Annotated in this window: 857 protein-coding genes, 12 tRNA genes, 1 other RNA gene, 5 pseudogenes and 2 riboswitches (2 of these 877 running past the window's edge); of the genes and pseudogenes, 347 read left to right on the top strand and 528 right to left on the bottom strand. The window is 65.2% G+C overall.

Going from position 1 to position 919,755, the window contains the following annotated elements:
- A protein-coding gene (def, locus tag BJY26_RS13340) for a peptide deformylase (protein WP_179428724.1) crosses the window boundary here: on the bottom strand, window positions 1-151 show its beginning. It extends 341 nt beyond the left edge of the window; only the first 151 of its 492 coding nucleotides appear in the window; it begins with the start codon at window positions 149-151; the stop codon falls past the left edge of the window.
- Window position 152: 1 nt separating this feature from the next.
- Window positions 153-3,554 carry a pyruvate carboxylase gene (locus BJY26_RS13335; RefSeq protein WP_179428723.1) on the bottom strand — a complete coding sequence of 1,134 codons (3,402 nt, stop codon included), beginning with the start codon at window positions 3,552-3,554 and terminating at the stop codon, window positions 153-155.
- Between the two features lie 185 nt (window positions 3,555-3,739).
- Here BJY26_RS13335 and BJY26_RS13330 point away from each other — a divergent pair, with 185 nt between their 5' ends.
- Window positions 3,740-5,176 (top strand): glucose-6-phosphate dehydrogenase, encoded by a 1,437-nt coding sequence (locus BJY26_RS13330; RefSeq protein ID WP_237249158.1) that lies wholly within the window; start codon window positions 3,740-3,742, stop codon window positions 5,174-5,176.
- 175 nt (window positions 5,177-5,351) lie between these two features.
- Here BJY26_RS13330 and BJY26_RS13325 read toward each other — a convergent pair whose 3' ends face one another.
- A complete protein-coding gene (locus BJY26_RS13325) occupies window positions 5,352-6,134 on the bottom strand; it encodes an SDR family oxidoreductase (protein WP_179428722.1) in 783 nt (260 codons plus the stop codon).
- A 67-nt stretch (window positions 6,135-6,201) separates the two neighbouring features.
- On the opposite strand from BJY26_RS13325, the gene BJY26_RS13320 reads away from it, so the two are divergent.
- From BJY26_RS13320 to BJY26_RS13310, 3 genes are read left to right on the top strand one after another with little or no spacing between them, the layout of a single operon-like run.
- Complete coding sequence (locus tag BJY26_RS13320) at window positions 6,202-6,858, top strand: GNAT family N-acetyltransferase (RefSeq protein WP_237249159.1); 657 nt, start codon at window positions 6,202-6,204, stop codon at window positions 6,856-6,858.
- Between the two features lie 9 nt (window positions 6,859-6,867).
- Window positions 6,868-8,019 (top strand): exonuclease SbcCD subunit D, encoded by a 1,152-nt coding sequence (locus tag BJY26_RS13315; protein ID WP_179428721.1) that lies wholly within the window; start codon window positions 6,868-6,870, stop codon window positions 8,017-8,019.
- Window positions 8,016-11,075 (top strand): AAA family ATPase, encoded by a 3,060-nt coding sequence (locus BJY26_RS13310; protein ID WP_179428720.1) that lies wholly within the window; start codon window positions 8,016-8,018, stop codon window positions 11,073-11,075. Before BJY26_RS13315 ends, BJY26_RS13310 begins: the two co-directional genes overlap by 4 nt.
- A gap of 31 nt (window positions 11,076-11,106) precedes the next feature.
- Here BJY26_RS13310 and gcvP read toward each other — a convergent pair whose 3' ends face one another.
- Window positions 11,107-13,962 carry an aminomethyl-transferring glycine dehydrogenase gene (gene gcvP / locus BJY26_RS13305; RefSeq protein ID WP_179428719.1) on the bottom strand — a complete coding sequence of 952 codons (2,856 nt, stop codon included), beginning with the start codon at window positions 13,960-13,962 and terminating at the stop codon, window positions 11,107-11,109.
- A 69-nt stretch (window positions 13,963-14,031) separates the two neighbouring features.
- A riboswitch (glycine riboswitch) is annotated at window positions 14,032-14,132 on the bottom strand.
- A 40-nt stretch (window positions 14,133-14,172) separates the two neighbouring features.
- Here gcvP and BJY26_RS13300 point away from each other — a divergent pair.
- Window positions 14,173-14,970 carry a ParA family protein gene (locus tag BJY26_RS13300; RefSeq protein ID WP_179428718.1) on the top strand — a complete coding sequence of 266 codons (798 nt, stop codon included), beginning with the start codon at window positions 14,173-14,175 and terminating at the stop codon, window positions 14,968-14,970.
- 118 nt (window positions 14,971-15,088) lie between these two features.
- Here the strand turns inward: BJY26_RS13300 and BJY26_RS13295 are convergent, their stop codons facing one another.
- Together BJY26_RS13295 and BJY26_RS13290 are read right to left on the bottom strand one after the other, a co-directional pair.
- Entirely contained in the window at window positions 15,089-15,664 is a 576-nt protein-coding gene (locus BJY26_RS13295; RefSeq protein ID WP_179428717.1) for a MerR family transcriptional regulator, read from the bottom strand.
- Between the two features lie 192 nt (window positions 15,665-15,856).
- Complete coding sequence (locus tag BJY26_RS13290; RefSeq protein WP_179428716.1) at window positions 15,857-16,621, bottom strand: lysophospholipid acyltransferase family protein; 765 nt, start codon at window positions 16,619-16,621, stop codon at window positions 15,857-15,859.
- A gap of 110 nt (window positions 16,622-16,731) precedes the next feature.
- Between BJY26_RS13290 and BJY26_RS13285 the strand changes: the two genes are divergently transcribed.
- Together BJY26_RS13285 and BJY26_RS13280 are read left to right on the top strand one after the other, a co-directional pair.
- Window positions 16,732-17,487, top strand: coding sequence for an alpha/beta hydrolase (locus tag BJY26_RS13285; RefSeq protein WP_179428715.1), 756 nt, complete (start codon window positions 16,732-16,734; stop codon window positions 17,485-17,487).
- Window positions 17,484-18,071: a hypothetical protein gene (locus BJY26_RS13280; protein ID WP_179428714.1), complete on the top strand. Its 588-nt coding sequence runs from the start codon at window positions 17,484-17,486 to the stop codon at window positions 18,069-18,071. The genes BJY26_RS13285 and BJY26_RS13280 overlap by 4 nt, the downstream gene beginning before the upstream one ends.
- An 8-nt stretch (window positions 18,072-18,079) precedes the next feature.
- Here the strand turns inward: BJY26_RS13280 and BJY26_RS13275 are convergent, their stop codons facing one another.
- The 3 genes from BJY26_RS13275 to BJY26_RS13265 all read right to left on the bottom strand — a co-directional run bounded on the left by BJY26_RS13275 (window position 18,080) and on the right by BJY26_RS13265 (window position 20,452).
- Window positions 18,080-19,063, bottom strand: coding sequence for an ROK family glucokinase (locus tag BJY26_RS13275; RefSeq protein WP_237249160.1), 984 nt, complete (start codon window positions 19,061-19,063; stop codon window positions 18,080-18,082).
- 23 nt (window positions 19,064-19,086) lie between these two features.
- Window positions 19,087-20,049, bottom strand: a complete 963-nt coding sequence (locus BJY26_RS13270) for an ROK family glucokinase (protein ID WP_179428713.1) — start codon at window positions 20,047-20,049, stop codon at window positions 19,087-19,089.
- 91 nt (window positions 20,050-20,140) lie between these two features.
- Window positions 20,141-20,452, bottom strand: a complete 312-nt coding sequence (locus BJY26_RS13265; RefSeq protein WP_179428712.1) for a hypothetical protein — start codon at window positions 20,450-20,452, stop codon at window positions 20,141-20,143.
- 190 nt (window positions 20,453-20,642) lie between these two features.
- On the opposite strand from BJY26_RS13265, the gene BJY26_RS13260 reads away from it, so the two are divergent.
- Together BJY26_RS13260 and BJY26_RS13255 are read left to right on the top strand one after the other, a co-directional pair.
- Window positions 20,643-22,424, top strand: a complete 1,782-nt coding sequence (locus BJY26_RS13260) for a DEDD exonuclease domain-containing protein (RefSeq protein WP_179428711.1) — start codon at window positions 20,643-20,645, stop codon at window positions 22,422-22,424.
- The gene (locus BJY26_RS13255; protein ID WP_179428710.1) at window positions 22,421-22,702 is read left to right on the top strand and encodes an Lrp/AsnC family transcriptional regulator; all 282 of its coding nucleotides are present in this window, start codon (window positions 22,421-22,423) and stop codon (window positions 22,700-22,702) included. Before BJY26_RS13260 ends, BJY26_RS13255 begins: the two co-directional genes overlap by 4 nt.
- 44 nt (window positions 22,703-22,746) lie before the next feature.
- Here BJY26_RS13255 and trpD read toward each other — a convergent pair whose 3' ends face one another.
- The gene (gene trpD, locus BJY26_RS13250) at window positions 22,747-23,814 is read right to left on the bottom strand and encodes an anthranilate phosphoribosyltransferase (protein WP_372465393.1); all 1,068 of its coding nucleotides are present in this window, start codon (window positions 23,812-23,814) and stop codon (window positions 22,747-22,749) included.
- Between the two features lie 266 nt (window positions 23,815-24,080).
- On the opposite strand from trpD, the gene ctaE reads away from it, so the two are divergent.
- The 4 genes from ctaE to qcrB are packed head-to-tail and all read left to right on the top strand — an operon-like array spanning window position 24,081 to window position 28,353.
- Window positions 24,081-24,719 (top strand): aa3-type cytochrome oxidase subunit III, encoded by a 639-nt coding sequence (ctaE, locus tag BJY26_RS13245; protein ID WP_179428708.1) that lies wholly within the window; start codon window positions 24,081-24,083, stop codon window positions 24,717-24,719.
- Between the two features lie 49 nt (window positions 24,720-24,768).
- Window positions 24,769-25,554: a cytochrome bc1 complex diheme cytochrome c subunit gene (gene qcrC / locus BJY26_RS13240; RefSeq protein ID WP_443729160.1), complete on the top strand. Its 786-nt coding sequence runs from the start codon at window positions 24,769-24,771 to the stop codon at window positions 25,552-25,554.
- A 52-nt stretch (window positions 25,555-25,606) separates the two neighbouring features.
- Window positions 25,607-26,650, top strand: coding sequence for a cytochrome bc1 complex Rieske iron-sulfur subunit (gene qcrA / locus BJY26_RS13235; protein ID WP_179428706.1), 1,044 nt, complete (start codon window positions 25,607-25,609; stop codon window positions 26,648-26,650).
- Complete coding sequence (gene qcrB / locus BJY26_RS13230) at window positions 26,650-28,353, top strand: cytochrome bc1 complex cytochrome b subunit (RefSeq protein ID WP_179428705.1); 1,704 nt, start codon at window positions 26,650-26,652, stop codon at window positions 28,351-28,353. Before qcrA ends, qcrB begins: the two co-directional genes overlap by 1 nt.
- 840 nt (window positions 28,354-29,193) lie before the next feature.
- On the opposite strand, the gene BJY26_RS13225 is transcribed toward qcrB, so the two are convergent.
- The 6 genes from BJY26_RS13225 to BJY26_RS13200 form a co-directional block, all read right to left on the bottom strand.
- Complete coding sequence (locus BJY26_RS13225) at window positions 29,194-29,598, bottom strand: cytochrome c oxidase subunit 4 (protein ID WP_179428704.1); 405 nt, start codon at window positions 29,596-29,598, stop codon at window positions 29,194-29,196.
- Window positions 29,595-31,325, bottom strand: a complete 1,731-nt coding sequence (ctaD, locus tag BJY26_RS13220; RefSeq protein ID WP_179428703.1) for an aa3-type cytochrome oxidase subunit I — start codon at window positions 31,323-31,325, stop codon at window positions 29,595-29,597. The genes BJY26_RS13225 and ctaD (BJY26_RS13220) overlap by 4 nt, the downstream gene beginning before the upstream one ends.
- Window positions 31,322-32,212: an aa3-type cytochrome oxidase subunit II gene (gene ctaC, locus BJY26_RS13215; protein ID WP_237249135.1), complete on the bottom strand. Its 891-nt coding sequence runs from the start codon at window positions 32,210-32,212 to the stop codon at window positions 31,322-31,324. The genes ctaD (BJY26_RS13220) and ctaC overlap by 4 nt, the downstream gene beginning before the upstream one ends.
- A gap of 139 nt (window positions 32,213-32,351) precedes the next feature.
- On the bottom strand, window positions 32,352-32,984 hold the full coding sequence (gene aat / locus BJY26_RS13210) for a leucyl/phenylalanyl-tRNA--protein transferase (protein WP_179428702.1): 633 nt from the start codon (window positions 32,982-32,984) through the stop codon (window positions 32,352-32,354).
- A 17-nt stretch (window positions 32,985-33,001) separates the two neighbouring features.
- Entirely contained in the window at window positions 33,002-33,361 is a 360-nt protein-coding gene (locus tag BJY26_RS13205; RefSeq protein WP_372465390.1) for a HesB/IscA family protein, read from the bottom strand.
- Between the two features lie 157 nt (window positions 33,362-33,518).
- Window positions 33,519-34,874: a dipeptidase gene (locus tag BJY26_RS13200; RefSeq protein ID WP_179428701.1), complete on the bottom strand. Its 1,356-nt coding sequence runs from the start codon at window positions 34,872-34,874 to the stop codon at window positions 33,519-33,521.
- Window positions 34,875-35,016: 142 nt separating this feature from the next.
- Here BJY26_RS13200 and BJY26_RS13195 point away from each other — a divergent pair, with 142 nt between their 5' ends.
- Window positions 35,017-35,463 (top strand): DUF3043 domain-containing protein, encoded by a 447-nt coding sequence (locus tag BJY26_RS13195; protein ID WP_237249136.1) that lies wholly within the window; start codon window positions 35,017-35,019, stop codon window positions 35,461-35,463.
- A 30-nt stretch (window positions 35,464-35,493) separates the two neighbouring features.
- On the opposite strand, the gene BJY26_RS13190 is transcribed toward BJY26_RS13195, so the two are convergent.
- Together BJY26_RS13190 and BJY26_RS13185 are read right to left on the bottom strand one after the other, a co-directional pair.
- Entirely contained in the window at window positions 35,494-35,742 is a 249-nt protein-coding gene (locus tag BJY26_RS13190; protein WP_179428699.1) for a hypothetical protein, read from the bottom strand.
- The gene (locus BJY26_RS13185) at window positions 35,739-36,869 is read right to left on the bottom strand and encodes a quinone-dependent dihydroorotate dehydrogenase (RefSeq protein WP_308191274.1); all 1,131 of its coding nucleotides are present in this window, start codon (window positions 36,867-36,869) and stop codon (window positions 35,739-35,741) included. Before BJY26_RS13185 ends, BJY26_RS13190 begins: the two co-directional genes overlap by 4 nt.
- A 142-nt stretch (window positions 36,870-37,011) precedes the next feature.
- Here BJY26_RS13185 and BJY26_RS13180 point away from each other — a divergent pair, with 142 nt between their 5' ends.
- Window positions 37,012-38,562 (top strand): leucyl aminopeptidase, encoded by a 1,551-nt coding sequence (locus BJY26_RS13180; RefSeq protein ID WP_179428697.1) that lies wholly within the window; start codon window positions 37,012-37,014, stop codon window positions 38,560-38,562.
- A gap of 7 nt (window positions 38,563-38,569) precedes the next feature.
- Here BJY26_RS13180 and BJY26_RS13175 read toward each other — a convergent pair whose 3' ends face one another.
- The gene (locus tag BJY26_RS13175) at window positions 38,570-38,962 is read right to left on the bottom strand and encodes an oxidoreductase (protein WP_237249137.1); all 393 of its coding nucleotides are present in this window, start codon (window positions 38,960-38,962) and stop codon (window positions 38,570-38,572) included.
- 237 nt (window positions 38,963-39,199) lie between these two features.
- On the opposite strand from BJY26_RS13175, the gene lpdA reads away from it, so the two are divergent.
- Together lpdA and sucB are read left to right on the top strand one after the other, a co-directional pair.
- A complete protein-coding gene (lpdA, locus tag BJY26_RS13170; RefSeq protein WP_179428696.1) occupies window positions 39,200-40,597 on the top strand; it encodes a dihydrolipoyl dehydrogenase in 1,398 nt (465 codons plus the stop codon).
- A 31-nt stretch (window positions 40,598-40,628) separates the two neighbouring features.
- The gene (sucB, locus tag BJY26_RS13165) at window positions 40,629-42,416 is read left to right on the top strand and encodes a 2-oxoglutarate dehydrogenase, E2 component, dihydrolipoamide succinyltransferase (protein ID WP_179428695.1); all 1,788 of its coding nucleotides are present in this window, start codon (window positions 40,629-40,631) and stop codon (window positions 42,414-42,416) included.
- A gap of 87 nt (window positions 42,417-42,503) precedes the next feature.
- Here sucB and BJY26_RS13160 read toward each other — a convergent pair whose 3' ends face one another.
- The gene (locus tag BJY26_RS13160) at window positions 42,504-45,818 is read right to left on the bottom strand and encodes a S41 family peptidase (RefSeq protein ID WP_179428694.1); all 3,315 of its coding nucleotides are present in this window, start codon (window positions 45,816-45,818) and stop codon (window positions 42,504-42,506) included.
- A gap of 63 nt (window positions 45,819-45,881) precedes the next feature.
- Here BJY26_RS13160 and BJY26_RS13155 point away from each other — a divergent pair, with 63 nt between their 5' ends.
- Window positions 45,882-46,769 (top strand): TIGR01777 family oxidoreductase, encoded by an 888-nt coding sequence (locus BJY26_RS13155; RefSeq protein ID WP_179428693.1) that lies wholly within the window; start codon window positions 45,882-45,884, stop codon window positions 46,767-46,769.
- A gap of 5 nt (window positions 46,770-46,774) precedes the next feature.
- Here BJY26_RS13155 and BJY26_RS13150 read toward each other — a convergent pair whose 3' ends face one another.
- Window positions 46,775-48,298 (bottom strand): protein kinase, encoded by a 1,524-nt coding sequence (locus BJY26_RS13150; RefSeq protein WP_179428692.1) that lies wholly within the window; start codon window positions 48,296-48,298, stop codon window positions 46,775-46,777.
- A 92-nt stretch (window positions 48,299-48,390) separates the two neighbouring features.
- On the opposite strand from BJY26_RS13150, the gene lipB reads away from it, so the two are divergent.
- From lipB to BJY26_RS13135, 3 genes are all read left to right on the top strand, one after another.
- A complete protein-coding gene (lipB, locus tag BJY26_RS13145; protein WP_179428691.1) occupies window positions 48,391-49,083 on the top strand; it encodes a lipoyl(octanoyl) transferase LipB in 693 nt (230 codons plus the stop codon).
- Between the two features lie 72 nt (window positions 49,084-49,155).
- Window positions 49,156-50,163: a lipoyl synthase gene (lipA, locus tag BJY26_RS13140; RefSeq protein ID WP_179428690.1), complete on the top strand. Its 1,008-nt coding sequence runs from the start codon at window positions 49,156-49,158 to the stop codon at window positions 50,161-50,163.
- A 46-nt stretch (window positions 50,164-50,209) separates the two neighbouring features.
- Window positions 50,210-50,956 (top strand): DUF4191 domain-containing protein, encoded by a 747-nt coding sequence (locus BJY26_RS13135; RefSeq protein ID WP_179428689.1) that lies wholly within the window; start codon window positions 50,210-50,212, stop codon window positions 50,954-50,956.
- A gap of 125 nt (window positions 50,957-51,081) precedes the next feature.
- Here BJY26_RS13135 and BJY26_RS13130 read toward each other — a convergent pair whose 3' ends face one another.
- The gene (locus tag BJY26_RS13130; protein ID WP_179428688.1) at window positions 51,082-51,519 is read right to left on the bottom strand and encodes an RDD family protein; all 438 of its coding nucleotides are present in this window, start codon (window positions 51,517-51,519) and stop codon (window positions 51,082-51,084) included.
- 202 nt (window positions 51,520-51,721) lie between these two features.
- Between BJY26_RS13130 and glnA (BJY26_RS13125) the strand changes: the two genes are divergently transcribed.
- The 3 genes from glnA (BJY26_RS13125) (at window position 51,722) to BJY26_RS13115 (ending at window position 55,833) form a co-directional block, all read left to right on the top strand.
- Window positions 51,722-53,146: a type I glutamate--ammonia ligase gene (glnA, locus tag BJY26_RS13125; protein WP_179428687.1), complete on the top strand. Its 1,425-nt coding sequence runs from the start codon at window positions 51,722-51,724 to the stop codon at window positions 53,144-53,146.
- Between the two features lie 119 nt (window positions 53,147-53,265).
- Entirely contained in the window at window positions 53,266-54,681 is a 1,416-nt protein-coding gene (locus tag BJY26_RS13120; RefSeq protein WP_179428686.1) for a mycothione reductase, read from the top strand.
- Between the two features lie 69 nt (window positions 54,682-54,750).
- Window positions 54,751-55,833, top strand: a complete 1,083-nt coding sequence (locus BJY26_RS13115; protein WP_179428685.1) for a Gfo/Idh/MocA family protein — start codon at window positions 54,751-54,753, stop codon at window positions 55,831-55,833.
- Window positions 55,834-55,848: 15 nt separating this feature from the next.
- On the opposite strand, the gene BJY26_RS13110 is transcribed toward BJY26_RS13115, so the two are convergent.
- The 4 genes from BJY26_RS13110 to BJY26_RS13095 are packed head-to-tail and all read right to left on the bottom strand — an operon-like array spanning window position 55,849 to window position 61,287.
- Entirely contained in the window at window positions 55,849-56,715 is an 867-nt protein-coding gene (locus tag BJY26_RS13110) for an LLM class flavin-dependent oxidoreductase (protein WP_179428684.1), read from the bottom strand.
- Between the two features lie 23 nt (window positions 56,716-56,738).
- On the bottom strand, window positions 56,739-59,774 hold the full coding sequence (locus BJY26_RS13105) for a bifunctional [glutamine synthetase] adenylyltransferase/[glutamine synthetase]-adenylyl-L-tyrosine phosphorylase (RefSeq protein WP_179428683.1): 3,036 nt from the start codon (window positions 59,772-59,774) through the stop codon (window positions 56,739-56,741).
- The gene (gene glnA, locus BJY26_RS13100; RefSeq protein WP_179428682.1) at window positions 59,761-61,098 is read right to left on the bottom strand and encodes a type I glutamate--ammonia ligase; all 1,338 of its coding nucleotides are present in this window, start codon (window positions 61,096-61,098) and stop codon (window positions 59,761-59,763) included. The genes BJY26_RS13105 and glnA (BJY26_RS13100) overlap by 14 nt, the downstream gene beginning before the upstream one ends.
- Window positions 61,099-61,287 (bottom strand): SPOR domain-containing protein, encoded by a 189-nt coding sequence (locus BJY26_RS13095; RefSeq protein WP_179428681.1) that lies wholly within the window; start codon window positions 61,285-61,287, stop codon window positions 61,099-61,101.
- A 236-nt stretch (window positions 61,288-61,523) separates the two neighbouring features.
- Here BJY26_RS13095 and ald point away from each other — a divergent pair, with 236 nt between their 5' ends.
- Window positions 61,524-62,642: an alanine dehydrogenase gene (gene ald, locus BJY26_RS13090; protein WP_179428680.1), complete on the top strand. Its 1,119-nt coding sequence runs from the start codon at window positions 61,524-61,526 to the stop codon at window positions 62,640-62,642.
- Window positions 62,643-62,695: 53 nt separating this feature from the next.
- On the opposite strand, the gene BJY26_RS13085 is transcribed toward ald, so the two are convergent.
- Window positions 62,696-63,460, bottom strand: a complete 765-nt coding sequence (locus BJY26_RS13085; protein WP_179428679.1) for a FadR/GntR family transcriptional regulator — start codon at window positions 63,458-63,460, stop codon at window positions 62,696-62,698.
- Between the two features lie 72 nt (window positions 63,461-63,532).
- On the opposite strand from BJY26_RS13085, the gene map reads away from it, so the two are divergent.
- Window positions 63,533-64,405 (top strand): type I methionyl aminopeptidase, encoded by an 873-nt coding sequence (map, locus tag BJY26_RS13080; protein WP_179428678.1) that lies wholly within the window; start codon window positions 63,533-63,535, stop codon window positions 64,403-64,405.
- Between the two features lie 35 nt (window positions 64,406-64,440).
- The gene (ppgK, locus tag BJY26_RS13075; protein WP_179428677.1) at window positions 64,441-65,271 is read left to right on the top strand and encodes a polyphosphate--glucose phosphotransferase; all 831 of its coding nucleotides are present in this window, start codon (window positions 64,441-64,443) and stop codon (window positions 65,269-65,271) included.
- A 2-nt stretch (window positions 65,272-65,273) separates the two neighbouring features.
- Here the strand turns inward: ppgK and rnpB are convergent.
- An RNA gene (gene rnpB / locus BJY26_RS13070) (RNase P RNA component class A) lies at window positions 65,274-65,652 on the bottom strand.
- Between the two features lie 86 nt (window positions 65,653-65,738).
- On the opposite strand from rnpB, the gene BJY26_RS13065 reads away from it, so the two are divergent.
- On the top strand, window positions 65,739-66,500 hold the full coding sequence (locus BJY26_RS13065) for a YaaA family protein (RefSeq protein ID WP_179428676.1): 762 nt from the start codon (window positions 65,739-65,741) through the stop codon (window positions 66,498-66,500).
- 49 nt (window positions 66,501-66,549) lie between these two features.
- Here BJY26_RS13065 and BJY26_RS13060 read toward each other — a convergent pair whose 3' ends face one another.
- The gene (locus BJY26_RS13060; RefSeq protein WP_179428675.1) at window positions 66,550-67,278 is read right to left on the bottom strand and encodes a zinc ribbon domain-containing protein; all 729 of its coding nucleotides are present in this window, start codon (window positions 67,276-67,278) and stop codon (window positions 66,550-66,552) included.
- Window positions 67,279-67,284: 6 nt separating this feature from the next.
- The gene (locus BJY26_RS13055; RefSeq protein ID WP_179428674.1) at window positions 67,285-68,148 is read right to left on the bottom strand and encodes a Nif3-like dinuclear metal center hexameric protein; all 864 of its coding nucleotides are present in this window, start codon (window positions 68,146-68,148) and stop codon (window positions 67,285-67,287) included.
- Between the two features lie 113 nt (window positions 68,149-68,261).
- On the opposite strand from BJY26_RS13055, the gene BJY26_RS13050 reads away from it, so the two are divergent.
- The 3 genes from BJY26_RS13050 to iolB all read left to right on the top strand — a co-directional run bounded on the left by BJY26_RS13050 (window position 68,262) and on the right by iolB (window position 71,480).
- Window positions 68,262-69,761 carry a fatty acyl-CoA synthetase gene (locus BJY26_RS13050; protein ID WP_308191275.1) on the top strand — a complete coding sequence of 500 codons (1,500 nt, stop codon included), beginning with the start codon at window positions 68,262-68,264 and terminating at the stop codon, window positions 69,759-69,761.
- A gap of 82 nt (window positions 69,762-69,843) precedes the next feature.
- On the top strand, window positions 69,844-70,581 hold the full coding sequence (locus BJY26_RS13045; RefSeq protein WP_179428672.1) for a GntR family transcriptional regulator: 738 nt from the start codon (window positions 69,844-69,846) through the stop codon (window positions 70,579-70,581).
- A gap of 11 nt (window positions 70,582-70,592) precedes the next feature.
- Complete coding sequence (gene iolB, locus BJY26_RS13040) at window positions 70,593-71,480, top strand: 5-deoxy-glucuronate isomerase (RefSeq protein ID WP_179428671.1); 888 nt, start codon at window positions 70,593-70,595, stop codon at window positions 71,478-71,480.
- Between the two features lie 51 nt (window positions 71,481-71,531).
- Here iolB and BJY26_RS13035 read toward each other — a convergent pair whose 3' ends face one another.
- The 9 genes from BJY26_RS13035 to BJY26_RS12995 all read right to left on the bottom strand — a co-directional run bounded on the left by BJY26_RS13035 (window position 71,532) and on the right by BJY26_RS12995 (window position 81,254).
- Complete coding sequence (locus tag BJY26_RS13035) at window positions 71,532-72,389, bottom strand: sugar phosphate isomerase/epimerase family protein (RefSeq protein ID WP_179428670.1); 858 nt, start codon at window positions 72,387-72,389, stop codon at window positions 71,532-71,534.
- Complete coding sequence (locus tag BJY26_RS13030; RefSeq protein WP_179428669.1) at window positions 72,386-73,417, bottom strand: Gfo/Idh/MocA family protein; 1,032 nt, start codon at window positions 73,415-73,417, stop codon at window positions 72,386-72,388. The genes BJY26_RS13035 and BJY26_RS13030 overlap by 4 nt, the downstream gene beginning before the upstream one ends.
- A gap of 26 nt (window positions 73,418-73,443) precedes the next feature.
- Window positions 73,444-74,349 carry a sugar phosphate isomerase/epimerase family protein gene (locus tag BJY26_RS13025; RefSeq protein WP_179428668.1) on the bottom strand — a complete coding sequence of 302 codons (906 nt, stop codon included), beginning with the start codon at window positions 74,347-74,349 and terminating at the stop codon, window positions 73,444-73,446.
- A 59-nt stretch (window positions 74,350-74,408) separates the two neighbouring features.
- Entirely contained in the window at window positions 74,409-76,328 is a 1,920-nt protein-coding gene (gene iolD / locus BJY26_RS13020; protein ID WP_179429961.1) for a 3D-(3,5/4)-trihydroxycyclohexane-1,2-dione acylhydrolase (decyclizing), read from the bottom strand.
- Window positions 76,329-76,333: 5 nt separating this feature from the next.
- Window positions 76,334-77,290 carry a Cgl0159 family (beta/alpha)8-fold protein gene (locus BJY26_RS13015; RefSeq protein WP_179428667.1) on the bottom strand — a complete coding sequence of 319 codons (957 nt, stop codon included), beginning with the start codon at window positions 77,288-77,290 and terminating at the stop codon, window positions 76,334-76,336.
- Window positions 77,287-78,258 (bottom strand): 5-dehydro-2-deoxygluconokinase, encoded by a 972-nt coding sequence (gene iolC / locus BJY26_RS13010; protein WP_179428666.1) that lies wholly within the window; start codon window positions 78,256-78,258, stop codon window positions 77,287-77,289. Before iolC ends, BJY26_RS13015 begins: the two co-directional genes overlap by 4 nt.
- A 186-nt stretch (window positions 78,259-78,444) precedes the next feature.
- Window positions 78,445-79,254: an enoyl-CoA hydratase/isomerase family protein gene (locus BJY26_RS13005; protein WP_179428665.1), complete on the bottom strand. Its 810-nt coding sequence runs from the start codon at window positions 79,252-79,254 to the stop codon at window positions 78,445-78,447.
- Between the two features lie 79 nt (window positions 79,255-79,333).
- Window positions 79,334-80,065, bottom strand: coding sequence for an SDR family NAD(P)-dependent oxidoreductase (locus tag BJY26_RS13000; protein WP_179428664.1), 732 nt, complete (start codon window positions 80,063-80,065; stop codon window positions 79,334-79,336).
- Window positions 80,066-80,108: 43 nt separating this feature from the next.
- Window positions 80,109-81,254: an acyl-CoA dehydrogenase family protein gene (locus BJY26_RS12995; protein ID WP_179429960.1), complete on the bottom strand. Its 1,146-nt coding sequence runs from the start codon at window positions 81,252-81,254 to the stop codon at window positions 80,109-80,111.
- A 192-nt stretch (window positions 81,255-81,446) separates the two neighbouring features.
- On the opposite strand from BJY26_RS12995, the gene BJY26_RS12990 reads away from it, so the two are divergent.
- The 8 genes from BJY26_RS12990 to ribH all read left to right on the top strand — a co-directional run bounded on the left by BJY26_RS12990 (window position 81,447) and on the right by ribH (window position 87,574).
- Window positions 81,447-81,523: transfer RNA gene (locus BJY26_RS12990), tRNA-Val, on the top strand.
- A gap of 201 nt (window positions 81,524-81,724) precedes the next feature.
- Window positions 81,725-82,342: an ArsR/SmtB family transcription factor gene (locus BJY26_RS12985; protein WP_179428663.1), complete on the top strand. Its 618-nt coding sequence runs from the start codon at window positions 81,725-81,727 to the stop codon at window positions 82,340-82,342.
- 2 nt (window positions 82,343-82,344) lie between these two features.
- On the top strand, window positions 82,345-82,509 hold the full coding sequence (locus BJY26_RS12980; RefSeq protein WP_179428662.1) for a hypothetical protein: 165 nt from the start codon (window positions 82,345-82,347) through the stop codon (window positions 82,507-82,509).
- Window positions 82,510-82,518: 9 nt separating this feature from the next.
- Window positions 82,519-83,892 carry an APC family permease gene (locus tag BJY26_RS12975; protein ID WP_237249138.1) on the top strand — a complete coding sequence of 458 codons (1,374 nt, stop codon included), beginning with the start codon at window positions 82,519-82,521 and terminating at the stop codon, window positions 83,890-83,892.
- Window positions 83,893-83,964: 72 nt separating this feature from the next.
- Window positions 83,965-84,090, top strand: a riboswitch (FMN riboswitch).
- Between the two features lie 66 nt (window positions 84,091-84,156).
- Window positions 84,157-85,230, top strand: a complete 1,074-nt coding sequence (gene ribD, locus BJY26_RS12970; RefSeq protein ID WP_179428661.1) for a bifunctional diaminohydroxyphosphoribosylaminopyrimidine deaminase/5-amino-6-(5-phosphoribosylamino)uracil reductase RibD — start codon at window positions 84,157-84,159, stop codon at window positions 85,228-85,230.
- On the top strand, window positions 85,231-85,824 hold the full coding sequence (locus tag BJY26_RS12965) for a riboflavin synthase (protein WP_179428660.1): 594 nt from the start codon (window positions 85,231-85,233) through the stop codon (window positions 85,822-85,824). It begins immediately after the preceding gene.
- Window positions 85,821-87,077: a 3,4-dihydroxy-2-butanone-4-phosphate synthase gene (gene ribB, locus BJY26_RS12960; RefSeq protein ID WP_179428659.1), complete on the top strand. Its 1,257-nt coding sequence runs from the start codon at window positions 85,821-85,823 to the stop codon at window positions 87,075-87,077. The genes BJY26_RS12965 and ribB overlap by 4 nt, the downstream gene beginning before the upstream one ends.
- A complete protein-coding gene (gene ribH, locus BJY26_RS12955; protein WP_179428658.1) occupies window positions 87,074-87,574 on the top strand; it encodes a 6,7-dimethyl-8-ribityllumazine synthase in 501 nt (166 codons plus the stop codon). Before ribB ends, ribH begins: the two co-directional genes overlap by 4 nt.
- A gap of 87 nt (window positions 87,575-87,661) precedes the next feature.
- Here the strand turns inward: ribH and BJY26_RS19415 are convergent, their stop codons facing one another.
- The 3 genes from BJY26_RS19415 to BJY26_RS12940 form a co-directional block, all read right to left on the bottom strand.
- A complete protein-coding gene (locus BJY26_RS19415; protein ID WP_308191276.1) occupies window positions 87,662-88,384 on the bottom strand; it encodes a transglycosylase family protein in 723 nt (240 codons plus the stop codon).
- A gap of 409 nt (window positions 88,385-88,793) precedes the next feature.
- Window positions 88,794-89,285: a redoxin domain-containing protein gene (locus BJY26_RS12945; protein WP_179428657.1), complete on the bottom strand. Its 492-nt coding sequence runs from the start codon at window positions 89,283-89,285 to the stop codon at window positions 88,794-88,796.
- Window positions 89,285-89,710: a DUF3052 domain-containing protein gene (locus BJY26_RS12940; protein WP_179428656.1), complete on the bottom strand. Its 426-nt coding sequence runs from the start codon at window positions 89,708-89,710 to the stop codon at window positions 89,285-89,287. The genes BJY26_RS12945 and BJY26_RS12940 overlap by 1 nt, the downstream gene beginning before the upstream one ends.
- Before the next feature lie 299 nt (window positions 89,711-90,009).
- Here BJY26_RS12940 and aceE point away from each other — a divergent pair, with 299 nt between their 5' ends.
- The 6 genes from aceE to BJY26_RS12910 all read left to right on the top strand — a co-directional run bounded on the left by aceE (window position 90,010) and on the right by BJY26_RS12910 (window position 97,958).
- Window positions 90,010-92,766, top strand: coding sequence for a pyruvate dehydrogenase (acetyl-transferring), homodimeric type (gene aceE / locus BJY26_RS12935; RefSeq protein ID WP_179428655.1), 2,757 nt, complete (start codon window positions 90,010-90,012; stop codon window positions 92,764-92,766).
- A gap of 260 nt (window positions 92,767-93,026) precedes the next feature.
- On the top strand, window positions 93,027-94,304 hold the full coding sequence (locus tag BJY26_RS12930; RefSeq protein ID WP_179428654.1) for a PucR family transcriptional regulator: 1,278 nt from the start codon (window positions 93,027-93,029) through the stop codon (window positions 94,302-94,304).
- A gap of 46 nt (window positions 94,305-94,350) precedes the next feature.
- Window positions 94,351-95,283 carry an ACP S-malonyltransferase gene (locus tag BJY26_RS12925; RefSeq protein ID WP_179428653.1) on the top strand — a complete coding sequence of 311 codons (933 nt, stop codon included), beginning with the start codon at window positions 94,351-94,353 and terminating at the stop codon, window positions 95,281-95,283.
- On the top strand, window positions 95,280-96,299 hold the full coding sequence (locus tag BJY26_RS12920) for a beta-ketoacyl-ACP synthase III (RefSeq protein ID WP_179428652.1): 1,020 nt from the start codon (window positions 95,280-95,282) through the stop codon (window positions 96,297-96,299). Before BJY26_RS12925 ends, BJY26_RS12920 begins: the two co-directional genes overlap by 4 nt.
- Window positions 96,300-96,379: 80 nt before the next feature.
- On the top strand, window positions 96,380-96,628 hold the full coding sequence (locus BJY26_RS12915) for an acyl carrier protein (RefSeq protein ID WP_179428651.1): 249 nt from the start codon (window positions 96,380-96,382) through the stop codon (window positions 96,626-96,628).
- Window positions 96,629-96,716: 88 nt separating this feature from the next.
- Window positions 96,717-97,958 carry a beta-ketoacyl-[acyl-carrier-protein] synthase family protein gene (locus BJY26_RS12910; protein ID WP_179428650.1) on the top strand — a complete coding sequence of 414 codons (1,242 nt, stop codon included), beginning with the start codon at window positions 96,717-96,719 and terminating at the stop codon, window positions 97,956-97,958.
- Between the two features lie 127 nt (window positions 97,959-98,085).
- Here the strand turns inward: BJY26_RS12910 and BJY26_RS12905 are convergent, their stop codons facing one another.
- The 3 genes from BJY26_RS12905 to BJY26_RS12895 all read right to left on the bottom strand — a co-directional run bounded on the left by BJY26_RS12905 (window position 98,086) and on the right by BJY26_RS12895 (window position 99,634).
- Window positions 98,086-98,589, bottom strand: a complete 504-nt coding sequence (locus BJY26_RS12905) for a DUF3145 domain-containing protein (RefSeq protein WP_179428649.1) — start codon at window positions 98,587-98,589, stop codon at window positions 98,086-98,088.
- A 153-nt stretch (window positions 98,590-98,742) separates the two neighbouring features.
- On the bottom strand, window positions 98,743-99,201 hold the full coding sequence (locus BJY26_RS12900; RefSeq protein WP_179428648.1) for an ImmA/IrrE family metallo-endopeptidase: 459 nt from the start codon (window positions 99,199-99,201) through the stop codon (window positions 98,743-98,745).
- 91 nt (window positions 99,202-99,292) lie between these two features.
- Window positions 99,293-99,634 (bottom strand): CHY zinc finger protein, encoded by a 342-nt coding sequence (locus BJY26_RS12895; protein ID WP_179428647.1) that lies wholly within the window; start codon window positions 99,632-99,634, stop codon window positions 99,293-99,295.
- 352 nt (window positions 99,635-99,986) lie between these two features.
- Between BJY26_RS12895 and BJY26_RS12890 the strand changes: the two genes are divergently transcribed.
- From BJY26_RS12890 to BJY26_RS19735, 3 genes are all read left to right on the top strand, one after another.
- A complete protein-coding gene (locus BJY26_RS12890; RefSeq protein WP_179428646.1) occupies window positions 99,987-100,250 on the top strand; it encodes a hypothetical protein in 264 nt (87 codons plus the stop codon).
- 160 nt (window positions 100,251-100,410) lie between these two features.
- Entirely contained in the window at window positions 100,411-100,980 is a 570-nt protein-coding gene (locus tag BJY26_RS12885; protein ID WP_179428645.1) for a hypothetical protein, read from the top strand.
- Window positions 100,925-101,296, top strand: a complete 372-nt coding sequence (locus tag BJY26_RS19735) for an FAD-dependent oxidoreductase (RefSeq protein WP_372465391.1) — start codon at window positions 100,925-100,927, stop codon at window positions 101,294-101,296. The genes BJY26_RS12885 and BJY26_RS19735 overlap by 56 nt, the downstream gene beginning before the upstream one ends.
- Before the next feature lie 343 nt (window positions 101,297-101,639).
- Here BJY26_RS19735 and BJY26_RS12880 read toward each other — a convergent pair whose 3' ends face one another.
- Window positions 101,640-102,818, bottom strand: a complete 1,179-nt coding sequence (locus tag BJY26_RS12880) for a CaiB/BaiF CoA transferase family protein (RefSeq protein WP_179428644.1) — start codon at window positions 102,816-102,818, stop codon at window positions 101,640-101,642.
- A 137-nt stretch (window positions 102,819-102,955) separates the two neighbouring features.
- Here BJY26_RS12880 and BJY26_RS12875 point away from each other — a divergent pair, with 137 nt between their 5' ends.
- From BJY26_RS12875 to BJY26_RS12820, 12 genes are all read left to right on the top strand, one after another.
- A complete protein-coding gene (locus tag BJY26_RS12875) occupies window positions 102,956-103,558 on the top strand; it encodes a helix-turn-helix domain-containing protein (protein ID WP_179428643.1) in 603 nt (200 codons plus the stop codon).
- Between the two features lie 123 nt (window positions 103,559-103,681).
- Window positions 103,682-104,980 (top strand): MFS transporter, encoded by a 1,299-nt coding sequence (locus BJY26_RS12870; RefSeq protein WP_179428642.1) that lies wholly within the window; start codon window positions 103,682-103,684, stop codon window positions 104,978-104,980.
- Window positions 104,981-104,988: 8 nt separating this feature from the next.
- Window positions 104,989-106,353 (top strand): FAD-dependent oxidoreductase, encoded by a 1,365-nt coding sequence (locus BJY26_RS12865; protein WP_179428641.1) that lies wholly within the window; start codon window positions 104,989-104,991, stop codon window positions 106,351-106,353.
- On the top strand, window positions 106,350-107,588 hold the full coding sequence (locus tag BJY26_RS12860; protein ID WP_179428640.1) for a CaiB/BaiF CoA transferase family protein: 1,239 nt from the start codon (window positions 106,350-106,352) through the stop codon (window positions 107,586-107,588). Before BJY26_RS12865 ends, BJY26_RS12860 begins: the two co-directional genes overlap by 4 nt.
- Window positions 107,585-108,388 (top strand): enoyl-CoA hydratase-related protein, encoded by an 804-nt coding sequence (locus BJY26_RS12855; RefSeq protein ID WP_179428639.1) that lies wholly within the window; start codon window positions 107,585-107,587, stop codon window positions 108,386-108,388. The genes BJY26_RS12860 and BJY26_RS12855 overlap by 4 nt, the downstream gene beginning before the upstream one ends.
- Complete coding sequence (locus BJY26_RS12850; protein WP_342354669.1) at window positions 108,373-109,311, top strand: dihydrodipicolinate synthase family protein; 939 nt, start codon at window positions 108,373-108,375, stop codon at window positions 109,309-109,311. Before BJY26_RS12855 ends, BJY26_RS12850 begins: the two co-directional genes overlap by 16 nt.
- A complete protein-coding gene (locus BJY26_RS12845; RefSeq protein WP_179428638.1) occupies window positions 109,311-110,084 on the top strand; it encodes an SDR family oxidoreductase in 774 nt (257 codons plus the stop codon). Before BJY26_RS12850 ends, BJY26_RS12845 begins: the two co-directional genes overlap by 1 nt.
- A 23-nt stretch (window positions 110,085-110,107) precedes the next feature.
- Entirely contained in the window at window positions 110,108-111,544 is a 1,437-nt protein-coding gene (locus tag BJY26_RS12840) for an aldehyde dehydrogenase family protein (RefSeq protein WP_179428637.1), read from the top strand.
- Window positions 111,541-111,972, top strand: a complete 432-nt coding sequence (locus tag BJY26_RS12835; protein ID WP_179428636.1) for a cytidine/deoxycytidylate deaminase family protein — start codon at window positions 111,541-111,543, stop codon at window positions 111,970-111,972. Before BJY26_RS12840 ends, BJY26_RS12835 begins: the two co-directional genes overlap by 4 nt.
- 271 nt (window positions 111,973-112,243) lie before the next feature.
- Complete coding sequence (locus BJY26_RS19605; protein ID WP_179428635.1) at window positions 112,244-113,392, top strand: site-specific integrase; 1,149 nt, start codon at window positions 112,244-112,246, stop codon at window positions 113,390-113,392.
- A gap of 318 nt (window positions 113,393-113,710) precedes the next feature.
- Window positions 113,711-114,376, top strand: a complete 666-nt coding sequence (locus tag BJY26_RS12825) for a hypothetical protein (protein WP_179428634.1) — start codon at window positions 113,711-113,713, stop codon at window positions 114,374-114,376.
- Window positions 114,354-114,572 carry a helix-turn-helix transcriptional regulator gene (locus BJY26_RS12820; protein WP_179428633.1) on the top strand — a complete coding sequence of 73 codons (219 nt, stop codon included), beginning with the start codon at window positions 114,354-114,356 and terminating at the stop codon, window positions 114,570-114,572. Before BJY26_RS12825 ends, BJY26_RS12820 begins: the two co-directional genes overlap by 23 nt.
- Before the next feature lie 253 nt (window positions 114,573-114,825).
- Here BJY26_RS12820 and BJY26_RS12815 read toward each other — a convergent pair whose 3' ends face one another.
- The 4 genes from BJY26_RS12815 to BJY26_RS12800 all read right to left on the bottom strand — a co-directional run bounded on the left by BJY26_RS12815 (window position 114,826) and on the right by BJY26_RS12800 (window position 119,507).
- Window positions 114,826-116,406: a DHA2 family efflux MFS transporter permease subunit gene (locus tag BJY26_RS12815; RefSeq protein ID WP_179428632.1), complete on the bottom strand. Its 1,581-nt coding sequence runs from the start codon at window positions 116,404-116,406 to the stop codon at window positions 114,826-114,828.
- A 112-nt stretch (window positions 116,407-116,518) separates the two neighbouring features.
- On the bottom strand, window positions 116,519-117,502 hold the full coding sequence (locus tag BJY26_RS12810; protein WP_179428631.1) for a substrate-binding domain-containing protein: 984 nt from the start codon (window positions 117,500-117,502) through the stop codon (window positions 116,519-116,521).
- Entirely contained in the window at window positions 117,499-118,509 is a 1,011-nt protein-coding gene (locus BJY26_RS12805; RefSeq protein ID WP_179428630.1) for an amidohydrolase family protein, read from the bottom strand. Before BJY26_RS12805 ends, BJY26_RS12810 begins: the two co-directional genes overlap by 4 nt.
- A complete protein-coding gene (locus BJY26_RS12800; protein ID WP_179428629.1) occupies window positions 118,509-119,507 on the bottom strand; it encodes an ABC transporter substrate-binding protein in 999 nt (332 codons plus the stop codon). The genes BJY26_RS12805 and BJY26_RS12800 overlap by 1 nt, the downstream gene beginning before the upstream one ends.
- Here BJY26_RS12800 and BJY26_RS12795 point away from each other — a divergent pair.
- Entirely contained in the window at window positions 119,472-120,260 is a 789-nt protein-coding gene (locus tag BJY26_RS12795) for a TetR/AcrR family transcriptional regulator (RefSeq protein ID WP_218852402.1), read from the top strand. The two genes, BJY26_RS12800 and BJY26_RS12795, sit on opposite strands and share 36 nt — an antisense overlap.
- 41 nt (window positions 120,261-120,301) lie before the next feature.
- Here BJY26_RS12795 and BJY26_RS12790 read toward each other — a convergent pair whose 3' ends face one another.
- Both BJY26_RS12790 and BJY26_RS19145 read right to left on the bottom strand, forming a co-directional pair.
- Window positions 120,302-121,246, bottom strand: coding sequence for an MBL fold metallo-hydrolase (locus BJY26_RS12790; protein ID WP_179428628.1), 945 nt, complete (start codon window positions 121,244-121,246; stop codon window positions 120,302-120,304).
- 21 nt (window positions 121,247-121,267) lie between these two features.
- Window positions 121,268-121,519, bottom strand: a pseudogene (locus BJY26_RS19145) (IS481 family transposase); the annotation flags it as partial.
- Between the two features lie 69 nt (window positions 121,520-121,588).
- Here BJY26_RS19145 and BJY26_RS12785 point away from each other — a divergent pair.
- The gene (locus BJY26_RS12785; protein ID WP_218852401.1) at window positions 121,589-121,969 is read left to right on the top strand and encodes a transposase; all 381 of its coding nucleotides are present in this window, start codon (window positions 121,589-121,591) and stop codon (window positions 121,967-121,969) included.
- Window positions 121,970-122,311: 342 nt separating this feature from the next.
- On the opposite strand, the gene BJY26_RS12780 is transcribed toward BJY26_RS12785, so the two are convergent.
- From BJY26_RS12780 to BJY26_RS12770, 3 genes are read right to left on the bottom strand one after another with little or no spacing between them, the layout of a single operon-like run.
- Window positions 122,312-123,235, bottom strand: a complete 924-nt coding sequence (locus BJY26_RS12780) for an NADP-dependent oxidoreductase (RefSeq protein WP_179428627.1) — start codon at window positions 123,233-123,235, stop codon at window positions 122,312-122,314.
- The gene (locus tag BJY26_RS12775) at window positions 123,232-124,584 is read right to left on the bottom strand and encodes an amidohydrolase family protein (RefSeq protein ID WP_179428626.1); all 1,353 of its coding nucleotides are present in this window, start codon (window positions 124,582-124,584) and stop codon (window positions 123,232-123,234) included. Before BJY26_RS12775 ends, BJY26_RS12780 begins: the two co-directional genes overlap by 4 nt.
- The gene (locus tag BJY26_RS12770; RefSeq protein ID WP_218852398.1) at window positions 124,553-126,100 is read right to left on the bottom strand and encodes an MFS transporter; all 1,548 of its coding nucleotides are present in this window, start codon (window positions 126,098-126,100) and stop codon (window positions 124,553-124,555) included. Before BJY26_RS12770 ends, BJY26_RS12775 begins: the two co-directional genes overlap by 32 nt.
- A 143-nt stretch (window positions 126,101-126,243) precedes the next feature.
- On the opposite strand from BJY26_RS12770, the gene BJY26_RS12765 reads away from it, so the two are divergent.
- Window positions 126,244-127,239: an Lrp/AsnC family transcriptional regulator gene (locus tag BJY26_RS12765; RefSeq protein ID WP_218852396.1), complete on the top strand. Its 996-nt coding sequence runs from the start codon at window positions 126,244-126,246 to the stop codon at window positions 127,237-127,239.
- A 363-nt stretch (window positions 127,240-127,602) separates the two neighbouring features.
- Here BJY26_RS12765 and BJY26_RS12760 read toward each other — a convergent pair whose 3' ends face one another.
- The 5 genes and pseudogenes from BJY26_RS12760 to BJY26_RS12740 all read right to left on the bottom strand — a co-directional run bounded on the left by BJY26_RS12760 (window position 127,603) and on the right by BJY26_RS12740 (window position 132,472).
- Window positions 127,603-128,697, bottom strand: a complete 1,095-nt coding sequence (locus BJY26_RS12760) for an IS110 family RNA-guided transposase (RefSeq protein ID WP_179428610.1) — start codon at window positions 128,695-128,697, stop codon at window positions 127,603-127,605.
- A 284-nt stretch (window positions 128,698-128,981) separates the two neighbouring features.
- Window positions 128,982-129,305, bottom strand: a pseudogene (locus tag BJY26_RS12755) (transposase); the annotation flags it as partial.
- A gap of 449 nt (window positions 129,306-129,754) precedes the next feature.
- Complete coding sequence (locus BJY26_RS12750) at window positions 129,755-130,381, bottom strand: NAD(P)H-dependent oxidoreductase (RefSeq protein WP_179428624.1); 627 nt, start codon at window positions 130,379-130,381, stop codon at window positions 129,755-129,757.
- Complete coding sequence (locus BJY26_RS12745; protein WP_179428623.1) at window positions 130,378-131,493, bottom strand: LLM class flavin-dependent oxidoreductase; 1,116 nt, start codon at window positions 131,491-131,493, stop codon at window positions 130,378-130,380. Before BJY26_RS12745 ends, BJY26_RS12750 begins: the two co-directional genes overlap by 4 nt.
- A gap of 97 nt (window positions 131,494-131,590) precedes the next feature.
- Window positions 131,591-132,472 carry an enoyl-CoA hydratase gene (locus BJY26_RS12740; protein ID WP_179428622.1) on the bottom strand — a complete coding sequence of 294 codons (882 nt, stop codon included), beginning with the start codon at window positions 132,470-132,472 and terminating at the stop codon, window positions 131,591-131,593.
- 137 nt (window positions 132,473-132,609) lie between these two features.
- Here BJY26_RS12740 and BJY26_RS12735 point away from each other — a divergent pair, with 137 nt between their 5' ends.
- Entirely contained in the window at window positions 132,610-133,053 is a 444-nt protein-coding gene (locus tag BJY26_RS12735; protein WP_179428621.1) for a MarR family winged helix-turn-helix transcriptional regulator, read from the top strand.
- Between the two features lie 353 nt (window positions 133,054-133,406).
- On the opposite strand, the gene BJY26_RS12725 is transcribed toward BJY26_RS12735, so the two are convergent.
- The 5 genes from BJY26_RS12725 to BJY26_RS12705 all read right to left on the bottom strand — a co-directional run bounded on the left by BJY26_RS12725 (window position 133,407) and on the right by BJY26_RS12705 (window position 137,533).
- A complete protein-coding gene (locus BJY26_RS12725) occupies window positions 133,407-134,576 on the bottom strand; it encodes an LLM class flavin-dependent oxidoreductase (RefSeq protein ID WP_179428619.1) in 1,170 nt (389 codons plus the stop codon).
- 47 nt (window positions 134,577-134,623) lie between these two features.
- The gene (locus tag BJY26_RS12720) at window positions 134,624-135,688 is read right to left on the bottom strand and encodes a methyltransferase (RefSeq protein WP_179428618.1); all 1,065 of its coding nucleotides are present in this window, start codon (window positions 135,686-135,688) and stop codon (window positions 134,624-134,626) included.
- Window positions 135,689-135,731: 43 nt separating this feature from the next.
- Window positions 135,732-135,917 carry a transposase gene (locus BJY26_RS19140; protein WP_425326673.1) on the bottom strand — a complete coding sequence of 62 codons (186 nt, stop codon included), beginning with the start codon at window positions 135,915-135,917 and terminating at the stop codon, window positions 135,732-135,734.
- A 364-nt stretch (window positions 135,918-136,281) separates the two neighbouring features.
- Entirely contained in the window at window positions 136,282-136,902 is a 621-nt protein-coding gene (gene wrbA / locus BJY26_RS12710; RefSeq protein ID WP_179428617.1) for an NAD(P)H:quinone oxidoreductase, read from the bottom strand.
- Between the two features lie 178 nt (window positions 136,903-137,080).
- Complete coding sequence (locus BJY26_RS12705; RefSeq protein WP_218852395.1) at window positions 137,081-137,533, bottom strand: MarR family winged helix-turn-helix transcriptional regulator; 453 nt, start codon at window positions 137,531-137,533, stop codon at window positions 137,081-137,083.
- 116 nt (window positions 137,534-137,649) lie between these two features.
- Here BJY26_RS12705 and BJY26_RS19730 point away from each other — a divergent pair.
- Window positions 137,650-138,363 (top strand): annotated as a pseudogene (locus tag BJY26_RS19730) (enoyl-CoA hydratase-related protein); the annotation flags it as partial.
- Window positions 138,364-138,603: 240 nt separating this feature from the next.
- Here the strand turns inward: BJY26_RS19730 and BJY26_RS12695 are convergent.
- From BJY26_RS12695 to BJY26_RS19725, 7 genes are all read right to left on the bottom strand, one after another.
- Entirely contained in the window at window positions 138,604-139,902 is a 1,299-nt protein-coding gene (locus tag BJY26_RS12695) for an IS256 family transposase (protein WP_179428616.1), read from the bottom strand.
- Complete coding sequence (locus BJY26_RS12690; protein ID WP_372465398.1) at window positions 139,886-140,908, bottom strand: IS481 family transposase; 1,023 nt, start codon at window positions 140,906-140,908, stop codon at window positions 139,886-139,888. The genes BJY26_RS12695 and BJY26_RS12690 overlap by 17 nt, the downstream gene beginning before the upstream one ends.
- Window positions 140,908-141,258 (bottom strand): VOC family protein, encoded by a 351-nt coding sequence (locus tag BJY26_RS12685; RefSeq protein ID WP_179428615.1) that lies wholly within the window; start codon window positions 141,256-141,258, stop codon window positions 140,908-140,910. The genes BJY26_RS12690 and BJY26_RS12685 overlap by 1 nt, the downstream gene beginning before the upstream one ends.
- A gap of 345 nt (window positions 141,259-141,603) precedes the next feature.
- Entirely contained in the window at window positions 141,604-142,416 is an 813-nt protein-coding gene (locus BJY26_RS12680; RefSeq protein WP_179428614.1) for an ExeA family protein, read from the bottom strand.
- The gene (locus tag BJY26_RS12675) at window positions 142,413-143,552 is read right to left on the bottom strand and encodes a DDE-type integrase/transposase/recombinase (RefSeq protein WP_179428613.1); all 1,140 of its coding nucleotides are present in this window, start codon (window positions 143,550-143,552) and stop codon (window positions 142,413-142,415) included. The genes BJY26_RS12680 and BJY26_RS12675 overlap by 4 nt, the downstream gene beginning before the upstream one ends.
- A gap of 44 nt (window positions 143,553-143,596) precedes the next feature.
- Window positions 143,597-143,890, bottom strand: coding sequence for a hypothetical protein (locus tag BJY26_RS12670; protein WP_179428612.1), 294 nt, complete (start codon window positions 143,888-143,890; stop codon window positions 143,597-143,599).
- A gap of 67 nt (window positions 143,891-143,957) precedes the next feature.
- Complete coding sequence (locus tag BJY26_RS19725) at window positions 143,958-144,599, bottom strand: DUF6431 domain-containing protein (RefSeq protein ID WP_372465397.1); 642 nt, start codon at window positions 144,597-144,599, stop codon at window positions 143,958-143,960.
- 111 nt (window positions 144,600-144,710) lie between these two features.
- Here BJY26_RS19725 and istB point away from each other — a divergent pair, with 111 nt between their 5' ends.
- From istB to BJY26_RS19715, 7 genes are all read left to right on the top strand, one after another.
- Window positions 144,711-145,376 carry an IS21-like element helper ATPase IstB gene (istB, locus tag BJY26_RS12665; RefSeq protein WP_179429952.1) on the top strand — a complete coding sequence of 222 codons (666 nt, stop codon included), beginning with the start codon at window positions 144,711-144,713 and terminating at the stop codon, window positions 145,374-145,376.
- Window positions 145,377-145,434: 58 nt separating this feature from the next.
- Window positions 145,435-145,656 carry a hypothetical protein gene (locus BJY26_RS12660; protein ID WP_179428611.1) on the top strand — a complete coding sequence of 74 codons (222 nt, stop codon included), beginning with the start codon at window positions 145,435-145,437 and terminating at the stop codon, window positions 145,654-145,656.
- A gap of 361 nt (window positions 145,657-146,017) precedes the next feature.
- Window positions 146,018-147,112: an IS110 family RNA-guided transposase gene (locus tag BJY26_RS12655; RefSeq protein WP_179428610.1), complete on the top strand. Its 1,095-nt coding sequence runs from the start codon at window positions 146,018-146,020 to the stop codon at window positions 147,110-147,112.
- 146 nt (window positions 147,113-147,258) lie between these two features.
- On the top strand, window positions 147,259-147,477 hold the full coding sequence (locus BJY26_RS12650; RefSeq protein ID WP_179428609.1) for a helix-turn-helix transcriptional regulator: 219 nt from the start codon (window positions 147,259-147,261) through the stop codon (window positions 147,475-147,477).
- 88 nt (window positions 147,478-147,565) lie between these two features.
- Window positions 147,566-147,805: a helix-turn-helix transcriptional regulator gene (locus BJY26_RS19720; RefSeq protein WP_425326672.1), complete on the top strand. Its 240-nt coding sequence runs from the start codon at window positions 147,566-147,568 to the stop codon at window positions 147,803-147,805.
- Between the two features lie 175 nt (window positions 147,806-147,980).
- On the top strand, window positions 147,981-148,895 hold the full coding sequence (locus BJY26_RS19130) for a site-specific integrase (RefSeq protein WP_179428607.1): 915 nt from the start codon (window positions 147,981-147,983) through the stop codon (window positions 148,893-148,895).
- The gene (locus BJY26_RS19715; RefSeq protein WP_179428606.1) at window positions 148,790-149,077 is read left to right on the top strand and encodes a tyrosine-type recombinase/integrase; all 288 of its coding nucleotides are present in this window, start codon (window positions 148,790-148,792) and stop codon (window positions 149,075-149,077) included. Before BJY26_RS19130 ends, BJY26_RS19715 begins: the two co-directional genes overlap by 106 nt.
- A gap of 299 nt (window positions 149,078-149,376) precedes the next feature.
- Here BJY26_RS19715 and BJY26_RS12630 read toward each other — a convergent pair.
- The 6 genes from BJY26_RS12630 to BJY26_RS12605 form a co-directional block, all read right to left on the bottom strand.
- Window positions 149,377-149,450: transfer RNA gene (locus BJY26_RS12630), tRNA-Ile, on the bottom strand.
- A gap of 144 nt (window positions 149,451-149,594) precedes the next feature.
- Window positions 149,595-150,818 carry a sugar ABC transporter permease gene (locus tag BJY26_RS12625; RefSeq protein ID WP_179428605.1) on the bottom strand — a complete coding sequence of 408 codons (1,224 nt, stop codon included), beginning with the start codon at window positions 150,816-150,818 and terminating at the stop codon, window positions 149,595-149,597.
- Complete coding sequence (locus BJY26_RS12620) at window positions 150,815-151,609, bottom strand: ATP-binding cassette domain-containing protein (RefSeq protein ID WP_179428604.1); 795 nt, start codon at window positions 151,607-151,609, stop codon at window positions 150,815-150,817. Before BJY26_RS12620 ends, BJY26_RS12625 begins: the two co-directional genes overlap by 4 nt.
- 85 nt (window positions 151,610-151,694) lie before the next feature.
- Entirely contained in the window at window positions 151,695-152,792 is a 1,098-nt protein-coding gene (locus BJY26_RS12615) for a substrate-binding domain-containing protein (RefSeq protein WP_179428603.1), read from the bottom strand.
- A gap of 118 nt (window positions 152,793-152,910) precedes the next feature.
- On the bottom strand, window positions 152,911-153,936 hold the full coding sequence (locus BJY26_RS12610; protein WP_179428602.1) for a LacI family DNA-binding transcriptional regulator: 1,026 nt from the start codon (window positions 153,934-153,936) through the stop codon (window positions 152,911-152,913).
- A gap of 89 nt (window positions 153,937-154,025) precedes the next feature.
- Window positions 154,026-155,294: an EAL domain-containing protein gene (locus tag BJY26_RS12605; RefSeq protein WP_179428601.1), complete on the bottom strand. Its 1,269-nt coding sequence runs from the start codon at window positions 155,292-155,294 to the stop codon at window positions 154,026-154,028.
- Between the two features lie 227 nt (window positions 155,295-155,521).
- Here BJY26_RS12605 and BJY26_RS12600 point away from each other — a divergent pair, with 227 nt between their 5' ends.
- From BJY26_RS12600 to BJY26_RS12570, 7 genes are all read left to right on the top strand, one after another.
- Complete coding sequence (locus BJY26_RS12600; RefSeq protein WP_179428600.1) at window positions 155,522-156,358, top strand: lysozyme; 837 nt, start codon at window positions 155,522-155,524, stop codon at window positions 156,356-156,358.
- A 32-nt stretch (window positions 156,359-156,390) separates the two neighbouring features.
- Window positions 156,391-157,086, top strand: a complete 696-nt coding sequence (locus BJY26_RS12595; protein WP_179428599.1) for a YceI family protein — start codon at window positions 156,391-156,393, stop codon at window positions 157,084-157,086.
- Between the two features lie 5 nt (window positions 157,087-157,091).
- Window positions 157,092-157,553, top strand: a complete 462-nt coding sequence (locus BJY26_RS12590) for a hypothetical protein (protein ID WP_179428598.1) — start codon at window positions 157,092-157,094, stop codon at window positions 157,551-157,553.
- A 285-nt stretch (window positions 157,554-157,838) separates the two neighbouring features.
- Window positions 157,839-159,155, top strand: coding sequence for a lysine N(6)-hydroxylase/L-ornithine N(5)-oxygenase family protein (locus tag BJY26_RS12585; RefSeq protein WP_179428597.1), 1,317 nt, complete (start codon window positions 157,839-157,841; stop codon window positions 159,153-159,155).
- A complete protein-coding gene (locus tag BJY26_RS12580; RefSeq protein ID WP_179428596.1) occupies window positions 159,152-159,748 on the top strand; it encodes a GNAT family N-acetyltransferase in 597 nt (198 codons plus the stop codon). The genes BJY26_RS12585 and BJY26_RS12580 overlap by 4 nt, the downstream gene beginning before the upstream one ends.
- On the top strand, window positions 159,745-161,556 hold the full coding sequence (locus BJY26_RS12575) for an IucA/IucC family protein (protein ID WP_179428595.1): 1,812 nt from the start codon (window positions 159,745-159,747) through the stop codon (window positions 161,554-161,556). Before BJY26_RS12580 ends, BJY26_RS12575 begins: the two co-directional genes overlap by 4 nt.
- Entirely contained in the window at window positions 161,553-162,569 is a 1,017-nt protein-coding gene (locus tag BJY26_RS12570) for an iron-siderophore ABC transporter substrate-binding protein (RefSeq protein WP_179424597.1), read from the top strand. Before BJY26_RS12575 ends, BJY26_RS12570 begins: the two co-directional genes overlap by 4 nt.
- A 32-nt stretch (window positions 162,570-162,601) precedes the next feature.
- Here the strand turns inward: BJY26_RS12570 and BJY26_RS12565 are convergent.
- Window positions 162,602-162,674 (bottom strand) — tRNA-Asn (locus BJY26_RS12565).
- Window positions 162,675-162,782: 108 nt separating this feature from the next.
- On the opposite strand from BJY26_RS12565, the gene BJY26_RS12560 reads away from it, so the two are divergent.
- The 6 genes from BJY26_RS12560 (at window position 162,783) to BJY26_RS12535 (ending at window position 171,593) form a co-directional block, all read left to right on the top strand.
- Window positions 162,783-163,211, top strand: a complete 429-nt coding sequence (locus BJY26_RS12560) for a PspC domain-containing protein (protein WP_179428594.1) — start codon at window positions 162,783-162,785, stop codon at window positions 163,209-163,211.
- A gap of 291 nt (window positions 163,212-163,502) precedes the next feature.
- The gene (locus tag BJY26_RS12555; RefSeq protein ID WP_179428593.1) at window positions 163,503-164,321 is read left to right on the top strand and encodes a multidrug transporter; all 819 of its coding nucleotides are present in this window, start codon (window positions 163,503-163,505) and stop codon (window positions 164,319-164,321) included.
- A gap of 20 nt (window positions 164,322-164,341) precedes the next feature.
- Window positions 164,342-165,526: a glycosyltransferase gene (locus BJY26_RS12550; protein ID WP_179428592.1), complete on the top strand. Its 1,185-nt coding sequence runs from the start codon at window positions 164,342-164,344 to the stop codon at window positions 165,524-165,526.
- 50 nt (window positions 165,527-165,576) lie between these two features.
- Complete coding sequence (locus BJY26_RS12545) at window positions 165,577-168,525, top strand: helix-turn-helix transcriptional regulator (RefSeq protein WP_179428591.1); 2,949 nt, start codon at window positions 165,577-165,579, stop codon at window positions 168,523-168,525.
- Window positions 168,526-168,574: 49 nt separating this feature from the next.
- Window positions 168,575-171,097 (top strand): PEP/pyruvate-binding domain-containing protein, encoded by a 2,523-nt coding sequence (locus tag BJY26_RS12540; RefSeq protein WP_179428590.1) that lies wholly within the window; start codon window positions 168,575-168,577, stop codon window positions 171,095-171,097.
- A 40-nt stretch (window positions 171,098-171,137) separates the two neighbouring features.
- On the top strand, window positions 171,138-171,593 hold the full coding sequence (locus tag BJY26_RS12535) for a hypothetical protein (protein ID WP_179428589.1): 456 nt from the start codon (window positions 171,138-171,140) through the stop codon (window positions 171,591-171,593).
- Between the two features lie 191 nt (window positions 171,594-171,784).
- Here BJY26_RS12535 and dnaG read toward each other — a convergent pair whose 3' ends face one another.
- The 3 genes from dnaG to dusB are packed head-to-tail and all read right to left on the bottom strand — an operon-like array spanning window position 171,785 to window position 176,135.
- On the bottom strand, window positions 171,785-173,620 hold the full coding sequence (gene dnaG / locus BJY26_RS12530) for a DNA primase (protein ID WP_179428588.1): 1,836 nt from the start codon (window positions 173,618-173,620) through the stop codon (window positions 171,785-171,787).
- A gap of 11 nt (window positions 173,621-173,631) precedes the next feature.
- The gene (locus BJY26_RS12525) at window positions 173,632-174,963 is read right to left on the bottom strand and encodes a deoxyguanosinetriphosphate triphosphohydrolase (protein ID WP_179429951.1); all 1,332 of its coding nucleotides are present in this window, start codon (window positions 174,961-174,963) and stop codon (window positions 173,632-173,634) included.
- Between the two features lie 8 nt (window positions 174,964-174,971).
- The gene (gene dusB, locus BJY26_RS12520) at window positions 174,972-176,135 is read right to left on the bottom strand and encodes a tRNA dihydrouridine synthase DusB (protein WP_237248949.1); all 1,164 of its coding nucleotides are present in this window, start codon (window positions 176,133-176,135) and stop codon (window positions 174,972-174,974) included.
- Window positions 176,136-176,318: 183 nt separating this feature from the next.
- On the opposite strand from dusB, the gene BJY26_RS12515 reads away from it, so the two are divergent.
- Complete coding sequence (locus BJY26_RS12515; protein WP_179428586.1) at window positions 176,319-177,980, top strand: acyl-CoA dehydrogenase family protein; 1,662 nt, start codon at window positions 176,319-176,321, stop codon at window positions 177,978-177,980.
- Window positions 177,981-177,984: 4 nt separating this feature from the next.
- Here the strand turns inward: BJY26_RS12515 and BJY26_RS12510 are convergent, their stop codons facing one another.
- The 6 genes from BJY26_RS12510 to BJY26_RS12485 all read right to left on the bottom strand — a co-directional run bounded on the left by BJY26_RS12510 (window position 177,985) and on the right by BJY26_RS12485 (window position 183,767).
- Window positions 177,985-178,599, bottom strand: a complete 615-nt coding sequence (locus BJY26_RS12510) for a response regulator transcription factor (RefSeq protein WP_179428585.1) — start codon at window positions 178,597-178,599, stop codon at window positions 177,985-177,987.
- Complete coding sequence (locus BJY26_RS19600) at window positions 178,596-179,852, bottom strand: sensor histidine kinase (RefSeq protein ID WP_179428584.1); 1,257 nt, start codon at window positions 179,850-179,852, stop codon at window positions 178,596-178,598. Before BJY26_RS19600 ends, BJY26_RS12510 begins: the two co-directional genes overlap by 4 nt.
- A complete protein-coding gene (locus BJY26_RS12500) occupies window positions 179,845-180,657 on the bottom strand; it encodes an ABC transporter permease (protein ID WP_179428583.1) in 813 nt (270 codons plus the stop codon). Before BJY26_RS12500 ends, BJY26_RS19600 begins: the two co-directional genes overlap by 8 nt.
- A 26-nt stretch (window positions 180,658-180,683) precedes the next feature.
- Window positions 180,684-181,628, bottom strand: a complete 945-nt coding sequence (locus BJY26_RS12495; RefSeq protein ID WP_179428582.1) for an ABC transporter ATP-binding protein — start codon at window positions 181,626-181,628, stop codon at window positions 180,684-180,686.
- A gap of 164 nt (window positions 181,629-181,792) precedes the next feature.
- Window positions 181,793-182,155 (bottom strand): SPW repeat domain-containing protein, encoded by a 363-nt coding sequence (locus tag BJY26_RS12490; RefSeq protein WP_179428581.1) that lies wholly within the window; start codon window positions 182,153-182,155, stop codon window positions 181,793-181,795.
- Window positions 182,156-182,378: 223 nt separating this feature from the next.
- The gene (locus BJY26_RS12485; protein WP_179428580.1) at window positions 182,379-183,767 is read right to left on the bottom strand and encodes a glycine--tRNA ligase; all 1,389 of its coding nucleotides are present in this window, start codon (window positions 183,765-183,767) and stop codon (window positions 182,379-182,381) included.
- A 416-nt stretch (window positions 183,768-184,183) separates the two neighbouring features.
- On the opposite strand from BJY26_RS12485, the gene BJY26_RS12480 reads away from it, so the two are divergent.
- The gene (locus BJY26_RS12480) at window positions 184,184-186,085 is read left to right on the top strand and encodes a DEAD/DEAH box helicase (RefSeq protein ID WP_179428579.1); all 1,902 of its coding nucleotides are present in this window, start codon (window positions 184,184-184,186) and stop codon (window positions 186,083-186,085) included.
- A 58-nt stretch (window positions 186,086-186,143) separates the two neighbouring features.
- On the top strand, window positions 186,144-186,653 hold the full coding sequence (locus BJY26_RS12475) for a MaoC family dehydratase (RefSeq protein WP_179428578.1): 510 nt from the start codon (window positions 186,144-186,146) through the stop codon (window positions 186,651-186,653).
- Window positions 186,654-186,752: 99 nt separating this feature from the next.
- Here BJY26_RS12475 and BJY26_RS12470 read toward each other — a convergent pair whose 3' ends face one another.
- The 3 genes from BJY26_RS12470 to leuA all read right to left on the bottom strand — a co-directional run bounded on the left by BJY26_RS12470 (window position 186,753) and on the right by leuA (window position 190,277).
- On the bottom strand, window positions 186,753-187,577 hold the full coding sequence (locus BJY26_RS12470; protein ID WP_179428577.1) for an isoprenyl transferase: 825 nt from the start codon (window positions 187,575-187,577) through the stop codon (window positions 186,753-186,755).
- Window positions 187,574-188,302: a DNA repair protein RecO gene (recO, locus tag BJY26_RS12465; protein WP_179428576.1), complete on the bottom strand. Its 729-nt coding sequence runs from the start codon at window positions 188,300-188,302 to the stop codon at window positions 187,574-187,576. The genes BJY26_RS12470 and recO overlap by 4 nt, the downstream gene beginning before the upstream one ends.
- A gap of 217 nt (window positions 188,303-188,519) precedes the next feature.
- Entirely contained in the window at window positions 188,520-190,277 is a 1,758-nt protein-coding gene (leuA, locus tag BJY26_RS12460; RefSeq protein WP_179428575.1) for a 2-isopropylmalate synthase, read from the bottom strand.
- Between the two features lie 333 nt (window positions 190,278-190,610).
- Here leuA and BJY26_RS12455 point away from each other — a divergent pair, with 333 nt between their 5' ends.
- From BJY26_RS12455 to BJY26_RS12440, 4 genes are read left to right on the top strand one after another with little or no spacing between them, the layout of a single operon-like run.
- The gene (locus BJY26_RS12455; RefSeq protein ID WP_179428574.1) at window positions 190,611-193,772 is read left to right on the top strand and encodes an ABC transporter permease; all 3,162 of its coding nucleotides are present in this window, start codon (window positions 190,611-190,613) and stop codon (window positions 193,770-193,772) included.
- Entirely contained in the window at window positions 193,762-196,527 is a 2,766-nt protein-coding gene (locus tag BJY26_RS12450; RefSeq protein ID WP_179428573.1) for an FtsX-like permease family protein, read from the top strand. The genes BJY26_RS12455 and BJY26_RS12450 overlap by 11 nt, the downstream gene beginning before the upstream one ends.
- Window positions 196,528-196,532: 5 nt before the next feature.
- A complete protein-coding gene (locus tag BJY26_RS12445; RefSeq protein ID WP_342354667.1) occupies window positions 196,533-197,471 on the top strand; it encodes an ABC transporter ATP-binding protein in 939 nt (312 codons plus the stop codon).
- Complete coding sequence (locus BJY26_RS12440) at window positions 197,468-198,178, top strand: ABC transporter ATP-binding protein (protein WP_179428572.1); 711 nt, start codon at window positions 197,468-197,470, stop codon at window positions 198,176-198,178. Before BJY26_RS12445 ends, BJY26_RS12440 begins: the two co-directional genes overlap by 4 nt.
- A 16-nt stretch (window positions 198,179-198,194) precedes the next feature.
- Here the strand turns inward: BJY26_RS12440 and BJY26_RS12435 are convergent, their stop codons facing one another.
- The gene (locus BJY26_RS12435) at window positions 198,195-198,629 is read right to left on the bottom strand and encodes an HIT family protein (protein WP_179428571.1); all 435 of its coding nucleotides are present in this window, start codon (window positions 198,627-198,629) and stop codon (window positions 198,195-198,197) included.
- 112 nt (window positions 198,630-198,741) lie between these two features.
- On the opposite strand from BJY26_RS12435, the gene BJY26_RS12430 reads away from it, so the two are divergent.
- The 4 genes from BJY26_RS12430 to BJY26_RS12415 are packed head-to-tail and all read left to right on the top strand — an operon-like array spanning window position 198,742 to window position 201,731.
- Window positions 198,742-199,635: a sulfurtransferase gene (locus tag BJY26_RS12430; protein ID WP_179428570.1), complete on the top strand. Its 894-nt coding sequence runs from the start codon at window positions 198,742-198,744 to the stop codon at window positions 199,633-199,635.
- A 10-nt stretch (window positions 199,636-199,645) separates the two neighbouring features.
- A complete protein-coding gene (locus BJY26_RS12425) occupies window positions 199,646-200,119 on the top strand; it encodes a SufE family protein (RefSeq protein WP_179428569.1) in 474 nt (157 codons plus the stop codon).
- Between the two features lie 32 nt (window positions 200,120-200,151).
- Window positions 200,152-200,946 carry a L,D-transpeptidase family protein gene (locus BJY26_RS12420; protein WP_179428568.1) on the top strand — a complete coding sequence of 265 codons (795 nt, stop codon included), beginning with the start codon at window positions 200,152-200,154 and terminating at the stop codon, window positions 200,944-200,946.
- An 11-nt stretch (window positions 200,947-200,957) separates the two neighbouring features.
- Window positions 200,958-201,731: a dihydrofolate reductase family protein gene (locus BJY26_RS12415; protein ID WP_179428567.1), complete on the top strand. Its 774-nt coding sequence runs from the start codon at window positions 200,958-200,960 to the stop codon at window positions 201,729-201,731.
- On the opposite strand, the gene BJY26_RS12410 is transcribed toward BJY26_RS12415, so the two are convergent.
- The gene (locus BJY26_RS12410; protein ID WP_179428566.1) at window positions 201,691-202,917 is read right to left on the bottom strand and encodes an alpha/beta hydrolase family protein; all 1,227 of its coding nucleotides are present in this window, start codon (window positions 202,915-202,917) and stop codon (window positions 201,691-201,693) included. The two genes, BJY26_RS12415 and BJY26_RS12410, sit on opposite strands and share 41 nt — an antisense overlap.
- 163 nt (window positions 202,918-203,080) lie before the next feature.
- On the opposite strand from BJY26_RS12410, the gene msrB reads away from it, so the two are divergent.
- From msrB to BJY26_RS12380, 6 genes are read left to right on the top strand one after another with little or no spacing between them, the layout of a single operon-like run.
- A complete protein-coding gene (msrB, locus tag BJY26_RS12405) occupies window positions 203,081-203,527 on the top strand; it encodes a peptide-methionine (R)-S-oxide reductase MsrB (protein WP_179428565.1) in 447 nt (148 codons plus the stop codon).
- A gap of 8 nt (window positions 203,528-203,535) precedes the next feature.
- Complete coding sequence (locus BJY26_RS12400; RefSeq protein WP_237248951.1) at window positions 203,536-204,009, top strand: GNAT family N-acetyltransferase; 474 nt, start codon at window positions 203,536-203,538, stop codon at window positions 204,007-204,009.
- Window positions 204,010-204,059: 50 nt separating this feature from the next.
- Window positions 204,060-204,659: a TetR/AcrR family transcriptional regulator gene (locus tag BJY26_RS12395; RefSeq protein ID WP_179428563.1), complete on the top strand. Its 600-nt coding sequence runs from the start codon at window positions 204,060-204,062 to the stop codon at window positions 204,657-204,659.
- Window positions 204,656-205,885: an MFS transporter gene (locus tag BJY26_RS12390; RefSeq protein ID WP_179428562.1), complete on the top strand. Its 1,230-nt coding sequence runs from the start codon at window positions 204,656-204,658 to the stop codon at window positions 205,883-205,885. Before BJY26_RS12395 ends, BJY26_RS12390 begins: the two co-directional genes overlap by 4 nt.
- 39 nt (window positions 205,886-205,924) lie before the next feature.
- Complete coding sequence (locus tag BJY26_RS12385) at window positions 205,925-207,169, top strand: alanine racemase (protein ID WP_179428561.1); 1,245 nt, start codon at window positions 205,925-205,927, stop codon at window positions 207,167-207,169.
- Entirely contained in the window at window positions 207,166-208,470 is a 1,305-nt protein-coding gene (locus BJY26_RS12380) for a D-arabinono-1,4-lactone oxidase (RefSeq protein ID WP_179428560.1), read from the top strand. The genes BJY26_RS12385 and BJY26_RS12380 overlap by 4 nt, the downstream gene beginning before the upstream one ends.
- Window positions 208,471-208,666: 196 nt before the next feature.
- Here BJY26_RS12380 and hemQ read toward each other — a convergent pair whose 3' ends face one another.
- From hemQ to hemE, 3 genes are read right to left on the bottom strand one after another with little or no spacing between them, the layout of a single operon-like run.
- On the bottom strand, window positions 208,667-209,374 hold the full coding sequence (hemQ, locus tag BJY26_RS12375; protein ID WP_179428559.1) for a hydrogen peroxide-dependent heme synthase: 708 nt from the start codon (window positions 209,372-209,374) through the stop codon (window positions 208,667-208,669).
- Window positions 209,371-210,765: a protoporphyrinogen oxidase gene (gene hemG, locus BJY26_RS12370; protein WP_179428558.1), complete on the bottom strand. Its 1,395-nt coding sequence runs from the start codon at window positions 210,763-210,765 to the stop codon at window positions 209,371-209,373. Before hemG ends, hemQ begins: the two co-directional genes overlap by 4 nt.
- A complete protein-coding gene (hemE, locus tag BJY26_RS12365) occupies window positions 210,762-211,808 on the bottom strand; it encodes a uroporphyrinogen decarboxylase (RefSeq protein WP_179428557.1) in 1,047 nt (348 codons plus the stop codon). Before hemE ends, hemG begins: the two co-directional genes overlap by 4 nt.
- 135 nt (window positions 211,809-211,943) lie before the next feature.
- Between hemE and BJY26_RS19120 the strand changes: the two genes are divergently transcribed.
- The 4 genes from BJY26_RS19120 (at window position 211,944) to BJY26_RS12345 (ending at window position 214,866) form a co-directional block, all read left to right on the top strand.
- A complete protein-coding gene (locus BJY26_RS19120; RefSeq protein WP_342354666.1) occupies window positions 211,944-212,591 on the top strand; it encodes a DUF3000 domain-containing protein in 648 nt (215 codons plus the stop codon).
- A gap of 7 nt (window positions 212,592-212,598) precedes the next feature.
- On the top strand, window positions 212,599-213,849 hold the full coding sequence (locus BJY26_RS12355) for an HRDC domain-containing protein (RefSeq protein ID WP_179428555.1): 1,251 nt from the start codon (window positions 212,599-212,601) through the stop codon (window positions 213,847-213,849).
- A gap of 127 nt (window positions 213,850-213,976) precedes the next feature.
- Window positions 213,977-214,582, top strand: coding sequence for a winged helix-turn-helix domain-containing protein (locus BJY26_RS12350; protein ID WP_179428554.1), 606 nt, complete (start codon window positions 213,977-213,979; stop codon window positions 214,580-214,582).
- Complete coding sequence (locus BJY26_RS12345; protein WP_179428553.1) at window positions 214,579-214,866, top strand: hypothetical protein; 288 nt, start codon at window positions 214,579-214,581, stop codon at window positions 214,864-214,866. Before BJY26_RS12350 ends, BJY26_RS12345 begins: the two co-directional genes overlap by 4 nt.
- Window positions 214,867-214,964: 98 nt before the next feature.
- Here BJY26_RS12345 and dxs read toward each other — a convergent pair whose 3' ends face one another.
- The 4 genes from dxs to BJY26_RS12325 form a co-directional block, all read right to left on the bottom strand.
- Entirely contained in the window at window positions 214,965-216,854 is a 1,890-nt protein-coding gene (gene dxs / locus BJY26_RS12340; RefSeq protein WP_179428552.1) for a 1-deoxy-D-xylulose-5-phosphate synthase, read from the bottom strand.
- A gap of 95 nt (window positions 216,855-216,949) precedes the next feature.
- Window positions 216,950-219,703, bottom strand: a complete 2,754-nt coding sequence (acnA, locus tag BJY26_RS12335) for an aconitate hydratase AcnA (protein WP_179428551.1) — start codon at window positions 219,701-219,703, stop codon at window positions 216,950-216,952.
- 121 nt (window positions 219,704-219,824) lie between these two features.
- Window positions 219,825-221,168, bottom strand: a complete 1,344-nt coding sequence (locus tag BJY26_RS12330; protein ID WP_179428550.1) for a class I SAM-dependent RNA methyltransferase — start codon at window positions 221,166-221,168, stop codon at window positions 219,825-219,827.
- Complete coding sequence (locus BJY26_RS12325) at window positions 221,159-223,162, bottom strand: APC family permease (RefSeq protein ID WP_179428549.1); 2,004 nt, start codon at window positions 223,160-223,162, stop codon at window positions 221,159-221,161. The genes BJY26_RS12330 and BJY26_RS12325 overlap by 10 nt, the downstream gene beginning before the upstream one ends.
- Window positions 223,163-223,218: 56 nt before the next feature.
- On the opposite strand from BJY26_RS12325, the gene BJY26_RS12320 reads away from it, so the two are divergent.
- Both BJY26_RS12320 and BJY26_RS12315 read left to right on the top strand, forming a co-directional pair.
- On the top strand, window positions 223,219-223,887 hold the full coding sequence (locus BJY26_RS12320; protein ID WP_179428548.1) for a potassium channel family protein: 669 nt from the start codon (window positions 223,219-223,221) through the stop codon (window positions 223,885-223,887).
- Window positions 223,884-224,546 (top strand): potassium channel family protein, encoded by a 663-nt coding sequence (locus tag BJY26_RS12315; RefSeq protein WP_179428547.1) that lies wholly within the window; start codon window positions 223,884-223,886, stop codon window positions 224,544-224,546. Before BJY26_RS12320 ends, BJY26_RS12315 begins: the two co-directional genes overlap by 4 nt.
- On the opposite strand, the gene BJY26_RS12310 is transcribed toward BJY26_RS12315, so the two are convergent.
- From BJY26_RS12310 to dut, 4 genes are read right to left on the bottom strand one after another with little or no spacing between them, the layout of a single operon-like run.
- Window positions 224,488-225,177, bottom strand: a complete 690-nt coding sequence (locus tag BJY26_RS12310) for a DUF3159 domain-containing protein (RefSeq protein ID WP_179428546.1) — start codon at window positions 225,175-225,177, stop codon at window positions 224,488-224,490. The two genes, BJY26_RS12315 and BJY26_RS12310, sit on opposite strands and share 59 nt — an antisense overlap.
- A complete protein-coding gene (locus BJY26_RS12305; protein ID WP_179428545.1) occupies window positions 225,174-225,527 on the bottom strand; it encodes an OB-fold nucleic acid binding domain-containing protein in 354 nt (117 codons plus the stop codon). Before BJY26_RS12305 ends, BJY26_RS12310 begins: the two co-directional genes overlap by 4 nt.
- Entirely contained in the window at window positions 225,528-226,469 is a 942-nt protein-coding gene (locus BJY26_RS12300; RefSeq protein WP_179428544.1) for a DUF3710 domain-containing protein, read from the bottom strand. It abuts the gene before it with no gap.
- Between the two features lie 3 nt (window positions 226,470-226,472).
- Window positions 226,473-227,000, bottom strand: a complete 528-nt coding sequence (gene dut, locus BJY26_RS12295) for a dUTP diphosphatase (RefSeq protein WP_237248953.1) — start codon at window positions 226,998-227,000, stop codon at window positions 226,473-226,475.
- A gap of 102 nt (window positions 227,001-227,102) precedes the next feature.
- Here dut and BJY26_RS12290 point away from each other — a divergent pair, with 102 nt between their 5' ends.
- Window positions 227,103-227,543, top strand: coding sequence for a DUF3093 domain-containing protein (locus tag BJY26_RS12290; RefSeq protein ID WP_179428542.1), 441 nt, complete (start codon window positions 227,103-227,105; stop codon window positions 227,541-227,543).
- A gap of 17 nt (window positions 227,544-227,560) precedes the next feature.
- Here BJY26_RS12290 and BJY26_RS12285 read toward each other — a convergent pair whose 3' ends face one another.
- A complete protein-coding gene (locus BJY26_RS12285) occupies window positions 227,561-227,860 on the bottom strand; it encodes a DUF4193 domain-containing protein (protein WP_179428541.1) in 300 nt (99 codons plus the stop codon).
- A gap of 383 nt (window positions 227,861-228,243) precedes the next feature.
- Between BJY26_RS12285 and BJY26_RS12280 the strand changes: the two genes are divergently transcribed.
- On the top strand, window positions 228,244-228,486 hold the full coding sequence (locus BJY26_RS12280) for a hypothetical protein (RefSeq protein WP_179428540.1): 243 nt from the start codon (window positions 228,244-228,246) through the stop codon (window positions 228,484-228,486).
- 11 nt (window positions 228,487-228,497) lie between these two features.
- Here the strand turns inward: BJY26_RS12280 and BJY26_RS12275 are convergent, their stop codons facing one another.
- Complete coding sequence (locus BJY26_RS12275) at window positions 228,498-229,634, bottom strand: ferrochelatase (protein ID WP_179429949.1); 1,137 nt, start codon at window positions 229,632-229,634, stop codon at window positions 228,498-228,500.
- A 133-nt stretch (window positions 229,635-229,767) separates the two neighbouring features.
- Between BJY26_RS12275 and sepH the strand changes: the two genes are divergently transcribed.
- The 3 genes from sepH (at window position 229,768) to BJY26_RS12260 (ending at window position 232,424) form a co-directional block, all read left to right on the top strand.
- Window positions 229,768-230,970 (top strand): septation protein SepH, encoded by a 1,203-nt coding sequence (sepH, locus tag BJY26_RS12270; protein WP_179428539.1) that lies wholly within the window; start codon window positions 229,768-229,770, stop codon window positions 230,968-230,970.
- Window positions 230,971-231,126: 156 nt separating this feature from the next.
- A complete protein-coding gene (locus BJY26_RS12265; protein ID WP_218852383.1) occupies window positions 231,127-231,471 on the top strand; it encodes a BlaI/MecI/CopY family transcriptional regulator in 345 nt (114 codons plus the stop codon).
- Window positions 231,472-231,506: 35 nt separating this feature from the next.
- Window positions 231,507-232,424 (top strand): M56 family metallopeptidase, encoded by a 918-nt coding sequence (locus tag BJY26_RS12260; protein ID WP_179428537.1) that lies wholly within the window; start codon window positions 231,507-231,509, stop codon window positions 232,422-232,424.
- A gap of 28 nt (window positions 232,425-232,452) precedes the next feature.
- On the opposite strand, the gene BJY26_RS12255 is transcribed toward BJY26_RS12260, so the two are convergent.
- Window positions 232,453-234,576 carry a DNA gyrase/topoisomerase IV subunit B gene (locus BJY26_RS12255; protein ID WP_237248954.1) on the bottom strand — a complete coding sequence of 708 codons (2,124 nt, stop codon included), beginning with the start codon at window positions 234,574-234,576 and terminating at the stop codon, window positions 232,453-232,455.
- Window positions 234,577-234,809: 233 nt separating this feature from the next.
- Between BJY26_RS12255 and BJY26_RS12250 the strand changes: the two genes are divergently transcribed.
- Window positions 234,810-235,025: a DUF7455 domain-containing protein gene (locus BJY26_RS12250; RefSeq protein ID WP_179428536.1), complete on the top strand. Its 216-nt coding sequence runs from the start codon at window positions 234,810-234,812 to the stop codon at window positions 235,023-235,025.
- Window positions 235,026-235,104: 79 nt separating this feature from the next.
- Here the strand turns inward: BJY26_RS12250 and BJY26_RS12245 are convergent, their stop codons facing one another.
- From BJY26_RS12245 to BJY26_RS12230, 4 genes are all read right to left on the bottom strand, one after another.
- Window positions 235,105-236,094 (bottom strand): GNAT family N-acetyltransferase, encoded by a 990-nt coding sequence (locus BJY26_RS12245; RefSeq protein WP_179428535.1) that lies wholly within the window; start codon window positions 236,092-236,094, stop codon window positions 235,105-235,107.
- Window positions 236,095-236,169: 75 nt separating this feature from the next.
- Window positions 236,170-237,570: an RNA polymerase sigma factor gene (locus tag BJY26_RS12240; protein WP_425326657.1), complete on the bottom strand. Its 1,401-nt coding sequence runs from the start codon at window positions 237,568-237,570 to the stop codon at window positions 236,170-236,172.
- Window positions 237,571-237,693: 123 nt separating this feature from the next.
- On the bottom strand, window positions 237,694-238,062 hold the full coding sequence (locus tag BJY26_RS12235) for a universal stress protein (RefSeq protein WP_179428534.1): 369 nt from the start codon (window positions 238,060-238,062) through the stop codon (window positions 237,694-237,696).
- A gap of 151 nt (window positions 238,063-238,213) precedes the next feature.
- Window positions 238,214-239,356 carry a DUF4192 domain-containing protein gene (locus BJY26_RS12230; protein ID WP_179428533.1) on the bottom strand — a complete coding sequence of 381 codons (1,143 nt, stop codon included), beginning with the start codon at window positions 239,354-239,356 and terminating at the stop codon, window positions 238,214-238,216.
- Window positions 239,357-239,585: 229 nt separating this feature from the next.
- Between BJY26_RS12230 and BJY26_RS12225 the strand changes: the two genes are divergently transcribed.
- Complete coding sequence (locus BJY26_RS12225; protein ID WP_179428532.1) at window positions 239,586-240,365, top strand: spermidine synthase; 780 nt, start codon at window positions 239,586-239,588, stop codon at window positions 240,363-240,365.
- On the opposite strand, the gene BJY26_RS12220 is transcribed toward BJY26_RS12225, so the two are convergent.
- Window positions 240,362-241,684: an MFS transporter gene (locus BJY26_RS12220; RefSeq protein WP_237248955.1), complete on the bottom strand. Its 1,323-nt coding sequence runs from the start codon at window positions 241,682-241,684 to the stop codon at window positions 240,362-240,364. The two genes, BJY26_RS12225 and BJY26_RS12220, sit on opposite strands and share 4 nt — an antisense overlap.
- A 105-nt stretch (window positions 241,685-241,789) precedes the next feature.
- Between BJY26_RS12220 and BJY26_RS12215 the strand changes: the two genes are divergently transcribed.
- Window positions 241,790-244,018 (top strand): HelD family protein, encoded by a 2,229-nt coding sequence (locus tag BJY26_RS12215; RefSeq protein WP_179428531.1) that lies wholly within the window; start codon window positions 241,790-241,792, stop codon window positions 244,016-244,018.
- Window positions 244,019-244,108: 90 nt separating this feature from the next.
- Here BJY26_RS12215 and nrdR read toward each other — a convergent pair whose 3' ends face one another.
- Genes nrdR through dnaE form a run of 4 tightly spaced genes read right to left on the bottom strand, consistent with a single transcriptional unit; the run spans window position 244,109 to window position 250,432 of the window.
- Window positions 244,109-244,597, bottom strand: a complete 489-nt coding sequence (gene nrdR, locus BJY26_RS12210; protein ID WP_179428530.1) for a transcriptional regulator NrdR — start codon at window positions 244,595-244,597, stop codon at window positions 244,109-244,111.
- Complete coding sequence (gene hisD / locus BJY26_RS12205; RefSeq protein ID WP_179428529.1) at window positions 244,597-245,916, bottom strand: histidinol dehydrogenase; 1,320 nt, start codon at window positions 245,914-245,916, stop codon at window positions 244,597-244,599. Before hisD ends, nrdR begins: the two co-directional genes overlap by 1 nt.
- A gap of 36 nt (window positions 245,917-245,952) precedes the next feature.
- On the bottom strand, window positions 245,953-246,867 hold the full coding sequence (locus BJY26_RS12200) for an aldose 1-epimerase family protein (RefSeq protein WP_179428528.1): 915 nt from the start codon (window positions 246,865-246,867) through the stop codon (window positions 245,953-245,955).
- 37 nt (window positions 246,868-246,904) lie between these two features.
- Window positions 246,905-250,432, bottom strand: coding sequence for a DNA polymerase III subunit alpha (dnaE, locus tag BJY26_RS12195; RefSeq protein WP_179428527.1), 3,528 nt, complete (start codon window positions 250,430-250,432; stop codon window positions 246,905-246,907).
- Between the two features lie 101 nt (window positions 250,433-250,533).
- Here dnaE and BJY26_RS12190 point away from each other — a divergent pair, with 101 nt between their 5' ends.
- A complete protein-coding gene (locus BJY26_RS12190) occupies window positions 250,534-251,025 on the top strand; it encodes a GNAT family N-acetyltransferase (protein WP_179428526.1) in 492 nt (163 codons plus the stop codon).
- Window positions 251,026-251,170: 145 nt separating this feature from the next.
- Here the strand turns inward: BJY26_RS12190 and BJY26_RS12185 are convergent, their stop codons facing one another.
- Window positions 251,171-251,614 carry a VOC family protein gene (locus BJY26_RS12185; RefSeq protein ID WP_179428525.1) on the bottom strand — a complete coding sequence of 148 codons (444 nt, stop codon included), beginning with the start codon at window positions 251,612-251,614 and terminating at the stop codon, window positions 251,171-251,173.
- A 109-nt stretch (window positions 251,615-251,723) separates the two neighbouring features.
- On the opposite strand from BJY26_RS12185, the gene BJY26_RS12180 reads away from it, so the two are divergent.
- Complete coding sequence (locus BJY26_RS12180; protein WP_179428524.1) at window positions 251,724-252,035, top strand: hypothetical protein; 312 nt, start codon at window positions 251,724-251,726, stop codon at window positions 252,033-252,035.
- Between the two features lie 64 nt (window positions 252,036-252,099).
- Here the strand turns inward: BJY26_RS12180 and cls are convergent, their stop codons facing one another.
- Genes cls through argS form a run of 6 tightly spaced genes read right to left on the bottom strand, consistent with a single transcriptional unit; the run spans window position 252,100 to window position 260,131 of the window.
- A complete protein-coding gene (cls, locus tag BJY26_RS12175; protein ID WP_179428523.1) occupies window positions 252,100-253,578 on the bottom strand; it encodes a cardiolipin synthase in 1,479 nt (492 codons plus the stop codon).
- A 40-nt stretch (window positions 253,579-253,618) separates the two neighbouring features.
- Window positions 253,619-254,554: a homoserine kinase gene (gene thrB / locus BJY26_RS12170; RefSeq protein WP_179428522.1), complete on the bottom strand. Its 936-nt coding sequence runs from the start codon at window positions 254,552-254,554 to the stop codon at window positions 253,619-253,621.
- A gap of 7 nt (window positions 254,555-254,561) precedes the next feature.
- Window positions 254,562-255,635, bottom strand: coding sequence for a threonine synthase (gene thrC, locus BJY26_RS12165; protein WP_179428521.1), 1,074 nt, complete (start codon window positions 255,633-255,635; stop codon window positions 254,562-254,564).
- Window positions 255,635-256,966 carry a homoserine dehydrogenase gene (locus BJY26_RS12160; protein WP_179428520.1) on the bottom strand — a complete coding sequence of 444 codons (1,332 nt, stop codon included), beginning with the start codon at window positions 256,964-256,966 and terminating at the stop codon, window positions 255,635-255,637. Before BJY26_RS12160 ends, thrC begins: the two co-directional genes overlap by 1 nt.
- Window positions 256,963-258,477: a diaminopimelate decarboxylase gene (lysA, locus tag BJY26_RS12155; RefSeq protein ID WP_179428519.1), complete on the bottom strand. Its 1,515-nt coding sequence runs from the start codon at window positions 258,475-258,477 to the stop codon at window positions 256,963-256,965. Before lysA ends, BJY26_RS12160 begins: the two co-directional genes overlap by 4 nt.
- A gap of 1 nt (window position 258,478) precedes the next feature.
- Window positions 258,479-260,131 carry an arginine--tRNA ligase gene (gene argS, locus BJY26_RS12150; protein ID WP_179428518.1) on the bottom strand — a complete coding sequence of 551 codons (1,653 nt, stop codon included), beginning with the start codon at window positions 260,129-260,131 and terminating at the stop codon, window positions 258,479-258,481.
- Window positions 260,132-260,215: 84 nt separating this feature from the next.
- Between argS and BJY26_RS12145 the strand changes: the two genes are divergently transcribed.
- Window positions 260,216-260,800 (top strand): histidine phosphatase family protein, encoded by a 585-nt coding sequence (locus BJY26_RS12145; RefSeq protein WP_179428517.1) that lies wholly within the window; start codon window positions 260,216-260,218, stop codon window positions 260,798-260,800.
- A gap of 189 nt (window positions 260,801-260,989) precedes the next feature.
- On the opposite strand, the gene BJY26_RS12140 is transcribed toward BJY26_RS12145, so the two are convergent.
- Window positions 260,990-262,309, bottom strand: a complete 1,320-nt coding sequence (locus tag BJY26_RS12140) for an MFS transporter (protein ID WP_179428516.1) — start codon at window positions 262,307-262,309, stop codon at window positions 260,990-260,992.
- A 120-nt stretch (window positions 262,310-262,429) separates the two neighbouring features.
- Between BJY26_RS12140 and BJY26_RS12135 the strand changes: the two genes are divergently transcribed.
- A tRNA-Arg gene (locus tag BJY26_RS12135) sits at window positions 262,430-262,505 on the top strand.
- A 26-nt stretch (window positions 262,506-262,531) separates the two neighbouring features.
- Here BJY26_RS12135 and BJY26_RS19595 read toward each other — a convergent pair.
- From BJY26_RS19595 to guaB1, 5 genes are all read right to left on the bottom strand, one after another.
- A complete protein-coding gene (locus BJY26_RS19595) occupies window positions 262,532-263,323 on the bottom strand; it encodes a M15 family metallopeptidase (RefSeq protein ID WP_179428515.1) in 792 nt (263 codons plus the stop codon).
- A gap of 194 nt (window positions 263,324-263,517) precedes the next feature.
- Window positions 263,518-264,651: a L,D-transpeptidase gene (locus BJY26_RS12125; RefSeq protein ID WP_237248957.1), complete on the bottom strand. Its 1,134-nt coding sequence runs from the start codon at window positions 264,649-264,651 to the stop codon at window positions 263,518-263,520.
- A 97-nt stretch (window positions 264,652-264,748) separates the two neighbouring features.
- Window positions 264,749-265,807, bottom strand: coding sequence for a hemolysin family protein (locus BJY26_RS12120; protein ID WP_179428513.1), 1,059 nt, complete (start codon window positions 265,805-265,807; stop codon window positions 264,749-264,751).
- A complete protein-coding gene (locus BJY26_RS12115; protein WP_179428512.1) occupies window positions 265,800-267,170 on the bottom strand; it encodes a hemolysin family protein in 1,371 nt (456 codons plus the stop codon). The genes BJY26_RS12120 and BJY26_RS12115 overlap by 8 nt, the downstream gene beginning before the upstream one ends.
- A 113-nt stretch (window positions 267,171-267,283) precedes the next feature.
- The gene (guaB1, locus tag BJY26_RS12110) at window positions 267,284-268,732 is read right to left on the bottom strand and encodes a GMP reductase (protein ID WP_179428511.1); all 1,449 of its coding nucleotides are present in this window, start codon (window positions 268,730-268,732) and stop codon (window positions 267,284-267,286) included.
- A 266-nt stretch (window positions 268,733-268,998) separates the two neighbouring features.
- On the opposite strand from guaB1, the gene BJY26_RS12105 reads away from it, so the two are divergent.
- From BJY26_RS12105 to BJY26_RS19710, 3 genes are read left to right on the top strand one after another with little or no spacing between them, the layout of a single operon-like run.
- A complete protein-coding gene (locus BJY26_RS12105; protein ID WP_179428510.1) occupies window positions 268,999-272,763 on the top strand; it encodes a multifunctional oxoglutarate decarboxylase/oxoglutarate dehydrogenase thiamine pyrophosphate-binding subunit/dihydrolipoyllysine-residue succinyltransferase subunit in 3,765 nt (1,254 codons plus the stop codon).
- A 3-nt stretch (window positions 272,764-272,766) separates the two neighbouring features.
- Window positions 272,767-273,375, top strand: a complete 609-nt coding sequence (locus BJY26_RS12100; protein WP_179428509.1) for a GDSL-type esterase/lipase family protein — start codon at window positions 272,767-272,769, stop codon at window positions 273,373-273,375.
- 52 nt (window positions 273,376-273,427) lie between these two features.
- Window positions 273,428-273,502, top strand: a complete 75-nt coding sequence (locus tag BJY26_RS19710) for a 50S ribosomal protein bL37 (RefSeq protein ID WP_372465362.1) — start codon at window positions 273,428-273,430, stop codon at window positions 273,500-273,502.
- Between the two features lie 108 nt (window positions 273,503-273,610).
- On the opposite strand, the gene rsrA is transcribed toward BJY26_RS19710, so the two are convergent.
- On the bottom strand, window positions 273,611-273,883 hold the full coding sequence (rsrA, locus tag BJY26_RS12095) for a mycothiol system anti-sigma-R factor (RefSeq protein WP_179428508.1): 273 nt from the start codon (window positions 273,881-273,883) through the stop codon (window positions 273,611-273,613).
- Window positions 273,880-274,506 (bottom strand): sigma-70 family RNA polymerase sigma factor, encoded by a 627-nt coding sequence (locus BJY26_RS12090; RefSeq protein ID WP_179428507.1) that lies wholly within the window; start codon window positions 274,504-274,506, stop codon window positions 273,880-273,882. Before BJY26_RS12090 ends, rsrA begins: the two co-directional genes overlap by 4 nt.
- A 225-nt stretch (window positions 274,507-274,731) precedes the next feature.
- Here BJY26_RS12090 and BJY26_RS12085 point away from each other — a divergent pair, with 225 nt between their 5' ends.
- The 5 genes from BJY26_RS12085 to BJY26_RS12065 are packed head-to-tail and all read left to right on the top strand — an operon-like array spanning window position 274,732 to window position 279,660.
- Window positions 274,732-275,274 carry a DoxX family membrane protein gene (locus BJY26_RS12085; RefSeq protein ID WP_179428506.1) on the top strand — a complete coding sequence of 181 codons (543 nt, stop codon included), beginning with the start codon at window positions 274,732-274,734 and terminating at the stop codon, window positions 275,272-275,274.
- Window positions 275,267-276,586: a 3-phosphoshikimate 1-carboxyvinyltransferase gene (gene aroA, locus BJY26_RS12080; protein ID WP_179428505.1), complete on the top strand. Its 1,320-nt coding sequence runs from the start codon at window positions 275,267-275,269 to the stop codon at window positions 276,584-276,586. Before BJY26_RS12085 ends, aroA begins: the two co-directional genes overlap by 8 nt.
- Before the next feature lie 41 nt (window positions 276,587-276,627).
- The gene (rsgA, locus tag BJY26_RS12075) at window positions 276,628-277,632 is read left to right on the top strand and encodes a ribosome small subunit-dependent GTPase A (protein WP_237248958.1); all 1,005 of its coding nucleotides are present in this window, start codon (window positions 276,628-276,630) and stop codon (window positions 277,630-277,632) included.
- Entirely contained in the window at window positions 277,629-278,441 is an 813-nt protein-coding gene (hisN, locus tag BJY26_RS12070) for a histidinol-phosphatase (RefSeq protein WP_179428503.1), read from the top strand. Before rsgA ends, hisN begins: the two co-directional genes overlap by 4 nt.
- Entirely contained in the window at window positions 278,434-279,660 is a 1,227-nt protein-coding gene (locus BJY26_RS12065; RefSeq protein ID WP_342354665.1) for an aminotransferase class I/II-fold pyridoxal phosphate-dependent enzyme, read from the top strand. Before hisN ends, BJY26_RS12065 begins: the two co-directional genes overlap by 8 nt.
- Here BJY26_RS12065 and BJY26_RS12060 read toward each other — a convergent pair.
- Entirely contained in the window at window positions 279,657-280,208 is a 552-nt protein-coding gene (locus BJY26_RS12060; RefSeq protein WP_179428501.1) for a YceI family protein, read from the bottom strand. The genes BJY26_RS12065 and BJY26_RS12060 overlap by 4 nt on opposite strands.
- Window positions 280,209-280,484: 276 nt before the next feature.
- Here BJY26_RS12060 and BJY26_RS12055 point away from each other — a divergent pair, with 276 nt between their 5' ends.
- The 3 genes from BJY26_RS12055 to crcB are packed head-to-tail and all read left to right on the top strand — an operon-like array spanning window position 280,485 to window position 281,796.
- The gene (locus BJY26_RS12055) at window positions 280,485-280,955 is read left to right on the top strand and encodes a universal stress protein (protein WP_179428500.1); all 471 of its coding nucleotides are present in this window, start codon (window positions 280,485-280,487) and stop codon (window positions 280,953-280,955) included.
- Complete coding sequence (locus BJY26_RS12050; protein WP_237248959.1) at window positions 280,943-281,434, top strand: fluoride efflux transporter FluC; 492 nt, start codon at window positions 280,943-280,945, stop codon at window positions 281,432-281,434. The genes BJY26_RS12055 and BJY26_RS12050 overlap by 13 nt, the downstream gene beginning before the upstream one ends.
- Window positions 281,431-281,796, top strand: a complete 366-nt coding sequence (gene crcB / locus BJY26_RS12045; protein ID WP_179428499.1) for a fluoride efflux transporter CrcB — start codon at window positions 281,431-281,433, stop codon at window positions 281,794-281,796. Before BJY26_RS12050 ends, crcB begins: the two co-directional genes overlap by 4 nt.
- A gap of 114 nt (window positions 281,797-281,910) precedes the next feature.
- On the opposite strand, the gene BJY26_RS12040 is transcribed toward crcB, so the two are convergent.
- The 3 genes from BJY26_RS12040 to BJY26_RS12030 all read right to left on the bottom strand — a co-directional run bounded on the left by BJY26_RS12040 (window position 281,911) and on the right by BJY26_RS12030 (window position 286,382).
- A tRNA-Met gene (locus tag BJY26_RS12040) sits at window positions 281,911-281,984 on the bottom strand.
- A 158-nt stretch (window positions 281,985-282,142) separates the two neighbouring features.
- A complete protein-coding gene (locus BJY26_RS12035) occupies window positions 282,143-285,154 on the bottom strand; it encodes a UPF0182 family membrane protein (RefSeq protein ID WP_179428498.1) in 3,012 nt (1,003 codons plus the stop codon).
- Between the two features lie 19 nt (window positions 285,155-285,173).
- The gene (locus BJY26_RS12030; protein WP_237248960.1) at window positions 285,174-286,382 is read right to left on the bottom strand and encodes a YlbL family protein; all 1,209 of its coding nucleotides are present in this window, start codon (window positions 286,380-286,382) and stop codon (window positions 285,174-285,176) included.
- 276 nt (window positions 286,383-286,658) lie between these two features.
- Here BJY26_RS12030 and BJY26_RS12025 point away from each other — a divergent pair, with 276 nt between their 5' ends.
- Together BJY26_RS12025 and BJY26_RS12020 are read left to right on the top strand one after the other, a co-directional pair.
- Window positions 286,659-288,074 carry a zinc-dependent metalloprotease gene (locus BJY26_RS12025; RefSeq protein WP_179428497.1) on the top strand — a complete coding sequence of 472 codons (1,416 nt, stop codon included), beginning with the start codon at window positions 286,659-286,661 and terminating at the stop codon, window positions 288,072-288,074.
- 33 nt (window positions 288,075-288,107) lie between these two features.
- On the top strand, window positions 288,108-288,668 hold the full coding sequence (locus tag BJY26_RS12020; RefSeq protein ID WP_179428496.1) for an NUDIX hydrolase: 561 nt from the start codon (window positions 288,108-288,110) through the stop codon (window positions 288,666-288,668).
- Here BJY26_RS12020 and BJY26_RS12015 read toward each other — a convergent pair.
- On the bottom strand, window positions 288,619-289,194 hold the full coding sequence (locus tag BJY26_RS12015) for a M48 metallopeptidase family protein (RefSeq protein ID WP_179428495.1): 576 nt from the start codon (window positions 289,192-289,194) through the stop codon (window positions 288,619-288,621). The genes BJY26_RS12020 and BJY26_RS12015 overlap by 50 nt on opposite strands.
- 207 nt (window positions 289,195-289,401) lie before the next feature.
- Here BJY26_RS12015 and BJY26_RS12010 point away from each other — a divergent pair, with 207 nt between their 5' ends.
- Complete coding sequence (locus BJY26_RS12010; protein WP_179428494.1) at window positions 289,402-290,307, top strand: TOMM precursor leader peptide-binding protein; 906 nt, start codon at window positions 289,402-289,404, stop codon at window positions 290,305-290,307.
- Between the two features lie 7 nt (window positions 290,308-290,314).
- Here BJY26_RS12010 and BJY26_RS12005 read toward each other — a convergent pair whose 3' ends face one another.
- The 3 genes from BJY26_RS12005 to nudC form a co-directional block, all read right to left on the bottom strand.
- Entirely contained in the window at window positions 290,315-290,587 is a 273-nt protein-coding gene (locus BJY26_RS12005; protein ID WP_179428493.1) for a WhiB family transcriptional regulator, read from the bottom strand.
- A gap of 380 nt (window positions 290,588-290,967) precedes the next feature.
- On the bottom strand, window positions 290,968-293,085 hold the full coding sequence (locus tag BJY26_RS12000) for an ATP-dependent DNA helicase UvrD2 (protein WP_237248961.1): 2,118 nt from the start codon (window positions 293,083-293,085) through the stop codon (window positions 290,968-290,970).
- Window positions 293,082-294,026, bottom strand: a complete 945-nt coding sequence (nudC, locus tag BJY26_RS11995) for an NAD(+) diphosphatase (protein ID WP_179428492.1) — start codon at window positions 294,024-294,026, stop codon at window positions 293,082-293,084. Before nudC ends, BJY26_RS12000 begins: the two co-directional genes overlap by 4 nt.
- A gap of 143 nt (window positions 294,027-294,169) precedes the next feature.
- Here nudC and BJY26_RS11990 point away from each other — a divergent pair, with 143 nt between their 5' ends.
- Entirely contained in the window at window positions 294,170-295,249 is a 1,080-nt protein-coding gene (locus BJY26_RS11990; RefSeq protein WP_179428491.1) for a phosphotransferase, read from the top strand.
- On the opposite strand, the gene BJY26_RS11985 is transcribed toward BJY26_RS11990, so the two are convergent.
- Genes BJY26_RS11985 through moeB form a run of 5 tightly spaced genes read right to left on the bottom strand, consistent with a single transcriptional unit; the run spans window position 295,234 to window position 303,505 of the window.
- Window positions 295,234-298,461, bottom strand: a complete 3,228-nt coding sequence (locus BJY26_RS11985; RefSeq protein WP_179428490.1) for an ATP-dependent helicase — start codon at window positions 298,459-298,461, stop codon at window positions 295,234-295,236. The two genes, BJY26_RS11990 and BJY26_RS11985, sit on opposite strands and share 16 nt — an antisense overlap.
- Window positions 298,458-301,652, bottom strand: coding sequence for an ATP-dependent DNA helicase (locus BJY26_RS11980; protein WP_179428489.1), 3,195 nt, complete (start codon window positions 301,650-301,652; stop codon window positions 298,458-298,460). Before BJY26_RS11980 ends, BJY26_RS11985 begins: the two co-directional genes overlap by 4 nt.
- Window positions 301,649-302,005 (bottom strand): MGMT family protein, encoded by a 357-nt coding sequence (locus BJY26_RS11975; RefSeq protein ID WP_179428488.1) that lies wholly within the window; start codon window positions 302,003-302,005, stop codon window positions 301,649-301,651. The genes BJY26_RS11980 and BJY26_RS11975 overlap by 4 nt, the downstream gene beginning before the upstream one ends.
- Before the next feature lie 23 nt (window positions 302,006-302,028).
- On the bottom strand, window positions 302,029-302,313 hold the full coding sequence (locus tag BJY26_RS11970; RefSeq protein ID WP_237248962.1) for an acylphosphatase: 285 nt from the start codon (window positions 302,311-302,313) through the stop codon (window positions 302,029-302,031).
- A gap of 10 nt (window positions 302,314-302,323) precedes the next feature.
- Window positions 302,324-303,505: a molybdopterin-synthase adenylyltransferase MoeB gene (gene moeB, locus BJY26_RS11965; RefSeq protein WP_179428487.1), complete on the bottom strand. Its 1,182-nt coding sequence runs from the start codon at window positions 303,503-303,505 to the stop codon at window positions 302,324-302,326.
- A gap of 36 nt (window positions 303,506-303,541) precedes the next feature.
- Here moeB and BJY26_RS11960 point away from each other — a divergent pair, with 36 nt between their 5' ends.
- Together BJY26_RS11960 and BJY26_RS11955 are read left to right on the top strand one after the other, a co-directional pair.
- Window positions 303,542-304,198 carry a TetR/AcrR family transcriptional regulator gene (locus BJY26_RS11960; protein WP_308191245.1) on the top strand — a complete coding sequence of 219 codons (657 nt, stop codon included), beginning with the start codon at window positions 303,542-303,544 and terminating at the stop codon, window positions 304,196-304,198.
- A 158-nt stretch (window positions 304,199-304,356) separates the two neighbouring features.
- A complete protein-coding gene (locus BJY26_RS11955; protein ID WP_179428485.1) occupies window positions 304,357-304,581 on the top strand; it encodes a DUF3107 domain-containing protein in 225 nt (74 codons plus the stop codon).
- Window positions 304,582-304,674: 93 nt separating this feature from the next.
- On the opposite strand, the gene BJY26_RS11950 is transcribed toward BJY26_RS11955, so the two are convergent.
- Window positions 304,675-305,406: a ferritin-like fold-containing protein gene (locus BJY26_RS11950; RefSeq protein ID WP_179428484.1), complete on the bottom strand. Its 732-nt coding sequence runs from the start codon at window positions 305,404-305,406 to the stop codon at window positions 304,675-304,677.
- 293 nt (window positions 305,407-305,699) lie between these two features.
- Between BJY26_RS11950 and BJY26_RS11945 the strand changes: the two genes are divergently transcribed.
- Window positions 305,700-307,283, top strand: a complete 1,584-nt coding sequence (locus BJY26_RS11945; protein WP_218852377.1) for a DEAD/DEAH box helicase — start codon at window positions 305,700-305,702, stop codon at window positions 307,281-307,283.
- A 33-nt stretch (window positions 307,284-307,316) separates the two neighbouring features.
- On the opposite strand, the gene BJY26_RS11940 is transcribed toward BJY26_RS11945, so the two are convergent.
- Window positions 307,317-308,162, bottom strand: a complete 846-nt coding sequence (locus BJY26_RS11940) for a PHP domain-containing protein (RefSeq protein ID WP_179429940.1) — start codon at window positions 308,160-308,162, stop codon at window positions 307,317-307,319.
- Between the two features lie 117 nt (window positions 308,163-308,279).
- Here BJY26_RS11940 and BJY26_RS11935 point away from each other — a divergent pair, with 117 nt between their 5' ends.
- Window positions 308,280-309,131 carry a DMT family transporter gene (locus BJY26_RS11935; protein ID WP_179428483.1) on the top strand — a complete coding sequence of 284 codons (852 nt, stop codon included), beginning with the start codon at window positions 308,280-308,282 and terminating at the stop codon, window positions 309,129-309,131.
- Between the two features lie 154 nt (window positions 309,132-309,285).
- Here the strand turns inward: BJY26_RS11935 and BJY26_RS11930 are convergent, their stop codons facing one another.
- On the bottom strand, window positions 309,286-310,140 hold the full coding sequence (locus BJY26_RS11930; protein WP_179428482.1) for an MBL fold metallo-hydrolase: 855 nt from the start codon (window positions 310,138-310,140) through the stop codon (window positions 309,286-309,288).
- A 69-nt stretch (window positions 310,141-310,209) separates the two neighbouring features.
- On the opposite strand from BJY26_RS11930, the gene BJY26_RS11925 reads away from it, so the two are divergent.
- Genes BJY26_RS11925 through BJY26_RS11905 form a run of 5 tightly spaced genes read left to right on the top strand, consistent with a single transcriptional unit; the run spans window position 310,210 to window position 315,885 of the window.
- Entirely contained in the window at window positions 310,210-311,763 is a 1,554-nt protein-coding gene (locus BJY26_RS11925) for an aminopeptidase P family protein (RefSeq protein WP_372465365.1), read from the top strand.
- Window positions 311,760-312,803, top strand: coding sequence for a P1 family peptidase (locus BJY26_RS11920; protein ID WP_179428481.1), 1,044 nt, complete (start codon window positions 311,760-311,762; stop codon window positions 312,801-312,803). Before BJY26_RS11925 ends, BJY26_RS11920 begins: the two co-directional genes overlap by 4 nt.
- Before the next feature lie 56 nt (window positions 312,804-312,859).
- Window positions 312,860-314,149 carry a magnesium transporter MgtE N-terminal domain-containing protein gene (locus BJY26_RS11915; RefSeq protein ID WP_179428480.1) on the top strand — a complete coding sequence of 430 codons (1,290 nt, stop codon included), beginning with the start codon at window positions 312,860-312,862 and terminating at the stop codon, window positions 314,147-314,149.
- Window positions 314,142-314,693, top strand: coding sequence for a DUF1003 domain-containing protein (locus BJY26_RS11910; protein WP_179428479.1), 552 nt, complete (start codon window positions 314,142-314,144; stop codon window positions 314,691-314,693). The genes BJY26_RS11915 and BJY26_RS11910 overlap by 8 nt, the downstream gene beginning before the upstream one ends.
- A gap of 52 nt (window positions 314,694-314,745) precedes the next feature.
- Entirely contained in the window at window positions 314,746-315,885 is a 1,140-nt protein-coding gene (locus BJY26_RS11905) for an Mrp/NBP35 family ATP-binding protein (RefSeq protein ID WP_179428478.1), read from the top strand.
- Between the two features lie 59 nt (window positions 315,886-315,944).
- Here the strand turns inward: BJY26_RS11905 and BJY26_RS11900 are convergent, their stop codons facing one another.
- The 3 genes from BJY26_RS11900 to sigE are packed head-to-tail and all read right to left on the bottom strand — an operon-like array spanning window position 315,945 to window position 317,288.
- Window positions 315,945-316,352, bottom strand: coding sequence for a twin-arginine translocase TatA/TatE family subunit (locus tag BJY26_RS11900; RefSeq protein WP_179428477.1), 408 nt, complete (start codon window positions 316,350-316,352; stop codon window positions 315,945-315,947).
- Window positions 316,353-316,362: 10 nt separating this feature from the next.
- Entirely contained in the window at window positions 316,363-316,716 is a 354-nt protein-coding gene (locus BJY26_RS11895; protein WP_179428476.1) for an anti-sigma factor family protein, read from the bottom strand.
- Complete coding sequence (sigE, locus tag BJY26_RS11890; protein WP_237248965.1) at window positions 316,713-317,288, bottom strand: RNA polymerase sigma factor SigE; 576 nt, start codon at window positions 317,286-317,288, stop codon at window positions 316,713-316,715. Before sigE ends, BJY26_RS11895 begins: the two co-directional genes overlap by 4 nt.
- Window positions 317,289-317,428: 140 nt before the next feature.
- On the opposite strand from sigE, the gene BJY26_RS11885 reads away from it, so the two are divergent.
- Window positions 317,429-318,049 (top strand): O-methyltransferase, encoded by a 621-nt coding sequence (locus BJY26_RS11885; RefSeq protein ID WP_179428474.1) that lies wholly within the window; start codon window positions 317,429-317,431, stop codon window positions 318,047-318,049.
- A gap of 12 nt (window positions 318,050-318,061) precedes the next feature.
- On the opposite strand, the gene BJY26_RS11880 is transcribed toward BJY26_RS11885, so the two are convergent.
- The 6 genes from BJY26_RS11880 to dapE all read right to left on the bottom strand — a co-directional run bounded on the left by BJY26_RS11880 (window position 318,062) and on the right by dapE (window position 322,730).
- The gene (locus BJY26_RS11880; RefSeq protein WP_179428473.1) at window positions 318,062-318,232 is read right to left on the bottom strand and encodes a DUF3117 domain-containing protein; all 171 of its coding nucleotides are present in this window, start codon (window positions 318,230-318,232) and stop codon (window positions 318,062-318,064) included.
- A gap of 113 nt (window positions 318,233-318,345) precedes the next feature.
- Window positions 318,346-319,530 (bottom strand): hypothetical protein, encoded by a 1,185-nt coding sequence (locus BJY26_RS11875; protein ID WP_179428472.1) that lies wholly within the window; start codon window positions 319,528-319,530, stop codon window positions 318,346-318,348.
- Entirely contained in the window at window positions 319,524-319,844 is a 321-nt protein-coding gene (locus tag BJY26_RS11870; protein WP_179428471.1) for a DivIVA domain-containing protein, read from the bottom strand. The genes BJY26_RS11875 and BJY26_RS11870 overlap by 7 nt, the downstream gene beginning before the upstream one ends.
- Before the next feature lie 118 nt (window positions 319,845-319,962).
- Window positions 319,963-320,862, bottom strand: a complete 900-nt coding sequence (gene folP, locus BJY26_RS11865; RefSeq protein WP_237248966.1) for a dihydropteroate synthase — start codon at window positions 320,860-320,862, stop codon at window positions 319,963-319,965.
- Window positions 320,859-321,602 (bottom strand): LOG family protein, encoded by a 744-nt coding sequence (locus tag BJY26_RS11860; RefSeq protein ID WP_179428470.1) that lies wholly within the window; start codon window positions 321,600-321,602, stop codon window positions 320,859-320,861. Before BJY26_RS11860 ends, folP begins: the two co-directional genes overlap by 4 nt.
- A gap of 9 nt (window positions 321,603-321,611) precedes the next feature.
- On the bottom strand, window positions 321,612-322,730 hold the full coding sequence (gene dapE / locus BJY26_RS11855; RefSeq protein WP_179428469.1) for a succinyl-diaminopimelate desuccinylase: 1,119 nt from the start codon (window positions 322,728-322,730) through the stop codon (window positions 321,612-321,614).
- Window positions 322,731-322,759: 29 nt separating this feature from the next.
- Between dapE and dapD the strand changes: the two genes are divergently transcribed.
- A complete protein-coding gene (gene dapD, locus BJY26_RS11850) occupies window positions 322,760-323,722 on the top strand; it encodes a 2,3,4,5-tetrahydropyridine-2,6-dicarboxylate N-succinyltransferase (RefSeq protein WP_179428468.1) in 963 nt (320 codons plus the stop codon).
- A complete protein-coding gene (locus BJY26_RS11845) occupies window positions 323,715-324,623 on the top strand; it encodes a hypothetical protein (RefSeq protein WP_179428467.1) in 909 nt (302 codons plus the stop codon). The genes dapD and BJY26_RS11845 overlap by 8 nt, the downstream gene beginning before the upstream one ends.
- Window positions 324,624-324,640: 17 nt before the next feature.
- On the opposite strand, the gene BJY26_RS11840 is transcribed toward BJY26_RS11845, so the two are convergent.
- The gene (locus tag BJY26_RS11840) at window positions 324,641-325,933 is read right to left on the bottom strand and encodes a citrate synthase (protein WP_179428466.1); all 1,293 of its coding nucleotides are present in this window, start codon (window positions 325,931-325,933) and stop codon (window positions 324,641-324,643) included.
- 218 nt (window positions 325,934-326,151) lie between these two features.
- Between BJY26_RS11840 and BJY26_RS11835 the strand changes: the two genes are divergently transcribed.
- The gene (locus BJY26_RS11835; protein WP_179428465.1) at window positions 326,152-326,937 is read left to right on the top strand and encodes a methyltransferase domain-containing protein; all 786 of its coding nucleotides are present in this window, start codon (window positions 326,152-326,154) and stop codon (window positions 326,935-326,937) included.
- 28 nt (window positions 326,938-326,965) lie between these two features.
- Here the strand turns inward: BJY26_RS11835 and dapC are convergent, their stop codons facing one another.
- Window positions 326,966-328,093: a succinyldiaminopimelate transaminase gene (dapC, locus tag BJY26_RS11830; protein ID WP_179428464.1), complete on the bottom strand. Its 1,128-nt coding sequence runs from the start codon at window positions 328,091-328,093 to the stop codon at window positions 326,966-326,968.
- Window positions 328,090-328,425, bottom strand: a complete 336-nt coding sequence (gene fdxA / locus BJY26_RS11825) for a ferredoxin (RefSeq protein WP_179428463.1) — start codon at window positions 328,423-328,425, stop codon at window positions 328,090-328,092. The genes dapC and fdxA (BJY26_RS11825) overlap by 4 nt, the downstream gene beginning before the upstream one ends.
- Before the next feature lie 108 nt (window positions 328,426-328,533).
- On the opposite strand from fdxA (BJY26_RS11825), the gene BJY26_RS11820 reads away from it, so the two are divergent.
- A complete protein-coding gene (locus BJY26_RS11820) occupies window positions 328,534-329,625 on the top strand; it encodes a GNAT family N-acetyltransferase (protein ID WP_179428462.1) in 1,092 nt (363 codons plus the stop codon).
- Here the strand turns inward: BJY26_RS11820 and mshB are convergent.
- Both mshB and typA read right to left on the bottom strand, forming a co-directional pair.
- Window positions 329,622-331,025 (bottom strand): N-acetyl-1-D-myo-inositol-2-amino-2-deoxy-alpha-D-glucopyranoside deacetylase, encoded by a 1,404-nt coding sequence (mshB, locus tag BJY26_RS11815; protein ID WP_179428461.1) that lies wholly within the window; start codon window positions 331,023-331,025, stop codon window positions 329,622-329,624. The genes BJY26_RS11820 and mshB overlap by 4 nt on opposite strands.
- A 15-nt stretch (window positions 331,026-331,040) precedes the next feature.
- Complete coding sequence (gene typA, locus BJY26_RS11810; protein ID WP_179428460.1) at window positions 331,041-332,999, bottom strand: translational GTPase TypA; 1,959 nt, start codon at window positions 332,997-332,999, stop codon at window positions 331,041-331,043.
- Window positions 333,000-333,127: 128 nt separating this feature from the next.
- On the opposite strand from typA, the gene BJY26_RS11805 reads away from it, so the two are divergent.
- Complete coding sequence (locus BJY26_RS11805) at window positions 333,128-333,787, top strand: VOC family protein (protein WP_179428459.1); 660 nt, start codon at window positions 333,128-333,130, stop codon at window positions 333,785-333,787.
- Window positions 333,788-333,940: 153 nt separating this feature from the next.
- Here BJY26_RS11805 and BJY26_RS11800 read toward each other — a convergent pair whose 3' ends face one another.
- From BJY26_RS11800 to BJY26_RS11785, 4 genes are all read right to left on the bottom strand, one after another.
- Entirely contained in the window at window positions 333,941-335,713 is a 1,773-nt protein-coding gene (locus BJY26_RS11800; RefSeq protein ID WP_179428458.1) for an ABC transporter ATP-binding protein, read from the bottom strand.
- Window positions 335,710-336,789: an ABC transporter permease gene (locus BJY26_RS11795; RefSeq protein ID WP_179428457.1), complete on the bottom strand. Its 1,080-nt coding sequence runs from the start codon at window positions 336,787-336,789 to the stop codon at window positions 335,710-335,712. Before BJY26_RS11795 ends, BJY26_RS11800 begins: the two co-directional genes overlap by 4 nt.
- On the bottom strand, window positions 336,786-338,327 hold the full coding sequence (locus BJY26_RS11790) for an ABC transporter permease (protein ID WP_179428456.1): 1,542 nt from the start codon (window positions 338,325-338,327) through the stop codon (window positions 336,786-336,788). The genes BJY26_RS11795 and BJY26_RS11790 overlap by 4 nt, the downstream gene beginning before the upstream one ends.
- 143 nt (window positions 338,328-338,470) lie before the next feature.
- Window positions 338,471-340,282 (bottom strand): ABC transporter family substrate-binding protein, encoded by a 1,812-nt coding sequence (locus BJY26_RS11785; RefSeq protein WP_237248967.1) that lies wholly within the window; start codon window positions 340,280-340,282, stop codon window positions 338,471-338,473.
- Between the two features lie 274 nt (window positions 340,283-340,556).
- Here BJY26_RS11785 and BJY26_RS11780 point away from each other — a divergent pair, with 274 nt between their 5' ends.
- Window positions 340,557-341,186, top strand: coding sequence for a PH domain-containing protein (locus BJY26_RS11780; protein ID WP_179428454.1), 630 nt, complete (start codon window positions 340,557-340,559; stop codon window positions 341,184-341,186).
- A gap of 19 nt (window positions 341,187-341,205) precedes the next feature.
- Window positions 341,206-341,856, top strand: a complete 651-nt coding sequence (locus BJY26_RS11775) for a PH domain-containing protein (protein ID WP_179428453.1) — start codon at window positions 341,206-341,208, stop codon at window positions 341,854-341,856.
- Here BJY26_RS11775 and BJY26_RS11770 read toward each other — a convergent pair.
- Together BJY26_RS11770 and BJY26_RS11765 are read right to left on the bottom strand one after the other, a co-directional pair.
- The gene (locus tag BJY26_RS11770; RefSeq protein WP_244953902.1) at window positions 341,853-343,148 is read right to left on the bottom strand and encodes a DEAD/DEAH box helicase; all 1,296 of its coding nucleotides are present in this window, start codon (window positions 343,146-343,148) and stop codon (window positions 341,853-341,855) included. The two genes, BJY26_RS11775 and BJY26_RS11770, sit on opposite strands and share 4 nt — an antisense overlap.
- A 390-nt stretch (window positions 343,149-343,538) precedes the next feature.
- Window positions 343,539-344,132 (bottom strand): mismatch-specific DNA-glycosylase, encoded by a 594-nt coding sequence (locus BJY26_RS11765; RefSeq protein ID WP_179428451.1) that lies wholly within the window; start codon window positions 344,130-344,132, stop codon window positions 343,539-343,541.
- Between the two features lie 89 nt (window positions 344,133-344,221).
- Here BJY26_RS11765 and BJY26_RS11760 point away from each other — a divergent pair, with 89 nt between their 5' ends.
- The 3 genes from BJY26_RS11760 to BJY26_RS11750 are packed head-to-tail and all read left to right on the top strand — an operon-like array spanning window position 344,222 to window position 347,660.
- Entirely contained in the window at window positions 344,222-345,319 is a 1,098-nt protein-coding gene (locus BJY26_RS11760) for a pyridoxal-phosphate-dependent aminotransferase family protein (protein ID WP_179428450.1), read from the top strand.
- Window positions 345,320-345,339: 20 nt separating this feature from the next.
- Complete coding sequence (locus BJY26_RS11755; RefSeq protein ID WP_179428449.1) at window positions 345,340-346,731, top strand: FAD-binding oxidoreductase; 1,392 nt, start codon at window positions 345,340-345,342, stop codon at window positions 346,729-346,731.
- Entirely contained in the window at window positions 346,728-347,660 is a 933-nt protein-coding gene (locus BJY26_RS11750) for a threonine/serine dehydratase (RefSeq protein WP_179428448.1), read from the top strand. The genes BJY26_RS11755 and BJY26_RS11750 overlap by 4 nt, the downstream gene beginning before the upstream one ends.
- On the opposite strand, the gene BJY26_RS11745 is transcribed toward BJY26_RS11750, so the two are convergent.
- Entirely contained in the window at window positions 347,644-348,309 is a 666-nt protein-coding gene (locus tag BJY26_RS11745) for a YdcF family protein (protein WP_179428447.1), read from the bottom strand. The genes BJY26_RS11750 and BJY26_RS11745 overlap by 17 nt on opposite strands.
- 135 nt (window positions 348,310-348,444) lie before the next feature.
- Here BJY26_RS11745 and BJY26_RS11740 point away from each other — a divergent pair, with 135 nt between their 5' ends.
- Window positions 348,445-350,676, top strand: a complete 2,232-nt coding sequence (locus tag BJY26_RS11740; RefSeq protein ID WP_179428446.1) for an NADP-dependent isocitrate dehydrogenase — start codon at window positions 348,445-348,447, stop codon at window positions 350,674-350,676.
- 44 nt (window positions 350,677-350,720) lie between these two features.
- Here the strand turns inward: BJY26_RS11740 and BJY26_RS11735 are convergent, their stop codons facing one another.
- Both BJY26_RS11735 and BJY26_RS11730 read right to left on the bottom strand, forming a co-directional pair.
- The gene (locus tag BJY26_RS11735) at window positions 350,721-351,299 is read right to left on the bottom strand and encodes a DinB family protein (RefSeq protein ID WP_179428445.1); all 579 of its coding nucleotides are present in this window, start codon (window positions 351,297-351,299) and stop codon (window positions 350,721-350,723) included.
- A 9-nt stretch (window positions 351,300-351,308) separates the two neighbouring features.
- Window positions 351,309-352,070, bottom strand: a complete 762-nt coding sequence (locus tag BJY26_RS11730; protein ID WP_179428444.1) for a class I SAM-dependent methyltransferase — start codon at window positions 352,068-352,070, stop codon at window positions 351,309-351,311.
- 84 nt (window positions 352,071-352,154) lie between these two features.
- Here BJY26_RS11730 and BJY26_RS11725 point away from each other — a divergent pair, with 84 nt between their 5' ends.
- Genes BJY26_RS11725 through BJY26_RS11715 form a run of 3 tightly spaced genes read left to right on the top strand, consistent with a single transcriptional unit; the run spans window position 352,155 to window position 353,743 of the window.
- Entirely contained in the window at window positions 352,155-352,595 is a 441-nt protein-coding gene (locus BJY26_RS11725; RefSeq protein ID WP_179428443.1) for a MarR family winged helix-turn-helix transcriptional regulator, read from the top strand.
- A complete protein-coding gene (locus BJY26_RS11720) occupies window positions 352,592-353,194 on the top strand; it encodes a DUF998 domain-containing protein (protein WP_179428442.1) in 603 nt (200 codons plus the stop codon). The genes BJY26_RS11725 and BJY26_RS11720 overlap by 4 nt, the downstream gene beginning before the upstream one ends.
- Window positions 353,195-353,245: 51 nt before the next feature.
- Window positions 353,246-353,743 (top strand): heme-binding beta-barrel domain-containing protein, encoded by a 498-nt coding sequence (locus BJY26_RS11715; RefSeq protein WP_179428441.1) that lies wholly within the window; start codon window positions 353,246-353,248, stop codon window positions 353,741-353,743.
- A gap of 45 nt (window positions 353,744-353,788) precedes the next feature.
- Here BJY26_RS11715 and BJY26_RS11710 read toward each other — a convergent pair whose 3' ends face one another.
- The 5 genes from BJY26_RS11710 to BJY26_RS11690 all read right to left on the bottom strand — a co-directional run bounded on the left by BJY26_RS11710 (window position 353,789) and on the right by BJY26_RS11690 (window position 357,333).
- The gene (locus BJY26_RS11710) at window positions 353,789-354,721 is read right to left on the bottom strand and encodes an aldo/keto reductase (RefSeq protein WP_179428440.1); all 933 of its coding nucleotides are present in this window, start codon (window positions 354,719-354,721) and stop codon (window positions 353,789-353,791) included.
- 228 nt (window positions 354,722-354,949) lie between these two features.
- Window positions 354,950-355,603, bottom strand: a complete 654-nt coding sequence (locus BJY26_RS11705; RefSeq protein ID WP_179428439.1) for a hypothetical protein — start codon at window positions 355,601-355,603, stop codon at window positions 354,950-354,952.
- Between the two features lie 16 nt (window positions 355,604-355,619).
- Window positions 355,620-356,195, bottom strand: coding sequence for a thymidine kinase (locus BJY26_RS11700; RefSeq protein ID WP_179428438.1), 576 nt, complete (start codon window positions 356,193-356,195; stop codon window positions 355,620-355,622).
- 34 nt (window positions 356,196-356,229) lie between these two features.
- Window positions 356,230-356,442 (bottom strand): DUF2695 domain-containing protein, encoded by a 213-nt coding sequence (locus BJY26_RS19705; protein WP_372465367.1) that lies wholly within the window; start codon window positions 356,440-356,442, stop codon window positions 356,230-356,232.
- Window positions 356,443-356,475: 33 nt separating this feature from the next.
- Window positions 356,476-357,333, bottom strand: a complete 858-nt coding sequence (locus BJY26_RS11690; RefSeq protein WP_179428436.1) for an NmrA family NAD(P)-binding protein — start codon at window positions 357,331-357,333, stop codon at window positions 356,476-356,478.
- Window positions 357,334-357,588: 255 nt separating this feature from the next.
- On the opposite strand from BJY26_RS11690, the gene BJY26_RS11685 reads away from it, so the two are divergent.
- From BJY26_RS11685 to arfB, 3 genes are read left to right on the top strand one after another with little or no spacing between them, the layout of a single operon-like run.
- Window positions 357,589-358,155, top strand: coding sequence for a TetR/AcrR family transcriptional regulator (locus BJY26_RS11685; RefSeq protein ID WP_179428435.1), 567 nt, complete (start codon window positions 357,589-357,591; stop codon window positions 358,153-358,155).
- A 12-nt stretch (window positions 358,156-358,167) separates the two neighbouring features.
- Window positions 358,168-358,842: an NAD(P)H-dependent oxidoreductase gene (locus BJY26_RS11680; protein WP_218852373.1), complete on the top strand. Its 675-nt coding sequence runs from the start codon at window positions 358,168-358,170 to the stop codon at window positions 358,840-358,842.
- Window positions 358,839-359,279, top strand: coding sequence for an alternative ribosome rescue aminoacyl-tRNA hydrolase ArfB (gene arfB, locus BJY26_RS11675; protein WP_179428433.1), 441 nt, complete (start codon window positions 358,839-358,841; stop codon window positions 359,277-359,279). Before BJY26_RS11680 ends, arfB begins: the two co-directional genes overlap by 4 nt.
- Window positions 359,280-359,402: 123 nt before the next feature.
- Here arfB and BJY26_RS11670 read toward each other — a convergent pair whose 3' ends face one another.
- Window positions 359,403-359,951: a TetR/AcrR family transcriptional regulator gene (locus tag BJY26_RS11670; RefSeq protein ID WP_179428432.1), complete on the bottom strand. Its 549-nt coding sequence runs from the start codon at window positions 359,949-359,951 to the stop codon at window positions 359,403-359,405.
- 81 nt (window positions 359,952-360,032) lie between these two features.
- Here BJY26_RS11670 and BJY26_RS11665 point away from each other — a divergent pair, with 81 nt between their 5' ends.
- From BJY26_RS11665 to BJY26_RS11655, 3 genes are all read left to right on the top strand, one after another.
- Window positions 360,033-360,974 (top strand): ketopantoate reductase family protein, encoded by a 942-nt coding sequence (locus tag BJY26_RS11665; RefSeq protein WP_179428431.1) that lies wholly within the window; start codon window positions 360,033-360,035, stop codon window positions 360,972-360,974.
- A gap of 230 nt (window positions 360,975-361,204) precedes the next feature.
- Window positions 361,205-361,576, top strand: a complete 372-nt coding sequence (locus BJY26_RS11660) for a VOC family protein (RefSeq protein ID WP_179428430.1) — start codon at window positions 361,205-361,207, stop codon at window positions 361,574-361,576.
- Window positions 361,577-361,660: 84 nt separating this feature from the next.
- Window positions 361,661-362,188: a GNAT family N-acetyltransferase gene (locus tag BJY26_RS11655; RefSeq protein WP_179428429.1), complete on the top strand. Its 528-nt coding sequence runs from the start codon at window positions 361,661-361,663 to the stop codon at window positions 362,186-362,188.
- Between the two features lie 130 nt (window positions 362,189-362,318).
- On the opposite strand, the gene BJY26_RS11650 is transcribed toward BJY26_RS11655, so the two are convergent.
- The 4 genes from BJY26_RS11650 to BJY26_RS11635 all read right to left on the bottom strand — a co-directional run bounded on the left by BJY26_RS11650 (window position 362,319) and on the right by BJY26_RS11635 (window position 365,159).
- Window positions 362,319-362,894 (bottom strand): TetR/AcrR family transcriptional regulator, encoded by a 576-nt coding sequence (locus BJY26_RS11650; protein WP_237248970.1) that lies wholly within the window; start codon window positions 362,892-362,894, stop codon window positions 362,319-362,321.
- 14 nt (window positions 362,895-362,908) lie between these two features.
- Window positions 362,909-363,670, bottom strand: a complete 762-nt coding sequence (locus BJY26_RS11645; RefSeq protein WP_179428427.1) for a CPBP family intramembrane glutamic endopeptidase — start codon at window positions 363,668-363,670, stop codon at window positions 362,909-362,911.
- Between the two features lie 106 nt (window positions 363,671-363,776).
- Entirely contained in the window at window positions 363,777-364,133 is a 357-nt protein-coding gene (locus BJY26_RS11640; RefSeq protein WP_179428426.1) for a P-loop nucleotide/nucleoside kinase family protein, read from the bottom strand.
- A 132-nt stretch (window positions 364,134-364,265) separates the two neighbouring features.
- A complete protein-coding gene (locus tag BJY26_RS11635) occupies window positions 364,266-365,159 on the bottom strand; it encodes an NADP-dependent oxidoreductase (protein WP_179429937.1) in 894 nt (297 codons plus the stop codon).
- A 53-nt stretch (window positions 365,160-365,212) separates the two neighbouring features.
- Between BJY26_RS11635 and BJY26_RS11630 the strand changes: the two genes are divergently transcribed.
- Window positions 365,213-365,809: a TetR/AcrR family transcriptional regulator gene (locus BJY26_RS11630; RefSeq protein WP_237248968.1), complete on the top strand. Its 597-nt coding sequence runs from the start codon at window positions 365,213-365,215 to the stop codon at window positions 365,807-365,809.
- A gap of 268 nt (window positions 365,810-366,077) precedes the next feature.
- Here the strand turns inward: BJY26_RS11630 and BJY26_RS11625 are convergent, their stop codons facing one another.
- On the bottom strand, window positions 366,078-366,707 hold the full coding sequence (locus BJY26_RS11625) for a TetR/AcrR family transcriptional regulator (RefSeq protein WP_179428425.1): 630 nt from the start codon (window positions 366,705-366,707) through the stop codon (window positions 366,078-366,080).
- Window positions 366,708-366,770: 63 nt separating this feature from the next.
- Here BJY26_RS11625 and BJY26_RS11620 point away from each other — a divergent pair, with 63 nt between their 5' ends.
- Window positions 366,771-367,064, top strand: coding sequence for a DUF4287 domain-containing protein (locus BJY26_RS11620; protein WP_179428424.1), 294 nt, complete (start codon window positions 366,771-366,773; stop codon window positions 367,062-367,064).
- 65 nt (window positions 367,065-367,129) lie between these two features.
- Here BJY26_RS11620 and BJY26_RS11615 read toward each other — a convergent pair whose 3' ends face one another.
- From BJY26_RS11615 to BJY26_RS11595, 5 genes are all read right to left on the bottom strand, one after another.
- Window positions 367,130-367,651, bottom strand: a complete 522-nt coding sequence (locus BJY26_RS11615; protein WP_179428423.1) for a P-loop nucleotide/nucleoside kinase family protein — start codon at window positions 367,649-367,651, stop codon at window positions 367,130-367,132.
- Complete coding sequence (locus BJY26_RS11610; protein ID WP_218852371.1) at window positions 367,648-367,926, bottom strand: HigA family addiction module antitoxin; 279 nt, start codon at window positions 367,924-367,926, stop codon at window positions 367,648-367,650. The genes BJY26_RS11615 and BJY26_RS11610 overlap by 4 nt, the downstream gene beginning before the upstream one ends.
- A gap of 29 nt (window positions 367,927-367,955) precedes the next feature.
- Window positions 367,956-369,082, bottom strand: a protein-coding gene (locus tag BJY26_RS11605; RefSeq protein WP_179428422.1) for an IS3 family transposase whose coding sequence is annotated in 2 segments (ribosomal slippage) — window positions 367,956-368,806 and window positions 368,806-369,082 — 1,128 coding nt in all. Because the reading frame shifts where the segments join, the coding sequence is not laid out codon by codon here.
- A gap of 142 nt (window positions 369,083-369,224) precedes the next feature.
- Window positions 369,225-369,458, bottom strand: a complete 234-nt coding sequence (locus tag BJY26_RS19590) for a type II toxin-antitoxin system RelE/ParE family toxin (RefSeq protein WP_179428421.1) — start codon at window positions 369,456-369,458, stop codon at window positions 369,225-369,227.
- A 174-nt stretch (window positions 369,459-369,632) separates the two neighbouring features.
- Window positions 369,633-370,079 (bottom strand): P-loop nucleotide/nucleoside kinase family protein, encoded by a 447-nt coding sequence (locus tag BJY26_RS11595; RefSeq protein ID WP_179429934.1) that lies wholly within the window; start codon window positions 370,077-370,079, stop codon window positions 369,633-369,635.
- Between the two features lie 199 nt (window positions 370,080-370,278).
- Here BJY26_RS11595 and BJY26_RS11590 point away from each other — a divergent pair, with 199 nt between their 5' ends.
- On the top strand, window positions 370,279-370,626 hold the full coding sequence (locus tag BJY26_RS11590; protein ID WP_179428420.1) for a VOC family protein: 348 nt from the start codon (window positions 370,279-370,281) through the stop codon (window positions 370,624-370,626).
- A 14-nt stretch (window positions 370,627-370,640) separates the two neighbouring features.
- Here BJY26_RS11590 and ychF read toward each other — a convergent pair whose 3' ends face one another.
- Window positions 370,641-371,726 (bottom strand): redox-regulated ATPase YchF, encoded by a 1,086-nt coding sequence (gene ychF / locus BJY26_RS11585; protein WP_179428419.1) that lies wholly within the window; start codon window positions 371,724-371,726, stop codon window positions 370,641-370,643.
- Window positions 371,727-371,825: 99 nt separating this feature from the next.
- Here ychF and BJY26_RS11580 point away from each other — a divergent pair, with 99 nt between their 5' ends.
- The gene (locus BJY26_RS11580) at window positions 371,826-372,980 is read left to right on the top strand and encodes a DNA recombination protein RmuC (RefSeq protein WP_179428418.1); all 1,155 of its coding nucleotides are present in this window, start codon (window positions 371,826-371,828) and stop codon (window positions 372,978-372,980) included.
- Window positions 372,981-372,993: 13 nt separating this feature from the next.
- Here BJY26_RS11580 and BJY26_RS11575 read toward each other — a convergent pair whose 3' ends face one another.
- Both BJY26_RS11575 and BJY26_RS11570 read right to left on the bottom strand, forming a co-directional pair.
- Window positions 372,994-374,031 (bottom strand): 4-hydroxy-3-methylbut-2-enyl diphosphate reductase, encoded by a 1,038-nt coding sequence (locus tag BJY26_RS11575; RefSeq protein ID WP_179429933.1) that lies wholly within the window; start codon window positions 374,029-374,031, stop codon window positions 372,994-372,996.
- Between the two features lie 71 nt (window positions 374,032-374,102).
- On the bottom strand, window positions 374,103-374,783 hold the full coding sequence (locus tag BJY26_RS11570) for a DUF6264 family protein (RefSeq protein ID WP_179428417.1): 681 nt from the start codon (window positions 374,781-374,783) through the stop codon (window positions 374,103-374,105).
- A gap of 73 nt (window positions 374,784-374,856) precedes the next feature.
- On the opposite strand from BJY26_RS11570, the gene xseA reads away from it, so the two are divergent.
- Entirely contained in the window at window positions 374,857-376,161 is a 1,305-nt protein-coding gene (gene xseA, locus BJY26_RS11565; RefSeq protein ID WP_179428416.1) for an exodeoxyribonuclease VII large subunit, read from the top strand.
- Window positions 376,154-376,423, top strand: a complete 270-nt coding sequence (locus BJY26_RS11560) for an exodeoxyribonuclease VII small subunit (protein WP_179428415.1) — start codon at window positions 376,154-376,156, stop codon at window positions 376,421-376,423. Before xseA ends, BJY26_RS11560 begins: the two co-directional genes overlap by 8 nt.
- Before the next feature lie 34 nt (window positions 376,424-376,457).
- On the opposite strand, the gene BJY26_RS11555 is transcribed toward BJY26_RS11560, so the two are convergent.
- The 3 genes from BJY26_RS11555 to BJY26_RS11545 form a co-directional block, all read right to left on the bottom strand.
- Window positions 376,458-378,254, bottom strand: a complete 1,797-nt coding sequence (locus BJY26_RS11555; protein WP_179428414.1) for an HNH endonuclease signature motif containing protein — start codon at window positions 378,252-378,254, stop codon at window positions 376,458-376,460.
- 290 nt (window positions 378,255-378,544) lie between these two features.
- The gene (locus BJY26_RS11550) at window positions 378,545-379,789 is read right to left on the bottom strand and encodes a PQQ-dependent sugar dehydrogenase (RefSeq protein WP_179428413.1); all 1,245 of its coding nucleotides are present in this window, start codon (window positions 379,787-379,789) and stop codon (window positions 378,545-378,547) included.
- Window positions 379,790-379,791: 2 nt separating this feature from the next.
- Complete coding sequence (locus BJY26_RS11545; protein ID WP_179428412.1) at window positions 379,792-380,385, bottom strand: DUF4245 domain-containing protein; 594 nt, start codon at window positions 380,383-380,385, stop codon at window positions 379,792-379,794.
- A 207-nt stretch (window positions 380,386-380,592) separates the two neighbouring features.
- On the opposite strand from BJY26_RS11545, the gene glpX reads away from it, so the two are divergent.
- Window positions 380,593-381,579, top strand: coding sequence for a class II fructose-bisphosphatase (gene glpX, locus BJY26_RS11540; RefSeq protein ID WP_237248982.1), 987 nt, complete (start codon window positions 380,593-380,595; stop codon window positions 381,577-381,579).
- Between the two features lie 147 nt (window positions 381,580-381,726).
- Here the strand turns inward: glpX and trpS are convergent, their stop codons facing one another.
- The gene (trpS, locus tag BJY26_RS11535) at window positions 381,727-382,773 is read right to left on the bottom strand and encodes a tryptophan--tRNA ligase (protein WP_179428410.1); all 1,047 of its coding nucleotides are present in this window, start codon (window positions 382,771-382,773) and stop codon (window positions 381,727-381,729) included.
- 159 nt (window positions 382,774-382,932) lie between these two features.
- On the opposite strand from trpS, the gene BJY26_RS11530 reads away from it, so the two are divergent.
- The 7 genes from BJY26_RS11530 to BJY26_RS11500 all read left to right on the top strand — a co-directional run bounded on the left by BJY26_RS11530 (window position 382,933) and on the right by BJY26_RS11500 (window position 391,307).
- Window positions 382,933-383,562, top strand: a complete 630-nt coding sequence (locus tag BJY26_RS11530) for a carbonic anhydrase (RefSeq protein ID WP_179428409.1) — start codon at window positions 382,933-382,935, stop codon at window positions 383,560-383,562.
- Between the two features lie 65 nt (window positions 383,563-383,627).
- Window positions 383,628-385,055: a class II fumarate hydratase gene (locus tag BJY26_RS11525; RefSeq protein WP_179428408.1), complete on the top strand. Its 1,428-nt coding sequence runs from the start codon at window positions 383,628-383,630 to the stop codon at window positions 385,053-385,055.
- A 205-nt stretch (window positions 385,056-385,260) separates the two neighbouring features.
- Window positions 385,261-385,902, top strand: a complete 642-nt coding sequence (locus BJY26_RS11520; RefSeq protein ID WP_179428407.1) for an ABC transporter permease — start codon at window positions 385,261-385,263, stop codon at window positions 385,900-385,902.
- A 52-nt stretch (window positions 385,903-385,954) separates the two neighbouring features.
- Complete coding sequence (locus BJY26_RS11515; protein ID WP_179429932.1) at window positions 385,955-387,175, top strand: ABC transporter ATP-binding protein; 1,221 nt, start codon at window positions 385,955-385,957, stop codon at window positions 387,173-387,175.
- Window positions 387,172-387,942 carry an ABC transporter permease gene (locus BJY26_RS11510; protein WP_179428406.1) on the top strand — a complete coding sequence of 257 codons (771 nt, stop codon included), beginning with the start codon at window positions 387,172-387,174 and terminating at the stop codon, window positions 387,940-387,942. Before BJY26_RS11515 ends, BJY26_RS11510 begins: the two co-directional genes overlap by 4 nt.
- A gap of 4 nt (window positions 387,943-387,946) precedes the next feature.
- Window positions 387,947-388,939 carry a glycine betaine ABC transporter substrate-binding protein gene (locus BJY26_RS11505; protein ID WP_237248973.1) on the top strand — a complete coding sequence of 331 codons (993 nt, stop codon included), beginning with the start codon at window positions 387,947-387,949 and terminating at the stop codon, window positions 388,937-388,939.
- Between the two features lie 34 nt (window positions 388,940-388,973).
- Window positions 388,974-391,307 carry an arylsulfatase gene (locus tag BJY26_RS11500; protein ID WP_179428405.1) on the top strand — a complete coding sequence of 778 codons (2,334 nt, stop codon included), beginning with the start codon at window positions 388,974-388,976 and terminating at the stop codon, window positions 391,305-391,307.
- 30 nt (window positions 391,308-391,337) lie between these two features.
- Here BJY26_RS11500 and phoH2 read toward each other — a convergent pair whose 3' ends face one another.
- The 7 genes from phoH2 to BJY26_RS11465 form a co-directional block, all read right to left on the bottom strand.
- Window positions 391,338-392,792 carry an RNA 5'-3' helicase PhoH2 gene (phoH2, locus tag BJY26_RS11495; protein ID WP_179428404.1) on the bottom strand — a complete coding sequence of 485 codons (1,455 nt, stop codon included), beginning with the start codon at window positions 392,790-392,792 and terminating at the stop codon, window positions 391,338-391,340.
- A 10-nt stretch (window positions 392,793-392,802) separates the two neighbouring features.
- Window positions 392,803-393,876, bottom strand: a complete 1,074-nt coding sequence (locus tag BJY26_RS11490) for a LacI family DNA-binding transcriptional regulator (protein WP_179428403.1) — start codon at window positions 393,874-393,876, stop codon at window positions 392,803-392,805.
- Entirely contained in the window at window positions 393,873-394,082 is a 210-nt protein-coding gene (locus BJY26_RS11485; protein WP_179428402.1) for a hypothetical protein, read from the bottom strand. The genes BJY26_RS11490 and BJY26_RS11485 overlap by 4 nt, the downstream gene beginning before the upstream one ends.
- A 2-nt stretch (window positions 394,083-394,084) precedes the next feature.
- Complete coding sequence (locus BJY26_RS11480; protein ID WP_179428401.1) at window positions 394,085-394,963, bottom strand: carbohydrate ABC transporter permease; 879 nt, start codon at window positions 394,961-394,963, stop codon at window positions 394,085-394,087.
- The gene (locus BJY26_RS11475) at window positions 394,960-395,985 is read right to left on the bottom strand and encodes a carbohydrate ABC transporter permease (RefSeq protein ID WP_179428400.1); all 1,026 of its coding nucleotides are present in this window, start codon (window positions 395,983-395,985) and stop codon (window positions 394,960-394,962) included. Before BJY26_RS11475 ends, BJY26_RS11480 begins: the two co-directional genes overlap by 4 nt.
- 49 nt (window positions 395,986-396,034) lie before the next feature.
- Window positions 396,035-397,318: an ABC transporter substrate-binding protein gene (locus BJY26_RS11470; RefSeq protein ID WP_179428399.1), complete on the bottom strand. Its 1,284-nt coding sequence runs from the start codon at window positions 397,316-397,318 to the stop codon at window positions 396,035-396,037.
- A gap of 136 nt (window positions 397,319-397,454) precedes the next feature.
- Window positions 397,455-398,228, bottom strand: a complete 774-nt coding sequence (locus tag BJY26_RS11465; protein ID WP_179428397.1) for an isoprenyl transferase — start codon at window positions 398,226-398,228, stop codon at window positions 397,455-397,457.
- A 93-nt stretch (window positions 398,229-398,321) separates the two neighbouring features.
- Between BJY26_RS11465 and trhA the strand changes: the two genes are divergently transcribed.
- Entirely contained in the window at window positions 398,322-398,987 is a 666-nt protein-coding gene (gene trhA / locus BJY26_RS11460) for a PAQR family membrane homeostasis protein TrhA (RefSeq protein WP_179428395.1), read from the top strand.
- A gap of 30 nt (window positions 398,988-399,017) precedes the next feature.
- On the opposite strand, the gene BJY26_RS11455 is transcribed toward trhA, so the two are convergent.
- Window positions 399,018-399,311: a hypothetical protein gene (locus tag BJY26_RS11455; protein ID WP_179428387.1), complete on the bottom strand. Its 294-nt coding sequence runs from the start codon at window positions 399,309-399,311 to the stop codon at window positions 399,018-399,020.
- Entirely contained in the window at window positions 399,308-400,255 is a 948-nt protein-coding gene (mca, locus tag BJY26_RS11450; protein WP_308191248.1) for a mycothiol conjugate amidase Mca, read from the bottom strand. The genes BJY26_RS11455 and mca overlap by 4 nt, the downstream gene beginning before the upstream one ends.
- 122 nt (window positions 400,256-400,377) lie before the next feature.
- Between mca and BJY26_RS19410 the strand changes: the two genes are divergently transcribed.
- Both BJY26_RS19410 and greA read left to right on the top strand, forming a co-directional pair.
- The gene (locus BJY26_RS19410) at window positions 400,378-400,803 is read left to right on the top strand and encodes a DUF4307 domain-containing protein (RefSeq protein WP_179428385.1); all 426 of its coding nucleotides are present in this window, start codon (window positions 400,378-400,380) and stop codon (window positions 400,801-400,803) included.
- 150 nt (window positions 400,804-400,953) lie between these two features.
- Entirely contained in the window at window positions 400,954-401,445 is a 492-nt protein-coding gene (gene greA, locus BJY26_RS11440) for a transcription elongation factor GreA (protein WP_179428383.1), read from the top strand.
- Here greA and ilvA read toward each other — a convergent pair.
- From ilvA to BJY26_RS11425, 3 genes are all read right to left on the bottom strand, one after another.
- Window positions 401,442-402,695, bottom strand: coding sequence for a threonine ammonia-lyase (gene ilvA, locus BJY26_RS11435; RefSeq protein WP_179428381.1), 1,254 nt, complete (start codon window positions 402,693-402,695; stop codon window positions 401,442-401,444). The genes greA and ilvA overlap by 4 nt on opposite strands.
- Window positions 402,688-404,091 (bottom strand): AI-2E family transporter, encoded by a 1,404-nt coding sequence (locus BJY26_RS11430; protein ID WP_179428379.1) that lies wholly within the window; start codon window positions 404,089-404,091, stop codon window positions 402,688-402,690. The genes ilvA and BJY26_RS11430 overlap by 8 nt, the downstream gene beginning before the upstream one ends.
- An 88-nt stretch (window positions 404,092-404,179) precedes the next feature.
- Window positions 404,180-405,538: an FAD-binding oxidoreductase gene (locus BJY26_RS11425; protein ID WP_179428377.1), complete on the bottom strand. Its 1,359-nt coding sequence runs from the start codon at window positions 405,536-405,538 to the stop codon at window positions 404,180-404,182.
- 132 nt (window positions 405,539-405,670) lie between these two features.
- Here BJY26_RS11425 and BJY26_RS11420 point away from each other — a divergent pair, with 132 nt between their 5' ends.
- Complete coding sequence (locus BJY26_RS11420; RefSeq protein ID WP_179428375.1) at window positions 405,671-406,708, top strand: alpha/beta hydrolase; 1,038 nt, start codon at window positions 405,671-405,673, stop codon at window positions 406,706-406,708.
- A 10-nt stretch (window positions 406,709-406,718) separates the two neighbouring features.
- Entirely contained in the window at window positions 406,719-407,327 is a 609-nt protein-coding gene (locus BJY26_RS11415) for a Maf family protein (RefSeq protein WP_179428373.1), read from the top strand.
- 51 nt (window positions 407,328-407,378) lie between these two features.
- Here BJY26_RS11415 and BJY26_RS11410 read toward each other — a convergent pair whose 3' ends face one another.
- Window positions 407,379-408,602 carry a molybdopterin molybdotransferase MoeA gene (locus BJY26_RS11410; RefSeq protein WP_179428371.1) on the bottom strand — a complete coding sequence of 408 codons (1,224 nt, stop codon included), beginning with the start codon at window positions 408,600-408,602 and terminating at the stop codon, window positions 407,379-407,381.
- A gap of 154 nt (window positions 408,603-408,756) precedes the next feature.
- Between BJY26_RS11410 and BJY26_RS11405 the strand changes: the two genes are divergently transcribed.
- Entirely contained in the window at window positions 408,757-410,538 is a 1,782-nt protein-coding gene (locus BJY26_RS11405; protein ID WP_179429929.1) for an acetyl/propionyl/methylcrotonyl-CoA carboxylase subunit alpha, read from the top strand.
- 11 nt (window positions 410,539-410,549) lie between these two features.
- Here BJY26_RS11405 and BJY26_RS11400 read toward each other — a convergent pair whose 3' ends face one another.
- A complete protein-coding gene (locus BJY26_RS11400) occupies window positions 410,550-411,968 on the bottom strand; it encodes an NAD(P)H-quinone dehydrogenase (protein WP_237248976.1) in 1,419 nt (472 codons plus the stop codon).
- Between the two features lie 118 nt (window positions 411,969-412,086).
- Between BJY26_RS11400 and BJY26_RS11395 the strand changes: the two genes are divergently transcribed.
- Together BJY26_RS11395 and BJY26_RS11390 are read left to right on the top strand one after the other, a co-directional pair.
- The gene (locus BJY26_RS11395) at window positions 412,087-412,956 is read left to right on the top strand and encodes a purine-nucleoside phosphorylase (RefSeq protein ID WP_179428367.1); all 870 of its coding nucleotides are present in this window, start codon (window positions 412,087-412,089) and stop codon (window positions 412,954-412,956) included.
- The gene (locus tag BJY26_RS11390; RefSeq protein ID WP_179428365.1) at window positions 412,953-413,222 is read left to right on the top strand and encodes a YrhK family protein; all 270 of its coding nucleotides are present in this window, start codon (window positions 412,953-412,955) and stop codon (window positions 413,220-413,222) included. The genes BJY26_RS11395 and BJY26_RS11390 overlap by 4 nt, the downstream gene beginning before the upstream one ends.
- Before the next feature lie 41 nt (window positions 413,223-413,263).
- Here BJY26_RS11390 and BJY26_RS11385 read toward each other — a convergent pair whose 3' ends face one another.
- Window positions 413,264-413,794, bottom strand: a complete 531-nt coding sequence (locus tag BJY26_RS11385) for a gamma carbonic anhydrase family protein (protein ID WP_179428363.1) — start codon at window positions 413,792-413,794, stop codon at window positions 413,264-413,266.
- Between the two features lie 48 nt (window positions 413,795-413,842).
- Between BJY26_RS11385 and BJY26_RS11380 the strand changes: the two genes are divergently transcribed.
- On the top strand, window positions 413,843-415,576 hold the full coding sequence (locus tag BJY26_RS11380) for a phospho-sugar mutase (RefSeq protein ID WP_179428361.1): 1,734 nt from the start codon (window positions 413,843-413,845) through the stop codon (window positions 415,574-415,576).
- On the opposite strand, the gene deoC is transcribed toward BJY26_RS11380, so the two are convergent.
- Window positions 415,573-416,223: a deoxyribose-phosphate aldolase gene (gene deoC, locus BJY26_RS11375; protein WP_179428359.1), complete on the bottom strand. Its 651-nt coding sequence runs from the start codon at window positions 416,221-416,223 to the stop codon at window positions 415,573-415,575. The two genes, BJY26_RS11380 and deoC, sit on opposite strands and share 4 nt — an antisense overlap.
- Window positions 416,224-416,227: 4 nt before the next feature.
- Window positions 416,228-417,535, bottom strand: coding sequence for an MFS transporter (locus tag BJY26_RS11370; RefSeq protein ID WP_237248977.1), 1,308 nt, complete (start codon window positions 417,533-417,535; stop codon window positions 416,228-416,230).
- Window positions 417,536-417,701: 166 nt separating this feature from the next.
- On the opposite strand from BJY26_RS11370, the gene BJY26_RS11365 reads away from it, so the two are divergent.
- Both BJY26_RS11365 and BJY26_RS11360 read left to right on the top strand, forming a co-directional pair.
- Window positions 417,702-418,283, top strand: coding sequence for a uridine kinase family protein (locus BJY26_RS11365; protein WP_179428357.1), 582 nt, complete (start codon window positions 417,702-417,704; stop codon window positions 418,281-418,283).
- A 200-nt stretch (window positions 418,284-418,483) separates the two neighbouring features.
- Window positions 418,484-418,732: a WhiB family transcriptional regulator gene (locus BJY26_RS11360; protein ID WP_179428355.1), complete on the top strand. Its 249-nt coding sequence runs from the start codon at window positions 418,484-418,486 to the stop codon at window positions 418,730-418,732.
- A gap of 90 nt (window positions 418,733-418,822) precedes the next feature.
- Here the strand turns inward: BJY26_RS11360 and BJY26_RS11355 are convergent, their stop codons facing one another.
- Window positions 418,823-420,283, bottom strand: a complete 1,461-nt coding sequence (locus tag BJY26_RS11355) for a sensor histidine kinase (RefSeq protein ID WP_308191249.1) — start codon at window positions 420,281-420,283, stop codon at window positions 418,823-418,825.
- The gene (locus BJY26_RS11350) at window positions 420,280-425,127 is read right to left on the bottom strand and encodes an NAD-glutamate dehydrogenase (protein ID WP_179428353.1); all 4,848 of its coding nucleotides are present in this window, start codon (window positions 425,125-425,127) and stop codon (window positions 420,280-420,282) included. The genes BJY26_RS11355 and BJY26_RS11350 overlap by 4 nt, the downstream gene beginning before the upstream one ends.
- A gap of 209 nt (window positions 425,128-425,336) precedes the next feature.
- On the opposite strand from BJY26_RS11350, the gene BJY26_RS11345 reads away from it, so the two are divergent.
- Window positions 425,337-425,834, top strand: coding sequence for a DUF2505 domain-containing protein (locus BJY26_RS11345; protein WP_179428351.1), 498 nt, complete (start codon window positions 425,337-425,339; stop codon window positions 425,832-425,834).
- Here the strand turns inward: BJY26_RS11345 and BJY26_RS11340 are convergent.
- The 3 genes from BJY26_RS11340 to BJY26_RS11330 are packed head-to-tail and all read right to left on the bottom strand — an operon-like array spanning window position 425,831 to window position 428,164.
- Window positions 425,831-426,199, bottom strand: coding sequence for a DUF6912 family protein (locus BJY26_RS11340; RefSeq protein ID WP_179428348.1), 369 nt, complete (start codon window positions 426,197-426,199; stop codon window positions 425,831-425,833). The two genes, BJY26_RS11345 and BJY26_RS11340, sit on opposite strands and share 4 nt — an antisense overlap.
- Window positions 426,200-426,203: 4 nt before the next feature.
- Complete coding sequence (locus BJY26_RS11335; protein WP_179428346.1) at window positions 426,204-427,502, bottom strand: CpaE/TadZ family protein; 1,299 nt, start codon at window positions 427,500-427,502, stop codon at window positions 426,204-426,206.
- On the bottom strand, window positions 427,499-428,164 hold the full coding sequence (locus BJY26_RS11330) for a flagellar biosynthesis protein FlgA (RefSeq protein ID WP_179428344.1): 666 nt from the start codon (window positions 428,162-428,164) through the stop codon (window positions 427,499-427,501). Before BJY26_RS11330 ends, BJY26_RS11335 begins: the two co-directional genes overlap by 4 nt.
- Before the next feature lie 194 nt (window positions 428,165-428,358).
- Between BJY26_RS11330 and BJY26_RS11325 the strand changes: the two genes are divergently transcribed.
- Window positions 428,359-428,595, top strand: coding sequence for a helix-turn-helix domain-containing protein (locus BJY26_RS11325; RefSeq protein ID WP_179428342.1), 237 nt, complete (start codon window positions 428,359-428,361; stop codon window positions 428,593-428,595).
- Here the strand turns inward: BJY26_RS11325 and BJY26_RS11320 are convergent.
- On the bottom strand, window positions 428,592-429,131 hold the full coding sequence (locus BJY26_RS11320; protein ID WP_179428340.1) for a hypothetical protein: 540 nt from the start codon (window positions 429,129-429,131) through the stop codon (window positions 428,592-428,594). The genes BJY26_RS11325 and BJY26_RS11320 overlap by 4 nt on opposite strands.
- Before the next feature lie 235 nt (window positions 429,132-429,366).
- Here BJY26_RS11320 and BJY26_RS11315 point away from each other — a divergent pair, with 235 nt between their 5' ends.
- Window positions 429,367-430,047 (top strand): LysM peptidoglycan-binding domain-containing protein, encoded by a 681-nt coding sequence (locus tag BJY26_RS11315; RefSeq protein ID WP_179428338.1) that lies wholly within the window; start codon window positions 429,367-429,369, stop codon window positions 430,045-430,047.
- Window positions 430,044-430,385, top strand: coding sequence for an Rv3235 family protein (locus BJY26_RS11310; protein ID WP_179428336.1), 342 nt, complete (start codon window positions 430,044-430,046; stop codon window positions 430,383-430,385). The genes BJY26_RS11315 and BJY26_RS11310 overlap by 4 nt, the downstream gene beginning before the upstream one ends.
- 10 nt (window positions 430,386-430,395) lie before the next feature.
- Here BJY26_RS11310 and secA read toward each other — a convergent pair whose 3' ends face one another.
- The 7 genes from secA to mtrA all read right to left on the bottom strand — a co-directional run bounded on the left by secA (window position 430,396) and on the right by mtrA (window position 440,348).
- A complete protein-coding gene (secA, locus tag BJY26_RS11305) occupies window positions 430,396-433,104 on the bottom strand; it encodes a preprotein translocase subunit SecA (protein WP_179428334.1) in 2,709 nt (902 codons plus the stop codon).
- A gap of 89 nt (window positions 433,105-433,193) precedes the next feature.
- Complete coding sequence (locus tag BJY26_RS11300) at window positions 433,194-434,471, bottom strand: winged helix-turn-helix domain-containing protein (RefSeq protein WP_237248978.1); 1,278 nt, start codon at window positions 434,469-434,471, stop codon at window positions 433,194-433,196.
- Window positions 434,455-435,132 carry a ribosome hibernation-promoting factor, HPF/YfiA family gene (hpf, locus tag BJY26_RS11295; protein ID WP_179428326.1) on the bottom strand — a complete coding sequence of 226 codons (678 nt, stop codon included), beginning with the start codon at window positions 435,130-435,132 and terminating at the stop codon, window positions 434,455-434,457. Before hpf ends, BJY26_RS11300 begins: the two co-directional genes overlap by 17 nt.
- Before the next feature lie 195 nt (window positions 435,133-435,327).
- Window positions 435,328-436,089: a ComF family protein gene (locus BJY26_RS11290; protein WP_218852367.1), complete on the bottom strand. Its 762-nt coding sequence runs from the start codon at window positions 436,087-436,089 to the stop codon at window positions 435,328-435,330.
- A gap of 140 nt (window positions 436,090-436,229) precedes the next feature.
- Window positions 436,230-437,924, bottom strand: coding sequence for an LpqB family beta-propeller domain-containing protein (locus tag BJY26_RS11285; protein WP_179428324.1), 1,695 nt, complete (start codon window positions 437,922-437,924; stop codon window positions 436,230-436,232).
- Window positions 437,914-439,599 (bottom strand): MtrAB system histidine kinase MtrB, encoded by a 1,686-nt coding sequence (gene mtrB, locus BJY26_RS11280; protein WP_342354695.1) that lies wholly within the window; start codon window positions 439,597-439,599, stop codon window positions 437,914-437,916. Before mtrB ends, BJY26_RS11285 begins: the two co-directional genes overlap by 11 nt.
- 68 nt (window positions 439,600-439,667) lie before the next feature.
- On the bottom strand, window positions 439,668-440,348 hold the full coding sequence (gene mtrA / locus BJY26_RS11275) for an MtrAB system response regulator MtrA (protein ID WP_179428320.1): 681 nt from the start codon (window positions 440,346-440,348) through the stop codon (window positions 439,668-439,670).
- Window positions 440,349-440,450: 102 nt separating this feature from the next.
- Here mtrA and BJY26_RS11270 point away from each other — a divergent pair, with 102 nt between their 5' ends.
- The 5 genes from BJY26_RS11270 to BJY26_RS11255 all read left to right on the top strand — a co-directional run bounded on the left by BJY26_RS11270 (window position 440,451) and on the right by BJY26_RS11255 (window position 445,892).
- Window positions 440,451-441,608: a glycerophosphoryl diester phosphodiesterase membrane domain-containing protein gene (locus tag BJY26_RS11270; protein ID WP_179428318.1), complete on the top strand. Its 1,158-nt coding sequence runs from the start codon at window positions 440,451-440,453 to the stop codon at window positions 441,606-441,608.
- Entirely contained in the window at window positions 441,605-442,249 is a 645-nt protein-coding gene (locus BJY26_RS11265) for a DUF4129 domain-containing protein (protein ID WP_179428316.1), read from the top strand. The genes BJY26_RS11270 and BJY26_RS11265 overlap by 4 nt, the downstream gene beginning before the upstream one ends.
- Window positions 442,246-443,523, top strand: coding sequence for a DUF4350 domain-containing protein (locus BJY26_RS19110; RefSeq protein ID WP_237248980.1), 1,278 nt, complete (start codon window positions 442,246-442,248; stop codon window positions 443,521-443,523). Before BJY26_RS11265 ends, BJY26_RS19110 begins: the two co-directional genes overlap by 4 nt.
- Before the next feature lie 98 nt (window positions 443,524-443,621).
- Entirely contained in the window at window positions 443,622-444,593 is a 972-nt protein-coding gene (locus tag BJY26_RS11260) for an AAA family ATPase (RefSeq protein WP_237248983.1), read from the top strand.
- Window positions 444,594-444,599: 6 nt separating this feature from the next.
- Window positions 444,600-445,892, top strand: a complete 1,293-nt coding sequence (locus BJY26_RS11255) for a DUF58 domain-containing protein (protein ID WP_179428312.1) — start codon at window positions 444,600-444,602, stop codon at window positions 445,890-445,892.
- Between the two features lie 4 nt (window positions 445,893-445,896).
- Here the strand turns inward: BJY26_RS11255 and BJY26_RS11250 are convergent, their stop codons facing one another.
- Window positions 445,897-446,892 carry a stage II sporulation protein M gene (locus BJY26_RS11250; RefSeq protein WP_179428310.1) on the bottom strand — a complete coding sequence of 332 codons (996 nt, stop codon included), beginning with the start codon at window positions 446,890-446,892 and terminating at the stop codon, window positions 445,897-445,899.
- 135 nt (window positions 446,893-447,027) lie between these two features.
- On the opposite strand from BJY26_RS11250, the gene BJY26_RS11245 reads away from it, so the two are divergent.
- Window positions 447,028-447,870 carry an RDD family protein gene (locus BJY26_RS11245; protein ID WP_179428308.1) on the top strand — a complete coding sequence of 281 codons (843 nt, stop codon included), beginning with the start codon at window positions 447,028-447,030 and terminating at the stop codon, window positions 447,868-447,870.
- Between the two features lie 689 nt (window positions 447,871-448,559).
- Here BJY26_RS11245 and BJY26_RS11240 read toward each other — a convergent pair.
- Genes BJY26_RS11240 through BJY26_RS19105 form a run of 4 tightly spaced genes read right to left on the bottom strand, consistent with a single transcriptional unit; the run spans window position 448,560 to window position 452,545 of the window.
- Window positions 448,560-449,714, bottom strand: a complete 1,155-nt coding sequence (locus BJY26_RS11240; protein ID WP_179428306.1) for an acyl-CoA dehydrogenase family protein — start codon at window positions 449,712-449,714, stop codon at window positions 448,560-448,562.
- 46 nt (window positions 449,715-449,760) lie between these two features.
- Window positions 449,761-451,209: an adenosylhomocysteinase gene (gene ahcY / locus BJY26_RS11235; protein ID WP_179428304.1), complete on the bottom strand. Its 1,449-nt coding sequence runs from the start codon at window positions 451,207-451,209 to the stop codon at window positions 449,761-449,763.
- Window positions 451,206-452,177, bottom strand: coding sequence for a cation diffusion facilitator family transporter (locus BJY26_RS11230; RefSeq protein WP_179428302.1), 972 nt, complete (start codon window positions 452,175-452,177; stop codon window positions 451,206-451,208). The genes ahcY and BJY26_RS11230 overlap by 4 nt, the downstream gene beginning before the upstream one ends.
- A 5-nt stretch (window positions 452,178-452,182) precedes the next feature.
- Window positions 452,183-452,545 (bottom strand): DUF3499 domain-containing protein, encoded by a 363-nt coding sequence (locus tag BJY26_RS19105; RefSeq protein WP_179428295.1) that lies wholly within the window; start codon window positions 452,543-452,545, stop codon window positions 452,183-452,185.
- Window positions 452,546-452,614: 69 nt separating this feature from the next.
- On the opposite strand from BJY26_RS19105, the gene BJY26_RS11220 reads away from it, so the two are divergent.
- Window positions 452,615-453,028, top strand: coding sequence for a metallopeptidase family protein (locus BJY26_RS11220; protein ID WP_179428293.1), 414 nt, complete (start codon window positions 452,615-452,617; stop codon window positions 453,026-453,028).
- Here the strand turns inward: BJY26_RS11220 and BJY26_RS11215 are convergent.
- From BJY26_RS11215 to BJY26_RS11205, 3 genes are read right to left on the bottom strand one after another with little or no spacing between them, the layout of a single operon-like run.
- Window positions 453,025-454,638 carry a DUF5719 family protein gene (locus tag BJY26_RS11215; protein WP_179428291.1) on the bottom strand — a complete coding sequence of 538 codons (1,614 nt, stop codon included), beginning with the start codon at window positions 454,636-454,638 and terminating at the stop codon, window positions 453,025-453,027. The genes BJY26_RS11220 and BJY26_RS11215 overlap by 4 nt on opposite strands.
- On the bottom strand, window positions 454,635-458,000 hold the full coding sequence (locus BJY26_RS11210; RefSeq protein WP_179428289.1) for a glycosyltransferase family 2 protein: 3,366 nt from the start codon (window positions 457,998-458,000) through the stop codon (window positions 454,635-454,637). Before BJY26_RS11210 ends, BJY26_RS11215 begins: the two co-directional genes overlap by 4 nt.
- Window positions 458,000-458,266 carry a WhiB family transcriptional regulator gene (locus BJY26_RS11205; protein WP_179429924.1) on the bottom strand — a complete coding sequence of 89 codons (267 nt, stop codon included), beginning with the start codon at window positions 458,264-458,266 and terminating at the stop codon, window positions 458,000-458,002. The genes BJY26_RS11210 and BJY26_RS11205 overlap by 1 nt, the downstream gene beginning before the upstream one ends.
- Window positions 458,267-458,855: 589 nt before the next feature.
- Between BJY26_RS11205 and cofE the strand changes: the two genes are divergently transcribed.
- Genes cofE through BJY26_RS11180 form a run of 5 tightly spaced genes read left to right on the top strand, consistent with a single transcriptional unit; the run spans window position 458,856 to window position 462,714 of the window.
- Window positions 458,856-460,013: a coenzyme F420-0:L-glutamate ligase gene (gene cofE / locus BJY26_RS11200; protein WP_179428287.1), complete on the top strand. Its 1,158-nt coding sequence runs from the start codon at window positions 458,856-458,858 to the stop codon at window positions 460,011-460,013.
- 55 nt (window positions 460,014-460,068) lie between these two features.
- On the top strand, window positions 460,069-460,779 hold the full coding sequence (locus tag BJY26_RS11195) for a TIGR03089 family protein (RefSeq protein ID WP_179428285.1): 711 nt from the start codon (window positions 460,069-460,071) through the stop codon (window positions 460,777-460,779).
- A gap of 22 nt (window positions 460,780-460,801) precedes the next feature.
- Entirely contained in the window at window positions 460,802-461,584 is a 783-nt protein-coding gene (locus BJY26_RS11190; protein WP_179428283.1) for a CoA transferase subunit A, read from the top strand.
- A 4-nt stretch (window positions 461,585-461,588) separates the two neighbouring features.
- Window positions 461,589-462,254, top strand: a complete 666-nt coding sequence (locus BJY26_RS11185) for a CoA transferase subunit B (protein ID WP_179428281.1) — start codon at window positions 461,589-461,591, stop codon at window positions 462,252-462,254.
- Between the two features lie 7 nt (window positions 462,255-462,261).
- Window positions 462,262-462,714, top strand: coding sequence for an acyl-CoA thioesterase (locus tag BJY26_RS11180; protein ID WP_179428279.1), 453 nt, complete (start codon window positions 462,262-462,264; stop codon window positions 462,712-462,714).
- On the opposite strand, the gene BJY26_RS11175 is transcribed toward BJY26_RS11180, so the two are convergent.
- From BJY26_RS11175 to BJY26_RS11150, 6 genes are all read right to left on the bottom strand, one after another.
- Window positions 462,701-463,996: an aspartate aminotransferase family protein gene (locus BJY26_RS11175; protein ID WP_179428277.1), complete on the bottom strand. Its 1,296-nt coding sequence runs from the start codon at window positions 463,994-463,996 to the stop codon at window positions 462,701-462,703. The genes BJY26_RS11180 and BJY26_RS11175 overlap by 14 nt on opposite strands.
- Window positions 463,983-465,026: a phosphotransferase gene (locus BJY26_RS11170; RefSeq protein ID WP_179428275.1), complete on the bottom strand. Its 1,044-nt coding sequence runs from the start codon at window positions 465,024-465,026 to the stop codon at window positions 463,983-463,985. Before BJY26_RS11170 ends, BJY26_RS11175 begins: the two co-directional genes overlap by 14 nt.
- Window positions 465,023-465,994: a UDP-glucose 4-epimerase GalE gene (gene galE, locus BJY26_RS11165; RefSeq protein WP_179428273.1), complete on the bottom strand. Its 972-nt coding sequence runs from the start codon at window positions 465,992-465,994 to the stop codon at window positions 465,023-465,025. Before galE ends, BJY26_RS11170 begins: the two co-directional genes overlap by 4 nt.
- Window positions 465,991-467,220, bottom strand: coding sequence for a mannose-6-phosphate isomerase, class I (gene manA, locus BJY26_RS11160; protein ID WP_179428271.1), 1,230 nt, complete (start codon window positions 467,218-467,220; stop codon window positions 465,991-465,993). The genes galE and manA overlap by 4 nt, the downstream gene beginning before the upstream one ends.
- An 84-nt stretch (window positions 467,221-467,304) precedes the next feature.
- Window positions 467,305-468,837: an LCP family protein gene (locus BJY26_RS19585; protein ID WP_179428269.1), complete on the bottom strand. Its 1,533-nt coding sequence runs from the start codon at window positions 468,835-468,837 to the stop codon at window positions 467,305-467,307.
- A 109-nt stretch (window positions 468,838-468,946) separates the two neighbouring features.
- Window positions 468,947-470,092 carry an acyl-CoA dehydrogenase family protein gene (locus BJY26_RS11150; protein WP_179428267.1) on the bottom strand — a complete coding sequence of 382 codons (1,146 nt, stop codon included), beginning with the start codon at window positions 470,090-470,092 and terminating at the stop codon, window positions 468,947-468,949.
- A gap of 211 nt (window positions 470,093-470,303) precedes the next feature.
- Between BJY26_RS11150 and BJY26_RS11145 the strand changes: the two genes are divergently transcribed.
- Window positions 470,304-471,836: a long-chain-fatty-acid--CoA ligase gene (locus tag BJY26_RS11145; RefSeq protein WP_179428265.1), complete on the top strand. Its 1,533-nt coding sequence runs from the start codon at window positions 470,304-470,306 to the stop codon at window positions 471,834-471,836.
- Window positions 471,837-471,866: 30 nt separating this feature from the next.
- On the opposite strand, the gene BJY26_RS19580 is transcribed toward BJY26_RS11145, so the two are convergent.
- From BJY26_RS19580 to BJY26_RS11130, 3 genes are all read right to left on the bottom strand, one after another.
- On the bottom strand, window positions 471,867-472,730 hold the full coding sequence (locus BJY26_RS19580) for an EamA family transporter (protein WP_179428263.1): 864 nt from the start codon (window positions 472,728-472,730) through the stop codon (window positions 471,867-471,869).
- Window positions 472,731-472,740: 10 nt separating this feature from the next.
- Complete coding sequence (locus BJY26_RS11135) at window positions 472,741-473,745, bottom strand: LLM class F420-dependent oxidoreductase (RefSeq protein ID WP_308191250.1); 1,005 nt, start codon at window positions 473,743-473,745, stop codon at window positions 472,741-472,743.
- Between the two features lie 76 nt (window positions 473,746-473,821).
- A complete protein-coding gene (locus BJY26_RS11130; RefSeq protein WP_179428261.1) occupies window positions 473,822-474,190 on the bottom strand; it encodes a hypothetical protein in 369 nt (122 codons plus the stop codon).
- Between BJY26_RS11130 and BJY26_RS11125 the strand changes: the two genes are divergently transcribed.
- The 3 genes from BJY26_RS11125 to BJY26_RS11115 all read left to right on the top strand — a co-directional run bounded on the left by BJY26_RS11125 (window position 474,189) and on the right by BJY26_RS11115 (window position 475,912).
- Window positions 474,189-474,551: a hypothetical protein gene (locus BJY26_RS11125; protein WP_179428259.1), complete on the top strand. Its 363-nt coding sequence runs from the start codon at window positions 474,189-474,191 to the stop codon at window positions 474,549-474,551. The two genes, BJY26_RS11130 and BJY26_RS11125, sit on opposite strands and share 2 nt — an antisense overlap.
- Before the next feature lie 314 nt (window positions 474,552-474,865).
- Window positions 474,866-475,468: a PKD domain-containing protein gene (locus BJY26_RS11120; RefSeq protein WP_179428257.1), complete on the top strand. Its 603-nt coding sequence runs from the start codon at window positions 474,866-474,868 to the stop codon at window positions 475,466-475,468.
- Window positions 475,469-475,495: 27 nt separating this feature from the next.
- Complete coding sequence (locus BJY26_RS11115) at window positions 475,496-475,912, top strand: CoA-binding protein (RefSeq protein ID WP_179428255.1); 417 nt, start codon at window positions 475,496-475,498, stop codon at window positions 475,910-475,912.
- Between the two features lie 52 nt (window positions 475,913-475,964).
- On the opposite strand, the gene purE is transcribed toward BJY26_RS11115, so the two are convergent.
- Complete coding sequence (gene purE, locus BJY26_RS11110; RefSeq protein ID WP_179428253.1) at window positions 475,965-476,486, bottom strand: 5-(carboxyamino)imidazole ribonucleotide mutase; 522 nt, start codon at window positions 476,484-476,486, stop codon at window positions 475,965-475,967.
- Between the two features lie 58 nt (window positions 476,487-476,544).
- On the bottom strand, window positions 476,545-477,642 hold the full coding sequence (locus tag BJY26_RS11105; protein WP_237248984.1) for a 5-(carboxyamino)imidazole ribonucleotide synthase: 1,098 nt from the start codon (window positions 477,640-477,642) through the stop codon (window positions 476,545-476,547).
- 124 nt (window positions 477,643-477,766) lie between these two features.
- Between BJY26_RS11105 and BJY26_RS11100 the strand changes: the two genes are divergently transcribed.
- Together BJY26_RS11100 and BJY26_RS11095 are read left to right on the top strand one after the other, a co-directional pair.
- A complete protein-coding gene (locus BJY26_RS11100) occupies window positions 477,767-478,270 on the top strand; it encodes a GtrA family protein (protein WP_179428249.1) in 504 nt (167 codons plus the stop codon).
- A 444-nt stretch (window positions 478,271-478,714) separates the two neighbouring features.
- On the top strand, window positions 478,715-480,010 hold the full coding sequence (locus tag BJY26_RS11095; RefSeq protein ID WP_179428247.1) for an MFS transporter: 1,296 nt from the start codon (window positions 478,715-478,717) through the stop codon (window positions 480,008-480,010).
- A gap of 145 nt (window positions 480,011-480,155) precedes the next feature.
- Here the strand turns inward: BJY26_RS11095 and BJY26_RS11090 are convergent, their stop codons facing one another.
- Entirely contained in the window at window positions 480,156-480,653 is a 498-nt protein-coding gene (locus BJY26_RS11090; RefSeq protein WP_179428245.1) for a DUF3995 domain-containing protein, read from the bottom strand.
- Between the two features lie 404 nt (window positions 480,654-481,057).
- Between BJY26_RS11090 and BJY26_RS11085 the strand changes: the two genes are divergently transcribed.
- Window positions 481,058-482,656, top strand: coding sequence for an HNH endonuclease signature motif containing protein (locus BJY26_RS11085; protein WP_179428244.1), 1,599 nt, complete (start codon window positions 481,058-481,060; stop codon window positions 482,654-482,656).
- On the opposite strand, the gene BJY26_RS11080 is transcribed toward BJY26_RS11085, so the two are convergent.
- Genes BJY26_RS11080 through BJY26_RS11070 form a run of 3 tightly spaced genes read right to left on the bottom strand, consistent with a single transcriptional unit; the run spans window position 482,653 to window position 485,103 of the window.
- Entirely contained in the window at window positions 482,653-483,348 is a 696-nt protein-coding gene (locus BJY26_RS11080) for a thymidine kinase (RefSeq protein ID WP_179428242.1), read from the bottom strand. The two genes, BJY26_RS11085 and BJY26_RS11080, sit on opposite strands and share 4 nt — an antisense overlap.
- On the bottom strand, window positions 483,349-484,491 hold the full coding sequence (locus tag BJY26_RS11075) for an alkaline phosphatase family protein (RefSeq protein ID WP_179428240.1): 1,143 nt from the start codon (window positions 484,489-484,491) through the stop codon (window positions 483,349-483,351).
- Between the two features lie 6 nt (window positions 484,492-484,497).
- On the bottom strand, window positions 484,498-485,103 hold the full coding sequence (locus BJY26_RS11070) for a DUF5998 family protein (RefSeq protein ID WP_179428238.1): 606 nt from the start codon (window positions 485,101-485,103) through the stop codon (window positions 484,498-484,500).
- Between the two features lie 75 nt (window positions 485,104-485,178).
- Between BJY26_RS11070 and BJY26_RS11065 the strand changes: the two genes are divergently transcribed.
- The 4 genes from BJY26_RS11065 (at window position 485,179) to BJY26_RS11050 (ending at window position 491,552) form a co-directional block, all read left to right on the top strand.
- Complete coding sequence (locus tag BJY26_RS11065; RefSeq protein ID WP_179428236.1) at window positions 485,179-487,854, top strand: bifunctional acetate--CoA ligase family protein/GNAT family N-acetyltransferase; 2,676 nt, start codon at window positions 485,179-485,181, stop codon at window positions 487,852-487,854.
- A gap of 102 nt (window positions 487,855-487,956) precedes the next feature.
- Complete coding sequence (locus BJY26_RS11060) at window positions 487,957-490,590, top strand: DNA gyrase/topoisomerase IV subunit A (protein ID WP_179428234.1); 2,634 nt, start codon at window positions 487,957-487,959, stop codon at window positions 490,588-490,590.
- Window positions 490,591-490,683: 93 nt separating this feature from the next.
- Window positions 490,684-491,007 carry a DMT family transporter gene (locus BJY26_RS11055; RefSeq protein WP_179428232.1) on the top strand — a complete coding sequence of 108 codons (324 nt, stop codon included), beginning with the start codon at window positions 490,684-490,686 and terminating at the stop codon, window positions 491,005-491,007.
- Complete coding sequence (locus BJY26_RS11050; RefSeq protein ID WP_179428230.1) at window positions 491,004-491,552, top strand: TetR/AcrR family transcriptional regulator; 549 nt, start codon at window positions 491,004-491,006, stop codon at window positions 491,550-491,552. Before BJY26_RS11055 ends, BJY26_RS11050 begins: the two co-directional genes overlap by 4 nt.
- 4 nt (window positions 491,553-491,556) lie before the next feature.
- Here BJY26_RS11050 and BJY26_RS11045 read toward each other — a convergent pair whose 3' ends face one another.
- Both BJY26_RS11045 and BJY26_RS11040 read right to left on the bottom strand, forming a co-directional pair.
- A complete protein-coding gene (locus BJY26_RS11045; RefSeq protein ID WP_237249016.1) occupies window positions 491,557-492,768 on the bottom strand; it encodes an adenylate/guanylate cyclase domain-containing protein in 1,212 nt (403 codons plus the stop codon).
- A complete protein-coding gene (locus tag BJY26_RS11040) occupies window positions 492,765-493,676 on the bottom strand; it encodes a biotin--[acetyl-CoA-carboxylase] ligase (RefSeq protein ID WP_237249015.1) in 912 nt (303 codons plus the stop codon). The genes BJY26_RS11045 and BJY26_RS11040 overlap by 4 nt, the downstream gene beginning before the upstream one ends.
- A gap of 179 nt (window positions 493,677-493,855) precedes the next feature.
- Here BJY26_RS11040 and BJY26_RS11035 point away from each other — a divergent pair, with 179 nt between their 5' ends.
- Genes BJY26_RS11035 through BJY26_RS11020 form a run of 4 tightly spaced genes read left to right on the top strand, consistent with a single transcriptional unit; the run spans window position 493,856 to window position 498,173 of the window.
- Complete coding sequence (locus tag BJY26_RS11035) at window positions 493,856-495,511, top strand: acyl-CoA carboxylase subunit beta (protein WP_179428227.1); 1,656 nt, start codon at window positions 493,856-493,858, stop codon at window positions 495,509-495,511.
- A complete protein-coding gene (locus BJY26_RS11030) occupies window positions 495,508-495,780 on the top strand; it encodes an acyl-CoA carboxylase subunit epsilon (protein WP_179428225.1) in 273 nt (90 codons plus the stop codon). Before BJY26_RS11035 ends, BJY26_RS11030 begins: the two co-directional genes overlap by 4 nt.
- Before the next feature lie 28 nt (window positions 495,781-495,808).
- Window positions 495,809-497,494, top strand: a complete 1,686-nt coding sequence (locus tag BJY26_RS11025; protein WP_237249014.1) for a DUF885 domain-containing protein — start codon at window positions 495,809-495,811, stop codon at window positions 497,492-497,494.
- 16 nt (window positions 497,495-497,510) lie between these two features.
- Window positions 497,511-498,173: a LysE family translocator gene (locus BJY26_RS11020; protein WP_179428223.1), complete on the top strand. Its 663-nt coding sequence runs from the start codon at window positions 497,511-497,513 to the stop codon at window positions 498,171-498,173.
- Between the two features lie 6 nt (window positions 498,174-498,179).
- On the opposite strand, the gene BJY26_RS11015 is transcribed toward BJY26_RS11020, so the two are convergent.
- From BJY26_RS11015 to BJY26_RS11000, 4 genes are all read right to left on the bottom strand, one after another.
- Window positions 498,180-498,503 carry a hypothetical protein gene (locus tag BJY26_RS11015; RefSeq protein WP_179428222.1) on the bottom strand — a complete coding sequence of 108 codons (324 nt, stop codon included), beginning with the start codon at window positions 498,501-498,503 and terminating at the stop codon, window positions 498,180-498,182.
- Window positions 498,504-499,310, bottom strand: a complete 807-nt coding sequence (locus tag BJY26_RS11010) for a Bax inhibitor-1/YccA family protein (RefSeq protein WP_179428220.1) — start codon at window positions 499,308-499,310, stop codon at window positions 498,504-498,506.
- 113 nt (window positions 499,311-499,423) lie between these two features.
- Window positions 499,424-500,683 (bottom strand): Nramp family divalent metal transporter, encoded by a 1,260-nt coding sequence (locus BJY26_RS11005; protein ID WP_179428218.1) that lies wholly within the window; start codon window positions 500,681-500,683, stop codon window positions 499,424-499,426.
- Between the two features lie 100 nt (window positions 500,684-500,783).
- Window positions 500,784-502,160 (bottom strand): M20 family metallopeptidase, encoded by a 1,377-nt coding sequence (locus BJY26_RS11000; RefSeq protein WP_372465377.1) that lies wholly within the window; start codon window positions 502,158-502,160, stop codon window positions 500,784-500,786.
- Between the two features lie 85 nt (window positions 502,161-502,245).
- Here BJY26_RS11000 and BJY26_RS10995 point away from each other — a divergent pair, with 85 nt between their 5' ends.
- From BJY26_RS10995 to BJY26_RS10980, 4 genes are read left to right on the top strand one after another with little or no spacing between them, the layout of a single operon-like run.
- Window positions 502,246-503,337, top strand: coding sequence for a FecCD family ABC transporter permease (locus tag BJY26_RS10995; RefSeq protein WP_179428216.1), 1,092 nt, complete (start codon window positions 502,246-502,248; stop codon window positions 503,335-503,337).
- The gene (locus BJY26_RS10990) at window positions 503,334-504,383 is read left to right on the top strand and encodes a FecCD family ABC transporter permease (protein ID WP_179428214.1); all 1,050 of its coding nucleotides are present in this window, start codon (window positions 503,334-503,336) and stop codon (window positions 504,381-504,383) included. The genes BJY26_RS10995 and BJY26_RS10990 overlap by 4 nt, the downstream gene beginning before the upstream one ends.
- A 31-nt stretch (window positions 504,384-504,414) precedes the next feature.
- The gene (locus BJY26_RS10985) at window positions 504,415-505,242 is read left to right on the top strand and encodes an ABC transporter ATP-binding protein (RefSeq protein ID WP_237249012.1); all 828 of its coding nucleotides are present in this window, start codon (window positions 504,415-504,417) and stop codon (window positions 505,240-505,242) included.
- Between the two features lie 50 nt (window positions 505,243-505,292).
- Window positions 505,293-506,723: an MFS transporter gene (locus BJY26_RS10980; protein ID WP_179428212.1), complete on the top strand. Its 1,431-nt coding sequence runs from the start codon at window positions 505,293-505,295 to the stop codon at window positions 506,721-506,723.
- An 18-nt stretch (window positions 506,724-506,741) separates the two neighbouring features.
- Here BJY26_RS10980 and BJY26_RS10975 read toward each other — a convergent pair whose 3' ends face one another.
- Window positions 506,742-508,199: an MFS transporter gene (locus BJY26_RS10975; protein ID WP_342354664.1), complete on the bottom strand. Its 1,458-nt coding sequence runs from the start codon at window positions 508,197-508,199 to the stop codon at window positions 506,742-506,744.
- Between the two features lie 64 nt (window positions 508,200-508,263).
- On the opposite strand from BJY26_RS10975, the gene BJY26_RS10970 reads away from it, so the two are divergent.
- Both BJY26_RS10970 and BJY26_RS10965 read left to right on the top strand, forming a co-directional pair.
- Window positions 508,264-508,764, top strand: coding sequence for a MarR family winged helix-turn-helix transcriptional regulator (locus BJY26_RS10970; protein WP_237249011.1), 501 nt, complete (start codon window positions 508,264-508,266; stop codon window positions 508,762-508,764).
- Between the two features lie 29 nt (window positions 508,765-508,793).
- On the top strand, window positions 508,794-509,624 hold the full coding sequence (locus BJY26_RS10965) for a PhzF family phenazine biosynthesis protein (protein WP_179428210.1): 831 nt from the start codon (window positions 508,794-508,796) through the stop codon (window positions 509,622-509,624).
- Between the two features lie 22 nt (window positions 509,625-509,646).
- On the opposite strand, the gene BJY26_RS10960 is transcribed toward BJY26_RS10965, so the two are convergent.
- Together BJY26_RS10960 and BJY26_RS10955 are read right to left on the bottom strand one after the other, a co-directional pair.
- Window positions 509,647-510,027 carry a PASTA domain-containing protein gene (locus BJY26_RS10960; RefSeq protein ID WP_179428208.1) on the bottom strand — a complete coding sequence of 127 codons (381 nt, stop codon included), beginning with the start codon at window positions 510,025-510,027 and terminating at the stop codon, window positions 509,647-509,649.
- 91 nt (window positions 510,028-510,118) lie between these two features.
- Entirely contained in the window at window positions 510,119-511,720 is a 1,602-nt protein-coding gene (locus tag BJY26_RS10955) for a peptide chain release factor 3 (RefSeq protein WP_179428206.1), read from the bottom strand.
- Between the two features lie 41 nt (window positions 511,721-511,761).
- On the opposite strand from BJY26_RS10955, the gene BJY26_RS10950 reads away from it, so the two are divergent.
- Window positions 511,762-512,130 (top strand): hypothetical protein, encoded by a 369-nt coding sequence (locus tag BJY26_RS10950; protein ID WP_179428204.1) that lies wholly within the window; start codon window positions 511,762-511,764, stop codon window positions 512,128-512,130.
- Window positions 512,131-512,143: 13 nt separating this feature from the next.
- Here BJY26_RS10950 and hrpA read toward each other — a convergent pair whose 3' ends face one another.
- Window positions 512,144-516,019 carry an ATP-dependent RNA helicase HrpA gene (gene hrpA, locus BJY26_RS10945; protein ID WP_179428202.1) on the bottom strand — a complete coding sequence of 1,292 codons (3,876 nt, stop codon included), beginning with the start codon at window positions 516,017-516,019 and terminating at the stop codon, window positions 512,144-512,146.
- A gap of 75 nt (window positions 516,020-516,094) precedes the next feature.
- Here hrpA and BJY26_RS19090 point away from each other — a divergent pair, with 75 nt between their 5' ends.
- A complete protein-coding gene (locus tag BJY26_RS19090) occupies window positions 516,095-517,294 on the top strand; it encodes a TIGR01906 family membrane protein (RefSeq protein WP_179428200.1) in 1,200 nt (399 codons plus the stop codon).
- Between the two features lie 88 nt (window positions 517,295-517,382).
- Here BJY26_RS19090 and gdhA read toward each other — a convergent pair whose 3' ends face one another.
- Window positions 517,383-518,726, bottom strand: a complete 1,344-nt coding sequence (gdhA, locus tag BJY26_RS10935; RefSeq protein WP_179428198.1) for an NADP-specific glutamate dehydrogenase — start codon at window positions 518,724-518,726, stop codon at window positions 517,383-517,385.
- A 65-nt stretch (window positions 518,727-518,791) separates the two neighbouring features.
- On the opposite strand from gdhA, the gene BJY26_RS10930 reads away from it, so the two are divergent.
- The 4 genes from BJY26_RS10930 to BJY26_RS10915 all read left to right on the top strand — a co-directional run bounded on the left by BJY26_RS10930 (window position 518,792) and on the right by BJY26_RS10915 (window position 522,861).
- Window positions 518,792-519,925 (top strand): FAD-dependent oxidoreductase, encoded by a 1,134-nt coding sequence (locus BJY26_RS10930; protein ID WP_179428196.1) that lies wholly within the window; start codon window positions 518,792-518,794, stop codon window positions 519,923-519,925.
- Between the two features lie 96 nt (window positions 519,926-520,021).
- Entirely contained in the window at window positions 520,022-520,768 is a 747-nt protein-coding gene (locus BJY26_RS10925; RefSeq protein WP_179428194.1) for a FadR/GntR family transcriptional regulator, read from the top strand.
- Complete coding sequence (locus BJY26_RS10920; protein WP_179428192.1) at window positions 520,765-521,997, top strand: CynX/NimT family MFS transporter; 1,233 nt, start codon at window positions 520,765-520,767, stop codon at window positions 521,995-521,997. The genes BJY26_RS10925 and BJY26_RS10920 overlap by 4 nt, the downstream gene beginning before the upstream one ends.
- A gap of 33 nt (window positions 521,998-522,030) precedes the next feature.
- Window positions 522,031-522,861 carry an aldo/keto reductase gene (locus BJY26_RS10915; protein ID WP_179428190.1) on the top strand — a complete coding sequence of 277 codons (831 nt, stop codon included), beginning with the start codon at window positions 522,031-522,033 and terminating at the stop codon, window positions 522,859-522,861.
- A gap of 25 nt (window positions 522,862-522,886) precedes the next feature.
- Here the strand turns inward: BJY26_RS10915 and BJY26_RS10910 are convergent, their stop codons facing one another.
- On the bottom strand, window positions 522,887-523,891 hold the full coding sequence (locus tag BJY26_RS10910) for an aldo/keto reductase family protein (protein ID WP_179428188.1): 1,005 nt from the start codon (window positions 523,889-523,891) through the stop codon (window positions 522,887-522,889).
- A gap of 65 nt (window positions 523,892-523,956) precedes the next feature.
- Between BJY26_RS10910 and BJY26_RS10905 the strand changes: the two genes are divergently transcribed.
- On the top strand, window positions 523,957-524,880 hold the full coding sequence (locus tag BJY26_RS10905) for an LLM class F420-dependent oxidoreductase (RefSeq protein WP_179428186.1): 924 nt from the start codon (window positions 523,957-523,959) through the stop codon (window positions 524,878-524,880).
- Between the two features lie 117 nt (window positions 524,881-524,997).
- On the top strand, window positions 524,998-526,179 hold the full coding sequence (locus tag BJY26_RS10900; RefSeq protein ID WP_179428184.1) for a coiled-coil domain-containing protein: 1,182 nt from the start codon (window positions 524,998-525,000) through the stop codon (window positions 526,177-526,179).
- 104 nt (window positions 526,180-526,283) lie between these two features.
- Here the strand turns inward: BJY26_RS10900 and BJY26_RS10895 are convergent, their stop codons facing one another.
- From BJY26_RS10895 to BJY26_RS10865, 7 genes are all read right to left on the bottom strand, one after another.
- Window positions 526,284-528,707 (bottom strand): transglycosylase domain-containing protein, encoded by a 2,424-nt coding sequence (locus BJY26_RS10895; RefSeq protein WP_237249009.1) that lies wholly within the window; start codon window positions 528,705-528,707, stop codon window positions 526,284-526,286.
- A gap of 165 nt (window positions 528,708-528,872) precedes the next feature.
- Window positions 528,873-529,358: a DUF6069 family protein gene (locus BJY26_RS10890; protein ID WP_179428182.1), complete on the bottom strand. Its 486-nt coding sequence runs from the start codon at window positions 529,356-529,358 to the stop codon at window positions 528,873-528,875.
- 56 nt (window positions 529,359-529,414) lie between these two features.
- Window positions 529,415-530,404: an SGNH/GDSL hydrolase family protein gene (locus BJY26_RS10885; RefSeq protein WP_179428180.1), complete on the bottom strand. Its 990-nt coding sequence runs from the start codon at window positions 530,402-530,404 to the stop codon at window positions 529,415-529,417.
- 79 nt (window positions 530,405-530,483) lie between these two features.
- On the bottom strand, window positions 530,484-530,840 hold the full coding sequence (locus BJY26_RS10880; protein ID WP_179428178.1) for a PRC-barrel domain-containing protein: 357 nt from the start codon (window positions 530,838-530,840) through the stop codon (window positions 530,484-530,486).
- Window positions 530,841-530,918: 78 nt separating this feature from the next.
- A complete protein-coding gene (locus BJY26_RS10875) occupies window positions 530,919-531,056 on the bottom strand; it encodes a hypothetical protein (RefSeq protein ID WP_179428176.1) in 138 nt (45 codons plus the stop codon).
- 443 nt (window positions 531,057-531,499) lie between these two features.
- Window positions 531,500-532,951, bottom strand: a complete 1,452-nt coding sequence (locus BJY26_RS10870) for an amino acid permease (protein WP_237249008.1) — start codon at window positions 532,949-532,951, stop codon at window positions 531,500-531,502.
- A gap of 114 nt (window positions 532,952-533,065) precedes the next feature.
- Window positions 533,066-533,842 carry an MBL fold metallo-hydrolase gene (locus tag BJY26_RS10865; protein ID WP_179428174.1) on the bottom strand — a complete coding sequence of 259 codons (777 nt, stop codon included), beginning with the start codon at window positions 533,840-533,842 and terminating at the stop codon, window positions 533,066-533,068.
- Window positions 533,843-534,287: 445 nt separating this feature from the next.
- Here BJY26_RS10865 and BJY26_RS10860 point away from each other — a divergent pair, with 445 nt between their 5' ends.
- Entirely contained in the window at window positions 534,288-535,658 is a 1,371-nt protein-coding gene (locus BJY26_RS10860; protein ID WP_179428172.1) for an ABC transporter substrate-binding protein, read from the top strand.
- A gap of 19 nt (window positions 535,659-535,677) precedes the next feature.
- Here BJY26_RS10860 and BJY26_RS10855 read toward each other — a convergent pair whose 3' ends face one another.
- From BJY26_RS10855 to BJY26_RS10835, 5 genes are all read right to left on the bottom strand, one after another.
- The gene (locus BJY26_RS10855) at window positions 535,678-537,036 is read right to left on the bottom strand and encodes a type III PLP-dependent enzyme domain-containing protein (protein WP_179428170.1); all 1,359 of its coding nucleotides are present in this window, start codon (window positions 537,034-537,036) and stop codon (window positions 535,678-535,680) included.
- Between the two features lie 71 nt (window positions 537,037-537,107).
- Window positions 537,108-537,181 (bottom strand) — tRNA-Leu (locus BJY26_RS10850).
- Between the two features lie 98 nt (window positions 537,182-537,279).
- Window positions 537,280-538,668 (bottom strand): NAD(P)/FAD-dependent oxidoreductase, encoded by a 1,389-nt coding sequence (locus BJY26_RS10845; RefSeq protein WP_179428168.1) that lies wholly within the window; start codon window positions 538,666-538,668, stop codon window positions 537,280-537,282.
- Between the two features lie 52 nt (window positions 538,669-538,720).
- On the bottom strand, window positions 538,721-540,055 hold the full coding sequence (locus BJY26_RS10840) for a S8 family serine peptidase (RefSeq protein ID WP_179428166.1): 1,335 nt from the start codon (window positions 540,053-540,055) through the stop codon (window positions 538,721-538,723).
- A gap of 2 nt (window positions 540,056-540,057) precedes the next feature.
- Entirely contained in the window at window positions 540,058-541,041 is a 984-nt protein-coding gene (locus tag BJY26_RS10835) for a Ppx/GppA phosphatase family protein (RefSeq protein ID WP_179428164.1), read from the bottom strand.
- 109 nt (window positions 541,042-541,150) lie between these two features.
- Here BJY26_RS10835 and BJY26_RS10830 point away from each other — a divergent pair, with 109 nt between their 5' ends.
- Window positions 541,151-542,599 carry a phytoene desaturase family protein gene (locus BJY26_RS10830; protein ID WP_179428162.1) on the top strand — a complete coding sequence of 483 codons (1,449 nt, stop codon included), beginning with the start codon at window positions 541,151-541,153 and terminating at the stop codon, window positions 542,597-542,599.
- A 45-nt stretch (window positions 542,600-542,644) separates the two neighbouring features.
- On the opposite strand, the gene BJY26_RS10825 is transcribed toward BJY26_RS10830, so the two are convergent.
- From BJY26_RS10825 to eno, 3 genes are all read right to left on the bottom strand, one after another.
- A complete protein-coding gene (locus tag BJY26_RS10825; protein ID WP_179428161.1) occupies window positions 542,645-543,151 on the bottom strand; it encodes a DUF501 domain-containing protein in 507 nt (168 codons plus the stop codon).
- A gap of 27 nt (window positions 543,152-543,178) precedes the next feature.
- Window positions 543,179-543,712: an FtsB family cell division protein gene (locus BJY26_RS10820; RefSeq protein ID WP_179428159.1), complete on the bottom strand. Its 534-nt coding sequence runs from the start codon at window positions 543,710-543,712 to the stop codon at window positions 543,179-543,181.
- A 95-nt stretch (window positions 543,713-543,807) separates the two neighbouring features.
- The gene (gene eno, locus BJY26_RS10815; protein ID WP_179428157.1) at window positions 543,808-545,085 is read right to left on the bottom strand and encodes a phosphopyruvate hydratase; all 1,278 of its coding nucleotides are present in this window, start codon (window positions 545,083-545,085) and stop codon (window positions 543,808-543,810) included.
- A gap of 206 nt (window positions 545,086-545,291) precedes the next feature.
- Here eno and BJY26_RS10810 point away from each other — a divergent pair, with 206 nt between their 5' ends.
- Complete coding sequence (locus BJY26_RS10810; RefSeq protein ID WP_179428155.1) at window positions 545,292-546,035, top strand: PadR family transcriptional regulator; 744 nt, start codon at window positions 545,292-545,294, stop codon at window positions 546,033-546,035.
- 54 nt (window positions 546,036-546,089) lie between these two features.
- On the top strand, window positions 546,090-546,761 hold the full coding sequence (locus BJY26_RS10805) for a nucleoside triphosphate pyrophosphohydrolase (protein ID WP_179428153.1): 672 nt from the start codon (window positions 546,090-546,092) through the stop codon (window positions 546,759-546,761).
- Window positions 546,762-546,826: 65 nt separating this feature from the next.
- On the opposite strand, the gene mfd is transcribed toward BJY26_RS10805, so the two are convergent.
- From mfd to BJY26_RS10770, 7 genes are all read right to left on the bottom strand, one after another.
- Window positions 546,827-550,399, bottom strand: a complete 3,573-nt coding sequence (mfd, locus tag BJY26_RS10800) for a transcription-repair coupling factor (protein WP_179428151.1) — start codon at window positions 550,397-550,399, stop codon at window positions 546,827-546,829.
- A gap of 548 nt (window positions 550,400-550,947) precedes the next feature.
- Window positions 550,948-553,662, bottom strand: a complete 2,715-nt coding sequence (locus BJY26_RS10795; protein ID WP_179428149.1) for a LuxR family transcriptional regulator — start codon at window positions 553,660-553,662, stop codon at window positions 550,948-550,950.
- A 134-nt stretch (window positions 553,663-553,796) separates the two neighbouring features.
- Entirely contained in the window at window positions 553,797-554,393 is a 597-nt protein-coding gene (gene pth / locus BJY26_RS10790) for an aminoacyl-tRNA hydrolase (protein ID WP_179429914.1), read from the bottom strand.
- Window positions 554,394-554,395: 2 nt separating this feature from the next.
- Window positions 554,396-555,070, bottom strand: coding sequence for a 50S ribosomal protein L25/general stress protein Ctc (locus tag BJY26_RS10785; RefSeq protein WP_179428147.1), 675 nt, complete (start codon window positions 555,068-555,070; stop codon window positions 554,396-554,398).
- 235 nt (window positions 555,071-555,305) lie between these two features.
- Window positions 555,306-556,286: a ribose-phosphate diphosphokinase gene (locus tag BJY26_RS10780; RefSeq protein ID WP_179428145.1), complete on the bottom strand. Its 981-nt coding sequence runs from the start codon at window positions 556,284-556,286 to the stop codon at window positions 555,306-555,308.
- Window positions 556,287-557,744 (bottom strand): bifunctional UDP-N-acetylglucosamine diphosphorylase/glucosamine-1-phosphate N-acetyltransferase GlmU, encoded by a 1,458-nt coding sequence (gene glmU, locus BJY26_RS10775; RefSeq protein WP_372465375.1) that lies wholly within the window; start codon window positions 557,742-557,744, stop codon window positions 556,287-556,289. It lies immediately after the preceding gene.
- A 129-nt stretch (window positions 557,745-557,873) separates the two neighbouring features.
- Window positions 557,874-557,945: transfer RNA gene (locus tag BJY26_RS10770), tRNA-Gln, on the bottom strand.
- A gap of 128 nt (window positions 557,946-558,073) precedes the next feature.
- Between BJY26_RS10770 and pcrA the strand changes: the two genes are divergently transcribed.
- The 8 genes from pcrA (at window position 558,074) to BJY26_RS10730 (ending at window position 568,074) form a co-directional block, all read left to right on the top strand.
- Entirely contained in the window at window positions 558,074-560,449 is a 2,376-nt protein-coding gene (pcrA, locus tag BJY26_RS10765) for a DNA helicase PcrA (RefSeq protein ID WP_179428143.1), read from the top strand.
- A gap of 19 nt (window positions 560,450-560,468) precedes the next feature.
- Window positions 560,469-561,275 carry a class I SAM-dependent methyltransferase gene (locus BJY26_RS10760; protein ID WP_179428141.1) on the top strand — a complete coding sequence of 269 codons (807 nt, stop codon included), beginning with the start codon at window positions 560,469-560,471 and terminating at the stop codon, window positions 561,273-561,275.
- 83 nt (window positions 561,276-561,358) lie between these two features.
- A complete protein-coding gene (locus BJY26_RS10755) occupies window positions 561,359-562,333 on the top strand; it encodes a quinone oxidoreductase family protein (RefSeq protein WP_179428139.1) in 975 nt (324 codons plus the stop codon).
- A gap of 173 nt (window positions 562,334-562,506) precedes the next feature.
- Window positions 562,507-563,973, top strand: a complete 1,467-nt coding sequence (locus tag BJY26_RS10750) for an MFS transporter (protein WP_179428137.1) — start codon at window positions 562,507-562,509, stop codon at window positions 563,971-563,973.
- Between the two features lie 66 nt (window positions 563,974-564,039).
- On the top strand, window positions 564,040-564,972 hold the full coding sequence (locus tag BJY26_RS10745) for a dihydrodipicolinate synthase family protein (RefSeq protein ID WP_179428135.1): 933 nt from the start codon (window positions 564,040-564,042) through the stop codon (window positions 564,970-564,972).
- Window positions 564,973-565,106: 134 nt separating this feature from the next.
- A complete protein-coding gene (locus tag BJY26_RS10740) occupies window positions 565,107-566,309 on the top strand; it encodes a M20 family metallopeptidase (RefSeq protein WP_179428133.1) in 1,203 nt (400 codons plus the stop codon).
- Complete coding sequence (locus tag BJY26_RS10735) at window positions 566,306-566,635, top strand: hypothetical protein (protein ID WP_179428131.1); 330 nt, start codon at window positions 566,306-566,308, stop codon at window positions 566,633-566,635. The genes BJY26_RS10740 and BJY26_RS10735 overlap by 4 nt, the downstream gene beginning before the upstream one ends.
- The gene (locus BJY26_RS10730) at window positions 566,632-568,074 is read left to right on the top strand and encodes a sodium:solute symporter family protein (protein WP_179428128.1); all 1,443 of its coding nucleotides are present in this window, start codon (window positions 566,632-566,634) and stop codon (window positions 568,072-568,074) included. The genes BJY26_RS10735 and BJY26_RS10730 overlap by 4 nt, the downstream gene beginning before the upstream one ends.
- On the opposite strand, the gene BJY26_RS10725 is transcribed toward BJY26_RS10730, so the two are convergent.
- The 5 genes from BJY26_RS10725 to BJY26_RS10705 all read right to left on the bottom strand — a co-directional run bounded on the left by BJY26_RS10725 (window position 568,018) and on the right by BJY26_RS10705 (window position 574,956).
- Entirely contained in the window at window positions 568,018-569,424 is a 1,407-nt protein-coding gene (locus tag BJY26_RS10725) for an amidase (protein ID WP_179428127.1), read from the bottom strand. The two genes, BJY26_RS10730 and BJY26_RS10725, sit on opposite strands and share 57 nt — an antisense overlap.
- A gap of 25 nt (window positions 569,425-569,449) precedes the next feature.
- Window positions 569,450-570,232: an SDR family NAD(P)-dependent oxidoreductase gene (locus tag BJY26_RS10720; RefSeq protein ID WP_179428125.1), complete on the bottom strand. Its 783-nt coding sequence runs from the start codon at window positions 570,230-570,232 to the stop codon at window positions 569,450-569,452.
- Window positions 570,233-570,234: 2 nt separating this feature from the next.
- Complete coding sequence (gene pheT, locus BJY26_RS10715) at window positions 570,235-572,766, bottom strand: phenylalanine--tRNA ligase subunit beta (protein WP_179428123.1); 2,532 nt, start codon at window positions 572,764-572,766, stop codon at window positions 570,235-570,237.
- Entirely contained in the window at window positions 572,766-573,824 is a 1,059-nt protein-coding gene (pheS, locus tag BJY26_RS10710; RefSeq protein ID WP_179428121.1) for a phenylalanine--tRNA ligase subunit alpha, read from the bottom strand. Before pheS ends, pheT begins: the two co-directional genes overlap by 1 nt.
- A gap of 244 nt (window positions 573,825-574,068) precedes the next feature.
- Window positions 574,069-574,956, bottom strand: a complete 888-nt coding sequence (locus BJY26_RS10705) for a putative RNA methyltransferase (protein ID WP_218852365.1) — start codon at window positions 574,954-574,956, stop codon at window positions 574,069-574,071.
- Window positions 574,957-575,027: 71 nt separating this feature from the next.
- Here BJY26_RS10705 and BJY26_RS10700 point away from each other — a divergent pair, with 71 nt between their 5' ends.
- On the top strand, window positions 575,028-576,395 hold the full coding sequence (locus tag BJY26_RS10700) for an MFS transporter (RefSeq protein ID WP_237249006.1): 1,368 nt from the start codon (window positions 575,028-575,030) through the stop codon (window positions 576,393-576,395).
- A gap of 27 nt (window positions 576,396-576,422) precedes the next feature.
- Here the strand turns inward: BJY26_RS10700 and BJY26_RS10695 are convergent, their stop codons facing one another.
- From BJY26_RS10695 to infC, 4 genes are all read right to left on the bottom strand, one after another.
- Window positions 576,423-577,250: a TrmH family RNA methyltransferase gene (locus BJY26_RS10695; protein ID WP_237249005.1), complete on the bottom strand. Its 828-nt coding sequence runs from the start codon at window positions 577,248-577,250 to the stop codon at window positions 576,423-576,425.
- Between the two features lie 10 nt (window positions 577,251-577,260).
- Window positions 577,261-577,653, bottom strand: coding sequence for a 50S ribosomal protein L20 (gene rplT, locus BJY26_RS10690; RefSeq protein WP_179428117.1), 393 nt, complete (start codon window positions 577,651-577,653; stop codon window positions 577,261-577,263).
- Window positions 577,654-577,745: 92 nt separating this feature from the next.
- Window positions 577,746-577,940 carry a 50S ribosomal protein L35 gene (rpmI, locus tag BJY26_RS10685; RefSeq protein WP_179428115.1) on the bottom strand — a complete coding sequence of 65 codons (195 nt, stop codon included), beginning with the start codon at window positions 577,938-577,940 and terminating at the stop codon, window positions 577,746-577,748.
- Window positions 577,941-578,017: 77 nt separating this feature from the next.
- Window positions 578,018-578,647 carry a translation initiation factor IF-3 gene (gene infC, locus BJY26_RS10680; protein ID WP_372465374.1) on the bottom strand — a complete coding sequence of 210 codons (630 nt, stop codon included), beginning with the start codon at window positions 578,645-578,647 and terminating at the stop codon, window positions 578,018-578,020.
- Between the two features lie 316 nt (window positions 578,648-578,963).
- On the opposite strand from infC, the gene BJY26_RS10675 reads away from it, so the two are divergent.
- The 3 genes from BJY26_RS10675 (at window position 578,964) to BJY26_RS10665 (ending at window position 581,495) form a co-directional block, all read left to right on the top strand.
- A complete protein-coding gene (locus tag BJY26_RS10675; protein WP_179428111.1) occupies window positions 578,964-579,311 on the top strand; it encodes a DUF1844 domain-containing protein in 348 nt (115 codons plus the stop codon).
- A 163-nt stretch (window positions 579,312-579,474) separates the two neighbouring features.
- The gene (locus BJY26_RS10670) at window positions 579,475-579,900 is read left to right on the top strand and encodes a Fur family transcriptional regulator (protein ID WP_179428109.1); all 426 of its coding nucleotides are present in this window, start codon (window positions 579,475-579,477) and stop codon (window positions 579,898-579,900) included.
- 56 nt (window positions 579,901-579,956) lie between these two features.
- On the top strand, window positions 579,957-581,495 hold the full coding sequence (locus tag BJY26_RS10665) for a catalase (RefSeq protein ID WP_179428107.1): 1,539 nt from the start codon (window positions 579,957-579,959) through the stop codon (window positions 581,493-581,495).
- A gap of 46 nt (window positions 581,496-581,541) precedes the next feature.
- On the opposite strand, the gene BJY26_RS10660 is transcribed toward BJY26_RS10665, so the two are convergent.
- The 7 genes from BJY26_RS10660 to BJY26_RS10630 all read right to left on the bottom strand — a co-directional run bounded on the left by BJY26_RS10660 (window position 581,542) and on the right by BJY26_RS10630 (window position 586,599).
- Window positions 581,542-582,309, bottom strand: a complete 768-nt coding sequence (locus BJY26_RS10660) for an SseB family protein (RefSeq protein WP_179428106.1) — start codon at window positions 582,307-582,309, stop codon at window positions 581,542-581,544.
- Window positions 582,309-583,055 (bottom strand): bifunctional 1-(5-phosphoribosyl)-5-((5-phosphoribosylamino)methylideneamino)imidazole-4-carboxamide isomerase/phosphoribosylanthranilate isomerase PriA, encoded by a 747-nt coding sequence (gene priA / locus BJY26_RS10655; RefSeq protein ID WP_179428104.1) that lies wholly within the window; start codon window positions 583,053-583,055, stop codon window positions 582,309-582,311. The genes BJY26_RS10660 and priA overlap by 1 nt, the downstream gene beginning before the upstream one ends.
- A complete protein-coding gene (gene hisH / locus BJY26_RS10650) occupies window positions 583,052-583,732 on the bottom strand; it encodes an imidazole glycerol phosphate synthase subunit HisH (RefSeq protein WP_179428103.1) in 681 nt (226 codons plus the stop codon). The genes priA and hisH overlap by 4 nt, the downstream gene beginning before the upstream one ends.
- 16 nt (window positions 583,733-583,748) lie before the next feature.
- Window positions 583,749-584,360, bottom strand: a complete 612-nt coding sequence (locus BJY26_RS10645) for a hypothetical protein (RefSeq protein ID WP_179428101.1) — start codon at window positions 584,358-584,360, stop codon at window positions 583,749-583,751.
- On the bottom strand, window positions 584,357-584,962 hold the full coding sequence (gene hisB, locus BJY26_RS10640) for an imidazoleglycerol-phosphate dehydratase HisB (RefSeq protein WP_179428100.1): 606 nt from the start codon (window positions 584,960-584,962) through the stop codon (window positions 584,357-584,359). Before hisB ends, BJY26_RS10645 begins: the two co-directional genes overlap by 4 nt.
- An 11-nt stretch (window positions 584,963-584,973) precedes the next feature.
- Entirely contained in the window at window positions 584,974-586,071 is a 1,098-nt protein-coding gene (locus BJY26_RS10635) for a histidinol-phosphate transaminase (RefSeq protein ID WP_237249002.1), read from the bottom strand.
- 81 nt (window positions 586,072-586,152) lie between these two features.
- Entirely contained in the window at window positions 586,153-586,599 is a 447-nt protein-coding gene (locus BJY26_RS10630) for a LysM peptidoglycan-binding domain-containing protein (RefSeq protein WP_179428099.1), read from the bottom strand.
- Window positions 586,600-586,882: 283 nt separating this feature from the next.
- On the opposite strand from BJY26_RS10630, the gene lexA reads away from it, so the two are divergent.
- Window positions 586,883-587,647 carry a transcriptional repressor LexA gene (gene lexA / locus BJY26_RS10625; RefSeq protein WP_179428097.1) on the top strand — a complete coding sequence of 255 codons (765 nt, stop codon included), beginning with the start codon at window positions 586,883-586,885 and terminating at the stop codon, window positions 587,645-587,647.
- 75 nt (window positions 587,648-587,722) lie between these two features.
- Here lexA and BJY26_RS10620 read toward each other — a convergent pair whose 3' ends face one another.
- Together BJY26_RS10620 and hflX are read right to left on the bottom strand one after the other, a co-directional pair.
- Window positions 587,723-589,723, bottom strand: a complete 2,001-nt coding sequence (locus BJY26_RS10620) for an ATP-dependent DNA helicase (RefSeq protein WP_237249001.1) — start codon at window positions 589,721-589,723, stop codon at window positions 587,723-587,725.
- A 10-nt stretch (window positions 589,724-589,733) separates the two neighbouring features.
- The gene (gene hflX, locus BJY26_RS10615; protein ID WP_179428095.1) at window positions 589,734-591,170 is read right to left on the bottom strand and encodes a GTPase HflX; all 1,437 of its coding nucleotides are present in this window, start codon (window positions 591,168-591,170) and stop codon (window positions 589,734-589,736) included.
- Between the two features lie 78 nt (window positions 591,171-591,248).
- On the opposite strand from hflX, the gene BJY26_RS10610 reads away from it, so the two are divergent.
- Window positions 591,249-591,857, top strand: coding sequence for a class I SAM-dependent methyltransferase (locus tag BJY26_RS10610; RefSeq protein WP_179428093.1), 609 nt, complete (start codon window positions 591,249-591,251; stop codon window positions 591,855-591,857).
- 124 nt (window positions 591,858-591,981) lie between these two features.
- Here the strand turns inward: BJY26_RS10610 and dapF are convergent, their stop codons facing one another.
- Together dapF and miaA are read right to left on the bottom strand one after the other, a co-directional pair.
- Complete coding sequence (gene dapF, locus BJY26_RS10605; protein WP_179428091.1) at window positions 591,982-592,884, bottom strand: diaminopimelate epimerase; 903 nt, start codon at window positions 592,882-592,884, stop codon at window positions 591,982-591,984.
- On the bottom strand, window positions 592,881-593,801 hold the full coding sequence (gene miaA, locus BJY26_RS10600) for a tRNA (adenosine(37)-N6)-dimethylallyltransferase MiaA (protein WP_179428089.1): 921 nt from the start codon (window positions 593,799-593,801) through the stop codon (window positions 592,881-592,883). The genes dapF and miaA overlap by 4 nt, the downstream gene beginning before the upstream one ends.
- Window positions 593,802-593,938: 137 nt before the next feature.
- Here miaA and BJY26_RS10595 point away from each other — a divergent pair, with 137 nt between their 5' ends.
- Complete coding sequence (locus BJY26_RS10595) at window positions 593,939-594,136, top strand: hypothetical protein (RefSeq protein ID WP_179428087.1); 198 nt, start codon at window positions 593,939-593,941, stop codon at window positions 594,134-594,136.
- Here the strand turns inward: BJY26_RS10595 and BJY26_RS10590 are convergent.
- From BJY26_RS10590 to BJY26_RS10460, 27 genes are all read right to left on the bottom strand, one after another.
- The gene (locus tag BJY26_RS10590) at window positions 594,112-594,651 is read right to left on the bottom strand and encodes a gluconokinase (protein ID WP_179428086.1); all 540 of its coding nucleotides are present in this window, start codon (window positions 594,649-594,651) and stop codon (window positions 594,112-594,114) included. The genes BJY26_RS10595 and BJY26_RS10590 overlap by 25 nt on opposite strands.
- Window positions 594,648-595,412, bottom strand: a complete 765-nt coding sequence (locus tag BJY26_RS10585; RefSeq protein WP_179428084.1) for a class III extradiol ring-cleavage dioxygenase family protein — start codon at window positions 595,410-595,412, stop codon at window positions 594,648-594,650. Before BJY26_RS10585 ends, BJY26_RS10590 begins: the two co-directional genes overlap by 4 nt.
- Window positions 595,409-596,911 (bottom strand): tRNA (N6-isopentenyl adenosine(37)-C2)-methylthiotransferase MiaB, encoded by a 1,503-nt coding sequence (miaB, locus tag BJY26_RS10580; protein WP_179428082.1) that lies wholly within the window; start codon window positions 596,909-596,911, stop codon window positions 595,409-595,411. The genes BJY26_RS10585 and miaB overlap by 4 nt, the downstream gene beginning before the upstream one ends.
- A 90-nt stretch (window positions 596,912-597,001) precedes the next feature.
- The gene (locus BJY26_RS10575; RefSeq protein ID WP_179428080.1) at window positions 597,002-597,553 is read right to left on the bottom strand and encodes a regulatory protein RecX; all 552 of its coding nucleotides are present in this window, start codon (window positions 597,551-597,553) and stop codon (window positions 597,002-597,004) included.
- Window positions 597,554-597,557: 4 nt separating this feature from the next.
- Window positions 597,558-598,592, bottom strand: a complete 1,035-nt coding sequence (gene recA / locus BJY26_RS10570) for a recombinase RecA (protein WP_179428078.1) — start codon at window positions 598,590-598,592, stop codon at window positions 597,558-597,560.
- A 236-nt stretch (window positions 598,593-598,828) separates the two neighbouring features.
- Window positions 598,829-599,050 (bottom strand): DUF3046 domain-containing protein, encoded by a 222-nt coding sequence (locus tag BJY26_RS10565; protein WP_179428076.1) that lies wholly within the window; start codon window positions 599,048-599,050, stop codon window positions 598,829-598,831.
- Between the two features lie 95 nt (window positions 599,051-599,145).
- The gene (locus BJY26_RS10560; RefSeq protein WP_179428074.1) at window positions 599,146-599,457 is read right to left on the bottom strand and encodes a helix-turn-helix domain-containing protein; all 312 of its coding nucleotides are present in this window, start codon (window positions 599,455-599,457) and stop codon (window positions 599,146-599,148) included.
- Window positions 599,458-599,598: 141 nt separating this feature from the next.
- Window positions 599,599-600,075 (bottom strand): CinA family protein, encoded by a 477-nt coding sequence (locus BJY26_RS10555; protein WP_179428072.1) that lies wholly within the window; start codon window positions 600,073-600,075, stop codon window positions 599,599-599,601.
- Complete coding sequence (gene pgsA, locus BJY26_RS10550; RefSeq protein WP_179428071.1) at window positions 600,072-600,755, bottom strand: CDP-diacylglycerol--glycerol-3-phosphate 3-phosphatidyltransferase; 684 nt, start codon at window positions 600,753-600,755, stop codon at window positions 600,072-600,074. The genes BJY26_RS10555 and pgsA overlap by 4 nt, the downstream gene beginning before the upstream one ends.
- A gap of 9 nt (window positions 600,756-600,764) precedes the next feature.
- Entirely contained in the window at window positions 600,765-603,587 is a 2,823-nt protein-coding gene (locus BJY26_RS10545) for an FtsK/SpoIIIE family DNA translocase (protein ID WP_308191254.1), read from the bottom strand.
- A gap of 268 nt (window positions 603,588-603,855) precedes the next feature.
- Window positions 603,856-604,434, bottom strand: coding sequence for a uridine kinase family protein (locus BJY26_RS10540; protein WP_179428067.1), 579 nt, complete (start codon window positions 604,432-604,434; stop codon window positions 603,856-603,858).
- Window positions 604,435-604,532: 98 nt separating this feature from the next.
- Complete coding sequence (locus tag BJY26_RS10535) at window positions 604,533-606,218, bottom strand: ribonuclease J (RefSeq protein WP_179428065.1); 1,686 nt, start codon at window positions 606,216-606,218, stop codon at window positions 604,533-604,535.
- The gene (dapA, locus tag BJY26_RS10530) at window positions 606,215-607,126 is read right to left on the bottom strand and encodes a 4-hydroxy-tetrahydrodipicolinate synthase (RefSeq protein WP_179428063.1); all 912 of its coding nucleotides are present in this window, start codon (window positions 607,124-607,126) and stop codon (window positions 606,215-606,217) included. The genes BJY26_RS10535 and dapA overlap by 4 nt, the downstream gene beginning before the upstream one ends.
- A gap of 17 nt (window positions 607,127-607,143) precedes the next feature.
- Complete coding sequence (locus BJY26_RS10525) at window positions 607,144-607,827, bottom strand: HAD family hydrolase (protein WP_179428061.1); 684 nt, start codon at window positions 607,825-607,827, stop codon at window positions 607,144-607,146.
- A gap of 90 nt (window positions 607,828-607,917) precedes the next feature.
- Window positions 607,918-608,394, bottom strand: coding sequence for a hypothetical protein (locus BJY26_RS10520; RefSeq protein ID WP_179428059.1), 477 nt, complete (start codon window positions 608,392-608,394; stop codon window positions 607,918-607,920).
- Between the two features lie 3 nt (window positions 608,395-608,397).
- Window positions 608,398-609,159 (bottom strand): 4-hydroxy-tetrahydrodipicolinate reductase, encoded by a 762-nt coding sequence (gene dapB / locus BJY26_RS10515; RefSeq protein ID WP_179428057.1) that lies wholly within the window; start codon window positions 609,157-609,159, stop codon window positions 608,398-608,400.
- 44 nt (window positions 609,160-609,203) lie between these two features.
- Window positions 609,204-609,347, bottom strand: a complete 144-nt coding sequence (locus BJY26_RS10510) for a GPGG-motif small membrane protein (protein WP_179428056.1) — start codon at window positions 609,345-609,347, stop codon at window positions 609,204-609,206.
- Between the two features lie 71 nt (window positions 609,348-609,418).
- Window positions 609,419-609,847: a hypothetical protein gene (locus tag BJY26_RS10505; protein WP_179428054.1), complete on the bottom strand. Its 429-nt coding sequence runs from the start codon at window positions 609,845-609,847 to the stop codon at window positions 609,419-609,421.
- A gap of 145 nt (window positions 609,848-609,992) precedes the next feature.
- Entirely contained in the window at window positions 609,993-610,352 is a 360-nt protein-coding gene (locus BJY26_RS10500; RefSeq protein ID WP_179428052.1) for a winged helix-turn-helix domain-containing protein, read from the bottom strand.
- Between the two features lie 224 nt (window positions 610,353-610,576).
- A complete protein-coding gene (locus tag BJY26_RS10495; RefSeq protein WP_237248998.1) occupies window positions 610,577-611,260 on the bottom strand; it encodes a TetR/AcrR family transcriptional regulator in 684 nt (227 codons plus the stop codon).
- A gap of 129 nt (window positions 611,261-611,389) precedes the next feature.
- Window positions 611,390-612,706 carry a glycoside hydrolase family 15 protein gene (locus BJY26_RS10490; protein ID WP_179428050.1) on the bottom strand — a complete coding sequence of 439 codons (1,317 nt, stop codon included), beginning with the start codon at window positions 612,704-612,706 and terminating at the stop codon, window positions 611,390-611,392.
- 71 nt (window positions 612,707-612,777) lie between these two features.
- Window positions 612,778-614,115: a M16 family metallopeptidase gene (locus BJY26_RS10485; RefSeq protein WP_179428048.1), complete on the bottom strand. Its 1,338-nt coding sequence runs from the start codon at window positions 614,113-614,115 to the stop codon at window positions 612,778-612,780.
- Window positions 614,116-616,380, bottom strand: a complete 2,265-nt coding sequence (locus BJY26_RS10480) for a polyribonucleotide nucleotidyltransferase (RefSeq protein WP_179428046.1) — start codon at window positions 616,378-616,380, stop codon at window positions 614,116-614,118.
- A gap of 251 nt (window positions 616,381-616,631) precedes the next feature.
- A complete protein-coding gene (rpsO, locus tag BJY26_RS10475; protein WP_179428044.1) occupies window positions 616,632-616,901 on the bottom strand; it encodes a 30S ribosomal protein S15 in 270 nt (89 codons plus the stop codon).
- 168 nt (window positions 616,902-617,069) lie between these two features.
- Window positions 617,070-618,101, bottom strand: a complete 1,032-nt coding sequence (locus BJY26_RS10470) for a bifunctional riboflavin kinase/FAD synthetase (RefSeq protein ID WP_179428032.1) — start codon at window positions 618,099-618,101, stop codon at window positions 617,070-617,072.
- A 118-nt stretch (window positions 618,102-618,219) separates the two neighbouring features.
- Entirely contained in the window at window positions 618,220-618,840 is a 621-nt protein-coding gene (locus tag BJY26_RS10465; protein WP_179428030.1) for a response regulator, read from the bottom strand.
- On the bottom strand, window positions 618,840-620,045 hold the full coding sequence (locus tag BJY26_RS10460) for a sensor histidine kinase (protein ID WP_179428028.1): 1,206 nt from the start codon (window positions 620,043-620,045) through the stop codon (window positions 618,840-618,842). The genes BJY26_RS10465 and BJY26_RS10460 overlap by 1 nt, the downstream gene beginning before the upstream one ends.
- 210 nt (window positions 620,046-620,255) lie before the next feature.
- Between BJY26_RS10460 and BJY26_RS10455 the strand changes: the two genes are divergently transcribed.
- Together BJY26_RS10455 and BJY26_RS10450 are read left to right on the top strand one after the other, a co-directional pair.
- Entirely contained in the window at window positions 620,256-621,311 is a 1,056-nt protein-coding gene (locus tag BJY26_RS10455; protein WP_179428026.1) for an ABC transporter permease, read from the top strand.
- Window positions 621,308-622,018, top strand: coding sequence for an ABC transporter ATP-binding protein (locus tag BJY26_RS10450; RefSeq protein ID WP_179428024.1), 711 nt, complete (start codon window positions 621,308-621,310; stop codon window positions 622,016-622,018). The genes BJY26_RS10455 and BJY26_RS10450 overlap by 4 nt, the downstream gene beginning before the upstream one ends.
- Window positions 622,019-622,032: 14 nt before the next feature.
- Here the strand turns inward: BJY26_RS10450 and BJY26_RS10445 are convergent, their stop codons facing one another.
- From BJY26_RS10445 to BJY26_RS10425, 5 genes are all read right to left on the bottom strand, one after another.
- Window positions 622,033-622,419: a hypothetical protein gene (locus BJY26_RS10445; protein ID WP_237248997.1), complete on the bottom strand. Its 387-nt coding sequence runs from the start codon at window positions 622,417-622,419 to the stop codon at window positions 622,033-622,035.
- The gene (locus tag BJY26_RS10440) at window positions 622,412-623,041 is read right to left on the bottom strand and encodes a SatD family protein (RefSeq protein WP_179428022.1); all 630 of its coding nucleotides are present in this window, start codon (window positions 623,039-623,041) and stop codon (window positions 622,412-622,414) included. The genes BJY26_RS10445 and BJY26_RS10440 overlap by 8 nt, the downstream gene beginning before the upstream one ends.
- A gap of 76 nt (window positions 623,042-623,117) precedes the next feature.
- A complete protein-coding gene (locus tag BJY26_RS19085) occupies window positions 623,118-624,536 on the bottom strand; it encodes a MinD/ParA family ATP-binding protein (RefSeq protein ID WP_237248996.1) in 1,419 nt (472 codons plus the stop codon).
- Between the two features lie 57 nt (window positions 624,537-624,593).
- The gene (locus BJY26_RS10430; RefSeq protein WP_179428020.1) at window positions 624,594-625,382 is read right to left on the bottom strand and encodes a type 1 glutamine amidotransferase; all 789 of its coding nucleotides are present in this window, start codon (window positions 625,380-625,382) and stop codon (window positions 624,594-624,596) included.
- A gap of 216 nt (window positions 625,383-625,598) precedes the next feature.
- Window positions 625,599-625,853 (bottom strand): hypothetical protein, encoded by a 255-nt coding sequence (locus BJY26_RS10425; RefSeq protein WP_179428018.1) that lies wholly within the window; start codon window positions 625,851-625,853, stop codon window positions 625,599-625,601.
- On the opposite strand from BJY26_RS10425, the gene BJY26_RS10420 reads away from it, so the two are divergent.
- Both BJY26_RS10420 and BJY26_RS10415 read left to right on the top strand, forming a co-directional pair.
- Window positions 625,801-626,367, top strand: coding sequence for a DUF222 domain-containing protein (locus tag BJY26_RS10420; protein ID WP_179429906.1), 567 nt, complete (start codon window positions 625,801-625,803; stop codon window positions 626,365-626,367). The genes BJY26_RS10425 and BJY26_RS10420 overlap by 53 nt on opposite strands.
- A gap of 146 nt (window positions 626,368-626,513) precedes the next feature.
- The gene (locus BJY26_RS10415) at window positions 626,514-626,696 is read left to right on the top strand and encodes a hypothetical protein (RefSeq protein WP_179428016.1); all 183 of its coding nucleotides are present in this window, start codon (window positions 626,514-626,516) and stop codon (window positions 626,694-626,696) included.
- An 18-nt stretch (window positions 626,697-626,714) separates the two neighbouring features.
- Here the strand turns inward: BJY26_RS10415 and BJY26_RS10410 are convergent, their stop codons facing one another.
- The 3 genes from BJY26_RS10410 to BJY26_RS19575 are packed head-to-tail and all read right to left on the bottom strand — an operon-like array spanning window position 626,715 to window position 630,808.
- Window positions 626,715-627,491: an isocitrate lyase/PEP mutase family protein gene (locus tag BJY26_RS10410; protein ID WP_179428014.1), complete on the bottom strand. Its 777-nt coding sequence runs from the start codon at window positions 627,489-627,491 to the stop codon at window positions 626,715-626,717.
- A gap of 30 nt (window positions 627,492-627,521) precedes the next feature.
- Window positions 627,522-628,436, bottom strand: coding sequence for a tRNA pseudouridine(55) synthase TruB (truB, locus tag BJY26_RS10405; RefSeq protein ID WP_237248995.1), 915 nt, complete (start codon window positions 628,434-628,436; stop codon window positions 627,522-627,524).
- 35 nt (window positions 628,437-628,471) lie between these two features.
- Window positions 628,472-630,808 carry an FUSC family protein gene (locus BJY26_RS19575; protein WP_179428012.1) on the bottom strand — a complete coding sequence of 779 codons (2,337 nt, stop codon included), beginning with the start codon at window positions 630,806-630,808 and terminating at the stop codon, window positions 628,472-628,474.
- Window positions 630,809-630,892: 84 nt separating this feature from the next.
- Between BJY26_RS19575 and BJY26_RS10395 the strand changes: the two genes are divergently transcribed.
- Complete coding sequence (locus tag BJY26_RS10395; RefSeq protein ID WP_179428010.1) at window positions 630,893-631,387, top strand: MarR family winged helix-turn-helix transcriptional regulator; 495 nt, start codon at window positions 630,893-630,895, stop codon at window positions 631,385-631,387.
- Here BJY26_RS10395 and BJY26_RS10390 read toward each other — a convergent pair whose 3' ends face one another.
- The 8 genes from BJY26_RS10390 to BJY26_RS10355 form a co-directional block, all read right to left on the bottom strand.
- Window positions 631,388-633,280, bottom strand: coding sequence for a gamma-glutamyltransferase family protein (locus tag BJY26_RS10390; RefSeq protein ID WP_179428008.1), 1,893 nt, complete (start codon window positions 633,278-633,280; stop codon window positions 631,388-631,390).
- 109 nt (window positions 633,281-633,389) lie between these two features.
- On the bottom strand, window positions 633,390-633,884 hold the full coding sequence (locus tag BJY26_RS10385) for an SRPBCC domain-containing protein (protein WP_179428006.1): 495 nt from the start codon (window positions 633,882-633,884) through the stop codon (window positions 633,390-633,392).
- Window positions 633,881-634,225, bottom strand: coding sequence for an ArsR/SmtB family transcription factor (locus BJY26_RS10380; protein WP_179427996.1), 345 nt, complete (start codon window positions 634,223-634,225; stop codon window positions 633,881-633,883). Before BJY26_RS10380 ends, BJY26_RS10385 begins: the two co-directional genes overlap by 4 nt.
- Before the next feature lie 91 nt (window positions 634,226-634,316).
- Window positions 634,317-634,745, bottom strand: coding sequence for a 30S ribosome-binding factor RbfA (gene rbfA, locus BJY26_RS10375; protein ID WP_179427994.1), 429 nt, complete (start codon window positions 634,743-634,745; stop codon window positions 634,317-634,319).
- A gap of 95 nt (window positions 634,746-634,840) precedes the next feature.
- Complete coding sequence (gene infB / locus BJY26_RS10370) at window positions 634,841-637,735, bottom strand: translation initiation factor IF-2 (RefSeq protein ID WP_179427992.1); 2,895 nt, start codon at window positions 637,733-637,735, stop codon at window positions 634,841-634,843.
- An 85-nt stretch (window positions 637,736-637,820) separates the two neighbouring features.
- Complete coding sequence (locus BJY26_RS10365) at window positions 637,821-638,165, bottom strand: YlxR family protein (protein WP_179427990.1); 345 nt, start codon at window positions 638,163-638,165, stop codon at window positions 637,821-637,823.
- A gap of 44 nt (window positions 638,166-638,209) precedes the next feature.
- A complete protein-coding gene (nusA, locus tag BJY26_RS10360; protein ID WP_179427988.1) occupies window positions 638,210-639,196 on the bottom strand; it encodes a transcription termination factor NusA in 987 nt (328 codons plus the stop codon).
- A 93-nt stretch (window positions 639,197-639,289) separates the two neighbouring features.
- Window positions 639,290-639,754, bottom strand: coding sequence for a ribosome maturation factor RimP (locus BJY26_RS10355; RefSeq protein ID WP_218852362.1), 465 nt, complete (start codon window positions 639,752-639,754; stop codon window positions 639,290-639,292).
- Between the two features lie 106 nt (window positions 639,755-639,860).
- Here BJY26_RS10355 and BJY26_RS10350 point away from each other — a divergent pair, with 106 nt between their 5' ends.
- Window positions 639,861-640,922 (top strand): DUF4439 domain-containing protein, encoded by a 1,062-nt coding sequence (locus tag BJY26_RS10350; protein WP_179427985.1) that lies wholly within the window; start codon window positions 639,861-639,863, stop codon window positions 640,920-640,922.
- Window positions 640,919-641,911, top strand: coding sequence for an aminoglycoside phosphotransferase family protein (locus tag BJY26_RS10345; RefSeq protein WP_179427983.1), 993 nt, complete (start codon window positions 640,919-640,921; stop codon window positions 641,909-641,911). The genes BJY26_RS10350 and BJY26_RS10345 overlap by 4 nt, the downstream gene beginning before the upstream one ends.
- Before the next feature lie 35 nt (window positions 641,912-641,946).
- Here the strand turns inward: BJY26_RS10345 and BJY26_RS10340 are convergent, their stop codons facing one another.
- Window positions 641,947-642,696 carry a helix-turn-helix transcriptional regulator gene (locus BJY26_RS10340; RefSeq protein ID WP_179427981.1) on the bottom strand — a complete coding sequence of 250 codons (750 nt, stop codon included), beginning with the start codon at window positions 642,694-642,696 and terminating at the stop codon, window positions 641,947-641,949.
- A gap of 87 nt (window positions 642,697-642,783) precedes the next feature.
- Between BJY26_RS10340 and BJY26_RS10335 the strand changes: the two genes are divergently transcribed.
- A complete protein-coding gene (locus BJY26_RS10335; RefSeq protein ID WP_218852361.1) occupies window positions 642,784-644,010 on the top strand; it encodes an NAD(P)/FAD-dependent oxidoreductase in 1,227 nt (408 codons plus the stop codon).
- Window positions 644,007-644,666, top strand: coding sequence for a GTP cyclohydrolase I FolE (folE, locus tag BJY26_RS10330; protein WP_179427979.1), 660 nt, complete (start codon window positions 644,007-644,009; stop codon window positions 644,664-644,666). The genes BJY26_RS10335 and folE overlap by 4 nt, the downstream gene beginning before the upstream one ends.
- A 134-nt stretch (window positions 644,667-644,800) precedes the next feature.
- Here folE and BJY26_RS10325 read toward each other — a convergent pair whose 3' ends face one another.
- The 7 genes from BJY26_RS10325 to dxr all read right to left on the bottom strand — a co-directional run bounded on the left by BJY26_RS10325 (window position 644,801) and on the right by dxr (window position 652,206).
- The gene (locus BJY26_RS10325) at window positions 644,801-646,600 is read right to left on the bottom strand and encodes a proline--tRNA ligase (protein ID WP_179427977.1); all 1,800 of its coding nucleotides are present in this window, start codon (window positions 646,598-646,600) and stop codon (window positions 644,801-644,803) included.
- Between the two features lie 67 nt (window positions 646,601-646,667).
- Complete coding sequence (locus BJY26_RS10320; protein WP_179427975.1) at window positions 646,668-647,414, bottom strand: hypothetical protein; 747 nt, start codon at window positions 647,412-647,414, stop codon at window positions 646,668-646,670.
- A 5-nt stretch (window positions 647,415-647,419) separates the two neighbouring features.
- Entirely contained in the window at window positions 647,420-647,560 is a 141-nt protein-coding gene (locus tag BJY26_RS10315) for a ribbon-helix-helix domain-containing protein (protein ID WP_179427973.1), read from the bottom strand.
- 45 nt (window positions 647,561-647,605) lie between these two features.
- Window positions 647,606-648,490: a GNAT family N-acetyltransferase gene (locus tag BJY26_RS10310; RefSeq protein ID WP_179427971.1), complete on the bottom strand. Its 885-nt coding sequence runs from the start codon at window positions 648,488-648,490 to the stop codon at window positions 647,606-647,608.
- 9 nt (window positions 648,491-648,499) lie between these two features.
- Complete coding sequence (gene ispG / locus BJY26_RS10305; RefSeq protein ID WP_179429903.1) at window positions 648,500-649,639, bottom strand: flavodoxin-dependent (E)-4-hydroxy-3-methylbut-2-enyl-diphosphate synthase; 1,140 nt, start codon at window positions 649,637-649,639, stop codon at window positions 648,500-648,502.
- A gap of 27 nt (window positions 649,640-649,666) precedes the next feature.
- The gene (locus BJY26_RS10300) at window positions 649,667-651,010 is read right to left on the bottom strand and encodes a M50 family metallopeptidase (RefSeq protein ID WP_179427969.1); all 1,344 of its coding nucleotides are present in this window, start codon (window positions 651,008-651,010) and stop codon (window positions 649,667-649,669) included.
- Complete coding sequence (dxr, locus tag BJY26_RS10295) at window positions 651,007-652,206, bottom strand: 1-deoxy-D-xylulose-5-phosphate reductoisomerase (protein WP_179427967.1); 1,200 nt, start codon at window positions 652,204-652,206, stop codon at window positions 651,007-651,009. The genes BJY26_RS10300 and dxr overlap by 4 nt, the downstream gene beginning before the upstream one ends.
- 60 nt (window positions 652,207-652,266) lie before the next feature.
- Between dxr and BJY26_RS10290 the strand changes: the two genes are divergently transcribed.
- The gene (locus tag BJY26_RS10290; RefSeq protein WP_179427965.1) at window positions 652,267-653,472 is read left to right on the top strand and encodes an acyl-CoA dehydrogenase family protein; all 1,206 of its coding nucleotides are present in this window, start codon (window positions 652,267-652,269) and stop codon (window positions 653,470-653,472) included.
- A 64-nt stretch (window positions 653,473-653,536) separates the two neighbouring features.
- Here BJY26_RS10290 and BJY26_RS10285 read toward each other — a convergent pair whose 3' ends face one another.
- The 10 genes from BJY26_RS10285 to rpsB all read right to left on the bottom strand — a co-directional run bounded on the left by BJY26_RS10285 (window position 653,537) and on the right by rpsB (window position 663,475).
- Window positions 653,537-655,417: an AMP-binding protein gene (locus tag BJY26_RS10285; protein WP_179427963.1), complete on the bottom strand. Its 1,881-nt coding sequence runs from the start codon at window positions 655,415-655,417 to the stop codon at window positions 653,537-653,539.
- A 32-nt stretch (window positions 655,418-655,449) separates the two neighbouring features.
- The gene (locus tag BJY26_RS10280; RefSeq protein WP_237248991.1) at window positions 655,450-656,007 is read right to left on the bottom strand and encodes a DivIVA domain-containing protein; all 558 of its coding nucleotides are present in this window, start codon (window positions 656,005-656,007) and stop codon (window positions 655,450-655,452) included.
- Window positions 656,008-657,171 (bottom strand): dual-specificity RNA methyltransferase RlmN, encoded by a 1,164-nt coding sequence (gene rlmN / locus BJY26_RS10275; protein ID WP_179427961.1) that lies wholly within the window; start codon window positions 657,169-657,171, stop codon window positions 656,008-656,010. It abuts the gene before it with no gap.
- A 52-nt stretch (window positions 657,172-657,223) separates the two neighbouring features.
- Window positions 657,224-658,597, bottom strand: a complete 1,374-nt coding sequence (locus BJY26_RS10270) for an FAD-binding oxidoreductase (protein ID WP_179427959.1) — start codon at window positions 658,595-658,597, stop codon at window positions 657,224-657,226.
- A complete protein-coding gene (locus tag BJY26_RS10265; RefSeq protein ID WP_179427957.1) occupies window positions 658,594-659,148 on the bottom strand; it encodes a histidine phosphatase family protein in 555 nt (184 codons plus the stop codon). Before BJY26_RS10265 ends, BJY26_RS10270 begins: the two co-directional genes overlap by 4 nt.
- Window positions 659,149-659,152: 4 nt before the next feature.
- On the bottom strand, window positions 659,153-660,097 hold the full coding sequence (locus tag BJY26_RS10260; RefSeq protein WP_179427956.1) for a phosphatidate cytidylyltransferase: 945 nt from the start codon (window positions 660,095-660,097) through the stop codon (window positions 659,153-659,155).
- 2 nt (window positions 660,098-660,099) lie between these two features.
- Entirely contained in the window at window positions 660,100-660,657 is a 558-nt protein-coding gene (gene frr / locus BJY26_RS10255; RefSeq protein ID WP_179427954.1) for a ribosome recycling factor, read from the bottom strand.
- A gap of 42 nt (window positions 660,658-660,699) precedes the next feature.
- Window positions 660,700-661,434, bottom strand: a complete 735-nt coding sequence (gene pyrH, locus BJY26_RS10250) for a UMP kinase (RefSeq protein ID WP_179427952.1) — start codon at window positions 661,432-661,434, stop codon at window positions 660,700-660,702.
- A 99-nt stretch (window positions 661,435-661,533) separates the two neighbouring features.
- Window positions 661,534-662,361, bottom strand: coding sequence for a translation elongation factor Ts (gene tsf / locus BJY26_RS10245; protein ID WP_179427950.1), 828 nt, complete (start codon window positions 662,359-662,361; stop codon window positions 661,534-661,536).
- Window positions 662,362-662,425: 64 nt separating this feature from the next.
- Window positions 662,426-663,475: a 30S ribosomal protein S2 gene (rpsB, locus tag BJY26_RS10240; RefSeq protein ID WP_179427948.1), complete on the bottom strand. Its 1,050-nt coding sequence runs from the start codon at window positions 663,473-663,475 to the stop codon at window positions 662,426-662,428.
- Between the two features lie 369 nt (window positions 663,476-663,844).
- Between rpsB and BJY26_RS10235 the strand changes: the two genes are divergently transcribed.
- On the top strand, window positions 663,845-664,837 hold the full coding sequence (locus BJY26_RS10235; RefSeq protein WP_179427946.1) for a peptidoglycan DD-metalloendopeptidase family protein: 993 nt from the start codon (window positions 663,845-663,847) through the stop codon (window positions 664,835-664,837).
- Window positions 664,838-664,888: 51 nt separating this feature from the next.
- On the opposite strand, the gene BJY26_RS10230 is transcribed toward BJY26_RS10235, so the two are convergent.
- The 18 genes and pseudogenes from BJY26_RS10230 to BJY26_RS10145 all read right to left on the bottom strand — a co-directional run.
- The gene (locus tag BJY26_RS10230; RefSeq protein WP_179427944.1) at window positions 664,889-665,815 is read right to left on the bottom strand and encodes a tyrosine recombinase XerC; all 927 of its coding nucleotides are present in this window, start codon (window positions 665,813-665,815) and stop codon (window positions 664,889-664,891) included.
- Window positions 665,816-665,824: 9 nt separating this feature from the next.
- Window positions 665,825-667,078 carry a DNA-processing protein DprA gene (locus tag BJY26_RS10225; RefSeq protein ID WP_179427942.1) on the bottom strand — a complete coding sequence of 418 codons (1,254 nt, stop codon included), beginning with the start codon at window positions 667,076-667,078 and terminating at the stop codon, window positions 665,825-665,827.
- Entirely contained in the window at window positions 667,075-668,622 is a 1,548-nt protein-coding gene (locus BJY26_RS10220; RefSeq protein ID WP_179427940.1) for a YifB family Mg chelatase-like AAA ATPase, read from the bottom strand. Before BJY26_RS10220 ends, BJY26_RS10225 begins: the two co-directional genes overlap by 4 nt.
- Entirely contained in the window at window positions 668,619-668,978 is a 360-nt protein-coding gene (locus tag BJY26_RS10215; protein WP_179427938.1) for a YraN family protein, read from the bottom strand. The genes BJY26_RS10220 and BJY26_RS10215 overlap by 4 nt, the downstream gene beginning before the upstream one ends.
- A 159-nt stretch (window positions 668,979-669,137) precedes the next feature.
- Complete coding sequence (locus BJY26_RS10210; RefSeq protein WP_179427936.1) at window positions 669,138-669,458, bottom strand: DUF2469 domain-containing protein; 321 nt, start codon at window positions 669,456-669,458, stop codon at window positions 669,138-669,140.
- A 7-nt stretch (window positions 669,459-669,465) separates the two neighbouring features.
- Window positions 669,466-670,191, bottom strand: coding sequence for a ribonuclease HII (locus BJY26_RS10205; RefSeq protein ID WP_179427934.1), 726 nt, complete (start codon window positions 670,189-670,191; stop codon window positions 669,466-669,468).
- Window positions 670,188-670,874, bottom strand: coding sequence for a signal peptidase I (gene lepB / locus BJY26_RS10200; RefSeq protein ID WP_237248990.1), 687 nt, complete (start codon window positions 670,872-670,874; stop codon window positions 670,188-670,190). Before lepB (BJY26_RS10200) ends, BJY26_RS10205 begins: the two co-directional genes overlap by 4 nt.
- 57 nt (window positions 670,875-670,931) lie before the next feature.
- A complete protein-coding gene (lepB, locus tag BJY26_RS10195; protein ID WP_179427932.1) occupies window positions 670,932-671,612 on the bottom strand; it encodes a signal peptidase I in 681 nt (226 codons plus the stop codon).
- Window positions 671,613-671,618: 6 nt separating this feature from the next.
- Window positions 671,619-671,960 carry a 50S ribosomal protein L19 gene (gene rplS, locus BJY26_RS10190; protein WP_179427930.1) on the bottom strand — a complete coding sequence of 114 codons (342 nt, stop codon included), beginning with the start codon at window positions 671,958-671,960 and terminating at the stop codon, window positions 671,619-671,621.
- A gap of 201 nt (window positions 671,961-672,161) precedes the next feature.
- The gene (trmD, locus tag BJY26_RS10185) at window positions 672,162-672,947 is read right to left on the bottom strand and encodes a tRNA (guanosine(37)-N1)-methyltransferase TrmD (RefSeq protein ID WP_179427928.1); all 786 of its coding nucleotides are present in this window, start codon (window positions 672,945-672,947) and stop codon (window positions 672,162-672,164) included.
- A 1-nt stretch (window position 672,948) separates the two neighbouring features.
- On the bottom strand, window positions 672,949-673,470 hold the full coding sequence (gene rimM, locus BJY26_RS10180) for a ribosome maturation factor RimM (RefSeq protein ID WP_179427926.1): 522 nt from the start codon (window positions 673,468-673,470) through the stop codon (window positions 672,949-672,951).
- Window positions 673,471-673,580: 110 nt separating this feature from the next.
- A complete protein-coding gene (locus tag BJY26_RS10175) occupies window positions 673,581-673,814 on the bottom strand; it encodes an RNA-binding protein (protein WP_179427924.1) in 234 nt (77 codons plus the stop codon).
- Between the two features lie 3 nt (window positions 673,815-673,817).
- Entirely contained in the window at window positions 673,818-674,279 is a 462-nt protein-coding gene (rpsP, locus tag BJY26_RS10170) for a 30S ribosomal protein S16 (RefSeq protein WP_179427922.1), read from the bottom strand.
- Window positions 674,280-674,462: 183 nt separating this feature from the next.
- Entirely contained in the window at window positions 674,463-676,046 is a 1,584-nt protein-coding gene (gene ffh, locus BJY26_RS10165; protein WP_179427920.1) for a signal recognition particle protein, read from the bottom strand.
- A 194-nt stretch (window positions 676,047-676,240) separates the two neighbouring features.
- Window positions 676,241-677,425: a signal recognition particle-docking protein FtsY gene (ftsY, locus tag BJY26_RS10160; protein WP_179427918.1), complete on the bottom strand. Its 1,185-nt coding sequence runs from the start codon at window positions 677,423-677,425 to the stop codon at window positions 676,241-676,243.
- A gap of 95 nt (window positions 677,426-677,520) precedes the next feature.
- Complete coding sequence (locus BJY26_RS10155; RefSeq protein WP_179427916.1) at window positions 677,521-678,162, bottom strand: hypothetical protein; 642 nt, start codon at window positions 678,160-678,162, stop codon at window positions 677,521-677,523.
- Window positions 678,163-678,290: 128 nt separating this feature from the next.
- Entirely contained in the window at window positions 678,291-681,920 is a 3,630-nt protein-coding gene (gene smc / locus BJY26_RS10150) for a chromosome segregation protein SMC (RefSeq protein ID WP_179427914.1), read from the bottom strand.
- Window positions 681,921-682,001: 81 nt separating this feature from the next.
- Window positions 682,002-682,094, bottom strand: a pseudogene (locus BJY26_RS10145) (hypothetical protein); the annotation flags it as partial.
- 129 nt (window positions 682,095-682,223) lie between these two features.
- Between BJY26_RS10145 and BJY26_RS10140 the strand changes: the two are divergent.
- The gene (locus BJY26_RS10140) at window positions 682,224-682,805 is read left to right on the top strand and encodes a TetR/AcrR family transcriptional regulator (protein ID WP_179427912.1); all 582 of its coding nucleotides are present in this window, start codon (window positions 682,224-682,226) and stop codon (window positions 682,803-682,805) included.
- 12 nt (window positions 682,806-682,817) lie between these two features.
- Here BJY26_RS10140 and BJY26_RS10135 read toward each other — a convergent pair whose 3' ends face one another.
- From BJY26_RS10135 to BJY26_RS10075, 13 genes are all read right to left on the bottom strand, one after another.
- A complete protein-coding gene (locus tag BJY26_RS10135; RefSeq protein WP_179427910.1) occupies window positions 682,818-684,227 on the bottom strand; it encodes a flavin monoamine oxidase family protein in 1,410 nt (469 codons plus the stop codon).
- Window positions 684,228-684,330: 103 nt separating this feature from the next.
- Complete coding sequence (locus tag BJY26_RS10130) at window positions 684,331-685,869, bottom strand: MFS transporter (RefSeq protein ID WP_179427908.1); 1,539 nt, start codon at window positions 685,867-685,869, stop codon at window positions 684,331-684,333.
- Window positions 685,870-686,090: 221 nt separating this feature from the next.
- Entirely contained in the window at window positions 686,091-686,990 is a 900-nt protein-coding gene (mutM, locus tag BJY26_RS10125; protein ID WP_179427906.1) for a bifunctional DNA-formamidopyrimidine glycosylase/DNA-(apurinic or apyrimidinic site) lyase, read from the bottom strand.
- Window positions 686,990-687,691 (bottom strand): ribonuclease III, encoded by a 702-nt coding sequence (gene rnc / locus BJY26_RS10120; RefSeq protein WP_179427904.1) that lies wholly within the window; start codon window positions 687,689-687,691, stop codon window positions 686,990-686,992. Before rnc ends, mutM begins: the two co-directional genes overlap by 1 nt.
- A gap of 13 nt (window positions 687,692-687,704) precedes the next feature.
- The gene (gene rpmF / locus BJY26_RS10115) at window positions 687,705-687,908 is read right to left on the bottom strand and encodes a 50S ribosomal protein L32 (protein WP_179427902.1); all 204 of its coding nucleotides are present in this window, start codon (window positions 687,906-687,908) and stop codon (window positions 687,705-687,707) included.
- 2 nt (window positions 687,909-687,910) lie between these two features.
- Window positions 687,911-688,471 (bottom strand): YceD family protein, encoded by a 561-nt coding sequence (locus BJY26_RS10110; RefSeq protein WP_179427900.1) that lies wholly within the window; start codon window positions 688,469-688,471, stop codon window positions 687,911-687,913.
- Between the two features lie 109 nt (window positions 688,472-688,580).
- Window positions 688,581-689,060 (bottom strand): pantetheine-phosphate adenylyltransferase, encoded by a 480-nt coding sequence (coaD, locus tag BJY26_RS10105; protein ID WP_179427898.1) that lies wholly within the window; start codon window positions 689,058-689,060, stop codon window positions 688,581-688,583.
- Between the two features lie 191 nt (window positions 689,061-689,251).
- Window positions 689,252-690,697 carry a 16S rRNA (guanine(966)-N(2))-methyltransferase RsmD gene (gene rsmD, locus BJY26_RS19570; RefSeq protein ID WP_218852358.1) on the bottom strand — a complete coding sequence of 482 codons (1,446 nt, stop codon included), beginning with the start codon at window positions 690,695-690,697 and terminating at the stop codon, window positions 689,252-689,254.
- Window positions 690,694-692,346: a DUF6297 family protein gene (locus tag BJY26_RS10095; RefSeq protein ID WP_179427896.1), complete on the bottom strand. Its 1,653-nt coding sequence runs from the start codon at window positions 692,344-692,346 to the stop codon at window positions 690,694-690,696. The genes rsmD and BJY26_RS10095 overlap by 4 nt, the downstream gene beginning before the upstream one ends.
- Entirely contained in the window at window positions 692,343-693,053 is a 711-nt protein-coding gene (locus BJY26_RS10090; protein WP_179427894.1) for an ABC transporter ATP-binding protein, read from the bottom strand. The genes BJY26_RS10095 and BJY26_RS10090 overlap by 4 nt, the downstream gene beginning before the upstream one ends.
- Entirely contained in the window at window positions 693,022-695,223 is a 2,202-nt protein-coding gene (locus BJY26_RS10085; protein WP_179427892.1) for an ATP-dependent DNA helicase RecG, read from the bottom strand. The genes BJY26_RS10090 and BJY26_RS10085 overlap by 32 nt, the downstream gene beginning before the upstream one ends.
- On the bottom strand, window positions 695,223-696,818 hold the full coding sequence (locus BJY26_RS10080; protein WP_179427890.1) for a DAK2 domain-containing protein: 1,596 nt from the start codon (window positions 696,816-696,818) through the stop codon (window positions 695,223-695,225). The genes BJY26_RS10085 and BJY26_RS10080 overlap by 1 nt, the downstream gene beginning before the upstream one ends.
- Window positions 696,815-697,861 carry a thiamine-phosphate kinase gene (locus BJY26_RS10075; protein ID WP_179427888.1) on the bottom strand — a complete coding sequence of 349 codons (1,047 nt, stop codon included), beginning with the start codon at window positions 697,859-697,861 and terminating at the stop codon, window positions 696,815-696,817. The genes BJY26_RS10080 and BJY26_RS10075 overlap by 4 nt, the downstream gene beginning before the upstream one ends.
- 64 nt (window positions 697,862-697,925) lie before the next feature.
- Between BJY26_RS10075 and BJY26_RS10070 the strand changes: the two genes are divergently transcribed.
- The gene (locus BJY26_RS10070) at window positions 697,926-698,390 is read left to right on the top strand and encodes a DUF3515 domain-containing protein (protein WP_179427886.1); all 465 of its coding nucleotides are present in this window, start codon (window positions 697,926-697,928) and stop codon (window positions 698,388-698,390) included.
- A 55-nt stretch (window positions 698,391-698,445) separates the two neighbouring features.
- Here the strand turns inward: BJY26_RS10070 and BJY26_RS10065 are convergent, their stop codons facing one another.
- Window positions 698,446-699,558: a D-alanine--D-alanine ligase family protein gene (locus BJY26_RS10065; RefSeq protein ID WP_179427884.1), complete on the bottom strand. Its 1,113-nt coding sequence runs from the start codon at window positions 699,556-699,558 to the stop codon at window positions 698,446-698,448.
- Between the two features lie 87 nt (window positions 699,559-699,645).
- Between BJY26_RS10065 and BJY26_RS10060 the strand changes: the two genes are divergently transcribed.
- Complete coding sequence (locus BJY26_RS10060) at window positions 699,646-700,797, top strand: trans-sulfuration enzyme family protein (RefSeq protein WP_179427882.1); 1,152 nt, start codon at window positions 699,646-699,648, stop codon at window positions 700,795-700,797.
- A 73-nt stretch (window positions 700,798-700,870) separates the two neighbouring features.
- Here the strand turns inward: BJY26_RS10060 and BJY26_RS10055 are convergent, their stop codons facing one another.
- From BJY26_RS10055 to leuC, 5 genes are read right to left on the bottom strand one after another with little or no spacing between them, the layout of a single operon-like run.
- Complete coding sequence (locus BJY26_RS10055) at window positions 700,871-701,884, bottom strand: NAD(P)H-dependent glycerol-3-phosphate dehydrogenase (RefSeq protein WP_179427880.1); 1,014 nt, start codon at window positions 701,882-701,884, stop codon at window positions 700,871-700,873.
- On the bottom strand, window positions 701,881-702,594 hold the full coding sequence (locus BJY26_RS10050) for a lysophospholipid acyltransferase family protein (RefSeq protein ID WP_342354660.1): 714 nt from the start codon (window positions 702,592-702,594) through the stop codon (window positions 701,881-701,883). Before BJY26_RS10050 ends, BJY26_RS10055 begins: the two co-directional genes overlap by 4 nt.
- 2 nt (window positions 702,595-702,596) lie before the next feature.
- Entirely contained in the window at window positions 702,597-703,916 is a 1,320-nt protein-coding gene (gene murA / locus BJY26_RS10045) for a UDP-N-acetylglucosamine 1-carboxyvinyltransferase (RefSeq protein ID WP_372465372.1), read from the bottom strand.
- Window positions 703,917-703,961: 45 nt separating this feature from the next.
- Window positions 703,962-704,567 carry a 3-isopropylmalate dehydratase small subunit gene (gene leuD, locus BJY26_RS10040; protein ID WP_179429899.1) on the bottom strand — a complete coding sequence of 202 codons (606 nt, stop codon included), beginning with the start codon at window positions 704,565-704,567 and terminating at the stop codon, window positions 703,962-703,964.
- Window positions 704,568-704,605: 38 nt separating this feature from the next.
- Entirely contained in the window at window positions 704,606-706,033 is a 1,428-nt protein-coding gene (leuC, locus tag BJY26_RS10035) for a 3-isopropylmalate dehydratase large subunit (RefSeq protein WP_179429898.1), read from the bottom strand.
- Between the two features lie 99 nt (window positions 706,034-706,132).
- On the opposite strand from leuC, the gene BJY26_RS10030 reads away from it, so the two are divergent.
- Both BJY26_RS10030 and BJY26_RS10025 read left to right on the top strand, forming a co-directional pair.
- Window positions 706,133-706,846, top strand: coding sequence for an IclR family transcriptional regulator (locus tag BJY26_RS10030; protein WP_179427874.1), 714 nt, complete (start codon window positions 706,133-706,135; stop codon window positions 706,844-706,846).
- A 98-nt stretch (window positions 706,847-706,944) separates the two neighbouring features.
- Complete coding sequence (locus BJY26_RS10025; RefSeq protein ID WP_179427872.1) at window positions 706,945-707,349, top strand: GNAT family N-acetyltransferase; 405 nt, start codon at window positions 706,945-706,947, stop codon at window positions 707,347-707,349.
- 108 nt (window positions 707,350-707,457) lie between these two features.
- Here BJY26_RS10025 and BJY26_RS10020 read toward each other — a convergent pair.
- The 4 genes from BJY26_RS10020 to BJY26_RS10005 all read right to left on the bottom strand — a co-directional run bounded on the left by BJY26_RS10020 (window position 707,458) and on the right by BJY26_RS10005 (window position 710,102).
- A tRNA-Glu gene (locus BJY26_RS10020) sits at window positions 707,458-707,533 on the bottom strand.
- Window positions 707,534-707,602: 69 nt separating this feature from the next.
- Window positions 707,603-707,674, bottom strand: a tRNA-Gln gene (locus BJY26_RS10015).
- Window positions 707,675-707,804: 130 nt separating this feature from the next.
- Window positions 707,805-709,277 carry a glutamate--tRNA ligase gene (gene gltX / locus BJY26_RS10010; RefSeq protein ID WP_179427870.1) on the bottom strand — a complete coding sequence of 491 codons (1,473 nt, stop codon included), beginning with the start codon at window positions 709,275-709,277 and terminating at the stop codon, window positions 707,805-707,807.
- A 45-nt stretch (window positions 709,278-709,322) separates the two neighbouring features.
- On the bottom strand, window positions 709,323-710,102 hold the full coding sequence (locus tag BJY26_RS10005; protein ID WP_179427868.1) for a fumarylacetoacetate hydrolase family protein: 780 nt from the start codon (window positions 710,100-710,102) through the stop codon (window positions 709,323-709,325).
- Between the two features lie 101 nt (window positions 710,103-710,203).
- Between BJY26_RS10005 and BJY26_RS10000 the strand changes: the two genes are divergently transcribed.
- The 3 genes from BJY26_RS10000 to BJY26_RS09990 are packed head-to-tail and all read left to right on the top strand — an operon-like array spanning window position 710,204 to window position 711,958.
- Window positions 710,204-710,776, top strand: a complete 573-nt coding sequence (locus BJY26_RS10000) for a hypothetical protein (RefSeq protein WP_179427866.1) — start codon at window positions 710,204-710,206, stop codon at window positions 710,774-710,776.
- Window positions 710,773-710,970 carry a DUF6186 family protein gene (locus BJY26_RS09995; protein WP_179427865.1) on the top strand — a complete coding sequence of 66 codons (198 nt, stop codon included), beginning with the start codon at window positions 710,773-710,775 and terminating at the stop codon, window positions 710,968-710,970. Before BJY26_RS10000 ends, BJY26_RS09995 begins: the two co-directional genes overlap by 4 nt.
- Window positions 710,971-711,025: 55 nt before the next feature.
- Window positions 711,026-711,958 (top strand): 3-methyladenine DNA glycosylase, encoded by a 933-nt coding sequence (locus BJY26_RS09990; protein WP_237248986.1) that lies wholly within the window; start codon window positions 711,026-711,028, stop codon window positions 711,956-711,958.
- Here BJY26_RS09990 and BJY26_RS09985 read toward each other — a convergent pair.
- The 3 genes from BJY26_RS09985 to lplAB form a co-directional block, all read right to left on the bottom strand.
- Complete coding sequence (locus BJY26_RS09985; protein ID WP_179427864.1) at window positions 711,955-712,950, bottom strand: LacI family DNA-binding transcriptional regulator; 996 nt, start codon at window positions 712,948-712,950, stop codon at window positions 711,955-711,957. The two genes, BJY26_RS09990 and BJY26_RS09985, sit on opposite strands and share 4 nt — an antisense overlap.
- Window positions 712,951-713,120: 170 nt before the next feature.
- Window positions 713,121-714,221, bottom strand: a complete 1,101-nt coding sequence (locus BJY26_RS09980) for a PLP-dependent cysteine synthase family protein (RefSeq protein WP_179427862.1) — start codon at window positions 714,219-714,221, stop codon at window positions 713,121-713,123.
- 48 nt (window positions 714,222-714,269) lie between these two features.
- Complete coding sequence (lplAB, locus tag BJY26_RS09975; RefSeq protein WP_179427860.1) at window positions 714,270-715,319, bottom strand: lipoate-protein ligase LplAB; 1,050 nt, start codon at window positions 715,317-715,319, stop codon at window positions 714,270-714,272.
- A gap of 110 nt (window positions 715,320-715,429) precedes the next feature.
- On the opposite strand from lplAB, the gene mmuM reads away from it, so the two are divergent.
- The gene (gene mmuM, locus BJY26_RS09970; protein ID WP_179427858.1) at window positions 715,430-716,335 is read left to right on the top strand and encodes a homocysteine S-methyltransferase; all 906 of its coding nucleotides are present in this window, start codon (window positions 715,430-715,432) and stop codon (window positions 716,333-716,335) included.
- A gap of 68 nt (window positions 716,336-716,403) precedes the next feature.
- Here the strand turns inward: mmuM and cimA are convergent, their stop codons facing one another.
- From cimA to serA, 9 genes are all read right to left on the bottom strand, one after another.
- Window positions 716,404-718,023, bottom strand: coding sequence for a citramalate synthase (gene cimA, locus BJY26_RS09965; RefSeq protein ID WP_179427856.1), 1,620 nt, complete (start codon window positions 718,021-718,023; stop codon window positions 716,404-716,406).
- Between the two features lie 482 nt (window positions 718,024-718,505).
- Entirely contained in the window at window positions 718,506-718,913 is a 408-nt protein-coding gene (locus BJY26_RS09960; RefSeq protein WP_179427854.1) for a hypothetical protein, read from the bottom strand.
- A 66-nt stretch (window positions 718,914-718,979) separates the two neighbouring features.
- Window positions 718,980-719,294: a hypothetical protein gene (locus tag BJY26_RS09955; RefSeq protein ID WP_179427853.1), complete on the bottom strand. Its 315-nt coding sequence runs from the start codon at window positions 719,292-719,294 to the stop codon at window positions 718,980-718,982.
- A 12-nt stretch (window positions 719,295-719,306) separates the two neighbouring features.
- Entirely contained in the window at window positions 719,307-720,764 is a 1,458-nt protein-coding gene (locus BJY26_RS09950) for an APC family permease (protein ID WP_237248985.1), read from the bottom strand.
- Window positions 720,765-720,925: 161 nt separating this feature from the next.
- Entirely contained in the window at window positions 720,926-721,513 is a 588-nt protein-coding gene (locus BJY26_RS09945; RefSeq protein ID WP_179427849.1) for a TetR/AcrR family transcriptional regulator, read from the bottom strand.
- 2 nt (window positions 721,514-721,515) lie between these two features.
- A complete protein-coding gene (locus tag BJY26_RS09940; RefSeq protein ID WP_179427848.1) occupies window positions 721,516-722,958 on the bottom strand; it encodes a DHA2 family efflux MFS transporter permease subunit in 1,443 nt (480 codons plus the stop codon).
- Window positions 722,959-723,186: 228 nt separating this feature from the next.
- Window positions 723,187-724,284 (bottom strand): branched-chain amino acid aminotransferase, encoded by a 1,098-nt coding sequence (locus tag BJY26_RS09935; RefSeq protein WP_179427846.1) that lies wholly within the window; start codon window positions 724,282-724,284, stop codon window positions 723,187-723,189.
- A gap of 91 nt (window positions 724,285-724,375) precedes the next feature.
- Window positions 724,376-725,428 (bottom strand): 3-isopropylmalate dehydrogenase, encoded by a 1,053-nt coding sequence (locus BJY26_RS09930; protein WP_179427844.1) that lies wholly within the window; start codon window positions 725,426-725,428, stop codon window positions 724,376-724,378.
- Between the two features lie 56 nt (window positions 725,429-725,484).
- On the bottom strand, window positions 725,485-727,074 hold the full coding sequence (serA, locus tag BJY26_RS09925; RefSeq protein WP_179427842.1) for a phosphoglycerate dehydrogenase: 1,590 nt from the start codon (window positions 727,072-727,074) through the stop codon (window positions 725,485-725,487).
- Window positions 727,075-727,197: 123 nt separating this feature from the next.
- Here serA and pcp point away from each other — a divergent pair, with 123 nt between their 5' ends.
- A complete protein-coding gene (pcp, locus tag BJY26_RS09920; RefSeq protein ID WP_179427840.1) occupies window positions 727,198-727,875 on the top strand; it encodes a pyroglutamyl-peptidase I in 678 nt (225 codons plus the stop codon).
- 7 nt (window positions 727,876-727,882) lie between these two features.
- Here pcp and BJY26_RS09915 read toward each other — a convergent pair whose 3' ends face one another.
- The 3 genes from BJY26_RS09915 to BJY26_RS19565 all read right to left on the bottom strand — a co-directional run bounded on the left by BJY26_RS09915 (window position 727,883) and on the right by BJY26_RS19565 (window position 732,036).
- Window positions 727,883-729,037: an NAD(P)/FAD-dependent oxidoreductase gene (locus BJY26_RS09915; RefSeq protein WP_179427838.1), complete on the bottom strand. Its 1,155-nt coding sequence runs from the start codon at window positions 729,035-729,037 to the stop codon at window positions 727,883-727,885.
- Between the two features lie 34 nt (window positions 729,038-729,071).
- Window positions 729,072-730,637, bottom strand: a complete 1,566-nt coding sequence (locus BJY26_RS09910; RefSeq protein ID WP_179427836.1) for an aldehyde dehydrogenase family protein — start codon at window positions 730,635-730,637, stop codon at window positions 729,072-729,074.
- Window positions 730,638-730,755: 118 nt separating this feature from the next.
- On the bottom strand, window positions 730,756-732,036 hold the full coding sequence (locus BJY26_RS19565) for a GNAT family N-acetyltransferase (protein ID WP_179427834.1): 1,281 nt from the start codon (window positions 732,034-732,036) through the stop codon (window positions 730,756-730,758).
- Between the two features lie 149 nt (window positions 732,037-732,185).
- Between BJY26_RS19565 and BJY26_RS09900 the strand changes: the two genes are divergently transcribed.
- The 4 genes from BJY26_RS09900 (at window position 732,186) to BJY26_RS09885 (ending at window position 737,639) form a co-directional block, all read left to right on the top strand.
- Window positions 732,186-733,430 carry a sensor histidine kinase gene (locus tag BJY26_RS09900; RefSeq protein WP_218852356.1) on the top strand — a complete coding sequence of 415 codons (1,245 nt, stop codon included), beginning with the start codon at window positions 732,186-732,188 and terminating at the stop codon, window positions 733,428-733,430.
- Window positions 733,427-734,128: a response regulator gene (locus BJY26_RS09895; RefSeq protein ID WP_179427832.1), complete on the top strand. Its 702-nt coding sequence runs from the start codon at window positions 733,427-733,429 to the stop codon at window positions 734,126-734,128. The genes BJY26_RS09900 and BJY26_RS09895 overlap by 4 nt, the downstream gene beginning before the upstream one ends.
- A 203-nt stretch (window positions 734,129-734,331) precedes the next feature.
- Window positions 734,332-735,174 (top strand): ABC transporter ATP-binding protein, encoded by an 843-nt coding sequence (locus tag BJY26_RS09890; protein WP_179427831.1) that lies wholly within the window; start codon window positions 734,332-734,334, stop codon window positions 735,172-735,174.
- Window positions 735,171-737,639, top strand: coding sequence for an ABC transporter permease (locus BJY26_RS09885; RefSeq protein ID WP_179427829.1), 2,469 nt, complete (start codon window positions 735,171-735,173; stop codon window positions 737,637-737,639). Before BJY26_RS09890 ends, BJY26_RS09885 begins: the two co-directional genes overlap by 4 nt.
- Before the next feature lie 193 nt (window positions 737,640-737,832).
- On the opposite strand, the gene BJY26_RS09880 is transcribed toward BJY26_RS09885, so the two are convergent.
- From BJY26_RS09880 to BJY26_RS09820, 13 genes are all read right to left on the bottom strand, one after another.
- Window positions 737,833-738,555 (bottom strand): GntR family transcriptional regulator, encoded by a 723-nt coding sequence (locus BJY26_RS09880; protein WP_179427827.1) that lies wholly within the window; start codon window positions 738,553-738,555, stop codon window positions 737,833-737,835.
- Window positions 738,552-739,508: an ornithine cyclodeaminase family protein gene (locus BJY26_RS09875; protein ID WP_179427825.1), complete on the bottom strand. Its 957-nt coding sequence runs from the start codon at window positions 739,506-739,508 to the stop codon at window positions 738,552-738,554. Before BJY26_RS09875 ends, BJY26_RS09880 begins: the two co-directional genes overlap by 4 nt.
- Window positions 739,505-740,566: a proline racemase family protein gene (locus tag BJY26_RS09870; RefSeq protein ID WP_179427823.1), complete on the bottom strand. Its 1,062-nt coding sequence runs from the start codon at window positions 740,564-740,566 to the stop codon at window positions 739,505-739,507. The genes BJY26_RS09875 and BJY26_RS09870 overlap by 4 nt, the downstream gene beginning before the upstream one ends.
- A gap of 5 nt (window positions 740,567-740,571) precedes the next feature.
- Window positions 740,572-741,285: an ABC transporter ATP-binding protein gene (locus BJY26_RS09865; RefSeq protein WP_179427821.1), complete on the bottom strand. Its 714-nt coding sequence runs from the start codon at window positions 741,283-741,285 to the stop codon at window positions 740,572-740,574.
- Window positions 741,282-742,097 carry an ABC transporter ATP-binding protein gene (locus tag BJY26_RS09860; protein ID WP_179427819.1) on the bottom strand — a complete coding sequence of 272 codons (816 nt, stop codon included), beginning with the start codon at window positions 742,095-742,097 and terminating at the stop codon, window positions 741,282-741,284. Before BJY26_RS09860 ends, BJY26_RS09865 begins: the two co-directional genes overlap by 4 nt.
- The gene (locus tag BJY26_RS09855) at window positions 742,078-743,208 is read right to left on the bottom strand and encodes a branched-chain amino acid ABC transporter permease (RefSeq protein ID WP_179427817.1); all 1,131 of its coding nucleotides are present in this window, start codon (window positions 743,206-743,208) and stop codon (window positions 742,078-742,080) included. Before BJY26_RS09855 ends, BJY26_RS09860 begins: the two co-directional genes overlap by 20 nt.
- Window positions 743,208-744,113, bottom strand: coding sequence for a branched-chain amino acid ABC transporter permease (locus BJY26_RS09850; protein ID WP_179427815.1), 906 nt, complete (start codon window positions 744,111-744,113; stop codon window positions 743,208-743,210). The genes BJY26_RS09855 and BJY26_RS09850 overlap by 1 nt, the downstream gene beginning before the upstream one ends.
- Window positions 744,114-744,176: 63 nt before the next feature.
- Window positions 744,177-745,343 carry a branched-chain amino acid ABC transporter substrate-binding protein gene (locus BJY26_RS09845; RefSeq protein WP_179427813.1) on the bottom strand — a complete coding sequence of 389 codons (1,167 nt, stop codon included), beginning with the start codon at window positions 745,341-745,343 and terminating at the stop codon, window positions 744,177-744,179.
- A 212-nt stretch (window positions 745,344-745,555) separates the two neighbouring features.
- Window positions 745,556-746,557 (bottom strand): proline racemase family protein, encoded by a 1,002-nt coding sequence (locus BJY26_RS09840; RefSeq protein WP_179427811.1) that lies wholly within the window; start codon window positions 746,555-746,557, stop codon window positions 745,556-745,558.
- On the bottom strand, window positions 746,558-747,448 hold the full coding sequence (locus BJY26_RS09835) for a dihydrodipicolinate synthase family protein (RefSeq protein ID WP_179427809.1): 891 nt from the start codon (window positions 747,446-747,448) through the stop codon (window positions 746,558-746,560).
- Window positions 747,449-747,570: 122 nt separating this feature from the next.
- A complete protein-coding gene (locus BJY26_RS09830; RefSeq protein ID WP_179427807.1) occupies window positions 747,571-749,058 on the bottom strand; it encodes an FAD/NAD(P)-dependent oxidoreductase in 1,488 nt (495 codons plus the stop codon).
- The gene (locus BJY26_RS09825; protein ID WP_179427805.1) at window positions 749,045-749,308 is read right to left on the bottom strand and encodes a (2Fe-2S)-binding protein; all 264 of its coding nucleotides are present in this window, start codon (window positions 749,306-749,308) and stop codon (window positions 749,045-749,047) included. Before BJY26_RS09825 ends, BJY26_RS09830 begins: the two co-directional genes overlap by 14 nt.
- The gene (locus BJY26_RS09820; protein ID WP_179427803.1) at window positions 749,305-750,450 is read right to left on the bottom strand and encodes an NAD(P)/FAD-dependent oxidoreductase; all 1,146 of its coding nucleotides are present in this window, start codon (window positions 750,448-750,450) and stop codon (window positions 749,305-749,307) included. The genes BJY26_RS09825 and BJY26_RS09820 overlap by 4 nt, the downstream gene beginning before the upstream one ends.
- 397 nt (window positions 750,451-750,847) lie before the next feature.
- Here BJY26_RS09820 and BJY26_RS09815 point away from each other — a divergent pair, with 397 nt between their 5' ends.
- Window positions 750,848-751,174 (top strand): nuclear transport factor 2 family protein, encoded by a 327-nt coding sequence (locus BJY26_RS09815; protein WP_179427801.1) that lies wholly within the window; start codon window positions 750,848-750,850, stop codon window positions 751,172-751,174.
- A gap of 6 nt (window positions 751,175-751,180) precedes the next feature.
- On the opposite strand, the gene BJY26_RS09810 is transcribed toward BJY26_RS09815, so the two are convergent.
- From BJY26_RS09810 to cysK, 10 genes are all read right to left on the bottom strand, one after another.
- A complete protein-coding gene (locus tag BJY26_RS09810; RefSeq protein WP_342354659.1) occupies window positions 751,181-752,395 on the bottom strand; it encodes an FAD-dependent oxidoreductase in 1,215 nt (404 codons plus the stop codon).
- A 149-nt stretch (window positions 752,396-752,544) separates the two neighbouring features.
- Window positions 752,545-753,573 (bottom strand): ketol-acid reductoisomerase, encoded by a 1,029-nt coding sequence (gene ilvC, locus BJY26_RS09805; RefSeq protein ID WP_179427799.1) that lies wholly within the window; start codon window positions 753,571-753,573, stop codon window positions 752,545-752,547.
- A 56-nt stretch (window positions 753,574-753,629) separates the two neighbouring features.
- The gene (gene ilvN / locus BJY26_RS09800; protein ID WP_179427797.1) at window positions 753,630-754,142 is read right to left on the bottom strand and encodes an acetolactate synthase small subunit; all 513 of its coding nucleotides are present in this window, start codon (window positions 754,140-754,142) and stop codon (window positions 753,630-753,632) included.
- On the bottom strand, window positions 754,139-756,004 hold the full coding sequence (locus tag BJY26_RS09795; protein ID WP_179427789.1) for an acetolactate synthase large subunit: 1,866 nt from the start codon (window positions 756,002-756,004) through the stop codon (window positions 754,139-754,141). Before BJY26_RS09795 ends, ilvN begins: the two co-directional genes overlap by 4 nt.
- Before the next feature lie 389 nt (window positions 756,005-756,393).
- Window positions 756,394-758,133 (bottom strand): dihydroxy-acid dehydratase, encoded by a 1,740-nt coding sequence (gene ilvD / locus BJY26_RS09790; RefSeq protein ID WP_179427787.1) that lies wholly within the window; start codon window positions 758,131-758,133, stop codon window positions 756,394-756,396.
- A 63-nt stretch (window positions 758,134-758,196) separates the two neighbouring features.
- Window positions 758,197-758,799 (bottom strand): hypothetical protein, encoded by a 603-nt coding sequence (locus tag BJY26_RS09785; RefSeq protein ID WP_179427785.1) that lies wholly within the window; start codon window positions 758,797-758,799, stop codon window positions 758,197-758,199.
- Window positions 758,799-759,734 carry a 2-hydroxyacid dehydrogenase gene (locus BJY26_RS09780; RefSeq protein WP_179427783.1) on the bottom strand — a complete coding sequence of 312 codons (936 nt, stop codon included), beginning with the start codon at window positions 759,732-759,734 and terminating at the stop codon, window positions 758,799-758,801. Before BJY26_RS09780 ends, BJY26_RS09785 begins: the two co-directional genes overlap by 1 nt.
- 109 nt (window positions 759,735-759,843) lie before the next feature.
- Window positions 759,844-761,214 carry a dicarboxylate/amino acid:cation symporter gene (locus tag BJY26_RS09775; RefSeq protein ID WP_179429895.1) on the bottom strand — a complete coding sequence of 457 codons (1,371 nt, stop codon included), beginning with the start codon at window positions 761,212-761,214 and terminating at the stop codon, window positions 759,844-759,846.
- 149 nt (window positions 761,215-761,363) lie between these two features.
- Window positions 761,364-761,957: a serine O-acetyltransferase EpsC gene (epsC, locus tag BJY26_RS09770; RefSeq protein WP_179427781.1), complete on the bottom strand. Its 594-nt coding sequence runs from the start codon at window positions 761,955-761,957 to the stop codon at window positions 761,364-761,366.
- Between the two features lie 3 nt (window positions 761,958-761,960).
- Window positions 761,961-762,890: a cysteine synthase A gene (gene cysK, locus BJY26_RS09765; RefSeq protein WP_179427779.1), complete on the bottom strand. Its 930-nt coding sequence runs from the start codon at window positions 762,888-762,890 to the stop codon at window positions 761,961-761,963.
- Window positions 762,891-763,079: 189 nt separating this feature from the next.
- Here cysK and BJY26_RS09760 point away from each other — a divergent pair, with 189 nt between their 5' ends.
- A complete protein-coding gene (locus BJY26_RS09760; protein ID WP_179427777.1) occupies window positions 763,080-763,652 on the top strand; it encodes a peptide deformylase in 573 nt (190 codons plus the stop codon).
- Between the two features lie 57 nt (window positions 763,653-763,709).
- Here BJY26_RS09760 and BJY26_RS09755 read toward each other — a convergent pair whose 3' ends face one another.
- From BJY26_RS09755 to BJY26_RS09705, 11 genes are all read right to left on the bottom strand, one after another.
- Window positions 763,710-764,510, bottom strand: a complete 801-nt coding sequence (locus BJY26_RS09755; RefSeq protein ID WP_179427775.1) for a polyphosphate polymerase domain-containing protein — start codon at window positions 764,508-764,510, stop codon at window positions 763,710-763,712.
- The gene (locus BJY26_RS09750) at window positions 764,510-765,190 is read right to left on the bottom strand and encodes a DUF4956 domain-containing protein (RefSeq protein WP_179427773.1); all 681 of its coding nucleotides are present in this window, start codon (window positions 765,188-765,190) and stop codon (window positions 764,510-764,512) included. The genes BJY26_RS09755 and BJY26_RS09750 overlap by 1 nt, the downstream gene beginning before the upstream one ends.
- 109 nt (window positions 765,191-765,299) lie before the next feature.
- The gene (locus BJY26_RS09745) at window positions 765,300-765,962 is read right to left on the bottom strand and encodes a response regulator transcription factor (protein ID WP_179427771.1); all 663 of its coding nucleotides are present in this window, start codon (window positions 765,960-765,962) and stop codon (window positions 765,300-765,302) included.
- The gene (locus BJY26_RS19560; RefSeq protein ID WP_218852353.1) at window positions 765,959-767,371 is read right to left on the bottom strand and encodes a sensor histidine kinase; all 1,413 of its coding nucleotides are present in this window, start codon (window positions 767,369-767,371) and stop codon (window positions 765,959-765,961) included. Before BJY26_RS19560 ends, BJY26_RS09745 begins: the two co-directional genes overlap by 4 nt.
- Window positions 767,364-767,834: a hypothetical protein gene (locus BJY26_RS09735; protein ID WP_179427769.1), complete on the bottom strand. Its 471-nt coding sequence runs from the start codon at window positions 767,832-767,834 to the stop codon at window positions 767,364-767,366. The genes BJY26_RS19560 and BJY26_RS09735 overlap by 8 nt, the downstream gene beginning before the upstream one ends.
- 99 nt (window positions 767,835-767,933) lie before the next feature.
- The gene (locus BJY26_RS09730) at window positions 767,934-769,142 is read right to left on the bottom strand and encodes a dipeptidase (RefSeq protein WP_179427767.1); all 1,209 of its coding nucleotides are present in this window, start codon (window positions 769,140-769,142) and stop codon (window positions 767,934-767,936) included.
- A complete protein-coding gene (locus BJY26_RS09725) occupies window positions 769,139-770,251 on the bottom strand; it encodes a hypothetical protein (RefSeq protein WP_179427765.1) in 1,113 nt (370 codons plus the stop codon). Before BJY26_RS09725 ends, BJY26_RS09730 begins: the two co-directional genes overlap by 4 nt.
- A 79-nt stretch (window positions 770,252-770,330) precedes the next feature.
- On the bottom strand, window positions 770,331-771,170 hold the full coding sequence (locus BJY26_RS09720) for a carbohydrate ABC transporter permease (protein WP_179427763.1): 840 nt from the start codon (window positions 771,168-771,170) through the stop codon (window positions 770,331-770,333).
- Window positions 771,163-772,134 (bottom strand): carbohydrate ABC transporter permease, encoded by a 972-nt coding sequence (locus tag BJY26_RS09715; protein ID WP_179427761.1) that lies wholly within the window; start codon window positions 772,132-772,134, stop codon window positions 771,163-771,165. Before BJY26_RS09715 ends, BJY26_RS09720 begins: the two co-directional genes overlap by 8 nt.
- A gap of 85 nt (window positions 772,135-772,219) precedes the next feature.
- The gene (locus BJY26_RS09710; RefSeq protein WP_179427759.1) at window positions 772,220-773,542 is read right to left on the bottom strand and encodes an ABC transporter substrate-binding protein; all 1,323 of its coding nucleotides are present in this window, start codon (window positions 773,540-773,542) and stop codon (window positions 772,220-772,222) included.
- 201 nt (window positions 773,543-773,743) lie between these two features.
- Window positions 773,744-774,937, bottom strand: a complete 1,194-nt coding sequence (locus BJY26_RS09705; RefSeq protein WP_237249066.1) for an ROK family transcriptional regulator — start codon at window positions 774,935-774,937, stop codon at window positions 773,744-773,746.
- A 171-nt stretch (window positions 774,938-775,108) separates the two neighbouring features.
- Between BJY26_RS09705 and BJY26_RS09700 the strand changes: the two genes are divergently transcribed.
- From BJY26_RS09700 to BJY26_RS09685, 4 genes are all read left to right on the top strand, one after another.
- Entirely contained in the window at window positions 775,109-775,840 is a 732-nt protein-coding gene (locus BJY26_RS09700) for a sugar phosphate isomerase/epimerase family protein (protein ID WP_179427755.1), read from the top strand.
- Window positions 775,841-776,953: a Gfo/Idh/MocA family protein gene (locus BJY26_RS09695; RefSeq protein ID WP_179427753.1), complete on the top strand. Its 1,113-nt coding sequence runs from the start codon at window positions 775,841-775,843 to the stop codon at window positions 776,951-776,953. It begins immediately after the preceding gene.
- Window positions 776,954-777,018: 65 nt separating this feature from the next.
- A complete protein-coding gene (locus BJY26_RS09690; RefSeq protein ID WP_179427751.1) occupies window positions 777,019-778,161 on the top strand; it encodes a Gfo/Idh/MocA family protein in 1,143 nt (380 codons plus the stop codon).
- 3 nt (window positions 778,162-778,164) lie between these two features.
- Window positions 778,165-779,166 carry a sugar phosphate isomerase/epimerase family protein gene (locus tag BJY26_RS09685; protein WP_179427750.1) on the top strand — a complete coding sequence of 334 codons (1,002 nt, stop codon included), beginning with the start codon at window positions 778,165-778,167 and terminating at the stop codon, window positions 779,164-779,166.
- A 37-nt stretch (window positions 779,167-779,203) separates the two neighbouring features.
- On the opposite strand, the gene BJY26_RS09680 is transcribed toward BJY26_RS09685, so the two are convergent.
- From BJY26_RS09680 to BJY26_RS19065, 7 genes are all read right to left on the bottom strand, one after another.
- Window positions 779,204-780,484, bottom strand: a complete 1,281-nt coding sequence (locus tag BJY26_RS09680) for a Dyp-type peroxidase (protein ID WP_179427748.1) — start codon at window positions 780,482-780,484, stop codon at window positions 779,204-779,206.
- Window positions 780,484-781,707 carry an iron uptake system protein EfeO gene (gene efeO, locus BJY26_RS09675; protein ID WP_179427746.1) on the bottom strand — a complete coding sequence of 408 codons (1,224 nt, stop codon included), beginning with the start codon at window positions 781,705-781,707 and terminating at the stop codon, window positions 780,484-780,486. Before efeO ends, BJY26_RS09680 begins: the two co-directional genes overlap by 1 nt.
- Window positions 781,697-783,283, bottom strand: coding sequence for an iron uptake transporter permease EfeU (efeU, locus tag BJY26_RS09670; protein ID WP_179427744.1), 1,587 nt, complete (start codon window positions 783,281-783,283; stop codon window positions 781,697-781,699). The genes efeO and efeU overlap by 11 nt, the downstream gene beginning before the upstream one ends.
- A gap of 240 nt (window positions 783,284-783,523) precedes the next feature.
- A complete protein-coding gene (gene gatB / locus BJY26_RS09665; protein WP_179427742.1) occupies window positions 783,524-785,017 on the bottom strand; it encodes an Asp-tRNA(Asn)/Glu-tRNA(Gln) amidotransferase subunit GatB in 1,494 nt (497 codons plus the stop codon).
- A 15-nt stretch (window positions 785,018-785,032) separates the two neighbouring features.
- Window positions 785,033-786,535: an Asp-tRNA(Asn)/Glu-tRNA(Gln) amidotransferase subunit GatA gene (gene gatA / locus BJY26_RS09660; RefSeq protein WP_179427740.1), complete on the bottom strand. Its 1,503-nt coding sequence runs from the start codon at window positions 786,533-786,535 to the stop codon at window positions 785,033-785,035.
- The gene (gatC, locus tag BJY26_RS09655; RefSeq protein ID WP_179427738.1) at window positions 786,532-786,831 is read right to left on the bottom strand and encodes an Asp-tRNA(Asn)/Glu-tRNA(Gln) amidotransferase subunit GatC; all 300 of its coding nucleotides are present in this window, start codon (window positions 786,829-786,831) and stop codon (window positions 786,532-786,534) included. The genes gatA and gatC overlap by 4 nt, the downstream gene beginning before the upstream one ends.
- 115 nt (window positions 786,832-786,946) lie before the next feature.
- Window positions 786,947-787,729: a DUF2249 domain-containing protein gene (locus tag BJY26_RS19065; protein ID WP_179427736.1), complete on the bottom strand. Its 783-nt coding sequence runs from the start codon at window positions 787,727-787,729 to the stop codon at window positions 786,947-786,949.
- A gap of 120 nt (window positions 787,730-787,849) precedes the next feature.
- On the opposite strand from BJY26_RS19065, the gene BJY26_RS09645 reads away from it, so the two are divergent.
- Together BJY26_RS09645 and BJY26_RS09640 are read left to right on the top strand one after the other, a co-directional pair.
- Window positions 787,850-789,541, top strand: coding sequence for a cation:proton antiporter (locus BJY26_RS09645; protein ID WP_179427734.1), 1,692 nt, complete (start codon window positions 787,850-787,852; stop codon window positions 789,539-789,541).
- A gap of 74 nt (window positions 789,542-789,615) precedes the next feature.
- Window positions 789,616-790,650, top strand: coding sequence for an alcohol dehydrogenase catalytic domain-containing protein (locus tag BJY26_RS09640; protein ID WP_179427732.1), 1,035 nt, complete (start codon window positions 789,616-789,618; stop codon window positions 790,648-790,650).
- 17 nt (window positions 790,651-790,667) lie between these two features.
- Here BJY26_RS09640 and BJY26_RS09635 read toward each other — a convergent pair whose 3' ends face one another.
- Entirely contained in the window at window positions 790,668-791,036 is a 369-nt protein-coding gene (locus BJY26_RS09635; protein WP_179427730.1) for a hypothetical protein, read from the bottom strand.
- 311 nt (window positions 791,037-791,347) lie between these two features.
- Here BJY26_RS09635 and BJY26_RS09630 point away from each other — a divergent pair, with 311 nt between their 5' ends.
- Genes BJY26_RS09630 through BJY26_RS09600 form a run of 7 tightly spaced genes read left to right on the top strand, consistent with a single transcriptional unit; the run spans window position 791,348 to window position 801,557 of the window.
- Window positions 791,348-795,052, top strand: a complete 3,705-nt coding sequence (locus tag BJY26_RS09630; protein WP_179427728.1) for a nitrate reductase subunit alpha — start codon at window positions 791,348-791,350, stop codon at window positions 795,050-795,052.
- Window positions 795,052-796,704 (top strand): nitrate reductase subunit beta, encoded by a 1,653-nt coding sequence (gene narH / locus BJY26_RS09625; protein ID WP_179427726.1) that lies wholly within the window; start codon window positions 795,052-795,054, stop codon window positions 796,702-796,704. The genes BJY26_RS09630 and narH overlap by 1 nt, the downstream gene beginning before the upstream one ends.
- Before the next feature lie 3 nt (window positions 796,705-796,707).
- Entirely contained in the window at window positions 796,708-797,367 is a 660-nt protein-coding gene (gene narJ / locus BJY26_RS09620) for a nitrate reductase molybdenum cofactor assembly chaperone (RefSeq protein ID WP_179427724.1), read from the top strand.
- Window positions 797,364-798,104 carry a respiratory nitrate reductase subunit gamma gene (narI, locus tag BJY26_RS09615; protein WP_179427722.1) on the top strand — a complete coding sequence of 247 codons (741 nt, stop codon included), beginning with the start codon at window positions 797,364-797,366 and terminating at the stop codon, window positions 798,102-798,104. The genes narJ and narI overlap by 4 nt, the downstream gene beginning before the upstream one ends.
- 32 nt (window positions 798,105-798,136) lie before the next feature.
- Window positions 798,137-798,874 carry a succinate dehydrogenase cytochrome b subunit gene (locus BJY26_RS09610; protein WP_218852350.1) on the top strand — a complete coding sequence of 246 codons (738 nt, stop codon included), beginning with the start codon at window positions 798,137-798,139 and terminating at the stop codon, window positions 798,872-798,874.
- Window positions 798,871-800,808 carry a fumarate reductase/succinate dehydrogenase flavoprotein subunit gene (locus BJY26_RS09605; protein ID WP_179427720.1) on the top strand — a complete coding sequence of 646 codons (1,938 nt, stop codon included), beginning with the start codon at window positions 798,871-798,873 and terminating at the stop codon, window positions 800,806-800,808. Before BJY26_RS09610 ends, BJY26_RS09605 begins: the two co-directional genes overlap by 4 nt.
- Window positions 800,805-801,557: a succinate dehydrogenase/fumarate reductase iron-sulfur subunit gene (locus BJY26_RS09600; protein WP_179427718.1), complete on the top strand. Its 753-nt coding sequence runs from the start codon at window positions 800,805-800,807 to the stop codon at window positions 801,555-801,557. Before BJY26_RS09605 ends, BJY26_RS09600 begins: the two co-directional genes overlap by 4 nt.
- 19 nt (window positions 801,558-801,576) lie before the next feature.
- Here the strand turns inward: BJY26_RS09600 and BJY26_RS09595 are convergent, their stop codons facing one another.
- Window positions 801,577-802,035: a pyridoxamine 5'-phosphate oxidase family protein gene (locus tag BJY26_RS09595; RefSeq protein ID WP_179427715.1), complete on the bottom strand. Its 459-nt coding sequence runs from the start codon at window positions 802,033-802,035 to the stop codon at window positions 801,577-801,579.
- A 246-nt stretch (window positions 802,036-802,281) separates the two neighbouring features.
- Between BJY26_RS09595 and fdxA (BJY26_RS09590) the strand changes: the two genes are divergently transcribed.
- Window positions 802,282-802,629, top strand: a complete 348-nt coding sequence (gene fdxA / locus BJY26_RS09590; protein ID WP_179427713.1) for a ferredoxin — start codon at window positions 802,282-802,284, stop codon at window positions 802,627-802,629.
- 25 nt (window positions 802,630-802,654) lie between these two features.
- Here the strand turns inward: fdxA (BJY26_RS09590) and ligA are convergent, their stop codons facing one another.
- The 6 genes from ligA to BJY26_RS09560 form a co-directional block, all read right to left on the bottom strand.
- The gene (gene ligA, locus BJY26_RS09585; RefSeq protein ID WP_179429892.1) at window positions 802,655-804,874 is read right to left on the bottom strand and encodes an NAD-dependent DNA ligase LigA; all 2,220 of its coding nucleotides are present in this window, start codon (window positions 804,872-804,874) and stop codon (window positions 802,655-802,657) included.
- Between the two features lie 38 nt (window positions 804,875-804,912).
- The gene (locus BJY26_RS09580) at window positions 804,913-805,947 is read right to left on the bottom strand and encodes a uroporphyrinogen decarboxylase/cobalamine-independent methonine synthase family protein (protein ID WP_179427711.1); all 1,035 of its coding nucleotides are present in this window, start codon (window positions 805,945-805,947) and stop codon (window positions 804,913-804,915) included.
- Entirely contained in the window at window positions 805,944-807,902 is a 1,959-nt protein-coding gene (locus tag BJY26_RS09575; protein ID WP_179427709.1) for a S9 family peptidase, read from the bottom strand. Before BJY26_RS09575 ends, BJY26_RS09580 begins: the two co-directional genes overlap by 4 nt.
- A gap of 192 nt (window positions 807,903-808,094) precedes the next feature.
- Window positions 808,095-809,261, bottom strand: coding sequence for an MFS transporter (locus BJY26_RS09570; protein ID WP_179427707.1), 1,167 nt, complete (start codon window positions 809,259-809,261; stop codon window positions 808,095-808,097).
- A gap of 111 nt (window positions 809,262-809,372) precedes the next feature.
- A complete protein-coding gene (mnmA, locus tag BJY26_RS09565) occupies window positions 809,373-810,572 on the bottom strand; it encodes a tRNA 2-thiouridine(34) synthase MnmA (protein ID WP_179427705.1) in 1,200 nt (399 codons plus the stop codon).
- Between the two features lie 30 nt (window positions 810,573-810,602).
- Window positions 810,603-811,820: a cysteine desulfurase family protein gene (locus tag BJY26_RS09560; RefSeq protein ID WP_179427703.1), complete on the bottom strand. Its 1,218-nt coding sequence runs from the start codon at window positions 811,818-811,820 to the stop codon at window positions 810,603-810,605.
- Window positions 811,821-811,930: 110 nt separating this feature from the next.
- Here BJY26_RS09560 and BJY26_RS09555 point away from each other — a divergent pair, with 110 nt between their 5' ends.
- Window positions 811,931-812,287, top strand: coding sequence for a hypothetical protein (locus tag BJY26_RS09555; RefSeq protein ID WP_179427701.1), 357 nt, complete (start codon window positions 811,931-811,933; stop codon window positions 812,285-812,287).
- A 102-nt stretch (window positions 812,288-812,389) separates the two neighbouring features.
- Here BJY26_RS09555 and BJY26_RS09550 read toward each other — a convergent pair whose 3' ends face one another.
- Together BJY26_RS09550 and ptsP are read right to left on the bottom strand one after the other, a co-directional pair.
- On the bottom strand, window positions 812,390-812,680 hold the full coding sequence (locus BJY26_RS09550) for an HPr family phosphocarrier protein (protein ID WP_179427699.1): 291 nt from the start codon (window positions 812,678-812,680) through the stop codon (window positions 812,390-812,392).
- Between the two features lie 30 nt (window positions 812,681-812,710).
- Entirely contained in the window at window positions 812,711-814,390 is a 1,680-nt protein-coding gene (gene ptsP, locus BJY26_RS09545; protein ID WP_179427697.1) for a phosphoenolpyruvate--protein phosphotransferase, read from the bottom strand.
- Window positions 814,391-814,556: 166 nt separating this feature from the next.
- On the opposite strand from ptsP, the gene BJY26_RS09540 reads away from it, so the two are divergent.
- On the top strand, window positions 814,557-815,543 hold the full coding sequence (locus BJY26_RS09540; RefSeq protein ID WP_179427695.1) for a TIGR03557 family F420-dependent LLM class oxidoreductase: 987 nt from the start codon (window positions 814,557-814,559) through the stop codon (window positions 815,541-815,543).
- 90 nt (window positions 815,544-815,633) lie between these two features.
- Here the strand turns inward: BJY26_RS09540 and BJY26_RS09535 are convergent, their stop codons facing one another.
- Both BJY26_RS09535 and BJY26_RS09530 read right to left on the bottom strand, forming a co-directional pair.
- Window positions 815,634-816,581, bottom strand: coding sequence for an electron transfer flavoprotein subunit alpha/FixB family protein (locus tag BJY26_RS09535; protein WP_179427693.1), 948 nt, complete (start codon window positions 816,579-816,581; stop codon window positions 815,634-815,636).
- A gap of 55 nt (window positions 816,582-816,636) precedes the next feature.
- A complete protein-coding gene (locus BJY26_RS09530) occupies window positions 816,637-817,425 on the bottom strand; it encodes an electron transfer flavoprotein subunit beta/FixA family protein (RefSeq protein WP_179429891.1) in 789 nt (262 codons plus the stop codon).
- A 205-nt stretch (window positions 817,426-817,630) separates the two neighbouring features.
- Here BJY26_RS09530 and BJY26_RS09525 point away from each other — a divergent pair, with 205 nt between their 5' ends.
- Window positions 817,631-817,978 (top strand): hypothetical protein, encoded by a 348-nt coding sequence (locus BJY26_RS09525; protein WP_218852347.1) that lies wholly within the window; start codon window positions 817,631-817,633, stop codon window positions 817,976-817,978.
- Window positions 817,979-817,981: 3 nt separating this feature from the next.
- Window positions 817,982-818,416: a hypothetical protein gene (locus tag BJY26_RS09520; protein ID WP_179427691.1), complete on the top strand. Its 435-nt coding sequence runs from the start codon at window positions 817,982-817,984 to the stop codon at window positions 818,414-818,416.
- Between the two features lie 46 nt (window positions 818,417-818,462).
- On the opposite strand, the gene BJY26_RS09515 is transcribed toward BJY26_RS09520, so the two are convergent.
- Genes BJY26_RS09515 through BJY26_RS09505 form a run of 3 tightly spaced genes read right to left on the bottom strand, consistent with a single transcriptional unit; the run spans window position 818,463 to window position 822,744 of the window.
- Window positions 818,463-820,025, bottom strand: a complete 1,563-nt coding sequence (locus BJY26_RS09515; protein WP_179427689.1) for a hypothetical protein — start codon at window positions 820,023-820,025, stop codon at window positions 818,463-818,465.
- A 51-nt stretch (window positions 820,026-820,076) separates the two neighbouring features.
- Complete coding sequence (locus BJY26_RS09510; RefSeq protein ID WP_179427687.1) at window positions 820,077-821,039, bottom strand: tetratricopeptide repeat protein; 963 nt, start codon at window positions 821,037-821,039, stop codon at window positions 820,077-820,079.
- A 25-nt stretch (window positions 821,040-821,064) separates the two neighbouring features.
- The gene (locus BJY26_RS09505) at window positions 821,065-822,744 is read right to left on the bottom strand and encodes a DUF8094 domain-containing protein (protein WP_179427685.1); all 1,680 of its coding nucleotides are present in this window, start codon (window positions 822,742-822,744) and stop codon (window positions 821,065-821,067) included.
- A gap of 328 nt (window positions 822,745-823,072) precedes the next feature.
- On the opposite strand from BJY26_RS09505, the gene orn reads away from it, so the two are divergent.
- The 3 genes from orn (at window position 823,073) to BJY26_RS09490 (ending at window position 827,055) form a co-directional block, all read left to right on the top strand.
- Entirely contained in the window at window positions 823,073-823,663 is a 591-nt protein-coding gene (gene orn / locus BJY26_RS09500; protein WP_179429889.1) for an oligoribonuclease, read from the top strand.
- A 391-nt stretch (window positions 823,664-824,054) separates the two neighbouring features.
- Window positions 824,055-825,989: an FAD-binding monooxygenase gene (locus BJY26_RS09495; RefSeq protein WP_179427683.1), complete on the top strand. Its 1,935-nt coding sequence runs from the start codon at window positions 824,055-824,057 to the stop codon at window positions 825,987-825,989.
- A gap of 85 nt (window positions 825,990-826,074) precedes the next feature.
- Window positions 826,075-827,055 (top strand): AraC-like ligand-binding domain-containing protein, encoded by a 981-nt coding sequence (locus BJY26_RS09490; protein ID WP_179427681.1) that lies wholly within the window; start codon window positions 826,075-826,077, stop codon window positions 827,053-827,055.
- A gap of 58 nt (window positions 827,056-827,113) precedes the next feature.
- Here the strand turns inward: BJY26_RS09490 and BJY26_RS09485 are convergent.
- A tRNA-His gene (locus tag BJY26_RS09485) sits at window positions 827,114-827,189 on the bottom strand.
- 170 nt (window positions 827,190-827,359) lie between these two features.
- On the opposite strand from BJY26_RS09485, the gene BJY26_RS09480 reads away from it, so the two are divergent.
- Window positions 827,360-827,432 (top strand) — tRNA-Lys (locus BJY26_RS09480).
- Between the two features lie 85 nt (window positions 827,433-827,517).
- Here the strand turns inward: BJY26_RS09480 and BJY26_RS09475 are convergent.
- Window positions 827,518-828,015 (bottom strand): PaaI family thioesterase, encoded by a 498-nt coding sequence (locus tag BJY26_RS09475; RefSeq protein ID WP_179427679.1) that lies wholly within the window; start codon window positions 828,013-828,015, stop codon window positions 827,518-827,520.
- Window positions 828,012-828,503: a PaaI family thioesterase gene (locus BJY26_RS09470; protein WP_179427677.1), complete on the bottom strand. Its 492-nt coding sequence runs from the start codon at window positions 828,501-828,503 to the stop codon at window positions 828,012-828,014. The genes BJY26_RS09475 and BJY26_RS09470 overlap by 4 nt, the downstream gene beginning before the upstream one ends.
- 121 nt (window positions 828,504-828,624) lie before the next feature.
- Here BJY26_RS09470 and BJY26_RS09465 point away from each other — a divergent pair, with 121 nt between their 5' ends.
- On the top strand, window positions 828,625-829,092 hold the full coding sequence (locus BJY26_RS09465) for a winged helix-turn-helix transcriptional regulator (RefSeq protein ID WP_179427675.1): 468 nt from the start codon (window positions 828,625-828,627) through the stop codon (window positions 829,090-829,092).
- 233 nt (window positions 829,093-829,325) lie between these two features.
- Here BJY26_RS09465 and BJY26_RS09460 read toward each other — a convergent pair whose 3' ends face one another.
- The 3 genes from BJY26_RS09460 to BJY26_RS09450 all read right to left on the bottom strand — a co-directional run bounded on the left by BJY26_RS09460 (window position 829,326) and on the right by BJY26_RS09450 (window position 832,443).
- Window positions 829,326-830,777 carry an MFS transporter gene (locus BJY26_RS09460; protein ID WP_237249069.1) on the bottom strand — a complete coding sequence of 484 codons (1,452 nt, stop codon included), beginning with the start codon at window positions 830,775-830,777 and terminating at the stop codon, window positions 829,326-829,328.
- 77 nt (window positions 830,778-830,854) lie between these two features.
- Complete coding sequence (locus BJY26_RS09455) at window positions 830,855-831,874, bottom strand: glycoside hydrolase family 3 protein (protein WP_179427673.1); 1,020 nt, start codon at window positions 831,872-831,874, stop codon at window positions 830,855-830,857.
- 341 nt (window positions 831,875-832,215) lie between these two features.
- Window positions 832,216-832,443 (bottom strand): hypothetical protein, encoded by a 228-nt coding sequence (locus tag BJY26_RS09450; protein WP_179427671.1) that lies wholly within the window; start codon window positions 832,441-832,443, stop codon window positions 832,216-832,218.
- Between the two features lie 140 nt (window positions 832,444-832,583).
- Here BJY26_RS09450 and BJY26_RS09445 point away from each other — a divergent pair, with 140 nt between their 5' ends.
- The 4 genes from BJY26_RS09445 (at window position 832,584) to xylB (ending at window position 837,397) form a co-directional block, all read left to right on the top strand.
- A complete protein-coding gene (locus BJY26_RS09445; RefSeq protein WP_237249071.1) occupies window positions 832,584-833,645 on the top strand; it encodes an NAD(P)-dependent alcohol dehydrogenase in 1,062 nt (353 codons plus the stop codon).
- A 78-nt stretch (window positions 833,646-833,723) separates the two neighbouring features.
- The gene (gene tdh, locus BJY26_RS09440) at window positions 833,724-834,764 is read left to right on the top strand and encodes an L-threonine 3-dehydrogenase (RefSeq protein ID WP_179427669.1); all 1,041 of its coding nucleotides are present in this window, start codon (window positions 833,724-833,726) and stop codon (window positions 834,762-834,764) included.
- Between the two features lie 27 nt (window positions 834,765-834,791).
- Window positions 834,792-835,985 carry a glycine C-acetyltransferase gene (locus tag BJY26_RS09435; RefSeq protein WP_179427667.1) on the top strand — a complete coding sequence of 398 codons (1,194 nt, stop codon included), beginning with the start codon at window positions 834,792-834,794 and terminating at the stop codon, window positions 835,983-835,985.
- Complete coding sequence (xylB, locus tag BJY26_RS09430) at window positions 835,982-837,397, top strand: xylulokinase (RefSeq protein WP_179427665.1); 1,416 nt, start codon at window positions 835,982-835,984, stop codon at window positions 837,395-837,397. The genes BJY26_RS09435 and xylB overlap by 4 nt, the downstream gene beginning before the upstream one ends.
- 43 nt (window positions 837,398-837,440) lie before the next feature.
- Here the strand turns inward: xylB and BJY26_RS09425 are convergent, their stop codons facing one another.
- Both BJY26_RS09425 and BJY26_RS09420 read right to left on the bottom strand, forming a co-directional pair.
- Complete coding sequence (locus BJY26_RS09425; RefSeq protein WP_179427663.1) at window positions 837,441-837,656, bottom strand: helix-turn-helix domain-containing protein; 216 nt, start codon at window positions 837,654-837,656, stop codon at window positions 837,441-837,443.
- Window positions 837,656-838,135, bottom strand: coding sequence for a DUF2975 domain-containing protein (locus BJY26_RS09420; RefSeq protein WP_179427661.1), 480 nt, complete (start codon window positions 838,133-838,135; stop codon window positions 837,656-837,658). Before BJY26_RS09420 ends, BJY26_RS09425 begins: the two co-directional genes overlap by 1 nt.
- Before the next feature lie 87 nt (window positions 838,136-838,222).
- Between BJY26_RS09420 and BJY26_RS09415 the strand changes: the two genes are divergently transcribed.
- Window positions 838,223-838,693 (top strand): PPOX class F420-dependent oxidoreductase, encoded by a 471-nt coding sequence (locus BJY26_RS09415; RefSeq protein ID WP_179427659.1) that lies wholly within the window; start codon window positions 838,223-838,225, stop codon window positions 838,691-838,693.
- Here the strand turns inward: BJY26_RS09415 and BJY26_RS09410 are convergent.
- The 3 genes from BJY26_RS09410 to BJY26_RS09400 all read right to left on the bottom strand — a co-directional run bounded on the left by BJY26_RS09410 (window position 838,690) and on the right by BJY26_RS09400 (window position 839,927).
- Window positions 838,690-839,154, bottom strand: a complete 465-nt coding sequence (locus BJY26_RS09410; protein WP_179427657.1) for a DedA family protein — start codon at window positions 839,152-839,154, stop codon at window positions 838,690-838,692. The genes BJY26_RS09415 and BJY26_RS09410 overlap by 4 nt on opposite strands.
- Before the next feature lie 76 nt (window positions 839,155-839,230).
- The gene (locus BJY26_RS09405; protein ID WP_179427655.1) at window positions 839,231-839,575 is read right to left on the bottom strand and encodes a GroES family chaperonin; all 345 of its coding nucleotides are present in this window, start codon (window positions 839,573-839,575) and stop codon (window positions 839,231-839,233) included.
- 13 nt (window positions 839,576-839,588) lie between these two features.
- Complete coding sequence (locus BJY26_RS09400) at window positions 839,589-839,927, bottom strand: DUF3618 domain-containing protein (RefSeq protein WP_179427653.1); 339 nt, start codon at window positions 839,925-839,927, stop codon at window positions 839,589-839,591.
- 107 nt (window positions 839,928-840,034) lie between these two features.
- Here BJY26_RS09400 and bcp point away from each other — a divergent pair, with 107 nt between their 5' ends.
- The gene (gene bcp / locus BJY26_RS09395) at window positions 840,035-840,514 is read left to right on the top strand and encodes a thioredoxin-dependent thiol peroxidase (protein WP_179427651.1); all 480 of its coding nucleotides are present in this window, start codon (window positions 840,035-840,037) and stop codon (window positions 840,512-840,514) included.
- 3 nt (window positions 840,515-840,517) lie between these two features.
- Here bcp and BJY26_RS09390 read toward each other — a convergent pair whose 3' ends face one another.
- The gene (locus BJY26_RS09390) at window positions 840,518-842,023 is read right to left on the bottom strand and encodes an MFS transporter (RefSeq protein ID WP_179427649.1); all 1,506 of its coding nucleotides are present in this window, start codon (window positions 842,021-842,023) and stop codon (window positions 840,518-840,520) included.
- Window positions 842,024-842,161: 138 nt separating this feature from the next.
- Here BJY26_RS09390 and BJY26_RS09385 point away from each other — a divergent pair, with 138 nt between their 5' ends.
- The 3 genes from BJY26_RS09385 to BJY26_RS09375 all read left to right on the top strand — a co-directional run bounded on the left by BJY26_RS09385 (window position 842,162) and on the right by BJY26_RS09375 (window position 843,736).
- The gene (locus BJY26_RS09385) at window positions 842,162-842,743 is read left to right on the top strand and encodes a TetR/AcrR family transcriptional regulator (RefSeq protein ID WP_179427647.1); all 582 of its coding nucleotides are present in this window, start codon (window positions 842,162-842,164) and stop codon (window positions 842,741-842,743) included.
- A 59-nt stretch (window positions 842,744-842,802) separates the two neighbouring features.
- Window positions 842,803-842,884 (top strand) — tRNA-Leu (locus BJY26_RS09380).
- 57 nt (window positions 842,885-842,941) lie between these two features.
- Window positions 842,942-843,736 carry a class I SAM-dependent methyltransferase gene (locus tag BJY26_RS09375; protein WP_342354656.1) on the top strand — a complete coding sequence of 265 codons (795 nt, stop codon included), beginning with the start codon at window positions 842,942-842,944 and terminating at the stop codon, window positions 843,734-843,736.
- A gap of 53 nt (window positions 843,737-843,789) precedes the next feature.
- Here the strand turns inward: BJY26_RS09375 and BJY26_RS09370 are convergent, their stop codons facing one another.
- Both BJY26_RS09370 and BJY26_RS09365 read right to left on the bottom strand, forming a co-directional pair.
- The gene (locus tag BJY26_RS09370) at window positions 843,790-845,766 is read right to left on the bottom strand and encodes an OPT family oligopeptide transporter (RefSeq protein ID WP_179427645.1); all 1,977 of its coding nucleotides are present in this window, start codon (window positions 845,764-845,766) and stop codon (window positions 843,790-843,792) included.
- A gap of 222 nt (window positions 845,767-845,988) precedes the next feature.
- Window positions 845,989-846,201: a hypothetical protein gene (locus BJY26_RS09365; protein WP_179427643.1), complete on the bottom strand. Its 213-nt coding sequence runs from the start codon at window positions 846,199-846,201 to the stop codon at window positions 845,989-845,991.
- Between BJY26_RS09365 and BJY26_RS19395 the strand changes: the two genes are divergently transcribed.
- Window positions 846,166-846,411 carry a multicopper oxidase domain-containing protein gene (locus BJY26_RS19395; protein WP_342354694.1) on the top strand — a complete coding sequence of 82 codons (246 nt, stop codon included), beginning with the start codon at window positions 846,166-846,168 and terminating at the stop codon, window positions 846,409-846,411. The genes BJY26_RS09365 and BJY26_RS19395 overlap by 36 nt on opposite strands.
- Before the next feature lie 290 nt (window positions 846,412-846,701).
- Here BJY26_RS19395 and BJY26_RS09355 read toward each other — a convergent pair whose 3' ends face one another.
- The gene (locus tag BJY26_RS09355) at window positions 846,702-847,985 is read right to left on the bottom strand and encodes an HNH endonuclease signature motif containing protein (RefSeq protein WP_179427641.1); all 1,284 of its coding nucleotides are present in this window, start codon (window positions 847,983-847,985) and stop codon (window positions 846,702-846,704) included.
- Window positions 847,986-848,188: 203 nt separating this feature from the next.
- Entirely contained in the window at window positions 848,189-848,497 is a 309-nt protein-coding gene (locus tag BJY26_RS09350) for a DUF3040 domain-containing protein (RefSeq protein WP_179427639.1), read from the bottom strand.
- 173 nt (window positions 848,498-848,670) lie between these two features.
- On the opposite strand from BJY26_RS09350, the gene BJY26_RS09345 reads away from it, so the two are divergent.
- The 5 genes from BJY26_RS09345 (at window position 848,671) to BJY26_RS09325 (ending at window position 851,690) form a co-directional block, all read left to right on the top strand.
- Window positions 848,671-849,570, top strand: coding sequence for a TolB family protein (locus BJY26_RS09345; protein ID WP_237249073.1), 900 nt, complete (start codon window positions 848,671-848,673; stop codon window positions 849,568-849,570).
- 61 nt (window positions 849,571-849,631) lie between these two features.
- The gene (locus BJY26_RS09340) at window positions 849,632-850,237 is read left to right on the top strand and encodes a TetR/AcrR family transcriptional regulator (RefSeq protein ID WP_218852345.1); all 606 of its coding nucleotides are present in this window, start codon (window positions 849,632-849,634) and stop codon (window positions 850,235-850,237) included.
- Between the two features lies 1 nt (window position 850,238).
- Complete coding sequence (locus BJY26_RS09335) at window positions 850,239-850,598, top strand: DoxX family protein (RefSeq protein WP_179427635.1); 360 nt, start codon at window positions 850,239-850,241, stop codon at window positions 850,596-850,598.
- Between the two features lie 59 nt (window positions 850,599-850,657).
- A complete protein-coding gene (locus tag BJY26_RS09330; RefSeq protein WP_218852343.1) occupies window positions 850,658-850,897 on the top strand; it encodes a nucleotidyltransferase family protein in 240 nt (79 codons plus the stop codon).
- 112 nt (window positions 850,898-851,009) lie between these two features.
- Entirely contained in the window at window positions 851,010-851,690 is a 681-nt protein-coding gene (locus BJY26_RS09325; RefSeq protein WP_179427633.1) for an HAD family hydrolase, read from the top strand.
- A gap of 13 nt (window positions 851,691-851,703) precedes the next feature.
- Here BJY26_RS09325 and BJY26_RS09320 read toward each other — a convergent pair whose 3' ends face one another.
- The gene (locus tag BJY26_RS09320) at window positions 851,704-852,408 is read right to left on the bottom strand and encodes a nucleotidyltransferase domain-containing protein (RefSeq protein WP_179427631.1); all 705 of its coding nucleotides are present in this window, start codon (window positions 852,406-852,408) and stop codon (window positions 851,704-851,706) included.
- 206 nt (window positions 852,409-852,614) lie between these two features.
- A pseudogene (locus BJY26_RS09315) lies at window positions 852,615-852,758 on the bottom strand (helix-turn-helix domain-containing protein); the annotation flags it as partial.
- Window positions 852,759-852,893: 135 nt separating this feature from the next.
- Here BJY26_RS09315 and BJY26_RS09310 point away from each other — a divergent pair.
- Window positions 852,894-853,283 (top strand): response regulator transcription factor, encoded by a 390-nt coding sequence (locus tag BJY26_RS09310; RefSeq protein ID WP_179427627.1) that lies wholly within the window; start codon window positions 852,894-852,896, stop codon window positions 853,281-853,283.
- Here BJY26_RS09310 and BJY26_RS09305 read toward each other — a convergent pair.
- Window positions 853,280-855,100 carry an XrtP-associated glycosyltransferase gene (locus BJY26_RS09305; protein ID WP_179427625.1) on the bottom strand — a complete coding sequence of 607 codons (1,821 nt, stop codon included), beginning with the start codon at window positions 855,098-855,100 and terminating at the stop codon, window positions 853,280-853,282. The genes BJY26_RS09310 and BJY26_RS09305 overlap by 4 nt on opposite strands.
- Complete coding sequence (locus tag BJY26_RS09300) at window positions 855,097-856,737, bottom strand: sensor histidine kinase (RefSeq protein ID WP_179427623.1); 1,641 nt, start codon at window positions 856,735-856,737, stop codon at window positions 855,097-855,099. Before BJY26_RS09300 ends, BJY26_RS09305 begins: the two co-directional genes overlap by 4 nt.
- Before the next feature lie 134 nt (window positions 856,738-856,871).
- On the opposite strand from BJY26_RS09300, the gene wecB reads away from it, so the two are divergent.
- Window positions 856,872-858,023, top strand: coding sequence for a non-hydrolyzing UDP-N-acetylglucosamine 2-epimerase (gene wecB / locus BJY26_RS09295; protein WP_179427621.1), 1,152 nt, complete (start codon window positions 856,872-856,874; stop codon window positions 858,021-858,023).
- A gap of 33 nt (window positions 858,024-858,056) precedes the next feature.
- On the opposite strand, the gene BJY26_RS09290 is transcribed toward wecB, so the two are convergent.
- Window positions 858,057-859,163 carry a hypothetical protein gene (locus BJY26_RS09290; RefSeq protein WP_179427619.1) on the bottom strand — a complete coding sequence of 369 codons (1,107 nt, stop codon included), beginning with the start codon at window positions 859,161-859,163 and terminating at the stop codon, window positions 858,057-858,059.
- 129 nt (window positions 859,164-859,292) lie between these two features.
- On the opposite strand from BJY26_RS09290, the gene BJY26_RS09285 reads away from it, so the two are divergent.
- The 3 genes from BJY26_RS09285 (at window position 859,293) to BJY26_RS19555 (ending at window position 860,963) form a co-directional block, all read left to right on the top strand.
- A complete protein-coding gene (locus tag BJY26_RS09285; protein ID WP_179427617.1) occupies window positions 859,293-859,871 on the top strand; it encodes a phosphatase PAP2 family protein in 579 nt (192 codons plus the stop codon).
- Between the two features lie 72 nt (window positions 859,872-859,943).
- Entirely contained in the window at window positions 859,944-860,519 is a 576-nt protein-coding gene (locus BJY26_RS09280; RefSeq protein WP_179427615.1) for a GNAT family N-acetyltransferase, read from the top strand.
- A gap of 57 nt (window positions 860,520-860,576) precedes the next feature.
- Complete coding sequence (locus BJY26_RS19555) at window positions 860,577-860,963, top strand: ACT domain-containing protein (RefSeq protein ID WP_179427613.1); 387 nt, start codon at window positions 860,577-860,579, stop codon at window positions 860,961-860,963.
- Between the two features lie 117 nt (window positions 860,964-861,080).
- On the opposite strand, the gene BJY26_RS09270 is transcribed toward BJY26_RS19555, so the two are convergent.
- A complete protein-coding gene (locus tag BJY26_RS09270; protein ID WP_179427611.1) occupies window positions 861,081-861,854 on the bottom strand; it encodes a fructosamine kinase family protein in 774 nt (257 codons plus the stop codon).
- Window positions 861,855-861,914: 60 nt separating this feature from the next.
- On the opposite strand from BJY26_RS09270, the gene BJY26_RS09265 reads away from it, so the two are divergent.
- The 4 genes from BJY26_RS09265 (at window position 861,915) to BJY26_RS09250 (ending at window position 865,217) form a co-directional block, all read left to right on the top strand.
- On the top strand, window positions 861,915-862,364 hold the full coding sequence (locus BJY26_RS09265) for a DUF2269 family protein (RefSeq protein WP_179427609.1): 450 nt from the start codon (window positions 861,915-861,917) through the stop codon (window positions 862,362-862,364).
- A 32-nt stretch (window positions 862,365-862,396) separates the two neighbouring features.
- Window positions 862,397-863,320, top strand: a complete 924-nt coding sequence (locus tag BJY26_RS09260; RefSeq protein WP_179427607.1) for a hypothetical protein — start codon at window positions 862,397-862,399, stop codon at window positions 863,318-863,320.
- A 95-nt stretch (window positions 863,321-863,415) separates the two neighbouring features.
- Window positions 863,416-864,417: an ABC transporter ATP-binding protein gene (locus tag BJY26_RS09255; protein ID WP_179427605.1), complete on the top strand. Its 1,002-nt coding sequence runs from the start codon at window positions 863,416-863,418 to the stop codon at window positions 864,415-864,417.
- Complete coding sequence (locus BJY26_RS09250) at window positions 864,414-865,217, top strand: ABC transporter permease (protein ID WP_179427604.1); 804 nt, start codon at window positions 864,414-864,416, stop codon at window positions 865,215-865,217. The genes BJY26_RS09255 and BJY26_RS09250 overlap by 4 nt, the downstream gene beginning before the upstream one ends.
- Window positions 865,218-865,246: 29 nt before the next feature.
- Here the strand turns inward: BJY26_RS09250 and BJY26_RS09245 are convergent, their stop codons facing one another.
- A complete protein-coding gene (locus BJY26_RS09245) occupies window positions 865,247-865,648 on the bottom strand; it encodes a GlcG/HbpS family heme-binding protein (protein ID WP_179427602.1) in 402 nt (133 codons plus the stop codon).
- Window positions 865,649-866,001: 353 nt separating this feature from the next.
- On the opposite strand from BJY26_RS09245, the gene ctaD (BJY26_RS09240) reads away from it, so the two are divergent.
- On the top strand, window positions 866,002-867,735 hold the full coding sequence (gene ctaD / locus BJY26_RS09240) for an aa3-type cytochrome oxidase subunit I (RefSeq protein ID WP_179427600.1): 1,734 nt from the start codon (window positions 866,002-866,004) through the stop codon (window positions 867,733-867,735).
- Between the two features lie 68 nt (window positions 867,736-867,803).
- Here the strand turns inward: ctaD (BJY26_RS09240) and BJY26_RS09235 are convergent, their stop codons facing one another.
- The 6 genes from BJY26_RS09235 to sucC form a co-directional block, all read right to left on the bottom strand.
- Window positions 867,804-868,361: a Clp protease N-terminal domain-containing protein gene (locus tag BJY26_RS09235; protein WP_179427598.1), complete on the bottom strand. Its 558-nt coding sequence runs from the start codon at window positions 868,359-868,361 to the stop codon at window positions 867,804-867,806.
- A gap of 5 nt (window positions 868,362-868,366) precedes the next feature.
- Window positions 868,367-868,582 carry a helix-turn-helix domain-containing protein gene (locus tag BJY26_RS09230; RefSeq protein WP_179427596.1) on the bottom strand — a complete coding sequence of 72 codons (216 nt, stop codon included), beginning with the start codon at window positions 868,580-868,582 and terminating at the stop codon, window positions 868,367-868,369.
- A gap of 48 nt (window positions 868,583-868,630) precedes the next feature.
- Window positions 868,631-869,134, bottom strand: a complete 504-nt coding sequence (locus tag BJY26_RS09225) for a nitroreductase family deazaflavin-dependent oxidoreductase (RefSeq protein WP_179427595.1) — start codon at window positions 869,132-869,134, stop codon at window positions 868,631-868,633.
- Between the two features lie 39 nt (window positions 869,135-869,173).
- Entirely contained in the window at window positions 869,174-869,797 is a 624-nt protein-coding gene (locus tag BJY26_RS09220) for a TetR/AcrR family transcriptional regulator (RefSeq protein ID WP_179427593.1), read from the bottom strand.
- Between the two features lie 166 nt (window positions 869,798-869,963).
- Window positions 869,964-870,863: a succinate--CoA ligase subunit alpha gene (sucD, locus tag BJY26_RS09215; protein WP_179427591.1), complete on the bottom strand. Its 900-nt coding sequence runs from the start codon at window positions 870,861-870,863 to the stop codon at window positions 869,964-869,966.
- 16 nt (window positions 870,864-870,879) lie between these two features.
- Window positions 870,880-872,052, bottom strand: coding sequence for an ADP-forming succinate--CoA ligase subunit beta (gene sucC, locus BJY26_RS09210; protein ID WP_179427589.1), 1,173 nt, complete (start codon window positions 872,050-872,052; stop codon window positions 870,880-870,882).
- 223 nt (window positions 872,053-872,275) lie between these two features.
- Here sucC and BJY26_RS09205 point away from each other — a divergent pair, with 223 nt between their 5' ends.
- Window positions 872,276-872,770, top strand: a complete 495-nt coding sequence (locus tag BJY26_RS09205) for a MarR family winged helix-turn-helix transcriptional regulator (protein ID WP_179427587.1) — start codon at window positions 872,276-872,278, stop codon at window positions 872,768-872,770.
- Window positions 872,771-872,812: 42 nt separating this feature from the next.
- Here the strand turns inward: BJY26_RS09205 and BJY26_RS09200 are convergent, their stop codons facing one another.
- On the bottom strand, window positions 872,813-874,363 hold the full coding sequence (locus BJY26_RS09200; protein ID WP_179427585.1) for a hypothetical protein: 1,551 nt from the start codon (window positions 874,361-874,363) through the stop codon (window positions 872,813-872,815).
- A 56-nt stretch (window positions 874,364-874,419) separates the two neighbouring features.
- On the opposite strand from BJY26_RS09200, the gene BJY26_RS09195 reads away from it, so the two are divergent.
- The 3 genes from BJY26_RS09195 to BJY26_RS09185 are packed head-to-tail and all read left to right on the top strand — an operon-like array spanning window position 874,420 to window position 878,590.
- Entirely contained in the window at window positions 874,420-875,193 is a 774-nt protein-coding gene (locus tag BJY26_RS09195) for a LamB/YcsF family protein (RefSeq protein ID WP_179427583.1), read from the top strand.
- Window positions 875,190-876,803, top strand: coding sequence for a 5-oxoprolinase subunit B/C family protein (locus BJY26_RS09190; protein WP_179427581.1), 1,614 nt, complete (start codon window positions 875,190-875,192; stop codon window positions 876,801-876,803). The genes BJY26_RS09195 and BJY26_RS09190 overlap by 4 nt, the downstream gene beginning before the upstream one ends.
- Entirely contained in the window at window positions 876,803-878,590 is a 1,788-nt protein-coding gene (locus tag BJY26_RS09185; RefSeq protein ID WP_179429883.1) for an acetyl/propionyl/methylcrotonyl-CoA carboxylase subunit alpha, read from the top strand. The genes BJY26_RS09190 and BJY26_RS09185 overlap by 1 nt, the downstream gene beginning before the upstream one ends.
- Before the next feature lie 15 nt (window positions 878,591-878,605).
- Here the strand turns inward: BJY26_RS09185 and BJY26_RS09180 are convergent, their stop codons facing one another.
- Window positions 878,606-879,988, bottom strand: a complete 1,383-nt coding sequence (locus BJY26_RS09180) for an FAD-binding oxidoreductase (RefSeq protein ID WP_237249074.1) — start codon at window positions 879,986-879,988, stop codon at window positions 878,606-878,608.
- A 71-nt stretch (window positions 879,989-880,059) separates the two neighbouring features.
- Here BJY26_RS09180 and BJY26_RS09175 point away from each other — a divergent pair, with 71 nt between their 5' ends.
- Window positions 880,060-880,995, top strand: a complete 936-nt coding sequence (locus BJY26_RS09175) for an endonuclease/exonuclease/phosphatase family protein (protein WP_179427579.1) — start codon at window positions 880,060-880,062, stop codon at window positions 880,993-880,995.
- Between the two features lie 36 nt (window positions 880,996-881,031).
- On the opposite strand, the gene BJY26_RS09170 is transcribed toward BJY26_RS09175, so the two are convergent.
- A complete protein-coding gene (locus BJY26_RS09170; protein ID WP_342354655.1) occupies window positions 881,032-882,489 on the bottom strand; it encodes an aldehyde dehydrogenase (NADP(+)) in 1,458 nt (485 codons plus the stop codon).
- A gap of 293 nt (window positions 882,490-882,782) precedes the next feature.
- Here BJY26_RS09170 and BJY26_RS09165 point away from each other — a divergent pair, with 293 nt between their 5' ends.
- Window positions 882,783-883,454 carry a TetR/AcrR family transcriptional regulator gene (locus tag BJY26_RS09165; RefSeq protein WP_237249076.1) on the top strand — a complete coding sequence of 224 codons (672 nt, stop codon included), beginning with the start codon at window positions 882,783-882,785 and terminating at the stop codon, window positions 883,452-883,454.
- On the top strand, window positions 883,451-885,214 hold the full coding sequence (locus BJY26_RS09160) for an MDR family MFS transporter (RefSeq protein ID WP_237249077.1): 1,764 nt from the start codon (window positions 883,451-883,453) through the stop codon (window positions 885,212-885,214). Before BJY26_RS09165 ends, BJY26_RS09160 begins: the two co-directional genes overlap by 4 nt.
- Window positions 885,215-885,287: 73 nt before the next feature.
- On the opposite strand, the gene BJY26_RS09155 is transcribed toward BJY26_RS09160, so the two are convergent.
- Window positions 885,288-886,487 (bottom strand): MarP family serine protease, encoded by a 1,200-nt coding sequence (locus BJY26_RS09155; RefSeq protein WP_179427573.1) that lies wholly within the window; start codon window positions 886,485-886,487, stop codon window positions 885,288-885,290.
- Between the two features lie 128 nt (window positions 886,488-886,615).
- Here BJY26_RS09155 and BJY26_RS09150 point away from each other — a divergent pair, with 128 nt between their 5' ends.
- The 5 genes from BJY26_RS09150 to BJY26_RS09130 all read left to right on the top strand — a co-directional run bounded on the left by BJY26_RS09150 (window position 886,616) and on the right by BJY26_RS09130 (window position 891,862).
- Window positions 886,616-887,095, top strand: coding sequence for an Lrp/AsnC family transcriptional regulator (locus BJY26_RS09150; RefSeq protein WP_237249078.1), 480 nt, complete (start codon window positions 886,616-886,618; stop codon window positions 887,093-887,095).
- 108 nt (window positions 887,096-887,203) lie between these two features.
- The gene (gene pdhA / locus BJY26_RS09145) at window positions 887,204-888,331 is read left to right on the top strand and encodes a pyruvate dehydrogenase (acetyl-transferring) E1 component subunit alpha (RefSeq protein ID WP_179427569.1); all 1,128 of its coding nucleotides are present in this window, start codon (window positions 887,204-887,206) and stop codon (window positions 888,329-888,331) included.
- Window positions 888,328-889,347 (top strand): alpha-ketoacid dehydrogenase subunit beta, encoded by a 1,020-nt coding sequence (locus tag BJY26_RS09140; protein ID WP_179427567.1) that lies wholly within the window; start codon window positions 888,328-888,330, stop codon window positions 889,345-889,347. Before pdhA ends, BJY26_RS09140 begins: the two co-directional genes overlap by 4 nt.
- Window positions 889,347-890,744 (top strand): dihydrolipoamide acetyltransferase family protein, encoded by a 1,398-nt coding sequence (locus BJY26_RS09135; protein ID WP_179427565.1) that lies wholly within the window; start codon window positions 889,347-889,349, stop codon window positions 890,742-890,744. Before BJY26_RS09140 ends, BJY26_RS09135 begins: the two co-directional genes overlap by 1 nt.
- A 32-nt stretch (window positions 890,745-890,776) precedes the next feature.
- Window positions 890,777-891,862, top strand: a complete 1,086-nt coding sequence (locus tag BJY26_RS09130; protein WP_179427563.1) for a histidinol-phosphate transaminase — start codon at window positions 890,777-890,779, stop codon at window positions 891,860-891,862.
- A 32-nt stretch (window positions 891,863-891,894) separates the two neighbouring features.
- Here the strand turns inward: BJY26_RS09130 and BJY26_RS09125 are convergent, their stop codons facing one another.
- Window positions 891,895-893,103, bottom strand: coding sequence for an MFS transporter (locus BJY26_RS09125; protein WP_179427561.1), 1,209 nt, complete (start codon window positions 893,101-893,103; stop codon window positions 891,895-891,897).
- Between the two features lie 65 nt (window positions 893,104-893,168).
- On the opposite strand from BJY26_RS09125, the gene BJY26_RS09120 reads away from it, so the two are divergent.
- Entirely contained in the window at window positions 893,169-893,924 is a 756-nt protein-coding gene (locus BJY26_RS09120) for an ArsR/SmtB family transcription factor (protein WP_179427559.1), read from the top strand.
- A gap of 37 nt (window positions 893,925-893,961) precedes the next feature.
- On the opposite strand, the gene BJY26_RS09115 is transcribed toward BJY26_RS09120, so the two are convergent.
- From BJY26_RS09115 to paaA, 7 genes are read right to left on the bottom strand one after another with little or no spacing between them, the layout of a single operon-like run.
- Complete coding sequence (locus BJY26_RS09115; RefSeq protein WP_179427557.1) at window positions 893,962-895,215, bottom strand: PrsW family intramembrane metalloprotease; 1,254 nt, start codon at window positions 895,213-895,215, stop codon at window positions 893,962-893,964.
- Between the two features lie 20 nt (window positions 895,216-895,235).
- The gene (locus BJY26_RS09110) at window positions 895,236-896,027 is read right to left on the bottom strand and encodes an enoyl-CoA hydratase/isomerase family protein (RefSeq protein WP_179427556.1); all 792 of its coding nucleotides are present in this window, start codon (window positions 896,025-896,027) and stop codon (window positions 895,236-895,238) included.
- A 30-nt stretch (window positions 896,028-896,057) separates the two neighbouring features.
- A complete protein-coding gene (gene paaE, locus BJY26_RS09105) occupies window positions 896,058-897,170 on the bottom strand; it encodes a 1,2-phenylacetyl-CoA epoxidase subunit PaaE (RefSeq protein WP_179427555.1) in 1,113 nt (370 codons plus the stop codon).
- Window position 897,171: 1 nt separating this feature from the next.
- Window positions 897,172-897,678: a 1,2-phenylacetyl-CoA epoxidase subunit PaaD gene (gene paaD, locus BJY26_RS09100; RefSeq protein WP_179427554.1), complete on the bottom strand. Its 507-nt coding sequence runs from the start codon at window positions 897,676-897,678 to the stop codon at window positions 897,172-897,174.
- Between the two features lie 5 nt (window positions 897,679-897,683).
- Window positions 897,684-898,460, bottom strand: a complete 777-nt coding sequence (gene paaC, locus BJY26_RS09095) for a 1,2-phenylacetyl-CoA epoxidase subunit PaaC (RefSeq protein ID WP_237249084.1) — start codon at window positions 898,458-898,460, stop codon at window positions 897,684-897,686.
- A gap of 29 nt (window positions 898,461-898,489) precedes the next feature.
- Window positions 898,490-898,837, bottom strand: a complete 348-nt coding sequence (gene paaB, locus BJY26_RS09090) for a 1,2-phenylacetyl-CoA epoxidase subunit PaaB (protein WP_179427552.1) — start codon at window positions 898,835-898,837, stop codon at window positions 898,490-898,492.
- A gap of 10 nt (window positions 898,838-898,847) precedes the next feature.
- Entirely contained in the window at window positions 898,848-899,816 is a 969-nt protein-coding gene (paaA, locus tag BJY26_RS09085) for a 1,2-phenylacetyl-CoA epoxidase subunit PaaA (protein ID WP_179427551.1), read from the bottom strand.
- Between the two features lie 174 nt (window positions 899,817-899,990).
- Here paaA and paaI point away from each other — a divergent pair, with 174 nt between their 5' ends.
- From paaI to BJY26_RS09070, 3 genes are read left to right on the top strand one after another with little or no spacing between them, the layout of a single operon-like run.
- On the top strand, window positions 899,991-900,416 hold the full coding sequence (paaI, locus tag BJY26_RS09080; protein ID WP_237249079.1) for a hydroxyphenylacetyl-CoA thioesterase PaaI: 426 nt from the start codon (window positions 899,991-899,993) through the stop codon (window positions 900,414-900,416).
- A 54-nt stretch (window positions 900,417-900,470) separates the two neighbouring features.
- On the top strand, window positions 900,471-901,790 hold the full coding sequence (gene paaK, locus BJY26_RS09075; protein WP_179427550.1) for a phenylacetate--CoA ligase PaaK: 1,320 nt from the start codon (window positions 900,471-900,473) through the stop codon (window positions 901,788-901,790).
- Entirely contained in the window at window positions 901,787-902,395 is a 609-nt protein-coding gene (locus tag BJY26_RS09070; protein ID WP_179427549.1) for a TetR/AcrR family transcriptional regulator, read from the top strand. The genes paaK and BJY26_RS09070 overlap by 4 nt, the downstream gene beginning before the upstream one ends.
- 28 nt (window positions 902,396-902,423) lie before the next feature.
- On the opposite strand, the gene paaZ is transcribed toward BJY26_RS09070, so the two are convergent.
- From paaZ to BJY26_RS09035, 7 genes are all read right to left on the bottom strand, one after another.
- Window positions 902,424-904,469 carry a phenylacetic acid degradation bifunctional protein PaaZ gene (gene paaZ, locus BJY26_RS09065; protein WP_179427547.1) on the bottom strand — a complete coding sequence of 682 codons (2,046 nt, stop codon included), beginning with the start codon at window positions 904,467-904,469 and terminating at the stop codon, window positions 902,424-902,426.
- Window positions 904,470-904,493: 24 nt separating this feature from the next.
- Window positions 904,494-905,351 carry a 3-hydroxyacyl-CoA dehydrogenase family protein gene (locus tag BJY26_RS09060; RefSeq protein ID WP_179427545.1) on the bottom strand — a complete coding sequence of 286 codons (858 nt, stop codon included), beginning with the start codon at window positions 905,349-905,351 and terminating at the stop codon, window positions 904,494-904,496.
- Window positions 905,348-906,127: an enoyl-CoA hydratase/isomerase family protein gene (locus tag BJY26_RS09055; RefSeq protein ID WP_179427543.1), complete on the bottom strand. Its 780-nt coding sequence runs from the start codon at window positions 906,125-906,127 to the stop codon at window positions 905,348-905,350. The genes BJY26_RS09060 and BJY26_RS09055 overlap by 4 nt, the downstream gene beginning before the upstream one ends.
- Window positions 906,128-906,182: 55 nt before the next feature.
- Window positions 906,183-907,361, bottom strand: coding sequence for a thiolase family protein (locus tag BJY26_RS09050; RefSeq protein ID WP_179427542.1), 1,179 nt, complete (start codon window positions 907,359-907,361; stop codon window positions 906,183-906,185).
- A gap of 83 nt (window positions 907,362-907,444) precedes the next feature.
- Window positions 907,445-907,801 carry a GntR family transcriptional regulator gene (locus BJY26_RS09045; protein ID WP_179427540.1) on the bottom strand — a complete coding sequence of 119 codons (357 nt, stop codon included), beginning with the start codon at window positions 907,799-907,801 and terminating at the stop codon, window positions 907,445-907,447.
- Between the two features lie 6 nt (window positions 907,802-907,807).
- Window positions 907,808-909,076, bottom strand: a complete 1,269-nt coding sequence (locus tag BJY26_RS09040; RefSeq protein ID WP_179429879.1) for an alpha-hydroxy acid oxidase — start codon at window positions 909,074-909,076, stop codon at window positions 907,808-907,810.
- Window positions 909,077-909,078: 2 nt separating this feature from the next.
- Entirely contained in the window at window positions 909,079-910,557 is a 1,479-nt protein-coding gene (locus BJY26_RS09035; RefSeq protein WP_179429878.1) for a malate:quinone oxidoreductase, read from the bottom strand.
- A 221-nt stretch (window positions 910,558-910,778) separates the two neighbouring features.
- Here BJY26_RS09035 and BJY26_RS09030 point away from each other — a divergent pair, with 221 nt between their 5' ends.
- On the top strand, window positions 910,779-911,282 hold the full coding sequence (locus tag BJY26_RS09030) for a mycothiol transferase (RefSeq protein ID WP_179427538.1): 504 nt from the start codon (window positions 910,779-910,781) through the stop codon (window positions 911,280-911,282).
- Between the two features lie 6 nt (window positions 911,283-911,288).
- Here BJY26_RS09030 and BJY26_RS09025 read toward each other — a convergent pair whose 3' ends face one another.
- The 3 genes from BJY26_RS09025 to BJY26_RS09015 all read right to left on the bottom strand — a co-directional run bounded on the left by BJY26_RS09025 (window position 911,289) and on the right by BJY26_RS09015 (window position 914,923).
- Entirely contained in the window at window positions 911,289-912,257 is a 969-nt protein-coding gene (locus tag BJY26_RS09025; protein WP_179427536.1) for a formylglycine-generating enzyme family protein, read from the bottom strand.
- Window positions 912,254-913,315, bottom strand: coding sequence for a tellurite resistance/C4-dicarboxylate transporter family protein (locus BJY26_RS09020; protein ID WP_179427534.1), 1,062 nt, complete (start codon window positions 913,313-913,315; stop codon window positions 912,254-912,256). Before BJY26_RS09020 ends, BJY26_RS09025 begins: the two co-directional genes overlap by 4 nt.
- A gap of 117 nt (window positions 913,316-913,432) precedes the next feature.
- A complete protein-coding gene (locus tag BJY26_RS09015) occupies window positions 913,433-914,923 on the bottom strand; it encodes an HNH endonuclease signature motif containing protein (RefSeq protein ID WP_269151214.1) in 1,491 nt (496 codons plus the stop codon).
- A 208-nt stretch (window positions 914,924-915,131) separates the two neighbouring features.
- Here BJY26_RS09015 and BJY26_RS09010 point away from each other — a divergent pair, with 208 nt between their 5' ends.
- Window positions 915,132-915,584, top strand: coding sequence for a hypothetical protein (locus BJY26_RS09010; RefSeq protein WP_179427530.1), 453 nt, complete (start codon window positions 915,132-915,134; stop codon window positions 915,582-915,584).
- A 3-nt stretch (window positions 915,585-915,587) separates the two neighbouring features.
- Here the strand turns inward: BJY26_RS09010 and BJY26_RS09005 are convergent, their stop codons facing one another.
- The 4 genes from BJY26_RS09005 to BJY26_RS08990 all read right to left on the bottom strand — a co-directional run.
- The gene (locus tag BJY26_RS09005; RefSeq protein WP_179427528.1) at window positions 915,588-916,742 is read right to left on the bottom strand and encodes a glycoside hydrolase family 3 N-terminal domain-containing protein; all 1,155 of its coding nucleotides are present in this window, start codon (window positions 916,740-916,742) and stop codon (window positions 915,588-915,590) included.
- Between the two features lie 136 nt (window positions 916,743-916,878).
- Window positions 916,879-918,279: a selenium-binding protein SBP56-related protein gene (locus BJY26_RS09000; protein ID WP_179427526.1), complete on the bottom strand. Its 1,401-nt coding sequence runs from the start codon at window positions 918,277-918,279 to the stop codon at window positions 916,879-916,881.
- A 114-nt stretch (window positions 918,280-918,393) separates the two neighbouring features.
- The gene (mraY, locus tag BJY26_RS08995) at window positions 918,394-919,497 is read right to left on the bottom strand and encodes a phospho-N-acetylmuramoyl-pentapeptide-transferase (protein WP_179427524.1); all 1,104 of its coding nucleotides are present in this window, start codon (window positions 919,495-919,497) and stop codon (window positions 918,394-918,396) included.
- 66 nt (window positions 919,498-919,563) lie between these two features.
- On the bottom strand, window positions 919,564-919,755 hold the 3' end of the coding sequence (locus BJY26_RS08990; protein ID WP_179427522.1) for a FadR/GntR family transcriptional regulator. It continues 531 nt past the right edge of the window; only the last 192 of its 723 coding nucleotides appear in the window; its start codon lies off the right edge, out of view; it ends in the stop codon at window positions 919,564-919,566.

Raw genomic sequence — 919,755 nt, 5'->3', positions numbered from 1 at the left:
GGTTCGCGGCGACGCCGGCGCGCCCCGATGGGGTCGTCGTGTCGAGCAGATCCTGCACCAAATCACGGAGCTTTTTGTCGAAGCGGGTAACCGGGTCGCAAGCCGATTTGAGGACGGGGTCGCCGAAATAGCGAATATCGCGGACGGTCATGCTACTCGACCACCACGACCAGGTCTCCGCCTTCGACCTGCGACACGTCGCTCAGGGCAAGACGCGAGACGGTTCCGCCCACCGCCGACGTGATTGACGCCTCCATCTTCATGGCCTCGATGGTTGCCACGGTTCCGCCCGCTTCGACGGTGTCGCCCTCCCCGACCACAAGCGTGACGACGCCCGCGAACGGCGCCGCAACATGGCCGGGCACAGCAGGGTTCGCCCGCTCGGCTGTCTTGGCGTCGACGGCAACGGAGTCGTCGCGCACGCTCAATGGACGCAGCTGCCCGTTCAGGGTGCACATGACGGTGCGCATGCCGCGTTCGTCCGGCGCCCCGACGGCTTCCAGCCCGGCAAGCAGAGCGACGCCCTTTTCGAGCCGGATGACGTGCTCGGAGTTTTCCCGCAAGCCGTACAGGTAGTCCACGGTCTCAAGCACCGACGTATCGCCGAAGGTGTCGCGCACCCGTTCGAATTCCTTGGCGGGCCCGGGGAACAGCAGCCGGTTCAGCGCCGTCCGACGTTCGGGTCCGGGTTCCGCCAGCAGCGTCTTGTCGTCGCTGGACAACTCAGCTTCGGCGGGCTTGACCCGTCGACCGTCCAACGCCTTGGTGCGGAACGGCTCGGGCCACCCGCCCGGGGGCACGCCGAGATCACCGGACAAGAATCCGATCACCGAATCCGGGATGTCGAACGATGCCGGGTTCTCCTCGAACTCCTTCGGATCGGCGTCCACCGCGACAAGGTGCAAGGCCAGATCGCCGACGACCTTGGACGACGGAGTCACCTTGACCAAGTGCCCGAGGATCCGATCGGCTGCCTCGTACATGCGTTCGATCTCTTCGAACTTCTCACCGAGCCCCAGCGCCACCGCCTGTTGACGAAGATTCGACAACTGTCCGCCGGGAATTTCGTGGTTGTACACGCGCCCGGTCGGTCCGGGAAGGCCGGATTCGAACGGGGCGTACACCCGCCGGACGGCTTCCCAATACGGTTCGAGCTCGCCGACCTTGTCCAGTGACAGGCCGGTATCGCGGTCGGTGTGCTCGAATGCGGCCACGAGCGACGACAGCGACGGCTGGCTTGTCGTACCCGACATGGCGGCGCTCGCGGCGTCAACGGCATCGACGCCGGCGCGGGCGGCCGCAGCCAAGGTGGCAAGCTGACCGCCGGCCGTGTCGTGAGTGTGCAGATGCACCGGCAGGTCGAAGCGTTCCCGCAGCGCGCTGACCAGCGTATATGCCGCAGGAGCGCGTAAAAGACCGGCCATGTCCTTGATTGCCAACACGTGTGCGCCGGCGTCCACGATTTCTTCGGCAAGCCGCAGGTAGTAGTCCAGCGTGTACAGTTTCTCGCCCGGGTTTCCCAAGTCGCCCGTGTAGCACAGGGCGACCTCGGCGACCGCCGAATCGGTGGCCCGGACGGCGTCGATGGCCGGACGCATCTGGGACACGTCGTTCAGCGCGTCGAAGATGCGGAAGATGTCGATCCCCGTCGATGCGGCTTCCGCGACGAACGCGTCCGTCACCTCGGTCGGGTACGGCGTGTAGCCAACGGTGTTGCGGCCTCGCAGCAGCATTTGCAACGCCATATTCGGTGCGCTCTCACGCAGTCCGGCAAGCCGTTCCCACGGATCTTCGCCGAGGAAGCGCAATGCCACGTCGTAGGTGGCCCCGCCCCAGCACTCGATGCTCAGCAGTTCGGGAGTCAGGCGGGAGACGTACGGCGCCACTGCCAGCAGATCTCGGCTGCGTACGCGGGTCGCCAACAGCGACTGATGGGCATCGCGAAAAGTCGTCTCGGTGACGGCCAGCGCCGTGCGGGCGCGCAGGTCCTCGGCGAACTTCTGCGGACCGAGCTCGGCCAGCCGCTGCCGGGCCCCGTCCGGAGCCGGCTTGGACAAGTCGACGCCCTCCGGGAGCTTGTCGGCCGGATTGAGTGTCACCGGCGCAGCGCCGTTCGGCTGGTTCACCGTCACATCGGCCAGCCACGTCAGCAGTTTCGTGCCGCGGTCGGCGCTCACGCGGGCCTTCAGCAGTTCGGGTCGCTCTTCGATGAACGCCGTCGACAAGTCACCGGCCGCGAACGACGGATCATCGAGCACGGCACGCAGGAAGCTGATGTTCGTGCTGACGCCGCGAATGCGGAACTCGGCGAGCGCGCGCTTGGCACGTCCGACCGCAATGTCAAAGGTGCGTCCGCGGCACGTGAGCTTCACGAGCATCGAATCGAAATGGGCGCTGATCTCGGCACCGGCATGCACGGTCCCGCCGTCCAGGCGCACGCCGGCGCCGCCGGCCGACCGGTAGGCGGTGATCATGCCGGTGTCCGGGCGGAACCCGTTGGCCGGATCTTCCGTCGTGATGCGGCACTGCAGCGCTGCTCCGCCGACCCGGACGTCGTCCTGAGTCAACCCGAGGTCCGCGAGGGACTCCCCTGCCGCGATCCGCATTTGCGACTGCACGAGGTCGATGCTCGTGACTTCCTCGGTCACCGTGTGCTCGACCTGGATGCGCGGATTCATCTCGATGAACACGTGCTTGCCGGCCCGAGGGCCTTTGGTCTCGAGCAGGAACTCGACGGTGCCCGCGTTCTGGTAGCCAAGCGCTTCGGCGAATTTCAAGGCGTCGCTGTGCAAAGCCGCGCGGACGTCGTCGTCCAGGTTCGGCGCCGGAGCGATCTCGACGACCTTTTGATGCCGACGCTGCACCGAGCAGTCGCGCTCGTACAAGTGGATGGCATTGCTGTGTGAATCGGCGAGTACCTGCACCTCGATGTGCCGCGGCCGCTGCACCGCTTGTTCGATGAACATGGTCGGATCGCCGAAGGCGCTATCGGCCTCGCGCATGGCCGATTCGAGCGCGTCCCGCAGGTCCTCCGGTGCTGCGACACGCCGCATGCCGCGGCCGCCTCCGCCGGCGACCGCCTTGGCGAACAACGGGTATTCCATCCCTTCCGCGGCGCTGAGCAACTCGTCCAGATCGGCGGACGGCGTGGTGGACTCCAGCACGGGAATTCCGGCGTTCTTCGCCGCCCGCAGCGCTTGCACCTTGTTGCCGGCCAGTTCGAGCACCGACGCGGGCGGACCGATGAACGTGATCCCAGCGGCTTCGCACGCACGCGCCAGGTCGGGGTTTTCGGACAGGAACCCGTAGCCCGGGTACACGGCGTCCGCGCCGCATTCGACAGCGACCCGCAGGATCTCGTCGACGTTGAGGTAGGCGCGAACGGGATGCCCTTCCGATCCGATCTGGTAAGCCTCGTCGGCCTTCATCCGGTGTTCGGAATTGCGATCCTCATACGGGAACACGGCCACGGTGCGCGCACCGACCTCATAAGCGGCACGGAACGCGCGAACGGCGATCTCGCCCCTATTCGCGACCAAAATCTTCGAGAACATGTGTAAGAGCAACTCCTGCAGATCGTTTGGACTTCTATCCCGGCCTGCGCGTTCGAGCCACAAACGCTACGAGAAGAACCGTATACGACACCGCGCGATCCTTAACACTCCGTCCGAGTTTTGGGAACCGTTCCGGCTCGGCCGACGCTCTGCCCTCCCGGACGATTAGTGGCACCCTTGTAGACGTGGCTACCAAAACGAAAACCGCTTCCACGACGTCCGCGGGCGTCACCACCCTGCTGATCCTCGGTGCCTCCGGCGATCTGACCGGTCGCCTGCTGCTGCCCGGCCTCGGCCGACTGCTCGCCTCCGGGAGGGCCAACGGGCTCAAACTCGAAGGCGCCGGTGCCGACGACTGGTCGGACGACAAATGGCGCAAGCGAGTAGCGAAGTCGTTCGCCGACGGGACGGACTCGCCCGGCGTCCGCGCGCAAAAGACGTTGGACAAGGTCTCCTCCGACTCGCACTACCACCGCATCGACGTCACGAAGAAGGGCGAACTCGCCGAGCTGCTGCAGTCGCTCGACGGGCCGGTGGCCATTTACTTTGCGCTTCCGCCGGCCATCAGCCAAAAGGCGTGTGAAGTGCTGACTGCCGACGAGCTGCCGGCCGGTACCCGGCTCGTTTTGGAAAAGCCGTTCGGCTCGAATGAGAAGTCAGCACGCAAATTGAACGACACGCTCGGGTCTTTGGTCGACGAGGATCATATCCATCGGGTGGATCATTTCCTCGGAAAAGGCACAGTGCTCAACATTCTGGGGCTGCGGTTTTCCAATCGACTGTTCGAGCCGGTGTGGAACAGTTCGCATATCGCCAAGGTGGAAATCTTTTACGACGAGGATCTGACGTTGGAAGGTCGTGCCGGCTATTACGATAAGGCCGGCGCGCTACGCGACATGATTCAAAGCCACCTCCTCGAAGTGATGGCCATCTTGGCAATGGACGCGCCCGCGACCTTGGACGAACGCGACCTTCGCGACCGGATCAGCAGCGTGTTGCGAGCCGCGACCGTCGAACCCGACTACGCGACGTCAACCCGACGCGCCCGGTACACGGCCGGTAAGATCGGACGTCGTCGGGTGCCCGATTACGTCGATGAACCGGGCGTGGATCCGGATCGCGACACCGAAACGCTGGCGGAGATCGAGGTCTCGATCAACAACTGGCGATGGGCCGGTGTCCCGTTCATCCTCCGGTCGGGCAAGTCCGTGCGCCAAACGAAGAAGGAAGCGATCATCACCTTCCGCCCGGTACCGCACTTGCCGACCGGGTTCACCGGTCAGGACGAGCCGACTCGGCTGCGGATCGGCTTCGGCCCGGACAGCTTGCAGCTGGAAATCGACGTGAACGGCCCGGGCGATGTTTTCTCCTTGGATCGCGTCGCCATGCAAACGCGGCTCAACGACACCGACCTCCTGCCGTACGGCGAAGTCCTCGAAGGCGTGATTACGGGCGATCCGTTGCTGTCGGTGCGCGGGGACACCGCCGAGGTGTGCTGGAGGATCGTCGAGCCGGTCCTCCGGGCATGGTCGAGGAACACGGTACCCCTTCAAGAATATCCGGCCGGGTCGACGGGGCCGGCCGATTGGCAGACCTCCCGCATCGACAACGACCTCGGTTAGCCGACCCCAGCCCTCTCCGAGTGGCGGTGAACGGTCACCCTCTCCCGCCGAGTGGTGGCGAACGGCTGCGAAATCAGCGATTTCGCAGCCGTTCGCCACCACTCGGCAAAGCGCAACAGCCGTTCGCGGCCACTCGGCGGCGGGAAGGCCGGCCGGATCGTGAAGGACTGCCCGGTTAACCCCCTTTGACGCTCCAACCCCCGTCGGAATGGAGCAATTGGCCGTTCACCCATCCGCCGGCGGCCGAGCACAGGAACGCGACAAGGTTCGCAACGTCGGACGGCGTGCCCAGCCGCCCCGCCGGCGTCTCCGCGCGGACGGCGTCGGCCATTTCAGTCGTCATCCATCCCGTATCCACCGGCCCGGGGTTGATGACATTGGCCGTGACGCCTTGATCGCCAAGCTCGCGGGAGGCCCCGATGACCAACCGGTCCAAGGCGCCCTTGCTGGCCCCGTACGGCAGATTGTTCACCACGTGGTCACTGGTCAACGCCACGATCCGGCCGGCCGGATCCGCATTGGCGGCCGGTCGCCCCAAACGCCTGCTGAACTCCTGGATGAGCAGCATCGATGCACGGACGTTCACGGCGAAATGTCTGTCGAACGACTCCACCGAGGTATCCATCAGCGAAGAATCAACGCTCTCGCAGTGACTCAAAATCAATGCCGACACCCGGCCCAGCCTGGACGTCGCCTCGTCAATGACGCGTGCCGGCGCTGCGATATCGGAAAGGTCGGCCTCGATTGCCACGCTTGCCGCACCGGCGTCTCGCAATCGTGCGTGAACGGCCTCGACGTCCCCGGGCTTTCGGCCCCACGGCATCCTGTCGTCGTACGCTTCGAGGTGAGTCGTGGCAATGTCCCACCCGGCGCTCGCCAGCCGCTCGGCGATTCCCGCGCCGATTCCGACGGTGCGGCCGACACCGGTGATGAGCGCCACCGGCCGTAAAGAAGTCATCCGGCCACGCTATCGGCCGCCCCCGCCGCGCCGCCACCGCTTTTTCCACACCCTTAGACTCGTAACCGTGTTGAAAATTCGCCCGGCAACCATCCACGACATGCCGGCGCTGTACCGGATCTGCCTCCGGACGGCGTTGAACGGCGCCGATGCCAGCGAGTACTACGCCGATCCCGACCTCGTCGGGCACGTCTTTGCCGGCCCCTATCTCACCGGCGACACGGCATTCGGCTTCGTTGCGGCGGACGACGACGGTGTCGCCGGCTACATTCTCGGGGCCGCCGACTCGCCGAGTTTCGAACGATGGGCCGAACGCGCCTGGTGGCCGGACCTGCGCAATCGGTATCCGAGCCCGGCACGCGACGCGCGAACGGGAACCGGTTCCGACACGGCGGCATCGACCGCCGAAGCACACGACGCCCGGCTGATCCGGCTCCTCCACGCACCGCCCACCGCGGATCCGCAGCAAACGGGCGACTACCCGGCGCATCTGCACATCGATTTGCTTCCCCGGGCTCAAGGCTCGGGGGCCGGACGCCGGCTCATTGACGCGTTCACGGGCGAACTCGCCTCACGCGGCGTTGCCGGAGTCCATCTCGGTGTCTCGGCTGCGAATCCGCATGCCGTCGGGTTTTACCGCCACCTGGGGTTCCGCACGCTCCGGGAGGATCCGGAGACCCTGCTGCTCGGCCTTCCCGTGAACGGTGTCGGTACGGGCCGCTAGGGTCGGATTATGCGCATTCTGCACACGTCCGATTGGCACCTGGGCCGGTCGTTTCACGGCGTCGGCCTCGCCGATGCGCAGCGCGCATTCATCGACTTCCTCGTCGACACGATCACACGGGAGCACGTTGACGTCGTCATCGTCGCGGGCGATGTGTACGACAGGGCACTCCCGCCGCCCGATATGGTCGACCTGCTCGACGACGCGCTCGGGCGGATCACCGGGGCCGGTGCTACCGCGATAGTCACCAGCGGCAACCACGACTCGGCGAGGCGACTTGGATTCGCCGGCCGTCTCATCGAGAATTCCGGCGTTTCCCTGCGCACGCGGCTGGCCGATATCGAGCGGCCCCTCATCGTTTCGGACGAGGACGGTCCCGTCGCCTTTTACGGAATCCCCTACCTCGAGCCCGCTCTGACGTGGGAGCTTCTTGACGCCGATGAGCGGTCCCACCATGCAGTGCTCACGGCCGCGCTCGACCGAATTCGGGCGGACCTCAGCGACAGACCGGACGTCGGCCGGTCGATCGTGATCGCGCACGCGTTCGTCACGGGCGGCGAGCCGAGCGATTCCGAACGCGATATCGGCGTCGGCGGCGTATGCTCGGTTTCGTCCGCGTTGTTCGACGGCTTCGACTACGCCGCGCTCGGCCATTTGCACGGCCGACAGAGGATTAGCGAGACTGTCCGGTATTCCGGGTCGCCGCTGCCGTATTCGTTTTCCGAGGCAGCCCAGGGCAAGGGCGGTTGGCTCATTGATTTGGACGCCGGCGGCGTCGCGGCCGTCGCGGCCGTTGACGCACCCGAGTACCGTCGGCTGGCCGTGCTGACCGGCGAATTGGCCGACCTGCTCGAAAGCGACAGCTACGCGTGGGCCGAGGACGCGTTCGTGTCGGTCACTCTCACGGACACGACACGCACGCACGGCGCCCTGGAACGACTGCGCGAGCGTTTCCCTCATATCGTCCAGTTGGCGTTTGCCGAGCGTGTCGACTCGGGTCGCACGGTCAGCTATGCCAAACGGCTGGCCGCTGCGACGACTGATGTGGACGTGTGCGCAGGATTCATCGCGCACGTGTCCGGCGAGGAGGCGACCGAGCAAGAGCTCGACGAATTGCGCACGGCCGTCGAAGAAGCGCGGACGGCGGACGCCGACCTATGAGACTTCACCGCCTGCAGATCACTGCGTTCGGTCCGTTCGCCGACACCGTCGAGATCGACTTCGACGAACTCACCGAGAACGGTCTGTTCTTGTTGCACGGCCCGACCGGCGCCGGTAAAACGAGCGTGCTGGACGCCGTGTGCTACGCGTTGTACGCATCCGTCCCCGGCGCACGGCAAGAAGCCAAACGGCTGCGCAGCGACCATGCCGCCGAAAACGCGGCCCCGGAAGTCACGCTGGAATTCACTGCCCGGGGCCGACGCTTCGAAGTCACCAGATCTCCCGAATGGCGACGCCCCGTCAAACGCGGCACCGGTACGACACGCGAACCGGCCCGGTCGATGCTGCGCGAGAAAGTCGACGGGGAATGGCTTGAAGGCACGCGCGATCACAAGGAGACCGCGCTTCAAATCACCGCGCTGCTCGGCATGAAAGTTGAGCAGTTCACCCGCGTCGTCATGCTTCCGCAGGGCGATTTCGCCAACTTCTTGAAAGCCGAGTCCCGGCAGCGCGCCGAACTGTTGCAACAATTGTTCGTCACCGACAGGTTCTCCCGGATCGAGACGCAGCTGGCCGACCGGCACTCCGACGCCGAGGACGCCGTGACCGGACTGCGGGACGCAGTCGACGAACTCGTCGCCCGGACCAGGCAGGCCGCCGAGGGCGCCGGCGAAACCGCTCCGGGTGCCGGCAATGCGGCAGACGGCGTCGTGCACGCCGATGAAGCTGCGGACCCGGGGCCCGGCGACCCGACCGAGCTCCCGAAGCGCGGCGACCTGGGCGCCGCACGGACTTATATCGGCACGGTGCGCGAGCAACTCGCCGGTATCCTTTCTCGCGCACGGCCGGCCGCCGACGAGACGGCGTCCGGCCTCGCCGCGGCCCGGCGCGCGCGGGACGATTTGGAAGCGCGCGTCGCCCGGCACGCCCGCCTCGACGAACTCGAACGCGATCAGCAGCAATTCGACGACGCGCGGGCCGAGCGCGACGCCGATCGGGATGCCCTGGCAAAGCATCGGCGCGCCGTCGGAGCGCGCTCCCGCCTGGATTTATTCGATACTGCCAAGGCCGGTCTCGATGAGAGCCGTCGCGCTCTCAAGGCCGCCGAAGACGCCGCCGGACGCACGGCCGATGAGACGCTTTCGTCCGATATCGACGCCGTTCGCGCCGAACTGGTCCGTCTTGCCGATCTGCGCGCCGAGGAAAAGAACTACACCGAACGGCGCTCCCTGGCCGACGCCTCCGCCAAGCGAATGGCCGATCAGACGAAGCTCCGGGACGACGACAGCGCCTCGCACGACGAGCTGTCGACGCGGCGCTCCGAACTGACGGCGTCCCGCGACGGGTTACGCGATCTCGCGGCGGGAGCCGCAGCGCTTGACGCTGAGGCCCGGCGAGCAGAATCCGCCCTCGCGGCCGCGCGCACGGCCGACACGTTGCGCGCGGACCTTCAAGAAGCGGAACAAGCATTGCGGTCCGCCACGGACGACGCCCAGCGTCGCCGTGACGAATATCTGGACGTCCGGGAGCGGCGGCTTTCCAGTATGGCCAGCGAGCTGTCCGCCGATCTCGAGGACGACCGTCCCTGTCCGGTCTGCGGGTCGACAAGTCATCCGGCGCCGGCCGTCCGTTCGGCCGATGCGATCGACTCCTCGGCCGAGAAGGAGGCCGAAGCGGTCGCGGCCGCCGCCGACGAAGCGCGCCGACGGGCCTCCGATGCGGTGAGCAACACTCGTGAGCGCCTGAGCGAAGCCATGGCCCGCGCCGGCGACGCCGATACGGACGCCGCACTGCACCATCGCGACGAGGCGGTGCAGCGACAGCAAGCAAGCACGGACGCGCAGGCTCGTCTGCGACAGCTGACCGATGAGATCACTGCCGCCGATACCGAACTCGAGCGGCTTGCCGAGGCGATCCGCACCCGGAACGACGCGATTGCCGAGACCGGCCGGGAGCGACACGACCTGGATCGTCAAAACCAGCGCTTCGAAGACAAGCGGAACTCCATCGTCGGCGAGACACCGGTCGATGAAGCCATCCAAACCGCGACGACGCGCGTTGAGGCGCTGGAAGCGCTCCAATCCGCCGCGGCCGCGGTGCGTGCCGACAGGGAGCGAGCCGAGAGCGCGCGCAGGAAGGCCGAGGAAGCCGCCGACGCAGCGCAGTTCGCCGGACTGGACGCCGTCCGCGCCGCCCTTCTGAACGAGCGGGACGAAGATGACGCTCGCACGCGCCAGGACGATGCGCGCGAGCGAGCAGCCGAACTTCGCACGCGCGCAGGCGAACCGGACCTGGTGGCCGCGGCACGGGAACGTTTGGACGGGACGACGGCACCCACCGACGTCGAACGCGAGGCGGCCGAAAAACGCTTGGCTGTGGCCGATGCATCACACCGGGCGGCCATCGAACGTCGCGCAGTTGTCGACAAGGCGTTGAACGCCGTCACGTCGATCAAAGCCGAATTCGACGACGCGACAGTGTCGGCAGACTCCGTGCTGGACCATTACAACTTGACGTACCGGCTGTCCGAGCTCGCTCGCGGCCGCACCGGGAACGATTTGCGGATGAGCCTGTCCACGTACGTGTTGGCGGCCAGGCTCGAAGCTGTCGCCGATGCGGCGTCAAGCCGATTGCTGGTTATGAGCGAAGGCCGGTACAGCATTCGCCATACCGATACGCGCGCCGGTCACGGACGATTGTCCGGCCTTGGACTTGAGGTACTCGACGCGCACACGGGCATGTCCCGTGATCCGCGTACCTTGTCGGGCGGCGAATCGTTCCAAGCTTCGTTGGCGCTCGCATTGGGCCTGGCCGACGTGGTCCAGGCCGAATCGGGCGGCGTCGACCTGGAGACCTTGTTCATCGACGAAGGGTTCGGCAGTCTCGACGAGCAGAGCCTCGAGCTTGTCCTCGATACGCTGGACGGTCTACGCGCCGGCGGCCGCGCGGTCGGCGTGATCTCGCACGTGCGTGAAATGAAGGACAGGATCGTGTCGAGCATCGAGATCGAAAAGACGCCGCACGGCTCCCGGGTAGGAGCCGTGCGGGTCGGGTAGCCGGCCGTCCGCCTGCTTTCAGACTCTGCGCTCAGACTTCGGCGAGGTCCTCAACGGGCGGGCACGAGCAGACCAGATTGCGGTCGCCGTAGGCGCCGTCGATCCGTCCGACCGGCGCCCAGTATTTCGTCGACGGGTTCACGCCGGCCGGGAACACGCCCAGCGTCCGCTCGTATGGGTGCGTCCACTGCCCAATCGCGGCCTCGGCAGTGTGCGGAGCATTCGTGAGCGGGTTGTCGTCGGCGCGCCACGCTCCCTTTGCGACGTCGCTGATTTCGGCGCGGATCGAGATCATCGCGTCCACGAACCTGTCCAGCTCGCCCAGATCCTCGCTCTCGGTCGGCTCGACCATCAGCGTGCCGGCCACCGGGAACGACATGGTCGGCGCGTGAAAACCGTAGTCGATGAGCCGTTTGGCCACATCGTCGACGGTGATACCGGTTTCCTTGGTGATCTGGCGAAGGTCCAAAATGCATTCGTGCGCGACGTGCCCGTCCGATCCCGTGTACAGCAGCGGATAATGGCTGCCGAGACGTCCCGCAACATAGTTTGCCGCGGCGATTGCCGATTGGCTGCTGCGTTTCAGGCCGTCGGGGCCCATCATGCGGATATATGCCCAGGAGATCGGCAGGATCGAAGCCGAACCGTATCTCGCCCCCGACACCGGACCGACGGTGCCGGCCCCCGGCAGGAACGGCGCAAGATGCTCGCGGACGCCGATCGGGCCCACTCCGGGGCCGCCACCGCCGTGCGGGATGCAGAACGTCTTGTGCAGGTTCAAATGCGAAACGTCGCCGCCGAAGCGGCCCGGCTTCGCCAGCCCCATCAGCGCGTTCAGGTTCGCACCGTCGAGGTACACCTGTCCCCCGGCGCCGTGCACTTGATCGCAGATGTCCGAGATCGTTTCCTCGAACACGCCGTGGGTCGAGGGATACGTGATCATGATGGCGGCCAAGCGATCGTGATGTTCGTCGATCTTGGATTTCAGATCGTCCATGTCGACGTTGCCGAATTCGTCAGTCGCCACCACTGACACCTTGAGCCCGGCCATGACGGCGCTGGCCGCGTTCGTACCGTGCGCGGACGCCGGGATCAGGCAAACGGTGCGGTCGGTATCGCCGCGCGATTCATGGTAAGCGCGGATGGCCAGCAATCCGGCCAGTTCGCCCTGGCTGCCGGCGTTCGGCTGAACCGTGACGGTGTCGTACCCGGTGATCTCGGCCAGCCAGCCTTCGAGTTGTTCGATCAGGGCCACCATGCCGGCCGTGTCGGCCGCCGGCGCCAGCGGGTGCAGGTTGGCGAATTCCGGCCAGCTCACCGGTTCCATCTCGGCGGCGGCGTTGAGCTTCATGGTGCACGAGCCGAGCGGGATCATGCCCCGGTCCAATGCGTAATCCTTGTCCGCCAGCGTCCGGAGATACCGCAGCATCTGGGTTTCCGACCTGTGCACGTGGAACACGGGATGCGAGAGGTACTCGCTGGTGCGCGACAAACCACCGAAATCGAAGTCCGGTTCGAGGTCGTTGCCTGCGTCGGCAGCGTGTGCCTTCCCCTTCGTCACGGTGGCGAAGGCTCCGAGCAGCCTGTCGATATCGGCGCCGGACGTCGTCTCATCGGTGGAGACGCGCACCGTGTCGTCGTCGGCGCGGAAGACCAGACAGCCTGCATCGTGGGCGGCGTCGGCGAGTTCGGTCGCCTTGCCCGGTGCGGAGAGCTGGATGGTGTCGAAGAAACGCGGAGTCGTCACGGTCAGGCCGAGTTCGGCAATACCGGCGGCAAGCCGGACGGCGCGGGCGTGCACCAGGCCGGCGATGCGGCGCAGGCCGGCGGGCCCGTGGTAGGCGGCGTACAAGCCGGCCATGACGGCCAGGAGTACCTGCGCAGTGCAGATATTGGATGTGGCCTTTTCGCGGCGGATGTGCTGTTCGCGGGTCTGCAGGGCGAGTCGGTAGGCGGGCCTGCCGACGTTGTCCTCGGAGACCCCGACCAGGCGACCCGGCAATGACCGCTGCAGGCCCTCTCGCACGGCCATGTAGCCCGCGTGCGGGCCGCCGTACCCCATCGGTACGCCGAACCGTTGCGAATTTCCGATGCAGACGTCGGCGCCCATCTCGCCCGGCGACGTCAGCAGTGTCAACGCCAGCAGGTCGGCCGCGACGGCTACGCCGGCCCCGTGCTCATGCGCCGATTCGATGACGGGCGTCGGATCGGTAACCGTGCCGGACGCCGCCGGGTACTGCAGCAGTACGCCAAAGTAGTTCTCGTGCGCGATCGTTCCGGCGCTGAGGTCCTCGACGGCCAAACCGATGCCGAGCGCTTCGGCACGGGTACGGATCACGGCGAGCGTCGACGCGAAGATATCGCTGTCGACGACGAAGACCGAGTCGGCCGGTGCTTTCCGGTTGGCACGCCGGAGCAGTGTCATGGCTTCGGCTGCCGCTGTCGCCTCGTCCAGCATTGACGCGTTCGCGATGTCCAGGCCGGACAAGTCGGCGACAGCCGTCTGAAAGTTGAGCAGCGCTTCGAGGCGGCCTTGCGAGATCTCGGGCTGGTACGGCGTGTACGCGGTGTACCAGGCGGGGTTTTCAAAGACGTTCCGGCGGATGACAGCCGGCGTGTACGTACCGTAGTAGCCCTGGCCGATGAACGACGTGTTCACGGTGTTGCGGCCGGCGATGGTGCGCAGCTCCGCCAACGCTTCGGCTTCGGATGCGGCAGGCGGGAGGTCCAGCCCCTCGTCTCCGCGAATGCGCGTCGGGACCACGGCGTCCGTGAACGAGTCCAGATCCGAGAAGCCGATTTGCTCGGTGACACGCGCCGTCGTTATGTCATCCAGGCCGATGTGACGGTCGGCGAATTGTGCGAAAGTCTCGGTGTCGTGCGTCATGTGGAGGCAACCTTAATTCAGTACGGTCAATGAGGCCTCCCCCGCTGTCATGCTTCATTTCAGCGTCGCCTGACCCGTGCGGTCTTGGATGCCTGAGAGCTTGACGGGGAGTGTTGCCCCTTCGGCGCCCGAGACTGTTTCCTGCCCCGGGACTCTCCCGCGCGGGGTCAACAGCAACCTCAAGCCTACATGTTCGGTACCGTAATTGCTGTGCTGGTTTTAAGTGTGAGCAGTTTGAAGGGCGGCGTCGGCAAGACGTCCGTCACCTCGGGTCTGGCGTCGGCGGCTTTTGCGCGCGGCATTCCCACGCTCGTCGTCGACATGGATCCGCAAGCGGACGCGACAACAGGTCTTGATATCGAGGCCGGACGCGACCATGACGTGTCCGACGTTTTAGCGTCTCCGCGGCAGAAATTTCTGGACGCCGCAATCATCCCGAGCGGATGGTCTGCCGATAAGCCGCACGCCCTCGACGTGCTGCCCGGATCGCCGCGATCGGCCGAATTCGACCGCCCGACCCTTTCCGACCGCGGATTGCGCCGTCTCGATGAGGCGTTGAAGAAGGTCGAACATCTGTACCAGCTCGTGCTCATCGATTGCCCTCCGTCGTTGGGCGGGCTCACCCGGACGGCACTGACCGCCAGCCAGCGTGTCGCCGTCGTCACCGAGCCCGGGCTCTTTTCGGTCGCAGCAACCGATCGTGCGCTCCGGGCCGCCGACGAACTCCGACAGCGAGTAGCCCCCAATCTGCAGCCGCTGGGCATCGTCGTCAACCGCGTCAGGCCGCGTTCGACGGAACATCAGTACCGCGTGAAGGAGCTCAAAGACATGTTCGGCCCGCTGGTGTTGAATCCGCAGGTGCCCGAGCGAAGCGTGCTGCAACAAGCTCAAGGGTCGGGGCGGCCTATTCACCAATGGCCGGGCAAGACGTCGGCCGATCTGTCGGGCATCTTCGACTCAATGCTCGACCGTGCGCTACGAACCGGGCGCCTGCGCGGTCGCCGTTAGCCTGCGCCGTCGTTAGCCCGCGGTCGACACCGGACGAGTGCGCCTGCCGGACGTTCCGGTCGCAAAAATGCCGCGTCGCCCCGCAATGGGAGCACGCGGCATCCTGTGCCGGCTTCGTTCAGCCGATCTTGCGGGCTTCGCGCCGCTTGGCGAGTTCGTCCATTTCTGCGGGAATTTCCTCCGCGCGCTCGCTGGGCAGATCGGACAGGCTGCCTTCAACCTCGCGCCAAACCCGCCCGACGGCGATTCCAAAGACCCCTTGGCCGCCTTGCAGCAAGTCGATGACTTCGTCGGCGGACGTGCATTCGTACACGCTCGCGCCGTCCGACATCAGCGTGATCTGTGCCAAATCGTCGACGCCGCGTTCGCGCAGATGCGACACGGCCGAGCGGATCTGCTGCAATGAGACGCCGGTGTCGAGAAGTCTTTTGACGACCTTGAGCACCAAGATGTCTCGGAAGCTGTAGAGTCGCTGACTTCCGGACCCGGCGGCGCCGCGGACGGCCGGGACGACCAGCCCGGTTCGGGCCCAGTAGTCGAGCTGGCGGTATGTGATGCCGGCGGCCCCGCAGGCCGTCGGGCCACGGTAGCCCACCTCGTCGTCGAGGACGGGCAAATCTTCGTCAAAGAGCAGCCCCTGCGCCTGCGTCGGCACGTGCCGGGGGCTGGCTGTCTCTTCGCCTGAGCGGTTCACACCGACTCCTCCTTCTCCTCGCCCCCATAGGGAAGTGCCTTCGCACTCGCGTACTACAGTACCCAGACTAGCTGAAAGTCGAACGCGGATGCGAGAGAAACCAAGGGCGTTACTGATTAGAACCTACGGTTATTACGCCGTGGAATCAACGACCGGTCCGTCCGACCCCTCCGGCGTGTCGCGGTTCGGACGTTATTTGTCGTCCCGCTCGGGCTCCACACCGGGCGCGTCGGGGCCCTCGCCGGGAGCGTCCTTCGGACGGCGTCCGCGGCCTTTTTCGGGGGCGAGCCGCTTTTTTGCGGTAGAGGCGTACATGTCGACGTACTCCTGCCCGGACAACCGCATGATCTCGTACATGATCTCGTCGGTGATGGCGCGCAGCACGAACCGGTCGCCCTCCATCCCGTGATACCGGGAAAAGTCGAGCGGACGACCGATCACCACGCCGACCCGGCGCACGTGCGGAATGTTCCTGCCCTCCGGTTGCACTTTGTCAGTACCGATCAAGGCGACCGGGATGACCGGTACGCGGGCTTCGAGCGCGAGCCGCGCAACGCCGGTGCGGCCGCGGTAAAGTCGCCCGTCCGGGCTCCTGGTCCCTTCCGGATATATTCCGAGCAGATTGCCCTCCGTCAATACGCCCAGACCCCCGCCGAGCGAGTCGGCCGACGCCTTGCCGCCGGAACGATCCATGGGCAGCTGATTGGTCACTTTGAAAAACCAGCGCGTGAAACCGCCCTTGACTCCCCTGCCGGTGAAATAGTCCTTCTTCGCCAAATAGACGACGGGACGCGCAACGACCAACGGCAGAAATATCGAATCGGAAAACGACAGGTGATTGCCGGCGATCATTGCTCCGCCGGTATCCGGAATATTGTCCAAACCGCGCACCCATGGCCGAAACGTCACGCGCAACAGCGGACCGAGGAAGATCCGCTTCAAAAGCCAATAAAACACCTGTCTCCTTCGACTTGCGCTACGCCGAGGCGCGTTTGTCTACCGTGCAAGTCTGACACGTTCGAAATCGGGCAGAGTACTTGAGCACGGCACCATGGCAGACTAAACCTATGCAACTTTCCGAGTTCCGCGAACCGTTCGCGTTCGACGGAACCGGCGACGGCGCGCGGATCGGCGTACTCGTCCTCCACGGGTTCACCGGCGTGCCATACGCGATGCGCCCGCTCGCCGACGCGTATGCGGCCCGCGGGTTCGCCGTCCGGCTTCCGCTGCTTCCCGGGCACGGGACGAACTGGCGCGATCTGGCGCGAACCCCATTTCGGGCCTGGCAGGCCGCTACCCGTTCCGCGTACGACCAGTTGGCCGCCCGGTGCGATCACGTCTTCGTGTGCGGCTTGTCCATGGGCGGCTGCCTTGCTTTGGACCTTGCTGCCGACACGCCGACCGTCGCGGGCGTCGTCCTTGTCAATCCCGCCATCGCGCTGTCCGATCCATTGCTACCGTTGCTGCCGGCACTGCAATGGGTGAAGGCATCGATCCCGGCAATCGGCGACGACATCAAAAAGCCCGGGCAGACCGAGCACGCTTACGAGCGCACCCCGTTGCGAGCCACCCGCAGCATGACAAAACTGTTTCGACGCACCGTTGCCAAATTGGATCTCGTGACGGCGCCGCTCCTGGTGTTCCGTTCCCGCGTCGACCACGTCGTGCCGGCCCGGTCGTCCGCGCTGATCCTCGACCGGACCGCTTCGGCAGATACCGAGGAGGTCGTGCTGCAGAACAGTCTGCACGTGGCCACCCTCGACAATGACGCGCCCCTCATCATCGACCGGTCGCTCGCCTTCATCGACAGGCTGAGCCGATGAGCATGGCGGGACGGGACTACGAAGAGCCGGACTTCGACAAGGAGTGGCGCTCGCTGGTTGCGCGTCTGGAGGACGAGGAACCGGCCGCCGGGCACGATTTGCCGGCCGCGGACGACGGCCGCACGGCCGGTGGTGACGAGGGACTCGGCCCGGACGCCGATGAAGAACTCGGCCGGATCTCCGATGAGGAGCTCGACAGACTCTGGCTGACCGACGCCCCCGGTCCCGATCAGCCGGCTGACGACGATCCGGCGTCGGATGACGCCCATCCGTCCGATGGCGACTTGTTGTGGCTGCCGAACCCCCGGGTCGAGCCCGAGGAACTCGATGAGGACGATGAGGGATCGTACGAGCCGCCCGAGCCGCCGCCTCTCGGCTGGCGCGAGTCGCCGCCGGCGTTGGTGCTGTGTTGGATCGGCGCCGTTTGTGCGCCGCTCTACGTATTGTTCGTCGTGTTGTTTTGGCACAATGCGCCGGGATACACGATCCTTATCGCCATTGGCGCATTCATCGGCGGAGTGGCCGGGTTGATCATGTCGATGCCGGATCACCGCGATGACGACGATGACGGCGCGGTCGTGTGAGTCGTGGCTTACGCGTCGGTGACCGCTCGGCGCGCCAAGTCGGCCGCGCCGACCAAGCCGGCCTCCGGACCCAGCTGTGCGTGCACGACGCCGGCAGCCGGGCGATAACCGCGGCCCGTGAGATTGCGGGCAAAACTCTGTCGTGTGGGTTCGAGTAATAGCTCGCCGGTAGCGCTGACTCCGCCGCCGATGACAAATCGTCCCGGATCGTACGCCGCTGCAAGATTGGCAAGCCCCAGGCCGAGCCACGCGCCGACGTCCGCAAACAAGTTCCTCGCTCCCGGATCGTCGTCCAACGCCGCTTCTGCCACGACTTGTCCCGTGATGGCGTCGACATCGCCGTCCACCCGGCGCACGATCTCGTGCACCATCGGCGATCCGGCTCGCGCCAACTCGCGGGCCTCGCGGCCCAGCGCGTTTCCGGACGCGTACTGTTCGAGACATCCGCGGTTACCGCATTCGCACCGGTGTCCGTCCGGAACTATGACCATGTGGCCGAACTCGCCGGCCGCGCCGAATCTGCCGCGTTCGATCCGCCCATCCATCACGATGCCGCCGCCGATTCCGGTGCCAAGCGTCAGGCACAGCATGCGGGACTCGCCCGTGCCGGCACCAAAGCGGCTTTCGGCCCACGCGGCGGCATTGGCGTCGTTCTCGACAAGTACCGGCCTGCCGAGCCGTGCTTGCAGCGATTCACGCAGCGGCTCGTTGCGCCATGCCAGGTGCGGCGAGAACATCACCGTCGATCCGGTCCCGTCTATCCATCCGGCCGCGCCGATACCGAGCGCCACGATGTCGCGTGAGTCCACGAGTTCGGCGACGACGGCGGCCAGCGTGTTCTCGACGGCCGCTACATCACGTCCGGGGGTCGACTTCCGGCAGGTTGCCAGGATCGTGCCGTCGACGTCGACGATGCCGCCGAGCACTTTTGTACCCCCAATGTCGATGCCGACGGCCAGGCCGCGTTCGAGCACCTTCCTGGATGGACGCAAATCGCTTTGCTGGTCGGCCACGGTCAGTGAGTCCGAGCCAGGTCGGCGGCGCCGATGACACCGGCGTCATTAGCGAGTTCGGCCACGTTGATCGTCAGCTCGGGGTGCTGGCCGCGCGCCGGCAAATTTCGACGATACGCGTCCATGGCGGCCGGAATCATGAAATCCGAAGCGGCCGACGCACCGCCGCCGATCACGACGACGGCCGGATCCATAATTGTCGCCAACTGTGCAACGCCCAGGCCGAGCCAGCCGCCCAAATCGGCCAAGAGCTCGCTTGCCGGCCCGTCGCCGTCCCGTGCCGCCGCCGACACGATCTCGCCGGTGATGTCGTCGGCGTCCCCGCCGGCCGCTTCCAGCAGGGCACCGGCCAACGCGGGGCTGTGCTTGGCCAGCAGCCGTGCTTCGCGCGTCAGGGCGTTCCCCGACGCATACTGCTCCCAGCATCCCCTGTTGCCGCAACCGCAATGAAGGCCGTCGGGCACGAGTCGTAGGTGGCCCAACTCGGCAGCGACACCGTAAGCACCGCGGATCAAGTGGCCGTCGACCACGAGGGCGCCGCCGAGCCCGGTCCCGATCGTCAACAGCGCCATATTGTCGACATGCCGGCCGCCGCCGAACTGGAATTCGGCCCACCCTGCCGCGTTCGCATCGTTTTCGACAACGATCGGCAAGGACAGCTCCTTTTCCAACTCGGTTTTCAGATCCTCGTTACGCCAATTGATGTTCGGCGCGAACAACACCGTCGACCGTGCCGAGTCGACGAAACCGGCCGCCGCTACCCCTACCGCCATGACTCGGTGCTTTTCGCGCAGCTTGCGCACGCCCTCGGCGATGGCCTGCCGTATTTCCGACGCATCGGAAGCAGGAGTATCGACGCGATGCTTATCGATGATGCGGCCATCGCCGTCAACGACCGCCATCGCGATCTTGGTGCCGCCGATATCCACACCGATGGTCAGCGCATATGAGCTAAGACGAGTCATACGCTCTACCGTATCGGCGGTTGGGCCGGGGCGCGCACGGACTCCGCCGTCCGTGTCGTCGGCCTCGCCCCGTCGGCGGCCGCTCCGATGGTCAGCCGACGTCTCGATACGCGGTGTCGGCCGGCCAGAACACGTCGTCCGGCTCCGGCCCGGTCGTCGCGCCGGACGCCGGCATGACCGGTGCCAGGGGCGGGACCAGGGCCGGCACCAGCCCGGCATCCGAAAGCACTGCCAACGCCTCAATTTCGCGCGCGTCGAACGCCTCGGGGGCTTCGAGGATCCACTCGGGCCGCTCCGGCTGCTCGAGCCGATTCGGTTCGAGTGCGGCGAACGCGGCGACAAGGCAGCCGCCGTCCGCGGCGCACGTGCCGTCGGCGCACTGCCGGCATTCGACAATCATCACTGTGCCTCCCACTCACCCGATCGGCCGGTTGTCACCGACCGGTTGTTTACCGGTTGCTGTCGTCATCCGTGCGGAGCCGGTATCGCCGACGGTCGGCGATGCGGTTCCCTCACGTGAGAAGACACTAGGCGCCGGCACCGACAACGCCCGCAATCTGACGGTTGTCGGTGAGAAGTGACAAGCTTGTGCCATGCACAGCCGGACCGATCTGCTGCACGAGCAACTGCGAATCGACGACCTGGGTACTCCGTTGTTCGGTACCACGTTCGTCGTTGTCGATCTCGAGACGACCGGCACGCGGGCAGCTACGAGCGCCATCACGGAGATCGGTGCCGTCAAAGTACGCGGCGGCGAGCCTTTGGGAGAATTCCAAACGCTGGTCAACCCGGGCGGCGACAGGATCTCGCCGTTTGTCACGACCTTGACGGGTATCACGAACGCGATGGTGTCCGATGCGCCCGCGATCGGCGCCGTCCTGCCGATGTTCTTCGAATTCGCGCACGGCTGCGTGCTCGTCGCCCACAACGCCCCGTTCGACATCGGCTTCCTCAAATCGGCCGCCGGCAAGCTCCAAATTCCTTGGCCCGGTTTCAAGACCGTCGACACCGTCAAAGTCGCTCGCGCGGTCGTCCCCCGCGACGAGGTCCGCAATCATAAACTCGCCACGCTGGCTGCCCATTTCGGCGCTGCAACGACGCCGGATCATCGGGCTCTCGCAGATGCGCGCGCAACAGTCGATGTGCTGCACGGATTGATCGGCAGGCTCGGCAGCCAGGGCGTCGACACCCTTGAAGAGCTCGCCGGTGTGACTTCGACGGTCACGGCTGCCACTCGCAGCAAGAGCTACTTGGCGGCCGACCTTCCGGACTCGCCCGGCGTGTACCTGTTCACGGACGCGTCGTCACGGGTGCTCTATGTCGGCACGTCGGGCAATATCCGGATGCGCGTGAAGAACTACTTCACCGGTTCGGAGACCCGTTCCCGGATGGGTGAGATGGTGCGCATCGCCAACAAGGTCACGCCCCTGGTCTGTCCCACGATTCTCGAAGCCGGCGTGCGCGAGCTCCGTCTGATCGCCGAGCACAAACCGCCATACAACCGTCGCGACAAGATGCCCGAGCGCGCCCCGTGGGTCAAGTTGACTACCGAGACGTTCCCGAGACTGTCGATAGTGCGCGACGTGCGCGACGATTCTGCTGCCGGCGCCCGGTATCTCGGCCCGTTCTCGTCACATGCCGCGGCCGTCGCGTGCGTCGACGCGTTGCACGATGCGTTCGCCTTGCGCCGCTGCCGTACGCCGGTCGGCGGGCCCCCGTGCGCGGCTGCGCAACTCGGCAAATGCGGCGGCCCGTGCGCCGGAGTGACGGATCCGGCCGAATACGCGCTGACTGCCGACCAGGTACGACGGGCAATGTGCGGCGACGTCGAACAGGTTGTGGCTGCCGCCCGATCACGCATCAAGTCGCTATCGGCGTCGTGGCGATATGAAGAGGCGGCAACGGCGCGCGATCGACTGTTGTCATACCTGCATGCCGTCGTCAAGACCGACGAAGCACGCATGCTTGCCACGTGTCCGCATCTCGCTGCGGCTCGGCGGACGCCGGACGGCGGGTGGGAGATCGCAGTGGTCCGCTACGGGCGGTTGGCCGGCACTGCCGTCTGCGCCCGCCACGAGAATCCTTATGACGTGTTGGCCGGGCTTAACGCCACAGCCGAGCATGCGGAGCGGCCCATCCAGCCGCGTACCGCTGCCCTGCCCGGCGAGTCGGCGCTGGTGGCTCGATGGCTGGGCGAGCCCGGCGTCCGTTTGATCGAGGTCGAGGGCGAGCTTGCCTGCGCGCGGACGTCGGCGCCGTCCGTCCTCGCTACGCTGGGGTCACACACCGTCGGTTCAGCCGGCGACACCAGCCCGACAGCAACCACCCCGACAGCAACCACCCCGACAGCAACCAGTCCGGAAGGAACCCCATGATCACCGCCATCGTGCTCATCACCACGTCCGTCGACCACATCCCGGAAACGGCGACCGAACTCGCCGAAGTCGACGGGGTCAGTGAGGTTTACTCGGTCACAGGCGATTACGACCTGATCGCCATCGTGCGGGTTCGCCGGCACGATGCCTTGGCCGATGTCATTGCCGACCACATGTCCAAGGTCGACGGAGTCACGTCAACCACCACGCACATCGCCTACAAGGCGTACTCGCAGCACGACCTGGCGGCGGCCTTCGACATCGGCCTCTCCGACTAGGCCGTCACTCCCCCGTTCTCCGGGGCCGGCCGAGGAACAAGTCGTCAGCGAGTGCTAGTGATCCACCTATCCAACACCGATGTAGCGGCACCGTCGTCGATTGCGCCGGCCGCACGGTCATACGCCCGCCCGAGACGTTCCATCAACGGCTCGCTCCCCGTGCCGCGTTCGGCTGCCACAAGCCCGGCTGCCGCATTGAGCAACACGGTTTCGCGTACCGGGGAATGTTCGCCGGCCAGGACTCCCCGAGTCACCCGAGCGTTGAAAGCAGCGTCAGCGCCGCGCAGATCCTCGATCGTGGCAGTTGCCAACCCCAGATCGGCAGGGTCGAAACGGCTGTGCTCGACAGCACCCGAACGCACTTCCCAGATATCGCTGGTGGACGTCGTCGTGAGTTCGTCGAGGCCGTTGTCCCCACGGAACACCAATCCGTCGATACCACGCCGTCCCAGCACGCCGGCAATGAGCGGAGCCATCTGCAGGTCGGCCACGCCCACCGCGGTGCTGGACGCCCGGGCCGGGTTCGTCAGTGGACCAAGCAAGTTGAATGCCGTCGGCACTCCAAGATCTCGCCGAGCCGGACCGGCAAACCGGAACGCCGGGTGAAACACCTGCGCGAAACAAAAAGTGATGCCCACGTCGCGGGCGACCCGGGCCACGTCGTCCGGCGTCAAATCCAAATTCACCCCGAGCACCTCGAGGACGTCGGCGGCACCCGACTTCGACGATGAGGCTCGATTGCCGTGCTTGACCACGCGCTCGCCGCAAGCCGCAATAACTATCGCGGCTGTCGTGGAGATGTTCACGGTCCGTGCGCGGTCCCCGCCGGTGCCCACGATGTCGACACTGTCGGACAAGCCGTCCAGGGCCACGGCGTGGTTCATCATCGCCGTGGACAGGCCGTAAAGTTCCTCGACGGTTTCGCCCTTGGCCCGCAGCGCCATCAGGAATCCCGCAATCTGCGCGTCGGTGGCCTCTCCCGACATCGAACTGTTCATGGCCCATGCAGCGTCCTCGGCACTGAGATCCTCGGCGGCCAGCAATGCGGAGAGAATCCCCGGCCAGGTCCTGCCGTCGTCCGAGGCGTCGGGAACTTTTCGACTCTTGGCCACGTTGACTCCTGTAGTGATGGTGCGTGAGATCCGATCATTCATGCTATCGACAGCGTGCGGCAAGCGGCGGGTCCGTTCACGCAGCGGACTCACATGGAAACCGCATTATTCACTAAGGGTTACCTAAGTTGCATCACTTAGGATTACCTAAGTCAGATGCTGAGAACCGCGTGTTTTCGCGGTTTTCGCTACACGTCGTAGAAAAAACCGGCAAAAGTGGTGGGGTCGGTGATGCTTCCGACCCGAAGACCCGTAATAATAAAGGCGTGTCAACTGCCACAGCTTCCGCAAACGCGCCCGCACACCCAACGGTGAATCGGCCGAATACCGTATCCGTGGGTACCGTCGTCTGGCTCTCCAGCGAGCTCATGTTCTTTGCTGGTTTGTTCGCCATGTACTTCACACTTCGCTCTGTCGTGCCCGACATGTGGGCAAGCGAGACACCGAAGCTGGAAGTGCCGTACGCGACGGTCAACACACTGATCCTGGTATCAAGCTCGTTCACGTGTCAGTTCGGCGTTTTCGCCGCCGAGCGCTTCCAGGTCTTCCGCACCGGTGGACGATTCAATGTCGCCAAATGGGGCATGATCGAATGGTTTGCGCTGACTTTCGTGCTCGGTGCCATCTTCGTCAGCGGCCAGGTGACGGAATACGCGAACATGGTCTCCGACGGCATCACGTTGGCGTCGAACGGCTACGGCTCGGTGTTCTACTTGACGACCGGCTTCCACGCATTGCACGTCACGGGCGGCTTGATTGCATTCTTGATGATCATCGGTCGAGGCTTCGCCGCCAAGAAGTTCGGCCACCCGGAGGCCACATCCGCAATCGTCGTGTCGTACTACTGGCATTTCGTCGATGTGGTCTGGATCGGTCTGTTCATCGTCATCTACCTGTTCAAGTGACCGACACACACGATTTGCACCACGAAATAAGACGAGACGAGGTTTGGCAGTGAAGGCACTAGCGGCCCGACGCAGACACCCCATGGCAGTCGTTGTGCTGCTGTTGTTGGGACTTTTGTTCACCGGCGGCATCTACGCCGTTTTTCAGTCGAACAGCACGGCGAACGCGCAAACGGCCAGCAGCGAGAACTTGGGGCACGGCAAGAAGCTCTTCATCGCCAACTGCGCGACCTGCCACGGAAAGAGCGGCCAGGGCACCGCGAGCGGCCCGTCGCTCGTCGGTGTCGGCGCCGCGGCCGTCGACTTCCAGGTAGGCACGGGGCGCATGCCCTTGGCCATGCAGGGCCCACAGGGTGCGCAGCGCGATCCGATGTTCACCGATAAGCAGGTCAAGCAGCTTGCTGCGTACGTCGCTTCGTTCGGTCCCGGACCTGCCATTCCCACCAAAGAAGAACTCAACACCAACGAAGGCGACGCCGCTGCAGGTGGTGCGCTGTTCCGTACGAACTGCGCCATGTGCCATAACGTCGTCGGCGCCGGCGGCGCACTGACACAGGGCAAGTACGCGCCGAACCTTTCCGATGTCTCGTCGGCGCACATCTACGAGGCAATGGAGACCGGTCCGCAGAACATGCCCGTGTTCAACGACGCGAACCTGACGCCGAAAGACAAGCAGAACATCGTCACCTATTTGAAGGCCGTGACCAGCAACCCGTCGCCCGGCGGATTCAAGCTCGGCTCGATCGGGCCGATCTCGGAAGGGCTCTTCGCCTGGGTCTTCGGTCTCGGCTTCATCATCGCGACGACGGTCTGGTTAGCCGCGCGGCATAAGTAAGGAACGACACAGTTTTCATGCACACCATCCCAACGACAAGGCGAGGGAGACGATGAGCTCATCCGAGCACCCCACCTCTGAGACTTCGAATGCAGTCGTCGGCTCATCCGCTACCGAAGACGCTTTCACCAACCCCGGTCCGGAAGAACACTCGTACCGTATTACCGATACCGAGCCGGAGGCCGCCAAGCGTTCCGAACGCCAAGTTGCGATCCTGTTCTCGGTTTCAATAATCGGCACGCTGCTGTTCATTGTTTCGTACTTCGTCTTCACGCCGGGCGCGACAATGGCCAGCATCCGGATGTCCACGTTGATGCTGGGGCTCGGCACCGGTATCGCCTTCTTTGCGATAGGCATCGCCGCTGTGCACTGGGGCAAGACGCTCATGCCCGACCGCGAGCTGTCCGAAGACAGGCACCAGCTCGCCGGCAGTGACGAGGATCAAGCGGTTGCGCTGGAGATCATTCGCCAGGGCAAAGAAGAATCCGGCATCGCCCGTCGTTCACTCATTCGCAACAGCATGATCGCCGCCCTGGCGCTCGTGCCGCTGCCCGCCATCCTCGTGTTCCGCGACCTCGGTCCGCTGCCCGGCAGGGTCATGCACCACACGATGTGGCGCAAGGGTGTTCGACTGGCCAAGGACTCCGGTGGCGTGCCTGAGCATCCGGCACTCATCAGGGCTTCCGACGTCACCGAGGGATCGGTCTTCCACGTCATCCCGGAAGACCTGCACAAATCGGACGAGCCGCTCGACGACAAGGCCAAGGCCGCCGTCCTGGTGATGCGTCTCGAACCCGACCAGCTACACGTGAGCAAGGGCCGCGAGAATTGGAACTACAACGGCATCGTCGCCTATTCGAAGATTTGCACCCACGTCGGATGCCCGGTGGCGCTGTACGAGCACCGCACTCACCATTTGCTGTGCCCGTGCCACCAGTCGACATTTGATGTCACGCACGAATGCAAGGTGATCTTCGGTCCGGCAAAACGGCCGCTTCCGCAACTTCCGATCACCGTTGATTCCGAAGGATATCTGGTCGCGCGATCTGACTTCCAAGCTCCGGTCGGACCGAGCTTCTGGGAGATGAACCACTGATGAGTACCTCGACAACAGAACCCAAGACGCAGATCGGCAAGGCCGCTTTCAACATCGAAAGCCGGTACGGCGCCTCCAAGGCAGTCCGCGAATTCGGTCGCAAGATCTTTCCGCAGCATTGGTCCTTCATGCTCGGCGAAATCGCTCTGTACAGCTTCATCATCTTGCTGCTCACCGGAACGTTTCTGACGTTCTTCTTTCACCCGGCCATGGGTGAAACCGTGTATTCCGGCCCCTACCAGCCCCTGCGCGGCATTGAGGTCTCCGAAGCGTTCAACTCGACGTTGAACATCTCGTTCGACGTGCGCGGCGGACTCTTGATGCGCCAAATGCACCACTGGGCTGCGTTGCTGTTCATGGCAGCCATGAGCGTGCACATGCTTCGTGTGTTCTTCACCGGCGCGTTCCGCAAGCCCCGCGAAATGAACTGGATGATCGGCGGCACGCTGATCCTGTTGGGCATGGCCGACGGATTCACCGGTTACTCGCTCCCCGACGATCTGCTGTCGGGCAACGGCCTGCGCATCATCGACGGCATCATTGAAGCGATCCCGCTGATCGGCACCTACCTTTCGTTCTTCCTGTTCGGTGGACAGTTCCCCGGAAGCGACATCGTTTCACGTCTGTACACGCTGCACATTCTGCTGGTACCGGCAGCGATTCTGTTGATGATCGTGATCCACCTCTTCCTGGTGGTCTTGCACAAGCACACGCAATATCCCGGGCCCGGCAAAACGGAGAAGAACGTCGTGGGCGAGCCGGTGCTTCCGGTGTTCATGGCCAAGGCCGGCGGCTTCTTCTTCATCATCTTCGGCGTCATCGGCTTCATGGGCGCCGCGTTCACCATCAACCCGATTTGGAATTACGGGCCCTACGACCCTTCGCCTATCTCGGCAGGTACTCAGCCGGACTGGTATATCGGGTTCATGGACGGCGCGCTGCGTCTCATGCCCGGTTGGGGCGAGATCCACATTGGCGGCTACCCCATTTCGCTGAATATTCTGCTTCCGGCACTCGGGCCCGTCATCGTCATCTTCGGACTCTTGTTCCTTTACCCGATGCTCGAAGCCTGGGTCACAAAGGACGACCGCGAGCACCACATTCTCGACCGTCCCCGTAACGCCCCGGTCCGGACGGGTATCGGCGTAGCAGGCGTCGTTTGGTACTGCGTGATGTGGACGGCGGCTGGATCCGACGTGATCGCGGTTCAATTCAAGCTGTCGTTGGAACAGGTCACCTACGCATTGCGGTTCCTGTTCTTCTTCGGTCCCGTTATCGCCTTCTGGGTGACGAAGCGCATGTGCCTCGCGCTGCAGCGCAAGGATCGCGAGACGGCGCTCCACGGGCTCGAATCGGGCCGCATCATCCGCCTTCCCCACGGGGAATACACCGAGGTGCACGAGCAGTTCGATCCCCACCGTCGGTGGGAGCTCGTCGGTTTCGAATCGCCCGAGGTCATTCCGGCACAGCCCGATAATGAGGGCAAGGTTCCATTTGCCGAGAAGGTTCGCGGCAGGCTCTCCCGGTTCTTCTTTGAAGACCGCGTTGCGCCCGTATCGCCGGCCGAGCTCGAGGCCGGTCATCACGGCCACGAGGGCCAGGTCAACGATGAGGCGCTCTCGATCGAGGGCCAGTACGACAATGAGGAGGAGTTCTCCGGCGGCGTCATCCACCGCGAGAACACCAGCTTCACGGAGAACTGATCTCCCCTCTTCCGTACGAAACTCGGTGTGGCGTCAGGTACGCCACACCGAGTTTTTGCATGATCATTACTGCCTTCGTCTGATTGCCGCGCCCGGCCGGCACCGCCTACACGGCTCCCCCAGCGCAAAACGCGCCACGGCATCAGGAACGCGCCGTCATGACAGCGCGCTCTATACGTCACGACGCGTTCTGCGAATGCGACGCCGCCTCCAACGCCCGCGCTCAACGGCCCCGCGCACTCACTCCGCCTCAATCCCTCCGCGTACAGCCCACGCAAGCCTCCAACGCCCGCGTACACAGCCTGCCCCGCCCGGCGGACCCCTACACGCTCCCCCAGTGCAAAACGCGCCACGGCATCCGGAACGCGCCGTCATGACAGCGCGCTCTATACGTCACGACGCGTTCTGCGAATGCGACGCCGCCTGCAATACACGCGCTCAACGGCCCTGCGCGCTCACTCCGCCTCAATCCTCCGCATACAGCCCACGCAGCCTCCAACGCCCGCACGCAGCCCACGCAGCCTCCAACGCCTGCGCCGCACAGCCCACCACGAACCCACAAGCGCCACAGCACGCCCGCCCGGCGGACCCCCACACGCTCCCCCAACGCAAAACGCGCCACGGCATCAGGAACGCGCCGTCATGACAGCGCGCTCTATACGTCACGACGCGTTCTGCGAATGCAACGGCCCACGTGGGCGCGCCGCGGCAACCTTAAGTACTTGCTCGGGCATTTGCGATCATCACGGCAGAACGCCCTGTGGCGTCGGGAACGCGCTGTCATGACAGCGCGTTCCCGACGCCACAGGGCGTTTTGCGGATAGGGCGACGGAGGCGGACCTAGTGGGCGTGGTCTCCGCGGTAGAACTCAAAGACCCAGCCGAGCAAGGCAACGATACCGAAACCGGCGCCGATGAAGCTGATCCAGATGCCGATTGCCACTCCCAGGAAGATGATCGCGGCGGCAGCTGCCAGCAGGATCGGCCACCAGCTCCACGGGGCGAAGAATCCGATCTCCGAATCGCCGTCTTCGATCCGGGCGTTCGGGTCGTCTTCGGGGCGTTCATCGATACGGCGCGATGTCTGGAACAGATAGCCGCCGACGAGCACGCCGAGTCCGGCGCACAGGAACAGACCCGCCGCTCCCACGGGTTCGTTCCAGTTCGTCGCCGTGCCGTAGATGATTGCGACAGGCGTGAAGAACACGATACCGATCAGGAGGAATACCCAGGTTTCAACCTTCAATTGTTTTCTCCCCTCTCGGAATCTGCGGAACTACCCGAGGAGCCCGCACCGACCGATGCGAACGACGGTCGCTGTGCGAACGGAATCATCTCCGGATGGTGCAGGTCGAACGCCGGGCGCTCGGAACGGATGCGCGGCAACGAGTTGAAGTTGTGCCGCGGCGGCGGGCAGGACGTTGCCCATTCGAGCGAACCGCCATACCCCCACGGGTCGTCGACCGTGACCTGCTTGGCCTTCCGAGCGGTGCGGAACACGTTCCAGAAGAACGGGATCATGGACGCGCCCAGCAGGAACGACCCGATTGTCGACACATCGTTCATCCACTGGAAATGATCTTGCGGCAGATAGTCAGCGTACCGGCGCGGCATGCCCTTCACACCCAGCCAGTGCTGGATCAAGAACGTGGCATGGAAGCCGATGAACAGCATCCAGAAGTGGATCTTACCCAGGGTTTCGTTGAGCATCTTGCCCGTCCACTTGGGCCACCAGAAGTAGAAACCGGCGAACATGGCGAACACGACGGTGCCGAAGACGACGTAGTGGAAGTGCGCCACCACGAAGTACGAGTCGGAAAGCTGCAGATCCAACGGCGGGCTGGACAAGATCACACCCGTCAGGCCGCCGAACGTGAAGGTCACGAGGAATCCGAGCGACCAGAGCATCGGGGTCTCGAAGGTGAGAGACCCCTTGAACATAGTGCCGACCCAGTTGAAGATCTTCAGGCCGGTCGGGATGGCGATCAGCATCGTCATGAAGGCGAAGAACGGCAGCAGGACGGCGCCGGTGACGTACATATGGTGCGCCCACACCGACACCGACAGCGCGGCAATCGAGATGGTCGCGAAGACGAGACCCTTGTACCCGAAGACGGGTTTGCGGCTGAACACCGGGAAGATCTCGGACACGATCCCGAAGAACGGGATGGCAATGATGTAAACCTCGGGGTGGCCGAAGAACCAGAACAAGTGCTGCCAGAGCAGTGGCCCCCCGTTCGAGGCGTCAAAGACGTGGGCGCCGAACTTCCGGTCCGCGCCGAGCGCCAACAGGGCTGCGGCCAGCGGCGGGAATGCCATCATCACCAGGATGCCTGTGACGAGGATGTTCCAGGTGAAGATCGGCATCCGGAACATCGTCATGCCGGGTGCGCGCATGCAGATGATTGTCGTGATGAAGTTGACCGACCCGAGAATGGTGCCGAACCCGGACAGGGCGAGGCCGAACACCCATAAATCTCCACCGAAGCCCGGTGAATACGTCGTTGAGGAAAGCGGAGCGTAGGCGAACCAGCCGAACGATGCGGCGCCTTGCGGGGTGAGGAACCCGCCAACGACCATGACCGAGCCAAAAAGGTACAGCCAGTAGGCAATCGCGTTCAGCCGGGGGAACGCGACGTCCGGCGCACCGATCTGCAACGGCATGACCACGTTCGCAAAGCCCGCAAACAACGGAGTGGCGAACATCAGCAGCATGATCGTGCCGTGCATGGTGAACATCTGGTTGTACTGCTCTTTGGTCGACAGCACCTGCATGCCCGGCTCCCAGAGCTCGGCACGCATCAACAGGGCCATCAGGCCGCCGAGAAGGAAGAACACGAACGACGTGATCAGGTAGAGATACCCGATAGTTTTGTGATCGGTCGTCGTGATCCACGAGACAACTATCTTGCCTTTGCTTCGCGGGGTTACCTGGACGCCTTGAAACGTCGACGCTTCAGTTGCATACGTCATGATCCGGCCTCTTCTTGTTTCGGCGTGCGGAGATCAGGGTTGCGGTTGTACTGCGGGCCGAGCTTGCCCGTATTCCCCTGCTTCTTCAACGATTGAATGTATTGCTGGTACTGCGCTTCGGGGACGACCTTCACGTTGAACAACATCTCCGAGTGGTATTCACCGCACAACTCGGCACATTTGCCGGCGTAGGTTCCGACCTTGAGCGGCTCCAAGTAAATGCTGCTCTCTCGACCCGGGAAAATATCGCGCTTCTGTAAGAACGCGGGCACCCAGAACGAGTGGACGACGTCGCGCGAATCCAGCTTGATCTGGATCTTCTTGTTCGCCGGCAGGTACAGCGTCGGAACCTTCTTGCCCGGCGCCGTCGTGCCGTTCAACGCCACTTGGACACCCGAGTAGTACACGTTCTCCGTGAGGTAGTTGAAATCCCAGCTCCACTGCTTGCCGTAGACCTGAATGACCTGGTCGGGATGCTTATACGGCTTGTCGACCGAGTTCTCGGTTTTTACCGTGAAGAAGTAGAACACGATGACCATGATCAGCGGTACGGCGATGTAGAACGCCTCGATCGGCATGCTGTAGCGCAGCTGTGCCGGCAGACCTGTCTCATGCTTGCGCCGACGATAAACGACGAGACACCAGATGATGAGGCCCCACACGACGAGGCCGATCATCATGGCAGCTGCCCATCCGCCGTTCCACAGGTGCGTGATGTCGGCCGTATGGTTCGTCGCGCCTTCCGATGATGCCGGCAGGAAACCACGCTTGACTTCGGCCATCGAACAGCCGGAGGTCAGGAGCGTCAACGCCCCTGCTCCGGCAACGATGGCGCGTTTGGGCCACTTTCGTGGGGTCTGGCCCAAAGAGCTTTGCTGAGAGCGCACTTGCAGCCCTTCCGAGGTCTTATTCGCCCTGCCGCAACATCCGCCGTGAATCCGCCGGAAAATCGCTTGGAACGAAACAGGCTATTTGTTCGTTACCCACCATATCGCTACATCAGGTAGAAATCCCGGTGAGGGTCCCCTATCTGCAAAGTCGTGTCGGCGGTTCGGCCCTCAACGCGCGGCGCAGCCGCGCCAGATAGTCCTGACGCGTGACGTCGACCGCTCCGATGGTCTTCAAATGCGGCGTCGTCCATTGGACATCGACGAGGCGCGAGTCGGGGCCGCCGGGCTCCTCGCACATGATGTCGACAAGGCCTGCCACCGCCGCCTTGGACGCATCGGTGCGCCAATGGAACATCGATTCGCCGGCAAAGAATCCGCCGATCCCGATGCCGTAGAGGCCGCCTGCGAGCCCACTGTCGTCCCAGGCCTCCACGGAATGCGCCCAGCCGGCCTCGTGCAAGCCGGTGTACACATCGATCATCCGGTCCGAAATCCAGCGGCCAGGGCGCGCGGGATCGGCGCACGCGGCCAGCACATCGGGGAAAGCGGTGTCGACGCGGATATCGAATTTGGCACGAGCCCGTCGAAGAGACCGCGGACGGCGTCCGGCTTCGAGATCGATGATCCCGCGAGACACCGGGAACCACCAGCCCATGGGCGGGCCGCCCCCGTCGCCGAGGCCCATCGGGAACAAACCGGCACGATACGCGGAAAGGACCTGCGAGGAGTCCAGTTCGGTACCGACTGCTCGCAGGTCCTCGACGTCCATGACCTAGTTGAACCCCGTCAGGAGAAGGAGTCTCCGCACGCGCACGAGCCGCCCGCGTTCGGGTTGTCGATGGTGAAGCCTTGCTTTTCGATGGTGTCCGAGAAGTCGATGGTGGCGCCGTCAAGATACGGCACACTCATCCGGTCGACGACGACCTCGACGCCGTTGAAGTCCCGGACGGCGTCGCCGTCAAGGAATCTCTCATCGAAGTACAGCTGGTAGATCAAGCCCGAGCATCCGCCGGGCTGCACGGCGACCCGGAGCCGGAGGTCGTCGCGGCCCTCTTGGTCCAGCAGGCTCTTCACCTTGCCGGCCGCGACCTCGGAAAGGGTCACCCCGTGTTCTTTGACGTCGGTTTCAGTCTGCGTTGCCGTCACCGTGATGACCTCCAACTCGTATCGTTCGGCGCACTCTGCGCGCCCGGTTCACACTCGTTCAACGCCGTGCATATTCCGGTTGTTCCCGCGCGGCGCCGTCCTACTTCTTTTCCCACGATACGCGATCCGGGCGACGGTCCCGCCCCTGCCGCGCATACTATTTCGATCCGAGCTTGCGCAGCAGCAGCGCTTCGGACAGGATCGCCTTCTTGAATCCAGGCACATGCAGAGATTCATTGGCGCTGTGCGCCCGCGAATCCGGATCCTCCACGCCCGTGACAAGAATCTCGGCATCGTCGAACAATTCGATCAGATCCGCGATGAACGGGATCGATCCGCCGATGCCGATGTCGACGGCAGGCGTTCCCCACGCCTCGGTCATGGCGTCGTGTGCCAACCGCATGGCCGGCGCATCGGCCGGAGCAGACCACGGTTTGCCGGTCTCCTCATCGATGAAAGTCACCCGGGCCCCGAACGGCGCGGACTCGGTCAGATGCGTCTTGAGCGACTGCAACGCCTCCTCCGGGTCCTGCCCGGCGGCCAACCGCATCGACAATTTCGCCTTGACGCTGCCTTGCAGAGTATTCGATGCCACGTCCACCTTCGGCAGGTCCACGCCGATGACCGTCAACGACGGTTTGGTCCACAGCCTCTCGGCAAGCCCGCCGGTACCGAGCATCCGGACGCCGTCCAGCATCCCGGCGTCGGCACGCAGCGTGTCCTCGGGGTAGTCGATCTCCGGCGCCGGCGCCGATACCAGTCCGGGAACGGCGACCGATCCGTCATCAGTGTGCAAAGTCGACAGCAGCCTGATCATGGCCGTGGCGGCGTCCGGCACCGGGCCGCCGTACATCCCCGAGTGGACTGCGTGGTCGAGCGTGGCGACTTCGAATTCGAGCGATGCCAGACCCCGCAGCGTCGTTGTCAGCGCCGGCACTTCGGTCGTCCAGTTACCCGAATCGGCAACGACTATGACGTCGGCGGCCAACCGGTCGCGGTACGTCTCCAGGAAGTTCCGGAAGCTCGGGCTCCCCGCCTCTTCTTCTCCTTCGAAGAACAACGTCACGCCGACGTCAAGCTCGTCGCGCAGTGCACGAACGGCCGCCAGGTGAGCCATGATGCCGGCCTTGTCGTCGGCCGCCCCGCGCCCGAAAATGCGATCGCCCACACGCGTGGCTTCGAACGGTTCCGTGTTCCACAGGTCACGTTCACCGGGAGGCTGCACGTCCATGTGCGCGTACAACAACACTGTGGGCCTCCCCTCCGGCGCCGGGCGTCGGGCGATGATCCCGGGGGCACCGGGACGGCCGTCCGGGCGCGTTGCGCGGAGAATTTCGACGTCGTCGAATCCGGTGTCGCGGATCAACGACTCGACGCGGCGCGCGCACGCGTCCAACTCGGCGGGGTCGAACGAGTCCCACGCGATGCCGGGGATGGCAACGAGCGAGCCCAATTCGTCGAGGGTACGGGTGAAATCGGCATCGATGGAACGGAGCAAGGAATCATCTGTCATACGATCACGGTAGTCTGGAAGTGTGTTTGGACGTAAAGCGACTACCGAGGCGCCGCAGCCCGCCCCAGAACCAAAGCCCGGCGGCAAGGGCCGGCCGACCCCGAAGCGCAAGGATCAGGAGGCCGCACGGAAGCGGCCGCTCGTGCCCGCCGACCGCAAACAGGCGGCAAAGCGCTCCCGCGACGTTGAACGGGAGCAGCGCCAGCGTGCCCGCGAGGGCATGATGGCCGGCGACGAGCGTTACCTGCAGCCGCGCGATAAGGGCCCGCAGCGCCGATTCACGCGGGACTACGTCGATTCACGCCATTCGGTCGGCGAATACTTCATGATCTTGGCGCTGGTTGTCGTCTTTTTCGGCTTTTTCCAGCAGACCCCGATCGGCAACATCGCTCAGATCGCGCTGTACGTGGTCGTCTTGATTTTGGTGGGCGATTCGATAATCGTCGTAGCCGGGCTGAACCGGCGGCTGAAGAAGAAATTCGACAAGCGTGAGCGGGGTTTGAACTTCTACGCGATCATGCGCAATATGCAGATCCGCCGGCTGCGGCTGCCAAAGCCCATGGTCAAGCGCGGCGAAAAGCCCGAATAGCGGGCCGGCACCGGGGTTATCGACCGGCGGTTACTCTCCTGCCGCAAGCGTCACGAGCGCAACCGGGGCGCCGGCGCGAAGCAGCCGCACCGACCGGACGCCGGCCGACGCCAGGCGTCGCCAATTCTCGCCGAGAAATTCCTCGGCCTCGGCCCGCCCGGCAAACCGCGTCCACTCGCCGGACTCGCCCGGGCGTTCGTTGCCGAGCGCGCGGAGCGCCTCCTCGCGGGTAATTCCGTCGTCGAGTTCGACGACGTCCCACTCGAATGCGTCGCTCACGATTCCTCCTCGTGCACGCCGCCGTCGCGGCGCCGGCCCGGCCGGCTCGTCGGATTGGCCGATACGCCCTTGACGATGCGCGAGGCCCAGAACGGCCCTTCGTACAAAAAACCGGTATATCCCTGCACGAGCGTGGCGCCGGCGACGATCCGTTCGTCGACGTCGTCGGCGTCGGTCACGCCGCCGACCGAGACAAGGGTGAGTTTGTCGCCGGTGTGCTCGCGCAGCATTTTCAGGATTTCCACGGCGCGGGCACGCAGCGGTTCGCCGGACAATCCGCCGTCGCCTGCGTCGGATATCTCGTCGCCGCCGGATCTCAGTCCGGCACGGCTGACAGTCGTGTTGGCGGCGATGAGCCCGTCCACGCCGAGCTCAACAGCCAGGTCGGCGATCGCCTTCACATCGTCGTCGGCGAGATCGGGCGCGATCTTCACGAGCAACGGCACGTGGCCCAGCGAACTGCGCGGGCTGGGCGCCACGGCGTCCGCGGTTGCGCGCACTGCGGAAATGAGCGGACGCAGCGATTCCACCGACTGCAGATCGCGTAGGCCCGGGGTATTGGGCGACGACACGTTGATCACCAGATAGTCCGCCAGCGGCGCCAGGATAGTAGTGCTTTCGACGTAATCGTCGACGGCTTCGGACAGCGGTACGACCTTCGACTTGCCGATGTTCACGCCGATGATGGGACGCGAAGCGCGCGGATACTCGGCCAGTGCAGTGCGCGCACGCGCCAGATTGCGCGCGACTTCGGCGGCACCGACATTGTTGAACCCCATCCGGTTGACGACCGCACGGTCGTCCGGCAACCGGAACAGCCGGGGCTTGGGATTACCGGGCTGAGGACGTGCCGTGACGGTGCCCACCTCGATGTGGCCGAAACCCAGCGACGCGAGAGCACGCACGCCGACCCCGTTCTTATCGAAACCGGCCGCCAAGCCGAATACCGACGGGAAGTCCAATCCGAGAGCCCGAACCCGCGCATGCGAACGCCGGATCGAGTGTCGGCGCAATTGCCGACGGGCCGTGGGAACCCCGTCGGCGAGCCGGATGGCGCCAAAGCCTATTCGATGGGCCAGTTCGGCGTCCATCCAGGAAAATCCGAAGCGAAAAACGTATTCGTACACAACAACCCACCTTACTGAACTTCTCCACCGCCGCCCGAGGCCGTTATCGCTTTGCTTCTTTTCCCGGCGAATTCGCCGACACGCTAGCATCGTTTTGACACCCCAACCGCGAGAGGACATCGAATTACCCGTGAGTGTTGACATGCAAGCCGCAGTATCCGCCAAAGACCCCAAATCGGTATCGGCCGACACGTTGGTGGTCGGCCTGACGGCCGGCCGCGACGGCGTCGTCGAACTCGTTGACGCAGGACTTCCGAAGAAGGCCTGCGAGGCCGTCACGGCCGGGCTGAAAGCCGTGGGCGCCACAGCGGCCGCCGAGAAGACGCATCGGATTCCGGCGCCGGACGCCGTGTCGGCCGGATCGGTGCTCGGCATCGGTCTTGGCGACTTCGACGCCTCCGCGCTCGAGACCGACGACGGTCGCGACGAGGCTCGGGAAAAACTCCGCCGAGCTGCCGGTGCCGCCGCGCGCGCACTGGGCGGGACGACGTCCGTGGCGTTCGCCCTGCCGGCCCCGGATGCCGGCGCGGTCGGCGCGATCGCCGAAGGCGCCTTGATCGGTGCCTACGCGTTCCGGCAGTTCAAGACCGGAAGCGATTCCTCCGCTCCGGTCTCTTCCGTGACAGTGGTCAGCCCGGCGGGTCGGCACAAGACCGCCCGGGCCGCCGTCGACCGGGCACTGGTGGTGGCGCGCGCAGTGCATGGCGCCCGCGACCTCGTGAACCGGCCGCCGTCCGACCTCTACCCCGCGTCGTTTGCCGACTCGGTCCGTTCCGCCGCCAAGGGGCGGAACGTCACGGTGACGGTCATGGACGAGAATCAACTGGCCAAGGAAGGCTTCGGCGGCATCCTCGGCGTCGGTCAGGGTTCGGTCCGTCCTCCTCGCCTCGTCAAGGTCGACTACGCGCCGGCCAAGGCCTCGAAGCACATCGCCGTGGTCGGGAAGGGAATCACCTTCGATTCGGGCGGAATCTCACTGAAGCCGGCCGCCGGCATGGAAGCCATGAAAGACGATATGGGCGGCGCGGCCGCCGCGTTCGAGTCGGTGCTTGCCGTTGCCGATCTCGGCCTGCCCGTGCGGGTCACCGCCTGGCTGGCAATTGCCGAGAACATGCCGGGCGGCGCAGCGCAGCGACCCTCGGACGTGCTGCGCATGCACGGCGGCAAGACCGTCGAAGTGCTCAATACGGACGCCGAGGGCCGGCTCGTCATGGCCGACGCGCTTGTGGCGGCGACCGATGAAAATCCGGACGTCGTGCTGGATGTCGCGACGCTAACGGGCGCCCAAATGGTCGCCTTGGGCGACAAGGTGTCGGGCGTGATGGGCGACGACGCGCTGCGCTCCCAGGTTGTTGCCGCCGCTCAGCGCGCCGGCGAGCAATTCTGGCCAATGCCGTTGCCCGTCGAATTGCGGGAAGGATTGGATTCGCAGACCGCCGATATTGCCAATGTCGGCACCAAGTTCGGCGGCATGCTCGTCGCCGGCTTGTTCCTGAAGGAGTTCATCGGCCCCGTGGGCGGAAAGAAGGTGCGGGAAAAGGGCACCGATGCCCCGAGGATCCCGTGGGCACACCTCGATATCGCCGGGCCGGCGTTCAACGCCGGCGCGCCGTTCGGCTACACGGGTAAGGAAGGCACCGGGGTGCCGGTGCGTACCCTTGTCAGCTTGGCCGAAGACATCGCGGCGGGCTGACCGCCCGCTATCGGCCGCCCGGCCGGCGCCGCGCCTCGCCGCGGCGCCGCCGGGTCCAGGCCCGCATCCGCGGCGGATATCCCGTCTTCAACACGTCGTACACCGGGATCTCCATATCGCGCGCCAGCATCCATCCGGCCTCTTCGCTCGGCACGGCGCGCCTCGTCCACTCCCCCGTCGTCGCGATCAGCAAGAGGGTCGCCGACGTCGCGGCAGTCGCCGGTTCAATGTAGGCTTCAACGCCCACCCGGGTACGAATGAAGTCGCGAACGTACGAAACCGTTGCCTCGCGTCGCTCCTTTGCCGCTTGCCGAGGATTCGGCGCCGCGTTGCCGGTCGACAGGTCCGGCGCCTTCTTGCGGCGCATCAGTCCGCGGAGGCGTCTGGCAAGTCGGCTCATATGTCTCCCACCATGTTTATTGCTTTGCCTCGATTATCCGGTACGGGGCGCATTTCGGCTATTCGGCGAAAAGCCGGAGCCGCGCATTTCCCGCCGCGGCCTTTCGAAACGCACGCCGAGACGGTAGGAGTTCTTTGCGAAGTTGTGACCAGTCGAACAACCCGAGACTTGCACAAGTTGAATCGGATAGTGAAAAGATAGGCTCAGTAATCAGTCTCAATACTAGGGAGCGACTGCGTGAGCGACAACGGAAGCCAGGAATTCGATCTACTCATTCTCGGTAGCGGAAGCGGCGGTTACGCAGCCGCGCTCCGGGGCGCCGAGCTGGGGCTGAATGTCGGGCTCATCGAAAAGGCCGAACTGGGCGGAACGTGTCTGCACCGCGGCTGCATCCCCACCAAGACCCTCCTGCACGCAGCCGAAGTCGCGGACGCGGCCAAGGATGCCGAATCGTTCGGCGTCAAGGCCTCCTTTGACGGCATCGACATGGCCGGTGTGAACAAATTCAAGACAGACGTCATCACCCGCAATTACAAGGGCTTGCAGGGGCTGGTGAAATCGCGCGGAGTCACGTTCATCGCGGGCGCCGGCAAGTTGACCGGTACCGACACCATTGAAGTGACGGGTGACGACGGCACGGCCACCTACACGGGCAAGAACATCGTGCTGGCGACCGGCTCCTACTCGAAGTCGCTGCCGGGCCTGGAGATCGGCGGACGCGTCATCACGTCCGAGCAGGCCCTCCAGCTGGATTACGTGCCCGAACGCGTAGCGGTCCTGGGCGGCGGCGTCATCGGCGTCGAATTCGCAAGTGTCTGGAAGTCCTTCGGCGCCGACGTCACAATCATCGAAGCTCTGCCGCATTTGGCTCCGCTCGAGGACGAGGCGGTGTCGAAGACGCTGGAGCGCGCGTTCCGCAAGCGCAAGATCAACTCGCACGTCGGCGTCCGCTTCAAGTCCGTCGAACAAGACGACAACGGCGTGAAGGTCTCGCTTGAAGACGGCAAGACCGTCGAAGCCGATCTGCTGCTGGTCGCGGTCGGGCGCGGCCCGGTCACCGGGGATCTCGGATACGAAGAAGCCGGCATCACCATGGATCGCGGATTCGTCATCACCGACGAGCGATTGCACACCGGCGTCGGCAACATCTACGCCGTTGGCGACATCGTCCCGGGCCTGCAGCTTGCCCACCGTGGCTTTGGCCAGGGCATTTTCGTCGCCGAGGAGATTGCCGGGCTGAAGCCGGCACCGATCGACGAGACAGGCATCCCGCGCGTGACGTACTGCGAGCCGGAGATCACCTCGGTCGGTCTCAGCGAAAAGCAGGCCAAGGAGAAGTTCGGCGACGACAGTGTCGAATCGCTCGAATACGGTTTGGGCGGCAACGGCAAGAGCGTCATTTTGAAAACCAACGGGTTCGTCAAGCTCGTTCGCGAAAAGGACGGCCCCGTCGTCGGCGTGCACGCGATCGGCGCGCGCATGAGCGAACAAGCAGGCGAAAGCCAGCTCATCGTCAACTGGGAGGCGTTCCCCGAGGAGGTCGCCCAGCTGATCCATGCACACCCCACGCAGACGGAAGCCATGGGTGAGGCTAACCTCGCATTGGCGGGCAAACCACTCCACTTCCACGCGTAAATTCACCCGATAAAGGAGAGACGGTAAAAAGATGTCGAACTCCGTGCAGATGCCTGCACTTGGCGAAAGTGTCACAGAAGGCACAGTGACACGATGGCTCAAGCAGGTGGGTGAGCAGGTCGAGGTAGACGAACCGTTACTGGAGGTGTCGACCGACAAGGTCGACACCGAGATCCCCTCGCCGTACGCCGGCACCGTCGAGAAGATCCTCGCCGACGAGGACGAGACGGTCGAGGTCGGCGCCGATCTCGCCGTGATCGGCGACGGCTCCGGTGCGGACGACGGCGGGTCGGCCGATGCTGCCGAACCGGCGCAGGAAGCCGAAGAGCCCGACACGGCCGCCGAGCCGGAACAGGAAGCCGAAGAGCCCGCAGCCGAAGCCGCAGCGCCGTCCGCCTCATCCGAGCAGGGCGGATCGGACGACGGGTCCGAAGTGACGATGCCGGCCCTGGGCGAAAGCGTCACGGAAGGCACCGTGACGCGATGGCTCAAGGAGGTCGGCGATCAGGTCGATGTCGACGAGCCGCTGCTCGAGGTCTCGACCGACAAGGTGGACACCGAAATTCCGTCGCCGCTGGCCGGTACCGTGCAAAAGATTCTGGTCAGCGAAGACGAGACTGTCGAGGTCGGCGCCGCGCTGGCCGTCGTCGGCTCAGGCGCCCCGGCGGACTCGGCTTCCGAACCGGCCGCAGACAGTCCCGAGCCCGAACCGGAGCCGGAGCCCGAGCCGGAACCGGAGCCGGCTCCCGCTGCGCCGCAGGAAAGCGCTCCGGCCGCTCCGAGCGCCGCAGTCGAACAGGAGACGGCCCCACCGGCGCCGCAAGCGCCCGCACCGGAACCGTCCTCCAAGCCTGCGTCGTCCGCGGCCGGCTCGTCCAAGTCCGCGTCGTCCGCACCGCGTGCCGCGGTCGACAGCGGCGGCTACGTCACGCCGCTCGTGCGCAAGCTCGCTGCCGAAAAGAACGTCGATCTGTCGTCGCTGACCGGCACCGGCGTCGGCGGCCGAATCCGTAAACAGGATGTGCTCGATGCTGCGCAGAAGTCCGGCGCCAAGGCTCCCGCCGCGCCGGCCGCGATCAGCGACGAAGCCGCCAAGTTGCGCGGCACCGTCCAAAAGGCGCCGCGCATCCGGCAGACGATCGCCAAGCGGATGAAGGAATCGCTCGAGGTGTCGGCCCAGCTGACGTCGACGGTCGAGGTCGACATGACCCGTGTCGCCGCTCTCCGGGCCAAGGCGAAGGCGAAGTTCTTGGAAAACGAGGGCGTCAAGCTCTCGTTCCTGCCGTTCATCGCCAAGGCCGTCGTCGAAGCGTTGAAGAACCACCCGAAGGTGAACGCGGCCTACGACGGGGATTCTCACGAGATCACGTATTTCGATGCGGAGCATTTGGCGGTCGCCGTCGACACCGAGCGCGGCTTGCTCGTCCCGGTCATTCGGGATGCCGGGGATCTGAGCCTGGCCGGTATCGCCGGCAAGATCACGGATCTGGCCGAGCGCACGCGGACGGGCAAGATCGGCCCGGACGAGTTGTCCGGCGGCACGTTCACCATCACGAACATCGGTAGCGTCGGCGCTCTGTTCGACACTCCGATCATCAACCAGCCTCAGGTCGGCATCATCGGCACCGGCGCCATCGTCAAGCGCCCGGTCGTGGTGACGGATCAGGACGGTAACGACTCGATCGCTATCCGATCGATGATGTACCTTCCGCTGACGTACGATCACCGTCTGGTTGACGGTGCGGACGCCGGCCGATTCCTGCAGACCATCAAGGCACGGTTGGAAGAAGGCGCGTTCGAGTCGGAACTCGGCCTCTAAGAATCCGGCACGCAAATGGGGCGGTGGCAATTTGCCACCGCCCCATTTTCCGTGTCCGGCCGCATGGCCGGGTGCTGTCCCGGCCGGTCAGCTGCCCGGGCGCGGCGGCAGCGGTCCCGGCGCACGATTCGGACGGGAGCGGGGATCCGGCGCCGGCACTCCGGGATTGTCGGCGACCCGTGACCCGAGTTCGCTGAGCGCCCGGTCGAGTTGCGGGTCGCGCCCGGCTTTGTGATCGTGCGGCGCGAATACGACTTCGATGTCCGGGTCGACGCCGTAATTTTCGACGCCCCACCCGAGTCCGCCGGCGAACCAGAACGAATAGCGCGGTTGAGTCACCCCCGTCCCGTCGGCAAGCGTGAACCGGCCGTCGATCCCTATCACGCCACCCCACGTGCGGGTACCGACGACGGGTCCGATTCCGCGGATCTTGCAGACGGCGGTGATGATGTCGCCGTCCGACCCGGCGAATTCATCGGTGACTATCACGACGGGGCCGCGCGGAGAATCGGCCGGATACGGGTTGGGATCGCCGTGCCGGATCGTCGTCCACGCATCGATCCGGTGGCCTATCAGGTCGGCGACGAGCTGCGAGGTGTGGCCGCCGCTGTTGCCGCGTACGTCGACGATCACGCCGGCCTTCGCCATTTCCGTATGCAGACCACGATGCAGCTGCGCCCATCCGGTGGCAACCATGTCCGGCACGTGCAGGTAGCCGAACGCGCCGTGCGAGCTTTCGACGACGCGCGCCCGGTTGCGCTTCACCCATTGCTGATAGCGCAGGCGCGCCTCGCTGCCGATCGGCACGGCAACCGTGCTGCGGGTCGGGGCCTTCTCGGCGCCCTCGCCGGCATGATCGGCCGGGCGCCGGACGCCGAGCAGCACGGGTTTTCCGGCCGCACCGGTCAACAGGGCGTTCGGCCCTCGATGGTCCACCGGCCGACCATCGATGCTCACCAGTACGTCGCCCTCGCGAACGTCCGTGCCGGCAGCTCGCAACGGGGACATCGCCAGCGGATCGGACGACTCGCTCGACAAGATCGTCGCGACCACCCAGCCGTCAACGGTCTGCTCGTAGTCGGCCCCCAACAGGCCTTGTACGCCTTCGCGGTCGCTCGTGGCCGGCTGCGGCATCACGTACGCGTGCGAGCTGCCGAGCTCGCCGTGAATCTCCCACAGCACGTCGACAAGGTCGTCGTCGCTGCCGATGCGTTCGATCAGCGGGCGGTACGCGCCGTGAACGGCCGGCCAATCGACACCGCCATGATCGTCGATCCAGAAGAAGTCGCGAATCAATCGCCAATCCTCGTCGAATGCCTGCCGCCACGCCGAACGCGGGTCGATGTCGAGTCGGATCCTTTCGACGTCAAGCGTGACCTTGTCGGGTGAATCATCGTCAACCTTGCCCGACGTCGGCATCACCCGGACCTTCTCGGCGCCGCGCACGACCATGCGCGTGCCGTCCCCGCTCGCACGGATACTGTCCGCGTCGTCGTGCACCGTGTCGCATTTGCCGCTGCCGAGATCCAACCGGAGCACCGGGCCGGTCGCCGTCGGTTCGCCCGGCGCCGATTGTCCGTCGCCGGTCGTGCCTGCCACAGTGCGCCGGATCCACAGCAACGCGCCGGGCGCCGCCAGCAAGTCCCCCAGCACTCCCTGGTCGACCGGTGCCGGGAACATGCGGTCGCCGAGTCCGTCCACGTCGACGATCGTGCGCGGCCGAGGAGAGTCGGTTGCCGGCGTCTTCTCGGCGGCCGGGTTCGCCGAAGAGCTCCCGGCCGTGGAATCCGGGCCGCCGGCGGGAGCGCGCCCCTCAACAGCCGCTCCGAACGGGGACGGCGTACCGGCGGCCAATGCCACAAGATACGGCTTCGTTGATGCCGGGAAGCCCAGGTCGAACCGCTGGGCGTCGTACGTCGGGTCAAGGCTCCGATCGGACAAGAACGCCAGGTATTTCCCATCCCGCGTGAACACCGGCGAATGCTCGCGGTACGCCCCATCGGTGATCCGGGTGACGGCGCCGGTCCTCACATCGGCCAGCGACAGAAATCCGCGGCCCTCGTTGTCGACCGGATCGACGAACGCCAGCCAAGCGCCGTCCGGGCTGAAGGCGAGCTGCTCGACCGGTGACGCGCTCGCTACGATCTCCCGCCAGCTCCCGACGCGGAGGTCGTCGTCGACGTCCGCCAGGTACGTGGAGCCTTGCTCGGTCGTGACGGCCAGCGTCACCGGCTGTCCGGCCTCCGGCACCCCGGCCGAGACCTCGATGGCGCAATAGCGCACCGGCCCGCCCGGAACCTCGGCAACCGTGTGCTCCGCCGGCTGCAATCGCCGGGCCAGGCGAAGAGATTCCTCGCCGCCCTCGTCGGACACCCAGATCACGGCGTCAGACCCGACCGGTCGTGCCATTCGGGACCGGACGCCGTCTTCCGCCTCGAGGACCTGCGACGGACCGTCACGGTGGGTCAGCCAGTGCACGGTGCCGTGCACCTCGACCGCGCTGGCCCGCCCGCTCGCATCCGGCCGAACATCGCCCAGGTGCGCTGCCGCGTCGATTCGGCGACGTCGGATCATGCCTCCGCCGCTTGGCAGCCGGACGGACAGCGGCTCCGCTTCGGCGTCCAGTGATTCCAGCATGTACAGTCTGCCGGCGTTTTCGAACGTCACCCGGGTGCCGTCCGTCGAGGCGTGACGGGCATAGAACCCGTCGAAATCAGTATGTCGGCGCAGTCCGGTGCCGTCCGCATCGACCGAGTACAGGTTTCCGTACCCCTCGTGATCGGATAAGAAAGCGATTCGGTCACCCACGATCATGGCATCGGTGAGGTTTCCGTCAACCTCGGGCACCAGGCGCGTGAATTCGCCGTCCTCGCTGGTGCCGCGCCATAACCGGCCGGCTGTGCCGCCGCGATATCGTTTCCACCAGCCGGGCTCGCGCGAGAGCGCCGTCGACAAGACGATCAGTCCGTCCTCTTCGGCAATGCCTTCCATGGGGCCGAACCCGCGGCGACGCGCCGCCGCTCCGTCCAGGGGCACGGCCCAGGCCACCGGCTCGCGCGCGTTGGGTTCGGCCCACGCGCTGATGACCGTCGCGTCACCGCCGGGGGTAAAGCCCCGCATCGCCGTCTTGGCGTTGCCCCAGTACGTCAGGCGCGTGACGGGCCCTCCGGCCAGGTCGAGTCTCATAATCTCGGGGGCTGCACCCTGAACGCAGCCAAAGACTATCGACCGGCCGTCCGGGGTGATGCGGGGGTTCTTGATCGGCGCGTCGAGGCTGAGGATGCGGGCCGCGCCGGACCCGTCAGTGTCGGCCAGCCACAGGTCGTCTTCGGCGACGAACGTGAGCAGGCCGGCGCGCACGTGCGGAAATCGCAGGTATCCATCGGTTCCGGAGATATTCATATTTCGACCCTATGCTTCGAGGCGGGACGATTTTTAGCCCCTAACCGCGATTAGCATGAATTCATGAAGATAGTTCTGTCGGGAGTCGGCGGCTTCGTCGGGTCGGAGCTTCAGCGGTGTCTTGCCGAGGCCGGGCACTCCACCGTGCGTCTGGTGCGGCGTCCGCCGGCCAGTCGGCTCGAGAAACAGTGGGATCCGGCCCGGCACAGCCTGGATGAGGCCATCATCGACGGCGCGGACGCCGTGATCAACTTGGCCGGCGCGGGGGTGGCCGACCGCAGGTGGACGTCGCGTTATCGGCATCTCATCGTGTCGTCCCGCGTTGATACCACCCAAACGCTCGCGGACGCCGTTCGACGGGTCGCCTCGCCGCCGCGGGTGTTCGTCAACGCGTCCGCCGTCGGGTTCTACGGCGACCGGGGCGACGAGGTTCTGACCGAGGCCGCACCGATCGGGACGGGGTTCCTGGCGGATGTGTGCCGCGAGTGGGAAGCCGCGGCCTCGCAGCTCCCGGCCGGCGTGCGTGCCGTCCGGGCCCGAACCGGAATCGTGTTGGGAACGGGCGGCGGCGCCGCGGGGAAAATGCTGCCGCTCTTACGTGCCGGGCTCGGCGGACCGCTCGGGACGGGACGGCAGTGGTGGCCGTGGATCACGCTCGCTGATGTTGCCCGGGCATACGCGCACGTGGTCGCCGACGAGACGATTTCGGGGCCGGTGAACTTCGTCGGACCGGAGCCGCAGCGCAACAAGCGAGTCATCCGGGCCTTGGCCGGCGCCTTCGGACGGCCCGCCGCGCTGCCCGTCCCCGGCTGGGCGCTGCACGCGGCGGTCGACGGCTTCGCGGCCGACATCTTGGCCAGCACGCGCGCCGTGCCGACCGCGCTGACGGCGTCCGGATTTGAATTCGCCCATCCGGACATCGGGTCCGCTGCCCGCTGGCTGGCCGGCTAGCCGGACTATCGAACCGCCGAGATGAGCCATCGGCCGTCGCGGCGCACCAAGGTCAGCCGGTGCGATGCGATAGCGGCGGCTTTGCGAGCGATGGTGTGACCGGCGTCGTCAACCTGCCGATAGGCGCTGGTTTTGACGGTCACGGCAACGACGGCGCGCGCGCTGCTTTGTGCGATCCGTTCGGCCGACAACAGACTCATGTGCAATCCCTCCAGCTTCGACCCGGCGCGTCTCAGCGTTCGAAGCTTGCCGGCGTCCTCCCGCCAGGCCGTCGAATGCGGTGCGTCAAGTAGCTCCAGCCGTGACCGATCGGCGTTCCCGAACATGTCCGCGCGGATCCAGACCAATCCGGTGACGGCGCGTAGTGGTTTGGCCGAGGCGGCGGCCGCGCCGATGTGTGCCGGAATTTCCGCGGATGGCGTGTGATCCCGCGCGCCGGCGGGCTCCGCGGCGAGGGTCTTGTCGTTGCCGATCTGTTCCGGGCCGGTCGGTTCCGGGCCGGACGATTCACCCGCGCCGACCATGAACGCCGTCACTGCGACGGCGCAGGCCAGCACGGCGGCGACGGCCGGCCAGACAAGTGCGCGGCGGCCGCGTCGTCTGTGCCGTCCCCGGCGTCGTTGTCGGGCGCCGATACCCGCAAGCCGGCCGGCCGCCGGCCGGGGGCCCGATCGCTCCTCCCCTGTCTTTTCGGCACCGGTCGGCGGGCCCGCCCCCGCTCGCCCGGCGCCGGCGGACAGGCGTAGTTGAGCCGTGAGGGCATCACTGCTCGGTTCGCGCGCGTCGGTACGGACGAGCCGCAACGGGGCCGGCGCGGCGTCCGCCTCCGACACGGCAAGGGTATGCACGGTCTCGGCGAATCCGGCAGCGGTGAATTGCGCCGGGTCTTCAATGGCCTCGACAAGACGTTCGGGAAGCTCCGGGTGGTACACGCGGATCGGCGGCCTGATCCGGCCGACCGGCGGCTCGTGCCCCGTCAGCAGTGTCCAGGCCAGTGCTCCCAGTGCGCGGACGTCGGCGCGCCGGCCGGCGTCCGCTGTTTCGCCGGAACCGACGCCCAACGCCCGTACGGCGGCCGGCCCCAAGATCTTCGGCAGCCCCGAGGCCGCCACGAAAATGTACTCGGCGCTGACTGCCGAGTGGCAGAATCCTTGCTCGTGCACGAACCCGACGGCGGAGGCGATCGGCTCCATGACGGTGATCACCTGTCCGAGGCTCAACGCTCCAACGGCGCGCACCAGCGCCGAGAGAGTGCCCCCTTGCAGATAGTCGATGACGACTGCGGACTCTCCGCCGGCGCTCTGGACGACGTCGAGCAATTCGGCGAGATGGGGGTGCGCGACGTCCGGCTCGCCGGGCGCATCGACGACCGGCGACTTTGCTTCGGATGACTGAGCAACGAGGCACTCGACCCGATGCCCGTCCGCATCCGTCGCCAGATATCCGGCAATCGCGTCGCCCCTGTTGATCCGGCGGAGGATCTCGTAACCCGGCAGCTCGGGTGAATGTGACCTTCCTCCCTTTTCCATGCTTCATTATGATGTTGTTTGTTATCGTTTGACAAGCGTTGATGATTTACGTATCCGTAATCTCGGCGACCGGTGGGCGTACAGTATCGGCTATGGCACTTGGCTTTCGCACCGTCGGGCTGGCGCCCGACTACGTCGACTACACCGAAGCACTCGCCCTGCAAAGATCCGTTCACGCCGACGTGGCGGCCGGTACGGCCGATGACGTGGTGCTTTTGCTCGAACACCGCGAGGTGTACACGGCGGGCAAGCGTACCGAGGACTGGGAACGCCCCTCCGGCGACATCCCCGTCATCGACGCCGACCGCGGCGGTAAGATCACGTGGCACGGCCCCGGACAGCTGGTCGGCTACCCGATCCTGCGGCTGCCCGACCCCGTCGACGTCGTCGAGTACGTACGCACGCTCGAGGCCATGCTCATCGATGTGTGCGAGCGGTTCGGCGTCCCCGGCGAACGGGTCGAAGGGCGATCGGGTGTGTGGCTCCCGGCGGACGCGGCCGGTTCGGGCGCTCGGCCGGCGCGGAAGATCGCCGCCATCGGGATCCGGGTAGCAGCAAATGTGACGATGCACGGATTTGCGTTGAACTGCGACAACTCGCTGGAGGCGTACTCGACGTTCGTGCCGTGCGGTATCACCGATGCCGGCGTGGCATCGCTCAGTGAAGAGACCGGTCGCGACGTCACACCGCACGATGCGGCGGCTGCCGTGCGCGAGGTCATGCCGCGGTATTTTCCGAGCAGCAGTCCAGCCCCCGATGGTGACCTGGCTAACGTCGTCTCTTGACGCCGGCGGATCTGTATTAGTCTGTGGGAGCACGGCTGATCGACAACCTCGACACGCTAAGGAGCATGACGGGTGACTATTGCGCCAGAGGGACGGCGACTGCTTCGCATTGAAGCGCGCAACGCCGAAACTCCCATCGAGCAGAAGCCAGAGTGGATCAAGACCACCGCCAAAATGGGTCCGGAGTACAAAGACCTGAAAAACCTTGTCAAATCCGGAGGGCTGCACACAGTCTGCGAAGAGGCCGGTTGCCCGAACATCTTCGAATGTTGGGAAGACCGCGAGGCGACGTTCCTCATCGGCGGTTCGCAGTGCACGCGTCGATGCGACTTCTGTCAGATCGACACCGGCAAGCCGTCGCCGTTGGATACCGACGAGCCGAGGCGCGTGGCCGAATCGGTGGCCGATATGGGTCTGCGCTATTCCACGATCACCGGTGTTGCCCGTGATGACCTGGACGACGGCGGCGCGTGGCTGTATGCCGAAACGGTACGACGCATCCATGGCCTGAATCAGGGCACCGGCGTCGAATTGCTGATTCCGGACTTCAATTCGAACGACGACCAGCTGGCCGAAGTGTTTTCCTCGCGGCCCGAGGTGCTCGCGCACAATGTCGAGACAGTGCCGCGGATTTTCAAGAGCATCCGCCCGGGGTTCCGGTACGACCGTTCGCTCTCGGTGCTGACCAAGGCCCGGGACAACGGACTCGTCACCAAGTCGAATCTGATTCTCGGTATGGGCGAGACGTACGAAGAAGTCGTTGAAGCCCTGCAGGCGCTGCACGACGCCGGCACCGACATCATCACCATTACGCAATACCTGCGCCCGTCTCCGCGTCACCATCCCGTCGATCGTTGGGTGAAGCCGGAGGAATTCGTCGCGCTGTCAAAAGAAGCCGAAGAGATCGGATTCCTCGGCGTCATGTCGGGCCCGCTGGTGCGCTCGTCGTACCGCGCGGGAAAATTGTGGGCGGGTGCCATGCGCCGCCGCGGGTGGGACATCCCGGAGCATTTGTCGCATTTGGACCGCGATATGCCGGCCCGGCAGGAAGCGTCCGCTCTGCTCAGCGCGCGTCGCTGACGGTCGCGACTCGTTCTCGTTCCGTCCACCCCCTAGAATTGATGTCATGCCTGAAAGTAATGAGCGGGGGAAGTCTGTCCGGGGACTTTTTTCCCGGAAGCCCAAACCGGATAAGCCCAAAAAAGAAGATGGCCGGCTAAAGCAGATCTGGAACGTCTTCAAGATGACGCGGCGGCAAAACCCCGCCGTTGTCTGGTGGATGCTGCTGGCCTTTTTCGGCCTGGTTTTCATTGGCGCGGTCGCCGGCTTCATCGTCGGTCACGCGATCTACGCCACAGTGTTGGGCGTCGCTTTCGGCATTCTGGCCGCGATGTTCGTGCTGGCCCGAATGGCAGAGCGTGCCGCTTTCAAGCAGATCGATGGACAGCCGGGTGCTGTTGGCTCGGCTCTCGGCACTCTCAAGCGCGGCTGGTCCGTGGAGGAGCAGCCCGTCGTCATTGAGCCGCGGACCCAGGACCTGGTGTTCCGGGCGACAGGCAAGGCCGGTGTCGTACTGGTCAGCGAAGGCCCGGCGCAGCGCGCCGCGCGAATTCTCGGCAAGGAGAAGAAGCGCACGTCGCGGGTACTTCCGAACGTTCCGGTGCACTTGATTCAAGCCGGCAACGGTGACAACCAGGTTCCGCTGCGGAAGCTGAACCGTACAGTGACCAAGCTCAAGCCCGAACTGACGAAGGCCGAGGTGCTTGCCGTGCGCAAGCGTTTGACGGCGCTGCCGTCATCGGCCATGCCCATCCCAAAGGGCGTCGACCCGGCGCGTGCACGGCCGGACCGCAAGGGCCTGCGCGGCCGCTGACCCCGGCTCCCCCGCCTTTCGCACTGCAGCCGTCCGCAAAACGCGCCGCGGCGTCAAGAACGCGCAGTCATGACTGCGCGTTCTTGACGCCGCGGCGCGTTTTGTCTTTTTTTGGCTGGGCGGTGCTAGATGCGAACCGCGATGGTGCCGGCCGCCTTGTCGTGAACACCGCGCTGATCGGCGTCCCACACGACCGCCGGAATGACGAGGCACAATAGGACTGTGCGGACGATGGCGCGCAGCGGCCCTGCCCACGAACCGTCCAAGCGCACGATCCGGATGCCGACGATGCGGTGACCGATCCCGTACCCCAAAGTGCCGACCAACAGGAATTGCTCGACGGCAAAAACCGTCAACGTCGCCCACTGAGCGTCCCCGAAAGCCAGGCGGGAGATCAGGATGGCGATCGCCCAGTCAATGACGAGCCCAATGAGCCGTCGTCCGACGCGCGCGACGGAGCCCTTCCCGGACTCCGGACGCCCGAGCCGCTCGCCCGGCCAATTCTGCTTATTCGACTTCGGCGGGCCCTCGAGCCAGCTTCCGATGTCACGTCTGTCCACCACACCCCCAGGTTATCGCCGACCGACCCGCCGCAACGAACCACTCGGCCGGAATGCGCCGGTAAACCGGCTTCCGCCACGCGCACATCGGCACCCCGCGAAACTTCGACGAAACAATGAAGACACCGACTCGATACGCGCACCTGGTAATTTTGAGTCGTTGCCGGGGACCTGCACCCGGATCATCTGATTTGCTAGGAGCAACGTGTTCAAGTCCGCTGACGAACTACTGAAATTCATGACCGATGAAGAAGTCAGGTACGTCGACATCAGGTTCTGCGACCTGCCCGGCGTCGTCCAGCACTTCAACATGCCAGCCACTGCATTCGGAGCCGAGGCGTTCGAGAACGGTCTGCTTTTCGACGGCTCATCCATTCGCGGCTTCCAAGCAATTCACGAATCCGACATGAAACTCATCCCGGATCCGGCGACGGCATTCATCGACCCGTTCCGTGTGGAAAAGACCCTCGTCCTCAACCATTCGATTGTGGACCCCTTCACCGACGAGCCGTATTCGCGCGATCCGCGGCAAGTGGCGGCCAAGGCCGAAGCCCATTTGCGCAGCACCGGCATCGCCGACACGGTCTTTTTCGGTTCCGAAGCGGAGTTTTACGTCTTTGACGACATCCGCTTCAACACGGCTCCGAACGAAAGCTTCTACGCGCTCGATTCGGTCGAAGCGGCATGGAACACCGGACGTGACGAGCCGGGCGGAAACCTCGGCTACAAGACCCGTTACAAGGGCGGGTACTTCCCCGTCCCGCCGGTCGACCACTTCGCCGATCTGCGCGACGAGATCTCCACCACGATGTCCGACCTCGGTCTCGAGGTCGAGCGCGCGCACCACGAGGTCGGCACGGCCGGTCAGCAAGAGATCAACTACAAATTCACAACGCTCCAGCACGCAGCCGACGACCTCTTGCTGTTCAAGTACATCGTCAAGAACATCAGCTGGCAAAACGGCAAGTCCGCCACTTTCATGCCGAAACCCTTGTTTGGCGACAACGGCTCGGGCATGCACTGCCACCAGTCCTTGTGGAAAGACGGCAAACCGCTTTTCTACGACGAGAACGGCTACGCCGGCCTCTCGGATCTCGCACGCTGGTACATCGGCGGACTCGTCGAGCACGCCGACAGCCTCCTGGCGTTCACGAACCCGACTATCAACTCCTACCGGCGACTGGTCCCCGGGTATGAAGCACCGGTCAACCTTGTCTACTCCCAGCGGAACCGCTCGGCCGCCATTCGGATCCCCGTCACCGGTAATTCCCCGAAAGCCAAGCGACTCGAGTTCCGCGTTCCCGACCCCGCATCGAACCCGTATTTGTCGTTCGCGGCTCAACTCATGGCAGGTCTCGACGGGATCCGTAACCGCATCGATCCGCCGGAACCGATCGACAAGGATCTCTACGAGTTGCCGCCGGAAGAGCACAAGGGCATCAAGGTCGTCCCGGCCAGCCTCGAGCAATCGCTGGCCGCGCTTGAAGCCGATCACGAATATCTCACCGAAGGCGATGTGTTCACGCCCGATCTGATCGAAGCGTGGCTCGATTACAAGCGCGACCACGAAATCGAATCCTTCCGGCTTCGCCCGACTCCGCACGAATTCGAGCTGTACTACGACCTGTAGGCCCGCCGTGCTCGGCGCGCCATAAAACGCGCGGTGGCGTCGGGAACGCCCCGTTCTGACGGGGCGTTCCCGACGCCACCGCGCGTTTTGGGTCGGACGGTCTTTCGTAGACTTGCCGCATGACCCATTACGACCTCATAGTCATCGGAACCGGCTCGGGCAATTCGATCGTCGACGACCGATTCGACGACCTCTCGGTGGCGATCATCGAACAAGGACTCTTCGGCGGTACTTGCCTGAACACCGGCTGCATTCCGACGAAAATGTTCGTGTATGCCGCCGAGGTGGCGCGTACGGCACGCGATAGCTCCCGTTACGGTGTCGACGCACACGTCGACGGGGTGCGATGGCCGGACATCCGTGAACGCGTCTTCGGTCGAATCGACCCGATCGAAAGCGACGGCCGTTCCTACCGAAGCGAGCGGCTGCCCAATGTGACGGTGTATCCGGAGCACGCCGAGTTCACCGGACGCCGCGAGCTCACGACTGCCGGCGGCCGCGTCCTCACGGCTGACCGATTCGTCATAGCGGCGGGCTCCCGCGTCATCGTCCCCGACATCGATGGACTGGATGCAGCCGCAGTCGGCGCGCCCGGCTCACGCATCCACTCGTCCGACACCGTCATGCGGTTGGCTGAGCTGCCCGGGTCGATGATCGTGCTCGGGGGCGGGTACATCGCCGCCGAAATGGCGCACGTCTTTTCGGCGCTCGGCACGTCGATGACCGTCGTGGCCCGTTCCGCTCCCCTGCTGCGCCATCAGGACGCCGCAATAGCCGAACGGTTCACCGAATGCGCGCGCGAATCCTGGGACGTCCACCTGAACGCGCAGGTCACTGCCGTGCGCACTGGTTCGGACGGCGTCGAAGTCGACTACCGGTCCGCTGACGGCGCCGTCACGACGCTTGCCGCCGACACCCTCCTGCTGGCCAGCGGACGCCGTCCATCCGGCGATCTGCTCCGCGCGGACAACGCCGGAATCGACATGCACGCGGACGGCAGGATCGCCGTCGACGAGTTCCAGCGGGTTCTCAGCGGCGGCACTGCGCAGGACGACGTGTTCGCGCTCGGGGACGTCTGCAGCCCGTATCAGCTCAAACACGTGGCAAATCACGAGGCGCGGGTCGTCCAAGCCAATTTGATCGATCCCGATCATCTCACCGCTTCGGACCACCGGTACGTGCCGTCGGCCGTATTCACGCATCCTCAGATCGCCTCGGTCGGCTTGACCGAGCAGGAAGCCCACGACGACGGGCGCAGCTATGTTGTCGCAACACACGACTACGGTGCCGTCGCGTACGGCTGGGCTCTCGAGGACACGACGGGATTCGTGAAACTACTGGCCGACCGCGACAGCGGACAACTCATTGGCGCGCACATCCTCGGCCCGGAAGCGTCCATGATCATTCAGCCGCTCATTCAGGCGATGTCCTTCGGCCTGGACGCGAAGGCGATGGCGCACGGCCAGTACTGGATCCACCCGGCGCTGCCCGAAGTGATCGAGAACGCACTGCTGAAACTCGACCTGCCCGGCTGACCCGCGATTCCCCGTCGGTAGGGCAGCAACCCCCGACCGGGCAAACCACGTAGGCTGAACGGTATGCGCATGACTTACCCTGCTTCGTCGCTCGGCGTGGGCGGCCGCTCGACGTTCCGGGACTCCCAATTGACAGCCGACCCGCTCGTGCCGACCGGCGATCCGCTCAACTGGGGCGTGGTCTCGACCGGCAATATCGCCCGAACCGTCACGAAAGAGCTCGCGTTGCTGCCGGACGCCGGACTGCACGCGGTCAGCTCCCGGTCGGCCGAATCGGCGCAGGCCTTCGCGAGCGAATTCGGGTTCACCAAGTCCTACGTCGGCCATCGGCAACTGCTGGCCGATGACGACGTCGACATCGTGTATGTCGCCGCGCCGCACGGGCAGCATTACTCGATAGTCCACGATGCGCTGACCGCCGGCAAGCACGTGCTGTGCGAAAAGGCGTTCACCATCGATGCGCTCGAAGCCGCGGAGCTCGTGCGACTGGCCGGGATGAACCGCGTGTTCTTGATGGAAGCGCTGTGGACGCGATTCCTGCCGAGCTTCCAACGCGCTCTGCAAATCGTTCACTCGGGCGATCTGGGCACGCCCCACTGGGCAAGGGCCGACCTCGGCTTTCCGGCGCCGCGGACGACGCCGCTCGGCCGGATCTGGGATCCGCACGCCGGCGGCGGTGCCCTTCTTGACCTCGGCGTTTACACACTCACCTGGCCGGTCTCGGTCTTCGGGCTGCCCGAGACCGTCACGGCCGTCGGGCAGCTCAGCGCCGAAGGTGTCGACCAGCAGTGCGATCTGCAACTCAGCTACAAAGACGCTTTCGCGCACGCCACCTGTTCACTCGTCGCCCGGTGCGGCGCCACCGCGACTATCGCGGCCGAGGACGGTCGGCTCGACGTGTTCGAAGGCGGCAACCACCCGCGGACGCTGGTGCTCACCGATTCGAACGGCGATGTCCGGGCCGAACGTTTCCAACCGGCCGGACGCGGCTACACGTACGAGTTGCGGGAGGTCATGGACTGTGTCCGGGCCGGCAAGTTGGAAAGCGATTTGATGCCGTTGGCCGAGACCCAAGCCGTCATGAGTATCTTCGACGAGGTCCGTCGTCAGCTCGGAGTGCATTACCCGACTACCGCCGAACGTGCCGAATGACGCCGGGTTCGACAGTCACTCGCGCGCCGGAGCGATCTCGTCAAGCACCGCCTCGCTACCGCTATAGACGCCGTCCGGGCGCGGCCAGTGGCACACGGTGTCGGTGAAGCCGAGTTCCGCGGCCCGGCCGACGGCGTCACGGTACGCTTCGGCGCTGGATAGCGAATACACCGGCCCGGCGTCGATACTCACGTACGCGTCGTAGTCGCGCCTGCCTGCCGCACCGGCTGCGTCCTGGAAACGCTTCATCAGGTCCCCGGTGCGTCGCCACCATGTTCGTTCGTCGTCTCCGCCGGCGCCCGTGGTCAGCCAGCCCGAGCCGTAGCGCGCGGCCAGCCGTTGACCCTTCGGACCATTGGCCGCGATCACGAACGGCATCCGCGGTTCTTGCGCCGGCGTACCGACCATCCGGGCCTCGTGCGCCGTGTACCAGTCGTCGGAAAAGCTGATCGGTCCGTCCGTCTCGTGTCGCAGTAGTTGATCGAGTGCCGTGACGAACGATTCGAATCGCGCATGCCGTGCACGCGCCGGCAGGACGTCGTCGCCGAAGACCGTGGCATCGAATCCGGTACCGCCGGAGCCCACGCCAAGCGTGAAACGACCGCCGGAGATCTCATCGACCGTCGCGAGTTCCTTGGCGAACGGCACCGGATGTCGGAAGTTCGGCGAGGCCACGAACGTGCCCAGCCTGATCCGCGCCGTCGCCATGGCGGCGGCGGTCAGCGTCGGAATCGTGGCGTGCCAGGGCCCGTCCGCAAGCGACCGCCACGACAGGTGATCGTAGGTCCATGCGTGGTCGAACCCGTACTCCTCGGCCCGCTTCCACAAAGTAGCCGCGACCGACCAGGGATGTTCGGGGAGGATGGTGATTCCGCTTCGCATGCCTTAACGCTATCGAAGCCGCGTCAGCCGTAAAACACGCGCTCCATGACCCGGCGGGCGTGCCTGGCACAGCGCAGGTAATCGTCTTCGACGATCCGGCCCGAGCCCGGCGGATATCCCAGCAGCCGGGCCACCGCCTCGAGATCGCGGCCCTCGGTCGGCAACGACGCAGCCGGCCGTCCGCGCCACAGCACCATGGCCCCGCGGACCCTGCCGGCGAACGTCCAGGCCGCGACGAGCTCGTGGACGTCGTCGGTGCCGATCAGCTGGGCGTCGCGGGCCGCTTCCAGCGCACGGATGGTCGAGGTGGTGCGCAGTCCCGGCACCACGTGCGCGTATTCGAGCTGCAGCAGCTGAGCGACCCATTCGACGTCAGAGAGCCCTCCCCTGCCGAGTTTCAGGTGCCGGGCCGGCTCGGCTCCCTTGGGCAGTCGCTCGGACTCCATCCGGGCCTTCAGCCGGCGCACCTGTCGCACGGCGTCCTCGGGTATCTCGGCCGGATACCGCAGCGGTTCGATCAACATTTCGTATTCGGCGCCCAGGTCGAAGTCACCGGCGATGGTTCGTGCGCGCAGTAGTGCCTGCGCCTCCCACGGCTGTGACCATTCCCGGTAATAGTTCGCATACGATTCGAGCGACCGGGTCAACGGCCCGTTCTTGCCTTCCGGGCGCAGGGCGGCGTCCAGCGCGATCGCGGCATTTCCTGTCGGCGCGCGAAGGGCCGCGATCAGGTCGCCGGCCAAGCGGTTGGCGTACTCGGCTGCGGCCGCGGCGTCCGCACCGCCCGGGTCGTAGACGAAAATGACGTCCGCGTCCGAGTCGTAGCCGACTTCGGCGCCGCCGAGCCTGCCCATCGCCACGACAGTAAAGCGAAATCCCGCGGACGGCGGGTCGCCGGCGAACCGGCGTACCGTCGTCAACGCAGTTGCAATGGACGCTTCGGCAATCATCGACAGCTCGACGGTCACGTCGTTCGGTTCCCCGAGCGCCAGTGCGTCGCGGATGGCCACACGAAGCAGCTCGCGCGTGTAAATGCTCCGGACGGCGCCAATCGCGTCATCCACTGTGGCGTGTCGGGCGGCCGTCCGGTCGCCTTCCGCCGCGATACTGTGCCGATCGGCGGCGCGAAGAGCTTTGGGATCGTCGAGCCATGCCACGGCGGCAGGTCGGTCCAACAGCAGTTCGGTGATTTTGCGCGATACGCCCAGCAAGGTCGTCAGACGTTCGGCCGCCACACCGGAGTCGCGCAGCAACCGCAAATACCAGTGACTGGTGCCGAGGCTCTCGCTGACCTTGCGGAACCCGAGCAATGCCGCGTCCGGATCGACGCCGTTGGAGAGCCATTCGAGCAGTACCGGCAGCAGTTGACGCTGTATGGCGGCACGACGGCTCACACCGCTCGACAGCGCCTGGATATGACGCAGCGCCCCCTTCGGGTCCGCATAGCCGACAGCGGCGAGTCGGCCTGCGGCCTCGGACGTCGTCAGCGTTGCCTCGTCGCCCGTGAGGTGCGCCGACGCGGCAAGGACCGGGCGGTAGAAGATCCGCTGGTGCAGCACTCGGATCCGCCGGGCAAGTTCCTTCCGGGAGGCCTCGAGACGGTCGCCCGTGCGCGATTCCGAACCGATCGGATAGACGCCGCGCGCCAAGGACCGCAAGGCGTGCGGGTCGGTCGGCACCAGGTGGGTGCGCCGCAGCCTGGACATTTGGAGACGGTGTTCGATCACCCGCAGAAACCGGTAACCGGCGTCGAGTTCGGCTCCGTCGTCGCGGCCGATGTAACCGCCGGCTTTCAACGCCTCGAGGGCATCCCACGTATTGGGCGCGCGCAGTGACTCGTCGGCGCTGCCGTGCACCATTTGCAGCAGCTGAGCCGAAAATTCGACGTCCCGCAGGCCGCCGGGCCCGAGTTTGAGCTGCTGGGGCACGTCACGGTCCGGAATGTTGTCGGTGACCCGGGTCCGCATGGCCCGCACCGAGTCAACGAAGCCGTCGCGGCGGCTGGCTTCCCACACAAGCGGGTTCAGCGCCTCGTAGTACGCCTGCCCCAGCTCGGCGTCGCCGGCCACGGGCCGTGCTTTGAGCAATGCCTGGAATTCCCAGGATTTGGCCCAGTGATCGTAGTAATGTCGGTGCTCGTCCAGGGTGCGCACCAGCTGTCCGTTCTTGCCCTCGGGCCGAAGCGCGGCGTCCACCGCCCACAGGGCCGGCTCGGTGGACGGCGCCGCGCAGGCCGCCGCCAGCTGAGTGGCCAAGTGCGTGCCGATCTCGCGGACTTCGTCGTCGTCGGCCGATCCGGGCGGGCCGGCCGGCTCGACCACGTAGATCACATCGACGTCCGAGACGTAATTGAGTTCCCGTCCGCCGGTCTTTCCCATGCCGATGACGGCCAACCGCACTTTCGCGTGCTCCGGCCCGATGGCGGCGCGCGCCACCGCCAGTGAGGCCTCCAACGCGGCTGCGGCCATATCGGCAAGGATGCGCGCGACCTCCGGGACTATTGCGGTGGGCTGCAGCGACGCCGAATCGTCGGCCACGAGCTGCAACAACAGTTGGCGATAGCGTCCGCGCAGTGCCGTCCACTGTTCCTCGCCGCCGCCTGCTGCGACCGGGACGTCCGCAGCGGGATCGGCGCCGACGGCGTCCAGCAGCGCAGTGCGCAGCTGGGCGGGCGTGCAGCCCGGCCTCCCCAGCAGCAGCGTGCCCTCATCGCCGGCCAGCAGGCGCCAATCGGCCGGGTGCCGGACGACGTGGTCCACCAAGCCGGTCGAGGCGCCGAGCGTGGTGATCAGCCGCCGCACCAACTCCGGGTCGTCCGTCCAGGCGGCGGCAAGTTCGCCGACGCCGTCGTCGCGCCCGTCCGTCCGGACAGCCTCGGCCAGGCGGAGCAAGCCGAGCAGTGCGTCGTCCGGCGATGCCGCGCGCGCGAATTCGTTCACGTCGACGTCGCCGATCGCCGGTTCGCTCAGCAGCGCCGAGTAGAACCGCTCGGACTTTTCGACGTCGTAGAATCCGGCCCGCGTCAGCCGGGACCGGGTCGACGGGTCAGAGCGTGCCAAAGTGCCGGGTCAGTTCGAACGGCGTGACCTGTGCGCGGTATGCGTCCCACTCCTGCTGTTTATTGCGGAGGAAAAAGTCGAACACTTGCTCGCCCAGGGTTTCGGCGACCAGATCGGACGATTCCATGATGTCGAGTGCGTGTTCAAGGCTCGACGGCATCGGCTCGATCCCGAGCGCACGGCGTTCGGCGCGGGAAAGGGCCCACACGTCGTCGTCGGCCCCGGGCGGCAGGTCCATGTCTTCCTCGATGCCGTGCAGGCCGGCCATCAGGATGGCTGCGAAAGCCAGGTACGGATTGGCGGCGCTGTCGACGATTCGGTATTCGATGCGCGCCGAGCTGCTCTTCCCCGAGTTGTACTGCGGCACGCGGATCAACGCCGAACGGTTGTTGTGGCCCCAGCAGACATAACTGGGCGCCTCGTCGCCCGACCAGATCCGCTTATACGAATTCACGTATTGGTTGGTCACCGCAGCGATCTCGGTGGAATGGTGCAAGAGCCCGGCAATGAACTGCCTGGCGGTCTTGGACAGCCGGTACTGCGAGCCGGATTCGTAAAACGCATTGTTCTCGCCTTCGAAAAGCGACAGGTGGGTGTGCATGCCCGATCCGGCCTGGCCGAACAACGGCTTGGGCATGAAGGACGCATGCACTCCTTGCTGCAGGGCCACTTCCTTGACGACCGCGCGGAACGTCATCACGTTATCGGCCATGGTCAGAGCGTCAGCATAGCGCAAGTCGATCTCGTTCTGGCCCGGTCCGCCTTCGTGGTGCGAGAACTCGACCGAGATCCCCATTGATTCGAGCATGGTCACGGCGGCCCGGCGAAAGTCGTGCGCGGTGCCGCCGGGCACGTGATCGAAGTAGCCCGCCGAATCGGTGGGCTCGGGCGTCCCGTTCTTCAGCGTTGCCGATTTGAACAAATAGAACTCGATCTCGGGGTGAATGTAATACGAGAACCCGAGCGCGGCCGCCTTGTCCATGGCACGTTTGAGCACATTGCGCGGGTCCGCGGCTGCCGGTTGCCCGTCGGTGCCCCAGACATCGCAGAACATGCGGGCCGTCGCCTCGACCTCGCCGCGCCACGGCAGCAGTTGGAACGTGGACGGATCGGGCACCAGCACCATGTCGGACTCGAACACGCGGGTCAGGCCCTCAATGGACGACCCGTCGAATCCGATTCCTTCGGAAAACGCGCCCTCCAATTCGGCCGGTGCGATGGCCACGGATTTCAGCTGGCCGAGGACGTCGGAGAACCACAGCCGGATGAAGCGGACGTCGCGCTCTTCGACGGCGCGCAGTACGAACTCTTGTTGCCTGTCCATTCAGTCCTCGGCGTCCCACTCTTCGTTGCGGCGCTCGGCATTCGCCAAAGCGTTCTGCGCTTCTTCCCGGGTCGGATACGGACCCATCAAATGCGGCCAGCTGCTTTGATGGCCTTCTTCGACGGCACCCGTCTTCGTGTTGTACCAGTATTCGCCGCCGGTCGGAGCCGTGCCGGATTCGTCAGTCATTACTACTCCTTTGACCGCCGCGTGCGGTGTCGTCGGGAACGTGCATGTCGTGTCGATTACACACTAGTTCCTCAAACGCGGCGGGCGCACGGATGCTACGATTCCAAAAGGTATTCCGCGCAAACCTTATAGCGGAGCGGTCAGCGGTGACCACGGGCTCACGCGACGGCGTGAACGTCGCAGCGGACTCCGTCGCCGCGTCATATTTGTCGTCACGAAGAAACTAGGAGTCACCCGTGAAGATCGGCGTCCCTCGCGAAGTCAAGAACAATGAATTTCGCGTAGCCATCACCCCGGCCGGCGTGCACGAGCTCAGCGGTCGCGGGCACAACGTCTACATTGAAAGCGGGGCCGGCGCCGGATCGCATATCACCGACGACGCTTACACGGCCGCGGGCGCAACGATTCTGCCGGACGCGGACGACGTCTGGTCCACGGCCGACATGCTGCTCAAGGTCAAGGAGCCGATCGCCGAGGAATATCACAGGCTCCGCGGCGATCAAATCCTCTTCACGTATTTGCATCTGGCCAACGACAAAGCGCTCACCGATCAGCTCGTCGCCAAGAAATGCACGGCGCTGGCGTACGAGACCGTGCAGACGCCCGACCGCCGGCTTCCGTTGCTCGCGCCCATGAGCGAAGTGGCCGGAAGATTGTCGACCCAGGTCGGCGCCGCATCGCTGCTGGCACCCGCCGGCGGCCGCGGGCTCCTGCTGGGCGGCGTGCCGGGAACCGGGCGCGGCAACGTCACGGTGTTGGGCGCCGGCGTCGCCGGGTTCAATGCGGCACAGATCGCACTCGGCCTGCGCGCCAACGTGAAGATTCTCGACATCAACGTCGACCGGCTCCGCTACCTCGACGAGCTCTACCGCGGCGAGCTGCAGACCATCGTGTCGAACAGCCTGACGGTCCGTGAAGCGGTCACCGAGGCCGATCTCGTGATCGGTTCCGTGCTGATTCCGGGGGCGAAGGCGCCCAAGCTCGTCACCAACGAACTTGTCGCCCAAATGAAGCCGGGAAGTGTTTTGGTCGATATCGCCATCGACCAGGGCGGCTGCTTCGAGGACTCGCACCCGACGACCCACCAGGACCCGACGTTCCAAGTGCATGGCTCCACGTTCTACTGCGTGGCCAATATGCCCGGCGCCGTGCCGAACACGTCGACTTACGGGTTGACCAATGTGACATTGCCGTACGTCACGGCGCTTGCCGATAAGGGGCTGAGCGCCGCACTGGAGAGCAATGAGTCGCTGGCCAAGGGCCTCAACACGCACGGCGGACACATCACGTTCAAGGGCGTGGCCGATGCATTCGGCGCCGAGTACGTGGACTGGAAGACGGCGCTGGCCGCCTAAAGTCTCCGGCGAGTGGTGGATGCGTGCCCGGTTACCGGCCGGTAACCGGGCACCTATTCGCCGCTCGCGGGGCCGGTCGACGGCGTCCCGGACGGTAGCGGCGTCATGGTCGTGGCGCGGAAGTGCTCCTCCGTCAGCCGCCCGGCGTCCTCGGCCTTGCCCGATTCGATGGCTGCGGCGATCGCGGCGTGCTGACGGACCGCTTGTTTGTGCAATTCCGGCGAATAGGGATCGTGGCGGAAGCCCGCGTTGATGGCTCCGTCGAGTTCAATGGCCATCCGCACCACGTGGTCGTTGTGCGCCGCCGCGGCAATGGCCGAATGGAATGCGCTGTCGGCAGTGCGCGCGCCCGCCGCGTCACCGGCCGATTCATACGCCAGCCGGGCACTGCCGATCTGTTCGAGGTCGTCGCCGTCGCGGCGCGCCGCGGCCGTCCGGGCGATCTGCTGTTGAATGAGCGTGCGGGCGTCCAGCAGGTCCTGCCGCTCGGCCCAGAACGGGGACAAGCCGGCCAGCGCCTTGTCGGCGGCTTCCGATCCGGCCGGGACACCGCACACGAACGTGCCGCCGCTCTTGCCGCGCCGACGCCGCAATGCGCCGATCCCGGCCAATCTGTCGAGGGCGGCCCGCACGCTTGATCGGCTCACGCGCAAAGCGTCGGCAAGATCCCGTTCGGCCGGCAGCTTCGTCCCGGGCGGCAGCGCTCCCACCGTAATGGCGGCCAAAATATGATCGCGGATCTGCTCGGGCGCGCTCTTGTGCACGACGACGCCGTCCAGCGCCTCGAGACCAGGAGCAGTGGGAAATTCATTGGTCATGACTGGGTCAAGTTTACGTCAGCACCCCGTGGGCCCTGCTCCGGTCGGCCGCGAGTGGTTACACTTTCTGACATGTCTCCATCGCAGTCGGCACCGCGTGGCACGGCCCGGCCGGGCACCGTGTCCCGGCACCGAGAGGTCCCGGCCGACATCGTCCGGCCGGGCTATGTCGGAAAGCCCGAGCCGGCGCCGTTCACCGGCAGCGAGGTCAAGTCCGCAGAGACAATCGAAAAGATCCGCATTGCCGGCCGGATCGCCGCCGACGCCATTGCCGCGGTCGGGGAGGCCATCCGCCCCGGAGTCACCACCGACGAACTCGACAGGGTCGGCCACGAATTCCTCATCGACCATCACGCCTACCCGTCAACGCTCGACTACCGCGGCTTCCCCAAGTCGCTGTGCGCCTCGGTCAACGAAGTCATCTGCCACGGCATCCCCGATTCGACAGTGCTGGGCGATGGCGACATCGTGAACATTGACATCACGGCGTACATCCACGGCGTCCACGGCGACACGAATTTCACGTTCTTGGTCGGCGACGTCGACGAAGAGTCCAAACAGCTGGTCAGCCGCACGCACGAGGCAATGATGCGCGGAATCAAGGCGGTACGGCCGGGCCGGCAGGTGAACGTGATCGGCCGGGTCATCGAGTCGTACGCAAAGCGCTTCGGCTACGGCGTGGTGCGTGATTTCACCGGCCACGGCGTGGGCGAGGCGTTCCATTCCGGTCTGGTGATTCCGCACTACGACTCGGCTCCGGGCGGCGCGGACGAGATACTGCCGGGCATGACGTTCACTATCGAGCCCATGCTCACCCTGGGCAGCGCCGATTGGGAGATGTGGGACGACGGGTGGACGGTTGTCACGAAGGACAAGCGCCGGACCGCCCAGTTCGAGCACACCCTGGTGGTGACCGAGACCGGGGCCGAAATTCTGACACTGTGACTGGCGATGGATCGATCAGCGACGAAAGGGCACTTGTGAGCAAAAAGCACCATCTCGCCGTCGGCGTCGACATTGGCGGATCCGGAATCAAGGGTGCGCTCGTCAACCTTCACAAGGGCAAGCTGGTCAAAAAGCGCACCCGCATTCCCACCCCGCGGCCCGCCGATCCCGAAGCCGTCGTCGATGTCGTGGCGGACGTCGTCCGGAGCGTGGCCGAACATGCGGCCGATCACGACGTGATCGAGTCGCCGGACGAGATTACCGATCTCCCGCTGGGCGTGACTTTTCCGGGGATCATGAAATCCGGTGTCGCGCATTCGGCCGCCAATTTGGGTGATCATTGGGTCGGTCTGGACGTCGCCGGCATGATCTCGCAGGCGACGGGGCGCACCGCCACCGTGCTGAACGACGCCGATGCGGCAGGACAGGCCGAAATCGACTTCGGCGCCGGAAAGGATACGAAAGGCGTCGTGTTGATGACGACTCTCGGCACCGGAATCGGATGCGCGCTGTTCTTGAACGGCAAGCTGGTGCCGAACGTCGAGCTCGGGCACATCGAGATCGACGGTCATGACGCCGAGACCCGGGCGGCGGAATCGGCTCGCGACCGTGAGGGACTGGATTGGCGGCAATGGGCCGACAGGCTGCAGCGGTACTACTCGACGTTGGAGTTTCTCTTCTCGCCGGACCTGTTCATCGTCGGCGGCGGCGTGTCAAAACGCTCCGAGGAGTTCTTGCCGTTACTCAACTTGGACACGCCGATCGTGCCGGCCGGCCTGCTCAATGAGGCCGGCATCATCGGCGCGGCCGCAATGGCCGGGCACGCGGCCAAGAAGCGCCGGAAGAACTCGGCCGGCCACGGCTGAGGCGGATGGGCCGCTCGTACGCCGGGTCCTGTTCCCAAGTGCGGTTACCCGACTCGGGCGACGGTCATCTATCTCGACGTACGGTTGCCCGCACGTTCCAGCAGTCCACCCGGCGACTCGGGCGGGCAGCCCTCAATCGTCGCCTGTCCGACCTTGCTCCAGACGGGGTTTACCGAGCCGGACCAGTCGCCTGGCCCGCTGGTGGTCTCTTACACCACCGTTTCACCCTTACCGGCCCGTACGGGCCGGCGGTTTGTTTTCTGTGGCACTTTTCCCGCGGGTCACCCCGGGTGGGCGTTACCCACCGTCTTGCCCTGTGGAGCCCGGACGTTCCTCGGCGGCCTTCGACACGAAGACCGACGCGACCGTCTGAACGACCCATCCGTGCTTCGATGATAGCCGACAAGTCCGCGCGATCCGGCAGCCGGGCGCCGCTGAGGACAGCGGCCGCGACTATTGTTGGAGACATGCTCATCCTGCTACCGCCCTCGGAAGGAAAGACGCCGGCGACCGGCAAGGATCGACTCGACCTCGCCGCTTTGACCTTTCCCGAGCTGACCGATGACCGGCGCATAGTGCTGGAAGCGCTCGTCAAGGTCTCGGCGCACGAGGATGCGCTCCGCGTCCTCGGCGTCGGCGATACGCTCACCGACCAAGTGCAGCGCAATGTCCGGCTGGACACCGAGCCGGTCGCGCCCGCGCACAGCGTGTATTCGGGCGTCCTGTACGAGGCCCTCGGGTATCGGTCGATGACGGCGACCGCCAAAAAGCGGGCCGATGCGAGCATCCTGATCGTGTCGGCACTCTTTGGCGCCGTGGCCCCGCCGGACCGGATCCCTGCGTACCGGCTCTCGATGGGGACGAATCTGCCGGGGCTCGGGCGCCTCTCATCGTGGTGGAAGTCAAGACTTGCTGTGCCGTTGACCGCCTATGCGCACGACCAGCTGGTGATCGATTGCCGGTCCTCCGACTATGCGACGGCGTGGAAGGCGCCGGCAGGCTCGGTTGCGGTGCGCGTGTTCCGCGAATCGGGCGGCAAGCGCACCGTCGTGTCACATATGGCCAAGCAGACGCGAGGAGAGCTGGCCAGGCATCTGCTCACTCGCCGCGGCCGCGCGCCGCAAACCCCGCGCGATTTGCTGAAGATCGCCTCGACCCGTTGGACGGCCGAATTGCAGCCGCCCGCCGGATCGCGTCCGGGCTCGTTGGATCTCATTTTGCCGGGCTGATTCGGTTTGCCCGGCCGGCGTCGCCCGGCCCTGTATCACGCGCGGGGCGTCACGCGCGGATCAAAATCCTGTCGCACTCGGGACAACGCAGTACGAAGTCTTCTTCGGCGCGGGAGAACTGTTGCAGCTCGCTGGGCGAAAACATTTGCCCGCACGCGTCGCACGCTCCGCTGCGCACGGCGGCCGCCGCCACACCGCCAAGCCGCTCGCGAAGCGAGTCGTAGAGCTGGAGCAGCGCCGCATCGATGCCGTCGGCAGCGCCGGCCCGCTCCGCCGTCAGCCCATCGCGTTCGGCCGCCAACTTCTCCAGCCCGTCGTCGCGTTGCCGGCTGATCTCGGCACTTTCCGCGTTCAACCCGTCCAGCTCGGCCTGCACGCGGTTCACTGCTTCATCGGCGGCCTCGACGGCCTCCATCTTCTCCAGCTCATCCATCTCGAGTTCGCCGCGCCGATCGGTCAAGTGCGCGATATCGGTCTGCAGCGCGGTGAGGTCCTTTGACGACCCACTGCCCGAATCCAGCCGCGACTGATCCTTGTCGATCTTGTTCTGCACCTGCTCGACAGCCATCTCGGACTCGCGTAAATGCGAATTCGCCTCCCGCTGCCCGGCCTCGGCTTCGGCAAGCCGGCTTTCGGCGTCGGCCAGACGTTTGGCGTTCTCCTCAAGCTTGGCGTGCTCGGCAAGTGTGCGCTCGCGATGCGCCACGCCCAGCAGTTTCGAGTCGATGGCCTGCAGTTTCAAAAGCGCCGCCTGATCGGCCGCTGGTGCTGTCGCCATTGCTGCTCACTCTCCGCTGGGAAGTTGAAAAGTCCATGGATCGGTGTTTGTGACACTGACCGTTGCCTCAACCGTAATACCGCGGGCCCGCAGGCCGTCCACGACGGTGCGCGCAGCCTGCGCCGTCCACAACGATTCGCCTGCCCAGTGCGAGACGTCCACGAGGTACGGAGTGCCCCGGCCGGCCAGTGCGGTCTCGCGTGCTTCGGACGCCGGGTGATGACGCAGATCCGACGTCACGTACACATCGGCGCCGGATGCGCGAACAAGATCGAAATACCCGTCGCCCGCTCCCCCGCACACGGCTACCCGCCGAACCCGCCCATCCGGCGGACCGGCGACGCGGACCCCTCCGGCCGTGGCCGGCAACGCCGCCGCCACGCGCTGCGCGAACTGGTTCAGGGATTCTTCCCGTGCAAGGTCGCCCACACGACCCGGGCCCGACGACGCGCATGGCCGCGGTTCCGGTGCGTTCAGCGGGCGGGACTCCTTGACGCCGAGCGCCTCGATCAAAGTCTGCGACACGCCGTCCGGCGCAATGTCCGCATTGGTGTGTGCGTTGATCAACGCGATGCCGCCCTGGATCAGCCGGTGGATGACCGCCCCCTTGGCGTCGCCGGCGTCAACCGCGTGCACACCGCGCATCAGCAGCGGGTGATGCGTGACTATCAGCTGCGCGCCGGCCCGTTCCGCCTCCCGGGCGACGGCCATGGTCGGGTCGACGGCGAACAGCACGCGGGTGATCTCCAACCGCGGGTCGCCGACGGTCAGCCCGACGACGTCCCACTCTTCGGCCGAATCCTGCGGCCACGCGTTTTCCATGACGCCGACAATGTCGTCGATGCGGGCGGGCCGGCTCGGTGAATCCATACCGACAAGGCTAACCGGCGCCGGCGCACCGGCCACGCCGGCCGGTCACGGCGTCTGCCGAAAAAGTCGGCGGCAGCCGTCCGGAACGACGGGCGAGCCGCTAGCGTATGGACATGGACATTCGATCAAGTCTCATCGGCGACATCCTGACGCGCAGCGGCGAGCAGTACCCGGACACGATCGCGGTGCGGTTCACCGACCGGTCGTGGACGTACCGGCAACTCGACCTGGCCGTCACATCGGTCGCTGCCCGGCTGCTCGAATCCGGTTTGTCGAAGGGCGACCGCGTCGCCGCGTACGGCAAGAACTCGGACACGTTCCTCATTGGGTTTCTGGCCTGCGTGCGCGCCGGGCTCGTGCACGTGCCGGTCAATTTCCAGCTCACCGGCGACGCGCTGTCCTATATCGTGACGCAATCCGGGGCGCGCGCCGTCCTGCTCGATTCCGCGCTGGCCGCGAATTTCGATCGGATGCCGGGCGAGCGTCCCTCCACGGTGCTGCGGTTCGACGGCGAGCTGCTTGACTGGGCGCTCGAGGGCTCCGCGGACGACGGCGTCGATCCGGCCATCTTCGACGTCAGCGACACGGACGTCGCACAGCTGCTCTACACGTCCGGTACCACTGCCGCGCCGAAGGGGGCGGTGATGACGCACCGGGCCCTGGTGCACCACTACGTGTCGTCCATCGTGGCGCTCGACTTCACCGAGCACGACGAAGTGCTGCACGCGCTACCGCTGTACCACTCGGCACAAATGCATGTGTTCTTGATGCCGAACCTGGCCATGGGCGCGACCAACCACATCATTCCCGCGCCCACCCCGGACGCCATCCTCGGGGCGATCGCCGAGCATCACATCGACTCGTTCTTCGCGGCGCCCACCGTATGGGTGGCGCTGGCCAATTCGTCCGGCCTCGAACGGCTTGCCTCGCTGCGCAAGGCCTACTACGGCGCATCCATCATGCCCGTGACCGTCTTGCGCCGGCTGCAGGAGCAGTTTCCGGACATCGGCTTCTACAACTGCTTTGGGCAATCCGAGATGGGACCGCTGTGCACCGTGCTGCGCCCCGAGGATCATGCCGACCGGCCGGGATCGGCCGGTAAGCCAATACTTTTCGTGTCGCTGCGATTGGTGGGGCCGGACGGCGCCGACGTCGCGCCGGGCGAGCCCGGCGAGGTGTTGTATCGCTCGCCGCAGCTCTGCGAGGGCTATTGGGACAAGCCGGATGAGACGGCAGCGGCGTTCTCCGGGGGCTGGTTCCACTCCGGAGACCTCGCCACGCAGGACGATCAGGGATATATCACCATCGTCGACAGGCTGCGGGATGTCATCAACACCGGAGGCATCGTCGTGGCTTCCCGCGAGATCGAGGACGTCGTATACGAACTGGGCGCCGTCGGCGAAGTTGCGGTGGTCGGCGTCCCGGACGACAAATGGATCGAGGCCGTCACGGCGTTCATCGTGCGCAAGGGCGACCTGACCGCAGACGAGGTGATCGAGCACGCGCGGAGCCGGCTCGCCGCGTACAAGGTGCCCAAGCGGATCGAGTTTGTCGCCGAGCTGCCGCGAAATGCGTCCGGCAAGATCCTCAAGCGCGAGCTTCGCACTCGGTGAGGGTCCCCATTGCCGGGCGCACCTGGTAGGCTCAGTATGTCCTGACAAACTGACATGACCATGCCGGCAGGAGTCCATCAGCATGAGCCGACTGAACTTGTCGATCGATCGTTCCTCGCCCGTGCCGTTGTACCACCAACTTGCCGAAGGAATCGGCTCGGCCATCCGTGACGGCACGCTCGAATCCGGCACTCGGCTCGACAACGAAATCGAGCTGGCCGCCCAGCTGCGGGTTTCCCGGCCCACCATGCGCAAAGCGTTAGCGCACCTTGTCGATTCCGGCCTGCTGGTCCGCAAGCGGGGCGTCGGCACGCAAGTGGTCTCTGCCCACGTGCGCCGCCAACTCGAGCTTTCCAGTCTCTTTGACGACCTGCAGCGTTCGGGTGGGACGCCGTCCACCGACGTGCTGCGGTTCGACCATTGCCCGGCCGATGATGCGACGCGTGAGAAGTTGCAGCTCCCGGCCGGCTCGGCCGTGTACGACTTCACCCGGCTTCGCAGTGTTGACGGCAAGCCCCTGGCGTTGATGCGCAACTGGGTTCGCGACGACATCACCGAACTCGACGAACGGGTACTGACCGAGCACGGCTTATACGAAACGCTTCGCGACGCCGGTACGAATTTCCGGCTCGCCCATCAACGTATTGGGGCAGTCGTGGCCGACGTCGAGCAGGCCGAACGGCTCGGCGTCGACCCCGGCGCGCCGCTCGTGACAATGGAACGCACGGCCGTCGACGACGTCGGCAAGTGCGTGGAGACGGGCAGCCATGTGTACCGCGCCGACACCTACACGTTTGAAATGACTCTCGTCCACCGCTAAAGGAGTCCCTCATGACCGAATGGTTCTTTCCCAAAGGCACAGCTTCCGCGGGCAGATGGCACGTCTCCCTGGGCACCCCGGAGTCGACCCCCGTCAACGGCTGGCAGTACACCGGAATCCGCGTCGCCGACCTCGAACTCGGCGCGTCGGTGTCGTTGCCGGCGGCGGCCGAAGAGCGCATCGTCATCCCGCTGCGCGGCTCGTTCCGCGTCACCACCGGAGACGAGTCGTACGAGCTGGCCGGCCGCGATTCCGTGTTCACCGGCCCGGCGGACGTGCTCTATACCGGCACCAACGCCGACGTCCGGATCGAACCGATCGACGGCGGACGCGTCGCGGTGGCGTCGGCGCCGGCCAAGAACTCGTATCCGGTCCGGCATATCCGTGCGTCCGAGATCCCGGTCGAATTGCGCGGCGCCGGCAACTGCTCGCGCCAAGTGCACAACTTCGGCACCCCGGCTGCTCTCGAAGCCGATCGCTTCATTGTGTGCGAGGTGTTGACGCCCGCCGGCAACTGGTCGTCGTATCCGCCGCACAAGCACGACGAGGAAACGGACGGCGAGACACAACTCGAAGAGATCTACTACTTTGAAACCCGGCTGGCCACCGGAATGCCGGCCCCGTCGGACGCCGACCCGCTCGGCTATCAGCGGGTCTATGCCTCCGATGACCGGGAAATCGACGTGACCGCCGAGGTGCGCACCGGCGACGTCGTCCTGGTGCCGTTCGGTTGGCACGGCCCCGCCATGGCGCCCCCGGGCTACGATCTCTATTACCTGAACGTGATGGCCGGCCCCGGGCCGGTTCGCCAATGGCTGATCAGCGACGATCCTGCGCACGGCTGGATCCGCCGGACCTGGGACGATCAGCAGATCGACCCGCGGCTGCCGTTCGGGTAGCGGCTCGGCGGGCCGGCTTTTCGACGCCCGCGCGCGGTCGATGCGAACCGGCTACCGGGCGGCGGTGCGTTCGCGGATCTGCCGGAGCTGATATCGCGACGATTCGGCGGCGTTCTCCTCCTCGGCGAACACGCTGGACACGAGAGTGCCGTCGAACCCGATCTCACGCAGCCCGGAGAACGCTTCGTCCCAATTCACGTCGCCGTCGCCGATGTTCAGGTGCTGGTGGACGCGGGCCGTCGATCCGGGCGGATTGACGATGTACCGCAGCCCCGACGAGCGACGGTGGTCAAAGCTGTCTGCAAGATGCACCTGACGCAGCAGCGGGCCGGCGTCGCGCATGATGCCAAGCGGGTCGGACTGCATGTGGAACGTGTGCGGCGTGCAATACAGGAATCCGACATGATCCGAGTTCAGCGCGCGAATGAGGCGCAGCGCGGCGTGTCCCTCTTCGACGAAATCGTCCGGATGCGGTTCGATCCGCAAGTCGATGCCTTCGCGTTCAATGATCGGCAGCAGCTCTTCCATCGACCGGAAGAACGCCCGCTCGGATTCCTCGGCGCGTTCGGGCCTGCCGGAGAACTCCGAATTCATCACCGGCACGCCCAGGTCCACGGTGATCTGGATGGCGCGCTTCCAATACCGGACGGCGGCTTCGCGGGCGTCCTCGTCCGGGCCCGACCAGCGAAGCACGGGAAGCACCGAGCAAATGCCGACTCCGGCATCGTCGCACGCCTTGCGGAACGCGCGCACCGTGGCGTCATCGGCCTTGGGGTGGCCATAGAACGGGATGAAATCGGCGTGCGGACTCATCTCGAGGTATTCGTACCCCATTTCGGCAACGACACCGGGCAGTTCGAGCAGGCTGTGGCTGCGGTGGAACGGTGTCGGGTCAAGTGCGATCTTCATGAGTGATATATCTCCGGCTTGGTGTTCAGTTCGACGGTGACGGCTGCGTCCGATTGTTGGGCTCGGACGCCGGCGGCGCAGCATGCCGCGGTCGCGTACCCGTCCCAGGCGCTCGGACCGCCGATCTCACCGCGCGCCGCGGCGTCGACCCAGCTTTGCACTTCGGCTTCGTACGCGTCGCCGAACCGTTCTTCGAACCCGGGAGTGACGACGCCGCCCCAACGACCGGACGCCGCTACCTCCGGTCCGCGGTCCCGCCCGATGTTGACGATTCCGCGTTCGAACACGGCCTGCGTCGTGACCTGGTAGCCGAATTCGGCATTGACGAAGATCTCGACGTCGGCCAAGAGCCCGCCGGTGGTCTCGATCAGCACGTGTTGCGGGTCGTGCTGCTCGTCGGGGGCGAACGAGTTCCGGCGGCCTCGCCGGATCTGGACCGAAGCGATCTCTTCGCCGGTCAAATAGCGGATCACGTCGAATTCGTGCACCACCGAGTCGGTGATGAGCATCTCGTTGGTGAACCCGGGCGGCGTGGACGGATTGCGGTGCGCGCAGTGCAGCATCAGCGGCGCGCCGAGCTCGCCGCCGGCAAATATGCCGCCGAGCGCTGCGTATTCGGAGTCGAAGCGGCGCATGAAGCCGACCTGGATTCGCTGACGGCCCAGCCTCTCTTCGGCTTCGACGATCCGCCACGAACTGTCGGGCTCTTGCGTGAGCGGCTTTTCGCACAGGATCGGCATATCTTTTTCCAGCGCGGCCAACAGGATGTCCTCGTGCAGGAATCCGGGGGTTGCCACGAGGACGGCATCCACGTCGGCCCGCGCCAACGCTTCAGTCGGATCCGTCAGGGCGACGGCGCCGGGCACGTCGCGCACGGCGTCCGTCGCCCGGGCCTCGTCGACGTCGACGACAGCCGCTACGCGCGCTCCGGAAATACGCGTGTCCAGACGGCGAATGTGGTCGGCGCCCATGCGTCCGGCGCCAATCACCGCGACGTTCAGCCGGTCGGAGGTTTTCGATGCGTCCATAGTTCTCTCCCTGAGCGTGAGTGGCGTTAGTTGATCGTCGTCCGAGATCCGCAGGACAGCAGATAGTCCTTCGTGCGCCGAGCGATCGGCAACGGCACGTCGAACGGGACCGGGTACATGTCTTGTTCCACGACGCCGAAGATGTCCTTGTCCAGAGCTTCGACCGCGTCGATCACGCTGCGCAGATCGGGAAGACCCGCGGGTGGTTCGACCATCACTCCGGCCTTGTTGGCCGCCGCCCAGGTGAGGTCGTTTTCGCGCACGTGGGCAAGAACGGCCGGGTCGATCTGCTTCAAGTGCAGGTAACCGATGCGGTCGGGATACTGACGGATCAGGTCCAGGCTGGAGGCGCCGCAGTATTCGGCGTGCCCGGTGTCGAGACACAAATTGAAGAATGCCGGATCGGTCGCCTGCAAAATCCGTTCGATGTCCGGCTGCGCGCCCACGTGGCTGTCGGCGTGCGGATGGAATTGCTGCGCGAGTCCGTAGTCGTCGGCGAGGATGCGGCCGAGCTTGTCGTGACCCGCGCACAGATCGTCCCACTGCCCTGCCGTCAGCTCGCCGCTTTCCACCGGCTGCCCCGTCACGTCGTCGCGCCACATCGCCGGAATGACGACGATATGCTTGCCGCCCACCGCGGCAGTCAGCTCGGCGACTTTCCTGGCAGGCTCCCATGCCTCGTGCCACTGGTCGGCGCCTCGGTGGAACGCCGTGAAGACTGTTCCGGCCGCGACCTGGAGGTCGCGCCGCTCCAGTTCGGCGCGCAGAACTTCCGGGTCGGTCGGCAGGTATCCGTAGGGGCCGAGTTCGATCCACCGGTATCCGGCGTCGGCGGCTTCGTCGAGGAAGCGTTGCCACGGGGTCTGCTCGGGGTCGTCGGCAAACCAGACTCCCCAGGAATCAGGTGCGGTACCGATCGTCACAGTGCTCATCGGGCTCCTTGTCGTGGGCTCATCGTTCCGTGCTCCTGCCGTCATTGGATGCGCTCCGGTCAGCGATCGCCGAGGTAGCGAGCTTGCGTGTCTTTGCGGGCCGTGTATTCGGAATACGCCTCGAGCGTGGAATCCAGCTCGGACACGGCCGACACCGGCACGTCCCACCAACTCTCGGAGTCCGGTGCGGCAATCAGCGGGTCGCTGTTCACATGGATCAGCACGGGGCCCGAGCGCGTGCCGCCGGAGAACTCGGCCTTGGTGCGCCGGACGGCGTCGGCCAATTCGTCGATGCTCGATTCGCCCGGGCCGATGCGGATCACGTGCGCGCCGAGACTCTCGGCGTTGGTCGCCAAATCGATCGGCAGCGTGTGGCCGTCGTCGAAGCTGTGCGACTCTTCGTCGAGGTACCGGTATTTGGTGCCGAACCGCTGCGAGCCCAACGACTCCGACAGGGCGCCGATCGACGCATAGCCGTGATTTTGGATCAAGACGACTATCACGTCGATCCGTTCGGCGACTGCCGTGACGAGTTCGGTGTGCATCATCAGATACGACCCGTCGCCCACCATGACGATGACGTCGCGGTCCGGCGCCGCGCGTTTGACGCCGATTCCACCGGCGATCTCGTATCCCATGCACGAGAACGCGTATTCCACGTGGTAGCCGTAGGGGTCTCGCACACGCCAGAGCTTGTGCAGGTCGCCCGGCAGGGATCCTGCCGCGCAGATCACGACGTCGCGCGCATCCGATGCCTCGTTCACGGCGCCGATGATCTCGGACTGGGCCGGCAGCGGCGCGTGGCGCGTGTGGTACGCGTCGTCGACGACGGCGTCCCACTCCTTCTTCTCGGCCGCCACGGTCGACGTCAAATCATCCGACACGCGGAACCCTTGCAGCGCCGAGGTCAGCTCGATGAGCGCCTTGCGCGCGTCGGCGACGATCGGCAAGGAGGTGGCGTTCTTGTACGCGTCGATGGCAGCGACGTTGATGTTGATGAAGCGCACGGCCGGGTTCGCGAAGGCGGTGCGCGAGGCAGTGGTGAAGTCCTCGTAACGAGTGCCGATGCCGATCACCAGGTCGGCATCGCGGGCGAGTCGGTTAGCGGCCACCGTGCCGGTCGACCCGATGGCGCCGAGGTTTTGCGGATGGTCCCAGGCCAACGACCCCATTCCTGCTTGCGTGCAGCCGACGGGGATGCCGGTGGCTTCGACGAAATCCTGCAGCGCGTCGGTGGCGAACGAGTACAGCACTCCCCCACCCGCCACGATGAGCGGCCGCTCGGCGTCTTCGATCGCACGGGCGGCTTCGCGAATGTCGTCGATTTCCGGGGCGGGCCGACGGATCCGCCAGTTGCGTTCGGCGAGGAATTCGTCCGGGACATCGATTGCTTCGGCCTGCACGTCCTGCGGCAGCGCAATAGTGCAGGCGCCGGTTTCGGCCGGGTCCGTCAACACGCGCATGGCGTTCAGCAGTGCCGAGAACACCTGTTCGGGGCGGCTGACCCTGTCGAACGATTTGGACAGCGGCCGGAACGCGTCATTGACGCTCACGTCATACGCTTCGGGGCGTTCGATTTGCTGCAGCACGGGGTCGGGCCGGCGCGTGGCGAACGTGTCGGACGGCAGCAACAACACCGGCAGTCGGTTGGCCGTGGCCAGGGCCGCACCGGTGAGGAGGTTCGACGACCCGGGGCCGATCGACGTCGTCACGGCGAACGTGCCGCGGCGCCTGGTGTGGCGGGCATAGCCGACTCCCTGATCGGCAAGTCCCTGTTCGTTGCGGCCCTGGTAGTAGGGCATCAGCGTGGGGTCCTTTTGCTGCCATTGCTTCAACGCCTGGCCGACTCCCGCCACGTTACCGTGCCCGAAGATGCCGAGCATTCCCGGAATGGTTCGCTCGCGGTACGTCTCGGAGCCAATGCGGTCGACGGTGTACTGCCTGCCGAGAAACTCCACGACTGCCTGCGCGACTGTCATCTGCGTCATGAGCGGCTCCTATCGGCCGTTGTGGATGGAGGGGGTGCGGAATTGCCGGACGCCGGGCCGGCCAGCAGCGACACTGCGGTTTTCACTGCGCCGGCCACGTCACCGTCCGGCGGGTAGAGCAAGGTGCGCCCCACTGTCAGGCCGACGACGCCGGGTTGGCGCAAGGCGTTTTCCCACCGGGCGAACACGACATCCGGATCGGAGCCGGTGTCGCCGCCCAGTAGCACTGTCGGCAGTGTCGTGGCCGCCATGACGCGGTCCATCCGGTCGACGACGGGCACCTTCATCCACGTGCCTGCGCTCGACGCGCCGAGGGCCGACGCGATCGCCACCGATTTGACGACGGCGTCCGTGCTGAGGTCGTTGTGGGCTCGGCCGTTCCGCCATTCCGAAAGGAACGGCTCGATCATTGCCACGAGTCCGCGGTCGGCCAGCGCATCGACGGCGCGGGCCGTGTTCTCGAGCACCGTTGGAGTGGCGGGATCCGCCAAGGCGATCCGGGTGAGCATCTTGCCCCCGTCGGCGCCGATGGCGTCCAATGCTTCGGCCGTGTAACCGGTGAAGCGGTCGTCGTATTCAAAGGACGATCCGGCAAGCCCGGCGCGGTTCATCGACCCGAACACGAGTTTGTCGTCCAGGGCGCCGAGCAGCAGCAGATCGTCGATGATGTCCGGCGTGGCCAAAACGCCGTCACAGCCCGGCGTCGCCAAGGCGGTCCGTAACCGGTCGAGCAGGTCTCGCCGGTCGGCCATCGCGGCCGCGTCGTCGCCGACCGACAGCGCGCCGCGAGCGGGATGATCGGCTGCAATGATGAACGTTTGCGGGCCGTACCGCAGTCCCGGGTGCCGCCGCCTGGACGTGGCCGCCCGGGCGATGGCGCCCGGATCTTCCACCCGGATCCGGGTCAGGTGCTCGTAGCGGGTGTCGCCGCTGCCCGCGTCGTGGCCGTTCACGCCGGCACCGCCCGTCCGCGAGCTGCCAAAAGGGCAAGCACGGCGTCCGTATCAGGCATGGCCTCCGAGCAAGACAGCTCGCCGGCCACGATTGCGCCGGCGGCGTTGGCGAAGTCCAGGCACGCCCGAAGTTCCCAGCCGCTGGTCAATGCCCGGCAGAACGCGCCGCCAAAGGCGTCCCCGGCGCCCAGGCCGTTGACCGGGTCGACGGGGATGGGCGCGGAAATGACCCGGTCGGACCGTGAAGCCGCCATGACGCCGTCCGACCCGAGTTTGACGACTGCGATGTCGACGCCGGATTCCAGCAGCCGGTCGGCGAGCTCGTCGGGGGTGCCTTCGCCGACCGCCACGCCGCATTCTTCGCGGTTGCCGATCGCGACGGTGACGTCCGGAAGCACGCGGGCGATCTCGGTGCGGGCTTCGTCCGGGCCGGGCCAGAACATGGGACGATAGTCGAGATCGAGTACCGTGAACTGGCCGGGGCGCAGGCCCTCTCGCGGCCGCGCTTCGAGGGCGGCGGCGTGCGCGTCGCGGCTGGGCTCTTGGCAAAGCCCGGTTACCGTCATCCAGAAGATCCCGGCGCTCCGGACGGCGTCCGTGTCGAGTTCGGCCCGTTTGATTTGCAGATCCGGGGCGGTCGGCGTCCGGTAGAAGTACAGCGGAAAGTCCTCCGGTGGTTTGATGGCGCAGAAGGTCACGGGTGTCGGCCACTCGTCGACGGCGCTGACCTGGGAGTCGTCGACGCCGTAACGGCGAAGTTCACGGTGCAGATAGGTTCCGAACGGGTCGTTCCCGGTGCGGGTGATCACCCCGGACTTCAGCCCGTGCTTTGCCGCCGCCACTGCGACGTTGGATGCGGATCCGCCCAGATATTTGCCGAACGTCGTCACGTCTTCGAGATCGACGCCGATATCGTGCGGATAAATATCAACACTGATTCGGCCCATCGTCAGCACGTCGTGCGCCATCCGTCCCCGCTTTCCCTATCACACTTGCCCTAGTGATCTTGCCGGTCGAACTTGCCGTTCGCCGGCATTCGTCACCGGCGTGACATGGATAACTTTGCCGGATCGCCGTGACCCTGTCAATAGTTTGTTCTGACATATGCACAAATAAGCAAATTTCGTGGCTCGACGGGGGCAGCGCGCGGCGGCTCAATCGCCCCGGCGGGCGGCGGACGGGAAAGCGGGAGCGCGCTTTTCGCGCAATGCGGCGGCGCCCTCGACGACGTCCGGCCCCATGAAGGTGAGCATCTCGTAAGCCGCGGACTGATCGAAAATCGCCCGCGATCCGGCGGCCCAGTTGTTCAAAGCCCGCCGAGTCAGTCGGATGGCTTGCTGGGGTCCGGCGGCCAAACCGTCCGCAATGCGCAAGGCCTCGGGCATGACGTCGCCGGGCTCGACGCTTTTCGACACCATGCCGAGCCGCTCGGCCTCGGCTCCGGTCAACATCTCGCCCGTCAGCAGGTAGTACCGGGCCTTGGCCAGTCCGATGAGCAGCGGCCACATCAAGGCCGCGTGATCGCCGGCCGCGACGCCGAGTTTGATGTGCCCGTCGCCGAGTTTGGCATCGGCCGCGCATATCGAAATATCGGCCAGCAGCGCAATGACCAGCCCGGCGCCGACCGCGACGCCGTTGATGGCCGACACGACGGGCTTCGAGCAATCCAGCAAGTTCTCGACGAGATCGCTCATTTCAATGAGCATGTGCGAGACGCGGTCGTGATCGCCGGCCATCCGCTGCACCATTTCCAGGTCGCCGCCGGCCGAAAAGGCACGGCCGGCGCCCGTCACGACGACGACGCGCACCTCGTCGTCGGCCGAAACATCCTTCCAGACCCTGGCCAACTCGCCGTGCATCTGTTCGTTGGCGGCGTTGTATTTGTCCGGGCGGTCAAGCGTCATCACCAGCACGCCGTTGGCCCGGCGCGCAAAGGTCACGTACTCGTAGTCGGAGTCGTGCATGGTTGTCGTCCCCTCGTCTCCTCGTCCGTCGGTTCGCGTCCTCGGAATTCATCGGATTTCATCGGATTTCGTCGGATTCTCACCCCGCCATGGTCAGCCCGCCATCGACGCTGAGGATCTGCCCCGTCACGTAGCGGGATGCCGGCGACGCGAAGAAATATACGGCGTCCGCGATTTCCGACGGTTCGGCCACTCGTCGGAACGGTATCGATTTGATGAGCGCTTGGCGCAAATGCTCCGGCTGCGCGGCGAACAAGGGCGTGTCGGTCGGGCCGGGGCACACGCAGTTGACGTTGATACCGTCTCGAGCCAGTTCGCGCGCCAAGGACTTGGTGAATGCAATGACGCCGCCCTTGGCGCCGGCGTAGATGGTCTCCCCCGCGCTTCCGACGCGGCCGGCGTCGCTGGCAATGTTGACGATGCGTCCGCCGCGTCCGGCATCGATCATGACTCGGGCGAATTCCCGGCACATGGCCACGGGACCGAGGTAGTTAATCTCGACCACTTTCCGGGCGAATTCGGCGTCCTCGTTGATGAATTTGTCGGTTCTGTCCCAGCCTGCCGCGTTAACGATTGTCGCCGGCGTCCCGATAGCGGTCACGGCACGGCAGAGCGAGGTGACGGATTCGGCGTCCGCGACGTCCACGTGCTCGGCGGTCATCATGTCGGGGTACTTGGCGGCGGATTCGGCCGCCGCATCGTCGTTGAGATCTGCACCGACCACCTGGTAGCCCGCATCGGCGAATTTCCACGCAATGGCGCGGCCGATGCCCGAACCCGCGCCGGTCACTATTGCCAGCTGCCTCGACATTGTTCCGACCTTTCTGCAATTGCGGTCCGCACGGCGACGTCCGTCACGGTGCGGCTGCGCGTCCGAGGAGATTGCGTGCCACTACGAGCTTGGTGATCTGTGCGGTGCCGTCGCCGATCTCGAGGCCAATCACGTCGCGCAGCCTGCGACCTTGCGGATTGTCCGACGAATATCCGGTATGCCCGAACGTCAAAAGCGACTGATGGACGATCTCGACGGCGAGCTTCGGGGCAAGCCACTTGACCATGTTCGCTTCAACGGTGTGCGGCATGCCCTGATCCTTGCGCCACAGCGCTTCATAGCAGAGCAGTCGTGCCGCGCGCAGGCGCGTGGCGCATTCAACGAGCGGGAACGCGACGCCTTCGTTCGTGCCGATCGGCGCGCCGAAGGCAGTGCGAATCCGGGCGTAACCGATTGCGTCGTCCAGCGCGGCCGCCGCGGTCCCGAGGCACGCCAGGGCCATGACCGCGCGGGAGTAGTCGAAGCCGCGCATGGCCGAGGTGAATCCGCTGCCTTCGGCGCCGAGCAAGCCGTCGCGGGGCACTGGCATTCCGTCAAAGTAGATGGAGGCCCTGCCGATCGGTCTGTTGCCGAGATCGTCGAACACCGAGCGGGTGATGTGCCCGTCGTCCAAGTCGACGATGAACGCGCTGACGCCGGATGGCCCGGCATTCCCGGTTCGCGCAAGGACGACGCCGACGTCGGCGTACATGCCCATGGTGATGGACGTCTTCTCGCCGGTGAGTCGCCATCCGCCGGCGTCCGGCTCGGCTTTCACGGTCAGGCTCGCCGCATCCGATCCGTGTTCGGGCTCGGTGAGCACGAGCGCCGGAATGGTACTGCCGTCGGCGATCGAGGGCAGCCACCGACGGCATTGGTCAGCGTCGGCCGCGCCGAGCATGATCTCACTGACGAGAGTGGAATTGACGATCAGGTAACAGGCGTTCAGATCGGCGCGGGCGACCTCTTCGGCAGCAATGCCGACCTCGAGGGCGCCGGCGCCCTGCCCGCCGTACTTGTCCGGAATACGAAGGCCGGTCAAGCCGATGTTCGCCATTTGGCGGGGCATCTCCGGGCGCATGGCGCCGTTCACGTCGTCCTCGGCGTCATGCGGGGCCAGTGTGCTCCGGGCGAACTCGCGGACACTTGCTCGGAAGGTCTCTTGGTCTGAGCTGAAGCCGAAGTCCATGGTCACGTCCCACCCTGTGCCATAGCCACTCCCACACGCGTCACGCGGGCCGCTTCGACTCGTTGCTTTCAGGCTAGATCGTCGCCGAAAGCCGGTCAACGGCGAAGTTCGAGTAGCCGCGACGCCGGATAATATGGAACAATCAATCGTCGCCTGCGCATGAGAGCCACTCGGTCGACACCGCACAGATGCGGGCCTATAGCTCAGTTGGTTAGAGCGCCACGTTTACACCGTGGATGTCGGGGGTTCGAGTCCCTCTGGGCCCACCACACTCACCAGGCTCGGACCCTTGCCCACCTTCGCTGTCGGTCGAGGTTCGAGCCGTTGGCATCTACGCGGCCTTGCCGGGTCGGACAGCGCGGCTCGATGACAGTCGAATCGAAAAACGGATCTCGCCGAATTGCCGTCCTGTGACCGAACTCATGAAAGAATTGTTTCGAAAGAGTTCTTTCGCGTTTTATCATTGAAGCATGACAGACGACCCAGGCTCCGGAAAGCAGCGCCACGCGCGCGATCCGAAGGACATCCGGGCACTCAGCCATCCGGTACGTCTGGCCCTGCTCGAGGTCCTCGCGGCGCGGGACACGGCGACCGCCACCGAGTGCGCCCCGCTGGTCGGCGAAAGCCCGCAAAACTGCTCATTCCATTTGCGCACCCTGGCCAAACACGGATTTGTCGAAGCTGCTGGGCGCGAAGGCAAAGAACGCCCGTGGCGCCGAGTTGAACGCGCCGTCTGGGTCGATCCCACGGACGACGAGTCCGGAAGCGCCGCCGGCGACGCTTTCGACGAGGCCACCGCCATCCACGAATCGACCAGGCTGAGTCAGTGGGTGACGGAACGCCGGCTGATACCGCGGCAGTGGCGCGAATCGCTCCTCTTCGCATCCCGGGTCGCGTGGCTGACTCCGGATGAGAGCGCCAAGTTCAATCGCGACGTCGAAAACCTGTTGGCCGAATATGACGATCGTCTCTCGCCGCGGGCGGATAAGCCCGGCGACGCGGAGTTCGTCCGGTTCTTCGGATTCTCCCGCCTTGTCCATCGTCCGTCCCAAAACACCGCAGACCACCCAAAGAGTAATAAGGAGTAAAAATGGCTCACTCGAAGTCCAAATCCCTCATCACCGTTGAAATCGCCGGCCGCAAGATCATCGATATCCGCCGAAGCAAATTGGCCGGATGGCCGGTCGTCGGCAGGATGAATGATCGCGAACGCAGCATCGTCGCCCATGACAGCGCGGGCCTGATCAGCAGGTAAACTGCGCGCGTGCGCACTGCCAAGGACGATTCCGCCTCGGGTCCCGCCGGTGCGCCGCGACTGAAGCGGAGCCTGTCGCTCCGCGACCTCGTCGTCTACGGCCTGTTGTTCATCGGCCCGACCGCACCGATGGGCACTTTCGGGGTGCTCGACGCCCGCAGCCACGGCGCCGTCGGACTGGTTTTCATCATTGCGACAGTTGCCATGGCGTTCACCGCCTGGTCGTATGCACGAATGTCGGGGGCCGTACCGCTGGCCGGGTCGGTGTTCGCCTACGCCACTGCCGGTCTCGGGCGCGCTCCCGGTTTCATCGCCGGGTGGATGATCGGTCTCGACTACCTGTTCATCCCCAGCATGGCCGCGCTGTTCACCGGAATCGCCAGCCACGCACTGATCCCGAGTGTTCCGGTCTGGCTGTTCACGGTGATTGGCATCATCATCATTACCGGCCTCAATCTGGGCGGCGTGAAACTCGCCGCCACCGTCGGGCTGGTGATGGTGGGCATCGAGATAGTTGTGCTGGCGGCGTTCACCGTCGCGGCAGTCATCGTCATCGCCGCACAGGGTCCGGCGCGCCCATGGCTGTCCCCCTTGATCGGCTTCCACGGGTTCGAGCCGGCGGGAATCATCGGGGCCGTCTCGGTCGCAGTGCTGGCATTTCTCGGGTTCGATGCGATCGCCAGCTTCGCCGAAGAGACCACCGGGTCGACGAAGCAAGTCGGGCAGGCACTTCTGTTTTGTCTTGGTCTGGCCGGACTGCTCTTCGTGGCTCAGACCTATCTGGGCAGTTTGTTGATCCACACCACGCCGCAGGAATTGACCGCGCATCCGGCCGACCAGGGAACGGCGTTCTACAGCATGCTTTCGTCCTCGATCGGCGGCTGGTTCGGCACGACAGTCACCATCACCAAGGCTGTCGGCCCCGTCTTCTCGGCGCTTGTCGCCCAAGCGGCCGTCAGCAGGCTGATGTACGGAATGGCCCGGGACGGTCAGCTTCCGGGCGCCCTTGCCAAAATCAGCCCGCGCAGCCACACGCCGCGGGTTGCCATAGTCGTTTCGGCGGCCGCCACGATCGTCATCGCCGTCGCCGCCGCGGTCCGCCCCGACGGCCTCGACCTGTTGTCGTCAATGGTCACGGTCGGCGCACTCACGGCATTCGTCTTCCTCCATGTGTCAGTGATCGGGTACTACATCGTCGGCAAACGCACGACGCGGCCCGTCCGCCATCTCGTCATCCCCCTCATCGGCATCGCCATCATCGTGGCGGTACTCGCTCTGGCCAGCCATTTGGCCCTCATCATTGCCGGCGTCTGGCTGCTGATCGGACTGGCGAGCCTGGCGATCCGTCGACACCGCCCTGCCACCACGTCGACGGGTGAATAGATGCCCGGTTACCGGCGGCCGGTAACCGGGCATCTATTCACCCTTCGACGATTCGGGGTATCGTGGAAAGCAGAGTGCTCCGGGGTCGGTGAAAATCCGAGCCGGCGGTGATAGTCCGCGACCCGCTCCCGATACGGGACGGTTGATTCGGTGAAATTCCGAAACCGACGGTGAAAGTCCGGATGGGAGGAAGCACACGGCACCGCGCCGTCGTCCGTCGACGACCGCGAATGCTCGCGCACCCCGGGCGGTAAGGGGAAGCGCATGACGCCGGCCGGCCGGACCGCTATCGACGCGGCAATGATGCAGGCTGTCGACGAATCTCGCCGCGGAGCCGGGCTGACCGCGCCGAACCCGCGCGTCGGCGCCGTGATCCTGGACGCCGACGGGAACGTCGTCGGCAGCGGATATCACGCGCGCGCCGGCAGCGATCACGCCGAAGTCGTCGCACTGCGCAACGCCGGAGACCGCGCACGCGGCGGCACGGCAGTCGTCACTCTCGAACCGTGCCGCCACCAAGGCCGCACTCCCCCGTGCACGCAGGCACTGCTGGATGCCGGCATTGACTCCGTGGCCTTCGCCGTTGCCGATCCGATCCATTCCGGCGGCGGCGACCAGCTCGAGGCCCATGGCGTCGCCGTCCGGCGCGGCGTCCGCGAGACCGAAGCGCGCGAGGCCAATCACGAATGGCTGATCGCCGAAGAGACCAAGCGGATTCACGTCACCTACAAAGCCGCTGCCACCCTCGACGGGCGGATTGCGGCAGCCGACGGCACCTCGCAATGGATCTCGAGCGAGGCGTCACGTCAGGACGCCCAAACCTTGCGGCGTCGCGCGGACGCCGTCATCGCGGGTATCGGCACCGTGCTGCACGACGATCCGCGGCTCACCCGGCGCGGCCCGGACGGCCGCGAACTGCCCGACCAGCCCCTGCGCGTCGTCATTGATTCCTCGGGCCGCACCCCGCCGGAAGCAAATGTCCGCAATGGCCGGGCACCGACCTTGATCGGCACGACCGACGAGTTCGGCGCCGATCCGGCCGGCCGCGTCGATCTCGATCGACTATGCGCCGACTTGTACGCACGCGGCCACCGCGGAGCCCTTCTCGAAGGCGGCCCCACCGTTGCCGGCGAGTTTCTGGCACGCGGCCTGATCGACAGGATCGTCGTCTACGTGGCCCCGACGCTCTTGGGGACAGGCCGGCCCCTCATCGGCGACATCGGCGTCGGCACACTGCGGGACGCGTCCCGCTGGCGCTTGCACGATGTAGCGCCCATCGGCGACGACGTCCGCCTGACTTACCTACCACGCACCGTTTCACAGGAAGGCATTGCTTAAGTGTTCACCGGAATAGTAGAAGAAGTCGGACGCGTCCGACGGATCGACTCGCAGGCCGGCGACAGCGCCCGGATGACCATCGAATGCGCCGCCGTCACCGACGACACAAAACACGGCGACTCCATTGCGGTCAACGGCGTCTGTCTCACGGTCACCGACTTCACGCCGACCTCGTTCAGCGTCGACGTGATGAAGGAATCGCTCGACCGGTCGAGCCTCGGCAGCCTGGCCGAGGGCTCCGGCGTGAACCTCGAGCGCGCCGTCGCCGTCGGCCAACGGCTGGGCGGGCATATCGTGCAGGGGCACGTGGACGGCGTCGCGATGTTGCGTTCCCGGCAGAGCGCCGAGAACTGGGATACCGTCACGTTCGACGTTCCTGCCGAACTCCGGCGGTATATTGCCGAGAAGGGCTCCGTAACGGTGGACGGCGTGTCATTGACGGTCGCGCATGTCACTGCCGACGGGTTCGACGTCGGCCTGATTCCCACAACGTTGAGCGAGACGACACTGGGCGCCCGCGACGCCGGCGACATCTGCAATCTCGAAGTGGATATCCTCGCCAAATACATCGAGTCGCTGGGAGCACGGTCATGACGGCCGACGACGTCCGGTTGGACACCGTGGACGACGCCTTGGCGAGCCTGGCCGCGGGGAAGCCCGTCGCCGTAGTCGACGACGCCGGGCGCGAGAACGAGGGCGATCTCATTCTCTCGGCGCAGCTGGCCACTCCGGAGACCGTGGCATTCCTCATCCGGTACACGTCCGGCGTCCTTTGCGCGCCGTTGCCCGGCGGCCGGCTCGATGCCCTGGCGCTGCCGCCCATGACCGCTGCCAACGAAGACCCGAAGGGCACCGCCTATTCGGTATCGGTCGATGCCCGAGCCGGGATCACCACCGGGATCTCGGCAGCCGATCGCGCTCGCACCGCCAACCTGCTGGCCTCCGACGACACCGATCCGCACGACCTTACCCGGCCGGGCCACGTCTTCCCCCTTCGCGCCGCTCAGCACGGCGTGTTCGAGCGGCGCGGCCACACGGAAGCGGCAGTCGATCTCACCCGGCTGGCCGGCCTCGTACCGGCCGGCGTCATCGGCGAGCTGACGAACGACGACGGCTCGATCATGGACGCGCCGAGCACGCGCGAATTTGCCAACGAGCACGGCTTGGCGATGATCTCCATCGCCGACCTGGTCGCCCATCGCTATCGGGTCGAATCGCCGTTGCGCCGGGGCGCAACGGTGCCGCTGCCGTCGTCCGCCGGCAATCCGGCCACGACGTTCCAGGCGACGGCGTACGTCGACCAGTCAACCGGTGACGAACATCTGGCCATCACCCTCGGCCTCGAGACCGAATCGGCGGAGCCTACAACCGTCCGCGTGCATTCGGAATGCCTCACCGGCGACGTGTTCGGCTCGCGTCGGTGCGACTGCGGAGCGCAGTTGGACACGGCGTTGGCCGAGATCGCCGCACTCGGCCGCGGCGCCGTGGTCTACTTGCGCGGCCATGAGGGACGCGGCATCGGCCTGTTCGCCAAGCTCCAGGCCTATGCGCTGCAGGACGCCGGGCTCGACACCGTCGATGCCAACACCGAGCTCGGCCTGCCGGTCGACTCTCGTCAGTACCACGCCGCATCGGCAATGCTCCGCGACCTCGGCACGACGAGGATCCGGTTGCTCACGCACAACCCGGCCAAGGCAGGGACGCTCCGCGCCGATGGGATCGACGTAGCCGAAGTCGCCCGGACGCCCGCCCACGTGACGGCCGAGAATCTTCGCTATCTCAAGACAAAGCACGACAGGCTCGGACATACCCTCGACCTGTCGACGACGGAAAGGCACGTGTCATGAGCAATGCCGGACGGGCAGCCAGCCGGATCTCGCGCGGAACGTTGGACGACGGGACGGTGATCCCCCGGCGTATGAGGGTGGCGATCGTCGCCGCCAGCTGGCATGAAGAGGTGATGGACGGCCTCATTGCCGGAGCGCAGCGTGTGTGCGTCGAGGCCGGGCTCGATCCCGAGCTGGTCCGAGTTCCCGGAAGCTTCGAGCTCAGTGTGGCGGCCGCCGTACTGGCGAGCCGGAAATATCAGGCCATAGTGGCGTTGGGCGTCGTCATCCGTGGCGGGACGCCGCACTTCGACTACGTGTGCCAGGCCGCCACGAACGGATTGACGGAGGTTTCGGTGCACACCGGGGTGCCCGTCGGTTTCGGTCTGCTCACGTGTGACGACGAAAAGCAGGCACTCGATCGAGCCGGCCTGCCGGGATCATCCGAGGACAAGGGCGCCGAAGCCGCCGAGGCCGCGATCGTGACGGCTTTGACCCTCGACCGCCTGCACGCTTGATCGTGCTACAACGACGAAAGGTGGACAGGTGCCCGGTTACCGACGGGTAACCGGGCCCCTATCCACCATTCGCGGGGGTTCTGCTGCTTACGCGGCAGGCAGGTGCAGCGTCTGGCCGACCTCGATGACGTTCGGGTTGCTGACGGTGGACTTGTTCGCACCGGCCAGCTTGATCCAGCCACCTTCGATGTCGAGCTTCTTGCTGATCTTCGACAGCGAGTCGCCGCCCTTGACCGTGTAGGTCTTGTCCGAGGCCTTGACCGTCGGGATCGTCGGGGTCTGCGGCTGCGAGCTCTGCGAGCTGCTGCTGTCCGAGCTGCCGGACTCGGGCTGCGAGCTCTGCGAGCTGCTGCTGTCCGAGCTGTCCGACTCGGGCTGCGAGCTCTGCGAACTCTGCGAGCTGCTGCTGTCCGAGCTGTCCGACTGCGGCTGCGGGGCGCCCTGGCTCTCCGGGGTGCCGCTGGCTCCGGCCTTCTGCGAGCAGACCGGCCAAGCGCCCCAGCCCTGTGCTGCCTGGACCTTCTCGGCGATGGCAATCTGCTGCGACTTCGAGGCGTTCGACGGCAAGCCTTGGCCTCCGTATGCCTTCCAGGTGTTCAAGTTGAACTGCAGGCCGCCGTAGTAGCCGTTTCCGGTGTTGATGCTCCAGTTGCCGCCCGACTCGCACTGAGCGATGCGGTCCCAGACGCCCGCTGAGGACGTGGTGGCGCTCGCCGTGGTTGCGGCAACGCCCATGCCGACGCCTGACAAGGCGACGACGGCAACGCCCATGCGGACTTTCTGGCCAAGTGTGGTGGTACTAAGTTTCACGATGCTCCGTTAGGACACCTACGCTCGGGCCGTCCCCGACCTTCCACACGCCGTCGTCCATTCCCATGCAGGTTGACTTGCAATTCCAAAACGGCTGCCGTGCGGACGACGTGAGGTGTACGGCAGCGTCGGTTGGTATGTCGTGAAGAGAACAAATTCTCTTCGAACGGCCGTCTATGAATTGCGGCCACATCCGACTGTACAAGCAATCAACTGCGAACGATAGTCAAGAGTTCAACCTCGTTCGTTACCTAATCGCAACATAGAGAGACTATATTGCGCTGACCTGCAATGACGCCGTTATCTTAAAGTTATATAAGAATTTTGAAGAAGCTCGATTTCGGCATGTCGCGGGTGCCTTCACGACGCAAAGTCGGCGTCGGAACGGCCGGCAGGCGACACCGCCGCGTCACGCCGATCGACCGGCCGAGCCCGATTCGAGGCCGATTGTCCGAGCTCTTCGCACCCAGCCTGCCAGGTCTCGGGCATGCCCGGCGTCGGACAGTTCGGCCTGGTCGATGATTCCGTCCGGGGCGATGACGACGGTTCCGCGCCCGGCACGCCCGCTTGCGGCATCGAAAGCGCCGTATCGGGCGGATGCGGCGCCGTGCGGCCAGAAGTCGCTGAGCATCGTCAGCGACAACTCGTGGGAATCGCCGAATTCGCGCAGCGCGTATTTCGAATCGGCGGAGATGCACACGACCGACCAGCCGCCGCGGCCCTCGGCCTCGCCGGCCAGCTCGTTCAATTCACCCATTTCGGAACTGCAGATAGGTGAGAACGCAAAAGGAAAGAACACGATCAGCAATGACGTGCCAGCGTAGTCGCCCGGCGTGTGCCGCTGTCCGAATTGATCGTCGAGGGCGAAGAACGGAGCCGGTGAGCCGACCAGTTCGCGCATCAGTTCATCTTGCGGTTCACCAAGCGGGTACCCGACCAATCCGGAGAAGCGCTCACGGTCGAGGTGACGTGCAAACCCGCAGTCGGCGCCGATTCGGAGATTTCACCCGGGGGCACGTGCCCGTCGCGCCCGGGCTTCGGAGTGAACAGCCACACCACTCCCCCGTCGTCGAGCGCCGTCAGCGCATCGACGAGACCATCGATCAGATCGTCGTCATCGTCGCGCCACCACAAGACTGCGGCGTCAACGACGTCCGCATAGTCCTCGTCTTCGAGTTCGGCTCCGATCACGGCTTCGATCGACTCCCGCAAATCGAAGTCCACATCGTCGTCGTACCCGAATTCCTGAACGATTTGGCCGGGTTTGAACCCGAGTTGTTCGGCCAGATTTTTCTCCGCGTTCGGGGCGGAGCTAGTCCCGCTCACTTATCGCTTCCTTTCGTCAAGAGTTAGCAACACTGTATGCCGGATGCCGTCCCGCTCGCACGCCGTCCGGATCACCCGGCACGTAAATCGACCGATTGAAGCCGATTCAGCTGCTCGTGCCGTACCCATTCACCCGCCCGCGCCGTGCCCACTCAGGCGGGCGCGACCGCGGGCTGCGTTTCGTTCCCGGCCCGGTAAGTGGAACGATAGAGGGTGCGGCGTGCGCGTACACCATCCGGGCGCCGACTTCCTGACAGCTGACGCGGGTGACCCCAGCGCGAATTACGAGAGGAAACCGAGTGGCTACACGCGACGACGCAGGGCCCATCCTGAACGGCCTGCCGAGCCAGGTTCCGGACATCGACCCCGAAGAGACAGCCGAGTGGCTCGAGTCATTCGACGGGCTCGTGAGCGAACGTGGACGCTCCCGCGCGCGCTACGTGATGCTGAGCATGCTTCAGCAGGCCCGCATCAATAATGTCGGCGTGCCGAGCGTCACGACCACCGACTACGTCAACACGATCAGCCCCGAATTCGAACCGTGGTTCCCGGGCGATGAGGAAGTCGAACGCCGGTACCGCAAATGGCTGCGCTGGAATGCCGCCGTCATGGTGCATCGCGCCCAGCGGCCCGGTATCGGCGTCGGCGGACACATCTCCACCTATGCCTCCTCCGCAACGCTCTACGAGGTGGGCATGAACCACTTCTTCCGCGGCAAGGATCATCCTGGCGGCGGCGACCAGGTGTTCTATCAAGGCCACGCATCCCCGGGAATGTACGCCCGGGCGTTCTTGGAAGGCCGGTTGAGCGAATCGGACCTCGACGGATTCCGCCAGCAGGCTTCCCACGTCGTCGACGGCAAGCCGGGACTTCCGTCCTATCCGCATCCGCGGCACATGCCGGAGTTCTGGCAATTCCCGACGGTATCGATGGGCATCGGCCCGATGAACGCCATCTACCAGGCACTGTTCAACAAATACGTCGACGGCCGCGGAATCAAGGACACGTCGGACCAGCACGTGTGGGCATTTCTGGGCGACGGCGAAATGGACGAACCGGAAAGCCGCGGGCTGTTGCAGACCGCGGCCACCAACGGTCTCGACAATCTCACGTTCGTCATCAATTGCAATCTGCAGCGCTTGGACGGGCCGGTCCGCGGCAACGGCAAGATCATCCAGGAACTGGAATCGTACTTCCGCGGCGCCGGGTGGAACGTCATCAAAGTCGTGTGGGGCCGTGAATGGGATCCGCTGCTGGCCGCCGACCGCGATGGTGCGCTCGTGAATCTGATGAACGCGACGCCGGACGGCGATTATCAGACTTACAAGGGCGAGTCGGGCGCGTTCGTGCGCGACAACTTCTTCGGCCGCGATCCGCGCACCAAGCAGATGGTGCACGACTACTCCGATGAGAAGATCTGGAACCTCAAGCGCGGCGGCCACGACTACCGCAAGGTGTACGCGGCCTACAAGGCTGCGGTCGAGCACTCCGGTGAGCCGACTGTCATCCTCGTCAAGACCGTCAAGGGGTACGGCCTCGGGCCGCACTTCGAAGCACGCAATGCGACGCACCAGATGAAGAAGCTCACGCTCGACGACCTGAAGCTGCTGCGCGATCACTTGTCGATCCCGATCAGCGACTCCGAGCTCGAGGCCGACCCATATCTGCCGCCGTACTACAACCCCGGCCCCGACGCTCCGGAAATCAAGTACCTGCTGGAACGCCGCGAACGGCTCGGCGGCGCGCAGCCGGCCCGGTCAACCGAACATAAGCAGCTGGCCCTACCCGGCGACAAGTCGTACGAGGTGGTGGCCCGCGGTTCCGGCAAACAGGAGATCGCCACCACCATGGCGTTCGTCCGTCTGCTCAAGGATCTGATGCGCGACAAGGAGTTCGGCAAGCGCATCGTGCCGATTGTTCCGGACGAAGCGCGCACGTTCGGCATGGACTCGTTCTTCCCGACCGCGAAGATCTACAACCCGCACGGCCAGAACTACGTGTCGGTCGACCGCGAATTGTTCTTGGCGTACAAGGAATCCAAGAGCGGACAGATCATGCACGTGGGCATCAGCGAAGCCGGGGCCATGGCCGGGTTCACGGCCGCGGCCACTGCGTACTCGACGCTCGGCGAGCCGATGATCCCGATCTACATCTTTTATTCGATGTTCGGATTCCAACGCACCGGCGATGCCATGTGGGCTGCCGGCGACCAGATGTCGCGAGGATTCATCCTCGGCGCCACGGCCGGCCGGACGACGCTGACGGGTGAGGGCTTGCAACACGGCGACGGCCATTCGCCGCTGCTTGCCTCGACGAACCCGGCCGTTATCACGTACGACCCGGCTTACGGGTACGAGATCGGCCACATCATGAAAGACGGCCTGGCCCGGATGTACGATCCGGACGATCCACGCCAGGACCCGAACAAGATGTACTACATCACCTTGTACAACGAGCCGATCGTTCAGCCCAAGGAGCCGGAGAATCTCGACGTTGAAGGCTTGTTGAAGGGCATCTACCTGCTTGCCCCGGGCGAGGGCTCCGGCCCGGCAGTCCAGCTGCTGGCGTCCGGCGTCGCCATGGCGTGGGCGCTCGAGGCCCAGCAGCTGCTCAGGGACGACTGGGGCGTGCGTGCCGACGTCTGGTCGGTCACGTCGTGGAACGAACTTCGGCGCGACGGAATGGAGGCCGAATCGGCGCAACTGCTTGATCCGACCGCCGAGCAGCGCGTGCCGTATGTGACGCAGAAGCTGCAGGACGCCGACGGTCCCGTCGTGGCCGTGAGCGACTATATGCGCGCCGTCCCGGATCAGATCAGGCAGTATGTGCCGGCCGACTTCCAGTCGCTGGGCGCCGACGATTTCGCGATCTCGGATACCCGCTCGGCCGCGCGGCGTCATTACAAGATCGACGGGCCGTCCGTCGTCGTCCGCGCACTGTTGTCGCTGGCCAATGCCGGCGCCATCGATCGGGCGCAGGCTGCCGAGGCCGTCGAGAAGTACCGTCTGCACGATGCGACTGCCGGTTCGTCCGGCAACGGCGGCGGCGACTCCTAGACTCCCGGCTCGCCCCGGATCGAGTGGTGGCGAATGGTCGTTGCCGCCCCGCCCCGCCCGCCGAGTGGTGGCGAATGGCTGCGAAATCAATGATTTCGCAGCCATTCGCCACCACTCGGCGCGAGCGGACAGCCACTGGCCACCACTCGGCGCGGGCTGCGGCGATACTGACGGCGGCGAGGGCCTCCCGGTGCCTTCCGTTTTGTCGGAATCCCCACCACGATTGTGGATTCACTACAATCACCAACTATGATCTGACCATGCCCGAAAACACCGCGCGCCCGAAGTCTGCAAAGGCCCCCGGGAAGCGCAGCGCAGCCGACTCGGCAAGTCGCGGCCGCGACACCCTCCGTCACCGCGCCGCCACCGGACGACGCCTCAAGGCCGGTATCGGCGAGCTGTCCACCGCAACGCTTCAACGACTCGATTCGACGTTGCCGTGGTATCGGGCAATGCAGCCGGCTGATCGGTCGTGGGTCGGACTCGTCGCTCAGGCGGGGATCACGTCATTCGTCGACTGGTACCGCAAACCCGACGCCCCGCTCTGGGTCGTGGCCGATATCTTCGGTACGGCGCCGCGTGAATTGACGCGCGCCATCACGCTGCAGCAAACCCTCCAGCTCGTTCGCGTCGTCGTCGAAGTGGTCGAAGAACGCGTGCCGGACCTCGGCAAAGGCGACGAGGACCAGTCCTTGCGCGAAGCGGTTCTGTTGTTCTCTCGCGAGGTAGCCTTTGCCGCAGCCGATGTGTACGCCCGAGCAGCCGAAGCCCGCGGCAATTGGGACGCTCGCCTGGAAGCGCTCGTCGTCGACGCCCTGGTCCGCGGTGAATCGGTCGATGCCCTGACGTCCCGCACCGCCGCGCTTGGCTGGCGTTCGGTCGGCGAAGTAGCAGTAATAGTCGGGCAGGCGCCGTTCCGACCCACCCCGCAATTGACCGACGACCTTCGGCGCTCGGCGCGCCGCGTTGCCGAGGATGCGCTCGTGGGCATCCAGGAAAACAGGCTCATCGTCGTCCTGGGCGGAGCCAAGGACTTCCGCACGGCGGCCGCCGCGCTTGCCGACAAATTCGGTCCGAGCCAAGTGGTGCTCGGCCCGGTTGTCCCCTCGCTGGCCGAAGCCGGTACGTCGGCGGCCGCCGCGTTCGCCGGTCGGCACGCGGTCGGCGGTTGGCCCGGCGCGCCGCGGCCCGTCTCGGCCGACGATTTGTGGCCGGAACGGGCTTTGGCGGGTGACCGCGTCGCCGTCCGGGAACTGATCGACCGCATCTACGCACCGCTGGACGATGCCGGCGGCAGTCTATTGGACACCGTGACCATTTATCTCGAGTGCGGGAACTCTCTTGAAGCCACTGCCCGGGAGCTTTTCGTGCACCCGAACACCGTTCGATACCGATTGCGCAAAGCAACGGATGTCTCCGGCTGGGACCCGACCGCCGCACGCGAATCGTACGTTGTCCGAACGGCGCTTGTCCTCGGCCGGTTGAAACAACAGGGCGCCTTGTCCACACCCTCCAAAACTTCCACCCAAGGTTGGTAGCTGTCGTTATCGAGGTCGTCCGCGTCCCACAAGAGAAGGTTGGATAGTGCTTGCATTAGTTTTCCCGGGCCAAGGCTCCCAAAAGCCGGGCTTCTTGAGTAGCTGGCTCGAGGTTCCCGGATTCCGTGACCGGTTGACCTGGTTGTCGGCAGTCGCCGACATCGATCTGGTCGCACACGGCACCGAATCCGACGAAGAGACCATCAAGGACACGGCAATCGCGCAGCCGTTGCTCGTCGCTTCCGGGATCTTGGCAGCCGACGTGCTTCTCGGCGACGGCGACCGCGCCGGCATCACGGCCGGCCATTCGGTCGGCGAAATCGCCGCGGCGGCGTTCGCCGGCGTACTCACGGCCGAACAGGCGATGGTGTTCGTGCGCGAACGCGGTGCCCGGATGGCCGCGGCGGCCGCCGAAGTACCGACTGGTATGAGCGCCGTGCTCGGCGGTGAACCAAACGACGTGGCGGACACGCTTGCCCGCCACGGTCTCACGGCGGCCAATGCGAACGGCGGCGGGCAGACGGTCGCGGCCGGCACACTCGATGAACTCGCCGCGCTGAAGGACGATCCGCCCGCCAAAGCGCGCGTCATGCCGCTCAAGGTCGCCGGCGCTTTCCACACCAAGCACATGGCGCCGGCGAAAGAGCGACTGTCCGCGATCTCCGCCGGCATGTCCGTCGCCGATCCGTCGGTGCCGCTCTTGTCGAACGCGGACGGCCGAACCGTCAACTCCGGCCGGGACTATTTGGCCAGTCTCGTGACGCAAGTGGCCAATCCGGTCCGCTGGGATCTGTGTATGGAGACGATGGCCGGAGCCGGCGTGACCGGACTGCTCGAGTTACCTCCTGCCGGCACATTGAGCGGCTTGGCCAAGCGCGGCTTGAAGGACGTCGAACGGTTTTCGCTGAATTCGGCGGACGACCTTGATTCGGCCCGCGAATTCGTCGCGCGGCACATCCACCCTGAGGACCGCTCATGAGTCTTTTGCACCATCAGCCGACGCTTTCCCAGATGAAGACCGCCAAGCACTCGCGCATCGTGGGAATCGGCGGCAGCCGCGGCGAACAGTCGGTGCCGAATTCCGAATTGGTCGAAGCCATCGATTCCTCCGACGAGTGGATTCGTCAGCGCACCGGTATCATCACCCGCAGTCGCGCCCCCAAGGACGTCGGCGTCGTCGACATGGCTGAAGAGGCGGCAATCGAAGCCATCGCCAACGCCGGACTGGCACCGGCGGACATCGGCGCGATTCTTGTTGCCACTGTCACATTTCCGTACCCGACGCCGTCCGCCGCTTCGTTCTTGACGGCAAAGCTTGGTACCGGTCCCGTTCCGGCGTGGGACATCTCGGCCGCGTGTGCCGGATACTGCTACGGAATCGCCCAGGCCGACGCGATGGTCCGTGCCGGAGCGGCCGATAACATCCTGGTCATCGGCGTGGAGAAGCTTTCCGACTTCATCGATCCGACCGACCGCACCATTTCATTCCTGCTGGGCGATGGCGCCGGCGCCGTAGTAATTGCTCGAAGCGACACGCCCGGGATTGCGCCGAGCGTGTGGGGTTCCAAGGGTGAGAATTGGGACACGATCAGCGTCACGTCGTCCAGCCTCGACTGGCGCGACGACAAGGACACGCCGTGGCCGACACTCCGCCAGGAGGGGCCCACGGTCTTCCGATGGGCGGTCTGGGACATGGCCAAGGTCGCCAAGGAAGCGCTCGAGGTCGCCGGCATCAAAGCATCCGATCTCAGCGCGTTCATCCCTCACCAGGCGAACATGCGCATCATCGACGAACTGGCCAAGCAATTGAAACTGCCCGACCATGTCACGATCGGCCGCGATATCGCCGATAATGGAAATACGTCGGCGGCCTCGATTCCCTTGGCCACGGAGCGCCTGCTGCGTGAAAACCCAAGCTTGCACGGAGGACTTGCTTTGCAAATCGGCTTCGGTGCCGGGCTTGTCTATGGCGCACAAGTGGTGGTGCTGCCGTAGTATCCCTCCCGGGGACTTGTTCACCACAGTAATAAAGCAATCGCGAATAACACGCACGACCACAAGATAAAGGAAGCACAATGGCATATTCCGAAGAAGAAATCCTCAGCGGCCTCGCCGAAATCGTCAATGAAGAGACCGGTCTGGCCGTCGAAGCCGTCGAGCCGGACAAGTCGTTCGTCGACGATCTGGACATCGACTCGATCTCGATGATGACCATCGTGGTCAACGCCGAAGAAAAGTTCAGCGTGAAGATTCCCGACGACAAGGTCAAGGATCTCGCTACGGTGGACGACGCCGTCAAATACATCAAAAACGCCCAGGACTGACAGTCCGCCGCCGAGGCCCGTGCGCAAGAGACACCGCGCGGGCTCGGGCTAGAGTCAAGTCCCTGCAGCATTAGGAAAGGCACCACGAATGACGCGCAAGGTCGTCATCACCGGAATCGGCGCTGTGACGCCTATCGGTTCCGACGTATCGAGCACCTGGGATGCGGCGCTGGCCGGCACATCCGGTACTCACAAGTTGGACAACGACTGGGGTGAGAAGTATTCGCTCCCGGTCGACATGGCCGCGCGCGTCGACCGTCAGGTCGTCGCGGACAAGCTGTCGCGTGTCGAAGCCAAGCGCCTCGATCCGTCGAGCCAGTTCGCTTTGATCGCCGCCAGGGAGGCCTGGCAAGATGCTGCAACTCCGGACGTCGAACCCGAACGGCTCGCTGTCGCGTGGGCCACCGGGGTCGGCGGCGTCTGGACGCTGCTCGACGCCTGGGACACTCTGCAGGCCAAGGGACCGCGCCGGGTCATGCCGCTGACCGTTCCGATGCTGATGCCCAACGGGCCGGCTGCAGCCGTCGGGATGGACCTTCATGCCCGCGCGTCGGTGCAGACGATGGTGTCGGCGTGCGCGTCGTCCACCGAAGGCCTCGGGCATGCGCTCGACGTCCTGCGGTCGGGGCGCGCCGACGTCGTCGTGGCCGGCGGTTCCGAAGCGGCGATCCACCCGATCACGCTTGCGGCGTTCTCGTCGATGCAGGCGTTGTCCAAGCGGGTCGACGATCCCGAACACGCGTCGCGGCCGTATGACGTCGACCGAGACGGATTCGTCATGGGCGACGGCGCCGGAGCGCTCGTGTTGGAGTGGGAAGAACACGCCAAGGCACGCGGTGCGAAGATTTATGCCGAGCTGGCCGGGGCTGCCGTGTCCAATGACGCCTACCACATCACGGCGTCGGATCCGGACGGCACCGGTTCGGTACGGGCCACGGTCGACGCTTTGAGGGACGCTACGGCCTCCCCCAGCGACGTCAGGCACGTCAACGCGCACGCGACATCCACCCCGGTGGGCGATTTGCCCGAATCGTTGGCCTTGAACAAGGTGTTGGGCGAACACATCGACGATGTCGCGGTATCGGCTACGAAGTCGATGACCGGGCACCTGCTGGGTGGCGCCGGAGCGGTGGAGGCCATCTTCACGACCTTGGCCGTAAAAAGCCGGACCGCTCCCCCGACCATCAACGTCGAGAATCTCGACCCGAAGGTGAATCTGGACGTCGTGCTGGGCAAGCCGCGCACGCTTCCGGACGGCGATTTGCTGGCGTTGAGCAACTCGTTTGGCTTCGGTGGTCACAACGCGGTAGTCGTCATCCGCAACGTATAACCCCATCAACGCACTGTCGGCGGGTACTTCGCGGGTCGACACCCCATTAATTCTTGAGGGTGTCGGCCCGCAAAGTACCCGCCGACAAATTTCTTTTAGCGGTCCTGCATTGTTGGCAGGCCGGTGCTTAGCCGACTTTGTGCAACCAACGCACCGGTGCGCCGTCGCCTGCGTAACGGAACGGCTCAAGCTCTTGATCCCATGCCCGGCCCAACGCTAGGTCCATTTCCCGCGTCAACCGAACAGGATCACCGGCAGCGACGTCCATCGCGGCACGAATCCGGTCTTCGGGCACCATGATGTTGCCGTGCACGTCGGTGACGGCGTGGAAGATGCCCAGATCGGGCGTATGCGACCAACGGCCTCCATCAACCCCGTGGCTCGGCTCCTCGGTGACTTCAAATCGCAGATGTTCCCAGCCGCGCAGTGCCGATGCGATTTTGGCGCCGGACCCCTGGGGCGCTTGCCAGGACATTTCGGCGCGCATGTGCCCGGGGGCGGCCGGTTGAGCCGTCCACTCGAAAGATGCGCGCGCGTCAATAGCTCCGCCCGCCGCCCATTCGATATGAGCACAAAGAGCCCGCGGTGCGGAGTGCACGAAAAGCACGCCTCTTGTCGTCAAAGAAGACATCCCAACCTCCATCGATTCCGGTACGTCTTCCCCTACGACCCGAACCCGGTTGAGTTCTCTGCGACATGAGCGCTAGCTACATTGTGACATGCGGGAGTGTGTTATGCCACCAGGCGGACGCCGCGGCGGGTCCCGCGTGCGAGCGACGCCACTTTATCGGCTACCGGGCCGCTGTGCGGCGTTCGAGCCGGACGTACGCCGTCCGGCCATCACCAGCAGCATCTTTTCGGATCGGTGCAGAAAGCGGATTCGGTCGGCCAGCACTTCGTCCGTCACGGCGAGGTCGTCCGCCAACTCGGTTTCCGATACTCCGGCACTGACCGCGTCGACGAGGTCGTCCCACTTGATGAGCTTGCGTGCGACCGCCAGCCGTACGTACTTCTCCACCGCGGCGTCCTGACAGGCGACCTCTCCACGGTCAAGGTGTTCGAGCTCGTGAGCAAGGGTGCATCGATGCCGAGAAAACAGTATGCGCTTGTCGATCAGTTCCGGTGCCTGCCCGAGCTGCGGGTTGTCGCCGATGTCGAAAGTTTCCACGGCGGGCGGCCCCGCCCACTCGACGACCACATGGTCGACGGCGGGGTACTTACGCCACGGACGTTTTTTCGGCATGCAAGCAACATAACCCCGCGCACCGACATTGGCCCCGTACGGCACGCGGATGAGATAGAACCGATCCCAAAACGGGCCGTTCCGTCAACGCCTACTTGCTCGAAGTACCGCCGAAATACAGGTGGTGGTGTGCAACGCATCCCGGGTTGAATTCGGCGTTGCAGCGCGGGCATGTCGCGGCGCCCAGGTAGGCGTTGATCGTCATTAAGTGCCGGCATACGCCGCACACCACGGCACGTTCGTCACGGTCGCGGGCCGCCCAGACGTCGACGGCGTGGTCGGCGGACTCCGTATGGCAGTGAATGCACGCATAAAAGGTGCGACAGCACGCGAACTTGATAGCTACGACGTCTCGCGTTGAGTGATAGTGGACGCAACGCGTCTGTGCGTCGATTGTTTTGCCTGCGACGGCGATGGAGCCATCTTCTACCACGATCGGCCCCCAAATGAAGCGTAATTAGGAAGGTCTCCATTATGACATTCCGATTCGGCGTCCCAAACGGGTTCCGCACCTCAGCCCACGAATTCAGCCCACGAATGACAACGTCACCGCTACACGCTCGTTGCGCCCCGTCACGATCGCGTCGACGTTCAAGTGACTTTTCAGACTTGTGGATGTCGTTCGCGTCCGCCACATTGCTTGCGCCGACGAACTCAGCCTGTTGTGCGGAGCGAGCCCGGACACCGTGACTTGGTTTCGCAACCAAGGCCGTGCGTATGGTGCTCGCCCGTTCTTCGCCACCCAGTACCCCAAGCAACTCGGCCAAAAAGTGCGAGAGGCGTTCATGAGTTTTTCCACGCTCATCGCTTTCGCCCAGGACTCCGGGGCGGTCGCCGGCGAGATCGCCGAGGACTTCTCCGCCGACGGGTCCGAATGGTCGAAAGCCGACATCGTGAACCTCCCCCGGTACTCGGCCGCGATCCGCACGAACCTCAACCAGCAACGCCAGTCCGCGTTCACCGTTCACATCGAACACTTCGAAGCCGACCGTCGGGCGTTCGCCACACGGCAAGGATACGAACCGACGCCCTCAGCGATGATCAGCTGAGGAGGCTCATACGCCACGTCGCCGCCGGACATCCAACAGGGCTTCCCGAACACAGTAAAGATGAGCCTCGCCGCCCGGTGGGGCGATAGTAACCGACCAGGAGAGCCGCCGATGCCTGCAACAGCACGACGACATCACCGACACTCGTTCGGACCAGGTTGTGGCATTCGACGAGCTGGATTCCGCGCTACCGACTGAGCAGGCAGCCGGCCATCGTCTCGACTCCTACTGGGACGGACTTTGGGATCCGGGCGGCGGCGTGCCGTGGCTGCGCAAATCACGCGCGGACCGTGTTCAGCGCGCCGGATGGGGGCGGCTTCCGGCGACATGGAACGTTGACGAAAATGAAGCCTGGAGCCTGGTGTTCTCGCGGCGGCGCTGGCTTCAACGACTCGGCATCCTCGGCACCATCCAAGCTTGGCGAACGGTCACCAGCGAACAGATCGCCGCTATCGTCGGCACTCCGTGGGTCACGCAAGGAACGTCAAAGGCGATGGTTTCATTCTTCGCTACCGGGCTGATCGACGTGGGTGAAATAGCACGCGGACTGCAGCCCACCGCCGGCACATCCTCGGCCTACCTCTACCGACCTTCCCGCACTCGAGTGTTCGAAAAGAAGATCAACCCGAAGCTCAGCTACCCCGAGCAAATCGCACCTTGGACGAAAGTTGTCAATGAAACAGTTGCCCGACGGTACATTCATGTTGTCGGGCGGGCTAGGTGTCGATAAAGACTCATCGGGCGCACACGGCAGCTTAAAGGCGATGACATATAACATTCAAGATGCCGCTGCAACTTTCCCATTCCTATCTGATGCGGCTTTTGACAGGGTCAACCACGAGCGTAGAGACACTGTCTGCATCGATGGGATCCCGATCATCGATCAACCAGCAGGAATCAACAACACGTACTTCGGCGTCGGTTGGAGCGGGCACGGATTCGCTATTTCGCTCGGGTTCACGGAACTAATCGCCTCATGGCTCAAGACGGGTGATAGGCCGAACTCGCTTTCCCCGTTTTCCTTTGAGAGATTTTCCTCCCAATAATTTGTCACGAATCGGGTTCGCCGCAATTGCTTTTCAGGACACGTCGCCCACCTTCAGTTCTGACCGACGACGCGTTGCGGTTCCGAAGTCGTGGACCGTGGTGGTATCGATTCCATGCTGCGCGCTTGGGACAGTAGTGCGTCACAGGCTCTCACTGGCGGCGTTTTGGGAAACCTGTTGCGCGTTGTTGGCCCAAGCTACGGTCTCACCTCCCTCCAACGGAGTCTCCCGCCATGCCCTCACAAGATTTCGATCCGGCAAACTCTCGCGATCTCGATGGCAACACCTGGCAACGCGATGTCACGCATACAGTCACAAGCGAAGGAGCGATCGTTCCCTTGAATCAGCACACAGCACCAATCGTCACGAGCTCATCAATGCGTGCGTCGTCATAGCCAAGTTCGATCAGTATTTCGCGGCTATGCTCACCGAGGTGTGGCGGAACATAGCGAATCTCCTTAATGACTTTCGACATCGTGATGGGTGATGCGATCGTTTTAACGGCTTGGCCGTCAGCGTCAGTAAACTCTATGATCATTTCATTCTGCGAGGTCTGTGGATCGGCGAGGGCCTCGGCCAAGCTGCGTACCGGACCGCACAGTACATCATGCTGCTCAAGCTTTGTCAGCCAATGCTCGCAGGTATCGTCGAGGAGACGCGTGGCCATAATCGTCCGAATCTCAGCACGATTCTCTTTCAGTCGATCAAGTGTCGAGAACCGCTCTTCTTCGGAATAGTCGGGCAATCCGAGAGCCGCGCAAATGTCAGCTAGCGGATTTTCTTTAAACGCCCCGATAATCACAATCTCAGAGTCGTTTGTAGGAAAGCAACCGCTAAGCGGCATGAGAGCCCAATTTAGCTCTTGGTTATACATGAGACGTGTCGTCGCTTCTTGCATTTGCAGAGCAAGCATGGAGCTGTAGAGGCTCACCTCGACCTTCTGACCCTCGCCCGTTGCATGCCGTTGTAGCAGTGCGAGCAGAATGCCCTGCATTAGGTGCTGGCCCGCCGTGTAATCGGCGATCGGCGTTGCATAAATCGCAGTCGGATGTTCGGGGTCAGCTTTCCTCGTCATCACACCCGAGTAGGCCTGCCCCAGAATGTCTTGCCCGCCCTTATCGGCATATGGTCCGCTTGATCCAAAACCGGAACCACACGCCCAGATAATGCGAGGGTTGAGCTTGGAAACTGTCTCGTAATCAAGGCCGAGACGCTTCATCACGCCGGGCCGGAAATTACTTACGACCACATCTGCGTCACCTAACATGTCGTAAATGACTTCGCGACCGGCGTTCGTCGATAAGTCGACCGCGATCCCTCTTTTGTTGCGGTTGAGACTGAGAAAGACCGGGTTGTTTTGCCCGGTGTGTTTAAGCACCCCTTCGCGCGAGAGGTCTCCTTTGCCGGGACGTTCAACTTTGGTGACTTCGGCGCCGAAGTCACCAAGTGCCTGCGTGCAAGAAGGTCCAAGCATCACCTGTGTGAAGTCGATGACCTTGATACCGTCGAGTGGTCGCGCCATGGCGTCTCCTTCCGAGAACTGACGTGCGAGAGTCTACGCCGATTTTAGAATAATAAAGAAATTTACTGTGACCGTTGACACAGTAAAGATCTTCAATATACTTAAAAGCACCGTTTCGATCTAGAGGAGCTGCGCATATGGTGACGGAGTCGACACCGGCCCCTTCAGTGGATGCTCTCCTCGCGGGTGTCGGCAGCAAAGTACGCGCGATGCGTAAGGAACAAGGTCTCACGCTCGCCAATTTGGCTGAACTCACAGGTCTCAGCCCTGCTATCGTCAGCCAGGTCGAAAGAGGGCTGGCCAATCCGTCGTTCACGACTTTGGCACAGCTGGCGCATGGACTGGAGATCCCAGTGGGGAAGTTGATCCCTGATCATGCACCTGAATCGAGATCGCCCGTGGTTCGCAAAGCGGATCGGCGTGATCTCAGGGGCGTAGCGCCCGAGGCCCTGGGCGAAGCAGCATACGAGTTGCTCACCCCGGACCTTAACGGAACGTTGGAAGCCAATTGGGTCGTGACCCCTCACGGGCACGACACAAGCGACACTCCGTTCACACACGGAGGAGAGGAATTCGGAATCGTCCTGTCGGGGAAAAAGGACGTGTACCTCAATGGCCAGAGGTATGTGCTTGAAGCCGGCGACTCAATAACTTTCAATTCGACGATTCCGCATTGGTTTACAAACTCCTACGACGAAACGTGCGTAGCGGTTTGGGTTAACTCTCCGCCGACCTGGTAGTCAAATGTGGGTTGCGGGCGGTGCCCCTTCCCATCCAATTTTGCCACTGCGGGCCGCTTTAGACGACCGGCTTCGATGGAGCATGCCTTCAAGCGACGACGACGTGCTTGGTTAAGGAGAATCATGATTGGATCGACCACTGGCGCAACCGCGACGCGCCGGGAACGCCTTTCCCCAACGGTTAGGCGCGGAATTCTCAGCCTCGGATTGGGCAACACCCTCGAATGGTTCGACTGGATGATTTTTGGGCTGCTGTCAGCGTACATCGGGCCCAACTTTTTCCCGGGCGGGGACCCTACTACTGCAACTCTTGACGCCCTAGCCGTCTTCGCCGTTGGCTTCTTTTTCCGGCCGCTGGGAGGTGTCGTCCTCGGAACCTTCGCCGACCGATTAGGGCGACGCAAGGTCATGCTCTTGTCCATCACCATGATGGCACTCAGCACGCTCGTAATCGCGGCTTCGCCCACATACCATCAGGTCGGGCTCTTAGCGCCCATATTGCTTGTCGTGTGCCGAGCCGTTCAAGGCCTGTCCACGGGAGTTGAGGCACCGATTTCCACCGCATACGCGGTCGAGCTAATGCCTGAGGGGCGCGAAGGATCAGCCGCAGGCATCATCTCATTCTTCGTGAACGTAGGCATCGTGCTCGCTCCGCTTGTCACCTTTATCGTCACCCTGTTCGTCAACACAGAAGCCATGACGGACTGGGGATGGCGGATACCATTCACAGTCGGAGCAGCGCTCGGCTTTCTGATCGTATACCTTCGGCGAACCCTCCCCGAAACGATGAAACAGGAAGAACTCGCAGAGGCGACGACCGGTTCCGTGTGGGCCGGCATTAGAAAAAGCTGGGTGAGCGTCCTGGCAATCGTCTTCGTCGTCGGAGCGGTGCAGGCATACAACTACGCTTGGAACGTCGGACTCCCCAATGCCGCACGGTCGACCATGCACGAGGACTCGACTGGCGTATTCGCCTTAACGACTGTTCTGGGCCTGATCCTCGTCGTCGGCAGCCTTGTCGTCGGCCGGCTCGTCGATGGACGATCGTTGTCGCGATGGTTCCTCGTGACCCGACTTCTCGCCATTCCGTCAGTCTTCCTTATGCTGCTCTACTCAAAGCCGGGTCTCGGCGGGTTCGCCTCAGTACTACTCGGTGGCTCTATTGTTCTTCTTCTGAACATGACGCTGTACAACGTCGTCTCCACCTCGCTGATGCCCAAGCACTATCGCGGTGGCGGAACTTCGCTCGGTTACGGCTTGGGAGTAGCCATCTTCGGCGGCACGGCCTCGTACCTTCTGGTGTTGTTCAACTCCATTGATATCGACTGGGCATTCCCCACCTACGTCGCTGTGCTCTCAGCTCTCAGCGTCGTCTTCTACCTGATCGCTCGCCGTGTCAACGGCACCTACGTCGGAAAGTGAGACATTTAGTGAAATCCAACGAACTCCTCGTAACGTCCGAAGACACTGCGGCACCCATAGCGTCCCGCTCAGACATCCTCGTGGTCGGCGGCGGGCCGGCCGGCGTCGCCGCAGCGGTCACTGCTGGCCGATCCGGCGCCTCTGTCACGCTGCTCGAACGCTACGCATATCTCGGGGGCCTCGCCTCAGGTGGAATGGTCCTCGTGCTCGACGACATGATCAATGGGCAAGAGATCACAGTCACCGGCGTCGTGTCAGAGTACATCGAGCGGATGCAGAAGCTCGGCCTAGCCGTAGTGCCGCCGAAAGAAGACCGCACGATATCGCGAGATCTGTGGAACAAGTGGGGGCGTTTTGGCACCTTCGACTTCCACTCCCACACAAAGCCGAAGCCAATCTGTTACGCCGCAGCGTTCGACCCGGACGGCTGGAAGCGCGTGTCGAACGACCTCGTACGCGAGGCCGGGGTCAATCTTCTCCTTCACTCCTGGTTTTCGCGCCCGATTGTCGACGACGGCGTAATGAAAGGCGTGATTGCAGAAACGAAATCTGGGCCTCAAACGCACCTCGCCGATATCGTGATCGATACGACGGGTGACATCGACGTTGCCGCCCGAGCCGGTGCCGATTACATTCAGGGAAGCTATCTCACAACCCTGGTTTTCCGCCTCGGCGGCGTCGATACGGCCGTCGCCGAGGAGTTCGAGCAAAATGACCCAAAGGCTGCCCGCGCAATTAACCGTAAGGTCAAACGAATTCTCGGCGGCGCATGGGAATTGTGGTGGCTGAAGACTCCGCTTCCCGGTGTCGTGTGGTGCAACGCCCCGCATATGACCGGCTACGATGGCGTCGATCCAGCGTCGCTTACCGATGCCGAATTCGCCGCGCGAGAGAAGATCGCTGAGGCAGTTCAGTATGTCAAGGACAATCTCCCAGGGTTCGCGAACTGCTACGTAGTTGACGCAGCGCCTCAGATCGGTGTGCGCCAGACGCGCCTGCTGGATGGGGAATACGTCATGACCAAGGACGACGTCGTCGATCGGAGACACTTCCCTGACACAGTCGCACGAGGTCGCGACTACTACTACCCGTACCGTTCACTGTTGCCCAAAAACGTCGACCAGCTTCTCGTAGCTGGAAGGCACTACTCTGCCACTCCTTCAGCGCAGAAGGAATCACGAGAGATTCCCCCGTGCATGTCGATGGGGCAAGCAGTCGCTTCGGCGGCGACTCTCGCACTCGAGCAATCGATCCGCGTGCGCGACGTATCGGCGCTCGAAATCCAGCAAAGGATGCGAAAACACAATGCCGATCCGGGTGACATTCCTTCGGAGAACGCGACAATCAGCGTCGAGGAAGCAGTGGAAGCATGAGCACCGATACGGTCAACGACACCAGCAACTCGGCATCCGACGTGACGACCGGGTCCAGCCTGCCCCTCGCCGGCATCACGGTAGTGGATTTTACGCAAGTGTTCATGGGCCCAAGCTGCACTCAACTGCTTGGGGATTACGGAGCCGATGTCGTCAAAGTTGAGAAGCCCATCACTGGCGATTCAGCGCGAAATTCTGTTCCTGATAAGGACGGACAAGATAATCCCATTTTTTTGTCGATCAACCGCAACAAGCGGGGCCTATCCATCGACACGAAGTCCGACGATGGCAGAGAGGTTGTCCGCGAACTCATCTCACGCGCGGACGTCGTCGTCAGTAACTTCCGCGCCGGCGTGATGGAAAGGATGGGTTTCGGATATGAACAACTCAAGAAGCACAACCCACAACTCGTTTGGGCTTCGGGCACAGGCTTCGGCGCGACCGGTCCTTATGCGAAGCTCGGCGGGCAAGACGTCATCAATCAAGCGTATTCGGGACTCATGTGGCGGCGCAGTTCAGAGAACGACCCGCTGACCGTTTACCCAACGACACTCTGTGACTATACGACGGGCATGCATCTGTTTCAGGGCATCCTGCTCGCCCTCCGCTCGCGTGACGTCACGGGAATTGGGCAGAAGGTCGAAGTCACGATGTATGACTCGATGTTGCATATGCAGATGCAAGAAGCCAGTATGCAACTCAACCGCGGCTTCGAGGTCAATTGGGGACGCATGCCGCTGACAGGAGTCTTCCCCACGACGGACTCGGCAGTGTGCATCGTCGGCGGATTCACAGCCGATCCGCTCACGCATATTTCAAATGCCCTCGAATTCGAGGTGGATCTGAGCGAAGACCCACGATTCGCAACATTCGAGAGCCAGGTTGAGAATCGATCCGAACTCCAGCAGCTGCTGGCCGAGCAGATAGCCACAAACACTACCGCCCACTGGGTCAACAGGCTAGAAGACGAAGGCGTGCTGAACGCGCCCGTTCGGACGCTAGCCGACACACTAGCGGACGAACAGACCATTGCCAACGGCATGATCCTCGAGTCACAACATCCGAGCGCTGGAACGTTCAAAATGTTGAACGCACCAATCCACCTTGCTGACACTCCGGCCACCGTGCGCCGCGTCGCGCCGCGTCTCGGCGAGCACAACGTCGAGATCCTTCAAGAGAACGGATTCGACAATGAAGAGATCCGCCGCTTACAAGAATTGGGAGTGCTGAAATGAGCAACGACTCACCCATCGATGAGATCCAATTCGGCGTTTCCGACCGCGGTGTCGCAACCGTCGTGATCAACCGGCCACATGTTCTCAATGCAGTCGACCCGGCTTCCCATGACAGGCTCAACGCAATTTGGGATTCGATACGGAACGACGATCGCGTACGAGTCGTTGTGGTCACAGGCGCGGGCGAGAAGGCATTCTGCGTCGGGGCAGACATGTCGGCAAATGCCGTCGACAAGACCGGGCTGCAGTACTGGGCCGAGCTCGACCCCAATGGATTCGGCGGCCTCAGCTTGCGAACGGATCTCGACGTTCCCGTGATTGCGAAGGTCAATGGATACGCTCTTGGCGGCGGCATGGAAATGGTGCTCGGCGCAGACATCGTTGTCGCTGCGGCCACGGCGCAGTTCGGTCTCACAGAACCGCGCGTTGGCCGGCTCGCTCTTGATGGTGGCATCACGATGCTCGTCCGCAGAATCCCCTACACGCAGGCTATGAGTCTTCTGCTTACGGGGCGGAAAGCATCAGCAGAGGAAATGCAGCGCGCCGGACTCGTCAACGAGGTCGTTTCACCCCCCGAACTCGATTCAGCAGTGGACCGTTGGATCGATCAGATACTCGCGTGCGCCCCCACGTCGATACGCGCCGTGAAGCAAATGGTGTCACGAACAAGCCATCTCACAGCCAGTGAAGCACGCGGCATGCGCCTTCCGTCGGTTATGGCGGCGCTCGACAGCGAAGACTCCGTCGAAGGCGTCAACGCGTTTCAACAGAAGCGTCAACCCGTGTGGCCCGGGAGGTAAAAGTGTCTGCAAATACGAATAACCACGACGGCCCTCTCGCCCCCGGAGTCTGGGGAGTCGTACCGACGCCTTTCGCCGGCCAACGCCGCGAAGTCGATGCGGAGGGTCTAGGCAGGCTTGCCGTATTCTTTGACGACGCCGGAGCCACAGGACTAACCGTGCTCGGCGTGTTCGGCGAGGCCAGCTCACTCAACGCATCAGAACGCGCCCACGTACTCCGCACTGTCGCCGAACACTCCAAACTCGCCATCGTTGCTGGCATTACCTCAATAGCGGCAGGGCCCGCGATCGCCGAGATTGAGAATGCGCAGACGACGCTCGGGCCGCGGCTACGTGCTGTGATGGTGCAGGTCAACTCAGCACGGTCACAGGACGTCATCGAGCACCTACAGAGCATCCATGCGTCGAGCGATGCCCCGATCGTCCTGCAGGATTATCCGAAATCGAGCGGCATCACAATCTCGACTTCACAGATGATCACGATCACCAAGCACTGCCCGTTCGTATGCGCAGTAAAGTCCGAAGCTCCCCCGACGGCAGTAGCGATCGCACGACTAACTGCGAACACCGACCTGTCGGTATTCGGCGGTCTGGGTGGCCAAGGGTTGCTCGACGAACTCACCGCGGGATCAGCGGGAGCGATGACCGGGTTCTCATACCCTGAGGCCCTCGTCGCATGCGTCTCCGCGTGGCGCCGCGGAGATCGTGACGTGGCACGAGCCGAGCTCCTGCCCTACATGCCGCTCATAAACTTCGAACAGCAGCCCGGCATCGCCCTAGCAATTCGAAAGGAGCTGTTCCGACGCCGTGGGATTTTCAATGATGCAGCTGTTCGCGCTCCGGCCGCTGAATTTCCCCCCGAACTCGCGGAACTCGCAGCTGCCCATCTGGAACATGTCGAAACCGAGGCGGTGATTCGCTGATGGACTTACAGCTTCACGGAAGGACAGCGTTCGTCGCAGCATCCACGGGAGGCCTCGGCTTGGCGATAGCGACAGCCCTCGGCAACGAAGGTGCGAACGTAGTCGTCACCGGCCGCCGCGCCGATATCGCCCGGAAGGTTGCCGCCGAATTGCCGTCGGCAATCGGAGTCGAACTCGACGTCACCAGCACCGAATCGCGTGACCGCGCGCTCAACACCGCCGAGGAGACATTTGGAACGATCGACATCATGGTCCTCAACGGTCCGGGACCCCCGCCGGGCGCCGCAGCCGACATGAGCACTACAGACGTAAGCGACGCCGTGGAACAACTCGTCGCCCCCGGGCAACACTTCGTGTCACGAGTGCTACCCGGTATGCGCTCGCGCCGATGGGGACGCGTCCTCGCCGTCGGATCGAGCGGCATCGTCGAACCATTGGCTAACCTCGCCTCCTCCAACCTCGGACGGGCAGCCCTCGCCGCATATCTCAAAACGCTGGCTTCAGAGGTCGCCACGGACGGCGTCACAGTTAACTTGCTCCTTCCGGGGCGCATTGCCACGGATCGTGTTGCGAGCCTCGATGCGGCGAAGGCACAGCATGAAGGGATTTCTCGCGAAGAGGTTTCACGACGGTCAAAACAGTCCATCCCGGCCGGCCGCTACGGTGATCCGGCTGAATTCGGCGCCGCTGCCACATTCCTGTGCAGTGGGCCAGCCTCCTACCTCGCCGGCGTTGCACTGCGCTGTGACGGCGGACTTGCCAAAAGTCTCTGACTAAACAATGAAAGGGCAACAAATTGACGTCTCCTGCAACAGCAAAGCACCTGATCAACGGCGAGTTTCTCGGCGAATCGAATAAGGAACGATATAATCCAGCTCGGCCCAGCAACGTGGCGGTACTGTCTCCCATTGGAACTCCCACCGACGTCGACGATGCAATCTCAGCAGCAGTAAAGGCACAACGCGCATGGGCGGCAAAGTCCGCACCAGCCCGCGGAGCGGTATTGCTCAAGGCAGCACAACTGCTAACCGAGAGGAAATCTCGGATCGCCGAAGACCTCGTCCGAGAGGAGGGCAAAACCCTCACTGAAGCACTCGGTGAAGTGGGTCGCGCGATCGGGGTCTTTCAATTCTTTGGCTCTCTCGGCTGGGGGTCGAGCGGCACAATCTATCCGAGCAGCATGCCCAACACCACAGTTTGGACTCGACGCGAGCCGCTCGGAGTGGTCGGCTTGATCACCCCGTGGAACTTTCCAATCGCGATTCCATCCTGGAAGACTGCTCCGGCGCTACTCAGCGGCAACGCGGTGGTACTGAAGCCTGCCGAAATCACCCCAATGTCAACCACGCACCTCGGCAATGCCCTGCAGGACGCCGGCCTACCCCCAGGCCTTTTCAATATCGTCCACGGACGTGGCAGTGTCGTCGGCGATGCAATCGCGAACGACTCACGAGTCGCCGCTTTGTCTTTCACCGGCTCAACACAGGTCGGGCTGAGTTTGCAGCAGACGCTAAATGCCCGGCGGGCACGCGCCCAGCTCGAGATGGGCGGAAAGAACGGCGTCCTCGTGCTCGACGATAGCGATCCGCACAAGGCGGCGCAGGTGGTAGCGGCTGGCGCATTCGGGCTCACCGGGCAAGCGTGCACCGCCACCTCCCGCGTGTACGTGACACCCGGTATCCGCCAGGCATTCCTCGACGAACTCGAAAACCTTGCCTCCGAGTACCAGCCCGGTGACGGACTGGACGAAGGCACGCGGATGGGCGTCGTTGTCAGCGAATCGCAGCTGGAGCAAGACATTACGGCCGTCCAAGAGGCCGTTGAATCTGGCGCCAAGCTCGTTCGCGGTTCAGCCGAGGCCGACGGGATGAAGTTCAACCCGGTGGTCGCGACCGATGTTGAACACGATGCTCCGATTGCGACCGACGAAATATTCGGTCCCATCGTCGCGGTACTTGACGTCTCCGACTACGAAACCGGTCTCGATGCACTCAACAACTCCCGGTATGGACTCACCGCAGGAATCTGCACCGACAGCCTCGCGCACTCAACTGACTTCGCGACACGCGTCCAAGCAGGGGTCGTGAAGGTCAATCGCGCGACTTCGGGCCTCGACCTGCACGTGCCGTTCGGCGGAATCAAGGACTCGTCGTCGAACACCTTTCGTGAACAAGGACACACTGCGATGGACTTCTACACCTGGGAGAAGACCATTTACACGGGGCTCGAATGAACGACGAGGCTGTAACGTTATCGGCATTGAGTCAAGCTGACGTCAATTTGCGCCAACTCGCATCCGACCTATTGCTACGCACTCATGATGGTGTGAAACACCGAGTGGCGGCGGCCGCCCGCGGCGAATCGGGGCGCTCATACCTCGGAGTAAACCTCGGCTCAAATCGCGTAAACATCTGCGCTGAACCGAGCGCACTCGCAAATGCCGCCATTGCCGGAGAAGCCGCAATCGAGACTATTGTTGCGGTCGGGATGGGCACCAACGACGTTCCACAGGTAATCAATCCATGTGGCGTCTGCCGAGAACTCATACCCAATTTCGCACCGGCAGCAAGGATCATCGTCAACGACTGCGGCGACGTGCGACCGGTTCTCATCGACGATTTGCTGCCCATCCCGTGGGTTAGGGCGCGCAATTACGATTAGCACCATGGCGGAGGCCGCGCGAGTATACTCGCGCGGCCTCTGTGAACTCAGTCAAGTTGGCCGTCCCGATCGCTTCGTTGCCTGCGCTCTTCCTGTCGAAGTGGGCCAGACTGCTGATGGCATCCACCAATTTCCGCACACTCAGTCCGAGTCCTCTTACTTTATGGTCGCTTCAAGGGGTCTGATTGTTGGTTACGATAATGGAAATTATCGTAAGTAATCCGCGACAAATCGGCCGCCTGGCGCAAGCGTTGGTAGAGTCACCGGTACTGTGAATCCCGATCAGCAGCGGAACGTAGAACTGACCCAATCAGATGCACCAGCACCGATCGCCGTAGCCCGCGCGCGCCGGGACATCACGACCAGCGAATACCGCGCACTCGACGCCACGGCAGCTCAATCAACCTCGACTGCGACAAAACGCGCCTATATAGCGGATTGGCGACGATTCACCACGTGGGCCCGAAATCGCGGACTAACGGAGTTGCCGGCCACCCCGGACGTTATCGGCGTGTACCTCAACGAGACGGCGCAGATCCGTAACGGCGCCGGGGCGTTTGCCTACACTGTGTCGACCCTCACCCGCTGGCTGTCGGCTATCAACCAGGCCCATATCGCGGCTGGATACCGGCGTCCCGGGGACGACCAACGGCTGACCCACATTATGACCGGGATTAGACGCTCACGCGGTAGCCACCGCCAGCGCCGCATGGCCCCACTCCTGACCGACGACATCCGTCACATCGTCGAAACGATGGACTATTCGACCTGGCCCGAAGCTGTCGCGGCATTTCGGGACGCAGCGGCCATACTTCTGGGCTTCGCTGGCGCCTTTCGCCGTTCGGAATTAGCCGAGCTCACGGTCGGCGATATCGCCTTCGATCGCGCAGACGGTCTGCATATCCGCGTTCATCGTTCAAAAACCGATCAGGAAGGGAAAGGCTTGGTCAAGGCCATCCCATACGGACGCTCCCCCATCACCTGCGGGCCGTGCGCATTCCAGCGCTGGCTTTCGCTGCTCAACGCGGCTGAAACCGGCACTCGGGCAAACGTGATGGCTAGCGTTGACGCCAACGATCCAAGCTGGCACGTCTGCCGCGGCCGCAGCCCTGGGTACCCGGTCGACGACCGCCCACTATTTCGCCCGGTTACGAAAAGCGGTTCCGTTGGAGACACTCCGCTCAGCGACCACTCGATCAACCAGCTCGTGAAAAGCCGCGCTGCCGCCATCGGTTTTGACCCTACCTTGTTCGGTGGCCATTCGCTGCGTTCCGGGTTCGTCACCGAAGCCTTCCGACGGGGCCAGGATTCCCGTACGATCCGCAAACAGACCGGCCACCGAAGTGACTCGATGCTGGATATATACGACCGCGACAACGCACCGATGCACAACAACGCAGCCCAGAACCTTGGACTGTGAACATGACAACCCGCAACGCAACCAACGGGGAGTGGGAGCTCTTCGCAGACTGGTGCCAGGCCCACCACGAACGCGCCCTACCAGCGACGTTGGACACCGTCGATCGATTCGCTCACACTGTCACCGGCGCGCCGTCCACCATCAAACACCGACTCTGGTCCATCGCCTCCGCGCATGCCCGCGCCGGCTTCGACCTCGAACTTGTCCGCCCTTCTCCCCCGGTTGCTTGGCGCAGCGGTGACGGTCGGCCGACTGCCGGCCAGGCTCTCGCCAAAATTCCTATTCACGGCTGGACAAGCGGCTACCGCGGTCGGCGTGTTGATCGTTGCCATCGGCGTTCTTAGCTTCTCGCGGCGCGAGACGATCGAACTGACCTCTGGCGATGTCACCGTCGACGGCCAAGACTTCTACCTCGCTGGACATGCCATTCCCCGCGAGCAAAGTCCGGGTGCGTGTCCTTCGTGCGCGGTTGCCCGCTGGCTGCCGCTGTTAAAGGCCGTGGAGTCGTGGTCGCGTGCCGATGCCCAAGCAATCGTGATGACATCGCCGAGCCCAACCGCCGGTGACTGCACCGAACATTGCTGCCGGCAAGCCACGGGATCCCGCTGGCCCAAGCACGTTCTGCTGTTGCCCAGTATCGATCGGTACGGGTATGCCGACGACGCGCTGACACAACGAGCCGTGTCGGAGATACTGTCCAGCAAGCAAGCCGCCACGCTCGACAGTGCCCCGGGCGCCGGTCCCGTCGCCGAACATCTCCTCGACTCCGACCGAGGCCGGTTTTCTGGCTATTCGATGGACGAACTGGTCGCTGCTCTCGACGACCTCGACAACGCCGCTGAGCAAGCTGCTCGTGAGTCCTCGGAAGTGCTCAACGTCGCCATGACGATGGCCACCTATATGACGAGCCTCCAGACTCCAGACCGAAAATCATCAGGCGAGCCCGCTCAGAGAGGAACCTATGCGCCATCCACAGATTCATGAGCTCCTGGCCGCGAACATCCGGACCCAGCGCACCCACGCGCACCTTTCCCAAGCGCAATTGGCCGAACTGTCCGGTGTCGATCGGAAGACGATCAACCGCATCGAGACAGCCCGGATTTCTGCGCGCATGGATGTGCTGGCAGCTATCGCCGAGGCGCTTAATACGACTGTCGAGGAGCTGATCAGCACGGACTGACACCGTCCACTGTAGAGATGCCTTCGAGTTTGGATGCGACACGCCGTATAGCTTGCACAAATGCTCGCTATCGTCGGAGCGCGTGAAAAGTACCGGTTCAAATCAAACGTGGCATACATAAACTTGGTTGCCCTCTCTGTCAACGCGGCGGGATCAGCAATGCCATAACGGGATGGCGGGCTCAAACGGCGATGAAAGAGTTCGTCACCGGCTGCCGCCGCTCGGAGACCGATGCATCGCCATTAGTCGCTCCTCATGCGGGGTCTGATGGCTTGGCTCGGGGCGAGGATCCGTTGGCTGCGCTGCTCGTGGGAGTGGTGGTCGCTGATCGCGATTCACGCAAGGCGAGGACCGCGACGCAAAGCGCGATGAGCATAAAGGTTGCGACCAGGTCGTAGGTGGTTCCGACGGCCTTGGCCAGGGCGCCTTCGGTGCGGTCTCTGACTGAGTTGCTGAGGTTGAGCATGGCTTCGAGGCCGCCGTCGTGCAGTGCGACCACGTTATTGTTGGCGTTGACGGTCAGGGCAGCGCCTACGACTGCGACGCCCAAGGCGCTGGCAAGTTGTTGGAGCAGCGCCAACAAGGTGGTGCCGTTGGGGGTTTGGGTGCCTTCGAGGTCGCGAGTCGCGAAGGTCATGGCAGGCTGGAGGGTGGCGCCGGCACCGATCCCGACGACCACGGCAGCGCCGGCGAGCATCGGGTAGGACATGTCTGTTGTCACGGCCAGGAGCAGCAGGACCGAGCCAAGCAGACCCAGTGTGACTCCGATCAGCACGATCTGGCGCGGGCTAATGCGGTCGACGGCTCGGGTGGCGATCTGCAGGGTGAGCCCGGTGGCGATTGCCTGGGGGATGACTAGTAGGCCGGCGGTCAGGGCGGAGTCGCCGCGAACGCCTTGGACGACGATGGGCAAGATCGACATTCCGCCGAAGTAGGCGGCGCCGAAGCAGAACAGCACCCCGCTGCCGGCCGCCAGGGGTCGGTATCGCAGCAGTCGGAGGTCGAGCAGTGGGTGGCGGGTCGACAACGCGCGCCGGACGAACCCGACCAGCAGCGCGGTTGCGGCAAGGAGCGTCGCGCCGATGGTCGGTGTCAGGGTGCCGTCTTGGCCGACCATGGTGCCAGCGAGGACGAGTAGGACCGCTCCGGTGGGCAGCAGGATCAGACCGGGCAGGTCGAGCCGGGCGGTGGGCTCGGTCTGCTGTCGGGGCACCACCGCGCGGCACAAGATGATCGCGGCGATCCCGATGGGAATGTTAATGGCGAAGATCCACCGCCAGGACGCGGCGTCGATCAGCCATCCCGACAGCGGAGGCCCGAGGACGGGGCCGATGACCACCGGCAGGCCGAGCAGTGCCATCATCCGACCCCGCCGCTGGCGCGAGACGGTGCGCAGCCCGATGGCCTGACCAACGGGGTTGAGTAGCCCGCCGCCGAGGCCTTGGATGATCCTGAAGGCGATCAACGAGCCGATATCCCAAGAGAAGACCGAGCCCAGCGAGGCAAGGGTAAACACGGTAAGCGCGAGCAGGTAGACTCGACGGGCGCCGAACCTGTTGGCGGCCCATCCGGCGGTCGGGATCACCGCCACGATCGCCAGCAGGTAGCCGGTGGTGATCCACTGCGCGGTGGGCAAAGTGGTCTGGAACTCGGCGACGATTCGGGGGATCGCCACGATCGTCACGGTGGTGTCCAGCACGACCAGCAAGCCACCGAGAGCCAGGGCCAGTCCGATCCGCCGAGCGGAGCCGAGCCCGCTACGCTCATCCTCGGTGCCGGTGCCGGTGCCGGTGGGAGTGGGAGTGCCAGAGCCAACGATGTTGCGTGGTTTCACGTCGAAGTGCCCTCACGCACGCGGCATCGGACGATGGCCCAGTCGACCACCTCATTGAACATCCGAGTGGCGAGGTCGGAGTATCGTGATCCCATCTCCGTCGAGACCATGTTCAGGTTTTCAAGACCGCGGGGGCGAAGATCTCATCCACAGCCCATCGACGCTTCGACAGCCCCTGCTCGAAGTGGTATCGGAGGAAGGTGTCGGTCGCTGCTCGGTTGGCCTTGACTCCGTAGGCCCACCAGTCGCCGCCCTTGACCGCTCGATTCTGCTCAACGAGGTCGTTCATCCACGGCACCATCACGTCGACGAAATTCGTGACCCGACCGAGTTCCTGAGCTCCGATGGCCAGAGCCTTCGATTCGACGAATGTGTCGTAGATGGCGCGAGCGAGGTGGGCGTGTTCGCGCCGGATGACCATCACGTGTGCCATGGGGACAATGCCCGTACGCGTGAGCCATTCGCGTTCGACGCTGACGAAGTCGGGGAAGAGGCGTAGCACGTGAGGGGAACCGTTCCGCATCGCTGCCGGTACGTTGCCCGAGACGAGCGCGTCGATCTCACCGCGTTCGAGCATCGCACCTAAGTCGGCGCCCTGCGCGGCGACGGTCACGTCGACGTCGGCCGGGTGCAGGAACGGGATGTAGTCGATTGGGTCGATCGGTCGCTCGAGGCTGCCGACGATCCAGCGACTCTGGTTGGGTCTGACGCCGAAGTCGTCCTGAAGGATGCCCTTGGCCCATACGCCTCCATCGTGCCCGTAGGTCACGAACTCGCCGATTGTCTTACCGACGAGATCTGTCGGGGTCGTGATCCCGCTGTGGACGTTGACGTAGATCGCCGAGTGCCGAAACGCCCGGGCTGGAAAGACGGGCAGGGCGATGAAGGGTGGGTCGTCGAAGTCGAGGCTCCGCAGGTAGTAGGTCAGCCCGAGCTCCGAGACGTCGAACCCGTGATCGCGCATCATCCTTTGGAAGATCTCGCTGGCGATCGTCGAGGTCGTGTGCTCGATGTCGAAACCCTTCATTCTGACGCGGCCATCGTTGATCCCCTGGAACTGGTCGTATTTAAGCGACCCCATCGTGAGCGTGGTCATCGCACAATCCCCTCTCGTAGTCGTTCCCAGTTACCGTGGGCAATGAGTTCACGGTCGGATTCCGGGATGTCGGCACCTTCGAGGAAGGCACGCGCTCCGTCTCGGGAAGTTTCTTCGAAGGGGTAATCCGTCGCGAACATAATTCGGTCGGCGCCGATGACCTCCGTCGCCCACCGCAGATAGCGCTCCGAGCGCATGCCACTCGGGGTGACGTAAAGGTTACGGCGCACGTACTGCCCCATCGACAATTCCAGACCGGCCATGGCGGCCAGGTGCTCGATCCGCTCCAAGTAGAACAGCACGAGCTCGCCCCAATGCCCGATCACGACCTGAAGGTCGGGGAATCGGTCGAAGACTCCGGCGAGGACGAGCCGAAGGAACTGCACGCCCGAGTCGTAATGCCATCCCACCCCGTGAGTCGCAAATCCGTCAGACACGGCTGCTCCGAATCCCGCGTAGTAGGCGTCCCGAACGGCGGCGGGCGGCGACTGAGGGTGAAGGTGCAGTGGTACCCGAAGGGCCTCGGCGGTTTCGAAGATCGGCCAGAAGTCCGGGTGGTCGAGATTCTTGCCACCGGTGCGCCCGAACAGCATGGCGCCATCGAGGCCGAGTTCGGCCACGGCGCGGCGAAGTTCCGTCGCAGCCCCCTTGCCTGACTGCGTGGCCAGCGCGGCGAGGCCTTGGAAACGGTCCGGTTTGGACCGCACGGTTTCAGCGAGCGTGTCGTTCGTGCCTGTCTGGAGCCGCACGGCGTCTGCTGCTGAAAGATTCTGTAGACCGGGTGTCGTCAGTGACAGCACCGCGACGTCAAGCCCCGTGGCGTCCATGACAGAAAGCCGCCCGTCTGCCACATCAAGTAGGAGGCGGCTGGTTTCGCCCTGCGACGCGGGAATGAAGGCGAGATCTCGCCCCGCGGGGTTCAGGGCGTGGCCCGCATCGAGGACGGCGGTGGTGACGAAGTGCTCTTCGAGGCCGACGATCCGTAGCGGAGTGGTGTCACCGGGCATCAGGTCTCCAGGACCGAGGGGGCGAAGATGTCCTCGCTGGTCAGAAGTCTCTTGGAGAGTCCCTGCTCGTAGTGGTAACGCAGGAAGGTATCGACGGCGGTGCGGTTCTTCGCCACGCCGTAGGGCCACCAGTCCTCACCCATTAGTTGACGGTTCTCGGCGAAGAGCTCGCTGAACCAAGGCGTCATGACCCGCATGTGCTGCTTTGATGCTTGGCTACGGTAAGAGGCGGCCTTGGCATCCTTCGCCTGCAGGAAGGCGTCGTAGATGGCCTTGGGCGCGTCCGGGTGATCAGCGAGGTAGTCCTTGCGAATCGCGACCACGTGCATCATCGGGAAGATGCCGGTCCGACGGTAGTAGTCACGCTCAACCTGTTCGTAGTCGACCCAGAGGCGCCGAACCCGCGGATCGCCGGCAAAGATCTCCTTCGGCACATCGACCGAGAGGAGGGCGTCGATCTCGCCCGAGAGCAACATCGCACCGAGGGTCTCACCATCTCCGGCGTGGCGAACCTCGACGTTCTCCGGCACCGGCTGCGGCACCCAATCGAACGCCGGGATCGGGAAGTTGGTGCCACCGATAACCCATCTGCTCTGATCCGGCGTGACCCCGAACTCATCGGCGAGGACGCCCTTCATCCACACGCCCGGATCCGTACCCCACAGCGCGAACTCCCCGATGGTCTTGCCGATAAGGTCCCGTGGTTTTTCGATGCCACTGTCGGCGCGCACGAAAACCGACGAATGGCGGAAGTTGCGGGCCGGGAAGATCGGCAACGCCAAGAACGGCGATTCATCGGTGTCCCACATCCGCAAGAAGTACGACAGGCCGAACTCGGCCGCGTCATACTTGCCGTCGATCATGTTCTGGAAGATGTCGGATGCCAGCTGCTCCGTCTGCAGGTCGGTATCAAAACCGGCAACCGTGACGCTTCCGTCAAACAGGGCGTCGGCGTGCTCGTAATGGGTAGTCGCCAGGGTCAGCTTCGGTTCAGTCATGAGTTTTTTTCCTTTCACATCGTTTCCGTAAATAACCATTCATTAACGATGGACCTTGCTATGCTAGAAGTCAAGGCGAATGAACAGTCATTTGCGGATTATTCTCAGGAGAACTTCATGCCTCGACTCACCGCAGGAAATCGAGAAGCGCGACGCGCCGAGATCATTGCTGCCGCGCGCCGGTGTTTCTCGCGCGACGGATTCCATCGGACGTCGATGCCCGATATTGCTGCGGAGGCCGGTGTGTCGACTGGAGCACCCTACCGATATTTCGCGAGCAAGGAGGAGATCATCCTTCAGGTCGCGGGCGACGCCTTCCGGGTCCTCCTCGTGCCACTCGAGGGACTCGTCGAATCCGGTGAAGCCGTATCGCCGGCGGACCTGGTGACGGCCGCGATCGAGCCGGCGGGTTGGTCGCAGGGAGTCGACGCGGCCGGGAAAATCGTCCCGGTCGACGAGCTCTTCCGATGCGCCGTCGGCGCCTGGGCGGAGCTGCTGCGCCACGAGGATCTCCGAGTAAGCGCAACACGAGGGTTCGAGGAAGTTCGTCAACAGATCGCCTCGACACTTTTGCGTGGTCAAGCCGCCGGCACGATAACGGATCAGATTAACCCGGACGGAGCGTCACGCGTCGTGATGGCACTGCTTCACGGATTCATTCTTCAACGCGTAGCCTTTGGTCTCGAGGACCTGGACGGCATCCGAGACGACGCCATGACGATCCTGCGGGGCGCCGGGCTTTTGCAGACCTGAGCCCCCTCCCCGCCGCTCATGCGAGGCCTCCTTGCGCACGTTCAGCGAGACGGTTGTTTCCGAGGGAAGTCGGCCCACTGGTGCACGACCAACTCCGTGTCAGCCTCGGCGGTGACTGTGACGGCGCTATGCCCGCCGAAGTGAGCGGGCAGGATCAGGGCGCCGGTCGCGGCGGCGCGGGCGAGAATTCGTTTCCGCGTTGCGCGGGCCTGGGTGGGTCGGAGGTCGAAGCTGCATCGCAAGTCGGGGTACAAGATTTGTAGCGGACTGTGCAGGAGGTCTCCGACGAACAACGCTCCGGCGCCCTGCTCGAGCATGACTGTCGATGATCCCACCGTGTGGCCGGGTGTGGATTCGAGCGACATCGGCACCCCGGGCAGATGGTGATCGGCGTACCAGAGATGCAACTGTCCGGCCTGCTCGATCGGGCGAATGCTGTCATCGAATACCAGCGCGATGCCGGCGAAGCGGCGGCGCTCGTCTTCGGTCTCGGGAGGGCGCATATTCTCCGCGTGATCGGGGTGAAAGTAATCGTAGTCGGCGCCCGGGACTATGTACGAAGCGTTGGGGAAGGTCGGCACGAACTGGCCGTTGACCAACCGAGTGTTCCACCCGACGTGGTCGTAGTGGATATGGGTATTGATCACCGTGTCCACGTCCTCGGGGAAGACGTCCACCGCGGCGAGTCGGTCGAGGAAGTCGGTGTGCAGATCGGCGAATGGCGGGATCTGCGGACGGTCGCGGTCGTTGCCGACACCAGTATCGATCAGGATGGTTCGTCCCGCGATGCGAACCACCCACGTTTGAATGTGGCACAAGTAGGCGCCGGTGGTCGGGTCCCAAAAATCCGGGGCAAGCAGCTCGCGATGGGCCCGCCACTGCTCGGGTGAACTCTCCGGCAAGATTTCGCCGACGGTCTTCAGTGCCCCGGACCACTCGACGACCCGAGTGATCGAAGCGTCTCCGACCTGGATAGTTTGAGCCATGGGGTAATTATTTCACGAGCAGGCGACGCGCGAATAATCATCGATGACGGTGTGCAGATAACACGTCCCGATCAACGCGTGTCCACGTTTGTTGCGGGGCCCCTTGGTGCGAACCGTGGTCGCTGACCGGTTCTTCTCACCTTGACGCCCGACGTAACGCCAACCGCCACCATCAGGGACCTTGCCGAGCTTTTTGACGTCGCCATGGATCATGTCACCGGGGTTCTCGTGCTCATAACGCCGGATCGATTCCCCTGTGGCTCTATCGATATGGGGGCTGTGTATTTGAAGGAGTTTCCAGCCTGACGCGCCGAACGGTTTGTTTGGGGGAAAGGTGCCGTGATGACCGCGACATTGAACAGTGTGAATCAGAAGAATGAGAAGAAGTCTGATCCGTCTGCTGAAGAGGCTGCCGCTATTAGGCTTGTCCGGATGGCCAAAGAGCAAGGACGGTCGTTAACGGGTCCTGACGGACTGTTGAAGCAGTTCACCAAGAACGTTTTGGAGACGGCTTTGAACGAGGAGCTGACCGAGCATCTGGGGCACGACAAGAACAGGGCACCTGAGGATCGTGATTCGGCCAACGTGCATAACCGGACGTGTCCGAAGACGGTGCTGTCTGGGGCCACTGGCCATGTCACGATCGATTCACACAGGGACAGGGATGGGACGTTCGAGCCGCAGATTGTGAAGAAACGACAACGACAAATAGCCCAAAGCTGACCGTTGCACTCGACCCACCCGCCGATCGGCTTCCGGTAACGGGCGGATGGAGCCTGAGCCTGCATGAACATCGCCGGCAAGCCTTGAGAGCACGTCGGCTCATATAGCCCTCGGTGGTGGGGAGGTTCGAATCTCACGCGCCATACCGTGCCGGGGTTCTCGGTGATCTCTCGATCGGGTGCGCTCATCCGACGAACGCGAAAGGTTTCGCGGCCGCGAGCACATCGGGCGCTCAAACCATAGAAATATGGCATCAAATCTATGGTGATCTGATAGTCATAATTGACTTGGGACGGCGTTTTGACCGAGGACCGGATCGTATGCAAAATTACCAGGTTCCGCCTACGGCGTGCCGACGACGATCTTCCCCCGTACGTGACTGGCTGCGCTGAGCCGGTGTGCTGCCGGCAGGTCCTCCAACGGAAACTTGGCGGCGATCTCGGTGCGGAAGCGCCCCTGGGCGGCGGCAATCACCTGGGGCTCGAAGGCTCCCGCGCGTCGGTCTTCGTCGGTGCCGGTGGTGACTGTGACGCCATGTCGCGCGGCGGCGAAGTCAGCGATCGTCACTACACGGTCGGTGGTTCCGCGCAACTCGAGAGCGGTCTCGGCGAAGCCGTGGCCGGCGACGTCGATGACAGCGTCGACCCCGGCGCACGCAAGACGTCGGACGCGTCCGAGGACGCCGCGTCCGTAGCTCGTCGGACGAGCGCCGAGCTGGCGCAGGTAGTCGTGGTTTCCCGGGCCCGCGATTCCCACCACGTGGGTGCCACCGTCGACCAGTGCCTGCACGAGGGCGCTGCCCACCGAGCCAGCTGCCCCGTTGACCACGACTGTCTCCCCGTCCTGCGGGCCGATGAAGCCGACCAGACGGCGAGACGTCGAGGCCGCAGTGGGGATCGTGGCGGCGTTCGTGAGCGCGAGTGTGTCGGGGACACGGCACGTCTGGTCGGCGGCGAGTACGGCGTACTCGGCGTAGCCGCCAGCTGTGGCCAGTCCGACGACGCGATCGCCAGGGACAAAGGTGTCGACACCGGTGCCGACTCGGTCGACCTCGCCGGCGATGTCGCTGCCCAGCACCAGCGGGAACGTCATCGGCATCGTCTCGGCGAGCTGGCCGGAGCGGATCTTGACGTCGAGCGGGTTCACTCCCGTCGAAGCGACGCGAACGCGGATCTCACCGGGGCCTGGCTCGAGGGCTTCGAGATCCTCGAGCGTGAAGCTGTCCGGTGCGCCGTAGGCATGCAGCACCTGTGCCCGCATCCTCATCGACCCCCTCCGCCGACGGCCGTCTCGAGCCGAGCGCGTCGTAGCGGCGCCGGGACGACGCCGTCGCGGACGAGCCTGTCTGCGGTATGGGCGGCCCGCTCTAGTAGGTCGGTGTCGTCACCGACGAGGACGCCCCCCTGCACTCGGGGCACGCCGCGCACGTAGACAGTGTCGACGTGGCTGCGGTCCATCTGCAGCACGACTGTGCTGTAGGGGTCATACACCGGTGCCGCGTCGGGGCGTTCGGCGTCCAGCACGACGAGGTCGGCCTCCTTGCCGGGGGTCAGTGACCCGGTCCGCCCGTCGAGACCGAGCGCGCGTGCTCCGTCGATCGTCGCCATCCGCAGCACCTCCCGCACCCCGAGGGTCGGTCGGTCGGCCAGGGCAGCCGTGTGCTCGTGGTGTCGTCCCGACGCGAGGGCGGCGCGCATCTGGGTGAACATGTCTCCGGGCATAGTGACCTCAACGTCGCTGCTGAGGCTGACCAACAGGTCCGGGTGACGGGTCGCGGGCCCGATCACAGGAAAACCGTGACCCATCACCATCTCGATCGCCGGCGCGATCGAGATATTGCCGCCACCGTCGGCGATGACGCGAAGCTCCTCGTCGTCGAGCCCGTTGCCGTGGATGAAGGTGGTGCCGGGCACGAGCGCCCCGAGGTCGGCGAGGTGGCGCGCGGAAAGCCGTTCGGAGAAGTGTCGGGCGATGCGCAGGTCCAGCTCTCGTGCCAGGGCGGCGTTGTGCTGCTCGCTGACGTCGTCGCCACCCTCTGCGTCCAGGGCCATCGTGACCAGGTCCACCGAGCGCGGCAGCAGGCGGCTGCGCACCCGCCGGACGTCGTCGGGGAGGCTCGCCCCGGTGCTCGTCATCGTCGGGAAGCTCAGCCCGTACGCGAGGACAGCGCGTAGCCCCGAGTCCTGGAGGGCCGAGACGATGGCGTCGGTGTGGGCCGGGGAGTCTTGGATGTTGGAAATGTCCTGGATCGTGGTGACGCCAGCCGCGAGACCCGCTCGTGCGCTGAGCAGCTCACCGTCGTGGAGCTCGTCGGGAGTCAGTGCGGGTCCGGCCACCCCGAGCACGTGGCTCATGTAGTCGCCGAAGGTGTGGTCGGGGGCGTAGCCGCGCAGGATCGCCTCCCACATGTGCCGGTGGGTGTCGATGAAGCCCGGGACGACGATCGAGCCGCTGGCGTCGACCACCTTGGCGTCGGCTGGTGCGTCGAGGTCGGTGCCCACCGCCGCGATCACGCCCCCCTCGATGAGCAGGTCGCCGCTGGGGAGGTCCCCGATGACACGGTCCATCGAGAGGATGGTGGCGTTACGGATGACGGTGGCGTGCTGGTTGGACATGGTCGGCTCCTTCTGTGGTGAGTGGCGAGTGGTGAGGACGGGTCACGTGGTCGAGTTGGGTGTAGCTGTGCCGGTGGTCACCCACGAGCAGGGCGACGAGCCCCGCGCCGAGCGCCAGCATGGCACCGCCGACCAGGAAGGCGATGGTGAAGCCGTGCAAGTCTCCACCCACGCCGGACGCCTGAGCCGACGACGCGGTTGCCGCCACGCTGGAGAACAGAGCGATGCCGAGCGAGCCGCCGACCTGCTGCGCGGCGTTGACCAGGCCGGACGCTGAGCCGGCGTCTGTGGGACCTACACCAGTCGTGGCGAGGTTAAGTGAAGTGGAGATCGCGGTCCCCATGCCGAGGCCGAAGAGCACCAGGGGGCCGAGCACGCCGGCCGCGTAGGACTCACCGGCATCGAGCCGGGAGAGCCATCCCAGCGCGCCGGCGTCGGCCAGCAGCCCGGCGACGAGCAGGGTGCGGGCCCCGAGACGATGGAGGAGAATGGCGGGCACGACGTTCGCCGTGGTGACGATGCTGACGGTGAGGGGCAGCGTGGCCACCCCGGCCAGCAGCGGCGACAGCCCGAAGGTCTGCTGCAGGATGTACGCCACGAACAGGCTGAGGGTGAACATCCCCAGGCTGACAAGGGCCACGGCGAGGAAGCCGGCGCCTCGAGCACGGTCCGCGACCACCCGCAGCGGCAGGATCGGGTGCGATGCCCGGTTCTCGACCCGGACGAAGAGGCCCAGCACGGCGACCCCGGTGAGCAGCAACACCCCGGTTGCGGGCGCTGAAGCACCAGCGGTCTCGACGGAGCTGAGACCGGCGACGACGGCGAGGATCCCGAGCGACCCGAGCACGGCGCCGCGCACGTCGAGCCTGCCCGGGGAGTGCTCCGTGGCTCGTGGCACGACGGCGACCGTCCCGGCGAGGGCGACGGCGGCAAACACCACGTTCACGAACAGGCACCAGCGCCAGCCGACGAGCTGTGTAAGGGCACCACCGACCAAAAGGCCGACGGCCGCTCCCGAGCCGGAGAGGGCCGAGAAGACGCCGAAGGCCCGAACACGCTCTCGTCCCTCGGGGAAGGTGTCGGTCAGCAGCGAGAGGGCGGCGGGCGCCAGCAGGGCAGCGAACACGCCTTGGAGAGCTCGCGCCGCGAGCAGGACGACGATGTCGGGGGCGAGACCACCAGCCCCCGAAGCGGCGGCGAACCCGACGAGACCGGTGACCAGTGCCCTGCGCCTGCCCAGCAGGTCGCTTAGCCGACCGCCCAGCAGTAGGAGGCTGCCAAAAGCCAAGGCGTACGCGGTGACGACCCACGCCCGAGCCGTGTCTCCGAAGCCCAGGTCCCTCTGTACGGTCGGAAGGGCGATATTGACGATCGAGTTGTCCAGCACCACCATCAGCTGCGCCGTGCCCAGCACTGCCAGCACCCATCCGCCGTGCGCGACCCGGCTGGTCCGACCACCTGCTTGCCCTCTCGGCGGTGCGGTGACTCTGTCTTCGTGCTCACGATGCAGGCTCACCGTCGTCCCCTTCCTTCGGTGCGAGTCGACTTGACTAAGTCAAGCGTCGTGGAGAGCACCGGACTGCGCCAGCATCTGCCGCGGATATGATCGAATCCGACACTGATATCGTTCTGGTGGTGGATACTGACACGGTAGATCTCTTGGACCGGCGCCTCCTGCACGCTCTGAGGATCGACGGACGAGCCTCCTGGAACCGGCTCGGACAGGTTCTCGGCAGCTCCGACCGCACCGTCGCCCGACGGTGGGCCCGGCTCCGCGCTTCCGGCCTGGCTCGAGTCGTCGGGGCGACCGACCCGCAGGTTCTCGCGGAGACCCAGTGGCACCTACGGGTCCGGGTCGCCCCGGGCAAGGTGGTCGCCATCGGAGAGGCCCTGGCCCGCCGACCGGACACGTCCTGGGTGCGGATCGTGTCCGGAGGAGCCGAGATCGTGTGGGCGGTGCGTGCGCACACCGCCGCGGATGCCGACCAGCTGATGCTCGACACCTTACCCCGCAGCAGCGTCCGGGAGGTGACCGCGCAGAGTCAGATCCACGTCTACGCCGAGGGAGCGGCCCGCCTGCTCCAGCAGCTGGCCCCGCTCACCGATGACGAGCTCGCGGCCCTCAGCCCTGTTGCCGAGTCCAGCCCGTTGCCGCCGGAGCCACCTCCCACACCAGGTCCCGTGACCGAGCTCGACGAGGTCGACCGACGTCTGCTCGCTGCACTACAGACCGACGGGCGCGCCAGCGTGGCGCGACTGGCAGCGATCTCCGGCGCGGCGGCCAGTACCGTGCGTCGACGGGTCGACCAGCTCCGTCGCGACGGTGTGCTCACCCTGCACGTCGAGATCGACCCTGGAGCCCTGGGTCGGCACGTGCTCACCCTGCTGTGGATTCGGACAGCCCCTGCAGACCTGGAAAGAACCGGGATGGCCCTCGCCGATCACCCCGAGATCGGCTTCGCCGCCGCGACGACAGGACGGACCAGTCTCTACGCGAGCGTCTTCACCCGTGACACGGCTGCCCTGTACGACTACCTCACGCACCGTCTCGCCGAGCTCCCGGCCGTCGTCGATGTCGAGTCAACCTCCGTCCTGCGCAGCCTGAAAGGTGAGGCAGGTCCACGAGACCCACTGCCCACGCGCAAGCGGTCATGAGCTTGCGATCCGACGGCGACCCCGAAGATCTACGCTCCAAGTTCTTGAACCAGTCACCGCGGCTCACGACCCAACGGCCGCTATTACTCCCAGCACGACGCCTCACGTGGAGACTGGAGCATTGACAATGGGCTACCCAACCTCGGTGACCGTCGACCGGTCAATCGCCATTCGATTGGCGCGCGACTCTGATGCCGAGATGATTAGTAGCTGGACTCGAGCGCCAGAGGTATCTCGATTCTGGAGTGGGCGCGAACTGCCTCTAGATGTACTGACCAGTGAGGTTGGTTAAGCGGCTGATGGGTGGCTGGTTCCCGATCGCGGTGTGGGCCTGTGGACTCTTCTATGAAGCTTCTATATCTGTCAACTCGATTGTGGTGTTGCTGCGGCTGCATTGAGTTGCCGGTAAATGCTTCGGGCTAGGTACCGTTTAAGGACACGACGGATCTCGCGGTCTGATTTGTCTTCTCGGCGTCGTCTTTGCGCGTAGTCACGGGTCGTGGGGTCGTGGACCATGCGGACCATTGCCATGACGTTGAGTGCGCGGTTGAGTTTGCGGTCTCCGCCTCGATTGAGTCGGTATCGTATGGTTTTACCAGACGAGGCTGGTATGGGGCTGGCACCGGCGATGGCAGCGTATGCGGCTTCGCTTTTGATTCGGCCCGGGTGTGACCACGCGACGAGGGTGGTCGCGGCGGTGACCGGGCCGATCCCTGTGTAGTTGACGAGGCCGGCGGCTGGACTATCAGCGACGAGGTCTCGAATTCGTGCGTCGTTGGTCTTCAGATCACCGTCGCAGTCGAAGATCCGTTTGGCCAGGCGGATTGCTTCAGCGCGGGCCGTGGCGATTGCGATGTCGTCGCGCTGCCGGGCGCGCCAGCCGGCGATCTCGGCGATGGTTTGGTGGTTGAGTGCGCGCCTTGCGTCGATGCCAAGGTCGGTGGTGCGGGCTAGAGCGGTGAGCGCGTTGATCGCGCGCGTACGTTCGCGGCCGATCTCATCGCGTGCGGTCAGCAGAACCTGCAGGGCGGCACGGTTACCTTCATCGAGTCGAGGCTCGCGCAGTCGGGCCTCTGGCAGCGGCAGCACGGCTACGGCGATCCGGGCAGCATCGACGGGATCGGACTTACCGATGCCGCGTCGGCTGCGGTTACTCATGCGAGCGGCTTCGACGACGCGGTAACCGGTGTCCGCAACGGTTCGGGCTAGTCCAGCACCGTAACTGCCGATTCCCTCGATGACCCAAAGGGCCGCCATGTCGCCGCCGGTGCGGCGTGCGGCCCAGGCGATCGCCCTGTTCATCCCAGCCGTAGTGGTCGGGAATGTCTGAGCGTCCACGTGCTGGTTGTCAGCAGTGATGATGGCGTAGGTGTGGGTGGCGGCGTGGGTGTCGACGCCGATGACGTACGAGTACGTCTGTGCGACTATCGTGTCCATAGTGATCTGATTCCCTTCCATACGACGGACCGTTTCTGGTCACTATCGGCCGGCAGCCGGGCTCGGAGGGATTCACTTCAGGGCAAAACTGTGATGAGTCACGACTGTGTATGCGTCGGACATGCTTCTGATCAAGCCACTGAAATGGACCGGGCTGGCGTCGGCCGCCCCGTCGTAGTCGGACAGTTCATAGGAAAGGCACCCAGAGGGGCCAGTTTTGTCATGAGTCACGGCCGCGACGACGCGTCCAACAACCTACCCGGCCAGCCGGTCCCGGACCAGCCACCAATAAGACTCACAGTCTGTCAAGCCGCGTTCATTATCTCGGCTGAGCCGTTGAGCGTCCTGTAGATACGGCGGGCCAGATAGCGCTTGATGCAACGGCGGATTTCCTTATCGGTACGACCTTCTGATCGTCGCCTTTCCACGTATACGCGGGTTTCGGCATCGTGGGTCATCCGCGTCACCGCAGCCATGTGGAGCGCGCTGTTCAATCTCCTGTCGCCGCCTCGATTCAGCCGATGCCTGACCGTGTTCCCCGACGACGCCGGGATTGGATTCACCCCAGCCAGAGAGGCGAACGCCGCCTCGTTGCGAACCCTGCCTTCGTGCGACCAGGCGGTCAGACATGTCGCCACGTTAATCGCACCGAACCCCTTCTCTTTTAGCCCTGATCCGGCGACGAGTGGGGCGGTGTTGGGGCTGGATAAAGTGGAAGTGCCCCGGCTACTCACTAGGAACACCTTTCGCGTCACCACACCGATCTCTGAGACCCTCCTCGTGAAAAACCGAGGCTAACGCTCATAAGCAACTCACCGGAGACACACTCACCATCGCTAGCCGTGAAGGCCTCGTATACCTCGAAAGCTCCGGCACCAAGTACGCCATGCGGATGCCTGGGGTGGACCCTGTGGGCTGCCCAGTCCACAGGGTCCACCCCACTGTTCGGAATCGAGCTTGGCCGGGTCTGCTGGCCGTTTAGTTGAGTCCCGGGGTTTATACCACCAGAGCGACGGCATCCACGACAATGGTCTCGAGTGCCACGGGGCAGGGCTGGAACTGTGGGTATTGGACTGTGTCAGCCGACTGTGGCTCGGGCAATGAGCAGTCCGATAACATCGGTAATCGCCATCTCGATGCGACCGTAGACCCGTGGGGTCAGCAGGGTTGTGCCGTCGAAGTCACTTGAGGAGGCGAAGACGGCGACCGGCAGGGTCAACGCTTGGAAGAACCCGAACAGCGGGCGCAGCGCGTGCTCAAGAACTAGTGCATGGTGCTCACCTCCCCCGGTGGCGGCGAGGAGCACGGGTTTGTTCGCGAGCGCGTATTGGTCGACCAGGTCGAAGAAGTGTTTGAACTGCCCTGTGTAGGACCCGCGGAACACTGGAGTGGCGGCGATCAGCAGATCAGCCTGCTCAACCTGTCGTAGAGTGTCCTCGATCTCGGGTGCGATTACCTCGCGCTCGTGGGCGCCGGTGAAAGCGGGGCCGAGGCGATAGACATCAACACGGGTCTGCTCGATTGTGATGTCTTCGTCTGCGAGCATGCCGGCAAGGGTCTGCAGCACTACGTCGACCAGCCCCATGGTCTTGGATTTCTCGCTGGGGCTGCCGTTGACCACGGCTATGCGCAGTGCACGTCGAGGTATCGCCCCACCCGGACCGCCGGTTGAGGTCGCCGGCGCGCTGTCGAGCTTGGTCGTCATACCAGATCCCCCTTCCGTGCCGCGACTTCCTGGCGAACGACCGGGGCGACCTCGGTGCCGAGCAGCTCGATCGCCTCCAGCACCTCGCTCTGTGGCATGCCGCCGAAGCCGATCTGAATCATGGATCGATCTATTCCGTAGATTTCATGGTACGCGAGCAGTTTGTCGATCACCTCCTGGGGGCTGCCGACGACGAGGCCGGCGGCCGGGGAGGTCTGCGCGTCGAATGCCGTCCTCGGCATGGTGAAGCCGCGGCCGCGCTGGTGGTTGTTGTCCTTCATCCCCTGGGCGAAGTACGGGTACATGACATCCCGTGCGCCCTGGCTGGTGCGGCCGACGTAGCCGTGCAGGTTGATGCTCGTGCGCAGCGTCGCCGGGTCGTGGCCTGCCTGCGCGGCGGCCTGCCAGTACAGCTCGATGGCCTGCTTATGGAGTGTGATCGGGCCAAGCAGCAGAGCGAGCGCCATCGGCAGGCCGAGTCGCCCGGTACTGATCGCCGAGGCCTGAGTGCCGCCGACGCCGACCCAGATCGGTAGCAGGTCCTGGACGGCACGCGGTCCGATGTCGGCGTTGTCGAGGTCGGGTCGAAATCTGCCCCGCCACGTGATCGGGTTTCGTGCGCGGATCTGGAGCAGGAGATCGAGCTTCTCCCGGAAGAGGTCGGCGTAGTCGGCCAGGTCGTAGCCGAACAGGGGGAACGACTCTGTGTAGGAGCCGCGTCCGGCGATGATCTCGGCGCGGCCGCCGGAGAACTGGTCGAGCGTGGCGAACTGCTCCCATACCCGGACTGGATCGTCGGAGCCGAGCACCGTGACGGAGCTGGTCAGACGGATCTTCTCGGTCGCCTCGGCCGCCGCGGCCAGAACCATCGGCGGGGCGGACCCGACGAAGTCGGTGCGGTGGTGCTCACCCACGGCGAAGAGGTCGAGGCCGACCTGGTCTGCTACCCGAGCCTGTTCGATCGTGTCGCGGGACCGCTGGTGGCCAGTCGGCATTCTGCCGGTGACGGGGTCAGCGGTGATCTCGACGAACGTCATGTGTCCGATCTCGAACGCGGACCGCTTCGTGGAATCGGTCGCGTGGTCGACGCGGGTCGTGTCGGTGTCATTCATGCTTTGTCTCTTTCATCTGGGGCCCGGAGCCGATGGGCGGTTGTCGACGCCCATCGGCTCCGGGTGCTAGGTGGTGGGGACGACCGCTTGGCCGAGATCAGACCTCAGTGTCAGGGAGGCCCCAGAGATCGCGGGTGAGGGCGAAGCCGGCAGGGTCGATGTAGGCGCCGTCGTGCGCGATGCGGCTGTGTGCGTGGCCGAGCGTGTGTACCGAGAACGCCGCCTGGACCGCGTTCCACTGCCCCTGAATGTCCAGCGTTTGGTTCACGGACTTCTTGGCCATCCGGAGGCCGAAAGCGGGACGGGCTGCGATGCGCGCGGCGAGGGTGAGTGTAGCGGACTCCAGTTCATCGCGCGTAACGACGCGAGTCACCATGCCGATCTCCTTCGCTTCCGTCGCCGTCATGGCCTCCCCGGTGAAGAGGAGTTCCTTGGCCCTGCGGGCGCCGAACTCCCACGGATGCATGAAAAACTCGACGTGGCTGATGCCGAACCCGGTCACTGGGTCTGCGAAGGTCGTGTCCTCGCTAGCCACGATCAGGTCGGCAGGCCACATCGTCATCATGCCGCCCGCGAAGACCCGTCCCTGGACCGCGGCAATGACTGGCTTGGGGAAGTTGCGCCAGCGCCAGTGCAGCTCGAGGAAGACCTCCGTCTCCCACGCCAGGTCGCCCGCTACCCCGTCGCGTCCGAATCCGCCTTCCAGCGTGACCTGATCCATGCCTTCAGTGCTGAACAACGCTTCGACGTCGTGGCCGAGCGAGAAATCGTCGCCTTCCGCAGCGATCACGAACACGGCGACCGAGTCGTCGGCCGCTGCCCGCTTGTATGCCGCGTCAAGTTGATAGAAGAGCCGCACGTCCTGCAGGTTCCCGTTCTCCGAACGTGTCAGCGTCGCCCGAGCCACCCCTGGCGTCGGCTCGTCATACCTCACACGATCGCCGATCGGTGCGGATTCAGGTCGTTCGTTGTCGGACATTTTGTTCTCCCTCTTCGAGCTCAAGACGACTCCTTTTGACGCCGTCCTTCAAAGTAACGTTGCCTGCGCAGACAGATATTCCCATCTGTCTGTGCAGACATCTGTCGAGGTAGACTCGGACCATGGTTACACCGCGGTTGACTGAGCTGGAGAACGAGGCATGGCAGGGCTTTCTCTACACCCACGACCGCGTCTGGCGAGAAGTTGAGGGTGGGCTGGCTCCATTGGGCGTCAGCATGGCGGAGTACGGCGTCATGGCTTTGCTCGGTCTGGCCGGACGTGACGGTATGCGCATGTCTGAGCTCGCCAGGCAGCGCCTCATGTCCTCCGGTGGCTTCACCCGCCTGGCGGAAAGGCTCGAGCGCCGAGGCCTCATCAAACGCAATCAGACTGTAGAAGACAAGCGTGGTTTCGTTGCTGTGCTGACTCCAGAGGGCCGGACTGTCCTGCGCAAGGCATGGCGACAGCAACATGCGGACCTGCGTCGCCTCTTCTTTGACCGGCTCGACGATGACGACCTACAGGACCTAGCGCGTATCTGGGCCAGACTCCGCCCCGACGAGGACTCGCCGAGCTCCTGAGACCTTCACAGCCCGCGAATGCCGTGTCTGCAGTCTGGGCCAAGTACAGGGTCTGTCTCCTCGTTCAGGGCATCGAACGCGGTGCCCGGGGTGCGGCTCTGCCATGTCGGTGTGGCCGGCCCCGACTCGAGCACAAGGATTTGACGAGACTCGTCTGCTGAGAGTCGAGAGGCCACCACCGACCCAGCACTACCGGCGCCGACCACGATGACGTCGACCTCAGCCGGCCGGTCGGCGGTGAGAAGGTTGCTCCATGGTTCGCTGATGATGATCTCCAGGTTTGAAAGGGACATGGCACGGAGTGAGAACGTTGAGTGGGTGAGCGGATGAGAGTTCGCAGCCTGGGTTCGGAGTCACGATCGCCCCTCGGGCGCTATGTTCCCTTGAGGGCTTTGCGTGACTGATGGCCGGCGAACGCCATTCTTTTCCAAGATCGGCAGGACTTCGTCAATGAAGCGGGGCACCCCGGCCTCGTAGTTCATCATGGTCAGCGCGACACCGTCGATTCCTGCCGCACTTAGCTGCGCCAACGCTTCGGAGATGCGTTCTGCTGTTCCGATGAGCGGATAACCGGCCATGGTCGAGGCCACCGCACCTGCAAGTTGGCGGTGCTGCTCGGGCGGCATGCGGGTGCCGCCCATGGTCCAATCGATCGCGTTCCGCACTGCGACCTCGTCGGCGTCGATCCCCGACCATCGCCGGACGAGGTCGTGGGCTTCTTGCTCGGTGTCTGCACAGACTACGGATGCGGCAACCCATACCGAATGTTCGCGCCCGAAGCCGGTGGCCATCTCGCGGATGTTGCGGACCTTTGCGGCGGCGTCGGATGCGTCGAATGCCGACACGAACGACAGGTCGGCATAGCGGGCGGCAAACCGGTGCCCCCGGTCTGAAAAGGCGGCATTCATGATCGGTGGGTGTGGATGCTGGACTGGTCCTGGCCTGCTGTAGCCGGCTGCCACACTCAGCCAGTGACCCTCATAGTCGAAGTCGTCTCCATCCGCCCACAGGCGTAGCACGATCTCGAGCCACTCCTCGCTGTAGCTGTACCGGTCGTCGTGACCGAGGGTCTCTACCCCGAACATGGCCAGCTCTTTGGCGAACCAGCCCGCAACGACGTTCAGTCCAATGCGGCCCCCGGAGATGGCATCAATGGTGGCGATCTGCTTGGCGGCCATGACCGGGGACACCGTCAAGCAATGCGACGTGGCGAACAAAGTGATCCGACTGGTCAGCGCGGCCAGGGCCGCAGACCAGGTGTAGGGGTCAAAGCTCTGGCCCCACGGGTTGGTACGACCCTCAAAACCACGCCAACGGGAAAACGGGATGACGGCCTCGAAGCCTGCGTTCTCCGCCTGCTGGACAACTCGGACGTTTTGGTCCCAGTCGATCTCGTGCCGTTCGGCAGCGGCGGTCACCGCGCCGGCCGAGCTGACGTTCAGTCCGAACACGCCGAGTTTAAGGCCGGTATCGGCGAACAGAGGGCCGGCGGTGGTTCGCGGCACTGCGGGTTCGTGTGTCATCGAGACTCCTACGAAAGGTTGATGGTGTGTCGCTCGATTTCGTTGATTTACTTGGTCAGCATCCGGTTGGTCGGTTGCGTCGACGCCGACGAGATCTCGACGTTCCGGGGATCCCGGACAGTCGCCTCGATGATCGAGAACGCAGTACTCGTGGCGACAATTCGATCAAGAGTGATGCCGGCACAATCCAGCAGCGCGACGTAATCGGCCGCGGATCGTTCCTGCCCTGTCACGACGCCGAGCATGGTCAGGTCAATCATCTTCGACAGGTGCGGGTCGCTGTTGTCCGGGACAACCGTCTCCACGATGAGCAATCGCGCGCCCGGCCCCCCGGCCTCAGCGACCGACTGCAGGATGCGTGCGCAGGAGTCGTCGTCCCAGTCGTGCAGGATGTAGCTGAGCAGGTAGATCTGCGCCGTCGGAACTTGGGAGAAAAAGTCACCGGCGACGACCTCGATCCGGTCCTGGTATCCGTGCGCGGCGACGCTACGGACGGTGTCCGCTCGTACGGACGGCAGGTCGAAGGCGATGCCCCGCAGCTCACGGTCCTTCTCGAGCAGATCGATGAGGACGCTGCCGTCGGCCGCGCCGATGTCGGCAACAACGTCCCCGGCCGGTGGCTGGTATCCGTCGAACATGCCCTTCCGCAGGACTTCGGTGATGGCGCGCATCGCACCGCTGAACTGCTCGGTCCGGTGTGCGTCCTCGGCCGCCCAGTCGAAGAACGGCTTTCCGTAGAATTTGTCCGCACCCGGTTCGCCGGTGCGCAGCGTGTGCAGCAGTTCACTGAACGGGCCGTAGTGCGTCTCCATCCACATGCAGGCCAGACCATACAACGACTCTGGTTCAGTCCGTGACAGCGTTGCGCCAAGCGGGGAAAGAGAAACCGTCTCGTTGTCCATCGTGAACAGGCCCAATGACGTCAGGGTCCGGATCAGTCGCCGCAACTGTGGCTCTTGGGCGCCGCAGCAGCCGGCAAGGTCCCGGACCGTCATGGGGCCGTCGCCGAGTACGGTGGGGACGTCGAGTTTCGCGGCCACATACACGGCCTGCGAGACCTGGAACCCACCGATCATCTGCATCATCACGTCGGCCGGGCTGGGACTAGTCACGATTCTTGTCTCCGATCCTGGACGGTATTCCGGCTCTTCGGCTTTAACCGGGCATCTTGGTTGATGTTGCTGTTGCGGCCCGGTGTTTCCCGGTGCAGCGGCAGCGTACTCGGCGGCGTTGGTTGGTGGGGTTCCGGAAGCCGCAGGCGACGCGTTTGACGTCTTTGATGAGCCGGTTGTTGCCTTCGGTGCCGGCGTTGGTGATGCCAGTGTGGAGGAATGCCTCGATCGGTGACCACCGCAGGGGATCGGCAAAGTCGGTTTCATGTGGCCAGGATGAGGTCAGCGGGCCGACTGGAGTTGCGGGCGTGATGTCATAGCCCGGCCGCGATGCTGGTCCAACCAGCCAGTCGCAATAGGCTGATCGTCATGTTCCGGATCGTGGCCATGACTTGACAGACCGTGTCGTGGCAGCGTAATCGAGTGACGGAAAAACAGTCGGTAAAGTGGTCACCGAACGGGTGCTCCTTCGACTTGGCAAGACTGTGACCTAAACAATCACTATTGTTCCCAGGTCAGGAGCACCCTTTCACGTCACCACGCGCATCCCAGCCCGCTCCGGATGAAAAATCGAGGATAGTCGTTCCTTCTCATCACATCGCGGCCGGGCTGAAGCCTTTGGCCAGCGCGGCGGCCATATCGACCGCACGGTTTGCCTGGTAACGCGCTGCCTCCAAGTCAATCTCGCCGGGGAAGTCGCCTCCGCCAGACACATGCGACGCGCCGTACGGATTGCCGGACTGGAACGTGATCGGGTCGGTGAATCCGGGAGGAACGACGATGCCACCCCAGTGGTACATGGTCGTGTACAACGAAAGCAACGTGGACTCCTGGCCACCGTGGAGCGTCTGGCTCGACGTGAACGCCGAGTACACCTTGTCGGCCAGCTTGCCCGCAGCCCATACCGGACCGGTGAGATCGAGGAACTGCTGGAACTGCGAGGGAACATTGCCGTAGCGTGTCGGCGCACCGAAGATCACCACATCCGCCCACACCAAGTCCTCCACCTCGGCGGTCGGGACGTCGGTGGTGGCTTCCACGTGGGCGCTCCATGCGTCGCTGGCAGAAATAGCCGCTTCTGGCGCCAACTCTCGGACCTTGCGCAGTCTTGTTTCAGCGCCGGCTTTCTCCGCGCCTTCAATCGCGGCCTCGGCCAACCGGTGGACATTCCCCGTGGAACTGTAGTAGATGACGGCGGTCTTGGGTTGATACATACGTCTCCGTTCCTAATCTTCCTGCGCGCCAAGGTTCGACTAAGGCGAGCACACTGAGTTGATACATCACCAGGCTAGAAGTGTTGAGATGATGTGTCAACTCAATCGTCCGGAGTCACGGTGGATGCAGTGCGGACGGGCCGGTATGGCACGCCACAGTCGATGCCGCATTGCCGCGCTACTGGCCCGTGTCGAGATTTCGCAGAATGCTGTTCGCTGTCTCTGCGAACTGCTCCAGATCCGCTGGAGAGACGGGGTTTACGAATAGCTGGCGCACCGCGCCGGCGTGGCCCGGCGCCGCCTCCCGAATGACCGCGAACCCGTGCGCGGTGATCGCCGCCTCAATGCCACGTGAGCCGCGCCGCTCCCGGTCGACGAGGTCACGTTTCGCCATGCGCGTGAGTTGGTGATGCAGTCGGCTCTTTTCCCAGCGGACTTCTCGGCAGAGCTCGTAGAGGCGCAGTCGCCCGCCCGGAGCTTCCGAGAGCACAGAGAGCACGCTGTAGTCGGCCAGCGAGAGACCGCTGTCAGCCTGGAGTTGCTGCTCCAGCCGGCTGCGCAACGCCTCCAGCATTCGGATCGATATCTGCCACGCTGCTCGCTCACGTTCGGTGAGCTCGTCGTTTCCCATGTCTCTTATCCTAACCATCCAGTTGACACATCCTCCCTGATCTCGAATGGCGCCTTATGGCCTTTCGTGGCCGAAAATGCTTTCCATTAGATAAATTGAGTTGATATATCCTCTCCATGCTGCTACACCAGATGAGGTATCAACCCGGACGGCGCTTTGGCGTTCACGGCTCTGTTCCGGAGGGCGAAATGACCAACAGTAATCTGCCGGAGCCGATGAAGCTCGGCGACCGTGTGACCTATGACGTACCGATCGAGGGGATCGCCCGCGCGACGCTAACTCGATCCGAGGCGGGCAACCTGGTGGACGTCCAGCTTTTCTATCAACTCGACGACGCGTACAAGCGCGCTGCCGCGGACGACGGCATCTTTGTATTCGTGATCGCCGCGGAGGGCCAGGACCTCTCGCTCGGGCACGACGTCGAAGCCCTCTTCAGCACAGACGGGATGGACCAGGTAACGCTGGAGGGTGGCTTTGGTCGCGAAGGTGTCGAGCGCGACATGGCTTGGGGAACCGAAGTCTTCCTGGAACTGCACTGGCGCTGGCGCAACTTCCCCAAACCAACCATCGCCGCCGTCCAGGGAAAGGTGTTCGCGGGCGGCATGATGATCGCATGGCCCGCAGATCTGATCGTGGCAAGCGACGACGCGCTGTTCGCCGACCCGGTCACGGCGTTCGGCGTGAGCGCCGTCGAGCTGTTCATGCACCCATGGGAGTTCGGCGCCCGCCGCACCAAGGAACTGTTGTTCACTGGTGAGCCGCTTACTGCAGGGGAGGCCAAACAGGTGGGCATGGTCAGCCGGATCGCCTCCCGAGCCGACCTTGAGGCGACGACGCTGGCCCTGGCCGAGCGGATCGCGGCCCGCCCACGTTCCGACACGAAACTTTTGGTCCCGTTGGCTTTGCCGCCTTCAGCCCCGAACACAGCTGACACCAGGGAGACGAAGACAAGTGCAGTGCCCAACCGCCACGCCCACCCGTTGTACGACGCCACCACCGGCCCACAACCTGACGCCCAACAGACGTTGATCAGTCGTGAGGGGACTGTCAAGTTTTCGGTGTATCTCGGGTTAGTGGCTGTGGGCGGACAGCCGGCCATTGAATGTGATGTCGAACGCGTTAAGCGCGCCTTTCCATCGTTGGGTCCACCGGGCTCTGCCCTTCCCTGTGGGGTCGAGTGCCATCACTGCGAGGTAGACGCATTTGAGTGCGGCCTGTTCGGTCGGGAAGTGCCCGCGGGCGCGCACGGCCTTACGGATCCGCGCGTTCACGGACTCGATCGCGTTCGTGGTGCACACGATCCGACGAATCTCCCGGTCGAACTGCAGGAACGGGACGAACTCGGCCCACGCGTTCTCCCACAGCTTGACGACCGCGGGGTACTTGGTGCCCCATTCCTCGGCGAACTCGAGGAAGCGTTCCTCTGCCTCGTCGACGGTCACAGCCTGGTAGACAGGCTTCAGTGCCCGGCTGATCGCATCCCAGTCCTGGCGGGCGGAGTACTTGAAGCTGTTCCGCATCAGATGCACGATGCAGGTCTGTACGATCGTGTCTGCCCAGACCGTGTTCACCGAATCAGGCAGGCCTTTGAGCCCGTCGCAGACAACCATGAGGACGTCTTGGACGCCCCGGTTCTTGATCTCGGTGAGGACCTGCAGCCAGTATTTCGCGCCCTCGCCACCGTCGCCGGCCCACAGCCCGAGGATGTCCCGGTTCCCCTCAGCGGTGACGGCGAGAGCGACGTAGATGGGCCGATTCGCGACCTGCCCGTCTCGGATTTGCACGTGGATCGCGTCGATGAACACTACCGGGTATACCGGGTCCAGGGGACGGTTCTGCCACTCCGACATGCCATCGAGGACCTTGTCGGTGATCGTGGAGATCGTCGTCTTCGACACCTCCGACCCATACACATCGGCCAGGTGCGCGGCGATGTCTCCGCGCGTCATTCCCCGCGCCGATAACGACAACACGACGTCCTCGATCGACCCCAAACGGCGCTGCCGCTTCGCGACAGTCACCGGGTCGAACGCGCCGATACGGTCTCGCGGCACCTCGATCTCGATCGGCCCCGCCTTGGTCAGCACCGTCTTGGGCCGTGCCCCATTTCGAGCGTTACCCACCTCGGCCCGCTCGTGTTTCTCGTAGCCCAGGTGCGCGGTCAGTTCACCTTCGAGCGCCGACTCGACCACCAATTTCGTGAGCAGCGCGAGCAGCCCACCCTCCCCGTCGATCGCGACACCCTGCGCCCGCGCCTCTCCAACGAGCTGCGCGACCAGCGACTGATCCACGACCGGCGATATGTCCGTTGTCGGCACCTGCACCTCTTCCACTGGGGCCTCAACGGCCGACTCAACCTGTGTACTCATCATGTTCCTCCAGAATCGGAGTTACACCGTTGAACGTACAGTCCCGTCGTGAGAACGGAAGTTGGTTATTGCAGGCCGTATGTGGACGGTGATGGTTGTAGTAGTGCAGCCAGCCGTCCAGCTCCCCTCGGCGCTCAGCCTCACTGGTGTAGCACCGGGCGTAGGCCCAGCCATCAGCCAGGGTGCGGTGGAACCTCTCGACCTTGCCGTTGGTTTGCGGCCGATACGGGCGCGTGCGTTTGTGCTTGATGCCGAGCTCGGCGCAGGTGTCCCGCCACAGGTGTGAGCGGTAGGCACCGCCGTTGTCGGACAGGACTCGCTCGATAACGATGCCGCGCTGATTGAACCACTCGACCGCCCGGAAAAGGACAGCAGTGGCGGTGAGGGCTGTTTCGTCGTCGTGGATCTCGGCGTAGGCGACGCGGGAGTTGTCGTCGATGACTGTGTGGACGAAGGCCTTGCCCATCAACGGATTGTGGTGCGCGTTCCTGGGCTTGTCTTGGGTGGCTGCTCGGTTCTTCTCGCCCTGTTGGCGCCCGACGTAACGCCAGCTTCCGCCGTCCGGGATGTTGCCGAGTTTCTTCACATCGACGTGCAACATCGCGCCGGGGTGGTCGTGCTCGTAGCGTCGAATCGGCTCCCCTGTGGCTCGGTCGATGTGCGACAGCCGGTTCAACCGCACGCTGCTGAGGATGCGATGAACCGTCGACGGAGCGAGGCCCAGTCGGCAGGCCAGCTGCACCGGCCCTTCCCGTAGGCGTAGGCGCAGGCTGATACATCGTCGTGGGGTCTTGATGCTGCTCTTGTTCGGCGAGTAGTGCGGGCGCGACGAGCGGTCTTGCATCGGTTCACCTGCCCGAAAGCGATCAGCCCAGCGTTTGACGGTGGGCAAAGAGACCTGGAAACGAGCGGCGACCTCGCTGATCGGCCAGCCATCATCGACGACGAGTTGGGCAACTTTCAGGCGGTGGCGCGGGGTCAGCGCGGCGTTGGGGTGCACCCCGATTAGTCGGTCCCGGGATTGCCGACGCAGAAGTAGTTGCCCTCCGGATCGGTCATGACGGTCCAGGTCAGACCCGGGATGCTACGGGTTTCGTGTTCGGTGGCACCCAGCGCGCAGAGCTGATGAACACGGACTTCACGGTCGGCCCCACCCCCATCGAAATGGATACGGTACTTGCCGGGCGTTGGGTCGGGGACGCGCTGGAATCCGAGCGTCGGGACGGAGCCGACCATGACGAAGTCGCCGTAGTCGGCTACTACGGGGCAACCGGTCGCCTGGGACCAGAAAGCGGTGAGGCGGGAGGGATCGTGGCAGTCGATGGTGATCATGCGGATGCTGAAGATAGTTGTCATGAGAGCGTCTCCTTAAGGTGGCGTGAATCGGAAGTTCGTGTGGCCATCAACAGCAGAGTGTGGATGGACTCGGCTACCTGCCGGGGTGATATGGCGAGAGCGTTCTCACCGATGGTGGTTTCAAACCAGGACCACTGGGGGTGGGGGCTGGTCCGCATGCGCGGCGTGAGCCCGAGGTCGCGCTGGTTCACCAAGCGTGCATGGGTGTTATCTGTCGCGTTATTTGACGATGGCGGCGTCGCGTTGATTGCCGGTGTCGGGTGCGTGAAAACGCCCCGTCAGAGTGTCCTGGCGGGGCGTTTGTCGTCGTGGTGACGTGTTGGTCGTCATGGTGACGTGGACATGTTATTCACTGTTTTCGGTGATGGCGGATTGTGCTGCGGTCTGGTCGACGATGGCTTTTCCGGCCGCGTAGGTCGCGATCAGGGAGGCGACGGCGAGGTTGTTGATCGCTCGTGGGTGTCCGCGGGAGGCGTGGTGGATCGTGGTGATCGCGTCGTCGGAGAATAGCGTGTCGGTCCTGCCGGCGTATTTCAGGTGCGCGTGGATGTAGCTGTTGGTGTCGGCTGGATTCATGCCGGTGATCGAGTATCGGGTTGAGATCCTCTGGTCGAGGGCGGCCAGCACTGCGAGTTTCAGCCTGCGTCGTAGGGTGGGTTGGCCGATGAGGAGGAGCGCGAAGTGGCTGTTGGTGTCCATGTCGGTGTTGGTGAGCATGCGCAGGGCTTCGAGTTCGGTGTTGGCCAGGAGGTGGGCTTCGTCGATGACGATGACCGGTAGCCGGGCTCGTTCGTCGAGTTCTCCGGCTAGCAGTGAGGCGGCTTGGGTGGCCAGGACGCCGGAGTAGAACGCGGGAGTTCCGCCGAGCGCGGTGACGATCTGGGTGTAGATGCCGCGTAGGCCGATGGTGGGGTCGGGAATGTAGATGATCTGATGCCGGGCTGGTTCGAGCGCGTCGAGTGCTGCGCGGGCGGCGACGGTTTTGCCGGCGCCGACTTCGCCGGTGATGACGCCGAGTTGGTGTTGGTCGACGCACCATTCGATTCGTGCGATCGCTTCCCGGTGTGAGGGGTGGGCGTGCAGGGCCTGGCTGGGAATGTTGCGGTTGAAGGGCATCCGGGTGAATCCGTAGTGGGTTTGCAAGCGGTCGATACTCAACGGTTTTCCTCTTTCGTCGCTAGTTCATCGGTGGTGGTGGCTTGTCCGACAGCTGGCGCGGTATCGGCGGCTGGCTCGGTGTTGTCGATGGCATGGTGGTAGTGGATCGGGGCCGCGGTGATCGTGTCCTTGTGGCGGGTTTCGACCATGCGAAGGTAGTCGATCCCGGAGGTGACGTTGACCGCGCCGGTATCGGCGTCTGCTGCGGCGCGGGCGGCTTTGTGGTGGACGTGGCGGCGGATTTCACTGAGCACGGCTTCGCCGGCGGGCACGCCGACTGCTTGCACGGCGATGGGCCCGGTCAAGTCGAACGGGTCGTAGGTCAGTTCGATGCGTTGACCGACGAGGAGAGGGTCGACTTGATACGTGTTTGATTGCAGCGACACGGTCGCGGATTTCGTCACGGTGCGTGTTGCCGACCAGCGGAACGCTTCGACGATGACGTCTGGGTGGCGCCGGTCGGGTTGGCGGTGTGTCCAGCCGGCCGTCCACCGGTCGATCGGGGTTTGTCCGGTCGTCGAGTGGATGCTCTGGTGGTAGACGACTTCGACCCAGGACATGAAAAGCGCGTTGAGTTCGTCGATCGACGAGACGGTAGTGCCCGACAATGAAGGAGTACTGCCAGTGCCGGCTGGGGTGATGTCGTCGGTCTTGTTCGCGCCGGTCGGGGTAATTTCGGTGAGGAATTGCGAGGTGACGGTATTGAAGAACCGTTCAATCTTCCCGCGTCCTTGGGGTCGATAAGGCTTGGAGTGCGTCAGGCGGATACCGAGCCGGGCACACGTGCGTGCGAGGGATTCATCGGCAAAAGCAGAACCGTTATCAACGTAGACAGTGCCGGGGATTCCGCGGGATTGCAGGGCCGGGCGTAGGGCCGCGGACAGGCGTACGGAGTCTTCCGCGAAGGCCCAGCGGCCGGTGACGATCAGGCGGGAATGGTCGTCGAGGAACGCGAATAGGTATGTTTTCCGGCCGCCGATACGTGGCCCGTGGAGGCCGTCGCCGACCCAGAGCTCGTTCGGGTAGTCGGCTTCGAACCGGCCGAATACTTCCCGGGTGCCGGTTGGAATGTCGAGGGTGCGGAAGTGCCGTAGCAGGGTCGATTCGCTGGGCGCATCGCCGAGCGTGTCGGCCATGATCCGGCGGATCTGGGCGGCGGTGCGGGCGGGTCGTTCACGTTTTAGCGTCGCGGCCAGGGCCAGCACGCTGGCCGGGGTGACTGGTACTTGCGCGCGGGGTTTGGGTTTGAGCGCGTCGAACCCGCCGATCCGCCATAACCGGACGTGTCTTTCGACACGCGGACCTGTTCGCCGAACGGGCCAGCGTGTGTTTGCTCGGCGAGGGCACGGACCATTGGGCCGCGTTGACGCGTGGTGACGTGTTCGTCGGCGGCGTCGCGGATGAGGTGGTAGCGAAATAGCGCGGTCTTTTCTGCCCGGTCTTTCCGGGCAGCATATTCACGTGAATCAGCCATAGAGCGCTCCTTTAAATTCCATACGGGAGAGGTGAAAACGCCGGCCGATTCGTATCCGGGCCGGCGCTTACACCAGGCTGCCCGCCGGCCCACTGGTTGTGGAAGAGCCTGTTCGTGTTGGCGGTCGGGTCCAGAACCCGGCCGTGAAGAGCCGGCCGTGGCAAGCGGCGATTCCCGCCCGGATCCACGTCAGCGTGCCGACGCCGAAACGATCACCGAGCCCGGCCGCGTATCCCATCAACGCCGATAAGGCTGCGCCGGCCGGCGACGATGCCGGGGCCGGCCAGATACCAGCGGCGTCCGGGGAATGCCGGACGATCAGACGAGTGAATCGGTCCGTGATCGCATCAGCGCACGCCGTAAAAGCGCGTAGCCAGCCACGAACAGTCGACGCGGGACGACCGATAGTTGCAGCGATTCGCCGGTGGCCGTGTGCGTGGATGATCTTGTTTTCGATCGCGGACGCGATGACTGCGGCGCTATCAGCCCGCCGGGCGGCCAGTGAGACGGTTAAGAGGACGTGAGTTGCCAGGCAACCGGCACACCGTGCCCGACGCGGACGCACCCGCCGGTTGCCCGCGCGTGCGCGGATTATCCGGGCCCGTGCCCACCCCCAACCACGGAGCCTGCCACCACACCCCGGACACGGTAGACGGCCGTGTTCTAGATCGCGTTCGACAGTCTTCAGATCGTGATTTACCGTAAGCAACAGCGCGGCCTTTTCGCGTTAGAGCGGCCCACAGCGTGGACTTTCCACAGACACACGCCGGGCCGCTCGCCTATATCGTCATCGTCAATCTGATGCCGCCGACGGCCACAAATCAACCCCTACACGCGAAAACCATCACCGGCATCAATCACGACGCCACCACCGGCACACAACCTGACGCCCAACACCCGGGCCGAGTCCCGCAGACAACGCCTCCTGAAAGACGCCCAGCTGCCGGCCCGTAAGAGCCTGGACGGCTACGACTGGACCACGGTGAAATTCCCCGACGACTACGGCCGCGGAGCCCTCACTACGCTGGACTTCATCGACCAGGCCCAAGACCTCGTCCTCTACGGCGACGTCGGCACCGGCAAAACACACCTCGCCACCGCCCTTGCCGCCACCGCGTGCCGGCAGGGCATCCCGGCACGATTTTTCACAACCTCGTCACTCGTGGCCCGGCTACGCCGGGCCAAGGACGACGACCGGCTCGACAAGGAACTCGCCGCACTGGCACGCAACCAGCTCCTCGTTATCGATGAATTCGGATACCTGCCGATCGATACCGAAGGAGCCAGGCTCCTATTCCAGATCATCGCCGACAGTTACGAAAAACGCAGCTTGATTATCACCACGAACCTCGAGTTCTCCCGGTGGGGAACCGTGTTCGGCGATGACAACATGGCCGCGGCCATCATCGACCGTATCGTCCATCACGGCAGACTCTTACAGTTCCGCGGCCAGTCATACCGAGTCAACCACGCCCTCATGAAATGAAACCCCACAACCCACCGAGCCGGACCGCACCGCGCCCGGCGCGAAGGAAGGACCCCCAATGGACGATGCCGCCCGTCGATGGCACCCATACGCACGCAGCCGCGACGAAGACCTCGACATCCTCGCCCACGGCGGTGAAACCGGCTGGTGGGACCACACCGGCCGCCCCGCACCCTGGCCCAAGGACTTCCTCGACCCCGACGCAGGATGGACCACCAGCGCCAGCATCGACAACCACCAAGCCGCCAACAACCCCGAGCCCAAAAACCCGCCAACCTAGCCCAACTGCTCAAACGGCAGGAAAACCCGCCACACTGGCCGGAAAATTAGCGCTCTTTTGGCCGGAAAAAAGTTGACAAAACTGTGAGTCTTATTGGTGGCTGGTCCGGGACCGGCTGGCCGGGTAGGTTGTTGGACGCGTCGTCGCGGCCGTGACTCATGACAAAACTGGCCCCTCTGGGTGCCTTTCCTATGAACTGTCCGACTACGACGGGGCGGCCGACGCCAGCCCGGTCCATTTCAGTGGCTTGATCAGAAGCATGTCCGACGCATACACAGTCGTGACTCATCACAGTTTTGCCCTGAAGTGAATCCCTCCGAGCCCGGCTGCCGGCCGATAGTGACCAGAAACGGTCCGTCGTATGGAAGGGAATCAGATCACTATGGACACGATAGTCGCACAGACGTACTCGTACGTCATCGGCGTCGACACCCACGCCGCCACCCACACCTACGCCATCATCACTGCTGACAACCAGCACGTGGACGCTCAGACATTCCCGACCACTACGGCTGGGATGAACAGGGCGATCGCCTGGGCCGCACGCCGCACCGGCGGCGACATGGCGGCCCTTTGGGTCATCGAGGGAATCGGCAGTTACGGTGCTGGACTAGCCCGAACCGTTGCGGACACCGGTTACCGCGTCGTCGAAGCCGCTCGCATGAGTAACCGCAGCCGACGCGGCATCGGTAAGTCCGATCCCGTCGATGCTGCCCGGATCGCCGTAGCCGTGCTGCCGCTGCCAGAGGCCCGACTGCGCGAGCCTCGACTCGATGAAGGTAACCGTGCCGCCCTGCAGGTTCTGCTGACCGCACGCGATGAGATCGGCCGCGAACGTACGCGCGCGATCAACGCGCTCACCGCTCTAGCCCGCACCACCGACCTTGGCATCGACGCAAGGCGCGCACTCAACCACCAAACCATCGCCGAGATCGCCGGCTGGCGCGCCCGGCAGCGCGACGACATCGCAATCGCCACGGCCCGCGCTGAAGCAATCCGCCTGGCCAAACGGATCTTCGACTGCGACGGTGATCTGAAGACCAACGACGCACGAATTCGAGACCTCGTCGCTGATAGTCCAGCCGCCGGCCTCGTCAACTACACAGGGATCGGCCCGGTCACCGCCGCGACCACCCTCGTCGCGTGGTCACACCCGGGCCGAATCAAAAGCGAAGCCGCATACGCTGCCATCGCCGGTGCCAGCCCCATACCAGCCTCGTCTGGTAAAACCATACGATACCGACTCAATCGAGGCGGAGACCGCAAACTCAACCGCGCACTCAACGTCATGGCAATGGTCCGCATGGTCCACGACCCCACGACCCGTGACTACGCGCAAAGACGACGCCGAGAAGACAAATCAGACCGCGAGATCCGTCGTGTCCTTAAACGGTACCTAGCCCGAAGCATTTACCGGCAACTCAATGCAGCCGCAGCAACACCACAATCGAGTTGACAGATATAGAAGCTTCTGTGAAGCCGAGCGGGTGGTGCGCGACGCCACTGATGTTCTCGACTCTGCGACTACGATGGCAGACTATTTGGCGGGCCTCCGCGAGGGTCGGCCAGCGTAACTGGGCGTCGACGTTCAGGAAGGTAGACATGCGTCACCCGAAGATTCGCGAGCGTGTGGCAGCAAATATTCGTGCGCGACGCATCGAAGCCGGACTGTCGCAAGAACAGTTGGCAAAGCTCGCCGGTGTCGAGCGGAAGACGATTAACCGGACCGAAGCTATCCGAACCTCCCCGCGCATAGACGTGCTGGGAGCCATCGCCGAAGCGTTGAACTCGAGCGTCGAGGATCTAATCCGAGCAGATTAAAAGCGCAAGGCGACCTTGTAGCGAAACTGGTGACCGTCACGCACGTGTACGCAACAGATTACGGTCGTTGAAAGCGACTGAAAGCTATATGCCGACCTCGAATCAGGACCGGCGCATAGATCCCAGTATGCAGACATTACGAGAGTCCATGACCATCCACCCACTGCTGACTGTCGACGATCTTGCTGCCTACCTTTCGAAACCGAAAGCGACACTATACGCCTGGCGTACGCGCAAGCTCGGGCCCAAAGCTGTACGAGTTGGTGGCAACGTCCGCTACCGCTGGGAAGACGTTGAAGAGTGGATTGCAGAGCACGTCGAAGAATAGCCGTTCGCTCTTCCGAGAGTGAGTTGCGCGGCAGAATGCCCGGCGCGAACATTCACCGCTAGCCACCGTTGAAACGCCGCTCAATAGGAGGACGACTTTGCCTCGACCAACACTCGCCCCAGGGCACTGGGGAATCACTACAAAATTGCGCAACGATGGAAAGGCTCGCGCGCGAGTGCGCTATCGCGACTTATCCGGGGTGGTGCGACAGCTCGAAGCCGTCCGCCAGTCCCAAACGGCTGCCGTGCGCGCATTGACCGAAAAAGTCGAATCATTAGCTGGTTCGGCCGCAGGCCGTGAAGTTGCAGCCAACACTCGAATGACGACAGCCGTTGAGCAACTGCTTGATGCGGAGTCCGCCGACACGCGTATTCGACCGCAGACATTGGTGACATATAGACGCGTCGCGTACGAACACGTTATTCCGAAACTCGGCAAACTAACTATCGCCGAGTGCACGACAGGCCGCATAGAAACTTTCCTGCAGAACTTAGCGTCAACCCGACCCGGTCAGATGAAAACGGCGCGCACGCTACTCTCACTGTCCCTGGGACGGGCGGTCCGTCATGGCGTGATCGCGTTCAACCCGGTGCGCGAGGCTCGGATCCCTGTTCGGCAGAAGGAACACGTACGGGCGCTTACCGCAGTAGAGGTTGCGCGCATACGAGACGCGACGCGTGGACGGTGCGAAGCCCGCGCGATCTTGGGAGGGCCACTCGACTACTTTCCGATGGATGTCGTCGATCTAGCCTTAGCAACCGGAGCGCGTATGGGCGAACTACTCGGTATTCGTTGGAAAGACGTCAACCTCGACGCGGAGACGCCCACTGTGACGATCAGCGGAACGCTCATCTACGGTGAAAATGGCAGGCTGGCTCGGCAACCGTTCGGTAAAACCAGGAAGTCGCACCGAACTCTTCTTTTTCCGACCTTCGCAATTGACGTCTTGAATCGCGTCGTCAAACCGTGGTTGAGGACGACAGAGTGTCACGCCCGGTTATCGCATCGCGCAATGGCAACTTCATACCGCCCCAGAATTTCAATCGACTCTGGCGACAAATCCGGACAGCGGCCGGTTTTGATTGGGTGACCGGACATACTTTTCGAAAAACCGTTGCTACTGTGATCGAATCGAATACCGGCCTGCGCGATAGCTCCCTGCAGCTTGGCCATTCCAACGAAATGACTACAAGTACTTATTATGTGGCTCGGCCGGATATCGCCCCAGATAGCCGAGGGATCTTGCAAGGTTTCGTCGAACCGAGTCGATAGCTTGTGACTCGCGTGTAATCCCGGGTGCCGCTCGTGGGTGACCGGGTTTTTCCGTCAGCTTCGGGGACACGGCGAGGAACACCGCTCGTTTTGCACCTACACCCACTGACGACGGCCCGAACACGCCCAGCAAAGCTCATCCATCGGCAGCCGATCGCCCAGCGAACACACCCCACGCTTTGGCAGTGTTTTGCATCGATTTGATTTCAAAACGTGGGGTAAACGTGGGTTTTCGTTCCGCTCGGATCACCGTTAGAGCCACATCCAGAACCTTTTCCCTGGTCACAGCTTTACAGCCGTGCCCCCGGCGGGGCTTGAACCCGCGACCCACGGATTATGAGTCCGCTGCTCTAACCAGCTGAGCTACAGGGGCCTGTGGCGCCGTTGCATCGAAACCACAGCCAAGCTGTCGGAACGTTGCGACTTCACGCCTATCCGATACTAACCGATTGAGGGGCGCCGGACTCGCAGCAGACCTGCGCGTCCGGCGCCCCTCTTCACGGCATCGCGGCCCGGATCAGCCGCCCCTGCCCACGTTGCGCTGCCCGCGACGGGAGAGAGCATCGAGTATCACGGCTGCCAGCAGCACAATCGCCGTGGTGATCTGCTGACCTGCCGAACTGAATCCGATCAGATACAGACCGTTGTTGATCGATCCGACGACGAGCGCGCCGAGGATCGGCGCCCATGCGTGCCCACGGCCACCGAAGAGCGACGTGCCGCCGATCACGGCTGCCGCGATGGCATTCAACAAGTCGGTCGTCGTGACGAGCGTCGAGCCGGCGTTCGTCGTGACGCCCGCCTTCACCAGCCCGAATACCGCCGCAAGCCCGCCCGCCAGCATGAAAATGCTGATTCGAATCCACGTGACCCGGATCCCCGAGCGCCTCGCCGCCTCGACGTTGCCGCCGACGGCGTACACCGAACGTCCGTACTTCGTCTTGCGAAGGGTCAGGTCGAGGATGATGGCGATTCCCATCAGCATCACGAACGGCAATGCCAACCCGAAGTCCTGGTTGACGATGATCAAGAACGCAAAGATGACGAACGCCAGTACGGCTGTGCGAATACCGATCCACACGATCGACGGCGCTTCCAACCCGGCGTTGGCCCGACGGATCCGTCCAACTACTTGGCCGACGCAATACACAATGACGACAATTGCGCCCATGATGTAGGCGTAAATCGCCGGAAAATAGAACGATGCCAGATCGGAAGCAAACGTGCCACTCATCGACAAGTTTTTCTGTTCGCCCAGGACAACGAGCGTCAGCCCCATATAGGCAAGCAGGCCGGCAAGCGTGACGACGAATGCCGGAATGCCGACAACAGCGAAGAACCAGCCTTGGATCAACCCGACTATGACACCCAGCAACAACAACGTGACAAGGCTGAACAAGATCCCGTGACCGTCTCTGACCAGCAGAATCCCCATCAACGACGCGGCAAGCCCGCCCAAAGCGGCAACCGACAAATCGATCTCGCCAAGAAGAAGGATCAAATTGATGCTGAGCGCGAGAATGCCGATATACGCAACTGTCGTCGACAAATTCACCAGGTTCGACGGCGCGATGAAATTACCGTTGATCGATTGGAACACTATGACGATCACGATGAGTGCCAAGATCACCGGCATGACGCCGAGCTGGCCTTCCTTCATGCGCCGGGTCAGGGTGTGGATCGGCCCGGACCGCGTTACCCGCTCGTCCAATTCCGGGTTCGTGAGTGTGTCGTTGCTCATGATGTGGTCTCCTCGGTCGCGCCCTCGTTGCGGAGCGCACGCTGGCTGACGACGTTGTCCGACGCCCCGGTAATGGCGCTGACGAGGGTTTCCGAACTCGTCGTGCGGCCGTCGAAATCTCCGGCGTCGCGGCCGAGCCGCAGCACGTGGATCCTGTCGCAGACCGCCTGAACGTCGGCCATATTATGGCTGACCAGCAAAACGCCGAGATCCCTATCCCGCAAACGTTCGATCAGGTTCAACACCTCGGCCGTTTGCGCCACGCCGAGCGCGGCGGTGGGCTCATCCAGCAAAACGAGGTGCGGCGAGCCGAGCAGCGACCGCGCGATGGCGACTGTCTGCCGCTGCCCGCCAGACAGCGCCGACACGGGCACGCGGACGCTCGGGATCTTCGCCGAAAGAGACCGCAGCAATTCCCAGGACTGCTTTTCCATGGCGACCTCGTCGAGAATCCCACCGATCAAATGTTCTTGCCCCAAGAACAAGTTCGCCACAACATCCAAGTTGTTGCACAACGACAGATCTTGGAAGACAGTGGCGATCCCGGCTTTTTGAGAAGCCTGAGGCGTCGCAAACGTCTCTTCCTGGCCACGAACGGTAATCGAACCCTCGTCGGCCGTGTGCACACCGGCGATCATCTTGATCAACGTCGATTTTCCGGCACCATTGTCGCCGACAAGCCCCACGACTTCCCCGGCATTCACCGACAGGCTCACGTCGGTCAGCGCCTGTACGGCACCGAATCTCTTATGCAAACCCGTCAACTCCAAGACGGGTGTCTTATCGCTCAAGCTAAGCTCCCTTGCGCCGCGATAGTGGTGGTTAACACACGCATTCGGGGGCGCGCGCCGTGTCGGCCCGCGCCCCCGAACGGCGTCAGGAAGTGATTCCGGCCTGCTTGCACAGCTTCTTCATCTCGGCCGGTTTCTGGCACACGGCCGAGGGCTTCAGCTGTCCGTCGGCAAATACCTTTTTAATGTTCTTCTTGGTAATCACCTGAGCATCGACGAAGTCCGTGGGCGTGCCCTTGTACTTCGTGCTGGCGTTCAGGTCCTTGCCGTGCGCCAGGGCAACGGCCGCCTTGGCCGCGAACTTGGCCTGCGGGGCGTACGCCTTGTAGATGGTCGCGTACTGCTTGCCCTTCAGGATGTTCTGGACGCCGTCGGCTTCCCCGTCCTGACCGGTGATTACCGGGCTCACACCGGCCCGCGTCGTCGCCGCGATCACACCGCCGGCGGTACCGTCGTTTGCCGAGTAAATAGCGATCGGCTTCTTCTTTCCGCTCAACAGCTGACCGGCAACCCACTTGCGTGCATCGTCGGGGTCCCAGTCGAGCGCGGCGTGCGAGGCAGCGATGTTGACGCCGGCGGCCTTCAGGACCTTGACGGCGCCCTTCTTGAAGTCGGCCGCATTCGGATCCTTCGGGTCACCGTTGACCATCCATACCGGCCCGGACTTCGGGTTCTTCCCCTCCGCCTTCAGTCCCTGCAAAACAGCCTTGCCCTGCAACTCGCCGATCTTCTCGTTGTCGAACGACGTGTAATACGCAGCTCCGTCGAAGTACCTGTCGTACGAGATCACCGGAACGTTCTTCGCCTTGGCCTTTTGCAGCACCGCTCCAAGAGCCGACGCATCGACGGGGTCCAGGACGATCACGTCGGCGCCGTCCGTCAACGCCGCCTGGAACTGTTGCTGTTGCTGAGAGGCATCCTGATTGGCGTTGTTGTAGACGACCTTGGCTTTGGGATCGAGCTTCTTCACGCCCTTGGTGAAGTCCGGGCGGTCCTGAGCTTCGTACCGTGTCGTCTTGTTTTCCGGCAGCAACAGCGCGATCTTGACCGGGCCGTCATCGCTTTTGGCCTTGTCGGCGGCCTCATTGCCTTGACCCTTTTGGTTGCTGCATCCCGTCAGCGCCATCGCCAGCGATAACGCGACTGCGCCCACGGCAAGCCCCGCAGATTTGCGATTATGCATCCTTGCACTCCATCGTCCGGTCAGAAACCCTCGTTCTGACATCGTTGTCATACTGATGACAACACAGTCTTACCGCTGCACAAACGATTGTCAATACCTTCGTGCAGCGAGTTGCCGATCATCGCCAGCGCGGTTCACGCTCACCGGATCCCCGAGCCACGATTCGACACGGAATAGTCACTCGGCGCGTCTCCTCGGCCCCGCCGGCCAGCCGTGCCAACACCAAAGCAGCCCCTTCGGCGCCCATGCGCTCCATATCGTGGGCGACTACCGACACTTCAAGAACCTCGGACAGCTCGAAGTCGTCGAACCCGATCAACGCCGGGGCACGGTGCAGCCGGTTCATCGCATTCAAGGCGCCGATCGTGATACGGCTGTTCGCGGTGAAGATCGCAGTCGGCGGACGACCTTGGGCCAGCATGGCCGCCGTGATGTTCTTGGCCGTGCGAATATCGTGCGCGTCTTCGCGCACGTACGCCTCCCAGCCATCGATCCCGGACGCCGTCAACGCATCCACATAACCGCGCAACCGCTCTTGATGCGTCGAAATGTGTGCCAGGTCGCCGATCAGGCCGATCTGCCGGTGCCCATGAGATATCAGGTGTTCCACGGCCATTCGCGCTCCGGCGCGATTGTCCAACAGGACCGTGTCGGCCAAGAGCCCGACCGGAGGTCGGTCGAGAAAGACTATCGGAGTACCGCGCAGATCAGCCGCGGCCAGATACCGATGGCTACGGCTGGTCGATACCAGGACAAGAGCGGCCACCCGGCGTTCCAGCAATTCTTCCACCAGCCGCTGCTCGGCTTCGGGATCCTCACCGGTACTGGCCGTGATCAAGTGAAATCCGCGGCTGCCGACTTCCTTTTCCAATGCGCCGGCAACACGCGCGTAGAACGGGTTCGACAAATCTCCCACGACCATGCCGATCAGCGACGAACGCGACCCCTGGCGTAACTCGCGGGCCAGCCGGTTCGGACGGAACCCCAGCATTGCTGCAGCATGCAGCACCTTGTCCATGGTCGCCGACGAGACGTACCGCTCGCCGTTCACCGCCCGCGACGCCGTCTTCAAGCTCACACCGGCGAGTTTCGCAACCTCGGCCAAGGTGGGTGCACCGGGTTCGTCGTCGATAGGAGGACTCATACACCCACCTTCGTAATCCGCCCTGACAACGATGTCAGTAGTCGGACTGAAGTTAACCCCGGGTTTCACCGGATGTCAAAGACGACACCTCAACCGGCGATGTGCGAAGGCCCTGATTCATTCGGAATGCGTGACATCAGACTGCGCGCAGCATCCACGGCAAGCGTCCTATCGTGCGTGAGCACGAAGTCGAATCGGCGCTCAAGATCCGCTCCGCCGTCGCCGAGATCCTGTGCCGTCAAAAGTGTCGACCAATCCGGGCCGAGCACGACGATCGTCCATTCGTTTCGCACCGGATCCGACGTATCGAGTGGGGCACTTCGAGCACCGGGGATCGGCGACTCGTTGAGCCCCGACGCCAACATCACGACCATCGACGCGTTGTCGGTCAAAGCACGGAACCGCTCAAGGGTCGCCGGCGTCAGGTTGTCCTTCGATTCGACTGCGGCAACAAAGATCGTCGCCGGCCCCGACGCCAAGGCACGGGCCTCGAGCGATTTGCTGATCTCGACGAGGAATTCCTTCTTGGCACGCTTCGGCACCACTGAGGCGACGGCCAACGTGTACGGACTCAATTGCGGCCCGGCGTTCCTCGACCCGTGCCGGAGCAGGATGTCGGGATACGGGTTGCCTTCGGGAACCGTCGGCTTGGACGTGCGCGGGGCGAAATAACTGCCCCTGCCGAGATGAGCGCCCAGCGATTTGGCGAATTCGACATCCTCGGAAGTATCGATGCCGTCGACCAAGATGGCTGCGCCGGTTCGTTCGACGTGCGCCGTCACGACGTTCATGATGTCCGCCGCATGGCGCCGGCTAGCAGTACGCAAAACGCTGCGATCGAGGCCGATGACCGCGGGGTCGACAAGCGGTAGATGTGCGGCGCTGGCCATATCGACTCCAACGCCCTTGACGGCGATACCCCAGCCCAGTGAACGTGCTTGATGAATGGCACGCAAAAGTTGCGCCGGTTTCCGCTCCAGGATGCCGGCGTGCAATTGCAGCACCACGGACCTGTCCGAGAACGACGAGCGATCCTCGAGCATGGCAAAAGACTCCGGCTCCGAGTCGACAAAAACCCGGGTTTCAGGCAAGAGCCCGAAATTCGTTGCGGCTTCCAGAGCAAAAAACCTGGCCGCCGAGTCAAGATCGCCCACCAGCTCCGATGCGCGCAGTGCAGCCCTGATCTGCCGTGGACTTGTCAGGAAACTCTGCTCGGCGGCTTGCTGAGCCTCGTACCCGACAACTCGGTCGTTCTCGAGATCCACGACTTGGCGGAACGTGGTTTGGAGAAGTCCCGCACGCACGAGACGTTTGAGTTCATCGCCTTCCGTCACCGCATCCGCTTCCGCGAGAGTCACCGCTGTTCCCTTTCCGATCAAGCCTCGTTCGACTCATTACCTTAGTCCGTGGGCCTGACGGTGGCCACGTATTGGTCAGACTGTTACAGCTTCGTAGGTTTTGCCCGGCGTTCGAAACGAAACAGCCGATATCGGGCGGACAGTAGCCTCCGCATTTTCAAGGGGGGACACGGCCGGAAGTCGCGTGGTAGTAATGAACTCGCACATATCCCCAGCTTTGGAGTGACATGACGAAGCACACGATCGCCAACTGGACAATTGCGGCCCTACTCGGCACGGCCCTGACCGCGTCCGTTGCCGGCACCGCAGCGGCGGCTCCCGCCGACAGCCCGTCTCACGACCATCAGATGGGCGCTTCGATCCGGGCACACGAGGGCACCGGCACCGGGGCGGCCCCGCGCGCTTTGACGGTTCAACCCCAGATGGCGAAGAATCAGACGCCCGGCCTCGACGTCAGTCACTGGCAAGGCTCGGTCAATTGGAAATCCGTTGCCTCGAACGGCGCGAAATTCGCCTACATCAAGGCCACCGAAGGCAGTTCGTACCGCGACCCGAAATTCAACAGCAACTACACGGGGTCGTACAACGCCGGTCTCATCCGAGGCGCTTACCACTACGCACGGCCCGACAGCTCTTCCGGTGCCGCTCAGGCCAAATTCTTCGTCGCGCACGGCGGCGGCTGGTCCAAAGACGGCAAAACACTACCGGGCGCTCTCGACGTCGAATACGGCAGCGCGAGCCAGGGCGGTAACTGCTATGGCAAATCCAAATCGCAAATGGCCAAGTGGATCAAGAATTTCACTAAGACGTACAAAGCCAAGACCAGTCGGGACGCCGTCATTTACACGTCAACGAGCTGGTGGAAGCAATGTGTTGGCACGTCGGCCAAGCTCGCCTCGTCAAACCCGCTCTGGATCGCGCGCTACAACTCGTCGATCGGCGCACTGCCCAGCAACTGGAACGTCCATACCATCTGGCAATACGACGATTCCGGATCCTTCCCCGGCGACCAGGACAAGTTCAACGGATCGCTCAGCCGGGTGAAGGCGCTGGCCAACGGCTGACGGTCGTCATGGCGACCGACTAGAATGGGTCCGTGCTCGCGCGTTTGAACAGACCAGTCAAGATCGTGCTGGCAGTGATCGGCAGTCTCATCGTGCTGGCCGGCGTCGGTTACTACGCGATGGGATCGTACGCGGATTCCGAGAACGCTGCAGCTGCGCGGCCGCTCTCCCAGGATTCCGGCCGCGCGGCCCGGGGGCCGGCGCCGGCCATCGACGGCCGATGGTCGACGCACACCGGCTCGACTGCCGGCTACCGGGTGCGCGAAGCGCTCCACGGCAAGAATGTCACTGTCGTCGGCCGCACCGACCACGTCGACGGGCACGCAGTGGCTTCGGGCTCCACCGTTCGTCATGCCCGCCTGTCGGTCACGCTCGCCGCCGTACACACAAATTCCAAAGCCCGCGACGCGTATTTCCGCTCCCAGGTCATCAACGTCGACAAGCACCCGCGCGCCACCTTCACCTTGACCGAGCCGATCAACGTCGGCGGCCTCGCCACGCACACCGGCCAGCGCACCGTCACCGCGCACGGACAGTTACAGCTCAACGGCACCCGGCACGCCGTCACGGCTGAAATGCACGTCGTCCGGAAAGCCGATTCGGTAACTGTCAGCGGCGCCATTCCGGTCACCTGGACCGACTACGACGTCGCGCCGCCGAATCTCGGGTTCGTACAAGTCACCGACCGGGGCCAGGTTGAATTCCGTGCCGTGCTGACGAAAAACTAACGAGCATGCTCAACGACGTCCTTTTCGGCTTCCTCATCCTGTCCACATCGATCTGGATCGGCGGCATGACCACCGTGGTACTGGCTGCCACCAGCTCGGCACGGCAGCTGTCCGCCGACGCGCGCGTGGCATTCTTCCGCGACTTCGGCCGCAAGTACGTCGTGACGGCAACCCCGGCCCTCGTAATCGCCTACGTATGCGGGGGGATTCTGCTCGCCGGCGAGCCGTGGACGACGTTGTCGACCGCACTCGTGGTCTGCGCGGCGTTGTTGCTTGTCGCCTTGGCAATTGGGATCGCTCAGGCCCGGCGGATGACGCGTCTACGGCATTCGAGCACGTCCAAGCCGGACGACGCGGGCCTTGCCGCCCGGATCGCCCGGTCGGCCCGGTTGGCCGGCACCTTGCGTGCCGGACTCGGCGTCCTCACTCTAGTTTTGTTCGTCCTAGCCGTCGTTCGCTGGGCCTGAGGTCGCCACGCAGCAGGCCGGACGGCCCCGCGCGGCAATGTGGCACTTCTCACGTCAAACCAAGCGGATGCTTCGCCGGCTGGAGGTTTGCGAAGCTCCGTCCGCCCGCTGTTGACGCCGTGACGGACCGTATTTCGACCGTCCGCCGGCTCCTCCGACTCCAGCAAACGACACGCCGCGACACTTGACACTTAGGTAAGCCTGCCTAAGGCTAGCCTTAGCTAAAAATAGCTCGCGACTCGAGCCAGGGGGCGGACCCAAGTCCGGCCGCCGGAAAGCACGGAGATGACTAGTAAGACCTACGACTTCATCGCCATCGGTCTCGGCCCGTTCAATTTGGGGCTAGCGTGCTTGACCGATCCGATCGACGGCCTGGACGGCCTCTTCTTGGAACAAAAGCCGCATTTCGACTGGCATCCCGGCATGCTTCTCGAGACGGCGTCGCTGCAGACGCCGTTCATGGCCGATCTGGTGAGCCTTGCCGATCCGACCTCGCAGTTTTCGTTTCTCAACTTCGTCAAGGAAACCGGACGGATCTATTCGTTCTATATCCGCGAGAGTTTCTACCCGCTACGGCGCGAATACAACGAATACTGCCGCTGGGCGGCGTCGCGCCTTTCGACAATTCGCTTCGGGCGTTCCGTGACGGCGGTCGAGTATTCCGACGGCGGCTACACCGTGCACGCTGTCGACACGTCGTCCGGCGAGCGCCATTCATACCGAGCCGGGCGACTGGTGATCGGCACCGGCACTCCCCCGCACATTCCCGAATTCTGCAAAGGCCTCGGCCCGGACGTCGTCCACACGTCCGAATATTTGGACACCAAGTCCACACTGCAAGACCTGCCCAGCATCACGATCGTCGGAAGCGGGCAAAGTGCCGCCGAAATCTATTACGATCTGCTGCACGACATCGATACGTTCGGGTACGAGCTGAATTGGGTGACCCGGTCTCCACGGTTCTTCCCGCTCGAGTACACGAAGCTGACGCTCGAGATGACCTCTCCCGATTACGCCGACTATTTTTACTCGCTCCCGGCCGCTACCCGCCGCCGGCTGATCGACGAGCAGAAGAATCTCTACAAGGGCATCGACACATCATTGATCAACGACATCTACGAACTGCTGTACACCAAACGGCTGGCCGGCGAGGTGCAGACAAGTCTGCTGACCAATTCTTCCCTCACCGAAGTCACCGAGGTCACCGGGATCCGAGACCGTTACACCATGTCGTTCCGCCACGACGAGCAGCAACGCGACTATCAGCTCACGTCTGCCGGCATCATTCTCGCGACCGGATACGCCCCGCAGGTTCCGGCCTTTCTCGACCCGATAGCCGGTCGGCTCACCTGGGAGGGCGAAAATCCGGCGGTATCGCGCGAATACGCGATCGATCACGACGGAAGCGAGGTTTTCGTTCAAAACGCCGAACTGCACACGCACGGTTTCGTCGCCCCGGATCTCGGCATGGCGGCGTATCGCAATTCGTGCATCATCCGCCGCATGCTCGGCTACGAGTACTACGGCATCGAGACCTCCATCGCCTTTCAGGAATTCGGCGCTCCCGTGCCCGCGCCGATTCCGGAAACGGTAGCAGTATGAATGCGCCGGACGCCGTCTTCACCGCCCGCGTGCCGCACGTCGGCACCCTCGAACTCACACCGGTCCGCGCGGAACGTGACACGAGCGTATTGCACGAGTGGTTCACCGATGACCACGCGGCCTACTGGGGCATGACGACCGCGACACGGGACGACGTCTATCGGGAGTACCGCCGCTACGAGACGTCGACCCGGCATCGCGCGCTGCTCGGGCTGCGCGACGGACACCCGGAGTTTCTCCTGGAATACTACGACCCGGCCTCCGATCCGGTCGGCGCCGTGTACGCCGTCCGCCGCGGCGACGTCGGCATGCATTTCCTTGCCGCACGAACTGCCGTGCCCATCGCCGGATTCACCACAGCGGCCATGACCGCCTGCCTGACGCATCTGTTCGATCACGCCGACCATACGCGCGTGGTCGTCGAGCCCGACGTCCGCAACCACAAGGTACACGCGTTGAACGCGCGAGTCGGTTTCCGCGCGGACTCCCGCGTCGACCTGCCGGACAAGTGCGCGCTCCTCAGTTTCTGCACGCGAGAGGACTTCTATCGCTGGCGCACAGCGCCGACCGAGGGCAGGGAGGAACACCGATGACCGCGAACCCTTCCCACCTGACCACGGAGGCGTGGGCCGGCGCGAATCGGGCGCTCGTCGCCAAGGCCATCGCCGAATTCTCGCACGAGCTGCTGCTGGTCCCGACGCCGGACACCGGACACTTCTACACTCTTGGCACCGGTGACGGCACCCGGTACCGCTTCCGGGCCGACCGATACGCCCTGGACCACTGGACGGTCGAGCCCGAGTCGATCAGCCGGAACCGAGGCGACGAGTCACTGCCAATCGACGCAATGGACTTCATCCTCGACTTCTCGGGCCCGCTCGGCATTGACGACAACGTGCTGCCGGTCTATCTCGAAGAGATCAGCAGCACCCTGGCCGGCAGCGCATATAAGCGCACGCGACCGTCGCCGTCGGCGGCCGAACTCGTCGACGCCGACTTTCAAACAATCGAACGGTCCATGACCGAAGGTCATCCCTGCTTCGTGGCAAACAACGGGCGGATCGGTTTCGATCCGGACGACTATACGAAGTTCGCGCCCGAAACGGGGTCCGGGATCCGTGTAGTCTGGATCGCCGTGCGCCGCCGCCACGCCCGCTTGTCGACCTCGTTATCCAGCACTGCCGGCGACATCATCGACGCGGAGTTCGCCAGCTGTGCTCACCGCCTGTCCGAGGCGGGCCTCGACCCGGACGAGTACCTACCCATGCCGGTGCATCCGTGGCAGTGGCGCAATCGGATCGCAACGACTTTCGCCGCCGACATCGCGAGTCGCGACATCGTGTATCTCGGCGCGGGAACGCACAGATATCAACCCCAGCAGTCGATCCGCACGTTGTTCAACGTCGACGCGCCGCGAAGTTGTTACGTGAAGACGTCGTTGTCGATAGTGAATATGGGTTTCATGCGAGGACTGTCGCCGACATTCATGAAGGCGACGCCGGCCATCAACGACTGGGTGTACTCGCTGTTGTCCGACGACGACGAGATCCGGCGAACCGGATTCTCCATTTTGCGCGAAGTGGCGGCCATCGGCTACACCAACCCGTATTACGCCCGCGCCGCCGACCGCTCCTCCGGTTATCACAAGATGCTCTCGGCACTATGGCGGGAAAGTCCGGTTCCCGGGCTCGAACCCGGCCGGCAGCTGGCCACCATGACGTCGCTCCTGCACGTCGACGCCGACGGGCGGCCATTCGTGTCGGCGCTCATCGACCGCTCCGGAGTGACGCCGGCCCAATGGCTCGACACCTATCTGGGCGCCTATTTGCGGCCCCTGGTTCACTGCTTCTTTGCGCACCGACTCGTGTTCATGCCGCACGGGGAAAATCTGATCCTGGTGCTCTCCGGTGGCATCCCCGAGCGCGTCATCATGAAGGACATCGGCGAAGAAATCGCCGTCCTGGACGCGGATGCCGAGCTGCCGGTCGACGTCGAGCGCATTCGGGCCGAAGTGCCCGACGCCAAGCAGGCCCTGTCGATTTTCACTGACGTGTTCGACTCGTTCTTCCGGTTTCTCGCCTCGCTCTTGTCCGCCGACGGCCGCTTGTCGGAAGCCGCGTTCTGGGATGCCGTGGCCCGGTGCATCGACGATTATCAGGCCGATCACCCGGATATGGCGGACCTCTTCGATCGGTTTGACCTCTTTGCCCCGCAGTTCGACAGGTCATGCTTGAATCGGCTTCAGTTGGCAAACAACACGCAAATGGTCGATTTGTCCGACCCGGCCGGCGGCCTGAAATTCGCCGGCGTTTTGACAAATCCGATAGCCGCGTTCGGCCGCCGCCGATCCGCAACACCTCCCGACTCAGCCAGCCACCGAACAGGAGAACACCTATCGTGACAAACATTCGCCCTGCCGCCCCAACCCGCAGACAGTTCGGGGTGGGCGCCGCGATCGCCGGCGCCGCACTACTCGCCGGATGTTCATCGTCACCCGGGACCGGCGGCAGCACGCCGACGACGTCGTCCGGCGCTTTTCCGGTCACCATCCCGAACACGTTTGGCAAAACCACTCTCAAGGCCCGCCCGGGGCGCATCGTCACGCTCGGCTACAACGCTCAAGACGTCGTCTACGCGCTCGGCCGGACCCCTGTCGGAATGCCGAAGTCCGTTTACGGCGCCGACAAGAACGGTCTGATGCCCTGGGACGCCCATTTGTTCAACGCTTCGAAGACGACGCTGCTCGACACGGCCGACGGGCCTCCGTTCGAGCAGATCCTCAAGCTCGAACCCGATGTGATCCTTGCGCCCTATGAGGGGTTCGACAAATCCACGTATGAGCGTCTGACTCAGATTGCGCCCACCGTGGCCTATCCGGACAAGGCCTGGCAAACATCCTGGCAAGATCAAACGACTATCGTCGGCAAGGCTCTGGGCATGCTTCCGCAGGCGAAAAAGTTGATCCGCGGAGTCGAGCATCAATTGGACGCTGCGGCAAAGAAGCATCCGGAGTTCGCGGGCAAGACCTTGACGGTTGCCGCATTCAACAAGGCGAACGTGAGCATATACACGGTGTCCGACCCGCGCGTGCAGATTCTCGACGAGCTCGGTTTCACCAATGCGAAAGCCGTCCGCCGCATGAGCAAGACGACCGACCAGTTTTATGCGAACGTTTCCTGGGAGAAGGTGCGGCGCTTCGATGCCGACGTCGTCATCGGCTACCTCGGCGACATGAGCGCCAAGGATTTCACCAGTGACAAGGTCGCCGGTAGTTTGAAGTCCGTCAAGGACGGCACTGCCGTCGTACTCAGCGACACCACGGTGATTGCGGGACTGAGCCAACCGTCGGTGCTCAGCGTGAAATGGACCCTGAAGCGGATCCTTCCGGACCTGGCCAAAGCCGCAAAGAGGTGAAGTACACGGCCGCGCTTCCGCGGCGTTGTCAGCTCCCCCGGCTGGGCTCGAACCAGCGACCCTTCGATTAACAGTCGAATGCTCTGCCAACTGAGCTACAGGGGACCGTATGTGTCAAAACTCTAGCAAAGAATGACACCCGCCGAAAAATCAGGGTTGATTCAGGGGTTTACCCGATACCGGAGCGGGTGGCGCGCGGGCCAAGCTGAGAACATGAACACTTCATCGCATCATTCACCAGGCAATTTCTTCGATCGGATCCGGCTGGCCGGGTTTGCCAGGCAGGACGACGGCGCGTGGGCCGCAGGCGTGTGCGCGGCGGTGGCCGATCGCCTCGGCTGGTCGCGCGGCGTCGTCCGAATCGTGCTGATCGTGCTGGCCCTGTGCGGCGGCCTGGGCGTGCTGCTCTACGGCCTGGCCTGGCTGATGTTGCCCGGGCAGTCCGGTCGGATTCACGCCCAAGACATGCTGACCGGCGATATCACCGGCGGAAACGTCGCCGCCTTGGCTCTGACGGTGGTCGGAATCTGCTCGCCGGGGTTTTGGACCGGCATCGGCGCGGCCATCGTGGCCGGCCTGGCCGTGTGGCTGCTGGCCGCGACGTCCCGGCAGCACGCGGGACCGGCCGATATCGATGCCTGACGTCGCTCCCCTCGTACCCGGCGGGCGCTCCGGCGGCCACCCACTCGCCCCCGACTTACCGCTCCCGCGCGAACGATTTGCACCGCCGGGTGGGGGTCTCCCGACAATTGAGTGTGGAAGTCCCCCGAAACGGGCAAATGTCGAAGCCGGCCGGCACCCGTCGCCGTTAGCATGGAAGTGTCCCCACGACCACAGAGTGAGACGAGATAAATCATGACCGAGCTTGCTATCGGGCTTGCATTACTCTCCGCTATTTGTTTAGCGCTGGGGGCGCACTATCAGCATGGTGCGGTGACCAATCAACATCGCACCACGAGTTTCAATCTCAAGCACTTGGCCGGTTTGGTACGGCACCCGAGTTGGCTGCGCGGAAGCGGATTCCTGATTGGCGGCACGGTGTTGAACATCGTTGCACTGATCCTGGCGCCCGTGATGGTCGTCCAGCCGATGGGGGCGCTGTCACTCATCGTGGCCGTGCTGATCGGGATGACGGCCCGGAGGCTGAAATTCAAGCGGCGGGTGTTGTTCGCAGTGCTGGCGTGCACGGCGGGAGTCGGCCTCTTCGTGGCCTTGGCGGCACTGAATGCCACGTCGCCGGTGCTGTACGGCACGCAGGCGCGGTATGTCACAGTCGTCACGCTCGGGCTGGTCGTGATCTTCGGGATCATCGCATTCGCCTGGAAGCGCACCGGACACCTGATCCGAATTCTTGCGGCCGGCATGCTGTTCGGCTGCGTCGCGGCGTCCGTGCATCTCGTCGGTCAGCAATATCTCGACGGCGGCATCACCGCTATCAACTGGGAGACGTTCATCGGGATCGTGACGGCAAGCGCGCTGGGCACGTGGTTCGTGCAAAGCGCTTACGCATCGGGGCCGCCCGAACTCGTCATCGCCGGACTGACGGTTATCGATCCGATCGTGGCGGTCGTCGTCGGCGCAGTCGTGCTGAAAGAAGGGATGGCATTGGCGCCGTTAGTGTTGGGGCTGATGGTGCTGTGCGCCGTCGCCGCAATCCTCGGCGTTCTGGTCCTGTCGAAATACCACCCCGATGTCATCCGGATCGCCCATAGCGACGAGCCCGCCGAGCCCACGCCATTGACCAAGACATGACGGTACAAGGAGATTCCCCCATGGCCACGCCCGGACCCAGCGGTCTACGGATCCTGATCGGCGCCGAGACCTACGCTCCCGAAATCAACGGCGCCGCCCGGTTTACCGAACGGCTGGCCACCGGGCTGGCGGCGCACGGACACAGCGTGCACGTCGTCGTCCCGTCCGCCACCGGCACGCCAAGCGAAACCGTCGCGGACGGCGTCACAGTGCACCGGGTGCGCTCGCATCGTTGGTACCCGCATCCCACGTGGCAGATTTGCTATCCGTGGGAAGCGGCGCCCGACGCCAAGGCAGTGATCGACAGGCTGAAGCCGGACGTCGTGCACGTGCAAGCACACTTCGTGCTCGGCCGGTATTTGATCCATTACGCCCACAAACAGCGCATCCCGCTGATCGCCACCAATCACTTCATGCCGGCGAATGTCCGACCGTACGTGCGTGCGCCGCGTCCGGTGCTCGACGCGCTGGAATGGTGGGCATGGCGCGATATGCGGAAGCTGTTCGAACGCGCCGAGGCGATCACCACTCCAACACAACTGGCCGCCGACCTTTTGACCGAGCACGGGTTCACGCATGAAATCCGCGCCATCTCGTGCGGAATCGATCTGGCCGAATTCAGCGCCAGACAGCTGGCGGCCGGCGACGCCCGAGCGCACCCCTCCCCCACTGTGCTCTTCGTCGGCCGTCTTGCCGAGGAAAAGCATGCCGACCAGATCATCCGTGCGCTGGCCGTGCTGCCGTCCGAGCTGGGCGTGCGCGCCGAGTTCGTCGGCTCCGGCGAACAGCAGCCCGCGCTGGAGAACCTGGCGCGCGAAGCCGGCGTGTCGGACCGAGTTGCCTTTCTCGGGAAGATCTCGGACGACAATCTGCACAAGGCCTATCAACGATGCACCATGTTCTGCATGCCCGGGACCGCTGAGCTGCAAAGCATCGTCACGCTTGAGGCGATGTCGTCCGGTAAGCCCGTGATCGTCGCGGACGCCGTCGCTTTGCCGCATCTGGTTCGTGAGGGCTGGAACGGGTACCTCTTCACGCCCGGTGATATCGATGACCTTGCCGAAAAGATCCGACGCGTCGCCACTCTCGACCCCGGCGAATACGCTGCCATGAGCGGGGCGGCCCGTGCCATGGCCATGACTCACGATATTGACTTCACGCTGAAGAACTTCGAAGAAATCTACTCGTTGGCCTGTTCGCGCTGACCCGGCCGCCTCGATCCCAACTCGAAAGAATCGTTGACTGAATCGCGCGCGTGTGTCATACCGATTACATGGCCGCCGTCAGCGGGCCGACTGCAACCGGGCCACCGTTGGTGGGCAGGACGGTGGAGTGCCGCCTCTTTGCGGAGCTGGTCGATGCCGCGGCCGCGAGCACGCCGTCCGTGCTTTTGTTGCGCGGCAGCGCCGGGGTGGGCAAGACTCGCTTGGCCCGCGAAGCCCTGGCGGCCGCCGGTGCCGCCGATTTCACGGCGTTGAGCGGCCGGGCCGACGAAATCGCCAAACACGTCACGTTCTCGCCGATAGTTGAAGCCCTCTCCCCCGTGATCGGCACGATGCCACCGAACGACCGTCGCGCGCTCGGCCGCCGGCTGCCGCAATTGGCGCTCGTGTTCGACGGGCTCGGCGTGCCGGCGCCCTCGCCGGTCGCCGACGGCGCGCTGGAACGCCGTCGCATCATCGAAGGCGTCGCCCATCTGATCGAATCGACGTGCGCTGCCAATCCCGTCGCGCTCATGATCGACGATATCCAATTCGCCGACGACCTCACGCTGATGCTGCTGGCCCACCTGAGCAGGATGACTACTCGGCTTTTACTCATCTGCGCCGTCACTGCCGACGACGACCTCCGCACGGCCGAGCGTCTCCTTGCCTCCTACCGCAGTTCGGCCTGGCACGTCGAAATCGTGGACGTCGCTCCTTTGTCTGCTCGCGATTCCGCGACGCTTTTCAATTCGGTCGCGCGCACCGACATCGCCGAAACCACGCGAACGGCTGCCGTCGCGAACTGCGGCGGCATCCCGTTCTACCTCGAGGCCATGGCCGAACATCTCACGGCTCCGAACGCCCGGGACGGCGCGCCGCCCACGGACGGCTCGTTGCCGCTGCCCGTCCCGGTCAACGACGAACTCCAGCTCCGCTTGCGCTCGTTGACGCCCGACGCCCGCGCCGTGGCCGAGCTGCTGGCAGTCGACGGCGGGGGCTGTTCGTTTCGAACGCTGCTGGCTTGCAGCAGCCTGGGCCGCACACGGCAAGCGTCGGCACTCGCGGAATTGGAACGCCGGCACCTCCTGTCCTCCGATCCCGGCGACACCTACTCGCTGGCACATGGCTTGCTGCGGTCCGCGGCACTGGCCGGCATGACGCGGACCGACGTTTATCGCCGCCACGCGGCATTTGCCGGCGCCCTCGCGGCGTCCGATCCGGGCGATGTGCGCGCAGCCGAGCACATCATTCGCGCGGGCCCGGTCTATGACAGCCGGCGGGCCCTGCCGGTGCTCGTCCATGCCGCTCGGAGGGCCCGCGGCCTCGGGTCCGCGGACGACGCCATCAAGTACTTCCGGGCCGCACTGGCCTGCGCCGAGGAGATGCGTCGCGACGGGCACTGCGCAGCAATCCACGATCAACTCACCGTGCTGAGCGAGATGACTCTTCAACCGGACGACGCCCGCCGGCACGCGGCGGCAGCGCTCGCCCTCTATACGGAAAGGCACGATGATGCGGGCATCGGCCGTGCCGAACTTGCGCACTGCCGGCTAGCCTGGTCCGCCGGTGACGTCAATGCGGCGCTCGCGCATTTGGACGCCGCCGGGCGGGCACAAGCGCGTCTGGCTCCTTCCGAATCCGACTTGGACTTGCTGTCCCTCCAGGTGTCGGTCGCCTCACGCCTCGGCGATGTGGAAGGGATTGCGACAGCGGCGAAACGGATGCGGGCGCTCGCCCATCGATTTCCCTCCCCCGACCTCACGGCCAGCGCCCAGATCGCGACGGCCATCGACGCCTTCACCCGTACCGACTATGCTCGCGCCGTCTCGCTGTCGGAAGATGCGGCGGTCACGGCAGGCAACGGAACCGATCCGGCGCTGACGGTGCGCGCCTACGATCAGCTCTCTCTTTTCGCCCTCGGAAACGGAGACCTGGAGAAATCCGTCGATGCAACCGAACGCTCGCTGGCGACCGCTCGCTCGGCCGGTGCCTCGTTGCTGGAGGCGTGGCCCCGACTCCGTTTGGCCATCGTGGATCTGTTGTCCGGCTCGTTTGAGAAAGTCGTCGACGAATGCCTCGAACTTTGCCGGCTGGCCGAGCGCTACGACGAACGTCGCGGCAGCGTCAACATACTTGCCACACTGGCTCTCGCCCAGACGCGGCTGGGCCGCCTCGACGACGCGGCCGCAGCAATCGATCGTGCAGGCCGTCTTGGCCCCGAATCGCTGTATACCGACGTCCACACGACAGCTCCGTTGAACGCGGCGCGGACCGCGCTCGATCTCGCCGCCGGTGAGTATGACGCGGCCGCAGCCCACGGGGCCGCGTTGTGCCGGCTGGGAACCGGCGCCTACCCACTGGTCGGCGCGGCCCTGTACGGCGAGGCGTTATGGCGGTCCGGCCGGCCGCACTCTGCCGCCGAGTTGGCCGGCGACGTCCACCGCGTGCTGTCGTGCTCGACACCCCTTGCCTCCGCTGTCGCCTCCTGGATCGACGGCTTGGCGGATTCGGACGGCACGCAGGCGCTCCGGCAGGCAGCCGCCGGGTTCGAAACGGTGGGCTTGCCGTATTGGCGTGTCGCATCCCTTCTCGCGGACGCCGAACGCTCACCCCGCGCCGCTGCGATCGAGAGCGCGACGACCGCGCTGGATGTTGCCGATCGAGTGCGGCTTCCGGCCGAAGCGCAACGGGCCAGGGCTTTACTTCGCGCCCACGGCGTCGTGCCCTCACGCGGACGACGACACGACAGCTCACTCTTCTCGCCCCGTGAACGCGAAATCGCGGCTCTTGCCGCCGCCGGCCACCCGACGTCCACGATCGCGACACGCCTGTACATCAGCCCGCGCACCGTGACCACGCATTTGGAGCGCATCTATGCCAAGGCCGGTGTCCACTCACGGATCGCACTTGCGCAATTCATGACGGCGGCCGGCCCGTCCGAACCCGCCGCGGACGCGACGTCCGCCGCCGGCGCCGACCGCGCCGCCAAATATACGTAAAACTACCGATACCGCCCCGGCGCTCGGCACGGCACGCTGAGATGAGTGGATGGCGAACGCCGGCGCGGGCCATGTGGCCGGTCCGCCCGGTAGCCGGGAGGTCGAAATGGACGACGTGATGGAAGCCGCGAGACTGGGAGCCGTTTCACTGTCCGACGCCGACGCCGTCGGGCGGAAAGCCGCAGCACTCGGTGAATTGATCCGCGCCGGCTTCACCGTTCCGGATGGCGTCGTCCTGCCGCGCAGCCTTTTCAACGACCCGGCCCCGCGCCGGGACGGCCAGGGGCGGCTGAACCCCCGGGTCGAAGAGGTACTGGCAAGCATTGCCGACCGGTTCGCCGGTGCGCCGTTAGCCGTCCGTTCGTCGGCCCCCGACGAGGACGGCGACTTCGGCTCGATGGCCGGCGCGTACGACTCGGTGCTCGACGTGAATGGGCTGAGCGCCTTGCGGTCGGCGGTGCTTGCCTGCCGGCGGCCGTCGATCGCGTTGATCGTGCAGCGACAGGTCGACGCGGACGCCGCGGGTGTCGCGTTCTCGGCGAATCCCGTCACGGGCGAGCGCAACGAAACTATTGTCGAAGCGGTACGCGGTCTCGGAAGGGCGGCAACCGGCGGGATGAGCACGCCGGAACGGTGGACGGTCACCAAGGCTGCCGCCACAGTGGACAGCGAGCGGCCCCCGGTCTTGAACGCCGCACGAGCCCGGGCCGTCGCCGGATTGGCCGACCGCGCCGAAGAGTTGTTCGGCGCCCCGCAAGACATTGAATGGGCTGTTGAGCGCGACACCGTGTTCATCGTGCAGTCGCGGCCGATCACGGCGTTGCCGACCGCCCCTCGTGTGACAGTGCCGCCCGGAACGTGGCTCAAGGGAAGCGATCGCTATCCGGAGCCGATGACCGAATTCGGCGCGACGGCCGCAGCGAAATTCGTCGGCACCGGGCTCACCGCGATGTTCACCGAATTCGGCGCGCTCGCCGGCACGATGGACTGCTTGCCGATCGGCGGCGAAATGTATCAGCGCCTGACCCCTGTCGGCGCGCCGCACGGCGAGCCGGCCCGAATTGCTCGCACCGCACGGCGCACGGCACCGCCCTGGTGGCTCATCGGACTGGCTGCCCGTGTCAGCCCGGAACTTCGCCGTCGGGTCCGTCGATCGGCCCGCCGTGCGAATCGGGCGGCGCTGGCCCGTGACGTCGCGGAATGGCAGACGGTGGGCAGATTACGGCTGCGCCGACAGATTGACGAATACCGCGCGATCGATTTGACGTCGCTGTCCAATAGTGAAGCCGCCGACCACCTGCGCGAATTGACCGAGTGGGTCGCCGCGTGTATGAACCGGCATTTTCTGCTGATACCGGCCGAGATCGTCCCGCTCTATCGCTTGGCCGCCGTCTGTCGTGAGCTGCTGGGGTGGGACGAATCGCGTGCGCTCGCGCTGGTGGCCGGCTTCTCCGGTGCAACCAGCGCGCCGGCGCACGCACTCGCCGCCATCGGCGAACGCGCCCGGGCGTTCCCGGATGTCGCGGCCGAACTCGCGGCAGGTGCCGACCCGTCAACGGTCTTGGCTGCCGCCGATCCCGTCCTGGCCGATGACTTCGAAGAATGGCGCGGCCTTTACGGCCTGGCCTGTATCAGCGACGACCCCGGATCGCCGACCCTGGGCGAGCAGCCCGAACTCCTGGGCCATTTGCTGACGCAGGAGCATTCACCCGACGCGTACCGTCATCACCGAGCCGACGCGCTGGATGACGCGCGGCTACGTCTTCGCTCGCTGCCGCGCCGGGCGTCCCGGCGCTTTGAGACTGCCCGGCAAGACGCAGTCGACACCTATTGGGTCCGAGAGGACGCTGCGTTTTGGACGTCGTCGCTCCCGGGCGGCCTCTTACGGCTGGCGTGCATGGACGCCGGACGCCGTTTCGTTGCGGACGGCAGACTCGATCGCGCCGAGGACGTCGTCCACCTCGATGCCGAGTTCGTCATGCGGGCGCTGTGCGGAGACCCCGATGCCCTTCGACCGCGCGTTAACCGTTCCCGCGCCGAACGCGCATGGACGCGTGCTCATCCCGGGCCGTCCCGGTTCGGGCCGCCGCCGTCCCCGCCACCGAACCTGAAAGGATTGCCGCGCACCGCTCGAATCCTCAACGAGGCGCTGCTGTGGTCGAACCGATCGGACGCGCGCCCGAATTCAACCGCGGCTGCCGGCTCGGACGCGAACGCAGGCGTGAGCGCTCCTCCGACGGCTGAAATCGTCGCAACCGGGCTGCCGGGATCGCCGGGTATCCACACCGGCCGAGTGCGTATCGTCCGGGCGGCCGCCGACCTGACCGATCTTCGCCGCGGCGATGTCATGGTGTGCCCCACGACCGATCCCGGCTGGGCTGTCGTCTTCGACATCGTCGGGGCTCTCGTGACGGAGAGCGGCGGCGTGCTCTCACACGCGGCAATTGTTGCCCGCGAATTCGACATACCCGCGGTATTGGCCACGGGCGACGGCTCGAAAACGTTGCTCGACGGGGATCTTGTCACAGTCGATGGAACCGCCGGAATCGTGCGCATCGCTCGTCCGGAATAGGTAGCGCCGTCCGTCGGGCGGCCTTGGGAAAGGAAAAGTAATGAGTTCAATTACGTCGAAACCGGCGAGGCTCCACACGGGGCACGCCGCCGGAGTCCGCGCTATTGCGGACGTCGCCGAACGCTGGGTCGCAACGCTCGGCGTCGTCTTGTGCAGCGTACAGATCGGCTTGGCCGCACTCGGATTCTGGGGCGCGAATCTGCATCCCGGGAACGAGGCCGCCGACCGGGCCGCGTTCGCTCCGCACGCGATGATGGGCTCGGTGCTGCAATGGGTCAGCATCGCTTTGCTGATCCTCGGCCTCATCGCTTTGTCCAATTGGAAGAGCTGGGTGTTGCCGTTGATCGCCGGGGTGTTGCTGTGGCTGGTGCAAGGGCCGTTGGTCGGCCTCGGCTTCAGCGTCAGCATCTGGTTCGGATTCGCCCATGCCGTCAGCGGCACCGTCATCACTGCCGCGCTCGTCTGGTTGATGGTCGATCGGTGGAAACACCGCTGACCCGCCCCGCCGCCGAGTGGTGGCGAATGGCTCACGGCCCGCGCCGAGTGGTGGCGAATGGCTCACGGCCCGCGCCGAGTGGTGGCGAATGGCGGCAAAATCGGCGATTTTGCCGCCATTCGCCACCACTCGGCGAGACGGGCGGGATCGGAGCAGCCGTTCGCCACCACTCGGCGGAACGGCAACGGTGGCTACTCGGAGCGGAAAGCGCGCCGGCGTTCCTCGAGCTGCTGCAGTTGGGATAGCACTTCACCGGCCTCATCGGCATCGGCCACCGCGTCCAAACGTTGCAGGCGCCCGTGCAGATCGGCGCTGACGCGCGTGATGTCCAACTGGAACAGTTTGAGCAGGATGGCCCGGCAATACCGAGTCGTGTCGTTTTCACTCATCGGCAGCGGCCGGACGGCAAGCTCACTGACCAGTCCGGCTATAACGTCGGGGGCCGCGCCCAGCACGTTCTTGGCCCAATTGGCCGGATCCTTGTGGGCCTGGGCGATGCCGCCGGCGGCGCGAATGGCATCGTGCACGGCGTGATGGCCGGGCGACCGGAAGACCTCGCCGGTCAGTGCATCGAACTGCGCCGGCGGCACGACCAACGGATATTGGAGCGCGACCTGCAGCGCCTGCCGCTCGACTTCGAGCACCGGGTCGGCCGACGATCCCTGTTCGCTCACGGGGGCCCGCGACGGCTCCGTTCCGCCGCGTCGCGACGCCGAGTGGACGGCACGCAACACGTCTTCGACCGGGATGCCGATCTTACCGGCCAGGAACCGTGCGTAGCCGGGGCGAAGCGCGTTGTCCCTGATGCCTGCCACCACCGGTGCGGCGGCCCGCAACGCGGCCACCCTCCCCTCGACGGTGTCCAGGTCCACTTGCGCCAAGGTCGACGCAATGGCGAACTCGAACAAGGGACGTCGTGACTTCACCAGCTCGACGACTGCCGCATCGCCATGGGCCTGCCGCAGTTCGCACGGATCGAGTCCGTTGTGCTCGACCGCGACGAACGTTTGCGCCACGAACCGCTGGTCTTCTCCGAACGCGCGCAATGCCGCCTTCCGGCCTGCCTCGTCACCGTCGAACGTGAAGATAACTTCTCCGCGATACGCAGTGTCGTCGGAGAGCATTCGCCGCGCCACCTTGATGTGCTCGGCCCCGAACGCCGTCCCGCACGTGGCGACCGCCGTCGTCACGCCGGCCAGATGGCACGCCATCACGTCGGTGTACCCCTCCACCACGACTATCTGCTTGCGTTTGCCGATTTCGCGTTTGGCGAGGTCGATGCCGTACAGCACCTGGTTCTTCCGGTACAGCGGAGTATCCGGAGTGTTGAGGTACTTCGGCCCCTTGTCGTCGTCGTAGAGTCGGCGCGCGCCAAAGCCAATCGTGTCGCCCGTGACATCGCGGATCGGCCAGACCAGCCTGCCGCGGAACCTGTCGTAGAGCCCGCGGCTGCCCTCGCTGACCAGGCCGGACGCCGCGAGCTCGGGTTCGGTGAATCCGCGCCCACGCAGGTGCCGCAACAGCGAGTCCCAGCCCCGGGGCGCATAACCGACGCCGAATTGTGCGGCCGCATCGCGGGAAAATCCGCGGTCCGAGAGGAACTGCCGGCCCACAGCCGCTTCGGGCGAAGCGAGCTGCTCGGCGAAATACGCCTGGGCAACCTGGTGCGCGTCGAGCAGGCGCTGCCGTTTGCCTTGCGGTTCGCGTCGCGGCCCCTGCCCGTCCTCATAGTGCAGTTCAACGCCGACCTGGCCGGCGAGCCGTTCGACGGCGTCCGTGAACGTCAGGTGGTCGATCTTTTGCAGGAACGAGAATACGTCGCCGCTCTCGCCGCAGCCGAAGCAGTGGTAAAGACCGACCTCGCTGCGCACGTGGAACGACGGCGTCCGCTCGTCGTGGAACGGGCACAGCCCCTTTTTCGATCCGACACCGGCCGACTTCAACGTCACTTGCTGCCCGATGACGTCGTCGATCTTGACCCGGGAGCGTACTTCGTCGATGTCTTCGCGCTTGATTAACCCTGCCACGACAGACAAGTCTATTCGGTCACGCCGACATGGCCGGCATCGTCGTGCGGACCCGGCTTCCCGGTGATGTCCCGGTACCAGTTCCACGCGGAATTGTCGGTCAACGAGGCAACTTGGTCGATCACGGCGCGCAGTCGCCCGCCGTCGTCCGCGGCCTGCTCGTGGTCGCCGCGGAACGCCGGATCGAGCGACCCCGGATTGTCATAGGCGTAGTCGACGAGCGCCACAATCACGTCGCGCTGCGTCGATTGGATCGACTGGCGGCGCTCATTCACCATCACGGAAATGGTCGCCAAGCCCTTGAGCACGCTGATTTCGGTGACCGTATCGTGCGGCACCACCAGATCGGCGTCGTACCGGCACAGCGGCGCGCGGCCGTGCACGGCCCTGGTCGCCACCTCGGCGGCCAGGCAAAAGCGGCCGATCAGCTGGCTTGCCATATTCTTCAGCGCCGCTTGCGACCGACGCGAGCCGTCCAGCCCGGCCGGCCAGAAGTCGAGCGACTGCAGCCGGTTGAGCGCCTCCACCAATTCGATTTCGTCGGTGCCGGGCAGATACCAGGCCCGCGTCGTCTTGATCAGCTTGTCGACGTTCTCCTCGTCCGTGAGCTCGCCGAGCTTGAGCGCCCCGGCCATGACCGCGTCCTCCACGTCGTGCACCGAGTACGAGATGTCATCGGCCAAATCCATCAATTGCGCTTCCAGGCACCGGGTGCGTTCCGGAGCGTTCTCGCGCAGCCAGGTGAAGACCGGCATATCGTCGGCGTAGACCCCGAATTTCTGTATCCGGGACGATTGGCCCGAGGGTGCCGGAGCCTGCTCGACCGGCCACGGGTATTTGGCGACGGCGTCCAGCGTGGCGCGCGTCAAGTTCAAGCCGGCCGACGTCCCGTCGGCGCGCACGATCTTCGGTTCGAGACGGGTCAGCAGCCGCAAAGTCTGCGCATTACCTTCGAACCCGCCGATGTCGACGGCCAAATCGGACAACGCGGTCTCGCCGTTGTGTCCGAACGGCGGATGCCCCAGGTCGTGAGCCAGACAGGCCGTGTCGACGATATCGGGATCGCAGCCGATGGACCGGGCAAGTTCGCGGCCGATCTGCGCCACTTCGAGGCTGTGGGTGAGCCGCGTGCGCACAAAGTCGTCGAACCCGGGCGACAGCACCTGCGTCTTGTCCCCGAGCCGCCGAAGCCCCGACGAATGCAGCACCCGCGCGCGATCACGCTGGAAGTCCGTGCGACGAGAGTTCTTGGTGCTCTCGTGCGCCCACCGCTCCCGATCAAGGACGCCGTAATGAGGCGAGCGCGGCGCGTTGGGCGAGAATTCGAAAAGTGAGTTGGCGATTGTCTACTTCACCCTCCCGAAATACCGAGTTCGGCGGTGGACAGCAGGTCACGGAACGATCCGGTCAATTCACGTTCGTTCAGCCACCCGTCCGGCAACGCCGGACGTTTCGGGCTGCCGGCACGCCCGCGCGGGCCTTCGGCACCCTCGGCCGGGTAGCCCTGATCCAAGTCGAGCGCGGCCAACTTGTCGCGAAGTTCGCCAAGCGTCGAGACAAGCGCCAAGCCGCGCCTGGCCTCGCCTCCGACGGTGTAGCCCTTGAAATACCAGGCCATGTGTTTGCGGATATCGCGCATGGCACGCCGTTCGTCACCGTAATGCTCGATCATCAGCTCGGCGTGACGATATACGGTGCGGGCAACGTCGCGCAGCCCCGGCTTGATGCGGGTCGGATCGCCGGCGAAGGCCGCCGCCAAATCCGCGAACAGCCAGGGGCGTCCTTGGCAACCGCGCCCCACGACGACGCCGTCGCAGCCGGTACGCGCCATCATGTCAACGGCGTCCTCGGCCGAGAAAATGTCCCCGTTGCCCAGAACCGGAACCGTATCGCCGAGCGAGTCCTTCAGCGCCGAGATCGCTTCCCAATCCGCAGTGCCGGAATAGAAGTCGGCGGCAGTGCGTGCGTGCAGCGCCACTGCCGCGACGCCGGCGTCGCGAGCTATTCGCCCGGCGTCCAAAAACGTCAGATGATCGTCGTCGATGCCCTTGCGCATCTTGATGGTCAGCGGAATCCCGCCGCGGGAGGCCTCCGTGACGGCCGCCCTCACGATGGCCGTGAACAAGTCGAGTTTCCACGGAAGTGCCGACCCGCCGCCGCGCCGAGTCACCTTCGGGACGGGGCATCCGAAGTTCAAGTCGATATGGTCGGCCCGATCCTCGTCGACAAGCATCCGCACGGCGGCCGCGACAGTCGCCGGGTCGACGCCGTACAGCTGCACCGATCGGGGCCGTTCGTCGTCGGCGTGCTCGACCAGCCGCATTGACTCGGGCGTGCGTTCGAGCAGCGCGCGGGACGTGATCATTTCCGAGACGTAGAGGCCGGCACCGTATTCGCGGCACAACCGGCGGAACGCCGCGTTCGTGATGCCGGCCATCGGGGCGAGCTCGACTGGGGTATCGAGGGTAATGGGGCCGATCTGCAAGGGCCTGGCCGGGGCAAGCGTTTCCGTCACCCTTCCAGTATCCCAACCCGCGCAAATCGGAACGCCCGTCCGGCTTTCCGCCTGGGCCGCGGTGTTCCGCCTGGGCCTTTGGCGTGCCATAGGCCCACGCGCAATACGGATCCCTACGCGGAAGGTCCAGCCGCGCCGCATCGTTCATCGTTCATCGGCGGTACTGTCAACTCGGGAGGACACATGAGCCGGGGAGGACATATCAGGCAGACCCACGCCGTCACGAACCAGCCGCCGCCGCGCACCGGCGTCAACGAGTTCACGGCGAGCAGCGCACTTGTCGAAGGGGTCAAGGCTTTGGACGCCGGCTGGGACGCCGACCGGCTGACGGAGATCGGTGCCCACGTCGGGTCGGCGGAATTCCAAGATCACGCTCGACGAGCCCAGACCCGTCCGCCGGTACTACGCACCCACGACAAATGGGGCAACCGCATTGACGAGGTCGATTACGATCCGAGCTATCACTCGGTGATCGCGGACGCCGTCCGGTACGGCGCGCACACCTCCGCATGGGCCGAGCCGGGCCCGGGCGCCACGGTGGCACGGGCCGCCGCATTCATGCTGTTCGCGCAAATAGAGCCGGGCCACGCCTGCCCGATCTCCATGACGCACGCCGCCGTGGCCAGCCTGCAGCACGCACCGTCCCTGGCCGAGGCCTGGATGCCGCGGCTCCTCTCGCGCCATTATTCCCCCGAGCTCAGCGCCGCCAAGCCGGGAGCGTTGATCGGCATGGCCATGACGGAAAAGCAAGGCGGCTCGGACGTGCGGGCGAACACGACACGGGCCGTGGACGCCGGCGGCACCTACGAGCTGACGGGCCACAAATGGTTTTGCTCGGCGCCCATGTCGGACGCGTTCCTCGTGCTCGCACAGACCGGCGACCCGGGCTCGGGGACGGCGCGCCCGTCCTGCTTCCTGGTCCCCCGGCTGACCCCCGACGGGGAGCGCAATCCGTTCCGCATCCAACGGTTGAAGGACAAGCTCGGCAACCGGTCCAACGCCTCCGCCGAGGTCGAATTCGACGGCACGCTCGGCGCGCTGGTCGGCGAAGAGGGACGCGGCGTCCGCGCCATCATCGATATGGTGTCTCGGACCCGGCTGGACTGCGTGCTCGGCAGCGCCGCAGGCATGCGCCAGGCCGTTGCCGAAGCGCTGTGGCACACCCGGAGCCGGACGGCGTTCGGCGCCCGCCTGGTCGACCAGCCCGCCATGACGGCAGTGCTCGCCGATCTGGCGCTCGAGGCCGAAGCCGCGACCCTCACGGGCCTGGTATTGGCCCGCGCGCACGACAACGACGCCGACGACGAGTCGGCGGCGTTCCGCAGACTTGCCGTGCCGGTCGCCAAGTACTGGATCACCAAACGCGGCCCCGGGCATGCGTACGAAGCGCTTGAATGCTTGGGAGGCAACGGCTATACGGAAGACTTCCCGCTGGCCATGCGGTACCGTGAGCAGCCCGTGATGGCGGTCTGGGAAGGGTCTGGCAATGTGATGGCCCTTGACGTGTTGCGTGCGCTCGCCCGCGATGAAAACGCCGTCGAGGCGTTTGGCGCCTATCTCGGTGCCACCGCCGGCGTCTACGCCGACTACGACGCCGAACTGGAACACATGAAGACAATGCTTGCCGCGGTCGGCAAGTCGACGAGCGAGGGCGACGCCGCTGCCTTGGCCCGGCCGCTGACGGCGTCCATGGCGGTTTTGCTGCAGGCGGCAGTGATGTTGAAGCTGGCGCCGAGTCCGGTGGCCGAAGCGTTCATCGGCGCCCGGCTCGTGCCGAATCGGACCGGCCTGTACGGGGCGCTTCCCCGCGGTCTCGACCTCGCGGCAGTTCTGGAGCGCAGCTGACCGGCTACAACCAGCCGTTCTGTTCGGCGATTCGCACTGCCTCGGCACGCGTGCGTGCCCCGGTCTTGCCCATCGCGGCCGACAGGTAATTGCGCACCGTGCCTTCGGACAGACTGATGCCGCGCGCGATGTCGGCAATCGTCCCGCCACTGCGGGCCGCGCCCAAGGCGTCGGCTTCGCGTTCGGTCAGCGGCGAATCGCCGCTCGTCAAGGATTCGGCAGCCAGGGTCGGATCGACGACGCGCAGCCCGGCCGCGACTTTCCGGACCGCTTCGGCAAGCTCCCGGGCAGGCGTGTCCTTGACGACGAACCCGCTCACGCCCGCCCGCATGGCCCGGCGCAGATACCCCGGCCGGCCGAACGTGGTGACCATGAGCGTCCGCACGCCGGGCAGCCGCTCGGCCAACGCTGCCGCCGCGGCGATACCGTCCATTCCGGGCATTTCGACGTCGAGCACCGCGATATCGGGCGACGTTCGCTGCGCGGCCTCCACGATCTCGTCCCCGCGACCGACTTCCGCAACCACTTCGATGTCGGGTTCCAGACCCAGCAAAGCCGCCATGGCTCCGCGCACGAGCGCCTGATCGTCGGCCAGGAGTAGTCGGATCGGTGTCGTCACGTTAGTCCTTTGCTTCGTATTTGCAGGGAAAAGCCGCCAAGGTCCGATGTGCCGATACGCAGCAGTGCTCCGGCCGCTTCGACTCGTTCGCGCAGCCCATCCAAGCCGTTGGCATGGCAATGGGCGGAGCCGCTTTGCGGACCCGTTCCGTCGTCGGCCACTTCGATCATGTCGGGGCTCATTCGAACGCGGCACAGCGTCGCCCCCGAATGCCGGACGACGTTCGTGACGCCTTCGCGGATGATCCACCCGGCGAGCTCCCGATATTCGGCCGGCAAGGTATCCGTTGTCGTGGGAAGGTCGGCCGTGATGCCGGCAGCTTCCAGGACCGCCCGGGCATTCGCCAGTTCGCTGACCACGTTCACGTCGCGATAGCCCGCAACGGTGGCACGCACGTCGGTCAGGGCAGCACGTGAGAGTTGCTCGACGTCGTTGATCTCGGCCTTGGCCCGGATCGCATCGCGCTCGACAAGCCGTCCCGCCAATTCCGCCTTGACCGTGATCACCGTGAGCGAATGTCCAAGAATGTCGTGAATATCGCGGGCGACCCGACCGCGCTCTTCTTCGACGGCGAGGGCGGCCATTCGGTGTTGAGTGGCCCGCAGCTCATTCACGGTGGCGATCTGGCGGGAGAAGCCGGCCATCATCATCGATATCGACGCGATGATGGCCGGCAGCGGAACCAGATCGGGCCCGCGGACTCCACCGCAGTATTCGAACCCCACCGCCATCAGCGCAATCAGCGCGACGAGTCCGGCAGTCGTGCGCATGGTGAACATGCTCATGGCGGCGATCGTGCCGACGAATGCCCAGGTGCCGGCCACGCTCCACTGCATGATCGGCCAGAACCCCAACGTCAGAGCCCAGAATCCGAGCACCACCCAGATGCGGTGCTCGGGCCGAAGCCACCAGGTCAACGGCACGCAGATTTCGAAGGCCGCGGCGAAGACGACGAGGAAAAAGCCGACGCCCAGACCCACCCAGATGTTCGGGACCCGCGAAAAATACTCAACCCCGAGGAACACCAACCAGGCAAGAGCAAATATGCCGCCGAAGTACCATTTGCGTGCCCCCGGAAAAGTCAGCGCCCGCCACAGCGTGACGTCCGAGTCGCGTCCGTATGGCCCCTGGTATCCGGGGCCGAGCGGCCCGGTGCCGAACTCGTCGCGATCGGCAGGTTCCGCCCGGTCTGCCGTCACGCGCTCGACGTCGGGGTTCATGATGTTCAATGTACCGCGATCCCGGTCAGACACGCCTGGTGTCTTTGCGGAAGAGCAGCACGGTTCCGGCCGTGAAGACGACGAGCCAAGCAATGGCGTTCAACAGGGCGAGCGGTTCGAAGCCGTCACCGGTCAACGGCGCGCGCGACAACTCGCCGATACCGTACACGGGCGTCCATTTGGCGACCTCCTGCAGCACGTGCGGCATCATCGACACCGGATAAAACAGCCCGCCGATGAACGACAGGAACACGACGACGAGGCTGACCAGCTGCATGGCGTTCTCACTGGGCACCATATAGCCGATCATCAGCCCGAGGGCCGTGAAGACAAGCGATCCGAGGATCCACGCGCCGAGGCCGGAGAGCACCCAGTCGCTCACCGACATCCGGACGCCGCTGACGGCGCCGGCGATATATGTCGCACCGACGGCGATCAGGCCGAGAGCGAGGCCGGCGACGATTTTCGTGGCGATGCCGGCGACCGGGTTCAACGGCGTCAGTCGCAGTTGCCGGCTCCAACCGAGCGAGCGTTCGACGGCGACCGCCCCGCCTGCTGCGGTGGCGGACATCATGGCGCCGTAGAGCGCCATCGACACCATGATGTACGCCGCAATGCTGAGTCCGCCCTGGTCAATCGGCACATGCGTCAGCGGCGCGTGCCGTTGCGGGTAACCGGACACGAAATACATGCCGACCGGGAAGATCAACGTGAAGATCAGTGTGCGCCGGTTGCGTAGCTTGCGGCGCAGCTCGATCCACAAGAATGTGGGATTGAAACCACCGAAGCGGGGAACCTTTCGGTCGAGAGTCACTGGATTGCGGGCTATGGCGGACATGGGAAATCCTTTGGTTGTCGGCTGGGCTAGTTGCCGGCGCCGGTCAGGGCGACGAATGCGTCTTCGAGATTGTGGGAGGTGATCTCCATGTCGCGCGCGTCGGTCGTCGTCAGGAGATGGCGAGCGACGGCGTCCGACTCATTGGTGGAGATCACGACGGAGTCGGCGCGCCGTTCGACGGATTCGACGCCGGGGATCGCAGCAAGTTGTTCGTCGGTGAGCCCGGGGACCGTGGCACGAACTATCCGCCCCGAGGCGAGGTTCTTGATTTCGGCAGCCGACCCGTCGGCGACGATCTGCCCTTCCCGGATCAGGATGATGCGGTCGGCGTAGGCGTCCGCCTCATCGAGATAATGCGTGGCGAATAGCACAGTCCTGCCGCGTTGGGCGTCCCGGCGGATCGAATTCCAGAAGTCGCGTCGTCCTTCGACGTCCATCCCCGTGGTCGGTTCGTCGAGGATGAGTAGGCCGGGATCCGACAGCAACGCCATGGCGAACCGGAGACGTTGTTGCTGCCCGCCTGAGCATTTGCCGACCATCCGACCGGCGACGTCGGTGATGCCGGCGCGCTCCAGCACTTCGTCCACGGGACGCGAGTCGGCGAAAAGCGTCGCGGTCAATTGGACGGTCTCGCGGACTGTGAGATCTTTCAGCAGGCCGCCGGATTGCAGGACGGCGGACACTTGGCCGCGTGCAATGGCGCCGCGCGGCGAGCGGCCGAACACGCTGACCGTACCGGTGTCGGGCTTGGCCAGGCCGAGCAGCATGTCGATGGTGGTGGTCTTACCGGCGCCGTTCGGCCCGAGGAAGGCGACGATTTCGCCCGGCGCGACCTGCAGATCGATACCGTTCACGGCGCGGACCGAGCGGAAGGATTTGGTGAGGCCGCGGGCATCGACGGCGTACGGCGCGGCCGGGCCGGGAGTGGGATCGGCGATGGCCGGTGCCAGTGCCTGAGCTGCTTTGTTCATACCTCCATGCTGTCGGCGTCGACCCGTTCGGCCCGCACACGTCCATCACGACTTCGAGATGACATCCGTCAGGTGCCGAACGTCGGCATCACCGGTCCGGACGTCAGGGAGCTTCAGGCGCCGCTGAGGCTCCTGAAGCTCGATTCGCGTTGCCGTGGCGACGGTCAGGCTCCCGACGGATGATGCATGTGGTGATGTGCATCGACGCTGAGCGGTGCGGCCCACAGCGACGCCGCGAGTGCGATCAGTCCCCCAGCCCACGCAACGGTAGCCATCGTCTGCGCCCCGGAGAATCCGGCGACCCACGGCGATATGATCAACAACAGGCCGAGCGCTACCTTCACGTACTCCATGACGACCAAACCGGGCATTGCCAACGAAATCAGCGCAGCGATGATCAATAGCGTGCCGAGCGCGACAAGTGACGATGTTCCGGCCGTCCCGGCCAGGCCGAACAGCGCAACGGCTGCGGCAACCACGCCGACGGCCAGCGTTACCCAGTCCTGCCAGCGATTCCACGTTTTCATTGCTTCCACCTTCCTTGAATTCGGATCCCTCCGACTCTTTCGTTCTACTCTTGATTGACCGCCCGGTCAATAACGGTGAGCAGGCAACGGCAGGACCGTGCCGAATTGTGGCGCAGTGATCCGAAATCCGTGCCCGAACGAGGGCACATGCTGCCGGCCGAGACGCATTCCACGCTTGCCGTAGCCGGTGCTCCCGATCAGCGAGGACGACGTCCGGCCGGTCTCAGGCGCCGACCAGGCCCTGCGCCAAGTATCCGGCCGCCTTGCTGAGCGAGACCCGCTCTTGGGTCATGTCGTCGCGGTGCCGGATGGTGACGGCGTCGTCGTCCAGGGTGTCGAAGTCGACGGTGATGCAGTACGGCGTGCCGATCTCGTCCTGCCGGCGGTAGCGGCGCCCGATGGCGCCGGCGTCGTCGAAGTCGACATTCCAGCTCCGACGCAACTCGGCGGCAAGCGCCTTGGCCTTGGGCGAGAGTTTCTCGTTGCGCGACAACGGCAGCACCGCGGCCTTGACCGGCGCGATGCGCGGGTCGAGACGCAGCACCGTGCGCTTGTCGACGCCGCCCTTGGTGTTGGGAGCCTCGTCTTCGTTGTACGCGTCGACCAGGAAAGCCATCAGCGAGCGGGTCAGCCCGGCCGCGGGCTCGATGACGTACGGCGTCCAGCGTTCTCCGACCGTCTGGTCGAAGAAGCTCAGGTCGACGCCCGAATGCTCGGCATGGGTGCTGAGGTCGAAGTCGGTGCGGTTCGCGACGCCTTCAAGTTCGCCCCATTCGGATCCGGTGAAACCGAACCGGTATTCGACATCGACAGTGCGCTTGGAATAGTGCGACAGCTTTTCCTGCGGATGTTCGAACAATCGCAGGTTCTCCGGGTCGATGCCCAAGTCCGTGTACCAGTTCTTACGGGCATCGATCCAGTACTGGTGCCATTCCTCGTCGTCTCCCGGCTTGACGAAGAATTCCATCTCCATCTGCTCGAATTCGCGGGTACGGAAGATGAAGTTTCCCGGCGTGATCTCGTTGCGGAACGATTTGCCGATCTGCGCGATGCCGAACGGGGGTTTCTTACGCGACGTGCCCAGGACGTTGGCAAAGTTCACGAAGATGCCCTGCGCCGTTTCGGGCCGCAGGTACGTCATGCCCTCTTCGGCTTCGACGGGGCCCAAGAAAGTCTTCAGCAGGCCGGAGAACTCCTTCGGCTCGGTGTATTCGCCGCGCACGCCGCAGTTGGGGCACGGGACGCCGGCGAGGCCGCCTTCGGGTTCGCGTCCCTTGCGCTCCGTGAATTCTTCGATGAGCTGATCGGCGCGGAAACGCTTATGGCACGACTGGCACTCGACGAGCGGATCGCTGAACACGTCGACGTGTCCGGAGGCCTCCCAGACGCGGCGCGGCAGGATCACCGAGGAGTCGAGACCGACGATGTCGTCCCGGCTCGTCACCATCGTGCGCCACCATTGACGCTTGATGTTCTCCTTCAACTCCACGCCCAGGGGGCCGTAGTCCCAGGCCGAGCGGGTACCGCCGTAGATCTCGCCCGCCGGAAAGACGAATCCGCGGCGCTTGGCAAGCGCCACGACGGAATCAAGTCGGCTGGGGTTTGATGCCACGGTTGTCCGTACTCCTTGTGTTCGGTGCCCGGCCCGTCGGAGCCGGCCGGCGTCGGTGCTTTGACTTCCGGACGCACCGCACGCTGCGTCCGGGCCCGGAAATCGGATGGTAGGCAACCAGACTAGCGGAGACCCGGCGCCGGGTGCACGCCGCGCTTCGGCGAACGCCGGACGCCGTGAAACGCACCACATGCCGTCCGGCTGCCGGTTGTCAATGCGACTATTCGGGCCGCTAGCCGGTAGGATGGTGGCACACCCAAAACATTTCCGGCTCAGCGCTGACTTTTTCAGCATGCCTTTCTCCGCCCGATGCATCGGCGGACAGTTCACGTGAGAACTCTCAAGGCCGCAGCCAAAGAGTGACGGCCGCATCAAGAATTGCGGCATAAGCGTGTATCTGTCTACGGAAGAAAAATATGAGCGAGAAATCCACGCCCGAGCAATCCGACTCCGCACAATCCGAAGTACCACCGTTTTCCGAACTCGGCATTGCCGCGCCGGTCTTGAGCGCTTTGGCCGACGTCGGCTACGAGACGCCGTCACCGATCCAGGCCGCCACGATCCCGCCGTTGCTGGAGGGCCACGACGTCGTCGGGCTGGCGCAGACCGGTACGGGCAAGACCGCCGCGTTCGCCGTCCCGATCCTGTCGCACCTGTTCGACACGCGCGCCGGCAAGACCGGCAACGCGCCGTCCGCCATCGTGCTGACGCCGACGCGTGAATTGGCGTTGCAGGTGTCGGAAGCGTTTACCTCGTACGCCGCGCACCTGCCGGATTTCACGGTGCTGCCGGTCTACGGCGGGCAAAGCTACGGCCCGCAGCTGCACGGACTGCGCCGCGGCGCGCAGGTCGTCGTCGGCACGCCCGGACGCGTCATCGACCATTTGAAGCGCGGATCGCTCGACCTGAGCGCGCTCCAACACCTGGTGCTCGACGAAGCCGACGAGATGCTGCGCATGGGCTTCCAGCAGGACGTCGAGGAGATCCTGGCGACGACTCCCGACTCTAAGCAGGTCGCGTTGTTCTCGGCCACGATGCCGAATTCGATCCGTAAGATCGCCGCGCAGTACTTGAACGATCCGCGCGAAATTATCGTCAAGTCGAAGACTACGACCGGTGCCAATACTCGCCAGCGATTCCTCACCGTCATGCACTCGCACAAACTCGACGCCCTGACTCGCATTTTCGAGGTCGAGGACTACGACGGCGTCATAGTCTTTGTGCGCACCAAGCAGGCCACCGAAGAACTTGCCGACAAGCTGCGGGCCCGCGGAATGTCAGCAGCCGCCATCAACGGTGATATCCCGCAGCAGGCGCGCGAACGCACCATCGGGCAGTTGCGCAGCGGCGCCGTTGACATCCTTGTCGCCACCGACGTGGCGGCCCGCGGGCTCGACGTCGAGCGCATCTCGCACGTCGTCAACTTCGACATTCCGATGGACACCGAATCGTATGTCCACCGCATTGGCCGTACCGGACGCGCCGGTCGCACCGGCGAGGCGATCTTGTTCGTCACGCCCCGCGAGCAGCGCATGCTCAAGTCCATCGAACGCGCTACCCGTCAGCCGATCGGCAAACTGGAAATGCCCAGCGTCGAGGACGTGACGAACTCGCGAATTGCGCGGTTCACCGGCCGGATCACCGATGCGTTGAGTTCGAAAGACCTCACCGAGTTGCGCGGCGTCATTGAAAATTACGAACAGTCCCACGACGTGCCGGCCACGGAAATCGCTGCCGCTCTTGCGGCGATGGTGCTCGACGGAAAACCGCTGACCGCTCCCCCGATCCCCGAACCGGTCGCCAAGCCTCGCGGGGTCGGCGCCGGCAAGCCAGGCAGTCGCGGCGACCGCGGCCACGGGCCGGGGCCGGGCCGGTCCACCTACCGCATTGCGCTGGGCCGGGTGAACCGGGTCCAGCCGGGTGCGATAGTGGGTGCCATCGCCAACGAAGGCGGCCTGACGTCGTCCGAGATCGGGCATATCGACATCCGATCCGACCACACGCTTGTCGATCTGCCGACCGAATTGCCGGAGTCGGCATGGCACGCGCTGAAAAAGACTCGCATTGGCGGCGAACTGATCAAATTGCGCAAGGACACCGGCCGGCCCGGCCGCTCCGATGACCGCGGCGACCGTCGGGACGACCGCGGCAGCAAGCCGTTCCGGTCGAAGAAACCGTTCAAATCGGGCGACCGGCACGAATCGTCGCACGACCGCGGCGACGCCGGACGCAAGGTCTACCGTGATCAGGGCTTCCGTACCGGTAAGCAAGCGGGCCGAAAGCCCCGCACCAAGGTTGCCGGGCGCAAGAACTCCTAACAGCCCGGTTTGAACCGGATCGCGCGGGCCTAATCGCACCGGCGGTACCGTGGGGTTCATGAGCAAGCCAACGACGGGCATGATCGGCGGCGAGGACTTTGCCGTCCCGATCACGGACAGGTACTTCGAAGACTACGAGCCGGGCCGAACCTTCCGGTACGGCTACGTCGTCATGGACGAGGGCGACATGCTCGCATTTGCCCGGCGCTACGACCCGCAGCCGTTTCACGTCGATCCGGCCGCTGCCGAGGAGTCGTACTTCGGCGGGTTGATCGCCAGCGGTTGGCACACGTCGTCGATCCTGATGCGTTTGTACGCCGATCATTATCTGACGCGCGTGGCGAGCCTCGGATCCCCCGGGATCGATGAGCTGCGCTGGCCCGCGCCGGTACGTCCCGGCGACCGCCTGCATCTGAAAGTCCGGGTCGCCGAGGCGCGGCTTTCGCGCTCGAAGCCCGACCGCGGCATTGTGCGTACGGACGCCGCCATGATCAATCAGGACGACGTCGCCGTCCTGACGCTCACGGCCGTCAACTTGATCTACACGCGGGCGTCCCACGCCGGCTGACCCGGTGCCGCCCGCCACTTGCAGAACGCGCCGCGCCGTCGGGAACGCGCCGTTATGACGGCGCGTTCCCGACGCGGCGGCGCGTTTTGCGGGTCGATGCTACGAAGTGTTGTCGACCGCTCCGCCGTAACGTCGATCCCGTTCGGCGTAGGTTTCAATGGCCGCCCACAGGGTCCGCCGGTCGACATCCGGCCACAGCACATCCTGGAAAACCATTTCGGCGTATGCGCTTTGCCACAAGAGGAAATTGGACAGCCGCTGTTCGCCGGAGGAGCGCAAAAACAGGTCGACCGGCGGCATCTCGGGCGAATACAGATATTTGGCAATGAGCTTCTCGTTGATCCGCGACGGTTTGATGATGCCGGCGCGGGCATCCTCGGCGATACGCGTCACGGCGTCCGCGATCTCAGCCTGACCGCCGTAATTGACGCAAAATTGGAGCGTCAAGGTTGAATTGCCGCGCGTCTCCTCCTGCGCCGACGTGAGTTCGTCAATGACGCTCTTCCACAGCCGGCCGGGCCTGCCGGACCAAACGATACGCACGCCCATCGCGTTCAGTTCCTTGCGCCGCCGACGGATCACGTCGCGGTTGAACCCCATGAGAAAACGGACCTCGTCCGGCGACCGACGCCAGTTCTCGGTGGAAAACGCGTAGGCCGACAGGTACGGCACGCCGATTTCGATGGCGCCCTGGATGACATCCAGCAGGGCCGGCTCCCCTGCTTCGTGGCCCGCAGTGCGAGGCAGCCCGCGCGCGTTGGCCCACCGGCCGTTCCCGTCCATGACGATGGCCACGTGTCCCGGCAGAACTGCTTTGGGGATGGACGGCGGGCGCGCTCCCGACGGGTGGGCCGGCGGCGGAGTGACGGTTCGCGGGTCTCGCTTGACGACTCCGGCGGGGGCGGCCTTTTTGCCCGGCGTCATGCGCGTTCGACCATTCGCAGGGACCGCAGTCCGCGTTCGAGATGCCATTGCAGATAGGCGGATACGAGACCGCTTGCCTCACGCTGGGCGCGGGCCGGAGCGGCGTCCGCGGTCTGCCAGTCACCTCCGAGCAGCGCCGCCAGCAGACGGAACGTGTCCGGAGCCGGGGCAGCCGAACCGGGCGGGCGGCACTCGCTGCACACGGCTCCGCCCAGGGCCGGAGTAAATGCGCTGTGCGGGCCGGGCCGCCCGCAACGGGCGCAGTCGACGAACGACGGGGCCCAGCCCGCCACGGCCAGCGCCCGCAACAGATACGCATCGACGATAAGGCTTGGCGCATGAGCGCGGGTCGCCAAGGACCGGAGTGCTCCGACGACGAGCCAGTACTGCTGCAGCGTCATCCCATCGGCTTCGGTCAGCCGGGTGGTGGTCTCAACGATCGCCGTAGCTGCCGTGTAGCACGAATAATCCGATGCGATTGATCCACCGAAGGGCTCGAGCGTCGCGGCTTGCGTGATGATGTCAAGATTGCGGCCGCGGTGCAATTGCACGTCGATCAGCATGAACGGTTCAAGGCGTGACCCGAACTTCGATTTCGTCCGGCGCACTCCCTTGGCCACGGCGCGTACTTGTCCGTTGTTCCTGGTCAGCATGGTGACGATGCGATCGGCTTCGCCCAGTTTATGGGTGCGAAGGACTATCGCATCGTCACGGTATAAGCTCACCGGTCCATTGTCTCAAATCGACCGGGGGTTGTCGCGTTCCTGCAGCACTTCCGCAAGTAGTGGCGATTGGCACGGCTCACGCCCCTTCCGTTTCCCTTCCGCCGAGTGGTGGCGAATGGCTGCAGAATCGGCGATTCTGCAGCCATTCGCCACCACTCGGCGGAAGGGGACAGCCGTTCGCCACCACTCGGCGGAGCCACGACAAGCGGCGGACCGATCAGCGGGTGGCGCGATTGACCGCCGAGATCACTGCCTTCAGCGTGGCGGTGGTGATGTTCGGGTCGAGACCGACACCCCACAGCACGCGATCGCCCACCACGCACTCGACATATGCGGCCGCCTGCGCGTCGCCGCCGGCCCCCATCGCGTGTTCGACGTAGTCCTGCACCCGCACGTCGACGTCGAAATCCTCGCTCAGAACGTTGACGAACGCCGCAACGGGCCCGTTCCCCCGGCCCGTGACGGTGTGCTCGTCGCCGTTCACGCTCATGTCCACGGTGAGAGTCTCCGAATTGCGCGGAGCATCATCGGCACCGGACTCGGTCCGCACGCCGGTCAGCGCAAACGTTCCCCACGCCGGCTGCTCGGAGTGCGTCGACGGCAGATATTCGTCCGAGAAGATCTGCCACAGCGTGGCCGCGGACACTTCACCGCCTTCGGACTCGGTACGGCGCTGAACGACTTGTGAGAATTCCACCTGCAGGCGACGCGGCAGGTCGAGCTGGTATTCGCTCTTGAGCAGATACGACACTCCGCCCTTGCCGGACTGCGAATTCACGCGGATGACCGCTTCGTAGCTGCGTCCGACGTCTTTCGGGTCGAGCGGCAGATACGGCATATCCCACTCGTACTGGTCGACCGAGATCCCCTCGGCCACGGCGCGGCGTTCGCGATCGTCGAAGGCCTTCTTGATGGCGTCCTGATGCGATCCCGAGAACGACGTGTAAACGAGGTCGCCGCCGTACGGGTGACGTTCATGGACGCCGATCTGGTTGCAGTACTCGACGGTACGCACGACTTCGTCGATGTTGGAGAAGTCGATCTGCGGGTCGACTCCTTGGCTGTAGAGGTTGAGCCCCAAGGTGACCAGGTCGACGTTGCCGGTGCGTTCACCGTTGCCGAACAGGCAGCCCTCGACGCGGTCGGCGCCGGCCATGACCGCCAGTTCGGCCGAAGCGACAGCCGTGCCCCTGTCGTTGTGCGTGTGCACCGACAAGGCGACGTCGTCCCGGTAGGGCATATTCCGGCTCATGTATTCGATCTGGTCGGCGAACACGTTCGGCGTCGACCGCTCGACCGTGCACGGCAGATTGACGACTGTCTCCCGGTCGGACGCCGGGCCCCACGTATCGAGGACGGCGCCCACGATCTCGAGCGCGAAGTCGGGTTCGGTATCCATGAAGATCTCGGGCGAATATTCGTACCCGAAATTGGAATCGGGCAGATACTCGGATGCATACTTCATGACGGCCTGTGTGCCTTGGACCGCGATGTTACGGCATTCGGCTCGGCCGTCACCGTCGAATCCGAAAACGACTTTCCGGAATACCGGTGCGGCGGCGTTATACATGTGGACGGTGGCGTTCTTGATCCCTTCGAGGGACTGCACCGTGCGTTCGATCAAGTCTTCGCGTGCCTGGGTGAGCACTGAAATCCGCACGTCGTCCGGAACCAGATCTTCGTCCACCAGATGCCGGACGAAGTCGAAATCGACCTGGCTGGCGGCCGGAAATCCGACTTCGATCTCCTTGTACCCCATCGACACGAGCAAGTCGTACATGCGGCGCTTGCGTTCGGGGGTCATCGGGTCGATCAGCGCTTGATTGCCGTCACGCAGGTCGGTGGTGAGCCAGCGCGGCGCCTTTTCAATCCGCTTGGTCGGCCACGTACGGTCGGGCAGATCGGCGTCGATGCGCGTATGGAAAGGCCGATATTTGTGTACCGGCATCGGAGTGGGCTGCTGGGTGTGGTGCATGATTCCTCATCGGTGTCGCTGGCTGGACTGAGCGGCCGACAGCACGAACTCCGCGACGAGGATTCGGCCTCTTAGAGGACCTCGGCGCGGCAGCGAAGGAGAAGCTGATGCGAGTGCACGTCATCAAAACTACTCGCTCGCGCCCCGACGCCGCAAGCTTTCGACGCCGGACGGCGCGTGCGCAGCCCGTCGTGGGCCGGCAAGGTAACAATATTGCGACACTCACTGACCGTTTCCGCGAAAGAGGCCGCGACCATCAGTACGCGGGTGCTAGGTTGACAACACTTCAACGACCAACGACTCAAGACTTCCGAGCGATCCAGGGCATTATCAGTGCGTATCAGCGGCCTCGCGGTCAAACACTCCGCTGCTCAAAAAGGGCTGCTGTCGGCGACCTTCCTGCTGGTGGCGGTCATCGCGGCGTTTTCCGTCGGCATAGCCGGATATCTGGACGCGGAATCTCAACAGGGCGTCCGATCGATTCTTGACTCCGGCCGCGCCAATTCGCGCGTGACGCAGATTCACACGCGTCTGGCGGACAATCGGACCAAGCAGGACCATGTGCTGGACTCGCTGCTGGCGGAGCAATTGCCGCCGAACAGTTATACGGTCCAGCGAAGTGTACGGATCGAGGGAGAGCCACTCAGGCAAATCGGGAACAAGCACGTCGATGCCGACCGTGACCGAACGCTGGCGATCGGCAATCTGCCGCATATACAATCACACGCTTCACTCGCTTCCGGAGTCTGGGCCTCGAATGCTCGAGCACCGGAAGCCGGCGAACCGGTACCGATCACTATCGATGCCGGTACCGCTCAGACGCTCGAAGTGCACACGGGTGACCTCATGACGGCGGGCGTCACGGGCCAAACGACGCACCTGAAGGTCGTGGGCACATATCGGAAAACCCACCCGAGCTCGACGTACTGGTACACCGCCTCCAGCTCGGCGAGTCAGAGCGCGGGACTGGCCATCACCGGCGCCTCTGCGCTCGCTGCGTTCGATTCGACGCCGACCGTGTATTGGACAATTCGGCCAAATTTGTCTTCGCTCAATCCGGACCAGATTGAGCCGCTCTTGCACGGGCTCGGAAATCTTGTGCCGCCGCTCAGCAATAATTCGGCGTTCAACGTGCGAGGCGTCTTGAGCGACGGAGAGCTGCAATCCACGCTTCGAACGATTTCGGCAGGGCTGAGGGCGTCACGAGCCATCGGCTCCGTTCCTCTTGTCCTCATTGCCATCACGAGCCTGGTGGCCTTATTCCAGGTAGCCAAGCTGCTCGCCGCGGCGCGGCAGGACGAGTACGCCCTGCTGCGCGTTCGAGGCATTTCCGCGCGCCAGGTGACGGGCCTGACGATCTTCGAGGCCGCAACTGTGGCCGCGGCTGGTTGCGTGGTCGGAAGTTGCGCCGGGCTCGTCGCCGATTGGGTGGCAACCGGAACATTGCGCACGTCGCCGCTCCTGCCGTTCATCACGGCCGGCGTATTCGTCGCCTCCACGGCTATTGTCGCTACGAGCGGTGTCCGCGGGGGCCGTCGTCGCCGTGATACGGGCGTCGGCGTCCGCGTGGAATCGGCGGTCGCGGCGGGCAGCGTGTTGCTGGTGTGCATCGCCGCAGTCATTTCGCTCACGCGGTTCCGAGCCGTCACCGGCTCGTCGATTGATCGCGCGGCATCGGCCGCTGACCCGCTGGTCATCGCGACTCCCGGATTGGTTTTGCTGGCACTCGCGCTACTGGCACTGCTTGCGTTCGGACCGGTCAGTCGCTTATGCCACCGTATCTCCGCTCGGCGGCCGAGTCTGCTGCCCGCTCTGCCGCTCGCCCAGGTCTCGCGCCGGATTCTCACGTTTGCGGTCCCGGTGGTCCTGACAGTGTTCGCCGTCGGCGGGCTCACGCTTGCGGCATCATATTCCGGCTCCTGGCAACCGGCTCAAAGATCATCGGCTCTGTTGGAAAACGGCGCTGCCGTGCGCATCACGCCGTCGCACGACGCAGCCACGGAAAGTCGCGAACTCAGCCAAGTAGTTCCCGACACCGTGCCTGTTCTGATCGAAAACACCGAGCTGAACAATAGCGCCGTCACCCTCACCTCGATTCCCCGGCGCGCCGTGACGGCCGTCATGCCGAATCCTGCCGGCGTGTCGATGAGCGACTTGCAGCAAAAACTGTCCCTCCCGGGGCCGGCTCCGTTGCATGGCATTCCGTTGCCGTCGAGCGCTCGGAAAGTCTCGCTGAGTGTCACGCTCACGGCGTCGTTGAACTTGAACAATCCGCGGTGGAGAGATCTCGGATGGCAACATTTCGGATCGTTTCAATCGCAGACGCGCATCACCGTAGCGAACGGCCACGGATCGCTGGCCGTTCTGGACCTACAGCCCATCGCGCTGACGAAGGCGCTCAGGCACGGCCCACAAAATCGCCACACGACCCTCACGGCTCGGCTGCCGGCCACCGACGGCAGTTGGCGCATCGTCGCACTCGACAGCTCGATCGGGGCCACGTTCGGGCCGGGTAGCTACAAATTCTCCGTCGACGATCTGCACAGCGTCGACCGGTCGGGACACGCGGCCGCCGTCGACATCCACGCCGTCGATTGGAAACCGCAACCGGACGCTTCCACTCCGGGTTATCGCGTCCGGGCCCGCGGCTTCGGATACGCCGGCAAAGTCGTGGACAGCACGAAGACCAGTACGGTGCGCCTGATGCCTCCCGGCCCGCGCCTCCCCGTGCCGGCCATAGTCAGTCAAAGCGCGCTCCCGTTGATCGACAAGCACGTCGGCGACATCGTGCATTTAGCAGATCCATCGGCACCCATCGATGCCACAATCGTGGACGCCGTCCCCGTCGTTCCCGGGACGACGACGAAACCGGCAGTGCTGACGGACCTCGCGGCGTACGAAGATTCACTGTTGCGCGCGGGCGCCGGTTTACCTCAGCCGAACGAAATCTGGGCGGCTTCGGACCGACCGGAGCAAACCGAATCGCGCGTGCTGGGCGTCGATCCTGCCGCCACAGTCAGCACACCGGATTCCGGAGTATCGAAGGAGCTGCTGACTCCCGTCAACGAGAGCTTTTGGGCCGGTGCCATCGGGTCCCTCCTACTGACCACGACGGCAATCATTGCTTTCGAGCTTTCCCTGTGGGGAAGACGCCGAACCGAGCTGATCTCGTTACGCGCCGTCGGTGTGTCACTGCGGCAACTCATCGTCAGCAGACGGGTTGAGCTTCTCGGCGTGACGAGTGCGGCAACGGCGGCCGGGATGGTGGCCGGCGCCGTCGTCGCAATAGGCGTCGTGGCCGGATTGACTCGATCAGCAATTCCACGATTGCCGGCGGAGTCGACAGTCCCACTGCACCTGGACCTGTGGTGGTGGCTCGCCTCCATCATCTTCTTCCTGATTTTGCTCGGCCTGATCAGTTTGATCAGCGGGATCCGCACCCGTCGCGAGTACACCGACACGGATATCCGGGAGGTGGGCCCGCATGGCGCGTAAATCGCGCACCGGCCTACCCGGTCTCCTGCTGAGACAAGCCGGATCGGCGCGAGGGGCCTCTGCGGTCGTCGTCATCATCGTTCTCGTCGTCTCGGCCTTGTTGGCTGCATGGCCGCGAGCCGTCGACCACATGTTCTCGGCCGAATTGCGACACGACGTCGACAACGTCTCGCCGAACCTCCGCAATATCGAAGTCACCACCACCGGCACGGCAATGCAACCCGGGCAATCGTCAAATCCCGACCGGTACGGGTGGAACGCAGCAACCGATGACGTCTGGGGCACCACCGCCGATCAGATGGCGCACATCAAGCGTTCCGCTCCCCTTCCGCTACGTCGGATGCTTGCCGCACCCACGTATGTCGCCTCCACCAATGATTACGAGATCAGCCCATCGGCGATGCATGCTGATCTGTCGGTTCGGTTCAACGCGGTTCCGGACATTCGCTCGAGAGTACACATCGTGCATGGACGACGGCCGAAATCCTATGACGGTGCACTGACCGACTCTCGCCCCGCGCCCATCGAAGTCATGTTATCGACGACAACAGCCAAAAAGATGGGGTGGAAGATCGGCCGGCAGCGGACGACCCGCACGAACACCGTGTCCGGCATCGGTCAGCTAGTCGTGCGACTCGTCGGCGAATTCCGAGCCGTCGATCCGGGAGCCGACTTCTGGGCGGCAAACTCCGGCAAACTGTATCCGAACATTCGAGAGCCGGCGAACGGTCCGAAGACCGTCGAGGGGGCGGCATTCATCAACCCCGCGGGATGGGGCGCGTTCACCGACTACGGGGCGGGGCTGACACTCCGCGCCCAAATCCCGCTGAAAACCGGATCTCTGCAGATTTCCGACGCACACACGATCGCAGCACAGTTGCGTTCATTCACGTCGCAGACCTTTCAGTACCCGGCGGTGAGCCAGTACCGGTCACCGACGGGGCGATCACTGTCAACTGGCGTCATCGAGACAATCGACGCCGTCACCGCCCGCGCCGCATCGACGAACAAAGTGCTGGCTTTGCTCGCTTCGGCACCGGTCGGGGTGGCCCTCGCCGTCCTCGCTCTGGCGTCAAGGATTTTCATCAACCGTCGTCGGCATGCGCTGACGTTGATTGCCGCACGCGGCGCCAGCAGCCTGCAACGCCGAGTGCCGATAGCGCTCGAGGGGCTGGCACTCGGCGTTCCGGCAGCAATCCTCGCCGTCGGAGGAGCGTACCTGCTGATCCCCGCACACACGACCGTCATGTCGCTGCTGCTTCCTCTCCTGGCCGGCGTGTTGCCGGGAATGTTCTTTGCCTGGACGGCGGGCGCCGACCCGACTCGTCCGCAACGATCCGACCTGCAGCTCGGCTCGCCCAGTCACTTGAGATGGATCGTCGAAATGCTCGTACTGGTCGCGACGGCCGCCTCTGTCTATCTCGTGTCGCGGCAGGGCGCGGCGGGTGGCGCGGCCGCGCGAATCGACCCACTCATCGCCGTCACCCCGTTGCTTCTGGCGCTCTCCGTGTGCGTCGTCGCTCTTCGACTCTTCCCCATCCCGATGCTGATGGTCACGAGGGGGCTGGGGCGAGGCCGCGGCTTAATCGGTTTCCTGGGCTCCGCGCGGTCAGTCCGTGAACGTCACGCGGGTTTCATTCCGGCGCTCGTCCTCATCGTCGGATTCGGCACCGCCGCGTTCTCGGGCATTATGCTCTCAACGGTTCAGGACGGCATCGCCGACGCCGCCCAACAGCGCGTCGGGGCAGACGTGCAAGTCAACGGACCGGTCTTCAGCCGGAAAAAGCTCGCCGCAATTCGAAAAATACGTGCCGTGGACGTCGCCGCTGCGGTGTCGGACCAGGGTCTTGTGACCATCTGGGCCCCCAACAATTCCGCGCTTGAAACCGGTAACGTTCGACTGTTCGTCGCCGATCTCGCCGATCTGGCCGACGTGCAACAATCCTTGCCGGGCGGTATCCGTGAACCCCGACAGACATCCGTCGGGGCCGGCCGGCAGATACCGGTGATAGCCGGAACCGGCGTCAGCACCAAACAGACGCATGTCGCACTCAGCCCCGAACACAGCGTCGCCTTCGACTACGTGCAGGTGCAACCCCACGCTTTCGGCATCACCGCGGGCGATAACTGGATCCTGATGGACTCCGCGGCGTATGCGAAAGTCATGGGCCTGCACAACCTCTTTCCGACTACGCTGCTGGCCTCGACCGGACCCGGAGTCTCGGACCGTGTAGCGGCACGGCAGCTTCGCGCCGTCGTCGGATCGGACGCCAGCTATGCGACCCGAGAGTCCGAAGCAGCATCGATCAACAGCCAACCGTCGACTCGAGCGCTGCAGGTCGGTTTGGCGATCTCCCTGGTTCTGTCGGCGGCCTTGGCGGCGGCAGCCACTGCGATGATGCTCATCGTCGCGGCGCCCGCTCGGGACCGGCTTGTCGCAATTCTCCGTTCGTACGGCGTCAGCCGACGGCAAAGCGGCCTACTCGTCCTGTGGGAGATCGGGCCGGTCATTGTCACGGCGGCGATCGCCGGAACTCTTCTCGGTTGGCTTCTTCCGCTACTGACGACCGCCGTCGTCGACTTCCGGCCGTTTACGGGCGGCCAGGCAGTTCCCACGCCGAGCGTCGACCCGCTGATCATGAGCGGTTCCTTTGCCGTATTCATCGGAATCGTGACTATCGGCGTTACCATGGCCATCCGCATCGCGAGCCGGGTCTCGCCGGCGGCTGTACTGAGAGCCAACGAGGAAAGGTGATCGATGTGGAGACGGCACAAGCCGACGTCGAATGTCACGACCTCGTGCGAATTTACGCGACGAAAGGGATCGAGGTTCAAGCGCTGCAGGGGTTGAACCTGCATATGGCACGGGGCGAAATGACGGCGCTCGTCGGGGCTTCGGGGTCTGGAAAGTCGACGCTGCTGAACATCCTTTCCGGAATCGACACGCCAACTGCCGGCACCGCTCAGGTCGCAGGCGTCGAATTGACCAACCTACGCCGCGGACGGCGAGTAGCGTACCAACGTCACTCGGTCGGCTTCGTCTGGCAGCAAACAAGTCGGAATCTTCTCCCCTTTCTCACCGCAGAGGAAAACGTCACGCTGCCGCTGGCGCTCAGCGGCGCCAAAAATCGCCGAGCACGGGCCCGCGAACTACTCGACCTGCTCGGTACTTCCGATTTGGCCGCGCGGCGTCCCGCCGAGCTCTCCGGCGGTCAACAGCAACGCGTCGCAGTCGCCGTCGCCATCGCCAATTCGCCGCGCGTCCTGCTTGCCGACGAGCCTACCGGCGAACTTGACGAGGACACGTCCGCAGACGTGCTCAACGCAATTCGCGAGGTCAACGAACACACGGGCATCACCACGCTCATCGTCACCCACGATCCGACGGTCTCTGAGCACGTCCGGCGGACCGTACAGATCCGTGACGGTCGGACGTCGACCGAGGTACTTCGCCGCACCGAACGCGGCGAAGGCGGCAACGAAGAAATGTTCTCCGAGGAATTCGCCGTGCTGGACAAGGCCGGACGGCTACAGCTCCCCGAGGAATTCATCACGACGCTGAATATGCGCGAACGCGTCAGATTGGCGCTCGAAGCCGACCACGTCGGAGTGTTTCCGAGCGCCCCGACGTCACTCGATGGTGAGCCGCACGAACACCGCGTCACCGATAGCCCGGTCGATCCGGAGGAGAACGAATGAGCAGTGCGGCGGCGCTACGGGCACGCGGCATCGGTCGGGTCTTCACATCGGCCGGGGGCGTCGTTCACGCATGCAATGCAGTGGACTTCGATTTGTTCCCCGCCGAACTTGTCGTCGTCCGCGGACCGTCGGGCGCCGGCAAAACGACGCTACTCAACCTACTCGCGGGGCTGGACACGCCGACAGCCGGCGAAGTGTGGATCGGTGACCGGAAGATTACGGACATGGCCGAGAATATGGCTGTGGAAATGCGACGCTCGTTGATCGGGTACGTGTTCCAGTCTTTCGGCTTGTTGCCGATGCTCTCCGCAACGGAGAACGTCGAGGTTCCGCTACGTCTACTACGCGTGAACCCGTCCGAGCGCACCGTCCGCGTCGCCGAGATGCTGGCTCGCGTCGGCCTGAGTGAGCATGCCGAACAGCGCCCGGCCGAGCTCTCCGGCGGTCAGCAACAACGCGTCGGCATTGCTCGCGCCCTGGTGAACAGGCCGCGGGTGCTGTTCGCGGACGAACCGACCGGCCAACTCGACAGTGCGAGCGCATCGACCATCATGAACTTGATCGGTACTCTCGTACGGGCCGACGGCATCTCCGCGGTTATTGCCACCCATGATCCGCTGCTTGTAGCGCGTGCCGACCGCGTGTTCGACATCCACGACGGACGATTGAGCGAACATCGACGGGGCGGCCGCCACGCCGTCCAATAGACCGCGTGACCCAGCGTCAGGCGGACTTCAGGGCGTCCGAAAGCGACCGGCTCAGGTCGTTCATCACGTCGGGATCGCCCGGGACGTTCGGCTCAAACGGAAGCACGAGACGGTCCTTGCCCTTGTCCCGGTACCGCGGGATCACATGCAGGTGGAAATGAAACACGCTTTGCCAGGCATCCTCCCCGCAGCAGTTGAGCAGGTTGACCCCATCGACGTCCCACGCATCGAACATGGCACGCGCGATCCGCTGCGCTTCCAAGGTCACGTCGGTCAGATCCTGCGGCTCAATATCGCGCAGATCGGTGCTGTGGCGGCGCGGGACGACGAGCAAGTGACCATCCGAAGCCGGATGGATATCCATGAACGCGTACGTCGTCTCGGTAGTCGCCACCGGCCGGCTCGGAATGGTTCCGGCCGCGATATCGCAGAACAAGCATCCATCAGTCATGGTTCCCACAATACTGGCGAGCTCCGACGGATCCCCAGCCCTCCGGCCGGCCGACCGGAATTCCGCGGGGGCAGCAGCCGAAATGTCGCAGGTCGCGGGTACCGTTACGACTATGACAGTTGAAAAAGAGACCAACCCGCAGTTCAGCGAATACGCCCATCCCGAGCGCCTCGTTTCGACGGACTGGCTGGCCGAGCACCTGGGCGACGACGGACTCGCCGTCGTCGAATCCGACGAGGACGTGCTGTTGTACGAAACCGGGCATATTCCCGGATCGGTGAAAGTCGACTGGCATACGGAACTCAACGACCAGGTCACGCGCGACTACCTGAACGGCGAAGGATTTGCCCGCTTGATGTCCGCGAAGGGAATCGACCGCGACGACACCATAGTCGTCTACGGCGACAAAAGTAACTGGTGGGCCGCGTACGCGCTCTGGGTGTTCTCGCTGTTCGGCCACGAGGACGTCCGGCTTCTCGACGGCGGGCGTGCCGCCTGGATGGCCGAAGGCCGCCCCATGACCACCGAACAGCCCGAGCGGACTCCGTCCAATTACCCGGTGGTGGAACGCCGCGACGACGAGTTGCGTGCCTATCGCGACGACGTGGCCCGCCACATCGGCCGCGGACCGCTCGTTGACGTTCGCTCACCCCAGGAATACACCGGGGAGCGCATCTCGGCACCGGATTACCCCGAAGAAGGCGCGCTGCGCGGCGGTCACATCCCGACGGCAGTGAGCGTGCCGTGGGGCCGCGCCGCCGCCGACGACGGCAGGTTCAAATCCCGCCGCGAGCTTTCCGATATCTACGAGGGCGAAGTCGGCCTCTCCGGCGACGACGACATAGTGGCCTACTGCCGGATCGGCGAACGGTCTTCCCACACGTGGTTCGTCCTGCACCATCTGCTCGGTATGCCGACGGTGCGCAACTACGATGGGTCCTGGTCCGAATGGGGTTCGCTGGTCCGCGCACCGATCACGCGCGGCGACGACCCCGGAACCGTTTAGAATTAAGGTAATGAGAACCGATTTACCTTTCGCGTTGGGCGAGATAGTCGATGACTTCCAGGCGGTCTCCGCACGGGACCGGCTGCAAATGCTGCTCGAATTCTCGCAGGAACTTCCCGACCTTCCGGCACGTCTGACCGACCATCCGGAACTCCTGGAACGGGTCGAAGAATGCCAGTCGCCGCTGTTCTTGAAGGTCGAAGTGGATGACACGCCGTCGGACCCGGACGAGCGCGCCGTGCACCTGTTCTTCCACGCTCCGGCCGAATCGCCCACGACCAAGGGCTTCGCCGGCATCTTGGCGGAAGGCCTGGACGGCGCAACTGTGGACACGATCATGAATGTTCCGGCGGATCTGCCCGGCCGGTTCGGCCTGACCGACGCAGTGTCGCCGTTGCGCATGCGCGGGATGGGCGCCATGCTGGCGCGCATCAAGCACCAGATCGCCGCGTTGACCGCCCCGGCGCACAGCCGGCCGAACTGATTCGACGGCGAGATGGTGGCAAAGTAGTGCGCATGCGTCACGCTGCCTCGGTCGTGCGGACCTGCCTCACTGCCTGCGCCGCGGTCGGGATGACCGCCGCGGCGCTGACCGGTTGCGGGGGCACCCTGACCGCCGCAACGGACCGCGCCCGCGACGCATCGCCGTCGCGCAGCTCGGCCGAGCCCGGCGATCCCATTCCGGGCCCGGGCCAGCGCTCGCCCGGAACGCGTCCGACCCGCCACGCCATCCCGGGGATCGGCCCGCACACCATGCGGCAGATCCCCAAACGGACGACGCAGGTCCTCGTGTCCGCGACCGAGACGAAGACGGGGAGCCGCGCCCACACCACCATGTACCGGTTGGTCGCCGACGGTACATGGAAGGCCGTCGATGATTGGCCCGGACACAACGGCAAGAACGGCTGGAAGAAGCACCGCTCGGTCGGGGACGCCACAACCCCGATCGGCGTGTTCGGACTGACCGACGCCGGCGGGTACCTGGCGAATCCGGGAACCAAGCTGTCGTACGACCGCGACCCGGCGTACCGAAGCGCTGCGGCAGCAACCTACGGCGACTCCTTCAAAAAAGTATTCAATTACTTGATAGCCATCAATTTCAACCGCGTGGCCGGATCGAAACCGACGGATAGTCGGCATCCGCACGGAGCAGCCCGCGGCGGCAAGATCTGGCTGCACGTCGACCACCACAGCCCGACGCACGGATGCATCACGCTGCCCCAGTCCGGCATGAAATTCCTGCTGACCCACCTCGACCCCAAGGCGCGACCGGTCATCGTCACCGGGCCGAAACCCGTCATCTCGCGTTAGGAGATCCCCACGTGCGCCAACTCATGCCGCCGCCCGACTCCCCCGACACCGCCGTGGACGACGACCGACTCGCGGAACTGTATGCGGCAGGCACTACCGAAGCGGCACGATGGCTGCGCGTCAATATGGTCTCCACTCTCGACGGCGCCGCCATGGGGGCCGACGGCCGGTCCGGCAGTATCTCATCGGACTCGGACAAGTCCGTATTCCAAACGCTTCGTGCCTGGTCGGACGTCGTCCTGATCGGCGCCGAGACGGCCCGCGTCGAGCGCTACACTCGGCTCTCGCACGAGCACGGCCGGGCCGATGTCCGTCGTCCCGGCGGCCCACTGCTGGCAATCGTCAGCGCAACCGGGCGCGTCGATGTCGACAGGCTGTTCTCGGCCGACGGCGGTCAGCCGCTGCTTCTCACGTGCCGCACGGCCGATCCGGACGCCGTCCGGGAATTCAGCGCCCGCGCCGGCGACGACGCCGTGCTCATAGCGGGCGACACGGCGGTCGATCTCCCGACAGCCGTCGACGAGTTGACGGCACGCGGTCTCACGCGGATACTTTCCGAAGGCGGGCCGCACCTGCTGGGCGGACTGCTCGCTGCCGATCTCGTTGACGAACTCGACCTGACAATCGGCTTGGAAGCGCGCGGCGGCGAGGCCGGACGGATCGTCCAAGGCGTGCGACTGGACACCCGGTTCGCTGCTCACACGCTCCTCGGAGCAGGCGATTCACTGATCGGCCGGTGGCTCGTCAGTCGCCCCGAGAGCCCGGACGGCTCAGGACGCCGCTGAGGAACCGGGCGACGTCGTCGTCCCACCGCTCAGGGTCGACGTTCCATTCCTTGGTGTGACGGGCCGTGTCATAGACCGGCATCGTCACGAGGTCGGACCGTGCCCGCGCCAGCAGGTGCGACGGCCGCGACGGCACGAAATCGTCATCGTCGCTATGGATGAGCAGCACCGGCTTGTCGAGCTCGGCCGCACGCGTCACCCAGTCCATCCGGTGCAGATCGAGCGGTGTCTCGAGGCCCGTGATCCACCGGGCCCAGGGCCGAGAAATCATCGACAGCGACAGCCTGGCCACCGGGGTGGGCAACTTGTTGATCTTGGCCTGCCGGTCCAACACGGCGAACCAGTCGACGACCGGGGCGTCCAGGACCAGCGCGCTGATCGCCGACTTGAACCGGCTCCGCGATGCCGACTGGAAAGCGATGGCGCCCCCCATCGACCAGCCGAAGAGCACTATCCGGCGGGCTCCGTGGTCCAGCGCGTACTCGATCGCCGCATCCACGTCCAGCCATTCCGTGTCGCCCAAGCCGTACCGGCTGTCGTCGGGCGGCTGCACTTCGGCGTCATTACGGTAGGCGATGGCCAGGCTGGTGATGCCGAGCCTGCGCAAGGGCCGGACGGCGCTCAGACCCGCCGCCCGGGTTCCTCCCCGTCCGTGAATGAGTATCGCCCACACGTCGGTGAATCCTTCGACGGCACTCGGATTTCCCGGGATGCACCAGGCCGGAAGCTCCCCGGCGTCCGAATGCATGGTGATCTCGGTGCTCGGCACGCCCGCAGCGTCGGGATTGCGATAGTAGGCGGCGGACCACCGGCCGCGCCGCGCTTTGCGCAGCGTGCCGGCGTCCACGCCCAGGACGCTGCGCAAGACGGTGCCGGCGCGCGGGTCGTATTCCAGGATGTCGCCGATTCGCGCATGGCCGCGGCCACCATCGAACACGAGACCGTACCGCCCGGGCACCATCGTTTCGTCGTCCGCCGCCAAGAGGATCGACATTTCGCCGTCGAACCCCGACACGTGCAGGATCTCCAATGGCTCCTCGGCGCGTTCGGGCACGACGATGCGCCGCGCGAAGTAGGCGGCAAGGCCGGACGTCGCGGCCGACAGCACGGCTGCCAGGGAAGCACCGGCGCCTATTCCGAGAAACACCCACGGCGTGCGAGCCGGCTTCGAGGGGGTCCTTTTCATGGCCACGCGCCCATTGTTCCATTGATGCCCGTTCCGTTGTTAGCGCACCTCCGGCGCACGCGATGTCCCCGGCCGGCGCCGCATGGGAACATCGGAGGGAGGCGCCGGTGTTGACCCAGTGAGAAAACCCGTGCCCGGCACAGTGCAGAAAGGCGCAACACTCATGACTGAACAAACCGAACGAACCGATCCACAGGCCATCACCGACGACGAATGGCGCCGCCGGTTGACCCCGGAGGAGTACCGGGTGCTCCGCCAAGCGGCGACCGAACCGCCGTTCACGGGCGAGTACGTCGACACCGATTCCGTCGGCAGTTACCAGTGCCGGGCGTGCGGCGCCGAGTTGTTCACGTCCGACACGAAGTTCGGATCGCACTGCGGCTGGCCGTCGTTCTACACCCCGCTCGCCGAAGACCGGGTGCACTACATCCGCGACACGACGATGGGGATGGAACGCGTCGAAGTCCGCTGTGCGCAGTGCAATTCGCACTTGGGCCACGTGTTCACCGGCGAAGGCTATGACACGCCGACCGACGAGCGGTACTGCATCAATTCGATAAGCCTGCGGCTCGTGCCGGCGACGTCCGAAGACCGCGCCGCTGACGCATGAACGCCCGTGTGACGTCGTGGTCGGGTTTGACCCCCGCCGAAGCGTACGCCGTCCTGCGCTTGCGCTGCCGCGTGTTCGTCGTCGAGCAGGAGTGCGCGTACCTCGATCTTGACGGGCGGGACCTCGACGACGCCACCGAGCACGTGCTCATTTCGAACGGCGACGACGTAGCCGCCTATCTGCGGGTGCTGCCGGCCGGGCTAGAGGTCGGTCATTCGCTCGATCCCGCCGGCCGCGCCATCGGACGCGTCGTGACTCACCCGGACCATCGTGGCCGGGGCTTGGCCGGGTCGTTGTTGCAAGCCGTCATCTCGACGCACGGTGATTCGTTGTTGACCATGCACGCCCAATCGCACTTGACCGGCTGGTACGCCCGGTACGGTTTCACGCCGTGCGGGCCGGATTTTCTCGACGACGGAATACCGCACACGCCGCTGCAACGCACAGCTGCCTCTTCCCCCGGGCCCGCCGTCATGGCATGATGAACTGGGTCGATCGACCCAGTTAACTGCTTGGCGGAAGGGGCGCATCGATGCGCATTCCCATCGACGACCGACGCGCGGCGCTCGTCGCCGCAGCCTTGCGGGTCATTGCCCGTGACGGCGTCCAGGCCGCCTCAACCCGCGCCGTCACTGCCGAAGCCGGCATGTCGTTGGCCAGTTTCCATTACGCGTTCGCCTCTCGCGACGAATTGCTGCGCCGCGTCATCGACACCGTCATCGCCGACGAACGCGCGGCCACCGAGCGAATTCTCGCCACCGGCGGAACGCTCCACGAGTTGTTGCGCGGTGGGCTCGCCGCGTACTTGACGTTGCTGCGGGCCAACCCCCACCACGAACAAGCGATGCTCGAACTGACCTTTTACGCATTGCGCACCCCAAGCTTGCGCGGACTTGCCGCCAAACAATACGGATCGTACGAGTCGCTGGCCGCCGGCTTGCTCGGCGCGGCCGCCCGACACACCGGTACGCGCTGGACACTGCCGCTGGGTGACGTCGCCCGCCTGGCCATTGCACTGACCGACGGCATGACGACGACATGGCTTGCCGACCGTAACGACGCCGGGGCCGATCGCCTTGCCGATGTGGCCGCCGACTTGCTTGCGTCCCTTGCCGCGGACGACGAACCGTGAGGGCGCCGACCGAGCCCCGCCGGCTCGTCGGGCGGCGGTGGATCACACTGTTCGCCCTGGCGTGGCTCGGCATCTGGCTGGCGCAGCTGACCCCGATCCAGCTGCTCTTGCCGACACAGGTCGACCTGCAACTGCAACCCACCCAATGGGTCGATTCGGTCGTGGCGTTCGGCATCATTTCGGGAATTGCCGGCGTCTGCGCACTGATCGCCTATCCGGTGACCGGGATGCTGTCGGATCGGACAGCCACCCGATTCGGACGCCGCAGACCGTGGATGGTCGTCGGCACGATGGTCTTTGCCGGAGCGCTGATCCTCTTGGGCGCCCAGCATTCGATGATCGGGATCGGCATCTTCTGGTGTCTGGCGCTCACGGGGTTTTGCGTCCTGACGGCCGCTTTGACGGCCATCATCTCCGACCAGGTGCCGGTGCGGCAACGCGGACTGGTCTCCGGCTGGATGTCCGCGCCGCAAGCCATCGGCATCATCGTCGGGTTGGTCTTGGTGACGGCGCTCGCGCTTGGCCAGTTCGCCGGCTATCTGCTGACGGCGGTGCTTCTGGTCGTGCTGGTGCTGCCGTTCGTGTGCTTGGTGCCGGAACCGCCGGCTCCCTCGACTGCGCACCGCAAACCGGCGCTCGCCGACTTTTGGATAAGCCCGCGAGCCCATCCCGATTTCGGCTGGACGCTGCTGTCCCGCGTGCTCGTGAACATCGGCAACGCGTTCGGAACCACGCTGTTGCTGTATTTCCTGCAGTTCGGGCTGGGCGATACGTCGGCCGCGGACGATCTGGTCGTGCTCAGCGCGATCTACATGGTCTTCGTGCTGATCTCCGCGGTGTCGTTCGGCAAGCTCTCCGACGTGATCGGCCGGCGAAAGGTCTTCGTGTTCACCGCCGCATCATTGCAAGGCATTGCCGCGCTGCTGCTGGCCTTCGTGCCGAGCCTCCCGGTGGCAATGGTTGCTGCCGGATTCCTCGGCTTCGGGTTCGGCAGCTTCTTATCCGTCGACCAAGCGCTGGCCACGCAGGTGCTGCCGAATGCGGCCGACCGCGGCAAGGACTTGGGAATCATGAACATCGCCTATGCCGTGCCGCAGGCAATTGCACCGCTGGCCGGCGCCGGTATTGTGGCGCTCACCGGCGGATTCACCGTCTTGTTCCTGGTGGCCGGCTTCACGGCGCTACTTGGAGCGTTGGCGGTAGTGCCCGTCAAGGCGGTCCGATGAGAGCAAACCAGATACGAGCACACAAGTGAAGGCAGCCCCATGAAACTTCCCGATCTCCGTTCCGTGCCGGCCGACCGGCCATGGACCCGCCCCGAAGCGTACTGGCCGGCCCTGACGGCCGCCACCCTTCATCTCGACCCGCCTCTGGCGGTGCTCTGCCAAGAGGCCCTGGCCTGGAACGCCGCCGATATGCTCCGGCGCGCCGGCGGCAAACCGATCCGAGTGGCAAGCAAGTCAGTCCGTGTGCGCGGCGTCGTCGAGGAGCTGATGAAGCACGACGGATATCACGGCGTTCTGGCATACACGTTGCCGGAAGCGTTGTGGCTGGCCGAAACGGTGGACGACGTGGTCGTCGGCTATCCGACGACGCACCGCGAGGCGATCCGCAGGCTGGCCACCGACGAATCGCTGGCGGGCCGAGTCACGCTGATGGTTGATTCGGTCGACCATTTGGACGCCGTCGACGCCGTGCTCAGTCCGCCGGACCGGTTTCCCGTCCGAGTCTGTCTCGAACTCGACGCGTCGTGGCGGCCGAAGCTGCCGGGCCCTGTACGCGCCCACATCGGTGTCCGTCGTTCGCCCGTGCACTCCCCTGCCGAAGCGCGTGCTCTCGCCGAACTCATTGCCGCACGCCGGGGGTTCGAGCTCGTCGGAATGATGGCGTACGAAGCTCAAGTTGCCGGCCTGGCCGATGCGCCCCCCGGTAAGCCGGTGCGCGGCGCAGCGATCCGTCGCATCCAACGCCGATCGGTGGCCGAACTTCACGGCCGCCGCGCCGAGGCCGTCGCCGCCGTCCGCGGCGTCGCCGACCTGGAGTTCGTCAATGGCGGCGGCACCGGTTCGATCGATTCGACGGCGGCCGACGGGTCCGTCACCGAGATCGCCGCCGGTAGCGGATTATTCGGCCCGCACCTGTTCGACGGATACCGGTCGTTCAGCCCGGCGCCGGCCGCTGCGTTCGCCTTATCCGTGGTACGCCGGCCCGCACCCGGGATCGCCACCCTGATGGGCGGAGGATGGATCGCGTCGGGACCGGCCGCGCCGGATAGGCTTCCGGAGGTGGCCTGGCCGGCCGGCGCCCGCATGGTCGGCAGTGAGATGGCAGGCGAAGTGCAAACGCCGCTGACCGGCGTCGGGAATCTCGGCGTCGGCGATCGGGCATGGCTCCGCCACACCAAGGCCGGCGAGCTGAGCGAACACGTCAATGAATTCGCGGTAGTCTCGGATGACGCCGTCGCAGAGACGCTTCCAACTTACCGGGGCGAGGGAAAGGCCTTTTTATGAGCGCGCTTTGGCGCAATTGGTCCGGACTGGAATCGGTGACGCCGGCGCGGGTCGTCCGCCCGAAGGGGGCGAATGAGACGGCCGGGGCCGTTCTGGACGCCGTCCGCGACGGGCTGCCGGTCAAGGCGATAGGCGCGGGCCACAGTTTCACGGGTGCCGCGCTGGCGCCGGGCGTGCAGCTGGACATGTCCGCCATGTCCGGGCTGGTGTCCTACGATCCGGGTGCCCGGCAAGTCACCGTTGGCGCCGGCACATACCTGTACGACATGCCGCCCATGCTCTCCAAGCTGGGGCTGGCCATGGCGAACCTTGGCGATATCGACCGGCAGACCGTGGCCGGGGCCTTGTCGACCGGCACCCACGGCACGGGTACCCGGTTCGGCGGGCTCGCCACCCAGGCCACCGCGATGACGGTGGCCACTGCGGACGGCGAGCTGCGAAAATTCTCGAAGACCAGAGATCCTCGCGAGTGGCCCGCAATTGCGCTGGCCGTCGGGTCGCTCGGCGTCCTGATCGATGTCACGATCCAGTGCGTGCCGGCGTTCAAACTGCACGCCGTCGAAGCTCCCGAGCCGCTCGACGACGTGCTCGGCGACTTCCGCTCCCGATGCACCGGGGCCGATCACTTCGAGTTCTACTGGTTTCCGCACACCGCCACGGCGCTGACGAAGACCAACACGCGGGTGCCCGTCGACGCCCCCGGTGAGGCGCTGCCCGGCATGCGGCGGTGGGTCGACGACGAGGTGGTATCGAACGCCGTCTATTCACTCACCTGCCGTCTGGGCTCGGCCGTCCCGATCGCGGTGCCGCGGATCAACCGGCTGGCCGGACGACTGCTGGGACATCGCGACTTCACCGACGCGTCGTCGTCTGTGTTCACGACACCGCGGCGGGTACGGTTCCGCGAAATGGAATATGCGCTGCCGCGCGAAGTCGTGCCGGACGCCGTCCGGCGAATCCGCGAACTCATCGACTCGAAAGGGTGGCGTATTTCGTTCCCGGTCGAGGTTCGCACTGCCGCGCCGGACGATCTGTGGCTGTCGACGGCGTACGGCCGCGACACCGGGTACATCGCGGTACACCGATACTTGCGTGAAGACCACCGCGAGTATTTCGCCGCCGTCGAAGACATCTTCCGCGAATTCGGTGGACGGCCGCATTGGGGCAAGCTGCACACCCGGTCGGCCGCGGACCTGCGCGAATTGTACCCGCACTTCGACGATTTTCTGGCAGTGCGCGACGCGTTGGACCCCGGTCGGGTCTTTGCCAATCCGTACCTTCGGCAGATCTTCGGCACGTGACCGCCCAGCTCTCCGCGTTCACCGATTTTCGGCACCTGACCGCCCCGACCGCCCCACCCCCTATGCGTCGAGTGGTGGCGGGGTACAACGGCCACTCGCCACCACTCGACGGCAGAAGTGGAAACGCGGGAGGGGATCCGGGTCAGGACGGGGTCAGGGCGGGACCGAGTCAAGACGGGATCAGGGCAGCTCCGGGTCAGGGCAGGTCGTCGATGATGTCGAGCAGCTTGCGACGCGGTCCGGTATAGAAGGGCGTTTCCTCACGCACGTGCAGCCGCGCATCGACGCCGCGCAGCTCGCGCATCACGTCGACGATGCGGTGCAATTCGTCGGCCTCGAATGCCAGAATCCATTCATAATCGCCGAGCGCGAACGCCGACATCGTGTTGGCCCGTACGTCCGGATAGTCGCGCGCTGCCATCCCGTGCTCGCGGAGCATCCGGCTGCGTTCTTCGCCCGGAAGCACATACCAGTCGTACGAGCGCACGAACGGATACACGCAGATGTAATCACCGACCGGTTTGCCGGCCAGGAACGACGGCACGTGCGCCTTGTTGAACTCGGACGGCCGGTGCACCGCCACGTTCGACCAGACGGGGGTCAGGTGAGATCCCAGCGCGGTCTTGCGGAAGCGAGAATAAGCCTGCTGGATCGATTCGACGACCGGCGCGTGCCACCAGACCATCAGATCGGCATCGGCACGCAGCGCGGAGACGTCGTAAAAACCGCGGACAACCAGGTCTTCGGCCGACAGCTCGGCCAACAGATCCTCCACCTCGGTAGCAAGACCGGCGCGATCCTCCGGCAGCGCAGACGACGCGCGGAATACCGACCATCCGCAGTACCGCATTGTTTGATTGATGTCGTCGGGATGGACTTCGCTGGTGCGTTCGGTGTCGTTCATACTCTCAATTCTCTCAAGATGGACTCCGCCGCCTGCCGCGCGGAGCCGATACAGGCAGGAATGCCGACGCCGTCATAGGCGGCACCGGCCAAGCAGGCTGCCGGAACCTCGTTCATGCGGGCGCGGATGCGTCCGACAAGTTGGTCATGGCCGACCAGGTATTGCGGCAAAGCACCCGGCCACCTGGTGACTGACGCCGCACGGACCGGCAGCGCTCGGCCCGTAATGCGCTCGACGTCCGCAAGGGCGGCACGGGCAAGTTCGTCGTCGGTCCGGTCAAGCACTGCCGTGTCGCGGTGACGCCCGGCCGACGCACGCACCAACGCCGTGCCCGGCGGCAGCATCCGGGCGATCCACGGCCATTTGTTCGACGAAATAGTCGCGGCCTTGATGATGCGGGCTTCGGCCGCGGGCACCAGGAATCCGGAGCCCTCGAGCGGCGGCGCGTCGTCGAGATCCACCAGCGCCGTGACAACGGCCGACGTGGAGAATTCGACAGTGCCCAGCTCGGCGCCGACGTCGGGGGCGGCTCCGGCCATCACCGTTGCCGCGGCATGAGCAGGCAGTGCCACGATGACGCCGTCCGCGGCCCGTGCGATTCCACCGGCAGTGAAATGCCACCGGCCGCCGGACCGTCGAAGCGGGCCGACCGGCGCGCTTCGACGGACAACATCGCCGAGTTCACGTTCGAGCGCGGCAATCATGCTCGACAGCCCGCCGCGCAAGCTCATGAAGACGGGCGCCGGACGCCGATCGGTCGGCGCTTGCCCCGCGGGCCGCGGAACCGTGCGGCGCACGAGCTCGCGCAGCGACGTGCCGTCACGGGCGGCCGGCCATAACGCCGGGATCGTGGCGCGCAGTGAGAGCAGCCGTGAATTGCCGGCGTACACACCGGCCAGCAACGGATCGACGAGTCGGTCGGCCACTCCGGGGCCCAGGCGTGCTTCGATGAAGTCCGCAACGGCGATATCGCCGGAGACCGCGCCCGTGACAGTTTCGCGTGCGGCCCGGCGAACCTCGTCGTCGTCCAGCAGACCGGCCGCCGTTTCCGGATCGGCCGGTACTCCCATGACAGATCCCCCGGGGATGGGATGCAATTCCCCGCGCGAAAATATCGCCGATCGTGCGCTGCCGGGCGCTTCGGTCGTCAGTCCCAGCTCGCGTGCCAGGTCCACGGCTTCGGGACGCCGAGCGAGAGCGGCTTCGGCACCCACGTCGATCGATTCGTCGAGCACGCCGTCCAGATCGGTGCCGCGGATACATCCGCCCAGCCGCTCGGAGGCCTCGTACAAGTGCACGTCGACGTCGTCCGGAGCATCCCGGCGCAGCCGATAGGCGGCGGTGAGGCCGGTGATGCCTCCGCCGATGACCGCGATCGACCGTTCGGTCACGATGTCACGTCGTGGACGCGGTCGACGACGCGCGCCAGCATATCGGGGTCCGTCGTCGGCAACACGCCGTGACCCAAGTTGAAGATATGTCCGGGCAACTCGCTGCCCTGGCGGACTATTTCGTCGACAACCGGCCGGACGGCGTCCCACGGGGCGAACAAGAAAGCAGGGTCGAGGTTGCCCTGCAGCACGGTATCGGGCACCCGGACCGCCGCATCCGACAGCGACACACGGAAATCGACGCCGACCACGTCCGGCCCGGCTTCCCCCATTGCCGCAAGCAGTTCACCGGTCTGGACGCCGAAATGGATGGTGGGAAGACCCAGCCGCGCCACATGCGCGAACACGTCCCGCGAATGCGGCAGCACGTACGTGCGATAGTCCGCGGCCGAGAGGTAGCCGGCCCAGGAATCGAACAGCTGCAATGCCGACGCGCCGGCAGCGGCCTGGACGGACAGGAAAGTTCCGCACATTGCGGATAGCTTCGACAACAAGGCGTCGAACACGTCGGGAGCACCGTGCATCATCGACTTGGTGAGCTCGTGGTTCTTGCTGGGCCCGCCTTCGATCAGATAACTGGCAAGGGTGAACGGAGCGCCGGCGAAGCCGATCAGCGGCGTGGAACCCAGTTCGGCGACCGTCATCCGAACGCTTGCCGCGATGTCGTCGATCTGGCCCGCATCGAGTTCGGGAAGGGCATCGACATCGGCCATCGTGCGCACCGGTTTCTCGACGACCGGTCCGACTCCCGGCACGATGTCCACGCCAATACCGGCCGCATGCAGCGGCACGACGATATCGGAAAAGAATACCGCCGCATCCACTCCGAGTCTGCGCACCGGCTGCAGCGTGATTTCAGTGACGAGTTCCGGCGTCCGGCACGCCTGCAGCATGGTGGTGCCGGCCCGCAATTCGCGGTATTCGGGCAGCGACCGACCCGCCTGGCGCATGAACCACACGGGCACATGGTCCGTCGGCAGCCCGCGGGCGGCACGGACGAGCGCGGAATCACGGGCCGGCGCGGGCCGGTCGAAGGCAGCCATACAGTCATTGTGTCACCGCGGGGCCGCCGCTCGTGGCCGGTGGTGACGCACCCCACAACCCTTCGCCCGCAGCGGTGCCGACGCACTAAACACCAACGCCCGCAGCATTCCGGGAAGGATATTCGGCGTGGTGAAGTGCCACTGTCGGTATCCGGTCGTACGGTGGAAGATGTGAATGCACGTGAGTCAATCTCGTCTTCCCCGCCGGAGTTCAACGAAGCCTGCGAGGCCCTACGCGCAGTTTCCTTGCGCTCCGAAATCGACATGACGGAGATTCCGCCGCCCGGCCGGCTGGCGCCGTATGCCGTCGCGATGAGCGCCGACGTCATGGCGCCAAAGAATTTCGAACAAGTCACCGGCGAGGCGCTCGACGAGCTGGCAACCGGGCGGATCGTGCTGTTGTACGATCCGTCGTCCCCCCTCGAATGGGGCGGCAAATTTCGCGTCGTCAGCTATGTACGCGCCGAACTCGAGCACGAACTCGGACACGATTCGTTGATCGGTTCGGTCGCGTGGTCGTGGTTGGTCGAGGCTCTCGACGGCAACGATGCCGCCTACACGGCTCAAGGCGGGACCGTGACGCGAGTGCTGTCCGAGAGCTTCGGCTCGCTGGCCGCCCGGCCCACCTCGGTCGATTTGGAGATCCGCGCATCCTGGACGCCGGGGAACGCCCCAAGCGCCATGGGCAGGCATCTGGAGGCATGGGGCGAACTGATCTGCATGGTCGCCGGACTGCCCCCGGTGCCCGAAGGCGTCACGGCACTTCCGGGGCGCCGCCGGTGAGCCGCGCATGACGTCCGACGCATCGACCAGTCGGCCCGAGAGCGACGCGCCGGAGCCCCCACCCCTGCCGCTGTTGCACGAACCGCGGGACGGCGTGCCGGCAGTCATCGACACACCGGACGACCTGGCAGCTGCCGCCCGCGCCCTGGCCGCGGCGTCCGGCCCGGTAGCAGTCGATGCCGAACGGGCATCAGGGTTCCGGTACGGACAGCGCGCCTTCCTCATCCAACTGCGCCGTGCCGGTGCCGGCACGTTCCTCATCGACCCCGAAGCGCTGCACGATCTGTCCTCGATCGATACCGCCCTGCGCGGGTCCGAATGGATACTGCACGCCGCCACCCAGGATCTTCCGTGTCTGGCCGACACCGGGATGACGCCGGACGCCGTGTTCGACACCGAACTGGCCGCGCGTCTGCTGAGTTGGCCCAAAGTCGGGCTTGCCGCTGTCGTCGAGCGAATGATCGGCGTCCGGCTCGCCAAGGAGCATTCGGCGGTCGATTGGTCGACCCGTCCACTCCCGGAGCCGTGGTTGCGCTACGCGGCACTCGATGTCGAGGTGCTCATCGAACTGCGCGGCCTCCTTGCCGACGAGCTCGAGCAAGCCGGCAAGGCCGAATGGGCCCGGCAGGAATTTCTCCATCTGCTCGACTTCAAGCCGACCGTGCACGCCGAACCGTGGCGACGGGTATCGGGCCTGCACACGATACGTGCCCCGCGGGCACTGGCCATCGTTCGCGAGATGTGGCAAGCGCGCGAGGACTACGCCCGCCAGACGGACGTGGCTCCCGGCCGAGTGCTGCCCGACGCGGCGATCATCGCGGCCGCCAAAGCCGCTCCGACGTCAAAGCGCTCACTCTTGTCCATTCCGGCTTTCCGCGGCCGAGCGGCCAAGTCTCAAGTCGGGCTGTGGTTCACTGCCTTGCAGACTGCGGCACGGCTCGACGACGCCGAACTTCCGCAATCGGGCAAGAAGACGGCGACTCCCCCGCCTCCGCGGATGTGGCCGGGAAAAAACCCCGAGGCCGCCGAACGGCTGACCGCTGCCAAAGCCGTGATGGCCTCACTGCACGAGCAGTACGAGGTTCCGGCGGAGAATTTGATGACGCCGTCAGTGTGGCGGGCCGTGTGCTGGGAACCTCCGCAGCCGCTTTCCGCGCAGTCCGTGGATGAGGCGCTTTCCGCACTCGGCGCCCGGCCCTGGCAACGCACGATCGTCGCAGGCCCGCTGACTCAGGCACTTGCTGCCGCCGACGCCTAACTACTTTCCCTGCACTCCACCGCACCTGCACTTCCCGACACCGCGCCACGTTCTGCACACGAACACCGTTCCGAAAACTACAAATATTTGTTTGCAAATACTTCTTTGCAAGTGTATCTTTGCAGTTATGACAGCATCGGAATCGAGCGACGTTCGCGAAATCGGCCCCGCCGAATTAAAGGGCCTCGCCCACCCGCTCCGGATGGCAATCTACGACTCGCTATCGATGTACGGTCCGCAGACCGCTACCGGCTTGGCCAAGCAGCTCGGCGAATCGTCGGGCTCGACGAGCTACCACCTGCGCCAGCTTGCCCGGCACCAGTTCATCCGCGTCGCGGAAGGCAAGGGCAATGGCCGGGAGAAGTGGTGGGAGCGTACCCCGGGAGCCGTTGCCGTCGGCACGCGTTCGGGCAAGGCCGACCCGTCCGCGACGGCGGCCGCCAACTTCGTACTGCGTGAATGGACGCGTGGTTCCCAGCAGGCGCTGGCCGATTTCGTCGATGGACTTTTCGATCAGACACGTGTCCCACCCAGCTGGTCCGACGTCTCCGATATCTCGACCAGCAACCTGCGGCTGACGCGCGAGCAATTGGCCGAAGTCGTTGCCGAATATCACGCCGTGACCCAGAAATTCATCGATCGATTCCGCAACCGCGACGATCCGGGGTCGCGGCCCGTGCAAATCCAATTCAATGCCTTCCCCCTCATCGACGGAGAGGAAACACCCTCATGACTACGATCATCGAAACCCCCGTTCCGCCGACGCGGCATCGGCACGCCGGCCGAATCGTCGAGCGCACCACGACCGTCACGCGCGAGATCTACATCGATGGCGCCGAGGCGTCGACCGGGCCCGGCCGATTCGCTGTCCGGGCCGGTATCGCGATCGCCAACTGGGGACGTCGCCGAGCACTCCGCCGGGCAATGCATATGCCGACCGGCGCAGCGGAAATAGCCCGCCGGCTCGATCGCCGCAAGGACCGCGACCTGGCGTTCTTCACCGGCCTCCCCCGCTAGCAGCCCGCCACAACCCGCAAAACGCCCCGCCGCGTAAAGAACGCGAAGTCATGACGGGGCGCCCTATACGCGGCGGGGCGTTTTGCGAAAGAGAAGAGCTAGCCGCGCAGATCGGAGACCTCGGACAGGATCCGCTTGGTGAGAGTCTCCACGTCGAGGCCGGCGAATTTCAAGATCTCCTCGCGGGTTCCCTGCGGGAGGAATTCGGCCGGAAGACCGAGTTCGGCGACGCCTTGCCGCAGTCCGGCATCTCGGAGATCGTGGCGCACGCGAGCTCCCACGCCTCCGGACCGGACGCCGTCCTCCAGTACTGCCACCAGCGAATGCCTCGCCGCCAGCTCAATCACCGACGCCGGCACCGGCAGCACCCACCGCGGGTCGATGACAGTGGCCCCGATCCCCTCGTCGGCCAGCCGAGCCTGTACCTCGAGCGCCCGGTCGGCAAGCGCGCCGACCGAGACGATCAGCACGTCCGAGCCTCCGCGAGCCAGCACGTCCACGCCGTCGTCGAGCCGTACCGAGGCTTCCACGTCCGGGCCCACGGATCCTCGCGAGAAGCGTACGACGGACGGCGCATCATCGATGGTCACCGCTTCACCCAGTTCCTCACGCAACCGCGTCGAATCACGCGGGGCCGCCACGTGAGCGTGCGGGACCGCCTGCAACAGCGCCAGATCCCACATCCCGTGATGGCTCGCGCCGTCCGGCCCCGTGACTCCCGAGCGATCAAGAACAAACGTGACGCCGGCCCTGTGCAATGCCACGTCCATCAGCAGTTGGTCGAAGGCGCGGTTCAAGAATGTCGAGTACAAGCACACGACCGGATGCATGCCGCCGAAGGCCAGTCCGGCGGCCGAAGTCACGGCGTGTTGTTCGGCAATGCCGACGTCGAATACCCGGCCCGGAAACTTCGACGCGAATTTTTGCAGGCCCACCGGGAGCATCATCGCGGCAGTCACCGCCACGAGATCATCGCGACCTTCGGCAAGCCGAACGAGCTCGTCGCCGAATTCCTTCGTCCACGACCGCGCGCCGGACGGCGACATCGGCAGCCCGGTCTCGGGGTTGATGACCCCCACCGAGTGGAACTGGTCCGCCTCATCGGCCATGGCGGGGGCGTATCCGCGGCCCTTTTGAGTCATGGCGTGCACGATGACCGGCCCCGCATATCCCTTTGCCTGGGCAAGCGCACGTTCGAGCATGTCCTGATCGTGACCGTCCACAGGGCCGATGTATTTCAGCCCAAGATCTTCGAACATGCCTTGGGGCGCGACCATGTCCTTGACGCCCTTTTTGAATCCATGGAGTGCGTCGTAGGCGAACCGTCCGGGTGCGCCGCCGCGTTGAAGGGCCGATTTACCCCATTGGAGCAGCTTTTCGTATCCGGCGGAGGTGCGCAGCATGTCAAGATGTTGCGCAAAGCCACCGACCGTCGGTGCATAGGAACGGCCGTTGTCGTTGACGATGATGACAAGGCGCCGATGCGTCGCGCTTCCGTCCGCCGCGATATTGTTCAACGCCTCCCAGGCCATTCCGCCGGTCAACGCGCCATCGCCGATCACCGCGACGACACTCCGATCGGATTCGCCGGAAATCTGATAGGCCTTGGCGATGCCATCGGCCCACGACAGAGAGGTCGACGCGTGTGAATTCTCGATCACGTCGTGCGGGCTCTCGGCACGGGCCGGATATCCCGACAAGCCGCCCAGCTGGCGTAACGTGCCGAAATCTCCGGAGCGCCCCGTCACCATCTTGTGCACGTACGCCTGGTGGCCCACGTCGAACAGGATCGTGTCGCGCGGCGAGGAAAAGGTCCGGTGGATCGCCGTGGTCAGCTCGACCACTCCCAGGTTCGGGCCCAGGTGCCCCCCGGTCTTCGAGACGTCGGCGATCAGTTCGGCTCTGATTTCGGCCGCCAACTGTTCGCATTCGTCCAAGGTCAGGCGTTCTAGGTCGCCCGGCCCCTCGATGGACTCCAACAGTCCCATCTCTCGCGCCGCCTTTCCTGCCGAATCCGACTCGTACAGTTTACGACGCGGGCGGCGAACCATCGGTCCGCCGCCCGCATCGTCTAGCCCGCCGCTTATTTGGCCAGCGACCTCAGCACATACTGCAGGATGCCGCCGTTACGGTAGTACTCCGCCTCTCCGGGCGTGTCAATGCGCACCGGGGCGTCGAACTCGGCCACGACGCCGTCGGAACCGGTCGCCGTGACGTGGACGGTTTCCGGCGTGTCGCCCTCGTTCATGACCGTGACGCCCGAGATGTCGAACGTCTCGGTGCCGTCGAGCCCGAGCGACGTCTGGGACTCCCCGGCCGGGAACTCCAGCGGCAGCACGCCCATGCCGATCAGATTCGACCGGTGGATCCGCTCGAAGCTCTCTGCGATCACGGCGCGCACACCAAGCAGCACGGTGCCCTTGGCCGCCCAGTCACGCGATGAGCCGGAACCATATTCCTTGCCGCCCAGCACCACGAGCGGAATTCCCGCTTCCTGGTAGTGTTCGGAAGCATCGAAAATGGTGTTCTGCGGGCCGCCCTCGACCGTGAAGTCGCGAGTGAAGCCGCCCTGGACGCCGTCCAACAACTGGTTTTGCAGCCTGATGTTGGCAAACGATCCGCGGATCATCACTTCGTGGTTACCGCGGCGCGATCCGTACGAGTTGAAGTCCTTGCGCTCGATGCCGTGATCGAGCAGGTACTTGCCGGCGGGCGTGCTCGGCTTGAACGATCCGGCCGGCGAAATGTGGTCGGTAGTGACCGAATCGCCGAGCTTGGCCAGCACGCGTGCTCCCGAGATGTCCTCGACCGGCTGCGGCTCCTTGGTCATGCCGTCGAAGAACGGCGCCTTGCGCACGTAGGTCGACTCGTCGGACCATTCGAACAGCTTGCCTTCGGGAGTGGGCAGCGACCGCCAGCGCTCGTCACCGGTGAACACGTCGGCATAGTCCTTGGTGAACATGCCGCGGTCGATGGTTTCATCGATGGTGGCCTGCACTTCCTCCGGCGTGGGCCAGATGTCCTGCAGGTACACGGGCTTGCCGTCACTGTCCGTTCCCAGCGCATCGGCTTCGAAATCGAAGTCCATGGTGCCGGCAAGTGCATACGCGATGACCAGCGGCGGGGACGCCAGATAGTTCATCTTCACGTCCGGGTTGATGCGGCCTTCGAAGTTCCGGTTGCCCGACAGCACGGCCGTCGCGGCAAGATCGGCGTCGTTCACCGCCTTCGAGATCTCTTCGGGCAGCGGTCCCGAGTTTCCGATGCACGTCGTGCAGCCGTAGCCGACGAGGTTGAACCCGAGCTTTTCCAGATACGGCGTGAGGCCGGACTTGTCGTAGTAGTTCGTGACAACCTGCGATCCGGGCGCCAACGTGGTCTTGACCCACGGCTTGCGGTTCAATCCGCGCTCGACCGCCTTCTTCGCCACCAACGCGGCAGCGATCATGACCGACGGGTTCGACGTATTGGTGCACGAGGTGATTGCCGCAATTGTCACGGCCCCGTGGTCGATCTCGGTCTTGGTGCCGTCGGCCAGCGTCACCGGCGTCGGCTTGTGCGGGCGCCCGTTCGTGTGCTGCGCGGGTGCGTCCGACGCCGGGAACGATTCAAGTTCCGCTTCGTCGTCCGCCGTGACGTAGTTGAGCAGGTCGCGAGCGAACGTCGTCTTCGCGTCGGTCAGGGCGATCCTGTCCTGCGGGCGCTTCGGACCGGCGATCGAGGGCACGACGGTCGACAGGTCGAGCTCGAGGTACTCCGAATAGGCGACCTCACGGCTCGGATCGTGCCACATGCCCTGTTCCTTGGCGTACGCCTCGACCAGCTTGACCTGCTCGTCGGAGCGTCCGGTCAGGCTCAGATAGTCCAACGTGACCTCGTCGATCGGGAAGATCGCGGCGGTCGAACCGAACTCCGGGCTCATATTGCCGATAGTGGCGCGGTTCGCCAGCGGCACGGCAGCGACGCCGTCGCCGTAGAATTCGACGAACTTGCCAACGACGCCGTGCTTACGCAGCATCTCGGTGATGGTGAGAACCACGTCGGTAGCCGTCGCTCCGGCCGGGATTTCTCCGGTCAGTTTGAAGCCGACCACGCGCGGAATGAGCATCGACACGGGCTGGCCCAGCATGGCGGCTTCGGCTTCGATGCCGCCGACGCCCCAGCCGAGGACGCCGAGTCCGTTGACCATGGTGGTGTGCGAGTCGGTGCCGACGCAGGTGTCGGGGTACGCCCGCGTCACGGTGCCGTTCGTGGTTTCGATCTCACGCGTGAAGACCGTGCGGGCCAGGTATTCGATGTTGACCTGGTGCACGATGCCGGTGCCCGGAGGAACGACCTTGAAGTCGTCGAACGCCGTCTGGCCCCAGCGCAGGAACTGGTAGCGCTCGCCGTTGCGCTGGTATTCGAGGTCGACATTGCGCTCGAATGACTCCGGCGTGCCGAAGGAATCGGCGATCACCGAGTGGTCGATAACCAGTTCGGCCGGCGACAGCGGATTGATCTTGGCCGGGTCGCCGCCGAGATCCTTCATGGCTTCGCGCATGGTGGCGAGGTCCACGATGCAGGGCACGCCGGTGAAGTCCTGCATGACGACACGGGCGGGCGTGTACTGGATTTCGGTGTTGGGATCGGCCGTCGGGTCCCAATGGCCGAGCGCTTCGATATGCTCCTTCGTCACGTTCGTGCCGTCTTCGGTGCGCAAGAGGTTTTCGAGCAGCACCTTCAGGCTGTACGGGAGCTTGTCGGCGCCGTCCACCGCCGAAAGCCGGAATATCTCATAGCTGTTGTCTTCGACGTCCAAGCCGCCCTTGGAATTGAAACTGTCGACTTCGCTCATACCGATTTCCTCATTTCGCAGTCTGTCTGCACCATCCTGGACCGCCGCGGCGCGGCTTTCCAGTCAGGTCCACCTAAATTCCCGATCTCCGACCGAAAGTATCTTGATGTCGAGATAAATGTTAGCGCATCTCCGGCGGGTTCGCGAGGACGCGCAGCGTGACGAGCGATTCGACGTGTGCCGTGAGCGGAAACAAGTCGAATGCCCTGACCTGCTCGATTCGGTACCCCTCGTCGGCAAAATACCGGCAGTCGCGTGCCAGCGTGGCCGGGTCGCACGACACGTACGCAATCGTGCGCGGACGACAGGCCGCGATCCGGCGGACCACGTCGCGCCCGGCGCCGGCCCGCGGCGGATCGAGCACGGCGACGTCCAGCGTCTTCTCTCCCGGCAGTTTGCCGGCCACGGGGCCGCGCCGGACGTCGACCGGCGCGCCGTCGGCGTCTCCGAGATTGTGTGTCAAATCGGCAACCGCTCCGCTGTCGCCTTCGATCGCGACGACCGACCCGTCCGGGCCGGCTGCGTGCGCCAAGCCGACGGTGAATAGGCCGGCGCCGCAGTAGAGATCGGCGACCCGGTCGCCGGGCCGCACTCCCGCCGCCCGGGCCACGTGCCGAGCCAACAATGCCGGAGCAGCGCGGTGCACCTGCCAGAACCCGCCAAGAGTGACCCGGAAGTCTCTCGTTCCGACATCGGGCAGTTCCACGCGCTCGGTCACGTGATCGGCCCCGGACAGCACCGTGGCGCGAGCCGGCATCTTTTTCCTCTTGGCGCCGGCCGGCCTGGGCGGTTTGGCCATCTGGACGACCGACGCGCCGGTCGCGATGAGCGGCTTCAACGCGCGCGTGTCGGCCGCGCTGGGCCGGCCGGCCGGGTAGCGAACGATCACGAGCCGGTCCCCCGTGGACGAGGCGGCGACTTCCACGCCGACGGCCCCGCCGAACCGCATGTCCGTCAGGCCCAAATCGGCGATCGCGGGCACCGCAAGCGGAAGCGCGTTCAACGGCCGGACGTCGTGAGATCGGGCGGCCATCGCCCCTAGCCGGCCATCCGGAGTCACTGCGAATTGCATACGGGTGCGCCAGCCGAGGCCGTCCCGGGCGCCGTCGCCATCCGCCGCCTCGACCTCCACGTCGACGTCGAGATGGGCCAGCCGCCGAAATTGCTCGACGATGACGTCCCCCTTCAGCCGGCGAGACGCCGCAAGGTCCATGTGCGCGAGTTCGGCGCCGCCGACGCCGTCCGGACCGGCTTCCGGCCATCGATCCGGGACCCGGTCGGGAGATTGCCGCACCACCTCGAGGGTCGAGGCTCGCCAGAATTTCGCCGACGGGTCCGCGTCATCGATGCGGACCCGCACCCTTTCGCCCGGCAGGGCGCCGGAGACGAACACGACGCGGCCGTCGTGCCGTGCCACGCAGGTTCCGCCGGCCGCCGGTGCGCCGATGTCCAGTGTCATTTCCATTCGCGTGTCTTCTCTTCCGCGTAATTTCGGGAGTCGACCGCCCGCCACGACGACTGAAGCCGCCAGGGCACATTGGCCACCATCACGCCCGTGGCAAAGAGCAGTCTCGATTTCAGCCGGAGGGCCGTCTGGTTGTGCAGCATGTGCTCCCACCAGTGGCCCACGACGTATTCGGGGATATAGATCACTATGACATCGCGCGGCGATTCGCGGCGGATCCGGCGCACGTATTGGATGATCGGCCGCGTGATCTCGCGGTACGGCGATGCGATGACCGTCAGTGGGACGGGCAGGTCCTGGTCGTCCCAGGCCGACTGTAGCGACCGGGCCTCCTCGTCGTCGACGCTCACCGTCAGTGCTTCGAGGATCGTCGGCCTGGTGGCCCGAGCGTACGCCAAGGCGCGCAGCGTCGGCTTGTGCACCTTGGAAACCAGCACGATGGCGTGCACGTTCGACGGCAGAAGCCTCGAATCGTCGTCCCCGACGGGCTCAAGCTCTTCGGAGATCCGCGCGTAGTGCCGGTGGATGCCCGTCATCATCAGATACAGCACGATCATTGCCACGATCGCGATCCAGGCGCCAAGCAGGAACTTGGTGATGAGAACCACGACCAGCACGATGCCGGTGAGGATCAGTCCGGTCAGGTTGATCAGCCGCGAGCGCATCACCCGGGCGCGCTTCTTCTTATCCGTCAAAAGACGCAGTTCGCGTGTCCAATGCTTGACCATTCCGAACTGGCCCACCGTGAACGAGACGAACACGCCGATGATGTACAGCTGAATGAGCCTGGTGGTGTCGGCATGAAAGACGCTGATGAGCACGATGGCGGCAACGGCGAGGGTGAGGATCCCGTTCGAGAACGCCAAGCGGTCGCCGCGCGTGTTGAGCTGACGGGGCAGAAACCCGTCACGGGCGAGGATGGAGGCAAGTCCCGGAAAGCCGGAGAACGCCGTATTGGCCGCCAACACGAGGATGACGCCGGTGACGACGGCAACCAGGTAGAACGCGGGCGTGAAGTTCGAAAAGACGGCCCGGGCCAGCTGCCCGATCACCGGCTCTTGCACGTAGTCGTGGCCGACCGGCGTCCCGCCGGCCGTGAGGAGCTGACGGGCCGGGTTCGTCACGAAATGCAGCTTGACGGCACCCGCCAGGAACATGATGCCCATCAGCATGCTGATGCCGATGGCACCGAGTATCAGCAAAGTGGTGGCGGCGTTCTTGCTCTTGGGCTTGCGGAATGCCGGGACGCCGTTGGCGATCGCTTCGACACCGGTCAGCGCGGCGCAGCCCGACGAGAAGGCGCGCATGACGAGGAAGGCGCCGGCCAGCCCCATCAAGCCGGTCTCCCATCCGGCGTGCGGGGCCACGTGGTACGCGGCCGACGCGGCCTCGAGTCGGGAGCCGGACACGATCCGGATGAAGCCCCAAATGACCATCCCGATCACCGCGATGATGAAGATGTACGTCGGCACGGCGAACGCTCTGCCGGATTCGCGCACGCCGCGCAAGTTGGCCGCCGTGATGACCAACACCAGGAACACGGCGATGAACGTCTCGTACCCGCGGAGCGCCGGTATCGCCGTGGAGGCGTAGTGCGATGCCTGCGAGATCGACACGGCGACCGTCAGCACGTAGTCGACGAGGAGGGCGCTGGCGACCGTGATCCCGGCTTGCCGGCCCAAGTTGACCTTGGCGACTTCGTAATCCCCGCCGCCCGATGTGTAGGCACGCACGTTCTGCCGGTAGGAGGCGACAACCACGAGCATGACGAGCGCCACGGCCCCGCCCACCCAGGGCGACACAGTCAAAGCCGTGATGCCGGCCAGCGACAAGGTCAGAAAGATCTCATCGGGCGCGTACGCCACCGACGACAGCGCGTCGGAGGCGAAGACGGGAAGTGCGATGCGTTTGGGAAGTAGAGTTTCTTGAAGCCGGTCGCTGCGATAGGGGCGCCCGACAAGTACTCTCTTCACGGCATCGGTAATTGTTGCCACGACCACCCATCGTAGGGCGTCGATGCCACGAAGCGACAACGGTAAGGCGGAATGACATGCACTTTGTGATCATGGGGTGCGGGCGCGTAGGCGCCTCACTGGCGCGAACGCTGGACGATGCCGGGCATTCCGTCGCCGTCATCGACCAGGACGAGGCTGCGTTTCTTCGCCTCGGAGACGACTTCTCCGGGCAGACCGTGACGGGGCTGGGATTCGACCGCGAAACACTTGACGAGGCCGATACGGCCGATGCTTATGCTTTTGCGGCAGTCAGCAGCGGCGACAACTCGAACATCCTGGGCGCCAGGGTGGCGCGCGAGACGTTCGGCGTTGCCCACGTGGCTGCGCGCATCTACGATCCGGGGCGGGCCGAAATCTATCAGCGGTTGGGCATCCCGACCGTCGCCACCGTGCGGTGGACGGCCGATCAGGTGCTGCGGCGCATTTTGCCGCAAGGCAGCATTGGCGAATACCGCGAGCCCTCCGGCGCGCTGGTCCTTGCCGAAGTGAACATGCATTCCAGCTGGGTCGGCAGAACGGTGGGCGTCCTTGAATCGGCGAGCGGCTCCCGCGTGTGCTACCTGACCCGGACCGGCGAGGGGCTCTTGCCGTCGTCCGGCACCGTCATTCAGGAAGGCGATCTGGTGCATGTCATGCTGGAAGCGTCCCGGCGCGACGACGTGGCCAAAATCTTGGGTGGCAAAGCGGAAGGTGACGTCGAATGAGGGTTGTCATTGCCGGAGCCGGCAGCGTCGGACGGTCGATCGCCCGCGAGCTGATCGCTCACAAGCATTCCGTCATGCTGATCGACAAGTCGGCCGATGCTATGAAGCGCGAGCGCGTGCCCGGAGCCGATTGGCTCCTTGCCGATGCGTGCGAGACCGCGGGCCTGGCCGATGCGAATCTGGACGACGCGGATGTCGTCGTGGCGGCGACGGGTGACGACAAGACCAATTTGGTGCTCCTGCTCATCGCCAAGACCGAATTCGCGGTCCCGCGCACCGTCGGCCGGGTGAACAATCCGAAGAACGAATGGCTGTTCGACTCGTCCTGGGGCGTGGACGTCGCGGTGTCCACGCCGCGTCTGATGACGGCTTTGGTCGAAGAAGCCGTCGAAGTGGGCGGTCTTGTCCGGCTATTGAAATTCGAGCAGGGCAGGTCCGGGCTGGTGGAATTCACCGTGCATCACTTGTCGCCGGTGGTGGGAAAGGCCGTGGGCCGGCTGAGCTGGCCGGCCGGCGCCACCATCGTGGCGATCTTGCGCAATTCGCGGGCCATCGCGCCCAGCGCCGACGACGTGTTGGAAAGCGGCGACGAGTTGTTCTTCATCGTAGCCGAAGAGGCCGAGCCTGATCTCCTGGCGTTGCTGGCGCCTGCCGAATGATCAGCCACGAGATCCAGATCACCAATGCGAACAGCGGCACGCCGAGAACGAGACGCAAGGTGCCGAGCGCGACGACGTGATCGGTGAAGTACAGCGGCAGCTGGATGGCGAGCCGGAGGCCGAACATGCCCACCCACATCCAGGTGATTCCGCGGTAGAGCCGCATCTTTGCGGGGTCTTCCCGCCAGGCCTCGCCGCGCAGGTAGCCGACGATGATGCCGATGAGCGGCCACCGCACGAAAATGGAGACGGCGTACAGCACTGCCGCCGACCCGGTGATGAAAAAGCCCGGCACGAAGTAACTTGCCGCGTTGCCGCTGCGTAGCGAAAAGACCGCGCAGATGGCCACTCCGACGAATCCGCCGATTGCCTGACCCACCGGTTGACGACGAATCAAGGCGATCGCGAGCAACACGAGGCCGGCGCCGACCGCGGCTACCAGCGACGGCACGAGCAAGCGAGTGATCGTGTACACGACGACGAACAGCAGTCCGGGCAGCACCGAGTCGACAATCCCCCAGACTCCGCCGATTGCGCCGGCCACCGACCCGTCGGCCGCCTTACCGAATCCGGTCCCGGCCAGCGCCTTGGCGACGCGCTCGTCGGCCGGTTCGCGTTCCGGATCACTCATTGGGCGACCGCCAAACTGTAGGAGGGGTTGAACATGACCGGGCGTCCGTCCCCGGCATCGACCATGCCGTCCACTTGGATGTACCTGCCGGCCATCACACCGCTGATGGCCCGCCGCCCCAGCCAGGTAACGGTCAGGACGCCGGAGCCGTCGGAGACTTCGACGGTCAGCGACGGCGACACCGATGGGACGCTTTGCACCAGGGAGATGATCACCCCGGTGACGCGTGCGTGCCGGCGGGTACGCAGCGACGCGATGGGCTCCGACGCCGTCCGGCCGACGAACTTGGCGTCCTCGTCGGCTTCGATCTTTTCGCGTCCGGCGAACAGCGGTTCACGTTGCTTGGCCACTCAGTGAACCTCGGTGATCTCCGGTCCTCGCCGGAACGGGTTCAACTCGTCGCCCGCACCCGGCTCCTCGTCGGACTCGTCGTCCGTCAACGGCGGCGTCAGCGGCAGCAGATCGCGCGGCGCCATCGGCTCTTCGCCGCGGGTCACGACAACGCCCCGTAGAACGTCCTCGACTGTTTCCCGTTCACGGTCGTCGGTCAGGGCTTCTCCCCCGATCACTGCACGAAGGAACCATCGGGGCCCGTCGACGCCGACGAACCGGGCTTGGCGCACGCCGGTCCGGCCATCGCCGGTGCGAGACGGGATGCGGGCAAGCACTTCGGGGCCGAACGACGTGTCCGATGTATCGGCGGTGCCGCCCTGCTTCGTCACCGAAGCGGCGATCTGGTGGCGGATTTCATGCCACAGGCCCTCCGACCGCGGCGCCGCGAAGGCTTGCAGTTGCAGCGTCGACTCACCGAAATCGCAAGTGACCGACACTATGCGTTCTTGATTTTCATCGACGTCGAGTCCAAGCTGCATGCCGTCGACCGCCGGGATCTGCAGTGACCCCAGGTCCACGCGCGGGGCTCGGCCCGCGTCTTCGGCGGCGTCGTACGGGCCCGAATCCGCCCTGTCGGTCGGCGCGGACTTGTCTGCGCCGTCATCGTCGGTCCGCGCCTTCGTGCCGGCGGGCTCGGCCGCGGGCTTGCCGGTCGCTTTGCCGGCTTGCTCGGCTTCGCGCCTGCGGCGGCTTCGGCGGGTTTCCGGTACGTCGTCCGGTTGCGTCGCCGCGCCCTCGGTAGTTTCCTCGGCGGACGAGGCGGCTGCGCTCTCGTCAGCGGCGTTCTCGTCGACGTCCGGGGACTCCTCCGCGTCGGCCCGATCGGCCTCGATCCGGCTTGCTCGTTTGCTCGGCCCGGAATCCACCACCGTCTTCTTCTTGCGACTGAATAATCCCATGGGTTAATTCTCTGCCTTTGCGGTCGTTGCTGCCAATCCGTCGGCGGCCGCTCCGGCTGCGGACCCCTCGTCGGCCGGAGACGCGAAACCCCCGGTTGAGCCGAAACCGCCGGTCCCGCGTTCGGATGCCGGCAGCTCATCGACCACGTCGAACTCCGCAGTTTCGACGCGTTGGACCAGCAGCTGCGCCACGCGGTCGCCCCGTTTGAGGTCGATGGCGTGATGCGCATCGGTGTTGATCAGCGGGATCTTGATCTCGCCGCGGTATCCGGCATCGATGGTGCCCGGCGAGTTCACCACGCTGAGACCGTGCTTGACGGCAAGCCCGGACCGAGGGTGCACCAGGCCGACGTAGCCGTGCGGGAGCGCCAGGGCGATGCCGGTGCCGACGACTGCCCGTTCGCCCGGTTCGATTCTCACGTCGACGGCCGTGCGCAGGTCGGCGCCGGCATCCGAATGCTTTTCGTATGCCGGCAGCGGCATATCCTTGTCGAGTCGAACGAGGGGTACGCGGATTGGCGATTCGGTCACCGGCTGGCGCTCCTTGCAGGTTGATGACATGTCACAAAGTTCACACTCTACTGCCCGACGCCCTGTCGCAGCGGATGAACCCGATATGGAAAGCTTGAATATATGGCAACGTCTGCACCACGGTATACCGAGCGTTTATGGCCTTCATGGTGGGTTTGGCTGATTGCCGCGTGCGTCGCGGCCGGCACGTCCCTCATTGTCGCCCCGGTGTCGGCTGCCGCCGCGGTCATAGTGCCGGTGGTCGTGGCGATCTTGTTCTTGTGGTGGCTCGTCAGTCTTGCTACTCGGATCGAGGTCACTGACGGCGAGGTGATAGTCGGCAAGGCGCACATCGACAAGCGCTTCGTGGGCGGTGCCGAAGCGTTCACGGGCCGGGATGCCGTGATGGCGCGCGGGATCAAGCTCGATGCGCGCGCGTATTTGCATATTCGGGGCTGGATTCCGGATGTCGTGAAGATCACCATTGATGACGACTCCGATCCGACCCCGTACTGGCTCGTTTCCACACGAGACCCCGCAGGGTTGACAAAGGCGCTCGGCTAACGCCGAGCGCCGGACCGTCAAGCCGCGCAGTCCTTGCAGATCAGCACGCCGTCCTTGTCGGACGCGAGCTGCGAGCGGTGCCTGACCAGGAAACATTCCATGCAGGTGAACTCGTCCGACTGCTTGGGAAGCACGCGAACCGACAGTTCCTCATTGGAAAGGTCGGCGCCGGGAAGTTCGTAGCCTTCCGCGACCTCCGTTTCGTCCTCATCGACACTGCTTGCCTTCTTTTGGGTGCGTTGTGCCTTGAGGTCTTCCAACGAGTCCGAGCTGAGGTCCTCGTCTGTCTTACGAGGCGCGTCGTAATCCGTCGCCATGTGTATTTTCACTCCGATTGCGTTCGTCGGTGGTTAAAGCTGATCTTCGCCGTTTCGACCCGTGCACGCACGGATCGATCTGGGTCCAACGCCGGTATCACCGGACTTATTCCGGCCCGTCTTCCGGTACATATCCGATGCTCCGGCCGCCCAGAATTGGTATTGTCAACCATCTCGGCTGCAATAACAATACTGATGCCGATTTTGTTTCAAAAACCGGGTCGAAGCGTGGCGAGTTTTCCGGGCAGTACCGGACTGCGGAAAACCTTACTGTACAACGTTCTCCGGCCCGTTCCCGACACGGTATGCGCCGGGCCCGGCTATTTTCCCTCACGGCTTAACCTGCTACCTTGACGAAAACCGACTTGTACCGGGGGTATCGCATGAGTGAATTCGAACATGGCTTGAATGAGCGGATCGATCAGACTCGTGCGCAGCTGGCCGTCGCGCGTGACGAAGGCGACGACTACCTCGTCGAAGTTCTGCTCGGCGACCTCGAGTCACTTGTCGAGCTCGCCGGCGATAACGATGTGGCCACCGGCGAGATGAAACAGATCCTGGCCGCCGAGACGGGCACAATTCCGGTCATCGAAGAGCCGGAACGCGGATCCGCGAACGCGGACTGACGTCCGACGGTTTATCCGATGCCGGACGCCGTTGCCGGCCACACCGGCGCGACCGGCCTATCGAACTTTCCGATGCAACAATCCACGGCACACGCGCCGCTGCCCGGGCTACAGGCCGGCAGCGAGCCGCCGACCGGCACAGCGGGGGTTTCGCCTCGAAGCTCGGCAGCACGTTCGGCCAACAGATCGACAAGGCCCGAGACGAATGCCTCGGACGTGCCGACCGTCGCGGCACGGTAATAGTCCAGATCGAGTTCGGACGCCGTCTGGCGCGCTTCGGTGTCCAGGTCGAATTTGACTTCCATATGGTCGGAGACGAACCCGATCGGCGCGGCAACGACCCCGGAGATGCCTTCCGCTTTCAGCTCGGCCATTCGGTCGTTGATGTCCGGTTCCAGCCATTGCTGCGTGGGTGGGCCGGACCTGGAGCAAAAGACGAGTTCGCCTTCGACTATCCGGCCGAGCCGTTCGGAGACTTCACTGATGATCGTGCGCATCAGGTCTTCGTGTTGGCGCAAATATCCGGGGGTGCCGACTTCGGAGGCTTCTTGCATCGTTTGCGGGATGGAATGTGTGACGAACAACACCTTGGTACCGGTGCCCGCGCCGACGGCGCGGAGCGCTGCTTCGACATTGTCCGCGCTCGCGCTGACGAACCCCGGGTGGTTGTAGTACTGGCGAATCTTGTCCACCGTCAGGTCGATACCTTCGGCGTGGAGCTTCTCGAGCGCCATTCCGAGGTCTTCGCGGTATTGCCGGCAGCTCGAGTACGACGAGTACGCGCTTGTCGTGATCACGCCGACGTTCCTGTGCCCATCGGCGTGGATGCGCCGTAGCGTGTCGTCGATGTACGGTTCCCAGTTCCGATTGCCCCAGTACAGCGGCACGTCGACTTCCCGGCGCTCGAGGTCCGCTTCCAGCGCAGCGATGAGCTGCCGGTTCTGGTCGTTGATCGGCGAGCGGCCGCCGAACGAGTAGTAATGTTCGCCCACCTCGATGAGCCGTTCGTCCGGAATACCGCGGCCGGCCGTCACATTTTTCAAAAAGGGCAAGACGTCGTCGGGCTTTTCCGGGCCGCCGAACGACAAGAGCAAGAGCGAATCAAAAGGCGAAAAGTCGGCCGCGCCGGCCGATGCGGAACTGTCCATCACGCTGACAAGCTTAACGGGCCGGTGACAACGCGCCATGGGCAGATCCCCGAGTTGAGCGCAGTGGCGTGACACCATAGTGAAGTAGTGCGAAGCGTTTGTCGCGTCACGATTTTTACGAGGAAGGTGCCCAATGCAGGATCTTAAACTGCTTGGTGTTCACGATGACGAAGAACATCTGGTGCTGGCCGGCCCGGAGGGCGAACGATATTTGCTGCCGGTCGATGAAGCGCTGTACGCCGCTGTCCGTCGCGACCGCGCACATCTCGGGCAGCTGCAAGCCGGACAGGATCCGGCCAGGCCGCGTGACATTCAAGCGAAGATCCGTGCGGGTCTGACTGCCGAAGAGGTCGCCGAAGGCGCAGGCGTCCCCCTCGAGCAAGTACGCAGGTACGAAGGTCCGGTTTTGGCCGAACGTTCCCATATCGCTGAGCTTGCCGGTCGGGTACTCGTTTATTCGTCCCAGGATCCCGCCGCCGACGGTCGACCGTTGGCCGACCTGGCGTCCGAGCGGCTCCGCTTGCGCGACGTCGATCTCGAGACGGCCGGCTGGGACGCCTGGCGCCGGCCCGATTCGCGCTGGTACGTCGAGCTGACATTCACTGCCGGCGGCAAGAAGCGCACGGCCAGTTGGACGTTCGACCGCGGCTCGCTCACCCCCGAGGACGACGAAGCCCGCTGGCTGACGGACTCCGGCCCCGTGGATTCCGGCCCGTTGCCGCCCCGCCGGTTGACGGCCGTCTCGGACAACGGCTCGCGGGAGGATGCGCCGGACGAGACGACGGCGCCCAGCACCGATCACTTGCTGGACACGCTTGGCGCGCGTCGCGGCCGGCGCACGCCCGTCGATCCGCACGTCGATGACTCGGATCCGTACGGCGGGCTACTGGACGAGGATTCCGATGCGCCGGCAAGCGGCGCCGGCACTGCGCATTTGGCTGCCGCAGTCGACCCGGACGACGGTCCCGACGATCGAAATGACGCGTCCACCGCACCCGGCGTGTGGCCGTTGGGCGCGCACACTGCCGCTTCGGCACCCGAGGAAGCCGATTCGCCCGAGGTGCTCGCCGTGCCCGACCGCCCGGAGCGGGATAAGCCTGCCGGCAAGGCCTTCGGCAAGTCCGCTAAGAAGGCCAGAAAGTCCAAGGACGCCGGAAAGTCGCCGGAGCCCGCGGACTCCTCGGCCCCGGCCGGCGCAACGGGTCAGGATGACCAGCTTCCCGGCCAGCAAAGCCTCCTGGACGACGAAAACTTCACCCCGCCCGCGGCAAAACGCGGAAAGCGACACAGCGTGCCGAGCTGGGACGAGATCATGTTCGGAGCCAAACGCGACTGACTCCGGAGCCGCGGGCCGCCGGTCCGGCTACCCCGATTGGGACGCCACTCTCTACTTGTCGTAGAATGGTTGACGGTGGATGACCGCCATCAACCCTCTCCCCAGTCGAGGAGCTAAACAATCGTGGAAACCCTCGGTGAGCTTGAAAGAGCCGTCATGGACGAGCTCTGGAACAATGCTGCATCGCTGTCGGCCACCGATCTGCGTGAAGCGCTCGCCCACCGCGATCTGGCGTTGACGACCGTTCATACCGTGCTGTCTCGTCTTGAAGCCAAGCATTTTGTTCAGCGACAGCGCGATGTCCGTCCACACCGTTACCGGGCGACATCGTCGCGTGAAGATCACGTTGCCGAACTCATGCACGAGGTTCTCGGTCAGGCTCCCGATCACGAGGCGGTATTTGCTCGTTTCCTTGGCGCGGCGAGCACTGACGAGACGAGCACGCTGCGCCGACTGCTCGGCCACTCTGCGAAAACCCGCGATCCGGGCCCGACTGCGTAGTCAATCCGGCTACCGTAGGTAGCAGTATGAATCCTATGGCTCAGACCAGCATCATGCTGGCTGTTCTCGCTGTCCTGCTGGCATGGCCGGTGCCGGTGCTCTTGGCGCGCGCCCGCTGGGCGGGCCGCGACCCGTTGACGGCGCTCGTACTGTGGCAGTCCATCGGGCTGTCGGGCGGTCTGGCCATGATCGGTGCCGGACTCGTTTACGCGGTATCGGGCATTTCGACCCGCTTTCCCGACGGGCTCGGGCGACTTGCCGACATGATTTGGCACGGACGACTCCTGACCGATCTCGGCCCGTTGCGGCTGATTGCGCTGGCGATAGCTCTCATCCTTGCGCTGCGGCTCCTCAGCGTGCTGATCCTCAGCGTCGTCCAAACCGTGCGCCACCGCCGGAGACACCGTCAGCTTCTCGACATCTTGTCACGCCCGTCGGTCGACCATCCCGAGGCCAGGCTGCTCGACCACACCGCTCCGGTCGCCTATTGTCTGCCGGGCCCCCGCAACACCATGGTGTTATCGGCCGGGATCATCGATCTGCTCAGCAAGCCGGAACTCGAAGCAGTCATCGCGCACGAACGGGCCCATCTGGAATGGCGGCACGATCTGGTCATCCTGCCGTTCGTCTCGTGGCACCGGGCACTGCCCTGGCTCCGCGCGGCCACGGTCGCTCATCAAAGCATTTCGACGCTCGTGGAGATGCTTGCCGACGATACCGCGATACGAACGGTGCGCCCCGAGGTGCTGGCGTCGGCAATTGCACTGGTGGGTCGGAGCGAGCCTCCGGCCGGCGGGTTCGCGTTGGCGTCCACGGCCACGGAGCTGCGCATCCAGCGCTTGACGAGCCCGCCGCGGCGCCTTGCCGCGTGGAACCGCGCCGTCGTCGTCCTGGGTGCGCTGGCGTTGCTTGCCGTGCCGACAGTGTCGTTGATTGTGCCGTTCTTCCCCTGAGCGGGTCCGCGGCTCATCGGACGAGCCGCTACGCGTCGATGCGCTCCGGGTCGAGCTCGGCGGCGCCCGCTATGATGAAATCCTTGCGCGGGGCCACGTTTGCGCCCATCAGCAATTCGAAAGTGCCCTCGGCACCGGCGAAGTCGGCCATGTTGACCCGGCGCAGCGTGCGGTGCGACGGATCCATGGTCGTTTCGGCGAGTTGGTCGGCGTCCATCTCACCCAGACCCTTGTACCGCTGAATCGGCTCCTTGTAACGCTTCTTCGTTTTCGCCAGCCCGGCCAGCACCGCGTTCAGTTCGGCTTCCGAATGCGTGTACACGTACTCGTTGCCCTTCGACCCGGGATGGATCACTTCGATCCGGTGCAACGGCGGGACTGCTGCGTAGACTCGGCCGGCTTCGACCATGGGGCGCATGTACCGGAAGAACAAGGTCAGCAGCAGCGTACGAATATGTGCGCCGTCGACGTCCGCATCGGTCATGATGACGATCTTGCCGTAGCGGGCCGCCGACAGGTCGAAACTGCGACCGGACCCGGCGCCGATGACCTGGATGATCGAGGCGCATTCCGCGTTCGAGAGCATGTCCGCGATCGAGGCCTTCTGCACGTTCAAGATCTTTCCGCGGATCGGCAGCAGCGCCTGATGTTCGGAGTTCCGCGCCTTCTTCGCGGTGCCCATCGCCGAATCGCCTTCGACGATGAACAATTCGGAATTGTCGACCTCGCCCTTGCGGCAGTCGTAGAGCTTGGACGGCAGGGACGACGATTCGAGAGCGGATTTACGGCGCTGCGTCTCCTTGTGCATGCGTGCCGAGATGCGCGATTTCATCTCGGACACGATCTTTTCCTGAAGCATCTGGGACTGTTGCTTGTCCTGTCGCTTGTTCGACGTCAGGTGTGCTTCCAACTCGCCGGAGACTACTTTTGACACAATGCCGCGCGCCGCCTTGGTGCCGAGCACTTCCTTCGTCTGCCCTTCGAACTGCGGCTCGGCCAGGCGCACCGTGACGACTGCCGTCAGCCCCGCCAGCACGTCGTCCTTCTCGATCTGATCGTTGCCGACCTTCAACCGGCGGGAATTCGATTCGATGACCTTGCGGCACGATTTGAGCAACGCCTGTTCGAAACCGGACAGGTGCGTTCCGCCCTTCGGGGTGGCCACGATGTTGACGAAGCTCGCCACGCGGGTGTCGTAGCCGGTGCCCCACCGAAGTGCCACATCGACCTCGGCGGTGCGCGAGACCTCGGTGGACACCATGTGGCCGCGATCGTCCAGGACGGGAACCGTTTCGGTGTACTCCCCCGACCCTTGTAGCCGCCACACATCCGTCACTGCCGGATCGACGGCGAGATAGTCGACGAACTCGCTGAGTCCGCCGTCGAACATGAAAGTTTCTTCGTTCTCGCTGCCCCGGACGCGCCCGTCGCGGATGGTGATGGTGAGTCCCGGGACCAGGAACGCGGTCTGCCGGGCACGGGCCACGAGCTCGCTGTACGAGAACTGCGCTTCGGCAAGGAAAATCTGTTCGTCGGCCCAGTAGCGCACCCGGCTCCCCGTGACGCCTCGCTTCGCCTTTCCGACGATTTCCAGCTGCGATCCGTTGACGAACGGTGTGAAGTCCGAGTCGGGTGAGGGCCCCGACTTGTCGTCGAAAGTACCGGGCTCGCCGCGGCGGAACGTCATCCGGTGGATCTTGCCCGACCGGGTGACTTCGGCGTCCAGGCGCGCGGACAAGGCATTCACGACGCTGGCGCCGACACCGTGCAGGCCGCCCGACGCTTGATACGAGCCGCCGCCGAATTTCCCGCCGGCGTGCAATTTCGTGAAGACGACTTCGACACCGTTCAAACCTGTCCGCGGTTCGGAGTCCACGGGGATTCCGCGCCCGTCGTCGGTGACTTCCACCGACCCGTCGGCGTGTAGAACGACCTCGATCCGGGAGCAAAAGCCACCAAGTGCTTCATCGACGGAGTTGTCGAGAATCTCCCACAAGCAGTGCATGAGCCCGCGCGAATCGGTGGTGCCGACGTACATGCCGGGGCGCTTGCGCACCGCCTCGAGTCCTTCGAGCACCGACAAATGCCGAGCGGTATAGCCGCCGGCCGCCGCCGCACGCAGTTCTTCCCGGGTGGATTGTTTCGTTGTCACAGTCAGATAGTCCTCCTGCGCTCAACATTACTTGGCCGTGCCCACGGGCGCTTCCAGGCTCGCCGCGTAGGCGGAGACGCGTTGGGCCGGACGCGACACCCGCAACCGATGGCGCGGCCGCTGGACTCGGACGAAAATACGCGCTGGGCGAACCGCCGGACTTTGGCGCATAAATTCAATGTGCTCCGTGTTATCAAGGGTATACGGACCTAAGTCTTGGAAAGGCAGGAACAATGACAGTTGGCACCCAGGCCCCCGATTCGATGACCGCCGCCGATCGTTGTGATCGCTGTGGAGCGCAGGCCTACGTCAGGGTCGAATTGAACTCCGGCGACTTGTTCTTTTGCCGGCACCACTCGAACGAGCACCTGGAAGCGTTGAAGCCCGCTGCATTGCGGATCCACGACGAGACGGCTCGGCTGGAAGAAACCGCCGGCTCAGGCGAGTAACACCCTCCACTGCCGAAGGGCCGGGGCGCTGCCCCGGCCCTTCTCGTCTGTGCGTCGCCGCCGCATTGGTGAATCGCGGTCAATCCGGATCAAGTTCGAAACACACGGACGTATGCGTCGGCGCGTACCCCATCGACGCGTAAAGGCGATCGGCCCCCGTCGGACTGGCGGTGTCCACATCGAGCGCGACGTACGGATGACCGCGGCGAACGCACAGGCGCGCCGTCTCGGCCAGCAGTGCCGACGCGACTCCTTTTCCCCGCCACTGTGCCACCACGCCGAGCAGATCGGTGTACCCTTCCGAATACCCTTGCTCTTCCCAATCCTGCACATATTCGGAATTCAGCGCATACCCGATGACCGTGCCATCCGGGCCGACGGCGACGACGCTCAACTCGGGCCGGAACGCTTCGCCGTCGATGAACCCCTTCCGCCAACTCGCGCGGTCGTGCGGCTGCGATCCCCAATGGTCGGCAAATACTTCGTTGTGCACGGTCCGGACCTCTTCGGACAGCCCATCCGTCCACGGTTCGAGCGTGACACCGGCCGGCAGTGCCGAAGAGCAAGGCTCGTCGCGCACCCGCCGGCGCATGCTGGCGAAATAACGCACCGGCGTTAGCCCGGCATGCCGGTACAACTGTGCCTTGTCGGTTTGCGCTGCCATGGCGTAACAGCTCAGGGCTGCCGGCAGGCTTGCGGCATGCGGCGAGCCTGCGCGGATCTCGGCGAGCTTTCCGCGCCCCCTGTCCAGTTGCCACTCGAGCAGCCGGCGGCCCAAGCCGCGATTCCGATACTCGGGCGCCACGCACCCCATCAGCTGGATCCGCACGCGGGTCTTCGCCCCCGGACGGCTTGTGACAAGTCCGCCGGCCACCGGGTTGCCGTCCCGGTCGAGTCCGACAAGCGAATCGCGCGTCAGATCGATCCACGGCATCGCCAACGACCTGCGCAACTCGTCGTCGGTGATGCGTTCTTGATCGGCGTCATACACTTCGACGCGCTTCAGCAGCGACAAAAGCGCGGGCGCGTCGGCAACGGTCAGCGCGCGCCAGGTGAGGGAGTCCGTCATGCTCCCACGCTAGGACCCGTGGGCGCCTCCTGTCCCCCGAATTAAATGGGGCGGGGCGCCGTACGGGTGCCGGGATCAGTCCAGGTAGTCGCGCAACACCTGCGAACGCGACGGGTGCCGCAGTTTCGACATGGTCTTGGACTCTATCTGCCGGATCCGCTCGCGCGTGACGCCGTAGACCTTCCCGATCTCGTCGAGCGTCTTGGGCTGGCCGTCGCTGAGACCGAACCGCATCGACACGACACCGGCTTCGCGTTCACTGAGCGTGTCAAGCACCGAGTGCAGCTGTTCCTGCAGCAGCGTGAAGCTGACCGAGTCCGCCGGCACTACTGCTTCCGAATCCTCGATCAGGTCGCCGAATTCCGAGTCGCCGTCTTCGCCCAGCGGCGTGTGCAGCGAGATCGGCTCACGGCCGTACTTTTGCACCTCGACAACCTTTTCCGGCGTCATGTCGAGTTCCTTGGCGAGTTCTTCCGGAGTCGGCTCGCGGCCCAGATCCTGCAACATCTGACGCTGCACACGCGCCAGTTTGTTGATCACTTCGACCATGTGCACCGGGATGCGGATGGTCCGAGCCTGATCGGCCATCGCCCTGGTGATGGCTTGGCGAATCCACCAGGTGGCGTACGTGGAGAACTTGAACCCCTTCGTGTAGTCGAATTTCTCGACGGCACGAATCAGCCCGAGGTTGCCCTCTTGAATCAGGTCGAGGAACAACATGCCGCGGCCCGTGTAGCGTTTGGCCAGCGACACGACAAGACGCAAGTTGGCCTCGAGCAAATGGTTCTTGGCGCGGCGGCCGTCATGGATGATCCATTTGTACTCCCGCGCCACCTTGGCCGACAGCGACTCCTCGTTCAGCTTCGACTCGGCGTACATGCCGGCTTCGATGCGCTTGGCCAGTTCGACCTCTTCGGCCGCGTTGAGGAGAGCGACCTTGCCGATCTGCTTGAGATAATCCTTCACCGGATCGGCCGTCGCTCCGGCCGAGATCACCTGCTGGGCCGGAGCATCGCCTTCGTCGGACGGCGAGTAGACGAACCCGCCGGCCTGCTCGGCGGCCTTCTTTGCCTCCGGCTCGACGTGTTCGACCTCTTCGGCCTCTTCCTCGGCGGCCTCGTCGACCTCCGTGGGCATGAGGTCGTCGTCCTTCGCTTTCGCCTTACGCTTGGCCGGCGTTGCTGCCGCCTTCTTCGGCGCCGCCTTTTTGGCAGCGGTCTTCTTGGGGGCGGCCTGTGCGGCGCCCTCGTCGATATCGGTCGTCTCGTCCACCTGTGCGGCCGGCTTTGCGACCTTCTTTGCCTTTACCTTGGTTGCCGACGTTTTCGTAGCCGTACCCTTCGTCGTAGCACCTCGAGAGCTTCCGGTTTTTGCAGCGGCGCTTGCCTTGGACGATTCCGGCACCGACATACACCCCTTAACTGCGGCGAGATTCCAGTGGTCAAGTGATTGTTTCTTCACATCACTAAGACCCATGTCAAGTGTGTGAGGAAAATCTCGCCGATTCTCACTAGCACGGGTCCTGACTGGGTCAACGCTTTATTGTGTCACGTTTCTTCCCGCAACCGGAAATCAGCACGCACCGGCTCCGCGGCCGGTTCAGTCGGCAGTGTCGGGTTTGACTGTCAGAACGGGACAACCGGCGTCGAGCAAGATCCGCTGCGCGTTGGACCCGAGGATCAATTTGCCGACGGGGTTGCGCTTGCGCAGCCCGATGATGATCATTTCCGCGCCGCGCTGCGCAGCAGTGTCGATCATCAGTTCCGCCGCGTCGCCGTCCGGCGGGGGCCCGGTGATCTCATAGTCCAAGCCGCCGAGCAGTTCGAGATGATCGGCGGTCGGGAACTCGGTCGACTCCCCGGTCGGCACTATCGTCAGGTCGCTGCTGCGCTGATTGGCCTCGCGGACGGCGTACTGGAGGGCCGCTTCGCCCTCCGGGGTCGCCAAATAGCCGACGACGATTGACACATCTACCTCCCGCTGACCGGTTTTCCTGCCTGCTCCATGCTGCCTTGTCGGGCGCGACTTTTCCAGTGTCCCCTGTCTACCCGCCCCGCGAACCCGCCCCGTTCAACGACACCGTTCAACGACACCGGCAGCCGAAACCGTCCCGGGCACGCTACCGCGGCCGCGTGACCCACGTCGGCAACAGCCCGTTGTCGACGAACCCCGTCATCAGCCTGGCTAGCCTGTGCTCGGGGTCGGCGCTCAGCGCCCGGTCGAGGTATCTCCCGGCAGTCGAACTCTGGCCGCGGCACCATTCGATCCACGCCAACAGCGTCAACGGAGCCGCTTGCCAGGCTCCGTCGGAGGCGGCGGCCAGATGACGCAGCAGACGCGACGCCGTGGCCAACCGGTCCGGATCCGGCTCCCGGTCTCCGAGCCCTGCCACCCGACGGAGCCCGGCATCGTCGTCCGCGGGCTCCTGCGGTCCAAGGAGCATGCCGGATGCCTTCGTCAGCCCGAGAACGTCGACCATCACGGCATCCCGCAGCCGGGCGTCCGACAAGGCAACGATGAGACGCCCCGTCCGCTCGGGGCCGACGGGCGCGGCTTTGGCCCGGAACGCGCGCCGCCACGTGTCCAGTTGTCGGCGGCGCCACGTCAGCAGTCGACCGTTGTCGACGTCCGTCGCGTGCCGGTCGGCGGCCAGGCCAAGGGCCCGCCGGACGCCGTCACGGCTGGCGGCGTCGATCACGGGCAGAGCGGTCAAGGAGTCCACGCTGTCGGCGGGGCTGCTGCCTGCCAGCACCAGTTCGGCACCAACCGTGGACGATTCGATTTCGGTGGTCGGCCAGCCGGATCCGGGACAGCATTCGACGTCGCCGCACGCGTACGACCGCCATCGGTCGCCTGCCACCCATAGCTCGTCGACGAGTTCGAGCCCGATCGAGACCACGGCACGCCGGATGGCCGAGGCGGCGCTCGGCTCCGGGCCGGCCGATCCGAAATCGGCGGCGTCGGCGTCCTGCGGAAGGTCGATATCCTTCGGCACGTCGAGATAGAGCACTACTGCCACGGCGTTCACCGACCTGTCGGCCAGCAGGTTCTCGACCATTCGCCGGGCCATGGTCGTATCCGGTGCATCGAGCCAGGCGCGGGGCAAATCGCAGCGGACCATCAGTCCGAGCCGCGTTGCCGACTGCGCTCGGCGCATGCCGATCAGCACGAGGCTCCGCTGCGGCGTGAATCCGAGCCGGTGCGGAACATAGGCCAAGAGGTCGCGCGAATGGGTCAGGGTGATCAGTGTCGTGTTTTCCATGGACCTCAGCGTGCGGCGCGCACCGGTCCGATCCCAGCCCCTGTGGATAACTTCGGCCGAAAGAGCGCTTGAACGGCACCTGTGGACGCAAGGCTCGGCTACTGAAGGGCTCGCCGCTACCCCGCTTCGAGTGGCGGCCAATGGCGGGCGTTTTGCCATTTTGGCAGCCGTTCGCCGCCACTCGGCGGGAGGCGCGTTCCGCGACACCGCGTTATGGCACAGTTGAGAAATGACTCCGCGTTCGCCCGGCCCCTCCCCCGGCCGGTACGACATCGACAGCGGCGAAGCCCGACTCATTGAAATCGCTCCCGGCGAGTGGTGTTTGACGGTCGGCGGCGTGCAAAGTTCGTTCGTCGTGTTGGGCGACCCGTCCCGCCTCGAATTCGAGTACATGGACTGGATGGGCAAGATCATTGCGGCGTCGTTCCCGAGCGGTCGGCCGCTGCACGTGCTGCATTTGGGAGCGGCAGGATGTTCGATGGCTCGATATGTCGAGCACGTCCGTCCGGGGTCGAGACAGCTGGCCATCGAGATCGACGCCGCGCTGGCACGGCTCGTGCGCGAATGGTTCGATATTCCGCGGAGTCCGCTCGTGAAGATCCGGGTCGGCGACGCGTTCGAACAGCTCGCTGCCGCCCGCGATGACCGGTTCGACCTGATAATTCGCGACGTCTTCGTCGGCGACAGCACGCCCGAGGTGCTCACCGGCGATGATTTTTTCGCACACGCGGCCCGTGTACTGCGCCCCGGGGGCCTGTTGCTGACGAATATCGCCGACCGGCCGCCCCTGACCGCCGCCAAGGCTGAGCTGCGCCGGATGGCCGGTCGCTTCGCTCATCCGGCAGCCGTCGCCGAGCCCGCTCAATTACGCGGACGCCGTTACGGCAATCTGCTGGGCGTCGCCGGCCACGAACCGCTGCACACCGACGACTTTGCTCGCGATCTGCGATCCGGGGCCGCGCCGGCCCGAGTACTGACCGGGGCGAGCTGGGACAAGTTCGTCCGCTAGCGTCGTCCGTACGTGCGTTTGATGGCTTGGAGAATCGGGGGCACGTGGACGCCGGCTCGTGCCATTTCGGCGCGAGCCTTGCGCCGCGACAGCAGAATTCCGATAGTGCCGATGGCAAAGAACACGAATTGCACGCACATGGCGATCTTGAAATGCCCGAGGTCGTAGAGCTCTCCCCCGAACGCCCGGTGCAGCTGATCGAGCACCACCCCGATCAAGAACATCACGATCAGCGACGCGATGAATCCGCCGATATTGACCATGCCGGATGCCGTGCCCTGACGGTGCGGCGGATTAAAGGTACGTGCGAAGTCGAACGCGATCATCGATCCGGGGCCCGCGCACGCCAAGACCAACACCAGCACCACGAGCAGCCCCGGCGGAGCCTGCCCCGGCCAGGCCAGGACGACTGCCCAGGCCGCCACCGTCGCGGCCACAACGGTCAGCACGAGCCATGACCGGCGGAGCGGATGGGAGGCAACCAGCTTGCCCAGCACCGGTCCCGCGATCATGCCGCCGATCGCGTACAAGGTCAGCAACGCCGACGCCGTCGACGTCGCCAGCCCCTGGGCGGACACCAAGAACGGCACACCCCACAAGAACACGAACACATTGCCGGAGAAAGGAGTCGTGAAATGCGTCCAAAACCCCAGCCGCGTACCCGGTTGTTTGGCCGTAGCCACCACTGTGCGGCCGATCTCCCGCAGCGACGGCGCCGGCTCGTCGCCGCGCGGGCGGGACGGCGTTCGGACGACGAGGAATGCCACTATCGCGCAGACAGTCGACAAGCCGGCAGCGGAGAAGAACGCCGGCGACCACCCGGCGCCGTGCAACAGCCACACGAAGGGGTAGGCGCTGAGGATCTGGCCGATTTGTCCGGTGATACCGGTCAGCTGCGTAAAGATCGGCGCCTGCGAGGCCGGGAACCATACGCTGACCAGCCGCAGCACCGAAATAAAGGTGAAGGCGTCCCCCGCCCCGACGAGCAGGCGGCCCACGATGCCGACTCCGACATTGTCCGCAAAGCCCAATACGCACTGCCCGCCGGCCATCAAGACTGCGCCGGCGACGATCAACGTGCGAGGGCCCAGCCGGTCGAGCATGATGCCGACCGGGATCTGCAAACCGGCGTACACGACAAGCTGGATCACCATGAACATCGACAGCACCGATGCCGACGCGTCGAACCGGTGCGTCGCCTCGATTCCCGCCACCCCGAGGCTGGTGCGCTGGAGCACCGCAACCATGTAAGCGAGCACACCGATCGTCCAGATGGTGTAGCGGACCGCGGGCCGGGTCCCGGGCTGTACCGATGTCACAATTGTCTATTGTCTCGTGCCCGCTCCGCGGTACGCAGCCGGGCGCCCGCAAACGCGGTGTCGCCGGGCACGGCATAATGGAGGGCCGGATCAGAAAGGTAGCCCATGAGCGTCGGCGACGACGAAAAGCAGTGTGAACAGCGCCATCTCGACCTGCTGTACGCCCGGCTGGACGAATTGCGCCGTGAGGCGGCTGCCAACCTCGGTGCCGTCCGGTTGAGCGACCCCGGCGGCAATCAACAGGCACGCAGCGAGCGGGACGCGTTCGCGACCTTGTACGAAGATCAGCTGGCCCGGCTCAACAGCGTCGAGGAGCAGCTTTGCTTTGGGCGCATCGACGACTTGTCGCATGCGTCGTATATCGGCCGGATCGGCATGTCCGACGACAATTCCGAGCAGCTCCTCATCGATTGGCGCGCGCCGGCCGCCGAACCGTTCTATCAGGCCACGGCACGCACCCCGCTCGGGCTCGTCAGGCGTCGGCACCTTGTGACAAAGGCTCGCGAGTTGATCGGCATCGAGGACGACGTGCTGGACTTGTCGGCGCTCGACGACACGGCGCGCGCCGAACTGTCCGGGGAGGGCGCACTCATTGCCGCGCTCGATTCCGCGCGCACCGGTCGGATGGACGATATCGTCGCCACCATCCAAGCCGAGCAGGACACCATCATCCGCGGACCTCTGGCCGGTGTCCTCGTCGTCCAGGGCGGGCCGGGCACCGGGAAGACCGCCGTCGCGCTGCACCGCGCCGCTTTTCTCTTGTACAAGTATCGGGAGAGGATCGCCGGTTCGGGCGTGTTGCTGATCGGTCCCACCACCGCCTTCTTGAAATACATCGGCCAGGTGTTGCCCTCTCTCGGCGAAACCGGCGCGGTGCTCAGCACGCCCGGCCAGCTGTTCCCGGGCGTCGACACCGACGTTCACGACGGCGACGAGCTCGCCGCGTTGAAGGGCGATGCGCTGATGGCACGGGCGCTGCGCAAAGCCGCGGCCGACCGTCAGCGCCTCCCCGAGCGTGACCAAGTGCTCGCCGTCGATTCGCGAACCGTGACGTTGACGGTGGCCGATGTCCGGTCGGCTCGTGACAGGGCCAGGCGCACCGGCAAACCCCATAATGAGGCGCGCACCACGTTCGTCAAGACGCTGCTGCGCAAGCTGACGGACCGGATCATTGCGCAAATCGGCGAGACGTTCGACGAGGGCGACCGTGCCGAGCTCCTGACCGACGTCCGGTCGGCCCGCGATGTGCGCGTCGCGCTGAACCTGGCATGGATGCCGTTGACCCCGGAAAAGCTGCTGGGCGACCTGTACGCTTTGCCGCACCTGCTGGAATCGGCGGCCTCGTGGCTGACGCCGGGCCAGCGGGAACTCTTCCGTCGTGCAGACCCGCACGCCTGGACCGTCGAGGACGTGCCGCTGCTCGACGAAGCCGCCGAGTTGCTCGGCGACGATCCGTCGGCCCGGCAGCGGGAGGACGCGGTCCGCCGCGAGCAGGACGCCAAAGAGTTGGCGTTTGCCGAGTCCGTGATCGATATGACGGGGCAGCACGGATACGTTTCGGCCGATACCCTGTCGGGCCGGTTCGCCGACACCGGGCCGGCGCGGACTACTGCCGAGCGGGCGGCGGCCGACCGGACGTGGGCGTACGGCCACGTCGTGGTCGACGAGGCCCAAGAGCTCTCGCCGATGATGTGGCGTACCGTGCTGCGCCGAGTGCCGTCGAAATCGATGACGCTCGTCGGCGATATCGCGCAAACGTCGGCTGCCGCCGGAGCCACCAGCTGGCACGACGCGCTGCGACCGCTCCTGGGCGACAGGTGGAACGTCGAAGAGCTCACTATCAACTACCGCACGCCCAGGCAGATCATGGACGCCGCGACGGCGATGATCCGCAGCGTCCGCCCGGACGTGTCGGTGCCGTCATCGGTTCGTGAGGGCCGGTGGCCGCCCATATTCACGAAGGTCGGCGACCCGATCGCCGAGCTGCCCGGATTGATCGACGACGAATTGGCGCTGCTGGACGGCGGACGGCTGGCAGTGATCGGCCCGGGCGGCGTGATCGACGCGGCGGCCGACGCCCTGACGTCCGCCGGGCGGACCGATATCGGACGCGGACCGGCCGGGCTGGACGCCGATGTGGCCCTGCTACGGGCCGATCAGGCCAAGGGACTCGAATTCGACGGGGTCGTCGTGCTCGAGCCGGGACTGATCGACAAGGGCGTGCACGGAATCTCCGATGTGTACGTGGCAATGACCCGGCCGACTCGCAGGCTCGTCATCGTGTACTCCGAGGCACTGCCCGACGCGCTGGCACAAAGAAACGCACGATCGTAACGAAGCCACGGAGGCGTAAAGAAACCGCCGGCGGCATCGGCTTCCCCTCCGATGCCACCGGCGGTGGTCTTTGTGTCATTTCAGTATAGGTTACCCGCCCGCGCCTGGCGAGTCCGAGTCCTCTCCGCGCATCCGGCGATCGGCGCGCAGCCCGGCGATGGCGGTTTCAAAGTCCTCAAGAGAATCGAATCCCTGGTAAACGCTGGCGAACCGCAGATACGCCACCTCGTCGAGTTCGCGCAGCGGCGGCAGTATCGTCAAGCCGATCTCGTCGGCGTCGATCTCTGCCACGCCGAGGCCGCGCACCGCTTCTTCGACCCGCTGGGCCATTTTGGCGAGGTCGTCCTCGCTGACCGGGCGTCCCTGGCAGGCCTTGCGCACCCCGGAGACCACCTTTTGCCGGCTGAACGGCTCGGAGGTTCCGGAGCGTTTGATCACTGCCAGGCTCGTGGCTTCCAGCGTGGTGAAGCGTCTGCCGCATTTGGGGCATTGGCGGCGGCGGCGGATCGCGGTGCCGTCCTCGCTGGTGCGGGAGTCGACGACGCGGGAATCCGGGTGCCGGCAGAACGGGCAATGCATCAGTTCTCCATTCGGGCAGTGACGGCCTCGCCGTGCGCGGGCAGGTCTTCGGCCTCGGCAAGGGTCACGACGTGCCGGGCGACCGTCCGGAGAGCCTCGGGCGAGTATTCGATCAGGTGCGTGCCTTTCAAGAAGCTCTGGACGCTCAGGCCGGATTCATGCGTGGCCGTCCCCGAGGTCGGCAGCACGTGGTTGCTTCCGGCGCAGTAGTCGCCGAGACTCACGGGAGAATGCGATCCGATGAACACGGCACCGGCGTTGACGATGCGTGCCGCCACATCGGTCGCGTCGACGGTGTGCACCTCGACGTGCTCGCCGGCGTACGCGTTGATCACGGCAATTGCGGCGTCCGGTGTGTCGACCGTGACGATTGCCGATTGCGGGCCGCCCAACGCGGCGGTGACCCTGTCGACGTGCTTCGTGCGCGGCACCCGCCGTTCCACGGCGGCTTCCACGGCGTCAGCCAGGCCGGCCGAGGCCGTCACCAAGACCGACGACGCCTGCGGATCGTGTTCGGCCTGGCTGATCAGATCGGCCGCCACATAGTCGGGGTCGGCGCTGTCGTCGGCAATGACGGCGATCTCGGTCGGACCGGCGATGGCATCGATGCCGACGAGGTCGCGGACGGCGTTCTTAGCGGCAGCCACGTATGCGTTGCCCGGGCCCGTGATTAGGTCGACGGGGTCGAGGGCGGCGGCGTCGGCGGTGGCATCGTATCCGTAGGCGAACGCCGCTACGGCCTGCGCGCCGCCGATGGCGTACACGTCGCGCACTCCCAGCAGTTCGGCGGCGGCGAGAATTGTCGGATGCGGATAGCCGCCGAATTCGCGTTGCGGCGGGCTGGCGATCGCGAGAGATTCGACGCCGGCCACTTGGGCCGGGACGACGTTCATGATCACCGACGACGGGTAGACGGCAAGGCCGCCGGGCACGTACAGGCCAACGCGTTCGACGGGCAGCCATCGCTCGGTCACCTGCGCCCCGGGTTCGACGCTCACCGTGACGTCGTCGCGGCGTTGTGCTTCGTGGACGATACGCGCGCGGCGGATACTCTCACGCAGCGCATCCCGCACGTCGGCGTCCAACGCGTCCAAAGCCTCTTTCAGCAGTGCGTCGGGCACACGCGGTTCGGCCGGGGCGGGCCCGTCGAACCGGGCGGTGTATTCCGCGATCGCCGCCAGGCCGCGATGGCGGATTTCCTCGAGCATGGGTTTCACGGCGGTGGTGGCCGCGAACACGTCGGATCCGGCGCGGGGCATCACGGCCCGCAGGGTACGCCGGTCGAGTGTCGAACCGGACAGATCAAGTCTGCGCATCACGCTTCCCGAGTCTACCGGCCCGTCGGACGCCGCCGGTTACCCGTTCCGGACGGCGGCAATGTGCCACTCGATGCGGTGCAGATCCCCCGGGGCGATCCGGACGACGTCGGTGCCGGAGTTAAATGCGTCGGGTGGGCACGTCATCGGCTCGAGAGCGACGCCGATCCGGTTCTTGTCGGGGTCGGGAGAGTCGGCCGTGAACACCTGCATCCACGGGGTGTCGTCGCCGCAACTGATGGCCACGCCGGTTCCGTCCGCGGCAAGCAGCCTGGCTTCGGCACGTCCGCCCGAGCGCTGCAACTTCGTGAACGGCAAATCGCAGGAGATGCCCCGTAACGGTCTGCCGGCCGTGAAGTCGACGTCGCTTCCGCGCACGCTCTTTGTCTCGCCGGGCCGCATCTGCTCATCGGCCGATTCGATGTACTCGGTGCCGGGAAACGTCAACGTCCAGTCGTCCGCTCGGCCGGGACCGGCCGTGAAGTACGGGTGCACGGCCACCCCGTAGGGGGCGTCGTCGTCCCCGAGGTTTTCCGTTTCAACGGTCCAGGACAAGCCATCGTCGTCGAGTGCGTAGGTCACGGTGACGCGCAGGCAGTGGGGATAGCCCGGCACCGGTACGACGGGGGTCGACAAGGTGGCGGAAGCGTCGGTCCGTCCCGTCAGCTCGAAGTCGTTCCAATCGACGAGACCGTGGATGGCATTATGCCGAGCCGGTTCGGTCAATGGCAGTTGGTACGTTCTGCCCTGCCAGGCGTACGTGCCGTCGATGATCCGGTTGGGCCACGGCGCAAGGACGGCGCCGCGGTGGCTCGGGCGCAGGCCCGCGGTATCGTAGGGCACCACGAGATCCCGGCCGCCGTAGTTCAACGAACTCAGCGATGCTCCCACCGGCGCGATGCGCGCCGAGTAGTCGCCGTGCGAGATGTGTACGGGATTGCCGGAGAGGTTCAACTCGTGTCCTTTCATCGGTTCGGCCGGGCCGAACGCGTCAGCCTTGCAGGCATCCGGCGCCCAGCAGCGCCTTCAAGTCGCCGTACAGTGCCGGGTTGGGGTCGACTCGCAGGCTCCGGTCCAGCCGCATGACGGTGGCCCGGCCGGGCTGCGTGAGTTTGAGCTGGACGTCGGTCGAGCCCGGATGGGTGCGCAGCACATCGGCGAGCCTTTCGACCAGCGGCGGCGTGCACCGGGCCACCGACATCGATAACGACACGGGCCCGGCGTCGGTGTCCGCGACGTCCGGAACCGTCATCTCCATGGCCATCAAGTTCATGGCTCCTTCATCGCGACGGCGCAGCCTGCCCTTGATGGTGACGACCAGGTCCTCGGCCAGAATCGTGGCGACCGGCTGGTACACCTGCCCGAAGAACATCACTTCGACGCTGGCGTCCAAGTCTTCGACGACGGCAATGGCGTACGGATTGCCCGAATTCTTGCTGATCTTGCGAGTCAGGTTCGTGATCATGCCGGCGATGGTGACGACGGAGCCGTCCGGACGCGCCTCGTCTTCGAGCAGCCGGGCGATCGAAATGTCCGATTGGGACTGGAGCAGCTTTTCCAAGCCGTTGAGCGGATGGTCGGACACGTACAGGCCGAGCATGTCGCGTTCGAACGCGAGTTTTTCCTTCTTTTCCCATTCCGGCCGGTCCGGCAGCACTATCGAAAACCCCGGATCGTCGCTTTCGTCGCCGAGCCCGGCAAACAGGTCGAACTGGCCGTTGGCCTCCTGACGCTTGACGCCGACGACCGAATCGACTGCTTCTTCGTGGATCTCGACGAGTGAGCGCCGGGTGTGCCCGAGCGAATCGAAAGCGCCGGCCTTGATGAGCGATTCGATGGTGCGCTTGTTGCACACGTGCACCGGCACTTTGTCCAGAAAGTCCTGGAACGACGTAAACGCGCCCTTCTCGGTGCGGGCCTGGACGATTCCATCGACCACGTTGGTGCCGACGTTGCGCACGGCTCCCATTCCGAAGCGGATGTCGGTGCCGACTGGAGTGAAGTTGCGTGACGACTCGTTGACGTCCGGCGGCAGGACTTCCATGTGCATGCGTCGGCATTCGTTCAAATAGATTGCCGACTTGTCCTTGTTCTCACCGACCGAGGTGAGCAGTGCCGCCATGTACTCGGCCGGGAAATGGGCCTTGAGGTAGGCAGTCCAGTACGACACGACCCCGTACGCTGCCGAGTGGGCCTTGTTGAACGCGTAGTCCGAGAACGGCAAGAGGATGTCCCACAGCGCTTTGACAGCCTCTTCGGAGTACCCGTTGTCGAGCATGCCCTGGTGGAAGCCGGCGTACTGCTTGTCCAGCTCGGCCTTCTTCTTCTTGCCCATGGCGCGGCGCAAAATGTCGGCTTGACCGAGCGTGTAGCCGGCGACCTTTTGAGCGATCGCCATCACCTGCTCCTGGTAGACGATCAAGCCGTACGTGGTGCCGAGGGTTTCCGCCAACGGTTCGGCAAGTTCCGGATGGATCGGGGTGATCTCCTGCTGCCCGTTCTTGCGCAGTGCGTAGTTGGTGTGCGAGTTGGCGCCCATGGGGCCGGGCCGGTACAGCGCGCCGACGGCCGAGATGTCCTCGAAGTTGTCGGGTCGCATGAGCCGAAGCAGCGAGCGCATCGGGCCGCCGTCGAACTGGAAGACGCCGAGCGTGTCGCCGCGCGCCAAAAGGTCGTAGGACGCCTGATCGTCGAGGGACAGGGCGTCCAGATCGGGCGCTTCCTTGCCGTTGATCGAGATGTTCTCCAAGGCGTCGGAGATGATCGTGAGGTTCCGCAGGCCCAGGAAGTCCATTTTGATCAGGCCCAGGCCTTCGCAAGTCGGATAGTCGAACTGGGTGATGACCTGACCGTCTTGTTCGCGGCGCATGAGCGGGATGATGTCGATGAGTGGATGCGAACTCATGATCACGCCCGCCGCGTGCACGCCCCACTGCCGTTTGAGCCCTTCGAGGCCCTTGGCGGTTTCGAACACCTTCCCGGCCTCGGGATCGGCCGCCACAGCCGCACGGAATTCCTCGGCCTCGGCGTACCGCTTGTCCTCCGGGTTTTCGATGCCGGCAAGCGAGATGTCCTTGCCCATGATCGTGGGCGGCATCGCCTTGGTGAGCTTGTCCCCCATCGAGAACGGGTAGCCGAGCACGCGCGCCGAGTCCTTCAATGCCATTTTCGACTTGATGGTGCCGTACGTGACGATCTGGGCGACCCGGTCGTCGCCGTACTTGTCCGTCACATACTTGATGACGTCGGAACGGCGACGGTCGTCGAAGTCGACGTCGAAGTCGGGCATGGACACGCGGTCGGGGTTGAGGAACCGCTCGAACAGCAGACCGTGCTCCAGCGGGTCGAGATCGGTGATGCGCATGGCATAGGCGACCATCGATCCGGCACCGGATCCACGGCCGGGTCCGACGCGGATGCCGTTGTCCTTCGACCAGTTGATGAAGTCGGCCACGACGAGGAAGTAGCCAGGAAAGCCCATTTGCGTGATGATGCCGACCTCATAGTCGGCGCGTTCGCGCGCGGCGTCCGGCACGCCGCCCGGATAGCGGAAGTGCAGGCCCTTTTCGACTTCCTTGATCATCCAGGACGTTTCGTCCTCCCCGGGCGGGCAGGGGAACCGGGGCATGTAGTTGGCCTCGGTGTTGAAGCTGACTTCGCATTGTTCGGCGATGGCAAGGGTGTTGTCGCAGGCGTCGGGGAATTCGTTGAACAGCCGGCGCATCTCGGCCGGGCTCTTCAGGTAGAACTCTTCAGCGTCGAGTTTGAACCGGTTCGGGTCCAACAAGTTGGAGCCCGACTGGACGGCCAGCAGCGCCTCGTGCGCTTTGGCGTCCTCGGCGCGCGTGTAGTGCAGGTCGTTGGTGGCAACCCGCGGCATGTTCATTTCCTTGCCGAGCCGCAACAGGTCTTTCGTGACTGCCCGTTCGATCTGCAGGCCGTGGTCCATCAGCTCCAGATAGAAGTTGTCCGGCCCGAATATCTCGCGGAACTCGCCCGCGGCTTTCTTCGCCTCCTCGTACTGTCCGAGGCGCAGCCGGGTCTGGATCTCACCCGACGGGCATCCGGTAGTGGCGATCAGGCCCTTTCCGTACGTGTTGAGCAGGTCGCGGTCCATCCGCGGCTTGTAGAACTGGCCCTCCAAGGAGGCGAGCGTTGCCATCCGGAACAAGTTGTGCATTCCGGCGTTGTCCTTCGACAGCAGTGTCATGTGCGTGTAGGCGCCGCCGCCGGACACGTCGTCGCGGCCGCCGTCGGCGAACTTCACCCTCGTGCGGTCACCCCGCGCCGTCCCCGGAGTCAGATATGCCTCGACGCCGATGATCGGTTTGATGCCTGCGTCGGTGGCTTGTTTCCAGAAGTCGAATGCGCCGAAGACGAACCCATGGTCGGTCGTCGCGATTGCCGGCATGCCCATGGAGGCGGTGTCGGTCATCAAGTCTTTGATGCGGGCCGCCCCGTCAAGCATGGAGTACTCGGTGTGCACGTGTAGATGAACGAAAGAGTCGTTCTGAGCCATCAAAAACCTTTTTTAGTAACTTCCGCGCTTGTTCCCCGAGTCTAGTCGACGCCGGACGCCGCGGGCAGGTGCCTCCGTACGGTCTGCGCGACAATGTTCACATGGGCAAGCAAAATTCGGTCTTCACCATAAGAGGTGCTTCGCTTTCAGACCTTCCTGGCTTACTCGAGGTTCAGCGCCGGTCGGGGCGATCGACCTCGTCGCGTTTTTGTGACGCGGTTTCGCAGGCGATACCCGACCCCCGGTTGCGTTTCGTCGTAGCCGAGTCGGATGACGGACTCGTTGGCTGGGCAAAGACGAAGTATTTCGAAAATCCGGAGATGGACGCGCCGTCCGGACACTATCTGATGGGAGTCACGGTTGACCCAAATGTCCGACGGCGAGGTGTGGCGTTAGCGCTGGTCACTACTCGCTTGGATTGGATCCGGCAGCGGGACAATCGCGCCTACTACTTCACGAATGCGAGCAATGAAGCGTCGATAGCACTACACCGGAATTCTGACTTTTACGAGTTGGCACGCGGACCACAGTTTCGCAGTATTCCAATCGAAGGGGGGCTTGGAATACTCTTCCGCGCCGATTTGCGCCGATGAACACCATGAATGCTCGGTGAAGGATCCGCTCATGACCCATGGACATACGGCAGCGTCAAAGCAGCTTCATCGTGCTCAGCACCACTCGCAACCGGCCGTTTGCTATTCGACGGTTCCATACGGTCATCACCGCAGGTCGAACGAATCAGTCCAGGCAGAACTCATTACCCTCGGGGTCTTGCATGACGATGAAGCCGGTCTCCATCCCGCCGTCCGGATCCACACGCCGCACGCGACGAGCTCCGATCCCTGCCAAGCGAGTTGCTTCGGCATCGAGCGCGTCCATCCGTTCGTCTCCTACGGCGCCGGGTGCGGCTCGGACGTCCAGATGTAGCCGATTCTTGGCGGTCTTCCCCTCGGGAACCCGCTGAAAGAACACTCGAGGTCCGCTCACGCCGTCCGGCGGCAGTGCGGCCGAGCGGCCATTACGCTCTTCGGCCGGAACGTGCCACGATTCAAGAGCTTGATCCCAGCTGTCGAATCCGGGCGGCGGCGGCTGTACCCGGTAACCAAGTACTTCGCACCAGAATTCGGCCAGCGCCGCGGGATCGGCGCAGTCAAACGTGATCTGAATATCGCGACTTTGCATAACGCCGAAGCTATCAAGAAGCACCGACACGGCCCGCCCGTTCCGGCGAGCTTGCCGCGCCGATGCGCATATGATGCTCGCGCACCGGGCGGAATGTTAACTTTTGCCTGTGACCACGACGATCGTCATGACGGTGAAGGCACATTGGATGAATTGGTGGCTATTGCGTCCGATGACCCGCCCATACGTGCTCATCGACGGTGTCGAATACAAGGCCGACTGGCGCACACCGGTTCACATCGACGTCGATTCGGGAACGCACGAAATATCCGCTGGTATCCGCTATCGCGGATTCACGAGCTTGCTTGGCGTGCGCGCCGTCTCAGTGCACGTCGACGCCGGGCAAACTGTACGGTTGCTTGCCCGTAACGGACTGTTCAATCACGAACCCTTTTATGTCACGGCGGCCCCCGCGACCTGACGCGGGATCACCACGACCATTTTCGACTATCCGTGCCGCCGAGATGCCCCGCCCTACTGCAGCCCTACTGGAGCGCCGCGGTCAACCGCGCCACATTGTCCAAATACTTCATCAGCACGGGCCGATCGAGCCAGTCCTGCAAGGTCAACTCGGTGCTGTCGTGCCGGTATTCGGCCTCGATCTCGCGTACCCGACTGACGAATTCCGGATCCGGAACCATGAGCGAGATCTCCATGTTCAAGCTGAACGACCGCATGTCCATGTTCGACGAGCCGATGACCGCGACGTCGTCGTCGATGCTCACCAGCTTGGAATGCAAAATATACGGTGACTTGTAGAGGAAGACGCGCACGCCTGCCCGCAAAAGCGCTTCGTAGTACGAACGCTGACCGTGGAAGACGATTGTCTGGTCGGAGATCGCCCCGACGAACAACTGCACCTCGAGTCCGCGCTCGGCGGCAGTGGTGATGGCGTACAGCATTGATTCGTCCGGCACGAAGTACGGACTTGTCACAATGATCCGCTCCGACGCGTTGTGCAGCAGCATATTGAACAGGCGCAGGTTGTTCTCGCCGTCGAAACCGGGACCGCTCGGCACGATCTGGGCTTGTTTCAGGCCCGGTCCTTGGGCCGGTTCAAGCACTTCGACATCCTCGGTGAGCAATTCGTTCGTCTCGCTGTACCAGTCGGTGACGAAGACGGCGTTCACTTCCTGCACGATCGGCCCCTTGAGCATGACCATCAGATCTTTCCATTGCAGACCGGTGCGAACGTTCTTCTTCTTGTTGTAGCTGCGATCGATCACGTTTTGCGAGCCGGTGAACCCGACGACGCCGTCAATGACGATCAGTTTGCGATGATTTCGAAGATCGGGGCGCTGGAACCGGGCAGCCCACGGACGCACCGGCAGCATGGCGTGCCATAGCGCCCCGATGGCGTTCAGCTTGCGCTTCATGTCGCCGTACCGCGGCGAGCGGGCGCTGCCGATGTGGTCGAACAGCACCCGCACGATGACGCCGCGGTCCACTGCCCGTTGCAGCGCATCGAAGAACTGCGCGGTCGCGTCGTCAAAGCTCAAGATGTAGAACTCGACGTGCACGAACGTCTCAGCCTCGTCGACGGCCCGAGTCATCGCATCGAGCGAACCGGAGTAGCTGCTGTGCAGGTCGACCGAGTTGCCGGCCACCAGCGGCATGGCACCGAGCCGCCGGTTCAGCCGGGCCGCCGACGCCACCCAGCTCGGCACCTGGGAGAGGTACCCGGATCTGTCCATTCCTTGCGTGTTGGCAATGATCAATTCGTTGATGTACTGCTGTTTGACGCGCCGGCGCTTCGGCAGTTTCGGGCTGCCAAGCAGCAAGAACACCAGCAAGCCGATATACGGGATGAAAAAAATCGCCAGCAGCCACGCCAGCGCCGTCGACGGCCGGCGGTTGTGCGGCACGACGCCGAGCATGACGATGCGAATGGCGATGTCGATGGAAAACAGCGCCGCGGTGATCGCCACCGGCAATGTGCCGAGTTCCAATGACGGAAAGTGCATGACTCGCACTATATCGGCCGGGCCCGGCCTTCCGGCCGACCTACTCGATCACTGCCCCGCGGTTCGCCACGCCCACGTGCCGAACGGCCGGCGCCGGGCCCGGGCGGGGGCCCTGCGCGAGCGAGTCGATCACGGGTCGGACGTCGGCGGGCCGGCCGCCGAGGACCAGCACTGCCGGGCCGGCTCCGGACAGGACTGCGGCAAGGCCGGCGGCACGAAGTCTGTCGATCATGTCCAGAGATTCGGGCAGGACGCCGCGCCGGTATTCCTGGTGTATTGCGTCCTCGGTTGCGTCAAACAGCAACGCCGGTTCATTGCCGAGAGCGTGCACCAGTAGCGCGGCCCTTGCGGCGTTGTGGGCGGCGTCGGCATGCGGCACCGTGGCCGGCAGCACACCCCGGGCCACCGACGTGGAAAGGCCCGTCGGCGGCACGATGATCGTGCAATCCAAGCCCGCGTCCACGTCGATCCGCGCGGCGTGCGCCCGGCCTGCGGACGTCCAGCTGATCGCGGCGCCGCCGAGCAGCGCCGGTGCCGCGTTGTCGGGGTGCCCTTCGACGCCGACGGCCAGCGACAGTTTCTCGTCCGGCGCGAGCGCGGGCGCACCGGCACCAGCGGCCAGCGCGTCGGCCGCGGCGATGGCTGCCACCACGGCCGATGCCGACGATCCGAGTCCCCGGGCATGCGGAATGTGGTTATCGCACTCCAGGCGCAGCCGGGTGTCGGGGAACCCCCGCCGGGCCAGCACGTCGGTGAGCACGCGCAGCACGAGGTGCGTCGCATCGCCGGGAACAGTCCCCTTGCCTTCGCCCGTGACGTCGACCTGCGAAGCCCGGTCGGGCGAAAGCACGGTGGCCCGCACGGCGTCCCGAATCTCGAGCGCAAGCCCCAGACAGTCGTAACCCGGGCCCAGGTTCGCCGAGGTCGCCGGCACGCTCACGCGTACCTGACTGCCTGCGCGCAGCCGGCCCGTCATGCGCCCGTCAGTCCTCGAGGCCGAGTTCACGGGCGATGCCGATCGGATCGGCTTGGACGCTGGTCGGGGTGATGCGCTCACCGGACGGATCACGTAACGCCCAGTCGGGGTCCTTCAAGCCGTGCCCCGTGACTGTCACGACGATCCGCGCCCCGCTTGGCACTTCCCCGCGCTCGTGCGCGGCAATGAGCCCTGCCACCCCCGCGGCCGACGCCGGCTCGACGAACACGCCGTCGCCGGAGGACAGCAGCCGATGCGCATCGAGAATCTGCCGGTCGGTGACGGCTTCGATCCGGCCGCCCGAATCGTCGCGGGCCGCGAGCGCCTGCTGCCAGGAGGCCGGATTGCCGATGCGGATCGCGGTGGCGACGGTGTCGGGTTCGGTGATCGGATGCCCGGCCACTATCGGCGCGGAACCGGCGGCCTGGAAACCCCACATGGCGGGCGTGCGCGACGCCGTCCCGATGCCGGCATATTCCCGGTAGCCTTTCCAGTACGCGGTGATGTTGCCGGCGTTGCCGACCGGCAGCGCATGAATATCGGGCGCGTCGCCGAGCACGTCGACAACTTCGAACGCAGCGGTCTTCTGACCTTCGATCCGGTGCGGATTGACCGAGTTGACGAGGTTCACCGGGTACGACTCGGACAGTTTGCGGGCCACCATGAGGCAGTCGTCGAAGTTGCCGTCGACCGCCAGCAGGTGAGCGCCGTGAGCGACGGCTTGGCTGAGCTTGCCCATGGCGATATTCCCGTCGGGAACCAACACGGCGCACGTGATGCCGGCAGCCGTGGCGTACGCGGCGGCCGAGGCCGATGTGTTCCCCGTGGACGCGCAAATCACGGCCTTCGCGCCGGCTTCGACGGCCTTCGAGATCGCCATCGTCATACCGCGGTCTTTGAACGACCCGGTCGGGTTCATTCCCTCGACCTTGATCCACACGTCGGCGTCCAACCGTTCGGACAGCCGGCGCGCCGACACGAGGGGCGTGCCGCCCTCCCCCAACGTCACGACCGGCGTGCTGCCGGTGACGGGCAGATGATCGGAGTATTCGGTTATTACTCCGCGCCACTGGTAAGCCATCAGTTACCTTCCATCCGTAGGGTCGACACCACAGCGGCCACGTTGTCCAAGCGGGCGAGCGCCTCGACCGTGTCATCGAGCGCGCCGTTCGTCGCCGCGTGGGTGGCGATGACCAGCTTGGCCCGGCCGGCCGGGGGCAACGATTCGTCGTCCGGATCGTCGGCTGCGGAGCGCACGCTTTGGCGGACGGTCTCGATCGACACGGCTTTTGCTGCGAACACCTCGGTCACTTGGGCGAGCACGCCCGGCTGATCCACGACGTCCAGGACGACGTGATAGCGCGTGCGGATCTCGCTCATCGGCAGCAGCCGGAGCGAACCGGCGCGCGGCGTGGCTTGCCCGCGACCGCCGAGCAGGCGCCGCCGGGCCACCGAAATCACGTCGCCCAGCACGGCGGACGACGTGGGCGCTCCCCCGGCGCCCTGCCCATAGAACATCAACTCGCCGGCAGCCTCGGATTCGACGTAGACGGCGTTGAAGGCGCCGCGTACGCCTGCCAGCGGATGGCTGGTGGGCAACAGCGCCGGGTACACGCTCGACCGGATCGCCGGCCCGGACGACGATTGCACCCGCTCGCACACCGTGAGCAGTTTGATGACGTACCCGTCGGCCCGGGCGTTGGCCACGGCGTCGGCAGTGATCCCCGTGATGCCTTCCCGGTGCACATCGGACAGCTCCACGGGCGTGTGGAACGCCAACGACGCCAGCAAGGCGGCCTTGGCGGCGGCATCGTAGCCTTCGAGGTCGGCGGTCGGATCGGCTTCGGCGAATCCGAGTTGCTGTGCCGAGGCCACGGCGTCCGCTTGCGACAAGCCGGACGAGTCCATTTTGTCCAGCACATAGTTGGTGGTGCCGTTGACGATGCCGAGGATCCGGTTGACGCTGTCGCCGGCCAACGAATCGCCGAGCGGGCGAACGATCGGGATGGCACCTGCGACCGCTGCCTCGTATTCGAGTTGGACGCCGGCGTCGTCCGCCGCGGCCCGCAATGCCGCGCCGTGCTCGGCCAGGAGGGCCTTATTGGCCGTGACGACCGAGGCGCCCGACTCGAGCGCCCGCAGGATAAGAGAACGGGCCGGCTCAATGCCGCCCATCAATTCGATGACGATGTCGGCCTTCCCGACGAGCGATTCGGCGTCAGTCGTTAGCAGCGAACTGTCGACGCCGGCCTCGCGAGGACGAGACGTATCGCGCACCGCGATGCCGACAAGGTTCAGCCGCGCTCCCACCCGGCCTTCGAACTCCTCGGCCGAGGCCATCAGCCGGGCAGCCACGTGTCCGCCCACGACGCCGCAGCCCAGCAGCGCCACGCGCAGTTGGGGAATGCTCATAGTCGGCCCCTTCCGGTCGGTTCGTCGGCCCGAGTTTGTTCGTCGGCCGGTGTGTGCTCGCCGGCAGTTGCCGGCACGTCGAATGCCAGCAGGTCGTCAATGGTCTCACCGCGCACCAGCACCCTCGCAACGCCGTCCCGAACCGCAACAACCGGCGGGCGCGGCACGTGGTTGTAATTGCTGGCCAGCGGACGGCAGTACGCGCCCGTCGACGGCACCGCGATCATATCGCCGGGCACCAGATCGGCCGGCAGGTACTCGTCGCGGACGACGACGTCGCCGCTTTCGCAGTGCTTGCCGACCACGCGGGCCACCACCGGGTGCGCCGTCGACGTGCGGCTCGCCAGCGTGCATGAATAATCGGCGTTGTACAAAGCGGTGCGGGCGTTGTCGCTCATGCCGCCGTCGACCGACACGTACCGGCGAATGCCCTGGCCGGTATCGACGTCCTTGATCGTGCCGACCGTGTACAGCGTGAACATGGCCGGGCCGGCGATGGCGCGGCCCGGCTCGATGGACACGTGCGGCGGCCGGACGCCCAGGCCCGTGCACGTACGACGCAGCACGCCCGCAATCGTTTCGGCCATCAGCTCTGGCGGCTGCGGATCGTCTTGCGAGGTGTACGCGATGCCGAAACCGCCGCCGAGGTCGACCTCGTCGCCGCACGCGCCGTCGCCGAGTTCGGCGTCCATGTCGGCGCGCAATTCGAGCAGTCTGGTAGCGGCCACTTCGAAACCTGACATGTCGAAGATTTGGCTGCCGATGTGCGAATGCAGGCCCAGCAGCGTCAGTTCCGGCAGCGCCGTAATCCTCCGGACGGCGTCGGCGGCCATTCCGCCCGTGATGGACAGGCCGAACTTTTGGTCCTCGTGGGCCGTGGCGATGTATTCGTGCGTGTGCGCTTCGACGCCGACTGTCACGCGGACCATGACCGGCACACTCACGCCGAATTCGCGTGCCGTGCGTGCCACTCGTTCGATTTCGTCGAGACTGTCGATGACAATGCGACCGACACCCATTTGCACGGCGCGGCGCAGCTCGGCATCGCTCTTGTTGTTGCCGTGCAGGCCGATCTTCGCACCGGGAACACCGGCGCGCGCCGCGACGGCGAGTTCGCCGCCGGTGCACGTGTCGAGGCGCAGCCCCTCGTCGATCACCCATCCGGCCACCTGGGAGCACAAGAACGCCTTGCCGGCGTAATACACGTCGACGGCGCCGGCATTGTCCGCGCCGACGGGCCGGCCGAACTCGGCGGCGAACGCGTCGTTGAATGCGCGCACGAACCGGCGGGCGCGGGAGCGGAAGTCGGACTCGTCCATGACGTAGAGAGCCGTACCGTATTCGGCGACCAAATCGGCCACGCTCAGGCCGGCCACGGTGAGGACTCCGCCGTCTCCGCGACCGATGCCTGCCGGCCACAGCTCGGTCATCAATTCGTTGACGTCCTCGGGATACGGCAGCCAGACCGGACCGGCGTCCGAGTGCAGGGCTCCAGCAACGTGGTTGTTCATCTCACATCCGATCCGGCGCGCTCACGCCGAGCAGGGTCAGGCCGTTGGCGAGCACCCGGCGCACGGCATCGCTGAGCCACAGCCTGGTGCGGTGTACATCGGTCACGGCCTCGTTGCCGACCGGGATCACACGCCGGACGGAATACCATTTGTGGAACGCCGCGGCCAACGATTCCACGTACCGTGCGATCCGGTGCGGCTCGCGCAGCTGCGCCGCCTGGGCGACGACGCGGGGAAAATCGCCGAGCGTGCCGAGCAGCACTGACTCGGTCTCGTGATCGAGCACTGCCGGGTCGAAACCGTCGTCCCGCACCACGCCGGCGGTCGCGGCGTTGCGGGCAACCCCGGCCGTGCGGGCGTGCGCGTACTGCACATAGAAGACCGGGTTGTCGTTGTTGCGCTGCACCAGCTGGTCGAGATCGATGTCGATGCTGGAATCGACCGACGATCGGGTCAGCGCGTACCGGGCGGCATCGACGCCGACGACGTCGACGAGGTCTTCGAGGGTGACGACAGTGCCCGCACGTTTACTCATTCGGACCGGCGTGCCGTCTTTGACGAGATTGACCATTTGGCCGATCAGCACCTCGACAACGTTCGGATCGTCGCCGAAGGCCGCCGCTGCCGCCTTGAGCCGGGCGATATATCCGTGATGATCGGCGCCGAGCATGTAGAGACACAGGTTGAAATCGCGCTCGCGCTTGTCCCGAAGATACGCGAGATCCCCGGCGATGTACGCGGGAGTCCCGTCGGACTTGATGACGACGCGGTCCTTGTCGTCGCCGAATTCGGTCGACCGGAGCCACCACGCGCCGTCCGCGAAGTACATGGTCGATGAGCGCTTCAACTCCTCGATCGCGCGCGCCACAGCACCCGATTCGTGCAGCGTGTTCTCGTGGAAGTACACGTCGAAGTCCACACCGAAATCGTGCAGGCTCGTTTTGATCTCGGCGAACATCTTGTCGACGCCGATGGCGCGGAACGTCTCCTGCGCAGCCTCATCGCCGCGGGCGAGCGCGTCCGGACACTCAGCCAGAACGGCGTCCGCGATCTCACCGATATACGCGCCACCATACCCGTCTTCCGGCGCTGGCTGTCCTTTGGCGGCGGCCAGCAGCGAGCGGGCGAATCTGTCGATCTGAGCGCCGTGATCGTTGAAATAATACTCGCGGGTCACGGAGGCGCCGCACGCTTGCAGGATCCTTGCGAGCGAGTCGCCGACCGCGGCCCAGCGCGTACCGCCCAGGTGGATCGGGCCCGTCGGATTGGCCGAGACGAATTCCAAGTTCACGATTTTGTCCGACTGGCTGGTGCCCGTGCCGAATGTCTCTCCCGCTTCGACGATTGAACGCGCCAGCGTGCCGGCGGCAGCGGTGGCTACGGTGATGTTGAGGAATCCGGGCCCCGCGACGTCGACAGACTCGATTCCGTCGACGGCTACCAGCCGCGCACGCAGCAGATCGGCGAGTTCACGCGGCGTCATGCTCGCCTTCTTCCCCAGCTGCATGGCGATGTTCGACGCCCAATCGCCATGGTCGCGGTTCCTCGGCCGCTCGACCGTGACGGCGCGCGGCACCGCAACGGCGATGTCGCCGGCGGAATTGGCGTCGCTGACGGCGGTACGAATCGCCGCGCCGAGTTCTTCGGGGGTCACGGGGCAAGCCTACTGATTCGGCGCCGCCGCGTGCCATGTCAGTCCATCGCTCAAGATGCCCGGGTCGCCGGGTAGCGTAATCATATGACTTCGATAGCTCTCGTCCGACATGGCGAAACGGCGTGGAACGCGGCAGGTCGTCTACAGGGGACCTCCGATGTCCCGCTGAACGAGAACGGCCGCCAACAAGCGCGTGCGACCGCCGCGATTCTCGCCGATTCGCATTGGGACGTACTTGTCTCGTCCCCGCTCATGCGCGCCGCCGATACGGCAACGATCATCGGCGAGGCGGTGGGGCTGCCCGTCACCGAGCATTTGGAGGCGCTCGTCGAACGCGGATACGGCAAAGCCGAGGGGATCACCGACGAGGAAGCGATGTCGCGCTGGCCCGACGGGAACTTTCCCGGGATGGATTCGGAAGAGACGGTCACGCGGCACGGAATGGACGGCGTCAACGAGCTGAGACGACAATTCCCCACCGGGCGCGTGCTGGCCGTGACGCACGGGACACTGATCCGGTTGGTCATGAGCGAGGTCGTCGGCTACCCGGTCGACCATATCCACAACGCAACGGTCTCGGAGATCCACTATTCGGACGGCGCGTGGCACGGCGTCCAGATCAATTCGGTGCCGATCACTCCCGAGCACACCGGAGCCATGCCCTCGTAGAAGTGGAGCCTTGCCCTCCCAGAAGTACCCGGCCGCGCAGCCGTTGCCCCCTCGCCGAGTGGTGGCGAATGGTCACGCCCCCTCGCCGAGTGGTGGCGAATGGCTGCGAAATCGATGATTTCGCAGCCATTCGCCGCCACTCGATGCGCAGGCTCACCCCGGGGTCAGCCATTCGCCGCCACTCGGCCACTAGACCCGGACGGGGTCCTTTGCATGCCACGTGTCTTCGAGATAGTGCGGCCGGCATGCGAAGTACCCGCCGACGGCCAGCATGACGAGGCTGAGGCCGAGCGTGCCGAACGGCGCCGTCCAGCTTCCGGTCGCTTCGTGCACGAGCCCGAAGAGCAACGGACCGAGGCAGGCCAGCGCATAGCCGATCCCCTGCATGAACCCGGACAGCGCGGCCGACCCGCTTGCCGTTCGGGTGCGGACGTTCACCAGCGTGAGCGACATCGGGAATGTCGACGGCCCGAGTCCGGCCAGGATCACCCAGAACACCGTTCCGTGCCCCGGGGCCAGCCACAGCCCGAGGTAGCCGGCCACGAAGAACGCGATGCAGGCCCACACGAACGGATACGGATGGCGCACGCGAGTTGCGACAATCGGCATCAGCAAGCCGGCAACGAGTCCCAGGCCGGAGAACAGGCTGAGCATGGCGCCCCCGAACTCGGCAGAGCGCCCGGCGTCCACCACGATTTTCGGAAGCCACGTGAACAGGGCATAGGTGTTCAGCGATGTCGATCCGAACATGAGAGTGAGGCCGATGGCAATGGGTGAACGCCAGACCCGTCCGCGCGGCTGCCGGACCGGCATTGCGTCGCCGTCGGCGGGTGCGGCTCCGGACGCCGCGGATACGGACGCCGTGCCGTCGTCCGGCCGGGACCGCTCGACCAGCGTGCCGGCACGGTTGCCCTTGCGCTGAGCGAACGCCGGTCCGAGCCACGGCACGACGGCGGCAACGGCGATCACACCCCAGCTGGCCAACGAGAGCTTCCACCCCACGGCGTTCGCGATCGGGACGGTCACGAGTGCCGGCAGCATGGTGCCGAATTGCAAGATGACCAGGTACATGGCGCTCAAGCCGCCGATCCGGTCCGGGAAGTATCGCTTGACCAACGGCGGCAGCACGACGTTACCGGCGCCCATGCCGGCAAGCGAGACAACCGAGAACACGAGGAACACGCTGGGCGAGTCGACAAGGACTCGCCCGAACTGGCCGCCTGCAGCCAGTACCATGGCGGCGATGGCCGTCACTTCAAGACCGAATCGGCGAGCGATGATCGGCGTGCTGAAGCCAAATACGGCAAACGCGGCGGTCGGCATCATCCCCAGCACCGATGTGAACCCGTTGCCGAAGCCGAGTTCTCCGCCGACCACGTCGAAAAGCGGCGGGATCGACGTGACGGCGGTCCGCAGGTTGAAAGCGGCCAGCACGATGCCGATGAGTGCAAGTGTCCGGCCGGCCCATAGCGGGCGCTTGACGGTTTGCGTCGATTGGGCCTGCGTCATGGCAGGTTGGCGGTCGGGTGGAAAAGCGGCACGAGGTCAAGTATTTCAGTAAGCGTCCGAGCACCGGCGCACCGGCTGGTTTTTCCCGCTGCTTCGGTACTGGTAAAGTTTTCCTGGCCGGCCCGCGTAGCTCAGTGGATAGAGCGTCTGCCTCCGGAGCAGAAAGTCGTAGGTTCGAATCCTATCGCGGGCACCAGATCGTTCACGTTTTAATGCGGGCGGTTATTTCTTCCCGCGGCCCGGGGCGTACTCGAAATGCCACGGTTCGAACTTGCTGGTCTTCGCCCACTCGGGGTTTTCCCAGCCGTACTTTTTCGAATTCTTGATCAGCCAGTTCCACTGCTGTCCCCGGCCGCTCTGCTGGCCTTTGCAGCCGAAGTCGATGGCGATCCCCCAGCCGTGCTGGCTTGTTCCCGGGACGGCGGCAAGGCCGGGCTTGTTCGCGCGGGCCGCTTCCTGGACTGCCATCGATCGATACGCGTCCGTCAAGCAAAGACTCTTCCCGGTGTCGGCCTTGTAGGCGGCGTTCATCACGGCGAACGCGACCGCCGCGTCGGCGCGCAGTTTGAAGTTGCCGACGCCGATTTTGCACAGCCAGCTGTCCGGGAGCATGCCGTTGCTCGCCGATCCGCTCGGCAATTCGCCGCTGCATCCGGGCAGTACCTGGCGGGTGATGGAGCGGGCGCTGCCCCCGGCCGAGTTGGCCGACGGGCCCTTGCCGGAGGCCGATTTGTCCTGCTGCACCTGCGAGCCGGACGTCGCTCGACCGCCGATGTGTTGCGGCGACAGCGCCGTGAGCTGCTTTGAAGCCGGCGAGGAGTCGACGTGTGCCGCGGCGGGACTGTCCAGGGCGCCGGACAAGGACAATCCGCCGACCGCCACTGCGGCACCGGCGGCGATGCTGGTGATCGTCAGCGCGGCCCGTCGCAGCGAACTCCGGCGACGCGGTTTCCTGCGGGTGCGACGGGAAGCGGTCTCTGCGCGGTGATCGGTCTCTGCGCGGTGAGAGGCCACAGAAGAATCCCCTTATGTCGAAAAAAATGAAACAGACGGTGTTGGCGCCTGATTATCGGCCTGATTGCTGCCGTGGGGAGGCCGGTCGGCACCGTTGTACCCGAGGTAACAACAGCATAACGGAACGGTACCGGGCCGGCACAACCCGCAAGCGCGAATTCGTTCGCACCCTGCCGAAATTCTTTATCGGCGAACTAGTTCAGAGCCGACAGACTCTTCCACTTCTGCCAGGACAGTGCCCAGTCGTACAACTCGGTCAGCGAATCGGAAAGTTGCGTCTTCGTCCCGGTCACCACTACCGGGTCCCCGTAGATCGCGGTCGAGTAATACGCGCGAGCATTGGCCGTCGACAGGTTGATGCATCCGTGTGAGACGTTGCGGCTGCCCTGGTCTCCGGTAGTTGCGGGGTTCGCGTGGATGAACTCACCGTTGTTGTTGATGCGCACGGCCCAGCGCTCCTTCAGGTCGTACCCCCAGCGTTCGGACGTCATGCGCTTGACCTTGTATTTCTCCGTCACGACATGAATGCCCGAGCGCGTGTTGCGGTCCTTGACCGAGTCCATGCCGTACGACGCCGGATACGTGTGCACCTTCTTGCCGTCCCGGTACACGACGATATTGTGCTTCTTCGCATCGGCTTTGACGATTTGCGAGCGGCCGATGGTGAACCGCATGGTGATATCCGTGCGGCCCGTCATTCCCCCGCCCCAGTCGAGCGTGCCGAGCGGCAGATCGACGCGGACGTCGGTATGGGCCGGCCAGAACTTCTTCGGCCGGAAATGCGCCTTCTCGGTGCCCGGCGCTGCGTACATCCACGCCCACGAACCGCTTGCCTTCTTCCACGCGCCGTGAGAGCCGTGCGGACGCATCCGCACCGTCATATGCCGTTCCAGATTGGCCTTGTCTTTCACATTGGCCTGGAAGTTCACTATGACGGGGGCCGCGATGCCGACGGTTTCGTCCCTGCCGATATTGACCGTGGCATGTTCCTTCGACTTGGCCTTGGTCGCCGAGACCCGGCCCTTCGTCCGGGTGCCGTTGGTGCCGGTCGCCGTCCATTTCCACGTGCCTGCCGGTTTGATCGGCCCGGCCGACCGCCATGCCTTGCCGCCCTGGGCCACCGTCCCCTTGATGTCCTTGCCGTGCGGTCCCGTCACGGACATCGACTTGATCGAACCCTCGGACGCCTTGAGCGTCACGGGCTTGCCGAACGCGACGTTGCCGGATGCGGCGTGCGCCGTCTTCACGCTGATGGGGGTCGGGGTGGGCGTCGGGGACGGCGATTCGGCGTTGTCCTTGGCCGGGCCCGAGCTCGAACATCCGGTCACTGCCAAGACGGACATCGTCACTGCGGCGAGCAGGCCACGTGCTCGCCGACGCGATCGGGAACTCTGGATAGCCGTATGCATTAGGCCAATTATGCCATTAAACGCGTTTACGTTCCTCTTCTTGCATGGCGTCGCGGATCTCACCGACGAGTTCTTCGATGACGTCTTCCAAGAAGATGACGCCGGACGTCGTCCCGTCCGGATCGATCACGCGGGCCACGTGGATGCCGCTGCGCTGCATGGTCGCCATGGCGTCTTCGAGGTCGTCGTCGTGAGCCACGCTCACCAGTGCGCGGAAGCGTTTGTCCGCAATCGGCTCGTCCATCAGCTCCGGGCGTTCATCGGCGTACAGCACGTCCTTGATGTGCACGTAGGCGACCAGATCGCCGTCGTCCCCGGTCACGAGGAACCGTGAAAAGCCGTTCTTGCCGACCAGCCGTTCCACATCGGTCGGCGTGCAGGCATTGGGCAACGTCACCAGCGACGCCCGTTCGACCATCACGTCGGCGGCCGTCAGCTCGGAAAACCCCAACGCCCCGGCCAGCACGCCCGTCGTATCGGTCAGCTTGCCCTCGCGCATCGATTCGGACATTATCGATTGCACTTCTTCGACGGTGAACGTGGAGTTCACTTCTCCGCGCGGGGTGATGCCCACGAGCCGCAGCAATCCGTTGGCGGCCGCGTTCAGCGGGCCCGTCACGAATTTGACGACCTTGCCCAGGTACACCAACGGCGGTGCCAGGAACATGGCGGCTCGGCCGCTGGCGGCAAGTGCCAGGTTCTTCGGGACCATCTCCCCCACGACCACGTGCAAATACACCACGACGATCATGGCCAGGGCGAAAGCGATGATCGTCGATGCTCCGGCCGGCACGCCCAGGAAGTCCAGCGGGCCGACCAGCAGATGGTGCAACGCCGGCTCGGCGACGTCGCCGATCAACAGCGAGCACACGGTGATGCCCAGCTGGCACACGGCCAGCATCAATGACACGTGTTCCATTGCGTACAGCGTGGTGATCGCCGCCCGCGATCCGGCTTCGGCGCGCGGTTCGATCTGGCTGCGACGCGCCGCAACTATCGAAAACTCGGCCGACACGAAGAACGCGTTGCCCAGCAGCAGGACGACGAGCCAGATCAGGCCAACCGCGCTATGCATCGGTGTGCCCTCCCGCTTTGTTCCGGCGTCGGTCGGACGACGCGGACTCGTCGGCGCCGCCCTGCTTCGCTGCCGCGCCCAGGCTCGGGATGAACCGGACGCGGTCAACTCGCCGCCGGTGCATTCGTTCGACCCGCAATATGCCGGCCGGGATGGCGATCCGGTCACCGACCTCCGGCACCCGGCCCAACTCGGTCATAAGGTAACCGCCGAGTGTTTCGTATGCCGAGTCCTCGGGAATTGCCGCTCCGGTTTCGCGGCGTGCTTCGTCGGGCCGGAGCAGCCCGGGCATCATCCACGACCCGTCGACGGTGCGGCGCGCGCCGGACCGGGATCTGTCGTGTTCGTCGGCGACCTCGCCGACAAGTTCCTCCACGACGTCTTCCAACGTCACGACGCCGGCCGTCCCCCCGAATTCATCGACGACCACCGCCATCTGCAAGCCCTTACCGCGCAGTTCGAGTAGCAGCGGGTCGAGCCGCACCGTCTCGGGAAGTTGGACGGCTTCGCGCATCAGCGATCCGACAAAGGCCTGGTGCCGGTTCTCGTGCGGTACGGCGATTGCGGTCTTGAGGTGCACGACGCCAATGATGTCGTCCCGGGACGACCCGACGACCGGAAAGCGCGAGAACCCGGTCCGCCGGGCAATCGTGACGAGTTCGGCTGCGGTCGTGCTCTTGCGCACCGAGTACACCTGCGTCCGCGGAGTCATCACGTCGGCTGCGGTCCGCTCCGAGAACGCCAGCGACCTGGTCAGCAGCGTTGCCGTCTGCGCGTCCAGGGTGCCGGCCTCGGCGGACCTGCGGACCAGGGCAACCAGTTCCTGCGGAGCCCGGCCCGATGAATTCTCCTCCTGGGGGGAAAGGCCCATCCAATGCAGCACCAAATTGGCGGTGCCGTTCAGCAGAGCGACGAGCGGCTTGAACACCAGCGTGAACGACAGCTGGAACGCGGCGACACGGCGTCCGGCCGCCAATGGGGATGTGATGGCCAGGTTCTTCGGCACCAGTTCGCCGATGAGCATGGAAAAGACAGTCGCCGCGATGAGTGCAATGGTCAAGGCCACGCTTTTGGACCCCGGCACGCCGAGGTCCTCCAGCGGCCCCGCAAGCAGCCTCCCGAGCGAGGGCTCCATCAAAAAGCCCGTCAACAGCGTGGTCAGCGTAATACCGACCTGCGCCGACGACAGCTGCGTCGACAGCGTCCGGACTCCGCGCAGCAACTGCTTGCTGCCGGCTTCCCCGCGTTTCACGGCGTCCTCGACCATCGGCCGATCCAACGTGATGAGTGAGAATTCGGCGATGACGAATAGGCCGGTGCCGGCAGTTAAGACGATGGCCAGCGCTAAGAGGATCCATTCCATCAGCAGCGCCCGGCCGGGCCGGCCGCGCCGGTGCGGCGGCCATATTGATCAGCTGGAGATTCGGGGCGGCCGGCAGGGTGCCGGCCGGTACTTGAGCCGACCATGAGGAAATCCTACCAACCCGCGGGTAGCGGACGCCCCTCCTCGTATCCGGCGGCGGACTGCACGCCGACGAGCGCGTTCTCGGCAAATTCGGCAACCGACCGCGCACCGGCATACGTACAGGCACTGCGCACGCCGGACGTGATCTGGTCGAGCAAGTCCTCGACGCCCGGCCGTTCCGGGTCGAGCATCATGCGCGACGAGGAGATCCCTTCTTCGAACAATCCCTTGCGCGCCCGGGCGAACGCATCGTCGCCGCGTGTGCGGGCTGCGACGGCGCGCGAGGACGCCATCCCGAAGCTTTCCTTGTAGCGGCGCCCGGAGCTGTCGGTCTTCAAATCGCCCGGGCTCTCGAACGTGCCGGCGAACCACGAGCCGATCATGACCTGCCGGGCTCCGGCCGCCAACGCCAACGCCACATCGCGCGGATACCGCACGCCTCCGTCGGCCCACACCGACGCGCCGAGTTCGCGCGCCGCGGCGGCACATTCGAGCACTGCGGAGAACTGCGGACGGCCCACGGCGGTCATCATGCGCGTCGTGCACATGGCACCCGGCCCGACGCCGACCTTGACGATATCGGCACCGGCCTCCACCAGATCGCGGACGCCGGCGGCGGTCACCACGTTGCCGGCCACCACCGGCACCCCCACGGGTCCTATCGACTTCAACGCTTCGATCATCTTGTGCTGGTGCCCGTGCGCCGTATCGACAACCAGCACGTCGGCGCCGGCTTCGACAAGCGCTGCTGCCTTGCCGGCGACGTCGCCGTTGATGCCGACGGCGGCACCGATCCGCAACGACCCGGACTCGTCGACGGCAGGTGCGTAAATCGTCGACCGAAGCGCGCCGGCCCGGGTCAGGACCCCTGCCAACACGCCGTCGCGCACCACCGGCACGAACGGCACCCGGCTCGACTCCACCACGCCGAACGCATATTCCAACGCGCCGTCGCCGCGATCGTCGAAGTCGGCCGTGTCGATGGTGACGGGGTCCTTCGTCATCACCTGATCGAGCGAGGTGAACTGGTCGACGCCGGTGCAGTCCGATTCCGTGACGACGCCGAGGACCGCTCCATCGTCATCGACGATCACGACGCCGCCGTGCGCCCGCTTGGGCATGAGGTGAATGGCGTCCAGCACCGTATTGTCCGGCCCGCAGCGCAAGGCCGTCTCGAATACCGTGTGCCGGCTCTTCACCCAGCGGACGGTCTGGGCAACAATGCCGACCGGGATGTCCTGGGGCAAGATGGCCAAACCACCGCGTCGGGCAACGGTTTCGGCCATGCGGCGGCCCGACACTGCGGTCATATTGGCCACGGCGATCGGAATCGTCGAGCCGGTTCGATCGTTGCTGCTCAAATCGACGTCGAACCGTGAGACGACGTCCGAGGCGGACGGCACGAGAAACACATCCGAGTACGTGAGGTCGGTGCCGGGCTGTCCGGTAATGAATCGCATGCATCAATCGTATCGGGACGTCGCTGTCCGCACGCCGCGGCAGGGCCGGGAAGTGGCCCCGGAACGGCGACGCCGTGCCAATGCGATATTTGCCACATCGCGGCACGCCTGCCCCGGAATGACGGCGTTTATACGGCCACCTTCGTCTTACAGGGCGAAATACCGCGTGTCAGCGGGGTTTGAAGTGTCATTTCATGCCTGCAAGGCACTAGGCTTGGCATCGAGTTCACACAAACTTGCGACGATGGAAGAGGGCGATCTTCGCCGTGTCCGATCAGACAACCCAACGGGTACCGGCAGACTTCGGTGCCAACGAGTGGCTTGTTGACGAAATGTACGAACGGTTCTTGGAGGATAAGAATTCGGTAGACAAGGCCTGGTGGTCGTTCTTCGAGAATTATCAGCCGGACAAATCCGATTCGGAATCAGCCACGAAGGACACCGGCGCAGCCAAACACTCGGCCGCGCACTCGGCCGACGGCAAGCAGGCTCCCGCGGCCACTCAGTCCGCGCCCAAGCAGCCGGCGAAGCCGGCGGCCAAGAAGACCGAAGCAAAGCCTGCCGAAGCCAAAAAGACGGCACCGGCCACGAAGGCCGATCCGTCGGCAAAATCGGAGCCCGCCAAAAAGGAGGCGCCCGAGGACGACGACGCACCCGACGTCACGCCGCTGCGCGGGCCCGCCAAGGCGCTGGCGACGAATATGGACCAGAGCATCGAGGTCCCCACTGCGACAAGCGTGCGAGCCATCCCGGCCAAGCTGCTGATCGACAATCGGATCGTCATCAACTCGCATTTGCGCCGTACCCGCGGCGGCAAGGTGTCGTTCACTCACATCATCGGGTACGCCATCATCCGTGCCTTGTCGAAGTTCCCGTCGCAAAACGTGTTCTATGACGTGGTCGACGGCAAGCCGAGCGTCGTGAAGCCGCAACACGTGACGTTCGGGCTGGCCATTGACATCCCGAAGAAGGACGGCTCGCGCGCACTTCTGGTGCCGAACATCAAAAAAGCCGAAACCATGGACTTCGCGCAGTACTGGCATGCGTATGAAGAACTTGTCGGAAAGGCCCGCGACGGAAAGCTCGGAGCCGCCGATTTCGCCGGCACCACTGTGTCGCTGACGAATCCGGGCGGCATCGGAACCGTGCATTCCGTTCCGCGCTTGACCAAGGGCCAGGGCTGCATCATCGGCGTCGGCTCGCTCGACTATCCGGCCGAATACCAGGGCGCCAGCCTCGAGACCGTCACGCGGCTCGGCGTGTCCAAGATTTTGACCTTGACGTCCACCTACGACCATCGCGTCATCCAGGGCGCCGGGTCGGGCGAGTTCTTGCGCCTGGTGCACCAGCTGCTTCTGGGCGAGGACAACTTCTACGACGACATCTTCAGCGCCCTTCGACTGCCCTGGGAACCGGTTCGCTGGATCACCGACATCTACGTCGATCCGGAAGACGAAGTCAACAAGACGGCCCGCGTGCAAGAGCTCATCGACGCGTACCGCACCCGCGGCCACTTGATGGCGAACACGGACCCCCTGGTCTACCAACAGCACCGGCACCCGGATCTCGATATCCAGTCGCACGGCCTGACGCTGTGGGATCTCGACAGGCACTTCCCAACCGGGGGCTTCGGCGGCAAGCCGCGGATGCTGCTGCGCGACATTCTCGGCGTGCTGCGCGATTCGTATGTGCGCACCACGGGCATCGAGTACATGCACATCTCCGATCCCGTGCAACGGCGCTGGTTCCAGAACAAGGTCGAGAAGAAATACGACAAGCCCAGTCGTGAAGACCAGCTGCATCTCCTGGGCCGGTTGAACGCGGCCGAAGCCTTCGAGACGTTCCTCCAGACCAAGTACGTCGGCCAAAAGCGGTTCAGCCTCGAAGGCGGCGAATCCGCCATTGCGCTGCTCGACCAGGTGTTGACGGACTCGGCGGACGCCGGCCTGCACGAGGTGGCCATCGGCATGCCGCACCGCGGCCGGTTGAACGTTCTGGCCAATATCGCCGGTAAGAGCTACGGGCAGATCTTCCGCGAGTTCGAAGGAACCCAGGATCCGCGCAGCGTACAAGGCTCCGGCGACGTGAAATACCACCTGGGCACCGAGGGCGAGTACACGTCCCGGTCGGGCAACTCGACACAGGTGTACCTCGCAGCGAATCCGTCGCACCTCGAAGCCGTCGACCCCGTCTTGGAAGGAATCACCCGCGCCAAGCAGGACCGTATCGACATGGGCGGCGCCGCGTTCCCGGTGCTGCCGGTGCTGATGCACGGTGATGCGGCGTTCGCCGGGCAGGGCGTCGTCACCGAGACCCTGAATCTGTCCGAACTGCGCGGCTACCGCACCGGCGGCACCATCCATGTCGTCGTGAACAATCAGGTCGGCTTCACCACCGGGCCGGGCTCGGCCCGCTCGTCGTTTTATTCGACCGACGCCGCCAAGATCATCAACGCACCGATCATCCACGTCAACGGCGACGACCCCGAAGCCGTTGTTCGGGCCGCCCGGTTGGCCTTCGACTACCGGCAGGAATTCGCCAAAGACATAGTGATCGACATGATCTGCTACCGCCGCCGCGGGCACAACGAAGGCGACGACCCGTCGATGACGCAGCCGATGATGTACGAGCTGATCGAGGGCAAGCGGTCGGTGCGTCGACTGTACAACGAGGCGCTGATCGGCCGCGGCGATATCAGCAAGGAAGAGGCCGAGCAGGCGCTCAAGGATTACCAGTCGCGGCTCGAGGGCGCATTTGCCGAGACGCACGAGGCGCAGACCTCGGGCATCCCGGTCGTCACCGGGGACACTTCGCCGGTTGCCGACCTGGAGCGCCCGTCGGCCCAGCGCGATGAGCCGAACGCCGCTTCGATCGACACCGCCGTCGACAGGTCCGTCATCGAAACCATCGGCAAAGCGCACGTGTCGCCGCCCGAAGGCTTCACGGTGCACAAGAAGCTCAAGTCGCTGCTGGAGAAACGCCAGCAGATGACGTTGAACGGCAATATCGACTGGGGCTTCGGCGAACTGCTGGCCTTTGGCTCGCTGCTGCTCGAAGGCATACCGGTCCGTCTGTCCGGGCAGGACTCGCGTCGCGGCACGTTCGTGCAGCGTCATTCGGTGCTGATCGACCGGAACAACGGCACCGAGTGGACGCCGCTGTCCAATCTCAGCGACGAGCAGGCCAAGCTGTTGATCTACGACTCGAGTCTGAGCGAATACGCCGTCATGGGCTTCGAATACGGTTACTCCGTCGAACGGTCCGACGCGTTGGTGTTGTGGGAAGCTCAGTTCGGCGATTTCGCCAACGGTGCCCAGTCCATCATGGACGAGTTCATTTCGTCCGCCGAGCAGAAATGGCAGCAGAACTCGTCCGTCGTCCTGCTGCTGCCGCACGGATATGAGGGCCAGGGGCCCGACCATTCATCGGCGCGTATCGAGCGGTACCTGCAGATGTGCGCCGAGAACAATATGACTGTGGCGCTGCCGTCCACGCCGGCATCGCACTTCCATCTGCTTCGCCGGCAGGCTCACGCCCGGCCGCGGCGCCCGCTCATCGTTTTCACCCCGAAGTCGATGCTGCGTCTGAAGGCTGCGGCGTCGGACGTCGAGGACTTCACCGAAGGCCATTTCCAAACGGTCATCGAGGAAACAAGCGAGCAGATCGACCCCAAGAACGTCGACAGGGTGCTCTTGGTCTCCGGAAAGCTCTACTGGGAGCTCGTGGCCGCGCGCGAAAAGGCCGGCGACACCAAGACGGCGATCATCCGCTTCGAACAGCTCTACCCGCTCGTGCCGGCCGATATCGCGGCCGCCCTCGACGGGTACGGCGACGCCGAATTGGTGTGGGTGCAAGAAGAACCGGCCAACCAGGGCCCGTGGCCGTTCATCGCGCTGAACTTGCCCGAACACTTGGGCGGCAAGACGCTGCGCGTTGTGGCCAGGCGGGCCTCGGCCGCCACCGCGACCGGCCTGGGCCGGGTGCACGCCGCCGAGCAAAAGGCTCTGGTCAACAAGGCATTCGAGCGTTAAGCCGTGCGGCAGACCACCGATACTCGAATCGTCGTCATCGGCGATGAACTGGCAGCAGGCGCCGGTGACGCCCGTGCCCTCGGCTGGGTGGGCCGTGTTGCGGCCAAGACCGCACCGCTCGGCCCGCACGTGCAGTTCTTCGGCCTCGGGATCCCCGGAGAGGACAGCGTCGGCATGGCCGGACGCTGGCAGAGCGAAGCGCTCCGCCGATTTTCCAAGACCTCCGACAACAGGCTCGTCCTCGCCCCGGGCCGCGGCGACATCACCAGCGGACTGTCGCTGGCCAGATCCCGGTTGAACCTGGCAAACATCCTCGACGAAGCGCTGTCGGCGGAAGTCTCGACGTTCGTCGTCGGCCCGCCGCCGGTGCTGGACGCCGACACCAACCGGCGCGTCGGCGAACTGGCGTCCGGATTCGCCGATGTGGCCTCACGCCGCAGTGTCGCCTACGTCGACACGTTCACGCCCCTCGTGGCACACGAGCAATGGCGGTCCGATCTCGCCGGAACCGACGGCCACTGCCCCGGCCAGGCCGGTTACGGGCTGATGGCGTGGCTCGTGCTGCACCGCGGATGGTATTCGTGGCTGTCGCTGCCCGACCCCGCGGCGTGAACGGGTCGGTTACGATAGAACCGGATCAACAGCCAAAAAAGGAGACAGATCTATGAGCAAGCGCGCACGCAAACGTCGCTCCCGCAAGCACAACGCCGCCAACCACGGTAAGAAGCCGAACGCCTGAGCGCGGCAGCGACAACAAGGGTGTGGGCCCGGCAATTGCCGGGCCCACACCCTTATCGCTTTCGGCCGGGCTTTTCCGGACGCGCTTGTCCGGACGGGCCGGCTCACGCTAGTCGGTGGACGTCTCGACGACTATCCGCTCGCGAATCCGCGTGCGGAGCCCCTCGGGGGCGGTTTCGCAGCAGGATCTCTTCACCAGATCCTTGAGCATCGACTCGATGCTGTACTCGCTTTCACACGGCGGACAGTGCGCCAAATGCCGGCGAATCTCGGCGATCTCGGAATCCGACAGCTCGCCGTCCAAGTAGTTGTACAGCCGTTTCAGCGCCGCCTGGCGGCGCTCGGCACAGCAGGGCGCGCCGTCATCGTTCGTGTCGCTCATTGTGTTACTCCTGTTGTCGCGTCCGGTTCGGCCGCTACCCCACGACCGCGGGCATACCCTTCAAGCATTTCGCGCAACTGGCGCCGGCCCCGGTGCAACCGCGACATGACGGTACCGATCGGCGTGTCCATGATCTCGGAGATCTCCTTGTAGGCGAATCCCTCGACGTCCGCGTAGTACACGGCCATCCGGAATTCCTCCGGCAACGCGTTCAACGCGTCCTTGACGTCCGAGTCGGGCAAGTGGTCGAGCGCTTCGAGCTCGGCCGATCGCCCGCCGGTGGACGTGTGCGAGTCGGCGCGGGCGATCTGCCAATCCTCGATCTCCTCGCCGTACGACTGCTTGGGCTCGCGTTGCTTCTTCCGGTACGTGTTGATGTACGTATTCGTCAGGATCCGGTAGAGCCAAGCCTTCAGATTGGTGCCGGGCTTGTACTGGTGGAACGCGGCGTACGCCTTGGCAAATGCCTCTTGGACCAGATCCTCGGCATCAGCCGGATTCCGCGTCATCCGAAGCGCCGCAGCATACAGCGGATTCAGGTATTCCAGAGCGTCGCGGGTAAACCGGTCGGAACGCTCCTGGTCTGTTTCCGCGCCCGAAGCGCGGGAGAGATCGTCATTCATCGATCTCCATGCTACCCGGACTTGCGGCGCCGGCGGCGTCCGCTCGGTGCTTCGCTGCAATGCTGCGACACTCGTCAATTGCCTACCTCCAGTTGCCGATTGCTCGTTGGTACAACCAGTTCGAGGGCGCCGGTATTCCGGCACGGCTCGTTCCGACAATGCGTTTGCCGATATGCTGGTAACCCGTTAGCTGACCGACTACCGGTACACCGTTATGGAGGCACCATGAGTATTGTCCGCCGATTGGCGCGGCCCCTGCTATCCGCAGCATTCATTTCCGGAGGCGTCGACAAGATCCGTCATCCGCACGAGCGCGCCGAACGGTTGGCCCCGGTGCTCGACAAGATCGGCGACCGGGTCGGCGACAATTTCCCCTCGGTCGAGCCCACTCTCGTGGTGCGGGCTGCCGGCGGAGCCGAAATCGGTGCCGGCGTACTGCTTGCCGCCGGCATTCTGCCGCGATTCGCCTCCACTGTGCTCGTCGCCACGTCGACGGTCGACGCGGCCGGCACGCCGATTTGGAAGATCCGCGACAAAGAAGAAAGAAAACGCGCATTGTCCCGTTTGGTGACGAACATGTCGCTGCTCGGCGGCGCCTTGCTGGCGTCAGTGGACACTGCAGGAAAACCGGGCCTGGCCTGGCGCGCTCAACACGCGACGGATTCGGCGCGGAAGCTGGCCGAGCATCAGACGAAATCGTGGCAAAAGCAGGCCGCCAAGTCGGCGAAGAAGGCTCGCAGCAAGGCGGAGGACGTCCTCGGTGGCTGACGGTCCGAGTAGCCCGGGCTGGCCGGCGCCGTACGCCGGCCAGCCCCTGGAAGCAGACCTCTCGATTCCGGGGTCGAAATCGCTGACGAACCGATACCTGATCCTGGCGTCAATCGCCGACGAACCGTCCCGGATCCGGCTGCCGTTGCATTCGCGCGACACCGAACTGATGGCCGCGGCGCTTCGCCGTCTGGGCGTCGAAATCAACGAAACGGACGAAGCCGGCCCCTTCGGCGCCGACTGGCTCGTCAAACCTCCGGCCCGTATCGGCGCGGCCGATGCGCATATCGATTGCGGTTTGGCCGGCACCGTCATGCGGTTCATCCCGCCGCTTGCCGCGCTGTCGCCGTCGACCATCTCGTTCGACGGAGACGACGCGGCCCGCCGGCGTCCGATGTCCACGACCATCGACTCGTTGCGGGCGCTCGGCGTCCGCGTCGAGGACGGCGGCCGCGGCGCCCTGCCGTTCACGACGTCCGGCTCCCCCACGATTCGCGGCGGATGCGTGACGATGGACGCCGGCGCGTCCAGCCAGTTCGTGTCGGGCCTGTTGCTGGCCGGCTGCCGATACGAACTCGGCGTCGATATCCGCCATGTCGGCGACGCCGTGCCGAGCGGGCCGCACATCGAGATGACGACGGAAGCGCTGCGGGACGCCGGCCTCGTCGTCGACGATTCGGAGCCCAACCGCTGGGCCGTCGAACCGGGCGTACCCCGCGGGCTCGACGTCGCCGTCGAACCGGACCTGTCCAATGCAGCGCCGTTCGTCGCTGCCGCGCTGGTCGCGGGGGGCACGGTACTCATCCGCGACTGGCCCACGTGGACCACGCAAGCCGGCGACCGGATGCGGTCGATCCTCGAGATGTTCGGCGCCGACCTGACGCTCGACCGCGCCGGGCTGACGGTGACCGGATCGGGCGAATTCCCCGGGATCGACATCGATCTGCACGACGTCGGCGAGCTGACGCCGGTCGTTGCGGCGATCGCCGCCCTTGCCTCCTCGCCGTCCCGGCTGACGGGCATCGCGCATTTGCGCGGTCACGAGACCGACCGGCTCACGGCCCTGACCACGGAGCTGACGAAGCTCGGCGGCCGGGTGACCGAGACCGACGCCGGACTGGACATCACGCCGTCCGCCCTGCACGGCGGCGTGTTCGAGACGTATCACGACCACCGAATGGCCATGGCCGCGGCGGTGTTGGGTTTGCGCGTGCCGGGCCTGCAGATAGCGGACGTCGCAACCACGGCAAAGACGCTTCCGGAATTCCCCGAGCTGTGGTCGACGCTGGCCCAGCCGGCGCTGGCGCGCTGACCGTGACCCGCCGGTCTTCCGGGGGCTACGACGAAAGCTCCGTGCGCATTCGACCAAACCGGCACGGCACCCGGCCGCGCACGAAGGACAGGCCGAGCTATTCCGATGCGCGGACCGGCCGGATCATCACCGTCGATCGTGGCCGATATACGGCGCTCGTCGACGAGGATCAAGCGGACGAGCGGACGGTGACGGCCGTGCGTGCCAAGGAATTGCGCCGCCGCCCCGTAGTCGTGGGCGACTCGGTCGGCCTGGTGGGCGATTTGTCCGGCGCCGACGGATCGCTCGCGCGGCTGGTGCGCATTCACGATCGGTCCACTGTCCTGCGGCGAAGCGCGGACGACGGCGACAGCTCCGAACGCGTGCTGGTGGCCAACGCCGACCAGCTGGTCGTCGTCACGGCCGCAGCCGACCCGCAGCCGCGGCCAAGGCTGATCGACAGGACGTTGGCAGCGGCATTCGATGCCGGCATGGACGCCGTCATCTGCGTGACGAAGACGGACTTGGCGCCGTCCGACGCGCTGACCGAGCTGTACGCCGGCGTCGACGTGCCGGTGCTGTCCACGGCGGCGCCGCACGGGCCCGGCGTCTGCGGTCTCGACGAGCTCGCCGCACTGCTCGCGGACCGCACGAGCGTGTTCGTGGGCCACTCGGGCGTCGGCAAGTCGACGTTGATCAACGCGCTCGTCCCTGCCGCTCACCGCGCCACCGGGTCGGTCAACGCGGTGACCGGCCGGGGCCGACACACGTCGTCGTCCGCCATCGGATTGCGGTTGCCGGACACGCACGGCTGGGTGATCGACACGCCCGGCGTCCGGAGTTTCGGTCTTGCGCACGTGACCCCCGAAACCCTGCTTGCCGCATTCACCGATCTGGCCGACGGGGCGACCGGCTGCCCCAAAGGATGCACCCATCAGGCGGATGCGCCGGGGTGCGCGCTGGATGCATGGGTTGACGGCGGGCACGCCGGGCCCGAAGGACACGCGCGGCTGGACTCCTTCCGCCGTCTTGTCGGTAGTGTCCAGGCCGGTAGTGTGCAGGTATGAAGTCACCCGCCGATTACACAGACGATCTACGCCTTGCGCACGTATTGGCGGACTCCGTCGACTCCGTGAGCATGGAGCGGTTCAAATCCCGCGACCTGCACGTCGAGACCAAACCCGATATGTCGCCGGTCAGTGATGCCGACATCCGCGTCGAAGAGCTGCTGCGCGCCCAGCTCGGACGCACGCGGCCGCGGGACGCCATCATCGGCGAGGAGTTCGGTGAGACGGGCGAAGCACGCCGAGTCTGGGTGCTCGACCCCATCGACGGGACCAAGAACTTTGTCCGCGGCGTGCCGGTTTGGGCCACCTTGATCGGGCTGATCGAGGACGGCGTCGCCAAGGTCGGTCTCGTATCCGCGCCCGCCCTGGGCAAGCGGTGGTGGGCAGCGCCCGGCGGCGGCGCCTGGATGGGCAGTTCGCTGGCGCACGCCACCCGGATCTCCGTCTCCGGAATCGACGCCATCGCCGACGCGTCGATGTCGTACTCGTCGCTGGCCGGCTGGGAGGCCACCGGCAAGAAGGACGACATGCTGCGGCTGATGAGCGATACGTGGCGCACCCGGGGATTCGGCGATTTCTGGTCGTACATGCTGGTGGCCGAGGGCGCCGTCGACATCGCCACCGAGCCCGAATTGAATTTGTACGACATGGCCGCGCTGGTGCCGATTGTTGTCGAGGCGGGCGGACGGTTCACGGCGTTGGACGGCGTCGACGGCCCGTTCGGGGGCAACGCGTTGGCCACGAACTCGCACCTGCACGATGCGGCCTTGAGCTATGTCGGCACTGCGAGGGAGGCGACCGGTGAGTGAGGGGCAACTGGTGAATGATTTGAATTCGCGGCCATGGAACCGCGTGGCTGCCGCCGCCGGCCTCGTGGACGGCGACGGCCGGATGGCGCCGACGATCTTTGCCGAGATGTCGGTGCTCGCCGGTCGGACGGGCGCCGTGAACCTCGGTCAGGGCGCGCCGGATACTCCGGCGCCCGCTGCCGTGCGGGAGGTTGCGAAACGCGCCATCGACGACGGCGTGAACCAGTACGCGCCGGGCCAGGGGCACCCCGCGCTCTTGGACGCCATCGCCGGGCACCAGCAGCGCTTTTACGGGATCGATCTCGACCCGGCGTCCGAAATCCTCGTGACGACGGGCGCCACCGAAGCTATCGCGTCCACTTTGCTGGCGCTGATCAAGCCGGGCGACGAGGTGGTGATCTTTGAGCCGTTCTACGATTCGTACGTTGCAATGATCGAAATGGCCGGCGGCGTGCGCCGGACGGTGCCGATGCGCGCACCCGACTTCTCGTTCGGCGCGGCGGACGTGCGGGCGGCGTTCAGCGATCGCACTGCCGCAGTCATCGTGAACAATCCGCACAACCCGTCCGGCAAGGTCTTCAGCCGCGACGAGTTGACCTTGATCGCCGGGGAGGCCGCTCGCGTCGGCGCCTGGATCATCAGCGACGAGGTCTATGAGCATTTGCTGTTCGACGGCGCCACGCACACGCCGATCGCAACGATCCCCGGCGCTGCCGAGCGCACGGTGACGATCTCGTCGGCCGGCAAGACCTTCTCGGTCACCGGGTGGAAGATCGGTTGGCTGCACGCACCCGCGCCGATCACCGCGGCGATCCGCGCCGTCAAGCAGTTCCTCACCTACACCTCGGGAGCGCCGTTCCAACCGGCGATCGCCGAGGCCCTGTCCTTTTCCGACGACTTCTTCATCGGGGAGGCCGAGAGCTTGGCGCGGCGGCGCGATCTACTTGCGACGGGCCTGGCCGAAAATGCCGGAGTCGACGTCGTCACGCCGTCCGCCGGGTATTTCGTCATTGCCGACGTGTCGAGCGTCACGAGCGACGATGCGTTGACGTTTTGTCGCGGCTTGCCGGCGCGGTGCGGCGTCGTCGCAGTCCCCGTCATGGCGCTGTGCACGCCGGGCGACGAGGTCGCGGAACGGATGAGGGCGCTCGTCCGGTTCGCGTTCTGCAAACGGACGAGCGCCCTCGAAAGTGCGGTCAGCAGGCTGAAGGAGCTTTAGGCATCCTGGTAGACGGCGGCCAGGTCCAGGCCGATAGTCACCTTGTCGCCCACCAGCACGCCGCCGCCGTCCAGCGGGGCGTTGAAGGTCATGCCGAAGTCCTTACGGCTGATCTGGGTGGTTCCTTCGAACCCGGCGCGCAGCGCGCCGAACGGATCGACGGCCGTCCCGCTGTATTCGACATCAAAGCTGACCGGCTTGGTCACGTCCTTGATTGTCAGGTTGCCCTCCAGCACGAATTCGCCGTCGTTTTCCTTCACGGCCGTGGATTCGAACTTCAGGGTCGGAAACTTCTCGACATCGAAGAAGTCGGCTCCGCGGACGTGCTCGTCGCGGCCGGCCGAACCCGAATCGAAGCTCTTGGCATCGACGGTGGCGGTGACTGCCGAGTTCGGCAGGTCTTCGCCGACGCTGACCTGGCCCTCGACGTCGCTGAAGCGGCCGCGGACCTTGGAGATCCCGGCATGGCGCACGGTGAATCCGAATTCGCTGTGGGCAGGGTCGATGCTCCAGGTGCCTGGCTTGAGGCCTTCGGGCAGTGCAGACATATGTGTCTCCTTCATCGGTAGAGTCGTTGTCGTTCTTGGGGTCCAGTGCGGTCGTCCGTGCGGCTCGCACGTCGACGGACACAACCAGCATAATGTAGTTGCGTTTTCAATTATTCCCGGTGTCGGAAAAAATTTCGTCGGTTCGATATGCTTGCTCGCAGGCGATGGATCCCGCCACGGCCCTTCCGGGCCGGAACTGCTCCGGGCGCCGCGCGGTACCCGCGAGATAATGGTTCCTGCGCATGCGACGATCATCGAGAATAGAGCAGGCGAGGAATGAGCGACAAGACAATTGTGGTGGGGGTCCACCCGGGGCAGCCGGTGGACGTCGTCCGGACGGCTGCCGCGTTCGCGCACGATCTGGGAGCCGTGCTGATTTGCGCCTTCGTCGACGTCACGCAGTTCGGACAGGACGGCGATCTTCGCCCTATCGATCCGGACACCGAGTCGGACGGGGATGCGCGGGAGCTGCGGGAGCGGCTGGACGCCGTGCTTGCCGACGTCGAAGCCAATTGGGACTTTCAGGTCTTGGGCGGCAATCCGGCTGAGGCGCTGGCGCTGCTGGCTGCCGATCTTGGCGCGTATTCGATAGTTGTCGGCACGAGGCATCGCGGGCTTCGGGCCGGGGCCCTGGAGTTCTTTGGCGGTTCGGTGGCCGTTCATTTGGCGCACCACCAGCATCTGCCGGTGGTCGTGGTGCCGCTCTCCCCCACTCCGGCAGGACAGGCGGCGCCGTGGGAGAGCTGAGGCGTCGCTCCGGCGCTCCCGTCTTTCCGCCCATTTCCCACGTGCTGCTCGTCATCGTCGGCGGCGTCTTCGGCACCGCCGCCAGGGCAGGCCTCTCCGATGCGGTGCCCGCTGTTGGCGGCTGGCCGGTCGCCACGGCATTCGTGAACCTGGCCGGGGCGTTCCTGCTCGGAATCGGACTCGAGGGCTTGGCCAGACGCGGGCCGGACGTCGGCCGTCGACGCGTGTTGCGACTGATGATCGGTACCGGATTCATGGGGGCGTTCACCACGTACAGCACGTTGGCAGTCGAAACCGGTGAGCTGTTCGGCGGCGGGGACATCGCCATCGGTCTGACGTACGCGATCGGCTCGGTCCTTTTGGGGACTGCGGCAGCGGCTGCGGGCATTTGGACCGCTGCCGGACAACACCGCTTGATGCAACGCCGGCGCGGCCCGGAGTGGCCGGGCGACTCCGGCCCGACGGGCGAGACGCTGTGATAGTCCTCATTGCTTTGGCCGGCGGTGTCGGCGCGGCTGTCCGATTCATTGCGGACGGATGGATCCGTTCCAAGATCCGCACGGCACTTCCCGTCGGGACCATCATGATCAACATCACGGGCTCCCTGGTGCTGGCGTTCGCGACCGGCATGGTCCTTGATCACGGGGCCTCCCCCGCATGGACGTCGATTCTCGGCACCGGGTTCCTGGGCGGATACACGACGTTCAGCACGGCCAGCGTTGAAACAGTGCGACTGCTGCAAGTGCGCCGCTACGGTTCGGCCGCCGTCAACGCCGCCGGTACGCTGATCCTCACCGTGCTGGCCGTTGCGGCAGGCCTGGGGCTCGCCCGGCTCGCCTAGCGGCACCGTGGCGGCTTCAGAGACGAAGTCCGGCACCGCGTGCTGCGTCGACTGCTAAAAAATCCGCGTGCAAAAAGTCCCGGCCGGGTGAACCGGCCGGGACTTTCTCTATCGTGGCGGGGGCAGGATTTGAACCTGCGACCTCCGGGTTATGAGCCCGGCGAGCTACCGAACTGCTCCACCCCGCGATGTGTTTATTACACTACGTGAGCGATGGCGAGCCATGCAAATTGAGTGTTGCACGTCACTGCCGACGGGGACTCGAGCGGCTCGAAAGCCCCGACACGCAACGCCCGTTCGGCCCCGAAGTCCCCGCCGGCCGGGCCGCCGGCGGGGACTCGCGCGGTTACGGCTTGCTGCCCGACTTCTTGCCGGAATCACTGCCGGATTTGCTACTCGACTTCTGAGCGCTCTTGATCTTTTCCTGAGCAGCGGTGGCCCGGGAGATCGCATCGGACAAACGCTTTTGCGCCTTGCCGTACGCGCCGAAGTCACCGTTGCTCAGGGCCTTTTTCCCGTCGCTCATCGCCTTCTTGGCGTCCTTCAACGCGCTTTGCAACTGCTTTTCGGCGGACGCCGGCGCCTCGCTGCCCTCGCCGTTCGTGTCCTCGGGCCCCTGCGGAGAATTCGTTCCCTTCGTGCTCGCCGCATTGGCATCGCCGGCCGTGGCACCCGAGTTGCCTCCGAACACCTGGTCCAGTGCCTCGTCGAGCGTACCGGCGAAGCCAATGTGCTCACCGAACGACACAAGCACGCGTTGCAGCAACGGATACGACGTTTCGCCGGCGCTTCGCACGTAAACCGGCTGCACGTACAGCAGACCGCCACCGATCGGCAGCGTGAGCAAGTTGCCGTACTCGACCTTGGAATCGCCCTGCTGCAGCAGGTTCAACGCCGATTGCACCTTCGGATCGGAGCGGAAGTTGTTCTCCGCTTGTCCCGGTCCGGGCACCGCGGCATCACGCGGCAGCTGAATGAGCCGCAGCTTGCCGTATTGATCGGAGACCTTGCCCTTTTGATCGCCGGCATCCGAATCCGCCGCCAGGAAGCCCGTCAAAATGCTTCGGGTCTTGTTGGCATCCGTGCGCGGCACGAAGCTCGATGTGAGCTGGAAGGCCGGATTCGACTGCTTGGGCATCTGCAAGGTCAGGTAATACGGCGGCTGCGGCTTGGCCCCCACCTGCTTTGGTGCGGTCGGGTCGTTCGGCGACGCCCAGTAGTCCTGCGTCGAGTAGAACGCGCCCGGGCTCTTCACGTGGTAGGCGCCGAGCAGCGAGCGCTGCACCTTGAATAGATCTTCCGGATACCGCACGTGCGACATGAGATCTCCGGAAATGTCGCTGACCGGCTTCACGGTACCCGGGTAGATCTTTTCCCAGGTCTTCAACACCGGATCCTTGGGATCCCATGCGTACAGGTTCACCGAGCCGTCGAAGGCGTCAACGGTCGCCTTCACCGAGTTGCGGATATAGCTCACTTGGTTTTGCGGTAGGGCCGACACGTTCTGAGCGCGCGCCGTGCTCGAGTCCTCGGTGGCGGCATCCAGCGTCTGCGGAGTCGAATACGGGTATCCGCGCGTCGTCGTGTAAGCGTCGACGATCCACTTGACCCGTCCGTTCACAACCGCCGGGTACGGATCGCCGTCGATCGTGAGGTAGGGCGCCACCTTCTTCACTCGATCGCGCGGCTTGCGGTTGTAGAGGATCTGAGAATCCTTGTTGACGGCATCCGACAGCACGATCTGCTCGTCCTGGAACTTCACGGCGTAGGCCAACCGATTGAAGAGATTGCCCACATTGGGCCCGGCATCACCTTGATAGGTGTAGTTCACCTGGCCGCTCGCGGCAGTATCCGACGGGTAGTCCAGCTCTCGGGCCTGGGCGCCTTTCGGCGCACCGACTATTGAGTATTTCGGTGAGCTTTCGCCGAAATAGATCCGCGGCTCGAATTTGCCGAGTTTGCCCTTGGGTGGAATTCCCGACTCGTAAAAGACCGGACGTCCGTCATCGGCGCGCTTGTTGCCGTATGCGGCGACAACTCCGAACCCGTGCGTGTACACGATGCGCCTGTTGTACCACGACGAATCCGAGCCGATCCCGTTCAGCCTGAGACCGCGGACGGCGATGACCGTGTCCTGTTTTTCGTTGTCCAAGTTGTACCTATCGACGTCCAGCTGGTTCGGGAAGCCGTAATACTGCTTGATTTGCTGAAGCTGCCGGAACGAATCGGACACCAGATTCGGGTCGAGCAGTCGGATGCTCGCTGTGGTCTCGGTGTCCTTGCGCAGCGCGCCGGGCTTGCCCGTGGGCGACGGGTTGTATTTCGAGGTCTTCACGGCGTCGATACCGTAGGCCGCACGCGTGGCGTCGATATTGCGCTTGATGTATGTCGACTCGAGCGACTGCTCGCTGGGCTTGACCTGGAACCGTTGGATAGCCCAGGGGTAGATGCCGCCGGCGACGATCGACATGACTATCAACAGCGCAGTGCCGATCACGGGCAGGCGCCATCTGCCCCAGACGGCCGAAACGATGAACAGCAGTCCCACGATGACCGCCGCGATGGCGAGCATCGAATGCGCCGGAATCGATGCGTTGACGTCCGAATAGCCGGCGCCCGTGATCAAACCGCCCGAATCGAAGAGGGTGCCGTACCTGTTCAGCCAGAACCGGATGGCCTGCAGCAGGATGAAGACTCCGACGAGCACCGACAATTGCACGCGCGCTGCCGTGCTGAAGGCGATCTGCCGCTGCTGGCTCGGCCGAATTCCTCCGTACAGGTAGTGCCCGACAAGCGAAATGATGAACGACACCACGACGATTGCCGTTGCGAAACCGACAAGGTAGTTGATCCACGGAAGCGTGAAGACGTAAAAGGAGATGTCGTGGCCGAACTGCGGGTCGGTCTTCCCGAACGGAGTCCGGTTCAGCCACTCGAGCACCGTCTTCCAATTGGAACCGCCGGACGCGGCGGCGAAAAGCCCGATGATGATGGGCAGGAGGACCATCATCACCTTGCGCAGGGGTTCAATCGCTTCGCGGTAGCGGTCGAGATTCTCCTGCTGCGGCGTGGACGGCACGTACACGGGGCGCCGATGGTAAACGATGTGCATCATGTACCAGATGACACCGCCCATGATGACGCCGGAGCCGACGAACATGATGGCCTTGGTGATCCAGGTCGTGGTGAACACGTCGAGGAAGTGCAGCTGATTGAACCACAGCACTTCGGTGTAGACCTGCGAGAAGATCACGAAAAGGATCAGCAGCACCACGACGATCCCGATAGTGGGCAGCAGCGGAGACCGCCGGCGCCCGGGCTTGCGGCTCGATGTGGAACCTTGCTGGCTGAACGTCACTGGTTTTTACCTCGATACATCATTGCGATGGTTTTCCGCTGGAGCAGCTGGGCAACGCGTCCGTATTCTTTCCCGACGCGATCGCCTCGACGGCATGCCTTGCGTCGGACAGGGTGGACACTTTGACGACTCTCAAGTCGCTTGGAACATGGCCTGCGACTTCTTCGCAGTTCGACTTCGGCGCTAGGAACCAATTCGCACCGCCGTGTTTGGCTCCGAACATCTTTTGCCGGATGCCGCCGATCGGCCCGACCTGACCGTCGGGACTGATAGTACCGGTGCCCGCGATCTTGTGCCCGCCTGTCATGGGCCCGGGCGTAATCGTGTCGATGATCCCCAACGCGAACATCATCCCGGCCGACGGGCCGCCCACGTTTTGCAGCCGGATTTTCACGGTGAACGGGAACGTGAACTTCTGGTTGACGAACACGCCAAGTTGGACGCCGGATTTCGTATGCTCGGGAGTCACCGTCGCCGAGTGGGACGAGCCGTGGCGGTCGACGGCCAACCGAACGCTGCCGCCCTTGCCGATCTTGTTCAATTCGGTTTTCAACTGGCTCAGTGACTTGATGGGCGTATCGCCGATCCGTTTGAGCACATCGCCGTCTTTCAGTTTGCCGCGGGACGGCGAATCGGGACTCAGGCCGCCGATTGTCAACGTCGTCTTGTACTTCTTATCCAAGTTCGTCAGCGCGGCCGCCACTGCACTCTGCTGCGAATTCGACATTTCGGCGGCGTTTTGCCGCTTCACTTGCTTCGACGTCGATCCCGGCGCGTAGACGGCTTCTTCCGGTACCACCGAATTGTGCGGATCGATCCAGGATTGGACGACGTCGCCGAGGGCCAACCGGGTGCCCGGACCGCCTTCGACGCCGACGGTCAGCATGTCCAGCGCGCCGGTGGTCGGGTACGTCTTGTGCCCGGAGACTTCCAGCAGCTTCTTGCCGTGCGTCTTTCCCAACGTGTTGAATGCCGGCCCGGGGAGCTCGATGACGTACGGCGCCGGCATTTCATACATGACGACGAGCAGCGCGGCCGCGAGGATGCCGCAAACGACCATCAGTACGCTCTTCCGCCGTGCCCGCGGCGGTCGGGCGGCCCGGAACGGCGCAGCCGAGGACGGCGGAGCCGAATCGGCTTCCGGACGATTTGACACGAACTCGAGTCCCTTCGACGTGCCGGCGGTTGCCAGGGCGACGGCGCCCTTGTCTTCGCCGGCGCCTTCCACGATGCGCCGCGATATGTCGGACTATTAGTCTAGGCGACCGGCCCCGCCCGGCAGACACCCGCATCTCCCTGATGCGCTTTGCCGGTCGCCGTCCGCACGCGCGCGTCGAGAATGCAGCGGGCGCCGAGGTTGCCGAACGCCGCCGCATGCCCAGCCTTTAAATTGTGCTCAGAGCGATAACGCGCATCTTTTCGCCGGCTCGGGGACGATTGACACCGGCCGGGTCGTTACGGTGGAAAGTAGACCTATCACAGCACGTCAGGAGTGACGCACACAATGGCTGATTCAAATCATCCCGACAACACGCCTGATCTGCCGGGCGACGACGAGTCGGGCAATGATTCCGGGCAGAACAATCCGTTCGCCGATGCTTTCTCCCAGATGTTCTCGTCCGGGGGAATCGATCCGGAGCAGCTCTCCGCCGCCGGCATACCGACCGACCCGGCAACACTTCAGCAGGTGTTCGCCCAGGTGCAACAGTGGATGAGCAACGCCGACCCGTCGAGCCCCATCAACTGGAAGCTGGCGCAGGACACGGCCCGGGCGAAAGCCGCGGGCGACGATCCCAGCGTGAGCGCAGTGGATGTCAGGGCCGTCGACGAGGCGTTCCGGTTGGCTCAACTGTGGCTGGACGAAGCCACTTCGATACCGACCGCCGTGGCCCGTGCCGGGGCCCTCTCCCGCGCCGAGTGGGTGGAACAAACCATGCCGACCTGGAAATCCCTGGCGGGGCCGGTCGCGTCCAGCGTGTCGCGAGCCATGTCGGAGAGCATGCTCGAGCAAGCGCCCGAAGAAATGCGCGGAATGCTGGCCGGCGCGGGCCAAATGATGCAATCGGTCGGCGGCAGCATTTACGGCACACAGCTCGGTCAGGCCGTCGGGACACTTGCCGGCTCGGTGCTGACATCCACCGAAATCGGCCTTCCGCTGCTCGGCGACGGTCACGCGGCCCTGCTGCCGCACAATATCGCCGCATTCGCCGGCGATATCCAAGTGTCCGAGGACGATGCGCGGATTTATCTGGCGGTTCGCGAGGACGCGCACATCCGGTTGTTCGAGCATGCCCCGTGGCTCCGCTCGCATGTGCTCACTCTGGTGGAGGAATATGCGCGCGGCGTTCAGGTCGACACGTCGAGACTCGAGGACCTAGCCTCCAAGATCGACATGAACGATCCCAGCAGTATTACCGACCAGCTGTCGTCGGGCATGTTTGAGATGTCGACCTCCGAAACGCAAAAGAATGCGCTGAAGCGACTCGAGACGACACTGGCTCTCATCGAAGGCTGGGTGGACGAGGTCACGCATGCCGCCACGTCGGCGCTTGCCAGCCGCGACAGTCTCCGCGAGTCGATGCGCCGTCGGCGCGCCGCCGGCGGCCCGGCCGAAAATACCTTTGCCACACTTGTCGGGTTGGAACTTCGCCCCCGGCGGCTGCGCGATGCCGCGGCCTTGTGGGCGACCATTGCCCGTGAACGCGGCGCCGAAGCGCGGGATGCCGTCTGGTCGCATCCCGATCTGCTTCCCGATGCCTCCGACCTGGACGACCCGCTGGGCTATTACGAGCGCCGCGAGAAGCATCAGGCCGACAGCGACGCCATGGATGCCGCGTTGCGTGAGTTGATTGACGACGAACAGGGCGGCAATGACAAGTCCGACGACGACAAGCCGGGCAACGGCGAGCCGGGCAATTAGGAGCCACGAGGCGCTCGGCAGGGTCGTACGGAAATGACGTTCGCCGATCTGCACCGGGCGGTCGTTGCCGAATTGACCGGATTATCTCCGGCCGACAATCGGCTGCGGGCGGATTTTCTGGAATTCGCCGGGGCCGGCGAGGCATCGGTACGCAAGGACGGCGGGCCGGCGCATTTCACGGCGAGTTGCCTCGTGTTCGACGAGCCGGCTGCGCACGTATTGCTCACGTTGCACCGCAAGGCAGGGCTGTGGATGCAGTTCGGCGGTCACCTCGAGCCCGGCGACGCGTCGTTGGCCGCCGGGGCGGCCCGGGAGGCGCGCGAAGAAAGCGGGATCGACGACGTCCGGCTGTTGCCGGGCATCTGGCGCCTGGATCGCCATCCACTGGGCGAGCGTTTTGGCCAATGTCGGGAGCACCTGGACGTGGAGTTCATCGGCACCGTGCCGCATGCCGCGCCGGTGCGCGTCAGCGACGAAAGTCTCGACGTCGCCTGGTTTCCCGCCCGGGAGTTGCCGGAATCGACGGTACCCGATCTGATCCCCGTCATTCCGGAGGCGGCCCGTCGACTTGCTTCCACCCGGCCCCGTAGCTGAACCCTTCGAGGAAGGCGTCGGACCGCTCGGTGTACGGATACCGCCCGACGAGTTCGCGGAAGGCCGCATTGTGGGACGGTTCGATCAAATGGGCGAGTTCGTGAACCAGCACGGAGTCCGTCAGCCATGGCGGCATGGCCTTCAGTCGATCCGAGAGGCGAATGGCGCCGGATTGAATCGACGTCGAGCCCCACCGCGTGTGTTGATTTCCGACCCAGCGCACGCTGGACGGGACTGCCGCTCCGTCGAAATACCGTTCCGAAAGCGCGCGGGCGCGGCCCGCAAGCGCCTCGTCGGACATTGCCTGGTTCCGAGCTCGGCGGCGTCCGTGGATTTGATTCCACATCGTCACTGCCCACTCGTCTTCCTGAGTACGCGACAGCCGATCCGGCACGTACAGCACCATCGATTTGCCGCGCATGCGGGCCTGCACGGTTTTTTTCCGCCGGGCCGACCGACGGACTTCCAAAAGGCCGGATTCGCGTAGCGAATCCGCCGAACGCACCGTGGCCAATTGCTCACCCATGACGCTTCCTCCCGCCGTGATCGCCCATCCGCACCGGCCGATGATAGCCGGGCTCGCCCGAATGGCCGTTGAGATGACTGTATCGGTCGCCACCGACACTCCGATGTCACTCCGCCGCGGTTAACAAACATCGTCAAACATCGTCAATACGCATTAAATAATAGTAAACTGCGTGCAAATGACCTGTGATGAATGGGGTGAGCGGCAATGTGGCTGCAACTGAACGCCGCGCTGCGCAAGGCCTGGCGATCGACATCCAGTCTGCAGATCGGCGTGGGCGACGTCCGGGCCTGTCTGGACGGGCTCGATGAATGCGACGACCGTCTCGTGGCGGCATTGGCCGACGGCATCGGCGACGGCGGGTACTACAGTTTGGCCGCGCGACTCGGGGTGCCGCGCACACGTGCGGCCGATCTGGTCCGCGCGCTCGACGGATCGGGCGTGTTGGTGCCCCCGCACCGGTCCGGGTCCAGGCCCCCGGGCCAAAGCGGACCGGTGCAGGCCGCGTTGACGTACGGGTGTCACAGCGACGATCTGGCGGCCGACCGTGCCGGCCGAACCGTCGCCGTCGTCGGGCCTGCGCCGGTGACGTCCGTCGTTGCCGACGGCCTGGTTGCCGCCGGAGTCGGCCGCGTCCGCGTCGAGCCCGATGTTCCCCGCGACCACCGTGACTTGTGCGTAGTCGTCGGGCACGATTTGATCCATCCGATACTGGCCCGCGATCTGCTCCGTCGCGACCAGCCGCATCTGGCGGTGGTCGTCACCGAGACGGGCGGCAGTATCGGCCCCCTCGTCGTACCGGGTTCGACGTGCTGTCTGCGGTGCGTCGAACTGTACCGCCGCGATACGCAGCCGTGGTGGCCGGTGATTGCGTCGCAATTGCCGGGAAGCTTTGAACGGGCGCCGGTCGATGCCGCGGTCGCCGATGCGCTGGCCTCCATGGCGGCACTTCACGCAATGACGTTCCTCGACGGGTTCGCCCGGCCGGCCAGCTATTCGGCAACTGTGGCGTTGTCGATCGTCGACGGGACGACGTCGACAACGCCACTGCTGCCGTACCCGGAGTGCGGGTGCACCTGGCCGGTGCCGGCGGCCGACCGCCAATCGGCCTGACCGGCGGTCATGCAACCTTGCGGGGACGGCCGCGTCCTCGCTTCCGTGCCACGATTTCGCCGGCTACCAGCAGTTGGCCGCCCCACACGCCGGCATGCTCATTGCGGTCCAGTGCACCGCGCAAGCACTCGGCACGGAATGGGCAGCCTGCGCACAACGCCTTGGCCTGTTCAATGTCGCGCGGCGATTCGGCGAACCACAGATCCGGGTCGTTGGATTGGCAGGGGGCGAGTGTCGAGTCTTCAGCGATGAGCCCGGAGTCCAAGTCGGGCAACAACATAGTCGAGTCCTTTAGATCGATATGGTCGGTCGGTCTGTGCCGGGACACGCGGATCAGCTGTCTGCGGACAAGAAAAAAGCCGCGGTTCCCGTTGTTCCGGGACCGCGGCGAGAGCCGTGAAATGAACGGCTAACTCGACAGGGATACCCGGGGTGGGCACGCATCAGTGGGCACGAGAATTCCCGTTGCCGCGTCAACGCGAGCACCTGTAGTCGTATCGATCATCACTGTTTTTCCACCCCTTTCTCTTCCGGCGGCAGCCGCGCCCGGCCGCCGCATTTTTGCTGACGTGTTACACACTAACCAAGCGGACGTCGGGCCGCCACTTATTTTTCGAATAATTAGTCAAAAAGTATTTTCGGCCCGTAATCGGCCCTCTTTTACTCGTCGTCGCGGTACTCTTCCAAAGCCGCAGCGGGGCTCTGTCCGCGGGTGTCGGCAACGATCTGCAATACCGCCTGGCCGTAGCGGTCCAGTTTGACGGCTCCGACGCCGGAGACGTCCGCCAGAGCGTCGGCGCCGCGAGGCAACGTGCCGGCGATCGCGGCAAGAGTCGAATCGGTGAAGACGGCGTACGCGGGGATGCCGGCTTCGACGGCTGTGGCTTTGCGCCACGCCTTCAATGCTTCGTACGTCGGCTCGTGGTAGTTCGGCGGGCAGTCGGAGCATCTGCCGAGTTTGCGCTCGCGAAGGTTGCCGAGTCGGCGGCCGCATTCCGAGCAGACGGTCGGCAGCTGCCGTCGTGCCTTGGGCGCTCGCGCGGGACGTCGCGGCGGACGGCGTGCGGCGGGCCCGGCGTCCGGCTGCAGTTCGGCGACAAAACGTGACCGGCGCCGGTTCGCTCGGGTGTTTCCGGGCCGGCTGAGCGACCAGCTGAGGTGCAGCTCGTGCTTGGCCCGGGTGATGCCGACGTAGAACAGGCGGCGTTCTTCTTCGATTTCCTCGCCGGTCTGCGCAAACGAGATAGGCATCAGGCCTTCCGTCAGGCCGGCCAGATACACGCTTGACCATTCGAGCCCCTTGGCCGCGTGCAGCGACGCCAGCGTGACGCCTTGTACTGTCGGCGCGTTCTGGTGGCTTGCCCGTTCATCCAGTTCGGCTATGAAATCGGCAAGCGTGGCGGGCGTCTCGGCGGGGCGGGCCTGCACCTCGTCGGCCAAGGACACCAGCGCCCGCAGCGACTCCCAGCGTTCGCGTGCCGCTCCGGCCGTGCCGGGCGCCTCGTTCTTCCACCCGACGGATGTCAGGATGTCGCGCACCGACTGGCCGATCGGTTCCCCGGCCGGGACCGCGCGCACCGCCCCGCGCAGCAATAAGATCGCGTCGCGGACTTCCTGACGGGAAAAGAATCGTTCACCGCCGCGGACCAGGTATCCGACGCCGGCACTCGACAGCGCCTCCTCGAACAGACTGCTTTGGCCGTTGGTGCGATAGAGCAGTGCGATCTCGGCCGGAGCGATACCCGCGTCGATTTCTGCCTTCACGGCCGCGGCAATGCCTTCGGCCTCGGCCTCATCGTCGGCGTATTCGCGGTAGGTCGGCTCGGCGCCCGCCTCCCGGACGGCCTGCAGCTCGAGCCGCGCGGAACGCGGCACGTGTGCCAGCAAGCGGTTGGCGGTGTGAATGATCTGCGGGCTCGACCGATAGTCGCGCACGAGTTTGACCACGTGCGCCCGCGGGTAGCGCGCCGTGAAGCCGAGCAAATATTGCGGGCTGGCTCCGGTGAACGAGTAGATGGTCTGGCTCGGATCGCCAACGACGCACAGGTCGTCGCCGTCGCCCAGCCATAAATCGAGCAGCCGTTGCTGGATCGGCGAGACGTCCTGATATTCGTCGACGACGAAATGCCGGTATTGGCTGCGCACTTGCCGGGCGATGTCGTCGCGGTCGCGCATCAACCCCGCCATCAGCAGCAGGACGTCTTCGAAGTCGAGCACCCAGCGCTCGGTTTTCACGTCTTCGTACGTGCGGAGCAGATGGGACAACGTCGCCACGTCGAAACCGCCGGGGACCTCGCGTGGATCCCGTTCGGCCTCGTAGCGTTCCGGTGTGAGCAGTGAGACCTTTGCCCATTCGATCTCGGAGGCAAGATCGCGGATGACCGTCCGGTCCGTGGTCAGGCGCAGTCGCGAACCGGCCTCGGCGATGAGCGGCGCCTTGTGCTCGGCAAGTTTGGGCATTTGCCCGCCGACGCCTTGCGGCCAAAAGTACTGCAGCTGACGCAGTGCCGCCGAATGAAACGTGCGCGCCTGCACACCGCTCACACCCAGATCGCGCAGCCGTGCTCGCATTTCACCGGCAGCGCGTGCCGTAAAGGTCACTGCCAGCACCTGGGTCGGCTTGTACATCCCGGCCGACACTGCGTAAGCGATGCGATGCGTCATGGCGCGGGTCTTGCCCGTCCCCGCTCCGGCCAGCACGCACACGGGACCGCCGATTGACCGGGCGGCTTCGACCTGTTCGGGGTCGAGCTCTTGCAGGATCTCGTCGGGCGTCACGGCAGTGGCCGGCCCATCCAGCGTTCGATCAGTTTGCTGGCGATCGAGAACGAGGTGGGAATGGAGATCTCCCCGGAAGCCACGGCGCCGGCCAGCTCGTCACGCGTGAACCACCGGGCATGCGTGATTTCCTCGCCGTCCACGGTGATCGACGTCGTATCGGCGCTTGCCGTGAATCCGAGCATCAGCGACGCCGGAAACGGCCACGGCTGGGATCCGAGGTAGCGCGGCTCGGAAACGACTATTCCGGTCTCCTCGTGCACCTCGCGGATGACCGCGTCCTCGAGCGACTCCCCCGGCTCGACGAATCCGGCCAGGGTGGAGTATCTGCCGTCGGGGAAGTTCGCATTGTGCGCCAACAGGAGCCGTTCCTCGTCCGGATCCGACTCGTCGATCACAGTCATGATGACTGCCGGATCGGTGCGCGGGAAGTATTCGGTGTCGCCCTCGACGTCCCGGCGAACCCAGCCGCCGTGTTCGACAAGTGTCAGCCCGCCGTGCCGGGGAGAGTAGGAATGAGTCAAGTGCCAATTGACTATTGCCTGCATCTGGATGAGCATTCCGGCGTCGCGCTCGGGCAGTTCCGGCACGACGTCGCGCAGTCCGAACCATTTGTCGCCGTCCGGTTCGAGTTCTTCGGCGCTGCGATCGCTCAAAACCTGGCCGACGATCGGGCTGCCCGGCGGCAGGTCGGGGTCTGCCGGACGCGTTTGTCCCAGGAAGATGCGCAACGTGCCGGTAGTGACCTCGTCCGGAGTGAACAATCGCACACGGCCCGAGGCGACAAGCGTCTTTCCGCGATGCAGCACCATGATCCTGGTGCGTTCGTCGGCCCAGAGCGCATCGAAGAGTTTCGGATCGTTCCGAAGTTCGTCTTTTCGATCGAGGACCGACCGCGACAATGCCAGGTCGTTCAAGGGCTGAGTTTCGCGGGACGTCATGCGTCAACCGTACAAAAGAGGTCCGACGCCGTGATCGGGCGCTCGACCTGCAAGCCGGTCGGACGTGAAAGATATCTGTTAATTTGCGACTCACCGAGTGCCACTGGTGGGCAAATCGGCTCCCATTGCATAACGTGAATGGCGTGAGCAATACGTCGTTGCGCCTCGCCGCGCTTTCCACTGCCGCAGTGCCCGGTTTCGCTCCGACAACCGTGCGGATGCAGTCGGCCACCGCCGACAGCGTGTCCGCCGTGCTTGCCGACGATGCGCACCGAGAGCTCCTCATCCACGTCGCGCTCACGCCGATGGAGGCCTTGCGCGGCGATGCCGAGCGCAGCGTCCTCGATGTCTTCACGCCCGCCATGCGCAATGCGTTGCCGTTCGCCCTGCCCAAGGTTGTCGGCAGGACCGGCACCGGGGACGTCGGGTCGTTGCGGCTTGACTCGCACGGGGCGGCCGACCCGTTCGCCGGCAAGGGCAAGGCGTACGTGTACGAGCCGATGGCGGGCACGCCGATCCAGTTGAGCGAGTTGACGAGCGGCCCCGATTCGCTTGCCGCGTCCCTGGGTCGCGCAATCGCGGCAATTCACGAACTCGATCCGGCCACGGCCCGCGAGACCGGTCTGCCGGACTACGATGCGGAGGACTACCGTCACCGCCGTCTTGCCGAACTCGATCAGGCGGCCGAGACCGGCAAGGTCCCCCCGCGGCTGTTGCAGCGGTGGGAAGAGAAGCTCGAGAATGTGGGGCTGTGGCGGTTTCAGCCGTGCATCAATCACGGTGAATTGTCCGAGGACCGCGTGCTGGCCCGCGGCACCGCGATCCAGTCGATCACCGGGTGGGCTCAGACTCGTATCGCCGACCCGGCCGACGACCTGTCCTGGCTGATCGCCGCGGCCGAGCCGGACGCGGTCGACACGATTTTCGAGGCGTACGCCGGGGCAAGGGCCGAGCCGCCGTCGCCGCAATTGCGCGAGCGCGCCGAGCTGCTCAGCGAACTGGCGCTGGCCGGGTGGCTGCTTTATGGCGTCAGTCTCGACGATGACGCCATCATCCACGATGGCGAGGCCATGCTCGTCGATCTTGACGAGCACTTGTTCGCGAGTGCCGGCTCGGACGATGCTCACGAGGATTCGACCGATGCCGATTCGCGCGGCGCCGGCGACACCGACGACGAGCCCGACGACCCGGACGACGAACCCGACGCTCAGTCGGCCCGGTAATACCGGCCGAGCGCGGCAACGAGCTCGGCTTCGTCCGGTAGCTCTCCGTCCGGACCGGGGTAGTTCACTTCGCTGTTCGATCCGAGAAAGAAGAACGTTGCCCTGATCTGTTCGGGCGGCACGTTCATCCGTTCGGCGTAAGCGAGCCGGTAAACGGCAAGTTGCAGGCGCGTATGCACCAGCCGGTCGGCGTCGGGACGGCGTCCGGTCTTCCAATCGACGATCTCGTACCCGTCGGCGTCGTGATACACGGCATCGATCTTGCCGGGGACCGTCACGGGGCCGAGGCGCATCTCGAAACCGCTTTCCACTGCGACCGGCTCCCTGTCGGCGAACCGTGAGGCCGTGAACGTCTGCTTCAACGCGGCAAGATCGGCTTCGTGGCCGTCGGCCGCGTCTGCGGCGCGGCCGCCGGTACTTCCGGCGACGTCGTGCGGCTCGAGAAGAGCTGCTTGGCCGAATCCCGATTCCAGCCAGGCATGGAACGCAGTCCCGAGCCGCGCTGCCCGGGACGGCCCGCGCGGCATCGGGCGGGCCAGCCGCATGGCCGCCGCTTCCGGGTCGGCATCGATGCCGACCAGCCGGGTCGGGCTCAGCCGCGACGGCAGGGCGATACCCGACGAACGCCCGGCTTCTCGTTCGGCAAGCAGCATGTCGATCTCGCCCCGGATCGCACCGTCGACGTGTTCCCGGCTCTCCGGGCCGGCTTCCCGGGCGCGCACCATTTCGGCTGCCGCGCTGCGGTGTACGGCAGCCGCGTCGGTACCGGCGGCTGCCGGCCATTGCGGCGCTATCGTGTCGGACGGCGCGGGCTTCTCGTCGCCCTTGGCAGGCGCTTCGGGCCAGTCGTCAGCGCCGATCAGCCCGGCATCGACGAGCTCCGTGACAAATCGGGAGACGCTCCGCGGGGTTTTGCCGTCGCCCCAGTAGGAGGCACCGAGCCACAGAGCCCGGCGGGCTCGGGTCATGGCGACGTAGCTGAGCCGGCGTTCTTCGCTCAAGTAATTTTCATTGACCGCCTTGCGGAACGTGTTCCGCTCTTCGTTCAGTTCGGCTTGATGGGCCGATTCGCGCCAGTGCCAGACCGGCAGGTTCGACCTGTCTCCGCGAAGCTCGTACGGAAGGCTGGGCAGGTCCAGCCATCCGGCGGTGCTGCGGGCCTTTGCCGGAAACACGTCCTCGACGAGTTGCGGGATCGCCACTGCGTCCCATTCGAGCCCCTTGGCCGCATGCACCGTCATCAGTTGGACAGCGCCCGGCACCGGTTCCACGCCGCGAACCGCCAGACCGCGTTCTTCCGATTCGGCAGCATCGATCCAGGACAAAAAGGCGCCGAGAGTCGGGGCCGGGCCGGACATCACGAATTTCGCAGCGACGTCGGCAAAAGCATCGAGGTGCGTGCGTGCCATTCCGGGCGAATAACCGGGCCGGGCAGCGACTTCCACGTCGAGCAGCAGTTCGCGTTCGGTGTCGCGCACCAAATCCGGAAGCGCGCCGGAGGTTTTGCGTCGAAGCCTCCGTAGCATTGCGGCAAGCCGCATCATCCTGTCGAGGCCGTCGGCGGTGATCTCGTGCCGGTCATCACGGGCGGACAAGCTGTCGAGACCGTCGGCCACGCTGTACCTGTCGACCGCGTCGGACTCCATCGTGTCGTCACGGAGGACGCCGTGCACCCGGCGCGAGTACCGCGCAAGCGCAGCGATGTCCGCTGCGCCGAGTCTCCAGCGGTTACCCGTCAACAGCCGCATGAGCGCGTCTCCGCGCCCGGGATCGTCGACGACGCGGAGGGTCTCGACGATGTCGGAAACCTCCGGCGTCGATAACAGGCCGCCCAGTCCAATGACTTGCACCGGGATGTCGGCAAGTCGCAGCGCCCCCTCGATGGCCGGAAACAGTGAACGCCTCCGGCACAACACGGCAATGCTGCGCGGCGCGCCGTCGCCATTTCCGGGCAGCGTGCGCTGCGCGGAAACCCATTCGACGAGAGCGCCGACTTCGGTGTCGTAGTCGGGCGAGACCGACGCGACGACATCGCCCTCCCCCGCCGTCGGAGCAGGCGCCAGCGGCGGGGCGTCGGGATCGCGAATCGGACGAGCCAGCAAATTGGCGGTGCGCAAGATATTCGTGTCGTTGCGCCAGCTTGTCGACAGGTACTTCACGGCCGCCGGTCTGCCGCCGGATGAGAAGTCGAGCGGGAAGTCTTCAAGATTTCCGGCGCTGGCGCCGCGCCATCCGTAGATCGATTGGAGCGGGTCGCCGACGGCCGTGACGCTGTGGCCGTCGCCAAACAGCCGAGTCAGGAGTTTCAGCTGCGAATATGACGTGTCCTGGTATTCGTCAAGCATCACGACCGACCAGCGTGCGCGTTCTCCTTCGCGGACGGCCGGCATGGTGCGGGCCAATTGTTCGGCCAGACGCACCTGGTCGCCGAAATCGAGATATCCGCGGTCCGTCTTCAGCCGATTGAACCGTTCCACGAGCGGGACGAGGGCCTTTTTGATGGCGAGTTTCGATAAGTCCTTCTTGACCTCGGCGTACGGTCTTCCGGGATTGCCGCCGCGGACTTCGGTGTCGGCCGCCGTCTTTGCGTCCCGCGGAAGCGATTCGACCCGGGTCAGCACGGAGTCGACGAGGTCGGCGATCGCCGACGGCTGCTGTAGGTGTTCGCTCACGCCGCCGGCCAGCGACAGTACCGCCTTGGTGATCGTGGACGCCGGAGTGTCGAAGTCGCCGAGTTCGTCGGCACCGGCAGACCGGACGACCTCGTGGGCGATTTGCCACCGGCCGGCGTCCGTCAGCATCTGCGCATCCGGCTCGACCGCCAGGCGCAGCCCGTGATCTTTGACGAGCCCGGCCGCGTAACCGTTGTAGGTGGCAACCGTCGGAACGTCGAGGCCAAGGCCGGTCTCGTCGTTGTCGATGAGCCCGCGGCGGCGTAGGGTGCCCAAGCGCAATCGGATGCGTTCGGCGAGTTCGCCGGCCGCCTTCCTGGTGAACGTCAGCCCGAGGATTTCTTCCGGACGCACGTACGCGTTCGCCACCAGCCAGACGACCCGCGCCGCCATGGTCTCGGTCTTGCCCGATCCGGCGCCGGCCACGACCAGCAACGGGTCCAGCGGCGCTTCGATGATGGCGGCTTGTTCGGGGGTCGGCGTGTGCTGGCCGAGTGCCGCGGCGATGGCCGTTGCCGAATAGCGGGGCCGACTGTTCATGGCAGTTCTCCGGAGGACATCAGCGGGCAGGACGAGCGGACCGGGCACATCGGGCAGTGCTCGTTCACGGTGGGCGTGTACGCGGCGGAATCCATGCCCTCGGCGGTCGCCCGGACCAGCGCGGTGGCCCAGTCGGGATCGTCGTCGTCGGCAAGTGCCGCTTGCCGCTGCTCGGAAGCGGCCTTGTTGGTGGCCAATTGCAGGAGCTTCGCCCCGGCCGGGACGGCGGGCCCGCCGGCGAGTTCGTCGAAGGCCCCGGCTTCGACGGCAGCCTGATAACTTCCCAGTTGGGCGTTGCGCGGCAGCTCGTCGCCGGCAGGCTTCGTGCCGCCGGTCTTCAAATCGACTATCACAAGGCCGCCGTCGGCACCGCGTTCGACCCTGTCGACGCGTCCGCGCATGAGCGCCCGGCCGGAACGGGTTTCAAACGAGATCTCGGTGCCAAGCAGAATGTCGGCGTGCGCCACCAGGTACGAGTTCAACTTGGTGACTATCGATTCGGCGCGGCGGCGCTGCTGTGCGGCCTCCCACGCGGACTCGACGGGCAGTCCTCCCAGACGCTCGCCCAGCGCGTGCAACATCGGCTCGAGGCCGCCGGTCGGGAATTCGTGGGCGAGTTCGTGCACGAGGTTGCCGACGCTCTGTCCCACGCTGTCGGCTGCCGTGCCGCCGTGTGTTTCCAAGAACCACCGCAGAGCGCACTCATTGAACTTCTCCACCTGAGACGGATTGACCGGCACCGTTTCTTCGCCCGCGTAGAGTGTCTCGGTGCTTGACGGCGTTAATTGGCCGTACCAGTCGTGCACTGATGCGCCGGGCACGTTCTCGCCGGCCAGCTCGGCAAGCAGCGCCGCGCATTCTTCGGCGCTCAGCCCGTCGAGCGGATCGGGCGGCGTTACGGTACCGCCCGATGTCGCGGTACCGGCGTCGGCGCCCCCGGGCATCTCCGCTATGACGGCGATCAGCTTCGAGCGAAGCGCGGCGGCCAGACCGCGTAGGCTGAGCGGCCGGGGCACTTCCGTCAAGGGGCGCGGGGAGTCATCGGCGTCCGGGGGATCGACGAGTTCGAGGAACGGCGACGGCGTCTGATCGTCGTCCCGGACCGCCGTGACGACCAGCCGGCGCCTCGCCCGCGAAATCGCCACCGTGAAGGTCCGCAACTCGTCATCCAAAATCTCACGCCGGGCGGCACGCGGATCGGCACGCGGCCGCGCTTTCAGCACGTCGGCCAAGTCGCCGGCGCCCAGCAGTGACCCGCGAAGCGTGAGATTCGGCCACCCGCCTTCCTGGACGGCCGGGACGACCACCAGATCCCATTCGCGACCGGACGCGCCGGACGCCGTGAGCAAAGTGACCGCGTCATCACGCCTGCCGCGACCGGCAAGGGTGTCCTCGGCCACCTGCTGACCCTCGATATGCGCGCCAAAACCTTCCGCCCCGAGGCCCACGAACACTTCGCTGTACTTCTCGGCGGCCGCGAAGAGCCGCATCAGCGCGTCCAGATCGGCCCCGGTCTGCAACGATTCGGCATCGTCACCCAGCGCGGACCGCGCCCACGAGTCCGCCACGCCGGCGGCCTGCCATGCGGCCCACAAGATTTCGTGTGCGGTGCCGTCGGCGTTCTCCCGGGCAGCACTCAGCACGGCGGCGACCCGGCGCACGGGCGCCGTCAGAGCGTGCGGAAGCATGTCCAGTCCGGCCGGATGACCAAGCGCTTCGGCCAGGAGCTCATCGCTGCCCCGCGTTCCCCCGCCGGCGCGCTCCTGCTCCCGCAAGGCGATCCGCAAGCGGCGCATGACTACCGAGTCGGCACCGCCGATTCTGCTGGTGAGCAAGTCGAGAGTCTCGTCGACGGTCGGCGTCGGATCGGGGCGCAAGGCCATCCGAATGGCCATCAGCAGCGGCCGGACGGCCGGTTCGTCGGCGAGCGGAAGATCGGGCGCGGCCAGGTCGGTGGGCACGCCGGCCGCCGCAAGTTCCCGGCGCAGTCCCGGCAAAATCGATGCCGACCTGACGACGACTGCCATGTCCTTCCATGCGACCGGCCGGCGTGACAGGTGGGCGCTGCGCAGCGTGTGGACGATATACGCGTGCTCTCCGGCCGTGGACGGCAGGACCGCAACGGTGACTGGTTCGCCGTCATCGGATGCGGCAGGGCGCCGGTGCCGGAATCCGGCCGCCGTGCCGATCCGTTCGGTCACCCGCCCCGTCGCTTCCCGGAGACTCCGGGTCTGCCGGTGACTCGACGGCAATGTGACGCGCCGGAATTCCCGGGCGCCGGCCCACCGGGTATCGGCGTCGGCCGGAAGCGTCGGCTCGGCGCCGCGGAAGGCCTGAGACGTGGCATCCGGGTCGCCGGTTGCCAGCAGCGCGGCCCCGCGCGAGACCAGCACGTCGATCAGCCGGGCTCCGGCTTCGGTGAAGTCCTGCAAGTCGTCGACAACCAGCAGGTCCGGCAGCCGCCAATCCGCGAAATCGACGTCGCCGGACATGTCGTCCAACACGTCGACCGCTGCCGCGATCACCGCCGCCGGGTCGAGGGCATTCTCGGACTGCATCGTGGTCACCTGCAGGTATTCGTCAAGCAGCGTCGAACATGCCAGCCATTCGGGGCGGTCGGCCGCACGCGCCAATTCCGCGAGTCGACGAGAATCGATCCCCCATTCCAAGGCGCGCATCAGCACTTCGCGCAGTTCGTGCCGGAATCCGGCCGTCGCGCGGACGTCGGGGCCCATCGAGTCCGGCCACTCGGGCATCTTGCCTTCGCCGGCCGCGTGGCCGGCCAGTAGGTCGGCGATGATGCGGTCTTGCTCGGGTCCGGAAATGAAACTCGGCAACGGGCGGCCGGCTGCCGCGTCCTTGGCGCCGACCAGGCTGAATGCCAGGCTGTGCGGCGTCCGGGCCAACGGACCACGGCTCGGCACGTCGATCCGGTCGCTGAGCAACTGGCGTAGCCGGGCTGCCGACTGCCGGGTCGGCGCCAGCGTGACTATTCGATCAATGGGCGTGCCGGCGCGTACGGCCGCCTCCACGCAGTCGACGACGGCAGTCGTCTTACCGGTGCCCGGCGCCCCCGTGACGATGACCGATGCGCCGGCACGGACGGCGTCGGACGCCGCCTGCTGCCCGGCGTCCGGCGCATGCCTCGCCGCAGCGTGCGGCTCGGCGGGCGCGGTGAAGAACGGTCTCATGGTTTGATTTGATCATCCGGCACCGACGACGACGGCTGGGGGCACCGGGCAGGGGTCCAGCGGGCAGCGCTCATCCGCACGCGGTAGGTGCCGGGCATCAACGGCATGCGCTCGGCCAGGTAGTGGCTGCGCGCCCGCCCGGCCAGCCGTTCGGGGAGCGACCCGTCGGCGCGGACGACGCGCCACCACGGCCCGCCGACGCCGCGCGACATGACTGCCGCAACTTGGCGCGGGCCGCCCGAGCCGATGAGTTCGGCGATGTCACCGTACGTCAGCACGCGCCCCGGCGGGATCTCTTCGACGACGTCGTACACCTGCTCGGCGTAGTCGTCGAAAGTCGCGGGGTCGGCCATGCCTTCGATCCTATCGGCAGCGTTCAGTCGGTGATGGCGAATCCGCCGGCGCCGGTCGTCGGCACCGTGTGCACGTCGACGTGGTCCACGCGGGCGTGCGGCGGGCCCGATTGAAACTTGTCGATCATTACGGCCACGGCGCCGGATTCGCCTTCAACTTCCGCCTCCACCAGGCCGGACGCCGTGTTGCGGACGTATCCGGTCAGTCCCAGCGCCGCCGCCTCGCGTCTGGTCCAGTACCGGAAGCCGACGCCTTGCACCCGGCCGCGCACGAGGACGCGGCTGCGCATTGTCGCCGATCGTCCCACGCCGTCCCCGTCAGTACTTCGGCTGATCCGGAGCGACCTGGTCGATCCACGCCAGCACGCCGCCGTCCATTTGAATGGCCCGGGCGAACCCCGCATCGTGCATGAGCCGGACGGCGCGCAGTGACCGTCCGCCGGACTTGCAGTGCACGATGATGTCCTTGTCGGACGGAAGCTCGGCCAGCGCCCGGCCGGTTTCGAATTCGGCAAGCGGGAGCACCCGTGCCCCCGGGACCGCCACGATGTCGTGCTCGGCCGGGCCGCGCACGTCGATCAACTCGAAGTCGTCGCGACCCGCTTCACGGTCGGCCAACCGAGCCGCCAACTCCGGCGCGCTCACGCTCGGCGGCGTGAAGTCGTCGTGCACCGGTTCGGGTTCCGGGTCCGGGCGCGCCGGCGGCGGCGTGTCGCCGGTCGCAACCGGGATTTCCTGCCAGGTCATGTCAAGCGCGTCGAACACGAGTAGCCGGCCGATGAGGGTTCGTCCGATCCCGGTCACCAGCTTGACGGCTTCACCGGCCATGACGGATCCGATCGACGAACACAGGACGCCGAGCACGCCCGCCTCCTCGCACGACGGGGCCAGACCGGCCGGTGGCGACTCCGGATAGAGATCGCGGTACGTCGGACCACGGACGTCTCCGGCACCGGCGTCGCCGCCGTAAAAGACGCTCACCTGACCGTCGAAACGGAGGATCGACCCCCACACGTGCGGTTTCCCGGCGTCCGCGGCGGCGTCCGAAATCAAATAGCGGGTGCCGAAATTGTCGGTGCCGTCGAGCACGACGTCGTATCGGGAAAAGATCTCTTCGGCGTTGCCCGAGGTCAAGCGCAGCCGATGCTTGTCCACGCGCACCAGCGGGTTGAGCGCGGCGATCGATTCGGCGGCCGAGTCGATCTTGGGCCTGCCGACGTCGGCCATCGAATGAATGACCTGCCGGCTGAGGTTCGACAGGTCGACGGTGTCATCGTCGACGATGCCGATCGTGCCGACGCCCGCGGCCGCCAGGTACAGCAGCGCCGGAGCGCCCAGTCCGCCGGCGCCGATCACCAGCACCTTGGCGTTCTTCAATCGACGCTGCCCGAGCATCCCGATGTCCGGCAGTATCAACTGGCGGGAATACCGGCCGATTTCGTCGGCGGTCAGCTCCGCCGCCGGTTCCACGGCGGCCGGTCGCGCGGAATTCTTGCTCATACGGTCCAGGCTACCGCCGGCGCGTAGTATTTGGGCGTGTCACAAAACCAGCCAGCACGGCCCCGAAGTGCCCGACTGCCGCGCGACGTCCGGCGAGCCCAACTGCTTGCTGCAGCGCAAGACGTTTTTGCCCGGCGCGGCTTTCATGCAGCGTCCATGGAGGAGATCGCCGACGTCGCGGGCGTTTCCAAACCAGTGCTCTACCAGCACTTTCCCGGTAAGCGCGAGCTTTATCTGGCGATCGTCGATGCAAATGCGCTCGCGCTGGAGACAGCCATAGAAGACGCATTGGCGGCCACGAACGACAACAAGCTGCGCGTACTTGGCGCGATTGACGCCTATTTCTCGTTTGTGGCGCAAGGCGACCACGCCTTCCGCTTGATCTTCGGCTCGGATTTGCGCGACGACGACGTCGCCGACCGCGTCGAACAACTGCAAAGCGCGTGCGCCGCCGCAATTTCCGACATCATCGCCGACGACACCGGCCTGGACAAACCCGAAGCGCTGCTGTTGGGCCGCGGTCTGGCCGGCATGGCCGAATCGGCGGCGCGGTACTGGCTGGCCGACCCGGATCCGGTACCGCGCGCCGAAGCCGTCGAGCTCACGGCCCGGCTGGCGTGGCGCGGAATCAGCAGGTTCCCCATGACCGGGCAAGCCGAAACCGCGCAGACCGGCGGCAAGCAGGCCGGATAGGCCGCCGGCAAGCAGCTGCCGGGCTGCCGGACTGCCTGGCTGTCTCATCGGGGAGCCGTTCGCTCGACGCTGAACCGCGCGCCGGAAAGGCCGGACTGTGAATAATACTGTCGAGTGCGCGGTTAGAGTAAGCAGAACCAGACATAAAGGAGCCTTCAGTGGAAATCAAGATTGGCGTGCAACACACGAACCGCGAACTCGTCTTCGAGCCGGAGGCCGGCAAGGACGACGTCAAGAAAGACGTGGCTGCGGCGATCGCTGACGGCTCGGTGCTCGAATTGACCGACAAAAAGGGTCGCACGCTTGTCGTCCCGGGCGCGCAGATCGGCTACGTCGAAATCGGCACCGAGGAACAGCACCGCGTCGGCTTCGGCCCCATTTAATTCGTTGGGCTGATGCTCGGGGCCGATTCGTCGGCTATTCCGTTCGGGCCGGCGACGCTGGGCCTGAGTGCGTGACGGGGCCGGTCGGCCCGGTCACGCACTCAGGCCCAGCGCCATCATGCGGCGGGAATGTTCTTCGGTCATCATGGCGAAGATTCTGCTGATTCGGGCGCCCGGCTCGTCCGGGGCAGCGCCGGACGACGCGCCCGATTCTTCGCCGGCGCCGGCCTGCTGATTGTCGTCACCGAGCAATTCCATCATTCCGGGGCCGCCGCGTTCGGCTGCGTGACCCGCCTGCGAGAGCGCTTCGCCAACCAGACGGCGCCCCCATAGAGCCAGGCGTCCGCCGAGCCGATTGTCGTCGGCAATTGCCAGCCGCAGTCGGTCGACGATGAAGGCGCTGTGCCCGGTCTGTCCCAGTACCCGCTCGATCAGTTCGCGCGTTGACGGGTCCAAGTGTGCGGCGAACGCGCGATAAAAATCATTGACCATCCCGTCGGACACGTACGCCTTCATCAACGACTCGTACCAATCGCGCGGCCTGGTCCGGTCGTGGAAGGTCTGCAGTGGGGCCTCGTACACGCTCATCGCGGCGTTGACGTCGACGCCGCGTTCGGTCAGGCGACCGGCCACCAGCTCATAGTGCCGCCATTCGGTGACGGCGTGCCCGGCCAGCTCCACCCGATCGGAGATCGTCGGCGCGAATCGGGAGTCCGTGGCGGTACGTTCGAATGCGTTCAACTCGCCGCACGCCAAGAACGCCAAGAGCTGATCGACGGCTTGCCGGCGTGTCCCGGTCCCTGCACCGGCAGCGCTCTCAGTCATGTTTTCCACCCTACCCGGGAGCCGACGTCCGCCGCGCCCGGCGAGTGTCCGTTTCACGCATGGGGGCGCCGGCCGGTATACTGGAGAAATCAAGATGCCCGGTCGTGAACGAGAACGATTTTTTTCAAGTGACGCATTGCGCGATCGGCTTCGTAGGCAACTGATAGTGCGGATGTCTCGGTTTTCGTTCTGCGGCCCGTTCCGCGAGAGACCAACCGGATCATCACCGGCGCGTGTACCACGCTGTTCTCCCCCGAGTCCGCATCTCAGCCGTAAGCAAGGATCGCTCAGCTTTGACTTTGGAAACCACTGAAGAATTGACGCCCGAGCAGGCGCCCAAAAACACGACATTCGCCGACCTCGGGGTCATCACGCCCATCGTGGACGCGCTGGCAAAGAACGGCATCACCGATGCCTTCCCGATTCAAGCGCTCACTCTCCCGGTCGCACTGACCGGCGCCGATATCATCGGCCAAGCCAAAACCGGAACCGGTAAGACACTCGGCTTCGGCATCCCGGCGCTGCAACGCGTCGTCACGCCCGAGGAGAGCGGCTATGACCGCTTGAGGCTCCCGGGCGCTCCGCAAGCACTCATTGTGGCCCCGACTCGCGAACTCGCGTTCCAAGTGGCCGAGGACCTGAAGAAGGCCGGCGCCGGACGCGGCGTCCGCATCGTGACGATTTACGGCGGTCGCGCGTTCGAACCGCAATTGGACGCGCTCGCGGCCGGCGTTGAAATAGTCGTCGGCACTCCCGGACGACTGCTCGACCTGTACGGGCAGCGCAAGCTCAACTTGTCGCAGATTCGCACGGTCGTGCTGGACGAAGCCGACGAAATGCTCGACCTCGGCTTCCTCCCGGACGTCGAACGCCTCATTGCCGCAGTGCCCGAGATCCGCCAGACCATGTTGTTCTCGGCCACCATGCCGGGCGCCGTCATCAGCCTGGCCCGCCGTTATATGACGCGGCCCACGCATATCCGCGCGGCTGATCCGGACGACGACGGCGCGACCGTGAAGAACACGAAGCAGCACGTCTACCGCGCGCACGCCATGGACAAGTCCGAGGTCGTCGCCCGCGTGCTGCAAGCCGAAGGCCGCGGACGCACAATCATCTTCACCCGCACGAAGCGCACTGCCGCGAAACTCGCCGATGAGCTCACCGACCGCGGCTTCGCGGCCGGAGCCCTGCACGGTGATCTCGGTCAGGGCGCTCGCGAACAGGCGATGCGCGCGTTCCGGCACGACAAGGTCGACGTGCTGGTCGCAACCGACGTTGCTGCCCGCGGCATTGACGTGGACGACGTCACACACGTCATCAACTACCAGTGCCCGGAAGACGAGAAGACGTACTTGCACCGCATCGGCCGCACCGGCCGCGCCGGCAACGCCGGGATCGCCATCACGTTCGTCGACTGGGACGACGTCCCGCGTTGGACGCTGATCGATCGCGGACTGGACCTCGGATTCGGTGAACCGGTCGAGACGTATTCGACGTCGCCGCACCTTTACTCCGATCTCGGCATCCCGCAGGGCACCAAGGGCCGATTGCCGAAGGACAAGCGCACCCATGCGGGGCTCGGCGCCGAGAAGCTCGAGGACGTCGGCGAGACGGGGGCCAAGCATTCCGACCGCCAGCCCTCCGGACGCGACTCCGATCGCGGTGCACCGCGTGGCCGCCGGCGCGGGGGCAAACCGCGCCGGGACGGCGGTCGCGGCAATAGCCAGAACGGCGACGGCGGCCGGCCCGGCAGCGGAAAACCCGGCAGCGAAAAGCCCGGCGCCGGGAACCAGCGCGATGCCAATCAGCGCGGTGAAAACCGTCCTCGGCGCCGTCGCCGGCGCACAAACCACAGCACCGCGAACAAGTCCGAATAATTTGGTCGTTACCCGCTGCTCGGGGCCCGCTACTTAGGGCCTGACGACGCCGGTCCCGCTGCCTTCCGCTTCAATTGCGGCCAGCGCGGCCGGCGTCGTTGTGTTTTCTCCCAGCACATTGGCCTTGCCGGTGCCGTGATAATCACTCGACCCCGTCACTATCAAGTCGTGCGCGGCAGCTATTTCGCGCAACCTGACCCGCTCGGGCTCGGGATTGTCGCGATGGTCGATTTCCAGGCCGCGGAGGCCGGCGCCGATCATTTCTTCCAATACGTCCTCACTCACGACACGGCCGCGTGAGCGGGCTCGCGGATGGGCCATCACCGGCACTCCCCCGGCTGCGCGCACCAGACGCACGGCCGTGACGGCTTCCACCGCGTAGTGCGTCGCATAATAGCGCCCCCGGGGGTGCAGGATGTCCGCGAAGGCTTCGGTTCGGTCCGTCACGACACCGACTTCGATCAGCGCATCCGCAATGTGCGGCCGACCCACGGCTGCGCCCGGGCTCAGCCGGGCTCGCACGTCGTCCCACGTGATCGGGAAGTCGACGGCGAGCTTATCGACGATGGCATGCGCACGATGACGCCTCGAATCGCGTGCCTTGTTCACTTCGGCCACCAGGCCCGGATCGGCCGGGTCGTGCAGATAGCTGAGCAGATGCACGCTGATGCCGCCGGACGTGCACGACACCTCCATCCCCGGCACGAACGTCAGGCCGAGCCGGACGGCGCGCTCGGCGGCCTCCGTCCACCCCGCCGTCGTGTCGTGGTCGGTCAGCGCGACGACGTCGATGCCGGCCTCGGCAGCGGATTCCATCACCCCGGCGGGCGGCTGGGTGCCGTCGGAAAAGACGGAGTGCGTGTGCAGGTCGATCATCATGGTGCCCAGCCTATGACGCATGCACCCTCTGCTCCGGGATAGCCGGGCTTTGCATTCCATTCACCGGTATGAAAATCTCTGGTTCATGACGGCCATTTTCATCGACGGAACCCTTCCGTGAGCACCGTTGTCTTGAGTTTGGTCTCGGCCGTCTGCTTTGGCGTCTCGGACTTTTTCGCCGGCGTGGCCGCGCGGCGCGTCAACTTCGTGACCGTGACGTTGGTGAGTCAGTTGTTCGCCCTCGTGCTCATCGCCGCTGCGGTGCCGTTCACGCCGTCGCCCGTGCCGACGACTGCTGCACTGTTGTGGGGCGGACTGGGCGGAGTCGGATCCGTCGTCGGTTCGCTGGCCCTTTACCGCGGCCTGGGCAACGGCAATATGGCAGTCGCGGCCCCGTTGTCGGCGGTCGGCTCGGCAGTGCTCCCGGCCATCGTGGGTATTGCCGGCGGCGACCGTCTGGCCCCGCTGGCGATCGTCGGCGTGGTAGCGGCGCTCCCGGCCATTTGGCTCGTGTCCAAGCCGTCGACCCGGGTGCCCGGTGCGGCGCTCGCATCGGGCACCGTCGACGGGCTGGTCGCCGGCGCCGGACTCGGCCTGCTCTACGTCGGAATAGGCAAGGCCGGTGACTCGTCGGGCCTCTGGCCGGTGCTGTCCGGCGAAACCGTGGCTGTCATCGGGCTGGCCGCCGTGTTCGCGATCAGGCGGCCGAAATCAAGCAAGGGAAGCCCGCGCCGACGGCTCCTGTTGGCAATGGCCGTCCTCGCCGGGGTCTTGTCCGTGGCTGCGACGGTGCTGTATTTCTATGCCACGCACACCGGGGCGCTCACCATTGCGGCAGTGCTCTCGTCGATTTATCCCGGGTTCACCGTGCTGTTGGCCGCGGCGGTGCTACGCGAGCGGCCGTCCGGCGTCCAACTAGCCGGGTTGGGCCTATGCGCCGTCGCGGTCGTGGCGATCGCCATCGCCTGATCCTCCCCGCCCCCGCTCCGCTCCCCCGCCGAGTGGTGGCGAATGGCTGCGAAATCGGCGATTTCGCAGCCATTCGCCACCACTCGATGCGCACGATGGGCCATTCGCCGCCACTCGGCGCGGCCATCCGCGCTCCGGCACTGGCACCACCCGCTCAATGCGGCTCCGCCAAGCCCCGAACCCGACGGTCGACCGCGGCCATGCCGGGACGGTCGACGCGCGGATCCGCGGACGGGCGCCCCGTACGCACATCGTCGAAGTACGCGTAGTCGGCAGCGAGCCGTGCGGCAGGATCGGTCGTGGGCGTGCCGTGCCCGGGGATCAGCACCTCGGCTCGATGCACGTACGGTTCGAGGACGTCGAGCGCGTGCAGGTAGGCGGGCACGTCGTCCGGATCCAACGGCAAGGGCAACTCGAGATCGCTGAGCATGTCGCCGGCGACAAGGACGCGCCGGTGCGGCAGCCACAGGGCCGTGTGCCCGGGAGCGTGGCCGTCGTGCACTATCAGTTCCATCGGCTCGGATTGCCGGTCGGCCAAACGTCCGGACGACGTGCCAAAAGGCTCGGGGAGATTGTCTCCGGGCACCGGGGCGACGCGGGCAAATAGTTCCCGATACCACGCGGGCACGCGGCTGTGCTCGCCGTCCGCCACTGCAGCGGGCCCATCGCCGGGCCCATCGCCGGAGCCGTTGTCGGAGCCGTTGTCCAGGGCGCCGAGCAAGTCGGCATAATGTTCGCGGATCATTTGCACGGTCCCGGCCGAACCCCATCGCGGCCCCGTGCCGAACCCCGGATGCCAGAGCAGGTGGTCATGATGGGCGTGGGTGGCAAGGCCGGCCGACACAGCCCAGCCGCGTCGGGCGATCTCCGCCGCGAGCGCGCTCAACTCGGCAGGGGTCCAGGCCGGATCCACAAGCACGCACTCGGTGCCGTCAACGATGACGGTGCTCGTGGTGACATCGATCCGGCTGGTGGCCACGAACACGCCGTCCGCCGCCTCCTCCAGCATTTTTCACCACCCTGCCGTCGCACTACCGCCCGCTCGCCGCCAAGCATGTCTTGGTGAGACGATTGTCCCATGACCAGTACCGACGCATCCGCTATGCAAGACAATCAAGCAGCTGCCGCGCAGGCCGACAAGCCGCGGCCCGACGACGTCGCCGCGCGCGTGAACAACCGCAGCCGCCGTCCCAATTCGAAGGCCTTCCGAGAATTCATCGCCCGCGACTGGGCACCGCGTCCGGATCCCGACGGCGTTGCAGCCGCCGTCGCGCCGTATGCGGCAGCACGCCGAGAAGCGATTTCCAAGAAGTTTCCGGGCGATCGTCTGGTCATCCCGGCCGGGCCGCTCAAGGTCCGGTCGAACGATTCCGATTACCGGTTCCGGCCGCATTCGGCATTCGCCCATTTGACGGGATTCGGCCGCGACCACGAGCCGGACGCCGTCCTCGTCCTTGAACCGACGGACGACGGTCACGATGCCCAGTTGTTCTTCCGCCCGAGGGCCGGCCGCGATACCGAGGAGTTCTACGCCAACGCCCGCTACGGCGAGTTGTGGGTGGGCGTGCGCCCCAGCTTGGAAGAGGTCGAGGCCGAACTCGACGTCGAGGCCAGGCATCTCGACGATTGTGCGGACGCCGTCACGAAGGATGCCGGCGCCATCCGCGTGCGGCTCGTCACGGGCGCCGATCCGACGTACGACCAGATGCTTGCCGTTGCCAGGGCCGATCTCGACGCCGACGAGACGGCCGCGGCCGATGCCGAGCTGGTCGAAACGCTCAGCGAGCTGCGACTGATCAAGGACGATTACGAGATTGCTCAGATGCGCGAGGCCATCGCCATCACGGCAGGCGGTTTCGAGCAAATCGCCCGCGCGCTGCCCCGCGCGATCCGGCATGACCGCGGCGAGCGCGTCGTCGAGGGGGCTTTCGAATCCCATGCCCGTGAAGACGGCAACGGCGTCGGGTACGAGACCATTGCGGCGTCCGGCCCGCATGCGTGCACGCTGCACTGGATCCGCAATGACGGCACGGTCGATGCCGGGGACGTGATACTCGTCGACGCCGGCGCCGAGGCTGATTCGCTCTACACCGCCGACGTGACGCGGTCACTGCCGACGTCGGGCACCTACTCCGACGCCCAACGGCGCGTGTATCAGGCAGTAGTGGACGCTGCCGACGCCGCATTTGCCGTGGCCGCGGAGCACGGCGAACGGGAGGTTCGCTTCCGCGATCTGCATGCGGCGGCCATGAAGGTGCTGGCCCACCGTCTCGAGGACTGGGGGCTGTTGCCCGGCACCGCCGAGGAGTCGCTGCGCGAGGACGGTCAGTTCCATCGCCGGTGGATGGTGCACGGAACGAGCCATCATTTGGGGCTGGACGTGCACGATTGCGCACAGGCTCGGGCCGAGATGTATATGGATGCGCTGCTGGAGCCCGGCATGGTGTTCACCATCGAACCCGGACTCTACTTCAAGGAGGATGACTTGGCCGTGCCGGAGGGCCTGCGCGGTATCGGCGTGCGTCTCGAGGACGACGTACTGGTGACCGCGGACGGCGTCGAGAACCTGTCCGCCGCGCTTCCGCGCACGCCCGGCGACGTCGAGGCGTGGATGCGCTCGCTGCAATCATGAACGACCGGCCCGCGAACGCCTTCGGCGCCGTGATCGACGTCGATGGCGTCCGGGTCGGCAGCCGTCACCGGATCGGTGCCGGCTGGATGAGCGGGACCACTGCCGTACTGCCGCCGCCCGGGTCGACGGCCGGCGTCGTAGTGGCCGGCGGAGCGCCGGCGACACGGGAAACGGATGCGCTGGCGCCGGGCCGGCTCGTCCCCGGCGCCGATGCGTTCGTCCTGACCGGAGGCAGCGCCTATGGCTTGGCCGCGGCCGACGGCGTCCTGCGGTTCTTGGAAGAACGCGCGATTGGATTTCCCGCTTTCGGCCGGGCCGCCCCGGAACACGTCGTGCCGATAGTGCCGACGGCCGCATTGTTCGATCTCGGACGCGGCGGTGACTTCTCCGCCCGGCCGGGCGCCGGCTTCGGATACGCCGCTGCGGCCGCCGCGGACGCCGCTCCCGTCGCCACCGGCAGCGTCGGGGCCGGTACGGGCGCGCTCACCGAACACGGCACTCTCCAAGGCGGTCTTGGCACGGCCTCGGTCACGGACGGGCAATTCACCGTGGGTGCGCTCGTCGCCGTCAATGCGGCGGGACGGATCGCCAACGACGACGGTGAGCTCTACGCGGCAAGCGTCACGCCGCGGATCGGCAGGCCGACGGCCGGCGAGTCCGCCGACTGGCACGCGCGGCGCGCAGCTGCGGTTCGACAGGGCCCGGCAACCCCTTCCGCCCCGAACACGACCATCGGCGTCATCGCCACCAACGCAGCACTGGACGTCGCCGCCACTACCCGACTGGCCGGCGCCGCACACGCCGGGATTGCACGCGCCATCCGTCCGTCACACACGATCGTCGACGGCGACACGCTGTTTGCCGCTGCAACGGGCGCCGTGCGACTGCCCGACGATCCGGTCAGCGCACTTGTCGGCCTCGGCGCGCTGGCGGCGGACGCCGTCACGCTGGCGATTGCGGACGCAGTCCTGACCGCCACGGCGCCCGCCGGAACCCAAGCCCCGGCATACCGCGACCTTTGCCCGTCGGTCTTCCTGTGACGGGGCGGAGGGCGGGGCTCCCAACATCCGAGCCCGACACCGGATAACCTGGACGCGTGAGTGGCGCCAGCGATCGGGTATTTGTCGCGCGCCTCGCCCAGACCGCCGTGTTCGACCCGCTCGGGGACCAGGTCGGGCGGGTGCGCGACGTCGTCGTCGTTTTTCGGGCCACGGTCCGTCAGCCTCCGCGCGTCGTCGGTCTCGTCGTTGAAGTACCGGGCCGGCGCCGCGTCTTTGTGCCAATGACCCGCGTCATGAGCATTGATTCCGGCCAGGTCATCACCACCGGTCTTGTCAACATGCGCCGGTTCGAGCAGCGCAACGCCGAAACCCTCATCCTTGCCGAAATGCTCGACCGCCGCGTCACCCTGTCCGAAGACGAGGCGGCCGCGACGATCGAGGACGTCGCAATAGCCCAGGCCCGCAACAAGGACTGGGAGATCTCCAAGCTGTTCGTCCGTCGCCGGGTCTCGGACGGAACGTCGCGCCTGGGACGGCTGCGCCGTCGCGGAGAGACACTGCAGGTCGACTGGCGCGACGTCGTCCACGATGAGCCCTCGGAACACGATCAGGGCGCCGCGCAGCTCATTGCCGCCTACCAGGACAACAAGGCCGCCGACTTGGCCGATGCCGTGCATGCCATGCCCAGCAAACGGCGGCTGGAGGTCGCCGACGAGCTGGACGACGAGCGTTTGGCCGACGTCATCGAAGAGCTGCCGCAGGACGACCAGATCGAGATCCTCTCGGCCCTGGGCATCGACCGTGCCGCCGACGTGCTCGAGGAGATGCAACCGGACGACGCGGCCGACCTGCTCGGCTATCTGCCGGACGCGCAAGCCGAGCATCTGCTGTCGTTCATGGAGCCCGAAGACGCCAAGGACGTGCGCACCTTACTGGCCTACGACGACGACACGGCGGGCGGTCTGATGACGACCGAGCCGGTGATTTTGCCGCCCGAGGCGACTATCGCCGAAGCGCTGGCGCATGTGCGCCGGTCCGAGTTGGCGCCCGCCCTGGCCGCGGCCGTCTACGTCTGCCGGCCTCCGCTCGAGCCGCCTACCGGCACGTTCTTGGGTCTCGTGCACATTCAAGAGATGTTGCGCCATCCGCCGCACGAAGCAGTCGGCGCGCTCATCGATTCGGAAGTCGAACCGCTGAGCGCCGAAGCTCACATCTCCGAGGTCACGCGACTGCTGGCCGCCTACGACCTGGTGTCCGTCCCGGTGACCGACGAGCACGACAGGCTCGTCGGAGTGGTGACCGTCGACGACGTCCTCGATCAAATGCTTCCCGACGACTGGCGCACCAGCAACGACGACCACGACTACGGAGGTGACCGTGGCTGACAAAAAGAAGCAACCCGCGGGCTTAGACACTCCGCGGCTGTCCAGACGTCGCTGGTTCCCGCAGGTCGGCGTCTCGGAAGAATCGTTCGGCCGCGCGTCCGAGGGCTTTGCCCGGTTCATGGGCACTCCGAAGTTCCTCGTCTACATGACGGCGTTCTGTGCCATCTGGCTGCTGTGGAACACGGTGTTGCCGGACAAGCTGCAGTTCGACCCGCGCAGTTTGAACTACACGTTGCTGACGTTGATCTTGTCACTGCAGGCCTCCTATGCCGCCCCTCTCATCCTGTTGGCCGAGAATCGCAGCGCCGACCGGGACCGGGTCGCGTTGGAGAACGACCGGCAAATGGCCGAACGGAATCTTGCCGACACCGAGTTCCTCACCCGTGAAGTTGCAAGCCTGCGCATTGCGCTGCGGGATGTCGCCACCCGCGACTTCGTCCGTTCGGAGCTGCGGTCGCTGCTCGAGGAGCTGGACGCCGCCAAAGCCGACGATGCGGCGGACCCGGACTCCGGCACCGGCCGGCAGGGTCACGCCTCTTCGTGATTTCGCTCTCGACTCCCTGCCGCGCGTCCGGCTGAGCCGATACGATCGAGGTATGTCAGCAGTATCGAATGCCGGGCCCAGCGTGGAGGCCGTCGAAAGCGCGCTGGCCGAAGTCAACGATCCGGAAATCCGCAAACCCATCACCGAACTCGACATGGTGCGGGACGTCGCGGTGTCGCCCGAAGGCGTCGTGTCGTTGACCATCCTGCTCACGGTGGCTGGTTGTCCGCTCAAGGGCACCATCAAGAAGGACGTCGAGGGCGCCATCCGCACGCTCGACGGCGTCACCGGCGTCGAATTGACGCTTGGCGTCATGACTCCGGAACAGCGGGATGATCTCAAAACGCGTTTGCGCGGCAGCGGCGCCCGCGAGATCCCGTTTGCTCAGCCCGATTCCCTCACGCGCGTGTACGCAGTCGCGTCCGGCAAGGGCGGTGTCGGTAAGTCCTCGATCACGGCGAACCTGGCGGCGTCGATGGCCGCCGACGGTCTGGCCGTCGGCGTCATCGACGCCGATATCTACGGATTCTCCATTCCCACGATGCTGGGCGCGCACCGTGCGCCCACTCGGGTCGACGACATGATCCTGCCGCCCATCGTGCATGGGGTAAAGGTCATCTCGATCGGGAGTTTCGTCCCCGCCAACCAGGCGGTCGTGTGGCGTGGGCCGATGCTTCACCGCGCGCTGCAGCAATTCCTCACGGACGTGTTCTGGGGCGATCTGGACGTCCTGTTGCTCGACCTGCCGCCCGGCACCGGCGATATCGCCATCTCGGTAGCCCAGCTGTTGCCGGGCTCGGAACTGCTGCTGGTGACCACTCCGCAGCACGCGGCCGCCGATGTGGCCGAGCGGGCCGGCTCGATGTCCGTGCAAACCGAGCAAGGCGTCGCCGGAGTCGTCGAGAACATGTCGTGGATGGAGATGCCCGGCGGCGAGCGTCTCGAAGTCTTCGGGTCCGGAGGCGGCAAGACGCTCACCGAGAATCTCGGGAACACCATCGGGTCGCCGGTGCAGTTGCTCGGTCAGATCCCGCTCGACACGAAGGTGCGTGAAGGCGCGGACGCCGGTGTTCCCGTCGTCCTGAGCCATCCGCAGTCGCCGGCATCGCTGGCGCTTGTCGACGTGGCCAAGTCGCTGACGAGCCGTGAACGAGGACTCGCCGGCCGGTCGCTGGGGCTCTCCCCGGCTTAATCTCCTTTCCCTCCCCTGTCGCCGAGTGGGGCAGGGTCGGGCGGGGAAAGGGGTCGGGCTCAGGTGGCCTCGGAGTCGAACGGCGCCGGCTCGCCGGGCACCCGGAGCGCGGCCTGAGCCGAGACCCGCGATCCCGGCGATTCGTCATCCCGGTCGCCGTCGTCCTCGTCATCGTCGTCGAACGAGCCGGTGGCCGAGTCCTCGTCGTCCTCGTCGTCTTCGTTCAAGGCGTCCCGGACAATGCGCCGCGGATCGTATTGGCGTGGATCGAGCTTGGCCCAGTCCACGTCCGTGAACTCGTCGCCCAGCTCGTCCTTGACCTGTTGCGTGGCGTTATCCGCCATCTTTTTCACGTTGCGCACCAGCTCGCGCAATTGCTTGGCGTACTGGGGAAGTTTATTGGGGCCCAACACGACGATGGCGACGACGATCAGGATGACCATCTCGCCGCCGGTGATATTGAACACGACGAGTAGCCTACACGAGGCCGGGGTCGGCGCCGTCGCCAGCCGATCCTTGGCCGCCCAGACCGTGGCGACGCGAGAACACCGGCTCGGCGGGTATCGGCCCGACGCCGGGTCCGTCCGACTGCGGCGGAGTGAGCCAGGAGCCCGAACTGCTCATGCCGAGAGCAAGCAACTTGGCGGTCAATTCGCTGGGCAGCTCCGGATCATCCAGCAGGCGAAGCTTTGAGCTCGTCTGTCGCAGGGCAACCAGTTCGTGCTGGCATCGAGTGCACTCGGCGACATGGGCTTGGACGCGCTCGTATTCCTCGTCGCTCAATTCTCCGTCGGCGCAGCCCATCAGCAAGTTCTTGCCGAGGTGGCTCATGTGGGCTGCCCCGCAGGTTTGCCGAGCGGACGCGGCGTCGGCGCCCTGTGCTGCAAGGCCGCACGCAACCCGGCGCGGCCGCGGTGGATGCGCGAGCGTACGGTGCCGACTTTCACGCCGACGACGTCCGCGATTTGGCTGTACGACATACCTTCAACATCGCACAAAACAACTGCTACGCGGAAATCGGGCGGCAATTCGCCGAGAGCGCGTTGCACGTCATAGTCGAAGTGCTGCATCTCGAACGTGCGTTCCGGACTCGGTTCGGCGCTGCTAAGACGTTCGGTCGCCTCACTGGACAGCCCGTCGAATCGGATCCGCTGTTTGCGGCGTGCTCCGTCGAGGAACAGGTTAGTGGTGATGCGGTGCAGCCAGCCTTCGAAAGTGCCGGGCGTGTACTTGGCCAGTGAGCGGAACACGCGCACGAACACCTCCTGGGTGAGGTCTTCGGCGTCCGGCCTATTGCCGGTGAGTCGGAAGGCGAGCCGATACACGCGACCGGAATGTTCGCGCACCACGTCCTCCCACGTCGGCGGGGTCCATGTGGGTGACGTTCCGGCGGTATCGGCCATTTCATCTCCTTGTCCGGCTTCCATGGTGTCGCACCGGCCTGAGAGCGACCTGAATCCAAGCTTCGAGATGTGTGGACGCAGCGACGTCCGATTTGTCCTAGGGTTGGGTGCGGACGTGTAGGCAAGGAGGATCGACCACTATGAGCAAAGACCCGGCATGGGCGTTTGCCGAATCGTACACGCGTGACGATCATGCGGTGGACGTCGCCAGGACAACGGCCGGCACGCTGGGCGTGACGGCGATCGGCACCGGGACGTTCGCCCTGCTGCGCACCCTTGTGACGGCGCACGGCGCATCGGCAATCGTCGAGGTGGGCACCGGTGCGGGAGTGTCCGGACTGGCCCTGCTGCGGTCAATGCCGCCGACCGGCGTCCTGACGACCATCGACATTGTCGCGGAGCATCAGCAGGCTGCCAAGCGGGTGTTCAAGCAGGCCGGTTCGCACCGGGTCCGCACCATCATCGGCAGGGACACCGAGGTGCTGCGCAAGCTCGCCGACAATTCGTACGACGTGTTCTTTGCCGATACGGATGCCGCGAGTAACGCCGACTACCTTGCGCCGGCATTGCGGCTACTTCGGCCGGGCGGCATGATCATCTTCAATCATGCGCTGGCGCACGGCCGCGTCGTCGATCCGGCCAATCGTGATCCCGATATCGGCTCGGTGCGCACTCTGCTGCGCACGGTGCGGGAGAACAAGTCCCTGTCTTCGTGCTTGCTTCCCACCGGGGACGGCGTCCTGGTCGCCGTCAAGCAGTAGCCCGACGCTCGGTCAGCCGGACGTCGCATCGGCCAGGGACGATGCCAGCTCGCCGGCTTCGTCCGCCGTCAGTTCGACGACGAGGCGCCCGCCACCTTCCAGCGGCACCCGCATGATGACGCCGCGGCCCTCTTTCGACGCCTCCATGGGCCCATCGCCGGTCCTTGGTTTCATGGCCGCCATTGCTAATGCCTTTCATCGTTCAGTCGCCGGTGTCGGTCGGAAACGGATCCCCGCGGGCTTCCCCTCATTGTCTATTATTCCCTACCTGTGTGACACGGCTCTCGTGGCGTCCGTTACGGCGGCAGATCGCTGGGGGGCGTGAATCGCCACAACCAGGCAATCCACACCACTTGAAGCAGCGTAAAGCCCGCCAACACGCTGATCCGGAACGCTTTCGATCGTGATGCCCCGGCCAGTGCCAGCCCGAGCGGGAACAACGGCAGGATGATCCGGAACAAGGACGTCTGCGGGTAGAACACGATCAGCAGATAACAGCAATATGCCGCGCACCAGGTGCTCATCACCGGCCCGACCACCCGCCCGGCGTAATAGATGCCCGCCAGCATGGCCAGGGCGACCAGGACCAGCACGGCAGGGCCGAGCAGCTCGCCAAAGAGGTGGGTACTTTGCAGGAGCCAACCGCGCACCCATTGCACACTTCCGCCCGACCAGGCCGCTTCGGTGGACGTATACGCATCCCGCCGACCCGTGACTGCCCAGGCGATCGCCGGCCAGGCCAACGCACCGGCGCAGCTGACCGCGCCGAGCGCAAAGCTGGAGGCGAGCTGGCGGCCCGGGTAGGGCTCGCGGCGGCGCCGCACGAGGCGAGTCGCCAGGTGGATCGCCATGAACAGTGCAAACGCCGCACCGAGCGGACGGGTCAGGTCCATCACGGCCACCACCGGGATGGCGGCGACGTAACGGCGCGAATCGACAAGCAGCAGCGCCAACGCCAACAGCATCAATGACAGCGACTCGGCATACCCGGTCTGCAGCACGGCGGAGGTGGGAAAGGCCGCCGCGAACGCGATTCCCACCATGGCGCTGCCGTGCGGTAGGTATCTGCGCAGCAGCCGGTAGGCGATGAGCGCGAATCCGAATCCTGCCGCCAGGCTGACGGTCGGTGCCAGCACGGTCCATCCGATGCCCGTGACGGCGTGCAGGGCGCGTACCACGAACGGGTAGACCGGGTAGAACGCCCACTCGTTCTGGGCCACGTGTCCGGACGCGTCAAGCGGCAAGACCGCCGGATACCCGTGCTCGGCGATCATGCGGTACCAGTCGGCGTCCCAGATGGTGACGTACCGGAAGTACCCGGGGTCGGCCGCCGTCCAATAATTCGCCGGTTGCGTGCGCGCCACGGCCACGAAGATGATGAAGCTCACCGCCCTGGCGGCAGCGAACACCAACGCCACCCCGGCCCACCACGGCAACCGTCGCCACGCGCGGGCCGGTGACCGGAGTGAGTCCGTCAGCATGAGCCCCCGGCGACTTGGCGTTCCAAGGCGGCGATCCGCTCGTCCTGCTCGGCCAAAGCGGCGTCCTGCGCAGTGACCCTGTCGCTCAGGCGTGCCAGGACGGCGTCCACCTGGTCCATCCGGTAGCCGCGAAACGCGAGGCTGAACCGCACGGCGTGAATATCGGCGGCCGTCGGCTCAGCCGGAAGCGTGAGGACCGGCCGGGTCTCGACCGGCGGCTCCAGGCCGCCCCGGATCGCTCCCACTCCGGTGGCGATTGCCAGAACCACCACCACTGCGGCGGCGCACATCCCCAGCACGATCCAAATCGACATACCGCCATGTTCCCATAGCGCCCGTCCCGCAAAACGCGCATCGCCGTCGGGAACGCGCAGTCATGACTGCGCGTTCCCGACGGCGCGCCGCGTTTTGCCGAGTGTGGCGCCCGCCCGGCTAGGCGAGGCCGCGGATGGAGACGTCCGGCGGACGATCGCCGCGGATGCTTGCCACCATGTCCACCACCCGGCGCGTCGCCTTCACGTCGTGGGTACGGAACACGCTCGCGCCCTGCCAGGCGGCCACGGCAGTGGCCGCAAGCGTCCCCTCGAGCCGTTCTCGCGGGTCGTCGAGTCCCAGGGTCTCGCCGACGAAATCCTTACGCGACAACGCCATCAACACCGGGTAGCCGAGTTCGGTGAGCCGGGACGCGTGCCGCAGCAAGGTCAGCCCGTGCCGGGTGTTCTTGCCGAAGTCCAGCGTCGGGTCGAGCAGGATCCTGGTGCGCGGCACTCCGGCGTCCGCGGCGTCCCGTGCCGCACGGCCAAGAGACTTCAGGACGTCGTCCAGCACGCCCGTCGTGGTCTGCCCGTAGGACACGCGATGCGGATCCGTGCGCGGAGCCAGGCCGCCGGCATGCGAGCAGACAAGCCCGAGCCCGTGCTCGGCCGCAATGGTCCGGATCCGGGGCTCATACCCGCCCCACGTGTCGTTGATGACGTCGGCGCCGGCGCCGGCGACTTGGCGGGCCACCTCGGCCCGCCAGGTGTCGACGCTGATGATCACGTCGGGAAATTCACCGCGGATCCACTCGACCGCCCCGACGACCCGCCGCAGTTCTTCCCTGGTCGAAACTACTTCGCCGTATCCGGCTTTCACGCCGCCGATGTCGATGATGTCGGCGCCGTCGCCGAGAGCCAGCCGGACCGACTTCTCGACGCTGGCCTCTGCGAACTGCCGGGCCGGAGCATAGAACGAGTCCGGGGTACGGTTGATGACCGCCATGACCGCCGGCCGGCCGGCGTCGAAGGTGCGGCCGCGGAGAATGAGAGGCGTCGGCCGGACGTTCGCGTTCACCGGTGTGCGAACTCCAACACGACCCGCACAGCCTCGTCGACGTCGTCCGTCACCTGAAGCAAATCCAAATCGCCGGGCGAGATCATGCCGTACTCGCCGACGGTGCTGCGGATCCAATCGAGCAGGCCCTGCCAGTAGTCGACACCGACCAGCACTATCGGGAATTTGGTGACCTTGTGGGTCTGCACAAGCACGAGCGCTTCAAACAATTCGTCGAACGTGCCGAACCCGCCGGGCAGCACGATGAACCCGCTTGCGTATTTGACGAACATCGTCTTGCGCACGAAAAAGTAGCGAAAATTGATGCCCAGATCGATGTACGGGTTGAGCCCCTGTTCGAATTCGAGTTCGATGCCGAGGCCGACCGACACTCCCCCGGCTTCCGCGGCGCCGTGATTGGCCGCTTCCATGGTGCCCGGGCCACCACCGGTGATGACGGCGAATCCGGCCTCGGCCAGCTTGCCGCCGACTCGCCGGGCCATATCGTAATATTTGCTTCCCGGCGGCGTCCGGGCCGATCCGAACACACTGATGGCCTGGCCGAGTTCGGCAAGCGCGCCGAACCCTTCCACGAACTCGGCTTGAATCCGCATGACGCGCCATGGATCGGTATGCACCCATTCGCCGTTGACGCTCGAATCGAGCAGCCTGGCATCGGTCGTCGAATCCGGTACCTGGCTGCGGCGCAAGGTGACCGGTCCCTTGCGATATTCGGAATGCTGCCGGGGTGCTTGGCTCATGCGCTCAGGCTATCGGACGGGCCCGAGCCAATCCTCCAGCGCCTCGCGGACGGCGTGGATCTGTTCGGTGGGCACGCGTTCGTCGTCTTTGTGCGCCAGCAACGGGTCCCCCGGGCCGAAATTCACGGCCGGCACGCCGAGCGCCGAGAACCGCGCCACATCGGTCCAGCCGACCTTGGCTTCGGGTTCGCCGCCCACTGCCGCCAAGAAGTCGGCTGCCTCCGGCCTGTCGAGTCCGGGCCGCGCCCCTTCGGAGCTGTCCGTCACGGTCAGGTCGTAGCCGGCGAACAGTTCGCGCAAGTGCGCTTCGGCTCCGGACGCCGTGAGGGACGGGGCGAACCGATAGTTCACCGTGACGACGCATTCGTCCGGGACGACATTGCCGGCCACCCCGCCGGAGATTGCCACCGCCGACAACGACTCGCGGAAAGCCAACCCGTCGACGACCTTTGTGGCCGCCTCGTAGTCGGCGAGCGTCGCCAAGGCCCGGGCCGCCCCGTGGATCGCGTTCACGCCCATCCAGGCCCGCCCCGAATGGGCGCGGCGCCCGGCGATGCGCAGTTCCACCCGGATCGTTCCGTTGCACCCGCCTTCGACCCGCGCGTTCGTCGGTTCGCCCAGCACTGCGAAGTCACCGGTCAGCCACTCCGGGTGGCGCCGGGCGACTCGTCCGAGCCCGTTCAATGACGCGGCCACTTCCTCGTGGTCGTAGAACACCCACGTCACGTCGTAGCGCGGCTCCGTCAGCGAGGCGGCCAGCGACAACAGCGCGGCGACCCCGCCCTTCATGTCGACGGTGCCGCGACCGTGCAGCACGCCGCCTTCCAACCTGGTCGGCAGGTTGTCGGCCACCGGCACCGTGTCGAGGTGGCCCGCCATCACGACGCGCTTGTCCCGGCCGAGGCCGGTGCGAGCCACCACCGTGTCTCCGTCGCGCTCCACGCGCAGGTGTGCGAGCGCGCCGAGAGCGGAATGGACGGCGTCCGCAATCGATTTTTCGTTTCCGGACACCGATTCGATATCACAGAGCGCCGCCGTCAGCTCGGCGACGTCCGAGCCGAGATCAAGCGGGCGAGCGGCAGTGAGATCGGGCACATCGGCGGCGAAGGAGTCGTCTGACGAAGTCATCCCACGACCCTATCTCGTAGGCTTGTGGCATGACTTCTTCCACCGCAACCGGGCGCGGCCTGGCGACCCGGACCGCAGCCGGCGAGATCTTGAGTGTTTGGTACCCGAACCCGTCGCGGGACGGCGTGTCGGCAGCCGGAGATTCACATCCCGACCTTGCCGCTTCGCTTGACGCGCTGGCCGGCACCGACGACAGCCGCGGAGTCACCACCACTGTCGTGGACACGACAATCGACCTCGACGAGCCGCCGGCCGGCCCGGCAGACGCATACCTGCGCTTGCACCTGCTGTCCCACCGCCTCGCATCGCCGAATACCGTCAACGTCGAAAGCATCTTCAAGGTCTTGAACAACGTCGTGTGGACGTCGGCCGGCCCCTGCTCGCCGTCCGATTTCGAGGCCACCCGGCTGCGCCTGATGGCACACGGCCACGTGGCAGTGTTCGGTGTCGACAAATTCCCGCGGATGACCGACTTCGTGATTCCGGCCGGTGTGCGGATTGCGGACGCCGACCGGGTGCGCTTGGGTGCGCATCTGGCGGCCGGTACGACTGTGATGCACGAGGGCTTCGTCAACTACAACGCCGGCACGCTTGGCGCCGCAATGGTCGAAGGACGCATCTCGGCGGGAGTTGTGGTGGCGGAAGGCTCCGATGTCGGCGGCGGAGCGTCCATCATGGGCACCCTCTCCGGCGGCGGCACCCACAAGATCTCCATCGGCGGCGGATCGCTTCTCGGCGCCAACTCCGGCATCGGGATCAGCATCGGCAACGATTGCGTAGTCGAGGCCGGACTCTATGTCACTGCCGGCACCCGCGTCACAGTGGCGCAAGCGGCAGCCGGATTCGACGCCGGCGCCATCGTCAAGGCCGCCGAACTTTCCGGCCGGGACAATCTGCTGTTCCGCCGCAATTCGACGTCGGGAGCCGTCGAGGTGCTGGCCAGGCGTCCCGCCTCGGTCGACTTGAACCCAGACTTACACGCAGTTGACTAGCAAACGCGTTCGACGCCGCCGTTCCATCGCCTGGACGATCACCGCACTGGTCTTGGCGCTCATCGTGGTCGGCGTGTTCGCGGGGGTCCAGGCGATCACCGGCCTGAACTCCGCCCCCGTTTCGGAAGAGTGCGTCGCACCGCTGAACGGGACCGACTACACTCTCGACCTCGGGCAGTCACGGAACGCGGCGCTGGTGACGGGCTTGGCCGTCAAACGCGAACTGCCGGCCCATGCCGCGACAATCGCGCTGGCCACGGCCATGCAGGAGTCGAAGCTGCGGAATCTTTCTTATGGACACGCCGATTCGGTGGGCCTGTTCCAGCAACGGCCGTCACAAGGCTGGGGCACTCGAAAGCAGCTTCAGGATCCCGTCTATTCGACGACCAAGTTTTATGACGCCTTGACCAAAATCAAGAATTACCAGACTCTCCCGGTCACCCAGGCGGCCCAAAAGGTGCAGCATTCCGCGTACCCTGACGCATATGCCAAGCACGAAGGCGCAGCCCGCGCGTTCGCCTCGTCGTTGACGGGCAATTCACCGGCCGGCATCAACTGCACCATGCACGAATTGACGAGCAATCTGACCGGCACCGAAAAGATCGCATCGGTCAAGCGCCTGGAGCGACACATCGGCCACGAGTTGGGGCTCACTGCCGAGCCGGGTTCGATACGGAATTCCGACGGCGACTACCGGGTTCGGTACAAGGCGACGGGTTCGACGGCGTCCAGCCGAAAGAAGCAGGAATGGAACGTCGCGGCGTGGGCCGTGGCATCGGCATACAGCTTCGACATCACCGAGATCAGCCTGCCGGGCCACGTGTGGAAACGATCGGCGAGTACCGACGGCTGGGTCAAGACGACGGGCACCGACGGGGAAACCGCGATCACGGTCGGTTAGGCCGGCGGCTCACGCGTTCAACGGTTGTCGATTGCCACGTAGTCGCGGGCCCCGGCTCCCGTGTAGAGCTGGCGCGGACGTCCGATCTTGGTCTCCGGATCCTGAATCATCTCTCGCCACTGCGCAATCCACCCGGGGAGCCTGCCGATTGCGAACAAGACGGTGAACATCTTGGTCGGGAACCCGAGGGCCTTGTAAATGAGCCCCGTGTAGAAATCGACGTTCGGGTACAGCTTGCGGTCGACGAAGTAGTCGTCTTCGAGGGCGATTTGCTCGAGTTCGAGCGCCAGGTCGAGTAGCTCGTCGCGCTTGCCGAGCTTGGACAGCAGCTCGTCCGCGGTCTTCTTCACGATGGCGGCGCGCGGATCGTAGTTCTTGTAGACGCGATGGCCGAAACCCATCAGCCTGACGCCTTGCTCCTTGTTCTTCACGCGGTCGACGAATTTGCGTACGCCCTCGCCGGACGCCTGGATGTCTTCGAGCATTTCCAGGACCGCCGAGTTCGCTCCGCCGTGCAGCGGGCCGGACAGGGCGTGAATGCCCGCCGAGACCGATGCGAAAAGGTTCGCGTTCGACGATCCGACCAAGCGGACCGTGGACGTCGAGCAGTTCTGCTCGTGATCGGCGTGCAGGATGAACAACAGATCGAGCGCCTTCCGGGCGGTTTCGTCGACCTCGAACGGTTCGGACGGGAATCCGAACGACAACCGCAGGAAGTTGGAGATGAGGTCGAGCGAGTTGTCCGGGAACACCGTCGGCGAGCCGAGCGACTTCTTGTACGCATATGCCGCGATGGTCGGAAGCTTGGCCAGCAGCCGCGTGGTGGACAGTTCGACTTGGTCGGTGTCGAACGGGTCGAGTGAATCCTGGTAGAACGTGGACAGCGCCGACACTGCCGACGACAACACCGGCATCGGGTGCGCGTCCCGCGGGAAGGCGCCAAAGAAGCGGCGCAGGTCTTCGTGCAGCAGCGTGTGGCGGCGGACGCCTTGATCGAAGCTTTCCAACTGCTCGGCAGTGGGTAATTCGCCGTAGATCAGCAGGTAGCTGACTTCCATGAACGTCGAGTTCTCGGCAAGCTGTTCGATAGGGTAACCGCGATAGCGCAGGATTCCCTGATCGCCGTCGATATAGGTGATGGCCGACCTGGCCGTAGCGGTGTTGACGAAACCGGGGTCGAACGTCACTTCGCCGGTCTCGCGCAACAGCTTGGCGATGTCGAGCCCGGTATTGCCTTCGGTGGCTCCCACCATCGGCAGGTCGAGAATGCCGGTGTCCGTTGACAACTTAGCGGATTTGCCTGTCGACATTGTGTCTCCTCAAACATGGGGAACCGACGAAATCTTTTCAAGAATGACCCCGGGCGGCTCCGTAATTCATCTCGCTGCGCTTGGCGTCGATACGAGGGCAACCTACCTAGAACTTACCCGGCCCGGAGCACAACGGCGAAATCGGACCCTAGTCATTTAGCTCACAATCAACTAACTTGATATCAAGATACTTGGGGCCGAGCTGATTGGAGACACGAGTGCGCTGGAATCCCGATTCGTATCACGAGTTCGATGCCGAGAGGTCACGACCGTTTCATGACCTGATCGGCGCCGTCGCCACGCACTATCCCGATTTCCGCCCGCGCAGCATCGTCGACCTCGGGTGCGGCTCGGGCGAGCTGACGGCCCAGCTTGGCGCCAAGTGGCCGGAAGCCCGGGTACTCGGCATCGATTCATCGCCCGAGATGATCGACCGCACGTCCGCGCACGAATCCGCGCAAGTGAATTTCTCACTGGACAGCATCGAAGACTTCACTCCCCCGCCCGGACTCGATCTTTTGGTCTCGAACGCCGCATTGCAATGGGTGCCCGGCCATCCGGCGTTGCTTGACGGGTGGATGGCGGCGATGGGGCCCGGCAGCGTCCTGGCCGTGCAAGTGCCGGGAAATTTCCGCGCGCCGTCGCATTCGTTGATGCGCGAGATCGCCAATTCCGGTGATTTCGCGGCCGAACTGGCGGGCGTCTTGCGTTCCGGGGACGTCGTGGCCGAACCCGGCGACTATCTGCACCGGCTCGCGGACGCCGGCCTGGCCCCAACCGTGTGGGAGACCACGTATCTGCAAGTGCTCGCCGGTGAGAATCCCGTTCTCGACTGGGTGCGCGGCACGGCATTGCGCCCCGTACTTGCTGCGTTGAGCGCCGAACGCGCCGCGGAATTCGAACGCGTCTACGGGGCGGCCCTGCAGCGCGCGTACCCGCCCACCCGGCACGGCACGGTTTTCAAGTTCCGCCGCATCTTCTTCATCGGCCGTCACGCTTCTTGAGCGGCACCGGGGTTCACAGCGCCGCGGTTCAGGGTGCTGCGAGCCGCTCGGCAGCGGCGTCAATCCGCTCGTCGGATGCCGTGAGCGACACCCGGACGTATTCCCGTCCGGCGTCGCCGTAAAAGATGCCGGGCCCGGCCAGGATGCCGAGGTCGGCAAGCCGGCCGATCGTCGTCCAACAATCCTCGCCCGCCGTACCCCACAAGTAGAGACCCGCCACCGACTGGTCGATGCGCAGGCCCCATTCGGTCAGGGCAGGCTTCAACACGGAGCGCCGTGCGGAATACCTGGCGCGCTGCGCCGCCACGTGCTCGTCGTCCCCCAACGCCGCGCGGGTCGCTTCTTGGACCGGCCACGGCACAATCATCCCGGCATGCTTCCGCGTGGTCGTGAGATTCCCGATCAACGCGGCGTCCCCGGCCAGGAATGACGCCCGGTACCCGGCGGCCGACGACTGCTTGGACAGCGAGTAGGCGACAAGAAGGTTCTCGTGGTCGCCGCCCGTCACCCGCGGGTCGAGCAGCGACGGAACGGACGGCACGTCCCAACCCATTTCCGCATAGCATTCATCGCTGACCAACAGCACGTCATTGGCACGCGCCCATTGCACGAGCGCCCGCAACGTATCGACGTCGAGCACGGCACCCGTCGGGTTGCTGGGCGAATTGACCCACATCATCCGAACTCGGCCGAAATCGTCGGTGTCGCGGCTGCGTGCGGTCAGCAACGCGAACTGATCGACGGGTACCGCCCCGCACCCGGCAATGCGTGCGCCCATGTCGTAGGTCGGGTATGCGATCAGCGGGTGCGCCACCACGTCGTCCGGCGTCAGTCCCAGCATTGTCGGAAGCCACGCCACGGCCTCTTTGGATCCGATAGTGGGCACCACCTCGGTGTCCGGATCGAGATCCGGTACTCCGCGGCGGCGCGCGAACCAGTCGGTGATGGCGCGGCGCAGCGCCGGACTTCCGGCAGTCGACGGGTACCCCGGCGCGTTTGCGGCGTCCGCCAGCGCCTGCCGGACGACAGGCGGGGTGTCGTCGACCGGCGTCCCGATCGACACGTCGACCACGCCGCCCGGATGGCTGCGCGCCGTCTTGGCGTACGGCGCCAGCGACTCCCAGGGGTAGTCGGGCAGCGTCAGGCCAAGGCTCATCGGCCCTGGTAATCCTGGTTCTGCGGCGGCAAGGCGGCGATCATGGGATGGTCGGTGTGGGTATTGCCGAGTTTTGCGGCTCCGCCCGGCGAACCGAGTTCGTCGAAGAACTCGACGTTTGCCTTGTAGTAGTCCGCCCATTCCTCCGGCGTGTCGTCCTCGTAATAGATCGCTTCGACCGGGCAAACCGGTTCGCAAGCACCGCAATCGACGCATTCGTCCGGGTGGATGTAGAGCGAGCGTTCGCCTTCGTAAATGCAGTCGACGGGACATTCGTCGACACACGCTTTGTCCTTGACATCCACGCACGGTTGAGCGATCACGTACGTCACTGTGGGGTTTCCTCCTCGAGCCGATGAACCGGCGGCGTCTCACTCACTCTATGCCACCGGGTAGTTTTATTATCTCTGACATTCCGTATGAGGAGCTTCCAAGACGTCATGAATCACAACACATCCTCGCCCGGCGAGTCGAATCCACCCGCGTGGGCCGGCTGGGAGCCCGGCCTGCGCGTCGTCGTCCGGTACCTGTCGGGCGATCAGGCCACCGACGCGGTCGGCACCGTGACGGCGCGCTCGGAGACGGAACTTGTCTTGCGCACCAAGCGCGGTGACGTGGCGGTGCCGCTCGAGCAGATCATTCTGGGCCACGAGGTGCCGCCGGCGCCGACGCGGCCGGGCCCGTCCCATCGAACCATCTCGTGCACCGACCTCGAGGGGCTTTTGGCGGAAGCCTGGTGGCCGCCGGTCACCCGCTGGCTCCACGAAACGAATCTGACCACGGACGACGAAAGCGAACCCACCCGTGCCGGCTGGCTGTTGCGCGCGGCGGGAGGCCATACCAAGCGCGCCAACTCGGCGTTGGCATTGGGCGATACCGGAATGTCGCACGAGAAGGCGCTGGACGCCGTCCGGCTGTGGTACGACGAGCTCGGCCTCCCGCCAACGGTGTGCCTGTACTCGCCGCCCAGCAGCACGCATCCCGCCAAGGACGCCGTCGAATCGGCTGGATGGCACGAGTTTGCGCCGTCGCTGGTGTTCACGGCGGCCAGCGGCGAAGTGGCGGCGCTCGCCCGAGAAGCGGTCATGACGATTCCCGGCGCCCGGGAGTACCGCGTGGACGCGGCCACGGCGCCGACAAACGCGTTTTATGCCGGTCTCGGGTTCCCGGACGAGCACCCCGAGGCGCTTGACCAACTTCTGACGTCGGCCAGCGATCAGTTCTTTGCCGTGGCCGGCGCGGGCGATACCGGCAGTAAGGGGGCGAATGCCGCGCCCGACGGCGTGCCGGTCGGGGTGGCGCGCATGGCAGTGGCTCGCAAATGGGCGGTGCTGTCCGATATCACCGTCGCCGAATCACAACGCCGGCGCGGCGTCGCGGTGTTCATGATCGGCATGCTGGCGGCCAAGGCGGCGCAGCAGGGCATCAGATCCATGGCGTTGCAGGTTGCGGCCGACAACGACGCCGCGATCGCCTTGTACGAAAAGCTCGGCTTTTCCGTTCACCACCGGTACGGCTACTGGCGGGCCTAGAGTTGCTCAGTCCGATCCTGCCCAGTCCGGCCCCGGGGTCCGCGGGCCGGGACCAGTTTGGCGATCACGAAGACCATGATGAACGTGATGATGACCGGAGCAATAGTCCACGCCACTCCGCGCATATTGCCCGGGATCAGCACGGCACCGCCCGGGCCTTGCTGACCGAAAATCGTGGCGGCCAGGAAGCAGAGCACGCCGACCGTGACGACCGGGCCGATCCGGCGGGACCACAGCCCGAGACACATCTCGACCAGCGCGACAGCGACGAGCCCCATGATCAGCCCCACCGCGATCATCTGCGATCCGACCATGAGGGAGATTTGATGATCGACTGTGCCGAGCAGCGCGACGAGGATCCCCACGATGACGGCGAACAGGTAACCGGCAACCATGCGCGACCGGCCACCGGCGCCGCGCACCATCGGCACGATCTCCGGCTCGTTACCGGGAACCGGCTCGGCGTCCGTCATCTCTTCCACTCCTGCCAGTAGGTCCGTCTCGAGCCCTTCCAGCCGCCCCTCCGGGCGAACTCTGCGGTAGTACTCGGTGGGCAACACCCGTTGCCCCACGTGATTCGACAGTGCCATGAACTCGCCCGACACCTGCACTTGGGTGGCGTGCTTGTGCAAGCCGGAGAGTTTCGCACCGAAGTACGGGGAGATGTCGATGGCGGTCGTCACGTCGGCGTCGGGCGTGGGCACTATCGGAATAGCGCGGACCGGGTCGAATCCCGTCTCGGCGAACCCCGGCTGCCCCGGATCGAACGACCGGCGCAGCTCGGTCTCCGGCATTTCGATCTCGTACACTTTCGCGGGCTGCCACCCGGCATCCGCGCACCGTGCCAACGCAGCGAACGTCAGGTCATGGGTGCGCACATGATCGGGGTGACCGTACCCGCCGTCCTTGTTGTACGTGATGACGACGTCGGGGCGCAGGTCGAGCACGATCCGCACCAGGTACGCGGCCGCCTCATCCACACTTGCCCGGCACAGCGCGCCGGCATTCATGTCCGGAGGCGCCGCGGCGTGGCCGTCCGGCCCCCAGACCATGCCGGAATCGCGGAACCGGCGCGGCGGCAGGTCTCCCCCGGCCGGCACGTCGCCCAAGAAGCGGTGGTCGACGACGCGCAACGCCTGCATGGCCTCGGCGAGCTCGCCCTCCCGGTGGGCGGCGAGTTCGTCGCCGTTTCGCCCGGACGCCGTTCGATCGGCTTCGGTCTGCGCGGCCTCGAGGTGCGCCAGGTCCTTCGGGATCACTTCGCCGAGCTCGCCGCGCGTGCAGGTGACGACCGTGACGTGCGCCCCGGTGGCCGCGTACCGCGCCATGGTGCCGCCGCACGTGATCGTCTCGTCGTCCGGATGAGCGTGGACGAACAGCAGACGCGGGACGGCGGTCATGGAGCGACTTTCGGATCAGGAGGCGTTGGCGCGGCGGTTCTTTGCATAGTTCTTGGCGCGCGCCGCCGCATTCAACTCGACCTTGCGAATGCGCACGAACTTCGGCGTCACTTCGACGCATTCGTCCTCACGGGCGAATTCGAGCGATTCCTCCAGGGTCAGCTTGCGCGGCGGCACGAGGTTCTCGAAGCTGTCCGCTGCGGCCGAGCGCATATTCGTCAGCTTCTTTTCCTTGGTGATGTTCACGTCCATGTCGTCGGCACGTGAATTCTCACCGACGATCATGCCCTCGTACACCTCGGACGTCGGTTCGACGAAGAAGCTCCCGCGCTCTTGCAGGTTGATCATGGCGAACGGCGTGACGACGCCGGCGCGGTCGGCGACCATCGACCCGTTGAGCCGGAACTCGATGGGGCCGGCCCACGGCTCGAAACCGTCGGCGTAGGACGATGCGATGCCGGTGCCGCGAGTATCGGTGAGGAACCGGGTGCGGAAGCCGATGAGTCCGCGGGCCGGCACCATGAACTCCATCCGCACCCATCCGGTGCCGTGGTTCGACATGTGTTCCATCCGGCCCTTGCGGGAGGCCATCAGCTGGGTGACGGCGCCGAGGTGCTCTTCGGGAACGTCGATAGTCATGCGTTCCATCGGCTCGTGGACCTTGCCCTCGATTTCCCGCGTGACGACCTGCGGCTTGCCGACGGTGAGTTCGAAGCCTTCGCGGCGCATTTGTTCGACGAGGATGGCCAGCGCGAGTTCGCCGCGTCCTTGGACTTCCCACGAGTCGGGGCGTTCGGTCGGCAACACTCGCAACGACACGTTGCCGATGAGTTCCTTGTCCAGACGGTCCTTGACCATGCGGGCAGTGACCTTTGTGCCTTTTTCCCGACCGGCCAACGGCGAGGTGTTGATGCCCACCGTCATGGAGATTGCCGGGTCGTCCACCGTGATGAGCGGCAGCGGCAGCGGGTTCTCGACGTCGGTGAGGGTTTCACCGATGGTGATCTCCTCGATACCTGCTACCGCGACGATATCGCCGGCGTGAGCCTCCTCGGCCGGAACACGGTCAAGCGCCACGGTCTTGAGCAGTTCGGTGATCTTCACGGTTTTCAAGGTGCCGTCGTGCCGGGCCCAGGCGACTTGCTGACCCTTGCGCAGGGTGCCGGCGTGCACGCGCAGCAACGCCAGACGGCCAAGGAACGGCGATGCGTCGAGGTTCGTCACGTGGGCTTGCAGGACTCCGTGCGCCGCGTAGGTCGGCGCCGGGATCCGGTCCAGGATCGTCTCGAAGACCGGTTCCAAATTCTCGTTGTCCGGAACCGTGCCGTCGGCCGGCTGTTCCATCGACGCGCGCCCGTCGCGGGCCGCCGCGTAGACCACCGGAACGTCGAGGACGGAGTCCACATCGATGTCGGGCACCTCGTCCGACAAATCGCTTGCCAGGCCGAGCAACAGGTCCTGCGTTTCTTCGACGACCTCGGAGATGCGGGCATCGGCGCGGTCGGTCTTGTTGATGACCAGGATGACCGGCAATTTCGCGGCAAGTGCCTTACGAAGCACGAAACGGGTCTGCGGCAACGGGCCTTCGGACGCGTCGACGAGCAGGACGACGCCGTCCACCATGGACAGTCCCCGCTCGACCTCGCCGCCGAAATCGGCGTGGCCGGGCGTGTCGATCACGTTGATGGTGATGCCGTCCGGCTCGCCGTGCCTGGCGGCCGAGGGGCCCCGATAGAACACGGCGGTGTTCTTGGCCAGGATGGTGATGCCCTTTTCACGTTCGAGATCGCCGGTGTCCATGGCTCTGTCGACGACTGCCTTGTGCTCGCCGAACGCACCGGTCTGGCGGAGCATCGCATCGACAAGGGTTGTCTTGCCGTGGTCGACGTGGGCGACGATTGCGACGTTGCGGAGATCACCGCGGGACGCCGTGGCTGCTTCAGAAGCCGTGGCTACTTCATTTTGGACAGGCATACACGCTCGAATTCACAAAAGGAAAAAAGGGGGTTGACGCTTAATTCTACAGCAGATCGCCAGTACGCTTGCACAATCCCGATTTGCACCTATTGACCGACGGCCTGATGGATACGCACTGTAGAGGTATGGATACAGGCGATAAGACACTCTCACCGTCGGAGATCAAGGGTGCTTTGGCCGGCAGCCCGTTCGTGCACTTGCGCACCGTGCTTCAGGCCCGGTTCGCCACCGACGACTTCGCCGGCGCACTGCGCCTCGTGGGCGAGGCCGGTGATCATGCCGAGCAACTCGGCCACCATCCGGATATCGAGTTGGGCTGGGGCTCGGCGGTCTTCACCTTGTCGTCGCACGACGTCGGCGGGGTTACCAGGCGCGACCTCGAACTTGCCGAGCGCATTGCGGCAAGCGCACGCGAACTCGGAGCGACGCCCGTCGACCTGCCCCCCGCGGCGTTCGAAATCGGCATCGACACCACGGATGCCGGCGCGATCCGGGATTTCTGGCGCGTGGCGATGGGGTACGAGGAAAGCACGACGTCGGACGGCGACGTCGAACTCGTCGACCCGCGCGGCACCGGCCCGGTGGTGTGGTTCCAGCACATGGATCCACCGCGCACCGAGCGCAGCCGAATCCATATCGATTCCTATGTGCCCGTCGCCGACGCCCCGGCCCGCGTCAACGCCGTGAAGGCAGCCGGGGGAACTCTCCTCACCGACGAGCACGCCCCGCATTGGTGGGTGCTCGCCGACGCCGAGGGCAACGAAGTGTGCATTTGCACCACCTGATCCTGAAACGCTCCCGCGCAAGACGCCGCATGCGCTCTCGCGCGTGATGCCCGGCCTGCCCGCGCTCGCTCGTGCCTCGCTTCGCGATGCCCGACCGAGCCCGGGCCGGACGCCATGCGCGGGGAGCGCTAGCTCAGATTCACGCGGCGCCGGTCACGACGCTCGACCGCGCTCCTCGGCAATCCGCTCTTCTTCCAACAGGGCGTCGCGTCGTTCGCGCCTGACCTTTTGCGCTGCCGGATCCGGCACCGGCACGGCAGCAAGCAGTCGCTGCGTGTAATTTTCCTTCGGGTGGTTCACAATCTCGTCGGTCGAGCCCACCTCGACGAGTTCTCCCTTGCTCATGACCGCGATCCTCGAGCACAAAATCTCGATGACTGCCAAGTCGTGGCTGATGAACAGGCACGCGAATCCGTGTTCTTGCTGCAGATTCTGGAATAGTTCGAGCACGCGCGCTTGCACCGACACGTCGAGTGCGGACGTCGGCTCGTCGGCCACGAGAACCTTGGGCTCGAGCGCCAGTGCACGGGCGATGCCCACGCGCTGGCGCTGACCGCCGGAGAGTTCATGCGGATACCTGTTGCGCATGCTCCGTGCAAGCTCGACGTTGTCGAGCAGGGACTCCACCCGGCGGCTGAGGGCGGACCCCTTGATCTTCTCGTGCAGCAATAGCGGCTCTCCGATCGATTCGCCGATCGGCAGTCGCGGATTCAATGACGATCCCGGGTCCTGAAACACGATGCCGGTGTCCCGTCGAAACGGACGCATTTCCTTTGGCTTCGCGTTCGAAATGTCGTGCCCGGCGACAACGAGTTTGCCCTCGGCGACAGGAAGCAGTCCTACCGAAGCGCGGCCGATGGTCGTCTTGCCCGACCCCGATTCGCCGACAAGCCCCACGACTTCGCGTTGTTCCACTCGCAAGTTGATGTTATCCGCGGCCCGAAATGCCGGCGCCCTGCCTTGTTTCGGGTATTCGATGGCAACGTTTTCGAGCAACAACGCCGGGTCGGAGGTCGCTTCGGTGAAGCCGCCCCGTTCGGGACGCCGCTCACGCTCGGTCACCTCGGCGCGTTCGCCGACGTCGTCCCCGGTCTGCGAGCCGAGATGCGGCACGGCTGCCAGCAGCTTCTTCGTATAATCGTGCTGCGGATTGCCGAAGATCTGTTCCGAGGTGCCGTGTTCGACCACCTGGCCGCTCTTCATCACCAGGATGCGGTCGGCCATATCGGCGACCACGCCCATGTCGTGAGTGATCAGGATGATCGCGGCGTCCACGCGTGATCGCAGATCGCGCATCAGTTTCAAGATCTCGGCCTGCACTGTGACGTCCAGCGCCGTGGTTGGCTCGTCGGCGATCAGCAGTTTCGGGTCGCAGGCCAACGCTTGCGAAATCATCATGCGCTGGCGCTGGCCACCGGACAGCTGGTGCGGATAATGATCGAAACGACGCTCCGGGTCGGGCATTTCGACAAGACGCATCAATTCGAGCGCCCGTTTCTTCGCCTCATTGGGGCCGACGTTCTGGTGGGTGCGGATCGTTTCAACCAGCTGGAATCCCACTGTATAGACGGGGTTCAGCGCCGTCATCGGCTCTTGGAAGATCATGCCGATTTCGTTACCGCGGATATGGCGCAGCTTCGCCCCCGACAGGCCAATGAGCTGTTGCCCCTTCAGGACGGCGCTGCCGGTTGAGCGGCCGTTCTCGGGCAAGAGACCAATGAGAGACATCGATGACTGCGATTTGCCCGAGCCGGACTCGCCGACGATGCACAAGACCTCACCGGCGCGCAGATCATAGTTCAGGTGCTCGGCGGCCATGTACCATTCGCCGCCGACCCAGAATTGAATTCCAAGGTCCCGCACCGTGAGGATAGGCTCCTTGTCGAAGGCGTCGGGTGTACCGGTGGCGGACGTCGATTCGGTCATGAGTTGGCTCCTTGCTCGGCTTCGTCCAGCTTCCGGGCCGCACGCGCCAGTGCGCGTGCGGAGGGGATTCTCTTCTGCCGCGGGTCAAATGCGTCGCGAATGCCGTCACCGACAAAGTTGACGCACAGCGCCACCAGGATGATGAACAGACCCGGATACCAGAACAGCCAAGGCCTGGTGGCAAACGAGGACTGGTACTTGTTGATCAGCTCGCCCAGTGACACGTTCGGAGGCTGTACGCCGAAACCGAGATAGCTCAGCGCCGTTTCCAGGACGATGGCCTGCGCCATCATCAACGTCGTGTTGACGATGATCACGCCCATGGCGTTCGGCAACATGTGTTTGAACATGATGCGGAAATCGCCGGCTCCCGCCACGCGGGCGGCATCGACGAATTCGCGCTCGCGCAGCGCCAAGAAATCGGCGCGGACCAGGCGGGCGAGCTGCATCCAGGTGATGCCGCCGAGGACTAACGCCAGATACAGCGGCATCAGCACACCGTTGTAGGATCCGGCCATCACGCCGAGAACGGCGCCCAGCACAATCACCGGAAGCGTGATGAACAAGTCGGTGATGCGCATCAGCAAACTATCAAGCCATCCGCGGTAGTACCCCGCGAACGCACCGACTATGACACCAAGTACCAAGGTGAGGATGCCGATCACGACCATGATCATGATCGAGATCTGCGTGCCTTTCATCACCTGCGCGAAGTTGTCTTTGCCCAAGTCGTCTTGGCCCCAGGGATGCTCGCCGACGACGAAGCCGCTACCTCCGAGCCATTTCGGCATGTGCATCGTGGGGTTGCCCCCGTTAATGACCGGATAGGTCGGATTGACGTGGTATTTCCACCAGCCATGCCAGCCGCCGACTCCGACTGAGGTGTAGGCAAGGAGCGCAATCAGCACGAGTACGACGATTCCGGTGATGGCGCCCTTATGGCGAATGAATCGCCGGAAGACGATTTTGCCTTGCGACAGGCCTTCAGTCTCGTGCAGTTCAATGGCGTTTTCGTTTTGCTCGTCGAGAAGCGGGCCCTCGTCACCGGGGCCGGCGGACGGCGTGATGTTAGTCATGAGTTCACCCGAATCCGTGGGTCAAGGAGCGCGTAGCAGAAGTCGGCCACCAGATTGGCGAACATGGCCAGCGCGCCGACGATGATGATATAGGCCATCACTGGATCGATCTCGGCCTCACCAAGGGAATCGACGAACAGCCTGCCCATTCCGTACCAGCCGAAAATGGTCTCGGTGATGACGGCTCCGCCGACAAGCGTAATGATGGCCACCGGGACTATTGACGCAAGCGGCAGTAGCGCATTGCGCATGGCGTGACGCATGATCACTGTTCGTTCGGTCAGGCCCTTTGCGCGTGCCGTACGAATGTAATCCTGGGTCATCACTTCAAGCATGGAGCCGCGGGTAAACCGCGTGAACTGCGCAAACGTGATGAGGATCAGAGCAAGTGACGGCAGCAACAAGTGAGTGAAGATGTCGAGCGTATGCACCCAGAAGTCCCCGCCGAGATTCGGGGTGGTCGAGCCGATCGTGGCGATCGGCCGGTTCCCGATCACGCTGGAGTTCGTGTACGGCGCCCACACCTGCATGACCCGGTCGATGAAGATGACGATGCTGATCAGGATCCCGGTCAATACGGCGCCCCGCATCGATTGGCTGCGATCGGGGCCCGCGAAAACGTAGCCGACAAGCAGACCGATGCCGATCGTGACGAAGAACAAGGCAATGATGATCCAGATGTTCACGACGATGCCGTCAAAGAAGTACTGCAGCGGATAGTAGAGCACGACGCCGATTGCGGCAGTCGTGAGCGCCGAATAGAGCGCGCGCTTGTTGTTCAACCCCGTTGACAAGAAAGTCACGACTATGGCGGAGGCGGCCGCAATCACGATGACGCCGATGATGCCGATATGCGGGCTGTCAAACCACCCCGTGAGCAAAATATAAAGCTCGACGACAAATGTGATGAGCGTCGCCGCGACGTACGTGATGATCCGACGACGGGCGTTTCCGCCCAGCGCACCCATCCAGAACAAGCCCATCAGCAAGGCAACGAGTACGACAATCGGCCAGTTCAACCCCGGCGTATTCACAAAGTTGTTGAATCCGATTGCCAGATACTGCTTGAGCAGCACTGCCACCCAGAAGATCGGCAACGAAAACATCACGAACGAAATGAACGTGATGAAGTAGTCGAACCCGGTGTACTGGCGCAGGGCACTGATAAGACCGACTGCGACGCCCAGCACGATTGCGATGATCGTGGCGGCAAAGACGAGTTCGAAGGTCTGCGCCATCGCGCCTTGGAGCTGTTCGGTCACTTGCTGGTTTTCGCGCCACGCGACGCCGAGGTTGCATCGCCCGATGAAGCAACCGCCGACGCCGCCGAGCCACCAGAGGTAGCGCAGTAGGACCGGCTTGTCCAAGTTGAGTTGGGCAATGCGGTTGGCGATGAGCTGCGCCTTGTCCGGCGACGTGCTTGTGCGCAGGTCGGCAAGCGGATCGATCGCCAGATCAATGAGCACGTACATGCACACGGACAAGATGAGAAGAATAAGGATTGCGTACGCCAAGCGGCGGGCAAGGAAAGAGATCATATGTCGTCCAGGAGTGGTTCAGACAGGGGCGCCGCGCCGCCGAAAATGGTGGTCCGTCGCCGCGGTGGGGCGCCGAGCCTTGGGCTCGGCGCCCCACCTTTGGCCGATGTGATTGAAGTTGATCAGCTAACGGATCGGATCCGCTACTTCACATCCCACTTCCAGAAGTTCCAGAACATCGTCGGAGCCAGCGAGATGCTGCTGACGTTCTGAAGCTTCTTATTCCAGGCAGTGACCTGCGGGAACTGGAAAATGACGTCACCGAAGGCGTCATCGACCAACTGCTTTTCCACCTGTCCCAGAATCTTGGGGGTCTTGGCCTGGTCGGTGTTCACCAGCAATTTGCTGAACAAGTTGTCGACCTTCTTGTTCGAGTAGCCGTAGAAGTTGTTCTGACCATTCGTCTTGTACGCTGCAACGTTGCCGCTGACTGCCGTCGACGTCGCCTGCCAGCCGAACAGCGCGGCGTCGTACTTGCTGGTCTGCTGCAGCAGATTACCCCAGTCGGGATCCGATGCGTTGACCATCTTGAAGCCGGCCTTCTTGGCCGACTGGGCGATCAGCTCGTATTCGCTTTGACGACGCGGGTTCGTCTTGTCGAACATCATGCGCACCTTGGGGTGAGCATTGCCGGCCTGTTTCAGCAGCTTCTTGGCCGCCGCAATGTCGACCTTGTCGGCCTTCGCCATGCCGTTCATCTTCACGACTTCGTCGTAGCCCGGTGCGCCCGGCGTCACCATGAACGAGTTACGCACCTTGGCGTCCGGCACCAACGGCTTGATCAGCTTGTCCACGATCTGCTGACGCGGGATCGTGTCCATGAAGGCCTGGCGAACCATGCGCGCCTTGTCCTTATCGCCGCCGTACGACTTGGGGTCGAACGGGCCACCGTTGTTTTGGGCCATATCGACATGCTCGTACGTCGAATCATCGCCGGTCGCCATATTCACGTTGTTGAGCTTCTTCAACGCCTTGACGACGTCCGGCGTCGACTGCGGCTGAATCATGTCGACTTCGCCGTTTTGCAAGGCCTGCACGTTCGACATCGGGTCACCGCTGTAGCGAACCGTGATCTTGTCGACCTTCGGCTTGTGCGAACCTTCGTAGTTCTTGTTCTTCTTCAGCGTAATGTACTGGTTGGCCTTGAACGCCGAGATCTTGAACGGGCCCGATCCGACAAGCAACGACTTGTCCTTTGGCATCGACTTGAAGTCGAAGCCCGTGTTGTAGAAGTTGGCAACTTTAGCCAGTTTTGCCTTGTCGTCGGACTTGAACGCCTTCATCATGGCATCGTCCGCTTTGGTCGCGTCTTTGACACCAAGAGCATGTTCGGCCACAACGTGCGCCGGAACTGCCGGACTGAGTAGCTCGGTCTTCCAGTCCACGAACGGCTTGTCATACGTGATGGTGAACGACTTCTTGTCCGAGCTGACCTTTGGCATGTCTTTCACCAAAGCCATGCCGGGGTCGCTCGAGTTGAAAAATACGTTCGAGCCGGCCTGCTTCTTTGCCGAGCCATCCTTATTGACGCCTTTATCGGCCGAGACGGTGTTGTATTTACCGCCGAGGGCCGCCCACGTCAACACATAATCTGCAGCGGTGACGGGAGTGCCGTCCGACCACTTCGCCGTATCGGCAATCGTGTACTTGACCTTCAGCGGCTTGTCCGAAACCTTCTTCATCGAACCGAACGACGTGTTCGGCTGAAGCTTCAGGTCCTTGTTGTAGTAGTACGACTGGTCATTCATCATGTACAAAATGATCATGTTGGCCACCGCATTGCCGTTGCCGGTGTTTTGGTTGGCCGAGTAGAACGCCTGGTTCCACATGACGTTGACAGTCTTGGTGTTTTTGATACCGCCATTGTCGTTGCTCTTGGGTGATGAGCAGCCACTCAGTGCGACCGCGCCGGCGACGAAAGCCGCACCCAACGCTAGTAAGCGCTTCTTTTTCAATGTTCCTCCATGGAGCAAGGCACCTATGCCTGCTTCGACTGATTGAGAACGCAGATCGTGCATACTCCGAGCAGCCGAAACTATAGCTATGAACTCGTTGACTGTACACATAGTGAGACAACGCACATTAACGCAGGGGTGGGTTTTCGCTCGATCGTTACCTAGTTGATACGCGACCGAGTATCCGAAAATCAGCTTCGATAGCGACGCTGCGGACCGCGAAATTTGCCGCAGTGGCCGTGGGCGGCGAACGCGATGTGGCACAGTGGAAAACATGGGCGAAGTCGAGACTTTTCGCAGCACGTCCGGCCGGGTGCTGTCCATCGGATCGGCGGCCACGGCCGTCGCCGTCCTCGTGACTATCGCAGTCTCGGACGGCGTGCCGGGGCTGTTGCACTACGGAGCCATACCGCTGCTCTTCGCTGCGTTGGTCTGGGCCATCTTTGACAGACCCTTCCTTCGTGTCTCCGACGGCGGAATCGACATCGGAAATATCGCGCGACTGGTCCACATTCCGTGGCCATCGGTCACCGACCTCGAACTGAGATGGGGGCTTCGGGTCGTGACAAGCTTTGGCAAGTACACGGCTTGGTCGGTTCCGGCGCCGAAACGGCCGTCGCTGGGCAGCACTCTTGCCGGTGGGACGAGCGTCATGCAGCAAAAGGCCTCACAATCGGCAGCGAGCTTACTGGACAAAAATTCGCAGAAGAGACGAACCGACAGCGTTGAAAGCGAAGCCGCCGTATCCGCGTCAAAGCGCTGGGAGAGTCTCAAAGACGCGGGCCATCTCGACAACCCGCGTCTTGACGATGCGAAGCCGACAACGACCTGGCACAAGGACGTCGTGAGCATATGCGGCATTTTGATAGTCCTGACTGCGATAGGACTTGCAACCAGGAGTTAGGGGCGCCATGGCACAGGCAGTGACATTTCGCAGAATTTCCGGGCACGCAACAATCGTGGTGGCCGGAATCATCGCGGCGCTGGCGTTATTGACGATTGTGCAGGTGAGCGGCTGGTACGGGCTTGTCCACCTCGGCGCGTTGCCGCTCCTCTTTGCCGCACTGGTGTGGGCAGTGATCGAACGGCCGTTCGTCCGCGTGACCGACTCCGGTGTCGATATCGGCAATATTCTCCGCCGCATTCACGTGCCGTGGAAGACGCTCACCGAACTCGGTTTCCGCCGCGGACTGACAGCCATCACCGCCTCCGGCACGTACACCGCAGTCGCCGTCCCGGCACCAAAGAAGCAGCCGGTCGGCAATACGCTCAGCAGCAGCGGCAGCCCGTATGGGGACACCTTTACTCCGGGAAGTACCGAGGCAAGCCTCTCCGCTCAAATACCCGCCGAAAGCTTGATCGCCGATTCCGATCCAGTCAATCGCCTGCCCGGTCATACCTTGAGCGGTGCCGCGGCTTCGGCGGCAAACCGCTGGAGCAAGTTCAAAACACAGCGCGGGGATGCCGCTTCGACCGGCGACGCGAAGCCGATCACCGCCTGGAACAAGGACGTGCTGACCGTGTGCGGCGTCCTGATAGTGCTGGCAGTGATCGGTCTGGCGACGCTCGGTTAGCGGCCGCGGTTCGGCGACCGATTCGGCCTGCGGCTGCGCGAGTTCCGACTACGCCGGCTGTCTCCGCGCTCTCCGCTTCCGCCGGCTCCGCGAGCCTGCGACCCACCGCGCCGACCCGATGGGTTGCGCCGCGAATTGCCCGAAGAATTGCGCTGCGATTTTTGTTGCTGCGCCTGCGGGGCCGGCGGCTCAACATACGGCGCCTTCTCCCCCACGAGTCCGGCGACGGGAGCGGAGTCCGGAGCAACGGCTTGGAGCCGCGCGTCGATCTTCGCCCGGCGCAGCATCGTCTTGACGTCCTGGCGTTCGGTCGGCAGCACCATAGTGACGACCGTTCCACCGGATCCGGCGCGCGCGGTACGTCCCGACCGGTGCAGGTACGCCTTGTGCTCGGTCGGCGGGTCGACGTGCACGACCAGATCAATGTCGTCCACGTGGATGCCGCGGGCGGCGATGTCCGTCGCGACCATGACGCGGGCAGTACCGCTGGAGAAGGCCGCCAAGTTACGTTCACGGGCCGGCTGCGAAAGGTTGCCTTGCAGGTCGACCGCCGGAATTCCGGACGCCGTCAGCTGCCTGGCGAGCTTTTTCGCTGTGTGTTTCGTGCGGGTGAAGAACACCCGGCGTCCGGTTCCGGACGCCAGTTCATGTACGACTGCGCGCTTTTCGGCAGGATCTCCCACACCGAAAACGTGATGAGTCATGGAAGAGATCGGCGATTCGGCCGAGTCGACCGAATGCGTGAGCGGCCGGTCGAGGTAGCGTTTCACGATTACGTCGATACCGCGGTCGAGTGTCGCCGAGAACAACATGCGCTGGCCTTTCGGCGTCGCATCGAGAATGCGCTTGACTCCGGGAAGGAACCCGAGGTCGGCCATGTGATCCGCCTCGTCCAGCACGGTGGTCTCGACATCACCCAGCGAGATATGACGCTGGTTCATCAAGTCTTCGAGCCGGCCGGGGCAGGCCACGACGATGTCGACGCCGCCCTCGAGGGCACGCACCTGCCGGCCCTGCGTGACACCGCCGAAGATCGTGGTGACCTTGAGCCGGGCCGCCTCGGCAAGTGGTTCGATGACCGCGGCAATCTGATTGGCAAGCTCGCGGGTCGGTGCCAGCACCAGCCCGCGGGGGCGATTCGGACGACGTCCGGGGTTTTCGCTCAATCGTGCAACGAGCGGCAACGCGAAGGCGAGAGTCTTGCCGCTGCCCGTCTTGCCGCGGCCGAGCACGTCGCGGCCGGCCAGAGTACTGGGGAGAGTGGCCGCCTGGATCGGAAACGCAGTGGTCATTCCCTGCTCGCTCAGCACGTTGCGAAGTTTTGCGGGGACGTCCAATTGGGCGAATGTCGGAGCCGGCTCGGAAGTGGGCGCGGCAGTATTGTCTAGAGTTTGCGTGGTCATGAAGGCCTTAAAGTTCGTCGCCGGCGTCCGGCGCACTGGGGTGAAGTCGATCCTCGGGCCGAAAGGACGACTATTGTCAGCTGCGCCTCATGCCAAGAAACGGAAATCCGTGGGGAGTTTCGCAGTGCATTGAGGCGGCGACCCCGCTTGGTTTCAAGTATGCGGGTCGGCACTAGGCAAAGTCACGCCGGCGTTCCCGGGTGTGACGTATCTCGCTGCCGCCGCGCTTTGCCTTCCCATCCCGCCGAGTGGCGGCGAACGGCTGAAAATCGCTCGATTTTATGACCGTTCGCCGCCACTCGGCGGAGTGAGACGGATTCCAGCCGCAATGGCAACCTCCCGATAGTCGGCGGCCAGGCTGGCGAGAGTGGCGTGCGCATTGAGGCCGCTGGGATTCGGGACGACGTACAACTGGGATTCCGGCCAAGGCGACGACTGCTTTCCGGTCGCCGCTTTCGGACTATCGAACGCGGTCCGGTAAGCGGTCACCCCGAGAATGGCAACGACGGCCGGACGCCGCGCCGTCACCAAGTCACTCAGCGACTTCGCTCCGCGGCGCAAGTCATCACGGGAAAGCTCATCGGCGCGCGCCGTCGCGATCGGGCAGATATTGCTGATGCCGATCCCCCGTCGCTCAAGCTGTTCACGGTCGCCGGGCTTGTACCCGTCGGCGGCGTCAATGAGCGTGCCGGTGATGCCGGCCCGGTAGAGCGCCGGATAAAACCGATTACCGCGCTTGGCGAAATGAGTCTTGGTGGCGGCCGACCAAAGCCCCGGATTGATGCCGACAAATAGCAGTTCCAGCGGTTCGGGCAGCAGATCCGGAACGGCTTGGCCGCGAAACGCTTCCAACTCGGCGCGCGAGAATCCCATGAACCGATGGTAGCGGCGTCCTGGCCCCTGTCCGCGCGCGAGAACTATAGTGAAATGAGGCACATATATTCGATCGGAAAGAGGAAAGAATGCCCACGATGATCCCCAACCGGCACTTGTTCGGACCGGGCCCCTCCAACCCGTATCCCGAGGCCACCGCTGCGCTCGGGTATCCGCTCCTGGGGCATTTGGATCCGGATTTCATCACCCGGCTCGACAACACGTGCGAGGGCCTGCGCCGCGTATGGGGCACAACGAACTCACGCACCCTTCCGCTCAGCGGAACCGGTTCGCTGGGCATGGAAACTGCGTTCGTCAACACGCTCTCGAAGGGCGACGTGGCAGTCATCGCCGTCAATGGTCTTTTTGGCCAGCGCATGTGCGAGGTCGCGTCGCGGTGCGGCGCCGAGGTCGTCCGCGTCGACCACGATTTCGGACAGCCGATCGACGTCGAACGCGTCGCGGCGGCCCACCCCAACCCGACAGTGATTGCTGCAGTGCACGCCGAAACGTCGACGGGCGTGCTGTCGGACATCAAGGCGCTCGGCTCGGTCAAGGGCGATGCCTTGTTGATCGCCGATGCGGTCACCTCTATCGGCGGCAGCGAGCTGCGCGCCGATGACTGGGGCATCGACGTCGGCTATGCGGGAACGCAAAAGTGCCTGGGGGTCGCTCCCGGTTTGGCTCCGTTCACCATCAGCGACGCCGCGTTCTCTCGTCGCGTCGAGACTCCGCAGTCGTGGTACATGGACCTTGGCCTGCTGGGCGGGTACGTCGGCGGCAACTCCGGCGGCGGCCGCACCTACCACCACACTGCGCCCGTCGCCATGGTCGCCAGCCTCGAAGCGGCCCTTGACCGCATCACGGCAGAAGGCATCGAGAACGCGTGGGCCCGCCACGAAGCTGCCGGGCGCAAACTGCAGACCGGCCTTCAGGACATGGGGCTCGACCTCTTTGCGGCCGAAGGCCATCGCCTGCCGCAGCTGACCACTGTCAAGGTTCCGGACGGCGTCGATTCGGCCGCCGCTCGCGCGTTCCTGCTCACGAACTTCGACATCGAAATCGGCGGCGGCGTCGGCGAATACGCGGACACCGTGTGGCGCATCGGCCTGATGGGGCCGAACGCGAACGATGCGTCAGTCGCACTGCTCTTGGGAGCCATCGAAGAAGCAATCAAAAACGCGTAGTTTGATGAGGTCTGAATAGAATGAACGAGCCAGATAGATCGGCGGCGTTGGCTGCCCTCCGGCAGACGTTGCCGGATCGCAGCCTCCTGACCGACCCGGACCTGATGGAGTCGTATCGGATCGACCGCGCCATGTTCTGCGAGTCGGGCATGCCGTTGGCCGTCGTCCGAGCACGGGAGACCGCCGAGGTTTCCGCCGCCATGAAAATCGCGCACGAATTCCGCATCCCGGTTGTGCCGCAAGGGGTGCGCAGCGGCTTGGCCGGCGCGGCGAACGCCATCGACGGCTGTATCGTGATCACCGTCGAGGCCATGGACGAGGTGCTGCACATTGACGAGGCAAATCGGTACGTCGTCACGCAGCCCGGCGTGCTGAACGCAAACCTGGCCCGAACCGTTGCCGAACACGATCTGTTCTACCCGCCGGATCCCAGCAGCAAAGAATTCTGTTCGATCGGCGGAAACCTTTCGACGAATTCCGGCGGGCTGTGTTGCGTGAAGTACGGCGTGACCACCGACTACGTGCTGGCCTTGGAGGTAGTGCTGGCGGACGGCCAAGTGCTGCGAACCGGCCGGACGACTGTCAAGGGCGTCGCCGGCTACGACTTGGCGCGGCTGTTCGTCGGCGCCGAGGGCACGCTCGGCATCATCACCGAAGCGACGCTGCGTCTTCGCGCCGCCGCCGAGAAGCCCCGCACGCTTGCCGCGACCTTCACGGACGCCAACCAGGCGGCGTCCGCCGTTTCCACGATCGTGAAGTCCGGGGTGGTTCCGAGCCTGCTCGAATTCATGGACCGCACGAGCGTGAAAGTCGTGAACGACGAATTCCAGTTGGGGTTCGACGAGACGGTCGACGCCGTCATTCTCGCCCAGTCGGACTCCGGAGGGGCGCCCGGCGACGCTGAGATCGAGGAGATCGCCCGGATCTTGCGCGACGCCGACGCCACGGACGTCATCATCGCCGATTCCGCTCAAGAGGCCGACGCGCTGCTTGCCGCGCGCCGCGAGGTGCTCACGGCGTTCGAGACTCTCGGCACGACGATGGTGGACGACGTGTGCGTGCCCCGCAATCGGCTGGCCGATCTGATCGACGGCATCGCGAAGATCGCCGTCGACAAGGACCTGACGATCGGCGTGGTCGGTCACGCCGGGGACGGCAATTTCCACCCGACCGTGGTGTTCGACAATTCGGACGACGACGAGTCCCGTCGCGCACATGAGGCGTTCGACGAGGTCATGATGCTCGGGCTGCAGCTCGGCGGCACGATTACGGGCGAACACGGCGTCGGCCTGCTCAAGCGCGGACCGCTCGAATCGGAGGTCGGGGAACTCAGCTTGTCCATCCAGCGGGCCATCAAACAGGCCATCGACCCGGACGGCATCCTGAATCCCGGCAAGGTGTTCGACAGGTGATCGACCGGGACGACGTACTGACGGCGAACGGACGCATCGCCGGACACGTGCGCACCACGCCCATGGCCGAGGTCGCCGACCCGGCGCTGCCCGGCGTCGGCTGGTTCAAATGCGAATACATGCAACGCGGCGGCAGTTTCAAACTGCGCGGCGCGTTCAATCGGATCCTGTCGGCCCGCGACGACGGCACCCTCGATCCCGAGGTGGGGATCGTCGCGGCGTCCGGCGGCAACGCGGGCCTGGCGAACGCTCTGGCGGCGGCGGAGTTGGGCGTTCCGGCGCACGTCTTCGTGCCCGAGACCGCGCCGCAGCCGAAGGTCGACAAGCTGCGGGCGTGCGGAGCTCGGCTGCACCAGGTCGGCACCGAATACGCGCACGCGTTCGAGGCGTCGCAGGAGCATACCGCGCGGACCGGCGCAATCTTTTGTCATGCCTACGACCAGCCCGAGATCGCGGCCGGGGCCGGGACGCTCGCCGTCGAGGCGCTTCGCCAAAGCGACGACGCCATTGACACATTTGTCGTGGCGGTGGGCGGTGGCGGACTCATGGCCGGCGTTGCCACGGCAGGAGGCGCGCGCGTCGTCGGTGTCGAGCCGACGCGCATCCCGACGCTTCGCTCCGCGCTCGAGGCCGGAAAGCCGGTGGACATCGAGGTCGGCGGCATCGCAGCGGATTCGTTGGGGGCCCGGCGAATCGGGGATATCGGGTTCGACGCGGCCACCAGCTCGGACGTGACAAGCGTGCTGGTGCCGGACGACGCGATCCGCGAGGCCCGCACGTGGCTGTGGAACACGTACCGTATCGCGCTGGAATACGGCGCTGCGTGCGCTGTCGCCGCCATCTACTCCGGCGCCTACACGCCGTCCGCCGGTGAACGGGTGGCAGTCGTCTTGTGCGGCGCCAACACCGACGTCAGCGATCTGGCGTGATGTCGGCGCCGGCCGGCCTCGGATCTTCCCCGACCGACGCCGGACGTCGGCGGCGCCCGGCCGACATCGCATACCCGAGCATGGGGATCTTGAGCCACCATCGTTCCCCCACCCGGTAATCGTCGGTCCGCCGCAGCTTTGCGCCGACTACCGGGCTTTGCAGAAAGAGATACCGTCGCCCCTTGCGCGCATGAGTCGGATCCGAGGCGATTTTGACGACGTCGGCGCCGCGCAGGTACTGCATCGAGTTACGGATGTTCTGCCAGGTCGTCGTTGCGTGTTCTTCCAACACGATGTGGTCCGGTGCAATCCCGAGTTCGTGCTGCGCGTAGCCGGCCATCACTGCGGCCTCCGATTTGCCGCCGGGCCGCCCGGCACCGGTGAAGACCAGTGTGCTCATCGCTGCCGGGTTCATCGAGCGGACGGCAATCTCGGTCCGCCATTTTTGCAAGGGATGCATCCGGCCGGACCGGAACGACGGAAATCCCAGGACCACTATGACTTCCGAGTGCGCCGCACCGGAATCCGGCAAACCATACCGCGGGGCCCGCACGGCGTCCCGCGACGCACGCCAGTGCACCACCTCGGCCGCGGCCACGAGCACGGCGCCGACCGTCAACGTCGCCTTGGCCCATCCTGAATTCCTCATGTCCGACTTATCGTAAGCCGTCCAGGGCTCCGGTCCGCCGTGCGGACTCCCCCGCTCAAGGCCCGTCCGGTCAGGTATCTTGATATAGAGACAAACGCACACGATGCCACCCATCTCAAGGGAGTCACCCAACTCATGGCAAAGATCATCTACACCCACACGGACGAAGCGCCAATGCTGGCGACCCATTCGTTCCTGCCCATCATCGAAGCGTATGCGCAGACCGCCGGAGTGGACTTCGAAACCCGCGACATTTCGCTGGCCGGCCGAATCATCGCCGCGTTCAACGATCGGCTCTCGCCCGAGCAGCGGCAGGGCGACGCACTTGCCGAACTCGGCGAGCTGACCGCTGATCCGGAAGCCAATATCATCAAGCTACCCAACATCAGCGCATCGATCCCCCAGCTCAAGGCGGCCATCGCCGAGCTGCAAGACCACGGTTACGATATCCCGGACTTCCCGGACGACCCGTCCTCCGATGAAGAAAAGGACGTGCGCGCACGCTACGAAAAGATCAAAGGCAGCGCCGTCAACCCCGTGCTCCGACAGGGGAACTCAGACCGCCGGGCGCCGGCGTCGGTCAAAAAATTCGCGCGCTCGCACCCGCATTCGATGGGCGCCTGGAGCCCGAACTCGAAGACGAACGTCGCGCATATGGAGTCCGATGACTTCCGGTCGAACGAGAAGTCGGTAGTCATCGACGCCGACGACACGTTGACGATCCAGCTCGTCGCGGAAAACGGCAGTACGAAAGTGCTCAAGGACTCGATCCCGGTGCTGGCCGGTGAGATAGTCGACGCCACGGTGCTGCGTGCCGACGCACTGGATGAATTCGTACGGGCGCAGATCTCTCGCGCCGAAGAAGAAGGCGTGCTGTTCTCGGTGCATTTGAAGGCCACCATGATGAAGGTCTCCGACCCGCTCATCTTCGGACACGTCGTCAAGGCGTTCCTGCCGACGCTTTTCGAGTCCTACGGCGACCAGCTGGCCGAAGCCGGACTGGACCCGGCCAACGGGCTCGCCTCCATCCTGAACGGTCTCGAACACCTTCCGGACGAGATCCGCGGCAATATCAGGGCAGCCATCGACGAAGATCTGAAGAGCGGCCCCGAGCTGGCCATGGTCGATTCGGCGGAAGGCATTACCAATCTGCACGTGCCAAGCGACGTGATCGTCGATGCGTCAATGCCGGCCATGATCCGGTCGTCGGGCAAGATGTGGGGCCCGGACGACGATCAACACGACACGCTCGCCGTCATCCCGGACAGCTGCTACGCCGATATTTACCAGGCCACGATCGACGATTGCCGTGCCAACGGCGCATTCGATCCCACGACGATGGGCTCGGTGCCGAATGTCGGGCTGATGGCCCAGGCCGCAGAGGAATACGGAAGCCACGACAAGACTTTCGAGATTCAGACGGCCGGAACGGTGCAGGTCGTCAACGGTGCCGGAGACGTCTTGCTCGAACATGCCGTCGCGCCGAAAGACATTTGGCGCGCCTGCCAAACGAAGGACGTGCCGGTCCGCAACTGGGTCGAGCTCGCCGTCGCGCGTGCTCGCGAATCCGGTGCGCCCGCCGTGTTCTGGCTGGATTCCACGCGCGCGCACGACGCCAACCTCATCAAGAAGGTCAAGCAGTACCTGTCCGAGCTCGACACGGAGGGTCTGCAAATCGAAATCATGGCGCCGGCCGAGGCGACAGCGTTCTCGCTGCAGCGCATCCGGAACGGCGACGACACCATTTCGGTGACCGGCAATGTGCTGCGCGACTACCTGACCGACCTGTTCCCGATTCTCGAACTCGGTACGAGCGCCAAGATGCTCTCGATTGTGCCGCTCATCGCCGGCGGCGGCCTGTTCGAGACGGGCGCCGGCGGCTCGGCTCCCAAACACGTGCAGCAGCTGCTGCGCGAAAACCACTTGCGGTGGGACAGCCTCGGTGAATTCCTGGCGCTGGCCAGCAGTTTCGAACACTTGGCCAAGGTGACGAAGAACGATCGTGCTCGAGTGCTTGCCGATGCGCTCGACCGGGCAACCGGAACGTTCTTGAACGACAACAAATCACCGAGCCGCAAGGTCGGCGAGATCGACAACCGCGGCAGTCATTTCTATCTGGCGCTCTACTGGGCCCAGGAGCTGGCCAAGCAGACAGAGGATGCCGAACTGGCATCGGCGTTCGCCGAGGTGGCGGACGACCTGGCCACCCACGAGGACACGATCACCGGCGAGCTGCTCGAAGTGCAGGGTTCGTCAGTCGAATTGGGCGGATACTACCGTCCGGACGATGCGAAGGCGTCGTCGGTCATGCGTCCGTCGGCAAAGCTCAACGAGGTGCTCCGCCAACTGAGCGACCGCTCGGTTTAAGCGTATGGCGTCGTCGGCGGCGCGCGAATCGCGCCGCCGACGCACTAGGCGAACAAGTTGGCCGTGGCTTCGAGCTTTGCTCGGTACTCGCGCCATTTGCCGGCGTCCAGGGGCGGTAGATTTTCATTGCCGTGGCGTAGGCCGATCTGCCCGTCAATGCTCTCGCGCACGATGTCGGCATGCCCCGCGTGGCGTGCGGTCTCGGCGATCACGTGCACCAGGATCTGTTGTAGCGTGACAGTCCGCCGCTCCGCCGGCCACCACGGCACGCTGCCCTCCGCCGTCAGGCCGAGCCGATCAATCGTCGCATCGGAATGGGTCCATACGCGGCGATAGAGGCCGATTACTGCTTCGGCGGGCTCGTCGGCGGTTGCCCACATGTCGGCGTTGTCTTCCGCCGATTCTTCCATCCACGGCAGTGGCTCGGGAAAAGGACTGCCGAACACATCGCCCAGATAGCCCGCTTCGGTGGATGCCACGTGTTTGACGAGCCCAAGCAGGTTCGTCCCCGTGGGCGTGACCGGCCGGCGCATATCACGCTCCCCCAACCCGTCGAGCTTCCATATCAGGGCTTCACGATGGGACTGGAGATACATTCGGAACACTTCTTTGGGGGTGTGCATGCTGGGAGCTTACGCGTCGGCACTCGCATCCGCATCGGAATTTCCGTCGTCGCGGCAGGCGATGAACACGAATTCGCGCCCCGGGCGATCGGGGGCGTCCCGCACGTCCGTCACCGTGTAGCCGGCTTGCCGCAAATGAGCAGTCACCTCATCCTTGCTGCGGAACCGCAACGTGGAATCGGAGACAATTTCAGCGCCGTCCTCGTCAAAGACGTTAGTGCTCCGGAAAGTTACGAACTCGCCGTCGACCTTCGTGACGTCGATCCAGGTCTCGACTATTCCAACTCCCGAAATCTCAGTGATTTCGTGCGTCGAGGCCCTGGTCCAGTCGAGCCATGCCCGTCGCTGCGGATCGCGTATCTCGAAGACAAGATGACCGCCGGGCCGCAATGCTTCGCGAATGCCGCGAAGGGCGGCAGCGAATCCGGAGTCGGTGAGAAAGACCTGCGCGACGTTCGCTGTCATAGTGGCCAGATCCACCTCCAGCGGCGGCAATGACGTGGCGTCACCGTGGATCCAGGTGATCCGGTCCGCCCCGGGTTTGCCCCGCGCGACCTCGAGGGATGCGGCCGCAGGATCGACCGCGACGACGTCGATGCCGCGTCCGGCCAACAGGCATGCGAACGTTCCGGTTCCGCACCCGACGTCGAGAACGCTGTGCGCTCCGAATTCACCGGCGATGGCCGCATATACGTCGAGGTCGCTCCGATCCGGGTCGAGCGGATCATAAATAGCCGCTAGGCGCGGGTTGTCGAACTCGGCGTCGGGCATGTGTCCGAGGGTAGACGAAGGGCACACCGATTCTCATCCGATTTATCGCTTGACAATATTAACTTAAGGTCTTAATTTACTCATATGGATCTGGCATATGAACTGCACGATTTGGTGCTCACGCTCGACAAGCAGGCAGAAACCCTGCTTCAGCCGTTGGGTATCTCCTATCGGCGATACGTCGCCCTCGTAATCGTCGACGAACACCCCGGCGTCACCGGGCGCGATCTGTCACGAGCGCTTCTCGTCACCGAAGCGGCGGCCAGCGGAATCGTCAAGCGGCTGCTTGCGGACGGGCTCATCGTCGACACGTCGGCCGCCGGCTCGGGGCATGTGCGCCGCCTCGAAGCGACCGACGACGGCCGCGCTCTTCGAGTGCGCAGCAGCAAGGCCCTCGGCACCACCCTCGACGACACGGTCCGCGAGCTTGGAATTGAACCAACCGCCTTCGCCCACACCATTCGATCAATCCACGACGCAGTACTCGCCCCTCCCGTCTCCGACAAGAAAGTCGCCAACTCATGATCACATTCATTTGCGTACTGGCAATCGCGTCAGCAGCCGCCCGCCTATTCCTCTTCGCCGCATTGCACGTCGTGCCAAGCGCATACAACCCGCTCACGCACGCGGTCAGCGACTACGCCGTCGGCCCAACCCGGCATCTGTCCACGGCCATGACCTGGACGACCGTCCTCACCTGGCTGTCACTTGCCGCAGCCGTTTCCGTCGTGTTGCCGTCATGGGAGTACCACGGCACGGCGACGGCCCTGCTTCTCACGCTGGCGATCATCTTCGCCGTATTGCCGTTCGTGCCGACCGACCTCGCAGGCGCAAAGCGCACTCCTCGCGGAATTCTGCATTACGTGCTGGCTATCGCTTGGTTTGCAATCGCCTACAGCCTCACCGGAGACACATCACGGTATATGGCGACGTCGTGGGGCGGCATTTCCGGATCGGCGGCAGTGGCTTTGCACTGGATCGCACTGATTTCCCTGATCGCCTTGATCGCCGCGCTCGTCGTCCCCACCCTGCGACGCTACTTTGGGCTGGCCGAGCGCGTATTCATCGCCGCAATCTCGGTGTTTTTCCTGATCGCGGCCATCGCCCTGCTTGCTCACGCTTGACCAGGGGACGGACCGCCGCGTCGACAAAGCCGCCGGGCATAGGCTCTACTCATGCAGCTTCACGCGAATCTTGAACCGATTGCCGGCCTGATCGGCACGTGGCAGGGAACCGGGCACGGTGAATATCCGACGATTTCGTCGTTCGACTACACCGAAGAACTCACGTTCGAGAACATCGGCAAGCCCTTCCTGGCGTATCGGCAACGCACCTGGTCACCGGAGGGCTCACCCTTGCACACCGAGACGGGTTTCCTCCGACTGCCGGCAACTGAGAGTATCGAGTTCATCCTTGCTCAGCCGACCGGCCAGACCGAACTTGCCGAAGGCGATCTGGAATTCACCGGCTCCGGGCTGACAATCACCCTAGTCTCGCGCGTCGACAATTCCGCGACGGCCAAGCACGTCGAGCAAACCCGCCGCACGTACGTCCTGGACGGCGACCGCCTCGCGGTCGAATTCGCCATGGCGGCAGTCGGCGTGCCGCTGACGCACCATCTCTCGTCGCGCCTCAACCGAACGAGTGCCGGCGGCCGGCGCCGTCCTGATTGATTCGGCCGCCGGGAACTCTCAGCCGCCCGGCTCAGCATGCGATGCTCAGGGAATACGGTGACCGGCCGCCCGGACCAGTTCGTACCACTCGGCATGCGTGAGCGGAATCTCCGAACCTTGCGCGGCCCCCGCGACTCGGGACGGCGTCGTCGTCCCGAGCACCACCTGCATCCGGGCCGGATGCCTGGTGATCCACGCGGTCGCGATCGCAATGGCAGGCACGTCGTATTTCGCAGCCAAGCGGTCGACCGCGGCGTTGAGCTCGGGATAGTCCGCCGAGCCGAGGAACACGCCGTTGAAGAATCGCGCCTGGAATGGCGACCATGCTTGGACTGTGATGTCGTTCAGGCGGCAGTAGTCGACGATTCCCCCGTCACGCATCACCGACTGCGGCTCGTCGCCCATATTTGCCGCGAGCCCCTGGGCGATCATCGGCGCGTGCGTAATCGACAGCTGAAGCTGGTTGGCGACGAGCGGCTGGCGCACGCTCTTCTTCAACAGTTCGAGCTGCATCGGCGTGTGGTTCGAGACGCCGAACGAGCGCACTTTTCCGGCGGCGTGCAATTCGTCGAATGCCCGCGCGACGTCGTCCGGCTCGACAAGCGCGTCCGGACGATGCAGCAAGAGGATGTCGATGTAGTCGGTTCCCAATGCATCGAGCGAGCCGTTGACCGATTCGATGATGTGCTCATACGAGAAATCAAAGTACGGTCCGTCCGGCACGATGCCGCATTTCGTTTGAATTGTGAACTTTTCGCGCTCGGCCGGGGTAAGCGCGAGGGCTTCGCTGAACCGGCGTTCACAGGCGTGCAACGATCCGCCGTAGACATCGGCATGGTCGACGAAGTCGATACCGGCCTCGCGTGCCGTCCGCACGAGCTCGCGCACCTCGTCGTCCGTTTTCTCAGCAATACGCATCAACCCGAGGACGACGTTCGGCACGGTGATCTCGGTACCCGGCAAGGTAAAGGTCTTCATTCATTCCATCCCAATGGTTGACGCGGCTGAGGTGTCAGGCAGTTTCGTCCCCCGACACCCTGTAGGAACTATTCCGTGTTTAGTCTCGTTCGTCGATTCCTTTTCGGCAAGCACGCTGCCGGCGGCATGACGCCCGCCGATTCCGAATGCCAGCGCCGCGGCCAGCGCACAGCCGATCACGGCGGAGCCGAAGGCCAAGACGATAATCGAATTGGCGATGCCCATGTATCAGGATTCCCGAGAACTGAGCCGGACATCGTCGACAGCCAAATCGTCGTCGCTCCACGCGGCCGCTGCCGCGTGGCCCAACAACAGTTTCGGATAGTAGGTCCAGGCCAGCCACGGAGCAGTATGCGACGAACCGATTGCCCGGTCAAGGGCGATTCCGCCAATTGTGAGAATAACGCCGAGAGTTCGACGGCGAGAACGATAGCGTTGAATGGCCGCCGCGGACCCGAGCATGTAGGAATAGTGCGCAAGCGCCCACCAGGGCCCCGGAATGCGCTTCGCAGCGTCCCGGTCCATCCACGCCACTACTGCCGGATGCACGTGCAGCGCAGCGAATATGAGGTGCTCGGTCACCCCCTGACCGGGCCGTTCGTACCACCGAGCGCATGCCCGGGTGTTATTGACATAGGCGCCACCGACGAGGTCTCCGGCCAGGCCGACCGCGATCAGCGCTCCCAGACGCGTTCCACCCCGACGCCGAACGATCGCCGGCGCCACGGCCGCACCAAACAACGCGGTCGCGGCCGTCAGCACGTCGTTGGTCGGTGTCGCCTCAGGGCCGACGAATTCACCCCACCAACGTCCCGCGCGAATTCGCCATGCGCTGCCGGTACGTGGACGACGATGCCGGGCGCAGGGACTCTCGCGGCTCATGCGCTCGACCGACAGCTCATTCGCTTTGCCGGAAATGCCGCCGGCACAGGGCTTGATAACTTTCGCTTCCGCCGACATATTGGGCGCAAGCGGCACGGGCGTCGCCGGCATTGTCAGCTTGCGGCCGGCGCTGGTGGAATACGGCATCCGCGCCGCACACCGCACAGACCGCGGTGAGCTTGACGACGTCTTCGGCCAAGGCTATCAGTGACGGGAGTGGTTCGAACGGGCGACCGTCGAAGGTGACGCACAGCCCGGCCACCACCACCGTCGTGCCGGACATCACAAACTCGTCAACTGCGGCAACGAGGTCCGAGCCAAAGAATTGCGCCTCATCGACGGCAAGCAAATCCACGTCCCGGCCCGCAACAAGACCGCGAATCGACTCGACGTCGGGCAACGAGTGGGACGGAATGCTGAGTCCGGCATGCGACGTGACTTCGTACGTGCCGTGCCGTTCGTCGAGCGCGTGATTGACGACTTCCACGGCAAGGCCGGCCAGTTGCGCGCGGCGAACCCGCCGCAGCAGCTCCTCGGACTTCCCGGCAAACATTGGTCCGGCTATGACTTGCAAGCGCGCATCACGATGCATGGTCGAACACTACTACGTCGCGCTTCCCTAACCCTCAATGCTCGCGGATGCTGCGACGAGCGCGGACCAACGTTTGATGGCGAGAGATCACCAGCGCATACTGTTGCTGCTGTCCCAATTGCCACAGGGTTGAATCGACCCGCGTCGAACTCCCAAGCGCAGGAGCACGAGGGGCGACTTGATCCCGGAATCGAAGTGCGAAACGGAGCGTGTTGTCGCATCCGAATTCGTCGAGCATGCGGTCCACAAAGCAAACGAGACACTCGCCGGCCGCCGACCATCACTGGGCAAAGACTTTCGCATGCTCGGCAGCAAACGGCCGAAAGTCGCGGGCCGGGCGCCCCAAGAGCTTCGGCACGGCCTTCGAGACTTCCGCGGCCTCGCCGCGGGCATAGTGAGCGTAATCCTCGAGCAACCCGTCGACTTGCCACGGCGGAAGGACACCCTTGAGCATCTCGGCGAATCTCTCCGGCAGCACGTCGTCGAACCGGATGTCGCGGCCGGTTGCGACACCGAGCTCGTGGGCCAGCTGGGCGTGCGTGAGCGCTTCCGGCCCCGTGAGCGTTTGCACGCCGAACGGCTCCGCCGACGTCAACGCCAGGGCTGCGATCTCGCCGATGTCTCGAACGTCGATGACGCTCACTCGTGCATCGCCGATGGGCGCCCCCAACACGCCGTATTGCCGAATAGGGCCCGCCAATGCGAGGAGACCTTGCATGAACAGGTTCGGGCGAAGCGCTGTCAGCCCGATCCCGCTCTCCTGCGCGAATTGCTCGACCACTGCGTGATAGCGCAGGAATCGCACGGGTGAGTCACGGCGTGCGCCGAGTTGCGAGAGCAGCACGATGTGCCCGACACCCGCCTTTGCAGCGAGCTCGATAAAGCGCATTTGCTGTAATTCTGCGGTTTCGGTCGACGGCGTGACCAGATACGCGGCACGCACGCCGCCGAACACGTCGCGAATACGCTCGGGGTCGTCGAGGTCGCCCGCAACAGGGACGGCGAACCGGCCGTCGACTCGGGACGGGTCGCGCGACAAGGCGCGGTAGTGGACGCCGCGCTGCGCCAAGGCGGTGCCTGTTGCCCGGCCGGTGGCGCCCGTCGCGCCAACGACAAGGATCTCGGGTGCTGAACTCATAGCTGCCTCTCTGTCAGTTGCGGATGCCGAATGCCACGGATTGAGAGCGCCCGGTCCGAGATGAGCGCGGAGTACGCGCCACCCATGGCGTCGCGGATCGCTTCGGGTGAGTCCGCTCGGCAGTGGAAAGTATCGATCTGACTATATGAGTGACTGTACCATCACTCACTCAACGCGTCAACAAACCCGGGCGGAATTCACGCTTGAAACCAAGCGCGCTTGCCGGAGTACAACGATCGTTGTACCGTTGCGTCCATGACCACGACGAGAGCACGCATCCTCGCGGGCTGTGAGCACGTCTTCGATCGGCACGGCTTTGCAGCCTCGGGGATGGACAGACTGACCGAATCCGCAGGTGTCTCGACCCGCACGTTGTACAAACATCTCGGCAGCAAGACCGAGCTCATCGTCGCGGTGTTGGACGGTCGACGTGCGCGATTCTTCGAACAGTTCGACGTCGACACCGTTGCCGCACTTTTCGACAATCTGGAGTCTTGGATTGACGCGGACGGCGCGAGGGGCTGCCTGTTCCTGCGCGCACAGGGCGAAAACGGCACGTCGATCGCGGAGGTGTCCTCTGCCGTGACCGCATATCGGGAACAGCTCCGCCGCCTCGTCCGCCGAATTGTGAAGGTCCAGACCGGACACGAGGACGACACCCTCACGGAGCAACTTCTCGTGCTGTTCGAGGGCGCCACCTCAGCCGCATCGTACCGCGGGAGCACAGCGATTCGCGCCGCCAAGACAGCAGCCGAAACTCTCGTCGACAAGTCCCGAGAGACCACACGATCGTCCAACGACGCTCTACAAGCATCGGAGTAACCACACGTGCACATGCTCACCGTTTTCTCGCACCCGTTCACCGACAAGTACCCGGCCGCAGTGATGGACGCCTTTCATTCCCCCTTTCGCCGAGCCGGGCACTCGATTGACGTACTGGATCTGCATGGCGAGGGTTTCGATCCGCGCTTCACCAAAGCGGATCACGAGTATTTCTGGGGCGGTCCGGTCCCGTCCGAAATCGCCGAAATGCACCGGCGAGTCGAAGCTGCCGACCGTCTCGCCTTTATCTTCCCCGTTTATTGGTGGAGTATGCCGGCCATGATGAAAGGATGGATCGAGCGAGTATTCACTGGCGACTGGGCCTACCAGTACGGAAACGGCGTCGACGACCGGGGGAAGCGGCCGCTGAGGGCGTTACTGTCCAGCGTCCCCACGACACTCATCGGCATCGGCGGCTCCAAAAAGCGCACCTATGACAAGTACGGGTACCACAAGGCAATGCGCACCCAGCTTGATGTCGGAATCTTCGCCTATTGCGGGATCAACGACGTGGATAGTCACCTCATCTACGACATCGAAGGTGATCACAACTCCGATAACCGGATGGCGGGACTCTCCCAAGCCGGCGACATTGGCGCACGATTCCTCTCCCCCGCCCGGACGATTCATCATGCGAAGGAGGAACACCTTCGGAAGAATTCGATGTGCGACACACTGATTCCGTGAACGATCTGCAGATACGCCCGGGGCCCGGCGCGCCGCGCGGCCTCACGGTGCCGGCACGTGAGCTGATCGAGCACTTCTCCCGCGCGTCGGGCCCGGGCGGCCAAGGCGTCAATACCACCGACTCACGGGTACAGCTCAGTTTCGATCTGGGCACGACGACCGCGCTGGACGACGTCCAGCGTCACCGCGCGCTCGAACGGCTCGCCAGCCGAATCTCGGGCACGGTTTTGATCATCGACGCCGCCGAGTATCGTTCCCAACGACGCAACCGGAGCGCGGCGAGAGAGCGCCTTGCCGCGCTCATCAGGGACGCCGTCGCTCCCGCGCAAACTCGACGGTCGACTCGTCCCACTCATGGCTCCCGGCGTCGGCGTCTCGAGGGAAAACGCAGACGTGCCGAGATCAAACGCAACCGCAAGCGCCCCGGACCCGAATGATGAACCACCGGCTCATTCGCACTCGGTCACCGCATCAACCGTGCCTGGCATCGAGCCTGACCTCGAGCGCGACCGGACGGTACCAAATTCGGGGATGGAATTCTTGCGCAATCTGGCGGTGGGTCACGCCGGCCCGAGTCCGTCGATCAACAGCTCGACGGCGGCGCGCGATTCACCAGACCAATTGGGCCTATCAATACTGGAACCAATGCCGTGGAGGACGATCATGACGGCACCGGGTAGAGCATCGTCGCGGATCGCACCAGCTGCGGCAGCTCGAGTCATCAGCTCGGAGATTGTCCGCTCCAGCTCGCCACCCCCGTCTGCTTGGACATCGGGAGCCACGAGGGCCGCCAGCGCTCGCGCCAACGCCGTGTGCGCCACGACGTAACCCACAAAGCCCCGCAGGAATGCCGTGAGAGCCTTTCCAGCTGGCCCCGTCGACGCACGAGCGCGTTCGCAGAGCCCGGTTACCTCATCCCGATAGACGGCTGCCGCAAGCGCCTCTCGCGTGGGGAAGTGCCGATAGAGAGTACCGACACCGACACCCGCACGGTCCGCGAAGTCGTCGAATCTCAGCTGCTCGTCTTGATCGAATGCGGCCCGCGCGGCAGCCACAATCGCTTCTCGGTTGCGCCGTGCGTCCGCCCGCATCATTCCACTCGGTGTCATCCTTCCTCCCATTGACAATTGGAAATGGCCCCCATACCGTATCAAACGGAGATTATCTCCACTTAATACGAGAGGTAACTCATGCGCGTCCTGATGTTCGGCCGAGGTGTCATCGCAACGATCTACGGTCTGGCATTGGAGGCGGCCGGTCACGACGTCGAATTCTATGTTCGCCCTGGGCGCGCCACGGAGTACGGAAGCACGGTCGAGGCGGATATCACCGACGCGCGCATTGCACTTCTCGGTCGACAAATCCGCCGAACGGCGTCGATCAGGCTCCGCGAGTCCGTCGAGCCGGCCGACGGCTTCGACCTGGTCATACTCAGTGTCGGGCATCACCGGCTGGCAGCCGCGGCATCATACTTGACTCCCCGGATCGGGACAGCCACAGTGCTTGTGTTCGGCAACGTATTGGACGACCCCCTCGACGCTTCGGCTCCGCTTCCAGCCACCCAGGTCGTCTTCGGGTTCCCGCAAGCCGGCGGCGGATTCAGCAGCGACGGCGTACTGCACGGTGCGCTATTCCGCAACGTGATCATCGACGCTCATCGCGAGCGGTCAACTTCACGAAATTCCGCCGTACGCACCGTCTTCGAACAGGCGGGCTTCACTGTTCGAGACCAACGGGACATGCGCGGCTGGCTGTGGCTGCACTTCCTCGCCGACGCCGGAATGCACGCACAGGGCGCACACCGCGGAGGGCTCGCAGGCCTGATCGGAAATCGCCGAGGCTTCCGTGAAGCGCTACTGACGACGCGAGAACTGCTACCCCTGCTCAGCGCTCACGGCGTCGACGTGAATCGACACCGACGAAGCGTACTTCCCTACCAGTTCCCGATCCCGACCTCCGCCACTATGGCCTGGGCGACCGCCCATCTCCCCATTGCCCGGATAAGCCTGGCAGCACACACCGATCCGGATGCCGCTGAACCGTCCGCCGTCCTCCGCGACGCAGCCCGCAAAGTCCGACAGCTCGGCATCCAAGCCCCTCGCCTCGAAGCATCGCTGCGAAAAATGGGCTGATCGCGGAAACAGCCAGTCGTCCCCAGACGGTCGACGAGTCAGCGAACTCCGAGAGAGTCGAAGAAGTTCGTCCGCGCCTTCTACCGCAGACGAACGGGCGGTCGCCGATGGGCCACCTGCGACCAGTCGAGAATCGCGATGATGACCTGAGTCGACTGGATGTATCTGACACTCAAACTGTCACTCATCCCTGCATCAATCCCGAGTGCCGTCCGATAGCATCTGGACACATGATCACATCGATAGCGTCGGCCATCCTCTACGTCGGCGATCAGGACTTGGCCCTGCAGTTCTACCGGGACATTCTTGGCTTTGACGTTGTCATGGATGCCGATATGGGTGAAAATTTCCGTTGGCTGGAGGTCAAGCCTTCCGGTGGCCAATCATCCATCGTGCTGGCCGCGGCCGAGGCGTTCGGAAAGCAGCCCGGCGAGGGCGCATATCTGACGTTCGCTACCGACGACGTCGAGGCAACTGTCGAAGAACTGCGTGCTCGCGGCGCGACAACCTCTGAAGTGACGCGCGAGCCTTGGGGCACGTACGCAACCGTCAACGCTCCCGATGGCCATCAACTCCAGTTCAACGAACGCCCCCAGAACTAACTGCCTGGCTCGCCGGCTTCGACGTCGCCGGACTTCAGGCTGCCCACGGGCGCGCAGTTCGCCACAACGATTACACTCGCAAACATGAACAGGCGCCGTGTCGTCCGACTCGTCCCGGTCGACGAGCAGATGCTCGAGCGGCTCACGGCCGTCGCAATATCCGACGCGAACTCCGAGGAGGTCACTCCCCCACTGACGCCGGACGACAGATGGTCGCCCCGTCGCATCGAATGGTTCAAGGAGTACCACCGTTCTCGGCGTGCCGGCCTGGACGGAGGCGCGGGCGAAGCGACGTGGGCGATACTTTGCGAAGGCGAGCCGGTCGGTGCGGTGCGACTGCAGCTGACCGAAACTGAGGACGAACTCGAGGCTGGGATCTGGCTCGCACGAACCGCTCGCGGCACGGGAGTGGCCAAAGATGCGTTACGGGGCGTCCTCGACGAGGCCCGCTCACGGGGCGCACACACGGTCCGCGCAAACACCACGACTTCGAACACCAAGTCCCAATGGATGTTGCGATCTGCGGGTTTCGCGCTCGCGGTTCCCACGGCAGATGGTCACGTTCGCGCCGTACTCCGGATCGCGAGATTCGCCGACGACGTCTGGGGCTAACCCACCGTCACACCTTGAAGCGGAACTCGGCCACGTTCGGTACATGGCAACAACTTGAGATGGACGAGTGAGCGTCACTTCGCGCCGCAGCAGGACATACAAAAGTCGCGGCCCGTATTGAGAACCCCTGCTACCGGAGCATTGCCCCGATCGCGGCGTTGAGGCGCCGTCTGACCTCATCTTCAGGCTCCGGAGAATAAAGTAACTGGCTTGCGCTGCCTTGCGCCAGAGCGAGCAGAGCCCACGCCGTCGATGCAGCGTCGACATGCGCGGGGATTTCCTTTTCTGCACGCGCTCGCCTCACCAGAGAAGCAAGTAACGCGCGTATGTGCTGGTCGCTTTCGGCGATCGCTGCAGCGACAGAAGGCTGAGCCAGTGCCCACTGGGCAAAAGCATCCCCTTGCCGCTGTGCCGCACGCCGCTCCTCGTCGAGAGGAAGGAGCCTGAGAAGTAACTCGACAAGCCAGGCGTGAAGCGTCGGACGCCCCGGCTCCCCCGCTGGAAGTGGAACTGCTCGCTCACGAAGCCGAGCAAAGCTGGCAGCCAGCAAAGCATCCCTCGACGGAAATGCTTTCTGCACCGCACCGAGCGAACAACCCACCTCAGCGGCCAACACGCGGAAGGACGCGGCAGGCAGACCATCCCGAGCTACGATACGCAGCGCAGCATCCACAATTTGTTGCTGCCTTGTCGTGAGATTCACCATTTCCACGTCCCCACCTATGCATTCATCTTGATCGTCCAACGCCACAGACGCATTGCATAGGCGATCATGACTGCGCACGAGAGCTCCACGCCCACAAGCGCCAGAGGAACCGTCTCGTTACCACCAAGGTAGTTGACGAAGTCCCATGCGGCATGCCACAAGATCGCCGGCCACAGGCTACTGGTCACAACGACCAGCTCCGCCGCCACGACGCCAAAGATCAGGGCAAATACCATTTGGAGCAGACTAGAGGAGAGGTCCGCCCCACCAGCGAGGTTTGCCAGGTGCATCACTCCGAAGAGCACTGAACTGACGACAATTGCCGCCCGGATGCCCACGGGCCGCAATACGGCTAGGGCATTCCCACGAAACCAGGTCTCCTCATTGACCGCGACAGCGACAGACAACACCAGATACGCGCCGATAATGGAGCCTGTTGCTGACGGTGCGGCGGTGGCAAGCACGAGGCCGATCGTGATCACGGGCGGCACCAGCCACCATGCCGCCCTGAGGTTCACCGGCCGACGATACCCAAAACTCTTTTTCGATCGCCCCGACGACCGCATGACGATCAGCCCCAATATTGCTGAAATCGATGCAGCGCCAGCGATGATCAAGATCGCCCTCGAATCCCCCACAGCGAGTACTTGAGCGACAGCAGAGCCCAGCGCCGTGAAGAGGACGGGGACGAAGGCGAATCCAATCGCCGTCATCCATGGGTACTTAACCGTCCATGCGGCCGGGCTGGGGTGCTGGAGCGCATTCGAAGAGGACACGTGGTGAACCTTTCATCAGTGGAATACAAGTGTATTCCACTGATGAGAATACACTTGTATTCTCACGGCAGCGACACTCGATCAAAAGTCGACGCTCGCGCGCACATCAGCGGCGGGCATTTGAGGCATCTGGTTGAATTTGCCGAGAAACGCAAATGTTTATCACTTCAAAACACTGAGCACGGGTCTGCAGGACATGGGTTCTCCAACCATTGCAAAGGCGGCCGGACGGCGGTCCGAGGCGCAGGCTCAGCTCCGCCGCTGCACGGGCCGCCTCGTAAGCAGCGATACCGACGTCCTGGCCCGGCGACAGCCCACAACCGAGGATCGCCTCTTCGAGCGCATCAATGGACAGGTGCACTGATCCGATGCGCGTAGCGACGCTCTCGGCGACGCTCGACTTCCCCACACCGGGAAGACCGGAGATCACGAGGAGTCGCCCGGTCGCGACCGATCGCCTCACGGCCGGTTCTCTGCATGCACAGACTCTGGGCGGTTCAGCAGAAGATCACGCTGACCTTTGGGAACGTCGATGCAGGCGCTCTCTCCCGCAACCGTCCGCCGAGTGACCGCCGGGGTTCCCACCCACAGCGGGTCACACCACAATGATGCGCCGTCCTCTGGTATGTCCAGCTTGGCTGTCGATATGGGCCGCTGCGGCCTCAGACAGCGTGTAGGTCTGGGTCACCGGGATCCGCAAAACTCCATCCGCGATCAGTCGAGCAGCCTCAACAAGAGCCGCGTGCACATCGCCCGCCGATCCGGAAAAGCGAACGCCGAACTTCGGGGCATCCAGATCCGCGGTCGTGAGCACGCGATCCGGAGTGCCGGTGAGTTCCACCAGCTGCTGGATGATCCCTGCTCCCGCAAGGTCCAGGGCGGCGTCGACGCGACCGAGACGGCGCACGCGGTCGGCCCAGCCCTCGTCATATGTTGTCACCAGCACGCCGAGGCTGCGCAGATAGTCATGGTTCGCCCGTCGTGCAGTACCGATTACCGAGATGTCGCGAGATCGGGCGATCTGAACCACCGCGGAACCGACACCTCCGGCGGCACCACTGACCAGGAGGGTCTCACCAGCATGGACCCCGACCTCGTCAAGCACGCGCAGCGCCGTCTCGACGACAGACGGATAGCCGGCGGCTTCCGCAAAGGTCAGCTCAGCCGGCATCAAATGCCAATGCGACATCAGTGCCGACTCGGCGTAAGTCTCGATCCCTTCACCGAAGACGGCGTCACCGACCTCGACATCCGTGACCCCCTCTCCCACCTTCTCTACCACCCCCGACCCGTCCAGCCCGAGACCGGCCGGTAGCTGCACCGGGTGCGCACCGAGCTTCTGGCCTTCACGAACTCGCCAGTCAAAGGCGTTCACCGCGGCCGCCCGGACCGCAATCCGCAACTGCCCGGGGCCCGGGCGCGGCACCTCGCTGTCGACGAGATGGAGTACGTCCGGGCCGCCGAAGCGCGTGTAGATGATTTTCTTCATGCCGCTCACATTAACACTAACGGTTAGTGTTTTGTATCCGGTACACTTTCATAGTGATCAACGAACCCCAGCCCACCGGTCGTCGCGAGCGGAAGAAGGCAGCCACGCGACGCGGGATCGCCGATGCCGCCCTGCGGATGTTCCGCGAACGCGGGTACGAGTCTGTGGGCATCCGGGAGATCGCCGTCGAAGCCGATGTGGCCGTCACGACCCTCTTCGCACACTTCCCGTCGAAGGAAGCCCTGGTGTTCGAACAGGCCGCCGATTTCGAGACCCGCCTCGTCGCTGCGGTCGCCGAGCGCGATCAGGGGGCTTCGGTGATCTGCGCACTACACGAGGAGATCCGGACCCTTGTTCAACACTGCACAACTGGGGATGCGACCGGGATCTGGACGATGATCGAGCAGAGCCCGGAACTCTCGACCTATGCCCAGATCCTCGAGCTGCGATATGCGCACGCGCTCGCTGCAGCGATCCAAGCAGCGCCGGATCTCCACACATCTGAGGTCGCCTCCGACACGATCGCTCGCTTCGCCATGGCGGCCTTCACGCTCGCACGGCAGTCGGCAGACCCGGAGGCCGCCCTCGACGAGGCCTTCCACATGATCGGGGCCGCGTGGTCAGCGGCCCGACCTTCACAGGAGCAGTAACCAGGAGCGCATCCCACCGGTTGCACTCCAGCTCCGTCCACCACTCTGTCTCAAGCGCCGGATGGCGAGCTCGTACAGTAAACGGACTTGTGGCCGCGCTGCGATCACTTCACATGCTGGATGTTGAACCGGAACTCCACCGAGTTCCGGCACGTAGAAACACCTGCGGAGCACGGCTGGCAGCGCTCCGGATCTCGCAGTAGTCCTTTGGGCATTCCGCTCGCATGCTGCGCTCATGCCCCCTCCGCATGCCGCGACACGCGCATGGCTACGCCGCATAGGCACGAAGAAAAGCCTCTGTCCCAGCCTTCACGACGGTGGCCTGCTGTTCGGCATCAGCTACGCGAGCATTGCTCAGGAACATTGCGCGGTTTGCCGGTATCCAGAGCAACAAGCCTGCGAAGTGCTCCGCCGCGAGCGGCGGCGACGGCACGCTGAGAAGCCCTCGTTCATCGAGTACTGCCAGACACTGACCGATGGAGCCGAGCATCCGTTCGAAGCCGCTCTCCCAATACAAGCGGCCGAGCGCCGGGAACCGCGCTGCCTCCGCGATCACGAGCCGGCGCAGTTGCTGAGTCTGCGGAGACAGAATGAGGCCGCTGAATTCTCCGGCAAGCAGATGCACCGCGGACGCCGCGCCGTCCGCGGTCTTCATCCGCTCGATCATCGGTGCGAACGGGTCGTTGACCTGTTCGCACACCGACAGGATCAGTGCAGTGAATATACCTTCCTTGTCGCCGAAGGCTCGGTAGAGAGTCTGTTTGGACACGGACGCCGCCGCGGCGAGGCGATCAGTGCTCGTGCCGACGTATCCGTTCGCGATGAACACCGTCAGCGCCGCGTCCAGAATCTGTGCGCGCATCTGTGCCGAAACCGGCTTCGAGGTCTTGTCATTCATTAGTACTAGATAGTACTCTCAAAGCAAGTACCGATCGGTACTCGATGGATCAAAGGAGTTTTCATGTCGTTCCAGGCGTACCTCGACACAATCGAGAAGAAGACCGGCCTCACGCCACGCCAACTCGTCGGAATTGCCTGCGAGAAAGGACTCGACCGGACCGGCGTGAAAGCTGGAGAGATCCTCGTCTGGCTCAAGGAAGACTACGGTCTCGGTCGCGGCCACGGCATGGCACTCGTGCACGTCATTCAGAAAGGTCCGACGATCGGCACCAAGCACGTCGGATCTGACGGCACCCACCGCGACGAGACCGAGACACTGTGGCTCGATGGCATCGCCACAAAACCGGCCGACTGACCGCACTTCGCCCCGGCCGTCACTCGACCGAGTTCCGGTACGGAGAACCATCAGCGTTGGGGGCGTCATCTTGTGCTGAGGCGCGCGGTGAGTGTGTCTGCAATTTCGTCCGCTGTCTGCGCCGCCGTGTCGAAGTTCAGGACGTCATGGGACCACACTGCGTAGTCGTCTCGACGACGTTGCACGCTCGACCAGGACGGCTCGCCGACATGGGCGAGACCGCGATTCCTGCCGCCGAGCCGTCTCTCGTGGTCCTGCACATCGGAGACCACGAGGTACACGAAGTCGATATGTGAACCTGTTCGCGAGGCCGCAGTGCGCCAGGTCTGCCGAGCCTCTTCACTGTCATTGACAGCATCGACGACGACATCGTGGCCAAGCCGCAGATTCTGCTCTGCCATCGCACATGTCGCCTCGTACGCGGCAACACCGACTTTCCAACCTGACGGCAGACCGCAGGCAAGGATCGACTCTTCTACCTCGTCGATGGACAGGTGGACCGACCCCGTGCGCGAAGCGACGATCTCGGCGATGGTCGTCTTTCCGACCCCGGGGAGGCCGGAGAGGACGACGAGGCGACCGGTCACGCGTCCTGCAGCGGCGTAATTGCCGCGACCTTGTCACGTAGCGCGCGTCGCTCGATCTGCAGCTCATAGTTCGACTGCAGGTTCATCCAGAACTCCTCGGATGTCCCGAAGTACCGCGCCAGGCGAATCGCCGTGTCTGCAGTGATGCCCCGCTTGCCGTGCACGATCTCGTTGATCCGGCGCGGCGGCACACCGATGGACACGGCGAGCTTGTTCTGGGTAATCCCGAAGCTCTCGATGAATGAGGTGGACCCGATCGGTTGGACAGTCCACAATGATTTTTGAGTGGAGCGTTGCCGTCCAATTATGCCGCTTGTGGCAACGGCTGGTCCTGATAGTACATCTGGTCCGGCGTGGTCCGGTCAAGGCTCTGGTGGCGGCGCCGCCGGTTGTAGTAGCGGAAATACGCTTCCAGTGACTGCCGAGCTTGGATCCCGTTGTCGTAGGCCTTGAGGTAGATCTCTTCGTATTTCACCGATCTCCAGAGCCGTTCGATGAACACGTTGTCGACCCATCGGCGGCGTCCGTCCATGCTGATTCGCACCCCGTGATCGGTCAGCACGCCGGTGAAGTCGTCGCTGGTGAACTGGGCGCCTTGGTCGGTGTTGAATATTTCCGGCGGCCCGTGATTGCCCAACGCCTCGGTCAGCGCGTCGACGCAGAACCCGGCTTCCATCGTGTTCGACAGCCGCCAGGCGAGGACCTTGCGGGAGTACCAGTCCATGACCGCGACCAGGTAGAGGAACCCGTGGGCCATCGGCACATACGTAATGTCGGTTGACCAGACCTGGCCGGGCCGGTCGATGGTCAGTCCGCGCAGCAGGTACGGGTAGACGCGGTGCCCTGGGGCCGGCCTGCTGGTGCGCGGCTTCGGATACAGCGCGGTGATGCCCATGGTGCGCATCAGCCGTTGGACGCGTTTGCGGTTGATCGGCAGCCCGTCGTCGGTCAGCTCGTCGGCGATTCGGCGACTGCCCAGGAACGGGCGCTCGAGGTGGATCGCGTCGATCCGGCCCATCACGTCCAGGTCGCCGTCGGGTACCGGGCGGTGACGGTAGTAGTAGCTCGACCGGGCCACATCCAGCAGTTCACACTGGCGCACTACCGAGAGTTTCTCGCCTGGATCGATCACCGACTGTCTCACTTCCCGTCGAAGCGAGACAGTCCGCGATCTAAAAAATCGCGCTCGACCGTCAATTCGCCGTTCTTCGCATACAACTCGGTGACTTTCGCCGTGTTGTCTGCCGATTGTTTCTCCGACTCGAACGTGGTGGCAACGTTATCGAGCAGTTGCCGTTTCCACGCGGTGATCTGATTCGGATGAACGTCGAACCGCCCGGCCAACTGGGCCAGCGTCTGATCCTCACGCACCGCCGCCAAAGCGACCTTGGCCTTAAACGACGGCGAATGATTCCTGCGTTTACGTGACATGAAAAAGAGCTCCCTTCATTCGACCAACAGGTCAAAATAACAAGGCAACTCTCCACTCAACACACTGCCCAAAAAACCGGGTCCAGTTCAGAAGTCCTCCATCAGGATCTCCCCCGGATGGATCGGCTCGATCAGGTCGCTCTCAGTGGTAGTCGACGAGTTCGACACCGTCCGCACCTCCCGCTCTCCAGACGACGCACAGACGCCACTGCGCATTGACGCGGATGCCGTGCTGACCACGACGATTACCGACGAGCCGCTCCAGGCGATATCCCGGCGGGATCCGCAGAGCCGCTCGTTGCACCGTCCCGACGCGCTTGATGTACTGCTCATGCCAGATGCGTTCGGCGTCCTTGCTGCCGAACGATCTGATCACAACACCAGTATATAACGGAGTGCGTCAATAACGCTATACGTTAAACCGGAACTCGACCACGTTACGTAGCCGAATAACCTTTAGTTCTGGCAGATACCTACCTCTTGGATTCGGCGATTGACGCGCCTGACAGTCAAGCATCTCGTCGCCCCCAGGCCAATCCTGGCCGACGGGTCACACCTCAAGCACGATCACGGGCCCTTCATCAGGATCCGGGGTTTCGAAGTGATCGAAGTAGGTTGCGGCGGTCGCTGCATCCAAGTCGAAGTCGCCGTCGTGGGTGCGTCCACGCGCTTCCACGCGCCGCAAGCACGTCGCGCGGTCAGTCGGAAGGTAAATCGTCTCAGGAACCACTCCGAACGGTTCCAGCACCTGCCGCCACTCCTCCCGCATGGCGCGCGACCAGAACGAGAAGTCCAGCACGACCTCATGTCCGCCTTCGACGAGGTCCACGAGCCGGCGTCGGAGCTGGATCTCGATTTCGCGATTGGCATCATCTGTCAGCGGCATGTGTCGGATGCCTCTCTCCCAGGCCTCTTGATCGAACGAGAGCCGAACGAAGCCGTCTGCCTCCATCCGACGAGCGACGGTCGACTTGCCCGAGCCCGCCGGTCCGCACATGAAGACGACCCGAGCCATGCGTCCCAGCCTACGGGCACGCACCTGGCCGGTTTCTTGAACCGCCCTGATGCTGTGCTCGCGGGAAGAGCTCGCATCCCGTGCAACCGGAACTCAGCTACACGTTGAAGCGGAACTCCACCGAGTTCCGGCACAGACCAACCTCTGGTTCGATGCCCCCAATCCAAGGGAGGATGCTGTAATGAACATTGAGCGCATCGTCCCCGATCTGAGTGCTTCAGACCTCCGCCGAACGATAGACGAGCACGTCGCGACTCTGGGACTCGAGGTTGTGATGGACCATGGCTGGATCGTCACCCTGGCCGATTCCGAAGGACATCAGCTGAGCATCGTCGCGGCAGATGCCAAGGCTCCTGAGAATCCCAGCGTCTCCGTCTTCGTCGACGATGTCAACGTGGCTTACGAACGCGCTGTCGCAACTGGAGTCGAGATAATTTATCCAATCACGGCAGAGAATTGGGGCGTCACGCGATTCTTCTATCGCGATGGATCAGGAAATGTGATCAATGTCGGCATGCATTCGAGCTGAAGCCCCGACGCTGACTACACATTGAACCTAAACTCGACCACGTCGCCGTCCGCCATCACGTAATCCTTGCCTTCCATGCGGACCTTGCCGCGGGACTTCGCCTCGGCCATACCGCCGGCGTCGACAAGCTCGTCGAACGAGACGATCTCCGCCTTGATGAATCCTTTTTGGAAATCCGTGTGAATAACGCCCGCTGCCTGCGGAGCGGTATCGCCCTTGTGGATCGTCCACGCCCGCGATTCCTTCGGACCCGCCGTCAGATACGTCTGAAGCCCGAGCGTGTCGAATCCGACACGCGCAAGTTGATCGAGTCCGGGTTCGTCCTGGCCCGTCGACTCAAGCATCTCCTTCGCTTCCTCGGGCTCGAGATCCACGAGTTCCGCCTCGAACTTCGCATCCAAGAAGATCGCTTCGACCGGAGACACCAGCTCGCGCAACTGCTGCATCTGTGCCTCATCACCCAGCACTTCGTCGTCCACGTTGTATACGTACAAGAAGGGCTTGGCGGACATCAGTGACAATTCCTTGATGGGCGCGCCGTCGAATCCACTGTCGTGAGTAGCCGAGTAAAGCGTCCGCCCCTCCCCCAGAATCTCCGCCGCCTTTTGCGCCGTTGCCAGCACCTCCGGGGCGGTGCGCTTTTGCTTGACCTCTTTCTCAAGCCTCGGCAACGCGTTCTCGACAGTCTGCAGGTCGGCGAGGATCAACTCGGAATTGATCGTCTCGATATCGTCTTTCGGCGATACCTTGCCTTCGACGTGCACCACATCGGAGTCATGAAAGCCGCGAATGACCTGGCAGATCGCATCGGCCTCGCGAATGTTCGCCAAAAACTGGTTGCCAAGCCCCTCGCCTTCGCTGGCGCCGCGTACGATACCGGCGATGTCGACGAACGACACGGCCGCCGGAATCGTCTTTTCCGAATGGAACATCTCCGCCAGAGTGTCCAGCCGAGAGTCCGGCAGCGACACGACGCCAACGTTCGGTTCGATGGTTGCGAACGGATAGTTCGCGGCGAGCACCTGATTTCGGGTCAATGCATTGAAGAGAGTGGACTTGCCGACGTTGGGCAATCCGACGATTCCGATAGTTAAAGCCACAACAGCAAAATCTACCGAAGATCTACTTCCCGGGCATCTTCGGGCGTGCCGTGCGCGAAGATCCGCCGCTATGTCGGTGCCGGATGACACAGTAAAACCATGACTTCCCTAGTTGTCACAGCCATCGTCGCGCTCCTCATCGGCGCAATCCTCGGCTTCGCCGTCGCTGCCGTCCTCGCCCGCACACGGCGCATCGCCGTTGAAACCGAGCGCACAATGCTGGCCCGCCGCGTGGACGATCTCGAAGCCGATGCCGGCTTCACCACAGAGATCGCCGGCGCTCTCGGCCCGCTGGCGCAAAGCATGCGGCGGGTCGAACGCCAAGTCGACACCCTCGAGCGCGACCGCACCGAGCAATACGCTCGCCTCGATACTCAGCTTGCGCAGGTCGCGGCATCCGGCGAAGCACTCCGGACGACGACCGAGCAGCTGAGTGGCGCACTGCGCGCCTCAAGCTCGCGCGGCAGCTGGGGCGAAGTGCAGCTACGCCGCGTTGTGGAGCACGCCGGAATGCTCGAGCGGGTCGACTTTGATGTACAGACGACTGCACGAACGCCGGACGGCGCAACGGTGCGGCCCGATCTCGTCGTCCGGCTCCCCGGGCGCAAACAGCTCGTGGTCGATGCTAAAGCTCCGCTGGCGGCCTTCCTCCGGGCCAGCGAATCGCCCGGCACCGTCGACTCCGCACAGCTGGCCGAGCACGCCCGCGCCCTCCGTTCGCATGTCGACACCCTCGCCGCCAAGGAATACTGGGCCGCGTTCACGCCAAGTCCGGACTTGGTCGTCTGCTTCATACCCGGCGAATCGTTCCTTGCTGCGGCGTGCCAAGCCGATGCGACACTCATGGAGTACGCCATGGCCAAGAAGGTCGTGCTTGCCACTCCTGGTACCTTGCTGGCGTTATTGCGAACCGTCGCGCTCACCTGGCAGCACGACGCCTTGAACGGGTCGGCGAAAGAACTCTTCACCGTCGGACGCGAGCTCTACGATCGCCTTGGCACGATGTCGTCGCATCTGTCGAAAATGGGCGGGTCGCTGACGCGGGCCGTCGAGGACTATAACCGACTGATCGGCACTATGGAGTCGCGTGTGTTCGTCAGCGCGCGCAGGCTGAAGGATCTCGATTTGTCCGATGCGCCGATCGATCCGGTCGACCCGCTGTCCGCTGCGACGCGCGGTCTGGGCGCGCCCGAACTGCTGGACGCCGCGTTCGAGCGCGAGGCCGACCGCGCCAACAACGACAGGAGCGCGTAACGGCCCGGCGCGATTACAAGTCGCCGGGTTGTGAGCGCTTATTCGTGATATCGGCGCCGGCTGCCTTCAAATCGCGTCGCAACTCGCGCGGCAGCGAGAACATCAGATCTTCTTCGGCGGTAATCACCGGTTCCACGTCGCCGTACCCATAGTCGGCCAGTACTTTGAGCACCTGCTGCACGAGCACATCCGGAACCGATGCGCCCGACGTGACGCCGATGGTCGCGATTCCGTTGAACCACTCCTCATCGATCTCACGAGCAAAATCCACCCGGTGGGCAGCTGTTGCGCCATGCTCGAGCGCGACTTCCACAAGGCGCACGGAATTTGATGAATTGGCAGAACCGACCACCAGCACGAGATCTGACTCGCCAGCGATCTTTTTCACGGCTACCTGACGATTCTGCGTCGCGTAACAGATGTCGTCGCTCGGCGGATCCTCAAGATTGGGGAACTTCTCGCGCAGACGGCGAACCGTCTCCATCGTTTCGTCGACGGAAAGCGTCGTCTGCGACAACCACACAACTTTGTCGGGATCGCGCACCGTAACGGCGTCGACATCGTCCGGGCCTTGAACGAGTTGGATATTCTCCGGAGCCTCGCCCGCCGTGCCCTCGACCTCTTCGTGACCGTCGTGACCGACCAGCAGGATGTCGTAATCATTACGCGCATACCGGACGGCTTCCTTGTGCACCTTCGTCACGAGCGGACATGTCGCGTCGATAGTTTGCAGGCCGCGTGCTTCCGCCGAACGGTGGACCTCAGGTGACACGCCGTGCGCGGAAAATACGACTCGGGCCCCCTCGGGCACCTCGTCGGTCTCCTCCACGAAAATGGCTCCGCGTTCGGCGAGCGTGTCAACGACGTGCAAGTTGTGCACAATCTGTTTGCGCACGTAGACGGGCGGCCCGTAATGGTCGAGCGCCTTTTCAACGGCGACAACCGCCCGGTCTACACCTGCGCAGTAACCGCGCGGCGAGGCCAGCAGCACTCGCTTCGCCCCCTTTGCGGGCGGTGCGATCTCGGAAGGGTCGCGACGCTTACGTGGCATGCTCGGCGTCGGCAGGCTTATCGAAGTAGTCACTCTTCTATCGTAATTCTCCAGGTCGGATAGGCTCAGATTTACTTGCCGGAAGTGGCATAGCTCATAAACGACGGATCCGTCAGCATCAGTACGGCGAAGCCGATCATGGTGAGAATCCAGACGACCACTCCGGTTACTGCCGGTATCCACCAGGCGTAACGGCCCTTACGGAGGCGGGCCATCGAGCTGAATGCTGCGTATAGCCAACCGACAATATAAAAGAATGCGATGCCGACGCCGACGACTTTTGTCACGCCCGTGGCTTCGTATGACCCGAGACCGAACTGCTGATAGCTGGCATTAATTGCATCGGCCGGATGCAGCATGCCGGGAACAATCGCCACCGAAAAGAACAATCCGATGGCCAGCAAGATGAACGTAGTCACCCTGTCTACCGGGTGGTGGGCGAAGCCGTCGGCGGCATGTGTCGATTGCGTCGGAGCCGGTTTTCCGGCGGCGGCATTATGGGCCTGCGAATTGCGGGCCTGCGAGCTGCCGGTTCGTGCGGCGTCCGTTCGGCGCGCGTCGGTCTGACTGCCCATGCTTGTGGGCGCCGCTGCCGCCGAGGCGTCAACTCCGCCCCCGCCCAGTGCAGCGGCCTGGAATTCGTCGAAATATTTGTCGGGCTCCTTGATACTTGCCCGCTGCTCTTCCGGTGTCGCGTAAAGTCCGTACTTCGGGCGAGCGTTCGCCTCGTTCGCCTCATTCGTTGGTGTCACACTTCCATGGTAGTTGTAGTGGAGCCGTCCGCACCAACAACGGAACCGGCGGCGAAATGTGGAAGGGAGTCGCATGTCCGATCCCGGCAAGATTTCCGGTGCCCCGTCGGTTTTGGGTACGAGCGGTGCTCAGCCCCGGAAACTCGCGACGACTGCCGCCGAGACGACAGCCGAGAATCCGTGGCCGGTCCGTCTCCTCTCGACGAAAATGAAGGAATACATCGCTCGGATGTCGACCGTGTGGGTCGAGGGCCAGATAGTCGAATTGTCGCGGCGGGCCAAGTCCACATTCATGACGCTGCGCGACACCGACGTCGAGATGTCGCTGCCCGTACACGTGTGGTCGAACGTTCTTGACCGGCTCGGCACCCCACCGGAGAAGGGTGCTCACGTTGTCGTCAGTGTCAAAGCGGATTTCTGGCAGAAGACGGGTCGGCTGTCGATGCGGGCCAACGACATCCGCCCGGTCGGCATCGGTGAGCTACTGGCACGAATCGAAGCGTTGCGACGTCTCCTCGATAGCGAAGGACTCTTCGCACCGGAGAGGAAGAAAAAACTGCCGTTCCTTCCGTCCTGCGTCGGTCTCATCACCGGCAGAGATTCAGACGCCATGAAGGACGTCTTGCAGAATTCCGAGCGTCGCTGGCCGGCTGTGCAGTTCGAGGTACGCGAAGTAGCAGTCCAAGGCGCGGACGCAGTCAGTCAAGTCATGCGCGCACTCACCGAGCTCGACGCCGATCCCGCAATCGACGTCATCGTCATCGCCCGTGGCGGAGGCTCGATGGAGGACTTACTCTCCTTCAGCAATGAATCGCTCGTCCGGGCGGTGTCACGGGCCGCGACTCCGATTGTTTCGGCTATCGGGCACGAGGCCGATCGCCCATTGCTCGATGAGGTCGCGGATTCGCGTGCATCCACCCCGACGGACGCGGCGAAGCGCGTCGTCCCGGACGTGGCGGAGGAATTCACGGGCCTGGCCAATGCGCGGGCGGGGCTGTCCCGTGCCGTGTTGGGACTCGTCCAGCGTGAGCAAGAGCGTTTGGACACGATCCGTTCGCGGCCCGTTCTCGCCGATCCCGGTTCCATGATGACGGCCCACGATGCCGAGGTTCGCCAGCTCCGTGAGCGCGGCCAGTTGGCCATGACGGTTCGGCTCAACTCCGAATCGGATCGCATCGAGCATTTTCGCGCTCAAGTAATCGCACTTTCGCCGCAAAAGACCCTGGACAGGGGCTACGCGGTCGTTCAAAACGACTCCGGCGACGTCGTCCGCGACCCTGCCGATGTCGAGGTTGATGATCAGTTGAAAATCCGCGTGTCGGCAGGCAGCTTGCGGGCCAAGGTCACGGACACCACCGAAAGGAATGACAATGAGTGATACTCGCCCGGTCGCCGAGTTGAAGTACGAAGAGGCCCGCGACGAGCTCGTCGGCGTGGTCCGACAGCTTGAAGCCGGCGGCATCAGCCTGGAACAGTCGCTCGCCTTGTGGGAACGAGGCGAAGCTCTTGCAGATCGTTGCCAGCAGTGGCTCGACGGAGCTAAGGCCCGCCTCGACAAGGCACGTGCCGAGAATTCATCAAATGAGGCGGCCGGCGACGATGATTCCGACGCGCTCGGGGAAAAGCATTCCGCGAGCTAAGGTATGGTGCCGGGCCGGTAGACGCACGCTTTACCTATGTCGCCACGGCTGTGCTTCTGGTGATCGATCTGCCTAGCTCTTCGGTATCTTTCAAGCGGTCGAAGTACGAATTCCTGACCCAGTCGCCGCCTGCCGAATACGTATCGAGCACGGTCGGCTCCGCACCGGCTACCGTCACCTTGATGGTTCCGGGCTCGGGCTTTGCATACGGAACGCCATCGATCATTCTGAGCTTCCAGCTTTCCGAGTGAATCAGCGAATGATGCTGAGCGCAGAGCAAACACAAATTACCCACGTCGGTCGGCCCGCCGCGCGAATACCATTGCACATGGTGGACATCACACCACGACGGCGGCCGGTTGCAGCCGGGAAAGACGCATCCTTTATCGCGTCCACTGATCGCCCGCTTTTGCGCCGGCGAGGCAAGTCGCACAGGTACTCCCAGATCCAAAACCGCACCGCGGGCATCCATCACCAAGCGTTCGAACGACGCGTCGCAGGCGAGCCTCGTGAGAGTACCGGGAGCGATGTCTCCGGTCTGAAAGCAATGTGACGGCGTCCGGTCGCGGCCCGTGAACTTGTCCACCGTCGTCATAACGGTGATCCTCGCCGGCCTACGGCCCGGGTGCAGCTTTGATGCCGCTTCGGACTGTGCGGCACCGTTACCAGTTGCCGCCTTTTCCAACCCGAACAGCTGATCGGCTGCCTGTCGCGCCTCTGCACGCGTGTTTCCGGTGCCGGGTTCGGCGCCCCAGACGCCTTCTTCATCCCGGCGACAGTCGGGGTTCGGGTGGCAGCGCGGAACAAACGGCGCAGCAGCCGAAGCCAGTTCGGACAGCGCATCGGCGCGGCGTTGTTCCGGTGTCCGCGTATCCCGCACGGCTACCGAACCGTCGTCGCCGTGCTGAACAGGGTGCGGCGCCGACAGCGGATCCAAGACGGCTCGCAAAGCCGCTCCGGCCGCGGGATCAAGCTGATACGTGCCGAACACCATTCCGGTGATATCGGTACTCATGGTCATCGAGCGCCGGTTGAACGATTCGGGATCGTAATGGTCGTCAGTGTCCGGGTCGAGCACTTCAACTAGGTGCTTGCCGAGCCTTCGCAAATTCTCCGGCGACGTCGACGGCGCCTTCTCGGCGAAAAATTCGCAGATATTCTCACGCACCGATTTCGCCGCGGCAACTCCGCGCTCGTCGTCTTCGTTTCCGGGGTTCATCGCCGCGTCGAGGAGATGCTCGGGAACTTTGTTCAACGTACGAACCGCCGTGTCGATATGCGCCAGCGAAACGCGGCCCTTGGCAAGCAAATCGCTCATGTCCGCCAGTGGACCGGCAGGCGCCGACTTACCCGGAACCAGCACGCTTTCACTCACGGCTCCTTCGCCATGAAGCGCTCGGGCATCCGCGACGTCCGCCTTGGCCCTCCCGGGCGCCACGCCCGCGATTGCCTTGAGCAAGCCCGCCGTCGTCTGAGCTCCAACACCCGAGTCACGCGCCGCGTCTCGTTGATCGACGAGCGCCACGACTTTCAAGTAAGCAGCATCGAGCCGGCGCCTGGCAACGGCGACATCGGACAGCAACTGCACGACCGCCTGATCCGTGAGGGCGTTGCCGGGTACCTCGCGAACAATTCCGGAACCCAGATTGACCGCATCGATGGCGGCCTCGATATCCGCATCGCCAAGGGATGACTCACCGTCCGGACCTTCGGAGCGCCCGCGGGCCAGGCCGGGAACGTCCCAGCGTTCGCTCGGCCTGGAATCACGCGGTTCGAGGCGGCGGCGCAGACCAGCCAGAATTCTCTGTGCTTGCTGCTCATCGAATTCCATTGTCTGGATCCCTCCGCCACTCTTCAGCATCGAAAAGCGATTAATACCAGACTAGTGCATGCGTTCGAATACCGCCAGGGGTATAGTGATATTTATTCGAATTATTTTTCTTTCAGTTCGTTTCGTTGATCGAGTGGTGGCGAATGGTCGTTAAATCCTTGATTTAATGACCATTCGCCACCACTCGACGGGGATCGTGAGCCATTCGCCACCACTCGGCCCGCGGAAGAGCAGCGCGAGAGGAACGATACGACGCGGGAGGCGGGAAGCGGCGCGGGAAGGCAGGTGGGTCAGAGGTTGGTGACGCGGATGATTTTGCTGGCCTCGCCGTTGTCGGTGAAGAGCCACATCGACTTGTCCGGTGCGACTACCACATTGCGCAGTCGGCCGAACTTGCCGGTGAAGTACGCCTTCGCAGCACCGACGGACTCGCCATTTCCGGCACCACTCTCCCCGGCGCTGCTCTCCCCGGCGCTGCTCTCCCCGGCACCACTCTCCCCGGCGCTGCTCTCCCCGTTACCACCGCGGCCGGTAAACGGCACGTACCAGAGCCTTTCGCCGCGCAGGGCCGCCAAGTACACGCCGCCCGACCGCACTGCCACGCCGCTGGGCGAAGCGTCCGCGGTCGACCACGTCATCACAGGGTTGACGAACTTCGGATCGTCGCCAACCCCTTCGACGTCCGGCCATCCGTAATTCTTGCCCGCTCGGATGAGATTGAGCTCATCCCAGGTGTTCTCGCCGAATTCACTCGCCCACACTCGGCCGCGGCCGTCCCATCCGAATCCCTCGACGTTGCGATGGCCCAGCGAATAGACCGGGGATGACGAGAACGGGTTGTCATCCGGCACCGATCCGTCGGCGTTGATGCGGAGGATCTTACCGTTCATCGATCCGAGCTTTTGCGACAGACTCCGCTGTTCGGCGTCACCCGTGCTGACGTACAGCTTGCCGTCGGGGCCGAACCCGAGCCCGCCCCCGTTATGATGCGTCGACGATTCGATGCCGCGAAGAACTATCCGCGGATCGGCGAGCGTGCCGGACTGCAGCGTCATCCGTACTACTTCGTTGCCCGTCGACGTCGTCCGGTACATGTACACGTAGTGATTCCGCTCGAACGAGTCGGCCACGGCGATGCCGAGCAGTCCCCCTTCGCCGCCGTTGACGACATTCGGCACGCGGCCGTGATGCCCGCCCGCCGGAACGCGCTTCACGCTGCCGTCGACGTCGACCAGGACCACCCGGGCGGCGTCGCGCAACGTCACAAGTGCCTTGCCGCCGGGTAAAAACGCCGCATCCCATGGAGTGGTGATGCGACCGACGAGCGCTGACGTCCGCGCGGAGCCTGCTGCAGGTCCGTCCGCGGGCCCCGATTCGGCCGCGCTCCCGGTCGGCGTCGTTTCCGCTCCCCCGCTGCACCCGACAAGCACGGCAGCCATGAACCCAGCGGCGATCGCGGCGAAGGCACGGGAGACTGCCGTCACGGCGGATGCCGTGGAGGCAATCGTCAGCGGCCGTCCCCCTCCAGCAGTCATGTCTACTTCACGCTGGCCAGCAGATCTTTCGCAAAGGTATCGAACTGCGGCAGGTCCGCTTGGCCCATCAACACATAAGTGATGCCGTCGACTTTTCCGATCATGTACTGATTGCCGTCGGAGCCGGTGGTACGCAGCTTCCATTTGACGCCGTCGACGGTACGGTTACCCGTCGCGACCGACTTGCCGTACTGATCGGCTGCCCAGCCGGACGGCGCGTGCGCGGCCTGCTTGACGCTCAGCCATCCGTCGTCCGGCCCCAGATAGCTCACGTACCAGGTCGGCACGCCTGCATCGCCCGTATGTTTGAAGCTGACGGCATTCGCCTTCCACCCCTTCATATGGGCCTGTGCCAGCGGAAAGTCCGCCTTCGGCGCAGCGGCCTTCGCCCTGGCGGACACGTCAATGGTGGGCGGCGTGAAGCCGGTGTCCTTGTGCGGAACCAAGGCCAGCACTCCAAACAGCACGACGAAACAGGCCGCAAGCGCCAGCACCAGTTGGAGGGTCGTGGCACGCGCTTGCTGCTGCCGGTGCGTCAGTTTCGGCGGCGACTCCGGCTGACCGGACTGCGGCGGGGCGGATTGACGATAACTCACGAAACCATCATCCCGCGAATAACGATTCGACGCGAACCGCCCGCCGCGGCGCCCGGGTGGCAGAATGGCCGTATGACTGACGAATCCAGTACCCCGCAAGCCGCCCACCCCTCCGGACGCATCGAGGACAACCAGGCAGTCGTCGTCAACGATGATTGGTCCGAGCGCCTGCACGTGAGTGACGACGAACCGGATCGGAACTTGGCCATGGAGTTGGTCCGCGTGACCGAGGCGGCGGCCATTGCGGCGGGCCCGTGGGTCGGACGCGGCGACAAGAATTCCGCGGACGGCGCGGCAGTGGCCGCCATGCGCAATGTCATCTCATCGGTTCGCATGAACGGAACCGTCGTCATCGGCGAGGGCGAGAAGGACGAAGCGCCCATGCTGTTCAACGGCGAGCACATCGGGGACGGCGAGGGCGCGCGCTGCGATGTCGCAGTCGACCCGATCGACGGCACCCGCCTCACGGCGCTCGGCATGCCCAACTCGATCTCCGTCATGGCAGTGACAGAGGACGGCGCCATGTACGATCCCTCCGCCGTGTTCTACATGGAAAAGCTCGTCGCCGGCCCCGATGCCGCGGACGTCGTCGACCTGCGCCTTCCGATCGGCGAGAACATCCGTCGTGTCGCCAAGGCCAAGGGCGTGGACGCTTCCGGCGTGACGGTGGTGCTGTTGGACCGTCCTCGCCATGCGCAGATCACCGAAGAGGTGCGAGCCGCCGGGGCGCGCATCCGCTTCATCACAGACGGCGACGTGGCCGGTGCGATTGCGGCGGCGCGGCCGAACACCGGCATCGACCTGCTCCTCGGAATCGGAGGCACCCCGGAAGGCATCATTGCGGCGTGTGCCGTCAAGGCCATCGGCGGCGTCATCCAGGGCCGGCTGTGGCCGCAGTCCGACGATGAGAAGCAAAAGGCCTCCGACGCAGGGCTGAGCCTGACCGATGTGCTCAGCACCGACGATCTCGTCACCGGTAACAACTGCTATTTCGTCGCCACCGGCATCACGGACGGCGATTTGCTCAGCGGCGTGCGCTACACCAGGGACAGGGTCTACACGAATTCGCTCGTCATGCGTTCGCGTTCGGGCACGGTGCGCACCGTCACGGCCGAGCACCGGCCGGAAAAGACGCGCGCTTACGTCGATGCGGCGTTGCGGGCCGCCCAGCGGGACAAGCGCCTGCAATCTTGAAGGCGGGACACCCCGACCGCCGCGTACCCCCAACCCGACCGCCGCATACCCCCAGTACGCGCATCGAGTGGTGGCGAATGGCTGAAAATTTTGCAAATTTGCAGCCGTTCGCCACCACTCGATGCGCGGGGGCAGTTCGTGCGCCGACTAGTACGACATGCCCATGTGCCGGCGGACGTCGTCAAGTGTCGTGTCGGCGATGGCGTTTGCGCGTTCGTTGCCCGCCCGTAGCACCGACCACAGATAGTCCGGGTTCTTGGCCAGATCGGCTCGACGGGAGCGCATGGGCCGAAGGAACTCGTTCACGCTTTCGGTGACCAGCTTCTTGAGGGCGCCCGATCCGGCGTCCCCGATCTCTTCGGCGATCTCGGCGGGGTCACGCCCCTGGCAGAGGGCGGCCACCAGCAACAAGTTCGACACCTCGGGGCGAGACTCCGGGTCGTACGTGATGACGCGTTCGCTGTCGGTCTTGGCGCGGCGGATCAACGCCGTGGTCTCGTCTTCGCTTGCACCCAGCGCAATCGAGTTATGTGCCGATTTGCTCATCTTGCCGCCGTCGGTGCCAAGCAGCAGGGGCGTCTCGGACAGCAAGGCGTCGGGTTCGGCGAACACCTTCCCGTACCGTTCGTTGAACCGGTGGGCGATCAGCCGGGTGGTTTCCAGGTGCGGGAGTTGGTCGCGTCCGACGGGAACGACATTGCCCCCGCAGAACAAGATGTCGGCGGCTTGATGCACCGGGTATGTGAGCAGCAGCCCGCTGAGCGAGCCGCCAACGGCCTCGGATTCGGCCTTGACCGTCGGGTTGCGCCGTAGCTCGGCGGCCGACATGAGCGACAGGAACGGCAGCATCAATTGGTTGAGCGCCGGCACTGCGCTGTGCGTGAAGATCGTCGCGGTCTTCTCGTCGATTCCGGCCGCCAGATAGTCGAGCATGAGCTCGCGGACGTTCTGCTTGATCGAGCTGACATCCTCGCGGTCGGTGATGACCTGATAGTCGGCGATCACCAGGAACACGTCGACTCCGGCGCGTTGCAGGCGCACGCGGTTGGCCAGCGTGCCGAAGTAATGCCCCAGGTGGAGTGGGCCGGTCGGCCTGTCGCCGGTGAGTACGCGCAGCCCCTCGGGGTTCTTCTGGATGCGCCCCCACAGCGCGTCGCTTCGTTCGACTGCGACGTCGAAAGTCGATCGGGTCATGAATGTCGCTCCTTTGACTGGGAGCCGCCGCACGTCACCGACCGGGAAAGGCCGCCGCGCGGGCAGCCGGATGTTAGCTCGCGGTGCCGCAGACCTACTGCCACCACTGAATTGGCGTGACCACGCAGGGCGAATTGAACATGGTGGCAAGATTACCGTATGACTTCGACTCAAATTCAGCCGACACCTGCCGATGCGTGGGCGCGCTTGGCCGCCGGAAACAAGCGTTTCACGGCGGGCACGCCGGACCATCCCAATCAAGGGGCCGACCGCCGCGAGTACCTGCAAGATCAGCAGCATCCGTTCGCGATGCTGTTCGGCTGTTCGGACTCGCGAGTGGCGGCCGAGTTGATCTTCGACGTCGGTCTCGGAGACATGTTCGTGGTGCGCACCGCCGGCCAGGTCGCCGACACCGGGGTGATGGGCACGCTGGAATACGGCGTCGACATCCTGGACATCCCGCTGCTCGTCGTGCTGGGCCACGACGAATGCGGCGCAGTCACCGCCGCCCGCGACACGATTCTCTCGGGCACCAGCCCCGGCGGATTCATGTCCGACCTCGTGGCGCGCATCCTGCCGAACGTGCTGACTGCGCAAAAGGACGGCGTCGACCCTGCCGACATCAATTCAATGGTCGCCGTTCATACCAAGCACACTGCCGAGTTGCTACCGGAACGCTCGTTGTCGCTCCGGGCGGCCGTGGACGCCGGAAGGCTCGCCATTGCCGGTGTGACGTACAGTCTGCGCGATGGGGAGGCTCACGTCGTCACCACCATCGGTAACCTGTGAAGTAGCGTCCCCTCGCGCCACCGCGCGAGCCGTGCACATATGCCGAACGAAACAGAAAGCGTGCCATGACCGAATCGAATGTATCCGGCGATTACCGTATTGAACACGACACGATGGGCGAGGTTCGCGTACCCGCCAACGCGCTCTATCGCGCGCAAACACAGCGTGCCGTCGACAACTTTCCGATCTCCGGCACGGGCCTCGAGCGCAGCCACATCGAAGCGCTGGCGCGGGTGAAGAAGGCGGCCGCCAAGGCTAATCTCGAACTCGGCATCCTGGACCGTGCACGGGCCGACGCAATAGTCGCCGCCGCCGAAGAGGTCATCCGCGGCGAGCACGACGACGATTTCCCGATCGACATCTTTCAGACCGGTTCGGGCACATCGTCCAATATGAACGCCAATGAGGTGCTCGCCACGCTTGCCACGCGTGCGCTTGCCGCGGCCGGGTCGGACGACGAGGTGCACCCGAACGACCACGTCAACATGTCGCAGTCGTCCAACGACGTGTTCCCGACGTCCGTGCACGTCGCGACGACGGCAGCTGCCACGAGCGATCTCCTCCCGGCGCTCGATGTGCTCGCGACATCGCTCGAGCGCAAAGCCGACGATTACGCGTCGGTGGTGAAATCCGGACGCACGCACCTCATGGATGCCACGCCCGTCACCTTGGGCCAGGAGTTCTCCGGATACGCCGCCGCCATCCGGTACGGTATCGAACGCGTCGAGGCAGCACTGCCGCGCGTGGCCGAGGTCCCGTTGGGCGGCACCGCCGTGGGCACCGGAATCAACACACCGGCCGGATTCTCCTCGCGCGTCATCGAACTCTTGTCCGAGGACACCGGGCTGAAGCTCACCGAAGCGCGCAATCATTTCGAGGCCCAGGGGGCTCGCGACGGTCTCGTGGAGATCTCGGGCGCCTTACGCACCATCGCCGTCAGCTTGACCAAGATCAACAACGACCTGCGGTGGATGGGCTCGGGACCCAACACCGGTCTGGGCGAGCTCGCCCTGCCCGATCTGCAGCCGGGCAGCTCGATCATGCCGGGCAAGGTCAATCCGGTCATCCCCGAGGCGGTGCTCATGGTGGCGGCCCAAGTGATCGGCAATGATGCGACGGTGGCGTGGGCCGGCGCCTCCGGTTCGTTCGAGCTCAACGTGCAGATTCCGATCATGGCGCGCAACGTGCTCGAGTCGATCCGATTGCTGTCCAACGGCACCCGCGTGCTCGCCGAGAAGACGATCGACGATTTGCAGGCGAACGTCGAGCAAGCGCGCAAGCTCGCCGAATCGTCGCCGTCCATCGTGACGCCGCTCAACCGCGTCATCGGTTACGAAGAGGCCGCCAAGGTCGCCAAGCATGCCGTCAAGGACGGTCTGACGGTGCGCGAATCGGTGATCGACCTCGGGTACGTCTCCCGCGGCGAAGTCACCGAGGAACAGCTCGACGCGGCCCTCGACGTGCTGTCGATGACCCGGCCGCCACACGCCTGACCACGCCATTTCCGGCCCCGCGCACTCGATGCGCGGGGCCGAATTTTTTGTCGGCTACCTGCCGCTCATACCGGGCCGGGGCCGGGTAACGGGTGTGGTCGGTGAGACTCATGGTGCTAGCCAAGAGCGCGCTGACCCGATACCGTGATTGAAGTCTTAATAGAACCTGCTTGAACTCTTGATGTTTCGTAAGGACGCGATACCTATGTGGGATTTTGTGACGAGCCGCTCCGGGCAAATCGCATTTGCGTCCTGGCAGCATTTCAGTCTTGTGGTGCAGTGCGTCGTTTTGGCTACCATCATCTCCGTCATCCTTGCCGCGCTCGTCTACCGCAAGGCTTCGCTGATCGGGCTTGCCAACAGCGTGTCGGCCATCGGGCTGACGATTCCATCGTTCGCCTTGATCGGCCTTCTCGTGGCGCCGATCGGTTTCGGCGTGACTCCGGCGGTCATCGTCGTCACATTCTTTGCCGCGCTGCCGATTTTGCGCAACGCAGTGGTCGGCCTGGCAAACGTCGATCAATCGCTCGTCGAGTCGGCGCGCGGAATCGGCATGAGCCGGATGCGCACGTTCCTGCGCGTCGAGCTGCCGGTCGCGTGGCCGGTCATCCTGGCCGGTGTGCGCGTGTCGGCACAAATGGTGATGGGCATCGCGGCGGTCGCGGCCTATGCGCTCGGGCCGGGTCTCGGCGGCTTCATCTTTTCCGGCCTGTCCCGGCTCGGCGGCGCGAATTCGCTGAACTCGGTGATCATCGGAGTCGTCGGCGTGATCATTCTTGCGTTCATACTCGACCTGCTACTCGTCGGCCTTGGCCGCCTGACTATTTCGCGAGGTATCCGTGTCTAATACAACAGTTCCCGTTTCCGATTCCTCCGCGGAGGTCGCCGGCGCCGAGATCATGATCGACCAGGTGGTCAAGCGCTATCCAGGACAAGCGAAGCCGGCAGTCGAAGGCATCACCCTGCAGATCCCGGCCGGCAAGATCGTCATGCTCGTGGGCCCGTCGGGCTGCGGTAAGACGACGACGCTCAAGATGATCAACCGGCTCATCGAGCCGAGCGAAGGCCGCATCGTGCTGGGCGGCGAAGACGTGACGAACATGAACGGCGATGAATTGCGCCGGCGCATCGGCTACGTCATCCAGGCCGGCGGCCTCTTTCCGCACATGACTGTCGCGACGAACATCGGCATGGTGCCGAAGATGCTCGGCTGGGACAAACAGCGCATTGCCGACCGGGTCGATGAACTCCTCGACTTGATTTCACTCGACCCAGCCGTCTACCGCGACAGGTACCCGAAAGAACTCTCCGGCGGCCAGCAGCAGCGTGTCGGCGTGGCCCGGGCGCTTGCGGCAAATCCGCCGGTGCTGCTGATGGACGAGCCGTTCGGCGCCGTCGACCCGATCACGCGCCAACGGCTGCAGGACGAGCTGATCCACATCCAAAGCGAAGTGAAGAAGACAATCGTCTTCGTCACCCACGACTTCGACGAGGCAGTCAAGCTCGGCGATTGGATAGTCGTGTTCTCCGAAGGTGCCGAGATCGTGCAGTACGACACTCCCGAGCGCATTCTCGCCGAGCCGGCCAGCGAATTCGTCGAAAGCTTCATCGGCTCGGGTGCCGGCCTCAAGCAGCTCACCCTGGCCCGCGTGGACGACGTCGAATTGCATGATTGCGTGCGCGCCAGGCCCGGTGACAACGCCAAGGACACGCTGCGACTCGTCGAAGAAGCTCGGCACGAACACGTGGTGGTCGTCGATGACCGCGACAGACCGCGTCAGTGGCTGACCCGGCGCCAACTCAGCCGCATCAACGTCATCGAAGAGCACACCGACCCCAAACTCCCCATCGTGGGCAACCGGGCAACACTCAACGATGCGCTCGACACCATGCTGGTCTCCAGCGCCGGCGCCGCGCTCGTGACGGGCAATCGCGACAAGCTGCTCGGCGTCATCGACGTCGAAACCGTGATGACAGCCATCACCGCCGCACGCGAAGCCGCAGCCAACGCCTCCGACGAGGATTCGCCCATCGGCATCAACACCGGCTCGATCGCCACGGTCGACGAGCCCGCCGGCCAATCGGGCAATGAGACCGGCTCTGCCGAGGAGCTCCGGTGAGCAACACAGCAAGTGTCGAGACCAAAGCCTCGTCGGCCGGCGGAGCGAAATCCTGGCGCGGGCTGATCATTCAACCGCTCGCCGTGGCTGTCATCTTCGCCCTGTATCTCATTTGGTGGTTCAACGCCGATTTCAGCCCAACGGCGTGGAACACGATGAACCCGAGCGCACTCTGGTCCGACACGCTCCAGCACTTGTTCTTGACGTTCGTGTCCGCCGTCATCGTGCTGATCATCGCCATTCCGCTGGGCATCCTCTTGACGCGCGGCCCGCTGCGATTCCTGACCGGACCGGTGCTGGCAATCGTCAACGTCGGCCAGGCCGCGCCGGCCGTCGGCATCATCGTCCTGCTGGCGTTCGGAATGGGATTTTCCAAGTGGGCGGCGATCGTCGCGCTCATCATTTACGCGCTGCTGCCGGTACTGCGTAACACGATGGTCGGCCTCGACGCCGTCGATGCCCGTCTCGTCGAAGCCGGACGAGGCATGGGGATGAGCGCATTCTCCGTGCTGGTCCGTGTCGAACTGCCGCTGGCAATTCCGATCATGCTGGCCGGCATCCGCACGGCGCTCGTGTTGCTGGTGGGGACCGCTACTCTCGCCACCTTCATCAACGGCGGCGGACTCGGCATTCTCATCACCACCGGAATCAATTTGAATTTGCCCGGTGTACTCATTTCCGGTGCGTTGTTGACTGCGCTGCTCGCCCTGCTCATCGATTGGCTCGGCGGTGTCGTGGAACACATCGCCAAGCCGAAGGGACTCTGAAGCCGTGAAGCTATTTTCCCGCCGCACCCTCGCAGGAATCGCCGCAGCAGCCACCCTGGTCCTCGGCGGCTGCGGGCTGTCACCGGCCACCGCGTACGTGCCCAAGGTCGCTCCCGGCACCATCAAGGAGATCTCGGGCCTGCCGGACGACGCTCAGCTCACGATCGTCGGCAAGAACTTCACCGAACAGCTGATCCTTGCCAAGATGGCCGTGCTGGCGGTCGAAGCCGCCGGCTTCAAGGTCAAGGACATGACCGACGTGCCCGGAAGCCAGCCGGTTCGAGACCTGATGCTGTCCGGCAAAGGCGATATGACGTGGGAATACACGGGTACCGCATGGCTGACGTATATGAACAAGGCGCACGGCATCCCGAACCAGCACAAGCAGTGGCTGGCCGTGCGGAAGGCCGATAAGAAGAACGGGCTGACGTGGCTGAAGCCGGCGCCGTTGAACAACACCTACGCCATCGCCATCAAGGCGTCGAACAAAAAGAAGCTGGACGGCATCACCAAGCTGTCCCAAATTGCCGACCTGCCGGTCAAGGAGCGCACGTTCTGCGTCGAGTCCGAGTTCAATTCACGCTCCGACGGGATGAACCCGATGCTCAAGAAGTACGGGATCAAACGCGGAACTCCCAAGGGCGTGCCGAATTCGAACGTCAAGATCTTGGACACCGGCGCGGTTTATTCGGCAACTGCCAAGGGCCTGTGCAACTTCGGCGAGGTCTTTGCATCCGATGGCCGCATCGCGTCGCTGAATTTGCAAGTGTTGAAAGACGACAAGCACTTCTTCCCGGCCTATAACGCCACGCCGATCGTCAACTCGCAAACGCTCAAGCAGTATCCGCAGTTGAAGAAGGTGTTCGGGCAGATCGCGCCGCACATCACGACCAGCACGATGCAAACGCTCAACCGCAAGGTCGACGTCGATGGCGAAGAGCCGGCCAATGTGGCGTTTGATTGGATGGTGAAGAAGGGCTTCATCAAGAAGCCGTAAGCGCACCTGCCCCGAAATTCCGGAAGAGAGAAGCATGCCAAGTCGCGACGTCCTGCCGCTGCCCGAGCACAAAAGCAATCCGACCACGGCAATGGGGATCCGCGACCAGACCGAAGAGTTCGGCCGTCGCTCCCCGATCTCGCCGCCGGACGGGGCGCCGAATATCGTCCTGGTTCTCATCGACGACATGGGTTTCGGCGCGTCCAGTTCGTTCGGCGGCCCGTGCGAGATGCCGACGGCCGAGCAGCTGGCGTCCGACGGCTTGAAGTACAGCCGGTTCCACGTCACCGCGCTGTGCTCTCCGACCAGGCAAGCGCTGCTCACCGGCCGCAATCACCACTCGGTCGGCATGGGCGTCACCAGTGAAATGGCCACCTCGGCTCCCGGATACACGGGGTTCCGCCCGGCGTCGGCAGCCACGATTGCGCAAACGCTCGGGATGAACGGCTACAGCACCGCGGCGTTCGGCAAATGGCATCAGACGCCGCCGCGCGAGGTCAGCGCATCGGGCCCCTTCGACAGGTGGCCGACCGGCGAGGGTTTCGACAAGTTCTACGGTTTCATGGGCGCCGAGATGAACCATTGGTATCCGCAGCTTTATGACGGCACCACGCCCGTCGAGCCGACGCGGACGCCGGACGACGGGTATCACCTGTCCGAGGACCTCACCGACAACGCCATCGACTGGATCCGCACGCAGACGACGCTGACCCCGGACAAGCCGTTCTTCACGTACCTGGCCTACGGAGCAACCCACGCGCCGTTCCACGTCGCCCCCGAATGGCGGGAGAAATATCGCGGTCGGTTCGACGCCGGCTGGGACGCCCAGCGGGAGCGGACCCTCGCCCGGCAAAAGGAGCTCGGCGTCGTCCCCGAGTCCGCCGAGCTAGCCCCGTGGCCGGGCGACGTGCCGCATTGGGACGAGCTGGATGACCAAGAACGCGGCGTTGCCGGCGCGTTCATGGAGACATACGCCGGTTTCGCCGAACACGTGGACTCACAGGTCGGCCGCGTGGTCGACGAACTCGACAAATTGGGCCAGCTCGACAACACGCTCATCGTGTACATCCTCGGCGACAACGGCGCGTCGGGCGAAGGCGGCATCGAGGGGACGACTCGCGAACATCTTGTCGGGCACGGCCATGCCGATGACACGGCGACAATGGCCGGCGAGATGGACACGTTCGGCGATGCGTCCGGTTACGGCATCTACCCGGTCGGCTGGGCGCTTGCCATGAACACGCCGTATCAGTGGACCAAGCAGGTCGCCTCGCATTACGGCGGCACACGCGACGGCATGATCATGCGGTGGGGTGCGCATATGAAGCGTCCCGGCGAGGTGCGCCATCAGTGGCATCACGTGATCGACGTCGTCCCGACCCTGTTGGAAGCAGCGGGTCTCCCCCACCCGACGACGGTCAACGGCACGGCGCAACAGCCCATTGAGGGCGTCAGCATGCTGTATTCGATGAATGAGCCGGACGCCGCCGAGAGGCATCGGACACAATATTTCGAGATGTGCGGCAATCGCGGTATTTATCACGAAGGCTGGACGGCCGTGACAAGGCACGGTATTCCGTGGCAAATGGTTCCCGACGGGCTTCCGGCTTTCGAGGACGACCAGTGGGAACTGTACGACACGACGCGGGACTGGACGCAAGCGCACGACATTGCCGAGCAGTACCCCGACAAGCTCGCCGAGCTGCAGCGTCTGTTCCTCATCGAGGCTGCCAAATACCAGGTGTTCCCGCTCGACGACCGGGTGACCGAGCGCGAGAACCCGGCCGAGGCGGGTCGGCTCGATCTGCACGGCGACCGCCGCTCCATCACGTATCGGGCGGGCATGGGCAGGTTCAGTGAGGAATCGACGCTGAACGTGAAGAATCGTACGCACACCGTGACGGCGCGCGTGAGCGCCCCGGGCGACGGCGTGCTGATCGCTCAAGGCGGCCGGTTCGGAGGATGGTCGCTCTACCTGTCCGACGGCAAACCGACGTATGCGTACAACTGCTACGGCCGCGATCTGTACAAGATCCAGGCGCCGGACGCCGTGCCGTCGGGCGACGTCGAAATCGCCTGCCGGTTCGACTATGACGGCGGCGGGCTCGGCAAGGGTGCGACGATCAGCTTGGCCGTGGACGGCCGCGAGGTCGCTTCGGGGCGTGCCGAGCGCACGACCGCGTACTATTTCTCGTTCGACGAGACTTTGAACATCGGAGTGGATACGGGCACCCCGGTCAGCGACGATTACGGGCCGCGCGGCAACGCGTTCACCGGCGCGATCGAGTCGGTACGGATCGATCTGGACGGCGAACCCGAGCCCGAGACACCGGCCGATACGGCACGGCGCCTGTTAGCTCACCAATAGCACTCGCTCACCAATAGCACGTCCCGCGCCCTATAACGTGGTGCCCTCGAGCATCCGAGTCACCAATTCGGCGATCGGCGAGCGTTCGGACCTGGTCAACGTGACGTGTCCGAACAACGGATGTCCTTTCAACCGTTCGATGACTGCCGCGACGCCGTCATGGCGTCCCACGCGCAAGTTGTCGCGTTGTGCGACGTCGTGCGTCAGCACGACCTTCGAGTTCTGGCCGATCCGCGAGAGCACGGTGAGCAACACGTTGCGCTCCAGCGACTGGGCTTCGTCCACTATCACGAAAGCGTCATGCAGCGAGCGGCCGCGAATGTGCGTGAGCGGAAGCACCTCGAGCAGTTCGCGGCTGAGCACTTCGTCAATCACTTCGGGGCTGACAAGCGCGCCGAGCGTATCGAATACCGCTTGGGCCCACGGGTTCATCTTTTCGCCCTCGGAGCCGGGCAGATAGCCAAGCTCCTGGCCGCCGACCGCGTACAGCGGGCGGAAGACCATCACCTTGCGGTGGGCGCGGCGTTCCAGCACCGTTTCGAGCCCGGCCAAGAGCGCGAGAGCCGATTTACCGGTTCCCGCCCTGCCGCCCAACGACACAATGCCCACCTGTCTGTCGAGCAGCAGGTCGATGCCGATGCGTTGTTCGGCCGACCGACCGCGCACGCCGAAGACCTCCTTATCACCGTGCACGAGCCGCACTTGTTTGTCGGCCGTGACCCGGCCCAGCGCGGACCCCGTGCCGGACAGGAGGACGAGCCCGGTATTGACCGGATGCTCGGCCGCCTCGATCGATTCAACGCTGCCGGAACCGTAGAGCTCCGTCATCTGCTCGCCGGTGACCTCGATCTCGGCCATCCCGGTGAACCCGGAATCGACAGCCAGTTCGGCCAGGTACTCCTCGGCCGGCAGGCCAAGCGTCGATGCCTTGATACGCAAGGGCAGATCCTTGCTCACCACCACGATGTTGGCACCGGCGGCGTCCAAATTGGCGGCCACTGCGAGAATTCGCGCATCGGCGTCGCCTAACCGGAAACCCATGGGCAGCGCCGTTTGGTCGGTGTTGCCCAGCTCAACGCGCACTGTGCCGCCATCGTCATTGACGGCGACGGGCTCGTCAAGTCTGCCGAATTCCATCCGCAACTCGTCCAGGAGCCGCAGCGCGCTGCGGGCGAAATAGCCGAGCTCGGGATGTTCGCGTTTGGCTTCGAGTTCCGTGACGACCACCGCCGGCAGCACCACCGCGTGTTCGGCGAAACGGGCCAGGGAATGCGGATCGGATAAGAGGACCGACGTGTCGAGTACGTACGTCTTCACCGGTTCGGCGACTGTTTCCGTATTTTCTTCGGTCACGATGTCTCCTCGGCCGGACTCGCCCGGCCTGGCTAGTGGTGGACGGGACTCGGCCCCCGCATGGAGGCCGGTCCGGCCCCCGATGCCATGAGCAAACTCACGAGGAACCTCCCGACCGGATGCGTCGTGCATCCGATACCGCTCACGCTAGGCGACCGCGCCCCTGATCCGGGTGTGCCACGCCGGTGGAGCCTCGCCGAACAAGATGACTGTCGGTGACGATCTTTCCCACCCTGTCTGCTCGTTGCCGGGCTGTCGCATCGGTGCCCGTCACGTCGGCGAGCACCTCGGCGGCCGCGAGCCGTCCTTGCGCGAGCGGGTCCTGCGCCACTGTCGTCAGGTTCATGGCCGCGGACATTTCGTGGTCGTCGATGCCAATCACGGACATGTCCCCCGGCACCGTGAGGCCGTGCGCCCGCAACACGCTGATGGCTCCGAACGCCATTTCGTCGGAGGCCGCGAACACCGCGGTCGGCCGCACCGGCGCGGCAAGAATGCGCTGCATGGCGGCCATGGCTCCAGTCACCGTGAACGCGCCGGACTGCAGCCAGCCGGGTTCCGGCCGGAGCCCCTCGGCAGCGATCTCGCGGATGTAGACGGCACGCCTCGTCTCGGGCACGTCAAACGACATGCCTTCTTCATTGGCGCCGCCGATATACGCGATCCGCCGGTGCCCGAGGTCGAGCAAATGTCTCATGGCGGTCGTGGCGGCGGCATCGTCGTCGATACCGACGCTGCGGAATCCGGGCACCGTGCCGCCGATCACCAATGTCGGGTAGTGCAATTCGCCCAGCGCGGCCACCTCGGTCTCGGACAGGGTCAAGCACATGACCAGCAGCGCGTCGATGCGCTTCCTCAGCATGGCGCGATCGACCACGCGCGACCGGTTTTGCTGGTATCCGCCCAAGTTGTACAGGACAAGGTCGAATCCTTGGCTGCGCAGTTCGGCGTCGATCCCTTCGAGCACCGAGCTGAAATACCACCTGCTGACGTAGGGCGCTATGACACCGACCGATTCGGTGCGGCCGCCTGCCAATCCCGATGCCTCGGACGACGCAACGTAGCCAAGCTGGTCGACCGCGCCTTGCACGCGCCGGCGAGTGGCCTCGGAGACCCGCGGCAGCCCCCGCAACGCACGCGACACCGTCGCGGTCGAGACCCCGCTGAGGCGAGCGACGTCCTGGATCCGCGGCGGCTGCCGCGCCCTTCCCGTCATTGCGTGCGACGCCGTGCCGTCACGAGCGCAAGTTCGACGGCGACGATTCCCAATAACCCCAGCGCCCAGGACAGCGCCGGCCGCCCCGTGATTTCGGCCGCTACCGTTGCCACGAACACCACGATGCCGAAGAAGCCGACGAAGCCGATGAGTACGTCGAGGAACTGCCGTCTCGACGACGCACGCGCGCGTTCGATCCTGTTCATTGTCACCCCTTGAGGCTACCTGCCGTCAGGCCGGACACGATGCGGCGTTGGAAGACGAGGACGAGTACGACAAGCGGCACCGTGACGATTGTTCCGGCGGCCATCACCGCCGTGTACGGTTCCTGGTGCGGTTGGGCGCCGGCAAACTGCGCAATCGCCACAGTGACCGGCTGCGTCTTGTCGCTGGAGAGCAGCGAGGAGATCAAGAACTCGTTCCACGACGCGATGAACGCCAGGATCGCCGTCGTGAACAACGCGGGCGTGGCGAGCGGCAGGATCACCTTGCGGAATGCCTGGCCCGGCGTACAACCGTCCATTCGCGCCGATTCCTCCAGTTCCCACGGCATGTCGCGGAAGAACGACGTCAGCGTGTACACCGTCAGCGGGAGGACGAACGAGATGTTCGGGATGATGAGCGCCTGGTACGTGCCCATCCAATGGATCTCGGTGAACAGTTGGAAGAGCGGCGTCACGATCGCCACGCCCGGAAACATCGACGCGCCCAGGACGACGCCAAGGACTATCGACTTGAACCGGAACTGCATCCGTGCCAAGGCGTACGCCGTGAAAGTGCCGACAAGCAGCCCGATCACGGTTGTGCAGGCACCGATGAAGAAGCTGTTGCCCAATGCCCGGGCAAAATGATTGCCCATCGAGGTGTCGAATGCCGTGGCGAAGTTGTCCAACGTCACGTGGGTGGGCCACAGTGCCGTGTCGAACGTGTAGCCGACGTCGCGGAAGGCAGTGACCATCATCCAGTAGAACGGGGCGAGGCACCAGACGACGATGACAACCACGCCACCGTACGTGCGGACCGACTGCCAGTCGATTCCGCCCCGCCGTTCAAAGCGCCTTGGCGCGCCGGTTTCCAGGACGCTCATTGCAGGGCCTCCTTCTTCGGTTGGTCGGGGTTGTCCACGACCGACGCCCCCGTGACCTTCACCAGCAAGAACGCCACGAGGAAAATCAGCACGAACGTGATGGTGGACAACGCCGAGGCACTGTTGAACCCTTGTTTGATCTGGTCGACCACGAGAATGGACAACGTGGTGGTGGCGTTGCCGGACCCGCCTCCCCCGCCGGTGAGAATGGCCGGCAGATCGTACATCCGCAGCGCATCCAGCACGCGGAACAGAACTGCGACCATCAGGGCCGGCTTGACCAACGGCATGGTGATGGACGTGAATCGTTGCCAGGCACTCGCGCCGTCGACCTTTGCCGCTTCGTAGACGTCGGTCGGGATCATTTGCAGGCCCGCAAGGATGAGAAGAGCCATGAACGGGGTGGTCTTCCACACATCGGCCAAGATGATGGCGAACCGGGCCGGCCATTCGTCGCCGGTCCACAGGATATGCGTGTGCAGCAGCTTATTGGCGATGCCGTTGTAGGCGAAGATGAAGTACCAGAGTTTTGCCGTGACGGCGGTCGGAATCGCCCACGGGACGAGAACCGCTGCGCGCAGCAGGCCCCGGCCGACAAAACTGCGGTTCATGATCACGGCCATCCAGAGGCCGAACGCCGTTTCCAGGCTGACCGTCACAGCCGCAAAGAAGAAGGTGATTCCGGTGGACTGCCAGAATTGTGCGCCCAGATTGCCGGGTGGGCACGCGCCCGCTTGGCCGTCGGCGGACGTGCAACGTTGGAAAAGCCAGTGCACATAGTTGTCGACCCCGGCGAATCCGCCCTGGACGAACATCCCGGTTGACGGGTCGAGTCCGGAATCCTTCTTCAGCGACAACACGACGGCGCTGACTATCGGATAGCCGATGACTATCGCAAGGACGACGACTGTCGGGGCTATCAACAGGGCTGCGCGTTTGCCGTGCCCGGAGTTGATGTATTTGCGCTTCTTCCCGGTCGGCGCCAACTCGGGCGTCGCCGGATCAAGATCGATGCCAGCCATGAGAGCTCCTTGGGTGGGGCGGGGCGTTGCGCCCCGCCCCCTGACGGCTTTAGGAGCCGGATCCGGCCGACTTGATGGCCGCTTGCATGTTCTTCAGCGCCTTCGAGACGCTCTTTTCGCCCTTGATCGCCGAATAGGCGTTGTCCTGCACGGCTTTCGTGATGGCCGGGTAGAACGGGCTGACCGGGCGCGGGACGGCGTTCAGGATCGACGTCTTCAGCGTGGACAGGTACGGCAGCTTCTTGTTCAGCTCCTTGTTGTCGTACAGGTCCGTGCGCACCGGCGCCAGCGATCCCTGCGTGACGAAGAATTTCTGCGTTTCCTCGCTCTCCAGGAACTTCACGAAGTCGTGCGCCGTGGCCTTGTGCTTTGAATACACGCTGATGGCGGCGTTGTGGCCGCCCAGAGTCCCGGCGCCGGGGCCGTCCTCGCCGGGTATCGGCGCGATCCCGAACTTGTTCTTCACTTTGGACGATCCGTCGGTCTTCGCCAGCGAGTACACGTACGGCCAGTTGCGCAGGAACATCAGCTTGCCTGCTTCGAACGCCTGGCGGCCCTGCTCTTCCTGGTAGGTGATTGCCTGCTTGGGAATATTTCCGTCCTTGTAGGCCGTGACCAGCCGTTGCAGGCCCTTCTTGGCTTCGGGGGTGTTCAAGGTCGGGGTCTTGCCGTCCTTGCCGACGATGGATCCGCCCGCGGTGTTGATGGCTTCCGAGACGTTGACGGTCAGCCCTTCGTATTTTGCGTACTGCCCGGCATAGCAGCCCATGTTCTTCTTCTTGGCGATCTTGCAATCGGCCATCATGTCGTCCCACGTCTTCGGGGCCTGCTTCACCAGATCCTTGCGGTAAAAGAGCAGGGCGCCGTCGGAGGTTTGCGGGGCCGCGTACTGGGTGTCGTTGTATTCGCCGGTCTTGACGGTTGCCGGCATGAGCGGCTTCGTATCGATGGCCATCTTGCCGGTCAGCGGCTGTAGCCAGCCCTTGGCGGCGAATTCGGCGGTCCAGATCACGTCCACGTCCACGACGTCGTAGTCGTCGGTCTTGGCTTGGAAGTGCTGAACGAGGTCGTCGTGCTGTTGATCGGCGTTATCGGATTGCTCTTTGAAGGTGACTTTTTCCTTCGGGTGAGCCTTGTTCCACTTCTTCACCAGCGGCCGGACGACGTTGTTGTTGTCCTTGCCCTGGACGTACGTGATGGGCCCGCGCTCACCCAAATTCTCCGATTGCGGTCCGCTGTCGCCGCTCGAGGATCCTCCCGAGCCGGAGCACGCGGTGAGCAGCAGTGCCATTGCCGCAAGACCTGCCAACGGGGCCGCTTTGGATGTCGCCATAGTGCACCTCTTCATCGAGTTCTGACTGACCGTGAGCCGGGGGACCGCTCACGTGGTGCACGTCACAGTACTATCGTCCGATGCTTTGCGCAAGCGCTTACATGGAGGGTCGCGGCGAAAGGTAAAAGAGCAGTGATCAAGCGCCGTATCGACGTTCGCGCGCCACATAGGAGCGGACGGCGCGGAAGAAGTCGACTCGGCGGAATGCGGGCCAATACGCCTCACAAAAGTAAAACTCGCTATGGGCGCTCTGCCAGAGCAGGAACCCGGAGAGCCGCTGCTCCCCCGATGTGCGGATGATCAGGTCGGGATCCGGCTGCCCCTTGGTGTAGAGGTGTTCGGCAATCTGGTCGGGGGTGACCTGATCGGCGGCATCGGCAAGGGTCAGCCCCTCGGCGGCATAGTGCCGCAGCAGCGAACGGATCGCGTCGGAGATCTCCAGCCGGCCGCCGTAGCCGATTGCCACGTTGACGTGCAGGCCCGTGCGCTCGGCAGTGGATTCGGCCAGTCCGTCGAGTTTGGCGTGCAAATCGGCCGGCAGCAGGTCGAGTGCCCCCACCGGGTGCACCCGCCACACGTCGGTGGCGGCAATATGGTCGACTGCGTCCGAGATGATTTCGGTCAGCGCGGAAAGTTCGGCCGGCGACCGTTTGACGAAGTTGTCGTTCGACAGCAGGTACAACGTGACGACCTTGATGCCGAGTTCTTCGCACCAGCGCAGGAAGTCCGGGATCTTTTCGGCGCCGGCCAGGTGGCCGTGCCGTGCCGGCGCGCCGGAGAGCTTGGCCCACCGCCTGTTGCCGTCGATGATCACCGCGACGTGCGCCGGGAGTTCTTCGGGAGCCTCGCGCAAAAGCGAGCGAAGCATGCCGCGCTCGTATGCGCTGTACAGGTGGCGCCTCAGTCCCATCGCGTCGTCAGTCCTTCCATCGGTGCCGGGTTCAAGATTACGTCCCCGCGGCACCGCTGCCGAACTCGGCGTGCCCGACGTTAGAATAACCGCATGCAGGCCGATACCTTCTCCGGTTCGGGCGGTACAGTGCGGCCGGCGAAGCCGAAACTGCGCGGCTGGCTGCACGCCGCGATGTTCCCGGTCGCGGTTGCCGTGGGCATCGTGCTGATAGTGATCGCCCCGACCCTGCCCAGCAGGATCGCTTCGGTGATCTTCACCGTGACTGCCGCGCTGTTGTTCGGCACATCGGCCGTGTACCACCGCGGTACCTGGTCCGGACGGGTGGCCGTCTGGATGCGCCGCTGGGATCACTCGAACATCTTCTTGATCATCGCCGGCACGTACACGCCCGTCGCGCTGCTCTTGCTTCCGACCGGAAGCGCCGAAATCCTGTTGACAATCATTTGGTCGGCGGCGGCCGCGGGAATCGCGTTCCGCATTTTTTGGGTTGGCGCGCCGCGCTGGCTGTACGTGCCTGTTTACGTGGGAATGGCGGTAGCCGGCATCGGGTATCTACCGGCGTTCTTCCGCGCCTCGCCCGCGGCCGGGGCACTCTTGCTGGCCGGCGGAGCTTGTTACGTCCTCGGCGCCATCGTGTACGGCTTCAAACGGCCCGATCCGGCGCCGCGGTACTTCGGGTTTCACGAGGTGTTCCACTCGCTCACCATCGCCGGATTCTTGACTCAGTATGCGGGAATCCTCGTTGCAGCCGTCTAACCCGTGTGCCGTCACGTCCTCGTCGACGTCTTAGGGGTGACGGCCGTCGTCCGGCCCCGCATCGGATCGGTTGTCGGTGTCACCGTCGTCGGGCTCGTTCTCGTCGGCGGCGCGCTCGGAGGCCTCCATTTGCTCCCCGCGCAATTTGACCCGCCGGATCCGCCTGTTCATTGAAGTGGCCAGCAGGATCACGGCGACCGCCAGCAAGAAGATCATGATGAACCCGGGCAGCCCCGGCGAGACTTTGGAGGCATCGGGCACCTTGTCGCTCGGGATGGGACTCGGCGTGGAGGCCGCCATCAGCAAGAGGCCGTTCACGCTCACGATTGCACGCTTCCGACGTCGACGATGCCGGCGAACAAGTCGGACTCGAGTTCGTCGGTATTGCCGTCCAGCGGCGGGCGCGACGTGAAGTCGACGGCCAGTTCGAACTCCTCGGTGGGCCACAGCTCGGCCTGGAGCTGGCGCGAAATCCGGAAGAACCCGCCGTCCGGGTCAATTTGAGTAGTATGCGCCAAAAGCGCACGCTCGCGGGTCTCGAAATAGTCGGCGCACGGCACCGATGTCGTGACGGCGCGGTGCAGACGCTCGTCGGCGCCGGCCCGCGATTGCATATGCTCGATCATCTCGCCCAGCGGAGACTTTTCACCGCGAGCCAGTAGGCCTTCGTGGATGGCTGTCCACTTTCGCAAGTGGAAGTCCTGGTTGTAGTACACCTTCTTGACCTGCCATGGATCGCCCAGTTCCGGGTTCACCGTCGGGTCGGCGGCAGCGCTGAGTGCCGCCATCGTGACGGTGTGCGTCATGATGTGGTCGGGGTGCGGATACCCGCCGTTCTCGTCGTACGTGGTGACCACGTGCGGACGGAAGTCGCGCAACACCGTGACCAGCGGGGTCGCGGCGATATGCGGCGGGACAAGTGCAAAACTGCCCGGCGGAAGATCGGGCTTGGGATCGCCCTCCGGCAGCCCGGAATCGACATAGCCGAGCCACAGGTGTTCGACGCCGAGGATCTCCGCCGCGTGGGCCATTTCCATCCGCCGAAGCCCCGCAATGTCGCGTCCGGCCATGGGGCTGAGTTTCATTGCCGGATTGAGAATATCGCCGGCTTCCCCGCCGGTGCACGTGACCACGAGTACCTCAGCACCCTCGGCCGCGTATTTGGCCATCGTGGCCGCCCCCTTCGAGGACTCGTCGTCCGGGTGGGCGTGCACGGCCATCAGCCGCATACCGTCGTATTTCACGTCGTCCATCTCTCCCGCAGCCACTCGGTGTTCATGCGCTGCGAACCCGCTCGTCGCGGGCCGGTATCGTAGGAATCGTCAGTTGCTCCGCTTCCGTCGTCCGGATTGGAGCCTTCTCCCATCATATTGTCCACGAGGAGCAGCACGTGAGCACCCCGGCGTCAGCCGATCTCTCCGACCGCTACGGCGTGCGACGGAGAAGCGGATTCCCGTGGGGGACGGCAATCGTGATAGCCGTTTTCGCCTTGGGCGTCGTGTTCATCGGCTGGCTGACCCTGGACGGGCGGGATGCGTCGCCGGTCAGCAAGGACCTGTCGTTCACGGTTGTCGATGCCTCGAAGACGAACGTCTCGGTATCCGTGCTGCCGGACACCGATCGCACAGTCCATTGCGCGATCCAAGCACTGAACAGCGAATACGGTGTCGTGGGTTATCTGGAAGTCAGCGTGCCGCCGGATCCGGACCGCGACCCCAGCCGGCCGGCCGTATTCAACGAGACTGTCCGAACAACTCAGTTGGCCGTCAACGGCGGGATCGACAAATGCTGGTTCGGCGACGGCGGCGACAAATAGGCCCTCACGGCCACAAATCGGTAACGGAGCCTTCTTGGTCTTTGGGTTTACCGACTAAGCTTGTTATGGTCATAGTTCAGCTAATAACCCCGGGCCGGCCGTGGCCCGGGGCTTTCATTTGCAGCAATCTCTTGTTCAAGGAGTATCCCGATGACCGAGGCACAAAGCGAAGTCACCTGGTTGAGCCAGGAAGCCTACGACCGTCTGCAGGCCGAGCACGAATATCTCACCGGCGAGGGACGCATGGAGATCGCCAAGAAGATCGAGGCGGCCCGTGAAGAGGGCGATCTGAAGGAGAACGGCGGATACCACGCGGCCCGCGAGGAGCAAGGCAAGCGTGAGGCTCGCGTGCGTCAGTTGGAAACCCTCTTGCGCCATGCCCAGGTCGGTGCTTCTCCGGCGGACGACGGGGTCGTGGAGCCCGGCATGGTGGTGACGGCCAAGGTCAACGGCAACAAGATGACGTTCCTCCTCGGAAACCGTGAACTGGCCGGAGATTCCGAGCTCGACGTGTTCAGCGAGAAGTCGCCGCTCGGTGAAGCGGTGAACGGCCTGAAATCGGGTAAATCGACCAAGTATCGCGCGCCCAACGGCAAGGACATTCCCGTTGAAATCGTCGAAGCGAAACCGTACGAGGACTAAACCTCCCGGTCGCCTTCTTCCACGTGCACCGCGTAACCCGCGGCGCCGATCGCCGCAATGACAGTGCGGCAATGATCGGCGCCGCGGGTTTCTACTTGCAGGTCGACCGACACTTCGTGGGCACCCAGACGACGTCCGGTACGCACATGCGAGATCTCCAAAATATTCGTGTCGTGGGCGGCCAGCACCTCGAGTAATCCGGCCAAAGCGCCCGGGTGGTCGGGGATTCGCACGGTCAGATGCAAATAGCGGCCGGCCGCCGAAAGCCCGTGGCGCAGCAAGCGCAGCATGAGCAGCGGGTCGATGTTTCCGCCGGAGACGACCGCTACCGTGTCCCCGCCCGCCGAGCCGTTCGAGCCCGCCACGTCCCGCGGGCGTTCCATCACGGCGGCCGCGGCTGCCGCTCCTGCCGGCTCGACCGTCAACTTGGCCCGCTCATGCAACAGCAGCAACGCCGAGGACAGCGCTTCCTCGCTGACCGTCACCACGTCGTCGACAAGCCTGCGGATCAGCTCGAACGGGATATCGCCCGGGCGGCCGACGGCAATTCCGTCGGCCATGGTGTCCATGCCGGCCAGCGCGACGGGCCGCCCGGTTTCCAGGGACGCCGGCCAGGCCGCTGCCGCTTCGGCCTGGACGCCGACCACGCGGATGGTCCTGCCGTGTTCGGCGGCAAGCGATTTCACGGCGCAGGCGATTCCGGCAAGCAATCCGCCTCCGCCCAGACTCACCACTATTGTCGAAGTCGTCGGCAGCTGATCGAGGATCTCGAGGCCGACAGTGCCCTGGCCCGCCACTATGTCGTGGTTGTCGAACGGCGGGATCAGCATGGCGGACGTCGTGTCGGCGAAGTCTTTCGCTGCGGCCATCGCCTCATCGACATTGGAGCCGGCGATCTTGACTTCGGCTCCGTAGCTCTCGGTTGCAGCGATCTTCGGCAACGCCGCGCCCTCAGGCATGAAGATTGTCGCCGCCGTGCCTTCCAGCGCCGACGCGAGCGCCACTCCTTGCGCATGGTTGCCGGCGGACGCCGCAACGACTCCGGCTCCGCGTTCGGAGTCGCTCAGCCGCGAGATGCGGTTCAGGGCGCCGCGGATTTTGAACGAACCGGTGCGTTGGAGGTTCTCGCATTTCAAATACACGCTGCCGACAGGACCGCCCGACAACGCCCTGGAGCGTTCCAGCGGCGTGGCGGCGATAGTGCCCTGCAACCGGGCCGCGGCGTCCCTAATGTCGGAAAGGTCAACCATCGTGGTGCTGCGTGCCCTCGCCGGCCGGTTCGTCCGCCGTCTCGCCGGCCGGTTCGTCCGCCGTCTCGCCGGGCGGTTCGTCCGTGCTGCCGCGCCGAGCGGCGACCGGCTTGCCGACGTCCGCGACGGGCGTTTCGTCGGCCGGAACGTCCTTCCCCGAATCGAGCTGCTTGTCCGGGAACGGATCCTTGCCGACCAGATAGGAGATGAACGAGTTGGCCACGGCCACGAACGGTACGGCGAACAGCGCGCCGACTATGCCGAGCAGGAAGCTGCCGGCCGCGACGGCGATGACGACGCCCAACGGGTGCACCGAGACGGCCTTGCCCATCATGAACGGCTGCAGTCCGTGGCTTTCGAGCTGCTGAACCGCCACGACGACCGCCAGCATGATCAACGCAATGACCCATCCCTTGGCGACCAAGGCGATGAGTACCGCCACGATGCCCGTGACAATGGCGCCGACCAGCGGAATGAAGGAACCGATGAACACCAGAATGCCCAACGGCACCACGAGCGGCACGCCGAGGATTGCCGCACCGATCGAGATACCGACGGCGTCGGTAAATGCGACGGCGATCTGGATGCGCACGTAGTGCACGAGCGTGATCCAGCCGCGCAAGGAGGCGCCGGTCGCGCGTTGCTGGGCCCGAGCCGGCAGCATTCGCAGCAGCCACCGGGTGATCCGGCGACCGTCAAGCAGGAAGAAGAACGTGGCGAACAAGGTGATGGCGCCGCCGGCAAGGATGTGGCCCGCGGTGCTGGTGGCGCTGAGCGCCCCGCCGATGATCTCGTTCGAGTTGGACTTGAACGCCTTCTCGCCCTGGTCGACGACATTGTTCATCACGTTGGCCAATTGGTCGGTGCTCAGCCCGAACGGTCCCGATTGCAGCCATTGAACAACCGACTTGTAACCGGCGATCGCCTGGTCGCTCAGGGCCGAAAAGCCCGTGACTATCTGCTGCCCGGCGAGCGTCAACAACCCCGCCACGATCACTATTGCGCCGACGAAGACGGCCCCGGTCGCCAGCCCGCGCTTCCAGCCGTGTCGTTGCAGGAAGTCGACCATGGGGCTCAGCAGCGCAGCGAACAGCAGGGAGATCAGCAGCGGAATGAAAATGTCCGTGACGTAGCTGAGCCCCGTGATCAGCAAGGCGGCGGCGGCCACCAGCACGATGAGTCGCCAACCCCATGCACCCATCAGTCGCAGGCCGTACGGCACGTATGGCGCTTCGCCCATGCGTTCGTCGGGTGGGCCGGCCGCCGGGACCCGGCGTGAATCGGCCCTGGCGGCCGAAACCCCGCCGGAGCGGTCCGGGCGGGATTCGTCGGTGCGGGCGGTCAATCGCGACCAAGTGGCCCGCAATTTACCGCGCGAGCGCTCTTTGGAGTTCATCTGCCCCAGTGTACTGACCGGGCGCCCGTGTTCGGGCCCGGCGCGCCGCGCGGGGCGCGCGCCGGCACCGGGGCCCGCGGCCTCGGATTTACACCGTGTGACCTGCGCGGATGATGCCGGCAGGGTCGTGGACCCTGCGCAACTCGCTCAGCCGACGGACGGTGTCCGGCGACCACAGCGCAGCGCTTTCCGATCGGGTGGCCGCGGGTCCGTTCAAATTGACGGCGCTGCCGGTGGCCCACGGCCGGAGGGCTCCGATGATCCTGTCGATCTCGTCCCTTGCCTCGGGCAGTTGCGTTCCGCCGATGAGCGCGACTACCGATGCGAAGAATTCGGAGCCGCGGCCGTTCACGGCACCGGTTCCGACCCCATAGGCACCGCCCATCAGCCGCACTTCGACGAGAGGCAGCGTCGCGTCCGAGTCGGGGCCCGCCGCTTCGATCAACGCGGTGGCCGCTTCCTCGGGGAACGCGCCGAGCAATACGCCGCCTTCCGTATACGGCATCGCATCGCGCGGATCGGAGTGAACCGCATCGATATCGGCGTAGGGCATGTCGCCGACCTGGTCGAAAATGGCAGGACTGACGGCGCGCATCGGGGCGACAAGCTCGTCGCCGTCCTCGGCCGGCCCGGTGAAGGCGAACCTCAGGTGCACGACGAACTGCCCGCGCAGCGGTTCGGGGATGCTCGGATCGGCCGGCAGTCGGAGCAACGCTATGGAGGTTCCGGCTTCAACCGGCAGGGTCGGCGCCCATCGAGCGAATTCGTGGACGACGGCGGCCGCGCTCTCGCCCGGGAAGAAGATGCCGCCGCCAAAGACACGGTGCAAATGCACCAGCTCGATGGTCAGGGACGCGACAATGCCGACGTTCGCTTTGCCGCCTTGCAATGCCCACAGCAGCTCGGGTTCGCGGGAATCGACGTGATGCAGAACGCCGTCGCCGGTGACGAGCTCGGCGGCCAGAATCCGGTCGGAGGCGAATCCGTACGTGCGGCCGAGAATGGGAAAGCCCCCGCCCAGGCAGAATCCGACGACGCCGATGTCCGACGACGACCCGACGAGTCCGGCGAGCCCGTGTCGCCCGGCCGCGGCGTGCACGTCGGACCAGCGGGCTCCGGCCTGCACCGTCGCGGTGCCCGCTTGAACGTCGATGTCCACGCCGCGCATACCCGACGTGTCAATCAGTATTCCGGACGAGACGGGGTACGTGTAGCCGTGTCCGGTCGCCTGCACGGTCACCGGCGCCCCGATGCCCGCGGCGTATTCGACCACGCGCCGGATGTCCCCGGTCGACCACACCGGGACGACCACGTCGGGCTGCATCGATGCGGCAGTGTTGAAGCCGGCCACGGCGGCGGCGAATTCGGGTTCGTTGCGGTACACGGCTCCGGCGCCCAGATCGTTCGATTCGGCACCGGCGCTGTTGCGCTTGATAGTTGTTGGCATTTTCGCTCTCCCCACGCCGTACCTTCACGGTGAGATGCGCGCACCCGGAAAGCCATGGCTATCGCGGCCGTCGCGTAGCGGATGCCGCAAAGACGAGTAGTCGGCGACCCGGCGACTGGGTACGGTGGGGTGATGAGCGACCGGGCCCGAGGCGAGCGAATCGGGGACGGCTGGACGCCGGACGTTCTGGGCGAGGGGTTTTTTGCCAGAGCACTTCCGGTTCCGGACGACTCGCTCGGCAAAGCCGAAGCCACGCTCGTCGCGTATTCTCCCGGCGGCCCGCCCGGACCGGACGGGCCGCCGGATTCCTCGTCCGCGGTCGATGCCGGTCCCGGCCGCGATGGATTCGACGTGTTGTACGTGCACGGATGGTCCGACTACTTCTTCCAACGTCACGTCGCCGAATACTGGCACCGGCTCGGTGGGCGGTTCTTTGCCGTCGATCTGCGGCGGTACGGCCGCAGCCTGCGGCCCGGCGATATCCCCGGGTACGTGACCGATCTGACGCTGTACGACGCCGAGTTCGATGCGGCGTTGGAAGTGATCGGCCGGCGCCGCGGACGCCGGTTGATCGTGATGGGCCATTCCACCGGGGGCCTCACTGCCGCTTTGTGGGCGCATCGGCATCCGGGGGTCGCCTCGGCGCTCGTGCTGAACAGTCCGTGGCTGGAGTTCCAAGCGTCGGCGGCAGTGCGCAAAGCCATCACACCGCTCGTCACTCTCGGAGCCAGACGACGGACGCCGCGACCCATTCCGCAAATCGATTTCGGCTTCTACTCGCGCAGCACGTCGGCCGAGTTCGACGGCGAATGGACCTACGATCCGCACTGGCGGCCCGAACGTGCCTTCCCCATCCAGCCCGCCTGGCTCGGTGCCATCTTCGCAGGCCACCGGCGCGTTTCCGAGGGCCTGGGCGTCACGGTGCCGGTCCTCGTGCTGTTGTCGGCACGCAGCGCGCTGGGTGCCCGCTGGTCCGACGACATGATGCACGCCGATTCGGTCTTGAACGTCGACCTGGTCGCCCGGCGCAGCATGTCGATCGGGCCGGTCGTCACCGTCGTCCGGTTGCCCGGCGCACTGCACGACGTGTTCCTGTCCGAGCGCACGGTCCGCGACCGGGCCGCGGCCGAGATCACCCGCTGGCTGCGCGCTTACGTCCCGGACGATTAAGCTAACGCGCATGCCCACGATAGTTCTCGCCTCGCAGTCCCCGTCCCGACGCGCCATCCTGGAACGCGCCGGAATTACCCCGGAGGTCGTCGTGTCGAACGTCGATGAACCGGCGGTGACGGCGACAGCCGGTGCGCTCGGCAGCCGGGCCGTGGCGGAGCTGCTTGCCCGGACGAAGGCCGAAGAGGTCGGCGCGCGATGCCGGACGGCTTCCGACCGGTTCGTACTCGGTTGCGATTCCGTGCTGGACATCGACGGCGTTCCCTACGGCAAGCCGCACACGCCCGAAGCCGCACGGCGCCAGTGGGATCTCATGCGAGGACGCGAGGCTGTGCTGTACAGCGGACATTGGCTGATCGGCGGATCCGGCGCGGTCGGCGCCGTGTCGGCCACCACGGTACGCATTGCGGACGTGTCCGATGACGAGATCGACGCGTATATCGCCACCGGCGAGCCGCTCGAAGTCGCGGGGGCGCTGACGATCGACGGCTTGGGCGGGCCGTACGTGACCGGGATCGACGGCGACCATCACGGCGTCCTCGGCCTGAGCCTGCCGCTGCTGCGCCAGTTGTTCCTCGACCTCGGCGTCACCTGGCACACGCTGTGGAACCGGGGCTGACGCCCGGCGAAGTTGGTTCCCGCGAGTCCCTGCTCGTCAATCCCGGGCTCGTCAATCCTGGCGCAGCAGCCGGACGGTTGCACCGCTCTCGCGGCCGGCCGGTGCCAGCACCGCCAACAGCCCCTGCCTGGCCAGGCCGCGCAGTTGCGCCGAGCGGTGCCAGCCCGTGGGCGAGAGCCGCCCGTCGTCATCGAATTCGACCGGGACGACCGTCGAGGAATGCGGGTGCGGCTCCGGCGCGCCGTGCAGCACGGCCGCGGCAAGGGCGGGCAATGCTGCGCCCACGAGACCCCGCACGAGCGGCAGCACGAGCGTGTGGAAGCCGACCACGGCTGCCAGCGGATTGCCGGGCAGCGACACCACCGGCACCGATCCGCTCCCCCGGCCGAACAGCGCCAATGACGCCGGACCTCCGGGACGCACCCGCACGCCCGAGACGACGGGCCGGGCGCCGAGCCCGGCGAGCACGCTCCGCACGTGATCGGTCGGCCCCCTCGAGGCCATGCCGCTGGTGACCACGACATCGGCCGAGTCGATTGCGGCGCCGAGGCGCTCGGCCAGCAGATCGGCGTCGTCCGGCACGCGTTCCGCCGAGATGACCTCGGCGCCGGCGCCGGGAACGAGCTGACGAAGGATCGGCGTGATCGAGTCGCGCACCCGGCCGGGCGCAGCCGGGCCGGACGACGTCAGCTCGGTGCCCGTGGCGATCAGCGCCATGCGCGGCGGCTGCCGGACGCACAATTCGTCCAGACCCGCGGCGGCCGCCAGACCGCGGAGCGCCGCATGTACGGGGTCTCCCGGCTCACCGATCGCCGAGCCCGGTTCGATTTCTTCGCCGGCCCGGCGGATGTTGCGCCGGCGCGGCGTTCCGCGCGGGTTGACGACGGTGCCGGTCGGCGGCCAGTCGCCATCGATGTCCTCGTGGCGAACGACGGCGTCCGTTCCGGCCGGAACGACGGCGCCGGTAGCGATGAGACACGCCTGTCCCGGTTCGAGCTGCGGCACCTCAGGGTCGTCACCGGCCAGCGATGTTCCGACGAGGGTCCACGGAGACGGCCCGGCCACCGCAAACCCGTCCATGGCCGCCACATCGGCGGACGGAACCCGCCCGGCTGCTACGGTCCGGCGCGCCAGCACGTAACGAACCGGGTCCGGCCGGCCGTCGACGGGGATCGTCCGAAGCGAATCCGCCGCACCCGCCGTTCCCAATCGGTATGCGGACGAGCGGGCGTCGTCGAACTCTACCGACGCGCCCGCATGCGTGTCGACAGTCATGGCGGCTCCTTGCGGGCGGGTGATACGGGCGGATTCCAGCTTACGCATTTGTGGATGCCCTCACGTGTCGGCGCGGCGCACCCGGAGATATTCCACACCGGCCGTTGGAATCGGGCTAAGCTCGGGCGCGGTAGAAATAAGGAGTTCATACATGATGGCAGCAAGTTCACCGGACGGCCGCAGCGCCCCGATCATCGGAAAGGTGCTGGTGGCCAACCGCGGCGAAATCGCCGTGCGCGTGATTCGCGCCGCGCGCGACGCGGGAATCGCCTCGGTAGCGGTTTACGCCGACGGGGACCGCGATTCGATGGCGGCGAAACTGGCAGACACGGCATACGCCTTGGGCGGCACCGGGCCGGCCGCGACCTACCTGGACATGGACAAGATCCTCGAAGTGGCCCGCCGCTCCGGCGCCGACGCCGTGCATCCGGGCTACGGGTTCCTTTCCGAAAACGCGGAGTTCGCCGCGCGAGTGCAGGACGCCGGACTGATCTGGATCGGCCCTCCCCCGGCGGCCATCGAAACCCTCGGCGACAAGGTCAGCGCCAGGCATATCGCCGAAAAGGTCGGCGCCCCGCTGGTTCCCGGCACATCCGACCCGGTCGCGGACGCCGACGAGGTCATCCGGTTCGCCGACCGGCACGGCCTGCCGGTCGCCATCAAGGCGGCCTTCGGCGGCGGCGGACGCGGGCTCAAGGTGGCGCGCGAACGATCCGAGATCCCCCATTTGTATGCGTCGGCAGTGCGCGAGGCAACCGCTGCGTTCGGCCGCGGCGAATGCTTCGTCGAACGGTTCCTCGACGGCCCTCGCCATGTGGAGACGCAGTGTCTGGCCGACTCCCGGGGCGACGTGGTGGTCGTGTCCACCCGTGACTGCTCGCTGCAACGCCGCAACCAGAAACTTGTCGAAGAAGCGCCGGCTCCGTTCCTGACCGACGACCAGCGCGCCGAACTGTACCGCGCGTCCAAGGCGATCCTCGCCGAAGCCGGCTATGTCGGCGCCGGTACGTGCGAATTCCTGATCGGCCGCGACGGCGTGATCTCGTTCCTCGAAGTGAACACGCGTCTCCAGGTCGAGCACACCGTCAGCGAAGAGGTCACGGGCCTCGACCTGGTGCGCGAGCAATTCCGCCTGGCTTGCGGACAGCCGCTCGGCTACGACGACCCGCCCGCGCGGGCGCACTCCATCGAATTCCGCATCAACGGTGAAGATGCCGGGCAGGGCTTCTTGCCGGCGCCCGGCCCCGTCAAAACATTCGACGCGCCGTCCGGCCCCGGCGTCCGGCTCGACTCCGGCGTCACGGCCGGCGACACGGTCAGCGGCGATTTCGATTCGATGCTGGCCAAGCTGATAGTCACCGGCGCAACGCGGGCCCAGGCGCTGGAGCGCTCTCGCCGCGCTCTCGCCGAATTCTCGGTGACCGGGTTGCCGACGGTGCTGCCGTTCCACCGGGCGGTCGTGCACGATCCGGCGTTCATCGGCACGGACGACGGGTTCGACGTGCACACGAAATGGATCGAGACCGAATTCGACTCCGATATTCCGCGCTGGGAAGGGCAGACCGTGCCGCAGCAGCCGGTGCCCGAACGCGATTCGGTGGTCGTCGAGGTCGAAGGACGGCGACTAGAAGTGTCGCTGCCCGGTGGCCTCAGCGCCTCACCGAGCAAGCGCGCCAGCCACCGTCACACCCACCGCCACACCGCGGCGCCGGTAGCGAAGTCGACGAATGCCGTGGTGGCACCCATGCAGGGCACCATCGTGAAGATCGCCGTCGAGCCCGGCGCCGAGGTGCACACCGGTGATCTGATCGCGGTCCTCGAGGCCATGAAGATGGAGCAGCCGCTCGTTGCGCACAAGGACGGCGTCGTGGGCGATTTGAAGGTCGAGGTCGGCACCGCCGTGACGACGGGCATGCCGCTTGTCGAAATCGATTGACCGGCGGCGCGTCAGCCGGCGAGGTGGAGCTTGCGGGCCGCTTCCGTCAATGAGCCGCTGAGCGACGGATAGACCGCGAATGCCAACGCCAGCTGGTCGACGGTCAACCGGTGTTCCAGCGCCAGCGCGATCGGGAAGATCAGCTCGCTGGCCTTGGGCCCGACGACGACGCCGCCGATCACGGTTCCCGAACCGGTGCGGCAGAACAGTTTGACGAAGCCGTCGGTGATGCCCTGCATCTTGGCGCGCGGATTCGTCGACAGCGGCAGCTTGGCGACGATGCCTTGGGCGATGTCGTCCTTGATGTCCTGTTCCGTCCAGCCGACGGTGGCGATCTCCGGGGTGGTGAACACGTTGGACGACACATTGCGCAGTTTCAGCGGCGCCACCGCGTCGCCCAGGGCGTGCCACATGGCAATGCGTCCTTGCATCGCCGCCACCGAGGCCAGCGGCTGCACGCCGGTGCAGTCGCCGGCAGCATATATGCCGCGGACCGAGGTGCGAGAGACGCCGTCCACCTCGATATGCCCGCTGTCGCTGGTTGCCACGCCCGCCGCATCCAAACCGAGGCCCTCCGTGTTGGGGATGGATCCGACCGCCAGTAAGCAGTGCGACCCTTCGACGGTGCGGCCATCGGACAAGGTGACTATCACGCCGTCCTCGGTACGCTCGGCCGATGCGGCCCGCGAGCGCGACAGCACGTGCATGCCGCGCGAGCGGAACACGTTCTCGAGCACGGCTGCAGCGTCCTGGTCCTCCCCGGGAAGCACGCGGTCGCGGCTGGAGATCAACGTGACTTCGGCGCCGAGCAGATGGTACGCGGACGCGAATTCGGCGCCGGTCACGCCCGATCCGACGACTATGAGATGCTCGGGCAATTCGTCCAAGTCGTACAGCTGCGTCCACGACAGGATCCGTTCGCCGTCCGGCTTCGCAGTCGGGAGTTCACGCGGATGCGCGCCCACGGCCAGCAAGACGAAATCGGCGTGCAGCACCGTCGTGTTGCCCTCGCACGTGGCTTCGACCTCGCCCGGGCCCACCACCGTGCCGGTGCCGTCGATCAGTGTCACACCCGCCGTCTTCAGCCCATCGCGGATGTCGTCCGATTGGCTTTGCGCCAGGGCCAGCACACGACGGTTGACGGCGGCGAGGTCCACGGTCACGGACGTCGTGTCGTGCGGGGTGCCGCCGTCGGAGAAGCGTAGGCCGAGCTCCGTCGAGGCGGCCACGTTTGCCATCATTTCGGCAGTGGCGATGAGCGTTTTGGACGGCACGACGTCCGTCAGCACTGCCGATCCGCCGCAACCGCCTCGTTCGATGACCGTGACATCGGCGCCGAGTTGCGCGGCCACCAGCGCGGATTCATACCCGCCGGGGCCGCCGCCGATGATGACGACACGAGTGGATGGGGTGCTGGGATGAATAGTCACCACTGCATTGTTCCGTACATGGCGCCGCAGAACAAAAGCTCTCCCCCGGGGGTTCCGCGTGGGCCGATACGATGAAAACAATCCGATCGACCACCGACCAGCTAAGGAAGCCATAGCCATGCCCGACGACCCGGCCGACACATCACGCCAACGCACAGCACCGGAAACTGCCGGGACGCATGGAGACGGGCCGGACCCGGCCGGGACGGCCCGGCAGGCAGCCCGCGAGATCGCCGAGCGCTCCGGGATCGACCGGCACGATATGGCGCTCGTCCTCGGCTCCGGTTGGTCCGCTGCCGCCGACCTGCTGGGCGAGACGCTCGCCGATATCCCCGCCGCCGAGCTGACGGGCTTCCACCCACCGGCAGTGGCGGGCCATATCGGGTCCATCCGCTCCGTCCGCCTGGCCGCGACCGGGAAGACGGCGTTGATCCTGGGCGCTCGCACGCACTATTACGAGGGCAGGGGCGTGCGTGCCGTCGTCCATCCGATCCGCACTGCCGCAGCCGCCGGCGCGGACACCATCGTGCTGACGAATGGGTGCGGCGGGCTGAACCCCGCGTGGGCCCCCGGGACGCCCGTCTTGATCAGCGATCACATCAATTTGACCGCCGCGTCGCCGCTCGAGGGCGCGACATTCGTCGATCTCACGGATTTGTATTCGACGCGGCTTCGCAGCATTGCGCGGGAAGCGGACCCGACGCTGGACGCCGGCGTCTACGTACAATTGCCCGGGCCGCATTACGAGACGCCGGCCGAGATCGAATACCTCCGGCGCATCGGAGGGGATCTGGTCGGGATGTCCACGGCGCTCGAGGCAATCGCGGCCCGACACGCGGGGATGGAGGTGCTGGGAATCTCGCTCGTCACCAACGCGGCTGCCGGGATCGGCCCGGAGCCGCTCAGTCATGCCGAGGTGGTCGAAGCCGGCCGGGAGGCAGCCCCTCGGATCGGACGGCTCGTGACGGACATTGCGGGCCGGCTATGAGCGACTTCCAATTCCGAATCGGCCACGAGGAAATAGTCCTCCGTGCCCGCTACGAGATCCTCAGCATCGTCAACGACATCATGGTCGCCCTGTGGTTCATCATCGGCAGCATTTTGTTCTTTTTCGAATCGACGACGACTACCGGCACCTGGCTGTTCGTCATCGGCAGCGTCCAGCTGTTGATCCGCCCCGTGATCCGCCTGGTCCGGCGCGTGCACATCGGAAGAGTCGGCGGCCAAGCAGCCGAGACGTCGCGAGACTTCTAGCCGCCACTCGGCGGCGCTCGGCGGCGCCGGGTCCCTCGAGGTCAGCCGTCGACCGGGCGCACCTGCGTCTTGTGCAACTCGGTGATCTGCAAATAGTGGTCGGCATTGTCCAGCACGTGCCGGCGGTCGGACTCCGTCATGGTCCGCCGCACCTTGGCCGGCACCCCGGCAACCAGCGAATGCGGCGGGATCTCGGTCCCCTCCAGTACGACGGCTCCGGCCGCGATCAGCGATCCAGTGCCGATATGAGCACCGTTGAGCACCGTCGATGACATGCCGACAAGGACGTCGTCCTCGACGACGGCGCCGTGGATGAGCGCCCGATGACCCACCGACACCCGGTCACCGATCGAAGTGGGGAACCCCGGGTCGGCATGAACTATTGTGCCGTCCTGCAGGTTCGTGCCGCTACCGACCGCGATCTCGCCCCAATCGGCGCGGAGCACGCATCCGTAATACACGCTCGATTCCGGCCCGATGCTCACGGTGCCGATCACTATGGCGCCCGGCGCGATCCATGCGCTCTCATCGATCTGCGGCACGGCGTCCCCGACTGCGTACTTGTCTCCCATGTCTCCTAGCCAACCACACCGCGGGCCCATATCTGTAGATTGGTTCGTATGACCGACCTCGACCCGGAGCTACTCGACGCCGTCCGCGCCTGGCAGGCGGGTGATCCCGATGGCGCCACTCGCAAGGAACTCGCCGATCTGACGGCAGCGGCCCGCACGGGCGATGCGGGCGCGGCCGCGGAGCTGGCCGACAGGTTCTCCGGCACCCTCGAGTTCGGCACCGCCGGATTGCGCGGGGTGATGGAGGCCGGGCCGAACCGGATGAACCGGGCAGTAGTCATCCGTGCCGCAGCAGGGCTTGCGGCGTTCCTCACCGAACGGGCGAGCGGCCGGTTCACTCCCCGTGTCGTGATCGGCTACGACGCACGGCACCAGTCGCAGCAGTTCGCTCGCGACACGGCTGCCGTCATGACCGCCGCCGGGCTCGAAGCAATGCTGCTCTCCTCGGCCAGGCCGACGCCGGTGCTGGCCTTTGCCGTGCAGAGTTTGTCGGCCGAGGCGGGCGTCATGGTCACCGCCAGTCATAATCCACCGAGGGACAACGGCTACAAGGTGTATCTGGGCGGCCGCTTGACGGAGCCGGGCGAACGCGGCGCTCAAATCATCCCGCCGACCGACTCGCAGATCGCCGCGCATATCGATGCCGCCCCGCCCGCCGCGTCGGTGCGCATGGCGGAGGGCTGGCACACCCTTGCCCACACCAGGATCGAAGGGTACACGGCGTGCGTGGCCGCGTTGGCCAGGCCGCAGGGCGACAAGACCATCTCGATCGTGTACACGGCCATGCACGGCGTCGGCGCCGACGTGGCAACCGCTGCCTTGTCCCGAGCCGGGTTCGACAACGTGACGACAGTGGCCGAGCAAAACGATCCCGATCCCGACTTCCCGACATTGCCGTTTCCCAATCCGGAAGAGCCCGGAGCGCTGGACGCCGCCGTCGCCACCGCCCGCCGCGCGCACGCCGATTTGATCATTGCCAACGATCCGGACGCCGACCGGTGCGCGGTCGCGGTACCGACCCCGGGCGGATGGCGCACGTTGACCGGCGACGAGGTCGGAGCGCTCATCGGCACCTACGTGGCGGGCCGCGCCGCGCTGACGCCGGGGTCCCGTTTCGCCAATTCGATCGTGTCGTCCAGGCTGCTGGCCCGGGTGGCGGCCGACCGCGGCATCGAGCATCGCGAGACCCTGACCGGCTTCAAATGGATAGCACGCGTGCCGGGTCTCGTGTTCGGGTACGAAGAGGCGATCGGCTACTGCGTCGATCCGGACCACGTGCGCGACAAGGACGGGATTGGCGCGGCAGTGTTGATAGCCCAGTTCGCGGCCGAGCTGGCGGCGTCCTCGCGCAGTTTGTCGGACGTCCTGGACGACCTGGCCCGGCGGCACGGGGTGCATGTCAGCGCACCCGTGACGATCCGGGTGGACGACCTGGATGAGATCGGCCGCCTGCTTGGTGCGTTTGAAGCGAACCCGCCCACGCAACTTGCCGGTTCGCCGGTCGACGTGACCGATGACCTGCGGGACGGCGGAGCGCTTCCGCCCACGCCGGGGATGCGGCTGACCACGCGGGACGATTCTCGGCTGATCGTGCGCCCGTCCGGCACGGAGCCGAAGCTCAAATGCTATTTGGAAGTCGTCGAACCCGTCACTGGCGATCTCGCCGCCGCCCGGCAGCGCGCGGACGACCGGATGGCCCGCCTGACGGACGATGTCCGCAAGGCACTGGGCCAAGAAACCGCCGAATCCGGTAGCGGCAACAGCCGAGGCTCACGGTCTTAAGACAGACCGTCCAACACTGCGGCCGATCCCGAGAGGCCCAGCCGGGTGGCGCCTGCTTCGACCATGGCCAAAGCGGTTGCGGTGTCGCGGATGCCGCCGCTGGCCTTCACCCCGAGCCGGCCGCCCACGGTGTCGGCCATCAACTCGACGGCGTGCGTGCTCGCCCCGCCGGCCGGGTGGAAACCCGTCGACGTCTTGACGAAATCGGCACCCGCCTCTTCGGCGGTCCGACACACCGCCACTATCTGGTCATCGACGAGGGCCGCCGATTCGATGATCACCTTCAGCAGCGTCGGCGACGGCGCCGCATGCCTGACCGCCGCGATGTCCTCCTTGACTCTTTCGTAATCGCCGGCACGTGCAGCACCCACGTCGATGACCATGTCGATCTCGGCGGCGCCGTGCTGGACTGCCAAATATGCTTCGGCGGCCTTCACCGTCGAATCGTGTTTTCCGGACGGGAATCCGGTCACTGCCGCCACGACGAGGCCGTCGGCCATCACCGGCAGCATGGACGGCGACACGCACACGGCCAGCACGCCGAGTCGCCGGGCTTCGGCAACCAGGGATTCGACGTCGGCGTCGGTGGCTTCGGGCTTGAGGAGCGTATGGTCGATCATTCCGGCCAGTTCGGTGCGAGACAGCATGCCCTCATCTTTTCACAGGCACCGGCCGGTCGGCGCTTGGTGCGATTATCGCGCTGACCAGAGTCAACAGCGAAAGCACCGCCAGCACGATACCCGGATGCCACCATGCGTTGTCGGTGGCCTCGGCCAGGAACGCCGTGGCAGCCGGAATGAGCCCGGAGATCACCGCAGCGACGCTGTAGGCCAGGGAGAGCGCGCTGTACCGGAAATTGCCGGGGAACAGCTCGGCCATCAGTCCGCCCAGTGCGGCCCAGCTCAACGTCGGAAGGATGCCGCCGACGATCATGGTGCCAACGAGGATCGGGAAGGTGGCGAATTGCAGCAGGTAGTACATCGGGAAGGCGATGACTGCCGTACTCGCCGCGCCGAGCGCCACCACTTTGCCGTATCCGACGCGCCCGGCCCACGCCCCGAAGAGTGGAATTGTCACGAGTTGGAGCAAACTACCGATCAGCGTTGCCGCAAAAAGCTTCTGGTAGGAAAATCCGAGCGCGCTCACGCCATAGCTCAAAGTGTACGTATTCATCAGGGAGTACGACCCGACACCCAGCAGTGCAGTCCCGACGGCCACCACGAGCGTGCCGGGTTTGCGCCGGAACACGTCAAGCACCGGCGCAGTGGACCGCTTGCTCGAGTTGACGAGACCGCGGAACGTCGGCGTCTCGTCCATTGCCATGCGCAAGTACAAGGAGACGGCCAGCATCGGGAACGCGGCAAGGAACGGCAGCCGCCACCCCCACGCCAGCATGTCGGCTTGGTCCAGCGTCGCCGAAAGGATGAGGAAGAGCGCGCCCGTCAAGATCGTGCCGATGGGTGATCCGAGCTGCGGCAGCGCAGCGTACAGTCCGCGGCGCCGCGGACCGGCGTGTTCGACGGCGATCAGGATGGATCCGCCCCATTCGCCGCCAAGCGACAGGCCTTGCACGACGCGCAGCAGCGTGAGAATGATGGGGGCCGCCAATCCGATGGTGGCGTAGCCGGGCATCAGGCCGATCATCCCGGTAGCCACCCCCATCACGGTGATCGTCACGATCAGCGTGCGCCGCCTGCCGATCCTGTCGCCCAAGTGCCCGAACACGATGGCGCCCACGGGCCGCACGACATAGGACGTGGCAAGCACGAGGAACGCCGATATCGTGCCGGCCAGCCGGTCCTGCTCGGGGAAGAACAACGGCGCGCTGAAGATCGCGCTGAAATACGAGAACACGTAGAAGTCGTAGGACTCGAGCGACGTCCCGACGAACGATGCCCACGCGGCCCGGCTTCCGGCCGGTCGCGGCGTCCGGCGGGCAGTGCGTTGATTCGTACTCACGAGAATCCATCTTGCCCGATTGCCGGCCCGGGGAGTGCACGGATGTGACGGATTTAACCGCCGCCTCTCCCTGTTAGCATTCTTAATCGTGCCCGACTCTCACCAGCCCTCCCTCGTCGAACCGCCGTCAGACACCCCCCGGCATTACGAACGGCACATAGTACTCATGACCGGGCCGAGCGGCGTCGGCAAGACGTCGATGACCCGCCGCCTGGGCCTGCCCGTCATTGCACTCGACGATTTTTACCACGACATCGATGCGCCGGGGCTCCCCCGGCGGTTCGGCAGCGTCGACTGGGACGACCCGGGCTCGTGGAATTCCGGCGCGGCGTTGGAATGCCTGGACGCCGTGTGCCGCACGGGGCGTGCCGATCTGCCGGTGTACGACATTCCCACGTCGCGCCGCACCGGCACGATCGGGTTGGACGTCGGCGACGCGTCCCTCGTCATTGCCGAGGGTCTCTTTGCCGACGAACTCGCGGACGCCGCAAGGGAACGCGGGCTGCTTGCCGGCGCGGTGTGTCTGGAATTGCCGAAATGGACGACGTTCTGGCGCCGGCTCATTCGCGATTTCTCCGAATCGCGCAAACCGCCACTGACCTTGATTCGCCGCGGGCTTGCCTTGTGCCGTGCCCAGCCCGGGTTTGTCGAGCGGTGCCGGGCAAAGGGTTTCGCGGTCATGCGACCGGTCGAGGCACATCGGCGGATCGCGGATCTGGCTGCGGGAAACGTGACGAACATCAACTAATTCCGGCTAATCTCTCGCTCTCTACCTATTGTAAAACTCCGGGCCACATGTGAACCTATAAGGGAAACAGACGTTAAATCTGATCGATGATCGACGTTAAGTCGTCGCATGACCCGAACTGTCGACATCTCCCGGTTCCCTGCTCTGCGCAGGCTAATGCGCAGGACATCCATGGGCCGAGAGCGTCGCGAAAGGACACTATGGACTGGCGGCACCGTGCAGCCTGCCTCGAAGAAGATCCGGAACTTTTCTTCCCGATCGGTAACACCGGGCCCGCACTGCTTCAGATCGAAGAGGCCAAGAGCGTCTGCCGACGCTGTGAGGTCATCGATACCTGTCTGCAGTGGGCGCTGGAATCCGGCCAGGATGCCGGCGTCTGGGGCGGTTTGAGCGAAGACGAGCGCCGCGCTCTCAAGCGCCGCGCCGCCCGCGCCCGCCGCGCAAGCTGAGCTGAGAACGAGTAGGCATGCGAATGGCCGCGCCGATCGGCGCGGCCATTCGCATGCCTATTTGCCCGGCTCGTGCGGACGGCTCGACGCTCAGCTTCGCAGCTCCATCGTGATGACCACGTCGGTGCCGCCGCGCTCTCCGGCCCGCCAATCGATCCGGCCCTCGAGTTCGCCGCTGATCAGCGCGCGCACGATCTGGGTGCCGAGCCCCTGACTTGGCGGTTGTCCGCCGGGCAGCCCGACGCCGTCGTCCGACACCGTCACGGTGAGCTTGCCGCCGTCCCGCTCCGGGATGACCTGGACGGTTCCGCGGCCGTCCGGCAAACCGTGCTCGATCGCGTTGGTGACCAGCTCGGTCAGCGCAAGCGCCAGCGACGTGGCATCGGCGTTGTTGATGGCCCCGAACGATCCGATCCGCTCGACCTTGACGTCGGACGTCGGCACTGCCAGCTCCGCCGACACCTTGAGCCCTTTGTCGATGATCTCGTCGAAGTCGACATCGTGGCCGATCCCCTTGGCGAGGGTGTCGTGCACCACCGCGATCGTCGATACCCGGCGCATCGCCTCTTCCAGCGCGCCTTTGGCTTCGGGGACCGTCATCCGTCTGGCCTGCAACCGTAAGAGCGCCGCAACCGTCTGCAAGTTGTTCTTCACCCGATGGTGCATCTCGCGGATCGTGGCGTCCTTGCTCATCAACTGCAATTCGCGCCGGCGCAGTTCAGACACGTCGCGGGCAAGCACTATTGCACCGGTGCGCCGGCCGCCCGACGTCAGCGGGATGGCGCGCAACGACAGGGCAACGCCGCGCGCGTCCACGTCGGCACGCCACGGCGCACGCCCCGTGAGCACCAGCGGCAACGATTCGTCCACGGTGCGGCGCTCTTCCAGCAAGCCCGACACCACTTCGGCGAGCACCTCGCCTTCGACCTCGCCGACGTGACCCAGCCGGTGCATGAGCGACAAGGCATTGGGGCTGGTATACGAGACGACGCCGTCCACGTCGAGAAGCACAAGGCCGTCGCCGACGCGCGGGGCCCCACGTTTCGAGCCGGTAGCCGCCGACACGTCGGGGAATTCGCCGTGGCAGATCATCCGGAGCAGCTCGCCGGCGCATTCCATATACGTCAACTCGAGCCGGCTGGGCGCGCGGGCGGCCGCCAGGTTCGAATGCCGGGTCAGGACGCCGACCACGCGCGACCCGCGGACAACCGGCACGGCTTCCTCGCGCACCGGCACCGATGCCTGCCAGCCGGGCTGCAAGGCACGCACCCAGGTCTTGCTGCCGAAAGCTTGCGTGACGATTTGCCGGAGCGTCCCGTCGACTCCCGATCCCACCACGTCGTCGTAATAGACGGTGACTCCGGTCGACGGCCGGCAGTGCGCCACGGCAATGAAGTCGTCGGTGCCGCTGCCGCGCCTCGGAATCCACAACACCAGGTCCGCGAACGACAGATCGGCGAGCAGTTGCCAATCGCCGACGAGCAGCCGGAGCCACTCGGCGTCCTCGCCGGCGACGTGCGAGGACTCGAGGATGTCGCTCAGCGCGCTCACTGCGTGATGAGCGGCACGACGCCGGTCGGTTCGGCGGCTATCGTGCCTTGAGAGCTGCGCACAACGGTGCGCAGCAGCCGCAGCGCGACCGACAGCGACGCCAGATCGCCTTGATCGAGATCGCGTACTTCGTCAACCGTGCGCATGACCCGGTCGAGGTGTTCGCTGTTGGCCTGCTTCCACGCGTCCACCCGGGCCGTTGCCGACTGCCCCGCATCCGTGCCTTCCAGTATCGACCCGACAACGGACTGCAACGCCGCGTAGAAGTCGTCGCGCAAGGCGCCGCGTGCCAACGACTTCCACCGGTTGTCGCGGTCGAGCGATCCGATCTGGCCCAGCATGACCGCGGCATCGAACTCGTCGGACACCGCGTAGTACAGTTCTGCGACCTCGGCCGGCTCTTCACCGGACGTCTCGCACAGCTCGGCGATGTCGAGCAGCGGATACTCGTCCAGCAGCGCGGCGGTCCGCCAGGCCAGCCGCTCGGGAACGCCCGACCCCTGCAGGCGTTCGGCGCGTTCGGCCATCACCGTCCGCTCGGTTCCGCGCACCAGGTCGGGCACCGACGACAGCAGTTCGGTGACGACCGGCCGGAACCTGTCGATCTCGCTCGACACGTCAATGCGCGACGGGCGGTGGTGGACCAGCCAGCGGGCCACGCGGTCGATGAGACGCCGGTACTCGAGCACCATTTCGATCTGCGTGTCGGTGCCGACGGTCCCGTCCGTCTCTTCGATCCGGCGGATGAACGAGCGCAGGTCGAACAATTCCTGGGCCACCATGAACACGCGGATGGCTTGCGCCGGGTCGGTCGCCGTTTCTTCGACCAGACGGAAGGCGAAGGTCAGGCCGGCCCTGTCGACCATTTCGTTGACGAGCATTGTCGTGATGATCTCGCGGCGCAGCGCGTGCGTGCCGAGTTCGTCGCCGAACCGTTGCACGAGCGGGGCCGGGAAGTAGTCGCGAAGTTGGGATTGTGCCCACACCTCGTCGGGCAGTTCGCTGGCCAACGCATCGCCGGACAAGTCCATTTTCACGTACGCCAGCAGCACCGCAAGCTCCGGCGACGTGAACCCGTGGCCGGATTCGTTCCGCTCGGCGACTTGGCCGGGTGCCGGCAGGAACTCGACTTCGCGATCGAGCAGCCCCGTCGATTCGAGCTCGTTCATGAGGCGGACGTACACCGATGACATCGACAGCGTCTGAGCGCGGGCATCGCCGAGCACCATGTTCTGTCGATAGTTGTGCGTCAGCACGAGATCGGCGACCTCGTCGGACATCGACAGCAGCAATTCGCCTCGGTCGTCGGGGCTGACGGTGCCGTTCTTCACGAGCGTGTCCAGCAGAATCTTGATATTGACCTCGTGGTCGGAGCAGTCGACTCCCGCGGAATTGTCGATGGCGTCGGTGTTGATCCGCACGCCGCCGAGCGCGGCTTCGATGCGGCCCAGCTGGGTGACTCCCAGGTTGCCGCCTTCGCCCACCACCGAGGCGCGCAATTCGTTGCCGTTGACGCGGATGGAGTCGTTCGATTTGTCTCCGACGTCGGCGTTCGATTCGCTGGAAGCCTTGACGTACGTGCCGATTCCGCCGTTGTAGATCAAATCGATGGGCGCCCGCAAGATGGCCCGCAGCAGTTCCTCGGGCGCAAGCTTGGCAGGCCCCGGCAGGCCGAGCCTCGCTGCCGCCGTCGACGAAACCTCGATGGACTTCAAGGTTCGCGGATATACGCCGCCGCCTTCGGAAATCAACGACCTGTCGTAGTCATCCCAGGACGATCGCGGCAGATCGTACAAGCGCTGACGTTCCACAAACGACGATTCGGCGTCCGGATTCGGGTCGAGGAAGATGTGCCGGTGGTCGAACGCCGCCACCAGGCGGGTGTGCCTGGACCGGAGCATTCCGTTGCCGAACACGTCGCCGCTCATATCGCCGACGCCGCCGGCAGTGAAGTCCTCGACCTGGATGTCCCGTCCGAGCTCGCGGAAATGCCGCTTGACGCTTTCCCACGCGCCGCGCGCCGTGATGCCCATGTCTTTGTGGTCGTAGCCGACGGAGCCGCCCGAAGCGAACGCGTCGCCGAGCCAGTAGCCGTACGAGATGGCCACCTCGTTGGCGATATCGGAAAAGGCGGCAGTCCCCTTATCCGCGGCAACCACGAGGTAGGTGTCGTCGCCGTCGTGACGAACGACGCGCTCCGGCGGACGGACCTGCCCGTCCACGAGATTGTCGGTGACGTCGAGCAAACTGCGGATGAAGACCTTGTAGCACTCCTTCCCCTCGGCCAGCCAGGCTTCGCGGTCGGACATGTCCGGCAGGTTCTTGCAGTAAAAGCCGCCCTTGGCGCCCGTCGGCACTATCAACGCGTTCTTCACCATTTGTGCCTTGACCAGGCCGAGGATCTCGGTGCGGAAGTCCTCTCGCCGGTCGCTCCACCGCAGGCCGCCGCGCGCCACGTCGCCAAAGCGCAAGTGCACGCCCTCGACGCGCGGTGAGTACACCCAGATCTCGTACTTGGGCCGCGGTTTGGGCAGGATGTCGATTGCCGTCGGCTCGAGCTTGAACGCGACGTGTCCCTTCGGCATGCCCCCTTCGTCGACTTGGTAGAAGTTGGTCCGCAGCGTTGCCGAGATCAGGTTGATATAGGTGCGAAGGATGCGGTCGGCGTCAAGGCTCGCCACGTCGTCCAGCGATGCGATGAGCTCGTCGTGCACTGCCGCCTCGCCGCGCGCCGCCGGATCCCGGTCGGGGTCGAAGCGAGCCGTGAAGTATTCGGTCAAGAGCTTGGTGATCTCGATCTGGTCGAGCAGCACCCCGGCAATGAAATTGTCGGAAAAGCTCACTCCGACCTGGCGCATGTACCTGGCGTACGCGCGCACGATCACGACGTCCCGCCACGGGATGTTGCCGGCCAGCACGAGTTCTTCGAACGAGTCCGATTCGGATCGGCCGTTCCATGCGGCGGCGAACGCCTCGGTGAAGTAATCGGTGGAAGCCTTGATCTGCCGGTCGTCGAAATGGAGACCGAAATCGTAGATGAACGCTCGGGCGCCGTCCGCCCTGTGCAAATGATAGGGCCGCTCGTCGGTGACGTCGGCTCCCAAATGCGTCAAATACGGCAGGACATCGGACAGCGACATCGGCTCGGTTCGGTAGAACTTCAGGCGGCGCCGGTTCGGATCGGCCTCGTCGGCGGACCGGTAGAGCTTCATTTGCACATCGGTGCCGGTTTCGGCGGCAATCAACCGGGCGACGTCGTCGACGGCGTCGGCCGGGGCGAAGTCCTCCTTGTACGACTCGCCGAACGCATCCCGCCACTGCTCGACGCCGGCGTAGGCCACGTCGTCCAGCTCGGCCGCGAAATCGTCGCGCCAATCGCGCAAGGCATCGATGATCCGCTTTTCCAATGCCTGCTGCTCCACTTCGGGCAGCTCCTTGTCGCGGGCGACGCGGACGACGAAATGCAGCCTGGCCAGCACCGACTCGGTCAGCCGCGCCTCGTAGTCGACCGATTCGGCGCCGAACTCCTCGCGCAGGATCGCCTCGATGTTCAGCCGCGCCGCGGTGTTGTACTGATCGCGCGGCATGTACACCATCGCCGACATGAATCGTGCATACCTGTCGCGCCGCAAGAACACGCGCGGACGCCGGCGCTCTTGCAAGTGCAGCGTCGTCAGAGCCGTGTCGTACAAGTCGTCGGTGTCGGCTTGGAACAGCTCGTCGCGCGGATACGTCTCCAGGATCGTGAGCAGGTCCTTGCCGGAATGCGAATCATCCGGGAAACCCGACCGTTCCAGCACTGCCTTGATCTTTTCGCCGATCACCGGGATGGTCTTGACCGATTGGGTGAACGCCGTGGCCGTGAAAAGTCCGAGGAAACGCCGTTCTCCGGTCACTTGGCCGGACGAGTCGAAGGTCTTCACGCCGATGTAGTCGAGATACGAACGCCTGTGGACCGTCGACCGGGAGTTGGCCTTCGTCAATACGAGAACGCGTTTTTCGCGTGCTTGGGACGCTGCGGCACGGCCGAGCGATCCGGCCACGGTGCCGTCGTCCTGGCTCAAGATGCCCAATCCGGTCTCGGGCCGGGCAACCAAGACGTCCTCGCCGTCCCGGCTTTCCAAGGAGTATTCCCGGTAGCCGAGGAAGGTGAAATTGCCGTCGTCGAGCCACCGCAGCAGTCTCGCTGCAATGCCGGCCTCGGTGCCGAGCTCCGGCGCCGGCGGAGCGTCGGTGAGTTCATCGGCGATCGCCGTGGCACGCTGCCGCATTTCCGGCCAGTCCCGGACCGCGTGCGCGACGTCGACGAGCACGCGGCGAATGCCGTCTTCGACTTCCGTCAACCGGGCCGCATCCGTGATCTTGTCGACGCTCAAATGGATCCACGATTCGACTTCCGCGTCCGAGGCGTCCGGCAGCACCGTCATGGCAGCAGTGTCGCCGCTGGCTGTCTGCTGTCCGGAGGCTTCCGGCTGGTCGAGGATCTCCGTGATGCGGCCGGACGCGTCCCGGAGCACGAGCAGCGTCGGGTGGACAATCAAGTGGATGCCCAGGCGTTGCCGGGTGATCTCGGCGGACACCGAGTCCACCAGGAACGGCATGTCCTTCGTGACCACTTCCACGCTGGTGCGGCCCGTCGAGTATCCGTCGGTTTCCTCCGACGGCGTGAAGACCCGCACGTCGGCGCGGCTCTCGTCGCTGTACGTCCTGCCCAGTTGCCAGTGCGAGGCCGCGATCCCGGCAAAGTAGTCCTTGCCGAGCTCGGCGAGGTCCTCGTCGGCCACGTGTTCGAGGTAGTGGGCCGGGAACCGCGAATCGGCGTCCACCCCCAAAGTCTCGTTCATCAGACGGCCGATATCGCCCCGTACGGATCGTGCCTTACCGTTTCCCGCGTCCGTTGACACCAAATTCACCTCGTGCAGCAGCTGAGCCGTTTGTCGCGGCGCACTCCGTCGTGCGACGCCGGTACGCCTCAACCTTAACGCCCTGTGATTAAGTTTTACGTGCCGGAGTGCAAGAAGGCCCGGCTCGGATCACCCACCAGGAGTCTTGCATGCACACTGTCGACTTTTCGCTGCGTTATCCGACGGATCCCGCTCACGTGCCGGGCATGCTGGCGGACGCCGACTTCCAGGCCGCGGTGGCTCGCGCGACGTCGGCCGAATCGTTCGACATCTCCTCCGACGGCTCGCCGGACGCCGCATTCACGCTGACGATCGTGCGGGTGATGGCCGCCGACGGGCTCCCGGCCGCCGCCCGATCCCTGGTCGGCGACAGATTGACAGTTCGCCAGACCGAGAAGTTCGCCGCGCCCGCGGGCCCGGAACGACGCGCGGCGATCACCGTCACCGTCGACAAGGCGCCCGTCATGGTGCAAGGCACCGAGACGCTTCGCCGGCAGACGTCCGGCGTCACCGAGCACCTGCTGCATTTGGCGGTGACGTCGTCCATGCCGTTCTTCGGGTCCACCATCGAACAGGCCGCCGCACCGGTCATCACGCGCGCTCTGGAGCTGCAGGAGTCGGCGGCCCGCGACTGGCTGGCCCGCTAGCGCAGGATGTCGCCCGCTTCGGTCGCGTCGTACCACAACAAGTCCGCGCCCAGGTGAAAGCTCACCACCGCTGCGGCGGGAAGATCCGCGGCAAGCACTCCCCCGGTGATCTCACCGGCCGGCACATCCGCCGAGATCACCACGGCGGTCTCACCGCGGCGATTGCCGGCGGCGGCGTCGGCCGCCCGCCGGAACGCCGCATATTCGAGGGCCTCTTCATCGGGCTTGCCCGTTTGCCCGGCTCTGTCGTCGGCAGTCACGCGGTACACGCTGCTGCCGGCCGCGCACGCGGTTCCGTCGTCCCAGCGGGCAGCTGCCGCGCTCACGGTGGTTGGAATGTACGCACGGACTGTTGACGAGGACATGGTCCTATTGTGCCGGACGCCGCCGACCGGGCTCGGCGCCCCGGCTGCCCGGGATCGATAGCCACGCGGCAAGATCGACGGCCAGGGCCGCGATAGCGCGTGCGGCGGATCCGCGCCGGTCCGCTTCACGCAACGTGACGCCGCGCAGCAGCGCGTCATCGCAAGCCGCCCTGTCGTAGGGAAGCATCGTTGGCGAGTCGATGCCGGCGAACCGCGCCAGCGCATCGGTGACGCGGGCCTTGGCGGGCGAGCCGACCACGCGAGTGCGCAAGCCGTTCACGACCGGGACGACGTCGGTGTCGAGCCCGTCTGCGGCGTCGGCGTACGCGCGGACCAGACGGCCGAGGCCTATCGGGTCGGCCGTGCCCACCAGCAACGTCAGGTCCGCCGCATCAATGGCGGTCAGCGTTGCGGCGTTGCGCTGCGGCGCATCGGTGTCGTAGCTGAGTTCCTCGTCTTGTTCGATGGGCGCGGCACAATCGATGACGACGACGTCGGCGCACGCTCGGGCCGTGTCGAACACCGCGGCGAGTCGGGCCCGGGTGAGCTCGGGCCACCGCGACGACTGGGTGATGCCGGTCAGTACGCTCAACGTCTCGGTGATGCCGGACGACGCGGTCCGCAGCCCGACGTCGTCCAGTGTTCCCCGCCCGGCCAGGCGGCACACGGTGGCCAGACCTGCCGATTCGTCGAGCAGACCCAAGACCGCGCCGGCGCATGCACCGTAGCTGTCGGCATCGATCAGCAGCGTCCTATTGCCGGTGGCCGCGAGTTCGGCCGCCAGGTTGACTGCCAGCGTGGTCCGTCCCGGGGCTCCGCCCGTGCCCCAAACGGTGATGACGGCGGCTGGGGCTTCCCGCGCTGTTCCGCTGCGGCCCGCCAAGTCCTCCCACCCGGTGCGCCGTCCGGCCGTGACCGCGGATTCCGGATGCGGGGCCCCGCTATCACGACCGTCGGGCACCGGCGGCGGGCCGGCCAAGAGCGCGGCGGCGACCCTGTCGGCGTCCGCGCCGGTCTCCACGATGTCGTCGACTCCCAGAGCAGTCAACGCGTCCGGCTCATCGCCGACTGCGACGACCCGCACTCCCGCGGCATGCAGCCGGACGACCGTCTCGACCTCGAGTCCCGGAAAATCGTCGGCTATGACGGCAGCGCGGCCCACGCCGGCCTCGGCGGCCGCCACGAGTTCGATGATGTCGGCCGGCCGGCGGACCACCGACACGCGGCCGGCGTGTTCGGCGAGTCCGGCCACGAGACGGGCCTCGGCCGGCCCGGTGAGCGCGGCAAGCACCGGAAGGATCACGGCGTCCGGCTTCCGCGGGACGGTCGGTCCCCGCCGTGCGCCCTGCCGGGCACGGCCAAGAGCGAAATCGTCGCCTTGCCGGCGACCAAACGAAGCACCGTGGCGACATCCGACTTGTCCACCAAGAGCTCGACCGCTGTCGTCCGATCGATGCCGAACCCGGATTTGGGCGGGTGAACCGAGACGACGCGGACTGCGCCGGCCACCCGCTCCGGTTCGGGCTCGTTTTCCGCGCGGACCGGTTCTGTTGCCCACACGTCGACGCGCGCGCCCGGCACGACGCCCTCGGCCAGCGGTCCGTCGACGTGCACGATCACCGGCCGTCCGGTCAGTTCCGCTGCGCTGCCGACCGCGGCTGCGGGGATGAGTTCGCCGGCAGCGACCGTGCGCAAGGCGATCAGCCCTTTCGGCCAGGCCTCGTCGGCGTTGAGATAACGCTTTCCCGCGCCGGCCAGCTTGACCTCGGTGGCTGTGACGTCGGACGCTCTGACGGGGGCACCGGCCGGCAGATCGGCCGCCGCAGTGAACACGGTGGTCGTGGCACGGGCCACCCGCACGAGTTGCCAGCAGCCCACGACCGATGCCGCGACCAGGACGATGCCGATGAGGAGCCTCGGGTCGCGCCACGATGGCTGCTTCAGCCGCGCCGCCAAAGACTCCATCCCATCCTCCCGCTATCCGCAAACCACCGTCAGTGTTCGCTAATTAGGGTCAACACTCAATATTTGGGGTGTAATATGGTCAAATCAAGGTGTAACCGTCCGTTGCCGAATGCATGCCGATCCCAGAATCGGACAAAAACGACGCGACGAGACTTTTACCGACACTGTTGTCGGAAGATCGAGGGGAAGTCGAAATGCCCGTAGAGGTGCGGTTCCTACCGTTGACGGACGTCGCAGAGATCCTGAATGTCTCCAGCGCGCAAGCACGGGCTCTGGTCCGGTCCGGCGAATTGCGCGCCATCAAGGTCGGAGGGCGCGGCCAGTGGCGCGTTGAGAAGACCGAACTGGAAAAGTACATCCAGCGGATGTACGAGCAGACGCAACGGGACGTCAAAGCCGATAATTTCGATTTCGACGCCCCCATCGGTTAACGACCTGCGACAAAGGCGATAGCGGCCAAGGGCACGGTTCGGACGCCGCGTATCCTCCCGGATCGGCGCGGCTGATCCAGATCGTGCAGCGCCAGATCCACGTGGTCGGCCCCGACACGGTCGATGGTGCCGGTCATTTCGGCCGTGCGGAGAACAACCCGGACGGCCGCGCGGTCCTTGGCGATCGACCGCAGGGCGTGCCCGAACGACAATCGGCTGGTGACGGGGTCGCCGGGTGCTTGCGGCAGGCCCAACCCGTCGAGGTAGTCGATAGCCCGAGTGTTGATGACAATGGCGCAGTTGTCGGCGCCTTGCAGGGCCGTCCACCCCGTACCGATTCGGCTGAGCCGACCGGAAAGAGCCCGTCCGGCCGCGCCAATGCGTACATGCCGGCCCACGCAGCCGGTCAGCCGTGCGTCAATCGTGGACTGCGCTCGTTCGGCGCGGATCACTTCGGGCAGTTCGGCCTCGGTTTCGCTGCGGAGCGCGGAATCCCACCGGGCTTCCAGATCGGCGAACAAATCCTCCCAGCGCATCCGCGTCTCCCTTCTTTCCTCGATTGTCGTTGCGCTGACCGGCCGGGCAACTCGCGCTGCCCGCACCGAACCGGACATTTGCCCGAGGCCGGCGCATTCCGGTCATTACGGTATTGCGGGTTGTATCCGAACATTTTAGTTTTTTAATTAACAGTAACCAGCTGAGACTCCACTAGTCGTGCGTTGATGACTTCTACGCGGCGGAGTGGGCTCTTTGACGAAGGCAGTGACCACAATGGCAAGGTTTGTTCACGGACTCATCGGACCGGTGGTCGCCGGTACGGGCGCTGCCGCGTTGCTCTGGTCGCTGCGATCCGGTATGACCATGATCGACTACCTCGGCGCGCACCGCGCCGATCCGGCGGGGTACGCGGTTGCCGCAGCCATCGCGTTCTTGGCCTATGCGGCCGTGCGGACGGCGCTGGCCGGCGCCCTGCAAATTGTCGCGACCATTGCAGCCACGCTGCCGGGCGGACGCGGCCGCGCTGCACGACTGTACGAAATGGCGGCGCGAACTGCGCCGCTTCTGGTGCGATACGCGTTGATCGGCCTGACGGGCGTATCGGCCGTCGCGTGCACTGCGCCGCCGGAGGCCGAACCCACCCGGCCGGCCATCGTCGACCCCGATTGGACCGCACCCGGCCAACATTCCCGGGCGGACCGGCAGCATACTGCCGGTCCGCATCGCTCCGCACCGCCGCGCACGCAACAGCCGAGCGAGCGGCCGGCGGTCGTCGTGACGGTACGCCGCGGCGACACACTGTGGTCGATTGCTGCGGCGAGATTGCCGGCCGGCCATTCGCCGTCCGACGTCGCCGAAGCGTGGCCCCGCTGGTACGAGGCGAACCGCACGGTCATCGGCGACGATCCCGACATGTTGATGCCCGGGCAACACTTGCACGGGCCGACGTCATGAGCGCGCAACAAGCACCGACCGAGCCCGCGAGCATGTTCGCCCAAATCATCATCGAAGTGCTCATCGGGCGACGCTCCGTGCACCAGGTGTCGCGCTGGACCACCACCGAGTGCTTTGGCGCGCTGGCCAAGCGGGTCGAGCTGACGCGGGCGTTATCCGCGCCGGTCGACGCATCGGGCCACGATGTCGTCGTCCGCCGCGTACGCACATATCGCGCCCGCACGGGCGCCGTTGAAGTCGCAGCCGTCGTCGAAGCGCCTTCCAGGATCCATGCCGTGGCCATGCGCCTGGAATCCAGCGGTCACAAGTGGCTGATCACCGCGCTCGAAGTCGGTTGACGGGTGCCCGTCAGCGCTTCTTGCGCTTCTTCTTCCGAGTCTGCCGGCGGGCCGACGGCGGCGCCTTCGGTGCGGCTGTTTTTTGCTCGGTGCGCACATCGACTCCGCCCGAATCGCTGGGCGCCGAATACTGCATCGAACCGGACGGCTCCCCCGGCCCGAGCCCCTTGGCGCTCAACGACGGCTCCTCGTCTTCGCCATCGGATTCGGAATCGGCAGGCGCGACTTCCACCTCGAGGTGGTAGAGGAATCCCACCGACTCTTCCTTGATGGCCTCGGACATGGCGTTGTACAGCTGGAAGCCCTCCCGCTGATATTCCACCAATGGATCGCGCTGGGCCATGGCGCGCAGCCCGATGCCCTCTTTCAAATAATCCATCTCGTAGAGATGCTCGCGCCATTTCCTGTCGATCACCGACAGCACGACGCGACGCTCGAGCTGTCGCATCACTTCCGAGCCGAGCGAGGTCTCGCGGCGCTCATACGCAAGTCGCGCATCCGACAAGAGCTCGTCAAGCAGCGTGTCGCGGCTGACGTTGCCCTTTCCGCCTACCTCTTCGATGAGTTCGTCGACGGAGATCGAGACCGGGTAGAGCGATTTCAAGGCCGTGAACAGCTTGCCGAGTTCCCAGTCCTCCGGGCTGCCGGCGGTGACGGCGTTGTCGACGTACGCAGTGATCACGTCGGTGACGAAATGCTGCATCTGCACCTTGAGGTCGTCGCCCTCGAGGATTCGCCGACGCTCGGAATAGATGACCTTGCGCTGGCGGTTGAGCACGTCGTCGTATTTGAGCACGTTCTTGCGTTGCTCGGCATTGCGCTGTTCGATCTGGCTTTGCGCGGACTGGATGGCGCGCGACACCATCTTGAATTCCAGCGGCATATCGTCCGGCGCGCTCGACCGCGACATCAACGATTCGGCGGCGCTCGAGTTGAACAGTCGCATCAGGTCGTCGGTGAGCGACAAGTAGAACCGCGATTCCCCCGGGTCGCCCTGGCGTCCGGACCGGCCGCGGAGCTGGTTGTCGATTCGCCGGGAATCGTGGCGTTCGGTGCCGAGCACGTACAGCCCGCCGATGTCGACGACCTCTTCGTGCTCGGACTTCACTGCCGCTTCGGCCTTGGCCAACGCATCGGGCCAAGCGGCCTCGTAGTCCTCGGGGGTCTCGACGGCGTCGAGTCCTCGGCCCGCCAGTTCTTCGATAGCTATGTGCTCGGCGCTGCCGCCGAGCATGATGTCCGTACCGCGGCCTGCCATGTTCGTGGCGACAGTGACGGCGCCCTTGTGCCCGGCGCGGGCCACGATCGCTGCCTCACGGGCGTGGTTCTTGGCGTTGAGCACTTCATGCTTGACGCCTTCCTTGGCCAAGAGCTTCGACAAGTACTCGCTCTTTTCCACGCTCGTCGTACCGATCAGTATCGGCTGCCCTTTTTTGTTGCGGGTGACGATGTCGTCGACGACCGCCTCGAACTTGACTATCTCGTTCTTGTACACGCGGTCGTTTTGATCCTCGCGGATCATCGGCTTGTTGGTCGGGATCGGCACGACGCCCAGCTTGTACGTGGACATGAACTCGGCGGCTTCGGTCTCGGCCGTGCCGGTCATGCCGGAAAGCTTTTCGTACATGCGGAAGTAGTTCTGCAACGTGATGGTGGCAAGCGTCTGGTTCTCGGCCTTGACGTCGACGCCTTCTTTGGCTTCGATCGCCTGGTGCATGCCTTCGTTGTACCGGCGGCCGGCCAGCACTCGCCCGGTATGCTCGTCAACGATCAACACTTCGCCGTTCATGACGACGTAGTCCTTGTCGAGTTTGAACAGCTCCTTGGCGCGGATGGCGTTGTTCAAGAATCCGATGAGCGGCGTGTTCGCCGATTCGTAGAGGTTCGAGATGCCCAGGTAGTCCTCGACCTTGTCGATACCGGATTCGAGCACTCCGACGGTGCGCTTCTTCTCGTCGACCTCGTAATCGGTGTCCCGGTGCAGCCTCTTCACCACTTTGGCGAATTCGTCGTACCACCGGTTCGCGTCGCCGTCCGCCGGGCCCGAAATGATCAACGGCGTCCTGGCTTCATCGATGAGAATGGAGTCGACCTCGTCGACGATGGCGAACGAGTGGCCGCGCTGAACCATCTCTTCGACGTCCCAGGCCATATTGTCGCGCAGGTAGTCGAAGCCGAATTCGTTATTGGTGCCGTATGTGACGTCTGCCGCATATTGCGTCCGCCGGGTGGCCGGGTCCATTTGCGACAGGACGCAGCCGGTCTCCATGCCGAGCACACGGAACACGCGGCTCATCATTTCGCTTTGGAACTCGGCAAGGTAGTCGTTCACCGTCACGACGTGCACGCCGTTGCCGGTCAGTGCGTTGAGGTAGGCGGGTGCCGTTGCGACGAGGGTCTTGCCCTCACCGGTCTTCATCTCGGCGATATTGCCCAGATGGATCGCCGCCCCGCCCATGAGCTGGACGTCGAACTGCCGCAGGCCGAGGGTGCGCCGGGACGCTTCACGGGCAGCCGCGAAGGCCTCGGGCAACAACGAGTCGAGGGAGTCGCCGTCCGCGGCCCGCTTTTTGAATCTGTCGGTTTCTTCGCGCAACTCGGCCTCGGAGAGCTTCTTGAACTCGTCCTCGAGGTTATTGATGGCGTTCGCGTATCCACGCAGCCGTTTGAGCGTTCGTCCTTCGCCTGTTCGAAGAATCTTTTCCAGAATGGACGGCACAATGCTCCTCGCGCGTTTTTGTCGATGATCTCCCCCTATCGTAGAGGTTCTTCCTGAAATTCCCATCCACGACGGTCGGGAGGGGCTCGTCAGAGTCGAGCGGCGATTTCGCGGGCGAGCGGCCCGTCCGATTCGACGCGGACCCCGGCGAGTCCGAGCCACCCGGCCATCAGAGTCAGCTCGTCGGCGAGTTCGGCCGCCGTGTCGGCGGGAGCACACGGTTCCGGATGCGCCGAGCGAACCAGCAAAGACCCGGCGCGGCGGTCGGCTTTGATGTCAAGGCGGGCCACTATGCGCTCTCCCAGGAGGAACGGCAGCACGTAGTAGCCGTACCGACGTTGATGCTTCGGCGTGTAGATCTCAATGCGGTACCGGAAGTCGAACAGGTCCTCGGTGCGGCGGCGTTCGAAGACCAGCGAGTCGAACGGCGACAACAGCGCTCGTGCCCGGACGCGTCGCGGCCGGGCGGCATCGACATGCAAATACAGGTCGTTGCTCCAGCTGGGCACGGCGGCCGGCAGCAGTTCCCCGGACGTGACGAGTTCCTCGATTGCCGTCTTGGTGTCCTTGACGGGCATCCGGAAATAGTCGGAGAGACAGCGGGGCGAAGCAATGCCGAGAGCGCGCGCTGCAATGAGCGTCAATTGCCGGATGGCGTCCGGCCGCGCGGGCGGCTCAGCCGCCGCGACCTCGGGCGGCAGTATGCGCTCGGTCAACTCGTAACGGCGCTCGAACTGCGCCGTCCTGCCCGCCGATCCGATTCTGCCGGACCAAAAAAGCGCTTCCAAGGCGGTTTTGACTTGCGACCAGTTCCAGCCCCAGTTGTCGCCGGCGTCCTCGGGCACGCCGTGGTCCAGTCGCGTGTTCAAGCGGGACGCCGTGACCGGCCCGGTATCGCGCACTGCCGCGTAAACGTCTTCAAGAAGCGCCTCCCATTCCGGGCTGTCGCCGCGCATCCGGCCCCAGGCCGTCTCACGCCATGCGTGCATGCGCCAATACAGCAGCCGGTACGTCTCGGGCGGAATGAGGGAGGCTTCGTGCGCCCAATATTCGACGAGGCGGCGGCGCGGCGCCGTCGCGGCCCTGTCGAGAATCCCTCTGTCGTAATCGCCGAGCCTTGAAAACAACGGCAAATAGTGGCTACGGGAGAGCACGTTGACCGAGTCGATCTGCAAAAGCCCGATCTTGTCGATCACCCCTTGCACGTGTCGCATCGTCGGTGTCGCGATGGGGCGGGGCCGGTGAAATCCTTGCGCGGCCAAGGCGATGCGGCGTGCCCGATCGATCGAGAACGTGACGCGGGTCGTCCCGGGCACTGCTGCCCGAGACGACCCGACAGTCTTGGTGAGATCAGCCGACTTGCTCACCGTCCATCTCGTCGCCCTCGTCGCTCAAGGTGATGACGCCGTAGCTCCAGCCCTTACGGCGGTAGACGACCGACGGTTTCGACGATTCCGAATCGAGGAACAGATAGAAGTCGTGGCCGACGAGTTCCATCCGGGTCAACGCCTCGTCGAGGCTGATCGGGCTGGCGGGGAACTCCTTTTCCCGAATGAGGACCGGGCACTCCCCCTCGGCATCGGCCGGCGAATACTGCCCGTCGTCGTATTCGTCGACTTCCGGCTCGGGATCATCGGCGACGGCCGACAGGCCCGGTCCGGCGCCGTCCGGTGCCGCCGTCACGCCGACCGCCTCGTTCACTGTCGGCGGCCGATGCCGGCCGTGGTGCACCTTCCGTCTGTCGCGGGACCGACGAAGCCGCTCGAGCAATTTGGCGTACGCGAGGTCAAGAGCCCCGTACTTGTCGGACGCGGCAGCCTCGGCCCGGATGACCGGTCCCTTGTCCATTACCGTGATTTCCACCCGGTCGGAGTTACCGGCAAGCCGTGGATTTTTTTCATGAGTTACCTGGACGTCGAGTCGCTGGGCCCTCGGCGCCAGCTGTTCGACCTTTGACAGCTTGTTGGTGATGTGTTCGCGGAATCGGTCGGAAATCACGATGTGGCGACCGGTTACGACAATGTCCATGTCAATCCTCCGTCATGCACGGGTTGTTGGTGCGGTTTGGCACCCGCGGGTACCGGGTAGATCCTCCCGTCACTGACCGCTCGAAGCGGTGATGTTTCCTCACATGCATAAAGCTCGCGGCATTCGCCTGCCGGTGCGGCGGGGCGATGCTCACGAGCTCCATGACCAAACGCTAGTCCAGAACCGGCAAAGATGCTAGGACCGGTGCGTCCGGGAGTCCGACGCGCCGTCGTCTCGGCGCGGCGTAGCGGCAATTGCGGCAGCGCCGTCCACGCGGAGTCCGGCTTCCGTGAGCGCCCGGTGTGCTTCGGCAATCGTGGCTCCGGTCGTCACGACGTCGTCGACGAGCACCACCCGGCTCCCTGCGTCACAGCCGGTGCCGGGTACGGCGTTGCGGGCCGTTGTCCGGCGCACCGTCATCGAGTGTTGCTTGTTCACGGCCCGGCGCAGTGCGGTCAAGCCGGCCTGGTCGGCTGTCGTGCGGGTCGCGCGCAGCGTCCGCACCGCGACGGCGGGCTGCCCGGATCGCGACAACAGTCGGCATGCTCGGCGGGTGCACCGCCACCAGGTGTCCTCGCCGCGCCTCCGCACGGCTGCCTGGCTGGACGGAACCGGTACCACGATGATTCGTTCCGCGGGCCCGCCGAAGCTCGACGCCCATGCGGCGAGGACGCCCGCCAGGGCAAGGGCCAAACGCCCACCGAGATCACGGCGTCCGCGGTCCTTATATCCGGTCAGGACGTCGCGCACCGGGCCCTCGAAGGCCGGGCCGGCCCATGCTTCGAGGCCCGGCGGCAATCGCGGCGCCTGCTCGTCCACGCGGTGCGGTTCGTCGGCCAACTCCGCCAGGCACGACGAGCACAGCCCGACGTCCGGCTCATCGCATCCGGCGCACGCCGTCGGCAACACCAGCGCAGCGAAGTCGAGCCATGCCCGCTTCATGCTCGGCGCTTTCATCCGCCAAGTATCACGCCCCCGCCCGTCTCCCCCACCCAAAACGCGCCGCGTCGTCGGGAACGCGCCGTCAGAACGGCGCGTTCCCGACGACGCGGCGCGTTTTGCGGAAGTGGGCAGGGATTTTGCGGAAGTGGGCGGGGTTAGCCGGCGTAGTTCGGGTGTATACCTGCGACGGCCGCCTTGCTCCACGTCGATCCCACCCGGGTGTACAGGCTCTTGCCCGAGGCGCCGACTATCGTGTCCAACGCATCATTGGCCGAGCTGATGGTTTGGGCGCCCGGAACCGACGTCAACGCGTTCGACGGCCCCGATACGCCAAGCGTCCACGGGTTCGGCGTCGGCGAATCCTGCGTCCGTCCGATCAGCGTCAGAGTAGTGGGGCCCGCCCAGCTGAGATCGCTGATCTTGGTGAACTCGTTGCCGATCGCCAGGCCGGACGTCAGGCGCTGCGGTTCGTCGCCGTCGCCGTGAATGATTCCGACAACGCGCAACACGGGCCCGGACGACGACGTCGTCAGGATCGCCGCCCGGGCGCCGTCGCGGGAAATCTCGAGCTTCTTGATCTTCTTGCCGTCCAGCCACGACGCGTCGACGTGCACGTACTGGCCCCGCGGGCCGATGGCCAGCACCGAGCCGCTGTTCTTCTTCTCCGCCGTCCAGAGCCAGCCGTGCGGGTCGTACGACGGCGCGACTAGTCCGTGGCCCTGCGCGACAACCGCGACCTTATCGGGCCGCGACGTGTTGATTTGGCAAAGTTTCTTGCCTTTGGACAAGAAGGCGTACCTGGAAAGCCCGAACGATTCGGCCGGGTCGGACGGAGAGTATTTGCCGAGGTTGGGAGTCCCCGCGACCTTTTGCACGCGGCCGGAGGAAAAAAGTTGCAGCTGGTTGTTGCTCAGCAGTACCGGTTTGGAATCGACTTGCCGCTCCGGCTGCGCCGCGGCATCGCCCGCGTCCAGCTCACGGCCGCCGGCCACCACGCGCACCGACGACACCGACTGGACCTGTGCGACCGAGTTCGTCAGCTCGGCGGCCATCAACGATTGCAGCTTGTGCGACGATTCCAGCACCGAATCGTCCACGTTGATGGTGGCCGTGCCGTTCCGCGTGATCGCTCCGGACGCGGCAAGCTTCGTGCCGGACGGGAACGCGGAGATCGCCGCCCCGTGCAGCCATTCGCTCGGCCCGTCCAGCACGGCATCGACGACGTTGGTCACGACGCCGGGCCGGGAAATGAACCAGCGGAGCTCGGGCACCAGGTAGTCGAACGAGTTGTCGAAGAAGTAGATCGGGAACGCATGGAAGAACGTTTCGAAGTTCGACCGGGACAACACGATGCCGTTGGCCAGTTTTGAAATACGCCACCCGGAGGGCGATTTGGTCAACTCGAAGTCGATCTTCGACTTGGTGTCGCTGGGCGCCGAGTCATAGACGCCGTCGTCGTCGACGGTTCCCATCACCGGCACGTTCAGGGAGAACGACCGTTTCTTCGGCGACTGCCGGCCCTCGCTGGTCGGCGGCAGCGAACCCGTCGGGTAGATCGTCACTTGACTCGTCGGCTTCCACGATTTCGCAGCGGACGACGTCAAAAACTCTCGTGCCACCTCGAAATTGTTGGAAGTGTCGGTGGCTGCCTTCAAAAAGCCCTGCACGATGTCGACGGCGCTACTTCCTTTTCGAGGCCCGTCGGCGTGCGACTGGAGAAAGCTGCCCTCCTTGGTGTCCCCCGGATCGCCGACTCCCACGTTGCCGGATGTCGGGATGTTGGCGCACCCGGACACCAACGCGATTGCCGCAACACATGCGGCAAGCGACCGCCAGCGCTTACTTCTCATTCCGATCGCCCCCTTCTTCCGGTGCGGCAATTCTCGGCATCGACCCGGTCTGCGTCCACGGGCCGGCCGGCGGTGCGGCGTCGTCTTCATTCATCATGCCCGTTCCGGACAAATCGACCGAATCATCCGGGTCGGCCGCATCGGCGGGCGGCAACGGCAACGGCGAGGAGGTGAGGTCGTGCCCGGACCGGCGCGGGATCGTCAACCGGAAGCACGCGCCCTGGCCGGGCCGCCCCCACGCTTGCAGCCACCCGGAGTGCAGGTGGGCGTCCTCCAACGCAATGGCAAGCCCCAGCCCGGAGCCGCCCAAGGTGCGGGGCCGCGCCGGATCGGCCCGCCAGAACCTGTCGAAAACGCGGCGTACCTGCTGTCTGTCCATGCCGACGCCGTGATCGCGTACGCTGACGGCCACGGCGTCCGCGTCTGCCGCCACATAGATGTCGATCGGCTTGTTCTCGCCGTGTTCGAGAGCGTTGACTATCAAGTTGCGCACTATGCGTTCGATCCGTCGCGCGTCGACGTCCGCCATGTACGGGGTGGCCGCGGCATGTAGCTTCAACTCGTACCCGGAGCGTTCGGCGAGGACCTGGTTGTTCTCGATCACCCGCCCCACCACTGCCAGCATGTCCACGGCCTCGGCGTCCAAATCGGCCGCGCCCGAATCGAACCGGCTGATCTCGAGCAGATCGGCAAGGAGCAGTTCGAACCGTTGCACTTGCGAGTGCAGCAATTCGGCGCTGCGTTGGGACATCGGGTCGAGTTCGTCGCGGGATTCGTAAATCATGTCGGCGGCCACCCGAATCGTCGTCAGCGGGGTGCGCAGCTCGTGGGACACGTCCGAGACGAACCGCTGCTGCAGTGCCGACAAGTTCTCCAACCGGGTGATCTGGTCTTGCAGGTTGGTTGCCATGTGGTTGAACGACGCGGCAAGCACTGCCAAGTCGTCGGTGCCCCTGACCCGCAAGCGCTGCCCCAAGTCACCGGCCGCGAGCTCTTGAGACACGTCCGCGGCGGCGCGGACCGGCCGGACGACGATGCGCGCCACCACCCAGGCCACCGCGCCGACCAGGACCACCAGGATCAACGCGGCCACCAGCATGCTGCGTTCGACGAGCGACAAGGTGCCCTGCTCGTTGGACAGGTCGGAGACCACGTAGAACTGATACTGCCCCGCCCCCGGGATGGTGATCAGCGTGCCTATGACGAGCCCGGGTCGGGAACTGCCGTCGTACGTCGTCAACGCGATCGACTGGTACCGCTGAGTGCCGCCCGACGTCGCGACCGCCTTGAGGAATTCCGGTGTCAGCTGTCCGACCGAGAACGCCGGCTGGTTCGGCGAGACTGCGGAGAAATTGCCGACGGCCGTGGCATTGCCCGGCACCGGACGCAAAGCGACGGCGCGCAACGGCAACGTCGCGGTCGTCACTTGGTTCTGCATGGTGGCCTGCAGGGCTTGCGTCACGTCGTCCTGATTACTGCCGGACGGATTGGCCACGCTCTGCAGCGACCGGGCCATCGTGTCGGCCTGCTTGCTGGCACTGGCCAACCGGGTCTGGAACAGACCGTCCGCCACCTGTTCCGACATCCACGAGCCGACGCCGAACACCGCAACGGTGGTCAAGATCATGGTGGAGACCACAACGCGGAACTGAAGCGACTTCCGGGCGAACCGCACGGCGGCAGCCCCTGCCGCGACGGTCGCGCGGCCACTCCCTCGCGCCACGCCTGCGAGGGACGGACGGCTCACGTCGGTTGACCCGCCTTGTATCCGACGCCGCGGACAGTGACTATGACGTCGGGATTTTCCGGATCCCGTTCGATCTTCGACCGGAGCCGCTGCACGTGCACGTTCACCAACCGGGTATCGGCCGCGTGCCGGTATCCCCAGACTTCCTCGAGCAGCACTTCGCGGCTGAACACCTGCCAGGGCTTGCGGGCCAACGCGACAAGCAAATCGAACTCCAACGGCGTCAAGCTGATGGGCTTGCCGCCGCGGGTCACCGAGTGTCCCGCCACGTCCAGGGTGATGTCGCCGATGTTGAGAACCTCGGGGGCGATGTGGTCGGTGATGCGCAACCGTGCCCGCACGCGGGCAACGAGTTCCTTCGGCTTGAACGGCTTCGGCACGTAGTCGTCGGCACCCGATTCGAGCCCGAGGACAACGTCGACGGTGTCGGATTTAGCGGTGAGCATGACTATCGGAACTCCGGATTCGGCCCGGATGAGCCGGCACACCTCCAACCCGTCCTTGCCCGGAAGCATCAGGTCGAGCAGGACGAGATCCGGTCGCACGCGCCGAAAAGTCTCGAGCGCCGTGTCGCCGTGCGCGCAAAACGACGGCTCGAAACCCTCGCTTTTCAATACAATGCCGATCATTTCGGCCAACGCGGTGTCATCGTCTACAACTAGAATCCTGCCCTTCATACCTCTATCGTCGCTTACAACGCCAAAAAATTTCGTATCCGCCCCCTTGCTGTGTCGTCCATGACACCATGGACACGTGAATCCGGAAGAGTTCTCGCACCGATGACCACACCCCCTACCGGCTGGCAGCCGCCCGATGAACCGCGCTGGGGCCGGCGCGCCGCACCCGACGAACCGGGCGGGCCGCCCGGCAACGCGTGGGGACAATGGACGTCGCCGTCCACGTGGGGGCAGCCGACTCCCGGCAGCCCCGGCGGTCCCGGCGCGTATTCGAGCGGTTACCGGCCGCCGCCGAAGCCCGGCCTGATCCCGCTGCATCCGCTGCGACTGGGGGAGATTCTGGACGGCGGTTTTCAGGCTCTCCGGCACAACCCCAAGCTCATGATCGGCGTCCCGGCAGTCGTCATGGGCGTCGTGCTGCTTGCTACCGGCGGGCTGACGGCGCTGGCAATTGCGTGGGCCGACACGGTTCCGGCCGCCGCCGCCTCGAGTTCGGACTTCAACCTGGGTTTCTCGGCGCTGTCCTCGGTCGGAAACGCCGCGATCTCGCTGGTCGAGGCGTGCGTGGCCCAACTCGTGTACGGCACGCTCGTACTTGCCGTATCCCGGGCCGTGTTCGGTGAAAAGAAGTCGTTCCCCCAGATTTGGCCGATCCTGCGGCCGCGTGCGTGGCCGCTCATTGGCATGTCACTGCTGTTGATCGCCATCACCATCGTGATCTTCGCCGTTCTGCTCACGCCGACGTTCGTGCTGCTGGCGAACGGCAGTCCGATCGGTGCGCTCGTGACGGGCATCATCGGCTACCTGGTCGGGCTCCTGGCCGCCCTCTACGTCGGAATCCGGTTCGCCGTCTCGGCATGCGCCCTCGTCCTGGAACGCATCGGTCCTGTCGCCGCGTTGAAGCGCTCGTGGCGCCTGACCGGCCGCGGGTTCTGGCGGTTCACCGGCATCTACCTGCTGGCCAATGTGATCGGCGCTCTCGTCACATCGCTCATCAGCACTCCGATCATCATCGTCGGGGCAGTCATCGGCACGGTTGCCGCGCTCTCACTGCAGGATCACCCGGCCGCCCTGGTGGCGACGGGCATCGTCGGCGGCGTGCTTGCCCTGATAGTCCTGGCCATCGCCTCGGCCATCCAGTACGCCTACTCGGGCGGTGTGACGGCGCTGCTCTACATCGACCAGCGGATGCGAACCGAGGGCCTGGACGTCACGCTGATGGCCGAGGCCGAACGGCTTGCCGGCCGGGCGGGCCCATGACGACCGTCGCGGCCTTGGATCCGAGCCGGGAACAAGCGCGCGCCTGGCTCCTGCACGAATTGTCGAAGCGCGCCTATCAGTCCGGCGATCCGTCGTTCGTCGAGCGCGTCGGCGCAACGATCCACGACCTGTTCGACCGCACGCTGCATGGAGCCAACATCCCGTTCGGACCGGCGGGTGCCGTCATCCTGGGCGCCATCGTCCTGGTGATCGCCGGTATCGCGATCTGGTGGGCCGGCCGTCCGCGTCGGCCCGGCCGGGTACGACGGGCCGGCGCCGTGTTTGAAGCCGGCACGGCACTCTCGGCAGCCGAACACCGTGCGCGGGCCGATTCCGCCGCCGGCGACGGTGACTGGGCGCTTGCCGTGCGCGAACGATTCCGCGCGCTGGCCCGCGAGCTGGAAGAGCGCACGGTGCTCGATCCGCAGGCCGGCCGGACCGCTCACGAAGTCGGCGTCCAAGCCGCAGCTGTGCTGCCGGACGTCGCGGACCGCCTGGCGGACGCCGCACGGATCTTCGATGCCGTGTATTACGGGGACCGGCCGGCCACCCGCGACGACGACGAAACGCTGCGTGCGGCGGACGCGGCCTGCCGGGCGTCCCGGCCGAAGTTCTCGGAGCCGGCCGGCGGAGGCGCATGAGCACCGATATCGACATCGCTACCCGCGGCGAGGTCACCGGCGACGGCACCACACCGGCGACCCGGATGCGCCGGCGTGCCGTGAAGTGGCGAGGCTGGGTGTTGCTCGCGGCGCTAGTGGCGCTGATCGCCGTCGTCGCGTTCATCGCGGACGGTGTCGCCGGCCCGAGCGGCCGTCTCGATTCCGGCAATCCGAAACCGGACGGCATGCGTGCGCTCATGCGCACCCTGTCCAATCACGGCGTGCACGCGACGTCCGCCGACACTCTTGCCGGTGCGCTGGACGACGTGCGGTCCGGGGCCGGCACGTCGTCCGGACCGACGCTTGCCGTGTACGACCCGTCCGGTCTGCTGACCAGGCACGCCCGCGCTCGGCTGCAGCGTGCCGCCCGCCAGTCGGGCGCCGACGTCGTCCTCATCGCGCCCGGCCGCGCGCTCACCCGAGCGCTTGCGCCGGCAGTCCGGCCGGCCGGGAGCTCACCCGTCGCCGACCCCGCCGAAGCGCAAAGCTTTGCCGGCCGGGCGGCCGGGCCGGTGCGGGCCGACTGCTCCGTGCCTGTCGCCCGCCGCGCCGGCTCCATCACCGACCACGGCCGTCGCTACCGGGCGTCCGGCGACGACCAGGCAGTCACCGTCTGCTTTGGCCGGGCGGGCGCCGGCGGCACCGTCGCCGCGTACCGGCAGCACGGAACCTTCCGCACCGTCGTCGGCAACTGGTCGGTGTTCAGCAACGGTCGGATCGCCGACTACGGCAACGCCGCACTGGCCGTCGGCACGCTCGGCCGGAACCCGGAACTCGTCTACTATCGTCCGGCACCGGGCGACCCGGCGTTGAAGCCGGACGGCGACCGGTCCCTGCTCGACGTGCTCCCGGACTGGGTATTGCCCGCAGGCGGCTGGCTGATCGTCACAGCGCTCGTGGCTATGTTCTGGCGCGGACGCCGGCTCGGACCGCTGGCCCGCGAGAACCTGCCCGTCGTCGTCCGCGCGGCCGAGACCCTTGAAGGGCGCGCCCGGCTCTACCGTCGCTCCGGCGCTCGCGACAGGGCGGCGCTGACGCTACGAGCCGGCACAATGTCACGGCTTGCGGCGCGCCTGAAGCTGCCGCGTTCGGCACGCGCCGACGACGTATGCGCCGCGGTCGCTGCCGCGTCCGGCCGGCCCGGGCCGGACGTGTCGGCATTGCTCATCGGGCCCGGCCCGGCCACCGACGACGAACTCGGGCGACTTGCCCGCAACCTCGCCACCTTAGAAAGAGAGGTTCACGACCAGTGAGCTACCCACCGCCTCCCGCACGCCCGCCGCAGGAACCGGCCGCGGAACCGACCGCGCACCCCGGCCCGGACCCGACAGGCTATTCGCAGCAGCCTCCCGTGGTCGCCGACGCGGCCGACGCCGACCCGGCACGCTCGGCGCTGCGGTCGGTGCGCACCGAGGTCGCCAAGGCGGTCGTCGGCCAGGACCATATCGTCACGGGCATCCTGATCGCCTTGATCTGTCGCGGGCACGTGCTGCTCGAAGGCGTGCCCGGCGTGGCCAAGACGCTGATGGTGCGAACCATCTCGCGTGCGCTGCGCCTTGACACGAAACGGATCCAGTTCACCGCCGATCTGATGCCCGGCGACGTCACGGGCTCGCAGATCTACGACGCGAGCACTTCCGATTTCACGTTCCGCGCCGGCCCGGTGTTCACGAACATCTTGCTGGCCGACGAGATCAATCGCACGCCGCCGAAAACTCAGGCTTCACTGCTCGAGGCCATGGAGGAACGGCAGGTGTCGGTCGACGGCACCCCGCGTCCGCTGCCGTCGCCGTTCATCGTGGCGGCCACGCAGAACCCCGTCGAATACGAAGGCACGTACCCGCTCCCGGAAGCCCAACTGGACCGGTTCCTGCTCAAACTGACGATGCCGCTTCCCGAACGCGACGACGAGGTGACGATCCTGGCGCGGCACGCTGCCGGCTTCGACTCGCACGATCTCGATGCCGCGGGTGTCGCGGCGGTGGCCGGGCAAGACGATTTGGCCGCGGCAAGCCGCGCCGCGGCGTCGACGCACGTGGCGCCCGAAGTGCTGGGCTATATCGTCGACCTGGCGCGTGCCACCCGGCATGCGCCGTCCCTGCAACTCGGCGTGTCACCACGCGGCGCAACTGCCTTGCTGGCTGCGGCGCGCGCGTGGGCGTGGCTGGCCGGCCGCGACTTCGTGACGCCGGACGACGTGAAAGCACTCGTCGGGCCGACCTTGCGTCACCGCGTTGCGTTGCGCCCCGAGGCCGAACTCGAAGGAGTGGGCGCCGACTCGGTATTGGACGGGATCCTCCGCACGGTCCCGGCGCCCCGGTAGCCCGGCATGGCATTGTCCGGGCGTTTCGTCCTCCTGGTCCTGGCCGGCCTCCTGCCGTTGCTGGCCTGGCCGACGTGGACGTGTGCCCTCACGATCATCGGCGTGCTGATCATCGTCCTGGCCGCCGACGTCCTGCTTGCCGCCTCGCCGCGGCTGCTGGCGATCTCGCGGATGGCGCCCACGAGCGTTCGGCTGGGCAACCCGACCGAAGCCGTCATCACCGTGCGCAACGCATCCGGCCGGACGTTTCGCGGCGTCGTCCGCGACGCATGGCCGCCGTCGGCCGGCGCCACCGGCAATCGGCACGGCGCAACGATCCGGCCCGGCGAACGGCGCCGTTACACGACGGCGCTGCTACCCATCCGCCGCGGCGATCGGGTGGCCGCCGCCGTCACGATCCGCAGCTTCGGCCCGCTTCGAATGGGCGCTCGCCAAGCCACCATCGACGTGCCGGCACGGCTGCGCGTGCTGCCGGCTTTCACGTCTCGCCGGCATCTGCCGTCGAAGCTGGCCCGTCTGCGCGAGCTCGACGGGCGGGCTTCCGTGATGATCCGAGGGTCCGGCACCGAATTCGACTCGCTCCGCGATTACGTCGACGGTGACGACGTCCGGTCGATCGATTGGCGGGCCACTGCCCGGCGGCGGGAAGTGGTGGTGCGCACGTGGCGGCCCGAACGCGACAGGCGCGTCCTGATCGTCGTGGACACGTCCCGGACGTCGGCCGGACGGGTCGGCGGCGAACCGCGGCTGGATGCGGCCATCGAATCGGCGCTGTTGTTGACGGCGCTCGCCACGAAGGCCGGCGACCGTGTCGACCTGGTGGCGGCCGACCGGCGCGTGCGTGCCCGCGTGCACGGCGCCGGCCCCGGCGACTCGCTGCCGGCGGTCGTCCGCGCCCTGGCACCGCTCGAGCCCGAACTGATCGAAGCCGATTGGTCGACGATCGCCGGCACGGCGTTGACGACGGCACGGCAACGATCGTTCATCGTCTTGCTCACGCCGTTGGAGTCCGCGGCCGTCACGGAAGGCATGTTGCCGGTCATCCGGCGGCTGACGGCAAAGCACACGGTCGCCGTCGCGTCGGTGGCCGACCCCGCTACGCCTCTGGTGGGCACGCACCGGGACTCGTCGACCGAAGCGTACGCGGCGGCCGCTGCCGAACGCTCGATGCTCGACCGGGCCGCCGTGACCGCAGCGCTGCAGGCCGATGGGGCAAGCGTCGTGGACGCACCGCCGGACGAGTTGCCGCCGCGGCTGGCCGATTTGTATCTGTCGCTCAAGGCCGCCGGCCGGTTGTGAGACGTCAACCGGCGGCGATCTCCTGCTCGCCGGCCTCGGACGGCGACAAGTCTCCGGTTTCGCCGGCAGCCGCGGCGCGGCGGCCCAACACGAGTACATAAGTCCACAGCGCGCAAAAGAAGACGACGCCGATGCCGATCTTGACTACCGCCGGCAACCCGCTCGGCGTCACGAACGCCTCGACAAGCCCGGACAGTGCCAGCACGAGCGCCAGGCCAAGCGCCGCAGTGATCAGCGAACGACCTTCTTGCGCCAGCGCCGCGGCCCGGCTCCTCGGGCCTGGCGCCACCCACGCCCAGAAGATTTTGAGCCCCGCCGCGCTGGCGATGAACACGCAGGTCATTTCGGGGATCCCATGCGGAAGGATGTAGGCGAAGAAGGTGCCGCCGTAGCCGTACGAAAACAGGACTCCGGCGTTGATACCGACGTTGACGGCGTTCTGCAGCAGCGAATAGGGCACGAAGAACCCGGTGATCCCCAGGGCGATGACCTGCGCGGCAAGCCACGCGTTGTTCGACCACACGCCCAAGGCGAAAGCGCCTGCCGGATTGTTCGAGTAGTAGTCGACGAAATCATGGCGAGCCAGGGCCCGCAACGTGTCCGGGGAGCCAAGGGCGTTTTGCACGGACGGGTCCGAGGCGACCCACGCCCCGACGGCCCACACGAGCGCGACGAACGCGACCGCAATCCACAGCGTCGTCCAGCGCAGCCGGTACACCGTGACCGGGAACGAGCTGACGAAGAAGCGGCCGATACCGGCGAACGCTCCGCCCTGCACGCCGGTGAACCGCGTGCGGGCACGGCCGATGATTCCCGACAACCGTGCCGATTGCGGCGAGTTCGGGGCGATCGACCGGATGATTGACAAGTCGGTCGATGCGGCCTCGTACAGGCCCATCATCTCGTCCGCCTCCCGGCCGGAGAGTTTCCTGCGTCCGGCCAGTTCCTCGAGGCGACGCCACGAGCCGTTCTTGGCGATCACGTAGGCGTCCAGATCCACGTCATCTCCTCCTTCACGGCTCTCCGGCGCGATATCGCGGCTCCGGTGCCCCGTCCGGATCGGTAGGGCAGAATGGAAAGAGGCCGGGCCCGCCGGCCGAGTTCAGCGTATCAACTGTGAGGAGCGGCGACAGGCATGATCGGCGCCGGCACCGTGACGACTGGCGAGGCCGTCGAGCTGGAGATCGAGCCGGCGTCCGTCGGCATGCGCGCGCTGAGTTGCCTGATCGATTTCGTCGTAGTGGTTCTCGCGTATTACCTCTTGATCATCGTGGCTCTGACCGGCCTGTTGGCGTCAGTCACGCCGTCGAAGTCGCTCATGACGGCGTTGATGCTCATCTTTTACGTGCTGATCCTCGTGGCGTTCCCGATAATGCTGGAGACGTTCACCCGCGGCAAGTCGATTGGCAAGTACATCGTCGGTTTGCGGATAGTGCGCGACGACGGCGGCGCAGTGCGGTTCCGGCACGCGCTCATCCGCGCGCTGCTGTGGCAATTCGAGGTCTTGGCGCTCACCGGCGCGCTTGCCGCGCTCGTCGGCCTGCTCAGTCCCAAGGGCAAACGCATCGGCGACTATCTTGCCGGCACGTACGCCACACGCGATCGAGCCACCCGCGTGCGCACGCGGTTGACGGGCCTGCCGCCGCGGATGGCCGGCTGGGCAAGCGTTGCGGACATGCGCAGTCTTCCCGATCCGTTGGCCCGCAGAGTCGCCCAGTTCCTGTCGCATGCCGCCACGATGACGCCCGCCTCCCGCGGCCGAATGGCAGCGGATCTGGCCGCCGAGGCCGGCCCGTATGTCGCGCCGCTGCCGCCGCCCGGTGTCGGCGCCGAAGAATTCCTGGCAGGTGTCATGGCCGAGCGGCGCCGACGCGATCTGGACCGGCTCGAGCGGCAAAGCGCGCAGCTGGCACGGCACAACGAGGCATTGCACAAGCTGCCGTTCGGACTCGACGACGTCGACCCGGAGCAGCGCTAGCCGGTGGCGTACCCGCTGACTTCCGAAAGGCCCCACCATGCGCTTCACTGCCGAACGTCACCTGGATCACGGCGTCCTCGAACGCGAATTCGTCCACGGCGAGCTCCCCGGCATCCTGTGGACGCCCGCCTCCTCATCGGTGCCGTTGATCTTGCTCGGCCACTCCGGCGGATTACGCACCATGTACCCCCGGCTGGCCGGCCGAGCCCGACGCGCTGCAGCGGACGGCTTCGCCGCTGCCACCATCGAGCTTCCCGGGAGCGGAGATCGGCCCCGTTCCGAGGGCGCCGAGCGGGCCCGGGCCGACCTGCGGCGGGCTCTGGCGGCGGGCGAGCCGGTCGACGAAATCATCGACCGGCTCATTGGCCCGCTCGTCGACACGGCCGTGCCGGAATGGCAGGCCGCACTGGAAGCACTTCTTTCACTGCCCGAGATCGGCGGTCCCGTCGGATATTCAGGGGGCGTGATCGCAATCGGCATCCGGCTGGCACTTGTCGAGCCGCGCATTGTCGCGGCGGGTCTCTTCGCCGGGAGCTTCGTGCCCCGGGCCACGTTCGACGAGGCCCGGCGGGTCACAATTCCGCTGCACGTTCTGCTGCAGTGGGATGACGAAGGAAACGACAGGCAGTTGGCGCTTGACCTGCGGTTGAAGCCGGTCCGCTCCCGACGCGGCACGCCCGACGGACGATTTAGTCGATCGGCCCCAACACTGCCGAGGCAACGGTGCTGTGAGCCGATTCGTCGTCGGACGGGTGAAAGATGCCGGCCAGCACGTCGCGGTAGAGCCGTGCCAGTTCGCTGCCAGTCGCGTAGGCGCCCCCGCCCGAGACCTCGAACGCCAAATCGACGACTTCCCGGGCAGTGCGGATGACGCGGGTTTTCAGCCCGGCCAACTGCCGGAACCAATCGGCTCCATGCTCGGTGGCCCCGGGGCCGCCGTCCACGTCCCGAGTCAGCGAGTCCAGTTGGAGCGTGAGCGAGTCGACCCGCATCGTCGCTTCGGCGATCTTCCAGCGGATATCCGGATCCTGCGACAATGCCAGGCCGGTGCGCAGCGACCGACGGCGGCCGACGGCGTCCACTGCGATCTCCAGCGCCCTGTCGGCGATGCCGGCATACACGCTGGGCACGAGCAGGAGGAACGACGAGAAAATTCCGAAAGTGAGAGCGTCGGCGTTGGGGCCCACCGGCAGCCTGCGTACTATGTGCTCGCCCGGCACTCGGACGCCGTCCAGCTTCGTCGTACGGCTTTGCGTGGCGCGCATACCGAGCATGTCCCAATCGTCGGCGATGCTGATGCCCGGAGTGTCGCGGGAGGCGAATCCGAACACCAATGTGGGCTCGCCGGCCGTTTCGTCCTTGCCGAAGATGCCGAGCCTCGTCCAGGCCGGAGCCATCGACGTAAAGATCTTCACGCCGGTGAATTCAAAACCGTCGCCCGACGGTACCGCAGTGGTCAGGGAGTCGAAAAGCACGAGGTCGTTCCCGGGCTCGCTGATGCCGAATCCGAAGATCTCGCCGGCGCCGGCCTCGGTCAGTACGCCGGTCAACGCGTCGTCGCCGCGCCGAGCCATGGTGGCGGCGGTAGCCACCCACACGTGGTGCATGTTCACGGCAAGTGCCGTTGCCGGGGCCGCAGCGCCGAGTTTGCGCTGGGCCCGGGCGAGTTCGGTCAGGGTGGCTCCGCCGCCCCCGAATTCGGTCGGCACGTGCGCCCGCAAATAGCCGGCGGCCGTCAACTCGGCAAGGTCCTCGTCGAAGAACCCGTTCTCGGCATCGGTGGCGGCGGCGCGGCCGGCAATCCTGTCCAGCAGCGCATCGCCCGGCATGTCGGCGGTGTCCATCGCGTCTAGCCCCTTCCGGCCGGTGCTGCCGGCCCAATACGTGTGCTTAGTACCTGTAGTGGTCGGACTTGTACGGGCCGTCGATGCTCACGCCGATGTAGTCGGCCTGTTCGCCGGTGAGAGTGGTGAGCCGGACGCCGAGCGCGTCGAGGTGGGAGCGCGCGACTTTTTCATCGAGCTCCTTGGACAATCGGTACACGTCCCTGTCGTACTCGGCGCGGCGGGTGAACAATTCGATTTGGGCCAGCACCTGGTTGGCAAACGAATTCGACATGACGAACGACGGGTGGCCGGTCGCATTACCGAGGTTGAGCAGCCTGCCTTCGGACAGAACGATGATCGACGTCGTGCCGCCCGGGGTCGGGATCGTCCATTCGTGTACTTGCGGTTTGATTTCCACACGGTTGACGCCCGGAACCTGCGAGAGCCCGTGCAGGTCGATCTCGTCGTCGAAATGGCCGATATTGCCCACTACCGCGCCGGGCTTCATGCGCTGCAGGTGATCGGCCGTGATCACGTGCGTATTGCCGGTGGTGGTGATGAAGAAATCACACTGGCCCACCACGTCGTCCAACGTTGTCACTTGGAAGCCGTCCATGGCGGCCTGAAGCGCGCAAATGGGGTCGACTTCGCTCACGATGACGCGGGCCCCCTGCCCGCGCAGCGCCTCGGCCGCACCCTTGCCCACATCGCCGTATCCGGCCACGAACGCGACCTTGCCGCCGATCAAGACGTCGGTAGCACGATTCAACCCGTCGGTGAGCGAATGGCGGATGCCGTACCGGTTGTCGAACTTCGATTTCGTGACCGAGTCGTTGACGTTGATGGCCGGGAACAGCAGATCGCCGGTGCGGGCCAGCCGGTAGAGCCGGTTCACGCCCGTCGTCGTCTCTTCGCTGACCCCCAGCAGGCCCGCGGCGAGCTCGGTGAACCGACGCGGGTTCTCCCGGTGGGACGCACGCAAGGTGGCGCGCAGGATCCGACCCTCGTCGTCGCCTCGCTCGGGCAGCTCACCGCCGGCCTTTTCCAGCGCCACCCCCTCGTGCACCAAGAGCGTGGCGTCGCCGCCGTCGTCCAAAATCAGGTTGGGCCCGCCGCCGGGCCACCGGAAGATCTGGTCGGCCGCCCACCAGTACTCCTCCAGGCTTTCGCCCTTCCATGCAAAGACCGGGACGCCGGCAGGTTCCTCGGGCGTGCCGGATCCGACCGCGACCGCCGCGGCGGCTTCGTCTTGGGTGGAGAAGATATTGCACGACGCCCAGCGCACTTGCGCTCCCAGAGCCGTGAGCGTTTCGATCAGGACGGCCGTTTGCACGGTCATGTGCAGCGAGCCGGCGATCTTGGCGCCGGCCAACGGTCGCCGGCCGGCGTATTCGCTGCGGAGGGCCATCAGGCCGGGCATCTCGCGTTCGGCAAGTCGGATCTGGTGGCGCCCGGCGGCGGCCAGGGACAGGTCGGCGACGCGAAAGTCGCCCTGAGTCAGCGTGTCAGTCATGATTCCTTCAGGGTATCCCGTCGGATGTCGGGTTCGAGATAGATGACGCGGGCAATGGGCACCGCCTCCCGAATGCGCGCTTCGGCCGCATCGATGGCTGCGGCAATCTCCTGGCCGGTCTCGGACCGGGGAATGGCGATCTTGGCCGCCACGAGCAGTTCTTCCGGCCCCAGATGCATGGTGCGCATGTGCACGATGCCGTCGACGCCCTCCCCCGGGATCGCCGCTTCGATCAACCGGCGGTGCCGGCCCGAGGCGGCTTCGCCGATGAGCAGCGATTTCATCTCGATACCGAGCACGGCGGCCACCGTGACGAGCAAGAGACCGATCAAGCCCGTACCCGCCGCGTCCCACCGGCCGTCGCCGGTCAGCAACGTCAGCACGATTCCGGCCAAGGCAAAGACGAGCCCCATGACCGCTGCGGAGTCCTCGAGGAGCACCACCGGCAGTTCGGGCGCTTTGGCCGTGCGGACGAACCGGAATACTCCCCCGTCGCCTCGCGCCTTTTTCGATTCGCGCATGGCGACCAGGAACGACGACCCCTCGAAGCCGATGCTGACCACCAGCACCACTATCGGCAGCCACCACCAGAATCCCGTGATGCCGTGCGGATCATGCCATTTCTCCCACGCTTCGTAGAGCGCGAACAGGCCGCCGACGGTGAACAACACGATCGACACGATGAAGCCGTACACGTAGCGTTCGCGCCCGAACCCGAACGGATGCTCGGGCGTCGCGCCGCGTTTTGCCTTGCGGCCGCCAACCAACAGCAGTATTTGGTTGCCCGAATCGGCAACCGAATGGATCGATTCGGCCAGCATCGACGATGACGACGTGAGCAGGAACGAAACGAACTTGGTGATGGCGATGCCGACGTTGGCGCTCAATGCGGCGATTATCGCCTTGGTGCTTTCTCCGCCCTCCGGGGAACTCGCTGCGGATTCTCCGTCGGCGTCGGTGCCCGACACGGCCGCTACGCTCCGCCGGGCCCGCGCAACACGCGCAAGTGGCCGCGCCGTCCGGGCTCGTCCTTAGCCGGCCCGGGGGCCGGCTGTTCGGCAGGAGGACGGCCGGCCACGCGGACTGCGTCGGCGATGGCCAGCAGGTCGTCGTGGCTGCGCGCCGCCGGTTCGCTGCCCGGGTCAAGACGCAGCACGTCCCAGCCGCGCGGGGCCGTGAACCGGCTCGCGTGATCGGCGCACAAGTCGTAGCTGTGCGGCTCGACGTAGGTGGACAACGGGCCCAGCACGACAGTGGAATCCGCGTAGACATACGTCAAGGTCATTGCCGCGCGTGACGAACACGCGGTGCGGGAGCATTGTCTGACGGTAACCACGGAATACGACACTACCCGGCGCCGCCGCCGCACACACACCGGCACGCACGCCCGGGTTAGAGTTTTCCTATGATCTCTCGCCGCGACCGGCGCGGACGCGGAATCCGCGGCCGGCTCATCCGGCCGCCCCATCCGGCCGCGTTGACGCGCTCGCAACGCTTCGACACGCTGGTGGCCGCGGCGGCCGACCGGCTGCGCCGGCAGTGGACGGCCGAGTTGGCCGCCGTCGAGTTCGCCACCATGGACGTGCCGCCGGAGGATCCCGCGCCGTGGGAGTTCGGGCAGATCCCGTTGGGCCGGCTGTATCAGACCGACGGACGCGTGCCCCCGCATATCGTCGTCTACCGGCGGCCGGTGGAAACACGCGCCTATGACGAGGACGATTTGGCCGCCCTGGTGGATGACGTCGTCGCCGAACAAGTAGCGGCACTGCTCGGGTTACCGCCCGAACGCGTCGACCCGGGGTATTCCGGCGACGACTAGCGCGGAACGCGCACCGTCATGCTGGACCCGCCGGGAGGCGCCGCGGGGATTTTCAAGAAGCTGATTCCCTTGCCGCCGGACACGGACGCCGTCAACACCGTGCCGCCGATGACTTTCGCCGGGCTCGCGCCCGAGTCATTCGAGGAATCGTCCACCGGCTTCATGAGAACCGCGGCGGTATCGTCGCCGAGCGAGTCCGGATCGATGGTCTTGGTGATGCCCGCGCCCAGTTGGATCGTCGTGGACTTGCCCAGCTTGCCGTCCGTCGAAATGGGACGCAACGTGACTTGCGCATTGCCGTCCACGGCGGTCAGCACCACCGAGGCGTCGACTCCGCTGGGAATCGTCGCCATTTGCTCGTCCTGGAGCGGCGACACCGACGGCGACCACGAAAAGTCGGCGTCCTTCGGTCCGCCTTGGCGGATCGACCGAGCCGCGGCGCTCACCGGCGCGTCGGAGGTGACCACGGCCGAATACGTGCCCTTTGGCAGCTGATCGAGCGGGATATCGCGCACGGCGCCCGGCTTCACCACGGCCTTGCTGGCCGAGAAGCTGGCGACGCCCTCCGGGCCGAACAGACGAATTGACGCGTGGGCCGCGTCGGTGCCGGTGTTTGCCAATCGCAGCACCGGACGGCCGTCCGAGAATTGCTTTGTGTCGGGTGCCTTGGTGGCGATCGAGATGCCCGGCACGTATTGCGTCCGCGACGGAGTCGCGCCCGGCACCAGGTAGTCGACGCCGCCCGGATGCAGTCCGCGCAGAATATTGTGTTCGATCGCCGCCGAGAACAGCCCGCCGGTGCCGGTGACGTGCACGGCGACTTGCCCGTCGTCCGGCGCCAAGCCCTCGATCAGCACCGACCGCTGGGAGCCGGCATCGACGAGCAAGGATCCGCCGCCCGAGGTCTTCACGCGGCCCTTGGCGCCGTACACCGACACGTTGACGGTGGCCGACGTCCGGGTCGGGTTGGTCAGCACGAGCCTGGCCGACCGTCCCACTTCGGTCGACCCGCCCACTATCCAAAAATCGGAGCCGAGCGTGCCGCACGTGGCCGCGGACAGTCCGCGCAGATCGCCTTTGGACGCCAGCGACACCTGGGCGGCTTGCACTTGGGCCGGTTTGTCGCCCGACACCGTGCCGGTCAGTCCGAACGCCGAATCGAGCGGCTCGCCCGTTTTGACGGTGCCGCTGCTGCTTTCGCTGCCGGCGTCGCCGCTCAGCATGGTGTCGCCGGCCTTGTCGCTGCCCAGAGCCGTGACGTCGAACGCGGACGACGGTCCGGGGCGTTTGTCCGCCAGCACGTCGGACGGCGCCGACACCGCGTCGAACCATTGCTTGACTCCGGATGCGTCGTTCGAGAACACCAGGCTCGAGTCGGCGCTCTTGGCCTGGCCGACGGGTCCCGGGCATGCCGTGTCGTAGTCGGCCGCCGGCACTCGGACCGGCTGCGCCGGCGCGGAACTTCCCGCCCGGCTGTCCGGCAGCGCGATCGTGCCGGCGACCGTCATGCCGGCAACGACGACAACGGCGGCCGGGATCGCAATGGCACGGGCGGCGATCCGCCGGGAGCGCGCGGCCTCGGAGCGCTTCGGCGTCCGGGATCGTGTCATGACTGTCGGCCTTCCTGGGCGGATGCGGTTCGGCGGCCGCGCGGGGACACGCGTTCACGGCGCCGGCCGGGCAGCGGGATGGCCACGAGCACGGCAAGTATCAGCACTATGCCTTGGCCGACGCGCCACAGCCATTGCAGCGGAATTGCGTGCCGGATCTTCAGATCGCCGCCGCGGCTGGGTAAGTCGAACGATTGGCGCCACCCGTCCTTGTGGGCGGCGAGCTGCTTTCCGTCCAGCGTCGCCGTCCAATTCTCGTCGTAGCGTTCGCTCAGCACGACGCGACGTCCGTCCTTCCCGGCCGGCACCGATGCCGACACGGCAATGGCTTTCGACGGCACGACGGCCTGCTCGGTTCCGTCGGGGTCGACGATGTGGACGCGCGCCGGGCGATCCGGTGCCCGGGATTTCTGCGCGCCGACCGAATCGACTCGCCACAGTTCTCCTGCATCGGTCTGCCCGACGCGGGTGAGCCCCGCATCGGTGTCGATCGCTGCCGCGATGCGGTCGTGCGCGGCATGAAATTCCTGTTCGCGTGCCAACGCCTTCCCGGTCAGGACCGTGTCCGGGGCGTGTACGGTATCGCCTTCGGCATCGACTTGGCGATCCGCCAGCACGATGAATCCGACGCCCAGCGTGGACAGGACCGGACGCGGGTCACCACCCGAGCCCGCCGCGACCGCGGCAACGGCGCGGGCTTGCTCGGTTTGCGCGGCGTCCCGCTCCGTGGCGTGCTCACGCCCGGGCTCCCCGGTGACGGCCGCCACTTCTCGGGTCGCGGAGTCGTCGGTCAAGTCCATGCCGGCGCCGCGGACCAGCGTGCCGGTCAATTGCCCGTCCGGCTGAGTCAGCAAGAGGGTGCGCGTGCGGTCGGGGCCGACACCCTGGTCGGTGGCGACTGCTGGGAGCCGCAAGTCGGCGTTGCGTTTGACGACAGCGGAGGGTTCGGTGCCGGCGGCCGACCGGGCCGTCCAAGCGCCCAGGCTGAGCAGCGGCCCGACAGTGGCCAAGACCGCGACCACGACTATCGACGTCTTGATCGCCGGATTCGTCCGCAGCGCCACGAGACCGTGGCTTCCCGCGGCGCCGGCTGCCAGGAAGCCTGCCGCCACCAGGCTGATTCCCGCGCCCGGCCACCCGCTGACCAGACCGTGCGCGCCGATGCCGACGACTATGTGGCTGCCGGCCAGGGCAGTTGCCAAGCCGAGTGCCGAGGCGCCCCAGGCCACGCGGATGCCGCGAGCGTTGCCGCCGGCAATGAACAGCGCGCAAATTGCCACGATGATGATGGGGGCGAACAAGAATATGGGCGCGATATCGCCGATGGCCGTCAACACCGGCGACCCCAGCGTGTGCAGCATCGGCCAGCGGCCCACGTCAACGGGCTGCATGAGCAATTGCTGCCACGGCGGCGCCGGCACGGCGGCGAGCGCGACGCCCGGATCGGCGGCCAGCAACCGCGGGTTCTTCACCAGGTCCACGAGGAACGGACCGAACAAGGCGAGCACGGGCAAGACGAGCCAGACGAGGGCGCGGCGCCGGCCGGACGGCGTCACACAGACCACCGCAATCACCGTCACTATGAGCGCGGGTAACAGCGACGGCGCGCCGGCCGCGACACCGGCAAGGGCGAGCCCGCCGGCGGCCGCCGCCGCAAAGGACGGTACTCCGGCCCGCCCCGGACGCCCGTTCAAGCGACGAGCGCGGGCCGATCCGGTGGCGCGGACGATGCCGAGTGCTACCCACGGCAGCAAGACGTGGGCGAGCACGGCGCCGAGTCGTCCGCCGCCGATTGCTTCGGTCAGTGACGGCAGCGCCGCCCACACGAGGGCCGTCCAGGCGCGCACGGCGCGCGACCCGGTCACCGAGCCGGCCGCGACCCAGGCCCCCAGCCCGGCCAACGGGATCGCCGCAATGAGCAGCACCGGGATGAACACCGAGACGTGGCCGACCGCCAGCAACGACAGGATGGCAAGGGCCGATTGGAACGGATCCGCCGCGCCGGGCCAGCCGGCACCTGCTCCGGTCCAGGTCGACAGCGCCGACGAGACGAGTTCGGCGAATTTGTGCGGTGCCGGTTTCAGCGCACCGCCCATCAGGTCGCCCGATCCGATCAACCGGTACGAGGCGAGGATCCCCACGACGATGAGCACTGCCATGACCAGCAGGACCGGGTGGCTCCATACCCGCCGCCTGGGCGCTCCGAGCGTGTCGAGCGGCGAGAAGTCTTCAACGGCTTCTTCGGTGTCGGCCGGGTCCGCTTCGGCGCCGGCCGCGGATTCGAGCCGCTTGGGCTCGGCGCCTTCGACCGGGACTGCAGTGCCCGACCAGTCGTCGCGAAGATCCTGCCAGACGTCGCGGCGGGTGGCCAACAGGCCGGCGACAGCCGATTTGGAAGTGGTGCGGGTTCGCCCGGCACGCCGACGCGACCGGACGAGACGCACCGGATGGGACACCGCCGAAACCACCGACGTGATTTCACGTCCGGCGTCGCCCGGATCGTTTGCGGCAATTTTGAACACCGCACGCCCGACAGCGGCGATGAGCGCGCCGATCACGTGGAACGGCACGGCCAGCGCCGCGGCATTGACGAGACGCGAATACACCTCTCCGCGTCGCAGGTCGTGTGCCCGGCCGTGCGGCAATACGGCTGCGGCTCGTCGACCGCTGCGGGTCGCCTCGGCGTGATACATGACGGCGCCGGGCACGACTATGACGCGGTGCCCGGCGAGCCGCGCACGCCGGCACAGGTCGATATCGTCGTGGAACAGCCGGAACGCCGGGTCGAACCCGCCGAGGGCATCCCACACGTCCCGGCGGATCAGCATTCCGGCGCTGTTGACGGCAAGCGTGTCGCGGCGTGCGTCGTATTGCCCCTGATCGTATTCATCACGCGACAGGCGGGTCATTCGCCGGCCCATTGCGCTGGCGGTCAGGCCGACGTCGTGCAGCCTGTCGGTTTCGTCGAAGTCGAGTTGTTTGCACCCGGCGATCGCCACCGACGGCGAGATATCGAGTTCGGCGAGAAGTTCTTCCAGCGCCGTGTAGTCGGGCGCCGAATCGTCGTGGATCAACCAGAGCCAGTCGTCCGGCGCGTCGTCCGCGTCCGGCTTGTCGGCCCCATCGAGTCCGGCCCCGTCAAGTCCGGCCCTGACAGCTCGGCCGAACCCCGATCCCGCCGGCACGTCCACGACCACGTCGGCCGCGCCGTCGAGTAATTGCCGGGATTCATCGGTCGACCCCGCATCGACCCCGATCAGCGTATCGATCGGTCTGCTTTGCGCACGTAACCCGTCAAGGGTCCGCGGCAGATAAGCCGCACCGTCGGAAGCGACGATGACAGCGGTAATACGCGGGCTCACTAAGCTCGTTTCTTCAGTTTGCGTCGCTCGCGCTCGGACAGTCCGCCCCAAATGCCAAAGCGTTCATCGTTGGCCAACGCGTATTCCAAGCACTCGGCGCGCACGTCGCACGTCGAGCACACGCGTTTGGCCTCCCGCGTCGAACCGCCCTTTTCGGGGAAGAACGCTTCCGGGTCCGTTTGAGCGCACAGCGCTTGGTCCTGCCATCCGAGGGCTCCGCCGTCGTCGTCCTCGTCAATTCCCAGCAGCTGCGCCAGCGGTGACAGCTCCGCCGGCGGCTCCGGCGCGGGTTCCAGACCTGTCGGATGGAGCGGGTCGGGAATATATTCGGGGTTTCGGGGCGCGCTCGGATCGACAAACCAGTCACTGGCTAATCGGGATGTGACTCCTTGGCCTACGCCCGCATGGGGCAGTTCATGCTGTTCGGCGTGACCCGTACTACCGGCCATCTCAGCTCGTCCCCTTCCTGGTGTGCAATCTCTGACCTGACTTACTTACGTGAAATTACACGCGTGTCATTGCACTTCCGTCAAGCCCGCACCTGCTAGGAAAAGTACCTTGAAATCAAGCGAAAACCGGCTGAGTGAACACAGGTTCGAATATTGTATTTGCGTTACCACCATCCATAGTGGATACAACGCTGCATGACCACTAATTGTAGGATGGGCCGGATATTCGCCTGTCGGTGGCGCGCTCCAATCGCCGTCAAAAAAATCTAGTAAGAAGTCAAGATTTACCGCGTCGGCCGTGTTGAATCGCGACCGCGTTACGATCACAGAGGAACTCCCCCGCGCTGTTTACCCTCCCGCGTAGCCCTCAAGATGCTCTCCCGACCCGAGAAGACAGGAACAAGTTGTGACGGAATCCCGGTTGGTATCGCTCTTTGCGTTGCCAGGACTTCCCGAGATCGCCGCGGGTGATGATCTCGGCATGCTGCTGGCCCGGGCGCTGCGCGACGAACGCATTGAGTTGCGAGACGGCGATATCGTTGCCATCGCGTCCAAGGTAGTTGCCAAGGCCGAAGGCCGTGCCGTGGAAATCTCGGGGCGCGCCGACCACGAGGGGCTCGTGACCGAACAGAGCAACCGCGTCGTAGCCGAGCGGCTGTCCGCTGCCGGCACAACGCAGGTGGTCCGGTCGAAAGCCGGCCCCGTCATGGCCGCGGCGGGCATCGACACGTCGAACGTGGAAGGCGGCAAGGTCTTGTTGCTGCCCGGCGACGCCGACCGTTCGGCACGGGAATTACGCCGGGAGCTCGCCGGGCGCACCGGAGCGCACGTCGGAGTCATCGTCACCGATACCGCGTCACGACCTTGGCGCGTGGGCGTCTCCGACTTCGCGCTCGGAGCGGCCGGCGTCAACGTGCTCGACGATCTTCGCGGCCACGCCGATTCGGACGGCCGCACCCTGAAGATGACGGTGCGCGCACTTGCCGACGAGCTGGCCGGGGCCGCCGACCTTGTCAAAGACAAGACGTTGGGCCTTCCGGTCGCCCTCATCCGCGGCCTCGGGACCTATGTGGTTCAGGACGCCGCGGAGCACGACGCCGGCCGGCCGGGCGATGAAGGCGCCGCACCGCTGGTTCGCGACGACGAAGACGACTGGTTCCGGTACGGGCACGTCGAGGCGATACGCGCGGCGCTCGGCGTGCGGACGGGCGAGGTCGATTCACCGCCGATCGATTCCGGTGTCGACGACCTGCCGTCTCGGGTCAAACGAGCCATCCGGGTGGCCTCGGCCGGCACATCCCCCTTGTCAGGCACCGCGGGCTGGGTCATGCGCCCAATTGCATCCGGGGCCGCAGTGCGCGTGACTGAAGCCCAACACGCCGCCGGCCTGGTGAAGGCCCCCGAAGGCGCACACCCCATGATGGTGGCCACGGCCGGGCTCGGCGCGCTGCTCCAACGTCTCGATGCCGCGTTGTGGGCCGAGGACCTGCGCGGTGATCACGTCATCGACTGGCGTCCGGATGGTTTGCCCGATCACGCCACCGTGACGATCCGCCTGCCCTGAGCAGCCCTCCCCCGCGCCCGCCGGGCGGAGAACGGCGCCGCGATAGGCTGGCGCAGTGACGTTTCCCGCCGATCTCCTGACCTCGCTGACCTCCGTCGACCCGTCGAACCCGCGGCTCATCTGGTACGGGCCGCAGTCCGAACGCATCGAACTTTCCGGCCGCGTGCTCGACAATTGGGTAGCGAAATCCGCGAACTTCCTCGTCGACTTCCTCGATGTCGAATGCGGCGATGCTCTCACGCTCGACCTGCCGGAACACTGGCGCACCATCGTGCTCTGTCTTGCCGGGTGGTCGGTCGGAGCAACCGTACGGCTCGGGGCCGAAGCCGCCGACGACGAAGCCGGGAGCTCGTCCGGTGCGGTCATCACCACCGATCCGAGGCGATTCGCCGGCCGCGGCGATCCGACGGCGGGCGTCGCCCTGGCCGGCCTGGCCATGCGTTATGACGGCGATCTGCCCGCCGGAGTCCTGGACTACAACGCCGAGGCTCGCGCGTGCGGCGACGTCTTCACCGCCTTCGATGAACCCGACGAGGCACAGACCGCCGTGACAGACGGGCAGAGCTCCGCATCCTATGCGGACCTGGCCGCGGTGACGGGACGCTCGGGACGTACGCTCCGCCAAGCCGGCCGGCCCGGCACGTCCCGGGTGACCGATGTGCTGGCAACCTTGGCCGCCGGCGGCAGCATCACGCTCGTCGACCAAACGCGCGCCGCCGAAATCCCGCAGATCGCCCGCGCGGAGGGCATTCCCGGCCCGTCCTAGCAGGCATGGCAAGATTGGCCGTATGGACAAAGTTGTTGCTAGCGCAGCCGACGCGGTCGCGGACATCCCCGACGGTGCGACAATCGCTGTCGGCGGATTCGGTTTATGCGGTATCCCCACGGTCATTCTTCGGGCCCTCCTGGAACAGGGCGCCACCAACCTCGAGGCGGTGTCCAATAACGCGGGCGTGGACGACGCCGGTCTCGGCCTGTTGCTCGGCGCACACAGGTTGCGGCGCATTGTGGCCTCCTACGTCGGCGAGAACAAGGAGTTCGCCCGCCAGTATCTGTCCGGCGAACTCGAAGTCGAGTTGACGCCGCAAGGCACCCTTGCCGAGCGGCTGCGGGCCGGCGGCTCGGGTATCCCGGGCTTTTACACCATTACCGGCGCCGGCACCCAGATCGCCGATGGCGGGCTGCCGTGGAAATACGCCGAGGACGGCAGCGTGGCAGTCTCCTCCCCTGCCAAGGACACCCGCGAATTCTCCACGTTCGGGCAGACGAACACGTACGTGCTCGAAGAGGCGATTGCCGCCGACTTCGCGCTCGTCCGCGCGGCCGTCGGTGATCGGCACGGCAATCTGGTGTTCCACGAATCGGCACGCAATTTCAACCCGATCGCGGCGATGAGCGGCAAGACGACAATCGTCGAGGTCGAAAAACTCGTCGAACCCGGCGACATCGACCCGCACGACGTGCAACTGCCGGGGGTCTACGTGCACCGGGTCGTCGAGCTGACCCCTGCGCAAGCGGCAGACAAGCGAATTGAAAAACTCACGGTGCGCGAACCCGGCCAGGAGGGCTGAAACCATGGCGTTGACACGCAATCAAATGGCCGCCAGGGCCGCTGCCGAACTCGAAGACGGCAGCTACGTCAATCTCGGCATCGGCATGCCCACACTCGTGCCCAATTACGTGCCGGACGACGTCACGCTCGTCTTGCAATCCGAAAACGGGCTGCTGGGCGTCGGCCCGTACCCGATACGCGGGGAAGAAGATCCGGATCTGATCAACGCCGGCAAGGAGACAGTCACGATGCTGCCGGGCTCGTCGTATTTCGACTCGGCCACCAGCTTCGGCATGATCCGCGGCGGCAAGATCGACGCGGCAATCCTCGGCGCCATGCAGGTGTCCGCCTCGGGCGATATCGCCAACTGGATGATCCCCGGCAAGATGGTCAAGGGCATGGGCGGCGCCATGGACCTGGTGCACGGCGCCAAACGCGTCATCGTGCTCATGGATCACGTCGCCAAGGACGGCACCGCGAAAATCCTCCCCGAGTGCACGCTGCCGCTGACCGGCAAGAACGTCGTCCGGCGCATCATCACCGATCTGGCGGTGATCGATGTGACCGACGACGGTCTCGTCCTGCGCGAGACGGCTCCCGGAGTGGATCCGGACGAGGTGGTCGACAAGACCGGAGCACCGCTCACCGTACCGAGTGACGTCGGCCGCGTCACCGTCGCCGACGTGTGACGCCGACATGAGCACCAACTCGTCCACCGGCGACGACATCAACTTCCACACACGCAAGTGGATCAAACCGGAGGATCTCAACCCGAACGGATCGCTCTTCGGCGGCAGCCTGTTGCGCTGGATCGATGAAGAGGCGGCCATCTACGCAATAGTGCAGTTGGGCAACTACAACGTCGTCACGAAGTTCATCTCCGAGATCAGCTTTGAAGCGTCCGCCCGCCAAGGCGATCTCGTCGAAATGGGCCTGATCGCCATCCGATTCGGCAGGACCTCGATCACGTTGCGTGCCGTCGTGCGCAATATGATCACCCGGCGCACCATCCTCACCATCGATAAGCTCGTGTTCGTGAACATCGGCGAAGACGGACGTCCGACGCCGCACGGCTATGACTCCATCACCTACAAACGCGACCGCATGCCCACCGAACACCCGCAGACCGGAACCATTACGCTTCCGTAGCCGTCAACGCGTCGTCGAGGGCCCGCGAGAGCAGCACGCTCTGTTCCGCGTCGAACACGAGCGGGGGGCGGATCTTCAACACGTTGCCCGACGGCCCCGTCGCCGAGATCAGCACCCGCTCGCGTCGCATCTCGTTCACGACGCGTGCGGTACGCTCGGACGCCGGTGCGCCGGTTTCGGGGTCGGCCAGCTCCACAGCCAGGAAGAGGCCGCTGCCCCGCACGTCGCCGATGCCGGGGTGTCGGGACGCCAGGTCGGTCAACTCGGCGCGCATGTGCGCTCCGGTCGCACCGGCGTGAGCAACGAGGCCGTCGCGTTCGATCACGTCGAGTACGGCCAGTCCGACGGCGGCCGATACGGGGTTGCCGCCGAACGTGTTGAAATAGCGCTCGCGGCTGCCGAACGCGTCGAAGACGTCCCGCCGGCCGATCACGCCGGAGATCGGGTGGCCGTTGCCCATCGGTTTACCGAGGGTGACCAGGTCGGGGCGAAGGTCGTGTCGGGCAAACCCCCACATGCCGTCGCCGAGCCGGCCGAATCCGGCCTGTACCTCGTCGGCGATCACGAGTCCGCCGGCCGCGTGCGCGGCGTCCGCGGCAGGCGCAAGCAGCCCGCGAGGCTCTGCCCACACTCCTTCCGATGAAAGGATCGTGTCGACGATCAGGCCGGCGAACCCGACGCCGTCCGCGTGCAACCGCTCTGCGGCGGCCGTCACGTCGGCAGCGAATCGGCCCGCCGCCTCGGCGCCCTCTTCACGCGGGTTCGGCGCCGCGACCGTGCGCACGGAGGCGGGCGTGTCGGCGTGTAGTGACGGCGAGAGCGCCGCGGTGGCCGTCGTCGTGCCGTGGTAGGCGTTCTTCGTCACGATGAAGCCGGCCCGCCCGGTCCACGACGTCGCGATCCGGCATGCCAGATCGTTCGCCTCGCTCCCGGTGCACGTAAAAATGGCCTGGGCAAGATGGGCCGGGAAATGCGCGAGCAATCGTTCGGCGTATTCGACGACGGGCTCGGACAAATACCGCGTGTGGGTGTTCAGTCGCGCGGCCTGGGCGTACATGGCGTCGACCACCTCGGCCCGGGCGTGACCGACGACCGCCACGTTGTTGTAAGCATCCAGGTATCTCTCCCCGTCGGCATCGAACAGCCAGCACCCGTCGCCGCGGACGAGGTGCACCGGTTCGTCGTAAAACAGGCGGTAGCTCGCCGCCAGGGCGCGTCGACGACGGCAAAGCAGATCATCCGCTGCCGCAGTGCCACCGGACGCCGGGTCATTGCCGCCCATCGGTCGCCGCCTTTCGCTCGTGGGCCGCATCTTCTCTGATCGGGCCGCGCACGGCGGCCAGTAGGTAGCCGACGGCGTCATCCGGGTCGATGCTGTCCAGCACGCACAGGTTCGCCCATGCCCGTTCGCTGTTGCGCAGCAGGTATGCACTGTTGGCCGGGTCTCGTGTGGCGTTCGCCGCGCCGACCGCGACGCAGAGCACGTTGCGGGCGGCCATCAGCGGCGGCAGCAACGCGATTTCAGCGTCGCTGAGCGGACGGCGCGCATGATAGGCAGCGGCAAGCATCGCGACGTCGTGCAGCGGATCGTCGTCATCGCGTACCTGGTACGCGCATGCGGTCGCCACATCCTGCACGGCGGGTGCGGACACGATATCGCCGAAATCGATGATGCCGGCGATCCCGCCGTCGTCGGCCACCAGAACGTTTGACGGGTTTGCGTCATTGTGGATCGGTTGGCAGGCAAGTGCGTCGAGAGCGGCCGCACATGCCTCGTACCGTTGCACGGCGCGCCGAGCCAACGGCGGGTCGGGCAAAGCGCCGAGCAATCGGTCGATGCGCGGTACGGATCGCAGATCCCATTCCAGATTCCGTTCGGGGATCGCTTTTCCCCATCCGGCAAACGCCAGATCGATCCGCGCCAGCACGTCGCCGAGACCTCCGAGCGTCAGCCGGGCCGGTCGGCTCGGCAGCGGCGCCCCGGGCAGGCACGTGATGACTCGTGCCGACAGGCCGTCGTCCGCAGAACAGTCGATGGCGCCGGCCGGCGTCCGCACGATACGCGGCACCGGCAACGACGGGTCGGCATCGGCCAGCCGCATCAGCGCTGCGGATTCGAGTGCGGCTGCGACGCGCCCCGCCTCGGTCTCCGCCGATTTCAGCACGTACCGCGCGCCGGTTTCGTCGTGCAGGAGGAAGTTCCCACCGTGTTCGGCTCCCAGCCGCGCAATGAGTCCGGGCGCCGTCAAGAACTGCGCGGCGACTCGCCGGACGCCGTCTTCGTCCAGTCGCGGGGCCGCGAGCCCGCTCACGACGCCGCGGGGTGACGCTGTTGCGCGTCCCAGGCCGAGGCCACCATATCGGCGAGGCTGTGCCGCATGGCCCAGTCCAGGTCGCGGGCAGCCAATTCCCCGGAGGCGACGATGCGAGCCGGGTCGCCGGCACGGCGCGGAGCGATGACTGGCGTGAAGTCGATGCCCGTCACGGTTCGGACGGCGTCCATGATCTCCCTGACGGACACCCCGTCGCCCGATCCGAGGTTGTAGACCGGTTCGAGTTCACGACCGGCTTCAAGCGCGCGGGCCGCCGCCGCGTGCGAGCGAGCCAGGTCGGCGACGTGTACGTAGTCGCGCACGCACGTGCCGTCCGGAGTCGGATAGTCGTCGCCGTTGATCTGGGGCGTCCTGCCCGCCGCCAGGGCCCGCAACACGATAGGGAACAAGTTGTGCGGGCTCGTGTCGTAAAGCTCGGACGATCCCGAGCCGACCACGTTGAAATAACGCAGGGACGTATGGTGCAACTCCGTCGCTGCCGCCTGGTCGCGCAGCAGCCATTCACCGATCAGCTTGCTTTCGCCGTACGGGGATTCCGGCGCAGTGGGCGTGGCCTCGGTGACTTGATCGACGTCCGGCGTGCCGTAGGTGGCCGCCGACGACGAGAACACCAGGTTCGTCACGCCGGCTTCGGCCATGGCGTCGAGCAATGTGACGGTGCCCGTCACGTTCTGCTGGTAGGTCAGCATCGGCTTTTCCACCGACACGCCCGCATACTTGAACCCGGCCAGGTGGACGACTCCCGTGACGGCATGGTCGGTGAGCGTGCGCAGCACAAGCTCGCGGTCGAGGACGCTTCCGCGCACGAACGGGACGTCGTTCGGTACGAATTCCTCGTGCCCGCTGGCCAGCGAGTCGATCACCACGACTTCGGTTCCGGCCCGCCGGAATGCGTGAGTGACGTGCGAGCCGATGTATCCGGCGCCGCCCGTGACCAGCCACGTCATGCCGCTCCCCTCTCGTAATCGGCCCATTTGCTGACGGTGGCGGCAAACAGCGTGCCGCTCCCCTCGACGGCGACCTCGGGTTCGTTCGCGCCGATGTAGACCGATTCGCCGCGCGCCAGTTCGACCGGCACGCCGCCGGCCGGCGTCAGTCGAAGGGTCCCGTCCGTGCACAGCGCCACGGCGGGCCCATGATGGATCACGGACGGCGCGTCGGGGCCCGGCAGCGTCACGCGCTGAAGCTGGAAATCCTCGACGTCCGGCGTCAGGATGTCGCCGTCCTCGCCGGTCTCGACTTCGACGGGCCGCACCGGGAACGGGTGGAAGTCCAAAATCTTCATGAGTTCGGCCGTATCGACGTGTTTGGGCGTCAGTCCGCAACGCATCACGTTGTCGCTCGAGGCCATCACCTCGATGCCCATCCCGCGCAGGTAGGCGTGCATATTGCCGGCCGGCAGCATCAGCGCCTGCCCCGGCTCGAGCGTGACGCGGTGCAGCATGACGGCGATGATGATGCCGACGTCGCCCGGGTACTGATTGCCGAGTTCGGCAAGGGTGGCGTATGTGCGCCGGTCTTTGTCCGACACGTCGTCCGAAGCCGCCAGCTCGGCCGCTGCCGCCGCCACCTCGTCGGCCACGGCGGACCACTCGGCACGGTCGAGTATTTCACTCAATGTGCCGCGCAGGGCGAACTCGGCCGTGTCGGCCACGAGCAGCCGTCTGAGCGGCTCGAGTGCCCGGCCGACCGGGCCGGTGAACCGGGCCAGAAGGCCAAGGATCCGGGCCGGGCTGCGGAATCCGCAGAGCGCCTCGAACCGGCTCAGCGCGTAGATCATCTCCGGTTTGTGCCGCGGGTCCTTGTAGTTGCGGTAGGGAGCATCGCGCGGGACCCCGGCGAATTCCTCGGCCGAGAACCCGCTCAGGGCCTGGTCGGAGTTCGGATGGGCCTGCAACGACAGCGCCTTGTCGGCGGCCAGCACCTTGAGCAGGAACGGCAGCGTGTCGCCGAACCGGGTGCGGACCGGCTTGCCGAGTTCGCCGTCCGGGTCGGCGGCAATCACCTCGTCCAGCGTCGTCTGCAATTCGTCGACATGCGATGGAGCGCCGCCGTGCGCGCCAATCCACAGCTCGGCGTACGGCGTGCCGTCCGGACGGCGTCCCAGCAGTTCGGGAATGCCCGACACCGCTCCCCAGGCGTAATCGCGCACGGTGTTGGTCAGCAGATGCACTCACGGTCCCCGATCTGAAAAATACGAATGTCGACGCCAGCATAGCGAACGGCCGGTCCGGCCGCGCGCCGCCCGGCCCGCCGCTTATTTACCGGGGATGCAGATATCGGATTCCTTGGGTTCCGCCTCGCTACTGCCGGAGCTGCTCGAGCCCTCCGAGTCCGAACTCGACCCCGATTTACCGGAATCGCCCGAATCGGAGCCGTTCGAACCCGACTTGCCGGACTCGTCGCTCTTACCGGCGAGCGGCCCCTTGTCGTCCTTGGCCTCCGACTTGGCAAGCGTCTTGTCCACGATGCTGTGGATCTTGTCGTAGTCGGCGTAGGCGGGAGTGATCTGCGGCGGCGTGAACGCGGCCTCGCCGACCTTCAGCTTGCGGGTCTTCAACGCCAAGCTGACGAAATCACCAAGTTGGCTTTGCGGAATGTCGGTCGAGATCACGTTCGGCGCGGCGCCGGCGATCTTTTGGAAGTGCGTGAGCACGTTGCTGGGATTCAACTGGGTCAGCATGGCCTTCTGCACGCAACGCTGACGCACCATCCGGTCGTAATCGGTGTGGAACTCGCGGCTCCTGGCGTACCAGAGCGCATGATAGCCGTCGAGATGCAGATGCCCGGGGTTGATCCATCCCTTGGGCGGCTTGTGCTTGTCCGTGCCCGGGTAGACCGAGTTCGAGATCGGGATCCGTTCCTTGTTGATGATGTCGATCCCGCCGACTGCGTTGATCAACTGTTTGAAGCCCTTCAGATCGATCAGCGCGTAATACTGCACGTGCAGGCCCGTCACGGCCGAGACAGTTTCCTTCATGGCCTGCGCGCCGGGGTCCTTGACGCCCGGATAGAGATCCTTGTGCTTCATGGCTTCTTGATAAATCGCATTGATCAAGCACACGTCGCCGCAGTTGTACCCGTCCGGATAGAGCTTGTGCATGGGCGAGGATTCCGGGAACGGAGCGTTCTCGAGGTTACGCGGGATGCCGAAGATCACGGCGCGGCCGGTGTCCGCATCAATGCTGACGAGCGACAAGCTGTCGGGCCGGGTGCCGATTCGGTGCGGTCCGGCGTCCCCGCCCATCAGCAGAATGTTGTAGCGGCCGTTGACGGCGTCCGCGCTCCCGCCGGTGCCGAAGACGCTGCTGAGCGCTCCGCGCCCGGCCAGCACGTTCGACGCCCCGTAGGCCAGTCCGCCGCTGGTGAGCACCATGAAAACGGCGATCACGCCGGCTGTTGCCGCACGGATGCGCGGCCTGAGCAGGCCCGGGCGGATCAGTTGCAGCGTGTTGAAGAACAAGACGAACCAGAACACGGCAAGCGCGATCAGCACCACTGCGAGAAGCATCAACACCCACGCACGGGTCACGATGCCGTAAAGCAACGAGCGGTGGACGACCGAGACGATCACTGCCAGGACGACGAGCACCCAAAAACCGATGAAGACCCGCAGTCCCCACCGGCCGAGCTTCTTCTTGCCCGCCACGATCTGCGCACTGCCCGGAACGAACAGCGTCATCACGATCAAGAACCACGCGCGGCGCTCGCGCACGACATGTGCCGCGGCCTCCGGATGTTTCATCGGATCCGTCAGGACGCGCGGGCGGCGGGGGTCGGGCTTACTCACAACAGTCAATTATTGACGCTGAAGTTGCCAGCACGCTGGACACTGCCTTCGTACGGCGTGTCAACGCGTTCACGGACGGGGCCGGCCCGCTGTTTGGCGAGCCGGCCGATCACTTGATCAGGTGCCGGGCCATCACCATGCGCTGGATTTGGTTGGTTCCTTCGTAGATCTGCGTGATCTTCGCATCGCGCATCATCCGCTCGACCGGGAAGTCCTTGACGTAGCCGGCACCGCCGAGCAACTGCACGGCATCGGTCGTGATCTCCATGGCGGCGTCCGACGCATAGCACTTCGCTGCCGCACCGAAAAAGCCCAGATCGTCATCGGTACGTTCGCTCTTCGCGGCCGCCACATACGTCAGTTGGCGAGCGGCCTCGAGCTTCATGGCCATATCGGCCAGCATGAACTGCGCGCCCTGGAACTCGGCGATCGCCTTGCCGAACTGCTTGCGCTCCTTCACGTAGGCCGTGGCGGCGTCCAGGGCGCCCTGCGCCACGCCAACCGCTTGCGCGCCGATCGTCACGCGCGTGTGGTCGAGGGTGCGCAGGGCGATTTTGAGCCCGTCGCCTTCCCGACCGATCATGCGGTCGCCGGGGATCCGCGTGTTGTCGAAGTGCAGTTCACGGGTCGGGCTGCCCTTGATCCCGAGCTTGCGTTCCGGCTCCCCGTACGTGAATCCCTCGTCGCCGTCTTCGACGACGAACGCGCTCACGTTGCGCCCCCGCCCGCCGTCCGGGTCGGTCACGGCCATCACCGTGTAGTACTTCGAGACGCCGGCGTTCGTGATCCAGGCCTTGGTGCCGCGCAGCACCCAGTCGTCGCCGTCGCGCACGGCTCGGGTGGTCATGGACGCCGTGTCGGAGCCGGCTTCGCGTTCGGACAGGCCGTAGGAGAACATGGCGCGTCCCGAGGCGACCTCGGGCAGATATTTCTTCTTCAGGTCCTCGTCGGCGGCAAGAATCAGCGGCATGGTGCCGAGCTTGTTGACTGCCGGGATGAGAGACGACGACATGCATCCGCGCGCCACCTCTTCGATGATGATGCACGAGGCGAGCGCATCGGCGCCCACGCCGCCGTACTCCTCCGGGATGTGCGCGGCGTGGAAATCCGTCGCGACCAGCGCGTCGAGCGCTTCGGCCGGGAACCGTGAATGTTCGTCCACATCGGCCGCGAACGGCGTGATCTTGTCCCGGACGACGGCGCGCACGGCCGCCCGGAGCTCTTCGTGTTCCTCGGTGGTCGTGAACAGTTCCATGGGTCCCCCGGTTGTCTCGTCGGCGTATGCGTGAATTTTGTGCCTACGTGTACCGCGATCAGTCCACGACAGGCTATGCTCACACCAAGGTTACCCGCCGGTAACTTGCGGGGTCGACCGGCTGCGTCCAGCGACTCGGGCCGATTGTCCCCCATCCGGCCGATCGGCGGGTAGCTTGGAAGTCAGTGGGAGTCCGATCAAGGGAGATGACATGCCGTCAGTCGAAGCGAATCTTGCCAACAATCTTGCCCGCACGGCAGCGACTTATCCGACGAACACGGCTGTGAAGCTGGACGACGCCGAGATCGACTTCCGCACGCTGAACGGGCTCGGCATGAAGGTGGCCGGGTTGCTGTCCGAACGCAGCGTTGCCGACGGCGATCGGATCGCGCTGGTCATGCCGAATGTGCCGCACACCGTCGCGCTCTACTACGGGATCCTGCGGCTCGGAGCGATAGTCGTGCCGATGAATCCGCTCTTGAAGGCCCGCGAAGTGGCGTTCCATTTGGAGGATTCCGGCGCCGAGCTCGTGTTCGTGTGGGAAGCGTTCGCCGACGAGGTGAAAAAAGCCGCAGAACCGCTCGGAGTCGATGTGGTCGTCGTGGGACCGGATTTCATCACCTCCGTCTCCTCGGCTCCGACCATCGAGACCATCACGTCGAAGGACGACGACGACGTCGCGGTCGTGCTCTACACCTCCGGAACCACCGGCCGGCCGAAGGGTGCGAGTCTCACGCACGCCAATATGCGCAAGAACGCCGAAGTCTCGGTGAATCTGATGGGCACGTCGAGCGACGACGTGATCTTTGGCGGGCTGCCGCTGTTCCACGTGTTCGGTCAGACGTGCTGCATGAACGCCGGCATTCTGATGGGCGCCATGCTCACGCTGCTGCCCAGGTTCGACCCGGAAAAGGCACTGCACATCGTCGAACGCGACAAGGTGACGGTATTTGCAGGCGTACCGACCATGTACGTGGCAATGCTGCGCTGCCCCGAGAGGAAGAACGTCGACGTGTCCTCGTGGCGGCTGTCGGCCAGCGGCGGATCGGCGCTTCCCGTCGAAGTGCTGAGCGCTTGGGACGAGGAATTCCCGAATGCCACGATCATCGAAGGGTACGGGCTGAGTGAGACCTCGCCGGTCGTGTGCTTCAACCAGCTGGACGTCGGACGCAAGCCCGGTTCCATCGGCACGCCGGTCACCGGCATTGACATGAAGATTGTCGACCCGGTCGGCGAGGAGTTGCCGGCCGGCGAGGTCGGCGAGATCGTGATCCGCGGGCATGCCGTGATGAAGGAATACTGGGGCAATCCGAAAGCGACGGCCGAGGCCATCCCGGACGGCTGGTTCCGCACGGGCGATCTCGCCCGGGTCGATGAAGACGGTTTCTTCTTCATCGTCGATCGGAAGAAGGACATGATCGTGCGCGGCGGGTACAACGTGTATCCGCGCGAGGTCGAAGAAGTGCTGTATTCGCATCCGGCAGTCAACGAAGCGGCGGTCGTGGGCCGGCCCGACAGCCTGCACGGCGAGGAAATAGTGGCTGTCGTGTCATTGCGGGAGGATGCCGAGGGCGCCGGCGACGAAGACGGCCGGCAAAAATTGGCCGCCGAACTCATCGAATTCGCCAAGGAACGCCTTGCCGCCTACAAGTATCCGCGCGAGGTCGAATTCATCGGAGAGCTGCCCAAGGGCCCGACCGGCAAGATCCTCAAACGCTCCATCACCGTCGAACCGGAAAAGTAGCCCTCCCCCTCACGCCGCTCGGCGTGGTGTTCAGGCCAGGGCCAGAAGTGCGACGCCGGCCAGGACGACTGCCGCACCCGTCAGTCTGCGGGCCGGATCGGGTTCTTTGAAATAGAGCCAGCCGGCAAGCGTGACGAACACGACGCTGAGTTCCCGGCCCGGGGCTACCAGGGCTACCGGAGCGAGCCGCATTGCAGTGAGCACGAGGATGTAGGCAAGCGGCGAAAGTACCCCGAGGGCGAGCACGTTCAGTTTGTTGGCGGCAAGCACGCGGCGCACGTTCGGCATGTTCCTGGTGGTGACCGGGGCCAGCAGGACGGCTTCGGTGACCGACGATCCCCAGCACAAGGCGAGCGGTGCCACTGCCAACGTGGTGACGGCGTGAGCGTCCCACAAGGTGAAGGTCGCGATGATGACCCCGGTCCCGACGCCGTACAGCACGCTCGGCAGCGTGCCGCGCGATCCGGGTCCGCTGCGGCCCGACAAGCCGATGACGACGACACCGGCGACCACGCACGCGGCGCCGGTCAGGCCCACACCACCGGGGTTCTCCGCAAACAGGATCATTGCGAAAATCACCGTCAGCATCGGTCCGGTTCCTCGTGCCAGGGGGTACACGACCGACACGTCGCCGACTGCGTATCCCCGTTGAAGAACCACGAAATACGCCGTATGAATGACTCCGCTGACCAGGGCCATCGTGACCCAGGTGCTCAGCGGCGCATGCGCGTGTGCCAGCACTATGAGACCGAGCGGAGTATAAAGAATCGCCGAGACCACGCTGCCGAGCCAGACGAACGTCGTCCCGCCGGCACCGGCGCGTTTGGCCGCGAGGTTCCAGACGGCGTGCGCGACCGCCGCCATCAGGATGAGCCCTATCGCGGTGGGGCTCACGCAGTCGGTTTCATGTCAGGGCCGGTATCACTTGGCGTTCGAACAGTTCGATGCTGGACAGATCGTAGGCCATGTCCGGAAAGAACATGATTCCGTAGTCCAGGCCGGCGTCGCGGACGGCGCCGAGCCGTTCGATGATCTGCTCGGGGGTCCCGATAGCGGTGCGATGTCGGGTCCAGCGTTCGGCCTGGCCGGCATGTTCCGGGCCGAGGAACTTCACCACGTGCGCCGTGAGCCAGTCGATCTTGTCCTGCACGTCCTTTTCGTCCTCGCCGATCAGTACCGTGAAATTGGCCGACCGTCCGATCTCGGCCGGATCGCGTCCGAGGTCGCGGCAATGTTCGTCGAGGATGCCGGATTTGCGGACGAACACGTCCAGCGGTCCGTCGAAATTGGAGTAGTCGGCGTGCATCGCAGCGATCTGCAATGTCCGTTTTTCGCCTCCGCCGGCAATCCACAGGGGGATCCCGCCATGCTGCAGCGGCTGCGGCGCACACTTGGCCCCGGAAGTACGGAAGTGTTTGCCGCTAAACGTCGATTCTCCGGTCACCCACATCTGGCGCAGGATTTGCGCGCCTTCGTCGAGCCTGGCCAAACGCTCGCCGGCGCGCGGAAAGCCGTAACCGTACGCCCGCCATTCGTTTTCGTACCAGCCGGCTCCGAGGCCCATCTCCATCCGCCCTCCGGAAATGACGTCGATGGTGGCGGCGGTCTTCGCCAAATACGCCGGATTGCGGTACGACACGCACGTGCACATTTGGCCGAGCCGAATGCGCTGCGTCGATGCTGCGACGCCGGCCAACAGGCTGTACGCCTCGTGCGTGGCTTCGGTCGTCGGTACCGGCACCGTGTGGAAGTGGTCGAACACCCATGCGGAGGTCCACTCCTCCGTTTCGTCGGCGTGCGCTGCCACCCGCATGATCGTTCGCCAGTGATCGACCGGATCGATTCCGGCAAGATCGATGCGCCACCCTTGCGGCAGGAATAAGCCGAAGCGCATCGGACGAACTGTCATGACTCAACCGTACCGGTGCCCAGAATCGCGCCTGGTGTCCGAATTGTCGGAAGCTATCGGCCGGAACGGCCGCGAGTTATCCACAGATCGGCAAAATCCGGTATTTTTGCCGACCGGCTGTCGCTAACGTCTGGCACATGGCCGGGGCAATGCGAGCGGCTGCTGCAGTGGCCGTGACGGCGTTGGCGCTGTGTACGACAGCGTGCAGCGGCGATACCGCCCCGGCCGATCCGCCGGCTCCGGCGCATTCGAGCGCTGAGTCCGGGCCTTCCGACGACGGCAACGATTCACGGGCTTCGTCAGCGGAGTCGACGGCTCCGAATTCGTCGCCGAAGTCATCGCCGACAGTCTCGTCCCGGAAACAGCTTTCGCCAAAGGAACGGCGGGCCGCCAAGGCCGCAGTTGCGGCCTTCAAGAAATATCTACGCGTCAGCGACGCGGTCATGCGCGATGGCGGACGCCATCCGGAGCGTCTCAAAACCGTCGCCACCGGGATTATGCTGGCCGCCGACCAAAACGGAGCTAAAAGCTTCAGAAAGGCTCACGAACATGTCAAGGGACACTCTGACTACCACTCCTTGAAGATCGTCAAGGTTCAAGTCGGGTCAAGCGAAGAGGCACGAACACTAGTTCGCCTCTATGCCTGCGTCGACCAATCTGCGACGACGGTCATTGAGGCCGATGGAACTCCGACAAACGCCAAACACGCAAAAAATCGGTGGCCATCCATTTATTCGATTACCGGTACAACCGGCGACCAGAAATTACTGGTCAGCAACGTGCAGCAAAAGGCCGGCACATGTTGAGACACGTTTTCGCCGCCATTCTGATTTCAACGATGACTCTTGCGCATCCGCTACCGGCCTTACAAACCACTTATCGAAGTGGAAACTGTGCGATCAATAACCGTTATGCGAATCGATGCGACATTCGCTTACGACACCACCGCCCCGCCCCGCGGCATAACGGCGGTTCACGCGACCGCGCGCCGCACGGATCGACCCCGGATGGCTCGGCGCCACGCAGTTCGTCGCCCAAGACATCGGGCTGCACGCACGGCGGGAAGAAAGTCGCGTGCAGTTCGGACAGCGGATACTGGTCGCACGATTACGACTGCTATTTGAATGCCCTCGTATCGCCGTCGGACGGCAACCCCGGCAGTCTCCCCTCATATCTGTGCCTCCCGCCGGAAGGCAGCAACGGGACGCCGTCCGTCGTCCGGACCGCAACCCCGCCGCCGACAATGCCGGTGGTCTCCGAATCGGACTTTCGGAAGTTCGACCTGCCGGCACCGCGGGCAAAAGTTCAGCCGGACGGCTGGACGGTGACCGGGTACCCAACGAACATGTACACGAATGCGCGGACGACAACCGTCAATCTGACGATCCTCGGCTTCCCGGTGCGGGTGCGCGCACGACCGGTGTCGTTCAGTTGGGACTTCGGCGACGGACACACGCTGACGACAACGAACACGGGGGCGAAAATCTCGCCCGGAGACTCGCCGTCGATTTCGCACGTGTACACCCGGTCGGGGAAAGTCCGGGTCGTGTTGACGACCCACTATACGGGCCAATATTCGGTGGCCGGCGGTGCGTGGCTGCCGATCGCCGGGCAAGCCGCGGTAACCGGCGCCGCCACGCCGCTCGACGTCTACAGATATCACCGATACCGAGTCGGCCATACCTGTCAGGAGGATCCGAATGGCCCCGATTGCAGGCGCTGACGGCCCGCCGGCTGGCAGACTGGGGTTATGACGTATGAAAATGACGAGACCGTCATTCGGACGCTTTTGACGACTCCCGGCACCTGGGCGGTCGTGGGGCTGTCGAACAACGAGGATCGCGCGGCGTTCCGCGTCTCGAAGCTGCTGCAACAGCTCGGGCACACGATCGTCCCGATCCATCCGTCGGCCGAGACCGTACACGGAGCCCCGGGGTACGCAACGCTGGACGACGCTCCCGGATCGATTGACGTCGTCGACGTGTTCGTCAATTCCAGCCATGCCGGCGCCGTCGTCGACGCTGCTATTGCTCGGGGCGCCAAGGCCGTCTGGATGCAGCTCGACGTCGTCGACGAAGCGGCTGCCGATCGAGCGCGTGAGGCGGGTCTGGACGTCGTCATGGATACGTGTCCATCGATTGAACGGCGCCGTCTCGGGTTCTTCTAGCCGCGTCCCCGAGTCGGTTCTTTGAGCAGGCGGCCGCCGTCCGGGACGCTCGTCAACGCTCGGCGATCGTCCTGCGCAGCTGTTCGCCCTTCGACTTGGCCAGTTGATTCATTTCGGACTGATAGTGCACGAGTTTGCGGCGCATGCTGAGCGAATCGTCGTCCTGAGCCGACCCCAGAATGCGCGCGGCCAACAGTCCGGCATTGCGCGCGCCGTCGATCGACACCGTCGCGACCGGAACTCCGGCCGGCATTTGCACGATGGACAGCAGCGAATCGAGTCCGTCCAAATTCTTCAGCGCCACCGGGACCCCGATGACGGGAAGCGGCGTCGTCGCGGCAAGCATTCCCGGAAGATGCGCCGCTCCCCCTGCCCCGGCAATGATGACCTGGAGCCCGTGCGCGCTGGCACGGTGGCCGTACTCGAGCATCTCGGACGGCATACGGTGGGCCGACACGACTTTGGCTTCCCAGGACACGTCCAGTTCGGTCAAGATCTCCGCTGCGGCTTCCATCACCGGCCAGTCGGAATCCGACCCCATCACAATGCCCACTACCGGGTTCTTGCTCGCCATCGTTATTTCTCCTCGGGTCGCGGAGCCGCGTGACGCGGCCGGGCGTTGCCGGTTCAGATTACTCGGTAATCGTGCCGGTGAAGAAATCCGCCGCATGCCGGGCACGCGCACGCAGATCGTCGAGTTGCTCCCCCACCACTGTGACGTGCCCGACCTTGCGGCCCGGCCTCACCGATTTGCCGTACATATGCACTTTCAGCCGCGGGTCGCGCGCCATCACGTGCAGGTACGGGCGGTACAGATCGTCGTACTCACCGCCAAGCACGTTCGCCATGACGGAAAAGCCGCCGCGCGTGCCCGGATCCCCCAAGGGAAGATCGAGGACGGCGCGCAAATGCTGCTCGAATTGGCTTGTCACGGCACCGTCGATCGTCCAGTGCCCGGTGTTGTGCGGACGCATGGCAAGCTCGTTGATCATGAATCCGCGCCCGGACGGCACTTCGAAAAGCTCCATGGCCATGACGCCCGTGACGCCGAGATCCGCGGCAAGTTTCAATGCGGCTTCGGTCACGGCCGCGGCCTTGTCGGGGTCCAACTCCGGTGCCGGCGCCGTCGTCTCGCGGCAAATGCCGTCGATCTGCGTCGTCTCGACGACCGGCCACGAGGCTGCTTGGCCCATCGGGCTCCGAGCAACCATCACTGCCAGTTCCCGCGTGAACGGTACTCGCTGCTCGGCCAGCAACGGTTCGCCTGCGGCGCGCTCCAGCCAGTCGGTCGCTTCGTCGACGCTTCCGACGACTCGCACGCCTTTGCCGTCATACCCGCCGCGCGGGGTTTTGATCACGACAGGCCAGCCCGTCGCCGCACCGAACGCAGAGAGCTCGGCGGCGCTGCGGATTTCCGCCCATTCGGGATTCGGCAGGCCGAGCCGGTCCACCGCACGACGCATCACGAGCTTGTCTTGCGCGTGCACGAGCGCCTCGGGCCCGGGCCGGACGACGACGCCGTCCGCGACGAGCGCCCGGAGATGTTCGGTCGGCACATGCTCGTGATCGAATGTCAGCACATCGACGTCGCGCGCGAATTCGCGCAGGGTCGGCAAATCGGTGTAATCCCCGACCGGTGCATTTGGAATCACCTCGGTCGCGCACACGTCTGGGCTCTCGGCAAGTACCTTGAGACGGACGCCGAGTGCTTCGGCTGCCGGTGCCAACATGCGCGCGAGCTGTCCGCCGCCTACGATTCCAACTACAGGAAATACCACGAGAGCAAAGTCTACCGGGTGCAGGGAACCGTGCGGCATGTGAGAACGTCGGACTGATCACGGGGCGACGACGATAATGGGGACGAAGGCGGTGAAAGTGCAAAAACTGCGGCGAAGGTTTGGCGGCATCGGTGATTTAGTTACCGAGCTCGCCAAGTTCGGCACTGTCGGAAGCATCGCTTTCCTCGTTGACATCGGCGTCTACAACGCACTGCGCTTCACTGTCATGGAAGCGCACCCGATCGGCGCCAAGGTCGTGTCGGTATTCGTGGCGACCGTCTTTTCCTGGATCGGTAGCCGCCATTGGACCTTCAAACACAAGACCACCAGGCCGCCGGCGCGAGAATTCGTGTGGTTTGCCACCATTAACGCCGGCGGTCTGCTCATTGCGGCAGTGTGTCTTTACGTCTCGCATTACGTGCTCGGGTTCACCTCCAAGCTTGACGACAACATCTCCGGTAACGTGATCGGCTTGATTCTCGGCACGGCGTTCCGATACCTCATGTACAAGTTCTTGCTCTATCGAATGCCGGCACGCCGGATCGCGTCGAGCGAGGAGCCGGTCGAAAGCCTGGATTGAAGACCATTTTTGTAGAGATGCCTTCGAGCTTGCGTAGGAGTTGCCCAGATAGATTGCACAAATGATCATTTGCGGGTAAGCGTGCACAAAGTAGTCCACCGGTTCAAGTCGGTTGCGGCTACACCGGCGGATGGTCGACCGGCCGGTTTTCCATCAGCTCAAGCCGCCGCCCTCGCGAGGCTCATTGATCATGCTGGACGTATAGCTCAACGAGGATTCGGCGATCGCACGGCGGGCCGCATACGCTTGGGCCGAATACGTCCGGACAGCCTGGGAAACACACCATCAGACCGCACGAGATCAGGGCGATCAATCCGACCGCGGCACCGAAGAGTGACCGGCATAGGATCCACTTGCGGGGATGCTGGCGACGTTATGTGAATGCGTAGTCAGGTTGCGCTATTTAAAGCACGCAGGATATTGCCACTGCTGTATAAAGGGGAGATGCCCCCGTCCGACTCCTCAAACGAGCAGGACGCGACAGGGAACGAGTCACTTCCGGTGTTGAAGAACCGGAGTTTTCGGCAGTTGTGGCTTGCGAATTTTTCCGGCGACATGGGCAATCAAGTCACCTCCTTCGCGCTCAGCATCACTGCGGTGGTGTTCCTGCACGCGTCGGCGTTCGAGGTCGCTCTCATCGCGGCGCTGGCGCGCAGCGCAAACCTCATCTTGGGCATCCCCGCCGGCGTGTGGATCGACCGGTGGCCGCGCAAATGGGTCCTCGTGAGCGCCGCACTGTTACAGACTCTTGTAGTTGCCTCCGTACCGGTGGCATACGCATCCGACAGCCTAACCGTCGTCCAGTTGATCATCATTGCTCCACTGCTCAGCATTTCCGAATTGTTCTTCGACGTCGCGCACACAGCTGTGCTACCGCCGCTGGTCGGACGTGACCGAGTGTCGGAGGCAAACGCAAGATTGAGCGTGTCCGACAACACCGCGCGCATCGTCGGCCCCGGTGCCGCCGGCGCACTGCTGAAGATCGTGTCGGCGCCGCTGCTGTACGTGGTGTCAACTGCCGCGAGTCTCTTGACGGCCGTTATGGCCTCCACGATTAATGTCAGCGAGAAGCCGACAATTACGCGAGACCGGGAGAAGTTTTGGCCGTCCATGACCGCCGGCCTTCGTTATGTCGGCAAGAGCGTTGTCTTGCGCACGTTCATGATCAACGCCGGCACCGTCAATCTCGGTGCCGGACTAATCGGAGCGATCTACCCGCTTTTCATCTTGCGCGATCTCGGCCTCACGGCAAGTCAGATGGGCCTGGCACTGTCGATCGGCGCTGTCGGCGGCATCGCCGGATCGATTGCCGGACTTCCAATCATGAAGCTACTGGGCGAGATCCGCACGATCCTCGTAGCCATCTGCTGCCTGCCCATCATTTTCGTGCTGGCCCCGCTGACGCCCTTTGTCCCGCTCCCGGACTTCGCTCTCGTGAGCACCGTGGAATTCCTGCTCTCGTTTGCCATCGTCACCTACGGCATCAGCAGCAGCGGGATCGTCGCGCGAGTGACTCCGAACGCGATGCTCGGGCGCGTCACGAGTGCACGACGCTTCGTCACACTCGGATCAATTCCATTGGGGTCTCTGCTCGGCGGCGCCACCGCCACCTGGCTCGGCAACGATATCGCCCTGTTTCTATCCGTCGCCTGCATCGTCGGAGGGGCCGGGAACATGCTCGTGTCACCACTGCGCTCACATCGAACGCTCCCAACCGGCTGGGAAGCACCTGCGCTCTGATGAGCGCCAATCACTCCACAACCCATCGGCCAGGTGACCGTGGCCTTACGCCCAACCGTGAACCGGCGACGTCCGCGCGGTCCGCTACGCCGTCACCATCATGATCGCGGAATCACCAGTTGCGTATCCTCACCCGGGGCGACGATCACCTTGAGGTGTGGCCCCCTCGCGGATTTCCCTTGGCGAAGAGGCCTACGACCAATGTAATTCCCCAGACGAGGAACAACGGATCCCATAAATACGCGTGACCGATCATGCCGGCACGATCGTAACCGTGTTCAGGACTAATGACGCCCGCAAGAACAAGGTTCCCGGTGATGGTGTTCAGGCCACCCCAGACAATCAAAACCAGAGCGCCGATCCAGCACACCACGCGAGTGAATTTGCGGGCCGGCCAGCCGAAGTATGCGAGCATGACCGGGCCAAGGGCAGCGACGAACTTCAGCCCACCGACAAAGAACAGCAACCATTCGCGGCCGCGGAAGCTCTCCTGCAAGCTACTGCCAACCGACCAGAGCAGCCATGTTCCACCCGCGGCCCAAAGCAAGCTGAAAACCGCATGAATAGTCCCGAATACGCCAGCGGCCACAAGACTGGTCGGTATGGTATTCCGCTTACCCTGAACCTCGACAGAAGAGCTCATCTGCTCATTCTCGTCGCCGCCAGCCCTTGGGCGGTATCCGGAACTACCCTGAAATAATCCGGAACAATCATCGAGCGCCGCCCATCAGGGCCCCTCGGCAAATTGCGCCCCAGTGACCGAACCGTAAACGGCGAACACGCACGTCACCTGCCGATCGCTTCTCTGCTAAAGACCTTGCGTCCTGTTTAAGCCGTCCGCCCTGCTGCACCGGGACGGCGACTATGCAGCTTAGGTACCGATTCACTGCGATCGAGAACGCACTTCTACACGTTTCCGGCTTCAGCGGAGCGTTTGCGCGGTCATCCGTGAATTGCTCATTACTGTTACTGTTTTGTGATCTAAGATACCGTTCGGGCCGCTTTTTTCGGGGGTGGTTGTCGGTGGTGGGTCGTAACGTTAGCGGTATGAAGAGCACGGACGACGTTCCCGATCTCGCGGGTAGGGCTTCCGACCCCGCGAGTGAGGTTGCGCCGTTGTCGGTGACGGATGTGTTGGAGTCGATCGTCGGGGCGGACGCGGCAGGCTTGGATGCGGGTGCGTGTTTGGAGTTGGCGGGTCGGTGTGCACAGTTGGCGGCGTTCGTCCAGGCGCGGCAGACGGAGTTTCTTGCCGCGTTCGGCTCGTATCGTACGGATCCGGATAAGGCGTTTGACGCGGACGGCGCGTTCACTGAGGCGTCGGGCGTCCCCGGCATGGACGATGACAAACCCGCTGCGAGCAGCCCCGAAACGACGAACGCCGGCGCGGCGAACGCCGGCGCGGCTGATCCGATCGCTGCGGCGAACGCTGTCGGCCCGGCCGACTGTGCGGGATTCACTGCTCGTGACATTTTTGCCGAGAGTCTGGTCCGGTGGGCCGGGGACGAGGTCGGGTGTGAGCTCGATATTGCCGGGCGGACCGGAGCGTCTCGGCTCATCGAGTCGGAATTGGCCGTGATGTGTCTGCCGCGCACGCTGGCAGCGTTCAAGGCCGGGCGGATCTCGGCGCGCCGGTACCGGAAGATCCTCGACCAGGCCGGGCACCTTCCCGCGGCCCTGGCCCGGCAGCTGGACGACACGATCGACGGCTGGGACGAGGGCATTTCCTATGACGCGTTTTCCAGGCGGCTCAAACGGTGGATCATGGCCCACCAGCCCCAAACCACCGAAGACGACCACGCGCGCGTGATCACCGACCGGCGCGTGGAGTTCATGCCCGACGCTGCCGGCGCGGCCTGGTTGATGGCATACGGGCCGGCCGACCGTCTCGCCGTGCTCTACCGGCGCCTCGACAAGGCCGCGCACGCCACCGACGGCGCCGACACGCGCACGAGCCCGCAAAAACGCTTCGACCTCCTCGCCGACGAGAGCACGAGCGACGATAACTCGGCCGCGGACGGGTCGCGGTGGCGGATCGGCGTGACCATCCCGGTCACCACGCTCCTCGGCGGCACGCTACCCGGGCACATGAACGGGTACGGGCCCATCCCCGCGGCCATGGCCCGCCGCCTGGCCGCCGGAGCCGGATGGATCGAACGCATCCTCACCGACCCGATCACCAGCAGGCCCATCGACGCCGAACGCGGCCACTACCGACTCACGACCGGCGCGCAACAATACATCCGCGCCCGCAACACCACCTGCACCCTCCCGGCCTGCAGCAAACCCGCCGAACAATGCGAACTCGACCATCTGAAACCCTGGCCCGAAGGCGACTCGGACCCGGACAACCTTCAACCGGTCTGCAAATCACATCACCAAGCCAAAACAACACGCCGATTCCACTCGATACCCCTCCCGCCGGACACCCCCGGCGGACCACGAATCATCCGCTGGACCCTGCCCACCGGACACCAATACGACACCTACGAAGACACCGACCCCGACGCCACCGCCGAAGAACTCGCCTACCTCGACTTCGTCGCAACCCAAGCCGACAAAACCATCGCCAAACAAGACCACGCCCGCCGCCACCACGCCAAACGCCTGAACCGGATGCGAAGTCGCGCCCAATCAGCAGGCTAGCGTTGTATGGCCCGGCACACCGGAGGGTCGAATGGCAACGGCTGGTCGGAGGCGGCAAGCATCTGGGCCGATACCCGCGTCATCCGGCGCATATGGTGACGCCGGCACAAGGTCTCGTAGCCGACGTCCGCGTCGTCGGCCGAGGCCACGGTCGGCGCCGCGTCGTCGACGTTTCCGACCACAACCTGCTCGCCTTCCGTGACCATGACGCCCCGGACAGTCCGCGCGTTGTGAGTGGCGCGCGCCCCGCACCAGCACAACGCCTCGACCTGCAAGACCTCGACCCGATCGGCAAGTTCGATGAGCCTGGCCGAGCCGGGAAAGAGCCGCGTACGGAAGTCCGACGTGATGCCGAATGCGAACACGTCCACGTTCATCTCGTCCACGACATTTGCCAATTGTTCGATCTGCCGGGGTGTGAAGAATTGCGCTTCGTCGGCGATGACGAAATCGACGGTGCCGCCGTGCGTGCGCGTGGACGCGACAATGTCCCAGAAGTCCGTGTCGTCAGTCACCTCGAGAGCTTCGCTTTGCAACCCGAGACGCGAGGACAGCACCGAGTCGCCGGCACGGTCGTCGCGAGTAAACAGCAATCCACGTTGCCCGGCCGATGCGCGGTTGTGCGCCATTTGCAGGGCCAGCGTCGATTTACCGCAGTCCATGGTGCCGGAGAAGAAGACGAGCCGCGCCACCTACGACACCGTCCAAAGCAGTGGGATCTCGAGCTCGTCAAGGGTCAAGCCGCCATGATGACCGATCAACGCCAGCGCCGCCGGAGATTCGTTCGCGGAATCGACGACGGAGAAACCCGGCGCCGAAATCACCAGAACATTCCCAATCCGTTCCAGGTTCCTCGGGGCGACAGGACCGAACAGCCCCTCGGCGATGGCTTCGTCACGAGTGATGACTTCCGCCTTGTCTCCGACGGTCTCGCGCCAGGCCGCTGCCACGTCCGGCGTCGCTCCTGATTCGGCATACAGGTGCACGGCGCGCGGTTCGCCGCCCACATGGCGCAGTCCGGCACGAAGCTCCGGCCGGTCGGCCAAATCGAGACGGTCCGCATGGGGCACATCCACCATTCCGTGATCGGCCGTAATCACGAGCAACGTGTCGGGTGGCACGGACGCCGCAAGTCGTTTCAACTCCGAATCGATGCGCTCCAATTCTTCAAGCCAGGCCCACGAATCCACGCCGTGCTGATGGCCTATCTTGTCCAGATCACCCCAGTACAAATACGCAAGATGAGATCCGGGACGCCGTAGTTCGCCTGCCGCGTGGTCGACGCGTTCACGCAGGGTCTTCGACGGAACGAAACGGCCCCCGCGCAGCGATGCTTGATTCAAACCGCGCGCAGCGAACTTTGCCTCGCCGAAGCTGACAACGTCGAGTTGGGTCTCGCTGAGTACCTCGAGCAGCGTCGGCGCCGGTACCCATGTCTTTGGATCGGTCGGCTTGTTCCAGGTCAGCTGGTTCAAGATGACATCGAGATCGGGGTCGAGCACGCGGTATCCGACGACGCCGTGCGCACCGGGAAGCAGCCCGGTGCCGAGCGTCGACAGCGAATTCGCAGTTGTCGACGGAAAACCGGCCTGCAGCCGACGTCCGGTACGAAGCAATCCGCGCAAATAGGGGGTATGCGCGGCGTGTCCGGACAACATGCGTCCGCCAAGTCCATCGATCAGGACAACGACGGCCGACCGGGCTTCGCCGAAGTCCAACGGGTACGGACGACGCGGCAACGCCGGGTCGACGCCAAGAGCACGAGCCACGCCGGGAAGAACGTCGGCCAGGCCGCCCTCGTCGTAGCGGGGCGGGGCGAATCGGAGTCCGTCCATGCCCCGTCAGGCCCGCCGGGCGCGCTGAGCGGCAGCGCGCAAGGTGAGCCCGAACGCAAGAGTGCGGTCGACGGCATCTTGACCTTCGGCATCCGCTGTCACCCGCAAGGCCAGATCCTCGCTGCCGGACACGCCGACATATCCGTGGTCGGCGTCGCAGTTCGGGTCCGAGCAGCCGTCCGGTCGCATCTCGATCCGCGACACCGCACCCCAAGCGATGGTCACAGTGACGTCGCGGGGTGCTTGGCCGGGTCGGTACCGCTCCGGGCTGTCGAAGACGTAGCCGATCATGACGGTGCGCACGTGTTCGAGATCGATGTCTTCCGTGGTGGCCTGGGCGACTGCCGGGCCGGTCTCCGAGGCGCCGGAATCGTCGTCGATGTGCCCAAGCACCAAGCGGGTCGGCGTGACGAGCAGAATGGTGATGTGACGGTGCACTTCGTCGAGGTCGAAATGCGTCTCAACGTGGACGAGGTGCGATTTCACCGGTTCGCCGAAGAGCGCGTCCGACAGCACTCTGGCGGCCAGGTCTGGATAATATCCGGCGCTTTGCAGATCGGCGAGAACATCGGACGGCACGGCTTCCGCCTGCGCGGCGGGATTGACTGACATGTCTACCAGCTTAGTGTTTCGGCTCTCTCGCGCCACCGGCCGCCGCTCCTCCCGGGCCCAAGTAAAGTGAACACCATGAGTCAGACCGGCTACCCCGCATCCTGGGAAGCCGACGTCGTGCTGCGTGACGGCGGCGCCGCGCACTTGCGTCCGATCCGGCCCGAGGACGCCGATGCGGTGCAGGCATTTCACGAAGCGCAGTCGGAAGAGTCAGTGTACTTGCGCTTCTTTGCGCCGCTGCGAAAAATTCCGCAGCGCGAACTCGAACACTTCACGAACGTCGATTACCGCGACCGTGTGGCGTTCGTCGTCACCGTTGGCGGTCGGATCATCGGAATCGGCCGTTACGACCGCACCGGCGAGGATACGGCGGAAGTCGCGTTCAACGTTTCCGACGCACATCAGGGCCGCGGTCTCGGCTCGGTGTTGCTCGAGCACCTGGCCGCCGCGGCCCGCGAGCGCGGAATGCGTGAGTTCTCGGCCGAAGTACTGCCGCAGAATTCGGCGATGCTGGGTGTGTTCGTGCAGGCCGGATACGAGGTGGCCAGGCGGTTCGACGACGGCGTGGTCGACGTCCGGTTCGATCTGGACCCAACCGAGAAGTCCCGTGCCGTGATGGCTGCGCGTGAACATCGTGCCGAATCGCTCAGCGTACGCGGGCTGTTGCATCCGCGGTCCGTCGTGGTCATCGGCGCCAGCCGGAACCCGAAATCGACGGGCAATCTGATTTTGAAGAATCTCGTCGATGCGGATTTCGACGGCGACCTGTGGGTCGTGCACCCCGAAGCCGACACGGTGCTCGGCGTGCCGGCCTACCGGAGCACTGCGGATCTGCCCGGGCCGGCAGATATCGCCGTTATCGCAGTTCCGGCCGACTCGGTGATCGACGTCGTCCGGCAGTGCGCCGAGGCGTCCGTCAAGGGCGTTGTCGTCGTGTCCAGTGGATTCGCCGAGACCGGCAGCGAGGGGCTGGCCCGGCAGCGTGAGCTCGTTCGGACGGCGCGTGCCAACGGCATGCGCGTGGTCGGACCCAATTCGTTCGGACTGCTCAACGCCGATCCCGACGTCCGATTGAATGCGTCGTTGGCGCCGTTCTTGCCGCCGACCGGGGATTTCGGACTGTTCAGTCAGTCCGGTGCTCTGGGGATCGCCGTCCTGGCGTCCGCGGCTCGGCGGGGCCTCGGCGTGTCGAGCTTCGTGTCGGCAGGAAACCGCGCCGATCTGTCCGGCAACGACATGATGCAGTACTGGGAGGAGGACCCGGGAACCCGGGCCGTGGGGCTGTATTTGGAATCGATCGGCAATCCGCGCAAGTTCTCCCGTATCGCGCGCCGGCTGGCGTCGACCAAGCCCGTCGTCGTCGTCAAATCGGACATCACCGGTTCCGAGCTCCCGCCCGGGCACTCGGTGCGCACGTCGCGATCGCCGCGCGAAGCACTTGATCAAATGCTCCACCAGGCAGGCGTCATCCGCGCCGGCACGATCCACCGGCTGTTCGATGTGGCAGGGGTGCTCACGGCGCAGCCGCTACCGGCCGGAAATCGGGTCGGAGTCGTCGGCAATTCCGCGGCTCTTGCCACTCTCGTCGTCCAAGCCGGCTCGGCGCGCGGGCTGGATATGAGCGCCGATGCCGTCTCCTTGCACCCGGAAGCGTCGGCGGATGAGTTCAGCGGCGCGTTGGCCGAGGTGTTCGGGCGGGGCGACATCGATTCGGTGGTCGTCACATTCACGCCGTCCATCGGAGCCTCGGAAACCGAAGTCGCGGCCGCACTGGCGCGGACGGCGGCCACGAGCGGAAAGACGACGGTTGCCTGCTTTTTGGGCGTGCACGGTGTGACGGAAGCTTTGTCGGCCACCATCGAGACCGACGGCACTGAGCGGACTCTTGCAGTGCCGGGTTATCCGAGCCCGGAAGACGCCGTGTGGGCATTGGCCGCCGTGACGAACTACTCCGACTGGCGCCGGGCCGATCACGGTTCGCTCGTCGTGCCGTCCGGCATCGATTCCCGGCGGGCTGCCCGACTCGTCGCCGAATGGCTCGATACCGCGGACGGCGACGTCGTCCTCGATTCCGCTCGGGTCGCCGAGCTGCTCGGATGCTACGGCATCGACATCCTCGGGTCGAGTGTGGTCGACACCGTCGACGACGCGGTCCGGGCCGCCGACCATCTGGGGTGGCCCGTCGCGTTGAAGGCCGTCGAAAGCAGGCTTCGGCACCGGCTCGACTTGGGCGGCGTCGTCCTGAACGTCGACGATGCCACCGAGCTGCGGTCGGATTTCGCACACCTGCAGCGGGCGATCGCCGACATCGCCGGGGACACCGGCCACACGGCGTCCGTCGAGGTGCAGGCCATGGCCCCGACCGGCGTGGCATGCGTGGTGCGCACCGGCGAGGATCCGTTGTTCGGCCCGCTCGTGTCGTTCGGACTGGCCGGGGATGCCACCGAACTACTCGGCGATGTGGCCTATCGGGTCGCGCCGCTGACCGATGTGGACGTCGCCGAGCTTGTCCGCAACGTCAAAGCCAGCCCGCGGCTGTTCGGCCGGCACGGCTTGCCGCCGGTCGACATCGGCGCGCTGGAGGACCTCATTGCCCGGGTCTCGGTTCTCGCCGACGATCTGCCGGCCGTGAAGTCCCTGGACATCAACCCCGTGGTCGTATCGACGTCGGGCGTCCACCTCTTGGGCGCCGATGTGACGGTATCGCCGGGCTCCGATCGGAACGATGCGCCCCGCCGGCGGCTCGCCTGACAACGCCGGCTGACGCGAAACGTCGGCGCGGTGATCTACCGTATTCGGTAGACACCGTGCTCATCGATGGGCTGACTTTTAGCAAGGAGACTGAATACCCGCATGAAAGACGACCAGGTCGCGGACGAAACGATCATCGACGTCGACGTGTCCTCCGAAATGGAGACGTCGTACCTCGAATACGCGTATTCGGTCATCTACTCACGCGCGCTGCCGGACGCTCGGGATGGTATGAAACCGGTGCAACGACGCATCATCTACCAAATGGCCGAAATGGGGTTGCGGCCGGACCGCGGTCACGTGAAGTCCTCACGCGTCATCGGCGACGTCATGGGCAAGCTACATCCCCACGGGGACGCTGCCATCTATGACGCGCTCGTCCGGCTCAGCCAAGATTTCACTATGCGCCAGCCGCTCGTCGACGGGCACGGCAACTTCGGATCGCTGGACGACGGGCCGGCCGCCCCGCGGTATACGGAGGCTCGGCTGACCAAGGCGGCGATGGCCATGGTGGCCGGCCTCGATGAGGACGTCGTCGATTTCATCCCCAATTACGACAACACTCTCACCCAGCCCGAACGCCTTCCCTCGGCGTTCCCGAACCTGCTTGTCAACGGCACCTCCGGCATCGCCGTCGGGATGGCGACGAATATGGCCCCGCACAATCTGGGCGAAGTGATCGCTGCGACGCGGCATTTGATTGCGCACCCCGACGCCACCCTCGATGAGTTGATGAAGTTCGTGCCCGGACCGGATCTGCCGTCCGGTGGGCGCATCATCGGCTTGGAGGGCATCCGGCAGGCGTACGCGACGGGGCGCGGCTCGTTCAAGACCCGGGCAACGTGCACTGTGGAAAACGTCACGGCCCGCAAAAAGGGAATCGTGGTCACCGAGCTGCCGTACATGGTCGGGCCGGAAAAGGTCAGTGACAAGGTCAAGGACGCGTACAAGGCCGGCAAGCTGACCGGCGTGACGAACATCGACGACTTCTCCGACCGGCATCACGGCCTGCGGCTCGTCATCGAACTGAAGAACGGGTTCAATCCGGACGCCGTGCTCGAGACGCTCTACCGGGTGACGCCCATGGAGGACTCGTTCGGCATCAACAACGTCACGCTTGTCGACGGGCAGCCGCAAACCCTCGGGCTCAAGGAACTGCTCGAGGTGTACATCGAGCACCGGCTTGCCGTCGTCAGCCGCCGATCGAAGTTCCGGTTGGCCAAGAACGAGGCCCGCCTGCACCTCGTCGAAGGCCTGCTGATCGCCATCGTCGACATCGACGAGGTGATCCAACTGATCCGGTCGAGCGATGACTCGAACCAGGCCAAGACCCGGTTGATGACAGTCTTCGACCTCTCCGACGCGCAAGCGACGTACATCCTCGATCTGCAGCTGCGCCGGCTGACCAAGTTCTCGACGATCGATCTGGAAGCCGAACGCGACGAACTGCGCAGCGAGATCGAACGCCTCAAGGAAATCCTCGGCGACGACTCCTTGCTGCGCCAGGTGGTGTCGACCGAATTGGGCGAAGTCGCCGAGGAGTTCGCCACGCCGCGGCGCACGATCCTTCTGGAGGCCTCCGCCGCCCCGCCGACCGTCGCCGCCGGGCAGGGCGGCAAGAGTGCTGCGCCTTTGGAAATACCCGACGATCCGTGCTGGGTGCTGCTGTCGACGTCCGGCCTCATCGCCCGCAGCACCGATCTGACTCCGCTGCCCGCCGAAGGCAAACGCACGAAACACGATGCGCTCGTCAGTCAGATCGCCGCCACGGCCCGAGGCGACGTCGGCGCCGTCACGTCGGCCGGACGGCTGATCAAGCTCCCGGTTCTCGACATGCCCACGCTGCCGCCGGCCGCGCAACGGGTCAATGTGTCCGGCGGAGCGCCGATCCGTGAATTCCTGTCCCTGGAGAAGAACGAAAAGCTCATCGGGCTCGTACCGCTCGGCGAGTCCGGGCCCGGGTTCGCACTCGGCACCGCCAACGGCGTCGTCAAACGGGTTGCGGCCGAGGCCGCGCCGAACAAGGACAGTTGGGACGTTATCTCGCTCAAGCCGAACGATTCGGTAGTGGGCGCGGCCCAATTGTCGTCCGACGACGATGAACTGGTCTTCATCAGTTCGGATGCCCAGTTGTTGCGCTTTGCCGCGTCCAAGGTGCGCCCGCAGGGCCGGGGCGCCGGCGGGGTGGCAGGGATGAAGCTCTCGCCCAAGGCGACAGTCATCTTCTTCGGCGCGGTCACGGACGTCGACGCCGCCCTCGTGGCGACCGTGTCCTCGGGCGAGGGCCTGCCCGGTACGGCGCCCATGAGCGCCAAGGTGACCCCGCTGGCCGATTATCCGGCCAAGGGCCGTGCAACGGGTGGTGTGCGTGCGCACCGATTCTTGAAGACCGAGTCGGCACTCGACCTGGCTTGGGCCGGGCCGGGGCCGTCCGCAGCGTCGTCCAGCGGCGTGGCCCGGGTGCTGCCGGTGGAGTTCGGGCGCCGCGACGGTTCCGGAGTTCCGCTCGAACGCCGGCTGGACGCCATCGGCGGCGTGCCGACCAACGCGGGAGGCACCGCGCCGGGCACAGCGCCGGACGCCGCGGATAATCCGGGCGGCCCCGACGACTCCGGTCTTCCCGCACATGAATCGAAGAGCGGTCGCCGTGCCACCGATGACGAAAAGGAATCGATAGCCAGGGCGAAGCCCGATTCGGATGGCGTCGTCATCACCGACGCCGACCCGCTCTTTTAACCGAGCCCGCCCGCGTCGCCGGCGCACTGTGCCGGCCACGGCCGGTTCGTGTACATTTGTACATGTGCATTTGTCCAAGAGAATCGGATCGTCATGGTGTATTTCGCGTTGGCGGCGGCAATCGCGTCGGAGGTCGGCGGCACCTATCTGCTGAAGTTCACCGACGGGTTCACCAGATTGTGGCCGTCAGTGGGATCGCTCGGTCTCTACGTCGTCTCGGTTTTCCTGCTCGCGCAAATCGTCAAGACCCTGCCGGTCGGGCTCACCTACGCCGTCTGGGCCGGCATGGGAACAGTGGCCATCGTGGCCGTCGGCGTGATGTTCCTGCATGAAAAGCTCGACGCGCTCACCGTGCTCGGACTGGCGTTGGTAGTTGCCGGCGTCGTGATCCTCAATATGAAGTCGGCCGCGCATTGAGCGGCACGCGCAGTCCCCGGCAACCTGCCGGACGCCGGGAAGAGATACTCCGGGCGGCCGTCGACGTCATTGCCGACCACGGCCTGGCCGGCGCCACGCACCGGCTGATAGCCGAGCAGGCCGGCGTTCCGCTGGGATCGACAACTTATTATTTTCCGACGCTGTCGGATCTGACCACCACGGCACTTGAAGCCGCAATGGCCGGGTACGACGACGAGCTTGACGACTGGGAACGATTCCTCCGACGCAGCGCGGACGTGCCTGCCGCGCTCGTCGAACTTGCCGCGCAGTACGTGGACGCCGGGTCGACGGCGATCATCGAATACGAACTGTACGTTGCCGCAGCCCGGGAACTCTCGCTTCGCCCCCTCGCCGAGCAGTGGGTGGACAGGCTGTCGGCGATCCTGGCGCCGTACGCGCAGGCCGAAGCGGTCGCCGCCGTCACGATGTTGCTGGACGGCGCAATCGTGCAAGCCATCGCCTTGGGCAGGCCGCTGGACGGCGACACGCTGGAAGCCGCGATCCGCGCCGTCATCGGCGCATAAGCCGCTATTCCAGGTCGATGTCGATGCCCTCGCCGCGGCCGCGAGCCAACTGAACGGTGTTGACGCTGCCGAAACCTTGTAACGAGCGGCTCGGCTGCGGCAGCAGGACGAACCGCTCGTCCGGCCCGAGAGTTGCGGCGGTGGACGCGTCCATCAGCACCGTACCGGGCTCGGCCACGGCAGTCAGGCGTGCGGCAAGGTTGACTGTCGACCCGAAAATGTCGCCGAGTCGCGACAGGATCCGGCCCCACACCAGCGACACGCGTGCATGCGGCAGATCCGGATCGGCGCCGATTTGCTCGGCAAGGCTCAACGCGATCTCGGCTCCCGTCTCCGGCGATTCGGCGGCAAAGAACACCTCATCGCCAACCGTTTTGATCACGCGACCGCCGCCTGCCGCAATGATGTTGTACGTCAAGGTCTCGAACCGCTGCACCAGCTTGGCGAGCTTCCTCGGTTCCATTCCTTGGGACAAGCGGGTGAACGACACCAGGTCGGCGAATCCGACGGCCCGCGCCAACGGCAGACCCTCGTCATACCATTCGTGCCGGTTCTTTTGCGCCAGCCCGTCGGCGGCCCGCACGCTGAGACGGCCGACGGCCGAAGCGAGTTCACGGCGCCACGCGTACACCATCATGTTTTGCAACGGGGTGACCACGGCGTCCAATTCGGTCACCAGCAGTTCCCGCGCTCGCGTGTCGTCGATGCCGCGACTGGTGGCCAGGTGTTCGACAAGCGTCTCGGCCTGCCATACGACGAGCCTGTCCATGGTCTGGCCGATAGCGCGCGTCAGGGAGATCGCGACGTCCTCGCTGACGACGTCGCGGCGCACCATGTCGACGACGGTTTGCAGGCCCTCCAGATCGCCGACCGTGAACGCAACATCGTCATCGGCCACGTTCGGAAATCCCAGCGCTCGCCAGAGCCTTCGAGCCGACAGCATCGACACGCCGGCCCCGGCCGCCACTTCCCGGCGGTTGAGGTGGCGTTCGCCGCCCATCAGGCGCCGTTCGAGCTTGTCCGCGGCCGCCCGCAGGTTCGCCGTCAGCGCGCGCAGTTCCTCGTCATCGACGTCGTCCGTGCCGACCGGCGGATTCGACTCGGGTTCCTCGCTGTCTTTCGCCCCGTCGCTCGGCGTGCCGTCACCCGACACGACCGTCAGCTGTGAGGTCTCGGGCGCGTCGCGGGATTCGATCCAGTCGTCCGATTTCGTCACAGGTCACCTGCCCGGAGATGGACCACGTCGCCGGCCGCCAGGCTGGTGGGCACGCCGGCCGGGTCGATGATCACGAGCCGCCCGGCGTCGTCCATGGCGCGTGCGCGACCGGTCAGCCGCTCGCCGCCGGGCAGTTCGGCGACGACGTCCCGGCCGATAGTCATCGTGTTTTCACGCACCGCCGCGGCGAGGCCCGCCGACTCGGCGTCCCCGCCGGTCTCGCGCATCGCCGCATACCAGTACGCCGCGCGGCGAAGGTAGGCCCGAAGAATCGTGTCCCGATCGGTCGTCGAACCGCCGGCCAGTTCGACCGACGTCGCCGTTTCGACGGGCAGTTCCGCGGCCGACAAGGACACGTTGATGCCTGCTCCCAGCACGACGGCACTTTCGTTGCGGTCGCCCCGGTCGATGGTCAAGGCCCTGGCCAGCACACCGACAAGCTTCTTCTCGCCTTCGCGTACCAGCACGTCGTTCGGCCATTTCACACCCGTATCGAGGCCCGCCACATCGGCAAGCGCCTCGGCGGCGGCGAGACCACCCAAGAGCGGAAGCCACCCGTACGCGTCGGCCGGCCACCCCGGCCCGTCCTGGCCCGGCCGCAGCAACACCGAGACCAACACGGCGGACCGCGGCGGTGTCGCCCAGCCGCGCCCGCGTCGTCCGGCCCCTGCGGACTGGTAGTCGGTCGTCAGGACGGAAAGATCTGGCCACGCCGCCTGGTCCGCCGACGCGTCGCCGGCCAGCTGCTCGTTCGTCGACGCGATCTCTTCGACGAGTTCGACCCGGGCGAACGGGCCGGACGGCGGGCAGAGCGCGCGACGCAGGGCTCGGACGTCGAGACCGGGACGCTCCAGATCGGAGAACCGGCCGGCATCGCCTGGGGTACCGGAATTCGATTCATTGTGCACCTCGTCACTGTATCGGGCCGAAGTGAACGTCCCCTGAAACCGGTGCCGTTTGTCGTTTTCCACAGTTGATGGGACGCGACACGTCATGATTCCCACAGCCGCTTTCATGGGGTCTCTAGCGTGAGAATTAGTAGGACGGCAAAGTGTCGTCGAACGCTCGACCGAAAAGGAGCCGGCTGATGGAATATTCGCTCGCCGCCACCCGAGTCGATGCGCCCGCGCCGAAGGCCGCGGCGCCGGCCACGACCACCGGGGACGCTCCGGATCTCAAGACGACCGCAGGCAAGCTGGCGGAGTTCCACCGCCGCCGCGATGCGGCGCATGCCGGAAACGAACGCGCCATCGCTTCCCAGCACGGACGCGGCAAGCAGACCGCCCGCGAACGCTTGGACAAGCTGCTCGATCCCGGCTCGTTCAATGAGATCGACGAGTTCGCCAGGCACCGGTCGACGAACTTCGGCATGGACTCGAAGAAGTTCGACGGCGACGGCGTCGTCACGGGTCTCGGCACGATCGAGGGCCGGCCGGTAGCCGTGTTCGCCCACGATTTCACGGTTCTCGGCGGCTCGCTGGGCGAGGTGTTCGGCCAGAAGATCGTGAAGATCCAGGAAACGGCGCTCCGGCTGGGCTGCCCCATCATCGGTATCAACGATTCCGGCGGCGCCCGGATCCAGGAGGGCCCGGCGTCCATCGCGCTGTTTGCGGAGATCTTCCGCCAAAACGTGCAGGCTTCCGGCGTGATCCCGCAGATCTCGGTCATCATGGGCCCCACGGCCGGGGGCGCGGTGTATTCGCCGGCCATCACCGATTTCACCGTCATGGTCGACAAGACCTCGCACATGTTCATCACCGGCCCGGACGTCATCAAGACCGTCACCGGAGAAGATGTCGGGTTCGAGGAACTCGGCGGCGGACGCGCGCACAATGCGACGTCCGGTAACGCCCACTATCTGGCAGTGGACGAAAGCGACGCCCTCGAATACGTCAAGGACCTCGTGTCGTTCCTTCCCCAGAACAATTTGACAGACGCCCCGGCGTACGACTTCCCCGCCGACCTCGAGTTGAATGACGCCGATCGCGGGCTCGACACGCTGATTCCTGATTCGGCGAGCCAGCCGTACGACATCAAAGAAGTCCTCACCACCGTGCTGGACGATGCCGAGTTCTTGGAAGTACAGGAACTGTACGCCCCCAATATCGTCATCGGCTTCGGTCGAGTCGAAGGCGAACCGGTCGGCATCATTGCCAACCAACCGTCACAGCTGGCCGGCACCCTTGACATCAACGCGTCGGAAAAGGCCGCCCGGTTCGTGCGCACATGCGACGCCTTCAACGTGCCGATCCTGACGTTCGTCGACGTGCCGGGTTTCCTGCCGGGAACCGATCAGGAATGGAACGGCATCATCCGCCGCGGCGCCAAACTGATCTTCGCCTACGGCGAGGCCACGGTGCCGATGATCACCGTGATCACCCGTAAGGCGTACGGCGGCGCCTACTGCGTGATGGGGTCGAAGCAGCTTGGCGCGGATTTGAATCTGGCCTGGCCGACGGGGCAGATCGCCGTCATGGGCGCTCAGGGCGCGGCCAATATCGTGTACCGCAAGCGGCTGGCCGCGGCAGCCGCGGGCGGCGAGAACGTCGAGGCGCTGCGTACACAGCTCGTCGACGAGTACGAAGACGCGCTGCTCAATCCGTACCTGGCCGCCGAGCGCGGCTACATCGACGCCGTCATCGCCCCGAGTGAAACGCGCGCCCGGATCGTGCAGGGACTGCGCACGCTGCGGAACAAGCGGGCATCGCTGCCGGCCAAGAAGCACGGGAACATCCCGCTATGAGCACCGGCAGCCTCGTCGGCGGCACACCCGAAGGACGGCATTCCGCCCCCGTGGACTTCCGCGTCCTCGGCGACGCCACGGCTGACGAGATCGCGGCGGTGACGGCAGTGCTGCAATCCGTGGCGTTCTCGCCGTCCGGCCTCAAGGCCGAACCCATCAAGCGACGGTCCGCGTCAACCTGGAACTCGCACGCCGATCTCGTGACCCGCGCGCCGGCTGCCGGCCCCGGGGCGTGGCGCGCCTCGGCCCGAGGATCCGCTCGCGCCTGACCGCGCCCATGAGGATAGAGTGCATCGTGTGAGCAACGATGACACCACGAGCAGAACCCCGTCCGAGATCGATGCCGTAGCCGACGCCTACGTCGAAAAGCTGGCCGGCCTCTCCCCCATGACCGCAACGGCTTTGGGCGTGCCTGGCGACGATACGCGCCTGGACGATTTCTCGCCGCCGGGTCTCGACGCCGTGAGCGCGCTGACGGAGTCGACGCTTGCGCAGCTGGACGGCCTCACGCCGCGCGATGCCGTTGACGAGGTCACGCTCGATGCCATGACCGAGCGTCTTGGCCTCGACAAGGAGATCGCAGATCGCGGCTACCTGCTGGGCGAACTCAACGTGATCGAATCGCCGTTGCAGAGTATTCGCGCGATCTTCGACCTGATGCCGTCGGCGGATGTCGACGACTGGCAGAACATCGCGGCCCGGATGCGCGATGTGCCGCGCGCCGTCCACGGCTATATCGAATCATTGGACGCCGGACGCCGGGCCGACCGCGTCGCTGCCCGGCGTCAGGTCGCCGAATGCATCAAGCAGGCGAATCAGATCGGTGCTGGCGATGGGTTCTTCGCCGGTCTGGCCGCCGGTGCGGACCCGACTCTGCCCGACACCCTGCGCTCCGAACTGTCCGGAGCCGCTTCGGACGCCGGACTGGCCTATCGCGAGCTTGCCTCGTATCTCGAGTCCGAGCTCTCCCCCGTCGCGCGGGAATCGGATGCGGTCGGGCGTGAGGAATACGCGTTATGGTCGCGCTACTTCATCGGAGCCGAGGTCGACCTCGACGAGACCTACCAGTGGGGCTTGGACGAGCTCGCGCGCATCACCGCCGAGCAGGAAGAAGTCGCCCGGCAGATCAAGCCGGGAGCCGGCGTCCAGGAGGCGATGGAGCTCTTGGATGCCGATCCGGCCCGCCGGCTGAACAGCACCGCCGAGCTGCAGGCCTGGATGCAAGATCTCGCCGACACGGCAGTGCGCGAGCTGGCCGGCACGCATTTCGACATCCCGGACCCGGTACGCACCATCGAATGCAAGATCGCTCCGACCCAGGACGGCGGCATCTATTACACGCCGCCGGCCGACGGGTTCTCCCGGCCCGGTCGCATGTGGTGGTCGGTACCGGAGGGAGTCACGCAGTTCAATGCCTGGCGCGAGACGACGACCGTGTACCACGAAGGCGTGCCCGGGCATCATCTGCAGTGCGGACAGACCGTGTACCGCACCGAGCTGCTCAACAAATGGCGCAGACTCGCCTGCTGGGTGTCCGGCCACGGCGAGGGCTGGGCACTCTACGCCGAACGGCTGATGGCGGAGCTGGGTTATCTTGACGATCCGGCCGACCGGATGGGCATGCTCGACGGACAGCGGCTGCGGGCCGCACGAGTCGTCATCGACATCGGTGTGCACTTGGGGAAGCCGGCCCCGGAGGAATGGGGCGGCGGCACGTGGGATGCCGACAAGGCCTGGCCGTTCCTGCAGGCGAACGCCAATATGGACGACGAATTCCTGCGGTTCGAGTTGCTGCGCTATCTTGGCTGGCCGGGGCAGGCGACGTCCTACAAGGTCGGACAGCGGCTGTGGGAGAACATCCGCGACGAGGCCCGTGCCGACGCCGAGCGCGCCGGCCGGGAATTCGACATCAAGGCGTTCCACCGGCGCGCCCTCGACGTGGGCTCGGTGGGGCTCGACACGTTGCGGCGCGCATTGAGCTGATCGGGCGTACCGGCCGATGGTGACAGCGCAGCAAGTTCTCACGTTCGCCGCAGCGTGCGTCGTGCTGATAGTCGTGCCGGGGCCGGCGGTCATGTTCGTCATCGGCCGGACACTCGCGGAAGGCCGCCGTTCGGCGATTCTCAGCATTCTGGGCAATTCGATCGGCTCGTATCTCGTCGCCGCCGTCGTCGCCCTGGGGCTCGGCAACGTCTTGGCCAAGTCGGAGATCGTCTTCACGGTCGTCAAGTACGCGGGCGCGGCCTATCTGGTCTACCTCGGCGTGCAAGCGATCCGGCACCGGCGAGACGTCACCGCCCCGACGGGCTCGGCGTCGCCGCCCGGATCGGACGCGCCGTCCCGCCGGGTACGCGGCAACGGCCCGCGACAGTTCCGCCAGGGCGTGGTCGTGGGGATCACGAACCCGAAGGTCTACATCGTGTTCGCGGCGATCCTGCCGCAATTCGTCCGGGCCGGCGCCGGCAACTTGCCCGCGCAAATGCTTGTGTTGGCGCTTGTGCCGCTCGTGATCGGCCTGGTCACCGACAGTGCGTGGGCCTTCGCTGCCGGGGCGGCCCGGGCGTTCTTCGGCAAGTCGCCGCGCCGGCTCGAAGCCTTTTCCGCCGTCGGCGGGTGCGCCATCATCGGCTTGGGCGTGACGACGGCGCTGACGAAAGCGTAGGGCGCCTCACAGCGCCCGGCGCAGTCCCACCAGGATTTCGATCCCCTCGTCAAGGTCCGGCCCCGCCCCGGCCAGGGCGACGTCGTCGATCATGACGGCCAGCCTGTCGGCAAGAGTCCTGTCGCCGGCGTCCGGAACTGGTCGCACCGGCCGCCCCTCGGCGCGGGCACCCAAGTCGGCCATACTGCCGATCGCCCGGAGAATGAGGCCACGGCGCGATTCATCGGCGCCGGCGGGCACGGCGTCCAACTGCGCAATTGACAACCCGATGATGCGGTTCGTCAGCCGCCGACGTTCGAGGAGCAGCTGCCGGACCTGCTCGCCCGGCATTTACCGGCCGCGGAAAAGGGCGAGGATGCGCAAGATCTCGATGTAGAGCCAGATCAGCGTGACCATGAGACCGAAGGCGCACGTCCAGGCGTATTTGCGCGGGATGCCGTTCTGCACGCCCTTTTGGATCATGTCGAAGTCCATGACGAGGCAGAACGCGGCAAGGACGACCGCCACGACGCCGATGACGATGCCCAGCGGCATCCGTCCGATGATCGGCAGGTCCACTTCGATGCCGCGCATGCCGAACATGCTCATGTCCGGGTTGAACAGCATGACGCCGAGGTTGACCAGGCAAAAGACGCCGTAGCCGATGACCGCCATTAACAGCATTTTCGTGAATTTGGGCGTGACCCGGATCTTGCCGGAGGCGAAAAGCGCAAGCATGACGCCAAACACGCTGAAGGTGCCGATGACCGCCTGCAGCACGATTCCCGAGTACATGCCCTCGAAGATCCCGGAGATGCCGCCCAAGAAGACGCCTTGCGCTGCCGCGTAAATGATGATGAGCGCCGGCGACGGTTCGCGCTTGAACGCGTTGACCAGGCCGAGGACGAATCCGACAAGCGCCATCGGAAGCGCCAACGCGGGCACGAACCAGCCGACAACGGCTGCAGCGAGCAGGACCGCGAAGAGGGACCCGGTCTTGATCATGACGTCGTCGTACGTCATCCGGCCGGTCTGCGCCGGACCCGCGGACGGCTGGGCGTACAGGTTCTCGAGTTGTTCCTTGGTCATGAGCGGCGCGTTCGGATCGCGCCCGTTGAGGGCCCTGTTACGGGCGAAGATCGGGTTGCTGGACGGCATATCGATGTCCTCCGGTTGAAAAAGGGGGCACGCGGCCGCCGACCGGCTCGCGTGTCTCGTCACACAATGCTATCGGAACGCCCTGTGCGTGCGCCGAATGCGCCGATCCGGCATTAGTCCAGCAGTGTCGCGACCAGGTACGCGTTCAACGCGATCACGCCGACCGCGATGACCACTGCCGCAGCCGTCAGTGCCCACGCATTCCGGTAAGCGCCCATGTGCCGGCGTCGGGCAGTGATCCACACCAACGGAATGACGGCGAACGGGATGCCGAACGACAGCACGACCTGCGAGAGCACCAGCGCGTCCGTGGCGTTCATCCCGGCCACCACGAGCGCCATTGCCGGAACCAGTGTCACGCCCCGCAAGATGGCCGGGTGGATGCGCCGGTGCAGGAAGCCGTCCATGATCACCTGACCGGCGAACGTGCCCACGCTCGTGGATGCCAGCCCGGAAGCCAGCAACGCAACGGCAAACGCGATTGCCGCGGCCGGCCCGCTGATCGATTCGATCACGCGGAAGATCCGCCCCAGGTCCTCTCCCCCGGCCCTGACGGCGTCCGGCCCGCCGATCCGCAGCCCGGCGGACATCAGCAGCATGGCGGCGTTGATGACGCCGGCGGCCGTCATGGCCACGACCACGTTGACGCGGTGGCGGCGCAGGGCCCGGGCGGTCTCGGGCGCCTCGGTCGGTGTTGCGGCCTCGGGAAGTCCCGAGTGCAGGTACACCACGTGCGGCATCAGCGTGGCGCCGAGGATCCCGGCCGACAAGACGACCGCGGACTCGTCCGGAAGCCGCGGCACCAGACCGGCCGCAGCGTCCGGAACCGACATCCCCGCCGACACGAGCCCGTAGCCGAGTCCAATGAGGATGACGGCCAGGAAACCGATGACGGCGTATTCGAACCGGCGGCGTCCCGTACCCGAGAGCATGAGCACCAGCAGCCCGACTGCTCCGATGGCGAGTACTCCGGCCGGCATGGGCATCCCGACGAGCATGTTCAACGCCAGCGCACCGCCGATCAACTCGGCCAGGTCGGTGGCAATGGCGATGAATTCGGCCTGCAGCCACATCCCCAGCGTCACCCAGGGCGGTGCCGTGTCGCGGATCAACTCGGGTAGGCTCCGACCGGTCACCGTGCCCAGTTTGACCGACAGGTATTGCACGATCATGCCGAACACGTTGGCCGCCACGATCACCCACAACAGCAAATAGCCGTGTCTGGCTCCGGCGGAGAAGTTCGTGGCGAAGTTTCCGGGATCCACATACGCCACTGCCGCGATGAAGGCCGGGCCCAGCACGCCGAGGCGCACGAGCCGCCCCCGCAGGCGCGCACCCGGAACCCTTTCTCGGGCTCGCCGCTGCTCCGTCATGCCTCAGGTGTACGACGTGCAGGCACGTTCCGTCATCTCAACAATCCATCAAGTGCGAAACCGTTGTACCAACCCCTCCGGTCGCCGCTCGGCGACGCGGTCAGTCGAAAAAGCGCGGCACGTCGACGGCCCCGCCCTGGTCTTCGAACTCCTGATCCACCGCGTCTCGCAAGTCGCCGTCGGCCAGATAGTCCAGAACGACGGCGGCCAGGCCGTACGCGCCGTCCCGCACGGCCTCGTCCGCTTCCGTGCCGGCGGCCGCCTCGGCGAACTCCCGGGTGTGCAATGCGGTGCCGGCGTCGGCGATCTTGATGAGCGGGTGGATACCGGGCAGCCGGTAGCTGATATTGCCGAAGTCCGTGGACGCCGCAATCGTCTCGGGCACGACACCGAGCGGCAGCGACTGCCTGCCGCGCGCCGATTGGGCAACCGCCCAGCGTCCGGTCAGCGCGCCGTTGGTACGCACCGGCAGTGACGCCGGCTTGTCGTCCCATTCGATGTCAACGCCGGTGCCGGTCATCATGGCGGCCCCTTCGGCGATCTTGGTCAATCTGTCGCTGAGGGACTTCAACGTCTCCGGGTACTTGCTGCGGGCGTACAACTTCATTTCGGCGGTCTCCGGGATGATGCTGGGGCGCGTCCCGCCTTCGCTGATGACGGCGTGCACACGGTCGACCGGCAGCATCTGCTGACGCAGCAGCCCCACTGCGTGGTAGGCGAGCGTCGCGGCGTCCAACGCGTTGCGCCCCATGAACGGCTGGGCCGAAGCATGTGCCGCGGCACCGTGGAAGGTGACGGACATGAGACGCCGGCCCAACCAGACCTGCTCGGCGACGTCGTAGCCGTACGGATGCACCATCACTGCCGCGTCGATCCCGTCGAAGGCACCGGCACGGGCCATGTATTCCTTGCCCGAATTGCCCTCTTCGGCGGGGGTGCCGAGAAAGACGACGCGCCCCGGGGCTTCAGCCGGATCGCCCTCGGCCAGTGCCGAACGCACCGCCAGGTAAGCACCGACCCCTGCCGCTGCTATCACGTTGTGGCCGCATCCGTGGCCGATCTCCGGCAATGCGTCGTACTCGGCAAGGATGGCGATGGCGGGAGCGTCCTCCGGGGTCCCCGGCCGGACGAACTCGGACCGAATCGCGGTTTCCAGGCCGTGGACGCCGAGCTCGGCCGACACTCCCGAATCAGCGAGCAGCCGGATTATCGCCCGTGCCGATTCGCGTTCGTCGAACGCAGTCTCCGGATTGGCGTGCAACGAGTGGCTGAGTGCAATCAGGCGGCCGGCTTCGGTATCGACCGCAGCTCCGGCCCGGTCCAGGATTTTCCGCGGCGCGCCGGCGAAGCGTGACGACGGCGGCTCGGCGGCTTCGGCCCGCGCGCGGGTGTCGCGGGACATTTGCTCGGAAAAGTACCTGTTGACGGGTTCGGGCTGGTTCGACATGGTACGAGGGTACGTGGTGATGTGCATCATCCCCGAGCCACTGTCTCTCATATGCAGGTTAGGCTTACCATAGAAAAGCCCGTAACCATTGTGACGACAGACCCGGAAGCCGCTCATGCCCCTTGCCACCGATCGACCGAACCGCCGCCCCGGCGCGGCAAGCCGGTCGAACGGCAAAGCGTCCGGCCATCCCGGCGGCAGCGGCCTGTTCGGCAAGCGCGGCGCTGCGCCGGGTCTCGTGGCGGCCGTCGCCCTCCTTGCAGCTGTCGCGGTTGTGAGCATCATGGTCGGATCAAAAAGCCTGTCCCCGGCGGTGGTCTGGGACGCGCTGTGGAACGGCGGACACGGCTACGACGTCGCAATAGTCCGGTCGCTCCGCGTGCCGCGGGCCGAAGCCGGAATCCTTGTCGGGGCGGCGCTTGGAGTCGCCGGCGCACTCATGCAGGCATTGACGCGCAATCCGCTCGCCGACCCGGGCATCCTCGGCATCAATGCCGGAGCCGCGGTCGCCGTCGTTCTGGGCATCTCACTGCTCGGCGTCGGAAGCGTCACCGGATACGTCTGGTTCGCGTTCGCCGGCGCAGCACTGGCAACCGTGCTCGTCTACGTCCTCGGATCCGCCGGCCGCGGCGGCGCCACCCCGGTGCGCTTGGCGCTGGCCGGCACGGCGATTGCGGCAGCCCTCGTCGCCGTCACCCGCGGTATCACGCTGACCAATGTGCAGGCGTTCGACAAGTTCCGGTTTTGGGACGTCGGGTCGTTGGTCGGGCGCGGCAACGACTTCCTCGTTCCGTTGCTGCCGTTCTTTGCGGCAGGGCTCGTCCTGTCTTTCGCCTTGGCCGGCCCGCTCAACGCCATGGCGCTCGGGGACGATACCGGGAAGGCCCTCGGCGCACATCTCGGACTCGTCCGGACCGGCTCGCTGGTCGCGGTCACGCTGCTGTGCGGCGCCGCGGTAGCCGCCGCCGGGCCCATCGCGTTTGTTGGCTTGACAATTCCACACATTGCGCGCGCACTCGTCGGGCCGAACCAACACTGGGTGTTGCCGTATTCGGCGGTACTCGGCCCGATCCTTTTGCTGGGGTCGGACATCGTCGGCCGTGTCGTCGCCTCCCCCGGCGAGATCCAGGTCGGCATCGTCACGGCGTTCGTCGGCGCACCGGTCTTCATCGCGCTCGTCCGGCGCCGGAAGCTGGCGCAGCTGTGAGCGCCACTCCCGCCCTGCGCCGGCGCGCAGGCACCGCCGCGCCGATAGGGCACCGACGCGCCGTCCGGCCTCTCATCGTCGGATTGGCCGTGACGGCGGCGATCGTGCTTGTCGCAGTCCTCGGCCTGATGCTGGGCGATTTCACGCTGACCCCCGGCGAGGTCTTTGCCGCGTTGACCGGCCACGGCAGCCGCGCAGCCGACCTCGTGGTCGTCGATTGGCGGCTGCCGCGGGTACTGCTGGCAGCTCTGACCGGCTGCGCGTTCGGCATTTCCGGAGCAATCTTCCAATCGATCTCGCGCAACGCGCTCGGCAGCCCGGACATCATCGGATTCACGTCGGGCGCGGCGTCCGGCGCGCTGGTGCAGATCCTCGTGGTCGGTGCTTCCGGCGCGGCGGTGTCGGGCGGAGCGATCGCCGGCGGGTTCGTCACGGCCGCAATCGTATACGGCCTCTCGTTCAAGGGCGGCGTGCAAGGTTACCGACTGGTTCTTGTCGGCATCGGCGTGTCCGCCGTGCTGATGTCGCTGAACTCGTACCTCATCCTTCGCGCTCAGGTCGACCAAGCGCAAGGGGCTGCCATTTGGATCACCGGAACCTTGAACGGGCGCGGCTGGCCCGAGGACATCGCCGTCGGCATCTGCCTGGCACTCTTGATGCCGATGGCGTTGAAGCTGAACCCGTCGTTGGCGCTGATGGAGATGGGTGACGACACCGCAAAGGCGCTCGGCGTCTCGGTCGAACGCGACAGAATGCTGCTCATGGTCGTCGGCGTCGGGCTGACGGCCGTGGCCACCGCGGCAGTGGGACCAATTGCGTTCGTGGCGTTGGCCTCGCCGCATCTGGCGCGCATGTTGTGCCGATCGCACCGCCCCGGCCCCGTGACGGCCGGGCTGATGGGCGCACTGCTGATGATGGTGGCCGATTTCGCCGCTCAACGACTTTTCGCGCCCACTCAGCTGCCGACGGGCGTCCTCACCAGCGCAATCGGCGGCGCCTATTTGGCGTGGCTTTTGACGCGCCAGTGGCGAGCCGGCCGTGGCTAGAACTCGAACACGTCATGAAAAGGAGACGACAGTGACTCAGACGGCCGTCGTGCCGGACGCCGGAACGCGGGGCCGCGTGCACGGCGAGGGCCTTACCCTCGGCTACGACAAACGAGTTGTCGCCGAGAACCTCACCATGAACATTCCGGACGGCTCGTTCACGGTGATCGTCGGTCCCAACGCCTGCGGCAAGTCGACGGCGTTGCGCGCACTGTCGCGACTGCTCAAGCCGTCGTCCGGCTGCGTGTATTTGGACGGCGAGCTGATCCAGTCGCTGCCGGGCAAGGAAGTGGCTCGTCGCTTGGGAGTGCTCCCGCAGTCGTCGCAAGCGCCCGACGGCATCACGGTAGCCGATCTGGTGGCGCGCGGACGGCACCCGTACCAAAAGCTGCTGGCCCGTTGGTCGTCGGACGACGAACGCGCGGTCACCGACGCAATGGCGTCCACGAACATCGTCGACCTGGCCGACCGGCTCGTCGACGAGCTATCCGGCGGGCAACGTCAGCGCGTCTGGCTGGCAATGGCGCTGGCCCAGCAGACCCCTGTCCTGCTTCTGGACGAGCCGACCACGTTCTTGGACGTCGCTCACCAGATCGAAGTACTCGATCTGTGCGCCGATCTGCATGAATCGTCCGGGTACACCATGGTCGCCGTCCTGCACGATCTCAATCACGCGTGCCGCTATGCCACGCATTTGATAGCGATGAAGGACGGCTCCATCGTGGCGGAGGGCCCGCCGTCCGAAATCGTGGACGCCGACCTGGTCGAGCGCGTCTTTTCGCTTCGCGCCCGCGTGATCCCGGATCCGGAAACCGGGACGCCGCTCATTGTGCCGCTTGCGCGCGGCGCCATCGCTTAGCGACGCCGCCGCCCGACCCGCCTCTTTTCCCGTGTGAAATTGTTGAAATCGTGCATTCCGAGAATTTCCGCACGGGACGGGCACTGAGGTTTTCCGCGCCGCCGTGGTCGATTCTCGCCGCTTTGCTCATCGCCGACTTGGTCTACGGATTCCAGCAGACGGCAATTACTCCGGCACTGCCGGTCGTCCGCCACGAGCTCGGAGCGTCCCGCGAGTGGACGTCGTGGCTGTTGTCCGGATACTTCATCGTGGCCTCGGTCGCCCCGTTGCTCTTGGGCAAGGTCGCCGACAGATTCGGCAAGCGGCGCATTTATCTGCTTGCGCTGGCGATCTTCACGGTCGGCAGCATCGGCGCGGCGTTCGCGCCGTCAATCGGACTGCTGGTGATGTGGCGACTGGTGCAGGGCGCCGGCGGAGCCGTCTTCCCGTTGAGCTTTTCGATTTTGCGGGACGAATTGCCGCAGCATCGGATCGGTCCCGGCATCGGCGTGCTGACCGGAGGCTTTGGGCTCGGTGCGGCGGCCGGATTCGGCGTCGGCGGGCTGATCACCGAATTCGCTTCGTGGCGGTGGGTCTTCGGCGTTGGAGCGATAGCGCTCATTGTCGCCATCGGACTGGTCTGGGCCATCGTCCCGGCGAACTCCGTGCGGACGCCGCGCCGGCTCGACACGCCCGGTGCCCTGCTTTTCGGTGCCGCCATCGCCGCGCTGATCATCGCCCTGACCGAGGGTCCGAGTCGCGGCTGGGCATCGCCGCTGGCCATCGGTCTCTTCGTTGTCGCGGCCGCCGCGGTCTGTGCCTGGCTGTTGCGCGAGCTGCGAACGAGCGATCCGCTGATGGATTTGACGGTGCTTGCTTCGCGCCCGGTCTTGTTCACGAACATCGTCTCGATGGTCAGCGGCTACTCGGTCATCGGCGTCAACATCCTCGTCCCGTTTTTGCTGACCGCTCCCGATTCCGGAGCGCCGGACGCCGCGTTCGGGCTGACTGCCGGGCCGCTGCTCACCGGGATCGTCTTGCTCCCGCGGGCGTTCGGCCAATCGGCCGGCGGCCCCGTGACCGGCCGGATCAGTCGGTGGATCGGACCGGGCAATGCGCTTGCCGTCTCGCTGCTCCTTGCCGGAATCGGTGCGGCAGGTCTGGCGTTTGCGCGCGGCACCATTTGGCTCATCCTCGCCGAACTGGCGGTGGTCGGCGTGGGATTCGGGCTGTCGATCAGTACGGGGAGCAGCCTCGTCACGCTTGCCGCCGCTCCGGACCAAACGTCGATCGCGGCCTCGATCAATTCCGTCCTGCGCCGAGTCGGCGGGGGCATCGGCGCTCAAATCGCCGCAGCGCTGCTGGCCGCCGACACGGTTGCCGGAAGCGGGGAGCCGTCGTCGCGGGCATTCACCGTGGCGTTTGCCCTCGCGGGCATCGTGGCGGTGGCAGGTGCCGTCCTCGCGTTGCTGATCCGTCCGGATTCGACGCCGGCGCGCTAGGACGAGCCGGCCGCTGCGTCAGGCAGCGGTTTCCAACTCGCGCTCCGGCCGCTCCGCTGACTTGGCGCCGGTCGACCGGATTGTCGCGGCGATTCCGGCAGCCGCGAGCGCCGCGCCGCAACCGATCAGCAATGCCGCGATGAATCCGTTCTCGGTCGGGATCGCATGCCCGCCCAGTTGCACACTCATGCCGGTCAGAACCGCTCCAATGACGGCTGCCGAGACCGAGGTTCCGATCGAGCGCATCAGCGAATTGACGCTGTTTGCCGATCCGGTCTCCGACAACGGCACATTGGCCATGATGAGAGCCGGCATGGCGCCGTACGCGAATCCGACTCCGGCGCCGCTGACTGCCGTCGCGATCACCAGGCCCCACGTCGAGCCCATCAGCACTGTGGCACCGGCATAGCCGGCCGCCATGATGAGGCAGCCGATCGTCAAAGTGACCTTTGGCGTGTACCTGGCCGACACTTTGGCTCCCAGCGGCGAGACGGCCATCATGGCGACTCCCTGCGGGATCATCCACAGTCCCATTTGCAACATGGTCTGGCCGAGACCGTATCCGGTGGCGACGGGCAATTGCATGATCTGCGGGATGATGAGCGATTGGGCGTACATGCCGAACCCGACAACTATCGACGCAGTATTGGTCAGCAGGACCGGTCGACTGATTGTCACGCGCAGATCGACAAGCGGTGCGGGTGAGCGAAACTCCCACATGCCCCACGCGACGAGGATGACGACGGCCGCGACGAAGCACGCGATAGTTGAGCCGCCGGCCCAGCCCCATTCGCTTCCCTTGGACACGGCAAGCAACAACGCCACGAGACCCGCTGCCAGCCCGACAGCGCCGAGAAAGTCGAACCGGCGCGTCGTTGCCGCCTCGCTCACGGGCGGCGCCGGGATCAATCGCCAGATCAGCACGAACTCAACGGCGGCTGCCGCGGCAGTGCCCCAAAAGAGCCATCGCCAGTCGAGATCTTGTGCGACGGCCGCAGCTATCGGAAGCCCGAGCGCACCGCCGATTCCCATTGACGAGCTCATCAGTGCGATGGCGGTCCCGACCTTTTGCGGCGGAAGCACATCCCGGATGAGACTGATGCCGAGCGGAATCATTCCCATGGCCAGACCCTGGATGCCGCGACCGATCACCATGACCACGAGCCCCGAGGCCATTGCGGCTATTGCCGATCCCGCCACCAACGGAATCATCGACACCAAGAGCATGGGACGCTTGCCGTACAGGTCCCCCAGCCTGCCGGCGACCGGGGTACTGACGGCGCCGGTGAGCAGCGTGACGGTGATGACCCACGAAGCGTCGGCGGCCGTCGTGTGCAACATGGCCGGAAGCTGCGCAATCAGCGGTACGACGAGCGTTTGAGTCAATGACGCCACGATTCCGGCCGCCGCCAAAACTGCAACTATCGGCCCGGTCCGGCCGGCGCTGGTGGGTGAGTTCAAAAGGGTCTCCTGCACGTCGTCGGAAATTCTATGTGTAGTCTACACATAATATGTAATATACACATATTAAGGTGGAGACGTGCCAAGGGACGATGACGCGATAAGCGAGGTGACGATGGAGGGGCCGGTGGAGTCCGTGGAGTTCGAAATGATGATCCTCGGTCGGCATTCACTCCTTGAAGGTCGGCAACGTTCGGGTAGCACCAGATTGGACCGAAGCGCCTACACGATCCTTTCCCGGATGAGCATTTCCGGGCCGATGAGCATCGGCCAGCTCTCCGAGGCTTTCGGGCTCGATGCGTCCACGTTGAACAGGCAGACCGCCGCACTCATGCGTGCCGGGCTCGCCGAGCGCATTCCCGACCCGGACGGCGGCATTGCCCGCAAATTCCGGCTCACTGCCAAGGGGCGACGCATGCTGAAGGAAACTCGGGATGCAAATGTGGATGGGCTCGAACGCGTCTTCAAGACCTGGTCGCGCGCCGACATCGAAACCTTTGCCGCCCTGCTGATGCGCTATAACGGCGATATCGAACGCATCTGGGCACGAGTCTGGCCGCGTCCGGGCAGCGAGAGCTGATCCGGGCATTCGTGTGTCAAGCTGGGGTGATGGAGATCCCGCTGCACCAGATCGACGCATTCGCCACCAAACCGTTCACCGGAAACCCGGCAGCCGTCATGCCGCTGGGCGAATGGCCGAACGACGCCGTCCTGGCCGGTCTGGCCGAGGAGAACAACCTTTCCGAAACCGCTTTCTACACTGCCGCGTTACCTGCCGATACGCCTGACCGCCCCGAGGGCGGGATGCCTCAATACCACTTACGGTGGTTCACCCCCGTCACGGAAGTCGACCTGTGCGGGCACGCCACGCTTGCCGCGGCCGCGCAACTGTTCGAGGACGAGCATCCGAATCTCGACGAGATCGCGTTCTACGGCAGATCCGGCTGGCTGACGGTCCGTCGGACCGGCCCTCGTACGCTGGAGCTCGATTTCCCGGCCGAATTCCCCGAACCCACGGCGCCGGACGACGAGATCAGCCGCGCGCTCGGCATCCGGCCGGTCTCCACGCACGCCGCAACGGACCTGCTGTACGTCGTCGACGACGCGCAGGCGGTGCGTGCGCTGGACCCCGATTTCACGGCGCTGCGCCGGATGGACGCACGCGGCGTCATGGTCACGGCCGAAGGCCCGACCGACGGGCCGGACTTCGTCTCGCGCTGGTTCGGCGGCAAAGCCGGCGTGGCCGAAGATCCGGTGACCGGATCGGCGCACAGCCAGTTGGCGCCGTTTTGGGCAGCCAGGCTCGGCAAGACGGCGCTGCGGGCCGAGCAGCTCTCGGCCCGCGGCGGCGTCGTCGACTGCACCGTCGAGGGTGATCGGGTGCGCTTGGCCGGATCGTACGTGCGCTATCTGGATGGTTTCGTCACTCTCGAGACCTGAGGGCGCGGGCAAAGCCGGACGGTTACGCGCGATCCGGGACCGGGGCTCTCGGGCTCCCGTGCGTTGCCGGTTCGGGGTAGGTGTGCGGCACATCGAGTTCGACGGTGCTCATGGGCGGATCGAGCCTGGGCGGTCGCGGCTCGCGGTCGCCCGATCCGTCTCCTCCGCCGGCGCTGGCATGGATGGCGACGACGCTGCCGCGGGTGGCCTGCTCTCCGGCTTCCGGAGACTGCCAGCGGACGACGTAGTGCCCCGGCCAGTCGATCTCGCCAAGCGGCCTGCCGTCTTGATCGGCTGCGTACAACGTCAATTCGAGAACATCGCATGCCAAACGCGCATCATCGATCTGCCCACCGACCAGGTTGGGCACTGTCACCGTGGGGTCGAATGCTTGGGTAGCCATATCCGCTTCAACCGTCCAGTTTACTCCGGAACCGCACACGTGAGCGGGGAAAACGTGCTCCTTCTGCCCGGCGGAGATTTGCCGGCGCGGCTTACGAGACGACCAGCGGTTCGAGGACGATGCCGGGGTGTTCGCGTTCGACCCCGGCCAGGCGCCACCTGTCGGAGAACAATGCGAGCAACTCGCCGTCCGAGCGAGAGAGCACCTCGACCGACCGTTCCCGGCCGAGCTGGGGGATCCAATCCGGAGTGGTGCGGCGGGCAAGAGAGAAATCGAGCCGTTCAAGCTTCACCGGCGCGTTGAATTCGTTGTTCATCCGGTCTTCGGCCACCTCGAACTGCATCGGGCCGACCGCGCCGAGAACCGGTGCCTGGTCGCCGCGCAGGTCCGAGCGGAGCACCTGCACGACGCCTTCGTGGTCGAGCTGCGAGATGCCGCGGCGGAACTGCTTGTACTTCGACGAATCCTTGGCCCGGATCACCATGAAGTGCTCCGGCGCGAAAGTGGGAATTGGCGGGAACGAGACGGGCTTGTCCACATAGAGGCTGTCACCGACGCGCAGCGCCGACGCATTCACCAGGCCCACCACGTCACCCGGATACGCCTCGTCGATCACCTCGCGGTCGCGGCCGAAGACGTGCTGGGCGTATTTGGTGGCAAACGGTTTGCCGGTCGCGGCGTGAGTGACAACCATGCCGCGGGTGAAAAGCCCCGAGCACACGCGCACAAAGGCGAGCCTGTCCCGATGCGCCGTGTCCATTCCTGCCTGCACCTTGAAGACAAAACCGGAGAACGGCGCGTCAACGGGGCGCAGCTCGCCGTCCGAGTCGGGACGAGCCTCGGCGTACGGCGCGAGGTCGACGAGAGTGTCGAGCAGCTGGTGGACGCCGAAGTTCAACACTGCCGAGCCGAACATCACCGGCGTCGTCCGGCCGGCCAGGAATGCGTCCTGATCGTGCTGTTGGTCTTCGAGTTCGAGCAGCCCGGACTCCTCGACGGCCGTCGACCACGCCTGTCCTTCCATGTCGGACGCCGCGTCGGCATCGAAGCGTTCTTCGCCGGCAATAGTGGCGCCGCCCTCGGTGCGGGTGAATTTGATGTACTGACCGGTTCTGCGGTCGAGGACGCCGCGGAAGTCGCCGGAATCGCCGACCGGCCACGTCAACGGTGTCGGCAGCAGTCCTGTGCGCTCCAGCACTTCATCCATCAGTTCGAGCGCTTCGTTGCCGGGCCTGTCCCATTTGTTGATCACCGTGATGATGGGGATGCCCCGATGCCGACAGACCTCGAAGAGTTTCATGGTCTGCGTCTCGAGGCCCTTTGCCGCATCAACGAGCATGACGGCGCAATCCACGGCCGACAGCACGCGGTAGGTGTCCTCGGAGAAGTCGGCGTGGCCGGGGGTGTCCAGCAAATTGATCACCGTGTCGCGGTACTCGAACTGCAGGGCAGCCGACGAGATCGAGATGCCGCGCTCGCGTTCCATGGTCATCCAGTCGGACACCGTGCCGCGGCGTCCGGCCTTGCCGTGCGTCGCTCCGGCTTGGCCGATCACCCGGGCGTGCAGCGCCAGCGCTTCGGTCAACGTGGACTTGCCGGCGTCCGGGTGCGAAATCACGGCGAACGTGCGTCGGCGGCGTGCTTGGGCCAGGACTTCGGACGGGGAACTCACCGCACAATCGTACTGGCTCACCGGGCCGGATCGTCAGCCGCGGTCGTTACACTTGCCTCATCATGGCTAAACCGCGCCCGCGTATCCACACCCATCCGTCTCCGCGGCCGGCCGGGAAGCAGCTGCCGCGGTGGTTGCTGCCCGTGCTCTGCGCCGTCGTGGTCATTCCGCTGCTGTTCTTGTCCGTTGCCTTTGCCATCGGCGTCGGCACCTATTCGTCGTCGCCGGTCGTGACGAATGCGCCCGCGGCCGAGCGAGCGAAATTCATGACCATGTTCATCGCTCCTCTCGTGGCGTCGGGCCTGGCCGTCGCGGCGTGGGGCATCCTGCTGTTCCGCCGGAGCCTCCGGTGGCAGATCGTCTATGCCGCAATCGCCGTGGTGTTGGCCGGCGCAACGCCGCTGTCCTGGTTTCCGCTGGGGTTCGTCTGAGGTGCCTTTCCGACTATCGGGCCGCCGCCAAAGCTTTGCGAATGCGCTGTTCGGAGACCGGGTATGCGGTGCCGAGCTGCTGGGCGAATAGGCTCACCCGCAACTCTTCGATCATCCAACGCACGTGCGACAGCGCGGGCCCGGGCACTGCCGACTTCGGCAACGCCGACAGCGCCTTTTCGTACTCGTCGGTCATGGCGCCGACCCGGTCGGCACGGCTGCGGTCGGCCTGCGGGTTCTCGGCGGCCTTGTCCAGTCGGATTCGTGCCGCGGCAACGTAGCGCGGCACGTGGTGCAGTTGTTCCCAGCCGGTCTCTGCAATGAATCCCGGGTGGACCAGTGCGTCTATTTGCGCGCGGATGTCGGCAAGCACGGGCAGCAGCGTCAGGCTTTTCGTCCCGGAGATCTGCCTATCGAGTTCCCCGTACCGGGCGAGGATCTCGCCGACGACTTTGACGACGTCGAAAGCGGCGTCCACCAGTCGCTCGGCCACGAAGGAGCGCAGCCGCACGAACCCGTCCCGCTCACGCACGTTCGACTCGGGCGTCAGCCCGTATTCGAGCATGAGCCGGTCGGCGGCCGCGACGACGCAATCGTCGAGAATGGCGTCCACGCCCGCCGGTTGCCTGGCGAAGACCAGCTTTTCAGTGTTGCTCAAATGCTCCCGCACGTACCCGGCCGGCGACGGTACCGAGAGCAGCACCAGCTTCCGGACGCCGTGCCACGTGGCCTGCTGCGCGTCTTCCTGGCGCGGGCGGACCGCGACCGAGACCGTGTCCCCGTCGTCCACCAGCGCGGGATATCCCTGAACCCGGTGGCCGCCCGCCTCCCGCTCGAACGCGTCGTCCAGCGTGCCGAAGTCCCACTCGGTGACGCCGCGGCGTTCGACGGTCGAGGCCGCTTCGGACAGCCGGCGCTGGGCGGTCGGGGCAACTGTCTCGCGCAACGCGGCCAGGTCGGTGTCTTCGCGCAGCGCCCGGCCGCCCACGTCAACGATGCGGAACGTCATCCGCAAATGGTCGGGCACTTTGGACATGTCGAAGTCGCCGGCACGTACTGTCTGCTCCCCCGGCGCCGAGAGCTCGGCGGCCAACGCGTCCCGGATATCGCCGGCGTACGGTTCCAACGTCGCGGCGGCACGGGCGGCCACGTCGGGTGCCGGCACGAAATGCCTGCGCACCGGCTTGGGCAGTGACCGGATCAACGCGGTGATCAGTTCAACCCGCAGGCCCGGAATTTGCCACGTGAACACGGCGTCGTCGATCTGCCCTAAGATCTCGATCGGAAGGGCGACAGTCACGCCGTCCGCTTCGGTGCCCGGCTCGAATTGATACGTCAGCGGGGCTTCCGTACCGTCCGGCAGCGGCCAGCTGACCGGAAAATCGGCGTCGTCGACGTCGGCCGCCGCCTCGTCGACAAGCATGTCCGGCGTGAAGTCGAGCAGGTTCGGGGCGTCGCGACCGGCTTTCTTCCACCAAGCATCGAAATGTCTCGCCGAGACGACATCGGCGGGGATCCGCTCGTCGTAGAACGCGAAAAGCGTCTCGTCGTCGACGAGCATGCCGCGCCGCGTCCTCGATTCGAGTTCCTCGACGTCGGCGACCAAGCGGCGATTACGCGCCAAGAACCGATGCCGGGTCTTCCAATCGCCTTCAACGAGCGCCCGGCGGATGAAGAGATCGCGGCTGAGCTCGGGGTCGATCCGTCCGTACTGCACGCGTCGACCGTCGACGACCGGGAGTCCGAGCAGCGTGACCTTCTCCGATGCCATCACAGCGCCGCGCTTAGCCTCCCAGTGCGGATCACTGTAGCCATGTTTCAACAAGTCGCCGGCTTGTTGCAGCAACCAGTCCGGTTCGATGCGGGCGTTCATGCGCGCCCACAGCCTGCTGGTCTCGACGAGTTCGGCCGACATGATCCACTTCGGCGGTTTCTTGAACAACGCGGAGCCCGGGAAAACGGCGAACTTCGTGCCGCGGACGCCGTGGAAATCGCCGCGAGGGCGACCGGATCGCCGGCTGGAGGATTTACGATCCGGTTCTATGCGCATTCCCACTTGCGTCAGCAGCCCGGTGAGCACCGACCTGTGTACGGACTCGGCGATCGCTTCGCGCTGCGGGTCGGGCTCGGCGCCGGGCTCGACATCGGGTTGCGCCCATTTCATCCGTGGTCCGGTAATACCTTGCGGGCGGGCCATATGCCGCAGCTGAGCGGCAAGATCCTGCCATTCGCGCAGCCGCATGAAGTTCAAATATTCTGCGCGGCACAATTTGCGGAATTGGTTCGACGACAACTCTTCCCGCCGCTGCTCGGCATAGGTCCACAAATTGAGCAGCGTGAGAAAATCCGAACGGTCATTGTCGAAGCGGCGGTGCTTTGCGTCCGCGGCATCCCGGGTTTCAGCCGGTCGCTCACGGGGGTCCTGAATCGACAGGGCCGCCACGATGACGAGAACCTCGGCAACGACGCCGCGCCGTTGCGCTTCGACGAGCATTCGCCCGAGCCGCGGATCGATGGGCAGGCCCGACAGCTGGCGGCCGATGCGGGTCAGTTTTGTCGCGCCGTCGCGCGTGCTTCGGAGCGCCCCCAGCTCGGTCAGGAGTGTGCGTCCGTCGCGGACGGCGCGCGAATCGGGGGGCTCGACGAACGGGAACGAGAGCAATTCGGCGTCCGTGCGCGCGAAACCGAGCGACGCCATTTGCAAGATGACGGCTGCCAGGTTGGTGCGCAGGATTTCCGGATCGGTGAATTCGGGCCGCGATTCGAAGTCCGCTTTGCCGTAGAGCCTGATGCAGATGCCGTCGCTGGTGCGCCCGCAACGGCCGGCGCGCTGATTGGCGCTGGCCTGCGAAATGCGTTCGATCGGCAGCCGTTGCACCTTTGTGCGATGTGAATACCGTGAGATCCGGGCGGTGCCGGTATCGATCACGTATTTGATGCCGGGCACCGTGAGCGAGGTCTCTGCCACATTGGTGGCCAATACGATTCGCGGGCGCGAATGGTCGGTGAATACCCGGTGCTGTTCGCCCGAGGACAGTCTGGCGTAAAGCGGGATGACGTCGACCGGGCGGGCTGCGGCTCCTCGCCGGCGTTCCAAGTGGCCGGTGAGCTGTTCGAGCGTGTCGCGGATTTCGCGTTCGCCGCTCAAAAAAACGAGGATGTCTCCGGGCGGCTCGCGCATCAGCTCGTCGACTGCGGCGATGATCCCCTCGCTTTGATCACGGGTACGCGAGGCGAGCGGATCGTCGTCCGCCTCGTCCGAGTCGTCCGCGTCGTCGCCGGAGCTCTCGGCCACCAACGGCCGATAGCGGATCTCGACCGGATAGGTGCGGCCGGACACTTCGATGATCGGAGCATCGAAGAAGTGCCGAGAGAACCGTTCCGGGTCGATCGTGGCCGACGTGATGATGACCTTGAGACCGGGGCGGCGCGGCAAGAGTCTTTTGAGGTACCCCAGGATGAAGTCGATATTGAGGCTGCGCTCGTGTGCTTCGTCGATGATGATGGCGCTGTAGCGCTTCAAATCGGGGTCGCGGCCGATCCCGGCCAGCAGAATCCCGTCGGTCATCACCTTCACTGCCGTATCGGCGGCCACCTGCGAGGTGAAGCGCACTTGATACCCGACGCGGCCGCCCAGCCTGCTGCCCAATTCGCCGGCAATCCGGTCGGCCACGGTACGCGCCGCGATCCGGCGCGGCTGCGTGTGGCCGATCAGCCCGCCCTCGTCGAGCCCCAGCTCGAGACAGATCTTCGGGAGTTGCGTGGTTTTGCCGCTGCCGGTCTCGCCGGCGATTATGACGACTTGATTGTCACGGATTGCCGCAGCAATGTCGTCACGGCGTGCACTGATGGGCAGATCGGGCGGGTAGGTAATGGGTGCGGCAGTCATCGTCACGCTCGATACTATCCCGACTGGCCAGCCGAAATCCGCAGGTTTACGAGGGTTGCGTGCCAAGATGAAGGTGTGAGTGACGCAAACGGCGTTCAAAAGTCCACTTCCCCGGAGGACGCAATGACCACCTCGACGACCGATACCGACGATCTCGTCACCCGGCGCTTGAATTCGCACAGCGAGCCGGCAGTTGACGAAGGGCCAGGCTCGGACGACACCGGCATGTCCGGCGGCGACGGTTCGACCAGTATCGATTTTGACGGCACCGAATCCGCCGGCGCTGATTCGACGGGTGCCGATCCGGCCAGTACTGATCCGGCCAGTACTGATCCGGCCGGTGCCGGTTCACCCAGTGCCGAGTCGACGGACACCGATTCCGCCGGCCCCACCACTGCGCGCGACGCCGGCAAGCCGTCGGTGCTCAGCGATGAAGAATGGGCCGCCGTCATGGCCGATGATGCTCCGGCGACCACCGAGGACGGACCCGCCGAGACGCAGACGGCCGATACGGACGCTCCGCGTTCGGTCGACCTGCACGTGCGCGAACGCAACGGTTCGAGGGAGGCGCACGGCTTCCTGGCCGGTCTGGCTCGTGTGTGGATCACCATCAGCGTGCCGCTGGTTGTGATCGCCTTGGCCATGCGCGTCGTCATCACGCCGGTGTTTTCGTGGTTCGAGTACAAGATTCGTCCGGGGTTCCCCGCCGACGCTTTCGGCTTCACGGGTGACGATCGGGTGCACTGGGCGTCGTACGTCAGCGGGTACCTGATGAACTTCGATGGTTCCCGGTTCCTGAGCAACCTCGTCTACCCCGGCAATGACGACAAGGTGCTGCAGGCCGGTAAGCCCGTGTTCAAGCCGGGCGAGGTCGCGCACATGCACGACGTCAAGACCGTGATCGTGATCTACTTCCTCGTCGCAACGATCTTGCTGATCGGTTCGATCATCTTCGGCATCTATTTGGCCAGGCGCACCCGCCGCGGCCTTTCGATGTCCTTGTTCTCGGGCTCCATAGTGACGCTGGTTTTCGTCATCGCGGTAGGCGTGTTCGCAGCATTGCGCTGGAACACGTTCTTCTCCGATTTCCATTCGGTGTTCTTCAAGAACGGCACCTGGACCTTCTACGACAACGACACCCTGATCCGGCTCTACCCCGACACGTTCTGGACCGACGCCGGCATCTTCATCGGTGGCGCCACCGTGATAGTTGCGATTCTGCTGCTGATCTTCAACTGGCCCCGCAAGCCTCGGGGACAGCGCACGGCTGTCTGAGTTCCTCCCACGTCAAAACCGCGCAGCCCGGAATGTTCCGGGCTGCGCGGTTTTGTGTTGCCGGCGGCGGCCGATCCGGCCGCATCGGTTAGATCAGGCCGTGCGCTTGCATGGCGTCGGCGACCTGGAGGAAGCCGGATACATTTGCACCGACCACGAGATTGCCGGGGGATGCGTACTCCTCGGCGGTCTCGGCGCAGCGCCGGTGGATGTCAATCATGATCTCGCTGAGCCGTTCTTCCGAATAGCCGAACGACCAGCTGTCGCGCGAGGCGTTCTGCTGCATTTCCAGTGCACTTGTCGCTACCCCGCCGGCGTTTGCCGCTTTGCCGGGGCCGAACGCGACCTTTGCCTCTTGCAGCACGTGCAGCGCTTCCGGAGTGGTAGGCATATTGGCGCCTTCCGCCACTGCCAGGCAGCCGTTCTTGACCAGCCGGACGGCGTCCGCCTCGGCCAGTTCGTTCTGCGTGGCCGACGGCAGTGCCACCTCGCACGGCACATCCCAGATCGACCCGCCCGCCACATAGTGGGCCGCCGCCTTTTCACCGGCGTATTCGCTGATGCGTTCGCGCCGCACTTCCTTGATGTCCTTGACCAGTTCGACGTCGATGCCCGATTCGTCGACGATGTAGCCGCTGGAGTCCGAACACGCCACGACCGTGCCGCCGAGCTGGTGCACCTTTTCGATCGCGTAAATTGCGACGTTGCCCGAGCCCGAGACGACGACGGTTCGACCGTCGAGCGACCCGCCGGTCGACTTCAACATCTCGTCGGCAAAGATCGCACAACCGTATCCGGTGGCCTCGGTGCGCACGCGGGCGCCGCCCCAGCCGATCCCCTTCCCCGTCAGCACGCCCGATTCGTAGCTGTTCGTGATTCGTTTGTACTGGCCGAACAGGTATCCGATCTCCCGCGAGCCCACGCCGATATCGCCGGCCGGCACGTCGCGGTATTCGCCGATGTGGCGATAGAGCTCGGTCATGAACGATTGGCAAAATCGCATCACCTCGGCGTCCGAGCGGCCCTTCGGATCGAAGTCCGCGCCTCCCTTTCCGCCTCCGATCGGCATGCCCGTCAACGCGTTCTTGAAGATCTGTTCGAAGCCGAGGAATTTGATGATCCCCAGCCCGACCGACGGGTGGAAACGCAGGCCGCCCTTGTACGGGCCCAGCGCGGAATTGAACTCGACGCGCATACCCCGGTTGACGTGCACCTCGCCGTTGTCGTCCTGCCACGGCACCCGGAAGATGATCTGCCGTTCAGGCTCGGAAATGCGTTCGATCAGCTTTTGATCGAGGAATTCCGGGTGCCTGTCGATGCACACCTCAAGGGAGCCCAATACTTCCCGCACCGCTTGGTGAAACTCGTCCTGAGCCGGGTTCCGGGCGACGATATCGTCATAAATAGCATCAATCGATTTAACCGTATTCACCCATCAAATATCCCAGCATGGGGTGGGTCACACCAATCGGGCCCGATATATGAGACTTTGGTCTCATGGTTGCCATGACCGCTGTCATCGCCGGAGCCGGAGTGTGCGGGCTTGCCACGGCCCACGCTTTGGCGGCGTCCGGCGTCTCCGTCGACGTGTTCGAACGGGGCCGCGCACTGCTCCGCGAGGGATCCGCCGTGACCCTCTGGGGAGGAGGCACGGGCATCCTCGAATCCTTGGGGGTGCCGGTGACCGATCTCGGCGTCCGACTCGAAACAATGGAACGCTGGACGCCGTCCGGAGACAAAGTGCTGTCGATCGACTTGACCCGGTCGGAAAAGCGATTCGGCTCCCCCGCCATCAGCGTCACGCGCGCCGAACTCATCGACGCACTGTCCGCCGGACTGCCGGTCGGCACCGTTCACTTCGGCTCCGCCTGTACCGATGCGGCCGACCTGGGAACCAGGGCCCGGCTGAACCTTGACGACGGCAGCGTGCACACCGGCGACTTCTTGATAGGTGCGGACGGCGTGCACTCGGCGGTGCGTGCGGCAATCCGCGGCGATACCGCCCGCGAGATGGGCTGGACCACGTGGCAGGGACTGACTCCCGTCGATTGCTCGGTCACCAACGGAACCAGCGGAGTCATGGTTGTCGGACCGGAGGGCATGTGCGGCATGAACCCGGCCGGAAACGGACTGTTGCAGTGGTGGTTCGACGTACCCGGCAGCTCGGACGATGACGGTGTCGAGACAATTCACCGGGCATTCGGGTCGTGGGAATGCGACGACGTGCAAAAGGTTCTTGCCGCAGCGCATTCGTCCGACATGCAACCGTTCGTGCATTTGCGTCACACCGTGCACAAGCGGTGGGGCCGAGGGCGGATCACGCTGGCCGGCGACGCCGCCCACGCCTGGCCGCCGTCGCTGGCACAAGGCGCCAATCAGGCCTTGGAGGATGCGTGGGTGCTCGGCCGAGTCGTCGGCCGAGCAACTACCGACCTCGAGACCATCGCTGCGTTACGCGATTACGAGGACGAGCGGTACCGGCGCGCGGCACTCGTGTCCGCGCTGTCCGGTGCCGAGGTGACGAAGAAGCCGGCGCCGGGGGTGTTCTTGAAATCGCTGCCGGACGGGCTGCTGAGTTCGCAAAATGCGCAGCTGACCAAATTCGTCAGCAACTACCTCAGTTCCCGGTAGCCTCCTCCTCCGCCCACTCGCGGGAGGGGTGTGCGAGAGGTTAGTTCGGCGCGAGGTAGGGTAATCATCGTATTTGTCCGACAATTGGAGGTTTGCATGTCGGCCCTGCACGCTCCGCGCCGCAGCGAGACTTTGTCGGCACAGGTCGCCGGTCAACTCCGCGAGCTGATAGCGGCCGGCGAATGGGCGGTCGGCCGGAAGATCCCGACCGAACAAGCACTCACCGAGTCGTTGCACGTCAGTCGCAACACCGTGCGTGAGGCCATCCGCTCGCTCGTTCATTCCGGCCTGTTGCAGGCCAGGCCGGGAGACGGAACGTATGTGCTGGCCACCAGCGAGTTGGAAGTCGCCATCCGGCGTCGGCTCGACACTGCGAAGTCGGACGACGTATTCGAAGTTCGCATGCTTTTGGAACAACGCGCCGCCCGTCTTGCCGCGCAGAACGCCACGCCGGATGATCTCGCTGCCATCCGCGCGTGCTTGACCGACCGGGATGCCGCACTGGCCGCCCGCGACGACGCGGCGTTCTTTGCGGCGGACGCCGCATTCCACCGTGCGGTTGTTCGCGCCGGACACAACGAGCTGCTTGCCGAGCTGCACGGCCACTTGGCGCAGGTGGCCGATTCGCTCGACATTGCACTGCTTGCCCCGTCCGGGCTTCAGCACTATCTCGACGACATCGATGGCGTGAACTCCCGTCACGACGCGTTGTTCGCCGCGATTGAAGACCGGAACGCCGCACTTGCCGAATCGGTCACCGGAGCGATAGTGCACAGCGCGCACGTCTCACACGCCGTCCCGCCGAGCGGTTCGCACTGTGCGGCGGAAGGGCACCGCTCATGACCGTTGAACCCGCGCCCGCGCGTATCCTCGGGTCGCGGCGCTGGCTGCTCGTCATCGGCATCATGGTGTTGGCCGCCAACCTGCGTTGCAGCATCACGAGTGTCGGCCCGGTCCTCGATTTCATCGCAGCCGATCTGCACATGTCGTCCGGCACGGCGGGCCTCCTCACCTCGATCCCGCTCCTCGGATTTGCCGCGTTCTCGCCCATTGCGCCGCTCGTCGCCGCACGTTGGGGAATGGAGCGCACCCTGTGGGCGGCGGTCGCCCTCCTCGGGTGCGCCATCGTGCTCCGCTCGGTCCCGGCGCCCGGAATGATCTGGGCAGGCACGGTCGGACTGGGCGGGGCCATCGCGTTCATCAACGTACTCCTTCCGCCGCTGCTCAAACGGGATTTTCCGAACCGGATCGGTCAACTCACCGGAATTTACTCCGCAGTACAAGGAGGGGTTGCCGCGCTTGCATCCGGCATTGCCGTGCCGATGGCCGGAGCAGACGGCCAGGCATGGCGATTGTCCCTGGGGATCTGGGCGGGACTTGCGCTCATCGGGCTTGCCGTGTTCGCCCCGCAACTTGCCAAACGGTCGGCACCGCCGACCGGAGCCACCGGCATCGAAACCGTCGGAGCGGCGGCGCGTTACCGGTCCCCATGGGGGTCGGCGCTGGCGTGGCAGGTCACGATCTTCATGGGTGTGCAGTCCATGATGTTCTTCGTCACGGCGGCGTGGGTTCCATCCATCGAACAGGCAATGGGAGGGTCGGCGACCCGAGCAGGCTGGCATCTGTTCTTGTTCCAACTCGTCGGGCTTCTGACCAGCCTGCTTACCTCAACGTTGATTCACCGCGTGCGCGACCAACGGGGCCTCTGCATTGCCGGCACGCTGTGCAGCGCCGTCGAGTTCACGGGCATCCTCCTCTTTCCGCAGGCAATGGTCGTGTGGATGATCTTTGCCGGACTGGGCAGCGGTAGCTGCATAGTGCTGGGGCTCAGCTTGTTCGGGCTGCGCACCGAACATCACCGTCAAGCCGCAGCCTTGTCCGGGATGGCCCAGTCCATCGGCTACCTGATTGCAGCGTGCGGACCGACGATGTTCGGACTCCTGCACGACCTCGGTTCCGGATGGACACTGCCGATCACCGCCATCGAAGTCTGCTTGGCAGTTCAGCTGGTCATGGCGACGCTGGCCGGCCGCGACCGTTTCATCGGCGTGCGACGCGTCACCGGCTCATAGCCGCACCGCCCGGCTCCACGATAGCGTGAGGGCATGACATCCACACCGGACGTAACTTTGAATGACGGAACAACTATGCCGGCCGTCGGATTCGGTACCTATCCGTTGACCGGCCAGGAAGCAACGGACGCCGTCTCCGACGCCATCGACATCGGCTATCGGCTGATCGACACGGCAGTGAATTACCGTAATGAGGAAGCCGTCGGCCGGGCAATTGCAGCCTCCGGCGTGCCGCGCGACGAATTGCGCATCACCACGAAGCTGCCGGGGCGTGACCACGGGTACCGGGAGACGTTGCGGTCGTGCCGCGAGTCTCTGCAGCGGCTTGGTCTGGATTACCTCGACATGTATTTGATCCACTGGCCGTTGCCGAAGCAAAACAGGTACATCGACACGTGGCGGGCATTCCGTCAGCTGCAACAGGACGGACTGGTCCGGTCGATCGGGGTGTCGAACTTCGCCGCCGAGCATCTTGCCGAACTCGAGCGAGAGGGCGGCACCGGGCCGGCAGTCAACCAGATCGAAGTGCATCCGTTCTTCCCGCAGCCCAATATGCTTCGGGTCAATTCCGCGCTCGGCATCGTGACCCAGTCGTGGAGTCCGCTCGGCCGAGCCAGCGGTGTCGTCGATGACGACCGCGTGACCGGCATCGCCGACGCACATTCCGTGACCCCGGCGCAGGTGGTCTTGCGGTGGCACGTTCAGCGCGGCGCCGTGCCGATCCCGAAATCGGGTACGCCGGAGCGGCGCCGCGCCAACCTCGACGTTTTCAGTTTTACTCTGAGCGACGACGAGATGTCAGTGCTGTCGGCCATGGAGACCGGTCGGCTCGGCGGCGATCCGGACGTACACGAAGAGTTCTAACGCGGGGCGCTCGAACTCCGGATAGCTAAGCCAGCCGGTTTTTCGGCGTGGCGATATTCGACGGATCCGTCACTGCCGAATCGCCAAGGGTGTCGGAGATCTTCGCCATGGCATCGTCCGGGATCTTGACGCCGCCGGCCTGCACGTTTTCCGCGATCTGTTCCGGACGCGAGGCCCCGACCAGGGCAGCTGCCACATTGTCGTTCTGCAACACCCACGCGATCGCCAACTGCGACATTTTCAGCCCGAGCTCGTCGGCAATGGGCTTCAAATTCTGCACGCGGGTGAGCAGATCGTCGTTCAGAAGGCTCTTGATGGTCTTGGCGCCGCCCTTGTCGTCGGTGGCGCGGGAGCCCGCGGGCGCTGCCTGGCCCGGCAGATACTTGCCGGACAGCACGCCCTGCGCCATGGGCGACCACACGATCTGGCTGATGCCGAGCTCGCGCGACGCCGGCACGACCTCCCCCTCGATCACCCGCCACAACGCCGAATACTGCGGCTGATTCGACACAATGGAAAAGCCCGCCTGGCGTGCCAGCTCCTGGCCGGCGCGCAGTTTGTCGGCCGGCCACTCCGAAACGCCGATATAGAGAGCCTTACCGGCGCGCACGACGTCCGCGAATGCCGCGATGGTCTCCTCGAGCGGCGTCTCGACGTCGAACCGGTGCGCCTGGTACAGGTCGACGTAGTCGGTCTGCAATCGGCGCAACGAATTGTCGATGCCTTCCATGATGTGTTTACGCGAAAGGCCCGTGTCGTTCGGTCCGGCCGGACCGACCGGGAAGTACACCTTCGTGAAGATCTCCAACGATTCGCGGCGCTGACCGGCCAGTGCCTTGCCGAGCACTTCTTCGGCGGCGCCATTCGCGTAGACGTCGGCAGTGTCGAACGTCGTGATGCCGGCATCCAGCGCAGCATGCACGCATTCGGTGGCGACGTCGTTCTCCACCTGTGAGCCGTGCGTGAGCCAGTTGCCGTACGTGATTTCGGAGATTTTCAGGCCGCTGTGGCCGAGGTATCGGTAATCCATCCTTCAAGAGTATTCCTGCGCACGCTCCGGCCATCGGGCGAGTCGCGCACGCTTAGGCTGAGCACATGAAACTTCGCATCTTCACCGAACCCCAACAAGGTGCCACGTACGACGATCTGCTTGCCGTCGCCCGCGCTACCGAAGACCTCGGCTTCGACGCGTTCTTCAGTTCCGACCACTACCTGCATATGGGCGATCACACGGATGGTCGGCCCGGGCCGACCGATGCGTGGACGACGCTGGCCGGCCTGGCACGGGAAACATCGCGGATTCGGCTGGGCACGCTCGTATCCTCCGTCACGTATCGATGGCCCGGAATCTTGGCCGTCCAAGCCGCGGGCGTCGATCAGATGTCCGGCGGCCGCGTCGAGATCGGTCTGGGCACCGGCTGGTATCGGCGCGAACACGAGGCCTACGGCATTCCGTTCCCGGCTCGCCGATTCGGCATGCTCGAAGAACAACTCGAGATCCTGACGGGGATCTGGAACACGCCGTCCGGCGGACGATTCAATTTCGACGGCGAACACTATTCGCTCGTCGATTGCCCCGGTCTGGCCACGCCGGTCCAAGCCACGCTGCCCGTCATCGTCGGCGGCGGCGGTCCGAGCAGGACGCCGGCGCTTGCCGCCCGGTTCGCCGGCGAGTTCAATTTGCCGTTCCCCGATCGCGCCGACATATCTGCAAAGTTCCGGAACGTGCGCGAGGCCTGCCAAGCCATCGAGCGCGATCCCGACACGCTGACCTACTCGACCAGCATGATCGCCGTCGTCGGACGCACCGAAGCCGAATTCGCCTCCCGGGCCGAGGCCATCGGACGCGATCCTGCCGAACTGCGCCGAGCGGGAATTGCCGGCACGGTGGACGAAGCCGCCGAAAGTTTGCAGGCTTTGGCCGCGGACGGCGTCGAACGGGTGTACCTTCAGATCATGGATCTGCAGGATCTCGACCATCTGGAGCTGATTGCACGGAGGGTGATGCCGCAGGTCTAATTCAACTCGGAGCATTCGGTGCGAGCGGCGCCGCTGTTTGAAAAGTTGCGGCGCGCTACCGGAATCTACCGGGATTTCCCCCCACATGCCCGTAGGCTTTCCTGCGGAGGTACCCCTATGCTATTTCGTCGTTCACGTGCTCACCGCGTGCTGGCCATCGCCCTTGGCGTGGTGCTCGGCACGGGTTTGCTGACCGCGCCGGCGGCTGCCAAATCGAAGTATCCGACCTGGAGCGACGTCAAGCACGCCAGGGAGCACGTGAGCGAGACGAAATCCGAGATCGGAACCATCACAAAGCTTTTGCACCATGTGCAGGCCAAGGCCGCCAAGCTCGGCGACGAAGCCGTCGAGAAGGGCGCCGAATACGATACGGCCCGCAGCAGACTGGACGCCGCGACCGCCAAGATGGAGCGGTTGAAGGACAAGCTCAAGCAGACCGAACGCGATCAGGCAGCCATGCAGAAGAAGGTCAGCCGCGTCGCCGTCCAGTCGTACAAGAACGGCGGATCGACGCCTTCGCCGTCCATGGCCTTGATGCTCAATCCGAGCCGCGCGAACAGCATGCTGGATGCCAGAAGCGACCTCGGTTTGCTCAGCTCGCGCAATTCCAAGCTCTTGGCTCGGGCCGAACAAGCCAAGAAATCCACCGAATCGCTGACGGCGCAGGCAAAGGTGGCCGCCGGCGAACGCAAGAAATTGTCCGACGCCGCCCATCGCGCCTTCGAAGCAGCGCAGGCGGCGAAGGCCGCGGCCGATCACGAGGTCGCGAAGGCGAAAAAACGCAGCAAGACGCTCGTGGCACAGTTGGCGACGTTGAAGCATCGCAGCGTCAAGGTCGAAAAGCGCTATCAGGACGGCGTGGCGGCGCGTAAGGCGTACCGCGCCCAGCAAGCGGCTGCCCGCCGAGCCGCCGAACGCGCCGCCGCCAGGCGTGCCCAGCAGGCGTCGTCCAGCTCGTCGGGAAGCACCAGCACGCCGTCGTACGGCGGCGGCAGCCCGTCCACGGCGCGGGCATACGCGCGGTCCCGGCTAGCGGCTTACGGCTGGAGCAGCAGCCAATACGGATGTCTGCTCAACCTGTGGAATCAGGAGTCGGACTGGGATACGTACGCCGTCAACCCGTCAAGCCACGCCTACGGCATCCCGCAGTCACTCCCGGCCAGCAAGATGGCCAGCGCCGGCTCCGATTGGCGCACCAATTACCGCACGCAGGTCAATTGGGGCCTCGGCTACATTCGCGCCAGCTATGGATCGCCGTGCGGCGCATGGTCGCACGAAGTCAGCCACAACTGGTACTAGACACACCGCGGAGGGATCGGCCCTCCGCGTGGGCGTAGAACGTGCAATACGCTCACGCGGAAGAGCTGGACCCACGTGGAACGGAGCGCGCACGGGCGAACCCGCTAATGTCCGCCGTGGCCGTGACCGTGGCCGTTGTTGCCGCCATGACCGTTGTGGACCGGATGCGACGGTGGCGGATGAGGGGCATTCGTCGGCTTCGTGGTCGGAGCCGTCGTCCGACTCGGCGGGCTGGACTTCGAAGACGACGGCGAGGACGGCTCCGTCGTGGTCGGATCCGATGACGGCGACGAACTTGTCGACGACGGCGAGGACGGCTCACCGGAATCGTTGGATTCCTGGTCGGGGTTGGTCGTCGGCTCGGGCGGTTCGGGCGGCGGCGTATACCCGAGGATGTCGTTGCCGGGTTTGGCGAATTTTCCGACCTTGTACCGTTTGGCGTTTTGCTTCATGAAGGCCTGCCAAGTCGGCCCGGAGATCGCGGCACCGTAGTTCGGGCCGTAATAGTGCCCGCCAACCGGTATCCGCCCATTGCCCAACGCCGGATCGTTACCGGTCGGGCTGCCCGTCCATACGGCCGTCGACATGCCCTTGGTGAATCCGTCGAGCCATCCGGCGCCCACCGAGAAGTTCGTCGTACCGGTCTTTGCTCCGGCCGGCATGCCGATCTTCAAATCCTCGGTGGTGCCCCCGTTGAATGTCTGGGTGAGGGCCCAGGCGACGCCGGTGGCGATTTTCTTTGAAATTGCCTGATGACAGTTCGCGCTGGGCACCGGCAGTTTCTTGCCTTTCGCGTTGGTGATCGACGTGATGCCGACGGGTGCGCAGTATTTGCCCTTGTCGGCGAACGCCGCGTAGGCCGACGCCATGTCCAGGGGCGTCGTGGTCACTGTGCCGAGAACCGATGACGGGAAGAGCGCGGGGATCGACCCGTTGGCGTTCTTGGCGTCCAACGACTTCCCGTTGCCCCACCGGACGCCGAGCTTTTTTGCCGCGCCTTGGATATCGCACATGTTGATCTCGTTGGCCATGGCGGCGAACGCCGTGTTCACCGATTGCACAGTCGCAGTCAGCGCCGACATCGAGCTCGTGCCTTCGCCGTCTTCCGAATTGTGAGGGTCCCACGCTCCGGCGTTCTTGGGACAGCCCTTGTAGGTCCACGAGCTCGCCGGGAAGTTCCGCCGCGTGGCGTCGACCCGATCGTGCAGAGTGTGACCGTCCTTCAGCCACGCCGCCAAGGTAAACACCTTATACGTGGATCCCACCTGGAATCCGCTCCCGCCGTGCAGCTTCTTCCCGACGTTGTAGTTGACTGATGTGTACCCGTCCTTGGGTTTGGGCGCCACCGAATATTTGCGGTTCTGCACCATGGCGAGCACTTTTCCGGTTCCGGGTTGCACAGTGGTGAGGGCTTGCCCGACTCCCGACGGGTCGGTGTCCGGCACACGCCCTGAAACGATCCGCTGAGCCGAGTGTTCGAGCTTCGGGTCGAGTGTCGTCTTGATGGTCAGGCCGCCGCGCGTGAGCAATCCGAGCCGATCGCTCACCGTCTTGCCGAACTGTGGCGACGTGGCGATCGTCTGTTCGACGTAGTCGCAGAAGTAGGCGGAAATGCCGGCGTTAGCGCAACCGTTCGACGTCTCGTGAATATTGAGGTTAAGGCCGGTCTTCTTTGCTTGGGCGTATTGCGAAGCATTGATGTACCCGTGCTCGTGCATTAAATGCAGCACCGTATTACGCCGGTTGAGCGCGGCCTTCGGATGGGTTTCGGGGTTGAAAGCGCTGGGGTCCTTGACGATACCGGCCAGCAAGGCCGCCTGCGGAATCGACAGTTTGCTGGCATGAATTCCCCAAAAATGCCTGCTGGCGGCCTCGACGCCGTACTGCCGGGGACTGCCTCCGTAGTTGTTGATGTTCAGATACCGGTTCAGGATTTCCTTCTTGCTGTACTTCTTCTCAATGGCGATCGCCAGTTTGGCCTGCCGAAGTTTGCGAGATATCCCCGACATCCCGGACGAGTCGGTCACCTTGGCGACCCGGGCCGCCGCCTTCTTCGAATCGCCGCCTTCCGCGGCCTGCTCGACCAGAACGTTCTTCACGTATTGCTGCGTCAGGGTCGACGCGCCTTGAAGATTGGGAGACAGCACATCGTGGACGGCGGCCCGGGCGATCCCCTGCAGGTCGACCCCGCCGTGCTGGAAGAACCGATAATCCTCGGTGGCGACCGTCGCGTCCTGCACCGTCTTGGAGATTTTCGACAACGGCTCTTCGATCCGGTTCTCCCAGTAGAACTTGGCAATGACCGACCCGTCAGCCGCCAACATGGTGCTGCTTTGCGCCAGCGGCTTTTCGGACAGCGTCGCCGGGAGCGAGTTGAACACTTTGATGCCGCTTTTCGTTCCACTGGCTGCCACACCCGCCGCCGGGATGCCGACGCCGGCCATCAGGACGCCGACCACGCAGCTGATTCCGATGAATCCGAAGAAGGCGCCAAGTGCGCTGCCTGCCGATTTGCCTTGAGAAACCACATCTGTACGATACGCCTCGTCTCCTGCCGATTCCGACGTTTCGCCCCGTGCCAGGGCTGAGCATTTCGTATGAATTCGGTGCCCGCGGCGCCGACCCGCCGGTCGACGGACCGGCCGGCCGCGTCCGGCAGAGCCGGGTCGACCAAGCCGGACGATCGGTCAGGCTCATGAGGATGCCGCTTCGACGGCGTGCGCGCGGCGGCGGGATTCGCGCCTCCCTTCGGTCCGTGACGCGCTGATTCTGAATCCGGTGATGACGACAACAGCTGCGGCAACGTGCATGCAGACGAGTATCGTCATGGCCGGCCGGTTCTGGGCAGTCGTCAGCGGGGAGATCAGCGACACCGCCGTCACCGCCACGGCGATCGTCGTCCAGACCGCCGCTGCATGCCGGGTGATTTTCCCGAGTGCCGCCAGCAGTCCCCACGCGAGGGCGCCCGTCACGACTACCGCCGCGACCACCGACGCGATGCCAATGGCCGTGGTTTCCGGGCCGGCGGCATAAACGAGTTGCACGTCGCCGACGCGCACGGCGGCAAACCAGATGCCGGCGTCGATCAATGCAGCCGCAAAGATCGTACAGATGCGAAGCATTCGGCAGCGCGTACGATCCGCCGATTCCGGTGTGTTGGAGCGGGTTGAAGCGAACATGTCAGACCCTTCGTCGGAGTTGATGTGTTCAACGTAGGCTCCGCATGCTTTGCTCGTTAGTGTCGAATGTCCTTTGTTCGGCAGGACATTTGTCCTAGCGTCGGTCGACGGGCGAGCCAAAACGCCACGCGCGTCGCCGGCCGCCGCTTTGGCCTGCGGTAGACGCGATGCGGGTACGGCTTCTTTTCGGCAATAAAGCGCGCGGACGCCGCACACACGCTCGGAAGTAGCACGTCGGCCGCCAGCGCATAACCCGCCGGCGACGGATGGAATCTGTCACTTGCGAACATTTCCGCCGAGAAATGCCGGAATATCGGCCCGAGCGAATCAACGAGCGACACCGTCCGGGCTCCGGCACGAAGGGCGACGATGGTTTGCGACAGTGCAAGCAGCTTGCCGTAGCGTCCCGCAATCAGCCGCAACGGCTGCAATAATGGTCGTTCGGCACCCATGTCCGGACACGTGGCGACCACGACCTCCGCCCCACGGGAACGCAAGAGACGGATCGACTCCCCCAGCAATTGCGCGGACCGGGAGATCGATCGAAGATGCATCACGTCGTTGCCGCCGACTACTATCAGACACACGTCCGGCCATCCGGCTGGGACCGCAGCACCGGCGATTTGAGCGGCAAGATCGCGCGTTTGGGCACCCGAAAAAGCGACGTTGCATAGGGCGACGGGACGCTTGGCTGCGGTTGCCAGACCGGCGGCCAGGTGCGAGCCGACTGTCTCGTCGGCGTGCGGCACTCCGACTCCTGCCGCATTTGAATCGCCGAGGATCGTCAAGCGAATCGGCTCGCCGCCGTAGCCGGGGTCGAAAAGCCCGGAGTCGTCCGGGGCGACGACTCGCAGCTTCGGCCCCGTGTGCCGTCTGGTCCAGGAGGCTTCGGCGACGAGAACGCCGCATGCGCCGACTACGGCCCCGGCGGCAGTGCCGAGCGATCGTGTTATCCGTAGTCCGACTCGTGACGCCTCGGCTCGGTCCGGTTGCGCGTTCGGCTCCGACCCGTCGTCCGGACTACGCGTTTCACGTGCACGAACCATATCCGCCGCCTCAGTGCGAGCATTCGTCCATCGGGCGTGCGCCGGATGGACGTTCGCCCTTATTCCCGACGCTACGCCCTCAGCGCCGACCGAGCCGCCGTTCGCCGGTCGCTCCGCGGTGGTATTCGTACCCGAAGTGTTCAAAGATCTCGGGTTCCTGGTCGCCAGTCAGCTCGCCTTCCGGCTCCAAGTACGGGGCCTCCTTCACGACGTCCTTTTCCCATTGGACGCGCACGTATTTCGGCGAGACGCGCGCACCGTCGAGTGGCACGAAGACGTATCGGCGCTTCCCCGGAAGGCCGATGCGAACCGTCGCGAAGACCGGCTGCTCGGTCGTGTTGTCGAAATACGTCTGCTCGAACGGGCCGATCTTCGATCCGTTGACGTCGACAACGTCCTCGCCCTGCCAGTCACGAATATCGTCCGCTTCGAACATCTCGCACCTCTTCTCTCGGTTCGCGTTCTTGTCATTATGCACAGTACCCAGTCCGTGCTCGCGGCGACACCCGTCCCGTCAGCGGATGCCGTTCATGGCCATCCAGAGGAGTGTCTTTTCGCGAGCGCGTTCGTATTCTGCCTGCGAGGAGGTTCGATCGGCGAACGAATCCAGCCAGGAGGAGAACCGATGTATTCGGCCGGTCAATGGTTTCATGGACTTAGCTCTTTTCTTTTTTCGGAATGTTTGTGACGATTTTTGGGCGCGGTCAAGCACGAATTTGGTCCTTTGTTGAAAATTGGCGTTATTCGGCGCAGTGACGGACCGGTATTTGCGTAGGATCCATCGAACCGAGCGATAAGAGAAAACGAAGTCGCTCGGAAACGGCGCTTCGTGACGGTGAGGCTGAGTGCCCGCTAGCCGCGGACGAGCAGCGGGCGAACCGGCGCGCAGAGATTCGCGGCGCAGATGCCCGTCGCATTAGCGATCAATCCATCAATATTAGTCATTTTCACGGTTCACCCCTTTCCTGACATTTCGCGCCTTTCGGAATTTATCCGCGGCGCGCTGTGGAACCATGATAAGCACGAGAGAATTCTCCGTGCCAGTTATTTTCCGAAATTCGTCGATGGCTCGGCGCCCGGGCGGGCGTCCGGCGATCAAGCGGAGTGATTCGACCGGTCCGCTTCGAGAGTGTTTTCACCGCGCATGGCAGCGAGCTTCCGGCGCACCAACGGCCAAAAGAGCAGCAGGACGCCGGTGGCGACCAAACTGGTCCACACTTGAGTGCGTCCGACAGGAGTGGTCAGCATGATTACTACGACGACTGCCACGGCAGCGATCAGAAAAATGTTGAGCCAAGGGAAGAGCTTCACCTTGACCTTCAGTCCGGCAACTTCGTGCGCGGTCATCTTCTGGCGAAGCCTCATATGAGTGAGTGCGATGAACACGTACACGAACAAGGCGACAAGGCCGGCGGAATTCATGATGAAGTCAAAGATGCCCGAGTTCGGCGCAATGAAGTTGGCAATTGCCGCGATCACTCCGCCCGCAGTTGATGCGAACACGGCGACGACCGGCACGCCATTGCGTGCCTTGCGGCTGACGATCTTTGGCGCGAATCCTTTGTCGGCCAATGACGCGAACATCCTCGACGCGGAGTAAAGCCCCGAGTTGAGCACCGACACGACGGCCGAGAAGATGACGAGTTCCATGACGATCGAGGCGGCCGGAATTCCGAATTTCTCAAACATGAGAGTGAACGGCGCATTGGCCACCCCCGTCGCTGCCGGCAGCTTGTCCCACGGCACAACCATCGTGATGATCAAAATCGATCCGACGAAGAACAGCAGCACGCGCCAGATGACTGTGATTGTCGCAAGCCGGATCCCCGCCGGCGGATCTTCGGATTCGGCGGAGGCCATCACCGCGATTTCAGTGCCGAAATACGAAAAGATGACCAAAGCTACACCGGTCAGGATTGCACCGAAGCCTTGCGGGACGAAGCCGCCGTGCTGCCAGAGATTGTGAACCGAGAAGCTACTGTCCGGCCATAGTCCGAGGACGAAGAGCAAACCGGCGCCCAAAAAGACGACGATTGCGGCAATTTTGATGCTGGCCAGCCAGAATTCGGTTTCGCCGAACGAGCGAACGGAAATCAGGTTGGTCAGGACGAACACGCCGAGGAGCAATAACGACCAGGCCCACGGAGGCAAGCCATGGAACCAGCCGTTCAAGGTATGCCCGCCGATCACGGCCTCGTAGGCCAGAACACCCACCCAGAAATACCAGTAAAGCCAACCGACCAGATAGGCGGCCCAATCGCCGAGGCCGACTCGGGCGTATTCCATGAACGACCCGACGGCGGGCCGCACGGCCGCCATCTCGCCGAGCATGAGCATGGCCAGATAGACGAGCAGCCCACCCACAAGATAGGATACGACGGCGGTCGGACCGACTGAACGGATGATGTTGGCCGAGCCGACGAAAAGGCTCGATCCGATGATCCCGCCGAGGGTGATCATGGTGATATGCCGCGACCGCAGCTTTTTGGGGCCGTGCGGCGCCCGGCCGCCGTGGTTCGACTGCTGTTGCTCGGCGGGAACGTCCATCAAGCGGTCCTTTCCGTGCACTGACGTGCGTCGTGCGGCCGGGTCCGGGCATCATCGGAAAGACCCGAAGAATGATTGTCGACAATCGAACTGTGCCATGGTCGCATGTCCGAGTCAACGACCGCCGACACGTGCGTGCCATGCGCGCCGGACGCGATCGACGGCCTTTTTGGACCCGGAGTCGTCGGCAAGCCCGTGTCCGGGAAGCAGCAAGGCCGTGTCGTAATCGGCGATGACGTCCAGGCTGGCGAATGCCAGTTCGGTATCGTAATTGAACATGTCCGGTAGCAGCGAAGGCCCGGTGGTACCGGTGGTCGGGTGGGCAGTCATGAGCGCGTCCCCGGCAATAAGAACGTCCCGATCTTCGAGTAGAAAACTCGTGTGCCCGCGAGTATGCCCCGGGACTGAAACGGGGACGGGGTGCAGCGGCAAATCCAGCGGCCTGCCCGGAACCACCTCGGTGACTCTCGAGACACCGACCGGATCGGTGGCGCCGCTGCGCATTGCGTGAGTGAGCCACAGCGCAACTCGCGGCCGCCACGATTGTCGCAGAACTTCCGGCACTGCAACCTGGTCGACGACTTCGCGCGTGACGTTCGCCGCTTCGTCGCCGGTAGCGAAAACCGGAGTGCCGTAGCGCTTTTGGAATTTGTGGGCCAGCCCGATATGGTCCACGTGCCCGTGCGTGGCGGCAATGCCGACGACATCGGAAGGCTCGAAGCCAAGGTGTCGGAGCGACCCGAGAACGTACGCGTCGTCCCTGGGGTAGCCGCAATCGATCAGCGCGGGCCGGCCGGCCTCGACTAGGATCGTCCAGTTCGATGCGGGGCCGACAACGTGGAAGACGCCCGCGGCAACTTCATACGTGTTGGGGCCGGCATTCCACGCCATAGCGTTCCCTTCTCGTCGAGTCGACGACGGTCTCGGCGACACCGACCATGATAAGTCTTGAGAACGTCGGTGAGCCGTAGCCTGCGACGTACGAGGAGGAATAGCTGAAACGCGCATCATATTCGCTCCGATTGCTGCGCTCGATTCTCGACGGTCACATCAATCGATTCAGCTCCTCCACCAATCGCGGTTCCACAACCGTTGTTGTCGCGGGCACTCGTGATGCCACAGGAAAAGTGAAGATGAGTCGACCGAATTGGCCGCCTGAGGCGCGGCAATCTGTGATAAAGCTAATACGGATGATCCGGACGGATGACGACGCCGGAACCCTCGCGATAGAGAGCACGAGAGCTTGGCGCCTCGGATCGGCCACTGTGAAGCTCTGCAGCCTTACTCAGCCGTAGAACGTCGCAGTACAACGACTCCGGCTACGAAAGGCAATTTCATGAGTTCCCTTCTCTTGACTCGACATGAAGCGCAATCCTCCAGTATCCGCAGGCGCCAGCTTCTTGGCGGAGGTGCGCTCGGGCTCTCCGCGGCGGCGCTTGCCGCATGTTCCGGCCTGTCCACCAGCGCCAGCGGTTCGACCAAGTCGACCGGGTCCAAGGACTACTCGGGGGTCAAACCCGCCAAGAAGATCGAATTCTGGTCAAACCACCCTGCAGCGAATCAGGCGTATGAGCAGAAGGTTGTCGACAAGTGGAATTCACAGCAGAGCGACACCACGGTCAAGCTCGTGACAGCCGGCTCGGACTACGCATCGGTTGCGCAGAAATTCCAGACCGCACAAGTCGGCGGCGGACTGCCGGGCGTCGTGATCGTGAACACGTGGTTCAAGTACTACTTGAACGGGTCGATCATCCCTATCGATGCCCTCGTGAAATCCGAAAACATCGACAAGGACGACTACAACGACACACTGTGGGACGACTACTCGTACGACAACCAGCAATGGGGCGTGCCGTATGCCCGCTCGACACCGCTCTTTTACTACAACAAATCACATTGGAAGAAGGCCGGCCTTCCCGATCGCGCGCCAAAGACCTGGATGGAATTCGAAGAGTGGACCAAGAAGCTCAAATCGGCCGATCTGGGCACCAAGAAACAGTTCGTTTACGCAGGTGATTACATTGCGTGGACCTTCGAAAACAAGGTCTGGGGCTGGGGCGGTGCCTACAGCAAGAAGTTCGATCTCACTCTCGATACGGACGGCGCAGTCAAGGCGACCGACTGGGCCCGCAAGGGAGTATTCGAAGGCAAGTGGGCAAATGTCACGGCCTCGAGTTCGTCGACCGATCACTTGTCCGCCGAAGCCTGTTCGGCGACCGTCAGCTCAACCGGAGGGCTTATCGGTGTTGTCGAGGCGGCCAAGGGCAAGTTCGATGTAGGAGTCGGCTTCTTGCCGGGCGGCCCCGAAGCGACAGACAATGTCTGCCCTACGGGCGGCGCCGGCTTGGCAATCCCAAAGGACATCTCACCGGAGGAGCAGGTCGCCGCGGCACGATTCATCAAGTTCCTGACCTCGCCCGAAAACACCGTCGGCTTGGCCAAGGCCACCGGTTACATGCCGTTGCGCAAGTCGGCGAACACGAAGAAGCTGATTGCCTCCAACCCCTTGCTCGACACAGCGATCAAGCAACTGCCGCACACTCGCTCGCAGGACTGGGCGCTCGCGTTCATCCCGAGCGGCCTAAAAGTCCTGAACGACGGGTTGATCAAAGTGCTCAGCCAGAACACGGATCCGAAAGAGACGCTGGCCGATGCCAAGGATCAGCTGCAACATGCCTTTAAGAAGGATGTGAAACCCAACCTCTGACGCAATTGCTGCGAGTGCGTCAATTCGACGATGCCATGGCACCGCCGACGCGGACCGAGCATGGATCGATTTGCGGGGCTTCTTGAGGCCCTGCTTCGGCGACGACGTCCTCCGTCGTCTGGAGCTTTCGCAGCTGGAAGTACTCCAACTCGCTGCCGTTTTGTCGATAGCCGAGCACGGGTATTCGGGGCAACATGTTGTACGAGTAGTGACTGGTGAAGCAGTACGCCCCGGTATCGGGGATGAGAACCGTGTCACCGGTGTCCAGTCGCGGCAAGAGCGTCGCTTGTGCGACAAGGTCCCCGGAAAAGCAGGCCGGCCCGGCTACGTCGTGCAATTCTTCCGGCGTGGTCTTTCTCTCACCGTCCGCGGTCAGCGCAATCACCCTGAGCGGCCAGTCATTCGGCATATACGCCGTCCGGGTCACGACCTGGACGCCGGCATGGGTTGTAGCGATGCGCCGTCCCCCTGTTTTCTTGACGTATTCCACGCGGCTGAGGATCGATCCCGATTTTGCGGCAAGGGATCGTCCGAACTCGGTGACGAGCTCATAGTCGAATAGTTCGGGAACCAACTCTTCAAGGATCAGGCGATACTCCCGGTAGCTCGGGGCCACTTCGTCAGAATAATAGTTGACGGGCAGCCCGCCGCCGATGTCGATTCGCTTGACCCGTCGCGTGCCGTAAAGCTGGACGCTTCGGTCGTTGATCTCGTTGGCAAGTTCAACAATCACGCGCACGGCTGTCGCGGATTGTTCCAGGGACATGCCCTGAGATCCGGAGTGAACATGTATTTGATTCATCCAGCTGCGTTCAAGATATGTGGAAATGATCTCCTCTCGGGTTCCCTCGTCGGCGAGGCCAACTCCGAACTTCGAAATCTTTGTCGCCGTGCTCATCGCCGTAATGCTGCCCGGCGCTAACTGAGGATTGATGCGCAAGCCCATGCCGTTTTCGGGGAGCGCGTCAGCTTGAGCGAGGATCTCGTCAAAACGAGCGACTTCGGTGAAGTTGTCGAAATTGATACCCACACCGAGCTTCAGAGCCGATCGAAGATCACCGACTGTTTTAGCCGGAGAATCAAAAACTATGTTTTCAGGACTGAACCCCGTTGCGAGAGCCAGCTCGAGCTCCCCGGGACTGGCTACCTCGCAGCCCATTCCGCGTGTTGCGCACTGAGCGAGCACGGCTCCGAGCGGTATTGCTTTCGCGGCAATCGTGTGCAGCACGGGTTGATCGTTGCGAAAGGCATTGCGCAACTCCTCGGCACGCTCATCGATAAGGTCCAAATCGATCAGTCCCACGACGGGCGATTCGTCGCTAAGGGTTGCCGCCACCCCTGCGACGGCTCGGTCACGACGCTTCGCGTACGTGTGCATGGTGCTTCTTCCCACTAGACGTCGCAACAACCGTGCTGCCGTTGTCGTACCTGGTCACGGTCTTGCCTCGGTGCCCCAAGTGGGACTCGAACCCACACTGAACAGATTTTAAGTCTGCTGCCTCTGCCGATTGGGCTATTGGGGCGTGCAATGGAACAGTGTCAAGTCTAGCCAGACACAGCCGCGGCGGCTCGGAGCGGGTGAAATCCCGATCCGAGCCGCCGTGTCAAAGCCGGAGGTTACTTACGACTTGGCCGGCTCCTTTTTGGTGTCCTTCTTCGGGGCCGGCTTCGAGTGAGCTGCCTCAACGAATGCTCCGCGCGGGTCGCCGAGGTCGACAACCTGGCTGGCATCGCGGCCAAACAGCGCCCCGACGAACCAGTTGCCGAACAAACGCACCTTACGCTCGAGGGTCGGCATTGCGTAGCCGTGGTAACCGCGGTGCATGATCCACGCCAGCAAGCCGCGCGCCTCGAAGTCTCCGATCTGCGCGACGCCCTTGCCGACGCCGAGTCCGGCAACGGATCCGATCGTCTTGTGCGAGTACTGCTTGAAGTCGTCGCCGCCGCGCAGCGCCGACAAAACGTTCTGGACCAGGACCGGCGCCTGGCGGATGGCGTGCTGGGCGTTCGGCACGCAATAGCCGCCAACTCCGCCGCCGGTCAGATCCGGCACGGCTGCCACGTCGCCGGCGCCCCAGGCACCTTCGACGACATTGCCGTTGTCGTCTTCGACCTGGAGATCGGCGCGAACCTGCAACCGGCCGCGCTCGTCGATCGGCAGATCGGAGTCGACAAGCACCGGGTTGGCCTTGACGCCGGCATTCCACACCACTGTGTCGGCGTCGAATTCCTCACCGGTCGACAGCACGATGTGCTTGTTCTCGCAGCTCTTGAGGAATGTCTCCAGGTACACGTCCACACCGCGTTCGCGTAGCGATTCGACAACCCAACGCGCCTGCGCCTCGCCGACCTCCGGCATGACGCGACCGAGCGCTTCAACCAGAACGAAGCGGATGTCGGCGTCCGTCAACGTGTCATAGTGTCGGACGGCGTCGCTTGCCATATCCTGCAGCTCGGCAAGCGATTCGATGCCGGCGAATCCGCCGCCGACAAAGACGAACGTGAGCGCCTTGCGCCGTTCCGCGTCGTCCTCGATCAGCGCGGCCTCGTCCAGCCGGGTGAGCACTCGATCGCGCAGCGCGACTGCCTCTTCGATCTGCTTGAACCCGATGCCTTCTTCGGCCAGCCCCGGAATCGGCAGGGTGCGCGGCACGCTTCCGGCCGCGATGATGATGTGGTCGTAGTCGAGTTCAAAGGGCTCACCGATGCCCGGCTCGACAACTACCGACTTCTCGGCGTGCGTGATCTTGGTGACCTTGCCGCTGACGATTTCGCATTTGCGCAGGTGACGGCGTAGCGGAACCAGGGCGTGGCGCGGTTCGATCGAGCCGCCGGCCACCTCCGGAAGGAACGGCAGGTACGTCATATACGGGTGCGGGTCGACGACCGTGATAGTTGCTTCGCCGTGCGCGACCGACTTCTGCAGCCGCTGCGCAGTCGCAAAGCCGAGATAGCCACCGCCGACGATGAGGATACGGGGACGAAGTTTGCTGTTTCGAATCAATGCCATGGTCTCATCGTAGTCTTGCTTGTGAATTCTTTCACGAGGAGGCCCGGTTGTCTCATTTTGTGAGACGTCGGCCTCGAATCGCCAATGCCAGACCTCCGGCCAAGACAACCACGATGGCCGCCCCGACCAGGATCAGGAATACCGGACCGGCCTGGCTTTGCGCGCTTCCGGGGCGAGGAACGTCGACAGAATCGCCCTTCACGGTGGTGGGCGCACTTTCCGACCCGTTAGGCGCCGGCGACGCCGTCCCGTCCGTTTGCGCATCCGACTCGCCCGCCTTCAGCGGCGACTTCGGAGCGTCTTCGGCGCGCCGGTGCATGGTGATCCACTGCGACAAGGATCCGTCCGGGTTCGACCGCACCGACGGCACTTTCGACGTCACGGCGGCGCCGACATCGATCCGGCCGTGGCCGACCAACGGATCCGGGCTGCCCGTTGTCGTCACGCCGTGATGACCTTTCACCGGCTTGGCGGTGGCGTACAGCCGGTTGATCACGTTCGCCGCGGACATGTGCGGATGCGCGGCGCGGATCAAAGCAGCTGCACCGGCGACGACGGGCGTGGCGAACGAGCTGCCTTCGGCGTCGGCATACCCTCCGCGATACCAGCTCACCGGCAGGTCTTCCCCCGGGCCGGCCAGGTCCACCGCAATACCCGGCGCGCTCTCCGCCTTGCTCACGGTGCCGTTTTTCCGCAGGCCCGTTACGCCTATCACTCCCGGAATCGTCGACGGCGACCACGCTTCGGTCGCTCCCTGCGACCGATTTCCCACGCACGCCACCACCACGACGTCGTGCTGTGCGGCATATTCGAAGGCCTTGTCCCAGCCGACCGGCCAAGCCGGATCGTTCCATCCGAGCGACAGATTGATCACCGAGGCGCCGTTGTCCACGGCCCAGCGCACCGCTTTGGCGACCTCGACTCGCTGCCCGGTGACGCCGTCCGGCATATTTGATCCCAGCCAGACCGATGCCGAAAGCAGCTTCGCCCGCGGGGCCACGCCTATGATGCCCGACTTCCCGCCGTGCCCGTGCCCGTGTCCGGCCAGCACGCTCGCCACCGCGGTCCCGTGGAACAACGATTCCGGCGACCCGATGGGGGTCGTGCCGTCCTTGCCCAGACCCGAGAAATCGGCGGCTTTAATGACCGATTTCTTCAAGTCCGGCTGTGTGCCGTCCACGCCCGAATCGATGACTGCGACAGTGACGCCGCGCCCTTTGGTCACTTTCCACGCCTGCCGGACGTTGTACTGGCCCAGCCACCATTCCTTGTCGCGAATGGAGTCCGCGGCCGCCGGCACGCCGATCGAGGCCGCCGCCAACGCCACCGCGGCCAGCGCGGCGGAAAGCCGCGTGACGTGTCGGCGGGGGCTGGCGGACGTGCGCATGGTTAGGCGAGCTTCCACGCGATGCCGTCGAGGATGTCTTCCTCGCTGGCGAAGACCGAGGTGATTCCGGACGCCGCGGCCACCCGTTCGACGACGAGCCGCCACACGAGCGCGCCGGCGCCGATCACGTCGACTCGGCCCGGGTGCATAAACGGCAGTGCCGCACGTTCCTCGCGCGTCATCGCCGTCAGGTCGTCACACGCGTCGAACAAGCGCTGGAGCGGAAGTTCGGTGCCGTGAATCGCGTCCCTGTCGTACTTCGACAGCCCGAGGGCGTGCGCCGTCACTGTCGTCACGGTGCCGGCCACCCCGATCAGGGCGCCCACGGCGTCAAGCGGGACGACGTCCGAAGCCACATCGAGTGAAGCGTTGACGTCCGTGCGCGCTGCGCTGATCTCGGCGGCCGTCGGCGGATCGGAGTGCAAATGGCGCTCGGTGATCCGGACGCACCCGATGTTCATGCTGAACGCGGCTTTGACTCCCCCGTCGGCATCGCCGAGTACGAGCTCGGTCGACCCGCCGCCCAGGTCCACGACCAACTGCGGCGACGCGACGGACCGTACGCGCGTCGACGCGTCGTGCTGTGCACCCTCTCTCGTCAAACCGTCCGAGGCAAGGCTCTTCGTGGCACCGACGAACGACAGATCGGCCTCCTCGTCGCCAGTGACGACTTCGGGGTCGACGCCGAGCCTGGCGCGAATTCCCGCCATGAACTCATCACGGTTGCCGGCGTCCCGGCTGGCCGACGTCGCCACGAACCGGATCCGTTCGACACCCAATTCCCGACAGAGCGCCGCGTACCGATCCACCACCGCAAACGTGCGTTGCAGCGCTTCGGGCGCAAATCCGCCCGTGGCGTCCACGCCCTGGCCCAACCGCACGACCTCCATGCGGCGGTCGATTTCACGCGCCCCGTCGTCATCGATATCGGCGACCAGCAAACGCAGTGAATTCGTTCCGCAATCGAAGGCAGCTACTCGAGTCATGCTTCATACTTTGCCGTGCCGGGTGACGGCCTGGCAATTGAGGGCGCCGCGTGGGCGCGAGTAAGCACGGTTCCACGGGCGACCGCCACGGTCATGACAGACTGGCTACGTGCAATTCGACGCAATAGTTGTCGGCTCGGGGCCGAATGGTTTAGCCGCCGCCGTGACCCTGGCCCGTGCCGGTTTGTCGGTGCAGCTCATCGAGGGCAGCCGGACGCTCGGCGGTGCCGCGCGCTCGTCCGAGATGACGCTGCCGGGCTTTTTGCACGATGAGTGCTCGGCGATACATCCTCAAGTGCTGTCCTCGCCGTTCTTCAAGGCGTTCGACATCCGCCGGCGCGTGCCGTTCGTCGTGCCAGACATGTCGTACGCGCACCCGCTCGACGACGGCCCGGCGGGGTTGGCGTTCCGCGACGTCAACCGGACGGCGGAATCGCTCGGCCGTGACGGCCCCGCGTGGCGGAAGCTGTTCGCCCCGTTGGTTCCGCATATCGACGGCGTCATCGATTTCGCGTTTTCCCAACTCATGCGGCTCCCGCGGGACCCTGCGTCGGCACTGCGGTTCGGCCTGCGCGTACTCGAACAAGGTAGTCCGGCGTGGAATGCACGTTTCAGCGGCCCGGTCGCCCCCGCGCTGCTGGCCGGGGTCAACGCCCATTCGGTCGGCCGCATGCCTTCTCTCAGCACTGCCGGCGCCGGGATGGTACTCGCCTTGCAGGCCCACGCTGCCGGCTGGCCGGTTCCGGTCGGTGGTTCGCAAGCCATCATGGATGCGCTGGTCGACGACTTCGTGGCCCACGGCGGTGAAATCGTCACCGGACACATGGTGAAATCACTGCAAGAGTTGCCCCCGGCCCGGGCCGTCCTGCTCGACGTCAGCGCGCGCTCTCTGGCCCGGATCGGCGCCGACCACTTTCCTTCGAACTATCTGCGGGCCTTGGAAAGCTTGAAATACGGCGGCGCCGTGTCCAAGGTTGATTACGCCTTGTCCGGCCCCGTGCCGTGGGCGGACGAGAACGTCGGCAGGACGCCGACAGTGCATTTAGGCGGCAGCCGGGCCGACATCGCCCGCAGCGAAGCACAAGTTGCCTCCGGCGTCCATCCGGACAATCCGTTCGTGCTCGTTGCACAGCCCAGCTTGTTCGACTCGAGCCGCGCTCCGGCCGGCCAACACACCTTGTGGGCGTATTCGCACGTGCCGAACGGTTCCGACGTCGATGTGTCGGGAGCTATCGAGGGCCAGATCGAACGATTCGCTCCCGGGTTCAAGGACCTGATCATCGGCAAGGCCTACCGCTCGGCCAAGGAGCTCGGCGACTACAACCCCAATTGCGTCGGCGGCGATTTCTCGGCAGGTGCCGTAACCCTTCCGCAGCTCATTCGGCGTCCGGTGCTCGGCCCGACGCCGTGGGCCACGCCGCTGCCGAACGTGTTCCTGGCGAGTTCCTCGACTCCCCCCGGCCCGTCGGTGCATGGTCTTGCCGGCTTCTATGCTGCGCGGCTTGCCCTACGACGACGGTTCAACGCCGGCGTACCGGACTTGTCGCCGCACGGATGACCCTCCTCCGCTGCCCTCCACCACTCGGCGAAAGGGCGGGGGAGGTCAGGCGCAGCAACAGCGCGCCGGTGACCAATTGATCCGTTCGAGCGTCTCGTCTCCCAACGGGTTAACGTCCGGCCCGGCCGCCAGCGCATGCGCCGCAAGCACGTGCAGGCATTTCACCCGGGTGGGCATCCCGCCGGCCGAGATCCCGTCGATTTCCGGGACCGCACCGGTTCCGGCCCGGCGTCCGACCTCGTCGCGGTCACGCAGGTATGCTTCGTGCGCCCGCACATATCCTGCGGCAAGCTCAGGGTCTTCGGCCAATCGTGCCGTCATGTCGGCCATCACGCCATCCGCCTCAAGCCGGGAGACCGCGGCCGTCACTGCCGGATGCGTGAGGTAATACACGGTCGGGAAGGGCGTGCCGTCGTCGAGTCTCGGTGCCGTTGCCACGACAAGTGGCTTATCGCAGCGGCACCGGGCGGCAATCCCGACGACGCCGCGCGGCAACCGCCCGAGTTGGTCGGCGACGTCGTGCAGATCGGCAGTGGTCGCGGTATCGATCATGTCATTCCTCGCCGACCCGAGCCGGCATCATGGAGAAACGGTCATGGGGCGTTGGGTGCCGGCGCGTTGCACCGAGTCCCACAGCCCCGAATACCATTCCTGGCTATTGGTGGGCGACACCACTTTACCGTTGTCGACGCCGTGCTGCTTCACGGTCGGGGCCTTGTCCTTGTTGATCACGATGAAGCTCTTCTCACCGGGCATCGTATAGAGGAGCCGCTTGCGGGCCAGCTGTCGCACGTAGTTCGGATCGTTCATTTGTGCGCGCTCGTGCTTGAGCTTCGACACGTCGTGCTTAGTGTCGGAAATGCTCGATTTGAGTTCGGAGATCTGCTGCTGCTGCCGGATGAATGTGCGCACTGTCGGGGCAAACAACAACACGAGCAGAAGCAGGACGCCGGCCATGGCCAGCATTCTGCCGGAAAGTCGACGTGCCGGCCTGGTGGGGTCGCCGGGAGGATCGGCGACGTCCCGATCGCGTGCGGCCTCGCGGGGGCGACGGCCTTCCGAGGGTGCCGAGCTCTGACGGCGACGGGTAGCCGGACGTCTCTTGGCCGTCACGATTCACCCCATTCTCTACTCTCTCCGACACGGGAAGGGCACGCCGTCGCAGAGAAACAGCGTGCCCTTCTAGTGTGCCGTGTGCGGAGCCGAAATCAGCCCAACCGCGAAAACGCGGCGCGTCCCGCATAGCGTGCGGCGTCACCCAGCTCTTCTTCGATCCGGAGCAGCTGGTTGTACTTGGCAACGCGCTCGGACCGTGCCGGAGCTCCCGACTTGATTTGGCCGGCCCCCGTGGCGACCGCCAGGTCGGCGATAGTCGTGTCCTCGGTCTCGCCGGAGCGGTGCGAGATGACGCAGGTGTACCCGGCCCGCTGAGCCATCGACACGGCATCCAGCGTCTCGGTCAGGGAACCGATTTGGTTGACCTTGACCAGCAGCGAGTTGGCGGCGCCTTCCTCGATGCCCCGAGCGATTCGCTCCGGGTTGGTGACGAACAGGTCGTCGCCGACCAGCTGCACTTTTCCGCCGATCTGCTTGTTCAGCGCCGACCAGCCCGACCAGTCGTCCTCGTCGAGCGGGTCCTCGATCGACACCAGCGGATAATCGCCGATCAGCGTCTCGTAGTACTGCGTCATATAGTCGGCCGTTTGAACGGCGCCTTCGAACTTGTACCCGCCGTCCGTGAAGAATTCGCTCGAGGCAACATCGAGGGCCAACCCGACATCCTCGCCCGGCTTCAGCCCGGCCTTGTCGATTGCGGTGAGGATCAAATCGAGTGCTTCGCGGTTGCTGCCGAGGTTCGGCGCAAAGCCACCCTCGTCGCCCAGCCCCGTGGCAAGCCCCTTCTCCTTCAGCACGGACTTCAACGCGTGATAGGTCTCGGCGCCCCAGCGCAGCCCTTCGGCGAACGTTGACGCGCCGTGCGGTACGACCATGAATTCCTGGATGTCAACGTTCGAGTCGGCATGCGACCCTCCGTTGAGGATGTTCATCATGGGCACCGGCAGCAAATGCGCGTTCGGTCCGCCCAGATATCGGAACAACGGCAGCTCGGACGAGTCGGCCGCGGCACGGGCGACGGCCAGCGAGACGCCGAGTATCGCGTTGGCGCCCACGTTGCCCTTGTTGTCCGAACCGTCGACGTCGAGCATGGCCTGATCGACGTCGCGCTGCGCGTGCGCTTCCAAGCCGAGGACGGCCGGCGCCAGCTTGTCGAGCACATTGTCGATGGCCTGCTGAACGCCCTTGCCACCGTAGCGGCCGGCGTCGCCGTCGCGAAGTTCGACCGCTTCGAACTGCCCCGTCGACGCACCGGACGGTACATCGGCCCTGGCCATCACGCCGTCAGTCAGCAGAACTTCAACCTCGATGGTCGGGTTGCCACGGGAATCCAGGATCTCCCTGGCCCCCACTGCTTCAATATTCGCCACGCGTTACTCCTCATCATTCGGTGATTGGTCGGCTCTTTCTAAGACTAAAGCACGCCTTCGACGTGCAGCACTTCGCAACCGAGTTGCCCAGCCGTTGACATCGAAATTTTAACGATATATCGTTGGCATATCGCGATAGTCATACGACAGTCGTGATACATCAATTTTTCGCAACAACCGACACCTACCGACATGGAGAAATTCTCATGACCCGCGAATACCACGACAGCAATGACAGTGACGACACGAACGAGAGTGAGCGCCATGACCCCGACAACACCCGCGACGACTGGAGCGCTAATGACGAGCACACGGGCCGAGGACACGGCTTCGACCACGGACGCGGCGGCCCCGAAGACCGTGGTCCGCACGGCCGCGGCGGGCGAGGCGGGCGTGGTGGGCGCGGCGGGCGCGGCGGTCATGGCCCGGGAGCTTTTGGGCCGCCGATGGGCCGATTTGGCGGTTTCGGAATGGGCGGCGACTTCCCTCGCTTCGGCCCGTTCCGCGAACGGCGTGCCCGCAAAGGAGACGTCAGGGCGGCAATTTTATCGCTCTTGGCGCAAGAGCCCTCCAACGGTTACCAGCTGATCAAGACCATCAAGCACACCACGGACGGCGCGTGGCGGCCCAGCCCGGGCTCCGTCTATCCGACCCTTCAACAGTTGCAGGACGACGGTCTGATCGAGCCCGACGGCGAAGGAAGCCGGACCGATTTCACGCTGACCGACGCCGGCCGCAGTTATATCGCCGAGCATGCCGACGAACTTGAAGCCGCCTGGGAAGGCGCGACCGGAAAGTCCGAGGACGACGCCGAACTGGCCGGCAGCATCGCCAAGCTGATGGGCGCCGTCCATCAACTTCGTTTCGCCGCCAGCGACGAGCAGGCTCACCAGGTCGCCGAGATTCTCGACGATGCGCGCCGGTCGATTTACCGGATTCTCGCCGACTGAGATTGCGGTCCGCGAGCCGGTCACAGCGTACGCCGGGAGGTTTAGGCTGGCACTGTGGCACAGACCGGATCCCTTGACGACCTCCGCAGCGCTATCGACACGCTCCGCTCCCCCGGCGGCTGCCCATGGAGCGCCGAACAGACCCACCGCACGCTCCTGCCGTATTTGATCGAGGAGTGCTACGAATACGTCGACGCGGTCGAGACCGGCACTGCCGACGACATGGTCGAAGAGCTCGGCGACGTGCTCTGGCAAGTCGTCTTCCACTCACGACTCGGGGAGGAAGACTCCTCGGCGTTCACGTTGGACGACGTCGCCGCGGCGCTGCTCCGAAAAGTCGTCCGGCGACACCCGCACGTTTTCGACACGGGGTCCGATGCTTTTCCCGGCGGCGCCGTCGACATCGAATGGGTCGAGGGTGCCTGGGAAACGATCAAGGCCGCTGAGAAGTCCGACCGCGAATCGATGTTTGACGGCATTCCCACGGCGTTGCCGGCACTGACCCGCGCGCACAAGGTACTGCGAAGGATCGGGCGTGCGCGGCTCGACGTCCCCGACCCGGAAAGTGCGACGCCGGGCGATGCGGACCCGGAGGCCGGGCGGATCGGCGCGGAACTTTTAACGCTTGTGCGTGAAGCCGAAGAAAAGGGCGTCGATGCCGAAGCAGCCTTACGACACGCCGTCCGCGATCTCGAGCGGGCGGCGCGCCGGCAAGAATCTTCCTGACATTCCATATCGCGTGCGGGCTCGCGCGGAACGCGGCCGCAGCGGCCCGGACGCCGGGTGCCGCCCTATTTGGCGGAGGCCGAGGTGGTGCCGACTCGCGCAGCGGTCGACACGTCGTCGCCGAGCACGCCGTCCAGCACGTCGCTCACCCAGGCCAGCAGATCGCTGCCGCTCAGGGCGGCGCCGCCGATCCCGCCGTCTTTCGGCCTCGGCACCAAGATCGACCGGATGGCCGGCTTGAGCATGGCCCGCGGGTACAGCCGCTTCAGCCGCATCACCTGCGAGTCGCGTAGCTCGACCGGCGCGAACCGGATGAAATTGCCTTGCGCCAAGATCTCGAAGACCCCGAACTCACGCGCGTGCACACGCAGCCTGGCCACGTCGGCAAGAGTACGCACCGGCAGCGGCAGCGGACCGTACCTGTCCGCAAGCTCGTCGCAGACATCCTCGATGACTTGCGGCGACCCCGCGGCCGCGAGCTTGCGATACGCCTCCAGCCGGAGCCTCTCGTGTGGCACGTAGTCGTGCGGCAAGTGCGCGTCCACCGGCAGCTCGATTCGCACTTCGTGCTCCGGCTCGGGCATATCGCCGCGATAATTCGCGACTGCCTCACCCACTAGGCGCACGTAAAGGTCGAATCCCACGCCCTCGATCTGGCCGGACTGTTCACCCCCGAGCAGATTGCCGGCGCCGCGGATCTCCAGATCCTTCATGGCCACCTGCATTCCGGCTCCCAGGTCGGAATGGGCGGCTAACGTGTGCAGGCGCTCATGTGCCGTTTCGGTCAACTCGTGATCGGCCGGATACAGGAAGTACGAATACGCACGCTCGCGTCCGCGGCCGACCCGACCGCGCAACTGGTGCAGCTGCGACAGTCCCAATCGGTCGGCCCTGTCGATGATCAGGGTGTTCGCGTTCGAGATGTCGATACCGTTCTCGACTATCGTCGTGCACACGAGCACATCGAACTTGCCTTCCCAGAAGTCCACGATGACCTGTTCGAGCCGGCGCTCGTGCATCTTGCCGTGTGCCACGGCGATCCGCGCTTCCGGCACCAGCTCGCCGATTCGTTTTGCGGCTTCGTCAATGGAATCGACCCGGTTGTGGATGAAGAACACTTGCCCTTCGCGGAGCAGCTCGCGCCGGATCGCGGCCGTGACCTGCTTCTCGTCGTAGCCGCCCACGTAGGTGAGCACGGGATGACGTTCCTCGGGTGGCGTGGCAAGCGTCGACATCTCCCTGATGCCGGTGACCGCCATTTCGAGCGTGCGCGGAATCGGCGTGGCGGACATCGACAATACGTCCACGTTGGTTCGCAACGCCTTGAGCGTTTCCTTGTGCTCGACGCCGAATCGCTGCTCCTCGTCCACGATGATGAGCCCCAGATCCTTGAACCGAGCTTCGCCCGAAAGCAGCCGGTGCGTCCCGATGACGACGTCCAGCCCTCCGGATGCCAGTGATTCCTTGACTTTCCTGGCTTCGGAACCGGTCTGGAACCGCGACAGCGGCGCGACTGTGACGGGAAAGCCGGAAAAGCGCTCGGCAAATGTGTCGTAATGCTGTTGCACAAGCAAGGTTGTCGGCACCAACACGGCCACTTGCTTGCCGTCCTGTACCGCTTTGAATGCAGCGCGCACGGCGATCTCCGTCTTGCCGTACCCGACGTCGCCGCAAATCAACCGGTCCATCGGCACCGGCTTTTCCATATCGGCTTTGACCTCGTCGATGGTCGTGAGCTGGTCGGGCGTTTCGATATAGCTGAATGCGTCCTCGAGTTCACGCTGCCACGGCGTATCCGGGCCAAAGGTATGACCGGACGTCGCTTGCCGCGCCGAGTACAGCCGGATCAGCTCGCCGGCGATCTCCTTGACGGCCTTGCGCGCCCGCGACTTCGTTTTGGCCCAGTCCGAGCCGCCCATCTTCGACAGCGACGGCGACTCGCCGCCGACGTATTTCGTCACTTGGTCGAGGGAATCGGACGGCACGTACAGCCTGTCCCCCGGCTGGCCGCGCTTGGCCGGCGCATATTCGATGACGAGATATTCGCGCGTGTGCGCCGCGTCCCCGCGGCCGACGGTCCGCTGCGTCATCTCGACGAACTTGCCGACACCGTGCTGTTCGTGCACCACGAAGTCGCCCGGACGCAATTGCAGCGGGTCCACCATGTTCCGGCGGCGACTGGGCAACCGACGCATATCGCGAGTGCTGCCGGCGCCGGACCGCCCGAGGACGTCGGCTTCGGTGAGGAACGCAAGCTTCAACGACTCGGACACAAACCCGCCCGCGGTCGCGGCAGTCGTCACTATCACGAGGCCGGACGGCGGCTCGGCATCGACGTCGTCGTCTCGCCGGGCCGGCACTTCGGCTTCGCGGAAGACTTCCATCAGTCTGCCGGCCGGGCCGTGGCCCACGGTCGCGACGACTATCTTCCAGCCGGCCGACACCAATTCGCGCAAGTCGGTCAGTACTTTGTCGACGTCGCCTTCGTAGCCGCGCACCTCGCGCGCATCGATCGAAAAGTATCCGACTTCGTCGACGAGTTCTTCGTCATGCGCGAACCCGCCAAGTTCCCACCAATCGAATTGGAGGACGTCGGCGGCCTCTTTGGTCTGCTCGAACGTGCGGTAGCTAGCCGCAGATAGGTCAATCGGCGCCTTTCCGCCGGCACTGGCCCCCGTCCACGCCGCGGCAAGGAATTCCTCGCTGGTCGAGACGAGATCGGCGGCTCGGGCGCTGACGCGTTCGGGCTGTACCACGACGATTCGCGTGCCGGCCGGCAGGTTCGCAACAAACGGCTCCATCCCGTCGACCAGCGCGGGCGCCAGTGATTCCATGCCTTCAACGGCTATTCCGGCCGAGATCCGCTCGAGCATTTCGGCGGCCGCAGGGAATTCCGGGATCAGCGCGGCGGCCCGCTCACGCACCGAGTCGGTGAGCAACAGCTCGCGGCACGGCGGCGCCCAGAGGCTTGTCGGCGCCGTCCGGCGTCCTTCCTCGGTCAATTCGTGCGAACGCTGATCGGCGACGGAAAAAGCGCGGATCTCGTCGACCTCGTCACCAAAGAACTCGATACGCAACGGATGCGGCTCGGTTGGCGGGAACACGTCGAGGATGCCGCCCCGGATGGCGTATTCGCCGCGACGGGACACCATGTCGACTCGCGAATACGCGGCTGCCGACAGGGATTCGGAAACTTCGGTCAACGACACGTCGTCCCCGACCGAGAAAGCCACCGGCTCCAGATCGCCCAATCCCTTGACGAGCGGTTGGAGGACCGCCCGCACCGGCGCGACGACGAGTCGTATCGGCACCGGACCGGGATGGCGCAGCCTACGCAGCACCGACAGCCGGCGGCCGACGGTGTCCGACCGGGGCGACAGCCGTTCGTGCGGCAAGGTCTCCCATGAATGAAAGACGGCGATAGTCTCCGGATCCATGAATTCGCCGGCCGCGGCAGCCACTTCATCGGCCTCCCTGCCGGTTGCCGTGACGACGAGCAGGGGCCGCTCCGTCGACCAGTCAGCGGTCAATGCGGGCCAGAGTCCGGCAACCGCATCCACTGTGGCGGAGGCGAGGTCGGTATGCAGCGCCTTGACCGTGGGGTCGGTTGAAAGCACTGTCTGGATGCCGGACAACATGGCAATGGTCCCGTCTGGAGGGTGAGAGTTGACGATGAGCCGTCATGCGCGCACGACGACCGGGCCGTGCAATCGGTGAGTCGCACGGCTTCCTCGTCCAGTTTACTGCTGCGGGCAAACGCGGGTTCCGGCCCCAAACGGAAGGCGCTGCTCAAACGGAAGGCGCTACCCAAACGGAAGGCGCGGGGCACACGACCCGTGTGCCCCGCGCGTGCGCCCCTGAATATCCCCATAGTCGCGGGCGCACCGTGGTCGGCGGCGTAAACGCGGCCGACAAGTCCGGCTGAGTCCCACCACCACCGAGCACGTCCGTGGCTCGAAGCCCAAGAAGCGCAGGGGCGCTCCCGGCCGACGTCCGGCATTACCTTCGGGGGGTAGAGAGTGCCGAATTGGACGGTCCGGATAGTGGTGATCTCATCCGGCAGTCTCCCCGAATACCGCACATCCGGTTCGACTGATGCATTTCACTCTAGGCAGCGCCCAGACCGGAAGCACGAGTACGGACTTCTTCACTTTTCGACGCGGACTACTCGCATCCGCCCCGAGGACTACTCGGTCGGCAGCGCGTTCACGGCCATGGGGATGTCCCCGCGCCGGTTCACGCCAAGCTTCGGGTAGATCCGATACAAGTGGCCTTCGACGGTTCGTACCGACACCGTCAACTCGTCGGCGATGTCCCGGTTGCTCATGCCCTTGGCCAACAGTTGCACGATCTCGCGTTCGCGAGCGGTCAGCTGTTCGGCGTTGGCGTCGGCATCCAACGCAAAGAGCGAATCGACGACGTCCTCGCACTTCGACCGGCATCTGTCGAACAAGACTCGCAAGTTGTTGCGCAACAGTATTTCCTGACGCGTCTTTGGCGCGGTCATGGCCTGCAAGCCGGCGGATGCCAATTGCGCGGCCAACAGGTGCTGCGATCCTTCCTGCGCAAGTCCGGCGGCCCGCATCAGTTTTTGCGGGTCTTCGGCCAGCCGTCCCTCGCCGTACAGCCGATACACCCGCGCCTTGAGGCCTTCGGCCTCGCCGGTACGCGCTATCAGCTCGCCGAGCGCACGCGAATCGCCGGCCATTCCGAGGACGACGAGCGCGTCCAGCTCGAGGTAGAGCAAGCCGGCGGCCTTCATCCGGTCGGCGAACGCGGCCAGATCCGTCAGCGCATCGGTTGTCCCCATCCGCGTCCGGCACGTCAGAATCGTCAATTCGACTGTCGACTTGAAGTACATGCCGTGATTGCAACGGGCCAATTCGCTCTCGGCGGCACGCAGGTATTTCACGGCGGAGGATTCGTCGCCCACCAAGTCGTACGCCTGTGCCATCGTGGCGAAAATATGCGGCTTGATCCCGCTGGGGTCGAACATCTTGCTTGCCGCCAGTGCGCCCTTCAAGTGTTTCAGCGCATGCTTGACGTTGCCCTTGCCCAAGTGAATGACTGCCTGCGTCATCTCGGTCGCGCCGCCATTGAGCACGATGAATCTGCCGGCTCGCCGGTAGACGTCGTGCAGGACCGCAGTCGCGGTCTGCCAATCGCTGGCGGCGATGGACGTGGCGCAGACCGTTTCAAGCGCGTTGCGCTGCAACGCCATCGGCAGATCCGGCCATTCGCTCAAGAGCCCGCGAAGCCATTCCGACACCAGGATTGCCCGATGCAGTCGACCGGTGGCCAGGTAGCACTCGCACAACGAGTGGGCGATGTCGATTTTGAGCACCAGCGACACGTCGCCGTCCGTGTACATCTTCTCCAAGCCCGGCATTGCCTCGGCGAACCTGCCGGCCCGCGTCGCGGTGATGAGATGGCCGGCCCCGAACCGAATACGGGCGTCGGCTTTACCGGCCTCGTCCGCGTAGTCGTCGAGCCTGCTTTCCCCTTCGCGCAAGATCGCGACGGTTCGTTCGATATCGCCTCGTTCGGACAGGCAAATCCTTGCCCGCGTCGCGTAGACATTGACGAGATTGTGCAGGTCGAGCGGCTGCGAGCAGAGTTGCTCCAGATCGGCCAGGCCGGCCTCCGCGCCGTCCACCATGATCCGGGCAGCGGCACGAAGCAGTCCCAAGTCGAACGTGGTCTGTTCATCAACGTCGTCGCGCGATTCGACCGAATCGATGACGCGAAGGGCGAAATGCCCGTCGTTCGCGCCAATCGCGAAACGGGCAGCCTTCACGGCGTCCTCGGCCGGCACCATGGCGTTGCAGGCCATATCGAGCTTGACCATTGTCATGAGACGCCAGTACGTCAACCTGGACCGGTCGAGCTTCGCGTTGAGCCGGTCACGGATCTCGTTGCGCCGGCCGGCCGGAACTGCACGACGCAACGCTTCGCCGAACAAGGTCTGGTGGACGCTGACGACCGCCGGGTGGCGGGTGACGCTCAGCAGATCCATCCCCACGAGCTCGTCGACGTCTTGTTCGTCAACAAGCTCAAGCAACGAAACACGGCTAATGGGCTCGGCCACCGCCACCGTCTCCAAAGTGGCCCGCAACACGGAGGGAAGTCGGGCCAGCCGGGCCTGTGCGTGCGCGATGGCGCCGCGGTTGAGCCAGGAATCGGTCTCGGCACGGGTCAGTACCCAGACGCCGTCCGACTCCACCACCGCATCGGAGTCGACGAGCTCGCTCAAAAGCATTTTCAGCAGGAACGGGTTTCCACCGACCGCGCCGACGACTGCGGATTCGAGTTGACGCGACACTTGCCCGTTGAAGAAGCCCCGGACGAGCCGAGCAATGGTCGTGCTTTCCATCGGCTGCACGTGCACGACTGTCAGGTAGCCCTCGTTGACGAGTTCCATCAACTCGACGTGCGGCATCGGCGCCGGCCGACCCGTGGCCAACAACTTGACCTGTCCGCCGAGGACCAACTGCGTGATCACCATGGCGGACGAGTCGTCCAAATGGTGTGCGTCGTCGATCTCCAACACTATCGGCACGATGTTCGATCGATTGCCGAAGTACTGCACCAGCATTTGCAAGGCGGCGATCGCATCCGTCGGCCGCTCGGGCAGTCGCGCCAGCAACGGGCCCAGTGCGCCCATCGGAATGTCCGCGACAAGTGCAGTTGCCCGCAGTGGAATGACTTCGACGTCAAGCGATGACAATCCACGCTTACCGATCCAGGTCTTTCCGACGCCGAGTTCGCCCAAGAGCATGACACCCTGGCAGTTCGGGTCGTTCAACAGCTTGGAAACGTGCTCAATTTCGAGATCTCTGCCGACCTCAGGCCACGCCGTGGGCCCGCCGTTCAACAGCGGACGCACACTCGTAGTAGCCATGGAACCTCCACACCAGTCGCATACAAAGGCTGCGCGCTACAATTGGTGCAAGGCCGCCTCCCCCCAGTGGAGGTCTTGCAATCCACAGCTTAGCCGCTAAAAGCGATTTTCCAAGCTCGACATCAAACCGTGACTCAACTGTGATATTTGAGTTGGGCTTTCGCCAACCCTTCGGTGGTGAGTATCTCAAGGGCGTCCGCCGCGTCCGAGAGCGCCATCGGCAGATCACGGCGCTCGCTGGTTCCGAACTTTTTCAACACGTAGGCGGCAGCGTCCATGCGCCCCGGCGGACGGGAGATCCCGACCCGCACCCGCAGGTAGTCCTTGCTGCCGATTGCCGCAGTGATGCTCTTCAGCCCGTTATGCCCGCCGTCACCGCCGCCGCGCTTGAGTTTGAGGGTGTCGAACGGGATATCGAGTTCGTCGTGCACGACTATCAGCGATGACACGTCGAGAGAAAAGAATTTCATCAACGCGGCGACCGGGCCGCCCGACAGGTTCATGAAGCTGGACGGTTTGGCAACTATCGTCTTGGGCCCCGGGACGCCGCCCGGCCCGGTGCCGAGCCGGCCGGTGGCCACCTGGGCGCGAGCCTTGTGGGTGCGGAACGTCGCGCCCATCCGGGATGCCAGCGCGTCCGCCACCATTTGCCCGACATTGTGCCGGGTAGCCGAATAGTCGGGCCCGGGATTCCCGAGCCCGACTATCAGCCACGTGGTCGTATCGACGATGCTCAGTCCTCGGACTCGGTCGATTCTTCGGAGTCCGCGGCTGTTTCGACGGGGGCTTCCTCTGCCGTCGGCTCGGGCTCGCCCTTGGTCTCGGCGATCTCGGCTTCGGCTTCTTCGAGTTCGGCCTCGACTTCTTCGGCCGTGCGCTCGGCGCTGATGTTGACGACCAGCACCTCCGGGTCGGTGACGAGTTCGACGCCGGCCGGAAGCGTGACGGCTTCGGCCAACACGTGTTCGCCGACTTCGAGTCCTTCGACGGAGACCTCAATCTGCTCGGGAAGCTTGGACGCGTCGGCACTGATGAGCAGCGTCTGCTCTTCCAGGCCGACGACGGTGCCGGGAGCGGCCTCGCCCGTGACCTGCACGTACACCTCGACCTCGACCTTTTCTCCGCGCTTGACCTCGACCAGGTCGACGTGTTCGATGTCCCACGTCACCGGGTGCCGCTGTACTTCCTTGGCAAGTGCCAACTGCACTTTGCCGTTCACCTCGATGTCCAGCAGAGCGTTGGCGTGTTTGAAAGCCATCATTGTTTCGTGGCCCGGGAGGGACAGGTGGGTGGTGGTGTCGCCGTGGCCGTACATGACGGCGGGGATGCGCGATTCGCGGCGCAGTCGGCGGGCGGCGCCCTTACCGAATTCGGTGCGCGGCAGGCCGATGAGCTTCTGCTCGGACATATGTGACTCCTTGAACTGATGAGTTGTGCTGAGGCTGCGAGCCCGGCGTCCGCCGCGGCGCAGGCGCCCTCAAGAAGTCGTCTTCAGGCCGATAAGTCGCCACCGCGTCGATCACGGAAAGCCCGTCTTCCGGCCTCTCCCTCGCCGAGGTTGTTCGCCCCAGTCTATCGAAAGCGCCGCCCAAGTCGAAATCGGCCGGTGGCTTCTGTGAAATGTCGGGGCGGGAAGCGACGGGTTAAAAGGTTCCGTCGAACAAGCTGGTGACCGATCCGTCCTCGAACACTTCGCGCATGGCCCGGGCCAGCAACGGGGCGATCGACAGCACCGTCAGCTTGTCGAAGTGTTTGTCTTCGCTCAGCGGCAAGGTGTTGGTGACTATCACTTCGGAGACGACCGAGTTTTTCAGTCTGTCGACCGCAGGGCCCGAGAACACCGCGTGAGTCGACACGATGACGACGCCCGCCGCGCCGGCCTCCATGATGGCGTTTGCGGCCTGCACGATGGTGCCGCCGGTGTCGATCATGTCGTCGACCAGCACGCAAACCCGATCCTCGACGTCGCCGACCACCCGGTTGGCCTTCGTCGAATTGGGCTGATGAATATCCCGGGTCTTGTGAATGAAGGCCAGCGGCGCGCCGCCCAGGCTGGCGCTCCACTGCTCGGCCACCTTGATCCGGCCGGCGTCCGGCGATACGACGGCGAGCCGGTTGTCGCGGTATTTGCGGTTGACGTATTCGGCAAGGATCGGCAGTGCCATCAAATGGTCGACCGGGCCGTCGAAGAACCCCTGGATCTGCGAGGTGTGCAGGTCGACCGACATCAGCCGGTCGGCGCCGGCCGTCTTGTACAGATCGGCGACAAGGCGCGCCGAGATCGGCTCGCGGCCGCGGTGCTTCTTGTCCTGCCGGGCGTAGGGGAAGAACGGCGAAATGACGGTGATGCGCTTGGCCGACGCCCGCTTGAGCGCATCGATCATCAGCAGCTGTTCCATCAGCCATTCGTTGATGGGTGCCGTATGACTTTGCAGCACGAAGACGTCCGCGCCGCGCACGCTCTCACCGAATCGGACATAGATCTCACCATTGGCGAAATCGTACGCATCGGTCGGTGCCACGTCGGTGCCGAGTGATTCGGACACCTGTCTGGCAAGCTCCGGGTGAGCCCGTCCCGAAACGAACACCATCCGCTTCGAGTTCTTGGTGACGATACCTGTCATTTAGTTTTGGCTCCCCTCGCCTGGATCCTGCGCACCGCGACTTGCTTCGTCCGCCGGCGAGCCGGGACGCTTGCTTGCGACCCAGCCTTCGATGTTGCGTTGCGGGGCCACGTTGATGGCCAACGCCCCGGGCGGCACATCCTTGCGGATCACGGTGCCCGCCCCCGAATACGCTCCGTCGCCGACCGTGACCGGCGCGACGAACATGTTGTCCGAGCCGGTGCGCACATGCGATCCGACCTCGGTGCGGTGCTTGGCGACTCCGTCGTAATTGACGAACACGGACGCCGCACCGATATTCGACTCCTCGCCGATCGACGCATCGCCGACGTAACTCAAATGCGGCACTTTCGACCCCTCGCCGATCTGGGCGTTCTTGGTCTCGACGAACGTGCCGATCTTCCCGCGAGCCCCGAGGTCGGTGCCCGGGCGCAAATACGCAAAGGGGCCGACTTTCACGTCGGCGCCGAGTACCGCAAGGGAGCCGTGCGTGCGAACGACCTCCGCACGCTGCCCGACCTCGACCGATGTCAAAGTCGTGTCGGGGCCGATGACCGCGCCGGTCTCCACGGTCGTGGCACCGTGCAGCTGAACGCCGGGCAGTAGCGTGACGTCCGCGGCAAGTTCGGTGTCGGCACTGATCCACGTGGTTGCCGGGTCGACAATCGTCACCCCGGCGCGCATCCATTTCTCGCACACACGCCTGTTCATCTCCCGGCCGAGCGCGGCAAGCTGGACGCGGTCGTTGGCGCCTTCGACCTGCCAGACGTCGTCCGTCGTCAACGCGGCAACGGCCGCGCCGTCCGCTTTGGCCAGTGCCAGCACATCGGTCAGATACTTCTCGCCTTGCGCGTTGTCGGTGGTCACGCGGGCCAAGGCCGAACGCAACACCGCCAAGTCGAACGCGTAAATTCCCGAGTTGATCTCGGTGATGGCGCGCTGGGCTTCGGAGGCGTCCTTGTGTTCGACGATGCCGTCGACGCCGCCGTCATCGCTGCGCACGATTCGCCCGTACCCGCTCGGATCGGCCACGCGGGCCGACAGCACGCTGACGCCGTATCCGCCGCAGACGTGGAAGTCGACGAGCGCATTCATGGTCTCGGTCGCCAGCAGCGGAACGTCTCCATAGCTGACCACGACGGTGCCGCCGGCGTCCGGATCAAGCAATTCCAGCCCGCACTCGACGGCACGGCCGGTGCCCTTCACGTCGTCCTGATCGGCAAGCTGCGGCGCGGGCTGCAGACCATCGAGCCCGGCGATATGGCCTGCGACGAGTTCTCGTTCATGCCGGACGACGGCAATCAGGTTGTCGGGTTTCGTCCCCGCCGCGGCCGCGAGCGCGTGGTGGATCAGCGACCGGCCCCCGATCGGATGCAAAACCTTCGGCGTCGCGGACTTCATTCGCGTACCTTCGCCGGCGGCCAATACGATGACGGCGACGGGGCGGGTTTCACTCACGAGCATCGTCCTTACGGGTGGATCGACAGTGTTTGTCTGGCCCAAACTATCACCGTGCCCGCGGCGTCCCCGGCGACGATCCGTGCCCGTCGCCAGGGCGGTCCCGGGCCGCCGAATTGCTTCGGCTAGTTCCGTCCCCAGGATTCGAACCTAGACTGCACGGCTCCAAAGGCCGGCGTGCTGCCATTACACCAGGACGGATCGATCCGGATCGCGGGCGGCTGCCGAATCTCTCCAGCACCCAGTTTGTCGTAACGTGCCGGTCAGCGCAAAACGATGGCCCGCTCGAGTCGCCCGGTGTCGGGGCCGGGCCGTAGGCTTGAACAATCATGAGCACTATGTTCGACCTTTTCTCCGACCGCCCGCATTCGTCGTCCGCTCTTCCCCGGCCGTTGCCGGACGATCCGGGCGACCGCGCGGACGCCGCGCCGGTCGCCGCCGCGGCGGCACCTGCGGGAAGCGCCCCGCCGCCGGACGTCTTCGACGGCCTCAATCAGCAGCAGCGGCACGCGGTTGAGCACGAAGGGGCGCCGCTGCTCATCGTTGCCGGCGCCGGCTCGGGCAAGACAACTGTGCTGACTCGGCGGATCGCCCGCTTGCTGCAGACCGGACGTGCTCGCCCCAGCGAGATCCTGGCCATCACGTTCACCAATAAGGCGGCGGCGGAAATGGTCGAGCGGATCACGGGCCTCGTCGGCCCGCAAGCAAAGGCGATGTGGATCTCGACCTTCCACTCGGCGTGTGTGCGTATTTTGCGCCGGGAGGCCAAGGCGATCGGCATCAAATCGAATTTCTCGATTTACGATGCCGCCGATTCGCTGCGCTTGATCACGTTGTGCGCCCGCGAGGCCGATTTGGATCCCAAGAGGTTCCCGCCGAAGTCGCTGGCGTTCCAGATCTCGAACTTGAAGAACGAACTCGTCGATGACGACGCCTATTCGTCGCGGGCCTCCGAGACCGATCCGAACCAGCGGGCCGTCGCCGAGGTCTACCGGCTGTACACCGAGCGGCTTCGGCAGGCCGGCGCGTTCGATTTCGACGATTTGATCATGACGACAGTGAACATGTTCCGGGCGTTTCCGCAGATCGCCGAGCATTACCGCCGTCGGTTCCGACACGTGCTCGTTGACGAGTACCAGGACACCAACCACGCGCAATACGCCCTGGTGCGCGAGATAGTCGGCCCGCCGGACGACTCGCTTCCCCCGGCGGAATTGACAGTCGTGGGCGACGCCGACCAGTCGATTTACGCGTTTCGCGGCGCATCGATTCGCAATATCATCGAATTCGAAAACGATTATCCGTCGGCACGGACAATTCTGTTGGAGCAGAACTACCGGTCGACGCAGAACATCCTGTCGGCAGCGAACTCCGTGATTTCGCAGAATTCCGAACGCCCGGACAAGAAGCTGTGGACGTCCGAAGGCGCCGGCGAGCTGATCGTCGGCTACGTCGCGGACAACGAACACGACGAAGCCCAGTTCATCGCCGACGAGATCGACAGGCTCAGCGATGAAGGCGAGGCCAAGCCGGGCGATGTCGCGATCTTCTACCGCACCAATGCGCAATCCCGTGCCTTGGAAGAGGTGCTCGTCCGGGTCGGCCTTCCCTACAAGGTCGTCGGCGGCACCCGGTTCTACGAACGCCGCGAGATCCGCGATGCCCTGGCGTACCTGCGGGTGCTGGCCAACCCGACCGACACCGTCAATCTTCGCCGCATCTTGAATGTGCCCAAGCGGGCAATCGGCGACCGGGCCGAGGCCATGGTCGCCGCATTCGCCGACCGCGAGCGCATCCCGTTCTCCGACGCGCTCCGGCGGGCCGACGAGGCGCCCGGGCTTGCCACCCGCTCCCTCAAGGCCGTCCGGTCGTTCGTTCAACTCCTCGACGACCTGCAGACCGTCGTCGAAACCAATGCACCGCCGCGCGTGCTGGAGGCGGTCCTCGAACAGACCGGCTACTTGTCGGAACTGCGCGGGAGCACCGATCCGCAGGACGAAACGCGCGTGGAGAACCTTGCCGAGCTCGTTGCGGTGGTCGAGGACTATTCGCGCACGAATCCGGACGGCGACCTCGCTGCCTTCCTCGAGCAGGTCTCGCTTGTCGCGGACGCCGATCAGATCCCGGACGAGGACGACGACCGGGGCGTCGTCACGCTGATGACGCTGCACACGGCCAAGGGGCTGGAGTTCCCCGTCGTTTTCTTGACGGGGCTCGAGGACGGCGCGTTCCCGCACGCCCGCTCGTTTTCAAACACCACGGAGCTTGCTGAAGAACGGCGACTCGCCTACGTCGGACTGACTCGGGCCAGACGGCGTCTCTACGTCACCAGGGCCGAAACCCGCAGTGTGTGGGGACAGCCGCAGTTCAACCCGCCGAGCCGGTTCCTTTCAGAGATTCCGTCCTCGCTGATCGATTGGCGCCGGCTCGGCAATGCCGGCTCCGGCGGGTTGGGGTCGCCGACGTCGGCCGGCGCCGGTTACCGGTCGCCTGCTCCGAGCCGCACCCCGTCAATGGGACGGATCCAGCCGAACCGGGAACCGATCTCGGTCGAAGTCGGTCAACGGGTGAGCCACGACAGTTTCGGGCTCGGCACTGTCATCGAAGTGGCCGGGACCGGCGACAAGGCCGTGGCCAAGGTCGATTTCGGCTCCGCCGGGACGAAGCGCCTGCTGCTACGCTACGCGCCGGTGGAAAAAATTTAGCCGCCCCGACAGGAGAGCCATGCCGTCGCTATGGAATGAGCAGTCCCCGACGTCCGGGAACGCGCCCGCCGACTTCGCCAAGGCCCCGAACCAGGGTCTCCATCCCGAGCTCTACGAAATCGAAAACGCGGCGATCGATCATGACGACACGCTCTGGCATGAGCTGATCGGGGCTGCTCCGTGGGCCGGCAAGCGCATCGTCGACTTGGGTTGCGGCACCGGTTACTGGCTGCCCCGGTACGCCGCCGACGCCCGCGAGGTCATCGGCATCGAACCGGACGCCGCGCTGCTCCCTGCCGCGCGTGCCCGATCGGGTGGGGCGACGGTATTGCGTGGATCGGCCGAACATATTCCGCTGCCGGGCGACTCCGTCGACGTCGTCCACGCCCGGTTCGCCTATTTCTTTCCCAGTGACGAGAACGACTGCGACCCCGGACTGGACGAGGTCATGCGAGTGTTACGGCCGGGCGGCTCACTCGTCGTGATCGACAACGATCAGCGCCGGGGAGAGTTCGCCGACCTGCTGGCCGAGAGTTCATGGGCCGACGCTCAAGGCGAGGGTCGTGCCATTCACCGCTGGTGGGCCGATCGCGGGGCCGAGACCAACCCGGTCATGAGCAGTTGGTCGTTCGACTCCCGCGCCGACCTGGCCGCCGTTCTCCGGATGGAATTCCCGTCCGAGGTCGCCGGCGACTGGCTTGCGCGTCATCCGGATGCGACAGGCCTGTCGTACGGGTACCTGCTTCATCTGCTGACTGCGCCGGCGGGTACCGCGGCGCCCCGACAACACAAGCCCCCGCCGACGGCGACCCGGCACGAGCGGTAGGCGGAATAAGGTGAACTACGCGAGCGGTTGTCCGACTAATCGGCATTCACACCGAAAATCACGCACCAATGATGGAGGCACAGATGGCGCAAGCGATTCAGGCAATGCGGGCAGGCGGACCGGAGGTTCTCGAGTTCGTCGACGTCGCGGACCCGGTCCCCGACGCCGGGCAGTTGCTCGTGAAGACGGCGGGCGCCGGCGTGAACTTCATCGATACGTACAAGCGGTCCGGGGTGTACCCGATGGATTACCCGCATATCCCGGGTTCGGAAGGCGCCGGAACCGTCGCAGCGGTCGGCGAGGGCGTCACGAGCCATGCGGTCGGTGACCGCGTCGCCTGGCACGACTCCCCCGGCAGCTATTCCACCCTGGCAGTCGTCAACGCCGCCCGTGCGCTCACCGTGCCGGACGGCGTCGACGACACGACCGCGGCAGCCATCCCGTTGCAGGGGCTGACCGCCCAGTACCTGGCGACGTCGAGCTACCCGGCCGGGAGCGGTACCACGGCTCTCGTGCATGCCGGAGCCGGCGGCGTCGGGCTTCTGCTCACGCAAATTCTCAAGCATCTGGGCGCGCGCGTGATCACGACCGTCGGCACCGACGAGAAGGCGGAGCTCTCCCGCGGCGCCGGCGCCGACGACGTGTTCCTCTACGGCCCCGGCGTCGACATTGCCGGGACGGTGCGCGATCTGACGTCCGGACGCGGCGTCGATGTCGTCTATGACGGGGTCGGCAAGGACACGTTCGACGCCAGTCTCGAGTCCCTGGCCGTCCGCGGAACGCTCGTTTTGTTCGGCGGTGCCAGCGGGCAGGTGCCGCCGTTCGACATTCAACGCCTCAACTCGGCCGGCTCGTTGTCGCTGACGCGCCCGACGCTCGCGCATTTCGCGTTGACGCGCGAAGAGCTCGATACCCGGGCGTCGATGCTCTTTGACGGCTTGAGCGCCGGCTGGCTGAACTTCCGGGTGGGCGCAACCTACCCGCTCCGCGATGCCGCCCGGGCCCACCGCGATCTGGAGGGGCGTCAGACGACGGGGAAGGTCGTATTGATCCCCTAGGCTCGTCACGCGGCGAAGCCGTGCGCAGTGGTGCCGACCGGAAACGATCCGGTCGGCACCTCGTGTTTACACGCCGGATCTCCCAATGCTAGGTTTGTCACATGTTGGACGTCTGATGTCCTATGTCATGCCATCCATCGGCAACCGAGTTGCCGCAGTTTTGGAGACCACGAATGAGCGAAGCAAAGACGCGCACCGCCTGGTACCGAGAAATTTCCGCGAGCCAGTGGAAATCCTTCATCGCCGCATGGCTCGGCTACTTTCTCGACGGATTCGATTTCGTCCTCATCACCCTGGTTCTGACCGAGATTTCCCAAGAGTTCCACCTCACCACCGTGCAAGCGGCAAGTCTCATCTCGGCGGCGTTCATCAGCCGCTGGTTCGGCGGGCTGGCGATCGGTGCCATCGGCGACAGGTTCGGCCGCAAGGACGCCATGATCACGTCCATCGTGCTGTTTTCCGTCGGATCGCTGATCTGCGCGATCGCTCCCGCCTACTGGGTTTTGTTCGCCGCCAGACTCATGATCGGTCTCGGCATGGCCGGCGAATACGGCACCAGCTCGACCTACGTGATCGAATCGTGGCCGGCCCGCATGCGCAACAAGGCCAGCGGGTTCTTGATCTCCGGCTACTCCATCGGCACAGTCGTGGCAGCACAATGCTACGCACTCGTCGTCCCGCAATTCGGTTGGCGGGCGCTGTTCGCGATCGGGCTCATCCCGATAGTCATCACGCTCTGGCTGCGTCGCAGCCTGCCCGAATCCACGTCGTGGCAGGACGCGGCCGCCCGACGCGGCGATACGAAGCGCACGCCCGACATGCTGTCGGTCTTGTTCACCGGCAAGTTCACGGCAGTCAACGTGATCACGGCACTCATCGCCATTACGGCACTCATCGTCATCTTCTCCGAGACCGCCCCCGGCTGGCTCGTCGCAGTGCTCGGCGTCATCACGGCTGCCGTCTTCGTCTCGTACATGGTCCAGTTCACCGGGAAGCGCTGGGCGATCGGGCTCATCGTGATGTTCACGGTGTTCTGCGCGTTCCTCTATTCGTGGCCCATCCAAGCACTGCTGCCGACCTATTTGAAGACGGGACTGCACTATTCGGCGCACGACGTGTCCAATGTGCTGTTCTTCTCCGGCTTCGGCGCCGCAGTCGGCTGCTGGGTGGCCGGGTTCACGGGCGACAAGTTCGGCACCAGGCGCGCCTACTGGGTGAGCCTGCTCATTTCACAGATCGTGATCTTCCCGGTCTTTGCCATCGGCGGGAACAGCCTGATCCTGCTCGGGCTCCTGCTCTTTGTCCAACAGGTCTTCGGTCAAGGAATTTCCGGCTTGCTCCCCAAGTGGATCGGCGCATACTTCGACGTGGAAAAGCGCGCTGCGGGCCTCGGGTTCAGCTATAACGTCGGGGCACTCGGCGGGGCCGTGGCGCCGGTCCTCGGCGCGAGTCTGGCCACCACCATGCCGCTCGGGACGGCGTTGGCGGTCCTCTCGTTCGGTCTCACCTTCGTCGTGATGATCCTGATCGGATTCAATATCCCGACCCGGATCCAAAAACTCGTCGACCCGCAATCGGTATGGGACAGCGACACCGCCGACGGCGGCAAACCGACGCAGGACATGGCATCGGCGTTTTGACGTCGCCGTCGCCACCACTATCAACCCCGTACCGGGAAGCCCGGTACCGCAAAACAAGGAGCACTCATGACAACCATTGACCGCTTGACCGGGGTCGTCCCGCCGCTCGTCACGCCATTGAATGACGACTACTCCGTTGACGAGAATTCGCTCACGCGACTCGTCGACCATTTATTGAGCGCCGGCGTCGACGGCCTGTTCGTCCTCGGCTCAACCGGCGAAGCAGCCCTGTTGCCGCCGGCCGAGCGCGGCCGGGCCGTCGCCGCGGCAGTGGCAGCAGCCGACGGCCGGGTGCCGGTTTTGGTCGGAGCCATCGATACCGCGACGCTACGCGTGATCGAACACGTGCGGCAGGCCGAAGAACTCGGTGCGGACGGCGTGGTCGTCACGGCGCCGTTCTACACCCGGACGCACCCGGCCGAGATCGACAGGCACTTCCGCGACGTCAAGGCCGCTACGTCACTGCCCGTGTTCGCTTACGACATCCCCGTATCGACCGGGACGAAGCTGTCTGCCGGCCTATTGACGAACCTCGGCCGCGACGGCGTCATTGCCGGCGTCAAGGATTCAAGCGGTGACGATGCGGGGATCCGCGCCCTGGTGCTTGCGGCGCACGATGCGAACCTCGCCGGATTCTCGGTCCTCACCGGTTCCGAACTCACCGTCGACTCGGCATTCGGATTTGGCGTCGACGGGAACGTGCCGGGACTCGGCAATGTCGACCCGGCCGGGTACGTACGGCTTTATCGCGCCACCGCCGAAGGCCGGTGGGAGGACGCCCGAGCCGAGCAGGAGCGCCTCATTCGGTTGTTTGGGCTGACGGACGCCGCGGACGTCGACCGGATGGGCCGGGCATCGTCCGCTCTTGGCGCATTCAAGGCCGCATTGCACTTGCTCGGCGTCATCGACAATCCGGTGACGGCGCCGCCGTACCTACCGCTCAGCGCGTCGGACACCGAATTCGTCAAGGGCAAGCTCGTCGAAGCCGGTCTGCTGTGACTGGCCGCCGCCAAGTCTGAAATCGCGGACGCGCGCACCGGGCGACGACTTGTGAACGCGGTCACATCCTGGAAATATCCAATAGGGCGGGCCTTGCCGACGCCCGCCACGCGCCCTATTGGAAAGGCCGGTATATGACCGACTCGTCAGTTGCCACGCCCGCCGTCCGGAACGAGCTGAAGGAAGTCGCGCTGAGCGCTGCGGCTGCGGCCCGCGACGAAGTCGTGGGTCTCAGCCACGATATGCACGCACACCCGGAAGTGGCGTTCGAAGAACATCGGACGGCCGACGCCATCACGGCAGTCTTGAGCCGGCACGGTTTCTCCATCGAGCGCGGCGTTGCCGATCTGCCAACGGCATTCGTCGCCACTGCCGGCTCCGGCGACCTCACGATCGGCATCTGCGCCGAACTCGATGCACTGCCGGGAGTCGGCCACGCGTGCGGGCACAACGTGATCGCCGGCGCCGCCGCCACCGCCGGGATCGCGCTGGCCCACGTGGCCGATGCGGCAGGGGTGACGGTCAAGGTCTTCGGCACCCCGGCCGAGGAATTCGGCGGCGGCAAGATCTTCATGTTGAACGCCGGCGTGTTCGACGGTGTCCACGCCGCCATGATGGTGCACCCCGGCACCAGTGAGTACGCCGACCACTACACCCGAGCCGTCGTCGACCTCGACGTCACCTACACCGGCAAGGCGGCCCACTCGGCCGCCGCGCCGAATGAAGGGATCAACGCCGGCGACGCCGCCACCGTCGCCCAAGTCGCCATCGGCCTGCTCCGGCAGCACCTGAACCCCGGCGATCTCGTCCACGGCATCATCACCAAGGGCGGCGAAGCGCCGAACGTCGTGCCCAGCGAAACCAACCTGCTGTACGATGCGCGGGCCAATACCATTGCCGAGCTGGACGGCGTGAAAAAGCGGCTCCGCGCATGCTTCGAAGCCGGCGCCACCGCCACCGGGTGCAGCGTCGACATTGCCGACGAATGGCCGGCATTCTCCGAGTTCCGCAATGACGATCCCATGGTCGACTTTTACCGGGCAAATGCCGAGGCGCTGGGCCGCACATTCACCCGGACGCCGATGCAGCAGCGGCTGGCCGAGGCCGGATCGACGGACATGGGCAATGTGTCGCTCGCCATGCCGGCAATCCACCCGACCATCAAGGTCGATGCCCACGGTGCGTCCAACCATCAGCCCGAATTCGCCAGGTGGTGTGCCGAGCCGGACGCGGATCAGGCACTGTACGACGGCGGCGTGAGCATGGCGTGGACGGCAATCGATCTGGCCACCGACGACGGCCAGCGCGCGCGACTGCTCGCGGGCCGGGACGCATGAGGCGCGCCGATACGCCGTCCCGCAAGCAGAAGTCGCTCTGGCTCATACTGTGCCTGCTGCCGGTCATTGCGGCGTTTGCCTTGCAATGGTTGCCGATCTTCAACGGTCCGTACTTGTTCCTGGGGATGCCGACCATCCTGTGGTGGAGTTGCATCCCCGGCAGCGCGCTCGTCACGCTCGTGCTGGTACTGATCGAGAAGACGCGCCCCGACCTCGGCCGGCAGGACGAACTCGATGACCGGGCCACCCGGGCCGCGGAGGCCCGTGAGGCCGAGGCTCGGGAAAAGACATCCGGCGGGACCACCGACGGGAGGACCCGCGGATGAGCACCATCGAATTCGTCACCCTCGGCGGGATCGTCCTGGTCGCCGTCCTCGGCTTCATCGGACGCCGGCACCCGAATACCGACCTGGCCGACTGGACAGTGGGCGGGCGGCGCTTCGGAGTTGCCACGACGTGGCTGTTGCAAGCGGGCGAAACTTTCACGACCTTCACGTTCCTCGGCACTGCCGGACTTGTCGTATCCGGGGGCGCCGCGGCCTTCTACTCGATGCCGTATGTGCCGCTCGGCTACCTGCTGCTCTACTTCATCGCGCCTAAAATCTGGCGGATGGCGAAGTCGCACGGACACTTGACGCAAGCCGACTTCCTCGAAAACTCGTATTCGTCGCGCACGCTCGGCACGCTGGCCGGAATTGCCGGCGTCGTGTTCTTGCTGCCGTACCTGCAATTGCAGATCACCGGGCTCGGTTTGATAGTTCAGCTGGTGACCGGCAATCACACCACCGGCGTGTGGTCGATGGTCATCGCGTTCATTCTCGTTGTCGCGTTCGTCCTCTGGTCCGGGCTGCGCGGCGTTGCCACGACCGCGTACTTCAAGGATGCGCTCATGCTCATCATGCTGTTCGTCGTCTGCATCGCCATCCCGATCCATTTCACCGGCGGCTTCACGAATGTGTTCCATCAAGTGCAGGAGACGATGCCGTCGCTGTTGTCGGTGCACGGCCGGGGCGACTACGGCATCCCCTGGTACATCTCCAATATGGCCATCAGCGCGATCGGCGTTGCGTTCATGACGCTGCCGCATGGCTGGCCGCCCGTCCTGGCAGCCCGAAATTCCACAGTTCTTCGCCGCAACTACTTGTGGTTGCCGATCTACAACACGTTCATCGTGATGCCGCTGATCGTCGGCTACGTCGCGGTAGTGATCCTCGGTCGGTCCACCGACGCGGACGCCGCACTGCTGCACCTGGCCGGCCGGATGTTCCCGGACTGGCTGATCGGCGTGCTGGCCGTGGCGGGGATCACGACGGCAATGGTTCCGTCGGCCGTCTTGTTGATTGCGATTTCCACTCTTGTCTCACGCAACATCGCCCGGGTGAAGTCCGCTCGCCGGCAATACACGGTCACCCAGGTGACTGTCGTGGCCGCCACCGCGGCGTCCCTGATCTTGGCCATCGTGATGCCGGACCTCTTGGCCAATCTGCTGTTGCTGACTTTCTCCGGGCTCGATCAGCTGGCACCGGCAATCGGCGCGGCGCTGCTGTTCCGGCGACGCATCAGCGCCCAGGCGATCATTGCCGGGATCCTTGCCGGCCTGGCGGTCGTCATCGTGTACACGTTCTGGCTGGTGCCGCCGTGGGCCGTCAGCGAGGGCATCATCGGCCTGGGCGTCAACGTGCTGGTCGTGGCGGCCTGGGAAGGCATTTCAGCCGCGACCGGCCGGCGTGATGCCCCGCGCGAGCTCGCCGGCCAACGACAGTAGGGTTGCTTCGTCGCTGGGCCGGCCGATCAGTTGCGCGCTCATCGACAGCCCCGACGGCGCCCACCACGTGGGCACGGTGATCGCCGGCAGGCCGACCACGTTGAGCATCGACGTGTACGGGCTGTATTCGCATTGGCGCCTGTAGTCGAGGTCGGCGTCGCCTTCCCAATACCAGCCGATCGGCGGCGGCAGCCGGGTGAGTGCCGGCGTCAGGATGACGTCGCATGCGGAATATTGCTTGATCACGCGGGCCTCGAACCGACGTAAGGCGCCCACGGCGCGAGTCAGATCGGGTCCGGACGCCGCGGCGGCCCGGCGGCGGAACATTTGCGTCAACGGGGTCAGCCGTTCCTGACCTCCGTCCGGAAGTCCGAGGGTCGCCACGCCCGACGTCCACACTGCGGTGAATGCGTCCGGATAGTCGGTGCCGTAGTCGATGTCGACGTTGTCGACCGTATGGCCCGCCGCAACGAGGGTACGGACGGCCGCGTCCATCGAGTTCCGGGCCTCGGTCGACAGTGATGTGTCGCACCAGCCGTCGAACGGGGACGCCGTGCTGACGCCAATGCGCAGCCTCGCCGGTGCACGCCGCGCCGCCTCGCGGAACGACAGGCCGGCGGGTGCTGCCGTGACGGCGCGGGGCGGGGGCCCCGTGACGAGCGCGTCGAGCAAGAGTCCGGCGTCCTCGGCGGTGCGGGCCAGTGGTCCGGCCACCGCCACGCCGGCAAGATCCTCCTGCGCCGAACCGCTCGGGACCCGGCCGCGGTTCGGTTTCAGCCCGATCAGGCCGGTCGCCGCTGCGGGAATCCGAATCGAGCCCCCGCCGTCCGTGCCGGGGCCGAACGGGATGAGCCCCGCGGCGACCGCCACGGCGGAGCCGCCCGACGATCCGGCGGGGCTGAGCCGAGTGTCGGCGGGCAGCCGGGCCGGCGGCGCTATCAGGTTCTCGGTGTATCCGGTCAGCCCGAACTCGGGCACGTTGGTCTTCCCGACACTGACGGCGCCCGCATCGTTCATTGCCCGCACCATTGGCGCATTCCTGGTCGGCACGTGGTGCTCAAACGCAGCGCTGCCGTACGTGGTGCGCACGCCCGCCGTGTCGGTCAAGTCCTTGAACGCCAGCGGCATGCCGTGCAATGTGCCGAGCGGGCCGCCGGCCGCCTGCCGTTCGTCGGCGGCGGCCGCCGCGGCCCGGGCCTCGTCGGCGGTGACAGTGATGAAGGCCGCCAACTCGTCGTTCCGGGCGGCGATCCGTTCCAGATAGTGTTCGACAAGTTCTCGGGAACTGAGTTCGCCGCGGCGGATCGCATCGCGTTGCTCGGCGGCGCTCAGATCATGCAATTCGCCCATGGTCCGAACGTAGCAGCAGCGTCGGTCAGTGCACGCGCAGGAGCCGGGCGTCGCCGGAGAGGCCGGCGGCGGCCTCCTTCTTAAGCGATTCGGGGCTGTCGGCGCCGACCCGGATGTACCTGCCGGAAAAGTCGTCCAGCTCGCCGGCGGCGATGGCCACGATCATCCCGGCCAGCTGTTCGGGCGTCGTCCATTCGGTGCGGCCGGCATGCATGGGCATTGCGGCGGTCATTTCCGTCTGGACGACGCCGGGCGCCATTTCAAAGATCCGGATGCCGTGTTCGGCACCGTACGTCCGGACGGCCTGGGCGAGCCGGAACAGTCCGGCCTTCGACGCGCCATAGGCCGAATAGTCGTCCATTCCGGTGGCGCCGCCGCCCGAATTCAAGTCGACGATGCGCCCGCCGCCTCGCTCGATCATGCCGGGGGCAATCCTCCTGATGAGGTTGAACGGGCCGACCAGATTTGTCTGGATGACACGCGACCATTCCTCGGGGTCGACGTCCCACGGGCTGGCCGGGGCGTCTTCAATGGTGCCGGCGTTGTTCACGAGCAGTTCGAGCGGATCGTCGTCGCCGGCAAAATCGAGCGCGGCAGTGACGCCGATTTCCACGGAGTCCGGAATGGCAACGTCCATGCCCACGGCAAGCGCCGTGCGCGGCCGGCCGGCATTCAGTTCGGCGGCCAGATCTTCGACTTTGGCCGTGTCGCGGGCAGTGACGACGACTCGCCAGCCCGCCGCGGCAAGCGCGCGGGCCAGGATGTTGCCAATGCCCCGCGATGCGCCGGTGACCAATGCTGTTGCCATGCTTACGCTCCTCTGACTTCGGCCCCGAACCGGGCGATTGCCTGTTCTGCGGCGGCCTGCCGTGCGCGGGTCGCCTCGTCGGCCGTCAACGTGCGGTCGGGCGCCCGGAAGGTGAGCCGGTAGGCAAGCGATTTGCGGTACTCCCCTACCTGTTCGCCTTCGTACAGGTCGAACAAGTGGACGGTCTCCAACAGGTCGCCGGCGCCGTCCCGCAATGCCTCGGTCACGTGTGCGGCAGGCACGTCGCGGCCGACGATCAAGGCGATGTCCTGCGTCGCGGCGGGATACGTCGACAGCACGCCGGTGTCCTTTGTAGCGGAGGGCTCGGCCGTGACGACGTCCAGATTGACCTCGAAGGCAACGGTTCGCGCCGGCAGATCCAGCGACTCGCAGACCTTCGGATGCAATTCGCCGGCATAGCCGAACTCGGCGCCGCTGGGCAGGGTCACCCGCGCGCAACGGCCCGGATGGAACGGAGCGCGGTCGGCCGATTCCACTATCGCGTCGACTCCGGCCACGCCGGCGAGCCGACGGGTCAATTCAATGGCGTCGTGCGCGTCGGCCGGACGGCCGGGGCCCCACCATCCCGCGGCGTCGAGGCGCCCGGTCAGGACTGCGGCGAGGTGGCGCGGTTGCGGCGGCACGGCGTCGAACACGGCTGCGCGTTCGTCGTCGCTCGGGAAATATCCGGGCGCGTACCGCGGCGCCTTCCGCACGGTGCGTTCGACAGGCACGGTGACGAGGCCGGTTTCGAAGACCGCCACGTCCTTGTTGCCGCGGCCGATGTTCCGCACCGCCGCATCGACGAGCGTGGCAAGTAGCGACGTGCGCATGAGCGGCTGGTCGTCGGCGATCGGATTGGCCAACCGGAAGTTGAACCGGCGCGGGTCGTCCGAGTCCAGCTGGAAATCGTCGTGCCGGCCGGCCGAGGTGAACGGGTAGGTCAGCACCTCGGTGATGCCGAGGTCGGCCAACAGGTTCGACGCATTTCGGCGGTAGCGCTGGGACGCCGTCAGCCCGGTGCCCTTCCGCGCGCTGGGCAGCACCGACGGGATCGATGAGTAGCCGCCGAGCCGTGCCACTTCCTCGACGTAGTCGACGGGGCGAACGAGGTCTTGCCGCCAGGAGGGCGCCGTGAGCGCGAGTTCGTCGCCCTCGCGTTCCACCCGGGTACCCGTCGCTTCGAGAAGCCTGACGACGTCGTCCTCGGAGTAGTCGACGCCGACAATCGCGGCAGGCAATCCGAGCGCCATGCGCACCGGCGCGGCGGGTATGCGCTCATCCACGTCGGTGGCCGCGTCGTCGGCACTGCCGCCGCCGTAACGCACGAGAAGGCGCACTGCCAGCTCGGCCGCGTGCGGGGCGAGCGCGTGATCGACGCCCCGCTCGTACCGGCGGGACGCTTCGGACGACAATCGGTGGCGCCTGGACGTGCGCGCCACGGTGACGGGTTCGAAGTGGGCGGCCTCGATCGCCACGGCGCTCGTGTCATCGCCGACTTCCGTGTCGGCTCCGCCCATGACGCCCGCCATGCCGAGGATGCGGTCGCCGCCGGAATCGGTGATGAGCAGATCCTCGGGGTCCAGGGTGCGGGTCTTGTCGTCGAGGGTGGTGAGCGTTTCCCCGGACCGCGCGCGGCGAACCGTGATGCCGCCGTGGAGCAGATCGGCGTCGTAGCCGTGCAGCGGCTGGCCGGTTTCCAACATCACGTAGTTCGTCACATCGACGATCAAAGAGATCGATCGCATGCCGGCTTGAAGCAGGCGGTGACGCATCCAGTACGGCGTGGGGGTCGTGGCGTCGAGACCGCGGACGATGCGGACGGCGAACCTGTCGCAGCCGGGCACGTCGTGGATGGGGGCGTCGTCGGCCAGCGTGACGGCGACGGCATCCGGCAGCGAAGCGGCGTCCGGCACGTCGACGGCGGCCGGGTCGGTGAACGGGATGCCTTTGAGCCCCGCGTATTCGCGGGCGACGCCGCGGATGCTGTATTCGTAGCCGCGGTCGGGGGTGACGTTGACGTCGAGTGTGTGCTGGTCGAGGCCGAGCAACACCGTCGCGTCGTCCCCGGCTTCGCCGGAAAGACCGAGATCGGCCAGCACGATGATGCCGTCGTGGTCGTCACCGAGGCCCAGCTCCCGCGCCGAGCAGATCATTCCGTCGGAGACGTGGCCGTAGGTCTTGCGTGCGGCGATCCGGAAGTCTCCCGGCAGCACGGCGCCGGGCAAGGCTGCGACGACCAGGTCGCCGGCGGCAAAGTTGTGCGCACCGCAGACGATCCCGCGCGGCTCGGCTTCGCCGGTGTCGACACGGCACCAGTTGACGGTCTTGCCGTTGGAATGCTTTTCCGGTTCGAGCTCGAGCACTCGCGCAACAACGAGGGGCCCGGTGATCTCGGGGCCGAACAGCTCTTCTTCTTCGAGCCCGATCGAGGCCAGTTCGGCGGCGAGCCGCTCGGCATCGCCGGCCTTGGTAGCGGAAAGTTCGGTTGCGCCCGGCACCAGATCGGCGAGCCAGTTCATTGGTACGCGCATTAGTTGCTCACCCCGTATCGTGCCGAGAACCGCACGTCGCCCTCGATGATGTCGTGCATGTCCGAGATGCCTTCTTGGAACATGAGAGTGCGTTCGATGCCCATGCCGAAGGCGAACCCTTGGTAGCGGTCCGGGTCGATGCCCGCCGAGCGCAGCACGTTCGGGTGCACCATGCCGCAGCCGCCCCATTCGATCCAGCCGGCGCCTCCGCGCTTTTGCGGGAACCAGAAGTCCATCTCGGCGCTGGGTTCGGTGAACGGGAAGAAGTTCGGACGCAGCCGCGTACGCGAGTCGGGGCCGAACATGGACCGGGCGAAATGATCGAGTGTGCCCTTCAGATTCGCCATGGTCAGGCCCTCGTCGACGGCGATGCCTTCGACTTGGTGGAACACGGGCGTGTGCGTGGCATCGAGCTCGTCGGTGCGGAACGTCTTGCCCGGACAGACGACGTAGAGCGGCACCCCTCGATCTTGCAATGACCGGGACTGCACCGGCGACGTGTGTGTGCGCAACAACAGGCCCGCATCGATCGGGTCGACGAAGAACGTATCCTGCATTTGCCGGGCCGGGTGGTCGAGCCCGAAGTTCAGCGCATCGAAGTTGAGCCATTCGGCTTCGACCTCGGGGCCTTCGGCGATCTCCCAGCCGATGGCAGTGAAGTGATCCGCGATTCGCTCTTGTAAAAGGTGCAGCGGATGCCGGTAGCCGGGTCGACGGCGATCCGCCGGCAACGTCACGTCGATGGTTTCCTCGGCCAATACTGCGGCATCGCGCTGAGCCTGCAGCTCGGCCAGGCGCTCCTCGTACGCTTTTTTCACGACTGCACGAGCTTGCCCGACAAGCTTGCCGGCCGCCCCGCGTTCGGATCCGTCCAGGCTGCCGATCGTACGGTTCGCCAGTGCCAACGGCGATTTGTCGCCTTGGTGTTCGGTGCGGACCTGTTTGAGCGCGTCGAGCGACTCGGCGGCGCCGAAATCGCGCACTGCCGCGTCGCGCGCAGCGCCGACCTGGGCTTCGTTCCGGGGGTCGACCTCCACAGGAGTGTCACCGTCGGGCATGAATACGTGTCCTTTGCGTTGTCGGGGGTCGGGCCGGATCGCCGCGGCCCGGCCGTTGCATCACTGCTACGTCACTGCGCCCAAGTCTAATGACCCGGCTCGGCCGCCACGAATCGCACTCGGCTGCCGGACGCCGTCCGCCCGTTTTCGGCAAGCGGCTCGTCCCGCCCGCCGAGTGGTGGCCAATGGCTGCAGAATCGGCGATTCCGCAGCCATTGGCCACCACTCGGCGCGGGCGAACAGCCTATTCGGCGCGCCGGAACGTGCGCACGCTCACCGACACCGTCACGGGAAATGGCGCCGGTAATTCGGCAACTCGAGTTCGGACCTCGCCCGGATCGCGGTGGAAGGCGTTCGGCCCCATCATTGCGGCAGTGAAAACGTCCGCGTGCGACAACTCCACGCGGTATTCGATCTCGCGCGCGCTGCCGGCCTCGAAAATCGCCAATTGCGCGGCAAGCCGTTCGGCCTTGCGGGAATCGACGGCCATCAGTCCCAGGGAGCTTCGCAATTCCGACAAATGCCGATCCGTCGGCGTCACGACCACGAGGACGCCGTCCGGGGCCAACACCCGGGCGATTTCCGCAGGATTTCGCGGCCCGAAGATCGACAACACCGCGGACGCGGCGCCATCGCGAACCGGCACCGAATTCCACACGTCGGCGGCGACTGCCGCCACCCGGCCGTGTACCCGGGCAGCACGGCGCAGCGCGTACTTCGACAGGTCCACGACGAGGCCGTGTCCGCCGGGAATCGCCTCCATGACCCGTGCCGCGTAATACCCGGTGCCGCCGGCCAGGTCGATCACGAAGCTGCCGCGATGCGCGTCCGGCGGACAGTCGACCGGCTTCCGCCGAACGCCGTCGGGTTGCGGAGCCTCGCGCAGAACGTTCACCACGGCGTCCGCAATCGGCGCGTAATGGCCGGCCGTCAAGAACTCGTCCCGCGCCCCGACCATCGCCGCCGTGTCCGAAATACGAGAACCGGCCCCCGTGACAAGGCCTGCGTATCCCTGCCGCGCGATATCGAAGCTATGCCCGGTAGCGCACGCCAGCGACCCGCCGTCCTCGGTCATCGACCTGCTGCAAATCGGACACGCCAGGTTGCGCGCAACGTCCGATAATGCGCTCACGGCTCCTCTTTCCGGTCCCGGCGGCGGAGGCGATCCCCGGCCGAACTCAACGATACGAGAGACTGGAGCATGTGACTAAACAGCGCGGAATCGGCCTCACGCTTTCTGCCTTGAGTCTGGGGACGGCGCTCAATCCGCTGAACTCGTCGATGATCGCCGTCGCACTTGTCGTGCTGCGCGGCGACTTCGATTTGAGCGTTGCCACCGTGACGTGGGTCATCACGTCGTTTTATTTGACGTCGGCGGCCGCGCAACCGCTCATGGGCCGGCTCGCCGACAGGTTCGGCCCCAAACGCCTCTTCATCATCGGCATGGCGATAGTCGCCGTCACCTGCGCGTTGGCGGGGTTTTCGCCGAACTTTCTCCTCGTGTGCATCGCCCGCGTCTTCATGGGGATCGGGACGGCGACGGCGTTCCCCAGCGCCGTGGCGATGGTCGGCGAGCTCAGTCGGATTGCAGGAGTCCATTCGACGAAGCCGCTCGGTTACATCCAGGTCGCCAACACGGCCGGCGCCGCCATCGGACCGGTCGTGGGTGGATTGCTCGTGAGCCTCGTCGGCTGGCAGGCCCTGTTCTTCATCAACGTCCCGTTGGCGCTTGCCGCACTGATCTCGGTGCAACGGCTTGCGCCGGCGGACGACGCACGCGATCACGGCACCGTGGGCGCAGCCGTGCGCGATTCGGACATTCCGGGCATCGCCACCTTCATTGCGGCGCTTGTCTCACTGATGCTGGCGGCGTTGAACCCGCTTCCGGATCTCCGCTGGATCCTGTTGGGCGTCGGAATCGCGGCAGCTGCGTTATTTACCTGGCGCGAGCTTCGGTTTTCGGGGCCGTTCCTGGACGTCCGACTGCTTGCGGCGAACCGCCCCCTGTTGACGATGTACGTGTGTTTTGCCGTGTTCAACGGCGTCTACTATTGCGCGTTCTTCGGACTCCCGCAGCTACTCCAGGAAGCGGGAGGCTACGGAGCCGGAGTTGTCGGGCTGTTGATGTTGCCGTTGGCTGCCATCTCGGTCTTTCTGACGCCGGCGGCGGTGCGCAGCATCAATCGGCGAGGCGTCAAGCCCGTGCTCGTTGCCGGCGTCATTGGACTTGGAGTCGCCTCGGCGCTGTTGTGGCTGCTTGCCGCCTCGTTCGCCGTGCCGCTGGTATTGGCGTTGACTGCGTTCCTCGGCATTCCGTACTGCGTCGTCAGCATCGCTTCGAGTCAAGGCATGTACGCGTCGTCTCGGCCCGAAGACACCGGCGTTGCCGCGGGGATCTTTCAAACGTTCCGGTATATCGGCGCGATCGGGGCGACGGTCATGATCGGCATTCTCTACGCTCCCGGCGTGAATGCCGCCAGTTGGTCGACGATCGTGCCGGTGATGGTGGGCTTGAGCGTCGTCGCGTTGGTACTCGCGGCTCTCTGGAAGGGCCGCAGTGAGGTGGCGTGAACCGCGCGGAGGCCGGCCGGCGGGTAGCTACTGCCGTTGGCTGCGGGCCGAAGCGTAGAGGCACACGGCGGCGGCCGCTGCGACGTTGAGGCTTTCGGCGCGCCCGTAGATCGGGACGGCGACGGCAGTGTCGGCAAGATCGCGGTCCCCGGCCGGAAGCCCCCACGCCTCGTTGCCGAACACCCAAGCCGTCGGCGGCACCAGGTCGACGGAGAACAGGTCGACCGCCGGTTGATTGCCGTCGGCTGCCAGGATCTGCAGGCCGGCCGACCGGACGTCCGCAGCGATCTGCATCAACGGAACGCCGACGACGATCGGCAAATGAAACACGCTGCCGGCCGTGGAGCGGACAGTCTTGGAGTTGTACAGGTCGACGCTGGCATCGGTGACGATGACGGCGTCCGCGCCGGCCGCGTCGGCGGCCCGCACGATGGTGCCGGCGTTACCGGGGTCACGCACCTGTGACAGCACTGCGACGAGACGGGGCCGGGCATCGAGCACCGATTCAAGGGATACGTCGAGGAAATCACAAACGACGATCATGCCCTGCGCATGGACGGTGTCGGCCATTTCGGCAAGCACGTCGTCGGTGCATTCGCGGAATTCGACGCCGCGGGCCGCGGCCCGGTCGAGGATTTCCGGATGGCGTTCCGCGGCGTCCGCCGTCATGAACGCTGCGCGAAGCCCGCTTGTCGGCACGGCCGCCAACGCTTCGGCGATGGCGCCGGGGCCCTCGACGATAAAAAGTCCTGCCTTGACACGCGCCGAGCGCCTGGTCAGCTTCGCATATTCTCGAACCCGCGCGGCGCGGGGGTTGGACAATACCGGCTGAGCCAGGCGCTCGGAGGATGTCACTGAGGCGTCGTTACGCGGCAGAATCGGACTTCGCAGCGTTGACGTCGTCGGGCAGCGCCTTCTTCGCGGCCTCGACGAGGGCGGTGAACGCCTTCTCGTCGTTGACTGCCAGATCGGCCAGCATCCGACGGTCGACCTCGATTTCAGCTGCCTTCAGGCCCTGGATGAAACGGTTGTACGTGATGCCGTTCGCACGGGCCGCGGCGTTGACGCGCTGGATCCACAGGCGACGGAAATCGCCCTTGCGGGCGCGGCGGTCACGGTAGTTGTAGACGAACGAGTGGATCGTCTGCTCTTTGGCCTTGCGGTACAGCCTGGAACGCTGGCCGCGGTAACCGCTGGCCCGTTCGAGAATGACCCGACGTTTCTTATGAGCGTTGACCGCCCTCTTGACGCGTGCCACGAAAATCTCTCCTTAAGTGCGTACTAAAAATGGTTTCCGCCGGTACGCGCAGCACTGTGCACGGTGACCGGCAGGTCGCCGACCTATCGGGTTCAGCGACCGAGCAGCTTCTTGGCCTTCTTGGAATCGCCCGGGGCCATGACCTGGTCGATCTGCAGGCGGCGCTTGCGGCGCGAGGACTTGTGTTCGGCCAAGTGCCGGTTGTTCACCTGTTCGCGCATCACTTTGCCGGTACCCGTCAGGCGGAACCGCTTTTTAGCACCACTGTGCGTCTTTTGCTTCGGCATAGCTGCCGTCTCTCCTTCGTTGCCGAGCGGGCCGGGGCCCGCCACGTTTCGGTAATAACCGCCGCGTCGTGCGGTGGTTATGCCTTGCTGGAATCTGCAGTATTTGATTCGGCCGGGTTTGATTCGGCCGGGTCTGTCTTGGCGTCGCCGGCTTTTGCTTCTTCGGCTTTGGCCGCCTCGTTCTTGGCACGCGATTGCTCGCGCTGTGCCTCGCGCCGCGCGTCGGCCTTGGCGTCCGACTTCGAACGGTGCGGTCCGATGACCATCACCATGTTGCGCCCGTCGACGCGCGGAGCCGATTCAACGGCACCGAGATCGGAAACCTCGTCGGCAAGTTTGTTCAACAGGCGCATTCCCATCTCGGGACGGGACTGCTCGCGACCGCGGAACATGATCATGACCTTGACCTTGTCGCCGGCGGCCAGGAAGCGCGACACGTGGCCCTTTTTCGTCTCGTAGTCGTGCGCATCGATCTTCAGCCGGAATCGGATCTCCTTCAGCACCGTGTTGGCCTGATTCTTTCGGGCCTCACGCGCCTTCATGGCCGACTCGTACTTGAACTTGCCGAAATCCATCAGCTTGGTCACTGGCGGCTTTGCCTGCGGAGCGACTTCCACGAGGTCGAGATCGGCCTCCGCTGCCAGGCTCAGTGCCTTGTCCAGCGACACGATGCCGACTTGCTCACCGTTCGGACCGACCAACCGCACCTCCGGGACGCGGATCCGGTCGTTAATACGAGGCTCGCTAATGTTAAAAGCTCCTTCATCTTTGCTTGTCCGCAAATGAGGAAGGCCCCCATCTGCAGCGCAAAAGGGAGCCTTGAAAACACGCACGGACTTGACGCTCATGTCCGCTCACGAACCCGGCCGCCGACGGCGATCTTCGGGTGGGAGTGAAGGCCTCCTCTTGCTTGCTGTTTCAGCTTATCGGACGGGAAGGCGTCGTCGACAGTCGATGAGAAGATTCTCGATCGAGCCGCCCCGCCGTGCGCTGCTACAGCCGAACTATGACAAGGTTACCAGCATGAACGACGCAACTACGAATTCCGAGGCGCGAGACATCGCCGAGGTCCCTGCGGTGGAGATCATCACCACCGCCGCCGTGCACCTGATGAGTGCCGCGGCCGTCAAATGCGGTCTGGCCGACGAATCGGACGGCGGTAAGGACCTGACCGACCTGGACGAGGCTCGCAAATTGATCACCTCGCTGGCCGGGCTCATCACCGGAGCGTCGACGGAGATCGGCGATCATCATGCCCGACCGCTGCGCGACGGCCTTCGTTCGCTGCAGCTGGCATTCCGCGAGGCGTCCGACTACCAGGATGCGCCGGGCAGCGGCCCCGGCGAGAAATTCACCGGCCCCGTCAGCTGAACCCTATCGGCCGGCGCCCGCTTCACCCCGGGCTCACCGCTTCTGTCCCGTCATAGGAAGCCATTTCCGGTTGATTATCACGGATCAACTCAAGTCAGTTGCCTTATTAATTCGAATCATTCGCTTGTTTGAATGATTCCAGAAAACTGTCTACGGTGGAGTCATGCCCACCGACTTCGCCGATCGCTTGCGTTCGTCCGGCTTGCGAGTGACGGCGGCACGGCTGGCCGTCATGGCCGAGCTCGACAACGCGCCCCATTCCGATGCCGAGGCGCTCGGTGACGGCGTCCGCGCCCGGCTGGGCACCGTGTCGACGGCTGCCGTCTACGATGCGCTGAATGCGTTCACCAAGGCCGGCCTGGCTCGCAAACTCGATCCGTCGACTACTGCAGCCGCGCTGTACGAACTGCACCACAGCGATAATCATCACCATCTCGTGTGCCGGCTGTGCCGCGAAATCGTCGACGTGCCGTGCGTGACCGGAGCGGCCCCGTGTCTGACGCCGTCCGACACCGCCGGATTCGCCGTTGACGCAGCCGACATCACCTTCCGCGGCATCTGCCCCGATTGCCTGGCCCGGGAAGCCTGACCGCCGCCCACCCGACACACCGACAATAGGACCCACCCATCGCAAAAGGAGAACTTGTGAGCGAAGGCACCACGCACGTCACGACGAACGATTTCGGCGCCCCGGCCGGCAGCGACCAGCACTCGCTGACGATTGGCCCGGGCGGCCCGATCCTGCTGCAGGATCATTACCTGATCGAAAAGCTCGCCCACTTCAACCGTGAACGCGTGCCGGAGCGCGTCGTCCACGCCAAGGGCGGCGGCGCCTTCGGGACGTTTACCGTGACCAACGACGTGAGCAAGTACACGAAGGCGTCGTTGTTCCAGCCCGGCTCCGAAGTGGAGATGCTTGCCCGCTTCTCCACGGTCGCCGGCGAACTCGGCTCCCCCGACACGTGGCGCGATCCGCGCGGATTCGCGCTGAAGTTCTACACCGATGAAGGCAACTACGACCTCGTCGGCAACAACACGCCGGTCTTCTTCATCCGTGACGCCATCCAGTTCCCCGACTTCATCCACTCGCAAAAGCGCCGGTCGAACACCGGACTGCGCGATAACAACATGCAGTGGGACTTTTGGACGAACGTGCCGGCCAGCGCCCACCAAGTGACCTGGGTGATGGGCGATCGCGGCATTCCGCGCACCTGGCGCCACCAGAACGGTTACGGCTCGCACACCTATCAGTGGATCAACGCCGCAGGCGAGCGGTTCTGGATCAAATACCACTTCATCAGCGACCAGGGCATCGAATATTTCACGCAGACGGACGCCGACGAGATGGCAGGAATCGACGGCGACTACCACCGCCGCGACCTGCAGGAGGCAATCGACCGCGGCGACACCCCGAGCTGGACCCTCAAGGTGCAGATCATGCCGTACGAGGACGCCAAGACGTACCATCTCAACCCGTTCGACGTGACAAAGGTGTGGCCGCACTCCGACTACCCGTTGATCGAGGTCGGCACGATGGAGTTGAGCCGCAACCCCGTCGACTACTTCGCCCAGATCGAGCAGGCCGCATTCGCACCGTCCAACCTCGTGCCGGGCATCGGACTTTCGCCGGACAAGATGCTGCTGGGCCGAGTCTTCGCCTACGCCGACACGCATCGCCACCGCATCGGACCGAACTATGCTCAGCTGCCGGTCAATGCGCCGAAGACTGAAGTCAACTCGTACAGCCGCGACGGCGCGATGACGTACAAGAACTATCCGAAAGACAGGGCCGAATACGCGCCCAACTCGTACGGCGGCCCGCACGCGGATCAGTCCTTGTCGACCGAGAACAACTGGGAATCAGACGGCGACATGGTTCGACAGGCCTACACGCTGCGTCCGGACGACGACGATTTCAGTCAGGCCGGTGCACTTGTCCGCGACGTCATGGACGACGCGGCACGCGACAGATTCGTCGGCAACGTCTCGGGCGCCCTGTTGGGCGGCGTGACCGAGCCGGTGCTGCTCAAGGCGTTCGAGTACTGGAAGAACGTGGACGCCGAGATCGGTTCCCGGATCGAAAACGTCGTGCGCTCGGCGCAGGCGGAGAACCAAGGCTCCGCAACCGCGAATTCATCGCCGGGCCGGGACACGGACGACGAACTGCTTGCCGCCCGCCGCTAGGCCCCGGTCGGCTCCGCGCCGCCCACGGCCGGGCGCCGCGCCGTGATCATTGCACCGTGATTGCCAGGGAATCAATGCCCTCGGCAATCACGGTGCTTTGCGTGAGGGCGTTTTGAAAACGGGTCAGCACGTCGGTGAGCTCGTCACGGCCGAGTCCGGGCACCATCGTCAACTCGAGCCGGGCCTCGGTATCGGTCCCGGGTAGGCAGGCGATCTCCGTGATGGCCGGGATGCCGGCCGCCGCGCGGTCAAGTGCGTCCGCGACGTCCGGATCGGCCCAGGACGGCGTCCACGGCTTTCCCTGCGCCAGCGCCCAGACGGCGGGCCGCCGGACGAGAAACGCGTAGTCGGTGCCGGGGTCGATGATGACGAGCTGCGCGTCCTCGGACACCGCAGAGAGCATCAAGCGGACGGATTCGACCGGGACCGGGCGCGCTTCGCTCGACCACGCCGCCAACAGCGCCACCGAGGTGAATGCGGGAACGGTCCGGCGCCCGTCGGGCGCCGCAACGGTCACCATGGCCATATCGGCGCTCTTGTCGGCTTCGAGCCCGTCGTCGGTGGTCTCCGTCTCGCCCGGCGCCGCGACGATGGGGACGAATAGCCGTGCCGGAGCCAAAGCTTCGACGACCGCCCGGTGCCGGTCGGCAGACGTCGACCCGACGGCCGCGCGCATCAGCTCGACGAGCTCGGGATCGGACTCCCCCGTGTCGCCGGCAAACGGATTGGGCCGCAGATCGCGTCCTGCCCAGGGCACCCCCGCGGAGTCGGAACCCGTCGGGTCGGAACCGGTGGAAAAGGGTCCGGCCGGCATCAGTCGAGTCCGGCGACGTCGAGAGCCGCCTCCAGCGTGAAGTTGCCGGCATAGAGTGCCTTGCCGACGATTGCGGCATCGACGCCGAGCGGCACGAGTTCGCGCAAAGCCGCAATGTCGTCAAGGCTCGAAATTCCCCCGGATGCCACGACCGGTCGGTCGGTCTTGCGGCAGATCCGGGTCAGCAGGTCGACGTTCGGCCCGGCCAAGGTACCGTCCTTGGTGACATCGGTGACGACGTACCGCGCACATCCGGATTCTTCGAGGGCAGCGAGGACCTCCCACAAGTCGCCACCCGGCTCCGTCCAGCCGCGTGCGGCGAGCGTCGTTCCGCGCACGTCGAGACCGACCGCGACTTGCGAGCCGTATCGGGCGATCACGTCCGCCGTCCAGTCCGGATCCTCCAAGGCGGCAGTGCCGATGTTGATGCGGGCCGCGCCGGTGTCGATGGCCCGTGCCAGCGACTCGTCGTCACGGATACCGCCGGAGATTTCGACGTTGATGTCGAGTGCTTTGACAACCTTGCGGAGCAGTCGATGGTTGTCGCCGCGGCCGAACGCGGCGTCCAGATCCACCAGGTGGATCCACTCGGCGCCGGACCGCTGAAAATCGAGTGCGACGTCCAGCGGCGATCCATAGTCGGTTTCACTGCCGGCCTTCCCTTGCACCAACCGCACCGCCTTGCCGTCGACAACGTCGACGGCCGGCAGCAGTGTCAACCGGGGAGTATCGCTGAGCTCGCTCACGTTTGATTCCTTTTGTCGCTGTCTTTCGGGTCTGCTTCGCCGGCCCCCGCGCCGGGCCGTGCCTCGTCGGCGCCGAGGCCGGCGGCCCAATTGACAAGGAGACGACGTCCGGCCTCCCCGGACTTCTCCGGATGGAATTGGGTGGCCGACACGGGCCCGTCCTCGACCGCTGCCACAAAGCGCCCGCCGTGCTCGGCCCACGTCGTCAGGGCGCCGGGCGGACCGTCGGATGCGGCGTACGAATGCACGAAATAAAAACGCTCGCCGCCAATCCCGGCAAACAGCCGACTGCCTTCCGGCGGGCTCACTTCGGACCACCCCATATGCGGGACGACGGGAGCGCGCAGCCTCGTCACGGTGCCGGGCCAGATGCCGAGCCCTTCGGACTCGATATCGCCCTCGACGCCGCGCTCGAACAAGACCTGCAGGCCGACGCAGATGGCGAGCGTGGGGCGCCCGTCACGGATGCGCTGCCGGATCAAGTCGTCGCCGCCGGCGTCCGCCAGGCCTCGCGCAACCGAGGCAAACGCGCCGACGCCCGGAATGATGACGCCGTCCGCGTCACCGGCCCTGGCAGTGTCGCTACTGAGCACGACGTCCGCGCCGGTGCGTTCGGCAGCCCGCACGGCGGAGCGCACGTTGCCCGACCCGTAGTCGAATACGACGATGGTGCTCATGACCGGCTCCCGCGCGTCATGCCGAGTTCGCCGTAGCGGCTGTGACAACTTTGCGAGTGCGCCACGCGGCGATGACGACCAAGACGACTGCCACGGCGACGCCGATCCAGGCCACGGCGGAGCCGGCAATTGCCATCACGGCGAACACGATGCCCAGGATGGCTGCACACACGACACCGAGAATCCACACCGCAGCGGTGCGGGCCACGCGTGCCCTCTCACCGGTCATTGTCGCGGCGCTGGCTTGCCGACGCGACATCGATCGCGTGTCGATGCTTCCTTTCACGGCGCTCGGTTCGGTGCGGCCCAACACCAGATCTTCGAGTTCGTCCGGGAGGCTGGACAGTGCCAGCCCGGCGGGCACGTCGTTCTCGTGCTTGCCGTGGCGCCATTGCGAGGCGTCGATATGTTCCTCGGTGCTGATCAAGAGCAGAAGTTCGTGCCGGCCGGCCAATTCCGACAGTGAGGCCGCAGCGGTCCGGGCTTCGTCCGAATCGTCGCCCAACGCGATGGCGCTGAAATCGCCGACCGGCACGACAGTGCCGTGGATCTTCGCCAGCACGCACGCCGCGGCCAGTTGATCGGGCCGGCCGAACGGTGTCAGTGCAATGATGCGGGTGGCCGTCACAGCGCGCCTTTCGTGCTCGGGACGCCGCTGACCCGCGGGTCGGGTTCGATCGCCGATCGCAGGGCACGGGCCACTGCCTTGAACTGGGCTTCGACGATGTGATGCGGGTCGCGGCCGGCAAGAAGCCGCACATGCAGGGCGATTCCCGCGTGCAGCGCCAGCGATTCAAACACGTGACGCGTCAGCGATCCGGTGAAGTGACCGCCGATCCGGTGATAGGCCTGCCCGTCCGGCTCACCGGTGTGCACCAGGTACGGACGACCGGACACGTCAACGACCGCTTGCGCCAACGCTTCGTCCAGCGGGACGACGGCGTCGCCAAAGCGTCGGATTCCGGCCTTGTCGCCGAGCGCCCCGCGCAACGCCTCGCCAATGACTATCGCCGTGTCTTCCACCGTGTGGTGGACATCGACGTCGGTGTCGCCGTTCGAGGTCACACTGAGATCGATGAGCGAATGCTTGCTCAAGCTCGTGAGCATGTGATCGTAAAACGGCACGGTCGTGGCTATCGACGATTGACCGGTCCCGTCGAGGTTGAGTTCGACGCGAACCGACGATTCACTTGTCTCCCGGCTCAGGCTAAAGACGCGGTCGTCACTCATGGTCGTGCCTTTCACTGGGTGGAAGCGCTGTGCAGGACGGCGGCCAGCGCTTGCAGAAAGCTGGTGGTTTCGGCTTCGGTTCCGGCGCTCACGCGCAGGTAGCCGGGAATGCCGACGTCCCGCACCAGCACATCACGGTCGAGCAATGCCTGCCAAGTCGCCTCCGAATCGTGCAGCCCACCGAAGAACACGAAATTGGAATCGGACGGAACCGCCCGCAAGCCAAGCTCCGTCAACTCCCGCACAATACGGTCGCGCTGGTCCTTGAGCGCCTCGACGCCGTCCAGCAGTTCATCGGCGTGGTCGAGGGCCGCGCACGCCGCAGCCTGCGTCAGCGCCGACAAATGGTACGGAAGCCGCACCAGACGCAAGGCGTCAATGACGGCCGGATCGGCTGCCAGATATCCCAACCGCGCCCCGGCCAACGCAAACGCCTTGCTCATGGTGCGCGAGACGAGCAGGCGCGGTCGGCCAGGCAAGAGCGTCAGTGCACTGGGGGTGCCGGCGCGAGCGAATTCCGCATACGCCTCGTCGACGACGACTATCCCGTCGGTCGATTCGTACGCATCGCGCACGACGTCCAGTTCAAGCGCGGTGCCCGTCGGATTGTTCGGTGAGCAGAGGAATACGACATCGGGGCGCTTTTCGCGCACGATGCGGACCGCGTCGTCACGGTCGATCCGGAAATCGTCGTCCCTGCGGGCTTCGATCCACGTCGTCGACGTGCCGGTCGTGATAATCGGATGCATCGAATAGCTGGGGGTGAACCCGATGGCCGATCGTCCGGGCCCGCCAAATGCCTGAACGATCTGGGACAGCACCTCGTTCGAGCCGTTTGCCGCCCAGATGTGCTCCGGAGTCAGCCCGTGGCCGAGATAGGCGGCGAGCTTCTCCCGCAAGACAGTGAAATCGCGGTCCGGATATCGGTTGAGGTCGCGAACCTGCCCCGCCAATGCCTGCACGATGGCCACCGCGACGTCCTCGGGCACCGGGAAGGAATTTTCGTTGGTGTTGAGCCGCACGGCGACGTCCAATTGCGGGGCGCCGTACGGAGTGCGGCCGCGCAAGTCTTCGCGGAGCGGCAAGTCGGAAATGGTCACATCGGTCACGTCCCGATTTTACCCGCCCGGACGACTCATTCGTCCCGGCGGGCGGCCGGGCGCCGCGCCGGCCCACCCGGGCCGGCGAATTCAGTACCGCGGGACGGCTATCGTCTGGCCCGCCCGCACTGCGGACGTTGGCAGGTTGTTGAGCTTTTGGATCTGCAGGATCGTTTCGCGCGGATCCGCGTTCGGCGCTGCCGTGGACGCGATTTGCCACAGTGTCTGGCCCTCGCGGACCGTGACGTGATCGACGTCGAGCTGCGCAGGTGTCGACGACGCGGCCGCGGGCGCTTCGGAGACCGCGCCGGAAACGATGCCGAGCATGCCACCGATGATCAGCGCCGCTGCCCCGACCATGATCGCCGCGCCTATGCCGACGACGATCCGGCCGCGTCGGTTGAGTCGGATTCTCCGCCCCGCGCCGGCACTTGCTCCGCGGCGCCGAATCGCACGGCGCTGACCGGCGCGGCCCTGGAGTGCGCGGCCCTGGAGTGTGTGTCCCTGAACTCCGTAACCCTGAAGTGCGATGCTCATGTCAGTCGTCCTTTCGGTCCGGCCGGTGTTCTCGGCTCCCCGGAAATCAAGAGAGTCGGCATCGTCAACCGAACGTTTATTCGATAGAACCTTTGTACTATTTGTAGCAATCATTCGAACGTGTGTCCACAATTTTTCGAGAATTTGTCGAACAAACGTTTGATACGTTCGTTCGGTAAAGCTAAGCTGGAGGTACATAGAACGCATGCTGTCAGCGAGCACCGACAACCGGTCGGACGTACCTGCGGCGCCGACGGTCCGACTAGTGCATGGGAGATCAACGATGACCAGCGACAGTTCCGCTTCGCACCGGCGTCCGGGCCGGCCGAGCGACGAAGAAGTGGCGGCGGATGTGGCGGCCGTACGCGCCCATACCGAGGTCTCCGACGCCAGCGTGCACGAGTTGCACACATCGCCGAACTACAACCGGCTCTCGGCCCGGCAAAAGCTCGTACTGGAAACCATCCGGCATGCCGTGTCGGTGCGCGGCTATCCGCCGAGCATGCGCGAGATCGGCGCGGCCGTGGGGCTCGCCAGCCTGTCCAGCGTGGCGCACCAGCTCAGCCAGCTCGAACGACTCGGCTTCCTCCGGCGCGATCCCAAGCGTCCGCGTGCCATTGAGGTCATGAACGAGGACGATTTCGAGCAGCAGCGCGATCCGGAGCTCGGCCCCGTCCCCGCGCTGGTCCCCGTTGTCGGCCGTATTGCCGCAGGCGGTCCGATCCTCGCCGAGCAAGCCGTGGAGGACGTATTCCCGCTACCCAAACAGCTTGTGGGCAACGGTGAGTTGTTCATGCTGAAGGTCGTCGGCGATTCAATGATCGAGGCCGCCATTTGCGACGGTGACTGGGTAGTTGTTCGCCAGCAGCCCTCGGCGGAAAACGGCGAGATCGTCGCCGCCATGATCGACGGCGAGGCGACCGTCAAGACGTTGAAGCGGGACGTCGATCACGTCTGGCTGATGCCGCACAATGTGGCATTCGAGCCGATCAACGGCGACCACGCCACGATTCTTGGCCGAGTCGTCTCGGTGCTTCGCAGTATCTGAGCCGCTGTGCCGCGCAACCGGCCGGAGTACATCGACTGTACTCCGGCCGGTTTTTTGTGCCGGTTCGCGCTCCCGTCAGCCCGCGGGCTCGGTATCCGCCGCGTCCAGTCGGCGCAGCGCGCCGCGCACCAGCTCACCGTTCGTCGTCGGCCACAGCGGCGGCAACGAGGCCCGAAGGTACCCGCCGTAACGGGCAGTGGCCAACCGTGAATCGAGGACTGCGACGACTCCCCGGTCCGAGGGCGTGCGGATCAAGCGTCCGGCGCCCTGCGCCAGCCGGATGGCCGCATGTGTGGCCGACACGCTCATGAACCCGTTGCCCCCGCGTGCCGCCACATCGGCGGATCTGGCAGATGACAACGGGTCGTCGGGACGCGGAAACGGCAGCCGGTCGATGACGACGAGCCGGCAATTCTGACCGGGCACATCGACGCCCTGCCATAGTGACAGCGTTCCGAACAGGCATGCCGATCGACTGGCGGCGAACCGTTTGACGAGCGTCGGCGTTATATCGTCTCCTTGGCACATCACCGGGAAATCGAGTCGCCGTCGCATTTCCTCGGCCGCCGCTTCCGCTGCACGCCGCGACGAGAACAAGCCGAGCGTCCCGCCGCCGGCCGCCGCGATGAGTTCCTCGAGCTCGCGGAACATGTCGTCGGCGGCGCCTCCGCGCGACGGCGGCGCCAAATGTTTGGCAGTGTAGAGGATCCCTTGTCTGGGATAGTCGAACGGCGAACCGACGTCGAGGCCTTGCCACTTCGGCGCGTCATCCCCGATCAAGCCAAACGAGCCGGCCAGCGGGTTGAACGATCCGCCGAGCGTCAGAGTTGCCGATGTGGCAATGACCGTCCGTTGACCGAACAGTCCGGAACGCAGCCGCCCGGCCACCGACAACGGCGCCACCTGCACCGAGACGGTCTCGGCATCGCGGAACGTCGAGCGTTCGATCCACAGCACGTCGTCCTCGGCCCCGCTCAGGATCCGCTCGGCCAAGTCGAAGATCTCCTGCAGTCTGGCGCGTGCCACCTGCCTTCCCGGGTCGGCAGTCTCCTTTGATTCGGACTGCGACGCCGTCAACGCCGACCGGGCGGCGTCCCGCACCGTCGTCAGCGCCAAGCCGAGGGCTTCGTCCGGCCCGGAGCGCAGCAGTCCGGCCACCGAGCCTTCCAAAGCCGCGGCCAAGTCGTCCCCGGCGCGTTCCAGCGATGCCGGGTTCACCGACATGTGCTTGCGCGCACTGGACGCCGCGGACGACACCATTGCCTGCGTCAACTTGCCGGCCAGCGCCGAGGTAACCCTATCGGTCAGCTCATGTGCCTCGTCGATCACGACTGCCCCGTGCTCGGGCAACACCTGTGCGTCGCCGAAAGAATCGATTGCCAACAACGCGTGGTTCGTCACAACCACGTCGGCGTCGGCGGCCTTGGCGCGGGCGCGCTCGGAAAAGCAGGCCTCGGCAACCGGACATTTGGCCGCGCCCAGGCAGTCAAAAGCGTTGACGGACACTTGCGCCCACGCCTTCTCACTCACGCCCGGGACGACCTCGTCACGGTCGCCGGTCTCGGTTGCCGCTGCCCATTCGCGAAGCCGGGACACTTCCTTGCCAAGTTTGCTGGTACCGCCGGCGCCGCCTCCCGCCCCTCCGGCAGCGGCGTCGGCGCCAAAGTCGAAAAGCGTGTCGCCGGACTCTTCCGGATACCCGCCGTCCAGCTTGTGTTTGCACACGTAATTGCGCCGGCCCTTGACCAGCGCGACTTCGGCCGCGCGCGGCAGCTCTGACTTCAGTGAATCGATGACGCGCGGAAGATCACGCGCGACAATCTGATTTTGCAAGGCGAGCGTCGCAGTGGAAATCATCACGGGCTCGTCGGCGCCGACGGCGTGGCTGATGGCGGGTACGAGATAGGCAAGCGATTTGCCGGTGCCGGTACCGGCCTGCACCAACAGATGCGTACCCGTTGCCAGCGAATCGGCAACGGCTTCGGCCATTGCGACTTGGCCGTCCCGACGTTCTCCCCCGAGGGCTTTGACAGCTGTAGCGAGCAGCTCGGAAGTATCGGAGGTTTCGCCTTTCACCTAGGCAACTCTAGTCGATGGCGAACTGCTCGAGTTCGGCCGCCAGATCACCACGGACCATGGCGTGCACCCGGGTACCGTCGGCAGTATGTTCCAGCTCGCGTACCGTACCGCGGTCATGAATACGAGAAAGCAGATCCCCGCGCGAATACGGCAACAGCACGTTGACGTCCACGTCCGGGCGCGGTAGCAATTCTTCGATCCGCGCCCGCAATTCGGCCATGCCCTCGCCGGTTCGCGCCGACACCGCTATCGAACCTTTTTCCCGCAGTCGCGCCCTTTCGAGAGCGACCGGATCGGCGATGTCCGACTTGTTGAACACGACGATCTCGGGAATCTCGGATGCGTGCTCGACATCGGACAGTACTTCGCGCACCGCCGAAATCTGCCCCTCGGGTTCGGGATGCGAGCCGTCGACGACGTGCACGAGAACGTCTGCGCCGCCGACCTCTTCGAGCGTCGAACGGAACGCTTCGACGAGTTGGTGCGGAAGGAATCTCACGAAGCCGACGGTGTCGGTCAGCGTGTACTGGCGGCCGTCCTCGGTGCGCGCTCCGCGGACCGTCGGATCCAAGGTGGCGAACAGTGCGTTTTCGACGAGCACACCGGCCGAGGTCAGCCTGTTCAGCAGCGACGACTTGCCGGCGTTGGTGTAACCGGCAATGGCGACGGACGGGATGGCGCCGCGCCGCCGGGTGGAGCGTTTCGTGTCGCGCGCCGGCTTCATGGCGTCGATCTGTCGACGCAGTTTGGCCATCCGGGTGCGGATGCGGCGTCTGTCGAGTTCGATTTTCGTCTCGCCCGGTCCGCGCGAGCCGATGCCGGCGCCCCCGGCGACTCGGCCGCCTGCTTGCCGAGACATCGACTCGCCCCAACCACGCAGCCGCGGAAGGAGATAGTCCAACTGCGCCAATTCGACCTGCGCCTTGCCCTCGCGGGATTTGGCGTGCTGGGCAAAGATGTCGAGAATGAGCGCCGTCCTGTCGATCACCTTGACCTTGACGATGTCTTCGAGGGCACGGCGTTGGGACGGGGCGAGCTCGACGTCGCAGACCACTGTGTCGGCTCCGGCATCGCGGACGATCTCGGCAAGTTCGGCTGCCTTGCCCGAGCCTAGGTACGTACTGGGGTCCGGCTTCATCCGTTTTTGCAGGACGCCGCCGCATACGATCGATCCGGCGGTCTCGGCAAGCGCCGCCAGTTCGCGTAGCGAGTTTTCGGCTTCGGCGGTGCTTCCGCCAAGCCAGATGCCGGCCAGCACAACACGCTCGAGCCGCAGTTGCCGGTATTCGACCTCCGTGACGTCTTCGAGTTCGGTGGACAACCCCTCGACGCGGCGAAGGGCGTGTCGGTCGGCAACGTCCTGCTGCCCGGCGGCACCGTATTCGCGGTCGCCGACGGCGGTGCCGGCGTGCGAAAGGATTCGGCTTATCACATCATCAGTCATATTGGTTCCAGGATCCCATCCCGATGGCACTGGTGCCAACGAATTTCGGTCGGGGGCTCGCCCGTTAAGCTGTCACTCATGGGTACCGACCATTATTTTTCCGCCGAACCGGCAGGTCGGGAGCGTCGTCGCACGATCTCCACGGTTTTGGGCGGGCGCACAGTGGAGGTGTGCACGGCCAACGGAACTTTCAGCCCCGACCACGTCGATACCGGTACCCGGGTACTGCTCGACACGGTGCCGGCGCCGCCGCCCGGAGCCACGCTTGCCGATATCGGTTGCGGATGGGGGCCGATCGCGCTCAGCGCCGCTCTCCTCGAACCGACGGCCACGATCTGGGCCGTCGACGTCAACACCCGCGCCGTGCAACTCACTGTCGATAATGCGGCATCACTCTCCGTCAATGTCAACGCCGGCGTGCCCGAAGAGATTCCGCCGGAGCTCACGTTCGACCTGATCTGGTCGAATCCGCCGATTCGTATCGGCAAGGCCCAACTGCATGAGCTGCTGCTCACGTGGTTGCCGCGGTTGACCCTCGGGGGCAGTGCCTGGCTCGTCGTGGCCAAAAAACTCGGCGCCGAATCGCTGCAGCGCTGGCTTGCCGATTCGCTCCCCGGCGAGTTCGCCGTTGACAAGGTCACGATCGCCAAGGGGTTCCGCGTCATCAGGGCAACTCGGAACGGTTGAGCGTCCGCACTCCTCTGCGCCGAGTGGTGGCGAATGGCTGCGAAATCGCAGATTTCGCAGCCATTCGCCACCACTCGATGGGAGGGGGCAGCCATTCGCCACCACTCGGCGAGAGGGGGCAGGCTCAGCGGAACGCGACAGTGCCGTCGGCCACCAGTTCGGCGGGGCCTGCCAAGTGGACGCGTTCGCCGTCAACTCGCACCTGCAGCGTTCCGCCCGGCACGTCGACCCGCCACACATCCGGCGCGCCGGAACCGGCCCACAACCGGGCGGCAAGCGCAGCCGCACACGCCCCGGTTCCGCATGACTGGGTCTCGCCGACGCCGCGCTCGTGCACGCGCATCGTCACGCTGCCGTGTTCCTCGTCGAGCTGGCCGGGAACTATGAATTCGACGTTGATTCCGTCGGACGGAACCGGATCGACGGACGGCGCGTGGTAGAGGTCCAATTCGGACAACTCGGATAGCTCGGCAAGCGCCACGACGGCGTGCGGATTGCCCATGTCGACTGTCAGAGCCGGCCGTGGCACTTCCAGCCCGGAGACCCGCACCAGCGAATCGGTGCCGTCATGCCGTCCGGCCTCGTCGGAAATCGTCCAGGTGCCCATGTCGACCGAGAACCAGTCGGCGTCGTCCCCGGGATAGGCGATGTCGACGCGGCGAACGATCTTCACGCCGTCGCGGGTGCCCACGCGCAGGGTCTCGGTCGTCGCAAGGCCGTGAGCGTAGAGATAATGGGCGAACACGCGCACGCCGTTGCCGCACATCTCGGCAACGGAGCCGTCGGCGTTCGAATAGTCCATGAACCATTCGGCGCCGTCCGCGGCTGCCCGCGCAGCGGCCGGATCGTCAAGAGCACGCGAGCGCACGATGCGGATGATGCCGTCGCCGCCGATCCCCAAGTGCCGGTCAGCGAGCCACTGCACGTAGCCCGGCGTGATGTCGAGCGCGGCCTCGGCATCGTCGATCAGGACGAAGTCGTTCCCGGTGCCGTGCCCCTTGGTGAAATGAATGGACGTATTGCTCACTCTGCCAGCCTAAGCGCTTTGTCCAGCAGCTCGCCGCTCCCCTGCCCGGCATCGAGCCAGTTGATGCGCTTGTCGCGCCGGAACCACGTCTCTTGTCGTCTCACGTATCGCCTGGTGCCGGCCACCGTTCCGTCGAATGCTTCACGCTCGGTGCAGTGGCCGGCAAGATGATCGAGCACTTGAGCGTATCCGAGCGCGCGGCGTGCGGTGCCGCCTTCCCGGAGTCCGCGCGATTCGAGCGAGCGTACCTCATCGACGAGACCGTTGCGCCACATCCGGTCGACCCGGGCGGCGATGCGGTCCCCGAGAACCTGCCGGTCCAGCCCGAGGCCGATTTGCACGGCCGGCACTTCGTAGGTGTAGTCCGGCAGGGTGGCGCTGAACGGCTTGCCGGTCAGCTCTATCACTTCGAGAGCGCGGACGACTCGGCGCACGTTCGCCGGGTCGATCTTTGCCGCGGCGGCGGGGTCGGCGACCGCCAACTCCGCAAACAGGCATTGCGGGCCGTCGCACCGGGCTCGCCGTTCAAGTGCGGCGCGCACTGCGTCATCCCGCGGCGGGAAGTCGAGTTTGTCGACGGCCGCGCGCACATAGAGACCCGAGCCGCCCACCAGGACGGCACGGCGTCCGGCCGCGGCGAGTTCCGTGATCACTGCTCGAGCCTCCGTCTGGTACCGCTGCACGCTCGCGTTCTGCCGGATGTCCAGGACGTCGAGCAGATGATGCGGGACGCCGCCGCGTTCGGACCGGGGAAGCTTCGCCGTGCCGATGTCCATGCCCTTGTAGAGCTGCATAGCGTCGGCGTTGATGATTTCGGCGCCCAGGCGTTTGGCTAACGCCACCGCCAGATCGCTTTTGCCGGTGGCCGTCGGCCCGACCACGGTGATGACGGGGCCGGGGAGAGAAGTCTTTGACACGCCCACCAGTCTTTCAGATCGGCCGGCTCGACCCGGACGTCGTTTCCTTCCGGTCGTCCCTTCCCCCGTGCCATGATGGGGATTCACGAACTCGCAGGGGTCCACCGGACACCGACCCGGGCACGAAAGGCACAGTCATGAATTTCGATGAGTTGAAGAAGAAGGCCGCCGATCTTGCCGAAGCCGGCAGGGACAATCTCGAAGAGGTCGGCGGAAAACTGCGCGATGCCGGCGAAGAGTTTGCCGAACGAGCCGAAAAACGCATCGACAAGGGAATCGACGAAGCCAAATCCCGCGCCCGGGAGTACCGTCAGTCGCGCGGCGATTCGGAGTAGGCAAGCGACAAATCGGTCAGGATCGAATCCACTATTTCGTCCGGCTTCGCCGCCACATCGACGACTATTCCTCTTTCGTCCGGGCCGAGCGGCTCGAGCGTGTCCAGTTGCGATTGCAGCAGATCCGCAGGCATGAAATGTCCTTTCCGGGCCGACAGCCTCTCCTCCAAGAGCTCCTTCGACGCGGTCAAATGCACGAACACGACACCGGGCGCCCGCAGGACGTCGCGATAGCTGCGTTTCAACGCCGAGCAGGTCACGATCCCCGGCGCGCTGTCGCTCTTGGTGCCGGCGATCCAGTCGGCGATTCGTCTCAGCCACGGCCACCGGTCCTCATCGGTCAGCGGATGGCCATCGTGCATCTTGTCCACGTTCGCCCGGGGATGGAAATCGTCGCCCTCGGCGAACTCCCATCCAAGCCTTGACGCCAGGCCGGACGCAACTGTCGATTTCCCGCAGCCGGACACTCCCATGATCACCAATACAGTCGGTGCCGTCTGAGCGTTCGCCGTCATTTGTCTCCTTCATGGCTGTTGTCGGTCGGTGCGTCCACCGACCAACGGCCGACGAAGTATTCGACCCCGAACGGGCGCTCATGAACCGCCGGCGAGGCTGCGTGGACTTCCTCGTCCCCGAGGATACTGCACACCGCGGACCAGACGTCCGCGCCGGAGATCTGCAGGCTGTCGGCTGCTGCCGCTTCGACGGCCAACGCCGCCGGATCGGCGCGTTCGATGGCGACAAGAATGCGCGCGTCGGCGGCAGCTGCCTCGGCAGCGAACGGGCCGGGCGACGATCTGGTCGACCTGGCACTTCCTTCACCGACGGCAATGAGCACGACTGTGCGATCCTCGTCCGTGCACGCGTCGATCGCGCCGGCCAGGGCAGCCTCGCCGCCGCCTTCGGGCCCGATCTCGACGGCCCGGACGACGTCGGCGTGGACGCCGGTGCCGTGCAGCAAGAGCAGACCCGCCGTCAGCGATGCCGGGAGGACCGGGTTGTCCTCGCTTTCCGGGCCCGGCACGATCAGCCGGCCGCCGACCAGTCCGATTCGCTTGTCGACACCGAATCCCGCCAGGGTGCCCCAGGAATCGTCATCGTGGACACGTGTCGCGTCGCCCTCGCCCACCAGGACGACGGACGCCGCGGCCAGGCCGGTCAGCGTGGCGGCGCAGGCCTCGCGCAATGCTGCGCCGACTGCGTCATCCCGAGGATTGACGCCGTCCACCAATACCGGCGCGCCCGGCCAAAAGAGGACGGCGCCCGGTGGGCTCACCGGCGCACCGGCAGGGTCGGCATCCCCAAGCTGACGGGCTTCTTCTCCCCCGGGGCATTCGGGGCGCCGCAGGAATCGGCCTGTCGGGCCTCCCAGGCCGTCCCGGCGCGGGTACGGCGGAGTGTTGCGTTCGGGTCGTCGGCGAACAAATAGTACGGCTTCGCTTCGGTGACGACGGCAGTGACCATGTCGCCGGGACGGGGCGTCTCCATGCCGGCGGGCACCGTGAAGTGCACCAGCCGGTTGTCCTCGGCGCGGCCGGACAGCCTGTGGGTCTGCCCGTCCTTGCGCCCTTCGCCCTCTGCGACGAGCACTTGCACGGTCGTACCGACCTGTTTCGTGTTTTCTTCCCACGCCACTGCGTCCTGCAGCGCCACGAGCCGTTCGTAGCGCTCTTGCACGATCTCTTTCGGCACTTGTCCGTCCATCTCGGCGGCAGGGGTGCCCGGACGCTTGGAGTACTGAAAGGTGAATGCCGAGGTGAATCGGGAAGCACGTACGACGTCAAGTGTGTCGTTGAAGTCCGCTTCGGTCTCACCGGGAAATCCGACGATGATGTCCGTGGTGATCGACGCATGCGGAATCTGTTCTCGCACCCGGTCGAGAATGCCCAGGAACTTCTTCGACCGGTACGAACGGCGCATGGACTTCAGCACGGAGTCCGATCCGGACTGCAGCGGCATGTGGAGTTGCGGCATGACGGTCGGCGTCTCGGCCATCGCGTCGATCACGTCATCGGTGAAAGCGGCCGGATGCGGGCTCGTGAACCGCACCCGCTCAATGCCCGGCACGTTGCCGACCGCCCGCAGCAGCTTGGCAAAAGCGCCCTTGTCGCGAAACTCGGACCCGTACGAGTTCACGTTCTGCCCGAGCAGCGTCACTTCGATGGCGCCATCGGCCACCAGAGCTTCGACCTCGGCCAAAATATCGCCGGGGCGCCTATCGCGTTCCTTGCCGCGCAATGACGGGACGATGCAGAACGTGCACGTGTTGTTGCAGCCGACCGAGATCGAGACCCAGCCCGCATATGCCGATTCCCGGCGGGTCGGAAGCGTCGACGGGAAAGTCTCGAGCGATTCGAGGATTTCGACCTGTGCCTCGTCATTGTGCCGAGCACGTTCGAGCAGGGTCGGCAGCGAACCGATGTTGTGGGTGCCGAACACGACGTCGACCCACGGCGCCTTCTTCACGATGGTGTCGCGATCCTTTTGCGCCAGGCAACCGCCCACGGCGATCTGTAAGCCGGGATGCTCGCGCTTGACCTCGGCCAATCGACCCAGGTTTCCATAGAGCTTGTTGTCGGCGTTCTCGCGCACGGCGCACGTGTTGAACACGACGACGTCGGCTTGTCCTTCGGTGCTGCGTCGATATCCCGCCGCGTCGAGCAGGCCGGACAGGCGTTCGGAATCGTGCACGTTCATTTGGCAGCCGAACGTCCGCACTTCATAGCTGCGCTGGGCGTTCTCGGCCGAATACGCCACGGGAGTTGTCAAAGTCATATCGTCATCCAGAATACGACCCGGCCCTCCCCCGGCGCGAGTCGGCAACCCGGCAGCCCGTGCCCCGGCCCCGGGCTACTCGGCGCCGGGCTACTCGGCGCCGGGCTGCTCGCCGTCCAGCACCGATTTGACGACGCGAAACGACAGAGCCGGCGAGTAGCCTTTTCGACCGAGCATGCCGACCAGCCGGCGAATGCGCTTTTGCCGGTCCACGCCGCTGCTCGAACGCGCCTTGCGTTCCACAAGTTCGCGGGCGGTTTGCTCTTCGTCGGCCGGGTCGATTTGAGCGACGGCCGATTCAATGATGTCGGCCGACACCCCCTTGGCGCCAAGTTCGTGCGCCAAGGCCTTGCCGGCCAACCCCCGACCGGACCGTTTGGCACGCACGAACGATTCGGCGAACCGGGCGTCATCGATCAATCCGGCTGCTTCGAACTTGTCGAGCAGATCCCGGGCCAGCTCGGGCGGCACGTCGCGAGCGGCGAGCTTGGCCGCCACCTCTGCCCGGGCATAGTCGCGCATCGCCAATAAGCGGTACACATAGTTCTTCGACCGGGTGTACTCCTCAACGGACACGCCGTCCGCGGCCGCCCGGTCCGGGAGATCGTCGCCCGCGCCGTTGCCGTCCTTCGCACCGAGCATGGAGCTAGAAGTCGACCTCGGGGGCGGCCGGCGCATCGAGTTGCGGGCCGATGCCGAGCTTTTCCTTGATCTTCTTCTCCAATTCGTTTGCCAGATCGGGGTTGTCGCGCAGGAAGCTACGCGAGTTCTCCTTGCCCTGACCGAGCTGATCGCCCTCATAGGTGAACCAGGATCCCGATTTGCGGACGAATCCGTGTTCCACGCCCATGTCGATCAGGCCGCCCTCACGGGAAATTCCGTGTCCGTAGATGATGTCGAACTCGGCTTGTTTGAACGGCGGGGCGACCTTGTTCTTGACGACCTTGCACCGGGTGCGGTTGCCGACGGCGTCGGTGCCCTCCTTCAAGGTCTCGATCCGCCGGACGTCCAGGCGCACCGAAGCGTAGAACTTGAGCGCCTTGCCGCCGGAGGTGGTCTCGGGCGATCCGAAGAACACGCCGACCTTTTCACGCAACTGGTTGATGAATACCGCAGTCGTCTTCGACGTCGCCAGGGCGCCGGTGATCTTGCGCAATGCCTGGGACATCAGCCGTGCCTGCAGGCCGACGTGCGAATCGCCCATCTCGCCTTCGATTTCAGCCTTCGGCACGAGGGCCGCGACCGAGTCGATGACGATGATGTCGAGGGCGCCCGAGCGGATCAGCATATCGGCGATCTCCAGGGCCTGCTCGCCGGTGTCCGGCTGTGAAACCAAGAGGCCGTCGGTGTCGACACCGAGGGCTTTGGCGTATTCGGGGTCGAGCGCGTGCTCGGCGTCGATGAATCCGGCGATGCCGCCGGCGGCCTGCGCGTTGGCCACGGCGTGCAGCGCGACGGTCGTCTTACCGCTCGACTCGGGGCCGTAGATCTCAACGACGCGGCCGCGCGGCAACCCGCCGATACCCAGCGCGACGTCGAGCGAGATGGCACCGGTCGGAATCACCTCGACAGGGGCGCGGACCTCGTCGCCCAGACGCATGATGGCGCCCTTTCCGTACTGGCGGTCGATCTGGCCCATCGCCGTTTCCAACGCTTTGGCCCGATCTGGCTTTGCGGCCATGTGAAGCTCCTTGATTCGTGTCATTCGGTTCTCGCCGGCAACGATGCGACGAGTAATTGCTAGTCACACAGTAGCCAGCGGCACCGACATCGAAGGGCCGGCAGGAGACGAATTGTGGATATCGCCGGTGTCCTTGCCATTGTGTGGACAATACTTAGTATACCCGTTCGTGGGAACACGTGTTCGAACTCAACACGCCGAGGAGCCGGGTTTTTCTCGACGGCTCGGCGCCCGGCTCATTTCTCCCCGGGCTTCTTCCGTCCGAGCAATCGATCGGTCGGCACATCGGTCGCCCCGCAGATGGCCAGCCAGACGGCACGGGGGTCTTCGCCGTCGTCCAGCGCCTGCCGTGCGGTCCGACTCGACAGCGGGGATAGCGTCAGATCTTCGAACAACGCGCGAGCACGCACCTGTCCGAATTCATCGTTCATGAGCGACCAGAAATGTGTCAGACGCATAAGACTTTCTTTTGTCGGGTGGGCCGAAAACGGCCGGCGCCGAGCAAGGAGCCCGGCGCCGGCCGCAATTCCGGTCCGTTCGAGTGCGCAGACGTTCAGACGCCCGGCGACACCAGGTCGCCCGACACTTCGTCCGTGAGTTCCTGCGGCACCGTATCGGGAATCGCGACACCCTCGACGATGGCGATCCTGTCACTGACGTCCCGCAGCAACAGCGCGAGCGGAACCTCGAGCGCACCGCAGATCGATGACAGCAGTTCGGATGACGCTTCCTTTTGACCGCGCTCGACTTCGCTTAAGTATCCGAGCGATACACGGGCACCGTTGGACACATCGCGAAGCGTGCGGCCCTGGCGCTGACGGTTGGTCCGGAGCGCGTCACCAATCTCAGTACGTAGCAAAACCATGGCGTGCCCTCCTCAAGCTTGTGGTACATCCGCCCGGCACATCCTGCGATACCAGCACCGCCGGAAACACCGGTTAATCTTCATAACTCATCGTGAACCGAAAACGTTCCCTCTAAGCCTAGCCGTTTCCGGTGACAGTAGTCACGTTGGCGCTCCCCGACCGCACTCGAGGAGCAATTGAAGCGCCGCATCGACGCTTTGCCGGCGTATCGCCGATCGGTCGCCGCCGAACTCGTGTCGCCGTGTTCGCCGGACATCGCCGCAGACCACGCCGATGAAGACGGTGCCGACCGGATGCCCGTCCTGCGGATCAGGGCCCGCCACTCCCGTGGTCGCCACGCCCCAGTCGGCGCCGAGCCGGGTACGGACGCCGGAAGCCATTTGCTCGGCCACTCGCGCGTCCACGGCGCCGGACGACGCCAACAATTCCGCATCGACACCCAGGAGTGCCGATTTCAGTTCGGTCTGATACGCCACGATGCCGCCGCGAACGACGGCCGAGGCTCCGGGGACGTCGACGAGAGCCGAAATGAGCAGGCCGCCGGTCAGCGACTCCGCGACGGCGATCGACGCCTGCTGCGTTCCCAGGCGGGCCAACACATCCGTCGCACGACTCATGAGGAAGCGTCCGAGCCGCCGCCGTCGCGCCGGCGCGCCCGACGACTGGCAGTCAATTCAGAACCGGCTCGCAGCCGCGCCGCTTTGACCAGATAGTCGATGCCCGTCAGCACAGTCACGATCAGCGCCGCCGCCATCACCACCCATGCGGCGACGAGCACGATTGTCGATGTCGGGTGCCCGAACCAGGCCTCGATCGGCAGCAGGAACAAGCCGACCGCGCACGATTGCAGTACCGTCTTGAGCTTCCCGCCGGGGCTGGCCGGCATCACTCCGTGGCGGATCACGGCGAACCGCAACAGCGTGATCCCGACTTCGCGCACCAGGATGACGATGGTGACCCACCAATAGACAACCCCGATTATCGACAGGCCGATCAGCCCGGCGCCGAGCAGAGCCTTGTCGGCGATCGGATCGGCGATCTTGCCGAAGTTGGTGATGAGGTTGTATTTGCGGGCTATTTCGCCGTCCAGCCGGTCCGTGATTATTGCAACCAAGAACACGCAGAACGCGATGAGGCGCAGTCCGGCGTCCTCGCCGCCGTCCCACAAGAGCAGCACGAAGAAAGCCGGGACCATGACGATGCGCAGCATCGTCAAGACGTTGGCAAGGTTCCAAACGGGCGGTTCCGCCGGTTTCCCGGCGCTGCCTGCCGAAGCCTCGGACTCGGAAGAACTCACACCTCCAGCCTAGTCGCTAGGGCCGCGACCGGTCAGAGTCCAGGCATCTTCGTCCGAGTCCGAGTCGACGGTCTCCATGGCATCGGTCCGTTCCGAGACCGGATCGGAGGCGCCGCCGTACCCGTAGCCGACCGGGCTGACTTCCACGGCGCTGTCGTGCGGCGTCGTCACCGGCGCTTCGGACGACGCGTACTGCACCTGTGTCGCTTGCTCGCTCGCGGTCGGGCCCGCAGCGGTCTGCCGGATCGGTTGTCCGGTTTGCTGTACGGGCTGACCGGTCGGTTCCGGCCCGCCCTGCTGACCGGCATCCTGCGCGGCGTCCGGCGCCGGCCCGTCACCGCGCAAAAGCGCGAGCGTCTCGGGAAGCGAGTCGACCTGCACCAGCACGTCACGGGCCTTGGAACCTTCCGAAGCGCCAACGATTCCGCGGGATTCCAGCAGGTCCATCAGCCGGCCGGCTTTGGCGAAACCGACCCGCAACTTACGCTGCAGCATCGACGTCGAGCCGAATTGGCTTGTGACGACCAGCTCGGTGGCCTGCAACAGGATGTCCAGATCGTCGCCGATATCGTCGTCGATCTGCTTCTTCGGCGCCTCGGCCGCCACATCGGTGCGGTAGACGGGCGTCAGCTCTTGCTTCACGTGTCCGACGACGGCGTGGATCTCGGACTCGTCGACCCAGGCTCCTTGCACGCGCATCGGTTTCGACGCGCCCATCGGGAGGAAGAGGGCATCGCCTTGACCAATGAGCTTTTCGGCGCCGGGCTGGTCGAGGACGACGCGCGAATCCGCAAGCGACGACGTGGCGAACGCCAGACGGGACGGCACGTTGGCCTTGATCAGGCCCGTGACGACGTCCACGCTGGGACGCTGGGTGGCCAGCACCAGGTGGATGCCGGCAGCGCGCGCCAATTGGGTGATGCGCACGATCGAGTCCTCCACGTCGCGCGGCGCCACCATCATCAGATCGGCCAACTCGTCGACGACGACCAGCAAGTACGGGTACGGCTGCAGCACGCGTTCGCTGCCGGGCAGCGGGGTGACCTGACCGGCGCGGACCGCCTTGTTGAATTCGTCGATGTGCTTGAAGCCGAAGTTCGCCAAATCGTCGTATCGGGTATCCATTTCCTTGACGACCCATTGCAGGGCTTCGGCGGCCTTTTTCGGATTCGTGATGATCGGCGTGATCAAGTGCGGAATACCCTCGTACCCGGTCAGCTCGACGCGTTTCGGGTCGACGAGGATCATCCGGACCTCGTCGGGCGTGGCCCGCATCATGATCGAACAGATCATGGAGTTGACGAAGCTCGACTTACCGGCGCCCGTCGCGCCGGCGACCAGCAGGTGCGGAGTCTTGGCCAGGTTGGCCACGACGAACCCGCCCTCGACGTCCTTGCCCACTCCCATCACCATGGGGTGTTCGGTCTTCCGGGCCGCTTGCGAACGCAGGACGTCGCCCAGCACGACGGTTTCGCGGTCGGCGTTCGGGATTTCAATGCCGATCGCCTTCTTGCCGGGAATCGGCGAAAGGATCCGGACATCGGCGCTGGCCACGGCATAAGCGATGTTCTTGCTCAGCGCCGTGACGCGTTCGACTTTCACGCCGCTGCCCAGCTCGACCTCGTAGCGAGTGACCGTCGGGCCGCGCGAGAAGCCGGAAACTTGCGCATCGATGCCGAACTGATCCAGCACGTCCGTCAGCGCGGCGACGACGCGGTCGTTCGCGGCCGAGCGTTCCTTGGCCGGCGGGCCGGGAGTGAGCATATTGCTCGGCGGCAGCGTGTATGTCACATCGCCGGCCAGTTGCAGCTGCTCGACGCGCTGCGGCAATTGCGTGGTCGGCGGCGCGGCGGGCGTTGCGGCGGACGTCGTGGCGGCGGCCTGCTGAGCGCCCGGGGCGCCCGGGGCTGCCTGGTTCGCGGGCTGCTGGGTTCCCGGCTGCTGGGTTCCCGGCTGGGCCCCTTGCCGGTTTCCGGGCGCGCCCTGCCCCGCGGCGTCCGGCTCGCCTTCCATGCCGAGCGACGACTTGATGTCGGCAAGCGCCTTTTCCTGCTTTGTCGGACGGCGCTGGCCCGGCTTGAGCCCGGAGCCCGAGTCCTTACCGGAGTCCTTGTCGGCGATGATTGCGTTATCGAACGCCACATCGATGGGCTCGGTCTCGTCCGCGGACTGCTTCTTGCTGCGCCGTTTCGACCGGCCGACGGGCTTGAGGGTGTTGGTGGCACGGTCGGCGGCCACGAGGTCGTTGTCGTTGTCGTGCTCGGGACCGGCCGGCCGAGGCGACGAACCGGTCAAATGCTCGTAGCCGGCACGCAGCCGGGCGGGTATGTCGCGCACCGGCGTGGCGGTGATGACAAGCAGTGAAAACAGGCCGAGCAGGCCGAGCAGCGGCACCGTGACGTAAATGGTGAGCGCCGCAATGATCGGCGACGACACGAGGAAGCCGATCACGCCGCCGGCGCCGCGCATTGCGGCCCGGCCGTCGGCGAATTGGGGCACGCCCGACGATATGTGCGCAAGGCCGCATGCGGCGACCAGCAGGGCCAGGAGCCCGATGAAGATCCGATTGTTGGCGCGTACTTCGCTGCCTCGAATCATCAATCTGACGGAGAATCCGACGGCCAGCACGGGCAGCGCCAAAGCGACTCTGCCAAACGTGCCTTCGAGGACGTACCGGACTCCTGTGCCGATGGGCCCTCCGATCGACCACCATTCAAAGGCAGCCACGACTATCGCGAACGCCAGCAGGAAGAACGCGGTACCGTCCCGGCGAACCTCTTCGGCCTCGTCCTCGGGGGCTTGAGTCGCTTTTCGAGTTGCATTGCCAACCATATGTGAACATCCCATCCAGGCGCCGCGGACCGCACGAGCAGGCATCGAGGGGCCATTGCGCTCTGCGGTGGATTTCCCCTGCGTCCGGACAGACGACCCGGCGCTGCCGCCCTTGGGCTTTCGCGCTGCCGCCGAGCCCTTTGCAGCCGAGCGGCCGGTCTGTCTTTTCTTGGCGGGGGAAGAAGTACTAGTCGCCATACCTTAGAGGATAGCTTTTCCCGCGCCCACATTGCAGTCTTTGCCGGTCGGGGCCGGTCCCGTGTCGTTCTTAGGCATTGCACAGGACGACGTCGGCATACCTTTTGATCCGCTCCCGGGCAAGGATCGCGTCTTCCTGAGCAGCCCACACCGGCCACCACCACATCTCCCGGCGTGCCGCGGCCGGCTCGGTCTCCTCCGCATCGCCGGCAACGAGAAATTCGTGCTCTCTTGCCGCTGCCCGTTGCCATCGGACCGGTTCGGGGACGTCGATCCAGACCAGGACGTCCAGCAGTTCGCGCGCACGGGCCGATCCGATCCCGCATCCTTCGACGATCAGCACGGACGCCGGCTGCTCGGGCGCCGCTGCAGACACGGGCGTCACGCTCACCCATTCGGCGTAACGGGATCGATGCCAGTCCCAGCGCCGGTAGCCGGCTTGCCGGCCGGCCCCGCGCTCCGACCCGGCGAGCGGCTCCAGCACCCAGCGGACCGCCAGGTCGACGGCCCGGTCGAGGCCGTGCCAGCCCGGGCAGAGCCAGTCGAGCTGCACCGTGCAGGTGCCGAAGCCATTGCCGTCCAGTTCGGCCGCCAGATCCCGCGCCACAGTGGATTTACCGGAACCCGAGCGGCCGTCAATCCCCACCACTGCCGCAAAACGCCCCGCCGCGTCTGGAACGCGCTGTAATGACAGCGCGTTCCAGACGGCGCGGGGCGTTTTGCGTGCGACTGAGGCGGCAGGCGCCATTACGCTTCGACGACCACCGGAATGATCATGGGCCGGCGGCGCAACTTTGACGAGGCAAAACGCCCAACCGTGCGGCGCACCACCTGCTGCAGCTGATGCTGGTTGGCCCGCCCGTCCTTGTGGGCTTCGAGCAGCGCATCGGCGATCTTCGGCTTCAAGTCGACGAACACCTTGTCGTCCTCGGCAATGCCGCGCGCGTGGATCTCGGGGCCGGCGATGACCTTGCCGGTGGAGAAATCGATCGCCACGAAGATCGACACGAAGCCCTCATCGGCAAGGATCCGGCGGTCCTTCAAATCGGCTTCCGTGATCTCGCCGACGGACGAGCCGTCCACGAACACGAGTCCGCATTCGATCTTGCCGACCAGCTCGGCGTCCCCGTTCTTCATATCGATCACGGCGCCGTCGTCGGCGATGATGACCCGGCCCGGATCGACACCGGCCAGTTCGGCCAGGTCGCCGTTGGCGATCAAGTGGCGCATTTCGCCGTGCACGGGCATCACGCCGCGCGGGCGCACGATGTTGTAGCAGTAAAGCAGTTCGCCGGCCGATGCGTGGCCGGACACGTGCACCTTGGCAGTGCCCTTGTGCACGACGCGTGCCCCCAGGCGCATCAGGCCGTTGATGACGCGGAAGACGGCGTTCTCGTTGCCGGGGATCAATGACGACGCCAGGATGACTGTGTCGTCCTGGCCGATCTCGACCTTGTGATCGCGGCTTGCCATCCTGGACAGCGCGGCCATGGGCTCGCCTTGCGAACCGGTGCACATCAGCACTACCTGGTCGTCCGGGAGGTCCCCGATCGCCTTCAAGTCGACGAGAGTTCCGTCGGGAACGTGCAGATACCCCAGATCGGCGGCGATCTTCATATTGCGTACCATCGACCGGCCGACGAGGGCGACCTTGCGGCCGTGCGCGCTTGCGGCGTCCAGCACCTGTTGCACGCGATGCACGTGCGACGAGAAGGAGGCGACGATGACGCGGCGCTCGGCCTTGCCGAATTCGGCTTCCAGCACCGGCCCGATCTCGCGTTCGGCCGTGGTGAACCCGGGCACGTCGGCATTCGTCGAGTCGACGAGGAACAGGTCGATCCCTTCGGCGCCGAGCCGGGCGAACGAGCGCAGATCGGTGATGCGTCCGTCGAGCGGCAGCTGATCCATTTTGAAGTCGCCGGTGTGCAGCACCGATCCGGCGGACGTGCGGATGGCGACTGCCAATGCGTCGGGGATGGAGTGGTTGACCGCGACGAATTCGCATTCGAACGGCCCGAACTTCTCTTTTTGCCCTTCGGCCACGCTGAGTGTGTAGGGCTTGATGCGATGTTCGCGCAGCTTGGCCTCGATGAGCGCCAACGTCAGCTGCGACCCGACGAGCGGAATGTCGGCACGCAAACGCAGCAGGTACGGGACGGCGCCGATGTGGTCTTCGTGTCCGTGGGTGAGGACGACGGCCAGGACGTCGTGGATCCGGTCCTTGATGTATGAGAAGTCCGGCAGGATCAGGTCGACGCCGGGCTGTTCGTCTTCGGGGAAGAGCACACCGCAATCGACGATGAGCAGCTTGCCGCCCAATTCGAAGACCGTCATGTTGCGGCCGATCTCGCCGATACCGCCGAGCGGAACGATCCGCAGGGTCTGGGGATCGAGCTGAGGAGGGCTGCCTAGTTCGCTGAGGGTCTGGCTCACAAAAATCCGTTCTGTTTCAAGTCGTCGGTCAACGTCAACACCTCATCGGTGGTGGCGGAGACCAGTGGAGATCGCACAAGGCGATTGGCAAGGACGTTCTGGGCTTCCAGCGCGGCCTTGACCGCGATGGCGCCCTGCATCCGCGTCATGATGGCGCGCACCATGGGAAGAGTTTCAAAATGCGCGGCCCGGGCCGCGTCGAAGTCGCCGGCCGCCGCGGCGTGCACCATTCGCGCGTACGCGCCCGGGCACACGTGCGCCACTACGCTCACCACGCCGATGGCGCCGTGTGCCAGCAGGGCCAGGTTCAATGCATCCTCGCCCGAATAGTAGGCGAGGTCACTGCGGGACATCACCCAGGACGATTCGTAGAGATTGCCCTTGGCATCCTTCACGGCCAGGATGCTCGGATGTTCGGCCAGCCGCACCAGCGTGTCGGTGGTGATGGGCACTGCCGAGCGTCCCGGGATGTCGTAAAGCATGGCCGGGAGGTCGCCGGCCGTTGCCACGGTTTCCATATAGTGCAAAATGCCGGCTTGCGGCGGCTTCGAATAATACGGAGTGACGATGAGGACGCCGTGAGCGCCGGCCTTGTTCGCCTGCTTGGCCAGCTCGACCGAGTGTTCGGTGCTGAACGACCCAACGCCGGCGATGATGCGGGCACGACTGCCGACCGCTCCGCCGACGGCGCGAATCAGCTCGTATTTCTCGTCGTCGGTAGTCGTCGGCGACTCACCGGTGGTGCCGGAGATGACGAGCGAATCGTTGCCGGCGTCCACCAAATGGGTCGCCAGCGCGGCCGCGCCGTCCAAGTCCAGCGCCCCGGTATCGGTGAACGGCGTCACCATTGCCGTGCAGACGGTTCCAAAGGCGTCGGCGGCCCTCGCCGCCGCTGTTCCATCGACCATCCCTCTACGGTACCCCGTCATACCTGCGATTCCCGCATGCTCACGCCGCCGGGGCCCGCCTGAAAGCGCACGGCGTCCAAGTCGCGCACCACGGCGTCCGCGGCGCGGAGTTCGTCCGGGCCGGACGACGTGAGAATGCCGAGGGTCGCGGCTCCTGCCGCGTTGCCGGATTCGATGCCCGCCGGCGCGTCTTCGACGACCAGGCACTCTCGCGGATCGACTCCCAAGCGCTCCGCAGCCAGCACATACGGCGCCGGGTCGGGCTTGCCGACGCTCACATCGGACGCCGTCACAACGACGTCCGGCACGCGCAGCCCCGTCGCTTTCAGCCGCATGGTGGCGAGCGGGCGGGATCCGGAGGTGGCGATAGCGGCGTATTGTCTGCCGCCCGGCACGTCCAGCAGCGCTTCGAGGGCGGTCTCGCTGCCCGGCAGGATCACGACGCCGTCGGTGTCGGCAAGTTCGAGCGAGTCGATGACGGCGCTGGAGCGCTCGACCTGCTCGGGCGGCACGAGTTTGGCGACTATCTGCCTGCTCGGCGTGCCGTGGAAATTGCCGATATCGGCGAGATCCACGCCTTCCAGGCGCGCCCATTCTCGCCAGGAACGCTCGACGGCTTCGATCGAGTTGATCAAGGTGCCGTCCAGGTCGAAGAGGACCGCGGCAAAGGAGCGCCCGGTCAGCGCAGCGATATCATTCACGGCTCAACCCTATGGGGTGACCGCGCCGCGGACCGGGTGCGGTCCGGCGGGACGCGTAATGTTCTTGCCACCCGGCCGGGCCCCGGGCCATCAGGCCCGCTCGCGTTTTTCCATCGAGATGGCGTAGCGCATTGTCGACCGGGCACGCCGGCGGTCTCCCGAGACGTCGTACGCGCACGAGAGCCGGAACCAGCTCCGCCAATCGTCCGGAGCGGCTTCGGCCTCGTGCCGGTACCGGCCGAAGGCCTCGTCGGCCGCCGACCGGACAATCCGCCCGCCCGGGGTACGCGGCAGGTCGTCGGGCGGCAGTCCCCCTTCTGCCTCGAGGACTCCGGCCAGACGTTCCATGGCGGCGCCGAACAGCAATTCGCGCACGAGCGCCCACACGCCGATGATGGGCAGCACCAAAAGCGCCGCGCCCATGACGTGCGCGACCCATCCGCCCGTGGTCAGCAGCAGCCAGCCGCGCTGGAAGGTCAGCACCAAGTAGAACAGCAGGAAAATTGTCAGCAGCGCCGCGCCGACCTTTGCCTTGTTCCAGCGCAAAGCGACCGATTTACCGCTCATTGCTTACAGGTCAAGATAGTTCTCCAGGCCGACGGTGAGCCCCGGTCTGCCGGGCACCGTGCGCGCCGCGTGCAGGACGCCGGGCATGAACGATCCACGGTCGAAGGAGTCGGTCGTGATCTTCAACTGTTGCCCGGCATCGCCGAACACGATTTCTTCATGCGCCACCAGCCCGCGCATGCGCACCGAGTGGACGCGGACGCCGTCCACGTTCGCTCCGCGCGCGCCGTCCAGCGAGTGTTCGGTGCCGTCGGGCATGTCCGGCAGTCCGGCCGTCTTTCGGGCGGCGGCGATGCCGGACGCCGTGTGCACGGCCGTTCCGGACGGCGCGTCCACCTTGGTGGGCTGGTGCAGTTCGATGACTTCGGCCGATTCGAAATACTTGGCCGCGCGGGCCGCGAAGTCCATGGCCAAAACGGCGCTGATGGAGAAGTTCGGAGCAATGAGCACTCCCACGTCCGGATGATCGGCCAGTCCGGCACGCAAGCGGTCCTGCGCAGCGTCGTCCCACCCGCTGGTACCGACGACGACGTTGAAGCCGCGGCCGACCAGAGACGTGACATTGTCTTCGGTGGCGGTCGGCACCGTCAGCTCGACGACGACGTCGGTGTCCGTGCGTTCGAATTCGGACAAATCGTCGGCGGACCCCAAAGCGGCGCTCAGTTCCAGATCGTCGGAGGCGTCGATGGCGCGAGTGGCCTCGGTTCCCATCCGCCCATGGGCGCCGAGCACGCCGACGCGAAGTGTCCCAGCTTGTGATGTCATGGCACTAGTTTCCCGCATCGGCGCCCGTTGACAAGAATCGAGGGTCAGGTGAGCACGCTGACACCGCCGGGGCCGACCAAAAGCCCGACGACTATCAGGATGACCCCCCAAAGAATGCGGTGCCGGATGATGCCGATGATTCCGGCAATAACGAGAATCACGGCGATTATCCACAAGATGAAGTCCATTGATGACCCTTTCGTTGACGTGTAGCGGCTGGTGGCGTTGCTAATAGCGACTGGTGGCGTGTGGGGCGATTTCAGTGGCGCCGGTTCGTCGACGAGTCGTCGACGTCGGGATCGATCTCGTCGGCACGCTCCAATCGGCGCGCCCGATCGCTTCGACTCTCATCCGCCGCTTGGCTGCGGCCGGCGGCCTCACCGCGCAACCTGTCGGCTTCGGTGGCGAGTTGCTCGGACTCGGCGGCACGAAGATCGGCTTCGGCCGCCTGTGCGTCTGCCTCTGCCTGAGCTTTATCTGCCCGGGCCCGGCGTTCGGCCGCGTGCACCTCGTGGTCGCGTGCGACGGGCTCCGCCGACGCGGCTTCGGTGCGCATACGATCGGCTTCGGCACGTTGGCGCCGACGCTTCTTTTCCGCCGCTTTTCGTGCCGCCGCAATGATTATTCCTACCACTATCACTACGACAACTATTGCCGCGACAATCCAAAGAATAGTGCCGGTACTCATCAATCCTTCTTTCGCAGTTACCGGAGCGATCAGCGAAGTCACTGCCGCCGTGCCGTCACCGAGTTTACATGATAAACGTCAAAGTGTCTGCCGTTGACCCGCATGACGCTCGCGGCGAAAATCGGGCCGCGGCTGCGCCGTCGGTCTAGACGTCATCATCCTGTCGCCGGCCGAGTACCTGCACGACGAGGTCGTCCAGAACGCCCGGATCGAGCATGAACACCTCGTCATCGCCAACCGCGTCGACCCTGACGAGACCCGCATCGATCAGAATGCGCAAATGCGCGCGAGCTTCGGGTTCGCTCAAGCCGAGCTCGACGACTATTTCGTCGATGATGACATCACGGCATCGGCGCATCAGGATCAGCATCGCCCGGCGATACGGATCGTCAAGCGCGGCGAACACGGCATCGTGGATTCGTTCGTGATCAACTCCGTGAAATTCCACCGGCTCCACTTCGGCGCCGGGGTCGTCATCGTCGGCGATCACCCGTGAGAAATTCATGGACTCCGCTCACTTCTCTCGTTCCGCGTCAACAGTTGTTCGGATCCACGCGTCGTCGGCGCACAAAAGAAGTCACTCACCGAGCAGGGCGCGCTATAAGACTACCAACTGCTGTTTACAGCGTAAACACATTTGTCGATGGCGACAGCACACCCGTCGGAATTGCCAGTAATTTCTCAGACGGGTTCACCGTCGGAATTCCCGGCCGCGAGCCGGCTTGCGGTTCAGTACGAATTTTCGGAGGTGAGCAACGGACGCAATCGTTCGATAAGTTCTTCGAGCCCGTCTTCGAATTCTCGCTCGTTGTGGTCTTCGGCCAACAGGCTCTGAAGGCGCTCGACGTGGGGATAGGATTCCGCCCGCTCCGCCCCGGAACTCTCGGACATGGGCACGATCTCCGCCAGGTCTCCGCCGCGGCTGGCCGCCTCCAGTAATAGCGCGCCCAGGATGAAACTGGTGAACGCCTTATACGCCGTCACGGCTGCGGCGTCGCTGAAACCGTGTTGTTTCAGCGAGGAGAGAAAATTCTCGATCCACCTCATGCTCCGCAGCGGCGGGCGGATCCACGGCGCATCGGGCGGACGAGTCGCAATCAACGGGAAGAGTTTCGGATGTGAAATTGCCATCTCGCGAATGGCATTGGCAATACGGTAGATATATTCTTCCCACGACCGCGCATCGTCCTTCAGTCGCGGATCGTCGAACAAGTCGTCGATCACTTGCTTGACAACGGCGTCGAGCAACTGATCACGGCCGGGGATGTGACGATACAATGCCATCGCTTCGACGTTGAGCGTCGCGCCGAGCCGGCGCATCGTCAGATCGACGACGCCGTGCCGGTCGATGTAGTCGATGGCCGCGTCCACAACCCGCCGTCGGTCCAAGGGCGTACGCGGACGATTGACCACAGACTGTCCCTTCCCGCTCGGCCCGCGCGCGATAGCTCCTTGGCGCACTGCGCGTTGATCACCGCGCGCACTTTTCCGGTTCCATTATCGTAGCGTGAACCCCCGCAAGCGGTGCGGGCGGCGACGAGGTCACCGGCGGAGTTGATCGACTGTCAGCACCGTGAGCGCGGCCGTCCAGCTGAGCGGTGCCACCGACGCCGGGCGGCCGCTGAACAAGACCTTTTCGGGAAGCGAGCCGGCCTTGGTGCGGTGATCGGCGAGCCAATGCAGGATCCGTTCGGCCTTTCCGGCCCGCCCCAGGCCGGCGTTCGCATAGGCGAATATCGCGGTTTCCGGGGTCCACGCGACGCCGTCGTCCGGCCAGCCCTCCCCCGGGGCGAGTCCGCCGTTGGATCGCTCGAGGTCGCGCTGGGCCGCGTCGAACGCCTCGACCACATCGCTGCGAGGCTCTGTGGTGTACGGCGGCAGCAGCATCGCCACGGAGGCGTCTCGGGCGGAGCCACCCAGTGTCCGCGGGTACCCGGTGCGGCCGAACCCGGTGCGGATCGCGTCATCCAGTCGCGCTGCACCGTACCGGCATCTCCGGCGCATCTCCCCCGACCCCAGCGCCCCGAAAATTGTTGACGCGGCCTGCAGGCCGGCCAGCAGCGGGGCGGCGATGCCGAGGGTGAGCGTGGATTCGTGCTGCTCCCAGTAGTCCATCGACGCCGGCGGCAGCGAGCCCGGCGTATTGATGGCTGCCAGCGTGCCGTCGGCACAGTACTCGAGCAGCCGGCGCATCGGTTGCAGGACGGCGCGCGCATCGTCACCGGCGTCCGCGGCCATTTTGCCGGCCGCCCATAACACCCATCCGAAGTGGTCGAGCTGGCGCTCGCGGTGATCCGGCGGCCCCGAACCGTCCGGCAAATAGCGTGATTGGAGCCAGCCGTGCGGCGGCATCGCCTTTTGCAGGAATCGCATGATGCTCAGCGCATCCTCGGGGTGCCCGGCCGCCGACAGGGCGGCTGCCATATGCGCGCCGTCGCGCGGCCAGACGTACCGCCAATGCGGCGACCACCCGGCAAGTGCCGCGCCGTTGTCCAACAGCATGGTCTTGATGTCGAGCAGGGCCAGCCGCGTCATTTCCGCAAAGCCGTGGCCGGAAAGCACCCGGTCATTGCCGCTCTCCAGCCACGCCCGCTGGTTGTCAGTCAGGGTGCGGGCATCGTCAGCGCTCTTCAGCACGCGGGTACCGGGAACGAGCCGGCGTGCTTGATCGGCGCCGACGAAACGGCGCATCCCCGGCCCGGCAAATGCGACGGCCGATGAATCGAGCGGAACATCGAGGTTGCCGGTACGGCCCCACCGCAAGCCGGCCCCGGTCAGGCAGAGACCGCCGGCTCCGGCCGCCAACAGCGCCGAGCGTCGACTGATGCCGCGTCGTCCCGGGCCGGTGGGTGGTGTCACACTACGACACTCTATGGCCGCCGGCCCGAGATGTCACCATCCCGACTTGCGGGGCGGAAACATGGGCGGGGCTAGGGCTGGACGCCGGCGGCTCGGACGATCTCGTCGGCGTCGCCGTTCTCGTACGGGCCGACAAGGCTGATGCTGCGCGGTCTGGCCAGCAGGTCGGCGGCCAATTGGCGTACGTCCTCGGCCGTGACGGCGCGCACTGCCGCAAGGACTGTCGCCAGGTCGTCGTATTCGCCGCGGACCAGTTCGCTGACGCCGAGCTTGTTCATCCGCGATGCGGAGTCCTCCAGTGCCAGCACCATGCCGCCGGAGAGCTGACCGACGGCACGGGCAAGTTCGTCGGCGCCGACCGGTTCCGTGGCCAGGCGCTCCCATTCGGCCACCAGCAACTCGGTGACTTCGAGCGTCTTCGACGGCGCGCACCCGGCGTAGAGCGCAAAATAGCCGGTGTCCGAGTAGCCCGCCGCAAACGAATACGTTGCATAGGCGAGTCCCCGCTTTTCGCGCACCTCTTGGAAGAGCCGGCTGGACATGCCCCCGCCCAGGACGGCGTTCAGCACACTCATGGTGTATCTGTCGCTCGACGTGGCCGTCAGGCCGGCGCATCCCAGGAGCAGATTCGCCTGCTCGATCGGCCGGTTGACCACGACGGCCCCGCCGGTGGGCGGAATCACCGGCTGGTCCGGTCTCGGCCGGACCTTCGGCTCTTCGGCCTCGCCGAGCTGCCAGCCGGCGCGCGTGAACGCGTCGTGGACAAGCTCGCACACCCGGTCGTGATCGAGCCCGCCGGCCGCAGCTATCACTATCTCGTGCGGCACGTAATTGTTGCGGTAATGCTCGAACACGGCGTCCCTGGCCACTGCCGTGATCTCGTCGGGCGTGCCGCCGATGGGCCTGCCCAGCGGATGATCGCCGAGGACGGCGGCCGCGAACTTCTCGTGTGCCAGATCGGCAGGGTCGTCCTCGGTCATCGCGAGCTCTTCGAGGATGACTCCCCGTTCATTGTTCAGCTCGGTTCCGTCGAGTTCGGCGGACGTCACCATATCGGCGATGGTTTCAATGGCCATCGGCAGATCGTCGGCCAGCACGCGTGCGTAATAGCAGGTATGTTCCTTGCCGGTCGCCGCGTTGGCTTCGCCGCCGACAGCGTCGAATGCGCATGCGATGTCCATGGCGGACCGGGATTTCGTCCCCTTGAACAAGAGGTGTTCGAGGAAATGAGTCGATCCGAGCTGTCCGGACCGCTCGTCGCGGCTGCCCACGCCCACCCAGAACCCAATCGTGGCCGAAAGCAGCCCCGGCATTGTCTCCGAAAGCACGCGGACCCCGCCGGGCAAGACGGAACGGCGCACTGCGCCGCCCCCCTCTTCCGACAGGGTCCGGGTGGTGTAGTCGGTCATTTACGCCTCGGCGGCCGGGGCGGATTCCGTCTCGTCTTCCGGGGCGACCGGCGTCAGCGACAACTTGCCGCGATCGTCGATCTTCGTGATCTCGACCTGGATCTTCTGCCCGACCGAGACGACGTCCTCGACGTCCTCGACCCGCTTGCCGCCGACCAGCTTGCGCATCTCGGAAATGTGCAGCAGGCCGTCCTTGCCCGGGGTGAGCGACACGAACGCGCCAAAGCTCATCGCCTTGACCACCGTGCCGAGGTAACGTTCGCCGACCTCGGGCACCTGCGGATTGGCAATCGCGTTGATCGCCGACCTGGCCGCTTCGGCGGACGGGCCGTCGGTCGCGCCGATGAAGACCGTTCCGTCGTCCTCGATCGAAATGTCGGCGCCGGTGTCCTCTTGGATCTGGTTGATCATCTTGCCCTTCGGCCCGATGACCTCGCCGATCTTGTCGACGGGCACCTTGACCGAGATCACGCGCGGCGCGGTCGGAGCCATTTCGCCGGGACCGCTGATCGCGTCGCCGAGCACGCCCAAAATGGTCAGGCGGGCTTCGCGGGCCTGCTTCAGCGCTGCGGCCAGCACAGATGCCGGAATTCCGTCGAGCTTGGTGTCCAGCTGGATTGCCGTGACGAATTCGGACGTGCCGGCGACCTTGAAGTCCATATCGCCGAATGCGTCTTCTGCGCCGAGGATGTCGGTCAGGGCGGCATACGCCGTCTGTTCGCCGTTCTCGGTGTGGACGACGTCGGAGACCAGGCCCATGGCGATGCCCGCGACGGGTGCACGCAGCGGCACGCCGGCGTTCAGCAGGCCGAGGGTCGAGGCGCACACCGAGCCCATCGACGTCGATCCGTTGGAGCCGAGCGCTTCGGACACCTGGCGGATGGCGTACGGGAATTCCTCGCGGCCCGGCAGCACCGGAACCAGAGCCCGCTCGGCAAGCATGCCGTGACCGATCTCGCGGCGCTTCGGGCTGCCCACGCGGCCGGTCTCACCGGTCGAGAACGGCGGGAAGTTGTAGTTGTGCATGTACCGCTTGCGGGTGACGGGAGACAGCGAATCGATCTGCTGTTCCATCTTCAGCATGTTGAGAGTGGTGATGCCCAAGATCTGGGTCTCGCCGCGCTCGAACAGTGCCGACCCGTGCACGCGCGGGACGACGTCGATCTCGGCCGACAGCGGACGGATGTCGGTCAGCCCGCGGCCGTCGATGCGAACCTGCTCGGTGAGGATGCGTTGACGGACGATCTTCTTGGTCAGCGCCTTGAACGCGGCCGAGATCTCCTTCTCGCGTCCTTCGAACTGCTCATCGAACTTCTCGTGCAGGCCGGCCTTCAGTTCGTCGGACTTGGCGTCGCGCTCGAGCTTGTCGGCAATTTGGAAGATGCCCGCCAGCTCGGTCTGGGCAGCGCCCTCGACCGCCTCGAACACGTCGTCCTGGTAGTCCAGGAAGCGCGGGAACTCGACAACCGGCTTGGCGGCGCGCTCGGCGAGTTCGGACTGGGCGCGGACGAGTTCGCGGATGAACGGCTTGGCCGCTTCCAGGCCCTCGGCCACTACCTCTTCGGTCGGTGCCGCCACGCCGTCGTCCTTGATGAGCGACCACGCGTTTTCGCTGGCCTCGGCTTCCACCATCATGATGGCCACGTCGTCGGTGCCCGAGGCATCGGTGCGGACCCGGCCGGCCACGACCATGTCGAAGACCGAATTCTCGGCCTGCGTGTTGGTCGGGAACGCGACCCACTGGGCGCCTTGGCTGTCGGAGATCAGCGAAATGCGCACGCCGCCGATCGGCCCGGAGAACGGCAGCCCGGACAACTGGGTCGACATGGACGCCGCGTTGATGGCGACGACGTCGTAGGCGTGATCCGGGTTGACGGACATCACCGTGATGACGACCTGGACTTCGTTACGCAGGCCGGAGACGAACGACGGGCGCAGCGGCCGGTCGATCAGTCGGCACGTCAGGATGGCGTCGGTGCCGGGACGTCCTTCGCGGCGGAAGAACGAGCCGGGGATGCGACCCGCCGCATACATGCGCTCTTCGACGTCGACGGTCAGCGGGAAGAAGTCGAAATGATCTTTCGGCTGCTTGCCGGCAGTCGTGGCCGACAACAGCATCGTGTCGTCGTCGAGGTAGGCGACGGCCGAGCCGGCTGCCTGCTGGGCCAAGCGGCCCGTCTCGAATCGGACTGTGTGTTTTCCAAAACGGCCATTGTCGATGACCGCGGTTGCGGATTCAGGGTTGAGCCCCAAGTCATACTCCATATCGTCGGTGCCTGCCTCCCCTGACGGGCGGCGGGCAAGTGGTACGAGTGGGAGCCGGTGATGATCGTTTTCGTCGATCCGGTCTTCGATCGAGGCCCACGGACGCTTTCGTTCCGGAGGCCACTACCGAGGACCGGTTTTCACGGCTGTCGCACTCGCGGGCGGCTGCCGCGGCCGGGGCCGCGGTGCCTTTTCCCAGCTTAGCGCGAAGGACGGCGGCCGGATGGCTGCCGTCCTTCGTCGCGATGGGCCTAGCGGCGCAGGCCGAGGCGTTTGATCAGTGCGCGGTAACGCTCGATGTCCACCTTTTGCAGGTAGCCGAGCAGTCGCTTGCGCTGGCCGACCAGGAGCAGCAGGCCGCGACGCGAGTGGTGGTCGTGCTTGTGCTCCTTGAAGTGTTCGGTCAAATCGGTGATCCGCCGGGTCAGCACCGCGACCTGGACCTCCGGAGAACCGGTGTCGCCTTCGTGGGTGGCGTATTCGGCAATGATTTTCTGCTTTACGTCGGCGTCAAGCGCCATATTCGTCTCCTCCAGGTCGTTGCGCGGCGCCCAGGTCTGTCGTGAAAACGAGAGGTCAGTGGTTGTCAGTCCGTCTCGGGAATCACCCTGAGCACTATGGAACCGCGGCCGATCTAACGGCTTGGCCCTGCGGCCGAATCCAGACTATCAGCCTGCGGACGCCGGGAGTTAATTCACGCTCGTTCCATGCGCGCTCGGCAGACCGAGCGCGGCACGAGTGTCGACGACATCGCGGGTCATCTGCTCGATGAGCGGTTCCATCCCCCGGTACGCGACCATCCCGCGAAGCCTCGCGACGAATTCCACTACCACGTACTTGCCGTAGAGGTCGAAGTCGTCGACGTGGGCGTCGTGGCGGTCGATGACGTGCGCCTCGACCCGCCGTCGCACGCGGTCGAAGGTGGGATTGGTGCCGACCGAGATGGCGGCCGGGTGCTTGCGGCCCTCCGTCACGAGCCAGCCCGCATAGACGCCGTCCGCAGGAATGAGCCCCTCGGCGTCCGGGCCGATGTTGGCGGTGGGAAACCCCAGGTCGCGGCCGCGCGCCTCGCCGTGCACGACGGTGCCCGAGACGATATGCGCTCGTCCCAGCATGCGCGCGGCTTCGGCGACGTCGCCGGCAGTGAGCAGGTCCCTGATGTGCGACGACGACCAGCGGCCGCCGTGCCCGTCGCCGGGTTCGCTCGCCGCGCCGGAGCCCGCGCAATTATCGGTGCCCTCCGGCAGCGCGCCAATGTCGTCGATCACGCGCACGTCGAAGCCGTAGGTGCGGCCGAGTTCGCGCAGCGTGTCCAGATCGCCGGAGTTCTGCCAGCCGAACCGGACGTCGCGGCCCACGACGACCGTCGTGGCGTGCAGCGCATCGACGAATACGCTGCGGACGTATTCTTCCGCGGACTGTTTGGCGAGTTCGAGGGTGTAATGCTGCACGAGCACGGCGTCGAGGCCGGTTGCTTCCAGCCGGCGAAGCCGTTCGTCGAGACCGGTGATCTGGCGGGGAGCCTCGGAAGGCCGGTGCACCGTGGCCGGATGGGGGTCGAACGTGACGGCCACCGAGGCCTGCCCGCGATTGCGGGCATCCGTCACAATGCGCTCGAGCACCGCCTGATGGCCGCGATGCACGCCGTCGAAATTGCCGATGGTGAGCGCGGTCGGGCCGAAATCAGCGGGGATCTCCCCCAAGTCCCGGAACAATTGCACGAATGAAGTCTCCTCGCGTGATCTGGTCGACCGGCCTGCATGGCCGGTGGGCCCGGTAAGAATCGTACTCGTCGGACGCGGCCGGGCGGCTGGCGGCCGGGCAGGAGCGGCCGCCTCGTCAGGAGATCAGGCCGCGTTCGCGCGCCGCGGCCACGGCCGCCGTCCGGGAATCGACGTCCAGCTTCGTGAACACGTGCACCAAGTGTGATTTCACCGTCGCTTCGGACACGAACATCGTTTTGGCGATATTCCGGTTCGACATGCCCTGCGAGACGAGCTTCAACACCTCGATCTCGCGGCCGCTCAATTCGGCTTGCGGCGTGCGCAGCCGGGTCAGCAGCCGCCCGGCCACTTGCTCGCCCAACACTGTCTCGCCGCGCGACGCAGCATGGACGGCGTGCAGGATCTTGTCCGGGGGCGAGTCCTTCAAGAGATATCCGGAGGCTCCTGCTTCGACGGCGCGCAAGATGTCGGTATCGGTTTCGAAAGTGGTGAGGATGACGACCTTGGGCGGGTCGTCCACGGCGACGATCTCGCGGGTCGCGTCGGCGCCGTCCACGCCGGGCCCCATCCGCAGGTCCATCAGCACGACGTCCGGCCGAAACGCGCCGGCCTTGGCAACCGCTTCGCTGCCGGACGACGCTTCGGCCACCACGTCGATCTGGTCGTCGCCGGCCAACAAGGTCTTCAGCCCGGCCCGGACCACGGGGTGGTCGTCGACAAGAATCACGCGCAGCATCAGCTCTCCTCGGCCGGCAAGGTAGCGGCCACGGCGGTGCCGTCGCCCGGTTCGGATTCGACGACGAGCGTCCCGCCGCGTTCGCGGATGCGCCGGCGCATGGCTCGCAGGCCGTAACCGCCGGACTCGCTGTGCTCGGGCACCGACGACGGATCGAAACCGCAGCCGTCGTCGACGATGTCGAGGCTCACCTCGTCGATTTGAAAGCTCAGCGTGAGGCGGACGCGGTTCGCGCGGGCATGCTGGCGCACATTTGCCAGCGCGCTTTGCGCCACCCGCAGCAGCGCCACGTTATCGGCCATCGGCAAGGCGCGCGGGACGCCGTCCACCACCAGGTCCGCCTCGAGGGCGGTCTGCTCGCGCACCTGGGCGACTTGGCGTTCGAGCGCTGCGGCAAGCGGAGCCTCGTCCAACTCGGGCGGCGACAGGGCATGCACGACGCGGCGGGCCTCGACCAGGTTCTCGGAGGCGACCTGCTCGATTTGGGCAAACAGCGGGTTCTCGCGGTCCCCGGGGCCGGCAATCCCGGACCGGGCCATCATGGTGATCGACGAGAGACCTTGGGCGACCGTGTCGTGGATTTCTTGGGCAAGCCGGGTGCGCTCATCGGTCGCGCCGATTTCGCGTTGCAGCGCACCAAGCTCGTCTTGAGCGTCGAGCAGCTCTTTTTGCGCGCTCCGCAACCCGTCGATCAGCCGGGTGCGCTCGGCGGCGTCCGCCACCAGTTGCGCGTAAATGAGCGACATGCCGATCGCCACGGCCGCGCCGAAGACGGGCCCGATGACGACCGGCCAGCCCGCGCCCGGCCCGGAACGCAGCAGCACGGTGATCGCTATGGCAGTGATGGCGACCGTGGCGGCGAGCGCCCACATCCTGCCGAGCAAATGGAACGCCAAGAAGAACAACGCAAACGCGACCCACGCGTAATCGCTGGACAGGATGACGAGCGCGACCCAGCCGAGCCCCAGCACGGCGAGCCACACGATGCCGAGGCTTCTTTGCGCCCGCCGGCGAGCCAAGAGGACGCCAAGCGCATACCAGAGGAGCAGGCCGATGCCGCCCAGCAACGCGGGAGCGCCGGCCGAGCCTGCGGCGCGTATCGCGCCCACGGCCAGCAGTGCCACGAACAGCACGTGCTCGCCGATCTGCATGAACCGCACCACCGGCGTCGGACCGCTGGTGTGCGTGAGTGCGTTGGTCTCCATCGACTTCGAATCTACAGTGCGCGCACGTCCCCGGGGGATTTGAGGCGATCAACCTTTCGATTGATTTGCCTCTCCATCGATTGCCGCCGGAAAGACCAGTCGTTTGCTCGATGCCCCCGGAGGGGGCCGCGCGGGAGGCTGGAAGTGCTGGTAATCGCGGTCGTCAAGACGGCCGCGGACCACCCACGACAAAGAAAGCGAGAACACGTTTTGTTTCTTGGAATTCGCGACCTGCGGTTTGCGCGAGGTCGCTTTGCGCTGATGGCGGTGGTGATCTTTTTGATCACGTTGCTCGTCGTCCTGTTATCCGGTCTGGCTGCCGGGCTCGGCAATCAATCGATTGCAGCCGTGAAGAATCTCGGAGCCGACCACATGGCTTTCAGCCGGCCGGCGTCCGGCGACAAGATCTCGTACACGGCAAGCACTGCCACGCCGGCCGAGCAAAAGAAACTCGCCGGCCGCCCGGGCGTCGACGATGCGGCGCTCATCGGCGTGGCCATGACAAAGGCCGACCACACGTCGGTGTCGGCGTTCGGCGTCGATCCGGGCGGGTTCGCCGCGCCGGACGGCGTGCACGGCCGGTCGATAGTCGTCGACGCCGACCTTGCAGCCGACCAGGGCTGGTCGGACGGCGACCGGGTCGCCATCAACGGCACGAAATTCACGGTGGCCGGCACGAAGGACGACTCGTACTTCAACCACCAGTCGGTGATCTGGATGGACAGGTCGGCATGGACGAAGCTGCCGTCGGCGGCCGGGGCCGACGGCACTGTCGTGGCCCTGCGAACGAGTGGCTCGTTCGATGCCGGCGCGGCGTCCGCGACGTCCGGCATGGACGTGGTGGGCCACAAGGATGCGGTGAACGCCGTCGGGTCCTATACCTCCGAAAACGGGTCGCTGACGTTGATGCAGGTCATTCTGATGGCCGTGTCGGCGCTCGTGGTCGGCGCTTTCTTCACGATTTGGACAATCCAGCGAAGCGGCGATCTGGCGGTCCTGAAGGCCATGGGCGCCGCAACGAAATACCTCTTGAAGGACGCGCTGGGACAAGCCCTCCTGGTCCTCGTGATCGGTGGCGGCCTCGGCGCGTTGTTTGCCGGCGGGCTCGGCTTGCTCGCCGCTCAGGTGGTGCCGTTCATCGTCACCCCGATGACCACCCTGGTTCCGCTGGCGGTCGTCGTCGTGCTCGGCATGCTCGGAGCATCGGCGGCCCTGCACCGCATCAGCACAGTCGATCCGTTAACAGCCTTAGGAGCTACGCGATGAGCCTCAACCTTTCCCACGTCACACTGACCTACCAGGACGGCGAGGACCGTCTCGTCGCCCTCGACGACGTGTCCCTCACTGTCCGCCCCGGCGACATGGTCGGCATCATCGGCCCGTCGGGGTCGGGCAAGTCGAGTCTGCTCGCCGTGGCAGGACTTCTCATCCCGGCCGATTCCGGTCTCGTCGAACTCGGCGGGCGCGATATGACCGGGTTGACTTCCGCGCAGCGCACGGCGGTGCGCGGGGCGGAGCTCGGGTTCGTGTTCCAGCAGTCGAATCTGCTGCCGTCGCTCACCGCCGTCGAGCAATTGCTGATGGTCACGCATATGACCGGCGGCAAGCCGGCCAAGCGCCGCGAGCGGGCCCGGGACCTGTTGGCGGACGTCGGCCTGGCCGATCAAGCACACAAGCGTCCCCACCAGCTGTCCGGCGGGCAGCGGCAGCGGGTGAGCATTGCGCGCGGCCTGATGAATGATCCGTCCGTGTTGCTGGTGGACGAGCCGACCTCGGCGCTCGATCACGACCGCGGCGGCCGTGTGATGGCGCAGCTGGCCGAACTGACCAAGACGCGCGGCGTCGCGTCGGTGGTCGTCACGCACGACACCGTGCACCTCGGCCATATGGATGCCGTGCACCGGATGGAGGACGGCGTGCTGCACGCCGACGAGCCCGCCGTCGCCACGGCGTTGCCGGGCTCGATTCGGTAAAACGAGCCCCGGAGCTACCCGATCAGCACCCGCACGGCGATGCCGACAGCGGCGGCCCAGAGCATCGAGGCCAGCGAGCCGATGATGAACCTCTCGGCCGCCGCCGGCGTTTGACGCAGCTCGGGGTAGCGGCCGAGGCCCTTCACCGCGACCACGTACGCGATGCCCGCCGGGTAGCCGGCCATGATGCAGGCGGTGACGGCCAGCCGTTCGAGCAGTCCGATCCACAAGCCGCCGCGCAACACCGATTCCCCCACGGGCATCGCCGCGGCATGGTCGCCGTGTTCGTGCCGCTCGGCGCCCGGGCGACGGCCGCCGAGCGCGAGAATTCCGGCAGTGATCGGCCAGCCGACCAGGGCCGCCACGGCGAGCCCCAGCACGACCCACAGCACGTCAAGCACCGGAGTTCACCGCTTCGAGCAGTTTGGCGGCGGCACGTCGGCAGGCCTTCTCGTCTTCCCAACCGGCCGAGGCCAAGCTCTTGCTGACCGCCTGCGGACTGATTCCGAGACCGGCGGCCACGTGCTTACGACTGCCGCGTTCGTCGCCGTCCTCGACAAGTGCGTCAATGATGCGCCATTGCGCATCCGACCTCGAGCTCACCAGGCGCCCGACCAGCCGCAGCACCGCCTCGGCGTCGGACGCCGCGAACGCGCCGGTTCCGGCAGGGTGCGACCCGGCCACGGCGACCGGAACGCCCGAGCGCGCAGCCTTGGCCGAGTCGATAGCGGTACGCGCGTTGACGAAGGCCGGTCCGCGTCCTTCCCGACTCTCGCGCGGGAGCGGCGTTTCGACGTCCCCGATGCCCACGCCGATCCACCAGGACCTTAAGCGCAATGCCAGCATTGTCAGCCGGACGGCGTGCTCGGGGTCGTCGGTGACGCCTTGCACCTCGTCGCCGACGGTACGGGAGAACGGCACGAGCAAATTCGCCGGCTCGGCGCGGTTGGCCGAGTCCAGGAGCTGCGGGACGAGGTCGGGGCTCCGCCGGCTGCCCTTTTGGTCCATGGTGAGGACATACATGTTCCCAGCTTGCCTCATGTCCCCGATTCACACAACCTGGAATGGTTGATTATTAAAGGGTAACCGGTTTGAGTTGCTATTCGTAGCCATCGACGACTGCCGCGGCAAGGCGTCGATAGGCGTCCCGCGTGGCAGGCTTGAGGCCGTCGAGCGAGACCAGGTCGCCGTCGGCAACCCCCTTGTCGTTCGGCACGGCGATCAGCTCGCGGCAGTAGCCGGACAAGTGCCCGCGAATGGCGTCCTTGTCGACGCGGTTCGAGACGCCGTCCTTATCGGTGATGACGACTATCGCCTCGCGCGCCAGCTTCTCGTATCCGTGGCCGGCCAGCCATCGCAAGGTGCTGCGAGCGCGGTTGGCGCCGCTGACGGCGTACCCGGCCGCAACTATCAAATTGTCCGCCGTCTGCAAGATCCCGCTCATGGCTTGGTGCGTCACCCCGGTGCCGCAATCGGTGAGAACCACCGAATAATACCGGGAAATGAGGCGACTGACGGTCAGGTACTCGTCGGCCGTCAGGCTGTCGGACAACGCCGGATCCTGCTCACCAGCGACCAAGTGGAAGCGTCCGGCATGTTGTACGTACTTCGACAGCTCGGTGAGCGAATCGATCGACGGAGCATCGGCAAGCAGATCGGTGATTGTCTGCCGGGCCGAGGACTGATATCCGCTCTCTCCGAGTGCCCGCTCGGCCAGGTCGCCGGAGTCGGGATTGGCGTCGATGGCCATTGGCGGATCGCCGCGGTATTCGGCCAACACGAGCCCGAGGCCGACGGTTGTCGACGTCTTGCCGATTCCGCCCTTGAGCGACAGGATCGCCGTATTGTGGCTGCCGGTCAATTGGCGCGCGATCCGATCGGCAAGCTCGCGATCGCGTTGCTCCCGACTGCTCGGCCCGAGGTTCACGGTGCCCCCGGAGAGGGTGTAGAGCGCTCCGCGGGCGCCGTGCTTGGGCCGGTTGCGCGGGCGCCGGACGAACACCGTCGTATCGGCGTGCAGCGGGTCCGCCGCCCGGGCGTCCCGACGCGAGCGCGGCTGCGGATCGGCCGGCGGCGTGAACCCCGGCGCGCCGAGAGTCACAATCGATTCGGGCCGAGCCGAAGATTCCGGTTCGCTGCCGCCCCGACTGCTCGCCGGCGGAACAGGCTGCGACGACGCTCCGACCCGGGGCGGCGCGGCGGGCGGTGCCGGCACGTCGTCCGGAATCGACTGCGACTCCGGCTCGTCGGACCCTACCGGAGACGCACCCTGCGGCACGGGCTCGGGGAGCTCGATTTCACCGTCCGGAGTGACGTAAAACCACGAATCCTGTCCGGCTGCATGGTCGATGCCGTGCGTCAGCACCTTTGCGCGACGCAGCTCGGCCTCGGCGGCCACGTGGGCCAGAGTCGCAGTGTACGGGTCGGGGAATCCCGCCGTATCGATGCGCTCGCCGCCGACGGCAGCCCCGCCGTCCGCAAAGGTACGCACCTCGATATGGTCCGTCTGATTCGGCATTGGCTCTTCTCCATGTCGTCACGGTTCGTTGCCGAGCGCCTCGGCGTCGGCACCGGTTTACTGTACCGTGCCCGCAGCCGTACCCTCACGTCGCCGGACGACGTCGATCCACCGGTCGGCAACCGTGGCCCACGTCTCGCGGAGAAGCGGCTCCTTCCTGCGGGCGTCATCGATAACCCCCGACGACGTGAGGCCGAGATCGCGCAAGTCGTCGCGATCCGACCGCGCCCATGCCGCAACAGTGGGTGCCAGCGCTTCGAGGTGGAACTGCACGCCCCAGGCGCAAGGTCCGATTCGGAATGCCTGATTGGGGCACTTACCACTCGAGCCGAGCAAGACGGCGTCACCCGGCAGATCGATGATTTCCAGCCAATGCCACTGCACGGCGCAGGCCTCGGCAGGCAGACTTTCCAGTACGGCGTCCTGCCGCGCAGCAGGCATGAAGTCAACCGAGCACACTCCGACCTCCGGTCCGTTGCGTACGCCGGCCACCGTTCCACCGGCGACGTAGGCAAGCATTTGCGCACCAAGGCAGGAGCCGAGCAGCGGTGTCTCGCTCTCCAGACACCAAGCGATCAGTGCGCGCACGTCCGGCAACCACGGCGCCTCATCGTCGTCAGCGGGTCCGGGAAGCCCTCCGAGCACGATGACCCCGTTGAAATCCTCGGCGGAGTGCGGAACGGCTTTACCCCTTTCGGGGCCAACCGTCACCACCGTGACGCCGGCCGCGTCCAACCGTTCGCCGACCAAGCCGATGCCGGCATTTGTCTCGTGCTCAACGACTAAAACGCGGGGCTCGGGCCGGGCAGTTACGCCGTGCCTGCCGTGTTGGTCGTCATCTGCCATTGCCAAACCACCTTTTGCCGCATTTTCCCTTTCGCACCGCCCCGCCTCGCCCTGTGTTCCGCGTGCGTGTCGGTGTTCCGCGCGTGCCTACAACACGCTATACACCACCGCGGAACACCGGCGCCCACGCGGAACCCGAAACCGAAAATCACTCTCACATTCGACGCCTCAAAATAATCGAACTTATCTCGAATATTTATAGAATTTTGTCACGTTTTACGATGATATAAGTGGAGAAAAGGTTGTTACCTCGACATTCCCGACGAAACCACCACCGGTACCGTCGATCCGAAAACCACCGTCGGCACCGACCAGGACCTGCCCCGCGACGTACCCGGCATGCTCAGCGTCCGGCAACAAATGGTCACCGGAATCACCACGGCACCACTGACACGCCTGACCGATAAAGCCCTGACCGATCAGCTCATCGAGGCCGATCGGCTCCGCCGGCAGCATTGGCGCCGCTGCCACGGCCAACTTCCCCACGGCCGGCTGCGGCCACTCGCCCAGCCGGGCCAAAGCCGACGTCGAAGCAGCGCGCGCCCTCTACACTCACGCGGTCGAAACCAGCGCACTCTCCCCCACCGTCGAACCCGGCCCTCTCGCCGGCATGGCCGGACTACTCGAAAACGGCGAAGTCCGCATCGAACACATCACCACCGCCGTGCACACCCTTGACCGCATCCCCGAACGCCTCGCCACCAACACCACTGCGGATACCATCGTCGGGTTCTTCACCGACCACGCACCCACCACCAGCCCCCGCACGCTCGCACGCCTCGCCGAAGAACTCCTGGGCCAACTCAATCCACCAGACAACGACCTCTACGACCCCGAAGCCTTCAACCGCCGCAGCCTGCGTATCAGCACCGACATGCTCGGCATGGTCCACGGCAATTATCAACTCGACCCCCGGGCCGCCCGAGAGACCCGACCAAGGTCTCTTCGAACTCCCGACACGAAAAGACAACCGCGCCGGGTGTGAAAGCGCACCCGGCACGCCCGGCCGGCTGGTGCGATGCACACCACATCCATTGGTTTTCCCGAGGCGGACCAACCACCGTCGCTAACATGGCACTGCTCTGACCCGCGCACCATGCCCGCATCCATATCGGCCAATGGCAAATCGCCATGCAGGAGGGCGTCCCCCACACCAGGCCCGCCCCCGGCACTAAAACCACCGCCATCTACGGCACCACCACCAACGCGGACGGCTGGATCCACAACACCTACTTCAGCGCGCTCACACATGCCAAACACACCGGCAAAACCATCCACGACAAAACAAGCCACGCCCCACCCGGCGGCAGCTGAGCACTGCCCGGAGGACGTTCAGCGCCGTGTTTCGCCGACCACCGATTCCAAGCGCTTGGCAAGGAAAGCTCGGGCGTCTTTCCAGATCCCGGTGCCGTAGGACACTCGCGCCACACCCAGATCGCGGGCATGGGACATGCCGATCCATCCCGGCACCGCCATGATGTTGACCGGGACCGGCGAGCCGTCGACGATGGCGCCGATTGTCGCCGGGTCAGTAAGGCCGATCGGGTACACGCAGTCGGCGCCGGCATCGGCATACCGCCGAATGCGGTCCAAGGCCTCGGCCAGTGGGTTGACCCCCGAACCGACTCGACCCGGCAAGAACACATCAACGCGTGCGTTCACGACGATGTCGACGCCGGCACGGGACGACGCGTCGCGCACACCCGCCAACCAGTCGGCATGCGCGGCCGGGTCGGCGAGCACTCCCTGCGGATACACGGTGTCCTCGAGGTTGCAGCCGACGACACCGGCAGCGAGCATTCCATCGATGAATTCGTCCGGAGACAACCGGTATCCAGACTCTAGATCGGCCGTGACGGCAATGGGAACGGACGCCGCTACTCGGCCCACTGCAGCGAACATTTCCGCCGCCGGCGTGCCTTCTTGATCGGCGAATCCCAACGATTCGGCCACCGCACCGCTGCTCGTGGCGACTGCAGCGAATCCGGCCTCGTGGACGAGTCTCGCGCCGGCGGCATCCCACACGTTCGGCAAAATGAGCGGGTCGCCGGGCCGATGCAGGTCCCGCAGCGTCGTTGCCAATTTTGCACATGCCGTTCTGTCGCCCATAGTTCCGAGATTAGACCCGAAATCACGGGATTAGGCCCGTGACTGCGCGAATCCCACTATCGGTTTGGCCTTGCCCCCGGTATTGTCGATCACCGCGACAAGAACGCCGTCCACGCCGATCGCCGCGGTCGGGCCGGCCCAGGCAGATTCGCCGATCCACTGCCCGTAGCTCAGCGCCCGTGCTTCCGGTTCGGTCACGTCGCGCACCGGGAGGCACCGTGCAGCGGCGACCGCAAGCGACATCACCGCCGGTCGCTCGCCCGGCTCGTCCCACGACGGCAATCGAAACGCATCGTTGACGTCGAAGTCGCCGACGCGGATCCGACGCAGCGCCGTCAGATGCCCTCCGACTCCTAAGCCCGCCCCCAAATCACGAGCCAACGCACGAATGTAGGTGCCGGACGTGCAGTCGATGACGACGTCGACGTCAATGCCGGACGGCGAGTGCCGGACGGCGTCGATATCGAATCGACTCACAGTGACTTCGCGAGGCTTCAAATCGACCTGCTCGCCGTCCCGGACGCGCTTGTACGACCGTACGCCGTCGACTTTGATGGCGCTGACCGCGCTCGGAACCTGTGAAATCGGCCCGGTCAATGCCCGGACACCGTCCTCAATGGCCGGCACCGTTACCTCGTCGATCGTGCCGGGCGATGCGATTTGGTCCGGTTCGCTGTCGGCGTCGTCGGTCGGTGTGGACGATCCCAGGCGGATGGTGGCCACGTAGGTCTTGTCGGCGCCGACCAAAAACGTCAGCAGCTTGGTGGCCCTCCCGATTCCGAGCAGCAGGAGGCCGGTGGCCATCGGATCGAGCGTGCCGGCATGGCCGACTTTTTTGGTTCCCGCGAGCCTCCGGACCCGCGCGACCACATCGTGGCTGGTCCAGCCGCCCGGCTTGTCGACAAGAAATAGGCCTTCGGGCGGTTCCATGGTCTCGGTCGGCATCCGCTCACCCTAGCAAGCAGAGCCATGGCGGCTCGTCAGGAGTTGCGCGGTTTGACGGCGATATCGCTCAAGAGGTCGTGCAAGTGCGCCAATGGCCGCAGCACGTTCGTATCGCCGTGAAAGTCCCCGGACGAGGTCGGAAGACTTTGCAAGATCGCGGTGTCGGCGTCCTCGAGCGGTTTGCTGAGCTCCGGCATCGGCTGGCCGGGGCGCGTGGTCATCAGCCTCTCTGCAACTTCGGCCAAACTCAGACAAGCGGTTGCCGCGTATTCGGGATGTTCCACCGGCTTGCTGCGAATGCCGACGACGAGAGCGCGGCTGCGGATCGCCAACGCGTTGTACAAATCCAGCCGGCGACGAGAATTGAGGCTGCGGCTGCCCATCACGAGCGGCCGGATCCGCGGTTTGGCGGCCAGCGCGACCTGCCGGAAACGATCGTCCAGTGCGCGGGCCTTGGCGTCCAGTTCGACAAGCGTCGATGGCACGCTGTCCTCCTCGGATTCTTCGTCGGAGTCCTCGTCGGAACCGTCCGGCGACGAGGCCGTTGGTGCCGCCACTGCGATTTCCGTCGGAACCGGATGCGTGGGCGAGCCGGCCGCGGCACTGCCCCCTGTCCCGGGCCCGGTTTCCGCCACGGCCGGCCGGCTCGTTTCGGGCGACAGGTAGCGGGCGGCGCCTTTGAGCAGATCCCGCAAGTCGGCAAACATCGCATCGCGTGCCGCGCGGACGGCGTCAGTGGCAGACAGCGGGACGACGACGAGCGACACCAGAATTCCGGCGGCCGCGCCGATGGCTGTCTCTTCGAGCCGCAACACCAACAACCCATCGCTGAATTCGTGCAGCACGCTGTACATCTGCCCGACCATGATGGTGATGAAGAAGATCATGTACGCGTACGAAATGCGAATCAGGTAGAAGCCGCAGAACATCGACGCCAGGATGACGAAGATGACGAGCCCCACGTTGCCGGCAGTCAGATTGGCGATCCAGATCGATGCGAATAATCCGGCCACGGTGCCCAACACGCGGTTGAACGATTTGGTAAACGTTTCCGCCCGGGTCGCAGTACCGGTGAACGCCACAAAAGCGGCGATAATTGCCCAATAGTACCGGGTGTCTGAAAGCATCCTGCCGAAATAGATGGCAATGATCGCGGCGATGGTCACCTGGATGGCCTGCCGCGTGACCATGTCGAGGCGCGCGGCCGGGTTCCACCTGGTGCCCCGCGCCGGCACGTCCTTGAACGCCGCTCCCGAACCGGGAAGATTCCCCATGGCCAGCATCGCAGTCGGTTTGAATTCGTCGTCGTCCGCCTCATCCGTCGGTGACAACGCCTTTTGGGCCAAATCGAGAAATCCGAGCACTGCCAGCGCGAAGTGGCGGGCCGGAATCCACCCGTCGCCGTCGATCGCCTCGGCCCTGCCGGCCATTTCGGCGAGTTCCTCGGCCGCAGCCCGCGCGCCCACGTCGTCGCGTTGGGCCATCATTTCCGCGGCGTCGCGCGCCCGGGCCACGAGCGTCGGATCCTTGCCGGCCAGAGCGACGGCAGATCCGGCCGCCCTGTCGAGAATGTGCTGGGAATCCAGCATGCGACGTCGCAACGCGGCACCCGACCAGCCCGGCGGCAACGCGTTCGCGTCTTCCGACCAGCCTTCGACCATCAGCGCGGCTTCTGCCAACCCGGCTTGTTTGGACATCAATTTGCCGTGCCGATGCTCAAAGCGGCGCTCTTCGGCCGGCGAGCTCTCCAGCACGTTGACCATTTCGCGCGCCACGGTGCGCGCCTGCGCATCATAGGCTCGAATCGTCGCTTTCAGCGCCCGATTCTTATTGATGCGCAGCACGGTCAGCGACAACAGCAGCACCCACGCGGCCGACACCGTCACGGCGATCAGCAGTCCCGGCAGTGCCGATACCGTTGCATGCAGCAATGTGGCAAAGAAGTACCCCATCCACATCATGAAGCCGTAAAAAAAGCAGGCCCTGCCGAAACGACGAATGAATACTGCCACAAACATGATGGCCACGAACACGACGAGGTCGAGCGTGCTGCGATTTCCGACGAGCGCGCCGGCAGTCAGCCCGACCCCGACGGCTACCGGGAAAAAGAGCGCGGTCAATGCGGCTTTCCCGGCAGTCAGACCGGACAACGCCATGGTGCCCATCATGGCGATGACTGCGCCAAGCATCATCGACACGAGCAGACCGGCCGGCTTTGCCTCGGTGAGCACGCCGAGCAGGAATTCGACGGCAAGTGCCGAACCCATGCCGACGACGCCGGAGAGCGCCATGCGGATCCGGCTGTGTCCCGGATCGGATGCGGTCAGACGATCCGCGTACTCAACGAACCATCCGCGAACGCTGTCGCGCACCCGAGCCTCCCATCACCCGACTCACAAATACGGGTACCATGCCCATATTCGGAAGTTTATCGTACTGGGGAGTGAGGGTTTTCCATGCAGCAGAGCGACGTCGGCAGCTCCTCCGCCGGCCCGGCGCACTCGACCGATTCGGCTCTGGACCGGATCGAGTTGGAATCCTTGATCCTGGTCCGGCATTTCGAGATGCTCAGACGTCGCAATGATTTTTATTCGCAACTCGATCGCGCCGCTTATCTCCTCCTGCGCACTCTGGAAGCGGGCGGATCAATGGATTTGCGCAGCCTGGCGTCGGCATTGGGACTCGACCGTTCCACTGCCGGTCACCAGGTCAGTGCCATGGCCGAACACGGCTATGTCCGCACGGAGCCGGCACCGGGCGATCGTCGGCGCACGATGATTACCCCGACCGACGACGGGCTTGCCGCCATGACCAGCGTGCGGAAACTGCGCCGGGACTCGACAGCGGAGCTTCTTGAGCAGTGGGACGACGACGCGCTGGCCGCCCTGGCCGATAATTTCGCCCGCTACAACGAGACCGTGAAAGACCACTACCTCGCGCCGCTCGGCTAGTCAGCGTCCGACGGCGTAGCCTTGCATTCCGCGCGGATTCGCCCCGGCTTTGAGCAGGCCCGTGTCAGGGTTGCGGCTCACAGCGGAAAGTCGCCCGAGCGCCCAGTCGCCCGCACGCGTGACGACGTGTCCGCGCCGTTCGAGGTCGCCGATCACGTCGTCGCCGAGCCTGTCCTCGACGACTGCTCCGCCCGGCGTCCACGTGCGCGGCCAAAATGATCCGGGCATCGACGTCGTGTGGAACGCCGGCGCGTCGATGGCTGCTTGATGTGTGTATCCGCCAACCAGCACGCGCAGCAAGTACAGCAATTGCCATTGTTCCTGCTGGTCGCCGCCGGGCGAGCCGACCGCGATCACGGGCTTGCTGCCGCGGCTGACGAGGGTCGGCGTCAGCGTCGTCCGCGGTCGCTTTCCGGGCGTGAGCGAGGTTGGCGCGCCGTCCAGGAGCCACGTCATCTGCAACCTGGTGCCAAGGCTGAAGCCGAGCGACGGGATATACGGCGACGATTGCAGCCAGCCGCCGGACGGGGTCGCCGAGATCATATTTCCCCATGTGTCGACGATGTCGAGATGGCAGGTGTCGCCGCGGGTGCTTCCGCTCGCCTCGACACCGAGTTCGCCGCCCTGCTCGTCGACCGCGCCGGCCACCGTCTTGTCGACTTCCGGCCGGGCGCCCGGCACCGTCGGCTCGCCGGCGGCGCCCGCAGCGCCCGTCAGGTCGGCCTCGGTCGTCAACGGCGGAGTGAATGCTCGAGCGCCGTCGATGTGACCCGGCCGAAAGTCGAGGGAGGCGTCACCGGAGATCAAGGCCCGGCGGGTGGCGGCGTATTTCTCGCTGAGCAACACGTCGAGCGGAACATCCGTGTCGCCGTAATAAGCGTCGCGATCTGCGAATGCCAGCTTGAGAGCTTCGAGAATATGGTGGGCGCCCTTGGCCGTTGACGGGTCGAGGCAGTCGTCGTCGAGCCCGTCGAGGATTTTCAACGCTTGCAGCAGAACGGGGCCCTGTCCCCATGCGGCGGACTTCCAGATCGTGTATCCGCGGAACTCTATCGACACCGCGTCTTCCCAGTCGGCGTGGAAACCGGACATGTCCGTCGCAGTGATGACTCCCGCGTGATCGTCGCCACTGGAGTGGCGGTGCGGCCGGGAGGCGAATTCTTGCACCTCGTGCGCAACGAAGCCGTTGGACCAGAGCCGGCGGGCGGCGGCGATCCGGCGTACGCGCCCGTCGCCCGCTGCACCGTCGTTGTCGGCATCCGCCATCGCCCGCGCCTCGGTCAGTATCCGCCGCAAGGTCGCAGCCCACGGCTTGTTCGTGACGATCTCGCCGGCTTCCGGAAGACGCCCACCGGGCAGCCATTGGTCGGCCGACGTCGTCCAATGCTCGGTGAACAACTCGGACACGCGCTCGATTGTCGAACAGACGCGCGCCAGCACGGGGTGGCCCGATTCGGCGTAGTCGATGGCGAACGACCACACGTCGGCCAATTCCCACGTCCCGTAATCGGCAAGCAGCTTCAGCCAGGCGTCGAAACTTCCCGGAACCGCGGCTGCCAGCGCGCCGGAGCCGGGAACCAGGTCGAGGCCCTCGGCCGCATAGTGCTCGATGGTCGCACCGGCCGGAGCCGGGCCCTGGCCCATCAGCACCTGCGGTTTCTGCTCACCCGCGGCCTGCACGATAGCGACGAGGTCGCCGCCCGGGCCGTTCAGGTGCGGCTCGACCACGTGCAAGACGAAAGCGCCGGCGACAGCCGCGTCGAAGGCATTGCCGCCGCGTTCGAGCACTGCTTGCGCGGACGACGACGCGAGCCAATGCGTCGAGGTCACCATCCCGAACGTGCCTTTCAGGGTGGGTCGGGTCAGGAATTCCGGTGGTTCGGTGAACGTCATGGCTCAATTATCCCCGCAGCGACAAGAATGTCGGTACCGGTGCTGCGGGACTTCCCCCGCGTCCACGGCGGGTTCCTGGTGCCGAGGCGGCGGCAGCTGCCGAAGGCCGTCAGCTTTGACTCTCGTTCAGGACGGCGTCAAGGCGTTCGAAGTCCTCATCCATGCCTGCGTCCAGGTCGGAGGCGAGCATGGCATCGCACGCTTCCTCGGACGTGTACGTAGAGGTCGCCTCCAGCACGCTCCTTCCGTCGTCGAGGTCGACGAAGCGCAGCGTCTCCAGGGTGACTCCCGGCTCGTCCTCGTCCTCCCACGTGTGCACGACAAGGCCCGGCGTCACGACGTGGTACGAGCCGCGGAACGGCCAACTTCCGCCCGACGCCGCTTCCACCACGTAACGGAAGGCACCTCCCGTGACGGCATCGAACCGGTCGACACGCACTGTCGTCCCGCGCGGGCCCATCCACTGCGTGAACAGGTCAACGTCGGTGTGCGCGCGCTGCACGAGCGCCGCCGGCGCGGCGAATTCACGTCTGTGCGCGGTGGACTGCTTGCCAATGCGCGAATGCTCGGTCCGTCCGGGACGGCGGATGTCGTGGCCGGTCATGCTTCCTCCTGTGGCGTGTCGGTCGAGTCGAGGGTGGCGAGCACGGCGTCAAGACGTTGATAGCGCTCTTCGAGTCGGCGTCGTCGCACTTCCATCCAGTCGATCGCGTCGTCCAGCGGCTGCGTCACTATTTGCACGCGGCGCGTCCGCCCTTCGCGCCGGCGCGTGACAAGGCCGGCGCGTTCGAGCACGGAGAGGTGCTGCGAAACCGCCTGGAAGGACATTTCGAACAAGGCGACGAGTTCGCTAACCGTGGCATCGGACGATGCCAGTCGGTCGACAATCGTCGACCTCACCGGGTCGCCCATCGCGGCGAACGTTTGAGTCACGGTCGGGGTCATAAACCCATTATTCAAGTAAATACTTGAATGTCAACAGTAATAGCCGCCAGGTCGGTACTGATGATGCTCGCGGCGCATCCCCGCGGGCCCGCTACTCGCCGTCGTCCGGCTTGGTCTTGTACGGGTCCTCGGCAACGGGGCGGGCGTTGCTGGCCAACTTGGCCACCTCGGCGTCCCGCTCAGCCGCCACGCGCAGCAGATCCTCGAGCTCGGCAGCGGCGCGCGGGACCGCGTCGGCGATGAATTCCAACGTTGGCGTCAGCCGGGTGCCGAGGTTCTTGCCGACTTCGCGCCGCAGCAGTCCCTTGGACGATTGCAGGGCAGCAGCTGTCGCCTCGAGATCGGCGTCTTCCCCCAATACCGTGTAAAACACCGTGGCGTTCTGCAGGTCGCCGGTGACGCGGACGTCGGTGACGGTGACGAACCCGAGGCGCGGATCCTTCACCCTGCGCTCCAGCGTTTCGGCGACCACTACCTTGATGCGGTCCGCCAGTTTGCGTGCCCGGGCCGGGTCGGCCATGACAAATCCTCTTCTCTTCCCGTTCCCGGGATTTCTCTACTCCCGGGCGAAGCCGGCGGGCGCGGAGCCAATTGGCTCCGCGCCCGCCGCCGATGTCACTCGCGCGGTTTCTCGCGCATTTCGAAGGTTTCGATCATGTCGCCTTCCTTGATGTCGTTGAACGATCCGAGCCCGATACCGCACTCGTAGCCGTCGCGGACCTCGGTGGCGTCGTCCTTGAACCGGCGCAGCGATTCGATGCTGAGCTTTTCGCTGACGACGGTGCCGTCGCGAGTGAGCCTGGCCTTCGAATTGCGGGTGATGACGCCGTCGCGCACGATCGAGCCGGCGATATTGCCGAACTTCGACGAGCGGAACACTTCGCGGACCTCCGCCGAGCCGGTCCGAATCTCTTCGAACTCGGGTTTGAGCATGCCCTTGAGGGCACTCTCGACGTCGTCGATCGCCTGGTAGATGACCGAGTAGAACCGCACGTCGACACCTTCACGATCGGCGTAGTCCTCGACGCGCTCGGCGTAGCGGACGTTGAAGCCGATGATGATGGCGTTGTCGACTGTCGCGAGGTTCACGTCGTTCTGCGTGATGGCGCCCACGCCGCGGTGGATGACGCGCAGCGCCACCTCGTCGCCCACATCGATCTTGAGCAAGGCGTCCTCGAGCGCTTCGACGGCACCGGACACATCGCCCTTGAGGATGAGGTTGAGCGTATCGACCTTGCCGTCTTCGAGGGCCTGCGTGAAGTCCTCCAGGCTGACGCGCTTGCGGCGCTTGGCCAACTGTGCGGCTCGCTCGGCGGTTTCTCGCTTTTCGGCGATCTGCCGCGCAGTCCGATCATCGCCGGTCGACAAGAACGTGTCACCGGCGCGCGGAACACTCGACAGCCCGAGTACCTGCACCGGCCTGGCCGGGCCGGCCTCGGCGACGGTCTTGCCGTATTCGTCGAACATGGCACGAACGCGTCCGAATGCAGTGCCTGCCACTATCGCGTCGCCGGCGTGCAGCGTGCCCGACTGGACGAGCACCGTCGCGACGGCGCCGCGCCCCTTGTCCAAATTGGCTTCGATCGCGATACCGCGCGCGGCCTTGTCCGGGTTCGCCCGGAGGTCGAGCGCGGCGTCCGCCGTCAACAGCACGGCTTCGAGAAGGTCGCCGATGCCCTGACGTTGCAGCGCCGAAATCTCAACGAACATGGTCTCGCCGCCGTATTCCTCGGCGACCAGGTTGTATTCGGTGAGTTGCTGCTTGATCTTGGCCGGGTTGGCGCCTTCTTTATCGATCTTGTTCACTGCCACAACGATCGGCACGCCCGCGGCCTGCGCGTGATTGAGAGCCTCAATCGTTTGCGGCATGACGCCGTCATCGGCGGCCACCACCAGGATCGCCAGGTCGGTGACCTTGGCACCGCGGGCACGCATAGCGGTAAACGCTTCGTGCCCCGGGGTGTCGATGAAGGTCAGGGCACGCTCTTCACCCTCGTGATCGACGTGCACTTGATACGCACCGATGTGCTGCGTGATGCCGCCGGACTCGCCGGCCACCACATCGGATGAGCGCACGGCGTCCAAAAGCTTCGTCTTGCCGTGATCGACGTGACCCATCACCGTGACGACCGGTGGACGCGGCAAAAGCTGCGAATCGTCCTCGCCTTCGAGCTCGCCCTCGATGTCGATGTCGAACTCTTCGAGAAGTTCGCGATCCTCGTCCTCGGGCGACACGATCTGGATCTTGTAGCCGAGTTCGTCGCCGAGCACCTTGAACGTGTCCTCGTCGAGAGACTGCGTTGCGGTCGCCATCTCGCCCAGGTGGAACAGGACGGTGACGAGGCTTGCCGGATCCGCACCGATCTTATCGGCGAAGTCACCCAGCGACGATCCGCGACGCAACCGCAACGGCGTGTTGCCGTCGCCGCGGGGGACGCTGACGCCGCCGACCGACGGTGCCTGCATCTGTTCGAGCTCTTGCCTCTTCGCGCGCTTCGACTTCCGCCCGCGAACCGGCCGGCCGCCGCCGCGACCGAACGCACCCTGGGTGCCGCCGCGTCCGCGACCGCCCTTGCCGAATCCGCCGCCTGGACGACCGCCTCCGGGCCCGCCGCCGGGTCCGCCGCCACGCCCGCGGCCCGGGCCTCCGCCCGGACGGCCCGAGCTACTGGGTTGGCCGGGACGGCCAACAGTGCTCTTGCCCGGCATCATGCCGGGGTTCGGGCGCGGAGCACCCGGCCTCGGAGCACCGGGACGAGGCGCGCCGGGGCGGGGCGCACGATTGTCGCCGCGGCCTTCGGGTGCCGGGCGGGAGCTTCCCGGACGCGGCATCCCCTGTGACGTGGCATATGGATTGTTGCCGGGCCGGCCGGGGCGCGGTCCGCCGGAACGCGGCATCCCCTGCGATGTGGCGAACGGGTTATTACCCGGACGGGCCGATCCTCCCGACTTGCCGGCAGCCTTGCCCGGCTTGGCCGGTGCCTTCGGAGCCGGCTTCGGACCGGGCTTGGGCGCGGCAGGACCGGGTTTTGCCGTCGTGGCCGGCTTGTCGGCCGGCTTTGCCGCCGAGCTCGGCTTCTCGACGGGCTGTTCAGTTTCCGCCTGCTGTGCGGCAGGAGCTTCGGCGGCCGGCTGCTCGGCTGCCGGAACTTCGGCGGCCGGCTGTTCGGGTGCCGGAGCTTCGGCGGCCTTGTCAGCCGGCTTCTCCGCCGGCTGTTCCGGGGCTGCCGTCTCATTTTTTGCGGTCGCCGGCTTCTTCGGGCCCGGCTTGGCGCGGGACGCCGCGGGGGCTCCGTTAGCGGCAGGCTCGGTCTTCTTGGCTGCGGGCGCCTTGGACTCGGGAGCTGCCTGCTCGGCCGGGAAAGCCTCTTTCAGCTTGCGAATGACCGGGGCTTCGACGGTGGCCGAAGCGGATTTGACGTACTCACCCATTTCGGTGAGCTTTGCGATGATTGTCTTACTGTCTGTGCCGAGTTGCTTGGCAATCTCGTGCACACGGGGCTTTGCCACATTTCTCCTGTCTCGGTCCGCAGCCGAAACAGGCGCGAACCATTAAAACGAAAAGTAACTCACTGGTTGCTCACCAAGAAGCTGCTCATTGTTCGTTACTCATTCGGGAAGCACTGGTTCCATTGGTATCTCGTCCTTTTGCAAACGATTCGTCTTTGACAAAACTTTCCACGGCTCCGATGTCGACCTGACCGGACGTCTTCAACGCCCTTCCGAAGGCGCTTCGCCGGCGAGCCTGATCGACACACCGCTCGTCGAAATGCAGCCACGCTCCCCGACCTTCCGCACTGCGCGGACGATCCGGGACTATGACCGGCATTCCATCGGGCCGTCCCGCCTCCGCCGTCTTGATCACGACGCGAAGCAGGCTTTGCCGTGGTGCGCGCCGCCGACACCCGATACAGGTGCGCACGCTTTGCGCCTTGACCATCTTACCGTGCCTTCCGTGCCGGGTCTAAACGATAGTGGCGTCGCTCACGCCTCGACCGGCGCCTGAGTCTTTCCGTCGGACTGGATATCAATGCGCCATCCGGTCAATTTCGCGGCCAGCCGGGCATTCTGACCTTCTTTTCCAATCGCCAGGGACAGCTGGTATTCCGGGACGACGACGCGCGCGGCCTTGGCATCGGCGTCCAGAATCTCCACGCTCACGGTACGCGCCGGAGACAGCGAATTACCGACGAAGGTGGCCGGATCGTCGTCAAAATCGACGATGTCGATCTTTTCCCCGTTCAATTCGCCCATCACGGCTCGCACCCGGGAGCCGAGCTCGCCGATGCAGGAGCCCTTGGCGTTGACGCCCGGCACCGTGGCCTTCACCGCCATTTTCGTGCGGTGACCTGATTCCCGGGCGATCGACACGATCTCGACGGTGCCGTCGGCGATCTCGGGCACCTCGTGCTCGAACAGCTTCTTCACCAGGTTCGGGTGCGTGCGCGACACCGTGATCGACGGGCCCTTCATGCCCTTGTGAACTTCGACCACGTAGGCGCGGATACGTGCACCGTGCTCATACGTCTCCCCCGGCACTTGCTCGTGCGGCGGAAGGACGCCTTCCACGGTGCCGAGGTTGACCTGAATCATGTGCGGATTATTTCCCTGCTGGATCACGCCGGCGACTATCTCGCCTTCTCGCCCGCGGAAATCACCGACGATCGTGTCGTCCTCGGCGTCACGGAGGCGCTGGAGGATCACTTGGCGTGCCGTTTGCGCGGCGATCCGCCCGAACCCGGACGGCGTATCGTCCCATTCGCGACCCGGTTCTCCGTCGGGGCCGGTCTCCGTCGCCCAAATTGTGACGTGCCCGGATTTGCGGTCGAGTTCGGCACGCGCCCGGGGTTCGGCGCCGTCCGTGCGATGGTAGGCAAGCAGCAGGGCCTGTTCGATCGTGGGTATCAGTAGGTCGAGCGGAATTTCCTTTTCTCGCTCGAGTAGCCGCAGGGCTGCCAGGTCGATATCCATGGTGGTGCTCCGTTTCGCATGTTCAGTTGTCTGTTCAGTTGTCTTTCGCCGGTTGTTATGTCCACCGGGCGAACGCCCCAGTCTACCGGCCGGCTATTTGAATTCCACCTCGACGCGTGCCGAGGCGATCTCGCCGTAGGCGAGCCGGCGCGACGCGCCGCCCACGTCGAGCTGCGGCCCGTCGTCGGCAACGTCGATCAAGCGTCCCGTGAGGGAGTCGCCGCCGGCCAGCTTCACGGCGATGAGCCGCCCGCGGGCGCGCTTCCAGTGCCGGGGCTCGGTCAGCGGCCGCGTCGCTCCGGGCGACGAGACCTCGAGCGTGTACGCCCGACCGTCAAACGGCTCGTCATCATCCAAATGGGCGCCCACCTCCTTCGACACTTGCGCAATGGTGTCCAAATCGGCAGCGCCCGTCTGATCCTCCGGCAAGTCCACCGTCACCGTCACCGAGCGGCGAGAGCCATTCACGCCGATCTTCAGATCCTCAACGACAAGCCCGTGCCCATGCACGAGCGGTCCGAGCCTGTCCGCCAACGCGGCCTCTTCATCGGTTCGCACTCCGTGCTCCTTCCCGCCGTCCGGCGACTGCGTTTCCTTTCTCATCAGCCTAGAGGTTTCGGTGCCGCGTCAGCATCTCCACCATTCATGAAATGATTGGTACACCATGACCCTTGACGTTTCCGTGCCGGTTCCCCGCCGCATAGTGCTCACCGGCCTCATCGCCGCCACCGCGGTTCCGGCTCTGTCCGGATGCGGAATTCGCCTGGAAGGGGCCGACTCCCCCGCCGTCCCCGATACCGACGAGAAGGCACGGCGCGCCGTCGTCCGTCGCTTACGCGCTGCGGACGACGTGGCTCACCGCATGAACGCCGGGCACGACTTCTCCAATGAGCTGGACAGGGTCCGATCCATGCTGGCCGTCCAGCTGGCCGCCCTGGGAGCGCGACCCGGCCGAGCTGCGACGGCGCAACCGACCCGCGCCGTGAAATCCCCGACCCCCCGGGCGCTGATGACTCACGTCGCCGCCGTCCGCGACTCGTCCTTGCGCCGACTCGACCGCGTCTCGGGCGTGTTCGCCCGCCGCCTGGCCGGGGTCGCCGCCGGCAGCGCCGGGGCGGCGCACGTCGTCGGCGCGGCCGCAGATCTTCACGTCCCGTCCGCTGCCAGGCCCCTGCCGCCGCCGGAAGAAACGGCAAAACCGCCGTCCCCCAGCCCGTCCCCGGTGTCGACCCCGTCGTCCGGAGCCGCAACGGCTCTGGAGGCGCTGGGAGACGGTTTGTACGCCGCAATTTACGGATACGAGGTGCTGACAGTCCGCCTGACCGGAGACGCCCGGCGGCGCGCCGCCGGACGGCTGGACAAATTGCGCACGACGGTGGGCGAGGTCAACACACAACTGCGCGGTGGCGGCGCCGAGCCGGCCCGACCCCGCGCCGGCTATTCGCTGCCCTACTCGGTGGAGGACGCGAAATCGGCTCTCAAACTGGCCGCAACGCTCGAGCGCCGGCTCGGCATGCACCTTGGCAAAGCAGTCACCGATTTGCCGGCCGGCACCCGCTACGACGCCGCCCACTGGCTGTTCGAATCGACGCTTGCCGGCTGGCGTCTTGCCAAGACCCTGCCGGCCGTGCCCGGATCCACGCTTCCCCGGAAGGTTCGCCGGGCCGGATCCGCGCCGTCCGGCTCGACGGACACGAAGCACCCGAACTCGGAGAACGGCGCGTGAACATCCCCGATCACCTTGCCGGCAATGTACTGAAGGACTGCGGGCCCACGCTGGGCGGGCAGTGGATCTTTGAACTACCCGGGCTGATCGACCGCTTCCTCGGCGCCTGGGGACTCGTACCCGATCCGGCGTTTCCGCAGCCGTGGCACGGTTATCAGTCGATCGTCATCCCTGTCGCGGGCCGGGCCGGCGTACCGCTGGCGCTGCGCATCGCGGCCCCGTGTCCCGAGCCGATTCGGGCGCACCCGCTCGAGCGCGCCGCGCTGAATGCTTGGCGGGGTCGCGGCAGCGTACGGCTCTTGGCCGACGACGAAGCGGGCCGTGCATCGCTGCTCGAACGCCTTGACGCAACGCGGAATTTGGGGACCGTTCCGATCGCGGACGCCATTCCGGTCTGGGGCGCTTTGGTACGCACTTTGAGCATCGTCCCGCCGGCCGGTCTCCCAACGGTTGCCGACTCGGCCCGCGGTTGGTTGGCGGACTTTCCACGGAAGGCCGCCGCCTTGTTGCCCGCGTTCGCCGAGTGGCGGGCCGCCGACCACTCGATCCTCCGGACCGCACTCGAAACCGCCGACATGCTCACCGGCTGCCGAACGGCTCTGTTGGTGCACGGCGATTTGCACTACTACAACGTGCTGTCCGAACTGAATGGTGCCGGCTGGCGGGCCATCGACCCCAAGCCGATAGTCGGCCCACCCGAATACGCAGTGGCACCAATGCTGTGGAACCGGCTGTATGAGCTGCCCGGGCATACGCCGGCCGAACAATCCGATGCCTTACGCGCCCGATCCGCGGCCCTGGCCGTCAGCGCCGGACTTGACGTCGAGCTGACGAGGCGGCTGTCGATCGCCCGCGAACTGGAGAACATGTTTTGGGCGCTCGCCGATAACGCGCAGGCGGACGCTGCGCGCTCGCTGTGGGTCTGCCGGGCCCTGGCGGGTGCCGACGTGGGCCGCACCGATGCGAGGTCACTGGCCCGCTTGGTGTGAGAGCCGAGCACGCCGAGAGTGGAGTTGTTGCCGGGTTACCGGCCGGTAGACCGACCGGAACTCGACTGTCGGCGCAACCGAACGCAGCATAATCCGGCCTCCGGCTCGAAGCGTGCCCGGTACCCGGTGTTTCCGTAGCCGTCAACGGCTGATTCCAGTAATGCATCGTTCAATCCGCACACCAGTTCCGGATGCGCACGGGCAAGCCGGTGGAATGGACAATTGCGCAGCTGGATCTCGTCCTCGCCCACCTGCACCGGCTCATAGCCGTGATCGGACAAGACGGCAAGCATCTTGCGCACCCGACCCGTTCCATCCGCCGTCCGCGCAAACTCGCCGCCATCGGCGCCGCGCATCTCGCCGGCCAATTGCGTGCCCAGCGCGCGCGCCTCGTCGTCCAACGCCGTTTGAAGATTCTTGCCGCTCCGCGTGACGTCGTCAACGGCTCGGGCCAAGAGCTCGCCGGCCAACTCATAGTCGCGGGCCGGCAGCGATGCCCCAACCTCGCGGCTTGACCGCCGGTACTGCTTGGAGGGCCTTCCGGCGCCCGGCCCGGTCCGGTCGGTCAGTCGCTTCGAGCGCTGATCAAGCAGTCCGACGTCGACGAGCCGGTCCAAATGGCGCGCCACGGCCGCCCGCCCGAGTCCCACTGCCGCCGCGACACCGTCACGACTGACCCAGTCGTCGCCGGCCGCGACGAATTCGTAGACGGCGCGCCGTGTCGGCTCGGCCAATTCGCCAATCAGCGATACGTCGTCGCTCGTCGCAGTTCGATCGTCAGTCATCGTTCTTCCAGTGTCGCATGTACCATTTCTAAAATCAATGTTACGTTAGTTTAGAAAGCTATTCGATTTGCGGGTCAGGAGAAGATCATGGACAGTTCACCGACTTTCGTTATCGTCGGCGGGGGGCTTGCCGGTGCCCAAGCCGCGCAGTCGTTGCGCGACAGCGAGTTCACCGGCCGCATTATTCTGATCGGCGATGAGCCGCGACTTCCGTACGAGCGGCCGCCGTTGTCGAAGGGGATCCTGCGCGGCGACGATCCGGATGAATCGGCCGACGCATTGCCGGCGGACTTCTACACGTCGCACGAGATCGAACTCATGACGGGTACCGAAGTCACCGAGATCGATACCGATGCCCGGGTCGTACACGCCGGCGGCAATGCCATCCCCTTCGACCGGCTCCTGGTGGCCACCGGGTCCACGTCGCGGCATTTGCCGCTGCCGGGCGCCGATCTTGCGGGCATCCACTATCTGCGCACGTTCGAGGACATGACGGAGCTGCGGTCGGCATTGAAGTCGAGCTCGAGCGTTGCGATAGTCGGCGCCGGCTGGATCGGTTCCGAGGTCGCCGCCTCTGCTCGGCAACTCGGACTCGACGTCACAATCATCGACATGGCCGCCACTCCGCTCGAGGCGGTGGTCGGCCGGCAGATTGGCGAGGTCTTCGCCGATCTGCACCGCGAGCACGGCGTCACCTTGACGATGAACGCCAACGTGAAGGGCTTCGTCGGTAGCGACAACGGCCGGGTCGTCGGCATTGAAACGGCCGACGGACGAGTGGACGCCGACGTCGTGGTTGTCGGCATCGGCGCGTCCCCTCGGACGGAGCTGGCCGAGTCGGCCGGCCTCGAGATTTCGGCCACAACGCACGGCATCACCGTGGACACGTCGCTGCAGACCTCGGTCCCGGGCATTTACGCGGCCGGAGACGTGGCGTCGGTGACGCGTCCCGACATCGGGATCGACTTGCGCGTCGAACATTGGGCGACCGCGCTGACGCAAGGCCAGGCGGCCGGGCGCAATATGCTCGGCGCCGGCGAGGCGTACATGAACGTTCCGTTCTTCTTCTCCGACCAGTACGATCTCGGTCTCGAATACTGCGGCTATCCGGTCCCCTGGGACCGAGTCGTGGTGCGGGGCGACACCGGTTCCCGCGAATTCATCGCATTCTGGTTGTCCGGCTCCCGCGTCACGGCTGCCATGAACGTGAATGTCTGGGACGTCAACGAGACGCTGCAGGCGTTGATCGCGTCCGGCCGCTCGGTCGACGACTCCCGGCTTGCCGACTCCGATGTGCCGCTGGAGTCGCTATGAGCACAGTCACCGAGACCGAGTTCGACGGTCGGCGCGATCTGCGGTCCGCCGCCGGTGCCGAGGCCGGATCCGGCGTGGACGGCGAGTCCGCACTGCTTCGTGCGGCACCGGCCATTGAGCGACAGGCGGCGCAGGACGCCGTCCGCGATCTGCTGACGGCACTCGGGCAGGACGTCGACGACCCCGAGCTGGAGCAAACACCCCGGCGGGTCGCCGATGCGCTGACGGAGATGCTGTCCCCGCCGCTGTTCTCGCTCACGACGTTCGCCAATACCGAGAAGTACGACGAGATGGTCGTGGTCCGCGATATTCCGGTGCATTCGCTGTGCGCGCACCATATGCTGCCGTTCACCGGCATCGCGCACGTGGCGTATTTGCCCGGCGATCGGATAGTCGGCCTGTCGAAGCTGGCACGGGCCGTCGAGCTCTTCGCGCACGGTCTGCAGGTTCAAGAACGTCTCACGACTCAAATCAGCAATTGGCTCGATGAGACGCTCCGGCCCCGGGGCGTGGGCGTCGTGATCGAGGCCGAGCACATGTGCATGTCGATCCGCGGAGTGCAAGCGCGCGGCGCACGCACACTGACCTCGAGCTTGCACGGAGCCATGCGCACCGATCCGAGCACTCGAGCCGAGTTCCTGTCGTTGGTGAAATAACAGCCGGTCCTCCCGCTGCCGCGATTCACCGCCTGCCGAGTGGTGGCGAGTGGCTGCGAAATCGGCGATTTCGCAGCCACTCGCCACCACTCGACGCGCCGGGTCAGCCGTTCGCCACCACTCGGCGAAGCAGCTTATGCGGTGACGCGGCGGGTGATCGCATTGGCGGCTTCGTCGACCGGCACGTTCTCGGCCTCGCCGGTACGGCGATCGCGCACTTCGACGACGCCGTCGGCCAATCCGCGGCCCACGACCACGATAGTCGGCACGCCCAGCAGTTCGGCGTCGCCGAACTTGACGCCTGGCGAGACCTTCGGACGATCGTCGAAAAGCACCTCGACGCCTGCTGTCTCCAGGTCGGAGGCCAGTTTTTCGGCCGCCGGGACGATATCGGGATTCTTGCCGGTGGCGATGAGGTGTACATCGGCCGGCGCCAGATTCTTCGGCCAGATCAGGCCCTTGGCGTCGTGATTTCCCTCGGCCACCGCTGCGAGCGCCCGGGTGATCCCGAGGCCGTACGACCCCATGGTGGGCACCACTTGTTTGCCGTTCTCATCAAGGACGTTCAAGTCCAGTGCCTCGGCGTAAATACGCCCGAGTTGGAAGATGTGTCCGATTTCAATGCCGCGGGCAATCTCCAGGGGCCCGGATCCGTCGGGAGCAGCGTCGCCTTCACGCACCTCGGCTGCTTCAACAGTGCCGTCGGGTACGAAGTCGCGCCCGGCGGTCAGCTCGAACACGTGGCGTCCGTGTTCGTTGGCGCCGGTGATCCACCGCGTGCCCGACACGACTCGCGGATCGACCAGATAGCGCAGGCCCGATGTGCCTTCCGATCCAAGCACCGCCTGCGCCCCGTCCGAGGTGAAGAGGGTCGGCCCGATATACCCTTTCACCAATTCGGGATTGGCCTGCAGATCGTCGGGCGTCGCCGGTTCGACTTCGACTTCGCCGGCACCGAACTGCCCCGATCCCTCTGCCCTGTCGAGGTCGACTCCGCGGTCCCCCGGCACACCTATCACAACTATCTCGCGCTTGCCGTCCGGGTGCGTCACGGCAACCACGACGTTCTTCAGCGTGTCGGCGGCCGTCCAGGCCCGGTCGGAACGAGGATGCGCGGCATTGGCGGCGGCAACGAGCGTATCGATCGTCGGCGTATCGGGAGTGTCCTCGACGTGGGCGGCGGGAGCGTCGTCCAGCGTGATGGTTGGCGGCACCGGTGTGGTCACCGCTTCGATATTCGCGCTGTACCCGCCCGGCGAGCGGACGAATGAATCCTCGCCGATGTCGCTGGGGTGCAGGAATTCCTCACTGCGCGAGCCGCCCATGGCGCCGGAGGTCGCCTTGACGATGACGTAGTCGAGACCAATCCGGTCAAAGGCACGCACGTATGCCTCGCGCTGCTTGCGGTACGACTCGTCCAGCCCGGCATCGTCGATATCGAAGCTGTAGGCATCCTTCATGATGAATTCGCGCCCGCGCAGCAGTCCGGCACGGGGACGGGCCTCATCGCGATATTTCGTCTGGATCTGGTAAATCGTCGTCGGCAGGTCCTTGTACGACGAGAAGAGATCCTTGACCAGCAAGGCGAAGACTTCTTCATGGGTCGGAGCCAGCGCATAGTCGTTGCCGCGGCGGTCCTTCAGCCGGAACATATTGTCGCCGTAATCGGTCCATCTGCCGCTGGCCTCGTACGGTTCGCGCGGCAATAGCGCGGGGAAATGCACCTCTTGCGCTCCGGCGGCTGCCATCTCCTCACGCACGATCTGCTCGATTTTGCCCAGCACTTTCAACCCGAGCGGCAGCCATGTGTAGATACCCGGCGCGGCGCGGCGGATATAGCCGGCACGAACCAGGAGCTTGTGACTGGCGACTTCGGCGTCGACCGGATCCTCCCTCAACGTGCGGACAAAGAGGGTTGATAGACGCATCGGCATGCAGTTCTCCCGGAAAGTTGGCGCGGTGATTGACCCAGCAGTAGCCTATCGGACACGCGGACGCCGGTCAGCCGCGCTGATAGCCGTACGTGTCGGTCATGACCTCGTTGACCCAGATTTCCGCTTCGTTGTCGGGATCGAGAAGGCGGAGCGTCCGGGCGTAGTTCTCGTCAACTATCGGCGTCACAATGCCGTGAGAGCGCATCCGGCTTTGGAGTTCGCCAAGGTCGCCGGCGTATTCAAAGGCCAGAATGACGTCGGGATCGCCGTCCTCGTAGTGGACGGCGACGAGGCCGTTGGCAGCGCCGCGCCCGACGAGATCGACCCACACGCCGCTGTCGGCGCTGAGCCGGCGGGCGAATCCGAGGGTCTGCAACGCCTCGGCCGCCGCCGACACTTGGGTGGTCATCCAGATCGGCACGACGGACAGCTCGGGGTCCGCGTCGCCGGATCGCGCCGGATCCCGGTCGCCGGACGGCGCAAGGTCGATAGCTATCGTCAGGCCGTCACCGGCGGTCAGTTCCAGTGCTGCGCCTTTTGCCGGGCCGACGTCCGCGGTCAGCCGGGCCTTGTCGAGAAACCGCGACGGCGCCGGCAGCTGCGCGAGGTTCGCGGTGACGAATCCCATCGCCGTCAAGCCGGTCAGCGGGTCGACCTCGTCGGTACCACGGATCTCCAGCAAGCCGGATCCGGTCCGGTAGAGCGCAGTCGACCCGTGGCGAGCCAGCGTCACGGCGCCCAAAGCCTCCAACAGGCCGTGAAACACATCCGGATGGGCGGTGAACCGAACCGGCCGGACGGTGAGTTCGTTCATGCCGCTCATCGCTGCCTCAGATAGTCTTCGAAGACTTTTTGGACGAGCGCCGACAGGCTGAGCTCTTCATCGATGCTGCGGTGTTTGATGCGTTTGACAAGATCGGGAGGCAAATACACGTTGAACTGCGTCTTCTTTTCCGCCATGTCTAGAATGCTAGTACATCACCACTCGGCGGGCGGGACGTCGCGCTAGTAGAGCACCGTCGCAAACGTGCCGACGTCCGTAAATCCCACCCGCCGGTACGCCGCCCTTGCCGCGTCGTTGAAATCGTTCACGTAGAGACTCACAATGGGCGCCACGTCTCTCCGGGCGGCGAACGCGACGGCTGCCATGCCGGATTCGCTCAGCCCGCGGCCGCGATAGGCGGGATGCACCCACACGCCCTGCACTTGAGCGACCGAACGGCTGACGGCGCCCAGATCCGCCTTGAAGGTCGCTTGTCGGTGGCCCTTGGCCGGCCATTCCTCGGACATCTCGTCGATTCGAGCGAACGTGTGCCCGCGCGAGATCAGATAATCGACCCGGCGCCGGTAGTCGCCCCTGCGATCGCCGGCGACGGGCGAGTAGCCGACTTCTTCGGTGAACATGGCGACGCTAGCCGGGTAGATGACGTCGGCGTCCGTCGGCACGGCTCGACGGACCTGCGGATCGGCGGCGACGGCCGGTGGCCCGGAGAGCACCATGACGGGCTGGTTGCCGCGAACCTCCCGAGGCGACGGCCAGTGCGGCAGCCGGGTGATCAGGTCCAGCACCGGCCCGGCCGGACCCACTATCGACGACGGGTGGGTGGTGCGGGCGTCGAGCATCTGAGCAAACGCTTCGACGCCGTCCGGCTGCGCATTCACCGGGATGATGTTGGCTCCGTACCACAACGCCGACGCCAGCTGTCCCGACCGGAAGAAGCCCCAGAGTTGCCCGCCGAGAGCTCCGGCGTCCGCGCTACCCGTCAGCTCCAGGCGCCCGGCAAGGAACACGTTCGACACCGGATCGAGATCGCACAGTCTCCGGACGGCGGGCGTGTCGGCACGCGTCAAGAGCCGCAGCTCCGTCCCGACCCGAACTTCTGCCGTCATGGCCGAAGCTTATCCGACCTGCACCTGCGGCGCGGCGGCATCCGAGCCTTCCGGCACGTCCATGGTTTCCGCGAGCCTGCCGGCCTCTTCGATGAGCGTTTCGACGATCTGCGACTCCGGCACCGTCTTGATGACCTCGCCCTTGACGAAGATCTGTCCCTTTCCGTTGCCCGATGCGACGCCGAGATCGGCCTCGCGGGCCTCTCCTGGGCCGTTGACGACGCAGCCCATGACCGCCACGCGCAACGGCACCTCCATGCCTTCGAGCCCGGCCGTGACCTTGTCGGCCAACGAATACACGTCGACTTGCGCACGTCCGCAGCTCGGGCAGGACACGATTTCCAGCTTGCGCGGACGCAGGTTCAGCGATTGCAGGATCTGCGCGCCGACCTTCACTTCCTCAACGGGCGGGGCCGACAGGGAGACACGGATCGTGTCGCCGATGCCCTGGGAGAGCAACGCGCCGAACGCGGTAGCCGATTTGATGGTTCCTTGGAAGGCCGGCCCTGCCTCGGTGACGCCCAAATGCAATGGCCAGTCGCCGCGCTCGGACAAGAGCTCGTAGGCCCGCACCATGACGACCGGATCATTGTGTTTGACGGAAATCTTGAAGTCGTGGAAACCGTGCTCTTCGAACAGCGACGCCTCCCAGACCGCCGACTCGACGAGAGCCTCCGGGGTGGCCTTGCCGTACTTTTCCAGCAACCGCCGATCCAGCGAGCCGGCATTGACGCCGATCCGAATGGACACGCCGGCGTCCTTGGCCGCAGCGGCGATCTCCTTCACCTGGTCGTCGAACTTGCGGATATTGCCCGGATTGACGCGGACGGCGGCGCATCCGGCATCGATCGCCGCAAACACGTACTTCGGCTGGAAGTGGATATCGGCGATCACCGGGATCTGCGACTTGTGCGCGATGGCCGGCAGCGCTTCGGCGTCGTCCGCGCTCGGACAGGCCACCCGGACGATATCGCACCCGGCAGCGGTCAACTCGGCGATCTGCTGCAACGTGCCGTTGATGTCGGTAGTCTTCGTCGTGGTCATCGACTGCACGCTGATCGGGGCATCGCCGCCGACTTCTACCTTGCCGACTTTGATCTTGCGGGTTTTGCGGCGCGGCGCCAGTACCGGTGGGGGGCTGGCGGGCATTCCAAGATTGACACTCACTCCCCCAGTTTAGAAGAGCTTGATCGGTTTGACGATGTCGGCGTAGCCCAAAAGGAGTGTCATCGCTAACATCAGCCCGACGACGACATAGGTCACGGGCATCAGTTTGGCCACGTCCGCCGGCCCGGGATCGGCCCGACCGGACCACGCGGCCATGCGGCGGCGAATGCCCTCGAAGAGCGCGCCGGCAATGTGGCCGCCGTCCAGCGGCAACAGCGGTACCAGGTTGAACGCGAACAGGAACATGTTCAACGTGGCAAGCAGATTGACGCCGATGGCGATCTTTCCTTCCACGTCGATCGTGTGCGTCGTGGCGATCTCGCCGGCGGCACGGCCAATGCCGATCATGCCCACCGGGCTGTTCTGCGCCCGCGGCGCGGATGTGAAGGCGGACTGCGCGACTCCGGTGAGCCGCTGCGGCAAATGCACGAGTGCGTCGAAGATCCGCACCAAGTCGTTCCCGACGACCGCCGGCAACGCCGTGACCGGTTGCCCGTGGTAGTCATACGTCGGCCCCACGCCAAAGAATCCGGCCTCGCGCGTCTTGATGGTGCCGTCCGCGTTCTTCTTGTAATTGCCGTCGGCGTCGTATTCGGCGACCTTGTTCGTAGCGATGTGCGCGTGCAGCGTGATCGTGCGGCCCGATCGTTCGACGACGACCGGCACCGTTTCGCCGGCGGACTTTTCAATCGTTCGGGAGAGCGATTGCCACGTCGGGGTGGGAGTGCCGCCGATCGATTCGATCGTATCGCCTTGTTTCACGTGCGCGCTGACGGCCGGCGACCGCGGATCGGACGGTTTGCAGCCGGCGCCCCCGTCCTTTTGCCGAGCCGCGGCCTGTTGCGCTCCCACGACGCATTGCGACACCGTCTCGACGGTGGTGGTGGGCGTTTTGAAACCGATGCCGCAGACTACGACGGCCAGCAGCACAATGCCTATCACGAGGTTCATTGTCGGGCCGCCCATCATCACGACGAGCTTTTTGGGTACCGACAAGTTGTAGAACGCACGCTTTTCGTCGCCGGGTTCCATTTCCTCGGCCGAGACCTTGCGAGCGTCGTCGATCATGGTCTGGAACATGCCCGTCGACGACCGGCGCACGCCGCCGCCCGGCTTCGGCGGGAACATGCCGATCATGGCGATGTACCCGCCGAGCGGCAACAGCTTGACGCCGTATTCGGTTTCGCCGCGCCGGCGGGAGAATACTGTGGGGCCGAACCCGATCATGTACTGATTCACCTTGACGCCGAACTTCTTGGCCGGCAGCAGGTGCCCCATTTCGTGCAGGGCGATCGAGATTGCCACGCCGAGCAGGAGCAGCAAGACGCCGAGGACGTACAGCGCGATGGTCATGACGCCACCTCGGCAACGCGGGAGCGGGCCCGATCACGTGCCCAGTCCTCGGCAGCCAATACCGACTCGTAGGTCAGCTCGCCGTCCGGCTCGTGCTTGTCGACGACCCGTGCGACAGTGTCGATGATGTCGAGGAAACCGAGCCGGCCGTCATGGAACGCCAGCACGCATTCCTCGTTGGCAGCATTGAACACCGCCGGGAACGTGCCGCCGGCCGCCCCGACGGTCCGGGCCAGACCGAGCGCCGGGAATGCCGCGTCGTCCACCGGCTCGAAGGTCCAGGTGGACGCCGCCCGCCAGTCGTTGGCCGGTGCCGCACCGGCAATGCGCTGCGGCGTGCCGAGCGCGTAGGCGATGGGCAGGCGCATATCGGGCGGCGACACCTGCGCGATAGTCGCGCCGTCCACGAATTGCACCATGGAATGCACTTGCGACTGAGGGTGCACGACCACGTCGATCCGGTCGAACGGCACGCCGAACAGCAGGTGCGCTTCAATGACTTCGAGTCCCTTGTTGACGAGTGTGGCGGAATTCGTGGTGATGACCTTGCCCATGTCCCACGTCGGATGGGCCAAAGCCTGCGCCGGCGTCACGTGCCGCATCTCGTCTTGGCTCATGCCCCGGAACGGTCCGCCGGACGCCGTCACGATCAGCCTGTCGACTTCCGCGTCGGTGCCGGCGCGGAGCGCTTGGGCGATTGCCGAATGCTCGGAGTCGACGGGGATGAGCGTAGCGCCGGACGCCGCGGCGGCGTCAAGCACGAGGTCGCCGCCCACGATGAGCGATTCCTTATTGGCCAGGGCCACGTCGATACCCGCGGCGAGAGCGTCGAGAGTCGGCTTCAAGCCGACCGATCCGGTAATGGCGTTCAGGACGACGTCGGCGCGAGTCCGCGGATCGGCAGCCAACCGGGCTGCCGCGTCCGGCCCCGTCGTCACGGACGGGCGGGGGTCGGGGAGGCCCTGACGTGCGGCCGCCGCACTCACGGCGGCCCGGACGGCGTCCTCATCCGTCGGCTCGGCAAGCGCCACGCTGCGCGCGCCGACCCGGACCGCCTGTTCGGCAAGCAGCTCGACATTGGCGCCGGCGGCCAAGCCCGTGATGGCCAACCGGTCGGGATTTGCCAACGCCACGTCGACAGTTTGCGTGCCCACGGATCCGGTCGATCCGAGCAGCACGATGTTCTTGGAACTCACGCGACCATCTTGCCATCCCTGCTTGTGCGCCAGCTGAGGCGAATGCGCAACAATGGGTTCATGACGAAGACGCAGACCCCGGATGAATTGCTCGGAATCGACTCGGTATTCGACGGCGAAGACCTCGACTCGGCGAAAGTCGTGCGGCAATGGCTCGGCGAACACGTCCGCGAGCAGATCGGCAGCTATTTCCAAGAAGGCACTCTCCCCGTCCGTGAACTGTCGAAGGGGCTCGGTGACTTGGGGCTGCTCGGCATGCACTTGGAAGGCTATGGCTGCGCGGGAACGTCGGCGACCATGTACGGTTTGGCGTGCCGCGAGCTCGAAGCAGTCGACTCGGGGCTTCGGTCCATGGTGTCGGTGCAGGGATCACTTGCCATGTTCGCCATCCACCGATTCGGTTCGGAAGATCAGAAACAGGAGTGGCTGCCCAAGCTGGCCGCGGGCGACGCGATCGGCTGCTTCGGCCTGACCGAGCACGATGCCGGATCGGATCCGGCCGGCATGCGCACCAAGGCCAAGCGCGACGGTTCCGGCGACGACGCCGACTGGGTGCTGGACGGCGTCAAGATGTGGATCACGAACGCGCCGGTCTCCGACGTCGTCATCGTGTGGGCCAAGACCGACGAGCCCGACAAAAATGGAAACCCGACGATCCGCGGATTTGTGGTGCCCACCGACACTCCCGGCGTGTCGGTTGCCGAGATCCACGACAAGATTTCGCTTCGCGCCTCGATCACCGGCGAGGTGACGCTGGACGGCGTCCGGCTTCCGGCAAGTGCCATGCTGCCCGAGGCGCGCGGCCTCCGCGGCCCGCTGACGTGCCTGAGCGAAGCACGGTTCGGCATAGTCTTCGGCGTCACCGGCGCGGCCCGTGACGCGTTGACCACGGCCATCGACTATGCGGGAACGCGTGAGCAGTTCAACCGGCCGATTGCCGGCTTCCAGCTGACCCAGGCCAAATTGGCGAATGCCACTTCGCAGTACTCGGCGATCACGCTGATGGCTGCTCACTTGGGCAAGCTCAAAGATGCCGGCACCATTACGCCCGATCAGGTCAGCCTCGGGAAGATGACGAACGTCGACACGGCCATGAACATTGCGCGCGACCTGCGTGCCGTGCTGGGCGGCGCGGGTATCACTGCCGACTACTCCCCGATCCGGCACGCCGTGAACCTTGAAACGGTGCTCACCTATGAAGGCACGCATGAGGTTCACCAGCTCAGTGTCGGACGTGCGCTGACCGGCATCAACGCGTTCGCCTGATTCGCGCAGCCCCGTTCCGCGCCGCCCCGTTCCGCGTGGGCGCATGGGTGAAGCCGTCGTCCGGTCAGTCGCCGAAGAGCGGCGCCAGCGATTCGAGGACCGCCGGGTCCTCGATGGTCGCCGGCGGGGCCGCCGCGTCGCCGTCCGCCATCTGCCGCATGGTGCGCCGCAGAATCTTGCCGGACCGCGTCTTGGGCAATGCGTCCACCACGTCCACGCGTTTGAACGCCGCAACGGCGCCGATGCGTTCGCGCACGGCCGCGACCAGCTCGTCCGGGACTCGGCTTTCGACATCGCCGTCCAGACCGCGTTTCAGCACGACGAATCCGCGCGGCAACTGGCCCTTGAGCGGATCGGCCGCCCCGATGACGGCGCATTCGGCAACGGCCGGATGGTCGGCAAGTACCGCCTCGATCTGCCCCGTCGACAAGCGGTGTCCCGCCACATTGATGACGTCGTCGGTGCGCCCCATCACGTACACGTATCCGTCGTCGTCGAAATAGCCGCCGTCGCCGGTCAGATAGTAGCCGTCGAATGCCGACAAGTAGCTGCTCACGTATCGGTCGTCGTCGCCCCAGACCGTGGTGAGCGTGCCGGGCGGCAACGGGAGTTTGATCACCAGAGCGCCCTCGGCCCCCGGTTCGGCCTGCCGCCCGTCGGTGGCCAACACCTGCAGGTCGTACCCGGGAACCGGCACCGTGGGAGATCCCGGCTTGACCGGGAGCGGCTCGATGCCGCGCGGGTTCGTGGCCACCGGCCAGCCGGTCTCGGTCTGCCACCAGTTGTCGATGACCGGCCGGTCCAGGACCTCCCGCGCCCAGTGGTACGTGCCCGGGTCGAGTCGTTCACCGGCCAGGAACACCGTTTCCAGCGAGCCGAGGTCGTAGTCGCCGATCCGTTCGCCGTCCGGGTCGTCGCGTTTGATGGCGCGGAATGCGGTGGGCGCCGTGAAGATGGCCTTGACTCCGTATTCGGAAATGATGCGCCAAAACGTTCCCGAGTCGGGCGTGCCGACGGGCTTGCCTTCGAACAGGACTGTTGTCGCGCCAATCAGCAAGGGCGCATACACGATATAGCTGTGACCGACGACCCAGCCGATGTCGCTTGCCGTGAAGAACACGTCACCCGGGCGGATGTTGTACAGGTTCGTCATGGACCAGCGCAGCGCGACGGCGGATCCGCCGTCGCGCACGATTCCTTTCGGCTTGCCCGTCGATCCGGACGTGTAAAGCACGTAGAACGGGTCGGTGGCCGCGACCTCGACGGCTTCGGCGGGGTCGATCGACGCGTCGCGCTGCAGCCGTTCGAAGTCGTATTCGCCATCGTGCAGCTCGACGGTGCACTGTTCGCGCTGAAGCATCACTATGGCGCCGGGTTTGTGCGCGGCGAGCTCGAGCGCGTCGTCGAGCATGGGCCGGTACGGAACCACTCGGGAGGGTTCGACCCCGCAGGACGCCGCAACAACGACTGCCGGCTGCACGTCGTCGATGCGGCTGGCCAGCTCGTGCGAGCCGAATCCGCCGAAGACGACGGAGTGGACGGCGCCGAGCCGGGCGCTTGCCAGCATGGCGATCACGGCTTCGGGGACCATCGGCATGTAGATGACGACGCGGTCGCCCTTGTCCACGCCGAGGCGGCGCAGGGCGCCGGCGAATTTGGCGACCCTGTCGAGCAGGTCGACGTACGTATAGGTCTTCTTGGTGCCGGTCACCGGCGAATCGTAGATCAGCGCGGCTTGATCTCCGCGGCCTTCGATGACGTGCCTGTCGAGAGCGTTATAGGCGACATTCAACGTTCCGTCCGGGAACCAGCGGTAGAACGGCGCGTTCGATCGATCCAAGATCTTCTCGGGCCGGCGGATCCATCTGATGTCGTCCGCGGCGCGGGCCCAGAATCCTTCGGGATCGTCCATGCTTTCGCGGTACTGCCCGGAATACGATGACATCGACCTACCTCCTGAGAAAGACCTTACAGCCGCTAGTCGACGGCGGCCATGATCTCCACGACGCGGTCGAGGAACGCATCAACCTGGCTTTCCCGGTACCCGTTCGGCCCCTTGCGCGTGCGGAACACGGCTCGTCGTGCTTCGTCGACGCTCATGGGCACTCCCTCGGCGAAATAGCCGGACAGCTTGGCGCACAAAGCGTCCACGTCGGCCGGTTCATAACCGGGAGCCGATCGGTCGGCGTAATCGAACCGTTCGCCGTCCGGCCGGTCGAGTCGCCCGCGTAACGTGGCCGCAGAGCGGCCGAGATAGCTCAGCCACGCGTCCTCGCCCTTTTCGGCAATGATGCGCTCGCGGTTGCGGGCCGCGAACGCGTCCTCGAGCCGGTCGAGCGCGGCATCGACGACCGCCACATGGTAGCCGCGGCGAATCAAGTCGAATCCGGCTGTTCGCACGTCGTGCGCGTCCACATCACCATCGGCGGGGTCGTCGCGTTCGAACGAGTCCCGGGCACGGGCAAAGAAGTCATCGACCTGCTGGGGGTCGTACCCGTTTTTCATGCCCGTGACAGTTGGAAACGTGGAGCTCACTTACTCTTCTCCTCTTGGATCGGCGGCCAACTGACCGCACGCGCCGTCGATTTCGCGTCCCCGGGTGTCCCGGAGCGTCGTCGGAATGCCGCCGGCGCGCAGCCGGCGGATGAACTCTTCCTCCACCCGCGGGTCCGACGCCGTCCAAATGCTTCCGGGCGTCGGGTTCAACGGGATCGGGTTGACGTGCACCCAACCGCGGCCGCGCGCGTTGAGCTTTTTGGCCAGCAGATCGGCCCGCCATCCGTGATCGTTCATATCCTTGATCAGAGCGTACTCGATGCTCACGCGCCTGCCGGTGATCTCGAAATATTCGTGTGCCGCGTCGATGGCCTCATCGACTTTCCACCGGGTGTTGACCGGGATGATCTTGTCGCGCAGTTCGTCGTCCGGCGCGTGCAAGGACAGCGCAAAAGTGACGGGGATGTCCTCGGCAGCCAGCTTGCGGATGGCCGGCACGAGGCCGACGGTCGACAGCGTGACGTGCCGGGCCGACATGCCAAGGCCCGACGGCGCTTCTTCGGTGAATCGGCGCACCGCCGTGATGACGCGCTTATAGTTGGCGAGCGGTTCCCCCATGCCCATGAAGACGATGTTGGTGACCTTTTCGCCGTCGTGTTCGGCGGGGCCGAGCCCTCCGGCGGCAATGACGCGGTTGGCCTGCACGACTTGATCGACGATTTCGGCAGTCGACATATTGCGGGTCAGGCCTGCCTGGCCCGTCGCGCAGAACGGGCAATTCATCCCGCATCCGCACTGCGACGACACGCACAGCGTGATGCGTCCGGGATACCGCATGAGCACCGACTCGACGAGCGCGCCGTCAAAGAGACGCCACAAGAACTTGATGGTGCGCCCGTCGTCCGTGCGCAGTTCGTGGACTTTGGTCAGCAGCGTCGGCAACATCTCGGGGACGAACTGCTCGCGGGCGCCGGCAGGCAGGTCGGTCATCTGCTCCGGTTCGACGATGCCCCGCTCGAAATAGTGCATGGAGAGTTGCTTGGCGCGATAGGCTTGGACGCCGAGTTCCTCGGCCCTGGCCGCACGCGCATCCATGTCGAGGTCTGCCAAGTGGGCAGGCGGCTGTTTCCGTCGCGGCGACTTGAATTGCAGTAGCGGACGGCCCGCCGGCTCAGGGGCGACTTGAGGCTGGACTGGAGACATTGTTCCTATTGTTTCATGAACGCACCCGCCGGACCGGAATGGGCGCCGACGCTCAGGCGTGAAATACCTTGCCCGGGTTCATGATGCCGTGCGGATCGAGTGCCCGGCGCACCGCCTGCTGCATGGCCAGCACGTCGGGGCCGAGCTCGCGGCGCAGCCCGTCCCGCTTGAGCAGCCCGACGCCGTGCTCGCCCGTCACGGTGCCGCCCAGCTCGAGAGCCGCCGCAATGATGTCGTCGAACGCGGCCTGCGCGCGGGTCCGGGCCGCCTCGTCGCCGACCGGCGTGATGAGCAGCGGATGCAGATTACCGTCGCCGGCATGGGCGATATTGGCGATATGCGTGTCGTGCCGGGCGGCTGCGGCCTGAATACTGGCCAACATCTCGGGAACCTTCGCCTTCGGCACGACCACGTCTTCGGTCAGCACCGGCCCCAGCCGTTCCAGCGCCGGATACGCCAGCCGCCGCGCAGCGAACAACGCGTCGGCCTCCTGCTGATCGGCGGACACCACGGCAAACGTCGCACCGCCCGATTCGAATGCGCGGCGCATCCGTTCGGCCTCGTCGTCGCCTTCGCTGCCGGGCGTGTCGATCCGACCGAGCAGGACGACGTCGGCGTCCACCGACAGCCCCATGTTCTTCCACTTGTCGACGGCCGCCAGGCATTCCTTGTCGACCAGTTCCAGGGCCGACGGGACGAGGCCGGCGTCGGCAACTGCCGCAACCGCCCGGCCGGCGTCCACGACCGTGTCGAAATAGCCGGCAATTGTGCGTTCGGGCGCACGGGCCGGAAGCAGTTTGACGGTGATCTCGGTGACGATGCCGAGCGTGCCCTCGGAGCCGACCATCAGCGCGCGCAAGTCGTACCCGGCAACTCCCTTGGCCGTGCGGCGGCCCAACCGGACGACGGCGCCGGTTCCGGTCACGACTTCGAGTTCGAGCACGTAGTCGAGGGTGACGCCGTATTTGACGCAGCACACTCCCCCGGCGCCGGTGGCGACGTTTCCGCCAATTGTCGACCAGGGCGCGCTCGCCGGGTCCGGCGGATACCACAGGCCGTGGTCGCCGGCGGCGGCCCGAAGGTCGTCGCCGATCACCCCGGGCTCGCACACCGCCAAGCGCTCGGAGGCATTGATCTCCTTCACGGCGGTCATGCCGTCGAGGCTGACGACGACGCATCCGGCCAGCGCATTGGCGCCGCCGGACAAGCCGGTGCCTGCGCCGCGCGGCACGACCGGCACGCCGTGCTCTGCGCAGTAGGTCACGACGGCCGCCACATCGGCGGTTGTCGCGGCCCGTACCAGGGCGGCCGGCCGGCCGTACGGCGCCCATTCGGCGTCGTCGTGCGAGTACGACCCCAGCACGTCCGGATCGTCGACGACCACGCCGGCCGTGACGATGGCGCGCAGGTCGGATGCCACGCTCATGCGGCGGCCGCCCACGATCCCCACGGAACCGTCAACGAAGAATCGTCAAGCATGCAGTAGTCGGGCATCATCATCCGTTCCCATGCGGCAAGGTCGACCGGCCGCCCCGTCAACTCGCTCACCAGCAGCAGCCACGGGGTCGAGTGGCCGACCAGTACGAGGTCGCGCCCCGGCGTCGATTCCATGATGGCGCGGGCGGCCTCGGCAACTCGCGAGCGGGTTTCGGCAGCGGGCTCCCACCCGTCGGCAACGCTTGCCGCTTCGGTTACGAGGGTGCGATGAATGTGGATGGCGAAATCCTTCACCCAGCTGCTCGGACGCTTTTGCTCGCACAGCCGCGAGTCGGTTTCGACCGTCTTATCGGTGAGCCGGTTGGCGGTCTGCACGGCTTTTGGCTCATTGGAGGACACCCATCGGGCGTCGCCGGGCAGCACTCCCGAGGACGCGAGCCGGTCGACCTCCGCAAGGCCCTTCGGGTCGAGGTCCCACTCGGACGGCTGACGGTTGAGGTCGATCAGCGGGGTGCCGTGGCGGACAAGGTGGATATGCATGCGGTCAGCTCAATCCGGGGAGTATGAGAAACAAGAGGTAAGCGATGGGCGCCACGGGCAGAATCGAGTCGAGCCGGTCCATCACGCCGCCGTGGCCGGGGAGCAGGGTTCCCATGTCTTTGAGGTCAAGGTCGCGTTTGATCATCGACTCGGAGAAGTCGCCAAGGGTCGCGATGATCGCAATGACGATGCCGAATACGACGCCGGTCCACACCGGCCCGTCCAAAAGCCACACGATCAGCCAGATTCCAACGGCTACTGCCAGCACCGCCGATCCGAGGAACCCTTCCCACGATTTCTTCGGGCTCACCGACGGCGCAATGGGATGCTTGCCGATCAAGACGCCGAGAACGTATCCGCCGACGTCGTTGGCCACCACCATCGCCAAGAACACGATGACCTGCCGGGACCCGTCGAAGTGCGCGACCATCAGCGTGGCAAAGCTCGCCAGCAGCCCGATGTAGCCGAGCGCAAACACCCCGAGACCTGCTTGCACGATGGGGCCGGGGCTGCGGTCGAGCACGCACCACAGCAGGACGGCGCCGGCCGCCAGCGCAAACGTGAGCCACTGCGCTTCCTGCCCGCCGAAATACGTGGCGATGACGATCAGGGCACCGCCGACGACGAGCGGCAACCGCGGCACTGCCACCCCGGTGCGGTGCAGCGCCGTCCCGAATTCCCACAATGCCGCTCCGGCCGCGATGCCGGCGATGAAGACGAAATAGACGGGGTTGAAGACCAAGGACGCGACAAACGCGGCGCCAATGACCAGGCCGACCGGGATCGCGGCGCGCAAATCGCGGCCGGCGCGCGGGGGTACTGCGACCGATTCCGCGTCCCGGTGCTTTTCGCGTTCGCGAAGCTCGCGCCGGGTCAGCGGTGGACCTTCCGGCGCTGCGTGCGGTTCGGCGGACGCCGCGGCATTCCGCGCTTCGGGGCGGGGATTCATACCTAGACCTCGGTCAGGTCGTCCTCCTTGCGGCTGAGCAGGTCGTCCACGACGTCCACGTGCTTCTTCGTGGTGCTCTCCAGCTCGCCGGACGCGCGGGTGACTTCATCTTCACCGGCTTCGCCGTCTTTTTGAATGCGATCGAGTTCTTCTTTGGCCTTGCGGCGAATGCTGCGGATCGAAATCTTGGCGTCTTCGGCCTTGGTACGCACGACCTTCACGTATTCCTTGCGGCGCTCCTCGGTCAGCTCCGGCAGGACGACGCGAATGACGTTGCCGTCGTTCGCCGGGTTGGCGCCGAGGTCGGATTTGCGCAAGGCGTCCTCGATGGCGCTCAGGGAGCTGCGGTCGTACGGGGTGATGAGCAGCGTGCGAGCCTCCGGGTTCTGGAACGACGCGAGCTGCTGCAACGGCGTCATAGCGCCGTAATATTCAACGAGAACCTTGGCGAATAGCGACGGATTGGCCCGGCCAGTCCGAATGTTCGAAAAATCCTCTTTGGCGACGTCGACGGCCTTGCCCATTTTTTCGCGGGCTTCGGCGAGTGTTTCGGCAATCACTATTCGTGCTCCTTACAAAACTCGGGTGGGGCTTGCGCCGGTCTAACCGACAGATACCAACGTGCCAATCTTCTCACCTTTGAGTGCGCGGGACAGATTGCCGTCGCCTTCCATCCCGAACACCACCATGGGGAGTTTGTTGTCCATGCATAACGAGAACGCCGTACGGTCGAGCACCTGGAGGTCGCGCTGCAGGGCTTCGCTGTAGGTGATCTCATCGATCTTTTCGGCCGAAGGGTCCCGGCGCGGGTCGGCCGTGTACACGCCGTCCACGCCGTTCTTGGCCATCAGGACCTGTTCGGCGCCGACTTCGAGGGCCCGTTGCGCTGCCACGGTGTCGGTGGAGAAGAACGGCAGGCCGACACCGGCACCGAAGATGACCACGCGTCCTTTTTCCATATGCCGGATCGCGCGGCGCGGAATGTAGTTTTCAGCAACTTGCCCCATGGCGATTGCGGTCTGCACGCGGGTGTCGACGCCAGTTTGCTCCAGGAAGTCCTGCAGTGCCAGACAATTCATCACGGTGCCGAGCATGCCCATATAGTCCGCGCGGGTACGTTCCATGCCGCGCTGCGCCAGTTCGGCGCCCCGGAAGAAGTTGCCGCCGCCGACGACGACGGAGACCTCCACTTCCTCGTGGGCAGCCGCGAGCTCCCGCGCCACCCGCGACACGACGTCCGGATTCACGCCGACTTCGCCGCCGCCGAACACTTCCCCGGAGAGCTTCAAGAGTACGCGGCGACGATGCCCTTCCCGGTACGTGCGGTTGTCAGACACAACTGTTCCCTTCGACGTGAGGCTTTGCGGCCAAGCTTACGAAAAGGGGCGGACACTGTGCGTGTCCGCCCCTTGTCTCGTGATGAACGTCGACCGCGCTCAGGACCCGACGCGGAAACGAGCGAAGCCGGTCAGCGTGACTCCGGCTTCTTCGACGATCGCCCCGACTGTCTTCTTCGGCTCTTTGGCGAACGGCTGGTCGAGCAGCACGTTCTCCTTGAAGAATCCGTTGACGCGGCCTTCCACGATCTTCGGGATGGCGCGCTCGGGCTTGTTTTCGTTCTTCGCCGTGTCTTCGGCGATGCGGCGCTCGTTGGCGACGTCGGCCTCGGGCACTTCGTCGCGCGTCAGGTACTTCGGCGCCATCGCTGCCACGTGGACCGCGACGTCGTGCGCGGCGGCCTGATCGGAGCCGTCGAACCCGAGCAGCACGCCGACCTGCGGAGGCAGGTCCGGGTTGGTGCGGTGCATGTACTGCTCGATGCTGCCGCCCGTGACGCGGGCAACTCGGCGCAGCGCGACCTTCTCGCCCAGTGCCGCGCCGCCTTCGTCGATGTGCGCTTTGAGCGTCTTGCCGTCGAATTCGGCGGCCAGCAACGCCTCGACGTCGGACTGGCCCGCCTCGACGACGTACGCGAGCACCTTCTCGGCCAGTTCGATGAACTTGTCGGACTTCGCCACGAAGTCGGTTTCCGAGTTCAGCTCGATCAGCACGCCGGTGCCGCCGTCCACATGGGCGGTGACGAGACCGTCGGTCGTCGAGCGATCTTCGCGCTTGGTGACGCCCTTGAGGCCTTTGACGCGCAAGATCTCGATAGCCTTGGCCTGATCGCCGTCGGCCTCATCGAGAGCGTTCTTCACGGCGAGCATTCCGGCGCCCGTCTTTTCACGCAACGACTTGATGTCTGCGGCGGTGAAATTCGCCATCTACAGTGTTCTCCTTAGGTGTGAGGGATGGGCCGGTTGATGCGGCCCGATCGTTGCGGCCCGACTACTTCTCGTCGGCGGCCGGTTCGGCGGTCTCCGGCTCGGCGGACGCAGCCTCGGTCGCGGCAGGCTCCGCCGCAGCGCCGGGCTTGGCGTCCGATTCCACGGCCGATTCGGCGGCGGGCTCGGCCGCAGCGGCGGCGGGCTCGGCGGCAGCGGCGGCAGGCTCGGCGGCCGGAACCTCGGCCGACTCGGCCTTCTGCTCGTCCGCCTTTGCCTCTGCCGGCTTCGCCTCGTCGGCGCCGGCGCCTTCCGGCTTGGCTTCCGATCCGGCGCTGCCTTCGAGGAGTTCGCGCTCCCATTCGGCCAGCGGCTCGAGTTCGACGGCCGAGGCGTTCTTCTCACCCTCGCCGCTTGCGCGGTTGTGGCGGGTGATGAGACCTTCGGCGACGGCGTCGGCCACGACGCGGGTCAAGAGTGCAACCGAGCGGATGGCATCGTCGTTGCCCGGGATCTTGTAGTCCACCTCATCGGGATCGCAGTTCGTGTCCAGGATGGCGATGACCGGGATTCCCAGCTTCTTGGCCTCGTCGACGGCGAGGTGTTCCTTTTTCGTGTCGACGATCCAGATGGCGGACGGCGTGCGCGCCATATCCCGGATGCCGCCGAGCGTCTTGGTCAGCTTGGTCTTTTCGCGGTTGAGAAGGAGCAGTTCCTTCTTCGTCCGACCGGAGCCGGCCACGTCGTCGAAGTCGATTTCTTCGAGTTCCTTCAGGCGAGCCAAACGCTTGTGCACAGTCTGGAAGTTGGTGAGCATGCCGCCGAGCCAACGCTGGTTCACGTACGGCTGGCCGACGCGCTGAGCCTGTTCGGCGATAGCTTCCTGTGCCTGCTTCTTGGTGCCGACGAAGAGGATGGTTCCGCCGTGGGCAACCGTCTCCTTGACGAATTCGTAAGCGCTGTCGATGTACGACAGCGACTGCTGCAGGTCGATGATGTAGATACCGTTGCGCTCGGTGAAGATGAAGCGCTTCATCTTCGGGTTCCAGCGGCGGGTCTGATGTCCAAAGTGGACGCCGCTGTCGAGCAGCTGGCGAATGGTGACGACGGCCATGCCGACGCACTCCTTTCGGCGCGCAGGGTGAGTGCACGCGGTTGGTGCGCCAATAAATTCGGCGCACGTTTCGGTTACTTAGCTGATGCTCCTGGTGCCCGGCACGATTCCCTACATTCCGCGGCAGTCCCGGCTGTTCAGCCGGTGTCGCGGGACGCACCGTTGGGATCGAGCGTGTTTCGGACACGCGTAGTCGGCGACAACGGACAAGACCGCATATCGCCGCTGCGACCATCTTAGCCGCATCTGCCGCATTCCGGCCACTCGGCCGTCCCCGCTCTCGTCCACAGCCCGGCCGCGCGCAAAACTTATCCACAACTGGGTCGCCCGCGGTGGCATGCGGGGCGCGGGCCGGGAAGGCTGGCGTGCATGAAGCTCTTTGTCCTCGCGGCAGCGGCGGCACTCGTGCTGCCCGGTTCGGCGTCCTCGCCCCTGACGGCAGCCGGCCGCGCCGAGCCGGGGCCGGCAAGCAGCGCAAAGCTGCGCGGCACGTCCGCCTGGGACTGGCCGGTATGGCCGTACCCGGTCGTCGTCCGGGCGTTCGATCCACCGGACGAGCCGTGGCTGGCCGGGCATCGCGGCGTGGACCTGGACGTGCCCGCCGGTACCGAAGTGCGAGCGCCGGACGCCGGCGTCGTCACCTTTTCCGGAATGGTCGCGGGGCGGGGCATCATCACGGTGCGGATCGGCCGCTACAAAAGCACTGTCCTTCCGATCACCCACAGGGCCCGGCAAGGCACGCACGTCGGCCGCGGCGACGTGCTCGGGACGGTTGCGGCCTCCCCGCGGCATTGCGACGGCACCACATGCCTGCATTGGGGAGTTCGCCTGGGCGACGGCTATGTTGATCCGCTGGAATTCACCATGGACACGGCCCCGTCGATGCTGCTGCCGATGAGCCGCGCCCCTCAACCCCTGCCCCGTCGGCGACCGGGCCGATCCGGGCCGTCGGAGTCGAATCGATGGGGCGGGTTCACGAACGGGAGGATTCCGGAACGTGCCCTGTGCCCGCTCCGGCACGCGCCGGCCGAGCGACTGCGCTGCGATGCCGCCCGGTCGGTCGTCGGACTGGACCGGGCTTTCCGGGCACGATTCGGCATCCATATCGGCATTACCGACGCGTACCGGGACTACGCGAGCCAAGTGCGGTTGAAGCGGGAAAAGGGATATCTGGCGGCCACTCCCGGCACGTCCAATCACGGGTGGGGCGTGGCCGTCGATTTCGGCACCGGGATCAACAGATTCGGATCGGCATCGTACCGGTGGATGAAGCGCCACGCCGGCCGGTTCGGATGGCACCATCCCTCGTGGGCGGAGCAGGGGTCATCGAAGCCGGAGCCGTGGCATTGGGAATTCGGCTGACAGCTGCCGGCCCTGCGCGTGCGGCCTTCCGGTGGCGGCGTCACCGCTTGCCTAGGCGCGGGGGTGGGCTTGCCGGTACCCGGCCTTGAGTCGTTCGGCCGACACGTGCGTATAGATCTGGGTCGTGGCAAGGCTGGAGTGGCCGAGCAGTTCTTGGACGCTGCGCAGGTCTGCGCCGCCGTCCAATAAATGCGTGGCAGCGGAATGCCGCAGCCCGTGCGGCGACAGGTGCCCGGAGTCCGGCACCCGGCGAACGAGCGCGTCCAGGACGCGGCGCACTTGTCGCACGTCCAGGCGGCCGCCGCGCACGCCCAGAAACAAAGCCGGACCGGATCGCGTCCCCGCCAGGGCCGGCCGGCCGCGGCGCAGCCAGTCGTCAATGGCGGTCACCGTCGGCGCTCCATACGGCACGACGCGTTCTTTACGCCCCTTGCCCAGCACACGGACGGTATTGCGGTCGCTATCGAGATCGTCGACGTCGATGCCGACGAGTTCGGACACGCGGATGCCTGTCGCATACAACAATTCGAGGACTGCGCGATCACGGAGGTGCTCCGGCCCGGCGTCGTGCGCCGCCTCGGCCGCTACGTCCATCAGCGCATCGGCTTGCTCCGACTTCAGCACGTGCGGCAGATGCTTGGCCTGTTTCGGCGCTCGCAGCCGGGCTGCCGGGTTGACCTCGACAAGGTGTTCCCGTTTGCACCAGGCGAAGAACGTCCGGGCCGCCGCCGACCTCCGGCCGATCGAGCTGCGTGCCATCCTGCGCTCGGCCATGTCGCCCAGCCAGGCTCGAAGCAGGGAAAGATCGACGAGCTCGAGCTCGTCCACGCCGTGCACCGATGCGAATTCCAGGAGAGCCGACACGTCGCCGACATATGCGCGAACCGTGTTGTCGGTCCTGTCGCGTTCAGCGCTGAGGTATCGCACGAACCCGTCGAGGGCTCGCTCGAATTCGAAAGGAATCGGGTTGTCGGCCACACGGCAAGCTTAACCCGCGGCGCCCTCGGATCCGGCTGATTTCATCGGCCCGGCCTTCTTCCATCCCGCCCCGTCGCGCCGCGTGAGCCCGGCCAGTTCAAGCCTGGCGATCGCCGAGCGCACTTCGGTGTCCCCGAGCCCGGCGACTCGTGTCAGCGCCTCGATTCCGGCGCCGTGGCGCAGCGGCAGCGCATCGAGTACTTGTCTGTCGACGGGCATCAGATTGTCGTAATCGGCGACGGGCGACTGTGGCGGTTGGGCCAGATCGGCGCCCATCCGCCCGGCCAGCTCGATGACGTCGGAGACATCCGACACCAAGGTGGCGACGCCGTCCCGGATCAAGCGGTGGCACCCGGCCGACGTGGCCGAAAAGACCGAGCCGGGCACCGCGCCGACGTCACGCATCAGCTCGGCCGCCCGATTGGCAGTGCTCAACGCGCCGGACCGCCAGCCGGCTTCCACCACCACCGTGGCTCTGGACGCCGCGGCGATCAGTCGGTTGCGCAGCAGGAAGCGCGACTTCATGGGGGCACTACCCGGCGCGACCTCGGCCACTATCAGGCCATCGCGCAGCACGCGCTCGAACACCTGCGCATTGCCCGGCGGATACAGGCGGTCGATCCCGCCGGCCAGGAAGGCAACAGTTGCCGCGCGCTCGCCCGATCCCCCGGTCAGACACGCGGCGCCGTGTGCTGCCGAGTCGATTCCGTACGCCCCTCCCGACACAATGCACTCGCCTCGCCCGATGAGGCCATCGGAAATGTCACCCGCCACGCGCACGCCGTAAGCGCTTGCCGCACGCGCCCCGACGATCGAGACGGCCGCAGTCAGCGATCCGGCCAAATGGGCGGTTCCGCGTACCCACAACGCCAGGGGCGCTCCCGATCCGAGGTCAGCCATCCCGGACGGCCATTCGTCGTCGCCCGGGATGACGAGCCGGGCCCCGAGCAGTGCGGCATTGCGCAGATCGCGAGCGCCGTCGACGTCCGACGCGCGGGCCCGCCACCGGGAGGCGGCCGCCGCGAATCGCGCGCCCGCTCCGGCCTGCCCCTCCGACATCAACGTGCCCACGACCGCCCGCTGCCACTCCTGCGGCGCCGGCCTGCCGGAGCGGATCCATCGGACGGTCTCCACTGCGCCGGCCACTCCCACCAGCGTCGACGCGACCGTGTCGCACGGCTCGACAAGCCGCGTGAGCTCGGCACGCGCCACACGCTCGGCGTCCGGCTCGCATGATTCCGCCTGCCGTGATCCCGTCGTCATATCGATCCCTCCCCGTTCTGCCGCAGCAGCAATGCGGCGGCAACGTCGTCGCGCGTCGGCCGGTCGGCGGACCGCAAATCGGCGATGGTCCAGGCGCAGCGCAGGACCCGGTCAAATCCGCGTACCGTCAGGCCGCCGGTCTCCAGGGCCCGTTCGACGTCAATGGTGTCTTCGCGGGGCAGCCGGGCGTCACCGCGCAGCCAGGTTCCCGGCGCTTCGGCGTTCGTGGCCCACGGGTGCCCGTCGTATCGGTCGGCTTGGCGCGCCCGAGCCGCTTCGACACGCGCTGCAACGCTCGCCGAGTCCTCACCACCGGTCTCGGCCCGCAATTGCGCGGCCTTCACGGGCAGCACTTCGAGTCGGATGTCGACCCTGTCGAGAAGCGGCCCGGAAAGCTTGGCCAGGTAGCGGCGTTTGGCCTGCGGCGTACACGTGCAGTCGATACCCTTGCCCGTCGATTTGCCGCACGGACACGGGTTCGCAGCAAGGACCAGCTGAAACCGGGCCGGGAGCGTAGCGGTGCCTGCCGTACGTTGAATTTTCAGGACGCCGTGTTCAAGGGGCTGCCGCAACGCTTCCAATACGCGACGGTCAAACTCGGGCGCCTCGTCGAGAAAGAGGACACCGCGGTGCGCTCGGGACGCCGCTCCGGGTGCAGCGACGCCGGTGCCGCCTCCGATCACCGCTGCCGCGGAGGAGAGATGGTGGGGCGCCTCGAACGGCGGTCTGCTGACGAGCCCGCGTGCCGGGTCGAAACTGCCCGCTATCGATCGGATCGCAGTGACCTCTTCGGCCGACGGCCGGTCGAGGTCCGGCAACAGCCCGGGCAGGCGCGAGGCAAGCATCGTCTTACCCGCTCCCGGCGGGCCGACCATGAGCAGATGATGGGCGCCGGCGGCCGCGATCTCCAACGCCCGGCGCGCTTCGGGCTGGCCCGTCACCTCGGACAGATCGGCGCCGGCCGGCCCGGGCGACGCCGCGCCGGCCGAGCGGGCCGCGACGACACGCGGAAGCGGCGGCGGCACGAACGATCCGGCGTGCAGGTTCGCCGCATCGGCAAGGCTCTCGGCGGCCCGCACCGACACTCCGCCGGCGATACGCGCCTCGGCCTCGTCGTCGGGCGCCACCACGAACTTGGTGAATCCGGCCTTGCGGGCCGCCAAGACCGCCGGGAGCACGCCGCGCACGTGCCGCAACCGCGAATCAAGGCCCAGTTCGGCCAGGTGCACTGTCCGGGCCGTGCTGTCCGGGTCGACGAGGCCGATGGCCGCGAGGATCGACACGGCAATGCTCAAGTCGAACCCGGTTCCGGCCTTGCGCACTGACGCCGGGCGGAGATTGACCGTCAGTCGGCGCGCCGGGAGCGTGACGGACGTCGCCGACAACGCGGCCCGTACGCGTTGTTTGGATTCGCCGACGGCGGTATCGGGAAGGCCGACGAGAGCGAACCCCGGAAGACCGTCGTAAAACGCCGCTTCGGTCTCGACGAGGGCGCCGGCCAGTCCGTTCAACGTCACGGCCAGACTGCGGCCGACGATGCTCATAGGCTCACGTTCCGCACATGCTCGATGGCCGCCCGTCCCTCGCCTGCGCACAACACGCCGACCACGTCGATGCGGATGGTGGCCGCAGCAACCGGGTGGCCGCGCAGCCACAGCGCCGCAAGCCGTCTGAGGGTGGCCAGTTTCTTGGCGGTGACGGCTTCAAGCGGGTGGCCGGCCGACCCCGTACGCCTCGTCTTGACTTCGACGATGACCAGGCAGTCGCCGTCCCGCGCCACCAGATCGATCTCGCCGTCGCGACAATGCCAATTGCGGTCGAGCAGATCGAAGCCCTGGGCGGCCAAATGGTCGGCCGCGCACTTTTCGCCCCACTGGCCCAGTTCGTCTTTGCGCCGCATCGGTTTCCTTCCGGTCCGACTCCAGCGTGGACGCGGGGCCGACCGGGGTAAACTCGGCACGGGCAAATTGTGGATAACCGCGGGCGCCGCCCCGGTTGTGGACGCAAGTGTCGTCCCCGAGCCCCCGCGCGACGGCGGGAGGCACGGCAGTGGCCTTCGTCAGTCGTCGAGCGTCTTGGGCACTTCGAGATCGCTTTGCGCCAGCTCTTCGACGTTGACGTCCTTGAAGGTCACAACTCGCACGACCTTGACGAACCGGGCCGAGCGATACACGTCCCAGACCCACGCGTCGCGCAGCGTCAGCTCGAAATAGATCTCGCCGCCGTGATCGCTGCGCGCTTGCAGGTCGACATGGTTGGCCAGGTAAAAACGCCGCTCGGTTTCGACCACGTAGCTGAATAGGCCGACGACGTCCCGGTACTCCCGATAGAGCTTGAGCTCCATATCGGTTTCGTAGTTCTCGAGATCCTCGGTGCTCACAGTCTCATCATGCCTCGCCGGCCGTGGGCAACGCATCCCGGCCCGCCGATGAAGGCAGCCGCCAACTTGTCCGGTGATGTCGGCACGGCCCGTGCCGGGAGATCATGGCGCGGTGCGCGGCGGTGCCGTACCCCTTGTTGAGCTGCCAGTCGAAGTGCGGGAATTCCGGCGCAAGCCCGGCCATCAACGCATCGCGGCACACCTTGGCCAGCACGCTGGCCGCGCCGACCGTGACCGAGGTGAGGTCGGCTTTCACGCGGGTGCGCACCGGGGGCAGACGTCCGTCATCCCCGTCAGCGGCGCCCGCCGACTCGGCGGCTTCTGCCAGCCCGAGCTGGACGCCGCGCCCGGATAGCCAATCGGCGTTTCCGTCGAGCAGGACGACGTCCGGCACGGCGTCCAACTCGGCAAGGGCCCGCCGTCCGGCCAGGCCGAGTGCGCGGGTGATGCCCATCCGGTCGATGTCGGCCGGGCCGGCGTGGCCGACGGCCGAGGACACGCACCATTTTTCAATGTCGGAGATCAATGCCTCGCGTTGGGCTGCGCTGAGCAGTTTCGAATCGCGCACGCCGGGCAACACCGAGGCGCAGGTCGCGTCGATCATGACGACGCCGACCGATACCGGTCCGGCAAGCGCACCTCGACCGACTTCGTCCATGCCGGCGATGAAGCGGAAACCGCCGCGCATCAGCTCGCGCTCGACGTCGAGGGTCGGCGCCTGTGCCCCCGTCATGGATTGGGTACCTTGGCGAAGACCGCGGACGGCGTGTGCAGGATGCGTATGCGATCGAGCGGCCAGTTGATGAGGAAGACTCTGCCGACGACGTCGTCCTCCGGGATCGCCCCGTGCCCGGGATAACGCGAATCGGCCGAGTTCGAACGGTTGTCGCCCATCACCCACAGGTGGCCGGCCGGCACCTTCACGTTGAACTTCTTTTGCGACGGCGCCATGCCGGGCGGCAGGTACGTCTCCTTGATGGGAGTGCCGTTGACGACGATCCGCCCCTGCGGCGAACAGCATTTGACCCGGTCGCCGGGCATTCCGATGATGCGTTTGACCACCTGCTCCCCCGCGTTCTGCGGGTACAGGCCCACGTACATGAGCGCCGTCCGCCACCATTCGTGCTGCGGCTTGTCGGCAGGCGAGAGCCAGCCGCCGGGATCGTTGAAGACGACGACGTCGCCGCGTTCCAAGTCGAAGAACCGGGGCGTGAGCTCGCTGACCATGATGCGGTCGTTGACGTCGAGAGTGTTCATCATGGATTCGCTGGGAATGTAGAACGCGCGCATCAAGAAGAGCTTGATGAGGAACGAGAGGATGAGCGCCGCGACTATCACGAACGCAATTTCCCGCAGCCAGCCGAGAAACGAGTTGCCCGGCTTTTCCTCGCGTTCGGAGTTCACCTCTGCGTCCACGCGGTGTCCCCCTGTTGTCGTCGCGCCGTCGGTCGGCGAAATTGGATGCGGCGTCGGTCAACCGGCACGGCGATCTCCGCCGTGGTCGATGGAGCCGAACCGACTGGGCGGCCAAATGCGTAATACCACCTTACCGACCACTCGCGAGTCGGGCAGCATGCCCCCGCCGGGGTCGCCCAAGTGTGCGCGGGAGTCTGCGGAATCACTGCGATGGTCGCCCATCAACCACAGGTGGCCGGGCGGAACCTTGACGTTGAATTTGCCGGCGCTCGGCGCGTTGCCCGGCATGATGTAAGGCTCATTGACCGGGTTCCCGTTCACGACGATCTTGCCGGCAGTGTTGCAACAGCGCACGTGGTCGCCGCCGACGCCGATGACGCGTTTGACGATATACGCATTGCGGTTCGCCAGGCCGAACCAGGAGCCGATTTCGGTGCCGACGGCCTTCAGTCCCGTCGGCTCGACCCGGTTCGGGTAGAACGTGCCGCGCCCGTCGAACACGACGACGTCGCCGCGCCGCGGCGGATGCGTCAGATAGGACTGCCGGTAGACGGCGATATGATCGCCGACGTCCAAGGTGGGCTCCATCGATCCCGACGGGATCATGTACATCTGGATGAGAAATCCGCGAACCAGGGCCGCCACGACGATACAGACCGCGAAGAAGAGGAAAGTGCGCCGCCAAGAAAACCCCCGCGGATTTCCGCTGGGGGTTTTCTCTGACGTGTTGCCGGGCAACTAGCCTTAGCGCTTCTCGCGAATCTTGGCGGCCTTGCCGTGCAGGCCGCGCAGGTAGTAGAGCTTGGCGCGGCGGACGGCGCCGCGGGAGACCAGCTCGATCTTGTCGATGACCGGCGAGTGGACCGGGAAGGTGCGCTCCACTCCGACGCCGAAGCTGATCTTGCGGACCGTGAAGGTCTCGCGAACGCCGGCGCCGTGACGGCGGATAACGAGGCCCTGGAAGACCTGCACGCGCGAGCGGGTGCCTTCAACGACCTTGACGTGCACCTTCAGGGTGTCGCCGGCGCGGAATTCTGGAATGTCCTGCTTGAGCGATGCTGCGTCAAGCGCGTCGAGCTTCTGCATGTTGTCTCTTCCTTCCAGGTGCCACAGGTCACCTGATGTGATCCGTCCGCCCGGGACCGAACGTCCCGACCGGGCTAGCGAAAAATATTTGCCTATGCCGCAAGCGTCTGCGGCGTGCGATTGCCGGCTCCCCCATGGCAGGGCGCAACCCATAGGCACGATTAGTCATTCTGCCATAAATCGGGCCGCGGACAGAAATCGTCAGCCGCGGCGCAGCACGTCGCCGTCCGGCTTCCATCCCAATCGGGCCAGCGCGGCAAGATCGGACTCGTCGAACTGCGCGGACGGCGCGCCGTCAATCAGGTCCGGACGCCGCTCGGCCGTGCGAGACAACGCTTCGTCCCGCCGCCAGCGGGCGATCGCCGCGTGATTACCCGACAGCAGGACATCGGGCACCGCCCTGCCGCGCCACGTGCCGGGTTTCGTGTACACCGGATATTCCAGCATGCCTGCTTCGTGGGACTCCTCCACGAGGGATTCCGGGTTGCCGATGACCCCGGGCACGAGCCGTCCCATGGCCTCGATCATCGCCATGACCGCCACCTCGCCGCCGTTCAACACGTAGTCGCCGAGGCTCACCGGCATGACACGGATGCGCTGACGGGCGTCATCCAGCACCCGTTCGTCGATGCCCTCGTACCGGCCGCACGCAAACGCCACCCATTCGGTGCGCGCCAAAGTCTTGGCCAGTTCCTGGGTGAACGGCACACCGGCCGGGCTCGGCACGACGAGTGTCGGCGCCGACTCCGGCCGGGTGCTCGAGGCGAGTACGTGGTCGATGGCCTCGCCCCAGGGCTCCGGGCGCATGACCATCCCGGCGCCGCCGCCGTACGGGGTGTCGTCGACGGTGCGGTGGCGGTCGGTGGTGAAATCGCGCAGGTCGTGCACGCGCAGATCGATGAGTCCCTTGGCCCGGGCCTTGCCGATGAGCGACAGGTTCAGCGGTGCCAGGTAGTCCGGGAAGATCGTGACGACGTCAAAGCGCATGTCAGACGTCGTTTCCGGACCGATCGCCGTCCGTCAGCAAACCGCCGGGCGGGTCGAGCAGCACATTCCCCGCTTCGATGTCGACGACCGGAACGATCGCGTGCACGAACGGGACAAGGGCCTCGGCCCCGGACGGCTCGCTGACGACGAGTAGGTCCTGCGCCGGCCCGTGTTCGAGCCGGGCCACTGTGCCGACGATGCTGCCGTCGGACGCCAGCTTCGCAGTCAGGCCGACGAGCTGGGCCGGATCCCACGCGTCGTCGTCTTCGGCATCGATCGAGGCGGCCAGGAGGCGGGTGTTGCGAATTTCCTCGGCCCTCGTCCGGTCCGTTATCTCCTCGAAGGCGAGCAGCAGCCGGCCGTTGCCGTAACGGGCCGAGGTCAGGTGCAATCCGCCGATATCCGGCTCGGTGGCGAATTCGGCGCCGACGACGAATTGCTCGCGCGGCATGTCGGTGAGCACCTCGACGCTCACTTCACCGCGGATGCCGTGCGGCCGGCCGATCCTGGCCACTACGTTCATCTGGGCTCTTTTCTGTCGAGCTGGATTCTTCCGGGACGAAAAATGACGGCCTTGCCTCCGGCGGATGTGCATCCGGCGGATCCAAGGCCGTCATCGGGTTTGCTTGGCGTTTAGCGCGCTTCCATCAGGTCGACCCTGACCGGCTCGCCGTCGGCCAGCGCACCGATCACGGCGCGCAATGCCTTGGCGGTGCGACCGGAGCGGCCGATCACGCGGCCGAGATCGTCCGGGTGCACGTGAACTTCCAGCAACTGGCCGCGGCGCAGGTCCTTGGGCCGTACCCGCACGTCGTCCGGATTATCGACGATCCCCTTGACCAGATGCTCGAGAGCCTCACCAAGCATCGGTTACGCCTCGGCGCCGGTTTCGGAAGGCTCCGCAGCCGCCTTCTCGTCGGCCGGCTTTTCCTCGGCCTTGTCCTCGGCCTTTTCCTCGGGCTTTTCGGCCTTCTTGGACTTCGGCGTGACGGCTTCCTTCGGAGCAGAGCTGCTTTCCGGAGCTTCGAACGGCTTCTTTTCCTCCGGACGACGCAGAGTGCCTTCGGCGCCCGGGAGCCCCTTGAACTTCTGCCAATCGCCGGTGATCTTGAGCAATGCCAAGACCTGCTCGCTCGGCTGGGCGCCAACGCCGAGCCAGTACTGAGCGCGATCGGAATCGATCTCGATCAGCGACGGCTCGCGCAGCGGGTGATACAGACCGATCTCTTCAATCGAGCGGCCGTCACGCTTTTGGCGGCTGTCCATGATGACGACGCGGTAAAAGGGGCTGCGAATCTTGCCGAATCGCTTCAAACGAATTTTGACTGCCACTTGGGTGGTGTCTCCTGGTTCTTGTCAGTGTCGAGCTGCACGTCGGATCCGTGGGGTTGGACGGGACGGCCAGCTACTTGGACGCGACGCGGTTCCGGGTGAGAGGGCCCGGGCCCGCGCGAGTACTGAATAATTGTGCCAGATGGGCAGACAATTGCCCAACTTTCCTTGAACGCCCGGACGCTACCGGCCGAGGAACTTGCCGAATCCGTCCGGCAGATTGGCCGGGTCGAACGCGTCCTTTGGCTCATCGGACCCGAATGCCGAACCGTCCTGGACGGGGGCGGGCTTCGTCTTTTCGCCGCGCTCTTCCATGGCCCGCTTGGCCGGATTGCCCGATTTGCCCTTTTTCTTCTTCGAGGACGACGACTTACCCTTCGATTTCTTACCGCCCGGCAGGCCGCCCATACCGGGCATGCCGCCGCCCATTCCGGGCATACCACCCATACCGGGCATGCCGCCTCCGCCGCCGCGCATTTGGCGCATCATCTTTTGGGCCTGGCCGAAGCGTTCCATCAGCTGGTTGACATCCGTCACCGTGACTCCCGAGCCCCGGGCGATGCGGGAGCGGCGCGAGCCGTTGAGGAGCTTCGGATTAGTGCGTTCGGCAGGAGTCATCGACCGCACGATCGCCTCGACCCTGTCGACTTCCCGTTCGTCGAAGTTGTCGAGCTGCTCGCGGATCGACGCGGCGCCCGGCATCATGGCGATCATCTTCTTCAACGAGCCCATATTGCGCAGGCTCGCCATTTGCTTGAGGAAGTCGTTGAGGTCGAAGTCTTCACCTGAGGTGATCTTCGCCGCCATCTTTTCGGCTTCGTCTTGGTCGAACGCCTTCTCGGCCTGTTCGATGAGCGTGAGCACATCGCCCATGTCGAGGATGCGTGACGCCATCCGGTCGGGGTGGAACGGCTCGAAATCGCCAAGATTCTCACCCGTGGATGCGAACATGACGGGCTTACCGGTGACTTCGGCAACGGACAGTGCGGCGCCGCCGCGGGCATCGCCGTCCAGCTTCGACAAGACGACGCCGGTGAATCCGACGCCGTCCGCGAAGGCTTCGGCCGTGCGCACGGCATCTTGGCCGATCATGGCGTCGATGACGAACAGCACCTCGTCGGGCGTCACCGCATTGCGGATGTCGGCCGCCTGCTGCATCAGTTCTTCATCGATACCGAGCCGGCCGGCAGTGTCCACGATGACTATGTCGTGCTGCTTCTCCACGGCATGCCGGACTCCGCCTTCGGCCACGGCGATCGGATCGCCGATGCCGTTGCCCGGCTCGGGGGCGTAAACCGGCACGCCCGCCCGTTCGCCGACCACCTGCAGCTGCGTGACGGCATTCGGCCGTTGGAGGTCGCTGGCCACCAGCAGCGGCGTGTGCCCCTCGGCCGCCAGGTATTTGCCGAGCTTGCCGGCCAGGGTCGTCTTACCGGCGCCTTGCAGGCCGGCCAGCATGATGACGGTGGGCGGGTTTTTGGCGAATTGAAGCCGCCGTGTTTCCCCTCCGAGGACCTCGACCAGCTGGTCGTTGACGATCTTGACGATCTGCTGAGCCGGATTCAGCGCTGCCGAGACCTCGGCCGACAGCGCCCGTTCACGCACTTTCCCGGTGAATCCGCGCACAACCGGCAGCGCGACGTCCGCGTCCAGCAGAGCACGCCTGATCTCGCGAATCGTCGCATCGACGTCGGCCTCGGACAGCCGGCCCTTGCCGCGAAGATTCTTGAACGTCGTCGTGAGACGGTCGGAAAGCGAATTGAACATTCCTCAAGCCTACAATCGCCGGGCCCGGCCCCTCCAATCGCGCCGCGACAGCCGCGAGGAAAACGCTGCGCCGAGTGGTGGCGAACGGCTGTTATGCCCCCTCGCACTTCGCCGAGTGGTGGCGAACGGCTGCGAAATCGGCGATTTCGCAGCCATTCGCCACCACTCGGCGGAAGGTGAGGCGCGCGGGCGGGTCAGTCCAGCAGCGCGTCGACGAATTCTTCGGCAGTGAACGGGGCCAGGTCGTCGGGCCCTTCTCCCAGACCGATCAACTTCACGGGGACGCCGAGCGCCCGCTGGACCGCGACGACTATGCCGCCCTTCGCCGTTCCGTCCAATTTGGTCAGCACGATCCCGCTGATGTCGACGACTTCGGAAAAGACCTTGGCCTGCTGCATCCCGTTCTGGCCCGTCGTCGCATCGAGCACCAGCAGCACTTCATCGATCGTGCCGCCGTCCAGCGCCCGTTCGGCCACGCGCTTGACCTTGCCGAGCTGATCCATGAGCCCGACCTTGTTCTGCAGCCTCCCGGCGGTGTCGATCAGTACGACGTCCGATTCGCCGTCGATGCCGGCACGCACTGCGTCGTGCGCCACGGACGCCGGGTCGGCACCTTCCTTGTCCGAACGAACCGTGGGCACGCCGACGCGTTCGCCCCACGTCTGCAGCTGATCGGCGGCGGCGGCTCGGAATGTATCGGCCGCGCCCAGCACGACGTCCTTGTCCTCCGCCACGAGTACGCGGGCAAGCTTGCCGACGGTCGTGGTCTTTCCGGTGCCGTTCACGCCGACGACGAGGACGACGGCGGGCCGGCCCGGCGCGGCCGTGACGCTCAGTTCGCGCTCCATCGTCGGGTCGACGAGTTTAATGAGCTCTTCGCGCAGCAGGGCGCGCAGCTGGTCGGGCTCCTTCGTGCCGAGCACGCGGACTCGTTCGCGTAGCGTGTCGACGAGTTCGGTGGTCGGGTCGACGCCCACATCGGCAAGGAGCAGCGTGTCCTCGATCTCTTCCCACGTCTCTTCGTCAAGCGTGTCCCGGGACAACAACGCCAGCAACCCACGGCCCAGGCCCGAGTTGGACTTCGCCAAACGGGCGCGCAGGCGTGCCAGCCTGGTTCGCGGCTCGGTGGGTGTTTCGAGAGGGGCCGGTTCGGTCGGCGCGGTCAGTGTGTCGCCGGGCTCCGAGGCGGATTCGTCACCGGCGGCACGCTCTTCTTGAACCGTGCCGGACTCGTCCTCGGCGGTCGCAGTGCCGCCACGGGGCCGGCGTTGCAGCGCGCTCTTGGCACGCCGCTTGGCGCCGGTGACGAGCGTCGTGGCGACACCCGCCACCACGACGACGAAGACAATGATGAATACGAGAAGTTCGGTAGCGTCCACGGTTGGTCAGTCTCTCATGGATAGAAGGGCTTCCCTGCATCGGAGGGAGCCGGAGCGGAGTCGACGCCGGGCCGACCCGGCGGTGGTCCGCGGCGTCAGCCGATCAGGAGCTTTGCGGCGGTTTTCAATCCCTCGCCGGATTCCGGTGCACGCCAGTGCCGGGTGCGCGGTCGGCCCGCCCATACCGGCGGCATGGCATGGCGCATCGATTGCAGTCGCGGCACGTATTCGGGCTCGGCGCCCCGGCCCGCCTCGGTGTTCTGCTTGGCGTCCTGCTCTGCGTCCGGCGATTCGGCAACACGAGCGGCAACGGGTTGAGCGTCGGACGACGCGGCAACCGCCGGCTCGGGCCGTCGCGATTTTTCCGCCGGCGCCTTTTTCGGCAGTTCTTGGTCGCCGCCCGTCCCGCGCTCGTCCGGTCCGGGCTCCTCGGAGCGTTTCTCGGCGATTGCCCGTTCGGCCTTCGCACGCTGCCTTCTGGCGCGTTTGGCTTCTCGCGATTCCTTCTCGTCGGCCGCCACGAGCCCGGCCGGTTCGAATTCGTCACCGTCGCCGGTGAACAAGTCGTCGACCGAGTCCTCGTCGTCGAATCCCGTCCACGATCCGGGCAGGCGGAAATTCTGAGTCTCGTTGTCGGGGATGCGACCTTCGGATCGCAGCCCCGGCAAGGCGACAAGGAGCACGATCAGCACGGCAATAGCCACGCATACCACGAGGCCGATGATGACGATGCTCATCGATCCTGCCTAGCGGGTGGTTGTTGCGCGGTGTGCACTGGCGGAGCTCTCCAAATGTCTGTCTGTCGTCGACGTGGGGTACCTCCCTATGATAGCGGGGTGCCCGGCCGGCCCGTCGGAGGCCAACATCACGATTCGCTGACAGTTTCCTGCCCGGCAGCTGCGTCGTGACGACCATCGAGGCGCTGGCTGATGACGGCGCTGACGCCGTCGCCGCGCATCGAGACGCCGTACAACGCGTCGGCGACCTCCATGGTGCGTTTTTGGTGGGTGATCACTATCAGCTGGCTCGATTCGCGCAGTTCGTCGAAAATCGTGATCAGCCGAGACAGGTTGGTGTCGTCCAGCGCCGCCTCGACCTCGTCCATCACGTAGAACGGACTGGGCCGCGCCTTGAAGATCGCCACGAGCAGTGCGACGGCCGTGAGCGATCGTTCGCCGCCGGACAGCAGCGACAGCCGTTTGACCTTCTTGCCCGCCGGACGAGCCTCGACATCGATACCGGTCGTGAGCATGTCGTCCGGATTTGTCAGCACCAGCTTGCCCTCGCCGCCCGGGAACAGTCTGTCGAAGACGACGGTGAACTGCTCGGCAGTATCGTGGAACGCCTCGGTGAAGACCTCTTCGACGCGTTTGTCCACATCGCTGACGATATCGAGCAGGTCGCCGCGGGAGCGTTTCAAATCGTCCAGCTGGGTCTCCAGGAACTTGTGCCGCTCTTCCAACGCGTTGAATTCCTCGAGCGCCAGCGGGTTCACGCGGCCGAGTTTGTTCAAATCGCGTTCGGCGCTCTTCAGTCGTTTCTCTTGCTCGGCACGGACGTACGGCACGGTGTCCCGTTCGTTGCCGGCCCCCGGCCCGTCGTCCCGTTCATTGCCGCCCTCCGGGCCGCCGTCCGCGGAATCGTTACCCGGAGAAGCCACCGGCACCGGGCGGTCCGGGCCGAATTCGTCGACAAGGTGTTCGGCCGTGATGCCGAGCTCGTCGACGGCGCGGGACTGCAATGCCTCGATCTGCAGCCGCTGCTGAGTGCGCGCCACCTCTCCCGAATGCACGGTGTCGGTGAGCTCGTTCAATTCACCCTGCAGTTCGTCGACCGTTGTGCGCAGCTTGCCGAGCGTCTCTTCACCGGCCGCGTGTTCACGCTCGGCCTCGTCGCGCGCTTCGGCGGCGCGGGTCATGGACCCGGAGAGCGCCTCGGCGACGGCGTCCGCGGCGGACGCCACTGCCTGGGCCCGTTGTGATTGCTGTTGGCGGATCTCGGCGCGCCGGGCAGCTTCGGCCCGGGCGTTGCGTTCGGTGCGGGCAGCGGCCTCGAGCGATTTCACCCTGCCGGCCAATGCGTGCGCACGTTCTTCGCCGGTGCGCAGCGCCAGTTTCGCGTCCATTTCCGCGGCGCGCGCCATCCGGGCCTTGTCGGCAAGGTCGTCGCGCGCGTCGGTATCGGGTTCCTGGTCGCCCTCGTCCGCGTCCTCGGCCGCCGCGAGCCGCTCGGTGACGTCGGCGAGTTTCTTCCGCTCGGTCTCGAGGGATTCCTCGGTTGTGGCCACCTGTTTCTCGAGCCGTTCGGCTTCGGCGGCGGCGGACCGGGTCTGTGATCCGAGCCTGCCCAGCTGTTCGGCAACCGCGGCGAGCCGCGCGTCCGACGCGTGCAGTTCCGCCATGGCGGCGTCGACGTCGGCCGAGGCCTTCTGCACGCGTTCGTCGGCGCCGGCACGGGCAAAGCGGACGCGCTCGAGCTCGTGCTCGATCTCGCTCTGACGGGCCCCAGCCTCGTCGACGGCGGTTTGCAGGGCCAGCAGGCTCGGACTCTCGCCCACGGTTCCGCCCAGCGCGCGGGAGGCCGAGAACACGTCGCCGTCCCGCGTCACTGCGGTGACGTCGCCGGACCGCGCGACAAGTTCGCGTGCTTCGGCGATGCCGTCGACGATGACGGTCCCGGCAAGCAGCCGCGCAATCGCGGATTTCAACGCCGGTTTCGGCGTGACGACGTCAATTGCCGGCGTGCCGCCGTCGTGCGCCGGGGCCGGAGCCGGCCCGTCCGCACCGTTCGCGATGACGAGTTCGGATCTGCCGGCCTCGCCGTCTTTGAGATATCGGACGGCGTCCACTGCCGAATCGACCGAGTCCACGACCACCGCGTCCGCGACCCGTCCCAAGGCGGCGGTGACGGCGTTCTCGTAGCCGGATTTCACGCTGAGCAGCGACGTGACGGACCCGAGGACGCCGGGACTCCCGGAATCGAGCAGGACGCCGGAACCGTCTTGCCGGGCCAACCCGATCTGCAATGCGTCGAGCCTGGCCGTGAGCGAGTTCTGCTCGGTCTCGAGCTCGCGTGTGGTGGCGTCGAGCTCGGCGAGTGCGGCCTCGGCCGCGTCGAGTTCGGTTTGCGCGCTCTCGTGCTCCCGGTCGAGGCCTTCTTCGCCCTCTTCGACCCCGGCCACGGATTGTTCGACGGACGCGAATTCGGCCGATGCGTCGTCGCGACGGCGTTCGGTCTCGCGCAGAGATTCGCGTTGTCTGCCGATCTCGGCCTCCGCCGCTTCGACCTTCGACCGTTGGGCCTGGACGGCGCCGGCCAGGCGTGCCAGCCCTTCGCGGCGGTCGGCGGACGCCCGCAGCAGCGCGGCCACGCGTTTTTCCTCCCGAGCGTGTGCGTCTTCGGACTCCGATCGGTGCGCTGCCGCATCGTCCAGCGCCCGCTTCAATCCGTCGATCTCCTCGGCAAGCCGGGATTGCTCGTCCCGCAAGGACTCCGCCTGTTTGTCGAGTTCGTCCGGGTCGCGCCCCGATCCCGACTTCTCCTCCTGGGTTCCCAACAAGCGGATGCGTTCGCCGGCCAGGTTCTTCAAGCTGCCGAGTCTCTCGTGCAGGGTCGACAATCGGTACCAGGTGTCGCGGTGCGCAGCGAGCCGCGGCGAGGCCTCGGCAAGGGTTCGCTGCACGTGGTTTTGCCGGGTCTTGGCTTCCTCGAGTGCTTTTTCGACCTCGGCGCGGCGGGCCTTCAGCGCCGATTCGTCGGCGGCTTCCTGTTCGAATTGCGACGTGAGCTGGACGAGATCGTCGGCCAGCAGTCGGGCGCGTGCATCGCGCAGGTCTGCTTGCACGGTTTGGGCGCGCCGAGCAATCTTGGCCTGCCTGCCGAGCGGTCCGAGTTGCCGGCGGATCTCGGACGTCAGGTCCGACAAGCGCGTCAGATTGGCTTGCATGGCTTCGAGCTTGCGGACCGCTTTTTCTTTGCGCTTGCGGTGCTTGAGCACGCCGGCGGCCTCTTCGATGAATCCGCGCCGTTCTTCGGGTGAGGCGTGCAGGACGGCGTCCAGCTGCCCTTGGCCGACGATGACGTGCATTTCGCGTCCGAGGCCGGAGTCCGAGAGCAGCTCTTGCACGTCGAGCAGGCGTGCCGATGAACCGTTGATGGCGTATTCGCTGCCCCCGGACCGGAACAGGGTGCGCGAGATCGTCACTTCGGTGTAGTCGATCGGCAGGGCACCGTCGGTGTTGTCGATGGTCAACGACACCTCGGCGCGACCCAGCGGCGCCCGTCCGGAAGTGCCGGCAAAAATGACGTCTTCCATCTTTCCGCCGCGCAGGCTCTTGACGCCTTGTTCGCCCATCACCCAGCTGAGCGCATCGACCACATTGGATTTGCCCGACCCGTTCGGACCGACCACGCAGGTCACGCCCGGTTCGAATTCAAACGTGGTGGCCGAGGCGAACGACTTGAACCCGCGGAGGGTCAGAGTCTTCAAATGCACCTGTCGGCCTCACTCGTTCGATCGGCAGCCGTCGGGAGGGGCCGGCGGCCGCGTGGTCAACTTACAGCCCTTACCCTAACGTCACCAGCGGGCGCGTCTTGGCACTTTTTGGCGGTTCGGGCAGAAATATGCGCTGCGATTCATGAATTTCTCCCGCACTATCGCGGTGCCGCAGCGTTTTCAGGGCTCGCCGGCGCGTCCGTACCCGTCCAACGGCGGGGCAATTGCGAGTCGGCTACGAGGAAATTACAAGCTTATGGGTCGGCACAACCGACCGATTTACTTGTTAGGTAGACTGGCGGTATGGACGCAGTCTCAGATCGTGCGCGTCAGTCGCGCAATTCCGAGCGCACGCGGGCCGCCGTGCTGTCGGCGGCGGTACGCGCATTCGCGGAGAAGGGGACGGGGGTGTCGCTCGCGTCGATCGCGAAGGATGGCGGGGTCTCCAAGGGCGGGCTGCTGCATCACTTCCCAACTCGCGAGGCGCTCATCGTGGCGTTGGTCGATGACGCGAACCGCCGCTTCCGTGCCGCGGTCCAGTCCCATCTGGATCTGTCCGAGAATCAGCCGGGGAAGATGCTCCGCGCCTACGTCCGGGCTCTGTGCTCGGGGGCGGAAGAGACGGTCGAGTACTTCACCTCGGCCCCGTCCTGGGTCGGTGTCTATGACATTCCCGAGGTGGCGGACCTTTCTCGGGCCGATGAGCGGTGGTGGGCTGAGCAGTTCGCGATCGATGGTTTGCCGGCCGATCGGATCTTCGTGGTGAGGCGAGCCGCCGAGGGCCTGGCAGCGGCGATGGCGTACGGCGGACAGCCCGCCGACGAGGTGGCCGTCCAGCGCGAGCTTCTTCTGTCGCTCACTCTGGGCGGGCACCTGTCTGCCTGACTCGAAACGAGACTACTTCTCGCCCTCGAGGCGTGTGACGAGTTCGGTTGCGGCGCGTTGGCCGGACAGGATCGCGCCGTTCATGGTGCCGGAGAACCGGCCTGCGGTCTCGGATCCCGCCCAGTGGATGCGCCCAACCGGCTCGCGCAGGTAGGGCCCGAACGCGGTCCACGCTTTGGGCCCGACGGCGGGGTTCGGTCCACCGGGTGCGAAGGTGTCGTTGCCCCAGGAGAAGTCGGTGTAGTCGATGCTGTCTCGCGCCTGCTCTCCATAGAGGTGGGCGAGGTGTCCAATGACGCGACGTCGTCGTTCGAAGGACGTGTATGCGTCGAATCCGCGGGCATCGCAGAAAACCATGAGAATGCCGGGTCCGGCAGCGCCGGGGCTCACGTCGAAGGTGAGGAAGACGGTGTCGTCGTCGGACATGCCCTCGCCGGACAGGCCGTCGTCACGCCAAAAGGGGCGGTCGTAGGCGACGAAGGCCTTGCTGAGCGCGCCCAGACGCCAGCTGCGGGCGAGTCCGTAGTGTTGAGCCGGCAGGGCCGGTGAGAACTCGATGGTGGCACGGTGCATTGGGGACGCCGTGACGATGACGTATCGACCATCGATGCGATGAGTTCCGGTCTCGACGGTGACCCGGTCCTCGCTGGTGGTGATGCGTTCGACGGGTGCGTCGAGCAGAACGCGCGGGGTATCGATGGCGGCAGTCGACTTCTCAACCGAAGCGTCGGTGCGCGCATGCGAGTCGACCGTCTCAGCAAGCGCCGTGACGAGTCCGTGCGCGGTGCCGAGGATGCGATCCTGCTGGTCGCCGCCCTCGACGGCGAGCATGTGCTCGAGTCCGCCGAGCGTCTTGATGTAGCGCATCACGTTGAACAGCGATACATCGCCGACGGGTGCTCCCCAATGCACGGTACAGATCATGTTCATGAACGCGCGTGTGCCCTTGAGCGCCCGTGTGCGGCGCAGCCACTCACCGAAGGACATGGCGTCGAGGCGTGCCGCGCTCGGGTGCGTCCACGGGTTCTCGAGCGGCAGGTCGTCGACGCGCTTCTGCAGGACGCTCATGACCCTGGCGATGTCGGCCATGACCCACGGCGCGAGTGCGGTGAGGCCCTCGACCCTGCGCTTGCCGCCAAGTGAGATCACGCCTTTCCCCTGGTGGAACTGGGCAACGAACTCGATGCCGAGACGGGCGGCAAGCTCGCGCAACGCCGCGTGGTCCGGCGCAACCCACGTTGCCCCGGCATCGACGGAATTTCCCGCTACTTCTGCCCTGCGGATTCGTTCGCCCACGCGATCGCGTCCTTCCAAGACGACGACCTCGTAGCCGTTCCGAGTGAGCTGGTCGGCGGCGGTGAGACCTAACAGGCCGGCACCCACGATGACGACGTCGACCGTGCGCTTTTCAGGTAAAGTCACTGTTTCTCCTTTCGATCCGGCGAGAGGTCGCGCGTCCCACCAGTCTCGCGGCGAGAAACTGCACCGACGGACGGGCGCATCGCGACCCGGTCGATGAGCATCGTCATGAGATCGCCTGTTGCGATGCCTCGGAGCGAGATTCCTCGCGGCCTGACGGAATGACGATCCAGGCGATGACGACGGCAGCGACGACGAGGATTGCTGCGATGACCGAGGTCCACTGCATCCCGATCGTGAACGCCTCACGCGCCTGCTCAAGAAGACCGGCCACCCCGGGAACCGAGGGGTCAAGGTGGGACGTCGCCGATGCCAGCGAGTCTTCGACCACCGTTCGCGTGGCGTCGTCGTCGATCACAGGGAGATGAGCCCGATAGAAGACATTCTGCAGCGACCCCAGCACGGCGATTCCAAGTGCCGCCCCCAACTCGTAGGCGGTCTCGGCGACCGAGGAAGCAGCGCCGGCGCGCTTCGGTGGGGCCGCGGACACGATCGCATCCGTGTTCAGGGTCATCGACAGTCCGGTGCCGAATCCGATCACCGCGAACGCGACGACGATCCAGATCAGATGGTCCGCTCCCTCGGCGACGGCGAGGACGATGAGGCCGGCCGCGGCCAGTGCAAGCCCCGCACCGATCGCACGCCCGCGCCCCAACCAGCCGACTGCCGCACCCGCCAGAGCGATCACGATCACGGAGGTCACCGACGCCGAGAGATCGACGAGACCGGCCTCCAAGGGAATGAGGCCGCGCACGAGCTGCAGATACTGCGAAAAGAAAAAGAGCAGACCCACGAACCCGAAGATCGTCACCGTGTCCGCGACCACTGCTCCGCTGAAGGCGGGCCTGCGGAACAGCGCCACATCGATCAACGGGGTCGACAAGCGCCTCTGTCGCACGATGAACCACCAGCCCGCTGCAACGCCTACGATAATTCCGCCGATGACGGTCACGTCGTACCCCGCGGCCACGAGGTGCTTGACCGCGTAGACGATCGGCACTATCGCGGCGAACTGCAACACGGCGGACAGGAGGTCAATCCTGCCCTTCCCCGGATCGCGCGACTCCGGCAGCAGCGCCAGACCGCCGATGACGACGATCAGCATGATCGGCACGTTGATGAGGAAGACACTTCCCCAGTGGAAATGCTCCAGAAGCGCCCCGCCGACGATCGGACCGATTGCCGCCCCCGCAGTCGCCCCGGCGGCCCAGACCGCCACGGCACGAGTCCGCTCGCGCGCATCCGGGAAAAGATTGCGCACGATCGCCAGCGTCGACGGCATGATCGTCGCCCCGCTGATCCCCAGCACCGTACGCGCCACGATGAGCAGTTCCGGAGTCGGCGCAAACGCCGCAGCCAGGGAAGACAGACCGAAACCGACCGAACCGAACATCAGCAGTCGCTTACGGCCGATCCGGTCGGCCAGGTTCCCCATCACCACCAGCAGACCGGCAAGAGCAAACGAATAGATGTCGCCGATCCACAGGATCTGCGTCGACGACGGCGCAAGATCAGCAGTCAGCGCCGGAATCGCCAAAGCAAGCACCGTGCCGTCGATCGCGAGCAGCAACACCGCCAACGTGAGGATCCCGAGCCCCGCCCAGGTGCGCGCCCCACTGCGCCGAGTCGAGTATGAGGTGACCATGTCTCTACTTTACAGACCACTTGGTCTGTTCAGCAAGCTGTACGGACTTCAAAAGTTCCGCCGACTGACTCACGCCATCGTCGGCAGAGCAGATCTGAACACCGGCGATCATCGCCGGGGCTGGCCGGAATTGGGCTATCAGTTGACGTACGGCGAGTCGGAGGAGCCCCGCGAGACCGCACCTACCGTCGTTCCGGGTATGCCCGGGGCGGCCCGATCGACTAGCGTTTCCGCTGACAGACCGGGCAAAAGTGGCTTGAGCGATTCATGAATTTCTCCCGCACTATCGGGGTGCCGCAGCGTTTGCAGGGCTCGCCGGCGCGTCCGTACACGTCCAGCGACCTGTCGAAATAGCCGGATTCGCCGTTCACGTTCACGTAGAGCGCGTCGAAGCTGGTGCCGCCCGCGTCGAGCGCTTCGCCGAACACCTGCCGGACGGCGTCGGTCAGCCGGGCAATGGCCGTCCGCGTCAGCGTCTCGGTCGGCCTGGCATAGTGCAGTGCGGCACGCCATAGGGCTTCGTCGGCGTAGATGTTGCCGATCCCCGAAATGAGCGATTGATCGAGCAGCGCCCGTTTGATTCCGGTGTGCCGGGCCCTGACGCGGTCGGCGAAATCACTGTCGTCGAATGCGGGATCGAGCGGGTCCCGGGCGATATGGGCCACCTCCGGGGGAAGCAGCGGCAGGCCGGTGCGTCCGAGTCCGCCGGGCCCGCCGTCCGCCGTCGTGACGAGTTCGGTCACCTGGAGGGATCCGAAGATGCGCTGGTCGACGAACCGCAGCTGCAGGTCGCGGTCGTCGAACGTCACGCGCACGCGCAAGTGCCGCTCGGCCGGAGCTTCCGGTGGTTTCACCAGCAGCTGCCCGCTCATGCCCAGATGGGCAAGCATGGCAAGCGGGGCCGGATCGTTGCCGCTCGTCAGCAGCAGCCAGAGATATTTGCCGCGCCGGACGGCGTCCGTGATCTCTCGGCCGGCCAGGGTCGCCGTGAAGTGCTCGGGGCCGGGACGATGGCGGCGCAAACTGCGCGGCTCGACCACGTCGACGGAGTCGATCCGGCGGCCGACGACCCAGCGGGCAAGTCCGGCGCGCACGACCTCGACTTCGGGAAGTTCGGGCATCAGCCGGCGACAGCGCCGGGGTGCTCGGCCGTCACGGCGCGATACGCCGCTTCGGCTGCGGCCGCCTCGGCGTCTTTTTTGGAGCTGCCGTCGCCGGTGCCCCAGGTTGTGCTGCCCAGTCGGGCGTCGGCCGTGAACCGGCGAGCGTGATCCGGGCCGGTGCCTGTCACCTCGTAGGACGGCGTGCCGAGGCCCGCGGCCGAGGAGGCCTCCTGCAGCGATGTTTTCCAGTCCATGCCGGCGCCCAGCGTCGCGGCGTCGGCCAGCAGCGGGTCGATCAGTCGGTGCACGAGGGCCCAGGCCGCGTCCATGCCGGCGCCCACCTGCGTGGCGCCGATCAGGGCCTCGACGGTGTCGGCAAGGATCGAGTCCTTGTCGCGTCCGCCGCTGCGCTCTTCGCCCTTGCCCAGCATGATGAAGTCGCCGAGGCCGAGCCGGCGGCCCACCTGTGCCAGGGCGCGCGTGTTGACGACCGCGGACCGGCGTTTGGCCAGCTGGCCCTCGGGCAGGTCCGGATTGTCGGTGTACAACGCCACAGTGACGACGACCCCCAGCACCGCGTCGCCCAAGAATTCAAGACGCTCGTTGGTGGGGATGCCGCCGTGTTCATAGCTGTAGCTGCGATGCGTCAGCGCATGACGAAGCGTCTCGGTGTCGATATCGACACCGAGACGCCCCAAAATCTCCGTCGGTTCACTCATCGAACCGGCCGACTCAGACGTCTGCGACCTTACGGCCCTTGTATTCCAAGAACATCGGGGTGCCGGCCGAATCTTCGACGACGTTGGCGTGATGCGGGCGCGAGTACACGGTGCGCCCGTTCTCTTGCCGCTTGACCAGTGTGGGCACCTGGGCCTTCCACTGCGAACGGCGATGCCGGGTATTGCTGCGGGACATTTTCCGCTTCGGGACAGCCACGACTAGCTCTCTTTCTTCTCGTTCAGTAGATCCTGCAGGGCCGCCCACCGCGGGTCGCCCTGGCCTTCGCCTGTGCCGGTGTCTTCCGGTTCAGCATTCCACACGACGCCATCGGCCGATACGGCGTCGAAGTTTTCGCATTCCGGCCGGCAGACCGGGCGGAGCGGCAGTGCCATCACGACGTTATTCCGCAGCACCGGAGAAAAGTCTAACCTCTCGGCCTCCAGCTGGTACAAATCCTCGTCCTGGCCGACGGGTTCGGAGTCGTACACGAACAGCTCCTGCACGTCCGCTTCGATCCGTTCGGAGTACGGGGCAAGGCAGCGCACGCACTCGCCGTGCGCGTCGGCCGTCACGGTTCCGGAGACGTAAATGCCCTCCACGACCGATTCAAGCTTGAGACTGACGTCGATGTCGCTGCCCTCCGGCACCGCTATCACTTCGTTCTTCAGATCCGCCGGGGCCGGCACGGTACGCCGGACGTCGTGCGACGCTCCGGGCTTGCGGTCGAGGCCGTATTCGCGGATGTTGAACACGAAAGGCGAGCCTGCGTGAACAGACATGGTGAACTCTCCCGTGATCGGTGTGATGGGTGCCGCGGCCCGCGCGACAAACCCGCTGCAGGCGACTATCCAGCGTACCGCACCGGCGTCCGGCCTGCCAAAACGCCGGTCAGAGTGAACGCAGGCGGTGCAGCAGCGGATCGAGCACGGGGCCGGGCACCAGGCCGGAAACGTCGCCGCCAAACCGCGCTACCTCTTTGACCAGGGACGACGAGACGTGCTCGTAGCGCGGGTCGCCCGGAATGAATATGGTCTCCAGCCCCGTCAAATGACGGTTCATCAGCGCCATCGGCAGCTCGTACGAAAAATCGGTGCCCGAGCGCAACCCCTTGACGACGGCGTCCGCGCCCACGTCCCGGCAGAAATCCGTCAACAGGCCGTTCGAGAGCTCGTCCAGACGCACGTTGTCGACGTCGGCAAGCGACTCGGACAACAGATCCACGCGTTCTTCGATCGAGAACGTGCCTTCCTTACCGGGATTGTGCACGACTGCCACGATGACCTGGTCGGTCAAGCGCGCCGCGCGCCGGATGATGTCGATGTGGCCGACGGTGACCGGGTCGTACGAGCCGGGGCATACGCAAAGCATGCCTCATACGGTAGCCCACTTCGGGCCGACGGCAACGGAAGTCGGGGTGCCTCGTCGGACTGGACGGCTTCGGGGCGGGGCGTTGTCCGCGATCCACCCTATCGGCGGAGTCGTTTGTCTCCCCCGGTGCCATATTTACCACCCCACAACGAACAAACTGCCCCCGCAGCCGGAACCACCCGGCCGGCCGTTTAGTACTCGGCGAAGAGGCCCGCCGCGTTGTGCCAGAGGACGGCACGCAGCCACTCGTCGCCGAACCCCAGCCGGGTCAGGGCGTCAATCTGGTGTGCGTACGGGTACGGGATGTTCGGAAAGTCGCTGCCGAGCAGGATCTTGTCCTGCAGGGCGGCCAGCCGCGGCAGCAGCTCGTCGGGCATCGGCATGAGTTTTTCGGTGAAATCGGTGAAGTTCATCGTCGTGTCCAAATAGACGCCGTCGTGGCCTTCGGCAAGGGCGGCGAAATCCTCGTATTCGGGCATCCCCAGATGCGCGATGATCAGTCGGAGGCGGGGATGTCGGCGCAGCACGGCGCGGATCGGTTCCGGTCCGGTGAACTTCCCCGGATTCGGCCCGGACCCACAATGGATCACGGTGGGCACTCCGGCATCCTCCAGCTGCGCCCACACGCCGTCCAACAATCGGTCGCTCGGATCGTAGCCGCCGACCTGCACGTGCGCCTTGAACACCCGCGCCCCGGCGCCGAGCGCCTCGCGCACGTACTCGTCGTTGCCGGGCTCCGGGAAGAACGTCGCGGTGTGCAGGCAGTCCGGGGTGCGCGCGGCGAAGTCGGCTCCCCATCGGTTCAGCCAGTGGGCCATGTCGGGCTTGTGCGGGTACAGCATCGCGGTGAAACGCCGGACGCCGAGATCCCGCAACCGCCGGACCCTCTCGTCCTCGTCCTGCCGATACGTGATCGGCCAGTCGAAGCGGGTGTTCGTCTCGAAGTACCGCCACACCTTGTCCAGCACGCGCGTCGGCATGAAGTGCGTGTGCACGTCGAACAGCCCCGGCAGGCCGAGTCGTCGCGCAAACGACGCCACCTCGGCGTCGGACGCCGGGCCGGCCGGTTCGGGCGTCGCCGCGTCGGCCCACCACAGCGTGGTGTCGCCGTATTTCCTGCTGCGGGTTCCGGTCAGCCCTTCCGGCCAGGACGGCTCCGACGACCTGGTGGCACGCTCCACCACGACGATGCCATCGTCGTCCAGCCGCGAGCGCACCAGTTCGAGCGTGCGCGCAAGCTCTCGCTCGCCGACCGCGTACGGCGGGTCGATCAGGACGACGTCGAACTGCTCCTCGGCGCGGCCCAAGAATGCGTCGGCTGCGCTCTTGACGCTCGAGATGGCCTCCCCGCTTCCGATGGCCCGGCCGGCCGCCGCAGCGTTGGCCCGGATGGTCTTCACGGCGGCGTCCGCCTTGTCGACGAGCGTGACGGCGGCGGCGCCGCGGCTGAGGGCTTCGAGCCCGAGCGCACCGGAGCCGGCGTACAAATCCAGCACGCGCGCGCCGTCCAGCAGCCCGGCATGGTCGAGAGCCGAGAACAGTGCCTCGCGCACGCGCTCGCCGGTCGGGCGGGTCGAGGTGCCGGCCGGCGTCCGCAGGGTCAAGCCGCCAAAGCGGCCGGCTATGATCCGGGTCAACGGCGTGCCTGCTGTTCGCTGAGCCGCTCCTGACTTTCCTGCATCCGTTCCATCAGCGACTTCTTGTGCGGCATGGGCCTGCGCACCACCAAGGCCCACAAGCCCAGGGCGATGCCGAAGTCGACTGCAAAGAGCCAGTTCGGCACGAATCCGAGGAACAGTCCGACGCCGAACGTGAGCGAGCTGAACAAGGCGAAGTCCGGGCCGCGCCGCAATGCCGAAATGGCTGCGGTCGGGATCGGACCGGTCGGACCCGAGATCGACGGGCTCGACCAGTCCGGGGCGGGCCGGTAGGCGCTGCGCAGACCGGCGCCGGCGAACCCCGGAACCGTGAGCACGCCGAGCAGTACCAGTTGCACGCCCATGCCGCTGACGATTCCCAGCATGATGCACGTGGCGGCCATCCAGAGCGTCAGCAGGATCAGCGGCAGTACCGACCGGATCCGGTACACGGTGCGGGCCTCCATCGGCAGCAGCCGGTCGAGGCTCGGATTGATTTCGGCCTGACGGGACGATTCCACAGTCGTCAAGGCGGCCGAGAACGCGCACACCAGGAAAGCAAGGAACACGACGGCCATCGACGACAGCACGCCTTGGATCACCGTGGCGAGCGTCGGGACGACGGCCAGCACCACCAGTTGGCCGATCCGCCGCGGCGACCGGACGAACAAAGTGATCTCGCTGGCCAGCAGGGCCGCGGCCGGTGAGCCGACCCACCGGAACTTGCTGTTGCGGCGCGCCCGGCGTTTGACCGGTCCGGCCAGCACGCGGGAGAGTTCGCGCGTGTCGAGCGTCGTGATGGATGAGGCCACCCGGCTGGACACTCCGCCGGCCGCCACGAGCTCGCGCACGCGGAACCGTCCGGCCGCGGCAATACCCAACCAGATTGTGGCGGCCGCGAACACGGCGCTGAGTCCCGCTGCTATCCATTCGTCGGTGCCGGCCGCAAGCGGCCAGAGCGCCGGAACGGCAAGCCCTGCCGTTCCGAGGCCGGACGCCGGGATGCCGCCGACGAAGAAGTACGCGGCAAGCACGATAGGCGCCGCGATCGCGGCGATATCCGCGACTATCACAAGCAGCGAACGCAGCCCCAGCACTTGCATGCCGATGGCGATGCCGCCCAACGCCATCCCGCCCAGGGCGCCCGAGACCATGCCGATCGGCGATCCCGTCCCCGAGCCGAGCACCGCCAGCAGCGACCCGGCCAGTCCGGTGGCGAAGAGGACGGACAGCAGCCGGGTCAGACCGGGCGTCATGAATCCGCGGCGTTCCACCGGCAGCGACAGCCACCACGTGGCCTGGTCCCCCGATGAGCTCATCGGGCCCAGCCGGGCAAGGAGGCCCAGGGTGATGGCCACCCCGACCAGCAGCATCAGCACGGACGCCCAGAAGATCGGCACGGGTGTGACGGGCGAGACGGTGCGCAAAAGGCCGCCGGACGACGGGGATCCTGCGGATTTCTCGATGCCCGTCACGGCGCCGCCCATCATGGTGACCGCGATGATTGCCGTGAAGATCGACGTGTAGAAGTCGCCGACCACGTCGGTGAGGCTCTTGTCGCTGCGGGATTTGCTGGCCCGGGACGTCAGGGCGCGGATCTGGGCGGCGTTCAGGCGCTCCGGCGCTGCCGCGGTTTCGTCGGTGCTCATGATCCTAAGAATTCCGATGCGTCGTCGACCGACATCGATTCGGGTTCGTCGCCGATCAGGATTGCCCAGTCGGACGCCGCGCTCATCAGCTCGCCGTCGTGGGTGGCCATGACTATTGCGGTGCCGGCGTCCCCGAGGGCGCGCAGTCGCTCGCCCAGCTGGATGCGGGTGGACGGATCGAGCCGTTGTTCGGGCTCGTCCAGGACCAGGAGTTTGAACGGCCGCAGAAAGGCCGACGCCAGTAGCATCCGTCTGCGTTGTCCGGAGGACAACTCGCTGGGCAGCGCCTCGGCCCTGGCCGTCAAGCCGAACGTTTCGAGTTCGGCGATCACGGCGTCCTCGGGGTTCGGCACGGCGTGCCCCTTGGCCATCAGGATCAGGTGCTCGGCCACCGACAGCGACGGGAAGAAGGCGTCCTCGTCCAGGACGCTCGCCACGTCGCGCCGGAACCACAGCTCCCTGTCGTCGACCGGGCGGCCGAACAGTTTCACCGCCCCTTCCTCCGGCTCGAGCAGCCCGATGAGCGCTTTCAAGACAGTTGTCTTTCCGACGCCGTTGGCGCCGATCAGCGACAGCACGTCGCCGGCCTCGACCTCGAAGTTCAGCTCCCCGCACACGGTGCCCTGGTTGTAGCCGACGAGAAGTTCGCTGACTTCGATGACGTAGTTCTTCTTCTTAGCCGCGCTCAAGATATTCCTCGTCTTCATGGCCCAGCACGTCGCCGATGAACGCGTTCAAGGCAGGATGGTTGTCCAGTTCGGGATCGTCGGCGACGAGTGCGTCCGCCGCCCGGCGCGCATCCGCGATCAGCCGTTCGTCCTTGAGCACCCGCAGGAGCTTCAGCCCGGATTTCCCACCGGACTGCGCATTGCCCAGAACATCGCCTTCACGCCGACTCTCCACGTCAAGTTTAGACAACTCGAATCCGTCGAGTGTCGCGGCGACATGCGTGAGCCGCGAATACCCCGGAGTTCCGGGCTCGGAGCTTGTCACCAGGAAGCATAGCCCCGGGTCTTTACCGCGCCCGACCCGCCCGCGAAGTTGGTGCAACGCGGCGACGCCGAAGCGCTCGGCGTCGAGGATGACCATGGCCTTGGCATTTGCCACGTCCACTCCCACTTCGATCACGGTCGTGGACACGAGCACGTCGATCCGACCGGCCGCGAAGTCGGTCATCAACCGGTTCTTCGTTTCGGCGCTCATGCGGCCGTGCAACATCTCGATGGTCGTGCCTTCCAGCTCCGGCCGGCCGCGCAAGAGAGCTACGGTTTCGCTCACTGACGCGGCCGGCTCGGCGGCCGGGTCGACGGTGTCCTCGTCGCCGATGCGCGGCGCCACGACGTACACCTGCCGGCCGGTGTCGACTTCTTCGCGGACCCGTTCCCAGATTCTGTCCCACCAATGCGCATGTTCGTTCAGCGACACCAGGTAGGTGTCGATCTTCTTTTCACCGTTCGGCAGCTCGGTGAGGGTGGACGTGTCCAGATCGCCGAACACCGTCATGGCGATGGTCCGAGGAATCGGCGTGGCAGTCATGACGAGCGTGTGCGGACGTACTCCCGCGGTGGTCTTGTCGCGCAGCGCATCGCGTTGCTTGACGCCGAACCGGTGCTGTTCGTCGACCACCACAAGTCCGAGATCGTGGAATTTCACGGCGTCCTGAATCAGCGCGTGCGTACCGACGACGATGCCGATATCGCCGCTGATGATGTCGAGCAGCATGCGCCGCCGTTCGGCAGTCTGCTGCGAGCCGGTGAGCAGGCCGACCCGAGTGCGCGCTTCGTCGGACTCGAGGCCGGCCATCAGCGTGCCGGCGCCCAAGTCGCCCAGCAGCTGCGAGATGGACCGGAAGTGCTGCGCGGCGAGGACCTCGGTGGGGGCCAGCAAGGCCGCTTGGCCGCCGGAATCCACGATTTGCAGCATGGCTCGCACCGCCACGACCGTCTTGCCCGATCCGACCTCGCCGTGCAGCAGCCGGTTCATCGGGTGTCCGCCGGCCAGGTCGGCGGCGATCTCATCGCCGGCGGTCCGTTGGCTGCCGGTCAGTTCGAACGGCAGCTGCGCATCGAACGCGGCAAGCAGCCCGCCGCTGTCTTTTCCGGGACGACGGACGGCGGGCAGATCGGCGGCGCGGTGGCGGCGGCGCAGAAGTTGCGTTTGCAAGGCGAGCGCTTCTTCGAATTTGAATCGCGCCAATCCGGATCGGGTTTGTTCGATGGTCATCGGCCGGTGGACCGCTTCGAACGCTTCGTAAAGGCCGGGCAGGTCGCGGCTTTCGATGAGGCCGCCCGGGATCGGGTCGACCAGCTCGGCCGGACGCAGCCGGCGCAGCAGGCCGAGGATCTGCTTACGGATCTGCATGGACTTGATCTTTTCGCCGGCCGGGTAGACGGCAATGGGTGCCGTCGCCTCGCCGGCCGCCAACGGATCCGACGCCAGATCGGGTTCCTTCTCATCGTCTGCAATGTTGAACCACATGGGCGAGGCCAGCTGGAGCTTACCGCGGTACCGGCCGACCTTGCCGCTGAAGATGGCGGCCATCCCCGGGCGCAATTGTTTGTCCAGCCACGGCTGGTTGAAGAACGTGACGTGTCCGGTGCTCACGCCGTCCGAGATCACCACATTCGTGAGGCTGCCGCGACGGTTTCGCATACGGCGTGAATCAACGCTGACGACGGTGGCCTGCAGCGTCACGTTCTCGTCTTCACGCAGTGCGCTCAGATCGGTCAGCTCACCGGGTTGGATGTACCGGCGCGGATAATGCCGCAGCAGGTCGCCGACGGTGGTGAGATCGAGCGTGGCCAGGAGGTTTGCCGCGCGCGTCCCCAGCGCCGATTTCAAGGGTTGCGCCAGCGGATCCGGCCGAGCGCCCGGCATCACTCCACCCCGATCTGCAGCGCCGAGTCCGATGAGCCGTCAAGCACGGTGATCTCGACGTCCGGCCCCTGTCGGTCGGCCAGCGCCGCGACAAGCCCGTCCGGGCAGGCCTCGCCGCGTACGAACGTGACGAGTTCGGCTCCCCGGCCAGCCAGTTCGGCAAGCACGGCGCCGGCGATCTCCTCGACACGGCGTCCGCGCATGCGCACCGTGGCGTCGATCCGGCCCAGCACGTCGCCGGCTTGCCACGAACCCACCACCGCGTTGCAGCCGGCGGTTGTGGCAACGAGCACTTCCCCGTGCCTGGTCGCTTCGGCGGCGTCGGTCATGGCTGCCGTGACGGTGTCGAGCGGGGCCGTGTCGTCGAAGACTGCTGCCGCTGCGAGGCTCTGCACATCCGACCGGGACGGGATGACGCGGATTTGACCGTCGATGATCGTGTTCCTGGCCTGAATGTCGAGCGCGACGGCCAGGGTGATGGGCGAGTTGGGCAGGACGACGACGTCCCTGGCGCCGAGCGATTCTATTGTCTCGCGCATTTGCCGGACCATGGACGTCGGGTCTTTGCCGCTCGGCAGCACTTCGGCCCCGGCCAAGGCGAACGTCGCGGTCAGGCCGCTGCCATTCGAGACGGCGATCAAGCCGGGGTCCTTGTCGGCGGCGGCGCCGCGGCCGGCGACCAGCGACGACACGCGAACGCGGCGGATCGTGCCGTAACGGTTGATGGCCTCGACTCCCCCGCGGGCCGCGTCCCGGTCCGGCACGTGCACGTGCACCGTGGCGGCGCGCTCGCCCCCGTCGGCCACCACCATCGACGTGCCGCCGAGACGCACCAGGTCGGCTGTCAACCGCGACGTGTCGGCCGCTCCCAGCTCGCCGATGATTTCGTACCCGTATTCCGTCTCGGTATCCGTCACGGCACGCGAGAACCGGACGCTGCCGGGCGGCACCGGGGCGTCCAGGCTGCGGGCCAACGCTTCAAGCAGCCGCAGGACGCCGACGCCGCCCGCATCGACCACGTGCGCCCGGGTGAGGACGCCGAGCTGGACTTCGGTGGCGTTCAACGCCGTCCGTGCCGCATCCACGCAGCACGCCAGGACGGCGGCCGTGCCGTCCTCGGTCGCTGCGCCGGACGCCGCGCGGGCGGCTTCGGACAGCACCGTCAGCATGGTGCCGTTCACCGGCTCGGTCACCGACTCCCACGCCCGTGCGTTGGCGGATTCCAGGGCCTCGGCGATTGCCGCGGCGTCCGCGCCCGGCCCGCCATCGGACTCGCCGTCGGCGGGTGCGGCGTCGGCCCGGAAGGCGCGGGCGAAGCCTTGCAACGCCACCCCCAGGATGAGGCCGGAATTGCCGCGGGCACCGCGCATGGCCCCGACCGCGAACGCGTCAAGCAGGTGTCCGACGGGAGCGTCGGCAGCCAGGTCGCGAACCGCGCCGGCGCCAGCGCGGACAGTGAAGTACATGTTGGTGCCGGTGTCGGCGTCGGCTACCGGGAAGACGTTCAATTCGTCGATATTGCGGCGTTCGCGGCCCAGCGTGTCGACGATATCGGCCACCCACCGCTTGACCGTTTCGCCCGTGAACCGGCTCATGCGCCGTCTCCGCCCCGGAAACGGCCGCCGAAATGGTCCCAGCCGGACGCCGTGCCGACCGGCAGCTGCAGCCCGCCGGTCGTGACGCCGGGGTCGCCGGCCACGACGCTCCCGATGACCCGGAACTGCTCCGGAACCGATTTTTCGTCCGGGAACACGGCAAGCAGCCCGTGATCCTCTCCGCCGGTGAGCACCCATCGCACACAGGTGTCGAAGGAGCGGTCCCCGTCCGCGCCGGCCGCCGGGCCGGAGGCGTCCAGGGCTTCGGCGGCCGGACGGACGGCGTCGAGATCCGACTCGAACGGCCCGTCTAAATCAATGCGCACGCCGCTTGCCTGTGCAATGCGTCCGGCATCGCGCACGAGCCCGTCGGAGACGTCCAACATGGCCGTGGCGCCGGCCCGGGCTGCAGCACGTCCCGCCTCGTAGCACGGCGTCGGACGGCGTTGCACGCCAATCAGTTCGGCCACCGGTCCGTGGGTGCCGGCACGATCGCCGAAACCTGCGGCCAGCAAGTCGAGACCGGCGGCTGCACGCCCCAACGTTCCGGCCAGCGCGACTACTTCGCCGGGGCCTGCTCCCGAGCGCAGCACGGGGCGGCCGCCGGCGAATTGGCCGAACGCCGTCACGCTCACGGTCAGGCGCGGCGCAGCCGACAGATCGCCGCCCACCACTGAAACGCCGGCGCGGGCACATTCGGCGTCGAGTCCTTCGGCCAACCCCTCCGGCCAGTCGGCAGGCGTGTCGCCGGGGGCGCCGAGCGCCACCACCAGACCGATCGGCTCGGCCCCCATTGCCGCCACGTCGGCGAGATTTTGCGCGGCGGCCTTGACGCCGACGTCCCGAGCCGTGGACCAGTCCGTCCGGAAGTCCTCGTCCTCGACAAGCATGTCGGTGGTCACGACGAGTTTCCCGGCGACGTCGAGCACTGCCGCGTCGTCCCCGGGCCCGATCACGACCGGCCCGCGACGGCCCAAGAGCGGCATGATCCGGTGCAACACGCCGTCCTCGCCCTCATCGGCGCACGTGCGGGTGCTGGTCATTGGCGGCCTCTCTTGTCGGTCTGTCCATTCTTGCCTATCACGATGCGGGCGGTAGCGTGGAGGTGTGAAACTCAGGTGGGCGGCCGTACCGGTCGTCGCGCTGTGCGCGTGCGTGCTGTCCGGCTGCACCGGCAAAGTGAAAGTCGATCCGGCCGCCGGGGCCGCCGACCCGAAATGCGCGGCCGTCATGCTGTCGCTGCCCGACGAGCTGGGCGGCAACGCCAAGCGGGCCACGACGTCGCAGGCCACTGCCGCCTGGGGTGATCCGAGCGCGGTGATCCTGCGGTGCGGCGTCACGTCGCCGGGGCCGACGACGACGCCCTGCGTGAGCGTGGACAAGATCGATTGGCTGTCGAAGGACGAAGGCGACCATTGGCGGTTCGTCACATATGGACGCACCCCGGCCGTCGAGGTTCTCATCGATCAGAGAAAGGTCTCGGGACAGAACGCGATAGCGACGCTCAGCGCGGCCGTGTCGAGCCTGCCGCAAAAGAGGCACTGTGTGGGCGCCAAGGACGTGTCCAACTAGCCGGCCGCGCGGCCGACGCAGATCAGCGCACCGTGGTCCGCTCGTCGTGACCGGCTCAGCGCAGACCGGTGGGACGATCGAGCGCCAGCCGGATGAGCCTGTCGACGAGCGCCGGATAGTCCAGCCCGGACGCCTGCCACACGCGCGGGAACATGGAAAACGGAGTGAAGCCCGGCATGGTGTTGATCTCGTTGACCACTACCTCGCCACCGGGCGTGACGAATACGTCGACTCGGGCTAGGCCCTCGCAGCCTACCGCTTCAAAGGTGCGGGACGCCGCATCCCGCACCGCGGCGGTGGTCGCGGCATCCAAGTCGGCCGGGCAGGTCAGCTCGATGCTGGATTCGTCCAAGTACTTCGCGTCGAAATCGTAAAAATCGTGTCCGCCCGTCACCACGATTTCACCGGGCAGCGAGGTCTCCGGCGGGTCGTCGCCGAACCCGGACAGCACGCCGCATTCGACTTCTCGCCCGTCGATGCCGGCCTCGATCACGACCTTGCGGTCGTGCCGGTGGGCTTCGGCAATTGCCGCATCGAGGTCGTCCGGCCCGGCGACCTTGCTGATGCCGATGCTCGATCCGGCGCGGGCCGGTTTGACGAACACCGGGAACCCCAATCCCGCGATCCGCCGGCGTGCGGCGTCCGGGTCGGTGCGCCATTGGCGGTCCGTGACGACCTCGTAGGGCCCGACCGGCAGGCCCGCGGCTTCAAGCACGACTTTCATGTAGTGCTTGTCCATGCTGACGGCCGATGCAAAGACTCCGGCGCCGACGTAGCGGGTGTCGCTGAGTTCCAAGAGGCCTTGCAGCGTGCCGTCCTCGCCGTACGGGCCGTGCAGCAGCGGAAACACGACGTCCACCGACCCGAGCGTTTCGGGAACGCGGCCGGTCTCGGTCACGATGACCTGCTTGGTATCGGCGTCCAGCGGCATCAGCACGGTGCCGGCCGCCGGGTCCACCTCGGGCAGATTGCCGGATTCCAAGGCGTACTGCGGACGGTCGGGCGCTTGCACCCACTGCCCGCTGCGGGTGATCCCCAGCGCAATCACGTCATAGGAGTCCCTGTCGATGGCTTCCAGCACGCCTGCGGCCGTGGCACAGCTGACGGCGTGCTCGCTCGAGCGGCCGCCGAACACCACCGCGACGCGAGGCTTCGAAGAATTATTCATCGCGCCAAGCCTATAGCGCCTAGCGAAACGTCCGCCGCTTCCGGCCCGGCGCGCCGCAGCATACGATTCGCGCCATACGATTGCTGAATGACTTCGCGACCGACCGGGCGGGCTCTCTCGACGACAGCCGTCACGTCCGGCAGACCCAGGGCAGTGCCCGACGCTCCCCTGTCCGAGCCCGTCACGCTGACCTCGACCTATATTGCCGACGCCGATGGGTCGATGCCGCCCGGTCGCGTCTATGCGCGGGCCTCGCAGCCGAACTGGGAAGCACTCGAATCGACGCTTGCGCAGTTGGAGGGCGCCGAGTCGGCGTTCGCGTTCTCCTCCGGCGCGGCCGCCATGGACGCCGCCTTGTCATTAGTGGAGCCCGGCGGCACCGTGATCATGCACCGGCACGGGTACGCAGGCACGTTCACGCTGGCCGATGCGCATGCGGCAGCTCGCGACGTGCGCGTCGTCCGGGTCGATTTTCTCGACCCGGCAAGTCTGGCCGGCCTCGTCGTGGACGGTCCGGCATTGCTGTGGGCCGAGAGCTGCACCAATCCCATGATCGAGGCGATCGACCTGCCGGCGCTTGCCCGGATGGCGCGGCGTCTCGGTGCGCTGTTCGTCGTCGACAACACGTTCTCGACGCCGCTGACGGTGCGGCCGCTGGCGCACGGCGCTGACGTCGTCGTGCATTCGGCATCGAAATACCTGGCCGGGCATTCGGATGTGATCGCCGGTCTTACTGCAACGAGCGACCCGGAGCTCGCCTCGCGAATGCTTGCCCACCGGACGGCGTACGGGGCCATCCTGGGCCCGCACGAGGCCTGGCTGGTCCATCGCGGCATCCGCACCCTCGGCGTCCGGCTTGACCGGGCCGCGCGCAACGCTCGGGAATTGGCGCGCCGGCTGCGCGACCATCCGGCCGTCGACGCCGTGCATCATCCCTCGCTGGATGGCGATCCGAGCAAGCCCGTGGCGGACCGGTTGTGGGACGGCTACGGCGGAATGATCTCGTTGACTCTGGTCGCCGAGCCCGGGACCCCCTCGGTCGAGCGGGCGGACGCAGTGATCGCAGCTGCACACCTTGTCGTGTCGGCGACGAGTTTGGGCGGGGTGGAGACGATGTGGGAACGGCGCACGCGGCACGGCGAACCGGAGTCGGTGCCGGACTCGCTGATCCGGCTGAGCGTCGGGATCGAAGACGTCGAGGACATCTGGGCCGATCTCGACGCCGCCTTGAGCGCGTAACGATCCCGCTCCCTTTTCATCGAGTTGACCCGCGTGGTGGGCTCCGGTGCGGGCCGACTACGACGCTGCGGATTTACTCGAGCTCGGCCTTCCGGGCACGCGACAGCAGCAGCGTGCCGAGTTCGTCGACGGGAAGTTTCCCGGCGAGCACGGCGACGACCGCCTGCGTGATGGGCATGTCGACCTTTGCCGTTTCGGCGAGTTCGAGGATTGCCGAGCACGATTTGATGCCCTCGGCGGTCTGCTTGGTACGGGCGATCACCTCGTCCAGGGACAGTCCGCGGCCCAGCAGCACGCCGACCGTGTGATTGCGCGAGAGCGGCGAGGCACAGGTGGCGACCAGGTCGCCGAGGCCGGCCAGTCCCGACATCGTTTGCGGGTCGGCGCCGAACGCTGCGGCCAGGCGGGTGGTCTCGGCAAGCCCGCGGGTGATGATGGAGGCCTTCGAATTGTCCCCGAGCCCGCGCCCCTCGGCCATTCCGGTGGCCAAGGCGATCACGTTCTTGACGGCTCCGCCGAACTCGACGCCGACGACGTCCGTGTTCGTGTAGGGCCGGAAGTACGATCCGGCCGACACGTGCGCCAGCAGTTCGGCAGTTTGCTGACTTGTCGACGCCACAACGGTCGCTGTCGGCTGGCCGCCCGCGATCTCCATGGCCAGGTTCGGTCCCGAGACGACGCCGATCCGGTCGTCCGGCCATCCGGTTACCTCGGCGATGACCTGACTCATGCGCATATGCGTGCCGCGTTCGACGCCCTTCATCAAGGAGACCAGGACGGCGTCCTTCGGTAGTTTCTCGCGCCATTCGCCAAGGCGCTCCCGCACCGACTGGGCCGGGATGGACAGCACGACGAGCTCGGCGCCGTCCAATGCCTTGTCGATGTCGCTGGTGGCGCGGATCGATTCGGGCAGGTCAATATCGGGCAAATAGTCGGTATTACGGTGCCGCTGATTGATCTCCTCGGCAACCTCCTGCCGGCGGGCCCAGAGCGTCACGTCGTGGCCGGCGTCCGCCACCACTTTCGCGAACGTCGTCCCCCAGCTGCCGGCTGCCAGAACGGCGACGCGTGGTGCCTGACGTGTCACGATTTTTCTCCCCCTGCATACAGTCGTTCGGGCGGGGTCTCCCCTCGCAGCTTGGCCAGTAAGTCCACGGTACCGGCTTGTATGACGTCGGTGATCTCGTGGAGCGTCGCGACGTCGGCCGATCGTTCGGCAAAGCGTGACAAGTCTATCGGCGGCCCGGTCAGCACTTGCACGCGCCGGCGCGGCAACAACTTCGGGATCTTCTTGTAGGGGCCGAGCACCTCTTGAATTCCCCAATGAGCGATGGGGATGACGGGTGCCCCGGTTTCCAGGGCCAGCCGGGCCGCGCCGGTCTTGCCGCGCATGGGCCACAGATTCGGATCACGAGTCAGCGTGCCCTCGGGGTAGACGACAACGAGTTTGCCGGCCTCCAGCGCCTCAGTCGCATAGCCGAGCGAGTGTGATGCCTGGTCGGTCCCCCGCATGACCGGGATCTGCCCGGCGCGGCGCAACGCCCACCCGGCCGGGCCGAAGCGGAACAGCCCCGATTTGGTCAAGAAGTACGGCGAGCGCCCGTTGTTGTACAAATAGTGACCGACCACTATCGGGTCGAGATGGCTGATGTGATTGGGGCAAACGATCACCGGGCCGGTCGGCGGCACGTTGTGCGCGCCGGCCCAGTCGTGCCCGGCCAGCATGTTCATGACGGGGCGCAACGTGTTGGCCAGGAGGTTGACGCCGGCGTCGTCACCGGGAGCCGAAGAAGTCACGCTCATACCAGGGTGACGTCCGCGCCGAGCGCGCCGAGCTTGCCCATGAAGTTCTCGTACCCGCGGTTGATCAACTCGATTCCTTCAACTTTTGATTCGCCGTCCGCGGCCAACGCAGCGATCAAGTGGCTGAAACCGCCCCGCAGATCGGGCACCACGATTGACCCGCCTTGCAGCTTGGTCGGTCCGGAGACCACCGCGGAATGGTTGAAATTGCTTTGCCCGAACCGGCACGGCGTGCCGCCCAGACATTCGCGGTACACCTGGATGACGGCGCCCATGTCCCGGAGCGCGTCGGTGAACCCGAACCTGTTCTCGTAGACGGTCTCGTGGATGATCGACAGACCCCCGGCCTGCGTCAGCGCGACGACGAGGGGTTGCTGCCAGTCGGTCATGAAGCCGGGATGGACATCGGTCTCGAGTACCAGCGAGTTCAAATCGTACCCGGGGTGGGAGAACTTGATCCCGTTCTCGTCGATCTCGAACTCCCCGCCGATGCGGCGGAACACGTTGAGGAACGTCATCATTTCCGGCTGAGTGGCCCCGCGCACGTAGATCTCGCCGTTCGTTGCCAGCGCCGCACTTGCCCAGGATGCCGTCTCGATCCGGTCGGAGAGTGCCCGATGGACGTATCCGCCCAGTCGTTCGACTCCGTCGATCCGGATGACCCGGTCGGTGTCGACGCTGATGATGGCGCCCATCTTTTGCAAGATCGCGATCAGGTCCATGATCTCCGGCTCGATCGCCGCGCCGGAAAGCTCCGTCACGCCCTCGGCGCACACTGCGGTCAACAGCACCTGTTCGGTTGCGCCGACGGACGGGTACGGCAATTTGACTTTCGTGCCTTGCAGACGGCCGGACGTATGGATATGGATCCCGGAGTCGAGTTTGTCGACGACTGCGCCAAAGCTGCGCAGCACGTCCAGGTGGTAGTTGATGGGACGGTCGCCGATGCGGCAACCGCCGAGATCCGGAATGAAGGCCTCCCCGAGCCGGTGCAGCAGCGGACCGCAAAACAAGATGGGGATACGGCTGGATCCGGCGTGCATGCCGATGTCGGCCACGTGTGCCGACTCGACGTTGCGCGGGTCGAGGACAAGCTCGCCGTCCTGATTCCCGGCGTCCGGCCCGCTCGTGACCTCGACTCCGTGCAGGCTCAGCAGACCGCGGACGACGTCCACGTCACGGATTGCCGGCACATTGCGCAATACACTCGGTTCGGAGCCCAGGATGGCCGCGACCATCGCTTTCGGCACCAGGTTCTTGGCTCCGCGGACGCTCACTTCACCCTGAAGGGGGCGACCCCCTGCGACGGTTAACATCATTCAGTCCTTCCCGGACGACCCACGGGCCGCCGGGAGCTAACTCTACCGAAGATCCGTGCCCGAAAGCGTTTTCGGGCGCCACGCCGCGCGGTGTGTTTCGAATTCGCTGATGTCGTCCTCGTGGCGCAAGGTCAGTCCGATGTCGTCGAGACCTTCCAAAAGGCGCCATCTGGTGTAGTCGTCGATGCCGAACGGCACCGTCAACGTGTCGCAGTGCACGGTCTTGGCTTCGAGGTCGACGGTGATTTCGGTCCCCGGATGATTTTCCAGGATCTTCCAGATCAGTTCGATGTCGTCTTGAGCCACTTGAGCGGCCACAAGCCCTTGCTTGCCCGAGTTCCCCCGGAAGATGTCGGCGAACCGCGACGACAAGACGGCCTTGAATCCGTAGTCCTTGAGTGCCCAGACGGCGTGCTCCCTGGACGACCCGGTGCCGAAATCGCTTCCGGCCACGAGTACCGAACCGTTCCGGTACGGCTCCTGGTTGAGGACGAAGTCGTCGTTTTGCCGCCACGCGTGGAACAGCGCGTCCTCGAACCCGGTACGGGAGACCCGTTTGAGGTAGACGGCCGGGATGATCTGGTCGGTGTCGACGTTGCTGCGCCGTAGCGGGACGCCAATGCCTGTGTGGGTGGTGATTTTTTCCATCATGTCGTGAGCATTCCCTTCGGAAGACTGACAGTGCGTTATACGGCGGCCGGTTCGGCGACCGGTTCCAGGTCGGCGGGCGAGGACAAGGTGCCTCGCACGGCCGTGGCGGCCGCGACCAGCGGACTGACCAGGTGCGTGCGACCGCCTTTGCCTTGTCTGCCTTCGAAGTTGCGGTTGGACGTCGAGGCGGCACGCTCGCCGGGCTTCAGCTGATCCGGATTCATGCCCAGGCACATCGAGCAGCCAGCGAACCGCCATTCGGCGCCGAACTCCTTGAATACTTTGTCGAGGCCTTCGGCCTCGGCCTGCAATCGGACCCGGGCCGACCCGGGCACCACCATGAGGCGCACGCCGTCCGCCTTGGTCCGGCCCTTGATCACGTCGGCCGCCGCGCGCAGATCCTCGATGCGACCGTTGGTGCACGATCCCAGGAAGACGGTGTCGACGGCGATGTCCTTCAGCTTGGTGCCGGGTTCGAGATCCATGTATTTCAGCGCGTTCTCGGCGCCGATGCGAGCCGATTCATCGGCAAAACTCTCCGGATCGGGGACGCTGCCCGACAACGGCAGCCCCTGGCCGGGATTGGTGCCCCAGGTGACGTACGGCTGGATTTCTTCGGCCTGCAACACCACCTCGGCGTCGAACACGGCGTCGTCGTCGGTGCGCAGCGTGCGCCAGTAGTCGACGGCATCGTCCCAGTCGGCGCCTTTCGGGGCGTGGTCGCGGCCCTTGACGTACTCGAACGTCGTCTCGTCGGGGGCGATCATCCCGGCGCGGGCGCCCGCTTCGATCGACATATTGCAGATCGTCATGCGGGCTTCCATGCTGAGGTTCTCGATTGCCTTGCCGCGGTATTCGAGCACGTAGCCTTGTCCGCCGCCGGTGCCGATCTTCGCGATGACCGCCAAGATGATGTCCTTGGCGGAGGACCCCTCGGGCAGCTCGCCTTCGATCAGGATGGACATGGTCTTGAACGGCGCCAAGGACAGGGTTTGAGTGGCAAGCACGTGTTCGACCTCGGACGTGCCGATACCGAACGCCAGGGCGCCGAATGCCCCGTGTGTCGAGGTGTGCGAGTCGCCGCAGACGACGGTCATTCCCGGCTGAGTGAGGCCCAGCTGCGGGCCAACCACGTGCACGATGCCCTGTTCGGGGTCGCCCAGGGAATGGATTCGGACGCCGAACTCCTCGGCGTTGGCGCGCAAGGTCTCGATTTGCGTGCGAGACGTCAGATCGGCGATCGGCTTGTCGATGTCCACTGTCGGCGTGTTGTGGTCCTCGGTCGCGATCGTCAGATCCGGACGCCGGACCGTGCGCCCGGCCAGTCGCAGGCCTTCGAACGCTTGCGGACTCGTGACCTCGTGAATGAGGTGAAGGTCGATGTACAGCGTGTCCGGAGCTCCGTCTTCTCCGTGACGCACAGCGTGCGCGTTCCACACCTTCTCGGCGAGTGTCTGCCCCATCATTTCCTCCAAGCTGATACTGCTGTTGTCCTTCAGATTAAGGACACCACTGGTGGGACTGGATTTGCATCTCACGAATTGAGACTGCAATATCGTCCTATGGACAATTCTAGTGGCGTCGGCGTCATCGATAAGGTCGCAACGGTTCTTTCCGCTTTGGAGTCGGGCCCGTCAAGTCTTGCCGAGCTTGTGACGACGACGAACCTTGCCCGGCCGACCGCGCACCGCTTGGCCGTCGCACTGGAACACCATCGTCTCGTCACTCGGGACATGCAGGGCCGCTTCGTGCTCGGCCCCCGGCTGTCCGAGCTTTCCGTTGCCGCCGGCGAGGACCGACTGTTGGCCAGCGCCGGCCCGGTGTTGGCGAGTTTGCGCGATCGCACGTCGGAAAGCACCCAGCTCTACCGGCGGCAGGGCGATATGCGCGTGTGCGTTGCTGCCGCCGAACGCCCGATGGGCCTTCGTGATTCGATCCCCGTCGGCGCCTCTTTGAGCATGCTGGCGGGCTCGGCCGCGCAGATCCTGCTGGCGTGGGAAGAGCCCGACCGCCTGCACATGGGGCTTCGCGGAGCCCGGTTCACCGCCACAGTGCTCTCCGGCGTCCGGCGGCGTGGTTGGGCGCAGAGCCTTGGCGAACGCGAAGCCGGCGTGGCATCCGTATCGGCGCCCGTGCGCGGACCGAGCGGACGCGTCGTCGCGGCAGTGTCCATCTCGGGCCCGATCGAGCGGCTGACCCGGCAGCCCGGGCGCCTGCACGCCCCCAGCGTCATCAACGCCGCAGCACTGCTCACCGACGCTCTGGCCAAGAACTAGCCGGCCCGCCCGGGTTCCGCGTGGGTCTCGGTGTTCCGCGTGGGCGTACATCGCGCCATACGCCTACGCGGAAAACTACACCTACGCGGAACGGCGGGATGGCCGACACCTTGCGGGCGTGGAGCGCCAACGCCGACTCGACCGGAGTCGGCTTCGCCGTGTCGCCGCTCGGCGGCGACGATCTCATCGGCCATGTTGCGTTTTACGGCGTCAACCCGGTGATTCGCGCCGCAACGCTCGGCGTCATGCTCGGCCCCGACCATGTCGGTCTCGGGTACGGCGCCGATGCGGTGAGCACCATCGTTCGCTACGGCTTTTTGGAGTTCGGCCTCAACCGGATCGATCTTTCGGTCTGGGCATTCAACACCCGTGCTATTCGGACCTACGAAAAGACCGGCTTCACGCGCGAAGGACGTCGACGCGAGACGGTATTCCACGACGGCGAATTCCATGACGAGATTTTGATGAGCATCCTGGCCCGGGAGTGGCGCGACCGTTCGTGATCGCTCCGCTCCGCGTGGGCCCCCAACAGTTCCATGCCGGGCGGCCGGGCGGGTTGGTAAGCGCACGGAATCCGAGCGGGAATTAACGGGAAGAGCAAAGTTTCACGATGGTACCCCCGAGCAGATTCGAACTGCCGTTACCGCCTTGAGAGGGCGGCGTCCTAGGCCACTAGACGACGGGGGCCGATGGCTCTTGCGAGCCGGGTTTCGCACAACCGTTTTGACACGGCAATACCCACGGAAATTCCGTGAGCTGGGGTACCAGGACTCGAACCTAGAACGACGGTACCAGAAACCGCTGTGTTGCCAATTACACCATACCCCAAAGTAGTCCGCCGCTTGCCCGTCCAGGGGCCGATTCGGTGCGCCTCCGCTCTCGCGAAGTGGCCCGTCCTCAGCAGCAGTACCGACAGACGACTCTACTAGATTGACGCCGTGCGTGCCAAAACGAGGGCTTATCCCAGGCGCTCGGCCAGCGAGCGCAGCCGAGCCAGCGACGATTCCTTCCCGAGGATCTCCATCGATTCAAAAAGAGGCGGCGAAACGCGGCGTCCGGTCACCGCCGTGCGCAACGGCGTGAAGGCGAGCCGAGGCTTGATGCCGAGCTCTTCGACAAGCACTGCCTTGAGCGAAGACTGCAGATCGTCCGCCTTCCAATCGCTCGCCTCCGACAACACGTCGATCGATCGGGCCAGGACCTCGCCTGCGTTGTCCTTCAGCCCCTTGAGAGCGTCGTCGTCAATCGTGAGCGCATCATCGTCCGTGAACAGGAACCCGAGCATGCCGGGCGCCTCCCCCAGCAGCGTCATGCGTTCTTGCACAAGCGGCGCAGCGGCCGTCAGGACGGCGTCCTGCCGGCTCGTCAGCTCGTCGCCCACCAGACCTGCGGCCCGCAGATACGGCAATAGCCGTTGACGGAAGTCCGCCGGCTCGAGCCGCCGGACATGTGCGGCGTTGATGGCTTCGGCCTTCTTTTGGTCAAAGCGGGCCGGGTTCGGGTTGACGTCGCGGATGTCGAAGGCTTCGACGAGCTCCCGGGCGCTGAAGACGTCGCGATCCGGGCCGATCGACCAGCCGAGCAATGCCAGATAGTTCACGAGGCCCTCGGGCAGGAAGCCTCTGTCCCGGTGGACGAAGAGATTCGATTCGGGGTCGCGCTTGGACAGCTTCTTGTTGCCCTGGCCCATCACGAACGGCAAGTGCCCGAATTGCGGAGTTCGCGCGGCCACGCCGATGTCCTTCAACGCCTCGTACAGCACTATCTGGCGTGGCGTCGACGAGAGGATGTCCTCGCCGCGCAGCACGTGCGTGATGCCCATGAGGGCGTCGTCGACGGGGTTGACGAGCGTGTAGAGCGGCTTCCCGTTCGCCCGGACGACAACGAAGTCCGGTACGGATCCGGCCGGGAACGTGATGGTACCGCGCACGAGGTCCTCGAGCACGATGTCGCGGTCGGGCATTCGCACTCGCAGGACCGGTTCGCGGCCTTCCGCCCGCAATGCGGCCTTGTCGGCGTCGGTCAGGTCGCGGTCATGGCCGTCGTAACCGAGCTTTGGGTCGCGACCCGCCTGCCGATGGCGCTCTTCGACCTCGGCCGCCGTCGAGAACGACTCGTACACGTGCCCGGCTTCGGTCAGTTTGGCAATGACGTCGGCGTAGATGTCGCTGCGCTGCGATTGCCGGTACGGCTCGTTCGGGCCGCCGACCTCGATGCCTTCGTCCCAGTCGAGACCAAGCCAGCGGAGCGCGTCAACGACTTGGCCGAAGCTCTCTTCGGAGTCGCGTGCGGCATCGGTGTCTTCGACTCGGAAAACGAACTTACCGCCGGTGTGCCGGGCGTAGGCCCAGTTGAACAAGGCCGACCGGACCATTCCGACATGCGGGGTTCCGGTGGGCGACGGGCAAAAACGTACGCGTACGTCAGACATTTTTTAGGTGTGATTCCTTAGCAGGTGTGTTGTCAAGAGTGAGTCTTAAGCGTCGAGGACGGGGTTGCTCATCCGGCCGATCCGTTCGATTTCGAGCGTGACGCGTTGCCCGTCGGTGATCTGTCCGACCCCGGCCGGCGTACCGGTCAGGATGATATCGCCGGGCAGCAAGGTGATGGTCTCGGACACGTACGAGATCAGCTCGGGAATGCCGTGCACGAGTTGGGACGTGCGACCGTCCTGTTTGAGCTCGTCGTCCACCCACGAGCGGATGCCGAGATCGCTGACGTCCAGTTCGGTCTCGATCCACGGCCCGATCGGGCACGACGTATCGAATCCCTTGGCCCGGGACCATTGGCCGTCGGACTTTTGCAAATCGCGTAGCGTGACGTCATTGGCGATCGTGTAGCCGAGGATGTGGTCGTCCGCCTTGTCGACGGGGACGTTCTTGCCGATACGGGAGATGACGACTGCCAGTTCGACCTCGTAGCTGACGTATTCGCTGACGGCCGGCAGCCGGATCGGGTCGTCCGGGCCGATCACGGCGGTGTTCGGCTTGAAGAACATGAGCGGTTCGGCAGGCACCTCATTGCCGAGCTCGGCGGCGTGGTCGGCGTAGTTCCTGCCGATTCCGACCACCTTTGAGCGCGGGATGATGGGCGCCAGGAGCCGGACGTCGTCGGCCGGCACCCGCCGGCCGGTCGGCTGGGCCGGCGAAAAGAAGGGATCGCCGCTGAGGACGACGAGTTCGGCCGCGTCGTCCGGGTCGCCTTCCACGACGCCGTAGTGGGGTTCGTCGTCCAAGATGAATCTCGCAATACGCACGTGTTCCAGGGTACGCGACGTCTGCGGTTCGCAGGCGTTTGCGTAGCGCAAAACGGTTCAGTCGGCCGATCCGCCTCAACTGGTTCTATATTGAGTCCAGGATGTCGACGCGCTGGCTCAGAACTCTGACCCCGGCCACCTTGATAGTCATCGTGACCGGCTGCTTCCATCTGTACCGCGGCGCACCGTTGGACGGCGCCGTATTCCTCGCCGTCGGGGCCGCGCTGGTCGCGGACGGCCTGTTGCCGCGCTCGGCCGAGGTCCGGGTCGACCCCGGCGTTCCGCCGTGGCCGTGGTGTGCCGTCGTTGCGGTGGCCGCGGGCGTCGCCGGCGGAGCGTCCGCCCGATATTCAATAGCGGACGCCGTGCTGGTTTTCGTGATCGGCCTGCCGGTCGTCGTGGCGGTCTGGCCGCGGCGCGCCGCCGGGTTCACGCCCGAGTCCGGTGCACCGATGGTTCGGGCCGGCTGGGCCTGGGCATGCGTCGGTCTGGCCGCGGCTCTCTGGGAGCTCACGACATACCTACTGGAAGTGTCGCCGTCCGGCGATTACCGGCATCCCTCGATCTCGGACCTGGTCGATCCGGCGCTGAATCCGCCGCCGGCGCGCGCGGCATTCGTTGTTTGCTGGGTAGCGCTCGGATATTGTCTGCTGCGTTGGAGGCGACGACCATGATGCGCGATTCGACGATCGCCGGATTTGCGCTTTGCGCTGCAGCCGTCATCGTCATAGCCGTTTGGGGCGCGGCCGGGCGCGCGCTGGCATCGTTTCCGGCATTGATGAAGCGGGTGCTGGCAAGCAGGTCCGCCGCCGTCGTGCTCGTGGTGTTCTGGTGGTGGGCCGGCTGGCACTTCCTTGTCGAGCGCTGACGGCGGCCGGGCCCGTGGCTGGCGACCGGCGCGGCCGCCGCCCTACCCTGGACGGATGGGCGAATTCCTGAACGCCGCCGATTGGCGGTGCCGCGCCGATGCACACGCCGAGCGCGCCAATGAGCTCACCCGTGCGCGCCGCGACCGCACGGCCCGCGGCCTGACCGAACCGGTCGACGATTTCTTGTACACGTACTACCCGTACCGCCCCGCCCAGTTGCGGCGATGGCATCCCGGCGCCGGCGTCGTTCTGGCCGGCGCCGGCGAACGCGCCTCGTGGCGGTGGTACCGGCCCGTCGGCCGCACCGACGACGCCGAGGTCGACATCGCAGCGTTTGTGCGCGAGCGCGGATCAGCCGTGCGGTATATCGCCGACCTATTGCGCCGGACGGCGGGCCGGCCCGGCCGGTTCGGCTGTTTCGGGATGCACGAATGGGCAATGGTCTACCGCAGCGACAAGCACGGCACCCGGCATCCGATTCCCTTGCGGCTCGGCGCGGACGAGACCGACCGGGTCGTCGAGTCGAGCCGTATTTCGTGCACGCATTTCGACGCGTTCCGTTTCTTTACGCCGGACGCCGTGCCCCGGAACGAGCTCGCGCCGACTCGCCGGTCGGCACCGGACTTGGAACAGCCCGGCTGCCTGCACGCCGGGATGGACATCTACAAATGGGCGACCAAGCTCGGCCCGCTGGTTCCCGGTAATCTGCTGCTGGACGCTTTCGAGCTGGCTCGCGACATTCGCGTGCTCGACATGCGCGCGGCGCCGTACGACTTGTCGGCCTGGGGGTATACGGCGGTGCCCGTCGAGACCCCGGCCGGCAAGGCCCAGTACGTTGCGGCTCAACGCGGATTCGCTCGCCGCGGCAACGAACTGCGCGACAGGCTCGTCACTGCACTGGCCCCGGCCGAGGCCCTTGCCGACGAGTTCGCCGGCGGGGTCGCCGAGCAGCCGGCGGGCCCGACGCCTTCCGGGACGACGTCCTAGACCGCACGCTGTGAGCTTTCGCGCACGACGAGCGTCGTGGGCAACACGATTTCCTTCGGCCCGTGGGGCGCACCCTCGGGCGCGCCGATTCGCGCGACAAGCAGCCGAGCCGCCTCGGCCCCGATATCGTAGGCCGGCTGCGTGAGCACGGTGATGGCCGGGGACAGCAGTGGTGCCCACGGCGCCTCGTCGAACATGACCAGCCCGACGTCCGCCCCCACTGCGACCTTGCGGCGGCGAAGTTCGTCCAGCACTCCGAGGGCCAGCACCGAATTTGCCACAAAGAACGAATCGGGCGGATCGTCCTCACCCAACAGCTCGGCCACCGCCTCGGTACCGCCGTCCGAGTGGAACGGCACGTGCCGGGCCAACGGCTCGACGCCGGCGGCCAGGGCCGCTTCGCGGTAGCCGCGATAACGATCCTCGGCGGTCTCGGAATCGGCGGGCCCCGTGATGCATGCCGGATGCCGCCAGCCCGCGGCAAGCAGATGCTCGGTCGCGGCCCGCGCGGCGAGCCCCGAGTTGGTGCGCACGATGTCGACGTCGGCCGTCATGGTCCGGTCGATGGCGACGATGGGGATGCGGGCGGCAATGAGCCGCGACACGTCGGTGTCGCGCCCGCTCGGCGCGATGATGACGCCGGCAGCCTGTTCCTGCTCGGCGACCTGCAGGTAATCACGCTCGCGGACGGCGTCCTCGTCCGAATTGCACAGCAGTACGGAATAGCCGCTGTCGCGGGCGATGTCCTCGACTCCCCGGGCCAGTGCAGTGTAAAAGGGGTTGTCGATATCGGTCACGATCAACGACCACACGCGGGTTGTTTGGCGGCGCAGACTGCGGGCCAGCGCGTTCGGCCGGTACCCGAGCTTCTCGGCCGAGTCGCGCACCCGGCTGACGAGCTCCGGGGCGACAGTCGAGTAGTTGTTGAGCGCGCGCGACACCGTCGCAACGCTCACTCCGGCGTGCAGAGCGACGTCCCTGATCTTGACCATCCGGACGGTCCCCTCGTTTCGAGCCGCCGCGCCCGGCCGCACGGACGGCACGGCAGGAGCCCGTGGCCCGCGAACGGTGGCGCTTCGGTCTTTACGCTACATCGACGTATCAGTAATCGATTTCGACGGTATTGACGATAGCGTACGCGCAGTGGACCGTCGGCAGCCCGTCACCACGACCCGGTGGCCAGGAGCGCTTCAATGCGCCGACGGTACGGAGCGATGTCGAGGCCGTTGCGCTCCAGCCAGGCGTCGTCGTAATAGGTGTCGGAATACAGCTCGCCGCGATCGCAGAGCAGCGTGACGATGCTGCCGGTCTCGCCGCGCTCCAACATGCCCGCGATAGTCGTCCAGACTCCCCACATCGCGGTACCGGTCGAGCCGCCCGCGACCCGGCCGTACACGTCGGCCAAGTGCCGCGTGGCCGCAATCGACGCGGCGTCCGGAACCTGGATCATGTCGTCGATCAGCGTGGGAATGAAGCTTGGCTCGACGCGCGGGCGCCCGATGCCTTCAATGCGCGACGGCTTGCCGGTGGCGATGGAGACGTCGCCGGCTTGCCACGCCGGGTAGTACGAGGAGTTCTCGGGGTCGGCCACGAGGAGCCGGGTATCGTGCCTGCGGTAGCGAATATAGCGGCCGATAGTCGACGACGTTCCGCCGGTGCCGGCCGCCACGACGATGGTGTGCGGGACGGGATAGCGCTCCAAGTCCAGCTGAGCGTAAATTGATTCGGCAATGTTGTTGTTGCCGCGCCAGTCCGTGGCCCGCTCGGCGTACGTGAACTGGTCGAGGTAGTGCCCGCCGGTGGACTCGGCAAGACGTTCGGCTTCCGCGTAGACCTCGGACGGCGAATTCACGAAATGGCAACGACCGCCGAACGATTCGATGTGCGCGATCTTTCCCGGGGACGTGCCCGACGGCATCACGGCGACGAAGGGCAGCCCGAGCATGCGCGCAAAATACGCTTCGGACACCGCGGTATTGCCGCTTGTCGCTTCGATGACGGTGCTGCCCTGCCGGAGCTTCCCGCCCACGAGCGCGTACAGGAAGAGCGACCGCGCCAGCCGGTGTTTGAGCGAGCCGGTCGGGTGCACCGACTCGTCTTTCAAGTAGAGGTCGATTCCCCAGTCGGCGGGCAGATCGACGACGTGCAGGTGAGTATCGGCCGATCGGTTGGCGTCGGCAAGCACCTTGCGCACGGCTTCGGCGGACCAGGCGCGGTCGGCGGCGGAATTGGCGGAGGCATTGGCGGAGCCGGAGGAATTCACGTCTTCCAGTGTGCCGGATGCACCGTCGTTGCCGTGCCGCGGGCGCCGTCAGGGCACGCGTTCAAGCCACTCCGGCGCTGCGAATTTGGCTGCCACGCGCTCGTCGGCCAATGCGAGCTCCTCGTCGGTGATAGCGCTGGTCGTCAGCCCGTAGCGGTTCTTGAACGTGGCGATCATGACGTCGATGATGTCGGCGCGCGACATCCCGGTCTGCCGGCGCAGCGGGTCGACGCGCTTCTTGGCGCTGGTGTGGCCCTTGTCGGACATCTTTTCCTTGCCGACGCGCAGCACGTCGGTCATCTTGTCGGCGTCAATGTCGTACGACATCGTCACGTGGTGCAGCACGGTGCCCGATCCGAACCGTTTTTGCGCGGCGCCGCCGATCTTGCCGTGTTCCGAGGTGATGTCGTTGATGGGCACGTACCAGGCCTTGACGCCGATCTCGGCAAGCGCCGCAAGCACCCAGTCGTCGAGGAACGAATACGCGTCGACGAATGACAGCCCGGCGACGAGTTCGGCCGGCAGGTACAGCGAATACGTGATGCAGTTGCCGCCCTCCATGAACATGGCGCCTCCGCCCGAGATGCGCCGGACGATCTCGACGTCATGCCGGCGGGCCTCCGGCATGTTCACCTCGTTGCGCAGCGACTGGAACGACCCGATCACGACGGCCCGGTCGTCCCATTCCCACAGCCGAAGCGTGGGCAGACGCTTGCCGGCCGCGACCTGCTGGCTGAGGACCTCGTCCAACGCGACGTTTTGCGCCGTCGTGAGCACCGGGCCGTGGATCAGCTGCCAGTCGTATTCGCTCCAGTCGGTGGCCTGGCCGAGCGCGCGGCTGAGCGCGACGGTGACCGCAGCGGGCGAGAATCCGGTAAGCACGGCGTCGGGCGGCAATGCCCCGCGGACGGCGTCCGTGAACGTTTCCGGATCGCTTGACGCGCTGAGGCCGTCGAGCGACGCGTTGATCGCCTCGAGCGCGGCCGCCGGTTCTAAGAAGAAGTCGCCGCTGACCGACACGTCCCGGAGTGTGCCGTTGTCGACTTCCACATCGATGACTACGAGCTTTCCTCCGGAGACCTTGTACTCTCCGTGCATGATGTCGCTCCCCCGTTTGCTCTCGCGCGGGTGTCGTGGCCGCGCGTCGATCAGTTCAAACCTCAACTTTATGCCCCCGGCCACTCATGCGTTAGTGGCAAACTGGTGAGATGTTCGATCGGCCGGCGCATTCTCCGATCATCGTGGACGGCGGGCTGTCCACGTATTTGGAATCGGAAGGGTACGACGTGTCGACGGCGTTGTGGTCGGCGTCGTTGCTCGCGCAGGCGCCGAGCGCGATCGAGCAGGCCCACCGCGACTTCTTCAGCGCAGGGGCCGAAGTGGCCGTGACGGCCAGCTATCAGGCGAGCTTTGCCGGCTTCGCGGCTGCGGGCATGACGCGCCCGTTTGCCGAGGAGATGATGCGTCGCAGCGTGCGCGTGGCCGATCACGCGCGTGCCGCGTTCCGGTCCGAGCATCAGGACGACGATCGGCCGCTGTGGATAGCCGCCTCCATCGGGCCGTACGGTGCCAGGCTGACCGGAGGCGCGGAGTACGCGGGTCGCTACGGCCTGAGCGTCGAACGCCTCCGCGCGCGGCACCGAGCGGAATTCGAGGTTCTCGCATCGGCCGACCCCGACGTACTGGCCTGCGAAACGATCCCGGACATCGACGAGGCCGAGGCGTTGATCGGCCTGATCGAGGAATCCGATAAGCCTGCTTGGCTCAGCTATACGATTCGCGACGGACGCACTGCCGCCGGACAACCGCTCGAGGACGCGTTCGCTGCGGCCCGCGACGTCGACGGCGTAGTCGCGGTTGGCGTCAACTGCTGCGATCCGGTCGGTCTGACCGACGTGATCGCCTTGGCCGGCGAATGCAGCGGCAAACCCGTCATCGTCTACCCCAACAGCGGCGAGAGCTGGGACGCGACGGCCCGGCGTTGGACCGGCCGGCCACGATACGACCCACGGTTCGCGCCGGCATGGCGAGACGCCGGCGCACGCCTGATCGGCGGATGCTGCCGAGTTCATCCCCCGCAAATCACTGCAGTCGCGGCGGCCCTTACCGCCTGATCTCCCGGCGGTGCTCGACGACGTCCGGCGGCCGGGCAGCGGCCCCGGCCCCTTCGGGCGTGGGCGCCTTAGGCGTGGGCGCCCACCGGCACCGGTGCCGGCACGGCGTCCGAGCGGGCGGCCAGATAGTACACCAATGAATCGAGCAAAGCGACCCAACTGGCCTCGACGACGTTCGCGGCGACACCGACGGTCGTCCAGCTCGCTGCGCCGTCCGTCGATTCGATCAGCACGCGCGTGACGGCGTCCGTGCCGGAAGCCGAGTCGAGAATACGCACCTTGTAGTCGACCAGATTGACTGCGGCAAGCTGCGGGTAGGCTCCTTCGAGCACCTGCCGTAGCGCCTTGTCGAGCGCGTTCACCGGGCCGTTGCCTTCGCACGTGGCGATCGTCTTTTTGCCGTCGATGCGCACCTTGACTGTCGCTTCGGCGGTGTCGACCTCGCCGTCGACGCTGGTCTCGGCCGCCAGGATGATGGTGCGCCAATTGACCACATCGAAAAAGTGCGGACGACCGCCGAGCTCTTCACGCAGCAACAGCTCGAACGAGGCGTCGGCGGCGTCGAACGTGTAACCGCGCGATTCCAGTTCCTTCACCCGTGTCGCGACACGGCCCAGCAACTCGGCATCGCCGGCCAGGTCGAAGCCGAGTTCCTTACCCTTCAACTCGATCGACGCCCGTCCGGCCATATCCGAAATGAGCATGCGCATGTCATTGCCGACCGCGCGGGGATCGATGTGCTGGTAGAGATCCGGATCGACGCGGATCGCCGAGGCGTGCAGCCCGGCCTTGTGCGCAAAGGCGCTCGATCCGACGTACGGCTGGCGAGCGCCCGCCGGGATGTTGGTGTGCTCGCTGATGGCATGGGCGATCCGGCTGGCTTCGGCGCGGGAGTGTTCGGGAAGCGTGCCGAGACCGAGTTTCAAGTCCAAATTGAGGGCGACGGTCAGCACGTCGGCATTGCCGGTGCGCTCACCGTAGCCGTTGATGGTTCCCTGCACGTGCGTGGCGCCGGCCTCGACTGCCGCAATCGAATTGGCGACCGCGCACCCCGTGTCGTTATGGGCGTGCATGCCCAGCCGGGCGCCGGGCACCGCGAGCTTGACGGCGTCCACGGCCTCACGCACGCGACTCGGGAGCATGCCGCCGTTGGTGTCGCACAGCGCAACCACCTCGGCGCCGGCCTCGTCGGCCGCGGCGACGACGTCCAGCGCATAGGTCCGTGACGTGGCGAACGAGTCGAAAAAATGCTCTGCGTCCAAAAACACGCGCCGTCCGTTGGCGCTCAAGTACCGGATCGTGTCGGTGATCATGGCGAGATTCTCGGACGGCGTGGTGCGCAGCGCGCGCTCGACGTGGCCGACGTGACTCTTGGCGACAAGCGTCACGACGGGAGTGCCGGCGGCCAGCAACGCGGCGACCTGTTCGTCGTCCTCGACCGCGACGCCGGGTTTGCGAGTCGATCCGAATGCCGCGAGCGTCGAATGAGCCAGTTCAAGTTCGTTCGCGCGGGCAAAGAATTCGGTGTCCTTGGGGATGGCACCCGGCCAGCCGCCCTCAATGAAATCGACTGCCAATTCGTCCAGCAGTCCGGCGATGGTCATCTTGTCGGCAATCGACAGGTTCAGGCCCTCCTGCTGTGCGCCGTCGCGCAGGGTGGTGTCGTATACGTGCACCGAATTGCTCATCGGACTATCCGTTCCATTGCTGCGTTGTACTGCGACTGCCGATTGCCCGACTCGCGATTGTGTCGCGGGCGGCGCTGCGGTGGTGTCCCGGTGGTGCGCCTTGCCGAGCAAAGTTCTTTCACACTGTTCCTTGGAAAACTGTTCCGCCAAACAAAAAACCCTTCGCGGGCAGCGAAGGGTTGACGCACGTGGCGAGGTCTGTTCAAGACCCGGCGCGTGCGTCAGCTGATAATGACCGTGATGTGAGCCATACCCATATTGAACCAGCCCGGAGCCCGCATTCCCAGAGGCATCTCATAATCCGGGCACGCGTGGACGTCCTACTTTCCACCCGTTTTCGCTTCGCCGAGTGGCGGCGAATGGCTGTCCGCCCTCGCCGAGTGGTGGTGAATGGCTGCGAAATCGGCGATTTCGCAGCCATTCACCACCACTCGGCAACGACTGAGGACCGTTCGCCTCGGTGCTTTCATGCTCGATGGTCGCTACTCCGGGGGCGGATTGTACTTCCCCAGGAGGTACAAGGCCGTGAACAGCACAACGGCAAGCGGCACCGCGGCCAGGGAGATCAACATGATCCAGTAGCTGAGGCGTCGGAGCTTGATTCGCACTAAGGTCAGCGCCGCCGCAAAAAAGACGAGGAATCCGCTGGCGACGGTATAAGGTTGCTGCAGCCAATAGTCGGTGGGCGGCGTGATCCGCTGCACAAGCTTGACCTGCTCGACGATGAGGGCCACGAAGAGAGCACCCGACACGGCGGCGTCCCACGCGATAACCGGCTTTTCCCCGGTGCCCGAGGGCTCGGTGCCGTCCTCCGGCCCAGTCGGGATGGCCGGCCCAGTAGGATCGTCCGGATCGGTGGGATGCCGGTCGGGGCTCGAGGGGGTACTCACGGCGACTAATAGTAGCCCTTCACTGGCACCCGGCGCCTTCTTTCCTATTGCCGATCAGCAATCAATTCAAGGACCGAACGCCACGAGCAAGATGAGCACCGTGATGCCGATCGTCACGATCGGAACCGCCACGACGAAGATCAGCACGACCCAGAACGCGAGACGGCGCCGCCGCACCCGGACGATCACAATCACCGCTGCCACGGCCGCGATGGCGAGGCCGACATAGGCGACAGGATTTGCCAACAATCGGACGCCGTCCGGAGTCAACCGACCAGCCATGAGGACCAGCTCGACGAGGAGCACCACGAACAGCGCACCCGAGACGACGGCGTCCCACACGACGATTGGTTTGCCGGCGGGTCTCGAAGGGGTGCTCATGGGACTAGCGCTTCACCGCCGCCGGACGGCATCGCCGGCGCCGACATCGCTTCGCGTATGCGGTCGTCCTACAGTCATGTACACCAGTCCGGCAACGATGATGACGCCGCAGCCGATCAGGACGCTCCACCGGTCGGCGAACGCCTCACCACGGGGCCAGGCCAAGTTCGTCGCCCCGGCGACCCCGTACACGAGGGCCGCAATGTTGACCGGCCAAGCCCACCTGCCCAGGCGGAATTTACCGGTCGGCTTCCAGCCCCGAGCGCGGGCGATCAACGCGGCCAGCACAACCATCTGGAAGGCGATATAAATCCCAACGGACGCAAACGAAATGACTCGTGCCAACGCGTTTTCCGAGATCAGCTCGGCAATCAGCACTATCAACGCCGGCACGATTCCGGCGATTGCCAAGGCGACCGGCGGAATGCGAAGCCTGTCCGAGAACTTCGACAGAGTCTTGCTGCCGAACACCATCGTGTCGCGCGCGTACGAGTAGATGAGCCGACTTGCCGCCGCTTGCAGGCTCAACACGCACGAGAGGAAGCTGATCAACACGATCACGATGATGACCTTTGCCATGGCGATGCCGAACACGCTCTCCAACGTCGACGTGATCGGATCGGCGTCCTTGCCGGAAATGATCAAGCTGAAGTTCTTTTGCGACAAGATCAGTGCAGCAGTGACGAGTATTGCTGCGAATCCGCCCACGTAGATGGTCCGGCGCATGGACGGCGGGATGCGTCGTCCGGGATCCGGGACCTCTTCGGCCACATCGCCGCAGGCTTCAAATCCGTAAAACAGGTAGAGGCCGGTGAGGCTGGCGGCCAGGAAGCCGGCCGCCGCGCTGTGACCGCTGGCGCCGGCGGCCCCGAATTGATGGAAGAAGACGCTCCAACTCTGGTGGTGCTCAAACACCAAGAGCCAGATGCCGACGAACAGCGCGCCCACGAGTTCGGCGATGAATCCGACCATGGCAACGCGGGAGAGAGTCTTCGTGCCGCCCAAGTTGATCAGATAAGCGATGAGCATGAGGCCGGTGGCGACAAGGACGACGGTTGTGCGCGTGCTCGTGAATCCGAACAAGTACGCGATGAACGTGCCTGCGCCCGTGGACACGCTGGCCACTGTCGCCAACAGCGCCCATCCGTAGATCCAGCCGGTCAACCACGCCCACCGGCGCCCCACGAGCCGCCGCGCCCACGGGTATACGCCGCCCGCTACCGGGTATTGAGCAACCACTTCGCCGAACACCAAGGACACAAGCAACTGTCCGACTCCGGCAACGAGAATCGACCAGATCAGTGTCGGCCCGCCGACCATGAACGAGATGGCGAAGGTCGAATACACGCCAACAACCGGTGACAAATAGGTGAACCCCAGGGAGAAGTTCTCCCACACGTTCATTTTGCGGGTGAAACGGCTCTCATAGCCCAAGGCGGCCAGCTGCGCGGCATCGTCATCCGTACTCACGGGCCACAGCATACGCCCACATTGGGAAAAGGATGTGGCATTTCCCCTTGGTCGAGTGGTGGCGAATGGCTGCGAAATCAGCGATTTCGCAGCCATTCGCCACCACTCGACAGGGTCGGACAGCCATTCGCCACCACTCGGCGGGGAGGCTTCGGGAAGGCTCAGTTCGGCCGAACCAGCGGGAGGAAGATGTCGTCGACGATCTCCAGGAGAGTCTCGTCCGGGACGCACGCAAAGGTCATCAGGTATTCGTGCCGCAACAGCGCGTACGGCAGGTCGGCGATTCGCGGCGTGAGCTTGGCCGCGTCGATCTCTCCTCGCCGGACGGCCCGCGTGAGCACCGGCTCGAGGGACGATGAGCGTTCGGTGAACATTTCGGCGCGCAACTCCACGGGCGTCATGCCGATGTCGCCGAAATGGCTCGATACCAGCGTTGTCATGAGCGCCGCCATGCTGCCGTTGCTCGAGTTCGAAAAGCGCAGCAGGGCGAGCAGGTCTTCGCGTAACGAACCTTCGTCGGGAATCGGCGCGGCGTTCACGGTGCCGCGGCGGCGGATGACCGCGCGCAGCAAGTCTTGCCGTGTGCTCCATCGGCGGTACAGCACGGGCTTACTCGTTTGCGCCCGCTCGGCAACCGCGTCGATCGTGAAGCGGTCGTATCCGTCCGCCACGAGCTGATCCCACGCGGCGTCCAGAATTGCCGCCTCCAATTCCTTGCCGCGACGCCGCGTCTTCGTTTGCTCACTCATGCCTACCCCTTGGTCGTTGCTCCTTCCTTGAGCGTCTCACGACGGAGGGCGAGCGCCGGGATGAGTGCTACCAAGGAGATTCCGACAGTCCACCAGAACGCGCCTTGGAAGCCGGACGTCGCGCCGCCGGCCACCAGCTTCTGCAGCACGACCGCGACGATTGCCACGGCAAACGAGGCTCCTACTTGCTGAGTGATGCGCGTCGTCATCGTCGCGTGCGGCATCTGCTCACGACTGACGTCCGCATAGGCGGTCATCATGGGCGGGATGAGGATAGCTCCCACGCCGAAGCCACGCACGAACAGGACGACGCAGAGCCACCACACGTTCGTATTCGCGTCCGCCAGCGCGAACGGCACGGTGCCGGCCGTGGCCACGGCGAACGCCGCGATCGTGACGAGTCGCGCCCCGACTCGCGGGGTCAGCTTGGCCGCGACAACACGCGACAGCAGTGCGCCGACACCTTGGGGAATCAACAGCAAGGCGGCAACCAGCACGCTGTCGCCGCGCAGATCTTGAAAATAGAGCGGCAACAAGAACATTCCGGCGTACAGCGTGGCCCCGGCGGTGAACAATATCGCGGATGCCGTCGACAACGATCGCAAGCGCAGCAACGTGATGTCGACTAGCGCCCTCTCACGCTGACGCAGCCCCCAGGCAACGAAGGCGGCAAGGAAGGCTAAGCCGCCAAGTAGCGGGATGAGTACGTCAGCCCCGCCGGCGCCGCCGTCCGAGGCAACGTTCGACAGCCCGAGCAGGATACCCGCAAGCGCCGGGGCCAAAAAGATCAAGCCTATGACGTCGAGACGAGCCACGGCTCTTCCGCGCACGGGCGTGTCGGCGGCCAAGAACTTGTACGCAAGGACGAGGCCGACTGCCACCAGCGGAACGTTGATGAGGAACATCCACCGCCAATTCAGCCAGTTCAGCACGACGCCGCCGAGGACGGGCCCGACGATCGGGCCGACGGCGGCAGCCACGCCGATGGCGGCAACTGCCTTACTCATCACCTTGCTGCTGGCATTACCGACTGCCTGCATGGCCATGGTCTGCATCAGGGGCATGATCAACCCTGCACCGAATCCCTGGAAGACGCGGAACATGATCAGGCTCGTATCGCTCCAGGCTCCGGCGCACGCGGCCGAGAACACGACGAAAACGAGCAGCGCCAACATCCAGGCACGCTTTCCGCCAAAGTGGGCCTGCGCCCAACCGCTTAACGGGATAGCCACCGACAATGCCAGGAGGTAGGCGGTTGTCACCCACTGGATAGTGGCAGTCGGGGAATTCAGCGCGACCGACAGCCGATGGATGGCGATCGTCACGATCGTCGAATCCAGGATCGCCGCGATTCCGCCGATCACCAGGGCCATCAGTGCATTGCGGGCCGATGCAGGCAACTTGTCCCCGCTTGCCTCGCCGACGACGTCCGTATCAGAGTTCATGCAAAGCGCCTCTCAAATAAGAATCTAAATAGTTTCTTATTTGAGAGTACGCCGCGGTTTTAAGAAACGCAATAGTTTCTAATTGTCGGGATTTTTCGGCAGCCAACCGCCGAGTGGCGGCGAATGGCTGCGAAATCGTCGATTTCGCAGCCATTCGCCGCCACTCGAGGAGCCGGGGCAGCCATTCGCCGCCACTCGGCGCGGCCGCGGGTCGGAAGGAGCCCGGAGTCAGGCCAGCCTGGTCAGCCAGCCATGCGTGTCTTCGACGCGCCCGTACTGGATGTCGAGCAACTGCTTCCGCAGGGCTGCGGCAACCGGGCCGGGCTTTTCGGTGTTGTGCGTGATGCGTTCATTGTCGCTGACCAACTCGCCGATCGGCGTCACGACGGCGGCCGTGCCGCACGCAAAGGCCTCGGTGATCTCCCCGCCGGCCGCGCCCTCGCGCCATTCGTCAATCGAGATGTCCCGCTCTTCCGGCGTGTATCCGGCATCGGCGGCAAGCTGCAGAATGGCCGACCGGGTGACGCCTTCGAGGATGGAGTCGGAGAGCTTCGGCGTCACGACGCGCCCATCGGCGAATACCAGGACGATGTTCATGCCGCCGAGTTCTTGAAGGTACTTGCCTTCGACGGCGTCCAGGAATGCGACCTGCTGACACCCGTTGGCAACCGCTTCGTTCGTCGGGGCCAAGGACGCCGCGTAATTGCCGCCGCATTTGGCCGCACCGGTTCCGCCCGGCCCGGCACGGTTGTAGTCGCGCGAAAGCCAGATCTTGACGGGCTTGACGGCCCCGCCGAAGTACGCGCCCGCCGGCGAAGCGATCACGTAGTAGTCCACTTCACGGGACGAGCGCACGCCCAGGAACGTCTCCGAGGCGATCATGAACGGCCGCAAGTACAGACTCGACTCGTCGGCGTCGTTCTGCGGAGTCGGCACCCACGCGGCGTCGATGCTCACCAGGGCGCGCAGCGATTCGAGGAAGTGCTCGTCGTCCAGCTGCGGCAGTGCCAACCGTTCGGCCGATTTGCGGAAGCGTGCCGCATTCTTTTCCGGACGGAAGCCCCAGACCGATCCATCGGCGTGCCGGTAGGCCTTGGCGCCTTCGAAGATCTCCTGAGCGTAGTGGAAGACGGCGGCGGCAGGGTCGAGCACGATCTTTCCGTACGGTTCGATCCTGCCGTCTTCCCAGCCGCCGTCCGCGGTCCAGCGCATATGCGCCATGTGATCGCTGAAGTAGCTGCCGAACCCGGGATTTCCCAAAATCGCATCGCGCACCGCGTCAGCCGTCGGCTGCACATTCTTGACGATGGTGAACTGCGAACTCATCGCTACACTCCTTCTCGAGCTGGTCGGGCTCGCCTGTCGTTGTTCGCCGGGCCGGCGACGGCGCCGACCCCGAAGATCAGTTTCTCGGGCTTCACTTTACTGACGCGGCCGCGGCTGCCGCCAGCGCGTCGCCGATTTCGGACGTGGTTCGCACGCCCGACCCGCGCACGGCCAGGTCGCCCTCGACGGCTGTCTGAATCCTTGCGGCAATATCGTTCAGACCGAGATGCTCGGCCATGAGCGCGGCCGAGAGCACGGTGGCGGTCGGATCGGCCTTGCCCTGCCCGGCGATATCGGGGGCCGAGCCGTGGATCGGCTCGAACAGCGACGGCGACGTCCGGTCGGGATTGATATTGCCGCTGGCGGCCAACCCGATTCCGCCGGTGACCGCCGCAGCCAGGTCCGTGATGATGTCGCCGAACAGGTTGTCGGTGACTATCACGTCGAACCGGGACGGATCGGTGACCATGTAGATGGTGCAGGCATCGGTGTGCAGGTAGTCGAATTCGACGTCCGGGAATTCCGGCGCAACCTTTTCCACAACTCGCCGCCACAGGTGCCCCGCGTATTGCATGACATTGTGCTTGTGCACATACGTCAGCTTCTTGCGACGGGTTTGGGCACGGGCGAACGCATCTCGGACGACGCGTTCGACGCCGAACGCCGTATTGACGCTGACCTCGGTGGCGACCTCGTGCTCGGTGCCGTACCGCAGGTATCCGCCCTGGCCGGAGTACGGGCCCTCGGTTCCTTCACGGACGACGACGAAGTCGATATCACCGGGGTTCGCCAGCGGACTGGCGACGCCGGGAAGCAGCTTGGTCGGGCGCAGGTTCACATAGTGCTCGAAGGCAAAGCGCATCTTCAACAGCAGTCCGCGCTCGAGCACGCCCGACGGAACTGCAGGATCACCGACCGCGCCAAAGAAGATGGCGTCGTAGCCGCGCAGTTCCTCGAGGGTCTCATCCGTGAGCGCTTCACCGGTTTCACGCCAGTGTTTGCCGCCCAAATCGTAATGGGTGAGATTGAACGCGGCCCCACCGGCGGCGTCCGCCGCGGCCTTCAAGACCTTGAGTCCCTCGGGGACGACTTCCGGGCCGATTCCGTCGCCGGCTATTACTGCAATTGAGAATTCGCGTGCCATGACGACACCCTACGACCTGATCTCGCATGGCGGCATCCGAATCTCAAACTCCGATACTATTCTTCCAAATTGACGGCGGTAGCCCTATCGGCGCCGATTTCCCGACCCAGGTCGGCGATCAAATCCGGCGACACCTGGCCGTCGACGGCAAGCACGCTCAAGGCACTACCGCCTTCGACGTCCCGTGCCACCTGCATACCGGCGATGTTGATGTCGACCGAGCCGAGCGCATTGCCCAGGCGCCCGATGACTCCGGGCTTGTCCTGATATTCGAAGATCAACAAGTGATCGCTCAACCCGATCTCCAGGTCGAAGCCGTTCACGCCGATCAGCTTTTGGATCTGTTTGGGCCCGGTCAGCGTGCCCGAGACCGAGATCTGACCTCCGTCCGGCAAGGCCGCACGGAGCGTCAGCACATTGCGGAACGCCTCCGACTCGCCGTCCGCGAGCAACCGGACTTCGACGCCGTGCCGCTCGGCCAACACACCGGCGTTGACGTACGACACTTGCTCAGACACGACATCGCTGAACAGGCCCTTGAGCGCGGCAAGCTTCAGCGCGCTGACGTCGAGCGAGGAGATTTCGCCGTGCACCTCCACGTCGAGAGCCGTCACTCCCCGCCCGGCCAGCGCCGTCACGGTGCGGCCGAGCCGCTCGATCAGCGGTATGCCGGGACGCACGTCCTCATCGATGACCCCGCCTGCCACATTGACGGCGTCCGGCACTATCTCACCGGCCAGCGCCAGCCGCACGGACTTGGCGACCGAGACGCCCGCCTTTTCCTGCGCCTCATGCGTGGAGGCCCCCAGGTGCGGGGTGACAACGACGCTGTCGTGCTCGAACAGCGGCGACGACGTAGTGGGCTCGGCCGCGAACACGTCGATGCCGGCGCCGCCGACCCTGCCCTCGGCGACCGCGGCCGCCAAAGCCTCTTCATCGACGATTCCGCCCCGTGCCACGTTGATGATGCGGGCAGTCGGCTTCACTTTGGTCAACGCGTCCGCACCGATGAGCCCGATGGTTTCGGGGGTCTTGGGCATATGCACCGTGATGAAGTCGGCCGTCTGCAGCAACTCGTCGAGTTCGAGCAGCTGCACGCCCATCTGCGACGCTCGCGCGGCCGAGATGTACGGGTCGTAGGCCACGACATGCATGCCGAACGATGCGGCGCGCGCCGTGACGAGTGCGCCGATTCGTCCGAGTCCGACGATGCCCAGCGTCTTGTCGAACAGCTCGACGCCCGTGTATTTGGAACGCTTCCATTCACCGTTTTTCAACGACGTGTTGCCGGCGCCAACGTTGCGGGCGGACGCGAGGATGTGCGCCATGGTGAGTTCGGCGGCCGAGATGATGTTCGACGTCGGCGCATTGACGACCATGACGCCGGCGTCCGTGGCCGCCGGCACGTCCACGTTGTCCAAGCCGACGCCGGCGCGCGCGATCACCTTGAGCTTCGGGGCGGCCGCAATGGCTTCGGCGTCCATGGCGGTGGCCGACCGGATCAGGACGGCGTCGACATCCGGCAGCGCAGCGAGCAGGTCGGAACGGGACGAGCCGTCCACGCGACGGATCTCGAACTCCGGTCCGAGGGCGTCGATGGTGGCCGGCGAAAGCTCTTCTGCAATGAGGACGACGGGTTGCGACACGTGGAATTGTCCTTCCGTGGGCTCTGGAATACTGCCGGCAGGCGTGCCCGGACGGCAAAGTGGGCGTACTGCAGATTTTACGGCGGCTTGTGAATTGGTTCACGAAGGTCCACGATTTGGAACGTGACCCGCAAAGTTCCCACAGTGCTTCTTACCGGATTCGAACCGTTCGACGGCAAGTCGGTCAACCCGTCGTGGCAAGCGGTGCGCATGCTGACCGGCCGCGCCGAAGCCGGCGATTCCGGGCGGGTCGGCGGCGACCTGGTCGGCGGAGACCTGATCGGCCCGGAACTGATCGGCGCGGAACTGCCGTGTGAGTTCGGAACGTGCGGCGACGTGCTGGCCGACCTGATCGACGACCATCGGCCCGACGTCGTCGTCTGCGTCGGCGAGGCCGCCGGCCGCGCGGAGCTGTCGGTGGAGCGGGTGGCGATCAACATCGACGATGCGCGCATCCCCGACAACGCCGGACGGCAGCCGATCGATCGGCCCGTGATCGCGGGTGCGCCCGCCGCATATTTCTCCACTTTGCCGATCAAGGCGGCAGCGGCGGCCGTTCGCGCTGCCGGGGTTCCGGCCGGAATCTCCCAAACGGCAGGCACCTTCGCGTGCAATCACGTCTTCTACCGATTGATGCATCTGATCGCCACCCGAAACCTCCGCCTGCGCGGGGGTTTCGTACACGTGCCGAGCTCGCCGGACATGCGCGCCGAGGACGCGGCGCGCGGCCTTGCCCGGGTCGTGCGCGCCTCGCTGGACGCGTCCGACGACATCGTCGCGGTCGGCGGCGCAGAGTGTTAGGGCGGAGCTAAACGCAGTTCTTTTCGGGCCGGGCGCCGGTGCCCGCAAACCGCGAGACCGCCAGCCCGCTCACATCGATGGCCGGACGGCGTCCGAGATACAGATCGCGCATGACCTCGCCGACCGCCGGACTTTGCAGAAACCCGTGTCCGGAAAATCCGGTCGCGTAGTAAAAGCCCGGTACGTCGCCGGCCGTGCCGATGAGCGCGTTCTGGTCGGGAGTTTCTTCATACAGTCCAGCCCATCCGGTCCGGATACCCACCGATTGCAGGGACGGCGTGCGGTACGCGATCGCCTCGGCCACGAGGTCCATCCACCGTTCGGTGCGCTCGAGGTGGAATCCCGTCGACTCGTCCGGATCCGAGAGGCCGATAAGCAAACCGTCGCCTTCCGGATGGAAGTAGAACGTCGCGCCGAAATCGATCGTCATGGGCAGATTGGGCGGCAGCTCCGGCATCGGCTCGGTGACGATGACCTGTCGACGTTTCGGCACCACGGGCAGCTCGACGCCGGCCATGGCGCCGACGGCAGCCGACCAGGCGCCGGCCGCGCAGAGGACCGCCGGGGCGTGCACCGTTCCTCTGTCGGTGACGACGCCGGCAACCGCGCCCCCTTCGACGAGCACGTCGCTGACGGTGCAATGCTGCACGATCGCCGCGCCGTTCCTGCGGGCACCGGCCGCGTAGCCTTGCGCCACGGCTTCCGGGGTGCAGTGTCCGTCAGTCGGTGAATACGCGCCGCCGACCAGGCCGTCCCGCGCCACGATCGGGCACAACCGGGCGGCCTCGTCCACGTCGATGATCCGCGAGGGCACGCCACGAGAATTTTGCAAGCGGACGCTTTCGGTGAACGCGTCGAGATCGGCGTCGTCGTCGAGCAGGAACAAATAGCCGTGTCGGCGCAAGTCGATTTCCGCGCCCGGGCGGACGGCGAAATTCTCGAACGCGGCAAGACTGCGCGCACCGAGTTCGATATTGACCGGGTCGGAAAACTGGGCGCGCACTCCCCCTGCGGCTTTACTTGTCGATCCGGACGCGATCTCGTCACGCTCGATCACCACCACGCGCACGCCCGCTTCGGCCAGGTGGAACGCGGACGACGTCCCCATCGCTCCCCCGCCGACGATCACGACATCGGCCCGGTCCGGCAGTTCGACAGTCATTCCAGCCCCCTCGCAGGCTCGTTCCGATTCGTCGCTACTCGGGCAACAAGTAGTCGAGCTCGGGCCCGATTGTCGGCACGACGTCCATTTGGGCCTTTTGCAAGGTGCCGGAGAAGTCCCAGTTCATCGACTGCCACTTCGTGAACTGGTCGAGCACCCAGAGCCCGGACTGCCTGCTGCCGTTGCCCGAGCGGCCGTTGCCGCCGAACGGCAGATGGGCCTCGGCGCCGGACGTCGAGTTGTTGACGCTGACCATGCCGGCCGAGACCCCGGACCGGAACCGGAAGGCCGTCGCCGGGTCATTCGTGTACACGGATGCCGACAGACCGTAACCGGATCGGTTGGCCAACGCGATTGCCTCGTCGAAGTCATCGTAGGCGACAACGCCGACAAGCGGTCCGAACGTCTCCTCGGTGAACACTGCGTCGTCTTGCCGCACGCCGGTGAGGATGACCGGGTGGTAGAACACGCCCTCGTCCGGGTCGCCGACGAAATTCGCGCGCGGATTGTCGGCGGTGATGCGGCCGGTGCCGGTCGACCCGATCACGGTGTGGTGCGGCTGGATCCACCCGAGAATGTCCTCAAAGTGATCGGCGAACTTCTGATCCAGCATGGGCCCGTACAGCACGCCTTCGGTGGGATCGCCGATCACTGCGTCTTCCACTGCCGTGCGGAACTTGGCGACGAATTCATCGTAGACGGACCTGTGCACGATCAGGGTGCCCAGCGAAGTGCAGCGCTGACCGGCGGTGCCGAACCCGCCGAAGAGCGCACCGTCGACGGCCAGATCCAGATCGGCGTCCGGCGCGACCACCTGCGGGTTCTTGCCGCCGAGCTCGAGGCAGGGAACCTGCAGATGCCGACCGGCCAGTTCACCGATCGCGTGCCCGACGACGCTCGACCCGGTGAATCCGATTTTGTCGACAAGGCCCGCGTCCAACGCCGCTTCCAACCCGGCATAGGTGTCGTTGCCGTCGGCGTACACGAGTTGCAGCACGTCCTTCGGAACTCCGGCGCGCCACGCGATCTCGGTGAACGCTCTGGCGCACTCAGCGGCGTATTCGGCGGGCTTCCACACGATCGCATTGCCTGTGACAAGGGCCGGCACTATGTACCACGACGGCACCGCGACCGGGAAGTTGCCGGCCGTGACGATGGTAGCCACGCCGACGGGCACGCGGAACGTGAAAAGTTGCTTGTCGGGCATTTCGCTGGGCACCGTCTGGCCGTACAGCCGTCGCCCCTCGCCCAGGAAGTAGTCGGCGGTGTCGATGACCTCTTGTACTTCGCCAAGGCTCTCGGCATACGGCTTGCCGATTTCCCGCGTGACGATGCGCGCCAACCGTTCCTTGTTGGCCTTCATCAGCCGGCTGAATGCGGCGATCACGGTGCCTCGGACCGGCGCCGGAACCTCGGCCCACGTGCGCTGCGCCGTGCGGGCGACCCGTGCGGCGTTGACAAGCGTGTCGGGGCCGGACAGCGACACGGTTGCCACGACGTCCGACGTGCGTGCCGGATTGCGCGAGACGAACTCCTTCGCCCCGGCGTCGGCCTGGGCGCCATTGACGATTGATGCGATGTGCGCGTTGGCGGTTGTCATGAACGTTGCCTTCCGAATGCTGCGATGTCCGTCTCCTCCACGCTATGCCAGTTGGTGAGACAAATCACAGAGCCCGTGCGTAAAACGCCGCGCCGCGTTTTACGGGGATGGGAGCGGGCTAGAACTCGGTAGTACACCACACACTGCCGCCGGGCGCGAACACGGCGCGCAGTGTGGTGGCGACATCCCGGCTCGCGGCGGTGATCCGGCCCGCATCGATCAGCGTCAGCGGGGACACGGCGCCCAGATAGATCGCGGAGAGGTCCGCGACATCCAGCTTGAAGTCGGACGGCGCGTCGTCCGGCTCCTTCGTCACGGTCCCGCGGCCGCCGGCCACTTCGAGTAGGTACGTGCCGGCGGCGTAGCCAAGCGAGTCGTCGACCCGGAAAGTCAGCCGGCCGTCCGCGTCGTAGTCACGGGCTTCCAGGCAGGCGGCGGTGTCGAGGATCCGCAACCACAGGTGGTCGCGGTCTTCGGTGACATTGACGGTGCGCGCATCGACAAGGCTGGCGGCGAGCAGATCGTCGCCGAGCGCGCCGGGGATCTTGATCCGCGTCACCAGGTCGATGCTGCCCAGGAATTCCCACAGCCCCCGGTAAGCGCCGGGGTTCAGCGCTATCAGATCGATCAGGTCGATAGTCCCCGGCGTTTGGCCCCAGCCCGCGAACTTGTAGCTGACGTATCCGTCGATGACGCCGGCGTCGTCGTAGTGCACTGCGGCCCGCACGGCCGGATCGGGCTCGCCGTTCTCGCCGAGATCGCCGGAGATGATATCGGCGTATTCGCCCTGCCGACCGACCGACCCGATCTGCACACGGTGATAGTCGTCGAACACGGCCGGCCCGATCTCACGCAGCTTGCCGGCGTCCACGATCTCCACGCTGCCGGGCGCGGGAACGAGCATGCCGAAGCGCGGGGTCGTGTCGACGGTCATCGTCTTCTTGTTGACGGCGCAGCCGAAACCGAACCGGCGGTAAATGGTGCCCTCGCTGGCCGTGAGGGCGGCGATCGGCGTGCCGGCCTCGGCGGCCCCGGCCAGGCCGTCGGTCATCATGCGCCGCAGCAGTCCGTTGCGCCGGTGGGTGGGCCGAACCGTGACGGCGCTGATCAAGTACGCCGGCAACAAGGCGCCGCCGACGTTGAGCGTCTTGTCGTAGCCGACGAAGGTGCCGACGGGGCCGGGCATGGCTTCCGCCGGAGCCCGCGTGTCGTAGGCTCCGGTCATCGTCTTGCCGTCGGCCGCGCCCCGCCGGATGTGGACGGCCTTCGTGGCGTCCGTCGGCTTACGGTCGTGGAAGCCCAGACTGACGGCGTCGATCCAGTGCCCCGTCGCGTCGTCCGGCTTGTCGCCGTCGAGTCGTGCCGTGAAGTTTTTGAATTCATACCGAGATGTGGTCACCGCTCAACTCTACCGGCACGGATTAGCACGGTCGACCGGAATATCCGCGCGGGCCGGCCGCCCATCCCACGCAAGGAGGACGGCGCTCCGGCTCGGCTCAGCCGGCGGGATGACGACGACGGGCCGGCAAGTCGATACAGTCGTGCAGTATGGGGAGGCGACACCAGGCGTACCGGTGGGTGCGTGAACATCCGTTCGTCATCGACGCGCTCATGACGGTCCCGCTGATCCTTGTCTCGCTGCTTTTTCTGACGGCGCAGGCGTCCAGCACCCGAAATTCGGTAGTTGCCGCGGAAATCACCGGCATCGGCATGCTGATTCCGCTGGCCTGGCGACGAACCCGGCCGGTGCTCTCCAGCGCCGGCGTGGCCCTGTTCGCCATCGCGTACCTGACGGCCGGCGTGTTTCCGAACCTGCCGATCGTCGCAGTGCCCATGTCGGTCTACGCGCTCGCGGCCTACGGCCCGCGCTGGGCGGCCCGAGCCGGCCTGACGACCGCGTTGATCGGCAGCCTGTTGCTGCCGATCCGCCAATACCTGCCCACGCTCATACGCCGGCCGCCTTCGATCTCGAGCCTGGCGTTCGACGTCATCATCGGCAGCGTGCTGATCGCCTCCATCTGCGCGGCAATCGTGTTGATTGCGTGGTTGCTGGGCGATTTGACGAGCGTCCGCCGCCGTCAAATGCTTGACCTTGCCGATCGAAACCGCCGTCTCGAGATCGAGCGCGAGCAGGAGACCCGACTGGCCGCCAGCGCCGAACGCGCAAGGATCGCCCGAGAGATGCACGACGTCGTCGCGCATTCGCTGTCGGTCATGATCGCCCAGGCGGACGGCGGCCGGTATGCCGCCGCGGCCGATGCGGACGCGGCCAGGCGCGCCCTGGGGACCATTTCGGACACGGGACGGTCGGCGCTTGCCGACATGCGCAGACTTCTCGGGGTGCTGCGCAGCGGCGACGACGACGCCGACGTCCGGCCGCAGCCGACGCTGGCCGACGTGCCGTCGCTGGTGTCGACGATCGACCGGACCGGCCTCCCGGCTTCGCTCGAACAGACCGGTCCGCCGCGGCCGTTGCCGACGGGCGCCGAGCTCGCGATCTACCGGATCGTCCAAGAAAGTCTGACGAACACCATGAAACACGGCGGGCCGAATGCGCGGGCGCACGTGCGCATCTCGTATGGACCGGCAGGCGTCGAGGTGCGGGTGCGCGACGACGGACGCGGCGCCGGCGCCGATCAGACCGACGGGCTCGGCAGCGGGATCCGCGGTATGAACGAACGCGCCTCGCTGTACGGCGGTGACGTCACGGCCGGCCCGTCGCCGGGCGGCGGCTTCGCGGTGCACGCCTACTTCCCGTACCAGCACGGCCCCTACCATCAAGGATCCTCATGACTTCATCATCGAACTCCCCCATTCGCGTGGCGCTCGTCGACGACCAGGAACTGCTGCGGACGGGCTTCCGGATGGTGATCGACTCGCAGCCGGACCTCGAGGTGGTCGCCGAGGCGGCGGACGGCGTCGATGCGGTGCAAAAGCTGCTCGCCATTTCCGCCGACGTCGTGCTCATGGACGTCAGGATGCCCAGGCTCGACGGTATCGAGACAACGAAGCGTCTGCTGGCCGAGCAGGAATCCGGCCGCATGCACGAGGCGCGGATCGTCATGCTCACCACCTTCGACCTCGATGAATACGCGCTTGCCGCCATCAAGGCCGGAGCCAGCGGATTCCTGCTCAAAGACGCTCAGCCGGAGGATCTGCTGGCCGCGATTCGCACGGTGCACAGCGGCGACGCGGTGATCGCGCCGTCGACGACGCGTCGGCTGCTCGATCATGTGGCGCCCATGCTCGTCGTCGATGCTGCGCCGGACGACGGCCCGGGCCGACTCGGCGCGCTGACCCACAGGGAGCAGGAAGTCTTACGAGAAATGGCGCACGGCTTGTCGAACGGCGAGATCGCCGCCAAGTTCTATCTGTCCGAGGCCACCGTGAAGACACATGTCGGGCGGATTCTGTCCAAGCTTGACGTGCGTGACCGGGTGCAGGCCGTCGTCGTGGCATACGAAACGCGGCTCGTCGTCCCCGGCGAGTAGCCGCGCTTGCGGCGCTCCACGCATCGGACCGCGGGCCCGGGTTCCGCAGGACGCGTGCGGGTGGATGCTCGGCGGGGCTTGGGTCATACCGAGGTCGTACGCCGGGCCGGTCAGGTTCGCCTTTCGGGCCGACGCGGAAGGATCGGGAAACCAATAACGTCGAATACGACATCCCGATCCCCGTCCGTTACGAAAGGTCAACAATGAACTTCTCGGCCCGCACCTATGGCGGCTTGAGCGCCTCCGACCCGGAAAACGATACTTCCGCGGCAGCGATTCCCGGCACGTCGCCGGACGCCCTGGCCGCCGTCTCGGCCATCGCGCTGACCAAGAAGTACGGGAGCCGCGAAACGGCGGTGACCGCGCTCGACGCCGTATCCGTCGGCTTTGAACGCGGAAAGTTCACAGCCATCATGGGCCCGTCCGGCTCCGGTAAGTCCACGCTGATGCACTGCTTGGCCGGGCTCGATTCGGCCAGCAGCGGTTCGGTCTACCTTGGCGGCACCGAGATCACGCGACTGGGCGACAAGCAGCTCACCCGGCTTCGTCGCGACCGCGTCGGCTTCGTGTTCCAAGCGTTCAATCTGGTGCCGACGCTCACGGCCAAGCAAAACATGCTGCTGCCTCTCGAACTGGCTTCCCGGAAGCCCGACCGGGCCTGGATGGACCAGGTCGTGTCGATCCTCGGTCTGGAACCGCGGTTGAAGCACAAGCCTCATGAGCTTTCCGGCGGCCAGCAGCAACGCGTTGCAGTAGCCCGGGCGCTGCTCAGCCGGCCGGATGTCATATTTGGCGACGAACCGACGGGCAATCTCGATTCGAACTCCGGCGCCGAGGTTCTCGGACTGCTCCGCCGCAGCGTGCGCGAGCTGTCCCAAACGGTCATCATGGTCACTCACGATCCCGTGGCCGCTTCGTACGCCGACCGCGTGGTCATGCTTGCCGACGGTCGGATCGCCGGCGACATCTCCTCCCCGTCCGAGGACGACGTCATCGAAGCGCTCCGCCGTCTCGGCCGTACCGATGAGGAGGCGGTCTCCCGATGAAAACCGCCACCTGGGCGCAAATCCGCGCGGGCGCCCCGCGTCTCATCGCCTCGTCGATCGCCATCATTCTGTCGGTCGGCTTCGTGGTCGGCACATTGGCCTTGTCCGCATCGTTCAACAAGACGATAGCGACGGCCGTGGCCGCGCCGCTCGAACACGCTTCCGTGCAAGTGAAGGGCGACCGGCCGGCCAAGGATCTGGCCGCCGTCCGCGGAGCCGATCACGTGAAAGCCGCCGACGCCGTCCGGCAAAGTTACGTTGGCGCCCGGATCGACGGGCAGCGCACCAATGCCGAAATCACCTCCTTGCCGGACAAGGAACTCCGGTGGCAAAAGCTCGAATCCGGCACCTGGCCCTCCACGCCGAAACAAATCACGCTGGATAAATCGTCGGCCGCGAACTTCCACGCCAAGGTCGGAAGCACCATCACGGTGATGAAGACGACAATCGATCGGCGTGCGCAATCTGTGAATGAGACGCCGGTGCGGGTCACGGTCTCCGGCATTACCGAAAACGCGGGCTCCGTGTTGAGCGCCGGAATGGTGACGGCGACGATGACGGACGCCGGGCGGTCCAGTCTCGACCGGGATCCCGCGGTGAACGGCATCCTCGTCGCCTCGGACGGCGCGTCGGATTCCGCGGTGTCCGCATCCGTCTCGCACGCGCTCGACAAGGCCGGGCTTGATGCAAGCGTGCAAACTCACGACCAAGCGCTGGACGCTTCGGTCAAACAAGTCACGGGCAACAGCGATCTGCTGACAATGGTCGTGCTCGTTTTTGCCACGATTTCCCTCTTCGTGGCCGCCATCGTCATTGCGAACACGTTCGCGGTGCTCGTCGCCCAACGCACCCGCGAGCTCGCTCTGCTCCGCTGCGTCGGCGCGTCGAAATCGCAAGTGCGCCGGTCGGTCTACACGGAGGCGTTCACTACTGGCTTCCTTGCGTCCGTGATCGGCGTGCTGGCCGGCTACGGTCTGGCGGCCGGGGTCGCCGCGCTGTCCAGCACCGGTTCGACGGGTATCGGCCTCACCGCCCCGTCGCCGAATATCGCCCATATCGCCATCGGGATCGTCGCGGGCGTCGTCGTCACAATGGTCGCCGCCATGATGCCGGCGCGCCGGGCCACCAAGGTGCGCCCCGTGGCGGCAATGCGGCCGGTCGATTCCGTCCCCGCATCGTCGCATGCCGGCGTGGTCCGGCTTTGTATTGCCGCGGTGTTGATCGCCGGCGGTTCGGCTCTCCTGGTAGCCGGCGCTCTCGGGGCGGGTCTTGCAGCGGGATTGCCGGGCGGCGTCATTTGCTTTGTCGGCGTGTTACTCGCCTCATCGCTTCTCGTGCCGCTCGCGGTCCGAGGTGTCGGCTCGCTCATCGCGTTCACCGGCGTGCCGGGTCGCTTGGCCGCGGCCAACGCGATCCGCAACCCCGGCCGCACCGCCACCACGGCGGCGGCCCTGCTGATCGGCGTCACTCTCGTCACGACGGTGATGGTCGGTGCCACATCGGTGCGCGGTTCACTCGTCAGCGAAGTCAACGACAAGCGGCCGGTCGACTTGATCGTGTCAACCGATCACGGAATGACCGCGGCGCAGACCGCATCGATCCGCGGTGCCGACCATGTCCGGGATTCGACAGTGGTGCACGGCGACCGGCAAAAGGTCGGCGATTCGCATCTGACGCTTCTCGGGCTGGAGACCGGCACGCTCGACCGGGTCGTGCACTCGGACAAGCTGACCCCCGGCAACTCGCAGGTCATCGTGAATCCCGGCACCGCCGAACAGCTGCACGTGCAGGACGGCGATTCGGTTCCCGTCGGCCCGGAACAGCGCGATCTGACGGTCGACGTCAAATCTCAGGCACCGGACGGTTCGGCGCTCGTCACGGCCGGCACGCTGCACGCGATGGACGCCGATGCTCCGGCCACCCAGGTGTGGCTGAGAATCGACCCGTCGCTCTCGGCGTCCGACATTCAGGACATGTCGTCCTCGATCACCAAGGACGTCCCGGATGCGAATGTCAGCGGCGGCGCGGCCGAGCGGGCGGCGTACGGTCAGGTCATCAGCACCATGATGCTCGTCGTCGTTGGTTTGCTGGCGATTGCAGTGGTCATCGCCCTGGTCGGTGTCGGCAACACCCTCGCCTTGTCCGTGATGGAACGGCGCCGCGAGTCGGCTTTGCTGCGGGCGATGGGACTGACGAAGGGGCAGCTGCGCGGAATGCTCGGGCTCGAGTCCATTTTGGTCGCGGCAGTCGCGGCGCTGCTGGGAATCGGGTTCGGCGTGTTCTACGGCTGGGCCGGCACCGGTGCCATCACGAGCTCCTCGGACCTTCCGACTCTGCTGGTGATTCCCTGGGGCCAGTTCGGAATCGTTCTCGCAGTGGCCGTGTTGGCCGGGCTCATCGCCTCGATCCTGCCGGCCCGTCGGGCCACCAAGCTCACGCCCGTCGAAGGGATGAGCATGGATTAAGGCGCTTCGCGCCGTCCGGACGCCGGGCCGGCTCGCCGAGTGGTGGCGAATGGCTGCAAAATCGGAGATTTTGCAGCCATTCGCCACCACTCGGCGAGGGTAGGCAGCCATTCGCCACCACTCGGCGGGCCACGGTGATCAAGGCAGGGCGGACGGGGTCGAGGGGCGCAAGCCGGGGGGAAATCGCGGCGGACTATCCGGCGTCCCCGGCCCAGGTCGACCGGACCAGGCCGATATGACGGCTCATCACCTCACGCATCCGCTCCGGGCGTCGTGCCAATGCCACGTCGACCATTTCCTCGTGATCGCCGGCCAGATCACCGAGAGTCCCGGCGTCGGCCAGGGCATCGAGGCCGTACAGCCGCGAGCGCGACCGCAGATCACGCACCACCTCGACGAGATGGTCGTTACCGTGCAGCGCGAGGAAGTCCAGATGGAAACGGGTGTCGGCCTCCAGGTAGCCGACCAAGTCCTTTCTGCGCGCCGACGCGCAAATCGCACGCGCTCTCGGCCGCAGCGCTTCGACTGCTTCGGCGACGGCGCCAGTGCATTCTTCGGCGACCGCGGCCATGGCCGGAATCTCGATCATGGCGCGCAACTCGGCCAAACAGTCGAGTTCATGCCCCGTCATGCCGGTGACCCGGAACCCCTTGTTCCGCACCACTTCCACCAGGCCCTCACCCACCAGATCGAGCATTGCTTCGCGCACCGGCGTGGCCGAAACTCCGAAGCGAGCCGCGAGTTTGGGCGCCGAATAGAGCACTCCGGGACGCATTCGGCCGGAAATGAGCAGCGCGCGCAATGCGTCGCCGACCTGCTGGCGCAAGCTCGTGCGGCCGTCGAAACTCGGCAGATCGAGCTGGTCGGCGGGGTCCGTCGCGTCCGCCTGTCCGGCGTCCGGCGGGTGCCCGGTCAACGCGTGCCCTCGATGGTCTTGTCGAAAACCGTCGATCCGATGACGAGGTCCTCCCAAGCCATTCCGGATCCCTTGAACACCACCGGCGCCCCATCGCCGATGACCGCTCGCCCCGCGACAACGGCGTCCATCGGCAGCAGCGAGTCGCCGTCCAACGCGCCGTCACGAACAGCCATCACGACGTCGCCGCATTCCCGCATGGCGGACTCACGCGATTCGACGATGACGCGGGCTCGTCCCATCACCGTGGAATCGAGCTCACGTGCATCGGGCTCGTGCGATCCGACGGCCATCACCACGGCGCCCGCACCGACGCGCGCCCCGTCGAAGAGCGGCTCGCGCGCCGTCGTCGCTGCGATGACGACGTCCGCGCCGGCGACCGCGTCATCGGCCGTGGCGGTGCCCGACGCGACTTCGCGCACCGCGATGCCGCGCGATTCGAGTTCGGCCGCGATCGATGCGGAGCGTCCGGGTGCTCGCACGGCGATCGTCACTCCGGCGATGGGCGCGACCGTTTCAAGCGCACGAATGTGCCCGGCAGCTTGAGGTCCGACGCCGAAGAGCACCACCTCGATCGCGGAATCGAACCGGTGCCGCAGCACGTCGGCGACCGCGGCGACCGACACGGCCGGCGTGCGCAGGGTCGTGAGTGCCGCACCATCGATCACTGCCTGCGGCGCCAGCGTCGCCGAGTCGAGCAGAACGTAGAGTCCTTGGATCCGGGGCAGCGATTTGTCCGGATTGTCCGGGGCCACTGTGGCGAGCTTGACGCCGGCATGGTCGCCGGCATCCGAGGGCATGAACAGGATGCTGCCGCTGCGCACTTCGACGACGGCGCGCGCCGGGTCGGCGGCGGGGTCGAGTCCGGCGCGTAGTGCAGTGGTCAGCGCGTCGACCGCTTCGGCCGGAGACACCGTGCGCGCCACTTGTTCCGCCGTGATCCAGGGAATCATCTGAGCACAAATCCTTCCGCGAGCTCGTCCCGGTCGTCGACGACGAAGGTCGACCGTCCCGTCCGGTATGCGCTGCCCGTCACTTCGGGCACTACCGCGTCGTTGCCGAACTCGCTGGTGAAGCCGCGAATCCGCCCGGTGAACGTGCTACCGACTATCGAGGTATGGATCAGGGAATTCGACATGGTCAGCGTACCGGAGGCGGCGAGCAGGGCCATCCGGGCACACGTCCCCGAGCCGCAGGGCGACCGGTCCGCCTGGCCGTCGGCAAAGACGGTGAGATTGCGTTGGCGAACCGCAGCCCCGGCGGCCGTCGCACCGGCCGCCTCGTCGTAGAGGATCGTGCCGTAGATGCCGGACAGACGGTCGTCGGAAGGATGCCGTGCGGCCGGGTGCGTATCCGCCGCGTGTTTGATGCGCCGTCCGGCGTCGACCAGATCGGCGTACCGTGCCGGTTCCACCGTCAGGTCGAGCGCGGACGCGGGAAGGCTCGCGTAAAAGGCTCCCGCGTACGCGATGTCGACCTCCACCGTGCGCCCCGGAAGCACGAGCGGCACCCGCCGGTCGGCGACCCAGCTCGATACGCCTAAGAACGCGGCCGAATCGACGCGGCCGCCGGCGCACGTCACCCGGGCCGTGACCCGCCCGGAGGGGACGTCGATCACGACATCGGTGTCGCCGTCCGGATCGGCGCGTACCCGGCCCGATTCCACTGCCCAGGTGCCCAACGCGATGGTGCCGTGCCCGCACGCCGTCGAAAAGCCGTCCTTGTGCCAGAACAACACCCCGAAGTCGGCGCCCGCGTCATCCGGCGGCGTGAGGAAGCCGCCGTACATGTCCGCGTGGCCGCGCGGCTCCGAGCACAGGATCCGCCGGACGCGCTGCACCTCGGGCGACGCGATTGCCGCCATCCGGCGTTCGGCAACTGTGGTGTGCCCGGCCCGCCCGCTCAATACGTCGGCGACGGCGTTGCCGCCGGCCCCGGCGACCGGCATCACGATGCGGAACGGTTCTCCGCCCGTGTGGTAATCGACTGTGGCGAATTCCGCGACCGGCATGACAGTCATTTTCCCAGGTAGGCGTCGATCACGCGGGAGTCGGCCCGCAACAGCTCCGAGGATCCTTCCAATGTCACGTGCCCGGAATCGATGACGTACCCGCGGTGCGCGACTTTGAGGGCGGACCTGGCGTTTTGTTCGATGAGTAGGACGGCGGTTCCGCCCGTGTTGATGGTACGGATGGCCTCCATCACTTGGGCCACGATGATCGGCGCCAGTCCCATCGACGGCTCGTCGAGCATGAGAAGTTTCGGGCCGGTCACCATGGCGCGGCCGATGGCCAGCATCTGTTGTTCGCCGCCCGAGAGTGTGCCGCCGGCCTGAGTACGCCGCTCGGCAAGGCGCGGGAGTAGCTCGTAGACTTCGCCGATCCGCCGGTCGATCAGCGACGAATCCTTGACGCTGTAGCCGCCGATCAGCAGATTTTCGTGCACCGTCAGCCTGGAAAAGATCCGCCGGCCCTCCGGCACGTGGACGACGCCGCGCTCGACGATGCGCCACGGCGTCATGGTCGTGATGTCGTCGCCAAATGCGGTGATAGTCCCCGATCGGGGCCTGACGACGCCGGAAACCGCGGCGAGCGTACTCGATTTTCCCGCCCCGTTGTTGCCGAGCAGCGACACGATCTCGCCTTGGCCGACGCTGATGGTCAGATCGGTGAGCGCCTCGACTTTGCCGTAATTGACGTACAGGCTGTCGATTTCCAGAACGTTCGTCATGCGCGCCCCTCCTCGGCGATCTCCTCTGCCTCGTGCCGGGCTTCCTCGTCCTCGGCCCCGAGATAGGCTTCGATGACCTTTTCATTGGTGCGGATCTCGGCCGGCGTTCCCTCGGCGATCTCCTTGCCGAAGTTGAGTACGACGATTCGATGCGAGACTTCCATGACCAGCCCCATATCGTGCTCGATCAGGACAACGGCGATGCCGATTTCGGAAATGCGGCGCAATAGGTCGAGCAGTCGTTCTTTTTCGCCGTAGTTCAGCCCGGCGGCCGGCTCATCGAGCAGGAGCATCTTGGGTTCGCGGGCCAGCGCGCGGGCTATTTCCACGAGCCGTTGCTCGCCGTACGGCAGATTGCGCACTTCCCAGGCGCGATCCGAGCGCAGACCCACGAAGTCGAGCCATGTGTGCGCCTCGTCGGTGGCCCGCTGTTCGGAACGGTGGTAGCGCGGCGTGTGCAGGACGGCGTCCAGCGCGCTTTGTTTGATGCGCACGTGCATGCCGGCGCGCACGTTGTCGAGTACCGTCAGCTCACCGAAGAGGCGCAGGTTCTGGAACGTGCGGGCCACGCCGCGCGCTGCAATGCGGGCCGGCCGCCGTCCGGCGATCGATTCGCCTTCGAAGCGCACGGTACCGGCGCTGGGACGGTAAAAGCCGGTGACGGCGTTGAAAGCGCTCGTCTTGCCTGCCCCGTTCGGGCCGATCACCGACAGGACATCGCCTTCGTACACGTCGAACGACAGGCCGCTGACTGCCTGCACGCCGCCGAACCGGACTTGCAGGTTCCGGACCTCAAGAAGTGGCGTCGTCATGGCTGACCTCCGCCCGTGCCCGTTTGGCGCGCTTCCTTTCGATCCTGGACGTCCGCTCGGCGCTTCTGGCCGGCCAGATCCCTTGCGGGCGGAAGACCATCATCACTATCAACAGCACGCCGAAGGCGAAATACCGCCAATTGCCGATGCCGCGCAAAAGCTCGGGCAGTAGCGAAATGATGACGGCGCCGATCACGACTCCGGGCACGGACCCCATCCCGCCCAGGACGACGGCCATCAAGATGAGCGCCGACCACAGGAACGTGAAGCTCATCGGCGAGATTGCGGTCTGGTGGACGGCGAACAGCACGCCGGCGATGCCGCCGAAGATCGCGCCGCCGATGTACGCCGCGAATTTGACCTTGTAGGTGTGGATGCCCATCGCTTCGGCGGCGTCCTCGTCCTCACGGACGAATCGCCAGGCCCGGCCGAGCCGGCTGCGCCCCAGCCGGGCGGACGCCAAGACGGCGATGCCGACGATGACGACTGTGACGAAGTAGATTGCGACATCCGGCCGCAGCCCGAAATCGCCGAAGTCCGGAATGCCGAACACACCGTTCGGCCCGCCGGTGAAATCCAGATTGTTGGCGGTGATCCGGATGATCTCGCCAAATCCCAACGTCACGATCGCCAAATAGTCGCTGCGCAGCCGCAGGGTCGGCCCGCCGATGACGAGTCCGGCGACGACTGCCGCCGCGATCACTGCCGGAATCGTCGCAATGATCGGCCAGCCGAAAGTGGTGGACAAAATGCCCGACGTGTACGCACCGATGGCGAAAAAGGCCGCGTACCCCAGGTCGAGGAGCCCGCAGTAGCCGACGACGATGTTGAGTCCGACGGCGAGCATGACGAAGATGAGCGCGTCAGTCGACACTCGAATCGTGTAGGACGACGAGTCGATGAACGGCACCAGGATCGCCAAGACCATGACGGTGCCTCCGAACCACGGGCTCGAGACGAAGCGGGACGCCGCGCCCGGCCCGCGTGCCCGGCCGCCGGGTGCTCCCCCGTCACTGCCGCCGGCCGGCAGCCCGGAGCCGATATCGCCCTTGACCGATTTTCCGCGCGATTCCACTGCCGCGACGAAGTCGGAGCCCTTGTTCTCGCTCATCACACACGCTCCGTCACTTTTTCGCCGAGAAGCCCCGTGGGCTTGACCGTCAGGAACGCGATCAGGAAACCGAACGCGAACACGTCGCGCCATTCGCTGCCCAAGAACGCGGTGCCGAACGATTCGAGCAGGCCGAGCAGGACGCCGCCGAGGACCGCGCCGCGCACATTGCCGATTCCGCCGATCACGGCGGCCGTGAATGCTTTGAGTCCGATGATGAATCCCATCAGGAAGTCGATCTTGCCGTAATACGCTCCGGCCATCACTCCAGCCGCGCCGGCGAGAGCCGACCCGATGAAGAACGTGTACGAGATGACCCGGTCGACGTTGATGCCCATGTAGAGGCACGCTTTCGGATCTTGCGATATGGCCCGCATGGCACGGCCCGACCGCGTTTTGGCGATGATCAGGTCGAGCCCGATCATCAGCACGACGGCGATGGCCATCATGACCAGCTGGTTGATCGTGATCCGAGCGCCCAGCAGGTGCACTGTCGTGCTCTTGAGCTGAACCGGATAGACCTCCGGGTTCGGGCCTGCCCACAGCGCAATACCGTACTCGAGGGCGAAGCTGGCGCCCACCGCGGTGATGAGGACTGTCAGCCGCGGCGACCCGCGCAGCGGCCGGTAGGCCACGCGTTCGAGCACCAGGCCGGCAGAACCGGTCAACACCATAGCCATGATCATGACGATGACGAGGGTGAGCAGTGAGCTGCCGCCGCCGAGAGCGCCGCCTCCGAACGTGAGGATGGCGAATCCGGCGAACGCCCCGAGCATGTAAATGTCGCCGTGTGCGAAGTTGAGCAGTTTGATGATGCCGTACACCATCGAGTAGCCAAGCGCGACAAGCGCATAGAACGACCCGACGAACAATCCGTTCAAGACGAGCTGGACGAGATGATCCATGGCCCTCCTCGGCCGTGGATACCGTGCCGCGCCGCTTAAGGCGGTGCGGCACGGTACCGGACGCTAGCTGTCGAGTACGAGCTTGGTGCCCTTGACGATCAGGATCTCGAAGCCGCCCGACGTCAGCGTGTGCTGCGGCGTGAACTTGAGCGGTCCGGAAAAGATCTTGAATCCGTCGATGTTCTCGAGTGCGTCGATGATCTTGTCCGACTGCGTCGATTTCGCGTCAGTCATCGCCTTGGCGGCGATCCGCACGGCGTCGTACGACTGGGTCGAATACGGTCCGGGGTCGGAATTGAACTGCTTCTTGTACTTCGCCACCCACTTGTCGCCGCCCGGGATGGTCTGCGGCGTTTGCGTCATAGTGGCCAGGACGCCTTGCGCGTTCTTCTTACCGGCGATGTCGATCAGCTTCGTGTCGACCGAGCCGTCGGCCACCATGATCGTCTTGTTGTACCCTGCCTGCCGGAACTGCTTGATGAGCAAGCCGCCCTCTTGGTAGTAACCGGTCCAATAGATGAAGTCCGGGTGGTTCTTCAACGCCGCCGTGACGGCCGCCGAATAGTCGGATTCGCCGGCCGTGACCGACTGCTTGCTGACGACCTTCAGCGACTTATCGGATTTGACGTCTTCGGCGGTCTTTGTCGTGATGTCCTTCGAATACGACGTGTTGTCGTCGATCAAGGCAACGGATTTGACGCCCTGCTTCTTCATTTGTTTGACGGCTGCCGCGGCTTGTTGGGTGCCGGTGCCGTTGACCAGGAAGACGTTGGGCAATTTCTGATCCACCAGGTCGTTCGAGTTGGCGGCCGGGATCAGCATCGGGATCTTCGCCTTGTTGAAGATGCTGAGCGTCGGCAGGGTGGCGCCGGAGCAGTAGCCGCCGACCGACATCGTCACCTTGGCCGTGACAAGTTTCGAGGCAGCCGCGGCGGCTGTTTTCGGATCGCACGCACCGTCCTCGACGACAAGTTTGAGTTTGCGGCCGTCCACGCCGCCCTTTTTATTGATCTCGTCGATCGCCAGCTTTGCGCCGTTTTTCATATACGGTCCGATTGCTGCCGAGCTGCCCGACGTCGGAGCGACCATGCCCAGTTTGATGGGCCCGGCCGAGTCGTCGCTGCTCTTGTCCGACCCCGAGGTCAGGCCCCCGCCGCCGCAGCCGCTGACGCCCAGCGCCAGCGCGGCCGCCAGGGCTAAACCGCCGAATCCAACTTTTCTTAACGTCATTGTTATCTCCGTTTTCCTTCGGTTCCTTCACCTCTGTCGACCGGGGCCGCCTTTGGTCCGGGCCGTCGACGCGGGCTCGTTCATCCCGCTCGAGCGCTGTGTGACATTGCACTAACAATGCACGAGCCGAACCGCCGTTACTACCCCGCCGCGGGTGTTGTTTCCAAACCGTGACATAGCGATACGCATTCGCGTACCGTCGCGGTCGGGTCTCACAGCAAAAAACCGTCCGGGAAGGGGTCGGATGGATCGAGCATGTACTGGGCGGTGCCGGTGATCCAGGCGCGGCCGGTGACGGTCGGGACGATGCCGTCGTATGATCCGACGGTCGTGGTCCGGCTGATACGGCCGGTGAAGCGGCTGCCGATGAACGATTCATTGATGAAGTCCGCGCCCGGCACGAGCGAGCCGCGTGACCACAGCTGTGCCATCCGGGCGCTCGTGCCGGTGCCGCACGGCGACCTGTCGAACCACCCCGGGTGGATCGCCATGGCGTGGCGGGAGTGCGTGGCCGTCGACCCCGGCGCGGCGAGATAGACGTGGTGGCAGACGTCGATCTCGGGGTTCAGCGGATGCACGACGGGATTCTGTCGGTTGACGGCGTCCATGATGGCCAGGCCGGCCGTGAGCATGGCGTCCTTATTGGCGCGGGAGAACTCGATCCCGAGATCGTCCAACTCGACAAACGCATAAAAATTTCCGCCGTAGGCGATGTCGTAGCGAACCGGCCCGAAGCCTTCCGCGTCGACCGTCTGGTCCCGCGCATGCAAGTACGAGGGCACGTTTTCGATGGTCACGGCTTTCGCCGCACCGTTGTCGACGTGCACCGTAGCGGTGACGAGTCCGGCCGGCGTGTCCAGACGGATCACGGTCTCCGGCTCGGTGACTTCGACCATCCCGGTTTCGACAAGCACGGTTGCCACACCGATTGTTCCGTGGCCGCACATCGGCAAGCATCCGGAGACCTCGATGAAGAGGACGCCGAAATCGGCGTCCGGACGTGTCGGCGGCTGCAGAATGGCCCCCGACATCGACGCGTGCCCCCGGGGTTCGTACATGAGAAGCGTGCGGACGTCGTCGTGATCGGCCAGGAATGCCCGGCGCCGCTCGAACATCGTGTCGCCCGGCAGCGTGCCGACGCCGCCCGTGATGACGCGCGTCGGCATACCCTCGGTGTGCGAATCGACGGCGTGGAAAACGCGACGCGCGCGCATTTACGCAGCCCGGCCCAGCGCCGTCTCGATTGCGGAGCGCACGTGCTTCTCGTCGCCCGGCAGCAGCGGTTGCCGGGGCGGCCGGCACACCCCGCCCTTGCGACCGATCATGTCCTGGCCGAGTTTGATGGCTTGGATGAATTCGGGCTTGGAGTCCCAGCGCAGTGCTGCGTGCAGCCGGCGGTATAGCGGCACGGCTGTGGCAAGATCGCCGGCGATCGCGGCGTTGTACAGGGCCAGGCATTCGGCAGGGAATACCTGCGGGAACCCCGAGACCCACCCCTTGGCGCCGGCGATCGCGACTTCGAGAACGGTGTCGTCGGTGCCGATCATGAGATCGAGTTCCGGAGCCAGCTCGCTGACTTCGTAGCAACGCCGGACGTCGCCGGAGAACTCCTTGACGCCCACGATGAAGCCTTCGGCGCTGAGCTTGGCGAGCAGGGACGGCGTCAGGTCGACCTTGGTGTCGATCGGGTTGTTGTACGCGGTCACGGGCAAGCCGACGTCGGCGATCAGTTCGAAATGCTTCAGCACCGATCGTTCGTCCGCATGGTAGGCGTTCGGCGGCAATGCCATCACGGCCTGGCATCCAAGGTCTTTGGCGGCCTGCGCATGGCGCTTCGATTCGAGCCCGCCGTACGCGCCGACGCCCGGCATGACCGTGAATCCCTCCGGTGCCGCGTTCACTGCCGTTTCGACGACGGCATCGCGTTCCGCCGTCGTGAGCGACTGGTACTCCCCCAGCGATCCGTTCGGCGACACGCCGTCACACCCCGCCTCGGCCAGCCACGCCACGTTGTCCGCGTAGGCGCCCAGATCGAGGCTCAAATCGTCATTGAACGGCAGGCTCGCGGCAACGAGCACTCCATGCCATGGTTTCCGGTTCGACATCGCGTGCTCCTTCGCACTTCGGCAGTTCTCCGGCCACGCTCCGAACGGAACCCGTCGGCGCGCGGCGGCGGGACCGGCGTCCCAGCAGTAAAATATTACATTGCACTATCGGCGGCAGCGTGTCAATGGTCCGGCCCGGCATCATCGGCTGCGAGTGCTCCGAGGGTGAGGGGCGCGGCCACCGGTCGCGGAGCGGGTTGCGGTGTCATGGGAATGCCGGCCGCGCGGGCGGCCAAGCAGTCGACGGCGTAACCGCAAGTGCGTCCCTGGCACCACCCCATGCCGGCCCGGTTCAGTTCCTTGACCCCGCGGGCATCGGTGGCGCCGTGGTTCCGGCAGGCGTCGTCGACGGCTTCCGCGTCCACTTCTTCGCACCGGCACACGATGGTCGACGGTTCAAGCACGTCCTGCCAGGCCGGCGGAACCGGATGCGCCACCGCCATGGCGCGGGCGAACCGCCGCCGACGCCGGATGGTGCGCGCGGCGGCCGGGCTCGGATCGGCCTCGAGACCGGCGTCGCGGCACGCCGTCCGACCCGCCGTCTCGCCCTCGGCCACGGCGAGTGCCGCTCCCCCGATACCGCACGCCTCTCCGGCGACGTACACGCCGGCGACGCTGGATCGTTGATCCGCGTCGACCACCACGGCAAGCGAGCCGTCGTCGCCGTCCGACACCTCGCACCCGAGGGTCATGGGCAGTTCCAGCGACGGCGTGAACCCCCACCCGACGCCCACGGCGTCCACGTCGATCGTGCGAACGGACGCAGTGTCGACGTGTCCGTCCGGGCGCAAGCCCGCCACCGACACCGATTCGACGTGTTCCGTGCCGTGCGCCGCCACAATCATCGACCGCTGCCGGTACGGCACGCGATAGCGGGCAAGCGCGGCGGCGTATCCGGCCCCTTCGGCGAGGTTGCCCGGGTTGGCCAGGGCGGCGCCGGCATGGCGCGTCCACGCCGTCGTCGCGCTCGCCTCGAACACGCCAACCACATGGCTGCCGGCCATTGCCAGTCCGGCGGCGACGGGCAGCAGGAAGGGTCCGGTGCCGCCGACGGCCACGCGCGGACCGGCAGCCACGCCGCCCGCTTTCAACAGCGCTTGCAGACCGCCGGCCGTCATCACGCCGGGCAGATCCCACCCGGGAAACGGCACTTGCCTGTCGTAGGCTCCCGGTGCCAGCACGACGGCGTCCGCGCTCACTATCCGTTCGATATCGCGGCCGGGCTCGGAAAGCTTGTCGACGGCCCGGATCCGCACGCCGCCCGGTCCGCACGCTGCCGTCCAGACGTGGTGACCGCTGAATAATTCCAGGCGCGCATCGGCGCGGGCCCGGAAGATCTCGCCGCGCAGGCGGCGGAACGTCGCGAGATCGTGGTGATAGCCGGCGGCGTCCGCTTCGCCAAATGCCGTTGCGTCTTCGTTCGGTGCGGGTTGCCGCCAGAATTGGCCGCCGAGGCCGGGGCCGGCATCGATCAGCGCGACGCGCAGGCCGCCTCGCGTCGCAGTGGCGGCCGCAGCCATTCCGGCAGGTCCGCCGCCGATCACCGCCAGGTCATAGCCGGCCGGGTCATTGCCGGCCGGGTCATAGCCGGTCGGGTCATAGCTGGTCATGGCCGGTCCCCTCTTGAGTGCGGATACGCATGCCCTCCCGCGCCGGGGTGAGGCAAGCGCGCTGGTTCGGGACGTCGTCCACCGTCACCAGGCAGTCGAAGCAGACGCCGATGCCGCAAAACAAGCCGCGGGGTGCGCCGCGGTGGGTGGTGCGCCGCCACGACAGGATGCCGGCAGCCATCAGGGCGGCGCCGACGGTTTGTCCGGGGCGGAATTCCAACGGCTCTCCGTCGACGGTCAGCCGGCTCATGCGGCGGCTCCGCCCACAAAACGATCCGGTGAAAAGCTCGACATCGGGGCGCCGACCGGTTGGCCGAGGATTTGTCGGGTGACGGCGTAGCCGGTTGCGGGAGCCAAACCGACTCCGGCGCCTTCGTGGCCGCACGCGTGGTAAACGCCCGGGACCCGTCGGTCCGGTCCGATCACCGGCAGATGGTCGGGACAGTAGGGACGGAATCCGCAGTACACGCGCATGAGGTTGACGGCCTTCAGCATGGGGAACAGGGTCACGGCTTGCCGGGCCAGTGTGGACACGACTTCCGCATCGATCGTCGTATCGTAGCCGACCCGCTGCCGGCTGGCGCCGATCAGCACCGTGCCGCCGCGGGTGCCCTCGACCACGCACGACGTTTCGAGCCCGGCATCCGAGGAGGACACGTTCGCGACATAGTCCGCCGAATAGACCTTGCGCCGGACGACTGTCGGCAGCGGCTCGGTGACGAGCACGTACCCCTTGCGCGGTAGTACCGGAATGCCGGCGCCCATAGCCTCGCCGACCTCGCCGCCCCATGTGCCTGCCGCGTTGACTATCACGTCGGCCCGCAAAGGCCCGGACGACGTGTCGATGCCCGTCACGGCGCCGCCCGAGTCGGTGCGCACCCCGTGGACTGCAGTGCGTTGCATGACGCGGGCACCTCGCTGCCTCGCCGAGGCCAGCAAATGGGCCGCCGCAAGGACCGGTTGCACCTGCATGTCCTCGGGATAGAGAACTCCGCCGGGCAGGCCCGGATCCACATGCGGCTCGAAATCGGTCGGGCGGGAGATCTCCACGGTTCGCACGCCGGCGGCCGCTTGCGCAGCAGCAAACTCGTGCAGCGGGCCGAGGGCGGCCGGGCTCGTTGCCACGACCAGACCGCCCTTGCGCTCGAGTTCGATGGCCGCCGCGCCGACGTCACCGGCCAGGTCGAGCCAGAGGGTCCGGCTGAGGCGCATCAGTTCCAGTTCCGGCCCGGGGCCCTTGTCCGAGACGAGGATATTGCCCTCGCCGCGGCTTGTCGTGCCGGCGCCGATCTGCCCACGGTCGACGACCGTCACGTCGATGCCCGCCGCCGACAAGTAGTAGGCGCAGGCCGCGCCGACAATACCCGCGCCGACGACTACTGCCTGCGTCAATGGGAGCTTCCTTCACCGTCGATACTGCCCGCGGCGGAAGTCGACAAAGCAGATGTCAATGCCGTGTCGCTGCCGTCGATTGCCGATTCAGTGACATAGTACCGATCGCGCGCGCCCGAGAGTGAGGGCCCGTTCAATCGAGGCGAGGTGATTGGCGCCGGACTCGCTGGGCGGGCTCCCCCGTTCCCGCGTTGGCAAACAGTACGTCGATGCTTCCCATTTTGCGCTCGACGACGTCGAACAAGCAGACCGTCTCTTCGCCCGCCGCCGATGAAACTGCGAACGCGCCGTCGTCCTACTATGTATCAGTGCAAATCGCCGGCTGGAGGTATCGGCAGTGAAGATCGAGATTGACGACGATTGCGGTAACGCGCCAAAGAGACGACAGATCGCGGACTTGCTGATCTTTTTGGCCAATGGCGCGCACAAGGAAGTGCTTCAGTTTTTGACCGAGGACGTCGTGTGGGAGCTTATCGGATTCGGTCCAAGTTACGGCACGGACCAGTTGGGCGTAGTGCTGGACCGATTGTCCGACCCGTCGGCGACGACGTTCACAGTGGCTAACGTTCTGTCGCACGGTGCCGGTTGCGCTGCAAACGGCACGATCCGCCGCGGCGATGGCACCGTGATGGCGTTCGCGCATTTCTTTCGCTTCAACGGCCATGGGAAGAACGCCAAAATCCGTCAAGTCACCAGCTTCATGTCGCACGCCACCGTCACGTAGTCGGTCTCATCCGGCCGGGGCGGATTCCGGCACGGAACGCAGCGCCCCCATTGCCGCCTTACGGCCGGCACGAGTCGCACCGAGCGTCGACGCCGAAGCACCGTAGCCGGCGAGGAACAAGCCCGGCATCCGCACTGCGCTCACGCCGTCGTCCGCCATCAGAATCCCGCCGCCGGGCTCGCGGATTTGCAATGGCGAGAGGTGCCTCAGGTGGGCGCGGAACCCGGTCGCCCAGAGCACGGCATCGATTGGCACTTCCCATCGGCGGTCGGCTTGCGAGGCTGTGGACCCGACTGCCCGGCCCGGCAGCGCCCGGACCATGGAGCGGTCGATGATCTTTTGTGCCTCGCCCTGGCCGGGAAGGCTCACGCCGTCCGGCCCCGGTCCGTCGAGAATGACCGTGTGCGCTCCGAACCGCTCAATCCGGCCGCGCCACGCCAGCAGACCGCGGCGAATATCCGGCACATAGAGGTCGGTCAACGGGATGCCCGTCACGGCCGAAACCGAAAGGGGCGCAAGGCCCTCCCGGGTGCGGGCAGAGACAGCCCTTTCCACGTTCAGGCCCCAGTCCCGGTCAAAGGCCCGGCTCGTCCACTGCGGCGTGCGCCGGGCGGCCCATACCGTGTCGGCACCGCGAGCGTCGAGCTCCTGGATGAATTGAAGCGCCGACGTGCCGGCGCCGACGACGAGAACCCGCTGTCCGCGGAATTGCTCAGCGTCACGATACTCACGCGTGTGCAATTGCCGCCCGGCGAAACGCTCGGCGCCCGGGTAGTGCGGTCGGTAGGGGCTGTCCCACGTGCCTGTCGCATTGACGACCGACGCGGCCGCGACCGGTCCGTCGTCGGTGGTGACGGCGAACCCGTCGCCGTCCGCTGCCACACCGGTCACTGTCACGGGGCGCAGAATCGGCAGACCGAACCGACTCTCGTAGTCGCCGTAATAGCGGGGCACTGTCCGATTTGCCGGCGCGTCCCGATCGGGGCCCTCCAGGTCCATTCCGGGCAGCTTGTGGATGCCGTGGACACGGCCGAGTGTCAGGCTGTCCCAGCGGTGCCGCCAGGCTCCTCCCGGGCCGTCGTTCGCGTCCAGCACGACGAAATCGGTCCACGGTCTCAGCCCGCGCGCAGCCAAATAGTAGGCCGCCGACAGCCCGGCCTGGCCGGCACCAATCACCACTACGGCCAGCCGCCGGCCGTCGAGTACGTTTGTCGATTCCACGTCCCGTACAGCAGCCCTCTGCCGGTATTCATTCCTGCTTTCGCAGAGGCCGCCGGTGACGGCGACCGACGTGAATCGCGGGGTGGTTTGTCCGCCGCGGGGTGATAAGAACGACCCCGCCGCGGACAAACCACCCCGCGAAACGTCAGCTAGCGGGTAGCCGTGCCCTCCACGTAGTCGTCGTCGCTGGGCTTGACCCACGCGAACAGCTTGCGCAGGTCGCGGCCGACCGCCTCGATCGGATGCTGCTCGGCTTCGGCACGCAACCTCTTGAATTCCGGCGCGCCGGCTTCCTGGTCGGCGATGAACCGTTCAGCGAACTTGCCGTTCTGGATATCGGCCAGAACGGCCTTCATGTTCTCCTTCACGTGCGGGTCGATGACGCGCGGGCCCGATACGTAATCGCCATATTCGGCGGTGTCCGATACCGACCAGCGCTGCTTGGCAATGCCGCCTTCGTAGATCAGATCCACGATCAGCTTCACCTCGTGCAGCACCTCGAAGTAGGCGGTCTCCGGCTGATAGCCGGCTTCGGTGAGCGTTTCGAAGCCGTACTGGATCAGCTTCGAAATGCCGCCGCACAGCACGCTCTGCTCGCCAAAGAGGTCGGTTTCGGTCTCCTCCGTGAACGACGTCTTGATACCGGCCGCCCGCAGGCCGCCGATCGCCTTGGCATACGAGAGGGTGAGCGGCCAGGCATTGCCCGACGCATCCTGCTCGACGCCGACCACGACCGGCACGCCGCGGCCGTCCACGAATTCGCGGCGCACCAAGTGGCCGGGGCCCTTCGGTGCGACGAGCAGCACGTCGGCCGAGGCGGGCGGCTTGATGAAGTCGTAGCGAATATTGAAGCCGTGGCAGAACAGCAGTGCGTCCCCGTCGTTGAGGTTCGGCTCGATGTGTTCTTTGTACAGGTCCTTTTGCACCGGGTCCGGCGCCAGGATCACGATGAAATCTGCTTCGGCCGCTGCCTCGCCGGGCGAGACGACGCGTAGCCCCTCGGCCTCGGCCTTGGGGCGCGACTTCGACTCTTCGAGCAGGCCGACGCGTACGTCGACGCCCGAATCGCGCAGGTTCAGCGCGTGCGCGTGCCCTTGGCTACCGTATCCGAGGACCGCGACGCGACGGTTCTGGATGAGCGACAGGTCGGCATCGTCATCGTAAAAAAGCTCAGCCACTGTTCATTTCTCCTTTACTAGGGGTGTACATCTGTCCGCGGGGCGGGCGCCCCGCGTCACGCGCTCCGCAAAGCCCGGTCGGTGATCGATTTGGATCCGCGGCCAATGGCCACGGTTCCGGACTGGACGATTTCACGGATGCCGAAGGGCTCGAGCACGCGCTGGAGCGCCTCGAGCTTTTCCAGTTCTCCGGTGGCCTCGACGGTCACGGCGTCCGGGGCGACGTCCACGATGTGCGCGCGGAACAAGGTCGCCGATTCCGAGACCAAATTGCGAGTGGCGGCATCCGCCTTGACCTTGAACAAGACGTGAGCCCGGCGCACCGACGAATCCTGTTCGAGTTCCACGATCTTGATCACGTTCACGAGCTTATTGAGCTGCTTCGTGACTTGTTCGAGCGGCAGGTCCTCGACGTCAACCACCACCGTGATGCGCGAGAGTTCGTCAACTTCGGTGACGCCGACCGCGAGCGAATGGATATTGAATCCTCGGCGGGCGATCAGTCCGGTCATCCGGGCCAGGACGCCCGGCTTGTTCTCGACCAGGACTGACAACGTATGTCGGCTCATTTCAGCTCTTCCCCCGTCTCGTCGTCGTCATCATCGAACTTGGGCCGCACGCCCGTGGCGTACTGGATTTCATCATTGCTCACGCCCGACGCGACCATTGGCCACACCATGGCGTCACGATGGACGACGAAGTCGATGACGACGGGCCGATCGTTGATGCTCATGGCCTCTTCGATCGTCTTGTCGACGTCTTCCGGCCGGCTGCACCGCAGTCCGGCGGCCCCGTACGCGTCGGCGAGTTTCACGAAGTCCGGAATATGCGCGGTATCGGTGCCGGTGTTGAGATCGGTATTCGAATAGCGGCTCGAGTAGAACATCGTCTGCCATTGCCGCACCATCCCCAGCGACGAGTTATTGATGACCGCTACCTTGATCGGGATGTCGTTGATGGTGCACGTGGCGAGTTCCTGATTGGTCATCTGGAAGCAGCCGTCGCCGTCGATGGCCCACACCGTCCGGTCCGGCTGGCCGACCTTGGCGCCCATGGCGGCCGGCACGGCGTAGCCCATTGTGCCGAGGCCGCCCGAATTGACGAACGAGTTCGGACGTTCATAGCCGATGAATTGGCTCGCCCACATCTGGTGCTGGCCGACGCCCGCCGCATACACGGCTTCCGGCCCGGCGAGCTCGCCGATGCGCTGGATGACGTACTGCGGGCTCAAGGTGCCGTCGTCCGGTTCCTCGAAGCCCAGCGGGTACGTCTCGAGCAGCCGGCCCAGGAACTTCCACCATTTCGTCCGCTCGCGCTTCAGCTGCTCGGCGTGGTGGGTCGACAGTTCGACACCGAGCTCTTCGATCACCTCACGTGCGTCGCCGACGATCGGCACGTCGGCGATCCGGTTCTTGGAGATCTCGGCCGGATCGATGTCGGCGTGAATGACAGTGGCGTTCGGCGCGAACGAATCGAGCTTGCCGGTCACCCGGTCGTCGAATCTGGCACCGATCGAAATGAGCACGTCGGCTTTTTGAATGGCGGTGACCGCTGCAACGCTGCCGTGCATTCCGGGCATGCCCAGATGCAGCGGATGGGAATCGGGGAACGCTCCCCTGGCCATCAAGGTGGTGGTCACCGGGATGTTCGTCAGCTCGGCCAGTTCGCGCAGCTGCCGGTTGGCGCCGGCACGCACCACGCCGCCGCCGACGTAGAACACGGGCCGCTTCGCCTCCGCCACGAGCCGGGCCGCTTCACGGACCTGCTTCGAATGCGGCTTCGTGACGGGGTGGTAGCCGGGCAGGTCGAGGTCGATCGGCCATTGGAAAGGCACCCGCGTGGTTTGGGCGTCCTTCGTCACGTCGACCAGGACTGGTCCGGGTCGACCCGTCGCGGCGATTTCAAAGGCGGCCGCGAGCGCCTGCGGGACGTCGGCGGCGTCCTTGACCAAGAAGCTGTGCTTGGTCACGGGCATGGTCATGCCGACGATGTCCGCCTCTTGGAATGCGTCGGTGCCCAGCAACGCCGAATGCTGCTGCCCCGTGATCGCCACGATCGGCACCGAGTCCATGTGTGCGTTGGCGATGGCCGTGATGAGGTTGGTCGCGCCCGGACCGGACGTCGCCATGCACACGCCGACTCGTCCGCTGGCGGTAGCGTACCCTTCGGCCGCGTGACCGGCGCCTTGTTCGTGCCGGACCAGGATGTGCCTGATCTTTGTCGAGTCCATCAGCGGGTCGTACGTCGGAAGGATCGTGCCGCCCGGCAAGCCGAATACCGTGTCGACGCCGAGAAGTTCGAGCGATCGGACAATCGCTTCGGCTCCGGTGAGTTCTTCGGGCGCGGCCTCTGCGCGTGCGCCCGGCGGACCCGGTTTGACCGCGGGACGCGGCGCGGGCGCCACTCCCGTCTGCTGGTCTGGCGTCACCATCGGTATCTCCTGCTTGCTCGTTGATCTTGCGTTGCTCGATCTATCTCGCTCGGTGCCTGCCGTGCCGGGTCCGGGTGGCGACCCCGGCACTAAAAACGCCCCTTTCGAGTTTTTCTCAAAAGGGGCGCGCGGGACGGTAGTAACGTCAGCGTCGGTGGTGTACCGCGCGCCTTCTAATTACTACAAGAAGCTCGTTTTGCATGTCTTCACTGTGCTCTGTGGCCCCGCATCATGTCAACAATCGGGCCGGCCCATCTCGCATCGTGGATCTCGTAGGACGTCCAGGCAATTCCCGCGGGCCCCACTCCGCAAAACGCGGCGCCGCGTATAGACCGCGTCGTCATGACGGCGCGGTCTATACGCGGCGGGGCGTTTTGCAACCGTGGCGGCTAACCGCAGACCGCGCCGACGGACGCCGACCCGACAAGTTTGCGGTATTTGGCCAACACACCCTTGGTATAGCGGGGCGGCAACGGCTCCCAGCCTTCCGCACGCGCCTTCAGCTCCGCGTCGTCGACATGGACGTCGAGGGTCCGGTTCTCCACGTCGACGCGGATGGTGTCGCCGTCCCGGACGAAGGCGATCGGTCCGCCGTCCACGGCTTCGGGCGCCACGTGCCCGATGCACAGGCCCGTCGTACCGCCGGAGAACCGTCCATCGGTGAGCAGCAGGACGTCGGCGCCCAGGCCGGCGCCCTTGATGGCGCCCGTGATGGCCAGCATCTCGCGCATCCCCGGGCCGCCCTTGGGCCCCTCGTACCGGATGACTATGACGTCGCCGGCTTTGATCTCACCATCGAGGACGGCGGCCATGGCAGGTTGTTCTTGATCGAACACGCGCGCGGTGCCCTCGAAGACGGCCGAGTCGAAGCCTGCGGTCTTGACGACGGCGCCGCCGGGCGCCAGGGAGCCATGCAGGATGGTCAGTCCGCCGGTGGGATGGATCGGGTTGTTCAAGGCGTGCAGGATCTTGCCGTCGGGGTCCGGCGGCCGCACCTCGGCAAGGTTCTCCGCAACCGTCTTGCCGGTGACGGTGAGGCAGTCGCCGTGGAGCAGCCCGGCGTCCAGCAACGCCTTCATGATGACCGGCACGCCGCCGATCTTGTAGACGTCGTTCATGACGTACCGGCCGAACGGCTTGAGATCGCCCAAATGGGGGACCTTGTTGCCGATCCTGTCGAAGTCGGCAAGCTGCAGGTCGACCTCGGCCTCGTGGGCAATGGCCATCAGGTGCAGGACGGCGTTTGTCGAACCGCCGAACGCCATGACCACGGCGATGGCGTTTTCAAACGCTTCCTTGGTCATGATGTCGCGGGCCGTGTGGCCGCGGCGGAGCATTCCGACGACTGCTTTGCCGGACTCGACGGCGAATTGATCGCGAGCCTTGTTGATGGCCGGCGGGGCCGCCGACCCCGGCATCGACATGCCCATGGCTTCGGCGGCCGAGGCCATGGTGTTGGCCGTGTACATGCCCCCGCAGGCGCCCTCGCCGGGGCAAATCGCCTTTTCGATGGACGTCAGGTCCTCCATGGACATGCGTCCGGCACGGCACGCTCCGACTGCCTCGAACGCATCGATGATCGTGACCTCGCGCTCGGTGCCGTCGGACAGCTTGGCGTAGCCGGGCATGGTGGAACCGTTGTACAAGAACACGTTCGCCAGGTCGAGACGGGCGGCGGCCATCAGCATGCCGGGGATCGATTTGTCGCAGCCGGCCAGAAGAACCGAGCCGTCCATGCGTTCGGCGCTCATGACGGTTTCAACCGAGTCCGTGATCACCTCGCGCGACACCAGCGAGAAGTGCATGCCCTCGTGGCCCATCGAGATGCCGTCCGACACCGAAATGGTGCCGAATTCCAGCGGGTACCCGCCGGCTTCGTGGACGCCGTCCTTGACGCCCTTGGCGAGCCGGTCCAAAGACATATTGCACGGCGTGATCTCGTTCCACGACGAACCGACGCCGATTTGCGGCTTGTCCCAGTCGTCGTCGCCCATGCCGACGGCCCGGAGCATACCGCGCGCCGCGGTCTTTTCCAGCCCGTCCGTGACATCGCGCGAACGCGGTTTGATATCGGGCGCGCCGTTGGCGCTGGTGGTGGGATCTGCTGGGGCACCGTCATTCTCGCTCATGGCTACGAGTCTAGGACGGCCCGCCGGGGCACGGGTAGGCGCCCGCATTTCGATACGGCGGTCTTACGTGGAGAGATCCCCTGAGTCGGCGGACGGTGAGAACTCCACACTGTCGCCAACGGCGATGCTGCCCGCTGCACACGCGACGGCGCGGTAGCCGCGCATGCCGCCGTCCAAGAACTTCAGCGCCTCGCGGACGTCGGCGGACACGGTGTCGGACATCTCTTCGCCCAGGCAGAACCGGGAGAACTCCACGCACGGCGCGGCCACGCGCACCGACCGCAGTTCGATGGGACCGTTTGCCGTGATGACGCACGCCCGCTCCCCCTGCCCGCCTGCAAGCCCGTCGGGCGCGTCGACAAGGATTGATTCGCCCGCGATGCCGTCGGTGACGTGCTGTCCGTATCGCCGTCGGATCCGCTCGTAATCGCCGGTGCCCAGCACCGTCAGCCCGGCTTTGCCCTTGGGGTCCCGCGTGCGGGGGTGATTTCGATTGTGCACGTCGACGACGGGGCCGTCCGGCCCGATGCCCGACGCGCCGTCCGGACCCACGTCGAGCACCGGCACCGAGAGGATTCGCTCCGGGTGATAGTAGCGGTGCGGCGCCGATCCCGGCTTGAGCCTGTCGGTTTGCACCTGCAGCCGGACAATCGAGTAGCTCGCCATCAGTTCACCTGGTGGCTGAGCGGCTCGCCGGCGTTGATGCGGCGCAACTGATCACCGATCAGTGCTTCAATCCGCGGTTCGAAAGCAGACGTGTTGCCGCCGACGTGCGGCGTGATGAGGGCGCCGGGCGCTTTCCACAAGGCGTGGCCGACGGGCAGCGGTTCGGGGTCGACGACGTCGAGAGCGGCGAAAATGCGCCCGATGCTCAGTTCGGCAACGAGCGCGTCGGTGTCGACGACCTGCCCTCGGGCAAGGTTGACGAGCAGTGCGCCGTCGCGCATCCGTGCCAGGAAGTCCGCATTGACGAGTCCGCGCGTCGTATCGGTCAGCGGCGTCATCAGGATGACGATCTCGGCGTCCGGCAGCAGATCGGGTAGCTCGTCGGTGCCGTGCACCGGGCCGCGCCGGTCGGAACGTGCGCGAGTGCCCACGCGCGTCAATTCGACGCCGAACGGGTCGAGCCGCAACGCGATCTCCTCGCCGATGCCACCGACGCCGATCAAGAGGACCCGACGATCGACGAGTGACGGACGGCGCGCCGGCGACCACGATTCGGTGAGCATATCGCGGGCGGCGTCGTCGATGCCGCGCAGCGAGGCCAGAATCAGACCGATGGCCAGCTCGGCCGTTGACGCCGCGTGCACCCCCGACGCGTTACAGACCGTGACGCCGTCGCCCGCGGCCTCGACCACGCCGTCGTAGCCGGTGCTCTGCCCTTGCACGTATTTCAGGCTGGGCAGGTCGCGAAGGTGTTTCAACGTGGTGCCGCCGTGCATATACGGCAGGACGACTCCCCCGACGCGGCCCCGGATATCGTCCGTGATGTCCATGTCGCCGTTCCACACGACAAGTTCGAGATCGCCGGCGTGGTCGGCCAGCGCATCGCGCATATCGTCGTTCGGCACCGCTATGGTCTGTAATCCCAGAGTTGTCATAGCAAAATTGTCGCATCCGTGACAAAGCGCACCTGCCCGGCCGGGCAGGTGCGCCTTCACGGGGCGCCCTCACGCGCTCCCCGGCTTGCGGTCGGTCAGCGCGTTCCGGTCAGTGCCGGCTCGCTGCTTGCGGTGCCGTCGCCGGGGTCAACGCTCTGCTCGGCAAGAGCTGCTCGTCGGAGTCGCCGTTGTCGAACGGAATGCCGCTCCGCCGCGCGTTGTACAGCTCGTGATCGAGGATGCCTTGGCGTTTGGCAACGATCGTGGGCACGAGCGCTTGACCCGCCACGTTGATGGCGGTGCGACCCATGTCCAGCACCGGGTCGATGGCCAGCAACAGTCCGACGCCTCCGAGCGGCAGGCCGAGGGTGGACAGCGTCAGCGTGAGCATCACCACCGAGCCGGTCGTGCCGGCTGTCGCGGCCGACCCCACCACCGACACCAGCACTATCAAGAGGTACTGCACCGGTGAAAGATCGATGCCGTAGAACTGGGCAACGAAGATTGAGGCCAGCGCCGGGTAGACGGCGGCGCAGCCGTCCATTTTCGTTGTCGCGCCGAGGGGAACGGCGAACGCCGAATACGCGCGCGGCACTCCGAGGTTGCGCTCGGTCACGCGTTGCGTCAACGGCAGCGTACCGATCGACGACCGGCTGACGAAGCCCAGCTGGACGGCCGGCCACACGCCGGAAAAGTACTGTTTGATGGACAAGCCGTGGCTCTTGATCAGCACGGGGTAGACCACGAAGAGCACAAGCACGAGACCGGCGTAGATGGCCACGATGAACCAGGCGAGCGAACGCAGCGTCGGCGTTCCGTACGTGGCGATGGCGTTGCCGATGAGGCCGAAGGTGCCAATGGGCGCCAATCGAATGATCCACCACAGTACTTTTTGCACGATGGCCAGCGCCGATTCGTTGAACTTCAAAAACAGATCGGCCTTTGCGCCGACCTTGAGAGCGGCGATGCCGATCGCGCCGGCAACCACAATCACCTGCAGCACGTTGAAATCGACTCCGACGCTCATCGCTTCGCCGGTGCCCTCGGTCTGTGCTTCCAGACCGAGGAAGTTCGCCGGAATGAGTCCGGTCAGAAACGCGAGCCAGGACCCGGATGCGTCTGCGGCACCGGCTTGGAGGTTGCCGCCGGCGTGCTCGCCGGGCTGGATGGTCAGGCCCAGAGCAATGCCGATGCACACGGCGATGCATGCCGTGATCGCGAACCACAGCAGCGTGTTCCAGGCCAGGCGCGCCGCATTCGACACTTCCCGCAGATTGGCGATGCTCGAGATGATCGCTGTGATGATCAGCGGAATCACCGCTGCTTTGAGCAGCATCACATAATTGCTGCCGATTTCATCGAGAGTTTTCGTCAGTGGATTGTCGGCGCCATTGGCTCCGGTTCCGATGGCTGCCGCGATGAGCCCGGCAACGATGCCGAGCGCAAGGCCGGTCACGACCTGGACGCCGAACGACGTCATCCACTTCGGCAGTTTCTTTTTTGATTCGGTTTCGGTTGCGACCGTCACGGTCTACCTTTCATTGATCGTGCGCGCGACCATGCGGCCTTTGGCGGGAAATGGGCATAGGGGTAGGCATGGACTACGCAGTGAATTGGACGGCGGGGCGGTTAAATCCAGAGCGCCGGGTCGGCAAGCTCCCATTCGACGGTGCTGTCTTGCGTCGGCTCCGGATGAGACTTCGCGTCACCGCGGATCTTGGCCGGAACACCAACCGCAATGGCGCCGGCCGGCACGTCGTGGACGACCACTGCGTTGGCGCCAATTTGCGCACCCGCGCCGACGACCACGGGCCCGAGCACCTTGGCGCCCGCGCCGATCGTCACGCCGTCCTCAATCGTCGGGTGGCGTTTGACGGCCTCCATGGACCGCCCGCCCAATGTGACGCCGTGATAGAGCATCACGTCGTCGCCGATCTCGGCCGTCTCGCCAATGACCACACCCATGGCGTGATCGATGAAGAAGCGGCGTCCGATGACGGCGGCAGGGTGGATTTCCACTCCGGTGGTTGCTCGCGTGACCTGGGACAGCAGGCGTGCGGCCGATCGACCGCCTCGGCGGTTCCACAGCCAATGCTGCGCGCGATGCGCCCAGGTGGCGTGCAAGCCCGGATATCCGAGGACCATGACCAGATTGCCGGGCGCCGCCGGATCGCGGCGCCGAGCAGTCTGCAGGTCCTCTCGCATTCGAGAGACGAGCGACATGGTTCAGTCCATCAATCCGGCATACAGGGGCGTGGAGAGATACCGCTCGCCAAACGACGGAATGATCACGACGATGTTCTTGCCGGCGTTCTCGGGGCGGGACGCCACCTGAGTCGCCGCCCAGACGGCCGCACCGGAAGAGATGCCGACGAGCACACCTTCATCGGCGGCGACTTCGCGGGCGACACGGAACGCGTCGTCGTTTTCCACGTCCACGACCTCGTCGTAGATGTTCGTGTCCAGGATTTCGGGGATGAAGTTCGCACCCAGGCCCTGGATCTTGTGGCTGCCGGCCGGCTTACCGTTCAAAATTGCCGAATCGGCGGGCTCGACGGCCACGATCTTGACGTCGCTCTTTTGGCTGCGCAGGTACTGACCGGCTCCGGTGATGGTTCCGCCCGTGCCGATACCCGCCACAAAGATGTCGATCTGACCGTCGGTGTCGTTCCAGATCTCCGGGCCGGTGGTGGCGCGGTGAACTTCGACGTTGGCTTGATTGGCGAACTGGCGAGCCAGGACGGCTCCTTCGTCGGCGCCGATCTGTTCGGCCTTCTCGACGGCGCCTTTCATGCCCTCGGCGGACGGCGTGAGCACCAGTTCGGCTCCGAATGCCCGCAACAATGCGCGGCGTTCCTTGCTTGCCGATTCGGGCATGGCCAGCTTGACCTTGTATCCGCGGGCCGCGCCGACCATGGCCAGAGCGATTCCGGTGTTGCCGCTGGTGGCTTCGACGATCTCGCCGCCGGCCTTCAACTGGCCGGACTTCTCGGCGGCGTCGATGATTGACACGCCGATGCGGTCTTTGACGCTGTTCGCGGGGTTGTAGAACTCGAGCTTGGCGATCACGTTCGCCCCGGTGGCTTCGCTCACCTTGTTCAGGCGGACAAGCGGGGTCCGGCCGACGAGTTCGGAGACGTTGTTGTAAATCTGCAATGCATTCACCTCTGCGCTTGGGTTTGATCTATTCGTGTAGCTCGAAAAGAAAATCACCCAGCCAATGGCTTCAGCTGTTGATTGCACTATGTAGCGGCAACGATCCGCCGCATTGTCTTATTCCGGTTGTTCAGCGGGCTGGGCAAGCCGCCTGCCTCGAATATAGCCGACCAGTTAAGATTTGCAAACGTGACTATCCATCCGATCGTGATCCTCGGGCAGCCCGTCCTGCACACTCGCGCGGCCGAAGTCGAAGCCTTCGACGACGACTTGGAGCAGCTGGTGGCGGATATGTTCGACACCCTCGACGCGTCGAACGGCGTCGGGCTTGCCGCTCCCCAAATCGGCGTCGGCAAACGTATCTTCGTCTACGACATGCAAGCCGACGACGGCACGCCGCGCCGCGGAGTCTTCGTCAATCCCCGCATAGCCACGTCGAAGGTGCCGGGCACGGCCCCGGACAAGGATGACGAGGCCGAGGGGTGTCTGTCGGCCCCCGGTGAGCATTTTCCGCTCAAACGCGCCGACTGGGCACGCGTGAACGGTGTCGACCAGTACGGCGCCCCGGTCGAGATCGAGGCGAGGGACTGGTTTGCCCGATGCATGCAGCACGAATACGACCATTTGGACGGCAAGCTGTATATCGACAGGTTGAACGCCCGGTGGGCGAAGCGGGCCAAAAAGACGATCAAGGCCAACGGCTGGGGTGTGCCGGGGCTGACTTGGATGCCGGGCGTCGATCCCGACCCGTTCGGTCACTGACTGTCCGCCGGTCCGTTGCCCTCTCTGCTCTCCTGCCCTTCCCGGGAGGCGGCAAGTCTAGGCTGCCGTTTGGTACCGCGGTTCGGCGCCGAAATAGCGGCTGAGCGTCCGATTCCACTTGTTATGCGGCAATTCGGGATAAAGCAATGATGCCGCCACGCAGTATTTGCTGACCGAGTGCGTCCGGACGCCCGCAGATCGCAGCAGCAGATCGAGCGGCCCGGCCGACCCGGAGGACTTTGTTTCGACGAGCACATCGCTCGGCCCCTCATGCACCAGACTTCCGGCCGTGTTCTGCAATTCGATGTCACACGTGACGCGTTGATCGTCGTGACACAAAGTCGCACGGCGGTAGAGCGTTTCGAGCACCGGTCGCAAGCCTGTCGGATCCGTGCCGGTGATCCGACCGATGAAGTCCAGGTCGCCGAGGCTGAGCGCTGCCGAGCGTGTCGGATCGTGTGCGATTCGCTGTTTCACTGTCCGATCCCGGTAACCTTTCGACTTCACTTCGAGACGGCAGTCGCCGGATTCGCAATAAGTGCGCGTACGCACCTTGAACCGGTGCCGACGTCCCTGCGCATGCTGCCGGAAGAATTCGAATTGCGGGGTATCGAAGTAGATGGTCCTATACCGGAACACCCGGGTACGGCCGATCTGAAGAGCGCGGAATTGCCCTGCCGACCGTTCGAGCAGGTCGACGAACAGCTCGCGCGGAACGAAATATTTGCGGTCGACGCGCGTCATCAACTCGGCCTGCGCGTTGAGCTCGGTCAGCGAGATCGGCGGCAGCGAACTCATTGCCGAATACAGGCCGGACGTGTCGGGACGTCGGGTCGGCCGGGGCGGCACAACGGGCATCAGGAGACCCGCTCGGTTCCGCGGACCGGGCGGCTCGCGGCCACCCCGACATTTGCTGCAGCGTGCATCGTACGCGGGGCATTTGCCGGCAGGGATTCGACGGACGAGTTGTCGACGGCCCGCCGGCCCGACCGGCCGGCCGCGAGTCGGTAGCGGACGTCGATCACCGTGACGTCACGGACCAGGTCGACGCTCAAAACTTCGATTCGCGTCACGTGCGCACCCAGCAGCTGTTCGGTATGCGCCGTCAGCGCCGCCTCGTCGAGGAATGCGCGGTCGACGGTGAGTGAGTGCCGACGAGCGCGCGGCGCGACCCGTGGACTGTCGACCACGACCATCACCAACAGCACCAGCGCCGACAGCGCCGGCGTGATCCACAGCGGCGAGGGGCGCAAGCCCGCCAGCAAGCCGAGCGCCAGTGACACGAAGTAGTAGGCGATCTCCTGTTGCGTGATCTGATCGGAGCGCAGCCGGATTATCGAAAGAATCCCGAACAATCCGATACCGAGTCCGATGCCGACCTCGACCGAGCTCAGGGCAATCGTGACGGCGACGACGCCGACGTTCAATGCAATGTAGGACAGCATGAGGTCGCGCCGCTGATGCCTGCGAAAGTACAGCGCATAGGCGAGGATGATAATCGCGGCCAGATCGGTTCCGATGGCGATGGCAAATGACATGGTGTGCTCCTTATTTAGCGTGCACCACTCATCCTGTGCGTAGCCGATAAGAGGGGCATGAAGCGAAAATGAGAGGCTTCACATGTTCGCAAGCACTGCCTGTCGACTGCTACTGCGCACGCAGGCGGTAACCCGCGCCGCGCACGGTTTCAATACGGTCCGTGCCGAGCTTGGTGCGCAAATACCGTACGTAGACATCGACCACGTTGGAGCCCGGGTCGAAATCGAATCCCCACACTTGGCTGAGCAATTGTTGCCGGGTCAGCACGACATCGGGGTGACGCATGAACACTTCAAGCAGCGCGTACTCCCGGGTGGTCAGGTCCACTGCTTTGTCGGCGGCGAGTGCTCGCCGGGTGCGGACGTCGAGGGACAGATCCGCGACTTTGAGCAGCGTGGTTTCCTGCCCCGGCTCCGAACGAAGACGGAGCCGGACGCGGGCGAGAAGTTCGTCGAAGGCGAACGGTTTGCGCATATAGTCGTCGGCGCCGCCCGACAGGCCCGCAACCGTGTCTTCGACGGCATCCCTGGCCGTGAGGATGATGACGGGGATGTCGTTGCGGTCGGCGCGGATACGCCGCAAGGCACTGAATCCGTCCAGGCCGGGAAGACCGATATCCAGAATGATCAGGTCAAAGTCGCCGGTCCTGGCGAACTCAACGGCCGAATGTCCGTCGGCGACTGTTTCGGAGCGGAATCCGTTCGTTGTCAGGCCCTTGTGAATGAACGATGCGATGCGGTCCTCGTCTTCGGCAATGAGAATACGGTTCACGGGCCCTCCATCGTTCGGTTCCAAGGCAGTTCAAGGGTGAAAGTGGTGCCGCGTCCCGGCACCGATTCGACGCTGACGGTCCCATGATGGGCTTCGACGATATTGGACACGATCGCCAACCCGAGGCCGGTGCCGCGCGATCGGCGCGAATGGCTAGCTTTGGCGAATCGTTCGAAAATCCGTTCGTGGTCGGCCGGCGAGATCCCGGTTCCGGTATCTGCCACCCACAGCCGGATCCGCCCGTCGGACAACCGGCCGCCCATCGAGATCCGGTCGCCCGGCCCCGTGTGCGCGACGGCATTGGACGTCAGCTGGAGCAGTGCCTGGGTCAAACGCTGACCGTCCGCAATCGCGATGCCTTCAGGGGTTTCGTCGATCGACCATCGCCTGTCGGCGAGGGCAGTGGCTTTCGTGAAGCTCTCGACGACGAGGTCCGTCAGATCGGTCGGTCCCGGCACGACGAAGTCAGTCCGCTCGCTGCGCGCCAGCATGATCAGGTCGTCGACGATTCGAGACATGCGCCGGAGTTCGTCGTCGACCAAATGCATGGTCTGCTCGCGTTCGTCCGGATCGTCGCCCATTACTTCGAGATGCCCGCGGACCACCGTGATCGGCGTGCGAAGTTCATGTCCGGCGTCATTGAGAAAGCGGCGTTGTCCGTCGAACGCGGTCTCGAGGCGATCCAACATGGTGTTGAACGTCTGTGCCAGCCGGCCGACGTCATCGGAGCCGACGACATCGATGCGCCGTCCGAGATCGGTGTCGCTGATCCGAGCGGCGGTTTCTCGCACCTTGCGGATGGGCGCGAGGACACGGCCTGCGACGAACCATCCCGTGACGGCCGCCACGACAAGCGCGGCAAACGCGATGGCAGACATCGTCCAAATCGTCGACCATGCGTGGTCGTACGCGGGTGCCACGAACTCGGCGATCACGAGCTGGCCGCGGGCACTTTTACCGACGATACGGACAGGTACGACGACATATTCGGCTTTGCCGGCCGAGGTCGCTATCGTGCCCGACGTCGGTTTCGTTGCGGACGCCGCCCGCCGGACGAATGCGCGATTGGAATCGAGCCGTACCGGCGGATCGCCGACCGTACGGCGGTCCGCCTTCCCGTTCACGATGCTGAAGAGCGCTTCCGAACGATCGGGCAGATTGTGCCACAGGTAGCTGGTCAATAACCCGGAAACCGTGGAGGTGTCACCTCGGGCCTCGGGCTCGGGATCGGCCGCGAACGCACGAAACTTGGCGACCTCATGGCCGAGTTCGGTGTTGGTTGCGGCGTTCACGCGGGAGATCAGGGCGCTTCCGGTGAGCACCACGATCGCGACGGCCGCGACCGAGACGATCAGCATGATCCATGCCAAGATGCGGGCGCGTGCCGACAGACCGCGACGCTCAGTCATCGTCGCCGTCTCCCCCATCGTCGCCATCGCCGTCGCCATCGTCGTCACCATCATCGTCCTCATCGCCATCCCGCGAGTGATGAGGGGGCCGGTGACGAACCTTGGAAGCGCCGTCCTGCTCGCTGGTGCTGCCGTGCGAGCTCTTCTCGGGAGCCTTCGTACGCTTCTTCGGCTGCGTCGAGGAGTCCGGAGACTCGTGGTCCGGCGTCGTCTCCGACGGCTGCGTGGTGCGCGGCTTCGACGATGGCGCCGGCGAGTACACCGGTGGTTTGATGCCGGATCTCGTCGGCGGTATGGAGGGGGACGGTGACGGCGAATGCGGCGTGGGAGTTTCGGTAGGAGTGACGACGACTGCCGGTCCAAGGTCGGGCTCATCGGGGATCACCATCGTGTCCGCGAACCAATAGATGCCGGCCGCGACGATGAGCCCGGCCGGCACAACAGCCCAGCCGATTCGTGACATGGTTCAAGCCTGTCGAGACAAGGTGGGGTGGAAGTAAGACCCAGATGAGAAGATTCTCATTTCCCGGCCCGCAAAACGCGGCGACCTACCGGCGGGGAGTTACGCGAAGCCGGGCACAATGAGATCCTCGGCGGCGTCCTCGATGTCACGCATCACGCGGAGCGTGTTGACGCCGGCCAATTTGTCCAGATCGGATTCCGACCACCCGCGAGCGCTCAGTTCGGTGAAGATGGCCGGGTAGCAACTGACGTCCTCAAGCCCCACCGGCAACTCGCCGGTGCCGTCGAAATCGCCGCCCAGCCCGATGTGGTCGACACCCGCCACGTCCCGGGCATGCTCGATATGGCGTACGACGTCGTTCACGGTTGCGGCGGGGGCAGGGTTCTCCTCGAGCCAGCGCGCCCAATCAGCGCGGGCGGTTTCCGGCCGACCGGCGTCCGGATCGGCTCCGAGCAGCTCGTCATTCCGGACCATCACGTCCGCGGGTGATTCGCCGGGTTTCGGAGCCTCGGCGAACGCCGATGCACCGTCGCCCGGCAGCCCGAGCTCCGCCCTGACCTCGAGCATCCGCAGTCGCCAGTCAATGCGCGGCTGCGACACGAATCCGGGCACGAACGTCACGTGCTGGACTCCCCCGAGTGAGGCCATCTTTTCAAGCACCGCGTCCGACACATTTCGCGGATGGTCGGCGACGGCGCGGCACGACGAGTGCGAAAAGATCACCGGGGCGCGCGACGTTGCAAGGGCATCGAGCTGCGTCGACTCGGCCGTGTGCGAGATGTCCACCATCATGCCGATCCGGTTCATCTCCGCCACGATCGCGATCCCCATGGCGTTCAACCCGGTTGTCTGGCGCTCCCCCGTGCCGGATGCCGCCCACGACGTGTCGTCATTGTGCGTCACAGTCATGTACCGCACCCCCAGTCGGGCGAACGAGCGCAGGACGCCGAGCGATTCACCGATCGAGTGTCCCCCTTCGATGCCGAGCAGCGAAGCGATCCTGCCGCCGGCGACTGCGTTGTCGACCTGATCCGCCGTCGCGGCAAACGCAAAGACGTGCGGATATTCGGCAACGAGACGGTAGACGGCGTCGATCTGCTCCATCGTCGCCGCCACGGCGTCCGGTTCAGCGAGATCGGACGGCACCCACACGGACCAGAACTGGGCGGACAGCCCGCCGGCCTTCAGCTTGACCAGGTCGGTATGCAACTCCGGCCTGACCCGGTCGAGTCCGGACACCGCATAGCCCGCTTTTTCTCGCAGCGCCGCAGGCAGATCGTTATGCGTATCGATCAGCAGGCGGGTCATTTGTCTCCTTTACGGCCGGCGGAACCCGGCTCATCGGGGGAATCCGGCCCGTCGGCGCCCGCGGGGAATTCGGCAAATGCTCCGCTGTCGAACGTGCTGACGGTCTCGGCCAGTTCGCCGAGGAGCTGGTCGACCGATGCGGCGCTGTCGACGGCCTGCACGCCAAGTTCGGAGATCTGCTCGGCCGCAGTCGTGTCGGCTGCCGTGGCAGCCAACACATCGAGTACGCGATCGGACAGTGACTCGGCGTGTTCGGCTTGCGCCAGGCGGGCCAACCCGCCGTCCAGCCGGCGCAATTGGTTCAGATAGCCGTGCAGGGCAACGACTCGGCCCGCGATCGAGTCGAACGCCTGGTCCAGGCTACGTCGGTACCCGTCAATGGTGCGACGAGTGGCCGGGCCGTCGGCCGCAACCATTTCATCGCGCAGCCGGCGAATGTGTACGAGCCGTCTGCCGATCTGGCTCAGGTTCTCGTCGAGATCGAGGCGAACGCGATGTCCGTCCAACAACGAAGAACGCCACGCATTCGTTGCCACGATTCCTTCGGCAGTGTGCACGGCAAGGTGGAATAGCCGTTCTTCGTCGGTGGTGCGGCCGAGCGCTTTCGCTCGCCGATATCCCAACGCGGCAGGCGTGATCCACATGGCGGCACGGGCCGCTGCGCGTTCGCGACGGCGCAGCCTTTTCGGATCGCGCCAATACCGCCAACCGGTGACTGCGGTAGCGCCCCCGCCGATGACGGCTATCCCTCCGAGTGCCCCGCCGGTGCCGGCGGCAGGCATCAGGCCGAGCAATGACGACGGGACGAGGACGAGGGACGAGCCGGCCTCGGCCAGCACCGTGGCAACGCCGAACCCCCAGACCCATGCGCGGCTGGCTATCACGTTCCGGCCGAGCAACGATTCGGGGTACAGCCGTCCCGGAATGCCGGCGCTCATTCGTACTTGCCTGGCCGCCCAGCGGCGCCGGACCGCGTCCGGCGCACTGCCGACGTCCAGAATCCGGTAATTCGGACGTGCCAGGCCGACTTCGGCCCGGTGCAGCTCACGCCACCCCGGGGCGGTACGGCGACGCCCGGCACCGTCCGGCCTGCCGATAAATCCGCTCACGGTCGCCACCTCGTTCCCTTCAGCACTCAGTCAAGTCTACTGGGGACGGCGTGACCCGGCCATGTCGCGAATCGGCGTTTTACTTGACGGCGCCGGCCGTCAGGCCCGCCACGAAGCTCCGTTGCAGTACGAGGAACCCGACCACCACCGGGATGCTCACGATCAGCGAGGCGGCCATGATCTGGTTCCAGTACACGTTCGTCTGCGTCGAATACAGTTGCAGACCAACGGCAAGCGTTCTGTTGGCGTCGGTCGTCATGACCGAGGCAAAGAGCACCTCGCCCCAGGACGTCATGAACGAATAAATCGCAACGGCCGTCAACCCGGGCTTCGCGGCGGGAAGCACGACGCGGAACAAGGCCCCCAGGGGCGATGACCCGTCGACCTTCGCCGCCTCGTCCAGTTCGCGCGGGATGCCGTCGAAATACCCGACAAGCATCCAGATCGAGAACGGCAGCGAGAAGGTCAAATACGTGATGATCAGCCCGATCCTCGTACCGACCAGCTGAACACCGAGCGACCTGTCGATGTTCACGAAGATCAGGAACAGCGGCAACAGGAAGAGGATGCCCGGAAACATCTGCGTCGAAAGGACAGTGGTGGTGAACACGTTCCGGCCGAAGAATTTGTAACGCGACACGGCGAAGGCCGCGAAGATCGCGATCGCCACGCTGAACAGAGTTGCCGCGGCCGACACGATGATGCTGTTGACGAAGTAGCTTGCCAGCGGCACAGTCGACCACATTTGAATGAAGGGTTGGATCGTCAGGTGCTTCGGTATCCATTGGAACGCGCTCTGGACGTCGCCGAGGGGCTTGATCGACGAGGTGATCATCACATAGAGCGGCAGGATCGTGAACAGCGACAGCACGACGAGCACTATCACGCGGAAGAGCTTTTCGGGTTTGGTCTCACGCACGGCGGGCCCTCCGGTTCGTCAGGATGAGATAGGCGCCCGTCACGATGAGCAGGAAGACGACGAGCAGAACGGACATCGCGGAGCCGAGACCGAAGTTCCAGGTCAGGAACGACGTGTTGTAGATGTGGAACGAGATGAGGTCGCCGCCCGCCGGTTCGGATGTGCCGAACAGCACGTACGGCACGTTGAAGTCGTTGAACGTCCAAAGGAACATCACCAGCAGGACGACTGTGTTGACGCTGCGCAGCATCGGCAGCGTCACGTTCGTCCATTGACGAAATGGTTTGGCTCCATCGATCGCCGCTGCTTCGTACAGGTCCTCGGGAATGCTCTGCAGGCCGGCCATCAGCATCAGGAAGGCGAACGGCCAGAGCCGCCAAGCTGCCACTATCACTATCGAAACGAAGGTGTTGTCACCGAGAAGCCAGAACGGCTTGTCGCCCAGCACGTGCAGATTGTCGACCAGCAGGTGGTTGATGGCACCGTTGTCCTTCTGCAGCATGAACTTCCACGCGATGACGCCCGTGTAAACGGGCAGCGCATACGGCACGAGGAACAGCGTGCGAAAGATCGCGCGGCCTTTGAACGCTTTTTGCAGCGCCACGGCGGCGGCCATGCCGAGCACCCACGACAGGCCAACGGCCAATACGGTGAATGCACAGGTGATCAAGAACGAGTTGAGCAGCGATTTGCCGAGCACGCCGCTGAAGTCGAGGGAAATGCGGAAGTTCGCCAGGCCGGCGAACGGAGCCGCACCCCAATTGGCGATGAAGAATTTCGTCAGTTTGATGAAGCTCATCCAGACGCCGATGACAATCGGAATCAGGTGAACGAGGATCTCGAACAGCACTGCGGGGCCGAGCAGCGCGTACGGCAGCCACCATCCGGGCTTGCGTCGCCGGCGTTCCGGTGCGCCCCCACGCCTTCGGACCTTGCGGTCCGGAGACTTCGTCACGACTGACATGGAATCCTTTCGTCTCACGGGTTGATTGCCGTAGGGCGGGCGGAGCCGGTGCAATGCCGGCTCCGCCCGCCTCTACTCGCGAGTGTCAGCCGGCTGAGGAGGCAGCCACTTGCTGCTGCGCCGTCGACAGTGCTTGCTTGATGTCGCTCTTGGTGATGGACTTCCCTGTCGCGATCTGCGCGAACATCTTGTTCATCGCCTTTCCGACAGTGCTTTCGAACTGGTCCTCATTGGCCACCAGCGGAAGCGGCTTGGACATCGTGTTGTAGATCTTCTGGAACGTCTTGGCCTCCTTGGCCTTCGACGTGAACGTCACCTTGCCGTCTTTCAGCACCGGAAGCGCCGAGTAGGGCTTGTCCAGCGTCTTTTGCACATCCTTGCTCGTCATGAACTTGACGAACTTCAGCGCGCCGGCCTTGTTGTCCGTGTTCTTGAAGACCGACAAATTGATTCCGGCCACGTGGCTGGCGACCGGCTGGCCGCCCGTCGGCGCGGGGAACGGCACGACGCCGTACTCATTCGGCTTCATGCCCTGCGAGCGAATCGAGTTGTCGGCGTTGTTCTGATTGATCACCATTGCAGCCTTGCCGTTGGCAAAGTCATTCACGGATTTGGTGCCGTTGTCATATTGCGCATTCGACGTCGGCGCGACCTTGTCCGTCTGCATCAGGTCGAGGTAGCGCTTGATGCCCGAAATGTTGCCCGCTTTCGTGAACGTCGGCTGGCCCTTCGAATCGAACCATCCGCCGCCGTCCTGTGCCGCGTTGATGAACGCGAAGTGCGCGTTCTCGGTGTAGCTGCCCGCCGCAAGGGCAAGGCCGTGGACGTCCTTTTTCGGATTGGTCAGCTTCTTGGCGTCGGTGACGAGCTCTTGCCAGCTCGTCGGCGGCTTCAACCCGGCATCGGCGAACATCTTCTTGTTGTAGTAGAGGCCGTACGCCAGCCCGTAGAGCGGCACGGACGTGTACGTCTTGCCCGGCGCGCCACCGGTCTTCAACGCCGTTTCGACGAATTTGTCCTTGCCGCCGATCGCTTTCATATTTGCCGAGTCGAACGGCAGGAAGGCTCCCGTGGCCTGCAATGAGGCGGCCCATGTATTGCCGATGTTGACGACGTCCGGAGCCTGGCCCGACGTGATGGCCGTTTGAATTCGGGTTTGCAGGTCGTTCCAGCCGATGACTTCCAGATTGACCTTGATGCCCGTTTTCTTTTCGAACTTCTTCAGTTCGGGCTTCAACACGTCCTTGTCGTTCTGGATGCTCGTGCCCTGGTTGCTCGCCCAATAGGTGAGCGTTTTGGAATCGCCGTTTGATGAAGCGTTGTCGGAACCGCCGTTACCGCAGGCCGCGGTAGTGAGCGTCAATGCGACGGCCGCCGCAATACCCACCAAAGTTTTAGAAGTTTTCACCACTGGACTCCCTCGTCGTTTTGTGCACCCGATGATTCGGCTAGGTTCAACCTAGGCCAGCTTTTGACGAGCGTCAAGCAAAAGTTGATAACTAATCGGCATCTTCCGGATCGTAGACACACAGTTTGGGCTGCAAAACGAAAGCATGCAGCTGCCTAAAACGGGCATTGCACCGCTAGTGGCGCAGCGCGGCGACCCGGCTCAGTTCTCGCCGTTCGGGGCGACTGCCGCTTCGATATTTGCCGGCGAGAGCACATGCTCGATGACCATCCGGCTGGCCCCCAAGACGCCTGCCTGATCACCGGCCATGGACGGCGCGATCCTTAGGCTCGAGGTCGCCAGCGGAAGCGAACGGTGGTACACCACTTCACGCACTCCCGCCATCAGATGCTCACCCAAGTGGGACAGGCTCCCGCCAATGACGATGACCGACGGGTTGAGCAAATTGACGCAGGTGGCAAGCACATCGCCGACATCGCGTCCGGCCTGCCGAAGTGCTTGGATGGCCTGAATTCGTCCATGCCGCACATGCTCGAGCAAATCTTCGCGGCCGGCCGTGGGCAGTCCGATCTCGCTGAGACTCTTGGCGATGGCCGGGCCGGACGCCAAGGCCTCGAGGCACCCGATGTTGCCGCATCGGCACACCACCCCCTCACCGCGAGGCACCCGTACGTGCCCAAGATCCCCGGCAGTGCCGACGGCGCCGCGCTGGAGGCGCGAACTGCTGATGATTCCGGCGCCGATACCCGTCGCCACCTTCACGAACAAGAGGTTGTCGTCGCCCGGCCAAAACGTCGCCTGCTCGCCGAGGGCCATGATGTTGACATCGTTGTCGACCAGCACCGGCACGTCGAAGGTGCTTTGCACACGCGCCGGTACGTCGAATCCGTCCCACCCCGGCATGATCGGCGGGTTGACGGGTCGACCCGTGGAATGCTCGACCGGCCCCGGCAGGCCGATCCCGATCCCGGTCAGGGACGACGCCGGCCGTCCGATCTGACGGATCTGGCGACTCCCGCTGTCAATCACCCAGTCGAGGACGACGTCCGGGCCGGCCGCCACTTCGAGATCGCCGCGCTCCTCGGACAGCACGGTGCCGTTCAGGTCCGTCAGGGCGACGACCACGTGCATGGCGCCGACATCCACGGCCATGGCGATCCGAGCCGAGGGATTGAACGCAAACCGGGACGGCGGGCGCCCGCCGGACGACGCAGCTTCGCCGGCCGCGCCGACGAAGCCCGACGAGATCAGCGCATCGATGCGCGACGCAACAGTTGAGCGCGCCAGCCCGGTCGTCGAGGCAAGCTCGGCGCGCGTGCGCGCCTTGCCGTCGCGAAGCAACTGAAAGAGGTCTCCGGCACGGGACAACGTGCCTGCTGCGGACTGGTCTCGCACCGGGTTCACCATGTACCTACAAATAGCATGCGGCAATTATGCCTGTCATACTCCAAAAGAATAATTTCTGTCAGGCATCTTTTGCTTGACCGTCGTCAAAAGCTGATCTACTGTCGAATGGCATAGTCGATCAATGACGCAGTCCGACAACCGCCGGCAAAGGAGACGCCCGTGTCGTATTCCCTCCAACTTTATTCCCTGCGCGACGCGATGGCCGCCGACCTGCCGGGCACGCTGACACGCGTTGCCGGCATCGGATACTCGGCCGTCGAACCGTACAACTTCGTCGCCACGGCGGATCAATTGCGCGACGCCTTCGAGGCGAACGGGCTGAGCGCACCCAGCGGACACGCCCCGTTGCTGCGCGAGGATCAGGACGAAATCTTTGCGGCGGCCGCAACGCTCGGGATCGGGACGGTCATCGACCCGTTCGTTGCCCCGGAATTGTGGACGAGCGTCGATGCCATCCGGGCCACGGCCGACAAGCTCAATGCCGCAGCTGCCCGAGGCGCCGGCCACGGCATTCGGGTCGGATACCACAACCACTGGTTTGAGCTGGAGTCGACGTTCGACGGCAAATTCGGCTTGGAAGTTCTTGCCGACCACCTCGATCCGGCAGTCGTCCTCGAAGTCGACACGTACTGGGCCCAGGTCGGAGGCGCCGATCCTGCCGCACTGCTTCGCTCACTGGGCGACCGAGTGAAATTCATCCACATCAAGGACGGCCCGGCTACCAAGGAGCCCGGCGACCAAGTCGCCGTCGGATCGGGCACCCTACCGATTTGGGACATCATCGAGGCTGCGGGGTCCATCGACGCGGGTGTCGTCGAACTCGACGACTTCGCGGGCGACATGTTCACCGCAGTGACCGACAGCTTGAACTTTTTGGAAGGCGGCAAGTAAATGGCGAATCGGACATCCGGCCCGGTCGGCGTCGGCGTCATCGGTGCCGGCACCATCAGTGAACAATACCTGGACAATCTGACGTCGTTTCCGGACATCGTCGTTCACGCCATCGGCGACATGTTCCCCGAGGCGGCTGCGGCCAAGGCCGCCGCGTACGGCATTGACGCGCACGGCGACGTGGACGTCGTCCTGAATCATCCCGACGTCGAGATCGTGATCAACCTGACCATCCCGGCCGCGCACGTCGATGTCGGACTTGCCGCCGTGGCGGCCGGTAAGCACGTGTGGAGCGAAAAGCCGTTCGCGCTCGATCCGGCTTCCGGACGGAAGCTGCTCGAAGCGGCCGAAGCGGCCGACGTGCGACTGGGCTGCGCGCCCGACACCTTCTTGGGCGCCGGTCTGCAAACGGCGTTGCGGACGATCCGCCGCGGCGATATCGGCACACCGCTCACGGCCTTGACTCTGATCCAGTCCCCCGGCCCGGAATCGTGGCACCCGAATCCGGCGTTCTTGTTCCAGGAGGGCGCCGGCCCGTTGTTCGACGTCGGCCCGTATTACCTCACGACCCTTGTGCAGACGTTCGGCGCATTCAAATCCGTCGCCGCATTCGGATCGCGCTCCCGCGATACCCGCGTGATCGGCTCCGGTCCGAAGGCCGGCCAGGAATTCGCCGTCACGGTACCGACACACGTCAGCGCCATCGCCCGGTTCGCGGGCGGCGAGTCGTCCCAAAGCATCTTCAGCTTCGAATCCCCCAAGCAGCGTGCCGGATTCGTCGAGATCACCGGGACCGACGCCACGATCTCGCTGCCGGATCCGAACATGTTCGACGGCGACGCGGTCCTCACCCGGACCGGCGCCGATCCGGTCACGATCCCGGCCGTGGGCGCGACAAGCTCGCGCGGTTCCGGCGTCCTGGAAATGGCACGGGCCCTCCGGGCCGGGCGCCCGCACCGCGCGCAAGGTGCTACAGCCTTCCATGTGTTGGACACCATGGTGTCGATCACCGAATCGATCGACACGGGAGCGTTCGTCGATGTGACAAGCACTGCCACCGCCGCCGAACCATTGCCCGAGGACTGGGACACCACCGCTGCCACGTTGTCGTAACCAGCGTTCGTGATCGACTGGGCGCCCAGCGACCCGGTGTCGACCATTTAATTGTCAGGAGCACCATGCAATCGAACCGTCCCCTCGGTGTCGCGATAGTCGGCCACTCGTTCATGGGCCGCGCCCACTCTCAAGGCTGGCGCAATGTGGCGAGCGTGTTCGACGTGCCGGCCTTCGAGCGCACAGTGCTTGTCGGCCGGGATCCCGACCGCGCCCGGGAGGCGGCAGCCGGGCTGGGCTGGTCGGATTCGTCCGCCGATTGGAGGGCCGCCGTGACGCGGGACGACGTCGATATCGTCGATATCTGCGCTCCCGGCATGCTGCACGCCGAGATCGCCGTGGCCGCGTTGCGCGCCGGCAAACACGTGCTGGTGGAAAAACCGCTGGCCAACACACTCGCCGAGGCCGAAGAGATGGCGTCGGTCGCCGAGTCGGCCGCGGTGCGCGGTCAGATCGCCATGGTGGGGTTCAATTACCGTCGCATGCCGGCTCTCGCGCTGGCCCGCTCGATGATCGCCGACGGCAGGATCGGCGCCCCTGCGCAAATGCGCGTTGCCTACTATCAGGACTGGCTGTCGGATCCGACCGCAGCGATGAGCTGGCGGCTGCGCAAGGAGCAAGCCGGCTCCGGAGCACTTGGCGATCTCGGATCGCACGCCGTCGACCAGGTGCGGTTCCTGCTGGGCGACGACGTCGAATCGGTGTCGGCGCGCATGCGCACGTTCACTTCCCGCCGTCCGGGTCCGCACGGTCTCGAAGATGTCACGGTGGACGACGCGGCGTGGGCCACGCTGGTCACGGACGGCGGCACAGTGGCATCCATCGAGGTTTCCAGGGTGACGACCGGCCGGAAGAACGCCTTGCAAATCGAAGTCTATGGGGACGGCGGCAGCCTGCGGTTCGATCTCGAGCGGCCGAACGAGCTGTGGTTCCACGACGCCGGGCTTCCGGCAGCCGAGCAAGGCGAGCGACGCATTCTCGTCACCGAACCGGAACACCCGTACTTGGACGGCTGGTGGCCGCAAGGGCACGTGCTCGGCTGGGAGCACACGTTTACCCACGAGGTCCGCGACCTGTTGTTCGGGGCTGCCGACCACACGAACCCGGCCCCGTCGTTCGCTGACGGGCTGGCCGTCCAACAAGTGCTCGACGCCATCGAGGTCAGCGACCAAAAGCAAAATCAGACAATCGACATCCGAGGAGTCTAGGTCATGGCACGCAAGTTCACGCTGTTCACCGGACAATGGGCGGACCTGCCCTTCGAGCAGGTCGCCGAACTGGCGGCGGGCTGGGGATACGACGGCTTGGAGATCGCCGTATCCGGTGACCATCTCGACGCCTATCGGTGGGATGATGATGAGTACATTCAAGACCGGCTCGACATCTTGGACAAGAACGGCCTCGAGGTATTCGCCATCTCGAACCATTTGAAGGGCCAGGCCGTATGCGACGACCCGATCGACTTCCGCCACCAGGCGATCGTCGGCAGCCGCGTCTGGGGCGATGGGGATCCCGAAGGCGTGCGCACCCGGGCCGCGGAAGAGATGAAACTGACGGCTCGGCTTGCACAGCGGCTCGGCGTGAAGACGGTTGTCGGATTCACCGGGTCAAAGATCTGGCCATATGTGGCGATGTTCCCGCCGGTCCCGCAGTCAGTCATTGACGCGGGCTACAAGGATTTCGCCGACCGATGGAATCCGATCCTCGACGTGTTCGACGAATGCGGCGTGCGCTTTGCCCACGAGGTTCATCCGTCCGAGATCGCCTATGACTATTGGACGACGGTGCGGACCTTGGACGAGATCGGCCACCGGCCCGCGTTCGGTCTCAACTGGGACCCCAGCCATTTCATGTGGCAGCAGATCGACCCGGTGGAGTTCATTTGGGACTTCCGCGACCGGATCTATCACGTGGATTGCAAGGATACGAAGCTGCGCGTGACCGGACGCAATACGCGCCTCGGCTCGCACCTGCCGTGGGGCGATGCTCGTCGCGGGTGGGATTTCGTGTCGGCCGGGCGCGGCGACGTGCCGTGGGAGTCGTGCTTCCGCGCACTGAACGCGATTTCCTATGACGGGCCGATCTCGGTCGAGTGGGAGGACGCCGGCATGGATCGTCTGCGCGGTGCTCCGGAAGCCTTGGACGCGTTGAAGAAGTTCGACTTCGCGCCGTCCGAGACCTCGTTCGACGCAGCCTTTTCCAACCAGGGGTAAGGCTCGCCCACCGGCGGGGCGTGTACCGGGCGGCCGGTCAGCCGAAGAGTTCCTCGGCGAGATAGTGCCCCGACTTCACGGCCGGCGGCACGGCAAAAACGGCAGAGCCGATGTGCCCGATGTATTCGTTCAGCCGGTCCGAGGCGCCAAGTTTGCGTTGTAAGCGGCTGAAATTGTCCGGATCGTTCGTGTACACCATGAACAGCAGCCCGGCGTCCAACTGGCCGAATCTGCTGATGCCGTCGGTGTAGTTGTAGGGCCGGCGCAGGATCTTGATGCCGTCGTTGTTCTCGTGTGCGGCAAGCGCTATGTGCGATGTGGCGGGAATGACCGGATCGCCGTCCGCCTTCTTCTTCGCGAAGTCCGGGGTATCGAATTCGTGTTTTCCCGTCAGCGGAGCGCCGACGTGTTTCGTCCGGCCAAAGACGTCCTGCTGGTCGCCGATGTGATCGGCGTCCCAGATCTCGATGTTCATTTGAATCTTTCGGGCGATCTGGTAAGTGCCCCCGGCCATCCACCCGGCATCCTTCCCGAGCCAGACGAAGTCATCGTAATCGGACTTCTCCGTGATGTTCCTGGTGCCGTCCTTGAATCCGAGCAAATTGCGCGGAGTCTTTTGTCCGGCGCCGGCCGATGCCTTGCCGAACCCCATCACTGTCCACCGGGTGTGCACGCTTTCGCGGGCCATCCGGGCCAAGTCGCGGATCGCGTGATAGGCAACTTGCGGATGGTCGGCACACGCTTGCAAGCTGATGTCGCCGCCGGTCAATTCCGCTCGCAGCTGGTCGCTCGGCAGCGAGGGCAGATCCGCAAGCAGCGCTGGTTTCATCGCGGCCAGGTCGAATCGTTTGTCGAAGACACCGGGTCCGAGTCCAAGCGTGACGGTCAGCCCGTTCGGTCCGAGCTCCTGCGCTTCACCGGTATCGGTGGGCACTGCGGACGACCTGCTCGGTTCCACGCTGCCGATCGCCTTTCCGCTCATGAGCCGGTCGATCGCTCCCGACCACGTCGCCAACAGGACTTGTAGTTCCCGGGCCGTCTCAATTTGCAGATCGAACGTCATGAAGACGCAATATTGTTGCGGCGGCGTCCGCACGCCCGCTTGCGGGCCGGAGCCGTAAAACGAATACGTCAGGTCGGAATTCGATTGCTGCCCCGAGCTGCCCGGGCCCTCCACCGCCCCGGCCGCAAGGGTCCCGCCGACCCCTGCCAGACCACCGGCCGCCAAACCGCCGGCCGCGCCGGTGAAGAACCCCCGCCGGCTCAACCGAGAAGTCGTGCCCGAATCGCCGTCCGCTTGCTCGCGCCGTCCCGCCATTACGCCGATGCGACCTTTTCGGCAAGGTGCGACAACGGGTCCTGCAGCGCTTGCACCGTCTGGCTGAGCTTGTTGGCATTCTTGTGGCGCAGCGCCGGCGTGTAGGACTTGTAGCCGCCGGTCGCATCGGAATCGCGGTACGCGTCGAGCATGGAGTTCACCGTGTCGAACTGCGCGGCAATTCGCTTGGTCAACCCGGCGTCGATCTTCTTCAAGCCCGGTTTGAGCTCGGCGAACGCTTCTTGGGCGCCTTCGACGTTAGCGGCGAAGTCGACGAGATCGAGATGGCTGTACCGTTCCTCTTCACCCTTGATCTTCGACGACTGCACTTCTTCGAGCAGGGCCGCCGCACCATTGGCCAGGTCTTCGGGTTTGTACTGCAGCTTTTTCGCCACGCCGACGAGCGTCGTGGCGTTTTTGGTCAGCTCGGCCGCATAGCGTTTGGTCTGGTCGGTAATGGCACCTCGCTTGTACAGATCGCGCTCGATGGCGTGGAACCCGTGCCAGCCTGCGCTCTTGTCCAGGTTCGACGCCCGCATATCGATGAGATAGTCGAGGTTGCCCTTGTTGTCGGTGGCCTTGAATCCGGGCAGCACGAATCCGTCGACGTCCGATTCAATGTGCTCGTAAAACGGGCGCGCCTTCGCGTATTCGGCCTTCGCCCCGGCCAAGTCGCCCTCGTCGATCTTCTTTTCCAGTGTGGCGGCGGCATCCTTCATGGACGCGACCTGCGCCGAGACGTATTTCGCGTATCCCTTGGTGCCCTGCTTGAGCAACGCGTGCGTGGACCCGGTGGGTTTGGCTGCCTTGCCCGTGACGGTGAGGGTCTGCATTTGCTTTTCGGCGTTCGGGCAATAGATCTGGTATTTACCGCCGTCGAGCGTCACGGTGAAGCTGACGGGTTTCAACCCGGGCGCGAGGTTTTCCTTCTCGCCGAGAATGCGCTGATCGCTTTGCAGCTCGACTTCGGTGATGGCCGTCGAGTTCTTGTTCGTGACTGTGAACGTGACCGGCCCGGCGTGTGCGGTGGTCGAATCGATGTCGCAGGTGTCGCCCGAGCCGCCGGACTTCAACGTGATGCCGATCTTCGAGGTCGTCTTTTGGGCGGTATCGGTCTTGTCGCCCGCATCGGTCGGCGAGGAGGAGCAGGCGGTCAAGCCCGTCAGCGCGGCAATTGCCGCTATCGTCATCGTGGCGCGCATCGGCCGGCTGCTACGTCGCATTGGTCATTCTCCTAGAGGTGTCGTTCAGGTTCGTTGTCGGTACGCCGGCGGTCTCCGGCGCGCGCTCGTCGTCCTGCTTGGTCAGCTTCCGCCGAATGACGAGCCCGCGCAGTGCCGTGGCAATCGCTCCGATCGCCAGTACGCCGGGAAGCCAGAACGTCCACAGCGCCCTATCGCGCGCGGCCGCGTCAGCCGCACCGACGGCGTCGGCATTCGCGGCAACGGCGTCCGGGGCGGCGCTCCAGTCGCCGGTCGGGTCGACGGTCACCACTCGGGCGCCGGACAGGCCGCCTCCGGTCAGTGTGACTATCGTCCGGGATGTCCGCTTGGCGTCCACCAACGCCCCGTCCTTCGTCCACGCCGTCACAGTCGCCGTGCGCTTCCAGTTCGCCTCGTACGGCCCGGGGTTGCGCCGGGGGCTGAGGCCGACGGGAATGGATCCGTCGTTCAACTTGACCAAGCGGTCGAGCGTCAGCCGCCGAGGGCCTTGCGGCACCGGTACCGTGGTGCGCCAACGGGTGTCGGCGCCGGCGTGCGTGCTGGGAGCGCCGTCCCCGGCGGCAAAACGCACGGTCGTCGATTCGCCGGCGCGGCGGACAGTGATGACGGGAGCCGGTGATTCACCGGTCGCGCTGACCGAGCCGGACGACCCCAACGGCACCGACGCCGGGATCGCAGCCCGTGGCGCGTCCGGCATGGCGACGAACAGCGCGATGGCGCCGACTCCCAGGCCTGCTGCCACGATTCCATGCGCGCGCGGCTGATGCGCGGGCTTGGGGCGGAGCGCTCGGGGAAGCAACGTGATCAGCAGCATCGGAATGATGTAGAGGAACCAGCCGACGGCTTCGACGGTGCGCGGGTCGGCCGGGATGCCGAGAACGCCGGTGATCAGCGCCGCCCGGATCGAGCCGCCGGGAGCCAACCAGGCGAGGTCGACGGTCGGCTGTTGCCCGAAGACTATCCAGCCCGCTTCGTGGGCGGTACGCAACGCGCTGATCACCAGGCCGGCAGCGACGAAGACCAAGAACACTCCGGTTGCCGTGAAGAATTTACCGAGGTTCAGCTTGACGCCGCCGGTGTACAGGCCGATTCCGATGCCGATGGAGATCAGGATGCCGACGACCGCGCCGATCACCGCCGCCACCACACTCGTGGACGCTTGGAACGTCGCCAACAGGAAGACGGAAGTTTCGAATCCTTCTTTGAGCACTGCCAAAAATGCCATTGCGGCAAGAGCCAGCGACGTGCCCTGGCCGAGCGCTTCGGTGGCGGAATGTTCCAGCTCGCGCTTCATATAGCGGGCATGCGTGCGCATCCACACGATCATTCCGGTGACGAAGACGACTGCCACGCCGCCAATGATCGTCTCCATGGCTTCTTGTTCGGTCTGCGGGAGCGCCCGTTCGACGACGGTGAGGGCGACACCGACCAGGATACTCAGGACGACGGCCAGCGTGACGCCGATCCACATGGCCTTCAGCGCTTTACCGTTGCGCTTCAAGAAGGCAGCAATGATGCCGACGATCAACGCAGCTTCGAGGCCTTCACGAAGACCGATCACCAGTGTCGCGAGCACGGCTTCCTTCCGGCGTGAGTCTAAGTCTTTGGGGCACCTAGTTTAGGTAAGCCAAAGCTACATTACACCAAGGAATGATTTACGCGCGGTCGGTGTGGCCTAATTCCCAATTCGCCGCGCCCGCCGAGTGGCGGCGAATGGCCGTTGTCCCGCGCCGAGTGGCGGCGAATGGCTGATTTTCCGAACAAAAATCAGCCATTCGCCGCCACTCGGCGGGAGGACGGGGCTACGGAGGCGGGCCTACTGCCCTGCTCTTTCCAAGATCAGTTCACGGATCTTCGATGCATCGGCCTTACCGCGCATTTCTTTCATGATCGGGCCGATGAGGGCGCCCACGGCTTGCACCTTGCCGCCTTGAATCTTGGCAACGACGTCGGGCTGATCGGCCATCGCCTTGTCGACGGCCGCCGTGAGGGCGCCGTCGTCCGACACCATTTCCAGCCCGCGGCCGGCCATGACCTCGCTCGGAGCGCCCTCCCCCGCGATGACGCCTTCGAGGACTTGCCGGGCCAGCGCGTCATTGAGCTTACCGGCGTCGACGAGGCCGGCTAGTTCGGCGATGTGCGCCGGACCGACCCCGAGCTCGGTGACTTCGACGTCCTTGGCCTTCGCCGTCCGGGCAAGTTCGCCGGACCACCACTTGCGGGCGGCGGCGGGCGCACAGCCGGCTGCGACGGTCTGCTCGATCGGTTCGAGCAGGTCGGCGTTCACGACGTCGCGCATCTCCAGATCGCTGTACCCCCATTCGGCCTGCAGCCGTTTGCGGCGATCACTGGCCGGCTCGGGCAGCGCAGCGCGCAGCTCTTCGACCCATTCACGGCTCGGTGCGACCGGTACCAGGTCCGGTTCGGGAAAGTACCGATAGTCGTCGGCGTCCGATTTCGGGCGCCCGGACGACGTGGAAGCCGTGTCCTCGTGGAAATGCCGGGTCTCTTGCGTGACGGCGCCGCCTGCGCGCAGGACGCCGGCCTGGCGGGAGACTTCGTAGCGCACCGCACGCTCGATCGACCGGAACGAGTTGACGTTCTTGGTCTCGGTGCGCGTGCCGAGCGGCGCCCCCGGGTCGGCACGGAGCGACAAATTCACGTCGGCGCGCACATTGCCTTGTTCCATTCGTGCTTCGGAGACGCCCAGCGTGCGAAAGATGTCGCGAAGCGTGCGCACATAGGCGCGGGCGACTTCGGGGGCGCGGGAGCCGGCGCCTTCGATCGGATGGGTGACGATCTCCACGAGCGGCACGCCTGCCCGGTTGTAGTCGACGAGCGAGTGGTCGGCGCCTTGGATGCGGCCGGACCCGCCCACGTGCGTGTTCTTGCCGGCGTCCTCTTCCATATGCGCGCGTTCGATCTTGACCCGGAACACTTCGCCGTCGTCCAGTTCCACATCAAGGTGGCCCTCGTACGCGATCGGTTCATCGTACTGCGAGGTTTGAAAGTTCTTCGGGTTATCCGGGTAAAAGTAGTTCTTCCGCGCGAACCGGCAATACTCGGCGATCTCGCAGTTCAGAGCCAGGCCGATTTTGATTGCGTATTCGACGGCGCGCCGGTTGACGGCCGGCAGCGCGCCGGGCAGGCCGAGGGACACGGGCGTCACCTGGCTGTTCGGTTCGGCCGCGAAACTGTTCGGTGCGCCGTCGAACATCTTCGTCGCGGTGCCGAGCTCGACGTGCACCTCGATGCCCAGGACCGGGTCGAATTCGGCGATGGCCTCGTCGTAATCGACGAGGTCAGTCATGGTTTCGGCCATTTCTCACGCCACCTCCAGGGTGGGCGCCTGAGCCAGTAGCGGCCCGCCCCACTGTTGTTCCAAAAGTCTTTCCAGCACGCTGCCTACCCGGTACAGTCGATCGTCGGCCTTTGCCGGACCCAGGATCTGGAATCCGGCAGGAAGGCCGTCGCTCGACAGGCCGCTGGGCAATGAAATGCCCGGGACCCCTGCCAGATTGGCCGGAATAGTCGCGACGTCGTTCAAGTACATCGCCATCGGATCGTCCAGTTTGGCGCCCAGCTCGAACGCCGTGGTCGGCGAGGTCGGCGACACGAGCACGTCGACCTTGTCGAACGCGGCGGCGAAGTCGCGCTGGATCAAGGTGCGCACTTTTTGGGCACTGCCGTAGTAGGCGTCGTAATAGCCGGCCGACAGCGCGTACGTCCCCAGCATGATGCGGCGTTTGACCTCGGGGCCGAAGCCGGCGCCGCGGGTCGCCGCCATGACGCGCTCGGCAGTGACAGGCCCTTCGTCCGGCAGCGTTCGAGCGCCAAACCGCATCCCGTCGAAGCGGGCCAGGTTGCTCGAAGCCTCCGACGGCATGATCAGGTAATAAGCGTCGAGCGCGTAGTCGAACGAGGGGCAGGACACTTCGACGATTTCGGCGCCGGCATCGGCAAGCAGCGCCAGCGCATCGTCGAATCGTGCCTTGACGCCGGGCTCGTACCCGTCACCGGACAATTGGCTGACCACGCCGAGGCGCATCCCCGCGACGTCCCCGCCCCGTGCGGCGGCAACGAGCTCCGGGAGCGACTCCGGGATCGACGTCGAGTCGCGCGGGTCGTGTCCGCCGATCAGTTCGTGCAACAGCGCCGAGTCCAGCACGGACCGCGTGACGGGGCCGGCCTGATCCAGGCTGGAGGCCATCGCGATGAGACCGTAGCGGGACACGCCGCCGTAGGTGGGTTTCACACCGACCGACCCGGTGACGGCTGCCGGCTGGCGGATCGAGCCGCCCGTGTCGGTTCCGATGGCCAGCGGGGCCTCGAACGCGGCGACGGCAGCGGCGGAACCCCCGCCGGAGCCGCCCGGGATCCGGGTCTCATCCCACGGGTTGCGGGTGGGGCCGTATGCCGAATGCTCGGTGGACGAGCCCATGGCGAATTCGTCCATGTTGGTTTTGCCGAGGATCGGCAGGCCGGCCTGCCGCAGCCGGGTCACCAGGGTGGCGTCGTACGGCGGTATCCAACCGTCAAGGATTTTCGACCCGGCGGTCGTTGGGATGTCTTTGGTGACGACGACGTCCTTCACTGCGATCGGCACGCCCGCGAGCGCATGAAGCGGTTCGCCGGCGGCGCGACGGGCATCGACGTCGGCGGCCGTGGCAAGCGCCTCATCGGACGACACGTGCAAGAACGCGTGGATGGCCGGGTCGACGGCGGCAATGCGGTCAAGGTGGGCCTGGGTGACTTCGACGCTCGTGACGTCGCCGCGGCCCAGTTGCTCCGCCAGTTCGGCGGCGCTCAAGCGGGTCACGTCGCTCACTGCTCATCTCCCAAGATCTGCGGTACCAAGAACTTTCCGTCTTCGGCTGCCGGCGCACCGGACAAGGCTTCGGACGCCGTCAGCGGCGTCTCGACGACGTCCTCACGGAAAACGTTCGTCATCGGCAGCGGATGCGATGTGGCGGGAATTTCGTCGGTGGCGACCTCGGAGACCTTGGCGACCGAACCGACTATCACGTCGAGTTCGCCGGCGAGCTGATCGAGCTCGTCGTCGGACATGGCTATTCGCGCCAGCGCCGCCAGGTGGTCGACCTCGGCCCGGGTGATGGCAGACATTTCAGGCGTGGCCTTCCTCGTTGGGTGGGTTCCCCTTCAGTCTAACCGTCCACGCCGACGAGCCGACGGGCCAGTTCGACCGCCGGCTCCGGGCCGCATCGGCCCATCCGAAATGTCAGTCGTGAATGCGCACGAATTGCAGCCGCCATGCCTCGGGGCCGCGTTCGATGTAGTCGATGGCGAATTGACCGGGAGCGCGCGCTTCGAGCTGGTCGAGCAGCGGCAGCGGGTCGTGCGGTGCCACCAGAATCATCCCGTCGCCCGGCTTCACGGCGTCCAGCGCACCGAAGATCGTGGAATGCCGGATGGCGTGCGGAATACTGCGCGCGTCGAGCTCGGGCAGTTCGGGCCCGTCGACGACGCCGCATGCGCACACGTGCCCGTCCGGTTCCGTCCCGGCGGCCTCGTTCGCAGCCTGATCGGCCCCCTCGCCCAGAAGCTCGGGAGCGCTGCCCACAACGTCCGCCAGCGACACCGTGGGCGCCGACGCGAGCGCGGGCATGAGGTATTCATCGGCGAGCGACACGTGCGTGGAGAAGGTGGAGAGCAAGTTGCCGCCGGCTGCTGCAGCACGAACGGCGCTCGTGGCCGCGGTCAGTTCCGCAATGCTCGTGCGGGCCGCAGCCAGGTTCTCGGTCATTGTGGCGGCCACCGGGGCGACGTCCGGAAGTGTCGATGCCACGGCGATAGTGCTGGACTCGGCGCTGTCCAAGTGCGCGCCGATCAATCGGACGTATTCGGCCAAGCCCGCCAAATCTGCGGCGTCGCCGGCTTCGGCGGCCCGGATCACGGCGTCGATACGCACGCTGAGTCCTCCGGCAAGTTCGGCATGGCGCTCGACCAGTCGCGGACCGACGCCGGCATCTTGTTCGTTGGAGGCGATGACGACGCTGCTCATGAATTCTCCTTGATGTGATTGCGAAAAGGGGTTGCAATCCAGTCTATTGTCGATTTGGCTACCCATACGGGAAAGGCGGGCGCTTTTGAAAATAGTCGCGGATTGGGGAGAAGCAGGGCCGTGAGCGAGCTGATCATTGCAGTGGCGGGTCTGCTGGCGGTTGCGGCCGCAGCCGCGCTGGCGCCGCGGTTGCGCATTGCCGCGCCGTTGATTCTGGTGCTGGCGGGAATCGGCGTGAGCTTCCTGCCGTTCACTCCGACAATCAGTTTCGACCCGGAGTGGGTGTTGGCCGGAATCCTGCCGCCCTTGCTCTATTCGGCTTCGGTGTCGATGCCGACCATGAACTTTCGCCGCGAATTCACCGCGATCAGCGGTCTCGCCGTCGTGCTGGTGGTCGGGTCGTCCGTTCTGATCGGCCTGATGTTCAGCTGGCTGATCCCGGGCGTCGGACTTTGGTGGGGAATCGCGCTGGGGGCGATCGTCAGCCCGACCGACGCGGTCGCCACGTCGATAGTGAAACGACTCGGCGTGTCGAGGCGCATCGTGTCGGTCTTGGAAGGCGAAAGTCTGCTCAATGACGCGACAGCTCTCGTCCTGCTCAGGACGGCGATCATCGGCACTGCCGCGTCGGTCTCGCTGTGGAGCGTGCTGGGCAGATTCGCTTACGCCGTCCTGCTCGCCGTGGCAGTCGGTATGGTCGTCGGCCACCTCAATCTGTGGGTACGGTCGAAGATCACGGACTCGACGGTGAACACGGTCGTCTCGTTCACCGTGCCGTTCATCGCGTCGATCCCCGTCGAGTTGCTGGGCGGGTCGGGCCTGGTGGCCGCGGTCGTGGCCGGCCTGGTCACCGGCCACGGCGCCGCCGCCCGGCTCTCGCCGCAGCACCGATTGTCCGACAACCAAAATTGGCACACCATCGAATTGGTCCTCGAGGGCGCCATCTTCTTGATCATGGGTCTCGAGCTCTCCGGCATCGTGGCGGATGTGCGCAGCGAAGGAATCGGACCGGCCTTCGCCGCGGCGGCAATCGCGTTGCTGCTCACTGTGGTGATCCGCACGGTTTACGTCACAATGCTTCTCTTCGCAGGGAGCAGGAGGACCCGTCGACAAGAGCGCAGCAAGCCGCGTTTGGACCGTATGGTGGAGCGGGTCCAGTTCGCCGACCGGGCGCGCACGCCCGACCGAGCGGATCACGCCGGCCCGACCGCCAAGCGCATCGCCCGGTTCATGACGCGACTGCGACGGATGCAAAACGACGTCGACTTCTTTTTGTCGGCGCCGTTGGGCTGGCGCGAGGGGTCGATCCTCGTGTGGGCCGGGATGCGCGGCGCCGTCACGCTTGCCGCAGCGCAAACGTTGCCGGCTGACGCCCCGAACCGATCGCTGATGATCCTGATCGCTTTCACGGTCGCTGCGGCGTCCCTGGTCATCCAGGGCGGTACGCTGTCGGCGAGTGTCGCATGGATCAAGCCCGCGATGGCAAGCGACCATGCGAATGTCGGTGAGCGCGCGCGGATGCTCCAGATGCTCGGCGACGTCGATCGGCGCGTGCGCGGCGCCGCCGGGCGCAATGACGCAGCCGGGCGCAATGACGCCGGAGGAACTCGGGACGAGGCACGGAGCGGGAGCGGCACCGACGCCTGGGCTGCAAAAAGACTCGATCTCGCGGTGATCGCCGCGCAACGGTCCGCGTTGCTGGATGCCCGCGACGACGGCGTGTTCGGTGCCGAGTCGCTCGATGCCGCACTGACCAACTTGGACGCCGATCAGATCAGCCTCGAGTTGAAGGGGTCGCCGCCCGATCCGTGACGGACCCGGCCCCTTCCGGCCATTGCGGCACCCGCCCCCGACACGGGCGGGGCCGAGGCGGCGATAATCGAGGTATGCGAGCCGTAGTCGTCGAAAAGTTCGGAACCCGGCCAACCGTGCAGGTCGTCCGAGATCCGGTGGCGAGTCCGGACGGCGTCGTCGTGCGTGTCGAGGCAACCGGCCTCTGCCGCAGCGATCACCACGCGTGGGCCGGCCACGACGACACCGTGACGCTTCCGCATGTGCCCGGGCACGAACTCGTTGGCACGATCGAGAGCGCGGGCAAAGACGTCAAACATTTCACGGTCGGCGACCGGGTCACGACGCCCTTCGTGTGCGGCTGCGGGACATGTCGCGAGTGCGCCGCCGGCGATTCGCACGTGTGCCCCTACCAAACGCAGCCCGGCTTCACCGACCCCGGATCATTCGCCGAACTCGTCGCCCTGCGTCACGCCGACGTGAATCTGGTGCGAGTGCCGGACCACCTGGACGCCGGCGCGGCGGCCGGATTGGGGTGCCGGTTCGCGACCGCGTACCGCGGTCTCATCCACCGTGCCGCGCTCACCACCGGAGAAACTGTCGTGGTCGTGGGGTGCGGTGGGGTCGGTCTGAGCGCCGTCATGATCGCGGCAGCCATCGGTGCCGATGTGGTCGCCGTCGACATCGCCTCGGCGGCCTTGGACCTGGCCGCCGGGTTTGGTGCGGCCCGCACCGTGAACACGGCGGGGCTGTCCGATGCGGCGGCGGGCGCCGCTATCGCTGCCGCGGCGCCCGGCGGCGCCGACGTCTCGGTGGAGGCGCTCGGCCGAGAACAGACAACCGCCGCGGCGATCCGGTCGCTTCGGCCCCGGGGCCGACACGTTCAAATCGGTCTTTTCGCCGAGCCGCCGCACATACCGATGGCGCACGTGATCGCCGGAGAACTGTCCGTTTTCGGTTCACACGGCATGCCTGCGCACGACTACCCGGAGCTGATGGCGCTCGTCGAGTCGGGTCGGCTGCGTCCCGGGGATCTCGTGACCGAGACGATCACGCTGGACGACGTGCCCGACGCCTTGGCTTCCATGGATTCCCGGCACGGACACGGCGTCACGATGATCCGGCCGTAACCGTCGACCGGAGGCGGTCACGCTTGTTCGGGCAGCTGCCGGGCGCCGGTGATGTACCCGGCCATTTCGGCTTCGAACCGTTCCGCCTGTTGGGGCGTGGCATGGCCCATGGCCACGGCGCGCGCCAAGTCGGCGTGCAGCCCGTCGAGGCGGTCCGACGCCGGCCTGGCGCTTGCCTGCAGCGTGCCGCGCCGTTTTTCGATCCCCGTGGATTCGACAGAGGTCTTGGGGGCGATCGAGGCCGGACGGACGGACGACGCGGTCGGGACCTGCGCCGGCGAGATGGCGACCACTGCGGCCACCGCGCACGCACCGGCGAGGCTTCCGGTGACCGACAGCGCCGCCTTGAGCGTGCGCCGCAGTTCCGGCCGACTGTGCTCGGGCATGATGCCCCTTTCGCGAGACTACCGGCCATCGCCGGTCAGTCACACTATTCCAGTCGTTCTTGTGCCCCGGCTGATGGCGAGCCCGCATGTTTCCTGAGAATCGGTTCGCCGGCAGCATCCGTGCGCCGGTAACTGTTCGAGATGCGCCCGCGCATTGCGATTTCATGTCTTTTTACGCTCTCTGCGAACAACCGAAATTACTCTGTTATCGTGAGGTAGATCACTACCCGGCCCGGTGTTTTCGTCACGCGACGGCATTGGTTGTTCGTCGTGACGGACGGCGTTACCCGATTCGTTGAAGAGGGAGCAGCATGAGCGGAACGATCAACAGCGGCTTGACGGATGCATTGATCCGGACGCGCAGATTCTTCACCCCCAAGCAGACGGTCTCGCCGGACGGGCGAACATTGTTGAAGGTCGGCGGGCGGACCGGGGACTCGTTCTACCGCGACAGGTGGAGCCACGAAAAGGTTGTCCGCTCCACGCACGGCGTGAACTGCACCGGCTCGTGCTCGTGGAACGTCTACGTCAAGGACGGCATCATCACGTGGGAGACGCAAGCCGTCGACTACCCCACCACCGGGCCCGACAAACCGGAGTACGAGCCGCGCGGTTGCCCGCGCGGCGCCTCATTTTCCTGGTACACGTATTCGCCGACCCGTACCCGGTACCCGTACATCCGCGGGGTGTTGTTGGAGCTCTACCGGGAGGCCAAGAGCCGGTTGAAGGACCCCGTGCTGGCCTGGGCCGACATCACGGAGGACCCGGAACGTTCCGCCGCATACAAGCGGGCGCGCGGCAAGGGCGGCCTGGTGCGCGCCACCTGGGACGAGGCAATCGAAATCGTGGCGGCCGCCCACGTTCACACGATTCGCAAATGGGGGCCCGACCGAGTCGCGGGCTTCTCCCCGATTCCGGCCATGTCGATGATCTCGCACGCGTCCGGCGCCAGATTCGTCAATCTGATCGGCGGCTCGATGCTGAGCTTTTACGACTGGTACGCCGATATGCCGGTCGCGTCTCCGCAAGTGTTCGGCGACCAGACCGACGTGCCCGAGTCCGGCGACTGGTGGGACGCCGGTTACCTGATGATCTGGGGCACCAACGTTCCGGTCACGCGCACGCCCGATGCGCACTGGATGGTCGAAGCGCGCTACCGCGGGCAGAAAGTCGTGGTCGTCTCCCCTGATTTCGCCGACTCCACCAAATTCGCCGATGAGTGGATGCCGGCGGAGCCCGGCACCGACGGCGCACTGGCCATGGCCATGGGGCACGTCATCTTGAAGGAGTTCTACGTCGACCGCACGACGCCGTATTTCACCGACTACGTGAAGAAGTACACCGATCTTCCGTTCCTGGTCACGCTCGATGAAGCCCGGGACGCCGCCGGCGACACGACTTATACGGCGGGCAAATTCCTCACCGCCGCGGATCTGTCGGACGCCGGCATGCGCGATCAGGAGAATGCCGAATTCAAAACGGTGCTGGTGGACGAGGTCACGAACCAGCCGGTCGTGCCGCCCGGCACCCTCGGCCATCGCTATGGTGAAAGCGGCGAGGGCAATTGGAACCTCGACCTCGGCGAGATCCGCCCGCGCCTGTCACTCCTCGACGGCGCGGACGAGTCGGTTCCGGTCGACATGCCGCGCTTCGATACCGGGCAGGGCGACATCGGCGTCATTCGGCGCGGCGTACCGGCCCGCCGGATCGAGGGCCGGCTCGTCACCACGGTCTTCGATCTGCTCCTGGCGCAGTACGGCGTCGGCCGCCCCGGCCTGCCGGGCACGTGGCCCACCGGCTACGACGACGCGAGCTCGCCCTACACGCCGGCGTGGCAGCAGGACATCACCGGGGTGAAGGCCGAAGCCGCAATCCGGATCGGCCGCGAATTCGCCCAGAACGCCGAGGATTCCAAGGGCCGCTCGATGATCTTGATGGGAGCCGGCACGAACCACTGGTTCCATTCCGACACCATCTACCGGACTTTCCTGACCATGACGACCATCACCGGATGTCAGGGCGTCAACGGAGGCGGATGGGCACATTACGTCGGACAGGAAAAGGTCCGGCCCCTGACCGGGTACACGCAGCTGGCCAATGCGTTGGACTGGATGCGGCCCCCGCGCAATATGGTGCAAACTGCGTACTGGTACCTGCACACCGACCAGTACCGGTACGACCAGTTCGGCGCCGATACGCTGACGGCCGAAACCGGCAAAGGCCAGCTTTCCGGAAAATCGACCGCCGATGTGATTGCGCAATCAGCGCGCCTCGGGTGGATGCCCTCCTACCCGACGTTCGACCGCAATCCGCTCATCATCGGAGCCGAGGCCCGGCGGGACGGAAAATCCGCAAAAGACTACGTCGTGGACGAGCTCAAGGCAGGCAGGCTGAACTTCGCCGCCGAGGACCCCGACGCACCGGAGAACTTCCCCCGCGTCCTGTCGCTGTGGCGATCGAATCTGTTCGGGTCATCGGCCAAGGGAAACGAATATTTTCTGAACCATCTCCTCGGCGCCGAACACACCATCAGCGCTGAGGAGACCGCCGAACGGTTCCGCCCGCGGGAAGTCAAATGGCACGACAAGGCTCCGGTGGGAAAGCTCGATCTGTTGACCACCCTCGACTTCCGCATGACGAGTTCGACGCTGCTGTCCGACATCGTGTTGCCGGCAGCGACCTGGTACGAAAAGCACGATCTGTCGACGACCGACATGCACCCGTTCGTGAATTCATTCAATCCGGCGATCTCACCGCCTTGGCAGTCACGCACGGACTGGGACGCGTGGCAGCAGATTTCCCGCGTGTTCAGCCGTCTCGCCGAACGACATCTCGGCAAGCAGACGGACGTCGTCGCGGCTCCCCTCACGCACGACACTCCGGATGCCATGGCCTCCCCTCACGGCCGGGTGCGGGATTGGAAATACGGCGACTGCGAACCCGAGCCGGGCGTGACAATGCCGCGGATCCTCGAAGTCGAACGCGATTACACCCAAATCGGCGACATGATGCGCGGCGTGGGCCCGCTCATGGACACGCTCGGCGCGACCACGAAGGGAGTCACGTTCGACCTGACCCGGGAGATCAAGGAACTCACCGTGAAGAACGGCGCGGTCCGCGGCGGCGCGGCGGACGGCCGCCCGGACATCCTGCACGCGAGCCAGGCGTGCGAAATGGTCCTGACGCTGTCGGGGACGACCAACGGCCATCTGGCCACACAGGGATTCAAGAGCCTGGAAAAGCGCACCGGCAGGCTTTTACACGACTTGGCTTCGGAACACGAAGGCAAACGCATCACGTTCTCCGATACGCAACACGGCCCGGTGCCGGTGATCACGTCACCGGAATGGTCCGGATCCGAAAGCGGGGGCAGGCGCTATTCGCCGTTCACCATCAATGTGGAGCGGCTCAAACCCTGGCACACGTTGACGGGGCGCCAGCAGTTTTATCTCGATCACGACTGGATGACCGAACTCGGCGAAGGGTTCCCCACATTCCGGCCGCCGCTGGACATGACGGCCCTGTTCGACGAAGCGGCAATCGGCGATACGCCGTCCAAAGGGGTCTCGGTACGGTATCTGACGCCGCACAACAAATGGTCGATCCATTCCGAGTACCAGGACAATCTGTTCATGCTCTCGCTGTTCCGCGGCGGCCCGGGGATCTGGATGAGCCCGCTGGACGCGGAGAAGATCGGCGTCCGGGACAACGAGTGGATCGAAGCGGTCAACCGCAACGGCGTCGTCACCGCTCGTGCCATCGTGTCCCACCGGATGCCGGAAGGGACCGTGTACATGTACCACTCGCAGGACCGGCTGATCGACATGCCGTTGTCGGAGACGAGCGGTGAACGCGGCGGCAACCACAACTCGCTCACCCGGCTGATGATCAAGCCCACGCACATGATCGGCGGCTACGCCCAGCAAACGTACGCCTTCAATTACATGGGACCGACCGGCAATCAACGCGACGAGGTCACGGTGATCCGCCGTCGCAGTCAAGAGGTGACGTACTGATGCACATTATGGCGCAAATGGCGATGGTGATGAACCTGGACAAGTGCATCGGCTGTCACACCTGCTCGGTCACGTGCAAACAGGTCTGGACCAACCGGTCGGGTGCGGAACACATCTGGTTCAACAACGTCGAGACGCGGCCGGGGCAAGGATACCCGCGCACCTATGAGGACCAGGAGCGGTGGAAGGGCGGCTGGACGCTGACCAAGCGCGGCAAGCTGAAGCTCAAGGCGGGCGGCCGGCTGAAGAACTTGGCGACGCTCTTCGCGAACCCGAACTTGCCGGAATTCAAGGACTATTACGAGCCGTGGACGTACGACTACGAGAATCTGACAACGGCGCCCGCGCAAGAGCACATGCCCGTCGCGCGCCCGAAGTCGCTGCTCACCGGCGAGGACACGAAGGTCACCTGGTCGTCGAACTGGGACGACGATTTGGCCGGCTCGGTCGAGAACACGCACGACGACCCGGTTCTCAAGCAGGTCGGCGACAAGATCAAGTTCGAGTACGAACAAGCATTCATGTTCTACCTGCCGCGTATTTGCGAACATTGTCTGAACCCGTCGTGCGTGTCGGCGTGTCCGACCGGCGCGATCTACAAGCGCGAAGAGGACGGCATCGTTCTTGTCGACCAAGACCGATGCCGCGGCTGGCGACAGTGCATCACCGGCTGCCCGTACAAGAAGATGTACTTCAACCACAAGACCGGCAAAGCGGAGAAGTGCACGTTCTGCTATCCGCGGATCGAAGTGGGGCAGCCGACGATCTGCTCCGAGACGTGCGTCGGTCGCTTACGGTATCTGGGGCTGATGTTCTATGACGCCGACCGCGTCTTGGACGCCGCCTCGACGCAAGACGAGCACGACCTGTACGAAGCGCAACGCGATGTCTTTCTCGACCCGCACGATCCCGAGGTGATCGAGGCGGCTCGGGAGGCGGAGATCCCGGAGGACTGGATCGACGCGGCCCAGCGGTCCCCGATCTGGGCGCTGATCAATAAATACCGGGTCGCCCTTCCGCTGCACCCGGAATATCGCACGATGCCGATGGTCTGGTACATCCCGCCGCTGTCACCGGTCGTCGACGCCGTCAGCGACACGGGCGAGGACGGCGAATCGAAGGACAATTTGTTCAACGCAATCGACTCGCTGCGTATCCCGATCGATTACCTGGCGGGACTGTTCACGGCAGGCGACACCGCTCCGGTGGACCGGGTCCTGCGCAAACTGGCGGCCATGCGGTCCTATATGCGCGATATCAACATGGGCTGGGAGACGAACGAGTCGATCGCCGAGTCCGTCGGAATGAGCGGCCAAGAGGTCAAGGACATGTACCGGCTGCTGGCGATCGCCAAATACGATGAACGGTACGTGATCCCGCCCGCGCACTATGAAGACGCACACAAGCTGGAGAATATCGCCACTGAGTGCTCGCTGGACGTCGACGGCGGCCCCGGGATGGGCGGCCTGGGCGGTTTCGATGAGTCGTTCGGTGCCGACCCGGGCGTCGGCTCACCCGATACTCCGGGACGGCCGGAAGGCGTGCGGATCAACTTGCTGAACTGGGACGGGAAGGGCACTCCGGAAGGCCTGTTCCCCAACCGGGACGCCGCAAGTGATCCGGGCAACGGTTCCGGACCCGGGGGTCGATGAGTCATGAGTCCGCGCGTGCCGACCTTGAAGTATTCCGACGACCAGCTGGTGCGGGCGTGGCAGGCCGCGTCCATCCTGATGGATTATCCCGACGAGGATCTGCCGGGCCGGCTCGATCTACTCGGTGAGGTCGCGTCGAGCTTGCCGGAAAAACTCGGCTCATCGCTTGTGACAACCATCGAGCATTTACGGAATCGGTCGCTGGTCGACGTGCAAGGCGACTACGTCGAGACATTCGATACCAGGCGCCGCGGTTGCCTGTTCCTCACCTATTTCTCCAACGGCGAGACCAGGAAGCGGGGTTTGGCGCTGCTGCGGATCAAGCAGGTGTACACGAAGGCCGGGCTGGTCCTGACCGACGACCAACTGCCGGACCACCTGTGCGTCGTTCTCGAGTTCGCCGCCACAACCGATCTGCGGGCCGGCCTGAAGATCATCCTCGACAACCGCGCGGGCCTGGAGCTGTTGCGCCTGCACCTGGCCGATATCGACTCGCCGTGGCTCGGGGCCCTGGAGACCGTGTGCAGGACGCTTCCGGCGTTGAAGGGTAAGGACTACGAGGCGGTGCAACGGCTTGCGGCCGAGGGGCCGCCGGACGAAGAGGTTGGTCTCGAACCGTACGGCGCGGCCGCGCTGAGCGCTACTCCCGGAGGAATGCCATGAGTGTCGGCGATACGTTTTTATGGCTGATCTACCCGTACATCTGCCTGACCATTTTCGTGCTCGGGCACATTTGGCGTTACCGGTACGACAAATTCGGGTGGACGTCGCGCTCGAGCCAAATGTACGAAAGCCGGATCCTGCGTTGGGCCAATCCGATGTTCCACTTCGGCATCCTCGCAGTCTTCCTCGGCCATGTGATGGGCCTGGGCATCCCCCAGTCGTGGACCGATGCCGTCGGAATCTCCGAAACCATGTATCACGTGATGGCCGTATCGGTGGGAGCCGTCGCCGGGTTCTGCACAATCGTCGGCCTGATCGGCCTGCTGTATCGTCGCCGATTTACCAAAGCCGTGCTGGGCGCCACGACCGTGATGGACAAGATCATGTACGTCCTGCTCGGGTTGGTGATCTTGCTCGGACTGATCAACACCGTGTCCGGCGTAGCGACGACGTACAACTATCGCGAGGGCGTGTCCATCTGGTTCCGCAGTATCTTCTTCTTCAACCCGCAACCGGACTTGATGGTCGAGGCCCCGCTCAGCTTCCAATTGCACGGCATCGCCGCGATCTTGCTTTTCGCGTTCTGGCCGTTCACCCGTCTCGTGCACGTGTTCACGGCTCCGCTCGGTTACGTCTTCCGGCCGTACGTGCTCTACCGCAGCCGCGACGACCACGAAGGCTCGCGTGAGCGCCGACGCGGCTGGAACAAGGTCGACACTATTCCGCGGCGTCGATAACCGGCCGGTGGCAACGGGAAGGTCGTGGCGTCATGGCACTAAGTGCTCCCCGGCGAGCCGGCAACACCCGCCGGCTCCCGCTCTGGCGTTCGTCCGCGGCGCTGCACGCGGCCATGGCCGTGTCCGGCCTGGTGATGATTCTATTCCTGCTCGCGCATGCGTACGGCAATTACAAAGTCTTCGCCGGACGCGAGACGTTCGACGGGTACTCCCATTTCCTGCTGGAAATGGGCGAACCCATCGTGCAGTACTCGGTTGTGCTGTGGGTCATCCGGATCGTGCTCATTGTCAGCGTGATCGTTCACATCGCGTCGGCAACGGTGTTGTGGAAACGCATGCGCCGTGCCACCGGCGGCCGAGGAAGCACACGGTATCGAACGACGAAGAACAGGCGAGGCGTTCAGCGGACCTATTCATCGTTCACGATGCGGTGGGGCGGCGTCGTCATCGGCCTGTTCGTCGTCTACCACCTGCTGCACTTGTCCGCTGACAACGTCATCCACCCCGGCGGCGCATCGACGAGTCCCTATGAACGCATGACGGCGGGGTTTTCGATCTGGTGGGTGCTCGCCAGCTACACCGTTGCGCTGATCGCGCTGGGTCTGCACCTGCGGCACGGATTCTGGTCGGCCCTTGCGTCCTTGGGGGCAAATACCAGTCCGACGCGCCGCCGACAGTTCAATGTCGTCGCTTCCGTCCTTGCCGGCGTCATCACGGTCGGCTTCCTCGTACCTCCATTTTCCATCTACTTCGGCGGAGTGGGCCAATGACGCACTTATACGTGGAAGGCGCGGCGCTGATCGACCGGAAAATCCCGGACGGGCCGCTCGAGAGCCGGTGGGACACCCGGCAATTCGACGCGAAACTCGTGAATCCGGCCAATCGGCGCAAACATTCGATCATCATGATCGGAACCGGCCTGGCCGGCGCTTCGGCCGCCGCCACTCTTGGCGAAAGCGGGTACCGGGTCACGAGTTATTGCTTCCAGGACAGCCCTCGAAGGGCGCACAGCATTGCCGCGCAAGGTGGGATCAACGCCGCCAAAAACTACCGCAACGACGGCGACAGCATTCGACGGCTGTTTTACGACACCGTCAAGGGCGGCGACTTTCGCTCGCGCGAGTCGAACGTCTACCGGCTGGCCCAGGTCAGCGTGAACATCATCGACCAGTGCGTTTCGCAAGGAGTCCCCTTTGCCCGCGAACTCGGCGGGCTGCTCGACAATCGCTCATTTGGCGGCGTGCAAGTGTCGCGCACGTTTTATGCCCGCGGCCAAACCGGCCAGCAGCTGCTGCTCGGCGCCTATCAAGCGCTCGAGCGGCAAGTGGCCGCCGGTACCGTCGAGGTTCGCGCTCGCCACGAAATGCTCGAACTCATCGTCATCGACGGCAGGGCACGCGGAATCGTCGTCCGCGATCTCGTCACCGGTGCCATCAGCACGCAGTTCGCCGACGCCGTCGTCCTCGCGTCCGGCGGATACGGCAACGCCTATTATTTGTCGACGAACGCCATGGGCTGCAATGTCTCGGCGGCGTGGCGGGCTCATCGCAAGGGAGCCTACTTCGCCAATCCGTGTTTTACGCAGATCCATCCGACCTGCATCCCGGTCAGCGGCGATTACCAGTCCAAGTTGACCCTGATGAGCGAATCCCTGCGCAATGACGGACGCATTTGGGTCCCCGCCGAACCGGGCGACGGCCGGTCGCCGGAGAAGATCCCGCACGAAGAACGCGACTACTTCCTCGAACGTCTGTACCCGTCGTACGGAAACCTCGTGACCCGCGACGTCGCCTCGCGGGCCGTCAAGAACATCTGCGACGCCGGAAGCGGCGTCGGCCCGAGCGGTCTCGGAGTCTATCTCGACTTCGCCGATGCCCTTGAACGGCTCGGCCGGGCCGCCGTCGAGACGAAATACGGCAACCTGTTCGAGATGTACGAACGCATCACGGGCGAAGATCCGTACCGGGTGCCCATGCGGATCTACCCCGCAGTGCATTACACGATGGGCGGCTTGTGGGTCGATTACGACTTGCAATCGACGATTCCGGGGCTTTTCGTCATCGGCGAAGCAAACTTCTCCGACCACGGCGCGAATCGACTCGGGGCAAGCGCTCTCATGCAGGGCCTTGCCGACGGCTACTTCATTCTGCCCACCACCATCACCGATTATCTGGCCAACAATCCGCTGCCCGACGACGTCGACGACAGTCATCCGGACGCCGCGGCCGCGCTCGACGCCGTCCACGCCCGCATCGATGCGCTGCTCGGCGCCGGCGGAGAGCGAACAGTCGATTCGTTCCACAAAGAACTCGGCGGGATCCTGTGGGAGCACTGCGGAATGGAGCGGACCGCCGAGGGCCTCACCGCCGCACTTGCCGATATCCGCGCGCTGAAAGACGAGTTCTGGGCAAATGTGAAGGTGCCCGGTGAGGACGAAGAGCTCAACCAAGCCCTTGAACGCGCCGGACGCGTCGCTGACTTCTTCGAGCTCGCTGAGCTCATGTGCATTGACGCCTTGCACCGTACCGAGTCGTGCGGCGCGCACTTCCGCGCCGAAAGCCAGACTCCGGACGGCGAGGCCTTGCGCAATGACGACGCGTTCACCTATGTGGCGGCGTGGGAACACGCGCCGGACGCGCCGGTACTGCACAAGGAGGACTTGGAATACCAGTTCGTCAAATTGAAACAACGGAGCTACAAATGAACATCACTTTGCGGATCTGGCGCCAAGAGGGCCCGGATGCCCCGGGCCGGTTCGTCGCCTACGATATTGCAGACGTTTCGCCGGACATGTCGTTTTTGGAAATGCTCGATGTGCTCAACGAACGCCTGACGCTCGGCGGCGACGTCCCCGTCGCCTTTGACAGCGACTGCCGAGAGGGCATTTGCGGCATGTGCAGCCTTGTCATCGACGGGATCGCGCACGGCCCCGAATCGCTGACGACCGTGTGCCAGTTGCAGATGCGGTTTTTCCACGACGGCGACGTCATCGACGTCGAACCGTGGCGCGCCGGTCCGTTCCCCATCGTGAAGGACCTGATAGTCGACCGCAGCGCGCTCGATCGGATCGTCCAAGCCGGCGGCTACATCACGTCACCGACGGGCACGGCACCCGACGCGCACGCCGTCCCGGTGCCGAAGAAGGACGCCGACAGAGCTTTCGATGCGGCCGCGTGCATTGGCTGTGGCGCGTGCGTTGCGGCGTGCCCGAATGGATCGGCAATGCTGTTCACGGGCGCAAAGGCCACTCATCTCGGATCCTTGCCGCAAGGCCAGCCGGAACGAGCTTCGCGAGCGGCCACCATGGCCCGACAACACGATGCCGAAGGGTTTGGCGGCTGCACCGAAATTGGCGAATGCACTGCTGTGTGCCCCGTCGGGATCCCGCTGGACATGATTTCGCAACTCAACCGCGACGTCATCGCATCGCTGGGCCGGAGCGAAAAGCGCTGAGCGACCGCGGAGCCGGGCTTCAGTCGACAACCGGTTTTGAGCTGGCCCACACGCCCCAGACCTGCGGGTCGACGACCGAAAAAGCGCGCCCGCTCAGCTGTTCGGCGACGATGCGCACGAATATTCCTTTCGCTCCCGGATGCCACGGGAACAACGGCAGCGCCGACGCATCGACGACTTCGTCGAAGTTCGTGAGCATTTCTGCTTTGCCGTGCACCACGACGCTCCACGCGAGGTCGGAGTCGGTGTCGTAGCCGTCCGCCTCGAAAGCCAGCAGCTGGTGGCCGATCGCCGAGTCGAGCTTCTTTCCCGGGGCCGTACGGAAGACGATTGTGCCGCGATCAACTATGTAATTGATCGGGAAGATCTCGGGCCTGTCGCCGGACCACACCGCCAACCGGCCGACGACCGCGCTCCGCAGCAAGTCCCAACAACCGTCCGGAGCTACCGCGCCGTCGTCGAAGTGGTGAATCACCATGGGGATCGCCCTCCCTCTCAGAGCCTGCCTTCCACCGCGAAGGCGTTCCTAGTTGGACCATAGCAGCTGCCGGCACCAACGACCACTGATGACAAAGCGCGCTCTCGCCTCGATATCCCGGGCGGCACGCCGTGCGCTCGCAGCTATTCATCTTTGCGGCGCCGCATCGACGACGCCGGCCAAATCGCCACTAGACTGAATTAGCGAACGAAAATGTGACGTAAATGAAATGAAAGGGGCGGATCGATGACTTATGTGATTGCCCAGCCGTGCGTGGACGTCAAAGACAAGGCATGTGTCGACGAGTGCCCGGTCGATTGTATTTATGAGGGCGAACGCTCACTCTACATCCACCCCGACGAGTGCGTGGACTGCGGAGCATGCGAACCGGTGTGCCCGGTCGAGGCGATCTACTACGAAGACGACACCCCTGAGGAATGGGCCGATTACTACACGGCGAACGTCGAATTCTTCGACGACATCGGCTCACCCGGCAGCGCGGCCAAGCTCGGCAATACACACACCGATCACCCGATGATCGCCGCGCTGCCGCCGCAAAACCAGGACTACACGGGCAGACCGGAATCCGCGTAAACGGGTTTCTCCGGCCCCGCCTTTGCTACTCCTCTGCCGGGTCGGCGGGCTCGGCCGCCTCGGCCGCAGCGTCCGGCCCGTCGTCGATCAGCGTGCGGAAGCCCGCTTCACGCAGGATCGGCACGCCGAGTTTCACGGCCTTGTCGTATTTGCTGCCGGGCGCGTCGCCGACCACGACGAACGCCGTATTCTTCGACACGCTGCCGGCGGCCTTTCCGCCGCGGCTGACGATCGCTTCCTTGGCTTCGTCCCGGGTGAAGTCGTCGAGCGACCCCGTGACGACGATGCTCAGGCCCTCCAGGGTGCGGGCCACCGAGCTGTCGCGTTCATCGGCCATCCGGACGCCGGCCTGCGCCCACCGGTCGACGATCTCGCGATGCCAATCGACGGTGAACCACTCCTTGACCGCCGCCGCAATAGTGGGCCCGACGCCGTCCACCTCGGCAAGACGCTCCTCATCGGCCTCGCGGATGGCGTCGACCGAACCGAATTCCGTTGCCAGGGCACGAGCCGCGGTCGGCCCGACGTGGCGGATCGACAAAGCCGTGAGCACGCGCCAAAGCGGCTGCGATTTGGCCTTTTCCAGCTCGTCGAACAGCATCTGCGTGTTGGCGGTCGGCTTGCTGGCCTTCTTGGCGGTCGGTTTGGTGTAGAAGTACGGCACCAACTCGGTCTCGCCCGTCGGAGAGCCGCGGCGGCGCACCTCTCGGCGGATCTTCACGTCGGCAAGCATGTCGGGCGTCAGGTCGAACAGGCCCGCTTCGGTGGTCAACGGCGGATCGGCAGGCTCCTCCGGCGCGGTCAGCGCAATCGCCGCCTCCTCGCCAAGTGATTCGATGTCGAACGCCGAGCGGGACGCCGCGTAAAACACTCGTTCGCGCACCTGCGCGGGGCACGACCGCTGATTCGGGCACCGGATATCGGCATCTCCGGCTTTCGCCTCGGCGAGCTCGGTGCCGCATTCCGGGCAATGCGTCGGCATCGTGAACGCGGTCTCCTCGCCGGTGCGCAGGTCGACGACCGGCCCCAAGACCTCCGGAATCACGTCGCCCGCCTTGCGCAGCACGACGGTGTCGCCGATGAGGACACCTTTGCGCACCACTTCGTGGGCATTGTGCAACGTGGCCATGCGCACCGTCGATCCGGCCACCAGCACCGGCTTCATGACGGCAAACGGAGTCACCCGTCCGGTGCGCCCGACGTTCACCTGGATGTCGAGCAGCGTGGTGGTGACCTCTTCGGGCGGGTACTTGTACGCCATGGCCCAGCGCGGCGCGCGCGAGGTCTGCCCGAGTTCGCCTTGCAGCGCGATCTGATCGATCTTCACGACCACGCCGTCGATCTCGTGCAACACGTCATGCCGGTGTTCGCCGTAGTATTCAATGAACTCGTTCACGGCCTTGAGACTCTTCAGGACCTTGAAGTAGCCGCTGATCGGCAGTCCCCAGTCACGCAGCAGGTCATACGCGTGCGACTGCCTGTCGAGCTTGCCGGACCATGCCGCAATGCCGTGCACGAGCATGTGCAGCGGACGGCGGGCGGTCACGGCCGGGTCCTTTTGCCGCAGCGAGCCGGCCGCGGCATTTCGCGGATTGGCGAACGGTGGTTTGCCCCGGTCGACCAGCGACGCGTTCAAATCGGCGAACTCCTCGATCGGAAAGAACACCTCACCGCGAATCTCCATCCGATCCGGATGGCCGGACCCCCGAAGCTCCGTCGGGATATCGCCGATGGTGCGGACGTTCGCCGTGATGTCCTCGCCGGTACGGCCGTCACCGCGGGTGGCGGCCCGCGTGAGCACGCCGTGCTCGTACAGCAAGTTGACGGCCAGCCCGTCGATCTTCAACTCGCAGAGGTAGTCCGGTTTGGCCGAGCCGATCTCGGCGGTGACCCGCGTATTCCAAGCCGCAAGTTCGTCCAGCGAGAACACGTTGTCGAGGCTGAGCATCTGCTCGAGATGGTCCACCGGCGCAAACGACGACCTGTCGACCTGCCCGCCCACGTGTTGCGTCGGCGAGTCCGGCGTGCGCAGCTCCGGATAGTCCGCTTCAAGGCCTTCGAGCTCGCGCATGAGTTCGTCGAATTCGGCATCCGACACCGTTGGGGCGGCGCGCTGGTAGTAGGCCTCCCGGTGCTCGTCGATCTGCTTGGCCAGCTCGGAAGCCCGCGCCCGCGCGTCGTCCGGGGCCGCCTGCAACTCGGTATCCGGTTCGTCAGTAGTCGCCACGTACCCATCTTGCCGCATCACACCGACATTCCGCCGGAGCACGGGCCCTGCGGACGCTAGTCGAACGCCGCCTCGTACAGTCCGCGGGCAACGGCGCGCACATAATCGAGACCGGCGCGGGCGTCCCGGGCCGAGTCGTCCGGAGCCGACGCGGCAACGAGGTCGAGGTCGGCAAGGCCGGACGTCGGCATGCCGAGTTCGTGCCACTGCGTCCGGATGGCATCAATGCCGCCGCGCACTTCGGCAGCGTGCCGGCCGGCAGCGTCCACAACCGGACGGAACCGGACGCCGCGTTCGACGATCTCGGCGACGGCCTCCCAGCCGCCGGAGTCGAGGCCCTGCACGGGCGCGGCAACGGCCGTCGCCCCGGCGTCCGCCAAGAGGCCCACCAACGACCGGTTCTCGCCGTGGTCGCGGCGTGCCAACCGGTTGCCGGTGGCGTCGACAATGACGTGCTCGTTGTCCGCTGCGAGTCGCTCGATGACTCCGGCCAACCCGGCTTCGACTTCACGCGGCGGCACCGGCGGAATCCGGCCGAATCCGGACACGGTGGGGATCCGGCCATCGAGCACATTGTCGAGGACGGTCTCGTCCAGTTGCACGGTCAGCCATGCGGCCGGCAGAATCTCGCGGATCCGGGCCGCGTATTCGTCGACGCCCTCGGCATACGATTGCAGCACGTCACGCCGCGCGCCGGTGTCGGCGATGACGCGGTCGCCGCGGCTGAGCCAGAGCCGGGCGGCGAGCGACCACGGGCCGAGCACCTGGATCTTCAGCCGGCCGGAATAGTCGGCGGCGTTCTCGGCAAGTCTGTCGATATCGCGCGACTGCAGGCGCGCCGTCCGGCCCTCGTCGAGCCCGGGCCTGTCGACAAGGCGCCATCCGTGCGGCTGCGCGTCGATGTGCAGATCGGCAAGCAGGGCGGCGGCATGGCCGACCTGGTCGGCGCCGAGTCCGCGTGCCGGCAACTGCGGGACGAACGGGACGCCGGCCGGATCGATGTCACCGGGCCGGCCCAACTCGCCGAAGATGATCCGCACCGCTTCGGCGAAGTCGGTGCCCGGCCATTCCCCTTGTGCCGTGAACGTCATCGAATCAGTTCCAGCTGCGGAATGTCCGGCGGCGTGAAGCCCAGGCACTGACCGTAAAACGACAGTTCGGCTTCGCGGGACGCGATGATGTTTTCGGCTCGTCGAAAACCGTGCGATTCGCCGTCGAAGGCCAAGTACGCGTACGGAATGTGCTTGGCTGCGAGCGCGTCGCGGAATCGTTCGGCCTGACTGGGCGGCACTATCGGGTCGTCGAGACCTTGCAGAAGCAGCACGGGGCAGGTCAGCGAATCGGCGTGCGTGAGAGGTGCCCGCTCCACGTAGAGATCCTCGGCCTCGGGCAGCGGCCCGATCAGCCCGTCCAGGTAGCGCGATTCGAAGTCGTGCGTCTCCTTGGCGAATTCGACGAGCTCCGCCACCCCGAAATACGATGCGCCGCACGCGAATACGTCGGATCCGGTGAGTGCGGCAAGCACCGTCCACCCGCCCGCCGACCCGCCTTCGATCGCCAGCCGCTCGGGATCGGCGATGCCTTGGTCGGCGAGACCGCGGACGGCGGCCACGACGTCCTGCACGTCGACGATCCCCCACTGGCCCCTGAGCCGGTCGCGGTATTCGCGCCCGTAGCCGCTCGAGCCGCCGTAGTTGACGTCGATGACTCCGATGCCGCGCGACGTGAAATACGCGATGAGGGTGCTTGCTTTCGGCACCGTCTGACTTGTCGGCCCGCCGTGGACGAACGCGATAAAAGGCGGCAGCTCGCCGTCCGGGGCGGTGAAATGCTTATTGAACGGCGAGTACACGAACGCGTGCACGTCGCGGCCGTCCGTGAACGTCATCGACCGGCATTCCGGCAGATACTCCGCGGGCGGCAGCTGATCGACGCCGAGCCGGATATCGCGGACGTCGCCGGTGCCCAGATCGACTTCGCGCAGGCCGGCCGCGTGGTCGGCGCTCCCGCCGATGATCAGGGCCTTCGTGCCGCGCACCGCCGCGAGGGCGATCGAATCCAGGCCGGTGGTGATGCCGCGGCGCTCGGCGGTGTCGGGAGTCAGAATGCCCAGTCGCGACGTCCCGCGCGTGCGCACCGTCAGGAGCGAGCCGTCGTCCAACAGCGAGTACCAGCGGGACCCGAGCTGCCACAGCGGGCCGCCGTATTCGGCTTCGTCGGTCAGCAGCGCCGTTGGCTCCTCGTGGCCGGCCGCATCGACGGAGTACAGGTTCCACCAGCCCGATCGGTCGCTGATTGCGGCGAGGGTCGTAGCGCTCAGCCATTCGGGTTGGAGCACGGACTCCGTTGTCGATCCCATCAGCGTGGTCGGTTCGCCGGCGGCGCCGTCGAGGTCGGCGACGCGCAGTTCCGTGCCGTCCCAGGGCATTTGCGGGTGGTCCCAGCAGATCCAGGCCAGGCGCGCGCCGTCCGGCGATATTTTCGGATAGGCCAGGAACCGCGATCCGGATACGACCGACGTGATCATTTCGGCCGAGTCGGCGGCGGCACCGTCGATCGGGACCGTGCAGATGTCGCGGCGCAGGTAGCCTTCCGAGTGTGTTTCGCGTACGCACCAGATGAGGTTGCCGTTCACCGTCAGATCCGCGAATCGCATGCCGAGCCCGGCAGGGGTCAGCGGGATCGGGTGCTCGCTGCCCGGGTCGAGGCGATACAGCCTCTGGTCGGTGAATTCGGCAAAGATCAGGCGGGGCCCCGCGCCGGGGTATTCGGCGACGCACCATGCTCCGCCGCCGTATTCGTGGACGCGGGTGCGGGCATTGAACGGGGCCGGCAGGACGTCAACGGGGGTGCCGTCCGCGCCGTTTCGCCGGATCGCCGTACGGCCGCCTTCTTCGGGACGGTCCTCGGCCCACCAGACCTCGTCGCCGACGAAAGCCCCGCCGGAGACCCGGTGGGAACTGGCCGTCAAATCGCTTGCACGAATGGGAGACACCCATTCCCCGTACGGGGCGACAGTCGGCTGGGTCGTATCGGATGAAGTCATACGGCTTAGCTTAATTGCTCGCGCGAGGAGGCAACCAGCCGCGGATTACGCTGAAAGCTGCAAACGCCCGGCGCGTGGGCCTCACCCGGCTGAGGCCGCGGTGACCGAGACCGCTTCCGCGTTTGCTCCACGCGATCTGCCGATCTCGAGCCGGCTTTCCAGGGCCGACCCAATTGCCCTGGCCGCCATAGCTCACGACTTCGTCGCGAATACGACGCCGACCAATCCGACCAGCGCGAAAATGGCCGCCGTCATGGCGGTACTTCCGGTCAGACCGAATACGAACGAGCCGAGGAACGGTGCCGCCGCCATGGCGAAGGTGACGGGAGCGCTGAGCAGACCGTTCAACGTGCCGTACTGCTCGGTCCCCCACCGCTCGGACACGGCGTTCGCCTGCACGAGCGTGGCCGATCCGCGAATTGCGCCGGCAAAGATTGCCGATGCGATGAGGATGGCGGCCGGACCCGGGATCACGGCAATTAGGCCGAGCGCAACGGCTCCGGTCACCGTCAACACTGTTAATTGGGACGACGGCGCGGCGTGCCGGGGCAACACGGTGAACAGGAATCGGCCGGCCAACTGTCCGGCGCCGACCAACCCCAGGGTGGTCGCCGCGGTTTGGTAGGACAGTCCGCGGGCCATCATGAGCGGCACCATGTTGATGGTGACGGCGAACAACGCCAACATGATCGCAGTCAATGACACTTGCAGGCAGCGGAACTTGGCCGATCGGCGAATGGACGTGGCCGTCCGGGAGTGTTCGGATTTCGACTTTCGCAATCCCGGCCACGGAGGGGACAAGAAAACCGCATGCAGCGGGATCGTGATGACCGCTGTCAGGGCGGCAAGCACGAAGTATGTCTTGTGCCAGCCCAAACTCGCCGCCAAATGTGCGGTGAGCGGCGCGAACACCGTCGATGCCAGCCCGCCGGTCAAGGTCACGATCGTCAGGGGCCAGGTACGCTTCGCCCCGTACCAGCGCGTAATGGCAGTGAACGCCGGCGGGTAGAGCACTCCGGCTTGCGCGGCGCCGGCGATCAACCAGGCGAGGATGAATTCGGGAAGCGTGCGGCTCAAGCCCACGGCCGCCAGCGCAGCGGACGACACGGCGGCGCCGGCCGTCATGACGATTCGTGGACCTATCCGATCGATCAGTCGGCCGACGGGGATGGCCATGATCGCCGAGATGGCCAGGCTGGCCGAAAAGATGCCGGTGATGAGCTCGTCCGACCATCCGGTGTCGCCGGCGATCTGCGAGACCGCGACCGGCAGCGAATAGTACAGCGTGCCCCAGCTGACGATTTCCGTGAGGCACAGCGCCACAAGTGCACGGGTCAAGCCGGGCCCTGGTGTCGTCACCGGGTCAGTTTAAGCGCTGGACGACGCATACCTCGTCCGCGAAACGCCCCATCCGATACTGTCTCCGCCACCGGGGTAAGCGGAAGTGGGGTAAGGCGAGCACAGGACCCGTCAGGCGGGTTCGAGGGCGCGCGCCGCATCGATAGTCGCCTGCCCCAGCACGCGCGTGCCCCGGTAGAGCACCGCCGTCTGCCCCGGCGCCACGCCGGTCAACGCTTCCTCGAGCCGGACGACGATCCGCCTGCCCGGCCCGCGCGGAGCCGGTGTCGCGGCCGCATCACCCTCGGGTTCGTCACCACGCTCGACCGGCGGGGCGTCCGCGGGATCCGTGGTGTCCACCCAGGCGTGGGCCGGCACCGGGTCACCGTGCGCGCGTACTTGCACGAGGCAGTCGATTGCCTCGTCGGGCCCCTCGCCGATATCGGACGGCGGCAGGCCGCACCAGGTCGTCCGGATTCCCTTGAGTTCGTCGACGGCGAGCATTCGCTTGGGGCCGACCACGACGGTGTTGTCCTCGGGCTTGACCTCGAGCACGTACCGGGGCTGCCCGTCGGCTGCCGGCCTGCCCAATTGCAGGCCGCGGCGCTGGCCGACGGTGTACGCCGTCGCCCCGTCGTGCGTGCCGACCTGTTCGCCGGTCTGATCGAGGACGGCGCCGGGGCGCATCGGGATCTTATCGGCCAGCCAGGTCTTGGTGTCGCCGTCCGGAATGAAGCAAATGTCATAGCTGTCCGGCTTGTTCGCCACGGACAGGTCGCGCTCGGCGGCTTCGGCGCGGACGTCGGCCTTTGACGCCGAGACGCCGATCGGGAAGTACGAATGCTTCAGCTGTTCGGTGGTGAGCACGCCGAGGACGTAGGACTGGTCCTTGTTCATGTCGTTGCCGCGGTGCAGTTCCGGGTTGCCGGCGTCGTCATACTTCACTTCGGCGTAATGGCCGGTGGCGATGGCGTCGAAGCCGAGTGCCAGCCCCTTGTCCAAAAGCGCGGCGAACTTGATCCGCTCATTGCAGCGCATGCACGGGTTCGGCGTGCGGCCGGCGGCGTACTCGGCGATGAAGTCGTCGACGATGTCCTCTTTGAACCGCTCCGAGAAGTCCCACACGTAGAACGGGATCCCGAGCACATCGGCGGCGCGATGCGCGTCCATCGAATCCTCGATCGTGCAACACCCGCGCGATCCGGTGCGCAACGTGCCGGGCATCCGCGAGAGCGCCAGGTGGACGCCGACGACCTCGTGCCCGGCATCCACGGCCCGCGCCGCCGCGACCGCCGAATCGACTCCGCCGCTCATTGCTGCCAAAACCTTCATACGAACAAAACCTTCATCAGTTGCATACCTTCACTTCACTCCTCCGTCGGAATACTTGCGCCATGCCCCTTGCGTGGAAACCATGCCGGCCGTCTTGGCGCGCGTCCATGCTTCGGGCAGCACCGTGAGGAGGCGCTCGACGTCGTCGGACGTGGACGTGCGTCCCAAGCTGAATCGCAGCACCGATCTGGCGTCGTCCTCGCTGAACCCCATGGCCAGCAACACGTGCGACGGCCGAGAAACACCGGCCTGGCACGCCGACCCGGTCGAGCAGTCGATGCCGGCGGCGTCGAGCAGAAACAACAACGAATCCCCTTCGCAACCCGGGAACACGAACTGGGCGGTACCCGGAAGCGTACGGCCGTCCGACGGGCCCAACAGCTCGGCCTCGGGGATCCGCTCGGCGATACCGGCGGTGAGTGAGTCGCGCAGGCCCGCCAGCCGCTCCGACTCGGCGGCACGGGCCTGGACGGCGTCCTGCGCGGCAGCGGCGAACGCCACGGTACCCGCCACATCCAGAGTGCCGGACCGGACGCTGCGTTCTTGCCCGCCGCCGTGCAGTACCGGGACCGGAACGGCCGACCGGGCGAGCACGAGAGCGCCGATGCCGACCGGGCCGCCGATCTTGTGCGCGGAAATGCTCATGGCATCGACGCCGAGCCGGGCGAAGTCAACCTCCAGGTGGCCGAATGCCTGCACGGCGTCGGTGTGAATCGGGATGTCATGAGCGTGTGCTCGAGACGTCAGATCGGCGATCGGTTGCACGGCACCCGTCTCGTTATTGGCGTAGATCACCGACATGAGGGCGATCTCGTCGGCGTGATCGGCCAGTTCTGCGTCCACGGCGTCCATGTCGACGATTCCGTCGCGTCCGACGGGCAGCCAGACGATTTCGGCGCCCTGCGCGGATTCCAGCCACTCGGCCGTGTCCATGACGGCGTGGTGCTCGATCCCGGACACCAACACGCGCCGTCGCCGCGGATCTGCGGCCCGCCGCGCCCAGTAGAGGCCCTTGAGAGCCAAATTGTCCGCTTCGGTACCGCCCGACGTCAGGATGATTTCGGACGGCGTCGATGCGCCGACGGCGTGCATGATCTCGCCGCGGGCCGTCTCCAGGCGGCGACGGGCGGCCTGCCCGGAGGCATGCAGGGACGACGGGTTGCCCAGCTTGGACAACTCGGCGGTGTAGGCCGCGAGTGCAGCATCGGTGATGGGGGTGGTCGCGGCGTGGTCGAGATAAACGCGCACCGTTCCAGTGTAGGACGCCGTCGGCCCGGGCCCCAACCGAGAATTTTCGCGAGCCCGGCCGGCTGGCAATTGCGGTGCACGGCGCGCGCCCTTCATGTCAAAATAAAGGCATGATTCCCCAGCACTGGCTCGAATATCGCCGTGAAGACGACGACGAGTTGATCGGCTATCTCTCCCCCGGCGACGAGTCGGACGGCGTGTACACGCCCATGACGGTTTTCGGGTATCCGCTCGGCGATGCGGGCGTGTATCCGGACGCCGTGGCTGCTTTGGAGTCGACCGGGCTGAGCTACCTGGCGGACCGGTGGACGTTGCGACTGGACGGCGCCCGCGAGCCGATCGCCGTGCAGATCGTCGAGGCGAATCCGGACCGGCTCACCGTGAAGAACGTCGATTACGGTCACGACGGGAACATCGGAGACTTGTTCACGCTCGAGGTGCCTGTCTCGCAGGCACTCAGCCGGTAGGTCATAGCCGCCGAAAGGAGCTCACGATGCGGTTTGTTCCCGATGATGCGCGCTGAACCCGCATCACGGGGAACAAACTGCATCGTCGACGTGCGCTGGGGGTCAGTCCTCGTCGAGGTTCGTCTCGATGACTGCGGCGAGTACGTCCAGGGCGGCTTCGGCGCCGTCCCCCTCGGCCGTCAGCACGACCACCGAGCCGTATTCGGCGCCCAGCGTCATCAGGCTCAGGATGCTCGAGGCGTCGACGGCCTCCCCGCGGCCGCCGTCCGGCCCCACCCCGTCGCGGGCGATCATCACCGTGACGGGCTGCTGCGCGGCGGCTTCGACAAGTGCCGCGGCGGGACGGGCATGCAGCCCAACCGTGCTTGCTACTGTCGCTGTGCGTTCGGGCATTGTGTCTCCTTAGTTGCGGGCCCGGCATTGTCACAGTCCGAGCGTGTCGAGTGCCGGCAGCCCGACGCGCACCGCTGCTCGGCCGGCCGCAGCCGACTCCGCCTCGACGGCGTCGGCGGCAAGCCGGCGCGCGTCGGAGAGATCGATGCTGCGCAACACGGCGCTGACTGCTCGGATCGATGCTCGTGACATTGACAGACTCGATACTCCCAGACCGACCAGCACGACCGCCAATGCCGGGTCCGCTGCCGCTTCGCCGCACACGCCGACCGGCTTGCCGCCCGCTGCACCGGCGCCCTCGACCGTGTCGGCGACGAGCCGCAATACCGCCGGCTGCCACGGGTCGCTGAGAGATGCCAGCGCCGAAAGCTCCCGGTCGGCCGCCATCGTGTATTGCGTCAGGTCGTTCGTTCCCACGGATGCGAAGTCGACCGCCCGCAGGATCGATTCGGCTTTCAGCGCGGCGGCCGGCACTTCGATCATGACGCCGGACGTCGGCAGGTCGGCGTCGCGGCACAGCTCGGCGAATGCGCCGGCCTCCTCTGCCGTGGCGATCATCGGGGCCATCACCCGCACGTCGACGTCCGGACAAGCCGACCGTGCCGCGGCGACCGCGCCGAGCTGGCGGCGGAGCACGTCGGCCCGGGCGTCGGCCGTGCGAAATCCGCGGACGCCGAGCGCGGGGTTCGGCTCGGTCCGGTCGGTGAGGAACGGCAGGGGTTTGTCCGCGCCGGCGTCCAGCGTCCTGACCACGACCTTGCGTCCGGGAAACGACTCGAAGACCCGTCGGTACGCCTCCGCCTGCTCCTCCGGTGTCGGCTCGGTCTCCCGGCCCAGAAAGCAGAACTCGGTGCGGAACAGGCCAATTCCTTCGGCGCCGGACGACGCTGCCGGTTCCGCGTCGTCCGGCGTGCCGATATTGGCCAACAACTCGACCGGGTGGCCGTCGGCGAGCCGTCCGGCACCGTCGAACTCGGGGATGGAAGCTGCAGCGGCTTCGGCGACGCGCGCGTATTCGCCGGGGCCCGGGTCCGCCGTGACGATGCCGGCCGTGCCGTCCAGATACACCACGTCGCCGTCGGCCAATGCGTCGGCGCCGCGCACGGCGACAGCCGCCGGAATCTCGTGCGCGCGGGCCAGGATCGCCGTATGGGACTGCGGACCGCCGCCGGACGTGACGATGCCGATGACGTGCTCGGGGTCGAGGGCGGCCGTGTCGGCCGGGGCCAGGTCGTCGGCCGCCAGGATGAACGGAGTGTCCGACTCGGGGATGCCCGGCGGCTGATCGCCGCGCAGTCGCGCCACGATGCGGGCGCGGACGTCGGCGACGTCGCCGGCGCGCTCGGCCAAGTATCCGCCGAGTCCCGTCAGCTTCGCGGCAATATCGTCGCCGGCTTTCCAGATGGCGTATTCGGCGGTGGTCCCGTCCGTGATGAACTGGCCGGCAGCTTTGGCAAGTTGCGGGTCGATTGCCATGTGCGCCGTGACCTCGAGGATGGATCGCGCTTCATCGTGGCCCGCGTCGGCGGCGTCCAAGGCGCGCCGTTGCAAGTCGGCGTGGACGGCGTCGGAAGCGTCCTGAAGGCGGTCGAGTTCGCGTGCCGGATCATCGGCGTGTTCGGCGGACGGCTCGACTATGGCCGTCGGCATCCTCCGGATGTGCCCGATCACGCGGCCCGCGCTGACGCCGACTCCGGAATAGGTGGTCATCGGCCCTCTTCCCGAATGCTCCGGCCGAGCCGCGACCCCCGTCGGGTCTCGGCTCCGTCAGGTCGTGACGGCGGCGGCTGGAATTCATCCGAGCATACCCTTGCCGCCGAACCCCGATCCAGCGCGCGGCCGTCCAACGCACTTCCGGAGCCGATAGCCTGATGGCATGACTTTGACTATCGGCTACGCCGCAATGCTCGAGCAGTTTCATCCGTCGGAAGTGCTCGAGTACAGTGCCCACGCCGAACAGCATGGATTCTCGGGCGTGATGGCTGCCGATCATTTCCAGCCGTGGGTGCCGCAGCAGGGCCAGTCCGCGTTCGTATGGAATGTGCTGACGGCGCTGGGCGAGCGGACCAGCGGCGATATCGGGCCGGGTGTGGTCGCCCCGCATTTTCGGTGGCATCCGGCGCTGGTGGCGCAGGCGTCCGCCACCCTGGCAGCCATGTACCCGGGACGGCACTGGCTGGGTATCGGGGCCGGCGAAGCGCTCAACGAGCATGTGATCGCCGGCTATTGGCCCGAGGCAGCCGAGCGCAGTCACCGCATGTTCGAGGCCGTCGAGATGATCGCCAAGCTCTTCACGGGCAAAGACGTCAAGCACAAGGGCGAGTACTTCCGGATGGAAACGACCCGGCTGTGGACGATGCCCGAGGTGCCGCCGGAAATCCTGGTGGCCACGGCCGGCCCGTATAACGCCAAACGGACCGGACGGTTCGCCGATGGCATCATCACGGTGGGGGCGCCGCTGGAAAAGATCGACATGCTGTTCGGAAAGTTCGCCGAAGGGGCCAAGTCGGCGGGCAAGGATCCCGACTCGATGCCGAAGGTGCTGCAGCTGCACATGTCGTGGGCCGAGACCGACGAGGAGGCACAGCGCAATGCGCTTGTCGAGTGGCCGAACGGCGGGATGAAGTTTCCCAAGGCCGATATCCGCTCGCCGCACGATTTCGCCGAAATGGCCAAACTCGTGCGACTCGAGGACTTCGACGGCCGGATGGTGATCTCGTCGGATCCCGATGAGCACCGGGCGTATATCCAGCGCTTCGTCGATCTGGGGTTCGACCGGATTTACCTGCACAATGTCGGCCGGAACCAGCGTGAATGGATCGAGACGTTCGGCCGGGACGTGCTGCCCAAACTCCGCCGGTAGCCCTCCACCGGGCCCCGACACGGTCGCGCACACGCGTCGAGTGGTGGACGGGCACCCGTCCACCACTCGGCGATAGGAAAACGAAAAGAATTACCCCTGGCGCGCGTTCACCGCTTCCGTGGCCTGCGGCAACACATCGAACAAATCCCCCACCACGCCGAAATCGACAAGCTCGAAAATCGGCGCCTCATCATCCTTATTCACCGCCACAATCGTCTTCGACGTCTGCATCCCCGCACGATGCTGAATCGCACCGGAAATACCCGCCGCCACATACAACTGCGGCGACACCGTCTTACCCGTCTGACCCACCTGCGACGAATGCGGATACCAACCCGCATCCACCGCCGCACGCGAAGCCCCCACAGCAGCACCCAAACTATCGGCAAACGCCTCCACCGGCGAGAAATCCCCACCAGTACCCCGACCGCCGGACACCACGATCGACGCCTCCGTCAACTCCGGACGACCCGACGCCGCCTTCGCCTCACGCGACACGACCCGGGCACCCTTCGCCCCGTCCGACACCGCGAACTCAACCTCCACAACGGCCCCGGCACCACTCGACACCTCCGGCGACACCGAATTCGGCTTCACCGCCACAACCGGCGTGCCATGCGACACCGTCGACTCCACCTGGAACGCCCCGGCAAACACCGACTGCGTGACCACGAAACCATCAGCCACGCCCACCGCGTCGACCAACACGCCCGACCCGGTCTTCACACCCACCCGGCCGGCAATCTCCTTACCATCCGACGACGCCGACACCAACACGCCCGCCGGCGACACCGACTCCACCAAATGAGCAAGCAACTCCGCCACCGGCGCGACCAGGAAATCCTCGTAGTCGCTCCCCGAAGCGACATAGATCTTCTCCGCCCCGTACTCGCCAAGCTTCGGCGCCGCTCCGTCCACGCCCGCACCGACAAACACCGCCGACGGCTCACCCAAACCACGCGCGATCGTCAACAACTCCAAAGTGCTCTTCCGCACCTCACCAGCCGCATGATCGACCAACACCAAAACTTCAGCCATCACAAACCAATCCCCTCAACAACAAAAAACCAGACACAACCCGGACCCGGCACACTCACACCAGCTTCCGGCCGGCCAAGAACTCGATCAACGCGTTACCGCCATCACCCTCATCAGCCACGACCTCACCGGCCGTACGGGCCGGACGCTCCGTGATCCGCTCCACCCGCGTCCACGCGCCACCCACGCCAACCTGGCCGGCGTCAATGCCCAGATCATCCAACGACCACTCGGCCACCGGCTTCTTCTTCGCCTTCATAATCCCCTTGAACGACGGATACCGCGGCTCATTGATCAAATCCGTCACACTCACCACCGCCGGCAAGGACGCCTCCACCGTCTCCGAGGACACATCACCATCCCGGCGAATCCGCACCACCCCATCAGCAACCTCACACGTCGAGGCAAACGTCACCTGCGGCCACCCAAGACGCTCAGCCACCTGCGCCGGCACCACCGACGACCCACCATCCGTCGACGCGATCCCCGTCAACACCAAATCCACCGGGCCATCCTCGGCGATCTTCTCCACAGCCCGCGCCAACACCAACGACGTCCCCGCAGCATCCGTACCCGCAAGACCATCATCAACAATATGAACGCCCGAATTCGCGCCAATCTGCAACGACTTACGCACCGCATCCGACGCATCCTCCGGACCCATCGTCACAGCAACAACCTCACCATCGCCGGCATCCTCAACAATCTGCAACGCCTGCTCAAGCGGATACTCATCCAACTCCGACAACAAACCATCAACCGACCGATCCACCCGATCATCAGACCCAAACCCACGATCCGACTGAGCATCCGGCACAAACTTCACAAAAACAACAATCTTCATGGTCTTCGGATCGACCTCTCCTTCGTATGGCGACGCGTCCGTTCGAGTTGCGTCGTTGCCTTTACTCATGGGTAACATACGGCGCCGAATTTCAGTTAATCGGCATTCACATTTTTGTTGGTTATTATTGCATCATATTCGCACTGTTTCCGTCTCCCGTGGCCGAGGAGGGGGCGACCGTCGGGCTGCCGTAAAGTGAATAGACGTGCTGCCAGTCTTCACCGTCTTTCTGATCGCTGCTTGTATCGCCATGGCGATCTGGGCGCTCGTTCTTGCCATAGTGGACCGGCCGACCGGCCCGGTTGTGTTCCTGGGGCTCGCTGTACTGGAAGTGCTGCTCATTGCCCAGTTGGTGATTTCCAGTGTCCTGTTGCCGGGCAGCCATGCAAACGGCGTCCTGCTGATCGGCTACGTTGTCTCGGCAATCCTGATTGTGGCCGGCGCGGGATTCTGGGCGTACGCGGAGGTGACCCGCTGGGGCGCCGGCGTCCTGGTGATCGCCTGCCTGGCCATCGCGGTCATGACCGTTCGCATGCAACAGATCTGGGGTTGAGTTTTGGAAGATCAAGCGTCGTACTCGAGCCTTCGTACCGGCCCGGGACGCGGGTTGGTGGCCGTGTACGCCATTTTCGCGCTGGCCGCGACGGCGCGGGCCGCCTACCAGATTTACGACGATTTCCATTCCGCTCCGGTCGCTTATTTGCTCTCGGCATTTTCGGCGGTCGTGTACATCGTGGCGACGGTGTGTTTGGTGCGTGCTTCGCGGCTGTCCCACCATATCGCCGTCATCTCGTGCGCCATTGAATTCGTCGGGGTCATCGTCGTCGGGTTCTTGAGCATTTTCGCCCCCGAATATTTCCGGCAACCATCGGTCTGGTCGCTGTTCGGAATCGGCTACGGCTTCGTGCCGTTGGTATTGCCGGTGCTTGGTTTGCTGTGGCTTCGTCATACTGCGCGTCGAGTGACGGAGCCCGGTCGCCTGTCTTCCTGACCGGCCGTCGTCGCACCACGCGCCGACCGGCGGGCGCGGCAGCAGGCTATTTCGAGTCGGCGCCGATCAAGTACCAGTCGGTGCCGACCACTTCGGTAGTGCCGTCATCCGCCCGGGACAAGACGATCGGGTGGCTCGAGGTGACTTCGATGGTGTTGTTCCCGGACTCCGATTCCTGTCCCTGTCCGCCGAGCAGGGCCTCGATCGACGATCCGAGATCGAGCGAAAAGCTCGACGGCACGCTGACGCTCAGGGTGCACCGGATTTCGGCCAGTGCCGTGACGGAGTCCTTCGTTTTGATGGCTCGGCTCGTCATGTCGGCATCGTCGACCTTGCATGCGGGCTTGACCGATTTGAATCCGCTCTTCTTGCTGCGAAGCCGCCCGACGTACGACCGGTAGTCGGTGAGCCCCTTGGCACTCACCCGGGTGCCGTCGTCCGGCTTCGAGCCGGTCTGCAGGAAATGGGCAACGGCTTTCGCGGACGTCGTCAGCTCGGCGACTTCTTTGCTCGAGGCTTGCGGCGTCGAGCCGTCGCTGCGCCCGATCATGGCCGGCAATTTTTTGCCGGCGTGAACGGTTTGCACCACGCGCCACGGGGACGTCGACCTGTCGCGTTCGACGAGGAGGTAGTCGGGGCCGCCGTCCTTGGCCCGCGCGATGAACCACAGGGGATATTTCGTCAGTCGCGGCGCTGCGACGGTCACCGACGAGTACGCCGGTGCGCGCAGCCGGCCGTCGGCGGCGTCGCTGGTGACGGCGAGCGCCCGAGTGCGCGTCAGCTGCGGATCGGCCTGGATGTTGCTCAGGCCGTGCAGGTCGTGCCGGTAGGATTTCTCGAGCTGCGTCGAGTAGCGCTTGATGAACGCGGGGGCCTTGCTGTGAGGTATTGCGATCTTCGTGGGCACGACGGGCTCGACGGTGCGGGGTTGTACGGGCGCGGTGCAGCCGGACGCCGCGAGCACCGCCGTGCCGGCGATCGCGCCGGCCAGTGTGCGAGATGCGGCCGTGCCTCTGCGCGTCCCCCTGCGTGCCCCGAGTGGACGAGCCGGCGGCAGCCGGTTCGAACGCCACCAGGTGAAAAGCAGTGCCGCTATCGCAAGCAGCACCAGCGCGAGGCCGAATCCAATCATGCAATAGCCGAAGACGCCGGAGGTCTGCAGACCCATTCGGACGTCGACGTCGATCGCTTTCGCGCCCGACGGCGAGGCCACAACTATGTATTGGGGGCGTTCGGTCGGGGAGAATCGCACCGTCACGGATTTACCGGTCTGCTTCGACGTCCACCAGTCCAGATCCCCGGGATCGGCGCCTAGCGTCGACGATCCGCTGACGAGCCGCTGCGTGAAGTCACCGGGGAACTCGACGTCGGTGATCAGGTGGTAACTCGTATCGGCGACGTAATCGTCGACGTCGACTCCGTTTGCCGTGCCCACGAACAGATCGGAATCCGACGAGATGTGCAGGAACGCCGTGGCCCCGCTGAACGGCACGAGGTTCTCGTCGAAGACGACCGCTTGTCCGCCGTGCAGAGTGCGGGCGGGCGTATCGATGACATCGTCGGTGCCGACTTTGAATGCGGTGGGGACGGCGATGAGCAGGATGAGCACGCTCAACACCGTGCACGCGCACGCACCGATCAGGCGGGACACCGAAGCGGATTAAAAGAGCGCGCGGGTCAGCGAGGCACGAGCCTTCGTCACGCGTGGATCGGCGGCGCCGACGACCTCGAAGAGTTCGAGCAGGCGCACACGAACCCGCTCGCGGTCATCACCCGCCGTTGTCCGGATGAGCGTGAGCATTCGAGCAAATGCGTCGTCGATGTGGCCTCCGGAGACGTCGAGATCGGCGACGAGGAACTGGGCGTCCAAATTCGACGGTTGGTCGGCGGCCGCCGCACGGGCCTGGTCGAGATCGACGTCTCGCGTGCGCTGCAGGAGGCCGACTTGCGCAAGTCCGGCCTTGGCGTCGTCGTCCCCGGGGTTTTCCTTGAGCGCCCGGGTGAAGGCGTTCGCCGCGCCGTCCAGATCTCCCTTTTCCAGCGCGTCGTACGCCTCTTGGTGCAGCGGCGGCAACGGCGCTTCGGCGGGCTCGTCGTCGCCGGTGGCGACTGCCCGGCCGTTCACGCCGTTTTGCGCGGCAACCTTGTCGAGCTCGTCGAAGTAGCCTCGAACCTGGCTTTCCGGAACCGCCCCCGTGAACAGCGGGACGGGCTGCCCCTTGACGATCGCCACGACCGTCGGAATTGATTGGGCCCCGAAAGCCTGCTGGATTTGCGGGTTCTTGTCGACGTCGACCTTGGCCAGCACTATGCGTCCGCCGAACTCGCGAGTGACTTTTTCCAAGATCGGCGACAGCTGCTTGCACGGTTCGCACCAGTCGGCCCAGAGGTCGACCACGACCGGCACGCGCGTCGAGAGTTCGACGATGTCATTGAACGATTGTTCCGTGACGTCCTGAACGATCGACGAAACGACCACCGATTCGGAATTGGCTCCGGCGGCGGGGGCCCCGGCTGGCGCGGCGCCGGCGGAGCCTGCCGCTTGCGGGTTGCGGGCAGCGGACAGGTCGAGCCCTTCGCGGGGCTGTTCGGGCGTAGCGGCGCCAAATGCGTCTTGACTCATCGTGTGCTCCTTTTCGCGGATGCCTCTACAGCGTTTTGCCGCCGGTCAGCGTGTTGTCGACGCCGAGAACCTTGATGTGCCCGCTCGACTTCTTGGGCACGAAGAACAGGACCGTCTCGCTGTAGTTCGTTCTCACCGGGCTGTGCGTAGTCTTCTCACCGAGCAGCTTAGCGAGTTTGTCCGGCACCGTGATCGACCCGGTCCGGCCATCGACGCTTTCCGGCTTGATCGTCGTTGTGCTCGACAGGTGCGCCAGCACGAGTGCACCGTCGTTCCCGGCCTCCGTCACGACCATTCCCTTGGGGTCGGCCTTGTGCTCGAAGTCGATGGTGGCCTTTGCGGATTCCAAGGAGTCCTTCTGCTTCTTTTGATATTTCAGCAAATTCTTACGGAAGGCGTCCGGAGCGAACTGCTTGTCGTATTTGCTCTTCGCGCCCTTCGTCAGGATGTCGGCATAGTGCTTGGCCGCGTCGCGCGGCGTGAGTTCGAGCCCGTCCTCGTCCGGCGGCAGCAGAGCGGAGCCGTTCTTCGGGTTCGGAGTCGGCGGCACCTGGGCGCCCGGCAGCAAATTGACCGATGACCAAAGTTGGTACGGGCTGCGCGGGTTCTTTTGATACAGGTCGAGAAGCTGCGGGACGTCGGCGTTCTTGCTCTTCGTGACGACGACTGTGACACGCGGCCATGAGTCGGTGGCGGTGGTGACGTTCAGCAATACCGGATCGGCAGCGACGGCCGTCGGTTTCTCGGTGGTGGCCTTCTTCTTTTGCAAGCGGTAGATGGCTTTGCGTTTCGCTAAAGCCGGACCGGTTACCCTGTCGCCGAGCTTGTCCGCCGACTTCGCCTTGTCCCCGGCCTCGGTGGCCGCGGAGATCTTATCGAGCACGCTGTGCAGCTGCCCCTTGGTCAGCACGGGTTGCGCGGCCGTGGGTGACGCGGACGGCGACGGCTTGGGAAGTTCGGGCGGCCCGCTGCATCCGGCCAGCACGAGTGCGGCGGCAATCATGGCTGCCCCTCCGGGCATGGCGGCGTTCTTATGGCGGAAAGCGCGTGCCTTGCGGCGTTTGCGCCTGCGGAAGCCATCGACGAAGAAGAACCCGAGCAGGATCAGTCCGATCAGTAGGATGATCCCGCCGATCACCATCAGCGGGGTGGCCCACGGCGTCGTGGCGTGCGACGGCCAGCTGATGGAGACGGTGGTCTTGTCCGTGCTCTTCCCGGAGTCTTTGGCCGAATCCTTGCCGTTGGCATGGGACGCCCCGTCCGTCGCGATCAGGAAAGCGGTGCGGCCGGCTTCCTTGTCCCATTTCATCGACAGTGTGTCGGTTCCGGTCGACTGCTTCACCCACAGGTCGTCCCCGCGCGGATCGGCCGACGGCCCGGATCCTTTCGCGGTCTTCGTGGCAAGCGTGTGTTGGCTCTTCAGCCCGGTGATTTCGGTGTGCGGCGAGTTGCCGACCCAGGCGTCGACGTTGTCGGCCGGGGCCTGGCTGATCGACAAGTCGCCATGACCCGAGACTTTCAAAGTGGCGGGCGGGTCGTACAGGTTGAGCATGCCGGGTTCGACGACGATGAGATCATCGGACTTGTGCATGGTGGCGGAAGCCGTGATGGTGTCCGACGGCGCCCAGAGAGTTTTTTGCAGCACTCCGATGCCGCCGGCGACGAGACCGACCACGATCAGGAGCACCGCGAGGGCGTAGCGCACGAAACGTTTCCTTCCGTCTGTCTTCGATGTCTAGTAGGCACGACTCCCGGTCGGCGACCCAGCGGTCGTCGCGAAAACGTTGCTTGAGCGTGCGGCGGCAGAGGGCCTGGATGATCGACCCGTTATCATTACCGATCTTCCAGAATAGGGGTTTCCGGCAGAATATCCGACTTGAGAAGCTCCCACGTGATGAATTCGACGTATTTTATCGGGCAACGTTCAGCCTGGCGCAGGGGCCGAACGACGTCCGGAACCATGCTGTGCGGCGTCCGGAACCATGGTCGGCGGCGGCGTGGCGTAGGTTAGATACGTGGTTGATAAGAATCGAATGGTCTGGATCGACTGTGAAATGACCGGACTCGACTTGAAGTCGGACGTCCTCATCGAACTGGCCGTTCTCGTGACCGACTCGGAACTGAACGTACTCGGCGACGGCGTGGACGTCGTCATCAAGCCGCCTGCCGGCGCCCTGGACAATTTGAATGACGTGGTGCGCGAGATGCACACGAAATCGGGGCTGCTCGACGATCTGGACAACGGCGTGAGCGCCCGCGAAGCCGAGCAGATTGCGCTCGATTACATCAAGAAATGGGTTCCGTCCGGCAAGGCGCCGCTCGCCGGAAACTCGGTGGGCACCGACCGCGGCTTCCTGGTGCAAGAGATGCCCGAGCTGGTCGACCACCTCCATTACCGCATCGTCGATGTGTCATCGATCAAGGAACTGGCGCGCCGCTGGTATCCGCGCGTGTACTTCCAATCGCCGGAAAAGAACGGCGGTCATCGCGCCCTGGCCGACATCCGGGAATCGATCACGGAATTGCGCTACTACCGGGAAGCGCTCTTCGTGGAGCAGCCCGGCCCCACGTCGGAGGACGCAAAGGCCATTGCTGCCAAAGTCGCAGACAACCCCGAGGGGTAGAGCTCCTCCTGCCCTCCTTCGTTCCTTCCCCCTTGTTCCTTCCCCCTTGCCCTTGCCACCAGGTGGTGGCGAATGGCTCTCCCCTCCCGCCGAGTGGTGGCGAATGGCTGCGAAATCGCCGATTTCGCAGCCATTCGCCACCACTCGGCAAGGCACCGCAGCCATTCACCGCCACTCAATCGCCCGACCGCTCATGGCATTCATTGACATCGCCGAACGCACCGGGCCAATGTTCGTTCATTTGTGACTGAGCGTGCGCTCTCGTCCTATTTCTGTGCGCGTGATGGCGCTCACACTGACCACGGCGAACAGTAAACTTGTGACTCAAGCGGTCTAATGGAGGGCTGGACGCACTCCGCGGCCGGAAAGTTTGTGGCGCGAGGAGAGTTCATTGCAATTCCATCATCACGGCTACGTGTCGACCGATCCGCGTATTCAAGAAGTCGCGGGCTGCGGTATCGACAGGCCCGCGGAAATTCCGGAGGAAGTCGACGTGCTGATCGTCGGCACCGGGCCGGCCGGGATGATTCTTGGCGCTCAGCTGTCTCAATTCCCCGACATCACCACGCGGATCGTCGAAAAGCGACCCGAGCGGTTGGCGATCGGACAGGCGGACGGCGTGGCCTGCCGCAGCGTCGAGACGTTCCAGGCATTCGGGTTTGCGGACGATCTCATTCGCGAGGCTTATCGCATCACGGAGTCGGTGTTCTGGGGGCCGGACCCGCACGACCGCAACAATCTGGTGCGGACGGCGCGCACCAAGGACGATCCCCACGGAATCAGCGAGTTTCCGCACCTGATCTGCAATCAAGCCCGGGTGCAGGACAAATTTGCCGAAGTCATGGAGAACTCGCCGACAAGGATGACGCCGGACTTCGGGTTGAAGTTCGTCGATCTCACTGTTGCCGACGAAGGCGACTACCCGGTGACCGTCACTTTGAACCGCACCGCCGGGGAGCGCGAAGGCGACGACCTCACGGTCCGCGCCAAATACGTTGTCGGCTGCGATGGCGCGCGCAGCAACGTCAGGCGTTCCATCGGGCGCACGCTCGACGGCGACTCGGCCGACCACGCTTGGGGCGTGATGGACATTCTCGCCGTGACGGATTTCCCGGATATCCGCACCAAGGGTCTCATCACGTCGAACGAGGGCGGCAACATCTTGCTCATCCCCCGCGAGGGCGGGCACCTCTTCCGCTTGTACGTCGACCTCGGCGTGATGAGCGGAAAGGACTCGGCGGCGATCCGGCAAACCACGCCGGAGGAGTCCATCGCGATTGCTCAGCGCATTTTTCACCCGTACACGCTCGATGTGAAGCATGTCGCGTGGTACAGCGTCTACGAGGTCGGCCAGCGCGTGACCGATCATTTTGACGACGTCCCGAATGACATGATTGGCCGGCGCACGCCTCGAGTTTTCATCACCGGCGACGCCTGTCATACGCACAGCGCCAAAGCCGGCCAGGGCATGAACGTCTCGATGCAGGACGGATTCAACCTGGGCTGGAAGCTGGCCTCGGTCCTCAGGGGGCTGGCCCCGGAGTCGCTGCTCGATACGTATTCGGGCGAACGACAGCCCGTCGCCCAAAAGCTGATCGATTTCGACAAGGAATGGTCGCGAATGATGGGCGCCAAGCCCATGGATCCCGAACACCCGGAGCTCGGCGGGGTCGATCCGGAGGAGTTTCAGAACTTCTACGTGCAAACGTTCGACTTCATCATGGGTTTCAGCACGGAGTACGAACTCGCCCCGTTGACGGCGTCGGCGGATCATCAGAATCTTGCCGGCGGTTTTCCTCTCGGACGCCGGTTCCATTCAGCGCCGGTCGTCCGAGTGTCCGATGCAAATCCGATCCACCTCGGACACCATGCGACGGCGGACGGCAGGTGGCGCATCTATGCGTTCGCCGATACGCGAGTTCCCGGCGGGAAGTCCGCGGTGGCCGACTGGGCCGATTGGATGGCCGAGGCGGCGGAGTCGCCGGTGAACCGGTACACGCCCGAAGGCGCCGAGACCGATGCCGTCTTCGACGTCAAGGTCGTGTACCAGGGCGATCACACGGAATTCGACGCGATCGATGCTCCCGAGATTTTCTTGCCGCGGCGAACTCCTTTCGATCTGATCGATTACGAAAAGGTGTTTGCCACGGATCCGTCCGATGACATCTTCGATGCGCGCGGCATCGACAGGAGCGGCGCCGTCGTCGTCGTACGCCCGGACATGTACGTCTCGGCGGTCGTTCCGCTGTCCGAGCCGGATAAGCTGGCCGCCTACTTCGACACAATCATGCTTCCGCAGACGGCTGCCGCTCCGGCGCACGCCTGACCGAGCATCGGACGGCGCACGGACGGCGCACAAGCGGCCGGATGGCGTCTGCCGGCGATCGGCGGGAGCGCAAGGAGGCTACTTCGTGAACGCGAGCGCAGCGGAGGACGGCGTCGGCGATCTCATCGCGGCCCACGGCATGGCCGAGTGGCAGAGGGTCGTGTCCGAGCAGCTCATGCCGCTCGCCATCGACACGACGTCCAATCCCGAATTCGAGGGATCGGTTGTGACGCGCCGGTTCGGCGGCGTGGGCTTGGCGGTCGTCCGGACCGGCGCGCATGTGGCCGAGCGGACGCGACGCCTTGCCGCGGCCGGCGATCCGCACTATTGGCTGGGGCTCCAAATCGTGGGGGTCAGCACTGTCGAACAAGCAGGGAACCGTTCGGAGCTGCGGCCAGGGGATTTTGCGCTCTACGATTCGTCGATGCCGTATCGACGCGAGTTCCCGGGTGACTCCGAAACGTTCGTGGCGATCATTCCGCAACAGCTCATTGCCTTGCCACCGCGGGCCCTCGCTCTCATCTCCGCGCTGGGAATCGGCCCGGAAAGCGGCATGGGCGCAATAGTGTCGCCGTTTCTCACGGCGGTTGCGAGAAATCTGTCCCACCTGACTTCGGCACAAGGGATCAGCACCGTCCACGCCATGATCGAACTCGTCACCAGCACCTTTGCCGAGAAGTTCGGAGTTGTCGCCCCGCATCCGTCCGCTCGCCATTTGGACCAGGTCATGACGATCAGACACTGGATCATGACGCGGCTCGCGGACCCGGACCTGAACCCCGAGAGGATTGCCGCTGCGCATTTCGTGTCCACGCGCCAGTTGCACGTGTTGTTCCAAGAACAAGGAACGACCGTCGGCACGTGGATCCGCGAGCGTCGGCTCGACATGGCGCGCCGCGACCTCGAAGCGCCGGGCGAGAGTTCGAGCATTCGGACTATCGCACATCGGTGGGGCTTTGCCGATCCGGCGTATTTCGCGCGCGCATTCCGATCGGCCTACGGCGTGACGCCGCGCGCCTATCGACACCACGGTGCGTCCGGCTCAACGGCGCCGGGAGAAAAGTGAACCACTGGGGACCTCCCAGCCGTTCCGGGGGTGGCCGGGACGACCGTCGTTCACCAATTGGGGTGGGTAACGGGGCTTGAACCCGCGACCTCCTGGACCACAACCAGGCGCTCTGCCAGCTGAGCTATACCCACCACGTGCCGTGTCCGCCGCCGATGATCGGCAACTGCATGGCAGCGTCATCGAGTGTACCCGGTATCCGCCCCAACAGCCGAATCGGGCTGCCGCACATCAATGACTTTGAGAGACGCATCACCCGATTTTTTATCTGCCGAAATCACCTGCTAATGTAAACAAGCGTTGCGCACCTCTAGCTCAATTGGCAGAGCAACTGACTCTTAATCAGTGGGTTCCGGGTTCAAGTCCCGGGGGGTGCACGATTTCCCTCGTCACCCGCGGTGGCGGGGGATTTTTTGCACTCGTCGGCCTGCGATCGCGCGCCCGGCATCCACGCGCCCGGCGTTACGTAGGCCCCAGCGGAAAGACCAAGAGGCTACCCGAGGCGGTCGCGACGACTTTCCCGTTCTTGTCCGCGACGTCTCCTTCGGCAAACGCAACCCTGCGTCCGGGCTTGGTCACTCGGCCCGTGCAGACGAGCGGCCCGCTATCGGCCATGACGGGCCGCAGGTAGTTCACCTTGATCTCGATCGAGGTGTAACCGGTGCCGGCAGGCAGCGTGGTATGCGTGGCGCATCCCAGCGCCGAGTCCAGCAGCGTGCAGACGAGTCCGCCGTGCACGGCGCCCATAGGGTTGCCATGTGATTCGTCGGGCCGGCAGCTGAACGTGACGGTTCCGTGTCCGACGTCGAGGATGTCCATCCCGATATGGGCGGCGATCGGTGCGGCCGGGACTTCGCGGGCCGCCATTTTCGTCAGGTAGTCGAAGCCGTCCAGTTCCGCCATCACGGCGAGGCCGTCGGCGGGGTCCTCCCATTGAACGGTCGTTTCGCGCCGGCTCATGCGTTCGACCGATCACTCGACCCGGCGTCGTCCGAAGCGGGACCCGGCCCGCCGTCCGAAGCCGCCTGGCGAAGCGGGACGTTTTGCAGGCGCAGCTGCCCGCGCGCCAGGACTTTCGCCGTTGCGTCGTTCGCGATCACGACGTCCCAAAGCTGTTGCGTACGCCCCTGGTACAGGGCCTGGGCGGTCACCGTGGCGCGGGCCGCCGTGGCCGGGCGGAGAAAATCGGTGGCGTTGTGCACGCCGACGGCGAACTGCCCGCTCTCGGCCACCGCTTTGCTGGCACCGATGCTGCCGGCGCTTTCGACGATCGTGGTGTATACGCCGCCGTGCACGACGCCCCACGGCGTGTGATGGCTCGCGTCGAGGTCGACGTGCCCGCGCACACTCGTGGTCGTCACGTCGTCGACGATAAAGCCGGACGCCGCGACGAAGGGGCTCGCCGTGGCTCTCGACACGTCGGGAAAATTATCGGCGGACGCTGGCATCGGGCGGCTCCTCGGTATTGGCATGCTGCTTCTCAAGCTAACTTATTTGAATTAAGCTAGCCTAGTGCGATCGACCAGTCAATCGATCGCGGAAGGGTCAACCGAGGGAGCAGCCGTCAGCATGGATTGGTTACAGTACGACACCACCGCGTGTTCGATCGGCCGCACGCTGGACGTCATCGGCGAAAAGTGGACGATGCTGGTGCTGCGCGAACTCTTCAACGGAGTGCGACGGTTCGATCAGATCCGCGACCACGTCGGGGTGTCGGATCCCGTTTTGTCCGACCGTCTGCGCACGCTTGCGGCGGCCGAAATCGTGGACGCCGTACCTTACCGGGAGCCTGGGCGGCGCACTCGCAATGAGTACCGCCTCACTACGAAGGGCTTCGATCTCTACCCGGCGCTCATTGCGCTGTTGCAATGGGGAGACCGATATTGTGCCGAGCCGAGCGGGCCACCGCTGCGTGTCACCCATCGCGAGTGCGACGAGCCGCTCGAGGCGGTTATCGAGTGCACGGCCGGCCACCGCATCCATTCACCTCGCGAGGCTACGGCTCGTCCCGGCCCCGGCGCCCGGTCGGTGAGATGAGCCCTGTCGTCAATGCCGGCTGGGAACTGATCACCGGCGTCCTGGCTCTTCTCGTCCAGCGGGCCCGCGGAATCCGGACGCAACAATGAGACGCATTGGTATCGGCCTACTGGGGTTGATCGGCGGCGTGCTGCTGGCAATTATTCCGCAGGACGTGCTGGCCGGGGCGTTCATCTCCGGCGGTTGCGGGCAGGAGGACATGGGCGTCTGCCGGCCGCGCGCCCGGAAGCCCGTCAGGACGACGTCCCGGCATCGCGCGAACGCACGTCGCGCAGGCCGATCAAGAGCGAGAGAACGACGAAAACCATTATTGCCAGCAGCCCCGCCGTAAAGGCGATCGGCCACCGGCCTCCGCTGGACTGCTCGCCCGTGCCCAGTACCGCAAAGGCGACAGCCGTGATGACGGCCAAGCCGACCGCCGTGCCAATCCGCTGTCCGGTCTGCATGACGCCCCCGGCGCTCCCCGCGTATTCATTCGGGACCTCGTTCAACGTCAGCGTCTGATTCGGCGAAATCACCATGCCGCCGCCCGCGCCGAACACCGTGAGGGTGAGCAACCACCACCAGATGCTCACACCGTGCGTTGTGAGCAATGCCACAGCTATCGTTGCGGCCAGCGCGACAAGCACTATCACAAGTCCGGCCACCACTATCCGACGTCCGTAATCAAATGCCCGGCGAGACGAAAGCGTCGACATCGTCCCCGAACTCACGGCGCACGGCAGTCCGATGAGCCCCGCAGCCAGAGCGGAGTATCCGAGACCGGATTGCATGAACAACGAAACGAGTACCCAGATACTCGTCATCCCGGCGAAATAGGTCGTCGACAAGGATGCGCCGAGACTGAAGCTGCCGATCGAGAAGATCCTCAAGTCCACCATCGGTGTCCGGCCGCGCTCCCCGTACCTCTTTTCCCAGCGAATGAAAAGGTAGAGCAGGAGCGCGCCGATGGCGACCGACGCCCAGATCCATCCGCCGAGGGCGCCGCCGCGGCGAACAAATGGAAGGAGGACGGCGAAAACGCCGACGCCGAGCAACACCATGGCAACCGGGTCGAGGTCTCGATCGCGGCGACCCCGACCCTCCACGGGGCGGATCATCGGCCGCGGATGAAACACGAGCGCGGCGACAAGCGTGGCCAGTCCAATGGGGACGTTGATGAAGAAGATCCACCTCCACCCGGCTTCCGGCCCCGCTGCAGCGATGATCGCGCCGCCGGCCGGGGGCCCGACGGCAGTTGCCACTCCCACCGTGGCGCCCAGCATTCCATAGGCCTTGCCGCGTTCCTTGCCGCGGAAGTACTCCTGGATCATGCCGATCGTCTGCGGGTTGAGCACCCCGGCCGCGAAACCTTGAAAACACCGCGCGATATCAAGTGCCGGGGCGTTCGGCGCGAGGCCGCACGCTGCGGAGGCGAGGACGAAGATCGCCACACCGATCAGAAAGAGGGGCGCGCGGCCAAAGATGTCGCCCAGCCGTCCGGACGGCACCAGCACCAGCCCGAACAGCAATGCGTAGCCGGCGAGAATCCATTGCAGCTGCGATTGAGAGGCGTCGAGCGATGATTCGATGGTCGGAAGCGCCACGTTGACGATGCTGACGTCCAGCAGCGCCATGAACACGGTGGCTAGGAATACGATGAGCAGTTTCCATCGGATGGGGTTGGGCGTGCTCTCCGCGCTCACCGATTGCCTCCTTATTCATCGTCGTGACAACGATATCCCTCGGGGCAATCGGCCGAGGCTGCGACGTCACCCCATGCTTAGGGGTCGAGTCCGGCCCGGTGTTTGGCCGTGAGGATTTTCAGGGCCGATTTGTCGACCTTGGCGCGGAACTGCGGACGCGCCTTGGCTCTGGCGATCAGGGCCGCCGTCATGGCCCCGGCCAGCTTGGGGTTGACCGTCACAATCATGTTGCCGCCCGCCCGGATGAACTTCACGGCACGCTCGGCCGGCGACCACCCTGCGACCTGCTTGGCCTGACCCAGATCGTCGCTGATCTCCACGCCCGTGAAATTCAGATCCTCACGCAACATGGTGTGCATGATCCGATACGAGAACACTCCCGGGTTCTTCTTGTCGATCTTGTCGTAATACGCACTCGAAATCATCACGAACTGCGCCCCGGACCTGACCCCCACTCCGAACGGCTTCACCGTCGACCCGTGCCGAGTCGTCACATGATCACGCACACCGGACGTCGTATCAGTATTCCCGCGCACCCGCCCGAGCCCGGGGAAATGCTTGATCGCGACCTGTTCATGCGCAGCCCGCATCCCGTTCGCAAACGCCGTGCCCTTCATCGCCACCTCGTGCGGATGATGCGAAAACTCCCGATAGTAATAGCCGATCGGCTTGTTCTTCCGGTCCAAATGCTTGCTCACGGTACCCATCACCGGCGCCAGATTGAGCGTGACACCGGCCCGGTGCAACTGACGACCCCATTTCTTCGCGTGAGCCTTGAGACTGGAGTTCGACCAGGTGCCCTGATGCAGCGCCGTCGGGATTTTACTAAACCCCTTCCCCTGCAACACCTGCACGTACCCGCCCTCCTGATCCACGGCGATCGCGATCGGCGAATTCGCCGTCGAGTGCTTCGTGGCGAGCTTTTGGACGTTGTCGGCGCCATGACGTTGTGCCGTCACGCCGTGATGATCCCGCCCCGTCAAGATGATCGACCCGACGTGATACTTCGTCACTGCCGTCTTCGTGGTCCCACTCATGTGATGGCTGGCCGGCGTCCCCACCATTAGCAGCTGGCCAACCCGCTGCGCCAGCGTCATCCTGTTCAATTCCGACTTCGGACTTCGAACGTGTGCCTGCGCCGACACGGAGTCGGCAGTCGACGTCGGCGGGGCCGCTCCGGCGCACCCGACCATCAATGGGGCTACCAGCGCAAGCGCGCACACTGCGTTTCGCGTAACGACTCCTCGTCTCCCGGTGCGATGTGCGGCTACCGCCCCCGTCAGGTTTTATCAGGCGCCGCCCCGCCCCATTGCCGGGTCGACGCCCGGTACTCAATTTCGTCGATGCGTGTTTCGAAGTCAAGGAATTTTCATCACAATAACGCATCGATGAGGCCGGGGCCGTGTCCGACAACGCCCGCGACCGCCACGAGAAACCGTCAGTCGAACGCTTGGTCGACCACCTCTTGGGGGATCTGCGGAACCTCGAGTCCGGCCTTCGTGAGCGCTTGTTCCATCAGCTCGACGCGGTATTCGAGCAGTGCGATTCCCACACTGAATTCATTTGCCAACACCAGCACCAAGTCTTCGAAAGAACGCCCGTTGTTCAGGGCGGCCGACTCCGAGTTGAACTTCTCTTCGAATCGTTGCGCAATAGGTGTACCCATACTGGAGATCCTTTTCTTGGCGACGGTAAGGGGGAATAATCCACGATAGGTGAATTCGCTGAGAATCAGGTGGGTAGAGCCTGACGGTCGAGACGAGCCGGCGGGTAGCGTGGCCGGTATCAACCGTCAGGAGTTCAACTATGGCATCAAGCACACACAATCCGCCATCCCCTTTGCCCACGACTATGCGCACGGCTGTCCTGGGCGAGCCGCGCGCGATCACTGTCGAGGAGCGGCCAGTGCCCAGCCCCGCGGCCGGCGAGGTACTGATCGAGGTGCTGGCAGTCGGGGTGTGCGGCTCGGACATCCACTATTACGAGCACGGCCGGATCGGCGATCTCGTCGTGCGCTCTCCTCTAGTCCTGGGACATGAGGCGTCGGGCCGGGTCGTGGCGCTCGGCGACGGCGTCCGTTCCCTCGCGGTCGGCGACCGGGTCGCGTTGGAACCCGGTGTGCCGTGCGGCGCGTGCCGCGAATGCCGCAGCGGACGCTACAACTTGTGCCCGGACGTCCGCTTCTTCGCCACTCCGCCGATCGACGGAACCTTCGCCGAATTCGTGACGTTGCCGGCGGACTTCGCGCACCGGGTGCCTGATTCGCTGTCGGATGTCGAGGCGGCACTCATCGAACCGTTGTCGGTCGGGCTGTGGAGCAATCAAAAGGCGGACGTCGGCCCGGGCGATACCGTGCTCGTCACCGGGGCCGGGCCGATCGGGCTGCTCGCACTGCAGGTCGCCAAGGCGCGCGGGGCTGCGTCCGTCGTGGTCACGGACGTCGTCGATACTCGTCTCGACGTCGCTTCGGAACTTGGCGCGGACGACGTCGTCAACGTCCGGACGAGCGAGGCGAACCTTGCCGACCTCGCGCCGTCCGTGTTGATCGAGTGCAGCGGCGTGCCGTCGTCGGTCGCTGCCGGCTTGCGCGCGCTCCGGCCGGCAGGACGCGCCGTGCTGGTCGGCATGTCCGCCGATCCGGACGTGTCGATCCCTGTCGCGACCCTGCAGAACCGTGAGCTGACGCTGACCGGCACTTTCCGCTATGCGAACGTGTACCCGGCAGCGATCGGCATGGCACGGCAGCGCACCGTGAACTTGGCCCGGCTGGGCACGCACGAGTTCGGGCTGGACGACGTGGAGGCGGCGTTGACGGCGTCCGCGGCGGACCCGTCGGTGATCAAGCCCATCGTGCGGCCGGGCCGGTAGAAGCCCCGGGCCCAGCGGATAGTCTGGTTCGGACAGACAAATCGGACAGGCAACGAGGCATTTCGACGAGGAGAATGAATGCGGGCACTTTCCAAGCGAGCGGCGGAGCCCGGTCTTGAGCTGATCGAGGCTCCGGAGCCGTCACCCGGCCCGCGCGACGTCAAGATCAAGGTGCTGCGGACGGGCCTGTGCGGAACCGATCTGCACATCCTGAAATGGGACGAGTGGGCGGCGAACACGTTGCGTCCGCCGGTGATCCCCGGGCACGAATTCTTTGGCCGGATCGTCGAGGTCGGCGCCGACGTCACGAACGTCGAGCCCGGCCAGTACGCCTCGGGCGAAGGTCACGTCGTGTGCGGCTCGTGCCGTAATTGCCGGGCCGGCCGGGCCCACGTGTGCGCCCGGACGAGCAGTATCGGCGTCAACCGGGACGGTGCGTTCGCCGACTACGTTGTCATCCCCGCCACGAACGTGTGGGTGCAGCCGGACGATATGGATCCGAGCCTGGGGGCCGTGTTCGATCCGCTGGGCAATGCCGTGCACACGACGTTGACGTATCCGATCGCGGGCGAAGACATCCTCATCACCGGCGCCGGTCCGATCGGGCTGATGGCGGCAGCGATCGCCAGGCACGTCGGAGCGCGGAACATTGTGATGACCGATGTGAGCGATGAGAGGCTCGAACTGGCACCGGCAGTGGGCGTGAACACGTCCATCAACGTGGCCCGCCGACGGGTTCGCGAAGCCCAGACGGAGCTCGGCATGACCGAAGGGTTCGATATCGGCCTGGAGATGTCGGGCAGTCCGCAAGCCACGCAGGAAATGATCGATAACATGATGCACGGCGGCAGGATCGCCATGCTGGGGCTGCCCTCGCAGGAGTATTCGATCAATTGGAGCGCCGTGATCACGTCGATGCTCACCATCAAGGGCATTTACGGCAGGCAGATGTATGAGACCTGGTATGCGATGAGCGCGATGCTCAGCACGTCGTCCGCGTTGCGCAAGGCAATCACGAACGTGATCAGCGACGTCGTGCCGGCGGCCGACTGGCAGCGGGCGTTCGACATCGCGTCCGCGGGCAGCCGCGGCAAGGTCGTGCTCGACTGGGAACAATAGGCGGACGGCGAACGAGGAGAATCAACTGTGTATCAAAACGTGAAGGCCTCGGTGGCTGCCGAATTGGCGGAGATCGATGCGGCGGGGCTCTACAAGCACGAGCGCCGGCTCGATTCACCGCAGTCGGCGACCATCACGACTGCCGGCAAGGACGTGCTGAACTTCTGCGCCAATAACTATCTCGGCCTGGCCGACCACCCCGACATCATTGCGGCGGCGCACGCCGGGCTCGACGAGCGCGGCTTCGGCATGGCCAGCGTGCGTTTCATTTGCGGAACCCAGACCCAGCACACCGAGCTCGAGCATCAGCTGGCGGACTTCCTGGGCACCGAAGACAGCATCTTGTTCTCGTCGTGCTTCGACGCCAACGGCGGCGTCTTCGAAACTCTGCTGTCGGCCGATGACGCGGTCATCTCGGACGCGCTGAACCATGCGTCGCTCATCGATGGGATCCGGTTGTCGAAGGCGCGGCGGCTGCGCTATTCCAATCGCGACATGGGCGAACTCGAACAGTGCCTGATCGATGCAAAAGACGCACGACGGCGGATGATCGTCACGGACGGCGTGTTCTCGATGGACGGATACGTGGCACCGCTGGCCGACATCTGCGACTTGGCCGAAAAGTACGATGCGCTCGTGCTCGTCGATGATTCGCATGCCGTCGGCTTCGTCGGCGACGGGGGCCGCGGCAGCCACGAGTACACCGGGACGATGGGCAGGGTCGACATCATCACCGGCACCCTCGGCAAGGCATTGGGCGGTGCGTCCGGCGGCTACATCGCGGCTCCCCGGGAGATCGTCGACCTGTTGCGCCAGCGTGCCAGGCCGTACCTGTTTTCCAACGCCGTGGCCCCGGCGGTCGTGGCCGGCAGCATCAAGGCACTCGAACTCGCCCGTGAATCGACACGGGCCCGCGAACAGTTGACGTCGAACACGAAGCGTTTCCGCGAGGGCATGACCGCTGCCGGGTTCGAGGTACTTCCGGGCGAGCATCCCATTTGCGCAGTAATGTTCCGCGGGGACGACGGGGCGCGGCAGGCCAACGAGATCTCGGCGGCCATGCTCGAGCGTGGAATCTACGTCATCGCGTTCTCGTACCCGGTCGTGCCGAAGGGGTTGGCGCGCATTCGCGTCCAATTGTCGGCGGCGCATTCCGCTGCCGATGTGGACGCCTGCATCAAGGCCTTCACCGACGCACGCGACGCGAGGGCGGCCCAATGAGACTGGTCGCGGGGGTGGACAGTTCCACCCAGTCGTGCAAGGTCGTCATCCGGGAGGCGGAAACCGGCAAACTCGTCCGGTACGGTCAGGCGCCGCACGAACCCGGCACCGAGATCGACCCGGAGCATTGGTGGATCGCGCTGCAGGCCGCCGCATCGGCTGCCGGCGGGCTGGACGACGTCGAAGCCATCTCGGTGGGCGGCCAGCAGCACGGCATGGTGTGTCTGGATTCCGGCGGTGCGGTCGTTCGGCCGGCCATGCTGTGGAACGACACCCGGTCGGCGCCGGCTGCCGCGGAGCTCGTGGCCGAGCTCGGGGACGGCGACCCCGAGGCAGGCGGGCGGGCCTGGGCGGACGCCGTCGGCGCCGTCCCGGTGGCGTCGTTCACCGCCACCAAGCTGCGGTGGCTCGCCGAGAACGAGCCGGACAATGCGGCGCGGACGGCGGCAGTCTGCCTGCCGCACGATTGGCTGACGTGGCGGCTTGCCGGGTTCGGCCCCGGCGTGCCCGGCGGGCTCGATGCGCTGACCACCGAGGCCTCGGATGCATCGGGCACGGGATATTTTTCGGCCGCCACCGGCGAATACCGGCTCGACCTGCTCGAACGTGCCCTGGGGCACGCTCCCAAGCTCCCGCGCGTGCTCGGTCCGCACGACTCGCCGGGCACAACACCGGAAGGGGCGAAGCTCGGCGTGGGCGCCGGCGACAACGCCGCTGCCGCGCTCGGACTACACGCCGAGCCGGGCGAATTCGTGGTGTCGATCGGCACGTCCGGCACGATCTTCGCCGTCGCCGACAACCCGACGTCCGACCCTGCCGGTATCGTCGCGGGCTTCGCGTCCGCCGACGGCCGGCACCTGCCGCTGGTGTGCACGCTGAACGCGTCGCGCGTGCCGGACACATACGCAAAGATGCTGGGCCTGAAGCCGGCGGACTTCGGCGAATTGGCGCTTTCGGCGCCCGCCGGGGCCGGCGGGCTCACGCTCGTGCCGTATCTGGAGGGCGAACGCACGCCGAATCTGCCCGACGCGACGGGCTCGATGCACGGCATCACGACACAGAACTTCACCAGGGAGAATCTGGCGCGCGCAGCCGTCGAGGGAATGTTGTGCGGGCTTGCGGAAGGCGCTGATGCGTTGACCGAGTCGGGGCTCGCGTGCGAGCGAATCGTCATGATCGGCGGCGGCGCCCGGTCGGCGGCGGTCCAGCAGATCGCGCCGGCCATCTTCGGCCGCCCCGTGACGGTGCCGCGCCCGGACGAGTACGTGGCCGACGGCATGGCTCGGCAGGCGGCCCGCGTGCTATTGGGACATGCGCCGCGCTGGGACAAGGCGCCGTCCAAGGAATTCAGCGCCGAGGCGTCGGACGGCGGAGCGCGCGAGCGGTACGCCCGCGTCCGCGGCACTGTTTGACGCTGCCGTTCCGGGCCTTCGCACGGCCCCGACGAGAATACGGTTAAAGGCCGTCTTCAGGAACCCAGTCGAGGAGGTCACCAGGTTGGCAGTCCAAGGCCTTGCACATGGCGTCGAGCGTGCTGAAGCGAATCGCCTTCGCACGCCCGTTTTTGAGCACCGAGATGTTGGCCGGTGTGATACCGACTCGGTCGGCCAATTCATTGACCGACATTTTTCGTTTGGCTAATGCGACGTCAATTCGCGTGACAACCGGCATCAGATCACGGTTTCCATTTCATTGCGCAGAGTTGTCGCTTGGACAAGCAAGCTACGCATCACAAGCATGAGCAGTGCCAGTCCGATGCCGCCCACGGCCGTGAAGAGCAAGACGAACAGCCAAAAGGGCGGCCCCGCGGGCGCGTTGTCCAAATAGGCGATGGTGGAAAAACTGACAAGACTTCCCGCCAGAAACGAGCCGATAATGCCGTCAACCCAGCGCAGCGAGCGTGACGAGAATACCTCGTCGCGGGCGGTGAAGCGCAGCAAGCGCAGTGTACACACGACCCCGGTCTCGACGCAGCAAAACCCGATGATCGCCAACGTCATCAGCGGCCACCGCATTCCTGCGAGGTCCGGATACTGCTCCGCATAAGCGCCGGACAGCCAGGGCAGACCGAAGACCTGCATGAACACGCTGACTGCGAGAGCCCAGCCCAGCAAGAACGAGAGAAACCCGATCATTCCGCTTCTATCCATAAATCGATTGTCGACCTATTCCTATCGATAAACAATAGAATTTCCAAAACATGATGTTCACAATGGAGTCGCGCTAAGCTGGCGGGCATGAGTCCCACAACAGCGACATCCCGGCGGGTCGGACGCGACGAGTTGCTCGAATTCGTCAGGCCGCGTCATCGAGCGACGATCATCACGGCAAAGCGCGACGGGCGCCCGCAGGTCTCGCTGGTGACGTGCGGGGTCGACGAATCCGGGCGGATCGTGATCTCCACCTATCCGGAGCGCGCGAAGGTGCACAATGTGCGGCGGAACCCAGCGGTGACGCTGTGCATCCAATCGGACGAATGGGACGGCCCGTACGTCCAGCTCGACGGGACGGCCGAGGTGATCGACCTGCCGGAGTCGGTCGAGCCGCTCGTGGACTATTTCCGCGCGATCTCCGGGGAACATCCCGATTGGAACGAGTATCGCGCTGCAATGCGCAGTCAGGGCAAATCGCTCATCCGTATCGCGATCGATTCGTGGGGCCCGATCGCCACCGGCGGCTTCCCTCCCGGCCGCGCCACCGGTAGCTAGTGAGCGGTCCGCTTCCGGCGCAGGACGACGATCGCGGCGATGACGGCCAGCACGGCGATGGTGGCGACGGTGCCCCAGGCGGACGGCGGGACGACGTCGACCCACGCCCAGAGCGCTGCCATGCCGATCGTCGCATAAATGAGCGCCCAGGCGGCGCATCCGGGGAGCATGAAAAACAGGTAGCGCACGAACGGCATCCGGCCGACGCCGGCTAAACAGTTCAATGCCGTTTGCAGGCCGACCGTGAGAAACGACAGTGTGACGGCGGGAGCGCCATAGCGCGTGAGAAGGTGTTCGGCCCGGCTCACGCGGCGGCTTTCGATCCGCCGGACGGCGCCGAACCGCCGCGCTCCGGTGCCGGCAAGACGGCCGACCCAGTACGTGGCTTGTGCGCGAGCGAACACGATGCCCATGAGCGCAAGATAAAGCGTCCCGAATTCGAGGTCGTGCAGCGCGCTCATCACGGCTACAAGCTTAGCCTGACCTTACTTGCGGTGGCGAGTTGGGAGTACGGGCTCGGATCGGCTTCAATCCGCGCTACAGGTACAGCCCGGTGGAGCCGGCATCGCCCCGCTCGGCCGCGACGGCGTGGACATCGCGCTCGCGGAGCAGGATGTAGGTATCGCCTTGGAGTTCGACCTCGGCACGCTCGTCCGGATCGAAGAGAACCTTGTCGCCCAGTTCGGTCTGCCGCACGTGCGGGCCGGTGGCGACGACTTCCGCCCAGGCAAGTCGTTTCCCCATGGCGGCGGTGGCTGGAATGACGATGCCGGCGGACGATTTGCGTTCGCCCTCTTGTTCGTCGAGCGATACGAGCAGCCGATCGTGGAGCATGCGAATCGGCAGGGATTGTGACGCGGAAGCGGAGTTGGAAGCGTTCATATCGCCGGCTATCTTACCGGCCTGACCTCTTGGCTTCCTTGACCTCGAGCTTATGGGCCTTACGGGAACCATGGGTGGCGACGCGGAGCACGACACCGACTACTGCGACCATTGCGACACCGACCGCTGCCAAACGCTCCGGGCGCAGGTCACCGTCCTCGGTAAAAAAAGTATCACGCGACTTGTTCGCCAACCGGGTGGCAATTGCCTTGGGGTGGATGCGGCCCACGAGCTCGTCCACGTTTCCGGCGATCCGATCTTGCCGGGCCGCAATCCGCGCACTCAACTGCTGCGGCGACTTGGGAATCGGCGTGTCGAGGTCGATGTTCTTTGCGTGCTCCAGCGTACTCATGGCACTGAGGTTATCGTAATTACCGATGGACCCGCGAGGGGGATCGCCCGTGTGCGCGGATATTGTCGAAGATGCCAGCACAGATCTCGGTGACTTTCGGAGGATCAATGACCGCGGAACCTACTCGTCTTCAACCCGGTGACAGCGCGCCGGACTTCACTTTGACGTCGGACGCCGGCGAGACGGTCTCGCTGTCGGACTTCCGCGGCAGCCGGGTCGTCGTGTATTTCTATCCTGCAGCCATGACCCCGGGATGCACGACCGAAGCCTGCGATTTCCGCGATTCCCTCGACGCTTTGCAAGCCGCCGGTGTGCAGGTCGTTGGCATCTCCCCCGACAAGCCGGAAAAGCTCGCAAAATTCGCCGAGCGCGACCACCTGACGTTCCCGCTATTGGCCGACCCCGAAAGGGACGTTCTCTCCCAATGGGGTGCGTACGGCGAAAAGAAGAACTACGGCAAGGTGGTGCAGGGCGTCATCCGTTCCACTGTCGTAGTCGATGCCGAGGGCACCGTCGAGACGGCCCAGTACAACGTGAAGGCGACGGGGCACGTCGCTCGGCTGCGCAAGACCCTCGGCATCGACTAGACCCTACTCGGTAGCGGCCTGCCGCCGAGGAATCAGCAGGGCGGCGACTATCGCCGCGGCGCCGGCGCAGGCGGCTGCCCAAAAGAGTGCCGAATTGCCCGAAGTCACGGCGTCCGCGACTATCTGCCTGGCGGCGTCCGGAAGTTTGTCGAGCGCGGCAGGCGTCACCGACGAGATGTCGAGCGACGTCCCGTGCCCTCCGACGCGGCTGACGATAGTGCCGGTGAACAGCGCGCCGAGACCGCCGACTCCGATGGCGCCGCCGAGCATACGGAAGAAGGATGCTGCTCCGGTGGCGGCGCCCACCTCGTGATGGGGCGCGGTGTTCTGGATCAGCACGAGCGGCGTCTGGAAGAGCATCCCGATTCCGGCGCCAACCAGCACCATGTACACGGACGTGGTCCAGACCGGCGTCGACGTGCCCATGGTGGCCAGCAGGATGCACGAAAGGGTCGTGATCGACGATCCCGCGATGATGACGCTGCGGAACCGGGAGCCGCGCGTCGTCCAAGCTCCGATCAGCAGCGACACGGCGATGGCCGGCAAGAGCATCGGCAAAAGCAATAGCCCGCTATTGGAAGCGGAGTGTCCTTGCACGAGCTGGAGGAACAGCGGCAGGAAGTTGATCGAGGCCATCATGATGGCGCCCATGGTCAAGAACATGACGATGAAACTCATCAGCACCGAGCGGTTGCCGAAAAGGTCCGGCGACAAGATGGGGTGCTGTGCGCGGCGTTCGATGGGCACGAGGGCCACGATTCCGGCGAGGGCCACGATTGCGGCACCAATGACTTGGATCGACAGCCAGTCGTATTGATGTCCGCCCCAAGACACGGCGAGCACTGCGCCGAGGCTCAGACCTGCGATCGCGAAGAGCCCGGCCACGTCCACGCGGCCGCCGCGGCTTCTGCGCGGCAAGCGCAATAGGACGGCGGCACCGACAATCGACAGGGCAATGAGCGGAAGATTGAAGAAGAAGATCCAACGCCAGCCCAGACTGTCGGTGATGATGCCGCCGATCCACGGCCCCACGATCATGGAGACCGGTGCGATGGCGCCGAAGATCGACTGAAAACGGGCCCGCTTCTCGGCCGGTACGACGTCCGCCACAGTCGCCAAAAGGGTTGTGAACGTCATGCCTGCGCCGAGGCCCTGCGCGGCGCGGGCGGCGATGAAGCCGCCCATCGAACCGGCGAATCCGGCCCAGGCCGAGGCACCGAAGAAGACCCCCAACGCGATCAAGAACATCCATTTGCGACCGAACATGTCCCCGAGGCGTCCGGCCACTATCGTGCCGATCGCCATCGTCAGCAGGTACGCCGTCGCGACCCAGGCGAGGTCTGCCAGACCGCCGAGCTCGCCGGCGATGGTCGGCGTCGCGGTGGCCGTGACGAGCCCGTCCAGCTGCACCGGAACGAGTGCGAGCACGAGGCTCACCATGATGAGTATCAATCGGCTGCGCGAGGGCGGCGAAGTCGTCGTCGGCGCAGCCGGGGCCGAAGTTGTCATAATTATCCTTACTTGTCGCCCGGCTAATTTACTTGTCGGACGACAGGTAAACACCACATTAGCCGGTTGTCAAGTAAGCGTCGACGCGTCCCGTAAGCTGAGCGGGACGCCGTCAGTCACCCCGTAAGGAAAGGGCCTATGCCGCGCAAGGGAAATTCGACCCCTGCCGAGATCATGGACGTCGCCATGACGTTGTTCGTCGAGCGAGGGTACGACAAGACGTCATTGCGCGAGATCGCCGAGGCGTGCGGCCTGACAAAGGCCGCGCTCTACTACTATTTCCGCACCAAGGACATGATCGTGCGGGCTGCCTTGGATGCCTACACGGAGTCAATAGTCGACCTTCTCGATTGGCTGGACGCCACCGACCCCGGGCCGAAGCGCGACGTCGAATTCGTCGACAGGCTGCTCGCGATCTTCGACGGCCAGGGCTCGCTCGCGTTGCGGTTCACGCAATCGAACCCGACGGTGTTGGCGCGCGAGGACTTCAGTCACCGCAATGTCGACCACATCCGCGAGCTCGTCACGCGAATCGCCGGGCCCGATCCGGATCCGGACGCCGTACTGCGCGCCACGATGGCAGTTGGGTCTCTCGTGCTGAGTGCGATGCCGGAAACCCCGATCGGTCCGATCGGGGACGCCGATTCCCGCCGGAAGGCCGCACGCGCCTTGGCGTTGGAGATCCTGACGCCACTGTCGGCGCGGCGGGCCGGATGTTGAGTTCCGACACCGCACAAATGGAGTCGACCGGCGCCCATGCCCTATAGTTTGGTGTGCCCGCGCGAGTGGTGGAATTGGTAGACACGCCAGATTTAGGTTCTGGTGCCTTCGGGCGTAGGGGTTCAAGTCCCCTCTTGCGCACAAAATGACTATGACCATCATCCGCGCGCCGCGCGCCGATCAAGACGGATTAGCCCCGTGACGTACACGCACGGGCACCACAGGAACGTCTTGCGATCGCACAGCAATCGAACTGTCGAGAATTCGGCCGGTTATCTTGCTGCGGAGTTCAACAGCGGCGCACACGTGCTGGACGTCGGCTCGGGCCCGGGCACCATTACCGCCGACATCGCCCGAATGGTCGATCCCGGCAGCGTGGTGGCAGTCGAGATGACGAGCGAGGCCGCGGCGCTGACACGTGCGGAGTTGGACCGGCAGCGGCTCACGAATGCGCGGGCGGTGGTCGGCGACGCACTGGCGCTCGATTTCGGCGACGGGACATTCGACGTCGTGCATGCCCACCAGGTGCTGCAGCACGTGCCCGATCCGGTGCTGGCGCTTCACGAAATGATGCGCGTGTGTCGACCGGGCGGGGTCGTCGGCGTGCGCGACAGCGATTACGCGTCGTTCGCGTGGTATCCACGGGTGCCCGAACTGGACGAATGGTTGTCGCTGTATCGGGCCGCGGCGCGAGCCAACGGGGGCGAGCCGGACGCGGGACGCCGGTTGCTTGCCTGGGCGCACGCGGCGGGAGCGGCGACGGTCGAGGCCACGTCGAGCACGTGGTGCTATGCCACCCCGGAGGCTCGCGAGTGGTGGGGCGGCATGTGGGCCGATCGCATCGTCGAATCGGATCTCGCCGAACAGCTGGTGAGAGAGCAACGCGCGACGCGGGCCGACCTTGATCGGATCAGCGAGGGCTGGCGGCAGTGGGCGCGGGACCCCGACGGTTGGTTCTCGCTTTTACACGGCGAGTTGCTGATCCGCGTCTGATCTGTTGGCGGCAGCCGAGACCGGCTCCCCCGCCGAAGCAACGCGTTGGCTCGTCACGAATCGCGCCGGCCCTTGGCTATCGCCCGTCGACGAGTCCAGCGGTACATCGACACGAGCGCGGCAACGAAGATGATGACGCCGATGCCGCTCGACCACGGGGTAAAGAAATCGCCCACGAGCGCCATGGGGTCGCTCTTGCCGGAGGCGACGACGATTCCCGCATAGGCCACGCCCCAGAGACTGTCGCCGACGATCAGGCCGGTGGCGAGCAGCACTCCGAGTCGGCGGGCCCGCTCCGGATTACTGCGACCGGCGGCCCAGCGATCGTGAATCTTGCCGAGCACTGCGCCCACCGCGATCGTCAACGTCAGTTCCATGGGCAGGTAAAGCCCCATCCCGACCGCCAGCGGCGGCAGGCGAAAACGCGTCGTCTTTCGGGCCAGAATCTCGTCGGCGATGATGACGACGGCGCCGATGGCCACGCCCAGCCCGATATACCCCCAGTTAAGACTGCCGCCGAGCACTCCTTTGACGAGCGAGGAGATGAGTGCGGCCTGCGGGGCCGGAAGAGGGTTGTGACTGGCGCCCGGCGCGCCGAGAAAGCCGAAGGCATCGTTCAGCAGGTCGAGCACCGGGGCGATCACGACGGCACCGAACACGACACCGATGATGAGTGCAAGTTGCTGCTTCCACGGGGTCGCGCCGACGAGCTGACCGGTCTTGAGGTCCTGGAGGTTGTCGTTGGAAATGGTGGCGATCGCGAAAATGATTGCCGTGGCGAAAATCGTGTAGGCAACGAGTTCGGCGGTTCGTTTGGCATCGCCGCCCCCGCCGTAGATGACGGCAATGAGAAGGGCAAGGAGGAGCGCCACCAGGATGCCGACTCCGGAAATCGGGCTATTGGACGAGCCGATGAGCCCCGCCATATAGCCGCAGACTGCAGCCGTCACGGCTCCGATGACGACGGTGAAGGCCAGGGTGACGGTGATAGTCACCGCATGGCCGTCGGCGAGGTGCGTCGAGTTCAGAAACGCCCATAAAAGCAGTCCGATGGGGATGAGCGAGAGGCCGATCCACATGCCGACGAGCGTGATGGGCAGGTCGCGCTCTTCCAGGGCGACCTCGGCGCCCAATTTACGCTGCCTCGTCGAGGCAATGGCGTCCTTGATACCGCCTACGATGGGGCCGAAAATCTTCACGAGCGCCCAAATCGCTGCAATGGCCATGGCTCCGGCGCCGACGAATCGCACGTCGTTGGTGAAGATCTTGTCGATAGCATCGGCAATCGGCGCACCACCGACGTGCCCCCAACTCATGACGGGCACCAGGATTCCCCACCCGATGATGAGACCGACGAACATGGCGATGCCGACGGCCAGCCCGACGAGGTGGCCGATCCCGATCAAGGCGAAAGAGAGGCTGACGGAGCCGGCAACACCGCCGGCACCGACGCGTACGGCGCCGGACACGGTTTCGGCGAGCACCTTCGTCTTGGTGAGAATGCCGAACACTGCCGAAACGATGCCGCCCCACAAGATCACCATGATGCTCTCGCGGTCACCTTCGGCGCTCCCCTCGGTGCCCGCCTTGAGGACTTCACCTGCGGCCACGCCTTCGGGGAAGGGCAGATCGGAGCCGACGACGAACGTTCGCCGTAGCGGCACCGTATACATGACCCCCAGGGCGCCGCCGATCACGCAAATTGCCACAGTGGTCCAGTAGGGAAAATTCTGCCACCAGCCGACCATGATGAGGCCGGGGAGAACGAAAATGATCGCTGCGAGCGTCCCCGCCGACGACGCGATCGTTTGGATGATGTTGTTTTCCTGGATGGTCGACGTACGAAACCGCCGCAAAACTGCCATCGAGATGACCGCTGCCGGAATGGACGTGGCGAAGGTGAGGCCGGCCTTGAGGCCGAGATAAACATTGGCGGCCGTGAAGACGACGGTGATGATTGCACCGAGAATGATTCCCCGGACGGTGAGTTCCTTCGGCCGCAACTTCTCATCCGTGTTGTTTGTCGCCATCGGCTACATCTCCTGGAACTGTTCCGATGGAAGAGACCGTGCGGGTTGGGCCGTCCACCGCGATTTGTGAGCGGAACGCTGCCGGTGACCATGCCGCCCGTCGCAACGGCTCACCTCCGTAGTAAATCTGGTTCGACGTCGTCGGGTCAAGGCGATGATTTTCTGTCGGGATGTGTCGCTGACCGCTGCGTAGCCTTCGACTGTTCGAACCGGAGACCACCCTCATTCGCTGTCGACGATCGCGGCCCGGGAGGCGATGAGCGTGACCTGGGCGATCCGTCGAGGGAATTGCCCCTCGCCGTCGAGGTAGCCCCGGGAGGTTTCGGCATCGGAGACCAAGCGTGCGGCGGCCTGCGAACGGACTTCGCGCAGCGTCGCCGTGGCATCGGCTTTCCTGCCGTGTTCGGCAAGGAAGATCCGGAGCAGCGGCTCCACCTCCAGGACAGGCGTCTGGGATGGCCCGGCCGGCCACTAACGAAGCTTTTCCGCCCGTCCGCTGTGATCGCTTTTCGTGCCGATAATCCGGGAGTCTGGATGGATCATTGCCACAATCTGCCGCATGCCACCCAGGGCCTTGTCGCGCACCTGATGTACGAGCACGTTGACACGCGATACCTGTTGAATCATCGGAACAAGCCGGAATAACAGAGGTAGCTACTTCAACCTCTCCACTCCCAGCGTGCAACCAGTTGCGGCCTGGGTACGAGCAAGCACTTCCGCGATATCGTGCTTCGCACTCGGCTATTCGTTTTTGCGATTTGCTCGAGCAATGGTGAGCGGCCACGGGATTTTGGTCGTCCTCGAAGATCTTCATTGGGCCGATCGTGAATCACTTGCGGCATTCGCGTATCCGATGTGTCCGAGCGCGGTAGCCAGGTGAGGTTTACCGATGCCGTGGTGATTGTCATTGTGGCTCAGTCGTCGTGATCGTCGTGCTACGGGTCGTCGTGGCGGTGTCTCTTGCGGTCTCGTCGTCGGCGATCGTGGCGATTGGTGTTGATGAAGCCTTTGGTTTTGGCTTCGTGGTGGTGTTCGCAAAGTGCCTGGAGATTCTCCGGGGTCGTGGGTCCGCCGCGGGCGAATGGGTTTATATGGTCGATGTCGCATGCGCCGGCGGGAATGTTGCAGGAGGGGAATCGGCATGTGCCGTCGCGTGCTCGCACGAGCTTACGAAGGGCGGCGTTCGGCCGGTATTTCTTCGGGTCGGCGTTGATGATCCGGTCCGTTACCGGGTCGGTGAGTAACCTGGTCCAGGTTTGCGCGCCGGCGGCGAGCCGGCGGGCCATGCTGGCCGGGATCGGCCCGTATCCTTCAAGGTAGCCGGGGTCGTTCCAGCCGAGCAGGGCGAACACGGGCACTGTGACGTTCAATCGGCAGTCTTGTGCTTCGACCCGCCGGTGATCGTCATGGTGGACGCTCGCATCGACCAAAGCATCAAAACGGCGTTGCGCCAGAGTACGCGTATCCAGCACGCCCGCCGGCTCGCGTCCGGCCGTGTCGCGTCCGGTGCGAGCGGCGTGGTCGAGTTTGTCGAAAAGTGCTCGTAGCGAGTCTGCCGGGCCGTAGGCCAGTAACTGGGCGGACCCGTTGTCGTCGGGAATGAACTCGACGGCCCGGTCGCGGCAGACATCACGGTGCTTGCTCTCGGCGGTGCGAGTGTCGTGCGAGCCCACCCAGCGTGAAAGCCGGGTGCGGAATGATTGAGGTAACACATTCGGGTTCCACGTAGTGATTTCCCGATCCGCTTCCAGGGTCGTGGCGACCGGGAGATCGCGGGTCTTTGTCATCACCTCACGGTACCGGCGCGGCGACAAACTACCGGTCTTGAGCGCGTCGACCGTCCGCGGCAGACACGAACACGCCCGCATCGACCGGTGGAGCTCGGCCGCGGCAGTACGCGGTGCGGCATCGAGGATCGGGGCGATCTCGTCGGCGCCGTACGGGCTCATGTTCTCCGCGATCCGATCGGCCGGTTGCCGGCCGGGATCGGTCCGCCAGTCATGCGATCGGGCCGTGCCGAACGCCGCGAGGATTTCCGCCCGTTTCGCTGCGACGAACCCCTCGAGCTGAACACAATCCTCGAGAATGTCCTTCAACTCTTCGGGGCCAAGATCGGCAAGCTCAACGCAATCGACTTTGCAAGCGAGCATGCCCGGCGAAACACGTCGCTCGGCGCGCTGCCCGGCACCGAACCCCTCAGACGCTGACCTGTTTGCCATGGTCTAATCATCTCGCGAAGCACTGACATTCAGAGGCCGAAAACGATACCCAACATAACGGCACAATAACAATTCGCCGAGTTTCGACTCACAGATCCGCACCTTGAGCAGGCCCTGGATGGATCATCACCGCAATCCCCTCACGCTCCTTTGCCTTGGTCGGGCCGAGTTTTTGATCCGGGTTTGACCTGACGATGGCCTCGTCAGTTCTTTCGCTCCCGCCATCCCGCATTCTTTGCCATCTCGCGTGCGCATAACAGGTAGCCGCCGATGAGGATGCCGATACCGCAAACGCCCAGAACCGGCAGATTCAGGTAATGCACCGACCCGACAACCGCCATCGCATACCCAAAGGCGGCCATCCAGATCGCCGGTGACCACCGACGCAGCCAGCGTCCGGCATGGTAGGGCAGCCCGGAATCACGCCGAACCGTTTGCTCAATTCGCCGCTCATCCGCGGCGAGCTGAGCCGTCACTTCGCACCAAATGCGATCATCTTTCGCTGAGATCATCCCAGCACTTCCAAACCCATTTGCACTTCGACGTGCGCGCGGACCACCGCGAGTCCGACGCCGACACGTCCGGCATCTTCGAGAGTACTCCGAATTTGCGAGGCCGGGCCGGAAAATCGGTGTGTAGACTGACCAGCTCAGAACTTCCCGCACACTCCTGAACGGACTGGATCGTGACATTCTCATCGTCGAGCAACTCACCGACTGGACGCTGCTTGGCGAGCGGCCAACGGACAGTCGTCTCGACCGTCGGAGCAGACGGCACGAGACAGGACGTATTCGATACCCGAGATCTGCTTCTTGAGGCTCCAAATTGGACCCTCGACGGTCAGGCGCTGATCTTGAACGGAGCCGGACGGTTGTGGAGACTGGACCTCGGATCGGGCCGACTGGCCGAAATCGCCATTGGCGATGTCTCGGACCTCAACAATGACCACGTCCTCGACCCGGACGGCGAACACATCTTCTTGTCCGCCGGCGACGGCAATATCTACCGGGCGCCGCTCGCCGGCGGATCGAGCAAGCGCATCACGCCGGACGACGGTTTGCTGCACTTCTTGCACGGCGTTTCGCCGGACGGCCGCGAGATCGCCTTCATCGGTATCGAGCGACGCTCGGGAACCGAGTGGGGGCCGGGCTCGGTGTATACGCTCGCTCTCGACGAAGGAAAGTCTCGACGGCTGACGATTGGCGCTGCTCGTGAGGACGGCAGCGAGTACAGCCGGGACGGCAAATGGATCTATTTCAATACTGAACGGTTTGACGGGCATGCGCAGATCGCGCGCATGCGTACCGACGGATCCGACGTCCAGCAGCTGACATTCGACGAGTCGGTCAATTGGTTCCCGCACCTCGCGCCGACAGGCAATTTCGCGGTCTATCTTGCGTTCCCGCCCGGAACCGAGGGGCATCCGGCCGATCGACAAGTCGACGTCATGCTCGTGCGGGACGGGCACTGGAGCGAGGCTCGGCCCGTTGCGCGTGTTTTCGGCGGCCAGGGCACCATGAACGTCAATGGCTGGGATCCGAGTGGGGCGCAATTCGCGATAGTCAGCTATCCGATTGAAGAGTGACGGCCGGCCCCGACCTTCATCGAACCACCTAGGACCCGTTGGTCGTGCTATGGTAATGAACATGTTCACTGAACCTGTTCATTCAAGGGCCGATCGACGCGAAACGACACGTGTCAAAGTCCTGACTGCTGCGGCAACGCTCTTTCGCGACCGCGGATTTGCGGCGACCACGGTCCGCGGAATCGCGGCAGAGGCCGGAGTCAGCACGGGCACGGTCATCGCCGTCGGCGATAAAAACACGCTACTGGTCAAAACGTTCGATACCTGGATCGCGGACCTGCAACAGCAGCACCCGCCGCGCTCCTCCGACGAGCCGACCTTGCCGACGACCGACCCCGGTAAGCGCGTGGCTGCACTCGTTCAACCGTTCATCGAACTGTTCGCCGGCGACCAGGAGCTGGCTCGCACTTACGCGGCAGTTCTCGTCAGCGGCAACCACGAGCCGGCGATCTTCAACGAATTGGCGGACGAGCTGGTGCGCGAGTTCGAGGAGATTCTTCGTGACGCCGGCATCACACAGGAGCACTCGAAGACGGCCGCTCGTGTCATTTACCACTCGTACCTCGGCATCTTGTTCAGCTGGGCGGGCACGACGTCGACAGTTTCATCGGCACTCGACGATGTCCGGTCTGCCGTTGCCGCCGTCACTTTCGTGAAAGGAAAATGACGTGCCATTGACGCCGGATCCGTGGTGGCCGACCGGGGTACTGGCGCTCGTTCTCTTTGCGGATGGCGTGATGTCCATTCGGCCGCCGAGGTTGATCCGCGATTGCCTGGACGGGGTCGGCTTCCCGCGAGACTGGTGGTGGGTTCTCATCGTCGTGAAATTCGCGGCAGCTGCCGGACTGGCAACGTGCATCGTCGTGCCGGGCGTGGCCCTGGCCGCCAACGTCGGAGTCGTGGCCTATTTCGTCGTCGCAGCTGTCGCGCATATCAAAGCACGATTCTTACGACATGAGTTTTGGCTGAACTGCCTCGGGATGCTGGCCATTTCGCTGGCAGTTCTCATCGCTGGGGTTGTGGCGTAGTTCGGGTGGCCCCGCGGCCATCGATCGTTCTTGCCAGACACCGCGCGGAAATTCTCGGTGTGGTCAAGCAGCACAAAGCGCGCGACGTGCGCGTGTTCGGTTCCATCAGACGCGGCGAGAACACCTCTGGTAGCGACATCGATCTCTTAGTCACTTTCAAACCCGATGCGGATATTCTCGACCTCCCTAATCTGACCGAGGCGCTCACCGAACTGACCCGAATTCATGTCGGCGTCGTTTCGGAAGGCGGTTTGCGTTCCGACTACGATCGAATCGCCGTCGAAGCCACACCGCTCTGACCTGAGTTCACCCACTGACCGGGCAGCCCGATCATCCGCGGTCAGCCGGGCAGGTTCAGCACGTCTCAGTTGCCCCAAGGAGGTCAAGGGCTGATCTGGCAAAATCAGCCACGTGATCACAGTCTATTTCGACGGGGACCAGACACTCTGGGACTTTCAAGCATTGTTGCGGCGTTCGCTTGCGTCGACCATCAATGAACTTCGCGCATGCATGCCTGCGCTTCGTGGTGACCTGTCTGTCGAGGCATTTGTCGCGGACCGCGGCCAGACCGCCGATGCGCTACGAGGAGTCACTGCGAACCTTGAGGAAATTCGGCTCGAAGCGTTCCGTACGAGTCTTCGTCGCCTCGGCGTCACAGACGAAAACATGGCGGTACATCTGAACGACTTCTATCTAGAGCACCGGTTCATTGGAGTCGACCTCTACGACGACGTGCTTCCGACGCTGGAAGCACTCGCTGGCCATTGTCGGATCGGATTGCTCTCTAACGGGAATTCTTACCCCAATCATGTCGAGCTTGAACGATTGCTCCAGGCGACTGTATTTTCCCAGGATGTAGGCGTCGAGAAACCTGATTCCCGCATCTTCGATGCAGCTGAGCGAGCGCTGCCCGCGCAGAGATATGTGATGGTCGGCGACTCGCTCGTTAACGATGTCGCCGGTGCGCAAAACGCCGGATGGGCCGGCATCTGGCTCAACCGGGACGACGCGAAGCGATCCGAGCCGATCGAGCCTGACCTGACAGCGACAAAACTCAGCCAGATCCTCCCGTGGCTCGCCGCGACCGGCTGAGCGCCGATAGCGGTCAGTCGGGTTTTGGACCCCGGACGTGCCCTTCCTGGAGGTAGCCACCGACCCGGTCGAGGACGGCGTGCGCGAGCGTCCGCAATTCGTGCGCATTCCCGCTTTCCCCAGCCCACTTGAGGAGATCGCAAGCTATCTGGTCATCGACTGATTCCAGGTGCCGCACCAGCCACTTACCGTTGCCGAGCCATCGACGGTTGAGCCGTAACAGCAGTTCACATGCCGATCGGAAGACCTGGAACCGCACTGCAAAACGTTCCGCAGGGTTTGAAGTGCCCGCCAGATCATCAAGAGCTGCGCTCAACGCGTAACGCCGGTCATCACGTTCAGTGGACGTCAGTGGCGGGGGCCCGCCGGCCAAGAGCTTCTTGGCCGCTCGTTGCACGGGGATCGCGCACTGCTCCCCACTCAGCACCATCGAGCGGGCACACAAGTTGGCAAGAATGGGACGGCATGCGGCCGCCTCGCGTTCATTCCACCAGCTAATGCTTGCCGATGTGTGGATGAAGGCTTCGACGAGCTTCCCTTCATGCGAGCTGGTTTCCACGTAATTGGGTCCACCATCCGGATAAAGGACAACGATGTCAAGATCCGACGAAGGAGTTGCCAACCCCAACGCGGTGCTTCCACCGAGCAGAGAGCCGATGGCTCCGGGATGCCTTGTTTCGACGTACCGTCGCGCGGAATCCGCGAGTCCATCATCCACGGCACATTCCGATTGACAGCTCATTGCATCAAAATATCAGCGCTGTGCGACCGGTGAGCGGCATAGTTCACCGCAGTGACTCTGATAGAACGTCAGCCGGCGGGCCCAGGATGCAAAACTCGTTCCGCTCGGGGTCGGCCATCACTGTGGTGAGCCATCCGTGGTCGTACTCGGGACCGCGAATCGGCTTTTGGGGACGCCGGTTCTCAGCGTCGACCGTTGCCTTCGGGAACCCATTCCAGAAGGTCGCCGGGTTGGCAATCCAAGGCCTTGCACATGGCGTCGAGGGTGCTGAAGCGGATTGCTTTGGCGCGACCGTTTTCCAGAACCGAAATGTTGGCCGGCTCAAGCAACGGAACCTGCCGGCTCGCTCATTCAGCGGAATGTGCCGGTCCCGCCAAAACCGGGGCGGAACTGACGTACGTGAAGCTGCCCGTTGCCAAATCCCATTCCATTCGGGGATTTCGTATGAGTAGGGTTGCACTATGTCTGGAACCGGTTTGCGCGCCGTAGTCGTCGAAGACGATGATGACGTCCGTCGACTGCTCGAGATCGTTATCTCGCAATGCGGCTTCGCTGTCACTGCCGTTGCAACCGGAGCGGACGGGACTGATGCAGTTCGACGCGATGATCCGGACCTCGTGACCGTCGACGTCGGCCTTCCCGATATTCAAGGCTATAGGGTCGTCGAGCAACTCCGTGAGTTCTATTCGAAACACGTGATCATGGTCAGCGCGCGGGCCGATGACGCCGATGTCACGCTCGGATTGCATGCGGGCGCGGACGCCTATGTCACCAAACCGTTCAGGCCCCGGCAATTGCGGGAGCGAATCACCGACGTCATGGCCGTCCCGCCCGTGGCCGATGGCAACTAGTCGATCCCTTTCAGCGCCGCCAGGTAATTCGTCCGGAATTCGTCGACGGTTTCCGTACCGATGTCGCTCAGCAGTTGCAACCTGCGTCGGGCGTACTCGAAATCGCCGGCCCGCACCAAGTCGGTCATCTCTGAACCGACGAGGCTGAGCCGGCCGGCTCCGACCATGGTGGCAGAGACACGGATGCTTTCGGCGGCGTCGCGCCCGGCCACTGTGTCCTCGGCGTCAATCGCCGCGCTGATGCGCGCGAGCCGGGTCGGCCACATGACCGCGAACGCTGCGACGAATTCAAGCGCCAAGTCGTTGCGCTGGTCCAATTCGCCGGCCAAGTCCTCAAGCACGACCGGGTCAACCAGCGGCACCGTGAGCAGCCGGTCGGATACCGCAGTCGGCACGGGCACCACGTCGTCCGCATTCCGCTTGGTCTTGGCCCACGCGTTCCGGCCGGTCAGCATCCGCCCGATGGCGCGCGGATAGTAAAGGTAGGTGGCGTACACGTAGATCAGCATGCCCAAGCCAACCAGGACGCCGGTTCGCACGCGCCGCTCGTCCCGCGCAATGTGACGGTAGATCGGGCCCCACACGGCATACGGCAGGATCAGATACGCCAGCAGCGCCGCCACAAGCGACGCCGTCGTGCCCACGTCGAACGTGCCGAATTGGCCGCGCACCACGGCCGTGACGATCAAGATCGGCAGCAGGATCAGGTTCAGCATCATCAACAACGGCTGACTCATGAAGAAATTGACTTCGAGCAGGCCAAGAGGCCGAACCGTACGGCTTCGACGGAGCGCGGGAAGGATGCTCGCGCATTCCATGATGCCTTGCGCCCACCGTGTGCGCTGGGTCAGCAGGCGCCGCCCGTACGGCAAGGCCTCTTGCGACACGTGGGCGGCACGCGTGTAGTGATTGCGGTAGCCGAGTTCGAGAATATGCAGCCCGAGTTCGTAATCTTCGCTGAGTTTGCGACCCCACGGCGCGCCGAAACGCTCCGCGACGGCGTCCAGCGCGTCCAGACGAGTGAATTGGCCGTTGCCGCCCATCCCGACGCTGCCGGTCTGCACGCGAAAGAGCTGCATGGCCGAGTTCGTGGTGCGAAATTCGACGTCCTGCATTCGTACCAAGTATCTGCCGAACGCATTGGCAATCCGTCCGCGTCCGGGCAGCGGCCGCATATCATTCCGGTTCTTCATCCACACTTCGATTTGGACGGCCCCCACCCGCGAGTCGCCAAACGCATCCGGGCCCGCGATGGCGGCGAGCGCGTTGTCCGACAGGTAGCCGTCTGCGTCGAGCACCCCGATCACTGTGCGGCGCCGCATCTCGGGATCGTCACCGATCCGGGCGCTGACGGTGCGGTAAGCGTCGTTGAGCGCCTCACCTTTGCCGAGCCGTGCGTCCGGCCGGACGCGCGAAATCAAGTGGATCCGATCGTCGAATTCCATCAGGCGCCGGACGACGCTCGCCGTCCCGTCGTCGCTGGCGTCATCGATAATCCACAAATGCGCGCCGGGAAACGACGAACGTGCGGCCGAGACCGTCGCGGCAATCACGCTCTCTTCGTCTCGACACGGCACGAGGAGATGCCAGTCGAACGCCTCGGGATCGCCGGGTTCCGGGCTGCGGCCGGTCAGGAACACCATCAACAGTGTGCTGATATAGGCCAATGACACGGCCGCAGTGATGCAGACGACCAAGGATGCGGCGCTCAGCCACGGGTCCCGTGCGAACCCGTCGTACATGCCGGTGCTCCACACGAGTGCGAACGCCGACCCGCCGTACAGCATGGCGACGACGATGCCGAAGAGACGTTTCATGGCCGCTCCAGCTGTGGAATCGTCACGCGGAATGCCGACCCGACGCCGGCCGTCGACGACACGGCAATGAATCCGCCATGCTGTTCGACGATCTCCTTGCTGACGACAAGGCCGAGCCCCGTCCCATCGATGCGGCGCTGCACTGCCGCCTCCGCGCGGTAGAACGCCGTGAAGATATTGGCGGTTTCTTCGGCGGTCATGCCGATGCCGGTGTCGGCGACCTCGATGATCAAGTTATTCGCATTCGTTTTGGCACTCAGGGTGATTCGTCCGCCCGCCGGCGTGTACTTGATGGCATTGGAAAGCAGATTGTCGATCACTTGGCTGAGCCGGGCACCATCGACGGCGACGGGACGCATCGGCTCGAGACGGCGAACGATCTCGATGTTCTTGGAAGCAGCACGCGGTTCGGCTGATTCCGCAGAAGATGCGATCAACGCGGCGACGTCCGTCGGCACCGGGTTGAGCTGGAGTTTGCCGTTGTCGAGCCGGGCGCCGAGAAGCAGATCGTCGACAAGGGACAGCACGCGTTCGGCACCCCTGTTGATCACGGCGAGATACTCGTCGATCGCCTGGTTCGTGCCGCCGGCCTCGTCGACGAGCAGGTCCAGATAGCCGATGATCGACGTGATCGGCGTGCGCAACTCGTGGGAGACCATCAACACGAATCGTTCGCCGGCCTGAACCGTACGCACCAATTCCGTCACATCGTAGAAGGCCACGACGGTGCCGATGTGCTCGCCGTCCGGACCGGTCAAGGGGCGCGCGGACGCCGACAGTGCCCGCTCGCGCTCGGTGCCGGGGCCGATCAGCATGGTCATCCCGCTGTACGACTCGCCCCGCAGTGCGCGCGCGGCCGCGCGGTCACCAACCGGCAACGGCGTTTCGCCGTCGAGATCGTAGATGAGGTGGCCGGCCTCCGTCTTATCGGTGTTCTCCGGCGGCGACACGACGGCATGGATCTCGCGTTGCGCGCGGTTGAAAATCATGTCGTTGCCGTCGTTGTCCATTGCCAGAATGCCGACGTCGACGCTGTCGACGATGGCCTGCAGCAAGTTCTTGCTGGCGCGCGATTGAGCCAGCGCTTCGCGACGATGACGGCGTCCAATCGTCAATTGCCGGCGCATGACCACGACGACGCCGCACACCGCCAGAATCACCAGGCATACGAGTCCGTGTCGGACAAACACGAACGCGTCGTCGCTCGGCGACAAGCGGATGACATCGGGCACGATCAAGGCGACCATGGTGAGTGCCGTGGCAAGCCAGGCGCCCTTGCCCCGGAACAAGATGGCCAGCCATAGCCCCGGCAGAAAACACAAGATGGCCAGTGACAGGCCTTCGGACGCCGCGGCATCGCTGCACAGCGCAATAGCCAGAAAGTCCGCCACCGGCACTATCATGATGACCGTCGCCGCTCGCGGCCACGTGATCACAAACGCCAGAATCGTCACGGCGACGACGATGACGACGCCGGCCACGAATTCGATTTCGAGGAAGGTATGAGTGCGGAAGACCGCTATCGCAGCAACGGCGATGGCAAAAGTGACCGCGAACGGCAATTGCTGCGCCGTCGCGCTCGTCGAAGCCCGCTCCGCCGTGAACTCGTCGATGTACCGCTTGAAAAACGATGTCATGAGACCTTCATCAAATACCTGCCGTCGCCCGTAGCCCGTCCCCCAGTCCGAGACGACATCACGGTATCAAGAACACTGAAGGGACGTAGTGCAGAACGAGTCCCCATTTCCTCGAACCTGGAGTTGATTTGACCATGCCGTTGATCATGCCGGTGTACGGCACCCGCCCCGAAGCTGTGAAGATGGCGCCGCTGGTGGCCGCGCTGAGGGAGACGGCGGAATTGGACGTTTTCATCAGTTTGACGGGCCAACATCGTGAAATGCTCGATCAGGTCAACGAGCTGTTTGGAATCGTTGGCGACCACGACCTCAATATCCTCTCGCCGAGGCAGACGCTGTCCGCGATCACTGCAAAGACCCTCGGGGGCCTGGCCGAGCTGTTCGAAACCGTGAAACCGGACGCAGTCGTCGTCCAAGGGGATACGGGTACGTCGACAGCGGCCGCGATGGCTGCGTTTTATGAGCAGATCCCCGTGGTGCACCTCGAGGCGGGCCTGCGATCGGGACACCGGTATTCGCCCTTCCCGGAAGAGATCAATCGCAAGATCACCACTCAGATCGCATCGCTTCATCTCGCGCCAACGGCGTCCAGCCGGGCGAATCTTGTGCATGAGGGGGTGCCGGACGACGACATCGTCGTCACGGGCAACACAGTCATCGACGCCTTGCACGAGGTCGTGCGCCGGCCCGCCGACTTTACGACCCCGGAGCTTGCGGCACTTGCCCGAATCGACGCGCCGGTGCTTCTCGTCACGACACACCGGCGCGAGAACTACGGCGATGCGATGTCGAACATCGGCCGGGCGCTGCGGCAGCTGGCCACCGAACGTCCGGAGCTACGCGTCGTGTTTCCCGCGCATCGCAGTCCGGTCATGCGCGAAGCGGTGCTGCCGCACATTGACGATCTACCCAATGTGACGGTGGTCGAACCACTCGACTACCGCGAATTCACGCATCTGCTGGCAATGAGCGACGTCGTGCTGACCGACTCCGGCGGTGTGCAGGAAGAAGCACCGTCATTGGGCAAACCAGTACTTGTGATGCGCGACAGCACCGAGCGGCCCGAAGCCGTCGAGGCCGGAACCGTCAAGCTGATCGGCACCGCGTCCGAGCGGATCGTGCGCGAAGTCGCCGAGCTCTTCGATGACCCCCGGGCGTACTCGGCCATGTCCCGGGCGGTCAACCCGTACGGCGACGGACTCGCCGCCCCGCGCTGCTCGGCGGCCATCGCCGAATACCTCGGAGTAGGGACGCGCATGCCGGACTTCGACCACGCGATGGAATGATTTCGGCGACAGAGCTCACCGGCAACCAGTTGGCTATTTGCTGCCGGATCGCCAGATTTCCGCGTCGTCATCGTAGGTCCAGCCGGTGTGGTCGGATGCCAGCCGATAACTGTCGGTCAGCCAATACGTCGCATCCGGTGCCCAGCCGGCCATCACGGTAGCCGTGTCGCCGTCGACGCCCACCGTGCGGCCGGCGGTGTGCAGGTACGCGGCGATGGTGAGGTGGACGGCGTCCCAGTCTTCAGCGACCGCGCGCCAGTCCGGGATGACCCAACGGCCGTCCCTGGCAGTAACCCTGAACCAGTCGTGGCGGCGGGATGCCGTGACCTCGAGCGGGTATCGACGGCACAGGTCGGCGAACGCTTCGGCCGAGTCGATTTCATAGATGTTGCCGCCCGGTTCGAGCGCGGTGGCGGCGGCTTGCTCCGGACCAAAGGAGTCCTCGGCCAGGTAGAGCCCGACCGGGCCGCGGTGCCCGCAAATTCGAGTCGACGAGGTCAACGAGTCCGGGGGCATCGACCACCATTCGCCGGAGATGGCGGCGCGCACATCGCTGTGAAGGTCGGCGTGCGACCGGCGCTCGGCACGGATCGCTTCGGAGTGCCATTCGCCCAAAATCCGAGCTGGGGAGCGTCGGTCGGGTTCGTCGTCATCGTGTAGCGGATCCGCGAATTGAATGCTCCACTGTTCGGCCGCAATTGGAGTCGACCACCACCTCGTCAATGGTGACGCCGCGATATGGGCCGCTATTCGGCTCAGCGGGCCGGCCATTTCCGGCTGAAAGGCGAGTCTGTCGAGGCCGTCGGGCTCTTCCCAGTAATAGGCGGTGTCGACCGCTTGGGTGAGCGAGTCCCAAAGTGCCTTGTCGGTCGGATCCGGCAGTTCGGCTTGTTCGAGTGCTGCTGCGACACTGCCGGCAACGGTGCCGGGCACGGGCGCGAGCACCGGGGGCTCACCGGTCCGGAGAAATTTCGAGACCAAATATCGTGCCGGGCTCCGGTATCGCACGGCGCCGTGCTCTTCCTCGATGCCGTGCGCGAAGGCTTCCGCCGATTGGTCGACGCCGTCGTCAGCCAGCATTGAAAAGGTCAGACAGACGCGTCGCCCTCGAGGACCGGCCAACAGCATTTCGGAATTCATAGACGTGAGAATACTCGCTGCCCCGCCACGGAACGGGACACCGACCTGCCGTCCCCAATGCGGCCCGGACTGACGACTCGCCGAGCCGACCGTCAAGGTTTTCGCAGGAATCGCCGATACGTTTGTCGGATGAATACGCATCTGCTGTTACTCATCAACGGCTGGGCAGGCAATAACCAGCTGCTAGACGACGTCATGCTGTTTTGCGCCCAATATCTCATCTATGGAGTATTCGCTCTCGGCGGGATCTGCGGCTTGATCCTGCTGTTCAAGCGCCAGTGGCGGCAGGTGATCTTCCTTCTTCTTACGCTCGTGGTCTCATTCGGACTCTTGCGGCTGGCGAATCATCTCTACATCGAGGCCAGACCGTTCACCACCCATCATCTGACTCAGTTGATGACTCACGAATCCGGCCAATCCTTCCCCAGCGACCACACGACCGCCGGCTGCGCGATCGCCTTCGCGCTCTTGTTCTTCAGCTGGTACAAGAAGTGGGGCGTGCTCGCACTGATCGCCTCCGTGCTTGTCGGTTTCGCGCGGATATTCTGCGGCGTGCACTATCCGCTCGACATTGCCGGCGGCATCGTGACGGCGCTCGTGGGAGCCCTCATCGTTGCAATCGTTGCCGGGCTGACCCGCGGAGCCAAACGAAGCAGAGGACGCGGTCGTGGGCGCCGCACGAGGTCCCGGCACGCGGCCGCCGCGTAGGTGCCGCCCGGGCCCGGCATCCTTGATTTGTTTGTCGTCTCCGTTGTCGGAGACGACGCTTAGACTCGCAGCGTGACTCAATTACCGTTGTCGCTGACGAAATTGACGCCGGACGACGTCCTCGAACTGCACGACATTTATTCCGACCCTGGCACATGGCGGCATCTGCCGTCCGGGCGCCATACGGACATCGCCGCCACTCGGGCGCTTGTCGAACGATCCATGACCAGCCAAGAACGCTATGGACTTGGACAGTGGGCAGCACGGCTCAGCACCGATGTGAGCGACGCCCTCCCCGCGGGTACTTTGGTCGGAGCCGGCGGCGTGACAATGCTCGATATCGAAGTCTGGAACCTTGGGTACCGACTGCATCCGGCCGCCTGGGGCCGCGGGTTCGCCACCACGTTGGCCCGTGCCGGACTCGACGCCGCACATGACAAGTTCCCGTCCATTCCCGTCACGGCTCGGGCGCTGAGCAATAATCCGGCTTCCTCGGCCATCCTGGATAAACTCGGGCTCACGCTCGTGTGGCGCGGCGCATCGGAAGTCACGCCGGACGCCGCGCCGACTGCCGGTCTCGAGCGCGTCATCTACGCCGACAGGGCGATTTCCGAGTCATTGCTGGCCGAGGTGATCGCCTTGGGATGATCCGGTACCGCGTCCGCGAGTTCGAAGATGCGGGAGTGAAGTGGATGTGAGGTCTACGTGAGCGGAGAGTCGGATCTTGCGACACTGATGGCGACTATGTCGCCGCAGCACCGGCCGGGACGTTTTGTCTTTGCAACAGTCGACACCGTCCCAGTGGACGCCGAGATCTTTGCCAGCGTGCTTGAGGCCGAAGGACTGAGCGTGCTGGTCGCCGAGGACGACGCCCGGCGCTTAGGACTGCCCTATTCATTCGTGGCCGGCTGGATCACCTTGCAGGTGCACTCTGCCTTGGACGCGGTCGGGCTGACGGCAGCAGTGAGCACGGCCTTGGCCACAGCGGAAATCAGCTGCAACGTCATCGCAGGCAACTACCACGATCACCTGCTCGTACCGATTGATCGACTCGATGACGCTCTTGGCGTTCTCCGTGAACTCACCGCCTGAGGATCACCATCGCCGAGACGGCGTCAGCGCAACATCTGCTCGCTCTCGCGGACGGACTCCCCGGCCGACGAGGTGGCCCCGGGGCCGTCCATCAATCGACGGCGAGGACTCACAGTCTCAACTCGATCGGCGAGCTCTCAGGACGGCCAAAGCGCTATCGTGCAACGCCGCGCCATAGGACGGACCGTGCCCAGCGGCGTGCACCGCCAACGGATGAAGTTGATGCAACGGGATTCGCTCCCGCCATCCGTCCCGAAGCGGGCTCTCCTTGTCATAAGCTTCGAGAATGTCGTCCAAGTACGGGCACCCGAAGAGCGCGAGCATGGCCAGGTCCGTCTCGCGGTGACCGCCGTGCGCGGCAGGATCGATCAGCACGACGCCCTCCGGTGTCCACAGCACGTTTCCGGCCCATATATCGCCGTGCAATCGTGCAGGCGATTCGCCGTCGTCGAATTCGCCGGATTCGATCAGATCGCATGCCCGTCGCACGTCGTCCGCCGCATCGGGCCGCAAATTGCCGGCCTCCACTGCCATATCGACGAAGGGCAGCACCCGCTGACGCGCATAGAAGACTCCCCACGACGCTTCGGGTTTGCAGGGCTGTGCCAACGAGCCGATGAAATTCGTGCCGGAATATCCGGGCGGCGGGGCGCCGAACGACGCGGCACCGGCGGCATGCATGACGGCGAGGTCCCGGCCGAATCGGCGTGCCGACTCGATGTCCGGTCCCACCTCGCGCACACGCTCGAGTTCGATGCTCTCGGAGCCAACATCCCGGACGCCGACGATGTGCACTCCCCCGGCGTCCGCGAGCCACCGGAGACCTGCAGCCTGCGCGGCGAAAAAGTCCGGGTCGGCGCCGGGTTCGCGTTTCGTGAATGTCTCAGCCATACGAGACATGCTGGCATGCGCGCTGTCCGCTCCGCGAGACGGACGGGCTAGCCTGGACGTATGAATACATTGTTTGACGTCCTGCACGTCGTCCTCGCCGTCTTCATCGTCGGTCCGATGGCGATCCTGCCCATGACTGCCATGCGGTCGATCCGCGCCGGCCAGGGCGGACAGGTCGCGACACTGGCGAAGTCAACGTTCATCTTTTCGCTGCTGTCGATTTTGGTCGTCATCTTGGGCTTCGGCCTCCTTGGAATGAGCGATCCCCAATACGGCCTTTCAGTGACCACCGGCTGGGTGATGACGTCGCTCATCGCCTGGCTCATCGCCATCTTGCTCAACCTGCTCGTCGTCGTGCCGGCCATGCGCAAGGCAGCCGCGGCGCTACAGCCCGCCGGCGAGGCCGGTGCGCCCGCGCAAAGCAAGGGTTACCCGCAGATCGCCGCATTTTCCGGTATCTCAACGCTGTTACTGGTTCTCGTCGTCGTCTTGATGGTCTGGAAGCCGTAATCGGGCACGAGCCACAGCCGGTTCGGCGTCGGTTGGTATTTTCGCTGCTCGGAGCACCGATTGCAGCGTCGATCGCGGCGTGCGCGGACCAGCCCGATTCGCCCCAGACCGATTCGCCCCAGGGCAGTCCGAGCGCGACATCGTCACCGGCCCGTCGGCACGACGAACTACCCGGCGGCGGGCGGACGATTTTCCCGTCCCGCCGTATCGTTGCGTTGTACGGGCGCCCCGGCACCTCCTCGATGGGCGCGCTCGGTGCGCAGGGCCCGGCAGCCGGTGCCCGTCGCGTCCGGAAGCTGGCGCATCGATACGCAAAGCTGACGTCGAAACCAGTGATGCCGGCGTTCGAAGTCATCGCGACAATGGGCACGTCGGAGCCGGGCCCGCGTCACGACTATTCGGCCCGTTTGTCTCCCCGGTCGTTGACGCCGTGGATTGACGCCGCCCGCCGGGCGGGGGTGTACGTCGTCCTCGATCTTCAACCCGGACGGGCACGGTTCATCGATCAGGCAAAGCATTACCGTCGGTTGCTGCAATATCCGCATGTCGGGTTGGCGCTCGACGCCGAATGGAAACTCACGCCGTCGCAAAAACCGTTGGAACAGATCGGCTCGACCAACGCCGACGACATCAACGAGGTCATCCATTGGTTGGCGCACTTGACCGCGGCAAACGATTTGCCGCAAAAAGCACTACTGCTGCACCAGTTCCGCACGTCCATGATTACCGACCGCACCGACCTCGACACCTCGCACGACCAGTTGGCCGTCATCGTACATTCCGACGGCCACGGCACGCCTAAGGACAAGCGCGGCGCCTACCGGAAGTTGGCACGCGATCTGCCTGCGCACGCGCGGATGGGATGGAAGAACTTCTACCGGCAGGACGAGCCGTTGTTCACGCCGCGCCAGACTCTCGATGTTCACCCCGAGCCATGGTTCATTTCGTATCAGTGAACGGCGCCGCGGCGCAGCACCAATATCGCGACAGGCCGCTAACGCGTTCGATTAACGTGGGCATGAGCCGATAGGGTCATCCCGGAGGGACACTCATGATTCAGGCCAACGGCCTTAGTAAACGTTACGGCTCGAAGACCGCCGTGAATGATATTTCGTTCACCGTGCATCCGGGCTCCGTCACGGGCTTTCTGGGCCCGAACGGGGCCGGTAAATCCACAACGATGCGGATGATCGTAGGGCTCGACCGTCCGACCGGCGGCGACGTAACGGTCGGTGGCAAGCACTACCGCGATCACCGGGCCCCGCTCCGCGAGGTCGGCGCGTTGTTGGAGGCCAAGGCCGTGCATCCGGGGCGCAGCGCATTTCAGCACCTGCACGCGCTAGCCGCCACGCACGGGATTCCACGCCGCCGGGTCAAAGAGGTCATCGACATGGCCGGCCTCGGCCCGGTCGCCAAGAAGCGCGTCGGCGGTTTTTCTCTCGGAATGGGGCAACGGCTCGGTATCGCGGCGGCCATGCTCGGCGATCCGCGCACCGTCATTCTGGACGAGCCGGTGAACGGTCTTGACCCGGACGGCGTACTGTGGGTGCGTAATTTCGTCCGCGAGCTTGCGGCCGACGGGCGCACGGTGTTCTTGTCGTCGCATTTGATGAGTGAGATGACGCAGACCGCCGATCACGTGATAGTGATCGGCCGCGGGAAGATCCTTGCCGACGACCCCATTGACGCCGTCATCAACAGGCAGCAAAAGGACAACACGTTGGTGCGAACCGATCAGCCCGGCGAGTTGCAAGCGGTTCTCGGAGACGGAGCGACAACCGATTCCGAGCCGAATCTGTTACACGTGTCCGGCGTCGATCCGCGACGGATCGCCCAGGTCGCACTCGACAATCGGATTCTCATCTACGAGCTCACGCCGCAGCGGGCTTCGCTCGAGGAAGCCTATATGGGTCTCACGCGGGACGACGTGGAATACCAGTCGCATGGTGTGGTCACCGGCGCGGACGGCGGCCCGGAAGCCGGCACGAAATCCGCCAAGAAGTCAAAGGCTGCCAAGCGGTCGGCCCGCAAAGCACAAGGAGGCGGCGAATGAGCCACGCAGTGACGGCCAAGGACGCCAAGGGCGTCAATTTCGCTCGCCTTGTCCGCTCGGAATACATCAAACTGCGCACCTTGCGTTCGACGTGGGTCCTGCTCATCGTCACGGTCGTCATCCTGGTCGGCATCAGCGCACTTTTCGCGTTCGCCGGGCATCAATCCGCCGGGTCGAAGGGCGCCATTCCCGAGTCGACGTTGCACACCGCACCGGTTACCGGGCTGACGTTCGGCCAACTGATCGTCGCGTCGTTCGGCGCTGTCATGATCGGCGGCGAATATGCGTCGGGCATGATTCGGTCAACCATGACGGCCGCGCCAAAACGCCTATCGGCTTTACTGGCCAAGGTATTGGTGCTCGCCGTCACGGCGCTGGTGCTCGGCATCGTTGCCGGGGTTGCCGGGTGGGCGGTCGCCCAGCCGATTCTCGCCTCCAAGAACCTTGACTTTGCCTTCACGACCGACGGCGTTCCCGGCATCATCGCCGGACTCGGACTCTACTTGATGTGCGCGGCACTGATGGGCATGGCCATCGGATTCCTCTTGCGCAATTCGGCCGGCGCCATTGTCACGACCCTGGCCTTGCTATTGATCGTGCCGATCATCTTCCAACTCATTCCGCTGGATGCCATCAACAACATGTCGCCGTATCTACCGAGCCAAGCCGGGCAAGAAATGACGCAGATCAGCACGTCCGGCGACAAGTTCAACCAATGGCAGGGCGGACTCATCATGGGGGCATGGGCTTTCGTCTTGCTCGTTGCCGCGTCGATTCGGTTGAAGTCCAGCGACGTCTGACCCGCCGGCACCGGGTAGCCGGACGCCGTTTATAGAGCGCCGGCCGCGGCTTCGGCCACGGTCTGGTCTTGGTCACCGGAGCCGCCGCTGACGCCGACTGCGCCGATCACCTCGTCGTCGCGCGTCAACGGAATTCCGCCGGCAAAGATCATCACCCTGCCGCTGTTGCTGGCATGGATGCCGTAGAACTGGTCGGACGGTTGCGCGTTGTCGGCCAATTCCTTAGTGGAAATATTGAAGGCGCGCGCCGTCCATGCCTTGTTGATGCTGATATCGACGCTGCCGATCCACGCCCCGTCCATCCGGACGTGAGCGACGAGGTTGCCGCCCGTGTCGACGACTGCCACGTTCTGCGGTTGGCCGATTTCGGTAGCCCTGTTCTCTCCGGCCTCGATCACGCGGCGCGCGTCGGCCAGGGTTAATGCGGACATTGCGTTCTCCCCTTGTGCTGCCCGGGCGGCAGCGAATCGGTAATTCGACGCGTAGTCCGGTGGCAGACAAACCTGCGCAAGGGGCCATGTGCCGCGGTCCGTTGGACCGGCCCTTGTATGTCTTGCTGAGCGTTACTCTCTTCATTGGACGCCGGCCGCGGCGCGGTGTCAACGATTCGCGGCCGCCGGGAAAATTGAAAAAAGCGGCCGACGCGTGCTCCCGCCCCCTCGATCGGTGCCAAGCTACAAGTACAAATTCGATTCAGACGCCTTCCGTAGACGCCTCGACCACGCGGCGAGGAATCGTCGCGCCAAATTAGCGAGTTCGTAGCAACCTGGCAGAAGGCCGGATCATGGCTTATTCGACGACATCGTCGACGTTCGACGGTACTCAATTAACACCCCGCCGCAAGGGCAGCATTGTTGCCTCGTGGGTCACGTCGACGGATCACAAGGTGATCGGCTATTTGTACCTGATCACGTCGTTCGTGTTCTTCCTGCTCGGCGGCCTGATGGCCCTGTTGATGCGCTCGGAGCTCTGGGAGCCGGGCATGCAGGTGCTGTCGACCAAAGAGCAGTACAACCAAATGTTCACCATGCACGGCACGATCATGCTGCTGCTGTTTGCCACTCCCCTCTTTTCGGGGTTCGCGAACGTCATCATGCCGTTGCAGATCGGTGCGCCGGACGTCGCATTCCCCCGGCTGAACGCGCTGGGATATTGGCTCTACCTGTTCGGCGGGCTGATGACGGTCGGCGGGTTCCTCACCCCGCAAGGCGCCGCATCGTTCGGCTGGTTCGCGTACACCCCGCTTTCCTCAACGACGTATTCGCCGGGCTTCGGCGGGGACCTCTGGGTCTTCGGGCTCGCGTTGTCCGGCTTCGGCACCATCCTCAGCTCGGTCAACTTCATCACGACAATCATGTGCATGCGCGCACCCGGCATGACGATGTTCCGGATGCCGATCTTCACCTGGAACGTCCTCTTGACGGGCCTGTTGGTGATGATGGCATTCCCGGTATTGGCTTCCGCCCTGTTGGCGCTCGGCGCGGACCGGAAGTTCGGCGCCCACGTCTTCGATCCCGCCAACGGTGGCCCCATCCTCTGGCAGCACTTGTTCTGGTTCTTCGGCCACCCCGAGGTCTACATCATTGCCATCCCGTTCTTCGGGATCGTGTCCGAGATCTTCCCGGTGTTCAGCCGCAAACCGCTCTTCGGGTACAAGGGCTTGATCTTTGCCACTATCGCCATTTCGGCTTTGTCGGTGTCGGTGTGGGCACACCATATGTACGTCACCGGCGCCGTCCTGCTACCGTTCTTCGCCTTCATGTCGATGCTGATCGCCATTCCGACCGGCCTGAAGATCTTCAACTGGATCGGCACCATGATGAAGGGGTCTCTGACCTTCGAGACCCCGATGCTCTGGTCGCTCGGATTCCTCGTGACCTTCACGTTCGGCGGCCTGACGGGTGTGATCTTGTCCAGCCCGCCACTGGACTTCCAGCTCTCGGACACCTATTTCGTCGTCGCGCACTTCCACTACGTCGTCTTCGGCACCGTCGTGTTCGCCATGTTCGCCGGGTTCTACTTCTGGTGGCCGAAATTCACGGGCAAGATGCTCAACGAAACCTTGGGCAAGATCCACTTCTGGATGCTGTTCATCGGCTTCCATGCCACGTTCTTGATCCAGCACTGGCTGGGCGTGAAGGGCATGCCGCGCCGGTACGCCGACTATCTGCCGCAAGATCATTTCCAGTGGATGAACGATGTGTCGACAATCGGGTCGTTCCTGCTGGGCGCGTCCATGATCCCGTTCTTCTGGAACGTGTTCCGCACGACCAGAAAAGCGAAGCAGGTCACCGTCGACGACCCGTGGGGCTACGGCGGTTCGCTCGAATGGGCAACGTCCTGCCCGCCGCCGCGGCACAACTTCACCACCTTGCCGCGCATCCGCTCCGAACGCCCGGCGTTCGACCTCCATCATCCCGAATCCATTCCCTACGACTGGCGGCCGTCATTCGCGGCCGTCGGTGCTTCGGACAAGTTGGGGGCCGATGACGACGGCGGGCCGGCCAAGGGGCCCTGAGGTCCAGGCCGGCAGCCCGCGAGGCGTGCTATGGCACCGCTTTCCATGCCGGCGCACGAGGTTCGCGGTCAGGCCGCGGCGTCCAATGCCTGGTTGATGTGCGCACGCAGCGCGGCCGGGGACGTGTGCGGCGCGACGGCTTTGACGACTGCCGGGTCGGCACCGCGCAGCAAGCCGAGCAGGATGTGTTCGGTACCGATGAAATTATCACCGCGCGCGATGGCTTCCCGGAGCGAGAGTTCAAGCACCTTTTTGCCCGGCTTGGAAAACGGAATATGTCCGCGTTTGCCGGTACGACCGGGGTGCTCGTCGCCCGCACCGTTGAACGCGCCGTCGCCGAAGTGCGCCTCGACGCTCTCGCGCACGGCTGCCAAGTCGATGCCGATCGCCTTCAACGCATCGGCATCGTCGGCACCGAGCGGTCCACCGGGTTCCGGGCCGCCGGACACAATGTCGTCGACAGTGATTCCCGCTTCCGTGAGCACTCGGGCCACCCGGCCGGTTGCGGTGTCGATGACTGCGAACAATACGTGTTCGGGGCGAATTTGGCGTGCTTGCATGTCGCGTGCACGTTGCTGGGCCTGGACGACGGCCGCTCTGGCGGGTTTCGTGAATCGTTCGAACATTGCTGTTACCGCGCCTTCCTGTTGTATTTCTTGTGCACTGCTTGCTTGGACACCTCGAGCGAGTCGGCGATGGCCTGCCACGACCAACCCTGCCGGCGCGCATTGCTGACTTGTACCGCCTCGAGTCGTTCGTGCAAGCGGCGCAAGGCCAGAACCGCTCGGAGTCCGATAGCCGGATCGGAATTCGCCGCGGAGTCGGCGAGCGTTTTCGTATCTGTCATAATGTCAATTTAGGTTGACGTTTGAGCATTGTCAACTTTAATTGACGTTCATCCGTCGATATCGAAGGCAATAAGCGGCAACTCGGTGTCTCTGTCACGTATTGGCCGGCCGAGAGTTGACTCGATGACGGGCTTGAACGTCTCCCAGGCGCGAGGGTGGCGGGCGGCATAGGCGTGCAAGGCGTCGTCCGCCTCGGCACCGGCGAGCAGCCGCGCCGTGGCCGGGGTCGACGTGCGCCGGCCCACCGAGATTCGCACCCGTGGATCCGCTTGGACGTTGCGGAACCACTGCGCCTTACCGCCGAATCCCGAGACAACGATGTAGGATCCCGGGGCCGGATGCCCAAAGACTTCCAAAAGGACCTGCCGGCGTAAACCGGATTTCCGGCCGGTGTGTTCGACAAGCACGAATCGCGACCCCAACAGAAAACCGAGTCGAGCCCGATAGAGCAGAATTGGCATCCGCATGAGCCGGCGGTTGCGCAGGACGCGCTCGGCACCGCGGGTAAGACCGGCGGTCAATTTCGCCGACAACGCTTGGGACGCCTTCATTGGTGTTTTACCTCCGAATAGTTCGCCGTTTGGATCGCATCATTGGTCATGGGACGCACCGAGCCCGGATCGATAGACCGTCAGCACTTCGGCACCCCACCGCTGCATTCCGGCCGCCGACAGCGGATCGACTCCGAGGACCTCCTGCAGTCGGGATCGCAGCATCAGCACGGCCAGGTCGTTGACCAGCAGGAATGCTGCCCGCACCTCGCGATCGGTGCCGCGAGCCATGGCGCCGTTGCGCTCCAGCGCAATGGCGGCTTCAAGGCTGACCGAGTACAGCTTGCGGAAGAGTTCAGCGCCCGGTCGCCCGTCGCCGATCAGCAGCCGTCCCAAATACGCCGGAATCGGCGAGTCGACGCCAAATGTGCCGGCAACCACCTCGGCGAGGCTTGGCACCGCTTCCGCATCGAGAGCTTCACCGTCACCGGAGCCCGTCACGTTTGCCAGCATCGACTCGAAAACACCCGCCACATGGTCATCGACCGCTTCGCACAGACCGTCCTTGGACCCGTAATGACGGAGTATCAGGGCCGGGGACACGGACGCGGCCGCCGCGATATCGCGCACCGTCACCGCTTCGGCACCCCGCCGGGCAAAGAGGCGCAACGCTTCGTCCCGAATTCGGGCACGTGACGTTCTGTCATCGACAAGTGATCGCATGTTCACTATAGTAAACAACTGTTTACTTATTGGCAATGGGCGACCATTGTTCGAACCGGGCGGGGGCCATGTGACTCATGGGCGCCGTCGGAGCGCCCGGCAATGACAAAAGCGGCCGGGCAGTCATGACCGCCCGGCCGCTCAAAATCCGCTGCTGCGGAATGTTTTACTTCGTGAGGATGTCGCGCAAGAGCGATGCAGTCTCGCTCGGCGTCTTGCCGACCTTGACTCCGGCAGCTTCGAGAGCTTCCTTCTTGGCCTGCGCCGTGCCGGACGACCCGGACACGATGGCGCCGGCATGGCCCATCGTCTTGCCCTCCGGGGCCGTGAAGCCGGCGACGTAGCCGACGACCGGCTTGGTGACGTTCGCCTTGATGAAGTCCGCGGCACGCTCTTCGGCATCGCCGCCGATTTCGCCGATCATCACCATGGCCTTGGTGTCCGGATCGGCCTCAAACGCCTTCAATGCATCGATGTGCGTGCTGCCGATGACCGGGTCGCCGCCAATGCCGATGGCTGTCGAGAAGCCGAGGTCGCGCAATTCGTACATCATCTGGTAGGTCAGCGTGCCCGACTTGGACACCAGTCCGACGGGCCCCTTGCCGGTGATGTTCGCCGGCGTGATGCCCACGAGCGATTCCTCAGGCGTAATGACGCCGGGGCAGTTCGGCCCGATAATGCGGGTCTTGTTGCCCTTCTTGCCCGCGTAGTCCCAGAACTCGGCCGAATCCTGAACCGGAATGCCCTCGGTGATCACGACGAGCAGCTCGATGCCCGCATCGATCGCCTCGATGACGGCGTCCTTGGAAAAGGCCGGCGGCACGAACACGATCGAGACTGTCGCACCCGTCTTCTCCATTGCTTCGGCGACGGTTCCGAACACCGGGAGTTCGACGGGATTTCCGGACGCGTCGGTGTGCTGGACGGTCGTCCCCGCCTTGCGGGCATTCACGCCGCCGAGCACCTGAGTACCGGCCTTCAGCATCAAAGCGGTGTGCTTGCTGCCTTCGCCCCCGGTGATGCCCTGAACGATGACCTTGGAATCTTTGTTGAGAAAAATCGACATTGGGATGAGCCTTCCGTTACTTTGCAGCCGCTGCGAGTTCGGCTGCCTTGTCGGCGGCCTCGTCCATCGTGCCGACCAGGGTCACCAGCGGATTGCCGGCTTCTTCGATAATGCGGCGTCCTTCGTCGACGTTGTTGCCGTCGAGCCGGACGACGAGCGGCTTCGACGCTTCGTCTCCGAGGATTTCGAGCGCCTTCACGATGCCGTTGGCCACGGCGTCGCATGCCGTGATGCCGCCGAACACGTTGACGAACACGCTCTTGACCTGCTCATCGTTCAAGATGACGTCGAGGCCATTGGCCATGACGGTAGCCGAAGCGCCGCCGCCGATGTCCAGGAAGTTGGCGGGCTTGACGCCGCCGTGCTTCTCGCCGGCGTAGGCCACGACGTCCAGCGTGCTCATGACGAGCCCCGCGCCGTTGCCGATGATGCCGACCTGGCCGTCGAGCTTCACGTAGTTCAGGTCGTTCTGCTTGGCCTTGGCCTCGAGCGGATCGACCGCATCCTTGTCGGCAAGTGCGGCGTGATCCTCGTGGCGGAATTCGGCGTTGTCGTCAAGCGTGACCTTGCCGTCGAGCGCGATGATGTCGCCGCCGGCGGTCTTGACCAACGGGTTGACCTCGACAAGCGTGGCATCTTCGTTCTTGAAGACGTCCCACAGCCGCATCAGGGCCGGTACGATCTTCGCGCCGGTCTCGGCATCGAAGCCCGCTGCGTCCACGATCTCTTTGCCCTTGGCCTCGTCGATACCCGTCAGGGCATCGACGGGAACGCGGGCGAGGGCGTCCGGACGCGTGACCGCGAGCTCTTCAATCTCCATGCCGCCTTCGACCGAGCACATGGCCAAATAGCTGCGGTTGGACCTGTCGAGAAGCACCGAGAAGTAATATTCTTCGGCAATGTCGGCACCTTGGGCGACCATGACCTTCTTCGTCACGTGACCCTTGATGTCGAGCCCCAGAATTTCTTCGGCTTTCTGCTGCGCTTCGTCGGGGGACTTTGCGACCTTGACGCCGCCGGCCTTGCCGCGCCCGCCAATCTTCACCTGCGCCTTGACGACGACTACTCCGCCGCCGAGTTTTTGCGCGGCATCCCGCGCTTCTTCCGGAGTCTGCGCGACAACTGCGTCGAGCACGGGCACCCCGTGCTTGGCGAAGAGGTCCCGAGCCTGATATTCAAACAGGTCCACGAGTAAACTTCCTTCTTCGATGATTTACGGACGGTCCACCGGAAACTTTAGTGCGGTTTGCACCCGCTTTGCACACCGACCGCAAAAAGTGCGATCAACCACACAGTGGCGTCGGCCGTTGCACCGGGCTGTGAGGGGCCGCACCGGAGGCCTCCCGAACACCCGTGTGTTGACATCGAGAATCTTTATATCAAGTAGCTTGATTGAGGGTACTCTTGCAGTCATGGCAGACGAAGTAGACCGCATCGTTGAAGCCTGGCGTCGCGAACGGCCGGACCTCGATGTCGAACCCATGGAGGTCCTTTCCCGGGTGACACGGCTGGCCCGGCAGCTCGATCTGGCACGCCGGTCGACATTCTTGGCACACGGGCTCGAGGTATGGGCCTTTGACGTGCTCTCGGCACTGCGCCGCTCGGGCGAGCCATACCGCCTGTCCCCCTCCCAACTACTGACGCAGACCCTCGTGACGTCGGGAACCATGACCAACCGCATCGACAGGTTGGCGGGACTCGGCCTTGTCGAGCGCCATCCCGATCCGCGCGATCGCCGCGGAGTACTCGTGCAGCTGACGGACACGGGACGTCAGCGTGTCGATAACGCACTGCGCGAGCTGCTCGAGATCGAACGACAATTGCTTGTCGCACTCTCCGGCGACGATCAAAAACTTCTTGCCGGCCTGCTGCGGGATTTGTCGATCGGCTTCGACACCGACTCGTAAGACGCCGTCTCGACCGGCCGGACGCGACGTCACCGCGCGACGTCAGTTCGGGGGCGCAATGGAGCTCGTCACGTATTTGTCATATGCCCCGGAGACCGCCCTGCCGGTGCCGAACGACACTGCGGCGACTGCCAGCAGCACCACCGCGATCGGTAGACACGTCTCGGCTATAGCGGACGGGTCCATTCTGCCGGCCAAGCCGCAGGCCGCGCGCACGAACGCCCCGTCGGCTGCCGGCTCGCCGGTGAGAAGTGCGCCGATTCCCGCGGCCGGGAGCGCGAACCCGACTACGGCCACGACCGAGACCAGCCATCCGGGCGTGCCGACGACCGCCTCGAGTGCCTGGACGAACGCCACGAGCGCCACGGTGATGAGCACGGCAAATGACCACACCAGCACGTTTCCGGCTTGAATCGTCACCGACGCCTGTCCCAGCCGCCCGGACCGTGCCAAGTACACCCCGACCAGCACGGAGGACGACAGGACGCCGACGACGACGCCCGCCGCGTTTTGCACCATCAGCGCCTTGCGCCGCGGAAACGGCATTTGGGCGTTTTGCCGGCGCCAGGGGCCGGTCGTGAAAACGGCGCGCCCCAATCGGAAGTCGACGGCCCATGCGGTCGTCGTTGCCGCGACCAGCGCTGCAACAACTATCAACACCAGCACCACCGCCAGCGGTTCCATTGCCGGCGCGGGCGAGGCGGACGTCGCGGGCCCCGCTGGCGGTGCGCCGTGGTGCACCGGCCCGCGTGCCCCTTGCTTCCGCATCGACGGGTAGTCATAAGACTGTGCTGCCGGCCCGTCGACGGTGCGTACGGTGGTGTGGAACGGCGCGGCGAATTTGTCGAGCATGGCATCGGTGACGCTGATGCATCGCCCCGGAGCGGTGTTCGGCACATCGCATCCGGATTTCTTGACCACGATCCGCATCTCGTCCGCCAAGTAGTCGAGCGTCGGTTTGATCGCCTGCTTGCGGTATTCGTGAAGTATCAGTTTGTTGTCGGCCAGCGCTTGCGGCCCGGCCACGACGGTGATCGGCATTTGCCGCACGGCGCCTCCGTGGAGCGCGCTGACCATATTCCGCCGGAACGTGCTGCTGAATTCGGGGCCGACGATCACTGCCAACACCGCCTCACCCGATGTCACCCTGCGCGCTGCGGCCTTCGGGGAGTACTCGTGTTCGAGCGAGGCGAAGTCCGACACGCGCGGCGAGGTTCGCAGCGACTGGACGAACATGTCACCGAAACTGGTGCTCGCGTCGTCCGCCTTCACGAAGTCCGCCATCACCACCGGCTTATCGGTCGAGGCCACCGCCACCTCGAAAGTCGGGCCGCCCGGCGCCGGCCGGGCATCGGCCGGGGCAGTGGCCTCCGGCCGTGCGGCAGCCGGGGCGGCGTTCGCCGCGAACGCGGCCGAGATGATGGCCAGCACCAAGGCGCACACCGCGATCGTCGCCAGCAACGGGAGCAGGATGAGCCGTCCGCCGGCCCGCCACAATCCACTTCCGAGCATGTGCCGCCCTCCCCCGGGCAGACCCCGTCGCCGCTCTTTGGTGTAGACGAGTAAGAATAACCCGACCGACAATTTGAGCATTATTGTTGAACAATCTTCAGTGATGAGGCATGCTGGAAGACGAGACGGAGGTCACAATGCCAGGTAACGCACCCGCCATCGATTTGAACAGCGACGTCGGAGAGTCGTTCGGCAACTGGACAATGGGTGACGACCCAGCGATGTTCCGTTCGGTCTCGAGCGCGAACGTGGCGTGCGGGTTCCATGCGGGCGATCCCTCGATCATTGCGCAGACGTGCCGGGACGCCGTCGACGCCGGAGTCACTATCGGCGCGCACGTGGCATATCGCGACCTTGCCGGGTTCGGCCGGCGCTTCCTCGACTGTTCGCCGCAGGAACTCGCCGACGACGTGCTGTACCAGATCGGGGCACTCGATGCGCTCGCGCGATCCGTCGGCGGCGCCGTCCGATACGTCAAACCGCATGGCGCGCTGTACAACACGATCGTGCACCACGAAGCGCACGCCAAAGCGGTAGTCGACGCCGTCAAGGCATTCAGCCGGTCGCTGCCGCTGCTGCTCCTTCCCGGGTCGGTCGCCTTGGCCGAAGCGGAACGGGCAGGGCTGCGCGGCGTTCCCGAAGCCTTTGCCGACCGCGGATACAATCCCGACGGCACGCTCGTATCGAGGCGTGAACCAAACGCCGTGCTGCATGATGAGAACCGGGTGGCCGCGAATATGGTGCGCCTGGCCACCGAGGGCACCATCACGGCGATCGACGGCACCGATCTGCAGTCCCCGGCCGAAAGCATTTGCATGCACGGCGACACCTCCGGGGCCGTGCAGATTTCGACGGCGGTTCGCCGCGAACTCGAAAAGGCGGGCGTCACGATCCGGTCGTTTACCGCATGATCACCGGCGTCCACGCGGCCGGCCCGACGGCGTGGCTGATTGAGATGGATTCGCTGGACGACGTGGTGCGGCTGCACGCGCAGTTGACCGCCGCGCCGCTTCCGGGTCAGCAGGAGGTGCTGCCGGCCGCCCGGACGCTGCTGGTGCGATGCGGCACCAGGCAATCCGCGCGCCGCGCCGAGACCGGTATCGCCGATCTGCGCTTGTCCGAAGCCACCGACCGGCAGAGCGCTCCCCCGGATGGCCGCAAGAGTGTCGACATCGACGTGGTGTACGACGGTGACGACCTTCGCGACGTCGCCGACCGCACCGGTCTGAGCGTCGAGGCTCTCGTCGACGCGCACACCGGCAAGGACTGGGTCGGTGCGTTCGGCGGGTTCGCTCCGGGATTTACCTATTTGGCCGGGGGCGATTCCCGGCTGGTCGTGCCGCGCCGCGATTCGCCTCGCACGTCGGTGCCGGCCGGAGCAGTCGGGCTGGCCGGCGAATTCTCCGCCGTCTACCCGCGTGCGTCCCCGGGCGGATGGCAGCTGATCGGGCACACCGACGAACGGATGTGGAACCTGGACCGGGATGAGCCGGCGTTGGTGCGGCCGGGAGACCGAGTCCGGTTCCATGCCGTGCGCGCGTCGGCCACCGCCGGCACGCAGACCGAGAGTGCGGACGAGCAGATTGCCGAGCCGACTGCCGAGGACGCACGGGGTGCCCTGATCATCGAGTCCGCCGGCCTGCAGTCCGTCATCGAGGACCTCGGCCGCCCGGGGCGCGGGGACCTCGGCGTCTCACCGGCCGGAGCCGCCGACACACGGGCGGCCCGGCAGGCCAACAGACTCGTGGGAAACGTGCCCGGCGCTGCCGTGATCGAAAACGTCATGGGCGGCCTGCGGATGAGCGCCCGTGGCGACCAGGTGCTGGCCGTCTCCGGCGCCGAACCCGAATCGATCATCGCCGGCAACCGCACGGAAGCCATGGGCAAACCGTTCCTACTCCCCGACGGCCAAACTCTCGCGATCGGGCCGACGCGAGCCGGTCTCCGGGCATACGTCGCAGTGCGCGGAGGCATCGACGCCCCGCCGGCCCTGGGCAGCCGGTCCACCGACACGATGTCCGGAATCGGGCCGGATCCGCTCACCGACGGCTCGGTGCTTCCCGTAGCCGAGCCAAAGCCCGGATCCGTCGTGGGCTCACCGGAACCCTCGGTGTTGGCCGGCGATCTGCTCGGCGACGGCCCCGTCACGCTGCGCATCACCTTTGGCCCGCGGGACGACTGGTTCACGCCGAAAGCTCGTGCGGATCTGTTGACGCGCACGTGGGTCGCGACGAATCAGTCGAATCGGATCGGCGTCCGGCTTGCCGTTTCCGACGGCGACGCGGACGACCGCGACGCGGACGGGCCACTCGAGCGCGCAAACGGCGGGGAACTGCCCAGCGAAGGCGTGATGCCCGGCTCCGTCCAAGTGCCGCCGTCCGGCCTTCCCGTCGTGTTCTTGTCCGACCATCCGGTGACCGGCGGGTATCCCGTCATCGCCGTCGTCGTCCCCGAAGACCTGCCGACCGCCGCCCAGATTCCGCCGGGCCGGTGCATCCGATTTGAAGGAGTCTCCTCGTGATCACCAAAGTGCTCATCGCCAATCGCGGCGAAATCGCCTGCCGAATAGCGCGGGCATGCTTGGATGCGCAGCTGACCTCGGTGGCCGTGTACGCCGGACCCGACGCCGATGCGCCGCACGTTCGCATGGCAGATGAAGCATGGTCGCTCGAGGGCGATACCGGCCCCGACACCTACTTGAGTATCGACAAGCTGCTCGCAGTCGCCCGGCGCAGCGGCGCGGACGCCGTGCACCCGGGTTACGGCTTTCTGTCCGAAAACGCGGATTTCGCGGCCGCCGTCGAAGGAGCCGGACTGGTGTGGATCGGGCCGAGCCCGGACGCCATCCGCGCGCTGGGGAACAAGGTGACGGCCCGGGAGATCGCCGTCAAAGCCGGCGCGCCGCTGGTTCCCGGTTCGGACGGCCCGGTGCCGGATGCCGCGGCAGTGCATGAGTTTGCGCACACGCACGGACTTCCGGTGGCCATCAAGGCCGCGTTCGGCGGCGGCGGTCGGGGTATGCGCGTCGTCCGGCGGATGGAGGACGTCGACGACGCATTTGACTCGGCCGTGCGTGAAGCTGAAGCCGCGTTCGGCAACGGCAAGTGTTTCGTCGAGCGCTTCCTTGACAAACCGCGGCACGTGGAGGCCCAGGTCATTGCGGACATGCACGGGAACGTCGTCGTGGCCGGCACCCGCGACTGCTCGTTGCAACGCCGCAATCAAAAACTCGTCGAAGAATCCCCCGCACCGTTCCTGACGGCCGATCAGCGCTCCCGCATCCATTCATCGGCCAAGGCGATCTGCCGGGCGGCTCATTATCGCGGCGCCGGCACGGTGGAATATCTGGTCGGCGAAGACGGCGTGATCAGCTTCCTCGAGGTCAACACCCGCCTCCAGGTCGAGCATCCGGTCACCGAGGAGACGTCGGGAATCGACCTGGTGCGCGAGCAGCTCCGCATCGCCGACGGCAAGCCGCTGTCCGTCGATTCCGATCCGCAGCAGCATGGACACGCGTTCGAGTTCCGCCTCAACGCCGAAGACCCGGCGCGCGGTTTCCTGCCGACGCCGGGCACCGTCGAGACGTTTACGGCGCCGACCGGACACGGCATCCGGGTCGATTCCGGCGTCGTATCCGGGTCGGCCGTGCCCGGACAGTTCGACTCGTTGCTGGCCAAACTGATAGTCACGGGCAACGATCGGCAGCAAGCGCTGAGGCGTGCCCGGGTGGCGTTGGAAGATATGCGCGTGACGGGCATCCCCACTGTTCTGCCGTTCCACCGCGCGATCGCGGCGCACCCGGATTTCACGGCGACCGACCGGTTCGGCGTGTACACGACCTGGATCGAAGACGAGTTCGACGAACGTCTCAGCCCGTCGTCCGATGCGGCAAACCCGGAACCGGACGGCGAACGCCGGGTCATCACCATCGATCTCGACGGCCGCGCCGTCCGGCTCGGACTTCCGGCCGCAATTATCGACTCACTGCTGGCCGGGCCCGATGCCGGACGTTCCGTCGAGGAAGTCCGTCCATCGGGCGGCCGGGTGGGCCGTCATGCTGCCGGTGGACGGAGCTCGGGATCGGACGCCCCGGACGACGCCGATCTGCTCTCACCAATCTCCGGCAGCCTCGTGAAATGGCTGGCCGATGACGGTGCCACTGTCAGCGAGGGGGACGGCGTGGCGGTCGTCGAAGCCATGAAGATGGAGACAACCGTCGCGGCACATCGGCCGGGCACGCTGACTCACGGCGAACCGGCCCCCGGGGACGCCGTCGCCGCAGACCATCGGATTGCGACGATCGAGTGACGCGCATGCAACAGCTCAGCTGAGCATTTTGCCGGGGTTCATGATGCCGAGCGGATCGAACAACTGCTTGATCCGTCGCTGCAGCTCGAGCGATCGCTCGGGCAGTTCCTCGCGCAGTTCCGCGGCTTTCAACAGACCGACTCCGTGCTCGCCCGTGATGGTCCCGCCGAGCCGTAATCCCAGCCGCATGATGTCGCTGAACGCCAGGCGAGCCCGGGCTTCGGCAGCATCGTCGCCTCGTTCGAAGACGACCGTCGGATGCACGTTGCCGTCCCCGGCGTGGCCGGCGCAAATCACCTGTACGTCGTGCTGCTCGCCGATGGCGACCATGCCGTCGAGGAATTCGACCATCCGCGAGCGCGGCACCGCCACGTCGTCCGTGAATATCCCGCCAAGCGCTTCCAGAGCCGGCAGCAGTTTCCGGCGAGCCTCGAGCAGCAAGGCCGATTCCTCGTCGTCCGCGGCCTCCGCCACATCGACCGCGCCGAAGTCCCGCGCGATCCGTCCCATCCGCACGACATCGCCCACGGCGTCCGTCCCGTCGGACTGCGCCAGGATGAGGGCACAGCCGTCTTCGAAACCCATCTTGCTGTACGCGTTCACGGCGCCGACCGCCGCCGCGTCGAGGAACTCCATCAGACTGGGACTCACGCCGGAAGCCATGATCGCCGTGACGGCGGCAAGACCGGCGCGGGCATCGGGGAATGTGGCGGCCATCGTGCGGGACGGCGCCGGGGCGGGCTTCAACCCGAGCGTCACCTTCGTCACCACGCCGAGCGTGCCTTCGGATCCGACGATGAGCGACGTCAGATCGAGACCCGCGACGCCTTTGGCCGTACGACGTCCCGTGTCGATGACGGTGCCGTCGGCCAGGACCACCTCGAGCCCGCGCACGAAGTCGCCGGTGACGCCGTATTTCACGCAGCACATGCCGCCGGCGTTCGTTGCCACATTGCCGCCGATCGACGAAATCTCCCACGACCCGGGATCGGGCGGATAGAACAGCCCGCGCTCGGCGACTGCGCGCGAGAGTTCGACGTTGAGGATGCCCGGTTCAACGACCGCGACCTGGTCCTCTTCGTTGATTTCCAGGATCCGGTCCATCGAGCGAACGCTCAGGACTATGCAGCCGTCGACCGCGTTCGCCGCACCCGACAGGCCGGTGTGCGCACCTTGCGGCACGACGGGGACCCGGTACCGCGACGCGACGGTGAGCGTGTGCGCGACGTCGGCGGTGCTTCCGGCGCGCACGACGGCGACCGGCTCGCCGACCGGGCAAAACCGTGCTTGATCGCGTGAATATTGTTCCGTCTTCGCCGGTTCCGTCACCACCGCGGACTCCGGGAGCCCGTCGGCGAGTTCTCGGACCAGATCGAACGCGGTGCCCATCTCGCTCATAACGGCCAGCTTACGAGCCCGTCGACTCGGGCGGTCAGGCCGCTGTCATAAACGGCCGCTATCGTACCGATATGACACGACCCCGCCGGCCGAATCGCCGACCCCGCAGCCGTGGCATGGTGCTTGGAGTCCTCGCACTCGTCGTCGCCGCAGTGCTTGCCGCGCACGAACTGATACCCGAGAAGTACGGGCTCGCGCTGATCGTCGACAGCTCCCTGCCGTGGCTGGCAGTGCCGATACTGCTCATCGCGTTCGTCGCCCTGTTCCGCAGGTCCATCACGGCGTGGGCCGGTATCCTCATCGCCGCCCTGGTGTGGTCGTACTTCTTCGTGCCCCAACTCGTCGACCATTCCGGCACCGGCTCCGTGTCGATGACGGTGGCGACCGAAAACGTCGAGGCACGGCGTCCGCTGCCGACGAAGACGTCGAACTCGGTCATCGACACGGGCGCGGACATCGTGACCCTGCAGGAGGTCACCAGCAAAAGCGGCGACATCATCGATCGCGTGATGGGCGAGCACTACCCGTATCACGTATCCAGCGGGACCGTCGGCGTGTGGAGCAAATACCCGCTGTCGGGCGTCCGGCAGTTGAAGCTCGGCCTGTCGTGGAGCCAGTCGTTGTCGGTGACCGCGGCCGCTCCGGGCGGCCCGGTCAGGATCTACGCGGCGCATTTGCCGTCGGTGCGCGTTGGGCGCGATGCGCAGCGCAATCGGGCCGTCACCGAGCTGAGCCGGATCATTGCCGACGATTCATCGGACCGGATAATTCTGGCCGGCGATTTGAACACCGCAACGACCGACAGGCGATTCACCGAATTGACCGACCAGCTGAAGGATTCCCGGCAATCGACGGGCGGAGGTTTCGGGTTCACGTGGCCGGCGCGCCTGCCGGTCACCCGGCCCGACCACGTGCTGGTGCGCGGATTCGGCGTCGTCTCCGACCAGGTCATGGACCGGGGCAGCAGTGATCATCGCGGCGTCGTCGTGAAGCTGACGTCGGACTGACCGGCTCTCCGGCTCATTTGCCGGCCGGTGCGGGAGTCAGCGCTGCGGCAGGGCCCCGTCGACGCGTTGGGGAACGCGCCACGGGTTGTCGTCGCGTACCGGCTCGGGCAGCAGCGTCTGCGGCATGTTCTGGTAGGCGACGGGCCGGAGGAACCGTTCAATGGCAGCGGTGCCGACCGAGGTCGTCGTGGGAGCGGTGGTGGCCGGGTACGGCCCGCCGTGCTGCTGAGCGTGGGTAACAGTGACGCCGGTTGGCCACCCGCCCCACAAGACCCGCCCCGCCCGCTCGCTCATGGCATCGACGAGCACGCCGGCGATCGGTTCGTCGGCGTCCGCATGCACCGTCGCAGTGAGCTGCCCCTCCAGCGCTGCCGGCACTGCGGCCAAATCGGCCGGGTCCCGGTAGGTGATGATGAGCCCGGTCGGGCCGAAACATTCGCCGGAGAGCTCGTCGACGTTGACCAGGAATTGCTCGAGGGTGGTCGTCAGCACAGTCGGCGTCGGGTCGTCGGCCAGCGCGTCGTCGCCGGCCACCAGCGCCGTCACCTCGTCCCTGCCCATCAGCCGCTGCAATGTGGTCCGGTATCCGGCCACGATTTTTTCGCCCAGCAGCTCGGAGGCGCCGGGCCCGTCGGCGGTGAGACGAGCCTGCACGGCGGCACCGATGCCCGCGTCATCCGGCACGAACAACAGCCCCGGTTTGGTGCAGAACTGCCCGCCGCCCAGCGTGAACGAGCCGATGAAACCATCGGCCACGGCGTCCGGGTCGACGGCGCCGCCCGGCGTGACGAACACGGGGTTGACGCTGCCGAGCTCGCCGTAGAACGGGATCGGCTCGTCGCGACCGGCAGCCACGTCGAAAAGGATGCGGCCGGCCCGGATCGACCCGGTGAACGCACCGGCCCGGATGAGCGGATGGAGAAGCGCAGCGCGGCCGGCCTCGTCTCCGAAGATGAGGCTGAACGTGCCGTCCGGCGCGCCTGCCTCGCTCAGGGCGCGCGCGACGATCGAGCCGGTCTTTTCGGACAATTCGGGATGTCCGGGATGGGCCTTCAGGACGACGGGGCAGCCGGCTGCGAGCGCGGACGCCGTGTCTCCGCCGGCGACCGAAAAGGCGAACGGAAAATTGCTTGCCGCAAATACGACGACGGGGCCGATGGCGCTCTTGACGCGGCGGATATCGGGCCGCGGCCCCATGCCCCAGTCCGGGTCGGCCCTGTCGATGCGGGCATCGAGAAATCCACCGTCGTCGAGCTGATCGGCAAATAGGCGCAGTTGGAACGTCGTGCGCTTCAGCTCGCCGGTGAGACGGCCCTCGCTCAAGTGTGATTCGGCCCTGGCGACAGGTACCAGCTCGTTTTCGGCCGCATCGAGTTCGTCGGCCACCGCCCGCAACGCCACTGCGCGACTGCGCGGCGATTTGGCCGCCCATTCCCGGGACGCCGCGGCCGCCGCGCGGACTGCAGCATCGACTCCGTTGTCGCTTGTCGGCATCTCGCTCATTGTTTGATCCAATCCGGGTGCGTCCCTGAGGGGCGGGCATTTCTTCTCCGTTGAGCTTATCGCCTCGCCGCCAACCCGCACCTAGCGCCGAGCCGGCCCCTCTCGCCCCTGTCGCCGAGCCGCCCCCTGCCGCCGAGTGGTGGCGAATGGCTGCGAAATCGGCGATTTCGCAGCCATTCGCCACCACTCGGCGAGGCGGGATAGCCATTCGCCACCACTCGGCGAGAGCTACATCACAAGATTGCACTTTGCGCACTTTTGCAGCTGATGCAATAATTCAGTATGTGCAGCCAACGGATTCGATAGACCTCCCGGACGGGCTACGGGAGCGGAAAAAGCAAGCGCGGCGCGTCGCACTGCGGCGGGCCGCAGTCCAGTTGTCTCTTGAGAACGGCTTTGCCAATGTCACCGTCGAAGACATCTGCGAACGCTGCAGCGTGTCGCCGCGCACGTTCTTCAATTACTTCGCCAGCAAGGAAGAAGCAGTTGTCGGAAGCGATACATCGATCTTCGATGTGCCGGCCGCGGACCAGTTCGCCGACGGCGGCCCCACCGGCGACGTTCTCGACGACTTCAAAGAACTCTTGATCGGCATCGTCTCCGAACGGCAAAAGACTCGTGACGACGTCGCCGCCCGGCAACGGTTGATTCAAAGCGACCCGACCTTGCTGCAGGCCCAGTTCTCACGGATGGCCGATCACGAACGGATGCTTCGGCAGTTGATCGAACGCCGGCTGGCCCATGACTCCGGAAGCGAACCGGTCGCCACCGCATCTGCCGGCGCCGATCCGACGGCTCGAACGAATTCGGTCGACCTGCTGTCCACGCTCGGCTTGCTGGTGATGCGGGCGGCCACCGAGCGGTGGCGCCAAGACGAATCGCATCAAGACCTCGGCGCGTTGATCCCGACAATTTTCCACGAACTACAACAACTCTTCCAGGGGGAGAAAGCGTGAGCACTCCGGCCGTAGCGCCCGAAAAACCGCCGATCGTTCTGACCCGCAAAACTATCGGGCTGATCTTTGCGGCTCTGCTTGCCGCGATGTTCTTGGCTTCACTCGATCAAACGATCATTTCCACAGCCATGCCGACGATCGTCGGCGACCTGCACGGCGTGAAAGATCAGTCGTGGCTGATCACCATTTACCTGTTGGCCATGACCATCGTCATGCCGCTCTACGGCAAGTTCGGCGACATGTGGGGCCGCAAATACATCTTCCTTGCCGCTATCGCACTGTTCGTCATCGGCTCGTTCGGCTGCGGCGCCGCTCAATCGTTCTGGTGGTTGATCGCCGCACGCGGCTTCCAGGGCCTCGGCGGCGGCGGTCTGATGATCCTCTCGCAAGCGATCATCGCCGATATCATCCCGGCAAAGGACCGCGGCAAGTACATGGGCCCCATAGGCGGCCTGTTCGCCATTTCCGCGGTCATCGGCCCGATCCTGGGCGGATTCTTCACGCAGCACGCGTCCTGGCGCTGGTGCTTTTGGATCAACGTGCCGCTCGGCATCATCGCGTTCTTCATCGCGCTGTTCGCCTTGCGCCTGCCCAGCCACCGATCCGACCGGAAGATCGACGTGTGGGGCATCCTGTTCATGGCGCTGGCCACCGGTCAGCTCATCTTGACCACGACTTGGGGCGGTAACAAGTACGACTGGGATTCGACGACAATCCTGTTGTTGATCGCCGGCACCGTCGTCTCCGGCGTCATCTTCGTGCTGATCGAGTTGAAGAGCGACGATCCGATTCTGCCGATGTACTTATTCAAGAACTGGACGTTCGTCAACGCCACCCTGATCGGCCTCTTGATCGGCCTTGCCATGTTCGCCGGCATCGCCTATATCCCGACCTTCCTTCAAATGTCGACGGGCACCGACATCACCGGATCCGGGCTGCTCATGCTGCCCATGATGGGCGGCGTCATGCTGACGTCGATAGTGTCCGGGTTCTTGGTGTCGAAGACCGGAAAATACAAGATCTATCCGCTGTTCGGCACCATCATCGCGGCCGCTGCCATGGCCTGGATGACGACCCTCACCTCGGAGACCTCCACGTTCACGATCGGCGTCATGATCTTTTGCCTGGGCTTCGGTATCGGCCTGGTCATGCAGATCATCGTGCTCGTCGTCCAAAACGCCGTCGCCCCGAGACTCGTCGGCACTGCCACCTCGACGAATAACTTCTTCCGCGAGATCGGCGCGTCCTTGGGCACGTCGTTGTTCGGCGCGGCCTTCACCTCGCGGCTGTCCGACGAGTTCCAAGACATGTTCTCCAAATTGCCGCCGGGTTCGGGCAAGCAGTTGAGCGGCGGGTCGACTCTGACCCCCGACGTGGTGAACAGCCTGCCCGACAAAATCCACGACTTGGTCGTGACTGCCTACGCCAACGCGCTCGCGCCATCGTTCTGGTACCTCGTGCCGATCATGGGCGCTGCGTTCATCCTGGCGTTCTTCCTCAGGCAGCTCACCCTCTCCGGGGAGGCCGGCATGATCGCCCGGGGCGAGGCAATAGCCGATCCGAGCCGAGCTGCCAAGCCGACCGGCGGGCGACACGGCAGCCACGAAGCCGACGGTCCCGCGGACGGCGAGCTGGTCGGCGCCGGCGTCGGCTCGCAGACCGGCTCGTCGCCGGTCATCGAGGCGGAGCACGAGCACGGCAAACACGATGCCGGCACGGAACCCGACGGCGGCGATCCGCACGGCCGCCATCGCGCATAGCGACTACCGGCAGTTGCCCACCGCCGGCGGGCGGCCGGGGCCGTGCGGCCGCGTCACGTCGGCATTGCCGGGGTCACGCGGCCGCACACTGGCCGGATGACACGCCGTGCGTGTGTCCGGCCGATTCGTTCAACGCGCCGGTGACTTCCTTCATGGTCAGCGCATAGCCGGTGTCGCCGTCCGTCGTCGATTTGGCGAACACGACGCCGACGACGTCGCCGTCCGCATCCAGCAGCGGCCCGCCCGAATTGCCCGAGCGGACGACGCCGCGCAAGGAGTAAATATTACGGATCACCGTCTGTGAGCCATAGATGTCCTTGCCGCGGGCGATGAGAGTTCCGCGCACGCGTGCCGGGGTCATCTTCAGCCGGCCGTTGCCCGGATACCCGGCCACGATTGCCGAATCGCCGGCCGTCAACGACCTGCCGACGGAAAGGCTTGGCGCCGACAACCCCGGCACGTGCAGCACCGCGATATCGCGTTCCGGGTCGAAGGTGACGACGGCTGCCGGATAATTCTTGCCGCCCGATTGCACGACTACTTGGCGCGAGCCCGCGACGACGTGCGCGTTCGTCACGACGCGGTCGCCCGACGCCACCCAGCCGCTGCCTTCGGAATCATGCCCGCAGGACGGCGACTGGCTCAGTACCTTGACCACGGACCGGGCCGCGTCCCGCGCAGCGGCCGAGACCCCTTGGGCCGGGGCCGGTGTATCCCGGATCGTCTCGGTCTGGCCGCTGAAGACTTGCGGGAATCCGTTTTGTTCCATGAACTGCCCCACCGACCCGATGACTGCTTGGGGCTCGGTCGGCATGGCCCGGTCCAACGCCGCCACAATCTTTGAATTGTCGGCCGCCGAGTTGGCAACGGCGAACGGGGACATCCGTACGAACCCGGCCGCCAGCCACACCACAAGGGCTGCCGTGATCACGCTGACGGCCGCGCCGCCAAGCGAATCAAGACCGCGGACGGCGCCGTCTCCCATTCGCCGCCGCACCGCCGCGCCAATCGTGAAACCAATCGATTGAAGGGTCAAGGCGCAGATCAGCAGGACGACGAGCGCAATGATTGCCCGATGCTCGGCCAGCGACCATCCGTTCGAGCTCATCCACGCGACGATGATCGGGACCAGGAGCGTGCCGATCCAGACGCCCGCGAAAAATCCCGCGAGCGACAAGACGCCGACCAGCGCACCGCGCCTCCAGCCGGCGAACAACGACAGCAGGCCGACTATGACAAGCGCGATGTCGGTGACGGGGCCGGCAAATTCCATGACACCATCATGGCCGATGATTCTGGGCACGGGCAGGGAACCCGGCCGATGACTCCGCTGAAGTTCCGTAGACTGATCACGCACCGGACGTCAACGCTCCGGTAAACGACACAACGACAAGGATGCTGGTGCCGACCGAACATCGCGTGGATGAGATCGACCGGAAGATCATTGCCGAACTCAGCCGCAACGGCCGCCTGTCGGTACGCCGGCTGGCCGAACTTGTCCACATCTCCCGGACGAATGCGCACAACAGGCTGGTGGCGCTCTTGGATGCCCAGGTCATCACGGGTTTCAGCGCGCAAGTCGATCGGAAGGCCCTCGGTCTGAACGTGACGGCTCTCGTCATTGCCAAGATCGGCGACGTGCCGTGGCCGGATGTCAGCGCCAGGCTCGCGGCGTTGCCGTTCGTTGAAAAGGTGCAGGCCGTCAGCGGCGACATCGACGTCATGCTCACCGTCAGCGCCCCCGACAACCGGCACCTGTCGGACACGATTTTGCGCCGGATTCATGAAGTACCGGGCGTCGAGTCGACGCGGTCACTGCTCATTCTGGAAGAGATCCCCGGTCAAGCCCCGGGAACCGCCGCGGACGAATGGCCGAGATGACCCCGATTTCCGGGACGTTCGGCCCTCGCTGAGGGGTAAAGACGCCCATCTGTCACGACTTTTCCTCCGCGCTTGTCGGGGGTGTGCGACGTCACACACGATGGTGGGATGAGCGTAGATTTTCGGCGTGGAGACCTACCGACGTTGCCCGACTCGGCCCCGGTGACCTTGATCGACGATGAAGGACATCGTGCAGCGGACGCACGCGACGGCGGCTTTGATTTTCCCGGCGCGGACGAGCTGAAGTCGCTGTATCGCAAGATGGTGGTGGCCCGTCGCTTCGACGTGCAGGTCACGACGTTGACGCGGCAGGGGCGCATGGCCACGTACCCGTCGGCGCTGGGTCAAGAAGCATGTGAAATCGGTGCCACTGCGGCTCTGCGCGCGGCCGACTGGCTGTTCCCGACTTATCGCGACACAATTGCCCTGCTCACGCGCGGCATCGACCCGGTCGACATCTTCCCGTCGTTCCGCGGTGATTGGCATTGCGGTTACGACCCGTCCGCGCACCGGACGGCGCCGCAGGCCACCCCGCTGGCCACTCAGGCGTTGCACGCCGTCGGCGCGGCCACGGCAGCCAAGCTGAAGCACGACGACGTGGCAACGTTGGCGTTCTTGGGCGACGGAGCGTCCAGCGAGGGCGAGACGCACGAGGCGTTCAACTTTGCGGCGGTCTGGCAGGCGCCCACGGTGTTCATGCTGCAAAACAACCAGTTCGCCATCAGTGTGCCGCTGGCCAAGCAATCGCATGCCCGCATGCTTGCGGACAAAGCCGTCGGCTACGGAATGCCGGGATACCGTGTGGACGGCAATGACGTCGCGGCCGTCTACGCGGTCGTGAAATCGGCGCTGGGCCGTGCCCGCGCCGGCGGCGGCCCGACGCTTGTGGAGGGGTTGACGTACCGGATCGAGGCACACACGAACTCCGATGATCCGTCGCGCTATCGGGACGACGCCGACGTGGCGACGTGGAAGACTCGCGATCCGATCGAGCGACTCGAGAAGTATTTGCTCTCGACGGGATTGTTGGGCGAAGACGATCGCCGGTCCATCGCGGCCGAGGCCGAGGACTTGGCTGCCCGCACCCGCGACGCAGTGAGCGCCGAGACGACACTCGATCCGCTTGAAATGTTCGACCACGTCTATGCGGCCGAGCGACCCGAAATGCGCCGTCAGCGCGACTTCCTGGCAGCCGAACTTGCCCGAAGCGACGAGGCCACAGGGGCCAACGCATGAGCGCCCACATCGATGCGCCGGCCGAACCGGGAGTAGCCGCCACGCCGACGAGTATGCAGGCCGCGTTGAACGCCGCCCTGCGCGATGCGCTGACCGAGGACCCGTCGGTAGTCGTTTACGGCGAGGACGTCGGCCCGCTGGGCGGCGTGTTCCGGGTGACCGACGGCTTGGCCGGCGAATTCGGCCAGGAGCGGGTCTGGGACTCGCCGTTGGCCGAAGCCGGGATCGTCGGCACCGCCATCGGCATGGCGATGTACGGGATGCGCCCCGTCGTCGAAATGCAGTTCGACGCCTTCAGTTATCCGGCGTTCCAGCAGGTCGTCTCGCATCTGGCCAAGATGCGCAACCGGACGAAGGGCGCCGTGTCGATGCCCGTCGTCGTCCGGATCCCTTATGCCGGGGGCGTTGGCGGAGTCGAGCACCACTCCGATTCGTCCGAAGCGTACTGGACGCACACGCCGGGGCTGACCGTCGTCACGCCCTCGACGCCGTCCGACGCGTATTCGATGCTCCGCGAAGCGATCGCCAGCGACGACCCGGTGATCTTCCTGGAGCCGAAGAGCCGGTACTGGCCGAAAGAGGAGCTGGCGTTGCCGGTGCGCACCGAGCCGATGTGCACGGCGCGCGTCGTGCGCGAAGGCGCCGATGTGACGTTGCTGGCCTACGGCGCCACCGTCAAGACGGCGTTGGAAGCCGCGGAGCTCGGCGGACAGGAGGGGCTCGACGTCGAGGTGATCGATTTGCGCAGCCTGTCGCCGTTCGACGACGAGACCGTCGACAAGTCGGTGCGAAAGACGTCGCGGGCCGCCGTCGTGCACGAGGCGTCGAAATTCGTCGGCTACGGCGCCGAAGTCGCCGCCCGTGTCACCGAACGCAACTTTTACTATTTGGCAGCACCCGTGTTGCGCGTGACCGGATTCGACATCCCGTACCCCTCGCCGAAGCTGGAGGAATTCCACCTTCCTACCGCCGAACGGATTCTGGACGCGCTCGACACGTGGGATTGGGAGGCGTAATGAGTCAGGAATTCCTGTTGCCCGATCTGGGCGAGGGACTCACCGAGGCCGAGGTCGTCTCGTGGCTCGTGGCCGCCGGCGACCAGGTGGACGTCGACCAGATGGTCGTCGAGGTCGAGTCGGCAAAATCGGTCGTGTCCCTGCCGTGCCCGTTCCCGGGCGTCGTGCGCACCGTGCACGCGGCCGAAGGCGCGACAGTGCATTCGGGCGACCCCCTGATCACCATCGACACCGAAGCGGTCGGGGCCGAGCCTGCCGGCTCCGGCGGCGGCGTGCCCGCGAGTACGGCTCCCGAGCCGGTCCCCGGGACCGCACTGCGCGAGGACGCGGACGAAGGTTCCGGGGCAGTGCTCGTCGGCTACGGCACGCGCCCGTCCAAGCATCGCGCCGTCCGTCCGACCGGACGATTCGGCAGGAAACCCGCGCCGGACGCCGTGCCGGCGGCAGCCGCCGCGACGGCTGCCTCCGGCTCCCCCGGCTTGGGGACGATGACGGCACTCGATCCGACGCGCAACTCGCCCGTCGTGTCCCCGCTGGTACGCCGGCTGGCCGCCGATCATGGATTCAATGCCAGGCATTTGCCCGGAAGCGGACCGGGCGATGTCGTCATGCGCGCCGATGTCACCCGGTACATTGCCGAGTCCGGTGCTGCCCGAGCCGACCCGGCGACGTCCGGCGCCACACCGCAGGCCGACCCGACGACTCCCGGTGACCGGCGTATCCCGATCGCCGGCTTGCGCAAGGTCGTGGCCGAGCAAATGAGCAGGTCGCGCCGGGAAATCCCGGAGGCGACCATCTGGATGGACGTGGACGCCACCGAGCTCTTGAACGCCAAGGCGCGCCTGCAAAAGTCCACCGGCGAGCGCTTCAGCGTGGTCGCGCTTATCGCCCGGTTCGTTGTCGCCGGTCTGCAGAAGTTCCCCGTGCTCAACTCGTCGGTCGACACTGCACGCGGCGAGATCGTCCAGCACGGACGGATCAACCTCGGTCTCGCGGCGCAGACCCCGCGCGGGTTGATGGTTCCGGTCGTGCCGGACGCCGGCGACGAGACCCTTCGCGGGTTGCGCGACAAGATCGCAGGGGTCGTCGACAAGGCCGCCGACGGGAAATTCGCGCCGGAAACTCTCTCCGGCGGTACGTTCACACTGAACAATTACGGCCCTCTCGGCACCGATGGTTCGACTCCCATCATCAATTTCCCGGAAGCCGCAATGCTCGGCGTGGGCCGAATCATGGACCGGCCCTGGGTCGTCGACGGCGAACTCGCAGTGCGTAAAGTGGTATACCTCTCGTTGGTGTTCGACCATCGGGTGTGTGACGGCGCGGATCCGAGCGGTTTCCTCACCTATGTGGCGGGCTGCATCGAGGATCCGATGTCGTTTTTGGCCGACGTGTGACGCCGCAATCCTTTTCAACGTCAGGAGTAGACATGTCCGTGCGAATTCGCGCAGATCTCGAAGGCATCCCGGGATATGTGCCGGGCCGGACCATTCCGGGGGCAATCAAGCTGGCCAGCAACGAGTCGGGTGTCGGGCCGCTGCCCAGCGTCGCAAAGGCGCTCGAATCGGCCGGTGAACTGATCAACAGGTACCCCGACAACAATGCGACGAGCCTGACCGGCAAGCTCGCCGCCAAATTCGGCGTCGACCCCCGGAACGTAGTCGTCGGCTGCGGCTCGGTCATGCTGTGCCAAGAGCTCATTCAAGCCGTGTGCACTGCCGAGCAGCGCGTCGCATTCGGCTGGCGGTCGTTCGAGGCCTATCCGCTGCTTGCCCGCACCATTGGCGCCGAGCCGGTCATGGTGCCGAATACGGCATCCCACGCGCTCGACCTCCGGTCACTGGCCGAAGCCATCAACGCCGACGCCGAGTCGGTGGGCCTGGTGTTCGTCTGCACGCCCAACAATCCGACCGGAACCACCCTGGGCGCCGACGAGATCGAGGAGTTCGTGGCCGCAGTGCCCTCGCACGTGACAGTGGTACTCGACGAGGCGTACCGTGAATTCGCCGTCGACGGCAGCCCGGACGGCACCCGGTTCCTCACCGATGCGCACGGCAATCCGCGCGACAACGTCGTGGTTCTGCGCACGTTCTCCAAGGCGTACGGCCTGGCCGGGCTGCGCGTCGGCTACGCGATCGGGCATCCGCGACTTTTGGATGCCGTCCGCGCCGTCCACGTGCCGTTCACTGTCAACTCGCTGGCCCTGGCCGCTGCCGAAGCGTCGCTCGATGCCGAGGCGGAGCTTGCCGAGCGGGTGGCGGACGTCGTGGCCGAGCGCGGCCGCGTCATCGACGAATTGCGCGCGGCAGGTATCGAGGTCGTCGATTCACAGGCCAATTTCGTCTGGCTGCCGCTGGGCGACGACACTCCCCGGTTCGACGAGTTCATGACCGAGCGCAAGGTGATCGTGCGGGCATTCGCCGCAGACGGCGCGCGCGTGACGATCTCGACCCCTGCCGACAATGACGCGTTCTTGTCGGCTGCCCGGGAATGGGCGGCGGCGGAGCGGGCCTAGGGTGTAGTCGTTCCGCGCGGCACGAGCCCGCATTAGTCGCTCCGGCGAGCAAACATCGTCCACGCGATTGCACCGCCGGCAAGCCACAGCACGCACTCGGCAAGGCCGACGACGCGCAAGCCTTCGCCGAGCGTGCCGGCAACCATCACGGTTCCGGCAGCGGCAACGCCGGTACTCGTACCCAGCTGCCGCGCCGTGTTGTTGATCCCGCCGGCGAGGCCGGGCGCCCCCGGAAGACCAGCCATTCCCTCCCCGACGATCGGCGCCGTCATGAGCCCGAGACCGATGCCGATCCCCAGCAGTCCCGCGACAAGCCATGGGCCGGCGCCGTCGACCCGTGCAAGAGCGGCTATCAAAACGGCACCGGCAGTGAAGCCGGAACACGCGACGACACGCCGCCCGAACCGGGCCATCAGCCGCCCGGTGATCGGCCCGAGGCCGGCGAACGGAACCGTTGCCACCAGCATCATCAGCCCGGTGTCCAGCGGCGAGAACTTCAATCCGTGCTGCAGATACACCGTCACGGCGATCAAGGTGCCGTTCCCGACCGTCGTCATGAGAAAAGCCGTCAGCGTCGCCCCGGCGAGCGGTCGACGCCGCGCCGGCATCGGCGATGCCGGGCGGGACGCCCCCCGGCATCGCGGCAGTACGACGGCGGCTCCTGCTGCGGCTAGAGCGCACACCGGCACGTTCAGAGCAAACACGAGCCGCCAACTCCCCCAGGCAAGCAGTAGGCCGCCGATGACCGGGCCCAGTGCAGTTGCCGCCGCCGATACTGCGGACCAGATCCCCAGCGCCCGGGCACGCCGGACGCGGTCCGTCCACACGGTCGTCAACGCCGACAGACCGGCCGGAAGCATTGCGGCAGCGCCGAGTCCTTGCAGCGCCCGGAAGGTCACGATCGCTTGCCAGGTCCCCGCGTCGGCACAGCCGATCGATCCGACAGTGAATGCGCCGATCCCACCCAGCAGCACGGTGCGAAATCCGCACTTGTCCGTCAACACGCCGCCAAGCAACAAGGTGACCGCCAGGGGCACGGTATAGGCATCGACTATCCATGCCCATCGGCCGGGCGGCAGGCGCACCCCCGATCCGATGCTCGGCAGGGCCACGTTGACGACCGTCACGTCCAGAAGTACCAGAAACATCGGCGCGCAAATGATTGCCAAAGTCATTGCCGCATGGTTGGGGCCGTCCGCTTCAGCGGGCGCCCCGGCAGTCTCCTGGCGAAAATCGGGCATACCCGACAAGTTATTTGCCGAAAGGTTCGGCCGGCGCCGAATCGTCGTCGGCGCACAATGGAGTCATGAGCGTGTCACCGCAAACCTCCGCGTCGGATCACCCGGACGTCGCGTCGATTGCCGGCTTGTTCGCTGATTCGTCGCGCGCCCGCATCATGTTCGCGTTGTTCGACGGACGAGCCCTGCCCGCAAGTGTGCTGGCGGTCGAGGCCGGAGTGTCCGCGTCGACGGTTAGCGAGCATTTGAAGAAACTCGTCGACGGCCGGCTGATAGCCGTCGAACGTCACGGCCGATTCCGGTATTTTCGCCTGGCCGATCCGTCGGCGGCGGAAGCTCTCGAATCACTCACGGCCCTGGCGCCGACCCGCAACGTGACGGGGCTGGCCGCGTACAACCGGTTGAACCGGCTGCGCACGGCGCGGACCTGTTATGACCATTTGGCCGGAAAGCTCGGCGTGCAGGTCCTTGCGTGGCTTCATCGATCGGGAGCGCTCATCCGTACCGACGGCATGTCCTCCACCGAGCGGGCGCCCGGCGACGAGCTCAGTAAGCCGGTCAGGAACGCGCCCTACCGTCCCGGGCCGCGTGCCGACGAGATCTTTGCGCAGTGGCATATCGATCTCGACGTGATCAGCCGCCGGCACCGGCCGCTCATCAAGGTGTGCGTCGATTGGACCGAGCAGTCGCATCACCTTGCCGGCGGTCTTGGCGCGGAAGTCCTCGCGTCGTTTCGTAATGCCGGGTGGGTTGAAGCATCGGGCCGGCCGCGCGAGGTCCGCGTCACCGCGGCCGGCCACGACGCCTTTGCCGCAATGACCTGACCGGCGCCGCCCGCTTTCCCCCTCGCCGGCGAAAGGGTCAAAGGGCGTGCGGCGGGCTCGCCGTCTGCAACAACTCGATCCGATGACGGCTCAGCGCCGCCAGCTGGGCACGTTCGGCCGCCGCGACTTTGGCATTGCCGCGGCCGATCATCATCTGGTGACGCAGCGCCGCCAGCGTCCCGGCATCGTAGATCAGCCGGCGCATCTTCCGCTTGGCCCCGGGGAACGACTTCGCCCATGCCAGTGCTTGTCGGCGCCCGTTCCAGCTGGAGAACATGCCGACTTCGGCCGGGCTGAGCCATCCATACGGCACGTATTCGCCGAGCCGGCGCCGGGTCATGGTGATCTCTGCGCGCCGGAACAGCGACACGGCAACGATCCACAAAGCGAACAACGGCACTTCGACGACCAGATAAAAGCTCAGATAGCCGACGAGACCGTTGCTGAACAGCGACGCGCTATTCCAGACGCCGTGCAGGATCATTGCCGGGATGAGGCCGATGACGAAGAACCCTATCGCACCGAACGGCCCGGTCTTACGGGCGGCGATTCCGAGGAACAAGCCGGTCACGGACGTGAACGTGATGTGCGCGAACGGGCCCATGATCCCGCGCAAGACGAACGTGAGGATCAGCGATTGACCGGGCGAGGCCGAATCCAAGGCCCGCGCGAAGTACAAGATGTTCTCGGTGAAGGCGAAGCCTCCCGCAATGATTGCCGCGTAAACGAGCCCGTCCAGCGGCCCGTTGAAGTGGCGGCGCTGTACCCACAGCAGGACCAGCAGGCCGAGTCCCTTGGCGAATTCTTCAATGGACGGTGCTTGAATCGTGGTGGCGAAAGCGCTCGACATCTTCACTGCCCCGCCGCTGGCCACGGACATCGTGAAGTTCTCGGCGAATGTGAGCACCAGCGTCACGACGACGGCGGCGGCGGACCCCCAGAGGAACCCCAGCCACATGCCGGTTTTCGGCTGCGGCAGCCACCTGTCGATCCACCGCACCGTCAACAGCACGATGCCCAGCGGTATCAACGCCAGCAATCCCATTCCCAGAAAGCTCCCCGGGCCGATTGCCGCCGCAAGCAGCACGGCGACGATTGCGGCAAGGATGGACAGCAGCACGACGCCGACGATGGTGATGACGGTACCGGCGATGCCGGGCATGACGGGGGCGTTCCAGGCCGGATGTTGCGGGACGGACGGCCGCGGGATCGGCGCCGGCTGATAGACACGCGGGGACGCCGGCGGCCGGCCGGGCTGTTGCGGCGGGCGCGGCGGTATCGACGAGGTCATGGTGAAAGACGGTCGCCGTCTCAGTGCCCCGTGAATTTCGGCGCACGCTTGTCCGCAAACGCGCCGAACCCCTCGGCGTAGTCGGCGGTAGTGCGCAGGCCTTCTTGCGCACTTGCCTCAATGCTCATCAGTTCAATCAGTGACTGCCGCGAGTCGAAATACGACTGGGCAATACGTTTGGACGCCGCAAAGGCAAGGGTGGGCCCGTTCGCCATTTTTGTCGCGGCCGCACGGACGACGTCCAGCACCTCATCATCGGGAAGAGCCCGGGACACCAGGCCGGCGGCCGCGGCGTCCGCGCCGGTCAGGAATTCGCCCGTGTAAATGAGATCGAGCGTGCGATGTATCCCGAGCCGGTCGACGAAGTAGGCGTGCGCCCCCGAATCGGGCGCGGCGCCCAGATGCAGGAACGGCGAACCGAACTTGGCGTTTTGCCCGGCATACACCACATCACAGGCCGCGGCCAGGCCGAATCCGACTCCGAGAGCCGCGCCTTGCACAGCTGCGATCGTCGGAACGTTCAAGCCGCGCAGCGCCTGAACCGTTGGCGTGAGTTCCCCGTCGAGGTACCGGATGGCGTCATCGGCCTGCGGGTCGACGCCGGCAATGTCGCGGCCCGAGCAGAAGACGGTGCCTTCGCCGCGGAACACCACGGCGCGCACGTCCCCGGCATCGGCGAGTGCGTGCACTTGCTCGACCCGCGTGCGCAGCAACGCCAGCGCCGACTCGCCGACGGCATTGCGCGTTTTCGGGCCGTCGAGGACGAGTTCGGCGACCGAGCCGTCCCGGCCCAGGTGGATATCGGTGCTCATGATGTCCGCTTTCGTCGTGTCGGGGCGAGGTTATCGATCGTAGTCGACTTCGACCGCGTCGGTGGTCGGCGTCGATTGGCACGTCAGCACGTACCCGGCCTCGATCTCGTCCGGTTCGAGCGCGAAATTGTCCGCCATGGACACGTTTCCCTTGGTCAGCACTGCCTTGCACGTGCCGCAAACTCCACCGGCGCACGCGAACGGCACGTCGGAACGGCTGCGCAACGCGGCGGCCAGCACCGTCTCGGGCGCCTCCGCCGGTGTCTCGACGGTCGCGCTGCGGCCGTCCAACCGGAACGTGATCTGCCGTTGCGGCCCCTTGATCTCTTCCTTCGTGAGTTTCCTCGGCGCCGACCGCGACGGGCTGTCTCCCGTCGTGAAGAGTTCGAAATGCACGCGCGACCTGTCGACGTCCCGGCCGTCGAGCGCGTCCCGGCACAGGTCGACGAGTTCGAGCGGGCCGCACAGGAACCATTCGTCGATGATCTCGGGCGGCACGATGTACTCGAACAGCCGCTCGAGTTTCTCCCCATCGATCCGGCCGCTGTAGAGATCGGCCGACCTCCCCTCTCGGGAGAGCACGTGGTGCACGTCGAACCGGCCCGGGTAGAGATCCTTCAAGTCGGCGATCTCTTCCAAGAACATGACGTCGGCGACTGTCCGGTTGGCGTAGATGAGCGTGAACGACGCTTTCTCGTTGCCGGCCAGCAGTGATGACGCCAGCGCCATCACCGGGGTGATGCCGCTGCCTGCCGCGATGGCCACGATTCTGGCGGCCGTGCCGCCCGGCACATGCGAGGTGAAGGTGCCTTGCGGGTTCATCACCTCGAGCGTGGCGCCGGGCTCGAGCTTGTCTTGAACGAAGGACGAGAAAATGCCGCCCGGCGTCTCCTTCACCCCGATTTTGACGGTCCGGCCGTCGGGCACGGCGCACAGCGAATAGCTACGGCGCACGTCCACGCCGTCAATGGTGGTGCGTACCGCCACGTGTTGCCCGGGCACATAGGAGAACTCGTCCTGCAGCTCCGGCGGAACGGCGAACGCGATCTCGACGGAGTCGGCCGTCAGCTGGCGGATGCCGGCGACGGTGAGCGGGTGGAATTTCAGCCGGCGGCGGGCCGGCGCGTCGGTGGCCGGGGCCATATCAATGCACCTTGAAGTAGTCGAACGGTTCGCGGCAATCGGTGCACCGGTACAGGGCCTTGCACGCGGTGGAGCCGAAGCGGGAGAGCTCACGGGTCTTCAGCGATCCGCAGTGCGGGCATTTCACGCTGAGCGCTACCGGGATCGGCCCCGAATGGACTGCCGAATGCCCGGATGGCGGGGCGATCCCGTATTCGGCGAGCTTCCGCTTACCCTCGTCGGACATCCAATCGGTCGTCCACGCCGGCGACAGCACGGTATGGACCCGGACGGCGGGGAATCCGGCCTCGCGCAACTCGGCGTCGATATCGGTTCGGATCGCGTCCATGGCCGGGCACCCCGAATAGGTCGGCGTGATGAACACGTGCACGACGTCGTCCTCGACTTGCACGTCGCGCAAGATCCCCAAGTCCTCGATGGAAAGGACGGGGATCTCCGGATCCGGAACGCGTGCGGCGGCCCGCCGCGCCGAATCGGTCATTGATTGCTTGTCGATTGTCGTCGTCATGGTCGTCACCAGGCCGCTCCGGGATGTTTGCGGGCGAGCACTTGCATTTCGGCAAGCAGGTAGCCCAGATGTTGAGAGTGTTCGCCGTACCGTCCGCGAGCACGGATCGCCGGCACGTCCGGCCGGGTCAGCGTGGCCTCGTCCAGCACGACGTCCAGCGCCGTGTCGAAAGCCGTGCGGAGAGCTGACGCATCGACAGCTGTGCCGTCCGCGGCCAGGTCTGCGAAGTCGGCGACCTCGAACAGTTCGTCGAGATACGGCCAGACAGCGTCGAGGGCGCCCTGCATCCGGCGGTGGCTCTCGTCCGTACCGTCGCCCAAGCGAATGGTCCAGGTGACGGCGTGTTCGACGTGGTAGCGCACTTCCTTGACGGCCTTGGCTGCGACGGCCGCCAGGTAGTTGTCCGTCGACCCGGTCAGCGCCGCGTACAGTTCGCGCTGATACAGGGAAAAGAGCAACAGCTTGGCAATGACGCCGGCGAAATCGCCGTTCGGCTGTTCAACGAGGTGCGCGCTGCGGAATTCGGCTTCATCGCGCAGATACGCCAGATCGTCTTCGCTGCGTCCGTCCGCGCGTCCGGCGTATTGCAAGAGCGCGCGTGCCTGCCCGAGTTCGTCCAGGCCGATATTGGCAAGCGCGACGTCTTCTTCGAGTTCCGGCGCCGACGAGATCAGCTCGCCGAGGCGCTGGGCCGCGATCAACGCGTCGTCGCCCAGCACCAACGCATAGCGTGCGACGCTTGCGCTCGGCACCTCGTCGAAGTCGGGAAAGACGTCGTCCACGGCCGGGGCGGCGTCGTGCGGTGAGTTCGTCACAGGTGCGGCACCCCCTCGGAGCGGGTGTAAAAGGTCGGGTGCCGGTACACCTTGTCGGAAGCCGGCTCGAAGAACGCGTCCTTGTCGAACGGGTCCGAGGCAACGATGTCCGCCGCCGGCACCACCCAGATCGAGACGCCTTCACTTCGGCGCGTGTACACATCGCGCGCGTTCTGCAACGCCAATTCGGCGTCCGGGGCGTGCAATGATCCGGCGTGCACGTGCGACAAGCCGCGCGAGCTGCGCACGAACACCTCCCACAACGGCCAATCGGCCCGGGCAGCGGACTTGCCGCCGGTTTTTGCGCCGGACGCCGCGGGGGCGCCGTTCTTCTCGTTGGTCATCGTCGGTCTCCTAGGCGGCGGTGCGGGCTTGTTTCTCAGCGTGGGCGGCCGCGGCTTCGCGCACCCACGCGCCGTCCTCGTGCGCCCGGCGGCGATGCGACACGCGCAACGCGTTGCACGGCCCGTGTCCCTTCAGGACCTGGAAGAATTCGTCCCAGTCGATCGGGCCGAAGTCATAGTGGCCGCGCTCGGCATTCCAGTTGAGCTCCGGGTCGGGAATGTCGAGGCCGAGGATCTCCGCTTGCGGCACGCACATATCGATGAACCGCTGACGCAGTTCGTCGTTGGAGAATCGCTTGATCTTCCAGGCCATCGAGCGGGCCGAATTGGGCGACTGGTCATCGGGCGGCCCGAACATCATCAGGCTCGGCCACCACCACCGATTGATGGCTTGCTGGGCCATCTCATGCTGGGCGTCCGTGCCGTGGGAAAGCTCGTACAGGATTTCGAAGCCCTGCCGTTGGTGGAACGACTCCTCTTTGCAGATCCGCACCATCGCCCTGGCGTACGGCCCGTACGAGCAGCGGGTGAGCGGCACCTGGTTGACGATGGCCGCGCCGTCGACGAGCCAGCCGATGGCGCCCATATCGGCCCACGTCGGCGTGGGATAGTTGAAGATCGACGAGTACTTGGCGCTGCCGTCGATGAGCTGTTCGGTCAGGTCCTCGCGGTCGACGCCGAGGGTTTCGGCCGCCGAGTACAGGTACAGGCCGTGACCGGCCTCGTCTTGCACCTTCGCCATGAGGATCGCCTTACGCTTCAGGCTCGGTGCTCGCGTGATCCAGTTGCCCTCGGGCTGCATGCCGATGATCTCGGAGTGCGCGTGCTGGGCCATTTGCCGCACCAGCGTCTTCCGATACGCATCCGGCATCCAATCGCGCGGTTCGATCCTCGATTCGGCCGCGACAGTCTCGTCGAACCGATCCTGCCGATCCCGGTCCGCGGCACTGACGGGCGCCTGTGTGGCTGAACTGGTCATTGCGGGCTCCCTCGCTGCTTGGCGATCAGACAATAACTGACCGATCGTTCATATATTCACATGGTAGCGGATCTTCCGACGCTTGAAAATCCGCCGGCGGCGGGCCCCTTGACATCGCCGGCCGTGCACGGTGTATTGATTATCTGAACGACCGGTCACTTATTGGAGGCAACCTTGGACTCTCGCTCGCCCGTCGGATCCGCCGGCACGACCGGCCCCGAAGCCATGTACGCCGAGGACAAGGCCTCACAGGCCGCCGGTATCACACTTGACGACTTCGGCCCGGGCTTTGCCCGTTGTTCGATGACGGTGCGCGAGGACATGGTCAACGGCCACCTCATCACGCACGGCGGCTACGTCTTCGTGCTTGCCGACACGACGTTTGCCATGACCTGCAACGAGATCGGTTCGGTCACGGTGGCCGCAGGCGCAGACATCAACTTCCTCAAGCCCACCCGGCTCGGCGACGTACTGGTGGCCGAGGGCCGCTGCGTCACCAAGAACGGCCGCAGCGGCATCTACGACGTGCACGTGAGCAGGAACGGCGAGCCCGTCGCGGAATTCCGTGGACGCAGCCGCACGCTGCCGGCACCGAAGTAGTCGCCCGAATCAGGAAAACCGAAGTCAAGGACGACCACGACGAAGGGTGAAGACATGACATCGCAGCGGACCGGCACGGCCCTGCCAGACGAGTATCTCGACGACGGCGAGCGGCTCGGCGCCGACGAGTTGAAGGATTTACAGCTGTCGCGGCTGAAGGCCACCGTGCGAACCGCGTACGAGAACGTTCCGCACTACGGAAAAGCGTTCGACGAGCTCGGCGTCGCGCCGGGCGATTTGCACACGCTGGAGGATTTGGCGAAGTTCCCGACCACGAGCAAGGCCGAATTGCGCGAGAATTATCCGTTCGGCATGTTCGCGGTGCCGCGCGAACAGGTGGCACGCATTCACGCGTCGTCCGGAACTACCGGCCGTGCCACGGTCGTCGGCTACACCAAGAACGACCTCGACACGTGGGCTACCTTGATCGGCAGGTGCTTCCGCGCTGCCGGAGCCGCGCCGGGAGCCCTGGTCCACAACGCGTACGGCTACGGCCTGTTCACCGGAGGCCTCGGACTGGGCGGCGCCGAGCGGTGCGGCTACACCGTGGTGCCGGTATCGGGCGGTCAGACTGCGCGCCAGGTGCAATTGATCCAGGATTTCCGGCCCAGCCTGATCAGCTGCACGCCCACCTACCTGCTCACCATCATTGACGAGTTCGTCCGGCAAGGCATCGACCCGGCGTCGACGTCGCTGACGACCGCCGTATGCGGGGCCGAGCCGTGGACCGACGGAATGCGCCGCGAACTCGAAGAGAAACTCGACGTCGACGCCGTCGACATTTACGGCCTGTCCGAGGTGATGGGGCCGGGCGTGGCCAACGAGTGCGTCGAGACGAAGGACGGCCTGCATATTTGGGAAGACCATTTCTACCCGGAGATCCTCGACCCGTTCACGGGCGACGTGCTGCCCGACGGCGAAGAGGGCGAGTTGGTGTTCACATCGCTGACCAAGGAGGCCATGCCGATCATCCGATATCGCACGCACGATCTGGCCAAGCTGCTGCCCGGCACGGCACGACCGAACTTCCGCCGGATGAGCCGGGTCACGGGCCGCACCGACGACCTTGTCATAGTGCGCGGCGTCAACGTGTTCCCCACCCAGGTCGAGGAAGTGCTGTTCACCCTCGACGGTCTCAGCCCGCACTTCCAACTGATCCTCACCCGTCCGGGCCGGATGGACGAGCTCACGGTGCAGGTCGAAGCACGCGCCGACCTCGACTCGAAGTCGTGGGATCGGGTGGCGGCCGACACCGAGCATGCCCTCAAGGAGCGGGTAGGCGTGACGGCGACCGTTGTGGTCGTGGCGCCCGAGACCTTGGAGCGTTCGGTCGGCAAACTCAAACGCATCATCGATCGGCGCAACCTCCGGTGACGCCGGAAGCAGCCGGCGGGGCCCGGTCGAGACGCGGACGGCCCGGCTACGATCAGGCAAGCGTGCTGCGGATCGCCACCGATGTGTTCAATCGGCGCGGGTACGAGGGCACGTCGATGGATCATCTGGCCAAAGAACTGCACTTGAGCAAATCGGCGATTTACCATCATGTCGACAGCAAAGAGGAACTGCTGCACCACGCCCTTTCGACGAGCCTGGACGCGCTCACAGCGATGATGGACGACGTCGAATCGTCTCCGGGCGATTCGATCACCCGGCTCCGCCGCGTGATCGAACGCAGCGTCGAGGTACTTCTCGAGCACCTGCCGTCGGTGACGTTGCTGTTGCGCGTGCACGGCAATTCGCCGGTCGAGATCGAAGCATTGCGCAGGCGTCGCGAACTCGACCACCGGCTGGCCGACATGGTGCGCGCCGCGGCCCGGGACGATGCGATTCGCCGGGACATCGACCCGGCCCTCGTATCCAGGCTCCTCTTCGGCATGGTCAATTCGCTCACCGAGTGGTACCGCAAGGACGAGTCCGGGGACCCCTCCCGGATCGCCGGAGCCATTGCGCTGATCGCGTTCGACGGCCTGGCCCGGTAGGTTCGACTCTTTCTTTCCGGCGGGCGGGTTAGCGGTGCTTCGTCTTCTCCACAAGTGTCAGGACGTCGTACGCGGCAACCTGATCGCCGTCCTGGTTGCGCACATCGGCGTCCCAGCGCACCTCGCCGTAGTCGTCGGTCTCGCGGGGCGTGATCTGCTTGGCCGTCAAGGTCACTGTCACCGAGTCGCCCGGGCTCACCGGGGTGATGAACCGTAGATTTTCCAAGCCGTAATTGGCCAGAACCGGCCCGGGCTCGGGCCACACGAACAGGCCGGCCGCGATCGACACGACCAAATACCCGTGCGCCACTATCCCCGGGAAGAACGGATTGGCGGCCGCCGCTTCGGGGTTGGTATGGGCGTAAAACGTGTCGCCGGTGAATTCGGCGAAGTGCGCGACGTCGTCGGCCGTGATGACGCGAGGCCCCGCGGTCACGGCGTCGCCAATGCGCAGCTCGGCAAGCGATTTCGAGAACGGATGCTCCGCTTCGTTCCGCTCGGCGCCGGTCGTCCACCGGCCCGTGATGGCGGTGAGCATGGCCGGCGATGCCTGGACGGCCGTACGCTGCATATGGGCAAGGACGCCGCGGATGCCACCGAGCTCCTCGCCGCCTCCGGCGCGCCCGGGCCCGCCGTGCACCAGGTGCGGCAGCGGCGAACCGTGTCCCGTCGACTCCTTGGCGTCGTCCCGGTCAAGCACGAGAACCCGCCCGTGCCACGGCGCCGTTCCCAGCACTACGGCGCGGACGAAAGCCGGGTCGTGGCTGACGACCGAGCCGACCAGCGATCCCTTCCCGCGTGCGGCGAGCCGGACGGCCTGGTCCGTGTCGTCGTATGGCAATAGCGATGTGACGGGGCCGAACGCTTCGACGTCGTGCGCCGCGTCCGACCACGGATCGTCGAACCGCAGCACCGTCGGCGGCACGAAGGCCCCCGACTCGGCGTCCGCGCCGACCGGGTCGACGCTCGCCGTCGCATCCCCCACCACGAATGTCGCGTGCACGGCAAGGGATTTCAGCGACCGGAGCACCTCGTCGCGCTGCGCAATTGACACGACCGGCCCCATGGTGACGCCGTCGGCGCGCGGATCACCGACGACGACCTTCGACTCGATCCGCTCGCGCACCGCGCTCGCGACGTCGTCCATGAGTGCTGCGGGCACGAGTGCCCGGCGGATGGCAGTGCATTTCTGTCCGGCTTTAACGCTCAGCTCGGTGACGAGGCCGCGCACGAAGAGATCGAATTCTTCGGTGCCTGCTACCGCGTCGGGGCCGAGGATCGAGAAGTTCAGCGAGTCGGCCTCGGCCGTGAACCGCACGCCGCCGGCCACCACGTTGCGGTGGCTGCGCAGTGCCGTGGCGGTGGCCGCCGAGCCGGTGAAGGCCACGACGTCCTGCTCGCCCAGGTGGTCGAGAAAGTCCGGCAGCGATCCGCACACGAGTTGGAGCGCCCCCTCGGGCAGGATCCCGGACTCGATGATGTCGGCCACGACCGCGCGGGTCAGATGCGCCGTCGAGGTGGCAGGCTTGACGACCGTGGGCAGCCCGGACAGGAACGTCGGGGCCAACTTTTCCAGCATGCCCCATACGGGAAAGTTGAAGGCGTTGATTTGCACTGCCACGCCGGTCAGCGACGTGTAGATGTGCTGGCCCGCGAAAGTGCCGGCCCGCCCCAGAGGCTCGGTGGGCCCGTCCAGGTACACGGTGTCGTTGGGCATCTCGCGACGTCCCTTCGACCCGTACACGAACGTTGTCGAGATGCCGCCGTCGATATCGACAACGGCGTCTCGTTTCGTGGTGCCGGTGGCATACGAGAGGTCGTGGTATTTGGCCACGCGGTCGTTCAGATAGCCGGCAAGCTCCTTGAGCTTCAGCGCGCGCCGGTGGAACGTCAGCGCACGCACGGCCGGCCCTCCGACGGTACGCGCGTAGTCGAAGACCTCGGCCAGGTCGATGCCGTCCGAGCTCACCCGGCACAGTTCGCGCCCGGTCGAGGCGTCGGCAACCGCTTTGCCGTCGGCTGCCGGGGTGACCCAGCGGCCCGTGACGTAGCTGGGCAGGACGTCCGTTGTCACAAATTCCTCCACTGTCGGTTGGGGTCAGCTCCAGTCGTAGAAGCCGCGACCCGTCTTTTTGCCGAGCGTGCCGGCTTCGACCATGTCCCGCATCAATTGCGGCGGCCTGAACCGGTCGCCAAGCTCCGATTGCAAGTACTCGCTGATGGCCAACCGCACATCGAGGCCGACGATGTCGGTGAGTTTGAGCGGCCCGACCGGGTGCTTGTACCCGAGCGTCATCGCCGCATCGATGTCGTCGGCCGACGCCACGCCTTCTTCGACCATCCGGATCGCTTCGAGGCCGAGAGCCACGCCCAGCCGGGAGCTGGCAAACCCGGGCGAATTGCGCACCGTGACGGGCGTCTTGCCGATGCCCGACACCCATCCGCGTGCGGCGCCGACGACCGCGTCGTCCGTGCGCGCGCCCGTCACGATCTCGACAAGGCCACTGGCCGGCACCGGGTTGAAGAAATGCATGCCGAGAAAGCGCTCCGGAGCGGGAAGCACTGCGGCGAGTTCGTCGATCGACAGCGAGCTGGTGTTGCTGGCCAGCACTGCAGAGTCATTGAGGACGCCGGCGGCGCGACCCAGCACTTCGGCTTTCAGACCCGGGTTTTCCGGCACCGCCTCGATGACGAGCTCGGCGGCAGCGAGCGCGCCGACGTCTTCGGTGACGGTGAGCCTGGCCATTGTCGCGTCGATCCCGGTGCCCGACGGCAGCTTGCCGCGTTCGTCGCTACGCACCACATCGGTGTGAACTCGCTCGCGTGCGGCGGCTCCGGCTGCGGCGTCCGCTTCGATGACTCTCACTTCGGCGCCGGCCAGCAAATACGCATGCGCAATGCCGGCGCCCATTCGGCCGCCGCCGAATACGCCGACGACTGCCGGCACGTCCGTCATGATTTGCCGCCCTTCTTGTCCAGGAACCGCGTCATCCGCTCGTGTTTCTCATCGGTCTCGAACAACACGGCTTGCGCAATCTGCTCGATCACCGGATGCGAGCCCTCCGGAGCGTGCATCACGTTTTTCGTCAGCTGCAGTGCGAGGTCGCCTTGTTTCGCGATCTTCTCGATGAGCCGTTCGGCGGCGTCTTCGAGTTCGTCCGATTCGACGAGCTCGGTCAGCAAATGAACGTCCAGGCTTTCGCGGCCGTCCAGGATCCGGCCGGCCAGCAGTACTTCTTTGGCCACCGGCCGGCCCACCAGCTCCATGAGCCGCCAGGTCGCGCCGGCGCCGGCGATGATGCCCAGCCCCGTCTCGGGGTTGCCGAACCTGGTTTTGGGGCTGCCGATCCGAAAATCGCAAGCATAGGCAAGTTCAGCGCCGCCGCCGAGCGCGTGCCCGTCGATCACGGCGATGGTCGGCATCGGCAGCGCTGCAATGCGATCGAATAGCTTCGAGTTGATCCCGCGCAGCGCATCCGCTCTTCCACGCTCGCGCAGCTGCCGGATATCGGCGCCGGCTGCAAAGATGCCGGACGCGCCGTGGATGGAGAGGATTCTCGGATGCTCGTCCAGCTGGTCGCACACCGCGTGCAGCTCGTCGACCATTTCCTCGTCGATCGCGTTACGCACGTCCGGACGGTTCAACCGGATGCTCACATCACGGTCGGACTCACGCATGATGAGCGTGTTGAATCCGGGCGCCGTCGCCGGGCCGAACGGTGGATCTGTCATTGCTGTCAACCTTTCCGTGGCTGTCGTCGCGTGTCGCCGGTGCGGTGGCTCGGGGTCACGGGCGCTCGACTAAGAGCGCACTGCCCTGCCCGACTCCCACGCACATTGTTGCGAGCCCGCGCTTGGCTCCTGCCCGTTCGAGCCGACCCAGCAGCGTCACGACGAGCCGGTTGCCCGAGCAGCCCAGCGGGTGCCCCAAAGCGATGGCACCGCCGTCCGCGTTCACCGTGGCCGGGTCGAGTTCGAGGGCGCGAATGCAGGCGATGGACTGCGAGGCAAATGCCTCATTGAGTTCCACTGCGTCAAGATCGCCGGTGGACCAGCCGGACCGTTCCATCACTTTCCGGGTCGCCGGGATCGGCCCGAGCCCCATCACCTCCGGTGCTACCCCGGCGTTTGCCGACGCCACGATCCGGGCGCGCGGCGTCAGGCCGAACTCCTGCACGGCCCGCTCGCTGACGACTACCGTGGCGGACGCGCCGTCGTTCAGCGAGCTGGAGTTGCCGGCCGTGATGACGCCGTCCGGGCGCACCACCGGACGCAGCTTGGCGAGTTTCTCGGCCGATGTATCGGCTCGGGGCCCCTCATCGGTGTCGACGGCCCCGGCTTTCGTGTCGACCGGAAGGATCTCGTCGGCAAATCGACCGGCCCGGATCGCCGCAATCGCCGCCTCGTGCGACTCCAATGCGAACCGGTCAAGCTCTTCGCGAGAGAGCTTTTCGCGGTCGGCGACTTCTTCGGCGGTCTCGGGCATCGAAAACGTGGTGGATGAGCCGAAGCGGGGGTTGGCGAATCGCCAGCCGATCGATGTGTCGAACGAGGCTCCGGGGCGCGCCCACGGACGTGCCGGCTTCTCGGTCACCCACGGCGCACGGGTCATTGATTCGACGCCGCCGGCCACGACGACGTCCGCGTCGCCGGCCGCGATCATTTGCCGGGCAGTGGCGATCGACGTCAAGCCCGAGGCGCATAAACGGTTCACCGTGAATCCCGGCACGCTGTCGGGCAGCCCGGCCAAGAGGGACGCCATCCGGGCGACGTTGCGGTTGTCCTCGCCGGCCTGATTGGCCGCACCGAAAATCACTTCGTCGATCCGCGACGGATCGATTCCGGCACGGGAGACGGCTTCGGCTATCACCGCAGCAGCCATATCGTCGGGTCGGACGCCGGCCAGCGCGCCTCCATAGCGACCGATCGGTGTACGGACGCCGGACACGATGAACGCTTCAGCCACTGGATAATCCTTCACTTCGACGGCATTTCGCCCATCTTAACCGACTATTCGGTCAGTAATACAGCCGTCCCTGCCGCGGCCGCTCATCGTGACCGTAGTGCCGCTTCAGCCATCTTCAACGCCGTGGCGTCATCCACGCCGAGGTCGTGCATTGTCGCAGCGAACCGGTCTGCGGCCCGGCGTCCCTTGACGTCAATTCCGCCGGACGCCGCAATGAACGTTCCGCGGCGGCCCCTCGTTTCGATGATTCCGGACTTTTCCAGCTCGCGGTAGGTCTTGGCGACGGTGTTGACTGCCAACCCCAATTGATCGGCGAGCGCGCGGACCGTCGGCAGCTTGTGGCCGACGACCATGTCGCCGGAGTTCACGCCGGCCAGAACCTGCCGTCGCAGTTGTTCATACGGCGGCTCGGACGAGTCGTTGTCGAGCGTGAAGTCCATCGAAGCTCAGGCCCGGGCGTGCAGCTTCACGTGGTCGGGAGTCAGCTCCCCGACACTGCTCACCCCGAGCAATGCCATTGTCCGCTTTGTTTCGGCAGAAAGAATGTCGATCATCCGATCGACGCCGAGTCGGCCGCCGGCCATCAGTCCGTACAAATAGGCGCGTCCGACGAGCGTGAAGTCGGCGCCTGCCGCAATGGCAGCCACCACGTCGCCACCGTTCATGATGCCGGTGTCGAGGATGATCTCGGCGCTCTTTCCGAGCTTTTCGCGCACCGCCGGCAGCACGTGCAGCGGAATCGGTGCCCTGTCGAGTTGGCGGCCGCCGTGGTTGGACAGCACGACGCCGTCCGCGCCGTGATCGACTGCCTTTTGCGCATCATCGACCGTCTGGACTCCCTTGACGAAGAGCTTGCCCTTCCAGATCTCACGCAGCCACTCAAGATCGTCGAAGCTCAAGGTGGGGTCGAACATCTTGTTCATCAGCTCGGCCACCGTGCCGTCGAAATGGTTGAAGCTGGCAAAGGTCAACGGCTCGGTGGTCAAGAAGTTGATCCACCATTCCGGCCGGTACGACGCGTCGAGCACCGTCTTCACCGTCAGCTGCGGCGGCACGGTCAGCCCGTTGCGCACGTCCCGCAGCCGTGCGCCGGCGACGGCGCAGTCGACGGTGACCATGAGCGTGTCGAATCCGGACGCTGCGGCGCGTCGGATCAGCTCAAGGCTCGCGTCCCGGTCGTTCCACAGGTACAGCTGGAACCAGCGCCGCGATCCCGGCGCAGCCGCAGCCACCCGCTCGGGCGACGTCGTGCCCATGGTGGAGAGGCTGAACGGGATGCCGGCGGCATGGGCGGCCTGGACGCCGGCAATCTCGCCTTCGGCCTGCATCATCCGGGTGAACCCGGTCGGGGCGATGCCGAACGGAAGCGCGCTCGGCGCCCCGGCGATAGTGGTCGACATGTCGACGTCCGACACGTCGCGCAGCACTCCGGGGATGAATTCGACGTTCCGGTACGCCTGCCGCGCATTCGACAATCCGAGTTCGAGTTCGGCGGCGCCGTCGGTGTAGTCGAACGGCCCCGTCGGCGTGCGCCGTTTGGCGATGCGGCGCAGGTCCCACACATCGGCCGCGGAGTTCACGCGTGCTCGTCGGCGGTTCAGATCCGGCGTCTTGAATTGCAGCAACGGCTGCAGGTCCGACCATTTGGGTAGTTGTCGTTTCAAAGCCTTACTCCTCGCGTGGGTCCGCTCGAGCGTTTTGGGTTCGGGCCGCAGTGCTAACGATCGAGTTCGAGCAGTTTGGCCGTCCGCTCACGTACCTTTTGTAGCAGTTCCCGGTCGTTGCCCAGATTCTGACCGTATGTCGGGATCATTTCCTTGATCTTGTCTTCCCATTGCGGCATTTGCTCCGGAAAGCACCGGCCCAGCAGGCCGAGCATGATCGGCACCGCCGTTGAGGCGCCCGGCGATGCGCCCAACAGCGCCGCGACCGAGCCGTCGCCGGCGGCGATGACCTCGGTACCGAATTGCAGCTTGCCGCCGCGGTCGTCGTCCTTCTTCATCACTTGCACGCGTTGGCCGGCGGTGATCATTTCCCAGTCGTCGGACTTCGCGTCGGGTACGAAGTCGCGCAGCGCATCCAGCCGGTCCTGCTTCGACTGCAGCAGCTGGCCGACCAGGTATTTGACGAGATCGAGGTTGTCGCGGGCGACCGCGAGCATCACCCCGAGGTTGGACGGGCGCACGGAGAACGGTAGATCGGTGAATTTGCCGGACTTCAGGAACTTCGGCGAGAACCCGGCGTATGGCCCGAACATCAGGTATTTGGTGCCGTTGACGACGCGAGTGTCCAAATGCGGTACGGACATGGGCGGGGCTCCGACGCCGGCGCGTCCGTACACCTTGCCAATGTGCTTGTTGACAAGGTCCGGGTTCGAGGTGCGCAGGAACTGGCCCGATACCGGGAAACCGCCATAGCCGACGCCTTCGGGAATCCCCGACTTCTGCAGCAGGTGCAACGCCCCGCCGCCGGCGCCCACGAACACGAACTTGGCGAATACGCTCGACGTGTCGCCGGTTGTCTTATCCGTCACCGTGACGCGCCAGCGTCGTCCGGCGCGCTTCAAATCGGTGACTTCGTGATTGTTGTGGATGTGGGCGCCCTCGCCTGCGATGTAGTCCATCAGGTGCCGCGTGAGCGAACCGAAGTCGACGTCGGTACCGGATTCGGTCCGGGAAACGGCCACGGGCTCCGAGTCGTCGCGCGAGGAAAACATCAGCGGCAGCCATTCGGCGAGCTTTTGCCGATCCTCGGTGTATTCGATGCCTTCGAACAGCGGCAGATCCTTGAGCTTCTCGTAGCGCGCGCGGAGGTAGTCCACTCCGTCCTTGCCGCTGGCGTAGCTCAAATGCGGCACCGGGTTGATGAACGAGCGCGGCCGAGTGAGTTTGCCGGTTTCCACGAGATGCGACCAGTACTGGCGCGACACCTGGAACTGTTCATTGATCGTCTCGGCCTTGCTGACGTCGATCGAGCCGTCGTCCTTCTCGGGGGTGTAATTGAGCTCACACAATGCCGAGTGCCCGGTTCCCGCGTTATTCCACGGATCGGAGCTTTCCTGCGCAACGGAGTCGAGCCGTTCGTATACGTGCAGATCCCAGTCCGGTTGCAATTCGGTCAAGATCGCGCCCAGCGTCGCGCTCATGATTCCGCCGCCAATCAGGACGACGTCGGCTTGCGTACTCGTATGTGCCACCGTGCTCACGGTCTCCCTCTGGCCTTGACGATCTCGTCCGGCCGGTCCGTTCGAACCCGCCGGTATCCAACTGAACTTTAACGCTCACGGGCCCTTTCCGCCGCATTCGGGGCAGCGGACCGGCCGAGTATGCTCGCAAGTGAGGGCGGGGGAAGCCGGAACAATCGCCACCCGCTGCAACGTTGAACTCATGAACGGCTCAATCTTAAGGACGTGAGGGTATGACGACTTTCGACTTGCTGACCGACGCATTCGGCAGGATCCGCGAAAACGCGCACGAAGCCGCCCGAGGGCTTTCCACGGAGCAGCTCACGTACCGTCCCACCCCCGACGCCAACTCCATCGCTTGGCTGGTCTGGCACCTCACCCGGGTTCAAGACGACCACATCAACGACGCCGCCGGCACCCCTCAGGTCTGGACGGCGGACGGGTGGGCCGAGCGATTCGACCTGCCTCTTCCCGCGGAGTCAACGGGCTTTGGGCATTCCTCGTCGGACGTCGCGGCGGTCACGGCGACGGCGTCGAACCTGTTGGGATACCACGACGCGGTGTACGACCGCACCGTCGAATACCTGAAAACGCTGAACGATGACGACTTGTCCCGCGTCATCGACGAAAATTGGAATCCGCCGGTCACGCTCGGCGTCCGGTTGGTCAGCGTAATCGGCGACGATATGCAACACGCCGGCCAGGCCGCCTACGTTCGCGGTCTCCTGCCTCGGTAGATCGCGTCAGGCGACGGTGCGAAATCCCATATTGCAGGTTGCCGAATCCGGCGTGTTCGACGAGCGCGCAGCATTGCGGTACCGATAGCAGTACGACGCGTGGCAAAGGAAGGATCCGCCGCGCATCACTTTGACCGGCGATTCGGCGGGGCCGGCCGGGTCCACGTCCGGCGACTCACGGTAATACCCCGGATCGAAGTTGTCGGCGCACCACTCCCACACGTTGCCGGTGGTCTGCCACAGGCCGTATCCGTTCGGGGCGAAGGTACGCACCGGGGCAGTCGATTCCCACCCGTCGGCCACCGTGTTGGATCGCGGGAAGTCTCCCTGCCAGATATTGCAGGGCCAGGCCCCGTTGCCGGCATCGTCTGCGCCGAGCTCGTCCCCCCACGGGAACCGGGCGCCTGCCAGACCGCCGCGTGAGGCGTACTCCCATTCGGCCTCGGTCGGCAATCGCCGTCCGGCCCAACGGCAGTACGCCTGCGCGTCGTTCCAGCTGACGTGCACGACGGGGTGGTCATCCAGCCCGTCGATGCTCGTCTTGCGACCGCCGGGGTGACGCCAATCGGCTCCGGCGATACCGAGCCACCATGGCGCATCCGCCACATGGCCGAGTTCGTCTTCGCCCGAGCCGCGGAACAAATGGTGGAAAACCGCCGAATACCCGAAGTTCTCCGATTCCGTCCTGTACCCCGTGTCCCGGACGAAGGCGGCAAACGCCGCGTTGGTGACTGTCGTGACGTCGATGGAGAATTCCGACACCGTCACGTCATGCACGGGCAATTCGCCGTCGGCCGGGTACCCCTCGGCAAATGCGTCTCCCATGGCAAACTTGCCGGCCGGTATCGTCGCTTGTTCGATCGGGTGAACACCATCCTGCCGGACGCCCGCCCCGTCAGCCTCGCAATCATGTTCAGGTTCACTGCCCCGCGCTCCTCCGCCGTCAAATGACGGCGCGCAGCAATGCGGTGTCATGCAGTACCTCCAACCGCGTTGGTGCGGGCCAGGGTGCGCCATAGGTGAATCAGCATGCTGACAAGAGTGACCAGCCAGCACGCGAACGCGAACCACAACTCCGAGTGTCCGATAGCTTCGATCATCGGAAGCTTATCCGCCCGTCCGAGCGACATACTGGCGACCGCGTACATGCCGAGCGGAAAGATCGCACTCCAGATCGAGGGCTCATACGCCTTCGAGACCCGGTGGATGACGTGCCGCCACCATACTGCGATGAGCAGCATGGGTATCAGCCCGGTCGTGAATGCCCAGAAGACCACTGTGACGCCGGCAATCAAATGCTGAGTCGCATCGACCATCGGGGCTTGTTCCATATCGACGATCTTGGTGCCGGCCAAAATTGTGATGGCCAGCGCGCCCATCGATACGGCGTAGGGCGGGTTCAGCTCCTCCGGCGTGAGGTCGTAGAGCAAAAGACGAACGGCGACGAAGATGCCGACAGCCACGTACCAGATCACGCCGACCGACCAGGCCCCAACCGCGAGAATCGCCAGCCCGTCGCGCCATTGGCTCATTGACGGCTCGACGGTGGCGGAGGCAACGGCAACGGACTGACTGGCGACCACCCAGACGAACCAGGTGCCGTTGACGGATTTCAGCAGTGTCGTCTTTTTCCGGCCGAGCAACGTCGTCCACGGCATCGTATAAGCGAAAATCAGCCACGTCACGACCGCCAAGGCCAACAGCACGATCGAAATGCCGACAAGCCCTTGCAGAGCGAGCCGGACCGCCAGAACGTTCGCTCCCGCCACGTAGGTGTTGAACGCGAACGCAATCTTCGGGTTTTCGAAGTCCGCGCGTGCTTCTGCCCGGAATTTGATAAGACGCCAGATCGTCAGCGCAAGAATGATGATGAAAGCAGCAATGCACACGATCAAGAGCGCCATCGACAGTAGCGGCACTCCGGCCATGAACAGACCGGTGGAGATGATTCCGCTGGCCATGACGAGTGCGAAGTATCCGGGCGATAATGATGCGACAGCCGAGCGGGTACGGTCCAGCACGGTGGTTTCCATGCGGCCCCTTCCCGTCTCGCGCAGTACATTGGCGGTCCGTTCCGCCTGCTGCGTCAGCTTATCTATTCTGCCGGCCGCGCGCAGGGAGACCCGCGGGATCGTTCGCCCGGGCGAGAGTTATTCGAGTGGGAGTTGTGGTGGTGGATCTGGTGGTCGGCCGGTAGGGTCCTCGTCGGCGTGGGTGGTCTTGTCCGCGTGGGTGTAGGTGTCCCCGTGGGGTTGTGTGTCGTCTCCGACTGCCCACGCGGGTGGTGGGTCGTGGCGTGTGAACAGGTGTTCGCCGATGAGTCGGCCGTCGGGGTGGGTGAATTGGAAGCCGCCTTGGATGGGGCTGATGGTGATGTCGTGGGAGTGGATGTAGTGGTGGTGGAAGGAGCAGACCAGAACGCCGTTGTCGATACTGGTGGTTCCGTTGTCGGCGGCCCATTCGTCGACGTGGTGGTCTTCGGTGTAGGTGCCGGGCATGGTGCAGCCGGGCCACGTGCAGTGCCTGTCGCGGAGCAGGAGTGCTTTGCGCTGGTAGGCGGTGAAGGTGCGCTTGTTCCGGCCGAGATCGACGGGTTGGCCGTCCGGGTCGAGGACGGCGCGCATGAGCGTGCAGTCACACAGTAGTGTGTCGATTTCGGACGGGGCGAGTGGAATATTATCGCCGATGGTCGCGCCCGGCGCCCGGGTGGGGGCCTTGCCGGACCGTTGCCAGTCGGCCCATTCGCTCGCGGACAGGGTGGCCATCACGTGGGGGCGGACGTTCCCGCCGGTCTTGTAGTCACCGGAGTCGAGCGCGTGCCTGGCGATCGCGGTCAGTGCGTCGGCGCGCCGGTTGCCGGGAGTGCGCGTGTCCTCGGCCGACGGCCGGGGTGTCGCGGCGTCCAGGGCCGCCCGCAGGTGTTCGCCGGCGACCGGGTCGACGAACCCGTCGATCTGGACCCCGCCGTTCCGATCGGACAGCTTCACAAACCGGCGCCGGCGCACCGCGTCCCGGTCGCGTTCAAGCTTCGCCGCGTCGATACGGGCGAGGTCTTGGTCGAGTTGTTTACCGAACGCGCCGGCGTCGGCCCGACCGGCCTTGTGGACCAGGTCCGCCTGCCCCTCCGCGCTCGACAAGGCCTCTTTTTGCGCGTCGGACCCGCGCGAGTACTTCCTGGACGTGACTCTCACGTGTTCGACCGTCACCTCGCCGTCTTCGAGTGCCTGGCCGAGAGCGGGAAGGTCTTCGAGAGTCGTGGCCATATCCACGTCGGATTTCGCCGGCCCGTACCCGGTGCCGGTGTGGTGGCCGAGCCACGATTCGAGCGTTTTGTCTCCGTCCGCGGCCCAATCCCCGGAAGCAGCCTCCGCGCCGACCAGGCGAGTCGTGAGTAACTTCACCCCGCCGGCAATCGTGTTCACCGCATGCATCGCCTGCCGGCGCTCCTGACGCGTCAGCCCTCTCACCACGCCAGGCCGGGCATCAGCCAGCAACGACCGCACCTCACGTTCCAGAACCTCAGTACGCTCAACAATCGACGCGGGAGCAGAGCCGGCAGCCGATTCTGATACCGGAGTCAGCGCTGGCGCGTGCTCGGAGTGCCGATCCGGTGCCGGGTCCTCCGGCTGAATCGCCGCCATCCCGATCACCTCCCGCGCTGACCGCCTACCGCTAAAAATCCATCTACAAACACCCTAAACGCCACCACCGACAACGCCCTCCCGACAACGAAACGCACGCCCTTCAACCACGTGAAGCGGCGCCTTCGGGTTTGCTTCAAATGCCGATTCCGGCACGAAACATGCGAGGATCGTGCCAGGCGCTCGGAGACGACGAAAGGGACAATTCATGCTTGGCCGGACGAATTTCACAGCCGCAGAAATCGAGCACGCGAAAACAACTATCGATGCTCAGCTGAAGGCCTACCGAGCGGTGGCGGACGCCGCCGAGATCAACCCGAACGATGAAGATCTCAACGCGGCAGTGGACGACTTCAATTCCGTGTTCTTCAACAATCTGGCGCTTGCGCTCGACCGCTTCTTCGTCCACCGGGTCCGCGCCGTGACGGGAACCGACGGGAACCCGCTCAACGAACTCGAACTGATCTGCCAATCGCTCATGACGAATAACGGAGTGTTCGACACTGGCACAGTCATCAAGTATTCGCAGGGCGCGTCAATCGTGAAACTCGCGCCGGGCGACACAATTCACTTGAGCGTCGACGACTTCACGCGTTTGTCGGCGGCAGCATTCATTGAGCTCGATGAAAAATTCGGGGAGAAAACGTCAGTAGACGATTGACACCTACCCGAGGCTGCCCCGTAGCCGAATCACCCGCCGCAGCGCATTCTTGAAATGACCCGGGTTCAGCCGATGGCTTTCATACGCCTTGGTCACTGCCGCAACGGTGTTCTCTCCTTGGCTCACGTCGCGTGCGGAGCACAGTAAGAGGTCCATACCTGCCTGCGCTGCCAAGACGCCGCGCTGCGCATAGGATCCGAATGGTTTCAACGCCCCGGCTTCAATGGCGTCCGTCATCGTCACGCCGCGGAAATGAAGCCGATCGCGCAACTCTCCTTGCACGATCCGCTGCGACAATCCGGCCGGGTACTTCGCGTCGAGCGCCGGGTACACGGCCCATGACGTCATCACGAGATCAACGCCTGCGGCGATGGACGGCGCGAACGCCGATTCGTCGACGTCCCGGATTTCCGACAGCGGCTGATCCAAGGTCACGACCTTCAGATCCGTGTTCTGTTCGCGGGTGGCCGCGCCGAGTCCCGGAAAATGCTTGGCTGTCGCGGCAACGCCGACGCCTTGTTGCGCGCGGACGAACGCCGCACCCAATTTTCCTGCCACAGCCGGGTCCGAGCTGTAGGAGCGACCCCACTGATCGTCGAAGTTTCCCGGCGTCCGGAACACGTCCAGCACCGGCGCCAAGTTCAAATTCATTCCGACGCCGGCAAGATTCTCGCCCGCTCCGGTTCCGGCTTTTGCCGCCTCGGCGAGCGGGTCGGCCGACTCGCCGACTTCCTTTTCCGACTTTTCCGGTGCGCCGGGAAGCCTGCGGACGACGCCGCCTTCTTGATCCGTGGTGAGGATCAGCGGGGCTCGCACATCACTCTTTGCATGCGCTTTCTTCAACTCGCGCACGACTTCGGCGATCTGAGTCAGGCTGGAAATGTTCTCACCAAAGAAGATGACTCCACCGACTTCGCCGGCCCGGATCTTTTTGAGCAGTCTTTCGGGCGGCGTCAGTCCCGGGTACGAGAAAATCACGCGCTGGCCGGCCTGCTGGGACGGCGTCAGCCGGACGTGCGCGGGCGGCCCGCCTCGCTGCGTCGTTGCCGCGTGCGCCGGTTGAATGAACTGCGTGCCGGCAAGCGCCGCGCCGGCGACCGCTATGCTTCCGGTGCGGAGAGCAGCGCGTCTCGAAATGGGATAGTGCGACTCGTTCATCGGTCCTCCTGGCCGGCCGCCGACGGGGAGCGACGGAACCGGCTGACCTCGTAACAGTCACATGCGGCCAGTCACACGGTCAAGGAAAACTGCAACATTCATTGTCGCCCCCGCAGCCCCTGCCGGGGCGGCGCCCTCACACGAAGCAGAACGTGTCGGTCGAGCAATCGCCGCCTTCCAGCCTCACTTGGTGCGCCCGGGCGCCGGGAAATTCGACGTGGAAGTTCGGATCGAGAGTCATTGCGCCGCTCGTCGAATCGACGTCGATTTTCAGCATGGCTCCCGGGATGCCTTCCGGGTAGAACTGGTCGTCCCACGTGCTATAGAGCGAATTCGTCGAATAAACGCGTCGCCCGTCCCTGCTGACTTCGACCATTTGCGGTCCGCCTGCCCAGGGTTTGCCGGACGCATGATCGGCTCGATGGGCGATTCCGCCGATCTCGACGGTCCCGGCCAGCACCGGATGCAATGGATCGCTCACATCGTATTGACGCAGTTCCCCGGTCCCCCAGCAGGCAACGTACAGATAGTGGTCGTCAAGCGACAGCCCGATATCCGTGATCACCGGCGGGGCGGCTCCAAACCCGGCAAGGAGCTCCGGCAGGTCGTCGGATTCCATCGGCACGGCCGGAATCGTGATCGTCTTTTCGGCTTTCCACGTCTCGCCGTCGAGGTACCACGTCCACACCGATCCGGAGAGGTCCGACACATCGATGACGACGCCGGCGAATCCGAACGTCTTCATCGGATTGTGCGACGGCCGCAGCTCGAGCACCATCTGGTTCTGGTCGCCCAAATCGATTTCCTGGATCCGCGAGCGAGATTTCATGTCGAAAAAGTGCAGCCGATGACCGTACTCGCGGCCCAACAGCGCCTCCGGCACGAGACCGTCCTCGTACAATCGCGGCGGGCCCCATTCGCTCGAAATCAGCACTCCGGCGTCCTGATGCCACCAGAAGTCGTAGGCCATCGACTGCGTGCCCCGATCGACCTCCCATGCCCCCGTGACGGAGAAATCGGAATGATCCATCGTGAAGATGCCCGCCGGCCCGTCGTTCCCGTCGTCGGTTCCCGAGCCCAGCCCGCTGACGAACACGCCGTCCGGCCCGCAATGGATCGTGTGCGGCCGGCTGTATCCGGACGCCATCACTTCGCTTGCCTCGACCGTGCGGATCAACTTCGGATTGCGCGGATCCGGCCCGGTGTCGAGCACGTAGATCCGCGACGACCGAATACCGGGCACCAACAGGTAACGTCTGTCGACGTCCTCATGACCGGCGTGGTTGCCGGCCAGCGCCGAACTGCATGTGCTCCACCCGTAGTGATGGAACTCGTCGGGAGTGTCGTGCGGCGGCGGATCCCACCTGCCCACGACGGAGCCGTAGTCCGGGGACGCTTCGTCGGTGTCGACCACCGCGATGGCGTCCGGATTCAATAACGCCACGTAGGCCAGTTTCTCGGCCGGTGCGGCGATCGCGTCGTCCACCGTGCGGTACAAGGTTGTGGTCCGGCGTCCTGAGTCATCTGTCTGCGCCATTGTCGCCGCCCCCTTTGATTTTGGTGACAGCTTCTATTTTATGTCCGGAACGACGGGCCGGCGCCTGTCCATCGTGCGAAAACCGAGGGCGGGCCGCCCGCACGGCACAGTGGGCTAGCGGGCGACCCACAACGCGTAAAAGACTCCGATGGCCACCGCATTGCACACCGCCATGATGGACCAGAACCGGACGACTATTGTGACCTCCGGCCAGCCCTTCAACTCGAAATGATGGTGAATCGGCGCCATGCGGAAAACTCGCCTGCCGTGCGTTGCCTTGAAATAACCGCGCTGAATGAGCACGGACGCCGTTTCCATCACAAAGAGCCCGCCGACCAGGATGAGCAGCAACTCGGTGCGAGTGAGAATCGCCAGCGCCGCTATTGCCCCTCCAATGCCGAGAGCGCCGGTGTCGCCCATGATGATCTTGGCGGGGTTCGTATTCCACCAGAGAAAGCCGATCAACGCTCCGCACAACGCCGCTGCGGCCGTGGCCAACCCCAGCGGGGATTGGCTTGTGTAGCACGCGCTGAGATTTTCGGGGGCGATCGCGGCGCTGAAGCACGATTGGTTGAACTGCCAGACGCCTATCAAAACGTAGGCACTGAGCGAAAAGATTGCTGCGCCGGTGGCCAAACCGTCGAGCCCGTCGGCAAGGTTGACCCCGTTCGTCGCCGATATTGCCAACAGATTGACCCAAATCAAATAGAGTATGAGCCCGATAGCCGGAACGGCAGTCCACTGCGCGAAATTCGCCCACGGAATATCCCGGTCGAGCGAGACCGCTTGCGTCGCCGCCGGGGTGCCGGACTCATCCCGATAAAACACGGCAAGCAACGCAAATGCGGTCCCGACCGCTGCCTGCCCAATGACTTTGGGCCACTCGGTCAATCCCAAACTGCGCTTTTTGTGGACCTTCAGAAAGTCGTCGAGAAATCCCACAAATGCCATGCCCACCATCATGAAAAGGACGAGCAGCACCGATACCGGCACGGTCGAGCGAAAGATGAGGGCCGAGCCGAAGACGCCGACCAGCGTCGCCAGCACGAAGATGATGCCGCCCATTGTGGGCAGCCCGCGCTTCACGTGGTGAGATCGCGGACCATCGTCCCGGATGAACTGTCCCCACTCGAGTTTCCGGAACAGCTTGACGAAGCTCGGGGTGAGCACCAGGGAAAAAATCAGCGAGATTACTCCCGCCGTCAGCAACATGACCACTCGGTGAAGTGTTTCACAGCACGGCCGTCAACCCATGGAGGACAAGCCGGACGCCGATGTTGCTCGCTAATCCTCGAGCGCATCGAGCACGCGGCGCAGCGGCGCATAGTGTGCGACGACGGCCGACCGGTAGCCGTCAAGGTCGCCGGCCTGCGCGCACCGGAGCATTTCCCCGTGAGCGGCGGCAGTATCGGCAATGTCGTCCGGCGGGGCGATGCCGAGCCGCGGGGTCACTATCGTGTGCACTTCCCACAACGC

Origin of the sequence: Spelaeicoccus albus (assembly GCF_013409065.1) — a bacterium.
In the GTDB taxonomy this organism is placed as follows: domain Bacteria; phylum Actinomycetota; class Actinomycetes; order Actinomycetales; family Brevibacteriaceae; genus Spelaeicoccus; species Spelaeicoccus albus.
The sequence above is the reverse complement of the archived record's forward strand: the minus strand, read 5'-3'. Positions and strand labels throughout refer to the sequence as shown.

Bases quoted from the DNA above. Each gene is read 5' to 3' on its own strand.
- BJY26_RS09300 (WP_179427623.1), bottom strand. From the start codon at position 856,737: ATGACATCGTTTTTCAAGCGGTACATCGACGAGTTCACGGCGGAGCGG.
- BJY26_RS10730 (WP_179428128.1), top strand. From the start codon at position 566,632: ATGAGCACCATCGAATTCGTCACCCTCGGCGGGATCGTCCTGGTCGCC.
- rbfA (WP_179427994.1), bottom strand. From the start codon at position 634,745: ATGGCCGACCCGGCCCGGGCACGCAAACTGGCGGACCGCATCAAGGTA.
- BJY26_RS09155 (WP_179427573.1), bottom strand. From the start codon at position 886,487: ATGGAATTTGCCGGCCCCGTCACCGACATCGCGCTTGTCATAGTCGGC.
- BJY26_RS09855 (WP_179427817.1), bottom strand. From the start codon at position 743,208: ATGAGCGAGAACAAGGGCTCCGACTTCGTCGCGGCAGTGGAATCGCGC.
- BJY26_RS10430 (WP_179428020.1), bottom strand. From the start codon at position 625,382: ATGGCAGATGACGACCAACACGGCAGGCACGGCGTAACTGCCCGGCCC.
- BJY26_RS12875 (WP_179428643.1), top strand. From the start codon at position 102,956: ATGGTGACGGAGTCGACACCGGCCCCTTCAGTGGATGCTCTCCTCGCG.
- BJY26_RS09935 (WP_179427846.1), bottom strand. From the start codon at position 724,284: ATGAGTTCGCAGTTCACCATCGTCAAGAATGTGCAGCCGACGGCTGAC.
- BJY26_RS12980 (WP_179428662.1), top strand. From the start codon at position 82,345: ATGGCTCACTCGAAGTCCAAATCCCTCATCACCGTTGAAATCGCCGGC.
- BJY26_RS10225 (WP_179427942.1), bottom strand. From the start codon at position 667,078: ATGACGACGGGATCACGGCAGGCGGAATCATGCGAGCCGGACGCCGAG.
- BJY26_RS10075 (WP_179427888.1), bottom strand. From the start codon at position 697,861: ATGACCAGCACCCGCACGTGCGCCGATGAGGGCGAGGACGGCGTGTTG.
- BJY26_RS10865 (WP_179428174.1), bottom strand. From the start codon at position 533,842: ATGGCGTGGAATGCCGGCCCCAACACGTATGAAGTTGCCGCGGGCGTC.
- BJY26_RS11065 (WP_179428236.1), top strand. From the start codon at position 485,179: ATGAGTCAGACCGGCTACCCCGCATCCTGGGAAGCCGACGTCGTGCTG.
- BJY26_RS11085 (WP_179428244.1), top strand. From the start codon at position 481,058: ATGAAGAGCACGGACGACGTTCCCGATCTCGCGGGTAGGGCTTCCGAC.
- BJY26_RS09350 (WP_179427639.1), bottom strand. From the start codon at position 848,497: ATGATCTCAGCGAAAGATGATCGCATTTGGTGCGAAGTGACGGCTCAG.
- BJY26_RS13055 (WP_179428674.1), bottom strand. From the start codon at position 68,148: ATGGATTCACCGAGCCGGCCCGCCCGCATCGACGACATTGTCGGCGTC.
- BJY26_RS11345 (WP_179428351.1), top strand. From the start codon at position 425,337: ATGCACACTGTCGACTTTTCGCTGCGTTATCCGACGGATCCCGCTCAC.
- BJY26_RS09025 (WP_179427536.1), bottom strand. From the start codon at position 912,257: ATGACACCGCATTGCTGCGCGCCGTCATTTGACGGCGGAGGAGCGCGG.
- BJY26_RS10755 (WP_179428139.1), top strand. From the start codon at position 561,359: ATGGCGCAAGCGATTCAGGCAATGCGGGCAGGCGGACCGGAGGTTCTC.
- BJY26_RS10960 (WP_179428208.1), bottom strand. From the start codon at position 510,027: ATGGCTACCCAAGCATTCGACCCCACGGTGACAGTGCCCAACCTGGTC.
- BJY26_RS13325 (WP_179428722.1), bottom strand. From the start codon at position 6,134: ATGACTTCTTTACGGCCGGTGGCGCTCATCACCGGTGTCGGCCGCACC.
- BJY26_RS10000 (WP_179427866.1), top strand. From the start codon at position 710,204: ATGTCGACGCGCTGGCTCAGAACTCTGACCCCGGCCACCTTGATAGTC.
- BJY26_RS12120 (WP_179428513.1), bottom strand. From the start codon at position 265,807: ATGCATAGCGCGGTTGGCCTGATCTGGCTCGTCGTCCTGCTGCTGGGC.
- BJY26_RS09405 (WP_179427655.1), bottom strand. From the start codon at position 839,575: ATGAACGCTTCCAACTCCGCTTCCGCGTCACAATCCCTGCCGATTCGC.
- BJY26_RS09530 (WP_179429891.1), bottom strand. From the start codon at position 817,425: ATGAAGATTGTTGTTTTTGTGAAGTTTGTGCCGGATGCTCAGTCGGAT.
- tdh (WP_179427669.1), top strand. From the start codon at position 833,724: ATGCGGGCACTTTCCAAGCGAGCGGCGGAGCCCGGTCTTGAGCTGATC.
- BJY26_RS11895 (WP_179428476.1), bottom strand. From the start codon at position 316,716: ATGAGCCACCTCGGCAAGAACTTGCTGATGGGCTGCGCCGACGGAGAA.
- BJY26_RS10885 (WP_179428180.1), bottom strand. From the start codon at position 530,404: ATGGTTCGTGCACGTGAAACGCGTAGTCCGGACGACGGGTCGGAGCCG.
- BJY26_RS09220 (WP_179427593.1), bottom strand. From the start codon at position 869,797: ATGCGATCACTTGTCGATGACAGAACGTCACGTGCCCGAATTCGGGAC.
- miaB (WP_179428082.1), bottom strand. From the start codon at position 596,911: ATGACTTTGACAACTCCCGTGGCGTATTCGGCCGAGAACGCCCAGCGC.
- BJY26_RS10995 (WP_179428216.1), top strand. From the start codon at position 502,246: ATGCCCCTTGCCACCGATCGACCGAACCGCCGCCCCGGCGCGGCAAGC.
- BJY26_RS12430 (WP_179428570.1), top strand. From the start codon at position 198,742: ATGACAGTTGAAAAAGAGACCAACCCGCAGTTCAGCGAATACGCCCAT.
- BJY26_RS09715 (WP_179427761.1), bottom strand. From the start codon at position 772,134: ATGTCAGTCGTGACGAAGTCTCCGGACCGCAAGGTCCGAAGGCGTGGG.
- BJY26_RS12835 (WP_179428636.1), top strand. From the start codon at position 111,541: ATGAACGACGAGGCTGTAACGTTATCGGCATTGAGTCAAGCTGACGTC.
- BJY26_RS10840 (WP_179428166.1), bottom strand. From the start codon at position 540,055: ATGCGCACGTCCGCCAGCCCCCGCCGACACGTCACGCGGCTTTCCGCC.
- BJY26_RS19560 (WP_218852353.1), bottom strand. From the start codon at position 767,371: ATGACTGAGCGTCGCGGTCTGTCGGCACGCGCCCGCATCTTGGCATGG.
- BJY26_RS11005 (WP_179428218.1), bottom strand. From the start codon at position 500,683: ATGACGGAGCAGCGGCGAGCCCGAGAAAGGGTTCCGGGTGCGCGCCTG.
- narI (WP_179427722.1), top strand. From the start codon at position 797,364: ATGAGTGTCGGCGATACGTTTTTATGGCTGATCTACCCGTACATCTGC.
- BJY26_RS12615 (WP_179428603.1), bottom strand. From the start codon at position 152,792: ATGCATAATCGCAAATCTGCGGGGCTTGCCGTGGGCGCAGTCGCGTTA.
- BJY26_RS11490 (WP_179428403.1), bottom strand. From the start codon at position 393,876: ATGACGGGAAGGGCGCGGCAGCCGCCGCGGATCCAGGACGTCGCTCGC.
- BJY26_RS10175 (WP_179427924.1), bottom strand. From the start codon at position 673,814: ATGCTTGGTGAGGCTCTCGAGCATCTGGTCAAGGGGATCGTCGATAAT.
- BJY26_RS10385 (WP_179428006.1), bottom strand. From the start codon at position 633,884: ATGACCGGCCACGACATCCGCCGTCCCGGACGGACCGAGCATTCGCGC.
- BJY26_RS12750 (WP_179428624.1), bottom strand. From the start codon at position 130,381: ATGACGACCAAGCTCGACAGCGCGCCGGCGACCTCAACCGGCGGTCCG.
- BJY26_RS09750 (WP_179427773.1), bottom strand. From the start codon at position 765,190: ATGTCATTTGCCATCGCCATCGGAACCGATCTGGCCGCGATTATCATC.
- paaK (WP_179427550.1), top strand. From the start codon at position 900,471: ATGACATCGCAGCGGACCGGCACGGCCCTGCCAGACGAGTATCTCGAC.
- guaB1 (WP_179428511.1), bottom strand. From the start codon at position 268,732: ATGCGATTCATTACCGGACAGCCCGGCACCGACCTCACGTACTCGGAT.
- BJY26_RS19735 (WP_372465391.1), top strand. From the start codon at position 100,925: ATGAAACAGTTGCCCGACGGTACATTCATGTTGTCGGGCGGGCTAGGT.
- BJY26_RS12745 (WP_179428623.1), bottom strand. From the start codon at position 131,493: ATGAATGACACCGACACGACCCGCGTCGACCACGCGACCGATTCCACG.
- BJY26_RS10930 (WP_179428196.1), top strand. From the start codon at position 518,792: ATGGTTGCCATGACCGCTGTCATCGCCGGAGCCGGAGTGTGCGGGCTT.
- BJY26_RS10875 (WP_179428176.1), bottom strand. From the start codon at position 531,056: ATGAAACCATTGACCGGCCGAATACATCGGTTCTCCTCCTGGCTGGAT.
- xseA (WP_179428416.1), top strand. From the start codon at position 374,857: ATGTCCGATCCCGGCAAGATTTCCGGTGCCCCGTCGGTTTTGGGTACG.
- BJY26_RS12420 (WP_179428568.1), top strand. From the start codon at position 200,152: ATGCGTCACGCTGCCTCGGTCGTGCGGACCTGCCTCACTGCCTGCGCC.
- BJY26_RS11095 (WP_179428247.1), top strand. From the start codon at position 478,715: ATGCCCCCGTCCGACTCCTCAAACGAGCAGGACGCGACAGGGAACGAG.
- BJY26_RS11150 (WP_179428267.1), bottom strand. From the start codon at position 470,092: ATGGAACTGTTCACGACCACCGAGGAACACGAAGAGCTCCGGGCGGCC.
- BJY26_RS11805 (WP_179428459.1), top strand. From the start codon at position 333,128: ATGGATACAGGCGATAAGACACTCTCACCGTCGGAGATCAAGGGTGCT.
- BJY26_RS13050 (WP_308191275.1), top strand. From the start codon at position 68,262: ATGGACATTCGATCAAGTCTCATCGGCGACATCCTGACGCGCAGCGGC.
- BJY26_RS09180 (WP_237249074.1), bottom strand. From the start codon at position 879,988: ATGAGCGAGATGGGCACCGCGTTCGATCTGGTCCGAGAACTCGCCGAC.
- BJY26_RS11705 (WP_179428439.1), bottom strand. From the start codon at position 355,603: ATGAGCCGCGAGAGTCCCTGCGCCCGGCATCGTCGTCCACGTACCGGC.
- BJY26_RS11885 (WP_179428474.1), top strand. From the start codon at position 317,429: ATGAGCAAAGACCCGGCATGGGCGTTTGCCGAATCGTACACGCGTGAC.
- BJY26_RS11650 (WP_237248970.1), bottom strand. From the start codon at position 362,894: ATGGTGAATCTCACGACAAGGCAGCAACAAATTGTGGATGCTGCGCTG.
- BJY26_RS10965 (WP_179428210.1), top strand. From the start codon at position 508,794: ATGGAGATCCCGCTGCACCAGATCGACGCATTCGCCACCAAACCGTTC.
- thrC (WP_179428521.1), bottom strand. From the start codon at position 255,635: ATGGCTTACCAGTGGCGCGGAGTAATAACCGAATACTCCGATCATCTG.
- galE (WP_179428273.1), bottom strand. From the start codon at position 465,994: ATGACGTGGCTGGTCACGGGCGGCGCCGGATACATCGGCTCGCACGTC.
- BJY26_RS10260 (WP_179427956.1), bottom strand. From the start codon at position 660,097: ATGAATCCCCGCCCCGAAGCGCGGAATGCCGCGGCGTCCGCCGAACCG.
- hisH (WP_179428103.1), bottom strand. From the start codon at position 583,732: ATGAGCACCATCGTCGTATTCGACTACGGGTCGGGCAACGTGCGCTCC.
- sigE (WP_237248965.1), bottom strand. From the start codon at position 317,288: ATGGCCGATACCGCCGGAACGTCACCCACATGGACCCCGCCGACGTGG.
- BJY26_RS09695 (WP_179427753.1), top strand. From the start codon at position 775,841: ATGGCGAATCGGACATCCGGCCCGGTCGGCGTCGGCGTCATCGGTGCC.
- BJY26_RS11530 (WP_179428409.1), top strand. From the start codon at position 382,933: ATGACTTCGACTCAAATTCAGCCGACACCTGCCGATGCGTGGGCGCGC.
- BJY26_RS09265 (WP_179427609.1), top strand. From the start codon at position 861,915: ATGAATACATTGTTTGACGTCCTGCACGTCGTCCTCGCCGTCTTCATC.
- BJY26_RS12140 (WP_179428516.1), bottom strand. From the start codon at position 262,309: ATGACGCAGGCCCAATCGACGCAAACCGTCAAGCGCCCGCTATGGGCC.
- BJY26_RS11125 (WP_179428259.1), top strand. From the start codon at position 474,189: ATGCGCGATGGCGGACGCCATCCGGAGCGTCTCAAAACCGTCGCCACC.
- dnaE (WP_179428527.1), bottom strand. From the start codon at position 250,432: ATGGCTCAGAACGACTCTTTCGTTCATCTACACGTGCACACCGAGTAC.
- BJY26_RS11430 (WP_179428379.1), bottom strand. From the start codon at position 404,091: ATGAACTCCAAAGAGCGCTCGCGCGGTAAATTGCGGGCCACTTGGTCG.
- BJY26_RS10310 (WP_179427971.1), bottom strand. From the start codon at position 648,490: ATGACGGCAGAAGTTCGGGTCGGGACGGAGCTGCGGCTCTTGACGCGT.
- BJY26_RS10760 (WP_179428141.1), top strand. From the start codon at position 560,469: ATGCCGTCGCTATGGAATGAGCAGTCCCCGACGTCCGGGAACGCGCCC.
- BJY26_RS10560 (WP_179428074.1), bottom strand. From the start codon at position 599,457: ATGGTTTTGCTACGTACTGAGATTGGTGACGCGCTCCGGACCAACCGT.
- BJY26_RS11105 (WP_237248984.1), bottom strand. From the start codon at position 477,642: ATGTTGGCACCGGCAGCCGAAGCACTCGGCGTCCGTCTCAAGGTACTT.
- lysA (WP_179428519.1), bottom strand. From the start codon at position 258,477: ATGAACAACCACGTTGCTGGAGCCCTGCACTCGGACGCCGGTCCGGTC.
- wrbA (WP_179428617.1), bottom strand. From the start codon at position 136,902: ATGTATCAACCCAAGACCGCCGTCATCTACTACAGTTCCACGGGGAAT.
- BJY26_RS11770 (WP_244953902.1), bottom strand. From the start codon at position 343,148: ATGACCACTGCGTTTCCGATCCAGGCGGCCACTCTCCCCAGTACTCTG.
- BJY26_RS12435 (WP_179428571.1), bottom strand. From the start codon at position 198,629: ATGACTGATGGATGCTTGTTCTGCGATATCGCGGCCGGAACCATTCCG.
- BJY26_RS12425 (WP_179428569.1), top strand. From the start codon at position 199,646: ATGAGAACCGATTTACCTTTCGCGTTGGGCGAGATAGTCGATGACTTC.
- ilvN (WP_179427797.1), bottom strand. From the start codon at position 754,142: ATGAGCCGACATACGTTGTCAGTCCTGGTCGAGAACAAGCCGGGCGTC.
- BJY26_RS11690 (WP_179428436.1), bottom strand. From the start codon at position 357,333: ATGAGTTCAGCACCCGAGATCCTTGTCGTTGGCGCGACGGGCGCCACC.
- BJY26_RS10810 (WP_179428155.1), top strand. From the start codon at position 545,292: ATGACCCGCGAATACCACGACAGCAATGACAGTGACGACACGAACGAG.
- BJY26_RS09060 (WP_179427545.1), bottom strand. From the start codon at position 905,351: ATGACGGACGTGCCGGCAGTCGTCGGCGTATTCGGCGGCGGCCGAATG.
- BJY26_RS10900 (WP_179428184.1), top strand. From the start codon at position 524,998: ATGCTATTTCGTCGTTCACGTGCTCACCGCGTGCTGGCCATCGCCCTT.
- BJY26_RS11880 (WP_179428473.1), bottom strand. From the start codon at position 318,232: ATGGCGGCCATGAAACCAAGGACCGGCGATGGGCCCATGGAGGCGTCG.
- BJY26_RS12870 (WP_179428642.1), top strand. From the start codon at position 103,682: ATGATTGGATCGACCACTGGCGCAACCGCGACGCGCCGGGAACGCCTT.
- BJY26_RS12230 (WP_179428533.1), bottom strand. From the start codon at position 239,356: ATGGAAAACACGACACTGATCACCCTGACCCATTCGCGCGACCTCTTG.
- hemE (WP_179428557.1), bottom strand. From the start codon at position 211,808: ATGGCTGCCTTCGACCGGCCCGCGCCGGCCCGTGATTCCGCGCTCGTC.
- pcrA (WP_179428143.1), top strand. From the start codon at position 558,074: ATGAGCACTATGTTCGACCTTTTCTCCGACCGCCCGCATTCGTCGTCC.
- BJY26_RS10335 (WP_218852361.1), top strand. From the start codon at position 642,784: ATGGACAGTTCACCGACTTTCGTTATCGTCGGCGGGGGGCTTGCCGGT.
- hflX (WP_179428095.1), bottom strand. From the start codon at position 591,170: ATGACTGATGATGTGATAAGCCGAATCCTTTCGCACGCCGGCACCGCC.
- BJY26_RS10670 (WP_179428109.1), top strand. From the start codon at position 579,475: ATGCCCACCGACTTCGCCGATCGCTTGCGTTCGTCCGGCTTGCGAGTG.
- BJY26_RS12240 (WP_425326657.1), bottom strand. From the start codon at position 237,570: ATGGGTCTTAGTGATGTGAAGAAACAATCACTTGACCACTGGAATCTC.
- BJY26_RS10950 (WP_179428204.1), top strand. From the start codon at position 511,762: ATGGCTAAACCGCGCCCGCGTATCCACACCCATCCGTCTCCGCGGCCG.
- BJY26_RS10555 (WP_179428072.1), bottom strand. From the start codon at position 600,075: ATGAGTCGTGCGACGGATGTGTTGGCCCGCCTGGGAACGCAGCAGGCG.
- efeO (WP_179427746.1), bottom strand. From the start codon at position 781,707: ATGCGACGTAGCAGCCGGCCGATGCGCGCCACGATGACGATAGCGGCA.
- BJY26_RS11735 (WP_179428445.1), bottom strand. From the start codon at position 351,299: ATGCACACCCCCAAAGAAGTGTTCCGAATGTATCTCCAGTCCCATCGT.
- BJY26_RS09550 (WP_179427699.1), bottom strand. From the start codon at position 812,680: ATGCCCGAACGCACAGCGACAGTAGCAAGCACGGTTGGGCTGCATGCC.
- BJY26_RS11340 (WP_179428348.1), bottom strand. From the start codon at position 426,199: ATGTCCTCGTCAACAGTCCGTGCGTACATTCCAACCACCGTGAGCGCG.
- murA (WP_372465372.1), bottom strand. From the start codon at position 703,916: ATGTTAACCGTCGCAGGGGGTCGCCCCCTTCAGGGTGAAGTGAGCGTC.
- BJY26_RS11800 (WP_179428458.1), bottom strand. From the start codon at position 335,713: ATGACCGAATCGACGTCCGCCACCGGTACACCCGACGCCTTCGACAAG.
- BJY26_RS09830 (WP_179427807.1), bottom strand. From the start codon at position 749,058: ATGACCAGCTATGACCCGACCGGCTATGACCCGGCCGGCAATGACCCG.
- paaB (WP_179427552.1), bottom strand. From the start codon at position 898,837: ATGACCAACGAGAAGAACGGCGCCCCCGCGGCGTCCGGCGCAAAAACC.
- BJY26_RS12350 (WP_179428554.1), top strand. From the start codon at position 213,977: ATGACAGCATCGGAATCGAGCGACGTTCGCGAAATCGGCCCCGCCGAA.
- BJY26_RS10835 (WP_179428164.1), bottom strand. From the start codon at position 541,041: ATGACTCGAGTAGCTGCCTTCGATTGCGGAACGAATTCACTGCGTTTG.
- BJY26_RS11240 (WP_179428306.1), bottom strand. From the start codon at position 449,714: ATGGACACCGCCGACATGCCGGGCGATGCGCTGCTGGACAGGATTGCC.
- folE (WP_179427979.1), top strand. From the start codon at position 644,007: ATGAGCACAGTCACCGAGACCGAGTTCGACGGTCGGCGCGATCTGCGG.
- BJY26_RS12920 (WP_179428652.1), top strand. From the start codon at position 95,280: ATGAGTCTTTTGCACCATCAGCCGACGCTTTCCCAGATGAAGACCGCC.
- BJY26_RS11270 (WP_179428318.1), top strand. From the start codon at position 440,451: ATGACCACACCCCCTACCGGCTGGCAGCCGCCCGATGAACCGCGCTGG.
- greA (WP_179428383.1), top strand. From the start codon at position 400,954: ATGACCGAGGCACAAAGCGAAGTCACCTGGTTGAGCCAGGAAGCCTAC.
- dapB (WP_179428057.1), bottom strand. From the start codon at position 609,159: ATGACATCACAAGCTGGGACACTTCGCGTCGGCGTGCTCGGCGCCCAT.
- BJY26_RS09890 (WP_179427831.1), top strand. From the start codon at position 734,332: ATGAACTTCTCGGCCCGCACCTATGGCGGCTTGAGCGCCTCCGACCCG.
- rimM (WP_179427926.1), bottom strand. From the start codon at position 673,470: ATGAACGTAGTGGCCAGGATCGGCCGGCCGCACGGCATCCGCGGTGAA.
- nusA (WP_179427988.1), bottom strand. From the start codon at position 639,196: ATGGATATCGACCTGGCAGCCCTGCGGCTACTCGAGCGAGAAAAGGAA.
- BJY26_RS12265 (WP_218852383.1), top strand. From the start codon at position 231,127: ATGGACGAGCTCTGGAACAATGCTGCATCGCTGTCGGCCACCGATCTG.
- BJY26_RS09470 (WP_179427677.1), bottom strand. From the start codon at position 828,503: ATGCCAGCGTCCGCCGATAATTTTCCCGACGTGTCGAGAGCCACGGCG.
- ribH (WP_179428658.1), top strand. From the start codon at position 87,074: ATGAGCAATGCCGGACGGGCAGCCAGCCGGATCTCGCGCGGAACGTTG.
- BJY26_RS10300 (WP_179427969.1), bottom strand. From the start codon at position 651,010: ATGACCATCGCGCTGTACGTCCTCGGCGTCTTGCTGCTCCTGCTCGGC.
- BJY26_RS10065 (WP_179427884.1), bottom strand. From the start codon at position 699,558: ATGAATAATTCTTCGAAGCCTCGCGTCGCGGTGGTGTTCGGCGGCCGC.
- BJY26_RS12490 (WP_179428581.1), bottom strand. From the start codon at position 182,155: ATGAAAACGTGGAATCGCTGGCAGGACTGGGTAACGCTGGCCGTCGGC.
- BJY26_RS11635 (WP_179429937.1), bottom strand. From the start codon at position 365,159: ATGAAGAAAATCATCTACACGCGCTTCGGCGGCCCGGACGTACTCCAT.
- BJY26_RS12685 (WP_179428615.1), bottom strand. From the start codon at position 141,258: ATGACAACTATCTTCAGCATCCGCATGATCACCATCGACTGCCACGAT.
- BJY26_RS13285 (WP_179428715.1), top strand. From the start codon at position 16,732: ATGCAACTTTCCGAGTTCCGCGAACCGTTCGCGTTCGACGGAACCGGC.
- BJY26_RS12800 (WP_179428629.1), bottom strand. From the start codon at position 119,507: ATGACTGAACCGAAGCTGACCCTGGCGACTACCCATTACGAGCACGCC.
- BJY26_RS10205 (WP_179427934.1), bottom strand. From the start codon at position 670,191: ATGACGGGGGCACAGGCGCCGACCCTCGACGTCGAGCGCGAGCTGATG.
- BJY26_RS10390 (WP_179428008.1), bottom strand. From the start codon at position 633,280: ATGACGTTCACCGAACCACCGGAATTCCTGACCCGACCCACCCTGAAA.
- BJY26_RS09340 (WP_218852345.1), top strand. From the start codon at position 849,632: ATGTTCACTGAACCTGTTCATTCAAGGGCCGATCGACGCGAAACGACA.
- trmD (WP_179427928.1), bottom strand. From the start codon at position 672,947: ATGCGCTTTGACGTCGTCACGATCTTCCCGGACTACCTGGCACCGCTG.
- BJY26_RS13180 (WP_179428697.1), top strand. From the start codon at position 37,012: ATGCAAGCCGCAGTATCCGCCAAAGACCCCAAATCGGTATCGGCCGAC.
- BJY26_RS09730 (WP_179427767.1), bottom strand. From the start codon at position 769,142: ATGACCCGCCTGCTGATCGATACGCATAACGATCTGCCTGCGGCGCTG.
- BJY26_RS12395 (WP_179428563.1), top strand. From the start codon at position 204,060: ATGCGCATTCCCATCGACGACCGACGCGCGGCGCTCGTCGCCGCAGCC.
- BJY26_RS12500 (WP_179428583.1), bottom strand. From the start codon at position 180,657: ATGTCCGCCATAGCCCGCAATCCAGTGACTCTCGACCGAAAGGTTCCC.
- BJY26_RS13095 (WP_179428681.1), bottom strand. From the start codon at position 61,287: ATGACTGACGAATCCGGCACGGCTCCGACCGGCGGCGAATACTGGTAC.
- BJY26_RS09285 (WP_179427617.1), top strand. From the start codon at position 859,293: ATGAATACGCATCTGCTGTTACTCATCAACGGCTGGGCAGGCAATAAC.
- BJY26_RS11700 (WP_179428438.1), bottom strand. From the start codon at position 356,195: ATGCATCGTGATGCGCGCTTGCAAGTCATAGCCGGACCAATGTTTGCC.
- BJY26_RS09755 (WP_179427775.1), bottom strand. From the start codon at position 764,510: ATGCCCGTTGTGCCGCCCCGGCCGACCCGACGTCCCGACACGTCCGGC.
- BJY26_RS11380 (WP_179428361.1), top strand. From the start codon at position 413,843: ATGACCGACCTCGACCCGGAGCTACTCGACGCCGTCCGCGCCTGGCAG.
- BJY26_RS11060 (WP_179428234.1), top strand. From the start codon at position 487,957: ATGAAAGACGACCAGGTCGCGGACGAAACGATCATCGACGTCGACGTG.
- BJY26_RS10220 (WP_179427940.1), bottom strand. From the start codon at position 668,622: ATGAGCATCGTCGGCCGCAGTCTGGCCGTGACGTTGAACGGACTGGCC.
- BJY26_RS11485 (WP_179428402.1), bottom strand. From the start codon at position 394,082: ATGAACAGGATCGAACGCGCGCGTGCGTCGTCGAGACGGCAGTTCCTC.
- BJY26_RS10720 (WP_179428125.1), bottom strand. From the start codon at position 570,232: ATGGCAACAGCATTGGTCACCGGCGCATCGCGGGGCATTGGCAACATC.
- gatC (WP_179427738.1), bottom strand. From the start codon at position 786,831: ATGTCTGCCATCACCCGGGCCGAGGTCGACCACCTGGCGGCGCTGGCG.
- BJY26_RS10510 (WP_179428056.1), bottom strand. From the start codon at position 609,347: ATGGACTTCATCTTGTGGATAATCGCCGTGATTCTCGTTATTGCCGGA.
- BJY26_RS12320 (WP_179428548.1), top strand. From the start codon at position 223,219: ATGCACTTTGTGATCATGGGGTGCGGGCGCGTAGGCGCCTCACTGGCG.
- BJY26_RS12470 (WP_179428577.1), bottom strand. From the start codon at position 187,577: ATGACGCCGGGCAAAAAGGCCGCCCCCGCCGGAGTCGTCAAGCGAGAC.
- BJY26_RS09680 (WP_179427748.1), bottom strand. From the start codon at position 780,484: ATGGCGGGACGGCGCGAGCAAGCGGACGGCGATTCGGGCACGACTTCT.
- BJY26_RS09900 (WP_218852356.1), top strand. From the start codon at position 732,186: ATGGGGAGGCGACACCAGGCGTACCGGTGGGTGCGTGAACATCCGTTC.
- coaD (WP_179427898.1), bottom strand. From the start codon at position 689,060: ATGCTTTGCGTATGCCCCGGCTCGTACGACCCGGTCACCGTCGGCCAC.
- BJY26_RS10290 (WP_179427965.1), top strand. From the start codon at position 652,267: ATGACGAAGACGCAGACCCCGGATGAATTGCTCGGAATCGACTCGGTA.
- BJY26_RS09455 (WP_179427673.1), bottom strand. From the start codon at position 831,874: ATGACGCTGGCGCAGCGGGTTGGCCAGCTGCTAATGGTGGGGACGCCG.
- BJY26_RS11215 (WP_179428291.1), bottom strand. From the start codon at position 454,638: ATGACACGATCCCGGACGCCGAAGCGCTCCGAGGCCGCGCGCTCCCGG.
- BJY26_RS12535 (WP_179428589.1), top strand. From the start codon at position 171,138: ATGAGTTCAATTACGTCGAAACCGGCGAGGCTCCACACGGGGCACGCC.
- BJY26_RS12860 (WP_179428640.1), top strand. From the start codon at position 106,350: ATGAGCACCGATACGGTCAACGACACCAGCAACTCGGCATCCGACGTG.
- BJY26_RS10095 (WP_179427896.1), bottom strand. From the start codon at position 692,346: ATGAGCACCGACGAAACCGCGGCAGCGCCGGAGCGCCTGAACGCCGCC.
- rpsB (WP_179427948.1), bottom strand. From the start codon at position 663,475: ATGGCCGTCGTCACCATTCGCCAGCTGCTCGACAGCGGCGTCCACTTT.
- BJY26_RS09600 (WP_179427718.1), top strand. From the start codon at position 800,805: ATGAACATCACTTTGCGGATCTGGCGCCAAGAGGGCCCGGATGCCCCG.
- BJY26_RS11395 (WP_179428367.1), top strand. From the start codon at position 412,087: ATGCCCGACGACCCGGCCGACACATCACGCCAACGCACAGCACCGGAA.
- leuA (WP_179428575.1), bottom strand. From the start codon at position 190,277: ATGCACCACACCCAGCAGCCCACTCCGATGCCGGTACACAAATATCGG.
- BJY26_RS11385 (WP_179428363.1), bottom strand. From the start codon at position 413,794: ATGGGAGACAAGTACGCAGTCGGGGACGCCGTGCCGCAGATCGATGAG.
- BJY26_RS09510 (WP_179427687.1), bottom strand. From the start codon at position 821,039: ATGAGTCAAGACGCATTTGGCGCCGCTACGCCCGAACAGCCCCGCGAA.
- BJY26_RS09415 (WP_179427659.1), top strand. From the start codon at position 838,223: ATGAGTCCCACAACAGCGACATCCCGGCGGGTCGGACGCGACGAGTTG.
- BJY26_RS11575 (WP_179429933.1), bottom strand. From the start codon at position 374,031: ATGCCACGTAAGCGTCGCGACCCTTCCGAGATCGCACCGCCCGCAAAG.
- BJY26_RS11620 (WP_179428424.1), top strand. From the start codon at position 366,771: ATGTCGTTCCAGGCGTACCTCGACACAATCGAGAAGAAGACCGGCCTC.
- qcrB (WP_179428705.1), top strand. From the start codon at position 26,650: ATGAGTACCTCGACAACAGAACCCAAGACGCAGATCGGCAAGGCCGCT.
- BJY26_RS11090 (WP_179428245.1), bottom strand. From the start codon at position 480,653: ATGAGCTCTTCTGTCGAGGTTCAGGGTAAGCGGAATACCATACCGACC.
- BJY26_RS11410 (WP_179428371.1), bottom strand. From the start codon at position 408,602: ATGACTGTCGACACGCATGCGGGCGCGTCGGTAGAGTTCGACGACGCC.
- BJY26_RS09400 (WP_179427653.1), bottom strand. From the start codon at position 839,927: ATGAGTACGCTGGAGCACGCAAAGAACATCGACCTCGACACGCCGATT.
- sucB (WP_179428695.1), top strand. From the start codon at position 40,629: ATGTCGAACTCCGTGCAGATGCCTGCACTTGGCGAAAGTGTCACAGAA.
- BJY26_RS09005 (WP_179427528.1), bottom strand. From the start codon at position 916,742: ATGAACGAGTCGCACTATCCCATTTCGAGACGCGCTGCTCTCCGCACC.
- BJY26_RS09355 (WP_179427641.1), bottom strand. From the start codon at position 847,985: ATGGCAAACAGGTCAGCGTCTGAGGGGTTCGGTGCCGGGCAGCGCGCC.
- BJY26_RS12215 (WP_179428531.1), top strand. From the start codon at position 241,790: ATGAGCGTCGGCGACGACGAAAAGCAGTGTGAACAGCGCCATCTCGAC.
- BJY26_RS10890 (WP_179428182.1), bottom strand. From the start codon at position 529,358: ATGTTCGCTTCAACCCGCTCCAACACACCGGAATCGGCGGATCGTACG.
- BJY26_RS12300 (WP_179428544.1), bottom strand. From the start codon at position 226,469: ATGGGATTATTCAGTCGCAAGAAGAAGACGGTGGTGGATTCCGGGCCG.
- BJY26_RS10590 (WP_179428086.1), bottom strand. From the start codon at position 594,651: ATGACGGCGAACGCTCAGACGGCACCGACTGTATTGGTGATCATGGGA.
- BJY26_RS09955 (WP_179427853.1), bottom strand. From the start codon at position 719,294: ATGAGCACCCCTTCGAGACCCGCCGGCAAACCAATCGTCGTGTGGGAC.
- BJY26_RS11590 (WP_179428420.1), top strand. From the start codon at position 370,279: ATGAACATTGAGCGCATCGTCCCCGATCTGAGTGCTTCAGACCTCCGC.
- BJY26_RS12145 (WP_179428517.1), top strand. From the start codon at position 260,216: ATGACTTCGATAGCTCTCGTCCGACATGGCGAAACGGCGTGGAACGCG.
- BJY26_RS10905 (WP_179428186.1), top strand. From the start codon at position 523,957: ATGAAACTTCGCATCTTCACCGAACCCCAACAAGGTGCCACGTACGAC.
- BJY26_RS11555 (WP_179428414.1), bottom strand. From the start codon at position 378,254: ATGGAATTCGATGAGCAGCAAGCACAGAGAATTCTGGCTGGTCTGCGC.
- cls (WP_179428523.1), bottom strand. From the start codon at position 253,578: ATGCACTTTCCGTCATTGGAACTCGGCACATTGCCGGTGGCGATCACC.
- cimA (WP_179427856.1), bottom strand. From the start codon at position 718,023: ATGAGCAATTCGGTGCACGTATACGACACCACCCTGCGCGACGGCGCA.
- BJY26_RS09640 (WP_179427732.1), top strand. From the start codon at position 789,616: ATGCGAGCCGTAGTCGTCGAAAAGTTCGGAACCCGGCCAACCGTGCAG.
- BJY26_RS09685 (WP_179427750.1), top strand. From the start codon at position 778,165: ATGGCACGCAAGTTCACGCTGTTCACCGGACAATGGGCGGACCTGCCC.
- BJY26_RS09475 (WP_179427679.1), bottom strand. From the start codon at position 828,015: ATGAGCCGGCGCGAAACGACCGTTCAATGGGAGGACCCCGCCGACGGC.
- BJY26_RS11500 (WP_179428405.1), top strand. From the start codon at position 388,974: ATGCCAAGTCGCGACGTCCTGCCGCTGCCCGAGCACAAAAGCAATCCG.
- BJY26_RS11930 (WP_179428482.1), bottom strand. From the start codon at position 310,140: ATGCTGGAGGAGGCGGCGGACGGCGTGTTCGTGGCCACCAGCCGGATC.
- trhA (WP_179428395.1), top strand. From the start codon at position 398,322: ATGCAGGCCGATACCTTCTCCGGTTCGGGCGGTACAGTGCGGCCGGCG.
- bcp (WP_179427651.1), top strand. From the start codon at position 840,035: ATGACCGCGGAACCTACTCGTCTTCAACCCGGTGACAGCGCGCCGGAC.
- BJY26_RS12160 (WP_179428520.1), bottom strand. From the start codon at position 256,966: ATGAGCATTCCCCAACTGCGCGTGGCGCTGCTGGGCTGCGGCGTCGTG.
- BJY26_RS12625 (WP_179428605.1), bottom strand. From the start codon at position 150,818: ATGAGCAACGACACACTCACGAACCCGGAATTGGACGAGCGGGTAACG.
- lplAB (WP_179427860.1), bottom strand. From the start codon at position 715,319: ATGCACGGAGAGTACAAGGTCTCCGGAGGAAAGCTCGTAGTCATCGAT.
- rsrA (WP_179428508.1), bottom strand. From the start codon at position 273,883: ATGAGCGACACGAACGATGACGGCGCGCCCTGCTGTGCCGAGCGCCGC.
- BJY26_RS12560 (WP_179428594.1), top strand. From the start codon at position 162,783: ATGAACACTTCATCGCATCATTCACCAGGCAATTTCTTCGATCGGATC.
- BJY26_RS09995 (WP_179427865.1), top strand. From the start codon at position 710,773: ATGATGCGCGATTCGACGATCGCCGGATTTGCGCTTTGCGCTGCAGCC.
- BJY26_RS09990 (WP_237248986.1), top strand. From the start codon at position 711,026: ATGGGCGAATTCCTGAACGCCGCCGATTGGCGGTGCCGCGCCGATGCA.
- BJY26_RS10610 (WP_179428093.1), top strand. From the start codon at position 591,249: ATGGGTACCGACCATTATTTTTCCGCCGAACCGGCAGGTCGGGAGCGT.
- ilvA (WP_179428381.1), bottom strand. From the start codon at position 402,695: ATGGTTGACCTTTCCGACATTAGGGACGCCGCGGCCCGGTTGCAGGGC.
- BJY26_RS12790 (WP_179428628.1), bottom strand. From the start codon at position 121,246: ATGGCTCAAACTATCCAGGTCGGAGACGCTTCGATCACTCGGGTCGTC.
- BJY26_RS13115 (WP_179428685.1), top strand. From the start codon at position 54,751: ATGACTTACCCTGCTTCGTCGCTCGGCGTGGGCGGCCGCTCGACGTTC.
- BJY26_RS11290 (WP_218852367.1), bottom strand. From the start codon at position 436,089: ATGAAAGCGCCGAGCATGAAGCGGGCATGGCTCGACTTCGCTGCGCTG.
- BJY26_RS11075 (WP_179428240.1), bottom strand. From the start codon at position 484,491: ATGGACGGACTCCGATTCGCCCCGCCCCGCTACGACGAGGGCGGCCTG.
- BJY26_RS13335 (WP_179428723.1), bottom strand. From the start codon at position 3,554: ATGTTCTCGAAGATTTTGGTCGCGAATAGGGGCGAGATCGCCGTTCGC.
- mshB (WP_179428461.1), bottom strand. From the start codon at position 331,025: ATGACCGCCGTCCCGCGTCTGCTGTTCGTCCACGCTCATCCGGACGAC.
- BJY26_RS11875 (WP_179428472.1), bottom strand. From the start codon at position 319,530: ATGCTGACGGACTCACTCCGGTCACCGGCCCGCGCGTGGCGACGGTTG.
- BJY26_RS09450 (WP_179427671.1), bottom strand. From the start codon at position 832,443: ATGGGTACACCTATTGCGCAACGATTCGAAGAGAAGTTCAACTCGGAG.
- BJY26_RS10080 (WP_179427890.1), bottom strand. From the start codon at position 696,818: ATGAGCCGGTTCACGGGCGAAACGGTCAAGCGGTGGGTGGCCGATATC.
- BJY26_RS11655 (WP_179428429.1), top strand. From the start codon at position 361,661: ATGAACAGGCGCCGTGTCGTCCGACTCGTCCCGGTCGACGAGCAGATG.
- BJY26_RS12785 (WP_218852401.1), top strand. From the start codon at position 121,589: ATGACCGCGACATTGAACAGTGTGAATCAGAAGAATGAGAAGAAGTCT.
- BJY26_RS11820 (WP_179428462.1), top strand. From the start codon at position 328,534: ATGAATCACAACACATCCTCGCCCGGCGAGTCGAATCCACCCGCGTGG.
- BJY26_RS13135 (WP_179428689.1), top strand. From the start codon at position 50,210: ATGCCTGAAAGTAATGAGCGGGGGAAGTCTGTCCGGGGACTTTTTTCC.
- BJY26_RS13005 (WP_179428665.1), bottom strand. From the start codon at position 79,254: ATGCACGACTCCGACTACGAGTACGTGACCTTTGCGCGCCGGGCCAAC.
- BJY26_RS09425 (WP_179427663.1), bottom strand. From the start codon at position 837,656: ATGCCGGTTGTCACGCGAATTGACGTCGCATTAGCCAAACGAAAAATG.
- leuD (WP_179429899.1), bottom strand. From the start codon at position 704,567: ATGGAAAAAATCACCACCCACACAGGCATTGGCGTCCCGCTACGGCGC.
- BJY26_RS09825 (WP_179427805.1), bottom strand. From the start codon at position 749,308: ATGAGCCGGCTGACCGTCGACGGAGAGCCGTTGGAATTCCGCCCCGGA.
- BJY26_RS12385 (WP_179428561.1), top strand. From the start codon at position 205,925: ATGAAACTTCCCGATCTCCGTTCCGTGCCGGCCGACCGGCCATGGACC.
- BJY26_RS09255 (WP_179427605.1), top strand. From the start codon at position 863,416: ATGATTCAGGCCAACGGCCTTAGTAAACGTTACGGCTCGAAGACCGCC.
- BJY26_RS09775 (WP_179429895.1), bottom strand. From the start codon at position 761,214: ATGACGTCGTTCGGCGTCCAGGTCGTGACCGGCCTTGCGCTCGGCATC.
- BJY26_RS10845 (WP_179428168.1), bottom strand. From the start codon at position 538,668: ATGGCATTGATTCGAAACAGCAAACTTCGTCCCCGTATCCTCATCGTC.
- BJY26_RS11015 (WP_179428222.1), bottom strand. From the start codon at position 498,503: ATGCCGGGCGAGCAGGTCCGGCAGCTGCTCCTCGAACGTCGGCGGCTG.
- BJY26_RS11715 (WP_179428441.1), top strand. From the start codon at position 353,246: ATGCAGCTTCACGCGAATCTTGAACCGATTGCCGGCCTGATCGGCACG.
- BJY26_RS09605 (WP_179427720.1), top strand. From the start codon at position 798,871: ATGACGCACTTATACGTGGAAGGCGCGGCGCTGATCGACCGGAAAATC.
- BJY26_RS09885 (WP_179427829.1), top strand. From the start codon at position 735,171: ATGAAAACCGCCACCTGGGCGCAAATCCGCGCGGGCGCCCCGCGTCTC.
- BJY26_RS10410 (WP_179428014.1), bottom strand. From the start codon at position 627,491: ATGGGCGACAGAACGGCATGTGCAAAATTGGCAACGACGCTGCGGGAC.
- BJY26_RS09195 (WP_179427583.1), top strand. From the start codon at position 874,420: ATGCCAGGTAACGCACCCGCCATCGATTTGAACAGCGACGTCGGAGAG.
- BJY26_RS12610 (WP_179428602.1), bottom strand. From the start codon at position 153,936: ATGAGTCCTCCTATCGACGACGAACCCGGTGCACCCACCTTGGCCGAG.
- BJY26_RS12655 (WP_179428610.1), top strand. From the start codon at position 146,018: ATGGAAGGGAATCAGATCACTATGGACACGATAGTCGCACAGACGTAC.
- BJY26_RS11010 (WP_179428220.1), bottom strand. From the start codon at position 499,310: ATGCCGTCCAGCAACCCGATCTTCGCCCGTAACAGGGCCCTCAACGGG.
- BJY26_RS10785 (WP_179428147.1), bottom strand. From the start codon at position 555,070: ATGTCCGAGCAGAAGCTCATCGGCCTGCCGCGCACCGAATTCGGTAAG.
- BJY26_RS09780 (WP_179427783.1), bottom strand. From the start codon at position 759,734: ATGACAACTCTGGGATTACAGACCATAGCGGTGCCGAACGACGATATG.
- BJY26_RS12245 (WP_179428535.1), bottom strand. From the start codon at position 236,094: ATGACGGACTCCCTCACCTGGCGCGCGCTGACCGTTGCCGACGCGCCC.
- ribD (WP_179428661.1), top strand. From the start codon at position 84,157: ATGACGCCGGCCGGCCGGACCGCTATCGACGCGGCAATGATGCAGGCT.
- BJY26_RS11515 (WP_179429932.1), top strand. From the start codon at position 385,955: ATGATCGACCAGGTGGTCAAGCGCTATCCAGGACAAGCGAAGCCGGCA.
- BJY26_RS11115 (WP_179428255.1), top strand. From the start codon at position 475,496: ATGACGTATGAAAATGACGAGACCGTCATTCGGACGCTTTTGACGACT.
- BJY26_RS10675 (WP_179428111.1), top strand. From the start codon at position 578,964: ATGAACGACGCAACTACGAATTCCGAGGCGCGAGACATCGCCGAGGTC.
- BJY26_RS10505 (WP_179428054.1), bottom strand. From the start codon at position 609,847: ATGAGTACCGGCACTATTCTTTGGATTGTCGCGGCAATAGTTGTCGTA.
- phoH2 (WP_179428404.1), bottom strand. From the start codon at position 392,792: ATGCACGACGCATCCGGTCGGGAGGTTCCTCGTGAGTTTGCTCATGGC.
- BJY26_RS10855 (WP_179428170.1), bottom strand. From the start codon at position 537,036: ATGCACACGTACGCGAAGCGTCGTGACCGAGCCGTCGCAGGGGTGGCG.
- BJY26_RS11520 (WP_179428407.1), top strand. From the start codon at position 385,261: ATGTGGGATTTTGTGACGAGCCGCTCCGGGCAAATCGCATTTGCGTCC.
- tsf (WP_179427950.1), bottom strand. From the start codon at position 662,361: ATGGCGAATTTCACCGCCGCAGACATCAAGTCGTTGCGTGAAAAGACG.
- BJY26_RS11525 (WP_179428408.1), top strand. From the start codon at position 383,628: ATGACCGAATCGAATGTATCCGGCGATTACCGTATTGAACACGACACG.
- qcrA (WP_179428706.1), top strand. From the start codon at position 25,607: ATGAGCTCATCCGAGCACCCCACCTCTGAGACTTCGAATGCAGTCGTC.
- BJY26_RS10520 (WP_179428059.1), bottom strand. From the start codon at position 608,394: ATGAGCGGTAAATCGGTCGCTTTGCGCTGGAACAAGGCAAAGGTCGGC.
- paaD (WP_179427554.1), bottom strand. From the start codon at position 897,678: ATGACGACGACAATCGACAAGCAATCAATGACCGATTCGGCGCGGCGG.
- BJY26_RS09015 (WP_269151214.1), bottom strand. From the start codon at position 914,923: ATGGCGGCGATTCAGCCGGAGGACCCGGCACCGGATCGGCACTCCGAG.
- BJY26_RS11725 (WP_179428443.1), top strand. From the start codon at position 352,155: ATGGATCTGGCATATGAACTGCACGATTTGGTGCTCACGCTCGACAAG.
- BJY26_RS12250 (WP_179428536.1), top strand. From the start codon at position 234,810: ATGACAGTTGGCACCCAGGCCCCCGATTCGATGACCGCCGCCGATCGT.
- BJY26_RS11925 (WP_372465365.1), top strand. From the start codon at position 310,210: ATGACCAGTACCGACGCATCCGCTATGCAAGACAATCAAGCAGCTGCC.
- BJY26_RS11665 (WP_179428431.1), top strand. From the start codon at position 360,033: ATGCGCGTCCTGATGTTCGGCCGAGGTGTCATCGCAACGATCTACGGT.
- map (WP_179428678.1), top strand. From the start codon at position 63,533: ATGTCTCCATCGCAGTCGGCACCGCGTGGCACGGCCCGGCCGGGCACC.
- BJY26_RS12810 (WP_179428631.1), bottom strand. From the start codon at position 117,502: ATGACCACGCTCACGATGGGGTCGCTTAAATACGACCAGTTCCAGGGG.
- BJY26_RS09580 (WP_179427711.1), bottom strand. From the start codon at position 805,947: ATGACGTTCACGGCACAAGGGGAATGGCCGGGCACCGACTTCGCCGAA.
- BJY26_RS09225 (WP_179427595.1), bottom strand. From the start codon at position 869,134: ATGAAGGCGTCCCAAGCGTTGTCGGCGAAATTGACCGCCGGTCTTACC.
- BJY26_RS09410 (WP_179427657.1), bottom strand. From the start codon at position 839,154: ATGAGCGCGCTGCACGACCTCGAATTCGGGACGCTTTATCTTGCGCTC.
- BJY26_RS12260 (WP_179428537.1), top strand. From the start codon at position 231,507: ATGGCTCAGACCAGCATCATGCTGGCTGTTCTCGCTGTCCTGCTGGCA.
- BJY26_RS12660 (WP_179428611.1), top strand. From the start codon at position 145,435: ATGGACGATGCCGCCCGTCGATGGCACCCATACGCACGCAGCCGCGAC.
- BJY26_RS13315 (WP_179428721.1), top strand. From the start codon at position 6,868: ATGCGCATTCTGCACACGTCCGATTGGCACCTGGGCCGGTCGTTTCAC.
- BJY26_RS10060 (WP_179427882.1), top strand. From the start codon at position 699,646: ATGACTTCGCGACCGACCGGGCGGGCTCTCTCGACGACAGCCGTCACG.
- BJY26_RS10285 (WP_179427963.1), bottom strand. From the start codon at position 655,417: ATGTCATCGTATTCCGGGCAGTACCGCGAAAGCATGGACGATCCCGAA.
- BJY26_RS11980 (WP_179428489.1), bottom strand. From the start codon at position 301,652: ATGAGACCGTTCTTCACCGCGCCCGCCGAGCCGCACGCTGCGGCGAGG.
- BJY26_RS12285 (WP_179428541.1), bottom strand. From the start codon at position 227,860: ATGGCGACGGATTACGACGCGCCTCGTAAGACAGACGAGGACCTCAGC.
- BJY26_RS13150 (WP_179428692.1), bottom strand. From the start codon at position 48,298: ATGGAAAAGGGAGGAAGGTCACATTCACCCGAGCTGCCGGGTTACGAG.
- BJY26_RS09115 (WP_179427557.1), bottom strand. From the start codon at position 895,215: ATGACCTCGTCGATACCGCCGCGCCCGCCGCAACAGCCCGGCCGGCCG.
- hisB (WP_179428100.1), bottom strand. From the start codon at position 584,962: ATGAGTGACGACCGCGTCTTTAGCCTGAGCCGGGAGACAAGTGAATCG.
- dapA (WP_179428063.1), bottom strand. From the start codon at position 607,126: ATGGTCGATGGAACAGCGGCGGCGAGGGCCGCCGACGCCTTTGGAACC.
- BJY26_RS09795 (WP_179427789.1), bottom strand. From the start codon at position 756,004: ATGGTGACGCCAGACCAGCAGACGGGAGTGGCGCCCGCGCCGCGTCCC.
- BJY26_RS12515 (WP_179428586.1), top strand. From the start codon at position 176,319: ATGAGCCGGGGAGGACATATCAGGCAGACCCACGCCGTCACGAACCAG.
- BJY26_RS09170 (WP_342354655.1), bottom strand. From the start codon at position 882,489: ATGCCGACAAGCGACAACGGAGTCGATGCTGCAGTCCGCGCGGCGGCC.
- BJY26_RS12290 (WP_179428542.1), top strand. From the start codon at position 227,103: ATGGCAACGTCTGCACCACGGTATACCGAGCGTTTATGGCCTTCATGG.
- BJY26_RS10630 (WP_179428099.1), bottom strand. From the start codon at position 586,599: ATGAGCATCGCACTTCAGGGTTACGGAGTTCAGGGACACACACTCCAG.
- gltX (WP_179427870.1), bottom strand. From the start codon at position 709,277: ATGTCTGACGTACGCGTACGTTTTTGCCCGTCGCCCACCGGAACCCCG.
- BJY26_RS11680 (WP_218852373.1), top strand. From the start codon at position 358,168: ATGCTCACCGTTTTCTCGCACCCGTTCACCGACAAGTACCCGGCCGCA.
- BJY26_RS10545 (WP_308191254.1), bottom strand. From the start codon at position 603,587: ATGGTTGGCAATGCAACTCGAAAAGCGACTCAAGCCCCCGAGGACGAG.
- gcvP (WP_179428719.1), bottom strand. From the start codon at position 13,962: ATGACGCACGACACCGAGACTTTCGCACAATTCGCCGACCGTCACATC.
- BJY26_RS12845 (WP_179428638.1), top strand. From the start codon at position 109,311: ATGGACTTACAGCTTCACGGAAGGACAGCGTTCGTCGCAGCATCCACG.
- BJY26_RS12760 (WP_179428610.1), bottom strand. From the start codon at position 128,697: ATGGAAGGGAATCAGATCACTATGGACACGATAGTCGCACAGACGTAC.
- BJY26_RS10750 (WP_179428137.1), top strand. From the start codon at position 562,507: ATGAGCGAAGCAAAGACGCGCACCGCCTGGTACCGAGAAATTTCCGCG.
- BJY26_RS09245 (WP_179427602.1), bottom strand. From the start codon at position 865,648: ATGTCCGCATTAACCCTGGCCGACGCGCGCCGCGTGATCGAGGCCGGA.
- BJY26_RS09465 (WP_179427675.1), top strand. From the start codon at position 828,625: ATGGATTGGTTACAGTACGACACCACCGCGTGTTCGATCGGCCGCACG.
- BJY26_RS10915 (WP_179428190.1), top strand. From the start codon at position 522,031: ATGACATCCACACCGGACGTAACTTTGAATGACGGAACAACTATGCCG.
- BJY26_RS10575 (WP_179428080.1), bottom strand. From the start codon at position 597,553: ATGCTCGGTGCGAAGGACGGCAACGGCGCGGGCGACGATCTCCCGGAC.
- BJY26_RS12190 (WP_179428526.1), top strand. From the start codon at position 250,534: ATGGGCAAGCAAAATTCGGTCTTCACCATAAGAGGTGCTTCGCTTTCA.
- BJY26_RS09370 (WP_179427645.1), bottom strand. From the start codon at position 845,766: ATGGCGACAAACAACACGGATGAGAAGTTGCGGCCGAAGGAACTCACC.
- dxs (WP_179428552.1), bottom strand. From the start codon at position 216,854: ATGGGACTGTTGGAGTCCATCGAGGGGCCGGGCGACCTAGAACGCCTG.
- BJY26_RS12450 (WP_179428573.1), top strand. From the start codon at position 193,762: ATGGCGCGTAAATCGCGCACCGGCCTACCCGGTCTCCTGCTGAGACAA.
- narH (WP_179427726.1), top strand. From the start codon at position 795,052: ATGCACATTATGGCGCAAATGGCGATGGTGATGAACCTGGACAAGTGC.
- narJ (WP_179427724.1), top strand. From the start codon at position 796,708: ATGAGTCCGCGCGTGCCGACCTTGAAGTATTCCGACGACCAGCTGGTG.
- xylB (WP_179427665.1), top strand. From the start codon at position 835,982: ATGAGACTGGTCGCGGGGGTGGACAGTTCCACCCAGTCGTGCAAGGTC.
- BJY26_RS19085 (WP_237248996.1), bottom strand. From the start codon at position 624,536: ATGCCGAATCAGACGGACCATATCGAGGTGCGTACCTTTGCGGACGGC.
- BJY26_RS11710 (WP_179428440.1), bottom strand. From the start codon at position 354,721: ATGAAGACCTTTACCTTGCCGGGTACCGAGATCACCGTGCCGAACGTC.
- BJY26_RS11595 (WP_179429934.1), bottom strand. From the start codon at position 370,079: ATGTGCGGACCGGCGGGCTCGGGCAAGTCGACCGTCGCTCGTCGGATG.
- BJY26_RS11320 (WP_179428340.1), bottom strand. From the start codon at position 429,131: ATGCGCTGGGAGGATTTGTTCGCCGATCTGGAAGCCCGGTGGGATTCC.
- BJY26_RS10315 (WP_179427973.1), bottom strand. From the start codon at position 647,560: ATGGCGGAAAAGAAGACGCAGTTCAACGTGTATTTGCCTCCCGATCTT.
- BJY26_RS10910 (WP_179428188.1), bottom strand. From the start codon at position 523,891: ATGGATTACCGATACCTCGGCCACAGCGGCCTGAAAATCTCCGAAATC.
- BJY26_RS13045 (WP_179428672.1), top strand. From the start codon at position 69,844: ATGAGCCGACTGAACTTGTCGATCGATCGTTCCTCGCCCGTGCCGTTG.
- dapE (WP_179428469.1), bottom strand. From the start codon at position 322,730: ATGACTTCGTCAGACGACTCCTTCGCCGCCGATGTGCCCGATCTCACT.
- BJY26_RS11265 (WP_179428316.1), top strand. From the start codon at position 441,605: ATGACGACCGTCGCGGCCTTGGATCCGAGCCGGGAACAAGCGCGCGCC.
- BJY26_RS11330 (WP_179428344.1), bottom strand. From the start codon at position 428,164: ATGGAGTCTTTGGCGGCGCGGCTGAAGCAGCCATCGTGGCGCGACCCG.
- BJY26_RS10085 (WP_179427892.1), bottom strand. From the start codon at position 695,223: ATGCCGGGCGCTCGGCCGGATCCGCTGGCGCAACCCTTGAAATCGGCG.
- BJY26_RS13025 (WP_179428668.1), bottom strand. From the start codon at position 74,349: ATGAGCACTGTGACGATCGGTACCGCACCTGATTCCTGGGGAGTCTGG.
- ctaD (WP_179428703.1), bottom strand. From the start codon at position 31,325: ATGACGTATGCAACTGAAGCGTCGACGTTTCAAGGCGTCCAGGTAACC.
- BJY26_RS09270 (WP_179427611.1), bottom strand. From the start codon at position 861,854: ATGGCTGAGACATTCACGAAACGCGAACCCGGCGCCGACCCGGACTTT.
- BJY26_RS13260 (WP_179428711.1), top strand. From the start codon at position 20,643: ATGCACAGCCGGACCGATCTGCTGCACGAGCAACTGCGAATCGACGAC.
- rpmI (WP_179428115.1), bottom strand. From the start codon at position 577,940: ATGCCGAAGCAAAAGACGCACAGTGGTGCTAAAAAGCGGTTCCGCCTG.
- iolB (WP_179428671.1), top strand. From the start codon at position 70,593: ATGACCGAATGGTTCTTTCCCAAAGGCACAGCTTCCGCGGGCAGATGG.
- BJY26_RS12410 (WP_179428566.1), bottom strand. From the start codon at position 202,917: ATGAAAAGGACCCCCTCGAAGCCGGCTCGCACGCCGTGGGTGTTTCTC.
- nrdR (WP_179428530.1), bottom strand. From the start codon at position 244,597: ATGCATTGCCCGTTCTGCCGGCACCCGGATTCCCGCGTCGTCGACTCC.
- BJY26_RS12540 (WP_179428590.1), top strand. From the start codon at position 168,575: ATGGCGAACGCCGGCGCGGGCCATGTGGCCGGTCCGCCCGGTAGCCGG.
- BJY26_RS09230 (WP_179427596.1), bottom strand. From the start codon at position 868,582: ATGACAGATACGAAAACGCTCGCCGACTCCGCGGCGAATTCCGATCCG.
- BJY26_RS10395 (WP_179428010.1), top strand. From the start codon at position 630,893: ATGCAGCAGAGCGACGTCGGCAGCTCCTCCGCCGGCCCGGCGCACTCG.
- BJY26_RS09595 (WP_179427715.1), bottom strand. From the start codon at position 802,035: ATGGTGATTCACCACTTCGACGACGGCGCGGTAGCTCCGGACGGTTGT.
- BJY26_RS11220 (WP_179428293.1), top strand. From the start codon at position 452,615: ATGATCTCTCGCCGCGACCGGCGCGGACGCGGAATCCGCGGCCGGCTC.
- BJY26_RS12575 (WP_179428595.1), top strand. From the start codon at position 159,745: ATGACCGCGAACCCTTCCCACCTGACCACGGAGGCGTGGGCCGGCGCG.
- BJY26_RS09290 (WP_179427619.1), bottom strand. From the start codon at position 859,163: ATGAATTCCGAAATGCTGTTGGCCGGTCCTCGAGGGCGACGCGTCTGT.
- BJY26_RS11365 (WP_179428357.1), top strand. From the start codon at position 417,702: ATGACCGGGCCGAGCGGCGTCGGCAAGACGTCGATGACCCGCCGCCTG.
- BJY26_RS09140 (WP_179427567.1), top strand. From the start codon at position 888,328: ATGAGCGCCCACATCGATGCGCCGGCCGAACCGGGAGTAGCCGCCACG.
- mfd (WP_179428151.1), bottom strand. From the start codon at position 550,399: ATGTTGTCCGGCATCCAGACAGTGCTTTCAACCGACCCCACGGTCAAG.
- recA (WP_179428078.1), bottom strand. From the start codon at position 598,592: ATGGCCGCAAAGCCAGATCGGGCCAAAGCGTTGGAAACGGCGATGGGC.
- BJY26_RS12345 (WP_179428553.1), top strand. From the start codon at position 214,579: ATGACTACGATCATCGAAACCCCCGTTCCGCCGACGCGGCATCGGCAC.
- BJY26_RS12025 (WP_179428497.1), top strand. From the start codon at position 286,659: ATGGCTGATTCAAATCATCCCGACAACACGCCTGATCTGCCGGGCGAC.
- rlmN (WP_179427961.1), bottom strand. From the start codon at position 657,171: ATGTCTCCAGTCCAGCCTCAAGTCGCCCCTGAGCCGGCGGGCCGTCCG.
- wecB (WP_179427621.1), top strand. From the start codon at position 856,872: ATGCCGTTGATCATGCCGGTGTACGGCACCCGCCCCGAAGCTGTGAAG.
- BJY26_RS12585 (WP_179428597.1), top strand. From the start codon at position 157,839: ATGACTAGTAAGACCTACGACTTCATCGCCATCGGTCTCGGCCCGTTC.
- iolC (WP_179428666.1), bottom strand. From the start codon at position 78,258: ATGGCGCACGACGTGCTGACGATGGGCCGAATCAGTGTTGATATTTAT.
- BJY26_RS11790 (WP_179428456.1), bottom strand. From the start codon at position 338,327: ATGATCTCTTTCCTTGCCCGCCGCTTGGCGTACGCAATCCTTATTCTT.
- BJY26_RS10325 (WP_179427977.1), bottom strand. From the start codon at position 646,600: ATGCCGATGCGTCTATCAACCCTCTTTGTCCGCACGTTGAGGGAGGAT.
- sucD (WP_179427591.1), bottom strand. From the start codon at position 870,863: ATGTCGATTTTTCTCAACAAAGATTCCAAGGTCATCGTTCAGGGCATC.
- BJY26_RS12310 (WP_179428546.1), bottom strand. From the start codon at position 225,177: ATGAGTGATCCGGAACGCGAACCGGCCGACGAGCGCGTCGCCAAGGCG.
- BJY26_RS12775 (WP_179428626.1), bottom strand. From the start codon at position 124,584: ATGTCCAACCAGCACGCCACCGTCATCCGTAACGCCACCATCCTCTCG.
- BJY26_RS13200 (WP_179428701.1), bottom strand. From the start codon at position 34,874: ATGACAGATGATTCCTTGCTCCGTTCCATCGATGCCGATTTCACCCGT.
- BJY26_RS10920 (WP_179428192.1), top strand. From the start codon at position 520,765: ATGACCGTTGAACCCGCGCCCGCGCGTATCCTCGGGTCGCGGCGCTGG.
- acnA (WP_179428551.1), bottom strand. From the start codon at position 219,703: ATGAGCGAAGTCGACAGTTTCAATTCCAAGGGCGGCTTGGACGTCGAA.
- BJY26_RS09540 (WP_179427695.1), top strand. From the start codon at position 814,557: ATGACTTTGACTATCGGCTACGCCGCAATGCTCGAGCAGTTTCATCCG.
- BJY26_RS12010 (WP_179428494.1), top strand. From the start codon at position 289,402: ATGTGGCTGCAACTGAACGCCGCGCTGCGCAAGGCCTGGCGATCGACA.
- BJY26_RS13280 (WP_179428714.1), top strand. From the start codon at position 17,484: ATGAGCATGGCGGGACGGGACTACGAAGAGCCGGACTTCGACAAGGAG.
- BJY26_RS11175 (WP_179428277.1), bottom strand. From the start codon at position 463,996: ATGGGCGGCAATGACCCGGCGTCCGGTGGCACTGCGGCAGCGGATGAT.
- BJY26_RS13030 (WP_179428669.1), bottom strand. From the start codon at position 73,417: ATGGACGCATCGAAAACCTCCGACCGGCTGAACGTCGCGGTGATTGGC.
- deoC (WP_179428359.1), bottom strand. From the start codon at position 416,223: ATGCTGTCTCGCACCGAACTGGCCGGAATGATCGACCATACGCTCCTC.
- ligA (WP_179429892.1), bottom strand. From the start codon at position 804,874: ATGCGGCAAGATGGGTACGTGGCGACTACTGACGAACCGGATACCGAG.
- BJY26_RS12945 (WP_179428657.1), bottom strand. From the start codon at position 89,285: ATGCGCGAACTGGTCGGCTCACCGGCTCCGTTCTTCGCCCTCGACGAT.
- BJY26_RS12480 (WP_179428579.1), top strand. From the start codon at position 184,184: ATGAGCGAGAAATCCACGCCCGAGCAATCCGACTCCGCACAATCCGAA.
- BJY26_RS11745 (WP_179428447.1), bottom strand. From the start codon at position 348,309: ATGAGGAATTCAGGATGGGCCAAGGCGACGTTGACGGTCGGCGCCGTG.
- BJY26_RS12910 (WP_179428650.1), top strand. From the start codon at position 96,717: ATGACGCGCAAGGTCGTCATCACCGGAATCGGCGCTGTGACGCCTATC.
- BJY26_RS09120 (WP_179427559.1), top strand. From the start codon at position 893,169: ATGAGCGTGTCACCGCAAACCTCCGCGTCGGATCACCCGGACGTCGCG.
- BJY26_RS12495 (WP_179428582.1), bottom strand. From the start codon at position 181,628: ATGAACAAAGCAGCTCAGGCACTGGCACCGGCCATCGCCGATCCCACT.
- BJY26_RS12055 (WP_179428500.1), top strand. From the start codon at position 280,485: ATGAGCGACAAGACAATTGTGGTGGGGGTCCACCCGGGGCAGCCGGTG.
- BJY26_RS10485 (WP_179428048.1), bottom strand. From the start codon at position 614,115: ATGACCGACTACACCACCCGGACCCTGTCGGAAGAGGGGGGCGGCGCA.
- BJY26_RS11685 (WP_179428435.1), top strand. From the start codon at position 357,589: ATGACCACGACGAGAGCACGCATCCTCGCGGGCTGTGAGCACGTCTTC.
- BJY26_RS11390 (WP_179428365.1), top strand. From the start codon at position 412,953: ATGAGCGACTTCCAATTCCGAATCGGCCACGAGGAAATAGTCCTCCGT.
- BJY26_RS11465 (WP_179428397.1), bottom strand. From the start codon at position 398,228: ATGGGACTGAGGCGCCACCTGTACAGCGCATACGAGCGCGGCATGCTT.
- paaA (WP_179427551.1), bottom strand. From the start codon at position 899,816: ATGACCAGTTCAGCCACACAGGCGCCCGTCAGTGCCGCGGACCGGGAT.
- BJY26_RS10440 (WP_179428022.1), bottom strand. From the start codon at position 623,041: ATGTATGTCCTCACCATGGACCAAAAGGGCAGCCGGCGGAGCCCCGAC.
- BJY26_RS12280 (WP_179428540.1), top strand. From the start codon at position 228,244: ATGAGTGAATTCGAACATGGCTTGAATGAGCGGATCGATCAGACTCGT.
- BJY26_RS09190 (WP_179427581.1), top strand. From the start codon at position 875,190: ATGATCACCGGCGTCCACGCGGCCGGCCCGACGGCGTGGCTGATTGAG.
- lexA (WP_179428097.1), top strand. From the start codon at position 586,883: ATGACCAGCGACAGTTCCGCTTCGCACCGGCGTCCGGGCCGGCCGAGC.
- rpsO (WP_179428044.1), bottom strand. From the start codon at position 616,901: ATGGCGCTTGACGCCGACGTAAAGCAGAAAATCATTGCCGAATACGCC.
- BJY26_RS09055 (WP_179427543.1), bottom strand. From the start codon at position 906,127: ATGACAGATCCACCGTTCGGCCCGGCGACGGCGCCCGGATTCAACACG.
- mtrA (WP_179428320.1), bottom strand. From the start codon at position 440,348: ATGAAGGGCAGGATTCTAGTTGTAGACGATGACACCGCGTTGGCCGAA.
- mnmA (WP_179427705.1), bottom strand. From the start codon at position 810,572: ATGAAGGTTTTGGCAGCAATGAGCGGCGGAGTCGATTCGGCGGTCGCG.
- BJY26_RS11070 (WP_179428238.1), bottom strand. From the start codon at position 485,103: ATGTCAGTCAATCCCGCCGCGCAGGCGGAAGCCGTGCCGTCCGATGTT.
- BJY26_RS09690 (WP_179427751.1), top strand. From the start codon at position 777,019: ATGCAATCGAACCGTCCCCTCGGTGTCGCGATAGTCGGCCACTCGTTC.
- hrpA (WP_179428202.1), bottom strand. From the start codon at position 516,019: ATGACTGCCGCACCCATTACCTACCCGCCCGATCTGCCCATCAGTGCA.
- BJY26_RS09020 (WP_179427534.1), bottom strand. From the start codon at position 913,315: ATGGAAACCACCGTGCTGGACCGTACCCGCTCGGCTGTCGCATCATTA.
- BJY26_RS12085 (WP_179428506.1), top strand. From the start codon at position 274,732: ATGAGTATTGTCCGCCGATTGGCGCGGCCCCTGCTATCCGCAGCATTC.
- BJY26_RS12705 (WP_218852395.1), bottom strand. From the start codon at position 137,533: ATGGGAAACGACGAGCTCACCGAACGTGAGCGAGCAGCGTGGCAGATA.
- BJY26_RS11670 (WP_179428432.1), bottom strand. From the start codon at position 359,951: ATGACACCGAGTGGAATGATGCGGGCGGACGCACGGCGCAACCGAGAA.
- BJY26_RS12090 (WP_179428507.1), bottom strand. From the start codon at position 274,506: ATGAATGACGATCTCTCCCGCGCTTCGGGCGCGGAAACAGACCAGGAG.
- BJY26_RS11475 (WP_179428400.1), bottom strand. From the start codon at position 395,985: ATGGCTGGCATCGATCTTGATCCGGCGACGCCCGAGTTGGCGCCGACC.
- BJY26_RS11950 (WP_179428484.1), bottom strand. From the start codon at position 305,406: ATGACTGAGAGCGCTGCCGGTGCAGGGACCGGGACACGCCGGCAAGCC.
- BJY26_RS09235 (WP_179427598.1), bottom strand. From the start codon at position 868,361: ATGTTCGAACGATTCACGAAACCCGCCAGAGCGGCCGTCGTCCAGGCC.
- BJY26_RS12330 (WP_179428550.1), bottom strand. From the start codon at position 221,168: ATGGAAATGACACTGGACATCGGCGCACCGGCGGCCGGCGGAACCTGC.
- BJY26_RS09110 (WP_179427556.1), bottom strand. From the start codon at position 896,027: ATGAGCACCGATATCCACCTGGGCCGGGACGGCTCGGTCGCCGAACTC.
- BJY26_RS10155 (WP_179427916.1), bottom strand. From the start codon at position 678,162: ATGAGCATCGTCATCATCGGCCTCGTGGTATGCGTGGCTATTGCCGTG.
- BJY26_RS13255 (WP_179428710.1), top strand. From the start codon at position 22,421: ATGATCACCGCCATCGTGCTCATCACCACGTCCGTCGACCACATCCCG.
- iolD (WP_179429961.1), bottom strand. From the start codon at position 76,328: ATGACAGTCGCGCAGGCAGTCGTGGAGTTTCTCGGCAGGCAGTACACC.
- BJY26_RS10780 (WP_179428145.1), bottom strand. From the start codon at position 556,286: ATGACAGGTATCGTCACCAAGAACTCGAAGCGGATGGTGTTCGTTTCG.
- BJY26_RS11470 (WP_179428399.1), bottom strand. From the start codon at position 397,318: ATGGCGACATCCAAAGCGGCCCCGTTGGCAGGTCTTGCGGCAATGGCA.
- BJY26_RS19720 (WP_425326672.1), top strand. From the start codon at position 147,566: ATGCCGACCTCGAATCAGGACCGGCGCATAGATCCCAGTATGCAGACA.
- BJY26_RS11180 (WP_179428279.1), top strand. From the start codon at position 462,262: ATGAGCACCAACTCGTCCACCGGCGACGACATCAACTTCCACACACGC.
- BJY26_RS09010 (WP_179427530.1), top strand. From the start codon at position 915,132: ATGCTTGGCCGGACGAATTTCACAGCCGCAGAAATCGAGCACGCGAAA.
- BJY26_RS11975 (WP_179428488.1), bottom strand. From the start codon at position 302,005: ATGGCCGACCCCGCGACTTTCGACGACTACGCCGAGCAGGTGTACGAC.
- BJY26_RS09175 (WP_179427579.1), top strand. From the start codon at position 880,060: ATGACACGACCCCGCCGGCCGAATCGCCGACCCCGCAGCCGTGGCATG.
- BJY26_RS10140 (WP_179427912.1), top strand. From the start codon at position 682,224: ATGGACGCAGTCTCAGATCGTGCGCGTCAGTCGCGCAATTCCGAGCGC.
- mmuM (WP_179427858.1), top strand. From the start codon at position 715,430: ATGTTCGATCGGCCGGCGCATTCTCCGATCATCGTGGACGGCGGGCTG.
- BJY26_RS10740 (WP_179428133.1), top strand. From the start codon at position 565,107: ATGACCGACTCGTCAGTTGCCACGCCCGCCGTCCGGAACGAGCTGAAG.
- BJY26_RS12355 (WP_179428555.1), top strand. From the start codon at position 212,599: ATGACGTCCGACGCATCGACCAGTCGGCCCGAGAGCGACGCGCCGGAG.
- BJY26_RS12475 (WP_179428578.1), top strand. From the start codon at position 186,144: ATGAGCAAGCCAACGACGGGCATGATCGGCGGCGAGGACTTTGCCGTC.
- BJY26_RS13120 (WP_179428686.1), top strand. From the start codon at position 53,266: ATGACCCATTACGACCTCATAGTCATCGGAACCGGCTCGGGCAATTCG.
- BJY26_RS12600 (WP_179428600.1), top strand. From the start codon at position 155,522: ATGACGAAGCACACGATCGCCAACTGGACAATTGCGGCCCTACTCGGC.
- BJY26_RS09985 (WP_179427864.1), bottom strand. From the start codon at position 712,950: ATGGTCAAGATCAGGGACGTCGCTCTGCACGCCGGAGTGAGCGTTGCG.
- BJY26_RS10380 (WP_179427996.1), bottom strand. From the start codon at position 634,225: ATGACCCCGACCGTGACTCAAACGTTCGCCGCGATGGGCGACCCGGTG.
- BJY26_RS10925 (WP_179428194.1), top strand. From the start codon at position 520,022: ATGTCGGCCCTGCACGCTCCGCGCCGCAGCGAGACTTTGTCGGCACAG.
- ispG (WP_179429903.1), bottom strand. From the start codon at position 649,639: ATGCCCGCCAGCCCCCCACCGGTACTGGCGCCGCGCCGCAAAACCCGC.
- BJY26_RS09030 (WP_179427538.1), top strand. From the start codon at position 910,779: ATGACGACTTTCGACTTGCTGACCGACGCATTCGGCAGGATCCGCGAA.
- BJY26_RS09420 (WP_179427661.1), bottom strand. From the start codon at position 838,135: ATGGATAGAAGCGGAATGATCGGGTTTCTCTCGTTCTTGCTGGGCTGG.
- rnc (WP_179427904.1), bottom strand. From the start codon at position 687,691: ATGAGTGAACCGACGGAGATTTTGGGGCGTCTCGGTGTCGATATCGAC.
- BJY26_RS11870 (WP_179428471.1), bottom strand. From the start codon at position 319,844: ATGTCGATTTGGATCGTGCTGGGGATGTGCGCCGCCGCAGTGGTGGTG.
- BJY26_RS13035 (WP_179428670.1), bottom strand. From the start codon at position 72,389: ATGAAGATCGCACTTGACCCGACACCGTTCCACCGCAGCCACAGCCTG.
- purE (WP_179428253.1), bottom strand. From the start codon at position 476,486: ATGGCGAGCAAGAACCCGGTAGTGGGCATTGTGATGGGGTCGGATTCC.
- BJY26_RS09045 (WP_179427540.1), bottom strand. From the start codon at position 907,801: ATGGACTTCACGCTCGACAACGACTCGTCCGAGCCGCCGTATGAACAA.
- BJY26_RS09840 (WP_179427811.1), bottom strand. From the start codon at position 746,557: ATGCGCGCGCGTCGCGTTTTCCACGCCGTCGATTCGCACACCGAGGGT.
- BJY26_RS12005 (WP_179428493.1), bottom strand. From the start codon at position 290,587: ATGTTGTTGCCCGACTTGGACTCCGGGCTCATCGCTGAAGACTCGACA.
- BJY26_RS12740 (WP_179428622.1), bottom strand. From the start codon at position 132,472: ATGTCCGACAACGAACGACCTGAATCCGCACCGATCGGCGATCGTGTG.
- BJY26_RS12440 (WP_179428572.1), top strand. From the start codon at position 197,468: ATGAGCAGTGCGGCGGCGCTACGGGCACGCGGCATCGGTCGGGTCTTC.
- BJY26_RS13160 (WP_179428694.1), bottom strand. From the start codon at position 45,818: ATGAATATCTCCGGAACCGATGGATACCTGCGATTTCCGCACGTGCGC.
- BJY26_RS09870 (WP_179427823.1), bottom strand. From the start codon at position 740,566: ATGCCGGTCGCGGAATTCGCCACAGTCGATTACCACACGGGCGGAGAA.
- BJY26_RS12915 (WP_179428651.1), top strand. From the start codon at position 96,380: ATGGCATATTCCGAAGAAGAAATCCTCAGCGGCCTCGCCGAAATCGTC.
- BJY26_RS09250 (WP_179427604.1), top strand. From the start codon at position 864,414: ATGAGCCACGCAGTGACGGCCAAGGACGCCAAGGGCGTCAATTTCGCT.
- ctaD (WP_179427600.1), top strand. From the start codon at position 866,002: ATGGCTTATTCGACGACATCGTCGACGTTCGACGGTACTCAATTAACA.
- BJY26_RS12880 (WP_179428644.1), bottom strand. From the start codon at position 102,818: ATGGCGCGACCACTCGACGGTATCAAGGTCATCGACTTCACACAGGTG.
- BJY26_RS09135 (WP_179427565.1), top strand. From the start codon at position 889,347: ATGAGTCAGGAATTCCTGTTGCCCGATCTGGGCGAGGGACTCACCGAG.
- BJY26_RS11660 (WP_179428430.1), top strand. From the start codon at position 361,205: ATGATCACATCGATAGCGTCGGCCATCCTCTACGTCGGCGATCAGGAC.
- BJY26_RS09930 (WP_179427844.1), bottom strand. From the start codon at position 725,428: ATGGCACGCGAATTCTCAATTGCAGTAATAGCCGGCGACGGAATCGGC.
- BJY26_RS10880 (WP_179428178.1), bottom strand. From the start codon at position 530,840: ATGTTCGAAGCGGACGATATTCGTGACTGGCAGGGCGAGGACGTTGTC.
- BJY26_RS10090 (WP_179427894.1), bottom strand. From the start codon at position 693,053: ATGAAGACGAGGAATATCTTGAGCGCGGCTAAGAAGAAGAACTACGTC.
- BJY26_RS11720 (WP_179428442.1), top strand. From the start codon at position 352,592: ATGATCACATTCATTTGCGTACTGGCAATCGCGTCAGCAGCCGCCCGC.
- BJY26_RS09735 (WP_179427769.1), bottom strand. From the start codon at position 767,834: ATGTCACGAATCGGCTGGGCTGTTGTGCCGGCCGGGCTCATCGTCGCG.
- ptsP (WP_179427697.1), bottom strand. From the start codon at position 814,390: ATGACCACCTATTCCGGAGTCGGCGTCAGCGCGGGCCGCGTGATCGGG.
- ffh (WP_179427920.1), bottom strand. From the start codon at position 676,046: ATGTTCAATTCGCTTTCCGACCGTCTCACGACGACGTTCAAGAATCTT.
- BJY26_RS13110 (WP_179428684.1), bottom strand. From the start codon at position 56,715: ATGCGAAGCGGAATCACCATCCTCCCCGAACATCCCTGGTCGGTCGCG.
- orn (WP_179429889.1), top strand. From the start codon at position 823,073: ATGGTCTGGATCGACTGTGAAATGACCGGACTCGACTTGAAGTCGGAC.
- BJY26_RS10460 (WP_179428028.1), bottom strand. From the start codon at position 620,045: ATGGAGACCAACGCACTCACGCACACCAGCGGTCCGACGCCGGTGGTG.
- BJY26_RS10350 (WP_179427985.1), top strand. From the start codon at position 639,861: ATGACCCTTGACGTTTCCGTGCCGGTTCCCCGCCGCATAGTGCTCACC.
- thrB (WP_179428522.1), bottom strand. From the start codon at position 254,554: ATGACGGGCCGGCTGCGCGCAGGCAGTCAGGTACGCGTGAGCGTGCCG.
- BJY26_RS11920 (WP_179428481.1), top strand. From the start codon at position 311,760: ATGAACGACCGGCCCGCGAACGCCTTCGGCGCCGTGATCGACGTCGAT.
- BJY26_RS09555 (WP_179427701.1), top strand. From the start codon at position 811,931: ATGATTCCCCAGCACTGGCTCGAATATCGCCGTGAAGACGACGACGAG.
- BJY26_RS13175 (WP_237249137.1), bottom strand. From the start codon at position 38,962: ATGAGCCGACTTGCCAGACGCCTCCGCGGACTGATGCGCCGCAAGAAG.
- BJY26_RS13155 (WP_179428693.1), top strand. From the start codon at position 45,882: ATGAAGATAGTTCTGTCGGGAGTCGGCGGCTTCGTCGGGTCGGAGCTT.
- mutM (WP_179427906.1), bottom strand. From the start codon at position 686,990: ATGCCCGAACTTCCCGAAGTCGAGGTCGTGCGCGCCGGACTTGCCCGC.
- aat (WP_179428702.1), bottom strand. From the start codon at position 32,984: ATGGACGTCGAGGACCTGCGAGCAGTCGGTACCGAACTGGACTCCTCG.
- BJY26_RS13310 (WP_179428720.1), top strand. From the start codon at position 8,016: ATGAGACTTCACCGCCTGCAGATCACTGCGTTCGGTCCGTTCGCCGAC.
- BJY26_RS11190 (WP_179428283.1), top strand. From the start codon at position 460,802: ATGGACAAAGTTGTTGCTAGCGCAGCCGACGCGGTCGCGGACATCCCC.
- BJY26_RS13270 (WP_179428713.1), bottom strand. From the start codon at position 20,049: ATGACTCGTCTTAGCTCATATGCGCTGACCATCGGTGTGGATATCGGC.
- BJY26_RS12805 (WP_179428630.1), bottom strand. From the start codon at position 118,509: ATGCCCGGTGACACCACTCCGCTACGGATCGTCGGCCTCGAAGAGCAC.
- BJY26_RS10415 (WP_179428016.1), top strand. From the start codon at position 626,514: ATGCAGGAGGGCGTCCCCCACACCAGGCCCGCCCCCGGCACTAAAACC.
- BJY26_RS10795 (WP_179428149.1), bottom strand. From the start codon at position 553,662: ATGGCTACTACGAGTGTGCGTCCGCTGTTGAACGGCGGGCCCACGGCG.
- BJY26_RS09125 (WP_179427561.1), bottom strand. From the start codon at position 893,103: ATGCCCGATTTTCGCCAGGAGACTGCCGGGGCGCCCGCTGAAGCGGAC.
- BJY26_RS12060 (WP_179428501.1), bottom strand. From the start codon at position 280,208: ATGTCTGCACTGCCCGAAGGCCTCAAGCCAGGCACCTGGAGCATCGAC.
- BJY26_RS13000 (WP_179428664.1), bottom strand. From the start codon at position 80,065: ATGTCGAGGCAGCTGGCAATAGTGACCGGCGCGGGTTCGGGCATCGGC.
- BJY26_RS11245 (WP_179428308.1), top strand. From the start codon at position 447,028: ATGATCGGCGCCGGCACCGTGACGACTGGCGAGGCCGTCGAGCTGGAG.
- dapD (WP_179428468.1), top strand. From the start codon at position 322,760: ATGACTTCTTCCACCGCAACCGGGCGCGGCCTGGCGACCCGGACCGCA.
- leuC (WP_179429898.1), bottom strand. From the start codon at position 706,033: ATGGGGCAGACACTCGCCGAGAAGGTGTGGAACGCGCACGCTGTGCGT.
- BJY26_RS09630 (WP_179427728.1), top strand. From the start codon at position 791,348: ATGAGCGGAACGATCAACAGCGGCTTGACGGATGCATTGATCCGGACG.
- BJY26_RS12780 (WP_179428627.1), bottom strand. From the start codon at position 123,235: ATGAGGATGCGGGCACAGGTGCTGCATGCCTACGGCGCACCGGACAGC.
- BJY26_RS11425 (WP_179428377.1), bottom strand. From the start codon at position 405,538: ATGCCAACAACTATCAAGCGCAACAGCGCCGGTGCCGAATCGAACGAT.
- BJY26_RS11000 (WP_372465377.1), bottom strand. From the start codon at position 502,160: ATGATGCACATCACCACGTACCCTCGTACCATGTCGAACCAGCCCGAA.
- sepH (WP_179428539.1), top strand. From the start codon at position 229,768: ATGCAGGATCTTAAACTGCTTGGTGTTCACGATGACGAAGAACATCTG.
- BJY26_RS12315 (WP_179428547.1), top strand. From the start codon at position 223,884: ATGAGGGTTGTCATTGCCGGAGCCGGCAGCGTCGGACGGTCGATCGCC.
- BJY26_RS12695 (WP_179428616.1), bottom strand. From the start codon at position 139,902: ATGAGTACACAGGTTGAGTCGGCCGTTGAGGCCCCAGTGGAAGAGGTG.
- BJY26_RS11255 (WP_179428312.1), top strand. From the start codon at position 444,600: ATGGCATTGTCCGGGCGTTTCGTCCTCCTGGTCCTGGCCGGCCTCCTG.
- BJY26_RS12580 (WP_179428596.1), top strand. From the start codon at position 159,152: ATGAATGCGCCGGACGCCGTCTTCACCGCCCGCGTGCCGCACGTCGGC.
- BJY26_RS09130 (WP_179427563.1), top strand. From the start codon at position 890,777: ATGTCCGTGCGAATTCGCGCAGATCTCGAAGGCATCCCGGGATATGTG.
- BJY26_RS10340 (WP_179427981.1), bottom strand. From the start codon at position 642,696: ATGACTGACGATCGAACTGCGACGAGCGACGACGTATCGCTGATTGGC.
- msrB (WP_179428565.1), top strand. From the start codon at position 203,081: ATGACTGAACAAACCGAACGAACCGATCCACAGGCCATCACCGACGAC.
- pheT (WP_179428123.1), bottom strand. From the start codon at position 572,766: ATGCGCGTACCAATGAACTGGCTCGCCGATCTGGTGCCGGGCGCAACC.
- BJY26_RS11780 (WP_179428454.1), top strand. From the start codon at position 340,557: ATGGGCGAAGTCGAGACTTTTCGCAGCACGTCCGGCCGGGTGCTGTCC.
- BJY26_RS11795 (WP_179428457.1), bottom strand. From the start codon at position 336,789: ATGACTAACATCACGCCGTCCGCCGGCCCCGGTGACGAGGGCCCGCTT.
- BJY26_RS09915 (WP_179427838.1), bottom strand. From the start codon at position 729,037: ATGACTGTCGAACTGCCGGACCGGGCCGATGTCGTGATCGTCGGCGGG.
- BJY26_RS10130 (WP_179427908.1), bottom strand. From the start codon at position 685,869: ATGGTCACCTCATACTCGACTCGGCGCAGTGGGGCGCGCACCTGGGCG.
- BJY26_RS13060 (WP_179428675.1), bottom strand. From the start codon at position 67,278: ATGGCGACAGCACCAGCGGCCGATCAGGCGGCGCTTTTGAAACTGCAG.
- BJY26_RS09575 (WP_179427709.1), bottom strand. From the start codon at position 807,902: ATGACTTCATCCGATACGACCCAGCCGACTGTCGCCCCGTACGGGGAA.
- BJY26_RS12855 (WP_179428639.1), top strand. From the start codon at position 107,585: ATGAGCAACGACTCACCCATCGATGAGATCCAATTCGGCGTTTCCGAC.
- BJY26_RS12930 (WP_179428654.1), top strand. From the start codon at position 93,027: ATGCCCGAAAACACCGCGCGCCCGAAGTCTGCAAAGGCCCCCGGGAAG.
- BJY26_RS19110 (WP_237248980.1), top strand. From the start codon at position 442,246: ATGAGCACCGATATCGACATCGCTACCCGCGGCGAGGTCACCGGCGAC.
- BJY26_RS11730 (WP_179428444.1), bottom strand. From the start codon at position 352,070: ATGCCCGACGCCGAGTTCGACAACCCGCGCCTAGCGGCTATTTATGAT.
- epsC (WP_179427781.1), bottom strand. From the start codon at position 761,957: ATGTCGCTCGTCTCTCGAATGCGAGAGGACCTGCAGACTGCTCGGCGC.
- BJY26_RS11350 (WP_179428353.1), bottom strand. From the start codon at position 425,127: ATGAACGAGACTTTGGGGGTGGACGCCGATTCGCGGTTCCCGGCCCAC.
- BJY26_RS09305 (WP_179427625.1), bottom strand. From the start codon at position 855,100: ATGAAACGTCTCTTCGGCATCGTCGTCGCCATGCTGTACGGCGGGTCG.
- BJY26_RS09945 (WP_179427849.1), bottom strand. From the start codon at position 721,513: ATGAGTGAGCAAACGAAGACGCGGCGTCGCGGCAAGGAATTGGAGGCG.
- BJY26_RS09385 (WP_179427647.1), top strand. From the start codon at position 842,162: ATGCCGCGCAAGGGAAATTCGACCCCTGCCGAGATCATGGACGTCGCC.
- BJY26_RS11310 (WP_179428336.1), top strand. From the start codon at position 430,044: ATGAGCGCGCAACAAGCACCGACCGAGCCCGCGAGCATGTTCGCCCAA.
- BJY26_RS10265 (WP_179427957.1), bottom strand. From the start codon at position 659,148: ATGCATATCCACCTTGTCCGCCACGGCACCCCGCTGATCGACCTCAAC.
- BJY26_RS10825 (WP_179428161.1), bottom strand. From the start codon at position 543,151: ATGATCGATACCGCGACCACTGCCGATCTGCACGACGTCGCCGACCAA.
- BJY26_RS10365 (WP_179427990.1), bottom strand. From the start codon at position 638,165: ATGGTCAAGGCGCAAAGCGTGCGCACCTGTATCGGGTGTCGGCGGCGC.
- BJY26_RS10450 (WP_179428024.1), top strand. From the start codon at position 621,308: ATGAGCCTCAACCTTTCCCACGTCACACTGACCTACCAGGACGGCGAG.
- BJY26_RS13085 (WP_179428679.1), bottom strand. From the start codon at position 63,460: ATGACCAATGAATTTCCCACTGCTCCTGGTCTCGAGGCGCTGGACGGC.
- BJY26_RS11020 (WP_179428223.1), top strand. From the start codon at position 497,511: ATGGTGACAGCGCAGCAAGTTCTCACGTTCGCCGCAGCGTGCGTCGTG.
- BJY26_RS11315 (WP_179428338.1), top strand. From the start codon at position 429,367: ATGGCAAGGTTTGTTCACGGACTCATCGGACCGGTGGTCGCCGGTACG.
- BJY26_RS11985 (WP_179428490.1), bottom strand. From the start codon at position 298,461: ATGAACAGTCGGCCCCGCTATTCGGCAACGGCCATCGCCGCGGCACTC.
- BJY26_RS11415 (WP_179428373.1), top strand. From the start codon at position 406,719: ATGCCCACGATAGTTCTCGCCTCGCAGTCCCCGTCCCGACGCGCCATC.
- hemQ (WP_179428559.1), bottom strand. From the start codon at position 209,374: ATGAACGACACCGAACGCACCAGCGAAGTCCATCCCGACGACATCAAT.
- BJY26_RS11035 (WP_179428227.1), top strand. From the start codon at position 493,856: ATGGAATATTCGCTCGCCGCCACCCGAGTCGATGCGCCCGCGCCGAAG.
- BJY26_RS12890 (WP_179428646.1), top strand. From the start codon at position 99,987: ATGAGTTTTTCCACGCTCATCGCTTTCGCCCAGGACTCCGGGGCGGTC.
- BJY26_RS11550 (WP_179428413.1), bottom strand. From the start codon at position 379,789: ATGACTGCTGGAGGGGGACGGCCGCTGACGATTGCCTCCACGGCATCC.
- BJY26_RS12115 (WP_179428512.1), bottom strand. From the start codon at position 267,170: ATGGAATGGATCCTCTTAGCGCTGGCCATCGTCTTAACTGCCGGCACC.
- BJY26_RS09785 (WP_179427785.1), bottom strand. From the start codon at position 758,799: ATGGCGAGCTACTCGATTGTCCGGCTGCAGGTGCAAACCGACAGGCTC.
- BJY26_RS12900 (WP_179428648.1), bottom strand. From the start codon at position 99,201: ATGCCGAAAAAACGTCCGTGGCGTAAGTACCCCGCCGTCGACCATGTG.
- BJY26_RS10320 (WP_179427975.1), bottom strand. From the start codon at position 647,414: ATGAACGAACTCACCGTCCGGCCGGTTCGGTTCACCGCCCATCCGGAT.
- BJY26_RS12590 (WP_179428598.1), top strand. From the start codon at position 157,092: ATGCTCAACGACGTCCTTTTCGGCTTCCTCATCCTGTCCACATCGATC.
- BJY26_RS11405 (WP_179429929.1), top strand. From the start codon at position 408,757: ATGGCAGCAAGTTCACCGGACGGCCGCAGCGCCCCGATCATCGGAAAG.
- hpf (WP_179428326.1), bottom strand. From the start codon at position 435,132: ATGGACATTGTCGTAACCGGTCGCCACATCGTGATTTCCGACCGATTC.
- BJY26_RS10735 (WP_179428131.1), top strand. From the start codon at position 566,306: ATGAGGCGCGCCGATACGCCGTCCCGCAAGCAGAAGTCGCTCTGGCTC.
- hisN (WP_179428503.1), top strand. From the start codon at position 277,629: ATGAAGTCACCCGCCGATTACACAGACGATCTACGCCTTGCGCACGTA.
- BJY26_RS11100 (WP_179428249.1), top strand. From the start codon at position 477,767: ATGGGGACGAAGGCGGTGAAAGTGCAAAAACTGCGGCGAAGGTTTGGC.
- ribB (WP_179428659.1), top strand. From the start codon at position 85,821: ATGACGGCCGACGACGTCCGGTTGGACACCGTGGACGACGCCTTGGCG.
- BJY26_RS09310 (WP_179427627.1), top strand. From the start codon at position 852,894: ATGTCTGGAACCGGTTTGCGCGCCGTAGTCGTCGAAGACGATGATGAC.
- BJY26_RS09845 (WP_179427813.1), bottom strand. From the start codon at position 745,343: ATGACGTTAAGAAAAGTTGGATTCGGCGGTTTAGCCCTGGCGGCCGCG.
- BJY26_RS09610 (WP_218852350.1), top strand. From the start codon at position 798,137: ATGGCACTAAGTGCTCCCCGGCGAGCCGGCAACACCCGCCGGCTCCCG.
- BJY26_RS09000 (WP_179427526.1), bottom strand. From the start codon at position 918,279: ATGGCGCAGACAGATGACTCAGGACGCCGGACCACAACCTTGTACCGC.
- BJY26_RS12380 (WP_179428560.1), top strand. From the start codon at position 207,166: ATGAGCGCGCTTTGGCGCAATTGGTCCGGACTGGAATCGGTGACGCCG.
- BJY26_RS09535 (WP_179427693.1), bottom strand. From the start codon at position 816,581: ATGGCTGAAGTTTTGGTGTTGGTCGATCATGCGGCTGGTGAGGTGCGG.
- nudC (WP_179428492.1), bottom strand. From the start codon at position 294,026: ATGACGTCCCGCGAAACTCAGCCCTTGAACGACCTGGCATTGTCGCGG.
- BJY26_RS10030 (WP_179427874.1), top strand. From the start codon at position 706,133: ATGGACAATTCTAGTGGCGTCGGCGTCATCGATAAGGTCGCAACGGTT.
- BJY26_RS12725 (WP_179428619.1), bottom strand. From the start codon at position 134,576: ATGACACACGAACCCGCAGTGCCGCGAACCACCGCCGGCCCTCTGTTC.
- BJY26_RS11625 (WP_179428425.1), bottom strand. From the start codon at position 366,707: ATGAATGACAAGACCTCGAAGCCGGTTTCGGCACAGATGCGCGCACAG.
- BJY26_RS11860 (WP_179428470.1), bottom strand. From the start codon at position 321,602: ATGAGCCAAGCACCCCGGCAGCATTCCGAATATCGCAAGGGACCGGTC.
- BJY26_RS19065 (WP_179427736.1), bottom strand. From the start codon at position 787,729: ATGAGCAGCGTCGTCATCGCCTCCAACGAACAAGATGCCGGCGTCGGT.
- BJY26_RS09865 (WP_179427821.1), bottom strand. From the start codon at position 741,285: ATGACGAACGTTCTGGAAATCGACAGCCTGTACGTCAATTACGGCAAA.
- BJY26_RS11420 (WP_179428375.1), top strand. From the start codon at position 405,671: ATGAGCGACCGGGCCCGAGGCGAGCGAATCGGGGACGGCTGGACGCCG.
- BJY26_RS12650 (WP_179428609.1), top strand. From the start codon at position 147,259: ATGCGTCACCCGAAGATTCGCGAGCGTGTGGCAGCAAATATTCGTGCG.
- BJY26_RS09390 (WP_179427649.1), bottom strand. From the start codon at position 842,023: ATGACAACTTCGGCCCCGGCTGCGCCGACGACGACTTCGCCGCCCTCG.
- BJY26_RS12550 (WP_179428592.1), top strand. From the start codon at position 164,342: ATGGCCACGCCCGGACCCAGCGGTCTACGGATCCTGATCGGCGCCGAG.
- BJY26_RS10500 (WP_179428052.1), bottom strand. From the start codon at position 610,352: ATGAATTTCTCACGGGTGATCGCCGACGATGACGACCCCGGCGCCGAA.
- BJY26_RS11765 (WP_179428451.1), bottom strand. From the start codon at position 344,132: ATGGGATTCTCGCGCGCCGAGTTGGAAGCGTTTCGCGGCCAAGCCGTT.
- BJY26_RS11285 (WP_179428324.1), bottom strand. From the start codon at position 437,924: ATGAGAAGTAAGCGCTGGCGGTCGCTTGCCGCATGTGTTGCGGCAATC.
- BJY26_RS09835 (WP_179427809.1), bottom strand. From the start codon at position 747,448: ATGTCGAACCGGAAACCATGGCATGGAGTGCTCGTTGCCGCGAGCCTG.
- BJY26_RS11360 (WP_179428355.1), top strand. From the start codon at position 418,484: ATGGACTGGCGGCACCGTGCAGCCTGCCTCGAAGAAGATCCGGAACTT.
- BJY26_RS09445 (WP_237249071.1), top strand. From the start codon at position 832,584: ATGGCATCAAGCACACACAATCCGCCATCCCCTTTGCCCACGACTATG.
- BJY26_RS11580 (WP_179428418.1), top strand. From the start codon at position 371,826: ATGACTTCCCTAGTTGTCACAGCCATCGTCGCGCTCCTCATCGGCGCA.
- BJY26_RS12820 (WP_179428633.1), top strand. From the start codon at position 114,354: ATGCGCCATCCACAGATTCATGAGCTCCTGGCCGCGAACATCCGGACC.
- BJY26_RS10235 (WP_179427946.1), top strand. From the start codon at position 663,845: ATGAAGCTCTTTGTCCTCGCGGCAGCGGCGGCACTCGTGCTGCCCGGT.
- ahcY (WP_179428304.1), bottom strand. From the start codon at position 451,209: ATGACTGACACGCTGACTCAGGGCGACTTTCGCGTCGCCGACCTGTCC.
- BJY26_RS12795 (WP_218852402.1), top strand. From the start codon at position 119,472: ATGGGTAGTCGCCAGGGTCAGCTTCGGTTCAGTCATGAGTTTTTTTCC.
- trpS (WP_179428410.1), bottom strand. From the start codon at position 382,773: ATGACCCGATCGACTTTCGACGTCGCAGTCGAACGAAGCGACGCGCTG.
- BJY26_RS11560 (WP_179428415.1), top strand. From the start codon at position 376,154: ATGAGTGATACTCGCCCGGTCGCCGAGTTGAAGTACGAAGAGGCCCGC.
- BJY26_RS09940 (WP_179427848.1), bottom strand. From the start codon at position 722,958: ATGAACTCTGATACGGACGTCGTCGGCGAGGCAAGCGGGGACAAGTTG.
- paaE (WP_179427555.1), bottom strand. From the start codon at position 897,170: ATGGCCCCGGCCACCGACGCGCCGGCCCGCCGCCGGCTGAAATTCCAC.
- BJY26_RS10745 (WP_179428135.1), top strand. From the start codon at position 564,040: ATGACAACCATTGACCGCTTGACCGGGGTCGTCCCGCCGCTCGTCACG.
- BJY26_RS09910 (WP_179427836.1), bottom strand. From the start codon at position 730,637: ATGACAACCGCCAACGCGCACATCGCATCAATCGTCAATGGCGCCCAG.
- rplS (WP_179427930.1), bottom strand. From the start codon at position 671,960: ATGCAGAAGCTCGACGCGCTTGACGCAGCATCGCTCAAGCAGGACATT.
- pdhA (WP_179427569.1), top strand. From the start codon at position 887,204: ATGAGCGTAGATTTTCGGCGTGGAGACCTACCGACGTTGCCCGACTCG.
- BJY26_RS13065 (WP_179428676.1), top strand. From the start codon at position 65,739: ATGCTCATCCTGCTACCGCCCTCGGAAGGAAAGACGCCGGCGACCGGC.
- BJY26_RS12670 (WP_179428612.1), bottom strand. From the start codon at position 143,890: ATGGCTGATTCACGTGAATATGCTGCCCGGAAAGACCGGGCAGAAAAG.
- BJY26_RS11185 (WP_179428281.1), top strand. From the start codon at position 461,589: ATGGCGTTGACACGCAATCAAATGGCCGCCAGGGCCGCTGCCGAACTC.
- gatB (WP_179427742.1), bottom strand. From the start codon at position 785,017: ATGACTGACCTCGTCGATTACGACGAGGCCATCGCCGAATTCGACCCG.
- BJY26_RS11905 (WP_179428478.1), top strand. From the start codon at position 314,746: ATGTCAGCAGTATCGAATGCCGGGCCCAGCGTGGAGGCCGTCGAAAGC.
- BJY26_RS12015 (WP_179428495.1), bottom strand. From the start codon at position 289,194: ATGGGTGAGCAATTGGCCACGGTGCGTTCGGCGGATTCGCTACGCGAA.
- BJY26_RS11135 (WP_308191250.1), bottom strand. From the start codon at position 473,745: ATGACAGTTCGTCCGATGCGCTTCGGCTTATTCCTGCCGCAAGGGTGG.
- BJY26_RS10215 (WP_179427938.1), bottom strand. From the start codon at position 668,978: ATGCGGCGCAAAGACGAACTGGGCCAGTGGGGCGAAAAGTGCGCGGCC.
- BJY26_RS09205 (WP_179427587.1), top strand. From the start codon at position 872,276: ATGGCAGACGAAGTAGACCGCATCGTTGAAGCCTGGCGTCGCGAACGG.
- BJY26_RS10465 (WP_179428030.1), bottom strand. From the start codon at position 618,840: ATGCTGCGCGTGATTCTTGTCGACGACCACCCCGTGGTCCGGGCCGGG.
- BJY26_RS11325 (WP_179428342.1), top strand. From the start codon at position 428,359: ATGCCCGTAGAGGTGCGGTTCCTACCGTTGACGGACGTCGCAGAGATC.
- BJY26_RS09895 (WP_179427832.1), top strand. From the start codon at position 733,427: ATGACTTCATCATCGAACTCCCCCATTCGCGTGGCGCTCGTCGACGAC.
- BJY26_RS12675 (WP_179428613.1), bottom strand. From the start codon at position 143,552: ATGGCCGACACGCTCGGCGATGCGCCCAGCGAATCGACCCTGCTACGG.
- BJY26_RS12020 (WP_179428496.1), top strand. From the start codon at position 288,108: ATGACGTTCGCCGATCTGCACCGGGCGGTCGTTGCCGAATTGACCGGA.
- BJY26_RS10565 (WP_179428076.1), bottom strand. From the start codon at position 599,050: ATGCGTCTGACACATTTCTGGTCGCTCATGAACGATGAATTCGGACAG.
- BJY26_RS09635 (WP_179427730.1), bottom strand. From the start codon at position 791,036: ATGCCCGAGCACAGTCGGCCGGAACTGCGGCGCACGCTCAAGGCGGCG.
- glnA (WP_179428682.1), bottom strand. From the start codon at position 61,098: ATGGACAGGCAACAAGAGTTCGTACTGCGCGCCGTCGAAGAGCGCGAC.
- BJY26_RS10480 (WP_179428046.1), bottom strand. From the start codon at position 616,380: ATGGAGTATGACTTGGGGCTCAACCCTGAATCCGCAACCGCGGTCATC.
- BJY26_RS12995 (WP_179429960.1), bottom strand. From the start codon at position 81,254: ATGGACTTCGGCTTCAGCTCAGACCAAGAGACCTTCCGAGCAAGTGTC.
- BJY26_RS10725 (WP_179428127.1), bottom strand. From the start codon at position 569,424: ATGGGCGAATTGCATGATCTGAGCGCCGCCGAGCAACGCGATGCGATC.
- typA (WP_179428460.1), bottom strand. From the start codon at position 332,999: ATGCCTGTCCAAAATGAAGTAGCCACGGCTTCTGAAGCAGCCACGGCG.
- BJY26_RS11055 (WP_179428232.1), top strand. From the start codon at position 490,684: ATGGTGTATTTCGCGTTGGCGGCGGCAATCGCGTCGGAGGTCGGCGGC.
- truB (WP_237248995.1), bottom strand. From the start codon at position 628,436: ATGCCGACCGAGACCATGGAACCGCCCGAAGGCCTATTTCTTGTCGAC.
- fdxA (WP_179427713.1), top strand. From the start codon at position 802,282: ATGACTTATGTGATTGCCCAGCCGTGCGTGGACGTCAAAGACAAGGCA.
- BJY26_RS11940 (WP_179429940.1), bottom strand. From the start codon at position 308,162: ATGATGATCGACCTGCACACGCACTCCGTCTTTTCCGACGGCACCCAG.
- BJY26_RS12985 (WP_179428663.1), top strand. From the start codon at position 81,725: ATGACAGACGACCCAGGCTCCGGAAAGCAGCGCCACGCGCGCGATCCG.
- BJY26_RS10870 (WP_237249008.1), bottom strand. From the start codon at position 532,951: ATGGACGTTCCCGCCGAGCAACAGCAGTCGAACCACGGCGGCCGGGCG.
- BJY26_RS12905 (WP_179428649.1), bottom strand. From the start codon at position 98,589: ATGTCTTCTTTGACGACAAGAGGCGTGCTTTTCGTGCACTCCGCACCG.
- BJY26_RS11740 (WP_179428446.1), top strand. From the start codon at position 348,445: ATGGCAAAGATCATCTACACCCACACGGACGAAGCGCCAATGCTGGCG.
- BJY26_RS12185 (WP_179428525.1), bottom strand. From the start codon at position 251,614: ATGCAAAGTCGCGATATTCAGATCACGTTTGACTGCGCCGATCCCGCG.
- BJY26_RS10025 (WP_179427872.1), top strand. From the start codon at position 706,945: ATGGCCGACACCTTGCGGGCGTGGAGCGCCAACGCCGACTCGACCGGA.
- BJY26_RS09200 (WP_179427585.1), bottom strand. From the start codon at position 874,363: ATGCTCAAATTGTCGGTCGGGTTATTCTTACTCGTCTACACCAAAGAG.
- BJY26_RS11130 (WP_179428261.1), bottom strand. From the start codon at position 474,190: ATGACCGCGTCGCTGACGCGTAGATATTTCTTGAAGGCCGCAACTGCG.
- BJY26_RS10270 (WP_179427959.1), bottom strand. From the start codon at position 658,597: ATGAGCGTGGCATCCGACCTGCGCGCCATCGTCACGGCCGGCGTGGTC.
- BJY26_RS09875 (WP_179427825.1), bottom strand. From the start codon at position 739,508: ATGATTCCCTGGATCACGGCGGAACAAGTGGCGCGCACGGTGTCTCCG.
- BJY26_RS12225 (WP_179428532.1), top strand. From the start codon at position 239,586: ATGACTCCGCGTTCGCCCGGCCCCTCCCCCGGCCGGTACGACATCGAC.
- BJY26_RS10860 (WP_179428172.1), top strand. From the start codon at position 534,288: ATGAGTTCCCTTCTCTTGACTCGACATGAAGCGCAATCCTCCAGTATC.
- ilvD (WP_179427787.1), bottom strand. From the start codon at position 758,133: ATGAGCGAGAATGACGGTGCCCCAGCAGATCCCACCACCAGCGCCAAC.
- dapC (WP_179428464.1), bottom strand. From the start codon at position 328,093: ATGAGCCTTGGCCTGACGCTGCCCGACTACCCCTGGGAGTCGCTGGCG.
- BJY26_RS10660 (WP_179428106.1), bottom strand. From the start codon at position 582,309: ATGCCGGCCGGACCCTTTTCCACCGGTTCCGACCCGACGGGTTCCGAC.
- BJY26_RS10110 (WP_179427900.1), bottom strand. From the start codon at position 688,471: ATGTCTGTTCACGCAGGCTCGCCTTTCGTGTTCAACATCCGCGAATAC.
- moeB (WP_179428487.1), bottom strand. From the start codon at position 303,505: ATGAGCAAGAATTCCGCGCGACCGGCCGCCGTGGAACCGGCGGCGGAG.
- BJY26_RS10595 (WP_179428087.1), top strand. From the start codon at position 593,939: ATGAATTTCGATGAGTTGAAGAAGAAGGCCGCCGATCTTGCCGAAGCC.
- BJY26_RS11030 (WP_179428225.1), top strand. From the start codon at position 495,508: ATGAGCACCGGCAGCCTCGTCGGCGGCACACCCGAAGGACGGCATTCC.
- pheS (WP_179428121.1), bottom strand. From the start codon at position 573,824: ATGCCCGACGGTGACACTCCTGTGGAGGTCGACCCCCGGAACGAAGCC.
- BJY26_RS11840 (WP_179428466.1), bottom strand. From the start codon at position 325,933: ATGTCGACAGGCAAATCCGCTAAGTTGTCAACGGACACCGGCATTCTC.
- BJY26_RS09850 (WP_179427815.1), bottom strand. From the start codon at position 744,113: ATGGATCATCTCGTCCAGCTCGTCTTGAACGGATTGTTCGTCGGGTCG.
- glpX (WP_237248982.1), top strand. From the start codon at position 380,593: ATGGAGTTGGTCCGCGTGACCGAGGCGGCGGCCATTGCGGCGGGCCCG.
- BJY26_RS11760 (WP_179428450.1), top strand. From the start codon at position 344,222: ATGCCCACGATGATCCCCAACCGGCACTTGTTCGGACCGGGCCCCTCC.
- BJY26_RS12275 (WP_179429949.1), bottom strand. From the start codon at position 229,634: ATGGACAGTTCCGCATCGGCCGGCGCGGCCGACTTTTCGCCTTTTGAT.
- BJY26_RS11145 (WP_179428265.1), top strand. From the start codon at position 470,304: ATGCCGTCAGTCGAAGCGAATCTTGCCAACAATCTTGCCCGCACGGCA.
- BJY26_RS09860 (WP_179427819.1), bottom strand. From the start codon at position 742,097: ATGACGACGCCACTTCTTGAGGTCCGGAACCTGCAAGTCCGGTTCGGC.
- BJY26_RS11755 (WP_179428449.1), top strand. From the start codon at position 345,340: ATGAACGAGCCAGATAGATCGGCGGCGTTGGCTGCCCTCCGGCAGACG.
- BJY26_RS11480 (WP_179428401.1), bottom strand. From the start codon at position 394,963: ATGAGCGTCCTGGAAACCGGCGCGCCAAGGCGCTTTGAACGGCGGGGC.
- lipB (WP_179428691.1), top strand. From the start codon at position 48,391: ATGGCACTTGGCTTTCGCACCGTCGGGCTGGCGCCCGACTACGTCGAC.